Origin of the sequence: Corynebacterium faecale (assembly GCF_030408735.1) — a bacterium.
In the GTDB taxonomy this organism is placed as follows: Bacteria; Actinomycetota; Actinomycetes; order Mycobacteriales; family Mycobacteriaceae; genus Corynebacterium; species Corynebacterium faecale.
In genome coordinates this window covers 806189-1728934 of record NZ_CP047204.1, presented here as the reverse complement: position 1 = coordinate 1728934, position 922746 = coordinate 806189, and the positions used below count along the sequence as shown (strand labels likewise).

The window sequence follows — 922746 nt, the reverse complement described above, 5'->3', positions numbered from 1 at the left end:
TGCTCTGGCTGGAATGCTTGCCGCCGTGCCACTGGTATTCTCCCCGGCCGCATCTGCCCATGATGTGGTCCTGGGATCAACTCCGGAGAGCGGAGCGGTGTTGGAAGAATTCCCCGAGACCATTGAGCTGGAGTTCTCGGGTATTCCGCAGGACCTCTTCAATACTGTTGCCCTGAGCAACACGGATACAGGGGAGATCCTGTTCACCGGAGAACCTGACATCGATGACAGGATCCTCAGCTTCGATGTTCCCTCGGATGTGGATACCGAGCCCGGTAACTACACGGTGGGATTCCAGATCACCTCATCTGATGGACACGCCACCAAGGGTTCCATTGCTTTCGAACTAGCTGGTGAGCAAAGCCAGGGGGAAACCGCATCTTCTGAACCTGTCGCCCAGGTGGAGAACCCGGGTGATGAGGTAGCTGAGGGGATGGGGCTTGAGGCTCCATGGAACTGGCTGCTCGGTATTACAGGTGTGCTGGTCATCGCCGGAGCGATCGTGATGATGATCGCCAAAGGCCGTAACTCTAAGTAGGAGTAGAACCCCATGAAGTTCAACGTCAAGAATTCTTTTGCAGGCAGCATGCTCCTGGTGGGCGCGCTCACACTCGCAGCGTGTTCGCCGGCGAATGAGAATGACTCCGTAACCGACACCGAAGATGGTACTGAGACCTCAGCAACGCAGATAGCCAGCAATGGCGATGATGCCACGCTCGCTGTGACCGGTGCCTATGTCCGGGCATCTGTCGAGGGCAGCCCGATGACAGCTGTTTTTGGCACCCTCACCAACACCACCGATGAGGAGATCACCCTCGCTGGATTCGAGGCTTCCATTGATGCCGCTGCCTATGAGATCCATGAGGTGGTGGATGGCGTCATGCGTGAGAAGGAGGGCGGCCTGCTCATTCCTGCCGGGGAAAGTCACGAACTGGCACCGGGGCAGGACCACCTGATGCTCATGGGATTGGCGGCGCCGATTGAGGCGGGCGACACCGTTGACGTCACATTGATCCTCGATGATGGAACTGAGATCGAGTTGGATCCGGTCCCTGTGCGTACCGTCGCGGCCGGTGATGAAAGCTACGGTGAGGACGGCGAACTGATGGGCCACGACGGGGTCGACGACTCCGCCCACCAGTAGAAACCAGTAGAGAGAAGGATTGTTCATGGTCACCCGTAGGGGTTTCCTGACTGGTGCCGGTGTCCTGGCCGGAGGTTCGGCTCTGGCGGCGTGTGCATCCGGTGAGGGTGTGGCGTCGACAAGCGTCGAGCTCAACCGCCTGGCCACCCAGACCGTGCCGTTTGACGGCACGCACCAGGCCGGCATTTCCACACCACTTCAGTCTGGGTTGAATCTTGTCGCATTCACGGTCCGCCCAGGGGTGGATCGAGATGGGATCATCCGACTGATGAGGTTGTGGACCGAGGATGCCCGAGCTCTGTGTGCCGGTCAGACTCCGCTGGGTAGCCTTGAACCGGAAATGGTGGTCAACCCTGCCAACCTGACCATCACGTGTGGTTTCGGTTCCCGTCTGTTTGATATCGCAGGTATCGCAGATCAACGGCCCGACTGGCTCCATCCGATTCCGGCGTTCGAACGTGATCAGCTGGATGAGAGATGGGGCGAGGCGGATCTGGTGCTTCAGGTCTGCTCCGATGACATGGTCACCTTGAGTCACGCCACCCGTCACATGATCCGATCCGGTGTGGATTATGTGAGCACACGCTGGTTCCAGAGTGGGTTCCTCAATACCAACGGGGTGCTGGGTAAAGAAGAAACACCGCGCAACCTCTTCGGACAGAAGGACGGTACGGTCAACCCCCGGACCGATGAGGACATCACGCAGGCCGCCTGGATTGATGAGGGGCCGGAGTGGGCACGGGACGGCTCCGTCATGGTGGTACGTCGGATCGCCATGAACCTGGATACCTGGGAGATTCTGGACCGGACCTCGCGAGAGGTGTCGGTGGGCCGCACCCTGGACACGGGTGCACCCCTGACCGGCACGGATGAGTTTGATGAGCCTGATTATTCAGCCACCGACCGTTTCGGGCTGCCGGTGATCGATCCGGTCAGTCACATGGCTCGTTCGAGGCCCGCCGAGGGGCATCCGGAGCAGGTGATCCTGCGCCGGGTGTACAACTACGACCTGGAACCGGACCCCACCTCCGAGGAGCTCTCCAATGCCGGCCTGGTGTTCATCTGCTTCCAGAAGAACCCGGATCTGCAGTTCACGCCCATTCAACAACGCCTGGATGAAGCAGATCGTCTCAACCAGTGGATCACCCATATCGGATCCGCTGTTTTCTTCATGCCGCCCGGCACCGACCCGTCAGATCCCACAAGTGATGATTTCTGGGGTGCCGGACTGCTTCAGCAATAGATCAACGGGGTAGGATGTTCCACGACAGCTGACCACCTGGTCGCCGCCACGTGCCCGCCCATGCGCCCCATCAGGGGGCGCCACGCGGGCATGTGTGCGTGACCAGGGGTGGATGACCACCATGGAAACAGCTGCGCACCTTGACATTAGTGGCCCGGCGGCCAGGTATGCCGCTGGTTCACATGAGCGCACGAAGGAGCGCAATTTTCGTGAACACCTCCGTTAACATCCACCCCCCGGTGGAATTCGACGTCCCAGCAGGCACCGCCATCGGCCAGGCCATGCGGGAGCTCGAACTGCCTAACAAAGGCGATGACGCCATTGTCTGTGCAAAAGATGCCGAAGGACAGTTGAAAGATCTGTCCCATGTGCCGGAGGAGACTGCGCGGTTCACAGCAGTACCCGCCAACAGTGAGGATGGTCGCGCCGTCATCCGTCACTCCTGCGCCCATGTGCTCGCACAGGCGGTCCAGGCTGAGTTCCCGGGCACCAAGCTGGGCATCGGTCCTGCCGTTGACAATGGTTTCTACTATGACTTCGATGTCGCGGAACCCTTCACGCCGGAAGATCTCAAGACCATTGAGAAGCGGATGAAGAAGATCATCAAGACCGGTCAGAAATTTGAGCGCCGTGTTTATGATTCTGTCGAAGCAGCAGCTGAAGAACTGGCCAATGAGCCCTACAAGCTGGAACTGATCCAGGACAAGGGCAACGTTGACCCGGATTCTGATGAGGCCACCGAGGTGGGCGCTGGTGAACTGACCGCCTATGACAATGTGAACCCCCGTACCAACGAGGTCGAGTGGTCTGACCTGTGCCGTGGTCCACACATTCCAACCACCCGGTACATCCCGGCATTCGCCCTGACCCGTTCCTCTGCCGCCTACTGGCGTGGTGACCAGGCCAACGCCGGTCTGCAGCGTATCTACGGCACCGCCTGGGAATCCAAGGAGAAGCTGGACGAGTACCAGACCATGATGGCGGAGGCGGAGAAGCGTGATCACCGTCGCCTGGGTAATGAACTGGATCTGTTCTCCTTCCCGGATGAGATCGGTTCCGGCCTGCCGGTGTTCCACCCCAACGGTGCGATCATCCGGATGGAGATGGAGGAGCATTCCCGTCGCCGCCACGTGGCGGCCGGTTATTCCTTCGTGAACACCCCGCACGCCACCAAGGCAGACCTCTTTGAGAAGTCCGGTCACCTGGGCTTCTACAAGGAGGGTATGTTCCCTCCTCTGCAGCTGGATGCGGAATATGATGCCGAGGGCAATGAGACCAAACCGGGCCAGGATTATTACCTCAAGCCCATGAACTGCCCGATGCATAACCTGATCTTTGATTCCCGTGGTCGCTCCTACCGTGAGCTGCCGCTGCGTCTGTTCGAGTTCGGAACCGTCTACCGCTATGAGAAGTCCGGTGTGGTTCATGGTCTGACCCGGGCACGAGGTTTCACCCAGGATGATGCCCACATCTACTGCACCGAGGATCAGCTTGAGGAAGAGCTGACCACGGTTCTGGAGTTCATCATCTCCCTGCTGAAGGATTACGGACTGGAGGACTTCTATCTGGAGCTCTCCACCAAGGATCCGAAGAAGTACGTCGGTGATGATGATGTCTGGGATCGCTCCACCGAGATTCTGCAGCGTGTGGCAACCAATTCCGGACTGGATCTGGTCCCGGACCCGGAGGGTGCAGCCTTCTACGGACCGAAGATCTCCGTTCAAGCCAAGGATGCCATCGGCCGCACCTGGCAGATGTCCACCGTGCAGCTGGACTTCAACCTGCCGGAGCGTTTCGAGCTGGAGTACACCTCCACCGATGGTTCCAAGCAGCGTCCGATCATGATTCACCGTGCACTCTTCGGATCCATCGAGCGCTTCTTCGGCGTGCTGCTTGAGCACTACGCCGGTGCTTTCCCGGCGTGGCTCGCTCCGACCCAGGTGGTGGGCATCCCCGTCGCTGAGGACTTCACCCCACACCTGGAGAAGATCACCGGCAAGCTGCGTGACCGTGGTTTCCGTGCCGTGGTGGACACCTCCGATGACCGGATGCAGAAGAAGATCCGCAATCACACCACCGGCAAGATCCCGTTCATGCTGCTCGCCGGCGGCCGTGACGTGGAGGCTGATGCAGTGAGCTTCCGTTTCCTGGACGGAACCCAGGTCAACGGGGTCCCTGTCGACGAGGCAGTGGAACTGATCGCCAACTGGATCACCGAGCGCAATAACAGCCAGCCGAGCGAGGAAACCATTGCTGCCCGCAGGTGAACCGCAGCCTGAAGCGGTTGGGGCGGTTGATGAGCCCGGCGCCAATGAGTCAGCCGGAGCAGTCAACCCGGACCAACCCCGCGACCGCGAGGTCTACATGGACCGGGGAGTAGGCAACCCGGATCGACTGGAACGCATCTGGGCCCCCTACCGCATGAACTACATCAAGACCCGTCCACGCAGCAGTGATGATGCAAAGGGCGAGTCTGATGCGGCGAAACGTGATCCGTTCCTCGAGGTCCCGAAAATGTCGGACGAGGATGGACTGATCGTCGCCCGGGGTGAGACGGTGTACTGCGTTCTCAACCTGTATCCCTACAACGCTGGCCATATGATGGTGGTCCCGTTCCGCAAGGAACGCAATCTTGAGGATCTGACTCCGGAGGAATCCGCGGAGCTGATGCTCTTCGTCCAGACGGGCATCAGGGTCCTCAAGATGGTGTCCAACCCGCACGCAGTCAATGTCGGATTGAACCTGGGTAAGGCATCGGGTGGTTCGGTGGGAGATCATCTGCACGTCCACATCGTGCCCAGATGGTCCGGGGATGCTAATTTCATGACGGTCATCGACGGCACCAAGGTGTTGCCCCAGACGCTCCGCCAGACCCGCGCGTTGCTGGCCAGCGCATGGGGTGAACTGGATGATGCACCCGGTGTCACCGATCCGAGTCTGACCTCCGCGATCACGACCGTGGCCGGCTCGGAGGTGCGCTGATGCTTAGTGTCCACGGGCGGAAACCTGTCTCGGTGGTGATTGATCCTGTTGCCAGGCTCATGATCAGGATGGGGGTCACCCCGAACCAGTTGACCGTGGTGAGCGCGACACTGACCATCCTCGTGGCGGTTATTCTGATCCCTTCAGGTCACCTTGTGTGGGCGGCGATCCTCACCGGATTGTTCGCTGCCTTCGACATGATCGACGGCACCGTGGCCAGGATGCAGGGGGGCGGGACCCGGTTCGGTGCGACCCTGGATGCCAGTTGTGACCGCATCACCGATGGAGCGTTATTCGCCGCCATCACCTGGTGGTTGGTCTATACCTATGACGCACCGAAATCTCTGGTAGTGGCATCGTTGGCGTGTCTTGTGTCCTCCCAGATCATCTCCTATGTCAAGGCCAGGGGAGAAGCCTCGGGATTCACCATGAATGGTGGGATGATCGAACGGCCGGAGCGGCTGATCATCAGCCTGGTCGGGCTCGGTCTGACCGGTTTCGGAGTGCCCTATGCCATCGATGTTGCGTTGTGGGTGCTGGCCGTGGGCAGTGTTGTCACGATCCTGCAGCGTCTCATCATCGCAGGCCGATCCCCCTTGGCATCCGAGAGGATCAAGGCCCCCGAAGGTGCCAGGGCTGATTATGATGACAGCACCGCTGACACCGCTGACACCGACACCACCGGCGCAGCCCCGGAGAGCCAGCACTGATCTCCCACCCACCTTGAACCCCGCCCACCCCACTGAGAGGACCGTTCCCCGATGAGCATCCGTGAGATACTCCGTGATCTGACCCGCAGTGGCGGACAACAGCGACGTGGGGAGAACCTGTCGGCGCTGGGATATCTCATGGGCTGGCGTGTGGTCCGCCTCCTTCCGCTCCCGGTGGCAAGGTGGCTGTTCAACGCAGGTGCGGACCTGGCCAGTGGGAAGGGCAGCGGCATGTCGCAGCTGCGCGCCAATCTGGCCCGCGTGGTCGGCGACGACAATGTCACCGATCAACTGGTCCGTGATGCCACTCGGAGTTATGCCCGTTATTGGTTGGAGGCGTTTCGTCTGCCGTCGATAGCCCGGGATCCCGGACTGCAGGCAGTATTGAAGGCGGGCCTGGTGGGGCAGGATCAGCTTGACAGGGCGATCCGCAGTGGGCGCGGAGTTATTCTCACGCTGCCGCATACCGGTAACTGGGACATGGCCGGAACTTTCCTGGTGGGGCATAACGGTGGGTTCACCACCGTGGCGGAACGGTTGGAACCGGAGGCTCTGTTCAACGCCTTCGTGGAGTTCCGTGAATCCCTCGGTTTTGACGTGATTCCACTGACCGGTGGTGAGGCTCCTCCCTATGATCGCCTCAAGCAGGTTCTCATGCGCGGCGGTGTGGTGTGTCTGATGGGGGAGCGCGACCTGCGCCAGACCGGTGTGCGTACGCAGTTCTTCGGCGAGGAGACTTCCATGCCCGCGGGCCCCGCACGCCTTGCCCTGGATACCGGCGCGTCCCTGCATGTGGTGCATTCCTGGTTCGACGGTCCCGGGTGGGGGCTGAGTGTCTCCGATGAGGTGGAGGTGGACAATCTCCCCGACACCGTCCAGCGGATAGCTGATCTCTTCGCTGCGAATATCGCGGCTCACCCGGCGGACTGGCATATGCTGCAGCCGCTCTGGTTCAGTGACCTTGATCCGGACCGTGGCCCCAACGCCCCGGGGCGGGAGGGGTAGCCATGCGGATCGGAATCGTCTGTCCCTATTCTTTCGATGAACCAGGCGGTGTTCAAGCGCACATCCTTGACCTGGCGCGGGCCCTGATCAGCCAGGGTCATGTGGTGCAGGTGTTGGGGCCCTCCAGCGCAGGCACAAACTTGCCGGACTTTGTGGTCCGGGGTGGCCGTAGTTTCCCGATCCCCTACAACGGCTCTGTGGCCAGGCTCAGCTTCGGCCCACGGATGTTTAGTATTGTGCGCCGGTTCATCCGGGACGGTGATTTCGATATTCTCCATATTCACGAGCCGAATTCCCCGAGTTTCTCCATGGCCGCTCTCTATCTGGCGGAGGGGCCGATCGTGGCCACGTATCACGCCTCAAGTAGCGGGTCGAAGATCCTGCATGCGGCGCTTCCGTTTCTCAAACCTCAATTAGAGAAGATCCGCGCGGGTATCGCTGTCTCGGAAATGGCCCGACGCTGGCAGGTTGAGCAGATGGGCGGTGATCCGGTACTGATCCCCAACGGGGTGGACACCTCGGTATTCGCTGCCGCGCGCCAACCCGGTGGTGATCCGGTGGAGATCGTTTTCCTGGGGCGACTCGATGAATCCCGCAAGGGGTTGGATATTCTCCTGCGCGCCCTGGCGCGCCTTGACCGGGATATCCGGTGCACCGTCATCGGTGGCGGCACGAAGCGGGACATCCCCGGAATCAACTTTGTCGGACGTGTCAGCGACCGGGAAAAGGCAGAGATTCTCGGCCGGGCCGACATCTACGTGGCTCCCAACACCGGGGGCGAGAGCTTCGGCATCGTTCTCGTGGAGGCCATGGCCGCGGGCTGCGCCGTGGTGGCCAGCGATCTGGAGGCTTTTTCTCTGGTCACGGACTCGGAATCCTCCGCCCCCGCCGGCCTGTTGTTCAGGACCGGTTCAGATCGCGACCTGGCTGAAAAACTACACATGCTTATCGACGCCCCGGCCGCCCGCCACGCACTCATTGACGCTGGCGTGCGGCGCGCACGCCACTACGACTGGTCAACAGTGGCGGCACGGATCCTGGCGGTCTATGAGACCGTGGCGGGCGGGGACAGGGTGGGGCTGCGATGGTGACAGCCCTGTATCTGCTCATCGCGGTACTGGTGACCGCCGTGATGCTGTGGGCATACAGCACCGCCCAAAGACTCAACCGCCTGCACATCCGCACGGACTCCGCCCGCCAGTCCCTGGGGGCGGCCCTGGACCGCCGTGCGGCACTCGTGGGTGCCCTCATCCCGGGAGCCGTGGATGCGGCGCGTCGTGCAGAGGCCATTCCGCTGATCTATTCACGTTTCGAGGACCGGGCCCGGGCCGAACGACGTATCTCCGAGGTGATCATCTCGCAACCGGCACCGGTACCGGAGGCACTGATCGACGCGGCCGCCCGAGTCGAGCTGGCACACCGTTTCTACAACGAGGCAGTGACCGATACCCGTGATCTGCGCACGCGGTTCCTGATCCGCTCTCTACGTCTGGGCGGGCGGGCACCCCTGCCTGAGTATTTCGAACTGGTGGACACCGACATCGTTGAATGATGTGACTTAGATGTGTGTGAAATTAAACAGGGGGGTGCTTGTTGGATGTGCCACAGCATTGATTACCATTGTTTTGTTTAGCATCTAAAAACTTCATCAACCCAGGAGGCTGTGAACCATCGTGTCCGCACCAACAACCAACGCCAACCCACGTGTGAAGGCCGGCTTCGCCGACCGTTTCAAGGGCGGCGTGATCATGGATGTCGTCAATGCCGAGCAGGCACGTATCGCAGAGGCCTCCGGCGCCACCGCGGTCATGGCGCTTGAGCGCGTCCCAGCTGATATCCGTGCCCAGGGTGGGGTATCCCGCATGTCCGACCCTGACATGATCGATGGCATCATCGAGGCCGTCAGCATTCCCGTGATGGCCAAGGCCCGCATCGGCCATTTCGTGGAGGCACAGGTTCTTCAGTCCCTCGGTGTTGATTTCATTGATGAGTCTGAGGTTCTGACCCCCGCCGATTACACCAACCACATCGACAAGTTCGCTTTCGAGGTGCCCTTCGTCTGTGGTGCCACCAACCTGGGCGAGGCTCTGCGCCGCATCAACGAGGGTGCCTGCATGATTCGCTCCAAGGGTGAGGCCGGCACTGGAGATGTCTCCAACGCTGTGACCCACATGCGCACCATCCGCGCGGAGATCAACCGTCTGAAGTCCATGGCTGAGGATGAACTGTTCGTGGCCGCCAAGGAGCTGCAGGCTCCCTATGAGCTCGTGGTCAGCGTGGCCCGCGAGGGTAAGTTGCCTGTTCCGCTGTTCACCGCCGGTGGCATTGCGACCCCCGCAGACGCCGCCATGATGATGCAGCTGGGAGCTGATGGCGTGTTCGTCGGTTCCGGCATCTTCAAGTCAGGAAACCCGGAGCAGCGCGCCCGCGCCGTGGTCGAGGCGACCCAGAACTACACTGATCCGGACACCATCGCCCGGGTTTCCCGTGGACTGGGCGAGGCCATGGTGGGCATCAACGTGGATGACCTTCCCGTGTCCCACCGTCTGTCCGAGCGCGGCTGGTAAAACAGAAAAATAGAACTGCCCTGCGGGATCCATGATGATCCGGCAGGGCACGCTTCATTTTTGGAGCTAGTTCACTGAATCCACGAGTGCATCGGGATCATAGGGCTGGCCCACAGTGATCAGAATGGTGAACACGATGGCGATGAGGACCAGGATGATGAGGATGGACCGCACCGGATGGCGCACCAGCTGGGCCAGGATCTTGTCCGCCAGGTTCGTGGGCTGCTCCTCCGGGGTGGTGAAGCGCCACCCCTGATCCAGGAGGCCCTTCTTATCAGCCCACAGGGTGAAGGGTAGTGCGGCCCAGGGGATCACCGAGACCACCAGTCCGGCAATACCCTGAGCGAAAGTCCACCGGTTGTTCACCCACACCGTGATGGTCATGGCGACGAAACAGAGGAAACCGAATCCGTGGACACCGCCGGCGATGGGGACCACTGCCTCGGTGGTCCCGCTGTACTTGAGAATCATTCCGATGATGAGGAAAGTCCACGTGAACATTTCGAGCCAGGCTGCGGCACGGTGCAGAATTTTAGGCGACATGGCATCAACCGTAACCGACCACCCGGACAATCTTGCATACTAGGGGTCTGTGAGTAATCTCATCACGGTGTCAGCAGAAGCGATAGAAAGTGAAGAAGACGTTGAAGTCAATCGAGTACATCCTCGGACTTGAGGAGATCGACCGGGATATCTACCGGGGCCCAGTAGTGAAGTCCGCGCTCTCGCGTACCTTCGGTGGACAGGTGGCGGCGCAGGCGCTGGTGGCTGCCACACGTACCGTCAGCGATGACTTTGCTGTGCATTCGCTCCACGGATATTTTCTCAAGGGAGGGAAATCCGACAGGCCCACGACCTTCCTCGTTGACCGGATCCGGGACGGTCGGAGTTTCTGCTCCCGGATGGTCAAGGCCATTCAGGACGGCGACGTCATCTTCAGCATGCAGGCAAGTTTCCACATCCGTGGTGAGGAAGGCATCGAACACGCTGACATCATGCGTGACATCCCCGGCCCGGATGATATCGCCCCGGAGGTCAAGCCGGCCCATGCCCGCAGGCTGCTGGATGAATGGTCTGACTGGGACATCCGCGTCGTGCCACAAGACGCCTTCGAGCACAATCCCTATACCGCGACGGAACAGGCCGTCTGGTTCCGTTCGAAGGCGGAACTGCCTGATGATCCGACCTTCCATGTGTGCACCCTTGCTTATATGTCGGATATGACCCTGCTGCCGGGAGCTCTGACGCCACATCCGGGCGCCCGGGTGCAAATGGCCTCCCTGGACCACGCCATGTGGTTCCTCCGGCCGTTCCGTGCTGATGACTGGTTGCTCTATGATCAGCGGTCACCATCGGCCTCGGGTGGCAGGGCGTTGACACACGGGCGACTGTTCAATCAGCAGGGGGATCTCGTGGCCATTGTCAATCAGGAGGGACTGACCAGGACCCTGCGGGAAGAAGGGGAGTAGACGCTTTTCGTCGTCAAGCACCACACCGGGAACCGGTACCTTGACAGGTATCGGTGGGGGATACGCATCGGCCTCCTTGACGGATGCGTATAATCGAAGGGGTTCCAACTACCACCCCCCATTGTCCGATGTGACTGTTCAACGTGGCACCCGCTCCTCACCTTTGTGTGGGTTTGAGCTGGGTGCGTCACCTGCCGCGGACAATGATAAGGGGGGACGAATGACGAAAGGGAGCTTATGGCTGGCCACTCCAAATGGGCGACTACCAAGCATAAGAAGGCCGCGAACGATGCCAAGCGTGGCAAGGAGTTTGCCAAGCTGGTTAAAAACATTGAGGTTGCCGCACGCATGGGTGGCGGGGATCCTTCCGCCAACCCGACCCTCGATGACATGATCAAAAAGGCCAAGAAAGCCTCCGTGCCCAATGACAACATCGAACGTGCACGCAAGCGTGGATCCGGTGAAGAGGCCGGTGGCTCGGACTGGGTTCCCATCATGTACGAGGGTTACGGTCCCAATGGTGTCGCAGTCCTCATCGAGTGCCTCACTGACAACCGCAACCGCGCAGCCACCGAGGTGCGTACCGCCATGTCCAAGAATGGCGGCAACCTGGGTGAGACCGGTTCCGTGTCCTACATGTTCACCCGCACCGGCATCGTCCACGTACAAAAGGGCGAGCTGACCGAGGATGATGTGCTCATGGCCGTCCTGGAAGCCGGTGCGGAAGAGGTCCACGACCTGGGCGAACTCTTCGAGATCACCTGTGAACCGACCGACCTGGAGGACGTCAAAGCAGCGCTTGCCGACGCCGGCATTGAGGTCGAGGACTCGGACTCCGACTTCCGTGCCTCCGTCGAAGTTCCACTGGATGCGGAAGGTGCACGCAAGATCTTCCGTCTCGTGGATGCACTTGAAGAGTCCGACGATGTGCAGAACGTCTACACCAACGTCGATCTCAGCGATGAGGTCCTCGCAGAGCTGGAAAACGACTAGTTAGAAACCAGCACGCCCACCATCGCCCCGTCATTCACCACAGTGGATGGCGGGGCGATCGCAATTGTGTGCTAAAAATAGGTGATAGTTATCCACCACGGACACGCCAGTGAGGGTGAGATCCGGTCGCCACTGGGGAACAGGTACACACATGAATCATGAGGGTCTGAGGGTGATGGGCATTGACCCCGGCCTGACCCGTTGTGGTCTGTCCGTGGTGCAGGCTGGTGCCGGCCGCACCGTCTACCCGGTGTCCGTGGGCGTTGTCCGTACCCCCTCCGATGCGGAACTCGCCGATCGGCTCCTCCGGCTGAGTCAGGCGGTGGGTGAGTGGATGGATGATTACACCCCCGATGTGATCGCCATTGAGCGTATCTTCGAGCGAGGCAATGTCTCCACCGTGATGAACACCGCCCATGCCGTCGGCGTGCTCATCCTGGCGGCCGCTGAGCGTGGACTTCCCGTGCACATGTACACACCCAGTGAGGTGAAGAAGGCCATCTCCGGTAACGGCCGCGCAGATAAGAAACAGATGACCGTGATGATCACCCGGATCCTCGGACTGGCGGAAGCCCCGAAACCAGCTGATGCCGCCGATGCACTCGCCCTGGCGGTATGCCACTGTTGGCGCGCTCCGCTGTTGATGCGCACCAGGATGACCGCCACCGAGCTGGAACACCGACGCCGGCAGTTCCAGGGCAAGCTGGGGAAAGCGAAATCCACTCTCAATGCGAGAAACACTGCGGTGGCTGACGGTGCGGAAAGCTCCGCGCGCGCCGGGCATCCCAGCCAGTTTCAGCGACCAGACCGCGCTGATCCCGCCTAGTGAGCTTTGACGTTTTATCCATTGTGAATTTTTAGAGCACCGGAACTATCAGGAGAATCATCATGATCGCCTCATTGCGCGGCACCGTCCTCAGCATCGGACTGGGTTCCGTGGTCATTGAATGTCAGGGAGTGGGTTATGAGGTGACCACCACGCCCAACACCCTGTCCCGCCTGCAACGCGGTGAAGAAGCCATCCTGCTGACCACCATGGTGGTCCGTGAAGATGCCATGAAGCTCTACGGCTTCATCGATGATCAGTCCCGTGAGATGTTCGCTCTCCTGCAGACGGTCACCGGCCTGGGGCCACGTCTGGCACTCGCATGCGAATCCGTGCTCAGCCCGGTGGAGATCGCCCAGGCTATCGCCGGATCGGATGCCAAAACCCTTCAGAGAGTCCCGGGAGTGGGCAAACGCATGGCGGAGCGCCTCATCGTGGAGTTGAAGGACAAAGTGGCCGCCTACACCGCGGGTGTGGTCGATGAGGACACCTCCACACCCACCGGGCAGGGTGCTGCGCCGGTTGTGGTGGTTGATCAGGTGACCCAGGCCCTCACCGGTCTCGGGTTTACAGAGAAACAGGCTGATGACGCAGTGGCCACCGTGCTCGCCGATGACCCAGGTCTGGATACCTCGGCGGCGCTGCGGGCCGCCCTGGCTAAACTTGGCGGAAAATAGGGAAGTGGGGGTGAATCCGAATGGGCGACGTGGAACGCACCGAATTTGAGATCCCCGGGGGAATCCCCCCGAGGAGAAATGGTGGAACCGGACGTGACCCGGACGCCGGAATAGATGTCAACGTTCAACCCGAGGACGTCCAGGCGGAAATCACGCTCCGCCCGAAGTCCCTCACGGAGTTCATCGGACAGCCCAAGGTGAGGGATCAGCTGAGCCTGGTTCTCACCGGCGCCAAGAGACGCGGGGTGGTCCCCGACCATGTGCTGCTCTCTGGCCCACCCGGCCTGGGAAAAACCACCATGGCCATGATCATCGCGCAGGAACTGGGTACCAGCCTGCGTATGACATCAGGACCCGCGCTGGAACGTGCCGGTGACCTCGCAGCGATGCTGTCCAACCTCATGGAGGGCGATGTGCTCTTCATCGACGAGATCCACCGCATCGCCCGTCCCGCGGAGGAAATGCTCTACATGGCGATGGAGGATTTCCGCATTGATGTCATCGTGGGCAAGGGCCCCGGTGCCACTTCCATCCCCCTGGAGATCCCACCGTTCACCCTCGTCGGGGCAACCACCCGTTCCGGCATGCTCACCGGACCACTGCGTGACCGTTTCGGTTTCACAGCGCAGATGGAATTCTATGACGTCGATGACCTTACCCGGGTAGTCAAGCGCACAGCGCAGATTCTTCAGGTCGGTATCGATGCCGACGCCGCGGTGGAGATCGCCTCCCGATCCCGTGGCACCCCACGTATCGCCAACCGACTCCTCCGCCGGGTACGGGACTTCGCTGAGGTCCACGCTGACGGGCACATCACACTGGGAGCCGCCAATGCAGCACTCATCGTCTTCGACGTTGATGAACTGGGCCTGGACCGCCTGGACCGCGCTGTGCTGGATGCCCTCATCCGCGGACACGGTGGTGGACCGGTCGGAGTGAACACCCTCGCCGTCGCTGTGGGTGAAGAACCCGCCACGGTGGAGGAGGTCTGCGAACCCTACCTGGTGCGCGCCGGGATGATCGCCCGGACCGGTCGTGGGCGGGTGGCTACCGCTGCCGCCTGGCGTCATCTGGGTCTGGAACCTCCTGAAGGCACCATCGGGGACTACTAGTGCCTGCCAGCTGACTGCCCTGCGTGTGGAACTCCACCACCGAGGGGGAGGCCCGCGCACCCGGTGACCTATTTCCCGGAATTCCCCGGAGCACCTTATTAAGCTGACGGCAGCCCGTTTGTACTCGACTCAGTATTAAGGACCACCAGCGCCATGAAGATCCACTATGGACGAATCAACGAATCCTTCCATCAGGTTGCCGCGGCCGTTGTCGAAGAGGTGTTGCTCCGCCTCGGTCATGACGTTGTGGTCCACGAGGGCCCGCACCCGGAGATGTATCCGAAACTGGCCAGTGGGGAGCACCAGTTGTTTGCTGATGCCTGGCTGCCTGGAGGGCACGCCATGTACTGGGCAGGTATCAAGGAGCAGGTCATCAATGTTGCCCCGCTCTATGGCGACGCCAAGTTCTTCTGGGCGGTGCCTGATTATGTCGATGCGTCGATCACCTCGCTCGAGGATCTCGCTCGTGAAGAGGTCGCCGATACCTTCACCACCCGCATCGTGCAGGGGACCGGCTCCTACGCCGGCCTGACCGTCATGGGCAATGAGCTATTGACAACCTACGGACTTGAGGCACTGGGATGGACACAGCCGTCCGGGGATATCGATAAAGTCATCGACACCGTGAACACCCGTATCGCAGCCCGCGAAAATTTCGTGACCCCGCTGTGGCAGCCGATGTTTCTCAACGAGGCCCACGACCTGCGCCCGCTGGCTGATCCGAAGGGAGCATTCCCTGCACCTGATGAGGCCTGCCTGCTCGCGCACAAGGATTTCTGGGCCGAGTGCGACGAGCGCACCCGGGTGGCGCTGCAACGCATCCGCTTCACCGCCGCGGACGTCAATGAAATGGATCTGTATGTCCAGCGTGACGGACTCGACATCCTCCCCGCTGTTCGTCGGTGGGCTGATAACAACACCGGCACGGTGGAGGGTTGGCTGCAGGACTAGCATCACAGGCCCGCCACCGATCAGTGCTGATCCATTCCCCAAACCGGGGTTCTGAGGGGCCTCGGGTGAGTGCCTCGGGTGGCACCGGTGTGGCCGGGTCTGGCACACTCACTGTTTATGGAATTACTTCTACTTCTCTTCCTTCTGGTCATCCTCGCCTTGCCGACCATCCTCATGAGCCGTCGTCAGCGGGCGAAGATGGCCGAAATCCAGAAGTTGCAGGATGCACTGCAGCCGGGGGACAGGGTTGTCACCACCGCCGGACTCCATGCCATCGTGGTGTCCGTGTCGGAGGAGCTGGTGGACCTGGAGATCGCTCCAGGCCTGGTCACCTCGTGGGAGAAGATGGCTGTGGTCCGGGTGGTTCAGCCGACCGGTGGAATCGCCATGGATAATCAGGCTCCCGGCGCCACCCCGGTTAATCCTGGTGATCGAATGGATGAGCATCCGGAGAACTTCCGCATCAACAATGAGGATGACCGTCCCTCGGGCCACCCCGAGAACCGCTGATCCACCATCACACCCATGCACCCCTGTGCTGTCCCTTACATCGGCGCAGGGGTGTTGATATTTTTACGGGGTGGGGGAATAGGGTCCCGCGGAACCCAGGGTGTCCAGATTCACCGGGGTAAGCCCGGGTAAACTCCACGCGATGGCGTACCATATTCGACGGTAAGTGCCTGATTTCGCACTGCTCGCCACCCGGGTGGTTGTGGGTGGGCGACAATCCCTGCTGTGCCACCATCAGTACAGCGTTGACGGCATGACGATGCCCCGCGGTCTTCTCTCATGGAGCCCGTGGGAATCCGATGGATCACTTTCACTAAGGAGACACACTTGGCTCGGCAGAAGAAGAGTGCCGTTAGTGCCTGGGAGGCGTGGCCGAAACGTGCAATTGCGCTGTTCGTACTCATTCTCTTCGGTATCTATGCGCTCGTATTTTTTACAGGTGACCGTTCGGGCACACCGAAACTCGGAATTGATCTGCAGGGTGGTACCCGTGTGACCCTGGTTCCCCAGGGTGCGGAACCGACCCAGGACCAGCTGGCACAGGCACGTATCATCCTGGAAAACCGTGTGAACGGCATGGGTGTCACCGGTGCCAGTGTGGTTACTGACGGCAACACGCTGGTGATCACTGTTCCGGGTGAGGATGTCGCGCAGGCGCAGGCCCTCGGCCAGACCTCACAGCTGCTGTTCCGCCCCGTCGGACAGGCGGGTATGCCGGACATGGAGACCCTGATGCCGGTCCTGGAGGATATGGCGAACCGGTGGGTTGAATACAATGTGATTACCGAGGAGCAGGCCAACACGGCACTTTCGGAGATGCACACCGCCGTGGAACAGTCCGCTGAGACCCCACCAGAAGGTGAGGCAGCTGAAGACGAGGCAGCAGACGACGCTGAGGCCGCGACCACCCCGGCACCGACCGTGACCGCGGAACCGCTTCCGGAGCCCGCTAACTCCATCGAGGCGACGGAGCTTCGTCAGGAAGTCACGGAGATGCTCCGCACGGACCGTCAGTCCACTGATCCCACTAATCAGATCGCGGCGAGTTCCCTCATGCAGTGTGTCAGCGGTGAGATGGATCCGATCGCCGGCACCGATGACCCCCGTCTGCCGCTGGTGGCGTGTGACCGTTCCTCCGGAGGTGTCTATATCCTTGATCCCGCCCCGCTGCTCCAGGGCGAGACCGATGAGGAGGACGGCGCCCGTCTGACGGGTAACGAGATTGATACCGACCGTCCGATCACGGGTGGTTTCAACTCACAGACCGGTCAGATGGAAATCAACTTCGCCTTCAAGTCAGGATCCGGTGAGCAGGGTTCAGCCTCCTGGGCGGCCCTGACCAGTGAATATCTGCAGCAGCAGGTCGCCATCACCCTGGACTCCGAGGTCATCTCGGCGCCGGTGATCCAGTCGCCCACCCCGGTTGGCAGCGCCACCTCGATCACGGGTGATTTCACCCAGACAGAGGCCCAGGATCTGGCCAACAACCTGCGGTATGGTGCACTGCCACTGAGCTTCGCCGGTGAAAGTGGTGAGCGTGGCGGAACCACCACCACGGTTCCACCGTCACTGGGTGCGGCCTCCCTGCAGGCCGGTCTCATCGCCGGTGTCGTGGGTATCGTTCTGGTGGCGATCTTCGTGTTCGCCTACTACCGGCTCTTCGGTTTCGTCTCGCTGTTCACTCTGGTCGCCGCAGGTGCCCTGGTGTACGGTTCGCTCATCCTGCTGGGCCGGTGGATCGGTTATTCCCTGGATCTCGCGGGAATCGCCGGTCTGATCATCGGTATCGGTACCACCGCTGACTCCTTCGTGGTGTTCTACGAACGTATCAAGGATGAGATCCGTGATGGACGATCCTTCAGGTCGTCCGCGCCACGTGCCTGGGAGAGGGCAAAGCGCACCATCGTCACCGGCAACATGGTGACACTGATCGGTGCGGTCGCCATCTATCTGTTGGCAGTGGGCGAGGTCAAGGGCTTCGCGTTCACCCTCGGCCTGACCACCGTCTTCGATATTCTGGTGACATTCCTGGTCACCGCGCCACTGGTCATTCTGGCATCACGTAAGCCGTTCTTCGCCAAGACATCAGTCAACGGCATGGCCCGTGTGTACACGCTGGTGGAGGAGCGTCGTGCAAACGGTGAGCTCGATGAGCTGCATCACGCCGGTGACACTCTGGTTGCTGCCACGGCCAGCTCTGATACCCCCGGTTCGATTGAGAAGGAGCAGAGGTAAGTCATGAGCACTATCCAAACCGAGAAGAAGTCCCGGGGCACATTCAACAGTCTGTACACGGGCGAGGGTGGCATTGACTTCATCGGTAAGTCAAAGCTCTGGTACTGGATCACCGGCATCCTGCTGATCCTGTCCATCCTCTTCATCGCGCTCCGTGGTTTCTCCCTCAGCATTGACTTCGAGGGTGGCACCAAGATGAACTTGCCGGCGGCTGATCATTCCGTCGAGGCCGTGGAGGAGACCTTCACCGACGCCACCGGGATCACCCCGACCATGGTGCAGGTTGTTGGTTCCGGTGATGCCCGCATCCTGGAAATCCATTCCGAGCGTCTCAACGATGACCAGATTGAGACAGCACGTCTGGCCATCTATGAAGAGTTCGAGCCACTCAACTCCGAGGGTGTGGCCACCCCGGATGCTATCGGTAACTCCACCGTTTCCGAGTCGTGGGGTTCAACCATCACCCAGCGTATGCTCATAGCCCTCGTGGTGTTCCTGGTCCTGGCGGCTGCCTATATCGGGGTCCGCTTGGAACGTGAGATGGCCGTCGCCGCGATGGTCGCCCTCCTCGTGGATGCCGTGGTCATCGCAGGCATCTACGCCACCATCGGCTTTGAGGTTTCCCCGGCGACCGTCATCGGCCTGTTGACTGTGCTGACCTTCTCCATCTATGACACCGTGGTGGTGTTCGACAAGGTGCGAGAAAACACGGAAGGCTATGAACATTCGCTCCGGCGAACGTATTCAGAACAGGCGAACCTGGCGGTCAACCAGACCTTCATGCGTTCCATCTCCACCACGATCATCTCCGCCCTGCCGATCATCGCCCTGATGGTGGTTGCGGTGGGGTTGATGGGAGTGGGAACCTTGAAGGACCTCGCGCTGATCCAGCTCATCGGCGTGATCGAGGGCACCTTCTCCTCGGTGTTCCTGGCGACCCCGATCCTGGTGTACCTGAAGAACCGCTCGGCGAAGACGAAGCGCCACAACGCCGCGGTTGCCGCGGCCAGGAACCCGGAGCTTGTCGACGCCACCGTCACCGCCGCTTCCGTATCCGCCGGAGACACCCCGCTGGATCCGACAGTGGGTGGGAAGCGAACCGTCGCAAAGCCCATCGCCCCGGACAACCCCGGGCAATCAGGTGGTACCTGGCGGCCAGGCCGAAGCTGACCAGGTCATATTCTGAATCCCGTCACCGTCAAGGTGGCGGGATTTAGGCTTTGAAGGGACCTCCTCCATATACTTGGGGGTCTATGAAAAATCGGGGGAGACTGATCAACATGAAAGGCCGGGTGGGTGTGAGTTGGTGACCAGGAAAGCGCTGGCCGCGGTCGTGCTTGCCTCGACGATGTTGACGGTGAGTGCCTGCGGTGAGGAGGTGGTGGAGCCGGATGCGCATGAGCAGAGCCACTTCGGTTATGCCCTGAATACCTCCTTGGCCACCACCAACGCCGGTTCACTACTGGGTGTCGCCACTGAAGCCGCTCAGTTGTCTGCGCGCCTCTATCCGGCTGTGTACGTGCAGGGGCCATCAGGGCAGATGATTCCCAATACCGACCTGGCAACCACCCAGGTTCTGCCCGGTGCGAACCGCCAGGTGATCTACTCGATCAACCCGGAGGCGAACTATTCCGATGGTGCACCCGTGGTGTGTGATGATTTCCTCCTGGCCGCCAAAGCCGGGATGATGCCAAGCGTTTTTGATTCCCATGTTCCGCTGGCTGCCCAGGTTGAACGGGTTGAGTGCCAGTCCGGTTCCAAATCCGCAACAGTGGTGTTCAAGGAGGATTACGGGGCCCGCTGGCGTTATCTCTTTGATCAGGGAACCATTCTGCCGGCGCATGCCATCGCCGCCAAGGCTGGGATCACCCTCGGGGAGTTGAACCGTGCTCTGACCGATGAGGATGTTGATGCCCTGGAGGAACCCGCGCGGATCTGGAACGAGGGCTTCCGCCTGGAGCAGTTCGACCCTGATCTGCAGGTGTCCTCCGGTCCGTTCGTGATCACAGAGGTGGGCGACTTCGGTGAGGTGACCCTCGGGCTGAACGAGCACTACAGCGGTGATGAAGCTGCCCTGTCGGAGATGGTGTTATGGCCCAAGGGGTCTGAGCTGGAAACGATCGTGCAGTCCGGTAATCTACAGATCGCAGATATCGGCTCGCGGGGCACAGCCACCTGGGTTGATCGTGATGATCCCATGAACCCCTATGACATCTACAAGGAGGTGGGGCTGCTCACGGAGCAGCTCTCCCTGGGGTCAGCCGGGGTGTTCTACGGTGCACAGGCCCGGCAGGCGTTCGCCGCCTGCGTTGACCAGCATGCGGTGGCCGCGGCGTCGTCAAGCATCTCAGGGATTGAAGTCCCACCGGTGGGGGTGCACTCTGTCCGGGCTCAGAATCCCGTGGTGCAACAGCTCGGTGACCTGCCGGCGCGCAATATGGATGTGAATATCGGGGCGGCCTCGGTGCTGGCCGGCACCACTGTGCGCATTGGTTATGACGGCCCCGATGAGCGCAAGGCCGCCATGGTGGAGGCCATCCGGGTGAGCTGTGAGCCGGCGGGCATCACCGTGGTGGATGCTTCCCAGGAAACGGTGAGCCTGCGTGACCTGAGCCGGACCGTGGTCAGTGAATGGGGTTATGAGGAGTATTTCCAGGGTCCGCTGGATGCCGTTCTGCGCTCGGTGGATCCCAACCGGGAGTTCTCCATGGTGAACTCCCTGGGCTCTGATCCCATCTCCACCAGGGACACCGAGGAACGTCTCTGGCAGGAGGTCCCCTCGATTCCACTCGCTGCACAGCCCCGGGTGTTCGTGATTGACCGCACTGTCGGTAACGTGGTGGTTAATACTGACCTTTCCGGTATCGGATGGAACATGGACCGCTGGTCCAGAAGTGAGGACTAAGAAGTGAGCGAGACCCAACCGAGCAGCTTCGCAAAGGCGCGCAACGCCCTCCTCGAGCACACCCGCTATGTGCAGAATTTCCCTGAGGAGGGGGTGCTCTTTGAGGATCTGACCCCTGTGTTGGCCAATGCTGAGGCCTTCGCGGCCGTTGTGGATGCACAGGCCGATGCCGCCCGCCAGCTCGGTGCCGAAGTCATCGGTGGGCTGGATGCACGTGGCTTCCTCCTGGGTTCCGCAGTGGCCTACAAGCTGGGACTCGGCGTCATCGCCATCCGCAAGAAGGGCAAACTTCCCCCACCCGTGGTCACCGAGGAATATAACCTCGAGTACGGATCGGCTGCACTTGAGCTTCCCTCCGAGGGACTGGATCTGGCCGGCAAGAAGGTTGTTCTCATCGATGATGTGCTGGCAACGGGCGGCACTCTGGCCGCTGCACGTAAACTGATTGAATCGTGTGGCGGAGTCGTCACCGGTTATGTGCTCGCTATTGAGGTCGGTGGCCTCAGCGGTAGGGAGCGATTGGGTGATCTCCCGGTCCATGTGATCAGGGATCCCCAGTAACGGAATAGCAAGAGAGGCGTCAGGAACATGAGTCTGGAGCGTAACCCGCAGAAGTCCACGATGGGCGTGCGCAGCATGTCGGCCAGGCTCGCCCGGAGCCTGACGGGAAGCCGCGCCAGGACGAACCCGGTCCTGGACCCACTGCTGAGCATTCACCGGCAGTTCCACCCCAAAACGGATGGTGGTGTTCTTGAACGCGCCTATTCCACTGCGGAGCGGCTCCATGAGGGTGTCATCCGTAAATCCGGTGATCCGTACATCACGCATCCCCTCGCGGTGGCCACCATCGCCGCGGAGATTGGCATGGACACCACCACGCTGGTTGCAGCTCTGCTGCATGACACGGTGGAGGACACGGATTACTCCCTCGACGATCTCACCCGGGATTTCGGGGAAGAGGTGGCCAGGCTTGTCGACGGTGTGACCAAGCTGGACAAGGTGGCCCTGGGTGCCGCCGCGGAAGCGGAGACCATCCGGAAGATGATCGTGGCCATGAGCCAGGATCCGCGCGTGCTGGTGATCAAGGTGGCCGACCGTCTCCACAACATGCGCACCATGCGTTTCCTCCCTCCGGAGAAGCAGGCCAAGAAGGCACGTCAGACCCTGGAGGTCATCGCCCCGCTGGCCCACCGTCTGGGCATGGCCAGTGTGAAGTGGGAGCTGGAGGATCTCTCCTTCGCCATTCTCTACCCGAAGAAGTATGAAGAGATCGTGCGGCTCGTGGCCGACCGCGCCCCCTCGCGGGACCGGTACTTGAAAGAGATCATTGACCAGGTCACCGGTGGTCTGCGTGAGAACAACATCACTGCAGAGGTGTTGGGACGCCCGAAGCACTACTGGTCGATCTATCAGAAGATGATCGTCCGGGGGCGGGACTTCGATGATATCTACGATCTGGTGGGTATCCGCATCCTGGTGGACAATGTAAATAACTGTTATGCCGCCATCGGAGTCGTGCACGCGCTGTTCAACGCCCTGCCCGGCCGGTTCAAGGACTATATCTCCGCACCCCGTTTCGGCGTGTACAAGTCTCTGCACACCACGGTGATGGGCTCCGGGGGCAAACCCCTCGAGGTGCAGGTGCGTACGCATGAGATGCACTACAGTGCCGAGTTCGGTATCGCCGCGCACTGGCGCTACAAGGAGACCAAGGGCACACACTCCGGCGACAGTGAAGAAGTGGATCAGATGGCGTGGATGCGTCAGCTGCTCGATTGGCAGAAGGAAGCCGCTGATCCCAATGAGTTCTTAGACAGCCTCCGCTATGACTTAACCTCCAAGCAGATCTTCGTGTTCACCCCCAAGGGCGATGTGGTGAACCTGCCTGTGGATTCCACACCCGTGGACTTCGCCTATGCCGTCCACACCGAGGTGGGACACCGGTGCATTGGTGCCAAGATCAACGGCAAACTCGTGGCCCTGGAGACCAGCCTGAAATCGGGCGACCGGGTGGAGGTGTTCACCTCCAAGGATGCCAATGCCGGTCCGAGCCGTGACTGGCAGGACTTCGTGATCTCGCCCCGTGCCAAGGCGAAGATCCGGCAGTGGTTTGCCAAGGAACGCCGGGAGGAATACCTCGAGGCGGGACGTGATGCGCTTGCCGCCGTGATCCAGCGTGGCGGACTGCCGATGCACCGCCTGTTCACCGCCACCACGATGAAGCGGGTTGCCACCGAGCTGCACTATTCAGATGTGGACGCGCTGTACACCGCGATCGGTTCAGGTTCTGTCTCCGCACAGCATGTTGTGAACAGACTCGTGGCGATCTTCGGTGATCAGGAGGACGCCGAAGATGCTCTGGTTGCCCGGACCCCGTTCAGTGAGCTGGTCAGCTCCCGTGCGGCCACGTCCGGCGGTGAGAGCGGCATCCTGGTGGAAGGCAGCCCGGATGTGCTGGCGAAACTGGCTAAGTGCTGTATGCCCGTTCCCGGTGATGAGATTTTCGGTTTTGTCACCCGTGGTGGCGGCGTATCAGTGCACCGCACCGACTGCACCAACGCTGAGAAGCTCCGTGAAGAACCGGAACGAATGGTTCAGGTGGCCTGGGCTTCCGAGGGGCAGGGATCAGTCTTCTCGGCGACCCTTCAGCTGGAGGCACTCGATCGTGCAGGGCTGCTCTTTGAGCTGACCCGGGTGATCAATGATCAGAAGGTTTCGGTTACCGCCATGAATTCGCACTGCTCGGAAGACCGGGTGGCCACCGTGCGTTTCACCTTTGCTGTCTCGGATACCAAGCAACTGGGTTCGCTCATGACGCAGCTGCGCAATGCTGAAGGTGTCTTCGATGTGTACCGTGTGACCTCCGGCGGCTAGATTCCAGAGCTATTCTCCGCGGATTGAGTTGTGTGCCGTTCTCCATCATGGAGGGCGGCACCGTCAATTGTCCTGTCCCGAGGCTGCAGGGGGTCGGAGTTGGCTGGAGCAAAGACTGAACCCTCCTGACACGCGGAGTACGCAGTCGGGAGGGCAAAGTTGTTGGCTGCCTGCCCACAACAGATGGGGCGGGGAGCGGTAGACCTGCTAGCGGGCCATGAAGCGATCAAGGTTGCTGGCAAAAGTCAGGATGGTGGTCAGCGCACCGATGACTGCGGTGATGATCTTGATCCAGTCATTGACATTGTCCATGTCGGAGGAACCGGAGGCATCAGGAGTCGGGGTTGCGGTGACAGTCCGGGTTGCGGTGACAGTCGTGGATTCCTGGGTAGTGGTGTCCGCTGGCGTGGTCGCAGAGGTGGTGGTGGTTGCTGTAACGGTGGTGGTGGCAGCAGGGGTGGTGCTTTCATCCTCAGCGAATGCAGGTGCGGTGAGAGCGGAGGCAGCAACTGCAGCTGCGGTACCGAACGCAACCAGGGAGGTGCGAGAGAAGAGCTTCATGTCCTGGGTCCTTCGTGACGAGGGGAGTTATCTCCGCTTACTCTAACGATGTAGCCAGGCCTGTGCAAGCCTTTTGTGATCAAGAAGTGTAATGAATGTTACCAAAGTTACATTTAGGGCCCATCCATCCACTCACCGGTGGCTATGAGTGGAAAACTCTCAGAAAATTGGTCGCTTTATCAGATTTGCTCACCCCTGTTTGGGGTTAAGCTTTCCACGCTTATTGACAGGATACGGCCAGTTGGTGTGGTCGAACCGGCCTGATGATGGAACGGGGGCACCCACGGAGAACACCACCCCCGTGGACGCAGTGGTCCACGGGGGTGGTTCAGGTTTGGGGGAGAGCGGGAGTGGTTCTATAGAGCCTTCCTGAGCAGGCTTAAGCCACGCTGGCGGTCTCGATGAGCACTTCCTCGGCGGGTGCGCCGTCAGAGGCACCACCTTCCACGCCCTGTTCTGCGATGGCATCCAGGGTCTCCAGACCCTCATCGGTGATCTGACCGAAGTAGGTGTAAACCGGTGGCAGTGGGGAATCTTCGTAGTTGAGGAAGAACTGGGAACCGTTGGTGCCCTGCCCTGCGTTGGCCATGGCGATGGTGCCACGCTCGTAGATGACCGGGGTGTTCAGGTCGGCATCGGCAGCCTCATCGGTGGGGTACTCGTTGGCGAACTGGAAGCCTGGCCCTCCGGCGCCGGTGCCGCTCGGGTCGCCACACTGGAGCACGAAGATTCCGGAGGTGGTCAGGCGGTGGCAGACCACATCGTCGTAGTAACCCTCAGCGGCGAAGTGCTCGATGGCGTTGACGGTACAGGGCGATACGGAGCGGTCGAGCTCCATGCCGATCTCACCCTGGTTGGTGGAGAGATTGACCGTGACGGTGCCGGTGGCAGAAACATCCTCAGTCGCAGGGTTGGATACCTCACGGGAGGCATCGCCAGCTTCCTCATAGGTGCAGGAGACAGTGTCATCCAACGCGGTGGTGCGGCTGATGGCCAGGGTCTCATAGCTGCTCTCGGCAGGGGTGGTGATCTCAGTGGAATCATCAGCGGTGATGGCTTCATCCTCGCCGCCCTGCGTGGCGGCGTACCAGATACCACCGACCACCAGGAGGATGACTGCCAGGGAGGCAGCCACAACGGTCATCGGCTTGGTCTTCTCCTTGCGATCCCTGCTCTTGAGTTCCTTCTCGAGCTGGGAGAGTGCCGACTGACGCCGTTCCTTGTTATTGCTCACCGCGATGTATCCCTTAACTAGTTGGAAAGTACGTGCTTTAAAAATTCCTCCTCATTCTAACCATCCACCCCACCTCCGGCAGCCATCTGCCCGACTGCGCCTGCGATGGTGATCACCCGTGGGGTCCGCACTAGACTGCCAGACATGGAAATTCTCGGTTTCGCGGCAGGTCCCTACAAGACCAACTGCTATGTCATTGTCGGTGACGGTGAAGTGGCGGTCATTGATCCGGGCATGCATGCCCATGATGATCTGGTGGAGTACATCACCAACAACAAACTGAAGCTGGACAAGATCGTGCTCACCCATGGGCACATCGATCACACCCGTGATGCCGGCACCCTGGCCAGGCGGTTCAATGCCCCGGTCTATCTCCACCCCGATGACGTTTTCTTCCTTGAGGCCTATAAGGGCAGCGGCACCCAGACCGCCATGCTTTTCGACGCAGACAACATGGTCTCCCCGGAATCCACCGAGGATCTCTTGGGTGGTGGCACCATCACCCTCGCCGGTGAAGAATTCACCCTCCACCATGCGCCAGGTCATTCCCCGGGATGTGTCGTGCTGGTGGGGGAGGAGTACTGCTTCTCGGGCGATGTCCTGTTCAAGGGGTCCATCGGGCGGACCGATTTCGAGTTCTCTGATGAGGAAGCGATGAACCGTTCGTTGCGCACCGTGATTCTCGAACTGGATGACAGCCTGCAGATCCTCCCGGGCCATGGCCCGACCACCACCATGCGCGCCGAGCGAATGAGTAACCCATTCCTGCGTGCACTGCGTCCAAACTGATCCTGCGTCCGAGCAGTGTTGAGAGAAAAGGTATCGTTAGCAATCGTGAGTGACAAGAACACCAAAACTGAGAAGATCCAGCCGTTTTCCGCCCCCAAGGGGGTCCCGGATTACACACCGCCGAGGTCCGCAGCATTCCTCGCTGTCCGCGACACCTTCATCAAGCAGGCACATCTCGCGGGATTTGAGCACATTGAGCTGCCGATCTTTGAGGACACCGGTTTGTTTGCCCGCGGTGTCGGTGAGTCCACCGATGTGGTGAGCAAGGAGATGTACACCTTCGCCGACCGTGGCGAGCGTTCCGTGACCCTGCGCCCCGAGGGCACCGCAGGTGTCATGCGTGCTGTCATTGAGCACAGTCTCGACCGCGGCCAGCTGCCCGTCAAGCTGAACTATGCGGGCCCGTTCTTCCGCTATGAGCGCCCACAGGCGGGCCGCTACCGTCAGCTGCAGCAGGTTGGCGTGGAGGCGATCGGTGTGGATGATCCAGCACTCGATGCGGAGATCATTGCGCTGGCTGACCGCAGCTACCGTTCCCTGGGACTGACCGGCTTCCGTCTGGAGCTGACTAGCCTGGGTGATGCGCATTGTCGTCCTGCCTACCGCCAGAAGTTGCAGGACTTCCTGTTCAACCTGCCTCTCGATGAGGAGACCCGCAAGCGCGCAGAGATCAATCCGCTGCGGGTACTGGATGACAAGCGCCCTGAGGTTCAGGAGATGACCGCAGACGCACCGCTGATGCTGGATCACCTGGACGCGGAGTGCCGTACCCACTTTGACACCGTCACGGGGCTCCTCGATGACATGGGCGTTGCCTATGTGATCAACCCGCGCATGGTCCGTGGTCTGGATTATTACACCAAGACCTGTTTCGAGTTCATCCACGATGGTCTGGGCGCACAGTCCGGCATCGGTGGCGGTGGTCGTTATGACGGACTCATGGGGCAACTCGGGGGCCAGGACCTCTCCGGTATCGGTTATGGTCTGGGTGTTGACCGCACCATCCTCGCCCTTGAGGCGGAGGGTGTGAGCGTGGGGGACGGGCGCCGCGTGGATGTTTACGGTGTTCCGCTCGGGCAGGCAGCCAAGAAGGCGATGGCGGGCATCATCAATGAGCTGCGTGCCGCCGGCATCAGCGCTGACATGTCCTACGGCGACCGAGGCCTGAAGGGTGCCATGAAGGGTGCGGACCGTTCCGGTTCCCTCTACACCCTGGTGCTCGGTGAGAACGAGTTGGAGAACGGCACCGTTGCCCTCAAGGACATGGTGGCCCACGACCAGCAGGACATCCCCCTGTCTGACGTGGTCTCCGCCTTGACGGCGAAGCTGGTGTAACCACACGCTTGTCGACGAAACCCTGTGCCCACCTTCGGTGGGCACAGGGTTTTTCAGTAGAATTCTCACAATGAGGGCCACGCTGTTTGATGCCAGGAGGATTGGTCCTCCTGTACGCCGTGATTATGACGTGATTGTGATCGGTGGAGGTATCTCCGGCGTGCAGATCGCGCGGCATGCGGTGGGCCGGGGACTGCGCACCATCCTGTTCGAGGCCCGGGACTTTTCCTCCGGAACGTCTTCGGCCACTTCCAAGATGATCCACGGCGGCCTGCGTTACCTGGAACAGCGTGATTTCGCCGTGGTGCAGGAAGCGATCCAGGAGCGCCGCTATCTGGGTATCGCCGCACCACACCTGGTGTCCCCGCGGAGCTTCATGCTCACCGCCTATGACTGGTCCGTTCCTAAGGCGCCAGTCCTGGGGGCCGGTGTGGCGCTGTATGAAGCCATGGCGTGGAAAAGGAACCTGGGGTTGTCCCCGGATAATCATTCGCCCCGGTTACGGTGGGTGCCCAGGGACATGCTGCTCAAGGCAGTGCCCTGGCTGGATCCAGAAGGCCTCAAGGGTGCGTGGCGTCATGATGACACGTTGAATGTGCACGCGGAACGTCTGCTTCTGGGTATCGTCAAGGAATTCGCGGCCCGTGGGGGCACTGCGATCAACCATGCCAAGGTGACCCGTATCGAGCGCGATGAGTCTGCGGGTCGGGTGACCGGTGTGCAGGTCCATGATCAGGTCACCGGTGGTGAAGCCCGATTCCGGGCACCGGTGGTGATCAATGCTGGGGGCCCCTGGGTTGCGGAAGCCCTGGGGGATGTTGCAGGTCTCACCGGTCTCCGGGTTCGCCAGTCCAAGGGGGTGCACCTACTCACCGGGGATCTGGGGAGCAGCGTCGGGGTTTTTGTCCGTGGAAAAAATGGTCGACATGTCATCGTGAACCCGTGGCTCGGCCGGACGCTCATCGGCCCTACCGACACCCCCATTGAGGGCACCGCTGATGATGCCCACGCTGATGCTTCTGATATCGATCTGTTGCTGGAGACCATCAACTCGGTTCGTGAGACTCCACTGGACCCGGCCGGGATTATCTCCACACTGGTCGGGGTGCGTCCTCTTGTCGATGACGGGAGCGAAACCTATACGTCATCGAGGCGCTTTGATATTGCCGATCATGCCGATGTCGGGCTGGATGGCCTGATATCTGTCTCCGGAGGCAAATGGACCACCGCCCGGATGATGGGGCACAAGGTGATTGAGCATGTGGTGCAGAATCACTCAGCTGTGCTGCCCCCAGTGAGGTCTTTTGATTCGCGGTACCAGCCGTTATCCACCTCATTCGGTGATTATGAAACCGTAGGGGAGGCCTTCCAGTCAGCGGTACGTAGTCACCCGGATCTGCCGCTGGGTGAGAACATCCGCATTCATCTTGCGCGCCTCTACGGCACAGAACATGAACGCATCCTCGACCTGGTGGCCGCTCACCCTGAGCTAGCCAGACGCCTTGACCCGGATGGTGACTGCTTGGATATCGCGGCCCAGGTTGTCTACGCGGTGACTGATGAGGCTGCTGTTGATCTTGCCGATGTCCTTGATCGCAGGATCGTGCTGGGTACCTTCCGGTACGTCCTGCCCGAGGTTGTTCGAGCCGCCGCAGGTGTCATGGCAGCAGTGTCCGGATGGTCTGATGAAGACCTGAGGATTCAAGTGAACAATTATCTCAACACCCAGCAGGCCATTCAGGACGTGCTGGCGCCTTATCGGCAGGAAACCATGAACTAGACACTTTCCCCCCGGTGCTGAAAGCTATCGTCCAATGCCCGTCATGCTGACAACCTTATCCTTCGCCGTCGTGGCCCTTGAGGAGGTCGCTGAACGAGGTGAAGTTCTCGCCCGGGGTCACACCAGTGTGGCGTTTGCGGCGGAAGGACAAGTCGGCATCCTGGTTGGCTGTCGCGCCTCCCAGGCCCTCTACACTGGCAAAGTCCTGGAGCATGAGGGTTGCCAGTTCACCGGCTGCGCGGTTGACACGCTGCTCGAACTCCACACCGGCGTCGGTGCCGAAATCTTCGGTGGCGGCGAAGACTCCGGTGGGCACCACCACGGCGCGCAGATAGTTGAACATCGGCCTGATGGCGTGATCAATAACGAGGGAATGACGTGCCGAGCCCGCGGAAGCTGCCACCAGGGTGGGCAGACCCACGATGGTCTTCGGGTCGAGGACATCGAAGAACATCTTGAAAATACCGGAGTAGCTTGCGGTGAACACCGGTGTGACGGCGATGAGTCCGTCGGAGGTGGCCAGTCGTTCCTTGGCGGCGTCAAGAGCTGGTGAGCTCATGCCGGCGCTGGTGAAGGAGGTGGCCAGATCGAAGATGAGGTCGCGGATCTCAATGACCTCGATGTCCAGGGACTCGCCACGTGCTGTGACGGCGGCTTCGACGGCCCTGGTGAGCTGGTCGGCTACGGAGCGGGTGGTGGATGGATTGGACAGGCCCGCCGTGACCACGGTGAGTTTACGCATGATGGAGGTCCTTTTATTCTGCGTCGGCAGGCGTGCCGGGGCTCACCTTGAAGTGTGGGTGTTCCGGATTGGACTGCAGGGTTCTGTGGGTTGGTGGGTCGGAGGGAACGTGATCGGGTCGGCGTTCTTCCATGCGACGACGCACCTCTGGAACCACATCGCGGCCGAGTCGCTCCACCTGATCGAGAACAACTTCGAGGGGAAGTCCCGCGTGGTCGATGAGGAAGAGCTGGCGCTGGTAGTCGCCCACCCAGTCGGCGAACTCCATGGTGCGCTCGATGACCTGCTCTGCGGTACCCACGGTCAGCGGGGTCATCCGGGTGAAGTCCTCCATGGAGGGGCCGTGTCCGTAGACGGGGGCGTTGTCAAAGTAGGGGCGGAAGAAGTCCTTGGCCTGTGCTTCGGTGTCACCGATGAAGACCTGGCCACCGAGGCCCACGATGGCCTGGTCTGCCTGGCCATGTCCGTAATACTCAAATCGCTGGCGGTAGAGGTTCACCATCTGGGCAGTGTGTTCCTTGTTCCAGAAGATGTTGTTGTGGAAGAAGCCATCACCGTAGAAGGCCGCCTGTTCGGCGATCTCGGTGGAGCGGATGGAACCGTGCCACACAAATGGTGCCACACCGTCGAGGGGTGCCGGAGTGGAGGTGTAGCCCTGCAGTGGGGTGCGGAACTTGCCCTGCCAGTTCACCACGTCCTCGCGCCAGAGGCGGCGCAGCAGATGGTAGTTCTCGATTGCCAGGGGGATGCCCTGACGGATGTCCTTGCCAAACCACGGGTATACCGGGCCGGTGTTACCGCGTCCCATCATGAGGTCGACGCGGCCACCGGAGAGGTGCTGCAGGAAGGCATAATCCTCGGCGATCTTCACCGGGTCATTCGTGGTGATCAGGGTGGTGGCGGTGGAGAGCAGCAGCTTTTCCGTCTTGGCTGCGATATAACCCAGGTGGGTGGTGGGGGAGGAAGGCACGAACGGAGGGTTGTGGTGCTCGCCGGTGGCGAAGACATCCAGTCCGACTTCCTCTGCCTTGAGGGCGATCTGCGTCATTGCATGGATGCGCTCGCCTTCGGTGGGGGTGGTGCCGTTAGTGGGGTCGGTGGTCACATCACCGATGGTGAAGATGCCGAACTGCATGGTGGGTTCCTAACTGTTGAGATCTTCCAAAATACTTTGTTGATATATCACCAATGTAGCCATTGTTGCTGTGTCACGCAACTATCAGACCTCCATCAGTTCCAACATGGCGCGCATGTCCCGACCGCTGATGAGACGTAATGGTTTCTGATCAGGCTTCCCATGCTCTGTCACAATCACCGACCACGGCAGATCCGGCCCGGTCATCACATCAATCACTTCCTGTGCGGTCGCATTTCGGGGCATGAACACAGCCGAGTCCGAGGCCTCTGCGTAATCCAGAACTTCAGCCACCGTGGTGGCATCCAGGTGGGAATTGTCACCGAGATCAACCGCCACCCAGCGCGCGATGGTGTTGGTGGTCAGAAGGGCGACATAACCGTCATCGCCGTAAACGGGGAACTGTGAGATCTCCGTGGTGCGGATGATGTCCAGGGCGTCGGTGATCGGATCCGCCATCCGCAGCGAGCACACGTCCTGCCGCGGTAGTACCTGCAGGGCAATCGGCGGATCGGTGAGCACATCCCGGATGTGCTCAATCATGGTCACGGTGTCGGGGCGCGGATCAGCGATGGGCCGTAGGTTTTTGTAGGGTCCGTGGCTGATGGCGTTGCGCAGTTCCGCGAATGCATCCAACGCCTCAGACTGCTCCTTGGAGATAAGGTGCTTCTTCTCCGCAAGTCGAACCATCCATCGGAAACTGTCAGATCGCTTCGCGTTGAGTTCAGAACGCAGGTATGCCTCTATGTCGTTGAAGGCCGCCAGGAAGGCGACAGCGGGATCGGTCGCTTGATGCTCGCTCATGCCATCCCACTCTAGTGATCAACGCGTGCCCTGCGCCCCGCCAGCAACACCGCGGTAGGGTGCCGAAGAGGGGCGTCGTCAAGCTATCTGCAGTCCGGGTCCTGCGTGGAACCGGTCAGGGTGATGTCGAATATCTCACCTGTTTCCACGCAACGGATCTGGATGGAGCCATCAGGGGCTGGCCCGGGCTCGGTCCCGGCAGTGAAGGCGAACCAGATGCGGACCTCATCAAAGGGACGACTGTCCACCCTGGGTTCATGGATGATCGTGGGTTCGTCGTGCAGAAGAGAATAGGGCGGGCGCAGGCCACTGGAGGGGACTACCTCAAAGGTGATCGGTTGTGCGGAGCGGACCTGGAATACCAGGGACCGTCGCTCGGTATCCCCGGACATCACGTTGGTGAAGGCCAAGGTGGCATCGTCGAGTTGCGCCGTGGGTGGATCCGTATCGTAGATATATCCCATCGCATGGCGGTAATCCAGACAGTTCGCAGGGGTTGGGGATGGCGTATCCAGGTAGGCCATCTCATCGTTGAGATTGTGTTCGCCAGGCCCCTCCGTGACCGGGAGGTAGGAATTGCCATGGAGCTGTTGCCACTGAGCCCAGATCAGATCGATATAGGCGTGGTGGAGGAAGAACACCGGATCGTTCGGCGACGTACCCGGTCCCATATCTCCACCCACCCACACATGGACCCGGTTATGCATGGCAGGCCCATTCGGCCAGCCCTCCAGCTGATTGCGGAAACTGCCCACGCTGCCCGGATGCCAGGGATCGGTGTCATAGACGGGGTAATCGTTAATGCAGGCGGTGACATCAGCCTGCGTGGGAAGGGTGGGGATACTCAGGCCCAGTTGCCGTCTGAGCCCACCTGGACGGCGGGTGAAGCCGGTGCCCCATTCAATGAGTACCTCCCATCCTGCGAACGGGCCGGTGGTCACCGTGGACTCAGGCCCGGTGCCGTCTCCGCCGATATAGATGCGACCGGCGTCTGGATCGGTATTCCACAACGGGGCACCCGCACCCGCGGAGGAATCAGCGGACCAATCCCAGTAGGGCAACGTGACCGAAGGATCCTTCTCCTGAAGCGCCTGCTCAAACTCCCGACAATAATAACGATGCCAGGGCAGGAATGCTGGTCCGCGGTGAGCTGAGTTTCGCAGAAGGTGTTCGCCTGTTTCCCACGGGAAAACCGTCGCCTGGTGCATGGAGTGATGGTGCTGCTCGGTGAAATAGTCATAGGTGCCATCAGTCTTGATACCGTTCACAGCATCCTGAAATCTCAGCAGCTGCTCATCCGTGAGCGAGTAGATGTTCTGCCTGATGTCCATGATCAATCATCCGACCCTGTGCCGTGGTGATGGTGGTGGTGCCCACCGTGGGGATCCTCGTCTCCACCCGGCGGTGGGTGAAGTTGCCAGTATTCATCACTGGTGCTGATCAGCTGATCAACCACCTCATCCAGGGTGTCAAACTCGACATACATATGCGCGGTGGGGGAATAGTACTTTCCGTTAACGTAAGCGACCTCCACCGGCACACCGTCCAGTGCCAGGGAGATCTCGTTCTCATCCTCGTGGATCTCCACCTGGATGCCACGGGAGCGATAGAGCTCATCGCGTGGTTGTCTGGGAGTTGTGGCCTCGTCTGTCATGGTGCCCTCTTTATGGATTTGTAGTCACTGATGCCGTGTAGCGCATAATCAACTCTGGTCACTGGATCTGATAACCAATAAAACTCAAGCCTATGTATCGACCTTATAAAGAGCGCTTGAGCACTGACAACGTATTTACCACTCCGATTGGGTAACGATTCAACCTCTGGGACGAGCAATGTTGCGTGAACGCCTTCCCAACATTCCCGATGGCACAATGTCTAACATGACCTCCACGGACCGGATGCGCAGCCACACCCAGCTCCACGCTGCTGAACGCCACCTCCATCGGGCGGAGCAGACCCGGGAACTCCTCCGCAGCCTGGAGCTCCCATCCGGGGTACACATCACCAGATCAACCAAGATCGGAAACGATCAGTCACGGTTCATTCCCCAATTGCCATCAGACCTGACCTGGACATCCAACTTCTACCTCAAGGCCTTCTTTGAGGGACTGGACGTGGAGAAGCAGCTGCGGGACTATATCGCCGCCACCACCAGGCTCCCCGTGCTGATGGAGCAGGTGCGCGCCGGGTCGGGAAACATCCTGCGCCGGCTACTCAATCCAGAAGCCACCCGCAGAGCCGAATCCGCACTCTTTGATCTCATGGTCCAGGTGGATAAGCTCGACGGCCACGTCCCGAATATTCAACAACTCCTGGATTCAGCCCTCGTGGCAACACAGATCCAACACAATGGAGTCCAGGTATTTCCTGGTGCGCACCCGGTGGGGCAAAGATTCATTGACGCCGCAAGGTCCGAGATCGCCCGCCAGATAGGAGACTTCGCGCCACGCTTCCGCCAGTGGGATGGCAGAGATCTCAAACAGATTCGACCCCTGGTCCGTTCCTACGCCGTGGACCCCAACTCGGAAATGCGACTCCGGGCTGATGCCGAGCGTGCCTTGGAAGAGATCAACCGGGAACGGGTGCAGGTTCTCCTGGAGCAACTTCCCGTGGATGCCCTGCGCACAGCCACCAACCACCGGCTCCGGTTCGGATCGCTGGATACCATCGGCATCACCACCGTCGCCGATGTGGCACGGGCCTCCCTTTCCCTTCTGGCCAGCGCCCAGGGTATCGGTGACCAGACCGCCAGGCGCATGAAAGCCGCCGCCCAGACTCTGGAACGGGAGGCACTGGGCCGAAATACAGTGTTCATCGGCGACACACCGACAAAACCAGCCGTGGCACTGATCCGGATACTATTCCGTTTCGATCAGGCCGATGCACTATCACCGGCGGAACGGGAACGCCGAACCCGCATCATCGACTACATCCAGGACATACCCGAGACCGCCGCCACAGACTGGATCGTCATCGGCACCGGGGAGGATCAGGGGAGGGCAGCATGGGACCGCTTCCTGGATGATCTCGCCTGGGTGGGCGCAAACCCCAACCTCTTCCATCCCCAAACCATCACCCAGCCACCGGCGGATATCTGGCAGGACTATCTCTCCAGGCCCGCCCATTACCAGGGGCTCCTGGCCACACTCCTGGGCAGGGAGATCGAAGGCGCAGATGAGCACCTCGACGCGACCACACTGCAGAGAATCCGTGATCTGGAACTGAACACCACCCATGTCCACGATCTCCATCTTCGCGGATACCAATCCTTCGGGGCCCGTTTCAGCGTGATCCAGAAGAAGATCCTCCTCGGCGATGACATGGGCCTGGGAAAAACAGTCCAGGCGATCTCCGTTGCCGCCCACCTGAGCGCCACAGGGGATGACTTCCGAACCCTGGTTGTGGTGCCGGCATCAGTGATCGTCAACTGGGTCCGCGAATGCCGTCGCTTCACCGACCTTCCCATCTTCATCGCGCACGGAGACAATAAACAGGATGCGGTGAAGGCCTGGTCCGAGTCCACAGGCATCCTCATCTGCACCTATGACGGGGCCCGCACCCTGGATATTCCCGCGCCGGGACTGTTCATCGCCGACGAGGCGCATCTGATCAAGAACCCCGGGAGCAAGCGGAGCAAGGCATGCGCGCGACTCATTGATGCCGCTGATTACGCCCTCCTCATGACCGGCACCCCCTTGGAGAACAGGGTTTCCGAGTTTGTCAGCCTCATTCGTTATATCCAGCCGGACCTGATCACCCGGGGGATGTCCACGATGTCCGCCGAGGATTTCCGTGCCCGCATCGCTCCGGCGTATCTCCGCCGTAACCAGGCCGATGTGCTCGACGAACTGCCCGAACGCACCGACTCCATCGATTGGATCGAGCTCTCACCAGATGACCGTGAGGCCTATGATGCCTGTGTCAAGACTGCAGACTGGATGGGCATGCGCCGCTCGGCGATGTTGTCACCTCACCCCCACAAGGTTTCCGCCAAGATGAACCGCATCATCGAGCTCCTCGACGAAGCTGAGGAGCATGGCCGCAAAACGTTGATCTTCACGTTCTTCCTCGATGTTCTCGACGAGCTCGAGCGGGTGCTGGGCGAGCGTGCCATCGGCCGGATCGCCGGCAGTGTGCCGGCCATGCAACGCCAGGCGCTTGTCGACGCCCTGACCAACGCCCCCGCAGGCTCCGCACTGATAGCCCAGATCACCGCCGGGGGAGTCGGGCTCAACATTCAGAGCGCCAGCCAGGTCATCATCTGTGAACCACAGGTCAAACCCACCGTCGAGCAACAGGCCGTCGCCCGCGTCCACCGCATGGGCCAGACAGCCACCGTCAATGTCCATCGACTCATCGGTGATGACACCGCTGATGAGCGCATGCTGGAGATCCTCGCCGGCAAGGCGAAGATCTTCGATGTCTACGCACGACTCTCTGAAACCGCCGAAATCCCCGATGCCGTGGACATAACAGAGGCCCAGCTGGCAGCCAACATCATCGATGCTGAACGAGCCAGACTGGGCCTGGATTAAGTGTCCTGGTACACGCCGCGATCAAGGAAGTCGCAGGAGCTCATCTGGCCGGAGTTGTAGCCGGCGAGGAAAGAGTCCTTGCGCTGCTGTGAGGAACCATGAGTCCAGCTCTCGGGGTTGACCTCACCACCGGAGCGACGCTGAATATTGTCATCACCGACGGCCCCGGCAGTGGTCAGGGCAGCGTCGAGTTCCTCCTCCGTAATCGGTTCGAGCAGGCGATCCGGACCCTTGTCGGCATAACTTGCCCAGATTCCGGCATAGCAGTCTGCCTGCAGTTCAATCATCACCGCATTGGATTCTGCACCGGGGTTGTTGTAATCAGATAACCCGAGCGTGCCCTCGAGGTTTTGCACGTGGTGGCCGTATTCATGTGCCACGATGTACATCTGGGCAAACGGTGCGTTCTCCCCGCCGAACTGACGCATCTGATCGAAGAAGGTCAGGTCGAAATAAGCGTACTGATCAGATGGGCAGTAGAACGGTCCCGTGGAGGCAGACGCCATGCCGCAACCGGACTGGGTGGTGTTGGTGAAGATCTCCAGGCCGGGTTCGTCGTATTGGAGGTTGGCCTGCTCCGGCAAAACTCTTTCCCACATCTCATTCACTGAGAATGAGGTGTAGTACAGGCGGCAGTCATCATGGGTGTTGGCGTCCTCTCCGGTCTGGCAATGATCGTAATTGCCACCGGATTCGATCTGCCCCTGGTCGGTTCCCTGGCCCAGCATGTCCTGGACTTGCCCGGGGTTTCCTCCCAGGAGTAGAAATAAGCCGACGAGCACCAAACCGCCGATGCCACCACCGACAGCCATGCCCCGGCCACCGCCACCCTTGCGGGCCTTTCCGCCCGAGCGGGAAATATCTCCACGAAAAGTCATGGATGAATCATCTCATATGCGCGTGCAGGCATAGTGGATTAAAAATAACGAAACGGTAGATATTTTTGGCACATGCCTAAATGGTCCCCTCGGCCTGGGAGGGTTGATGGTTCGTGGCACCCGCGCGGGCGGGTACAATGCCAGTGTTAATGTCCTTGAGGCTTTTATATGCGCTTTCTCCGGTGGGGAATCGAAAAGATCCGCCCCGCCAGAGGTGCAGGTACATGCCCAAGAACCATCGACTGACAATCGCATGACATCACCCGAATGGAAGGACTCCCTACACGTGCTGCGCACTCATCTCTCTGGCGAGCTTCGTAAAGAAAACGCCGGCCAGTCAGTAACCCTGACCGGCTGGGTTGCCCGTCGCCGTGACCACGGTGGCGTGATCTTCATTGATCTCCGCGACCGCTCCGGTATCGCCCAGGTCGTTTTCCGCAATGAGGACGTCGCCGAGCGTGCACACGCACTGCGCAGCGAGTTTGTCCTCCAGGTCACCGGTACCGTTGAGGCACGTCCTGAAGGTTCCGAGAACCCCAACCTGGCCTCCGGCGACATCGAGATCAGCGTCACCGAGTTCACGGTTCTCAATGAGTCGGCGCCGCTGCCGTTCCAGATTGAGGATGCCTCCTCGGCTGGCGAGGTCGGCGAGGAAACCCGCCTGAAGTACCGATACCTGGACCTGCGTCGCCCGGTGCAGGCAAACGCCCTGCGCCTGCGTTCCGCCGCCAACAAGGCTGCCCGCACGGTTCTGGACGGCCACGATTTCACCGAGATCGAGACCCCGACCCTGACCCGCTCCACCCCTGAGGGTGCACGTGACTTCCTGGTTCCGGCGCGTCTGAAGCCGGGCACCTTCTACGCTCTGCCACAGTCCCCTCAGCTGTTCAAGCAGCTGCTGCAGGTTGCCGGCATGGAGCGTTACTACCAGATCGCGCGTTGCTACCGCGATGAGGACTTCCGTGCTGACCGCCAGCCGGAGTTCACCCAGTTGGACGTGGAGATGTCCTTCGTTGACCAGGAAGATGTCATCACCCTGGCGGAGGAGATCCTGGCGGAGGTCTGGAAGCTCATCGGTTATGAGATCTCCAGCCCGATCCCACGCATCACCTATGCCGACTCCATGCGCCTCTACGGCTCCGACAAGCCTGACCTGCGATTCGATATCCAGATCACCGAATGCACCGAGTTCTTCAAGGACACCTCCTTCCGTGTGTTCAAGAATGAGTATGTCGGCGCAGTCGTGATGAAGGGCGGGGCATCACAGCCACGCCGTCAGCTCGATGCCTGGCAGGAATGGGCCAAGCAGCGTGGCGCCAAGGGGCTCGCCTACATCCTCGTCGGTGAAGACGGCGAGCTCGGCGGCCCGGTGGCCAAGAACATCACCGATGCAGAGCGCGCGGATATCGCGGCTCATGTTGGTGCCGAGCCCGGTGACTGCATCTTCTTCGCAGCCGGCGACACCAAGTCCTCCCGCGGACTTCTCGGTGCCGCCCGTGATGAGATCGCCAAGAAGCTTGATCTGATCAAGGATGGCGACTGGTCCTTCGTCTGGGTTGTTGATGCCCCGATGTTTGAATCCGCAGCAGATGCCACCGCCTCCGGTGACGTTGCCCTGGGCAACTCCAAGTGGACCGCCGTCCACCATGCCTTCACCTCCCCGAAGCCTGAGTTCCTTGACTCCTTCGACGAGAACCCGGGCGAGGCCCTGGCCTACGCCTATGACATCGTCTGCAACGGCAATGAGATCGGTGGTGGATCCATCCGTATCCACCAGCGTGACATCCAGGAGCGTGTGTTCAAGGTCATGGGCATCAGTGAGGAGGAAGCGCGCGATAAGTTCGGCTTCCTGCTCGATGCCTTTGCTTTCGGTGCGCCTCCACACGGCGGCATCGCCTTCGGCTGGGATCGTATCGTTTCCCTGCTGGGTGGCTTTGATTCCATCCGCGACGTCATCGCCTTCCCCAAGTCGGGTGGCGGAGTTGATCCGCTGACTGACGCACCTGCGGCGATCACCCCGCAGCAGCGTAAGGAATCAGGCATCGACGCGAAGCCGAAGGCTCCGCAGGCCGCTGCTTCCGAGGCTGCAGAGGCATCAAAGTAACAGTGTGAGAGCACGCCATGAATAGGGTCCGATTTATGAATTGGGCCCTATTTTGGTGCGGTCGCCCGCTACCGGGGGTAAAATTATCCAGATCACCCCGGAGGTTCATGGGCGCTCGGTAACATTGTAAAAGGCCTGGTGGTGTCCAGGTGGGGTGGCTTTCTGTGCACCCACGGAATCGGTGGGATCCACCTCGGGCATCATGCCGGGGAACAATAGTCGGCCGTGATCCACATGGTGGGTCATGAGTGCAGGTGCTCAGACGCACCAGCGGTTCGACGGGAACTATGAGGAGTTGAAGCGAATGCTGAGTCACGAGGACATCGTTGAGATCGCGGAGGACCTGCTTGCCAAGCGCTACGGTGGGACCCAGAAGCTCAGCGAGGTGGAACGGCTCGGTGGTTCCGGAACCGCGATGGTGTTGCGTGCCCGGGTGGCCAACTCCCCGTTTCTCCAGCAGCGGTCGGTGGTGCTGAAGTACATTCCGGCCACCGGGGACCTCTTCGATGATTCCGCGCTGCTGCGGGAGATCGTCTCCTACCAGTTCACCACCTCCTTGACTGAAGAGGTTCGACCCGGTCCGGTCATCCTCGCCTATGACATCGACAAGCGCATCATGGTGCTGTCTGATTCCGGCAACGGTGACACCTTCGCTGACCTCCTCCACCAGCGCACCGGTGATCAGCGCATGCAGATCCTCCGCAATCTGGGACAGTCACTCGGCAGCCTGCATGCCGCCACCGCCGACCGCGAGGCAGACTTTGACATCCTGATGTCCCGGATGCTTGCCCGGTATCCGGCCACCACTGATATGCAGAAGCAGCGCGACAGCCTGCTGCCCACCGCGGTCGAGGTCGGTCTGCAGATCCTGGAGGACACCGGGATTCCCATCCCGCAGGTGGTCCATGATTTCGCCCGTGACGCCCAGCGTCGACTGATCTCCGGGCATCACCGTGCCTTCACCCCGTTTGATCTCTCTCCCGATAACATCATCGTGGCCGAGCGCACCCACTTCCTTGATTATGAAGTCGCTGGCTTCCGCGATGCCACCTTTGATGTGGCCTGCGTCATCGCCGGTTTCCCGCAGTTCGTATTCAGCCATCCACTGAGTGATGATGAAGCCGATGAGCTCATTGATGCCTGGGTGCAGGAAGTCCGTGGTATCTGGCCGAATGTGAACAATGAGGACCGCCTCCACGCCCGTATCGTCACCGCCCTCATCGGGTGGGCGCTCTCCAGTGTCGCTCTGATGCAGTTGGGGTCGATCGCCGGTGTGGCCACCTACTTGAATGCCGGAGCGGTCGGGTTGGAGGAATTCTCGATCCCCCGCACCCATGAGGAGGATGAACTGGTCCGCCAGGACATCAACGAGACCTTCACCGCTCTCCAGCGATTCGCGGCCCGCGGTGCGGACAACCGTTTCCCCGAGGTTGCCCGCTTCGCCGGTGATGTTGTGCAGTCACTGATTGGTGCGGAGCGGTAACCGACTACTCTTGAGCTTCATGGCCCAGGATTCCCTCTTTGACACTCCAGGAAACCCAGGAGCACGCGCCTCCCAGGCGGCGAACCAGTACTTCCACCCGGGTGCGCACGCCCCACTGGCGGCGCGCATGCGACCACGGACCCTCGATGAGGTGGTGGGGCAGCAGCACCTACTCGGCCCCGGCAGACCTCTACGCCGGTTGATCGAGGGGTCGGGTGAGGCTTCTGTGATCCTCTATGGCCCGCCCGGGACAGGAAAAACCACCATCGCGTCGCTCATTTCAGCTGCGACAGGTGACAGATTTGTGGCGTTATCCGCTCTGTCCTCTGGTGTGAAAGAGGTCCGCGAGGTGATCACCCGTGCGCGCACCGATCTGCTCCACGGCGAACGCACCGTGCTGTTCATCGACGAGGTTCACCGGTTCTCTAAAACCCAACAGGATGCACTGCTCGCCGCGGTGGAGAACCGCACCGTGCTGCTCGTCGCCGCGACCACGGAGAACCCGTCTTTCTCGGTGGTCGCACCCCTGCTCTCCCGTTCTCTCCTGCTGCAGTTGGAACCGCTCACCGAAGCTGATATCCGTAGCGTGCTGGATAGAGCGCTTATCGACGACCGCGGCCTCGCCGGTCGTATCACGGCGAGCGCGGAGGCACTCGATCAGTTGGTTCTGCTCGCCGGCGGCGATGCCCGCCGCGGCCTGACCTATATCGAGGCGGCAGCGGAGGCCGTGGATGACGGGGGAGAGCTCACCCTCGATATTGTCCGGGCCAACGTCAACCGGGCGGTGGTCCGTTATGACCGCGATGGTGACCAGCATTATGACATCGTCAGTGCCTTCATCAAATCCATCCGTGGCTCCGATGTGGATGCCGCGCTGCATTATCTGGCCCGCATGATGGAGGCCGGTGAGGATCCCCGATTCATCGCCCGCAGATTGGTGGTGCATGCCAGCGAGGACATCGGCATGGCTGATCCCATGGCCATGCAGGTGGCGGTGGCGGCAGCCCAGGCGGTCCAACTCATCGGAATGCCCGAGGCTCGCATCAATCTCGCCCAGGCCACCATCCATCTGGCTACGGCTCCGAAGTCCAATGCGGTGATCAACGCGATGGATGCGGCGCTGTCAGATGTGAAACAGGGCCACATCGGAACCGTCCCGGCACACTTGAGGGACGGTCATTATGAGGGTGCCAAAAAGCTGGGTAACGCTGTGGGTTATGCCTATCCCCATGATGATCCCCGGGGAGTGGTCCGTCAGGATTACCTGCCCGAGAATATCCGTGACCGTGTCTACTATCAGCCCACCGACCACGGCGGGGAGAAAAGAATATCCGAGTATCTGGGACGACTGCGCCGGATCATCCGCGGAATCTGATGGCCCTGGGTTGCCGAGGTGCCACAGGGGGCGGGTAATGTTGGCATAATCTACATCCGGGCCCAACATTTGTTGGTCTGGATAAAACCAATCGAAAAGTTCTAAGGCAGGATACCGCTGTGCAGACCCATGAGATCAGGGAACGCTTCACCAATCACTTCGTTAACGCCGGTCATACGGCGGTTCCCAGCGCGTCGCTGATTCTGGATGACCCGAACCTGCTCTTCGTCAATGCAGGCATGGTTCCGTTCAAGCCCTACTTCCTCGGCCAGCAGAACCCTCCCTTCGAGAACGGCACCGCCACCTCCATCCAGAAGTGCGTGCGCACCCTGGATATTGAAGAAGTGGGTATCACCACCCGCCACAACACCTTCTTCCAGATGGCTGGTAACTTCTCCTTCGGTCAGTACTTCAAAGAGGGTGCCATCTCCCATGCCTGGGCTCTTCTGACCAACCCGGTTGAAGAGGGCGGTTACGGTCTGGACCCGGAGCGTCTGTGGGTGACCGTGTACCTCGACGATGACGAGGCCGCTGAGATCTGGGAAAAGAAGATCGGCGTGCCTGCTGAGCGCATCCAGCGTCTGGGTATGGAGGACAACTACTGGTCAATGGGTGTTCCAGGCCCTTGCGGTCCCTGCTCGGAGATCTATTATGACCGTGGCCCCAAGTACGGCAATGAGGGTGGCCCCGCCGCCGATGACAGCCGCTACCTGGAGATCTGGAACCTGGTGTTCATGGGCAAGGAACGTGGTGCCAGCCTGGGCAACGGTGATTTCGAGATCATCGGTGACCTGCCGAAGAAGAACATTGATACCGGCATGGGTGTTGAGCGTGTCGCCTGTCTGCTCCAGGGTGTGGAGAACGTCTACGAAACCGACCTGCTGCGTCCTGTGATTGATGTGGCTGAAACCCTCACCGGTTCCGCTTACGGTAAGGACAACACCGACGATGTCCGTTTCCGTGTGATCGCCGATCACTCGCGCACCGGCATGATGCTCATCCTTGATGGTGTCACCCCGGGCAATGAGGGCCGTGGATACATTCTGCGTCGTCTGCTCCGCCGTATCATCCGTTCCGCCCGTCTGCTTGGAGCCACCGGTGAGACCATGGAGCAGTTCATGACGACCATCATGGACACCATGACCCCGTCATACCCGGAGATCGCCGACAACCGCGAGCGCATCCTCCGGGTGGCCATCACCGAGGAGCGCGCCTTCCTGAAGACCCTGGTCTCCGGAACCCACCTGTTCGAGCAGGCCGCCACCTCCATCAAATCATCCGGCAGCACCACCGTGGCCGGTGATCAGGCTTTTGCCCTGCACGACACCTACGGTTTTCCCATCGACCTCACCCTGGAGATGGCAGCCGAGGCCGGCCTCGAGGTTGATGTCCAGGGCTTTGAAACCCTCATGGCAGAGCAGCGCTCCCGCGCCAAGGCCGACAGCCAGGCCAAGAAGCACGGACACGCTGACCTGTCCATCTACCGTGAGTGGGTGGACAACAACCCGACCGTCTTCACCGGTTTCGAGGAGTTGGAGTCCCAGTCCCGCATCCTGGGTCTGCTCTCTCAGGGTGGCAAGATCAATGAGGCATCCGAGGGCCAGGAGGTCGAGGTCATCCTCGATCAGTCACCTCTCTACGCCGAGTCCGGTGGTCAGCTGGGCGACCGTGGCCAGATCCTCATGGGGGACACGGTTCTGGACATCCAGGATGTGCAGAAGATCGGCAAGAAGCTGTGGGTCCACAAGGCTGTGGTGGCCAATGGTGGGCTGGCTGTGGGCGATGAGGTTGTGGCAGCCGTCGATAAGCACTGGCGTCATGCCGCGCGCCAGGCGCACACGGCAACCCACCTGATCCATGCGGCGCTGCGTCAGGTTCTGGGCCCGACCGCCGTTCAGGCGGGCTCCATGAACAAACCCGGTTACCTGCGCTTTGACTTCAACTACACCGATCAGCTGACGAATGAGCAGGTCAACCAGATCCAGGCGATCACCAATGAGGCCGTGGACACCGACTGGGCCGTCAACACCATTGAAACCTCCCTGGATGAGGCCCGCTCGATGGGTGCGATGGCGCTCTTCGGTGAAAACTACGGCGACCTGGTCCGCGTGGTCGAGATCGGCGGACCGTTCTCCATGGAGCTGTGTGGTGGCACCCATGTCGCCCACTCATCCCAGATCGGTCCGGTGGCTCTCCTTGGTGAATCATCCATCGGTTCCGGTGTGCGCCGCATCGAGGCCTACTCCGGACTGAACTCCTTCAACTACCTGTCGAAGGAGCGCGCACTGGCTGAAGGTCTCGCCAGCTCCCTGAAAACCCCGTCCGAGGAGCTGCCGGAGCGCATCGCCGCGCTCGTGGACAAGCTGAAGGCCGCGGAGAAGGAGATCGAGGTGCTGCGTCGCCGGGAGCTGACCTCCAGCTCCGATGAGTACATCACCAACGCCGAGGAGGTCAACGGTGTCCGCGTGGTTCTGGCACGTGTCCGCGACGGCGTGGATGCTGGAGATCTTCGTACCCTGGCCACCACCCTGCGGGACAAGCTCGGTTCCGGCGAGGGCCTGGTGATCGTGGCCTCCCGTTCCGCGGATGGCGCAAAGGTGCCTTTTGTTGCAGGTGCCACCAAGCAGGCAGTCGCCCGGGGTATTCATTCCGGCAATCTGATCAAGCTCATCGGTTCCTACATCGATGGTCGCGGTGGCGGAAAGCCGGACATGGCACAGGGCTCCGGCGCTGATGCAGACGGCCTGGATGCCGCCTTCAACGCGGTCCGCGCTGAGCTCGAAAATCTTTAACACCCACTGATGTCCTGTCAACCGGGATCTTCTGCAGAGAGGATCCCGGTTTCTGGTTTGCCGGATGCTTAAAAATTAGGCGGTAGGGGAGACACGCAGCCCCCAATGCGTCGCCTGAAAGTATTTGCCACTAGATTTGATGTGCAGTGAGACACAATAAGACGACACAATAAGACTCAGTGACACACCGGAGAAAGGTCCCCCACCCCCGTGAAGAAGGTCACCCCAGATGTACCCGGGCATGATGATCCGGGGCCGGGACGCCGCATCGGACTGGATGTCGGTACCGTCAGAATCGGTGTCGCATCATCCGACCGCGATGCCCGTTTAGCCATGCCTGTGGAAACCGTTCCCCGACTCACCGGCCTGAAGGGGCCAGACCTGGGTGATGTGGACCGGATTCTGGACATCATCACCGAATACGATGCGGTGGAGGTGATCGTTGGACTGCCACTGGATCTCCAGGGTCACGGTTCAGCCAGCGTGAATCAGGCCAAGGAGATCGCCTTCCGAATCCGCCGCCGGCTCAAGGGCACCGGGCAGTCCATCCCTGTCCGACTGGGGGATGAACGCCTCACCACCGTCGTGGCCACTCAGGCGCTGAGGGCTTCGGGCGTGAGCGAACGCGATGGACGTAAAGTTATTGATCAGGCAGCGGCTGTGGAGATCCTGCAGACCTGGCTCGACGGACGTTCCTCGGCTCTGGCTGATGAGCCGGACGTTACTGAAGCACCACACACCGATGAGAAGGGAAACCTCCCACGATGAGCAAGACTACGAGCGGTTCTATGCGGGACCGACGGATGGAACCCGTGTATGTGAAGCGTCGGCAGCGGTTCCTCGCGGTTGTCATCGCCGCCCTGATCCTGATCATCGGTGCGGTCATCTACATCGGGGTGGCAACCTCCAACAGAGAGGCCACCATGACTGATTATGAGGGCACCGGTAACGGCGTGGTGCAGTTGGTGGAGATTCCGGAAGGGTCCTCCATGTCCGAGTTGGGGCCTGAGCTGGAGGAGCGCGGGATCGTGGCCACCAACGGAGCATTCCAGAACGCCGCGGGGGCCAACCCTGATGCGGGGAGCATCCAGCCGGGTTTCTACCGACTCCAGGAAGAGATGAGTGCCGCGTCTGCTGTCTCTGCGCTTCTCAACCCTGATAACCAGGTGGAGCTGGTGGACATCTACGGTGGTGCCACACTCATGGACGTGACCGTGGTCGGTGGTAACACCCGCCCGGGAATCTACTCACAGATCGCCCAGGTCACCTGCACTGAGGGCTCGACCAACTGCATCACCATCGAGGCACTGCAGTCTGTGGCCTCCACCATGGACCCGGCACAGCTGGGCGTGCCGGAGTGGGCCATCCCTGCCGTGGAATCACGGGGCAATGATCCCAAGCGCCTTGAAGGTCTGATCATGCCAGGCCAGTATGTGGTCAACCCCTCCGCTGATGCCCAGGGTATTCTCACCGATCTGATAACCCGCTCCGCAGGCAAGTTGGAGGATTCAGGAATCGTCGCCCGTGCCGAAGCCATTGACTTGACCCCGTATGAGCTGCTCACAGCGGCCTCCCTCATCGAGCGTGAGGCTCCGGCGGGTGACTTCGACAAGGTTGCCCGCGTGATCCTCAACCGCCTGGAGGAGCCGATGCGACTGCAGTTCGACTCCACCGTCAACTACGGTCTCTCCGAGGTCGAGGTGGCCACCACTGACGCGGACCGCGAGGCGATCACCCCGTGGAACACCTACGCCATGGATGGTCTGCCGGAAACCCCGATCGCCGCTGTTTCCATGGAGGCACTCCAGGCCATGGAGAACCCGGCTGAAGGTAACTGGCTGTACTTCGTCACCATTGACACCGACGGCACCACCGTTTTCAATGACACTTTTGAACAGCACCAGGACGACACCTTGCGTGCGTTCGACAGTGGCGTGCTGGACAGTAACCGTTAAGGGGAACTGAAGTAACAGTGAGCGAACAGATCACCCATCGTGCAGCGGTCCTGGGCAAGCCCATCGAACATTCCCGTTCCCCGATCCTCCACGGCGCAGGTTATGCGGCGCTTGGACTGAACCACTGGGAGTTCAGCCGAATCGAGTGCGATGCCGAGTCACTTCCCGGTCTCGTCGGCGGCGCGGATGAGTCCTACCGGGGTTTCTCCGTCACCATGCCCGCCAAGTTTGCAGCCCTCGAGTTCGCCGATGAGGCCACTGAGCGTGCCCGTCGGATCGGCTCAGCGAACACTCTGGTGCGTATACCCGGTGGCTGGCGGGCCGATAACACCGATGTGGACGGTATCAAGGGAGCACTGTCGGAATTACTGGGGGAGGACGGGGTTCTCGTCGACAAGCGCGCCGTTATAGTCGGCGGTGGCGGCACCGCCCGGCCGGCTCTCTGGGCGCTGCTTGTGGCGGGCGTCGCACATGTCACCGTGATCAACCGCAGCGACCGGAGCGCGGAACTGGGTGAACTCTTCGAATCTTTCAACGCCACCCTCTCCTATGTTCCACTCGATGGGGATGTGGAGGCGGAAACATCAGCTGCGGCCGTGGTTGTTTCAGCAGTCCCCTCTGAGGTCATCGCGGGATTGGAGGAAGCGTTGGCGCACGCGCCGATCCTGGACGTGATCTATGACCCCTGGCCCACACCGCTGGTGACCGAAGCGCGCAGGCGTGGTCTGCCGGCCGTGGGTGGACACGTCATGCTGGCCTGCCAGTCCTATGGGCAGTTTGAGCAGTACACGGGTGAGGCTGCTCCGCGAGAGGCGATGCGCACGGCGCTTGAGGCATCACTGGATCTCTAACCGCCACCTAAAAGGGTATCCGTGGGAACCGGGGACCATGTTCTGACAGTCAAACAGAACATGGTCCCTTTAGTTTTTTCTATGAGCTTCGTGGTGTGGGTCGCATCCTTGGTGGCGTGGGATGTGCGTGCCCGCCGGCTGCCTGATTACCTGACGTTGCCGGGTGCCGCCCTGATCGGTGGGTGGGCACTGGCGGTGGATCCCTGGTTGCTGGTGGGTGGGATCGGCTGGTTCCTGCTGTACCTGTTCACCGCGGGGCTGATGGGAGGGATCGGTGGGGGAGACATCAAGTTTGCGTTGGGGCTCGGGACGGTGGCGGCGCTCGGGGGTGCCGCGGGGTGGCTGTCGGCGGTGGTGGGGGCATCGCTGATCACCCTGGTGCTTGCCGGGCTGGTGATGTGGCGCGGAACCGGGAATCCCACGGTGCTGCGGGTGCCCCACGGGCCGGGCATGGGGCTGGCAACCTGTGCGGTGGTGGGGTGGGTGATGGTGACCTGAATCGTTGTATTCATCTCATCTCGTGGGATAAGGCGGGTTGTTTGAGGCTTATTTGTCTCTTCATGCGATAATGCTAGGCATGCTTCGATGGACTACAGCAGGTGAATCCCACGGCCAGGCACTGATTGCGACGATTGAGCACATGCCCGCCGGTGTACCAGTGACCAAGGACGAGGTCTCCTATCAACTCGCCCGCCGCCGCCTCGGCTACGGCCGCGGTGCCCGGATGAAGTTTGAACAGGATGAGCTGACCTTCCTCACCGGCATCCGCCACGGACTATCCCTGGGCAGCCCGATCGCCATCATGATCGGCAATTCCGAGTGGCCGAAGTGGACCACGATCATGTCCTCCGATGCCCTGGACATGGATGATCCGGAGAACGTGGCCGCCATGTCCTCCGGGCGTGGTGCCAAACTCACCCGCCCACGTCCGGGTCATGCCGATTTCGCCGGCATGCTCAAGTACGGCTTTGATGATGCCCGTGATGTGCTCGAGCGGTCCTCAGCCCGGGAAACCGCAGCCCGCGTCGCCGCAGCCACGGTGGCACGCTCCTTCCTGCGCGAGACGCTCGGCGTGGAGGTGCTCTCCCATGTTGTCTCTATCGGACGTTCCGAGCCTTATGAGGGTCCGGAGCCGACCTTCGCTGACATCAAGGACATTGATGAGTCCCCGGTCAGGGCTTTCGGCAAGGATGCGGAAGCATCCATGATCGCGGAGATCGAGTCCGCCAAGAAGGCCGGCGACACCCTCGGCGGCATCGTTGAGGTCATTGTTGAGGGCCTGCCCATCGGACTGGGCTCACACATCTCCGGTGAGGACCGCCTTGACGCCCAGCTCGCCGGTGCGCTCATGGGTATCCAGGCCATCAAGGGTGTGGAGGTCGGCGACGGTTTTGAAGAGGCGCGCCGTCGTGGTTCTGAAGCTCATGATGAAATGGTGCGCGATGAGGACGGGGTTACCCGGACCACCAACCGTGCAGGCGGCCTGGAAGGTGGCATGACCAACGGTCAGCCCCTGCGGGTCCGTGCCGCCATGAAGCCGATCTCCACCGTGCCACGCGCACTCAAGACCGTGGACATGGACACCGGTGCTGCCGCAACAGGCATCCACCAGCGTTCCGACGTCTGTGCCGTTCCGGCAGCAGGTGTGGTTGCTGAGGCGATGGTGGCTCTGGTGCTCGCACGCGCGGTGCTGGCTAAGTTCGGTGGTGACTCCCTGGAGGAGACCAGGTGCAACATCGAGTGCTACCTGGAGCGGATCAACAAGCGATTGGAATTTAACGACGGTGAATAGTGAGGCACGCCCCATTGTTGTTCTGGTCGGCCCTCCCGGTGCCGGCAAGTCCACCATCGGACGTCGTCTGGCACGGGCCCTCGACGCAGAGCTCGTGGACAGCGATGAGCTCATTGAACAGGCCACGGGTCAGGCCTGTGGTGAAGTATTCACCGAACTCGGCGAACCAGCCTTCCGTGTGCTGGAAGCTGAGCATGTCGCACGGGCACTGCTGCATGACGGCGTGGTCAGCCTCGGTGGCGGGGCGGTTCTCACCGAATCCACCCGCGAACTGCTCAAGGACCACGATGTGGTCTGGATCGATGTCTCCGTGGCTGAGGGGGTCCGCAGAACCGCGGGGGAACGAACCCGCCCGGTGCTGGCCGCCGATGATCCGGCTGAGCACTACCGCAACCTGTTGGAAACCCGCCGCCCGTTCTACCAGGAGGTGTCCACCTTCCGCGTGCGCACCAATTCACGGAGTCCGCAGCAGGTGGTTGCTGAAGTCCTGCACCACATCGAAAACGATTAGTACCGCACCTTTATTCACGTGAAAGGCACCTGTTAAGTGACCACCACCATCTTTGACACCGTCAGTGTCAACGGCGCATCGCCTTATGATGTTGTCATCGGCTCCGGCCTGACTCCACTCATTGTTGAGCGTGCGAAGAACTCCGGGGCCGCTCAGGTGGCCCTGCTCCACCAGCCGACCCTCGCCGGGGTGGCCGCTGAGATCGACGCGGCCCTGCAGGCCGCCGGGTTACCGGTGCTCCACCTTGAGGTGCCAGACGCCGAGGCAGGCAAGACCCTTGCGGTTGCCGGTGAGTGCTGGGACAAGCTTGGCGACGCCGCATTCGGTCGTCGCGATATCATCATCGGCATCGGAGGTGGCGCCGCCACTGACCTGGCGGGATTCATCGCCGCGGCATGGATGCGTGGCGTCCGGGTGATCCAGGTTCCGACCACGGTGCTGGGTATGGTCGATGCCGCAGTGGGTGGAAAGACCGGTATCAACACGGCGGCAGGGAAGAACCTGGTCGGTGCCTTCCATGAACCGGATGCCGTGTTCATTGATCTGGACCGGGTGCTCACCCTCCCGGATGATGAGATCATCGCGGGCTCCGCGGAGATCATCAAAACAGGTTTCATCGCGGATGAGGAGATCCTCAAACTGTATGAAACCGATCCCGTGGCGTGCCTTCAAAAAGAGGTGGAGGGTTCCCATCTCCCGGAATTGATCGCACGGTCCGTCCGGGTGAAGGGTGCTGTGGTCAGTGCTGACCTGAAGGAATCGAACCTGCGGGAGATCCTGAACTACGGGCACACCTTCGCCCACGCGGTGGAACTCCGTGAGGATTTCACCTGGCGCCACGGCAATGCCGTTGCGGTGGGCATCATGTTCATCGCCAACCTCTCCCACAATCTGGGGCTCATTGATGCAGCACTCCTGGAACGTCACCGTGCCATCCTGACCGCAATCGGGTTGCCGACCAGCTATGAGGCCGGCGCGTTCGATGAGCTGTATGAAGGGATGACCCGCGACAAGAAGAACCGTGACGGCAATATCCGCTTCGTGGCCCTCAACGCCGTCGGTGATGTCACCCGTCTGGAGGGGCCGGATCGGGCAGAACTCATCCGTGCCTACGACAACATCTCACATTAAGGGCAGACACCATGCACGTACTAGTGATGAATGGGCCCAACCTCAACCGGCTCGGTAAACGCCAGCCTGAGGTTTATGGATCCACCACGCTGACGGATGTGGAAGCTCTGGTTCAAAGTCGGGCGGATGCCCTCGGAGTCGGTGTCAGCTTCCTCCAGTCCAACCACGAAGGCGAGCTCATCGACGCCGTTCACCGGGCCGCCGACGAAGGCTGGGCGGTGATCATCAACCCGGGCGGTTTCACCCACACCTCGGTGGCGCTCCGTGATGCCTTGGCGGAGATAGCCGACGGGCAGGGCTTTGTGGAAGTCCACATCTCCAATGTCCATGCCCGCGAACCGTTCCGCAGCCACAGCTATCTCTCTCCCATCGCGGTGGGTGTTATCGCTGGTCTGGGTGTCAAGGGTTATGAACTCGCCCTGGACTACCTGGCGGAACGGAATCGCTAGATCACCCTCATACGGGTGTTTTCCCGCATCGGTGAAGTTCGCCGACTACATTGGCTATAACCTTTAAGTGAAATGTAGAGACATGTTCCCGATGACGGGGGAGAAGGAGCGGCACACATGGCCCTGGCTGATACACGTTTTGCCACCCGTAGGCGAGCACTGGCGGCTAAGTTGGCTGCCCAGCGCATCGATTCCATTCTGGTGACCAGTCCCATCCACGTGCGCTACCTCAGTGGCTTCACGGGTTCCAACGGTGCGCTGCTGTTGAACAAGGATCTTTCGGCACGCATCTGCACTGACGGTCGGTACACCACCCAGCTCGCCGAGGAGGTGCCCGATATCGAGGCGATCATCGAGCGTGCATCGGCGACGGCACTGCTGTCCAGGATCGAAGGCTCCCGCCGGGTCGCCTTCGAAGCCGGGCGGACCACCGTCGCTGAACTGGATGCCCTCCGGGAAGTGACGCCGGAGGATGTCACCCTGATCCCGGTCACCGGCAACATCGAAGCTATCCGTCTGCATAAGGATCCCTTCGAGCTCGACCGTCTTCGCGAGGTTGCGGCTCTGGCATCCCAGGCCTTTGAGGATCTGCTCACCGCGGGTGAGTTGGCGGAGGGTCGTAGTGAACGCCAGGTGGCAGCTGATCTCGAATACCGCATGCGGTTGCTCGGTGCGGAGCGCCCCAGCTTTGACACGATCCTCGCGTCAGGGCCCAATTCCGCGAAGCCACACCATGGCGCGGGGGATCGCATCATCCAGCGTGGTGACCTCGTGACCATTGACTTCGGTGCCCACGCGCGCGGGTTCAACTCCGATATGACCCGCACCCTGGTCATGGGTGATGCCGGCGAGTTTGAGACTGAGATCTACGACGTTGTGTTGCGTGCCCAACTCGCTGGCGTGGAAGCCGCCTACGCGGGAGCCCAGCTGGTGGACATCGACCGCGCCTGCCGCGCGATCATCGAGGACGCTGGATACGGCGACTACTTCGTTCATTCCACGGGCCATGGAATCGGCCTGGAGGTGCACGAGGCGCCATCCGCATCCAAGACAGCCACCGGTGTGCTTGAAGAGGGCTCCACGCTCACCATTGAACCCGGGATCTATGTGCCGGGAAGAGGTGGTGTACGCATCGAGGACACGTTGATCATCACCGCCGGAGCACCTGAAATCATCACCAAGGTGAGTAAGGACCTCCGGGTGGTGTAATCTGGGTGAGCTAATCAGTCCTCACCCATCATCACAGTGCTCTCGCATGCCCAATGAAGGGGGTGGGGCACCCAATTACGCCATATACAAGGGAGATCACAACCGTGGCATCTACCGCTGATTTCAAGAACGGCCTCGTCCTCAAGGTCGACGGCAAGCTGCAGCAGATCGTAGAATTCCAGCACGTCAAGCCAGGCAAGGGCCCGGCTTTCGTGCGCACCAAGCTCAAGGATGTTGTCTCCGGCAAGACCGTGGACAAGACCTGGAATGCCGGTGTCAAGGTTGAAACCGCAACCGTCGATCGCCGTGACATGACCTACCTGTACAACGATGGCAACTCCTTCGTGGTCATGGATGATGAGAACTTCGAGCAGTTCGAGCTCTCCCAGGATGCCTTCGGCGATGCCGGACGCTTCCTGCTGGAGAACATGCGTGTCCAGGTGTCCTTCCACGAGGGCGAGGCTCTCTTCGGTGAGCTGCCACTGTCTGTGGACCTCCGCGTTGAGCACACCGACCCGGGCCTGCAGGGCGATCGTTCCACCGGTGGCACCAAGCCCGCCACCCTTGAGACCGGTGCCGAGATTCAGGTTCCGCTGTTCATCGAGACCGGCAACGTGTTGAAGGTGGATACCCGCGACGGTTCCTACCTTTCCCGCGTCAACAACTAAGATTTCTCCGAGAAATTACCAGTAACACCACCACACAGGCAGCCACCGGCATCGGATTGGTCGCCGTACATCTGAACAGGAACTAAGAGAACTCAACGTGAGTGAGAGTCGACAAGGCTACAAACGCCATGGATCCCGCTACAAGGCACGCCGCCGTGCCGTGGATATCCTCTTCGAAGCGGAATCCCGCGATGTGGATCCGGTAGCGATCATCGAAGACCGCCATACGCTGTCCAAGGCGATCGAACCGGTCGTGGCCCCGGTTGCTGAATACACCGAGGCCATCATCAATGGTGTCGCCATCGAACTCGACACCATTGATGCTCTCCTCTCTGAGCACATTGCTGATACCTGGGTTCTTGACCGACTCCCCTCAGTCGACCGTGCAGTGCTGCGCGTCGCCTGCTGGGAGATGATCTACAACCCTGATGTTCCTGTCACCACTGCGGTGGTGGAGGCTGTGGAGATCGCTTCGCAGTACTCAACGGACAACGCCAGCGCGTATATCAACGCCACTCTGGACGGCATGGCCAATCGGATTGATGAGCTGCGTGAGCGTGCCAGCAATCCCAACGGCAAGGCCGCTGTCGAATCGCAGAACCCAGGTGATCCTTCAGACGATGAGGACACCCCGGTCGCCCCATGGGATGACTCCCTGGAAGACGACCGCGCTTAAAGTCTCGACATACTGAGAAAGGGCACCTCCTGCATGGAGGTGCCCTTTTTTCAGTGTTGCCAGATGTGGAAAAGCCTTATCCGATGGTGAATTCCTCGGCGGCCTTCTCCACAGAATCCTGGATGGCCAGGATATGGTCGATGGCGTTCTTCAGCATGGCAGAGAGCTGAATGTCATTGAGCCCGGCGGCGGTGGGGATGTCCTTCTCTGAACGGACCACTGCCTTTTCGGTGCGATCCATCACCACTGCCTTGGCAGCGAAGTTGAAGCAGTTGACCTGATTGCAGGCCAGGTGCCAGCGGGGATCGCCGTCCGCGATGGCGGTCTCGGTCTGTTTATCTGCGCGCACGATGAGCACGGAATCCAGGAGAGCGAACATCACCTCATAGCCGTTGAGGTTTGCGCTCGCCACTGAGGCGTTCTCACCCTGGTCAGCAGGGGCGGCCAATTCGATGCCGAATTCCCTCATGATGGCGACTACCCGGTCAAGGGTGACAGCGATGGGCTTGGGGGAGATCTCGGGGATATTAGTGCTCAACGTGGTCGTCCTTCCAGGTGACAAGATCGGGGAACTGCTGCTCGAGCCACTCAAAGGCGGCGGTGGTGGCCTCGAGTGAGCTCATGATGAACGCGCCCACCTGATTGTGGCTCAGTCCCGCGCTGGTGGTGATCTGACGGAGTGCGTTGATCGCCAGGGTGTTCTCCTGAAGCTCGAAGAACCTCAGGGTGGGGGTGAACTGGGTGAGGTTCCATTCATTGACCGCCGCCAGCACGAGGGAAGCGTTCTCGGTGCTGGGGGCACCGCGCCACATGGCTTCCATGGTGAGCCCGCCGTCGATCTCGACGAAGCTGATGGCCGCGTTGATGAAACCTGTGCGGATGACGTCGGTGCCGTCGAGTTGTTCTACGCGGTAGTCGAGATTCTCATCGCTGAGAATCCCAGCCACGGCGTCAAGGCTGAAAGCCTTGATGTCATGGGGTGAGTTGGCTGCAGTCACTGGTGAATCTGTGTCCTAACTGGAATGGATTTTTCTACAGCCATCCACCATACCGACGCAGAGGACTAGCCGTTGCGTCTGCGTCGGAAGTTGAGGATCGACGTGCGGATGGTTTCCTCTACCTCTGCGGGATCGGGGGTGTCCTTGGATTCAGCCTTGGCCGCGCGTTTCGCCTCTTTCATGGAGACTCGCATCTGTTTCTTCTCAGCGGCTTCCATGGCTGCCTGCTGACGGGTCATCGCGGCGTCGGCAAGCTCTTCGCCACCCAGCTCGTGGGCTATGGCCGCGTCGATGGTGGCATACCGGAACACGTGGCCCAGCTCGGTCAGCGCGGCGGGGAGCACGCGTTGGTTCGCCAACGCCAGTTCCTCAGCTCCCTGAGTTCCCAGAATGATCTTGGGGCCCAGTGTGGGAATCTGAATGAATGCGGGGCGGTGCAGCTGGGAGGCTAAAACCTTGGTCATCTCCTCGTTGGTCACCGGGTTGGGGGCTGTGGCGTTGACGGGGCCGGAGACCCCGCCGTCGATGATCGCCCGGTAATAGATGTCGGTGAGGTCGTCCAGGGCGATCCAGCTGAACCAGTTGGAACCATCGCCGAACTGACCGCCCAGACCGGTGGAGAAGAGCGTCCTGAGCACGGGGAGCATGCCACCACGCCCGCTCAGCGCGACTCCCGTGCGGATCATCGCCACACGCTTCCCCCCGTTTGTGGCCGGTGAGGTGGCCTCTTCCCACTCCCTGACCACATCGGCGAGGAAACCATCGCCGGTGGGGGAATCCTCGGAAAGTTCCTCATCGCCGCGATCGTGTCCATAGAAGCCGATGGCGGAGGCAGAAATCAGTGCGGTGCAGGTGGGGGATGAGGCGACAAGCTGTGCCAGCGCCCGGGTCGGTTCCACCCTGGAGTTTCGGATCGCATCCTTGTGGCCATCATTGAAACGGCCGAAGATGGGTTCGCCGGCCAGATGCACGAGCACATCCACGCCGTCGAGGAGATCAGCCGCGGGGTCGGAAGGGTTCCAGCGGCGTTGGCCGGGCTTCGGTGCACCCCGGACCAGCTGGATCACCGTGTGTCCGCCTGTCTGCAGCTGGGCGGTGAGGGCCCGGCCCACGAGACCGCGTGAGCCGGTCATGGCGATGGTGAGAGGGGAGTCGTGGGCGATCTGCTTGAACCGGTGCAATGCCTGCATGTCCTCGAGCAGCTGGTGCTGGCGGTAGGCGAACATGCCCGTCAAGGTGGCACCGGGCAGGCGGGTGGTCACCGAGTCAGTGATCAGCGTGCCCTTGTCCTGCTCGACGAAGTTATGGACATGACGCCAGTTGGACAGGGCCTTCATCGGGGCGGAGGTACACACGTCTGTGAACCGGCTTCCGTTGAAATAACCGGAGAGATCGTGGCGGGCCACCCATTTCAGCCCCGCGGGGAGGCTGAAGATTGTGGTGCCATCGGAAAGGCGTTCTGCCTGGGAGATGGGGGTCATCGGGACGAAAGGAGGTGTGAGTCGGGCAACCGCACCCTTCCGCGTATGCCAATCCCAGACCTCTTCGATGGGAAAAGGAATAAAATGGCTGGTGGTCAGACTCACAGGGGCTTCTCCAAGTCGGCAGAATGTTTCCCGGGTGGGGTAACCGGGTGTCTAGTTGATGTTCACATGTAACACTTAGGGCGTTGATGAGGTAACATTCTCAGCGTCAAAGTGGCACTCTCTTAGAGCATAGTCAGCTCCGAGAAAATTGGGTGCCATGATGGACTGCAATTTAAGACATCCTTTAACGGACCGCACAGAGAGGCGGAGAAGGAGGTCACGATGAGCGAACGAAACACCACTGTGGTCGAACTCCTTGATGGAGACGACGTCAGCCGTACCGTTGCACGCATCGCGCACCAGATTATTGAAAAGACCGCGCTTGATTCAGAAGGCGCGGACAGGGTCATGCTCTTGGGAATCCCTTCGGGTGGAGTTCCCCTGGCTGAACGCCTGGCCGAGAAGATTGAAGAATTTTCCGGGATCCGTGTGGATACCGGGGCCGTTGACATCACCCTCTACCGGGATGATCTCCGGAACAAACCACACCGTGCGCTCAAGCCCACGTCCATCCCAGCAGGTGGCATTGATAAGACCACCGTCATTCTGGTTGATGATGTGCTGTTTTCAGGACGCACCATCCGAGCTGCCCTCGATGCACTGAGAGATCTGGGCCGCCCCAACTACATCCAGCTGGCAGTCCTCGTTGACCGTGGTCACCGACAGCTGCCGATCCGCGCTGACTATGTGGGTAAGAACATCCCCACGGCACGCGCAGAGGATGTCACGGTTCTGCTCAGTGAGATTGATGGCAGGGATGCGGTCACCCTCACCAGGGAAGAACCCGAAGGAGACCAGTGATGAAGCACCTCCTCTCAATTGCGGATATGTCCCGCGATGAGATCACCGGCCTTCTCGATGAGGCCGATCGTTTCAAGGAGGTGTTGGAGGGACGTGAGGTGAAGAAGCTGCCCACACTGCGTGGGCGGACCATCTTCACCCTCTTTTACGAGAACTCCACACGTACCCGTTCATCATTCGAGACCGCAGGTAAGTGGATGAGCGCGGATGTCATCAACATCTCCGCGTCCTCTTCGAGCGTGAAGAAGGGTGAGTCCCTCAAGGACACGGGACTGACACTGTCGGCCATCGGTGCGGATGCCATCATCATGCGTCATCCCTCCTCCGGTGCGGCTCAGCAACTGGCACACTATGTGGCACCGGGTGGGGTCGGCCCCAGCGTGATCAACGCCGGAGATGGTTCCCACCAGCATCCGACACAGGCACTTCTGGATGCCCTCACCATCCGTCAGCGTCTCGGTGGCATTGAGGGCCGCAAGGTCGTCATCGTCGGCGATGTCCTACATTCCCGGGTGGTGCGCTCCAATGTGGATCTGCTGTCCAAGCTGGGCGCTGAGGTAGTGCTCGTGGCACCACCGACGCTGCTTCCCCATGGTGTGGAGAACTGGCCGGTGCGCACCTCCTATGACATGGATGCGGAGATCTACGACGCGGATGTCGTCATGATGCTGCGTGTCCAGCAGGAACGCATGAAGGGTGGATTCTTCCCCTCTCATCGCGAATACGCCACCCTCTACGGGATGAGCAAGGCCAGGGAAGCAAGCCTCAAGGATTCTGCGATCATCATGCACCCAGGCCCGATGCTGCGGGGCATGGAGATCAACTTCGGTGTGGCTGATGCCCCACGTACTGCTGTTTTGCAGCAGGTGAATAATGGTGTGCACCTCCGCATGGCGGTGCTGTTCGCACTCGTCGCAGGTTCCGACGCCACCATTTAACGTTCGTCAGTATGGCTGGCGCTGCCGGCCTGAGTTACGGCTGGCACTGCTGGCCGATGTAAGGAAACCTCTTCAATGACCGCTCATGACTACCCCGAGACCGGAGCGCTTGCGCCAGTGGAATCGGGCACCCTGCTCATCACCAATGTCCGTGTCTACGGTGAAGGCGAACCGACCAGTGTGTTGGTCCGCGATGGTGTGATCGAGGCATTGGATGCCTCCGGGGACTATGACCGAACCATCGACGGCAACGGGGGCGTCCTGCTGCCGGGCTTTGTTGATATGCACGTCCACCTGCGGGAACCCGGCCGCGAAGATACCGAGACCATCGCCACCGGTTCGGCTGCCGCAGCCAAGGGCGGCTTCACAGCCGTGTTCACCATGGCGAACACCACTCCGGTGATGGACCAGCCGCTGATCGCCGAGGGCGTTTGGTTCAAGGGTCAGAACGTCGGGCTTTGCGACGTCCACCCGGTCGGCTCCATCACGAAGGGCCTGGAGGGCAGGGAGCTCACCGAGTTCGGCATGATGGCCCGTTCCGAGGCCCGGGTCCGCATGTTCTCCGATGATGGCAAATGCGTCAATGATCCCCAGGTGATGCGACGGGCCCTCGAATACGCCAAGGGCATGGATGTCCTGATCGCTCAGCACTGCGAGGACCACCGGATGACAGAGGGTGCCAGTGCCCATGAGGGTGAGAACGCCGCCCGCCTGGGATTGCGTGGCTGGCCACGGGTGGCTGAGGAGTCCATCGTGGTCCGGGATGCCATCCTGGCCCGCGACTACGGCAACCGTGTCCACATCTGCCATGCCTCCACCGAGGGCACCATCGAGCTGCTCCGTTGGGCCAAGGGGCAGGGCATTCCCATCACCGCAGAGGTCACCCCGCATCACCTCATTCTCACCGATGAGCGTCTGGAAACCTATGACGGCGTCAACCGCGTCAACCCGCCACTGCGCGAGGAGCGCGACACGATCGCCCTACGTGAGGCGCTGCTTGATGGCACCCTCGACGTGGTGGCCACCGATCACGCCCCACATGGCTCCGAAGATAAGTGCTGTGAGTTTGAGAACGCCAAGCCGGGCATGCTCGGTCTGGAGACGTCTCTGTCCATCATCGCCGACACCTTTGTGGCCTCCGGACTCGCTGACTGGCGCTTTGTGGCGAAGGTGATGAGTGAGCGCCCCGCGGAGATCACCCGCCTTCCCGGTCATGGTCGTCCGATCGCAGTCGGGGAGCCAGCCAACCTCACCATCGTGGATCCTGGCCAGAGCTGGACCGCACATGGGGAGGATTTTGCCTCCAAGGCCTCGAACACCCCATTTGAAGGGATGGAATTCGGGGCAAAGGTCTCCCACACCATTCTCCGTGGCAGGGTCACCTGTGACAACGGGATGCCCGTCATTGCATAGAATGCACTAGAATGAATAAACTACACTCTGAGAATCCTCTCCCCGCCCCGACAACGGGCGAACCTACGAAAGGCGACGCTGTCACCGTGAGTACTGACAACAATGCGACCAGCACGGCTCCCGACCACCAGGGCCTGACCGATATCGGTTCTGTTCCTGCCTACCTGGTGCTGGCAGATGGCCGCACCTTCAAGGGCTTCGGCTTCGGTGCCATCGGAACCACGCTGGGCGAGGCCGTCTTCACCACCGCCATGACCGGTTACCAGGAGACGATGACGGACCCGTCCTACCATCGTCAGATCGTGATCAACACCGCGCCCCAGATCGGTAACACCGGTTGGAATGACGAGGACAATGAGTCCCTCGACGGTCGTATCTGGGTCGCCGGCGTGGTCATCCGTGATCTCTCCGTGCGTGTCTCCAACTACCGCGCGACAACCTCCCTCCAGGAGGAAATGGCCAAGCAGGGCATCGTGGGCATCGGTGGCATTGACACCCGCGCACTGGTCCGCCACATCCGCGATGAGGGCGCTGTCGCCGCCGGTATCTTCTCGGGAGCGGATGCGGAGCGTCCGGTTAACGAACTCGTGGAGATCGTCAAGGCACAGCCCTCCATGGAGGGTGCCAACCTCTCCCGGGAAGTCTCCGTGGATGAGGCATATGTCATTGAAGCTGAGGGGGAGGCCCGCCACACGGTTGTCGCCTATGACCTCGGCATCAAACAGAACACCCCCCGCCGCTTCGCTGCCCGCGGAGTGCGCACCGTGATCGTCCCCGCTGAGACCCCCTTCGAGGAGATCAAGAAGTACAACCCGGCAGGCGTGTTCATCTCCAACGGCCCCGGTGACCCGGCAGCAGCCGACACCATGGTGGAGATCGTCCGGGAGGTTCTCGCGGCTGATATTCCGTTCTTCGGCATCTGCTTCGGTAACCAGATCCTCGGCCGGGCGTTCGGCATGGAGACCTACAAGTTGAAGTTCGGCCACCGCGGCATCAACGTCCCGGTGAAGAACCACATCACCGGCAAGATTGACATCACCGCCCAGAACCACGGATTCGCGCTCAAGGGTGAGGCCGGTCAGGTGTTCGACACTGATTTCGGCAGCGCCGTGGTCACCCACACCTGCCTGAACGACGGTGTTGTCGAGGGCGTGGCGCTCGAATCCGGACGCGCCTACTCCGTCCAGTACCACCCCGAGGCCGCAGCCGGCCCCAATGATGCAAGCCCACTGTTCGACCAGTTCGTCGCACTGATGGATGAAGATTCCCAGAACCAGAAGAAAGAGGCGTAAAAGACATGCCCAAGCGCTCAGATATCAACCACGTACTGGTCATCGGTTCTGGTCCCATCGTCATCGGCCAGGCCTGTGAATTCGACTACTCCGGCACCCAGGCGTGCCGGGTACTCAAGGAGGAGGGCCTGCGCGTCACCCTCATCAACTCCAACCCTGCCACCATCATGACCGACCCGGAGATGGCCGACCACACCTACGTCGAGCCGATCGAACCGGAGTACATCGAGAAGATCTTCCAGAAGGAGATCGAACAGGGCAACCGGATCGACGCCGTGCTGGCCACCCTCGGCGGCCAGACCGCCCTCAACGCCGCCATTCAGCTGGATCGTCTCGGCATTCTGGAGAAGTACGATGTTGAACTCATCGGCGCAGACATCGATGCCATCGAGCGTGGCGAGGACCGCCAGAAGTTCAAGGACATCGTAGCCACCATCGGCGGAGAGTCCGCACGCTCCGCCGTCTGCTACAACATGGAAGAGGCTTACGCAGCCGTCGAGGAGCTCGGGCTCCCCGTGGTGGTGCGCCCATCCTTCACCATGGGTGGCCTGGGTTCCGGCATGGCGTACACCATGGAGGACCTGGACCGTATCGCCGGCGGTGGCCTCGCAGCCTCCCCTGAGGCCAACGTCCTGATCGAGGAATCCATCCTCGGTTGGAAGGAATTCGAGCTGGAGCTCATGCGTGACGCCGACGATAACGTCGTGGTCATCTGCTCCATTGAAAACGTCGATGCCATGGGCGTGCATACCGGTGACTCAGTCACCGTGGCACCGTCCATGACCCTCACCGACCGCGAGTTCCAGATCATGCGCGATCAGGGCATCGCCATCATCCGCGAGGTGGGCGTTGACACCGGTGGCTGTAATATCCAGTTCGCCATCAATCCTGTTGATGGCCGTCTCATCACCATTGAGATGAACCCACGTGTGTCCAGGTCTTCAGCTCTGGCCTCCAAGGCCACGGGTTTCCCGATCGCGAAGCTGGCCGCCAAGCTGGCCATCGGTTACACCCTGGATGAGGTCACCAACGACATCACCGGCGTCACCCCTGCAGCTTTCGAGCCAACCCTGGACTACGTGGTTGTCAAGGCTCCCCGCTTTGCTTTTGAGAAATTCCCAGGCTCTGATGACACCCTGACCACCACCATGAAGTCCGTCGGTGAGGTCATGAGCCTGGGCCGCAACTATATCGCGGCCCTCAACAAGGCGCTGCGTTCCCTGGAGACCAAGCAGCTCGGCTTCTGGACCAAACCAGATGACTACTTCGCCGGTGAGCGCGCCACCGATGTCCAGGCTGTCCTGGATGATCTGCGTCGCCCCACTGAAGGACGCCTCTACGATGTCGAGCTGGCCATGCGTCTCGGCGCGACCATCGAGGAGCTCCATGAGGCCTCCTCCATCGATCCATGGTTCCTCGCGGAGCTCCAGGCGCTGGTGGACTTCCGCCAGAAGCTGGAAGACGCACCGGTCCTGGACGAGGCTCTGCTGCGCGAAGCCAAGTTCATCGGCCTGTCTGACCTGCAGATCGCCGCAGTGCGCCCTGAGTTCGCCGGCGAGGACGGCATCCGCCGACTGCGTTACTCCCTCGGCATCCGCCCTGTGTTCAAGACCGTTGACACCTGCGCTGCCGAGTTTGAGGCACAGACCCCGTACTACTATTCCGCGTACGAACTGGACCCGGCGGCAGAGTCTGAGGTTGCACCTCAGAACGAACGCGAGAAGGTCATCATCCTGGGCTCCGGACCGAACCGGATCGGCCAGGGCATCGAGTTCGACTACTCCTGTGTGCACGCCGCCCTGGAACTTTCCCGTGTTGGCTACGAGACCGTCATGGTCAACTGCAACCCGGAGACAGTCTCCACCGACTACGACACCGCTGACCGCCTCTACTTCGAGCCTCTGACCTTCGAAGATGTCATGGAGGTCTACCACGCTGAGGCTGAGTCCGGCACCGTCGCTGGTGTCATCGTCCAGCTCGGCGGCCAGACCCCGCTGGGCTTGGCGGAGCGACTCAAGGCTGCCGGCGTGCCGGTCATCGGAACCTCCCCTGAAGCCATCGATATGGCTGAGCACCGCGGTGAGTTCGGCGACCTGCTTAACCGTGAGGGGCTGCCGGCACCGGCATTCGGCACCGCCGTCACCTTCGAACAGGCCCGTGATGTTGCCAATAACATCGGTTACCCGGTCTTGGTCCGCCCGTCCTACGTCCTCGGTGGCCGCGGAATGGAAATCGTCTACGATGAGGCATCCCTCGAGGACTACATCGCCCGCGCAACCGAACTGTCCGCGGAGCACCCCGTTCTGGTTGACCGCTTCTTGGACAATGCCATCGAGATCGACGTGGATGCGCTGTGCGATGGTGAAGAGGTCTACCTGGCTGGCGTCATGGAGCACATCGAGGAAGCTGGTGTCCACTCCGGTGACTCTGCATGTGCACTTCCTCCGATGACCCTGGGTGCCCAGGATATTGAGAAGGTGCGTCAGTCCACCAAGGCGCTCGCAATGGGCATCGGAGTCAAGGGCCTGATGAACGTCCAGTATGCGCTGAAGGATGACACCCTTTATGTCATCGAGGCCAACCCACGTGCATCCCGCACCGTGCCGTTCGTCTCCAAGGCGACTGGCGTCCACCTGGCCAAGGCAGCCTCCCGCATTGCAGTCGGCGCAACCATCGCGGACCTGCGTGCAGAAGGTATGATCCCGACCAACTACGATGGTGGATCCCTGCCGCTCGATTCCCCGATCGCGGTCAAGGAAGCAGTCCTTCCATTCAACCGCTTCCTCAGTCCGGACGGTGAAACCCTGGACACCCTGCTGTCCCCGGAGATGAAATCGACCGGCGAAGTCATGGGACTGGCAGATAACTTCGGTGCTGCCTACGCCAAGGCTGAGGCCGGCGCATTCGGCGCACTCCCGACCGAAGGCACCGTATTCGTCTCCGTGGCCAACCGCGACAAGCGCAGCCTGATCCTGGCCATCCAGCGATTGGATTCCATGGGTTTCCACATCCTGGCAACCGAGGGCACCGCAGGTATGCTGCGCCGCAATGGCATCGACTGTGAAGTCGTGCTCAAGAGCTCCGACATCCGCGACGGTGTCGAGGGTCGTTCAATCGTCGACCGCATCCGCGACGGAGAGGTCGACCTGATCCTGAACACCCCGGCAGGTTCCGCAGGTGCCCGTCATGATGGCTATGAGATCCGCGGATCTGCCGTCTCCGTCGGTGTCCCACTGGTCACCACCGTCCAGGGTGTCACCGCGGCTGTCCAGGGCATCGAGGCCCTGCGTGACGGGGAGCTCACCGTCCGCGCACTGCAGGAACTCGACCACGCAGTGAAGGCTTAATCGCCTTGGTGGACACATTTGGAGAAAAACTCCTCGAAGCCGCCTCCACCCGGGGGCGGCTGTGTGTGGGAATCGACCCCCACGAAAGTCTCCTGCATGCCTGGGGTCTCCCAGTCAACGTGGAAGGACTCGCTGAGTTCTCCCGCATCTGCGTGGAGGCCTTCGCCGACACCGTGGCACTGGTGAAGCCCCAGGTGGCATTCTATGAACGTTTCGGCTCACGGGGCTTTGCAGTCCTGGAGGAAACCATCGCCACCCTGCGTGAACGGGGTTGCCTGGTTGTCTCTGATGCAAAGCGCGGCGATATCGGATCCACCATGGCTGGATACGCCTCGGCGTGGTTGAATCCGGAATCCCCCTTGTCGAGTGACGCGGTGACCGTCTCGCCCTATCTGGGCTTCGGTTCTCTCGAACCGGCGTTCGCGCTCGCCGAGGAACACGGCAGGGGAGTGTTTGTTCTGGCGGCCACCTCAAACCCCGAGGCGCGGGCTCTGCAGGACCAGACCAGCGCGGCGGGTGTGACGATTTCGCAGCAGATCATCAATGAGGTGGAAGCACTGAATGCCCCTCATATGGCGCGTGGACTGGCGGGCAACGTCGGTGTGGTCGTCGGCGCCACCCTCACCCAGCCGCCGGTGTTATCAGGCCTCGGAGGCCCGATCCTCATGCCGGGTGTGGGCGCACAGGGAGGCACGACTGATGATGTGAACTTGATAGCGGGGGATATGTCCCATCTGGCATTCCCCAACGTCTCAAGGTCTGTCTTGATGCAGGGACCTGATGTGGATAGCCTGAGAATTTCAGTGTCGGAAACCGCCGCTGATTTTCCAGGTTTCCCCAGGTCATGACTATTTGCGAGGCCCTTTCTTGAAAGTCTCTGACCAGCGTGTTTGTCAAGAAAGGACCTCGCCACCTTTGTCTTTGCTGAAGTAGTGCTAGACTAATCCAAAATCGCAGGGTGACACGGTTGGTATTCGCCTCGTGTACCTTCGATTTACCGGGTATAAATGTATCCGTCTGTACATAGAACACACACGAAAACGGAGGAACCCCGTGGCCCTTCCACAGTTGACTGATGAGCAGCGCAAGGCAGCTCTCGCCAAGGCAGCAGAAGCTCGTAAGGCTCGCGCTGAGCTCAAGGAGAACCTGAAGCGCGGCAACACTAACCTCAAGGAGGTGCTGGAGAAGGCTGAGACCGATGAGATCATCGGCAAGACCAAGGTCTCCGCACTCCTCGAGGCTCTTCCCAAGGTTGGCAAGGTTAAGGCCAAGGAGATCATGGAGGAGCTCGGCATCGCTCAGACCCGCCGCCTCCGTGGCCTGGGTGACCGTCAGCGTCGCGCCCTGCTTGAGCGTTTCGGATTCGAGGGTTAATTCTTAGTGTCCGGCGATAACCCACATGGAAGGCTCGTGATTCTTGCGGGCCCGTCAGCAGTCGGAAAGTCGACTGTGGTGGATCGCCTTCGGAGTGACGTCCCAAACCTGTATTTCAGTGTGTCCATGACCACCCGGTCACCACGTCCGGGTGAAGTGGATGGCAGAGATTATTTCTATGTCACCGCACAGGAATTCCAGGAAAAGATCGACTGTGGAGAAATGCTCGAATGGGCAGATATCCATGGCGGTCTGCAGCGTTCCGGCACCCCTGCTGAGCCCGTTCGTCAGGCTCGCGAGGAGGGGCGTCCAGTTCTGGTTGAGGTTGATCTCATCGGAGCGCGTAACATTGCCCAGCTCATTCCTGAAGCTGAAACCATCTTCCTGGCGCCACCGTCATGGGAAGTTCTGGTGGAGAGGCTGACTGGTCGGGGGACCGAGAGCCAGGACGTCATTGATCGCAGGCTGGAAACCGCACGCGAGGAACTGGCGGCTAAGAGCGAGTTCAAACACATCGTTGTCAATGAAAATGTTGATGACGCGGTGGCGGCAATCAAGGCCGTACTGCTCGGCGCTTAGCCAAACGCAGGGCGGTAGGGTATGCTTTATCGATTGAGCATCCTTCCCGCTCTATAAACTACTGTCTACAATCTTTTGAAAAGGTGTCAGTGACCAACGTGAGCAACGAGACCAACGCCACCAAGGCCGTCTTCGATCCGCCAATGGGCATCACCGCCCCGCCGATCGATGAGCTGCTGGACAAGGTCACCTCAAAGTACGCCCTCGTGATCTTCGCCGCCAAGCGTGCGCGTCAGATCAACAGCTACTACCAGCAGGCAGATGAGGGAGTCTTCGAGTTCATCGGACCTCTCGTCACCCCACAGCCAGGTGAGAAGCCATTGTCTATCGCTCTGCGTGAGATCAATGTCGGTCTTCTGGATCATGAGGAAGGCTAACAGCCTGGTCCTGGCCGTGAGCTGATAATTTCACACAACTTTCAACACCCAGTCCGCATCGTCTTCATGGTGCGGGTCACTGGGTGTTTTAAGCATGTCTGCGGTGTCATGTGGCTCCCTCAAAGCGGCTAAAGTGTGGGCAGGACGATCGACCGATGATGAGTGAGGAATCAGACAGCAATGACCCAGCAGCGTGTGAGTGAGCAGATCGGGGACCAGCCGGAGTCGCGGCGCAGAGTTGTGGTGGGTGTGGCGGGAGGCATTGCCGCATACAAGGCATGTCATATCATCCGTGCCTTCAAGGAGGCTGGGGATGATGTCAGGGTTGTGCCCACTGAGTCCGCACTCAGCTTTGTCGGCAGGTCCACATTTGAGGCATTGTCTGGCAATCCCGTATCCACCACCGTGTTTGATGATGTGGATCAGGTCCAGCACGTTCGAGTCGGTCAGGAGGCGGATCTGATTGTCATCGCACCCGCGACAGCCGACCTGATGGCGCGACTCGTCATGGGTAGAGCGGATGATCTACTGACTGCAACGGTGCTCGTGGCCACCTGTCCGGTGGTGGTGGCTCCGGCGATGCACACGGAGATGTGGTTCAATCCGGCAACCGTGGCCAATGTGGAGACCCTCCGTTCGCGTGGCATCACCGTCATCGAACCGGCGCATGGCCGCCTCACCGGCAAGGACACGGGCCCGGGACGCCTGCCGGATCCGGAACAGATCGTGGATATAGCCAACGCGGTGGGCAATGGAGTGGTTCTGGGGCAGGATCTGAAGGGCAAGCGTGTGCTCATCACCGCCGGTGGCACCCAGGAGAACATTGACCCGGTGCGGTTCATCGGCAACAGCTCATCTGGAAGGCAGGGTTTCGCTCTGGGGGAGATCGCAGCCCAGCGTGGAGCCAGGGTCACGATCGTCGCGGGTAACACCGCGGAGCTGTCCACACCGGCGGGCGCGGAGATAGTCAAAGTCAGCTCCACCCAGGACATGTTCGACGCCGTCCAGGAGAAGGCAGGGGAGTCGGACATCATCATCATGGCTGCTGCGGTCGCAGATTTCCGCCCGGACACCCAGGCGGATTCGAAGCTGAAGAAGGGTGGGGATGATGATTCACTGACCACCGTGCACCTGGTGGAAAATCCGGACATCCTCAAGACCACCGTCGCCCGCCGGTCGGAGGGGGAACTTGACTCCAATCCCGTCATTGTGGGTTTCGCCGCGGAAACCGGTGATGCCACCACCAGCGCCCTCGACTACGCCCGCGCCAAGTTGGAGCGGAAGGGCTGTGATCTTCTCATGTGCAATGAGGTCGGGCACGGCAAGGTTTTCGGCCAGTTGCGTAACCGGGGTTGGATCCTGGCTTCTGATGGTTCCGTCACTGAGGTGGAGGATGCCACCAAGCTTGAGGTGGCTGCGCACATCGTCAATGCGGTGGTGGCTTTCACCCGCTGAAAGTCCGAGTGTTTGACCTGCATTTTTTCAGGATATGAAATCAACAGACCCAGTCAATTGTAAAATTAGACAGCTTGGTCTACATTAGGTTGAGTATTTCCACGAACCAACCATGTTCATGTCCTTGAAAGAAGGGTTTCTGTGTCCCAGCCAACCGCAGTCCGTTTGTTCACCAGCGAGTCAGTGACTGAAGGGCACCCGGACAAGATCTGCGACGCAATCTCAGACACCATCCTCGATGCCCTTCTGGCTGCGGATCCACATTCCCGTGTGGCGGTGGAGACCGTTGTCACCACCGGTCTCGTTCACGTTGTCGGTGAAGTCCGCACCAAGGGATATGTAGAGATTCCCCAACTGGTCCGTAATAAGCTCATCGAGATCGGATTCAATTCCTCTGAGGTCGGTTTTGATGGCCGCACCTGTGGTGTGTCCGTCTCCATCGGTGAGCAGTCCCCGGAGATCGCCGATGGCGTGGACACCTCCCATGAGGCCCGTAACAACGGTGACGTGGAAGAGGATGACCGGGCAGGCGCGGGTGACCAGGGTCTGATGTTTGGTTATGCCACCAACGAGACCGGGGAGTACATGCCGCTCCCGATCGCGCTGGCGCACCGGTTGGCCCGTCGCCTCACCCAGGTACGCAAGGAGGGGATTGTCCCTCACCTGCGCCCGGACGGCAAGACCCAGGTGACCTTCGCTTATGACGCCGAGGACAGGCCCTCCCACCTGGACACCGTGGTCATTTCCACCCAGCATGATCCTGAGGTGACCCATGCCTGGTTGGAGGAGCAGCTGCGTGAGCATGTCATCGACTGGGTGATCAGGGATGCCGGAATCGAGCACCTCGCCACCGGAGACATCACCGTGCTGATCAACCCCTCTGGCTCCTTCATCCTCGGTGGTCCCATGGGAGACGCCGGCCTGACGGGCCGCAAGATCATCGTGGACACCTACGGCGGAATGGCTCGCCATGGCGGCGGTGCCTTCTCCGGCAAGGATCCGTCAAAGGTGGACCGTTCCGCGGCCTATGCCATGCGCTGGGTTGCCAAGAACATCGTGGCGGCTGGTCTCGCCGACCGAGCTGAGGTCCAGGTGGCCTACGCCATCGGTCGTGCCAAGCCGGTGGGCCTCTATGTGGAGACCTTCGGCACCAACAAACAGGGTCTGACTGATGAGCAGATCCAGGCTGCGGTCTCTGCCGTTTTCGATCTGCGTCCGGCTGCTATCATCCGTGAGCTTGATCTGCTCCAGCCGATCTACTCGCAGACCGCCGCATATGGTCACTTCGGTCGCACTGATATTGATCTGCCGTGGGAAAGCACCAACCGTGTCGAGCAGCTCCGTGAGGCTCTGAACCTGGCCGAGATCCGCCTATAGTATCTTCAAACTATGGTTAATACCCGCGTCCCCGCTCCTGAAGTGTCGGTGGCGCGGGTTCTCCCTCTCCTGGGGTTGCCGCACCTTGACCGGCTGTTCGACTACCGGGTCACCGCCGATCAGCACGCCGACGCGCAACCCGGCGTGCGGGTCCGCATCCGGTTCGGTGGCAGGCTTGTCGACGCAATCCTCATCGAACGCACCAGCCACACCGACCATAAGGGCGAATTGGCCTGGCTGGATCGAGTCATTTCGCCGGTGGTGGTGTACCCGGAACAGACATCACGGCTCATCGAGGCTCTCACTGATCGGTACGGTGGGGTCCGCTCAGATCTCATCCGTTCCGCCATCCCCAACCGTCATGCGGGGGCGGAGGATTCTGACACCGCCACCTCCTGGGAGGATCTGGGAGTGGCCTCCGAACCGGATCTGTCCTCATGGTCCGCCTATCAGTTCGGTCAGTCCTTCGTGGATGCCGTCCTCGCCGGAACCACAGCCCGGGCAGCCTGGCAGATTGCCCCCGGCGATGATTGGGCCCTGGCGGTTGCTTCGCTTGCAGTGAAGGTGGTCTGCGACGGTGGTGGGGCATTGGTGGTGGTGCCGGATCAGAGGGACGTCGACAAGCTTGAAGCCGCGCTGCGCACACTCGTTGCCGCCAAACAGGTGACCGTGCTCAATGCAGGCCTCGGGCCACAGGCCCGCTACCGGCGGTTTCTCTCCGTGCTCAGCGGGCAGGGGCGCCTGGTGGTGGGGACTCGCAGCGCGGCGTTTGCACCGGTGGCGGACCTGAAACTGGCCGTCATTCTCGGTGATGGCGATGACAACCTGGTGGATCCCCGCGCACCGTATGTGCATGCCCGTGAGGTGTTGACCACCCGTTCCGCCACAGAGGGGTGTTCCCTCATCATCGGTGGACACACCCGGACGGCGGAGGCGCAGCTGCTGGTGGAATCTGGCTGGGCGCATGATCTTGTGGCCCCGAGGGACACCATCCGCACCCGCATGCCCCGGATTCAGGCGGTGGGGGACTCCGACTACGCCCTCGAGCGGGACCCGTTGGCACGCTCAGCACGTCTCCCGGGAGTGGCGTTCAAAGCGGTGCGGGACACCCTCGCGCGGAATGAACCCGTGCTCATTCAGGTGCCACGCAAGGGGTATGTGCCCACGCTGGCCTGTGGAAACTGCCGAACCCCCGCGCGTTGCCGACATTGCAACGGCCCCGTCGGCCTACCTGCTTCGGATCAGAATCAGGCCGGTGTGCCCACCTGCCGGTGGTGCGGACGCCCCGATTCCCGATTCCGTTGCCAGGCCTGTGGATCACCGAAACTACGTGCCGTGGTCCTGGGAACCGAACGCACAGCGGAGGAGCTCGGCAGGGCTTTCCCCTCCACCCGGATCATCACCTCTGGCGGCAACAGGGTGGTGGACCAGGTGGATCATGGTCCCGTGATCGTGGTGTCCACGCCAGGAGCTGAGCCTGTGGTGCAGGGTGCCTATGGCGCGTGCCTGCTGCTGGATACCTGGGCATTGATGGGCAGGCAGGATCTGCGTGCCACGGAGGACACGCTGCAGAAGTGGGCGGCGGCTGCCACCCTCGTGCGCTCCCATCTGCACGGCGGTCAGGTGGTGGTGGTTGCGGATCCCTCCTTCCCGGTCGTGCAGTCGCTCATCCGGTGGGACATGGTGAGTGCTGCCTCCGCGGAACTGGCCGGACGCCGGGAGGTGGGTTTTCCGCCCTCTGTCCACATGGCGGCCATCGATGGAGCAGCTGCTGCTCTGGACACCTTTCTTGAATCAGCGAAGCTACCCGCCAACGCAGAGGTGCTGGGGCCGGTGGATCTCCCTCCTGGTATCACCCTGCCTGGTGAATATGATGAGAACCGGTTCGGTCCGCCGCAGCGCATGCTGATCCGCACCCCGCTGGGTCCCCGCTCGGAACTCGGTAGGGCGTTGCGCGCAGCGCAGGTGGCACGCGCTGCGCGGAAGAATGACCTTCCGTTGCGGGTGCAGATGGATCCGGTCCACATCGGTTAGAAGGGTGGTTCATCCTCCTGCACCTCAGCTGTCCGGGTGGCTTCCTCGTGTTCGGCGGCTGCCGCCCAACGCTTGTGGTGTGCGGTGCGGTACTGGGACACGGTCTGGGCCCACCGTGCACTCTGGGGAGTCAGTGGGCCCTCCGGAACCGTGACCGCCCACTTTCCGTTCTCCAGGATGGTGACCACGATCCCTGTCACCGGATCCTGGAGGTAGACGGTGCGCCCGCAGGTCTTGCCGTTGTGGTGCCGGCGGCAGAGGCAGCACAGGTTGGCGGTGCAGGTGCATCCACCATCGGCGTGGTTGATCCGGTGGTCGAGATCGCAGTGTGTGGCTGGCACCGAGCAGTACGGGGCTGTACAACCGCCATCGCGCCCCTCCACGGCCGCCCTGATGTCCGGAGTGGGATCATGGCCGGCGGCGTGCTTCCCGAAGGCCTTATCCATGTCCTGGGTTCTCGTTGCCTGGGCCGCCCAGTGATGGCCGGTGGCTTCATCCAGCCACCCGATGCCGGATACCCAGGCCGGGGCATGGGCCAGATCTGTGGCACGGTAGATATTGAGTTGAACCGTGATCTTGATCTTGCTGAGGATCAGATCGACGAAAGCCTCGCCCGGGGTTTTTCCAGTGGCTTCGGCATGTCTGGATACGGCGTCAGTGATGAGTTTTCCTTCAACCGGATCCACGGTGGCATAAAGATCTGTGGTGCCATCGGGATTATCGGAGGTGGAGAACTCCTTCTTGCCGGAGCCGGTATTAGTGCCAGTGGCCTTGGGATCCTTGAGCATGTCCCGGATCGCCTTGATCTTGTGGCTGATGGCGCCCGGAAGTGGCAGCGGCTGATTCGGGGCGGATGGTGTGAGGTAATCGGTGAGGAGCTCATCCACAATGGGCAGATGTTCAGGGTTCAACCCGAAGAGTGCCTGGGAGATGCTGATCAGGCGCTGCTGATCAAGGTGGAAGAGCTCATGTTGCCGGATATTGAGGAGCGGTAGATCTGCGAGCTGGAAGAAAGCCATGATCATGTTGGATACTCTCCGACGGGAGAGCCCTGTGGAGATCGCCAGGCTGGCTACGGTGAGCTCGAAATCGGTGTCTTCTCCGGGCATGGCTTGTTCGAAAAACAGGTGGGCCTGTCTGGTGATATCATTCAAGACCACGGCCTGCGGGTCTGCTGGATTGTTAACGGTGTAGTAGTTGATCGGTGTATGGACGGTGTTCATGGTGTCACCCCTCCGGTAACCATGGGTCGTTCATCTGTTCTAATTTACCATAAACCACGCACCGGACACCGGGTGCCCCCGTTGCTTCTTTATAGCCTTTGAGCTGCTCTTTCGTTGCCGTTCGGCCCCTGTCCACGTGCCAAGTGGGCCACCCACCCGGAGCAATGGGCCAGTGGTCGGGGAACAACCTGGATATAGGGCATGTCAAGCCTGGGCGTTAGGATGGGACACACCTTCACTACCCTCAGGTGTGCCCGAGCGCCCGCACGCTACAGTGAATAATTCCCATGAACCCCTTTTGATTTTCAAGGAGACCCACCCCAACCATGACCGTTCGTGACGTCAGACTTTTCGGTGATCCGGTATTGACCAGCAGAGCAGAAGAAATCGTCGATTTCGACGAGTCCCTGGCTGTCCTCGTGGACGATATGTTCGACACCATGGAGGATGCCGGCGGCGTGGGGTTAGCCGCCAACCAGGTCGGCGTGCTGCGGCGCGTGTTTGTCTTTGACTGCAGTCATGTTGACGGTGGCCTGCGGGGGCATGTGATCAACCCGGTGTGGGAGCCGGTGGGTGAAACCACCCAGACCGGTAATGAGGGCTGCCTCTCCATTCCTGATGTATCGGCAGAGACCACCCGCCATGAAACCGTCAGGCTCTCCGGCCAGGATAAAGATGGAAACCCCATCGGCATGGTTGCCTCGGGCCTGCTGTCCAGGTGCATCCAGCATGAGACCGACCATCTGGACGGTGTGTTGTTCCTCAAGCGACTGGATCCTGCGGAACGCAAAGCCGCCATGGGTGTCATCCGTGCCTCCGATTGGTTCAACAAGTAAAGGAATTTCCACGCACATGCGCCTAGTTTTTGCAGGAACCCCGGAACCGGCTGTGGTCGCGCTCCAGAAGCTGATCGATTCCGACCATGAGGTGGTCGCGGTGCTCACCCAGCCTGATGCCCGTCGTGGCCGTGGTCGCACCCTGCACCCCTCAGCGGTTGCCGAGCTGGCGGAAAAGCACGGGATCGAGGTGATCAAGCCCACCAGCCTCAAGGCAGACACCGAAGATGGACAACTGGTCCGCGAGCGTCTCGCTGAACTTCAGCCCGATTGCCTGCCCGTGGTTGCTTTCGGTCAGCTCATCACCAAGGATCTGTTGGATGTGGCCCCGCACGGTTGGGTCAACCTGCATTTCTCCCTACTCCCAGCATGGCGTGGTGCAGCACCTGTGCAGGCCTCCATCCGCGAAGGCGACCAGGTCACCGGCGCCACCTGCTTCCGGATCGATGAAGGGTTGGATACCGGTCTGATCCTGTCCACCCTCGAAGATGAGATCCTGCCCACCGACACTGCCGATGATCTTCTGACCCGTCTGGCCCACTCCGGTGCGGATCTGCTGGTGGACACGATGACCGGCCTGGATCAGGGCACCATCACACCCCGCGGGCAGGTGGGCGAGGCGACCTACGCCGCCAAGATCACCACCGCCGACGCCCGCATTGACTGGACACAGCCTGCCGAGGTGATCGACCGTCATGTCCGCGCGCACACCCCTGGTCCGGGGGCATGGACAATGCTTGACGACGACCGCCTCAAGGTCGGTCCGCTAACGCCGCTGTCAGCAGCACCGGAGGTGCCAACGCTGGCACCCGGTGCCATTAGTGTGGCGAAGAATATTGTATTTGTAGGAACCGGTTCCGGCCCTGTCTCACTGGGCCAGATCCAGCCTCCGGGAAAGAAGATGATGAATTCAGCAGACTGGGCCCGTGGTGTCCATCTTGATCAGGAAGCGAGTTTTGTATGAGCCTGGAGAAATCGGGCGGTTTCCGCTCCCGTTCAGCCAAGGGTGAACAGAAGAAGGTTCAGCCTAAAAAGGCACCGGTGAAAAAAGCTGCCCCCAAGCGGACCAGCAACAACCGCAGCCCCCGTGCAGAGGTCCGCGAGCTGCGGGCTCTGGGCGTCGACAAGCCCCGTGAGATCGCCTTCGAGGTGTTGGAACGGGTCCGCACCGGTGACGCATATGCCAACCTGGTGTTGCCACGTCTGCTGACCAAGCAGAAGATGGATACCCGTGATGCAGGTTTTGCCACGGAGATCACCTACGGCACGCTGCGGAACCAGGGATTGCTGGATGCGGTGATCGCCTCGGCTGCGAACAGGCCACTGAAGGATATCGATTCAGAGGTGCTTGACGTGCTGCGCATCGGCGCCTACCAGGTGTTGTTCACCCGCGTGGAGGATCACGCAGCCGTGGACACCACCGTGAAGATGGTCGGCGGGCTCAAGAAGTTCAACGCCACCGGCTTTGCCAATGCCGTCATGCGCACCATCACCCGCACACCGGCGGAGGAGTGGCTGGACAAACTGGAACCGGAAGGCGAGATTGCCCGGTTGGCGTTCCGCACCGCCCACCCGGAGTGGATTGCGCAGAGTTTCTCCCGTCTGCTTCCCGCCAGTGAGCTGGAGGAGGCGCTGGCCGCAGACTCCAAGCGTCCCACCGTGCACCTCGTGGCGCGCCCCGGTGAGATCAGCGCGGAGGAGTTGGCGCTGATCACAGGAGGGGAAGAGGGTAAGTATTCGCCCTACGCCGTCTACCTCGAAGGCGGGGACCCCAGCGATATCGATCCCGTCCAGCAGGGCCTGGCGGCAGTGCAGGATGAAGGCTCCCAGCTCATCGCCCGCGCCCTCGTGGAAGCGCCGGTGGAAGGCGATGATCAGGGCCGCTGGCTTGACCTGTGTGCCGGTCCCGGAGGCAAGGCAGCGCTCATCGGCGCGCTTGCCCGCATGGATGGTGCCCGCGTGGATGCCATCGAGGTCTCCGATCACCGGGCCAAACTGGTGGAGCGATCCGTCCGTGGGCTGCCGGTCAAGGTCCATGTGGGTGATGGTCGCACCATCGCACTGGATGACGGTTATGACCGCGCCATCGTGGACGCCCCGTGCTCCGGACTCGGTGCGCTACGCCGCCGCCCGGAGGCCCGCTGGCGCAAGCAGGAATCCGATATCGGACCGCTACACACCCTCCAATATGAACTCCTGGAATCCGCGGTGAACCGGGTGCGCACCGGCGGCATCGTGGTGTATTCCACCTGCTCACCTGATCTCCGTGAAACCCGTGAGGTGGTTGATCGTGCACTGGCCAACTTCGATATCGAGGAGCTGGACGCAGCCGCATACCTGCCAGGCATGGAAGGCACCGGTGAGGGGAAGTCAGTGCAGATGTGGCCGCACCGCCACGGCACCGACGCCATGTTTGTGGCCGTCCTGCGGAAGCGGTGAACCGGTAGGGCTATGATCTGAAGGTATGGCTCAACAGCGCAAACCCATCATCGCCCCATCCATCCTCGCCGCCGATTACGCCCGTCTCGGGGAGGAGATCGCAGCGGTTCCCGATGCCGACTGGATCCACGTTGACATCATGGACGGTCACTTCGTCCCGAACCTGAGCTTCGGTTATGACGTGACCAGGGCTGTCCACCGCGTGACCGACAAGCCCCTGGATGTCCACCTCATGATCGAGAACCCCGAGAAGTGGGTGGACCACTACATCGACGCCGGTGCCGCCTGCGTGATCTTCCACGTCGAGGCCACTGACAAGCATGTGGAACTGGCCAACTACATCCGTTCCAAGGGTGTGCGCGCCGGTTTCTCCGTGCGCCCGGGCACTCCGATCGAGGATTACCTGGACGATCTGGAGCACTTCGACGAAGTCATCATCATGAGCGTCGAGCCCGGCTTCGGCGGCCAGAGCTTCATGCCTGACCAGCTGGACAAGGTACGCACCCTGCGTCGTGTCATCGATGAACGCAACCTGGACATCATCATTGAAATCGACGGTGGCATCTCCGCCACCACGATCACCCAGGCCGCCGACGCCGGGGTGGATGCCTTCGTGGCAGGCTCCGCCGTGTTCGGTGCCGGTGACCCCAATGCCGCCGTGCAGGAACTCCGCGCGCTCGCAACGCCTTAAACAGCAATGACCCCGGACATCCGATCCGCACTCGCCCTGGCCACCGACGCCTCCGACAAGGTCCGCGGCACGACCAGCCCCAACCCGCCGGTTGGTGCTGTCATTCTTGACGCGCGGGGTGAAGTCGCCGGAGTCGGCGCCACCCAGCCACCTGGCGGTGCGCATGCGGAAGTGATGGCGCTCGCCGCCGCCGGTGAACGCGCCCGTGGAGGCACCGCGGTGGTCACCCTCGAACCGTGCAACCACACCGGCCGCACGGGGCCATGCTCGCAGGCGCTCATCCACGCCGGCATCGCCCGGGTCTTCTACGCCAATCCCGACCCCTTCCCGCAGGCCGCCGGAGGCGCCGACCACCTGCAACAAGCGGGCGTGGAGACACATCTGCTCAATGAACCGGTACCTGCGCTCATGCCGTGGCTGCGGGCAACCATTCTCGAGCGCCCACATGTCACCCTCAAATTCGCCGGAACCCTTGACGGTTTCGCCGCGGCCACCGACGGAACCAGTCAGTGGATCACAGGGGAGCAGGCGAGGGCATTCGTTCACACCGACCGGGCGAAGCGGGACGCCATCATCGTGGGCACAGGCACTGTCCTGGCGGATGATCCCTCACTGACGGCGCGGGGGCCGAATGGTTTGTACAGCCAGCAACCACGTCGTGTCGTTGTCGGGGGCAGGCGGGTTCCGGACGGATCGAATCTGAACCGCCTTGGTTTTGAGCAGTACGCGGGAATAAATGATGCCCTGATAGCGCTGTGGCAGGCAGGATGCCGGGACGTCCTCCTGGAGGGAGGGCCCACCCTGGCCACCGCCATGCTGCGCGACGGTTTAGTTGATGCGATCCAGGCGTACATAGCCCCCGCGCTTCTGGGTGCAGGTAGGTCTGTGCTGAGCTGGGACGGGGACACCACCATCTCCGATATAAAGCGTTTCAGCACCACCGCTGTTCGACAGCTCGGTGATGATGTGTTGATTGACATGATTCGAAAGGACCACTAGATGTTTACTGGCATTGTTGAGGAGCTCGGCTCCGTATCCGGCGTGGAAAACCTGGGGGACTCCGTCCGGTTGACCATCGCGGCCGCCACCGTTTTAGAAGATGTCCATCTCGGGGATTCCATCGCGGTCAACGGCGTCTGCCTGACCGTGGCCACCTTTGAAGAAGGCCATTTCACCGCCGACTGCATGCAGGTGACCCTTGACCACAGCTCGCTGGGCAGCCTGTCCGTGGGCAGCAAGGTGAACCTGGAACGCGCCATGGCGGCTAACGGGCGTCTCGGTGGGCACATCATGCAGGGCCACGTGGATGCCACCACCCGGTTGCTTTCCCGTGAGAGTTCGGAGAACTGGGATGTCCTCCGCTTCGCTCTTCCTGCGGATCTCGCGCGTTATGTGGTGGAGAAGGGGTCCATCGCATTGAATGGCACCTCACTGACGGTATCCGCCCTGGGCGCAGACTGGTTCGAGGTCTCTCTCATCCCCACGACCCTGCGCGATACCACCCATGGATCCCTGGCGGTGGGTGACGTGGTGAATATCGAGGTTGATGTTATCGCCAAATATGTGGAACGCATGATGATGGTGGGGCCTGGCGACCAGCCGGTTACCGGCGGGAACTAAGGTTAGAAACGTGACTGAGAACGCACCCCATAAAGTTCAGCTGGATTCTGTTGAGGAAGCCATCGCGGACATCGCTGCCGGCAAGGCAGTTGTTGTCGTTGATGATGAAAACCGGGAGAACGAAGGTGATATCATCTTCGCCGCAGAACTTGCCACCCCGGAGCTGGTGGCCTTCATGGTCAGGTATTCCTCCGGTTATATCTGTGTCCCGATGACATCTGAGGACGCCGACCGTCTGGATCTCCCTCCCATGACTGCACATAACCAGGATGCGCGTGGCACTGCCTACACCGTCACCGTGGATGCGAATACCGGCAGCACCGGTATCTCCGCGGCCGACCGTGCACACACCATCAAGCTCCTGGCCGATCCGGATGCTGACCGGGCCGACTTCACCCGTCCGGGGCATGTTGTCCCGCTGCGGGCCCGCGAAGGTGGGGTGCTGGTCCGCGCCGGCCACACCGAAGCTGCCGTTGACCTCTCCCGGGCCGCTGGGCTGCGACCCGCCGGCGTGATCTGCGAGGTGGTCAGTGAAGAGGATCCCACCGGGATGGCGCGTCTGCCCGAACTCCGCAGGTTCTGCGACACCCACGACCTCAAACTGATCTCCATTGAACAGCTCATTGCTTGGCGACGAAAAAACGAGATCCTGGTGGAACGCATCGTGGAGACTAAACTTCCCACCGAATTCGGGGATTTCCAGGCCGTGGGTTACCGCTCCAAGGTGGACGGCACCGAATACGTGGCCATCTGCGAGGGAGATCCCGCATCCGATGGGGGAGAGGACGTTCTGGTCCGCGTCCACTCCGAGTGCCTCACGGGTGATGTCTTTGGATCCCGCCGTTGTGATTGCGGGCAGCAGCTTCATGAATCATTACGGATGATCCATGAAGCCGGACGCGGTGTGGTGGTGTACATGCGTGGCCATGAGGGCCGTGGCATCGGACTGTTGGCCAAGCTGCGTGCGTACCAGCTCCAGGACGAGGGTGCCGACACCGTCGACGCTAATCTTGCCCTCGGCCTGCCGGCTGATTCCCGTGAATTCGGCACCAGCGCGCAGATCCTCTATGACCTGGGTGTGCGATCCCTCAACCTCATCAGCAACAATCCCATCAAGCGTCTGGGCATGGAAGGCCACGGAGTCTCCATCGCCCACCGCACCCCGATCCCGGTGCAGGTCCACGAGGACAATGTCCGTTACCTACGGACCAAACGTGACCGCATGGGACATGATCTACCGGCCGTTGCGGAATGGGAAGCCACCGACCACACTGAAACAACCGAAGGAACACATCATGGCTAAAGAAGGCCTTCCCCAGATCGATCTTCCCGATGCCACCGGTCTGAAGGTGGCGGTGGTTACCGCCAAGTGGAATGCGGAGATCTGTGATCGTTTGCATGACCATGCCGTCAGAACGGGCCGTGCAGCCGGTGCCGAGGTCAGTGAATACCGTGTGGTCGGTGCCCTGGAACTGCCCGTTGTGGTCCAGGAACTCGCCCGGACCCACGATGCCGTGGTGGCTCTGGGCTGTGTCATCCGTGGTGGCACACCCCACTTCGACTATGTATGCGATTCCGTCACCGAGGGCCTCACCCGCATTGCCCTGGACACATCCACCCCGATCGGGAATGGTGTGCTCACCACCAATACCGAGGAACAGGCCATCGAGCGCTCCGGTGCAGAGGGGTCCGTGGAGGACAAGGGTGCCGAAGCCATGGTGGCGGCTTTGGATACGGCGCTGGTGCTTTCTGGGATTCGGGCTGACAGGGGTTAGACTGTCTCATTGAAACGCGCTCCCGAACTGATCTTAAGGAAAAGTGACAACGTGACGACCAACGCTCCCGACGGTGCAAGGCAAGATCTGAACGCCGGCGGGGAGCCCACGGTGCGACTCAGTAATGAGGAACTCCAGCTCTACACCGCAGCCTTCGCCGGAACCACCACCGATAAGCCATGGAGTCTGGTGGTGACCTCGAAGACGATGCGCAAGATCGCCTGGGTGCTCGTTGTCGTCGTCATGGCCGTGCACCTCTTCATGGGGGCTGTCGTGGACGTTGACTTCACCGGTGCCGCCGTGTCCTTCATCGACACCCTCGCATTCCCTGGTGTGGGTGTATTGATCTCAGTGCTGGCATATATCGGATTCACCCGTGCCCGCGTGCGTGCCAATGAAGATGGCGTTGAGGTCCGAAACTTCATCGGCACCCGGTTTTATCCCTGGGTGGTCATCTACGGAATGTCCTTCCCCAAGGGTGCCCGCGTCGCACGCCTTGAGCTCCCTGACTTTGAGTACGTTCCGATGTGGGCTTTTCAGGCGCGGGACGGTGAAGATGTGGTCCGTGCGGTCGCTGAGTTCCGTGAACTCGAAAACAAGCACATGCCGGAGGACTAGCCCCGCTCATGGCTGATCCGACCACCTACCGCCCGGCACCTGGGAGCATTCCCACGGAACCGGGTGTTTATAAATTCCGGGATGAAACCCGCCGGGTCATTTACGTGGGTAAGGCCAAGAACCTACGGTCGAGACTGTCCAATTATTTCCAGGATGTCACCCAGCTCCACCCACGAACCCGTCAGATGGTTTTCGCCGCCTCATCGGTGGAATGGACCGTGGTATCCAGCGAGGTCGAGGCACTGCAGCTGGAATACACCTGGATCAAGCGCTTCGATCCCCGTTTCAACGTCAAATACCGCGACGATAAAACCTACCCCATGCTCGCCGTATCCACAGGTGAGCGTTTTCCCCGTGCCTTCTTCTACCGCGGGCCACGACGGAAAGGTGTGCGGTATTACGGTCCTTATTCCCATGCCTGGGCGGTGCGCGAAACCCTGGATCTACTGATCCGTGTCTTCCCGATGCGGACATGCTCCAAAGGGGTGTTCAACCGGCACGAGAATCTGGGCAGGCCATGCCTGTTGGGGTACATCGACAAGTGTGCCGCCCCGTGTGTGGGACGGGTCTCGGAAGAGGAACACCGGGACATCGTCAACGGATTCTCCTCATTCATGTCCGGCCACACCGATAAGGTCACCAGAAAACTCACCTCAGACATGATGGCGGCCTCCGAGGAACTGGATTTTGAAAAGGCCGCCAGGTTACGCGATGACCTCGGAGCCATCCACAAGGTGATGGAGAAACAGGCAGTTGTGCTTGGCGACGGCACTGATGCAGACATCATCGCCTTCGCCACCGATGAACTGGAGGCCGCAGTCCAGATCTTCCATGTCCGTGGTGGCCGTATCCGTGGTCAGCGTGGCTGGGTCGTGGAGAAGACCGGTGACTGGGATGTGCTGGATGATTCTGATGATCCGGGTGCAGATCCGGCACTTCCACACCTGATGCAGAATTTCCTGGTCCAGTTCTACGGGGATGCCGTGGAGCGCGCAGACACCGAGGCCGCAGAGGACGCAGACCAGATCGAGCGCAGGGGAGTGGATCAGCTCTCCACCCGGGAAACCGCTCCTGTCACCCGCGCCACAGTGGTCCCGCGGGAGATTCTCGTCCAGGTTGCGCCGCACGAAACGGCAGAGACCCGCACTGTGTTGGAGGATATGCGTGGAGCAGGCATTGATCTTCGGGTGCCGCAGCGGGGGGACAAACGGGCGCTCATGGAAACCGTGGAGAGAAACGCCAAGGAACAGCTGAAGCAGCACAAGCTCAAACGCGTGGGTGATCTCACCGCGCGCTCCGCCGCCCTGCAGGACATCCAGGAAGCCCTGGATATGGAGCAGGCCCCGCTGCGCATTGAATGCACGGATATCTCTCATATCCAGGGCACCGATGTGGTGGCATCCCTGGTTGTATTCGAGGATGGTCTGCCAAGAAAGTCTGATTACCGCAGGTACCGGATCAAGGAGGCAGCCGGCGACGGACATTCAGACGATGTGGCGTCCATCGCCGAGGTGACCCGCAGGAGGTTCCTGCGGCACAACCGGGATAAGCTCGCTGTCCCGGAGGCCGAGGAGTACGACGGTTCGACCTTCTCCGATGAAAAAGTGGAGGAGATGTCCACCGATAATCGTCGTTTCGCCTATCCTCCGCAGCTGTTCATCGTGGACGGCGGCGCACCCCAGGTGGCTGCGGCACAAGAGGTCTTCGATGAACTGGGCATAGTGGACGTGACTCTGGTCGGGCTCGCCAAACGGTTGGAGGAGATCTGGTTACCCGGTGATCCAGACCCGGTTATTCTGCCCCGGAACTCCCAGGCGTTGTTCCTTCTTCAACAGATCCGCGATGAAGCCCACCGTTTCGCCATCACCTACCACCGCCAGCAACGCTCTAAGCGCATGCGCGTATCGGAACTGGACGGCATCAGGGGGCTGGGGCAGGCCAGGAGAACCGAGCTGGTGAAACACTTCGGGTCTGTCGCCCGGTTGAAGGAGGCTTCAGTGGACGAGATCGGAGAGGTCAAGGGGTTCGGCCCCACCCTTGCTGCGAGCGTTCATGAGGCGCTGCACAAGGAGGGTTAACCAGCTGCGTCAGAGGAATAGGGGATCGGTTGGTGAACTGATCCGATGTGGTCTGGCTAGTATGTAGGACATGACCCAATCCTCTGGCTCACCGGTTTCCGCGTCCGCCTCCATGTCTGAAACGACTTTCACCCCGGTTATCATCACCGGAATGTCTGGCGCTGGTCTCAGTACCGCAGCCAGGGTTCTGGAAGACCTCGGCTGGTTCGTGTCCCACAACCTTCCCCCGAAGATGATCCTGCCGCTGGTGGAGATGTGTGCGCGCGAGGATTCCCCCGTGGATAAGGTTGCTGCGGTGTGTGACGTCCGTTCCCGCGAGTTCCGTGGTGGACTGCGTGAGACCATCACCGAGCTGGAGGAGAAGAACCTTGCGCCCACGGTGTTGTTCCTGGATGCGCGCGATGATGAGCTGATCCGCAGGTTCGACAACGTCCGCCGAACCCATCCACTCCAGGGTAGCCAGACCCTCCAGGTGGGCATTGAGCGTGAACGCCAGATGCTGTCAGCGCTGAAGGAAGAGGCGGATGTGGTGATCGATACCTCTGAACTGTCGGTGCACGATCTCCGCAGGGCTATCGAATCCTCCTTCCGAACCATTGCCAAGAGAATTCAGCATGTGACCATTCAATCCTTCGGTTTCAAGCATGGTTCCCCCCGCGACGCGGATTTCATCATTGACGCCCGATTCCTCCCCAACCCCTTCTGGATCCCGGAGTTAAAGCCATTCCGTGGCGTGGATAAGCCGGTCTCAGATTATGTGCTGGGTCAGAAGGGAGCATCAGAGTTCCTGGACAACTTCATCACCATGCTCGATGACATGCTCCCCGGCTACCGTCATGAGGGAAAGAATTTCATCACCGTGGGTATTGGTTGCACAGGTGGACACCACCGGTCTGTTGCCGTCTCAGAGGAACTCGCCCGCCGGTTAGGTGAGCGCACTGACCTGGATGTATCGGTGGTTCACCGCGACATCAACCGTAATTAGGTCAGGTGGCTCCACCATGACTTCCCTGTACCAGACCCCTGACCGCTCCTCTGAAATGGCTCCCGTGCTCCCCGAAGATTCAGCTCCCGTACCCGACTGCAGTGCAGAAAATCCCCGTATCATCACCAGTCTGGGAGGTGGACACGGGCTCTTCCAGACGCTGAAAGCCGTGCGCAGCTGTGCTCCGGAGAAAATCAACGCTGTGGTGACTGTGGCTGACGATGGCGGTTCATCCGGGCGCATCAGGCATGAACTCGGACAGATTCCACCCGGAGACCTTCGAATGGCACTGGCCGCACTCACCACTGATGATGAAGACGGGCTCATGTGGGAGCAGCTTCTTCAACACCGTTTCGGCGGTCATGGTGCCCTCGCGGGCCATGCGCTGGGCAATCTCCTCATCGTGGCACTGACTGACTTGTTCGGGACCTCCCAGAACGCCTTGGACAAAGTCGCCGAGCTGGCTGGATCCCGTGGGCGCGTCCTGCCTGTCTGCCTCGAACCACTGGACCTTGAAGCAGAGGTCTCAGGTCTGGACAAAGATCCCCGCCTCATGCGTCAGGTCCGGGGTCAGGTTGCCGTAGCGGCGACACCGGGGCACGTTCGTCGGGTTCGGGTCATCCCCGAGAAGCCACAGGCCAACCCGGACGCGGTGCAGGCGATCCTCGATGCTGATCTGGTGACGCTTGGACCGGGCTCCTGGTTCTCCTCCGTCATTCCACATATTCTGGTGCCCGACATCGTGGATGCCCTTGAGCGAACCCGGGCTGTGAAGGTTCTGGTGCTTAATCTCACCTCCGAGCCCGGTGAAACCGCAGGATTCTCCGCGGAGCGTCACATCCACGTGTTGCGCCAACACGCCAGCAGCCTGAAAGTGGATCAGGTCATCGTTGATTCCGGCACCATCTCCCTGCACTCAGAACGGGAGCACCTCGAACGGGCAGCCCGGACGCTCGGGGCGGAGGTCAGTTTCCAGGACGTCCGCGCAGAGGACGGACGGGGACGATTCACCAGCATTCACGACCCCTCCAAGCTGTGTGATGCACTGATGCTCCAATACCGCCAGATGCGGTCAGGAAGATAGTTCACACGGAGCAGGGTATATGGAGGCTGGCGGCTCGACGGCTAAGCTCGTGATTCAGGTATTTTTCACAAGCGCGGGGGATTCAACCTGAGACCTCCGTGCTACCTCCAGGTGCAAGGAAGGCGTGGCATTGTCACTGACAACTGACATCAAAGATGAACTCACCCGCGTATCGGTGACGCGACAGAGTGCGAAGGCTGCCGAGGTCTCAGCATTGCTCCGTTTCTCGGGGGAACTGCAGTCTGTAACGGGCCGTCTCATCATCGAGGTCAATCTGGACAGCCCCGCGGGAGCACAGAGACTCCGGGATTTCATCCGCCAGCTCTATGACACTGAGGTCCAGGTGCACACCGTCACTCCGACCGGCGCCCGGAAGCATCCGCGTTACCTGGTGCGCATCATCGACAACGCCGATGAGGTTGCTCGTCGTGCCGGGCTGGTCACGCGTTCCGGCCACCTCATCCGTGGGTTGTCACCCCAGGTGATCTCCGGAACAGTCAGTGATGCCGAGGCCGCTTGGCGCGGGGCGTTTCTGGCCGCGGGTTCCTTAACTGAGCCTGGCCGTTCCTCTGCACTTGAGGTGGTGTGCCCTTGCCAGGAGGCGGCGCTGGCACTCGTCGGATGCGCGCGACGCATCGGCGTGACAGCACGAACCAAGGATTCCCGGGGCGCGGATCGCGTTGTGGTTCGTGATGCGGAGGCGGTTGGTGCGCTGCTGACCCGCATCGGTGCCCAGAAATCCAGAATCATCTGGGAGGAGAAACGTCTGCGCAAGGAAGTTCGTACCCCGGCCAACAGGCTGGCGAACTTTGATGATGCGAATCTGCGGCGTTCAGCGCGCGCCGCCATCGCAGCTGCAGCCCGGGTGGAACTGGCCATGAGAATTCTCGGGGACGACGTTCCCGAGCACCTGGCCGAAGCAGGTCAGCTGAGGGTGCAACATCGCCATGCCTCTCTCGAAGAACTCGGCCGGCTCGCGGATCCGCAAATGACCAAGGATGCGGTGGCCGGAAGAATCCGTCGTCTGCTGACAATGGCCGACAAACGGGCCGAAGAACTGGGGATTGCAGACACTAATTCGGCTGTGACAGACGAGCTTCTCGACGAGATGTAGAGCTGCAAGGGGGCTGTCAGGATCTTGATGGTATCTAACCGTGGAGCAGAAACGACATCAGACCTCCAGGTGCCTGGAAATATTTTCAGGCCCTTCGGTGAGTTGTGTCACAAGGGGATTTCCTCCGGTCGGGTGGAACATGAATCATGTGGCTGGAATGAGCGGGCGATGGGCACCCCTTTAGGGGGTGAATTCTTCACGGGTGGGAGTGATGGCTTCGTGGTCGAACATCACGGACTGGGCACCCGTGGGAAATCACCCCCATCTGGAAATCGAACCTTTTTGGTTATGTCCGGTCATTTTTAAAAGTCCTGCGGAATCCGTCATCCGGCGTTAAAATTGGGATCAGGTTAATACGGAGCGGACAGAGCGACGCAGCCAATATCGGTAGATTTGGATGTTAGGTGAGTCTCACGTTTCTAGGATTCAACCTGATCTCCGGCGGTGTGAACCCCGGTAGATCTGAAACAAAACACATTGGCATTCCCCCGCAACTTTCAGAGGAGCAACAACATGACGATTCGTGTTGGTATTAACGGTTTTGGCCGTATCGGACGTAACTTCTACCGAGCAGTTCTCGAGCGCAGCGACGACCTCGAGATCGTGGCAGTCAATGACCTGACTGATAACAAGACCCTCTCCACTCTGCTGAAGTTCGACTCCATCCTTGGACGCCTGTCTGAAGAGGTTGAGTACGATGACGAGTCCATCACCGTTGGTGGCAATCGCATCGCCGTCTACGCAGAGCGCGATCCAAAGAACCTGGATTGGGCCGCCCACAACGTTGACATCGTCATCGAGTCCACCGGATTCTTCACCGATGCTGAGGCTGCCAAGGCCCACATCGAGGCTGGCGCCAAGAAGGTCATCATCTCCGCACCAGCGAAGAATGAGGATGCAACCTTCGTCTACGGCGTGAACCACCAGGACTACGACCCGGAGAACCACAACATCATCTCCGGCGCATCCTGCACCACCAACTGCCTGGCACCGATGGCCAAGGTCCTCAATGATAAGTTCGGCATCGAGAATGGTCTGATGACCACCATCCACGCCTACACCGGTGACCAGCGTCTGCACGATGCACCTCACAGCGACCTTCGCCGCGCACGCGCTGCAGCTGTGAACATCGTCCCAACCTCCACCGGTGCAGCCAAGGCCGTCGCCCTGGTTCTGCCTGAGCTCAAGGGCAAGCTCGATGGCTACGCACTCCGCGTACCTGTCATCACCGGTTCAGCAACCGACCTGACCTTCACCACCAACTCCGAGGTCACCGTCGAGTCCATCAACGCCGCGATCAAGGAAGCCGCTACCGGCGAGCTGGCTGACACCCTCGCTTACACCGAAGAGCCGATCGTCTCCACCGACATCATCACCGATCCTCACGGTTCCATCTTCGACGCAGGTCTGACCAAGGTGTCCGGTAACACCGTCAAGGTTGTCTCCTGGTACGACAACGAGTGGGGTTACACCTGCCAGCTGCTGCGCCTGACCGAACTGGTCGCGTCCAAGCTCTAAGGATCTCCACGTCAAAGTCACAGCTCACCCCATGATTGCGGAAGATCCGCCATCCGGGCCAGGTTGGTGACTTACCCTGTGGCCCGGGGTGTGCCTCGGCACACCCCGGGCCATTTTGTGTCGGTTTCAATACAATCTAGGTGCGACTGTCCGCAGTCCACACCCCCAATCTTTTCACTAACTCCAAGGAGTACGGCATGGCTGTTAAGACCCTCAAGGATCTGCTCGATGAGGGCGTCGATGGACGTCACGTTATCGTTCGCTCTGATTTCAACGTCCCATTGAACGATGAGCGTGAAATCACCGACAAGGGCCGGATCATCGCCTCACTGCCTACTCTCAAGGCACTCTCCGAATCCGGTGCCAAGGTCATCGTGATGGCGCACCTCGGTCGCCCGAAGGGTGAGGTCAACGAGAAGTTCTCCCTCGCACCCGTTGCCGAGGCCCTCTCCGATGAGTTGGGTCAGTATGTGGCTCTCGCTGCAGATGTTGTCGGCGAGGACGCCCACGAGCGTGCCAACGGTCTGACCGAGGGTGACATCCTTCTCCTGGAGAACGTCCGCTTCGATCCCCGCGAAACCTCCAAGGACGAGGCCGAGCGGACAGAGTTCGCACAGCAGCTCGCGGAACTCGCAGCCGACAACGGCGCATTCGTCTCCGATGGATTCGGTGTTGTGCACCGCGCACAGACCTCTGTTTATGATATCGCCAAGGTGCTCCCGAGCTACGCCGGTGGTCTGGTGGAGACTGAGATTTCCGTGCTGGATAAGATCGCGGAGAACCCCGAGGCCCCATACACCGTGGTTCTCGGTGGATCCAAGGTTTCTGACAAGCTCGGTGTGATCGAGGCACTGGCTTCGAAGGCCGATTCCATCATCATCGGTGGTGGCATGTGCTACACCTTCCTCAAGGCCCAGGGGCACGATGTCCAGAAGTCCATGCTCCAGGATGAGATGGTGGACACCTGCCGTGATCTCCTGGAGCGCTTCGGCGACAAGATCGTTCTGCCGGTCGATCTGACCTGGGCTTCCGAGTTCTCCAAGGATGCAGACAAGAAGGTCACGGACCTCGATTCCGCACCTGAGGGATGGCTTTCCCTGGACATCGGTCCGAAGTCCGTCGAGAAGTTCGCTGAGGTTCTTGGCGCGTCCAAGACCATCTTCTGGAACGGGCCAATGGGTGTGTTCGAGTTTGAGGCATTCTCCGACGGCACCCGCGGTATCGCCCAGGCCATCATCGACGCAACCGCCAACAACGGTGCTTTCTCCGTGGTCGGTGGCGGTGACTCTGCAGCGTCCGTCCGCGTTCTCGGACTGGATGAGGAGGGCTTCTCCCACATCTCCACCGGTGGCGGCGCATCCCTCGAGTTCCTTGAGGGCAAGGAACTGCCCGGCGTTGCCATCCTGAAGAACTCCTAGAGAATTAACGCCTCACCACCTCAACAGTTTCAAACTAACCCATCTTAGGAAGGTGTGTCACACATGGCACGTAAGCCACTCATCGCCGGTAACTGGAAGATGAACCTTGATCACCAGCAGGCCATCGGAACTGTCCAGAAGCTCGCATTCGCTCTGCACAAGGATTACTACGAGAAGGTTGACGTCGCCGTCACCGTCCCCTTCACCGATCTGCGTTCCGTTCAGACCCTGGTCGAGGGCGACAAGCTCGAGGTCACCTACGGCGCACAGGATGTGTCACAGCATGAATCCGGTGCGTACACCGGTGAAATCTCAGCAGCCATGTTGGCGAAGCTGAACTGCTCCTGGGTTGTTGTGGGCCACTCCGAACGACGTGAGTACCACAATGAGTCCGATGAGCTGGTTGCTGCCAAGGCCAAGGCTGCGCTGGGCAAGGGCATCAGCCCGATCGTCTGCGTCGGAGAACCACTGGAGATCCGCGAGGCCGGCACCCACGTTGACTACGTGATCGAGCAGACCCGCGCATCCCTGTCGGGTCTCAGCTCCGAGGATCTCGCGAACACTGTCATCGCCTACGAACCTGTCTGGGCCATCGGCACCGGCAAGGTCGCTTCCGCGGCTGATGCACAGGAAGTCTGCAAGGCCATCCGCGGACTCATCACCGAACTCGCCGGTGATGAAGTCGCAGCAGGCATGCGTATCCTCTACGGCGGTTCCGTTAAGGAGGACACCGTGGGTGAGATCGTTGGCCAGCCTGACGTTGATGGTGGTCTCGTCGGCGGCGCATCCCTGGATGGCGAGGCGTTTGCCAAGCTCGCCATTAACGCAGCGAACGCAGTCTAGCTCATCCAGTTCCATCTCTTCCGCCCGCCGAGTCCACGTTACTTCCGGCGGGCGGTTCTATTTCCCAGGAGTTGAATTTTCCCGTGAACGACCTTCTTCGTGATGATATCCGCTATCTCGGCCGCATCCTCGGCGAGGTGATTGCTGAACAGGAGGGTGATGATGTCTACTCACTCGTCGAGCGTGCCCGTCAGATCTCCTTTGAGATCGCCAAGGGAAATACCGAGATGGATAGTCTCATCCAGGTGTTCTCGGGAATCAGCCCCGCCCGCGCCACACCCGTAGCCCGCGCCTTCACCCACTTCGCCCTCCTCGCCAACCTGGCGGAGGATCTCCACGATGCCGCCTCGCGTGAGCAGGATCTGGATGCCGGTTTGCCGGCACCGGATAGCACGCTTGAGGCGACGTGGGAGAAGCTTGACGACGCCGACGTCCCCGCCAGCGAGGTCGCAGCGGTCATCCGCAATGCGCAGGTCGCCCCGGTTCTCACCGCACACCCCACGGAGACCCGTCGTCGTACAGTCTTCGATGCGCAGAAGCACATCACCGCCCGCATGCAGGAACGCCATCTCATTCTGGCCGCTGCGGAAAATGCCCGCACCGGAGACAAACTGGACGCCATTGAGCGTGACATCCGCAGACGCGTGACCATCCTGTGGCAGACCGCTCTCATCAGGGTGGCACGGCCCCGCATCGAAGATGAGATCGAGGTGGGCCTGCGTTATTACAAACTCAGTCTCCTCGCCGAGATCCCCCGCATCAACCGCGATGTGACAGCTGAGTTGACCCGCCGTTATGGAAAGGACATCCCGGAGGTCGCTGTGGTCAGGCCTGGGTCCTGGATCGGAGGCGACCATGATGGCAATCCGTTTGTCACAGCTGACACCGTCAGTTATGCCACCCACCGCGCGGGCGAGACGGTGCTCAAACACTATGTCAAACAGCTGCACGCCCTGGAACACGAACTGAGCCTGTCCGATCGGATGAATGAAGTCACCGATGAGCTGCGAGCTCTCGCCGATGGCGGTCAGAATGATGTGCCCAGTCGCGTGGATGAGCCTTACCGCCGTGCGGTCCACGGTATCCGTGGTCGTATGCTATCCACTCTCGTGGAGCTGATCGGCCGTGACTCCGTGGAGGGCAACTGGTTCGAGACCTTCACGCCCTATGCGGGCCCCGAAGATTTCAAGCATGATCTAGACACCGTGGACACCTCACTCAGACTGTCCAAGGATGACATCATCGCTGATGACCGCCTGGCCATGCTGCGCTCCGCCGCTGACAGCTTCGGCTTCAATCTCTACTCCCTGGACCTCCGACAGAATTCTGAGAGTTTCGAGGAGGTGCTCACCGAACTCTTCGCCACCGCGCAGACCACCGGAAACTACAGTGGCCTCACCGAGGAGGAGAAGACCAGGCTGCTGGTTCGGGAACTCAGCAGCCCGCGCCCCCTCATCCCTCATGGTGAGTCTGACTATTCCGAGGTTACTAACCGTGAGTTGGGGATCTTCGCCAAGGCGGCGGAAGCAGCGAGGAAGTTCGGGCCGTGGATGGTGCCACACTGCATCATCTCCATGGCCTCATCGGTTACTGACGTGTTGGAACCGATGGTCCTGCTCAAGGAGTTTGGCCTGATCAAGGCTAATGGCTTGAATCCCACCGGCCATGTTGATGTCATCCCGCTGTTCGAGACCATCGATGATCTGCAGCGTGGTGCCGGCATTCTTGAGGAACTGTGGGATATCGAGCTCTACCGCAATTACCTCAATCAGCGGGATAATGTCCAGGAGGTCATGCTCGGATATTCAGACTCCAACAAGGATGGCGGGTATTTCGCCGCGAACTGGGCTCTCTACGATGCGGAGCTGCGGTTGGTGGAGCTGTGCCGTCAGGAGAATGTGAAATTGCGTCTCTTCCATGGACGCGGCGGCACCGTCGGTCGTGGTGGGGGACCGTCCTATGATGCGATCCTGGCACAGCCCAAGGGGGCGGTCCGTGGTGCGGTGCGCGTCACTGAACAGGGCGAGATCATCTCTGCCAAGTACGGCAATCCGGCAACCGCCAGGCGGAACCTGGAGGCTCTTGTCGCAGCCACGCTGGAAGCCTCGTTGCTCGATGATGTTGAACTTCCCAACCGCGAGCGCGCCCACGAGGTCATGGGGGAGATCTCCGAGCTGAGTCTCCGGAAGTACTCCTCGCTGGTCCATGAGGATCCTGGCTTCATCCCGTATTTCACCCAGTCCACACCGGTGCAGGAGATCGGGTCGCTGAATATCGGTTCCAGGCCGTCCTCGAGGAAGCAGACGGATTCCGTGGATGATCTCCGCGCGATTCCGTGGGTTCTCAGCTGGTCACAGTCCCGTGTGATGCTTCCGGGTTGGTTCGGAGTGGGCACCGCGTTGAAGGAGTGGATCGGTGACGGCGAGCATGCGGATGAACGGATCGCCGAGCTCCGGGAACTCAACCGCTGCTGGCCGTTTTTCACCTCGGTGCTGGACAACATGGCACAGGTGATGAGTAAAGCGGAACTTCGGTTGGCCAAACTCTACGCCGATCTGATTCCGGACCGGGAGGTGGCTGAACGGATCTACAGCACCATCTATGAGGAATACTTCCTGACAAAGGATATGTTCTGCACAATCACCGGATCCAGTGATCTGCTGGACGATAACCCTGCGTTGGCGCGGTCTGTACGCAGCAGGTTCCCTTATCTCCTGCCCTTGAATGTCATCCAGGTGGAGATGATGCGTCGTTATCGTTCGGGCGATGACAGCGTTGCTGTGCCCCGCAACATTCAGTTGGCCATGAATGGTCTGTCAACCGCGCTGCGCAACTCCGGTTAGACACGCGTGATGTCAGCGGGTGGGAATACTCCGTGTATACTGTGCGGAGTTGCCCGTTCTCGGGCGTGATGGACAGACATTTACGGCAAAGGATTATCTGCACATGGCACTGACGCTTCAAATCGTCCTCGTACTCTCCAGCGTGCTCATGACGGTTTTCGTCCTGCTGCACAAGGGTAAGGGCGGCGGTCTCTCCAGCCTCTTCGGCGGTGGCGTGCAGTCCAATCTCTCAGGCTCCACCGTGGTGGAGAAGAACCTGGACCGTGTCACCATCCTGACCGCCGTCATCTGGATCATCTGCATCATCGCACTCAACCTGGTCCAGGCTTATTCCTAAGACCTGTTGATTTTTAAAGGGCCTGACCTCTTATGAGGTCAGGCCCTTTTTGTTGTGTCAAAAAGTTCGTGGCGAAGTGATCTGCGCAACAGCACCGTAAAACCTATTGTGCGATAGAAAAGCGCGCGGTAAATTACCTGTCATGCAATAGAAAATATTGCTTCCGGGAACGGACACGACGGTGAAAGGCCAACACATGGACCCCTCAGATCTCGCATGGATGCTCGCAGCATTCGCACTGGTCACACTCATGTTTCCCGGGCTGTCCTTCCTTTATGGGGGAATGCTCGGAAGACATCAGGTACTCAACACCTTCATGATGGTTATGGGCTCACTCGCTGTCACCATTGCGGTGTATGTTGCCTATGGGCACGGCCTCGTGATGGGCAACTCGGTCGGCGGGCTCGGCATCATCGGTAACCCACTGGATCACCTTGGTTTCCGCAGCGTGATGAAGGAGGATGGCGCCGGTGGAATGATGTGGGCCGGCTTCTATATTCTTTTCGCCGCCATCTCACTGGCTCTGGTCGCATCAGGTGCGGCTGGCCGTATGAAATTCGGAGCATGGCTGCTTTTTGGGGCTATCTGGATCACACTCGTTTATGCGCCGCTGGCCCATTGGGTTTTTGCCTTCGACGGGCCGGGTGTGACAGGCGGATGGATGGTCAATACACTTGGTTTCCATGATTTTGCGGGTGGCACAGCCATCCACATGAACGCCGGTGCCTCCGGACTGGCCTTGGCGCTGGTGCTGGGACGTCGCCACGTCACTGCGGCTCGCCCCCACAACCTACCCCTCGTTCTTCTGGGTGCGGGAATGATCATGGTGGGATGGTTCGGATTCAACGGTGGCACCGCCGGGGGAGCAAACTTCCTTGCCAGCTATGTGGTGGTCACCTCCCTTCTGGCAGCGGGTGGCGGAATGCTCGGATTCATCCTGGTGGAACGGCTGGCCACCGGACACTCAACCCTGCTCGGTCTGGCCACCGGTCTCATCGCCGGACTCGTAGCAATCACCCCAGCGGCTGATGCGGTGAGTCCTGGCGGGGCCCTCGCTGCCGGATTCCTCGGTTCCGCGATAGCAGCCTGGGCGATCAGCTGGAAACGTAGCCACCGCATCGATGACACCTTGGATGTTTTTGCTGTACACGGCATGGCGGGTATCTCAGGCGCATTGTTTGTCATGTTCTTCGGTGATCCAGCCGCACCGGCTGGGTTGGCGGGTGTTTTCCGGGGTGGGGACCAGTCATTGTTATGGCGTGAACCCCTGGCCATCGCGGTCACCCTGGTATATGCCTTCGGAATGACCTGGATAATCGCCACGGTAATGAACCGAATTGTCTCCATCCGCATCACACCTGAAGAGGAATACGCGGGCATCGACACCTCTCTCCATGCCGAATCCGCCTATCACCTGGCTGTTCCGGGGCTGGCCACCCGCATGAATCCGGAAACCACCATTCCTGAGGAAACCGCTTCTGGTCAGCCACAAGTCGCTGAACCCTCATCACAGAAAGAAGATATACGATGATCGATTTCATCTTCCTCAACGAGCCAGACATGATCGACGCGGGTGTCACCGATATTGCTGCCTGCATAAATGTAATGGAAGAAACTCTCATTCTCCTGGCGCAAGGTGATTACCGGATGGCTGGGCAAGACTCCAACTCACATGGGGCCATGATTACCTTCCCGGCACGGCCGCCATTTCCCGGAATGCCGGCTGACGGTCCAGATCGCAGGTTCATGGCCATGCCAGCATATTTAGGTGGGCGCTTTAACAACACGGGGGTGAAGTGGTACGGATCCAACGCGGAGAACCGCATGAGTGGTCTGCCTCGATCCATTCACACCTTTGTGCTCAATGACACCCGCACCGGGGTGCCGAAAGCCCTCATGTCGGCCAACCTACTCTCTGCTTACCGCACCGGCGCAGTGCCCGGTGTCGGGGTGAAACACCTGGCTGTAGAAAATGCTACAACCCTTGCAGTGGTCGGACCGGGAGTTATGGGCCGTACTATCACCGAAGCCTGCCTGGCACTGCGCCCCGGCATCACCACTATCAAAATCAAGGGACGCAGCGCTAAGGGAACAGATGAGTTCACCACCTGGGCCACTGCGAAATATCCCGGTGTCACAGTGGAAACAGCCCAGTCCGTCGAGGCCGCTGTGGCAGGGGCCGATATTGTGGTCGCAGCCACCAGCACTGATGCAGCAGGATCTGCAGCTTTCCCCTATTTTCACAAAGACTGGCTCAAACCAGGGGCGCTGCTTCTTCTCCCTGCAGCAGCTCGTTTCGATGATTCCTTTCTCACTGGGGAAGCCCGCCTGGTGGTGGATTACATGGGACTCTATAACGCCTGGGCTGAAGAATACGGCACCAGCGCCTATCAGCTGCTTGGCATCCCAGGGACGCACTGGCACGACCTCATCCGGACCGGGGTGTTGGAGCAGAACAGAGTTCGTCAGATGGGTGATATCTGCCAGGGCATCCTGCCAGCCAGGCTTAACAATGAGGAGATCATCCTCTACTCAATTGGTGGAATGCCGGTTGAGGATGTCGCCTGGGCCACCCAGGTATACGACAACGCCACGATGAGGGGTATCGGCACCAGCCTCAAACTCTGGGATAAACCCGCCCTCATGTGAGGTGAGTTACTGACAGGGTCTTCCGGGAACAGGGAATCTATGAAAGGATTGGGAGAAATATCAATGAATAGAAAAGTTGCTGTCATCGGGTTGGGTTCCACCGGTTCCATGGCGTTATGGCACCTCAGCAGGACACCCGGCGTAGATGCCATAGGATTTGAACAGTTCGGAATCGGGCATGGTTATGGTGCCTACACAGGGGAATCCCGCTTGTTTCGGATGGCCTATCACGAGGGCACCACCTATGTGCCCCTGCTCCGTCGGGCGCGGGAACTGTGGCACCAACTGGGGGCTGCCTCCGCGCGTCAGTTGCTGCACAACTTCGGAGTGCTGTCCACCGGTAGAGAAGATTCCCTGGCCTTCCAAAGTCTGCTGCAGTCAGTTGAGGATCATGATCTGGCGCATGAGAGACTCACCGCCAAGCAGATGCGCCTGCGTTATCCCGGACTGGATTCCCGTGATGATGAGGCCGGGGTGTTGGATCTCCACGGTGGGGCATTGCGTCCGGAACTCGCCGTCCTCAGTGCCATCGAGCAGTCGGAGCGCAATGGGGCGATCGTGCAGGATCATACCGGTATCACCCGGATCGAGGACACCGGATCGGGGGTCCGAATTCACACAGAGAACACCGAGGAGATGGTGGATCAGGTCATCGTGACCACCGGTGCATGGAGCTCGTCCGTGATGCCGGAGATCAAGGATCTCATCGAGGTGCGCAAACTCGCACTCACCTGGTTCCTGCCTAAGATTCCAGCGAACTTCACCCCGGACCGGATGCCCTGTTTCATCCGTGACCGCAAGGGGTTCCACATTTTCGGGGCACCCAGCGTGGACGGATACAGCGTGAAGATCGCAGGTCTGGATCTATGGGGTGGCCCCAATAACCCGCGCATCGAGGAGTCTGACCTCAGATTGGAACGCAGAGCGGTCTCGGAGTTCGGACGGAAAGTACACGATCTGTTTCCCGGGGTGATGCCTGAACCCAACCGGTACAGCGTGCATTATGACACCTACACCTCATCCAAGGCGCCGATCATCGACAGAGTCGGGGACGTGGTTATCCTCACCGGCGGTTCAGGGCATGCATTCAAGCTGGCTCCGGCCTATGCGGAACTGGCCACACAGCTGGCCGGTGCCGGTGAGCTCCCACCCGGTGAATTCTCTATCTCTTCACATGAACCGGTTGCCCGGCCCCTGGCATCCTGATCAGGCGATATTGCCAGCGGCATCGGCGGAGAGGAACAATAACGTCTCCTCCGTTCCAGTGGCGCCGGCTGCAGGCCAGTCCACCGCCGGCTCACCATTGACGATGGCTGCCGCGGCCTCGGCCTTCTCTGCGCCGGACACCAATAGCCACACCCGCTGGGCGGAACGGACCGCCGGCAGGGTGAGGGTGACCCGTTCCGCCGGGGGCTTGGGGGAGTCGGTTACCGCAATGACGGTTCGTTCAGATTCCCGGACGGCATCGGTATGGGGGAACAGTGAATTGATGTGGCCCTCACCGCCCATGCCCAGCAGGTGGAGATCGAAACCGCGTGGTGCGAACTGAGCAAGGACCTGCGCATAGGCGGCAGCGGACTCAGCCAGCGACTGAGCATCCAGACCCAGAAGGCCATAGCCGTGGATATTCTCCTCCGGGATGGACACCTTGGATAGCAGTGCCTCCCGGGCCTGTCCCTCATTGGACTCCGGATCATTGACGGGCACGTTGCGCTCATCACCGAAGAACACGTGGATACGCTCCCACGGCAGGTCAGCGCCATCCACGGAAAGCTTCTCCAGGAGTTTGATTCCAGCGCCGCCACCGGTGAGCACGATGCGGGCCACGCCGTCATAGTTGATGCCACCACCGGGGGCGGTCGCAGACTCAGCCACCGCGATGAACCTGTTAGCTGCCTGATCCACCAGGTCAGCGGTATCGGTTGCATTAATGATTTCTACCATTTTTTACTTCTCCTCATCGATGCGGTTGACCAGGGCCAGGCCAGCCAGGGCATGCTGGTAACCAAGGTCGGGTTCCATGTGACGGAGTTCCTCGGACAGGCAGTCTGATTCGCTGCGTCGTCCGATCGCCACCAGGGAAGGGGGCATGTCACTGTCAGCCATTTCAACCCGCAGGGTGTGTGCGTCCTGGATGGTGACGATGATGGTGCCCGTGGTGCGCTCAATCTCCACACGATTGACCGCCAGCAACGGTGTACCGTCCTCGTCGCAAGGCACCGTCGGTTCGTCGAGAGCCACACGGGTCACCGGCACGCGCAGGCGGCCGGCGAGCCAGCCTGCCGCCAGATCCACCGAGACGCTTGTCGACGGCCCCTCCACCCTCGCCGAGAGCACCTCACCGTGAGGTGGGTGATCGAGGGATGCAGCAACGAGCCCGCGCCACTGCGTGAGGCGGGCCCAGGTCATGTCGGTATCACCGGGATGATAGGACTCGACCCGGTCGGCCAGTGCCTGCTCGCCGCCATACAGCGCATCGGTGATGCGGCGGTGGGCGATTTTGCCGATCGGATTGGTGGATGGATCTGCAGGGGCATGGGTGGGCCACCAGGCAACGATCGGGGTATCCGGCAGCAGCAGTGGGGTGACCACTGATTGCAGGTTAGATGCCACCGGACCGGCCAGGTGGATGACTATCATCTCGGAGGCGCCGGCATCGCCGCCGATGCGTACCTCAGCATCGAACCTGGTCTCAGCATCCTTGGATCCGACGACAAGGATGATCACACGTGAGGGATGCTCGCGGGATGCCTCGTTGGTGGATTCTGTGATCGCATCCACGTCGCTGTCAGATTTGGCGACAACGATGAGGGTGAGTACTCGGCCGGTGGTCACCTGGGTACCGGATTCACGCAGACGCGACAGGGCCTTCGCGATCTCGTTGGTGGTGGTTTCTGGAAGCTCAAAGATCATAATGTATTTTCCTCAGTTCCTTAAGGCCTGCGCCAGTGATGGCCATTGCGTGCAAGCATGTCATCGCCACTCTTCGGGCCCCATGTTCCGGCGGCGTACTCCTCAGGTTGTCCACCCTTCTCCCAGACCTCGAGGATCGGATCCAGGATCTTCCAACTGAGCTCCACTTCCTCATTGGTGGGGAAGAGGCTGGACTCGTCAAGCAGGGCGTCCAGGATGAGACGCTCATAGGCCTCAGGGGATTCCTCGGTGAAGGACTCAGAATAGGAGAAGTCCATGTTCACATCACGAACCTCCATGGCTGAACCCGGAACCTTGGAACCGAAACGGATCAACACACCCTCATCCGGCTGCACACGGATCACGATGGCATTGTTGCCCAGTGAGGTGGTCATGCCCTCATCGAACGGCTGATGCGGCGCATCCTTGAACACCACGGCGATCTCTGTGACACGGCGACCCAGTCGCTTGCCACTGCGAAGATAGAAAGGCACACCTGCCCAGCGGCGGGAGGTGATCTCCAGGGTGCAGGCAGCGTAGGTTTCGGTGGTGGACTCGGGATCGAATCCCTCCTCCTCGCGCAGACCCTTCACGTACTGGGAACCCTGCCAACCGGCAGAATACTGGCCGCGGGCAGAGCTCTCCGCGATGGGGTAACACGGCTTGGTCGCGCGTAGAACCTTGACTTTCTCCGCCTGGAGCTGGGAGGGGGTGAAAGAGATCGGTTCTTCCATCGCCACGAGTGCCAACAGCTGGATCAGGTGGTTCTGGATCACATCGCGGGCGGCACCGATGCCGTCGTAATAACCGGCGCGCCCACCCAGACCGATATCCTCGGCCATGGTGATCTGCACGTGGTCGACGTAGTTGGAGTTCCACAACGGCTCGAAGAGCTGGTTGGCAAAGCGCAGCGCCAGAATATTCTGGACGGTTTCCTTGCCCAGGTAGTGGTCGATGCGGAACACCGACTCCTCCGGGAACACGCTGTTGACGGTCTCATTGAGTTCGTGGGCGGTTTCAAGGTCATTACCGAAGGGCTTCTCGATGATGACACGTCGCCAGGAATCCCCATTGGACCCCGCCATACCGGAACGCTCCAGCTGATGGCAGACCGCGGCGAAGGAATCCGGTGGGATGGACAGGTAATAGGCCCAGTTGCCGGCGGTTCCGCGGGTTTCATCCAAACGCTTCAGGGTGTCAGCGAGGTTATCGAAGGCAACGTCATCGTCAAAATTGCCACGGACAAACTCCACGCCCTCGGCGAGTCGCTGCCAGACATTTTCCCGGAACTCGGTGCGGGCGCCTGCGACCACGGCTTCGTGAACGTAATTCTCGAACTCCTGCTTGGACCACTCACGTCGGCCATAACCGACGAGGGCGAAGCCCGGCGGCAACAAACCACGGTTGGCCAGATCATAGATCGCGGGGAGAAGTTTCTTCCTGGCCAGATCTCCGGTGACACCGAAAATGACCATGCCGGAGGGGCCTGCGATGCGGGGCAGTCGTTTGTCCTGGGGATCGCGCAGCGGATTGATCCAGGCAGTGGGATTCGTGTTGGTGCTCACGGTGGAAGCGTCACGATCCTTTCTTGGGAATGATTAAACGGCCAGCGGCTTGACGCGAAGTTCAGTAGCCACTGGCCGTTAAGGATACAGCTTGTGTGCCAGGGAGGATTTTACTTGAGACGTGCTTCCATGGATTCCAGCAGCTCAGACCAGGATGCGACGAACTTCTCCACACCCTCGTTCTCCAGGACCTCGAAGACATCACCGAGGTCGACACCGACCTCGGTGAGCTGGGTGAACACCTCATCGGCGTCATCAGCGGAGCCGCTCAGGGTGTCACCGTGGAGGTTGCCCTGTTCCAGCACGGCATCAATGGTTGCTTCCGGCATGGTGTTGACGGTGTTCGGGCCTGCCAGTTCGGAGACGTACAGGGTTGCCGGGTAGTCAGGGTTCTTCACACCGGTGGATGCCCACAGTGGACGCTGGGTGTTGGCACCCTCAGGAAGGTCTGCCTCGGTGAAGAGCTCCTGGTACAGCGCGTAGGCGCGGTGCGCATTGGCCACGCCGGCCTTGCCACGCAGTTCGAGTGCCTCGTCGGTGCCGATCTCCTCCAGACGCCTGTCAATCTCGGAGTCCACACGGGAGACGAAGAAGGACGCCACCGAGTGGATCGTGGACACATCGTGACCGTTCTCGGCTGCACGCTTGACTCCGTCGATATATGCCTTGATCACCTGGCGGTAACGATCGACGGAGAAGATCAGGGTGACGTTGACGCTGATGCCTTCAGCCAGCGCATCAGAAATCGCTGGGAGGGAACCCGGGGTGGCGGGGATCTTGATCATGACGTTCGGGCGATCCACCTTGGCCCACAATTCCTTCGCCTGCTCCAGGGTGGCCTTGGCGTCAGCGGAGATGCGTGGGTCAACCTCAATGGAGACCCGGCCATCGGAACCGTCGGTGGATTCGTAGATACCGGTGAACAGGTCGCAGGCATCGCGGACGTCATCGATGCTCATGGCGTAGACAGCCTCATCGACGGAAGCACCAGCGGCCTTGAGTTCAGCGATCTGGCCGTCATAGGCATTGCCCTTGCTCATGGCTGCCGCGAAGATGGCGGGGTTCGTGGTGACGCCGACGATGGACTTCTCATCAATAACCTGCTGGAGGTTACCGGAGGCGATCCGATCGCGTGAGAGGTCATCGAGCCAGGTCGAGGTGCCGAGCTGGGAAAGATCATCAATGTGTGACATGTGGGGAAGTTACCTCTTCTGTTTAATCCCGGTGGATCAGGGGGATGTGGGTTTCTTATTCCTTTATACCCATGAGTGATGAGAGACAGCCCGGGGGCTTGATGATTTATAGAAAATTCAAGCCCCCGGGTTGCCGCGTTCGCCTCATGTACCGGTGCTAGGCGTTAATGGAGGCGCGTGCTGCTTCCAGTACTGCCTCAGTGGTGATACCGAACTTCTCGTACAGGGTCTGGTAATCAGCGGAGGCACCGAAGTGCTCCAGGGACACAGCCTTACCCTTGGTGCCGAGCCAGCGGTACCACGGCATGGCGATGGCAGCCTCTACAGAGACACGGGCGGTGACCGCGGAAGGCAGGACAGATTCGATGTAGTCCGCATCCTGCTCGGCGAACCAGTCCATGCATGGCACGGACACCACGCGGGCTGCAACGCCCTCGGACTCGAGCACCTTGGCGGCCTCAACGGCGATCTGAACCTCGGAGCCGGAGCCCATGAGGATGATATCCGGGGTCTCCTTGGATGCCTCGACCAGGACATAGGCTCCACGACGGACTCCGTCGAGTGCCTTTTCCTTGGTGCCTTCCAGAACGGGCACGTTCTGACGGGTCAGAGCCAGACCCTTCGGGCCCTCCTTGTACTCAAGGGATGCCCGCCACGCAGCGGAGGTTTCATTGGCATCCGCGGGACGCAGGATGGACAGGTTCGGAATGGCGCGCAGGGCAGCCAGAGTCTCCACCGGCTGGTGGGTCGGGCCGTCCTCGCCGAGACCGATCGAGTCGTGGGTCCAGACGTAGTAGGCGTCGGTGCCCTGGAGAGCCGCCAGGCGCACTGCGGGGCGCATGTAATCGGAGAAGATGAGGAAGGTGCCGCCGTAAGGGCGGGTGCCGCCGTGGAGGGCGATACCGTTCATGATCGCACCCATCGCGTGTTCACGGATACCGAAGTGCATGTTGCGGCCATAAGGCTCGGCGGACCAGGTATCGGTGGAAATCGACTTGGGGCCGAAGGAGGCTTCACCCTTGATGATGGTGTTGTTGGAGCCTGCCAGGTCAGCGGAACCACCCCAGAGCTCAGGGAGGGTCTTGCCCAGGACCTGGAGTACGGCCTCGGAAGCCTTACGGGTGGCAATACCCTTCTCGTCGGGCTCCCAGGTGGGCAGCTCATCGGCGAAGCCCTCGGGCAGCTCACGCGTGATCAGGCGGTTGTGGAGCTTCTCCGCCTCGGGGTTGGCAGCAGCCCACTCGTCATACTTGGCCTGCCACGCAACCTTCTTCTCGGCGATGCGGTCTGCGAGGGCACGGGTATGTGCGATGACGTCATCATCGATGTGGAAGTGCTTCTCCGGGTCGAAGCCAAGGATCTCCTTGGTCGCTGCAACCTCTTCTGCGCCGAGTGCAGCACCGTGGGATGCGCCGGTGTTCATCACGTTCGGAGCGGGGAAGGCGATGACGGTGCGGAGACGGATGAAGGTCGGGCGAGTGGTGTCCTTCTTCGCCTCTTCCACGGCGGCCTCGATCGCAGCGACATCCTCGCCGCCCTCGATCTCAATGGTCTGCCATCCATAAGCCTTGTACCGGGCAACCACGTCTTCGTTGAAGGCGATTTCGGTGTCGTCTTCGATGGAGATGCGGTTGTCATCCCAGAACACGATGAGGTTACCCAGCTGCTGGGTTCCGGCCAGGGAGGACGCCTCGGAGGTGACACCCTCCTGCAGGTCTCCATCAGAGGCGATGACGAAGATGTGGTGATCGAACGGGGACTCACCCTCAGCGGCCTCGGGGTCAAAGAGACCACGCTCACGGCGGGCAGCCATGGCCATGCCCACGGCAGATGCGAGACCCTGACCCAGTGGGCCGGTGGTGATCTCGACACCATTGGTGTGTCGGTACTCGGGGTGCCCCGGTGTCAGGGAGTCCCAGGTGCGCAGTGCCTTGAGGTCATCCATTTCCAAACCGAAGCCACCCAGGTAGAGCTGGATGTACTGGGTGAGGGAGGTGTGGCCACAGGAGAGCACGAAACGGTCGCGTCCGGCCCAGTTGGTGTCGGTCGGGTCGACGTTCATGACGCGCTGATAGAGGGTATAGGCAAGTGGAGCCAGGCTCATTGCGGTGCCTGGGTGGCCGGATCCACAGTTCTCAACTGCGTCTGCAGCGAGGAGGCGGACGGTGTCCACAGCCCTCGTGTCCACATCTGTCCAATCGGAGGGGTAATTGCGTGTGGTGAGTGCCTGGAGTTCAGGTGACAGCGTCAAGGTGGTCAGTCCTTCCTGGTTTCAAACCGGGACGAAGTTGGAATATTTCATGCAAATGGGTCCGATGCGCGGTGGCGGGGAGCCCTTAAGTTGATCCGTTAATGTGCCCACACAACCGGATTGACCAGAAACTTCCGTGAAGATCCGGTACGTGAACGTGTAACACCTACAACCATAGTGATGTTGGCACCATTTTATAACCATGTGTGCCCCAAATGACTAAAAAGTGTGACCAATTAGGGGTATTGGCACGTTGTCTTGGGCTTTTGCGTCCCAATCTCAGGAGAGTAAGCAGCGCGTCCGGCTGTCACGAGGTTGATCCCTGTCGGCAACTGGATATATAAGGAGCACCATTCAGCCCGCTTCGCTGAAGGTCCACGACGGAGGATTACTCAAAAGCAGGTGCGGGAAGATACCATGGCTAGGTCTGGTTATGGTCGCCTTCCTTGAACTGGGTAGTCGATTATCAGGCGTTTAGCACGGTGCGTGCCGTCGTCATGGCAGTCAGGTTGAATTGTTTTCCAATTCCCTGAGAATTCCGGAAGCATCTGGTACCCCCGGGAACTTTTCTCCATGTGCATCCGACTAGTGTGCCGTGCGCTCCGATCCACCAGGCGTGGGATATTGGAACGCGCAGACCGGTAAAGAAATCATTTTCAAACAGCAACGTTGTGGAGGAATAAACCCTTGGAGACGATCAAGGCCTATATTGCGCTTACGAAGCCCAGGGTCATCGAACTCCTCCTTGTTGCCACCATCCCCGCCATGCTCCAGGCGGAGCGCGGGGAGAACAATATCCTCCTCATCCTCCTCACCGTCGTCGGTGGTTGGATGGGTGCGGCAGCGGCCAATACCTTCAACATGGTCGCCGACTCGGATATTGATCAGCGCATGGGGCGCACACGCGCCCGTCCGCTGGTCAAGCACACGGTGAGCAACCGGGATGCCTCAATCTTCGCCTGGGTGCTGACCATTGCCAGCTTCCTCTGGCTGTGGCTGCTGTGTAACTCGTTGACCGCGGCGGTGTTCGTGATGATCACCATCGCCTTCTACATCTTCGTATACACCAAATGGCTCAAGCGTCGTACCCACATGAACATCGTGTGGGGTGGAGCAGCAGGCTGCATGCCCGTCGCAGTCGGTTGGGCCGTGATTGTTGATCAGTTCCCCGAGGGGCAACCACAGCAGTGGTGGCAGGCTATCGTCCTGTTCCTCATCATCTTCTTCTGGACTCCGCCGCACACCTGGGCACTGGCCATGAAGTACCGCGAGGACTACAAGGCCGCCGGTGTGCCCATGCTGCCTGTGGTGCGCACCCCGGTCCAGGTCACCCGTCAGATCGTCTGGTACTCAGTGGCCACCGTTCTGGTGACCTTCCTGCTCGTCCCGGCCGCAGGCTGGATCTATGCCGCGGCTGCTGTGATCTCGGGTGTCGGCTTCCTCTGGATGGCGATCCGCCTGCACCTGGGCATCAAGAACGGTGCAGAGGTCAAGCCCTTGAAGCTGTTCATCCTCTCCAACAACTACCTCGCGGTGCTGTTCGTGGCCCTGTCCCTGGACGCTGTCCTGGGTATCCAGACCATCGGCGAGATGCTCGGCTGGACCACCACCTTCTTCTAGGAAGTGCGTCAGTCCTGGGGCACGTTTAAGACAATCGAACCGGTTGTCGCGCGGCTCTGCAGATCCGAGTGGGCGGTCGCGGCGTCGATAAGCTCGTAGGCGCCGGTGACGCGCACCCGCAGGGTGCCGTCCACAATGGCCTGGATGACCGCCTGCGCACGCATGGCGAACTCGCCTTCTTCGGCGATCCAGGCACCCAGGGTGGGGCGGGTGAGGAATATCGATCCGTGGGTGTTGAGCAGCTGCGGATCAAAGGGTTCCACTGCGCCTGATGCCGCGCCGAACAGACAAACCATGCCACGTGGGCGAACCGCCTCCAAAGACTCACCGAAGGTGGCCTTGCCCACGCCGTCATAAACCACATTCACACCGATGCCACCGTTATGACGACGGACCTGCTCTGCCAGATTATCGGAATAGCGGAAAACCTCCGTGGCTCCGGCATCCAGCGATAGCTCTGCCTTTTCGTCGGTGGACACCACGCTGTAGACGCGTGCACCGGCAGCAACCGCCATCTGGGTGAGCATCAGGCCGACACCACCGGCTCCCGCGGTGATCAGACAGGAATCCCCGGGCTGCAGCTTATAGACACCGTGAGTGAGATAATGTGCCGTCATGCCCTGCAGGAGCATCGAGGCGGCCACACCGGGCTCCACGCCCTCCGGGATGGCCACCAGGCGATCGCGTGAGACACAGACCTGCTGGGCATAGGAACCGAGGGCGTCGTACCAGGCGACCTTGGTGCCGGGGGCGATGAGGCCCTGCGGATCATGCAGCACCTCACCGGCTCCCTCATTTCCGGGAATGAACGGCAGACGCGTGTGATAGACGCCTTCGCGATAGTAGGTGTCGATGTAGTTGACACCCGCCATGACCACTTTGACCAGCACCTGGCCATCTGAGGGGGTGGGTGCGTCCACGTCGGTGTATTCAAGGACCTCTGGTCCGCCAGTGCGGGAAACTTGGATTGCCTTCATATATCCCACATTAACCACAGGTGCTCGGACATGGGTGGGGAAAAGAAAAAGTGGGCACCGTCAACCGGTACCCACTCCTCCTGGAAAATTGTCTACGCGTTGTCGTTCACAGCGAGCACAGCACGCTTGTTGTCACCGGCTGTTGAACCGGTTTCCACGGCCTCGCCGCCCTCGCGTACCCAGCCCTGGGCCCAGAAGATCGAGGTGAAGGCCACCACAACGGAGGACATCCCGATGTGGACCGGAACGGTCCAGCGCGGAACACCCATGCGGTACTGCATGATGCCGATGGCGCCCTGGATGATGATGAACAACACCAGCATGATGCTTAATTTCTGGGTGGATTTCGGGGCCTTCATGATGAAGACGCCAGCCACCACGATCAGGGTGAAGAAAAGATAGACATACATAGAGTAACCGTGGATGTGGGCGATCCAGTCAATATCCACATCCAGGCGCCCCTCCATCCCGATGTTGGCATCTCCGGAGTGGGGGCCGGCGCCAGTGGTCATGGTGCCGGTGACCAGGACAACGGTGAGTGCGACTGCTCCGATGATGGCCACGTTCCGGATCCAGTCCGGGAACTTTCGAACCTGAACACCGTCATCCGGTTCCCCGATGCGGACGTAGAGCAGAGCTGCCAGCCACACCAGAAGCATGGAGGGCAAAAAGTGCAGGGCCACGGCGTACCAGTGCAGGTCAACCAGCACCGAGATGCCACCGATGACAGCCTGGATGATGATGCCGATGCCCTGGATGAAGGCGTGGACCTTGATTTCCTTGCGGCGCTTGGCAGCCAGGACTGCCAGGAACACTGCCAGAGCTGCTGCGACCAGCACGAAAGTGAGCAGGCGGTTACCGAATTCCACCGCCTGGTGGATCCATGGTGCGGCACCCGCAACAGGAACGAGGGAGCCTTCATGGCACAGTGGCCAGGTGTCACAGCCCAGACCCGAACCGGTGACGCGGACGATGGAGCCGGTGACGGTGATACCACCCTGGAAGATCAGCAGGAGCAATGCGAGTATCCGCTGTACCCGGATGGTGGGGGCCCATCTGGGTATGGGTTTCATGGCGACAGGCTGATCCGTGGGGGCAATCGAAGTAGACACAGTGGCAATGATAACCCGTCGGGGGTCTATCCCGGGAATCTGAAAGTCCCCTGCACACGGTGGCATATGCCACGCCTGATGCAGGGAACTAAGTGGGTGTGTTCAACGACAAGTCTCAATCACCGGTTGGTGGTGAAGCTGAACCAATGGTTGGCGGCGAAACTGGCGGCCACCAGCCAGGCAATCAGAATTCCCAGCTGGAGCCAGGGCAGCTCGCCTGCGAAAGCATTGGACATACCCTGGGCCAGGGCCACTGACGGGATAATGGACAATGCTCCGTCTGCATTCACCTCGGGGGAGAACACAGCCCAGGCAGCGATGCCGGTGAGGACTACCCAGATGAGGTTGGCCAATGCGAGCACCAGCTCCGAGGAGAGGGTGCCACCCATGAGGAGTCCGAATGCGGTGAAGGCCGCCACGCCGATCAGCAGCGTGAGAATACCCAGCAGCGCACCGGTGACCGAGGTGGTCCACCCCAGTACCAGTGCCGTACCGCCGAGAATGATGATCTGGACAAGTGTCACTGCAATCACTGCGATGACCTTGCCGAAGACAATGGTCCACGCCGGAACCCCGCTGGCTCCAGTGCGCTTCAGTGCCCCGTAGCGGCGGTCGAATGCAAGGGAGATGGCTTGACCCGTGAAGCCTGAACTCATTGAGGCCACCGCCATGATGAACGGAAACGTCAGCGCCAGGGGGTTGTCGCCCACGCCGGGGACCAAGTCGAAGCGCGCCAGCGCGATGAGTCCGACCAACGGGATGAACAGGTTGAGCAGCTGTTGCTCACCGTGGCGCAGGAACAACTGCGATTCCACCTTGCCCTGCGCCATCAGCATCCGGGCAGGGGAGGCGCGGCGGGGGGCCGGGGTGAAGGTGCCGGCGGGGAAGCGGGTGGTGTTACTCATAATCAGCTCCTCAGCTCTTTGCCGGTGATGTCAAGGAAGACATCCTCCAATGACCTGTGATCCGTGCTCAGGCGTCTGATCAGCACATCCTGCTCAGCAACCGCGCCGGCGATCAGGGAGATCACCTGGGGCGTGGGATCGGCTTTGAGGGTATAGGCGAGCGGACGGCTCGCCCGCACGCGGACGTTGGCGAGTCCCCGGGCATGAAGCTTATCGACGAGCACCTCTGTATCCAGTGAGGTTGCCGTTTCCAGCGATATCGTCCCTCCGAGTTCTTTACCCTGGCTGGTCAGCTGCGCCGGGGTCCCCTCCGCCACGATGCGTCCCTGGTCAACAATGATGACGTGATCCGCGAGGGCTTCAGCCTCATCCATGAGGTGGGTGGTGAGGACAACGGTCACACCATCACGGCGCAGATCGCCGACGAGTTCCCAGACCATGTTCCGGGATTGTGCGTCCATGCCGGCGGTGGGTTCATCGAGGAAGATGATCTCCGGGCGACTGATCAGTGCCAACGCCAGGGACAACCGTTGCTGCTGACCACCGGACAGACGACGGTAGGTGGTCTTGCGTACCTCCCGCAGGCCCACCACATCCAAGAGCCATTCCGGATCATGCGGATTGTCATTGTAGGAGGCGGCCAGGTTGAGCATCTCACCGACGCGGATTCCACTGTAGGAACCACCGCCCTGGAGCATGATGCCGATGCGACGACGCACCTGATCGGGCTGGGTGGTGGGGTTGATACCCAGCACACTGATCGCGCCCGAGGTCGGGGTGGTGAATCCCTCGCACATCTCAATGGTGGTGGTCTTGCCTGCACCATTGGGGCCGAGCAGCGCCAGAACGGCACCACGCTCAACGGAGAAGGAGAGGCCGTCCACGGCTGTCTTGTCTCCGAAACGCTTCACCACATTGTCCACGACGATGGCGGGGAGGTCACGGGGATCGGGGGAATCATCGTCCGCTGTCATGGCGCGGTGGGCCGGAAACTTCGGTGTCACGATTGATCAGTGTAAACCAAAGGTTGTAGACCGCGAACCTCGCCTCATCAACCACCACCCGATGGCGACGATGATCACAAACCCGATGAGAGCACCTGAATAGATGGTGAAGATCGTATTCGCTGGCAGTGCCAGACCGCGGGGGAGCACAAAGAAACTGAATGCGGTGGAGTAGGCCACCACACCGATCTGGAAGAACAGGCGGTTCGCCCACGGCGCCAGGGGCACGATCGCCCACAGCATGTACCACGGGTGGACGACGGGGAAGAGGATCACCAGGATGAAGGTGGACACCCCCAACCCGCCGAGCGGGTGGATGTGTCCGCGGTAGGTGGCGAAGAGCATGCGGATCATGAAGGCACCGGCCACCAGAATTCCCACCGTCCGTGTCACACCGAGAATCGCGGTGGTGTGATCGCCCAGGCCCAGGTTCATTCCGATGAATCCGGAGATGATGCCCAGGTCGGTGGTGATGGACATCCAACTGCGGATCGAGGCGGCACCGCCCTGGCCGGTGATCCAGCCCAGACCAATGCCTGTGACCAGCGTGGCGAGAGCGACACTGCTCAGAAGCAACACCGCCTGGATCAGTGCTGCGCCACCGATGGAGAGCAGATGCCCGCGTCCGCGCGCATGAAGTTCGCGGGCGATGGCCATACCGATGAACCCGAGGGCGATGAACCCGGTCACCTTGACCATGCCTGCACAGGAGATGAGGGCACCACTGAGTGTCAGATGCATCGTGGCTGAGCGCCACAGGCCCATCCTTATGCTGTCAACACCCCGGAGGCCGATCTCCAGGCCAACCAGGATCAAGCCCAGGAGGATGGACTCATTATGGATGCCTCCGATGAGGTGGAGGATCAGCAGCGGATTGAGGATGCCGAGCCAGAAGGCAACTGCTTCCGGAACCCTGCACCGGCGGGCCAGCATCGTGACCGCCCATCCGGCCGCAAGCACCCCGAGGAGGGAGACAAACCTGTGGGCGAACACACCGGCAACGATGCTGTCATTGGTGATCATGCTGATCACCGCGGCCACCCCCAGGGCAATCGGACCATAGGGTGAGGGGGACTGCGCCCAGATGAAGGGAACCGAGCGGGCCAGATGATTGTCGGGGCCGAGCAGCTCCAGCGGTCCTGCGGAATAGGGGTCCATGCCCTGCGCCACGATTGATCCCTGGGCGAGATAAGAATAGATGTCCTGGGTAAATAGCGGTGCTGTGATCATGATCGGCGCGACCCAGGCTATGAAGGTTCGACGCAGCACCGCGATGCTCACACGCGTTGGTGCGGAATCATGACGCTTGATGGATACCCCTGTGAACGGAGCCATCAACACCCAGGCGAGAACAAGCAGTCCGACCCCGATCAGCACCACCATGGAGGAGGTCTGCAGCATTCTGCCCATGAAGCTTCCACCGGGAAGATCAACATAGGGGTTATTCACCACGGGCAGTGCACCCGCCCCGAGGGCCCCGAAGGCGATCATGAGGGTACCGATCGTGCCCAGCAGGCGCAGGGTGTTGAAGCGGGACTGCTCAGCCGCCGTCAGTGCGTGGGGGGACCGGCTCCGTGAGGTGGGCTCTGGAACAGTAGTGGGGTCAGAACTGATGTGGAGAGTCGAGGAACGGGAACCTGCGCTACCCAGACGGGGGAGTACCTGGAAGAAGGCACGGAGGGGACGCGGAACGCGGGCGAGCCATCGCCTGTCCGCAGGATTCCCCGGTGCATTATTGTCCAACTCGCCCTCTTTCACGCGGATCAGTCTACGCACCGCTGGTGGGTTGACAGTGATACCACCACCTGTGAATTGACTGGATGTAATTTAATGCAGGGGCATGTGATGCAACTCTCATTCTTTAATGCAGTGGATCTGTGGGTGACAGAAAAATATGCGTCATCCCTTTGCGCAGCAGAAATAAGGTGAACCTTCCACGGGGTGCTGATCATTGGCCTGGTTCCTATCAACAAGGTTCTCGCTGGTTATTGGCTGTGGGATTGGACACGGGAATAGAATTAGGGAACACTTGTGTTGTCTAAAGATGTAAGTGATTTAACCGCAGGCAAACACATGTGAGTGGAGGTGACACCAGTGGGAGAAGCTTTTATGGAACGCCTGGACCGTGATGCGCACGGCGCAGACGGAGACACCAGGCGGCACATCATGCTGATTCTTCTGGAGCGCGCTCCTGTGACAGCCTCCGAGATTGCGGAACAACTTCAGCTTTCAACTGCAGGAGTGCGCAGACACTTAGACAATCTGGTGGAAGATGATCTGATCGAGGCCACAAAGCCCCGACAGAATCCGTACGAACCCAAAACCCGCGGGAGGCCGGCCAAGTCGTACCGGCTCACCTCGCAGGGACGTGCCATCTTCGGCCACGAATACGACACCCTGGCAGCTTCAGCCCTCGCCACCCTCAGGGAATTCGGTGGGGATGAGGCGGTCAAGGAGTTTGCGCGAAGGCGCATCGCGACGATCGTTGAGGGGATCACCCCGGCGAATGTCTCGGAAAAGTCGATCAGAGATACAGCCACATCCCTGGTTGATGCCTTCAGTAGACATGGTTATGCAGCAACTGTCGATGCCGCCGGCAACGGTCTACAGATCTGCCAGCATCATTGCCCCATCTCCAACGTGGCTTCGGAATTTCCGGAGCTGTGCGAGGCGGAGCACCATGCTGTGGCGGAATTGCTGGGGCAGCACACGCAGCCCCTGGCAACCATCGCCGACGGGCACGGCATCTGCACAACAAATATTCCATTGACACCCATCAAACACACTCCTGATGAAAGGAGCGGATCATGACTTCGGCTACTACGAACCCCGGGGCAACTGAGCCCATGACCGATGACCAGATTATCGATTCAATCGGTCCGTACAACTTCGGTTGGCACGACTCTGATGCAGCTGGTGCGTCGGCGAAACGAGGCCTCAGCGAGGCTGTTGTTCGCGATATCTCCGCAAAGAAGAGCGAGTCCGAATGGATGCTCCAGCAGCGTCTGAAGGCCCTGTCCATCTTTGAGAAGAAGCCCATGCCCACCTGGGGTGCGGACCTCTCCGGTATCGACTTCGACAACATCAAGTACTTCGTCCGCTCCACCGAGCGCCAGGCACAGTCCTGGGAGGACCTGCCAGAGGACATCAAGAACACCTACGACCGCCTGGGCATCCCAGAGGCCGAGAAGCAGCGTCTTGTCGCCGGTGTCGCAGCACAGTACGAGTCTGAGGTTGTCTACCACCAGATCCGCGAGGACCTGGAGGAGAAGGGTGTCATCTTCCTCGACACCGATACCGCTCTCAAGGAGCACCCGGAGCTGTTCCAGGAATACTTCGGCACCGTCATCCCAGCCGGTGACAACAAGTTCTCCGCACTTAACGCCGCAACCTGGTCCGGTGGATCCTTCATCTACGTACCCAAGGGTGTCCACGTGGACATCCCACTGCAGGCGTACTTCCGCATCAACACCGAGAACATGGGTCAGTTCGAGCGCACCCTGATCATCGTTGATGAAGATGCCTACGTGCACTACGTCGAGGGCTGCACCGCCCCGATCTACAAGTCTGACTCCCTGCACTCCGCAGTGGTTGAGATCATCGTGAAGAAGGGTGGACGCTGCCGCTACACCACCATTCAGAACTGGTCCAACAACGTCTACAACCTGGTGACCAAGCGCACCAAGGTTGAAGAGGGCGGCACCATGGAATGGGTCGACGGCAACATCGGTTCCAAGGTCACCATGAAGTACCCAGCTGTCTGGATGACCGGCCCGCACGCCAAGGGTGAGGTTCTCTCCGTGGCTTTCGCCGGCCAGGGTCAGTTCCAGGACACCGGTGCCAAGATGGTCCACATGGCACCACACACCTCCTCCAACATCGTGTCCAAGTCCGTGGCACGTGGTGGTGGACGCGCAGCGTACCGTGGTCTGGTTCAGATCAACGCCAACGCACACCACTCCACGTCCAACGTTGAGTGTGACGCCCTGCTGGTGGATGACATTTCCCGTTCTGACACCTACCCGTACAACGACATCCGCAACGATCACGTGTCGCTCGGCCATGAGGCCACCGTGTCCCAGGTCTCTGAAGAGCAGCTGTTTTACCTCATGAGCCGTGGACTCGCTGAAGAGGAAGCAATGGCCATGATCGTCCGTGGCTTCGTTGAGCCGATCGCCAAGGAACTCCCGATGGAGTACGCACTTGAGCTCAACCGCCTGATCGAACTGCAGATGGAAGGATCGGTGGGCTAAGCCCAATGACTACTGAAGTAGCAACTGTTAACGCCGCCACCCCGCACAACACCAAGGGTGACGTATTCTCCTCCTTCAACGTCGAGGATTTCCCGATCCCCCGCGGACGCGATGAGGTCTGGCGCTTCATCTCCCTGCGTCGACTCCGTGGACTGCACAACGGTGAGTTCGCACCGGCAACCACCTCGGATGTCAAGGTTGAGATCCCAGCCGACGCCGTGGGTGCCACCCACGAGGTTGTCGGCCGTGACGATGAGCGTCTCGGACGCGCCGGAGCACCCGTCGACCGTGTCGGCGCCCAGGCCTGGACCTCCATGGAGCAGGGTGACGTGCTCACCTTCGCCAAGGACACCCAGAACCCGACCCCGGTGGTTGTCACCGTCACCGGCAGGGGAGATGATGTCACCTCCTTCGGTGCCATCTCCATCGAGGTGGAGGCAGGCGCAGAGGCCATCGTGTCACTGCAGTACGTCGGTTCCGGCACCCATGCGGACAACGTTGAGTTCATCGTCGGCGACAATGCGCGCCTGACCGTGATCACCGACACCCACTGGAATGACGACGCTGTACACCTGAGCAACCAGCTGGCCAAGCTCGGCCGTGACGCGACCCTGCGCCACACCGTCGCCACCTTCGGCGGCGAAGTTGTCCGCCTCGTCCCACGCGTGAAGTTCACCGCACCGGGCGGCGACGCCGAGATGCTCGGTGTCTATTTCGCGGATGATGGACAGTACTTCGAGCAGCGACTCCTCGTGGATCACGCTGTTCCGAACTGCCGCTCCAACGTTTTGTACAAGGGTGCCCTCCAGGCTGACCAGAACTCCGATAAGCCTGAGGCACGTACCTGCTGGGTTGGCGATGTCCTGATCCGCGCCAACGCACACGGCACCGACACCTATGAGGCGAACCGTTCCCTGGTTCTGACCGAAGGTGCACGTGCAGATGCCATTCCAAACCTGGAGATTGAGACCGGCCAGATCGTTGGCGCAGGCCACGCGGCAACCGTGGGTCGCTTCAATGACGAGCACGTCTTCTACCTCCAGGCCCGTGGTATCCCGGCTGATGAGGCACGTCGTCTGATCGTCCGTGGCTTCTTCAACGAGGTCATCAACAAGGTGCCTGTCGAGTCAATCCGTGAGGAACTCGAAAACCGCGTCTCCTCCGAACTCTCCGTTCTTGGAATGTAGGTGAGGGGGGAGGGCACGGCAGCAACGCCGGGGCCCTTGCCTTCACTTTTCTTGTACAGATCCATTCTTAAACCTGAAAGATTGTTTTAAAAGATGAGCACTCTTGAAATCCGTAACCTGCACGCACAGGTTCTGCCCTCTGATGCCAGCGAAGCACCGATCGAGATCCTGAAGGGCGTCAACCTCACCATCAACTCCGGTGAGATCCACGCCATCATGGGCCCGAACGGCTCCGGCAAGTCCACCCTCGCCTACACCATCGGTGGCCACCCACGTTATGAGATCACCGAGGGCGAAGTTCTGCTCGACGGCGAGAACATCCTGGAGATGGAAGTTGACGAGCGCGCCCGCGCCGGCGTCTTCCTGGCCATGCAGTACCCGACCGAGATCCCTGGCGTTTCCGTCGCCAACTTCCTGCGCTCCGCAGCAACCGCCATCCGTGGCGAGGCTCCGAAGCTCCGCGAGTGGGTCAAGGAAGTGCGTACCGCCCAGGAAGCACTGTCCATCGATCCGGACTTCTCCAACCGCTCCGTCAACGAAGGTTTCTCCGGTGGCGAGAAGAAGCGCCACGAGGTTCTGCAGCTTGATCTGCTGAAGCCGAAGTTCGCCATCATGGATGAGACCGACTCCGGTCTGGATGTCGATGCACTGCGTGTGGTCTCCGAGGGAATCAACTCCTACAAGGAGGAGACCAACGGTGGCATCCTCATGATCACGCACTACAAGCGCATCCTGAACTACGTGCAGCCAGACTTCATCCACGTCTTCTCCAACGGTCAGATCGTGACCACCGGTGGCCCAGAGCTCGCAGACATGCTCGAGGCTGACGGCTACGATCAGTTCATCAAGTAATATGTCCGATTTCCTCAAAGAAGACGGAACCCTCAACGTCGCGCGGGTCCGGGAAGAATTCCCGATTCTCAAGCGCACGGTGAGGGAGGGCCAGCCGCTGGTCTACCTGGACTCAGGTGCTACTTCACAGCGCCCTGAGCGGGTGTGGCGTGCGGAGGAGAACTTTGTCCTGCACACCAACGCCCCGGTGCACCGTGGTGCCTACCAGCTTGCTGAGGAAGCAACGGACGCCTACGAGGGCGCACGCGAGAAGATCGCGGCCTTCGTCGGCGCACACCAGGATGAGATCGCGTTCACCAAGAACGCGACCGAAGCACTCAACCTGGTCGCCTACACCTTGGGCGATGACCGCGCGGGCGTTCACCGGGTCCAGGCCGGTGACACCGTTGTGGTGACAGAGCTCGAGCATCACGCCAACCTGGTTCCATGGCAGGAACTCTGCCGTCGGACTGGAGCGACCCTGAAGTGGTACAAGGTGACCTCTGATGGTCGCATCGACCTCGATTCACTCGAACTCGACGAGACTGTCAAGGTTGTGGCCTTCACCCATCAGTCCAATGTGACTGGTGCGGTGGCTGATGTGGCTGAGATGGTGCGCCGTGCGCGCGCCGTCGGCGCCCTGGTGGTGCTGGACGCCTGCCAGTCGGTGCCCCACATGCCGGTCAACTTCCACGACCTTGACGTTGATTTTGCGGCCTTCTCCGGCCACAAGATGCTGGGCCCGAGCGGCGTTGGCGCGGTGTACGGCAAGCGAGAGCTTGTCGACGCCCTGCCTCCGTTCCTCACCGGCGGTTCCATGATTGAAGTTGTCACCATGGAGGGTTCCACTTACGCTCCGGCACCTCAACGTTTTGAGGCCGGCACGATGATGACCAGCCAGGTCGTCGGACTCGGCGCAGCGGTGGAATTGCTGTCTGAGATCGGCATGGATGCCATCGCAGCCCATGAGCATGTACTCACTGAATACGCCTTGGACAAGCTCCAGGCCATTCCAGGTGTTCAGATCGTGGGGCCTGCCACTTCGGAGAACCGCGGTGGTGCCATCAGCTTCAGCGTTGATGGTATCCACCCGCATGATCTCGGGCAGGTGCTTGATGATCAGGGTGTCTCCATCCGCGTGGGTCACCACTGTGCGTGGCCGCTGCACCGTTGCATGAACGTACAATCGACGGCACGAGCGTCGTTCTACCTCTACAACACCGTGGAGGAGATCGATCTCCTTGTTCAGGCCATCGAGAAGGCCAAACAGTTCTTTGGAGTTGAAGTATGAGACTTGAGCAGATGTACCAGGAGGTGATCCTGGACCATTACAAGCATCCGCAGCATAAAGGCCTCCGGGATCCTTTCGATACCGAGGTACACCACGTCAACCCGTCATGCGGTGATGAGTTGACCCTGCGTGTGAAGCTTTCCGAAGACGGCAAGACCGTCGAGGATGTGTCCTATGACGCGGTTGGTTGCTCAATCAGCCAGGCTTCCACCTCAGTCATGGCGGAGGAGATCCTCGGTCGACCTGTCGATGAAGCCATGACCAAGCTCCAGGCGTTTGAAAAAATGATCGTTTCCCGTGGCCAGGAAGAAGGCGACGAGGACATCATCGGAGACGGCGTAGCGTTCTCCGGTGTGGCTAAGTACCCGGCACGCGTCAAGTGCGCGCTGCTTGGTTGGAAAGCTTTCCAGGCGGCTACCGCTGAGGCATTGGAGGAAAAATGACCGAACCAAACACTGACAACACCGATAGCACTGAAGAGCAGCAGAGCACTGCCACTTTCCAGTCCCCGGAGGCACAGCGCCCTGAGCAGTCCGAGGCAGACCTGGCCAAGGCCAGTGACGTCGAGGAGTACATGCGCGATGTCATCGACCCTGAGCTGGGTATCAACGTGGTTGATCTGGGCCTTGTCTATGACATCTACATCATCAATGGCAATGAGGCTCATATCGATATGACCCTCACCTCACCAGCCTGCCCGCTGACTGATGTCATTGAAGATCAGGTTCTGCAGGCCACCGTTGGTAACGGACTGGTTGAGAAGATGTCCCTGAACTGGGTATGGATGCCACCATGGGGCCCACACATGATCACCGAAGAAGGGCGCGCACAGCTGCAGGCCCTCGGGTTCGCTGTCTAAGCACCCAGGTATCAACGAGATAACCGTTGTCCGCAATGATCTTCATTGCGGACAACGGTTTTATCCTTTGAGGGATGTTGTTGCAGCGAGTTTCAGCACCGTTGCAGCCGTGGACGGGCTACTCGCGAACTCTCGGAGAATAATTTTCATCATGACGCGGGCGGTCTTCTTCGGATCAGTTCCGGTCAGGTAGGCCAGGAGGTCCTTCTCCGGCAGTGACAGCACGATGGAAAAGAACTCTGTGAACTGGGTAGGGGACAGGCGGAGTAGAACATTGAGGCCCATACGCCTCAGGTGATGGTTGACCCGCCACCCTTTAGAGGTCGGCAACGCACCGGAGAATACGCGGTCCAGCATCCGGTCAGTACCTGCCAGCACTTCCCCGACGCTGTATCCGGTTGCGGGGTGCATCCATCCACCGGCACTCCCGATGGACACCTCGCCGGCCATACCCCGACCACCCCAGGGGCCTAAAAGAAAACGCAGGTCAAGCGAGGATCTCTTACCGCAGGGGATACTACTGAGTGCCAGACCCAGGCGGGTGCGGGGACGGTTGGCAGGCAGGCTGTAGGGGCCGAGGGCGAAATTAACCACCTCAGTGCCGGTGGCTCTGTCATGTGCGATACCGAGCTGTTCCATCCTCGCCAGATTCTTGCGTTTCAGATGGGGGAGTAGTTCCGAGGGGCTCCCGGTGGTGGCCAGGATGGTTTCCTCGATCAACCAGGTGCCATCACCGAGGGGGACCCGGTAGCTGAATGTGATTGGGCCGGGCTCATCGAATCCGGCAACCGGGGAGAAATCCATCAACACCGCAGAGCGATGGGCCGGGGGGATCGCTGCCTCCGGAACCATGGTGCCGCGTGCGAGCTGCCGAGCAGGCAGAGGAGTCTCGGGGACGGAAATCAGCAGGCGATCAATGCGATCGGGTCCGGGGGAATCATCGAACATGACCGACACCTGCTCATGAGGGTTGGGCGCGAACCAGCTGCGCAGTCCCCGGAGCCGTGGGCGCGCTTCTCGGCCTCCGAATGTGACAGCAACCGCGGGTCGGGCTTTTTCGCGCACGATATCGAAACCGTCAAGGTGCTGCTCCCAACCGGTTTTGAGGATCACGTAGTCCGCCTCCATCTGCTGGCGGCCCTTCTGAGTAATCATCGACGGCGTAAACCGCGAGGCAACGGCCTCAGCAGGGAACCAGTCGGGAAGCTGAAAAGCCCACAACCCGACGGTGGACGGGGCGTTGACGCCTTTATTATCTATTCCCAGGACTGTAAGTCCGCGTTGCGCAGCGCGGTGTGCAGCCACCGCGCCGGAGGGGCCGAGGCCGAGCACGGCGACGTCGTAAAGCTCTTTCATTCCTCTAGTTTAGGGTGCGCTCCAGTTAGCGGCGCGCTCAGTTCACCAGACACCCCGTTATAAAGGCGGCATTGGCCGGATGTGGGAAGAATGTAGAAGGGCGATCTTCGAAAAGGCCGGGATTCTCGCCGTATATAGCCAGATCATCGCTGGCCCGGCGCTCCAGGGAATCCACACAGGCTTCAACCTTGTCACCGAAACCGGAATCAAATGGCACATCGACGATTGCAGCGAAGGCACCGTCATTATAGGAATCAGTGGCAATCGCAGCAGTGAAACCATAGAACACCACCATTATCCCCAGTAGCGGACCCAGTACACCGCCTTTCCTGGATGATGTTCTCCCGGTTCGGGAGGTATCCCATTGCTGCTGACCCTGGTTACCAGAAGGCCACTCGGAAGCCTGCTGGCGGATCGCATTGCGGTTAAGGGCCCGTTGCTGAGCGTCAGTGCGGGTTTGTTGACTGGGACTGTGCAAACTTCTGCTGTGCGCCTGAGCGTCCTCTGTTGCGCGTTGGGCCTGCGCATAACGCGCGCCCTGGTCCTTAACATCAGCCACCGGGGTGGCGGAGACATTCTTCAACAGTGCAGAAGATAACCCGTACTTCTGAAGTTCATTGACCAAATCAGCCGCACCTGGTGGGGAAGCGAAGCGCATCACCATGCTGCCGCGCTGGTACTCGTTGAGAAAATACGACACCATATAATCCCGGCCGTCGGCAGTCCTATCCGTATTGGCACCCGGATCTGCCTGATAACGGATTCTGCGCTGCTTCGCGTTCATAGCCCCACCCTAAACAAACACGGGACTGTCTGCTGCTGATCATGGTCGATGGTGAGCCATGTCGGCAGCCCTGATAGGCCATCCGCACCATTACAACCCAACCTTCCTGATGATCTCCCGGCTTCAGGGGAGTCGTGGGGACCCGTTCCAGCGCAGCAGTGACCCGGGAGGTAGGGACAATATTCCGCATCCTCCAATGGGAATAGGCCCCGTGCAGGGTGGTTGACCGGCGGCCGCTTTGACCTCACCCCGGATCATGGCCGGTGCGATGGCAGCAGGCCTGGGCACAGCAACCGGGTTTTCTACCTTCTTTGCAGCTGGTGTGGCGTCACCGGTGCCAAGCCAAGAAGGGATCGGGGTCATGATGGCAATGGGAGGAACCAGCTTCAACCTCTGCGTAATCAACCTCATCATCGCGACGAAGCGAGAAGAGAAAATCAAGAGCCGACGTTAAACGTCGGAACACAGTTAATCGTGACCTTGGAGTCAAGGAAATTCGTCTCTATCCAGAGGGTGAAGAAAGCATCATTGGTGTCCCGGCATGGGTAGTTGATACACTGAACGGTTGTGATTGTCACCAATGATTTAGAAGTGCGCGTTGGCGCTCGTACCCTCCTCGACGCCCCAGGACAGCTCCTTCGCGTACAGCCCGGCGACCGCATCGGTCTCGTGGGTAGAAATGGTGCAGGAAAAACCACCACGATGCGTATCCTGTCCGGCGAAACCAAGCCGTACGGTGGTTCTGTCACCGTCGCTGGTGAGGTTGGATACCTCCCGCAGGACTCCCGCGAAGGCAATATCGAGCAGACCGCCCGCGACCGTGTCCTGTCCGCACGTGGCCTTGATCAGCTGCGTTCCTCCATGGAGCGCCAGCAGGAGATCATGGAAACCACCACCGATCCCGGAAAGCTGGATACCGCGATCGGTAAATACTCCCGCCTGGAGGAGCAGTTCCAAGCGCTTGGTGGCTATGAGGCCGACGCTGAAGCCGCCCAGATCTGCGACAACCTGGGCCTTGAGGCACGCATCCTGGATCAGCAGCTCAAGACCCTCTCCGGTGGTCAGCGTCGCCGCGTGGAGCTGGCACAGATCCTGTTCGCCGCCGCGAACGGCTCCGGCAAGTCCAAGACCACGCTGCTTCTCGACGAACCAACCAACCACCTCGATGCCGACTCCATCACCTGGCTCCGCGAATTCCTGTCCAAGCACGAGGGCGGGCTCATCATTATCTCGCACGACGTGGAACTCCTCGGTGCCGTCTGTAACAAAATCTGGTACCTGGACGCGGTGCGTGCGGAAGCCGATGTGTACAACATGGGCTTTGATAAGTACGTCGATGCCCGTGCACTCGATGAGGCCCGTCGTCGTCGCGAGCGTTCCAACGCTGAGAAGAAGGCAGGTGCCCTCAAGGACCAGGCTGCACGCCTGGGTGCCAAGGCCACCAAGGCGGCAGCAGCCAAGCAGATGATCGCCCGTGCAGAGCGCATGATCGACAACCTCGATGACATCCGTGCCTCCGATCGTGCCGCCAACATCGTCTTCCCGGAGCCAGCACCGTGCGGTAAGACCCCGCTCAACGCCAAGGGCCTGACCAAGATGTACGGTTCCCTCGAAGTCTTCGCCGGCGTGGATCTGGCCATTGACAAGGGCTCCCGCGTAGTGGTCCTCGGTTTCAACGGTGCCGGTAAGACCACCCTGTTGAAACTGCTGGCTGGTGTGGAACGCACCGACGGCGAGGGCGGCATTGTCACCGGCTATGGCCTGAAAATCGGCTATTTCGCACAGGAACACGACACCATCGACCCGGATAAATCGGTCTGGCAGAACACCATCGAAGCTTGCGCTGACGCCGATCAGCAGGGCCTGCGCAGCCTGCTGGGTTCCTTCATGTTCTCCGGCGAGCAGCTCGACCAGCCGGCCGGCACCCTCTCCGGTGGCGAGAAGACCCGCCTGGCCCTGGCCACCCTGGTCTCCTCCCGCGCCAACGTGCTGCTTCTCGACGAACCAACCAACAACCTTGACCCCATCTCCCGTGAACAGGTTCTGGACGCCCTCCGTACCTACACCGGAGCCGTTGTCCTGGTCACCCACGACCCGGGTGCCGTCAAGGCCCTGGAACCAGACCGCGTCATCGTCCTGCCCGACGGCACCGAAGACCTCTGGAATGAGCAGTACATGGAGATCGTCGAACTGGCTTAGATCTCAGCGTGGGGCTCTGTACCTGGTGAGGATAACTCCTCTTGGGAAGACATGAGTTTCCACCAGGTCCAGATTCACCCGACTACCCAGCGCGGTGAAGAAGGGCGTGCCACCATCCACCAGAACAGGGTGGGTGGTGGCACGTATTCATCAATTAACCCGACCCGCATGGCTGCGCCACCGATGCTCACCGGACCACTGCCTTCAGCCACAGCGGTGACACCAGGTTGTTGATCAGCAGTGGCCCAATAAGGGTTCATGGCCTCCCAGAGTTTGCGTCTGTCCAGGTCCAACCACCATTGGAATAGCTCATCGCTTGGCTCGATCCAGTTGATATCGTCTCCGGTGGCAGCGATATAACCGTCTTAAGGTCACGTTCATGCCGTAGATCAATGTGCGCATGGTGAGGTATCTTTCCTCAGCGGTTCTTCAGGATATGCGCCGTGAAAGAGGTGCAATTAATGGTCCGGTGCCCATGACTTCGCCCCAGGAAAATCGGTACACTGGTGCAAGTACGTTCAAGCAATCAATCGAGAGGAACACATCATGGGACTCGGCGACAAGATTAAGAACACCGCTGAAAAGGCTTCCGGCAAGGCGAAGGAAGCTACCGGCAAGGCCACCGACAACGAGCAGCTTCAGGCTGAGGGCAAAGCCGACCAGGTGAAGGGCGATGCCAAGAACAAGGTCGAAGATGTCAAGGATAAGCTCACCGGAAACTAGATTTCCTGAGCACCTCGCCAGATCGGCCCCACCCAGTTATCCAAACTGGGTGGGGCCGAGTTTCGTTCATTGGATCATAGGATGGAGAACACCCCTTAAATGAGTACGTCAGAACTCACCTATCCTCCGCAGTTCCAGGGGCATTCCGTGAAGTTGCTGCAGGGGGAGACTGCGGACAATCTGGGACTGGCGGGGTGGAAGATCACCGATTCCAGCCTTGTCCTCGGCCACGGCAGAGACTGTTTTGACCAGGCCTCCGAGCGGTTATTTTCCTGGCAGGCCCATGAGCACGCGGGTGTGAGTGTGCGGGACCTGGGGGAGAACCGGGTGGAACTGGTTATCGGCCCCACGCGGTCCCGCTGTTTCATTCTGCAACGCGTCCACGGCGAAGATGAGGCACTCATGGTGTATGGAACCCTCCCCGGGCACGTGGAACGGGGTGAGGAAGCCTTCCATATCCAGATGGCCCCCGACGGTACTGTGACTGGGCGGTGTGTGGCCTTTTCGCGCCATGCGTGGATCTGGGCGAGAATCGGGGCTCCTGCCGCGCGACTGGTCCAGCTCTACATCACCCGCAGGTATCTCAAAGGAATGGCACCTGCCATCTAGATCACCGTCTCATCCGAGCTACTCTGTCTGCGCATGAGCTTTTCCAGTTCCACCACCACGAAGATGGTCACACCCGCCGTCAATGGGAGCAGCCAGGACTCCGGGGACACCGGGGAGGTATCGAAGGTGGCGTTCATGAAGGGGAGGTAGGCGAAGCCCAGTTGCAGAACCATCATGATGCCGATGCACAGCCAGGAGACGGGGTTGCGGGTAACCAGTTCCTTCCTGAGGGTGCGAACCCGGAAGAAGCGGGTGACCAGGAGGTAGAACACCTGCCCCACGGCGAGACTATTCACCGCGATGGTGCGGGCCTGCTCCAGGGTGGCGCCATTGTCCAGTGATAGTGAAAAGGCCCAGAACGTCATGGCACCCAGCAGCAGGGATACATAGACAATGCGGGCGAACGCCTCGCGATCCAGGATATTTGCGTTGGGGTCGCGGGGCCTGCGTCTCATGATGTCGGGTTCTGCAGGTTCAAAGGACAGTGCCAGGGACAGCGTGATGGCGGTGATCAGATTGATCCACAGCACCTGTAGGGGAGTGATGGGCAACTGCCAGCCGAACATCATGGCTACGAAGATCACCAGGCCCTGGGCGCCGTTGGTGGGCAGCATGAAGACAATGGCCTTGCGGAGGTTGTCATAGATGGTGCGACCCATCTCCATGGCGCGGGCGATGGTGGCGAAGTTGTCATCGGCCAGCACAATATCAGCAGCGTCCTTGGTGGCCTCTGTGCCCTTGATGCCCATGGCCACGCCCACGTCAGCCTGCTTGAGGGACGGGGCATCGTTGACACCATCACCGGTCATGGATACCACTTCACCATTGGCCTGGAGTGCCCGGACGATACGGAGTTTATGCTCCGGGCTGGTGCGGACGAAGATACCGGTGTCCCGGACGAGTTCACGCAGGTCCTCATCTGTGGCATCGGTGATCTGCTGGCCGGTGAGTACCCCGTCACCTTTGATTCCGACCTCCCGCGCGATGGCTTTTGCCGTGGAGGCATGGTCGCCGGTGATCATCCGGACGCGGACGCCTGCCTTCTGCACGGTGTCGATGGCACCGATGACTTCGGTTCTGGGTGGATCCATGATGCCGTAGAGACCCAGGAAGGTGAGTCCACCTTCGTCCACTGTGGCGGTGGTTGGGTCGTCGACAAGCGTAGGCAGCGTGCGCCGTGCAGCGGCCAGCACCCGCAGCCCACGCGAGCCAAGCGCATCGATGCGCTTGTCCCAGAACTCCCGGTCGAGGGGCTCGCCGTCCCCCTGATGGGAACTGCGGTCGAGCAGGCGGTCGGGTGCGCCCTTGACCAGCAGGAGGTGTTCACCGGCAGCCTCGTGGAGGGTGGCCATGTACTTATAGGACGAGTCGAAGGGGATCTCCGCCTGTCGGGGCCTCGGTTTCACACCGGTTTTCAGCGCGAAGGTGCGGATACCACCGTCGGTGGGCTCACCGATGAGCTGCCACCTGCCGTCGACCTCCCGGATCTCGGCATCGCAGACAGTGGCCGCCACCTCGGCGAGGGCATACACATCGGGGGACTGCCCGGGGTCTACCTCCTCGTCGGTATTGGTGACGGAGATGGTGCCCACCGGCTCATAACCACTCCCGCTGACATCGTAGAATCCCTGCAGGGTGACCAGCGACCGCACGGTCATCTCATTTTTTGTCAAGGTTCCTGTCTTGTCGGAGCATACGGTGGTCACGGATCCCAGTGTTTCCACCGAATTCAGCTGGCGGGTGATGGCCTTCTGCCCGGCCATTTTCTGCACGCCGAGGGCGAGGGTGATGGCGATGACCGCCGGCAGGCCCTCGGGAATTGCTGCGACTGCAAAACCGATGGCGGACATGATGAGTTGTTCCATCGGCGTTCCGTGGACGATACCGGAGACCACCAGCATGAGGATGGCCAGGACCACGCAGGCGATGGCAAGTGTGGAGGAGAATTTGGTCATCGCCCGGGTCAGCGGGGTGTCCACGCTTTCCACATCCTCGAGCATGGTGGTGATATGCCCGATCTCCGTATCGTGTCCGGTGGCTGTGACCACACCCGTGCCGGTGCCGGTCAGCGCAGTGGTGGAGGAGAACGCCATGCACGTGCGGTCGCCGATACCGGCGTAGTCCTCCACCGGATCGGGATGTTTGAGAACCGGTTCCGATTCACCCGTGAGGGCGGCTTCCTCCACCTGAAGGTTGGTTGCGGTGATGATACGGAGGTCCGCCGGGATCCGATCTCCAGCTGAGATCCGGACTATGTCACCGGGGACCAGCTCCGCGGCATCGATGGTGGTCCACTCACCATCGCGCAGCGCGGTTGACTCCGGGGAGAGCATCTCCTTGATGGAGGCCAGTGCGTCCGCGGCCTTGCCCTCCTGAATGAAACCCACCATCATATTCACGATCACCACCGCTGAGATGACGATGGTATCCGTCCAATTTCCCAGAAGCGCGGTCAGAACCGCTGCGGCGATGAGCACATAGATCATCGGGTCATTGATCTGGCGGAACAGTCGCTGGAGCATGGTCTCCGGGGCGGCGCGGCGCAGCGCATTCGGACCGAACGAGCTCAGCAGGGCGGCTGCCCGGGAGGATTCCAACCCCTGTGTACTGGAGCCCAGGTGACGCAGAACGTCCGGCACGGGAAGCGTATGGGGTGTGCGGAGTGGTGTTGCATCCTCCGCTCGAGCTGGAACCTTCGACGGCGTGGACATGGTGCACCTTTCCTATCCTCATAGGGATAACAAGTCTCAGTGTACGCCCGTGATAGCTGCTTCCAATTGACTTTCCGGTGAACACGCCCCGACACAAAACCCAGGGCTAAACCATCGCGGTCAGCACTGATCCCGCATATCATCAAGGGTATGAGCGAAACTAAAAAGCCACTGTACAGCCTCGGTCAATCTCTCCGCGCAGATTGGTTGGATCTCCCCACCGAACTCCGGTTCCCACTGGTAGGCCTCACCGCCGCCGAGGTGGCAGCCAAGGTCGGCATGTGGATTTCCCTGGCCCGGCGCCCCTCGGAGAAGGTCCGTGGCCCCAAGTGGGCCTGGGTGTTGGCAAGCTTCATCAACGGCATCGGCCCGGCGGCCTACTGGACGTTCGGCCGAAAGTAACTAGTGTGGTGTCATGACAGACACACATAACGTTCTTATTATCGGTGGCCACGGCAAGGTGGCGTTGCTGGCAACGCCCATGCTTGTCGACGCCCACCTCACCGTCACCTCTCTCTTCCGCAATCCTGACCACAAGGCCGAAATTGAAAAGCTCGGTGCCACACCGGTGCTGCACGATGTGACCGAATTGTCGGTCGGGGACTGGGCAGAGCTCCTCCGCTCCTTCGACACCGTGGTGTGGACCGCTGGAAACGGAGGCAAAGCGGGTGCCGATGCCACCTATGCCATCGACCGCGATGCAGCGATCGCCTCCATCGACGGCGCGGCCTCACTCGGTGCGGACGCACCCCGCTACATCATGGTCAGCTACATCGGCGCGACCAAGCACTCAGTGGACCCATCACATTCCTTCTACCCGTATGCGGCATCGAAGAAGGCCGCCGATGAGCACCTTGCAGCCTCCGGACTCGATTACCTGATCCTGGCGCCGTCTGCGCTGACCATGGATGAGGTCGAGGGTGTCACTGTGGTCGCTGATGATCAGGAGGCAGCTGGCGAACGGAGCACCTCCCGACACCTGGTGGCCGAGGTGATGGCGGAGTTCGCCGCCAGGGAGAACTTCCCCGACAACCGTGTCCTCCCATTCGTCGACGGAACTGACCCCGTCTCAGAGATCTAAGAGGTCAGTGCCGGGTGGGCGTGCTCCATCCCATCAATGGGGCGGACACCTTCGCAGATCTCGACAAAATTGCGGAGCACCCGGTTGGCGTAGACAGCATCCACGCTGGGTAACCCGGCGATGATGTTGTCGTAGTCCTCCGGTGAGAAATAACCATAGTTGGCATAGAAGTCCATGCGGTTTTTCATGGCCAGCGCATCCATATCCGCATGGAACTGCACCGCCCAGGTGTGATTATTTGCGCGCACCATCTGAACCGGGCAGGTGGGGCCGGTCGCCAATACACGGTGGCTGGGGGCGGGCGTGACCACATTCTCGGTATGTCCCGTGAAAGACATGAAGGTATCGGGGAGATCGTGGGTGAGCACATCCACCCTGCCTTCATCCGTCAGGTGGACTGATGTTGGCCCGGATGGTTCCGGGTGCGTGCGCCCAACCTCACCGCCCTGGAGGTGCGCTAAAAAAGTGTTGCCGTAGCACACGAACATCGTGGGCTTCGGATATGACACCAGTGCCGCAAGTTCCCGGTGCACGTGATGCTGCCAGTCGTCATACTCAAAATTGGTGACGTTGAGGGGACTGCCGCCGACGATCACTCCGTCGAATCCTTCGAGGCTTCCGATCCTGGTATCGGTGGAATCGAGGATCCGGGAGGTCAGTTCATCCGGCTTCAGCCCTGTTGACTGAAGAAAATCACGATGCTCAGCAGCGACAACAGCTTTGCCCTGGCGGGGTTGAATGAGAAGAACTGAAACCATACCGCTTAGTCTAGATGGTGGTCTGCTTCAACGGTGAATCCGGAGATTAGAAGGGCCGGATCAGTCGGGTCGGCGAACCGAGGTTTCCACCAGGTCGAGGACCTCTGACAGGCCTTCGGTGGATGCGCCCGTGGCCAGGCGGGAGATGAATCCATCCATGACGGTCTCCAGATAAAGGTGCAGCACCCCGATGGGGACATCCGTCCGCATCCGGCCCTTGTCCGCATTACGCGCCAGACGCACCCGCACGGCCTCATCCAGCACACTCTGGTGATCTGTCCATTTGGCGCGGAAAACCGGATCGGTGCGGAGCTGCTTGGAGATCTCTAAACGGATGGAGAGCCAGTTATAGCGGTCCGGATCCTCGAGCATGCCCCGCATGACCTCAACCAGACCGTTTTCGGATACTGTCTCCGCCATGCGCGCGGCGTCTTCACGCGCGAGTGCCAGAAACAGCTTCTCCTTGTCACCGAAGTGATGGAAGATGGCGCCCCGGGACTTGCCGGTTGCCTCCTCCAGACGACGGACTGTGGCACCTTCGTAGCCGTGTTCCGCGAAGCACCGGCGGGCGCCCTCCAGGATCTCCTGGCGACTGTTCAACGGCTTTTCGCCTGTCGCTACGGACACGTGGACTCCTTAGGGAAGGTGTATACGCCCTGTTCAGGCGCATGCGGGGTGAAAGTTCAGGTACAACAATGGGGCCCCACCTCGAACCACTCACGCCTCTCATCGGAGACAAGGCGTGGGAGAGTCGGGTGGTGGGGCCCCATGTCAACCACCTTGGTCATCTGAAATGAAATCTGATGAGACCCAAGGTGGCGTATTGCTCATCGCTACTGACTTAAGCCGCAGCGGCAGCCATCTGACGCAGAACGTACTGCAGGATGCCACCGTGGCGGAAGTAGTCAGCCTCACCTGGGGTATCGATACGGACGACAGCGTCGAATTCGACCTTGTCGCCGTTCTCCTTGGTGGCGGTGACCTTGACGGTAGCCGGGGTGGTGCCCTCGTTGAGAGCAGTCAGACCGGTGATGTCGAAGGTCTCGGTGCCATCAAGTCCGAGGGACTCGTGGGACTCGCCTGCAGGGAACTGCAGTGGCACGACACCCATACCGATGAGGTTGGAGCGGTGGATGCGCTCGAAGGACTCGGTGATGACTGCGCGGACGCCGAGCAGGTTGGTGCCCTTGGCAGCCCAGTCACGGGAAGAACCGGTGCCGTATTCCTTACCTGCAAGGACGACCAGCGGGATGCCGGCTTCCTTGTAGTTGACGGAGGCATCGTAGATGAACGCCTGTGGGCCATCCTCCTGGGTGAAGTCGCGGGTGTAGCCACCTGCGATGTCAACCAGCTGGTTCTGGAGGCGGATGTTGGCGAAGGTGCCGCGCATCATGACCTCGTGGTTACCGCGCCTGGAACCCAGGGAGTTGTAGTCCTGACGATCTACGCCGTGGGAATCCAGGTACTGGGCAGCTGGGGTTCCCGGCTTGATGGAGGAAGCAGGGGAGATGTGGTCGGTTGTGACCGAATCGCCCAGCTTGGCCAGAACGCGTGCGCCCTGGATGTCGGTGACATCCTGTGGCTCAGCGGTCATGCCATCGAAGTAAGGAGCCTTGCGGATGTAGGTGGAGTTCTCATCCCACTCGAAGGTCTTGCCGGAAGGAACGTCGAGTTCCTGCCACTGCTTGTCACCCTTGAACACATCAGCGTAGTCAGCTTCGTAGAGCTCGCGGGAGATGGCGTCCTGGATGGTCTCCTCGATCTCCTCGGTGGAAGGCCAGATGTCCTTCAGGAAGACATCGTTGCCGTCCTGGTCCTGACCGAGAGCGTCGTTCTCGAAGTCAAAGTCCATGGTGCCGGCGATCGCGTAAGCGATGACCATGATCGGGGAAGCCAGGTAGTTCATCTTAACGTCGGGGGAGATACGTCCCTCGAAGTTACGGTTACCGGACAGGACAGCTGCAGCAGCCAGATCATGCTCGTTGATGGCCTCGGAGATCTCGTCCGGCAGTGGGCCGGAGTTACCGATGCAGGTGGTGCAACCGAAACCGGAGAGGTAGAAGCCGAGGGCCTCCAGATCCTTCCAGAGGTCTGCACGCTGGTAGTAGCCGTCAACAACCTGGGAACCCGGAGCACAGATGGTCTTGACCCATGGCTTGGACTTCAGGCCCTTCTCCGCAGCCTTACGTGCGATCAGGCCAGCGCCGATCATGACGGAAGGGTTGGAGGTGTTGGTGCAGGAGGTGATGGACGCGATGGCGACCATGCCGTGGTCGATGGTGTACTCGCCACCCTGTGGGGAGGAGATGGTGACCGGGTTGGATGGGCGACCTGTTGCGCCATCAGCTGCGGACTCATCGTTGCCAGGCCAGGAAGCGTTGTAGTTGTCTGCGTCTGCAACGGAGGTCGGCTGTGCGCCACCCTCGTTGTCCATGCGCTTGGCAGGGATGGACTGATCGTTCTGCACCGGATCGTTGGTGTAGACGGTCAGATCCTTGCGGAACTGCTCCTTGGCCTCGGACAGCAGGATGCGGTCCTGAGGACGCTTCGGGCCGGCAATGGAAGGAACAACGGTGGAGAGATCCAGCTCGAGGTACTCGGAGTACTCAGCCTCTGGAGCGTTCTCCTCGAGCCACATGCCCTGTGCCTTGGCATAAGCCTCGACGAGGGAGATCTGCTCTTCTGGGCGACCGGTGAGACGGAGGTACTTGATGGTCTCCTCGTCGATCGGGAACATCGCACAGGTGGAGCCGAACTCAGGGGACATGTTGCCGATGGTTGCGCGGTTCGCCAGTGGAACGGACTTGACGCCGTTGCCGTAGAACTCGACGAACTTCTGCACGACGCCGTGGTCGCGGAGCATCTCGGTGATGGTCAGCACGACGTCAGTTGCGGTCACGCCAACTGGGATCTCACCGGTCAGCTTGAAGCCGACAACGCGCGGGATGAGCATGGAGACAGGCTGGCCGAGCATTGCTGCCTCAGCCTCAATGCCGCCGACACCCCAGCCAAGGATGCCCAGGCCGTTTTCCATGGTGGTGTGGGAGTCGGTACCGATGCAGGTATCTGGGTAGGCAAGGCCGTCGGTGTCGAAGACAACGCGTGCCAGGTACTCAATGTTCACCTGGTGGACGATGCCGGTTCCCGGAGGAACGACACGGAAGTTGGAGAAGGACTCGGAACCCCAACGGAGGAACTGGTAACGCTCCTCGTTGCGCTCGTACTCAATCTCGACATTCTTGGCGAGGGCGTCTGGACGGCCGAATGCCTCAACGATGACGGAGTGGTCGATGACCATTTCCGCTGGGTTCAGTGGGTTGACACCATCTGGGTCGCCACCGAGGGTCTTGATGGCTTCGCGCATGGTTGCCAGGTCGACGACACAGGGGACACCGGTGAAGTCCTGCATGAGCACGCGGGCCGGGGTGAACTGGATCTCAATGCTCGGATCAGCAGATGCATCCCAGTTGGCGATGGCCTCGATGTGCTCGTTGGTGATGTTCGCACCGTCTTCGGTACGCAGGAGGTTCTCTCCGAGAACCTTCAGGGAGTACGGCAGCTTCTCCATGCCAGGAACTGCGGAGAGGGCATAGTAGTCATAAGACTTCTCGCCAACCTGCAGTGTGCTCTTAGCATTGAAGGAGTTCTTGCTTTCAGTCACAGTGAGCTCCAATTCTAGACTTATCCAGGGTGAGGTTTTCGTCGGCTGCTGCATCGGCTGAGCCGGCGTAAGGAAAACTTCAGGTTCTCCACTCCACGGTTGTGGGTAAGGACCCTACGTCCCCATTATCTTAACAGTACGAGCGTTCTGGCGTGAGTATTGGGTGTTTCTGCGCGTCACTTACTGTCTACTGCCCGGTACTGTTACGTTGGTTCATGGTCATGGGCAGCGCGTATGCCGAAACCGCCGGGGTGAGACTCTGGCGCGAGGTGACATATCCATCACCCCCTTATCACCCCCAAATCCAGGGCGGCGGTGTCATCTGCTGCACGCTGCCCGTTTCGCATGGCCCATGCCCACACTGAGAGTTCGAGAAAGCCGGAGGCGTTCCATGATTCCTGAAAATGTAGAGATCGACGCCCTTGCACGGGATCTGGAGGATGATGCCGTGGCGATGGGGCCGGAAACCGGAGCCCTCTATCCCACGCTGGAGGAGGAGCTGATTCGTGTCACGGATGACGCGATTGATGGCGATTTCGGGTCTCTGGGTTACGTGGTTCTGGACACCACCCCTGCCATGACTGCGGACCTGCGGGATATCGCCCAGGAGCTTCTCAACGAAACGTCTCTGGACACTGTTGCTGTCCGCGCGCCCGGATCCGGAGCTGTGGTGAGCGACATTCACTCCCGGGCGGCACTGGAATCCGCGCAGCATGAAATGTTGGGCACAACTGACTATGTGGAGGGTGCTTCGTTACTGATTCGCAATGTAACGGAGTCGGGAGTCTCCGCGATGGACTGGGGCCAGGTAACAATTTGGCTAGCCCTTCTGCTGATCGCTGTGCTTGTTGTTGGCGCGATCTTTACCCGTCGCAGGCCGTTTGGCGGATAGGGTCGGCCTTAAATCAAGCACTGAAGCTTGACATTTTAAACCGAGGCCCCAGGTCACTTTTCGCCATTTTGTGACGGGGTTCGGCCGGGATTGGAAAAAGGTGACCAATATTACAATAACGAAACGGTAAAGAGTTTCCGCAGGTCGGAGTGTGCAAGTTATTGCGTAATCGAATCTATTGTTGCCAATTTGTTGTGAAAGATGTCTCGGATGTTACCGGGGTGACCTAATGTGCAACTATCAGCTCGCGGATCGGGCAACTGGATCCCTGAACGGATTACGCGCGTGGAACTTCAAGGATAAAGCCTTGAAAACTACACGGAACACTTCGAAAGATGTCTCAAGATTCGGGCAAACGGGGAAGCTTGCCGGGAAAGTTCTTTTAAAAGTGGTCTAAACACGTGGGCCTGTTCGGGATGCGCTTGTCGGATCTGCGATGCATTTCATCATCAACGGACTGCATTCATGTCCAGCCGGCATGCTTTTGTCAAGCGTGTGGGCTGGATAAGCGTGTAGGGCGGGACGAACAGGAGACCACGTGGCAATCAGAGCATCACGTCGCCCCCAGCGGTGGACTGGCGCGACCCCTACAGGACGCACCTCTCAGATTGGCACCCTCAGCCGAGCCCTGATCGCAGTCGCCATCAGTGGCAGCATGCTGACCACGCTCACGCCTGCTGTGGCTCAGCCGGTCAATCCCGATGACACCTCAATTTCTGAGGCTCAGGCAACCGTTGACATGGGCAATGGTGACGTGTCCCGCCTTGCAGGTTCCCTCTCGCAGACCGATGCCGAGATCACCCGACTCGAGCTGGAGATGGGTGCACTCCGTGAAGCGGTGAACAAGGCTCTGGTTGATCTCCATGATGCGCAGGCTGAAGCTGAGCGTGCCCGCCAGAATGCTGGCGCGGCGAAGGGGGATCTGGATGAAACACAGCGTCAGATCGAGGCTGCCCAGGAGCGGTTGAATGAGATCTCCCGCGCCGCATATCGCCAGAACGGTGCCTCCAAGGGCCTGGCGGGGGTCTCCGGTAATGGGACTTCTGATGATGCCCTGGACAGGCAGACCTATCTGCGCACCACGGCCACCAAGCAGCGCGAAGCGGTCGAAGAGCTCGATCGCCTGCGCACGGAGAACGCCAACAGGGAATCCGCACTGCGGGAAGCCCGCATCATCGCAGAGCAGCGTGAGGCTGAAGCTGCGGAGCAGGAGAGATTCACACGGGCAGCTATCGAAGGTAACTCGGCCCAGATCTCTGAGTTGAATGCCAACCGCAATAACCTGGTTGCCCAGCGAGAGGAAGCGGAGCGCAACCTGGCGGCCGCACGTGCCGAGGTTGATTCTCTCCACGGACAGCGTGCCGAGTACGAAGAGTTCCAGCGTGCGGAAGAAGAGCGCGCGCAGGCAGAGGCGGAAGCAGCAGCCGCTGCTGAAGAGAAACGCCAGGCTGAGGAGGCAGCCGCCATTGCGGCGGAGGCCGCCGCAGCTTCCGAGGCTGAGGCTGCCCGCGTGGCTGCGGAAGCCCAGGATGCAGCCGTAGAAGCAGAAGCCACCGCTGTAGAAGAAGTCGCCGACGCCGTTCGCCAGGAGGCATCCACTGTTGAGGTAGAGGCAGAGGCTCAGGCACAGGGTAATGCTGAGGCAGCGGCTGAAGCCGAGGCCCGGGCGGATGCGTCCCGACAGGCTGAGCAGGCCAGGATTGCTGCGGAGGAAGCTGAGGCGGCCGCAGCTGCCGCAGCTGAGAATGATGCCCAGGCTCAGGCCTTACGTGATCAGGCTCTGGCGGCAGCATCGGTTGCGGCCGCAGCGCTCATTGCCGCCAGTCAGGCGGACCACGCCACCGTGGAGAATCCCTACCCATCCGGTGAGGATGCGGAGACTGGTGAGATCGCCGCGATCCAGGCGCCACAGGCACCGGAGGTGCCACAGCCATCAGAGCCGCAGCAGCCATCTCAAGCTCCTGAGGTCCCGGCGGTCCCAGTGGAAGATGACCTGTGGGGCGAGGATGACCTGGTCCAGCTGGAGGACTCATCCAGCTCTGACAGCAGTGACTCCGTAACTCTTGAGGACGTCACCGAGTCTGCATCTGAGATTGTCAGCGGTGACCGCGCCACTCAGATCGAGGCTGTCATCGCCCGCGGCATGGCGCAGATCGGCACCCCGTACGCCTGGGGAGGTGGCAACGCTAATGGGCCCACCCTGGGTATCCGTGATGGTGGCGTGGCTGATTCCTACGGCGACTACAACAAGGTTGGTTTTGACTGCTCCGGGCTGGTTCTCTATGCCTTCGCGGGCGTGGGAATCGCGCTTCCTCACTACACCGGATACCAGTACCAGCATGGCACCAAGGTCAGCCCATCTGCGATGCAGCGCGGCGACCTGATCTTCTACGGCCCGGGCGCTTCCCAGCACGTGGCGATTTACCTGGGTGATGGCCAAATGCTCGAAGCACCGAGTTCCGGTTCCACCGTGAAGGTGTCACCTGTTCGGTGGTCGGGGATGACTGAGTACGCGGTCCGCCTGATTTAGGTTCAACTTATAAATATCGGGGCGTCTATACCCTTTTGTGCAATATCAATCGAAAGTTGGTAAAGTGCGTGACATGACTTCACGCACAACGGACGCCTATGATGCCCTCCTCGTCCTCTCTTTCGGTGGTCCCGAAGGGCCCGAGGAGGTTCGTCCTTTTCTGGAGAATGTCACCCGGGGCAGGGGGATTCCACCGGAGCGACTTGATGAGGTCGGTGCCCATTACTACCACTTCGGCGGTGTGAGCCCACTCAACAAATTGAACCGTGAGATCATTGCCAACGTGGAGGCTGAGCTCAAGGAGCGCGGATTGGATATTCCGGTCTACTTCGGTAACCGGAATTGGAAGCCTTTTGATAACGACGCGGCAGAGCAGATGTCTGCGGACGGCATTAAGAATGCACTCGTCTTTGCCACCTCCGCATGGGGCGGGTACTCCGGTTGCCGTCAGTATCACGAAGACATCCAGGGCATGATCTCTCACCTGGAAAGCATCGACGCGCCAGCGGTCACCTTCACCAAGCTGCGTCAGTTCTATGATCACCCACTTTTTGTGCGCACCATGGCTCAGTATGTCCGTGATTCCTTCGCCAAACTCCCGGACGAACTCCGCGAGGATGCCCGTCTGGTCTTCACTGCCCATTCCATCCCGCTGAGTGCCAAGGACGCGGACGGCCATCCCATTGATGGTTCCATCTACTCCCGACAGGTGGAGGAGTCCTCCGCGCTCATTGCCACCGAGGCTGGCATCGCTGATTTTGACGTGGTCTGGCAGTCCCGCTCGGGAAGCCCCCATGTCCCTTGGCTGGAGCCGGACATCGTTGACCACGCGGTCGAACTCAATGAGCAGAAGGGGCAGAAAGCCCTGGTTGTCTGCCCAGTGGGGTTCATCTCCGATCACATGGAGGTGATCTGGGACCTGGACTCCGAGCTAATGGATGAGGCAACCAGTCGTGGCATGGTGGTTGAGCGGGTCGCCACCGTGGGTCCGTCACCGGAGTTCACCACCATGGTGGTGGACCTGGTCGAGGAGGCTGAAATGAAACGTGTCATCGAACGCCTGGGTACGCTTCCCGTCCGCGGTTCGACCGTCAACGGCGAGCCCTGCACCCCGGGTTGCTGCGAGCCACGGAAGCGTCCAGCTGGCGCTCAGGCCCGCGCAAACTCCGCGAGCGCATAGTCAACTCCGGCCATCCTCGCGGTGCGGATGTGTCGCCACAGTGAGATCAGCTGCGGATCCAGACTGTGATCCCCAAGTGTGGACTGCACAGTTTCCACGATGGCTGCCACGCGGTCGGCACGGGCAAAGAGTTTCGCCGACCGCGGTGGCACGGCATGGGGGAGGCCCGGGGTGTCGTAGAAATCCGACAGGGAGCCCACGGTCAGCCGCGGATTCTTCAGTGAGTTCGGGGCCAGGGATGAATAGGCGCTGGCTTCAATGATCGTGGCGGCTTCGGCGGTGGCACGGCTCAGCAGCTGATCTGCTTCACCGGGGGACACGGCAGCCCCCGTCGGCAGGTGGCCCTCCACCGGAATCCATTCCCACACGGTCGAATCGTCGAGACGTTGCGGAATCAAGGCAAAGGACTTGAGCTTGTCGACGCTCCGTATCACCAGCGCCCCTTCACCGGAACGCGCCGCCCATTGCGCGGCCTCCGACGACGCCGGAAGAAGAGGTGCATCCCCTGGGCCTGACAGCACGAGGGAGATGACAGGGCCGGTGAAGGGCTCGTCGATAAGCAGCTCTAGCGTGCCACGCACGCACCGCAGGAGGTCAAGCAGACCTCCATCCTCGAAGGTGTGCGGACCGCCGAGATCCACAAAGGCGTCAATGACGTCCTCGGTGGGCACCAGGTCGTAGATCCAGGCGCCGAGCCAGACCGCGGTGTTCTGAAGGGGAGAGTAAACGTGTGCGCGAATATCCATAACGGGTGCACAGTCTAATGCAGGTATTGGCTAGGGTGTATGACCATGAACTTCTCCGATCCTTATGCAGGCGACATTCTAGGCGGACACCAGCGCAACCGGGCCCCCGAGTATCCCAACGTCCCGGCGACCCCGGGTCTGGTGGTGGAGGTGCGCGCTGACGGCTACGTCGGAGCGGTGGTGGGCTTCGAGAAAACCTATGACGGGGACTTCCTCCGCCTGGAGGATCGACGCGGCCGGGAGGCGTTGTACAAGATGCGCAAGGGCGCTTTCATGGTGGATGGACACACCGTCACGCTCACCCGTTATGTGCCCAAACAACAACCCCGCAAATCCAACTCGGGATCCCGCCGGGTGGAAAACGTCCAGGCCAAGGTGGCAGCGCCGTCACGGATCTGGGTGGAGGGTATCCACGATGCCGCGATCGTGGAGAAGGTCTGGGGGCATGATCTGCGTGTAGAGGGCGTGGTCGTGGAATACCTGGAGGGACTGGACAACCTCCCCGAGCGCCTGGCGGAGTTCCAACCGGGGCCGGGCAGGCGGATCGGTGTGCTCGCCGACCACCTGGTGGAGGGATCCAAGGAGACACGCATGACACGATCGCTTGGTCCCGATGTGGTGGTTACCGGACACCCCTACATTGACATCTGGGCGGCGGTGAAGCCGGAACGTCTCGGACTACGCGCGTGGCCGGAGGTTCCCTATGGTGAGGACTGGAAGACCGGGATCTGCCAGCGGGTGGGATGGTCTGATCCGAAGGAAGGCTGGCACCGGGTCTATAACGCCGTCAACTCTTTCCGGGACCTGGATCACACCCTGATCGGTGCAGTGGAACGCCTGGTTGATTTCGTGACCAACCATGACCTGAGCAGGGAGGACGTTCTGTCCTGAGTCTGGGCGGCAGGGGACCCACCGACCTGCGGGGGATCACTTCTGTACGGTGGTGGGCGTGGGAGCGATAATCTGGTTCATCGGAAGCCTGGTACTGGCCGGACTCGAGCTGGCGGTCGGGGAGTTCACCCTGCTCATGCTGGCTGGTGCGGCCCTTGCCACCGCGGGGGTATCCCTGATTGGTGTGCCCGTATGGGTGGAGTTTGCCACGTTCGCGGCCTCGGCTTTCACGCTGCTGTTCTTCCTCCGCCCGGCCCTGAAACGTCGGCTGCACAAACCGGCCGCCCTTGACACCTCCGTGCGTGCACTGGTGGGGAAGAACGCGGTTGTTCTGGAGGATGTCACCGGAGCCGGTGGACAGATCCGCCTCGACGGGTCGATCTGGTCAGCGCGGAGTATGGATCCCGCCCACAGCTTTACCGAGGGGGAACACGTCAATGTGATCAGCATTGACGGCGCCACGGCTGTGGTGTGGAAGGAACATTGAGACCCGCCCGCGCACCCTCTGACACCGCAGTTTCCGCTACAACTTTAAAGAAGATTCCAGACATCAGGAGGAACCATGATCGGCACCATCCTGGCAGTTGTTTTTCTGGTCTTTGTCGCTCTCGTAGTGATCAAGTCCATTGCCTTGATCCCTCAGGGTGAAGCAGCTGTCATTGAACGTCTCGGCCGCTACACCCGGACCGTGGAGGGAGGGCTGACATTACTGGTCCCCTTCATTGACCGGGTCCGAGCCCGCATCGATACCCGTGAACGGGTGGTGTCCTTCCCTCCCCAGGCGGTGATCACCCAGGATAACCTGACCGTGGCCATCGATATCGTGGTCACCTTCCAGATCAATGAACCAGACCGTGCCATCTACGGTGTGGACAACTACATCGTGGGTGTGGAGCAGATCTCCGTGGCCACCCTCCGAGATGTGGTCGGTGGCATGACCCTGGAGGAGACCCTGACCTCCCGAGAGGTGATCAACCGTCGACTCCGCGGCGAACTGGATGCGGCAACCACCAAGTGGGGCCTGCGCATCAGCCGCGTTGAACTGAAGGCGATTGACCCTCCTCCATCGATCCAGCAATCGATGGAGAAGCAGATGAAGGCGGACCGCGAGAAGCGCGCCACCATTCTCACCGCTGAAGGTCAGCGCGAAGCGGACATCAAAACAGCCGAGGGTGAGAAGCAGGCGAAGATCCTCTCCGCCGAAGGCGCGAAACATGCAGCCATTCTTGCGGCGGAGGCCGAGCGCCAGTCGATGATCCTTCTCGCCGAGGGTGAACGCGCCGCACGTTACCTCCAGGCCCAGGGTGAAGCCCGTGCCATTCAGAAGGTCAACGCTGCCATCAAGGCTGCGAAGCTGACTCCGGAGGTGCTGGCCTACCAGTACCTGGAGAAACTCCCGCAGATCGCGGAAGGCAAGTCATCCAAGATGTGGGTCATCCCGAGTCAGTTCGGAGATTCCCTGGAGAGCTTCGCCCGTCAGTTCGCCGCCAAGGACGATCAGGGTACGTTCCGCTATGAGCCGGTTGCCGTGGATGAGGAGACAAAAGACCTCGCCAACGCTGACAATATTGATGATTGGTTCTCCACGGAATCTGACCCCGAGATCGCCGCCGCCGTGGCGGCAGCCAACGCGGTGGCCCACAAGCCCGTGGATCCGGACCCTGCGGAATTGGCTCTGGGAACCATGTCCAAGTCCCGGCGCGGCGAAGGAGAAGCTGCGGGGGAGTCAGGCCTTGACTCCGGGCAGGGCGCACTGACCAGGGAGCCTGCACCCAATGCGGATGAGCCCCAGCTGGGCCAGGCCACCCAGGAATTTCTGCGTAACCGTGAGGCTGAGGCACTACCGCTTGATGAGCCGAACAGGGATGGCCAGCGCGACTGAGTTTAAAGGATCACAGCTGAGCTGCGTGATCAATGAGATTCACTGACAGCTGCCAGCCGGCCTGCTCGGCCTGCCATCCAGCCGCCTGGAGACGTTGGGACATTGCCTGTTTGGAAATGCCCAGCTCTCCGGCGGCTTCGTTCTGGTTCATCCCGGATCTCATCAGGGAGGTTGCCTCCCGGCCCTCAATTGACCGCTTGGACAACACCTGTGACATCAGTGCGAATGAGGCACTGATATTGAATGCTCGGGAATCATCCCTTCTGGCCCCCACGATGCGGACCTTCACCGCTCCGCTGCGTGCCGTGGGGCGCAGGGCGTCTGTGGCGGTCTTCTTTGCCAGTTCCACCTGGGCTTCATCCTCAGGATTGGGTTTATCCGCACTCGGAACCACCCCGATCCCGATTGCCCAGTCACCCGCGGCCAGCAATGCCATCACCACATCACAGGTGGTCTCAGGAGAGGTGATGTACGCCCGGATGTCTTCGACACCGAGGAGTTCGAACTCGCCCGCCCCGTCAAGGGTGGACAGTGCCTCCGCGAATCGTCGGACCAGTTCCGCTCTACGGGTATCCCGACCCCTGTACCTGGCGTGCAGTGCCCACATCGGTGGCCAACCCCTTTCAAAGATGGTGTGAGGATAAGTCTAAGAATTCAAGACAATTCTCACCATCTTATCCCCGAACGTTCTATTTCCCAGACTTGACTGGCAGGCGTTGGTCCAAAATGATTCCTAGAACCCCCAGGCCGGCCAGCAGGAGGGTGATGGTGACCGCGGTGACGCTGCCGGAGTTGACGAAGGCGTCGCCAAGCACCACCGTGGCCACCGTGCCGGGCGCGGAGCCGACAGCCGTGGCCACGGTGAACGCCACCAGCGGAACGCTGGTCAACGCTGCGACATAGTTGAGGATCGAAAAGGGGATGGCTGCGATCATCCTTAAAGAGGTAATGGCCAACCAGCCCCGCTCCTGCAGGCGGGTGTTGATGCGGGATACCGCAGGGTGGGTGAGGCGGGGCGCCATCCAGCCGCCGAGCAGCCCGCGGACAAGGAGCAGACTGATCGCGGCGGAGACGGTGGTGGAGCCCAGCGCCACCGCTGTACCCAGCCACGGGCCGAACAGTATCCCGGAGGCGAGGGTGAGAAACGTGCGCGGGATGGGGAACTGGGTGGCCACCACATACAGCGCGCAGAAGACCCAGACGAAACCAGGACCGGACTCATCGGCCCAGTTTCGCAGTGTCGTGATCGTGGGCAGCTCCACCATCACGGTGATTAGTGCCACACTGATGAGAGCCCCAATCACGCCGATTCTCTTCCAGATGGGCCAGGACCGGAACTCTGTCCATGCGTCGCGTGACAGGGAGCTGAAGAAGTGAAAAACCGTGCTGAGGACGGTGTTCGTGCGTTTCAGGGGCCCTCCCCGTTCGCCTTCCGAACATTTGCCGGGTTCTGTCCCGGGCCCACTCTCGCGTCTCATGGGTGATACCCTACTAGCCCCCGTTTGTGTGAAGTGACACCATGCGAAGTGCGGACTTGTGATCTGATGTGCTCTATGGTGGAAAGTGCACTTGGACACATAATTGCGCATTTGGAGCGTGGTTCTGGGCCAAATGTCCAGCCGGGGTTTCAAGGGAGCGAAAGGTGAGCCGCTTGAATGTGCCCACTTTGATCCTGGTTCTGGCTGGAAAACCACTGGTTCACACATTTTGATGGGAAGACTTTCCACCTTGACTGATCTCAGGAATGCCTCGCTGCCCGAGGATTTCACCGACAGCCTTGATGCCTGGCACAAAGCTGTAGTGAGTGTTTTCGCACGGGTTACCAAAAAGGACGTTGCAGACGTGCCCTCCGATGTATGGAGGAAGCTGATCGTCACCACCAACGATGGTGTCGACGTTTCGCCTCTGTACACCCGGGCTGATGAAGATGGCGCTCCGATGGCGGAGGTGCCGGGTGCCTTCCCATTCACCCGCGGTGCCACTGTTGACACCGAGCGTGCCGGCTGGGGGGTGACCGAGACCTTCGGATCCCACGGTGATGATCCCGCGGAGGTAAACAAGCAGATTCTCCACGCGCTCAATTCCGGAACCACCACGATCTCCCTGGACCTCACAGGTTCCCTGGCCCCGGAGGGACTCGCCCGGGCATTGGCCGGTGTGTACCTCAATATGGTGCCGGTAAACGTGCATGCGGGTACCCGTGCAACTGAGGCTGCTGAGGCACTGTATGCCATCGCCGATGAAGCCGGCACCGCCGCGGTCAACTTGGGCGCGAGCCCGCTGACCTCGGCCGTTGACGGTTCCGAGTCGATTGATCTCGACGCCACCATTGCGCTGGCCCGGGCGGCCAGTGCGCGTGACGGTGTGCGCGCTGTGCTTGTCGACGCCACCTCCTTCTCCAATCAGGGTGCCAGTGATGCCCAGGAGATCGGTCTCGCTCTCGCCGCCGGTGTGGAGTATGTCCGAGCACTCGTCGAGGCGGGTCTGACCACCGAGCAGGCCCTCGGCCAGATCGCCTTCCGATTCGCAGCCACCGACGATCAGTTCGGTCAGATCTCCAAGCTCCGTGCCGCCCGTCGTCTGTGGGCACGCGTGGCAGAAGTTCTTGGACATGCCGACCTCGGCGCCGCACCACAGCACGCGGTCACCGCACCGGTGATGTTCAGCCAGCGTGACCCGTGGGTCAATATGCTGCGCAGCACGGTCTCCGCCTTCGCCGCGGGTGTCGGTGGCGCCACCGACGTTGAGGTGCTGACCTTCGACTCCGCCATCCCCGGTGGCATTCCGGGCATCTCACGCAACTTCGCCCACCGCATCGCGCGCAACACCAACCTGTTGCTGCTCGAGGAGTCCCACCTCGGTCATGTCATCGACCCGGCCGGTGGTTCCTACTATGTGGAGTCCTTCACCAACGATCTCTCCGAGAAGGCATGGGCCATCTTCGCAGACATCGAGGCCGCCGGCGGCTACCGTTCCGAGCTGGACAATGGCGCTGTGGGCCGTGCTATCGACGAGATGCACGAAGTCACCCGCGATGCCATCGCCAAGCGAAGCAAGCAGCTGACCGGCATCAACGAATTCCCGAACCTCGCCGAGGCGCCCCTGGCGGCTGAACTCCGGGTCGAGCCCGCCGGCGTCCGCCGCTGGGCCGCCGAGTTCGAGGCACTGCGCAACCGTTCCGATGCCTTCCTTGAAGCCAACGGTGAGCGTCCCACCATCGGACTCATTCCCGTGGGCCCGCTGTCCAGGCACAATATCCGCACCGGTTTCACCACCAACCTGCTGGCATCCGGTGGCATCGCAGTCACCAACCCGGGCGAAGTGGTTCCCGGAACGCCTGAATTCGAGGCTGCAGCCAAGACCGACATCGTTGTTATCTGTGGAACTGACCAGGAGTACGCGGCGACTGGTGAGCAGGTCGTGGGCAAGCTCCGTGAAGCGGGCGTGAAGCAGATCCTGCTCGCGGGCGCACCGGCGAGCTTTGAGAATGCACAGCATTCCCCCGACGGCTACCTCAACATGAAGATTGATGCCGCATCCACCCTGGCAACCCTGCTCGACGGACTGGGAGCATAAGAAAGATCATGAGCACAATTCCAAATTTCTCCGAGGTACCTCTCGAGGGTTCAACCTCTGATGCCGCCGCAACCCCGGCTGGCGCTGAGCAGGTGTGGAACACCCCCGAAGGCATCGATGTCAAGCGCGTCTTCACTGAAGCAGATCGCGCCGCTGCCGCAGACGACGGCCACCCGCTGGATTCCCTCCCGGGACAGAAGCCGTTCATGCGTGGCCCGTACCCCACCATGTACACCAACCAGCCCTGGACCATCCGCCAGTACGCCGGTTTCTCCACCGCCGCTGAGTCCAATGCGTTTTACCGCCGCAACCTGGCCGCCGGTCAGAAGGGCCTGTCGGTCGCCTTCGACCTGGCCACCCACCGCGGTTATGACTCCGACAATGAGCGCGTGGTCGGTGACGTGGGCATGGCCGGTGTGGCCATCGACTCCATCCTGGACATGCGTCAGCTCTTCGAGGGCATCGACCTCTCCAGCGTGTCGGTATCCATGACCATGAACGGCGCCGTGCTGCCGGTCCTGGCGTTCTACATTGTGGCCGCCGAGGAACAGGGCGTTGCGCCGGAGCAGCTGGCCGGAACCATTCAGAATGACATTCTGAAGGAGTTCATGGTCCGCAACACCTACATCTACCCGCCGAAGCCATCGATGAGGATCATCTCGAATATCTTCGAGTACACCTCCCTGAAGATGCCCCGCTTCAACTCGATCTCCATTTCCGGCTACCACATCCAGGAAGCCGGCGCGACCGCCGACCTGGAGCTCGCGTACACGCTTGCCGACGGAATCGAATACCTCCGCGCAGGTAAGGAGGTGGGCCTGGATGTGGACAAGTTCGCACCCCGCCTGTCCTTCTTCTGGGGTATTTCCATGTACACCTTCATGGAGATCGCCAAGCTGCGCGCCGGCCGTCTGCTGTGGAGCGAGCTGGTGGCCAAGTTCGATCCGAAGAACCCGAAGTCCCAGTCCCTGCGTACCCACTCGCAGACCTCCGGCTGGTCACTCACCGCGCAGGATGTCTACAACAATGTGGCCCGCACCGCCATCGAGGCCATGGCCGCCACCCAGGGGCACACCCAGTCGCTGCACACCAACGCACTCGATGAGGCCCTGGCACTGCCGACTGACTTCTCCGCACGCATCGCCCGTAACACCCAGCTGCTGCTGCAGCAGGAATCCGGCACCGTCCGCCCCGTCGACCCATGGGCAGGTTCCTACTACGTGGAATGGCTGACCAACGAGTTGGCCAACCGCGCCCGCAAGCACATCGAGGAGGTCGAGGAAGCTGGCGGCATGGCCCAGGCCACCGACCAGGGCATCCCGAAGCTGCGCATCGAGGAATCCGCCGCCCGCACCCAGGCACGCATCGACTCCGGCCGCCAGGCCCTCATCGGTGTCAACCGTTATGTGGTGGACGAGGATGAGCAGATCGAGGTGCTCAAGGTTGATAACACCAAGGTCCGAGCAGAGCAGCTGGAGAAGCTCGCCCGTCTGCGCGCCGAGCGTGATGAGGACGAGACCCAGCGCGCCCTCGCCGCTCTGACTGCGGCTGCCCGCATCGACCACAAGGAGCCGGGCGACCTTGATCAGAACCTGCTCAAGCTGGCTGTCGACGCAGCACGCGCCAAGGCCACCATCGGTGAGATCTCGGATGCCCTCGAGGAAGTCTTCGGACGCCACGAGGCTGAGATCAAGACCCTGTCCGGTGTGTACAAAGACGAGGTAGGAAAGGAGGGTGCCGTGTCCAACGTCCAGCGTGCCATCGCTCTGGCTGATGCCTTCGAGGCTGAGGAAGGCCGTCGCCCACGTATCTTCATCGCCAAGATGGGACAGGACGGCCACGACCGTGGCCAGAAGGTTGTCGCATCCGCCTATGCCGACCTGGGCATGGACGTGGATGTCGGACCACTGTTCCAGACCCCGGCGGAGGCTGCCCGCGCCGCCGTGGACGCCGATGTGCATGTAGTTGGTATGTCCTCGCTGGCGGCAGGCCACCTGACCCTGCTCCCGGCGCTGAAGAAGGAACTGGCAGCCCTGGGCCGCGAAGACATCCTGGTCACCGTCGGTGGTGTCATCCCACCGGGTGATTTCCAGGAGCTCTATGACAATGGCGCTGTGGCGATCTATCCTCCCGGAACTGTCATTGCTGAATCCGCCATCGACCTGATCACCAGGTTGGCAGCGCACCTCGGCTTTGAGCTGGACGTGGATGAGGATGCCTGACAAGGATTTCCTCGAAGATACCCTGGGAACCCTGACCACCACGGGCGGGACGGATCTGGGAAAGATCGTTCCGCCCGCTCCGGAGGTGCTCAAGCGGGCACGCCAGCGCATCAACGTGGACGAGCTCTACGACGCAGTGCTGGCCAATGACCGCACCCGGGTCGCCCGTGCGGTCACCCTGCTGGAGTCCACCTCCGCGGCACATCGCGAATTGGCGCAGGAACTGTTGGTTAAACTCCTGCCTCATTCCGGTAATGCCCTGCGCATCGGTATCACCGGTGTGCCGGGTGTGGGTAAGTCCACCTTCATTGAGGCCCTGGGTATGCATCTGATCGGTGAGGGACACCGGGTGGCCGTGGTGGCCATCGACCCCTCATCGACCAAGACCCGTGGCTCCATTCTGGGTGATAAAACACGCATGTCCAGGCTGTCACGTGAGGATAAGGCGTTCATCCGCCCGTCCCCATCCGCAGGCACCCTGGGTGGGGTGGCCAAGGCCACCCGTGAAGCGATGGTGGTCTTCGAAGCCGCTGGTTATGACATCATCATCGTGGAGACCGTCGGTGTGGGTCAGAGTGAGGTGGCTGTCCACCAAATGGTGGATATCTTCACCTTCCTGGCATTATCCGGTGCTGGTGATCAGCTGCAGGGCATCAAGAAGGGTGTTCTGGAGATGGCTGAGATCGTGGCCATCAACAAAGCCGACGGTGCCAATGAGAAACCCGCCAAGCGGGCTGCCCGGGACCTCGCCGCGGCTATGCGTATGGTCCGCAGCCAGGATGAGCTCTGGCACCCGCCGACCATCACCATGTCTGCAGTTGAGGGCAACGGGGTGGACACCTTCTGGAATCACGTCAAGGAGCATCACGACGTGATGAAGGAACACGGGGTGTTCGAGGAGAGGCGTCGACACCAGCAGGTGGGTTGGATGTGGCAGATGGTCCACGAGACGATCCGTCTGCGGCTGGAGAATGATCCGGGAGTGAAGGCGGTGAGTGGTGATATGGAGACATCGCTGCGCGATGGAGCCACCACACCAACGCTGGCCGCCCGGAATATTTTGGCGGCTTTCGACCGCGTCTGATCAAGTAAACCCGTTCACACAACCGGTGTGGGCGGATTTATTTTATATATCACCGGGGCATCGCCGGGGGCTTCCACATGGCTAGTTCCGAGGGCATGTCATCACCATCGGGTAGATACCCCAGGGGTACGAAACCCAGGCGATGGTAGAGCTGGGCGGAACGGGTGGTGGTGGCCTCCAGGTAGATGGCCTCCTCACCGGCACGGGCGATGCCGTGGTTGAGCAGAGCGCTACCCACGCCAGTACCACGGGATTCAGGCGTGGTGGCGATGGTGTAGAGGTACCAGTGGGGGAACTTCGGGTGCATCCGGGCGGAAGCGAAACTGCGGGCCATGAACACCGGTGTCTTCTTGCCGAAGAGCCTGACCATCCGGGAAGCCAGTCTGGCTTGATCAACTGCACCGTGATTTGCGTCCGGGGCATCCCATAGGGCAACCCCGACGATGTCGCCGACCTCATTGAGCACCACATCGATGGTGCCGTGACGGGCATATTGTGTCTCCATCTGGAGTTCGAACAGCCCGCGGAGGAGGTGATTACCGGGATCCGGCTGGGGGATCCACCGGAGGAAACCGGGATCATCGGCGAAGGTGGCTACGAGGAGATCAATCACCGCGGGAATCTGGGAGGGATGCACCGGTGTGACCTGGGGGCCGGAATCGTTGCCTGGGTTAGTCATGGATTCCACAATAGGGCAGCGGTGCCCGTGGATGACCGGAGGAAACGCACAAGGTCCGTGATCTTCTCAGAAGATCACGGACCTTTAATGCTTATATGTGCCCGGAGGGGGACTTGAACCCCCACGTCCGTTAATAGGACACTAGCACCTCAAGCTAGCGCGTCTGCCATTCCGCCACCCGGGCTGGGTGTGTGAGTTTGAAGTCAGTGATAAATCAATGACCTAAGGCAAGAGATAAGACCCCGACATTCACATCAGGGTCTTAAAATACTGTCTCAACACAGTGTGCCCGGAGGGGGACTTGAACCCCCACGTCCGTTAATAGGACACTAGCACCTCAAGCTAGCGCGTCTGCCATTCCGCCACCCGGGCTGGGTGTTCTGGGCTGTTCGCCCTAGGCACGAGATAAACAATAGCCCGATTCCTGAACCAAAGACAAATCCGCAGTTCACGGGCCAAAAAGCGTCACAGTGAGTTACATGGATGTCAGTCAGGGCCGTTGCGGCAGGAACGGGTTGATGCAGTGGGGTCGGGTATCTTTAGTCCTCATGGCAACCAAGTTCCGCAGGATGCGCACCTGGTCGTGGTTCGTCCCCGACGACCCCACTGGTGAGACTCCTCTTCTTTCCCGCGTGGCGGGTTCTTCGCCGCGCGCAACCACATGGTCCCTGCTGTGGGCACTGCCGGCAGGCACCTGGGTGATGCTGCTGGGAGTATTGGTATCGAGCATGGTCAACGCGGGCGTCTCGTTGATCGTCGGACGGGGAACCGAATGGGCGTTCACTGACAGTCCGTGGCAGTGGTGGCCGGTGGTGGCGGTCAGTCTCGCCATTGCAGGATGCTTGTGGCTGATCTACCTCTTCGAGGCCACTGCAGATGCACTCACTGACCTCACAGCTGCTCGCGTGGTGCACGATCTCCGACTGGAGTTGTCCGGAAAGCTGCTGACCACTCCGCGCAACTCCCTGTCACCCGGCACGGTGCTCAATACCGTGGATCAGGACTCGGTTCAGGTTGGGGGTTTGAAGAACATTCTGAACTTTCCCATCGCGATGGTGGGTTTCCTGTTGGGATCGACCATTTCGATTGCGCCCATCTCTCCGCTGATCGCGGTGCTGCTGGTGATGGGCGGGCTGCTCACCGCACTGGCGTCGTATCTGACATCGGGCCCGCTGACACGGGTGTCGGCTCGTCGTCGCAAAGCAGAGGCGCGGTCCGTGGCCATCGCAACGGACGTTGCGCAGGGATCACGCGTGGTCAAGGGGCTCGGTGCGGTAGCGCACACCGAGCAGCGTTTCGACTCCGCTGCGGACGCCGCCCTGGGAGTGATGTTGCAGGAAGTGCGCCTGCAGGCAGGTTTGAACTTCCTGCGCCAACTGGTGCCCGCGTTGAGTTCGATCGGCCTGTTGGTCTATGCGGCCACACTCGCGTTCGAAGGCCGCATCACCAGTGGTGAGATGATATCCATCACCCTGCTGGTACCGCCGTCGCTGACTGTGCTGGGTGTGTCGCTGGGTGTGCTCACGGAACTGTGGGCGAGGGGACAGGCATCCACGCAACGAGTTCAGAATCTGGTCACTGAGCTCGACCGGGCAGCAGAACAACCTGCTCCTGGCACACCACAGATAGAGATCGCCCCTGGATTGACCGTGTGGAATCCACGTACCGCACAGGATCGCGCAGCGGTGGACAGGGAACTGGAGCGGTGGCACAACCAGGGAGGTACGGTCGTTGCTCCCCACCGGGTCAGCGTCTTCGAAGGGTCGTTGACGGACAATCTCAACCCACTGGGCACCGTGCCACCGGCAGTGCTGCGTGACGCCCTGTGGGCGGCAAGCTGCCAGGACATCCTGCGCCGCCTGGGTGGTGACCTGCCTGCGGACGGGGAGGTCCTGGAATTGCCGGAGACCGCTATCGGCGAAGCTGGCCTCAACCTCTCCGGCGGTCAGCGTCAGCGCATCGCGCTCGCCCGCTTCCTGGCTGCGGATCCCGAACTACTCATTCTGGACGACCCCACGACAGGCCTGGACACCGTGACCCTGGATCAGGTGGCCCGGCGCGTGGCGCAACTTCGTGGCGGGGCGGGTTCCGGTACCGCACGCCGCACAGTGGTGATCACATCGAATCCGACCTGGCATGCGGTGGCGGACCAGGTGCGGGAAAGTTTTGACGAAAGTGGCAGTCCCTCGGGGAATCGCAGCACCCCGGGGTATCAGGGAAGGGAGTCCGAGTCATGAGTGGTGCAGGCACCGATCGGGTGGCAGACGCACTGGCTCCGGCGGGTGTGAGGGAATCCGGAGGATTACTGGCCACCCTGCCCTCGCGGCCAACGCTGTGGTGGTATTCCCGTTTCCTGTTTGTTGCCGTGCTCACGGTTACGGCGATGGTGGGATCCTCAAACCTGCTCGGTTTTTCGGTGAATATCATCAACGGGGATTCGCTGCCGGTCATCGGAGGTGGGCAACGGGGGATGACCTGGCTGTTGGTCATCGTGGGGGCGGCAATCCTCACTGAGGCGGGGGGCCGTTCTCTTCTTCAATATCTGATCAACTCACGGACCAGGCGATTGTCGGTGGATCTGCGTAAAGCGGCGTTGTCCTCGGCGCTGCGGGCACCTGTTCCTGACGTCATGCAGTTGGGCACCGGAAATGTGATCAGCAGGATCACCCAGGATATTGATAACACAGTGCGGATCATCTCCATGACGGGTGTGCGGCTGGTGGTGACCGTGCTGATCTTCCCATTGTCCATTATCTCCCTCGTGCTCATCCACTGGTCTTATCTCCTGATCTTCGTGGCCGTGGTGTTCATCCTCGTGCCGGGGGTCAGGGGAGCGGTCCGGGTGATCCCACAGGCCACCAACGTGGTCTCCAGTACTGAGGCACGGCGGAATAATCTGCTGTTGGATACCATCCGGGGCATTGGCACCCTGCGGGTCCTGGGACTTGATCGTTGGGCGGTGGGACGGATGCGTCGGGCATCATGGACTGCGGTGCAGGCCACCGCAGACCGCGCACCCATCTTCACCCGCATTTTGTTGTTGGGTTCGATCGCCTATGGCCTGCTCCTTCTCGGCGCATTCGGAATCGGTGCCTATCTGGTGGACGCTGAGATACTCAGCGTGGGAGCGGCGACAGCCGCGGTGTTCGTCATCGTCCGCATGGAGGTGCATGTATTCAATGTGCTCATGTTTGCCTCTGAAATTCAGAGCGCCGTGACTTCTCTGGGGCGTGCGGTGTCCTTAGCGCTGCTGTCCGGCCGGGCTCCGACCGCCCCTGAGCCGGCAGACCTCGAGCAGGCTCCGGAGGTCAAGGTGTGCGACCTTGGCTATTCCTATCCGGGTGGCGCGCGGGTGTTGGCGGGATTGAATCTCACCCTGGCGGCGGGAACCACCACCGCACTGGTGGGAACCTCCGGAGCTGGAAAATCCACCCTGGCGGGATTGATCGCCGGGTTGCAACGCCCTGATTCCGGCCATGTTGAGGTGGCAGGTATTGATACCGCCACCGTGTCGGATACCTGGACCACGCGCCAGGTGGCCCTGATCAGCCAGGAGGTCCACCTGTTTTCCGGAACCCTGCGAGAGGATCTGTCCATGGCGGCTCCCGGTGCCAGTGATGCAGAGCTGTACAGGGCTCTGGCTACTGTGGGTCTGGCTGCCACGGACCCAGTTGCCACGGACCTGCCTGGTACCGAGGCGTCAGAGGGGAGTTCAGCCCACCTCAGGTGGTTCCCGGCAGGCTTGGATACCCCCGTGGGCGCGGGGGCTGAGGAACTTCCCCCGGAGATCCAACAACAGATTTCACTGGCGAGGATCGTGTTGCGTGATCCGCCCGTTCTCATCATGGATGAGGCCACCAGTGAGGCGGGTAGCGATAACGCCCGCATGCTGGAAACGGCCGCCACCCGCATTGCGCAGGGGCGAACCTCCCTGGTGGTGGCACACCGTCTGGATCAGGCGGTCGTGGCTGACCGGATCATAGTGATGGAGGACGGGGTTATTGTCGAGGATGGAACCCATGACACGCTGGTGGCTCAGGGTGGCAGGTACGCCTCTCTCTACGAGAGGTGGGATCTGGGATCGACTTCACACTAAGGGAGCATGGGTGACTGCACGCACAGGAAATTTCGGGTAGTAGTGGGGTTATGACTGATTACAACGATTCCCGATTCCCCGGACCTGATCCCTATGCACCACTGGGCGATGTTCCCAGTTTCCCACTGACCTCCGAAGACTTGAGTAATGGTGAGAAGCTGAAGGAACCACAACTCGGTGGTAACGATGTCTCCCCGCAGCTGGCCTGGTCGGACCTGCCGGAGGGCACCAAATCCCTGGCAATCACCTGCTTTGACCCCGATGCGCCGACTGGCTCCGGTTTCTGGCACTGGGCTGCGTTCAACATCCCCGTCAGTGTCACCGGGATTCCTACTGGTGCCGGCGATGAGACACTCGGTGGAATCGACGGCGTGGTGTCACTCAAGGGTGATTCCGGCCAGCGTGGCTTCTACGGAGCCCAGCCACCAGAGGGCCATGCTCCCCACCGATACCTGTTCGCCGTGCACGCGGTAGACGTGGAAAAGCTGGATATTGACCCCGATTCCACCCCCACTGTTCTGGGATTCAACCTCTATTTCCACACTCTTGGGCGATCCATTGTGTGGGGTTGGTACGAGAACTAGTAGGGTAAATCACATTATGAGTGCAGCATCGGGTAAATCAAGGCTTAAATTGGACATGGACAACCGCATGGCTTGGCGGAAAGTCCCAGCGGGAATTCGCATCGGCGGTGCCTTCGTGGCGCTCGGGCTGGTCATGATCGTGTTCGGTGTCATTGAGCTGTTCACCGGCGGCTTGCTGCAACCATTCGCCATCACGCCCAGGTTTCTCATGATCCTGGCGGCGGCGGCCATCCTCGGAGGATTCGCCACGGTCAGCCGGTATGAACAGAGTTCCAAGGTTCAGGTGATCGCTTTGGCCATCGCTGTGGCGCTGGTCTTCATCAGCCGGGCACTACCCAACGATCCCATCATGTTGATCGAACAGTTCTGGTTGAGCCTCTGGGCCGTCACCGCCATTGTCTGTGGCCTGATCATCCGACGTGCGATGATGCCCAAGGTTTAAAGCCCAAGGGCTAAAGCGTCTCTTCACTGCCGAGGCTCTGGCCGCCGGATACGTTCTGCACAGTAGATAACCAAAAGTGGTGCCCGGCACGAAAAAAGTTCGTGCCGGGCACCACTTTTCATGTGGACACCCCTTCCCATATCGGGAAGGGGTATTTTAGTCAGGCGTCGTGCTTCCAGGGGAGACCGGAACCGACGGCCTCTGAGATGTTCGACAGTCCGTGGGCCTTGATCTGGCTGGCGACACCAAGATGGATATCGCGGATCCAGTCCGGGCCACCGTAGATGAAGCCGGTGTATCCCTGCAGCAGGGTGGCTCCGGCGGTGATGCGTTCCCACGCCTGTTCAGGGGTGCTGATGCCACCCACACCAATGAGGACCAGGTCGGAGCCGACGCGGGCGTACAGGCGACGCAGCACTTCCAGGGCGCGGGCTGCGACGGGTGCGCCGGAGATGCCGCCGGCACCCATCTCGGAGACCTCATCGGCCGGGGTGGTCAGTCCATCGCGGGAGATGGTGGTGTTGGTGGCTACGATGCCGGCCAGGCCGAGCTCCACAGCGAGATCAGCCACGGCATCCACATCATCATCGGACAGGTCAGGGGCGATCTTCACCAGCACGGGGACAGACGTGGACTCCTGCACTGCTGCCAGGATCGGGCGCAGGGATTCCACCGCCTGGAGGTCACGTAGTCCCGGGGTATTGGGGGAGGAGACATTGACCACCAGGAAGTCGGCGAGGTCACCGAGAAGGGAGGCGGAACGGCGGTAGTCATCTACTGCGTGTTCTGCAGGCACGACCTTGGTTTTGCCGATGTTGATACCGATGACATCGCGGGTCTTGCGATGCCGCAGGTTGTCCGCAACATCCGCGGCGCCCTCGTTGTTGAAGCCCATGCGGTTGAGGATGGCCTTGTCCGCGGGTAGGCGGAACAGACGCGGGGTGGGGTTGCCGGATTGAGGGGATGCGGTGACGGTTCCCAATTCGGCATAACCAAAGCCCAGGGAGGTCCATGTGTCAGCGGCGGAGGCGTTTTTATCAAAGCCTGCGGCCAGGCCCAGCGGACGTGGGAACGTGACCCCAAAAACCTCTTGGGACAAGACTGGATCGTTGACTCCGAGCACCTTGCCCATCGCGCGATTGACGGGAGTGGCCAGCTGGAGAAGTTCAAGACCGTCACTGATAATGCCGTGGATCCGTTCGGGGCGGAGTTTGAACATGGCCTTGAGGCTGACATCGTAGACTGACTGGCGGATCTGGCGGGTGCGGGAGGGCGTGCTCATGGTTTATCCAGCTTTCTGTGGGGAACTAGACGGCAGGGGGAGATGCTCAGGCAGGAAAATCACCAGGGGCGATGATCTGCAGGCCATCGCCGGATGCGGAGGCCACCACCAGGGAGCCGTCCTCCAGTGCCACCACATTCTGGGCGTCGGCGACGGTGCCCAGACGGTGTTGTTCCTCAGGCACACCCTCGGAGATGCGGAAACCGGTGAGCTGATTGTTGGACAGGGTGGTGATCCAGGCCAGGGAGTTGACTGAATCCCACGCGACACCCCACGGGGCATCATCAACCGGGGCGGTCATGTGCAGTCGGATCAGATCATCCGCGTTGTAGATGGCCAGCTGATTGCCGATGTTGTCAGAAACAACCATCAACCCGTCCTCGCCGCCAGCCATCTGGGCGACACCGAGGCCCACCCGCAGCGTCGCGCCCGCTCGCTCGTTGGGGTAGTCCACATCCTGGATGGTGGTGGTTTCATCCCAGATCCGGACCACCGCATCGTGGCGGTCATCCACCGGAACGGCGATCATCTCCGTGCCCGGGTTCTGCACGCTGATCTCGACGGGCTCCTCGCCGTCACGGTAAACGGTGACATCATCATCCACATCATTGCCCGCGATCAACAGCCCGGCGCTGGTCAGTGCAGCCACGGTGGTCGGCTTGTCGGTCTCCTGCACCGTGTCCAGATCCGGGTCGGTGGCATCGATCAGGTAGACACCGTCTGCGCAGGCCAGTACGAAGCGGTCCCCGGTGGCGGTGAGGTCACCGCACTGCTTATCGACGCCCAGGTTGACCTCGTCCCCCGCCTCGAAGTCGGCGACGGTGCCGATTGCGAGGTTCTCCTCAGAACGCACACCCAGGATGTCACCGTCTGCGACCTCGAGATCGGTGATCGCGGCGCTGTAATCAACGACGCTGCCCACCGGGCTCTCCGCGGCGGGGGAGGCGACCGGGGTGGCGCCACCCATGTCCGGGCTGTCCGGAAGGTTCTGGCTGCAGGCGGTGACCAACAAGGCAGTGGTGGCCAGCACTGACGTTGCCAGGAGCGGACGGTAAACACGGGAACGAGGGCGCATATTCACAATGTGTCAGGTTACCAGTCACCCGGGACATGGTTGCTACAGGGACACATCCTCCAGCGCTTTTGTGATCGGCAGGGGCAGAACCACCTCCTCAGCCTTGAGTAACTGTTGAAGCTGCGCAGGGGTCCTGGCACCCACGATCACCGAGGTGACCCCGGGCCGGTCCCGCACCCAGGTGGTCGCGGTGACCGCCGGGCTGAGCCCCAGGCCACGCGCGGCGGTGTCGAGGGCATCAACGATGGTGTGGGAGCGACCGTCCAGATAACCCTGAACCTCTGCGTCCCGTTGGGATGACGCCGCCCGGGAATCCCTCGGGATCTCCGAACGGTACTTGGCGGTCAGCACACCCTGCCCCAGTGGAGCCCCAGCAAAGAACCCCACACCCAGGTGCCTGGTGGCGGGCAGCAGTTCCTCCTCGGGACGCCGCACCAGCAGGCTGTATTCACTCTGCGCAACCACGATGGGGCGGGCTGCCGCCGCAGCATGATTGGAGGATGCATGGGTCACCGCCAGCTGCCAACCGGAATAACCACGAACCCCGGCGTAGCGGACCCGCCCAGTCCGAACGGCGTAATCCAGGGTGTCGGCCACCTCGTGTGGCGGGGTGCGGTCATCCCAGTAACCAACAGACCACAGATCCAGATAATCGGTACCCAGCGAGGCCAGGGTGGTATCCAACTGGGCGATGAGGGACCTGCGCGAACAATCGACCCGCTGTCCGATGGGTAACCCGGGGTTCACCCCTGCGCTGGATGAGATCACCAGGTCGGGGCGGGCTGAGTGTGCACGGAGCAGTTCACCGAGCATCTCCTCGGCGGTGCCGTTTGCGTAGGTGGGGGAGACATCGATGAGTGTTCCGCCCGCACCGGTGAACTCCTGCAGGATGGTGCCCGCCTCTGTCAGCTCGGTACCCATTCCCCAGGTTGAGGTGCCCAAACCGATGCGCGTGACGCGCAGCCCACTTGTTCCGACCATTCGCTGTTTCACGCCAACCACACTACTTCGGGCTGGCGCTAGTAGGGTTTACCGGGTGAATGAACAGACCTCTCTCCTAGCCTCCGCCGTGGAACCCTCCACAGCCGACAACATGAGTTGGGCGCAGACCATCGTCCTCTCGGTGGTGCAGGGCCTCACCGAGTTCCTGCCCATCAGCTCCTCGGGGCACCTGCGTATCATCTCTGAATTGTTCTGGGGGGTTGATGCCGGGGCGTCCTTCACCGCTGTGGTGCAGCTGGGAACCGAGGCGGCCGTCCTGCTCTTCTTTGCCAAGGAGATCTGGCAGATCCTCACGGGTTGGTTCGCCGGTGTCTTCAACAAGGAGCGTCGCGGCCGTGACTACAAAATGGGCTGGATGATCATCGTGGCCACCATCCCCGTCGTGGTTCTCGGTGTCCTGGGCAAGGATCTCATCCGTGAAGCTCTGCGCAACATGTGGATCACCGCCACGGTGCTGGTGTTGTTCTCCTTCGTGTTCATCCTCGCTGAGAAGATGGGTAAGAAGGATCGTGGATATGACGACCTCAACATGAAGGATGCACTGGTCATGGGCTTCGCGCAGTGTCTGGCGCTCATCCCCGGTGTCTCCCGCTCGGGTGGAACAATCTCCGCTGGTCTGTTCATGGGACTTAACCGCGAGGTGGCGGCGAAGTTCTCCTTCCTGCTCGCCATCCCCGCCGTCTTGGGGTCCGGCTTGTACTCCCTTCCCGATGCCTTCGACCCCACGGCAGGGCAGTCAGCCACCGGGATCCAGTTGGCGGTGGGAACGTTGGTGTCCTTCATCGTCGGTTATGTCGCCATCGCGTGGCTGATGAAGTTCGTGGCCAACCACTCCTTCTCGTGGTTCGCGGCCTACCGAATCCCAGCAGGTCTGTTGGTCATGCTGCTCCTGGCGTTGGGGTACCTGAACCCTTAGCTTTTCGTCGTCAAGCGGCAGTGGTGCGGGGAATACCGCACCACATGCGGTAGTTGAGGGAAAAGGTGCGTTATCCCGCCCTCAATAATCCGTTACCGTGGAAAGTAGCTAGAGTAAGATCCATGCATTCTTGGCCCACCCCTGAAATCCCAGCCCTGGACGGCACCCCTGTGCCACTGGCACTCTATGACACCGCCGACCAGGAGATCCGACCTCTGGATGTGCCACCGAGCGGCGCCGGCATCCCGGTGGGCATGTACGTCTGCGGAATCACACCCTATGACTCCACCCACCTCGGGCACGCGGCCACCTACCTGGCTTTCGATCTGATCTACCGGGTGCTCCTGGATAATGACCACCAGGTTCATTATGTCCAGAACATCACCGACGTGGACGATCCGCTGTTCGAGCGTGCCGCGCGGGACGGCGTGGACTGGCGTGATCTGGGCACCAGCCAGATCAACCTCTTCCGCAGCGACATGGAGACGCTCAGCATCATCCCGCCGAAGGACTATATCGGCGCGATCGAATCCATCGATGAGGTGATAGGAATGGTGTCCACGCTCCTCGAAGAGGGTGCGGCTTATGTGGTCGATGACTCGGAGTACCCGGATGTCTACGCCTCCATCAACGCCACCGAGAACTTCGGTTATGAATCCAACTACGACACCGCCACCATGACTGAACTCTTCGCAGAACGTGGTGGAGATCCTGACCGTGCGGGCAAGCGCAACCCCATGGACGCCCTGCTTTGGCGCGCCGCCCGCGACGGCGAACCCAGCTGGGAATCACCCTTTGGACCCGGTCGCCCGGGCTGGCATATCGAGTGTTCCGCGATCGCCACCAACCGCCTCGGCCACAGCTTTGATATCCAGGGCGGCGGTTCCGACCTGATGTTCCCGCACCATGAATTCTCCGCAGCCCACGCTGAGGCCGCCCACGGTGTCGAAAGAATGGCCAAGCACTATGTCCACGCCGGCATGATCTCCCAGGACGGTGTCAAGATGTCCAAATCCCTGGGCAACCTGGAATTCGTCCACCGCCTGACGGCCGCTGGACATGAGCCCGGCGCGATCCGTCTCGGTGTGTTCGCCAGCCACTACCGCGGCGACCGGGACTGGAACTCGGATGTGCTCGCGGCGGCAGAGCAACGACTGGCGCTGTGGCGTTCCGCTGTTGCCGTGGCAGCCAGTATCGAGGACGCCGTGGAGACGGTCACCCGCTTGCGCACACACCTCGCCGCCGACCTGGACACCCCCGCAGGCCTGGCGGCCGTGGATGACTGGGCACACCAGGTTCTGGGTGAAGGTGCTGCTCAAGACCTCGCCGCCGAGCCCACTGATGCCGGCAGAATCATCAGCGCAGCGGTGTGGGCACTCCTGGGAGTGCGCCTGTAGAAAATTTCAGGAACAATGTCCGATATGAGCATCCGCGCAACATTTCAGCCGACTGTCAATGAGTTCATCACCACTCTGGAAGAATTTGGAACCGGTTCCTACCTCAAGGAAGACGAGAAAGAATTCTGGGATGAGCCCTTCGATGTCAAGGCTCTGCCCGAGCTTCGTAGCATCCTGGAAAACTACCTTGACTCCCTGGACAAGATGGGCAAGGGACCAGACCAGGACACCCTGAACGCGGCAGCGCAGTCCACCCTGGACGAGCTGGACAAGTTCAACACCCGCTACCACGATGCCGTCATCGAGCCGGAGGAGAAGGAAGAAATCTCCGAGCTTCTCTTTGATGCAGCCAAGCTCACCGGTGCAGATGATCTCTCCCTGGAGAGTTTCCCGGAATTCGAATAACTCAGCGCCCCCGGTAGAGGGCAATGGTGAAGAGGTACCCCGTGTGGAGTGGGTGCCTCTTTTTTCGTGGGGAGATGGTGGGGAGATGGTTGTGGGGGATCGTTCTGGGGGATTAGGGCGGCGCGTGAATGAAAATCGAACCGAACAGGGGGGATAAGTTCAGTTAACTTGGCAAGCGTACTAAGCTGTCTACCTAATGTCTGATACAGCTACCTCCTCCGCATTCCTTGACGCTCTCCGCAACCACGTACTCATCGGCGATGGCGCCATGGGCACCCAGTTGCAGGCCTTCGACCTCGACGTGGAAGAAGACTTCCTCGGTCTCGAAGGATGTAATGAGATCCTCAACCACACCCGACCCGACGTTCTGCGTCAGATCCACCGTGCCTATTTCGAGGCCGGCGCCGACCTGGTGGAAACCAATACGTTCGGCTGCAACCTGCCCAACCTCGCCGACTACGACATCGCTGATCGTTGCCGTGAGCTCGCCTACAAGGGAACAGTGGTGGCACGTGAGGTCGCCGATGAGATGGGGCCTGGACGTGACGGCATGCGCCGTTTCGTGGTGGGCTCCCTGGGACCGGGCACCAAACTGCCGTCGCTCGGCCATGCGCCCTATTCGGATCTGCGCGGTCATTACAAGGAGGCGGCACTCGGCATCATCGAAGGTGGTGGCGATGCTTTCCTCATCGAGACCGCCCAGGATCTCCTCCAGGTGAAGGCGGCGGTCCATGGTGTGCAGGACGCCATGGAGGAGCTGGATGTCCAGCTGCCGATCATCTGCCACGTCACCGTCGAGACCACCGGCACCATGCTGATGGGCTCCGAGATCGGTGCGGCACTCACAGCCTTGGAACCACTGGGCATCGACATGATCGGCCTCAACTGCGCCACCGGCCCGGCTGAGATGAGTGAGCACCTGCGTTACCTGTCCAAGCATGCCTCCATCCCGGTCTCCGTCATGCCGAACGCGGGCCTGCCCGTGCTGGGCAAGAACGGTGCGGAATACCCGCTGACTGCTGAAGAGTTGGCGGAAGCACTGCGTGGTTTTGTCACCGACTACGGCCTGTCCATGGTCGGTGGTTGCTGTGGCACCACCCCGGAGCACATCCGTGCGGTCCGCGATGCCGTGGCCGGAGTGCCGGAGGGGGAGACCTCTGTCCTGGAATCAGTGCTGGTGGGTCCAGCGGAACAGGCGGAGCGGGTTGTTGAGACTGAGGATGCCGTGGCGTCCCTCTATACCTCGGTTCCGTTGAATCAGGGGACCGGCATCACCATGATCGGTGAGCGCACCAACGCCAACGGGTCCAAGGCTTTCCGTGAGGCCATGCTCGCAGGTGACTGGGAGAAGTGCGTGGATACCGCCAAGCAGCAGACCCGCGATGGCGCACACATGCTGGACCTGTGCATCGACTATGTCGGCCGTGACGGCCGCGAGGACATGGCCACACTCGCCGCTCTGCTCGCCACCAGCTCCACCCTGCCGATCATGCTCGACTCCACCGAACCGGAGGTCATCCGTGTCGGCCTGGAGCACCTGGGTGGCAGAAGTGTGGTCAACTCCGTGAACTTTGAGGATGGTGATGGGCCTGAGTCCCGTTACCGTCGCATCATGGCCATGGTGAAGCAGCACGGTGCAGCCGTGGTCGCCCTCACCATTGATGAAGAAGGCCAGGCCCGTACCGCGGAACACAAGGTCCGAATCGCTGAGCGTCTCATTGAGGACATCACCGGCACCTACGGCCTTGATGAATCCGACATCATCGTGGACTGCCTGACGTTCCCCATCTCCACCGGACAGGAGGAGACCCGCAAGGACGGCATCGAAACCATCGAGGCCATCCGGGAGCTGAAGAAGCGCTACCCGAAGGTTCACACGACCCTGGGTCTGTCCAATATCTCCTTCGGCCTGAACCCCGCAGCGCGTCAGGTGCTCAACTCGGTGTTCCTCAACGAGTGCATCGAAGTAGGCCTGGACTCCGCCATCGCGCACAGCTCCAAGATCCTGCCGATGAACCGCATCGATGAACGCCAGCGCGAAGTGGCTCTGGACATGGTTTATGATCGCCGCGCCGAGGGTTATGACCCGCTGCAGGAGTTCATGCAGCTCTTCGAAGGTGTCTCCGCAGCAGATGCCAAGGACGCCCGCGCTGAGGCACTGGCTGCCATGCCACTGTTTGAGCGACTCTCGCAGCGCATCATTGACGGTGATAAGAACGGCATCGAGGCCGATCTGGATGCCGGCATGCTGGAGAAGCGCCCCATCGAGATCATCAACGAGGATCTGCTCAACGGCATGAAAACCGTGGGTGAGCTCTTTGGTTCCGGCCAGATGCAGCTGCCCTTCGTGCTCCAATCCGCCGAGACCATGAAGACAGCCGTGGCCTACCTCGAGCCCTTCATGGAGGAGGAGGCTGAGGCCACGGGTGAGGCCCGCGCAGAAAGTAAGGGCCGCATCGTGCTGGCCACCGTCAAGGGTGACGTGCACGATATCGGTAAGAACCTGGTGGACATCATCATGTCCAACAACGGCTACGAGGTGTTCAACATCGGCATCAAACAGCCGATTTCGGCCATGTTGGAAGCCGCCGAGAAGCATCAGGCTGACGCCATCGGCATGTCTGGTCTCTTGGTGAAATCGACCGTGGTGATGAAAGACAACCTGGAGGAGATGAACGCCGCAAAGGCATCCCACTACCCGGTGATGCTCGGTGGCGCCGCCCTGACACGCACCTATGTGGAGAACAACCTCGCAGAGGTGTATCAGGGTGATGTCTACTATGCCCGTGATGCCTTCGAGGGGCTCAGCCTCATGGATGAGCTGATGGCGGAGAAGCGGGGAGAAGGGGCTGACCCTGATTCCCCAGAGGCCATCGCCGCCGCCAAGAAGAAGGAAGAGCGGAAGGCACGGAATGAGCGATCCCAGCGGATCGCCGCCGAGCGCAAGGCCAATGCCGAGCCGGTGGAGGTGCCGGAGCGTTCAGAGGTGGCCACCGACACCCCGATTGCTGCGCCACCGTTCTGGGGCACCCGGATCATCAAGGGTCTGCCTCTGGCTGAATACCTCCCCACGCTGGATGAGCGTGCGCTGTTCATGGGGCAGTGGGGTCTGAAATCCACCCGCGGTGGAGAGGGACCGACTTATGAGGAGCTCGTGGAGACCGAGGGTCGCCCACGGTTCCGCTACTGGATCGACCGCCTCAAGTCCGAGGGGATCCTCGACCACACCGCGCTCGTGTACGGCTATTTCCCAGCCGTGGCTGAGGGCGATGACGTGGTCATTCTGGAATCCCCCGAGCCAGATGCACCGGAGCGTATGCGCTTTAGCTTCCCGCGCCAGCAGCGGAGCAAGTTCCTGTGCATCGCGGACTTCATCCGTCCCCGTGAGCAGGCCATCGCCGATGGACAGGTGGATGTGTTCCCCTTCCAGCTGGTGACCATGGGTGATCCCATCGCGCAGTTCGCCAATAAGCTGTTCGCTGCGAATGAATACCGCGAGTATCTGGAGGTCCACGGCATCGGCGTGCAGCTGACCGAGGCCCTGGCGGAGTACTGGCATGCCCGCATCCGTTCTGAGCTGCAGCTGACCACCGGTGGCACCGCAGGCGATGACGATGCCGAGGATAAAAAGAAGTTCTTCGACCTGGACTACCGTGGCGCGCGTTTCTCCTTCGGATATGGCTCCTGCCCGGACCTGGAGGACCGCATCAAGATGGTGGAGCTGCTCGAGCCGGAGCGCATCGGTGTGACCCTGTCCGAGGAACTCCAGCTGCATCCTGAGCAGTCGACGGATGCCTTCGTGCTCTATCATCCGGAGGCGAAGTACTTCAACGTCTAGTCTGACGTTGCGGTTTGGCCCAATCCCATTAGGGTTGTCCTCATGATCAAGGCAATCTTCTGGGATATGGATGGCACGATGGTGGACACGGAGCCCCAATGGGGCGTGGCCACTTATGAGTTGAGCGAGGCGATGGGGCGTCGTCTCACCCCGGAGCTCCGCGCCACCACGGTGGGCGGCAGCATGCCGCGCACCATCGCCATCTGTGCCGCGCACGCCGGGATCACGGTGGATGAGGCCGCCTATGAGCGGTACCGCCGCCAGATGCTCGGCCGGGTGGCCGAGCTTTTCGACGAAGCCCTGATCCCGAACCCCGGCGTCATCTCACTCCTTGCGGAACTGAAAGAGCTCGGAGTCCCCATGTTGGTCACCACCAATACCGAGCGGTCCCTGGCGCAGGGGTGCATCGAGGCTGTCGGTTCACAGTTCTTCGTTGATTCCATCACCGGAGATGAAGTGGCGCACCCCAAGCCGGCTCCGGACATGTACCTGGAAGCTGCCCATAGGGTGGGACTACCCCCATCTGAGTGTCTCGTTTTTGAGGATTCTTTCAACGGAATGGCTGCCGCGGTGGATGCCGGGTGCCGGGTCATCGGACTCCACCCAGAGTCCGTCACCCCACCTGAAGGGGTTGTTCCCCTGCGGGAACTGTGTGGCCACAACACTTTTGAGGGGGTCAACGCGGAGATCCTCGCCGGCTGGTACAACCAGATCACACCGGTCGGGGTCACTAACTGACAGCTTAAGTACCCGCCCCGAAACAACAACGGCGGAAACGGTGTGGAATGATGTACTGCGTGAAGACATTTGACTCGCTGTACGAAGAACTTCTTGACCGTGCCCAGAACCGCCCTGAGGGTTCCGGAACCGTAGCCGCATTGGACAAGGGTGTCCATCATATCGGCAAGAAGGTCATCGAAGAGGCCGGCGAGGTCTGGATCGCAGCCGAGTACCAGTCTGATGAAGAGCTGGCTGAGGAAATCTCACAGCTGATGTACTGGACCCAGGTGATGATGGTTGCCCGTGGCATCAAGCCTGAAGACGTCTACAAGAACCTCTAGGAGATAAGACAGTCGTGCTGAAAATCGCTGTGCCCAACAAGGGCTCCCTGTCTGAGCGTGCCATGGAGATCCTCGACGAGGCAGGATACGCCGGTCGTGGGGATTCCAAGTCACTCAATGTTCTCGACGCCGCCAACGAGGTGGAATTTTTCTACCTCCGTCCCAAGGACATCGCCATCTATGTCGCCGGAGGTCAGCTTGATCTCGGCATCACCGGCCGGGATCTGGCCCTTGATTCCCGCGCTGATGTCCACGAAGTGCTCTCCCTCGGCTTTGGGTCGTCGACATTCCGTTATGCAGCGCCCATGGGCGAGGAGTGGACCGTCGAAAAGCTTGACGGCAAGCGCATCGCCACCTCCTACCCGAATCTGGTCCGTGATGATCTGGCCAGCCGTGGCGTAGACGCCGATGTGATCCGCCTTGACGGTGCCGTGGAGATCTCCATCAAACTCGGTGTCGCCGATGCCATCGCCGATGTGGTCTCCACCGGTCGCACCCTTCGGCAGCAGGGACTGCAGCCATTCGGTGAATCCCTGTGCACCTCGGAGGCGGTGATCGTGGGGCGCCGCGATGAGGAGATGACCCCGGCTCAGCGGGTACTGCTCAGCCGCATCCAGGGCATCCTGCATGCGCAGAATTACCTGATGCTCGACTACAACGTTGACCGGGATTACCTGGAGGCCGCCAGCGCAGTCACACCGGGTATCTCCGGGCCCACTGTGTCGCCGCTTGCCCGTGAGAATTGGGTGGCTGTCCGCGCCATGGTTCCACGTAAGATGGCAAACAACATCATGGATAAACTTTCCAGTATCGGAGCAGAGGCCATCTTGGCTTCAGAGATCCGGATCGCGCGAATCTAGTTTCCTGCGTGGATACTATCTGGCGTAGGTGAATAGGTCGTCCCGGAAAAAGCCCGGGGCGGCCCTTTTCTGATACCCCCGGTGTATCATCCGAGCTTTTCTTACTGTGATTACTGTCACGTAGGATGTGCGATAGCAGTTTCATGTTTATAACCACATGTGAGAGGCAGAACATGTCGACCAAGAACAATAAGGATTCCGAGGACACCTCCAAGGACAATCCACAGAATCCTGAGCAGATCGAGGCCCCCGCGGCTCCGCTAGTTGATGGTGAAGCTCTTGTCACCACGGCGGAAACCACAGCAACGGGAGAGCAGACCGCAGCTGCGAAGGCCGCCACCACCCGAGGCAAAGCCGCGCGGAAATTCAGGATTGAATCCGACCTCATCGGTGAGATGGAGATTCCCGGAGAGGCCTATTTCGGAGTACACACGCTGCGGGCAATGGATAATTTCCAGATCTCCCGCACCACCATAAACCACGTGCCTGAATTCATCCGTGGCATGGTCCAGGTGAAGAAGGCCGCAGCCCTGGCAAACCGTCGCCTCCATACGCTGCCCGCGGACAAGGCGAAGGCCATTGTCTGGGCCTGTGACCAGATCCTGATTGAGGGACGCTGCATGGATCAGTTTCCCATCGATGTGTTCCAGGGGGGTGCCGGCACCAGCACCAATATGAACACCAATGAGGTGGTGGCGAACCTGGCCCTTGAATATCTGGGATATGAAAAGGGCCGGTACGACATCCTGCACCCCATGGATGACGTCAACATGTCGCAGTCGACCAACGATGCCTACCCGACCGGTTTCCGCCTCGGCATCTATGCCTCCATGACCACCCTCATCAGTGAGATCGACCAATTGCAGGTGGCCTTCCGTGAGAAGGGCACCGAGTTCGTTGACATCATCAAGATGGGGCGCACCCAGCTCCAGGATGCTGTGCCGATGAGCCTGGGGGAGGAGTTCCAGGCATTTGCTGCCAACCTGGCCGAAGAACAGTCAGTTCTGCGTTCCGCAATGGACCGACTGTTGGAGGTCAACCTCGGTGCCACCGCCATCGGCACAGGAGTCAACACACCCTCCGGTTACCGCCACCAAGTTGTTGCATCCCTGTCTGAGGTCACCAGCCTCGAGATCAAGACCGCGCGTGACCTGATTGAAGCCACATCCGATACCGGCGCCTATGTCCTCGCGCACTCAGCGGTGAAGCGCGCAGCGATGAAGCTGTCCAAGATCTCGAATGATCTGCGTCTGCTGTCCTCCGGACCACGAGCCGGATTCAACGAGATCAACCTGCCCGCCCGCCAGGCTGGGTCCTCCATCATGCCCGCGAAGGTCAACCCGGTGATCCCTGAAGTGGTCAACCAGGTCTGCTTCAAGGTGTTCGGCAATGACCTCACGGTTGCCATGGCTGCAGAAGCCGGTCAGCTCCAGCTCAATGTCATGGAGCCCGTCATCGGTGAGGCGTTGTTCCAGTCCATCCGGATCCTGTGCAACGCAGCCAAGACCCTCCGTGAAAAGTGCGTGGTGGGCATCACCGCCAATGCTGATGTTTGTCGCGCCTACGTGGATAATTCCATCGGCATCATCACCTATCTCAACCCGTTCCTCGGGCATGACATCGGCGATGAGATTGGTAAGGAAGCCGCAGCGACCGGTCGCTCAGTTCGTGACCTGATCCTAGAGCGCAAGCTCATGGATGAGGAGACTCTGAACACCGTGTTGTCCAAGGAGAACCTCATGCACCCGATCTTCCGCGGGAAGCTCTACCTGGACCAGAATTAGGGGAGTGGGTGGATAGGGGGCGGTTTCTCCCATCGGGGAGGGGCCGTCCCTTTCTATTCCCGTTCGGTCGGGTAGGGCCGTGGCCATTCGGAGCCGCGGAGGGTTTCGAGGTCCTGATTGAATCTGGTGAGCAGTTTTAGGAATGTCTCCAGCTCCTCGGGGGACCAGGTTTGTGTGACCTGTTGGGAGAGGTGGTCGCGGCTTTTAAATTCCGCACGGAGTCTGTCCAGACCCTCCTGCGTGGGGCGGTGTTTCCGGGCCTGGCCCCCATCGGGGTCGTTGAGTCGTTCAATGAGACCGGACTTCATGGCGGCAGCCACCTGGCGGTGGATCGTCGAGATATCAAGGTCCAGTGCCTCTGCGAGTTCACTGACACTCATCGGTCCCTCCACGTCCAACCTGGACAGCAGCAGGGCTGCGCTTCGGTCGAGGCTCCATTCCCGCCCGTGCGGTGGGGCGTTGTGCAGGGCGTAGCGCGAAGAGAGCATGTGTTCATAGGAGAGCTGGGAGTATAGATCGTGGTTTGCCAAGAATAGTCCTTCCGTGATCAGGCAAGGCTACAGCCACCTTGGTATTTGTATCATACAATTGCATGATACAATTACCCAATCGTCGGGGGACATCTCAGATCGATAGCCAGGAGAATGAGGAGACGCCCATGCCAACGCCCGTGACTGAAGCGGCCAACGCGGAGAAAACCGGTGAGAAGAAACTATTCACCCCCACCTTCGCCATGGGGTGGTTGATCAATTTCTCCTTCTTCCTGGTCTTCTACTACCTCATCACCGTCATGGCGTTATATGCGGTCCGCGAGTTCGCGGCCTCTGACTTCGCCGGCGGTTTCGCCTCCAGCTCCTTCGTGGTTGGCGCCACAATTGCACGACTATTTTCTGGTTTTGTAGTGGACCGATTCGGCCGTCGCCGGATCCTGCTCATTGCCGCCGTTCTGGCCGTTATCGCCTCATCCCTCTACCTTGTGGCAGATTCTCTGGCCTTACTCATCGGCGTACGCATGCTTCACGGTCTCGCGTTCAGCCTGGCCAGCACCTCGGTGATGGCGTTAACCCAGTCGGTGATCCCGCCCACCCGACGCGCGGAGGGCACCGGTTACCTCTCCCTGACCACCACTCTTGCTGCTGCGGTCGGTCCGGCTCTCGCCTTGGTCCTTGTGGATACCTATAACTATGACGTGCTCTTCTGGGTGGCTCTTGCCACCTCCGTGATCTCACTGATTGCGTCACTGTTTCTCCGGGACCCGGCAGGCAACAGCGTGAACAGGTCAATCACCTGGAGCCTGAAAACCGTGGTGCATCCCGCGGTCCTGCCCATTGCTGCATTCATGATGATTATCGCTCTGTGCTACGCAGGGGTGCTCACCTATATCAATCCTTATGCCGAAGAGCGGGGATTGATTACCGGTGCCGCCTTCTTCTTCATCGCCTATGCAGTGACCATGTTGGTGACCCGACCTTTCCTCGGCAGAATCCAGGATCGACGTGGCCCCAACCCGGTGGTGGCGTTCGGCCTCTTCTGGCTCTTCATCGCCTTGCTCCTGCTTTCCGTGGCAGATACCGATTGGTTGGTGATTCTGGCTGGTGCCTGCACAGGCATGGGATACGGCACACTCATGCCGGCGGCCCAGGCCATGTCGGTGGATGCGGTGTCACCACACCAGATTGGTACAGCACTGTCCACACTATTTCTCCTGGTCGACATCGGTTTCGGTTTAGGGCCGCTGCTCCTCGGTGTGTTGTTGGGGTGGGTTGGGTACGGCACGTTGTATCTGATTCTTTCCGGGGGCGTTGTCTGCGCAGGCATCTACTACCTGATCATCCTCCTACTGAAACGTCGCCAGGCACGGGCAAGAGTATCCGGGATTTAACCAGGGAACCGTTTCCCCTCAGAACGGACACCCCGGGGGTCTGCTCTCGTCCTGGTCCCGGATTTTCGCCCCACCGGATTCCTGTTGGGCCGTGGATTCGTTCAATCCGACCGTGCCATCGGGTTTTCGGTGACCAACTCGTCCCGAATCCGGATCGTGGTCGGCATAACCCTTGTTGCCTTGACCTGTTCTGGTGTCATCGTTGTCAGGGTGGTGTTTGAAACAACGGAAAGTGAAGTTTTCGATGTCACTGACTCCACCGGCGTACCAGGGCTCGATGTGGTGGACATCGCTGTTGTCAGCGGGTTCATCGCAGCCTTCCCCCGAGCACACCAGCTCCGATGCCAGCAGCGCCAGTCGCTGGTTGAGGCTTGCTGATCTACTTGTGCGACCAAGGTGCAGCGGCCGGCCGGAATCGGGGTCAAGGACAGCGCCGAAATCATAGCGCGCGGCCCCCAGCCTCAGGATCTCCGAAGCGGTGAGGTTGATGCCGGTGTTGGTGGGGAAGCGCTTGTCCGGTTGTGCCTCCGGTAAGTCCGCGACATCCTTTGCGGACAGGGAGACCACGATCGTTCCCACCCCACCACGACGGGAGAGTCTGCCGGAATTATAGTCCTTGAGAATCTGGACCAGAGCGTCTGCTTTCCGCTGGGAAAAGCTTCTCCTGTCTTTGGATGGATCCTCAAGGCTGAGGCCGTGGCCCTTTTTGTTCGATCCCGCCAATGCGGCATTGAGAAGGGCCGCCCCTTCACCGTCCAGGTAGATGGAAATCCTGCAGCCACCGTTTGCATCCTGTTTGCCCACGTGGACATATCTGTTCTTCGTGGCGGCGAAGGGGTCCTTGGCGCGGTGATTCGCTTTCTCCACTGCGGCCCGCACCCACTTGCGTAGATCCTCGGGGCGACGGTTGGATGCTTCAGCCAGTGCTAATTCATAGAGCTCGGAGCGGGACGGCGTGGTGTCCTGGTTGAGGTAACTGAGTTCCTGGTTGATGATGTCAACCTTCTCGGCAGCCAGTTTGCGATGCGCAGCCTCCTCTCGACGTCGCTTGCGGTTTTCTGCCTCGCGCGCCCGGGCTTCAGCTTCGCGGGCTTCCCGCTCTGAACGCTCCTGCTCGGTTTCGGTCTGTGGATTCGGATCAGCCTCGGGAGCAGGCTTGGCAGTGGGCAGGACATCACCGAAGAACTCCTCGGCCCGACGAGCCCTGGCCCACGCCTCGGCCTGGGACAAACCCAGTTCTTTCACCAGATAATCAATGATGTGCGTCGATCCCACCAGGGTGGCGGCATTGGCAAGCGCGGCCGTCTTGGTCATGCCCGCGGTGATCATCGGAATCTGGTTGGTGAGCTCCTCGAATGTCTTGATGTCCACCTGATTGAAGTGACTGGCCTGTGGATCGTCGGTGTAGTGCTTTAGCAACGAGGATAGAGCGGTGTCCAGTAATTTGATTGCCTCTGTAGTGTCCACCGTGACGGTGCCCCCTGTGGTAGTTTCCCCAAACTAACTCTCATTAGCATCCATTCTATGCGCCTGCCTGTTCGAAGTCCATAGCCCCTACGTTAATTTTTGCCCATGCCAAACGCTCACGTGTTCGACAATTGAGGAGCGGTGGGTCGTCGTAAAGCAAAAAACCGCACACCCAAGGGGTGTGCGGCGGTGGAAGGCTCAGGCAGACTGACGGTTGGCCTGGTCAAAGTCGCGTTGCAGGGCGATCCATTCCTGTGTGCTGAGTGGGAATACGCGCGAGAGGCGCATGGCCAGTCCAATGGTGAGGTCGCTGCGGCGTTGGACAAGATTGGAGATGGTGGCTTCAGTGATGTGCAGGCTCTTGGCAAGGTCATAGTGGGTGATTCCGCGGGGCTGGAGGAATCGCTCGTGGAGGACATCGCCTGGGTGTTGCGGTTTCCGGAACTGCAGAGAGATCGCCAACACTCCTTTCAGGAACTCGGCTGATTTTCAAGTGGGAATAACGCCTACAGACCAAAGAATATATAGGGCAATCTGTTATGCGAGGCTAATCTTCATAGTATTCCCGAAACAACGCTTTGCAAGATAGGAAAACCATTCCTAACCTGCAGCGCTGCACGTTGTTTTCAACCGCGTCGAAATATCATCCTTTGGAATGACCACTCATATCGTGGTTATTCCTGGGCCACATCAGCCGTGCTGCCCGGCCACCCCGGGTACTCCGGTGGCACGCCCCCGAACTCCGGGCACAGCGCCTGATGTGGGCACCAGCCACACAGCTTGGATGTCTTGGTGCGGAAGCGACCCGACTTCCCGTCCATCTCGATCTTCGCCCAGAGATCACCCAGGTCACGTTCGAAATACTCCAACTGCTCACGCGACGGGGCGAGGAACATCGAATCGTTGACCTTGAGGTACATCAGGCGCAGCTGCGCCGGGATCTGGTCGAATAGCCGCCAGTACACCAGCGCGTAGAACAGCATCTGGAAGGTTGCCTGCTGGCTCCACTGTGGTTTGGGCTTCTTGCCGGTCTTATAATCGACCACGCGTACCTCGCCGCTGGGCGCGGTATCCACGCGGTCGATGAATCCGCGCACGGGAACACCGTTGGGCAGCACCGTATCCACGTACATCTCCACGTCGCTGGCATCAAAACCCTGGGGATTCTCCATCTCAAAATAGCCGCGCAGCAGCGTCCGGCAGTCCACCAGGAAATCATAGAGCTGATCCTCTGGAACCAGATCATTCAAGTCTGAATCCTTGTCGCACATATCCGACCAGTGGGGCTTCAGCCTCTTGACCGCAGCCGGATACTCCCGCTGTTCACGAGGCAGCTTATGCATCTCCTCTAAAACCGCGTGTACAAGGGTGCCCTTGACCTGGGCCACCGTCTTCGGTTCAGGCAGGCGGTCGATTGCCCGAAGTCGGTAGAGCAGCGGGCATTGTTGATAATCCCCGGCGCGTGACGGTGACAGCGCCAGTGGGCGTGGTTTGGAGGGAGCGGTGGTTTTTTCAGAGCTGGTCATGATGACAGACACCTTAGTAGGTGGGGTGGACACGGACCCCAATCCTGCCCCAATCCAGCCAGCTTCCTGCGGAATTTCCAGCAGGTTGGCTAGTGTTGATCGCATGCATGTGACCGATGATTTCCTGAGTTTCCTGTCGTTGAGCCCGAGTTCCTACCACGCCGCTGACACCGTGGCGCGCCGCCTGATCCACGAGGGGTTCGTGCCCCAGGATGAGTCGGATGCCTGGGACGCTACCCCGGGTGGTCATGTTCTGGTGCGGGGCGGTGCCGTCATTGCCTGGTGGGTGCCCGAGAATGCCTCCCCGGATTCCGGGTTCCGTATCATCGGCTCCCATACGGATTCTCCCGGTTTCAAACTCAAGCCCCGCGGCGACCTGCAGTCGCACGGTTGGCAGCAGGCCGGCGTCGAGGTCTACGGCGGCCCCATCTACGCCTCCTGGCTTGACCGTGAGCTGTCGCTGGCCGGCCGCATTGCGCTTTGCGACGGTTCCGTCAAACTCGTCAACACCGGTGCCATCCTGAGGATCCCCCACGTGGCGATCCACCTGGACCGCACCGTCAACTCCAACCTCACACTCAACCCGCAGCAGCACCTGCAGCCGGTGTTCGCAGTGGGGGATCCGGATGTCTCCATCATGGACGTCCTGGCAGAGGCCGCCGGTGTGGAACCCTATGACATCATCGCCCATGACCTGATCACCGTGGACACCCAGGTCCCGGAGGTTTTCGGTGCCCATGGCGATTTCATTGCCGCTGGCCGTCTGGACAACCTCTCCTCAGTACAGCCCTCCATGACAGCCCTCATCGCCGCTGCCCAGTCGGAGGACGCCGGAGATGACATCCTCGTACTAGCTGCCTTTGATCACGAGGAGGTGGGGTCTAATTCCACCACCGGTGCCGGAGGCCCGCTCCTGGAAGATGTACTCATCCGCACTGCCCGCGCACTGGGCGCAGATGAGGATGAGCGCCGTCGCATGTTCACCCGCTCCACGATGGTCTCAGCCGATGCCGCCCACTCCATCCACCCCAACCACGCGGGCAAACACGATCCGGTGAATCATCCCATCATCGGCCAGGGGCCGGTGCTCAAGGTCAACGCCAATCAGCGCTACACCTCAGATGCCGTCACCTCCGGCATGTGGATCCGCGCCTGCCAGTCAGCAGGGGTCCCACACCAGGTGTTCGCCGGCCGCAACGATGTGCCGTGTGGTTCCACCATCGGACCCATCAGTGCCACCCGCCTGGGTATTGCTTCCGTGGATGTGGGCATCCCACTGTTGTCCATGCACTCAGCCCGGGAGATGGCCGGTGTGAAGGATCTGGGATGGTTCGAGAAGGCCCTTGAGGCCTATCTGGTAAATTAACGCCGATTGCGCGTCCACCCCCAAGACGCACGTTTCACCCGCACACAGAAAGCGAGGGCACATGCCCTATTCCGGCCCGTTCCAAGCAGGCGACCGCGTTCAGCTCACCGACGCCAAACGCCGTCACTTCACCATCATCCTGGAACCGGGAGGCAGCTACCACACCCACCGCGGACAGATCCCTCACGATGAGATCATCGGCGCAGATGAAGGCACCGTCGTGCAGTCCACCATGGGCTCGGACTTCCTCTGCTTCCGTCACCTCATGGTGGACCACGTCCTGTCCATGCCCCGTGGCGCCGCAGTGATCTACCCGAAGGACTCCGCCCAGATCCTGGTCGAGGGCGATATCTTCCCCGGCGCCCGCGTCCTGGAGGCCGGTGCCGGTTCAGGTGCACTGTCCATGGCGCTGCTACGCGCCATCGGGCATGAAGGCAAGCTCATCTCCTATGAGATCCGTGATGATCACCTGGAGTTCGCCGTCAACAACGTCGAAGAATACTTCGGCGAGCGCCCGGCCACCTGGGACCCCCGACTGGGTGACCTCAAAGACGCCACCGTCGACAACATCGGTGGCCCTGTGGACCGCATCGTCCTGGACATGCTCGAACCCTGGGACTGCCTCGAGGTATCCAAGAACCTCCTCATCCCGGGTGGAGTGTTCATGACCTATGTGGCCACCGTGCCACAGCTGATGAAAGTCATGGAAGGCCTGCGTGAGCTGCAGTGCTTCACCGAACCACGCGCCTGGGAATCCCTCATCCGTGACTGGAAGGTCGAAGGCCTGGCCACCCGCCCGGAACACCGCATGAATGCCCACACCGCATTCCTGGTCATGGCTCGACGCCTCGCTGACGGCGTCACGCCACCTCGCCCACAGCGACGCGCGCGTCGATAAGCACTCAGACGGGGACTAGAGTGGCAGCCATGGCTTCACCAACAGACCCCAGCTCCTTCTCTGAGTTCAACCGCGAGGAGATGACCCGACTCGCCGATGAAGCGCGGGCGCTCAAACGCACCAACCAGGACCTGGGCGCCCGCAACGCCAAACTGGCGGAGATGTTGAAATCATCACGCGACAAACTCTCGATGATGTACGAACAACTCGAGGACATGGCCCAGCCACCCTCGCTCTACGGCACCTTCCTGGAGATGTCGCAGGACGGCAAGAGCGCAGAAATCTTCGCTGGCGGCAGGCGCATGCGCGTGGCCACCTCACCCATGCTGTGCGCCGGCGACCTCATGCCCGGCGTCCAGGTACGCCTTGGTGAAGGCAACCAGGTCCTGGAGGCCTGCGACTTCGAACAAACCGGTGACCTGGCCACCCTCATGGAGATGGTTGGCCGCGACCGCGCGCTGATCTCTGACCGTTCCGGCGAGGAACGCGTGGTCAAACTCGCAGGCCCCCTCATGGACCGCACCCGCAAACTGCCACGCCCGGGAGATACCCTCCTGGTGGATCGCCGCGCCGGGTATGCCTTTGAGAATATCCCCAAGACGGAAATCTCCAAGCTGGCGCTGGAGGAGGCCCCGGATGTGTCCTATGCCGACATCGGTGGTCTGGACGATCAGATCGAACTGATCCAGGATGCCGTCGAATTGCCGTTCCTGCATCCGGAGATGTACCGCGCCTACAACCTGCACCCACCCAAGGGCGTGCTGCTCTACGGACCACCTGGGTGTGGCAAGACGCTGATTGCCAAGGCGGTGGCCAATTCCCTGTCCCAGCGGATAGGGGAGGCCGGCACTTCCTATTTCATCAACGTCAAGGGCCCGGAGCTGCTCAACAAGTACGTCGGTGAGACTGAGCGCCAGATCCGCGTGATCTTCGAACGCGCCCGCGAGCTGGCGGGTGATGGCCGCCCCGTGATCATCTTCTTCGATGAGATGGAATCCATCTTCCGCATCCGTGGTTCAGGTGTCAGCTCCGACATGGAAACCACCGTGGTCCCACAGCTGCTCGCCGAACTGGATGGCGTGGAGGACCTGTCCAACGTGATTGTCATCGGGGCCACCAACCGTGAAGAGCTCATTGACCCCGCCATCCTGCGCCCGGGCCGCCTGGACATCAAGATCCGTGTCCAGCGCCCCAACCGCGACGGTGCGCGTGATATCTTCGCCCGCTATATCACCGACGCGATCCCGCTGGCAGTGCCAGCGCAGCAACTCATCGACGCCGCGATCGAGCACCTGTTCAGCCCACGCCCGTACGTGCGCCTAACGCTTATCGACGGCACCCTGGAAACCCTGAACTACCACGACTTCGTCTCCGGGGCGATGATCGCCAACATCGTCGACCGCGCCAAGAAAAGTGCCATCAAGGACCATATCGAGGGCCGCACCACCGGTCTGACCATCAAGCACCTGGTGGAAGCCATTGATCAGGAGAATCAACAGAGCGAGGATCTGCCCAATACCTCCAATCCAGATGAGTGGAGCAAGATCACCGGACGCCAGGGCAAGCGCGTCACCCACGCCGAGGTGGTGTGAGTGGTTGGGGCCTGAAGGAACTTTGCTCACAGACGAACAAACCAGGTGTTTTCGGCTTCCTTAACCCAGACATCACTCGACTTTGTTCGGTTCTGAGCAGACTCTTATCTCCCCACATGTCTGAACCTCACCCATTGAAGAAGCCGGGCAACTCCGTGGCCTGATTCACACAGGACAGAAGACGGGTGCCTGGCTGCATCCGCGGATCGCGGAGATCCCGCATTCCTAGCCGATCCTGAGGTAACCGCAGTTAATCCGATAGATTAATGACATGTCATTGATCAGTGATTTGCTTGCTGGCCCCAGGGGGCAGAGACTTTCTCATGGAGGTGGCCCTTGCCTCAGAGGGCCTGGGTGGTCCCTTATTTCAGGCAACCTGGCGGCTTAGCAGCTATCTGCAGCGCAACGCAGACAAATTCGGGATCAGCAGGCAGTATTCTGCTGAAGCTCTATCCAGGAGAGTGGCACCCCTGTTTGGGCAGGTGGCACTGGCCGAGATCAATCCTGAGTTGCTTCATGACGCCATTGAAGGCTCTGTGTTCAGAGCAACTTACTGGCAACCATGGACGAGGAAGTCTTACTGTCTGCACCACTGTTGAGGGCCGGGTTGCGGCGCATTGCCCGCCATATAGTCGATTCCGGTGTGGTCTCCGATTGATCAGATTCATTCCGGCCGGAGAAGCATGCATCGGTGAGGTGGGAGGAGCCAGATCGTGAAGAGCTGTCACCATCCATAACCGAGGCGCTAGAAAAATGGCGGTAAGAGGCACGGACAGATCGGCCCTGGCGGTCGATGCCTCCCTGCCCAGTCATTGCCACTGCCCGCGAATTGAAGGACGGATTCGACTGGACAACCGACTGGGTACGCGGAGCAACCGTATTGCCTGATGCCAAGGTGTTCACCTTCAACGGGCCAACGGCTTGGGCCGATCTGTGCAGGGCGTTTTCCCCTGGATGTAACCGCCAGTAAAGGCGTTGATTGGCAGAGATACCCACAGGCTATCCACACCATTGGGTGGTGCCGGACTACGTGGAGGTGGTGCAGCACTATGACACTATGGCGCAGTGCATCTGAGCATGAGTGGATATTCTGCCACGGCGGGGCGAGTGATCCCAGCGGATGATAAGCACGCGGGCATGCTCGCCCCCTGGAACCCCGGCCAGACCTTCTGGTTCACCGATGCCGTGACACTGAAACAGCCAGCCGTGGCGTGGCGGGATTATGGTGCTGGTACAGGTATTCAGGACTGGCGACGCTAGACGGATCCGATTGTACAATCGATGTTAGTCAGCATTTTGCCCTATGAAAGGTTGCATCGACCGTGGTACGCACAGCTGTCGGAGTGCTAAAAGGTACAACAGAACCGATTATATTTGGGAATCTTGTCCCGGATATGGATCCTGAGTTATATGGGTCCCAAACCCTGCAAGATTTTGATTATGACAATTGGATGCCTGCGCAAGAACTGCAATTGGCTGTGTTGTTTTCAGGTATTTCAACACTATTACTTCGAACTCCGGTTATCGACGAAGTAGTGGGGATGAGAATTACGGTCTTTGATGAGGAACCTGAGCCCATCGATATGGATAAATGGCAGTGGTTTACTGAAATTTCTGTTGAATTCCTCGGCACTGAACCAGCCTTTTTGGCCTCGAATCACTAAGTGGGCGCGATGCATTTTTCTTTCCCGACGAGCAGCTATATTCCTGGGAATTAGCTCCTGGGAAATATCGTGTACGTGGATATTCTCGTGTTAAAGGCTGGCGGGAATACGCAGGTTTCGGCCATCCGGATAGTGTTGGAATTCGTGAATATCTAAGCTCAGGACGCAGTTGGGAGTCATTGCCTTCTCAGATCAGGTTAGATTTTTGGCCTGAGAATGAACCACGTCCCCGCAGGGATACCCTGGAGCAGTGGTAGCAGGTCATGCGTTTCATCGGGGGAGGCTCGCGATCAGACTCGACATGAATGTGATGAAAGAAGCCATGAGATCCTGGGGGATAGGCCGAGGGACGATAAGCTGTCTGTCATGGAACGGTTCATCGGTACTGAGACCGAATACGGCATTTCAACCCCCGGCCACGACCATGTGAGCCCGATCGTCACCTCCACCCATGCGGTGGTGTCCTACGCCAGCGCGCGGGGTTTCGGTGAGCACCGCGTGCGGTGGGATTTCTCCGATGAGTCGCCCCTGCGTGATAGTCGCGGATTTGATCTACGGCGTTATCATCAGGCCCCGGTGGTGGATCCCCATACCATTGGGGTGGCCAATGTGTTCATTACCAACGGTGCACGGTTCTATGTCGATCATGCCCACCCGGAGTATTCCTCCCCTGAGGTCACCAACGCCTGGGACGCCATGGTCTATGACGCCGCCGGTGATCACATCCTCATGCAAGCCATTGCCGATACCGCAGCATTTTCCAGCCAGGGCAAATCTGTCCTCGACGGCCATGACCCCTGCCCGCCTCTGAAGATCTACAAAAACAATGTGGACGGTAAGGGTGCCAGTTACGGTGCGCACGAGAACTATCGCTACCGGCGTGATATTGATTTCGATGTGATCTCCCAGGCGCTCATCCCGTTCTTTGTCACCCGCCAGGTCATCATCGGCGCCGGTCGCGTCGGACTGGGCCAGCAGGGCGAGAAGCCTGGGTTCCAGATCAGTCAGCGCGCCGACTATATCGAGCAGGAGATCTCTCTGGAGACCACCCTCAACCGCGGCATCATCAATACCCGCGATGAGCCGCACACCAACGCTGATGACTGGGGCCGTCTCCACGTCATCATCGGTGATGCCAACATGTCGCAGACCTCCAACCTGCTGAAATTCGGCATGACCACGCTTGTTCTTGATGCCATCGAAGCCGGCTGCGATTTCAGCGACCTGAAACTGAAAGATCCGGTGCGCGAGGTCGCCGCCATCTCCCATGACCTCACGCTCACCCACCAACTGATGCTTGCCGACGCCCGCCAGCTCACCGCGCTCGAGGTGCTACGGGTCTACCGCGAGCGGGTGCTCGCCACCCTGGAAAACCAGCTCACCGAGGTCGACCTCAAGGTCCTGGCGCTGTGGGAGGAGGTCATGGATCTTCTGGCAAATGATCCACTCAAAACTTCCCACCTTCTGGACTGGACTGCCAAATGGGCCCTGATCAAGTCCTTCCTCGCCCGCGGACTGGCCATCGACGATGCCAAGATCAAGTTGCTGGACTTGCAATACACCGATATCGACCCGGCGCGCAGCCTCCACCACGCGCTGGCGCGAAAGGGTCGGATGCGTGAATATGTCACCGCCGCAGAGATCGCCCACGCCGCAGCCACGCCTCCGGAGGATTCCCGCGCCTATTTCCGGGGCCGGATGATCAAGCAGTTCCCCGAGGACATCATCGCGGCGAATTGGGAATCCCTCATTGTCACCGATGCCACCGGCAGTGAGGTCCGCATTCTCACCACCGAGCTGGGCAGGCTTACCCGGGCGGAGGTGGGAGAAATCCTTGATTCCGCCACCACGGTGGATGAGGTGCTCAAAGCCATCAAGACATATGAGAAGTGAGGTACCTAACGTTGGGTAGTGTTGCAGGGGAACTAAAGTAGGCCTAAGAAGCCGGGTCAATCCCAGGGCAATCCAGATCAGGAGTGTGATTTTGTGAGTGGTAAGCAGACGCAGATCTCCGCCGGTGGCGGACGCGAGGACGATCATGATGATGAGGTCCAGTCCGCAGGACAGGTTCAGGTCAATACTGAAGGTGTGGATGATCTGCTCGATGAGATCGATGGTCTCTTGGAAAACAACGCCGAGGAATTTGTCCGTTCCTATGTGCAAAAGGGCGGCGAGTAGATCCCTTGAGCATGGATGAGACCCCCACCCAGGAAGTCCAGCAGCACCCAGAGACCGGTGCCCTGACGCGCCGGATCATGGGTGTGGAAACCGAATTTGGCATCACCTGCATGGATGGTGAGGTGCGCAGGTTGCGCCCTGATGAGATCGCCAAGTATCTCTTCCGCCCGGTGGTGGATAAGTATTCCAGCTCGAATATCTTCATCCCCAATGCCTCACGCCTGTACCTGGATGTGGGGTCCCATCCTGAATATGCCACTGCGGAATGCGATAGCCTCACCCAGCTCATCAACTATGAGAAGGCCGGGGACAGGATCGCCGACCGCATGGCTGTCGATGCCGAAGCCACCCTGAAACGAGAAGGCATCGGGGGACAGGTCTACCTGTTCAAAAACAACGTGGACTCCATCGGCAACTCCTACGGCTGCCATGAGAACTACCTCGTTCGCCGGGAAGTCTCGCTCAAGGCCCTGGGCCGGCGGCTCATGCCGTTTCTGATCACCCGCCAGCTCATCAGCGGCGCCGGGATGATCCATCATCCGAACCCGATGGCCAAGGGGGAGGGCTTCCCGCTGGGGTACTGCATCTCCCAGCGGGCTGACCACGTCTGGGAGGGGGTGTCCAGCGCCACCACGAGGTCTAGGCCGATCATCAACACCCGTGATGAGCCGCATGCGGATTCCCACCGTTATCGTCGTCTCCACGTCATCGTCGGTGATGCCAACATGGCTGAGCCCACCATTGCGCTCAAAGTCGGATCCACCCTGTTGGTGCTGGAGATGATCGAGGCGGAGGTCGGTCTTCCGGATATGGAACTGGCCAATGATATTGAATCCATCCGTGAGATCTCCCGTGATCTCACCGGCAGGGTTCCGCTGAAGCTTAAAGATGGCACCACCCGTTCCGCCCTGGAGATCCAGCAGATCGTCCTGGAGCATGCCCGGCGCTGGGTGGATCAGCGGGTGGAAACCGCCACCGCTGATGGCACCGTGCTGGGGACTTCCAATGAGGAGATGGCCCGGGTCGTGGATTTGTGGGGGCGCACCCTGGAGGCCATTGATACCCAGGACTTCTCCCAGGTGGATCAGGAGATCGACTGGGTGATCAAGAAGAAACTGCTTGATCGCTATCAGACCCGGGGTGCCCTCGAGCTTAATGATCCCCGCCTGGCGCAGATCGACCTCACCTACCACGATATCCGTCCCGGACGTGGCTTGTTCAGTGTGCTGGAAAATCGCGGCCTGATCACGCGGTGGACCACGGATGAGGCTATCGCCCATGCGGTGGACCATGCCCCGGAAACAACACGCGCCCATCTCCGCGGGCAGATCCTCAAGGCTGCCGATAAGCTGGGAGCACCCGTGACCGTCGATTGGATGCGTCACAAGGTCAACCGGCCGGAACCGCAGGTGGTGGAATTGGGCGATCCGTTCTCACCTGTCAGTGCCGAGGTTGATCAGCTTATTGCCTATATGCACGCCCACGCGGACACCTACCGTAGTTAAGACACCAGCACAGGAGGGTGGATGGCCCCCAGGAGAGACGACCTCGAACGGCAGATCAACCTCACATTCGCTTTCCTGAGCGCGGAGTCCTTCGACCGAAAGTATCTCACCCAAGCATGGATCCACAGCAGCCTCGATGGGTACCGTGATATGTCGATTGATTCTTTTCGTAAAGCCCTCCAGCGCGATCTGGTGGCGTTGCGCAAAGCTGGTGTGCCCATTGAAAGCCAGATCCTCACCTCAGGACCCCACGAGGGGAAACAGGCCTACCGGCTTGATTCTGAAGGTTATGAGCTTAAAGATATCGAGTTCACCCCGGAGGAGGCTGCTGTTCTCGGGCTGGCAGGTGAGATGGGACAGGATCTGGAGCTGGGCGCGTTTGCCCGTTCCGGGTGGACAAAGATCGCAGCCAGTGGCGCCAACCGCGATTTAGGCACAGCGGGCGCCGCGGTGAGCAACGCCGGTGACCTGCGGGTCTTGTCCGCTCGTGATCTTGATGCGATCATGCGTGCCCGCCACAAGGCTCTGCGTATCCGCTTCAGCTATGCCCGTAGCCAGACCGACAGCCCCGGTTCACGTTCCATGGATGTGTGGGGGCTCGTGCCCGAGCGCGACCGCATTTATCTGGTCGGCCATGATATTGACCGCGCTGAGGTCCGCTGTTTCCGCATCACCCGCATCAGCGGGGTGACGGTGCTCGACGATCCGGTGGAACACCCCGCGCCTCTGGGCACGAACCTTCAAGCGGTGGTGCGCTCCCATCTACGACGAGACAGAGAGCTTATCCACGCCCACCTCACCGTCCAGGAAGGCCGCGCGGTGGCACTGACCTCTGAGGGCGCACACCTGGGTGATAACAGGTGGCTGTTGGAAGATGTTGACCGTGACTGGCTGATCCGCAATGCCGCCGCCCACGCGCCGGAGGCAATCGTCACCGAACCCCGGGATGTTGTGGATGAGGTCATTGCACTGCTGACCACCGCGCAGGAGAGGATGGCCGAAGGACATGCCACGCACCGCTAGGAAAATAGATGAGCTGACCCGACAGCTCAACCTCCTGCCGTATTTCCAACGCCACCCGGATCGCACCGTCATGGAGGCGGCCCGTGATTTCGGACTCCAGCCCGGTGAGATCATGGCGGATCTCAACCGGTTGTGGATGTGTGGCCTGCCGGGCCTGCTACCGGGTGATCTTGTGGAGTTGGAGCACAGCTACACCTCGGTGAGAGTCCACAATGCCCAGGGGATGGACAAGCCCCTGCGCCTGACACCGACCGAAGCTGGGGTTCTGTTGCTCACCCTGGAATCCCTGGAGAACCTCCCCGGCCTAACTAATCAGGAGGCAGTGGTCTCTGCAGCGGAGAAGCTGCGCGGGATCATGGGGGACTACACCACCGCGGTGTTTGATTCGGTGGCAGAAGGCGATGAGGCCCAGGACAACAGCACCCTGGCCGTTGTTGGCGCGGCGATGGACCAGCGGAAGCAGGTCCGTTTTCTTTACCATTCCCACAGCTCAGACACCACGAGCACACGCCAGGTGAGCCCTGCACGCATCTTCACCACCGAGGGTGAAACCTATGTGCATGCCTGGGAGGACGCGGTCAATGATCACCGGACATTCCGGGTGGACCGTATCCGCGGCATCACCCTGACCGAGGACGCCGGTGATCCGCACCTGTCCGGGTTGAGGTTTTCCGCTGATGATCCGTTCGCCGGGGACAGCCAGTCAGAGCTGGTGCAATTCCTGCTGCAGGAGGAGGCCACGTGGTTGGCCAATTATATGTCGATGGAGCTGGCTGTCCCGGCCGATTACATCATTGATGAGGATGGTGTGACCTGGGTGCCAGCGTCTCGGCCGCTCTACTCGCGGGATTGGTTCATCAGGTTTAGTATCAGTCAGGCAGACCGGATGAAGGTGACTGGGCCTGATTTTTTAGTTGACGCTATCAATGGGAAAATTCACGCAGGTTTGTCTGCGTACGATGATCAACTAAAGTGAAACCAGCTCTTCAGCCCGGTATATATACCCACAAGTGACACCGGCTGTCTCTGCGCAATAACGCAGAGGTGGTGCCAAGGACTGCTTGTACAACGTGAATTTGGAGTCATACACCAATGAGTCTTGGACCTTGGGAAATCGCGATCATCGTCGTGTTGATCATTGTTCTCTTCGGCGCAAAGAAGCTACCGGATGCCGCCCGTTCACTCGGTCGCTCCATGCGTATCTTCAAATCCGAGGTCAAGGAGATGAAGAAGGACGATGAGGCTCCGGCCCAGCCGGAGCAGCAGGGTTTCCAGCCTCCGCAGCAGATCGAGCCTCCGCAGCACCCACAGCAGCCAAACTTCCAGCAGCCTGACTACCGTCAGAACTACGAGGATCCCAACCGCAGCGCATAGTCCTGGATGAAGCGCACCGCAACCAAAAAGTTCCATGCAGTTGCGGTGCGTAGTCAGTTGATCACACGGTCCGCACATGGGCCCCGGTATCGGATGAGGGTTGCAAGGAATTGTCTGATTCACACAAAGCTGATGTTGTGAAGCCCCGGAGGAAACTCCTCAAACGCGGTAAGAAGAACTCCGCGACGGGGGACATGTCCGTGGTGGAGCATATCCAGGAGTTCCGTCGACGCCTGTTGATTTCGCTGGGCGGAATCCTGGTGGGCACCATCATCGCCTTCATCTGGTACCAGACCTCCTTTTGGGGAACCCCGACGCTGGGTGAGATTCTGCGCGATCCCTACTGCTCGCTCCCTCCAGAAGCACGTGCTTCCTTCTCCGGTTCCGAGGTGGATGACTGCCGTTTGCTCGCCACAGGCCCCTTTGATCCCTTCATGTTGCGTCTGAAGGTCTCCGGTCTGGTCGGCCTGGTCATCGCCTCCCCGGTGTGGTTATCGCAGGTGTGGGGTTTCATCACCCCGGGTCTGATGAAAAATGAGCGCCGTTGGACTTTCGTCTTCGTCTCAATCGCTGTGCTGCTCTTCGTCGCAGGTGCTGTTCTGGCCTACTTCGTGGTGGCCTTCGGCCTGGACTTCCTTCTCACCATCGGTGATGAGGCCAGCATGGCTGCCCTGACCGGTGATCGTTATTTCAACTTCCTGCTCTCCCTGTTGCTCATCTTCGGCGTGAGCTTCGAGCTGCCGCTGATCATCATCATGCTCAACCTCGTGGGCATCCTCCAATACGAGGCGATCAAAGATAAGCGTCGCATGATCATCATGCTGCTGTTCGTGTTTGCGGCATTCATGACACCAGGCCAGGACCCCTTCTCCATGTTGGTGTTGGCGATATCGCTGACCCTGCTGGTGGAATTCGCCATCCAGTTCTGCCGTATCAATGACAAGCGTAAGGATCGTAAACGACCCGACTGGTTGGATTCTGATGATCTGTCGGCCTCCCCGCTTGATACCGCAGTTGGTGGCGAGGAAGCACCGCAGCCGGTGCAGGCACCGGCACCGGTCGATGGATACCAGCTCCGTGGGAGCGCGCCGATGGCGGATAACGGTGCCAACCGGGCGTCGACAAGCTTTAAAAAGGGCGGATCGGCCTTCGACGACGTGCTCTAAACCGGACCCAGGTAGCCTGGGGGTATGAGTTTCACTCCCGAACCGGGTACACACCTGTCAGAATTTATTAGCGGACTGGGCTTTGGGCTGGATGATTTCCAGATCCAGGGCTGTCAGGCGGTGGAGGACGGTCACGGCGTGCTGGTGTGCGCGCCCACCGGTGCCGGCAAAACCATCGTCGGCGAGTTTGCCGTGTCTCTTGCGTTGTCGCGGGGCACCAAATGTTTCTACACCACGCCCATCAAGGCGCTGAGCAACCAGAAGTACCACGATCTGGTGGCTGAGCATGGCTCGGATGCCGTGGGTCTGCTCACCGGTGATGTGTCCATCAACCATGATGCGGAGATCGTGGTGATGACCACCGAGGTGCTGCGCAACATGATCTACGGGCAGTCCTTTGCCCTGGAGCGTCTCAGCCATGTGGTGATGGATGAGATCCACTTCCTGGCGGATGCTTCACGCGGTGCGGTGTGGGAGGAGGTCATCCTCAACCTGGATGAATCCGTGAAGATCATCGGCCTGTCCGCCACCGTGTCCAACTCCGAGGAGTTCGGTGAGTGGTTGGCCACCGTGCGTGGTGATACCCAGGTGATTGTCACCGATCACCGCCCCGTTCCGCTGGATCAGTACATGATGGTCCAGCGCAAGGTGCTGCCGTTGTTTGAACCGGGCACTGATGGGCGTTTGAATAAGCAGCTGGAAGCCACCATCGACCGGCTCAATTCCCAGACGAGCGAACCGGGGCGTGCTGAGTACCGCTCCGGAGAGGGGTTCCGCACCCGGGCGCGTGGTGGGAAGGATCGTGACCGCGATCGGGATGATCGCCGCGGCGGGGGCCGCTCCGGTCAAGCCCGGGAACAGGACCGACAACGTCCGCTGGGCAGGCCTGAGGTGTTGCGCATTCTGCAGGGCATGAACATGCTGCCCGCGATCACGTTCATTTTCTCGCGTGCGGGTTGTGATGGTGCGCTCTACCAGTGCCTGCGCTCCAAGCTGGTGCTCACCGACCAGGAGGAAGCCGAGGAGATCGCGCGCATCATTGATGCCGGTGTGGTCGGCATCCCTGAGGAAGACCTCCAGGTCCTCAATTTCAAGCAGTGGCGCTCCGCCCTCATGCGCGGGTTCGCTGCCCACCATGCCGGCATGTTGCCTGCCTTCCGCCACATCGTGGAGGAATTGTTTGTCAAGGGCCTGGTGCGTGCGGTCTTCGCCACCGAAACCCTGGCCTTGGGCATCAATATGCCGGCTCGTACCGTGGTGTTGGAGAAACTGGTCAAGTTCAATGGTGAAGGCCATGTGGATCTGACCCCCGGCCAGTACACCCAGCTGACCGGTCGTGCGGGGCGCCGCGGCATTGACATCCTGGGCAACGCGGTGGTGCAGTGGTCGCCGGCGATGGATCCACGTTTTGTGGCCGGCCTGGCCTCTACGCGCACCTACCCGTTGATCTCCACTTTCCAGCCCGGCTACAACATGTCGGTGAACCTGTTGAAGACCATCGGTTATGAGCAGTCCCTGCGCCTGCTGGAGAAATCCTTCGCCCAGTTCCAGGCCGATGGCTCCGTGGTGGGTGATGTCCGTGAGATCGAACGCGCGGAACGCAAGGTCGAGGAGCTGCGCGCACAGCTGGACCGTGAGATCACCGCGACCAACCCGGCGGTGTCCCCGGAAAAAACAGCCGTGGAGTCCTTCTTAGGCTATATGGAACTGCGCCGTGCGCTTAACGACGAAGAGAAAACCCACCGTCGCCACAGTATGGAGCAGCGTCACGCAGAGGTGACCACTGTGCTGTCCAAACTGCAGGTCGGTGAGGTCATCGCCATGCCAGGTAGGAAACGCCCCGTCCTGGCGGTGGTGATGACACCAGCCAATCAGGCCCGTGATCCCCGTCCGTGGGTGACCACCGAATCAGGCTGGTCAGGTCGCATCGATGCCGATTCCTTCGACAACGCACCCGTGGTGGTCGGGCACATGCGTCTGCCCCGCGGGGCAGCACAGTCACCGCGCAGGTTTGCCCGCCAGGTGGCGGACCTGTTCCGCCGCGGTAATTTCAAACGCCCCAATAAGATGCGGGATGCAGCGAGGGTTCGCCCCAATGCCCGCATCACTGAGCTGCGCTCTGCCATCCGGGACCATGAGGCCCACCACTGGCCGGACCGCGAGCAACTGGCGCGCACAGCAGAACGCATGCTGCGCAAACAACGTGACCTGAATAAACTCACCGGCACGGTGGACAAGGCACGCGAAACCCTGGGCAGGACCTTCGAGCGCATCCTCGCCCTGCTCAGTGAGATGGATTATGTGGATTACTCCGATCCGGATAACCCTGTGATCACCGAGGAGGGGGAGCGTCTGGCCAAGGTCCACAATGAATCGGACCTGTTGGTGGCGCAGTGCCTCAAGCGTGGCATCTGGGATGACCTGGATCCAGCGGAGCTGGCCGGTGTGGTGAGCATGTGCACCTTTGAAAACCGTCGTGAGACCGGCGGATCCCCGGAAGCTGCCACCGAGGCGATGGCTGAGGCCATGAACAACATCGAACGCATCTGGTCTGAGCTGATCGACGACGAACGCCGCCACCGCCTACCCCTGACCCGCCAGCCGGAGGCAGGGTTTGCCATGGCCATCCACCAGTGGGCCGCCGGTGCGCCACTGGGGTACTGCATGGCCGCGGCAGCTGAAAACGGTGCGGAGCTCACCCCGGGTGACTTCGTGCGCTGGTGCCGTCAGGTCATCGACCTGCTGGAGCAGGTGGCCAAGACCTCCTATAGCGATGAGATGGCGCGCACTGCCCGTCAGGCTATCGACGCGATCCGTCGCGGTGTGGTGGCGATTGGCAGCTAAGACACGATAGAACAGAGAAACCCCCCTGATCCCGCATATCTCTCATGGGGATCAGGGGTATGTGTGCTTGGGGGGTCAGGCTGAGGCTAATTTCTGGTTGACCCAGGTATTAAGGGATACGCCCTCGGCCTCTGCTTCCATCACCAGACGGCGGTGCAGGGAATGCGACGTGCGAACGTTGAATTTTCCAGAATAGGAACGCTCACCCAGGGGGGTGGGGATCTTTTCTCCAGATTCAGCCATGTCCTCGAGGACCTCGGCGACCAGGTTCAGCAGCCCCTGTTCTGCCTGTGCACGTTCGGGGTCCAACCAGGATAGGGAGGGAAACTCCAGTACGGTGGCGACGTACTCGCCGTCTTCCTCCGACCAGGAAATTTGATAGGTGTATTTCTCAGGGTTCATGGTGTTCTCCCTTCCTGATTGATCTGATAAACCTTAGCCTTGCCTCGGTCATTCTGAATATTGACGCGAGGGTCACCTATCCAGGGTGTTTTATATGTTCGATGAGATGATTCTGTACCCTTATGGTACTACAGGCGGTACTACAGTCGAGGGGTGTGATCACCCGGTTACCGGGTTTTCAGATTAGGGAACTTGCGCTCAATGATCTCCAGGGTTCGACGGGTACTGTCCTGACGGAGTTTGGCCATCCGACGCCTGCGTTCCCGCTCATAAGCATTATCTCGCGGAGAATGATCATTTCTGTGGGGGTGTGCCGTTGCCATGATCATCACCTCGTTCCTGATTTACGTCTAATGCTACCGAGTCGAGAGCCCGGGAGTGGAGTCTTCACTCATGCCAACTGCTCTATCGCTCGCCGGATAGCGGGGAGATGCTGGGACAAGGTGGCCACCGTAGCCAGGCGGGTGTTGAAGCCCAGGGGATCGGTGATCATGGATTGCAGCCCATAGACCAGGCCATCGGCCAGTACCGGCCCACCGGAATCACCCCGGATTGCAGGCTCCGGGGAGTTGAACACCACCACGCCGTGCCGAACCCGCGTGAAGGTATTACGTGACAGTGCGAATGGCACCTTGAGTAGCACCCTGCCATGGAGTGTCTTGGGCACCGTGGCGGTGGACCTTCCACCAAAGCCATAGGTCACGGTCTGCTGGCCTATTGATAACCGCCACGGTGAGATCGCCGGCAACGGGGTGGTCGGTGCCCGCCCGTTAATCTTGAGCACACCGATGTCGGTGCCGAAAATGGACACATGTCCCTGCGCGGTGCCCGTGAATGTGGAACTGCGTACCTGCACCTCGGAGTCTCCACCGGGTCCCCTGAGGAAATGACCGGCGGTGAGGATGAAATCAGCACGGGCGGTCACGTGCGACCGGAAGTCGCGCGCACCATGGTCGGATTGGACAGCGAGGGCGGCGTCGACAAGCTCTGAGGTGACCAAAACCCCGGACGCATAGCGGCCGGCGGCTTTCAGACGGACAGTGTGGGTGGTTCGCACACCTGCCCAGGCTACTAGGCTTAGATCTCATGAGTGATCCCTCCATCAATATTTTCCCCACCGAGGTCTACGCAGCACGCCTGGAACAGGCACAGGCCGGTGCCGCCAGTGCAGGTCTGAACGGTCTGATCATCGGCACCGGTGCGGAACTGGCCTATCTGACCGGTTCGTGGCTCTCCACCCATGAGCGCCTGACCGCACTGGTGATCCCGGTGCTGGGAACCCCGACCATCATCCTGCCATCTGTGGACCGCGGCGATCTGGCCCTGTCCGCCATCCCCGACCTGGACATCAAGGTCCGCGGCTGGGTGGATGGTGAGAATGCGCACAACCTGGCGATCGAGGCACTCGATCCCACCGGCATGCAGATGCTGGGGGTGGGCATTGGATCCTCCATCACCGCAGATCACCTCATTCCCATCCAGGGGCTGCTGCCCGTGAACATCCGGTACGAACTGGCCGTGAACGTGCTCAAGGAACTGTTCGTGTCCAAGGATGACGCCGAGATCACGCAATTGCGCGCCGCCGGTGCCGCCATCGACCGTGTCCATGCCCAGGTGCCCGGGCTGCTGACCGCCGGACGTACCGAACGCGAGGTGGCCACCGACCTGGAAGCACTGATCCTGCGGGAACACACCGAGGTGGACTTCATCATCGTCGGTTCCGGACCCAATGGTGCCAACCCACACCACAGCTTCTCCGATCGTGTCCTTCAGACCGGGGATATCGTGGTGCTGGACATCGGAGGCACCTTTGGCCCCGGCTACCACTCCGACTGCACCCGCACCTATGTGGTCGGTGGGCCGGATGCCCAGAGCAATGCAGACTTTAACCAGCTCTATGATGCCCTCTACGCCGCACAACTGGCAGCTGTAGCCCAGGCCCGCCCGGGAGTCACCGCTGAATCCGTGGACCGCGCCGCCCGCAGCGTCATCGAGGCCGCCGGATACGGAGAGCAGTTCATCCACCGCACCGGACACGGCATCGGCCTGTCCACCCACGAGGAACCCTTCATCATGGCCGGCAATGATCTCGTCTTAGAACCGGGCATGGCGTTTTCCATCGAACCGGGCATCTACATCGACGGTGTCCACGGCGCCCGCATCGAGGACATCGTGGTGATCACCGACGACGGCTGCGAAACCCTCAACAACCAGCCCAAGGAACTGCAGTGAGCATCCTCATCCTGGGTGGCACCAGCGATATCGGTGGTGAGATAGCCCGCCTGGTAGCAGCAGGTGAAGACGTGGTGCTGGCCGCGCGCCGGGTCAATGCCCTGGAAGGCCTCACCGCCGAGCTACAGGCACTGGGTGCCACCAGTGTGCATCCCCTGGAGTTTGAAGCAACGGACCTCACCTCCCACCGCGCGGTGGTGCAACGCGCCAGGGAACTCACCGGCTCCGATATCACCCTGGCGGTGGTGGCGTTTGGCATCCTAGGTGATCAGCAGCGTGCAGAAGAAGATGAGCACCATGCCGTGGAGATCGCCACCATTGATTACACCGCGCAGGTATCCATGTTGACCGTGCTTGCGGATGAACTCCGGGCACAGCCACACACGGATTCGGCCATCATCGCGTTCTCCTCCATCGCGGGGTGGCGTGCCCGGCGCGCAAACTATGTCTACGGTTCCACCAAGGCGGGACTGGATGCGTTCTGCCAGGGGTTAAGCGATGCCCTGCACGGATCCAATGTTCGCCTGATCACCGCGCGCCCCGGTTTTGTCATCGGTTCCATGACCACCGGGATGACACCCGCACCGATGTCGGTGTATCCAGCTGATGTGGCAGAGGCAGTGGTGCAGGCGGTACGCACCACGCCTGGAAAAACCCGATCAAGCACCACCCTGTGGATCCCCGGCCGCCTGCGGTTGTTGGCATGGGTGATGCGTCTGGTTCCGCGTCCGGTGTGGCGAAGGATGCCGAGGTAACCACGCCGACTAGAATTAAACCTTATGAATGAACCGATGATCATCAGCAATTCGGGGGCAGCTGCGGCCAGGAAGGACGATACGAGGTCGCATCGGTTCGAGGTGGTGGGCGGGGATCCGCAGGCGCACATCGCCACCAGCACCAACCCGAGGGAACCCCGTGACTCCATCACAGTCGTGGGAATCGGTGAAGCTGGTTTTGATGAACTCGGACATTCAGCCCAGACGGTGCTGCGGCGTGCGGATGTCATCATCGGTTCCTGGCGGCAGTTGAATCTGCTGCCCGATGCGGTGCATGGGGAACGCCGGCCCTGGCCGTCGCCTCGGATGCCTGCCCTGGAGGGGTTGTTCAAGGAACTCAGTGGCCTCAACGTGGTGGTGCTCTCCGCGGGTGATCCGATGTTCCACGGAATCGGTTCCATTCTCAAGGAGGTCCTGGGCAACCAGGAGATCAAGGTGATCCCTTCGCCGTCGTCGGTATCCCTGGCGTGTGCGCGTCTGGGATGGCCCCTGGAACGGACCCCGGTGGCATCCCTGGTCAACCGCTCAGTGGAAACCCTCATCCCACTGATTGATTCCGGTGTCCCTTTCCTGGTCATGGGCCGTGATGAGTACAGTGCCCCTGATATCGCCGCCCTGCTGTGCGAGATGGGCCATGACCAGATGGAGCTCAAGGTTTTAAGTGATCTGGGAAGCGCGGATGAGGAGATCACCACCGGCACTGCTGTGCATCCACCGCGTCCGGTGTCCACCCTCAATGTGATCGCTGTGGTGCCCCCGCTCGGGGTGCCCATAACACGCCGCTCACTCCTGCCGGGCCTGGCAGAGGAGTCCTATGAACACCAGGGCCAGTTGCTGGATCCGGATGTCCGCGCCCTGACAGTATCTGCGCTGCGCCCGCTCCCCGGTGAACTCCTGTGGGATATCAGCGGCGGCACCGGTTCGGTAGCCATTGAATGGCTCCGGGCTGTGGGCCTGGCCAGCGGTGGTTTCACCCGTACCCGTGCCGAGGCCATCTGTTTCGGCGCTGACCCGGAAGGTTCCGCCCGTATCAAACGCAACGCCTCCCGCCTGGGTGTGCCGTGGTTGAAGGTCATGGGGGCTGCCCCCAAAGCCTTGAAGGATGCCCGTTATGGGAAAGGCCTCACGGCGGTGGCCCCGGATGCCATCTACATCGGTGGCGGGTTGGGTGAGGAGATGGTGGTGGAGACCGCCTGGTCCATGCTGCGCCCCGGCGGCAGGATGGTGGCCAACGCCCGCACCGAAGCTGAGATCCAGCGCCTGGAAGCTTTCCAGCAGCACTATGGCGGCACTGTGCGTCGAATCGAGATCACCACCGATGCGAACCCTTCCGCAGCGGTCACCCAGTGGCGCGTGAGCAAACCCTTGACGCCCACCGGCGTCTAAAAAATGCTTATCGACGCCCCCGTCCACCCCACGGCATGAGGCGCGCGGTGGGAGTTGGCGGTTGAGCTAGCGGCAGGCCAGGAATTCTTGAAAGCTGGTATATCCGTACATTAGTCATGGAGCCACGGGGAGTTCGCATCAAAAATCAGTCCCATCGGTGCGAGCACCTTGACCACCTGATCAGCCACACCATCAGAGAGCCCGTGGATCACCAGGGAGTTCCAGGGGGTGATCCAGATGTCGGTCTCAATGGCAGCGAGGAAACGCGCCAGACGGGAGTCTAACTTCCCATCACGGAGCCCGGCGCCCAGAGTGACATGATCGCCGTCCTGAATCCAACCGATGGGAGCAGGCCTTGACGGGGCTGGGGGAAGAATCGGCTCACAATGGCCCTGAATCAGACCACCCAGGTGGGAGCCCACTGTAGAAGGGGCGCTCACGTGTGCAACGGCAGATACCAGGACATCAACAGCCATCTCACGTGAAACGAGCAGTCCTGTGGGTTGACCTGCCACCACCAGGTGGAACGACCCGGCAGTCTCCGCCGCAAGCAGGGCGAGATCAGGCTGCTTGGCAATAATGGCGCCGTCACCGGCATCAATACCGAAGACCGTGCCGCTGGCGGGAAGGGTGGCCACGAGGGCGTCGACAAGCTCACCCAAGCCGGGCAGCAGGGGAGAGCACATGATGGCAGGCACCGTGGTACCGGCCAACCCGTGATCGTTCAGGCGTGTGCTGAGGGCACCGGTGTCTTCAATACCGGGGATGTGGAGGGAGGCATGAGAGCTTAAGCGCAGCTCGCCGTGGCCGAATTCATCACTGAGATCAGCCAACGCCTCCCACTCCGGGGCACGTACCCGACCACCCGGTACACGGACCTGCGCGATCATCCGACCGTCTGTAGAGGGAAGGAAAGCACTGACACTCTGGCCTTGTTCATCATTGGACTGCATGGGAGACATCGTAGTGGACGGGCACTACAGGACAGAAGGATCCCAATTGTCCCCTGCAACCTCACTCACAACACCCTATTCTGGGCACATGGCACCACCGGCAGGCTACCGCAACCTCGACGCCACACGTGTGATCCGCACGGGCAACCACGCTGCCGCCCGTCGTGCATTCCTCCCACTCATCGGGGAAGGCACAGCCAGCATCGCCCGCCGGGTCACCGGACAGTCCCGCCGCCCCAAGCGTGCCGGGTCGCTGATCATGCCGGACCCCGCAGCAGTACCAGAATTCGGTAATGCCATCACCACGCCGGGCATGCAACCCGGCACCCTGATCAATGTTGCCCCTTTGAGGGTCCTCGGTACGCGTGGGGAGCTCAATCCAGCCAGTTCTTACCGTTTTGAATACATCACCACCGATCCTCTCGGGCGCGCCATCACCGCCACCGGAGGGGTGTGCTTCTCCAAAACGGTTCCACCCGGCCACCGGCCCGACAGCGCACGCCCGGTGATCGCCTTCGCCCCCTCCACCCAGGGTGTTGCTGCGCACTGCGATCCCTCCCACACCTGCGCTGTTGGATTGAGCATTTTCGGCGACACCCCCAAAGACGCCATTGCCGCCTACGAGCTACCAATCCTCACGTGGTTTCTCGCCCACGGCGTGGATGTTGTGTTCATCGACTACCCACGTGATCCCATCGCGGGCATCCAGTACTACTGCGATTCCATTACCGCCGGCAAGTCCCTCCTCGATGCCGTCCGCGCCTCCCACGAGCTGGGCATCTCGCCCGATGCACCCCTTGGTCTCTGGGGTTTCTCCCAGGGCGGAGGTGCTGTCGGCTGGGCGACCCAACTCACCGACTACGCACCGGAGATACAGCCCCGCGCCGCCGTGGTCGGCGCCCCGCCCTCAGACCTGCCTGATGTCCTCCGCGCCATTGACGGCGGCCTGCTCACCGGCGTGATTGCCTACGCCGTCGCCGGGCTGGCTGCTGCACGCCCTGAGCTTTACGACGAAATCCTTCCCTCCCTCAACTCCCATGGACTAACAGAAGTCCTCCGCAATGTGGCCACCTGCGCCGGCGGCACTCTGTTAACCAGTGGTTATGAATCCTCCGCCACCTGGACCACCACCGGACAGCCACTCCTGGATGTTCTTGACGATCTGCCGGAAGTCCTCCACGAGTTCAACCGACAGAAGCTAGGCGCCATCGCACCGCAGATCCCCGTCCTGCTCTGGGGTTCACACAATGACGACGTGATCCCCATCGATCAGATCCTCACCCTCCGGGACTCCTGGACCGGACTCGGTGCCAACCTCACCTGGCACGGCAATCATCTCCCAGCACTTCCCGGACGGACCGGAGTCAACCACTTCGGTCCCTATTTCCGGTACCTGAGCCAGCACACCGGGTGGCTGCTGGACAGACTTCGCTGAACCGCACTGACGGCGGTAGGTCACGCCGGGTGCTGGCAGGTAGGGTAATGGTGTGCCTGCAGCAATAGCTATTCCATATTTTGTCATCGAGATCCTGGCGTTCATGGCGGTTGTCATGTGGCTGGGTATCGGCTGGGCCATCGGCCTGTTGTTCCTCGCTTTCTTCGGCGGCCTCATCCTGGCTGCCTTTGAGATGCAACGCATCAGCCGCGCCGCCGCCATCGCCCAACAGTCCGGGCAGGGGAGCGCCGGTGCCATCGCCGGCAACTTCGGTCTCACCGCAGCCGGTGCGATCCTGGTGGTCATGCCTGGTTTCGTCACCTCCATCCTGGGCCTGCTCCTGATTTTCCCGCCCACCCGAACCCTGTTCAGGAAGACACTGGCCAAGCGCCTGCGGTCCAAGATCGAGGATCTGGGCGTCAAGGGTTTCCAGGCCGCCAACGGTTACCGTGGGGAGGCATCCTATGGAAACTTCGGCAGCTTCGGTGGTTTCGGTGCAGCATCCGGGACCAACCGTCCCACCCCGGAGGAGCCCGTTGTTCTCGACGAGGAACAGATCCAGGAGTGGACCGCTGACCTGCGCCCTGAAGATTTCGGTACGCCGAAACGCAAGCCCTCAGACGAGGATGAGCGCGACAACGATGGTGAGGGTAAGTGACCTTATCCATCCGGTTGGCCATCGCGGGACTGGGTGGCCTCCTCGTCTATGCCTCCTATGAACCCATCGGGTGGTTTCTAGCCGGCATCGTCGGCATCACGCTGCTCTATGTGTCGCTGGCCCCGTGGAATCTCAGGGGCCCTGCTAAAAAACGCAAGAAGACTGATCCGGTGACACTGCGGGAGCAGTTGGCAACCGGGCCCACCGTGGCCCAGGGCATGCTCCTGGGCTTTGTCCACGGACTGGTCCAGTACCTGTTGCTTTTGCCCTGGATCGGTGAGTTCGTGGGCAATCTGCCCTATATCGCGCTCGCCGTGGTCATGGCCTTGTATTCAATCGCGCTCGGTGCCGCCGGAGTGGCCGTGGCACGCTGGCAGAAATGGGGAGTGTTCCTTTTCCCTCTCGCCTACGTGGCAGTGGAATATCTGCGCAGCAACTGGCCCTTCGGGGGTTTTGCGTGGGTGCGACTCGCCTGGGGGCAGGTAAACGGACCCCTGGCCAACCTGACGGCTCTTGGAGGACCCGCACTGGTCACTACCGCCACCGTGCTGGTGGCCGTGGGAGTGGGTGTGGCAATCATTGGCCGCACCCGTTTGGCCGGACTCGGGGTGGCTGCGCTGATCATGGTGATCGGCATGGTCTCCTCGTTCTATGTGGACCGTGAAGGCACCAGCTCAGAAACCATTGAGGTGGCCGCCGTCCAGGGCAATGTTCCACGCATGGGACTGGAGTTCAACGCCCAACGCCGGGCGGTTCTGGCCAACCATGTCCGGGAAACCCGGAACCTGGATAGCCAGGTCGATCTGGTCATCTGGCCTGAGAACTCCTCGGACGTGAACCCCTTCACTGATGTGGAAGCCTCCACCTTGATCACCTCTGCGGTGGAAAGCGCCCAGGCTCCGATCCTGGTGGGCACCATCACCCGCGATGAGGTGGGATCCCGCAACACCATGATCGTCTTCGATCCGGAGACAGGCGCAGGGGAGTACCACAACAAGAAATATCTGCAGCCCTTCGGCGAGTACATGCCCTACCGTGATTTCTTCCGGATGTTCTCACCCTGGGTGGATGCAGCCGGAAACTTCCAGCCGGGTGACGGCACCGGGACCGTATCCATGGATGCGGCCAAACTGGGTAGGGCCGTGGTGGTGGGCATCCAGACCTGTTATGAGGTGATCTTTGACCAGGCGGGGCGTGACGCCATCGCCGCTGGTGCTGAGTTCCTGGCCACCCCGACGAACAACGCCACCTTCGGTTTCACCGACATGACTTATCAGCAGCTGGCCATGAGTCGGATGCGCGCCATCGAATTCGATAGGGCAGTGGTGGTGTCGGCTACGTCCGGGGTGTCGGCTATTGTTACTCCGGACGGCCAGGTGGAACAAAGTACTCGAATTTTTGAGGCTGCCACCCTCACGGCAGATATCCCACTGAAGCAGACCATAACCCTCGCGGCACGTGTGGGTTTCTATGTTGAAATGGTCTTGGTTATCATTGGTTCACTAGCCGGCATCGCAGCACTGTGGTTTAATGCCCGTTCCCGCACTACCACCTCCGGGCGGAAGGACGCCAAGCCTCATCCCAAGAAGGCGGCGGCGGGGAAGAGCGCACAGCGTGGCGCCCCGGTTCGTGCGTCTGCCCGACGCGCGTGATCCACACACTTTTATCACTGTCAACCCTGACATCTAGGCCGCTCAACGCGGACAAGGAGGCCCATCACCATGAGCACTGAGGCAGCAGGGGCTACCACCACCCTGGTCATCATCCCCACCTACAACGAGCTGGAGAACCTGCCGCTCATCGTGGACCGTGTTCGCACCGCCACCCCTGATGTCGATGTCCTCATCGTGGATGACAACAGCCCTGACGGCACCGGTGACCGCGCCGATGAACTCGCGGCCGCAGATGACCACATTCACGTGATGCACCGCAAGAGCAAGGATGGCCTCTTCGCCGCCTACCTCGCCGGTTTCCGCTGGGGCCTGGACCGTGACTACCAGATTCTCTGCGAGATGGATGCTGACGGTTCCCACGCCCCAGAACAGCTGCACCTGCTGCTGGCTGAAATTGATAACGGTGCGGATCTGGTCATCGGCTCCCGCTATATCCCGGGTGGCAAGGTGGTGAACTGGCCGAGGGACCGCTGGATCCTGTCCAAGGGCGGCAACGTCTATGTGTCCCTCGCCCTGGGCACCGGACTGTCTGACATGACCGCCGGTTACCGTGCCTTCCGCCGTGAGGTCCTTGAAGCCCTGCCGATGGATGAACTGTCCCAGGCCGGTTATATCTTCCAGGTGGAGATCGCCTACCGCTCCGTTGAACTCGGTTTTGATGTCCGCGAGGTTCCGATCACTTTCACCGAACGCGAGATCGGTGAATCGAAGCTTGACGGCAGCTTTGTCAAGGATTCCCTCCTCGAGGTGACCAAGTGGGGCCTGAAGCACCGCAGTGAGCAGGCGAAGGCCCTGTCCAAGGAAATGGCTGGCCTGGTCAAGTACGAATACAAGCACTGGCGTAAGCGCAACGACTGGTTCTGATCACCGGGGCGGCAAGAGGTATGGCGAGAGGAAGGCGACCCGGGTGCGTGGCACTGGGGAAGTTTCTCCTAGCCGTGGTGGTCCTCATCCTCGGACTCCTTAAGGATTGTGCTGCCGTCCGATCAGGATCAGCAGCGCGGTGATCCCTGAACGAAGGGCATGGGATTGTCGTCGTAAAGCGCAAAAAGGTCGGTGCCCCAACCAGGAAACCTGGTTGGGGCACCGCCTTGTTTTTGTCGTGGGGGAGAAGCCTACTCAGCGGCCTTCTCGGCCTCTTCGGCTTCCTGCTGAGCCTTCAGCAGCTTCGCTGCGTTGCGGCGACGCTTACGCAGCGCCTCCACGCGCTCTTCGAGGAGAACATCCAATTCCTCGATGGAGCGACGCTCGAGGAGCATATCCCAGTGGGTACGTGGTGGCTTGACCGGCTTGGACTCCACGCCCTCACCCTCAACGAGGGTGCCGAGCTTACCGTTCTTGCACATCCACTCCTCGGGAATCTCCGCATCATCAGCGAAGGGGACCTCGTAGATTTCTCCGTCTTCGGTCCGGTATTTCACAAGCTGGCGTGGTGCCAGGTCGTGATCCCTGTCGGTTTCATAACTCACGGCGCCCATGCGGCTGCCACGAAGAACGCGATCTGCCATCTAGGTATCAGTCCTTTGCCCTCGGTAATGCGGATACAGTAGTCAAGCCTTCTTGACTTGATACAGTCATCAGGTATAACGAATAAACCTCGATATTTGTTCCCCCGGCATTCTACCCTGTCGCCGTCGAGGGTGGTTAAAGGCCCACCTGTGGAAACGTGGCAGCGTCACTGGGGGTGGTGTCAGTTGAACATGGGACTGAACCTGTGACCGCACAGCCGTTCGGAATGTCAAAGGTAAGACTTATAAATGAGGTGCTCAGCACACGAATCGTTCTATGGACGCAGATAGACTAATGTGTTACGCGTGCAGAATTTCATCCCAACCCAGCAGGTGCCCACGTGTGCCTGGTGTGGAAAGGACATCACAGCATCAGGTCGTGGTCGGCCGAGGAAATACTGTAGCCAGGCGTGCCGGCAGCGCGCCTATGAGCAGCGCAATAATGTCTCAGGTACCGCCATCCCCGCGAACGCTGTCATCCTGACACCGGACCGGGCCGAGGAACTGCGGGATTCCCTCTTTGAACTCCGGTGCGCGGCCGAAGATGTGGCCACCGCGGTAAGCGAGGGCGAAAGCCCGGGAGAGGTCTCCGCGCTCTGCGGCGAATTGGTGGAACTGGCTCGAAAAATTGAGAAGTTGAGGTCATGAGCAACAATTCAGAAAACCGTCCGAATGATGATCCCGCGAACGCAGATGAGGCGACCGTGAGTGCGGCCACCCAGAACGCGAAGGGCCCCGGCCCCCGCAATGACCGCGGTAAGGGCGAGGCCGGCACCGCCGCACGCCTGCGTGCCCCGATCATGGTGGTCGCCGTCGTCCTCGTTGTCCTGCTGGCGCTGGTGGCTGTGGTTCCACCCCTCTACGGCCTCATCATGGGCGCAGGGGTCAAGACCGAGGGCATCCAGACCGACGGTGCCGAACCTGCCTCCACCGACGTGAATGGTTCCTGGACGGTGATCCCGGGGGACATCCCGAACTACACCTCCGCAGGCTTCACCTTCGATGAGATCCTGCCGGGGGAAGAGAAGACCACCTCCGGTTCCACCTATGATGTCACCGGCACCGTGGAGATCGCTGATAACGCGCTCACCACCGCGCTGATCACCGTGGACATGTCCAATATCACCACCGATCAGGAAAAGCGCGACATTAACGTCCGAATGAAGCTGCTTCAGACCGATGAGTTCCCCACCGCGACCTTCGAGGTCACCGAGCCTGTTGATCTCTCCGATGTTCCTGATGACGGCACGGTCGGCCAGGTTGTCGTACCCGGCGAGCTGACCATCCACGGCCAGACCAACGAGGTCACCCCGACCTTTGATGTGCTCCGCGACGGCAACCAGGTCATCATCGCCTCCGATATTGAGATCAACCGTCTGGACTTCGGCGTGGAGACCCCGGAGTTCGTGGCCGCCAAGGTCGATGAGATGGGCGAGATCAATGTCCGCCTGGCGCTGGAGAAATAGGCCATGATGGCATCGCGGATGATCCCCGCCCTCTGGTTGCGCTTCATCGTGTTGATCGGATTCACATTGTTCATGCTGTGGGAATCCACCTGGATTATCAGCCTGATCGGCATAGCACTGACCCTGATCACTGCCTGGCAGTTGCGCACGGCCTACATGCACCGCCCCCAGCGCGAAAACACGTAGGCATCCGACGCTTATCGACGAACAACAGCCCACCATCTCTTCTCCCCGGCACAGGTGCCGGGCAGCATGGGTAGAGATGGTGGGTTGTTTCTATTTCCTACTGACGCTCTTAATATCCTTCTTAATATTCTTCGCCATGAAGCGCCGGTATCAGTCAAGCTTTCCGGACAGTCGGCGCAGGCGATCCAAGCTGGGGCCTTCAAGACCGATGATGGTGACCACTTTGTCGCGTTGTTTGTACTTGTGGATGATGCTGTCCAACGTGGACACCGTGGAGGCATCCCAGACTTCCGCCCCGGTGAGATCGAGGATGATGTCATCAGAATCATCAAAGTAGTCGAAGGCGTAGACCAGATCATTGGAAGATGCCCAGAACAGCTGACCGGAGACGGCATAGACACTCGTGGTGGTGCCATCGTCGTTGGTACGCACTGACCGGGAAACCCCGACCAGGTGTGCCACGCGGCGTGCAAACAGGATCATCGCGGTGACCACTCCCGAGATTACGCCGATCGCGAGGTTGCCGGTGGCCAGGGTAGCGGCGATCGTGATGAACATGACGATGGTTTCACTCAGCGGCATGAGCTTGAGGGTGCGTGGGTGAACAGAGCGCCAGTCGACGGTGGCAATCGAGACCACGACCATGATGGCGACGAGGGCTGCCATCGGGATCATGCCCACGATCTCACCGAGCGCCAGGATGAGGATGAGGAGGAAGAATCCGGAGAGGAAGGTGGACAGGCGGGTGCGGGCTCCGGAGACCTTGACATTGATCATGGTCTGGCCAATCATCGCACATCCACCCATGCCGCCGAAGAGGGCCGTGACAATATTAGCGATTCCCTGACCGGCGCTTTCGCGGGTCTTGTCAGAATGGGTTTCGGTGATGTCATCCACCAGTTTGGCCGTCAGGAGGGATTCCATGAGTCCCACCAGAGCCATGCCAAAGGCATAGGGCGCGATGATCTGGAGGGTTTCCAGGGTCAGTGGAACATTGGGAAAGATCAGTTCCGGCAGGCTGGATGGAAGTTCACCCTGATCGGACACCGTGGGAATATTGATGTTGAAGGCCCAGACCACGGCGGTGAGGATGACGATGACCACGAGGGGCGCCGGCACCATATTGGTAAACCTGGGCAGGAGCACCATGATGAGCAGACCTACGACAAACAGGGGATAGACAGCCCAGGGGACATCGATGAGGTGGGGGATCTGTGCGAAGAACACGAGCAGACCCAGCGCGTTGACGAAACCGAGCATGACTGAGCGTGGAATGAAACGCATCAGTTTGGCCACTCCGAGAAACGCCATGGCAAGTTGGATGATTCCGGCCAGGATGACCGTGGCCAGGAAGTAGTCCACCCCGTGATCACGGACAACTGGGGCGATCACCAATGCCACGGCACCTGTGGCGGCGGAGATCATGGCCGGGCGTCCGCCAGTGAAGGCGATGACCATGGCCATGGTGCAGGAGGCAAACAGTCCCATGCGCGGATCCACACCGGCGAGGATGGAGAAAGCAATGGCCTCCGGGATCAGCGCGAGGGCCACGACCAGGCCCCCGAGGACCTCGATGCGGAATCGGCGGGCGGAGGAGAAGGCAAAGCGAAATGACGCCAGCACGCCGATGGGTGCCAGGGTCTGGTCCTCAGATTTGATGAGGGTGGTTGACACGATTGAGTCCTGTCTTGAAGGAAGAGTTACCAGCAGGGGACTTTCACTAACATCTATGGTAGTACCTAAAGTGCCGGCCCGGAAGTATATAGACTATCCCTGACCTGAGATAAACTCCACACGATTGAAGGAGGTTTCGTCAGTGTGACGTAATGGGCTTGACGTGGGTGCCGGGAAACGATTGAGGGATTGTGCGATTTTCGGCACCTGGAGGCCTCATTGTGCGTCAAGGTCCCATGGCCGTGTCGGATTCGACACTTTTGGCGGGTTGTCTGGACTGCCATATTCAGCAACCAGTCCGGGGCATATGCCTCCGCGCAAAGGTGTCAGATTTCTCCAGGGTTTGGGCGGTTGCAATGAGACACCTTAGACGGTGCCACACGGCTCGGCCAGGACCATGGCGCGGGTATCGACATGGCACTCAGGAATATCCGGGAGTTCGGTCTGGCTGGCTCCTTGGGGGTCTGGCGGAAACAACATCATCAAGGGCACCGAGGGGGCCCACGGGGCTAAACGTGCCGACGGGCCCGGGCGCAGACATTCAGGCAAGCATTCGTTATTGTCCGATAATGTACATTATGTCACTTTGGCTGGATGTGGATCTCCCCCTGGAGCCTGTCTGCCCAGAATTCCTCCAGGCCCCTAACTCCCAGAACTCTTCAACCAGACTCCCCCTTGCCCTCCCATCGCGTCACCCACGACCATGAAAGGTTCCCGCACGGATTAACTCGGCCCCTGGCCAGACAAGCCCTGCCCAGTCCAGTGCAAGATCCCGTAGGTGCGCGGCCATGTGGCTGACGAAGCGATTCGTGGCAGCCTGGCCAGATTAACTGTGACGAAATGCCGGAACTCCCAGCTGACTGGTTGATCTATTCGTTTTGATAATGAGTAGCTGGCCCGGCAAAGGTCGTGAGATACCCCTCCGGTCCGCTCCTGCCTACGGTGCAACCAAGAATATATCTCAAGATTTCTTTATATCAGCTGGTCAGAATTAAATTCACAACCCTTCCCGTACGATTTTGCTTAGGATATGATTAGTCATGGCTATCCAACGCGAATATGATAAACGGCAAGCCGTCATCATCATCCATGGGATGGGCGAACAGCGCCCCATGGGAACCCTCCGCGACTTCCTCAAGGGAACACATGACGAAGATCAGCAATTTTTCAGTCGCCCCTATAAACGCGGCACGACTATCGAAAATCAGAATTATGACCTGCGGCGATTCTCCACGAGTGAAAGAAGTGCCTCCGGGGATGAACCGGCGAGACTGAAGACGGACTTCTACGAACTCTACTGGGCGCATTTTCTCGGCACGGGAAACCGACGAGACACGATCAAATGGGTCTGGGAGAATATGCGACGGCGTCCTTTCTGGAACCACGGTCCACAGGTGAAGCTCACCATGATGCTGCTGCAACTCATCGTCCCCGTGGCTCTGATCCTGTGGTTGGCGCTCACAGTACTATCTGGTGCAACTATCATTCGTGGATTAGGAGACCTGTCCCCCGAAGTCTTGGTGCTGGTGAACCTGCCATGGGCGATCGTGACCGCGGTGCTGGCGTTTGTGTTGATTCGCTACGGGCCCAGGCTGCTCAACACGATCAACGAGGTGATTGCCGATCCACCGAGATACTTCGTGCCCCATCCCAGACACATCAGGGCACGGAATGAGATCCGGGACGCGGGTATATGTCTCCTACACCAGCTCCACGATGCAGGCTTCTACGAGCGGGTGGTTGTTGTCGGGCACAGCCTGGGATCAGTGGTCGGTTTGGACATCCTCCGTCTGACCTGGGATGAATACCGGCACCCCGACCCCGAAAGCACAGAACCAGATCACCTGGCGAGATCCTTTGGCAGGAAGGTTCTTGATTATTCAACGGCACCCACCACTGATCATGTCCTTGAGTTCCAGAAGATCCAGCATGCACTGTGGCAGGAATCGCGGGCCCGGGGGGCGAAGTGGCTGGTGACAGATTTCATCACCTTGGGCTCTCCCCTGGCTCACGCTGACTGGCTCATGTTCGATGATGATCCTGCTCTGCAAGCAGACAGTTTCAGCCAGCGTGAATATCCATCCTGCCCACCGGACATCGGGCGCGGGATTTTCTACCCGGGAGAATATACGTCTGGGAACAAGAACGCCCTGGTGGCACATCATGCAGCCCTCTTCTCGGTCACCCGGTGGTCGAATGCCTATTTCCCGGTGCAGGGCCTCTACGGTGATCCCGTGGGTGGAGAGATCGCTCCGATCTTCGGCTCTGGGGTGCGCGATGTCCGGGTCCGCATCCACTCCCTCGAAGCCCACGTCCCATCCGAACGACTGGGAATAGCCCACACCAAGTATTGGAACCGGTACCTTGATCCATACTGGGATTGGGAGAATGAAGGCGAAGACGTCACCGACGCCAGAAAAGAGCTCGATCTAAGATCCCAAACCCGAGTGGCGCATCTTGTGCTGCAAGAGTTCCTTGATCTGGATTTCCAGTTCCGTGTAGCCCAAAAGCTGGTTCCCCCTGAAATTTCCATGTCCGAACCGGGACATGCCGCGGACGCACTGGCGGAGGTACCTGTGGAGAACATCATCTCCCTGGACACCCGATCGGTGTTTGACAAGGACACTGACGGTGACAAAGCCATCGCGGAGGTATCAGCCCCGCTGGTCTGACAGCTCTGCCCGGCCCTCCCACGGGTCTTTCACCAACCTGGGGATGAGACGGACAAAGATCACCATGCCGATCAGCTCGACCAGCGTCTGGGTCACCACCACCACGGCAACCAATTCGAGTCCAGGCGGCAGTGCCAAGGCCAGCGGCAGGACCACCAGTGAGTTGCGGGTCGCTCCAGAAAACACCACCGCGCGTGCCGCAGGCACCCGCTGTCTGAAGAGCTTCGCCATGCTCATGCCCAATGGAACCATGATGGCAAGGAAGGCTACATACAGCGGGATTACGTGAAGAAGCTGCCCGAGCTGATGGCTCACGGCATCGATCTGTGAGGCCACCACCACGGCCAGGGCCAGCATCATCAGTGGCACCATGAAAGCTTCAGACAGAGCCATGATACGGGTCAGGTTCAGAAACTGTGTGAGGGCGGCCAGGAGCAATGGCACCACGATGAGCAGCAAAAAGGCCTCTCCGAAAGCTCTCAGCTCGATCACCTGGAAGACTTCGGACCCCACCATCAGGCTCATGTACAGGGGAATCAACAGGATCTGCACCAACATGAGCAGGGGCGCCGCGGCCAGGAGCCGCGCGTGGTCTCCCCCGGCCAGGCCGGCGAACACAATGACGTAGTCGATGCATGGAGCCAACAACACCAGGAGAACACCTACAAGCAGTGCCTGGTCATGGGCGATGAATCTACTCAGACCGAACACCACGACGGGCACCACCAGGAAGTTCAAGGACATGACGGCCCCGAAGAATCTGATGTCTCGAACCGCACCACCGAGCCGTGTCAACGGGATCCCCAGGAAGGTCGCATATAAGAGCGCTATCAGCACCGGGTTGATTGCGACTTCCGCGGCTGGTGCCACCGAGGGCGCGGCTAGACCTATCAGGGCGCCGAGAAGGATCGCCAGCAGGTACAACGGGATCTGATGCCTATCACACCACTGAGTTAATCTCGACGTTAATCTCGACCAGTCCATAACCCCAGGGAGTCTAACCGAGCAGGTGGTCCAGGAGGACATTGGCACCCAGGACCATCAGGACCAGTCCCCCGCCCAGCGTGGCCCATTTCCCGAATCGACCACCACCACGGTGTCCCATCCAGGCACCGGCCAGGGACAGGGCGAAAGTGAGCAACCCCATCACCAACGCCACCTGCAGGATGGGTGCATGGATCAAGGCGAGGCCCATGCCCACCGCCATGGCATCGATGCTGGTGGCCAGGCCGAGGATGAGAGCGGGCCTGAGTTGAACGTCCCCGGTGTCCACAAGGGGCTTTTCAGCATCCGGGTGATAGGCATCCCAGATCATCTTGGCTCCCACACCCACCAGCAGCACGAAGGCTATCCAGTGATCAATGGCCGCGATGAAGCTCAGCTCGGCGAAGAAATAACCGATTCCCCATCCGATCACCGGCATGGCCATCTGGAAGATGCCGAAGATGGCCGCCAGGATGAGGGAACGTTTGAATGCGTTGACGCGGATCACGGTGCCACGTGCAATGGAGCAGGCGAAGGCATCTGCTGCGACGCTGAAGGACAGCAACATGACATGGGCTAGGGACATGGTGGCATGATTCTCCTCTGACCGTGCCTGGGCATAAAAATAGACCCCCGGCGATTGTGTACGCCGAAGGTCTCGTTCGCCCTGAAAACACAGCTGCAGCGGGTGGCAGGCCGGGTGCAGGGAACGTGCACCAGTATGTCGACTGTGCCGCACAACCGTGATCATCGCGGTTGTGGAACTACTCCCCTTCGAAAATCTCAGGCTTAAACCACTGAAAGGGTTTTCGCTCCGGTTACCCAGTATTGATCCTCGACGGGCAGAAGTCAACACGTATCAACATGATCAAAACACTGGAAGATAAGTGTTCATTCTGGCGAACATTTTTGTTTAAACCGCTGGCCAGGCCCCTCGCATGCTTTCTGGACAGCTTTATGAACGCAGGGTGAAGCGGAGTTAAACAAAGGCTGATTGCTTGGATGAATCAAACCTTGGATAGACTCAAACCCATGACAGCGGAACGCGAGATTCTCACCTATGAACTCTTCGGCACGGCCATGCGCGAATTGGCCCAGGACATTATCAATGACTACAAGCCTGACTGCGTGCTGTCCATTGCGCGTGGTGGCCTCCTGATCGGCGGTGCCCTCGGTTATGCCCTGGGCATCAAGAACGTCTCGGTGATGAACGTTGAGTTCTACACCGACGTGGGTGAACACCTCCAGGAGCCACTGATGCTCCCACCCACGCCGAAGGCAGTCGACCTGAGCGGCATGAAAATCCTCGTCGCCGATGATGTCGCCGATACCGGCAAGACCATGGAACTGGTTCATGAGTTCCTGGGCGATAATGTGGTGGAGGTTCGCACCGCGGTGATCTACGAGAAGCCACACAGTGTGTTCAAGCCTGACTATGTCTGGCGTAAGACCGACAAGTGGATCAACTTCCCCTGGTCCAGCCTTCCTCCCGTGCAGGCGCAGGCCTGACAGGAGCCTTCGCGCCCAACCCCCGAGCTGCCCTGTGCAGCTCGGGGGTTTATGTGTTCCCCGACGCTTTCAGCTTATCGACGCCACAGCCACACCCACCCCCTCATCCCACCATGCGGAACCTTAATCCTCCTTGTTCCATGGCGTGGGATTGGCAACTGGGAAATGCCTGTGGAATCCTGAGATGATACTTATTTTTCTCAGCAGAAATGAAGGGGATTCACCAGTCATGTCATCCCTGCCCGAACAATCCTCGGCAGTCACCACCGCACACCCCGGCAGCCCAACGCCGGGTACGGGACAACCTCTCGTCGTCGATAAGGCCACCAAACGCCGCGTTGCGGCGGCGTCCACCATCGGCACCACTATCGAGTTCTATGACTTCTATGCGTATGCCACCGCAGCCGTTGCCGTCTTCCCAATTCTATTTTTCCCCGCCAATGATGATCCCACGGTGAACCTCCTGGCGTCCTTTGCCACCTTCGGACTCGCCTTCGTGGCGCGCCCGCTGGGATCCATCGTCTTCGGGCATTTCGGTGACCGCGTGGGACGTAAGGCCACGTTGATCGGTTCGCTGCTCACCATGGGTATCGCAACCATCCTCATCGGCCTGCTTCCCACCTACGGCCAGATCGGCATCATCGCCCCGGCCCTGCTGGCGCTCATGCGCTTCTGTCAGGGACTGGGATTGGGTGGTGAGTGGTCGGGTGCCGCGCTGCTGGCCGGTGAGAATGCGGAACCGGGTCACCGTGCCCGCGCCGCCATGTGGCCACAGCTGGGAGCACCATTTGGATTCTTCCTGGCCAATGGCTTCTTCCTCATCCTCGTCGCGACACTCGGTCACCAGACCGGCGATGCCGAGGGTGCATTCATGAGCTGGGGCTGGCGTGTGCCGTTCCTGGCCTCCGCGGTGATGATCATCATCGGCCTGTGGGTGCGTTTCGCCCTCGAGGAGACCCCCGTCTTCCAGCAGGCCGTGGATCAGGGCAAGCGCGTGAAGTCCCCACTGAAGGAACTGTTCGCCACCTCCCGGGGCCCCCTGGTGCAGGCCACCTTCATCATGCTGTCCACCTACACTCTGTTCTACCTGGTCACCACCTGGATCCTGTCCTATGGCATCGGTGACCGCTCGCAGGGGCTCGGCCTGTCCATCCCCTACTTCGAGTTCCTCCAGCTGCAGCTGTCCACCATCCCGTTCTTCGCCATCATGATCCCGATCTCCGGGTGGTTGGCGGATGTGTGGGGCCGCAAGAAGACCCTGATCCTGGCGTCCGTGTTGCTGCTCGCCTTCGGCATGACCTTCACAGCCCTGCTGGATCCCGCAACCGCCACCAAGCCAACCGTGTTCCTCTTCCTCACCCTCGGCATGTCCATCATGGGTCTGATCTTCGGACCGATGTCCGCCATTCTGCCTGAGCTCTTCCCCACCAACGTCCGTTACACCGGTTCAGGCATCGCCTACAACGTCTCCTCGATTCTGGGTGCCGCTGTGGCTCCGTTCATCGCCACCTGGCTGGTGGCGTCCTACGGGGTTGCGCAGGTGGGTATCTACCTGATCATCGTCACCCTGATCACCTTCATCGCCGTGTTGACCATGAAGGAAAACAGGAACAACGACCTGACCCAGGTCTAGTCCTTCAACATCCCGGCGAACTTACCTGCGCCCGCGTCGGTTCCTCGTGGTCAGAGTGAACTGCGCGGCGCCCAGGTAGCCCAGTCGGAGCATGGCTTCAATGAGTGCGTAGTGGTAGACCCACATGCGGCGGAAGACGGCATCAAAACCGTCGGCCGCCGCTTCGCGCATCTGGCCCTCGAATACCTCGCGCTGCAGCTGCACACTCTTGAGGTAGTGCCCCGGGAAATGCGTCTCGGCGATCACCCGGAGGGACGAGCCCCGATCAACGAGTTCGTGTACCTGCTGTGTCGTGGGATAGGTCAGCGCCGGCCAGATATAGGCACGCAACATCCCAAGGGCCTCACGGGCGACGGGGCCCAGCTGTTCCGTGGCCACGAGTGACTGCATGGCCACATACCCACCTGTGGACAGCATCCGATCCAGCGCTTTGATGTATTTCTTCGCCCCGGTGGTCCCGACCACCTCCAGCTTCTCCATGGACACGATGGAGTCATAGGCACCACCCCAGTCCAACTTTCCGGGGACGGCAGCGGGAAGCTTGCGGATGTGCACATCATCTTCCACCCCGGCGAGGATGAACAGCTCCTCCAGGGCAGAGACCTGGGCGCGATCTGCAGTAAGGACATCCACCGTGGCGTTGCGGCGTGCAGCGAGGATGGAGACCGCTCCACCGGATGCCGGATACTCCAGGACGTGGGAACCCGATCGCACCTTTGCGGCATCCAGCAGCGTTGACGCAGCCCTGCGCTGGGCCTCACCCAGATCCTCCCGCTCCACGGCCACCGGATCGGCGATGGTGGTGACATCCACGAAGTGCGATCCAGGTTCGCGGTTTCGCCCCGCGCCGGGAACAAAACTCTTCACCGCGGTGCGCACCGTGGTGGGCACACCGGAGGCGAACACCCCACCGAAGGCGCTCATCCCATCACCGGAACTCAAACGGATCAGTTCCGCCGGCAGCGCGCCACCGTTATCCCGGGCGGTATCGGGAAGGGTGAAGGCGGACTGGAACCTGCCCCTCGGGCGGTAACCCACGCCCAGGAGCGCGGTGAGGACATCGGTGAGTTTGTCACTGTGCCACTCGCCTGCCATGTAACTTTCGGCCAATCCCAGCCATCCGGTGGCCGCGAGACGCGAAAATAACTCTTCATGGTCGATTGTGAGATCGGGCTCATCACCTACGAGGTCAAGACCGGCGTTCTCGCAGGCCTTTGCAAACCTAGCTTCCGCCTGTCGGGCGCGGACTCCTCTGAGTGGGAAGTCCGGTACGGTGGCCACCCCTGGCCACTCCTCGGGATCGATTGATTCCAGATGGTGCAAACGCGCTTCTACCATGCGTTTCATGCACCTCCAGGAGACTATGCGGGTATCAGGCTGACACGGGAAAATATACTCACTGCAGTGTAGACGGAACTGGCCCCCAACCGGCGGAGGCGCGACTGTTTAACAGTGTTCGCCATCTTGTTCGCGCGATACACCACCTGCAGAATGTTCGTGCTGCTATTGTGGTGACGCACGCCATAAATAACCCCATAAACGAGGGCTTGAGTTAAAAATACGGGCGGAAAAACCACATTTTCCCCCAAAACAGACAGGGTTGGGCCACCCGATCCTGTTGGTTCACACGTTTAGGACTATTGTTTATAAGGTATATGGCGTCTCATGGCTGAGCGCCCCCCGTGCATCCATTTTTATCAACGACCAGGAGACTGTGACCCCTATGTCCGAGAACCCAACCCGCCCCGAAGGCGGCCGCCATCATGTCGTCGTCATCGGTTCCGGCTTCGGCGGTCTTTTCACCGCCAAGAACCTGGCCAAGGCAGATGTCGATGTCACGCTGATCGACCGTACCAACCACCACCTCTTCCAGCCACTGCTCTACCAGGTGGCCACCGGTATCCTCTCCTCGGGCGAGATCGCACCATCCACGCGCCAGATCCTCAGTGGTCAGGACAATGTCAACGTGATCAAGGGTGAGGTTACCAACATTGACATCACCGCCCGCACCGTCACTGCATCCCTGGGTTCCTATACCCGCGTCTACGAGTACGATTCCCTCGTTGTCGGTGCCGGTGCAGGCCAGTCCTACTTCGGCAATGACCACTTCGCACAGTTCGCACCAGGCATGAAGACGATCGATGATGCCCTGGAGCTGCGTGCCCGCATCATCGGTGCCTTCGAGCGCGCGGAGATCTGTGAGGATCCGGTTGAGCGTGAGCGCCTGCTGACCTTCGTGGTCGTCGGCGCCGGCCCCACCGGTGTGGAGCTCGCCGGACAGTTGGCAGAGATGGCACATCGCACCCTGGCTGGTGAGTACACCAACTTCAACCCGTCCTCCGCCAAAATCGTGCTTCTCGACGGCGCCCCGCAGGTGCTTCCTCCCTTTGGTAAGCGTCTCGGCCGTAACGCCCAGCGCACCCTGGAAAAGCTCGGTGTGAACGTGAAGCTCAACGCCATGGTCACCGATGTTGATGAAAACGCCGTCACCTACAAGACCAAGGACGGCGAAGAGCACCGCATCCAGGCGTTCTGCAAGATCTGGTCCGCCGGTGTCGCCGCTTCCCCACTGGGCAAGCTCGTCGCCGATCAGGCCGGCGTGGAGGTCGACCGCGCGGGTCGCGTTCCGGTCAACGCTGATCTGTCCGTGGGCGAGCACAAAAACGTCTTCGTGGTCGGCGATATGATGGCGCTGGACAAACTCCCGGGTGTGGCCCAGGTGGCCATCCAGGGCGGCGAGTACGTGGCAGAGCAGATCGCCGCCGAGGTGGAGGGTCGCTCCAACACTGAGCGCGAGGCCTTCGACTACTTTGACAAGGGATCGATGGCCACCGTGTCCCGCTTCTCCGCAGTGGTGAAGATGGGCAAGGTCGAGGTCACCGGTTTCATCGGTTGGCTGCTGTGGCTGGCTGTCCACCTGATGTTCCTGGTCGGCTTCCGCAACCGTTTCGTCTCTGCGATCAGCTGGGGCCTCAACGCCCTGTCCCGCAAGCGCTGGAACCTGGAGACCACCCGTCAGCAGCTGCACGCCCGCACTGCGCTGGCCAAGCTCGGCCAGGTCATTGACACCGAGGACGCGGACATCCCGATCGAACTGCTGGACACCACCCGTTACGGTGCCACCCGCAGCATCGAGAAGGCACGTCACGAAAAGTAGTAGTTAAACCAAGCCTCCTGTGGCCACTCAGCACTGAGTGGCCACAGGAGGCTTTTTGGTGCGCGACCGCAGCCGGATCATCTGTGGAACATGCCCGCGCCATCTTCCGTTTCCATGGTCTGAACACCTATTGATCTCCCAACCGCACCCTTTTGCTAGTGTGTGGGCTAGGCACGGGGTGTTTGTCACAGTAATCAACTGGACAAGCTGAGATCACACCCGATGAACCTGCTCTAGCTCATACTAGCGAAGGGATGGCCGTTTGATGGCTGACTCATATCTGGACGCGCTCGCACACGTGCGGGCCACCACTCCTCTCATTCAATGCCTGACCAACACCGTGGTCATGCAGTTCACCGCCAATGCTCTTCTTGCCTCCGGGGCAACACCCGCCATGGCAGACACACCCGCGGAGTCCTTTGGCTTCGCACAGGTGGCCAACGGCGTTCTGATCAATCCGGGAACCCCCTCAGCCGAACAGTACAAAGGCATGCACCAGGCCGTTGCCGGGGCCACCGAAGCCGGTACGCCGTGGGTGCTTGACCCTGTGGGTGTGGGCGGGCTGCCGGAACGAACGGCGTTTGCACAATCAATCGTGGATAAGCACCCTGCCGCAATCCGCGGCAACGCCTCCGAGATCGTCGCGCTCGCCGGCCTGGGAGCCGGTGGCCGTGGTGTTGACTCCACCGATGACGTCGCCGGCGCCCTCACCGCAGCCCAGCAGCTCGCCGCACAGACCGGCGGTGTGGTCGCGGTGACCGGACCTGAGGATCTCATTGTGTCAACGGGACGGGTCACCTGGCTGGAATCCGGTGACCCGATGCTCCAGCTGGTCATCGGCACCGGTTGCGCCCTGGGGGCGCTTACCGCCGCATACCTCGGTGCAACACGTGACACCGACATCAATGCCCACGACGCCGTGATCGCCGCACACGCCCACCTGGGTGCCGCCGGTCAGATCGCCGCCACCCGCGCGGGCGCGCCGGGCTCCTTCGCCGTGGCACTGATCGACGCACTGTATGAACTCGACCGTGCGCAACTCGAAGATCTGACCAGCATCCGGGAGGAACAGCAGTGACCGATTTCAGCCTTTATCTTGTCACCGATCCGAAGCTTGGCGGTGGGCCGGATAAGGTCGCCGGCATCGTGGAGCAGGCCGCCGCCGGAGGTGTGACCGTGGTGCAGCTGCGTGATAAGGACGCCGATGCCGCCACCTTCCGGGCCCGCGCCGTGGAGCTCAAGGAAATCTGCGATCGTCTGGAGCGCCCGCTGTTTCTCAACGACCGCTTCGATACCGCGGTGGAACTCGGATGCCACCTCCACATCGGTCAGGGGGATATCCCTTATGTGGAGGCGCGCCAGGCTCTCCCCGATCACCTAATGGTGGGCTTGACCATTGAGAACATGGAGCAGCTGCACACCGTGATCGCCGGGTGTGAGCGCGCCGGTGTGGCACTGCCCGACGTGGTCGGTCTCGGTCCGGTGCATGACACCGCCACCAAACCTGATGCACCTCAAGCCCTGGGGGTTGACGGGGTGGCAGACATTGCCACCGTGTGCAGGCGCCACGGGATCCGGTCGGTGGCCATTGGCGGTGTGGATCTGAGCAATGCGTCCAGGCTTGCGCGTACCGACGTTGATGGTCTGTGTGTGGTGTCGGAGATCATGGCGGCCAACGATCCGGGTGGGGCGGCGCGTGATCTGCGTGCGCTGATCGACGCCGCACGCACGCCCTCCCGTCCCCGTGTGCTCACGATCGCCGGCACTGACCCCACAGGTGGTGCGGGTGTGCAGGCTGACCTCAAATCGATCGCGGCCGCCGGTGGCTTCGGCATGTCCGTGGTCACCGCGCTGGTCGCGCAGAACACCCACGGTGTCACCTCGGTGCACACCCCACCCGCGGAGTTTCTGGATCAGCAACTGGAGTCGGTGTTTTCTGATGTGACGGTGGATGCGGTCAAGCTCGGCATGCTCGGCAGTGCCGCCACGGTCCGCCAGGTCACCCGGTGGTTGCGCGAACGTGACCACGGCCCTGTCGTCCTGGACCCGGTCATGGTGGCCACCAGCGGCGACAGCCTCCTGGACGCGGATGCCGCGGACGCGCTGCTCGAGCTGGCCGGCGAGGTCGATGTGATCACCCCCAACATCCCCGAGCTCGCTGTGCTTTGCGACGAACCGCCAGCCCCATCGATGGACACCGCCGTACGCCAGGCCCTGACCTTCGCGGCACAGAACAACACCATCGTGATTGTCAAGGGTGGTCACTTGAATGGCCCGAATGCTGACAATGCAGTGGTCCGTCCCGACGGCAGTGTCCATCCCGTGAGCAATCCACGGGTGGACACCACCAATTCCCACGGCACGGGCTGCTCCCTCTCGGCGGCGCTTGCCACACGGATTGTCCTGGACAACTCAGTGGAGGATGCCCTGGAATGGTCCACGCGGTGGCTCAATGAGGCATTGCGCGCCTCCGATGCGCTTCAGGTGGGTTCCGGGAGTGGGCCGGTGGATCACTTCGCCATGCATCAACGGATGCTACGTGCCGCAGACACAACGCCGTGGCCACACCTGCAGGTCACGGGCCTGACTGGCTCCCGGGTTGATGATGTGGTGGTTCCATCCTCGGTACAGAGTCCAGTTCCAGCCCTTGCCCTTGCGGGGCCTTTCACCGAGGCGCTGTGGGCCGCCACCGGCGAGGTCATGGGGCAGATCATGGACTCCGGATTCATCCGGGGACTGGGTGATGGCACCCTGTCACCTCAGGAGTTCATCTTCTACATCGATCAGGATGCCCACTATCTGCGCCAGTATTCCCGTGCACTGGCCGTGCTGAGCTCCAAGGCGCCGGACGCCCCTGCACAGGTGGAGTGGGCCACCAGTGCCGCCGAGTGCATTGTGGTGGAGGCGGAACTGCACCGCACTTATCTGGCCAGGGGCCTGGCTGACACGGGCGTGACCGCACCCTCCCCCGTGACCATGGCGTATACAGATTTCCTGGTTGCCCGGGCCTATGCCGATGATTATGTGGTGGGTGCCGCGGCGGTACTGCCCTGCTACTGGCTCTACGCCGAGATTGGACTTCTGCTGGCTGCGCAGAACCATGAGCACCATCCATACCGCGACTGGCTGGATACCTACTCAGGTGAGGAATTCCTCACGGGAGCCCGAAAAGCTATCGCCCGCGTGGAAACGGCGATGGCCGGAGCAGGTCCACAGCAACGTGTTGCCGCGGCCCGGGCTTACCTCAGTGCCTGTGTCCATGAACGCGAGTTCTTCGACCAGGCCACCAGGAAGGGTTGGATCTAGCTCACTGTTTACTGCTGGCGGGTGAACACGGCTACGAGGAACTGGGATTCTGCGACGAAAGGATGCAGCTCCCAGGATTCGTAGGCGTTTTCCAGTTCAAACCCTGCAGCACGGGCGGTTGCGAGGAAGTTGCCGAAATCCCAGCCACGTCCCGCTCCGAAACCGATGACGGCGCGCCCCGTCGGTGCGAGAGCACGATGGAGGTTCTCCAGGGCGGATTGGCGTCCGTCCTCGGCCAGGAAACCCATGACGTTGCCTGCGGATACGATCAGATCGAAGTTGTCCTCGGGGATCGGATCGGCAGACAGGTCACCGACCACCCACCGGGCTTCGGGAAAATCCCCTGCGGCATAACCGACGAGGATCGGATCGATGTCCGTGCCCAGCACGTCATGGCCCTGTTTGGCCAGGTAGCCACCGATCCTGCCCTGGCCACAGCCGGCATCGAGGATCCGGGAGCCACGCTGGGCCATGGCGTCAATCAGACGGGCCTCGCCGTAGATATCAGTGCCCTCCGCTGCGAGGTTGCGCCACCGCTGGGCGTAGTTCTCGGAGTGCGATGGGTTGTTGCTGGTGATCTCATTCCATGTAGGCATGTGTCCAAGTATAGGAAGAACTCCTCAGGAGAGGGTTGTGCTTGTTTACCCGAGGACCATGGTGCGCAGCGTGGTGCGGGCGACGAGTTCCCCGTTGTGGGTGCACAGCACCTGCCAGACCTGGGTGCGGCCGCCCTTCTGGATGGCGGTGGCCTCCGCGCGGATCACGCCATCACGCACGGAGGAAATGAAATCAGTGTTATTGTTCACGCCCACCACCGGCTTGCCGCGACCGAAGATGATGCCGGCGGTGGATGCGGTGGACTCGGCGATGGCGCAGTACACACCCCCATTGACCAGTCCTGCAGGCTGGAGGTGCTTGGCCGTCACCCGCAGTTCACTGATCACCCGCTCTGGTCCAACCTCCACATAACGCAGCCCCAGGGTGCGGTCGAGACCGAAGTTCCCCGTGTTGAGCATCTCCAGCTCATCCGAGGTGAGGGGGCGTTCCACGGCGATGGTGGCAAGTGCCAGGACATCTTTGAGTTCATTCTGGGTCATGGCAATCAGCCTATTGTATCGCGGGGTGAAAACTGTGACCGAAATGATATGACCATTGATGTGATTTCAGCTGACACCGCGCTCTCCCGTGCGTATGATCATAACTATGACTAACGCAGACTCCCTCGCACAGATCGGCGTCGTTGGATTGGCCGTCATGGGCTCCAATCTCGCACGCAACTTCGCCCGCAACGGACACACCGTCGCCGTGTACAACCGCAGCACCGACAAGACTGACAAGCTCATCGCCGATCATGCGGCCGATGGAAATTTCATCCCCTCCAAAACCATCGAAGACTTCGTGGCATCATTGGAAAAACCACGTCGTGCCATCATCATGGTCCAGGCTGGTAAGGCCACGGACGCCGTGATCAACCAGCTGGCTGATGCCATGGAAGACGGTGACATCATCATTGATGGTGGCAACGCGCTCTACACTGACACCGTTCGTCGTGAGAAGGAAATGGCGGAGCGTAACCGCCACTTCGTCGGCGCTGGCATTTCCGGCGGCGAGGAGGGGGCCCTCAACGGACCGTCGATCATGCCGGGCGGTCCGAAGGAGTCCTGGGAGACCCTGGGACCACTGTTGGAGTCCATCGCCGCCAATGTCGACGGAACCCCGTGCGTGACGCACATTGGTCCCGATGGTGCCGGCCACTTCGTCAAGATGGTCCATAACGGCATCGAGTACGCCGACATGCAGGTCATCGGCGAGGCCTACCAGCTGCTGCGCTTCGGTGCAGGCATGGAGCCGGCAGAGATCGCCGATGTCTTCGCCGAGTGGAACAAGGGTGACCTTGACTCCTACCTCATCGAGATCACCGCCGAGGTGCTGCGCCAGGTGGACGCCCAGACAGGCAAGCCGCTGGTCGACGTCATCCTGGATGCCGCCGGCCAGAAGGGCACCGGTCGCTGGACCGTCAAGGAGGCGCTTGACCTGGGTGTGCCCACCACCGCCATCGGCGAGGCGGTATTCGCCCGTGCACTGTCCTCCTCCCTTGATCAGCGCAAGGCTGCCCAGGGCAACCTGCCGGTGGGCACCCTGAAGACCTTCGAGGATCTGGGTGTGGACAAGGCCGAGTTCGTCGAAGATGTCCGTCGCGCACTGTACGCCTCCAAGCTGGTGGCCTACGCCCAGGGCTTCGATGAGATCAAGGCCGGCTCCGATGAGCACAACTGGGGCGTGGACCCACGGGACCTGGCCACCATCTGGCGCGGTGGCTGCATCATCCGGGCGAAGTTCCTCAACCGCATCGTCGAGGCCTACGACAACGATGCCGCGCTGCCCTCCCTGCTGCTTGACCCGTACTTCAAGGGTGAGCTCGAAGGTCTGATGGACTCCTGGCGCAAGATCGTCATCTACGTCACCCAGCTGGGCCTGCCCGCTCCGGTGTTCACCTCTTCCCTCGCCTACTATGACTCCCTGCGTGCAGAGCGTCTGCCCGCAGCGATCATCCAGGGCCAGCGTGACTTCTTCGGTGCGCACACCTACCAGCGCATTGACAAGGAAGGCACCTTCCACACCCTGTGGTCCGGTGACCGCAGCGAGATCGAGTCATAACTTCTGATCTCCGGAAATAACTCCACACACCCCCTGGGGGATCTTGCCATCAGATGGCACCGGTCTCCACGGGGGTGTTTTCCATCTGTCATCCTCAACTATTGCTAGCCTCAAGCTTTATGAGCACAGAACACGTGATGCACCAGCTGAGAGAATTTGCTCGACAACGGAATTGGGAACAGTTTCATTCGCCCGAAAACCTAGCCAAAAGCATCAGTATTGAAGCAGCAGAACTCCTGGAATGTTTCCAATGGAGTTCTGCTGACAACACCTCCCCACACTCCCCTGGCGGTTTTTCTGCTGAATTTCACCAAAAGGTGGGTGGCGAACTGGCTGATGTCATGACCTACTGCCTGTATCTGGCAATGCGATTAGACATGGATCCCGAAAAAATCGTCCTGGATAAGCTTGTCACCACCGGAAAGAAGTATCCGGTGGATAAGGCCTTCGGCCGATCCGATAAGTATGACCAGCTATAGGGAAAGCTGCGCGAGAATCAACACAAGACCCCACCCGATGTCGAACCCTTGGTTCCAACATTGGGTGGGGTCTTTCCCAGTGGGGACAGAAAAAATTTAAGGCTCGAGCAGGTTCTGCTCAAAGAATGCCTTGAGTGTTCCGGTGTCCTCGAGAGGCAGAACTGCTGCCACATACTGATCCGGGCGGACAATCACGATGGCACCATCACGGCTGATGCCACGCGCCTCGAAGAAATCATCACCGCTCAGGGAAGCGTAGACGTTCTCCAGGTTCTGCAGCTCAAAGGGGCCAACGCGTGGGAAGAACACATCAGGTGCGTCGAAGAGCTCAAAGGAGTGGTAATCCTGCTGGTAGATGACCTTGATGTCGAAGACGGCATTACGGTCGCCACCAGTTGGAGTGTAACGGTTCAGCGGGGATTCTGAATCGTTGTTCATCCATTCCGCCCAGTCTCGCAGCTTAGATGGCTCGGACGCTGCCGGCTGGTCAGCAAATGCGTAGATGCGGTAACGCCCATCGGCAATGTGCTCGTGGCCGATGTGGGTTGGCACTGCATCGGCACGGCGCATCGCGGTGTAGGACTTGAAACGGCGACCAACCGGGTACCCGGTGGCCAGATCCTGGTGTTCGGTGGTGCCGGTAATGAGGTTTTCGCTGTATTCCGTGAGGAAACCTGCGGCGAACTCCTCAGCTTCCACGTAGTACTTCTCCACTGCGGTGGGATCATCAAGCTGGTCCACCGGGGTTGCCATGAGAGTGGACCATTCCTTGTCAAAGGCGATCAGGGCAGCTGCAGCTGGATGACGCTCACTGTGATAGGTGCGCAGCAGAGATGCTGGTGCACGTCCGGAAAGGACCTGACCCAGCTTCCAACCGATGTTGAAACCATCCTGCATGGATACGTTCATACCCTGGCCGGCCTTGGCGGAGTGGGTGTGGCAGGCATCGCCGGTGAGGAACACGCTTGGAACGGCATCGTCGGAGGCGTCATCGGGGAGATTATCGAAGCCGTCGACAAGGCGGTGCCCCACCTCATAGATGGAGTGCCAGGCAACATCTTTGACATCCAGGTAGTACGGGGTCAGGATGGCATTGGCTTTTTCAATGACCTTCTCCAGCGGGGTGGAACGGACCTTGTGGTTATCATGCTCCGGGACCTCACCGAGATCGACATACATGCGGGAGAGGTAACCACCTTCACGCGGAATGTGGAGGATGGATCCTTCTTTGGAGTGAATGGCGCACTTGGTGCGGATATCCGGGAAATCAGTGTCGGCCAGAACATCCATCACGCCCCAGGCGTGGTTGGCCTGCTTGCCGTCAAGTTTGCGTCCGATGGACTCGCGGACGCGGGAGCGTGCGCCATCGGAGCCGACGACGTGCTTGGCGCGGACGGTGCGGGTGTACTCCTCCTCACCTTCCATGACGCGCTTGAGTTCAACGATCACCGGGTATTCGGCATCCGCGGGATCCTCGGAAACCTCCAGGGACAGGAACTCCCATCCATAATCCGGGGTCATGCGGGATGGGGACCACTCCATGTAACGGGCAAAGTAGTCGAGCACGCGAGCCTGGTTCACAATCATATGTGGGAACTCAGAGATGCCGTGTTCATCATCGACTGGACGTGCGCCACGCACGATATTCTCCGGCTTCGCAGGATCCTGGTTCCAAAAAGCCATTTCGGTGAGCTGGTAGGCCTCTTCGATGATCTCATTGGCGAACTGGAAAGCCTGGAAGGTCTCATTGGAACGAGCCTGGATACCATCAGCCTGCCCCAGTACCAGTCGGTCATCACGACGCTCAATGATGCGGGTGTGAACATCAGGGAACATGGACAGCTGAGCTGCGGTGATCATGCCTGCTGGGCCGGTGCCCACGATCAGGACATCCATGGTGTCTGGAAGTTCTGCCGGCCGATTAAGTCCGATGCCTGCTGCTGGCTTGCGCTTCGGGTCCTTCGAAACGTATCCGTAGTGGTGGAACTGCATGATGGCCTCCTGAAAATTGTTTGGATTACTGTGCGTGATCCCTGATATCTATCCACGACCGTTTCCCCTGTCGGGGGGGGGGATTTACGTGTGCGCCTCGGGGGCACGTTGTTGAAAACAGTTAGTGCTTATTATTTTGACGTTGCCGCGGGCCCAGCTTGTTGCCTATCCCCTGCCCCCTGATGCTCCAGGGGGTGTATCGCAGGGGGTGAAAGAGGATTCAAGATGAACTCAAGCACTGAGGACGGAAAACGCTTTCTCGGAATTTTGAAGGCATCCGGTGAGACACCTCCCACGATTGCATCGTATGTGATCTGCACCGCTTAGCACTTGATCATATACGAATCGTATATTTTTTCCACTTGTTTCTAAAAATTTCCCACATTGGCCTCGCGCCCCGTTCCGTTGAGGAGAAGTTTTCCCACCGTAGTGAGGTTAAAGGCCCCTCCAGAAGATCAGGAGGGGCCAAAAAGGCTTCAAGCTTTAAAACTCCGACCGAAACCAGGTGGTGTGATCCTGCCGGGGGACAGTCACCTACTTTCCGCCTGCGAGGATGAAGTGTCCGGTGGACTGCTCTTCCTCATGATCCGGCCCCAGTGGGATACCGGTGCGATCCTTGAGCAGGAGGACGGCGATCAAACCGACCACGGTGGCGCCAACCAGGTAGGCACTGACGGCAAAGGTGGTGCCGGTTGCAGTGACCAGCGCGGCCGCAATGGTAGGTGCGAATGCGCCACCAAGAATGGAGCCGATGGCATAGGTGATGGACACGCCGGAGCCGCGGATGGATGCCGGGAAGAGCTCTGCATACATCGCAGACTGCTGCCCATAGGTAAAGCCCAGGCCAACGGTCAGGAAGATCAATGCGCCGGTAACGTAGGCCATATTCCCGGTGTTGACCAGCGGGAATAGAGCGGCGGCTCCAATAACCTGGATGCTGAAGCCGAGGATGTAGGTGTTACGGCGGCCCAGATAATCAGAGACGGCACCCGCGATCAGGGTGAAAAGCATCCAGGATGCAGCGGAGATGGTGACGGCGGTCAGAATGGCGCCACGGTCCATGGCCAGGCCGTCAGGATTGGTGGCGTAGTTCTGGATGTAGCCACCGGTTGTCATATAACCGACAGTCCCGTTACCTGCAAAAACCAGCGCTCCGGTCAGGACGAGCTTCCAGTGATTGCGGAAAAGTTTGCCTACTGGATTTGCAGGGGCGATTTCCTTGCGCTCAGCTATTTCAGTGAACACGGGGGATTCATCCACGCCACGGCGGATGTAGAAGCCAATCAACACCAACACGATGGAGAACAGGAACGGCACACGCCATCCCCACTCCATGAAGGCATCGCCGGGGGCAATGATGTTCATGATGGCCAGGGCGCCGGAAGACAGGAGGAGACCTGCGGGAACGCCCACCTGGGGTCCCGCACCGAACAGTCCACGCTTGTTGTCGGGTGCGTGCTCAACGGCGAGCAGCACTGCTGAACCCCACTCGCCACCAGCGGAAATTCCCTGGAGGATGCGGAAGATGATCAGCAGGATCGGTGCCCAGATCCCGATGGTATCGAAGGTGGGCAGCAGCCCAATGAGCGCTGTTGCGGCACCCATGGTGAAAAGCGTGACCATCAAAACCACGCGACGGCCCAGGCGGTCAGCATAATGGCCGGCCAGGAAGGCGCCGAGTGGCCGGAAGAGGAAGGACAGGCCCACCGTGAGGAACGCAACGATGGTAGCCGCACCCGGACCCAGGGGTCCGAACATCAGCTGGTTGAAGACGAGGCCGGCGACACTTGCATAGAGGAAGAAGTCGTACCACTCGATGGCGGTACCGATCGTTGTTGCAGCGACTACGCGTCGGCGTTCAGCACTTGTTGTCTGAATTGTTCTAACAGGTGTTTTGGCGGTCATTTTAACTCCAGTCGGAATGTGTTGTTAGCCATTAAGTGCGCTTGCTTGTGATGGCAAACACTTGCACTTCAATTTAAGATCATATACGATCGAAGTCAGATTGCAATAAGATCATCGAAAACACCCAAGGAGACCTCGTGGCACAAGATCAGACGGTTCCGGTTAAACCGGGCAAAATCATCGCCGTTCATGTGGCATTCAACTCCCGCGCTGCACAGCGTGGTCGCTGGCCTCAGAAGCCTTCCTACTTCATGAAGGCCCCGAGCTCACTGGCCGCAACCGGTACCGAGATCACCCGCCCGGAGGGCACGGAGCTCCTCGCCTTCGAAGGTGAGATTGCACTGGTCATCGGTGAGCCCGCCAAGAACGTCTCCCTGGACAAGGCATGGGACCATGTTGCTTATGTCACAGCGTCCAATGACCTGGGAATCTACGATTACCGAGCCCAGGACAAGGGCTCCAATACCCGTTCCAAGAGCCGTGATGGCTACACCCCCATCGGCCCGGACCTCATTGATGCCAGCACCGTGGATCCTGCTGACCTCCGCATCCGCACCTGGGTCAACGGAGAGCTCGTGCAGGAGGGCGGCACCACTGAGGAAGACCTGATCTTCCCGCTTGCACAGTTTGTTGCAGACCTCTCCCAGCACATGACCCTGGAAACAGGTGATGTCATACTCACCGGCACCCCAGCAGGTTCCACAGTCATCGTCCCCGGCGATGTGGTTGAGATTGAGGTTGATGCTCCGAACGCGCCGGGCGCTCCGACCTCCGGCCGTCTGAGCAACACCGTTGTCACCGGCCCCGGGGATTTCGACTCTGAGGTCGGCATGCTGCCCAACGTTGATGACAAGCAGCGCGCAGATGCCTTTGGCACCCCTGAGCTCGCCGGCCTGCCCACTGACCCCAATGCGATCACCCCGGAGCTGCGCGCCAAGCTCATGGCTGCCCCCACCGCCGGCCTCTCCGCACAGCTGCGCAACCGTGGCCTGAACCAGGTTGTCATCGAAGGGGTCCACCCCCAGAATGTTGGCACCAAGATCGTTGGACCGGCACGCACCCTCCGCTTCCTTCCAGAGCGTGAAGATCTCTTCAAGACCCACGGTGGTGGCTTCAACGCCCAGAAGCAGACCTTCGATTCGGTCAGGGAAGGTGAAATCCTGGTCATCGAGGCACGTCGCCAGTCCGAGTCCGGCACCCTCGGCGATATCCTCGCCATCCGCGCCAAGGTCAACGGTGCAGCCGGCGTGGTCACCGACGGCGGTGTCCGTGACTATGAGGCGGTTCGTGAAATCGGGCTCCCCGTATTCACCCAGGGTGCGCATCCGGCAGTGCTCGGACGCCGCCACGTCCCATGGGATTTCGATCTGGCGATCGCCTGTGGCAACGCCACTGTGGTCCCAGGTGACATCATCGTCGGCGACGATGATGGCGTTATCGTGATCCCCCGCAATATCGCGGAAGAGGTTGCAGATGCGGCCCTGGCCAAGGAACACGAAGACGAATGGGTTGCAGAACGCGTGGCAGAAGGCGGCCCACTCGACGGACTCTTCCCACCGGTTGGTGCCAACAAGGAGGCCTACCAGGCCTATCTGGCGGCCAACCCGGTTCCGGTCCCCCAGCCTGAATCCTGAAATCATGACAGTCGTAGATGACAGCCATGCTGAGAACACCAAGTTCAGCAAGTCCGAGAGGGCTTATCAGTGGCTCCGTGAGAAGATCCGCACCCGCGAATTCGAACCCGGTTACAAACTGGTATTGAGCACCCTGGCTAATGAGCTGAATGTCAGTGTTGTCCCCGTCCGTGAAGCCATCCGTCAACTGGAGGCTGAGGGTCTGGTGGACTATGAACACAACGTGGGTGCCCGCGTTTCAACCCTCAACCGCGATGCGTATTTCGAGGCCATGGAATCCGTCGCGGTGTTGGAAGGGGCCGCCACCGCACTATCGGTGCCCTTTTTAACCCAGGTAGATCTTGCCAGGGCGAAGGAACTCAATGAGAAGATGGAAGCCCTGCTCTCTGACTTCGAACCTGACACCTTCACTGATCTGAATAAGAAGTTCCACCGCGCACTCTTCTACAAATGTCCGAACACCCGGCTGATTGAGCTTGTGTATGAAGAGTGGGATCGCCTGGATTATTTCCGGGTGTCCACATTCCGATATGTCCCCGAGCGGGCTGCGTCCTCAGTTCAGGAACATCACCAGCTGATCAAATTGATCGAGGCCGGTGCGGAACCTGCGTACCTGGAAAAGCGCGCCCGGGAACACCGGATGCGCACCTCCCAGAGCTACCGTGCACAGATTGACACGACCGGCGGCTTCCAGCTCTAGAGTGACCCCGGGCTCTCCGGAGCCTGTATCAACAAAAACCAGCTTCGAGAACAATCAAGGAGACTCTCCCAATGGCTTATGAAAATGACACCGCACAGCCTGCCAACCTTCCAGATCAGCTCCGTCACTACATTGACGGAGAGTTTGTAGATTCCATCGACGGCGACACCTTCGAGGTTATCAACCCGGTCACCAACGAGGCCTACATCAAGGCATCCTCCGGCAAGGTTGCTGACATCGACCGCGCTGTGCAGGCCGCCAAGAAGGCTTTTGAAGAAGGTCCATGGCCGAAGATGCTCCCCCGTGAGCGTTCACGCATTCTGCACAAGATCGCAGACATTGTTGAATCCCGTGGCGATGAGCTGGCAGCCATGGAGTCCTATGACTCCGGGCTCCCGATCAAACAGGCGCTGGGGCAGGCGCAGCGCGCAGCAGAGAACTTCCGTTTCTTCGCTGACCTGATCGTCGCCCAGGTCGATGACGCCTTCAAGGTTCCGGGACGCCAGATCAACTACGTCAATCGCAAGCCGATCGGTGTTGCTGGCCTGATCACCCCGTGGAACACCCCATTCATGCTCGAGTCCTGGAAGCTTGGACCTGCACTGGCAACCGGTAACACCGTGGTGCTGAAGCCAGCGGAGTTCACCCCGCTGTCTGCTTCCCTCTGGCCTGGCATCTTCGAAGAAGCCGGCCTGCCACAGGGTGTATTCAACCTGGTCAACGGTTACGGTGAAGAGGGTTTCGCAGGTGACTCCCTGGTCAAGCACCCGGATGTCCCCCTGATCTCCTTCACCGGTGAGTCCCGCACCGGCCAGATCATCTTCGGCAACGCAGCCCCTTATCTCAAGGGGCTGTCCATGGAACTCGGCGGCAAGTCCCCTGCCATCGTCTTCGCCGATGCTGACCTGGACACCGCCATCGACGCCACCATCTTCGGTGTGTTCTCCCTCAACGGTGAGCGTTGCACCGCAGGTTCACGCATCCTGGTCGAGCGCAAGATCTACGATGAGTTCGTCGAACGCTATGCAGCACAGGCAAAGCGCGTCAAGGTTGGTCTGCCATCCGACCCAACCACCGAGGTCGGCGCACTGGTTCATCCAGAGCACTTCGAGAAGGTCATGAGTTACGTCGAGATCGGCAAATCCGAGGCACGCCTCGTTGCCGGCGGTGGACGCCCGGAGGGCTTCCCCGAGGGTAACTTCGTTCAGCCAACCGTCTTCGCGGATGTCGCACCAGAGGCACGTATCTTCCAGGAAGAGATCTTCGGACCGGTTGTGGCCATCACCCCATTCGATACCGATGAAGAGGCTCTCGAGCTGGCCAACAACACCAACTACGGCCTGGCTGCCTACGTCTGGACCGCTGACCTGAAGCGTGCCCACAATTTCGCACAGGATGTTGAGGCGGGAATGGTCTGGCTGAACTCCAACAACGTCCGCGACCTGCGTACCCCGTTCGGTGGTGTCAAGGCCTCCGGCCTGGGCCACGAGGGTGGCTACCGCTCCATCGACTTCTACACCGATCAGCAGTCCGTCCACATCAACCTGGGCGAGGTCCACAACCCTGTCTTCGGCAAGCAGGACGACGAAGCTGCCAAGAAGATCGACGGTTAGACACCGCGTCGACAAGCTTTTCCTGAACCACCGGTTTGCCCAGCTCACGGGAAACCGTTACCCCTCTGATGCCTTTTACCCCTCCCGGAAGGAACCACCGTCATGTCTGAAAACACCACCGTAACCGCCCCCGATATCCTGCGCTGTGCGTACATGGAGATCGTGGTCACCGATCTGCAGCGCTCCCGCGATTTCTACGTTGATGTTCTGGGCCTCGTTGTCACCGAAGAAGATGACAACGCCATCTACCTGCGTTCGCTTGAAGAGTTCATCCACCACAACATCGTCTTGAAGAAGGGCGATGTCGCAGCAGTCGGCGCATTCTCCTACCGTGTGCGCTCTCCCGAGGACGTTGATCTGGCCGAGGCTTTCTACCAGGCACGTGGCTGCCGCACCGAGCGTCGCAAAGAAGGCTTTGTCAAGGGCATCGGCGATTCCGTGCGTGTACAGGACCCGCTTGGTTTCCCCTACGAGTTCTTCTACGAGGTCGACCATGTGGAGCGTCTGGCCTGGCGCTACGAGCTCTACACCCCGGGCGCACTCGTTCGCCTCGACCACTTCAACCAGGTCACCCCGGATGTTCCAACCGCTGAGAAGTACATGGAGGATCTCGGTTTTCGTGTCACCGAAGCCATCCGCGACGAAGAAGGCACCACCTACGCCGCCTGGATGCGTCGTAAGCCCACCGTCCATGACACCGCGATGACCGGTGGCGACGGCCCACGCATGCACCATGTTGCCTTCGCAACCCACGAAAAGCACAACATCCTCGCTATCTGCGACAAGCTGGGTGCGTTGCGTATGTCTGACCACATCGAGCGCGGACCGGGCCGCCACGGCGTCTCCAACGCCTTCTACCTCTACCTGCGTGATCCAGATGGACACCGCATCGAGATCTACACCCAGGACTACTACACCGGTGATCCTGACAACCCTGTTGTTGTCTGGGATGTCCATGACAATCAGCGTCGCGACTGGTGGGGCACCCCGGTTGTTCCTTCCTGGTACACCGACGCCTCCCGCGTCCTCGACCTCGACGGCAACCTGGTCCCACTGACCGAGCGCACCGACGCCTCCGAGATGGAAGAGACCATCGGCGCCGATGGCTTCTCCTACACCCGTGCGACTGAAGGCGAGAAGTCCATGCCGGATTGGAAGAAGGGCGAGTACAAGCTGGGCAACCAGCTCTAAACCTCCCCGTGACCAGTGGTGGTGCACCTGCACCACCACTGTCCTGCACCACCATTGTCCTGATCCAGCAGGAAAGCTCTTGGGCACTCCCCGCGCACACGGGCTTAGGGCTTGAGGATCAGGGTTTAGACAGACCCACGTCATTTCATCAGCCACAACTCACGGCGGTTGAGATGGCGACGATAACAGGGGGAGCCTTTCCACCATGATCAGATCCTCGTGGACCGGGCTCCCCCCTTTTTCCACAGAAGTACTCCACAGAAGTATCAGTCCTGCGGGTTGATCCCTGAAGGCACCAGACAGACAACTTGATTACGCTTTTAACTGATAAACCAACCTCAGGCCCCGGAGACCATTTTTAACGCGCGGGGTTTTCCCCGCTCATGTGATTAAGGGCCGTTTCAGACACCACTGTCCACCAGAAAGAGATTTGAGGATCATGCTGGAAAAGCACCAGATCGAGAAGATCGCTGATGATCTCGCTGCGGCTGAGGACAGCCGCACGATGATTCCCCTGCTGACCGCGCAGTACCCGGAAATGGAGGTGGAGGACTCCTATGCTGTTCAGAACGAGTGGAAGCGACGTGGTATCGCATCGGGCCGTAAACTCGTCGGACGCAAAATCGGTCTGACCTCGCGTGTGATGCAGGAGGCCACCGGCATCACCGAACCAGATTACGGGGCCATCTTCGAAGACCAGGTCTATGAAAACGGCTCCGAGATCGAACACGATCGTTTCTCCAATGTCCGCATCGAGGTTGAACTGGCCTTCGTGCTCAAGGATGACCTCAAGGGGCCGGATGTGACAATCTTCGATGTTCTCCGAGCCACCGAATATGTGGTCCCCGCACTGGAGATTCTTTCATCCCGTATTGAGATGAAGGGTCGTACCATCGTGGATACCATCAGTGACAATGCGGCCCTGGGTGCCATGGTTTATGGTGGACGCCCGGTTGCCCCTGATGCACTTGACCTGCGCTGGGTTTCTGCACTGCTCTACCGCAACCACACCATCGAGGAAACCGGTGTGGCAGCTGCCATCCTCAACCACCCTGCAACCGGTGTCGCGTGGCTTGCCAATAAACTTGCCAGCCATGGTGATTCCCTTTCCGCAGGGGATATCATCCTGGCCGGTTCCTTCACCCGCCCGATGTGGGTATACCCCGGCGATACCGTCCATGCAGACTTCGGCGAATTAGGAGACATCACATGCCGTTTCATCTAGAACTTCCGCAGGTTTTCACCGAACGCGTCAAGGAAGCCTCACGCCCCCAGATCGGAATGTGGGTCAGCTCCGGCTCCCCTGTGGCCGCTGAGATCCTGGCCGGCTCCGGTATGGACTGGGTGATGATTGATGCAGAGCACTCCCCTTATGGCGTGGAAACCATCGCGGACCTGCTGCGCGCCACCGCCGCCTACCCGGCCAGCACCGTGGTGCGTGTTCCTTCTGTAGACCGTGTCACGATCAAACGTTACCTGGACCTTGGTGTTCAGAACCTCATGGTGCCGATGGTCCACAATGTGGAACTGGCTCAGGAGGCTGTCGCCTCTGTGCACTACCCGCCGCGGGGCGTGCGTGGTGTTGGTTCCGCACTGGCCCGTGCCTCCCGCTGGGGATCCATTCCCGGTTATCTGGAAAATGCCGCTGACACCCTCAGCCTGATCATCCAGATCGAGTCAGAGGAAGGCGTGAACAACGTTGAGGCGATCGCTGCCATCGACGGTGTGGATGCAGCTTTCATCGGCCCTTCTGATCTGGCTGCCTCGATGGGAATCCTGGGTCAGCAGACCCACGCGGATGTCGTTGCCGGTGTGAAGAAATCCATCGCTGCCTTTACAGCTGTGGGCAAGCCGGTTGGTGTCAATGCCTTCAATCTCGAACAGGCCCAGGACTACCTGGACTCCGGTGCCAACTTCGTTCTGGTTGGTGCCGATGTCCAGCAGCTCAATGCCGCTGCCCGCGGCCTGGTGGAGAAATTCATCACCCCACTCGAAAACACCGTCGAAGGGAATTAGACAATGTCTGATGCAAAGAAAATCAATGTTGAAGAACTACTGGCCAAGGTCCCGACCGGCCTGCTGATCGGTGATACCTGGCGTGATGCCTCCGATGGTGAAACCTTCACCGTGGAGAACCCCGCCACCGGTGAAACCATCGCCACCCTGGCATCAGCCACCAGCGAAGACGCCATCGCCGCGCTTGATGCAGCCTGTGCTGTCCAGGCTGAATGGGCACGCACCTCATCGCGGGAGCGCTCCGAGATCCTACGTCGTGCCTTTGATCTGATTAATGAGCGCGCTGAGGAATTCGCCACTCTCATGACCCTGGAGATGGGCAAGCCCATCGCTGAAGCCCGCGGGGAGGTCAAATACGGCAACGAGTTCATGCGCTGGTTCTCCGAGGAGGCTGTGCGCTCCTACGGACGCCACGGACAAACCCCCGAGGGCAGCCACCGCATGCTCACCGTACGCAAGCCGGTTGGCCCGTGCCTGCTGATCACCCCGTGGAACTTCCCACTGGCCATGGCCACCCGCAAGGTTGGCCCGGCTATCGCCGCTGGTTGCGTCATGGTGCTCAAGCCTGCCCGCCTGACTCCCCTGACCTCCCAGTATTTCGCACAGACCATGCTTGATGCAGGTCTGCCGGCAGGTGTGCTCAACGTGGTCTCCGGAGCATCTGCCAGTGCCATCTCCAACCCGATCATGGAGGATGACCGCCTGCGCAAGGTGTCCTTCACCGGTTCCACCCCGGTTGGCCAACAGCTGCTGAAGAAGGCCGCGGACAAGGTGCTGCGTACCTCCATGGAGCTCGGTGGCAATGCCCCCTTCATCATCTTTGAGGATGCCGATCTGGACTTGGCTGTCGAAGGCGCCATGGGGGCAAAGATGCGCAACATCGGCGAGGCATGCACCGCCGCCAACCGTTTCCTGGTCCACGAGTCCATCGCTGAGGAGTTCGCTCAGCGTTTCGCCGCCAAGATCAAGGAGCTGACGCTGGGCAACGGTCTTGATGAGGACGTCACCGTAGGGCCCCTGGTGGAATCCAAGGCCCGCGATAGCGTTGCCGCCCTGGTCGATGAGGCCGTCAAGGAAGGTGCCACCGTCCTCACCGGCGGCGCCGCCGGTGAGGGTGCAGGTTACTTCTACCAGCCAACAGTGCTTGTCGACGTCGCCCACAACGCCCAGATCCTCAAGGAGGAGATCTTTGGACCAGTTGCTCCGATCATCACCTTCACCACTGAGGAGGAAGCCATCAAGCTGGCCAATGACACCGAATTCGGTCTGGCCTCCTACCTCTTCACCGAAGACTACTCCCGCATGTTCCGTGTCTCCGACCAGCTGGAGTACGGACTGCTCGGGTTCAACTCGGGTGTTATCTCCAATGCTGCGGCCCCCTTTGGTGGCGTGAAGCAGTCCGGAATGGGCCACGAAGGTGGCATTGAGGGCATCGATGAATACACTCAGCTGCAGTACATCGGTATCCGCGATCCCTATGCCGGCCGCTAACCGTTTCTGAGTTTTTCCACGTAAAGAGCCACCCTCCGGGGTGGCTCTTTTCATCCCTTGTTGAGCACCCTTGTGCGGTAGGCGCTGGGAGACTCCCCGTATTCGGCCCGGAAGATCCGCGAGACCTGGGATGCCTCAGGGATACCGTGGCGTTGCCCGATGGCCTGGATGGTGTCCTTGGCATAGCGCGGATCAGCCAGTTCCCGGCGGATACCCTGCAGACGCAGATTGCGGATGAAGCCGGCGACAGTGAAACCGTTGGCCGCAAAATGGGTGTGCAGGTGCCGGAGTGAAACAAACAGTGCAGAGGCGATGGTGCCGGGTCGCAGATCCGCATCATCAAGATTGTCCTGAATATAGCTGGTGGCCTGCCGGAAAAGTTCTCCGCTTTCCGGGGTGGCCCGCCCCTGGAGTTCAGCAGCCAGCACGGTGACCACCATGTCCAGTGCTGAACGCACCAGGGAGCCGGCATGCGGGCCGTCGAGTACCTCGAAGTTCATAGCCAGCTGTTCAAACAGGGGCACCGCCACCCTGCCCAGTCCGGAATCTCCAGCGATGCGGGTGGCGGTCACATTCGCCACATCCCCGGGCACCATGTGCACAAAGCGTTGCGGGAAATGGACCACCAACGTGTGTTGAGGTTCAACATAGGTGAGTTTATAGGGACGCTGGCTGACATAGAATGCCAGGTCACCCGGGTTGAGGGTGCATGTCCTGCCGTCCTGTTCCACCACACAACTGCCCTTTAATTGCAGGCTGAGTTTTCCGTAGGTCTCATCCACGGTGGTGCTCTGTTCCGGAAGGCGTTCCACAGTATGCGGTGGGGTTTGAAGATCATAGAGAATGACGTCCCCGGCACTGACCATGTTGACAACAGCTTCAAAGGGTTGATCGGCAGAACCTGGGAGTGGGTTGATCCGCAGGCGTCCGAAAGCGGCGGTGGCATCAGCACGCCACTGGCTCAACGTTCTCGTTTGTGAAGTCATGAGACCAGCCCCTGATGACATAGGTCACACGCATTGGCAATATGTGTGCACTGCGTGCCAATGGGTGAATCTGTTTAATGGATAACAATAGGTTAGTACCACCCCAGAGAAGGAGAAAACATGACTGCCGAAACAACCACCCACACCCCGACCACCTATGAGGATCTACTGGCCAGTGTCTCCGCAGGCGCTGAAGGACGGGAGATCCTGGACCCTGCCACTGGTGAACTGGTTGGTTATGCACCTGAACACTCCGTGGAGGATCTCCATACCGCGGTTGAGGTTGCCGCAGACAAACAAAAGGCATGGGCAGCTCTGAGCGATGCTGAGCGTTGTGATTACCTCCAGCGCGCTGCAGATGCCGTGGACGCCGCCGGTGAGGCTCTGGCAGAGCTGATCTCACGCGAGCAGGGCAAGCCCTTGAGCGGCCCGGGTTCACGCTTTGAGGCTGGTGCCTGTTCCACCTGGCTTCGCGTGACCTGTTCCTATGATCTCTCCGAGGAGGTTGTTGTAGATGATGAGCAGGCACATGCGGTAATCAACTACCGTCCCATCGGTGTGGTGGGTGCCATCGGACCATGGAACTGGCCTGCCATGATCACCATCTGGCAGCTGGCACCTGCGCTGCGCATGGGAAACGCGGTCGTGGTCAAGCCATCGGAATACACCCCGTTGACGGTGTTGGCGCTGGTGGAGATCCTCAACTCTGTCCTGCCGGAAGGCGTACTTCAGGTGGTGTCCGGTGGCCGTGAGGTGGGTGCTGCCATCTCCACCCATGAGAAGATCGGCAAGATCATGTTCACCGGCTCCACCGCCACCGGACGCAAGATCGCAGAATCTGCAGCCGCCACCGTCAAGCGTCTCACTCTCGAGTTGGGTGGCAATGACGCTGGCATCGTACTGGAGGATGCCGATCCCGCTGCCATCGCCGAGGGACTGTTCTGGGGTGCTTTCATCAACACCGGACAAACCTGTGCTGCACTCAAGCGCCTGTATGTCCACGATTCCATCTATGATGCAGTCTGTGAATCACTCACGGCGCTGGCTGGCCAGATGCCGATGGGTCATGGGGTGGATGAGCAGAACGTACTGGGGCCGCTGCAGAACAAGATGCAATTCGACATCGTGGATGAACTGGTCAAAAAGGCCACTGACTCCGGTGCCCGCGTACTGCTCGGTGGTGACCCTGATTATGAGGCTCCCGGCTTCTTCTACCCTGCCACCCTGATCGCCGACATTGATCCCGATAACGCCCTGGTGGTGGAAGAGCAATTCGGACCGGCCCTGCCGATCATCCGCTACACCGACCTGGATTGGGCTGTTGAGCAGGCCAACAAGCTTGAGGTCGGTCTGGGTGCCTCCGTCTGGTCCTCTGACCGTGACCGCGCCGTAGAGGTGGCACGCCGCATTGAGGCCGGCACCGTGTGGATCAATAACCATGGTGGCCTGGATCCCCGTGTTCCCTTCGGTGGCATCAAACAGTCCGGTTATGGTGTTGAGTTCGGCGTCGAAGGCCTCAAGGCCCTCGGCGTGCCACAGGTGATCAACGGCTGATTCCGCCTTTCATCTGCCACCACACCCCCCGGATGAAGCTGGGGGGTTGTGTGGTGGATCAGCTCGTGTCCACCCATCTGCAATAGTCACCTTTATCTTTTATTGACCTGCGCAGACTACGCTTGTACACGATGACTACATTTTCAGAACTTAATCTGCCGGATCCTATTGTCAAGGAACTGCGCAAACAGGGCATCACGGATGCCTTCCCCATCCAGGAAGCTGCTATTCCTGATGCACTGGCCGGACGCGATGTCCTCGGCCGTGGCCCCACCGGTTCAGGCAAGACCTTCACCTTCGGCCTGCCCATGCTGGCACGACTGGCGGCCTCTGGTGCCTCCCGTCCGGGCCATCCGCGGGGTCTGGTCCTGGTGCCCACCCGCGAACTCGCATCCCAGGTCCGTGAGCGACTGCAGGATCCCGCCGCAGCCATGGGCCTTCGCGTCCTCGAAGTGGTCGGTGGTGTCAACATCAACCGCAACATCACCGCTCTGGCGTCACCGGTGGACCTGCTCGTCGCAACGCCCGGGCGTGCCCAGGATCTGATCAACCAGAAGAAGCTCTTCCTGTCCCAGGTTGAGATCACCGCCCTGGATGAGGCCGATCACATGGCGGACATGGGCTTTCTGCCCCAGGTACGCCGGATCATGGACCTCACCCCGTCCAAGGGGCAGCGTCTGCTGTTCTCTGCGACTCTCGATGGTGATGTGACCAAGCTCGTGGACCGCTACCTGCACAAGCCGGTCACCCACTCCACTGCACCGGTGGCGGCATCCGTGGGCACCATGTCCCACTACCGCCTGCTGGTGGGGGGACGTGATCCCCGTGGTCTGGTGGTGCAGCAGATCGCCGCCCGCGAAGGCAAGACCATCATGTTCATGCGCACCAAGCATGGTGTGGACCGTCAGGTGAAGAAACTCCGTCGCGTGGGTATCAACGCGGTGGGTATCCACGGCGACAAGGGCCAGTCCACCCGCACCAATGCCCTGGCTGGCTTCACCGATGGTTCCATCCCGGTCCTGGTGGCCACCGATATCGCCGCCCGCGGCATTGACGTGGATGATGTCTCCCTGGTGGTGCACGTGGATCCCCCCGCAGAGCACAAGGCCTACCTCCACCGGGCAGGTCGTACTGCGCGCGCCGGATCAACCGGTACAGTAGTAACACTGGTGATGAGCGAGCAGATCAAGGAGGTCCGGGAACTCTTCAAGAAGGCGGGCGTGGAAGCCGCTGAGGTTGAGGTCACGGAAAGCTCCCCTGAACTGGCACGAATCACTGGTGCCCGACGCCCGTCCGGCAAGCCTCTGCCCCCACCGGGACAGCAGCAGCCGAAGCGGGAACAAACAGACAACACCAACCGTTCTGACAGCAGGGGTTCATCCAACAACCCCCGCCAGAGGTCACGTGGTGGCGCCCGTAGAGGTAAGGGTGGAGGTATCGCTACCGCCCGAACCGCCGGTGGCCGCAACAACAACCCCAGGCGTCAGACCACAAGGAAAGATGGTCCCAAGGGCTAGCTGTCCCCTCCCCGTCCGCGGGGAACCCCGGGGGCAGGTTGCCACCTCACGCTAATGGACATACTCATAAGCATCCTCTCACTGATCGGCTTCGTGCTTCTCACCGCCAGCACCGGTCTTTTCGTCGCCATTGAGTTCGCGCTCACCGGCCTGGAAAGATCCACCGTTGAAAACCACGTCAAGCAGAAGGGCGACGCGAGCGCCCACGCAGTGAAGAGGGACTACCAGAATCTGTCGTTCGTGCTCTCCGGCGCTCAGCTCGGTATCACGATCACAACACTCGCCACGGGTTATCTGGCAGAACCCGTGTTATCCCAATACTTCACTCCCGCACTTGAGCTGGTCGGTCTCCCCGAGTCAGCTGCCTCCGCTGTGGCACTGGTCCTGGCTCTGATTGTGGCCACCTTCCTGTCCATGGTCTTCGGCGAGCTGATCCCCAAGAACTGGGCGATCACCAATCCCCTGGGTGTGGCCCGCTTCGTGGTCCACCCGGTCCACTGGTTCAATGTGGCCCTGAAATTCTTCATCAAATCCATGAACAACTCGGCCAACTTCATCGTCCGCAAACTCGGTATTGAGCCCGCCGAGGAGCTGGCCTCCGCCCGTTCCGCGCAGGAGCTCACCGCTTTGGTGCGTAACTCCGCAGAAAGCGGTGAATTGGATCAGACCACCGCCGCGGTGATCAACCGTTCCCTGAAGTTCGGTGAATCCACCGCGGATAAGTTCATGACCCCGCGTTCCACCATCGAAGCCCTCCGGGCGGATGACACCGTGGATGATCTGATCAACCTGGCGCTGGAAACCGGGCATTCCCGGTTCCCTGTCACCGAGGGTGATCTGGATGAAACCATCGGCATGGTCCACATCAAGGACGCCTTCGCCATCCCCGGCAACCAGCGTTCCACCACCATCCTGCGTAACCTGGCCCGCCGCATCCCAGTGGTACCGGCGAGCCTCGATGGTGATGCCGTGCTCAATGCCGTGCGCTCCGCAGGCTCCCAGGTGGTGCTCATCGCAGATGAGTACGGCGGCACCGCCGGCCTGGTTACCATCGAAGACGTGGTGGAGGAGATCCTCGGAGAGGTCTATGACGAACACGATGACTCCGAGGCCGAACGTGATTTCCAGCAGTTCGGTGCGAGCTGGGAAGTATCCGGATTAGTCCGCACAGACCAGCTCCAGCAGCACGTGGGTTATATTTCCCCCGATGGCCCCTTTGAAACTCTCGGTGGCCTGATCATGTTCTCCATGGGCAGGATCCCCAAGGTCGGAGATGTCACCCTCCTGCCCCTGACGGAGACACCTGGCATGGATGAGTTTGAATCCAGCTTCACCGGCAGGTGGATCGCACGCGTCACCGTCATGGAGGACCGCCGCATTGACAAGGCTGTTCTCACCCCCATCACCCACGAAGAAGCAGAGGAGTACACCAAGTGAATATCTGGGTAACCGCCCTTTTCATCATTGTTCTCCTGGCGTTCAACGCCTTCTTCGTGGCGGCTGAGTTCGCCCTGATCTCCTCGCGCCGTGACCGGCTCGAAGCCCATATCGCCCAGGGGAAGAAATCCGCAGAACGTGCCCTCTACGCCACCGAGCATCTGTCCATCATGCTGGCGGGTGCGCAGTTCGGTATCACTTTGTGTTCGCTGTTGCTGGGCAAGATCGCCGAGCCTGCGATTGCACACTTCCTCGAGGTGCCGTTCAAGGCGGTGGGTGTGCCGGAGAATCTCCTGCACCCGATCTCGTTTGTCATCGCCCTGGGGGTAATCACCTGGCTGCACATCCTCTTTGGCGAGATGGTGCCCAAGAACATCGCCATCGCAGGTCCGGAGACCCTGGCCATGTGGCTCTCCCCCGCGCTCATTCTCTGGGTCCGGTTCACCGGCCCGTTGATCCGTTTCATGAACTGGGTTGCCCGCATCACCCTGCGTGCCTTCGGCGTGGAGCAAAAAGATGAGCTGGATTCCACCGTGGACCAGGAGCAGCTGGCCAGCATGATCTCCGAATCCCGCATGGAGGGTCTCCTGGATGCGGAGGAGCATGCCCGTTTGTCCAAGGCGCTGCGCACCGAGCACCGTTCCATCAAGGAATTGGTCATCCGAGATGAGGCTGTCCGCTCGCTTGATTTCGGTCGTCTGGGCCCCACCCTGGCTGACCTGGAGGTGGCTGTCCGTGAAACAGGTTATTCACGTTTCCCGGTCACCGGGCGTGATGGGTCCTACCTGGGTTATATCCATATCAAGGATGTCCTCCCCCGCCTGGCTGATTCAAACCTGAACCCCTCGGAGCACATTCCGCGCTCTGAGCTGCGTCCCCTGACCAACGTGGACGCCGATGGGCTCATGGATGATGTCCTGCACACCATGCACCGTCGCTCCGCACACATGGCGCAGGTGCGTCAGCGCGGTGAGCTCCTGGGTGTGATCACCCTGGAGGATCTTATCGAGGAGTACGTGGGCACGGTCAACGACTGGACTCACGAGGATGCCACCGAGTAGGAATAGATACGTGTCAGAACCCACTTCATTGACTTCCCAGGAGTGGATGCAGCAGGCCCGCGCCCATGAGGCGCGGGCTGTTGCGTTCACCGAGGCCCACCTCAGGCGTCGACAAGCGCACGTCAAACACCCGGTGTATGATTTCCTGTTCGAGTACTACCCGGTCCGCGCCGCCCACCTGAAAACCTGGCACCCGGGGCTCGGCGTCGGCCTGCCCGCCGACGCGCCCCACGCCAGCTGGCGTGACTACACGCTTGTCGACGACTCCGTGGTCACCGTTGATCTTTCAGCCTTCATGTCGCGCCGTGGTGCGGCCGTGCGCTATATCCACGATCTCCTGGCCTCGGTGGTGGACAACCCCGTGCAGTTTGATTGTTTCGGGCTCCATGAATGGGCCATGGTGTACAAATCCACCCCGGAGCAGATCCGCCATGATCTCCCCCTCCGGCTGGGTCATGCGGCCACCGATGCCGTGGTGGAATCCCACCAGCTGAAATGCACCCATTTTGATGCCTTCCGCTTCTTCACCGAACCGGCGGTGCCCTTGAATCTCACGGTGCTCACCCGGGAGGATCAACCCCGCAATGACCAGTGCGGATGCCTGCATGCCACCATGGATCTGTATAAATGGTCAGCCAAACTCGGACCGCTGATCCCCGGTGAGGTACTGCTTGATGCCTTCGAGTTGGCCCGTGACACCCGTGTGCTGGACATGGAGGCCTCCCCCTATGACTGCCGTGGGCATGGTTTCGGGGTGGTGGCCATCGAGACACCCGAGGGTAAGGCCGAGTATGTGGCACGCCAGCGGGATCTGTCCGCCAGGGCAAAACCCATCCGTGACCGGCTTGTCTCCATCACGAAGCAGGCGCTAACGGCTACACTTTCCCAATAGTTCAGCATCACTGCAAGGGAGCGCGCTGTGGCACGACATTCCAGCGGACAGAATAACTACAGGCTGTCCACACCACTGATCATTGCACTTGGCGTCATCGTGGCGATCCTCGCCGTGATCGCCTGGTGGGTATTTTCCAACTCCTCGGATGACTCCGATGACCAGGCCGTTGGCACCACTGAATCCATCACAACGGCGGCCTCCACAGATGGAGAGTGCATCGAGGGTGAGCTCACCCTCCCCATCGGCGGTGATCCGATGGCCGTGCAGGCTGCGGTGGACGATTATAACGCCACCGACCCCGTCACCCGCGACTACTGTGTCACCGCAGAAGCCGTAGCCGACGGCGAACCGGCAGCCACCTATCTTTTCGTCGGCACCCGCGATGATGCCGCCGCGGCGCTGGCCCAGACGGATGCCGTGGCCGCCTCCGCCCCGGATGCCTGGCAGCAGGCCGGGGCCATCGCAGCGGGTATAGCATCCGCAGACGGTGCCTCCCCTGACCTTGATGCCGTGAGCTTCCCTGTGGCCTCAGCACCTTCCCTGTCTGCAACCGTGGCCCGTGCGCTGGCCGACGATGACGAAGCCGCTGCCGCAGCCTTGGCGGAGGATCTGGAAACCACCACCGCTGAAGCCTCTGGTGCCCAGGCTTTCGCTGCCCTGGAATCAACTGAGCTGCCCGATGGCTACACCTTTGACGCGGCCGATGGAGCGGAGCTGCCCGTGTGGGCGATCGCCGTTAACGCCGGTGGCGGCATCACCGAAGACCAGGCCCGCGCGGGCGCAGACTTCATCACCGCAACATCATCTGATGCCGGGGAGACATCCGGGGATGTCACCGGGCTGCTGGAGCGGGCTCGCGCCATTTCTGAGGAGAACAACGCGGTGGTGGCTGAACAGAGCCAGCCTTCCGATACCCTCATCGTCTTGGACACCTCCAACAACATGGACCGCGTGGTGGATGGCACCCAGGAGAGTTACCACACCATGACCAGCCGCATCCTCGCCGATCTGGCTCGTGACACCGGTGGTCAGGGCAACCAGGTGGCGCTGAACAACTACTCCTCCCCGCTGAACCCCGGAGTCACCCGAGGTTGGCGTCCCAACGTCTCCTTCCCTGATGGCTCCAACGGGAACAATGCGGCCAACGCCATCGCACGGTTTGGCACCGGTGGAGTTCCACTGACCCGTGCCGCTGCCGTGGCCGCGGCTTCAATCGCCTCGGAGCATGCAGACAACACCGGCCGGGAGGTTCGCGTGGTGCTGGTGACCAGTGGTTCTGCAAGCAACTACACCGACGAGGCCTTCCTCTCCGATATTCGCGCAGCCGGCGGTGACCGGGTGTCCTTCCGCCTCATCCACGTCGGTTCTGAGCCGGTGGATCAGGTGCTGACTGACTATGTCACCTCCACCGGTGGCACAGCGGTCACTGCAACCACCCCGCAGCAGGTAGATGCCAGCCTGCGCAGTGCCTTCGGGTTCTAACCAGATGCGACAACCCCGTGGTCTTTCTGACCGCGGGGTTGTCTCTCATCTTCGTGCGATCTAGGAGGGATCTGAGCATCCTGAGGTGGGCTGTTGCGAATATAACCTCGGGCGTTCACTTGAGCGGTCATGACCCCGATGCTGAATACGATCCAGATCATATTCCCGCAGATCCCTTCGACCGTGCATAACGTCACAAGATTTCTGTGAAAAGGGGCGGTTTCGCCCAGGATCTTGTGACGTTATGCACGCTTCTCTACCTTCAGGACCCAGTAAAACTGCGAATGCAAAAAATAAACCCGCATCCTGTGGCTTGAGTTCGGAGAAACTCAATCAGAATGCGGGTCTATCTACAGTGGCGCGGTGGGTTATTTAAGAGGTCTTACGCTTGCGTCGGGCAGCCAACTCGTCTTGAAAATTAATCGCCTCCACCTCATAGGTGTCATCGATACGCTCTGATGGGAAGGCGGAGATGTCCCCGGTCAGTTCCTTCATGATGCCAGGCACAGCGATTCCAAACACTCCCTGTCCACCACCGAGGAGATCTATGACCTCTTCGTTGGAGCGGCACTCATAAACGGTGGTGCCGTCAGAGACCAGGGTGATGCCGGCGAGGTCATCCACGCCACGGTCACGAAGTCTATCCACTGCCAGGCGGATATTCTGCAGAGAAATGCCGGTGTCCAGCAGACGCTTGACAATCTTGAGCACCAGGATGTCCTTGAAGGAGTACAGGCGCTGGGAGCCTGAACCACGCGCCCCCCGGATCGACGGGACTACCAGCTTGGTTCGTGCCCAATAATCGAGCTGGCGGTAGGTGATCCCCGCTACCTGGCAGGCGGTGGGAACGCGGTAGCCGACTTCCTCATCGGGGCCCACGTCAAAGAGTGACTCCTGCACGGGCACCTGGATGGGTGCTAAAAGGTCACCCTGGTTATTATTATTCTGATTCACTGATGTCTCCGATGCTTCAGTGTTGGCTGTCTGAGAGCACACCGACTTACATCGGTGTGAATTATAAGCATGAAACTTATACCTATTCTGGTAGAAAGCCTAGACCAAGGTCAAGCTTTATACACGCGACACGCCAAAAACACCAACATCAAAGTGAATTTTCGAATAGATTATCTACCTGTTTTCGCTCGGGTCATCATCAGAATCAGGGGCCTTGGTGTTGCCCTCATTGGTGCCATCAGTCGGGTCGGGATCCACAAAGAGATCATCTTCGGTGACGCCTAAGCTCTGCATGAGTTGCTGGAAATCAGCGTCGGCCTGGGCATCGCCGGAAGCAGACTCAGGGAACACCACCTCATCGTCAGAGGTGGAGGAAACGGTGATCCCGAAGTAGGCTTCCAGATCCTCATCGCTGAGGAACACCGCGGTCTGCTGGAGGATCTCCTCATCAGCCGAAATGGGAACTTCCAGCAGCTCAGAGAGCATGATCACGTCACTGGGGCGGGCATCAAATTCCTCGCCCTCGGAGGTGAGGATCGAGGCCATGTACACACCCTCGAAGTGGCTGACAATCCTCAGACTGCTCACCCATGGACCATTGCGGGTGAAGGATTCCGCGAGCAGTTCATGGGAGGTGGGACGGCGGGGGCTGAATCCGGCACGGTAGGCCTGGATCTTCAACGCATCATCCTCGTCCAACCAGACCGGCAGGATCTTATTGCCGTCAATCCACCGGAAGATGGCGCAGGTGAATCCATCGGGGTCCATGGTGTGGATCCCGTGGAATTCCAGTTCAATGAAATTAGTGTCCAACTCAGTAACCCAACTGTTCCCGTGTCGCATTTTTAACAAGTGATGCGTGCATGGACACGACCAGTGAACACATCTGTTGTGCGAGTTCCTCGGCACGCTGCCGGGCCACATCGCTTTTGCCCCGAGCCACCGGATCCGCGACCTGGGTGATCAGATCGGCCTGACGGGTTGCTGCGTTGCCCAGTGACCTCAACTGGCGGAGATCAAAACCCATGTCCCGCAACGCTCCTGCGGTATTGGCAATCAGCACATCATCGTGGGTGAAGAACCCGGCGGCATCGGGCTTGATCAGCTTCGCGGAGACCAGCTCCGAGAGGATCTCCACGGAAACCCCGGCCTTGTCGGCCACATCGGAGTCAGTGAGGCGGGTCAGCGCGGGTGCGCGGAACTTCTCGGGACTGACCAGTGGCTCAGCACCGCCTGCCCCACCGGCTCCGAGAATCGCGGTGACCGATCCATTGTCCATGGCTTCCAGCTGCTCACGGATGACTTTCAACGGAAGGTAGTTGTCACGCTGGGTGACCAGGATATAGCGCAGTCGCTCCACGTCGGATTCGGTGAACCGGCGGTAACCGGACGCGGTGCGTTCCGGTGTGATCAGACCCTCCGATTCCAGGAAACGGATCTTGGAGACTGTGACATCAGGGAATTCCGCGTTCAAACGCTCAAGGACCACACCGATGGACATGGTCTTGTTCTTCTTTGCTGGCCTGGGTGTCTCTGATGCGGTGGAACCGCTGTTCACGTCGGCTGCTGTTCTACGAAGTGCGCTCACGATGCTGCTGATACCTGCTGGGATTAAAGGGATGGACAATGGACAAGAGTGCAGTGAAATGCACCCTGAAACGGGGGTGAGAGGCTATACGCAAAACGGTTGCAAGATGGGATGATCCTGCAACCGCTGTCAATGAGACTTCCCCCGTGGGCGACTCCCCTAAGCTGCAGGGCCTGCGAGGAAGACCAGGCGGAACTTGCCGATCTGGATCTCATCGCCGGTCTGAAGCACCTGGGAGTTGCGTGGCTCGCGGTTGACGTAGGTTCCGTTGAGGGATCCCACATCCACTACCTCGAATTCGCCCTCGTTGATGCGGAACTCCGCGTGGCGACGGGAAACGGTGACGTCATCCAGGAAGATATCACTTTCCGGGTGTCGTCCAGCTGTGGTGGTGGGCTGATCCAGTAGGAAGCGGGCGCCGGCGTTGGGCCCACGCTTCACAACAAGGAGTGCCGAACCTGCTGGGAGGTTATCAGCGCCCGTGGCCGCAGGAGCGCTTCCAGCGCCCGAAATCTCCTTCAGCAGATCGGCGCGGAAAACCGACGTGGTCTCGACCTGTGGCTCCGGAGTGCCAGTGTTGTCGCTCATTGAATTTCCTCCGTGTCGACATTGTTCTTAACGTAATTCATCATAGCCCCTGCAGGTTACCGAGGGGCGCAAGAACCCTCCCGGCAGGCCACCGCATACTCATGAAATCATCGTGACCTGGCGAAATGGAAAGTTACATCAGCGAAAGATATTTCCGATTCCACTTATAACTGAGTTGCCGGAACCTGCGAGTGGGTTGTCGGAAACCATGTAGGTCCACGTCGCTGACGGACGGGCGAGCCCGTGATCATCCAGGTGCGCGCCGTCATGGTCAATCACCACGGAGCGGAACGTGTCCACGGCATCATCCACGGCCTGCTGTGCCAGTGTCTTGAACTCCCGCACCGCGATGCGGTGGTACTCATCCAGTGGGGTTTCCCGGGCAATGGCACGAAGGTGGATGGACTCACGGACATCGTCCATCAGTGCCAGGTGTTCAGCCCAGTTGAAGTCCAGGTGGTAGAGCATGATGTCACGGGTGGCCTGTACCAGCACTTCCCGGTCCACATCTTTCAGTTCTTCGGCCCGATCCGGTGCCCGCTCGCTGAGTTCCTGCAGTGCCAGGTCTGTATCCAGGAGGCGGCTGCGGCGTTCGTCGATGATCACGCGCTGATCTGCCAGCAGCTTGTTGTATTTCCAGCTCTGGGAGTGGATCTCCAGGAGCTGTCCTTCGGTGACGCGTTGGCAGTGTGCCACCCAGTCACGGATGCGGTTGGAGTCGATGAGGCCGGTGGCGTCGGGTTGAGCGGAGACGTTCTCCCCTGCCCCACCGCTGACCACCACATCATCATCCAGGGAGACGAAGAACAGGCTCAGGCCGGGATCGCCCTGGCGGCCCGCACGGCCACGCAGCTGGTTGTCCAGACGGGAGGTGCGGTGACGGGCGGTGCCCAGGACAGCCAGGCCGCCCAGTTCCACCACCCGGTCATAGTTGGATTCATCGGGTCCGCCGAGACGGATGTCAGTGCCTCGTCCGGCCATCTGGGTGGAGACGGTGACACGTCCGATATCGCCGGCTTCGGCGATGATCTTGGCTTCCTCTGCGTCATTTTTGGCATTGAGCACGCTGACAGTGATGTCGAGGTCGCGGAGGGCATCAGCCAGCTCCTCGGATTCGGCCACATCATGGGTGCCCACGAGCACGGGTTGACCGGTGCCGTGAAGCACGGCGATCTCTTCGATGATGGCGCGGTTCTTCTCCGCCATGGTGGCGTAGATGCGGTCGGCTTCATCGAAACGCTTGAGCGGGTTGTTGCGGTCGATCACGGAGACATGGAGATCATAGAAGGTACGCAGCTGGTCGGTGGCCTCCACGGCGGTGCCGGTCATGCCACAGACCATCGGGTAGCGGCCCATCAGCGCCTGGAGTGTGATGGTGTCCAGGATCTTGCCGCCCTCGGTAACGGCCAGTCCCTCCTTGGCCTCCACGGCTGCCTGGAGACCGTCCGGCCAGCGCTGGAGATCAGCCACGCGGCCACGGGAGGCGTCGATAAGCTGGACCTTGCCCTCGCGGACGATGTAGTGGATATCGCGGATAAGCAGGGCCTGGGCATGCAGCGCCAGGTTAACCTGCACGAGGGTGGAGCCGACGTGGTCATCGTCATAGAGACTGTCGATGCCTAAGGAATGCTCAAGGCGGGCCGCACCCTTATCGGTGAGGGAGACTGTTCGGCGGTCCTCGGAGACCGTGTAATCGTCGTTCTCTTTCAGCTTGCGGACCACTTCGGTGATCTTGCCCCGGGGCGCATGGCCCGGCTGATTACCGGCGAGCACGAGCGGAACAAGCGCCTCGTCCACCAGCACGGAGTCGGCCTCATCCACGATGGCCACATCGGCCCCGTGCTGGACGGCATCCTCACGGCGGGTGATCAGCTGATCGCGCAGGACATCGAAACCGATTTCATTGACGGAACCGTAGACCACGGTGCAGCGATAGGTCTCACGGCGTTCCTGCGGGGTCATCCGTTCGGAGATCGCCCCGACGGTCAGACCGAAGAACTCCACCATCGGGCGCATCCATTCCGCATCGCGCACCGCCAGGTAATCATTGACGGTGATGGAGTGCACCGTCTTGCCCTGCAGTCCCAAACCGGTGGCGGCCATGGCACCCACGAGCGTCTTGCCTTCGCCGGTGGCCATGTGGACCACATCGCCTTCGATCAGGCGCAGCACCGCCTGGGATTGCACCGCATAGGGGCGCATGCCGAGCGTGCGCTGCGCGGCGATGCCGAGCAGCGCGAGGAATTCCGCGGGGTTATCGATGGTGCCATCCCCCGCCAGCGCCCGGGCACGGGCGGCGAGGTGGGCGTCGTCAAGCGTCTCGAGCTCACGGGTGTGCCCCTCGGCCTGGTCGACGATTGCCAGGCTCCGCTTCTGATTGCGGCCCTGTTTCCCGCCGAGTGCCTTCCAGAACCAGTCGAAACCAGCCACGCTCAAACCTCCAGTGAGCTAGATGAGTACATTCCACCGACTTTAACGCACCCCACATCTTCCGTGCGCGGGCGCGTCCCCTTTTAGTGACGTGGATTGCTTTGGTACCACCACATTGTCCAAATCGACACTGGTTTGGCTGTGACCTGCGGGAAAGTTGCGCCTAGGGTGGGGAAGGTCAAGCTCAACATGGGCTTCCCAATGTGCCATTGAAAGGTGCCTGCTGTGCATTCAGTGAGTGTCAAGGTTCCATCATCTGAAGGGCTGATGATGGCGGCCACTCTGGATCTCCCCGCGACCACCCCCGTCGCCTATGCCATGTTCGCCCACTGTTTCACCGGTTCCCGGTTCACTCCCGGGGCTGCGCGCGTAAGTAAATCACTCGCCGAGGCCGGCATCGCGTGCCTGCGTTTCGATTTCCCCGGCCTCGGGCAGTCAGAGGGTGATTTTTCGGAGACCACCTTCAGCTCCAATGTGCGTGACATCGCAGCCGCCGCCCGGTGGCTGGAGGAGAACTATTCCGCACCCCAGCTGCTCATTGGCCATTCCCTCGGTGGTGCGGCATCGCTGAAGGCGGCACCCCTGATCAAGTCCCTGCGCGGTGTGGCCACCATCGGTGCGCCCTTTGATCCGGCGCATGCGGTCCTCCACTTCGCCGACCGCATCAGTGATGTGGATGAGCAGGGTGCGGTCACACTGACCCTCGGCGGGCGTGATGTGACGATCTCACGGGAGTTTTTGGAGGACCTGGCGGACACCAACCCGGTCGAGCATCTCCCCCGCCTGCGCGCACCCCTGCTGCTGTTACACTCCCCGATCGATCAGACCGTGGGCGTGGATAACGCGCAGAAGATCTTCCAGGTCACCCGCTACCCCAAGTCCCTGGTGTCCCTGGATAAGGCCGATCACCTGCTCACCCGCGACGGCGCCGCCCAGCGTGCGGCCCGGATCATCCGCAACTGGATTGATCCCTTCCTGGTCCCTGAGAACGAGTCCGCCAATCGGGAGCCCCTGCCCGTGGACGTGGCCGAGGCCTCCTCCATCGGTTCCAGTAAATACGCCGACGAGGTGCGCACCGGCCGCCACAACTTCATCACCGACCGTGAAAAGCAGGCCGGTGGGCGCGACCTGGGCTACACACCCGTCTCGCTCCTGATCGCCGCGCTCGCTGCCGCGACCTCCCAGCAGATCCGTCAGGCCGCGCGCGAGGCACGCATCAACGAGCTTGACGACGTCCACGTCACCGTCTCCCGCATCGTCGCCGACGATGGCGCGCAGATCAAACTTCGCCGCAGCATTGCACTCACCGGCGACTTAAGCGTCGGCCAACGCCACGAGCTCCTGGCCGCCGCAGGAAACTCCGAGGTTGAACAACTACTCAGCCACGAAGTCATCATCGAAGATAAGGATAGATAACCACCAATGCCCTATGATTACGACCTCCGTTGCCCCTGCGGCACCGGACTCTCCTATGGACAGTGTTGCCACCGCTACCACGCAGGCAACCACCATGCCCCCACAGCCGAGACGCTCATGCGATCCCGTTTCACCGCCTTCGCCGCAGGCGAAGCCGGTTATCTCCTGGACACCTGGGACCCGGACACCCGCCCGTCTGAGCTGAACCTGGATGTGGGACTGGAGTTCTACCGCCTGGAGATCCTGGACACCGAGGGCGGCGGTCCCTTTGATTCCACCGGTCGGGTGAAATTCCAGGCCTTCTACCGCGGCCTTGCCGACGGCGTCCAGGAAGAAGACTCCACCTTCCGCAAGGTTGATGGCCGCTGGGTTTACTCCCTTGGGAATGTCGCGGGTTAAGCCTCGGTTCACCAGCCGATTTTCATTTAGTGATCACACTGGTGTAACCTGATCACGTTGCTGCATAGCAATCAGGTGGTTTCATACCCTTGATTTGTGCGGAAACGGCGGACTGTGGCGCAGCTTGGTAGCGCACTACACTGGGGGTGTAGGGGTCGCAGGTTCAAATCCTGTCAGTCCGACAACAGACCAGTTCAGAGGAATTAAATTTCTTCTGATCTGGTTTTTCCTTTTCCGAGCTAGACAACTGATTCATGATAAACAGTTGCCCCGGGAGCACACAACGCCCAACACTGTTCCTGAGACAAGGCCAGGGCACGGCCAATAGGCAAAAGGATCTCCCAGCGTAGACAGCAGGTGGACACTGGATCGCCCGGACAACCTCGACCCCACACATTGCACTCACTGCATCAGTGCAACCCGGCGCGATTGATGTCACCGGATCCCCCGTTCCCTCAACATGGTCGCGGCTTGGCTTCCGCTAATGGGCCTGCGTCCTTCTCCCTTTCTTCATTGAGTGGCGGAGCATCGCCGTGCAGAATCTGGCCATCACGTTCACCTGTGGGCATCTGTCTAGTCTGATGGCTGATTCTTTCTGTTTTCAGATAAACAGCAACAGGCTGATCGCCATCACGGCCATACCTGCCAGGAGGCCGTAGATGGCGGTGTGGTGCCTGCCGGAGCTGATCGCGGTGGGCAGGAGCTCGTCCAGGCTGATGAAGACCATGACGCCTGCGACGGCGGCGAAGGACAGGCCCATGGCTTCTGGTCCGATAAATGGCATGAGCAGAAGGAAACCGACGATCGCGCCGGCAGGTTCTGCCAGGCCGGATAGTGTGGCCCATTTGAGGGCTTTTTTGCGTGATCCTGTGGCTTCCCGGATGGGGACGGCCACCGCGACACCTTCGGGGATGTTGTGGATGGCGATGGCCACTGCGACGGGGATGGCGATCATCGGATCGGTCATGCCGGCGATGAACGTGGCGAACCCTTCAGGGAAGTTGTGAATGGAGATGGCAATGGCGGTGAGGACACCGGCCTTCATCATCCGGCTGCGGCGTTCAAAGCCTTCCACTGCCCCACCCACGGTGGAGGGTTCATGGGGGTTGATGGCTGAGGGTACCAGGCGGTCAATGACCGCGATCACGGCGATGCCGATAAAGAAGGCTCCGACGGCTGCCCAGTTTCCATTCCGTTCACCCCATACGCTGGTAAGTTCGTCCACAGCTTTGGGCATGATCTCCATGAAGGAGACGTAGAGCATCACGCCGACGGAGAACCCCAGTGAGCCGGCGAGGAATCTCTCCCCCGGTGCCTTTCGTGCGACGGCGATGACGCCGCCCAGGCCTGTTGCCAAACCTGCAAATAGCGTCAGCCCGAAGGCGAAGAGAATATTGGACCAATCCATACCAGTGAATCCTAATGTTCAATGACATGAACTTACAACTGGTTGGTGGCAGCAACCTGTTCCAGAGATGTAAAAAGCGACGGTGCTCCAGACGCCGTCGCTTTTCTTCAACTACCTGCCCACACTCCAGGCAGACCATAAACGGTGGTAGATGCCTTCCCTGGCCAGCAGCTCGGCATGGGTGCCACGTTCCACGATCTGCCCCTTATCCATCACCAGGATCTGATCAGCACGCGATGCCTGATCGAGCCGGTGTGCCACCACCAGTGCGGAGCGGTCACGGGTAACCTCATCCGCGGCAGCTTCCAGAGCGCCGGCACCGGCGGACCCCGCCTCGGCGGTGGCTTCATCCATAATCACGATTGCCGGATCCAGCAGGAGTACACGGGCCAGTGCCAGTTGCTGGGCCGCCACCGGTTCCAGCTGGATACCCCGGGCACCCACCACGGTGTCCAGCCCCTGGGGAAGAGTATCGAACCAGCCTTGTGCCCTCACCCTTCTCAACGCGTCCAACAGTTCTTCATCGGTGGCCTCCGGTTTGGCCAGGGTGAGATCCTGACGCAGTGTGCCTGAGAAGACGTGCACCTCCTGGCTGACCATTGCCAAACGGGCAATGCGTTCCCGGTCGGAGAGATGGGAAACAGGGGAACCGTCGACAAGCACTTCGCCCTCATCTGGCACCCGCAGGCCAGCGAGCAGAGCTGCCACCGTGGTCTTACCTGCGCCTGAGGCGCCGACCATGGCCACCGTCTCACCCGGGTTGATGCGGATGTCCACGCCGCGCACGGCCCAGTCACCGCCATAGCTGAAGCTGACATTACGTAGCTCCACACGCCCACCCGGCGCGACTGCACCGCTGTCGGGCACGGGCACGGGTGGGTCAACGACCACACCGACGATACGTGCTAGTGAGGCATAGCCGGATTGCACTGTGTCCAGCACGCGCATGAACATGTTCATGGGGCCGCGGAGGCGGATGATCATGAGTAGTGCTCCGGTGACGGCGCCGACAGTCATGTCGTCGGCTGCTACGAGGCGGTAGCCGATGAAGAGGGCGATGGTGAGCATGAGGAATTCTGCGCTGAGCATCCAGGTGTTGAGGATGAGCATGGTGGTGCGTGCGCGGATGCCGCGGGTGACCACAGTCCAGGAGGCGTTGCCGATCTGGGTGTGCATCTGTTCTTCCATGGAGTAGGCGCGTACGGTGGCGCGTCCCCGGATGGCTTCGAGTACGCGTCGGGCCCGTTCGGCCATGGCGGCGCGTTCGCGGGCGTAGCGCTGTGGTGCGCGGGAGAGGTAGTGGCGGGAGGCCAGGTAGTACACGGGGCCGACCAGGACGGGGATGAGGAGGAATCGCCAGTCCATGGTGGTCAGGGCGATGGTGGTGGCCAGGATGGTGAAGAAGGAGGAGGTGAGGATGGGGATGGTTTCGGTGACTGCGGAGGAGAGTTCGGCGATGTCATCGGTGGAGCGGCTGACCAGGTCGCCGGTGCCGGCGTCTTCTACCTGGTGGGTGGGTAAGCCCAGGGCTGTTCCGACCATGTCTTCGCGCAGGTTGGCGATCACCCGTTCTGATATCCGTACCACCAGGTAGAAGCCACTGGCGCTGAGTATTCCACCGGCTACGGCGACTCCGAGTAGCGTGAACCCGGTTTCCCACAGTAGGTCTGCCGGTTGGTTTTGTGCGACCAGGTCTACGATCCGGCCGAGCAGGCGTGGCACGGTCACGGTGGCATAGGAGCCGGCGCTGAGGAGTATCAGGGCGAGGAGGAACCACCAGCGGGCGTTGCGGATGCGTCCCAGTTGGCGGGCTATCTCGCTGCGTACCTGTGGCAGGGTGGCCAGGGGGAAGCTCAACCGTGTCTTATCCATGGTTGTCCTCCTGGTTGGGTGCTTCATGCATGTCTGCTGCGGGTTGGATCAGCTGGCGCAGTTCTAAGGTGTCCATCTGGGTTGTAGCCATGGCCTTCCATGCGGGGGCGTCGCTGAATACCAGGGTGGTCTTGTCACCCCGGAAGGCTGTGACCTGTTCGGCGATATTGTGCTCGGTGACTGAATCCACCGCGGTGGTGGGGTCCTGGAGGATGAGTATCTCGGCGTCGGCGGCTATCGCGCGGGCCAGTGCCACGCGTTGTCGTTGGCCTCCGGAGAGCATCCGTCCGCCTTCACCGACCATCTTCTCCGCCCCGCCGGGGATGTCATCGCAGGAGGCGACCTGGATGGCTTTTTCGGCGATCGCACGGCTGGGGTGGATGTTGTCGGCGACAGTACCGTCGAAGAGATCGGCTGCATGAGGGGCTACGATCACACGTGTGCGGGGCAGGGATTCCAGCGCGAAGATGAGCCGGTCATAGTCCACCTCCGGGTTGCTGCGTACCGCGGTCATCCCTGCGGGCAGCTGGGAGATGATCTGCTGGGCGTGTGCATGCTCCAGTTCAGAGGTGCGTTCAACATCTGCACCGAGTACCTCGCGGATACGGCGTGCTGAGGCTTCTGCCGAGGCCCAGCGGGATGCCACGTTCCTGCCCAACATGGTCATCGGCATGATGAGGAACTGGGTAAGTCCCACCACGGTGATCAGCTCACCGATGGACATCTGCCCATTGAGCGCGAGGAAACCGGCGGCGATACCGATGCTGGAGACAAAGATCGCGCCAGTGGCCTCCGTGACCCCATTGAGGCGGGCTTCAGCGGCATTGGCGATAACAGTCTTGTCATAGGCGTGGGAGGAGACCTCCTCATAACGGCGACGCACCGTGACAATCGCCCCCAGACCTTTGAGGATCCGCAATCCCTGCACCACATCAGTGGCTGTGGCTGCGGCCTGCGCAATGGCCTTCTGGCGTGCCACGGACCGGGTCTGCAGTGGCTTGGCGGTACGCAGGGCAATGATCACCAACACCGGCCCACCGATGAGGATGGCCAGACCCAGCCAGGGACTGATGAGGAATGCAAGCGTTGCACCGTAAATGACAGAGACAACCTCCGCGACCGGGAATACCGTCATCATCACCACATCACCCACGCGCTGGGTATCACTGGAAGCCACCGATAACAGCCCTCCGGCGGTGCGGTCACGGCCCTTGAACCCACGGGGATCCTGGATGCGGTCGGTGACCATGGTGCGCAGATCATGACTGACCAGCTGCTGACTGCGCACCATCATGTAGCGCGCCACCCAGTTCACACCGATCGCCGTGATAAACAACAGCGCCAGCATGAGGATCCAAAACACCAGACGGCGTAAATCCTGGGCGGCGATGGCATCATCTACCGCCCTGCCCACCAACACCGGGGTCAGGCCATTGCAGACAAAGGACACCGCCATGCCAATGGAGGCGATATAACTCCACGGCCGCTGCGATAATGCGACCTTCAGGGTCCACATCTTCGCATCCAGGGCCGGCATCCGGGATGGTTGCGCGCCGGGTCCGGGCAGCGAGGAATAGTCGACGATACTCCTGCTCGGGGCAGGTTCAGTTGGTACAGACACAAGCGCATATCCTAGCCCACCGGTAAGGTCTGGCGATATATCGCTAATCCGACCAGTGGGTGGGGATTAGAATGGTTCCCCGACATGACTGACAGCTCCTCTTCCCCAGCCCCCTCCCCAGCCTCCCCGCTGCATCCGCCGATCCCACCGGTGTCCAAGCGCAATGCCCCGATCTTCTCCGGCGCTGAGCACCGGGCCACCGGCGGGCTCGCCTTCACTGAAGGCAGCGATGTCTACGAAGATGTCCGCCCCGGCTACCCGGCAGAGATCCTCTCGCTGGCCACGGGATATACGCGCGTGCTTGATGTGGGTGCCGGTACGGGCAAGCTCACCGGGTTGCTGCACGCAGCCGGCCATGATGTGGCGGCAGCAGATCCCAGCATGGATATGCTGCGCGTATTGCACCGCACCTACCCCACCATCCCCTGCTGGCAGGCCACCGCTGAGCACACAGCAGTCACTGACCACACAGTGGATCTGATCACCTGCGCCCAGACCTGGCACTGGGTGGATGTCCCGGCGGCTTCTGCTGAGTTCGATCGGGTGGTAGCAGCAAATGGTGCGGTGTTATTGGTGTGGAACAACCTGGACACCACCGTCGCCTGGGTGCACCGCCTCAGCCGGATCATGCACGCCGGTGATGTACTCAAACCAGGCTTTGTGCCACCGGTTGAAGCGCCGTGGCAGATCACCCGGGAGGTCCGCACCACCTGGGAACAGCTGCTCACCCCGGAGCAGATCATCGAACTGGCCCACACACGCTCCTACTGGCTGCGGTCCAGCGAGACAACCCGCGCCAAAGTGGATGCCAACCTCACCTGGTACCTCTTTGACCACCTCGGCTATGAGCCCGGTGAACAGGTATCTCTTCCCTACCGCTGCGATGGTTTCCTGCTCAAGCGATAGGGGTATGGGGATACTACTGTGAGGTATACAACCTGCTTGACTGCAGAACTCCCCCACGCAACAAAACCACCAGTGAGAGGATGCCCCACCAACATGCGCCACCATGAAAGCTCCTATCTGAACACTGATCCCATCCCTGCAGTTGAGGCCCTGGAGGTCTCAGCCATCACCACCGCCGTGGTCAGCTTCCAGGACCATCCCATAGCTGAGATGTCAGCCGCTTTTGATTCCACCTTCCAGGCACTGTTTCCCGCGCTGGCTCAGGCTGGTGTCAATCCAGCGGGGCCACCTTTCAGCCTTCATCACCGCGCACCCACAGATACCGCGACCTTTGAGGTGGGCATCCCGGTGGATCGAGCCCTGGCGAACCCGGTTGCCACCGCCAGTGGGCTGACGATCAAAGCCTCCACACTCCCCGCGGGTCGGATCGCCCGCATATCCCATCTGGGCTCTTATGAGGAGTTGGGCAGGGCCTGGGAGAGCTTCATGCAGACGGTGACAGCGTCCGGCAACCAGCTGGCACTGCCGTTCTGGGAGGCTTATATCACCGAGCCCTCCCCCGAGGCGGATCCAGCAACCATGCGAACGGATCTCTACACACTGCTGGAATGAATCATTCCCCCTGCGGAGGCCGCGTGGACACCCCCAGGAGCTGATGAAGCGACAGGGCCATTGAGTCACCATGTTCCGGTGTGCAGACCCCCAGCCGGATGACGGTGCCATCAACCAGATAGAAGGCCAGACAGCGCCGGGACTGCCCGGCGTCTAGGAAAAGCTCTCCATCCTTGCGCAGGGAGCCCCGATTACCCCATTCCCGGTCAATCGGTGTGATGGTCTCAACGTGGATGGAGGCAATCTGATCCGCGGGGACGCGCTTTCTCCACAAGGGGAACAGCCAGATCCGTACCGCCTCGGCATCTGCCGTCACCAGTGTTCCCGCCACATGGTAGAGCACCAGAAACATCAGTCCGATAGCGGTGAACACCGTGGCTCTCACCAGGTCCAGGGCACCGGTTGCCGCAGCGATCACCACAAACATCAGACTGATGGCCACCAGGGCGCTGACCGCCCACCGGTAGACAGGCGGGATCCTGTTTCCATATGTCCTCTTCACGGGCATCACCCTAATAACCCCGGACACCGAAAGCCAGGAAACCCCCTGAGGAAAGTGCCTGCCTCCAGAAATAAAGACGAACACCTCCCCGAAGGGGGTTTAAAACACGGCAGTAGGAAAATCTACTGCTTTCCAGCCTTGCCACCCTTGCCGCGGCGTTCGCGGACACGGACCGCGATGCGGACCGGGGTGCCGTTGAAGCCGAAACGCTCACGGAACTTACGCTCCAGGTAGCGACGGTAACCAGCTTCAAGGAAGCCGGTGGTGAACAGGACGATCACCGGCGGGCGCGTGGATGCCTGAGTGGCAAACAGCACGCGTGGAAGGCGGCCACCACGCATCGGTGGAGGGTTCGCAGCAATTGATTCACGCAGCCAGTTGTTGAGCTGGCCGGTGGAGATACGACGGTCCCAGTTCTCCAGGGCCTCGATCATGGCAGGCTCCAGGCGCTGGAGTGCACGACCGGTCTTGGCGGAGATGTTGATCCGCTTGGCCCAAGGGATATGCGCCAGCTGGAGATCCAGCTCGCGGTCCAGGTCGTAGCGGCGATCCTCATGCATGAGATCCCACTTGTTGAACGCCACCACCAGGGCCTTGCCGGCATCGGTGATCATCGCCAGGACACGCTGGTCCTGCTCGGTGATCGGCTCGGAAGAATCGATGAGCAGCACGCAGACCTCAGCGGATTCAATGACGCCACGTGTTCGCAGGGAGGCATAGAATTCATGTCCGGTGGCGCTCTTGACCTTCTTGCGCAGACCAGCGGTGTCGATGAACTTCCACATCTTCTGATCCAGCTGGATCATGGAGTCCACCGGGTCAACGGTGGTGCCTGGAACATTGTCCACCACGGAGCGTTCCTCGCCGGCGAACTTGTTGATCAGGGAGGACTTGCCCACGTTCGGCTTGCCCACCAGGGCCACGCGGCGTGGTCCCTCAACGATGGACTTGGCCCGTGGCTCCTCCGGGAAGGAGGCCAGGATCTTATCCAGGACGTCTGCGCCACCACGACCGTGCTGAGCAGACACCGGGAAGGGGTCGCCCAGGCCCAGGCTGTAGAACTCAGCCATGTCGGCCCACTGGGAATCGGAGTCGAACTTGTTGGCCACCAGGATCACTGGGACCTTGGCGCGCTTGAGCTTATCGGCCATGACGGAATCGGTTTCAGTGATGCCGACCTTGGTGTCCACCACGAACACGATCACATCGGCGCTCTGCATGGCCAGTTCGGCCTGGTGCGCGATGGAGGCGTGAATGCCCTTGACATTGGGGTCCCAGCCGCCGGTGTCCTGCACCCAGAAGCGCTGGCCACCCCAGTCGGAGATATAGGAGACACGGTCGCGGGTGACTCCGGGGAAGTCCTCCACCACGGCCTCACGGCGGCCGATGAAGCGGTTGACCAGCGTGGACTTGCCCACGTTGGGGCGGCCGACGATGGCGACGGTGCACAGGGATTCCTCCAGGTGATCCTTGCGCTCCAGGCCGAAGGCGCGTTCCAGCTCCTCCCACTCCTCCTCGGAGTAGTCCTCACCGAAATCAGGGGCGCCGAATTCGGACTCGTCGAAGTCGATCTCAACGTCGTCGTCATACTCGACCTCAGAGAGGTCATCGGTGTCATAACCGAATTCTGCAGGGTCGAAGTCCGCGGAGGCCCAGCCACCGTGTGGTGCGAGCTCCTCTTCGTCGGCAAACGCTCCGACCACGTCCATTTCACCCTTGGAGGTGTGGTAGACGAAGACGGTATCGTCCTCTTCGCCCGGCATGTTCTTCTTATCGGTCACTGGTTGCTCCTTTCAGCGGAGGCTTCAGTCAACTGGATCAGATGGGTTAAAACCTCATCCATGGTCATGTCGGAGGTGTCCACGATGTGGGCGTCTTCCGCGGGTTTCAGCGGTGATGCGGCCCGGTTGGAGTCCAGCTCATCACGCTTGACGACGGCTGCGAGCACCGCGTCGAAGTCGGCGGCACGGCCGGCGGCCGTGTCCTGATCGTAACGGCGCTGCGCGCGCACCTGCGCTGACGCGGTCAAATAGGCCTTGACCGGAGCGTCGACAAGCACAACCGTGCCGATGTCACGGCCTTCCACCACACAGCGGTGGGCCCGGAAGGCCAGGGCGCGCTGCAGGTTGACCAGGTTATCGCGGACCTCAGGGATCGCGGAAACAGCAGACACCTGGGAGGTGACCTCTTCGCCGCGGATCTCTTCTTGCACGTCCCTGCCAGCCAGAAGCACCTCGGTGGATGAGGGATCATCAGAGATGCTCAGTGGCAGCGTGGCGGTCGCGGTGATCACGGCATCGGTGTCGGCGGGATCAATACCCTTGTTGAGCACATGCAGCGTGGCCACGCGGTACATCGCACCGGTGTCCAAGTATTTTGCATCCAGGCGGCGGGCCAACTCACGGGAGGTGGTGGACTTGCCGGTACCGGAGGGGCCGTCGATGGCGATGATCAGGCCGCCATCAGGCATGTTGGAAAGAGCTGTCACAGTTCGGCCACCTTGTACAGGCTGGCCAGCTCGGAGGAGTTCAGCGCGCGGAGGGAACCGGGCTTCTGTTCGCCGAGCTGAACCGTGTGCAGCTTGGTGCGCACCAGACGCTCAACCGGGAAACCGACCTCATCGAGCATACGGCGGACAATGTGCTTGCGGCCCTCATGGATCTCCAGGCGCAGCAGGGACTTGCCCTGGAAGATATCGATGGTCTGGATGAAATCAACCTTGGCAGGTCCATCCTCCAGCTCGATGCCCTCGCGCAGGGTGGCCAGAATCTTGTTGTTGACCTCTCCGCGGACGGTGGCCAGGTAGGTCTTGCGGACCTCGAACTTCGGGTGCATGAGGCGGTTGGCCAGCTCACCGTCGTTGGTGAGCAGGAGCAGGCCCTCGGTGTCCGCATCCAGACGACCGACGTGGAACAGACGCTGACCGGAGGCGATCTTCTCGCTGACCAGGTCGCCCACGCAGGAACGACCAAGGTCATCGCTCATGGTGGAGTGCATGCCACGTGGCTTGTTGAGCACAAAGTACTCCAGATCATCGTTGACATTGATGCGTACACCGTCAACGCGGATGACGTCCTTGTTCGGATCAACGCGGGTGCCCTGGGTGGTCACGATCTTGTCATTGACCTCGACGCGGCCGTTATCAATGAGGATCTCAGCATGGCGACGTGAGGCCACACCGGCCTGTGCGAGCACCTTCTGCAGGCGCACACCGTTGCCGGTATTGCGCTCAAGGAAACCCTGCGACCAATCATCGCTGGAGCTTTGTACGTGTTGTTTTCTGGCAGGTTTCGCGTTGGAGAGGAGAATCTCATCCTTTTTCTGCGACTGCTGGTTCTGGCGGGTGTTCGGCTTGTTGGAACCTGGCTTGTAGCCACGGGACTTGGACCTGAAGCCACCAGTAGAGCGTGTGCTCTGCTGCTTCTTGTCCGGTGTGCCATCTCGGCGAGCGGGTGGGGTCACGTTACGTGTCCTTAATCTAGATAAAGCGTATGAAGTTGAATCCCAAGCATTCTAGCGGGCCGGGGGCCAAAATACTACTTATCCTGGTCACGGGGAATCTACCGGCTCAGTAGGTCTCATCGATGGAATCCACATCCGGCAGTAATGGCGCCAGATCCGGCAACCGTTCCAGGGAGTCAATTCCCAACAATTCCAACAGCAGTTCCGTGGTGGCGTAGAGATGCGCACCCGTGGATTCCTCCACCCCGACCTCGCGGACCAGACCACGCATCTGGAGGGTGCGCATGACACCGTCCACATTCACCCCGCGGACCGCGGAGATCTGTGAGCGGGTGACCGGCTGGCGGTAGGCCACAACCGCCAGCGTCTCCATGGCGGCCCGCGACAGTCTGGTCTGGGTGCCGTCCAGCAGCAGCGCCTCCACCACATCGGCGTTGGCCCGGCGCGTGTATAACCGCCATCCGCCATCCGCGTCGCGCAGGTCCATGCCGCTACCCCGCTCGGTGAGCTCCCGGGAGATATCCCGGAGGATCTCCCCCACCTCCGAGTGGTCTATCTCCAGCACCCCTGCCAACGTGGAGACCGCCACCGGGGTGTCCACCACCAGCAGGATCGACTCGATGCGGGAACGCGCCTGCGAGATCAGAGGCAGGGACGGTGGTCCGGGGACAGGATCGTCGGTCATGGTGGAGAAGTTTACCTGTGGGCGTGCCGGGGTTACCGGGGCCAGCTGGAATCAGCCGATCGGTTTCTGATTGGCGGGATTGCCCCACTCGGTCCAGGAACCGTCGTAGATCACCACGTCGCGGTAGCCTGCGATGATGGCAGCATAGGCATCCACGCAGGCCGTGACACCGGATCCGCAGCTGAACACCAGGGTGGTGGCGTCACCGGCGACATCCTCCACGGCCTTCTTCAGCTCCGGAACGGGGCGGAGGAAACCCTGATCATCAACGATCTCCGTGAAGGGCAGGTTCACGCTACCGGGGATGTGGCCACGTTCCAGGCCCGCCCGTGGTTCGGGTGATACACCGGCGAAACGCCCGGAACTGCGGGCATCCACCACCACCTTGTTGGACCTGGCCAGGGCTTTTTCCACGCCTTCCATACCCACGAGCATGTCCAGATCGGTTTCGGTGGTGATAACTCCCCCACCTGAAGGCTCAGACAGGGTGGCGGTCTCATGTCCGGCGGCGGTCCAGGCGGGCAGTCCGCCATCCAGGATGCCGATGGAGCCCACGCCCGCCATGCGCAGCAGCCACCAGACCCGGGGCGCCACCATCAGGCCGTGGCGGTCATAGACCACCACGGTGGTGTCATCGCTGATGCCATAACCCTGAAGCAGGGTCTTGAGGTTTGCCGGAACGGTATGCGGCAGCGATGCGGACTGGTCGGAGAAGTCCGCATCCAGATCAGCGAGGAAGGCACCCGGGATCCCTGATGCCCGAGACGGCTCGGGGTCCCCCATGGACGCACACAGCACCACCACGTTGTCATCGTTGAGATGGGATGCCAGCCACTCAACGGATACGACAGGGCCTGTGGGAAAGGCCGGGTAGGCGGTGTCGGTCTTGCCACTCGTGTCAGTCGGAGAATCCTGATCAAAAGTCATAACCGGTTATTCTACCGGTTAAACCCTGCAGAGGAGCGGTGAAAGATTCAGACACCAGGCCCTGGTTGAGGGGCATTCTGGCCAAGACAGGGTTTGCAATATTCGCGGTTTGAGGGTGATGCATGGGCGGACGGGGGTAAATATTACACCCGGTAGTGATATGAAACGGGGGGATTCACAGAAGCTTCACGGTGGTACCACCTGGGGGTTTAGGAATTATTATGCCAAAATACTAAAATTGTCGTGATCTGACTCACAAGATCGGGGGTTCGTGATCTAGCATTCTCACATGGCTACCATCACACGCACAGACCGACTCATTCTCGTCCCCCTCACCGTTGAGCTCGAGGACGAAACCCACCAGATCTACTCGGATAACCGGGTATGGGGCCACCGCCCGCAGGCGCGGCACACCGACCCCAAGGAAACCCGTGAGCTGATCAAGCGCACCTACAACAGCTGGAAGCAGAAAGACCTTGGCCCCTGGGGTGTCTACCTCCGCGAACGCCCCTCCGAGTTCGTCGGCGTCGGCGGCGTTGAGCTTGTCGACGGCCGGGTGTGGGACCTCAAGTACCGTCTCCGCCCCGACCTCTGGGGCAACGGATACGCGTCCGAGATCTCCGCTGCCGCCACCACCGCCACCCAGCGCATCGACACCGCCATTCCACTGACCGCCAGGGTCACCACCAACCACCCGGCATCCTTCAGGATCCTGGAGAAGCTGGGACTCAAGCAGGTATGGGAGGGCCGCCGCATAGGGACCGAGGACAACCCAGAGGAGCCCAACGTGCGCATCTACGCAGACCGCGACCTGGACGAGGAGACCCTCAAGTTCCTCATTGAGCGCCCTTAACAAGCACGTGCTGGTCGGGTGGACCGGGCATGAAGGTCTGCCGGCTCACCACGGCCAGCTCTTTATTCCCAGTTCGTCGCCGCCACCACGGCCGGGTCCACCTCGATACCGGTCCACGCGACCCTGAGCTCTCCGAGTGGTTGATCCTGTTCAGCTTCCACCGCGCGGGCTTTATAAAGCTCAAGCAGAGCCAGGAACCTGCCGATGACCTCCATGGAGGTGGTGCAGTCCCCGGTCAGCAGCTGGAAGGTGAGAAAATGTTCCGCACCGGCGAGTTTGAGGGTATCCAGGATCCGTCCCGCCTGTTCCGGAACTGACACCTCCACCCGGTGGATGTGATCGGTGGAGACCGTCGGCGGTGGCTTCGGACGGAACACCACTGCGGCCATCTCAGCGAAACTCTGTGCTGTGTGGCCGAGCGCCACCGGTGGCAACAGGTTGGCAAACTGCGGTTCCAGGGACACCGCACGCGGATAACGGCGCCGCGCATCATATTGCCACCGGGTAAACAGCTCCGCCACCTGCTTATAGGCCCGGTATTGCAGAAGCCTGGCGAAGAGAAGGTCGCGGACCTCGAGCAGCTCCAGGTCTTCCTCATCGGTGACCACACCCCGTGGGAGCAGGCGCGCTGTCTTCAGATCCAACAGTGTTGCGGCCACAACGAGGAACTCGGTGACTTCATCCAGATCGCTGGTTTTGCCGAGTTGACGTGTGTAGGCGATGAACTCATCAGTGACCTCCGACAGGGCGATCTCTGTGACATCCAGCTTCTTCTTCGTGATCAGCTGCAGGAGCAGGTCGAAGGGTCCCTCAAAGTTGGACAGGCGCACCTGGAAACCGGCACTGTCCGGATCAGGGTGAATCATTATGGCGGTTAGCGTCCCTGGGCGCGGGCGATAACTTCCTTGGCCAGGTTCCGGTACTGGGCCGCCCCCTGTGACGAGGGCGCCCAGGTGATGATCGGTTCGCCGGCGACGGAGGTTTCCGGGAAACGGACGGTGCGGGTGATCACGGTGTCAAAGACACGGTCCTCGAACACCTCGACCACCCGTGACATTACCTCACGGGCGTGGGAGGTGCGGCGGTCAAACATGGTGACCAGGATGCCGAGGATCTCCAGATCAAAGTTGAGGCGATCGGCCACCTTCTCCACGGTATCGGTCAGTAGAGCCAGGCCACGCAGCGAGAAGTACTCACATTCCATGGGGATTATGACACCGTGTGCACAGGCAAGAGCATTGACGGTGAGCAGCCCCAGGGAGGGCTGGCAATCCAGGATGATGAAGTCATAATCATTGACCACCGGTCGCAGGGCGCGTGCCAGTACCTGTTCACGGCCCACCTCATTGACCAGCTGGATCTCGGCCGCAGACAGATCGATATTCGCAGGCACCACATCAAGGCCCGGCACACCGGTGGTGTGGATGGCCTGATGGATGGTGGTGTTGTTGTCAATCATCACGTCATAGATCGTGAGATCCACATCCTCATAATGCACACCGATCCCCGCGGTGAGTGCACCCTGGGGATCCAGATCCACCAGCAGCACCTTGCGGCCGGCCTCAGCCAGGCAGGCCCCGAGGTTGATTGTGGAGGTGGTTTTACCCACGCCACCTTTCTGGTTGGCCATCGCGATGATGGTGCCAGGCCCGTGTTTATCAAGCTTTGCCGGTTCGGGCAGTTCGCGCACGGGGCGTCCAGTCAAGCCCACTTCACCCTTTGGAGTGTTGCTTTTCCCCGAATCGCTCACAGTCAAACCTTCTTCCTTGACTTAGGTGTTCTACTTTGGCCCTGCGGTGGACGTTCCGGTCACTCCAGGTCGGTGGTGTGCTTAATTACCCACCTGTCATTAGCTGCTGTGACCACACTACATGCACGATAGATCCGACTTCCGGTTTCGTGTGGCATACACGCCGAGTCCGCTGAGCTTTGAAAGTTTGTCAACCCTTAAAGCTTGACCGCCGAGCAGCTATGCGATCCCCCTCTTGCCGCCGACCGCGACCCGATGTTAGATTCAGCCACATGCATTTGTACTTCCTGTAGGAGTTGCTGAACTCCCCCTCACCAAGCCCCGATCCCTCGGCCGCACACGGACTCTCCAGTCCGGCGGCCACGCGGGGGCCGGGTTCAGCAACCCTTAGAACACAGGAAGTTTCACCATGTCCCACCCCACCCCGCATTCCGGGCTCCCCCATGTCACTGTCCGCGGACTCTCCGTGGCCCGCGCCGGCACCACACTTTTCACCGGCCTTGACCTCACTGCCACCGCAGGCCGCTGCGTCGCCATCCTCGGCGAGAACGGCCGCGGTAAATCATCCCTCCTGGCCACCATCACCGGTGACCTGGCACCATCAGCTGGCACCGTCGATGTGCACGGGCACCTCGCTATCGCACACCAGCATCTGCCTGCCGAACCGGGCATGACCATTGGCGATCTCACCAAAGATGCCATTGGCCCATCACTGACAGCTTTGTCCACGCTGGAACAGGCAACCATGGCTCTCACAGACGGTGCCCCGGGGGCTGAGAGCGCTTTCGCCGATGCCCTCGGTGTGGCCGAGTCACTTGACGCCTGGAGTGCGAAACGCCGCATCGGGATCGCCCTGCAGGCGCTGAGTGCCCTCACCGAACCCGGCCATTTACTGGAGGAGATGTCAGTGGGCCAGCGTTACCGCGTCCGCCTGGCGTGCATCCTCGGCGGCGATTATGACGTGGTGCTTCTCGACGAACCGACCAACCACCTCGATCACGAAGCCCTGGAATTCCTCACCGACTCCATAAAAAGGCACAAGGGAGTGGTGATCGTGGTATCCCATGACCGGGCGCTTGTCCGGGATGTCGCCGATACCATCGTCGATCTCGATCCGACACCAGATGGCAGCCCGCGTATCCACGGTGACGGCTTTGACCAGTACCACCACTCCCGTCAGGCCATGCTCGGGCGATGGAGGCAGGACCACCGCGATCAACAACGGCTGAGAGAACGCCTCGCAGACGACCTCGAAGAGGCCCGCCGCCGCGTGGATACCGCCTGGCGGCCCCCGAAAGGAACCGGTAAACACACCAGAGCCTCCCGCGCACCGGGTGTGGTGCAGGCAGTGAAAAGGGCACAGGCAGCGGTGGATGCCGCTCCGGTGCCCATGCCCCACCCTCCGCTGGAGCTGGATTTCCCGGATCTGAAGGTACGCCCTGGAGCCACACTTATCAGGTGCTCTGACTTGACCGTGGTTAACCGTCTCAGCCTGCCCCATCCCCTGGAGATCACCTCCGGCGACCGGTATGTGATCACCGGGGCCAACGGCGCAGGCAAAACCACACTGCTGGATCTTCTCGCTGGACTATACCCACCCAGTACCGGGACCGTCTCACATCATGCCCGCATCGGCTACCTGACCCAGGAGTCCATCCGGGCCCCAGACAGCCCCGCATCGGGTGAGGTAGGTAAAGCAGGGGAAGCCGCCATCCGTTTTGGACTGCTCTCACCGGAAGCCGCCAGGAAGAAATATACCGAGATGTCCATGGGGCAAAGGCGCAGAGTTGACCTGGCCACCATCCTGGCCACAGACCCCCAGCTGCTCCTTTTCGATGAACCCACCAACCACCTCTCCATGCACCTGGTGGACCAGCTCACCGAAGCCCTGCATGACACCCCGGCGGCGGTGGTCCTGGTCACCCATGACCGGCAGTTACTGCGTGACACCGAGCACTGGAACCGGATACATCTCGGGTGATGCTTCATGCCCTGGGGTGCGCGGACCTCCACACCTGGCGCAGGTTCTCGGCGGTGACATGGGTGTAGATCTGCGTGGTGGTCACCGAGGAGTGCCCCAACAGTTCCTGAACCACGCGGACATCGGCGCCACCCTCAAGCAGATGGGTGGCGAAGGAATGCCGGAGGGTGTGCGGTGAGATGTCCTTCTTCAGGCCGGCGCGGTCGGTGGCTTTCTTCAACGCCGCCCAGGCTGACTGCCGTGACAGCGGGCCACCGCGCTGGTTGAGGAACAACGCGTGGGATTTTCCCTTGCTCAAACCTGGTCGCGCACGAACCAGGTAGTCCTCCACGGCTGCCTGCGCCATCGATCCATAGGGCACCAGCCGCTGCCTGGATCCCTTACCGGTGATACGCAGCACCTCCGGCGCATGGGCCACATCATCCACCATCAGCCCGGTCGCTTCCGAGATGCGTGCCCCGGTGCCGTAGAGGATCTCCACCAGCGCGCGGTCACGGATATCCACGGGCGTGGCGATATCAGAGGTGGGGATGGCATGGATGAGCCTGGCCACCTCGTCCACACTCAGGGTATCCGGCAGGTGGCGTCCAGTAGCCGGCGGAGACACATCGGCTGCAACATCCACGCCCACATGACCTTCAGAAAGTGCGAATTTGTGCAGGCCGCGGGCCACAATGAGCGCGCGCCCGGCCGAGGACGCCGACAACGGCGCCCGGCCCTCAACGCCACGCCGCAGATCCATCACATACGCTTCCACATCCGCCGTGTTCACCGCACCGATATCAGCAATCCGCGCGGACTCCAGCCAGTCGCAATAACGGTTGATATCCCGCCGGTAACTGCTCAGCGTGTTCTGCGACAAACCACGCTCCACCGCCAGATGCGTCAACCAGGTCCGCGCAACCTCGCGTACCTTCACAGCTTCTTCATATCCGGCGTGATGCCGGCTGCTTTACGACGCTCCGCCAGCGCCGTCGGCCGGAATCGGAACGGTGCATCCGTGCCCCGCGCACCAACGCGACCCGCAATCACCGCATCAGCGGCGAGGATGCCCGCGATGGCGATGGAATTGACGATCCCGCCACTGAACACCATGTCCCGGGCCGTGGTGAGCGGGAACCACTGCATGGTCATGTCAGCCTCCTCATCGCCGTCGGCAGGGGGCTGCTCCACCCGTGTGAGATCACGGGCGAGGTAGACCCGCACCGCCTCATCACAGAAACCAGGTGAGGTGATCAGATCGGTGAGCACCGACCAGTCCCCCGCCTCCAATCCGGCTTCCTCCACCAGCTCACGCCGGGCACCGGTGAGGGCATCCTCATCGGCGATGTCGAGCAGGCCCGCGGGCAGTTCCCACAGCCGATCCTGCACGCAGTGGCGGTACTGCCTCACCAGCGCGATATTCTCCCCATCGAACGCCACGATCGCCACCGCACCGAAGTGCTCGACGATCTCACGGGTGGCCTTGCCCCCTCCCGGCATGATGAGCGTATCTTTGCGGACGGCCAGGATCGGCGACTGGATCAACAACTCGGAATCAGTAACGGTGAACTCATGTGTGCCTGCGGTAGTCATAATGCCCACATTGTAAAGGCAGGGGTGGACACGACCACATCAGGATCACGCAAGTGCCGCGCTGACCAGGCCTTTAAATAGCGGATGGGCGAGGGTGGGCCGTGATTTATACTCCGGATGCGCCTGCGTGGCCACCAGGAAGGGATGGATGTCCGTGGGGTATTCCACGAACTCCACCAGGTGACCATCAGGAGAGGTGCCGGAAAATACCAGACCGGAGTTCTCCTCGATCTGGGGCAGATAGGCGGTGTTGACCTCAAAGCGGTGCCGATGCCGTTCAGAGACCTCCACCGTGCCGTAGAGCTGCGCGGTGAGTGATCCGGGTTGCAGGCGCGCCGGGTAGGCACCCAGTCGCATCGTGCCACCCAGATCAGCCTGGCCCGATACTGCTGCCCGCTGCTCCGCCATGGTGGCGATCACGGGCTGGGTGGTGTCTGGATCAAACTCCGTGGATGAGGCCTGGGTCAGGCCTGCCTGGCGGGCCGCCTCTATGACCACGCACTGCAGACCCAGGCACAGACCGAGCAACGGGACGCGGTGTTCCCGGGCGTAGGTGACGGCGCCGATCTTGCCCTCAATGCCACGGATGCCGAATCCCCCGGGGATGACGATGGCATCCAGACCCGCCAGAGCCACTGCGGCCTGTTCCGGTGTCTGGCAGTCATCGGAGGCGATCCAGGAGATGGTGGCGCGGGTGTGGTGGGCATAACCGGCAGCCCGGATGGCCTCCACCACCGACAGGTAGGCATCAGGCAGGTCGATGTACTTGCCCACGATGCCGACCGTGATCTCCCGGGTGTGGTTGTTGACCCGGTCGAGCAGATCATGCCACCCGGTCCAGTCAATGTCGCGGTACGGCAGGTCGAGGCGACGGATGAGGAAGGTGTCCAGGTGACCGCGGTGGAGGGTGACCGGGATGGTGTAGATGGAACCGGCATCAGGACAGGACACCACGCCGTCGAGGTCCACATCGCACATCAAGGCGATCTTGTTTTTGAGTGGCTCCGGAACCTCCCGATCACTGCGGAGGACCAGGGCATCGGGAAGAATGCCCACGGAACGCAACTGCGCCACCGAATGCTGGGTGGGTTTGGTTTTCAACTCCCCCGAGGTGGCCAGGTACGGCACGAGTGAGCAGTGGATGAAAAGGCAGTTGTCCCGGCCGATCTCATGACGAACCTGGCGGGCGGCCTCCAGGAAGGGTTGGGACTCGATATCACCGACGGTGCCACCGATCTCCGAGATGACCACATCGGGCACCGCCCCGCTCTCATCCGGCTCCCCCATGGCCAGGATGCGTGCTTTGATCTCATCGGTGATGTGTGGAATAACCTGCACGGTCCGACCGAGGTATTCTCCCCTGCGCTCCTTGGCGATCACCGTGGAATAGACCCTGCCGGTGGTCACATTCGCCGTGGCGGTGAGAGAACGGTCGAGGAATCGTTCATAGTGGCCCAGATCCAGATCGGTCTCCGCGCCATCCTCGGTGACAAAGACCTCCCCATGCTCAAAGGGGTTCATGGTGCCGGGATCCACATTGAGATAGGGATCCAGCTTCTGCATGGTCACATTGAGTCCGCGGGCGATGAGCAACTGACCCAGGCTTGCTGCCGTCAACCCCTTACCCAGCGAGGAGACAACCCCTCCCGTGACGAACACATGCTTGGCGGTGCGTGACTGTGGAGTGCGCGTGATGGACATGGTCTTGAGACCTTCCGATTGGTGGACTTGAACGGAGTGAAGGGTTCACAGAGCCGACGCACGCGCGCAGATGATGTCGCGGTGTCCGGCTTCTCACACCTACGGATTTTTAGCATAACACAGGTTTTATTCCGCCATATTCATGCAGCTCAGGAGGCATTTCTGAGGGTTTCTGCCTATAGATCGACAGATTTTTACATGATGAAAACACCGCCACCCACAGTCGAAGTGGGTGGCGGTGACAGAGCAGGTGCGCTCTCCCCTATTCCACTGGCACCTCTGCCTCCCGGGGAGGAGTCACCCCATCGAGTTTGGGTGAGGCTGCTTCAGCAGACGCGGCTGAGCCATAGGCACCGGAGCGATCCGCCAACTCATCCCTCGCAGAGAGCACGGTGGCCATCTTGCCCCAGGTGCGATCCACGGAATCCACGGTGGAGACGTTCTCCACCGCATCCGGATTCGCGCGGAGGCGACCGATCACACCGGTATCCGTAGCGGTATGGATGCGACCGGCCACCACCATCCCGGTGCCCCTGGAGTCCAAGGCCCGGGCGAACAGTGCCTGGGTTTCCGCCGCGAAGGACTCATCTCCTGATCCTTCGCTGTCACCGGTGATCAGCACCACGACCTGGCCCGGCAGGATGGTGCCGTCCTCGTAGGTGATGAAACCGGTGTCGCGCAGAGCGTTGAGCAGGAGAGCGCGCTCCGCGGTGGAGGCCTGCGGTTCGCCGCTTTCCGGGTTGAGCAACAGTCCGGAGCCGAGGGCCTCACCGGCGTGGGTGCCGGGATCCAGCTGGGTCTCGGATAACTGCGCACCCGCAGGGAGGGTGTTGGCCACGATGGATTTCAGCTGATCGGCGCTATCCTGTGAGAAGAACTGCTCCTCCAGTTGGATTCTGCCTGCGTTGAGCGCTCCTGCCCGCTGGAGCAGCCACGCGACATCATCAATATCGGACTGTTCCGCATCCGTGGTGTGCATGAGGAGCACGGGGCGGTCCTGCAGCTGACCGGCAACCAGGTCCTCCACGATGTGCCCGATGACGCTGTCCGCCTGGGCGGCCTGTACCTCGTTGACATCGGCACGCTGTTCCGCGGCCGCGAAATCTGCCGACCCGGGTGCGTTGGGATCCGAATTCTCCGGGAGGTTCGGCGCCAGGATATAGGTGCCGAAAGCGGTGCCCAGTGCAACACCGATGGCGATGCCGGCGACTGCCAGGGCGCCCCTACCACGCGTTTTAGCCATGATATTCCTTCACCTTTCCTAGTTGAACAGTCCCTGGACCATCAGCGCGAAGCTGTTCCAGGTATCGATGAGGTTGTCGGTGAAGGAACCATCCCCCGACGTGCCGGCGATGACGATGATCACCGCGAGAGCCACGAGGATGCCCAGCAGTGCCCAGAGCCAGGCCAGGCTTCCGGAGGTTCGCACGGTGTACAGATTGGCGATGATGTCGGCGTCGACAAGCTTCGTTCCGGCCTTGGAACGGGCGAGCAATGACGCCGGCGTGGCGGTCTCCACGCCGGCGAACACCGCATCCAGATCGAGCGGCGCACCGACGTTCACGATCATCTCGGCGTTGTGGTAGTCAGCGAGCAGCAGCGCGAGATCCGTGGCGGAACTCACCGCTGCGGGGAAAGTCATCGCCCCGATACCCAGGTCCTGGATGCGTTCGAGGCCTTCGGCATGCCCATCGGGTTCAGCAGGCAGGATGACGTGCGCGCCGCTGCGCAGGGCATCTGCGCCGATACCCGTCGGGTTGCCCACGATCAGTGCGGGTTTGTAGCCCAGTTCCACCAGGGTGTCCGCGGCACCATCGACACCGATGAGCACCGGGTCATATTCGCGGATGAAGTTGCGCAATTCCTTCAGCTTGGTGCGGTGGTTGTTTCCGGGGCTGGCGATGAGTACCTTGCGGCCCTCGAGATTGGCACCGGAGTTGGGGATGCCGATGCCGTCGATGAGCAGTGGAGCCTCGGAGTGGATGAACTGGATGGTGTTGCCGAAATAGGCTTCCATGTGGTCCACCAGGGACTGCTGTGCATCAACAAAGGCCTCGACCGCGGCGGTCTCTGTCACGGGCGCACCGGAGGCGACCAGGCGCTCACCGTAGTAAAGCTTGCCGTCATCGGTGAGACGACCCTTCTTTCCCTCTTTGAGGGTGGTCAGGATATCGGAGTCAAACCCCTCGATGAGGTGGATACCGCCGTCGAGAAGCAGCTGGGGTCCGAAATTGGGAACGGACCCGGTGGTGAACCTGGACACGTTGAGAACCGCAGCTGGGCGGGCTGCGAGGAGGCGTTGGGCGAAGGCCCGATCCAGATCAGGCGCATCAATGATGGCGAGATCCCCCTGGGACAGACGCTTGATCCCCTTGCCCTCTGGGGTGCAGAGGCGTGTCGCCCCGACCAGTCCAGGCAGGTCAGCTTTGCGGTTGAACAGACTCATGCTGCCCATTCTGAATCAAAAGTCTCAACCTTTGGTGGAGACGCGCCTAGAAAAGAGTAGGAAGCTTATCCGTGTTGCCTCATCACACCGAATATCGCCCGATTTGTCAGAGCCAGAAGACGTTGGGGCACATTCCGAGGTTGACCTGGCTCGCCCCAGTGACTGCTTGATTGTTCGTCGAGGGTTGCACGGTCTACTGATGGCCGCGGTCCAGCAGCACCGGGAGACTTGTGCCGCTGACCGATACGGCCCTCCAGTGCGGTGTCGTCTGTGTGCAGTGGGCATGACTCGCAGCTTCATGCGGCGGTTGTAAATGATGGCGATAACACCACCACCGGAGGGTGGCGCAAGGGCCCGGGCACAGTAGAACCTCGCAACGATCTTCCATCTCATGTGTGGGAGATTGCGATCTTATTCCAGCGAGACAGAGGCCAACTCCCCGCCCGTGGCGAGGTGTCTCCTCCTCCATGGTGAAATTCAGTGCATCATGGTTATCTGATTGCGTGAACCCTGGCTTGCCAGCCGCGGTAGTGTGGTTGATTTTGGCTCCCCAATCTGCCAGCGCTACCAGGAGGGGGCCGGGATGGAGCGGGGCCGGGCTTAAAGTGGGCGTTATCGGATACCGATTGCGGAGCTGTCAATCAAGGACATCATCATGGGAGCGGAAAGACTGCTGTGGCAGCAGCGGTGTTTGAGGAGCCGCATCCTGCTATGATGATGCAACTAAATTTATCTTTGGCGCATTCATGCTGCCCCTCGTTGCGGATACGACAAGCGGGTGGATGTACCTGCAGGTGCCAGCAGCTGCACGCTTGCTGAAGCACCGTTATAGAACGAGGTTGATTCCCATTACTCCGGACCAGTTTGCCACGGAAGACTTGCTGACCTGGGAACACAACGGGGTGGCAGGTTCAGCCAGGTGGTGGTCGGCAAATGACCGGGCAGCGCCCAAGAAGCTTGTCGCGGTCGATGACCGGCTCAGCACAGCTCAGGCGATGAAGTATGCAGCTCAGGGCATAGCAATGCTATGGCTGGGCGACTTCCATAACGCAAAACAGATTTTGAGTGCAATAGATCGACGTCTGGCAAAGGGCCGGGGACGGTCAGCAGCTCAGCCTGCCGTGACCGATGCAGAGGAGTTTTACCGCATCCGCCAGGCCAGAGCCCAACGTTCGCGGATGATGTCATTGATTCTGGTGCCGCTCACCTTTGACGCACAGAGTGGGAGTGCAGTGCTGCCTTTGCCTCGGGCCCCGCACGTTGATCCGGCGGTTGAGTTCGGATACGAGCAGCGCCGCAGCTCCGGTGACGTGGGTGCCGTGGTGAGTCTGCAAGAGCTGATCGGGGTGCAGGGCGCCTATCAGTGGTTCTTGAACGGCGTGGACGTTCCCGCTTTGAACGCGAAGATTCACCCTCACTACGGTACTTTTTTGCCCACCCGCCACGAGTATGTTGATCTTGTCGCCCAGGCACCGCTGAACAATCGGGATTTAGCGTTCGATATTGGCACCGGCACCGGCGTACTGGCCGCAGTACTGGTCAACCGTGGCGTGAAAAAGGTGCTGGGAACAGACCTCAGCCAGCGTGCGGTGGACTGCGCGAACGACAACTTCACCCGACTGGGCGTACAAGGCACGGCAGAGGCCCAGTTGACCAGCATGTTCCCTGCAGGACGGGCACCGCTCATCATCTGCAACCCACCGTGGTTGCCGGGCAGCGCGACAACCACCCTCGACGCGGCGGTGTATGACCCCGGTAGCAAAATGCTGCTGCAATTTCTGGCCGGGTTACCGCATCACCTCACGGATGATGGAGAAGGTTGGTTGATCCTCTCTGATCTCGCCGAGCTGCTTGGTTTGCGTAGTCGACAGATGCTTCTGGACGCAATTGACGAGGCGGGGCTTCACGTGATCGATCGGCTCGACACCACGCCCACCCATAGGCGGGCGAAAGATAGCTCAGACCCTCTACACGTCGCACGTTCGAAGGAAGTCACCTCGCTATGGAGACTGCAGGTAAAAGAGCCTGTACCGCGGCGGTGAACGTCACACACAAGGTGGACCGTCCTCAGTGATTCCCGAGACTGCTCCCCCGTTCCCCGCAAACCACCATCGTCGCACAGGCGTGGGCGCGAACCAGCAGCATCAGGTGGACGGATGCCATGATGAGATGAACTTCATCGTGTCCTACAAGCACACAAGAGCCTGGGACATCGCTGATAACCATCCGGAGCTCCGACGGGTTATCAGCTAACCGCACACTACTCAGCGGTCTCCTAACCGCCCCACACGGCTGATCTGAGCGAAGCCCTTATGCTGAGAGTTTTCACGCACTCACGGCGAATTCTCCGGCCGAAGCCTCCTCCCGGATGTCCTCGCATTCACGCTGTGCGCGCTCGAGCAATTCGGTGGCATGGGCTCGTCCGGTCTCGGTGTCATCCAGGCCGGCCAGCATGCGGGAGAGCTCCTCGATGCGCCGTTCATAACTCAGGCTTTCAACCCCTGAGCTCACCGAGCCCTCGCCCACGTCCTTGGCCACATGGAGGTGGGTATCGGCATAGGCGGCAACCTGCGGGAGGTGTGTGACCACGATGACCTGGTTGTCATTGGCCAGGCGTGCCAGACGGCGCCCGATCTCCACCGCGGCTCGCCCACCGACTCCGGCATCCACCTCATCGAATACCAGGGTGGTGCCGGTGGTGCCGGCAGCGAGGATGACCTCCAGCGCCAGCATCACCCGGGACAACTCACCGCCGGAGGCCGAGGATGCCAGTGGACGTGGCTGTGCAAGCGCGTTGGCTGCGAGTTGGAACTCCACGGCGTCAATTCCAGTGGGGCCGGGTTCTGCGGCGGTCATAGCCGCAATGAACCGAGCTTTTTGCATGGCCAGCCCCTGAAGCTCCTCGGTGACTGTTGCACTCAGCCGTTTCGCCGCCTTGCAACGCTCGGTGGAGAGTTTCTTGGCCGCACGCATCATGGTGGATTCGGACTTCTTCACCTTCTCCTTGAGCTTGTCAATCGCCTCCGAGGAGATATCGATACTCTCCAGGCGCAGCTGGGCCTTCCGCCGCCATTCCAAGACACCGTCAATGTCCCCGGCGTATTTACGGGTGAGCAGTTTCAGCTGCTGCTGACGGGTGAGCATCTCATCGAGTGCCTGCGGATCAGCAGGGAGATCGGCGAGGAAGCTGCCCAGCTCCACGGACACCTCCCCCAGCAGCGAGGTGATCTCGGACAGCAGACCGGAGATCTCCTTGAGCTTGGGGTCCTCGCTGCCCCCCAATGCTGATTCGGCCTGACCCAGTTGATCCGAGGCGGATTCCTGGCCTTCATCAAAACCTGCGGAACCCCCCATCGCATCGCTGAGGGCACCGACGCCATCAATCGCACCGAGGGCCGTGGCGGCCTGTTCGCGGAGCGTGTCCACGTCCTGGAGGCGACGGATCTGGGAAAGCAGCTCAGCATCCTCCCCTGGTTCCGGACTCACGGCATCAATCTCATTGATGGCGAATTGGAGGCGGTCAACCTCCTGCGCCAGTTCGCGCCGCGAGCTGATCCGCTGTTTCAGATCACGGGAGAGTTCCTTCCACGTGGAGTACTTCTCTGAATAGCCGATGCGCAGGTTGGTCAGGGTGGGTAGGAAACGATCGAGGGCATCCAGCTGGCGTTCCGGGGACAGCAGGCGGAGTTGATCGTTCTGGCCGTGGATGGTGAGGAGTTCGCCGGAGAAATCCGACAGGATCGCCGCCGGAACCGCACGGCCTCCGAGGTGGGCTTTTGAACGACCATTGGCATTGACCGATCGAACAGCCAAGAACTCGCCGTTCTCATCGGCAGCACCGCCGGCGTTCGAAACTATTCCGGTTGCACGTTCGACAATGTCAGTGGGCACGTTCTCCGTGATGAAGCGCCCCTCCACCACGGCCTGCGGCGCCCCAGTGCGAACGCGGGAGGCATCTGCGCGACCACCGGAAAGGAGGCGTAAACCGGTTACTACCATGGTCTTTCCCGCACCGGTCTCACCGGTCAGTACGGTCAGACCCGAACTGAATTCGGCGGACGCGGCCGGAATCACTCCGAGGTTCTCAATGGCGATGTCTGCGAGCATGCCAGTTACTCTACATCAGAATCCCGAATTTCATGGGAACAGTTTTGCTAATTTCAGGTTAAGTTTTCGAATAGTTTGTCTGACCAGGGAATCTTCTGTTTCGCACACACGTCCGGTCGTGGTCGAGGTGTTCGAAGATTCACCCCAGAGGTCAAAAACAACCCTTCCCTCTCACCCACGCGCCCCCAAGGCAAGGAAAAACCCGCAGCGCCCCCGCCGCGGGCTCTTCAGTCGCATGGCCTAAGACGCGTCGGTTCCGTCTGCCCCGGGTTCAACCGCGCGCGCTGACGCCTTGTCCGGCCCACGCCAGCCAACCACCGGAAGGTGCAGTTTGCGGACCAGACGATCAGTGAACGGCAGGGAATCCAGCCGGACCCATCGGACCGGGCGGTGGCCACGGACAATCTCCACCCGGGAACCGGGGGGCATGGGAATGGGACGGAAACCATCCATCACGGCCATTGCAGGAGAGGTTCCGGACATGGATTCCACGGCCACGGTGGACTTTGGGCTGACCACCAGCGGTTTGGTGAACAGCGCATGGGCATTGTTCGGTACCACCAGGATCGCGTCGAGTTCGGGCCACAGGACCGGACCACCGGCAGAGAAGGCATATGCGGTGGATCCTGTGGGCGTGGAGATCAACACCCCGTCACAGCCGAAGGAAGCAACAGGGCGGAAATCCACTTCGAGGGTGGCATCCAGGACTCCACGGCGGTTGAGGTTTTCCACGCTGACTTCGTTGAGGGCCCATCCCCGGCCGATCTCCTCCAGATCACTGTCGCGGACGATGACATCCAGGGTCATCCGCTCCTCCACCCGGTAATCACGGTCGATAATGCGTTTGAGTGCGTCCTCCAGGGAATCCGACTCCCATTCCGCGAGGAACCCCACGTGGCCCAGGTTGATCCCCAGGACGGGCAGATCCACTGCGTGCGCGAGGTCTGCTGCACGGAGAAATGTGCCGTCACCACCGAGGACCAGAACCAGTTCAGCACCGTCAGCAGCGTTTTTGGAGTGGACGACCTGTTCGAACCTGCCCAGCACCGGGTGGGTGCGGACCGGGTCGTCCTCCTCATTGATCATCACCCGCACGGTGATGCCTGCCTGGTCGAGATGTTCCGCGGCCAGAACGGCGGATTCAATATTTGATGATCGTCCCGTGTGGGGCACCAACAGGACAATGCGATCAGTTACTCCGGTCATTGCTGCGGACCTTCTTCCACTGCTGTGTTGATCATGCTCACCAGGTGTTCGTGATCAGGCATTGTTGCACCACCATCTTTGACCAGCCATAAGAAGTATTCTACGTTGCCGGAGGGGCCTGGGAGTGGGGATGCGACCACCCCTTTGACGCTGAGCCCCAGTGTCCTGGCGAATTCCGCCACCTCGAGGGTGACCTCGGCACGCAGTTCCGGTGAACGGACCACCCCACCGCTGCCCAGTCGGTCCTTCCCCACCTCGAACTGCGGCTTGACCATGGGCAGGAGATCAGCGCCCTCGGTCAGGCACGCCACGATTGCCGGCAGGGTCAGTCGCAGGGAGATGAACGACAGATCCCCGACCATCATGTCGCAGGGCCCGCCGGTGTCTTCCAGGGTCATATAACGGATATTGGTGCGGTCCACCACCCGAACCCGGTCATCATTTTGCAGACGCCAGATGAGTTGTCCATAACCCACATCAACGGCGACCACCTCGGCGGCGTCGCGTCGCAGCAGCACATCAGTGAAACCACCGGTGGAGGCGCCGGCATCAAGTACGCGTCGGCCCTTGGCGCTTAATCCGAGGGGCTCGAAGGCTTCCAGGGCACCGATGAGTTTGTGGGCACCGCGAGAAGCCCAGTCCTCGGTGACTGATTCCTCCACCCGGATCGAGACTTCAGGTTCGACCACGCTCGCTGGCTTGATCGCGAGGATGCCACCAACGAAGACCCTGCGTTCACGGATCATCTCCACTGCTTGTTCACGTGAACGGGCAATCTTCCGGCGGACGAGTTCAGCGTCCAGTCTCCTACGAGCGACCATCGGGTGGGGATCTTCTTTCCTAATTATGCGTGCGGTACAGATGAGGGGAGAAAAATTCAGTGTATCTAGGCAAGGGCATCGTTGAGTATCCGGTATGCCTCTTCGAGGTTGCTGGCTTCTTCTGACAGGGTGTGGGAGTCCCGGGAGAGGACGTCGTCAAGCATGCTTTGCACCTTCGCCGGGCTGACGCTCAGAGCCCGGGGATCATGGGGCCTGGGCACTGTCACCACCAGGACTCCAGGGCTGTGCGCGCCGCATCAGAGACGGCACGCACCCGGGTAACCGGCACGGCGCTCTCTTCAACGGCCCAGGCGGCCGCCAGCACGGTCCGCAGCGCCTGCGTCGCGGTGCTGTCAGGCGTGCCACCGTCGAGCACAACCTCTTCACCGTCCACGTCGGCGGTGAAACCACCCTGGTCACCGGGGCGCAGCTGGTCCGCGTCACCGGAAAGATCCGCGAGTGAATCAGCGACAAAGGTCGGGCGTTCTGCGGGCACTGCAGTAAGCAGCGCATAATGCCCGCTGACCCCTGTGAGCACCTGGAATGTGTCCATGCCGGCGGCGTTACCACCGGCAATATCGGTGTTGAGGCGGTCCCCGACCACGAGCGGTTTCGTTGATCCGAGAGTCTTTGCTGCAGCGTGGAACATCGCCGGACCAGGCTTGCCGGCGGCCTCAGGTGTTACTCCCGTGGCACTGACCACCGCCGCCACCATGGAACCATTACCCACGTGGAGTCCACGCTCCATCGGGAGTGTGGTGTCCAGGTTAGAGGCGAAATACAACGCACCATTGTGGATGGACAGCGCGGCTTCGCTGAGTTGTGCCCAACCGGTGTCAGGATTGTGTCCGTGCAGCACCACCGAGGGCTTATCATCGGCGGAGGCCACCACCTCAAAACCTGCCGCGCGGGCCAGATCCCGGAAGGAATCAGTGCCCAGCACATACACCTTCGATCCAGCGGGGATTTTCTGGGACGCCATGATGATCGCGGCCTGCGCGGAGGTCATCACATGCTCGGCGGTTGCTGATTTCAGACCGATGTCCCGCAGCTGTCCCGCCACCATCTCGGGTGCGCGTGACGCGTTATTGGTCACGTATATCGCAGGGAGACCAGCGCTGTTGATTGCGTCAACGGCGTGCTCAATGGCCTGTCCCCCTTCATATACCGTTCCGTCGAGGTCGAGGAGAAGGCTGTCATAGTCCGTGAGAATGCTCATGGACTATGAGTCTAGTTGGTTCCCTGATCCAGCTGCTCGAGGCGCTCCTCAGCATCGAGGAAACCATCCTCATCAATATCAGCGGCGTGCTGGAACCATTCCCGTGCCTCATCTCCACGGCCGGCGAGCACCAGCGCATCGGCATAGGCATAGGACAACCGCGATGCGGTTAGTCCGGCGGAGTTCTTGTCCGGGTTCACCCGCTGCAATTCGATCACAGCGGATTCATGCTGACCCAGGTCATGACGGGCGCCGGCCACCACGATGGCCAGCTCAATCCGGGATTCCTCATCCAGATCGGTGAGATCCTCGGTGCGACCAAGCTCGATCGCCTTCTCTGGGCGCCCGAGACCACGTTCGCAGTCCGCCATGACCGCGATCAGACCGGGGCCACCAGCCATGCGGCGGGCAGCACGCAGTTCAGACAGGGCTTCCTTCCATTCGCCCGCGTGATACGCGGCAATGCCACAGGTCTCACGGACCACGGAGATGCGACCGGCACGGTCCTTGGCGGCCCGGGCATGGCGCAACGCCAGCTTGGGGTCATCCGCCAGCCAGGTGGCGGCCATGATCATATGCTTTGCGACGCCGTCTGCATTGTCCTTGGACAGCACCCGCAGGTCCTGCAGTACCAGAGGATCAAGATCCTTCACATCGATATCGCCGGGAAGATCAGGCTCGTTGAGGCGGGTGTTGATGCGTTCTTCGCGGAACCCGGAACGCTGTGGGTGCAGAGCATCGCGCTGCTCCTCACGGCCGGCGCCCGCCCGGTTGGAGTGCCCACGCGACGGTCCTCCGGGACGGCCACCACGACCACGGTTGTCCCGGTCATCACGCTTCTCATAACGGCGTTCGCCGCCGCGGCCACCCTGCTGGCTGCCGCGATCTGCGCCACGTTCTTCACGACCATAAGGGCGGTCACCACCCCGACGATCATCACGATCGCCCCTCCACTGACCCCCACGGGAATCGTCACCGTGACGATTCCCGTAGCCACCACGGCCACCATCGCGGGATTCAGATGAACGGCCGGAGGGCCGATCAGAGGATCGATTGGAGGAACCGCCGCGGTAGCCACCACGGTCATTGTTACGATCGCCACGGTAGCCGCGCTCACCCCGGGGAGCACGATTATCGTTATCGGAGCGGTTGTTGTCGCGATTGCGATCGTCGTTGTCAGCCATCTTGTTCCTTCATCTGCGAACGGTTCAAAAAATTCTATTATATACAACGAAAAAGAGTGTGGTCCAATGGGAGGAATTTTAAGACTCCTCAACCATTGAACCACACTCTCTCTTCATCTCTTTTAAGTTTTAGGTCGGCGGTAACCTACTCTCCCACACCCTCCCGAGTGCAGTACCATCAGCGTAACCAGGCTTAGCTTCCGGGTTCGAAATGGGACCGGGCGTTTCCCTGCTACTATCACCACCGACACAACCAACAGGCCACACACCACCAAGGGGTGTGTACGTGTGCTGTGCTAGACACTGCATAGTGGACGCGAACATCAAATCATTGTTCTGTGTGTTACATTGCGTTATTTATCCAAACCATAGGGTTTGTGTCGGTAAATTAGTACCAGTCACCTCCACACCTTACGATGCGTCCAGATCTGGCCTATCAACCCCATAATCTATAGGGAACCTCAAAAGAAACCTCATCTCGAAACAGGCTTCCCGCTTAGATGCTTTCAGCGGTTATCCCTTCCGTACGTAGCCAACCAGCCCTGCTCCTGGCGGAACAACTGGCACACCAGAGGTACGTCCGTCCCGGTCCTCTCGTACTAGGGACAGCCTTCCTTAAGTTTCAACGCGCGCGGCGGATAGAGACCGAACTGTCTCACGACGTTCTAAACCCAGCTCGCGTACCGCTTTAATGGGCGAACAGCCCAACCCTTGGGACCTACTCCAGCCCCAGGATGCGACGAGCCGACATCGAGGTGCCAAACCATCCCGTCGATATGGACTCTTGGGGAAGATCAGCCTGTTATCCCCGGGGTACCTTTTATCCGTTGAGCGACACCACAACCACAAGTAGGTGCCGGATCACTAGTCCCGACTTTCGTCCCTGCTCGAGCTGTCACTCTCACAGTCAAGCTCCCTTGTGCACTTACACTCACCACCTGATTACCAACCAGGCTGAGGAAACCTTTGGGCGCCTCCGTTACATTTTAGGAGGCAACCGCCCCAGTTAAACTACCCACCAGGCACTGTCCCCAACCCAGATCATGGGCCAAGGTTAAGACATTCAATCCGATCAGAGTGGTATTTCACCAACGACTCACACACAACTAGCGTCACATGATCAAAGTCTCCCACCTATCCTACACAAACCGAATCAAACACCAATACCAAGCTATAGTGAAGGTCCCGGGGTCTTTTCGTCCTGCCGCGCGTAACGAGCATCTTTACTCGTACTGCAATTTCACCGGGCCTGTGGTTGAGACAGCAGGGAAGTCGTTACGCCATTCGTGCAGGTCGGAACTTACCCGACAAGGAATTTCGCTACCTTAGGATGGTTATAGTTACCACCGCCGTTTACTGGGGCTTAAATTCTCAGCTTCGCCTTACGGCTAACCGGTCCTCTTAACCTTCCAGCACCGGGCAGGCGTCAGTCCGTATACATCAACTTAAACGTCTTCGCACGGACCTGTGTTTTTAGTAAACAGTCGCTTCCCTCTATTCTCTGCGACCCACACCAGCTCACAGTGTAAAACTGGTCACCTGTGTGGGCCCCCCTTCTCCCGAAGTTACGGGGGCATTTTGCCGAGTTCCTTAACCACAGTTCACCCGAACGCCTTAGTATTCTCTACCTGACTACCTGTGTCGGTTTAGGGTACGGGCCGAATATGCACTCGCTAGAGGCTTTTCTCGACAGTACAGGATCACCGAATTCACCCCAAAAGGGCTACGCATCACGCCTCGAACACAATGAGATACGGATTTACCAATACCTCGTTCTACACGCTTACACCACAATCCAATAAGTGGCTCAGGCTACCTCACTGCGTCACCCCATCACTTAGCTACTACCAGATCAGGTCCCACGCACGCCACCACCACCAACCCGAAGGTCAGTAGATGATCTTGTGGGTGGTTAGTATCACTGATTCACCATGGGCGCGCACACTCGGGTACGGGAATATCAACCCGTTATCCATCGACTACGCCTGTCGGCCTCGCCTTAGGCCCCGACTCACCCTGGGAAGATTAACTTGACCCAGGAACCCTTAGTCATCCGGCGGATGAGTTTCTCACTCATCAATCGTTACTCATGCCTGCATTCTCACTCGCGCACACTCCACAACACCGTCACCAGGCTGCTTCAACGCATGCACGACGCTCCCCTACCCAACAACACCACAAAGATGTCATTGCCGCGGCTTCGGCGGTGTACTTAAGCCCCACTACATTGTCGGCGCGGGATCACTCGACCAGTGAGCTATTACGCACTCTTTCAAGGATGGCTGCTTCTAAGCCAACCTCCTGGCTGTCTTCGCGACCCCACCTCCTTTTCCACTTAGCACACCCTTAGGGGCCTTAGCCGGCGATCTGGGCTGTTTCCCTCTCGACTACGAAGCTTATCCCCCGCAGTCTCACTGCTGTGCTCTAACTTACCGGCATTCGGAGTTTGGCTGATGTCGCTAAGATGTTGGTCCCGCTAAACCATCCAGTAGCTCTACCTCCAGTAAGAAACACACAACGCTGCACCTAAATGCATTTCGGGGAGAACCAGCTATCACGGAGTTTGATTGGCCTTTCACCCCTACCCACAACTCATCCCCTCAGTTTTCAACCTAAGTGGGTTCGCGCCTCCACGACGTCTTACCATCGCTTCACACTGGCCATGGGTAGATCACTCCGCTTCGGGTCCAAGACATGCCACTCAAAACACCCTAGTTAGGATTCGGTTTCCCTACGGCTACCCCACACGGGTTAACCTCGCGACATGCCGCTGACTCGCAGGCTCATTCTTCAAAAGGCACGCCATCACACCACAAAGGATGCTCTGACGGATTGTAAGCACACGGTTTCAGGTACTATTTCACTCCCCTCCCGGGGTACTTTTCACCATTCCCTCACGGTACTAATCCGCTATCGGTCATATCAAGTATTCAGGCTTACCGAGTGGTCCCGGCAGATTCACAGCAGATTTCACGAGCCCGCTGCTACTCGGGTATAACAACCACATCACCACAATGACCTTCATGTACAGGACTTTCACCTTCTACGGCAGGCGTTTCCACACCACTTCCACTAATCATCATGCGCAACGCCAGTGTCCGGCAGAACACAATCGTCATTACCCCACAACCACCTACATGCAACCCCTGCCGGGTATCACACACATAGATTTTAGCCATCATCCGCGTTCGCTCGCCGCTACTAACGGAATCACAATTGTTTTCTTCTCCTACGGGTACTGAGATGTTTCACTTCCCCGTGTCAACCTCCACACCGACTATATATTCACCGGCGGGTAACCACACATCACTGCGGCTGGGTTTCCCCATTCGGACATCCTCGGATCAACGCTTAGTTGGCAACTCCCCGAGGCATAACGCAGCCTCTCACGTCCTTCATCGGCTTGATATGCCAAGGCATCCACCGTGTGCCCTTAAAACAAACACTAAACACACCAACCACAAAGGCTGGTGCCACGTTCGGATACACAATAAAACTTACAAAAAATAAAGATGCTCGCGTCCACTATACAGTTCTCACACAACACAACACCCACACCAACAACAACCACACACAACGGTGATCCTCATTGATCTGAATGCCCAAGGAATAACCAATGTCATCCCAGACACCCAACAGCATGCCAAATATTTACTTCCCACACAGTATGGGTTTGTTTGCCGAACACAGGGTCATGATCCACCCGATTATTATTTGTTGATGGCAACCACGAACGGGTTCCAACACCAACACCCCAACAACATCAACACTGTTGATCGTGGGGTTAATTTAAAGCTCCTTAGAAAGGAGGTGATCCAGCCGCACCTTCCGGTACGGCTACCTTGTTACGACTTCGTCCCAATCGCCGATCCCACCTTCGACAGCTCCCTCCCACAAGGGGTTGGGCCACTGGCTTCGGGTGTTACCAACTTTCATGACGTGACGGGCGGTGTGTACAAGGCCCGGGAACGTATTCACCGCAGCGTTGCTGATCTGCGATTACTAGCGACTCCGACTTCATGGGGTCGAGTTGCAGACCCCAATCCGAACTGAGGCCGGCTTTAAGAGATTAGCTCCACCTTACGGTGTGGCAACTCGCTGTACCGACCATTGTAGCATGTGTGAAGCCCTGGACATAAGGGGCATGATGATTTGACGTCATCCCCACCTTCCTCCGAGTTAACCCCGGCAGTCTCTCATGAGTGCCCACCATCACGTGATGGCAACATAAGACAAGGGTTGCGCTCGTTGCGGGACTTAACCCAACATCTCACGACACGAGCTGACGACAACCATGCACCACCTGTACACCAGCCACAAGGGAAGCTACATCTCTGCAGCGATCTGGTGTATGTCAAGCCCAGGTAAGGTTCTTCGCGTTGCATCGAATTAATCCACATGCTCCGCCGCTTGTGCGGGCCCCCGTCAATTCCTTTGAGTTTTAGCCTTGCGGCCGTACTCCCCAGGCGGGGCGCTTAATGCGTTAGCTGCGGCACAGAAGACGTGGAAGTCCCCTACACCTAGCGCCCACCGTTTACGGCATGGACTACCAGGGTATCTAATCCTGTTCGCTACCCATGCTTTCGCTCCTCAGCGTCAGTTACTGCCCAGAGACCTGCCTTCGCCATTGGTGTTCCTCCTGATATCTGCGCATTTCACCGCTACACCAGGAATTCCAGTCTCCCCTACAGCACTCAAGTTATGCCCGTATCGCCTGCACGCCCGAGGTTAAGCCCCGGGATTTCACAGACGACGTGACAAACCACCTACGAGCTCTTTACGCCCAGTAATTCCGGACAACGCTCGCACCCTACGTATTACCGCGGCTGCTGGCACGTAGTTAGCCGGTGCTTCTTCTCCAGGTACCGTCACTATTACGCTTCGTCCCTGGCGAAAGGAGTTTACAACCCGAAGGCCTTCATCCCCCACGCGGCGTCGCTGCATCAGGCTTTCGCCCATTGTGCAATATTCCCCACTGCTGCCTCCCGTAGGAGTCTGGGCCGTGTCTCAGTCCCAATGTGGCCGATCACCCTCTCAGGCCGGCTACCCGTCGACGCCTTGGTAGGCCATTACCCCACCAACAAGCTGATAGGCCGCAGGCTCATCCCACACCGCAAAAGCTTTCCACCCCCCACACTAAAGGGGGGTCATATCCGGTATTAGACCCAGTTTCCCAGGCTTATCCCGAAGTGCAGGGCAGATCACCCACGTGTTACTCACCCGTTCGCCACTAATCCACCCTGCAAGCAGGGCATCATCGTTCGACTTGCATGTGTTAAGCACGCCGCCAGCGTTCGTCCTGAGCCAGGATCAAACTCTCCACAAAATATGAAAATAATTTCAAGGCCGTGAAAAGCCTGAAAAACCTAGCAAAACAAACAACACACACCCACCCTAAGATGAACTGCGTGTCTGGCTGTTTCAACCAAATAATGGTTAATAAAAAAACATTCTTCCCAACCCCCACTTAAATCCCTGACGGGGAAAAGCATAAGGAGGCCAGGTGTTATCGTAATAAACCATGCACAAAATTAAACGACACCAAAGACCAGCCTTGGTAGCCTTTATTTACAGTGGTTAGGGTATATGCATCCCCACCACCCGGCATGACCACCCCAACACAAACGTGTTAAGGTACGACAAACAAAAAATAAATGGCACACTATTGAGTTCTCAAACAACATTCACATACTGATTGGGGTAAATCTTTTGGTTGATTTCCGCTCTCAGCAGCTGAAGATTCACTGTAGTTTCTTCTATTTCAGAAGTCAACTTGGAGTTAATCTCCGTGTCACTTCGGTTTGCTAGCAACTCCTTGTTGGGATGTTGTAGCGGCTCGCTGCGACTTGAACTAATCTACACAGACCCGCCAGAAGCTGCAAACTCCCTGGTCAACGCATTAAAAGAGAACGAAAGCCCCCTCCGTGGACAGTGGAGGGGGCTTTTCGTCGTCAAGCATCAGGCCTGGCGGATCTTCACGCCGGCAAAGTTCTTTTTGCCCTTCCGCAGCACCAACCACTGGCCGTGCAGCAGATCGGTGGCGGATGGTTCCCAGTCATCGGCGGAGATGCGCTCGTTATTAACGTATGCGCCACCTTCGGAAATGGTGCGTCGGGCGGCACCCTTGGAATCGACAAGGCCGGAGGCGACGAGGAGATCAACGATGGTGCGCGGCTCCCCTGCCTGAATCTCCGCAACCTCGGTCTCAGATACAGAGGCAGCGAGGGTCTTTTCGTCCAGATCGCGCAGATCAGCACGACCGAACAGTGCCTGGGCAGCCAACTCGACAGCTTCGGTGGCTTCTTCGCCGTGAACCAGGTTGGTCATCTCGCGGGCGAGACGGCGCTGGGCCTCACGCTTGAATGGGCGCTCAGCAACCTCAACCTCAAGCTCAGCGAGCTCCTCCTGGTTGAGGAAGGTGAACCAACGCAGGTAACGGATGACATCAGCGTCAGCTGCGTTGATGAAGTACTGGTACCAGCTGTACGGGCTGGTCATTTCCGGATCCAGCCACAGGGAACCGCCACCGGTGGACTTACCGAACTTCTTGCCCTCGGAATCAGTCACCAGCGGAACAGTGATGCCGTGGACAGACTTGCCCTGGACACGACGGTTGAGATCAACGCCGGAGACGATATTGCCCCACTGATCGCCGCCACCCACCTGGAGGGTGCAATCAAAACGCTTGTTCAGCTCAACGTAGTCATTGGACTGGAGCAGCATGTAGGAGAACTCAGTGTAGGAAATGCCATCGGTTTCCAGGCGACGCTTGACGGTATCCCGGGCCAGCATGGTGTTCAGTGGGAAGTGCTTGCCCACGTCACGAAGGAAGGTGACCACGGACATGTTGTTTGTCCACTCGGCGTTATTAACCAGGCGGGCGGCATGATCTCCTTCGAAGTCAACGAAACGGCTGAGCTGATTGGAGATCCGATCTGCCCACTCGGCGACGGTGTCGGCGGAGTTCATGGTGCGCTCCCCCACGTCACGGGGATCGCCGATCATGCCGGTGGCACCGCCGGCGAGCACGATGGGGTTGTGGCCGGCCTGCTGGAAACGACGCAGCATGAGCAGCGGGACGAGGTGTCCGGCGTGCAGGGAGGGCCCGGTCGGGTCGAAACCGCAGTACAGGGTGATCGGTTCCTGGGTGGCCTCACGCAGGGCGTCGATATCGGTGGACTGGTTAATCAGTCCGCGCCAGCTGAGCTCGTCAATGATATTGGTGGTCATGATGGTGTGGGGTGTGTCTTTCTTGTCTGATTCCGACTAGGAGGAGGGGGTCCACTCGGTGGCCTCGTCGATGAGCAGCACCGGGATGCCGTCGTCGATGCGATAGGCCAGTCCGAGGCGTTCATTCACCAGGAGCTGCTCGCTCTCCAGATATCGCAGTGGGCCCTTGTCCTTGGGGCAGGCCAGGACTTCAAGAAGCTTCGGATCAAGACTCATGCCGAACATCCTACTTGGCCCCGGGCGCACGCTTATCGACGCCTCCCCCGTCGCCGCCATCGCCACTGTCCCCGCGTTCCCCACGTTCCAGCGGGAGTTGACCAAACTGCATGTGCAGGATCCGGTTGTGGTCCTCCAGCCGGTTGAGGCTATTGCGGGTGATGGCGTCATAGATACTGTCCGCCTCCCCACGCAGCAGATCAAAGGATCCGATGATGTCCCCGATGGCCTGGGCGTTGCGTCGATCCGGGATGGCCAGGTAGGCCTGCACCACCGACGGGATGTAATCAAGGATCATGGAGCGCACCGTCACCTGGTGTTCGGGGAAATCCACCAGATGCCCCCAGTTGTCCAGCACCCGCCCCAGAGCGCGTTCCAGCTCTGCCATGGAGCTGGAGACAGGCTCGGGCACCCGGGTGTCCAGCAACACCCTGCGCTGGTCATATACGCGCTGCCTGAGCTGATCGGGCTGTACCAATTCGACCCGTGGTGACCGGTCCAGTGCCGGGGTGGTGCGGGCCGGGGTGAGCAGCACACCCGCGCCGTAACCGGCCACCGCCACCAGGGGCCAGAACACCCCGAGTCCCGTCACCAGATGCACGACGATGATCAGGGTGGCCACGAGCATGCCCACGATGTTTTTGCGGGAGGTGAAAAACCCGCTGTTACTGGTAGGCACGGATCTCCTTGAAGACCTCCTCCAGGCCACCGTTCATGGCATCGAAGGTCTTGCCACCGGTGAGCCCGGCGAGGTTCTCCATCTCGGTGATGTTGGCCTCGCCGTAGAGGATGACAAAAACGGGGATGCGTTTCTTCTCCGTCGGCAGCTCGGAGTACAGGCGCTGGAAGTGACCGAAGCTGAGGCCACTGGTCTGTTCGCCGTCGGTCATCAACACGATGGAGGGGATGGAGGCGCCGGTTTCCACCTCGTCATAGGCCTGGATCAGTGCGTCGTAGATGCCGGTTCCGCCCTCTGTCTGGAGAGCGACCACCCCGTCGACAAGCTCCTGTCGCTGCGGGCCGCCCACTTCATCCACCGTGGCGGTGATGGGCTCCCCGGGGGAGGAATTGAATGGGATGATGGTGACGTTCTCCCGCTCGCGTAGCGAGACATCCCCGGTCAGCGAGGAGGCCTCACCGGAGATCATGTCCAGCATCGTCGAGCGCAGCAGTTCCATCCGTGTCCCCGCCATGGATCCGGACACATCCAGCACGAAGGTGGTGTTGCCGGGGACACGCAGGTCATTGTTGTAGGCGGCGATGAGGGCATCGGTCACCGTCCGGTCGCCGGGGAAGGGCTGCTCGATGACAAACGCCTGGGCCAGTTCCGGTGGCAGGACCGCCATGGGATCCACCGGGCGGCGGAAGGTGTCGGTGAGGTGTTCCGGGTGGTCCAGCATCCAGTCAGCGAGCGCCTCCACCTGCTGGGTTGCCTCCGCATCGGCGGTGGCCAGGGGTGTCAGTGGATAATCGGCGCTCACCACCCCGTCCGCGGGCACGACCACCCGCAGGCCGGCGTTGTCCTCGGCATTGATGGTGCGCAGAACGGATTCATAGTTGACCAGCGCGTTCGCGCGGTTCGGGTCCCGGAGGAAGGCATCCTTCAACCACCCGGAGGATCCCGAGGTCATGGTCTGTCCGGACAGGAAGGACCGCAGTTCAGGCGCCACCTCATCAACATCCTCCAGGGTCAGGGCCTGACCGGTGTCGGCATAGGCCGTGGCCACCGACACCAGGGCGGAGAACCCGGAGTTGGAGGTGGAGGGATCCGTCATGCCGAACGTGAGCTGCCCGCTGGCGGCAGCCGAGCCGATCTCAGCCCAAGTGGGTTGACGGTCCGCCCACCCGAGGCGCCTGGCATGGTCACCGGCGACCCCCAGCGCCACAGGCGAGGACGCGATCTTGGTGGCCTCACCCAGCTTGTCCGAGGCCCCGATCAGGTCCACATAACGGTTGGTGGCAAACCAGGTGGCATCGACATCATCATCGAAATCCCCCTGTTTGAGCCGTTCGCTGTTCTCCAGCGTGCCGCCGGGAAACTCCAGCTCGATGGTGAAACCGAGGTCCCCGGAGGCCTGCTCCACCACCGCCTCCAGGTCACGGAGTTCGGTGGCGGCGACGATGCGGAGTGGGTCGTCGTCACGCACCACCGAGGGCACGCCGGAGGTCTCCGACGTGGCGGTGTCCGTGCTCTGGGCGCAGCCGGCCATGACGACGGTGGACAGCACCAGGGCGGCAAGGGGTAGAAGTCTCTTCATCACTGTTCATCCTCCGGAGACGCGTCAGGCCCTCCCGCTGGGCTGTAACTGGCGGAGACCCCCTCGATGAGGACCTCCAGGGTGTCGTAGTCGGGCGGGTCGATGCCCAGCACCTGGTCCGGGATGACGTCATCGACATCGAGGTCAGCCATCACGCGGGTGAACACCTGACCATCCTGGGGGCGGAAACCATGGCGCGCAGCCAACTCCTGCAGCTGCGGATCCTCTGCGAGAAGTCGACCCACCTCCGCGCCCTCCTCCGTCAAACCGACGGCGGTGTGCTTGGTGAACACCGTGGGATACGGATACGCCAGCACCTTCCCGTCACCGGGTTCAATGCGGCCATCCTCCGAGGCGAGTTCATTGAGGAACTGGGCCTCGTAGATCACGACCATCGGCTTGGACCCCATACCCTGGGAGAGATAATCCGCGAACGGCCCGGCGGAGGTGGACTCCGTGTATCCCTGCCCCAGGAAGAACTGGCTGAGCTCCGGTACCAGGGCGGTGGCGTCTGGTGCGCCGGCCACCACCGCGCCGTCATTGGCCGCCCACGATAATAGCGACAGATACATGGCCGCCGAGTTGGAGGTGCGCACATCCGTGGAGGACAGCTGCACCCGGCCCGGCGAGGGGAACTCATCCCCCAGATCACGCCACCGCGTCCCCTCCTGCGCCAGCTCAAGATAGGCCACCATATCGATGTACCAGTGGCCGTTTTCCTGCCGTGCCACACCCGCGCGCTCCAACATGGTGAGGACGGGCTCGAAGGTGGCCACCGCTATCGGCGAGTTGAAGGGGGTGTACTCACCGGTGGAGGTGACCTTCTCCAGCAACTTCTGCGCGGCAGGTGCCGACGAGGGGAAAGCAAGATCAAACCCGGAGAGATCGGTGTCCGTGGCGATTCTCAGCGACCCCGCGGTGGTCACCTCCACCCGGTAACCGTGCTCTGCGAAGACGTCCCGGACCCCGGGGTCATCGAAGAACGCCTTCTTCTCCGACCCGATCACAGCCTGAACGGTGGTGAGATCCGACTGGTCGGACAGGTGGGCTGCAGCATTGTCATCCTGGCCGAAACCGGGGATGGTGATGGTCCCCCTCCCCGCCAGGACCGCCACCACAGCGAGGACCAGCAGGATGATGCCCAACACAACAGAAACACCCCTGCCACGATTTCTTCCGGATCGCGCAGAGGTGTCAGTCATGGCCTGATGGTAAGTGCGCCCACCGGGGCCCGCAACCGCTCGAAAAAATACTCCGTGCCTGGTTACACCCGTGGTGCTACACCCGTGGCACCACGGCTGGAGCCCGCACCGGCACCGGCTAGGCGTCCGCCACGGTGAAACGGGTGCGGCGGTGCGCCGGGTTCTCGATCTCATCCAGGACAGCCACGGCGAAGGTTCCGGTGGTCACCCTGTCCCCGGCCGGGGCATCGTCGGACAGCACATAGGATTCTGCCTTCTCACCAGGGGCGATCTCCGGCGACGGTGCCAGCATGACCCAGTCCAGGTCCTTGTCTGCGGAACGGTAGAGGTTGAGGACCTCCACGAAACTGCGTGGCTCGTCGGCGTACTCCTCGGGAATGACCCCGGCGTTGATCAGCAGGGTGCCGTCGGGCATCTCCAATCCACCGGCACCGCCCACGACAAAGATGCGGGAGGTGGGGGCGGCGGCGATGAGATCGGCGTGCGCCCGGATGACGGGTCCGAAATCACCTGTTTCCCGGCCGCCGGGCACAGAGATGACCAGCACGTCCGACTCCACTGCGAGGGCCATGACGGCGTCGGTGTCGGTGAGGTCGAGGGCCCTGTAGGTCACGCCCTGGACCGGGTTGCTGGCGACGCCACTCCGGTTGGTGCCGATGACCTCATGGCCACGCTCCTGCGCCTCACGGGCGATGGCGCTGCCGATCATTCCTGTGGCTCCGATGATGCTGATCCTGCTCATGGGGTTCTCCTTCTCTCAGGGGGTTGAATGGTGTGGCACCCACCCTACCTGATTACTAACTAAGGGTAAGTGTTTCACTTACTAATGGTTAGCTTTGGCGCGGTCCGCGCGATAAGCTGGATCTATGAGCAACGCGTCCCCTCCCTGGAACCCCCACAGTGCACACTGCGCCAGCCGCGACCTCCTCAGCGCCGTCGGCGAGAAGTGGGCGATCCTGATCCTCACCTCGCTGGGCACCGGAGCAATGCGGTTCGGTGAGGTGGAACAGGCAGTGGAGGGGATTTCCCAGAAGATGCTCTCCCAACGCCTGCAGCGCCTGGTCGCCGACGGACTGGTCGAACGCACCATGCATAAGGAGATCCCTCCCCGGGTTGACTATGAACTGACCCCCCTCGGCCGTTCGGTCCTCCCCCTCCTGCAGCTGCTCGTCCAATGGACCATCGGGAACATGGATCAGGTGGTGGACAACCGCGAGCGGGTGTCCGAGTCAGAGGATGGGCTCAAGGGTTGATAGTTTTCGTTGGTTTGTGGGCTGAGCGTCGGCATAACCCCAGGACGCTCAACGCAAACCAACGAAAACGTTCATGCCCCCACTCCCCCACCGGGACAACCCAGCACACCCGTTGGCAAAAACTGTTGGTTTGTGGGGTACGCGCCCCCAAAACCCCAGGAGCCTGCACACAAACCAACAGTTTTTGCCACACCCCCGGCCCATAGAAAAATCCCCGGTACCTGAACCAACAATGGTTCAGGTACCGGGGATTTACGTCAGTTGACGTTTACGCAGCCAGGAAGACCTAACCCCGCACCGGGGTGGTCGCCCAGGCCAGATGGTCAGCATTGGCCTGGTTGATGCGGTCGCGCTGTTCGCTGACGCGGACGCCGGCGGTGCCACCTCGGGTGGCGCGGGAGGCCACGGCGCCTTCGATGGTGAGCACGTCGCGGACCGCGGGGGTCAGTCGGGAATCCACGCCGGCCAGTTCCTCATCGGTGAGGTCGACCAGGCCCACTCCCCTGCCCTCGGCGATGCGCACGCAGGCACCGGAAGCTTCGTGCGCTTCGCGGAATGGGACACCTTCGCGGACCATCCATTCGGCCAAATCGGTGGCCAGGGTGAATCCGGCGGGTGCCAGTTCACGCATGCGGTCGGTGTTGAAGGTCAGGGTGGAAACCAGTCCTGTCATGGCGGGCAGCAGCAGGTTGAGCTGGGCGACGGAGTCGACGATCGGCTCCTTGTCCTCCTGCAGGTCACGGTTGTAGGCCAGGGGCTGTGCCTTGAGGGTGGCCAGGAGTCCCGTGAGGTTACCGATGAGACGACCGGTCTTACCGCGGGTCAGTTCGGCAACATCGGGGTTCTTCTTCTGCGGCATGATGGAGGATCCGGTGGACCAGGCATCGGACAGCACGATGTAGCCGAATTCCGGGGTGCACCAGGCGATGATCTCCTCGGCCAGGCGGGACATGTCCACGGCGATCTGCGCAAGCACGAAGGCCGCCTCGGAGGCGAAGTCACGTGAGGAGGTGGCATCGATGGAGTTGTCGGCGGCGGAATCAAAACCGAGTTCCTCGGCGATGGCCTCCGGGTTGAGCTGCAGGGAGGATCCCGCCAGTGCACCGGAGCCGTAGGGTGATACCGCCAGGCGTTTGTCCAGGTCACGAATGCGCTCGAGGTCGCGCAGCAGCGGCTGGGCGTGGGCCTGGAGCTGGTGTGCCAGCAGGACTGGCTGGGCTGCCTGGAAGTGGGTCTTTCCGGGCATGATCGCTTCCGGGTGTGCGGCGGCCTGGGTGGTGAGGGCGTCGATAAGCTCGGTGACACCGACCGCGATGCCGCGCACGGCGTCGCGCACCCACATGCGGAAGAGGGTGGCCACCTGGTCGTTGCGGGAGCGGCCGGCGCGCAGGCGGCCACCGACCTCGGGGCCGACGCGGTCGATGAGGCCGCGCTCCATGGCGCCGTGGACATCCTCGTCGGAGGGCACGGGGCCGAAGGAGCCGTCGGCTACATCGCGGCCCAGCTGGTCGAGGCCGTCGAGCATGGTGCTCAGGTCGGCGTCACTGAGCAGACCTGCGGAGTGCAGGACCTTCGCGTGGGCCTTGGAGGCCAGCACATCATATGGGGCGAGCACCCAGTCAAAGTGGGTGGACACACTCAGGGCGAACATGGCCTCCGAGGGGCCGCCGGAGAAACGTCCGCCCCATAGGGCGCCTTCGTTGGTTCCGTGCTTTTCCACGCGTTGATCCTTTACTTAACGTCTGTTGCTAGAAAGTCTTGATTCAAGTGTAGGCGGGGTGGTTCGGCGATTTGCCATACCACCCCGCCCCTTATCACTCAGCCGAAAAACTGGCTCTTAGTTTTCGCCGGCCTCGCGGTCGCGCTTGTTGGCGATCTTGGAGGACAGGCCGTGCAGCTGGACAAAGCCCTTGGCTGCGGTCTGGTCGAAGCTGTCACCGGTGTCGTAGGTGGCCAGGTTGAAGTCGTAGAGGGAGGAACCGGAACGACGGCCGTTGATGGTGATCCGACCTGCGTGCAGGACAAGGCGGATATCGCCGGTGACGTGCTCCTGGGTGGACTCGATGAAGGCATCCAGGGAGCGCTTCAGCGGGCCGAACCACAGGCCGTCGTAAACCTCCTCGGACCAGCGGGCATCGATACCGCGCTTGTAACGGGCCAGCTCACGCTCGACGGTGACATCCTCCAGGGCCTCGTGGGCGGTGATGAGGATCATGGCACCGGGTGCCTCATAGATCTCGCGGGACTTGATGCCCACGAGGCGGTCCTCCACCATGTCCAGACGACCGACGCCCTGAGCGCCGCCACGACGGTTGAGCTCCTCGATGGCTTCCAGCATGGTGACGGGACGTCCGTCGATGGCAACCGGTGCGCCAGCCTTGAAGGTGATGATCAGTTCATCCGGTGCATTGCCCAGTGCCGGATCCTCGGTGTAGGCGTAGATGTCCTTGGTGGGTGCGTTCCACAGATCCTCCAGGTAACCGGTCTCGATGGCACGGCCCCAGACGTTCTGGTCAATGGAGAATGGGGAGGCAGCGGACTGCTCGATCGGAACGTTGTTCTCTTCGGCGAATTCGATGGCCTTGTCGCGGGTCCAGGCGTAGTCACGCGCAGGGGCGATGATCTCCAGGTTTGGATCCAGGTCCATGAAGCCGACCTCGAAACGAACCTGGTCGTTGCCCTTGCCGGTGCAACCGTGGGAAACGTGGGTGCCGCCGTGCTCCTTGGCTGCCTCAACGAGGTGCTTGACAATCAGCGGGCGGGAAATGGCGGAGACCAGCGGGTACTGCTTCATGTACATGCCGTTGGCCTTGATGGTGGGCAGGCAGTATTCCTCTGCGAACTCATCCTTGGCATCGATCACGATGGATTCCACTGCACCGCAGTCGAGTGCACGCTGGCGTACGGATTCCATGTTCTCGCCGCCCTGACCGAGGTCCAGGGAGACGGCGACAACTTCGCCGCCGGTCATCTTGGACAGGTAAGGGATGGCCACCGAGGTGTCCAGGCCGCCGGAGTATGCAAGTACGACACGATTGGTCATGGGGTTTCTAGCTCCTTATATAAAGTGTGAAATTGTTCCCGAGGGTATGCAGATACCCGCGGTGCGTTTAATCGGGATCCCATGCGCGGATCCACCTAGTGCTATACCTTACCTTCAGGCCTGATGGCGCCTGAACGTCTGCCCAGCAGTTCACCCAGCTCCCTGCCCGTCATGGGATCACGGGCGAGAACAAAGACGGTGTCATCGCCGGCGATGGTGCCCACGATCTCCTTCATCCCGACCCGGTCGATGAAGCTGGCCAGGTACTGCGCGGCCCCCGGTGGGGTGCGCAGCACGGCGATATTTCCCGAGTGGTCGGTGGATACCAGCAGCTCATCGAGCATGCGCCTCAGTTTTTCCTGGGGTCCGCGTAGATCTTCAGGCATGGTGTTGTCCACCGGTCCGATCGCATAGAAGGCACGTCCGCGATCGGGGCGCACCTTGCGGGCACCGAGCTCATCCAGATCACGCGAGAGCGTGGCCTGGGTGATATCGACCCCCTCATCCAGCAGCAGCTCTGAGAGCTGCACCTGGCTGGTCACACGCTGCCGCCCCAGAATCTGGACGATCAGAGCCTGCCGCGTCGTGCGCGTCACGCTCGCCAGTGGTTGCGTTGAGCTTATCGACGCCTGTTCCTCACCCAATGTTTCTCCCCTGCTGGTTTTCCAGAAGCCACACCATCAGTGCCTTCTGCGCGTGGAGTCGGTTCTCCGCCTCATCGAACACCCGTGAGGCCGGGCCGTCGATGACCGATGCGGAGACCTCGTTGCCGCGGTAGGCCGGGAGACAGTGCAGGAAGATGGCATCGTCGTTGGCACGCGCCATCACCTCATCATTGACCTGGTAGGGAACAAACGGGGTGGTGCGATCCAGTCCGTCATCCTCCATGCCCATGGACACCCAGGTATCGGTGATCACCACATCGGCGCCGGCCACCTCGTCGAGGCTGTCCGTGACGGTGACGGTGGCCCCGGTCTCGGCGGCACGGACGTTGGCGCGGTCAATGAACTCCTGCTTGGGCTGGAAACCCTCCGGGGCGATGATGGAGATGTCCATGCCCGCCGTGGCGAAACCGATCATGTAGGAGTTGGCCATGTTGTTATCACCATCGCCCAGGTAGACGGCCTTCTTCCCCTTCAGCCCCGAAGGGCCTGCCTCGGGGCAGAGGTTCTCCATGACGGTCTGCAGATCCGCCAGGATCTGGCACGGGTGCAGATCATCAGTGAGGGCGTTGATGATCGGCACGGTGGCGGTCTCAGCCATGTCGGTGAGATTCGACTGCGCATAGGTGCGCCAGACAATGGCTTCCACGAAACGTGAGAGCACAGCGCCGGTGTCCTGCAGGGTCTCGCCCTTGCCCATCTGGGAGCTGCCCGAATCCACCACGATGGCGTGCCCGCCGAGGTGCGCGATTCCGGCATCAAAGGAGAAGCGGGTGCGGGTGGAGGTCTTGTCAAAGAGCACCGCCACCGACAGTGGCCCTTCGAGGGGACGCTTGGACAGCGGGTTCTTCTTCAACTCTGCGGCGAGGGTGAGCACCTCGGCCTGTTCCGCCGGAGTGAGGTCATCATCGGCGAGGAAGTGCCGAATATCTACGTTTGTCATGGTTTAACCCTTTACTTCAGCAAGTACTGCACCGATGGCGGCAACGGAGTCGGTGATCTCGTCGTCGGTGATCACCAGTGGCGGGGTGAGGCGGATAATGTTCTCGGCTGGGGCATTAAGGATCACACCATGCTTGAAACCGGTGGTCACCGCCTGCTTGGCCACGGCACTGTCCAGCACCACACCGAGCATGAGGCCACGTCCGCGGACCTCACTCACACCAGGCAGTTCCAGGAGCTGCTCCACAAAGGACTTCCCCTTGCGGGTGACCTCTGCGCAGAACTCTTCATCCACCACGGACAGCACTGCGCGTGCGGCAGCAGCCGAGATCGGATTGCCTCCGAAGGTGGTGCCGTGTTTGCCGGGTCCCATCAGTGTGGCTGCCTCACCGGTGGCCAGGCAGGCTCCGATCGGGAGACCACCCCCTAAGCCCTTGGCCATGGTCACCACATCAGGGGTCACACCGTCATGTTGGTGGGCGAAGAAATCCCCGGTGCGGCCGATGCCGGTCTGCACCTCATCCACGATGAAGAGCACACCGTGTTTATCGCACAGTTCACGCACGCCCTTGAGGAAGCCCTCCGGTGCCGGGATCACACCGGTTTCCCCCTGGATCGGTTCCAGGATGATCGCTGCGGTGTCGGTCGGATCGGACTCCACCAGTGCGGTCAGATAATCCAGGTCACCGTACGGGTAGAACTCCACACCACTGGGCAGCGGTGCGAAAGGAGTGCGCTTGTCCGGCTGGCCGGTCATGGCCAGTGATCCCATGGTGCGACCGTGGAATCCGTTGACCGCTGCCAGGATGCGGTGACGGCCCGTCAAGCGTGCGATCTTGAATGCCGCCTCGTTCGCCTCGGCGCCCGAGTTGCAGAAGAAGACCTGGGTGGCTGAGGCCGTGGCATCGTCGCCAAGCGAAAAACGCTGCACGAGCTCAGCCGCAACCTCCACCACCGGGCGGGTGGCAAACAGGTTGGACACATGGCCGAGCTGACTGAGCTGGCTGGTCACAGCCTCGATGATGGCCGGATGGGCATGGCCGAGTGAGTTGACCGCGATGCCAGCGAGCAGGTCGATATAGACCTTGCCGTCATTATCAGTGACCGTGGAGCCCTTGCCCGAGACCAGTTCCACAGGCGGGGTTCCGTAGGTGTTCAGCACCACCTGCGGCCAGCTGGTGAGGGTGTCCTCCACTGCTGTGAGGTTCTTCATCTATTTGATCCCATCCTGGTCGTTCTTGCGAAATACAGTTCCCTCGGGGTAATCGCCGCGGTCATAGACATCCGGCAACACCATCGTGCCGATACCACCCATGGTCAACAGCTCCAGCAGGACCGAGTGGGCGATGCGGCCGTCGATGACATGCGCGGCACTCACTCCCCCACGCACCGCATCCAAACAGGATTCCATCTTCGGGATCATGCCGGAATCAAGTCCAGGCAGGATCGAATCCAGTTCCGAGGCGGAAATCTTGGACACCAGCGAGCTCTTGTCCGGCCAGTCGGTGTACAGGCCCTCGACGTTGGTCAGCACGAGCAGACGCTCCGCACCGATGGCGGCGGCCAGTGCCCCGGCGGCGGTGTCAGCGTTGATGTTGTACACCTGGCCGTCCGCGCCGGGAGCGATGGTGGACACCACCGGGATACGTCCGGCGTCGATGAGATCCATGAGCGAGGTGGCATCCACGTTGACGATATTGCCCACCAGTCCGATGTCGGTCGGGGTGCCCTCGATGTCCACGAGGCGCTTCTCCGCGGTGAACAGTCCGGCATCCTCACCGGAGGTTCCCACCGCGTAGGGGCCATGTGAGTTGATCAAGCCAACCAGGTCACGTCCGACCTGGCCGAAAAGCACCATGCGGACGATCTCCATGACCTCAGGCGTGGTGACGCGGAAACCACCCTTGAACTCACCTTCCAGGCCCACACGTCGGAGCATGTCCGAAATCTGCGGACCACCGCCGTGCACCACGACGGGCTTGGCACCCACGGTGCGCAGAAACACCATGTCCGCGGCGAATGCGGCCTTGAGGCTTTCATCCACCATGGCGTTGCCACCGTATTTCACCACCACGATCTTGTCGCGGAAGTGCTGCAGCCAGGGCAGGGCCTCGGCGAGCACATGCGCGCGCTCCTCCGAGCCGAGGTTCTTGATCAGGTCATTCATGGTTGTCTCCCACGTGCTTATTAGCGTTCCAGTATCCGGGGTTAGGTGCTGTACTCCGAGTTGATCTCCACATAGGCATAACTGAGATCTGTGGTGCGCACGGTGGCGCGGCCATCTCCGCCGGTGCCCAGGTCAACGCGCACGGCGATGTCCGCGCCGGACAGGTCCACCTCGCGTGCACCGGGTGCACCGGTGGAATCAAGGCACACGGCCTGATCATTGAAGAACACCGAGATGTGCTCGGGTTCCATGTCGGCATCCGCCATCCCCACGGCTGCCAGCACACGACCCCAGTTCGGATCCGAGCCGAACATGGCGCACTTGAACAGGTTGTCACGGGCGATGGTGCGGGCCGCGTTGATGGCCTGCTCATCGTTGGTGGTGCCTTCGACAGTGACGCTGACGCGTTTGGTCACGCCCTCGGCATCAGCCTGCATCTTCTCAGCCAGATCAGAACACGCGGCAAAGACGGCGTCATTGAGATCATCCTGGTCCGGGGTGATGCCAGAGGCACCGGAGGCCAGCAGGAAGACGGTGTCATTGGTGGAGGTGGAACCGTCGATGTCGAGGGTGTCGAAGGTGACGGCGGTGGCCTTGGCCAGTGCGATCTGCGCCATCGCCTGGGTGATGGAGGCATCCGTGGTCAGGCAGACCAGCATGGTGGCCAGCGATGGCGCCATCATGCCCACGCCCTTGCCCATCGCACCGACGGACCAGCCATCTGCGAAGATGACGGTTTCCTTGTCCACGGTGTCGGTGGTCATGATCGCACGCGCGGCGGCGTCACCATGATCACCCAGCGCACCGTCTGCGGTGAGGGCATCGATGCCGCTGGTGATCTTGTCCATGGGCAACAGCTCGCCGATCAGACCGGTGGAGCAAACACCGACATCAGTCGGATCCAGGTTGAGCTTGGCGGCGAGTGCGTTCACAGATTCGCGGGCATCGGCCTCACCCTGGGCACCATTGCAGGCGTTGGCATTGCCGGCATTGTAGAGAACCGCCTTGAGCTGACCATCGGCCACGTTCTCACGGCTGACCTTCACCGGGGCTGCAATAACACGGTTGCGCGTGAAGACCGCCGCCGCGGTGAACTCAGGCCCCTGGTTGACCACGAGTGCCATGTCCGGCTTACCGGAGGGTTTGATGCCCGCGGTGGTGGCAGAGGCGACGAACCCCTTGGGTGCGGTGATGCCGGTATCGGCCATCTGGTGCTCCTTGAATGCTGTGCTTGGTGTGATTGGTCTGGTTGGAAGGTGGTTAAGGCGCAACGCCGGTCTGAGGCAGACCTGCGGTTTCATCGAAGCCGAGCGCGAGGTTCATGCACTGCACTGCAGCACCTCCGGTACCCTTGGTGAGGTTATCGATCACCGAGGTGACCAGCACCTTCTTGGCAACGTAATCCACCTCGATCTGAACGTGGCACATATTCGAACCGACCACATTCTGGGTCTGTGGCTGCACACCATCAGGCAGGACATGCACGAAAGGCTCATCGGCGTAGAAATCCTCATAGACCTTGCGGGCCTGCTCCTGGGTGACGCCCTCCACCAGTGGCGCAGTGGCGGTGGTGAGGATGCCGCGTGGCAGTGGTGCCAACACCGGGGTGAAGCTGATGTTCACGTCCTTGTCGGTGACCTCTTTGAGGTTCTGAGTGAGCTCCGGGGTGTGACGGTGTTTGCCCGCGGTGTTATAGGCCTTGAGTGAACCCATGGTCTCTGAACCGAGGAAGGGCACGGCTGCCTTCTTGCCTGCACCTGAGACACCGGTGATGGACACGACTGAAATATCCGGCTCGATGAGGTCGGCCTGAACCGCTGGCAGCAGTGCCAGGGTGGCGCCGGTGGGGAAACAACCGGGCACGGCGACCCTCTTGGACCCGATGAGCTGCTCACGGTGGCCGGGCATCTCGGGGATGCCATAAGGCCAGGAACCAGCATGCTCGGATCCATAGAACTTCGACCAGGCATCCGAATCGGAGAGGCGGAAATCCGCGGCACAGTCAATGATCGTGACATCGGGGCCCAGCTGGTTGGCGATCTCCGCGGAGAATCCGTGCGGTAGACCCAGGAAAACCACATCGTGGCCTTCCAGTACATCCTTGGTGGTGTCCTCGATTACCCGATCAGCCAACTGCGGAAGATGCGGCATCAGGTCGGCCACTTTCGTGCCCACGGTGGAGGCGGCGGTCAGGGCGCCGATCTCCAACTCACCTGATGCATAGGCCGGGTGGCCTAGAAGGAGGCGGAGGATCTCCCCACCTGCATATCCACTGGCTCCTGCTACTGCAACCTTGATCGTCATAGGTCACGATACTACACGTTATGCACACCAATGCAAATTATTCATGCATGCAGCGTGAGTTTATGCAGTCTGTTTATTCACCCGCCCCCGCAGCTGCTCCACCCATTGTGTCACGTCCCCGACATCTGGCGGGCCGGGTTCATGGGTAAAAGTTGGAGATCTCCATGTTTTCTCCGCACATGTGCCCAGGATAGCTCCACAGAACTCCGGCTTTTACTCTTCCATGGGCCGACTAGTCCCCGAACGCCAGATCCGAGAGCGCATCAGAATCCAGGATGGACACCCATTCCCGGCCGGAATCAATAACGCCGTCTTTCTTCATCCTCGACATCACCCGGGATGTTGATTCCACCGTGGTGCCCGCCATGCCCGCGATATCCTGGCGGCGCAGACGCACCTGCAGCAGTATCGATCCGTCACTCATGTGCTGGCCCAGCTTCTCGGCCAATTCCTCCAGGACCGCGGCCACGCGCTGCTCCACCGTATGAACGGTCTGCCCCACTTCCCTCTCACGGGCCTGGCGCAACCGCTCCTGCTGCATCTGCAACAATGCCACCGCAAACTGGGGGTACTCCGCCACCACTTCCGCCAGTGCATCCGCCGGGATGAACAGTGCACAGGTGGTCTCCATGGCCCAGGCGGAATCCACCGCCGCGGTGGAGACAGTGGACACCGGCCCCACGATGTCTCCGGGAGCGGCGATATCCATGGTCAATTCCTTGCCGTCCACGGTGTCCCGGGTGATCCGGGCCCTGCCCGAGGCGATCATATAGCTGCCCTCCACCTCCTCACCTGCCAAAAGCAATGGATCCCCCTCGTGCCAGGACCAGGCTTTTAGGTCACGGGCGAGATTGGTCAACTGCTCCTCAGAGAGCCCCTGGGTCAGCTGTGATCTCTTCATCACGGCGATCCTGGTAGCCATGTCGCAGGGGTGCGGGTGGGAACATGCGGAACGGACGGGATGCAAAGACATGGGTCACAGTGTATCGGGAAACCTGAAAATCCCCACCGGCTGAGGAGTTCCTCAACCAATGGGGATCGGTGAATCGTAGGCGGGTTTAGTAACCTGCGTGTCCGCCGCCACCGCCGGGCAGCTGTGGTGGTGCCTGCTCTGCCGGAGCAGGAGCAGGAGCCGGAGCAGGAGCAGGAGCCTGCTCAACTGGGGCTGGAGCCGGAGCAGGAGCTTCCTGCTGCACTGGGGCCTGAGCTGGAGCGGGTGCCGGTGCTTCCTGCTGCACTGGAGCCTGCTGCTGGATCGGAGCCTGGCGTTCTGCTGGAGCGGGATCGGAAGAAACCTCTACCTCCTCCTCGATGATGACCTCAACCTCAGAGGTGGTCTCCTCCTCTGACTGAGTGGAGGAGGTGGTGGATGTGCTGGTCGAGGTGGTGGTCTCCTCGGCATCATCCTCGGTGTCGCCACAGGCAACGAGGGAGGCGGACAGAGCCAGTGCCGCAGCGGAAGCAGCGAGCTTACGATAAGAGATCATGATTTTTCCTTCCTAGCGGGTGGTGGGTCCCACATCACGTGACCACCTTACGGGGTCATGGTGTGGGTTACACCCGAGATATTGTTGTCGGCGTGTTGCCGCTCCATGAAGATTTAAAGGGGGGCCGGGTTACAGGCGCTGGTTGGCAGGTTCCGGGTGGGCGGCGTCCTGGGTCACGCGTCCGGTGTCATCGACAGGCACGCCTGTCGGGGCGCCACCTGCCGGTGCGAGATCCTCGACAGCAACCGGATCCTTCGGCTTGACGCCGAAGAGGATCTTCAGGTCGCGGACCAGAACGTTTTCGCGTGCCTTGTCCCGTGACTTCCGGTATTTTCTGGATTTCCCTGACTTCCTCGCCGTTGCCTTCATCAGGGGATCATCCACGAAGGTGAACAGGATCCACGCGAAGATGACAGAGATGAAGAAGCTCAGGATCGATACCATGGCCCAGCCCAGGAAACCCCAGGATTGACCGGCCACGATATACCGCTGCACCGCCACCATGACCGGGAACTGCACCATGTAGAAGGCGAAGGAGATATTACCCAGCAGCACAGCCCGGGGTGAGGCGATCTCGCCTGAGACTCCCTTGATGTCACGCACCGCCAGGGTGCAGACCACGAACGCCATTGGCAGGGACATGATCACGGACATCTTGAAGGACAGTGGTACAAACCAGGTGGCGATATAGGAGACCAGAAGTCCCAGCAGCGGCCAGCTGAGTTTGGTGTTGCGGAACATGCCTTCGGCAACCAGCTTGGCGCCGAAGACACCGAGGTAGAACTCGATGAGGCGGGTCAGTGGGAAGTAGTAGGAGAGCCAGTAGGATTCCAGGACGGGGATCTCCCACTGCATGAACCAGATGGGGTCGGCGTGGACATCGGCAACCGGGGATACATCGGTGTCCCACAGGCGTGGCACGAAGAAGTTCTCAATGCCCTTCGGGCCTTCAGCGAAGAAGTGGATGAAGGTGATCGCACCCAGGGAGAGGATGAAGGTGATGGCGAATGCCCACCAGTTCCCCACTCCCTTGACCTTGCGCACCAACGGGATGAACAGTGGGAAGGTGAGATAGAACAGCATCTCCGCGGCCAGTGACCACGATGGGACGTTCATGCCGGACAGTGATGCCCAGTCTGGGTTCCAGGTGTGGATCAAAAGGGCGTTGGGTAGCCAGAACTGGATATCTGCGAAGTCGAGCACCCACTGCACACCGGAGGCGGTGAACCGTGCCGAGGCCACCAGGAACATGGCCAGGGCGATCAGATGCATGGGGTAGATCTTGGTGATGCGTCGTTTGCAGTAATACAGCGTATTGCGCACACCCTTGAGCTCACTGTTGGACCAGTAGATCAAAAAACCCGACAGAATGAAGAAGAACGTCACACCCGCGGAGCCCAGCTGCATCGGGATGAAGGAGTGGATCGTGGCAAACAGATCCGACTTCTGGAATGGGTAGACATTCAAAAACACCAGCGCGTGAAGAACAAAAACGGCCACCGCGGCGAGCCAACGCGCGCCGGTCAGCGACGGCAGGTTGGGCCGCCGGACCTTCTTGCTTTGCGACGCCACCTCTGTAGCGGAAGAAACACTGGACATTGTTTAGGCATTCACCCGGTCGCGGAGGATACCTGCGGTGACGGCATCGCCCTTATGGGAGGGGTGCCATGGTCCGGCAAGCATGTCGGTGCGGGCATCGAGCACGCCGACCACCCAGGGATCATTGGAGCAGCTGGAGTGTCCTTCGGTGGCGGAGCGCAGATCAACGTGGGAGACACCGAGGATGTCAGCGGCACCGGCGATGGACATGTCAAGTCGGTTCATGAAGTCCACGAGGGCCGGGGCATCGTTTTTCACCAGTGGGGTGCCGCCGAGGCGGACACAGACCTGGCTGCCACCGCGTGGGGTGTACTCCTGGTAACCAACAAGGGTGATCTCGGCGTTGGGGGCGTAGTACTTCAGGTAATCGATGACCGGCTTGACGCGTTCGGCGTAGTGCTCAGCGGTGACGGCTTCAGGGTTCTGCATCTTCCCGGAGGCGATAGCACGGTCACCGCATCCTGCACCCAAGTCGAAGAGGCAGGTCTGTACTGATTCCAGGAGGTTGACGCCGGATCCCCAGGTATCGTTCTTGCCCAGCTGGACGAAGATGTGCTCGGTGCGGGCACCGATGGCACCACGGGCTTCTGCGTGGCGGACCTCATCAGAGAAGTGGAATCCATCGGAGTTGATGGAGGCACCGGAGCAGGAGACATCGATGAGTTCGCCACGTGGCAGTCCCAGGTTGGCCTGGAGCTGTTCCGGCCAGGACCCGGCACCCTTGAGGCAACCGCGTTCATCGGTGCGCCAGGGCATGGTGGTGCCGGAGGTGTGGGAGTCGCCGAAGACCACGACCTTCGCTCCCCCTTCAGGGGCACGGCTATCAGCTTCGCCGGCACTTGATGTTAAGGCCCGGCTCACATCTACACCACTGCTGCCGCTGCTCTGTGCGGTGGCTGTGGGGACAAGTGCGGTGGTGAGCATTGCTGCGGAGGCGATTGTCGCCGCCATTACCGCGGCCAGTTTGCGCATAGCCATGTTTTTTCTCCTTTTTCCCGCGCACATCTATTGCGGAACTTTATGAGAACACTGATGTGACGCTGGTTATTAGACCCTGAAAACAATAACAGGCAGTGCCGGTAAGCCTGCATTTGCCTGGGAACGAATTAACTCAAGTCACAACAGTAACACCGGTAACACTGAAATGTGCCCATAGAAAAAATAAGACCCATGGAACACTGAAGCTCCATGGGTCATATCCTCACATCTCACGGCTAGCCGCGCATCTCAGCCCCGAATCGTTCCTTAGCCAGTTCAGCAGCCTGCAGACGGGCCACATTGGCCTCCTCATCGGTCAGGGTGCGATCGTTCGCGCGGAAGAGCAGGGAGAAGGCCAAGGACTTCTTGCCCTCCCCAAGCTGTTCGGAGCGGTAGACATCGAAAAGCTCGACGGCCTCAATAAGCTCGCCGGCACCTTCCTCGACGACCGCGCGGACATGCTCGGATGGCACGTCCTCGTCCACCACCAGGGCGATGTCCTGGTGCAGCGCCGGGAATGCGGACAGCACCGGAGCAGGCAGGTTTTCGCGCAGTGGCAGGGCGTCGATGTTGATCTCCATCGCGCACGTGCGGGCCGGCAGGCCGGCACGCTCAAGAACCTGCGGGTGCAGCTCACCGGCATAACCGACAACCTGGGCGTCGATAAGCAGAGCCGCGCAGCGGCCAGGGTGCCACGGGAGGAGATCAGCGTTGGCCAACTCGAGCTCAACACCGGCGGCGCGGGCCACGGTGCGGGCGGATTCGATGGCGTCGGCGAAGGTGTAGGCGCGGCCCTGGCCCCAGGGGCCGGCGAACTCGATGTTGCCGGTGGCCACCGTCACCGCGTGAAGTGGCTGCTCAGGCAGGGATTCCAGCAGTTCGGTGACGATCTCCCCGGACGGGCGCTCCGTGACCGCCGGCATCGGGGAAACCCCGGTGCCGCGCTCGAAGGACACCTGCTGCACGCCGAAGAGGGAGAAATCATTATGGCCGCGGGCGACATTGCGGCGCACCGCCTCCAACATGGAGGGCAGCAATGAGGTGGACAGCACGTTGTTGTCGGCCTCGAGCGGATTGAGCACGGCGACGGTCTTGCGGCGCTCATCGTCAGCGTCCAGTCCCCAGACATCAAAGGTCTCCGGGTTCATGAACGGGCTCGGGATGATCTCCGCATAACCGGCATAGGCCAGGGCGTGACCGACGGCGCGGCGGCGCTTCTGCGCATCCGACAGGCCGCGACCTGCTGGGGCGGTGGGCACGATGGTGGGGATGGCCTCCAGGCCCTCCAGGCGCAGGACCTCCTCTACCAGGTCAGCGGACATGGTGAGATCGGAACGCCAGGTCGGAGGAGTCACGGTCAGGTCTGTGCCATTGACTTCCACGGCGCAGCCGACTTCTTCGAGGCGCGCAACCACGGTCTCAGCGGAGTACTCCACACCAGCCAGCTCAGAGGGGCGGGTAACAGGCATGGTGATGGTGGGCATGCCGGGAACTTCACCGATGAGGGTGCGACCGGCATCAATGGTGCCACCGGCGATGTCCACCAGCAGGGAGCAGGCCAGGTCCAGGGCGATCTCCACCAGGGCTGGGTCCACGCCGCGCTCGAAGCGGCGGGATGCCTCGGAGCTCAGCTTGTGGCGGCGCGAGGTGCGTGCCACGGTCTTCGGATCCCAGACGGCGGACTCGAAGTAGACATCGGTGGTGGTCTCAGAGATCTCTGAGGTGACACCACCCATGACACCAGCCATGGACTGGATGCCGGACTCATCACAGATGACCACGTCCTCCTCGGACAGGTCACGCTTGAGGTGATCCAGGGTCTCGAACTTCTCCCCCGCCTGCGCATTGCGGACAGTCAGGCCACCGTTGATCTTGCCGGCATCAAATGCGTGCATCGGAGTGCCGAGCAACAGCATGATGTAGTTGGTCACGTCGGTGGCCACGTTGACCGGGCGCTGGCCGGACAACATCAGTTCGCGCTGCAGCCAGAAGGGCGATTCCACCGCTGGGTCAACGCCAGTGACTTTACGCAGGCCGAAACGAACAGTGTTGGTTTCTTCGCGGACATCGATGGGGATGAGCTCACCGCTGACTGCCGGCGCGGTGTTCTCCAGACCGGCGACGGCTGGCTCGAGGGCAACATCGGTGAAGGTGAGGTTGAACGCGGAAGCCAACTCACGGGTCAGGCCGCGGGCGGACAGGGCGTACCCACGGTCCGGGGTGACATTGACCTCGAAGACGGTATCTTCAAGTCCCAGCACTGGACGGGCATCATCGCCTGGTGTGCCGGCGGTGGCTGGCAAAGTGATGATCCCGGAGTTCTGCTTATCGGTCAGACCCAATTCCGCAGCGGAGCAGATCATGCCGGCGGACATGCGACCATAGGTCTCACGCTCACCGATGGCGAAATCGCCAGGCAGGACGGCACCCGGGAGGGCAACAACAACGGTGTCACCTTCAACGAAGTTGCGGGCACCACAGATGATGGACTGTGGCTCACCGGTGCCATTGGCATCGCCGACGTTGACGAAGCAGTGGCGGATCGGCTTCTTGAACTCAGTGAGCTCCTCGATGCTCTCCACAACACCCAGCACCAGTGGACCGGTGGCGGCGGGAATATCGGCATGGCCCTCGGTCTCGAAACCGACGCGGACATAACCGGTATCCAGTTCCGCGGTGGAAACCGACCAACCCGGGTTGGAGTGTCCGAGTAGTCCCGTCACCCAGTTCTGTGCAATCAACATGGTGGATTAACTCCTAAAAAGTCTTGATCTTTGAGGTGGGTGCGAAACTTAAGCCTGGATACCGAACGGCAGGGTGAAGCGGACATCGCCCTCCACCATGTCGCGCATATCAGACAGACCGTTGCGGAACTGCAGGGTGCGCTCAATGCCCATGCCGAAGGCGAAACCGGAGTACTCCTCCGGGTCAACGCCCACTGCCCGCAGTACATTCGGGTTGACCATGCCGCAGCCACCCCACTCGATCCAACCGGCGCCACCCTTCTTATTAGGGAACCAGACGTCCACCTCAGCGGACGGTTCGGTGAAGGGGAAGTAGTTCGACCGCATGCGGGTCTTGGTATCAGGGCCGAAGAGCTCCTTGGCCAGGTGGTCCAGGGTGCCACGCAGGTGCGCCATGGTCAGGCCCTTGTCCACAGCCAGGCCCTCGATCTGGTGGAAAACCGGGGTGTGGGTGGCGTCCAGTTCATCGGTGCGGAAGACCCGTCCGGGGCATGCGATGTAGAGGGGCACCTCACGGTCGAGCATGGAACGGATCTGCACCGGGGAGGTGTGGGTGCGCAGCACCTGACGTGAACCCTCCGGTCCGATGTGGAAGGTGTCTTGCAGGGTGCGTGCCGGGTGGTCGGGCAGGAAGTTCAGGGCATCGAAGTTGAAGTACTCCGCCTCAACCTCCGGGCCTTCTGCGACTTCCCAGCCCATGCCGACGAAGATATCGGCAATCTGCTCATTGAGAATGGTGATCGGGTGCAGCGCACCGACCTGGGCGCGGGTGGTGGGAACGGTGACATCCACACGCTCCTCCTCCAGCACCTCCTGGTTGCGCTTCTCCTCGAGCACGACCTTGACCTGGGCAAAGTGCTTTTCTGCACGGCCGAGTGCCATGTTGACGAAGCGTCCAGCATCTTTGCGCTGGTCCTTGGGAATGCTTCCCAGTGAGCGGCGGGCCTGCGGGATCGGTGCGTTGTCACCGAGGTGGTCGCGGCGCAGGGTGGCCAGCTCCTCGAGGTTCTGCGCACCGTCAAACGCCGCAATGGCCGCGATGGCCGCTTCATTCAAACTGGCTTCGGTCAACTGAATTTCGGACACCGTGTGGTTCAGCCCTTCCCTGGATAATCAATGGAACCTATAAAGACTACTTTTTCTCACAACCAACCCCGCCATCATACTCCGTGGAGACCATGTGGGCGGGATCGGGGTTTATGCGCCCGTGTACAGCGCCTTGGAGGATTCATAAAGGCATATCGACGCCGCGGTGGCCAGGTTGAGCGATTCCGCGCGGCCCCGGATCGGGATGCGCACCCGGTGGTCTGCTTTAGCCAGCAGCTCCTCCCCCAGCCCGTGGGCCTCATTGCCAAACAGCCAGGCGGTGGGCCTGGTCAGCAGTTCATCAGCCTCATCAAGATCTACCTCGCCGTCTGCTGCGGTGGCCAGGATCTGCATGCCCTGCGCGCGTAGCTGGCCGAGCACATCATCAATGTTGGCGTTGCGTGCCACCGGCACGTGAAAAAGAGAGCCTGCCGACGACCGGACCACCTTCGGACCCTGGGGATCCACGGTCTCGCCGGCGAACACCACGGCATCTGCACCCACTGCATCCGCCACCCGGATGAGCGTTCCGGCATTACCCGGATCGCGGGTTTCCACAGGCACACACACCAGCTGCGAGCGCTTGTTCACCGCCTTGCCGATCGTCCACAACACGTCATTGCACAGGGCGAAAATGCCCGTGGTGGTGACGGTGTCACTCATGGACTGTGCGGCCCGGTCGGTGATCGCGTGGGTGTACACGTTCATGTACCCGGCGGTGCGGATGATCTCCTCGAACTTCTCCGCTGCCTGTTCCGTGACGAACAGATCTGTTGCTGCCCCGGTGGAGATGGCCGCCTCAACGGAGTTCTCCCCCTCCGCCAGGAACTGGTTGGTCTTCTTACGGTGTGCCGTCTTCTGGAGCTTTGCCGCGTTGACGATGCGGGGGGTGCGTTCCGTGAACGCCTCGGTGAAATCCAATGCCATGGCCTCAAGGTTATCAGGGGCCCTGGACACGGAAGATGTGCACATGGGGTTCATCCAGTGGTCATCTCCGTGGTCTAGATTAGATACCCATGTATATCGTGGCGCACCGTGGTGCAGAAGATCTGGAATTGGAAAACTCACTGGCCGCCTTCCTGGCGGCCCCGCCCGCGGATGCCATGGAGCTGGACGTGCACGCGAGCCGGGACAATCATGTGGTGGTGATCCACGACCGCACCGCGGCACGCGTGGCTGATCCGGCATCCCCGCACCGGGATGCTCCAATGGCATCGTTGACTCTGGAGGAGATCAAACAGATCATCCTGCGTGATGGCTCAAAGATCCCCACGCTGGACGAGGTCCTGGATGCCACCACCCTGCCCATCCAGGTGGAGATCAAGGCCCCGGGTGCGGTGGCACCTCTGGCTGAGCTGTTTTTGAAGCGCCAGGATCAGCTGAGCCGCATCCTGTTCATCTCCTTCATCGACTCCGCCCTGGTGGAACTGACCGACCGCCTCCCCGGGGCCCGCGTGGGAGTGCTGCGCGCGGATCCCACCCAGGACGTGGATGTGCTGGATGAACTCCCCGAGGCCAGCCTGGCGGCGTTTCTCCCCTATTGGAAGATGATCACCCCGGAGCTGGTGGCCAACTACCACGCACGCGGCATCCGCGTCGGTTGCTGGACCATCCGCGAAGAGGATGCCCTGGCCACGGTTGAGGCCGCCGGTGTGGACTGCGCAACAGTCAGTGACCCCGGACGTTTCCGCCCGGGCTCCCCCAACCAACAACCACTGATGTGGTGAGCCTGCTTGTCGACGCTCCGATACGACGGCCGTGATGGCCGTCGAAAAGGTGCACATCAGCTGGGGCTGCAACGACATAAACGTGATCGCCGGCCTGCAAACCGTGATGGCGTTCCACCCGGACACCCAGTTCGGCAGAATCCTCATCACCAGCCGGGGTGACCTGGACACGCATGTCATCAGGAATGCCGTCCCCCAGCACGTCGGTATCAGGGTTCTTCACCTGTGAGGCCTTGACGTACACCATGGAATCCGCACCCAGTTCATCGATGTGGCTGATAACAGCCGGGATCGCGCCCGGATCGGTGGCGGTGGTCAGGTACATGGATTCAGGGCGCGCGCCGACAATGACGGCACGTCCCTCGTACTCGGACTGGTTGGCCCGGACTTCAGCGGCAACCTCCTCCGGGACGCGGATGGTGATGCCCCTGCCCAGCACCACGGAATCACCCCGGATGGTGCCTTCGATGAGGTTCATCGACGGGGAGCCGATGAAACTGGCCACGAAGGCATTGACCGGGTGATCATAGAGATTCTGCGGGGTGTCCACCTGCTGGAGGACACCGTGGAGGAGCACAGCAACACGATCACCCATGGTCATGGCCTCGACCTGGTCATGGGTGACGTAGACGGTGGTTACTCCCATGCGTCGCTGCAGTGCGGAGATCTCCGCACGGGTGGAGACACGCAGCTTGGCATCCAGGTTGGACAGGGGTTCATCCATGCAGAACACGGCGGGTTCCCGCACGATGGCACGACCCATGGCCACACGCTGACGCTGGCCACCCGAGAGGGCCGCCGGCTTGCGGTCCAGATACGGGTCAAGCTGCAGGATGCGTGAAGCTTCCGTGACCCGCTTCTCAATCTCCGCCTTCTTCACCTTCTGATTCTTCAGGGCGAAACCCATGTTCTCCCGGACGGTCATATTCGGGTAGAGGGCATAGCTCTGAAACACCATGGCCACGTCGCGGTCCTGGGGCCGCAAGCCGGTCGCATCGCGGCCGTCGATAAGCAAACGGCCCTTATCGATGGGCTCAAGGCCCGCGAGCATACGCAGGGAGGTGGATTTTCCGCAGCCGGAGGGGCCGACGAGGACGAGGAACTCGCCGTCAGCGATCTCGAGACTGAGGTTATCCACTGCCGCGCGGGCGCCCTTGGAGTAAATGCGTGAGACACCGTCGAAAACGATGGAAGCCATGGTGTGTATTCCTTATATAACTAGCTGAAGCGGACAGTGATTAAAGCAGTGGTTCGATGTCGCGCTTGTAGATGGTGTTGAGACGCTCCTCGGTCTCAGCGAGGGTGACATCAATATCAGCACCGGTCAGGCAGATTCGCTCCAGTGCATCACCGATGGTGCGGTCACCATTGGGCAGCAGAACGCGGAAGTTGTCCTGGACGCGGGTATCCGGGAGCTGCTCAACGGCCACGTTGAAGGCTGGGTTCTCATCCAGGAACGCCTTGTGCTCGGCATCGTCGGCGGCATCCTTGCGAACCGGGACATAACCGGTCTCGCGGGACCAATAACCGGTGTTGGCGGCGTTGGTGATGAAATCGATGAAGCGCAGGGCGTTGTCCTGGCGCTCCTCGGAGATATTCGCCGGGATTCCCAGGCCCGCACCACCGGTTGGGCAGGCGCCCTCGCCGGTCGGGTTAGGCAGTGGAGCGACACCCCAGTCGAAGGTGGCGGCCTCAGCCACGGAGGACAGGCTGCCGGTGGACTGGATGCAGGAACCGATGAGTCCGGTGGCGAACTCGTTGGTGAGGTCAGTGGACACGGTTGCCCAGCCCTCATCAACGGTGGACTTCAGCCACTCGACGGTGCGGATGGTCTCCGGGGTGGTCAGGCGGGACTCCCAGCCCACGGAATAGTTGCCACCGAGGGACCACATCGGGCCCTCGAAAGTCCAGGACAGGTAGTTGGTGGCGTCGCCCCAACCAAGTGCACGACCATTGCCGTCAATTGCGTCCTGCAGCTGTGGACCCCACTCGGAAAACTCCTCCCAGGACTCAGGGCCACGGTCTGGAAGACCTGCCTGGGACCAGAGATCCTTGTTGTAGTAGAACAGCGTGGTGGAACGGGCAAACGGTAGACCATAGTGGCCACCGTTGTGCTCATAGTCGTTGTACAAGGATTCCACATAGGAAGAGGTATCGACGTTGTTGCGGGCAGCAACCTCATCAATATTGACGGTTGCACCGTTGAGAGCGAAGTTGAACCACTCGGTATCAGAAAGAACCACCAGATCAGGCAGATCGCCGCCGGACAGAGCTGCGTTGAACTTCTGGGAGACCTCACCGTAGTTGGCACCGGCATCAACCAGCTGCACCTTCAGGTCAGGGTTCTCAGCCTCGAAACGGGAAATCAGTTCCAACTCCACGTCCTTGGAGTTACCCGGGTGGTTAGACCACCAAACAATGGTGTTGGTCTCGCCCTCAGCGCCGGTGGTGGTTTCGGAGCTGTCTCCGGTTCCTGCACAGGCTGCCAAGGTGGCGCCGGCACCAGCGACACCGACGGCAGCGAGGAAATGACGACGGCTGAGGTGTGGATTGAAAGACATGGTTCATTGACCTTTCTAAAAACGGATGAGGTGATGCATGGGGAGATATCCCCCGGGAAGTGGGTTTTTAAGGTGGTGTCTTTAGGTGGTGTCTTAACCCTTGACGGCACCTGAGATCAGGCCCTTGATCATGTACTGCTGCAGAGCCAGAAACATGACCAGAACGGGAAGCATGGTCATGATGGTGGCCGCCATGACCGGACCCCAGTTGGACACGCCCTCGTTGTTCTGCAGCATGGTCAGACCGATCGGCAGGGTCGCCGAGGCTTCGGTCTCCGCCATCAGGAATGGCCAGAGGTACTGGTTCCATTCATTCACAATGGTGATCATGGAAAACGCCACGACCGTGGGCATGGAGATGGGCAGCAGAACCTTCCACAGCAGCCGGAAATGGCCGCAGTGGTCCATGCGCGCCGCTTCAATCAACTCATGCGGAATGGACATGAAGTGGTTACGCATGAGGAAGGTGCCGAACGCGATACCCGCCAGGGGCACGATGATGCCCTGGTAGGTGTCACGCCACCCGAGCTGGCTGACCAGCGCATAGTTGGAAATCACCGTCACCTCTGAAGGAACCATGAGCGCGGAGATCACCAACAAAAACACCAGATTGCGGCCCGGGAACCGCAGAATGGCCAACGCATAGGCGGAGATAATGCCCAGCACGATCTTGATCGCACACAAAATGATGGTGATCAAAACCGAGTTACGGAAATAATCTAAGAAGGGCACCCGCTGGAAAACATTGGTGTAGTTGTCGAAATTGAACTGACCCGGCAACCAGGTCACCGGCTGGGTGTAGATCTCAGACTGCTGTTTGAAACTGGTCAACACAATGAACACCAACGGCAGGCCAATGAACAGCACCGCGATGATCATGCCCACATAACCCATGAGCTTGATCAGTGGGCTGCGATCGGAATCAACCATTATTTCCTGGCCCCCTTATCCATATAACGAACCTGGATGACCGTGATAATCAGCAGAAGCAGGAAGAGAATGGTAGCGATGGTCGCGCCGTATCCCGCCCGGTAATTGGTGAAGGTCTCGGTGTAGACCTGGTACACCAGTGTGGTTGTGCCGTTACCGAGTGGGCCTCCCCTGGTCATCGTGTGGATGATGTCGAAAACCTGGACGGAACTCAACATCACCGTGATGGACAGGAAGAACGTGGTCGGACGCAACTGCGGCAGGGTCACCCGCCAGAACCTGGTCCAGGCACTGGCACCATCAACAGCGGCAGCCTCAGCAAGATCCCTATTCAGCCCCTGCAATGCAGCCAGATAGATGACGAAGGAATAACCGAGGTTCTTCCACACGAAAGTGAAGGTCACCATGAACAGTGCCCACGTCGGATTCTGGTAGAACTGCGGGCTATCAACCCCGACTCTCCCCAGGAGATCCTGAACCAGACCAAAATTGGGATCGAAGACGAACTGAAACGCAACGCCGATGGCTGCACCAGAAATCACGAACGGCGCGAACACCATGGACCGAACGAAATTCCGGCCCTTGAGCTTCTGATCAAGGAGCATCGCCAGCACCAAACCAAAAAACATCGAACCGGCAACCGCGAACACCGTGAAAATCAGAGTGTTGAGTAGCACCTGCACGGTATCCGCGCGGGTGAAAAACTCAATGTAGTTGTCCAACCCGATGAAGGTTGATGTGGGTGAAGAGATGTTCCAGCTGAAAAATGACAGACGGAAATTGTCCAGAAGCGGGCGGTAGGTAAAAAGTGCCAACAGCAGCAGGTTGGGCGCCAATAATGCTGCAGCCAACCACCACTCATTCCGGCGGGAACGCTTGGCTTTCTTCCTTAGTTCATCCACTTCTGGCTCTAGAAGAGTTGTGGACACGTCCTAGAACATTAGGGTGCCCACATTTCCGAATGGTGATCTCTATATGAATTGATGAGGCTGGTTGAGTCCTGACAGTTAGCTCGGGATGAACTGTAGATGAACCTGGGTATCAATAAGGTGGGCCGGTTGAAGTGGTTCGCGGGATGAGGGTGGGCAGAACCGTGCGGATTAGGCCTATCGCAGGCCCCCCGAGGCTTTTAACTCGTACGGTTTTGCACGCCCGCCCCTCCCGATGGGCAGAACCGTGCGAACTTCCCCCGCCGCAGGCCCATCACGACTTCTAACTTGTACGGTTTTGCACATGCGAAACCCCAGCAGCCCCACAAGTCCCACCAGAGCCCCCACGAGAGCCCCCGAGAAAACAGAAAAAGACCTGTCCCCCACTCACCCGAATTGAGTGAGAGGAAAACAGGTCTTTCAAGAACCCTTCAGTGAAGAGTGTCTTATGCAGCCTTCGGTGCGTTGACGTCCTCTGGGAGGGCGGCCTTTGCAGCTTCGCAGATTGCGGAGAAGGTTGCGAAGTCGTTCACAGCAAGGTCGGCGAGGATCTTGCGGTCAACCTCGATCTCAGCAAGGCGCAGGCCCTGGATGAGACGGTTGTAGGTGATGCCGTTCATGCGTGCAGCAGCGTTGATACGCTGGATCCACAGCTTGCGGAACTCACCCTTGCGCTTACGGCGATCGCGGTAAGCGTAGGTCATGGAGTGCAGCCACTGCTCTTTCGCCTTACGGTAAAGGCGGGAGCGCTGGCCGCGGTAGCCCTTGGCGGACTTCAGAATTTCGCGACGCTTCTTCTTGGCGTTGACGGACCGCTTGACACGTGCCACGGTGGTACTTCCTTAAATCTGATCTTGAATAGTGGATGGGTGTAGACGGGTGTCTATTACGCCCTGCCGAGCAGACGCTTCATGCGCTTGCTGTCTGCAGGAGAAACCTCGACGGTGCCCTTGAGGCGACGGGTACGGGTGGAAGGCTTGCCCTCCAGGAGGTGGCGGCGGTTGGCCTGCTCGCGGAGGAGCTTGCCGGATCCGGTCACCTTGACGCGCTTAGCGGTGCCCTTGTGGGTCTTGTTCTTCATGAAAGTTGTCCTTAAACCCTAATCGTGTTTATTTCTTACCCTTGCGGAGCGGGCCGATGACCATGGTCATGTTTCGGCCGTCTTGCTTCGCACGGGTTTCGACGACACCGTATTCGGCTACGTCATTCGCCAGACGCTCGAGGAGCCTGTAGCCAAGTTCAGGGCGGGCCTGCTCACGACCACGGAACATGATCGTGACCTTGACCTTGGATCCCTTCTCAAGGAAGCGGATCACGTTGCTCTTCTTCGTCTCATAATCATGATCATCGATCTTGGGACGAAGCTTCTGCTCCTTGACCACGGTCTGCTGCTGATTCTTGCGTGACTCGCGAGCCTTTTGGGCCGCTTCGTACTTGAACTTTCCGTAGTCCATGATCTTGCAGACCGGTGGCTTGGCGGTGGGTGCAACTTCGACCAGATCAAGATCTGCGTCGAACGCGAGCTTGCGGGCATCTTCGATACGGACGATGCCTACCTGCTCACCATTGGGACCTACAAGACGGACCTCTGGGACTCGGATACGCTCATTGATGCGAGCTTCAGCGCTGATGTGGACTCCTCTGTTAGCAGTGCGGAAAATGTTGACGTACCGTACCACTCGAGATGATTGCCCCATTTGCAGACCAAAAGCCCGTTCACCATCAAGGATGAACGGGAGATCTGACTAATCAAGAGTTGTACACGGGCACTAGTCCGTGTCAGCACTACTTGCTTTACCCGTATCCAACCGATTTCTCGGCGGCCTTAGGTGGGAAGATCTCCTCTTGCGGCCTGAAGCATAAAATATGCATCAGGCGGTAGTGCAGACAACCTTAACAGGATCATCCCGCAGAAGCAAAATCCCCGCTGCCCTCAGTGAGAACGCTAAAGATAACAATGCGGTCGCATACGCCTCCCTGCATGCGATTTGACCCTACGCTGAGCTCATGGACTTCAACCAACGAGACCGCATGGCGCTGCGGGCCGCCCTGGAGAAACTCTCCGCCTCGGCTTCCGCAATGGCAGACGCCAGCCGGGACATCAATAATCTGGTGTCACGGATGGAGGCACCTCCCGCCGAACCCACACCCGCGCTTATCGACGCCTCCTCCGCCCCCTCCCGCGACGAGCCCATCAGCGCCACCCCTGTGGTTGCGCCCGAGCGTCTTCCTCTCCCGAGGCAGGTGCCCAGTGCCCTGGGCCGGGTGGTGACCCGCCCCGATACCTGGGGGACCCCGACACCCAAGGAAAAGGTGGGAGCTCCTGCGGTTGCCCTGAAGCCTTATCCACGTCCACAACGCCCCACGAAGCCGACCACTCCTCCGATGACAACAGAGGAGAAGATCATGCGGGGCGTGGCCATCGGCGGTGCTGCCATCACCATCGCGGGCATCATCCTGCTGGTGTCGGTGGCCATCCAACGCGGATGGCTGGGTCCGCTCGGTCGCGTGATGGGTGCCTACCTCCTCGGCGCTCTTCTCTTCGGTGCCGCCACCTGGCTGCGCAAACGTGGCACACGGGTGGAGGCGATCATCGCACTGGTGGTGACCTCACAGATCGCCTTCATTGCCACCACCTCGGCTCTGATCTTCGTGCTCAACTGGTGGCCGCCGGGACTGGGCTCGTTGGTGATCCTGCTGACCAACATGGCGTTCCTCGGTGTGACTGCGGTGTGGAGTGGGCTGGGCGGGCGTAGTGCGGATTCAGAATCGCGCACCGGCCAACCGGTACTTCTGGCGGTGGCGATCGTGACTGCTCTGACGGCATGGTTCTTCGCCATCACCGAGGATGCCTGGTGGCCGATCTTCGGTGTAGTTTCGGCCCTGCTCCTCAGCTACACGGTTGCTGATGCCCGTATCCGCACCTCGATGGCACTCATGGGAGCCATCCTGCAGGTCATCCTCATCTCCTCCTGGCACGAGATGATTCTGCCGGCCGCCTGCGTCGGCATCATCACCCCGGTCCTGCTGGTGGTACTGACCCTCTGGGATCCTGTGAAACCACAGGGCGAGAATCCTCAGGACGTTGCGATGACCCATTACTGGCGCAGTTTCGAGACGGACCCGGTCGCCTCCTGGGTGGGTGTGGTGGCACCCGTTCCCATCGTCGCCTGCCTGGCAGTCCCCCTCATCCGTCTGGATGCCGTCTGGTTCACTGTGTTGCCCGCAGCCCTCATTGCGGCCATGGGAATCTGGGCGGTGCTCACCAGTCGCCCGGCTGCAGAACCAGACCCGGAGACCGACTCCCTTCTCTACGCCGAAGCCGCCCCTGCCGAATATCAGCGCATCGCGCGCCTGATCGCCGTGATGGGCCTGACTCTGGTGGCCGCGATCTTCGTCGGCATCCGCTACAACGGCCCGATCATGGAACCGGGTGCGTTCTTCGATGGCGCCCTTCCCGTCGTGATCTACCTGATCACAGGCTCCACACTATTCATGTGGCTGCGCACCCTGCCGGCTGATCGGAACCTCGGCGTGGTTCCGTGGGTGGCCTGGATGCTGGGCGCTGTCATCATCACCGGAGTGCTGTTCCGCAACGTAATCACCCTGGCCCCGGTATGGCTGACGGATACCTCCGCACTCATCCAGGCAGTGTTGATCCTCGTGTTCATCGGTGCCACCGTTCTGGCCCGCGAGAGTTTCTACGACCGCGAACTCTGGCTGCAGCTGCTGGTGGGTGCGACCTTGCTGTATCTCTCCGCCACGGCCATCGTCACCATCACCACATTCCTGGGCAACCTCATCGGCGGCACCACGGGAATGCACCTGGGTTTCCTCGTCGGGCATGCATCGGTATCCATCCTGTGGATGGTCATCGCAGCGTTCCTGATGCTGCACCGAGGTCTTCTTCTGCAACCAGGTGCCCTGTGGACCGGTGTGGGCTTGGCCGTCGCCGGCACGGTGAAGCTGGTCTTCTTCGACTTGGTTGCTCTCAGCGGAGTTCCACGTGCCATCGCGTTCCTGCTCTCGGGTCTGGCACTGCTCACCATCGCTTCGCTGCGCGGTCGGCGCACGGGCGAGCTCACCCCTGAGAAGGAAACAGATGCTGAGCAGGTCACTGTCACCTAAACAGATCCGCCCATCCAGAACAAAAGACTCAAGGCCCTCCTGCGGGAAACTCCCGGGAGGGCCTTGAGCCTTCGTCTCAGTCAGGCAGCTCTAGAGCAATTCCTTGAGGTAGAACCCGGTGTAGGAACCCTCCACCTTGGCCACATCCTCCGGGGTGCCCTCGGCAACAAGCTTGCCGCCACCGGAACCGCCCTCCGGGCCCATGTCGACGATCCAGTCCGCGGACTTGATCACATCCAGGTTGTGTTCAATAACGATGACCGAGTTGCCCTTGTCCACCAGCCCCTGGATCACCATCATCAGCTTCCGGATGTCCTCGAAGTGCAGGCCGGTGGTCGGTTCGTCGAGAATGTAGACGGTGCGGCCATTGGAACGTTTCTGCAGCTCGGAGGCCAACTTCACTCGCTGAGCCTCACCACCGGACAGCGTCGTGGCTGCCTGACCGAGTCGGACATAACCCAGCCCCACATCCACGAGCGTGTCCAGATAGCGGTGGATGGACTTGATCGGCTCGAAGAACTCTGCCGCCTCGGAGATCGGCATCTCCAGGACCTCGGCGATGTTCTTGCCCTTGTACTTCACCTCAAGGGTCTCGCGGTTATAGCGCTTGCCCTCACAGACCTCGCACGGGACATACACATCAGGCAGGAAGTTCATCTCGATCTTCAGGGTGCCGTCACCCTGGCAGGCCTCACACCGGCCGCCCTTGATGTTGAAGGAGAATCGTCCCGGTTTGTATCCGCGGACCTTCGCCTCGGTGGTTTCAGCAAAGAGGTTACGAACCTTGTCAAAGACACCGGTGTAGGTGGCGGGGTTTGAGCGCGGAGTCCGGCCGATCGGTGACTGATCCACCTGCACCAGTTTGTCCAGGTGCTCCACACCTTCCACACGCCTGGCCCGACCTGGGACCTGACGTGCACGGTTGAGTTGGTTGGCCAGGACCTTAGCCAGGATCTGGTTGACCAGCGTGGACTTTCCGGAACCGGACACACCGGTGACACAGACCAGCACTCCCAGAGGGATCTCCACATCGATGCCCTGGAGGTTGTTCTCGCGGGCACCGACCACCTTGAGCTTGCGCTCGGGATCGATCTCACGGCGGGTCTCCGGAACTCCGAGGGTTCGTCGGCCGGACAGGTAGGCGCCGGTGATGGATTCCTCGCAGTCGAGGATGCCCTTGGGCTCGCCCTGGTAGACCACCTGGCCGCCGTATTCACCAGCACGGGGACCAATGTCCACCAGGTAATCGGCGCGACGGATGGTGTCCTCGTCATGCTCCACCACGATGAGTGTGTTGCCGATATCTCGAAGGTGTTCCAGAGTCTTGATCAGCTGCTGGTTGTCACGCTGGTGCAGGCCGATGGAGGGCTCATCCAACACGTAGAGCACACCGGCGAGTCCGGAACCGATCTGGGTGGCCAGGCGGATGCGCTGTGCTTCGCCACCGGACAGCGTTCCCGCAGCACGGTTGAGGGTGAGGTAGGACAGGCCGACATCCAGAAGGAACTTCAGCCGCGCCCGGATCTCCTTGAGCACCGCACCGGCGATCATCTCCTCGCGCTTGCCCAGGGTCAGGCTGTTGAGGAAGTCGAAGGATTCGGTGACTGACAGTGCGGTCAGGCCAGCGATGGACAGCTGCCCGTGCGATTCGGAATCGAGGCGGACGGCGAGGATCTCCGGCTTCAGTCGTGCACCCTTACAGGTCGGGCAGGCCACCTCACGGGTATAACCCAGGAGGCGATCCTTGGCCCACTCGGAATCGGTCTGGTCCAGCTTGCGGTCGAAATAACCCAGGACGCCCTCGAAGGGCGCGGTCCAGGAACGCACCCGGCCGTAGCGGTTCTTATAGCGGACGCTGACCTCTTCCTTGGAGCCGTGGATCAGGGCCTTACGCTGCGCTGCAGTGAGTTTGTTGTACGGGGTCTCTGGATCAAAGTCCAATGCCTTGGCCAGACCCTCGATGAGCTTTTCAAAGTATTTGGAGTTTGGGCTGGAGTTCCATGGCTGGATCGACTTAAGCGCCGGCGCCTCCGGATCAGGGACGATGAGATCAATGTCCACCTCGGTGCGCACACCCAGACCATCACAGGCGGGGCAGGCACCGTACGGGGAGTTGAAGGAGAACGCGCGGGGCTCGAGCTCGTCGATAGCCAGGGTGTGGCCGTTCGGGCAGCTCATCTTCTCCGAGAATCGACGCAGGCGGTTCGGGTCATCTGCGTCCAGGTCCACGAAATCGAGGACCACCACGCCGTCGGCAAGCCGGAGAGCTGTTTCAATGGAATCGGTGAGGCGCTGCTTCTGGCTGGGTTTCACCTGCAGGCGGTCAACCACCACATCAATGTCGTGTTTGATCTGCTTTTCCAGCTTCGGTGGTTCACTGAGCTGGTAGACCTCGCCGTCAACCCGTACGCGGGAATAACCCTGTGATGCCAGGTCTGCGAAGAGATCCACAAATTCGCCCTTGCGGGTTCGCACCACGGGAGCCAGGAGCTGGAACTTCAGCCCCTCCTCCATATCCAGGATCTGATCCACCATGTCCTGCGGGGTCTGTCGCTGCACGGGAGCGTCACACTCCGGGCAGTACGCGGTGCCCGCCCGGGAGAACAGCAGACGCAGGTAGTCATAGACCTCGGTGATGGTACCCACCGTGGATCGGGGGTTCCGGTTGGTGGATTTCTGGTCGATGGAGACCGCCGGGGACAGCCCATCGATGAGGTCCACATCGGGTTTGTCCATCTGCCCCAGGAACATCCGGGCATAGCTGGAGAGGGACTCGACATACCTGCGCTGTCCCTCGGCGAAGATGGTGTCAAAGGCCAGGGAGGACTTTCCGGATCCGGAGAGGCCGGTGAACACCACCATCGAATCGCGTGGAAGATCAATGTCCACGCCCTTGAGGTTGTGTTCGCGCGCACCGCGCACTACGAGGCGATCAGCCACTTGCTCAACTGCCCTTCAGTTAATGGTTAGGGGGTGTTCTGAATTGAATACTTCGAACATAGCAACGAACATCGAATTTTCGCTACTCTGGCCGCTATGACCAATGAGCTAAAAATGCACCGTATTTCAGTGTCCAAGATGGACAACAACTGTTATCTTCTCGCCGTGGGTGACAAGGGGCTTCTCATCGATGCCGCAGACGACGCGCCCGCCATCTTAAAGATGGCCGAGGATGCCGGGGTGGAGATCACCGCGGTACTCACCACCCACCGTCACGCCGACCATGTCCGAGCCTTGGAGGAGATCCTCAAGGCTACCGGTGCAACCCATTATGCTCCTTTTCTGGAAGTGCCCGCCCTACCGGCGAAGGTGGACGTGGAACTCAACCATGATGATTCAATTGAATTTGAGGGCCAGGAATTCCCGATCATCATTCTCCGTGGTCACACCCCCGGTGGCGCAGCCCTCGTCGCAGAGATCGATGGCCGCACCAACCTCTTCGTCGGCGACAGCCTGTTCCCGGGCGGGCTGGGCAAGACCAGCAGTGAGGGAGATTTCGTCAGGCTCTTCAATGATGTGAAGCAGCGCCTCTTTGATGTCTACCCCGATGATTCCATCGTGTGGCCGGGGCATGGCGGTGAAACCACTCTCGGCGATGAGCGTCCCGAACTTGAGCTGTGGTGGGAACGTCGCTGGTAGGGGCTTAAATTCATCGGACCGCAAGATTTTCCGACAATTCCCTTGCGGTTTTCCGGAAGCTACCTAGCAATTGTGGTTATTGCCCCTAAACGGTGGCAACCGCCCGACAAGCCGGTCATAAGCTAGGTACGATTGGCTGTTAGAGAAAAGACCTCTACTGACAAACCCAAGACATAACCAAGCTGCCTGGAACAACCCGGGCGGATGACTTGGACACAACGCGTTTGATAGGAGCATCGAATCATGATCCGCAAGATCGCCCGACCAATGCTCGCCTCGGTTTACATCGCCGACGGTGCAGATACCCTTCTCAACACCCAGGCCCATGTGGAAGGAACCGAGGTCGTTCTGGACCGTATTCGCTATGTCCTCCCGCGCAAGTACGCAAAGCGCATCTCCAGTGACCCGGAGCTGGTCACCCAGATCATCGGCGGCACCAAGGTAGGTGCCGGTTCCCTGCTGGCACTGGGGCGTGCTCCACGTCTGTCCGCGGCGGCTCTCGCAGCGGTGACGGTCCCCACCATCCTAGCCCGCAACGCCTTCTGGGAGACCCAGGATTCCGAGGAGAAGCGTAACCGTCGCAATGGTTTCGTCACCAACGTGGCACTGCTGGGTGGTCTCTTCATCACAACCGTGGACACCGAGGGCAAGCCCGGTGTGAAGTGGCGCGCCACCAAGGCTGCACAGCAGGGCAAGAAGCAGGTTCAGCAGGCTCTGCCCACCAAGTCCGAGACTGAGAAGATGACCGGCAAGGCATCCGACTGGTTCCAGGACACCTCTGAGAAGGTCTCCGAGTACGCCCACGTCGCGCAGGATTACGTGGATGACAATAAGGATGACTGGATCAAGACCGCCAAGGACACCGCCACCAAGGCCACCGGCAAGGCATCCGCATACGCGCACATCGCCCAGGGCTACCTGGATGACAATAAGGATGACTGGCTGAAGGCCGCGCAGAAGAACACCGACACCGCCAAGAAGGGTGCCGTGAAGGCCGCTTCCAAGGCTCAGGAGAAGGCGAACTTCGCGCTCAAGGTCGCTGATGAGACCACCGGCCGCGCAGCCAAGAAGGCGTCCAAGAACGCCAACAAGCTGCAGAACCAGGCTGATAAGTCTCTCAACAAGGCACAGAAGAAGCTGAAGAAGTTCAACGTTTAAGCTGCAACTTCTTCACGCCGCGGGCCCCCAGGGAACCACACTCCCCTGGGCCTGCGGCGTTTTTCTTATTCTTAACCGCCCTCTAAGTACCGCCCTCTAAGTGCAGCGCAGGAACTCTTCTTCCGTGATCAGCTGCCGCTCTTCGGAGTAGATCCCCACCTGGACCATGCCTGGGGGAACTTCCCAGATATCACCCACATAAGCCGAGGTCTGCCCTGTGCGGTCAATCTCGTCCTGGATACCTGCGGTGACCAGCAGAACCTTCCCGGGATTCTCCGGCAACCCCTGGCCGGATGCCATGGTCCACGGTGAGTCGATCTGCCCCAGATCAAGATCAAAGGGTTCCGGGTGCTGTTCCGGGGAATGAAGGATGAGGTAGGTGGGGTTGGCGGTGTAATCCCCCATCTGTTCTGCCCCACCAGAGATGCGGATCTCATTGATATTTAACCCGCAGGGGTTGACCCGGAGGATGATCTGCTGCTCCGGACCAACTACAAAACCAACTCTTCCCTGCAGGTGGTCGGTGCTGGCGAGATTGCCACACCCTGCCGCGCTCAAACTGGTGAGCACGCTGGTGACCAGGAAAACCGGAAAGAGTTTTTTCATGTGGCTTACGCTACCCCTGTTTCCACTCCACGCAGCAGGATCTGGAATGATTGATAGCTCTTCAGTGTTGAAGAACCAATAGAGATAGAAGCTCGCCCGATATATCTCCACCAGGAGCACCAGAAACCAGGAGGCCTCCCAGAGTGACCACCGCTCGCCGCGCCGACCAGCCAGAACCCACCAATCCAGAGATCACTGCCGCCATCGCGGAGGAACAGGCCTATGTGGATACCCTCTTCCGGCGTCTCGATGATGAGGTGACCCGTGCCAATGAACGCCTGGCGGATGTGATGAAGGATGTGGATCCGAATAACCCGGATCCGGAGGCGTTGGTGCGTCGTGAGACGGAGTACCACGGTCTGAACCAGAAGCTGGATCGGCTCAATCTGGCGCAGCTGGGTTTGGTGTTCGGTCGGATCGATGTGGAGGCCGCTGGCGAGGAAATTGATCAGCCGGTCCCCGGGCATCCGGATCTGGATCGTCGTTATATCGGTCGCATGGGCCTGGATGACCGCGATGATAATTACCGCACGTTGCTGCTTGACTGGCGTGCCCCCATGGCGCGTCCGTTCTACCTGGCCACCACGGTGCAGCCGGAGGGTGTGCAGGTGCGCCGTCATATCCGCACCCGGGGTCGCACGGTCACCGGCATTGATGATGAGGTGTTGTCCGGCGACGCGACGGCCACCACGGTGCAGCCGGGTGTGGGTTCGGAGTCCGCGTTGCACCAGGCGCTGCAGGCAGCCCGCACGGGGCATATGACCAATATCGTGGAAACGATCCAGCGCGAGCAGGATGAGATCATCCGCGACACCACCCGTGGCGTGATGGTGGTCCAGGGCGGCCCGGGCACGGGCAAGACGGCTGTGGCGCTGCACCGCGTGGCCTACCTGCTCTACACCTGGCGTGAGCAGCTGGCCAAAACCGGCGTGCTCATCATCGGCCCCAACCAGACTTTCCTGGAGTACATCTCGCGTGTGTTGCCGGAGCTGGGTGAGACGGGCGTGGTGCTCTCCACCATCGGCGGGCTCTACCCGGGCATCACCCCAACGGGCACCGAGGATCTGCTCACCCGTGAAATCAAGGGTTCCGGTGAGATGGCCGGTATCTTGAACGAGGCGGTCAAGGCCTACCAGACGGTGCCGGAGACCCCGGTTGAGGTGACGGTGGATGGCATCGTGATCACCATCGATGCCGCGACGGTGGCCAAATCCCGCACGCGTGCACGCCGTTCCCGCCAGCCGCACAATCTCGCCCGCCCGATTTTCCGGGAGCACCTGGTGGAGCAGCTCTCCCACCAGATGGCCCAGACCATCGGTGCTGATCCGCTGGGTGGAAGAAACCTGCTCTCAGCAGCCGATATCGATCAGCTGCACGACGATCTGCTTGATCACGCCCCCCTGGTCTCCAAGGTCGACGGTTTCTGGCCGGAGCTGGCCCCACATCAGGTCCTGACGGACCTGCTGACTGACAAGGCACGCATCGATGATGCGGCCGCCGGTTATGACGACGAAACCCGCGCGGCCCTGTTGCGGTCACCGGACGCCCCCTGGGCGCCGTCTGATGCAGCGCTTCTCGACGAGTTGGCCACCCTCATCGGACTCCCCGACCCGGATGAGGCCCGCGCGGAGGCGGAGAAGAAATGGCGTCAGGAAATCGAAGACGCCCAGGAAGTCCTGGACGTGCTCAGCTCCTCACAGTCCTCGGATATCGATGATGATGCTGAAGTGGATCCCGATGCGGAGATCCTGTCGGCCTTCGACATCATCGATGCCGAAACCCTCGCCCAGCGCCAGGAGGTCCGCGACACCCGCTCCACCGCGGAACGCGCCCAGGCTGATCACAAATGGGCCTATGGTCACGTGATCGTGGATGAGGCCCAGGAGCTCTCCCCCATGGAATGGCGCATGGTGTTTCGCCGCAGCCCATCCCGGTGGATGACCCTGGTGGGAGATATCGCCCAGACCGGATCACCTGCGGGTGTGGACGATTGGGCGGAGTCGCTTGAACCGTTCATCAACAACCGTTTCCGCCATCACGAACTGACCGTGAACTACCGCACCCCCTCGGAGATCATGGTCCTGGCCAACCGGATCCTCTATGAGATCAACCCGGAGATGTCGCCGGCCACCGCCATCCGTGACTCCGGCCGCGAGGTGGGGTACGTGGGGGCGGGGTCGGACGTCGATAAGCTTAAAGAAGCTTTTGATGATGACCGCCTCACGGCGGTGATCTCCTCGCGCGCCGCGCACCGTGTGGGTGAGCACCACTATGTGGTGGATGAGATCAAGGGTCTGGAGTTTGACCACGTGATCGTGGTGGATCCGGCCGGGATCATCGGTGAATCGCCGCAGGGATGGCAGGACCTGTACGTGGCAGTGACGCGCGCGACGCAGACGCTGACCGTGGTGGGTGACTTGGAGCTGTAGGCGGATCGTGAAAACGGGCCCGAAGCTGTGAAACCCGCCTGCAGTAGAGTTGAGACATAAGCTGGCCAGTACACGCAACGGAGTCCGAATCATGTCCCAACCAATTCTTACTGAGCTGAGACTCGACGCTTTCAAATCCTTCAGAAACGCCCGTCTCCCGTTGTCAGATGTCACTTTTCTGACCGGAAGGAACAGCTCTGGAAAGTCCAATGCCCTCGACGGTCTTGATGTGCTTTCCCGCCTTGCCGGTGGTGAAGTACTGGCCGATGCCCTCGACGGACGCAGACGCCAAGGGGGGACAGTGCGTGGCGGATCCCGCGGGTGCGCGCCACACGGTAGCCCTGAGTTCAGTCTTGGTTGCACTGTCGTTCAGGATGATCAGGAGTTTTCTTATTCCATTTCGGTCCAGGTTGATCCTGACCTCAAGATCGTTGATGAGCGATTGGAAGGCCCAGCCGTTGCGGCGAAAACTGGAAAACTGCATAAAACCGTCAGCATCTTCCAGACCCGTAAAGCTTCGGAGAATTCTCCTGGAATCGAAGGTGAAATCTACAGTGGAAAGAAAGGATCGAATCCCGCTAAGTATTTCCGGGATGACAGGCCGGTGCTTGCTCAGATCCCCAATGCACTTCAAGGTGGGAACCAAACCGAACGCTCAATCCTGAGGGCTATCGAGGTAGTCATCACCGCACTCCGTGGCACTTTCCATATCGATCCAGTCCCCCACCTCATGCGCGACTTCGTTCCAGCCCATGACACAACATTGCGCAGAACCGGGGAGAATCTCTCACCTGCGCTGAATCAACTACAACAACGCGATCCACATTCATTCGATAAAATCGTGAAACTTACCAGGAAGATCGCGGATGACCAGGTAACAGACATTTCTTTTGCTAAATCTTCGCTACAGGATGTCATGCTGCAGTTGGAGGAGAAACGTGGCCCGATTTCTAAAACAGTTGAAGAACTGACTCCAGCTCGAGAAATGAGTGATGGATTGCTGCGCATTCTGGCGATTGCAACCACATTGAAATCCACGAGGGAAAGCCTGGATATTGATAATCAACCCAGTGCCGGAGCAATCGATGCTGCTCCGGCGGGAGGCGTGCTCATCGTCATTGAGGAATTGGAAAATGGCCTGCACCCCTCCCAGGCACACCGCATTTTGGATCTCATCCAACAAAGCCACAACGAGACAGCTGTCCGGGTGCTGGCAACCACACACAGCCCAGCTCTTCTGGACGCAGCCGAAGGAATCCTGAATGACAGCATCATCGTATGCCACCGAGATCCTGAGACTGGATACAGCAGATTGACCCCTCTTACCCAACTTCCCGGGTATGCGCGGGCGCTGGCTGAGGGGACACTTGGTGATGCTGTCACGGCCGGCAAACTGGTAGACGATGTAATTGAATCACGTGACTTTTCCGACTTTGAGAAATTTTTGGGAGTCAGCTGATGCCAAACGTTGTGTTTGTCGATACATCCGTTCTCTGCAATCTCCTACCAGTACCGGGTTTCGATCAGAATGCTGGCGAAGTTCGTGAGCAAATGAGTGCCCGCCTCAAACATGACGAGTCTCTTTTCATACTTCCCATTACAACTGTCATCGAAACTGGAAACCATATTGCCCAGATCAAAAACGGTGACGCACGTCGAAGAACTGCTGAGCGCTTCTCAGAGATGCTCGACCTGATCATCAAAAAGAAGGCACCTTGGACGCTTCATGATATCGCCTGGAATAAGACGTTTCTAGAGATGCTTATGGAGGGAGCTGGCACAGGAACGTCCTATGTTGATCACGCCTCCGCCCGGGTGGGCACTGGCGATTTATGCATTCTCACGGAATGCGAGCAGTACAGACAGCGGACAAAAATGGACGCGACCATCTGGTCATTGGATCAGGCCCTCGCGGCTTATGGAGTCTAAGGATTTGAAACCACCGAGTGGGGGTTCAGGGCCGGTTCCAGTCCAGGTAAACTCACCTGATTTCCATTCATACAATCCAGAATCGAACGCCCGATGATGGTTTGCACACAATAAACGTCCATTTTCAGGACGATAGTTAACCTCAGCGGAATGTGGGATCAGGTGTGCCGCTTCGAGAACTTCTACAATGTCAACCCCGCAGATTGCGCATTCATTGGGATACATCTGCAACAGGGTTGCTCGAAATTTCTGCTGGCCAGTACGTCGACGTTGCTGACCCCACACATCCTCAGCCGTATATTCTTCAACATCGATCATTGAAAAAGGTTCACGCGGGCTGCTCACTTTCCCCTGCCCTGCCAGGTTCCATAACCAGGGGTTGTGCCAGCCATTCCGACGATGTCGCTTTCTTCGACCGCGCATATTTCCTAACCGGCGAGCTGTTGCCTGGATCAACCGCTCATCAGCAAGAGCACTAATTGCATCACGTCCATAGAATTCGAGAACCTGTCCCCCTCCGTCAAGATGCGTGTCAGAAACAAATCCGGTGGACCAGCTCAAATCTTCATCCGGTTCAAGGTAGAACCGGACGTTTGCAAGCGATCCTCTTCGCTGATTAAAGAAGATCACCAACACTTCCACCATTCCTACAGAAATCACCGATGCCCGGACAGTTCCGGGAGGAGCACTATTGGAAGCGGGTAAGCAGGATACGGAAAAATCAGTGAGGTCCCAGAGGTGTGACACTCGGGCGTATTTGTTGATGAGTTCAAGGACCTCGGGTGCCCCGTGAAGTTGGACGAACTTTTCATAGGACTCATGGGAGTTAGTTCGTGAACGAATCTTTGAGCTGATGATGGACACATCGCTTCGGTAGCCTGACTCTTTCAGTCTCATTCGAAAATCAGATGCAGCGAGGACTAAGTTTGGAGCCCCGGGTAAAGGCATTGTTCCTCCTCAGATATTTACTGGCATATTTCACTTAAGATCTTCAGCGCTCAACACCATGTCCGATGGGTCCCCTCCGAGATGTGGGATGGTCACTGATTACCGCATATGAAAACAGGACTCCACCAGCATGGGCCCTTGTGATACCAGAAGGCCGGAAGCTTCTATAGCTTCCGGCCTTCTCATTGGGGTTGAACTTAGCTCACGGTGTGCACGATCATGACATCGCAGTCAGACTGACGGGCGACATCGGCAGGCACGGAGCCCAGCAGACGGCCGGTCAGGGAGTTGATGCCACGGTTACCCACCACGAGGAGATCAGCCTGGCGATCATTGACAATACCCATGAGAGCCTCGACCGGGGTGCCGGGACGGATCTCGGTCTCGATCTTGGTCACACCCAGTGCGCGGGCAGCCTCAGAAGCCTTCTCCAGGTTCTCCTTGGCGGGATCATCACCAAGAATGGTCACGGAATCCTGGCGGAGGGTCTTGGAGGCCTCTTCCTTGTTCTCGTAATAAGCGCAACCGATGATCAGGGTTGCATCAAAAGCCGCCGCGATCTTCGCAGCACGCTGCACTGCGAGGAGGGAAGACTTGGATCCATCAGTACCGACGACGATCTTGCTGTAATTCTCGCTCATGTGATAATTCCCTAAAGCTCGAAGAGTTGAAAGTGAAGTTTTGGTTCAACAGGACCTTCGTATCTGTCCCGAATCCGATAGTGCCCTAGTCTAACAAATAATTTCTGCTTCTCGGAGGTGTTTTTAGCTACGAATCACAGGTTAGTGGAGATGCGTTACAGTGGGTTTCCCAATGCAACAGGGGTAACAAAGATATTCATGCTTCCCTACTGCATGCCCACTTCCTTCATACCCTTGAGTTCCTTCTTCAGCTCAAAGACCTCATCACGGAGTCTGCCCGCCAGCTCGAATTTCAGTTCGCGGGCGGCGGCTCCCATTTGGGCAGTCATGTCGTCGATAAGCTTTTGCAGCTGGTCCACCTGCATGCCGGAGGTGTCGGGCTTGTCCACCACCGCGGCGTCACCTGTGGCGCCGGGGGCGCCCACGGCTGTTTCCTGGTTTTCATAGACCTGGTCCAGGATGTCGGCGATCTTCTTGCGCAGTGGCTGCGGATCAACGCCGTGTTCCTTGTTATAGGCCACCTGGCGTTCACGGCGGCGGTCGGTCTCCTCGATGGCGTACTGCATGGAATCGGTGATCTTATCGGCGTACATGATCACCTCGCCGGAGACGTTACGCGCGGCACGGCCGATGGTCTGGATCAGTGAGGTGGCCGAACGCAGGAAACCTTCCTTATCGGCATCCAGGATGGCCACCAGGGATACCTCCGGCAGGTCCAGGCCCTCACGCAGCAGGTTGATGCCCACCAGCACGTCATATTCACCCAGGCGCAATTGGCGCAGCAGCTCCACGCGCTGGAGGGTGTCAATATCGGAGTGCAGATAACGCACCCGGATGCCGTTCTCCAGCAGGTAGTCGGTGAGGTCTTCGGCCATCTTCTTGGTCAGAGTGGTGACCAGGATGCGCTCGTTCTTCTCCGTGCGTCCCCGGATCTCATGGATGAGATCATCAATCTGGCCCTTGGTGGGTTTGACGGTGACCTTCGGATCCACCAGGCCGGTGGGGCGGATGACCTGCTCCACGAACTCACCACCTGCGGCGGCGATTTCAAACTTGCCGGGTGTTGCAGACATGAACACCGTCTGACCACGGCGATCATCAAACTCCTCCCACGTTAATGGGCGGTTATCCAGCGCCGAGGGCAGGCGGAAACCGAACTCCACCAGGTTGCGCTTGCGTGACATATCGCCTTCGAACATGCCGCCGATCTGGGGCACGGTCACATGCGACTCATCGATGATGGTGAGGAAATCCTCCGGGAAATAGTCAATCAGCGTAGCCGGTGAGGTGCCCGCCCCACGGCCATCAATGTGCCGGGAGTAGTTCTCAATGCCGGAGCAGAAACCCACCTGCTCGATCATCTCCAGGTCATATTCAGTACGCATGCGCAGGCGTTGCGCCTCCAGCAGCTTGCCGCGGTTCTCCAGATCAGCCAGACGATCCGCCAGCTCCGCCTTGATATCCGCCACGGCCTTTTCCATGCGCTCCGGGCCGGCCACATAGTGGGTGGCCGGGAAGATACGCACCTCCTTGACATTGCGGATCACATCACCGGTGAGCGGGTGGATGTAATAGAGACTGTCAATCTCATCCCCGAAGAACTCCACCCGCACCGCCAGCTCCTCATACGCCGGGATGATATCCACCGTATCCCCCTTCACACGGAAAGCACCACGGGTGAAAGAAATATCATTGCGCTCATATTGGATATCCACCAGCAGGCGCAGGAAGCGATCACGGTCAACCTCCTCCCCCACCTCCAGCACCACGGAACGGTCCAGGTATGACTGCGGGGTGCCCAGGCCGTAAATGCATGAGACCGAACTGACCACCACCACATCACGCCTGCTCAGCAGTGATGAGGTTGCCGAGTGCCGCAGCCGCTCCACATCCTCATTGATCGAGGAATCCTTCTCAATGTAGGTATCCGTCTGCGCGATATACGCCTCCGGCTGGTAGTAGTCGTAATAAGACACGAAATACTCCACCGAGTTATTCGGCAGCAGTTGCCGCAGCTCATTGGCCAGCTGTGCTGCCAGCGTCTTATTCGGCGCCATCACCAACGTGGGGCGCTGCTGCTTCTCGATCAACCACGCCGCCGTTGCCGACTTACCCGTACCCGTGGCACCCAGCAGCACCACATCACGCTCACCCTGCGTGAGGCGTTTATCCAGCTCCGCGATCGCCGCCGGCTGGTCACCCGCAGGCTGAAACTCCGAGATCACCTCAAATTTATCGTCGGAGCGTTCAATCTCCCCAACAGGGCGATGCTCGGAATGGGACAGGACCGGTTGTTCAGCAGCGAAAGCCATAAATACAGGGTACGCCACAAGGTGGACAGGTTGGAGGGGTGCTTTTGGGGCGCGGCGGGCTGGGGATGCTTGACGACGCGTGGATAGCTCTTCCTGCACGCTGAGGATATCGCCCTGTAACGAAGATAAAGAATTCAGATTCACATGTCATCAAATGATCGTTTACGTGACACGATTCTGAAAAATGTCAACCAAGGTCGAAAAACCCGATTTTGTCACTTAACGCATTATTTTACCTATGTCACGTGAACGGTACCAAAAAATTGGTAATGTGACAGTTTTCGACGTGTGCCGGTCGTTGAGTGAGTCACCTCGCCATGCCTGGGGGTTGCAGCCCTCCCCGAGAGGGTAAGGAAGTGTGCGTCAGTGCAGAGGTCTTCTGAAAAATGACGGACAGTGCAGGCGGGTACTGAAAACGAAATTTCAGAAGTCGTCTGCACTCCCCCAGGTCGCCAGGTGACGATGGCGCAGAGGACTTCTGAAACTGACAGTCTCATTAAGGTATACCCCACGGCAACAGGTTTCAGTCAGTAACAGAACAGCGTCTCGCAGCTTCGTGTAGCGACGTTTTCATCCGTTCCCATAGTTCTTCGCGCTTCTACTTGCCCGGCCCCTAACGCCATTACCCTGAAGAGGTGAAAACTACCAACCTCACGACAGAACGGCTCAGTGAGCAAACTGCCGAATATGAGAATGCCCACTTTCGTAATGGCTGCGATTTCACCACACGGGTTCCACCGCGGTTGATTGACAGCAGCCCGGGAAGATCTTCGACATGAGATGGCGTTACGTTCTCCTCGTATGCCTGTTCCTCTTGGGCCTGACTCTTCTTATTGCCGCAAGTTCCCAGGAAAGGCCCACCTGGCTTCCGCCTGCTGGAGAGGGAGCGAGCGGAGTTCTCTGGCAGGTGCAGACGACATTTCTGTCAGTGGGATTCGCGGGCCTGGCGATCGCCGCACAGCTGTTTGCCGAGACGCCGCTCGCTGTCGGGGCCTCTCGTCGACAAATTCTAGAGCGCATCAGGGCAAGTCAGTTTGTAGGGGTCGGGCTTGTTGCTAACACCGTCATTGCGGTCGAGGCGCTCTGGCTCTCCAGCGCATGGGGCCTTCTCATCAGTTCATTTCCCTGGCTCATACTGACAATCGTTTTACTGGTGAGATCGTCGGTAAACCTAGTACAACTTTTTGGCCGCCCATCGGAAGTGGATGAAGTTGTACGTGAAGCACTGAAGAAGGCCTTTTCGGAACGTCTCGAGAGGGAATCGGATCGGTATACCAACCAAAGACGACAGCTGAAGAAAATCGTCATACTGGACCAACCCCCTGTGGGATTTAACTCTCCACCTGCTGCACTCGAAGTTCCAGTGCCGCAAGCTGGTCTCGTCATCAAAGCCATCAACCCGAAAACCGTGGAACGAGTCCTCGATAAGATCAAACCCCGGACGACAGAGAACGCTTTTACCTTCTTTACTGGCCCGGACCCTAACGCACCGGTACAGATCCGACTCCACGTCGAACCGGGGGACCGCACCCGTTCCAGGCAAACCGCTTTCTCTGTCTATACGCCCCATCCGCTCAGCGAAGGAACACAAGGCGAAATCACCGAACTACTGCAATCGAGCATTGAATTCGAGCCCTCAGGCTCGGTGACCCCCGAGGAGGAGACAAACCGTGAGATCGCGCACCTGAAGGACGCTATCGCAGTGAGTCTACGATCCGGGGCGTTCGCCACGGCGGAGCGGTCCTTGAAGCTGCTCGGGGATATCCTCCGAGACCTCTGGAGCATCGACTCCAAGGAGAAGGCAGCCTCTGCCCACATTTCGCCTGTCCATCGAAAATCATTGTTTCGCAGCATCGGAGAGGTCGAACGAGATGCCCTCCTGTCACCGCGCGCCGCAGATATATTCGTGGGTCAAGCTGTAACAAGGGTGCTCGAAGCTTCCCAGACAAAATCTGCGGAGTACCTCGATGAATGCCTTCGTAGCTTCACCCGGATCTGGTCTGAGGTGCTTCAGGACGGGCGTGCTGAATTTGATCCCATCCTTGATCACATCCTCTTCAATGTGCGGGAACTGGCAGCATTCTCCACGAGGAACCAGCAAGGCAACCTTTCGAACCGCGCCACGTGGGTACTAGTTGAATTGGTCAAGCTCTCCCTTGACAGTCACAAACTGGAGGCGGCCGAGCAGGCTGTCCAGAAACTCAATCACTTATCCGACTTTTTTGATCGAGGAGGGACCGGCCGACTACACGTGATAGCCGGCCAGCTGATCCTTGCGGGTTGGGTGGAATACCTCACAGACAAGGGCGACGACCGAGCCCCCGCCGAGGATAGCCTTCGAGTCCTGGTAACACCGGGTAGTGACTGGTCTGAATTGATTGCGGCACGACATCTAATTGGACGGGGGGAAATTCCCTTCAGTAGCTGGGAGTGGTGGGAGCTGAACACCAGCGGACTCTTTAACGTCCAGTCGCGTGAGCTTTCGAACTACATTGATGTCGCTTATCTAGATGCGCTTTGTTCATCCGCTGGAGTACTTCCTGCGGCAAACGACCAAGAGACGGCGTCGGAGTACAAGCGGTTGCTGGAGCAACTCGAGAAACGAGGCGAGGAGCGAGGTACAAGCGCGTCCGTCCTCAAGCAAGAGCTCGCTAAAGAGATCGCCAAGTGGGAAGCCTTGGAGAATGCCCGCCTGGCTAAAGAACCTCTGTCAGACACCCAAACTGAGGCGTTGCGGGCAGCCCTGAAAGAGACGTTCAACACCCAACAGCGCTTAGCCTCCCTCATTCCGGTGACGTGCCGCGTCCCAGACGACGTAGACACAACGGGTCCCTTTGGACGGCAATACTGCGTTTCAAGACAATATTTGGTCGACAACATCTTCAATCAGACTCCCCCCAACCCTGCGTACCTAGGGCAATGGATCGCCCACGAGCACCTTGCTTTCGAAGAGCACAAGATCATCGAGACTCTCCGCTCGCTTCAGGCTCGAGTCATGGAGCCATCGGTCCAGACTATTCAGAATGAAATTTATGTCCTTGCGGACGAGAGCGAGCACTACGTGCTCCTAACACCCCCCGGGGGTTTACCAGACCAAGATGCCTGGTACTCACCTGCTTTCCATGAAGCACTTGAGGGCGTCACTCACATTCAGTGTTCTTCGCTTAAGGGAGAAGCGTTTCTTTTCGACCGGAGAACCACGTTGATGTCCTGCCGCAAGCCTGAGGAAAAGGAGGATCTTGACCCCGTCGGCGAGACTTCAATTGCGCTAGGAGTATTCGACGATGTGGAGGGCGGGGACAAACCGCAGGTGCGACTTGAAACGGGTGAATACTTCATCGTATGGCCAGGGGCTACCCCTCGCGTGATTCATTTCGGCGACGAAACTTGAGATGTTTAAGTCCTATCAGCTTCAGTAGTCCTAGTACTACAGTCGCACTTAGGCGGGGTGCCCGCGGGCACGGTAGTGGCATTGCCTAGCCCGGAACTGGTGTCGCCTGCGCCACCGTGACCTCCGCAGGATGTGCTCGGGGCAGGGTTGATAAGGCCAGATCACGGTCACCAGCAGGTGCCTGATCTCGGGCACCGACAGTGCGATCAACTCCCCGCCACCCGGGTCCTGGCCCCCTTTTTTGACCGGACCACCGTCAGATAAGCGTGCGCCAGCATCGACAACGTGATGTGCCGATACCAGCCGGGGTAGGTTCTCACCTGGTAGTGATCCAGGCCAGTCTGCCCTTTGGCGGTCTGGAAGGTCTCTTCGATTGCCCACCGGGTCCCTGCCACGCGCACCATCTCGGCCAGGGCCACCCGTCGTGGGGTGTGGCAGATAAAGTAGGCGATATTCGAGGGATCGGCCAGGGATCGACGTGCCAGCAACCAGTACTCGGCGTGCGGGTCGCGGGCGCCGTTGATCCTCGCCCGGGCCCAGGCGTAACTGCGATGGCCTTTGGCGCCGTCGCCGGCTGAGCGGGTGCGCCAGGACCGCCCCGACAGGGAGTTGATGAGGTCCTCCGCGCGGTACTCTGTGCCGATGAATCCCTGCTTGGCGATCACCGCCAGGACGTAGAACACCCCGCGGGCTTCCAGCTGCTTGCGCAGCCGGTAGCTTTGGCCATACACACTGTCCCCGGTCACCCATCTCGCGGGCACACCCGCGTTCAGGGCACGGGTGATCATTGTGACCGCCAGGTCGGGTTTGGCGGCGAATCCCCGCTCGCCGGGGATGCCAGCGATAGCGCAGCGACCCGGGGCGTCGGTCCAGGACTTGGGCAGGTAGAGTTCCCGGTCTAGAAACGTCCGCCCGTGCGCGGTGGCGTAGGTCAAAAACACCCCGATCTGGCAGTTCTCGACCCGCCCGGCGGTGCCGGAATATTGCCGGGCCACCCCGGCGGAGCGGGTTCCTTTCTTCAGGAATCCGGTCTCATCCACGATCAGCAACACCGGCCGGGTCGCTCAGGTGCCGGACCACGTAATTGCGCACATTGTCGCGCACATCGTCCGGGTTCCACTCGGCGGTCGACAGCAGTCGTTGCATGCCGTCGGGTATCCGGTGTCCGGCTCGTTCCGACAGTGTCCAGGAGTTTTTGCGTTCCTCGCCCGACAACAGGCCGGTGAGGTAGGCGAGTGCGGCGGCGCGGGGTTCGGAGCGGGAAAACCTCGGGGCGATCAACTCACTGATCTCGTCCAGTCCGTCCGCCCAGGTCTGGACGTCGGCCACGGCTATGTTGTCGTTCATGGGCAACATATACCAAGGCCCCGGGCCATGTCCGGGGTCGAAACGCCGTACGTCGACACTGTAAGTGCGACTGTAGTACTAGGAGGATTGGCCAAATTCCGTCCACCATGCCGGGATTTTCGCGATCCTTCCCATGCTTTCGCCTGTGGCCGAAAGAATCGCAATCAGCTGCTGATAATAATCGATCTGTTCATCGTTAAGGATCTTCCCGGACCGGTCAGAGAGCCACCGCTGCGCTGGCTGATAACCGCCGATGAATCGTTTCCAGACCTCTTCAGTTACTCCACCAAAGTACTGGTCTTGGTTGATCCATACCTCTTCTTCCTTAAAAGACACAAAGTCGATCTTGTTGCTACCAGCCTCTGGAAAGGTAGTGATATAGGGGAGGTGCTCGGTATTCAGATGGATCATACGAATACGTGCTCCCTCCCGGGCGAATGCGTCGAATTCCTCATCTGACGCCGGAATCGGGATCCGCGGAAAAGCATCCCTCATGAACTCTCCGAAGCGATTTAGAAAGACTGGGGAGCTCAACACCCCGTATATATAGTCGAAGACCTTTTCCGGGTTGGATTTTTCGGAAATATTCTGGGTTAATTTCTTGAGCTGAGCCGGTGCGAAATTCGGTTTTCGGTCCCCCTCCGGCCCGAAGAGGTACAGCGGGAACACAGAATTTGAGTCATAAGCATTCAATGCCTTGTGGCCAATGATCGTATCCGTCACTAGAGCACCGGGATGCTCCTTCTGCAAACGCGTGGTGATCAACCCTAGGTTTTCCTGCTCAAGAAAGTGCTTCATAATTTTCTCGCGCCAGCGCCACAGCACACGGTTGTCGAAGTACGTGTACCTGATGTCGAAAGGGCGGTACCTAATCTTCGTAATCTTCCCCGGATCGAAACTCCACTTCCCGACATTTCCAAGAACAAATCCTGGATAATTTTTGCCTAGAGTGAATTTTTCACTGAGTGACTCTTGGTCGTATCCTCCGGTTGATAGCCGCTTCATCCGGTCGGCGACAACTTGCGGATCATCATCAATAGCGAAATCATCGCCCATGGTGACAATGCCTGTTACATCCTGCAGGAAGAGATCCTTGACTGAAATACCCTGTTCATAGAGACTTCGACCGGTGGTCGTCCGCGGTTTGAAAAAGTAGAAGTCCGGGTCCGGGTAGACCCGGGTGTATTCAACGTCATCGGCGTTGAGCGCACTAAATTTAGACTTTCGCGTACCCCAAAGATCGGCATGGTACACCTCGGCTGGTTTCGCATGATCCGTGCTTGTCTTAACTGCAAGGATAATGCCGACGCCTTGCCGAATATTGAAAACATTCTCATCGCGCCCACCAGCAGGAGTTTTTTCTTTTTTATTGGCATTGCCATGTAGATCGAGTAAATAGATCTTGTCGAAGGTTTTGGTCAGGTGCCAACGCATGCCGCGGGACGTCGGATCATCGAAATAACCATTATTGGTGATCATGGCGAGGATTCCCGTTTCATTGCGGATGATCACATCCTCTGAGAAGGCGATAAATTTGACATAGTCGTCATTGAGCCAGTGCTTCGCTTCCTGCAGTCGCTGGCGCCCCCCAGGTTCGACCTTATAGCGCTGGACTAAAGAATTGGCATACTCAGTCTCATTGTTGCTAACCGCAGCATAGGGAGGATTTCCGAGCACGATCATAACCGGACGCTCGTTTTTGATCAGGCCCGCTTCCTGGCTTTCCTGGGTTACCGCCTCGGCCAACCCGAAAAAACTAAGCAAATCGGGCTGGTACGGCATACCCTCTTCGAGCGTATTTGTCAGGTAGACGCCGAGGCGGCGATTCAGGTTATCGACGCCGGCAGCCTCCAAGGTCATGCCAAGTTTCAAGTGAGCGATGGTGTAGGGCGCCATCATGACCTCGAAACCATTCAGGCGCGGTAGAAGATTTTCGCGGACATAGGTGGGCCAACGCCCAATTTGGCCTTTTTCTTCGAAATCATGGTGAACCAGATTGAGCAGCTCATTCAGGAATGTCGCGGTTCCTACAGCCGGATCAAGAAATTGTACTTGATGGTATTCAACACGCTCATCCTTGTATTTTTTGGTCGGCATACCGGTCAACGGGTCGTTGAGGTAGGAGCGATGGTTGCGGACGATCTTGCTACTGTCGGAGATACCATCAGCAATTCCGAGTTCGGTTTTCAGGATTTCGTCGACTTTTCGAATGATGTAGTGCACTACTGCTCTAGGCGTATAATATGCGCCCATCCGCTTTCGGATGATCGGGTCGTATTCCTTGAGAAAATCCTCGTAGAAGTGGATGATTGGGTCCCGCTCTTCATCAATCCCAAAGTGCCGGTGCACAAGTTCTTTAACATTGCTGATTCGAAAAACTTCACATAGCTCATCGACTGCCCAACTCAGGCGCTCATCAAAATCAGGGCCAGTAATATGGTCAAAGAAGTGACGGAGGAAGGGGTTCGTTTTTGGCACGAGACTGCGGGCCTCTGAACGGCTGAAGGTGGGGGAAGTGGGATCCGTATAGCGGGCAACGAACAACCCGTAAACGAGCGTCTGTGCATACATATCAGAAAATTTTGCATAGTCGAGGTCACGGACCAACATGGTGCGCATAAGTTTGAAGAGCTTTGGCAGGTGGTGGTCTTGGGAGACCTCTCTGTGTTCGAAGTAGTCCAGGACATCATCTCGAATACGGCGTGCTTTGGCCCCCATGATCAAGGCCAGCTTGGAACCGCTAGTGATCTGTTGCGGCGGCAATTCGAGGAATGCCTGCAGCTCATTAATTAGCCGTTGGTACTGGTCCGGTTGGGTCACCAGCTTGCCGTCCACGACGGTACCAATTCGTATTGTCGTGTATTTTTCGCCGTCTCGGAAGAATCGGAACTCGAGATAGTCAGTCAAATAAAGGTTCTGATAACCCGAGTAACGGTGCATCTGTTCGGAATCTTCGACTTTGTCCAGCTTAATTCCTACGATGTCTTTGGCCTCGGCATATCCAAGAATGAGATCGCGGTGGCTCTTACGCTGGAAGATAAAGTCTGGAGCGCCGTGTTCACTGCGGGCAGGATCATTAATCGCCTCGACATCCTCGAAGCTTCGCATAAGTCGCTGAAGCGCCGGACGGTAGGCGTGCTCCTTAGCGTGCCCACTATCTAGCTGCGACCGAATTTCGTTGATGTACTCTGAAACTGCTAACACGTGTACAGCGCTCCCTCGGGGTCGATCAGGTCAAAGAATCATCCTATCTTGTTGTTTGACCTGTTGGGCCCGACCCCCGGGAAGTGGACGCTGATAATGGGAGTACGGGATCTCCGGTGACCCCAAATGGGACAATCCCCGATTGCCACAGGTTCGGCTGCAGGGTTTCCACCATGGCAAGCTGGTGGCGGTGGGGTGTAAAGTCCGAGATCTCTACGGTGGAGACCTCCTGGACGATCATTTCATTGCTGATCTTGCGGATGCCATCGCCGGCAAACTGGGTGGACAGGTAGGCATTGCGCCCCGCCAGTTCCTCCGTGTTCTGGTGGATGTACTGGACCGGGTGGATCTGCATCCTGATTTTGATCCGCGCCTTAACTACTCCATCTCCATCCCCGCTTCCACCATGACGGATTCCGAACGCGCTGCTGCGGCCCAGCCTGTCACCAACCCAGATGATATTGAGTTCTAAGCAATGACAGATGGGTTTGCCCTCCTCCACCCGGCACTGCAGCACCATATTGTGAGCACGCTGCGATGGCCTGGACTGCGTCCACTACAAAATGATGCTGTGGTCCCACTCCTGGCTGGTGAGGATGCAATCCTGCTGGCACCCACCGCAGGTGGAAAAACCGAGGCGGCAACTTTTCCTCTGCTCAGCCGGATGGCTGTTGAGGACTGGGATGGCGTGTCAGTTCTCTATATCTGTCCGCTCAAGGCACTGCTGAACAACCTGGAACCCCGGCTGACACACTATGCCTCCTGGCTGGGCAGATCGGTTGCAGTATGGCACGGGGACGTCGGTGCTTCTGCCCGCACACGGATTAAACGAGACAGGCCAGATATCCTCCTGACCACACCTGAGTCCCTGGAAGCCATGATGGTTTCCCGGAGTGTGGATGATCGCGAGCTACTCGGCGGGGTGCACGCCGTGATTATCGATGAAGTGCATGCCTTCGCCGGTGATGACCGCGGATGGCACCTATCCGGTGTACTGGCCCGGTTGGAACACCATCTACAACACCCGGTGCAGCGGGTAGGCATGTCCGCCACGGTAGGTAATCCGGACTTCCTGCTGGGTTGGCTCCAGGGCGGACAGTCCCGTCCAGGCCGGGTGATCAACCCTTCGGTGGAAAATGTTGGTGTGGTACCGGAGATACGCGTTGACCAGTTGGAAGACATTGACCAGGTCGCTTTATTGCTGTCAAAACTCCATATGGGGGAAAAGCGGTTGGTGTTTGTAGATTCCCGTGCCCGGGCTGAGGAATTAGCCAGCGCGCTGCGGATGCGTGAGGTGGAGGTTTATCTTTCCCATTCCTCACTATCTGCCACTGAACGACGAATCTCCGAGCATGCCTTCGCCACTGCATCAGACTGCATCATTGTGGCCACCTCCACGCTGGAGCTGGGTATAGATATCGGCGATCTGGACCGTGTGATCCAGATAGGTGCACCCCGAACCGTATCCTCATTCCTTCAGCGTCTGGGGAGAACAGGCCGACGTGCCGGGACGACCAGGAACTGTCTGTTCATAAGCCTGGATGACAAGGGCCTTTTAGACACCTTAGGTATGTTGCATGCCTGGTCAACCGGATATGTGGAGCCAGTGAGTCCCCCACCTGTTCCCATGCACATGGCTGCGCAACAGTTTCTTGCTGCCGCCTTGCATAAAGGAGCAATCAACACCACCACCTGGCGTGAGCTCTGGCAGGGCACCACTTTGATGGACACTGAAGTTCTGGGCAGGGACGCCCAGAACATCTTGGACTACCTGATTTCCATCGGGATGTTTGAAGTCGATGGCCCACTGGCCTTTATCGGTGAATCCGCTGAAAAAGCATTTGGTCGACGCCACTTCATGGAATTGCTCAGTGCTTTCACCACTCCCGTTACTTTGTTGGTATCCCCGATAATGGGGATAGTCGCTGGGCCCGGTATGGCTTAATCGCCCTGTAGTTTCAATGATCCGGGGGGTGTTGCCGCCGGGACTCCAGGACAACCGTTGACTGCTAATAGGGACACGGACGACCCCTCAAGGTTCAGTTCTCTTTGTAACGTGGGTGCCAGCATCGGATGTCACGACACCAGCGACGACGCTGTACCTGTCACTGTTGCTACGACACCACAAGGAGGCCGGCCATGACCACCGGCACCGTCGACGTCACCATCGGGCTCGACGTTGGTAAAACCGCCCATCACGCCTGCGCCATGACACCTGCAGGCGACATCATCTACGACAAACCCCTACCCCAAGACGAAGATCAGCTGCGGAAAGTCTTCACCGACCTCCAGGACCACGGTACGGTCCTCATGGTCGTCGACCAGCCCAATACCATCGGCGCCCTGCCCATCGCGGTTGCCCGCGATGCCGGCTGCCTGGTTGGTTACCTACCAGGTCTAGCCATGAGAAAAGCCGCTGATCTGTATCCGGGCAGATCCAAAACCGACCGTCGGGATGCCTTCATCATCGCTGATACCGCGCGCACGATGCCGCACACCTTACGCGCTGTGGACCGGGACAATGAAGTCCTATCAGCGTTGAAGATGCTATCCGGTTTTGATGACGACATCGCTAAAGATGCCACCCGAACCATCAACCGGTTGCGCAGCGTGCTGACCCAGATCCACCCCAGCTTCGAACGAGCCCTGGTCGGTGACATCATCACCAGGCCCCTGGTGCTGGAGATGTTGATCCACTACGGAGGACCGACGAAGATGAAAAAGGCTGGTTATCACCGAGTCTTGGGCTGGATGACCAATCGGGCGAAGAAGGACCCCACCAAACTGGTGGATGCCATCTTCGAAGGACTGAAAGCCCAGACCGTCATCGTTCCTGGAACTGCTGCTGCCGAGATTGTCATCCCGCAACTGGCCACCAACATCAAGTCCCTGTTGGAACAACGCAAGACTATCGCTGAACAGGTCGAGGAGTTACTCGAAGAATTCCCTCTTCACCAGGTCTTGATGTCCATGCCAGGAGTTGGTATCAAGACCGCAGCCAACATCCTCCTGGCCGTCGGTGACTGTTCCGACTTCCGGTCCGCAGGCCACCTAGCTGCTTACGCGGGGATTGCCCCGGTAACACGAAGATCCGGCACGTCCATCCGTGGTGAATTCCCAGCCAGATCAGGCAACAAGAGGCTCAAGAATGCATTGTTCTACTCCGCGTTCGCATCGATCCGGTTCCACGAGCCGTCGAAGACCTACTATGAACGAAAACGGGCTGAGGGCAAGCGCCATAACGCCGCGATCATGTGTCTGGCCAGGCGGCGGTGCAATGTCATCTACGCGATGTTGACCCGAGCTGAATTCTTCCGGGAGGTTCCTGCCAGGGCGGCTGCCTAACCCACCGTCAGCACGATCAGCTGGTCAACAACGTCCCGGTCGACCAGCCAATCACCCACGCCCAACATCAAGATCAACAACTACCCCCGAAGTGGCTTCCTGAGTACAGGGCTTACCTCTTGACAAAAACATAGGGACACCCCCCCCGTGTTCACTGTGCTACAAGGCAGGAGAGAGATCGGCACTGTTGAGCTCAAGGCAGTGGGAACCCCTGATCCAGACCGGATACTCCTGCTTGCACTGGCTGGTAGGAACTGGAGGGTGGACCGCATCGATTGGCGCCGGCACCGGGTGTTCGTTGAGCCCACCGATAAAAAAGCAAAAACCCAATGGGGATTCTTAGGCCCTGGCTTCGGTTCCGCGGTAACTGAAGGTATGCGACAGGTGCTCCTGGGATCTGATCCTGCCGGTGTGGAACTAACCCGCCGGGCGCAGGCTGGACTGGAATCTCTCCGGATTGAGAAAGCTGTCACTGTTTCCCACACCAGCAGGGTCATACTCGACCACGGTGGCTCCGGTAACGCCGGCGAATGGTGGACCTGGGCCGGCACCGCCCACAACACCCAAATCATCGCTGCCCTCACCAGCACCGGAGCAGCTCGATCCAATCAGATGGCGCGTCATGACATGGTCGCTCTCACCGCCCCCGTCGATGCCACTGCCATCAGGAAGCGTGTGGATGAGGTGCTGGCGATGCCGGTCAATCAGCGGCCTCTTCCTCCGATGAGCATCGACGATGCCCGTGGCCTGAAATTCGCCGAGGCGCTACCGATGGAATGGGCACTGCATGAGCTGGCTGTGCGGCAGGTCAGTGATTAAACCGTTTCCAGAGGCAAGGCCCCCTCGCTTTAGGGTAGTTAATAACCTAAACGCGCCTTTGCTAAGAAATAGTTCAGCTCTCTCGGTAACCTAACCGGAAAATACAATCTTGGGGGTTCTCGTGCTAACAATTCAAGCAAATCAAAAGTTTCGCAACGTTTCTGCAAACAGTCTTGAAAACTTACGAGTCTATAAAGACTCCGTTTTCTATGGAATCAACGGTTCTGGCAAGTCTACGATCTGTGAACTTCTGTCAAACCCTGAGCGATACGAATTTAGCACGACAGACGGTGATCCAATATCAGAAGTATTCGCCTTCAACCGGTCGTGGAGAGACAAGACTGTGGGCGACTTCACCAGTGGAGGTTCCGCTAAGGGAGTAACCACTGTACTTATGGGCGATGATGCAGGAAATCTGCAGCGAGTGATCAAGAAGAAAGAAAAAGAGCTTAGTAGACAAAAGGCCATCGTCCAAGAAAAGCGCAAGACGCTAAAGAGAGCCGGGGATAGGCTCACTGCGATTAAGGACAATGTTTTTAATGGCATTCGCAAGGAATTAGCTAGCGAATGTGGAGCACTATCGGGAAACGCCTTCAATCGAAATAAAATCGAAAAATTGCTGCGCCAAGGACCATCGAATCGTTTGAACGACGAAGAGGTTCTAAACGCCCTTGGAATTATCAAGGCCACAAGTCCGGGCTCACTCTCAGATCTCCCCCCGGCCCCACGATTGTGGGCCCCTGATCCAGGGGTTTGGGATGAATTACGGTCCTCAGCGGTGAGCTCTGATCAGATTCAGCTGATAGTGACGAACTGGATGCAGGAGGGAATGGATCAACATGTGGCCGGTGACAGTTGCAAGTTCTGCGCAGGAATAGTTTCCCAAGCAAGACTCGATGAACTTCAAAAGGCGTTAGACGATTCTAACTCGAAGATAACTGCAACTATTGCTCAAGCAAGCAAAAGTTGTGACCTCGCGATATCGCACCTTGAGATGTTCAAAAGCTCGATGAAAACCGTTATCTTAAAATCTGTTCAATTCGAAACGTTGCTGGATGATGATCGCGAAAAAGTTATTGAGGCTGTGGAAGATCTCCTCAAGGTGTACAACCAGATTTCTTCTCTGCTCACTAAACGAAAAAATGACCTGACATTTGAGTATTCAGGGCCTGCTCTTGAACTACCGTTTTCGGAGTTTGATTACGCCCAGAAGCGTTTAGTTGATAGCTATTCCAAAGCAAGAGAAGCCCTCGAATCACATGAGGTTCACAAAGCTAGAGCTGAGGATCAACTTAAAGACCATTGCTGTGCAGTAGATGGTGACGGATGGAAAGATGCAACTGAGGAAGTTGAGAGAAGCCAAGTTGATCTGACTCAAGCGGAGGATCAACAAGGCGAAATTGAACAATCTCTCGAAGAACTTTTTGATGGTCTCTCGGTGACCACCGAAACAGCACAGTTCATTGATCGCCATCTTCAGCTTATTCTCGGCGATGATACTCTCCGCGTCACTGTAGGAAGAGAGGATGAAGGGTACCGAATTACCCGTCGAGATCAAGTAGCTGCGGATATGTCAGAAGGCGAGAAAAAGTTGATCAGCCTGCTATATTTCTGTGCCGAATTTCGTTCCAAAGAACGTCTCGACAAAGTTAAAAGATCTGTCGTACTTTTTGATGATCTTGGTTCGGAACTGGACGATTCCAGACTAATCGCCGTTGATCGATTCATAACGGAAACCTTCTCCAACCAGAGACCGCTGGCAATACTGTATTTTACCCACAGTTACAGCCACTTTAAACTTCTCATTTCAAGGCTCGGAAAGCGGGCCGCCCCGAGTGGCACTCGCGATAAACCTGAACAACCTAGCGCTGGGTTCTACGAGATCTACAAGGAACTATTTTCAGAATCCGAGCAAACGACCAAGGTAGAGAAATGGGACCTGAAAACCCTCAAACTCACAAGCGATTATGCGCTTTCCTTTTACATGGTTTTAAAGAATATGAACAAAGTAATAGAGGGAAAACCCATCTCTTTCGGCACAGGAAACTACTGTCGAAAGGTTTTGGAGGGCTTTACCGAGTTCAAATCGCCTACCTCAACAGAGTTTGGCAGCCGCATTGACCATCTTTGCCGAGGCGAAAATAAGCCAATCTCAGCCTCTTTATCAAGACTCGTGAACATGTTGTCACATTCCAGTCTCGACCAAGAGAGTGGCATCCTTTCTCGCCAAGAAATGCAAACAGGTCTGGTTCAAACTTTGCTTTTCGTACATGAAATCGATTCAGCACATTTCGAGCTGATGGTAAAGGGGTTATTAAACAGAGAGGATGCAAGGACCCTTATTGACAATATTTTGTCACGAAAGATTGCACAAACTTCTTGATCTAGGGATCTTACGATGATTCCCGGCACGTCATCGGACACAATCCTCAAAGGCAATACCTCAGTTTTGAAAACTCGAATCCCATGGTCTATCACCGGTTCCGATTAGGATGTCACTCCGGTGTCAGGTGGGTCACCGACAGTACTTGCCAAGCTCAATCGCCTTTACCCCACCATTGATACCTCTGGTGGGGAATGTGTTTCTACGGCTACCGATACAAACCAGTAGCCTTAGAACCACCCCCACCCTCCACCCCTATTGCCAACACCTCCCCACCCATAATAAGTTTGATCATGAGCAACAATGTAAACGTTTGCAGCAAACGTTTACATTGAACCCACCCCACGTGATTAGACCAAGCGAGGTGAACCCCCAATGAACCCGGAGCCACGCCCCACCCTCAAGGGCATCGCCCACCAGGCCGGTGTCTCCATCGCCACCGCCTCCCGCGCGCTGGCCGATAACCCCGCAGTGGCGCTGGCCACCCGGACAAGAATCCAGGCCTTGGCCGCTGATCTTGGATATCGGCCCAATGCCCAGGCCCGTGCCCTGCAGAGTTCACGCAGCAACACCATCGGCATCGTGGTGCCTAGTTTGATCAACCGTTATTTCGCGGTGATGGTCACCGCCATCCAGGACGCAGCGAGCAAAGCCGGGTTGGCCACCATCATCACCAACAACAATGAGGACACCGCCACCATGGCAGCCTCATTGGAGTTTCTCACCAGCCATGGTGTGGACGGCATCATCTGTGTCCCCGATGAGGGGTGCAGTGAGCAGCTGGAGCAACTACATAAACAGGGCACTCCCCTGGTGTTGATTGACCGTGAGCTTCCCGGCACCGCCATCCCCATGGTCACCTCTGATCCGCAGCCAGGCATTGAGGCAGCGGTCTCCCTACTGGTTGACCACGAGGCGCTGCCCATCGGTTATCTCTCCGGTCCCATGGCCACCTCCACCGGGCGCAGGCGCCTGGAGGCCTTCCAGCGTGCATGCGTTGATGCCGGCCTGGAGGAGCAATTGGTCTTCCTCGGCGGATACGAGCAGAGCAAGGGTTTCCAGGGGGCGAACACCCTCATGGAACAAGGGGCTAAAACACTGTTCGCCGGGGACACCATGATGACCATCGGTGTGCTCGAGGCCTGCCACGCAGCCGGCCTCATCATCGGCGAGGACATCAATGTGGTCGGTTTTGATCGCCAGCCCATGTTTGATCTGCAACCGCGCCCCCTGACCGTCATTGACCAGCACGTGGACACCATGGCGCAGCAGGCTTTCAGCATGCTCAACGGCCTCATGGCCGCTGAGCAGCCTTCCCAGCAGCACTTCCTCATCCCCACCACGCTTATCCAACGCCACTCAATCAAGGAAAAGACCAGCTCTCATGACTGACATACCCGGATCAATCGTTGTTGTCGGCTCCATCAATGCCGATCTGACCACCCATGTCCATCGCCATCCCACGCCCGGTGAAACACTGCTGGGCAGTGGTGGCACCATCAGCGCCGGTGGCAAAGGCGCCAACCAGGCCGTGGCCGCAGCCCAACTTGGGGCAAAGGTCCACATGATCGGCGCTGTGGGTTCTGATCCCATGGCCGAGGATGCCCTGAAGCACCTGCGCGAATCCGGCGCGGACATGTCGGCTGTCACCACCGTGGACGGCCCCACCGGCCTGGCCGTGATCACCGTCTCCGAGGACGGGGAGAACACCATCATCGTGGTTCCCGGCGCGAACGCCAGCGTGGATGCCGCTTACGTGGATTCCCATGCAGAGCTCATCACACACGCTGACATCGTGTTGCTCCAGGGTGAGATCCCTGCTGATGGTTTCAACCGCGCGGTGGATCTGGCTCAGGGTCGCGTGGTGGTCAACCTCGCCCCGGTGGTTCCTGTGGGCCATGCGCAGCTGCGCGCGGCTGATCCCCTGTTGGTCAATGAGCATGAGGGTGCGCTGGTGCTTGATCTGCTCGGCGCGCCCACCACCGAAACCGACCCCGAAACACTGGTCACAGCCCTGTTGGAGCAGGGTTTTGCCACGGTGGTCATGACCCTGGGTGCTGATGGCGCCCTGGTCGGTGATGCGGACGGGCTTATAGATATCCCAACCCCCACGATCACCGCAATCGACACCACAGGCAGTGGTGATGCGTTTGCTGGGGCACTCGTCGCAAAGCTTGCTGAAGGCGCAACGCTGGTGGACGCCGCCGCGTTTGCCGCCCGCGTCGGTGCTTTTGCGGCCACGCGCCGCGGCGCGCAGGCATCGTACCCAACGCTTGACAGCGACCTACCCACAGTCACTGCTTAACTCCCCCACCGAAACGAGAGTAATCATGTCAATTGCCGTCGAGCCGAAGAAAGCCTCGGCTACCACGATCATCCCGTTGATGATCGCCCTGCTGGTGGCGGTGTTCGCCTTCCAGCTCAACGCGTCCATGCTCGCGCCCGCTCTGGCCACGATGGAGGTCGAGCTGAGCGCGACCCCCGCCCAGATCGGCATGACCCAGACCGCGTTCTTCACCGCGGCCGCGCTGTTTTCCCTGTTCCTCCCACGCTGGGGTGATCTGATTGGTCGGCGCAAGGTGCTGATCGGCATGATGATCGTCACCGGCATCGGTTGCCTCGTTGCAGCCCTGGCCCCGAATGTGGCGGTGTTGTTCCTTGGTCGTCTGATCCAGGGTGTGGCCGGTCCAACCGTGCCACTGTGTCTGATCATCCTGCGCCAGCATGTGCCCAATGAGAAGCAGTACGCGCTGCTGCTGGGTATTGTCACCTCGGTTAACGGTGGTATCGGTGGCGTGGATGCCATCGCCGGTGGCTGGTTGGCGGAGAACTTCGGTTTCCGTTCCATCTTCTGGGTCATGGCCGTGTTCTGTGTGGTTGCCGCTGTGGCGCTGCCCTTCGGTGTGAAGGAATCCGCCGCCGCGGAAACCCCCAAGATGGACTGGCTGGGCGTGCTGCCGCTGGCGATCTCCATCGGTTCGCTGCTCATGGCGTTCAACGAGGCGGGCAAGCTTGCTGATGCCAACTGGATCCTCGTGGTTGTCCTCTTCATCATCGGCATTGTCGGTGTGATCACCTTCTACAACATTGAAAAGCGCGTGAAGCACCCGCTGGTCAGCGTGGAATACCTTGGCCAGCGCCGTACCTGGGCGTTGCTGCTGACCACCCTGCTCACCATGACCGGTGTGTTCGCCGTGATGAACGGCCTGCTGCCCAACCTGGCGCAGGATACCGCCCACGGTGCCGGTATGTCCGCCGGTGTGGTGTCCTGGTGGACACTGACCCCCTATGCCCTGGCAGGTCTGGTCTTCGGACCGATCGCCGGTGCCCTGGCGGGTAAATTCGGCTACAAGATCATCCTGCAGATCGGCATTGTCTCCACCATCGTCGGTGTCGCCGGTGCCACCTTCCTGGTGGGCAGCACCTCGTCCCTGGCCTACCTGGGAATCTCCATCTTCGTCGGTATCACCTATGCAGGTATTGCCAACATCATGCTCAACGGCCTGGGTATTGTGCTCTCCCCTGCCGATAACCAGGGTTACCTGCCCGGCATGAACGCCGGTGCCTTCAACCTCGGCGCCGGCATCTCCTTTGCCATCCTCTTCGCTGTGGCCACCGGCTTCGGGGACACAGACGGCGGTTATGCCGCCGGCATGTGGGCCGGAGTGGTCATCCTGGTCCTGGCGTTTGGGTGTTCCCTCATGATCCCGCGCCCGGAGTCCATCACCGATACGGTGGCAGCCAGGAACCTGGCCCAAGAAACCGCCCCCGTCACCAACTAACCCCTCACTTAGGAGACCACTGCTATGACCACCAAAATCATCCTTGACTGCGATCCCGGCCACGATGACGCCGTAGCCATGCTGCTGGCCGCCGGTAACCCGGAGATCGACCTGATCGGCATCACCACCGTGGGCGGCAACCACACCCTGGACAAGGTCACCCACAATGCACAGGTGGTGGCCACCATCGCAGGGATCGAAGCCCCGATCTACCGCGGTGTCACCCGCCCGCTGGTCCGCCCCGTTGAGGTCGCCGAGGATATCCACGGCGATACCGGTATGGAGATCCACAACTACGAACTCCCCGAGCCCACCCGTCAGGTACAGGACACCCATGCGGTTGATTTCATCATCGACACCATCATGTCGCATGAGCCCGGCACCATTGCCCTCGTACCGACTGGCCCGCTGACCAATATCGCCCTGGCGGTGCGCAAGGAGCCACGCATTGCGGAACGCGTGAAGGAAGTGGTGCTCATGGGTGGTGGCTACCACGTGGGCAACTGGACGGCCGTGGCGGAATTCAACATCAAGATCGACCCGGAGGCCGCCCACATCGTGTTCAACGAGGCGTGGCCACTGACCATGGTGGGCCTGGATCTCACCCACCAGGCACTGGCCACTCCCGAGGTGGAGGCACAGCTTTCCGCACTGGGCACCGATGTGGCCGACTTCGTGGTCGCACTCTTTGATGCCTTCCGCAAGAACTACCAGGACGCCCAGGGCTTTGATAACCCACCGGTCCATGATCCCTGCGCCGTTGCCTACCTGATCGATCCCACCGTGTTCACCACCCGCAAGGCGCCCCTTGACGTGGAACTTAGCGGTGGCCTGACCACCGGCATGACCGTGGCTGATTTCCGTGCCCCAGCCCCAGAGGACTGCACCACGCAGGTGGCTGTGGATCTGGACTTTGACAAGTTCTGGGGTCTGGTCGTGGACGCCGTCAAGCGCATCGGCTAGATCTTGCCTGGCTATGCCCCCGATACACCACTGTGCTGGTGTGTCGGGGGCAGACCTTTTTTGTTCACCGATATGGTCAGGGATGAACAATCCTCAAGGTTTGACCTGTCACTGAAACGAGACACTGTCCATGGCATCCCTCAACACCACCGCCGCCTCCCGCGCCGCGTTCCAGATCGCCACTGCCCTGGGCGCGCTCGTCCTGATCGGCGTGATCATCTGGATTGATGTGTCCACCACCATCTGGCAGGACATGGTCATCCTCGCCGGTTTAGCCGCCGGTCTGGTCTCCTTCCTGCTCACCACCGTCTTTGTCAACCGGTTCCTCCAACGCCAACTGGAGGCGCGCTGGGCGCCGGTCACGCACATGGCGCTGACCTCAATCCTGCACGAGCTTGCCGACGAAAACCGCAGCGACCTCTCCCGTGGTGAGATCACGCCCCGCACGTTGAATTTTCCTGAAAGCTCCACTACCGAGACCCTCCGTGTGGACCTGGATCAGCTGCGCACCCAAGTGTTGAAAGAACGCAACCACCTCAGTGGAGTGCTGGGCACGTGGTCGAATTTTCTCACCTCCACCGTGGATAACACCGATATTCTGCGTTCGGCTGCGGAACTGGCCCTCCAACTGGATCAGGTGCGTGACTGCGCACTGGATGTGGAGCGGCATCTGGACTCCGCTGAGCAGGTGAAACAGGGGCTTCATGAACTGGAAGCGCACATTGATACCTGCAATCAACACCACGCCACCTTGATCAATGATCTCCGCATCAGAAAGAGCGCGAATGCTGCCCAGCGGGCACAGATCGTTGCCAAGAGTTGAGGATCTACCTAGGGTGGGCGCATGGCTGACACACAGAAGTACACAGTTTCCCGAACAATCAACGCCCCGGTGGACAAGGTCTGGGACGTGCTTTCCAACCCGGAGCGCCACAAGGAGTTCGATTCCTCCGGACGCGTGCGTGCCGATGAAAAGTCCAACCGCATCCAGGCCACCGGCGATGTCTTCACCATGAACATGGAAGGCCCCAACGGCGCCTACAAGACCGACAACCACGTGGTCGGTTTCAACGAGCACAAGCTGATCGCCTGGGCCACCGCCCCCACCGGCCAGGAGCCACAGGGCTGGCAGTGGGTCTGGGAGCTCAACTCCGTGGACGCTGGATCCACCGACGTGAGCCTCACCTACGACTGGTCCGGTGTGGAGGAGGAAGCGATGAAGAAGTTCAATCCCCCACTGCTGGAGGAGAAGGAGCTGGAGGATTCCCTGGCCAACCTGGCTGCGGCAGTAGAATAAACTTCAGGCTTTTAACCGGCCCGCCCACTTTCAGTGTGGGTGGGCCGGTTTTTTCACTGTCTAGGTGATCAGCGTGGCCAGCACCGCCGAGCAGGCCATAAGCAGCACGGGGATCTCCGCCATGCCCAGGCGGCGCGCAGTCCATGTGGCACCTCTTTGCGAAGCCATCGGGATGTACATGGATCGCCACAGCGCCACCAACAGGGTCCCCACCATGAGGATGCCCGCCACCCAACCCACGCCCAGGGCGACCGCCACCACCCACACCGCCAACACCGCTGCCACATGATAGGTGATGGAGCCCGCCAGATAACGGGGGTTGTTGCGTTCGCGGATCATGGACTTGACAAAGGGAATGGTTCCGGAGAAATACACCGCGAGGAAAATCATCGCGGCCCACCCCTGTACTCCCGCGTCCCCGGTGGCTGAGCCCACAGATGTCAGTGCCGGGTAGAGCAACGCCGAGGCCACCGTGGTGGACACACCGGACACCGTGGATCTGCTTCTACCCTTGATCGTTTCCCACACTGCGATGGCCACCAAAGGGGTAAACGGGATAGCCCACCACATCAGGTCCGGTTGAAGCGCCAGTGCGGCACCGATACCCACCAGGGAGATGGCCCCATAGACATAGACGGGTGTGAGGTATTTGGCGCGGCGCCGTGGGTTTCGGGCACGTGCGGCCAATCCGAAGGCGAAGAAGGCGAAATAGCCGAAGAACCAGGCCACCAGCACAGCCAGCAGCACACCGAGGCGGGATAGCGGTGCATCAGTGCGCAGCAGCATGACCACCCCGGAGATCAGACCCAGCACCGCCGGACTGATGAGCATCGCCCACGCTCCGTGCTGGTTGGGCACCCAGGGGGAAATGCCTTTCCTGCCGCGGGGTTTGCGCTGCGCTGCCTTCTTCACCGGTGTGGTCATACCAGTAACCCTATATCAAACTAAAGTTTGATCCCAGGCGGTCTGGCTAAACCTGTTTGGTGAGTTCGCTCTCCAGGTGCTGCTGCATGGGCTCCCCCACCGCGGCCATATCGAAACGGGTACGCAACCCGGCGCGATCCGCGGTGAAGGTATAGGTGCGCGCAGTCTGCTCCACGGCCTTCGCGCTGCCGGAGTTGACCACGGTGGAGGTGGTGAACTCGAAGTGGAGCAGGTAATCCTCCTCGCGTGCTGTTCCCTCCAGGAGTTCTGTCTGTCCGGTGGGTTGGGCAAGGATGAATTCGAGTTTGCCAAAACCCACTGGGCGGAGGAACCCGAGTTCGGTGTGCATGGGCCCGTTCTCACCCATGGTCTTCTGCTCATAGCGGAGGAAGGGTTTGCCCGGGATGGTGGAGAAGATCAGGGTTTCATGGAAGGCGAAGCTGTTGATTGTCGGGTAGTGGCCCCGACCGGTTCCGGTCCAGGTGCCGATGAGGAATTCGTAGGGTGCAAGGTTGGGGTGGAGGTCCATGCCCTTAATCCTAAGGAAGAAAGTATAAGAGGGTCCGGCAAGCGTTGACGCTCCTGGCGACAGAGGCTACGTCCGGCCCCTCACCGCTTTACGCTCCTAGCGTGAGAGGCGGCATAAGATTTAAGATACCATCGCATCCAGGCGTTTCAAGCCTTACCTTGATGAATGCGATGGCAAAAGTGAGAGAGCATGGGCTCGGTCGGGGAAACTAGGGGGTGGCGTCGACAAGCATCCTTTTATAGGCGCACCCAGGCGCCGTCGCGGTATTCGACCAGGCCGAGCTCGGCAAAGGCCGTCAGCCAGCCTTCCATGGGCCAGGTGCCCCAGATGGAGTGGAAGCGGGTGGCGTTGGCCAGGATGTCACCGAGGTGCTCCACGGGTGGGGAGGAAACGGGGTGCCATTGGTGATAGGCGTGGGCTCCGCCGACCCAGCGCAGAGTCTCACCCTGGGCGCGCAGGCGGTAGGCGAAGTCGGTGTCTTCTCCCCCGTAGCCAAAATAGCCTTCGTCGAAGCCTCCGCTGTCACGCCAGGTCTGGGCAGAAAGGGCGAAAGAGAGGGACCAGAAGAGGTTCCACTCCTCATCGGTGCCGCACCTTGTCTGACCTGCAGGTGGGTTGGGCCTGGCCGGGTGGGGGTTGGTCAGTGCCTCCAACTCCTCCAGCTCATAACCGCTTGTACCCGGCGCGTCCAGGTAGGTGACCGGGCCGCAGAGGACATCGCCCGGCCAGTGGTGGGCTGCGTCCACATAATGGGAAACCAGGGACGGCCCGGGGATGCAGTCGGCGTCGAGGAAGATGAGTAACTCAGCACCATTGTCCAGTGCTGTCTGTGCGACCTGGTTGCGGGCGCGGGACAGGTTGTGGTCAGCTCCCAGGTGCCCACGGTAATGAGGGGTGCCCGGAGCCCACTTATTCAGGCCAGCCAGTTGCCTGTCCACATGTGCCTGGCGGTTGTCATCGGCGATGGTGAGCACGGCGTACTTCATTTAGAGGCTCTCCTGGTTGGCCACGTTCTGGATCACAGCGGCGGCGCGTTGGGCGGCCCCGTCGGTCTGCCAGAGGTGCCAGTTCTTCGCCCGCTGTCGTGCCTGATCAAACAGCCCCTCCCATTCGCGTAGTTCGGGGAACTCGGTGGGGACCACGGCGATCCGTGCGCTGTCGAGTGCCGCCGCGGTGGCATCCTGTTCACTGAACGGGCGGGTCTGCGGGAGGATCACCGCGGGGGTGTTCGTCACAGCGAGATCTGCCACGGAGTTCTGCCCTGCGGCCGCGATCACCACTGAGGCATGAAGGAGGTGGGTGGTGGGGTCGTGGATAAGCATGTCTCTGCCCAGCACCGTGGCCGTGGGCCAGGTGCGTTTATCAAAATCATCGGCACCCGCGCCGCGGAGAATGACCACGCCATCACGTTCTGGTGCTGTTGCTGCGGGTGTCAGGCGGGAGATGCCACCGACCATGTGGAGTTTGTCGGCGTGGGTGATCAGGTGTGCCGGCACCGGGATCCAGTCCGGCCAAGCGGCGATGATGGCGCTGGCCTGGCGATAACCGACCTGGTGGGGTTGATCACGGCGGAAACCCGGCATGGCGATGGTGATGACGGGGATGCCCATGAGTCGGACGAAGATGGCGACCTCCACGGAGCAGTCCACATAGAAGGCACGGGGACGGTGCTCATTGATCCAGTTGGCGATGATCGCCAGGCGCTCGGTGTGGCCCGGAACGCCCAGCGGCGCCCAGTGGAGGGTGTCGTTGACCGTGTGGTCACGTGGCGCGGGTGTATCCGGATCAGTGTCCAGCGGCAGGTGGATATCCGCACCGGGTGCAGAGGAGAAGATCACGGCCTGCTCATCCAGGTGGTGTGCGATGGTGCGCACGCGGTGCAGGTGCCCACTTCCGGAGTGGTGGGCATACATTCCGATCATGGCTGAATCTCCTCGTGGGTGTGCATGGTGGCGGTGGGGACAGGGGCGCGTGGTGTGGGCGCCAGCTGGGGTGCTGGCCATGTGGGGGGATGTGCGGGTGGTCCTGCGCATCATGTGGTCCGGCACCCGGGTGGGTGTGGTGGTGGCGACATCGCGGTAGACGGCGAGATAACGGTCGAGGAAGGCATCCAGGCCGTAAGTGCCGCGGGCGTAGCGGGCCACCTCAGCACGGTTAACAGTGGCGGAATCAGCGATGGCCCGGGCCAGCACCTGCACATCACCCGCTGGCACAGAGGGACACGGTGAATGGTCCAAGACATCAGCCAAACCCCCGCGGGCGAAGGCCGCGACCGGGATCCCACAGGCCATGGCTTCAATGGAAACCAACCCGAAGGGCTCATCCCAATCCGGGGTGATCACAGCAACGCGGGAGTGTCGCACCCGCTCCGCCAGTGCGGTGTGGTTGAGGGTGCCGATCCACTCCACATCTTCACCCAGGCGCGGCACGATCTCCTGAGCCCAGTAGATGGGGTTGGCGCGGCGGCCCACGATGGTCAGTGGAATACCGGCGAGACGGCAGGCATCGATGGCCATATGGGGTGCCTTCTCCGGGACGATGCGCCCGAACCAGATGGCACGCTCACCACCCGGTCCCTCACGCCACACGCGCAGATCAGCGGCATTGGGGATCACCCGGGTGTCAGGCAGACCCCAACTATCAGCGGTGGATCTGCTCACGGCGGTGAACACACTGGTGGATTCCGGTGCCACCGCAGCCATCCGCTCCACGGGTGGGCAGTGCAGCGTGGTCACCAGCGGCAGGGCTGTGGTGAGCAACAACTCCGGGTGCAGGCTGTTGTTGTGCACCACATCATAATCACTGGATTCCAGGTGGGCACGCAGTCGGGCGTAGGCGCGATCCTCCAGAGCACAGTGGCCGGGAGGATAGGTGTGATCGGTCTCCTGGGCATCAGTGCAGCGCCAGTCAGGGATGGGGAATTCAAACTCCCGCACATGCCCTTCGGAACCGGCGGCGGCATAGAGATCCACCTCATGGCCCCGGGCACGCAATCCGTTAACCAGGATTCCGCAGTATGCCTCCAGTCCACCGGCATAGGGTTCCGCGATGGGGTGTCTACCCGGCGCGATCACGGCAATTCTCATCGTGCACCTGCACTGTTGAGACTGTTGAGGCTCTTGAGGCTTGTGAGATAGACGCGGCGGTGCTGCGCGCTGACATCAATGATGGGTGGCGTGGGCACCGGTCCCTGGCGCTTCAACTGCTCGACCACCCGCGCGGCATCACGGCCATCGCCGGTGCGGTAGGTGGCCACTCCCGCGTCGCCAGGCATCTGGGAGTCATAACAACCACAATCAGGCACGGCGACACTCACCCCCAGATCACGGCACATCCGTAGCCAGCCGGAATGCGTGCCACGCAGATACGGCAGCACTACCACGGGGTGATGTGCGATCGCCGCATACAGCGTCTGATCATCCATCGGGGCATGGATATGATCGGCAAGGTTCTCCAAGTTCGGTTCTGCGCCGTGGTGGATGTAGAGCTCCGCCCCCAGGTCACGGTAAAACTGCGGATCAGTCACCACATTCGCGCGCACCGACTTCAAAAACACCCCGGCGCGCCCGGTGCCAGGTGTGGTGTGGCCCGCGGTGATCGCCGGGTGCGGCGTCACCTCTGCCCGGCGTCCACACTGCTTATCGACGACCTCCCCAGCCCCTTCAGACAACGTGAACACATGTACCGCCGCATCAATGAGCAGACGCAACTGCCGGTGATAGTCAGTCTGATCCTCCAGGTGGGGATTATCCAGATCATGCACGGTGAGCACCAGGGGGATGCCATTTTCTCTGAGCACCTCCGTGAACAGGGCGGTCTCCTCATAAGTGAGATGTTCGAAACCGAAATGAACATGGACCAGATCAATATCTCTGGGTGTCTCCCACCACTGGGGTGTAAAAGCGGGGTGTGGCCACCACTGACTGGGATCATCCGGGTTGACCACCGGGTCCGGCAGCACCGTGATATCTACCCACCCGCCCTCGGGTTGAAGAGCACGTGGGTAGGGATGACCTGCGGGTATTGCCATAACTCGGGTTGACACAGCACCGCCTTTCTCACTGTGGACTGAAAAAACTCTACGGCCTGTAATATTACCTCTAATGAATATGAGCGCGCTTGATAACTTCGCTGCGGATCCCCGCCGACTGCACTATGGGGAGTTCTATCAGCTCCGCACACCTGTACGACGGGACAATGCACCCACTGTAGTCGTTGTGGGCAACTGCCAGGCGGAATCACTGCGCATCCTCTTAGATTCAACCGGCGCGGTAAACTCCTTCCGGATCCCGGCCATCCACGAATGGACGGCTGAAGATGTGGCGCTGATGGAACACGTGCTGGGTTCAGCGGATGTCCTGGTGATGCAACCGGTGCGCGATGATTACCGCGATCTGCCCTGCGGCACCAACCAATTAGCCTTGCTGCTGCCTGCTCACGGCCGGGTGGTGAGATTTCCCGTGCTGCGTTTCGATGCCCTCATGCCCTACCAGGCGATCATCCGCTCCCCGATTGATCCCTCATTAAATCCCCCGGTGGTGCCCTATCACGATCTACGCACCCTGGCGATAGCTTCCGGGCGGGATGCACTTGGGGTGTCCGTGGAACCAGCAGTGTTCCGGGAGCTAGCTGCGTTAAGTGTGTCTGAGCTGCGTCTTCGGGAACAGGACCATGACACGGTGGTGGTCTCTGACTTCCTTGAAACCTCGCCCGTGTGGCACACCATCAACCACCCGGACAACAGCACCCTGATGTTCCTGGCGCGCCGGGTGTTGGCCGCCATCGGTGTCACTGGTGAGGTACGGGATCCGGGACGTGAGCTCCTGGGTGGTCTGGATGCACCGGTGGATCCTGATGCTGCCCGTGCACTCGGCGTGGAGGTGGCAGGACGTGATTCCTGGTGGCCTGCGCCATCAGAAGATATAGAGCAGGCGCAGCTGGCCTTCTACAGGGAGCATCCAGAGATCGTGTCAGCCGGGTTGAAACGTCATGGGAAACGGTTGGAGATGCTCGGTCTGGTGTAGATCGCGTCACTGTCGGGACTCTGTGACGGGATCTGCACCTGCGGGTTTTTGCTAAACTCGCGGATTCATCATGGAGAAGGGCGATCGCATGAATATCACACACCTGATTGTCGGCCCGCCGGAACACGGTGTCACCAACTATGCCCGCCTGCTCATCAATAATTCCGGCGGTCTGGTGGCAGCGCTTGATGATCCCCTCTCCCCCGGCCCCATCCACATCACCTTCACCGATCACCTCTTCGGCCCCGATCCGGACGCCGCGGTGGATACAGTCCTGCGCGCTGTGGAGGGACATCCCTTCAGCGTCTCCTTCCACGATGTGCCCCAACCCGAGGAAGGTGAGGACCGCTTCCAACGGCGCAGCCGTGCCTACCAGAGGCTTGCTCGGGAAGCCGATCTAGTGGTGACCAACTCCCACCATGAGGCCGCATTCTTCGATGTGGACGCCCATGTCATTCCTCTCCCCCTTCCCCCAGCACCTGAGTATCCAGAACTCCCCACGCCAGAACCCGGGACCGTGGGCGTGCTGGGTTTCATCTACCCCGGCAAGGGACATGAGACCATCGCAGCGGCAGCTGAGACAGTCGGTGGACTTCGGGTCCGTGCCTTGGGCGGCTACTCCCAGGGGCACGAGGACATGGAACTGCCCGGCGTGGAAGTCACGGGATACCTCTCTGAGGCCGATCTCTGGACTGAGATGGCACGCACCGCGATCCCTGTCTGCGCGCACCGGCACTTCTCTGCTTCCGGTTCGTTGATGCACTGGTTGGCGGCAGGCAGGCGGGTTCTGGTCACCGACAGTGATTATTCCCGCGAGGTGGCTGAGCACTTCCCCGAGCAGGTGGTGCTGGTGGATGACTGGCCCACAGCACTCGCCGCCGCAGCGAAGGATGAGAGTTTCTCCGCCCCGGTGGATACCCGTCACACCTGGGGCTGGGCAGAGGTGGCCACCGCCTGGCAGGATCTGTGGATCACCCACTTCGGGCCGTGGCTGCGTGGAAATATCGCACCCCCGGCAGCAGAGACTCCGGTGCCGGTCAGCGTGGTGATCCCCTATTACAACGACATCGATTCCCTGCGCAAAGTGATCACCGGCGTGGAGAACAACGGCCACGGCGCCGAGGTGGAGATCATCATCGCCGATGACGGCTCCACCACCCCACCCGAGGTCACCTCCACCCTGCCCATCACGGTGGTGCGCCAGGAGGACCAGGGCTTCCGCGCCGGAGCTGCCCGAAACCTAGGAGCCCGCGCCGCCTCCCATGAGGTGATGGTGTTCCTCGATGGTGACACCGTGCCCCGCCCCGGTTATCTCACCGCCATGAGCAGGTGGATCGCCGCTGATCCCCGCTGCGTGGTGGTGGGCACACGCCTCCAGGATGGTAAAGAACCACAGTGGCTCAAGGATGCCTGGGACTACACTGATCACCTCCGCCTGGCTGATGACACCTCGTGGCGGTTCATCATCTCCTCAGTGCTGGCAACATCGACAACGTTGTTTCATCAGGTGGGTGGATTCGATGAGACGATGATCGGTTATGGCGGGGAGGACTGGGAGCTCGGCTGGCGTCTGTGGAATGCCGGTGCCATCTTCCTTCACGATCCAGAGGCCATCGCTGATCATCTGGAACCCGACTGGGCTGCACGCGAGGTATCAGAGGCGGACAAACTCGCCGAGAAGAATGCCGAGACCATCGCCCTGGCCTCCCGCATCACCCACCCCATCGCACGCCCGTCCGGGGTGCTGTTTGACCGCCAGGACGTGATCGTCCACCTGCCCGAAGACACCCCGGAACCCGTGGTCAAAGCCTGGTTGGATGCCGGAGATGTGCATGTGGTGGGGCCTTCCTCCCGGCTGTTTCGTGCCGATCCCCGCGTGGGCCCCGGAACCGGACGCATCCGCATCGACCTGGATCAGCCACTGTGCCCACCCGATGACCTCTCCAAGCGTCTACAACGCGTGGATCAGCTCGGTGGCCTGGGGATTCTCCGGCACGATGGCCATGATGTGGGCCGGGTTCGCGCCCAACGCATCACACGCCGCTCCCCCGCGATCATCCACACGAAGATGCGTGACTGGGATGGCCCGCTGCGCCTCGAACAGTGGTTGGCCGGTTGGTGAACCTGCTAGCTCAGCGCGACGTGTGAGCGTGCCTTCCACTCGTGCAACTGCTCACCCTGCTCCTGCCAGTGGGCGTAAAGGCCGGAGACGGTGGCGTCGATAAGCACGGCCTCCAGGCACTGGCGCAGGCGCTCTTTCATCTCCGGGGTCTGGAGGGCCTCCGCGTTGACTACCTGATCGTCTTCTGGTTGCTCGCCGGCGGCCAGGTGCGCAAGGGCAATGATCAGCGCGCCGTGGTCCTTTTCAATAAACCGGTGGCCGGCATCAGGTAAAAGCTCATCCAGGTACAACTCATTGTTGCGCAGGTCTTCGAGGACCTCCTGGGCTTCTTCATTATCAAAAGGGCCGGTGTTCCAGATATCCATGACGGCTACCCTACCGGGAATCTCAGTGTGTCCGCTGGATTTATTCCTCTAGAAGCGCGAAGAAATCTTCTTCAGACAGCACCTGGATGGGTGCGCCTTTCTCATAGAGCTGGGTGGCCTTCTCTAATTTACGGGAGGCCGATGAGCCTTCTTTCCACGTCGTGGGGTTAGGGACACCCACCACTAGAAGGGTGGTTTTGGCTGTTACGTTTTTCGAAGGCGTAGCTCCAACATGCTTGATGAACTCCTCCATGTCCGCCCGCTTCCCCCTCTCCAGAGTCCCGGTGAAACAAATATTTTCGCCCCGAAGCGCGATAGACCCACCGAAACTCTCCACCAACGCCGCCACGCTAGAAGCGTCACTGACCGCTGGCCGCTTCGCCGTCCCTGACCGGCGGTCAGGAGCAAGAAGGGCATCCAGATCCTCAAGAGAAGAATCGCGGTGCATCGCACTGAAAATTCGGCCTGCGGCAATCGCATCGGCCTCCGCGTTGTGGTGGTTAAGCTGCTCCCCAGGGAAGAGGTGCCCGAATACAACATCCAGAGACTTCTTCGGTAGATCAGCATATATACGACGCGCCAACCTGAGGGTGCAATAACGGTGATTGTCCAGAGGCGGGTGCTGATAGAGATCAGCAAGCTGGTTCAATACGGAACCGTCAAAACCAAAATTGTGAGCAACTAACGGTGCATCCCCGACGAAATCTTTCACCTCTCCCACCAGGTCTCCCCACTCCGGGGAATCTTTGACGTCATCCGCACGAATTCCGTGAACCCAGGTATTCGCGGGGTGGAAAAAACGATGCTCCATATGCGGGAGAATGAGGGAATGAAAAGTTTTCTTGATCTCACCATCTTCCCCGAACCTGGCCATGCCAATCGAGCAGGCTGAGGCACGTTTACCATTGGCGGTCTCAAAATCAAGTGCGACAAATGGTTGCATCAGTAGTCCTTCCATGGTGTTTCTGCCCTTAACCTACCACCGTTGATAGCAGATTTAATGACTTCTCAACGTGGGAAGCGCGTGAAGAATTTGCCAGAACAGCTACCCTACCGCGACTAGTTGATGCGGGTGAGGATCTCCGCAATGAGGTTATCGGCCTGCGCGCGCAGGTTTTCCACGGGACCGTTGTTATCGATGACGATGTCGGCTGCCTTGAGGCGGATCTCATCGGGCACCTGCGAGGCGATGCGTCGCCGCACGTCATCCTCGGTCAGACCACGCTTTGCCACGAGCCGGCGGATCCTCTCCTCCACCTCGACATCCACCACCACGACCAGATCCATCTTGCGGTCAAGGCCCTTGTCCACCAGCAGCGGCATATCGTAGACCGCCGCCTTGGTGCCCTTGGCTTCTGCCTCGGCGAACCTGCGGGAGGTCTCCTCCGCGATGCGTGGGTGGGTGATGGAATTGAGCAGGGCGGTCTTCTCAGCATCCACAAAGGCCCTGGCTGCCAGGCCAGGGCGATCCAGTGTGCCGTCAGGTGTGATGATGTCCTCCCCGAACGCCTCGGCAAGCTCCTTGAGAGCGGGCTGGCCGGGTTCAACGATATCGCGGGCGATCTGGTCCGCGTCGATGATGAGGAATCCTTCAGATGACAAAAGATCGGCAACGGTGGACTTACCGCTGCCGATCCCTCCGGTTAATCCAATGCGCAACATGTGCACCAGATTAGTGGTTATTTGTCTGGGATGTGATCTTTATGCAGTCTCGTCTTTCCCAGTGACCGTGATAACGCTGGTTGATGCATCCGCCGTGCTGTTCGGGTGGCCCTCAACGGAACCGAACTTCTTGGCGTTGGACACCACCACCGGGGTGATCAGGGGCAGGTTCTTCGAGCGGATGAACTCAGGATCAAAGGTGATCAGGGTGTCGCCTGCCTTGACCTGCTGCTTGCGCTCCACATGGACCTGGAAACCCTCACCCTCCAGCTGGACGGTGTCCAGGCCGACATGGATGAGCAGTTCCACACCGGATTCCAGACGCAGCGCCACGGCATGGCCGGATTTCTGCACCAGGAGAACAGTGCCATCAGCCGGAGCGACCACCGTGTTGCCGCTGGGTTCAATCGCGATACCGGGGCCCAGTTTGCCGGCGGCGAAGATCGGATCCGGAACCTCGGACAGGGGAACCGCTGTGCCCTGGAGTGGTGCGGTGATCTCTGCGATCTCACCTGGGCCGAGAATCTTCCTGGAGGTGGCGGCAGTGCCTGCTGCGACGGCTCCCGTGGCAGCGGTGGCTGCTGGGGTTGCTGGGCTTGCTGCGCCTGAAGTCGCCGGCGCGTTCGTGGCGGCTGCTGCTGCGGCTGGGGTGCCAGTCTGGCCGGTCTCACCGGTCTCGCCAGCTTCAGCGGCGTTCGCTGCCTCGAGCTGTGCCTTGACTTCCTTGCGCTCCTCATCGGAACGGTAGTCGAAGAAGAGGACCAGGAGCATGGAGGTGAAGAAGGCTGCGGCGATACCGATGGTGTACCCCAACCATGGGTCCATCGCGGGGATGGTCAGCAGGGAGGTGAACACGAAGGCATAGGCCTTGATGTCGAAAATACCCATGACCACACCACCGACGAAACATCCCGGCAGGAGTCGGAAGTAGGTCTTTTTGAAGCGCAGGAGAATACCGTAGAGGGACGGCTCGGAAATGCCACCCAGCAGACCGGCGAGCATACCGCCGAGGGATACCTGGCGCATGGCTTTGTTGCGTTCCCTGATGGCGAGGATGAAGACACCGGTGACCAGGCCGAAACAGGCGAAGTTCCACGCGCCCATGGGGCCCTGGATGAAGTCATAGCCAAGGGTGTTGATGTTCTGGATCATGATGGCATTCAGTGGCCAGTGCAGGCCCAGTGGCACCAGGAACGGGTACAGCAGCGGAATCACGATGGAGAGAATGAACGGGCTGAAGTTGTTGATACCTTCCAGCATGTTCGAAATACCGTTGCCCACGCCGATGCCGAATGGTCCCAGCAGGAAGGCGGTGGCGGGGATCATCACCAGCAGGGAGAAGAACGGCACGAAAACCATCTGAACGGCCTCCGGGATGATCTTCTTCAGCAGCTTCTCCACCCAGAACAGACCCACGGCCGCGATCAGCGGCGGGAAGACCTGACCGGAGTAGTCATTGATCACCATGGGCAGGCCCAGGACGGTGACGGTGTCGCCGGCCGCACCCAGTGCCAGGAACTCAGGGGTGAGCAGTGCTGCCGGGATGGCCGCACCCACCCACTCGTTGGCACCGAGTTTACGGGCAGCGGTGGCACCCACCATGATCGGCAGGAAGTAGAACACCGAGCGCCACATGGCGTGCAGGAACACATAGGTATCCGGCTGTTCATCCATCGGGGCGCGGAAATCCTGGAGGCCGAAGGTATCGGCCAGCACCAGGAGGGTGATGATCAGTGAGGCACCCAGCAGGGCCCAGAGAATCGGGCGGAAGGTGTCAGAGAGGAACTCGAAGGCGTAGTCCACCCGGGAGTACTTGCCACGGACACCACCGTAATCCTTGGAGCCGGAAGCCTTGCCCTCGCCGTCACGCAGACCCTGCATACCGTCAAGTTTGAGCAGTTCCTGATAATAGTTAGCCACTGAGCCGCCCATGACCACCTGCATTCCGGTAGCGCCCTGGGGCACCACCCCGAGGACTGCAGGGTCTGAGTCCAGTGCGGTCTGGTCTACTGCTGCTTGGTCTTTAACCTGGAAACGGAGGCGGGTTGCGCAGTGAGTCATCGAGGTGATGTTCTCCGGCCCACCAAGGTTATCCAGAATATGCTGCGATGTCGTCGTTACTTTAGACGCCATGTCCAACCTTTCTGAACGCACGGTCACCGGTGATGTTTGTCCACACCGGTTCCCGCGACAAGACGGGGGCTGAGTTGAACCGGGGGTCGGCCCATCAGCGCCTACCGGCTATCCCGGGTGGAGTGATATCACGTGGTGAGGTGATAACCGGCGAAGGGCAGAGAATCGATTGCACACTACCGGCAGGTGGTCATATCTTTACCGGTTAAGTTGTGCAGGTACTCCAGTGATCCGCGCGGCCACCCACTCCCCGGATCACTGTGATGCAGCACACCCATGCCCGAATTAGTGGTAAGTCTCCCCCAGCTTAAAGCCGAATCAAACAAGAAACAAGCCCGGTATTAGGCAAATAATCACAACATCAAAAATAGCAATGTCCGTGCACGCCCGTTTATACCTTTTAACTTATGACAACCGGTGTTTACTACAGTTAAAGCTTGATATGACCAGTGCACGTTAATGCAGGGGTCACCGGACAGACAAAAACGCCCTGCCATGCAAGTACCGGAACACGTTAATGTTCCAGCACGCATGACAGGGCGTCTTGCGGAGCAATCGTCAGACGTTCACACCGTCAACGTCAGTGTGAAAGCCCAGCGAAAGGGTGCAGGTGATATTAGTTACCTGCGAGCTTCTCGCGGAGAGCAGCGAGCTGCTCGTCGGAAGCCAGGGAGCCACCGGTCTCTTCGACAGCTGCGGATGATGGAGCTGCATCCTCAGACTCGGAGGAGTAGTTGCCGGCCGGAGCCTCTGCAGCTGCCTCTTCCGCCTGCTGACGACGACGCTCAATCTGAGCGGTGTGGGTCTGGAAGCGACGCTCGGACTCAGCGTAACGAGCCTCCCAAGCCTGACGCTGCTCATCGAAGCCTTCGAGCCATTCGTTGGTCTCGGCGTCGAAGCCCTCAGGGAAGATGTAGTTACCCTGATCGTCGTAGGAGTCAGCCATTCCGTACTTGGATGGGTCAAACTCCTCGGTGTAGTCCTCGTCAGCCTGCTTGAGGGACAGGGAGATACGACGACGCTCGAGATCGATGTCGATGACCTTGACCATGACCTCTTCGCCAACTGCGACAACCTGGTCCGGAACCTCGACGTGGCGCTGAGCCAGCTCGGAGATGTGGACGAGGCCCTCGATGCCCTCTTCGACGCGAACGAACGCACCGAATGGGACCAGCTTGGTGACCTTGCCTGGAACGATCTGGCCCACAGCGTGAGTGCGGGCGAAGACGCGCCATGGGTCTTCCTGGGTGGCCTTCAGGGACAGGGAGACGCGCTCGCGGTCGAGATCAACGTCGAGAACCTCAACGGTGACTTCGTCGCCAACGGTGACAACCTCAGATGGGTGGTCGATGTGCTTCCAGGAGAGCTCGGAAACGTGGACCAGTCCGTCGACACCGCCGAGATCGACGAATGCGCCGAAGTTGACGATGGAAGAGACGACGCCCTTGCGGACCTGGCCCTTCTGGAGCTGGTGCAGGAACTCGGAGCGGACCTCAGACTGGGTCTGCTCGAGGAATGCACGGCGGGACAGAACGACGTTGTTGCGGTTCTTGTCCAGCTCGATGATCTTGGCTTCGAGCTCCTGGCCGATGTACGGATCCAGGTCGCGGACGCGACGCATCTCAACGAGGGATGCAGGCAGGAAGCCACGCAGGCCGATGTCCAGGATGAGGCCGCCCTTGACGACCTCGATGACGGTACCGGTAACCGGCTCGTCCTTCTCCTTGAGCTCCTCGATGGCGCCCCATGCACGCTCGTACTGTGCGCGCTTCTTGGAGAGGATCAGACGACCTTCCTTGTCCTCCTTGGTGAGAACAAGTGCGTCGATCTGATCGCCGACCTGGACGACCTCATCAGGGTCAACATCGTGCTTGATGGAAAGTTCACGTGAAGGAATGACACCTTCAGTCTTGTAGCCGATGTCGAGGAGAACCTCGTCGTGATCGACCTTTACCACGGTACCTTCAACAATATCGCCATCATTGAAGTACTTGATGGTTGCATCGATTGCTGCAAGGAAATCCTCAGCGGAGCCAATGTCGTTGATGGCTACCTGAGGTGCGTTGTTGGTGGGCATATGTAAATTGCTCCGAAATGGATAGGAAATTGAGTTTGGACAGGAATGCGATGTCTCCCAAAACTGCACTACACTGAGGGTTTTGATCACACGAAACAACCCGGGATGTTTTCCTATAAGAACACCCCGGAACTGATCGCAGCGACATGCCTGTCCAACACTACTGCGTTTATGCAGCTAGAGCAAATAGTATTCGTCCAATCCCACTATTCTGACACAGGAGTAATTATTGTGACTGAAGTTCCCCCAATTGGTTCACATATCTCTGATTTTTCCTCCGCCAACCGCCTGTGGTGGGACCTGGATGCTGATGATTATCACGCCCGCCACCCCGATTATCTGGGCGCCCACTCCCCTCACGGTGAGTTCTACTGGTGCCCCGAGATGCTCCACGAAAAGGATCAGCGGTTACTCGGCCAACCTGAAGAGCTCGCGGGCAAGAACATCCTGGAATTGGGTTGCGGTTCCGCGCCCTGCGCCCGGTGGCTCGCCCACGATGTCCCGGATGCGTTTGTCACGGGTTTCGACATCTCCCTGGGCATGCTGCGCCACGCCGGCGACAACCACAACGCCCACCTGGTCCAGGCCGATGCCGCCGCACTCCCCTACGCCGACAACTCCTTTGACGTGGTCTTCTCGGTGTTCGGCGCGATCCCCTTCGTGGAGGATTCGGCGGCACTGATGAAGGACATCGCCCGCATTCTGCGCCCCGGCGGCCGCCTGGTTTTCTCCATCACGCACCCCATGCGCTGGATCTTCCTCGACGACCCCGGCCCCGCAGGCCTGACGGCCATCACCAGCTACTTCGATCAAACCGGCTACATAGAAGAGGACGAGGCGACGGGCGAGGTCACCTACGCCGAACAGCACCGCACGCTGGGCGCGCGGATCGGAGAGCTTATCGACGCCGGCTTCACCCTCACCTCCCTCATCGAACCGGAGTGGCCTGAGGATCTCACCGAAACCTGGGGACAGTGGTCACCCCTGCGGGGACAGTTGTTTCCGGGCAGTGCGCTTTTCGTCGCAAAGCGCTAGTGCGCGGCCGTATCCCAATCGCCGCCGCTGCCGGCGGAGACCTCGAGTGGCACCAACAGTGAGATGGCGCTGTCCATCTCGCGCTCGACGATCTCCCGGACCTGCTCCAACTCGCCGGGGGCGATCTCGACCACGAGCTCATCGTGGACCTGGAGCAGCACCCGCGAGGTCACGTTCGCGGCCTCAAGTTCGCGGTCAACGCGGATCATGGCCACCTTGATGATGTCCGCGGCTGTGCCCTGGATCGGCGCGTTGAGGGCAGCGCGCTCAGCGTTCTCGCGGGCCACCCGGTTATCGGAGGTGAGCTCAGGCAGGTAGCGGCGGCGACCAAACAACGTCTCGGTATAACCGGTCTTGCGGGACTGCTCGACCACCTCAGCCAGGTAGCGTTTGACACCGCCGAAGCGCTCGAAGTAGTTCTCCATGATCGCCTTCGCCTCGCCTGCCGGGATGCCCAGCTGCTGGGAGAGGCCGAACGCTGAGAGCCCGTAGACCAGGCCGTAGGACATGGCCTTGACGCGGCGGCGCAGCTCCGGGGTGACGCCGTCGATCGGCACGTCGAAAACCTTGGAGCCGACGTAATTGTGCAGGTCCTCGCCCTGCTGATACGCATCAATCAGACCCGGGTCCTGGGAGAGGTGCGCCATCACACGCATCTCGATCTGGGAATAGTCAGCGGTGAGGAGGGTCTCAAAACCCTCGCCCACCACGAAACCGGAACGGATCTTGCGCCCGGCCTCGGTGCGCACGGGGATGTTCTGCAGGTTGGGGTCGGTGGAGGAAAGCCTGCCGGTGGACGCCACGGTCTGGTTGAAGGTGGTGTGGATCCGACCATCGGAACCCACCTCACGGATCAGACCCTCCAGGGTGGTTTTCATCTTCTGGTACTGGCGGTGTGCCAGGAGGTGATCCAGGAACGGGTGTGGACTCTTCACAGCCAGCGCCTCGATCTCAGCGGCGGCGGTGGAATAACCGGTCTTGGTCTTCTTGGTCTTGGGCATGCCGAAGGTCTCGAAAAGCACGACCTGCAGCTGCTTCGGGCTGGAGAGGTTGAGGCTCGGATCGCCGGCGAGTTCACGCGCTGCCTCCTCCTCATTCCTGACCTGATCAATGAAGGTCTCCAGCTGGTCTTCCAGCGTCTGCACGTTCACCGCGATGCCGATGGATTCCATACGTGCCAGAATGCTCAACAACGGAATCTCAAGGTCACGGTAGAGCTCGAAAGCATTGATCTCCTGGAGCTGACGGGTCAGTTCCTCAGACAGCTCAAAGATGGCCACGGCTTCATCCACCAGCGCCTGGGTGTCACCGGCGTCCAGGAGGGTGAGCTGGCGGCTGTCATTGTCCGCGGATTTCAGTTGACGCTGCAGGTGACGCTGGTAGACATCAGCCAACTCATAGGTGCGCTGACCTGGACGCAAGAGATAAGCAGCGATCGCGGTGTCATGCTCGATGCCCTTGAGCTCGAAACCGCGGCCAGCGAGCATGTGGAAGGCGGCCTTCGCGCCGTGAAGGAGCTTCGGGGCGCGGTCATCAGCGAGCCACTGCGCAAGTGCACGTTCGGCTTCCGGGGTGATATCGGCGAGGTCTGCAACCACAGCATGTCGGTGGGTATCCACAATGGCCACCGAGTGCGCGTCACCTGTTGCAGGGGTACCCACACCCGTGATGGCAAGGGCCAGTACTTGATCCTTGCGAGTTTCCAGCCATTCATCGAGGTGCTGGGTATCCACGATCACCTCATCCTGCGGGGTGATTTCCACTGCCGGGAGCTCCCCCTCGGTTTTCACCGCGGCCAGCACCCGCTCACGCAGGTTGGAGCCGAATTCCAGGGTGTCGAACTCCGCTGCCACCTCTGCAACACTTGCGGGCTGCATCTCCATATCCGTGGGTCCGAGCGGCAGATCCATATCCTTGATCATCTCGGTGAGCGTGCGGTTCATCTTCACCTGATCAAGACGCTCCCGGAAGTTATCACCGACCTTGCCCTTGATCTTTTCGGCATTCTCCAGGAGGTTATCCAGGGAGCCATACTCCGTGATCCACTTGGTGGCGGTCTTCTCCCCCACACCCGGGATATTGGGGAGGTTATCGGAAGGGTCTCCACGCAGCGCCGCAAAGTCCGGGTACTGCTGCGGGGTCAGTCCGTACTTCTCCTCCACCGCCTCCGGGGTGAAACGGTGCAGCACAGAGACACCACGCATCGGATACAACACGGTGGTGGTGTCATTGACCAGCTGGAAGGAATCACGGTCACCCGTGACAATGAGGGTGTCAAAACCCAGCGGCTTCGCCTGAACGGCCAGCGTGGCGATGACATCATCCGCCTCGAAGTCCTCCATCTCAATGGTGGAGATGCCGAGAGTTTTCAGCACACCCTTGAGAATCTCCACCTGCCCCTTGAACTCAGGCGGCGTTGCCTCACGCTGCGCCTTATACGCCGGAAACAGATCCGTCCGGAACGTCTTGCGCCCCACATCGAAGGCCACCGCCACATGGGAGGGCTGGTGCTCCTTGAGCAGCGTGGCCAGCATCGAGAGAAAGCCATACACCGCATTCGTGTTCTGACCACCGGTGGTGGAGAAATTCTCCGCGGGAAGCGCGAAGAAAGCACGAAAAGCCATCGAGTGGCCATCGATGAGCATCAGGGTCTGGTCGGTCAGGTCAGTCTTCTCAGTCACGCAGTCGAGTCTAGGCCAGAGTGTTTTCAGGTGGCACATGCGCATCGTCCGAGCCTTGACTTGTTGCTTAACCAACCCCCTGTTTTCCTACTTTTTGCGACGTAGTCTAATATTGCTTTAGCACTGCACGCCCTAGTAGCCCAATTGGCAGAGGCAACGGATTCAAAACCCGTCCAGTGTGGGTTCGAGTCCCACCTGGGGCACCACTGAGCTAGACCAGTTAGACCAGATCCGCCGCTCCCGTCCTTCATGGATGTGGAGCGGCGGTTTTTTCGTTGTCGTGCGGGGGGCGCGTGCATAACGTCACAAGATCTTCCGGGTTAAGGGGAGGTTTCCCGGATTTCTTGTGACGTTATGCACGCGCGAGGGTAAATCTTGGAGTTCTGTGGAGCCGTCCTGGGGAAATGCACGGGTAAAACATGGAGATCTCCAACTTTTACTGCCGGGTTTCCACTTGCCGGGATGTCAGAATTATGGAAGTCTGGAATTATGGAATCAGACAGCAGCGTGACAGCGGAACTCCTGAACCGCATTCGGGAATTGGAGGAGCGGGTCGGCAGGCTGGAAGGAAATGCCGAGGCACCCGCGCCTGCAGCGTCGGAAGCAGGGGGCGCCGTGAGCTATCAGGGCGAGGCCGTTCTGGGTGAGGCCACCTACGCCTATGCCTGGGAGCGCCCCACTGCCCATCTCATAGAGGGATCCTGGGATGGGGCCATGACCCACCTCGCAGCCACGGCGCACCCGATCCGGGGCCGTATCCTGCAGCACCTGCTCCACCATTCGGCCACGGTGGCTGATCTGGTGGAGGCCGGGATCGTGACGTCGACAGGCACCGGGTACCACCACCTGGCCGCGCTCCAGTCTGCAGGCTGGATTTTGAAGGACAGACAGGGGCGGCATGTCATCAAAGCGAAGCGCGTGGTGGCGCTGTTGACACTCATACTTGCCATGGAGGAAGCATGATGGACACTCGAAAAATCACAGTCATATCTGTTGCCGTCATCGCGGCAGCACTCACCGTGGCGGTGGGGGTGGTGATCGGCCCCAATCGGATCGCCACGGCATCGGAAACAACAGGCGACCGGGAACTGTCCACCGTCCTCCGGGACAACGCCCCGAAAGGCAGTCACCGGATAGCAGCTTTCACCTTGCAGGACGGGGAGGCAACCTTTTCAGGGTTGGGTGCTGATGAGCACACCGAGTTCGAGATCGGCTCCATCACCAAGACCTTCACCGCAGAACTGTTGAGCAATGCCGTGGAACGTGGCGATCTCTCCCGGGACACCACGGTCGGGGAGGTCATTGATATCCCCGGGGCAGACGCCGAGGACATCACCATGGAGGAGCTGGCCACCCACACCTCCGGCCTCCCACGCCTGAGCAACATGGGTGTGCAGGCGTTTCTCGCCTCGGTCACCGGCGGGAATCCCTACGAGGGCAACACCTCGGACAAGCTTTTCGACGACACCCGCACCGCCACTCTGAACAACCGTGGCCAATTCGCCTATTCCAACTTCGGGGTGGCACTGCTGGGCCAACTCGTGGCGCGGGCCTCCGGAACCACCTATGCCGAGCTGCTCCAGAAGGAAATTCTCATCCCACTGGGCATGTCGGAGACCTACCTGATGGCGCCTGGGTCCGTACCCGACGATGCCCCGCGCGGGCTCACCTCACGTGGCCGGGAAGCGACTGCCTGGGAGATGGATGCCGATGCACCCGCCGGGGCGATCAGATCAACGGCACATGACATGGCCATCTACACCGACCACATCCTCACCCAGCCGGAAGTGAACTCCACCTGGATCGAGGAAGCCGAGGGAACCTATTTCCATAATGGCGGCACTGGTGGCTATAGCTCCATGTTGGTCTTGGATCACTCAGCTGGCACAGCCGCGTTCGCCCTCACCGACACCACTTCCAGCGTTGACGATCTCGGCAGAATCCTGCTCGACCATGCACGAAACAGGAGCCAGCAATGAGCGACATGATCATCCTCGCCATCAACTGGGGCCTGATTCTTTTCGCGGCCTTCAATCTCATCCTGGCCCTCTGGAAGCTCAACCGGGGGACGCCGAAACCGGTGCGGGTCGGAATAGAGGCCATCATCACACTCTGGTTTCTCGGGTTCTTCATCACCATCTGGAACACCGAAATACCAGTGTGGATCTGGTGGTTGCTGGTGGCAGGCTCAGGGCTGGTTGTCGCAGCAACCGTCATGGTTGCTGCCGGGGTGCGGGAGGAGGAGCGTCGATAAGCGCTAAATGCCCCAACCCCCGTATAGTTCTTTGTGTTTAACCCTCGTTAGCGACGAAAGACCGAAAACTTTATGAGCGCCACCCCTCCAGATGCCACCAGCGCAGACATCCAGGCCGCCCAGGCGGGCACGGATGTGCACCACGTCTACCCGACCAAAACCAAGAGAACTCCCCTCGCGGTTCTGTGGAACCTGATCCGCGGTGGCCTGATCGGCATGGCTGAGCTTGTGCCGGGTATCTCCGGCGGTACCGTCGCCCTGGTCATCGGCCTGTACGAACGCGCACTGCACAACGGTGAACGGCTGATCGATCTGATCAAGGTCGCCATCAAGGACCGCTCACAGCTGAAGGCCGCTGTATCCAAGATCGACTGGTGGTTCCTCGGTGCCGTGGCCGGCGGCATGGTCACCGCGGTGTTCACCCTGTCCACCGTGCTGTCCAGCTTCGTGGAGGACCATCCGGAAATCTCCCGCGGTCTGTTCCTGGGCATGGTGGCTGTGTCCATCCTGGTGCCGATCGGCATGATGGATGGCCGCGATGCCAAAAGGCGGATGCCGCTGCTGATCCCACTGTTCATCGCGTGTGCGGTGTTGTCCTTCTTCGGCACGAGCATCACCTCCGCCCCGCAGGAGAACCCTTCCCTGATCATCATCTTCATCGCAGCGGCCATCGCCGTGTGTGCCCTGGTGCTGCCGGGCATCTCGGGATCATTCTTCCTGCTGGCGGTCGGCCTCTACGGCCCGATCATGTCCTCGCTGTCCAACCGCGAATGGGATGTCATCGGAGTGTTCATGATCGGCGCCATCACCGGCGTTGCGCTGTTCATCAAGATACTGTCCTACATTCTCGAACACCACCGCACCATCACCCTGACCGTGATGGCCGGCCTCATGCTCGGTTCACTGCGTGCGCTGTGGCCCTGGCAGGACGGTGATGCCAATCTGCTCGCACCATCCGGTGAAACCTGGCCGATTTTCACCGCCATCATCATCGGCGCCGTGGTGGTTGCCCTGGTGATGTTCATCGAGCGTGTCACCTCCAACAAGAACCTGGATTCCGCTGTGGTCTCGGAGACTGATCCGGTCTAGCACCTCTTGTTGAACTCCTGCCACGCAGGACAAAGCGCCTCTCCCGGAATGGGAGAGGCGCTTTCTTTTATCTAGTTGACTGACTTGACTTCCGGCAGCCAGCGCTGACGGGTCCAGGGACTGTTCACGTCGGTGCGCAGCCACTCCACTGCCCTGGTGTAATGCTTGGTGCCGCCCTTGTATCGGGTGGCCATGCCCCTTGAGTAGGCATCGGCGAAGTCATCCCAATTGGTAAATACCGCGGCAGCGGCAATACCCACATGGTCAAGAACCCCGGTGCCCTGCTCCGGCTCCACATAACGGACATAACCTGACCAGCGCGCCAGATTGGCCACACGCGCAATATCAAAGGCAAGGCCATCCACATCGACCATGATCTCCGGATTCTGATCAGCGTGTACAGCCTCCACCGCGGCCAGGAAACTGTTGAGCGCCCCCGACGGCGCACCGGCGGCGAGCAGCTTATCCCGGAAAACCTCGCGCCCACCGGGTAGGTCACGTTGCGCCATCACCGCGGCGGCGTGCTCAGTGATGGTCCGCTGGGCTGTAGCCAGCCGTTGCCGGGCCTGCGCGGCGTTTTTCACACCCCAGTCAGTACGCAGGGCATTGACCACCGTGAAGGGTGACAGCGCTGAGGCAAAACCAAAGTACACCTGGTCAGCGCTGTGCAGACGACGCGCCTCATTCACCCGCACCCACTCGGGACGGGAATGGGGTGCGGACAACGCACCGGTGAACCTGCGCCACGGTTGTGTCGGGGCAGGTTCATCCGGGTTTCCGGGTCCCTTATTGAACTCCACCATCCGGCGGCTCCGCAGGACCGTTGAGATCACCCAGATCACCGCCCCGCACACCAGGACCACGGCGAGCAGGATGATTACCACTCTGATTTCCACACTGGTCATAACATCCAAGCTACCCCGGAACCCCGCAACCGGGCTATCAATCCACAGATTGATGTTCTCGCACTACAAGGGTTGGTTTCAAGCACTATCTTCTGGTGAAACCAACCCGGCACCCGCCCCGGAGCAGCCCAGCCCCACCGCGCTTCGGGCAATGGGCACACCTACCTGTAATATCTGGCCTTATGATTGACAGTTTGACCCGACTGCGCCCCGGCGCCCGTCTGGTGGCCCCACGTGACCTGATCGAGCACCAACCAGCACGCAGCCGCCTGTTCCGCGGAGTCGCCGCCGTGATCGGCACCGTGGCAGCCTCATTCGCGCTGGTCTCCTGTGTCACCAATGAAGAGGAGGGCAATCCGGAAGGTTGGGAGCAGATCGTACCTGAGGCTGTTCCGGAGATCGAAGCCCTGGTTCCTCCGGCCCTGGCGGAACGTGGTGTCCTCACCGCAGGCGCCAACCCGCCGTTCCCACCGTTTGAGTTCAAGGATTCCGATGGTGAGATCATCGGCGTGGAGATGGACCTCGCCCGCGCCGTGGCCGGTGCCATGGGTCTGGATTATCAGCCCCAGGAGCAGGACTTCTCCCTCATCCTCCCGTCGGTTCAGGCCGGCACCGTGGATATGGGTGCATCCGGTTTCACTGACAATGAGGAACGCAGGGAGAATTTTGACTTCGTGGACTTCCTCTACGCCGGTGTGCAGTGGGCCCAGCGTGTGGATGCAGACAAAGTTGTCGATCCAGACAACGCCTGCGGCTTGACCATCGCGGTTCAGCGCACCACGGTGGCAGAAACTGATGATGTCCGCCCCAAGTCTGATCAGTGTGTGGCAGACGGTCAGGAGCCCATCACGGTGCTGGCCTATGACACCGCGGACACCGCCGCCACCGCCCTGATCCTGGGCCGTGCGGATGCCCTGGCCGCTGATTCCCCCATCACCGCCTGGGCGGTGGCTCGCTCCGAGGACCGCATCGAACTGGTCGGGGATATTTTCATGGCGGCACCTTTTGGTTTCGCCTTACCCAAGGATTCTGATCTGACCCCTGTGGTTGCCCGTGCCTTCCAGCACATCATCGATAACGGTGATTATGAGCGCATCCTCACCCAGTGGGGCATTGAGGAGGGTCTGCTGGAGGAAGCACTGATCAATGAGGTGCCGCTTACCCAGTTGACCTCCTGACCCTGTACCTCTCCACGTACCTCTCCACAAAATATTCCCGATAAGCATTAGTGAAGGACACACCTCTCATGTCACAACCTGCTTCCCACAGCGGTGGGGCACCCATCCGCGCAACCCCCAAACCGATCGAGGCCAAACCGCTGCGCCACCCCGGTCGCTGGGTCGGTGCGGTGATCATCCTGGCTCTGCTGGGCTGGTCCATCATCGGCGCGATCAACAATGAGGCCTACGGCTGGGACACCTACCGCACGTACCTCTTTGACACCCGCATCGCCACCGCAGCACTGCACACCATCGCGCTGACTGTGCTGTCCATGATCATCGGCGTGGTGCTCGGCGCCACCCTGGCGGTCATGCGGATGTCCGGCAACCCGGTGCTGCAGGGTGTGGCCTGGCTGTATCTGTGGATCTTCCGTGGCACCCCGATCTATGTCCAGCTGGTGTTCTGGGGTCTGCTCGGTTCGCTGTACCAGAGCATCAACATCGGTTTCGCGGAGATTGATCTGCAGAACTTCCTGTCCAACATGTTCATCCTGGCGGTGCTGGGCCTGAGCCTGAACGAGGCCGCCTACATGGCGGAAATCGTCCGCTCCGGTATCCAGGCTGTCCCGGAGGGCCAGATGGAGGCCTCCAAGGCACTGGGCATGGGCTGGTCCATGACCATGCGCCGCACTGTGCTTCCGCAGGCGATGCGCATCATCATCCCACCGACCGGCAATGAGCTGATCTCCATGCTCAAGACCACCTCCCTGGTGGTGGCCATCCCTTATTCCCTCGAGCTCTACGGCCGCAGCATGGACATCGCCTACTCGCTCTTCGAGCCGGTCCCGATGCTGCTCGTGGCCGCCACGTGGTACCTGGTGATCACCTCCATTCTCATGGTGGGCCAGTACTACCTGGAGAAGCACTTTGAAAAGGGCAGCACCCGTAACCTCACCGCCCGTCAGCTGGCAGCACTGGCTGATGCCGAGGGTGCCATCCCCGGCAATGTCAATGTTGTCCCTGAGGCTCCGAAGGAGAACAGATAAATGACCCAGCTCATGATTGACGCCCAGCAGGTATGCAAGGACTTCGGTCGCCTGGAGGTGCTCAAGGGTATTGACCTGCAGGTGCCCAAAGGTTCTGTCACCTGCCTCATCGGCCCCTCCGGTTCCGGTAAGTCCACCATGCTGCGCTGCGTGAACCACCTGGAGAAGGTCAACGCCGGCCGCCTCTACGTGGATGGCGATCTCATTGGTTACCGGGAGCGCGATGGTGTGCTCTATGAGATCTCCGAGAAGGACGCCTCAAAGCAGCGCGCGGATATCGGCATGGTGTTCCAGCAGTTCAACCTGTTCCCCCACCGCACCGTCATTGAGAACATCATCGAAGCCCCCATCCATGTGAAGAAGCAGCCCGAGAAGGCCGCACGCGCGCGTGCGATGGAGCTGTTGGAGCAGGTCGGCCTGGCGCATAAGGCGCAGGCCTACCCGGTGCAGCTCTCCGGTGGTCAGCAGCAGCGCGTGGCCATTGCCCGCGCGGTGGCCATGGACCCCAAGCTGATGCTTTTCGACGAACCAACCTCCGCCCTGGACCCCGAACTCGTCGGCGAAGTCCTGCGTGTGATGAAACAGCTGGCAGAAGCCGGCATGACCATGCTGGTGGTCACCCACGAGATGGGCTTCGCACGCGAAGTCGCTGATCAGGTGGTGTTCATGGCCGATGGTGTGGTCGTGGAGGCCGGAACCGCTGCGCAGGTGCTGGACAACCCCCAGCAGACCCGCACCAGGGAATTCCTGTCCTCACTGCTATAAGGACTATAGGAAAGCGGGAGGGCCCGCCGGGAGAAATCCCGGCAGGCCCTTTTATTATTATGTTTCTTCTTATCCGTGAATTGTCGTGCACGGTTTTTCAGTATCAGATGTTCCTGGAGTTGTTCCGGAGTCATCTTCCACATTCGCTCAGATCAATCCGATGATACCCCGCGCCAGCACCACTGCGGCACCGGCGGTAGCCACCAGGAGGGCAAATTTCCGGGCGATCCCGGTGGACACCCGGGTGCTGAGGAAAGAGCCGATGAGGATGCCGCAGATCATCCCCGCGATACCGGTCGGCCAGACCCAGACATCGGTGTGATCGAGGTTCGCCGCCCCACCGAGCACCTTCACCAGCACAGAGATGATCCCTGCTACGAGGAAAATGGGCTGCAGGGTGGCGGAGAAGGATCTCTGATCCCACCGGGTGGCCTGGGCGTAGACCGTCAGGGCGGGTGCTGACACAGCAGCCAGAGTGTTCATGAATCCTGCCGCCACCCCGGCAATGAGGGGCGCAATTTTAGTCCGGGTGGAAGGGGTGCGGGACTGTCCGAACGTGGATAAGCCCAGGGCGGCAAGCAGCAGCGCGCCGACCACCGTGAAGATCACCGGCGTGGCAGCCACCGTTAATAACCAGGCCGCGGGCACCGCGCCGACAACGAGCACTGAGGAGATAACGGCGAATTGTCGCCAGTCCACATCGTGGCGACGCACAGCGGTGGTCATGGACGCATTGATCACGGCCAGGACATTGCTGACCAGGATGCCCTCCACCGGCCCGAGGGTGATGGCCAGGATCGGGGCAGCGACCAGACCAAGACCCATGCCGGAGACCCGCTGGATGCAGGCTCCGAGGAAGACGATGCCGAAGATCGCCGCCAGTACCACTACTGCTGGGAGTACTTCTGTTTCACCGCATCAGCCACCACATCGGGCAGCAAATCGGACACATCGCCACCGAAACGGGCAACCTCCTTGCACAACGTGGAGGAGACATAACCGTATTTCTCATCGGTGAGCAGGAAAAAAGTGTCTACACCTGAGAGGCGCTTGTTCATCTGCGCCATCGGCAGCTCATATTCATAGTCCAGTGAACTGCGCAGCCCCTTGACCAGTGCCCCGACCCCGTGGGCCGTGGTGTAATCCACCAGGAGTGTGGCCCAGGTGTCCACCTTGATATTGCCCAGGTGCTGGGTGGACTGCCGGATCAGATCCATGCGTTCATCAACCGTGAACAACCCGGTGTTCTTGTTGGGATTGGCGGTCACCAGGACCGTGACCTCCTCAAACTGGCTGGCGGCGCGGGTGATGATATCCAGGTGGCCGAGTGTGATGGGGTCGAAGGATCCGGGGCAGACGGCTTTCATCAGTTCTCCTCTTCGGGTGTGTACAAATCGGCGTCAAAGACAGCCATGTCCATGCGGGCGATGCCGTAGGTGCGCTTCTTCAGCTTCTGAGTAGTGGGCACGAACCAGGCCTGCCAGGCGGTCTCCGGCGAATCCACGGCACGCTCAACCACAACCGCCGCCCCGTCTTTCAGTTTCGGAGTGAGGGCATGAAGCATCTCCACGACCGATTCATCAGCCAGCTCATACGGAGGATCTGCAAGCACCATGGTGAAATGCTCATCCGGCGCAGTGGCCAGGTAGGTGGATGCCTTCATCTCTGCGACGTGGACATTAGGGTGCCTGACCACGGCCGCATTGGCGCGGATGATTTCCACGGCCTTGGAATGGCTCTCCACCAGGACCACCTCATCGGCGCCACGGGAGGCAGCCTCCAGGCCGAGGGCACCGGAGCCGGCGAAAAGATCCAGGACGATCTGGCCCTCGAAACCGAAACGGACCTGCAGTGAGGAGAACAATCCCTCGCGGGCACGGTCAGAGGTGGGTCGGGTTCCCGCCGGTGGCACCTGGATCTTGCGACCACGTGCCTCACCGGCGATGATTCGTGTCTGTCCCATGAGTTACTTGGCCTCCAGGGTGAGCAGGACATCGCCGCCGGTGACATCGGAGAAGTCATCGAACTCCACTGATGCCACCACTCCCGGTCCCGGTGACAGGATGGGCGCTTCGAGCTTGATGGCTTCAACCGTGCCGATTTGTTCGCCGGTTTTCACGGGATCGCCTTCCGCCACGAAATAGTGGACGATTCCAGCAAAGGGTGCGCAGATCTTCATGTGTTACAGACTAACGCAGAGTTGTTTGTGGCTGGTGGAGGGGTTGGTGGCCGTTGGGTAAAAGTTGGAGTTCTGTGGAGCCGTCCTGGGAAAATGCGCGGGGAAAAGATGGAGATCTCCAACTTTTACTCACCCAGGCCACTCACCCAGCTTTTTCCCACTAGCTCTTCTCCAGATAGTCCTGGTTGTCCATGGCGATATCGCTGACCAGGGCCAGGGCCATCTCCGGATCGCGGTCAACCAGGTCGGAGGCGTCGGCGATGGCGCGTTCGATGATCTTCTGGTCGGTGAGCAGGGAGAGGTGCTGGAGTTTGGTGTCGCTGCCTGATTGGGAGGTGCCGAGGATATCGCCTTCCTGGCGGACCTGGAGATCCAGCTCGGACAGGGCGAAGCCGTCGGAGGTGGCCGCGATCGCGTGGAGGCGTGCCATCTGGGGGGAATCGAGGTCGAATTCGGTGTGGAGGAGGCAGAGGGAATCAAAGCCGCCACGGCCAACGCGGCCGCGTAGCTGGTGGATCTGGGAGACGCCGAAGCGATCGGCTTCGCGGATGAGCATGACGGTGGCGTTGGCTACGTCGATACCCACCTCGATCACCGTGGTGGAGACCAGGACGTTCATGGTACCGCGGGTGAATTTGCCCATTTCGCGGTCTTTGCGGTCACTGTCCATGCGTCCGTGGAGCATGCCGATGTGGAGGTCGGGGAAGATCTGGTTCTGGAGGAGCTCGTGGAGCTCCTTGACGCCGCCTTCGCCGTCGATACGCGGGCACACCACATAGGCCTGGTGTCCGGCGTCGATCTCCTCGCGGATCCGTTCCCAGGCCCGTTTCATCCAGGAGGGTTTCAGCTCCGGCACCACGGAGGTCTGGATAGGTCGTCTGCCGCCGGGGAGTTCCCGCAGGGTGGATACAGCCAGGTCACCGAAGACGGTCATGGCGATGGTGCGCGGGATCGGGGTGGCCGTCATGACCAGCAGGTGCGGGGTGAGGCCCTCTCGGCCTTTGGTGCGCAGGCGGTCGCGTTGTTCCACTCCGAAGCGGTGTTGTTCATCCACCACAACCAGGCCGAGGTCGAAGAATTCCACTGCGTCCTGGATCAGGGCGTGGGTGCCCACCACGATGTCGGCCTGGCCGGAGATGATGTGCAGCAGTGCTTCTCTTTTGGCGGCAGTGGTCATGGAGCCGGTGAGCAGGACCACCGTGGCTGCCACTCCGGCGGTGCCAAGAATGCCGGTGAGGCTGCGGGCATGTTGGGTGGCCAGGACTTCGGTGGGGGCGAGCATGGCGCATTGGCGTCCGGAATCGATGGCCTGCAGCATCGCCAGCAGGGAGACAATCGTCTTACCGGAGCCCACCTCACCCTGGAGCAGACGCGACATGGGGGTGCGTTGTTCCATGTCCGCGCTGATTTCCCTGGTGACCTGCTTCTGCCCATCGGTCAGGGGGAAGGGCAGGGCCTCGACGAGGGTGTGCTGTTGGCCGTTGAGGGCCCGGGGACAGGGGGGAGCTTTCCGGGAGGCGGTGTCGGCGCGTCGCAAAGCCATGACCGTGGCCAGGGACAACGCCTCGTTGTACTTGAAGCGGTCAATATAGGCGCCCGGTCCTTCATCGCCGGGGTCGTGGATTCCGCGGATGGCTGCCTCAAAGGACGGCATGCCGGGCGGGGTCCCACCCAGCGGCTCGGGAACGGGCGGCATGGTTTCCAGGACGCGCTGGATCGCGGCCATGATGCGCCAGGTGGTCATGGCGGCGGTACCGGAGTAGATGGGCAGGTACTCACGTTCCACCAGACTCCGGGCGACCTCCTCCACGTCACCGTAGGCGGCCAGCGCCTTCATGCCACCGGTGCCGGTGACCTTGCCGCCAGACCCCGCCGACGGGATGACGATGAACTCCGGGTGCGTCAACTGTGGTTTGCCACGGAAGAATTTCACCTTGCCGGTGAACATCGCACGCACCCCCTCGGGCAGCAGGCGCGGCACATACGGGGCACCGAAAAACGAGATGGTCACCCCCTGGGACTCCCCGGCAACGATGATTTTGTACAGCATCTTGCCGGTGCGGGTGTAGGACTGCGCGGCCTGCACCACCTCACCGACCACGGTGACCATGTCGCCCTCTTCCGCGGTGCCCAGATCAACCCCGGAACCGTGATGGGAGTATTTGCGCACATTGTGGGCAAGCAGCTCCTCCGCGGTGGTGTAGCCCAGTGCCTTCTCAATGGCCCGGGCTTCCTTCGCGGGCAGGATGTCTTTGAGCAACCGTGTGTCGTGCCAGCCGAGCATCTGCCTACTCCACCCCGATCTCCACGAGGTTGTCCATTCCGGATGCGGGATAGACGGTGATATCCACACGCGCATGGGTGCCCAGGCCCCGGCGGAAGGTGTCCTCGTTGAACTGCTTCTGCTTCTCCTGCGCGATCAGGAGGGTTACCTGTTCCCCACCGCCGTCGAGCAGGCGCAGGCTGGTGCGGGAGAGTGCATCATTGAGGTCTTCGGCGATCAGAAGGATCTCCTGCCCGGAGAACGCCAACAGATCACCCTTGGAGCACGCCCCGGCCTGGGTCAGGGCAGCACTGTCCGCAGCCCTGATCACCGCGGTGCGCATGGCACTGGCGGCCTCGGACATGGCATAGGAATCCACACCCAGTGGCTGGGATGGATCATGCAGGGACACCGCCGCTATACCCGCCACCAGCGTGGAGGTCGGCAGGATGGTCACGGCCTGTTCGAAGGCATGGCTGGAGCGTTCGATGGAGACAAGCTCACGCTTGGTCAGCAGGCCGTTGGGCAGGAGGATGACCTCATCAGCGCGGGTGGCCCGTGCGGCCGCGACGATCTCAGAGACGATCTCCGTGGAGGGTTCACCCTCGGTGAGGTCCGCGGCGATCCGGGTGACCACGGTGGCTCCGGCGCTCTGGTACAACTCAGCCAGGGAACCGTGCGGGGTGACCGCGATGAGCACTCGCCGGGGTACCTCCGTGGTGCTGGCCTCGGGGAGGATCTCCAGGCGCAGATCGGTGACGCGGCCGGCGTTGAAGGCGGCCTCGATGACCTCACCTGCGCGCCGGGAGTGGATGTGGACGGTGCCGCGGGAATCGGTTTCACGGGCGATGAGCAGGCTGTCGCCGAGCTCCCCGAGTTGGCTGGCCAGATGGTCGAGGTCCTCGGTGGTGTCACAGGTGAGGTAGAACATCACCTCTAATTCACCAACCCGGCCATGTGAATCATGTTCGATATTGATGGGGGCGCTGTCGGCTACAACCCGATTACCCGCTCCCCCGCTCCCAGTTGAGGTGCCCGCGTCCAGCCCACCGGCTGGACCTGGGGCGTCATTGATCTGTTTCTGCAGGCTCTCCAGGAGGATGACCAGGCCCTGCCCCCCGGCGTCCACCACCCCGGCATTGCGGAGAACCTCCAGCTGGGAGGGAGTCCGGGCGAGCGCGGTGCGGGCTGACCAGACAGCATGGTTGACCACCTGGTCAAGGTCACCGTGGCCATCCTCCACCGCCTGTTCCGCGGCGATCGCGGCGGCGCGCAGCACGGTGACCACGGTCCCCTCCACCGGGTCAGTGATGGCGCGGTCCACCAGGGAACGGGCAATGGACAGCGCCTTCTGGATGGTCGTCCCATCCACCACCCCATCGGCGGCGGCCTGGGCGATGGCACGCAGAACCTGGCTGAGCACCACACCGGAATTGCCACGCGCACCACGCACGGAGCCCACCGCGAGGGCCTCCGCCACCCGGGCCACACTGGCGGAACTGTCCAGCTTCATCGCCTCATTGAGTGCGGCCTCCATGGTGTGGGTCATGTTGGAACCGGTGTCAGCATCCGGAACCGGGAACACGTTGAGCGCGTTGATCTCCGCGCGGCGTTCAGACAGTTCCGCAACAGCACGGCTCGCCCACCCGAGCACCCCGTCGGCGGTCAGTATCCGGGCGGGCACGGGAGTCCGGTCAACAGACACCTCTGCGTGTGTCTGGGATGTGCTTTCGGGGTGCTCGGACATAGTGACTTACTTTACAGTCGCCAATCAATCGGGGTGGCACCGAGGTCACCCAGAATCTGATTCGCCCTACTAAACGGACGCGAACCGAAGAATCCCCTGCGTGCAGACAGCGGGGAGGGGTGGGCGGAGGTGATGCACGGGGTGTCCCCGAGGAACTTCTGTACCTCCTGTGCCTGTTTACCCCACAGAATCGCCACGAGCGGCTGCCCGCGCTGGGCGAGCGCCGTGATCACCGTTTCCGTGACCACCTCCCACCCCCTGCCGCGGTGACTGTTGGCCGCGCCGGGCGCGACGGTGAGCACCCTGTTGAGCAGCATCACCCCCTGCCGCGACCAGGCGGTGAGGTCGCCGTCACCCCTGCTTTGCGACGCCCCGATGTCCTCCTCCAACTCCTTGAAGATGTTGGTGAGACTGCGCGGCAAGGGCCTGACCCCCGGCTGAGTGGAGAAGCTCAACCCCATGGCATGTCCGGGTGTGGGATAGGGATCCTGACCCATGATGAGCACCTTGACCTCATCGAAAGGATAGGTGAAGGCCCGGAAGATATCGGTCTCCACCGGGAGGAATCCGCGGCCGGCCTCGGTTTCAGCGGTCAGGAACTCCCCCAGTTCACGGATCTGCTCCGCCACTGGTTCTAAGACCGGGCGCCAGGAGGGATGGATGGTATCAAGGTCAAACATGGGTGCCAGCCTAGAAGCTTGTCCACCCCGATGAGTAGGCGGGGGTTTTCCGGTCCACGGTGACGGGATCCTCGGGGCGGGGTTTGCTGACCTGCCCGATCGCGCGGAAGCCACTGGGTGGGTCGCCGAAGGTGGTGGACAGCAGCGTGTGGTCCTCCCCGCCGGCGAGGATCCATTCCCAGGGATCGCGCCCCAGGGCGTCACCGGCGGCGCTGAGCAGATCATCCGGGGCAATGGTGTCGGATTCCACGTTGATGCGCACATGGGATTTCCGGGCCATGTGGGCGAGATCAACGATGAGACCATCGGAATTATCCGTCATGGCGGTGGCACCGGCGGCGCGGGCCACCATGCCGCGTCCCGGAGACAGCCTGGGGGCACAGTGTGCTTCCACCAGCGGGGTGAGTTCCTCAGGGACACCTGCCCGCCCGAATCGCTGCAACAGGGCCAGACCGGCGGCCGAATAGCCGATGCGGCCATGGGCCACCACGGTTTGTCCCACCCTGGCCCGGTTGAGTGTCAGTTCCGGGAGGGATCCACCCAGCGAACCCAGGGCGGTCACCGACAACACCAGGGAGGTGCCGGCGGTGATGTCGCCGCCGACGAGTTCCGCGGAATATTCCTCCACCCGTCCGCCGATGCCCTTGGCCAGGCCACGGACGAACTCCACGGGGGTGTACATGGGTGCAGATAGTGCCAGCAGCGCTGCGATGGGACGGGCACCCATGGCTTCGATGTCGGCGAAGTTCTGCAGGATCGCCTTCTGCCCGATCTCCTCCGGGGTGGACCAGTCCAGGTTGAAATGCCTGCCCTCCACCAGCATGTCGGTGGTGGCCACCGCCCGGGAATTAGGTGAAGCGTGGCGCAGCACCGCGGCATCATCACCGTTGAGCACCGAGCTGGCCTGCTCCGTGATTACACGGATGACCTCGAATTCACCGATCTCACCGACCGTGGGACCACCCTGCAGATGATCCGGGAATTTCAGATGGGGCACGTCAGGGTCAGCTCCTAGACTCGGGGTGAGTGGGGGTGATGCGACTGTAACCACTGGTGATCAGTGATTTCCAGTCCGTTTCATAGTCTAACCACCCACTGGGTAGGCTGAGGCATCATGAGTGCCGAAAAGAATACCGGGTCTTCACCCACCGGGATCAACAAGACCCCCATCGTCATCGCCCTGATTCTCTCCCTGATTCTCACCGCCGCGGTGCTGGTGGGCGCGCGCCTGGTGCTGGGGCCCGCGGGTCAGCAGCAGGTGGCCATGAGTACTCTGCCCGCCCCCGACGCGGAATCGCAGGAATGCGCCGACCTGGTGGAAGCCCTGCCTGGTTCTGCATTCGGTCATACCCGTGCGCAGATCATGGAGCCGGTGCCGGCGGGCACCGCAGCGTGGGCCAGTTCCGACCTGGAGCGCGTGACGGTGCGGTGCGGTGTGGACATGCCTTTCCAGTACACCCAGCTCGCCGGTACCGTCGAAGCCGGTGGCACCACCTGGCTGCCCGTTGCCGATGTCACCGCCGGGTCCTCACTCCAGACCTGGTATTCCGTTGACCGTTTCCCCGTGGTGGCGGTCACCGCCGATGATCTGAGCACCGACAATGCTGATGATCCGGTTGCGCCCTTCGCTGACGCGGTCAGCACGCTTGAGCAGCGCGACGGTGAGCCCTTCCCCGCACCGCTGTCACAGCTTGTCGCCGGCGATGCGGGTTCGTGCGAGGCGCTTATCCGCGCCCTCCCAGGGACCATCCAGGTGGGTTCCGATGATGATGCCCTCACCTACGAACTCATCGATGATCCAGCCATGGCAGAAGCCGGATATGGCGATGACGCCGTGGCCTGGTCATCCCCAGGCCTGGAGCCCATTGTGATCCGCTGCGGTGTTCAGCCATCCGAGAACTACGAGGCGGGCGCAATGCTCCAGCAGATCAACGATGTTCCGTGGTTCGAGGACACCATCCTGGCATCCGGAACCACCTCAGCCACCTGGTATGCACTGGGACGCGAGGCGGACATCGCCGTCTCACTCCCCCAGTACGCGGGCGGTGCCCTGATCCAGATAACTGAACTGATCGAGGAGCACGTCCCGGCGGTCTAACTAGTTGCTGGTGCGGTGCAGCGCCTGCTGCACCAGCACATGCAGCAGCTCCTCATAACCCACACCGGAGGCTGCGAACATCTGCGGGTACATGGAGATGGGTGTGAAGCCGGGCATGGTGTTGATCTCATTGAGCACCGGTCCGGTGGAGGTGACAAAGAAGTCCACGCGGGCCAGGCCCTCACACGCGAGAGCCTGGAAGGTCTCCACGGCCAGCGACTGGACGAGTTCAATGGTCGCCCCATCCAGCGGTGCGGGGATCTCCGCGGTCACCACATTGTCCAGGTACTTGGTGTCGAAGTCATAGAAACCACCCTCGCCGTCCTCCGTTCCGCGGAGCATGGCGGGCAGGGATGCGACGATGCGGCCATCCGGGTACTGGAGCACACCACACTCCACCTCTGGGCCGACGATCTCGGATTCCACGATGACCTTCTGATCATGCAGACGGGCCAAATCAACCGCGGCCCGCAGATCATCCCAGCTACTCACCTTGGAGATACCGATCGAGGACCCACCGCGGGCAGGTTTGACAAAGACCGGCAGGCCCAGGAGGTTCTTCTCCGCCTCCGTCAGGGTGGCGCGGTCACGCAGGATCACCTCACGGCCGATGGGCAGGCCCTCAGCCGCCATGAGCTTCTTGGAGAACTCCTTGTCCATTCCGGCGGCGGACGCCAACACACCGGCACCCACCACGGGGATATCGGACAGGGCGAACATCCCCTGGATGGTGCCGTCCTCGCCGAAACGACCGTGCAGAACCGGGAAGATCACATCAGCGGTGGCGTAGAGGCTACCGTCGGCGAAGTGGAATTCACCCCGATGGGCGGGATCCAGGCTGGGTCGAACTTCCTCCCGAGGCTTCACCTCAGGCATCACGCGATCAATCAGGCGCAGGTTCTCAGGGTTGCTCTCCCCCACCACCCAGGCACCGTCGACGGTGATGCCCACCGGGATAACCTCATAGTGCTCGGGGTCGAGGTGGGCCATGATGGCACCAGCCGACACACACGACACCGAATGCTCAGAGCTTCGGCCACCGTAGAGGACAGCGACGCGGACTTTAGCGGAATTTGAGTTGCTCATACCGGCAAAGCTTACAACGTCAGCTCACTCAGCCTTCTTTGACCTGCCCATGAGCGCCTCGACCATATCCATGACCCCCATGCCCTGGTGACACACCGCGTATACAGCCTGGGTGATCGGCATCTCCACGCCGAGTCCCTCAGCCAGATCATGGATGGACTGCGACGAGATCACACCCTCCGCCACCTGTCCGTGGGTGGCCTCCCGGGCCTGCTCCAGGGACTCGCCCCGCCCCAGACGGTCACCGAAGGTGCGGTTGCGCGACAACGGTGAGGAACATGTGGCCACCAGGTCCCCCATGCCGGCCAGTCCCGCAAACGTCCGGGAATCCGCCCCCATCGCCTTACCCAGGCGGGCGATCTCCGCCAGACCCCGGGTGATCAGGGAGGCGTTGGAGTTCTCCCCAAGACCGAAACCGTGGGCGATTCCGCAGGCCAGCGCGATGACGTTCTTACAGGCGCCACCCAGTTCTGTCCCGATGACATCAGTGTTGGTGTACGGGCGGAAATACGGTGCTGCCACAGCGGCCTGCACCAATTTGGCACGGTTTTCATCCTCACAGGCGATGACCGTGGCCGCGGGCTGCCCCTCGGCGATCTCACGGGCGAGGTTGGGCCCGGACAACACCGCGATGCGCTCCGGTTCCGCTCCGGTGACCTCGGCGATGACCTGACTCATCCGCAGGTGGGTGTCTTTCTCAATGCCCTTGGCCAACGAGACCAAGGTGGCATCAGAGGAGATCAGGTCTTTCCATTCCGCCAGGTTGGGGCGCAGTGCCTGGGAAGGGATACCCAGCACCACGATCGATGCCCCCTGCAGGGCCTCGGTGGGATCAGACGTGGCGATGATCGAGTCCGGCAGTACAACACCCGCGAGATAATCCGGGTTCTCCCGGGTGGTGCGGATAGTGTCCGCGAGGGTCTCACGCCGGGCCCACAGTGTGACGGTGTTTCCGGCATCGGCGAAGACCTTGGCCAAAGTGGTTCCCCAGGAACCCGCACCCATCACCGCTACGGAAACCAACTTCACACGCCCTTTCGATCACCAACATCAACCGTCTCAGGTTAGCCCATCGTCAGGCGTGGTCGCAGGAAACCCTCCTGTTTTCTCACCACCCTCATTTACAACACACCGAGGGGGTGAACATGCGAATCCGATCAACCTGGTGAACAATGGACAAAACAGCAAAAGTTCGTGCGTGATTTCCCCAGCAGGTCAACGGCAGTTCATGCCAGCCGAGAGGTTCTCACAACAATCCGCGCATACCTCGCGAAAGGTGAACCGAGAATGCCCAAAAAGTGCAGTAAGCCCCATGAAGTGGATAAGGACCAGGATTCAGCCATGCTGATCAATGGTCGTTTGCAGAAGATCGGTTCCAAACCCGCGCAGGAGTTCACCCGCCCCACCCTCGCCGCCGGTGCGGTGCTGTGGCGCGGGGACATGTACGATCCCGCCACCATTGAGGTCGCCGTGATCCACCGCCCGCATTATGACGACTGGTCACTGGCCAAGGGCAAAGTGGATCCGGGTGAATCCATCCCCACCACCTGTGCCCGGGAAATCCTGGAAGAGACCGGATACGACATCCGTCTGGGCAAGTTGATCGGCAAGGTCACCTATCCGGTCCTCGACCGCACCAAGGTGGTCTACTACTGGACAGCCAAGGTACTGGGCGGGGAGTTCACACCCAATGATGAGGTGGATGAAATCCGCTGGCTGTCAGTGGAGGACGCCTGCGAACTGCTCAGCTACCAGGTGGACACCGAGGTGCTGGCCAAGGCGGCCAAGCGCTTCCAGACTCCCACCACCACCCGGGTGCTCTACGTCCGTCATGCACGGGCCCATGAACGTCGGACCTGGGCAGGCGATGACAACAAACGCCCCCTGGACAAGAAGGGACGCCGTCAATCGGAGATGCTCGTGCCGATGCTGCTGCCCTATAAACCCACCGCCATCTTCTCCGCTGTTCCCGACCGGTGCCAGACCACTGCCCTGCCCCTGGCGGATGAGCTGGGACTGGACATCAGCGTGAACAGACTCTTCGGTGACAAGGCCTGGGAGGACAACCCTGAGGCCGCGAAGAAGCGGTTCATGGAGGTGGTCGACGAGGGCGGCGTGCCTGTCATCATCGGCCAGGGTGATGTGATCCCGGGGATCATAGAGTGGTTATCCGCAAACGGAACCCTGCCCATCCGGGAGGAGATCAAAGCCCGTAAGGGAAGCGTCTGGGTTTTGAGTTTCCACGACGGGATACTCACCGGTGCTGATTACCTGGCCAGCGCGCTCCCGGCGAAGTAGGCGGGAGGCGCGTCGACAAGCGTCTTTTTAAAGCGCGCTCGGCTTAAAGGCCGGGCGGGCAGCCTCGTAGGCTTCAATATCATCGGTCTTGCGGAGGGTGAGGCCGACATCGTCCAGGCCCTCCATCAGGCGCCAGCGGATGTAGGGATCAACCTCGAAGCTGACCACGGTATCGCCGGCGGTGACGATCTGGTTCTCCAGATCAACGGTCATTTCCAGGCCGGGGTTCTGCTCCATGAGCTTCCACAGCAGCTCGATATCAGACTGCTCCATCAGGCCGGTGAGCATGCCGGCCTTGCCTGAGTTGCCGCGGAAGATATCGGCGAAGCGGGAGGAGAACACGGCTCGGAAACCATAGTCCATCAGGGCCCAGACAGCGTGCTCGCGGGAGGAACCGGTGCCGAAATCAGGGCCGGCGATCAGGACGGACCCGTTCTTATAGGTCTCTTGGTTGAGGATGAAGTTGGGGTCACTCTTGCGCCAGTTGGAGAACAGGCCGTCCTCGAAACCGGTGCGGGTGACGCGCTTGAGGTAGACGGCGGGGATGATCTGGTCGGTATCCACGTTGGAACGCTGCAGTGGAACGCCGACGCCGGTGTACTTGGTGAACTTCTCCATGGGGAAACTCCTTAAAGGTGGGTGTCGGGTTCTTTACAGATCCGCTGGTGAGGACAGGGTGCCACGGACCGCGGTGGCGGCGGCAACAGCCGGGGACACCAGGTGGGTGCGACCGCCGGGACCCTGACGGCCTTCGAAGTTACGGTTGGAGGTGGACGCGGAGCGCTCGCCCGGCTTCAGCTGATCCGGGTTCATGCCCAGGCACATGGAGCAACCTGCGGTACGCCACTCGGCACCGGCATCAATGAAGATCTTGTCCAGACCAGCGGCTTCGGCTTCCTGCTTGATCCAGGTTGAGGATGGGACCACCATCATGCGGATGCTATCGGCGACCTTGCGGCCCTTGAGGATCTCGGCGGCGATCTCCAGGTCCTCGAAGCGGGCGTTGGTGCAGGACCCCAGGAAGACGGTGTCCACCTTGATATCACGCAGTGGCATGCCCGGAGTCAGGTCCATGTACTCCAGAGCCTTTTCGGCGGCAGCCTTGTCGTTGTCATTGGTGAAGTCCTCAGGGTTGGGGACATTCTCCGACAGCGGCAGGCCCTGGCCCGGGTTGGTGCCCCAGGTGATAAAGGGGGTCAGTGAGGAGCCGTCGATGTGCACAACCTTGTCAAACTCCGCGCCCTCATCGGTGGGCAGAGTCTTCCAGTAGGCAACGGCCTCGTCCCAGTCAGCGCCGGTCGGAGCCATCTCGCGGCCCTGGACATACTCAAAGGTGGTCTCATCGGGTGCGATCATGCCGGCGCGGGCGCCTGCTTCGATGGACATGTTGCAGATGGTCATGCGGGCATCCATGGACATCTTGCGGATGGCCTCGCCGCGGTATTCCAGGATGTAGCCCTGACCGCCGCCGGTGCCGATCTTGGCGATGATCGCCAGGATCAGATCCTTGGAGGACACACCCGGCTGCAATTCACCGGAGACCTCAATGGCCATGGTCTTGAAAGGCTTCAATGGCAGGGTCTGGGTGGCCATGACGTGTTCGACTTCAGACGTTCCGATGCCGAAGGCGATGGAACCAAACGCACCGTGGGTGGAGGTGTGGGAGTCACCGCAGACGATGGTCATGCCCGGCTGGGTGGCACCCAGCTGTGGGCCGACGGTGTGGACGATGCCCTGACGGACATCACCCATCGGGTGCAGGCGCACACCGAATTCCTTGCAGTTATCACGCAGCGTGGACACCTGCAGGCGGGAGATCTGGTCATTGATCTCCAGCAGGGAACCCGTCTTGATGCCCTCGGTGGGCACGTTGTGGTCCTCGGTGGCCAGGTGCAGATCGGGACGGCGCAGCTTACGGCCGGCCATGCGCAGACCGTCGAAGGCCTGCGGGGAGGTGACTTCATGGAGCAGCTGCAGATCGATATAGAGGAGATCGGGTTCGCCGTTCTCTCCCTTGGACACGACATGGTCGCGCCATACCTTTTCTGCCAGGGTCAGCTTCTCATTCGAGGTGCTGGCATCCACGGGGCTGGTCATGGAAACTCACCGTCCTTAACTGTGTGAACTGTTGATGTCTGCGGATCTGATTGCCCGTCCGATCATGAGAACACGGGGGTTGGGTGGCTAATTCCGCGCCGTGGAACCCTGCCCGCCCACCAGCCTGAAATCTCACACCTTGGGACAATCATTTCGCTTCATGGGATAGTATAGCGCATTCTGGGGTCGGTTTGTCACCTTGGGCGCGATGTCTAACCGATTGCTTATCGACGCCCCGGTTGTGCGCTGGCCCGGGCCCCGGCTCAGGCCAGCCCCCGGTCCCCTTGCACGTCTCACGCAGTGGACTGATAGATTCAAGACATGGGACAGCAAGAAACTAATGAGATCTCCACCGAGAGTGGCATCAAGGTCCTCGACCGCGCAGTGACCATCCTCAATGTCATCGCGGAACAGCCACGATCGCTGGCAGAGCTCGCAGCAGCCACCGATCTCCCCCGCGCCACGGCACACCGCCTGGCCTCCGCACTCGAGGTGCACGGCATGCTGGCACGCTCCCGCGACAACCGCTGGACCATCGGCGCCCGCCTGGCCTCCCTCGGCGCCCGTGGCACCGACACCCTCATCGACATCGCCGTCCCCATCATGACCGATCTGATGGAACACACCGGTGAATCCGTCCAGCTCTACCGCCTCACCGGCAACACCCGAACCTGTGTCGCCAGTCAGGAACCATCCTCAGGACTGAAGAACGTGGTTCCGGTGGGCACCCGCATGCCCCTCAACGCCGGTTCCGCAGCCCGTGTGTTCGCCGCCTTCAACCCCTCCGTGGCACCGGAGGCCTTCGCAGCAACAGACCTCGAACAAGTCCGCGCAACCGGCCTGGCTGAATCCGTGAGTGAACGCGAAGTTGGCCTGGCCAGCCTGTCCTGCCCCGTTTTTGACACCAATGGCACGATGATCGCCGTGCTGTCCATCTCCGGCGTGGCAGATCGCCTCCGCCCCCACCCCGCAGCGATGTGGGGCACCGAGCTCATCCAGGCGGCAGAGCGACTGGGGGCTTTGCTCTAGCAGGCCCGGAGCCGCTCCACCAGCTCCCCCAGCTGGACAGTCAGCTGATTCTCCCCCACCCGTGTCACCGCCACCCGGTGAATCTCGGCGTACCACCACTGGTTCTCTTCCTTGGTGGAGTTGAACCGGTCCCAGAGTGATTCCCCCATCACCGCGAGATCATCAAGGGTGGACATCAGGTTATGTGTCTTATCCGCCAGGCTGATCAGCACCGCATCTTCATGAGCACGGTGTTCCAGGTGGTCAAGATAGGAATCGGCGCGGTCCCGCCAGAGGGGCAGGGAATCATCCTTGGTCAGATCCCGCACGAGGCCCAATACCCGCGGACCGAAATCCGCCTCCATCTGCGCTGCAGAATAGTGCTCCGGGACATCCTCAAGCGTGTCGTGCAGCAAGCCGGCGATCAGCACATCCTCATCCTTCGTCACCGACCGCAACAGATACATCACGGAGAACAGATGGGTGATATACGGGATCCCACTTCCCTTGCGTACATGATCGCGGTGGGCAACGGATGCGGTATTGATGGCCCGGCGCAGCCTGGGGGTGAGAATGCTCATGGGTGCCAGACTAGTGAACACGCCGGGGGTTTAGCGGTCAATATCATCCAGCTCCCCGGCTGGCCACACCACATTCTTGGCCAGCGGAATCTGATGCGAGGCACTTTCCAGAATGTGCATGAAGTATCCGGCGGTGTTGGGGATGCCGATGATATCTCCTGGCTTCACACCCCGGGGGAAGCGGATACGCCGGCGCAGGATCAGTTCATCCTCGATGCAGTACGCACCCACCAGATAGGCCTCCAGCTCTTCCCCATCGGCGGCATCGGTGATGTGGAGCGGATCAATGAGGTAATCATCGGAGGTGGTGCGGCATTGGGTGCGGTTCATGGCCAGGCCGACCAGGGGCAGGCCATCACTACGCGTTTTCACAAAAGCCACCTCCGCGAGAATGAGGCCACATCCGTCGAGCAGGCTGCGCCCGGGTTCCAAATGCAGCCGCAAGCCACGCTCGGTGAGTATCTCCGCCACACCATCCCCGAGCACCTCCTTCAACCACGGGCCGCGCACGGGTGACTGGTGGAAGGGGTAGGTGTTGTTCAGGGGATCCGCCTTCCAGGTGAAGGGATCGGCGTATCCATCTAAAACGGCGTGGCGGGCTGCGTGGTACCGGGACCATTGTCCGGGGGAATCGATATAACTCATCGGGACTCCTCCGCCCAGGTCAATGAAGTGGGGGGTGTGTCCGGCGGTGGTGAGGGCGTCGATAAGCGCACAGCACTCCCGCAGCGCCGTCGCGCGGTCTGCTGCGCCGTACCCGTGGAGGTGCACGTGGAGGCCCACGATCTCCACGCCGGTGACCGGCGCGGCGAGGTGGCGGGCCCAGTCGCCGGTGCGTTCGCCGAAGCGGGTGGGTGGCAATGTGGCTGGATCAGGTGCGACCCGGGGTGCCACGAGTGCCACCCGGTCGCCAGCCAAGGTGGCGATGCGGTCAAGTTCAGCGCGGGAATCCGCAGAGATGACCACACCGTTGGCAATGGCCAACTCCAGCAGGCGATCCGGTTTGATCGCCGCGGATAAGATGATGCGATCACCTGGAACCCCACGCCCGAGCACCTGGGTCAGTTCGTGTTCGCTGGCCACATCCACGCCGTGTCCGGCGTCGCGGACCGCGTCCACGAAGGTCAGTCCCTTGTTGGCCTTGCGGGCGAAGAAGATGCGGGTGTCCACGCCCATCTGCGCGCCGGCATCCACCAGCTCGTTGATATTGCGTGGCATGGAACCGGAGTGCAGGACGTTGACGGGGCTGCCGAATTCGCCGATCAGGCCGCGGCAGGCTGCTGGATCAGCAACCAGGTCAGCCGCCCAGGGCTCCAGGCGGGCGGTCAACGGCGGGATGCCGTGGACCTGATCCGGGCCTGAGACCACCCGGCGGGCCCAGCGCGGGATCACGTCATGGAGGGTGCGTGAGAGGGTGTCATTGCCCAGGACCACATCCTCGGTCATCCGACCCACGGCAGCCACGTGGTGTTGCCCGACCACGGTGCCATCGGGCTCCACATCCAGACCACGGGTGCCGGGGCGGATACGCGCATGACCAGCGTCCACGAGCTGGGCCACCAGGGTGCCGGGAACAACACCGGGTGGCGGGATGACGCCATCAATGACCACGGTGATATCAAGTTCCCGGACTAGATCCTTGAGTGGTTCGCCACCTCGGCCCAGATGGGAGATGTCCACCCGTCCGGTATCGATGAGGTTCTGCAGATAGTCGGCGCTTTCCGGAGGCGGGCCGAAAGCCACGCGTTCCATCTCACGCGCCAGCTCCCCGAAGCCCTCCAGGCTGTCACGGCCCGCATAGGAGGCCCGTTCCACAATGGCCGGGTACATATCGCGCCAGGCAATACCCATGCCCCAGCTGTCATCATCGCGTCCGGCCAGCTCCTGCAGGCGCACAGAAGTATCCGCCAGCACCGCGACCAGGGCAGGAAGATCAGCAACACGACGGATCTGCTCCTTGCCCTCCTCCAGCAGGTCAGACACATCCAGGTCACCCAGATCAGGTTTCACGGTCATGAGCTGACCGGTGCGGGTCACCGGGATGAACACCGCAGGCTCGCAGGCGCGGGTGATGTCGATGAAGGTCAGGGCGGCCCCACGCACCAGCACGCGGTCATCCGGCCCGATGCCCTCAAGGTTCGCAGGTGGATACGGGGAGCTGATGAGACGGACACCCTCCGGGAGGTCGTTCCCCTGCAGGGCACCAGGCCAGTCATGGGCATGCCCAGTGGCCAACAGCACCTCATCAAAGGTGCCGCCTTCCACACGCCAACCCTCGCCGTCGGGCTCGAGGGAACTTATATGGGCATCGTGCCTGGTCAAGGCGCACCCCATGGGCACGTGCTCCTCCAATGCCGTCCAGGAAGCAGCAAGGAACTCCCCCACCGCACGACGCGATGGGAAAGGATCATCATGTTCACCACGCCAGTCATCAAAACCACCCAGCTGCGTGCGGATCAGGGAGGAACGGACATTGACCAGCCAGTCATCGGGAAGGTCGTCAGCATAGGCCACACCCCGTGCGTCATCGAAGACGTGGAGATCCACATCCACTGCGCGTTCCCTGGCCAGTCCCAGCAGTTCCTCCGAGGCCCATAATCCACGGGGCCCTCCCCCGATGATCGCCACCCTGATCACAGATTTTCCTCCACCCAGTCGTCGTTGTAGATCGTGTCGATATATCTGGTTCCGCTGTCATGCAGGATCACCACGACATCACTACCCGGCTCAAACGTATCCTTCAGCATATCCACAGCGGCGATCACCGCTCCGCCGGATGCCCCCGGGAGAATCGTCTCGGTTCGAACCAGCTTGCGGGCGCCCATGACAGAATCTCGGTCATTGACACGCAGCACCCGGTGCGGCTTGATCTGCGTGGACAACTTGGGAACCATGCCGGCTCCAAAGCCGGGAAGATGGCGGGGGCCGGGGTGTCCGTCGAAAAGCACAGACCCCAGGGCATCCACCGCCGTGACCTGCGTGGAAAGGCCGTTTTTCTCAATATAACGGAGGCAGCCGCCGACGGTGCCGGTGGTGCTCACCGCCACCAGCAGGTGATCAGGCGCGTGGCCGAGCTGCTGCACAATCTCGGCCATCGTGCCCTCCTGGTGCGCACGGAAGGCCTCAGTGTTGGAATACTGATCCAGACAGATCGCCTCCGGCATCTCCTGTTGCAGCTGCGCCACCCGCGCGCGACGGGCCACCAGCCAGTCACCGGTCTCAGGGTCGGGCTCGGTGATCCGGTGGACCACCGCGCCGAGAGCCTCCATGTGGATGATGGTGGCACGGTTGGCCCGGGGATCCACCACGCAGTGGAACGTCCAGTCACCGAGCACGGCTTCACGGGCCAGCGCGATGCCCAGGTTGCCGGAACTTGATTCCACCACGGTGTCACCGGGCTTCAGATTGCTGGCCGCCACCATGGCGTGAGCGGTGCGGTCTTTAGCGCTACCACCCGGGTTGAAGTACTCGAGTTTCGCCCAGAGCGAGAAGTCCCAGCCCTTGGTGAGCCGGTCCAGACGCACAAGCGGGGTGTTGCCGATAGTATCGGCAATCGTTGGACCTGGTGTCGCGTTCATGCATGCGATCATACGTATAAGTCCGGTGGTGCGTCGGTCTGCTTTGCGACGAACAACCATTAAGAAGCATTTATTTATGCAGTATAAGAATAAGGCTATAAACCTGGGATAAGATAGACCTGACATTGCGCCCCTTGTTGGAGGAGTTCCATGACCGACACCCGTGACACCCGCACATCCACTCACCCGGTTTCTGAGGCGCCCGGTGCCTATCGGGTACTGACGATGGCCACCCTCGGCTTCACCCTGATGTTCGCCGCATGGATGATGTTCGGCGTGCTGGGCATCTCCATCCAGGAGGAATTCGGACTCACCGATGTCCAGCTCTCCCTCATCAGCTCGGTAGCCATCCTCAACGGCTCATTGTGGCGCCTACCGGCGGGAATCATCACAGACCGCATCGGCGGACGCATCGTGATGACCGTCCTGTTGGTACTGTCCGCCATCTTCAGTTTCCTCGTCTCACTGGCAGACTCCTACTCCATGCTGCTGGGCCTAGCCTTCGCTGTGGGACTTGCCGGCAACTCCTTCTCCGTGGGAACCCCCTGGGTGGCTGCCTGGTTCAGTAATAAGCGCAATGGTTTTGCGATGGGCGTCTTCGGAGCCGGCAACGTCGGTGCCTCCGTGACCAAGTTCATCGGCCCGGTCCTGATCGCCGCCACCACAGGTTCCCTCTACTTCGGCGGTGTGATCGAAGGTGGCTGGCGCCTGATCCCGGTGATCTACGCGGGGGCATTGCTGATCACGGCGGTGCTGCTGTGGTTCCTCACACCGTCGCAGGATAAACGACCCGGCCAGGGCCGCAAGCTCTCCGAGATGCTCGAACCGCTGAAAGAAGGCCGGGTGTGGCGTTTCAGCCTCTACTACGTGGCAGTCTTCGGCGCCTACGTGGCCCTGTCCTCCTGGATGCCCAAGTACTACATCGACATGTACGGCATCTCCACATCCACCGCGGCACTCCTGACAGCACTGTTCATCTTTCCCGCCTCACTCATGCGCCCGGTGGGAGGATCACTGTCAGACCGCTTCGGCGCACGTCAGACAACGGTGTTCGCACTGGTTGTCATGCTGATCGCCAGTGGCATCCTCGCCCTTCCAATCACCATCAACATCGTGGTGTTCACCCTGTTCCTCTTCGCCTTGGGTGTGGGAATGGGTATCGGAAAGGCCTCGGTGTTCAAGTACATTCCCGACTACTTCCCCGGCAACGTGGGATCCGTCGGCGGGCTGGTGGGAATGTTCGGCGGCCTGGGCGGCGCCTTCCTTCCTCCCCTCTTCGCCGGCGTGAAAAACGCAACCGGCCTGGACCAGGCCACCTTCCTTGTGATCTTTGTTCTGGTGGCCTTCTGCCTGGCCTGGCTGCTACGCGCCATCACCCTGATGAAACGGACCTCGCCCGACCCACTGTGGCGACGATTCGGCATCTGACATTCAGGGTTAAGGGGCAACGAAAAGCACCGGCAGACACTTAAATTTCAGTGTCTGCCGGTGCTTCTTTTGTACCCCGTACGGGATTCGAACCCGTGTTACCGCCGTGAGAGGGCGGCGTCCTAGGCCTCTAGACGAACGGGGCATGAGGAACACGATCAAAGAAAAACTTCCAGCTGATCGCAGCTGGCCTACCAGGACTCGAACCTAGAATGAGGGTACCAGAAACCCTTGTGTTGCCAATTACACCATAGGCCAATCATTAACCTGCGCTTAAGCTCAATGAGCTGCGCTGTTAACGAAGAATACTATAACCACAGCGCTGTGATTAGACCAAATCGCGATGAGGTTTTCGTCTGGGAAGGCACCGCGGCGATGGGCTGGAAAGTATAATAATCCGGTTACATATCAACACCACTCCGACGATGACATAGGAAGATTCAGATATGCATGACGAAACGACATGGCGCCTTAAGCACACAGTCGATGACTTCAAGAGCCGGTACCTGGCTGAGGCGCAGGACATCGCTGAAGAACTCACCTATGAGATGAAGGGCCGGAATTCGCGCCGACATCTGTTGTATTTGGAAGATGATTCTGAGCTGGAAACCCTACTGACCAGAATGGAAGAGATGATCGTCCAGCTGGGCGGCGTCTATGATCCGGCTGCGGGTGAGAAGAAGCGGCGTGAAATCAACCGTGGGATCCTTTCAGCCAGCAGAATCGAATTCACTGTCGGCGGATTCTTCGGCGGTGAACAATCCAGCACAGTGACATTCCACGACGGATCCGCCTACTTCGTTGTGGAGGACACCGGGGATGGCGATCTTGAATTATTCGCCGCACCTGTGGAGAGGCGGATGCCGCAAGACGAGTTCATGGCTGGTCTGAAGAGACTAAACCTTAGTGCATGGAGGAAATCCTACGATGACTACGCAGTTATGGATGGTGAGAGCTGGAGTCTCACTATCTATTTTTCCGACGGAGACGAATCCTTCAGTAGTCGGGGCAGCAATGCCTATCCAGAGAATTTTTCCCGCCTGACCAAGCTACTGCGCGTGCCGAGAAACTCTTAGGCCCGTTTGATAAGTGGGTCTCCGTGCATAACGTCACAAGAATTCCAGCACAAGGGCACTATTTCCACCTAATCTTGTGACGTTATGCACGTCGCCCTCCCCTGAGGCGCACGGCGCAAGATAAAAAGCAAGGCAACTGACATTTCCGATGTCAATTGCCTCGCTTGATGTTGTACCCCGTACGGGATTCGAACCCGTGTTACCGCCGTGAGAGGGCGGCGTCCTAGGCCTCTAGACGAACGGGGCGCGGTACGCAGAAAACTATATGTCAGTGCAGCTCAATCACACAAATCAGGTGGTGAGCCACTGTTTTTGGTCCCTGCACTTCATCCCGGCAATTCAAAGTCCATCGCACATATAAGGACACCCGCTCCGGATGTTCTCGGAGGGGTGTCGTGCTAACAGGGATCATCGTTTTGTTCTTGATCCGACTCTCTCACGTCCACCGGTGGCTTCAACCTGCTGCCACCGCTTTCCGGCTGCGTTGCGAAGGTTTCGTTAACCCGAATCAGTTGTTTTCGGTGTTACGTCCGCTGTGCCCGTCAGGGGCTTAATGTGCCGGGTGTGGGTTGTTGAAGGTGATGAAGGTGGGTGTCGAATGACTGCAACGGAGTGTCATGTCGTAGCGAGCTCCTGATTCGCGCATCCCTAGCGCTCGGAATCCATGGTTACGGCGATGCCAGCTGCTTCGAGGACGGCTTCGTTGCGTCCGAACTTCGTCATATCTTCACTTACTGCCATACACTCTCCTCTGCTGGATCGGTTCCATTGACTCCAGAGCGCTCTTTCCGAAACTTTCTGGCTCCATTTGTGCTGGTAGACAGCTGGTTCCTTCTAGATATCGGCTGTGAACTTCTCTGTTGAACTCGACTCTAACGCTGGACCAACAGTGGGTAAAGCCTTTTGCGCGATGGCCTTCATTTTGCATTGATGGGCCCACCCCCACTAAATGAAAATGCGCAGCTTGTCCTGCCAGTACATTTGTCCTAGCTGGGGGTGAAATAAGATGTATCGAGCATCACAAAAAGCACCGACCCTCAATTTTCACTGAGAATCGGTGCTTTTTATTGTTGTACCCCGTACGGGATTCGAACCCGTGTTACCGCCGTGAGAGGGCGGCGTCCTAGGCCTCTAGACGAACGGGGCATGAGGAACACGATCAAAGAAAAACTTCCAGCTGATCGCAGCTGGCCTACCAGGACTCGAACCTAGAATGAGGGTACCAGAAACCCTTGTGTTGCCAATTACACCATAGGCCAATCATTGACATCATTTTCCACAGCCACAACCAGGTGGCGCTTTCAACTCCGTGCAACAGATGAATACTATAGCCAGAATCATCACCAACCCGCAAACCCGCAGGTAGAACACCTAAAATCTGGGCCCATTCAGCCCCTCCCAGGCAACGGGCACCGCTATCATGGGAATACGACCATCTACAGGGCCATCGCCCACGCCTCACCGGAAGGATCCTTCCCCGCATGCCCTTTCCCGCACTGCTCATCCCGCTGATCTTCTGGGCCGGCGTGGCCGCCCTGTCATCCTGGGCGGTCAGTCGCGCGCTGCCACTTTCAGCCTCGCATTCCATCGAGATCGATGCGCCCGCAGAGGACGTGTGGGGCATGATCACCGATCTCGGGCGCACACCGGAATGGAACGAACACATCATTCTCTCCAGCGCGCCGGCGGGCCTGGTGGAGGGCGGCAAACTGCGCATGCGCACCCGGCATCCGGAAACCAGGCATCTCCGCGCGTCCTTCCGTTCGACCATCACCACGCTCACACCCAACCGGGAGATGACCTGGGAGGCGAAGATCCTCGCCCGCTGGATCCTCACCGCGCGCGACACGATCGAACTCACCCCACTGGGTGACAACCGCACGGAAGTCACCCAGACGATATCCTTCGAGGGCACCCTCTCCCCCGGCGTGCCGTTCCTGACCAGCGTCGGCAAGATCCAGGAGGCCTCCAACCTCAAGCTCAAGGAGCTGGTGGAAAAAGCTTAAAGAGCTTGTCGACGAAAAAGCGGGCCGGAGTGTTCTCCGGCCCGCTTTTTACTTCCAACTATTCCGCAGCCTGGTACGGGGTGACTGCGCGGGCAGCGCGCAGACGGGTCAGGGTGGACTCGCGGCCCAACAGTTCCATGGATTCGAACAGCGGTGGGGACACGGCCTCACCGGAGGTGGCCACTCGCAGGGCTCCATAGGCCACGCGTGGCTTCAGGCCGAGGTCCTCGATGAGCGCCTTGGTCAGGGCCGCCTCGATCGCAGGGGTGGTCCACTCGTCGATGGCCTCCAACGCGGCGATGCCGGCGTCCAGGGGCTCAATGGCGGCTTCCTTGAGGTTCTTCTTCGCTGCCTTCTCATCGAGCACCAGATCCTCATCAGAGGTGACCAGGAACTTGATCAGACCGTAGGCTTCGCCGAGGGTCTTGATTCGGGTCTGGACCAGCTCCGCGACGATGGTGAACTTATCCGCCGGGTAGTCCTCCGGGAAGTCAGTGAACTCGGTGAGGTGCGCACGCAGACGCTGCTCAAACACCTGGGGGTCCAGCATGCGGATGTGATCGGCGTTGATCGCCTCGAGCTTCTTCTGATCAAAGCGTGCCGGATTACCCAGCACATCGGCGATATCGAAGTTGGCGATGAACTCATCCACGGTGAAGATGTCCTGATCCGCGGACAGTGACCAGCCGAGAAGCCCAAGGTAATTGAGCATGCCCTCGGGGATGATGCCGTTGGCGCGGTGCTTGAACAGGTCAGACTGCGGATCCCGCTTGGACAGCTTCTTGTTGCCCTCACCCATCACGAACGGCAGGTGGCCGAAGGTCGGGGTCTGCTTAGCCACACCGATGCGCTTGAGCGCCTCATAGAGGGCGATCTGGCGTGGGGTGGACGGCAGGAGATCCTCGCCGCGCAGCACGTGAGTGATCTCCATGAGTGCATCATCGACTGGGTTGACCAGGGTGTATAGGGGCTGTCCGTTGGAGCGGGCCACCACGAAGTCAGGCTGGGTGAAGGACTTGAACTCCACCTCACCGCGGACCAGGTCAGTCCACTTCCAGTCCTGGTCCGGCATACGAAGGCGCCAGACCGGTTTGCGGCCCTCGGCTTCGAAGGCGGTGATCTGTTCGTCGTTAAGCTCCCGGTCGTAGTTGTCGTAGCCCAGCTTGGGGTCGCGCCCAGCGGCCTTGTGGCGCTCCTCCACCTCCTCGGCGGTGGAGTAGGCCGGGTAGACCTCGCCTGAATCGATGAGCTTCTTCAGCACGTCCTGGTAGATGTCGGAGCGCTGGGACTGGCGGTAGGGCTCGTGTGGGCCACCGGTTTCCACGCCCTCATCCCAGGTGAGGCCGAGCCAGTTCATGGCGTCGAGAAGTGCTGCGTAGGACTCCTCGGAGTCACGCGCCGCATCGGTATCCTCGATGCGGAAGATCAGTTTGCCACCGGTGTGGCGGGCGTATGCCCAGTTGAACAGTGCGGTGCGCACCAGGCCAACGTGTGGGGTTCCGGTTGGCGACGGACAGAAACGTACACGAACATCAGTCATGCTGGCTATGGTAATCGCCCCGCACCGTCACCGTGCGTTCACCCCGCCAACCAGTGATATTAGAATGAGTTGTCATGTCTACCCACCGTGATCCCCAGGCACCCTCCACCGCACCGGATTTCCTCCTCTCGCGTGCACACGGCTCCATCCGGACCCAGGGCTCGGTGGAGACCTTCACGGACGCCTGGGAGGCCGTGGATGCCCTCCGCGAGGGCCGGGTGGAGATGGTCGTGGGCGCGCTTCCCTTCGAACGCGACAAGCCCGCAGCGTTGTCAGTTCCCGTCACCATCATCCGGGAAGAAGGCCCCCTGGAACCGCATGCGCACTACCGTTACGGCCCCGGCTCGGTGCTCACCGCGCAGGTGGCCGGCATGGACCCGTCCCCCGATGAACACCTCCGGCGGGTGGACGCCGCCATCAACACCATCCGTAACACTGTTCTGCAGAAGGTGGTGCTGGCCCGCGCCGTGGACATCAGCTTTGATCCCCCGGTGGATCCCCGCCTGGTGGCCGCGCGGCTGATCGACAATTCCTACAACCGCGACGGCTTCATCACCGACCTGTCCGCCGCCGGCCCGGAGTTCGACGGCCGCATGCTGGTCGGCTCCTCCCCCGAAGTACTGATCAAACGCCAGGGCTCCACCGTCACCGCCTATCCTCTGGCAGGTTCCGCACCACGCTCGCAGGATCCCAATGAGGATGCCCGCACCGCCCGCACGCTGCACAACAGCTCCAAGAACCTGGAGGAACACGCCTACGTGGTTGAGCACATCCGTCAGGCATTAGAGCCACTCTGTGAGCACGTGGACATCCCAGAACACCCGGAACTGACCCGCACCAATGAGATGTGGCACCTGGCCACCCCGATCGTGGGCACCCTCAGGGACTCCTCCACCACGGCGCTGGAACTGGCGATCCGGGTCCACCCCACCCCGGCGATCTGCGGCACCCCGACCGACGCGGCGGAGGCACTGATCGTGGAGGCTGAATCACCCCGCAACTTCTATGCCGGTGCTGTCGGCTGGTGTGACGCCGCCGGCGATGGCGAATACATGGTGGCCATCCGCTGTGCAGAGGTCGCCGCGGATGGAAAAACCGCCCGCGCATGGGCGGGCGGTGGCATCGTGGCGGATTCTGATGCGCAGGAGGAACTCGATGAGACCTCGGCCAAGCTGCGCACCATCATGCGCTCACTGGGCCTGTAGCTCCAGGCCTGTAGCTCTGGGCCTGTAGTGCTAGCGTTTCTCCGCCCGGATCACGATGTCAGCGTGGTGGTGTGCACCGGCGCCGGTGCGGACATCGCGCTCGAAAGTCTCCAGGACGGTCACTGTGAAATCATCGCTTAAGTTCTCCGCGATCCACCGTGGCATGGCGATGGATTCCGCCTCGATATCGTGATGGGCGAAAAACAGGGTGCCACCGGGTGCCACCAGCCCTTCCAGCTGACGCAGGGAGGTCTCATTGGCGGGGATCTGCCCATAGGAGCAGGTCACCAGGTCGAAGGTACGGCCTGATTCGATGGCGAACTCGGTGAAGGAGACCTCGAGAACAGCAGCTTGCTGATCAGTGGTCAGGGTGTCGCGGAGAAGCGCGCGGGCCCGCGCAACCGCAGTGGGGGAAAAATCAATACCGGTGACCTCCCAGCCGCGGCCGGCAAGCCACACCAGGTCTGCACCCTCACCGCAACCGATATCCAGGGCCGAACCGCGGGCAGGTTCCTGACCCAGGTATGCCAGGAGCGCCTGGTTGGGATTGCCGCTCCATACCTGTTCAGCACCGGCGTACAGGGCATCAGCCTCTTCGGGGGTGGCCAGAATACCTGGCCCGTCCTCATGGTTGTGGTGATGGTGTTCCTGTGCCATTTAGGCGTCCACCACCGGGTTTCCAAGCTTGCCCAGGCCGGGGATCTCAATCTCAATGACATCGCCGTTGACCATGGCTTCAGTGCCGGCAGGGGAACCGGTGCAGATGACATCGCCGGGCAGCAGAGTCATGGAAGCGGTGATGAATTCGATGATCTGGCCCATCTTCATGATCATCTGTGTGGAGTTGGAATCCTGCTTGAGCTGGGTCTCACCATCGCGGGTCAGACGGGCCTTGATCGGCAGGTTGTCCAGATCGAAGCTGTCGATATCGGATTCAATCCACGGGCCGAGTGGGCAGAAGGTGTCAATGCCCTTGGCGCGTGCCCACTGACCATCGGCGAACTGCAGGTCACGGGAGGAGACATCATTGACGATGGTGAAGCCGAGAACAACAGACTTCCAGTCTTCAGCCTTGACATTCTTGCAGGGCTTAGAGATGACCACCGCGAGCTCACCCTCGAACTCAACCTTGGTGGCGAAATCCGGGATACGGATGGGTGCGCCCGGTCCGGTGACTGATGTCGGGGGCTTGAGGAACAGGGTCGGAGGCAGGTGCTCGGCTGATTCTTTGAACACTTCCGCGACGTGATCGGCGTAGTTGCGGCCGATGGCCACGACCTTGCTGGGCAGCATCGGGGCGAGCAGACGTACATCCTGCAGTGGCCATTCGCGGCCGGTGTGCTTGACCTCGGTGAAGGGGGTGCCTTCAATCTCCTTGGCGGTCAGGTTTGCTACATCATCTCCTTCGCCTTCAATAGTGCAAAAACACATTCCATCTGGGGTGGCAATTCTTCCAAAACGCATAACGGCCATACTACTCTGTACCTGCTGTGCTTCTCAGCCCAGGGCCACACATGGGTTTTACGGCAGGGTTAACAGCAGGGTTTCCAGCTGGGTTTATTCAGCCACCTCGCGCAGGGTATTGGCGTTGAGCTCACTGCTCTGCGCCAGATACAGCTCCGCACAGGCCAGCGCATCAGTCAGCGCCTGGTGGTTGGAGTACTGCGGCAGTCCGTACCGCGCCCGCACGCGCGCCAGGCGCAGATCCTCACCGCGGGGATAGGTGGACATCTTCTCCATGTGCCTGCGTTCGATGGCGAAGGTGTCCACGACCGGCAGCTGCAGCGGCGCACCGAAGATCTCCTGGGTGGCTGCGGAGAGAAAACCCTGCTCCATCTGCGCGAAGTGAGCGAGCAGCGCCCGGCCACGCAACGCGGCGAGCAGATCAGTCAGCGCCTCCTCCATACTGACGCCCATGGCAAGTTCATCATCGGTGAGGCGGTGGATCACGGCCGACGACCCCACGCTGAACCCTTCACTGCCCCGGATCACGCGGTAACCCGCGCCACCGAGCTCGATGACACGCCCGGTGACGGGCACCCACCCGATGGAGACGATCTGGTGCTGGTCCGGTTTCAGGCCGGTTGTCTCAACATCGACGGCGAGCAGTGGTAGCTCGTCCAAGCTTGTCGACGGGTGCGGAGCCTGCACCTCGTAGAATTCCTTCAAGGCTCCCGTGGCGAGTTTGGACCGCGGGGTCCGTCCGGACCGCCCGCGCCCGCCGAAGAGGGTACTGAACATCAGATATTCCTCACGGGGTACTTGGTGGCGAGCGCCGTCTGCATTCCCTTGATGATGGTGAAGGCATCACGCAGATGATCCCTGTCCAGACGGCCGAGGTTCTTCGGATCAATGTGGTAGTTGGGCTTCTCCCCCGTCTTGATCAGATAGGACTGGTGTTGGAACGCGATGCTGCCCAGGAACTCGAAGGCATCCAGTAGATCCTGTGCTCCCCGGGTGGAGACATGACCATGACCTGCTGCGGATTCCAGACGTTCGCGGGTGCCAATGGCGTCACTACCCGTGGCCAGGGCGTACAGGCGAGCCATCTGGACGATGCCGGCGGTGCCCCCCTTCTTCACATCGAGGGTGGCTCCGTACTCACCGGAGCGTTCCACCACGAAGTTCCGGAAGAAGCCGACCGGTGGGTCCCGGCGGGCTGCGAGGGCTGCCAGGTGGGCATGGAACCGGCGGGCGCCACGCGCCATCTCCACGGCGGCCTGGTGGACTTCCTTCGCCTTCTCGAATTCCCCGTGGATGGCCCGGAAATCGAAGAAGATCTGAGCATTGAGCAGCGCGTCCGGTTCCGGTGCCTGGATCCAGTCGTGGAAGGTGTCCAGCCACTGACTCTCTGTCTTGCGCCACTCCGGGTTGGAGGCCATCATGTCGCCTGGGCAGAGTACCTGGCCGGCGCGGTCGAGGCCACGGCAGACGAAATCAGTCAATGCCGCGAAATAGTCCCCGTGTTCCCGCTCATCATAGGAGTTATCCAGCAGCAGGCAGTTGTCCTGATCAGAGGCCAGACCCATTTCTTTCCTGCCCTGGGAGCCGACCACCACGAAGGCGTAGGGCACCGGCGGTGCGCCGAATTTCTCCTCACCCAGGGTGAGCAGCCGCCTCGCCAGGGAGTCCGCCGCCACGGTGAGAAGGCTGCTGACCTCCTCTGCGGAGGCACCCCGGTCGATGAACCGGGCTGCCACCTCGGAGGCCGATTGATAGGTGTTAGACAGCTCCTCCACGGTGTTCTTCCGGGACAGATCAGCGGTGAGATAGATCGGGTCATGGCGCAGCAGGCGCATGATGTCCGCCGAGGTCACGATGCCGGAAATCCGACCCTCATCCACGATTGGAAGGTGGTGGATGCGCAGTTCAGCCATGAGCAACATTGCCTCGAAGGCCAGGTCCTGGGAGGTGGCGGTGCGCGGGTTCGGGGTCATGATGGTGGACACCGCCTGGCTGATGTCCAGCCCAGCCGCCACCACGCGACCACGCATATCGCGGTCAGTGGCGATACCGATGAGTTCACCATCGGTCTGGATGAGCAGGGAGGAGACCCGGTGTTCCTCCATGGTCTGTGCGGCCTGCTGAATGGAGACACCCGGATCAACCGAGACCGGATTATTGATCTTAAACTCCCCCAGCCGGGTGCGCAGCACCTTGGAACTTGATTCCTTCCGCAGTTCATCAGCGGCCGCGCGGATGCGTTTGGACCAACTGGAGTAGTACCGCGCCATATCGGGGTTACGCTCGGCCAGTGGTATGAGTTCCTCGCGTTTGATGCTCAACACGAGGCTGTCCTCCACCGCCACCATGGTGTACCGGGAGATGCGGTCCTTGGTCATTGTGGAATAACCGAAGGAACGACCTGCTTCCCTCCGGTCCAGCAGGGTGCCATCCTCATCCAGGACATCAATGGCACCTGAGCGGATAACCCGCAGTGCGTTGTTCTCCTCCCCGAAGCGGATGATCTCCTCACCACGGCGGAAGTACTCCATGGTCATCTTTTTGGGCAGCTCATCCAGTTCATGCTCCGGGAGGCGTATGAATGGTTCGAAACCGGCGAGAAAGTCGCGGATCTCCTCTAGTTCAACCGACATGCTGTTTACTTTAGGAGAAGTGCCTGTGCTCCGCGGAGGTTTCGCGGAGCCAGAAGGTTACCCCCATACCTCAGGGGCGTGTTTAAGCGGTGACGGCTGCTGCGATGCGGTCGCCGACCTCCACGGTGGAGATCGGAGCTTCCGGATCGCGTGAGGCGACATCCTGAGCCACGGCCTCTTCGATGCGCACGGCGTTGGCCTCATCGCCCACATGGCGCAGCAGCATGGCTGCGGACAGGATGGCAGCGGTCGGATCAGCGATGCCCTGACCCTCGATGTCCGGTGCGGAACCGTGGACCGGCTCGAACATGGATGGGTTGGTACCGGTGGCGTCGATATTGCCGGAGGCGGCCAGTCCGATGCCACCGGAGACAGCGCCGGCTTCATCGGTGATGATATCGCCGAAGAGATTATCGGTGACAATGACATCAAAGCGCGAAGGGTTGGTCACCAGGTAGATGGTGGCGGCGTCGATGTGGTTGTAATCGACGGTGACCTCAGGGTATTCCGCGGCCACCTCATCAACGGTGCGCTGCCACAGGCCACCACCGTGGACCAGGACGTTGGTCTTATGCACCAGGGTGAGATGCTTGCGGCGGGACTGGGCCAACTCGAAGGCATAACGAATGACGCGCTCAGCACCGTAGCGGGTGTTCACGGAGGTCTCATTGGCGATCTCATGCGGGGTGCCGACACGGATGGCGCCACCGTTGCCGGTATAGGCACCCTCTGTGCCCTCGCGGACAACCACGAAATCAATGTTGCCGGGGTTTCTCAGTGGTGATTCCACACCCTCATACAGCTTGGAGGGACGCAGGTTGACGTGGTGATCCAGGGCGAAGCGCAGCTTGAGCAGCAGACCGCGTTCCAACACTCCCGGGGGCACGGAACCCGGTGCACCGATGGCACCGAGGAGGATGGCGTCATGTTCGCGGAGCAGGGCCAGGTCCTCATCGGTGAGCAGCTCACCGTTGCGCAGGTAACGGCGTGCACCGAGGTCCAGATCCGTGGTCTCAATATCGTCGCGGACGGCACGGAGCACCTTGAGGGCTTCTGCAGTGACCTCTGGGCCGATTCCGTCTCCACCGATAACAGCAAGTTTCATTTTGTGGGATTCCTTTCTCACCATGTGAACTTTTTTAGTTTAGCTGATGAAGTACCGCTCGCATCTGCGCAGTGGCACCCACCACCCCACCATTGAGGGCCTGAGCCAGCTGAGAATCGTTCAGACCTGCACGGATGGGCACCGCCACATGGGAAAAAATTCCTAAAACCTCATGCTGTTTGATCATGGAGATACCGGACAGCAGCGAATCCAGGTTCGCGCGGTTACACAGATGTAGGAACGCGGTGGCATCAATATCCTCCTGTGCGTCAGGGTTTCCGGGGAGCAGCATGCTGGCCTGAACCTGGAGCACCTCGGGATCATCGAAGTCCACGTCCACGGGCATGTCGTCCAGGGAAAGGCTGATGCATTTCGTGGCTTCGTCGAAGGGTGCCTCATCCACACCCTGGGCGATGAACCACTGCTCCACACGCTGTGGGGTGACTTTGTCTGCAGGCGCACCATCTGAGACACCGATGCGGAAGGTCTCACCCGGCTGTTTCGGGGACCGTTCCGGGTACAGGGCATGGAATTCACGGGTGAGGCGAATGCCGGCGTTGATCACCTCGGCGAGGAAAGAGCGCAGCTGGGTCTCAGTGACGCCGTCACCCAGCGGATATACCAATGATGCAGAGACTTCGAGAGGCCCCTCATCAGCTTTGAGCACACTGACCAGGCCACCGGGATGTTCTGCGGGGGTGTCGATGCTGAACTTTGGCATCGGGCCTGCATTGTTAGCGGCGTTCAGTGCCACCAGGGATCGGACATAATCAGCGGTGCTCAGCTCCCCCACCCAGGTGGCTCTGGCGATGAGCCAGTCACCGGTGCTGATGACGATCTCAAAGTGCGTGGTGGGAACGTAGACCCCGATGCCGGTTGCGGTTGTGCACAGTGCAGCATCGACCTGATTGTCGCGCAACAGCTCCACAATCCGTTCGGCGGTGACATCGGACCGGGGAATAATCTGCACCATGAGGGGTGTCCTTTCGCAGGTGAACCTTTATCGGTTTTCACGCTACCGGGCGACAGGTGCATGGGGTGTCATCGGGGTCAGAGTGCTTTTGGCTCAAACCACGACATCGCATCGCAGACATCAGTCGGAAAACCGGTGTTTTTGGACTGATGTCTGTGATGCGATGTCGTAGTTGGGGGTGATGTCGTAGTTGGGGCGTCAGGGCGGGTGCTGGCGAGAGTTCCTAGAGCTCCATGGTCTCAGAACCACCGCCGGTGCGCTCACCGGAGACACGTGACTTCACGATCCGTGCCAGGGCGGACATCTTCCCTCCCGGAAGGCCCCAGAACTGGGCGGAGTCAGAGTTAGCCCTGATCAACCCGAGAGCAGGATCGTCCTTGCCCTCGAACCAGCCTTCCACGTCTTTGTTCCACAGCTCATCGACCTTTGCGGGGTCGTGGATGAATTCAACCTCGGCAGCCACTGAGAGCCAGGATCCAGCTTCAGCCACAGACATGTTCACCTGTGAACTGGCCCGAAGCGCTTCGGCGTGACCGCCGGTGAGTGAAATGAAGAACCAGACATCCGCGTCATCGGTGACCTCCTGCGGAACCATCGGGTGGGACACCAGTTTGCCGTCGGCGGTGGCGGTGGTCATCATGACCCAGCTTACGTCCCGCAACTTGCCTACAACATCTTCCTTGGTGATTTCATCGGTCATGTTGATTTCCTCCTCTGGTGGGAACCGGCTGCACGCTGCCGCGTCGATTGCGGCCCAGCATAGGTATCAGGCACGTCACGGGCAAGGTTTTCCGGAAGATGGCCCAAAAGAAAAATCCCGCCCGAAGGCGGGATCTCCCCTTATTAACAGCGGTGCAGACTAACCGAGGTCAACCTGGAAGGCGGTTGCGTTCAGCTCGGAGGTGATCTCCTCGACGAGCTCTTCTGGAACCTCACGCTCGACGCGCAGGATCAGGACAGCACCATCACCTTCGGCGGCCTGGGTCAGCGCCGCAGCCTCGATGTTGATGCCGGCGGTGCCGAGCTTGGTGCCCACGGTACCCAGGGCGCCGGGGGCGTCGGTGTACTCGAGGAACAGGTTGCGGCCCTCGGCACGCAGGTCCAGGCCACGGCCGTTGATCTTGGTGATCTTGTCCACGCGCTCCAGGCCGGTTAGTGCGCCCACGACGGAGGCGGTGTTGCCTTCGCCGGTGACAACCTTGACCTCAACCACGGAGCGGTGGGTGACGGACTCGGAGTTGGTCTTGACATCAACGTTCACGCCGCGCTCCTCGGCGATGCGTGGTGCATTGACGAAGGTGACCGGCTCTTCGATGATGCCGGAGAACAGGCCACGGACTGCGGACAGACCCAGGGCGGAAACATCCTCGCTGGAGAGTTCACCGCGGGCAACGACCTCGAGGGAGACAGGTGCGCCGTCGACAAGCTTTCCGGCCAGCAGGCCGAGCTTGCGGGCAAGTTCCATCCACAGGGCGACCTCTTCGCCGACCTTGCCGCCGGAGACGTTCACGGCGTCTGCGACGAACTCGCCGGCCAGTGCCTTGAGCACGGAATCAGCGACATCGGTGCCGGCGCGGTCCTGTGCCTCCTCGGTGGATGCACCCAGGTGAGGGGTGACAACAACCTGAGGGAGCTTGAACAGCGGGGAGTCGGTGCAGGGCTCGGAGTCGTAGACATCGAAGCCGGCGCCACGGATGTGGCCGGATTCGATGGCGTCAGCCAGTGCCTGCTCATCAACCAGACCACCGCGGGCAGCATTGATGATGATCTGCCCCTTCTTGGCCTTGGCCAGGAGCTCGGCGTTGAACATGCCGGCGGTTTCCTTGGTCTTGGGCAGGTGGATGGTCACGAAGTCGGAGCGGCCAACGAGTTCTTCCAGCTCCACCAGTTCAACACCGAGCTGCGCTGCGCGGGTCGGGTTGGCGTAGGGATCGTAGGCGATGATGGTGGTCTCGAATGCTGCGAGACGCTGCGCGAAGAGCTGACCGATGTGGCCGAAACCGACGATACCGACAGTCTTGCCGAAGATCTCCACACCGTTGAAGGAGGAGCGCTTCCACTCGCCGTCACGCAGGGTTGCGTCAGCGGCCGGGATCTGGCGTGCGGTGGACAGCAGCAGGGACACTGCGTGCTCACATGCGGAGTGGATGTTGGAGGTCGGTGCGTTGGCAACCATGACACCGGCTTCGGTGGCGGCTGGGATGTCAACGTTGTCCAGGCCCACGCCCGCACGGCCGACGATCTTCAGGTTCGGCGCTGCTGCGATGACTTCTGCATCCACCTTGGTTGCGGAACGCACGAGGAGTGCATCTGCTTCCTTGACTGCGTCGAGCAGTTCAGGGCGGTTAGGTCCGTCAACCCAACGGACCTCAACTGCGTCACCCAACGCGTCAACGGTGGACTGCGCTAGCTTGTCGGCGATAAGTACTACCGGACGGCCATTCTGGCTCACAAGATACTCCTGGAAGAACTAGGAATGTCCGCCTGCAGCAGGCACGACCGCGTCGGCTGCAGACGTGTCCACGCCGGGTTTTGGCGTGCGACTTCCAACATTCTAAACCCTCCGCTTTATCTTCGAACACCTCGGGCCATATTCACTGGGGTGGGACACACCCCCAATGGTTCCCGAAGGTGCACCACAACACACCCAAACGCCCAGTTCACAGGACCCGTGGACAAGACAAGCTACCGCTGCACTACTGATATGACACGAACCACGGACGTGGGTTCACATCCTCGTAGGTCTGCTGCGGGGTGAAGGTGGGCAGGTCCTCGTCGTAGAAGTTCTTCCACGCCATGAAGAAGTTGGGGTCCAGGTCCTGGCGCAGTGCGTCCCAGGTGGCGTACTTCTCGCCTGCGGAGCCGTGTCCATCAGCATGGAGGACAAACGCCAACTCCAGGTGGTCGGTGTTGATCTGCTCGCGGTCACGCAGCATCTGCAGCTGGAACTGGTGCAGGATGAAGGCCTTCTGAGGAAGCCCCTCCTCGCGGACCAGCTCGGCCAACCAGTCTGCGACCTCGTTGACCTCTGCAGCCTCGACGTGCCCGACCCGTGCCATGGGCTGCTCATCCGGCCCGATGCGCCATTCAGGATCCAAAGCCAGGCCCACATTGGGTCGCTTGAGCAGTTCCTCGTAGTACTTGGCCATTTCCAGGAAGGTGGACCTGCCGGGCTGGATATCCAGCACCACGTATCCACCGGCTTCGGTGATGGCGTCGATGTAGCCGACGAGTTCATCCGGGTTGGTCTCATTGACATAGTTGCCATCAGGACCAGGGACATCGGAGGCCACCGTGGCGATGATCTCGAAGGCCGGGATGACCGGCTGGTCCTCGAACACCTGGTATTCCGCCGCCTTGTCCAGGGCGCGCTGGGCCGCCTCGGCTGCGGGCTGCTCGCCCATGGCGCCCAGGGCCGGGCCGGAGGGGTGACCGTAGAAGGCGATCATGCGTCGACCGGGGAACACCAGTCCGCCGCCGCCGGGCAGTTCCTCGGTGACGGTTTCGCCGCGCTCGATCTTGGCGGCCAGCTGCTCGCCGGAGCCGAACTGCTCACCGAGTGCCAGCAGTGGCTTATCCGCCAGGCCTGCGACCATTTCCATGTGCTCGGCGTTCAGGCGCGGATCGGGGTGATCCATGAAGCGCAGGGTGGCTCCATAGGCGCGTGCGGTGGCCACGGAGGAAATCCCAGATTCAGCGCTGACCAGGACGATCGGTGCCATCTGGCCATCGCGGGCGCTTTGAGCGGGGAACGCGGGCAGCTTCTCATCACCGGTGGTCTCCGGCATCTGCTCCCATGCCGGGACCAGCAGCGTCTGATTCTCCGGGGAGAGTTCGGCGGTGACACGTGTGACGTCTGAGATGTCTTCAACGGTCTGCGGCTCAAACTGCAGGGCGGTCAGCTGCGCCAGCGCCTCATCGGTGCCGCGGTCACGGATGACGGTGATGTCATCGGAGCCATCAAAATCCGGGAGGGCCTCGCCGACGATGAGCACGCTGGTGGCGCCGAGACGCTCGATCTCAGCGAGGATCTCCTCGTCGTTTCCACTTGGCGCGTGCAGCACCGGCGCGTGCGACACCACACCGATGGACGCCGCGCGCAGTTCCTCGGCGATACCAGCGCCGGAGACCACGACGGTGTCCGACTGATCAAAGAACATCTGGCTTGTCCCGATGCCGGAAAACCCCGGATCACTGATCACGGTGGGCTCGGATGGAAACGCCTCCGAAACCTCGCGGCTGACATTGGCGGTCCGTGCCTCGCGGTACGGCCGGTTGTCATCCTCCTGCCCGGTAACGGCAGCGCTTGTCGACGCCTCTTCCGCAGCCGTTTCACTCTCGGTACTGGCGCACGAGGCCAGCCCCAACGCGAGCACCGCCGCGGCGGTGCCGGCGGTCAGAGTTCTCATTCGACGAAGTCTGCATTCCAATTGGTGGCCTTCCGATGGTGATGTGCTGGTGGTGAACCCAAATTACCGATTGGCGGTGATACCCACAAAAGCATCGGGGCCATCCAGTCCCCCCGCGAGGTCATCTTCATCAATATCATGGACCACCGGCTTGCCGATGGCCTCCTCGATCATGGTGAGGAACCGTTCACGCCTGTCCACGAAGAATGCCTCGGCGTTGGAGGAATGCAGATGCTCGGCCTGCAGGAGGTGAGTGTTGAGCATGGCATCGAACTCCTCATCCCCCATCAGGGATTTGGACTGCACCCGGGGCAGGTAGCGCGATGGCGGGGTGTCCCCGATGACCACCTCGGTGCGCCGCCCCATCGGGGTGCGGTTGAGGACGGAATCCGACAGGACCGGGCTGATGCCACGCTCACGGCACCAGCGGGAGGGGAAGATCTGGTGGAAGTTGCACCCCAATTCATCGAAGGTCCACCGGTCGAACTGCTGGCCGGTGCGCCAGTCCCGGGCTCCCCTGCCCATGAGAAGCGCGAAGACACCCTTCCACACACCCGTGCGGGGACCAGCGCTGAACAGACGGGAGGCATGGAAGACGGTGTCGCGCACGGTCTTGGGTTCCATCACATCATCGCCTCCGTTCCGGACCCAGGCGGTGACCTGGTCGGTGTCGCGTCCTGCGCGGGAGATCACCGCGGGAGAACCATACAGTTCTCCGAGCACGCCACTCCAGAACCACCGGTTGAGGCGGTCCCAGGCGGTGGAGCTGGCCAGCTCCTCGGCGGTGAGCAGCGTGAGGATGACGGCGAGTGGAATCAGCTGGGCAGTATAGGGAACCTGATCCACACTGAGGATACAGCGCTGGCGGAGGAACTCGGCGGCTTCCACGAAGCCCCCACGCACCTCTTCGGATGCCTGGATGTATTCCTTGCGGGTGAGGTTGAGGATATCCTCGCGGTGCCCCACCGCCCTGCCCTTGCGGGCGGACACCAAAAGCGCCACGGCCGTGAGGAACTCGGTGCGGCCGATGCCATCGAGGGCCTGATGCTGGCGGAGGAGTTTTTCGGTGCGCACCCAGTCATCGCGCAGGGAGAATTCGGTCTCACAGGAATCATCGGTGGCGAACACCGCGGTGAGCAGATCAAAGACATCCATCTGCAGACCGGAGGAGTTGGCCTGGGCGAAGATGGATCCCACTCCCCCCTTGGCGGTCTCACGGTCAAGTCGGATCATGGGGATGTCATAGGTGACGATCTTCCGGCCCACCTGTGCGTGGAATTTTTTAGCGTTCTCCCTGGCACCGTCGCCGGCGAGGTCGGCCAGATCAAAGAGGAGGCTGGCGCCGTCGTCGCCAAGCAGCATCGATACCGGCACGCACCCGGCGGACAGCGCCGACTGCAGATCGGTGATGCCGCCGTCGAGCTTGGGGCCGAAGTGGGACTTGATCGCTCCGGTCTCATCGACGGAGAACACGGCCTCATCCGGCATGACGGGGGATTCGATGGCTTTGGCCACGTCCACGTAGAATTTGCGGCGCACGCGCTTGTCGCGGAAATCAAAGGAATCGACGTAACCATCGCCGCGGAGACAGTGGTAGAGCGTGGTGAGGCGCTGCTGTCCGTCGAGAAGCAACAGGCCGGGATCACGGCCGGTGTCGGGGGCGCCCTGCAGCGGGCGGGGGCGGAAGCGCATCTCCTCGCCGCGGGTGTCCAGCGCCATGAGCACACCGACGGGGAAACCACGCAGGACGGTGACGATCAGGCTGCGGATGCGGTCAACATCCCAGGAGTATTCCCGTTGGAAATCCGGCAGTTGGAGATCGCCCCGGTCAATCCGGGCGAAGAGGTCTGTGAGCGCATAACTCGGCGTGGAAAAACCCATGGGTCACACTCTATATCAGCACACCGTCTCATGATCGCTGTGTGCGGCACTCTCCAATTGAATGGTCGAATGATCGATACCCAGTTTGTTTAATTCCGCTTCTGCCCGATCCAACACCCCACAGGAGAATATGTGCTGAAAATCGGTATCAACCACAATATGGCAGGTGGCGAGCACCTCCCGGCCGTCGATGCTCCAGATATGCAGATCATGAATATCTTCCACACCCGGAATCTCCCTCAGAACGCGATCCACTTCAGCGGGATCCGCACCATCCGGGACACGCTCGAGAAGGATATTCACGGCATCCTTCAGCAGACCGAAGGCGCGCGGGAGGATGATCGCAGCGATGGCGATGGAGGCGATCGTGTCCGCCGGCATCCAACCGGTGTAGCGGATCACCAGACCGGCGATGATGACGGCAACTGAACCCAGCATGTCACTGAGCACATGCAGCAGCGCTCCACGCATATTGATGTTGCCGTCCTGGTGACGCATGAGCACCAGCGCGGAGACGCCGTTGGTGAGGAAACCGATCACCGCGACGATGAGCATGAGCCCGGTCTGGATCTCCGTGTCTGAACCCAGCCGCATGATCGCCTCCACCACGATCCACACCGACACCGCCGCCACCACCAGCGCATTGGTCATGGCGGCGAGCACTTCCACCCGCTTGAAGCCGTAGGTGGCGCGATCTGTCGGTGCCCGGCGACCAATCAGCATGGCAACCAGTGCGATGATCAGGCCCGTGGCATCGGAGAGCATATGCATGGCATCAGCCAGCAGCGCCAGCGATCCGGAGACCAGTCCCGCGATGAGCTCAGCGAAGAACACGGTGCCGGTGAGGATGAGAACCGCGGCGAGGGCCTTCAGGGACTTGGGCACGTGGGAATGGCCACTGTGGTCATGGTGGTGGTCATGGGTGTGCGCTGTCATACCTCTAACCCTGCCACACTCCGACGCTTATTGAAAGCCTGTTGAAAATGTGGTGATCATTCCACCATTCCCCCTACCTGCGCAAATGAAAACTATTGTTAATTAGGCCGACTTCACCATCCCGGGATCCCGTCACGGAATATGGCAACAGCTGCGCCACCCGGCATGGATGACCATCAGCCCTCCAGGAAGCCCGATGTGCAACCGGGGCGTCGGAGATCAAGCCGGGACGTAGTACTCAGCGAGATAGACGAACCCGCCCGCGGCAGTCGCGGCAACTCCGACACTGTAGGGCCCTATATCTTCGGACGGACTGGAAAGGAGATAGGCGATCCATGCCTCCACATCAGCCTCCCGGATCCGGAAAATCTCCATGACCCGGCCATCGCCGAAATCAAAAACCCAGGTTCCGTACTCATCAAAGGTGAGCTCACCTCTGGCGGCACGCTGCACATAGTCCTGCGCGACAACCTCAGCGGCCCGGGAGACAGGTGTACCACCATTGATGTGGTTTCTTTCAGACGCATCCTTGAGGCGGTCCGCGAGACTTGCCTCGGAGGATCCAAAGTTGAGGAAGGAGGAGAAGTCACTGGATTGCGCATGAGCCATCGGGGCCCCGGTGAGCGCCAATATCGCAGCAAGTCCCACGGCGGTGAATTTAGTTTTGTTTCCCATATCACTATTCTGCCAAGATGTGACGCAATAGGCAATAGTGATTATGCCAGGTACATCCGCAGTCCTTAACTGACCTGCAACCAACCCCTCAGGGGATTTCTGGACTCCACCCTACGTTTCCTGTGACGCACTCACCATGAAGGTGCGTGAAGGCGGACGCGTAGTGAAAACCTCGGTGTGGCTTACCACCGGTGTCAATTCGGAAGGGTATCGGGAGTTACTTGGTATGCAGGTCGCCACGTCCGAGTCGGTAGCCTCCTGGACGGGTTTCTTCCGGGACTTAAAAGCACGAGGTCTTAACGAGGTCTACCTGGTGACCAGTGATGCTCACCTGGGGATCCAGCACGCCATCGGTGAGGTCCTGCCGAATGCCTCGTGGCAACGGTGCCGGACGCACTTTTCGAAGAACCTGTACGGGATGATGTCGAAGACGCAGTGGCCGACCTTGTCGGCGATGTTTCACACGATTTTCCAGCAGCCGGATGCGCAGTCAGTATGGGCCCAGGCCAGGGATGTGGTGGAGTTCTGTCAGCAGAAGTTCCCGGATGTGGCCGATTACCTGGATGAAGCTCTTGATGAGCTGCTGGCGTTCACGAACGCGCCCAAGGCTGTGTGGACCAAGGTCTGGTCGAATAACCCGACTTCAGCGGTTGAATCGTGAGATTCGCCGGCGTACTGATGTGGTGGGCATTTTCCCGAACCGGGACGCTGTTGTTCGCTTGGTTGGTGCGGTCTTGGCGGAACAGCATGATGATTGGATTGAAGCAGAAGCGGTACATGTCGTTGACGAGCCTGGAGCAGACCAGGGCGATGATGACTGCGAATCTCATTGACTCGGACGAGATTACTTCTGAGATCATCCGGAAGGATGTGGCGTGAGCCGGGGTCGTTATTTAGCTCGTGATGGTCCTTAAGGTCGTTGCGCTGCTTGCTTTATCGAAAGGGCAGATACACCACTCAGCCGGACTGGACCACGAGCTAGTTAGGCAGCGAGAATGGATCTATTTAGTGACTTGTGCCCATTTCGCTAGCGTCAGTCTCGGATCTAGTCGTTGCCGTATTCCGGCATTAAATAATCCCAATCATCACTTTCTACGACAAATTCTGTTTCGATACCCGCCTGGTCAATGTACTCAAATCCTTCCAAAGCCAGACCACAGTAATGGCAGGAGAAAAAGTCTGGCGAAAAAGTTATTTCCACATGGGGCGGGTCTCCAGGTTCATCCGAGTAAATCAATTCACGATCAGTAGCTTCATCAGATTCGGCGGTACCATATTTATCACATGCTGGGCACTTCGCTTCAGCTTTGTAGGATGATCCCCAGTAAGTAACTCTGTTGGCTTGCCACTTCCGTTCCTCTTCGGCAGACATGGTGTGGCTTTGGAATCGCATTAAGTTTCTCTTAGCGCCCTCCACCGCAGCCTCTACTTGTTGTTCTATTCGTTTCTTATTTAGTTCTAGATAAGTTTCAACTCTTCCCGAGTGGTAGAGGCCAACAAGGTCAGATACTCCCCTGTCATTGGAATAAAGAAGAACAGAAGTTAGTGACCATAACTTTTCCCACCAAATATTTTCCGGTAGCTGAAGAAAAGTAATGTCACCACCATGAAGGTACTCGTTTCGCGCATTTGCGATTTTCTGCGCTTCACTAGCATCAAAAGGACGGAAGATTTTTGCGCATCGCTTAAACGCTGTAGATGCTTGTACAGTTACGTGCTTTGCCCCCGATTCAAGACCAAGCGCTTTGAGTAGTTGCACCCCACCGTCATGCTGGGGGTCAACAACTAAAACAGGGGAAGTATTGGCTAAGGCCCACTTAGCGAGCTGCTCTAACGCCAGTGAAGCCCAAAGCCGTCGTTCGTCATCACTTCGAACTTGAGGATCATCCAGCGATCGGTTGAAAAACAGCTTAGCTTTCAACCAATAACCTTCCGGCGCATACGGGTTCATCGTACTCCCTGAAATATCAATCGTTTTAATACCCGGCTTTCGTCACCTTTTTTCATTTCCTCCCGGCCATGTAATACGATTTTGTTTCTGAGGAAAACTAATTTGGGCTGATCCCAATATATTTCTTGGATTTCAGCAACAGGAGGGTTCGTCAAGTACTCAGCGAGTGCCCTTGACAGGTGGTCTGCAGGTTCCATGCATCCGGGATCAAAACGAATTTCTTTAAATCCACTAGTGGCCTCGGTTAGCCAAGTATCATTGCCTCCTCTCACCACAAAAACTCCATTTTTAGATTTCCAGGGAACTTGAGATGGCTTCCAGACCCGGGTCGGAGTTTCATTCTCTTTTTCACTCCAGAGAAGTACGTAATCGGGTTGAATGCGATGATGGGCTCCATCAGTATGAAGAGGCTGACGTCCAGTACCGGTTAGAGCACTTAACGAAGAAGGATTTGCTTCTGTTTTCTCCTTGGGGATCAAGGCTGTTAGAAGTCCGCTTCCTTTTCTAGTCTCGCGAGGCATCCACCCTAATACCCTCGCTTCGGCCAAGATTCGACTCTCTAGCGAAATTAACTCAGGCAGTTTCAACTCACGTACTGCAATCCCAGTATCTTGTGATTCGTCTAATAAGTCCTGCAAAAATTTACTCACAGAGGATCATGATATCCGTTCATCCAGCACTCATCACGGTGTTAAGAGAAAATAGTTCTACAGTTAATATCCGATCTTCTCACATTTGAGGGGCGGATTAGGATTGTAATATTTCAAGTTGTTCGCCGGGATCCTCTCCTGTTCTCCGCATCTGAATCACTTCGAAAGATCGCTTCACGCTTCCTTTCTCCTCTGTCTCTTCTATGCGTAGCTTCACCATGAACTTCAATCCAGTTCGGAAATTAATATCCCCCAAATGCACCGCATGGGCAAAATCATCGTCCAACATTTTTGCGGTAAACGTCCCATACTTTTCACAGTACAAACGCCATTTTCGTTTCTGAGTTTGACGGATATGCGGGGTATCTACTTCTACCACTAGATCTTCTAGTCGAATAACAGGCTCTGAGTAATCGGCTAAATCCTCAATCGCCTCAGCATCGTCTTTGTTGAGAGATAATTTCCCTTCTTCCCCTGTCCCGTCGACTTCAAGGGAGTCAATACGGCCATCCCTTAATGGCCGCGTAATTCCCTTACATCCACTGATGAAACGGGGCTCATCCTGTAAATTATTTACGAGTCGGGCCAACGCAATATTTCCGAGTTCATCAAACAATTCATCTCTAGTCTTCTTTTTTCCTACTGCTTTATCACGAACAGCTTTAATGCCTCCCATGACCGCGTCTTTAAGAGTAAAACCTGTAATCGTGGCGATCCCGCCAGCAATGGCAAGATTTTCTTTAGTAAGAAGAGATTTAGCGTGATCAATCCACGACAAGTCAATGGACAGAATTACTTCAAAAGAACCAGGATTAACTTCTTGTACTTTCACGTGGGGTGTGCGTTCATCCCCAGGGATCATTTCACGATAAGCAGCTCGATGTAACTCGCCAAAAGCTAATAGAGCTGGCCCGAGAATAGTCACATCCATTGTGTGATCTTCTACATCGGGACCGTCATATTTGGCGGTGAACTCCTCGATCTTCATTCTTGGCATGGTATCTCAGTCCTTCTATGGAATGAGTAATTTGAGCTTATGTGGTCTTGGTAGGTTAACCCCGTTGAGGTTGTTTTAATAGTGCAATTAAATCCTCAACAGTGAGTGTGACCCATTACTTTCCTGGGTCCGTCACACCGTGGCGTTTGTGGACCACGATTCCGACATGCGCGCCATAGTTAATTGCTTCGGCCTGGGCCTCGTTGATCCACGCGGGCAAGCTCATCTTCGTGATGTTCTTGCACTCGTCGGCCAGGAGGCGATCGTGGGAGTCCCTCACGTTGGCGATGTCGCCCTTATCCAATGCCCCAGCCTTGGTCATGCGGTCAATCTCGCGGATCCCCAGCCCGGCGCGCAGATGGTCTGCAACTAGGCGTTCAAAGCTGGATCCGATTTTCTTCGCGCTGGCTCGTGTCCTACTCATGTGTTCTTCTCCAGCTTGGTGAGGACTGACCACCCAAGGTCGGTGATCCCGTCGCTATCGGTGAGTTCGAGTTCCCGTAGTCTCCACAGGTGTGAGTACGGGCTGCGCTTACCCCGGGAGGTACAGCGTAGGGCTTTGCGCTCCATGTAATCCAGGGCTGCAGCGAGGGTGGAGGGGTCAGCCATTGTCGCCCTCCAAAATGCGGGTGAGTTCCATCTGAGTCGGGCCCATCGCATAATCACATCCCTGTGCATACATGCAATCGTCGTGAGGGGATGGCCGGGATTCAAAAGCGACTTTCACACCCTCCACCTCGGCCCGTAGTTTCTGGTGGGCTTGTTTCTCCGCGATCAGGACATCCACCAACGCAGGGGCAGCGGCGGCGAGTTTTCCGTCTGCCACCACTGCGAAACTTGCCCACGCATCGGCTATAGCGCCCACTGTCAACAGTGATTCGCCGGTTTCGTCGATAATAATGTCCGAGCCGTCAACCTCGTCGGTTGCATGCCATTGGCCGGGGGTGGTTCCTTCCCGCATGGCTTTCAGCTGCTCACTCGTGAAATCAGACATCGTTGTGTTCCTCTCGTGCTGTGCGTAGGCGGTCGATCACATCTGCGGTGACGTCTGGGGAGAACTCTGTGATGTCATCGTCTGGCGCGCCCTCGATCCAATCGAGCATGATGTCTACCGGTATCCGGGTTCCTCGGATACACGGCACCCCACCTACCCGCCACGGGTTGGTCCACACGTCCGGGTGGTCATACACCCACGACGGGAGACGCTCATCCTCTGTCGGTGCTTCGAAGAGGTTGAGGCGCTCCATGATCATGTCGCGGGTGGCTTCCCGCTTTCGATAGGGCATATGGTTCATCCAGCGGACAATGATGGTCATGAGTGTGGTGATGATTCGGTCGGTCATGATTTGCCCTTCGGGTTCCAGAATTTCCACCAGGAACGGCGGGTGGGTTTAGGGGTGGCACTGATCACCACGGGGAGTAGGAGATCAATGGAGAACTTCATCGCGAGTTGACGGTCAGCATCGGTGATATACTCGCCGGACGCTTTGAGGTAGAGGGGCTGGTCGGTTTTCCGCGATCTGGGGAAAGACTGGTGAGTCCTGTCTTCGGTCATGGCTTCACCTCCGGCACTAGTCGGGAGATCAGGACGATGTTGGAATTTGCCACCCTCATTTTCCCGTCACCAGTGAGAAAGGTGAGCGACCATTCACCAGTGATGTCACCATTACGACGATCTTTTACCCCGACAAGCAAGATCTTCCAGCTCACCTTTCCTGACCAGCCACACCTCATCATGTGGCACATCCTCCGGGCGGGGCGGATCAGGAAGCGGGGTGACCATATCGGCGGAAGATTTCACTACGAGGAAATCATCGCGCAGAAGCAAGACTTTGCCGTCAAGGTCAAGCTTTCGGATGGTGAAGCGCCTGTCAGACCCGGCGATCCTGCACTGCATCCTGTAATACTGATTCGTATCATTGCCCTGCTCGATCAGCTCAGCGAGGGTCGGTAGGTGCGTGGCAGGCAGAAGGGTAACCAGATTTTCTGCAGCCGTGCGATACCCAAGCACCCGGCCAGGGGCACGTTCGGCATCGGCATCCTCTGCCCATGCATTCAGGGATGTTATTAGTGCACGCACTTTCTCCGCGTCGATCCACTGGTCCGGGAGGGACTGGATCAATTCGGCGGCGGCGCGAGCCACTCCCACGCGAGGGCCGGAAAGATTCGGGGTAGTGGTGATGCAATCAGCCCATTCGCGGGCTTGGTCAAGATTTGAGTTGGTCATGCTTCCTACTCCTTCTCGGGTGGACTGACAGCATCTCGGCGCGCCGGGCAGTCATGTAGTGGGTGTAGGGGCGTGTGGTCATGTTGTGGCTCTTCGTAGTGCGCAGCTGATGGTTTCTGGGGTGAGTCCGTAGGCGTCGCTGAGGCGTTTGAGGGCACGGTGTTCATCCCGGAGGCTGCTGCCCAGTGATCGGAGAACTTCAAGTGTTCGCGCTCGAGGTCGACCCCTGGGTTCTCCTGGCGCATAGCGTCGATGACATCCTGGTCGGGCATCCCCCCCTCGGGAAGACGCTCCCCCCGCTTCGGTTTGGGGGCTGGTCCCCCTTGGGGGACTACAGGGGGGTGTCCCTATGTTTTTGTCAAGGGGTGGGCCCTGTACTCGGGAAGCCACTTCGGGGGTAAGTCCTGCTTCCGGCGATAAGCATGCGTAAGCGACTGGCCAACATTGATGGCGTTGACCAGCTGGTCGTGCTGACGGTGGGTTAGGCAGCAGCCCTGGCAGGTACCTCTCGGAAGTATTCAGCTCGGGTCAGCATCGCGTAAATGACATTGCACCGCCGCCTGGCCAAACACATGATCGCAGCATTATGCCGCTTGCCCTCAGCTCGTTTTCGCTCATAATAGGTCTTCGATGGTTCGTGGAACCGGATCGATGCGAACGCGGAGTAGAACAACGCATTCTTCAGTCTCTTGTTGCCTGATCTAGCGGGGAATTCACCACGGATTGATGTGCCGGATCTTCGTGTCACCGGGGCGATCCCGGCGTATGCAGCCAGGTGCCCGGCGGACCGGAAGTCGGAGCAGTCGCCCACAGCCAGGAGGATGTTGGCTGCGGTCAAGATGGCCAACTCCCGGCATAGATATCAAGACCTGATGAAGAGGGAATTCTTCGAGTAACTCCTCAACTTGTTCAGCGATGGTTGCGCGCTGTTCCAGCAGAGCCTTGATGTTGGTGGCCAGCTGCGGGATGACAATCTCAGCAGCAGCAGTTCCAGGAACGATGACGGTCTGGGCTTTCAGCCCTTCGAAGATAGCATCCACCAGCTTCGTGGGATCCTTCTTTGCCCGGTTACTCATCCAGGTGTGAACACGCTGGTAACCAGCCTTTTTCATCTTTGTAGGTCCGCCGTAGTGAATCAGCATCTCCAGCACCAGGGGCCTGGTGATGATGTCACCGACCAGGGCTCGTTCGAAGCTGGGGTAGATCTGAGTCAGCACGCTGCGGAGTCGGTTGATCGTGCGAGTGCAATCCTTGGCTATGTCATCATCGAATCCAGATAACATCTTCAGTGCTGAGAGGACTTCGTTGTCGCGGTCGACAGCACGCAAGGTATGCGGCATGGTCCGTGCCGTGTCGGCGATGATGAAGGCGTCCCGACGGTCGGTCTTCGACCTGCCTGGATACAGGTCAGCGGCCTTTCTCATGGCCAGGCCGGGCAGGTAACCGACCAAGCAGCCGGCATCCCAGGCCACGGCGATCGGGAGTGCTCCGATGGTATTGGGCTGGTCAACGACCATCAGGACGGTGCCGTGTTCTTGTAGATCGGTGAAGACTTTCCGCAGTTCAGTTTCGTCTTGGGGCAGGGGTTTGTCGTAGATGATGTCGCCTGCAGGTGTCATGGCATGAGGTGTGGTGGGCGGTTTTCCAACGTCTAATCCGATGGTGACGTCGATGGTGCCGGTGGTCATGGCCGGCCTCCTTGTGGTGTCGTAGCAACAGTGACAGGTACAGCGTTGTCGCTGGTGTCGTGACATCCGATGCTGGCACCCACGGCTACTTTGAGAACTGAGTCTGATGACTCGTCCGTGTCCCTATTAGCAGTCAACGGTTGTCCTGGTAGCCCGGCGGCAACACCCCTAAGGACTCATGGTAACTACAGGGCGATTAAGCCATGACCTCGCCCAGCAACTCACCCCATTATCGGGGATACCATCAAAGTAACGGGTTCTTGGACGGTTCTTCTTTTGGTTCAAGGACGGATTGGGTGACAAGGATGACACCCCGTGTCGGGCTTGATGGGACGCCTCAACGACGGGTTCAGATTCCACACCGTGGGTCGCTTATCGGATGGGAGATGCCGAACGAACCGCTGATCTCCCCGGGTAATCAAACCGCGTTCCTCCATCGCCTTGACCTGACGGATGACGGTGCGCCTGGAGCACACTGCTCGGTCTGCGATCCTTGATATGACGGCCACGCTGATGAGCCATCATCATGTGCGCGGTCCGCCAGGGCGTAAAGAATGACCATCTCGGTTGGGGATTCCACCGGGGCGTGTTCCATTACCCAGGTGATTGCTTTGAGGCTCACTGGTCCTCCTCTCGGATTAGTGAAATGAATAATGCAAGAAAGACGTCCAAGAACACCTCGGTGGTGTTGTGGACGTCCTGTTCAGGTTCAGCCAGCCACGCCCGTAGGTCAGCGCGCTGGCGGGGTGTGTAGCCCAATGGGGTCACTCCTCAGATGGGCTGGTTCAAAATGGGGGTTCATCATCGGGCATCCCCGGCGCGGTCGGGGTGGCATTCCATGGGTCATTGCCCAGCGCAGGCTGTCCACCTAGCCTCTGCTGGACGTTGGTCTGCGCTTGCCCGAATCCCCCGGTGGCGGGTTGTCGATTCCCGAACTGACCACCTTGACCTTGCTAGGTGAAGCCGACGCCCCTCGGGTTGCGGGTGACATCAGCTTTCGCGTACTTCAACGAGGGGCCGATCTCATCGACCTCCAACTCGAAGATGATCCGCCTCTCACCCTCACGGGTCTCATACGAACGCTGCCTAAGTCGCCCCTGGGCAATCACCCTCATGCCCTTGGTCAATGACTCCGCCACGTTCTCCGCAGCTTCGCGCCAAATATTGCAGGTGAGGAGCAATGCCTTACCGTCCTCCCACTGGTTCGTGGTCTGGTTAAACGTCCTCGGTGTGGAGGCGATACGGAAGTTCGCCACCGCCGCACCCGACGGGGTAAACCTCAACCCCGGATCCGCATTCATCTTCACCAACCACCCCTGCGAATACGACCGGGCCGGGGTATCAACCACCCACCGCGGCCTCATGCTGCGACCTCCCCTACTGCCTGATCCACATAGACCCTCGAGAATCAGATCGCTTGGCCCGCGGCGATGTAGCGGATCGGTGGGTAGAGCGTCCCCGCTCGAGCGTGGTCGAGGAGAGAATTTTTTGAGATCCCCAGAATCTCCGCGGCCTCGGAGGCGGAATACGTTCTCGCTTTAGATTCATTACATCCTCTAGCCACGGATCCTCACCTCCCGCACATCCTCATACTTGACCAGCTCAATCACTTCCTGATGACCTGACACGGTTAATGATGAATCCGGCGTGATGCTCGACCGGAGTGGATGGGGTCTGCCTATGTTTCGGTGTAGGCTTCATAGTGTTTTCCCTTTCTGGAAACATGAAGCGCGCCACTTCCGACAAAGTGGTGCGCTAATTATTTTTATGTGATTTGATAAGTCACTATGAATAATCCTGTGACATATCTATTGGACCTTCTGCGGGGTTGGGGAAGTGATCAGCGCAACGGTGACCCCTTTACAGATCCTGAGAGCAACGACTACTACTCAACAGTCGTATTGACGGGTGGCGTTTTAATTAAAGAGATATACGATTTCATTAACAGCACCCGGGGAACCGCACACGATTTAAGCTTCTACGAAACTCAAGTAATTCAGTGGGGCCTTATAATTCACAAAATCGGAGCTCAAATCATGGTTGAAGACAAAGACCTCGACAATGCCCTTTTTGGCCTTAGGACTCTGGCTCCTTACTGGCAGTCATCTTTTCCTGCATCAACAAAAGAAGAAGCGCTCACACTGAGTGAAGCCGTAGATGAGCTCAATAAAGTTATTCACGATGACCCTGATTTCCCCGAGGAATTAAAACGCTACTGCTTTGGGGTTTTTGCCTCAGTAAGACATGACATTTCCCAGTTTGAACTTTTTGAGGAATTTAACCTTCAAGATGCCATCGACCGGCTCATCGCAGCAACAAGCCATGTAGCAAAACATTATGTAGGCGAAGATGCTCCGACTGGGAAAGTCGCGATGGTTTTCAATAAGCTTATCAACATCGCGAAGTTTGGAAAATCCTCCCTAGAAGCAGTAGATGCCGGCCAGAATGTCCTCCAGAGCCTCACTCAGGGTTCATAGCTCGTAGGATTTCCATTTCAACTACTCCGGCCGCCAGCTTTTTTACCTCCTTTCCGGACAATGTTTCATCTACCGACAAAACATCTTAGTAAATTCTTCCCAAGCTATCAGCATGATTTTCTCTATCCTTTGACAACATGCCTTACTCCTTTCAGTAGATAAGTTTCAGTGTGGGTGGCGCAGCCATGCCGACGCAAGGGCTCACCTGAGGGCATAGCTTGGCGGCGACGATCTCATGAATGAGTTCCGCATTTGTCACCCCAGTGCCCTCCCCAGTCATGAACTGACGCCCGACGCGATCCGGGAGAAGGGCCACGGACCCGGCATGTAAGTCCGGGTTTCTAACACCCGCACATCGTTGATCGGTGCAGGTGAGCTAAGTAGCCTTCACTATTGAGTTCTGAAATATCGTGTCCATCAGCCCAACCCAACACCCAGGTGGGCGGTCTCTGGTCCCGATGACTAAGAGCCTGCGCAGGGAATCGAACCCCGCGAGAAAACCGTTCAGGCAACCAGAAGAACAGGGCCCGTACCCCCGAGGCGCTTATGCAGCTCATGCAGCCTCTTGGCAGTGATCCGAACCGTGGGATCCGCCTGCTCCCACTGCCCTGTCTGCTCATTGATGAACCGGCCACCCAGTTTGTGAGACAGCAGACCGGCGTCGATCTTTGGCTGGTACGCCTCCCAATGGGCGCGCTTACCCTTTGCCTTGAAGATCCACTTGATCTCGCCGAGGTAATCGAACAGACGGTTCCTGCCCATCTCGATACCCGGATCCCGGCGCGGCAAGGTTCTCCCACGACTTCGCTGCCGGGGCCAATTCCTCAATCTGTTTCGCCTGAGCCTCGATCATGGAGTTCGCCTCCAACACCGCGTGAGCCAGCAACTTGGGGCCGGTCAGTACTGCCGGCTTCTTCGCCTGGCGCTCGGACTCGAGGAAGTACTGCCGGGCCCGCTTGCCTTTCTCGGTCCGCTGGATCATGGAGATCTCTTTCGCCATATCCAAAGAGATGATGTGGTTGAGTGCAGCCCGTTCCCTGCCGCGAGAATCCTATACCCGGTCATTTTTGACCGCGTAGTCCTGATCTTCGACAAAGCCGTACTCGACCATCTAAAGTCGCGGGCGTCCCGGCGTGATATTCCGATTGCTGCCCAGTTGGAGCAGATCCTCCGGGAGCAGATAATAAACAAGGGCCCCACAGATTGGGTGTTCTGTGGGGCCCAGGGACAAGCTATGAGGTCATCTCGGTTGTCGGTGTATGTCTCGCGTGCGGCGAAGTTCGCAGGAGTGGAACGTGTGCATTTGCATTCCCTGCGGCATTTCTTCGCATCTTCGTTGATTACGGCGGGTCGGCCGATTCATGAAGTTAGTGCCGTGATGGGGCACAGTAGCGCGTCGATGACGCTGGAGGTGTATACCCACATTCTTGACCGGGATGGTCGTGAGATGCGGGATACGATCTCCAGCGCGATCGCGGCACCTGAAAGCGGTGCCTTAATCCTGTTTGTGCTGGTAGTTTATGCGGTCTCGGTGAGTGGGTTCTTGACCCAGCTCATGAGGTCGCGCAGCTTGGAGCCGGTCTCCTCGATCGGGTGCTGTGCGTACTCTGCGCGCAGGCCCTCGAGCTCGGTGTTGCCGTTCTCGACGTTGGCGATGAGGTGCTTGGTGAAGGTACCGTCCTGGATTTCGGTCAGGATGTCCTTCATGCGCTCCTTGGTGTCAGCGTTGATCACGCGTGGGCCGGCGAGGTAGCCACCGAACTCAGCGGTGTCGGAGACGGAGTAGTTCATGTTGGCGATGCCGCCTTCGAACATCAGGTCAACGATGAGCTTGAGCTCGTGGAGAACCTCGAAGTAGGCCATCTCCGGCTCGTAGCCGGCCTCGGTCAGAACCTCGAAACCGGTCTTGACCAGTTCTTCGGTGCCACCGCAGAGAACAGCCTGTTCGCCGAAGAGGTCGGTGACGGTCTCAGCTTCGAAGGTGGTGGGGATGACGCCTGCGCGGCCGCCACCGATGGCGGAGGCGTAGGACAGTGCCAGTGCCTGTGCGTCACCGGTTGGGTCCTGGTCGATGGCGATGAGGCAGGGAACACCCTTGCCGTCGACGAACTGACGGCGAACCAGGTGGCCTGGGCCCTTTGGTGCAACCATGCCGACGATGATGTTGTCAGCTGGCTTGATCAGGTCGAAGTGGATATTCAGGCCGTGACCGAAGAGCAGTGCGTCGCCCTCGTTGAGGTTTGGCTCAACGTCGTTGGTGAAAATGGATGCCTGGGAGGTATCCGGTGCCAGGATCATGATGACGTTTGCCCATGCGGCGGCGTCAGCGGTGGTCTTGACCTCGAAGCCAGCCTCCTTGGCCTTCTCTGCGGACTTGGAGCCCTCGCGCAGGCCGATGACAACCTCGACGCCGGAATCGCGCAGGTTCTGTGCGTGGGCGTGGCCCTGGGAGCCGTAGCCGATGATGGCAACCTTGCGGCCCTGGATGAGGGAAAGATCAGCGTCTGCGTCGTAGAACAGTTCAATAGCCATGAGAGAAAATCTCACCTTTCGTGATTATCGTGGGGTTTTGTCCGCCACATGAGACAGAATACTACATATTGTTCTACCACATCTCATAGGATGGACTCTTGTTGGTCCATCCCATGCGTTTGTGGCACAACGTTGAGGAGTGTTTGAGGGGAAGGAATTTAAAGCTTTGCCGGAGCCATGGTCTTGGGACCACGGTTGAGGGCGATCTGACCGGACTCGATCAGTTCGCGGATGCCGAAGGGCTCCAGGACGTCGAGCAGGGCACGGAGCTTGCCTGGTGTACCGGTGGCCTCAATGACCACGGAGTCAGGAGCAACATCGACGACGCGGGCGCGGAAGATGTTCGCGGCATCGACGATCTGCGGACGGTTGGTGCTGTCCGCGGACACCTTCACCAGCATGATGGCGCGGGCGATGGTGGTTTCCTCTTCAAGTCGCACGACCTTGAGCACCGGGATCAGCTTGTTCAGCTGCTTGGTGATCTGCTCGATGTTGAGCTCGTCGGCGTCGACAACAACCGTGATGCGGTTGATGCCGGTGGTCTCAGTCTTGGCTGATACCAGGGAGACAAGACTGAATGCGCGTCGGGTGAACATACCCGAGACACGTGAAATGATACCGTCGACGTCCTGGACCAGAACGGACAGGGTGTGGCGGGTGATATCGGTGGTGGCCATCGTCATCTCTCCTTATCGTTCGGTTACTGCGTCGATGTCTGCTGGATCCTCGGCTGCGGACTCTTCATCGTCGAAGAGCGGGCGCAGGCCGATGGCGTACTGAATATCCGTGTTCGAGGAACCTGCGGACACCATCGGCCACACCTGGGCGTCCTCGCCCACGATGAAGTCAATGACCACGGGGCGGTCGTTGATCTCGCGTGCCTTCTGGATCGCCGGGAGTACCTCTTCAGCCTTGGTGACGCGGATGGCCACACAGCCGAGTCCTTCGGACAGCTTGACGAAGTCAGGCACATAGGAGCCCTGCTCGCGCAGCTTGGTGTTAGAGTAGCGGCCTTCGTAGAAGAGGGTCTGCCACTGACGCACCATGCCCAGGTTGCCGTTGTTGATCAGGGCGACCTTGATGGGGAAGCCCTCCACCGCGGAGGTGGTCAGTTCCTGGTTGGTCATCTGGAAACAACCGTCACCGTCAATCGCCCAGACCTCCTTTTCAGGAGCTCCGGCCTTGGCGCCGAGGGCTGCCGGAACGGCATAACCCATGGTGCCCAGACCACCGGAGTTGAGCCAGGTGCGTGGCTTCTCAAAGTCCACGAACTGTGCGGCCCACATCTGGTGCTGGCCCACACCGGCGCAGTAGATCGCGTCCGGTCCGGCTTCCTTGGACAGTGTCTCGATGACAAACTGTGGGGACAGGGCACCGTCGGGCTGCTCGTCGTATCCGCGTGGGAAACGCTCGCGCAGGTCACGCAGGTAGTTCACCCATGCGGTGATGTCACCGGTGGCGTTGGTCTTGTTGCGGACGGAGGTCAGGAGCTGGCTGAGCACCTCACGGGCATCACCCACGATGGGAACGTCAACCTGCTTGATCTTGCCGATCTCAGCCGGGTCGATATCAGCATGGATGATCTTGGCATCCGGTGCGAAGCTGTCCACATCACCGGTGACGCGGTCGTCGAAACGCGCGCCGATGGTGATGAGCAGGTCACTGCGCTGGAGTGCACCCACCGCGGCGACGGTGCCGTGCATGCCTGGCATACCGAAGTGGAGCTCGTGGGACTCAGGGAATGTTCCCAGCGCCATGAGGGTGGTGACAACGGGGATTCCGGTGTACTCGGCGAACTCCAGCAGTTCCTTGTGGGCATCTGCCTTGATCACGCCGCCACCAATATAAAGGACAGGCTTTTGTGCTTCACCGATCAGCTTGACGGCCTGCTCGATCTGGCGGGCGTGCGGAACCGACACGGGGCGGTACCCCGGCAGGTCGATCTTCGGTGGCCAGATGAAGTCCAGTTCTGCATTCTGGACGTCCTTGGGGATGTCCACCAGAACAGGTCCCGGGCGACCGGTGAGGGCGAGGTGGAATGCCTCGGCCAGAGCCTGGGGAATATCCTCAGGTTCAGTGACCATGAAGTTGTGCTTGGTCACCGGCATGGTGATGCCGCGGATGTCGGCTTCCTGGAAGGCGTCGGTGCCCAGGAGGCTGCGTCCGACCTGGCCGGTGATGGCGACCAGGGGGACTGAGTCCAGGTGAGCATCGGCGATCGGGGTGACCAGGTTGGTCGCACCGGGGCCGGAGGTGGCGATACAGACACCGACGCGGCCGGTGACCTGTGCATAACCGGTTGCTGCGTGGCCTGCGCCCTGCTCGTGGCGCACAAGCACGTGACGAACCTTTTCAGAGGAATACAGCGGGTCATATACGGGAAGAACCGCACCACCCGGAATGCCGAATACAATATCGGCATTCAATTCCTCAAGCGATCGAACAATTGCCTGCGCGCCTGTCATCCGCTCCGGGGCACCGGAGCGTGCACGGCTGGCAACCGTGGCTGGAGTGGGCTGTTGAGAAGCTGCCACGTTCACGACTTTCTGGCTCCTTTTCGTAGAAGGATTTCTGATGACCCCACGATGGGGTCATTATTGAATTGTTCCGACGCGGGTGCGTGTTCACGCGGTGCGACAGATGTCCGTGCAATGTCGGTGGCATAAGGTGGCTACCAACAAGAAAGCCCTCGATTCAGCACTGTGGTGAGTGCTGTCGAGGGCGCTTGACGAGACGACTTGTAAAAGGCCGTTACGGCACGCGCCGCGCAGCTACTAGTACAAGTCGAATAATGGTCATGGTGTGTAATGCTACACACACCCCGGAGTTTTGTGCCAGTTGTCCCCTCTTCAGGGGACCACCCCCACCACTCCCCCTCTCACCTCCCCAAACAAACAACCGGGACCGCCGCGGGCGGGCGTAACCAGAGGGCCCGGGGTGGCCGTCGATAAGCGCGTGGACATTTCCCCGCCAGCGAACCCACAGAAATCGGGGTTACCCTATCTTCCATGCTGCCCTTGAGCTATATCCTTGCGTCCCTGTGGTCGTGGTTCCTGAACACGGGAATCAACCTGATCATCATCGTCATCATCGGAATGCTGATCCCGCGCCTCGGCAGGCTGATCATGCGGATCGTGCGCCATCGCATTGAGGATGACACCGATGAGGAATCGGGGAAGAACAAGCTGGCGTTCGCCGGTGTGGGCCTGTACATCGTCCAGATCGTCGCCTTCTTCATCCTGATCGTGGCCTTCCTCCAACAGCTCGGCTTCTCACTGGCCGGCGCTGCGATCCCCGCGACCGTGGCCTCCGCCGCGGTTGGTTTCGGTGCGCAATCCATCATCGCTGACTTCCTGGCGGGCTTTTTCATCCTCACTGAGAAACAGTTCGGTGTGGGTGACTGGGTCCGTTTCGAGGGCGGCGGTGTCGAGGTGGAGGGCACCGTCGTCGAGGTGACGATGCGCGCCACCACCATCCGCACCATCTCACATCAGACGATCATCATCCCGAACTCCGCGGCGAAGGTCTGCATCAACAACTCCAAGGAATGGTCACGCGCCGTGGTGGCCATTCCCGTCCCCATGCTCGGCTCCGAGGATATCAATGATGTGATCGCCCGTTCCGAGAACGCCACCCGCCGCGCCCTCAAGGAAGATGATGTGGCCGCCGTGGTCATCGGTGAACTGGACGTGCACCCGGCCGTGGATATCCAGCCTCCCACCGTGGTGGGTATGCCGTGGCTGGTGACGATGCGCTTCATGGTTCAGGTGACCGCCGGCAACCAGTGGCTGGTGGAACGTGCCGTGCGCACGCAGATCATCGATGAATTCTGGAACGAATACGGTTCCGCCACCACCGTCTCCGGTGCGCTCGTGGACAAGCTCGCGGTGGATGATCATCCGGTGGACATCCCGACGAAGTCCTACTCCCGCAAGCCCGTCTTTGACGTGCCGGTTGATGCTCTTCCGAGCAGAGAGCTTGACGACGACACACCCACCCCCTCCGAACTCCCCTCCGCCGAAACCGCCGAAATCACCGCTGATGGGGAAGTTCGCCCCACCCCGGAGGGCACCCATCCGAACCGCCCCGATGTGTCCATGTCTGTCCCGCCCAAGGAGGACCAGACCGACGAGACCAGGGTCATGTCTGTGACCGCAAAGGATGAGGATGATGACCACATCGGCCTGTTCCGTGCCGATGCACACAAGAAGTGGTGGCAGAAGGCTTTCTCCCTGGGTGGGCGCACCCGCATGAGCACCGGCGGGTTGATCCTGGCCCTGCTTCTGCTCCTGGTGGCCAAGGTCTTCACCGTCGAACCTGCAGAGGGTTGGGAAGAATGGAACACCTCCAACAATGAGGTCATCACCACGCCTGTCGAAGAACCTGTGGAACCCAGCCCCGAACCTGTGATCTCAGAGGAACCTCTGCTGTCCTCCGAACCCCTGGCCCCCACGACTGAACCGACGGTGACCACCGAACCTGCCCCCACTGACCAGGACTCCCCCACCACCACCGCCGGCACCACTGCGACCGATGCGCCGACCACCACCACACCCAACAACCCGGCAACGACTCCAGCAACCACTCCGACTGCACCCCTGACACCAACTGAGCCAGCCGTCACCGTGGAGGAGCAACCGGCCCCCGCAGGGTAGTGATTACGGACATGTCCACAACCTTTACTACTATGTGAAATATGAGTTCAGACGCGAAAAACAACCAGACCACGGCCCCGGACAGTGTTGGCCAGGCGGAACTTTCTGAAACCTTCCACCCTGAACGCACACACCTCCTCAGCGCCGTGGTCCTCGGACTGATCTCACTTCTCACCATCGGCGCAGCACCGCAGTACCTGTGGTGGATTCTGGCCCTGCCCGTCCTCCTCATCTGGTGGGTGCTCAAATCCGCCACCGTGGTGGACGAAAGCGGCATCAACATCCGCTACGCCTTCCGTGGCAATAAGAAGATCTCCTGGGATGATTTCTCCGGCATCGGATTCAAGGGAGCGCGCACCTTCGCCCGCACCACCGATGGTCAGGAATTCACCCTCCCGGGCGTGACCTTCAACTCCCTCCCCCGCCTCCAGCAGGGGTCCTATGGCCGCATCCCGGATGCCCTCACCGAGGGACGTGCCGCGATGGACGGCAAGATCGTGGTGGTCCAGGAGGACGGTTATTCCGTGGTCCTGACCAAGGAGGAGTATATTGCCCGGCAGGAAGCGCTGGGCCGTGACATTCAGATCGAATTGGATGATGACAACACTCCGATCGACACCTCTGATGAGAAGCCAACGCCACAAGCGTAAATCTCAAATTTCTGCCTTCGGGCGGTGGGCATCGAACCAGAGAACAGCCCACCACCCGGATCCATGTATTTTTCCGCCACTCTTTATGAATTGACCTGAAAAGCGCATCATGATTCCTCTTCGTTCAAAAGTCACCACCGTCGGCCGCAATGCAGCCGGAGCCCGCGCCCTGTGGCGTGCAACCGGCACCAAGGAGAATGAATTCGGTAAGCCCATCGTGGCCATCGTCAACTCCTACACCCAGTTCGTGCCGGGCCATGTCCACCTGAAGGATGTCGGGGACATCGTCGCGGGTGCGGTGCGCAAGGCCGGTGGCGTGCCCAAGGAGTTCAACACCATCGCGGTCGATGACGGTATCGCCATGGGACACGGCGGCATGCTGTACTCCCTGCCGTCCCGCGAGATCATTGCTGATTCCGTGGAATACATGGTCAATGCCCACACCGCCGATGCCATGGTGTGCATCTCCAACTGTGACAAGATCACCCCGGGCATGCTCAACGCGGCGATGCGTCTGAATATCCCCGTCGTGTTCGTCTCCGGTGGCCCGATGGAGGCAGGCAAGGCCGTGGTTGTTGATGGTGTCGCCCACGCCCCCACCGATCTCATCACCGCGATCTCCGCATCCGCCAGTGATGATGTGGATGACGCCGGCCTGCTGGCTGTGGAACAGTCCGCCTGCCCGACCTGTGGTTCCTGCTCCGGCATGTTCACCGCCAACTCCATGAACTGCCTGACCGAGGCCCTCGGCCTGTCACTGCCGGGCAATGGCTCCACCCTGGCCACCCACGCCGCACGTCGTGCCCTCTTCGAGGAGGCCGGTGAAGCCGTGGTCAAGCTCTGTGAGCGTTATTACGGCGAGGAGGATGAGTCCGCGCTGCCGCGTTCCATCGCCAACAAGAAGGCCTTTGAAAATGCCATGGCACTGGACATGGCGATGGGTGGTTCCACCAACACCATTCTCCACATCCTGGCAGCTGCCCAGGAAGGTGAGATCGACTTCGACCTGACGGATATCGACGTCCTGTCCAAGCGTGTCCCCTGCCTGTCCAAGGTGGCACCGAACTCGGATTACCACATGGAAGATGTCCACCGCGCCGGTGGCATCCCCGCCATCCTCGGTGAACTCAACCGCGGTGGACTGCTGAACAAGGATGTCCATTCCGTGTTCTCAGATGATCTTCAGTCCTGGCTCGACGAGTGGGATATCCGCTCAGGCAAGGCTTCTGAGAAGGCTGTTGATCTCTTCCACGCCGCACCCGGTGGCATCCGCACCACTGAGGCCTTCTCCACCAACAACCGGTGGGACACCCTGGACACCGATGCTGAGAACGGCTGCATCCACAGCGTTGAGCATGCCCACACCGCTGACGGTGGTCTGGTGGTGCTCCGTGGCAATATCGCCCCGGACGGTGCTGTGATCAAGTCTGCCGGCATCGATGAGGAGCTGTGGACATTCACCGGCCCGGCCCGCGTCGTGGAGAGCCAGGAGGAGGCGGTCTCCGTCATCCTCAACAAGACCATCCAGGCCGGTGAGGTGTTGGTGGTCCGTTATGAGGGTCCATCCGGTGGCCCGGGTATGCAGGAGATGCTGCACCCAACTGCGTTCCTCAAGGGTTCCGGTCTGGGCAAGAAGTGTGCGCTGATCACTGACGGCCGTTTCTCCGGTGGTTCCTCCGGACTGTCCATCGGCCACGTCTCCCCCGAGGCTGCCCATGGCGGTGTCATCGGTCTGATCGAGGATGGGGATATCATCACCATCGATATCCACAACCGTGTCCTGGATCTGGGTATCCCGGATGATGAGATCGAGCGCCGACGCGCCGCCGAGAACGCATCCGATAAGCCGTGGCAGCCGAAGAACCGTCAGCGTGTGGTGTCCAAGGCTCTGCGTGCCTACGCCAAGATGGCCACCTCCGCAGATAAGGGTGCCATCCGCCAGGTGGACTAAAAGCTAGATAATAAAAACAACTCCCGCTGTGCGACACACAGCGGGAGTTGTTTTTATTGCCGTCAGGGCTGGATCAGAGTGCCGGGACCAACCGGATTGACACCAGCTCCGAACCACCACAGGACCACGGCCAGGGCGATGCCGATGATCACGAAGATCCAGGAGGACACCAGTGGGCGTCGTGCCCAACCGCGGCCGGCATCCAGGGAGATCCTGCCCGGCCCGGTGAACTGCAGTCCGATCACCACGAGGGTGAGGATGATCGCGAGCACCACCGCCTCGCTGAGTTCGCCCCACCCGCCTTCATGCACATTGATCTGGTGCAGCGCGGTGAAGGACGTGGCCACCGTGGCCACCGCCGCCGCCACCGGGGTCATCAGACCCAGCAGTAGGAACACACCGGCGGCCAGCTCCAGCGATGGCAGCAGAATAGCCAGCACCTCAGGCCACTGGTAACCGGCGAACTCCGCCTCCAGGCCGGCCAGCCCCTGGGATCCACCGAGGGTGAAGAAGGTGAACACACCGCGGATGATCAGGTAGATGCCGATGGCGGCGCGGATGATGAGCAGGCCGAAATCCAGGGTGCCACGGCGGGTATCCGCCACCACGGCTGTCTGCTCCGCAATGACCGGTTCACCCACGGGCACCGCAACCGGGGTGGCGGCGAAATCAGTGTCACCGTAGTCCACATATTCCGGCTCACGATCCAGCTGGCGCGTTGGTTGTGGGGTAACGGTGGTGGGGGCATCTGACGCGAGGTGGTCTCCCCTCCGGTTGAAGGAGGTGGTGTCTGATGGTCCGGTGTAGGTGGGTACGACCGAGTCCTCGCCGAGATCAACCATATCCGCTGAATCAACCGGTCGGGTGTTGTCGCCCGGTTTCCGGCCCACCGGGAAAGCAGTGGTTTCGGCAGGTGTGCCAATCGGGTCAGACTTGGGGTCGGTGTTACGCGATTTATCAGTCATGGTGCCAGAATATGCGAACTTTCCCGCAACAGCTGTAAAGAACCACGGCGTGCCCGGGATGGTGATCGAGCTGTTATCTGGTGCAGGTATCCAGCTGGACCGCCAGGGCATCGGATTCCGCCTGCGTCACCCAGATGCCGTACCGATCCTTCACCGTGATGATGGATTTGGCGTACTCACACCGGAAGGCCTGGTTCGGGGGCAGCCAGGTGGCTGCGTCGCTGGCACCCTTCTGGCTGTTCAGCGTGCCTTTGACAGCCAGGAGGTTATCCGGGTCATTGGCAAAGTTCTTCCGGGTCTGTTCATCCCACTGCTGTGCGCCTTTCTGCCAGGCATCAGCGAGGGGAACCAGGTGATCGATCTGAACCAGGGATGAGGTGGTCTGGCCACGCACGAAGTTGATCGTCTCTGCGGAGAACGGATCCTGAAGTGTGCCCTTCTCCACCAGGCAGTCCCGGGTGCCCGGGCGGATCTGGAGATCAGTGAGGTCACGACGCAGGATGTCATTGCGGGTGTCGCAACCATTGTGGCCGAACTCCACACTCACATCATCGGCCCAGGCTGCGCCGAAGAGGTCGCGGTCATAGCCTGTCATGGGGGCGCGACCCCTGATGTCCAAGCCCTCCAGCGCCTCACGGTCGGAGGCGCTGACCGCCACCCCGGGACCCCGGGAGGGTTCCTCAGGGACATCGATGAGGAAATAGGCAATGGCAACCACCAGTCCCACGAGCGTGGTGAGCGCCCCGGAGGCAACCGCCCTACCCTTGATATTGTTGCGTTTCCGTGGGTTATTGGAGATAGACGTACGTTTAGCCATGATGAATGAACATTATCAACCAGTCTCGACACCCCGGTTATGAGGGTTCGAATATATGTTCAGCTGGCACGGATTGGACATTTCCGCTAATCTTGTTGACATATCACATATATCTACCGAGGAGATCACACATGAGCACCACAAACAATGACGACTGGACCGGCGCACCACAGAACGCCTCACCGGACGGAGAATTCGTCCGCGACACCAACTACATCACCGACCGCATCGTGGCCTCGGTACCGGAGGGATCCGAACCCGTGGCGCAGGATGATGATTCCTTCCACTGGCCCGTCGAGGCCGGTCGCTACCGCCTGGTCGCCGCGCGCGCCTGCCCCTGGGCACACCGCACCGTGATCACCCGCCGCCTGCTCGGACTGGAGAACGTCATCTCCCTCGGGCTCACCGGCCCGACACATGATGTCCGCTCCTGGACCTTCGACCTGGATCCCGGCAAGGTGGATCCTGTCCTGCAGATGCCACGGCTGCAGGATGCCTACTTCAACCGCTTCCCGGACTATCCCCGCGGCATCACCGTCCCGGCGATCGTGGAGGAATCCAGCCGCAAGGTGGTGACCAATGACTATCCCTCGATCACCATCGACTTCAACCTGGAGTGGAAGAAGTTCCACCGCGAGGGCGCACCGGAGCTCTACCCCGCCGACCTGCGTGAAGAGATGGAGCCGGTGATGAAACGCATCTTCACCGAGGTGAACAACGGCGTGTACCGCACCGGTTTCGCCGGTTCCCAGGAGGCCCACGATGAGGCCTATGACCGCCTCTGGACGGCCCTGGACTGGCTGGAGGAACGTCTGTCCACCCGCCGTTATCTCATGGGTGATCACATTACCGAGGCGGACATCCGCCTCTACCCCACCCTGGTGCGCTTTGACGCCGTCTATTACAGCCACTTCAAGTGCTCCCGGAACAAGATCACCGAGATGCCCAATCTCTGGGGTTATCTCCGTGACTTGTTCCAGACACCGGGCTTCGGCGACACCACCGATTTCTCCGAGATCAAGGATCACTATTTCATCACCCATGCAGAGATCAATCCCACCAGGATCGTCCCGGTGGGTCCGGATCTGTCCGGCCTGATGTCGGAGCACGGCCGCGAGGCACTTGGCGGCTCCCCCTTTGCCGAGGGTGTCACTCTGCCCACCGCGATGCCCGCCGGCGAAGAGGTCAAGAACCCGGAAGCTTTCCAGGCCTAAACCCTCAGCCCCGCCCGGGCTGCATCCACCACGGCGTCTGTGAGTCTGGCGAGCATCCTTGACTCCAGGCGCCAGCGTTGCCAGTACAGTGGGGTGTCCACCACCTGATCATCCAGCTGCACAACCTCGCCTGTCGCCAACATGGGCGCGGCCTGCGCCTCAGGCAGCAGTCCCCAGCCCAGGCCCAGGCGCACCGCTTCACCGAAGCCCTCGGCGGAGGGAACGATCGAGGTGCGTCGTCGAGCGCGCGGGCCATCCACGCGCCCCTCCAGATCCCGATCCTGCAGAACATCCTTGGGCCCGAATCGGAGTACCGGCATCTGCTCCCAGTCGAGCCGCCCATCCACCAGGTACCGGTCCCGAAGCGCTGGCGTGCCGACGGGCAGATGTCTCATCGATCCGAGCCCCACCACCTCACAACCGGCGACGGACTCGCCCTCCCTGGTCACTGCGCCCAGCACATCACCCCGACGAAGCAACGACAGGGTGTGCGCCTCATCTTCAAGCCTCAAACGCAGTGTCGCGCCGCCCCAGGTGGCCACCTGTGCGAACACCGGCGGGAACCAGGTGGACAGGGAATCCGCGTTGATGGCGATGGTCAGGGGGATCTCATCGAGACGCTCCGCCAACTGTTCCCGGGTTTCCGCCTGAAGCAGGGCCATCTTGCGGGCGGCCTGCACGAGCACCTCCCCCGCCTCGGTGGCCACGGCCGGCTGGGTGCGGGATACCAGAACGCGACCCACGGATTTCTCCAGAGCCTTGATCCGTTGGCTCACAGCTGACGGTGAGATGGACAGGGCGAGGGAGGCGTTTTCGAAACTGCCCTCATCGATGATGGACAGGAGGGTGTCCAGGTGCGCAGGGTTCATGAAGCAATACTAAACCATGTTCAGATCCCATCATTTTACTTAATCTATTTTATGCGCGAGCATGCAGGTTATGGAAATCTTCGTCACCGGTTTGTTATTGGGGGCCAGCCTGCTTCTGGCCATCGGCCCGCAGAATGTGTTGGTGATTAAACAGGGCATCAAACGCGAAGGCATCACCGTGGTGATCATCGTGTGCCTGCTCTCTGACGTGGCACTGTTCACTCTCGGCACCGTGGGGGTCGGTCTGATTTCCGAGACCGCCCCGATCATCCTCGACATCCTGCGCTGGTGCGGCATCGCCTATCTGCTCTGGTTCGCGGTCATGGCGGCGCGCGATGCGCTGCACGCACGCGCCGAGGTCACCTTTGTCGACGAATCCGACCCCGTTGCGCGCCCAGCCACCCGGGGTGGCGGCGTTGCGACGCAAGAACGCACCCGGAGCGTCGTCAAGCAGAAGTCCTGGGTCAGGCCGATGCTCATGGCCATCGTGCTCACCTGGCTCAACCCCAACGCCTACCTGGACGCGTTCGTGTTCATCGGGGGCGTGGGCGCACAGTACGGCGAGACGGGACGGTGGATCTTCGCCGCGGGCGCCTTCGCGGCCAGCCTGGTCTGGTTCCCGCTCGTGGGATACGGGGCGGCTGCACTGTCCCGCCCCCTATCCAGCCCGAAGGTATGGCGGTGGATCAACGTGGGTGTCGCCGTGATCCTCACCGGGCTGGCCATCAAACTCATCCTGATGGGCTGACCCTACCGGGATGAACCCTTGGATTCCGTGGCCTTGGCCCAGATATTCACTCCCGCGTCATGGGCGATCTCATCGATGGCCTTCAGCTCCGCGGCGGTGAACTCCAGATTCTGCAGGGAATCCAGATTGGTGTCCAACTGCTCCACGCTGGAGGCACCGATGAGCGCAGAGGTCACTGTTTCCACCCCGTATTCGCCCTGCGTGCGGAGCACCCAGGCGATCGCCATCTGCGCCAATGACTGGCCGCGTTCCTGGGCGATGTCGTTGAGGCGACGAACCATGTCGATATTGTCCTCAGACAACATGCCCTCAGACAGGGACTTCCCCTGGGTCGCCCTGGAACCTTCCGGGACACCATCCAGGTAGCGGTCAGTGAGCAGGCCCTGCGCCAGGGGCGAGAAAGCGATGACACCCAGGCCGTTGTCCGCGGCAGAGGCCAGAAGCGATTCGCCTTCATCACCCGGTTCCTCAACCCAGCGATTGACCAGGGAGTAGCTCGGCTGGTGGATGAGCAGCGGGCACCCCTCCTCCGCCATGAATTCCGCCGCTTCGGCGGTCAGGTCAGCACCATAGGAAGAAATACCCACATACAATGCCTTGCCCGAGCTGACGATGTCACGCAGGGCGTAGAGGGTCTCCTCCAACGGTGTCTCCGGATCGGGGCGGTGATGGTAGAAAATGTCCACATAATCCACTCCCAGGCGCCGGAGGGACTGGTCCAGGGAACTGACCAGATATTTGCGTGACCCACCGAAACCATAAGGGCCCTCCCACATATCCCAGCCGGCCTTGGACGAGATGATCATCTCATCGCGGTGGTTCCGGAAATCCTCCTGCAGGATGCGACCGAAGTTGCTCTCTGCAGAACCTGCCGGTGGGCCGTAGTTGTTGGCCAGATCGAAATGGGTCACTCCCCTGTCGAATGCCCGACGGACGATCTCACGCTGAGTCTCCAGGGGCCTGTCATTGCCAAAGTTGTGCCACAGGCCGAGGGAGATGGCCGGGAGCTTCAGTCCGGAGTGACCGACGGTGCGGTACTCCATGTCGGCATAACGCGTTGATGCTGGTACATAGGTCATACCCATCCATTGTGGCCTAAAAGATGGAACAACGTTGCGGGAACCTACTCAACCAGGCCGAAACCACCGGTTCTGGAGATCTCTCTCCGCGGCATCATCCTCGCCAGTGAAAGTGATGTTGAAGGCCTTGGGCACCTGGGACCCCGTTGGTGAGCACGCCCGCGATTTAATTACGGGGTAATTGTTTAAAAAAGAAAGCTCCCCACATTGGGGAGCCTCCTCTACTATCCGGCTAAGGAACGCCGGAACCTGCTTTTTTTAAGCAAGCTTCTCCGCGATCAGCTTGTTCACCTGTGCAGGATCAGCCTTGCCGCGGGTGGCCTTCATAACGGCACCGACAATGGCGCCGGTGACCTTGGTGTTGCCTGCGCGGTACTTCTCCACGATGTCCGGGTTGGCAGCCAGAGCTTCATCCACGGCAGTCTCGATGGCGCCGTCATCACGGACCACCTCCAGACCACGAGCCGCAACCACTGCATCCACATCACCCTCGCCGGCGAGAACACCGTCGATGGCCTGGCGGCCGAGCTTGTTAGTCAGCTTGCCTTCCTTGATCAGCGCAACAACGCGGGCGACATGAGCCGAGGTGACCGGAAGGGCATCCAGGTCAGTTCCCGATTCATTGGCCTTCTGTGAGAGATAGGACACCCACCAGGCACGGGCCTCATCAGGGGTGGTGCCGGCTTCCACGGTCTCGATAATCAAGTCGAGCGCATTGGCGTTGATGAGGTCACGCATCTCGGCGTCCGACAGCTTCCACTCCTCCTGGATGCGCGCACGGCGAACCCATGGCAGCTCTGGCAGCGTGGCACGGATCTCTTCAACCCACTCCGCCGGCGCGATGACCGGAGGGAGATCCGGATCGTTGAAGTAGCGGTAATCCTCTGCGGTCTCCTTCGGGCGTCCCTTGGAGGTGGAGCCATCGGATTCCTGGTAGTGACGGGTCTCCTGATCGATGGTGCCGCCGTTATCAAGCACCAGGGCCTGACGCTGCATCTCGAAGGTGATGGCCTGCTCCACAGACTTCAGGGAGTTGATGTTCTTGGTCTCGGTACGGGTACCGAACTCCTCCTGGCCGATGGGACGCAGGGAGAGGTTGGCATCCACACGCATGGAACCCTGATCCAGACGACCATCAGAGACACCGAGGGCCTTGACCAGATCGCGGATTGCAGAGACATACGCCTTGGCGATCTCCGGGGCACGAGCACCCGCACCCTCGATCGGCTTGGTGACGATCTCAATCAGCGGCACGCCTGCACGGTTGCAGTCCACCAGGGATGCGGTTGCGCCATGGATACGGCCGGAGGTACCACCCAGGTGGGTCAGCTTTCCAGTGTCCTCCTCCATGTGGGAACGCTCGATCTCAACACGCCACTCAGTGCCGTCCTCCAGCTGGACATCCAGGTAACCCTCGTAGGCGATTGGCTCGTCATACTGGGAAATCTGGTAGTTCTTCGGCTGATCCGGGTAGAAGTAGTTCTTCCGGGCAAACCGGGAGGACTCGGCGATGCTACAGTTCAGCGCCAGGCCAATCTTGATGGCCCATTCCACACCCTTGGCGTTCACAACCGGAAGAGCTCCGGGAAGACCAAGGGAGACAGGATCAACGTTGCTGTTCGGAGCAGCGCCGAAGTGTGCGGAGGACGCCGAGAACATCTTGGTTTCGGTGCCGAGTTCGACGTGGACCTCAAGGCCCATGACGGGGTCATACTTCTCCAGGACCTCATCAAAGTCCATCAGATCATAAAAGGCTGCAGTCATGAGTCAACATTCTAGCCCTCCCACGACCATGAAGTAGGCATTGGGTGGGCAGGGGGAAAACGAAATCCGGATATCCACGGCCAGTATGGGCTGGCTGAGAATATCCGGATGAGAGATGGACAGTGGGATCCGGCTTAACCAGTTTCGAAGAACGCAGTTTCGCTCGGCATGGTGGGCACCTGCAGACGACGGTGCAGGCGTTCCAGGAGGGTCAGCTTCACGGCTGGCCACTCATCATTGGTGATGGAGTAGATGACCGTGTCACGGATTGTGCCGTCAGGATGGATGCGGTGCTTGCGCAGCACCCCGTCCTGCTTGGCGCCGAGACGTTCGATCGCGGCTCGGGAACGGTGGTTGTGCCAGTTGGTCCTGAACTCCACTGCGTTGACACCCAGTCCCTCGAAGGCGCGCTGCAGCTGCAGGTACTTGGTTGATGCGTTGATTCCGGTGCCATGGACATGGGCCGCCATCCATGTGCGGCCAATCTCCATGCGTTTATTGGGCTGGTCAAAGGTGTGGAAGGACGTCATTCCCACCGCACGACCGGTCGCGGCGGAAACGATTGCCCAGGGGGCGCACAATCCATCACGGTGTTCGGCTATGCGGCGGTCGATTTCTTCGGCCATTCCTTCAGGTGTTGGTAGAGCGACGAACCAATGGCGCCACAATTCTTGTGAGGCGACGGCTTCTTGGAGATCCCCCATCCACTGATGTGACAGTGGTTCGAGAATCACCGCGTCGTTCGCCAGACGCGGGTTTTCAGCGAAATGCATGAGATGAATATAGTCCGATTATTCAAAATTGTCCTATTCTCACCATAACCGCACCAGAAACCTATTATATTCAGGATGTGGATTGCTTTCGCACTCGCGTCCGCCGTGTGTTTTTCTCCGCCGCCCGGGCGGCGCTCGCCGACCGGGATGTGGAACCCTTGACCATGAGTGTGGTCGGAATGCGCACGGAGTTCTGCACCTTGTCTCCTCTGATGAGTCGCTGGAGGATATCAAAGGCCACCTCCCCCATCCTGGCCACATTTTGATCAATGATGGTCAACGGCGGGTTCTGGAGTCGGAAGATGGGGTTGTCATCAAAACCGATGAGTTGGAGATCCTCCCCGATCTTCAGCTTCCGCTCATGGATGGCCTCGAGGGCCCCAATCGTCATCATGCAATCACCGGCGATGATCGCGTTGGCCCCCTGTTCCAGCAGTACCCGCACCCCTTCATAGCCGGATTCCTGCTGGTAGCCGCCGTAATAGACCGACACCCCGGTGATACCCCTGTCCACGCAGAGAGCTTCAAAGGTGGTCAACCGTTCCCTGCCGGTGGAGGTGTCCTGTGGCCCGGACAGATATCCGAGGCTGACATCAGCAGAGGTCAAAAGATCCACCGCCGCGGTCATGCCCGGCAGCGGATCAGAGGTGACCGAGGGCAGCTCCGTATGGGTGAGGTTGCGGTCGGCCAGGACCACGGGCACTCCCCTGCCCGCCAGTTCGGCGACCTTCTCCGCACTCTGGAAGTGGGGCACCACGACGATGCCGTCCAGGCGTTGATCGTCCATGGCATCGAGTGCCTGATTCACCAGGTCGGGATTCTCCTCGGTATTGGTGAGAATCGTGGACACCCCCGCGCGGCGTGCGCGCCTTTGAACCGCGGCGGCGAGTGAGGCGAAGTAGGGATTTTCTATATTGGGCACGAGTAGGCCGATCGTGTCCGTCTGAGATTTCCTCAGGGCGCGGGCCTGCGCATTGGGCCGGTAATTGAGAAGCTCGGCAGCCTCCAGAACCCTCCGCCGGGTGGACTCCGGAATGCTGGCGTTATTGGATAACGCCCGGGAAATCGTGCTGACGGACAGCTTGGTGGCCTGGGCGATGTCCTTGAGCGTGGTGGCACGCTTCTTGGCGGGTATGGCTGATGCCATGAGGGCCTGCCCACCTTCCCGGGATGCAATCGTTTGCTGTTCCTTTCACCTGAATCTAAGTGACTCACATCACTCTAGTCAAGTAGCTAGGATCACATTTTGATCCCGATTATCCGAACATCGCCTGCGCGGTCACCCAACGCTCCATCGGAACTTCCTTGAGGGTGCCCACGGCCTCTTCAAAGGTGATCATCCGAATGCCCTCGCCCTTGAGTGCCACAACCTTGTTGAACTGACCCTCATGGCAGGCACGCGCTGCACGCACGCCATAACGGGTGGCCAGGACGCGGTCGAAGGCGGTGGGTGTGCCGCCACGCTGAATGTGGCCGAGAACAGTGGTGCGCACATCATGGCCGAGGCGCCTGTGCACCTCATCGGCGATCTGCTGGCCGATGCCCGTGAAGGTCTTGTGGCCGAACTGGTCTTCCTCCCCCTCACGGAGCTCCATCGTGCCTTCCTTGGGTAGGGCACCCTCGGCGACCACGATGATGCCGTATTTCTCACCCATCTGGAAACGCCGTTCCATGCGCTTGCAGATCTCGGAGATGTCGAAGGGGACCTCTGGGATGACGGTGTAGTGGGCGCCACCGGCCATGCCTGCATGTAGGGCGATCCACCCGACGTGGCGGCCCATGACCTCCACGATCATCACGCGGTTGTGGGATTCAGCCGTGGTGTGCAGGCGATCGATGGCATCGGTGGCCACTGAGACCGCAGTATCGAAACCGAAGGTGAAGTCGGTGCCGTTGACGTCATTGTCGATGGTCTTCGGCACGCCAACAACGGGAATGCCGTTGTCAGCGAGCCACTTGGCACCCTTGAGGGTTCCTTCGCCGCCGATGGGGATCAGGGCGTCGATCCTGGCGTCGGCCAGGTTCGCCTTGATCTGGTCGATACCCGCCTTGAACTTGTCAGGATGCAGTCGACCGGTGCCGAGGATGGTTCCACCGCGGAGGAGGATGCGGTCGATGTCCTCATCGTCATACAGCTGAGTGCGGCGGTCCGCTAAGAGTCCCTCCCAACCGTCCTGATAACCAACAACCGTTGAACCGAATTCATTACTGGCGGTTCGGACGATTCCTCTGATGACGGCATTGAGTCCGGGGCAGTCGCCGCCTGACGTGAGAGTGGCAATTCGCATGTCTCCCATATTAAGCCCATCCCCCGCTTGATGCCGGACAAACAGGCCGGAATGAGTGTCAATAAAACACCATCGGGCACGGGACTTCACTAGACTCATATCCCATGGATATGAAACTCAAAGACGCTGACCAGGTCAGCACCGCCACTGTTGTCGCCGCCGGACTCATCGGAGGCTGGCTGACCGCCCGCGAATCAGGCATCAGGCCGTTGGGCACCATCCCGCTCGTGGCCGCCGGCACCCTGGCCGCTCGCAGCTGGAACAAGAAGAAGGGCCCCGGTATCACCGCGGCCCTGTTGGGCACCTACGTGGGGGCATTCGGAATGTCCCACCCCCTGGCCAAGAAGATCGGTGCCTGGCCTGCGGTTCTCACCGCCACAGGCGCTGCCGCCGCAGTGGCTTATGCGGTGTCCGACTCCCAGTAGGTTTATCCGGCCGCGGCCTCTTCAGCTTCCATGGCCGCGGCGAACTCCCTCTTGGAGCTCTGCCACTGGTCCTCTGTCATGCCGAGGCGCCAATAACCGGAGATTGATGCATCCTCCCGGGCGATGTTGCCGTCGATGAACAGGAACCGACGGGTCTCCTTCACCATTTCGGCCACTCCGTGGATGAACCAGGACGTTTTCTTCTCTGGATATCCACCGGCACGCACGGCCTCGATGAGGCGCGCGCCGTGGATGGCACCGTCCCGTGGGACCCAGACGAGTTCGGCTGACGGCGGGGTTGGAACGTCGAAAAGCGCTTCATTGGAGGAGACCTCAAGATAGGCCGTGGCGGTCGCGCCGTCGGGCAGGCGCTTCAGCGCCTCCACGATGGCGGGGGCTGCGGCCTCATCACCGGCGAGAACGAAGTGCTCATAATCCGCTGCGGGCTTCCACTTGCCGCCGGGGCCGGCGAAGGAAATCTCATCGCCGACACTCGCCTGCTCGGCCCAGGGGCCGGCGAGGCCCTCGGAGCCATGGGAGACGAAATCCATGTCAAAGGTGCCCGCCACGGTGTTGATATTGCACAGCGTGTAGGTGCGGGTGACGTCGTCAAAGAGGATCTTCACATAGTGATCAGTGAAGGGCAGCTCAGCCCCGACGATTCCCGGGCAGTCGAAACTGATCCGGATGAGGTCGGGTGAGATGCGCGTGGTGGCGGTGACCGTTGCGGTACGAGTGGTGCGCTGTTTAGCCATCGGGACTCCTTTTACGATATATCGTTAATCTATGCAGGCAAGCCTACACTAAGGAGTCCCGGCCGGGTTTACTGCCGGCCAGCCTCAAACGCAGCACCGACGCGGTAGAGACGGTCATCCTGGAACGCCGGAGCCATGATCTGGAGACCGGTGGGAAGACCGGTATCAGACGCCAGACCCGACGGCAGAGACATGCCCGACAGGCCCGCCAGGTTCAACGGCAGGGTGCACAGGTCGAAGTTGTACATCTCCAGCGGATCGGTGATCTTGTCGCCGAGCTTGAACGCGGTGGACGGTGTGGTCGGGGAAACCAGCACGTCAACCTGCTCATAGGCCTTGGCAAAGTCCTGCGCGATCAGGGTACGCACACGCTGTGCCTGCAGGTAGTAGGCATCGTAATAACCCACGGACAGTGCATAGGTACCCAGGATGATACGACGCTTGACCTCAGGTCCGAAGCCCTCAGCACGGGTCAGTGCCATGACCTCATCAGCGGAACGGGTGCCGTCATCACCGGAGCGCAGGCCATAACGCATGCCATCAAAACGCGCGAGGTTGGAGGACACCTCACAAGGAAGAATCAGGTAGTAGGCACCGAGCGCGTCATCAAAGTGCGGGCAGTCAACCTCGACGATCTCCGCACCCTGGGACCGCATCTGCTCAACAGAGGCGTGGAACGCCTCGAGCACGCCATCCTGGTAACCCTCACGGTTGAACTGCTTGACCACACCGACCTTGACACCCCGGAGGTCGCCGTTTGCGCCCTCCCGTGCGGCGGCCACAACCGGCGCCACAGGCTTGTCGACGCTGGTCGCATCGAATGCGTCATGTCCCGCGATAACCTCGTGAAGCAGAGCGGTATCCAGAACCGTACGTGCGGTTGGACCCACCTGATCCAGTGAGGACGCACACGCGATGAGTCCATAACGGGAGACGGTGCCATAGGTCGGCTTCACACCCACGGTGTTGGTCAGGGCCGCAGGCTGACGGATGGAACCACCGGTGTCGGTGCCGATAGCCAGTGGAGCCTCACCGGAAGCCAGTGCCGCCGATGATCCACCGCCGGAACCACCCGGGGTGCGCTCCAGGTCCCATGGGTTGTGGGTCGCTCCGAAAGCGGAGTTCTCCGTGGAGGAACCCATGGCGAACTCATCCATGTTGGTCTTGCCCAGAATCGGGATGCCGGCTTCGCGCAGCTTGCGGGTCACCGTGGCGTCATAGGGGCTCATGTACCCCTCGAGCATCTTCGACGCAGCGGTGGTCGGCGCATCTGTGGTGACCAGCGCATCCTTCAATGCGAGTGGGACGCCGGCAAGGGTCGACGCGGGAGCGTCTCCCGCATCGAGTGCTTTATCGACGGCGTCTGCCGCGGCCAGTGCGCCCTCCTCACCCACATGGAGGAAGGCGTGGATGTCACCGTCGACCGCAGCGATGCGGTCGAGGTGTGCCTGAGTGACCTCACGGGAGGTGACCTCACGGGAGTGGATCAGACCGGCCAGCTCTGCGGCGGTCTTTGTGGTCAGCTCATTCTCTGAGCTTCCAACCAGGTATTTGTTGCTCATGTTAATTAGTCGCCCTCACCCAGAATCTGCGGAACCATGAAACGCCCGTCCTCGACGGCCGGAGCCTGATCGAGTGCCTGCTCGGCGTCCAGGGTCTTCTTGACAACATCCTCACGCATGGTGGTCTTGATGCTGTGCGGATGGCTCATCGGCTCAACCCCGGCAGCGTCAACATTCTGCACGGCGGAGACATGTCCGACGATGTCATCGATCTGTCCGGCGAACTGTTGCAGCTCTTCTTCGCTGAGCGCCAGCCGGGCCAGTTTGGCAAGGTGAGCGACCTGGTCGCGCGAAATCTCAGGCACTTGGATTGTCGTTCCTCTTCGCTAGTCACAATGGGTTAATAAAAGTGTCACACGCCCGCTGATACAGAAAGCGGGCGCAACTGCTGGTTCATCTTACTGCACCACCCCGTCAGAAGGTCGTCCAGGTGTGCATCCGCACTCGAGTACGGTGGTACTGTCAAATGGAAGAATGTGGGGCAGGCAACATTTCCCCATAGCCACCCTAAAAGAACTATATGAAAGAAAAGGAAGCGATCTCTGATGTCTTTCCTGATCCGCGTCCTGTTGTCCGATACCCCCGGAAGCCTGGCCCTCCTGGCCGAGGCCCTGGGCCTGGTGGAGGCCAACATTCAATCCGTGGATGTGGTGGAACGCTTCCCCAACGGCACCGTGATGGATGATTTCGTGGTGACCATCCCCAAGCACGTCATGGCGGACACCCTCATCACCGCTGCTGAACAGGTCGACGGTGTTGTCGTCGATTCAATCCGTCCGTTCTCTGGAACTGTTGACCGCCGCGGCCAGGTCGAGATGCTGGCAGCAGTGGCCGCCAGCAAGAAGACCGTGTCTACCGCGATGCAGGCGATGGTGGACGTGATCCCCCGGACCATGACCTCCGGTTGGGCCATGGTCATCGACACCGCTCCCCCGGTTCGTCGCGTAGCCGCCTCCCAGGCCGCACCGGAAGATGACGGCACGGTGCCTCAGAATGTTCTGCTGGAAACCGCCCGGCTGCTCAACCCGGAGCACGAGGGCTGGATCCCCGAGAGCTGGACGCTGTTGGATTCATCCCTGGCCATCGCCCCACTGGGCAAGACGGGCCTGGCGCTGATCATCGGCCGTCCGGGGGGCCCGGACTTCCTGGCCAGTGAGGTACAGCACCTCGGTTATATGGGTCTGATCGTGGGAGCGATCATCTCCTAAGCGTGGCATCCCTGCTGGACCAACCAGTCCAGTGCAGCCCGCTCCGCAGAGACGGCGAGTTCATCCGGTTCGATGGGATTCTCGCCGAATACTTCTCCGGTGCGGGCTTTGTTGTGCGCGGTGGTCAATTGGATCCGGGCACCATCCGGCATCTCAAACATCATGTTGGCAGTTGCGTATCCCGCAGTCGGGGTGCCGAATGACCTGGAATTCTCCAGTCCACGGAAAGCCAGCATGGTCGCCTCACCGGACGAGGCCGTCATGTTGTCGGTGAGAACCGCGACCGGAACCTCGAATTTCTCCTCCACAGAAGCCGCCATGGGGGTGCCTCCACCCTGGACGCTGTTGCCGGTGATGGTGACCGGGGTGTCGTAGAGCGGGGTGCTGAACCAGAGGGCATCACCGTCAGGAAGAAGCGGGGAAACGGCCGCGAGCATCGGTCCCATGTCACCGCCGGTGTTGCCCCGGAGATCAACGACCACCCCACACGCGCCGGCATTCAGCGCTCCGCCCAGTGCCGGGGCCACGGCATCCACATACTCCCGGCCATCCCAGGTGGCGTCGGTGGCCGGCAGGGTTACAGTGACCACGTGTCCGTCTGACTCCACTGTGGGGAGAAGTCCGGCGCCGCGCTCCCTGTCCACCACACCGGGGACAAACAGGGTGGAGTGTTGTCCGCCCGCTGCATGGAGAACGGCGTCGATGTGGGGATATGTGTCCGCCAGGGATTCGGCTGCTTCGATAGCCTCCTCGGCTTCTGCCCGGATAACCGCGAAGCGATCAGAGTCGGCATGGATCCCGTGTCGCTCTGCGATGTCAAACACCGTCGTGGCATAACGCTCCGGGGAGGGGGTTCCAATGAATATCGGCCTCCCCAGCAGCGTGGTGCCCCAGGTTGGCCCGAAGGACCAGACCAGCAGCACCAACACGATCAGGAGTGCGGCGGTGATCCCGCTCAGCCAACGGATAACCATGCGCATGCGACGCCACTCCTTTGTCCAGGGAAAGTTTCTCCCTGACACATTAGAGATAACTGATCATTAATTCCCCAAGAGTGAAATATTTCAGGATTCCCCTTCCCCCCGTTCCAGGAGACGGACGAAGCCCTCCTCATCCAGAATGGTCAACCCCAGCTCCTCCGCCTTGGTGGCTTTGGAACCTGCATTCTCACCGACCACCACATAGTCAGTCTTCTTGGATACCGATCCGGACGCCTTGCCGCCACGGGAGATGATGGCCTCCTTCACAGAGTCGCGGGTGAAGTTCTCCAGCCCGCCGGTGACCACAATGGTGAGTCCCTCGAGGGTCTGCTCGAGCTGCTCAGTCTCCTCGTCCTCCATGGTGACGCCGGCCGCTGCCCAGGTGTCTACGATATTGCTGTGCCAGTCCACCTCGAACCAGTCCTTGAACGATTGCGCGATGATCACGCCCACACCGTCGGTTTCGGCGAGCTCGTCCACCGGGGCGTCGATAAGCTTCTGCATGGAGCGGTACCGACCGGCCAGCGCCCGCGCGGCCGTCGGGCCCACATGCCTGATCGACAGCGCGACCAGGACGCGCCACAGGTCGGTGTTCTTGCGCTGGGTGAGGTTGGCCAGTAGTTTCCGGCCGGAGGCGTTCACCTTTCCTGCTTTGGTGGTGTAGACCTCTGACTTCAGCAGATCCTCTTCAGTGAGGTCGAAGAGGGCGGCCTCATCGATGAGGATGCCGGTGCGGATGAGGTCCTGCGCGCCCTTCTCGCCGAGCGCCTCAATGTCGAATGCACCACGGCCCGCGAGGTAGGTCACGCGCTGGGAGAGCTGCCCCGGGCAGCTGCGCGAATTCGGGCAGCGCCAGTCGGCGTCCTCCGCCTTCGTCGGTGCCAGCGTGGATCCACATTCCGGGCACAACTCCGGGAAAATGAATTCCTGCTCGGTGCCATCGCGCATCTCCACAACCGGCCCCAGCACCTCCGGGATCACCTCGCCGGCCTTGCGGATGACCACGGTGTCACCGATGAGCACCCCCTTCCGCTTAACCTCGCTCTGGTTGTGCAGGGTGGCCATGGAGACCGTGGAGCCGGCGACGAACACCGGTTCCATCATGGCGTACGGGGTGACGCGACCGGTGCGGCCCACGCTGACCTCAATATCCAGCAGCTTGGTGGTGACCTCCTCCGGCGGATACTTGTACGCGATCGCCCAGCGTGGGGCACGGCTGGTGGACCCGAGCGCGCGCTGGGACGCGATGTCATCGACCTTGATCACCAGGCCGTCCATTTCGTGGAGGGCATCATGGCGGTGGTCAGCCCAATACAAAACCTTGTCGACGACGGCGTCAGCGGTGTCGACGGCCTCCGTGTAGGTCGACGTGGGCAGGCTCCAGGCGGCGAGCGCCAGGTAGGCATCATACTGGGAGGCCGGTTCGAACCCCTCGCTGTACCCGATGCCGTGGGTGATCATGCGCAGACGGCGTTTCTTCACATCCTCGGTGTTCTTCTGACGCAGTGAACCAGCCGCAGCATTACGGGGGTTGGCGAAGGGCTTACCACCGTCCTCGATGCGCTGGGCATTGACATCGGCGAAGTCGCCGATGGGAATGAACACCTCACCGCGGATCTCCAGGACAGCCGGGAGCGGATACTCATCGGTGCCTGTCAGCTCATGGGGGATGTCACTGATCACACGGGCGTTGGCGGTGATGTCCTCGCCCACCCGGCCATCCCCTCGGGTGGCAGCGCGGTCGAGGATGCCATTCCGGTACACCAGGTCAATGGACAGGCCGTCGATCTTGAGCTCGGTGAGATAACGCTTAGCCGGAGTGCGGTTGAGCCAGTCGCGGAGCTCGCTCTCATCAAAGACATTGTCCAGACTGAGCATGCGTTCCAAATGCTCGACATTGTCAAAACTGGACTGCTCCGCGATCGGCGCACCGATCTCCTTGGTGGGGCTGTCCGGCACGGCGAGTTCCGGGTGCTTTTCCTCCAGGTCCTGAAGCTGCCGGAACAGAACATCAAAGTCAGCATCAGGGATCTCGGGTTGCTGGTTGTAGTAGAGGTCACGGTGATACCGGACCTGCTCAGCCAGTTCATTCCAGGTCCTGCGCAGTTGGGCGTTATCGTCAGTCACGGCTTCCGATTCTAGATGGTTGCCAAATTAGTCGGGCGGGGGCACCCGGTGTCCTGGTCGTTGGTTAGGGTTAGGGACATGAATGCAACTGTGAAACTGCCCACCAACTTTTCCCCCTCCAATATGCTCGCCTTCGACCTGGAGACCACCGCCGCCAATCCTTTCGAAGCCCGCATCGTTACCTCCGCCATGGTGACCATCAGCAAGGCGGGCGCTGATCCGCTGGAGTTACTCGCCGATCCAGGGGTGGAGATCCCCGAGGGTGCCACCGCCGTGCACGGCATCACCACCGAATATGCACGTGAACATGGCCAGCCCCATGATGAGGTCCTGGCGGAAACCATCCGACGCATCCAGGACGGCTGGGGCAAAAGTCAAGCTCTCATCGTTTATAACGCACCCTATGATCTGACGGTCCTGCGCAACCTCTCCGGTAATTTCACCGTGGACGGGCTAGTTTATGACCCCTTCACCATTGACCGGATCAAGGACCCCTACCGCAAGGGCAAGCGCACACTGACCGATCTGTGTGCCCATTATGATGTCCAGCTGGGCAACGCCCACGAGGCTACCGCCGATGCATTGGCCGCTGCCCGCATCGCCTGGAAACAGGTTCGGGTGTGGCCGGAGCTGGCCATCATGAGCGGCGAAGAACTCATGGAGATGCAGGCGGTGGGTTATTACGAGAAGCAGATCAGCCTGCGGAACTATTTCCAGGGCCAGGGCCGTGACGGTTCCACAGTGAATACCTCATGGCCTGTGCAATCGCATTAGGCTGCTCGTAGTAAATGAAAGTCGTGCCCCTCTGAAGCAATGAGACAGAGGGAGCGCGACTTTTTGGCACGCAAGTGGAAGAATGATTAATCGTGTCCAATGGCGAAGAACTCAATAAGGGCCTCACCAGCGGTGGTCGGGCTTATCCGTCCATGCCGCTGCCGGAGAAGGAGGCCTGGCCGGCGCTGATCGCCCTGTGCGTCGGGTTCTTCATGATTCTGCTGGATCAGACCATCGTGGCGGTATCCACACCGGCCCTCCAGCAGGATATGGGCGCCTCCTATAACGAGGTCATCTGGGTGACATCGATCTACCTGCTCACCTTTGCGGTGCCGCTGCTGATCTCTGGACGGTTGGGGGACAAATTCGGGCCGAAGAATGTCTACGCCGTGGGCATGATCATCTTCACCCTGAGTTCGCTCGCCTGCGGTCTGGCCCCGGACATGATGACGCTGATCATCGCCCGCGGAGTGCAGGGCTTCGGTGCGGCGTTGCTGACTCCACAGACCATGTCCACCATCAACCGCATCTTCCCCATCGAACGACGCGGTGCCGCATTGGGAGTCTGGGGTACCACAGCTGGTCTGGCTGCTCTTACCGGACCGATCCTGGGCGGTGTGATCACAGAGACCTGGGGCTGGCAGTGGGTGTTCTATATCAACCTACCCATCGGTGTGATCTCGGTTCTGGCCGTATTGAAGTACGTCCCAGCATTTCCTCCACATACCCGCCCGTTGGATCCACTGTCCATGTTGCTATCCGCAGGTGCGATGTTCCTGCTGGTGTTCGGCCTGCAACAGGGTGAGGTGGCAGGTTGGGCGACATGGATCTGGGTGATGATCATCGCCGCCTTCGTGTTCGGCTTCTGGTTCATCCGCCAGCAGGCCCGGCTAGCAGAGAACGGGAATGATCCGCTCATTCCGCTGGATATCTTCCGGATCAGGAACTTCTCCCTCGGAAATATCAGCATCGTTGCCATGGGCTTCACGGTCGCCGGAACTCCCCTGCCGATCATGCTGTACTTCCAGCAGGTTCACGGCATGGGTCCGATGCAGGCCGGCTTCATGATGATCCCGCAGGCTCTCGTTGCAGCGGTGCTGTCACCCTCCATCGGCAGAATGGTGGACAAGCGTAACCCCAACACCATGGCGGCACTGGGCTTCGGCATCACCTCCCTGGCCATTCTCGGCCTGTCACTCATGATGATCTTCGCCGCACCCATCTGGCTGGCGCTCGTGGCCATGTTCTTCATGGGTGTGGGCAACAGCCTGATCTGGGCTCCGAACTCGACCTCCACGATGCGCGATCTGCCGATGCGGTTCATGGGTGCCGGATCCGGTGTGTACAACACCACCCGGCAGCTTGGGTCCGTCATGGGTGCCGCTGCCATCGGCGCTGTTCTGCAGGTGCGTCTGGCAGCCGGTGACGATGGTGCCGCCTTCGGTCAGGCGCTCCTGTTGGCAACCGCCATTCTGATTGTCGGTGTGATTGCCTCCCTCTTGGCGGAGAACGCCTCCCCCGATGCGACCAAGGCCCGCCTGGCTGCAAAGGCTGAGGAAAACTCCCGTTCTTAGAAGGGTGGGTTGTCGTCCTGGGTGGCGGTAGCCTGCGCATCGGCGGTGGCATCAGCCTCACGCCGGGCTGCTGCCGCCCACCGGTTACGATGCTTGGTCCGGTACTGCGACACCGTCTGCGCCCACCTCGCACTTGTCGGTGTCAACGGCCCCTCCGGGACCGTCACCGCCCACGTCCCATCAGCTAACAACCACACCACAATCCCGGTCAACGGATCCAACACATACATGATCCGACCCGCGGTCTTGTCATTGTGATGATGACGGCATAAAGAGCACAGATTATGCACACACGTCGACCCACCATCAGCATGATTGATCCGATGATCACAATCACACCGCTGCGCCGGCACCGTACATCCCGGGAACCTGCAGGTCCCATCCCTGCCCTGCACTGCGGCTTTGATCGCGTGGCAGGGGTCATGGCCATCAAGGTGCTTGCTCATCGCTTCGTCCATGTCGGCTGTGCGGGTGGTTTGATCCGCCCAGTGGGTGCCGGTGTCCTCGTCCAACCAGCCGACCCCTGAGGCCCAGACCGGGGCGTTAGCCAGATCTTTTGCGGTGTACAGGTTCATGGTGATGGCCACGGTGATATTGCCCAGGATGAGGTCGGTGAGGGCTTCGGCTTTGGTTTTGCCGGTTGCTGTGGCGTGTTTGTTCACCGCATCGTTGATGAGTTGTCCTTCCACCGGGTTGAGGGTGGCGTAGAGCTCGGTGGTGCCATCGGGGTCGGTGGAGAGGTGGAATTCTTTGGTCTCTGGTCCGTGGGTGGTGCCTGCTTTGGGGTCTTTGAGCATTTCGCGGATGGCGCGGATTTTGTTGGTGATTGATCGTGGTGAGGGTAGGACCTGGTTGACGGTGGTGGGGGTGAGGTAGTCGGTGAGGTGGTCATCTACGGCGTTGAGGTTGTCGGGGTCGAGTCCGAATAGGGCGTTGGTGATGGCGATGAGGCGTTGGGCATCGAGGTGGAAGAGTTGGTGTTGGAGGGCGTGGAGTTGGGGAAGGTCGCGGAGTTGGAACAGGGCCAGGAGGATGTTGGTGACGCGGGTGCGGGAGTAGCCGGTGGCGATGGACCAGGTGGCGATGGTGTGTTCGAAGTCGGCGTCGGCTGCGGGTAGGGCGGTGGTGAAGAGGGTGTGTTCTGCTTGGCGTAAGGCGGTCATGGCTACGGCCATGGGGTTGGTGGGGTTGTTGACGGTGTAGTAGGCCGGGGATGGTGTGGGTGGTGGTTGGGTGGTGTGCATGGTGTAACCCCCTATGGTGGGTGCGGTTAGTTCATGTGTTCTAATCTCACCCTAAACCGCACCCTGGACACGGCCTACCCCCACCTGCCCTGAAACCATCCCTGAGCTGCTACTTCACACCACCCCCGACGGACTAAAGGTCCCCGGAATCCTGGGATATCATACCGGCCACAATCCGGGCCATCCGATAGGCATTCGCGGCATCGGAGGCTGTAACAGCAACCTCTGGCCCAAGGTTGGTGCGGGGATGGATATCCACCCCATCAACCAAGCGGGCCCTGTCGATTCCCAGCTGGTCGAAGAAGCGAGCCACCTTGACGGCGCGCTCCCGCGGCTTCTCCAGGAGTTCATCCACATGGTCATCGGGTCCAGTGATGCCCAGGCCGATCCGCACCCCACTGGTGATGGTCTCCCCCAAACCATCGAGTTGCTGGTTGGATGTCACCTGATCCAAGGTCACCTGGACGGTATCGGCACCCGCTCCCCTGGCTACGTCCCAATTGGGTTCCTGGCCAGTCAGGTTGAGGTAGGTGTGCTCGATAACATCGCCGCGCACAGCACCGAAAACCCCGGCGAGGCGTTCGTTGATATCGGCTGCGTTAACAGCACGGATAGTGTCAAAAGTCGAGGTGCCCTCCACCCTGCCCGCAATAATCACCGGAAGATCTGGCTCATCGATCTGAACCGACACAGCACAACGGAAACGCCGTGCCACCTCGGCGGCATGCTCCTGGATGCCCAGAATGAGCGCCTCGGTGAGATCACGCATGGCACCGTGATCGGTGAGCACTCGGTGACCGTTGGGCAATTCGATGCGGGATCCCAAGGTCCATGGGCCCACAGCCTGAATTTTTACCCGTTCCAATGAGGTTCCCCAGATCTCCTCACAGGTGTCTAGATCCATGGCCAGATAATCGCGGGTGCGGTGGGTGAGCCTGCCTGGGCGGGCGGTGAGCATCCAGGAGCGCGCACCACGCGCGACGGTCAGGGCGTCGATAAGCCCAATACTTCTACCGGTGGCGTCGGTGCCCAGGCCGCGGGCGGGAAGCTGTGGAAGGTGTGGCAGATCGCCGGTTTCGCCCTGGATGATGTCAGCGGCCTCTGCGATGGAGATGCCGGGCAGTTCTCCCAGACCATAGGCGCCCATTCCTAGCCCTCCGTGCCGCAGATGGTTCCGGAGCCGAGCACGATGTCACCGTCGGCGTCGGGCAGGTAGAGTACCGCCGCCTGGCCGCGCGCGACGCCCGAGAGCGGTTCGTTCAGGGCAAGCGTCATGGTGTCGGCGTCGCGGTCAATGCGCGCGTGACAGGTGACCACTCCCCCGTGTGCACGGACCTGGACCTCGCAATCGAGCTCACCGTCCATGTCCGGGTGGAGGAATTTCAGGCGATCAGCGTGGATGGTGTGGACCTGGAGATCCTCACGCGAGCCGACGGTGACGGTGCCGGTGGCGGCATCGATATCAGTGACATAACGGGGGCGACCATCCGCAGCGGGCGCCTTGATGTCAAGCCCCTTGCGCTGACCGATGGTGAATTCATGCACTCCGGCGTGATCGCGTAGCGCGGTACCCTCCTGGTCCACGATCATGCCCGGGCGCAGGCCGATGTGCTTGCCCAGGAACGCCTGGGTATTGCCGTCGGGGATGAAGCAGATATCATAGGAATCCGGCTTCTTGGCCACGGAGAAACCAGCAGCGCCGGCCTCTTCCCGGATCTCCGGCTTGATCGTGTCACCGACCGGGAACATGCAGTGGGCGATCTCATGGGCGCCGAGGACACCCAGGACATAGGACTGGTCCTTATCCATATCCACACCGCGGCGGAGGTAACCGTCACCACCATCGGCTGGCTGGGTCAGACGTGCATAGTGGCCGGTGACCACGGCATCAAAACCAAGCGCGATGCCACGCTCGAGCAGGGCTGCGAACTTGATCTTCTCATTGCAGCGCAGGCAGGGGTTCGGGGTCTCCCCAATGGCATAGGAATCAATGAAATCATCGATCACGTCCTCCTGGAAACGATCGGAGAAGTCCCACACATAGAAGGGGATGCCGAGCTTGTCACACACCCGACGGGCATCGGCGGAATCTTCGAGGGAGCAGCAGCCGCGGGAGGATTCACGCACGCTCTGCGGGTCCCGGGACAGCGCGAGGTGCACTCCGATCACTTCATGGCCAGCGGCCACCGCCCGCGATGCCGCCACCGCGGAATCGACGCCTCCACTCATTGCTGCGAGAACCCGCATGATCTCCCCTCATGTTGTTGTACTGCCTTAGTCACTATCACCCTTGTTCAACCTCGTAGCGTATCTTTGTGTTCCCCAAAGCCCCAATTTCGCAGATGCTGATCAGGTTCTTAAAGATCTAAACCTCACCTATACTTCTTATAGATCTAAAACACACCCCCGGCGCGATCCCAGGAGCACTATGCAACCGACCAATCCTTTCCGCCCCACCTTCGGTGTCTCCCCCACCATCCTCGCCGGGCGTGATTCACTGCTGGAGTCGTTCAAACTCGGGCTTGCGGAAGGTCCGGGCAGCCCTTTCCGCGCCCTGCTCATCTCCGGTGCCCGTGGCATGGGTAAGACAGTCATGCTCAATGAGTTTGAGGATGCCGCTGCGGAACAGGGTTGGGTGAAGGTGCGCGTCTACCCCGATGAGACCATGGTGCACACCCTGACCAACTCCACCCTCCCCCAGGCCATCCAGGATCAGAGCGGCCCCTCCAGCAAGCGAATTCTCAGCGGCGTCTCCATTCCCGGGGTCGGGCAGATCACGGCTGTGGCCAATCCGGATCATTCTCAGCCCGCGCCCACGTTGATCTCCCGCCTGCGGGAGCTCGCCGCCCTCCTGCGTGGCGTGGGCATTCTCATCACGCTGGATGAGCTCCAGAGTGCTGATATCAGCCAACTCCATGAACTGGCCACGGCCGTGCAGGATCTATTGCGCGATGATGTCGATATCGCCCTCGTGGCCGCCGGCCTGCCCGAAGGCATCGATCGCCTCCTCCAGCATGAGGGCACCACCTTCATCCGACGCGCCGAGCGCATCCACCTCGGCGAGGTCAACCACAACGACGCCGTAGCCATGTTCCGCGAGACCACCACCGCCGGTGGTCGGCTTATCGACGAACAAGCAGCCCACCTCGCCGCCCAGATCAGCGTCGGCTATCCCTATTCCATGCAGCTGACCGGTTCCCTGGCATGGGCCCGGGCCACCCTGGACAAGACCGATCGCATAGCAGTGACCCAGGTGGAGGCGGTGCGCGGTGAGGTTATCCGCCGCATGGGGATGCAGGTCCATGAGCCTTCTCTGCATTCTGTTCCTGACGGTGAGTTGACTATTCTTTATGCCATCGCTGAATTATCCCAGGACGGTGCGATGGTGGCTACCGGTGATATCGCTGCGTTGATGAACGTCAAGCCCAATGCATTATCCGTCCAACGCAGGCAATTGCTTCGTCGGGGTCTGCTCACCGTGCCCAAATATGGCTACCTCAATTTTGTCCTGCCCTATATGCGCGAGCATCTCCTGAATAATCCGCAGCACCGCCCGATCTAGAACCCACAAAGAACCCAGAAAGAACACCGTGGCCCGAAAACGCAACACCACCGACAACACCCCCATCGCCGGTGCCTATGAGGGCGAGTACTCCCTGATCGAGCTCCAACCGGATTTTTACACCACAGACGGCTGGCTCATCAGTGTCAACGGTGTGCCCAGCTCCCATATCGTCCTCGGCGAACCCCGGGCCCTGGTGTTTGAGTACATGCGCTGGATCGCCACCGGTACCCAGGCCTTCGCCGATCAATTCCTGGACACCGACAAGCTCCGCATCACGCACCTCGGTGGTGGTGCCTGCACGATGGCCCGCTACTTCGCCGATGTGTACCCGCAGTCCCGCAACACCGTGGTGGAACTCGACGGCGAACTCGCCCGCCTGGCCCGTGAGTGGTTCGACATCCCCCGTGCCCCCCGCGTGAAGATCCGTGTCGATGATGCCCGCACCGTCGCCGAAGCCTTCACCCCCGCCAGCCGCGACATCATCATCCGCGATGCCTTCGCAGGTGCCGTGACCCCGGAAAACCTCACCACAGTGGAGTTCTTCGAACACTGCCACCGCGGTCTCGCCCCGGGCGGCCTCTATGTCTCCAACTGCGGCGACCATTCCGACCTGCGCGGCGCCAAGAGTGAACTCGCCGGCATGATGGAGGTCTTCGCACACGTTGCCGTCATCGCCGATCCCCCGATGCTCAAAGGCCGCCGCTATGGCAACATCATCCTCTTCGGTTCAGACCAGGAGCTTTTCGACGCCCACTCCCCCCACACCGCAGCCATCACCCGGGAGTTACTCGGTGGTGGTGTGCCGGCCCAGTACAAGGACGAAGCCTGGGTCCGCCGCTTCGCCAGCGGCGCACACCCCAGGCACGATGAGGTGGCAGATACTACGGTTGAGTGATGCGCATTCTCACTAAAACACTGCTCAGTACGGTGGTGGCTGGCACCGTCCTTACAGTTCCAGCTCAGGCGAATCAGCCCGCTCCGATGACCTCTACCGGCTCCAGCTATGCGCAGGAGCTCAAGTTCCTCCAGGACATCACCGGTTTCAGGGAATCAATCCTGGGCACTTATGAGGTGGTGGATTGCACCACCTATCCCCTGCCACAACAGATCACCTGCCATGCCTTCGATGCTGTGGGCCCGGTTATTTCCTACGTGTTCTTCGGTACCAGCAGCTAGGCATTAACTAGGCTTCCTCTATTTCTCTTTTTCGTTGCGCAATATGATTTCCTAACGCACCACCACAACGCTACAGAGAGTACTCATAATCGGGATTACCTCCATCTAAATTTTTCTTAGTAAAGGGGTGCAATGCGAAAGGACTCTGCCAGGGGATGGGAAGCTTCCATATGTCCAAACTGTCACTTTGATGGTGTCGGCGTACAGCCGCCTCAGCACCATCGAGGTCAAAAGTTGCAACTATGCCAACTGGGTTAGAAAACTCAAGAGCATCAGGGGCATCTTGTTCATATCCACCTTGAAAAACTATAAATACGGTGGAAGGGAGGTGTGCTGGGTCTGTTGCATCAGAGATTGCGATTTCCTCCCACCAGAGCTCATAACCAATCTCTCTCGCCTGTTGTTCCAACCCTTTTACCTCAGCTTCTGTCCCAAAAAGCGCACAGATTACATCACGACGAGATGCCTCATATGGAACTGCTCCAATGTAGGGAATGCGTCGACGATAGACAGCATAAACTTTTTCAGACATGAGCTTTCCCCCAACTGAACAGAACGTTCTCAATCACTTCTACTACTTAGCAGAAATCGTACTGCCGGTTTTATTGCCCATGGTGTCACATCCGGGAGCTGTGGCTTCGTGTCAGTGACTACCTCTTGACAAAAACATAGGGACACCCCCACGTATTAAAACGCCAGTCCTGCGGTTCTGGCACGGGCAACCACATCAGCAATCACAGCGAGTACCGCATCCACGTCTGCATCAGTGGTGGTTCGTCCCAAGGTGAAGCGGATCGCGCCACGGGCATCGGCCTCAGTAATACCCATGGCCAGCAGCACATGGCTGGCACGGTTGACTCCGTTGGAGCAGGCGGAGCCGGTGGAGGCTTCAATCCGCATGGAGTCAAAAAGCATGATCAGGCTGTCGCCTTCAGCACCGGGGAAGGACAGGTGCAGGTGCCCGGGCAGGGCGGGTTCAGTGGTGTGCACCATGACATTATCGATGAGCGACAGGATGCCGTCGTAAAGCTTATTGCGCAGGCCCGTGATGCGGGCATGCTCCGAATCAAGCTCAGCCACCGCCTCGCGCAGGGCCGCCGCCGTGGCGGCTGCACCGGCAACGTCGAGGGTGCCTGGACGGATGCCACGTTCCTGACCACCTCCGTGGAGTACAGCGGAGGGAGCCGGAGAACGGCGCGCCAGGAGCAGACCTACGCCACGCGGGCCGCCGAACTTATGCGCGGAGGCCGCCAACGTGGTCACGCCCAGCTCCGCGAAGTTAACGGGAAGGTGCCCGACCACCTGGACGGCATCAATATGGGTCGGTGTGCCGGCGGCAGCTTCGATAAACTGCTCCACCGGCTGGATCGCGCCTGTTTCATTATTGGCCCACATCATGGTGGCCACAGCTGCGGGTTGGCTGAGCAGCTCGAAGGACGACACCCGGCCATCTTGTTCGACCGGCAGCAGATCCACCTGTGCGCCGGACTTCTCCAGAGCCTTGACGGTTTCCAGGACGCCCGGGTGCTCAATCGGAGTGGACACCACCCGATTCAACGGGGACGCCTGGTAGAGACCCAGAACGGCCAGATTGTCAGCCTCCGTGCCGGAAGCGGTGAAGATGACCTCGATGGGTTCGCACCCCAGGAGCGCTGCGATCTCCTCGCGCGCGGAATCCGCCACACTGCGCGCCCTGCGCCCGGAACCATACTGGCTGGCCGGGTTGAGAGACTGGGCGTGTTCCATCCACGTCTCAGCGGCGATCAACCGCATCGGGGTGGTCGCTGCGTGGTCGAGATAAAAAGTGTCCACTGGCCTTCTTCGGTGTTTCGGTGAGATTCAAAGGGGCGATTCCTCGCGCATCACACCTTACATAACGCTTGCCACACCATGCTGGGCCTGCTCAGGAGTGAAACCTTCATAAATGAGCTGATCATAAAGACCGGACTCGGAAAAAGCACTGAAGGACATGTATCCCGCAGCCGACTCTGCAGCCTCCCCAAACCAGTCAGCATTGACACTATCTACTGCATACTGCGACTGATCTGGGGTGTACTCCTCGAATATGAGCCGATTATAAAGGGTTGATTCTGAATATGAAGAGCTGTCCAGAAGGCGTGCTGCGGACTGCAGTGCCTGTTCATCCCAGTCGACCGCCACGTTATCCACACCGTACTGTGCTTCCTCTTCAGCGAAGCCTTCATACAACAACTGACCGTAGAGACCTGATTCCGAAAACTCTGAATCTTTCAGATACTTTTCCGCCAGATCCACCGCCTCCTGATGACCGGCCGTAATGCTTTCCTCAGTGGATTCGGGAGTGGTACCGATTTCACTGGCTGGCTCACTACTCACTGGTGTCTGCGCAGGGGTCGAGGCCGTGCTGCCCCTTTCGTCTTCTGCAGAACAACTCAGGAGAAACCCCGCGACAAGGAAAGTAGTAGAGAGAACAGCAGCGTGTCGAGTTAACCTGTTCATCTGATTCTTCCTCGCCCTCAAATAGCTCTACCGTGAAATTGATGTGAAATTGATGTCAGCGTACCAATTCAGTATCCAAAAAACGGCCTTCGCGTATTAATACACGAAGGCCGTTAGCTGAAGGGCAGGCGAGGAACCCCTACTTGCGCTTGTTGATCTCCTCAAGCAGCGCCGGGGCGATCTCAAAGAGGTCGCCCACCACACCAAGGTCGGCGATCTCAAAGATCGGGGCATCCTCATCGTTATTGACGATGATGACCTTCTTCGCGGTCTGCATGCCGGAGGTGTGCTGGATCGCACCGGAGACACCAAAGCCGATGTAGACATCCGGCGACACAGTCACACCGGTCTGACCGATCTGGTACTCACCCGGGTAATAACCAAGATCAACGGCGTCACGGGTGGCACCCACGGCACCATCAAGAGCATCCGCCAGGGGCTCCAGAACGGTCTGGAAGTTCTCAGCGGAACCGATGCCACGGCCACCTGCGATAACCACCTTCGCCTGCGGCAGATCAGGGCGGTCGCCACGAACGACAGGGGTGGATGAGACAACCGTGACATCCTTGATGGTGGCTTCAGGCAGCGCCAGGGTCTGCAGGGTGCCGGCAGCAGCAACCGGCTCACCTGCAACGGCACCTGCGCGCAGGGTGTAGATCGGAGCTGCACCACCCACGGCAGCAGAAACCTGAATGGTATCGCCGAAGATGGACTGGTTGGCGGTGCGGTCGGCGTTGATGCCGACAACATCGCAGAGCACACCGGAAGCCAGACGGGCGGCCAGGCGACCGGCGATCTCATTGCCGCCCAGGTTGGCGGACAAGACGATCGGGCCAGGGTTATGTGCAGCCAGGATGTGGAGAGCATCCACCTCAGGAATCACCAGGCGCTCGGACACACCGGCAGCTTCAGCGGCGATAACAACAGCTGCACCGGCTGCACCCAGTTCGGCGGCAACGGACTGACCGGTGCCAGGCTCACCAACAACAACAGCGGTGACCTCACCGAGTGCGCGTGCGGCGGTGATCAGTTCAACGGTGACCGGATCCAGACGACCATTGTTCTGCTCTACCAATACGTATGCAGTAGACATGAAACGTTTCTCCTACAGAGATTTGAAGGTTGGTTGACGTGATCGGGTTGAACTAGATCAGATTCTCAGCTGCCAGGTAATCAGCGATCTTCGCAGCTGCACCGTTAGCGCTGATGATGTCACCCTGGGTACGTGCCGGGCGTTCCGAAGCGGCGGTCACGGCAGTCGCGGCATGCGCGATGCCGACCTGCTCAGGAGTGACACCGATCTGCGCGAGGTTGAGGCGCGCGATGGTGGCCTTCTTGGCTGCCATGATGCCCTTGAAGTTCGGGAAGCGTGGCTTGTCCGCCTTGTCGGTGATGGACACCACCGCAGGCAGCGCAGCCTTGAGTTCAAAGGTGCCACGGTGGTCCACACGGGTGCCCACAACCTGGTCACCTTCGATGGCCAACCTGGACAGACCGGTCAGAGCCGCGGTCTGGCGGTACTCAGCCAGCACACCGGGCAGCGCACCCATGGAGCCATCAGAAGAGGCGGAACCTGCGACGATGAGGGATACATCCGGGATGGTGTTGATCGCGTTGTTGAGTGCCCACGCGGTGCCCAGCAGGTCCGAACCGGCCAGTGCCTCATCGTTGAGGAGGATGGCCTCATCCGCACCCATCGACAGCGCCTTGCGCAGTGCTTCATCCGCGGACTCGGGTCCGGCGGTCAGGGCCACCACCTTGTGACCCGGGTTAGCCTCTCGCAAGCGCAGGGCCTGCTCGAGTGCGAATTCGTTGATCTCATCCAGGACCTCATCCACGCCCTCACGATCGAGGGTGAAATCAGCCTCCAAGGTCCGCTTGGACCAGGTGTCTGGAACGTTTTTCACCAGCACCACGATTGTGGACATCCACACTCACCTTTCATAAGTCTTTTCAGAAGTATTGAAATCTCTAAACCATGGTACGCGGGTGGCCTACCGCCAACTCCCCTACACCCTCATAGACATCGCTAGACCGCATAGTCTATTCCTGACAGACTAACCAACCTCCACCCGGTTTTACAATGTGATATTCATTCCGCCCACTCACGTGCCCCACACACCAACGCCACACCAGTGGTACCGATGCGCGTGATCACCACCGCCATCGCCTTCTTCCCCTTCAGTGCCAACTTCTTACGCAACTGATCAGGATCAACATCCACTCCCCGCACCAGAATCTCCACCGAACCCGCGCCATGGGCGCTCAACGCGGACTTGAGCTTCTTCAGCGGCACCTGCTCGATGAATCTAAATCCACTGGTTCCCTCGGGAAGACGGTCCCCGGTGAGGTACGCGATGCGCTCGTCCAACATCCACAACCCCTCCCGCACCGCATAATGCCGCACCAACCCGGCGCGCACGATGGCACCGTCGGGGTCAATGATGAACTCCCCTGGCGCTCGTGCCAACTGTTCCCCCGGGGCGTCATCCAACAGGTCGGTCACCCGGTCCACCCGATCTCTGATCACCACGGCCTCACGTGTTTCACCATCAGCCAGATCCGGGGTGTACAGACAGGCTTCCTTCACTCCGCCATCCACACTGACCAGGCTCACCAGGCCATCCCACCCGCTGAAATCCAGACCGGGTGCACACTTGACGGCCATGGCATGTCCCGCCCAGGCGTCAAGCAGATCAGGCAGCGGCGGCAACAACTGGGCCGGGTCTGTGATGCGGCGCCCACCCGCACGGCGTGCAGGATCGGCGATGATCACATCAGCGCCGTTCACAGCAGGTTTCAGCGCATCAGCACACAGCAGGCGTGCGCGCCCAGCGCCCAGATTATATTGAGCCATCAACAGCCGGGAATGGTCGAGATCCGCTCCGATATATCCCAGTCCCGCGTTCATTATCGCCAGTCCCTCGGTGCCGATGGAACACGTGACATCGTGGGCCACCGTGTTCTCCCCCAATGCTGTGCCTAAACGTTGCGCACGGATATCAGAGACCTGCATCGGGGTGGCCTGTTGCGCGGAATCATGGCACATCAACCAATCCTCCGGCAGTTTTCCTGAGCGGCGGGCACCAGCGAGTTCTGCAACTGCCCGGCCCTGCTCCCCGAAGCGTGAACGAAGAACCGCCACATCAGAGATCATGGAGCGCTTCGTCAGCTCCAGCTCACGTGTGGCGAAATCAATATCAGGGGCGTTATCGATAAGGAAGCGGACCTCATCCGGACTGAAACTCATGTTCCTCAGTGTAGGAGGTCGCGGTCAGAACCTTTCGTTCCGCTTCAGTTCATAGAATTCGCGGTAGCGGGGATTGTTCATGGCGTCATCCACAATGGGATTGAGATTGAATTCATGGATGCTTTCCATCAGCTCAGCTGTGCTGTGGAAGTGGGACAGCTCAAACAGTGATGCCCAGGTGGGAATGACCAGGCGCAACAGCCCGGCCCGCCATCCCTCCAGGATCAGCTCCGGCGGGAAATAACCGGTGGATGATGCCTCCCTGGTATCGCCATCAGCACACTGCCCCTCCGGTTCGATGGCAACGAAGGAGAACGTATCAAAACGCGCCCGATCCCCTTCTGGGCTTGCCCAGCGGGCGAACGGCACGATGAGGTCGGTTCGGATCACCAGATTCTCCCTGACCAGCATTTCGGTCAGGGACATCTCATGGCTTTCCAATTTCTCCCGATAGGCGTGGTATTTGCTGGCGTCTTTCACCAGGCCTCCGCCATTACCGTGCTCAGCCAGAAGGGTTCCCGCCTCCTCGAAGAGTTCACGCACCGCGGCGAAGACCAGCGCATAGGCGATCTCTGGACTGGTGTTGAGGCGGTCAGCCCACTCCAGTGCATCCGGCCCCTCCCAGATCTCCGGGCTGTGGCCGTCAGAGAAATCCGGGAAGTCACGGGGATCCACCCCGCCCCCGGGGAAGACGGTGGCACGCGGGAAATGCGGCATGGTGGACACCCGTTCCTGGATATAGACCTCCAGATCCGGTTGGCCATCAATGATTCCATCCCGGACCAGAAGCACAGTGGCGGCTAGCTTTCGGCCGCCAACACCTTCCATCACCATCAATGCACCATGCTTTCTTTGAGAACCATCAACCAGTGTAAGGAAACGAAGTCCCTCCTGCAGGCCTGAACCCCCGGTTATTCGTCGACAAGCTCCGGCATTTTATTCAGCGTTGCGCGCGCGGCGGCGGCGCGCCTTACGGACCCGGCGCGCGAAATAGCGCTCACCGATGCGATCCACCTGGATCGGCTGATGGAAGGCCTTGGACAGGTTCTCATTGGTCAACACCGTGTGGATGAGACCCTGGGCCACGATCTCGCCTTCATCCAGCAACATGGCGTGGGTGAAGCCGGAGGGGATCTCTTCCACGTGGTGGGTGATCATGACGATGGCCGGTGCATCCGGGTCCATGGCCAGTGCGCCGAGATAGGCCACCAGGTCCTCGCGGCCACCCAGGTCCATGCCGGCGGTCGGCTCATCAAGAATGAGCAGCTCCGGGTTGGTCATGAGGGCGCGGGCGACCAGGACGCGTTTGCGCTCACCCTCCGAGAGCGTGCCCCAGGTGCGATCACCCAGGTGGAGGGCACCCACCTGCTCCATGATGTCGGTGGCCTGCTCGAAGTCCATCTCCGCGTAATCCTCACGCCAGCGGCCGAGAATGGCATAACCAGCGGACACAACCAGGTCACGGACCTTTTCATTTTCGGGGATCCGGTTACCCAGCGCGGAGGAGCTCACTCCGATCATGGAGCGCAGGTCGCGCATGTCAGTCTTACCCACCTGCTCCCCCATGATGCGGGCCCTGCCGGCGGAGGGGAACTCCTCGGCTGCGGCCATGCGGATGAGGGTGGTCTTGCCGGCACCGTTGGGGCCGATGATCACCCAGCGTTCATCCAGCTCCACCTGCCAATCGACAGGCCCCACCAGGTTCCTGCCCTCGCGGGTGAAGGTCACACCCTCAAAGTCAATGAGGAGGTCCTCGTTGTAGTCCTCTTGGAAGTCAGTTGCAGAGTCAGTCACACCCTCCATCATGGCTGATTTCACTTCTCCCATGTGGAAGTGACACAGCTCGGATAGGATTTTGGGAGGGTAACGGGCGGATAACCATCACCCCCGGCACTCTGAAGACGTGTACGTGATCGAGTATTGAAGTCTGCACCGCTAAAGAGGAGAAAACTGTGACTGGTCGTCTCGGAATCGATGATGTTCGCCCCCAGCTTCTGGACAAGAACCCGGCTAAGGCGGTGGTGGGTGAAATTGTTCCGGTTTCCGCTGTCGTCTGGCGCGAGGGCCACGATGCCATCTCCGCCACCCTGAATGTCCAGGGCCCGGAGGAGTCCACCGTTGCACCGGACACCATCCAGATCCCGATGCGCCAGACCCCCACCAACCAGGATCAGGTGAACGCCTTCTTCGTCCCTGATGTCCCCGGCACCTGGACCTTCCGCGTGGATGCCTGGTCCGATCCCATGGCCACCTGGCGTCATGCGGTGACCACCAAGATCGAGGCCGGCCAGTCCGCCGAGGAGCTCTACAATGACCTCGAGCGCGGTGCTGAACTCTTCGAGGAGGCCGCGGCGAATCTGCCACCAGAGGAAAAGAAGACGCTTATCGACGTCGCGACCTCCCTGCGTGGTTCCGGCAACCTCCGAGCCCGGGTTGCACCCGGCATCTCGGCGGCCACCCAGCAGCTGCTGGAGCGGTACCCGCTCCGCGAGCTGCTCACCCGCGGCGAGAACCTGCAGGTCAAGGTCGAACGCCGCGACGCCCTGGTGAACTCCTGGTACGAGCTGTTCCCCCGTTCCACCGGTGGCTGGGATGCCGATGGCAAGCCCGTTCACGGTACCTTCGACACCACCGCCGATGCCCTTGACCGCGTGGCGGCCATGGGCTTTGACACCGTCTACTTCCCGCCGATCCACCCGATCGGCGAGGTCAACCGCAAGGGTCGCAACAACACCCTGACCCCGGAGCCCGAGGATGTGGGATCCCCATGGGCCATCGGTTCCAAGGACGGTGGCCATGACGCTGTGCACCCGGAGCTGGGTACCGTCGAGGATTTCAAGAAGCTGCTGGCACGCGCTGAGGAGCTGGGTCTGGAGATCGCCCTCGACCTCGCACTCCAGGCAGCACCTGACCACCCATGGGCCCAGGACCACCGTGAGTTCTTCACCGTCTTAGCCGACGGCACCATCGCCTACGCCGAGAACCCACCGAAGAAGTACCAGGATATCTATCCGGTCAACTTCGACAACGCCCCGGAGAAGATCTACAAGGAGGTCTACCGTGTGGTGAAGTACTGGGTGGACCTGGGTGTGACCACCTTCCGTGTGGACAACCCCCACACCAAGCCAGCAAACTTCTGGCAGTGGCTGATCTCCGAGATCCACACCACCAACCCTGAGGTCATCTTCCTGGCCGAGGCATTCACCCGCCCGGCACGCCTCTACGGCCTGGCCAAGATCGGTTTCTCCCAGTCCTATACCTACTTCACCTGGAAGGTGTCCAAGGAGGAACTGACCGAGTTCGCCACTGAGATCGCCGAGATGGCTGATGTCTCCCGCCCGAACCTGTTCGTGAACACCCCGGACATTTTGCATGCCTCCCTCCAGCACGGTGGCCGCGCGATGTTCGCCATCCGCGCCGCGCTGGCTGCCACCATGTCACCGGTCTGGGGTGTCTACTCAGGTTATGAACTCTTCGAGCACCAGTCCGTCAAGCCCGGTTCCGAGGAGTACCTGGATTCCGAGAAGTACGAGTTGCGCCCCCGTGATTTCGAGGGTGCGCTGGAATCCAATGATTCCCTCGAGCCGTATATCGCCGCCCTTAACCAGATCCGTCGCGCCAACCCCGCCCTCCAGCAGCTGCGTAACCTGCACTTCCATGAGGCGGACAATGACCAGATCATCGTCTACTCCAAGGTGGATGCCCTCACCGGTAACACCGTCCTGGTGGTGGTGAACCTTGATCCCCGTTCCGCACGCGAAGCCACCGTGCGACTGGATCTGTCCGCCCTCGGCCTGGAATCCGGTGCGTCCTTCGAGGTCCGTGACGCCATCACCGGTGTCACCTACACGTGGGGTGCCACCAACTTCGTCCGACTGGAGCCGCTGCAGGATGTCGCGCACATCTTCGTGCTGCCCGAGCTTCCGGCTTCACGTCGCGAGCGTCTGGCCTGGCGCGAGATCGAACAGTACCGCGCATAACATCCCCTCAGTGCCCGAACTCGGGTACCGTCACAACAGTCTAAAACATACAGATTTCCCGATATTTTCAGCATTTAAGGACATGTGCCATGAGCCCTGATTCCGCTAATAACCTTGTGATCCCTGAAGAGGATCTCGGTAGGTTGCGTCATTGCCACCACCACAATCCCCACGGTTTCTATGGTTGGCACGCCAGCGACGGTGGTGGTTCCGTGATCCGCACCCGCCAGATCGGCGCCGAGAAGGTTGAGCTGATTCTCGACGGAACCCAGATCGTGATGAACCCCATCGGCGATGACATCTTCGCACTGGAACTGGGCAACCAGGACCCCTTCGACTACCGCCTGCGCATCACCTGGCCAGGTAAGGATCCAGTGGTCACCGCTGACCCTTATGCCTTCCTGCCCACACTCGGTGACATGGACATCTACCTGATCTCCGAGGGTCGCCATGAGCGTCTGTGGGATGTCCTCGGCGCCAATGTGAAGACCTATGAAACCGTCATGGGTCAGGTCAGTGGTACCGCCTTCGCCGTGTGGGCACCGAATGCCATCGGCGTCGCCGTGGTGGGCAACTTCAATGGCTGGAACGCCTCCCAGCACGCCATGCGTTCCATGGGTGGTTCCGGTATCTGGGAACTGTTCATCCCTAATATCGGCGCCGGCGACGTGTACAAGTTCGCCGTCCAGACCAAGGACGGCAACCGCCGTGACAAGGCAGACCCGATGGCACGCACCGCTGAGCTACCCCCGGCCACCGGTTCCATCGTGGCGGAGTCCTCCTATGAATGGAATGACTCCGAGTGGCTGGCCAAGCGTGACTCCACCGACGTGGCCTCCACCCCGATGAGTGTGTATGAAGTTCACCTCGGATCATGGCGCTGGGGCCGTAACTACTCCGAGCTGGCCACCGAACTGGTGGATTATGTCGCTGACCTCGGCTACACCCACGTGGAGTTCATGCCCGTCGCGGAACACCCCTTCGGTGGTTCCTGGGGTTACCAGGTCACCGGCTACTACGCCCCCACCTCACGCTGGGGTACACCGGATGAACTGCGCAAGCTTATCGACGCCTTCCACGCCCGCGGCATCGGTGTCATCGTCGACTGGGTGCCCGCCCACTTCCCCAAGGATGACTGGGCCCTGGCGCGTTTTGATGGTGAACCCCTCTACGAACACCCGGATTGGCGCCGTGGTGAGCAGAAGGACTGGGGCACCTATGTCTTTGACTTCGGACGCAACGAGGTCCGCAACTTCCTGGTGGCCAACGCCCTCTACTGGCTGGAGGAATTCCACGTCGACGGACTGCGCGTGGATGCCGTGGCCTCCATGCTCTACCTGGACTACTCCCGTGAACACGGCGAATGGGCTCCGAATGTCTTCGGTGGCCGGGAGAACCTTGAGGCTGTGCAGTTCATCCAGGAGATGAACGCCACCGTTTCACGTGTCCACCCGGGTGCGCTGACCATCGCCGAGGAATCCACCTCCTGGCCGGGAGTCACCGCACCGACCTGGGATGGTGGCCTGGGATTCTCCCTCAAGTGGAACATGGGCTGGATGAATGACACCCTGGAGTACTTCTCCAAGGATCCCATCCACCGCTCCTTCCACCACAACGAGCTCACCTTCTCACTGGTGTACGCCTTCTCCGAGCGCTTCGTGCTGCCCATCTCCCATGATGAGGTAGTCCACGGCAAGGGATCCCTGTGGAACCGCATGCCGGGAGATACCTGGAACAAGGCCGCCGGCATGCGTACCCTGCTCGCCTACATGTGGGCACACCCGGGTAAGAAGTTGCTGTTCATGGGCCAGGAACTGGGCCAGCGTGATGAATGGTCTGAGGGCACCGAACTGCCCTGGGGTGTTGTCGATGGCTGGCAGGGTGAATACCACTCGGCCATCTCCGACCTCATCCGCGAACTCAACTCCACCTACAGGGATGTCCCGGCACTTCATGAGCGTGATTTCTCCGGTGAGGGATTCGCCTGGAACAAGGCTGATGACGCTGGCAACAACATCCTGGCCTTCACCCGTTATGGCGAGGACGGTTCCCAGGTTCTGTGTATTTTCAACCTCTCCGGCACCTCTCAGCCCGAGTACACCCTCGGTGTCTCCGGCGGCGGCACCTGGAAACTGGCCCTCAACACCGATGAGGAACAGTTCCTGGGTGCGGACAATTCCCTGTCCGAAACAGTCAAGGCCACCAAGGCTGACCGCGATGGTTTCCCCTACACCGCCACCGTGCACTCCCCTGCGATGAGTGCGCAGTTCTACGTCTGGGAAGGCTAGATCTTTTTCAGATAGGTGAAAAAGGCACCCCTCGGGGTGCCTTTTCCATTGCTCTTAGCAGAGGGGTTAGTACAGGGCGCTGGCCATCTTGCCGCGGGCCGCGAGCACCCGGGGGTCTGTGGGGTCAAACAGACCGAAGAGTTCGATGAGACGGCCCTTCACCGTGTCCTTCTCCTTACCCGCGGTCCTGGTGAGCAGGGTGATGAGACGGTCGAAGGCACCCTCCGGGTTGCCGGACACCATCTCTGCATCAGCGGCAGCGAAGGCCTTGCCCACATCGGTGGGATCAGCCTCTGCCTCGGCGAGCACATCGGTGCCATCGTCGACAGTGCCCAGCCTGGCCATGAGCATCGCTGTGTCACGGGCCTGTTTGATCTCGGCGTTCTTCGGTTCCTCCTTGAGGATCTCCTCATAGACGGCGATGGCTGCATCGAAGTTGCCCTCATTCAAGGCGATCAGGGCGGCATCCAGACGGGGATCCTCCGGTTCTTCCACCGGTGCCTGGGATGGGGAGCCATCAGCGGGCGTTGCGCCCTCCGGCAGGCCCTGCAGCTGGGGGCCCACCGCCTGGATGACGGAGCTGATCCACTGCTGCAGGGCATCAGCCGGCTGTCCACCCTGGAAGTCCGCCAGGGGACGGCCTGCAGCCACGGCGATGGTGGTGGGCAGACCCTCCACCCCGAAGACCTGGGCCACATCCGGGGTGGTGTCGGCGTCGATATAACCGAAGATGAAGGACAGACCGGCGTTGGCCGCCAGGGCTGTGAAATCTGCTTTCAGCTGCTCAGAATCGGGGCTGCGGGAGGTTCCGATCAGGACGATCACCGGCACCTGGGTTGATCGTCGCAGAACCTCGTTCTCCAGGTTCTCCATCGTGACAGTGATGGAGGTGGCAATGGCGGTGGATGCCGGTCCCTCCGAATGTGTCTTCTGGCGGGCTTCAGCGCGGGCTTTCACCTCGCCGAGATCGATGGCTCCACTGACGAAACGGCCTGGTGTGGTCACGGTTGAAACACTCTTTCTCAGTTGGCTGACGGGACTATCCCCTCAACTCTACTGATCCCGGGACAGACGTTCCTCCACGGCTTCCACCTTGCGGGTGAGCGTATTCTCATAACCGGGCCGGATGTCCGCCTTGATCACCAGGGAGGTCCGCGGAGACACCTTGGAGACAGCCTCGGTGGCACGTTTGATCACATCGAAGACCTCATCCCACTCCCCCTCGATGAGTGTGAACATGGCGTTGGTTTCATTGGGTAGGCCGGATTCCCGGACCACACGGATGGCCTCGGTGACGGCATCGGCCATCTCACCTTGAGGATTGTCGGTTACGGCTGGGGCAACAGAGAAGGCAATGAGCATACCGCCAGGTTACCTGCATCAGGTGATCACGGACACCACCCTTAATGGTGCGGTTGCGGGATCACAGGAATAGAATGACATCCATGACTGAAAATCCACAGGCCATTGATATCCCCCACGAGTATGTTGTCTGCCTTGACCACGTTGGTATTGCTGTCCCCGACCTGGATGAGGCTGTTGAGTTCTACCGCAACGCCTTCGGTTGGGTGAACCACCACCAGGAAACCAACGAGGAGCAGGGTGTCACCGAGGCCATGGTCGGCCCGAAGGACATGAAGGACACCGATGGCATGCTGCAGCTGCTGGCTCCCCTGAATGAGGAATCCACCATCGCGAAGTTCATCGCCAAGAAGGGCCCCGGCCTCCAGCAGATGTGCCTGCGCACCCACCATCTTGATGAGCTGTCAGATTACCTGCGCGATCAGGGCATCCGTCTGCTCTATGACCAGCCGAAGATCGGCACCGGTGGTGCACGCATCAACTTCGTCCATCCCAAGGATGCAGGCGGCGTCCTCCTCGAGCTGACCGAACCAGCCAACTAGCTTATCGACGCGACCAGCAGGCCTTGTGCCAATGTCTGCGGTCGTCTGCACGGCCCCCCGCATCGCGGGGCCACGCCACCACATGCGCTACGCCCGGTGGGATATTCTGATTGCACCCCGGGCACACGTAGAATTTGGTGGCCGCTGAACTGCCCATCTGGCGAACCATATAGGGTTCACCGAATGACCAGCTGGGCCCCTCCTGGACCTGGGTGCCCCAATAGACCGCACCATCGCGAGGTAAATCGCGGGGTGCGGCCTTCTCTCTTCTGTTCCGGCGTGGCATGAACTACCCTTCTCCTGATCAGAAGAGCCTGAGCTCATCAGACTCGATGCCACGCATGGCCTGATAATCCAGGGTGACACACCTGATGCCGCGGTCCTCCGCCAGAATGCGTGCCTGGGGTTTGATCTCCTGGGCCGCGAACACACCCTGCACCGGCCTGAGAAGCTCATCCCGGTTGAGCAGCTCAAGATAACGGGTGAGTTGCTCCACCCCGTCGATGTTTCCGCGGCGCTTGATTTCCACAGCCACGGTCTGACCATCCGCATCACGGCAGAGGATATCCACCGGCCCGATCGCCGTGGGGTACTCCCGACGGATAAGCGTATACCCCTCACCGAGGGTGTTGATGTGCTCAGCGAGCAACACCTGGAGATGATCCTCCACCCCGTCCTTCACCAGGCCCGGGTCCACGCCCAGATCATGGGAGAGCTCCGAGTGGATCTTCTCCACTGTGATCCGCAGCTGCTCACCCTTCTTATTCTCCACCACCCAGAGATGCACACCAACCTCTTCCCCATCCTCATCAGTGATGGGGGTTTCCGTGAGTGTGCACGGTGGAGTCATCCAGTTGAGGGGCTTATAGGCCCGGTCATCAGCATGGATGGACACTGAACCATCAGCTTTGACCATCAGGAGGCGATCAGCCATCGGAAGATGGGCTTCCAGACGGCCGACATAATCTACAGAACAACGGGCGATGACAAGACGCATGCCCCTACAATAACCAACCGGATTATCACCGGTCCCGCTGGGTGCCATTCCGGTTCTGTTTGCGCAGGAAATCAGCAGGCGTGAGCGTATGCTCCGCGCGCACATCGCGTGCCGCCTCCAGCCACGCGGTCATGGCCATCTCACCATGGGAATCCAGTCCGATCTCAATCTCCTTCTCCTTGGACCTGATCCGCACGATCCGGGTTCCATCAGACATGAAAACCGCCTCTTCGGTTGTGGGCTCACGTCGATCGAGGAGCTCCACCGAAAGGCGGTTGAAGATGATGTTGGCCATGGGCGACAGGGAACGAACCTTGAAATACTCCAGGTCATTTCCGTTGTAGCGCAGAGATCCGTGACGCCAGCCATGGACCCCACTCTGCGGTAGTTCACGCAGAATCACCGTGGTCCCCCGGGAACGCAGTGTGAAAAACCGCCAGGCAGCCAGCATGACAGCGAGAACCGCGATGATCACCAGGGCCCAAATAATATATTCCACGGCGTAGTGTGTCCTCCCTGCAACAAGCTAAAAGGTTTTAGTTGATCCTACCCACAAAGAAGGGTAATCAAAAACAATGCATGGGGACAGCCTGGCTTGGACGTCGAGAAGCAAAAGACAACGCCCGCCCGGGGCTGGAGGATATCCAGCCCCGGGCGGGCGTACATCAGCTAAACGAAAGGGTACTAGAGACCTTCGCTGCTGCGGCGGACCGCGCGCAGCCCGGCCTCGGCACGTGCCTTGGCCAGCTCGTCGTCCGAATTCAGATCAGCCTCGGCAGATGCGGAATCAACCTCATGTGCCCAGACGGCGAAGTCCGCGAGGATCGTCACCTTTTCCTTGGATACGGAGAAGAATCCACCCTGGACGCCGGCAACAAGCTTGTCGCCGTCCGTGGGCTGGATGGTCACGACACCGTTCTCGACCAACTGGCCGAGCATCGGCTCGTGATCGGGCAGCACGCCGATCTCACCCTCGGTGGTCTGAGCAGTCACAATGCTGGCCTGACCCGACCAGAGCATGCGCTCAACAGACACCAGTTCAACGGTGATTTCAGCCATGTGTCTCTACCTTACTTTCCGGTCAGCTTCTTGTAAGCAGCTTCGACGTCGTCCAGGCCACCCAGGCCGTTGAAGGCCTGCTCTGGGTAGTGGTCGAAGTCGCCGTTGCAGATGCGCTCGAAAGCGTCGATGGTGTCAGCCAGTGGCACATAGGAACCAGGCAGGCCGGTGAACTTCTCCGCGACGAAGAAGTTCTGACCGAGGAAGCGCTCGAGACGACGGGCGCGGGCCACGGTGATCTTGTCCTCTTCAGACAGCTCGTCCATACCGAGGATGGCGATGATGTCCTGGAGTTCCTTGTTCTTCTGCAGAATACCGATGACGCGCTGGGCGACCTCGTAGTGACGCTCGCCAACAATCGACGGCTCGAGGATACGAGAAGTCGAGGTCAGTGGGTTCACAGCTGGGTAGATACCCTTGGATGCGATCGAGCGGTCAAGCTCGGTGGTGGCATCCAGGTGGGCGAACACCGCAGCAGGGGCTGGGTCGGTGTAGTCATCGGCAGGGACGTAAACGGCCTGCAGAGACGTAATCGAACGGCCCTTGGTGGAGGTAATGCGCTCCTGAAGAACACCCATCTCATCAGCCAGGGTTGGCTGGTAACCCACGGCAGAAGGCATACGACCCAGAAGGGTGGACACCTCGGAACCTGCCTGGGTGAAACGGAAGATGTTGTCAATGAAGAGCAGCACGTCCTGGTTCTGCACATCGCGGAAGTACTCCGCCATGGTCAGACCGGACAGCGCCACGCGCATACGGACTCCCGGTGGCTCGTCCATCTGGCCGAACACGAGAGCGGTGTCCTGGAGAACGCCCATCTCTTCCATTTCGAGGAAGAGGTCGGTGCCCTCACGGGTACGCTCGCCGACGCCTGCGAATACCGAGGTACCGGAGAACTCGCGGGCGATACGGGTGATCATTTCCTGGATCAGAACGGTCTTGCCGACACCGGCGCCACCGAACAGACCGATCTTTCCACCCTTAACATAAGGGGTGAGAAGGTCGACGACCTTGATGCCGGTCTCGAGGATCTCGGTCTTGCCTTCGAGCTGGTCGAATGACGGTGGCTCGCGGTGGATTCCCCACTGCTCGCCATCGCGACCCAGGCCCGGCTCGTCGAGGCAGTCGCCGAGGGCGTTGAACACGTGGCCCTTGACAACATCGCCGACTGGAACGGAGATTGGCTTACCGGAGTCAACGACAGCCGCACCGCGGACCATGCCGTCGGTAGGTGCCATTGCAATGGTACGGATCAGGTTGTCGCCGAGGTGCTGAGCAACCTCGAGGACAACGGTCTTGGCGACTGATTCGAGGGTGACCTCGACAGTCAGTGCGTTGTACAGTGCCGGCAGCTCGCCGCGGGGGAACTCCACGTCGACGACCGCGCCAATGACACGCACGACACGACCGGCAGTAGCTGCCAGCTGTGCGTTCTGCTCTGTAAGAGCTGTAGTCATAATCTAGTCACTTTCTCCGCTGTCAGACAGCGCACCAGCGCCGCCGACAATCTCTGTGATTTCCTGGGTAATCTGTGCCTGACGAGCCGCGTTGGCCACTCGGGAAAGGTCCTTGACCAGTTCCGTTGCGTTGTCAGTTGCAGACTTCATCGCGTTTCGACGTGAAGCGGACTCCGCTGCGGCTGCTTCCAAGAAGATGGAGAACAACCGACGAGAAACATACTGCGGAAGCAGTGCTTCAAGCAGAGTGTCCGCGTCCGGCTCGAAATCGTAGTCAGGTTCGATGTCGCCCGCACCGGAATCGGTGAGTGCGCTCTCGCCCTGTACGAAAATTTCGTCTTCGATGACTGGCTCAATCGGCAGCAGCTGAAGCACTACCGGTTGCTGAGTCAGCATGGAAATGAACTCGGTGTAAACCACGTGAACCTGGTCGAAGCCCTGGATTCCCTGGCCTTCATCCACATTCAGTCCGTCGCGGAACTTTGCCTCACCATCAGCGGTGGCCGTGAAGCCATCAATCAGGTGACGACGCACGTCGTGGGTGGCATCCCAATCCGGATCCTGTGAGAATCCGGTCCAGGCACCCGCAACATAATCCTCGCGGAACTTGTAGTAGCCCACGCCCTTGCTACCGGTGACATAACGAACCACTTCGTAACCTTCTCCAGCCAGGAGCTTCTCCAGCTCCGCAGCCTTCTTGAATACGTTGTGGTTGTAGCCACCAGCCATGCCGCGGTCAGAAGAGACCACCAGCACGGCGGCTCGCTTGCCGCCTTCACGCTCACGCAGCATCGGGTGATCGAGGGTACTGGCCGACGCGAGACGCTCCAGCACACGCTGGATCTCCTCTGCGTACGGCGCAGCAGCCGCGACGCGACCCTGTGCCTTGGTGATGCGCGAGGTGGCGATCAGTTCCTGAGCCTTGGTGATCTTCTTGGTTGAGTTGACCGAACGGATTCGGTCACGCAATTCACGAATTGTTGCCATGGTTCAAACGCCTCCCTTCAGTTGCTTGGTCAGTCATGTTGTATGAGGCTCTCGGCCTGCTACTACTTGCCGACCTTGCGGGAAACGGTGAGCTGGTTCTTCTGGACCTGGCCGGCGTCGAGTGCTTCGACATCCTGCTCGTTGATGACAGGGGTGCCATCGGTGGTCTGGAAGCTGCCCTTGAACTGCTCGGAAGCCTGAAGAAGCGCGTCCTTTGACTCGTCGGACAGCACAGCGCCGCCGGCGATCTGCTCGTACACCTGTGAGGTGTTGGAGCTGAGGTACTCATGCAGCTCGGTTTCGAAGCGACGGACATCCTCGACGGGAACGTTGTCGAAGACGCCTTCGCCTGCGAGCCACAGGGAGATGATCTGGTACTCAACGGACTGAGGTGCGTTCTCAGCCTGGATGAGCAGCTGAACCAGACGCTGGCCACGTTCGAGCTGAGCCTTGGACGCGGAGTCCAGGTCAGAAGCGAAGGTGGCGAATGCCTCGAGGTCACGGTAAGCAGCCAGGTCCAGACGGAGTGAACCGGCAACCTTCTTCATACCCTTGGTCTGAGCTGCGCCACCCACACGGGAGACCGAGATACCGACGTTAATCGCCGGACGGACACCACGGTTGAACAGGTCGGACTCAAGGAATACCTGACCGTCGGTGATGGAAATCACGTTGGTAGGAATGAAGGCGGAGACGTCGTTGGCCTTGGTCTCAATGATCGGCAGCGCGGTAATGGAACCGGCACCGAGCTCATCGGACAGCTTCGCAGCGCGCTCCAGCAGACGGGAGTGCAGGTAGAAGACGTCACCTGGGTATGCTTCGCGGCCCGGCGGGCGACGCAGCAGCAGGGAGATGGCACGGTAGGCCTCTGCCTGCTTGGTCAGATCATCGTAGATGACCAGGACGTGGTTGCCCTGGTGCATCCAGTGCTGGGCGAGAGCAGCGCCGGCAAATGGTGCGAGCCACTTGAAGCCGGCAGCGTCGGAGGCAGGAGCCGCCACGATGGTGGTGTACTCCAGAGCGCCCTGCTCCTCGAGGGTCTTGCGCAGGGCTGCAATGGTGGAGCCCTTCTGACCGATTGCGACGTAGATGCAGCGAACCTGCTTCGTCTTGTCGCCGGTCTCCCAGTTGGCCTTCTGGTTAAGGATGGTGTCGATGCAGACCGCGGTCTTGCCGGTCTTACGGTCACCAATGATCAGCTGTCGCTGACCACGACCGATTGGGGTCATCGCATCGATAGCCTTGATGCCGGTGGCCATTGGCTCTTCAACAGGCTGGCGATCAAGCACGGAAGGTGCCTGAAGCTCGAGGACGCGGTCCTCTTCAGCTGTGATTTGACCAAGGCCGTCGATGGGCTTGCCAAGTGGGTCGATGACGCGACCGAGGAAATCTTCGCCGACGGGGATAGACAGAACGTCTCCCGTACGACGAACCTGGTCGCCTTCCTTCAGTAGCTCGTAGTTACCCAGGACCACGACACCGACGGAGTCGGCCTCGAGGTTCTGTGCGACGCCGATGACGCCGCCCGGGAACTCCAGGAGCTCATTCGCCATAACAGACGGGAGGCCCGAAACCTGGGCAATACCGTCAGCGGCCGAAATAACCACGCCGACCTCCTCACGGGAGGCCTCCGCGGAGTAGCTCGAGGTGTAGTTCGCAATCGCGCTACGGATCTCATCGGAGGAGATCGTCAGCTCCGCCATGTTCTTCCTGCTCTCGGTTGTTTCTTCCAGCATTACTTATTGTCTAATTCGTCGTGTCTTAAGCGAAGGTTGCGCGGAGTCGCTCGAGCTTACCCGAGGTGCTTCCGTCAATTACTTCGTCTCCGACGCGGATGACCACGCCACCGAGGAGGCTGGTATCAACCTCGGAGTGGATGCTCATCGCACGACCGTAAATTCGTCCCAGCTTTTCAGCCAGCGCCTGCTGCTGTCCATCGTTGAGATCAACCGCGGAGACGACGTGTGCCACTGAAAGGCCCTGCAGCTCAGCTGCGGTGGCTGCCAGTGCGGCAACATCATCAATCGGATTGTTCTCCGGGCGACCGATGACCTGAAGTGCGAGGGCTTCGGTGACAGCTGCCACCTTGCCGTACAGCACCTTGGCCAGGAGATCGCGACGGGTAGCCGAGTCCTGTGTGCGATCGGAGAGCAGCTGAGTCAGCTGGCTTTCACGATCAAGGATACGGCTGAGACGGAACAGCTCGTCCTCGACCCGGCCGAGCTGACCCTGCAGCTCCGCAGAGCGGAGGAGGGCCTGGCGGCCAAGCTTTACGAGTCCGGTGCGGAACTCGCGTGGGGTTGACCAGGTCTGGTCTGCGGCATCCTTGAGGATTTCGAGAGTGACCTGGGAAACCTTTCCACCGAACACAGCCTCAATGAGGCCAACGCGCTGCTGCGCGTCTTTCGAGGAATCAGCCACTGCGACACGCAGACCGCGGTCGCCGTCGAGAACCTCGACGACGTCGAACAGCTCGGTTCCGGCCTGGGCGGCTACTGCTACGGCGTTATCTGCCTTGAGGGCAGTGTCCAGATCGGACGATACCTTTGCTAGTGCCTCACGGCTCGCTGCGTGCATGTCGCTCACTTTCCGTTCGGTGCCACAGTGTCGAGGTCGGCGAGGAAACGATCAATGGTGCCGGAGCGCTTAACGTTCTCGGAGAGCTGATCCCCAAGAAGGTGCTCGGCCAGGTTGATCGAGTTCTGACCCATTTCGCGGCGCAGTTCGTTAACGACCTGCTCGCGCTGTGCCAGAAGCTGCTTCGTTCCGGACTCGATGATGCGGTTGCTCTCTTCGTCGGCCTTCGCCTTCAGTTCTGCTTCGATCTGCTTGCCGCGCTCGCGCGCCTGCTCACGGATTTCAGCAGCTTCGGTGCGAGCCTCAGCGAGCTGTGCGTTGTACTTTTCAAGGGCAGACTTCGCCTCGGCCTGTGCGGCCTCGGCACGCTGAATGCCTCCCTTGATCCGGTCCTCACGCTCGGTCAGGACTTCCTGGAACTTCGGAAGAACAAACTTCCAGAAGATCAGCAGGATGATCAGAAACGGGATGAGGGACCAGACGATGTCATATGCCTTGGGCAGCAGAATGGAGTTGCCGCTCTCCAGAGGGAGGGCATCCGCGTTAGCGTGCGCAAGGAGGTAGATAGGATTCGCCATGGTTTACCAGCTTTCGGTTAGTTAGCTGATTAAACGAAGAGGAAGCCGGCAACGAGACCGATCAGTGCCAGGGCCTCAACGAAGGCGATGCCCAGGAACATGGTGGTACGAAGCTGGCCGGCCATCTCAGGCTGACGAGCCATGCCCTCGAGGGCCTTGCCCACGAGGATGCCGATGCCGATGCCAGGGCCGATGGTGGCGATGCCGTAACCGACAGCACGGAAGTCTGCAGCTGCTGCAACAGTCTCGGTCTGAGCCAGGATGATTTCGTTCATGAGGTGTCGTTCCCTTTCTGGTGCCCAGGGTTCTGGGCTAAGAGGTGTTAAGTGGGGTTATTCAGTTGACCGTGTGGTCCGCCCGCCGTTGTCGCCCCATTCGGGGCTCCATTCGACGGCCTTTGTGTTTCATCTAATGAGAATCCGCATGCAACGAGAGCTCAATGTACACCGCAACCAGCAGAGCGAAGATGTACGCCTGCAGGAAGATGATGATCACTTCGTAAACGGTGAAGAGGATCGCCGCGATGATGGTCACACCGGACATCGCGGTCCAGCCGTTCATCTGCCAGAAGAAGAAGTTCGTGGCGGAGTACAGCAGAACCAGGATGAGGTGACCGGCCAGGAAGTTGGCCATAAGACGCAGCGCCAGGGTTACTGGCCTCAGGATGAAAGTCGAGAAGAACTCAATTGGAACCACCAGGATATGAAGAAGTGGTGGAATATTCGGGATCACAATCGAAGACTTCACGTACTTGAAGAATCCGTATCGCTTGGAACCTGCGTAGATAAACGCAATGTAACCAACCAACGCCATTACGAGTGGCATACCCATTCGGGCGTTGGGCGAAATATTGAGACCCGGAATGATCGTCGCAAGGTTCATCATGAGGGTCGCAAAGAAGATGGTGGCGATAACCGGCAGGAACCGGCGGCCTTCCTTCTTTCCGAGAATGTCCTCAGCGATGTGAATGCGGACGAAATCGAGTGCATACTCTGCAAAATTCTGGACGCCATGCGGGACGAGCTTCGGCTTACGCATAGCCCAAAGGAAAAAGATCACCACGATGGCTGCCATCAGAAGACGGACAAGCATCAGGCGATCAAGTGCGAACCAACCATTGGCGAAATCAGTGAACAGCATGTCCACAACTTCGCCACTATCGGTTACGTGCCCCGGGAAAAATTCGTCGTCCAAGTTCGGGGCGTGGAATTCACCCTTCATGGACAGTGTTGTAACGCTCAGCGTTCTCTCCCGTGTTCGGGCCGTGCACGCGTGGGTTAGTGCACGGTGCGATGGACGTCTGAAAAACTCGCTGTAACCGTCACGGACTCCGTCGCACATCTGCGCAACGATTACAGGGGACGTGGTCCGTGGAAACTCTCTCCGGCAAATGTCTGCTGCCTTCAAGGGCTCTACGGTTCAACCCGCGTAATAGACTAACAGGTGATTTACGCTTTTATCCAAGCGGGGCGGGGGGAACGTGGGTTACGCAGTGTTCCTCCCGCGGAAATACCGTGTGAGCGGGAGGTTTCATGTCCTGTTAGGTGCGTCACAGAGGGTGTTTCCTTGCCGAACGGGGGTAACTACCCACCCATGACCTAACAGGATCTTATGATTTCGCTGCCAGGATTATGCTGGTCAATCCACTAAAGGATCACCAGTTCCCACCCCATGGAAAGTCGCGTTGGAAACGGAAACCACATCATGGTGATTCAGTCCGCCCACTCCCCCGCGGGCAGCGAAAGAAGGGTGGCAGTTCAACCCCGCCGTAAGGCCACACCGAGCAAAAGCGGACATCCAGAACGTACGGTTCACCATTATCGCCACCCCCTTGCACAAAAAGAACGCCAGGCTCCCCGGATGGAAACCGGGGAGCCTGGCGCTTGCTGGAGGATTAACCGATGTAGGTGACCCTGGAGGTGATGACTCCCCACACTTCAACAGCCAGGACCACGAGGAGCGCCAGAATCACCGTGACGAAAAGCGCCACTGTGTCATAGAACTCCATGTCGCGGATAACCGCGAGGACAATGACCAACACCACGATCTTCAACAGCCAGCTGCCCAGAACAATGGCGCCGGTGGTCGCGGCATCAGTATTGGAGGTGATCAGCACACTGAGTGCGGTGAGCAGAACGAATCCCCCACCCAGGGCCGCGCCGATGAGAACACCCCAGATTCCGGGGAGATCACGCAGGCCTCCCCAGACGGCCAGTGAGATCACCGTGATCACGATCAGTGCGATGGTTCCGAATTTCACAGCTCGTTGGAGTGGGCGACGGTGGTCGTCGAACTCGGACTTCTCCGGTGCGATTGGGGTTTCTGAGGTCTGGGGCTGTTCGTTGGTCACGTCGGGAAATCCTACCGGGTTGGCCGGGGGAAACAAGAATACCAACTGGCCCACCTGTCCACCTGAGCGGTAATCAAGTATCAGAGCTGGATAGACAAGCTATTTTCGGTGCCTGGGCACGTTCTTGCCACGCGCCAGGGGCACGGTGGTGAGCACCGTGGCCACAATCAAGCCGAACACGGTGGCGCCCAGCGCATACAGGGGCGGAACAATGGAGAAACTCACCGCGCCGAAGGCGACAACCGTTACCCACATGTAGAGAACCAGGACAACACGCCTGTGGGTGTGCCCGATCGCCAGGAGGCGGTGATGCAGGTGCATCTTGTCCGGGGAGAAGGGGGAAGTGCCCTTGCCCAGGCGGCGGACCACAGCCATCACCAGATCCAACAGTGGCACCGCCACCGCAGCCAGCACCACGATGATCGGTGACATGAGCGCGATCAGGTCCACGGTGCCGTAGAGGCCCATGTTGATCTTGCCCGAGGCGGAGGTGGAGGCCGCAGCCAGCAGCAGCCCGATCAGCATCGAACCGCTGTCCCCCATGAAGATTCTGGACGGTTCAAAGTTGTGCGGGAGAAAACCTGCACAGATACCCACGAGTGCGGCAGCGATAATGGCCGGCGGGTAAGCGGAGACCGCTCCGTTCTGGTCGAACAGGATGGTCAGGGAGAACACCAGGATGGCAGCGCCGGCGATCATACCCACCCCGGCGGACAATCCGTCCAACCCGTCCACGAAGTTGAGTGCGTTGATCAGCGCCACGGTGAACAGCGTGGTCAGGATGGTGGACTGGACCTGATCCAGAAGCAGAGTGGTTCCCCCACCGAAGGGGAAATACAGAATCGTCCAGGTCAGGCCCAACAGACTCATGGTCACAGCACCCACGATCTGGCCGACCAGTTTGGTGATCGCATCCAGATCAAAGAGATCATCCAGCGCCCCCACCACCACGATGACAAATCCCGCCCAGATGACAGCGTGCATCTCCGGGGTGATGGGCATGAAGCCTCTTGTCAAGGCTGGAAGCTGGTCAGCGAGGAAAACGGCACCGAGGAAGCCACTGAACATGGCCACTCCGCCCAGGCGGGGCTTGGGCATGGTGTGCACATCGCGGTCACGGATCTCATTGAGGCGACCACTGCGCACCATGAGGGTGCGGATGATGCCTGTGGTGAGATACGTGATTGCGGCGGCAACGAGGATCACCAGCCCCAGTTCGCGCAGCGGGATTCCCGCAAAACCGGCTCCCATTTAGCGCAGGCTCTCCGCCGTCACCCCCAGCACCTCGCCGATGCGTTCTGCACTGATAGCGCCCTCCCGCAGGAGCTTGGGGCGCTCACCGGAGATGTCGATGATCGATGATGGCTTGCCGATCGCGCATTCCCCGCCATCGAGATAGACGGAAACGTTCTGGTTGAGCTGCTGGCGTGCCTCAGTCACCGTGCTCGGTGGTTGATGTCCGGAGATATTGGCGGAGGATACCGCCATGGGGCCGGTCTCCCGCAGCAGTTCGATGGCCACCGGGTGCAGCGGCATGCGCAGCATCACGGTGCCGCGGGTGTCACCGAGGTTCCACGGCAGGCTGGGCGCCTGCGGGACGATGATGGACAGCCCACCCGGCCAGAAGGCCTGCACGAGGGTCTTGGCCTGCTCGGAATAGTGTTGGACCAGACCCTGGATGGTGTCCCAGCTGCCCACCAGCACGGGTACCGGCATGTCGGGACCCCGGTGTTTGGTGGCCAGCAGGTTGGCCACGGCCTCATTATTGAAAGCGTCGCAGCCCAGTCCGTAGAGGGTATCCGTGGGTAGGACAACGAGCTGACCGGCCTTGACCGCGTCAACAGCTGCCTTCAGGCCGGCTGCGCGGGATTCCTGGTCGGCGCAGTCATAGATTCTGCTCACTGTGGTGCTCCTAGAAGAAAAATACGGATGATGGAAAGTAATTAAAAACCCAGAGTCACAGCTTACTCGCCGTGACAAAGCGCGCCCGACCGGTGAGATCGTTGAGTACTGCCACGTCGGTGAACCCTCCGTGGCGGGTGAATACGTCCAGGACGAGTTCTGAGGTGGTGTCATCGTGCTCGACACCCATCACTCCCCCGGGTTTGAGCAGGTTGAAGATCAGATGGACCATCTCATCGATCACATCCATCCCGCCGGCACCGCTGAAAACAGCCATGTGGGGATCACGGTACACCTCAGGTTCCAGATCCCCGGTCTCCGGGACATAGGGCGGATTGGACACCACAATGTCCACCCGACCATGCAGGTCAGGCAACACAGTGGCATCGGTGGCATCACCAATGACCAGCTCCACACCTGGCGTGAATTCGGAGAAGTTACGCGCCGCCCACGCCGCGGCCCCCGGATCAAGCTCGACCGCGGTGACCCGGGCGTCGACAAGCTCATGGGCCAGATAAGCGGCGAGCGCGCCGCTACCGGTGCACAGGTCAACAACAACAGGCTTATCGACGCCCCGACCGCGCCGCACCGCCCAATCGGCGAGCACCTCGGTCTCGGGCCGGGGAACGAAAACCCCGGGGCCGACATGCAGGTCGAGTGCGCCCATCGGCGCACTGCCCAGGATGTGCTGGAGCGGTTCACGCTGCGCGCGGCGGCTGACCGCCTCATCAAAACCTGCCGGCACCTCATCACGCATGTGCAGGGCCACATTGAGCGGACCGCAACCAAGGAGATGTGCGGCGATCAGGCGGGCATCATTAAGTGGCGACGCCACCGCAGCCTGTTGCAGGATGTCGGTGGCGTCGCGCAGTGCTTCCCCGAGGGTTCGCATGCCTAGTTATCGGCCTCGAGGCGTTCAGCGCGTTCAGCTGCACGCAGGGCGGTGAACAGATCATCCAGTTCACCGTCAAGGACGGAATCCAGGTTGTTGGCCTTGAAACCGATGCGGTGATCGCTGATGCGGTTCTCCGGCCAGTTATAGGTACGGATGCGCTCGGAGCGGTCCATGGTGCGGATCTGGGACGCACGACCCTGTGCGGCCTCAGCCTCCGCCTCCTCCGCCTGCAACGCCTGCAGACGGGCGGCGAGCACCTGCATGGCGCGCGCACGGTTCTGGATCTGGGAACGTTCCTTCTGACACGTCACCACGATGCCCGTGGGCAGGTGGGTGATGCGCACGGCGGAGTCGGTGGTGTTAACACCCTGACCACCCTTACCGGAGGAACGATAGACATCGACGCGGATCTCCTTCTCGTCGATCTCCACATCCTGCACCTCATCCGGCTCCGGGTAGACCAGCACGCCGGCGGCAGAGGTCTGGATGCGTCCCTGGGACTCGGTCACCGGCACACGCTGAACGCGGTGCACACCGCCCTCGAACTTGAACTGGCTCCAGGCACCATCGCGGGACGGCTTGCGGGAACGGATGGACAAGGTAATGTCCTTGACCCCGCCCAGGTCGGACTCAGCAGAGTCGAGAACCTCGATGATAAAACCGTGCTTGTCGGCGTACTTCTGGTACATGCGGAGCAGGTCACCTGCGAACAGGGCCGCTTCATCTCCACCGGCACCGGCCTTGATCTCCATGACAATGTCATCACCATCATGCTCATCACGCGGTGCCAGGAGATCAGCGAGCTTCTCCTCCAGCTCCACCGATTCCACCTCGAGGCGCTCTGCCTCGGCGGCGAACTCGTGGTCCTCGTGCGCCATCTCCTTCGCCGCCTCCAGATCATCCCTGACCTGGACCAGTTCGCGGTGCACGTTGATGATGGGCTGCAGCTCGGAGTAGCGCTTCCCCACCCGTCGTGCCGCCGCGGCATCATTGTGGAGCGCAGGATCTGCCATCTGCTCCTCAAGGCCGTGATACTCGGCGAGGATATCGTCAACCGCTGATACCTGTCCTGCCATTATGAGTACTCCTCATCATTTTCGGTGGCGGCCATCGGTGCACTTGAAGCGACCTGCATGAGGAATTCCGCGTTGGACTTGGTCTTCTTCAGCTGCTTGATCAGCAGATCAATGGCCTGCTGGTTATCCAGTGCAGACAGGATACGACGAAGCTTGTGCATGATGCGAGCCTCATCCGGGTTGAGCAACAGCTCATCCTTACGGGTACCGGATGGGTTGACATCCACTGCAGGGAACACACGACGCTCGGAGATCTTACGATCCAGCTTGAGCTCGGCGTTACCGGTGCCCTTGAACTCCTCGAAGATCACGGTGTCACCGGCGGAACCGGTCTCCACCATCGCGGTGGCGATGATGGTGAGGGAACCACCATTTTCAATGTTGCGGGCCGCACCCAGGAAACGCTTCGGCGGGTACAGCGCGTTGGAGTCAACACCACCGGACAGGATACGTCCGGACGCAGGGGAACTGTTGTTGTAGGCACGACCCAGACGGGTGATTGAATCGAGCAGGACAACAACGTCCTGGCCCTGCTCCACCAGACGCTTGGCGCGCTCAATGGCCAGCTCCGCAATGGCGGTGTGCTCTCCCGGCGGGCGGTCGAAGGTGGAGGCGATGACCTCACCCTTGACCGAACGCTGCATATCGGTGACTTCCTCAGGACGCTCATCCACCAGCACAACCATGAGGTAGCACTCCGGGTTGTTGGTGGCGATCGCGTTGGCGATGTTCTGCAGGATCGTGGTCTTACCGGCCTTGGGCGGGGACACGATGAGCGCACGCTGGCCCTTGCCGATCGGCATGATCAGGTCAATGACACGGGTGGTCAGGACACGCTGCTCGGTTTCCAGACGCAGACGCTGGTTCGGGTACAGCGGGGTGAGCTTGTTGAACTCCGGACGGTTGCGGGTTTCCTCAACAGGCAGGCCGTTGATGCTGTCCACGCGCGACAGGTTGTTGTACTTCTGACGGTTGCGTCCACCATGTCCACCCTGGTTGCCGCCCTGCTGTCCACCCTGATTCATGCGGACCTGGCCCACGATGGCGTCACCGGAACGCAGACCCATGCGACGGATCAGCTGGTTGTTCACAAAGACATCAGATGGTGCCGGGTGGTAACCGGTGGTGCGGACGAACGCCACATTGGTGTCCACGATGTCCAGGATGCCGGCGACGTTCTGCAGCTGATCGTCCTGCTGGTTGTCATTCTGATCATTCTGCTGGTCACCGCGGTTATCACGGTTGTCCTGGCGGTTATCCCGGCCACGACGGTTACGGCGGCCACGGCGGCCACGGCGGTCATCACCGTGGTCGTCATTGCGATTTCCGCGGCGATCATTGTGGGAGCCGTCGTTGTCCTGGGAATCCTGCTGATTGTCGGACTGATCCTGCTGGTTATCGCGCTGGTTGTCACGGTTGTTGTCCCGCTGATCATTGCGATTTCCGCGGCGGTCACGACGCTGGTTGCCACGACGGTTATCGTGGGAATCCTGCTGGTTGTCATCACCCTGGGACTGCTCGGTGTTGTCCTCCTGCTCATTCTGAGAAGGCTGAGAAGGCTGAGACTGCTGAGTCTGCTGTGCCGGAGCGGTGTCCTGCTGGTCCTGGGTGTCCTGACTGTCCTCGGAGTCCGGGGTGTCACGCTGTGTCTGGCGCTGGCGGTTGCGTCGCGCGCGGCGTGCAGCGGAGCGGGATTCAAAGCGGTTGTCCTGGTTATCCTGGCCGTCCTGGGATGAGGACTCAGAGCCGTCATTGTCCTCGTGGGACTGTTCCTGCATCGGGGCTGGAGCGGACTCAGTCTGTGGGGCCTGCTGGACACCCTCACTGGAGGGAGTGGTCGGGGAGGCGGTGACGCGGCGACGGCCACGACGAGCGGGCGCCTCTTCCGGAGCAGTCTCTGCTGCGGGTGCAGGGGTGGACTTGACGGCCCTGCGGGCGCGGGTGCCTGCAGCCTGCTGTTCCTCTGGCGCGTTGGCGGCCGGGGCGGCGGTGCTGGTGTTTCCACCCGAACGGGCGGAGCTGATGGCGTTGATCAGTTCACCCTTGCGCAACCCGGAGGTCCCCTTGAGGCCCAGTTCTCCGGCGATCTTGCGCAGTTCCGGCAGTCGAAGGGCGGTCAGTTCGCCCTGGTTCGCTGCGGTGTTGTCTGTGTTGGTCACAGATATCCTTTCGTGGCATTCCAGCCGAGTGGCATTGTCTGTTTCACATGTGTGTATATGAGATGTATGAAGGCTGAAAGCTGCTTCTGTGTAATTTTGAGTGCACTGCCGGGAAGGAGCTGTCCCGCGCCGCATCTGCCTTCATCGGGAATTCTGCGAACTCACGGTTGAAAACACACGAATAACGGAAACTGCGTGGCAATTCACTGAGGGAGGGCAACATGTTCTCCGCGGCGCGGATGCGATGCTGTGCCCTGAACCAGACCGGATGTGGCTCAAATTGGCCCACACCCCGAGGTGCCCCATGAACTGTCCCCACACTCCCCCGGTTAAACGGACCGTTGCCGCCGGGGAGCTTGATGAGGGAATCTGATGTGCACCGAGTTTAAGTAGCCCGGTCTTGTTGTGACATATTAGCGCATTACACCGGCAGTGTCTCAATCGGCATATCCACAAGAGCAGTTTCTCTCGGGAACCACCCCGGATACCATCAACACCACGGGGTGTCCCCCGTCACTTTCGGGTGATTGCATCACACTGGCTCACCCGGTGTCCGGTGCCATCGCTAAAGTGGTCTGCATGCTCAGCACGATGCAGGATGTTCCCCTCTCCCTCTCCCGTATTCTCAAGTATGGCTCCACCGTCCACGGTGACACTGTCATCACCACATATGACGGTGATGAGCAGGAGCAGATCACCTTCGCTGACATCGGCGCCCGGGCGGCGGCCCTCGCGCATGCGCTCCATGATTCCCTCGGCATCACCGGTGACCAGCGGGTGGGGTCCCTGTTGTACAACTGCGGGGAGCACCTGGAAACGATGTTCGCGGTGGCCTGCATGGGTGCGGTGTTCAACCCACTCAACAAGCAGCTGATGAATGACCAGATCGCGTTCATCATCAACCACGCTGAGGATGAGATCATCGTGGCTGATCCCCGCCTGGCCACCCAGCTGGGTGAAATCCTTCCCGAGTGCCCCGGCGTCCGCGCGGTGATCTTCATCGGCGATTCCGATATCCGCGAGCCTTCCTCCCACCTGCCGGAGGGTGTCCAGACCTATTCCTATGAGGCGCTGCTGGACGGTCGTTCCACCCACTATGACTGGCCTGTGGAGGATGAACGCACCGCCGCGGCCATCTGCTATTCCACCGGCACCACCGGCCCACCGAAGGGTGTGGTCTACTCCCACCGTTCGCTGTACCTGCAGTCATTGAGCCTGCGGACCACGGATTCCCTCTCTGTCACCCACGGTGAGACTTTCCTGTGCTGTGTTCCCATCTATCACGTGCTCAGCTGGGGTGTTCCCATCGCGGCGTTCATGTCTGGGACTCCCCTGGTGATGCCCGGCGCCGACCTTTCTGCCCCGACGCTGGCAAAGATCATTTCCACCACCCTGCCGCGGGCAGCCCACGGCGTGCCGACCTTGTGGATCCAGCTCATGGTGCACTATCTGAAGAATCCTCCGGAGAGAATGTCCCTGCGGGAACTCTATGTCGGCGGTTCCGCCGTGCCGCCGGTGGTGATCACGCTGTGGGAGGAACGGTATGGCGTGGATGTGGTGCACGTCTGGGGCATGACGGAGACCTCCACGGTGGGCACTGTGTCCCGACCACCATCGGGCGTATCCGGTGCGGCCCGCTGGAGCTACCGCGTCTCCCAGGGCAGATTCCCCGCCTCCCTGGAATACCGTGTGGTCAATGAGGGGCAGGTGATGGCTTCCACCGACCGCAATGAGGGTGAGATCCAGGTCCGGGGTCCGTGGGTCACCGGTTCCTACTTCCAGTCCCCCGCCGCGGAGGAGGGTGGTCTCGCCGAGTCCTTCCACGGGATGGATGCGAATGGGCCCGACGAATCCTTCACTGCTGATGGCTGGCTACGCACCGGCGATGTGGGTGCGGTCACCAGCGATGGATTCCTCAGCATCCAGGACCGTGCCCGCGATGTGATCCGTTCCGGTGGCGAGTGGATCTACTCCGCCCAGCTGGAGAACCTCATCATGGCCACCCCGGAGGTGGTGGAATGTGCGGTGATCGGATTCCCCGATGACAAGTGGGTGGAACGCCCCCTCGCTGTCACGTTGCTGTACCCCAATGTGGAACCCACGCGTGAGACCGCGGAACTGCTCCGTGATCAGCTGCGCGACCGTCTACCCAACTGGATGCTGCCGGAGTACTGGACGTTTGTTAAGGAGATCGACAAGACATCGGTGGGTAAATTCGACAAGAAGGACCTGCGCATGCACTTGGCCGATGGTGAATTCGAGGTCATCAAATTGAAGGGACCTGGGGAGAAATAGTTTCCATACCTAAATCGCTGATTATTTCCGGTTATAGTTGGCTTTAATCTGCACTGTTCCTAGGATGGAGATCACATGACTACTCGCCTTTACCTCCAGCCCGGGCCGTATCAACAGCCGAAAGAGACAGCGTCGCAAAGCGTCAAACCTGATGGCACGCGTGAGCTGGTCGACCGCTACGGGCGGGTGGCGCGCGACCTGCGCGTCTCGCTCACCGACCGGTGCAACCTGCGTTGCACCTACTGCATGCCGGCGGAAGGGTTGGAGTGGCTGCCCACCGAGCAGTCGCTTGACGACGAAGAGATCAACCGCCTCATCCGCATCGCCGTGGAGAAACTGGGTATCCGGCAGATTCGATTCACCGGCGGGGAACCCCTGCTGCGGAAGAACCTGGAGTCCATCATTGAGGCCACCTCCCGTCTGCGCACGGATGAGGGTGAATCCGTCCGCACCGCACTGACCACCAACGGGCTCGGCCTGGACCGCCGGATCGATGCCCTGAAGAAAGCCGGCCTGCACCGGGTGAACATCTCACTGGACACCATCGACGCGGAGCGCTACGTCGCCCTGACCAGGCGCGATCGCCTGGCCGGCGTATTGTCCTCCATTGAAGCCGCCGTGGCTGCAGGGCTTGATCCGGTCAAGATCAATGCCGTGGTGATGCCCGGGGTCAATGAGGTGGACATCGTGCCACTGGCCGCTTTCTGCCTGGAGCGCGGCGCACAGCTGCGCTTCATTGAGCAGATGCCGCTCGGCCCGCGTGACCAGTGGAAACGGACAGACATGGTCACCGCGGCCCAGATACTGGAGCGGCTGGAGGAGAGGTTTGACCTCACGCCCGCACGCGAACCACGGGGGGCGGCCCCCGCTGCCCTGTGGAACGCCACCGACCGTGAGGATCCCCAGATCACCGGCACACTCGGCATCATCGCATCGGTAACCCACCCTTTCTGCGGTGACTGCGACCGTTCCCGCCTGACCAGTGACGGCACCATCCGCAACTGCCTGTTCGCGCGCACCGAAACGCCCCTGCGTGATCTCATGCGCGCAGGAGCCTCCGATGATGAACTCGCTGCAGCCTGGGCAGGTGCGATGTGGGAGAAGAAACCCGGCCACGGCATCGACGATGAGGGCTTCCTCCAGCCGGATCGCCCCATGTCAGCGATCGGTGGCTAGATCCCCTTGTCTGATGTCTCTATCACCGGGCACCTTTCACGGGTGTTGTCCCTGATCACCCCCGGCGCGCCGGTAACGCTATCCCTCCATGAGGCCGTGGGGACCGTGCTCGCAGCGGATACCCATGCCCGGTTGGCGGTGCCACCGTTTTCCAATTCCGGGATGGACGGTTATCTCATCAATACAGCGGACCTTTCCGCGGGAGGAACCGCGACGCTGAAGGTGAGCGGCGATGTTCCAGCCGGCGGTGCCGCCCTCACCCCGGTGCGGGGAGAGTCCGTGCGCATCATGACGGGCGCTCCGGTCAGTGATCCCGTACCGGAAGGATTGGCGGTCATCCCCGTGGAGGACACCTCCTCTAGCCCGGGGCCCCTGGATCTTCCGGAGTCGATTGATATCCACGCTTTCCGCGGGCGCGCCCACATCCGACTCCGGGGCGAGAATGTCCGTCCAGGTGACCGGGTGGCCCGGGCTGGCGAGCTCATTGATGCCGGCACACTCGCAGGTCTGATCTCCGCTGGTGTAGAGCAGGTTTCGTCGTTTCCCCGACCCCGCGTGGCGGTGCTGAGCAGCGGTGATGAGCTGGTGACATCGGGTACCACTCCCCTGCCCGGCCAGATCCCGGACTCCAACCGCCCGATGGTGGCCCAGCTTATACGCGAAGCAGGCATCAAAGAAGTCTCGGAGCTCCACACCGGTGATGATCCGGAGGAGTTCTGGGATGTATTCAGCCAGGTGGTGGAGTCACATGATCTGGTGATCACCACCGGCGGAGTGTCAGCCGGAGCCTTCGACGTGGTGAAATCCGCGATGGGCCTGGGGGCCGCGATGTGGTTCGGCCACGTCAGCATGCAGCCGGGCAAGCCACAGGGCGCAGGCACCTGGGCGCGCCGGGATGGCTCCCCGGTACCGGTCCTTTGTTTACCGGGTAACCCGGTGGCGGCGTTCGTATCGTTTCTCATGTTCGTCCGTGCGGCCGTGGATAAGCTTGTCGGGCTTGAGGTCTCCCCGGATCTGGGTTCACGTCCCCGGACCACGGCCACTGCCGCCGTGGACTTTCCTGATGCGCGCGCGAAGGATCTCATCGTGCCGGTCAGACTTTCCTGGGGTGAGGCTGGAGCGTTGGCCACGCCGTTCACCCAAGGAGGGCGCGGCAGTCATTTCGTGGCCTCCCTCAACGGGGTGGATGGTTTCGCCATCATCCCTCCGGGCTCTTCCGGCCCCGGTGAAGGTGAACAGATCGGGGTGTACCTGACATGAATGTGATCATCCTCGCTGGTGGCCAGGGCACACGCATGGGGGGTGTGGATAAGGCCGCGGTTCAGCTCAATGGGCGCAGATTACTTGATTATCTTCTGGAGTGCTTAGGTTCCGGCCACAACGTGGTGGTGGTCTCCCCGCATCCCGTGGAGGGGGTCATCACCACCAGTGAGCAGCCCCCGTTCGGTGGACCGGTGGCGGGCATCGCTGCCGGCGTGGCCGCCCTGCCACAGACTGAGGAGTTCACCGCTGTGCTTGCCGTGGATGCCCCCTACTCCGCGGAGATGCTGCCGGCCCTGCGAAGTGCCATCGGTGATGCGGATGTGGCGGTGACCCGTGCCCACGACGGGTGGATCCAGCCGCTGTGTGCAGTGTGGTCAACCATGTCCCTGACTGGTGCCTTGGCGGATCTCGGAGAGGTCCGGGACAGGTCGGTGAAATCACTTCTGAGAAAGGCCACGCGGGTGGTCGAGGTATCCGGCAATGGCACGGAAACCGACTATGACACCATCGGGGAGCTCTCTGCCCTCGGTGAGGTGGAACTGCCTAATAGAGACGTTCAAAAATAGGCCCGAGCAGTGGGCACACCACCCCGAGGGCATCGCGGACCCCTCCCGGGGAACTCGGCGCATTGACAATCAACGTGGAACCGCTGTCCCGGGTGGTCAGCCCCACCAGGCCGCGTGAGAGTCCAGCCTGATGGGTATTGGCCAGTCCTGCGAAGAGAATCTGGGACATCACTGCGGTGAGTTCTGTCTCAATCAGAGGTGCGGTGGCCTCCGGGGTGCGGTTGCGGGGCCCCACCCCGGTGCCACCGATGGTGACGATGATGCGGATACCGTCCCGGATAGCCCCCGCCAGGGCATCAGAGACTGCGTCCAGGCCTTCTGGGAGAGTCACTGAGCGCACCACATCCACACCGGCGCCGGTGAGGATGTCCTTGGCGATGGGCCCCGCTTTGTCTTCCCGGGCCCCGGACGATATCCGATCGGACACGGTGATGATCGCCGCCGTCAGATCCATCCCATCTACCGCCATTTCTCCCTGACCTCTCTCAGCTTTTCACCCCCACAGAGGGGGAGTCCGAAAAAACCACATGCATTGTGGCACTGTTTCTACTCCACATACCTGCAGGAAGTGAATTAGAACACATCAATGTTGCGTAAATAAAGACGGGATTTCCCGTACCTATATAGACCCTAGCAGCTCAACCCGTGTTAGATTATGGGCATTCAGGGCCACCTCGGGCTTGTTGGAAAGCCCTTTCAAACCCACAGGAAGAGGCGTAAAGTGACAGAACTCAACACCAAGGGCAAAACGCTGCAGGGGTGGGATCCAGAAGATCCGGAACACTGGGATTCACAGATCGCCTGGCGGACACTCTCCATCACCACGTTCTCACTCATCATCGGTTTCAGCGTCTGGTACCTGGTTTCCGCCATCGCCCCACTGCTCAACCGCATCGGCTTTGACCTCACCGCAGCGCAACTCTACTGGCTGACTTCGATCCCCGGGCTCGCCGGAGGTATCCTCCGCCTGATCTACATGTTCCTCCCCGCCCGCGTGGGCACCAGGAACCTGGTCGGAATGTCCTCCGCCCTCTTCCTCATCCCGATGTTCGGCTGGTTCCTCGCCGTCCAGGATGCCAACACCCCGTACTGGTGGCTGTTGGTTCTCTCCGCGCTGACCGGTATCGGCGGCGGCGTCTTCTCCGGATACATGCCCTCCACCGGTTGGTTCTTCCCCAAGGCCAAATCCGGAACAGCGCTGGGCATCCAGGCGGGTGTGGGCAACCTCGGAGTCTCCGTCATCCAGTTCCTCGGACCATGGGTGATGGGTTTCGGCCTGCTGGGCATCGGATTCGTCACCCCACAGCGCACCTCCGAAGGCTCCGAGGTATTCGTCCACAACGCCGCCATCGTGCTGGTGCCGTGGACCATCCTCGCCGCCGTACTGGCGTTCCTGTTCCTCAAGGACATCCCGATGAAGGTGAATTTCCGCGATCAGCTGAACTTCTTCGGCAACAAGAACACCTGGATCCTCACGGTGGTCTACATGATGACCTTCGGCGCCTTCGCAGGTTTCGCCGCCCAGTTCGGCCTCATCATCAACAACCACTTCGGCATCGCCTCCCCCATGGCAGAACAATTCCCGGCGGAAACACTGCATGCAGGCGCCACCTACGCCTTCCTCGGCCCCCTCATCGGCGCACTTGTCCGCGCAGCATGGGGTCCACTCTGTGACAAGTTCGGAGGTGCCATCTGGACCTTCGTCAGTGGCGTGGGCATGATCGCCGCCACCACCGCGGCAGCCATCTTCCTGTCACGTGCGGAAACCCCCGATGATTTCTATCCGTTCCTGTGGTCGATGCTGATCCTCTTCTTCTTCACCGGTATCGGCAACGCCGGCACCTTCAAGCAGATGCCCATGATCCTGCCGAAGAAGCAGGCCGGTGGCGTCATCGGATGGACCGGGGCGATCGCCGCCTTCGGCCCCTTCGTGGTCGGTGTGCTGCTGTCTATGACCCCGACTGTCGGATTCTTCTGGGGTTGCGTGGTGTTCTTCATCATCGCCACCGCGCTGACCTGGATCTACTATGCCCGTCCACATGCCCCGTTCCCGGGCTGACCGAAAGGCTTCTCAATGACTACAACGCATTCGAACACGGATTCCGTGAACCCCCTGTTCAAACTCGGTAGCTACCTCCGCAAGGGAAAAGTGGGCCCTGAGGGACAACAGATCTTCCTCAAGGGCGGCCGCCAGGCTGATGTCTTCTACCGCAACCGCTGGTCCTATGACAAGATGGTCCGCTCCACCCACGGAGTGAACTGCACGGGGTCCTGCTCCTGGAAGGTCTACGTCAAAGACGGCGTGATCACCTGGGAATCCCAGGCGGTTGATTACCCCACCACCGGCCCCGATATGCCGGACTATGAGCCCCGTGGCTGCCCCCGTGGTGCCTCCTTCTCCTGGTACACCTACTCCCCGACCCGCATCCGCTACCCGTATGTGCGTGGAGTGCTGGTGGATATGTACCGCGAGGCCAAGAAGCGCCTGGGCGACCCGGTGCTGGCCTGGCGTGAGATCGTGGAGACCCCCGAGAAGCGTGAAGCCTATATCTCCCAGCGCGGCAAGGGCGGACTGATCCGGGTCCAGTACGAAGAGGCCATTGAGATCGCCTCGGCGGCCCACATCTACACCATCCGCCAGTACGGACCCGACCGCATCCACGGTTTCACCGTGATCCCCGCGATGTCCCAGGTCTCCTACGGCGCCGGCACCCGGTTCCTCCAGATGATCGGTGGCGTGGCCCTGTCCTTCTACGACTGGTACGCAGACCTCCCTCCGGCCTCACCACAGACCTTCGGCGATCAGACAGACGTCCCTGAATCCGGTGACTGGTACAACTCCAGTTACCTGATGATGTGGGGCTCCAATATCCCGGTCACCCGCACCCCGGATTCCCACTTCATGGTCGAGGCACGCTACAACGGCACCAAGGTGGTTGTGGTCTCCCCCGACTTCGCAGACTCCACCAAGTTCGCCGATGAATGGGCACGCATCAACCCCGGAACCGACGGTGCCCTGGCCTTCGCCATGGGCCATGTGATCCTCAAGGAATTCCACGTCGGTCGCGCAACCCCGTACTTCATGGACTATATGCGCAAATACACCGACTCCCCCTTCCTCGTGGAGTTGGATGAGCACGGTGACGGCACCTACACCCCGGGCAAGTTCCTCACCGCCGCCGGCGCGGAATCCTTCGCCCCCGAGCTGGCACAGACCCCCAACGCCACCCACCGCCTTCTCACCATGCAGGCTGACGGCAGCGTGGTTGACCCGGGCGGCACCGTCGCCGACCGATGGGGCGATGACGGCGTGGGCAAGTGGAACCTGCGTCAGGATGGCGCGGAATCAATCATGTCCATGGCTGAGGTCACCGGAGCCACCGGCACCGCCGAGGTCCTCTTCCCACGCTTCGATCTCACCCCCTCCGGCCAGGACACCACCGGCCCCGTGGGTGCCGGTGTGATCTCCCGAGGTGTGCCCACCGTGGAGATCGACGGCCGAAAGTTCACCACCGTCTTCGACGTCCTCCTCGCCCACTACGGTGTCAACCGTGAAGAGCTGAACCTGCCCGGTGAATGGCCACAGGACTTCCACGACCCGGTCATGGGCACCCCTGCCTGGCAGGAGGAACTCACCGGGGTACCGGCCAATCAGGCCATCCGCATCGGCCGTGAGTTCGCCCAGAACGCCGAGGATTCCAAGGGACGCTCCCAGATCATCATGGGTGCCGGCGTCAACCACTATTTCCATGCGGATTCCATCTACCGCACTTTCCTGGCATTGACCTCCATGTGCGGCACCCAGGGGGTCAACGGCGGCGGCTGGGCCCACTACGTGGGTCAGGAGAAACTGCGCCCCTCCAACGGCTGGGGCCAGTACGCATTCGCCACCGACTGGCAGCGCCCACCCCGCCAGATGATCACCACGGGCTTCTACTACCTGACCACCGATCAGTGGCGTTATGACAACACCCGCGCCGATCGACTGTCCTCCCCACTGGCCAACCGTGGAACCGTGGGTGACAAGATGACCTCGGACACCCTGATCGAGGCCATGAAACGTGGCTGGATGCCGGCCTATCCACAGTTCAACCGCAACCCGCTGGTACTTTCCCAGGAAGCGGAGGATAAGGGTGTGTCCGTCCAGGATTATATCGTCCAACAGCTCACCGACGGGGACCTCGAATACGCCTGTGAGGATCCGGATGCGCCGGAGAACTGGCCACGCATCCTGCTCAACTGGCGCACCAACCTCATGGGTTCCTCCGCCAAGGGCACCGAGTTCTTCCTCCGGCACATGCTCGGCGTGGATTCCGACGCCACCGCACGGGAGCTCGGCCCCGATGAGCGCCCCGCATCCATCAAATGGCATGAGGAAGCCCCCAAGGGCAAGCTCGATCTGATGCTGACCACGGACTTCCGCAACACGTCCACCACGCTGGTCTCTGATATCGTGCTGCCCGCCGCCACTTGGTACGAGAAACACGATCTATCCACCACGGACATGCACCCGTTCATCCACTCCTTCAACGCAGCCATCAGCCCACCGTGGGAAACCCGCACCGACTGGGAGGTCTTCCACGACATGGCCAAGGAGTTCACCAAACATGCCGGGAAGTGGCTGGGCACCCAGACCGATGTGATTACCGCGCCGGTGGCCCACGACACCCCGGATGAGCTCAACATGCCCGGTGGCATCGTCCCCGATCTGGACGAGGTCGGCCTCATCCCCGGCAAGACCATGGCCAAGATCATCCCGGTCGAGCGTGATTACACCAAGATCTATGAGAAGTGGAACCACTTAGGTCCACTGCCCGAGAAGGTCGGAACCGGCACCCACGGCACCCCTTATAACGTGGCCAAGCAGGTCGAGGAACTCGCGCTGATCAACGGCACCGGCATGACCGAGTCCGCCGGCGAACGTCCCCTGCTCAATTCGGCGGTCAAGGCCATCGAGATGATCCTGCACCTGTCTGGTGTGTCCAACGGCGAGGTCGCCGCAGAGGGATTCCGCAACCAGGGCGCACGCGTGGGCACAGACATGATGGATCTGATCGCCGACCACGAGGGCACCCGCATCAACTGGGACCAGGTCAAGGAACGCCCCATGGAGGTCATCACCTCCCCGGAGTGGTCCGCGGATAAGCGCAATGGACGCCGCTACACCGCGTTCTCCATCAACCTGGAATATGACAAGCCGTGGCACACGCTGTCCGGTCGCATGCACTATTACCTCGACCATGACTGGTATATCGACTACGGCGAGCAGTTGCCCATCTTCCGCCCACCCCTGGACAAGATCCACATCAATGGTGAAGTGGGCCCCGGTCAGACCGTCCAGGGCAGCAATGGCGAGGCTGAGGTCACCGTGCGTTACCTCACCCCGCACAATAAGTGGTCCATCCACTCGCAGTACTACGACAACCTGCACATCCTGACCGTCTCCCGAGGCGGCCAGGTGATCTGGATGTCCAACAAGGATGCGGAGAAACTCAGCATCGAGGACAACGACTGGATCGAGGCGTACAACCGCAACGGCATCGTCACCGCCCGCGCGATCGTCTCCCACCGCATCCCCGAGGGCACGGTCTTCATGAACCACGCCCAGGAACGCACCGCCGGCACACCGCTCAATGAGCACACCGGCCGCCGCGGTGGAACGCACAACTCACTGACCCGGATCATGATCAAACCGATCCATGTGGCGGGCGGCTACGGCCAGCTCGCCTATGGCTTCAACTACATCGGACCAACAGGAAACAACCGCGACGAGGTCACTCACATCCGTCGCCGCTCCCAGGAGGTGCAGTACTAATGAAGGTCATGGCGCAGATCGCAATGATCATGAACCTGGACAAGTGTATCGGCTGCCACACGTGTTCGGTCACCTGCAAGCAGGCCTGGACCAACCGTCAGGGCACGGAATACATCTGGTTCAACAATGTGGAGACCCGCCCCGGCGTGGGTTATCCACGTGGCTGGGAAGACCAGGACAAATGGGAGGGCGGCTGGGTCCGCACCAACTCCGGCAAGCTGAAGCCGAAGGCGGGTGGCCGCATCAAGAAGCTGGCCACCATCTTCCACAACCCGAAGCTGCCCACCATCGATGATTACTATGTCCCGTGGTCCTATGAATATGACAAGCTGCTCTCGGCACCGGCAGGACAGTCAGCCCAGCCCACGGCACGCCCGGTCAGCCAGCTGGACGGCCGCCCGATCGACAAGATCGAATGGTCCTCCAACTGGGATGACAACCTGGGTGGATCCACCAAGACCATGGATGAGGATCCGGTTCTGGAGCAGATGAACCTGCAGGTGGCCAAGGAGATTGAAGATTCCTTCATGTTCTATCTCCCCCGCATCTGCGAGCACTGCCTCAACCCCACCTGTGTATCCGCCTGCCCCTCCGGTGCGATGTACAAACGTGCCGAAGATGGCATCGTCCTGGTCGACCAGGATCAGTGCCGCGGTTGGCGCATGTGCGTTTCAGGTTGCCCGTATAAGAAGGTCTACTTCAACCACAAGTCCGGCAAGGCCGAGAAATGTACGCTGTGCTACCCGCGCCTGGAGGTCGGTCAGCCGACCGTCTGCTCCGAGACATGCGTGGGCCGCCTGCGTTACCTCGGCGTCTTGCTTTACGACGCCGACCGCGTCGCAGAGGTGGCCGCCACACCGGATGAAAAGGATCTCTTCGAGGCACAGAAGACGCTCTTCCTGGATCCTTTCGACCCTGAGGTCATCGCCGGTGCGCAGCGGGAGAACATCCCCCACAGCTGGATCGATGCCGCCCAGCAGTCCCCGATCCACGATCTCATCTTCAAGTATGAGCTGGCACTGCCACTGCACCCGGAGTACCGCACCCTGCCCATGGTCTGGTACATCCCGCCACTGTCCCCCATCGTGGATGAGGTCACCGCATCAGGCAATGACGGCGAGGACCACAAGATCCTGCTCACCGCCCTGGCCACCATGCGCATCCCACTGGAGTACCTGGCGGGACTGTTCACCGCAGGAGATACCCGCCCCGTGGAGAAATCGCTACGCAGGCTGGCTGCCATGAGATCCTATATGCGCGATATCAACCTGGGCAATGATCCTCAGGAGGAGATCGCGGAGGCCGTCGGAATGGACGGTAAAACCATGCGGGAAATGTACCGGCTGCTGGCCATCGCCAAATACGATGACCGCTACGTCATCCCCACCGCCTCACCTGAGACCCCACGTGGCATCCAGGGTCTGGATCCATTCGGCAACGTTGATCCGATCGGTGCCGCGGAATCCCTCAACGTGGGTCTTGGCGAAGGCGCACCGGAAGCATGTGGCACCGGTGCGGCTGCAGAGCCTGGCCGCGTGAGTCTGGCCTCCTGGAACCCAGGCGAACGCCCGGATTCCATGTTCCCGGATCGCAGGGATTAAGAACATGGCACGCAACAGAACCCACACCGGGATGGTGCCGGAGGATCTGGTCAGACAGATCCCGATGCAGGATGATCAGAGAAGAATCGTCTTCATGATCTCGTCCTTGATGATGGACTATCCGGATGAGGATTTCGTCGACAAGCTCAACGTTGTGGAGGGGCAGCTCGACGAGCTGCCCCTGCCGGTGGCCGCGAACATCGTGGAATTCCTGGACGCCGCGCGCGTCAAGGGACTGCGCTGGCTGCAGGAACACTATGTGGAGACCTTCGACCAGCGCCGCCGGTGTTCACTCTTTCTCACCTACTACGCCGTGGGTGACACCCGCCAGCGGGGCACCGCGATCCTGGCTTTCCGGGACATGTTGCGATCGCTCGGGTTCGAATCCGAGCGTGATGAGCTGCCGGACCACCTGTGTGTGGTGCTGGAGGCCGCCGCACTGTCCGACCCCGGACGGTTCACGGACGCCACCGAGGTGCTCGCCGCCCACCGCGACGGCATCGAGGTGCTCCGCTCAGCGCTCGACAATCTGGATTCGCCCTACCGCTACCTGGTCGTTGCACTGTGTCAGGCGCTGCCTGCCATCGACCAGGAGACCGCCGATAGCTATATGGAACTGATCCGCAGTGGTCCCCCTGCAGAGATGGTCGGTATCGGCACGCCGCTCCCCTTCCCCACATCACAACCGTGACAGACCAAAGGATCGAAGAACAATGTCCAACTTTGAAATCTTCCTCTGGGTGGCATTCCCGTGGCTGTGCATCGCCGCCTTCATCATCGGTATCTCCTGGCGTTGGCGCACCGACCAGTTCGGCTGGACCACACACTCCTCCCAGATCTACGAATCAAAACTGCTGCGCCTGAGTTCCCCGCTGTTCCACTGGGGCATGGTGTTCGTGGTCATCGGCCACCTCATGGGCCTGGCCATTCCGAAGAGCTGGACCGCGGCGGTCGGTATCTCTGACGCCGCCTACCACCTGATCGCCACCATCCCCGGCACCATCGCCGGCGTCGCGGTGGTGCTGGGCCTGATCGGCCTGATCTTCCGTCGCGTGGTCAACCGTTCGGTATTCCTGTCCACCTCCCGCTCAGACAAGGTGATGTACCTGCTGCTGGGCGCCGCCATCCTCTCCGGTTTCATCGCCACCGTATCCACCCAGGTTTTCGGTGGCCCGCACGGTTATGACTACCGCGAGACCATCTCACCGTGGCTGCGTCAACTACTGATCTTCAACGCACAACCCGAACTGATGGCCGATGTGCCGTGGGAGTTCAAGGTCCACGTGGTCTCCGGCTTCGCCCTGATGGCTGTCTGGCCCTTCACCCGGCTGGTGCATGCGTTCTCCGCGCCGGTCGGCTACACCACCCGCCCCTACGTGGTCTACCGGACCCGCGACACCACCGCGCGCACCTCGCTGCGCCACACCGCATGGGAACCAGTCCGTTCCACCAAAAAGCAGGAGACCGACGAGGCACGCTGGCACGGCGCCTGAGCAGGCGCGTTTGCTTGACGACGACACAACCGGTGTACGCTGTTCCCTTTGAACCCTCATGGGACTTCACCGTGCTGAAACTCTTACCTCTCACTCATTCTCCCCTGTCGGGAAATTAGTGAGGGGTATTCAGTACTTATCATGGTAAAATGGATACATCCATTCCACATCATGTGGCCTGATGAAGAGGAAACCCTGTTGTGACCAGCCTCGAATGAGAGGCCCCGGGTAATTGAGAACACCGTTGTGAAAGTTGAGTAACGTGAATGAGAACCCCGCCCCACAGGCGGCCACCGAACTATTCGCCGAGTCCTACCGACTGAGCCCCAAACAACGCGAAGTGCTCAGCGTTCTCCAGGAATTCCCCGAGGGCGCACGCGCCATCGAGGTGGCCGACGTGCTGGAGATGCACGTTAATACAGCCCGTGGCCATCTGGAGGAACTGGTGGCGCAGGAGGCCGTGCGTGTTGTCACCGCACCGGCGAAGGGCCGGGGCAGGCCCTCCCTCATCTTCCAGACCCGTGTACCTGATAACCGTGCAGTAGCCCAGGAGTATGTCACGCTCATCGAATTGATGGCCTCCATGCTGGGCGATGAAACAATCAATGCCTTCCAGGATCCCGAGATGCGCGCCAAGGCCAAGGCTGTCGGTGCCCAGTGGGCCAGCATCATGGGAGCCAAGCCAGGCGGCATGGACGACCTGAACAAGGCACTTCTGCCCCTCTTGTCACGCCTGCGTGCGATGGGATTTGACCCCACCACCGAGACGGTACCCCGGGTCTCTGAGGCCACCGATGTGGTGGACACACCTGCTGTACCGGTGGCACACAACCCCGACGATGTGTCCATCCACCTCAACAGCTGCCCGTTCATCACGGGCGACAAGCGTCCATCGAGTTTCGTGTGTGCCGTCCACGAGGGATTCATCGAGGAAAGCCTGAACACCTCCGGCCGGGTCGGCCTGGAACTCAGGCCGTTCAGCGCTCCCGGAGTGTGCTCTGTAGATGTGAGAGCACTGTCCAGCTAATGCGCTGCAGCCTTATTCGTGGTTGACTTCAACCCGGACGGGCTGCGCCACATCGAGTTCAATGACCCGCAGCCCGGCATCACGGGCATCATCGAGGATCTTCTCCGCAACCGGTTCAGTGGAGAGCACCATCACGGTGGGGCCCGCACCGGACAGGTATGCGGCGTATCCACGGTTGCGCAGACGGTTGACCCATTCAGCGGTCACCGGAAGAACATCAGAGCGATAAGGCTGGTGGAGCCGGTCCCGACTTCCCTCCCACAGAAGATCAGGGCGCTGCTCAAGGGCGACGATCATGACCGCGACGCGGGAAACATTGAAACGCGCGTCGATGTGGGTGACATCCGACGGCAGTACCCGACGGACAGCCTCGGTGGAGGCGTGGAAATCAGGAACCAGAGCGGTGGCACGAATATCCTTGTGCACCGCCAATCCCACAGCCCGGTACTCCGGCTGACTCTTGCCATCCACCGGCAGGTTGGTCCAGGACACCACTGCACCGCCAAGGGCTGATGCAGCGGCGTTATCCGGATGGCCTTCGAAAGCAGAGGCCAACTGGACCACCTGATCATCGGTCAACGGAAAACCAGCAAGACCGTTGGCAGCCGCAACACCTGCGACAGCCGCGGCAGCTGAGGAACCCAGACCGCGGGACTGCGGGATGTTGTTGTGGCAGACCACGCGGAGCCCCGGGACCTCGGCATCAGCGGCTTTCAGCCCGGAGCGGATCGCCTTGACCACCAGGTGGGAACCGTCCAGCGGAACCTCTCCCTGGCCTTCGCCGAAGACCTCCACCTCGAGTCCGGACTGGATGATCTCCACCTCAACGGTGTCATACACCGACAGAGCCAGACCGAGGGTGTCAAAACCCGGACCCAGGTTCGCGGAGGAACCCGGAACCGTGACCGTGACTTTACGGCCGACATTCAATTCAATAGCCATGAGTTGAGTCCTAACCCCTCTCGAGACGGATGACGCTGTTGATGGACTTCACCACCGGGTTGTCCTTGAGCGCGTCCACAGTTGCCGCAAGGTCAGCCTCACGGGCCTGGTGGGTAACCACGATCAGACGTGCGCCCTCACCGGTCTCCTCCTGGCGGATGGTGCGCAGGGAAATGCCACGGTCAGCGAAGATCTGGGCCAGGTCAGCCAGGACTCCGACTCGGTCCACCACTTCCATGTCCACGTGATAACGGGTCGGGGTCTCGCCATAATCGGCGATGGGCAGGTTCGCGTAGGTGGAATCACCCGGAGCGCGGCCACCGTGGACCTTGTTGCGGGCGGCTCCCACAACATCACCAAGCACAGCAGATGCGGTAGGCGCGCCACCGGCACCATTGCCGTAGAACATCAGGCGACCAGCAGCCTCAGCTTCCACGAAGATGGCGTTGAAGGACTTGTTGACCGCTGCCAATGGGTGCTCGCGCGGGATCAGGGTGGGGTGCACGCCGACGGAGATAGCGGTCTCGCCCTTGCTGTCGGTGATCTTCTCACAGACGGCGAGGAGCTTGATGGTGTGACCGGCCTGCTTAGCTGCATCAATGTCAGCTGCGCTGATATTGGAGATGCCTTCACAGTAGACATCATCAGAGGTGACACGGGTGTGGAACGCCAGGGAGGCGAGGATAGCGGCCTTGGATGCGGCGTCATGGCCCTCGACATCGGCGGTCGGATCAGCCTCGGCGTATCCCAGGCGGGTGGCCTCGGCGAGTGACTCCTCATAACCTGCACCACTGGAATCCATCGCATCGAGGATGAAGTTGGTGGTGCCGTTGACAATGCCCATGACCGACTGGATCTGGTCACCGGCGAGGGAACGGCGCAGTGGGCCGACCACCGGAATGGCGGCGGCTACGGCAGCTTCGAAGTAGAGGTCGACGTTGGCCTCATCGGCGGCGTCAGCCAGCTCAGCGGAATGCGCTGCAACAAGCGCTTTATTCGCAGTAACGACGGACTTGCCTGCCTTAAGTGCAGCAAGCACGACCTTGCGTGGGTAATCAATGCCGCCGATAACCTCAACGACAATGTCAACATCATCGCGCTTGACCAGTGAGAAGGCATCATCGGTGAGGAGTTCATCAGGAACGCCCGGGCGCGGCTTGCTCTTATCGGAAACTGCTACACCACGCACTTCCAGGGGTCCCCCGATGCGGTGTTCGAGTTCATCAGCATATTCAGTCATCAGCCGCATAACCTCCGAGCCGACAGTGCCGTAACCGAGGAGGGCAATACCGACTGGTGAGCCGAGTCCCTTACCGGGGTTGAAGCTGGGGGCAGGTGCTGAGGTCATGATTCTCCCAAATAATCGTGGCGGTGCCTGGTTGTCCTACTTTCCCCGGTCAGCCTACATGGCGACCTGGACGGAAGAGGATACCAGCCCACTATAGACCAAGCTGTCCATTCTTATCGGGTTGTCACTACCCATTTCATTCGTGGACTTTTTCTCAGTGTCAGCGCCAGGCTCCCCTGGGCCCACATCCACTCCGGTGAAGCTATCTGCCTGCAATATTTCACTACAACCCCAAATTCATAACGAATGCACAAAAGGGGCATGTGCGTTCTCCCGGGCATTGCCAGGCAAGGCATTATATTAAAAATTGTATGCCAATGACATGAATGAGGGATGTGAGATGAAGCTTTTCAACGTACTTTTCAGTGCAGGACTGGTCTCCGTCGCCCTCTTTGTGGGACCCTCCCCCGCCGCGGCCGCAGAGGTGCAGGTGCTGAATGGTGACTGCGCCGTGAACATCACCGCTGCAGATTTTGCAGAACTCACTGAATTCTTCCAGCAACGAACGGACACCACAGAAACCCGCCTGGCCGCTGCACTGAAAGGGATGGACTACGACATTGCCCGCCTGGTGGATGCGTTCACTGCTCAATTCGAGGAGAACTTCTACAACCCGGCGGAACTCCCACCTGAAACAGCGGAAATCTACAACCGGTATAGCATGGCTGCAGCTAAATCTGGTTTTTCACAGATCGATGCCTATTACCTCATCTACCTCGCTGCGCTGGAACAGAGTTTCATCCACTGGACCGAGGCAGCCATGCCCCAGATGCTGGGTACCCATACCGGACCCCGGGAGGTGGCTGCAGAACAGGCGGCGGCACTACGGGGCGTTTTCGACTTCACCGCTCTTCACGATGCCATCATCCACGACGCTTCCCGTGAGATCATCATGCCGTTCCTGGATCTGGTCGATGGCACCCTGGAGGGATTCAGCCGACCATTCCAAGCATGCGCCAACGGTCAATCAGGCAACTTCCCCATCATCCCGTCGCACAATTCCGATACAACCCCGATTAGCAGTTCAGAGGAGTAGGGTTTCTCCTATAGCTGTAGCGTTTCTGGCTTTCTTCTTTTCCTCATATCATCCACATTTCCCGCAGAACGCCGGAAAGCAGCATCACTGGCCGATAACCCCCTCAAGACCCCTACATCGAAGGATCCGAGATGAAGATTCGCTCCCTAACCGCGGCACTGGCTACAGCTGCCCTCACCAGCACCACCCTCCTTCTTGCACCTACCGCGTCCGCCGCTACAGTGACAATCTCTGACCTGCGGTGCCGCATCACATTCACCCAGCAGGATTTCAATGATTTCCGGACCCACTTCTCCAATTATGACGACAGCGTGGCTACCCGCCTCCGCGCTGCGGTACCCGGTGTTGATGCAGATATCACCCTCGTATCCAAGGAGGTGGTGAATATCGCCCTCAATGGGGGCGACTACACCCCGGCGGGCCTGCAAGCCTGGTCCAGGTATCTTCTGGCCGGTAACGAATCCGGATTCACCCACAAAGAACTCATCGCCATGATGCTTCTCGACGGTTCTCCCGAGCTGGCCATCGGGCTGCTGCCGACATTTGAAACCACCCTCATCGATACCCATGTAGTCACCCGGAACGGTGCTGAGTACATGCGGGACGAACTCTCCTTCGACTTCGGTGTCGCGGAAGAGATCCTGGAGACTGGTGCCTACGACGGGGCCGCCCTATCCGAACGTGCCAGGAACGTCGTTGCCCCCACCACTCAGGTAATCGCGGATCTCGATGAAGCTCTTACTGAACCATTCCAAGCCTGCCTGGATGGGAAACAGGGCACCTTCCGCATCGGCGAGGACACCATCACCCCTCCAGGTAACGGTGACGGCGATGGCGGCGGTAACGGTGACGGTGATGGTGACGGTGATGGTGGCGGAGGTGGAAACGGAGGTGGAAACGGCAACGGTGGCGGCAACGACTCACCGGGCAGCGCTGGCTCCAGTTTCGGCAGCAGCTGAGGCATGACTGTTCCCTGCCTCTAACCCGCGAAGGGAAAGGCTTGGGCACACAACCTGCCAGGCCTTGTCCCTCCTCCTTCCAGGACCGGTCAGCCTATCGACGTATCACTGGGGCAGGGCCTGCTTTTCAACCCTTGACCAGCCTGTGGCACTTTCGGTAGGTATGCCGAATATCCGGGGACCTGCTGCTGACCCCAAAGAAGGGAACACGGTTCAAGGTCTCCGGCTGGTCATCTTTCTACAGATGCTGGCAACAGTCCGTCCTCGACAGCACGGTGATAGAAATCAACTCTGGCGAGAACCGGCCTGCCGGCTAATGCATACTTCACCCGGATCCGATCAATGTAGTCATGAACGGTGTTTAGTGACAGACCAGTCACCGTGGCCACACGCTTAGCCGGTTCCCCCGATGCATATAAAAGAAGAACCTGCTTCTGACGCGGGGATAACCGCACGCCCGCTATCGGAGTATCAACCCGTATCCCCACAGGTCCAGATGACACTGCACTCGTGAGTGCCCCCTCGAGATCCCTGGCGGAGGCATTTGGTTCGACAATCCCAGAGACCCGACTGCCGATCGGGTTGAGGTTGACATAGGGATCAGAGGTGATTCTAAAGAGCACCATCTTTAATCCGTTATCAAGAAGGTTACAGACCACGCCCTTGTGGTTCAGTCCTGTTTGGAGTCCGAGCAGCACAACATCGGTGGAGCCGGGATTATCCCGAATGTGACTCAGTGCTTCCGAGGGGGTATTGCAGGTACCGGTAGAGATACATGAAGAAGTCTGCAGCAACATCTGATCGAAACCGAGCCTTACAACCTCCCGCTCGTCTACTGTCAGCACCTTTACTTTCATAATGAAAACAATACGAGATTGCCGTCAATCTTTCATCACAAACGGAGAATCCCGAATTTCCCCCCGGGACATTCAGCCCGGAAATGGAGCCACTAGCTGTCTAGAAACTCTCATAGCACATTCAAATGGATTTCGACAGACACCATTATAACTGGCCCCATTTTTCCCGTCTTGTGACAAGAATCACATTAAGCGACCCTTAAAGAAGTAAATCGTCACTGAGATCTCCCCAACCAGCCACTGACATGCAATAGGAGAATCCATGCGTATTCGAAAACGCACTCTCGGGATTCTGGCAGCCCTGGGAATTGCCGCCAGCACCCTCATCGCCCCTCAAGTCAATGCCGCCACCCTCACCATCGAAGATAGAGTTTGCACACTCACTCCATCTGCCGCAGAAGGCGATCGCCTTGTCGCATACCATGTTGAATGGTCGAGAAATCTCCTCACCGAGCTGAAGAATGAAGTGCCCGCAGCCAGGTCCGATATTGATTACGTTGTGAACAATGCACTCCTCGCAGAGGATAACCCTGATATAGCTACCGCCCTAAACCGTATCATCACAGCCTCGCTCGATGAAGGCTTCTGGAATGTCAATAATGATCCCGAGGCAGTAGCTGTCATTTTTATGTCTATGGGACTCGAGGAACTTGCACCCCGTTTTCGAGATGCTCAAGTCTTCAACCGCGACACAATTCCCCTCAATCCGCAGGACCCCAGTAGTCCGATCGATGATCCAAGTATCCCCATCTCGCCCTCCCTTGAGCGCCTCTTCCAAAACGCCGTACCAAGTAACGCTGGGGCCATCACTGATTGGCAGATCGAGACCTACGCAGCCTGCAGAAATGGCGTTCCCGGTACCTATAACATCGGTGCGGGTGGCGGCGGCGGTGGTGGCGGTGGTGGCGGTGGCAACGGAGGCGGTGGTTCCTCCTTCGGCTCCAGCTAAACCCCTTCCACAGCAGCACGGACACCCCCCCCCCCGCAACCAGATGCTTCTCTTGCACCATCTGGGTACGGGGGATTCCTCATGGGGCCAGGCAGAAAAGGATGATCAGCAATTTTGATCTCACGATCCGGGGGTGAGCTTTGCACTATGTCTATATGCTGGCCTGCAAGATAGGTTCCGGTGCTCCACCCACACGGAGGTTTGTCCACATGTTCCGTTTTGCTCCCCTCGCCTCCTTCTGCATCGGGGCGATCACCCTGCTCAATGCCTGCGGTCTGGGTTCCGATGACCGTGCGGTCGGCAGCAGCACGGCAGGCAGTTCCACTGTCTCCAGTTCTGGCTCGTCTACATCAAATCGAATCCCCACCGAAGAAACTATCGAGGCAACTGATGTAGCTACTGACCTGGAGGCTCCCTGGTCAGTTACCTTCCACGATGGTGCCACTTTGATCAGCGAACGGGACACCGCCCGCATCCTGGAGGTCTCCGCCGACGGTGCCACCAGGGTGGTGTCCACCATCGAGGAGGCCCGGCCCCGGGGCGAGGGCGGATTGTTGGGTATCGCCATGCATGAAGACTTCCTCTACGCCTATTACACGGCAGCTGATGATAACCAGATTGCGCGTCTGCCCATCACCGGTGATCCCGGCGCGCTCACTCTCGGCCCTGCCGAGGTGATCTTTGCTTCCATCCCTAAAGCAGGTACCCACAATGGTGGGCGGATCGCTTTTGGTCCCGATGGGATGCTCTATGCAACCACAGGTGACGCCAACCAGCCGGACACCGCCCAGGATGACTCTTCCCTGGCAGGAAAGATTCTGCGTCTCACGCCGGAGGGGAACATCCCGGCAGATAATCCCTTCCCGGGCAGTCCTGTCTACAGCCTGGGGCACCGGAATCCGCAGGGGATCGCCTGGGATGACCAGGAAACGATGTACTCCTCTGAGTTTGGACAGAGCACCTGGGATGAACTTAATATCATTACCCCTGGTGGGAACTATGGATGGCCGACTGTGGAGGGCATCGCCAGCCGTGATGGCTTCATCGATCCGGTCCAGCAATGGCGCCCCTCAGAGGCCAGCCCCAGTGGAATTGCGGTGGCTGGGGATTCCATCTTCATCGCCAACCTGCGCGGCCAGTCACTGCGTGAAGTCCCCGTGTCATCTCCAGAAACGTCACGGGTATTTCTCCACGGCGAGTTTGGACGCCTGCGCGATGTGGTGACCGCACCTGATGGAACCCTGCGGATACTCACCAATAACACAGATGGCCGTGGCTCTCCCACCACTGGGGATGACCGCATGCTCCGCATTGACCCCACTACCATAGCGGCCACCATGTGACATCTGTCACTGCACGGTGGATTTTTGGGCAGGACAGCGAGCATCGAACTTAACGTGTCTTGATAGTCCCACCACTCGGCGCGTACATGGATATGGCCCCAGCATGGGTTCACGGTTTTATTATGGGAACACTCACGTCGCCGAAGGGCACGGTCATTCTCAGTGTCATCCTTCCCCATTATCAGGCCTTCTATGCCGGCCTGGCAGATCTCTACCGTTCCTGTGCGGAGGGGAAAACAGGATCCATCACCATGATCCAGTACGGGGGAACACAGGGTGATGGTGGCGGTGGAGGTTCCTCTTTCGGCAGCAGTTAGGTCGAAGTGGCGCCGGTGTGGATTCTGACCCGCCACGACTCCCCCGTGGTTTCCCTGCGGTGGAGGACGGTGGCTGCGGTGTCACGGCCCACAGGAAGTAGTCGCACCACCACCGTGTCTCCCTCCACAGCTCGGTCAAACACGCTGGTGAGTATGTCTTCCACCTCGGTGATGTGGGGATGGATGTCCCTCCCGCGATAGGTTGCGGGGCTGAGGGAGTAGTCGTCGAGAAGCTTGACGTTGACGCCGCGCAGGCGGGCGTCCCATGTGCCGGCGGTGATCGCCGGTCGGTCAAGCAGTGGTGAGCGGATGGAATCGCGGAGGCGCTGTTCAAGCAGATGCGCGGCCATGGACGATTGTTCCGGGGTGAGGGAAGTGTGAAACAGCATGGTGATCCGGGTGGATAACCAGTCACGGGCGGCATCGAGGAAACGCTGACGCGCCAGACCCACGGCGGCGGTGGCGGCGGTGGCGCGTCGTTCGCTGATGAGCAGGGGCAGTCCGTCGGAGATGCGTTTGACCATCCACGGCAGAATAGATGCGGGCAGCAGGACCAGGGAGTGGGTCCAGGAGTTTGAGGGGGCGATATAGTCCGTTTGAATCCCGGACCACACAAACAGTTGCGCGATCATCATGCACCCGATCCATGCGCCCCACCCGGCCAGCGGTCTGTTGCGCATGGCCAGGTAGGCACACAGCAATAGTGCCACCCATGGTGCCCAGAAGAAGGGCCAGGTCTGCTCGTCAGCACTATTTTCAGCAATCGCAAACCCATAGAATAACCAGATGAACACGCAGCTGGCCAGGGTGAACCGGTTTGACAGCCGTTCGTGGGGTTTCTGGACCAATAGTCCGAGTGTGACTGCCGCAAAGATCATGGACACCATCCACCAGAGCGGGCGGGGATGCTCATTGGACAAGGACAATCCGAGAAACATCAACCACACCACCACCGCTGGACCGGGTTGGAAGATATCGGAGAACCCCATCGATTCATACACCGATGGCAGGGTGTCCACATCAGGATCGACCTGTATCCCCTGCCCATGCTGGTCCCACAGCACGGTGATCACGCAGCCCTCCCCCGGCGCGCTCTGCACACTCCCCGACGCTCCGGGGGTCTGGTCCAGGCGGCCGAGAATACTCACCCGGATCCCCACGCGATCCTCGGGTAGGCCCTCGGGGTCGAAACCCGGCCCGTCGTCGGCAAGCACAGCGGTGAAACGCTCGGGGTGCAGGTCAAAGCGCAGCCGGGCGGTGGTCCCGGGTGCATGCTTTGCGACGTTCGCAGCGCCCTGCCTCAGGGCGTCCGCCAACGCGGCGACGGTGGTTGCCGGCAGACGCGCCCCCGCAGGAATCGTCCCGGGTGGGTCAACCCTCGTCGCAGGATACTCAGTGAGCACCGCTGCGCTGATCTGATTCACCGCGTCCCCGTAGGTCACACCTCCCAGGCTGTCCAGGGAGTCCTGACCTGAACGGCGGATATCGGCAAGGATGCGCTGGGGATCAGGGGGGATCGTGCCCCGCCAGATCGCAGACAACTGGGTGAGCACATGGTCATGGATGAAGGCCAGGAACCGGGTCTCCAACTCACCCAGTGCCTTCTGCCGGGCCAGCACCAAGGCATCCCGGTAGGTGCGGGAGGCAGCACGATCAATCGTGCGGGTGGTGCTCAGTCCTCTGGCCGCCATGATCACAAACGGCACCACGGGGGCCAGCGCGTGCAGGATCTCTATCAGCATCCGGAAACCCGGTGGTGTCCCGAGGTTGAATGCCGCTGCCACCGACACGGCCAGCAGCGCCACCACTATTGATGCCAGACCCGGCCAGGATGCTACGAACAGGGCTGCCGGGATCGCCGAGTAGTCCCCCAGCTTCAGCGCGTCCAAGGGTGAAGCACCCGATATCAGCAGATACATGGAATGGATACTGAGCAGGAGGAAATAGACCAACGCCCCGGCCGCCATCGCCGGTTGATAGAGTTTCTCCACCTTCCCCAACCCCGCAACCAACAGAACCACAGCGGCGATGAAGAGCACGCCCCATGAGAGAAGGACAACGGGAGTGGACTGGAGGTTGAAGGTCTGTGTCAGCAGCAGCGTCCACGATAATCCACCACCGATGGCGATGACCCTGAGCAGTGATGGCGTGGCGGTGCGCAATTCGTGAAACTGCTGTTGCACCTTCACCGGCAGGTCATCGGTGGGGGCCCTGAAACCGGGTGCGAAGAACTCACCGGGCAGGGAGTCACTTCTCAGTTGTGTGCGTGGCATAACTCAAGCACCGAGTGGGCCTGGCAGGTATCCGTCTTCCTGGGCGCGTTGAAACATCTGAACCTTGGTGGCGATCGGTCTGCCGGCCTGAGCGTATTTGTACCTGATCCGGTTGATGTAGTCCTGAACCGTTTCTGCTGATAATCCCAGCGTGGTGGCCACCCGTTTCGCGGATTCGCCCGAGGCGTACATCTCGAGGACCTCCTGCTGTCGTTTTGACAGCTCCACCTGTTTGATACCCGGATCCGAATCGATCACGCTGGCCCAGTCCGCATTGGCATAGGTATTCCCCTGACAGATGGATACGATCGCCTCGTTGAGTTCCAGGGCGCTCGCGGATTTTTCGATCACCCCGGCTGATCCGGCAAGCAGGGCGCGCCGCGTCAGATAGGGATCCTCCAGTGAGGAGAACACCAGCACCGGAATACCCAGGGCGTGGAAACACTGCACGTTGAGGAAAGGATCGGAGTTATCCGCCAGGCGCAAATCGAGCAGGACGATATCCACCCGGACATCAGGCCGTGCTGAAAGGAACCCGGAGCCTTCTTCCACCGTGGCGAAGGAACCCACCAATTCGCAGTCCCCGCTGGCACGGAGAATGGCATCAATGCCAGCCAGGGCGACCTCATGATCATCAATCGCAAGGACATTCCACGTCATGGATAAATCTTAGCTAGTTTGCAGCGTCCAGGTAGAGGAAACGAGCTGGTTGAGACGCACACCCCACCCGTCCGGGGCATCCCCAAGCCGGTGTCCCCACTTTTCGGGCCCAGTAAATGACGGCTGCCCACTAAGCGAACTACGGCATAGCGTCAGGGAGGTAACCCCGTCCACTTCAGTGAAAGTATGGAAATCCATGAAACTCCCCAAGATCCCCGTTGTCCTCGCAACCGCTGTGACCATCGCTGCAACCATGGTTGTTACACCGACAGCCTCTGCCATCCAGGTTCGCCCCAGTGGTGAAAACTGCACAATCACCATCACGGAACGTGAGCACAAGATCATTGAGCTGGCAATGGCCAATGCGGTGGAGAAAGATCTCCTTGCCCAGGCCCCCTCTTCCGCCAAGGCGATCAGAAACTACTTCTCCAGCGTGCGGGAAGCCATCAACAACCCCTCCAATACCATGATGGCCAGGGCCCAGCTCCGCTTGCTCGAGCTCATCGGCTCCGGTCTGACCCAGGAGCAACTGGGGATGGCCAACCTCGTGTCCTTTTATCAGGAAGACGGATACGGAAAGACCATCACCATGACCAGTGAGAATGCGGCCCAACAGATTGAGTATGGACTGGGCGGATACTGGCTTTATGCAGCAGCTCCCGAGACCTACCCCAACGCGGATTCGGTATTAACGAGTGTCAACGCAACCACCACCTCTGCTGTTCAGGCGTGTGCTGACGGTACGGATACCAATGTGGAGTTGGAGGTCCGGGCACAACTCGGTGGCGGTTCCGCCGGTTCCTCAGGATTCTCCCTCGGAAGTTCATAGTTATCTCCGGAGGAGAGAACAACGCCGCCCGCTCACCCTGTCCAAGGGGTGAGCGGGCGGCGCGTCGATAAGCATGCTTTTAGACCTCGAGGGAGAGGATGTCATCGAGGGTTTCGCGGCGCAGCATCAGCTTGGCGTTTCCTGCACGCACGGACACCACCGCCGGGCGGGAGAATGCGTTGTAGCGGGAGCTCATGGCATAGCAGTATGCGCCGGTGGCAGCCAGCGCCAGGAGATCACCGGTGGCGATATCGGACGGATAGACCTCATTATTGATGAGGATATCGCCGGATTCGCAGTGTGAACCCACCACGCGGGTGTTGATGGCCTCGCCTTCGGTGAAGCGGGAGACCACGCGGGCATCATAGTCCGAACCGTAAAGCGCGGGGCGGATGTTGTCGGACATGCCGCCATCGACGGAGATATAGCGGCGGGTGCTGTCGTCATCGACGTGGACATCCTTGATGGTGCCCACCTCATAGACGGTCACGGCAGACGGACCGGCGATGGCACGACCCGGCTCCACCAGCACGGTGGGCGCGTTGATGCCGAGTTCAGCGGCTGTCTTACCCACGGCGGTGAGCAGATCGTGGGCCACCTCTGCCACGTTGAGGGGCTGTTCATCGGCGGTGTAGGCGATACCGTATCCGCCGCCCAGATCCAGCTCGTCAAGGGTGACACCGAGTTCGTTGTGGATCTTGGAGTAGAGCTCCAGCACACGCTCCGCGGCGAGGGAGAAACCCTCGGCGTCGAAGACCTGGGAACCCACATGGCAGTGCAGACCCACCAGCTTGAGGTTCTCAGCGTTCACCGCGGCTTGGGCAGCGGCGAAGGCGGACCCGGAGGCCAGGGAGAATCCGAACTTCTGGTCCTCGTGGCTGGTGGCGATGAACTCGTGGGTGTGGGCCTCAATGCCCGGCTTCACCCGGATCAGCACCGGCTGAACCCTACCCTCACCTGCGGCGATATAATCCAGCAGTTCCAATTCCTGTGGGGAATCCAGCACCACGTGGCCCAGGTTGTTCTGCACACAGGTGCGGAGGAAATCGGCGTCCTTGTTGTTGCCGTGTGCGGTGATGCGCTCACCCGGGAAACCCGCGGCCAGTGCGATGCCGAGCTCATTCTTGGAGGCGATGTCCAGGGACAGTCCCTCCTCATCCACCCAGCGGGCGATGGTCTTGCTCAGAAACGCCTTGGAGGCATAATGGACCCGGTCCGGGCCACCGAAGGCGGTGGCCATGTCGCGGCAGCGGGATCGGAAATCATCCTCATCCACCACGAACAACGGGCTGCCATATTCCTCGACCAGGTCCGGCAGCGGCACCCCGGCGACGGTGACCACACCGTCCTCCTGGCGCACGGCGTTGCGTGGCCAGACGTGGGCGGGCAGTTCGTTGAACTGGTCGGCGGTGGTGGCTGGTTCGGAGCCGGGGACGCCCGGTGCAGTCTCTGCGGTCATTTACATCTTCTCCGGTGCGGATACACCAACCAGCGCGAGGGCGTTGGCCAGGGTCTGACGGGTGGCGGCGGCGAGTGCGAGGCGGGCCGAGTGGATCGGGGCCTTCTCCTCATCAGCCTTGGGCAGGATGTGGCAGGAATCGTAGAAACGGTGGAAGGTTCCGGCCAGCTCCTCGGCGTAACGGGCCACGCGGTGTGGTTCGCGCAGGTCAGCGGCAGCCTTGATCACTGCGGGGAACTCACCGAGGGTGCGGATGAGGTCGCCTTCACGGTCGTGGGTGAGCAGCGAGAGATCTGCGTCGTCGAAGTTCACGCCCAGGGTGTCAGCCTTACGCGCGATCGAGCACAGGCGCGCGTGGCCGTACTGCACGTAGTACACCGGGTTGTCAGAGGACTGGGATTCCCACAGGCTGAGGTCAATATCCAGGGAGGAATCCACAGATGATCGGATCAGGGAATAGCGGGCGGCGTCGATGCCGATGGCCTCCACCAGATCATCGAGTGTGACCACGGTGCCGGCACGCTTGGACATCCGCACAGCCTTGCCGTCGCGCAGCAGGTTGACCATCTGACCAATGAGCACCTCCACGCCCTCCGGTGCATAACCGAGGGAAGCGGCCGCAGCCTTGAGGCGCGCGATATAACCGTGGTGGTCTGCGCCCAACATGTAGATGTTGAGGTTGTGGCCGCGCTCGAACTTGTCGGCGGCATAGGCGATGTCACCGGCGATATAGGCGGCGTCACCGTCGGACTTGATGACCACGCGGTCCTTGTCATCCCCGAAGTCGGTGGAACGCAGCCACCAGGCACCATCCGATTCATAGAGGTTGCCGTTGTCTTTCAGCTTCTGCACGGCGCGCTCGACGGCACCGGACTCGAACAGGGAGTTCTCGTGGAAGTACACGTCGAAATCAGTGCCGAACTCGTGGAGGGATTCCCGGATATGGGTGAACATCATCTCCACCCCCTCGGAGCGGAACAGCTCCTGGGTGTCCTCCGGTGCGCGGTCAAGGGCATCAGGATGCTTTGCGACGATGGCCTCTGCAATCTCCCGGATGTACTCCCCGCCGTAACCGTCTTCAGGGGTCGGCTCACCCTTGGCTGCAGCCAGGAGCGAGAGAGCAAAACGGTCAATCTGGCGACCGTGGTCATTGAAGTAGTACTCGCGGGTGACCTTGGCGCCGGCAGCCTCCAGGATACGACCGAGGGAATCACCCACGGCAGCCCACCGGGTACCACCGAGGTGGATCGGGCCCGTCGGGTTCGCGGAGACGAACTCCAGGTTCACATCCAGGTGGGCGAGGTGCTCGGAGGTGCCGAACTTCTCCGCCTGATCGAGGATCTTCGCCACGATCTCCCCCTGTGCCGCAGCTGCCAGACGGATGTTGATGAAGCCCGGTCCGGCGATCTCCGCGGAGTCGATGTTGGCATCCGTGGACAGCGCCTCCACCAGCCAGGTCGCCAGATCGCGCGGGTTCACGCCGACCTTCTTGGCCACCTGGAGAGCCACGTTGGTGGCGTAATCGCCGTGCTCAGGGTTACGGGGGCGCTCCACCACGACCTGCTCCGGGAGAACAGAGGCGTCCAGATCACGGGAGTTTAAAACCTCGACCGCGGTCTGCTTGATCAGTGTTGCGAGATCAGCTGGTGTCATGGGGAGAAATTCTAGCTGAGGCTAGGGGGAGGCACAGAATACAGGGTCTTTTTACAGGCACGTCCACCCCATCCCGCCGTGTGCGGTATCACCCTCACGGTTCATTCGTTACACTTTCACACAAAATCCCAAGCATTGGAGTTATGAATGGTTTCTGCCAAGAACCGTGTCAGACACAGCGTGCTAGCCGCGCTATCCGCCACTGCGGTCATGGCATCGGGTGTTCTCGCACCTGTTGTCACCGCCCAGGAAGCCCCACAGATCACCTGGGAGGAATGCCCGCCGCAGGTGGATATCTCCACGGCACAGTGTGGCAGCGTCCAGGTACCGATGTATCACGCAGACCCTTCCGCAGGTGACATCTCGGTGGGGTTCATCAAGGTGCCGGCTCGTGACCAGAGCAACGTGCGCGGCGCGCTCTTCGGCAATGCCGGCGGACCGGGTGGTGATGCCTACTCCTTCTTCGGCAACACCGCTATGAACTGGCCTGAAGAGCTCTACAACGAATGGGACCTGGTGGCTGTCCAGCCACGCGGCCTCCTCGGTTCCACCCCGGTTGACTGCAACACCCCCGCCCCGGGATACGACGAGTTCCGCATGCTCACCCAGGCCGGCGCCTTCATCCGCGAGTCCTGCGAACTGGCAACCCCCGGCTATACCGCCAGCCTCACCACCGACAACACTGCCGAAGACTGGGAGTGGGTCCGCCGCGCCCTCGACGAGGAGAAGATCTCCATCCTCGGGCTCTCCTACGGCACCTACCTGGGTTCCGTCTACGCCACCCGCTACCCTTCCCACACCGACCGGGTGGTCCTGGATTCCGCCATGGCACCGAGCCTGGGATGGAACGGCGTGATGGCCTCCCAGGGACCGGGCTATATCAACACCCTGCACGACTTCTTCGCCTGGACCGCTGAGAACAACGAGACCTACGGCCTGGGCGAGACCCCGCTGGCCGTCTACCAGGCGTGGTCCAACCGGATCGTCGCAGAAACCGGCACCAACCCGACGGTGGCTCCCCCACCGGCCCGCGTGGGCGATGTTCCCCCCGCATTCGCCTGGGCAGGCCAGGGTGGCGCAGATGTGATGAACACCGTCGCCCCGACCGGCGTTGCACTCCAGGGACTGGCCACCCAGTTGCTCAACCCCGGCAGCAACCAGGCCATGAGCCCGCTGCTCAACATCACCCGCGGCACCATTCCACAGCCCTCCACCTGGCCGAACCTGGCAGCTGCGATCGCCGGACAGGAACCGGTACCCGATGTCTCCGGAAGCGACATGGATGAGTACACCCAGATGGCGCTGGCCAACTCCACCACCATGCAGCGACTGGTCATGTGCAACGAGAACGCGGTGGCACCCAACCACCTGGAGGTCCCCCGCGCCGCCTGGTCCAGCCTGGTCACCGGCGACATCTTCGATGCCTCCTCCACCTACTTCTCCTCCGGTCTGGCCTGCTCCGGTGCCGCACCGACCAGCGGGACACAACCCGTCGATGGATCCCAGCTGGATGTCCGCCCTCTGATGATCCAGGGCACCTCCGATCCACAGACCCCGTACCACCTTCACGGTGAACTGGCTCAGGCCATGGACGCCCACGTTCTCACCGTCGACGGCCCCGGCCACGGTCAGACCGTCGGATCCCTCAACCCATCCGTGACAGCTGCCATGCTCGACTATCTGCGCACCGGCACCACCGACGTCAACTGGGCCCCGGGCCTCAACCCGACCCCCTAGTTGACCTTCCGCCAACAGTTGGTGATAGAATCACACCGTTGTTGTCAGACAGTGGTTCACTCCCCTGCCTGCAATGATGGTTCGCCTCCGTAGCTCAGTGGATAGAGCACCGGTTTCCGGTACCGAAGGTCGTAGGTTCGACTCCTATCGGGGGCACAACTAAATCAGGTGGTTCCGGCTCATCGGCTTGAATAAACCTGCAGAATATAGAACCTCCGTGACCTCATTGATCGAGGCCACGGAGGTTCTGTTTTTCGGGCAACTTTAACTGAGATGACCAATCGCAGGCGTGCGGCTAAGGTGGTCGGGAGGCAATCTTCGAACCAGACACACCTGCACTGGTGATTCACCACTGACGCGCCCGAAAATCCTGACGCATGCGTGGAGGAGCCGTTCAAGCAGAGTGGCACCGCTACCAAAATGGCACAGATGTGAATCCCTCCGAAGAGTTCAACCGAGAAAGGGACAACCATGTCCAATAAACCCGTAACCCCAGCGAAGTACGTCACCGGTGATGTGTTTCCCATCGACGGAATCAACTGGGATCACATGCCAGACCAGGTCGACATGGACATCTGGAACCGCCTGACCACCAACTTCTGGCTTCCGGAGAAGATCCCGGTATCAAATGACATCCAGAAGTGGAACAGCATGTCGGAGGCCGAGCATCTGGCCACCCTCCGGGTATTCACCGGCTTGACGCTGCTGGACACGATTCAGGGCACGGTCGGCGCCACCTCCATGATCCCGGATGCCACCACCCACCATGAGGAGGCCGTGCTCACCAATATCTCCTTCATGGAATCCGTTCATGCGAAGAGCTACAGCAATATCTTCATGACGCTGGCGTCCACCCCGGAAATCAACGAGGCCTTCCAGTGGTCGAGGGATAATAAGCACCTGCAGTACAAGGCCAAGCGGATCCTGGATTACTACCAGGTTGACTCCACGCCGGCCCGGAAGAAGATCGCTTCCGTCATGCTGGAGTCGCTGCTCTTCTACTCCGGCTTCTATCTGCCGCTGCGCATGGCGTCCACCGGTAAGCTCACCAACACCGCTGACGTGATCCGCCTGATCATCCGGGATGAAGCCATTCACGGTTACTACATCGGGTACAAGTATCAGAAGCACATGGCCACCCTCACCCCGGAGGAACGCGCCGAACACCACGATGACGCGGTGGAGCTGCTCCTGGATCTGTACGACAACGAAGTGGAGTACACCCGCCACGTTTATGATGATCTTGGTTGGACCGGAGACGTGTCCGCCTTCCTGCGGTACAACGCCAACAAGGCTATGCAGAATCTGGGCTATGAGTCGATTTTCCCTGTCGATGAGTGCAAGTTTGATCCCGGCGTGATGACCTCCCTGGATCCGTCCAGTAATGAAAATCATGACTTCTTCAGTGGCTCCGGGTCCTCCTATGTCATCGGTGACGTGGAAGAAACCAGTGATGAGGACTGGGATTTCTAAGATCCTCTGATTCTGGATGCGCCGGGGACCAGCCTGCACACGAATGGTGCGATAATGTGCCCCGGCGCACAATTGTGGCCAAAAGTTACCAACACGCCATGCCAATAGCTTGTTTAATACTAAAGCGATTCATTACAGTTGGATAAACATGGTTCCCAGGGCAGCGATATGGCATTTGTCACCATCTCCGCGTTAAGGCATATCAACCATGTCAATTGCATTAGAGTTTGGTGCCATTAGGATGTGTTCGAATTCACCCTCCGCAAGGTGGGTCAATTTCTTAAATGATGCTCGGCAAACCCTAAGGGGTTACTGTGACACCGAGTGTCCAGCCAGAGTCATTTGTTTAGAGCCATTCGGGTTTAGGAAAGGTTTATCGTGAGATTTCGCAATAACGCAGAGAAGCGAGCTACTGAGCTGCGTCTGCTGACGGCCACCGTCTACCTCAAGGCACTCAATCAGCAGTGGATCCGCGAAGACCTTGTCTCCACTGACATCCTGGGGTCACAGACCCCGATGATCCCCACCACCTCCGCGGCTCTCCTGTCGGATGTCTACATTGATGCCTGCGAGCACTTTGAAAACGGTGCCACCACCGTGATGGTCCCGTTCATTAACGCCTCACCCTTCACGCTGTCCGTGCTCACCCTCAGTGACACCGATGTGGATGAACTTGATGGCTCTCAAACAGTCAGCTCACTGTTTGAAATGCTTTCACCGAAGAAGAGCTGGTCACTGACGGACCTCTACTCCGATGATCAGGAATCCGTTGAGCGCCTCACCCGAAGTGTTACCCGCCTGACCACGGCTTCGCTCTAAACTCGCTCGACAACGCAGACAGCCCGCATCTCCTCTGCAAACAGGAGATGCGGGCTGTTGGTGTCTATGGAGACAGATCTTAACGCTGCGGAATGAACAACCACGCCAGCAGGTACATGAGAATCTGTGATCCGGGGACCGGGAACAACAGGGTGGCTACGAAGACAAGCCGCACCACTGCAGGATTCCAACCGTAGGTCTCGGCGAGTCCGGCTGCCACACCACCGATCCACCGGTTCGAGCGGCTGCGGCGGAGCCCGCGGGCATGGGATGAGGCAGTGGCGATTGCGTGGTTGAATGCGTTGTTGGCCATGTGGACCATCTCCTTCGTGGGTAAAAGCATGTTTTTCTTCTACCCACCAGTCTCCCCGCCCCCGCTGATCAATGCATCAGGGTTTGCCCCCTATTTCCCCTGAATGACATCCCCCCGGGCGAGAGACCGTGTGCACGCACAGTTTGCTGATCTACGCCTCCGACTCCCCGGCGCGATCTCCCCTGCATGATCCCGAGGTCAGCGCAGCGGTGAGGTAATCACGCAGAACTTCAGCCTGCTCCGGGGTCATCGGATCGAAGATCATACGGCGCACGGTTTCCACGTGGGCCGGGACGGCCTGCTTGAGGCGTCGTTCGCCTTCCGGGGTGAGTTCCACAATCACGCCACGGGCGTCCCCCTCACATTTGACCTTGGCCACCAGGCCCTTCTTATCCATCCGGGTGATCTGATGGGAGGTGCGGCTGCGATCCCAATCGAGAGAGAGGCAGAGATCCCTCAGCCGAACCTCTTCATCGCCAGCCTCGGAGAGGCTCACCAGCACGGAGTATTCAGAGGAGGTGAGCTCGTGGTCATCCTGGAGGGTCTCATCGAGTGTGCGATCCATCTTGCGGGTTGCGGCGAGGATCAGTCGCCACAGCTTCTGCTCCTCATCATTGAGCCATCTAGGTGTTGTCATGTCATCTACCTTAACCTCTTTTTGAAAATACCTTAAATGCCCGCCACCCTTGAGCCTATTACTCCGCACCAGGCCATAAACCCGGCTGGGGCAATTATATTCACGGCCCCACCTGCACAAACATGTTGACATCCCAACAACTTTCCCGATGTTGTTGACACATCACCAAAGGTGGTCCATACTTATATCCAGACCGCTTCGGACGGCAGAGACCAACGAAACCATCCGAGGATCGGTACCCTCGAACCTGACCGGGGTTAATCCCCCGGCGCAATGCACACACTTAGAAAAAGGACTTAACATGAGCAACCTGAACGGCAACTGGATCCTTGACCCTGCACACACCGAGATCAAGTTCGTGGCCCGCCACGCAATGATCACCAAGGTGACCGGCAAGTTCCCTGACTTCGATTCCAACATCGTCGTTGATGTTGAAAACCCGGAGAACTCCTCCGCAAAGGTCGTCATGAAGACCGCTTCCATCAACACCGGCAACGCTGACCGCGATGGACACATCAAGGGCGATGACTTCTTCGCAGTGGAAAAGTTCCCAGAAATGACCTTTGTAGCAACCTCCTTTGACATCAAGAACGAGTCCGAGGGCACCGTCACCGGTGACCTGACCATCAAGGAGACCACCAAGTCTGTCACCCTCGACGTCGAGGTCGGCGGCGTGGCAGAGGATCCATTCGGCAACGTCCGCATGGGCTTCGAGGCTACAACCAAGATCAACCGTAAGGACTTCGGTGTTGACTGGCAGGCCCCTCTGAACACCGGTGGTGTTCTGGTCTCTGAGGAGATCAAGATCCAGATCGACGGCTCCGGCATCAAGCAGGCCTAAGCACCATCTCAGCCAACAAGGCCGCGTCCCTCCTGGGACGCGGCCTTGTTGCATGCTTTGCGACGACCTCCCGACAGATTTCCTCTACACAGGCACTGATTTCAAACTGTCGATGTCATGCATGATCTTCGGGGACACATAGTTGTACCGCTCGGGCACACAGGTGAGCACGAATACCTGGCTGTCCCTCCCCGCTTCCCCGAAAAGAGTGGAGATGCGGGTGAGCCTGACCGGGTCGGTACTTCCCAGGGCGTCATCGATGAACACCGGCACCACGCCGTGGGTGGAGGAATCCGCCACCAGGTCGGCGATGGCGAACCGGGTGAGGATCGCGAGCTGCTCCTGGGCACCACCGGAGAGATGATCCAGATTCACCGTCCTGGATCCGATCGACCTGGTGGAGATACACAACTGATCATCCAGATCGAAACCGGTTTCCTCACCGAAGACCCTCGCCGCAAGGCGCGCGAGCTTAGCGGCAAACGGCGCGGCATAGCGCTTTCGGGAACTCTCCCGATGCCGGATCATCACCTCACGGAGCCGTTCGGCTGCATTGGCGCGGCGCTGTTCGGATGCCAGTCGGTGCTCCGCGGCTTCCAGCGCGGCATAGGCCTGGGCATGACGTTCGGATGCGCCGGCTGCCTGCTGGATATGGCTTTCCAACCGGGCGAGTTCCACCGTGGTGGTGGAAATAGTATCCCGGTAGGACTGCACATTGGCTTGTGCACCCTTGAGGAGCTGCTCAGCCCCCACCGGATCGGACTGTTCCAGGAGTGCGTCGACCTCCCTCTTCTCCTGCTCAATGACGGTGAGCTCAGATAGTTTCAGGGTCACGTCCTCGTGCAGATCCTCATCGGTGGTGTCCTCCACCGCGCGGGCCAGATCAGCGGCTGTGGCCACCGCGTTGTCCTGTAAACCTTCCACCCGTGTCCGGAGGATTGTCCATGCGCGCTCTGCTGGACGTTGACGCAGTGCGTCGAGGGCGGCGTCGATAAGCTTCGCCTCCTCCCCGGCCTCATCGCGGCGGGTCTCAGCGGCTAGCAGCTGGGCGCCGGCCTCTGTGAGCGTGAGGTCGGTGTCCAGGTCCACACGGTTGTCGGTCAGGGCTGCGAATTCAGCGCGGAGGGCGTCAATGTCCCCACCTCCGGTGAGTCGGTCGCATTCGCGGGTGAGCGCCTCGATCTCGGTGGCGAGCTTCTCCTGCTCCGCCATCCGGCCACGTAGTTCATCAATATCCTGCACCCGGAGTCGATCCAGCAGTTCGGCAAGTTCGGTCTCCGCGGTTTCCAATTCCAGGCGGCTGCGGGTGATGTCACTGCCGGGGTTGACCACCATGGTGACCTCCCCGATGGTGATGGTTACCTCGCGGTCCAGATCCACACCCGGCCCGTCCGGCTCCACCGTGACCGGTTGACCATCCACGGTGATCTCGGTGGCACCGGCACTGGAGAAGCTGATGTGTCCGCCGCGGGCCTGGCTGAGTGCACGGTGAACCTTGAGGTTCTCGGTCGCCTTCTGCAGCGCTTCGATGTCAGCGGCCGTGACCGGGGTGTCCGCGGCCCGGCGGGCACGAAGGACCTTCAGCTGCCCGTGCAGTTCATCGATACTGCCAAGGAGGTTACCCAGTTCCACCCTGCGCGTCTCACCGGTGAGATGCTCCACCCGGGCCCGGGCGTTTTTGATCTCCGCGATGGCGGCGGTCTCCCGGGCGCTGGCCTCCTCCAGTTTCTGCGTGCGCAGGGTGATCTCGGATTCTTCAACCTGAGCCGCAGCCTCAGCCTCAGCGAGTGTGGTGCTCTGTTCATCTACTGCGGTGGCGGCCTTCTGAGCACGGGCGCGCAGCTCCGCCCGTTCCTCCTGCTGTCTGACAGCGTGGCGGTGATCAGTGGAGGCCCGCATCAGGCGTGTGGCCACGTCCTCCGCCTGTGCCTTCACCTTCACCGCAGCCGCATACTCCTCCTGGCGCAGTTCGAGTTCCTCGAGTGCTCCGGGGAGCTTCTCGCCTGCGGTGTCCCGTTCGCGTTCCAGGCGTGACACCCGATCAACCTGTGCACCCAGCGTGGCGATCTCAGCGCGGGCCTGATCCAGATCCACCTTCAGCTCATCCACCACGGTGAAGAACTCCTCATAGGATTTCACCCGCCGTCCGGTGTTGGTGAAGAACTTCGCATATTCTGCCTCCACCGCGGCCATGAGGGCGGTGTCCTCGGTGCCCTCACCACCACCATTTTGATCATCAAGGGCACTGGTCAGGGAGGGAATACCCACCGCATTGATGCCGGCCTCCACCTCACCCTGGCGCATGAACAAGGTGTTGAGCAGGAACCGGTCCAGGTGGCTCTCCAGGATGTCATCCAGGAGTGCATCCGCCTCACGTCCGGTGCGGTTGTCGGGTCGGGGTTCCAGGATCTGAAGCTCGGACGACGGTGACTTCATGAACTGTTTGGTGATGACCATCCGATAAGGCCCCACCGAGACATCCAGGCTGATACGCACCGGGACATCACGGTCAACGGGTTTAACCGGTTTGGTCACCTTGTTCCGCGCGGTGTGCTTCTCGGTGAGCACGATCTGGATGGCCTCGAGGACGGAGGATTTGCCCTTCTCATTGTCACCGTGGATGACAATGACACCGGAATCCGGGATATCACGAAGTTCCAGGTGATCGATGGCACGGAAATTGTCAATGGTGATGGCATGAATTCGCATGTCTTAGTTCTCCCTGCTTAGACGGAACATCAGGTTGAGGGCATCGCGGTCGGTTTGTGAGGACAGGCCCTCGGTGACGGCATCGGTGAGTTCGCGCAGCGCCTCGGCCGCATAACCGGTGACGGCGAGATTGGACAGTTCCTCATCACCGGGTTCCAGGACCAGATCGGTGGTCCGGTCGCGCGGTTTGAGGGAGGCGAAAACATCCTCCAGGTCCGCCAACCCCTCCTCCAGTGTCCGGTTCTGTTCCAGGGTGATGGTGCCGGTGAGTCCGTATTTGATCACGGTGCGGGACTTGTCCGGATAGGCACGCAGGGTGGAAAGAAACTCTTCCACATCTTCATCCGAGGTGATGTTCCGGTGGAGTGCCTCGAACACCCAGTGGCCGATCCTGACCTGCTCAACCTCCACCTCCCCCTTGGCGGCGGTCACCACCAGCACGTTGCCGGAGTTGATCTCACCGCCGACCCTGGCGGGGTCCAGATCATGGAAATCGGTGGTCTCCGGGGCGCCGGAGAACCACACCCGGCCAGTGGTGCCCACGGGTTCCGCAGAGTGGGTATCCCCCAGGGCGAGGTAGTCAATGGTGCCATCACCCAGCCGGGATTCCACATAGGACAGATCGATGAGATCGGGACGGACATCGGTGGTGTGGGCCTGAGCCTGCCCGTGTCCCACGGCGATCCGGATGGCACCGGTGGGTTCAAGTGGTTCCAGGGCTGCGCGCACCAGGTCCGTGGTGGCGGTCTTGTTCAGCAGGGGTGCGCCGACCAGCTCCACGCCTGGGCGGATCTCATGCACGGTGGTGTCCTTCAACACCGTCACGGTGTCAATGTCACTCAACCGGTAGAAAATGGAATCCGCGGTGAGGGGATCATGGTTGCCCGGCAGGAGGTAAACAGGCACAGGTAGTGCGCGCAGCGCGTCCAAGGCTCTGCCCGTGGTGCGTTGATGAAGAGAATTATGCTCAAAGACATCCCCCGCGACCACGATGAACTGACAATCATGGTGGCGTGCCACCTCCCCCATCCGCTCAATGGACCGGATGCGGTCATCATCAAACCGGGCCTGGGCCTCAGGCGAGAGGAACCACCTGGTCATGCCGATCTGGAGGTCGGAGGAATGCAGGAATTTAATCGTCTCAGTCATGTCATCCATCTCAGCACATGGGGTGGACACCGGGTGCCCCCGTGACCACCCCGAGGGTCATGTGGTCAGGTCTCTTCCGGATCTTCCTCATCCACCCGCATGCTCGGATGCGTGGAGGTGAGGATCTCATACATGTCCTCGATATCACTGACAGCCCGCAACTGCTCCAGTGATGTGTAGGACACCAGGCGCAGGGCCTTGTGCAGGAAGTTGATGTCGGAATCATCGATAGCGGCAGCAACCTTGGGGTCAGGCAGATCCGGTAGTGCCTTCCCCTCCCAGAAGGACCCGTTGTCCTCGGGTTCTTCCTCAGCCTTGGCGTGGTAGGTGGCGATCAGGGCTTCCAGTCCAGCCATCCCCTGACCACGCATGTCCAACACCATCGCAGGATTGGCGGTCATCTTCTCCGCCACCACGAATGCGGTGGCCACGGCATGTTTACACACCAAGGACCTGTCGGGGCAGGTGCAGTCGAAGTAGATGGACTCATCGGAGTTGCCGATCAGATGATCCAGCATGGAGGAGGTCAGGTGGCCTTCACGGACCAGTTTCAGGCCGTTGGTGGTCTCCGCGATGGAGCTGTACGCCGCACGCAGTTTCTCAGAACTGCGGTACGGGAAGGTCAACAACACATCGAAGGGTTCATTCTGGGAGCCGGCAACCTTGCAGGAAATGCGCCCCTCGAGCACCTGCACACCGGTGACATTTCCGTTGCGGTAGTAGTCCTCACCACGACGGATACGGGCCGAGTCGGCGTTCTTCAGGGTCAGTTGAACCACCCTGTTGCCGGCCGGACTGAAACGTTTGTTCCGGATCCGGCTGGTCTTGTCGTCACTACTGCCCTCGGATTCAGTGCTGCTCACCTTCGTCTTCGCACCGAAGTTGGCATAGATGACATTGTCCATCCGGGGACGCCGTGAAGCGCTGTTGCTGGTATCAGGCATCTGCTCCCTCCCTCTCGCGGTAACTCATGAGCATGGCCAGTTCATCCGGGTTCAGTTCGGTGATCCAGCCTTCACCCTCGCCGACGATGGCGCTGGCCAGGTGCATCTTGCCATCGAGAATGTCCTGGATGGACTCCTCCATGGTGCCGGCGGTGATCATCTTGTACACATCCACATTGTTCTTCTGCCCGATGCGGAAGGCGCGGTCAGTGGCCTGGTTCTCCACAGCCGGGTTCCACCAGCGGTCCATGTGCACCACGATGGAGGCGGCCGTGAGGTTCAAGCCTGTGCCACCGGCTTTGAGGGATAAGAGCATGGCCGGTGGGCCATCCCCTGATTGGAAGTCCGCCACCATGCGGTCACGTCCCGCCTTGCTCACGCCACCATGCAGGAACGGGATCTCTGCACCCAGTCGGTCGGACAGGTACGGTGCCAGGATCCGTCCGAAGGCGGTGTACTGGGTGAAGATGAGCGTGCGACGCCCCTCTGCCACGGCGTCATCCAGCAGGTTCATGAGTGCCTCAACCTTGCCGGACCGGTGCCTGCCACGCAGGGTGAGCGGGGATCCGTCATTGAGGAAGTGCGCGGGGTGGTTGCAAATCTGTTTGATGCGGGTGATGGTGGCCAGCACCAGGCCCTTGCGGGACATGCCCTGCCGCTGATCAAGCTGTTGCTGCACATCCTCCACCAGTGCCTTGTACAGGGAAGCCTGTTCAGAGCTCATGTCCACCCGGATGATCTGTTCGGATTTCTCCGGGAGATCATCAATGATTGAGGCATCCGTCTTGAGACGACGCAGGATAAACGGTGCGGTGAGCTGACGCAGCCGCTCAGTCATATCCTCATCCTGTTCCCGTTCGATCGCCTTGGCAAAGTGGTTACGGAAGAACGAGGCACTACCCAGTACGCCGGGGTTGCAGAAGTCCAGGATGGAGCGCATCTCAGCCAGACGGTTCTCCACCGGGGTGCCGGTCAGGGCCACACGATGACGTGATGGCAGCGATCGGACAGCCTTGGATACCCGGGTGGAGGAATTCTTGATGGCCTGGGCTTCGTCGAGAACGACGCGGTCGAAGTTGACGTCGGCAAGCATCTTGAAATCTCGCGTGACCACGCCGTAGGACGTCACCACAAGATCAGCGTCGCGGGCCTTGTCCAAAAAGGCCGTGCCCTGCTCGCGCTGCGGGCCGTGGTGCACCATCACCTTCAGGCCGGGCACGAACTTGGCGGCCTCGACCGCCCAGTTACCGACCACGGAGGTCGGGCAGACCACCAGCGTGGGCTTGACCTCGCGGTCCGGATGTTCGGCGCGCTCGACCGCGAGCAGGCTGAGCAGCTGGAGTGTCTTGCCCAGTCCCATGTCATCGGCGAGCACGGCGCCGAGGTTGTTCTCCGACATCCAATAAAGCCAGTCAACCCCACGGCGTTGATACTCGCGTAGGTCAGCGGTGACTGTCTCTGGAATATCCACGCGGGTCGGCGCAGGTGTCTCTGTACCGCCGAGCAGTGAGGTGTACCAGGTTGAGCCGGTGAACTCCACGGGTTCATTCTCCGCGGCCTTGAGCGCGATCTCACGCAACTCAGCGAGCGTGACCTCACCGGTGCCGTCGCCGGAGAACTCCTCATTGAATTTCCGGCGCAGGTCCTCCGCGTGCGCAGCCAGCAGCTGCCATCCCTCCTCGCCGTTGGCCTCAGCGAGACGGGCCTGCATCGCGGCCTTCTCCATCTCCGCCTTGGCCCGTTTCTGGGATGACTTGGACAGCTCCTCCATATACCCGGTGATGCGGCGCAGCGCATCCTGATCAGCCATCACCCAGTCACCGCGCAGACGGATCAAACCGGATTTGGATTCCACGAGTTCACGCATCTCATCATCGGTGAGCTCGACCTCGCCCACGCTGATCTTCCAGTCATACTCCACCAGCTGATCCAGGCCGATGATGGACTTGGTCGACGCATCCGCCGAGTCACCCGGCGTGCGGGCCTCCACCTGCGCGCGCGTCTCGTACGCGCTCCAGGCCTTGGGTAGCATGACGGTGATCCCGGCCTTTTTAAGCTTTGCGACGTCGTGGGCAATGAAATCCACGATCTCCTGGGTGTTGAGGAACATGTCCCAATCGCCACGCTGAACAGTGTTGTGGGAGTGCGGCGGGATCGCCTCATCGCGGGCAGGATCCAGCAGATAAGACACCGTTTTGGCAGTCTCGAACTGCTGGCGCAGAGATTCCATCCCACCGGAATCAATCGCCTGCTTCTGAATCGGCTGCGGAGCATCCACCCCGGAACGCACCATGAGGCGCACCGGCCAGATGGAATCCATCGGATCCTCATAATCGGATTCCGCCGGAGGCTCCTCGACGATGATCACCAGCTGCAGCGCCGCGGAACTGATGGTGTTCTTCCACTGATTCAACGCATGGGTGAGCATGGTCGACCCCTTGCGCAGGGGTTGGTCATAGAGGAGGGCATCCAGGAACTCATGGCGCGGATACGGCAGCACCTCATCGCGGTAATCAGCCAGGATATGGTTGGCGATCCAGTGCGGAAGCTCATTGGCCATGACTCCAGCCAGGTCCTTGCCACCATTTTTGAGCAGGATCCCGGGAGCCACGTGGTTCATCTCAGCGAGCCAACCCCGCTCCGACAGACTTGCAGCCAACTGCCACTGTGGCCACCAGGCATTGTCCATCATCACAGTGCGGAGTGTGACCCGGCCGGCCTGGACAAAACGGGTCAGACCGCGGTACATCTCGATGATCCACCGCAGATCAGGGGCGATCGTCTCCCGCTGTGCCCGGGTTGCAGCCGGCAACTCGGCCTGGAGAAAACTCAACTGGGATAAGACCTTGACGGCCTCCTCCGGGGTGAACGCCGCCGTGGGGGTGGGCAGGGCCACCTGGCGGCCCTTCGGGGTGCGCAGGTGCACATTCATCCGGGCGCGGAAAGTCTTACCCTCGAGGATCTGATCGACGACCGGTGGGAAAATCCCCGACCCAACCGCCTCCGGGAGGACAATCCTGTGGCCCTCGACCTGCTCGATCCAGAGTTGAAGACCCCGGTCTTTGATCCACAGGCCATGCAGCAGGTGAGAAGTCATGTGCTCTTTCTACCAAGTACCAACGCGATTACTCGTATCCATGTGCGAACACTGTGGATAACTCTTCTACCCTATCCTGTTATCCACATTTTTGGGGTGCCATGGGTTGAATCATTCGCATTAGCCGCCACATCCGACAGGTTAGACAGGGCCGGGGTCGGGCGTAACCCTGCCGTGACCCTGCCGTGATCGACCACTCCCACATGAGGGTGGTTTTTTTCTGTGTATTTCAACCGACACGGGCGTGAGTTAGTGTTGTCATTCACATATATTGATGTGATTTCCTGCGTGGTGCCATAGGTCTCTGCACCTGTTGCCCGACAAAACCCACCTGTACAACATAAAACAACATCACAAGGAGAACCTCGTGAGTGATAACACCTGGTTCATCATTGCCATCATTATCTACATGTTGGTCATGGTGCTCATCGGTTATTGGAGTTACCGCAAAACCGCAAAATATGACGAATATATGCTCGGCGGACGTGGTCTGAACCCGTTTGTGGCGGCCATGTCAGCGGGCGCGTCGGACATGTCCGGCTGGCTGCTCATGGGTCTCCCGGGTGCTCTTTATGTCACCGGTATGTCGGAACTGTGGATCGCCATCGGCCTCACCATCGGTGCATGGGCCAACTGGATGTGGGTGGCACCACGCCTTCGCTCCTACACCGAGGTATCGCGCAACTCGATCACCCTGCCGTCCTTCTTTGAGAACCGCCTGCGTGACAAATCACGCTTCCTCCGCATTGTCGCCGCGCTGATCATCATCATCTTCTTCACCTTCTACATCTCCTCCGGCATGGTGGCCGGTGGCGTGTACTGGGAGTCCACCTTCGGCGGTGACTACCTCACAGGCATGGCGATCGTGGCCGGTGTGACCGTGCTCTACACCTTCATCGGTGGATTCCTGGCTGTGTCCTACACTGACGCGATCCAGGGTTCCATCATGTTCTTCTCGCTGATCATCGTCCCTGTCGTGGCCATTCTGGCACTGAACAACCCTGGTGACATCTTCAGCTTCGCAGCCTCCAATGATTACGGACCCTACTCTGACGGCATCGGCAACCCGACGTACTTCTCCATGATCACGGGCGTGTCCGTCGCCGCGATCATCGGTAATATCGCCTGGGGCCTGGGGTACTTCGGCCAGCCGCACATCGTGGTGCGTTTCATGGCGCTGCGCTCCCCCGCCGAGGCCAAACAGGGTCGCCGTATCGGTATCTCCTGGATGGTGCTGTGCCTGACAGGTGCCACCTTCACCGCCCTGGCCGCCACCGTGTTCTTCGCCCAGAACGAGGAATTCTCAGTCACCGACACCAACGCCTATGAATCCGTCTTCCTGGATCTGGCACGGGTGCTCTTCCACCCTCTCATCGCCGGTCTGGTCCTGACCGCGGTCCTGGCAGCCATCATGTCCACCATGTCCTCCCAGCTTCTGGTCACCGCGTCCTCCCTCATCGAGGACCTGCTCAAGGTGGTGAAGAAGGATGGACTCAGCCAGAAGGCACTGCTGGGACTCTCCCGCATCACCGTCATCATCCTGGCGGTGATCGCCGGCGCCATGGCCATCAACCCCTCGGATTCCATCCTGGGACTGGTCGGCTTCGCGTGGGCCGGTTTCGGTTCCGCCTTCGGCCCGATCATCCTGGCCATGCTGTACTGGAAGCGCCTCAACGCAGCAGGTGCCATCGCAGGCATGATCACCGGTGCCGTGGTCTCCATTGTCTGGGGCAGCACCGCACTGGGCGATATCATCTACGAGATCGTCCCGGGCTTCGCCCTGGCGACAATCGTCATGATCGTGGTCACCCTCATGACCAAACCTCCCACCAGGGAAATCACCGACGAGTTCGACACCGCGGTGCGTCTCTCCAACGCCACCAACATGGCAGATGAGGACATGGACTTCTCAGAGGTGGCCAAGGAGATCAAGTAGCTTCTCCTGGCTGCGGGGAACCTTCCGCGGAAACGGCGAGTCTAACCAGAATGTGACAACATTCATCCGGTTACTCGCCGTTTTCACCTTTCTCCTCGCGGGTTTCACATTCGCACCGTTTCTCGATCCATCCAAACCTGAACTCCCGGGTGTGGCCGCCGTGCCCCAGCGGGTACGGATCCTCGGATACGAACGTGACCTGGTCTTCGGTGGATGGCAACCAGGTGTCCGCGAAGCCGTGGTGGAAGCAGCCGGTGACGTGGATCCCTACTCCGGTGAACCGCTGGACACCAGCACCGCGGAGGTGGACCATATCCTCCCCTTGAGTGCCGCGTGGGATCTGGGTGCCCACAGCTGGAGTGCCCTGGAACGCATCAACTTTGCCAACGACCCCGTCAACCTGGTGCTGGTCAGCAGGGGTGAGAATCAACGGAAATCAGATCAACTCCCCAGCCAGTGGCTCCCATCAGATAAGTCTGCACGGTGCTGGTATACAGAGAGGCTGTTCACGGTGGCTGCGCTCTATGATCTCCCGCTGCCGGAGACCGATATCCGGGCCGGTCAACACAGCTGTAGGTTAGTGATTTTCCGGTGAGCTGATTAGGGTGTTTGAGAAGCAATCATCTATCAACCATGTTGAATTGAAAGGTCAAACAGACCCCGTGACCGATATCGTGATCATCCTGCATGTCCTTGCAGCCATCCTCTTCCTCGGACCGGTGACTGTTGCCACCTCCTCTTTCCACGTCCGTGCGGTTGACGCCCACAATGGTGACACCCGCGCTGCCGGAGCAGCCCACAACCTGTACAAAATCTCCCAGACCTACGGCGTGCTCTCCCTGCTGGTCCCACTTCTGGGATTAGCCATCATGTTCCTGGACACCGGGTACTACTTCACCCAGTATAATTTCCACGCCGCCATCGTCTTGTCCGTACTGGCCTGGGCCATCCTGCTGTTTCTGGTTATGCCCCGCCAGCGGAAGATGATGGGCGCTCTCGGCCTGCTGGAAGCTGATGAACAGGCCGCCGAGACCTTTGAGATCACCGACTGGAAGAAAGCAAAGAGCCAACTGTCCATGTTCGGCGGCATCTGGGCCCTGCTCTGGGTCCTCACCGCGATCACGATGTTCCTCTAACCACGTTCACGGCCATCAGCTAATGGATAGGCGGGGGCATCATCATCCGGAGGTTTCAGGGGACTGCCCTGGGTCCTATTGAGATCTGCCTAACTCAAGGATGCGGGGTCATCGCCGTGGAGGGCGGCGGTGAGCAGGGTGGTGAGATTGTCAGCGGTGACTTCACGGGGGTTATTGACGGGAAGTTTCTCTAAAATGATTGCAACTGCTTCCGGAACTCCACCGGCGGTGAACCCATAATCTGCGAGGCATTTCGGTGCATCAACGGCAGACCGGAGAGCCTGCAGCCCCTCCAGGGCGGTATCTGTGCCAAAGGCAGCGGCGGCACGTTTCTCCGCCTCCGGGGCAAACGGTGCGTTGAAGGCCAACACATAGGGAAGTACCGTGGCGTGGGTCTGGGCATGGGGCAGATTGAACGTTCCACCGAGCACATGGCAGATCTTATGATGCAGACCTGAGCCCGCGGAGGCGAAGGACAGTGCTGCGAGGTAGGCACCGTAGAGCACCTCATCACGCCCCTGGATCCCCTGTGGTTGTGCAACGATCATGGGCAGCCCCGATGACAGCGCCCTGATCCCCTCAGCTGCCATAGCGGCATTGATCGGATCAGCCCCGGGTGCCCACAGGGAATCAATACAGTGAGCCATGCCGTTCAATCCTGAGGCGACGGACATCTCCACTGGCAAAGACAATGTCAGCTCGGAATCGTAAATAACTGTCAGGGGAAGCACCCGATCATCAGTACCGGTGGTTTTGCGGGCATCCTCGGTGAGTCCCCACACATTGGTGGCTTCTGATCCGGCGTAGGTGGTGGGCACCGAGATGATCGGAAGGCCGGTGGTCAAGGCGATGGCCTTGGCCAGACCGGTGGTGGATCCCCCGCCGAGCGACACCAGTAGGTCAATATCATTGTCGGTGGCCACGGACCGTGCTTTGTCAGCCGTCTCAACCGGCACATGCATCACAACATCGTCATGCCACACCGCTACCTCGATATCACCGGCAACCGTTCGGGCAAGCTCCGCCTCGTGCCCACCAGCGATGACCATGACCCGGTTCACGCCGAGACGATCCACCTCGTTCTTCAGATTGGTAGCCGCCTGACCTGCTCCGAAGAGCACACGCTGTGCCAGGGTGACGTGATTGAATTCCAGAGACATAAAAGTACCCTTTCCTGTTGGTTTGCTGCTACAGACTGTGCCACAAATTCAACATTCAGATTGCCCTGACCCAGCTCAAGCACCGGCGGTGAAATAGGTGGGATCCGGGGCTGTTTGTTGTTCGTGGTCAAGCTCTGGGCGTTGGTCGGGGTTGAGGCCGGCCACCAGCAGGTCTTTGAACACGCCATGTTCAACCAGCTCAGCGTGACTATTTTTACCAGGAACTACTGCCAACGGTCTCCACCGAGGACAAAAAAGACAAAAGTGACCCTTCTCCACTGTGGGAGAAGGGTCACTTTTCAGGCTCTAATTAGAGATGGAGCAGGGAGGAATTAATCCTTCCAGCCGCCGCGTCCACCGCGATCATCACGGTCACGGCCACCACGGAAACCTCCGCGTCCGCCGCCGCCGTCGCGATCGCCACGGAATCCACCGCGGCCACCACGATCGCCGCCGCCTTCACGGCCGCCACGGAATCCACCGCGGCCACCACGATCGCCGCCGCCTTCACGGCCGCCACGGAAACCTCCGCGGTCTCCACCACGGTCATCGCGTTCGAAGCGACGTGGTGGGCGCCCACCGGAATCGCGCTCGATGTTGATGAGCTGGCCGGAGATACGGGTGTCGCGGAGATTATCCAGGACACTCTGTGGGAGATCCTTCGGCAGTTCAACCAGGGTGTGGTCGGTGGCAATGGTGATGCGACCGAAGTCCTTGGAGTTCAGACCACCCTCGTTGGCCAGGGCGCCGACGATGGCACCCGGACGGACGTGCTGACGCTTGCCCACCGCGATGCGGTAGGTGGCCAGGTTCTCGTCGTTGCGGTCGAAGCGGGATGGACGGTCTCCGCGGTCACGGTCGCGTCCACGGCCACGATCCTCGAAGTCACGGCCACGGCCGCGGTCATCGCGACGATCGCGTCCACGATCACGGTCTGCAGCCTGCTCGGTCAGGAAGAACTCGTCGCCGGCCTGTGCCTGGGTGGCCAGGGCAGCGGCGATGTCTTCGAGAGGAGTGTCGTGCTTCTCGGAGTATTCCTTGACCAGGGTGCGGAAGAGTCCGACCTGGGAATGCTCGAGTGCAGCGGTGATGGAGTCAGCGAACTTGACCTTGCGGAATTCGTTGACCTCATCCACGGTCGGCAGTTCCATCTCAACCAGTGATGCGTTGGTTGCGCGCTCGATGGAGCGGAGCATACGACGCTCACGTGGGGTGACGAACAGGATGGCCTCGCCGGTACGGCCTGCACGGCCGGTGCGGCCGATGCGGTGGACGTAGGACTCGGTGTCATTCGGGATGTCGTAGTTGAGCACATGGGAGATGCGCTCGACGTCCAGACCACGGGCAGCCACGTCGGTGGCGACCAGGATATCCAGACGGCCATCCTTGAGCTGATCGACGGTGCGCTCACGCTGTGCCTGAGCGATGTCACCGTTGATGGCTGCAGCGGAGAATCCGCGTGCGCGGAGCTTCTCTGCAACCTCTTCGGTTTCGTGCTTGGTGCGCACGAACATGATCATTGCCTCGAACTCGGTGACCTCGAGGATGCGGGTCAGGGCGTCCATCTTGTTGCGGTGAGCAACAGACAGGAAACGCTGGGTGATGTTCGTGGCGGTGCGGGTCTCAGACTTGACTGAGATCTCAGCCGGGTTGTTCAGGTACTGCTTGCTCAGACGACGGATGCCGTTGGGCATGGTCGCGGAGAACAGTGCCACCTGCTTGTCATCAGGGGTGTCGGCGAGGATGCGCTCGACATCGTCCTGGAAGCCCATGTTGAGCATCTCATCGGCCTCATCGAGGACGAGGAAGCGCAGACCTGAGATGTCCAGGGAGCCCTTCTCCAGGTGGTCGATGATTCGGCCCGGGGTACCCACAACGATGTGGGCACCACGGCGAAGACCGGACAGCTGGATGCCGTATGCCTGTCCACCGTAGATCGGCAGAACATTCAGACCACCGAGGTGATCAGCGAAGGACTGGAAGGAGTCCGCGACCTGAAGTGCCAGCTCGCGGGTTGGTGCAAGCACGAGAGCCTGTGGGCTGCGCACTGACTTGTCAATACGGGACAGGATCGGCAGCGCGAAGGCTGCGGTCTTGCCGGTACCGGTCTGTGCCAGACCAACAACATCCTGGCCCTCCATGAGGACGGGGATGGTCTGTGCCTGAATTGGGGAAGGAGTTTCGTAACCCACCTTGCGCACTGCAGCAAGAACCTGCGGTGGCAGTCCGAGTACATCGAAGCCATTGCCGGCTTCCGTAGAGGATGACTCGTTTGAAGACGGGGTTACGTCTTCCGAGGAGTCCTCGTTCACATGCTCTTCGATTACATTACTCGCGTTGTCCGCTTCGTTAGCGGAGTCGGCGTCCTCAGAAATTTCCGCAACCCTGGTGCTCTCTTCTTCACCCTTGGACACAGCAGTGTCCTCAACAGTGTTGTTGGGGGTTTCAGAAGCGATGTCAGCTGACGCTGAGTCACCCTGCGGGGTTTCCTGAGATTCCGACGAAATGACGTTATCCGGCTGTTCTACGTCGCCGTTGACGTTATCGGTATTTCTCATTGTTTCTCTAACTTACGCCAGACAACCCGAAAACTCCATACCCGCCCCCGAGGCGCATACTCCGCGCATACTCCAGAACCGCTAGCCTGAGCTGCATAAATGAGATTAAGGTCGCACTTTATCCCAAAAGCCCCCATTATTCGGCCATAGGTCTACCCGATTAGCCCCATCGGAGTGACCTCTCTCACCGTGGGACAACTTTGGGACATTCCGTACCCACGCCCGTGCCACTCCCCTGAATTAGTCCGACCATGGGATTTCCACCAGTGGGGAGTAAGGTGATCTCCGTTCAAATCCCGTACCGCTCGCGCCCTTTAAACAGGAAACCTCTCAGGCAACCCTTCAGGTGATCCTTTTCCGGCGCAGTGGGAATGTCGTCGAAATGGAGATCGCATTTCCATGAATGCCTCCCCTACCGTCTCCACAGAGACGGTGCAGACCAGAAAATTCAAGGGTCTGCGTGCCCGCCACATCCACTTCATCGCGCTCGGTTCTGCCATTGGCACAGGCTTGTTCTATGGTTCCGCAGGTGCGATCCAGGCAGCCGGCCCGTCGGTACTGCTGGTGTACCTGCTCGGCGGCGCCGTGGTGTACTTCATGCTCCGTGCCCTCGGTGAGATGTCCGTGCGCCACCCCGTCCGCGGTTCCTTCGCCGTATACACCCGCGCCCATCTGGGTGGCTGGGCCGGTTATATCACCGGGTGGATGTTCGCCTTCGAGATGCTCATCGTGTGTCTGGCGGACCTCACCGCCATCGGCATCTACATGAAGTTCTGGTTCCCGGAGACTGACCAGTGGGTCTGGGTGGCGGCCACCCTGCTCATCGTGGGTGGCGCCAACCTGGCATCGGTGCGCTGGTTCGGTGAATTGGAGTTCGTGTTCACGCTGATCAAGGTCACGGCCGTGATCGCGATGATCCTCGGTGGCGCCGCCATCCTGGCCTTCGGCCTGGGCAATTCCGCAGATGTCTCGGGCATCTCCAACCTGTGGGAACACGGCGGCTTCTTCCCCAACGGTGTGGAGGGCATGATCGCCGCCTTCATCCTGGTTCTCTTCGCCTTCGGCGGCACGGAGATCATCGGTGTCGCAGGAGCAGAGGCTGAGGATCCGGAGAAGTCCATTCCCAAGGCAGTTAATACCGTGCCACTGCGCATCCTGCTGTTCTATGTGGGTGCCATCCTGGTCATTCTGGCGCTCAACCCATGGCAGTCCATCACCGGCGAAGAGTCCCCCTTCGTGCAGATCTTCTCCACCCTGGGTGTGAACTGGGCCGCCGGTCTGCTCAACCTCGTGGTGATCACCGCTGCCCTGTCCGCCATCAACGCCGATCTCTTCGGCGCTGGCCGCGTCCTCACCGGTCTGGCCAAGGAGAACCTGGCCCCGAAGGTCATGACCAAGGTATCCAAGAGCGGTGTGCCTGTGATGACCACGGTGATCATGATCATCGTGTTAATCCTCGGCGTGGTGCTCAATGTCGTCCTGCCGGAGGAGGTCTTTGTCATCGTCGCATCGCTGGCCACCTTCGCCACCGTCTATGTCTGGCTGATGATCCTGCTTGCACAGGTGGCCTCCCGCCGTCACATGTCCCCGGAGGACGTTGCCGGCCTGAAGTTCCCGGTGCCGTTCTATCCCTTCGGCCAGTACTTCGCCATCGCCTTCATCACCTTCACCTTCGGCATCATGATCTGGTACGACAACTACCACCTGGCCCTCGGCGTCGGCGTCGGGTTCCTGGTGGTGATGACCATCCTCTACTTCGCCACCGGCCGCCCCAAGGCGATCGCACCGTTGAATTACGAGGAACTGGATCCCCGCAGAATCTAAGGAGAAGAAGGCCTGTCACATATTCCGACAGGCCTTCTTTTCGTTTCTACCGAAAACCCGCCAGCCTGTCACCCTCCTTGCTTTTACCTACCGTGGGCTGGCATGAACACAGAACCTTCTGATTCCTGGGCCGGCCGCGTTGATGGCGACAACCCCGAGCACGCCCTCTGGTACACCACCGTGCGGCCCCTGACCGCACCGGAAGGTGCGAGTCGGGGCGTCGCAACGCTCGGTTTCGCCTCCGATGAGGGCAACCGCCGCAACCACGGTCCCGAGGGCACCGCCCTGGGCCCCGACGCGATCCGTGGGGTGTTGGGCTGGTTCGCGGTGCATGATGAACACCCGCGTTATGATGCCGGCACCATCGAGGTGAATGACCTGGAGCGCGGGCATGACGCACTCAGCGATGCCGTGGAGGCCCTCACCCGCGCAGGCCACCTGCCAATCGTGCTCGGCGGCGGGCACGAGGCCGGTTTCGGTTCCCACCGCGGCGCCTACCGCGCGCTCGGGGCATCACCCGCGATCATCAACCTGGACGCCCACCTGGATCTCCGCGACGCCGATCAACCCACCAACGGCACTCCATTCCGCCAGGTGGCAGAGCTGGTCGGCGAAGAATTCACCTACTCTGTACTCGGTGTGTCCAAGCCCAACAACACCCATTTCCTCTTCAACGCGGCGCGCGACTTCGGCGTCACCGTGACCACCGACGATGAGCTGAACGCCCTCACCCCGGAACAGGCCGCCAATCATGCGCTCCAGCTGGTCGGCGACGTCGAACACATCCACCTCACCGTGGACATCGACGTGCTCTCCGAAGCACTCGCGCCCGGCACCGGCTCCCCCGCCTCCGTCGGCGTATCCCTGGCCAACGTCCGCGCCATCTGCGCAGCGCTGGCTGCTACCGGACGTTTAACGCTTGTCGACGTCGTCGAGGTCAACCCCCGTCTCGACCTAAATAACCGCACCGCACGGGTAGCCGCCAGACTCATCCATGAGATCGCCGAAACGCACCTGAAGGCTGTGGGTTAGCCCCTCAGGAACTCCATCACGGCAGGCCAATCCCGTTGGGTCTGTTGCATGCCGGCCTCGAAGGTAGCGCGCAGTTTGGCCAGGTTGGTCTCGGTATTGTTGATCTTCATATCCTCAGAGAAGAACAGATAAGCCTGACCGGTTTTCTCCAGATCAAGCAAGCGTTGTTTGGTCTCGTTGTACAAGGCTGGCCTGGCCAGAACCCCGCGCGCCACGGCGGGATAACGCCTCAGCGCTGCAGCGACCAGCTTGGGTCGCGTGAATTCCGCCCGCAGGTACTCCCGTGGCCGGGAGGCTAAAACCAGGAAACGGGTGAAACCGGCATCGACGGCCGGCTGCAGCATCAGCCCACCCGTCTCCCCAATGGCACCATCCACATAGGGTGCGCCATCAATCATGGGAATCGGCATGAAACCAGGCATGGTCGACGATGCCCGCACCCGCTTCATCAACTGCGACAAATCAGTGGCCGATTCCCTCCCCCAGTACACCGTCTCACCCGTATCCGCCCGCACCGCAGAAATCTGGAACGGCGTGGGATCAGAACTGAAAGTATCGAAGTCGAAAGGAAACTCCTGATCCGCACCCGGCGCGATCTCATACATATGCTCGGCATGGAAATAGCCCTTACCCCGCAGAAACGGGCGGATGCCGGCATGCCTGCGATCAGCTGCGAAATCCACGAAACTGGCCTTGGTGCGGAAGCGATCCCCCGACAGGAAGTTCACCGTGTGCGAAGATCCAGCCGATACTCCCCCAACCCATCCGAAATGGATATCGTGCGCAATCAGCTGATCCACCATCGCTGCCGTATATGCGTTCCGGGTGCCGCCTCCCTCAATGATCAGTGCGACATCCGGGAAGTACTGGGGTGAGGATAAAGGCATGGGGATGAGTTTACCCACCCTCTGCGCCACCACTTAGGACGGGTGAACTAGAAGTCTTCACTGACGTAACAAGCTGGGATGGGGGAAAGCTTCACAGAATTCAGGTTCGTTAGATGTTGTCACACTAGCTTCAAGGCGAAGGCTCTTCCCCATCAAAAGCGGACCTGGATAAGCACTTCCCCCTCCGATTATCTCGCCCTCTCCTCCATAACAAGCGATTCCGACGGTTATGTCCATCCAGTCAATTTCGGTTTCGTTAGTCATTGCAAAGGTTGCGTTGTAGTCGCCACCAAATCCAACCGAGGTCTCCGTGGATTTGATCGGATTAATCTTCTCCACATTCAGACCCGGCAGTTTGTTATTTGTCACCACCACGGTCGGATCAATACTTTTGACCGTTCCAGGTTCAAGGCCATAAGCCGAGACAGGGATTACAAGCTGCTGCCCATTCCACTTCAGATACTGTGATAGCGCTTCGGTTGCCAGGATTTCCCCTTCCCCATCGAGGAAATTCACGGAAGCAGTCACAAGCTCTGCGGTCTGTCCGTCAACTTCACCCCTCACGATGACAACTGCCTGCACTTCATAATGGTTCTCACCAAATCCGTAGTCCAAAATCTCTACGGTTGCCGACTCTGCAGCAACTCGATCTGCCAGTACATTCTTCGGAGTCGTATGACTTTCATTTGCTCCGTTTGCTGCTGCAGGCTCGGCATCAGAGTTGGAAAAAACCAACCACCAGAACATCCCAACAAAAATCGTGAGAAGGCTCAATGAACCGAAAATGACAAGAGATCTAAGCGACATACTCAAAAAATATCAGAAGCCTCGAATGAACCTTCCAGGGCACCAACGGTTCCCTTCTACCGATGCACTATCAGGCTGAGTATATAGAGCATTTAAGTCCTCCCCATTGCTGAGAGCAGGTTTTACCTACAAATCACCAAAGGACGCTGCCGCCGTTAGGATAAAACCATGACCACCTTCGCTGTTGTGCGCTCCGCTTCCCGCGACCACTGGAGAGACTCCGCGGTGCTTTCTCGACAGTCCTTTCCTGCGACTGGAAGCTTCGACCTGAAGGCCAGTGCTTTCGGCCTTCTAATGGTGCACAACGATGACATCGTGTCCCCCGGTGAGGGTTTTGACATGCACTTCCACAAGGACGTGGAGATTGTGTCCTGGATCGTCGATGGATCGATCCGCCACCGTGACTCCGGTTCAGATAGCCCCACTGTCCTGGTCAACGGCATGGCACAGCACATCAGTGCTGGTTCAGGTGTTCGCCATTCGGAGGTCAATGACAACGGTTATACGAGCCGACAGAACGCACGCATTGTGCAGAGCTGGCTCCCCGCCGATCGCGCCGGCACTCCCCCATCTCACAAGGCATATGACTTCACGGACACACTAGCCGGATCAGGCGCCTTCATCCAGGTTGCTGGCCCCGACTCTCCGCTTCCCCTCGGCACCTCTGGAGCATCAATGTGGGTGGCACATCTAGACGATGGTGGCGTGGCCACTCTTCTTGGCGGCGCCTACATCCATTTATATGTCATAGCCGGCACGTTTAGCGCCCACGGTCATGATCTCAACGAGGGCGATGTTCTCCGAGTCACTGACAGTGATGAATTAACTGTTCAAGGCACAGGAGAGGTGCTGGCGTGGGTGATGGAGCGGGCTATTAAGTAAATCCCCTCGGCGATTATGGTCATCGTGCCTGCCACGGCGAGTGGCTCAGCACATTAATCAGTGCACATGAGACAATCAGAAATTATGACAAAGAGAATTCCAGTAACCGGCGCGGTGCTCTTAAGAGACGGATTAATCCTTGCAGCCCAGCGAGGACCCGATAAGGCGCTACCCGGTTACTGGGAATTTCCCGGCGGTAAAATTGAGCCTAATGAGTCGCCGGAAGAATCTCTCGCGCGGGAGCTTGCAGAAGAACTGCTGTGCGAAGCGACGATCGGCCAACACATAACAACTACTGCCTATGAGTACTCTTTCGGCATCGTTGAGCTCTCAACCTTCTGGTGCGAATTGAACAAGGGTGAACCGCAACTTACTGAACATAGCGAGATCCGCTGGGTCGAACCTGAAGCGCTCACAGACCTCCACTGGGCCCCTGCTGATATTCCGACTGTGGAGCTCATTCAGGAGCGGTTCCTTTAGCGATGACCTCCTTTAAAAAGAATGATTCAATCCTTCCATTTGGCGCTTACGAAACTCCCGTCACTGCACGAATCCAGGAGCGAATCCAAGCCACGCGGGACGAATCCCCCACCACTGTCTTTTCCACCGCGCCTGGCGATGACGAAGCCACCAAAGATCGTTATATCCAGTCGCTCACCCAGTTAGTGAGTAGGCGGCTCGATTCTGCACTTCGGAGAACCAAAAATTCCAGCGATCGAATAGCGTTAATTAACCAGGTCATCGCTTTGCTAGATCACGAGGACGTCATAGAAGACGAATCCTTGTTGTACTCTGTTCACCCCACTGCATTGGCTGATCCTCCACCTCTACCCGAGATTCCGCTATCGGGTGCAGCACTGTTGACCAATGCCGCCAAAGATCAAAATATGTCCGCTGAGCTCCGTCGTGAGTTTCGAACTGCGGACTCCGTGGATCTTATCTGCGCTTTCATCAAGTCCAGTGGCATCCGGGTTATTCATGATGAGCTCATGGAACTCAAGAACCGTGGTGTTCCGCTGCGTGTCATCACCACTACCTACTGCGGCGCCACGGAAGCCGCTGCGGTGGATCGTCTAGTCAACGTCTATGGCGCGAAAGTTAAAATAAACTACGATCCTAAAACAACTCGTCTCCATGCAAAAGCTTGGTTACTTCGACGCAATTCTGGATTCGATACGGCATATATCGGTAGCTCAAATTTGTCGAACTCCGCGCTTGTCGACGGCATCGAATGGAACGTTCGTACCTCAGTCGCCACCACGCCCACAATTGTGGACAAGTTCATAGCAACATTCGATACCTACTGGAACGATTCCCATTTCGAAACCTATGACCCTGCGGAGGACCAAGAGCTGCTAACAGACGCTCTTGGTCGAGCATTCGGTTCATCATCGAACCTGATAGAACTTTCTGGTCTAGATGTCCGCCCCTACCCCTATCAGGCAGATATGCTCGAAGCGCTTCAATCAGAACGTGAAGAGCACAATCGCCATAAAAATCTTGTTGTTGCAGCGACCGGTACCGGAAAGACTGTTGTTGCTGCTCTCGATTATCGTAATTTATGTGAGACAGCGGGAAGTCAACCGCGGTTACTTTTCGTTGCCCATCGCCGGGAGATTCTTGAACAAGCCCGCAAGACTTACCGGGAAGTTCTTAAAGAACCCTCTTTCGGTGAATTACTCGCCACCGGGTCTACGCCTAGAAACTGGAATCACGTCTTTGCGATGGTCCAATCGCTCAACGCGGATCGTCTGAATCAGATTGCTTCAGATCACTTTGAGATCATCACCATCGATGAATTTCACCATGCTGAAGCACCTTCCTATCGACGAATAATGGATCATTTCAAGCCCGCGGAATTGCTCGGGCTCACTGCAACCCCAGAACGTGGCGATGGCGAAAATATTCAGAAATTCTTCGATTACCGTATTGCTTATGAGCTTCGGTTGTGGGATGCGCTCAAACTCCAGCTTCTCGCCCCTATGCACTATTTCGGTATCAATGATGAAACTGACCTCACCAACGTGGAGTGGAGCAGAAATTCACGAGACTATGACATCACCGCATTAGGCGATTTCTACATTAAAGCTGGCCAGAAACGTATCGAGCTGATTCTGAGAGAACTCAACAAACGAATCTTCGATCTCAACACCATGAAAGCTTTAGGGTTTTGTGTCAACATCGCTCACGCGCATTACATGGCAAACCAATTCAACGCCTACGGTCTTCCAGCCATTGCCATTGACCATCACATGTCCCCACAGCAGCGCGCCGATGCAATCCTCAAACTCAAGGCCGGCGAAGTCAAAATCCTGTTCGCGGTCGATATTTTCAACGAAGGTGTAGACATTCCTTCAGTCAATACGTTGCTCTTGCTTCGCCCGACTCAAAGCCCCACTGTGTTCTTGCAACAACTCGGACGAGGCTTACGCTTGTTCCCTGGCAAAGATGTATGCACGGTGATGGACTTCATTGGCCAGCAGCATGAAAACTACGACTTCGAAGCCCGTTACTTTGCATTGACCGGCAGACGTGGCCAATCCTTGGTCAATCACATCGATCATGGGTTCCCGAATCTCCCTCCTGGAACGAACATCATCCTCGATGAAGTGTCCCAGGACCAGGTACTCGCCAACGTCAAACGCGCAACCAGGAACTCCCTGAAGACAATTCACAATCGCATGACCGATGAAGCCACCACAAATCTCGTCGAGTTCATCGACAACACCGGAATCCCTCTTCCAGAAATCTACCGGCGTGACAAAGTTGGGTGGACAACTCTACTGATCGACACTGGACTCGTTAGACGTCACGACCCAAGCGCCGATGAGCTGTACTTTCTCAATCGTCTCCGTGGCTTGCTCCACGTCAACGACGACCACCGCGCCCGTGCGTACAAAAACCTTCTCGACGAAAACGGCCCCTTCGAAGCGGACATGGATAACACGATGCGAACCTACGCTCGGATGATCATCACCGTCATGTGGGCAAATCAAACAGCACGCCCAACTCCCGACACGATCGACGATGGGCTCGCTGAATTGAGGACCTTTCCCTCATTAAGGAAAGAGCTGGGAGAGATTCTAGCGGTGACATTGTCCGAAAGCCGTCGTCTTCCAGCACAGATGCCTAAGGCTATAGGTTTTGGCGCTCTATACACTCACGCTGACTACTCGCTCGCGGAGATTATGGCGGCTCTTCAGGACAAGCCGTTGGAAGAAGTTGTGAAACTACCGCGAGAAGGCGTGAAATATCTCGAAGAATTGAACTTAGATATCTTCTTTGTCACGCTCGTTAAGAATGAGAAAACCTTTTCTCCAACAACTAGCTACCACGACTACGCTATTTCCCCATCAAAGTTCCATTGGGAATCGCAATCCTCCGCATCTCTGAAATCTAAAGCAGCAAGACGCTACATCCACCATAAGGAACTGGGTGGCACGATTATCATGGCGGTACGCAATACCAAAGAGAACGATGTTGGACTTGCCGGTGCTTATACCTTGCTTGGGGAACTCGACTATGTCCGCCATCAAAGTGAAAAGCCAATCCAATTCGAATGGAACCTGAAACGGCCGATGCCTAATAAGGTCTACGCGGAGGGACGAGCAGTGGTCTAGCAGAGTTTTTCAGGGCTATCATCTGGCCGTCGATAAGCGCTACAAGATACCGAAAGCGGAGCAGCCAACGCTGCTCCGCTTAAAGGTGTGGGGCGGGTTTAGCCGCGGGTCCACCACTCGTTGAAGGTGAGGTTGGCAACGGTGACGTTGTCGATGAACTCGCCACGAATTGGGTCGGTGCCGGTGACGGAAGCCTTGATGTCCTCGGAGCCTGCGCCCTTGAAGAAGAACGGAACCACCTGGTTGGTGTGGTTGCCGGAGTACCAGCCGTGGTCAGGGACCTGGCCAGCTTCGCCGGTCAGGGCCTTCCAGTTGGGCAGTTCGTCCTGGCCGGAGAGGTAACCGGTTTCGTGGTCAGCGGTGACAATCAGCAGGGTTTCATCCCAGGAGGAGTTCTGTTCGACCCAATCGACGACGGCGTCGACGGCCTTGTTGAAGTCCTGCTGCTCTTCGATGTTGCGGGAGATGTCGTTGGCGTGGCCGGTCCAGTCGATGGCGCCGCCTTCGATCATGAGGTGGAAGCCGTCCTCGTCCTGGCCGAGGATGTTGAGTGCGCCTTCGGACATGGTGGCGAGATCAACCACATCGTTGCTTGGAACGGAGTAAGGCGCCTCGGAGAAACCTTCGCGTCCCTGCTGCAGGGTGGAGGCAACCTTGGCCAGGCCGAAGTACTGGGTGTCCTCAACATCGCCGTTGGCCAGAGCCTCGAAATCAGCGTTGTCCTCGACGTAGGTGAAGTCGGTCTCACCGGTGGAGACTGCTGTGAAATCCTCTTCGGAGAGGTACTGGTAGCGTGGCTCCGCGCGGAGGTTGTTGGAGTCGTCGTAAAGCGGGTGGCCGGCACCCATGATGACGTCCAGGTCGGAGTTCAGCATCTCGTTGGCCATGCCGTGGTAGTCATTGCGGTTGGCGTTGTGGGCAGCCCAGGCAGCCGGGGTGGCGTGGTTGAACGGCACGGAGGACACAACACCGGCAGCCTTATCCACAGCGATGGCACGCTCGGAGGTGTTCTCGACGTGGTTGCCCTCGTGGTCCAGGCCGATGGTTCCATTAGCAGTCTTTGCGCCGGTTGCCATGGCGGTACCGGCTGCGGCGGAGTCGGTGATGGAACCGGTGTTGACGTAATTGTGGTCATTCCATGCCTGGATCGGATCATAGGAACCGCCGTGCTGGAAGGTGGTCATGGACAAACGGTTGAAGTCTTCGTAGGTCTGCACGGATTCACCGGCGAGCTCTTCGAGGGTTTCAACGTTAGCCTCGCCCTCGACCCGGTACTTGGTCTGGCCGGTCTCATAGAGGTTGGTGGCAGCAACATGGTTGAAGCCCATGCCGTCACCGACCATGTAGATGATGTTCTTCGGCTCGGTTGGGGCTTCAGGAGCGCTGGATCCGAAGCTGAACAGGTCACTGGAACCGAAGCTGCTCTGGGCAGAAACGGTAGGTGTCATGATGCCGGCGAGGACAACAGCAGACGCGGAGACGGATGCAACGGTACGCAGTGCAAGGCGGGAAAGTGCCACTTTTAAATCCTTATCGAATGGGATCATCGAATAATCTGGGCGCACCAAATCAGACGCTGGTCATACATTGAGGCAGGTCAGCGCCGGGTGCGAAAATAGCTGACCGTAGCTTGGGAGATGGTCAATGACCTCTCGACTACGGATACCCATAAGTTATGCCGCACAGGTGTCCGTTAAATGAACTTGAAAACAATGTTCAGTTAAGGCTGGGTTTACTTTAAAGACGGACAATTGCCGGGTTGATCTAAGCAAAAGCACAGCCGAAGTGAGTCGAATTTCCCCCGGGAGAAGAGAACACAGACATGGTTTTATGGATGGAGATTGCGACGCAGATAAGTGTCATAGAGACGCTGGTAGACCTTGACCATGCCGCCGACGGCAAAAGCCGCAAAAACCGTCCCTTCGCGCACACCGCTGAGTTCACCAACGAAGATAAGACCGATGGCGACCGCGATGAGGGTGAGCGACCAGTCAAAGAACTGCTTCACAGTGCCAAAACGCCAACCCGACGCCAACGTGATCGCGGCGACGATGCCCTCCCCCGGCGAATACAGGATGCGCGGGAGGATCTGGAGAAACACCCCGAAGGAGACCAGGAGGACGCCGATGAGCATGGTGACCCACTGCCACAGATAATGACCGGGGTGGATGAAATCAGTCAGGTACAGGGAGACATCACATAATCCGCCGAAAACGAAGGCCACCAGGAACTGCCAGTATTGGAAGGTGGTAAAGCGTCTACGCAGGATGAGTTTCTGGGCGAGGACGAAGACGAAGCTCATCAAGATGGTGATGACACCGAAGGATAAAGGTGAGGCAGCTGCGATGGCCGCCGGCACCGTGGAAATGGGTGTGGTGCCAAGATCAGCATGAACAGTGAGAGCGATGCCGAGCGTCATGATCCAGACACCTGCAAAGAACATCACCCAGCGCATCGGGGTGCCATAACGCCTGGTGGGGTCCGTCGAGGACTTGTCTGCAACCATGAAGAGACAATATACCCAGGCCCACGATGGGGATCTGTGCGGGGGATCTGTGCGCGCCCCGCCGCGGTTATGCGATGATCACCATACTGCGCGCCAGGGCAGCCACTGCAATCACATGGTCCTCAGGTGCTTTTCTTTCCCAGATATCACTACCGATCCCCTCCGCCAGGAAATCAATCACATCATAGGTGGGACTGGCAAAACCGGGACTGTAACTGTTGCCCCACTGATCCTTCTTCGCCCACCCCATATCAGCGAGCACCTCAGCAATCAGATCAGGCCACTGTTCATAGGGTGCACCACTGCCGATAACAACGAGTGCCGCCCAGCCAGCATGCCTATCATAATTCGTTTTCCCCAGGGGCAGCTTCGTGCGGAGATGCTTCTCCCAGGAACGTGGGTCATCGCCCAGCGACCTGGCCTTTTTCGTGGGTGCAATCACGCCGTTGGCAACGCGCAGCAATCCCAGAGAACGGGACATCTCCCGGACCCCATATAACGGCGTCACCGATTCCGAGGTGATCCTCCTCGGCCACCAGGCACTGAGTCCCGTTCGATCGGCATAGTCACGCACCACTGAGGTGGGCAGATACTTGGCGGGGGTGAGTTTCATTCCATCCCCGATCAGGTCGAAAAGTTGAGTGTAGGGCTCCACCATCTTGGGAGTGAGTGCGACACCAGAAGCCGCCGGCTCGTACCAGATGTCCAGGTCCAAGAGAGTATAGAGCTGTTCCCCCTTCATGAAGGGAATCTGGGACATCACCTGGCGCAGGCCCGGGGCCAGGCGGTGAGGGCTCTTTTTCACCAGGGTCTGCAGCTCCCGGGTGGCTGCCTGGGCATCGAAAATTGCCGGGTCCCAGGTGCCGAGCCAATCCCGATAATGATCAGCATCGATATGGGTTGGTGCAAGTTTCTTCTTGAAGCCTGATTCCACCCAGGGAACCACCACCTCAAGAGTCCATAACCCACCCATATCCTCCGGTGGGCAGGCCCGGGCGCCGTCAAGACACCGCGGCTGATCAGGTGAGGTGTCCAGGATCTTCTCCACGGTGATGGTGTGCTCCCAGCCATCACCGAAGTCATAGTGGTAACTGAGCTTGTCCCCCACTTCTCTCAGCACCTGGTCAACCCGGAAATGATCCTCTGGATAACCAAAGCCGTCTTCTTCCAACATGTATTCCGTGATGAAGGGGTAGTGTTCGCGGTCCTCGGAAAATTCATGGAGATGATAATTCTGCCACCCCATTGCACCCTGCAGCACCAGGTGGAAAACATCCAGGGTCAGGTCACCGGGAACTTCGATGCTGCGCCAGATCTCCGGCTCAGTTTGGTTCAGCACCACTTTGAGCTGCAACCCCACCGGGGTATCCGGAACAGGATGGATCGTGGGTGGCAGTAGTTTCGGCGGGTTGAAGAAATTGAAATCGCTGTTGTCGCTGTTGTCGCTGTTGTCAGAGGGCGATACCATGAGTCCATTTAACCCCCATGCACCGCGATGGTGGTTTCAACAGACGAAATTAGACCCACCCCACACCCCCTTTAAGGAAGGTGTGGGGTGGGCGTCGTCAAGCCAATCGTTGCGCCGGTGGTTAGCGGCGCTGGCTTTCGCGGGACTCGTCGCGGATCTGGCCGCGGAAAACCTCACGTGCCTCATCTTCATCCGGCTCGCCAAGGTAACGCTCAAGGCTGTCATCGAGCTCCAGCATCCACGGGGTGTGGTGCTCAGCGGCCTTGGTGCCGGTGATCACGGAGGTGTAAGTGACATCACGGAAATTCATGATGTCTTCCTTCTTGGACTGCATCCAGGCGCGCTGGATGTTGGCCACCTCGTCCAGATCGAACATGGGGTAATCCGTCTGCTCGATGAGATCCTTGACGTAGTCGCACTGGAAATCGATCTGGCCGTTTTCATCCTCAAGCGACTTGAAACGCTTCAGCCACTCATCCATGTGCGCGCGCTGCCCCTCGGCGGTAGGCAGCTCAATGCGGCCAAGGATGACATCGCGGGCGTACCAGGCCTGGGCATCGAACATGTTGAAGGTCAGCCACTGATCCTGGGCACCCAGCCAGAACAGCTGGTTGTTCTTCTCAGAGACAACACCGCGGTACAGGGTGTCCGGGTAGATATTGTTCGCAGACTGCAGCGTCAGGTCTGATGGCAGGAATGGGTAGTGGTGCTTATAACCGGTGCACAGGATCACGGCATCGAAGTCACGCTTCTGACCATTCTTGAAATGCGCGGTGGAGCCATCGAAACGGCGAACCAGTGGCAGCTCCTCCATCTCCTCCGGCCAACCGTGACCCATCGGCTTCGTGCGGTAGCTATAGGTGATGGAACGTGCGCCCATCTTATAGGCCTGGGAACCGATATCCTCCGCAGAATAGGACGCACCGATCAGCAGAATATCCTTATCCGCCAGGGTCTCAGCGCCACGGAACTCATGGGCGTGCATGATCTGACCAGGGAAAGTCTCAATACCGTCAAAGTGTGGGATATTCGGGAAGTTGAAGTGACCGGCAGCGACAATGACATTGTCATAGGTTTCGCTGATGGTTTCACCGGTGCGCAGGTTTTCCACGTGCATGGTGAACAACTTGGTGTCCTCATCAAAGTCAACCCAACGCACGGCATGGGCGAACTTGACGTACTTCTTCACATCCGACTGCTCTGCGCGGCCGTTGATATAATCCCACAGCACCTCACGTGGTGGGTAGGAGGAAATAGGCTTACCGAAGTGCTCATCGAAGCTGTATTCCGCGAACTCCAGAATCTCCTTCGGACCATTCGACCACAGGTTACGGTACATACTGGAGTGGACCGGCTCACCGTAATGGTCAGTTGCGGTACGCCAGGTGTAATTCCACTGTCCGCCCCACTGGTCCTGCTTTTCAAAGCACACCAGCTCAGGGATCTCCTGGCCCTTCTTCTCCGCTGACTCAAAAGCCCTCAGCTGGGCCATTCCACTCGGGCCAGCTCCGATAATTGCTACGCGCTTCTTACTCACACTTGCCTTCCCGACCACCCCTTTCACAAGGCGGCCTCATTTGCACCGCATGCAGGGGGCTGGGGGCATCATTTCTTCACGCACCATTGGTACTTACCATTGGCACGCGCCACCACAGCCACGCTTAAACCGCACACTCTTTGTCGGGACCGTCAATTACTGCGTATGCATACGAATGCCCACGCTTACAAGTCAAAAAATTAACCTCGCCCATAGGCCACACTCGTCAGTGGGGGCCGCCAGGGCGAAGGTTATTTTCGCTTAAGTCCAGATTCCATCTTATCAAAATAGATTCTTATTGCAAGTTTTACTTATTTATCTTGTTTCGAATTGCGGATGAAAAAGGGGCAGAAAAGGGCCCAAACTGGGCTTTTGGGGCATTTTCCGGGGATTCTACGGATATCCCGGGATGGCAGGAGGGGAATTGTTTTGGTTGACCTATGAGTGGAGTGAGGCGGTGGTTCTAGATCGCCTCAGGTCCAAAATCCCCATCCAGGCGCCGATTATGATCCTGCGTCAGCATCAGTGCCGGAACCGCGGCCAGAACCATCAGCATCATGCCCCACAAATTGATCGGCATATACAGCACTGCTCCGCCCAGCATGATGAACAGGAATCCCATCGCACGACCTGTATACAACCCGAAGGGATAATCCTCCGGGTTGCCGACCAGAAATGGCAACCTGACGAAAGGATTCCAATGCGCTAAGCGCAGCGTGGTTATAACCGCCAGTAGCGATCCGGCTAACACAATTGCAACTCCTGGTATCAACTCCATGATGCAATTCCACCATCATGTGGCCTCCGACACAATGTTTTCTGAGATATTTTTATTGATCCGCGAGGGATTCACTGCGATTCCTATTGATCTGCCAGATTCGCGGCGCAACGGGAGGGGGCAATGGGGCTGTTGGGGCTACTGGGACGAACGGGGCAATATCGGCTCTGCGGGGTTTAGGGGGTTTCCGCGGGGTTTCCTGCCGAGAGTGTGCGGAGCGGCGAGGTGACACTCAACGGCCAAGGGCGCTGGCACAAGCAGATGGCAAGGGCCGGAGGTGACTAGACAACGAGGTGGCGGTCAGCAGGGTGTGATGGATTATGTGTGGTCTGGGGAGTGAAACCCTGGCTGCCAGGAGGGTTGTGAGGTGATCGGTTCGGCGGCCCCCGTTCACCAGAATAGGTAGAAAATCACACTTCAGATCTGTTCTAGCATTGTGAAGCCCTCAGATCGCCTTATGGAGCAACCTCACCTATCGGATCGCCCTGTTCACCATCATTTCGATGATCTTCAAGGCGCCACTGTTGACCACGAAGAGCATCTTTTCAGCGAGGAACTTTTCATCCACGGTTGGAGCAAGACGCTCAAACATCCTGAGTGCCGGAGCCACTACGGGGAACCGCTTCCCCACACCACTTTTATTGAAGATGACCGCGTAAAGGTACTCCTGCGCCATGGAGATCCCCCGTTGAACAACCTTGTTCGCGGGGATGTCCTGGAGTCTGCTGAAACCGGTGATGGCCAATTCCAGTTGTTTTGCCTGGCGGTTGCGTTTGGCAGGGTTGTCCACGGGTACTTCACGGAGCACCGCCAGTGTCATGGCGTGCAGTGCCACCGCTTCGTCCAGGGCCAGGTAGCCGTGGTTGGTATCAACGGTTCGGCCGGAGGCCAGATCGTTAAAGCGTCGTCGGGCACGGTTCTCACGCTGTTGGAGGGTGTCATTGGGGTAGTCCCGTGCAAGTTTTTCCACGTAGGCGGTGGCGTCGGGGAGCATTTTCTCGAAGAGATCGCCAAGAATTGTGGCCAGTTCCTCGGGGTCAAATTCGTCGACCAGTTCTGCATCGAGGACCTCGTTGTCCCCGGCAGAGGCGCCCGGGGTCAGCTCCAGTGTGGGGAAAGTGTCTTCACTGCCCTGGCGAAGCTTTACGAAGGGGCCGATGATGTGGACTGCTTCGTCCAGCATCCGGTGTGTTGAGCGGCTGATGATCTTTTTCACCACGTTGGTGGTCCGCCACTCTGGGTCCTGGAGGCGTTGCACCGTTTCTGAGAGTTGTTCGGCCAAATTTCTATCGGCAGCCCGGTTTTCCAGCATGAACGTGCAGGTCTGGGTCAGTTCCTCTGCGGTAGCGGGACTGACGGGAGTGGTGCGGATCTGTGTCAGGATCACCCCGGCCAGGCATTCCTGCGCGGCGATCAGGAGGGACAGCTTATGGATCCATCCATCTGGGGCCAGTGCCTGCTGGGTGGTGTCCTTTGAATCAGCAGGGTCGGTGGCCATGAAACCGGCCGCCCCGAATATCACGGACTGGCGGAGGTTGTATACGAGGTCCCTCAGCACCTCCACTTCACCAGCCTCGGCGCGCGGTTCGCGTCGTCGTTGCGCGAGGAGTTCGTTGAGGTACGGCTCACCGGGGATATCCAGGCGTCCGAGGTCCTTCACCGCATCCGACTTAAGCGGGGCGGAGGAATCGGCAATGTCCTGGATCCGGGAGCGCCATACTGATGCCATGGCTTCGGCAATGAGGAAACGACGGGCGGGAATCTCAGGTGCTGCAGCGAAGTCCTCTGCCCCGGCGCGTTCATCGACAAAGACTGATCCCACGGCCTGCGCCGGAAGATCCGCCTCCACCAGCTGGATACCATGGGCGATGGAGTCCAACGAGACCCGATCGGCGGTCATGTGGCTGGGTATCTCCCACTGGGTGATGGCGGTATCGCGGCCGATGGCAACTGTGACGGGGCCGTCGGTGAACAGTTGCGGTCCGCGCTCAATGAGGTTCGCTTCCATGCCCACCAATGCTAACCGCTTCGGAAAAATCAGAGGCGGGCTTGCGATTAAGCGTTATCCCTTCACCACGGCCCTGGAGATGGGTGCGAGTGCGCGTTCGTGTTGTCTGAGTTGCTGGTCATCCCACCGGGTGCCGGTAGGACCATTGATGAGCAGCTCAAAGAAGGACAGGGTTTTGTTATAGGCCCTGATGGGGCCTATGTGGGTGGCGATCCAGCCCATCTGGATCAGGTATTCCTGGATGCGGGAATACCACGTTGCCCGTGGGGCACCATCGCCGACGGTGACCAGGGTGGCAAAGCCTGCATGTCGATCAAAATCGTCTTGTCTTAATGGCAGTGTGGCAATCAGGTGCTCTGCCCATTTCTTCCCATCGGTACCAAGTTCACGTGCGCTGGGTGTCGGTGTGATCATGTCATCCTGCACGTGGATAAGTCCCAGGTCCTGGGCGGCTTCGTATACCTGTGCAATGGGGTGACGCTGACCTGACGCACGTGTGCTCAGGCCCATCCGTGTCGCCCAGTTATTTTCCAGATCTGCTGGAACGTGCTGGCTTGTGGCAAGTTCCACCCCGCCCTCGATCAGTTCCAGCAATGCGGTGAAGGGTTCGATCTGGGCGGGCAGGAGTTCCGGCACGCTGTCAGGCAGTCGCCAGATCGGGTGGTAGAACTCGGTCAAGAAGAGGCCCACCGCCTCCGGCCGCAGGGTAGCTCGAATTCTCAGGAGTTCAGGATTGAGGCGAAAGTAGTAGTGGTTCATGGTGATGAGGTGCTCATTGGCATCTTCTAGATCAAAATCATCCGGGGACCAGTCCCCCACTTGTTCACGCAGAAGATCCTGCTCGGCAGCGGGAATGCTGTCGTCATAACCGGCGCGCACCCACGCCGCCACCTGGTTTGCCCGCACCGGTCCACCGATCTTCTCCGGTGGGCAAGCCTGCTCACCATCTACTACCTGCGGTTGCTCAGGTGGTTGGGGCAGTTGCTCAACCACCACTACTGCGTGTTCCCATCCATCGTCATAGTCGTAGGCATAAAGCAGGTGATCCCCGGGGTGATAGAGCAGCTGATCCACCCTCACATCATGCTCCGAACGCAGCGTCTCCTCAGTCTCCTGCTTCCCTGTCAGAGCAATTTCCATCTCACTGACCAGGGCCTTCTCTAATTTGGGTGCGCCGGAGAAGGAATGGAAGTTGATGTTCTCCCATCCCATGGCTCCCTGCAGAATCAGGTGGAATTGCTCAAGGTAGATATCGCTGGGAATGTCGATGGTGCGCCAGACCAGGGGTGTCGTGCCTTTGAGTTCCACCCGGATGCGCAGGCCGATTCGGTTTTCTGATGATGGTTGTAGGTTCATGGCTTCATTCAACACCAGAACCTGCGCTGCCGGAGCGCTATTTGATCACCCGCAGGTCCGGGCTGAATTCCTGGGTGGAGTTCCTGGCAGGGCGGAAATAGGTGGGTTCAAATTTCGGCTGCACCACATGCAACGCCGTGGAGAAGGTCAACCCATGGATCTCTTCGATGGGCAGGTGAAGATCATCCGCGGCCTGTTGCACATGGAAACGCTCAGGGTGGAACACCTGTGGGAACACCTTGGACGTTTCATGGGTGGGCAGTCCATCGGGTTCACCATGTTTGTATCCCAGTTCATGCAGCTCACGGCATATTCTCCGGTAGGCTGCCTCGGAAAGTCGGCCCGCCTTATGGCAGGCCACCGCAGCCATCATCGCGGATACCCGGAATTCGTTTTTGAAGGCCAACAGCTGTTCCACCGAGGGGTTCTTCTCCACCAGCTCCAGGATTGCCGCGCGGGGCATCAACAGTTCGGAGGCGAAGATATCCGCCTCCCGTTCCTGTTTTGCCGCGGGTGGTTCATTGCTGTGTAGAACGAGGTGGCCGATCTCATGGGCGATGTCGAAACGGAACATTTCCGGGGTTTTCCGACGCGCGATGAAGATGAACGGCACCCTCCCCGACCAGACGGAGAACGCATCCACTTTCTCCGCCAGTGCAGGCAGGCTGTAGACCTTGATGCCGAAGTATTCAGCCAAATGCACCAGGTTGGGGATCGGTTGGGTGTCAATGCCCCAGGAGTCCCGGAGCAGACCCGCAGCTGTCCGGGGATCAACACCACCGAGGTTAAGCACTTTCAAGGGTGGTAGCACGAACCGGCCGGCGATCCAGCCAGCCAGTTCCACCGCATTGGAGGCTGCCGCCACAGCTGCATGCCGATGCACCGCGGTGGCTCGGCGCCCAGCACGGAAGTTGATGTTTTCTGTTGGTATATCCACTGGATCGCGTTGGGCGAAGAACTGCTCCGGGAAGCTCAGGTACTCTGCCAGATCCGCCGAGCGTGCCAGGGGCGCTCCCGATTTCTCATAGGACCCCACCGTCCGCGGGTTCACACCGAGACGCACCGCCAGGTCCGTTTTGGTCAGTCCCCTGCGCTTGCGTGCCAATGCGATGCGGTGTGGATTGAGAAACTTCGGTTGGATCTCCAACACCTCTGCTCCCCTCCTCTAAGCCCCTCTAAGCTCCCATGAACCCTGTATTGCGCTGTGCGATTAGTGCCGTAGCTTCTCATGGATTATCTCATGGAACATTCCCCTGGGTGAGAAAAACCTCCTCCAGTCCAGCATGATCACAGTCTGATCACACCATTACCGCTTCCCCCGATGCATGAATTTAATTCCCCCACACTTCTTGACAGACCAAGCTGTCTAAGGTTGTGTTGGTCAGGCAATCGGTTTACCTTTTGTCCTCTCCCTGGAGCCCCGGATGATGAGGAACGCACAGCTTAAAAGCTCAAGCAGCTGGACCAAGCTACAGCGTTAGGTAGGACGACCTCCGCACGAGGCGAGGAAACCACCGGGGAGTTTCACTGAGACACACCCTGCGTAAAGTCCCTCCATCCTTTCAATGCGGGTGGGCCGTCCCCACGAGGATTGCCGTGCGTCCTAGCCGGGATCTGCACGTTCGGCTCAAACTGCAAGGACTTCACCAACGTGACTCCTCATTTCACTTCCACCATCGCTGGCGCCCCCCGAATCGGTGCGCGCCGCGAATTGAAATTCGCTCTCGAAGGTTTCTGGTCAGGTGCTCTCACCGGACGCGACCTCAGCCAGACCGCCAAGACCCTGACCAATGCCTATGCTGATCAGCTGGCGGGGGCGGGTCTGGATTCGATCCCCACGTCGGGTCGTTCCTATTACGACGCAATGCTGGACACCACTGCCCTGCTGGGAGTGTTCCCGGAGCGGTTCCATGACGTTGCTGACCACGACAATGATGGTCTGCCTACCCACATCGACCGCTATTTCGCCACCGCCCGCGGCACGGTTGAGTTCCCTGCGAGTGCGATGACCAAGTGGTTCGACACCAACTACCACTACCTGGTTCCGGAGTTGTCCGCGGATACCCGGTTCATCCTGGATGACAGCGCCCTGCTGGGCGATGTCCAGGATCAGCTCACCCGCGGCATCAACGCGCGCCCGGTGCTGATCGGGCCGCTGACCTACCTGTCCTTGGCGCGCAGCACCGACGGTTCTGATCCGCTGGATCACCTGGAGACCCTGTTCGAGGTCTATGCCCGACTGCTGGCTAAACTCCCCACCGACTGGGTGCAGCTGGACGAACCCTCATTGGTCACCGATCTTGCACCAGATCTGCTCCAGCGCGTCCGTGCGGGATATACCCGGCTCGCCCAGCGCGGCGGGGTGTTTGTGAACACCTTCTTCGGCGCCGGCGACCAGGCACTGCGCACCCTGACCGGCATCGGGTTGGGTGCGATCGGTGTGGATCTGGTTTCTGATGGCGTGACCCCGCTGGAAGCCTGGACTGGTGAGGAACTGCTGGTTGCGGGCATCGTGGATGGTCGTAATATCTGGCGCACCGACCTGTGTGCGGCACTGGCCACCCTGCGCCGCCTGCAGGCCCGCGGCCCGGTCGCGGTGAGCACGTCCTGCTCCCTGCTCCACGTGCCGTATTCGCTCACTCCGGAAACCGCCCTCAACCCGGAGGTCCGCGAGTGGTTGGCGTTCGGTGAGGAGAAGGTGGCTGAGGTCGCGGCCCTCGCCCGCGCCCTGGCTGGCGAGGTTGATGAGACGCTTTTCGACGCCGCCGCTGCCTCCCTCGCTGACCGCCGGCACTCGGTACTCACCGCCTCACGTGACGCGAGCATCACCGACGCTGACCGGAAGCGTGGTCCTTTCGAGGCGCGTCTGGCGGCACAGGAGCAGGCTCTGGATCTGCCTCCCCTGCCTACCACCACCATCGGATCCTTCCCGCAGACGCAGCAGATCCGTTCGGCCCGGGCGAAGTTCCGCACAGGCACCATCACCGCACAGGAGTACGGCGATGCGATGCGCGCGGAGGTCGCGGATGTGATCGCCCGCCAGGAGGAGCTCGGCCTGGATGTGCTGGTCCACGGTGAACCGGAACGCAATGACATGGTGCAGTACTTCGCGGAGCTTCTCGATGGTTTCCTCACCACCGCCAATGGTTGGGTGCAAAGTTATGGATCCCGCTGCGTGCGCCCACCGATCCTATTCGGCACCGTCACCCGCCCGACACCCATGACCGTGGAATGGTTCGCCTATGCCCAGAGCCTGACCAACCGCCCTGTCAAGGGCATGCTGACCGGACCGGTGACCATGCTCGCGTGGTCTTTTGTGCGCGATGATCAGCCCCTGGCGGTCACCGCCGACCAGGTGGCACTGGCCCTGCGCGATGAGGTGTCAGACCTGGTGGAGGCCGGTGCGAAGGTGATTCAGGTGGATGAACCCGCCATCCGTGAGTTGCTGCCACTGCGCAGAGCGGATCAGGCGGCGTATACCGAATGGGCCGTGGGTGCCTTCCGGCTGGCTATCGCCGGTGCCCCGGATGAGGTGCAGATACATACCCACATGTGTTATTCGGAATTCAATGAGTTGATCCGGTCGATCATTGATCTGGATGCCGATGTCACCACCATCGAAGCCGCACGTTCCGATATGCAGGTCCTGGCCGCACTGAAGTCCTCCGGTTTCCACCTCGGTGTGGGACCGGGAGTATGGGATATCCACTCCCCGCGTGTGCCTGAGCCTGCCGAGGTTGCCGGGCTCCTCACCGCTGCCCTGGAATCGGTGGATCCGAAGCGGCTGTGGGTGAACCCTGACTGCGGGTTGAAGACCCGTGGGTGGGAGGAAACCACCGCCTCACTCAAGGTGCTGGTGGCGGCAGCAGAGCAGGCCCGGAGCACGCTGCTGCAGCGGGCATAGGGGGCGTGGGGGTTGCGTCGATAAGCACGCTCAGCGGAACTTGGATACCGCCGCAAGCCCTGCGGCCAGCGGGACCAGCGTCAGGAGGATCGCGATGCCCATCGCGGTGCCGAAACTGACCTGACCTGCGGCGATCTGCATGGCTGCACCGAGCGTGGCCGCCCCCACCACCGCACCGACCTGGCGGGAGGTGTTGTACACACCCGAGGCCGAACCGACCAGGTCCTGCGGTACATCACGCAGCGCAATCGTGGAATTGGGTGCCCAGCACATCGCATTGGCCACACCGAAGAGCAGCACCGGGATCAGCAGCATCAGCGGGCCGACATCGGCCACCATGAGACCGCCGAACAGTGCCATCGCGGACAGCATCGCGGTGAAACCGATGCGTGAGATCATCCCAGGGGCCACGCGATCGGTAAGCCTGCCGATCACCGGGGACATTAATACGGACAGAATTCCCATCGGCACCAGCATCAGGCCGGCTGTCTCCGGGGACAGGTCCTGCGCGCTCTGGAGATACAACATGATCGGCAGGTTGACGGAATATACCGTGAACCCCAGCGTGAACACTGCGAATGCACCGCGGGAGAAGTTGTGTGTGTGGAATAACCGCAGCGGCATGAGCGGCGCGGTGGAGCGGGTCTGCATCCAGATGAACAGCGCCAATGCCGCCAGGCTCACAGCCAGCATGGCCCAGATCAGTGGACCGTATCCCAGTTCCGGGCCCTGTTGGAGGGCCACCACGATGCCGAGCACCGCGATGAGACTGACTGCGCCGGAGAGATAATCAATGCGTGAAGTACCCGTGGGCAGCCGGGGCACATAGCGGGCGACCATGACCAGAGAGATCAGACCGAGCGGAACATAGATAAAGAACACCGCACGCCAACTGACCACCCCCACCAGCACGCCGCCCACAACGGGGCCGAATAACCCTGCGCTGGAGGCCACCGCGCTCCACACCCCGGTGGCGGCGCCGCGGCGGTGATGGGCGAAGATGCGGTGGATGATGCTCAACGGCTGCGGGTTGAGCAGACTGCCACCCAGGCCCTGGACTGCACGCGCGAGGATCAGCAACTCGATGGTGGGCGCAAAAGCACAGGCCAGCGCCGCGAGGGTGAACAGGGTCATGCCCGCCAGGTACACATTGCGCTGCCCGAACCTATCGCCCAGCCTGCCGGTGATCAACAACGGTACCGCGAAGGTGAGCAGATAGATCGCCGATACCCACACCGCCTGATTGATGCTCGCACCCAGATCCTCGCGGATGCGTGGCAGGGCGACCGCCACCAGCGACTGATCAAGGAGCGTTAGGAACAGCCCGACGCTGAGCGCGCCGAGGGCCTTCCAGGCTCGGTTCTCTGGAATGGGTGGGGCTGGAGTGGTCATGGTTTATTTGCTGCCCGCCTGGCCATCTGACGGGGTGCCTGTCGGGGCGTCCAGTGTCTCCACCTTGGCCACGGGCAGGGTCTCACGGCCGAACATCCAGAAGACTGCAGCCAGCAGGCCGATGACACCGCAGAGCATGAAACCGTATTGGAAACCGATCGCGCCGGCGATGGCGCCCACCAGGATCGGTCCGGTGATCGCACCGAAGTCCTGAGCCATCTGGAAGTTGGCCAGCACCTTGCCACCGGCGCGGTCAGAACCGATGACATCCGCCAGTACCGCCTGCTGCGAGGGGTTGAGCAGTCCGGCGCCGGCACCAGCCAGGGCTGAGAGGATGCACAGGGCCCAGATATTGGTGGCAAAACCCAGGGTGGCGGTGAACAGCGCATTGGTAATCAGACCTGAGACGATCAGGGGTTTACGCCCGATCCGGTCGGAGAGATCACCTGCGAACTGCAGGCAGAGGGCGTTGCCGGCCGCGAAGGCGGCCATGGCAAAACCTGCCGCCACCCCACCGTTGGTGAAGATCGCTGCGGCGAACAACGGCAACGTGGCCACCCGCACGCCGAAGTTGGACCAACCGTTGGCGAATGCCCCGACGAGTGCGGAGCGGTAGGCGGAATCTTTGATGGCCTCAGCAAACCGCAGTGGCGGGTGGGCGGAGCTATCGCGTGAGCGCAGGGAATCATCCACCTTCGGCATCTTCGCCCACACCACGAGCGCAGCGAGCGCCACTGATGCCCCGTAGATGGCAAAGGGGGGTCGCATACCCAGCGTGGACAGGGCCGCACCCACCACGGGGCCGATGATATTTCCGAACAAAAACGCCGAGGCGTAGGTGGAGGAACAGCGTCCGCGGATCTCCACGGGGGCCATCCGCACGATCAGCCCCATCGCCGAAACCGTGAACATGGTGGAGCCGATGCCCGCGATGCCGCGCAGAGCCAGGATCTGCCAATATTCCTGGGCAAAGGCCACCAGTCCGGTGGTGACCGCGACGATGAGCAGACCGGTGAGATAGACCTTGCGCGACCCGATCCGATCAATGAGTGACCCGGACATCGGGGCGAACAGCAGGCGCGCACCGGCGAAAATGGACACCACCGCAGAGGCCGCAGCCAGGCTGACATCAAAGGTCACCACGAACTGGGGCAGGATCGGCGCAATCAGGCCGTAGCCGAGCGCAATGATGAAGGCAGCCGCGACCAGCACCCAGATCTCCGTGGGGATCTTCGGTTTCGCTGTTTTTGCCGCTGCAGGCATCGATTCAGGATTTTGTTGAGTATTCACCATTTCGAAATCAAGGCTAGCGGGCTTTATAGAAAATAGCTATGTGAGCTGCACCTAAAGCCCATATTCGAACAAGCATTCTATCCATGTTCGAACATGTGTCCGGTAGCTGTTCTACACTCAACAGCCATGATCAAACACATCAACCGTCTCGCAGCCCTCACCTCGCCCACCCGCCACGCCGATCAACTACGCGCCTCTTGCCCCGACACCCTCGCCGCCGTGACCTCGATGATGCGCCATCCGCGTTCACTTGCCCGCCCGGTCGCCACCTGGCGTCCACCGAGCACATCACTCCCCGGTGCTCCTCCCCTGGCGCTGACACTGTCACGCATGCGGGTCGGTGACGCCGTCCGTGACATCATCCGGGACACCGGTATTTCCCAGAGCCCCGCCTACCTGGTCACCGTCCGCATCACCGATCCCAGCGGCCACCGTGTGCCCGGCGCAACCGCCGAGGCCTGGGTACGTGCCATGCTTGCCGACGAACAGATCACCTGCGTCCATCAACTCACCGATGAACCCACCCCCACCTTCTGTTGGCTCATCGATTCCCGCTTCACCCCACTGCCCTCACCGGCAACCCTGTTCCAGAGGCCTGCGCACGCAGCCTGAGCCAGCCGCAGTGGGGTGCAGGATCAGCTATTTATCCTTGTCCCCGTCTTCGTCCGCATCGGAATCATCGGAATCATCTGTGTCGTCGAAGTCCTCGTCGTCCTCATCGTCCTGCTCGTCTTCGTCAGCATCGTCGAAGTCGACATCATCGGAATCATCAACAAAGAGGTCATAAACATCCGGCTCATCAAATTCCTCGTCATCAAAGGGGACGAGCTGCTCCTCCCAATCATCAGCATGATCATCGGCTAGCGACAGGATGTCGAAGAGGCGATCAAAATCGGTGAACGTACCCAGGTCAAGGACCTCATCGGTGGCGAACTCCAGCTCAGTGGTGAGATCCGCGAACATCTTCTGGCGGTCCTCCTCTGACAGAACGGCATCGCCGTCAGACTCCCAGAGTTCCTCGATCGCCTGATCCATCAGGTCCTCGAAAGATTCACCAATGGCGACGAAGCTGACGGTGGCGGTCGGGATGCCGTCCTCCACCTCAACCAAAACCTGCAGTTCAGAGTTCTGTCCTACTTCGGCGCGAACGAGGTTGGCGTTGGCGGCGTCCTGATAAAATTCGAGGTCCTGGATTCGTTCGTCGGTGCCTTCGAGCAGGTCACGCAGCACCGTGACCACCTGATCGGTGGCGACATGCTTGGCCACGGCGGCAACGGCATCCTCGATGGAGAACACCACAGAGACCAACACGGCCTCGAAGTCCTCATCATCTTCATCAACATTGGCGGCGGCGATGTACACGTTGGCCGCCGGTAGGAGGGAATCGATCTCCACGAACTGGATTTCCAGGTCAGAGGTGATCGGAACAAACATCGTGTCGCCGTTCACGCGCGACTCAATACCATCACTATCGAGCGCAGCTGCGATGTCCTCGAAAAAGCTCATGTTCGGATGACCTTCCATCTGGGTTGTGCTGGGGAGGGCCCCTCAGACACTGCCGACTAGCCTAGTGCCCGATCCCCCGGCTTGCCCACCACTTCATCGCAAGTGTGGGCAGGAGGTGCACATATCCGCTTTCGGCGAGTGATAGATCATGCAACACGTTGCACGCTTCAACTTCCCCTCCGCGGTGAATCGTGGTGCCGGGACGGAAGCGGTGTGGGAGAGGCCGCGGATAAGCGCCGTTGCCACCTCGCGCCCCAGCTCCTCCTCGAACGCCTCATCGCCGGCTTGCACCGCCGCGATCGCCAGGCAGTCGCTGGCCACCGCCCACAGCGGCGCGGGCCGCAGGTCGGCCACCTCACAGAGCTTGTCGACGACCCGCCCCACCGCCTCCCCATACTCCTTGCCTGCGGTGTGATAATCCCCAGGACCCAGGAACTCGTCGGTGGAGAAGCCGAACCAGTAGTCATCCACCGCATGGAGTTCTCCCTTGGACAGATCCAGGCTGGGCACAGTGTCAAACTCGACCATGGCATAAACAGAAGGGGCGACCATCGCGTTACACAGACTATAGAACCACAGCTGACCTGCATGCTTGGGCTGCTCAATGGTGAACAGTTCCTGCCCTGCAGCCACCGCCGCGGTGATTGTCTCCGTGGTGGAGAGCTCGTCCAGCGTGATGGGTCGCGCGTCGGGACCCGGCACCAAGGTATCGGCGAACAGGGGGTACTGGGCAACAACCCGGTTCCAAAAACTCATCAACGAACTCCAAACATCTGCATCAGACCCATCCAGCGCATCTCCGGGACAGGCTCATCGGATTCCTCCTGCGCGAGCAGATAATCAAGTTCCGCCGCCAGATCGGGGCGTCCGGTGCCCCACTCGAGCATGTCGTAATTCTCCCATGCCATCCTTTTCGCCTGACGTGGGTCCCACTCCATCCTGCTGGTGGTGTCGATGACGAAGGTTCCGCGACCCGGTTCCTCATCCGTGCGGCCCCGGTACGGGCGCCACTGCTCCCCTGGCTTTGCAGTGCGGATGAACTCTCCCCAATGATGTTGCACCAGGTCGGTGATGTCCTGAAGGTGGTTGATGCCCCCACCGATCCTGGTGAAACCCATCGCCCGGGAGGATTCATGATCACCGAAAACAGCATTGAGTTCGAAGGAATGGATGGCACCCAACCCGATGCGGCGCAGGGATTCCGGGGCGTAATCAAAGCGGTACATCCAGGTTGGCTCATAGCGGGCATGCGCCTGGGCGAGCCGCACCGACGGCGCCCAGAAGATGGCATCCGCCAGCAGCTGCGCGAACTCCGACCGCGATTCCCCTCCCCCGTAGGCGTCCATGACCAGATCGGTGTTCTCCGGATCGAAGACATTGAGCATCCGCAGCGCCGACCGCCTGCGGGCCGAGTTACGCAGATAGAACGCCTTGGAAAAAGATGTTTCATCCGAGTTGGTGCCGATGATGAGCGGAATGCGCGCCTGACGTCCCTGCTCGAACATGGTGATCGGGTGATCCGGCAACAAAGTGCCATCCACCGTCGGCCCATAACAGGAATTGAGGTAGAGCAACTCCCCTGATCGCCACAGCATCGACTGCCCGGCGCGCACCAGATCCTCGGCAGATTCCCTGCGCAGCTCATCCAGGGTGGTCTCCCGGGACAATGCCATCCGGTAGACCAGTTCCCGCGCCCATAACTTGGACTGCGTGGCGGAATGCACCGTGGCCATCGGGGCTGACTGCACCACCGCCCGGTGGAAGAGGCTGTGCGCGGTGGGGACACACATCAGGGAAATAACCCCGGCGGCACCCGCCGATTCGCCCATGAGGGTGATGTTGTCGGCGTCGCCACCGAAATTCTCGATATTCTTCTTGACCCACTTCAACGCCAGCAACTGATCATGCAGTGCGGGATTAGCCACGCAATCCTCACCGACGGAGCGCATATCCAGATACCCCAGCGCGCCGAGGCGGAAGTTGATCGCCACGTAGATCACGTTCATGTCCCTGACCAGGTTATAACCGCGCAGGGCCTTCTCACTTGAGGCGCCCATGATGAAGGAACCACCGTGGAGATACACCACCACCGGGAGCGTCTCATCGGTATCCGGCCTGACGATATCCAGGTTCAGACAATCCTCCGACCCACGGACCCGGTCAGTCCAGGAATAGGTGGGCTGCGGTGCCACATCGCCGAACATGGAACAGTCCCGCACACCCTGCCACCTCTTCATGGGCCGTGGCGCGCGGAAACGGTACTTGCCACCGGTGTTCTTCCCATAAGGAATGCCACGCCAGGTTCGCAGGCCAGGGCCTTTTACACCTTTGACGAATCCCAGGGATGTCGGAATCACCAGGTCATCCGCCAACACCGAACCGGCGGCACTGTTGGCCAGCTGCGCTGTCGGCCTCGGAGTCCACGTCGAAGCATCCATGAGCCCAAGGCTAGGCCGGATCAGGTGGGTCGGCAACGAAAGCGCGGTGACCGGTGGGGAGGATCACGGAAATCCGGGGCAGGGAGAAGGGGAAGTGTAAAACCTGGAGATCTCCAGCTTTTACTCCCGGTCTCAGGTCACTACCCCTCCCGCCAGGCTCGCCCCGCAGCCTTCCTCAGGTGGGGTGGATAGGGGCGCAGGACCTTGGACATCCGCCGGTGTTGCTCGATAAGCCTGTTCATCCCCTGCCGGTGGGTGAATTCACTCCTGAGCGCAGTCAGGGGATCGATACCGAACTGCCCATTGTGTTTACCTGCGCCGTCATATTCAACGGCGAGACTGATGTCCTGGAAGAGGAAATTCAACCGACCGAGGAGATCTCCACCTGTTGGAGTGGGGCCGGGAGACCCGCCTGGAACATCTCTACTTTGACCAGTGATTCCCGGGGGTTCTCCGACCAGGGTGTGGCCAGATTTACTGCGGGGCGGGCTGCTTTGATCCCGTCGAACCCCTTCATCTCTTGCACGTAGCCTTCCAGGGCGGCCCTGGTGGTATCACTCAGACGGTACTCCCCGATGCCCCGTTGCCAGGTCAGGAAATGCTCCTCCCGGCCAGCGGGAGATCATGCATCAAGGCAGCTGCCCGCCCAACCAGTGGAAAACCGGTGTGCTTGGCGGTCAGGGCAGTACGTCCCCTGCTCCGGTCCTTCCGGGACAGCCCCTCCCAGTGCCTGCGCTCCACCACGATCCCTGTTGTGGTGCGCAGCAACACCGTGGCTTTCCTCTAGTGCGCCGGAGTGAACTCCCCCGTGTAAAAGATGGTTCTCTTGTCCAAGCTGGTTGCGTTCATATTTCCTCCCCTGGAAGGAAATTCCACCACAGTCCCCCGGCACCCGCAGTGCACCAAAACCTGACGAATGTGACCTGGCGCACGTACACTTTGAGCCCATGACCACCAATACGATCATCAATCTCCTTGACCACGGCTCGATCAAGGTCGGGGATACCCACACCTTCAGCTACACCGTCCCCGGCAACAAGGCTGTGCCTGATCTGTTCCCGGAGTCGGAGGAGTTCACCGCCATGCCGAGGGTGTTTGCCACGGGATTCTTCGTCGGGCTCATTGAATGGGCCTGCATGGATCACCTGAAGGCCAGCCTGCCCGAGGGCGCGATCTCGCTGGGCGTGGGTGTGGACATCACTCATGATGCACCTGCCACAGAGGACGCACTGTTGGAGGTAAAGGTGGAGGTAACAGGCGTGGGCAAGCGTTCTGTTGAATGGTCCGTGGAGGTCACCGCGGGCGAGACGGTGCAGGGCCGTGGCACACACAAGCGGGTCCTGGTGGATAGGGAGCAGTTCACGGGCACGGTGAACAAGCTGGCGGAGGGGTTCGGCGCGCGCACAATCTAGGTGCAACCACGCGTTAAGCACAAAGGGTATAAAATCCAGTCCATGGTCAATCACGTCGACAGGGATACCACCCTGTGCATTTCCCTCGCCGCCCGTCCGTCCAACCACGGTGTGCGGTTCCATAACTGGCTGTATGCCGAACTCGGCCTGAACTACCTGTACAAGGCCATCGCGCCGGCGGATATCACCGCGGCGGTGGCCGGCATCCGCGGGCTGAACATCCGTGGCGCGGGTGTGTCCATGCCGTACAAGGGTGACGTGATTCCGCTGATTGATGTGCTCGATCCCAGTGCGGAGAGGATCAGGTCGGTCAATACCATCGTCAATGATGATGGCCACCTGACCGGCTATAACACCGATTACACCGCGGTGGTCAAATTGCTGGAAACCCATGACATCGACCCGTCACTGCCTGTCGCCCTGCGTGGTTCCGGTGGGATGGCCAATGCGGTCATCGCGGCACTCGCTGATCACGGGCTCACCGGCACCGTCGTGGCACGCAACCACACCACGGGCGCGGCACTCGCCCAGCGGTATGGCTGGGAGTACTCCGCCACCGTCCCCGAATCTGCACGACTTTTAGTCAATGTGACCCCATTGGGAATGAATGGACCCGATGAAGACGTTGTATCTTTTGCACAGGACGAAATCGACCGCGCTGATGTCATCTTCGACTGTGTCGCACTCCCCGTGGAGACCCCGCTGATCAGGATCGCGCGGTCCCAGGGCAAGAAGACCATTGACGGCGGCGAAGTCACCGCCCTCCAGGCAGCCGAGCAGTTTCACCTCTACACAGGTGTCCGCCCCACCGGGGAACAGATCATCGCCGCCGAGGAATACGCCCAGCCCTGATGAATTAGGAGGCCCCCGCCACCATGAGTAAGTCCACCACCTTCACCGATGCCGTTAATTCCGATCCCAAGGCCATTGAAGATGGCGCATCTATGGGCGGGAAACTGCTGATCCCCGCACTGGACAAGGCTGTCCATATGCAGACCAGTGCCATTGCGGGTTATGTGGCCTGGTTGAAGAAGAAGAACCCGGATCACACCCCAGTACAGATCCAGAAGCTGATGGACGCGCACCTCAAGCGTATCGCCGCGGGTTCCGGCGCCTCTGTCGGTCTGGCCGCGGCCTTCCCCGGCATCGGTTTCATGACCGGTGCGCTCGCTGTAGGTGCGGAATCGTTGGTGTTCCTGGATGCCGTGGCGTTCTACACCATGGCTTCCGCGCATCTGCGTGGCGTGGACATCAGCCATCCGGAACGCCGCCGTGCCCTGATCCTGGTGGTTCTGTTGGGTGCCCAGGGTACCGCCCTGGTGGATGCCGCCGTGGGCGATATCTCCAAAACCCGGAAAACCCCTGCCGCCAGCATCTCGCGTTTCAGCATCTCTGGTCTGGCCGATGTGAACAGCCGTCTGCTGCGCATGGCCATCAAACGGCTGGGTAAGCGGTTCCGCGGCGTGTGGCTGGGCAAGATCCTGCCGCTTGGTGTCGGCGCGGTGATCGGCACCCTGGCCAACCGCAAGCTGGCGGCCAAGGCGATCGGCAATGCCCAGACCTCGCTTGGTCCGGTGCCGGCCAACTGGTCTTAAAGCTTTCAGCACCACCATATTGTCCCTACTCCCAACGAAAGGATTCCCCCACACCGAGGCTCTCATTGAACTGAAAGGCCCACATCCATATGCCTAATCACACCTCCAACCCCGACCGTCTGCGTCAGTTGATCACCGTCGCGTGGGAACGACCGATCCTGACCACGATCACCCTGCTCACAGCGGTGCTGGCCACCCTGTTCGAGCTCGCCCTGCCACTGCTCACCGGCGGTGCCATTGATATCGCCCTGGGACAGACCGGGGATAATCCCACCACTTCTCTTCTTGAACGCTTCACTCCCACCGGCACCAGCATGATCACGGCGGTGATCGTGTTGATTGTGCTGGTGGCACTGGCGCGTTATGCCACCCAGTTCGGGCGTCGGTACACCGCGGGCAAACTCAGCATCGGGGTGCAGCACGATATCCGTTTGAAAGTGCTGGAATCCCTGCAGCATCTGGATGGCCCCGGGCAGGATGAGATCCGCACCGGCCAGGTGGTCTCCCGGTCCATCTCTGATATCAATCAGGTTCAGGGTCTTCTGGCGATGATGCCGATGATCGTGGGCAACATGGTGAAACTGGTGGTCACCCTGGTGATCATGGTGTTGATCTCCCCGCCGCTGACCATCATCGCCCTGATCCTGGTGCCACTGTTGCTGTTCACCGTGGCGTATTCCCGGCGCGCGCTGTTCGCCTCCACGTGGTCGGCGCAGCAGAAGGCGGCGGATCTGGCCACCCACGTGGAGGAGACCGTCTCTGGCATCCGGGTGGTGAAGGCCTTTGTCCAGGAGGACCGCGAGGTGGAACGCCTGGAGGACAATGCGCGTGATCTGTATTCGCAACGCATGCGCACCGCACGCCTGACCGCACGGTTCATCCCCATGGTGGAGCAGCTGCCGCAGATCGCCCTGGTGGTCAACATCGTCGGCGGTGGTTATCTGGCCATGACTGGTCAGATCACGGTGGGCACCTTCGTGGCGTTTTCCGCCTATCTCACGAGCCTCTCCGCGGTGGCGAGGTCCCTGTCCGGCATGCTCATGCGCATCCAGTTGGCGCTGTCCTCGGTAGAGCGGGTGTTCGAGGTCATTGATCTCACACCCCAGCACAGCAATCCGGCCGATCCGATCTCACTTCCCACCGATCAACCCCTGGGATTGAGGTTCAACAAGGTGCATTTCCGGGGCATTCTCAACGGCCTGGACCTGGCCATCCGGCCGGGTGAGACCTCCGTCATCGTCGGACCACCCGGTGCGGGTAAGACCATGGCCGTGCAGCTGGCAGGTAATTTCTACCAGCCGGATGACGGCTCCGTAGAGTTCCTCGACGCGAACCACACACCGATCCCCTTCGACCGACTCACCTCTGCGGAGATCCGCCGCAACCTCATCGCCGTGTTTGACGAGCCCTTCCTCTACTCCACCACCATCCGCGACAACATCGCCATGGGCCTGGATGTCACCGATGAGCAGGTCCGGCATGCAGCGGAGATGGCGCAGGCCCACGAGTTTGTGGAGAAGCTCCCCAATGGCTACCTGGAGGTGGTCGGCGAACGCGGACTCACCCTGTCCGGTGGTCAGCGCCAGCGCATCGCGCTTGCGCGTGCCTTCCTGGCACGGCCCAGGGTCTTGGTGCTCGATGATGCCACCTCAGCCATCGATGCCACCACCGAGGACCGCATCTTCCGCGCCATCCGTGAGGAGCTGGACGATGTCACCATCCTCATGATCGCCCACCGTCATTCCTCCCTCGAATTGGCTGACCGCGTCGGCCTGGTGGAGAAAGGTCGCCTCACCGCCTATGCGCCGCTGGAGGAGATGAACCACAACCCACGGTTCGCGCACCTGATGGCCATTGAGTTCAAGGAGGCCGGGGATCCGGAATTCACCCTCGATGGCACCGATGAACCCAGCCATGAGGAACTCTGGCCACCGCAGCCAGAGCAAACCCAGCAGTACCGCATCATCACCAGCGCCAGCAGCGGACAACCGGGGCCGGGTGGCCGGGGCGGTGGACGCGGTGCTTCCATGGCGGCCACCCCGGAGCTGATCGCCCAGGTGGAGGCACTTCCCCCGGCAACCGAGCAGCCCCTGGTGGATACCGCACGCCTGAAAAATGAACACCGCCCCTTCGAATTGCGTCGCCTGTTCAGGCAGGTCCGGTTCCTCATCGCCGCGGTGATCGCGCTGCTCCTGGTCGGTGTGGTTGCTGATCTGGCGTTTCCCACACTGATGCGCATCGCCATTGACAATGGTGTGCAGGCCCGCGACACCAACACCCTGTGGATCATCGCGGGTGCCGGTGCAGCCGTCGTGTTGACCGGTTGGGCTGCGGCCACGGTGAATACGGTCCTCACGGCGCGCACCGGTGAGCGGCTTCTCTTCGGTCTGCGGTTGCGCTCCTTCGTGCACCTCTTGCGGCTGAGCATGGATTATTTCGAGCGCACCATGTCGGGTCGCATCATGACGAGGATGACCACGGATATTGATAACCTCTCCGCCTTCCTCCAGACCGGGCTGGCACAGACGGTGGTATCTGTGGGCACGCTGGTGGGTGTGGTGACAATGCTGACCATCACCGACGCCACCCTCGCCGCGGCGGCACTCGCCGTGGTGCCGGTGATCATCGTCATCACCATCATCTTCCGCCGCATCTCCTCCCGTCTGTACACGCAGTCCCGCGAACAGATCAGTCAGGTCAACGCCACCTTCCAGGAATCCATCGCCGGTCTGCGCACCGCACAGATGCACGGCATGGAAGATCGCGTGAACGCTGATTTCCAGGTGGAGGCCGAGGAATACCGTCGTCTGCGGGTGAACTCACAGACAGCGGTGTCCATCTACTTCCCCGGACTCTCAGCGCTATCGGAGATCGCGCAGGCCATCGTGCTCGGGCTCGGCGCCTGGCAGGTGGCCCGCGGCGAACTCAGCCCCGGTGTGCTCGTGGCGTTCGTGTTGTACATGGGATTGATGTTCGGCCCCATCCAACAGCTCAGTCAGATCTTCGACAGCTACCAGCAGGCCGCGGTCGGCTTCCGCCGCATCCGCGAGCTGTTGGCCACCACACCCAGCGTCCCCGACACCGGCACCACCGGAGGCGCCCGCACGGCGGCACGCCACGAGCTTGAGCTTGTCGACGTCTCCTTCGCCTACACCGATACCCCGATCCTCGAACAGGTGCACCTGAGCATTCAGCCCGGCACCACCATCGCGGTGGTGGGATCAACCGGGGCGGGGAAATCGACCATCGTCAAGCTGCTGTCCAGACTCTATGACCCCACCTCAGGAGAAATCCGGGCCGGGGGCACCGATATCCGGGACTTCCCCATCAGGGACTGGCGCCGGGCAATCGGCCATGTGCCACAGGAGGCCCACCTGTTCAGCGGAACGGTGGCGGATAACATCGGGTACGGAATGAGGGGGGCGTCGACAAGCATGATTGAAGCCGCGGCCCGCAGGGTCGGCGCGCTGACCGCCATCGCCGCCATCCCCGGAGGTTTCAACCACCCGGTGGGTGAACGCGGACGTGGACTATCGTCAGGGCAGCGGCAGCTGATCGCGCTGGCCCGCGCCGAGTTGATTGAACCGGAGATCATGCTCCTTGATGAGGCCACCTCCACCCTGGATCCCGCTACCGAAACGGTTATTCTCAACGCCGCCGACCGGGTGACCCGAAACCGCACCAGTGTGATCGTGGCGCACCGTCTCGCAACAGCGAGTAGGGCCGATCGCATCCTTGTTGTTGACGGGGGACGTATCATTGAGGACGGTTCCCACGATGAACTACTGGGAGCGAATGGAACCTACGCGTCAATGTGGCATTTAGTGCGGTGACAGGATATTTTGAGAAAGACTGTCACAAAAAAAGTGCTATTACTGGGGTGCTAGGCCTTCGTGCCGACAACCAGCGTTACAGTGGATAAAACAAAGCTAAGCAAAACCCTCAAGAAGCAAGGAAAAGAGGCGAGTACCTGCCGTGAGCAGCGCTAGTACTTTCGGCCAGAATGCATGGCTGGTAGATGAGATGTTCCAGCAGTTCCAGAAGGACCCTCAGTCCGTGGACAAGGAATGGAGGGATCTCTTCGAGTCTCAGGGGGACCCTCAGGGCTCGGAATCTACCCCCGCCACCCCTGAAGCCAAGAAGGCGGCACCGGCGCAGTCTTCCGCTTCGGACAAGCCAGCAACCAAGGCTGCCCCTGCCGCCAAGGCCGCCCAGCCAGCGCCAGCCGCCAAGCAGGCACCTGCTAAGCAAGCCACCAAGCCAGTCAAGAAGGCCAAGGAGTCTCCCCTGTCCAAGACAGCTGCCAAGCCTGAGCCGGGAACCACCCCACTCAGGGGCATTTTCAAGTCCATCGCGAAGAACATGGACCTTTCCCTTGAGGTCCCCACCGCGACCTCTGTCCGCGACATGCCTGCGCGCCTCATGTTTGAGAACCGCGCCATGGTCAATGACCAACTCAAGCGCACCCGCGGCGGCAAGATCTCCTTCACCCACATCATCGGCTACGCCATGGTGAAGGCTGTCATGGCCCACCCGGATATGAACAACTCCTACGACATCATTGATGGCAAGCCATCCCTGATCGTCCCGGAGCACATCAACCTGGGCCTGGCCATTGACCTGCCTCAGAAGGACGGCTCCCGCGCGCTCGTGGTTGCAGCCATCAAGGAAACCGAGAACATGTCCTTCTCCGAGTTCCTGGATGCCTATGAGGACATCGTGGCACGCTCCCGCGTGGGCAAGCTGACCATGGATGACTACCAGGGCGTGACCGTCTCCCTGACCAACCCGGGTGGCATCGGTACCCGCCACTCCATCCCACGCCTGACCAAGGGCCAGGGCACCATCATCGGTGTCGGTTCCATGGATTACCCGGCAGAGTTCCAGGGTGCGTCCGAGGACCGCCTGGCTGAGCTCGGTGTGGGCAAGCTGGTCACCATCACCTCCACCTACGATCACCGCGTGATCCAGGGTGCCGTGTCCGGTGAATTCCTGCGCACCATGTCCCAGCTGCTCGTGGATGATGCCTTCTGGGATCACATCTTCGATGAGATGCAGGTTCCCTACACCCCGATGCGTTGGGCACAGGATCTGCCGAACACCGGTGTGGACAAGAACACCCGCGTCATGCAGCTGATCGAGGCCTACCGCTCACGCGGCCACCTCATCGCCGACACCAACCCACTCCCATGGGTCCAGCCGGGCATGCCTGTTCCAGATCACCGCGACCTGGATATTGAGACCCACGGTCTGACCCTCTGGGATCTGGACCGCACCTTCCACGTCGGTGGTTTCGGTGGCAAGGAGACCATGACCCTGCGCGAGGTGCTCAGCCGCCTCCGCGCCGCCTACACCCTCAAGGTCGGCTCCGAATACACCCACATCCTCGACCGCGACGAGCGCACCTGGCTGCAGGACCGCCTCGAAGCCGGCATGCCGAAGCCCACCGCCGCTGAGCAGAAGTACATCCTGCAGAAGCTCAACGCCGCTGAGGCTTTTGAGAACTTCCTGCAGACCAAGTACGTCGGTCAGAAGCGCTTCTCCCTCGAAGGTGCAGAGGCACTGATCCCGCTGATGGACTCCGCCATCGACACCGCAGCAGGCCAGGGCCTGGACGAGGTTGTCATCGGCATGCCACACCGTGGTCGCCTCAACGTGCTGTTCAACATCGTGGGCAAGCCACTGGCCTCGATCTTCAACGAGTTCGAAGGTCAGATGGAACAGGGCCAGATCGGTGGCTCCGGTGACGTGAAGTACCACCTCGGTTCCGAAGGCACCCACCTGCAGATGTTCGGCGACGGCGAGATCAAGGTCTCCCTTACCGCCAACCCATCCCACCTCGAGGCCGTCAACCCGGTCATGGAGGGCATCGTCCGCGCCAAGCAGGACATCCTGGACAAGGGCCAGGACGGCTACACCGTTGTCCCACTGCTCCTCCACGGTGATGCAGCCTTCGCAGGCCTGGGCATTGTTCCTGAGACCATCAACCTCGCAGCCCTGCGCGGTTATGATGTGGGCGGCACCATCCACATCGTGGTGAACAACCAGATCGGCTTCACCACCACCCCGGATTCCAGCCGCTCCATGCACTACGCCACCGACTACGCCAAGGCGTTCGGCTGCCCGGTCTTCCACGTCAACGGCGATGACCCTGAGGCAGTGGTCTGGGTCGGCCAGCTGGCCACCGAGTACCGCCGTCGCTTCGGCAAGGATGTCTTCATCGACCTCGTCTGCTACCGCCTCCGCGGCCACAACGAAGCTGATGATCCTTCCATGACCCAGCCGAAGATGTACGAGCTGATCACCGGCCGCGACTCCGTCCGTGCCAGCTACACCGAGGACCTCCTCGGCCGTGGCGATCTCACCTCTGATGACGCCGAAGCTGTTGTCCGCGACTTCCACGATCAGATGGAATCGGTGTTCAACGAGGTCAAGGAAGCCGGCAAGAAGCAGCCGGAAGAGCAGATCGGCATCACCGCCTCCCAGGAACTCACCCGCGGACTGGACACCAACATCACCCGCGAGGAGCTCGTTGAGCTGGGTCAGGCATTCGCCAACACCCCAGAGGGCTTCTCCTACCACCCACGTGTGGCACCGGTGGCCAAGAAGCGCACCTCATCCGTCACCGAAGGTGGCATCGACTGGGGCTGGGGCGAACTGCTCGCCTTCGGCTCCCTGGCCAACGAGGGCAAGCTGGTCCGCCTGGCCGGTGAGGATTCCCGCCGTGGAACCTTCACTCAGCGCCACGCCGTGGCCATTGACCCCAACACCGCTGAGGAATTCAACCCCCTCAACGAGCTGGCCCAGTCCAAGGGCGACGGCAAGTTCCTGGTGTACAACTCCGCACTGACCGAGTACGCCGGCATGGGCTTCGAATATGGCTACTCCGTGGGCAACGAGGACGCCGTGGTGGCCTGGGAAGCACAGTTCGGCGACTTCGCCAACGGTGCCCAGACCATCATCGATGAGTACATCTCCTCCGGTGAAGCCAAGTGGGGCCAGACCTCCTCTGTGATTCTGCTGCTGCCACACGGCTACGAAGGCCAGGGCCCGGACCACTCCTCAGGACGCATCGAGCGCTTCCTGCAGCTGTGCGCCGAGGGTTCCATGACCATCGCCCAGCCGACCACCCCGGCGAACTACTTCCACCTGCTGCGCCGCCATGCACTGGGCAAGATGAAGCGCCCACTGGTTGTGTTCACCCCGAAGTCCATGCTGCGCAACAAGGCCGCGGCCTCTGCTCCTGAGGACTTCACCGAGGTCACCCGCTTCCAGTCCGTGATCGATGATCCTAACGTGGCAGATGCCTCCAAGGTCAAGAAGATCATGCTGTGCTCCGGCAAGGTCTACTACGAACTGGCCAAGCGCAAGGAGAAGGACAACCGCGACGACGTGGCCATCGTCCGCATCGAGATGCTCCACCCGATCCCGTTCAACCGCCTCAAGGACGCATTCGACGGCTACCCCAACGCCGAAGAGATCCTCTTCGTCCAGGATGAGCCGGCGAACCAGGGTGCATGGCCGTTCTACCAGGAGCACCTGCCCACCCTCATCGAGGGCATGCTCCCGATGCGCCGCGTTTCCCGCCGCTCCCAGTCCTCGACCGCGACCGGTATCTCCAAGGTCCACACCATCGAACAGCAGAAGCTCCTCGACGACGCCTTCGCCGTCTAAGCTGCTGATCACTGGCTGACCTGAGTTAAACCCCGCCACCGCACCGCAAGTTTCCTGGTGCAGGGGCGGGGTTTGGTTTTGCCGTGTCAGGGTTCTGGACGGGCCGCCCCGGAGGTTGTGTGGACTAGAACATCAGCTGTGAGTGCGTGGACAGAAACGCCCTGCGGCACCAGGCCTGGTATCCACCTGCTATCAACCGCTGATTCACCGGGCCAGGTCATAGAGCGGTTTAAGTGCGGCCTCTGATCCCACCATGAATTCTTCACCGGCCATGGCATGTAATTGTGCCCATGCACATCGGGCTATTGTGCGTTGCGGTCAGGGTCAGCACCGGGTTGCTCTCATCCTGCCACTTGGCTTGCTGAAGGATCAGAACGGGCGTGGCCACCACACTACCGGGGAGATAATCTGTCCCTCGGGCGCCGGTTAACTCCGTCAGACCATGTTGCCAGCGCAGGGCGAACAGCGTCGCGCGTATAGGCAGCGGGTCCTGTAACGCCCGCCATTCTAGGCTGCAGTGTGCTGGACTTGGCCACCCTGCTTTGCGACGCCCCTCTCCCTCCCCCGTTCGCGCACCCCGGACACCACGTTCCACAGCGCATAGAGAAGAAGGATTCCGGCAACCGCGGGCACCACAATCCGGCGTGTATCCCCGGTGAACCAGTCATTCACCCAGCCCAACAGTGGTATCCGGTACCAGACGGTGCCATGGATCTGGACATCCCTGATGGGGGTCGCATCAGGGACATCATTGGCATCGCCCTGTGTAATGAATGAGACGGACCCATCCGTGGCGGAGCTCTTCTCGATCACCCGGTGGGTGATCAGCTCCGACTCCCCCGACCGCACCTGATAGGTGATCACCTCCCCCACCCCGATCTCCCGAGGATCTTTCGGCCTGATCACCACCAGATCCCCTGGTTCATATGAGGGGCGCATCGACCCACTGAGGACGGTCAGAGGCATACCGCCCGCTGCCGCCGGGACAGCAATAACCAATGCTGCCACTGCCACCACCAGGATGCTGATTCCGGTGCTGAGACCGTTCCAGATCGCGCTGACAACTGATCTCAACTTGGTCTGGTTTTGTTCCACGATTGCTGGCTCCATAAAGGATTACTCGACGGGACGGGCCTTGACTGGACAAATAGTTCACCCCCGCCAGGGAGAGCTGGCAGGGGTGAACATCAGAACCACAAGGCAACTTTTCTAGACTTGACTCGCATCAGTTTGCTGGAGCACCAGTCCCACCCCGGACAGATCAACGGTTCCATTCTGCGCTTCCTGTCCATCAACAGAATCGAAAGCAAAATCCAGGACTACAGACAGGTCGGCTTCATACGTTCCCTCACCTGAGAACGAGAGGACGCCGTCAGTACCCGTTAGACCGCCAGAAGTAGACGCGACGGAATAGGCAGCCCCCTCAGTGAGTGCCGTCGCCAGTTGAGCATCTGCGCTGTCTGGACCTCCCGCACCGGTGATTGACCCGTCTTGCAGAGTGAGCGTGCCCTGGATGTTATCGCCGGTGGCGGCGATGGTGACTGATTGAGTGAATTCAAGAACGTCACCCGGAACAATTGTCACTGTTGACACATCCTGGAATTCAGGGCCTCCATTCAGTGACCACTGGCCTTCTTCCGCCGCTTCGAGCGAAAGGGTACCGGCATTAATTCCATTTCCCTCCATCCCAATGTCATCGTTCCACGACATGAAGGTTCCGCCGCCGCCAACGAGGAGGAGCGCTGCAGCACCGGCCGCAATCGCACCCTTGGTAATCTTCTTCATTTTGATCTTCCTTCCGCAAAGAATCCACCTGCCCAGCCCGCCATCCGGACTAAGCAGAGCCATCATTGGGAAGCCAATCTTGGAATGCAGTCTGTTTTTACTCTAGTGTGCAGCCCCAAGTGGAATTAATTTCCTTGGGACTTCCCGTATTTAACGCTACAAGAGAAGATGCATAAAAGAAAGCTGAATAAAGCCTGGATAGGTGTTATTTAGATCACCGTGAAAACGTCGGATTTATCAGTCACACTCTGCACACCCGTAAGTTATACAACCCCCACTGCCTGCAGAATCACCGCCACCGCACCAACCAACGACACCGCCACCGACCCCCGGTACACCGCCTTGGTATCCAGATATCTATTTACCAGTCCTGACAGCAAGAACCCAGCAATGGCAACCGGCGCGAAAATCAACGCCACACGAATGTGCTCCCATCCCAGGGCGCCCGCGGATACCAACAACCCGATCGACATCGCACTGCCCACCACGAAACACACCGACAGCGTTCCCCGCACACGCTCCACGGGCATGGACCGCATGATCAACGCCAGGGGTGGACCACCGATAGCGGTGGTCGTTCCCAGGAAACCACCCACCGCACCAGCTGCCACAGAATTACGGCGCCCATGCCCGGGCCGCCATCCGATAATGCTGCTGACAGTTCCCACAATCACCGCCACCGCCAACACAATCTTCAACCCCACCAGTGGCAGGGCCACCACCGCCCACGCACCCAACATGGATCCAGGCACCCGTCCCACCAGCGACCACCCTACCACCGGCCATTCCACCGCTCCCCGCTCACGCACCCACGTGGCGATGGAGAACCCGAAGGCCAGCAACAAAATCAGCCCGGGAAGCAGATCCGGCCGGATCAAAGCGATGATCGGCGCCGCCAACATCCCCAGTCCGAAACCGATCGAGCCCTGCACGCATGCTGCAACAAAGAGCAGCACGCCGATGATAATCATTTCCACACCGGTGCAGCCTACCCACGTGCTGACAGTTATCACTCGGCGCCTCACCCACACGGTTGATCACCGGATGAGTGAGGCGCCGAGGGCTTAGCGGTTAAGCGTTCACTTTCGACGCATTTCCCGGATGAACACCCAGATGAGCCAGAACCCTCCGGTGACAATTGCCATCAGTACATCCAACAGGAAACTTCCCAGGCCATAATTATTATTCGCAGACATGATGTTGCCCTTTCTCATTTGACTGAGAAGACCACGGTCGTGGACTTCCAATGAGAAGCTGCAGTCACACACAGCCCCTCATTAGAGGGCGTGTTATTTCCGCGAATTGCCGGCGGGCCGCCTATCAGACGCTGCGCGCTCCCTGGAACTTGAAGTCCAGCTCTACGTCGTGATCAACCTCAAGCAGAAGCCCCCGATAGAATTTTTCCGCCTGCAGTTCAAGAAGTTCCCGGTTGCCGTCAATCAGTTCTTCGATCTTCTGCTCCGTCATGATCTGGGTGACCACAGCACCGGCATCGATATCATCAGTATTGAAACTGAGCCAACCTGTCCGCTCATCGACGGTCCTCATGGCAATATCCTCGTGGCCAATGAGTTTGAATTCAGGGATGACGATCTCATAGCGGTTGTCACGTGTCGGATTGATGTTGACTTCTTCACCCTCGAAACCGAGTTTGCTCTTGTAGCTGTACTCGATCAGGGCACTCTTCGTGCTTCCCCACCTCCGGCGGTCACCGAAGATCGTGCCGAAATTCTCCACCTCGTGAACCCCCTGAGTGCTGGCACTGATCAGCGACACTTCATTCTTGAGCTCCAAGGCTGAGATGACCTGTGAATCCCGGCTGCTATCAAAAGCTGAATCATCGTCATCGTTGACAAACATGAGCGTCACGCTCACGGTCACACCAATGGCCACAACGAGGACGATTAACCTGAGAAACCTTGGCAACGCCAGCATGATCCGCTGCTACCTGCTTTTCTGAAATGCGTGACACCCGTGGGTCAACGATGAGATGGATGGAGTGAAGAAGCCTCCATCCGTGATCATATCCACTACATTTGAGCCACACCAAGCTTGCCTGGCTGCGCGAGGCGCAATTACCTCAGGTAGAAGCCATTTTGGAGACCAACGTCACCTCCTCTACCACCCGACAGGGCGCAAAGGGATCAGGGTGTGAGGGGATCAGGGGCCACCGCTTTACTAACCCCCTTTGGAAGCGATAAACGCCTCCACCACCTCAGCTGATCTTCCTTCTTCACGGGCCAGATCCACCAGCTCCTCCAACTCACCGGTGGTGATCGCCCCACTCACCCAGTTCAGAATCTCACGATCAGAACGGACGAAAGCAGGTTTGCGGAATATCGGAACCACATTCTGCGGAAGATCATTCGCATTGCCGCAGCTCTCCGCATTGGAGGGATCACCAGCTGCCAGGTGCTCGGGAAGAGATGAAAGCAATGCCGCATAGGTACGGTCGCGCCATTCACCAGAATTCAAATCCGAGCCCCCCTGCTCACGCGCAGCGACGTACTCCTTGGTCAGTTCTTCTGCCAATACCGGATTCACAGTCTCCAGGAAGGCACCGGTACAACCCACCACCAGATCAACGGTGCCTTCATCAAGACCGCCGAAAGGAACATCGAGGAAATCCGGGTCAAGGCGCAGCACAGCAAAGCGTTGACGGTTATCAAAAACTGTTTCATAGAGCTTGCTCAACACCCACTGCTCCGCGGACTCAGGGTCCACAGCGATGTGAATGGTCTCCTGGGTATCCCTGATCTCAGGAACACCCGGTTCAAACCGGTCAGTGCCGGTGGCACCGCATGCGGTTATTCCAGCCGCCCCCACGACCGCAACCAGACCCAGAACCGCACACTTCAGACCCTTCCATCTCATAAGGAATTACAGTACCCCGTCCTCACAGAATGCTGATTAAATGCTTGGTCAAGAGATTATGCACGGTAAATTCAACCGATCGCGCTGGAGAGACCACACAGTACGCCTGAGGGGACCTAGATTTCTGGAATTCACGCTGGCCGCTTCATCAGCTGGAGAAGCGAGAAAGTTTATCAATTTAATCGCTTACCGTAGAGCTCATTGTCTGCCCCTATACCCACCCCCACCTGTGATCCAGCTGCCAAAAAGATGAAGGTTTAATTAGCCGACCAGTGTCCGGACCAATAGACTGTCACTAGGTTCCCTACCAATGTCGGTGAACTTCAAGTGAGCAACCTGTTTTGATTGGAAACGAATGAACAAGCCCAAGGTTATGACCGTGTACGGCACCAGGCCGGAAGCGATTAAAGTCGCACCGCTGATCTCTGCACTTCAGGATGACGATCGATTCGTATCAATCGCCGTCTCCACTGGCCAGCATAAGGAAATGCTTGAGCAGGTGAACAAGATGTTCGGCATCCAACCTGCACATGACCTCGGGCTCATGAAACCAGGCCAGTCCCTCAATGAAATCATCTCCCGTGCAGTTGCTGGTCTGGATGGCATCATCCTGGCCGAAGAGCCTGACGTCATCGTTTCCCAGGGCGATACCTCAACCGCCATGGCAGCTGCCCTGGCAGGTTTCCAGCGCGGAGTAACCGTTGTCCACCTTGAAGCAGGCCTGCGCACCGGCAACATCCAGTCGCCATTCCCCGAAGAAGCTAATCGACGCATCATCGGCCAGGTCGCATCCCTGCACTTGGCTCCCACTTCAGAATCCAAGGCAAATCTCCTGCGGGAGGCGTTCAACCCTGACAGCGTAGTTGTGACTGGCAATACCGTCATCGACGCACTGCTCCAGGCAGCCAGCTGGGACACAGAATTCACGTCACCGATCCTCGCGGAAGCCGCAGCCAGTGAAAACCGAATGGTTCTTGTGACAACCCACCGCCGTGAGAATCTCGAAGACATGACCGAAATCGGTAAAGCAATCAATGACTTGGCTCAGGAATATCCTGACATCAATTTCGTTTTGCCGCTGCATTTGAACCCAAAGGTCCGTCAGGCAGTGTCTCCCCATGTCGAGGCAAATGACAACGTGATCATCACTGATCCACTCCCCTACGATGAATTCACCAAACTTATGGCCCGCGCGGAGATCGTGCTCACCGACTCTGGCGGCGTGCAGGAAGAAGCGCCTAGCCTCGGTAAACCAGTTCTGGTCATGCGTGAGAACACCGAGCGCCCAGAAGCAGTCACAGCCGGCACCGTCTTGCTGATCGGCACCGACCGACAGCGCATCATCGATGAAACAAAGAAGCTTCTCGACGACAAGTCTGCATATACTGCAATGGCTAACGCTGTGAACCCTTATGGGGATGGCCGGGCAGCGGAACGCGCGGTAGCTGCGATTGCGGAGCTGACTGGAGTGGGCGAGCGTATTGCAGAGTTCAAACCAGAACATTAAATTCTCTCAACTATGTACCTGAGTGGGGATGTCGCCAAACAGCAGGTATTAGGTCCTGTTGCGAAAGTCGGGGTCGGCGTGGTGGCTGGAAATGAGGGCACGCCTCGGTGTAGTGAGGAGGGTACGAACTCACCACACCGAACACAGGAGGCCTCATCTCCCCCCTAAACGCTGAGACTCGTCAACGACCTCACCGATACTCAATGTACCCCCCTAGCACCGCCGCTACCAGCCTCTTCCCGGTACGGTCGACCACGACGTTACGGTCTGCGGGACCTCATCAACGGCATCCGATGTCGCATCAGGGTGGGAGGACGTGCCCTCCCACTACGGTTCCTGGTGGCGGGTTTATGCGCTACTCCACTCCTTTCGACTATCCGGCATCTGGGCACAGATTGAAGTCGCCCTGCAGGTCCAGGCCGATGGACAAGTGAATATTCGCCCCTATGAGAGCCACCTGTTCGTGGACTCGACCACCAGCGGCCGCATATCCATGCAGCCTGGGCACGGTGAGATTCCTCCGAGCGTCTCGACGGCGAACCGTGCGCTCGTCAAGTTTTTGAGACAGCTTGATTGATTTTTCTTCTTACGCTGCTGCTAACCCATACTGCTGCTGATACGAGGCCTAAGCATTAGCCGGCGACAGCCCCTTATTATTACTATGCGGGCGGCACAGGTTGTGACCTGCACCTCGATATAATCCATCACCGCGGTCCTGGCCGACAGATGATTCTTAAAGTCGTAATGGTGATACATTTCGGTCTTTAGGTGAGAGAAGAAATTCTCCGCCACTGCGTTATCCCAGCACACCCCGGTCACTCCCATCGACTGGGTGATCTTGTTGCCCGCACACCACGTCTGAAACTCCCCGGAGGTGTATTGGGCGGATTCAATCGGTCGTCGCAACACCGGGTCTTTCGACTGATTGTAACTGTTCTGCAAACACCTCGGCTGGGGTTCTCCAGCCGAGAACTTTCCTCGGCCTGCTATTGAGCGTGTACGCCACCGCGGCGAGCTCCTCAACGCCCCACCTCGATAAATAAGTTCCTTTGGGAAAGTACTGGCGCAACAGCCCGTTGGTATTCTCGTTCGTGGGACGCTGCCAGGGGGAATGAGGATCAGCGAAATACACCTTAGTCCCAGTCTCGAACGTGAATCTGGGATGCTCCGCCAATTCGGTGCCCCGATCCCACGTCAGCGTCTTGCGCAGTTTCTGGTGAACCTTGCCCAGTGATCGAGTCAGTCCATCAGCCATCGCGACCGCACCGTGACCAGCCAAAGCAGGCCCATTATTTATACGCTCCTGCTGCCCATACCCCTCAAGTCGTGGCAGGTGCACCAACAGCACTCAAGCGGCTCTTGCGCTCAACCAATGTGCCGATCGCAGACTGGTGTGTGCCGATGATGAGATCGCCTTCCCAGTGGCCAGGTGCCGCGCGATCCGCTGCCTCGGCGGGACGCTGAGAGATCACGACATCATCTGTGACGTGGCCTTGCGGTTTGTTGCGCGAACGCTGTCGTGGTTTCCTTAAGACTCGACCGGTACGTAGACACGCAACCAACTCGCGCTTGAGCGCGCCACGTCCTTCGATAAACAGTGACTGGTAGATCGCTTCATGACTAATCCGCATGGCGCCATCATCAGGGAAATCAAGCTTGAGACGGTGGGAGATCTGTTCCGGGCTCCAGCGTGGCCACCCATTGACGGTCCGCTCGGCGTGGCTTGTTTCGTCCCTTCCACTCCGGTGCGGCGGGCCCATCCATCACGGTTCCATCGGGCATTTTCACGTTGCCCTCAAGGCGTTGTTGCACATAGTCACGTAACGCAGGGTTGGCCACCAGTTTTGCTTGTTTGGGCCGCCGGGCGGCATTCTCGGCTTTCCACTGCGCCACTGATGCCCGGTATTCCACCTGCCCGGCACGGGTGGCGGCGTTACGCCGCAGCTCCCGGGAAATAGTCCCGGGATCGCGCCCGAGCCTTCGGGCGATGTCTCGGACCCCGATGCGTTGAATGTTTAACAGTGCGATCTCTTCACGCTCGGCAAAGCACAGATACCGACCAGCAGGTGGGGAAAGATTCATGGGAGCCATACCTCCAGCTTGGCGGAACCACCGGGGCCCGACTGGCGCCGACACACCAACAGCAACCGCGGCGTCATCACTGGAAACCCCGTCAGCGATCTTCTTCCAGAATTCCCGCTCGACCTCACGTCGCGGGGCCGGGCGTCCAGGAGAACGCATCGGATGCCGCACCGCTTGATCCGCATCGGTTTGACGACGTACCATCACACACCTCCATCACATCAAGGTGTTGCGACGACCAGTTGAATTCGCCTTGCGATCCTCTATCGGAGTGAAAAATCGCGCCTTCAGGATGGAGACGGCCATGATCATGGGCCATAGCCAGCGCGTTGATCACCAACGGTGTGCGCATATTAGCCCGGATTCTTCACGGGAAGTCCGTTGACAGGGCTGCTGAGCTGTCCGCAACCGGCTTTCCGGTCACGGTATGACGAACTGTCCCGGGTGCTCGGGACGGCGTCGGTGCAGGGCGGCTTTCTTAACGTCGTAGTGGACAAGGGCAGCAGGAACAGGAAACAGTGCCAAGGGGGTCAACAGCTGTGTCAGGACGGTGCCCGGTGCTGTTGGTGTCCCAGCACCGTGCGCAGCAACGACTGCCAGGGGGCGGCCCGATCCACCCGCAAGATCAGTCGGCGGGCATGCCGGGTGATCACTGCGGCGATGCTGATGTCCGGGCCCGAATCGTTTTTGGTTCCCATCCCCACCACCGATGCCCATGCCCGTGACCAGCAATGCTGTCGATCAGGCCGGTGTAGACGATGAGGTTATGCGCCAGCATCACCGACAAGATCCACGCCTGGTTCATTCCGAACCCATGATGCGGAAGTTTGGATAATCCCAGGTCTTTGAGGTTCTTGATGCGTTGCTCGCACCGGCCCCGGCGACTGTAGGCCCGGTCCAGGCGCTGGGGCTGGCCAGTCAGGTTGGTCACAAACAATCGCACGCGGCGCCCGTCGACATCCGTGATCGTCAACTGTGCGCCGCTGGCGGGGTGCTCGGCTTTCATGATCACCCGCATCCCGGCCGGGTAGTTGTCCAGGTTGATGCCGATCTTGGGTGGGCGCTGCGGCGCCCAGGTCTGGATGCGTCCGGTGATATCGGCGATGAACCCGGTGGCCAGTGTCGCAGGTGCCCCGTCCGGGCGCAGAATATGGGACTTCGCCGCCTTGCCCGTGGTGGAAGCGATAATGCCGATCGCATCGCTGCCGCGAAACCCCATCAGGTAACCATGCCCCAGGGACTCAATGTGCTCGATGAGTCCTTTCGTCCCGCCGCCGGCGTCACTGCGGATGAGCAACCTCCTGCCCCAGGGCTGACCGTCCGCGTGATCCGGCAATGAGGCCAGGGCTGCGTCGAGGACGTCGAGGTGATCGGCGACGGTGTTGGCCCCGGCTTTGCCGGTGCGTAGCTTGATGGACAGTACTTCCCCGCCGTGGTCGTCACCGAGGTCGATAAAGGCGCACAGCGGGTGGAAACCGAAGTGTTTCTTCCACGTCGCAGACGCCAGTTCCTTGTCCGAATGCGCGGTGATTTCGGTGGCATCCAGGTCGATGACCAGGGGATTATCGACTGTGGCCCGTGTGGCCGGGTTGCGGGGGCCGAGCTTGTTCCATGCCCGGGTGCGGATGGTTTTCATCGCCGCCGTCAACGGTGAGCGTGCGTTGTTGCCGAGGTCGGCGAGTTCTTGGTGGCGGCGGTGGATCGTGGAATCTGACGGCACCTGGGTGATCAGCCCGGTGGACACCAACGGGTCGAGCAGGTTGATGTCGCTGACGTCGTCAGCGCCGAGGATCAACGCCAGTGCCAGTGAGGTCATGGTGGAGCCGACAGTGTGGGTCAGGTTCGGGCTCTGCTGGCCGGTCAACGCGTCGTCGATGGTGTCGGTGACGGCGAGGTGGGTGGCGGTGCGGGCGAAGGCTAATAATCCGGCGTTCGAGCAGATCTGGCGTGGGGATGGAGCCCCGATGGTGATGGTGGTAGTCTTCACCTTGAAGGTGACCTTTCTGACTGGTGATTTGTAGCGTGGTAACTCCAAATTTTACCTGGTCAGGGGGTCACTTCTTCTATTGGCGGGCCCGTGTCCACCGGTCACCGTGAAAAACCCGGGTTAGGTCATGAACCAAGGGTGGGGCACGGGCCCGACCACCTGGGGTGAATGCGATCGTGTTTTCGAGTGCGTACCCGCCCGGGGCCCTGTCGACTGGCTAGTGACGGGCGTGCAGTGGGATGGCAGGTTTTGCGTGCTCTTTCGGCGGGAAACCAGCCGCTGATCCGGCCGGAATGTGTTGCTCAACCGGCCTACAAAGAGTTGATCACACACAGGGGAGCCACTGACCGGGTCGACCAGCGTCATCGTCGGCCCGGACCAGTCGACCTCCACGGTTTGCGCGGCCTTGTGCCCCACCCGCGACGCGGCCCCGGTGACCAGCACATGGCGCTGATAGGTCCGGCAGAACCGGTCGTAGCCCATCGCCGCGGCGCCGGCGGCGGCGCAGTCGTCGGCGTACTCGCCGTGCAGCAGCTTCAGTGTCACCCCGACCCGGGCCAGTTCCCGGTGAACCTTCTCCCAGTCCGGTTGGGCGAAGACACTATGGTGCTGGCCCCGGCCGGGAAACAGCAGCTCATACACCTCGCCCTCGGGGCGGTCGGCGACGTCGTCCCACCCGACGCTGGCGGCGTCGGCGGCTTCCAACACCGCGGTAATGCTCTTTCGGGACATGCCCTGTGAGGCGGCGATTGCGCGTCCGGACAGCCCTTCTGCGCGGAGCTGGAGTATCAGCTTCGCTCTGATCCTTCGTACCATGGTTGCGTGCTCCTTCCGCCGCGTGCCCTATACACACGGCGGTAGGAGCCTAAGCGTGGTGGCCCCCAAGCGCATCACGAGTGGCCCCGAAGCCTACGAATGCATCCTCAGCCCGCCGGCCCCCGGACACGCGATCGACGGACCCCAGTAAAGCGAATATTCATACTTGTCGATCAGGCCGCGGGATTGGCCACCGTCGTTCTCTTCCGGTGCATCCCGCGGGCGACACCACGAATACCGGTAATTCTCATCAAACGTTCGACCTGGCCACGACCAATAATCATGCCGTCACGGATGGCGGTCTTCCAGAGTTTGCGCCGGCCATAGACCTTGCGTGTGTTGGGTCGGTATCAGGATCGGGCACCGTCCTGACGTTTGCTGTTGAACCCTTGGCACTGTTTTCTGTTTCTGACGTCCTGTATTCGCCCCGGCCGTGAGAAAGCTGCCTCATATCAACGCCTTCCGAGCGTTCAGGGCAGTTATTCATGCGGTGACCTGGAAGCCGGTTGTGGACATGTCAGCGGCCCTCCCGACGGCCTTCTCATGAAGAATCCGGGCTAAAACTCCTGAATACTCACACTGCGTAAGTTCACATGGCCGGCTTCAGTTTCGTTTCGGATTATTCTGACGCTTGAACAAAGGAAGCCATCAGGAAGAGCCACTGAGAGTCTCGCAACGTGGTTCCCCTTTTTAAAATCTGCTGGCTTAAAGTGACCGATTTCAGGATCCTTTGATTTCGATATTCCACGTACCCTAAGGTCGTCAATGGCCTGATTTTCAGTGGTGTTCTCGAATTTGAAGCTGATGCGGTATGAATCTTTTCGAACGCCGCTGTCCGCTTCATATTCGATAGCTATAGAGAACTGCTGCTGAGGTTCATGAAATTCAAATTTCGTAGAATCATCCACTGAGATGGAATTGTCGGAGAGTTGAATTATCGAGGGGTACCGCATAAGCGGGGCAAGACCGGGGAAGGCGGACTCAATCTGTTCGCTAGTGGCATTTTCCAACTCCGAGTTAACTTCCGCGATCCGCTGTAGGCTGGTGTCCTGTTTGTAGAGAGTGTCTTGATTGTTGGATCTAGTCCAGAAAAAATCGAGCCCACGTGAATCAAGAATCACTGGATTGCCGCGGTCAGCAACCATGTGACTGTAGCCTGAACCTTTGGCAGGGCTTAAGAATTGAGTTTCATCGATTTTCTTATTAATTTCCGCCATTCCAATGGCGAGCAGTGGTTTGTGGATCAAACTCGGCCTCTTAAATTGTGAGCCATCCCATATAGCGGTGATTCCGCTGCCGAAGCTCACGATCATCTGTACAAATGCATCGTCAACATACTTTGAAAGGTGGTTAAAGAAGTTGACACTTACCAGATCGTCGTCGTCGAGGCGATACGTTGCAAATACTTCACCGGTCTCGATGGTATTCTTGGCTTTGTCGAACCAGTTAACGGCAGGTGTTTCTGGAGGCAGTTCATCTAGAATTATAAAGTCATATTTTTTTCCAGCATCAATCAGGTCTTTTTTATATTGCTGAGGAAGGTTGGAGGAGAAAGATACTACGTGTTTGAGGTCGTGATTTGCAGCGGCCTGCGCCAAGAGTGGGAGGGAGGTTTCTAGAAAGATTTTTTTCCTGAAATCTAGGCGCTCTGTAGAGTACAAATATTCGGCATACTCCTCATTTGATACGGCTTGTCTACTTGCTTTCCAGGTATTTTTTCCGGGGGTAAATAAGCTGAATCTAGTGTGTCCAATAAATTTTGCCATTTTCTCACTTTTCCTGTCGGCGTAATGAATTTTTAGGGAGACCTTGATAATACTGCAATTTGTCGGCGCCGTGGCCTTACTAACCCGGATTCTTCACGGGAAGTCCGTTGACAGGGCTGCTGAGCTGTCCGCAACCGGCTTTCCGGTCACGGTATGACGAACTGTCCCGGGTGCTCGGGACGGCGTCGGTGCAGGGCGGCTTTCTTAACGTCGTAGTGGACAAGGGCAGCAGGAACAGGAAACAGTGCCAAGGGGGTCAACAGCTGTGTCAGGACGGTGCCCGGTGCTGTTGGTGTCCCAGCACCGTGCGCAGCAACGACTGCCAGGGGGCGGCCCGATCCACCCGCAAGATCAGTCGGCGGGCATGCCGGGTGATCACTGCGGCGATGCTGATGTCCGGGCCCGAATCGTTTTTGGTTCCCATCCCCACCACCGATGCCCATGCCCGTGACCAGCAATGCTGTCGATCAGGCCGGTGTAGACGATGAGGTTATGCGCCAGCATCACCGACAAGATCCACGCCTGGTTCATTCCGAACCCATGATGCGGAAGTTTGGATAATCCCAGGTCTTTGAGGTTCTTGATGCGTTGCTCGCACCGGCCCCGGCGACTGTAGGCCCGGTCCAGGCGCTGGGGCTGGCCAGTCAGGTTGGTCACAAACAATCGCACGCGGCGCCCGTCGACATCCGTGATCGTCAACTGTGCGCCGCTGGCGGGGTGCTCGGCTTTCATGATCACCCGCATCCCGGCCGGGTAGTTGTCCAGGTTGATGCCGATCTTGGGTGGGCGCTGCGGCGCCCAGGTCTGGATGCGTCCGGTGATATCGGCGATGAACCCGGTGGCCAGTGTCGCAGGTGCCCCGTCCGGGCGCAGAATATGGGACTTCGCCGCCTTGCCCGTGGTGGAAGCGATAATGCCGATCGCATCGCTGCCGCGAAACCCCATCAGGTAACCATGCCCCAGGGACTCAATGTGCTCGATGAGTCCTTTCGTCCCGCCGCCGGCGTCACTGCGGATGAGCAACCTCCTGCCCCAGGGCTGACCGTCCGCGTGATCCGGCAATGAGGCCAGGGCTGCGTCGAGGACGTCGAGGTGATCGGCGACGGTGTTGGCCCCGGCTTTGCCGGTGCGTAGCTTGATGGACAGTACTTCCCCGCCGTGGTCGTCACCGAGGTCGATAAAGGCGCACAGCGGGTGGAAACCGAAGTGTTTCTTCCACGTCGCAGACGCCAGTTCCTTGTCCGAATGCGCGGTGATTTCGGTGGCATCCAGGTCGATGACCAGGGGATTATCGACTGTGGCCCGTGTGGCCGGGTTGCGGGGGCCGAGCTTGTTCCATGCCCGGGTGCGGATGGTTTTCATCGCCGCCGTCAACGGTGAGCGTGCGTTGTTGCCGAGGTCGGCGAGTTCTTGGTGGCGGCGGTGGATCGTGGAATCTGACGGCACCTGGGTGATCAGCCCGGTGGACACCAACGGGTCGAGCAGGTTGATGTCGCTGACGTCGTCAGCGCCGAGGATCAACGCCAGTGCCAGTGAGGTCATGGTGGAGCCGACAGTGTGGGTCAGGTTCGGGCTCTGCTGGCCGGTCAACGCGTCGTCGATGGTGTCGGTGACGGCGAGGTGGGTGGCGGTGCGGGCGAAGGCTAATAATCCGGCGTTCGAGCAGATCTGGCGTGGGGATGGAGCCCCGATGGTGATGGTGGTAGTCTTCACCTTGAAGGTGACCTTTCTGACTGGTGATTTGTAGCGTGGTAACTCCAAATTTTACCTGGTCAGGGGGTCACTTCTTCTATTGGCGGGCCCGTGTCCACCGGTCACCGTGAAAAACCCGGGTTAGGTCATGAACCAAGGGTGGGGCACGGGCCCGACCACCATGCGTGTGGCTAAATCGATCACAGTGGCCAGATATAGCCACCCGGAGCCAGTCTTGAGGTAGGTGATGTCACCAACAAGCCTGGTCCCAGGCACGGTCGCGGTAAAGTCTCGTTTTCCGTGGCTGTCGATCATATGATTTTTAATATGCTCAGTCCGGGCTGCTGGGTCGTTGACCGTGGTGTTCTTCCAGGCACGCATCGCCCCTGGCACGTAGTTCTAATTCGTTCATAATTGATCCCACGGTCCCGGTAGAAACGTTGACACCTCGTTGGTTGAGCAGCGTGGTCAGCTGATCCCTGCCAGCCATGTGGTTACTGTTTTCAAACTCCTGGGCGACCTCGTGCTTGAGCTTTAAATGCCTTGTGGCTGTGGGAGTCAGTCCGGTGGGGTTGGCCCACCGGTAATATGATGCTCTGGATACACCCAGCCGCCTGCACATCCATGTAATGGGAAAGACGGCCTTCTCTTGCTCGATGAACGCTGAGAGATCCTCTACAGGTGCTTCGGCTTCCAAAGAAGGCGCTGGCTTTTCCCAGAAACTCGTTTTCTCGTTTCAACGCAGCGTTTTCTGCCTGCAGGGCCTTGTATTTCGCCCATTCAACCGGGCCTGGTTCATCCACACCGGCATCTGGGTGCTCGGCCTTCCAGGTTCTTACCCACGCGCCCAGTGTTCCTTCTTTGATACCCAACTCGCTTGCCACTTCCTTGATGGAGCGTCCTGATGAGACGACGAGTTGCACAGCTCCTGCTTTGAACTCTTCGGTGAAGATACGGCGATTCGACATGGCACTAATTCTCCTAGGAGACTGCTGAATAATTCGGTGGGTTTCGGTCGTGTCCATTAGCGTGGTGTATCTGTAACTGCCGGTGAGGGACCCCATGAACACATGAGGCGACCACCGCAGTACCTTTCGAATCAACTCTTACCTATCCTCGAAAGGGAACCCACGATGGCCGCTGGCCCCTATTCTATCGACCCGACCACCTATCTCGACGAATTACTCGCCCAAGCATCCCCGGATCTCATGCGAGAGATGCTCCAGGGCTTCATCAACCAGATCCTGTCCACCCAGGCTGACCAGGTCTGCGGCGCTGATTACGCCACCGTCTCCCAGGACCGGGTTAACACCCGCAACGAGTACCGCCATAGGGACTTCGACACCAGAGTCGGCACCGTCGACGTCGCGGTCCCGAAACTACGCACCGGCTCCTTCTTTCCTGACTGGTTACTGGAACGACGCACCCGTGCTGAACGGGCCCTGACCACCGTCATCGCCACCTGCTACCTCAAGGGCGTGTCCACCCGGCGGATGAACGACCTGGTCGCCACCCTAGGCATCAACAACCTGTCGAAATCCCAGGTATCGGACATGGCCAAAGATCTCGACGTCATGGTCGAAGATTTCCGCACCCGCCCACTTGATACCGGCCCCTACCTCTACGTTTCCTGTGACGCGCTGACCATGAAAGTCCGTGAAGGCGGCCGGGTGGTGAAAACCTCTGTCCTGCTGGCTACTGGCGTGAATTCGGAAGGGTACCGGGAGTTATTGGGCATGCAGGTCGCCACAGCCGAGTCTGTAGCATCGTGGACTTAGGTTCTTCCGGGACCTCAAGGCCCGAGGGCTCAACGAGGTCTATTTGGTGACCAGTGATGCGCATCTGGGGATCCAGCACGCCATCGGTGAGGTCCTGCCGAATGCCTCGTGGCAACGGTGTCGCACGCACTTTTCCAAGAACCTGTACGGGATGGTGCCGAAAACGCAGTGGCCGACCTTGTCGGCGATGTTCCACACTATTTTCCAGCAGCCGGATGCGGCATCGGTGTGGGCTCAGGCCAGGGATGTGGTGGAGTTCTGTCAGCAGAAGTTCCCGGATGTGGCCGATTACCTGGAAGAAGCTCTTGATGAGCTGCTAGCGTTCACGAACGCGCCCAAGGTTGTGTGGACCAAGGTCTGGTCGAACAACCCCACCGAGCGGTTGAACCGGGAGATTCGCCGGCGCACCGATGTCGTCGGGATCTTCCCCAACCGGGACGCTGTCGTGCGCCTGGTCGGTGCTGTCCTGGCAGAACAGCATGATGATTGGATCCAGCAGAAACGGTACATGTCATTGACGAGCCTGGAGCAGACCAGGGTGATGATGACGGCGAACATTATCGATGCGGACGACGCTGCTGCGTCTGAGATCACGCGAAGGGACGTGGCATGAGCCAGTGCCGGCATTTAGCTCGTGATGGTCCTTGAGGTCGTTATGCTGCTTGTTTTATCGAAAGGGCAGATACACCACTCGCGCGGACTTGACCGCTTTTAGGTCAGACTCGCCCAACTCCACGCCGCGATCATCCGCTTTGTGACCTGTCACCCGTACTGTGGTCGCACCCCATCTAGCAAAATACTACTAAAAATAACTCCCTAAAGCCCTTGCCGCTGCGTCGATATTACCCTCACGGAGACCCTTATTTACCTGATAGATTACTCTTTCTCTATTAGATAGTCGCACCTGGGTATTCTTTAGATGTCCACTAAAAGAAATTTGTGAGTTTACAGGTTTCTCTACACGCTCTTTAAGTAACTCTAGATTTTCTGTAAAACCTTTAGTGCGACTCAGATCTTGACCAAGAGCATCTAGATCTAGATCGATAGGCTCCCGGTGCCCCTTGTAACGCCCTTGTAGATAATTAAGAGTGTCATATTTAAGATCCTTAGCTTGCTTAATATGTTCAAAAACCCCGCTACCTCCACGATGACGACTAAGTGCCCAATATTGTGTATTCACGGAGCCCTGAAGCAGAAGAAGCGTATGGAATGCTGATCCTTCTATCCCAACGACGACTTCGGCTGACGACAATTCATTAAGCTGCTCAGAAAGAGAATGTAGTTCTGGAGCAAAGGGCTCAAAACCATTCTCTCTCATCAATTCTAACAATCGTTTTTCGCCATCACCTGCTAGTTGAGCCCCCTCTTCTTGAAGCTCAGCTCTGCTCAGAAATATTCTCTTTCCTGGGATAATAGGAGAGGGTGGAATCGCCCCAACAACTTCTGCGAAATCAGGAGAGACGTAGTCACCTAGACCTATTCCCGGGAATGGAAAAATAACTTCCTCTGCATATGAGTGCTGAGTTAGAAAGTACATTTCATTGCGGATACCTAGCGAGTCAAAAACCGACTGGGCGTATTTCGGCAGGACCGCAGTATCCCAAAGAACGGGTATCTGGGGGTTCTGCATAGCGAACCAGATTCGCGACAGGCCCTCAGTCAAGAAGTGACCCCACCCGCGATGAGGAAGTCCCAAGTAGATTATCGGAGACGGTAGTTTAATCTCAATTTTATCTGGTGGCTCAGGAAATAAAAATTGTTGACGTCCTAGAGTAAACTCTACACATTCCGCTATTTCTTCACCATCCTCCCAAGCGCCTGTGTAGCCTGAAGTGCAAAATCCTCCACCAGTCTTTTTAGCCACTAACATTGTGGGACTGAGGGTTACCTTGCGCCTAATCGAATATTTCAGTTCGTCGGTAACTGTATATACGTCTTTTGGCACCCCCCCTCTTAGGGAACTCGGGAGGATCGCCAAGGACGAGGTGAGTGGCTTGCCACGTCTAGCCCGTTTTGAATCAAAAGAATAATAGACAACCTGATATTTGTCGTCGTCCGAAAAGCTAAGGACAAGTGAAACCTTCTTCTCAGCTGGAATAAGGTACTCGGCAATGATCTTTCCTCGAAGCGTGCGCACGAGGGCATAACAGTCCACTCGTATATCTCGCGAACTAGGGTCAAGAACATAAACTTCATCGATTTCGGATTGCGAAATTCGGTGCCCCTTTGCAATGTCAGTCCATTTCTCACCAACGAGGGTCTGTATTTTGATGGAGAAATGTGACAACTGAGGGAATGGTGTTAGGTCAATTTGCTGTGAGCTCGTAGGCTGGAGTCCAAGGAAAGCCACGAATTTTCTGCCTTTGTGGTCAAAAACTGCTGCTCGGAGTACCGTATCATCTCCTATCCCGTGCAATGCAACGTTCAAGACTGCTTGATTTCGGTCAAGAGAAAATTCTGCTCTCTGTTTTTGATGAGAGTCGGGAGGAAATTTTTCTAGCTGTAGTGAAGCTGGTGATTTCATACGAGAATCCTTATTTTTAGAATTTGAATGTCTGAGGAGGAAAATATTTAACCCACGCGCTATCCTTCTTATTTTTCTTAGAGACTTTGCAGCAGGTAGTTGCCGTAGCCGGACTTCTTCAAGCCCTCACCCAGCTCCACCAGCTGATCAGTGGTGATAAACCCAGCCCGATGTGCCGCCACCTCAGGAGAGCCGATGATATTACCGGTACGTTTTTGCAGCACCTCCACATAAGAAGATGCCTCCGACATGGAATCAATGGTGCCGGTATCCAGCCAGACATCGCCACGATCCAGGCGCTGCACGGTCAGTGCACCGGCGTTGAGGTAAGCCTCGTTCACGGAGGTGATTTCCAGCTCGCCACGTTCTGATGGCTTGATCGACTTGGCGATCTCCACTACGCGGTTGTCATAGAAGTACAGACCCACCACCGCGAAATTAGACTTCGGGACGGCTGGTTTCTCCTCGATGGACACCGCGCGGTTATCCTCATCGAATTCGACCACACCGTAGCGCTCCGGATCGGAGACCTCATAGGCGAATACGATCCCACCGTCTGGATCGGCACAGGCTTTCAAGGCGCGGCCGAGCTGGGCGCCGTCGAAGATATTATCGCCAAGCACCAACGCCACATCGTCATCACCAATGAAGTCCTCACCGATGATGAACGCCTGCGCCAGACCATCCGGAGACGGCTGCACCGCGTAGGTCAGCTCAATGCCCCACGCCGAGCCATCCCCTAAGAGCCGTTCGAAGGAATCGCGGTCCTCCGGGGTGGTGATGATGAGGATCTCGCGGATACCCGCCTGGATCAGTGTGGTCAGGGGATAGTAAACCATCGGCTTGTCATAAATCGGCATCAACTGCTTGGAGATGCCCTTGGTGATCGGATACAACCGGGTACCGGATCCACCGGCCAAAATGATGCCCTTCATTTACAGCTCCTCAAGGTAATCGCTTAGACGTGAGCGCCAATCCGGCGCCTCAAACCCCGTGGCGGCCAACTTGGATAGATCCAGCACCGAGTTCAGCGGACGCGGTGCGGCCTCAGGCTTATCAGCGAAGTACTCCGCCGTGGACACACCGGTCACTTGTGATGCATCACGGAATACCTCCCGGGCAATATCTGCCCAGGACGCAGGATCGCCCGAGTTGCTGAGGTTATAGGTGCCATACTCAGCACCGGACTCCAGCAGGTGCTTGATGCCTGCGGCGATATCCTGGGTGAAGCTCAGGCGGCCTATTTGATCATCCACCACCGATGGGGCGATACCGCGCTGATCAAGCGAGGCCATGGTTTTGACGAAGTTATTGCCATCACCGATCACCCAACTCGTGCGCACCACATAATGCCTCTGCGCGGTGGCAGCGGCGATATCACCAGCGGCCTTGGACTGGCCATACACACCAAGGGGCGAGAAGGCGACCTGCTCGTCATAGGACTGAGCTGTTCCGTCGAAGACATAATCAGAGGACACGTGCACCAAGGTGAGGTTATTCTCCCGGGCCACCGTGGCGAGGTTTCCCACCGCGGTGGCGTTAACAGCCCAGGCGGTGGCGCGATCAGATTCGGCCGTGTCCACGGCCGTGTAGGCGGCGGCGTTGATGATCGCGGAATATTGCTTCCACGGACGTGCGGTGGTCAGATCAGCGGTGATATCCAGCTCTTCGCGGGTGACAAACTCAGCCGTGGGGAACGCCGTGCGCAGCGCGGTGCCCAATTGACCGGCGGCACCGGTGACCAGCACCTTGCGGGAGGGGAGCGGGGTGGCGTCGATAAGCGCGGGGTGGTTCTTGTCCTTGTCGGAGATTTCGGTGATCGGCAGGGGCCAGTCGATCATGTCGAGGTTGACGTTGGAGTAGGTGGCGTTGGGGGACCAGTGATCATTGACCAGGTAGGTATAGAGCGTGTTGTTTTCCAGTGCCTGGAAACCATTGGCCACACCGCGCGGTACGTACACGCCGACATCAGGGGTGATCGTGGTGGTGACCACCTCACCGAAGGTGGGGGAGCCTTCGCGGAGATCGCACCACGCGCCGAACACGGCGCCGGTGCCCACGGAGACGAACTTATCCCAGGGCTCGGCGTGCAGACCGCGGGTGGTGCCAGCGGTGGCGTTGAAGCTCATGTTGTTTTGCACAGGCCCGAAATCCGGCAGGCCCATGCTGGTCATCTTATTGCGCTGCCAGTTTTCCTTGAACCAGCCGCGGTTATCGCCGTGTACCGGGAAATCAAAGATGAACAGACCGTCAATGTCGGTTTCGCGGAAGGTGAGGTCTTTGTTGAATGAGGTCATGGTTTATTGGCCCTGCTTGGCGTAGGTAGCTTCAACCTGGTCCTTGGTGGGCTTCCACCAGTCCTGATTCTGCGTGTACCACGCGATGGTCTGCTCCAGGCCTGCGCGCATGCCGGTATCGGTGTCGGTGTACTTCGGCTGCCAGCCAAGCTCCGTGCGCAGCTTGGTGGAATCCATGGCATAACGCAGATCATGGCCCGGGCGATCAGCCACGTGCTCATAGGCATCTGGGCCAAGGCCCATGAGCTCACAGATCATGGAGATCACGGCCTTGTTGTTCACGTGATCATTGTCCGCGCCGATGATATAGGTCTCGCCCAAGGTGCCCTCACGCAGGATGAGGTGGACGGCATCATTGTGGTCATCCACGTGGATCCAGTCACGGACCTGCTCACCCGTGCCGTACAGCTTCGGGGTGAAGCCGGAGAGGATATTGGTGATCTGGCGCGGAATGAACTTCTCGATGTGCTGGTACGCGCCATAATTATTCGAGCAGTTGGAGATGGTCGCCTTGATGCCAAAAGACCGGATCCAGGCATGCACCAGGTGATCAGAGCCGGCCTTGGTGGCGGAATACGGCGACGATGGCTTATACGCGGTGGTCTCGGTGAAACGGTTGGGATCATCTAATTCCAGATCACCGAAGACCTCATCGGTGGAGACATGATGCAGGCGCTTGCCGTGCTTGCGGATCGCCTCCAGGATGACAAAGGTGCCCACCACGTTGGTCTGCACGAACGGGGAGGGATCATTGAGCGAGTTGTCATTGTGCGACTCGGCGGCGAAGTGCACCGTGATGTCGTGGTCGGCCACAAGCTTATCGACGAGCCCCTCATCACAGATATCACCCACGACGAGCTTGACCCGATCGGCGGGGAGACCTGCGAGGTTCTCGGCGTTGCCGGCGTAGGTCAGCTTGTCCAACACCGTGATCTGGGTGTACTCGGGGTGCTGTTCAATGGTCTGGCGTACGAAGTTCGCACCGATAAAACCGGCGCCACCGGTCACAAGCAAAGAAGTCATGAATAGGAATGTTACATCAAGTTCAGAAGGATACTCGACGAATCTCAAAAACATAGCTGACCAGGTTAGATCACACTCCAAAAGTCTAGCTTTTAGCTGCGTAAAAGCCGCAATATTTCCTGTGCGCGAAATCCCGAGACGCCGGATGCATAGCGTACAGGCAATGCAGGCCAGCCAAGACCCTATCTGCCTGCTTTTAAGTGGCCCCCAGTAACCGCCATTAGCTTTTCTTGCTAGAGGCGCAATTAGATCACGCACCGAGGAGTCGGGAGTTCCCTTCTCTGTGCTAAAAATTGCTTCAATTTTTGTCTGGCAAACACTAGTACTGCGTCGTGACTAATGGTCTTGGTTAAGCCTCGATCAACCGATGTGGCCTCGGTAACGAGCTGATTCTGACTCCGGTTGGGTCGGGAGTTTTCGGGTAGGGGCGCTCCCCAGATCACGTCGTCGTCTGGTTGTTCCACGAATTGTTGTCATCTTGGCAGCCGATACATCAGCTGGGCGGTCAGGCTGCGGCCGCTGCCGGCGGGCCGTGGGCGTGATCGAACAACCTTGACCACTGGGATTCCCACCGCCAGCTGTCGGGTAGGTGCAGAACCAGCCGCCGAGACCGGCGAGCGATCCGGGCCGGGACGGCGACCAGTTTCCGGCGGATTGTCGCGGTGGTCGCCTTGTCCAGCCGGGTACCAGCGATGGTCCCGGCAGCGCGGGTGAGGTTGAAGGCCATGACCGCACACACCAGCCAGGCCGCGTTCGCTGTGAATACACCTGACGGCATATGCGCCAGGGCGCTGTTTTTCAGGTCCGCGTTGACCTGTTCAATGATCGCGTGTTGTCGGTGGGTTTTATCCGCGGCAACGGTATCGAGGATGTCTGGGTCGGCGGTAGTGAACACCGCATGAAACCGGTGTAAATCAAACAGTCCCGGCTGGTCGATGTCTTTCTTATTCAGCTCAGGTATGCGGCGAACAACCAGCCGACCGGGGATGTGGTCGGTTTTCTTCCGTGAGGTAAACGCGGTAAAGGGGATCTCAGCGACGTCGGCGGAGGAGATCCAGCGTTGGGTGCCCTCGTCGAACACGGCGTCGGTGTACTCAATGGTTTCCCAGGACGTGTCCGGAATCTGGGTGATCGCCTGTGTTGCCAAATGGGGTGAAATGGTACTGAAATTCCGGAGTGTGCTCTATCACGACCTTATGCACACATGTATCACCAACCCTATGCACACATGTATCACCAACCCTATGCACACATGTATCACCAACCCTATGCACACCACACCTGCACTTTTTCGGCTCTAAAAAAAGGACTCAGCAGCCCACGGATCACGCTGGGAATTCACGACAATGGGCAGATGCCGAAACCGCTCCCACCAGCACTCCGCCGGAAAATCATCAACTTCGACCCCACAGCCCCAGAATCACCGCCGATCACCCAATTCTGCCGTGACCTGGGGATCTCCAGACGGGTCTACTACACCATCCGCCAACGCTTCCACGAAGAAGCATCAGCAGCCCTCCACCCACACAGCAGCGCACCACACACCCTCCACCGCCGCTTTGATGAAGCAACCACCCGCGAACTGATCCGGCTGCGTAACAAGCTCAAAGCAGACGGCTGGGACTATGGACCCATTTCAATTCGCTATGAAGCCATCGAACAATCCAGCATGCTCGACAACCTACCCTCCACCGCCACCATCGCCCGGCTGCTACGAGCCGCCGGAGTGGTGGAAACAAACCCAAAGAAGCGACCGAAGAAGACCCTGATCCGATTCCAACGAGCGTGCGCGATGGAAATGTGGCAACTCGATGCCTTCGAATTTCGCCTCTACAACCTTGATGCCACCGAAATCTGCATCTACCAGCTTGTTGATGATGCCACCCGTTTCGACGTCGGAACACAGTGTTACCCCAGGCCGGAGAACTCTGTGGATGCCGTCACCGTGGTCCGTGGTGCCATCGAAGAATACGGAGTGCCACAGGAGTTGCTCTCGGATAATTCCTCCGCCTTCAACCAGCTCCGCCAAGGAAGCATCGGCGCGCTGGAAGCCTTCCTGGCCAGCAAGGGATGTCTTGCTATTAGTGGTCGCCCCGCTCATCCCCAGACCCAAGGAAAAAACGAGCGCAGCCACAGTACCCTGCTGAAATACCTGCGCGTTCACCAGCCTTCCACCCTGGAAGAAACGGCACTGCGCATTGAGATGTTTCGCAAGCATTACAACACTAAACGCCCCCACCAGGGTTTACCCGGTCATTTGACCCCATTTCAAGCCTGGGAAATGATTGATCACGCCCCAGCAACTGAGCCCCTTGATCCCTCGGTATTGGCTCAACGAGTCCAGCGATATCGTCGTAGGAAAGAAGCCCAAACCGATATCTACCGCCAACCAGACACCGGACTGGTTGAGGCTCGTGCGGTGATTGATGACCCTGAATCAGACGGCCCTGCGCCGGATCCGGACACCATCAAAATCACCAAAGAAAACTCCATTGTCTTCTACCAGGGCATGCGCATCGGCGTGCCCAGAACCCTTGCGGGCAGGTTGTTCTACCGGACTATCACCGCTGATGAATTATGCCTGTGGGACCACCACACCGGCGAGCTGGTGTTGATGATTCCGTTGCCGGTGGTGGCCATGACCCAGTCAAGGAGGTTCATTAATTCCTACAAGATCAAAGGTGTCTATCTCGCGGAGCCGTCAACGACGTGGACGAAACGGCATGCCCAGTTCTGGGAAACCCTCGACAACATCGATTGATCGTCAGGCCTGGGATTGAGGTTGAAGTCCTAGATCCCATTCCCAGCAGGTCCCACCCCTTGGTACTGATGTGCTCAAGGTAGTGATGTTGAGTGTGCATAACCTAGTGATACTGACTGTGCACAAGGTGATGACACTTCACACCACGATCCCCGGAATCCCGGTACCCCAAAACCCCATTTGGCACTGTGTGACATTCGAGGTCATCCTGGTCGTTACGGACACCTCCACACCTGCCTTGATCGCGGCACTGATACTCGGATATCCATAGTATGCAGAATCCGCGCGTAGAAGGATCTTCTGGTTGTCCATCCCCGGCAAACGCCGGGTGGTGGCCACCGCATCGCCGATCAGGCGCTTGGCACCACGAGGCGACCTGCATGATCCTTTCCGCAATCGTTGGCCCACGATCACCGGGGCAGAATTCGGGGTGGTGACTGTGGCCAGCAGGGCGTTGAGTCCACGTATCCCTCAAGTAACCGAAGCCGGCACCTTGTTTCTTATATCCGTGGACTTCGATGATCGTGTCGTCAACATCGACGAAGATGTAACCATCGGTGGCGGGAACCAGATTCGGGGTCTGTGCTGCCAGGCCGGTCAGGAATCGGGAGGCGACGGCATCAAATTGGCGCACGTGCCCGAAAGCATATGACCGGAGGAATGATCCCAGGGTCGACGGTGCGTAGATCTGGTTAAAGATCGTGCTCATCCCACCGTGACGCAGTATATCCATATCGGCGATGGAATCAGCGCCAGCAACCATACCGGCGATCAGGGTCGTGATTTTGGCACCTGGGTTAGCACCTTTGTCGGTTGATACTGTTAACCGGTCCTCGGCCAGGGCTGTCAGGCCTGCGGTGTCGGCAAGGCGCATGATCGGAACCAGCCCTGCGGTAGAGATGAGGTTGGGGTCGTCGAAGGAAACTGACAAAGCGTTTCGGGTGTGAGATACTTGCACCTTGGAGATGCTCTTTCTTGATGTGGAATACGGACCTTAGATAAGTCGTATTATCCCATGTCGGAAGGGCATTTTCTTTATTCCCACGCCGTTGGAAACTGAACTACATCGGTGGATCCAGGTTAAGGGATAATAACACTAGCGGGCCCCTCCCCTACCACCCGCTACAAGCGAGGTAGTGATGGCACGAGCAAAATCCCGACCAGTAACTCTCAGCGACACCGAACGGGACTGGCTGACCACCAGAGTCCGCACCGGCACCTTTCCCGCCCAACAGGTACGCCGGGCACGTATCCTGCTGGAGCTTGACCAAGACCACCCCGACAGGCTGAGCCGCGGGGAACCGGTCCCGACCCAAGTGAAAGTAGCCGAACTAGCCGGAGTGCACGTCGATACCGTGGTCAAAGTCTCCAAGGCCTACGCCGACCGGGACGGTGACGTAGAAGAAACCGTCACCCGGAAAAAGCGCCTGACCCCGCCAGTCGAACCGAAGGTCACCGGCGAGGTCGAAGCCCGCCTGATCGCTTTGGCGTGTAGTAATCCACCGGAAGGACACGCCCAGTGGAGTCTGCGACTGCTGGAAAAACATATCTTGCTCACCGAAGGGATCCCGCCGTTGGATCATTCGACCATCGGACGGGTGTTAAAAAACGAAACTTCAACCCCACCTGAAGGAGTACTGGGCGATCCCACCGAAAGCCAACGGCGAGTTCGTGGCCAGGATGGAAGATGTCCTCGATGTCTACGCCAGGGCATATAACCCGCAGGCCCCGGTGGTGTGCATGGATGAAAAGCCCTACCAGCTACTGAACTACACCCGCCAGGCCATCGACGTGAAGCCTGGCCGGACCCGCAAAGAGGACTACGAATACTCCCGCAAAGGAGTGTGCTCCATCTTCGTGTGGGCCGAGCCTTTGGCCGGGCGGCGTCGGGTCCATGCCCGGCCGCGACGCACCCGGGTGGACTGGGCCCACGAAATCGAGACACTGCTCACGGTAGATTACCCCGATGCGGACAAGATCGTGCTGGTCATGGACAACCTCAACACTCATACTGTGGGCTCACTCTATGAAGCATTCCCCGCCGCCAAGGCCCGGGATATGGCCAATCGGTTGGAGATCCACTACACCCCCAAGCATGGTTCCTGGCTCAATATCGCAGAGATCGAACTCTCGGCCCTGTCACGTCAGTGCCTGTCCCGCCGGATACCTGACCTTGACACCCTCAACCAGGAACTACGGCCTTGGCAGGACACCGTAAACGCTGAGAAGCGGGTCGTGAACTGGCAGTTCACCACCGACGATGCCCGGATCAAACTCCGTCATCTATATCCAGAAAATTAGTCACGACGCAGTACTAGGGCACTCTCATTTTTCATCAACAATATGCTGTAGCGCTATTCAGAGAAGCCTGTTAGAGATATGGTCCAATCAATTTCTACTGATACTCCGGAGAATTCAAATTGCAAGCAATCAGCCTCTACTGCCTCTCCCGGCTTCGGAAACTTCCAACCTTGGACACTAGGTTGAGTTTCTCCGCGATACTTTTCTATCGAGAGAACTTCAGCTCCCGACAATCCCATCTCACAAACTTTCACCCCTGAGTCCCTCAGACGCAGCTCTACAGTCGATCCAACCACTTGACTTACCAGTTCAGAGCCAAAGTGCCAAAGAATCGTATAACTATGCTCTTTTTCGGACAAAATCCGGTCTTGCACTATTATCGGACGCCCCAGCTTCGAATCCGAAGATGCTTGCACCCGCCGAGTCCAGTCGACTCCTTCGAACCTTAGTGTGCGACCTGTGACATCAAGACAGTCTTCGCTGCTTCCAGTATCACTAAGAGATGTCAAGTGAGCCTTCTGCCTGTCAGTTCGGGGCAGACCAGCTCCATCAACTAGGAGCGTATTGTGCGAAAAACTGGAATGAGCGTATTTGGTGAAGGGGTGGTCTCGTTCGTATCCATGAGTCCCAGATTCGGTAATTAACTCGTGCCCATTAGCGTAGATATACAAACTTAGCTCATCAGAGTGCTTATGGTAGTCCGAATTATATGCAGCGTGAAAAAATACATAGGTGTCTAACTCACCAGTCCAACCCGTGCGACAAATTCCATAACCACTGCTTTCAGCAACGAACACTTTCTTTGTAGGCAAGCGACCTTCATCCCCGCCGGTAACTGCGCCCAGTAGCCAGCCGTTACCAAAAGTTCTAATGGCATCTCGTTTAGAAATAGGTCTGACTAGAGTGTCACTGATAGGAGGGAAATGACCACCAGGGGTCAACGAAAATGCCGCATACTCATCCGCGTGGTCGAAGACTGACCGCAGGGAACCAAAAAAATTGCCCTTCCCTAAAGATTCCGCATAATCCAATACTGACCTCACATGCCTGGAAATCGCCATATGGTAGTAGGGATTATTCTCATTGTGAATGCCGTCTGCGGTATAACAAGAGACAAAATAGGCGGCCAACCGAGCTAAAGCGAAATCCTCAAGCGCTCGCGATTGAGTTTCACAATGACCATAAGAAAGGGCGAATAGAATCGCCATATTCTGAAACATGCCGTGATTATTGACCCCTGCGTAGAATTCAGGAGTGGAAAGCAGCACGAGGTCTCTTTTAATAATCGCATCGACGGCTTTCCTCGTCTCTTTGCTCAAAACAGGTTGAAGGGTATGCAATGCGAAACTTAGGTTCATCACACGCTGAGCTGTGGTTTCATCGTGAAAAACCATAGTCTTGGGATCTTTGGATTTTTCCAGCCATCGATTGAATAACCTGTCAAAGCTTGAGGACAAGATCAATCGGTCGGCTTCATTAAGCTCAGAGAATGCGGAGGCCCATATTGGAAGAAAGAACCAGCCATGAGTTTTCCTCCCTGCACTTCTCGACTGCGAACTTTCCCACAGGGCTCCATCTGCATAGGGAACGTGTTCTTTCGATGAGAAATAGAGATTATCGCTTTTCAAGAAGTCTTTAAACAGATTTTTGGCCCCATACGGCGACGGCATGGTCGGCAGAAAATTCTGCGCTAACTTCTGTTGAGCTGAATAATTCATGTGACAACTCTTTTCATGTTTAGGATAATCTCTTAAAATAGATAGATATACATAAGTCTATCCTATCTCGATCGGAAAACAGCTTCGGCAATCCGTTTAGAAAATCGGACCAACCCAGATCTCATGTCCATTAGGTGTCGGTTACTAACTTTTGTGTTTCGGAATATCTGGCATCAGATTCTCTGTTCTGAGCATACAATGTCAAGATGCCAGGGATGTTTGTGTCTTCAAAAACAATCAATATGAAAATCTCATGAACTAACATTAGCTAAATTATGGCACGGGTTTAGGCAGTATTTTTCTGTCTATTCTCAGCTTGTCGTTTAACCTTTGGGGTTACGGTTTATGCTCGGTTTGTGCTGGCGCGGCGTGTCAGAAAAGGAAAAGCGGCCGTCGTTGCTGATGCTTCTTATTACCTCACAAGAAGAAAGAAACGGCGGCCGCCTCATGATTATCAACCGTCCAGCACCCTCAGTGCCACCCCGACGCTAAGTGGCACGCCTCGACCGGTTTCGGACCGGGTACTACATGTGCCTCACCTGCCGGGGAGATACCTTATTCGAACTCACCGACACCGTCGCGTGCTCAACTACACCGGTGACTGATCTTGCGCACCTGTCACTGGAAGCTAAGCACCACCGCGGACACGGAGCCCTATACGACGCGATCAATTGCGGACACCTCGACACCACCCGGCTGCGGCACCTACTGGCCCACGACTCGGTCCCCACCATCACAGGCCCGGACGGGCGGGACCGCATGGTCATGGCTCTATACCTGTCGAACTGGCTGCGCCCCGATGCGGCCACAAGCCCGGGCAGGTCGTTTTGCCATACCTACCCCAGCACACCCTTGGACTCAATCATCTAGCCTGGATACGGGGGATCTTCTCTGACACTACATTGCTTTCAATCGCGCATGAAGAGAGGCCTAGGAGACTGCTGAATAATGTGTGGTCACTGATGACCCGCCGGGTTCCGGCGGGTCCTCAGTGATATCTCGGTCGTGACTCAGCCCCCGCGGGTCGGGGTTGTTGACAGCCCTCCGGCTTGGTCAAGCGGTGATTGCCCACGCCCCGTCTGTGCGGGTCAGCCCCAAGGTAATCAACCGACGTAGATTCACACCCGCGACCCGGGTATGCAACCACGCGTTATTCTTGGTCACACCCCGGTACCGCAGCCGGCGAGCCCCTCGGGTAATCCACGCCAGGGAACGCTCCACCATCGGCCGGTACCGACGATAGGTCTGCTGAAACCAGTCCAGGGTGGCAAACCACCGCTGCCGACGCAACAGCAGATCATGGGCACTCACCACCAAGACCTTCCCCTTGACCGCAGTCGTACACCGCGCCCGCAGCTCACAGTCCCGGCATACCGCCTTGAAGTTCACTTTCCCGGACGGGGTGATCACCCGGGTATGCCCGACCGGACACGTCACCGTGCCCGCGTTATCATCATGACGGAAATCATCAACAGTAAACCCACCAGGGACCGCCGATGGCAGCGGCCACGGCTTGATCACCGGCATCAGCTGGTGATCCTGTAGGACACGCAGCATCACCCCGGCCCCATAGGCGGTATCGCCCAGGATCGCGACCGGTCCTGCCTGCCGGGATACCTCCAGGGTCTGATCCCCTGTGACCAGCCGGGCCCCGACACTGTGATCGGCTCCGTCGATACCGGCAGCCGTAGTCATGTCCACTGCCGTAGCCAGGCCGGTATCCGGTTCCACAACGATATGGGCCTTGAACCCATCTTGTCGGTGTGCTCTGGTTTTGTGAGCATGGCGGGACTCCGGGTCCACGGTAGAAATTACCCGGTCCGGGGCTACTTTCCGTGCAATGCGCCAGCGTCCGTCGGTGCCGTTGGAACCTTCAGCGGGTTCCACGTCCTGGCCGGCGACCAGGCCGAGTAGGGCCACCGCATCGGCCTGGGGGCCACCGGTGGTGGTGATCGCCTCGACATCGAGGGCCCCGAACAGGACCAGAGCATCACCGACCAGGGCTGAAACCAGCTCTTGTTGAGCAGTCTCGTCATCCCAGTCAATGGGTGGTTTCCCGGTGGGGGTGTAGTCCTGGCCGGTCACCGCCGGGTATCGGTGGCACACCGTCGGGATGAGGATGGCGGCACCATCGACGGTGCGGCCGACCTTACGGATCTGGGATATAAGCTGGGTGATGGTGTCCTGGCGGGCCACGGCATCATCGAAGACGGTGGAATCCACCGCACGCAGGCGTTTGTTCGACAGGATCCCGGTGGCGGTGATGACCTCGGCCACGGCGTCGAAGATCCGGTTGGGCCGGGTTGAGGAGGCGATCCTGCGGCGCCAGTAGGTCAGGGTTGAGGGGTGGAAACCTGCGTAGTCCAAGGGGAAGCCGCAGGCGGTTTTCCACCGCAGGTCGAAGATCACCGCGTCGGCTGCGTCACGGTCGGAGTAGGCGTAGAGGGCCTGGAGTAACATCACCGCGGCCATCTGGGAGCCGGGGAGGGAACCACGTCCCAGGCCGGAGGGAAACAGGTCGGCGAAGTCATCTTCTGCGAAGACTTCTCGTCGGTGGTCTCGGAGAAAGCCGAAGATGCTGCCTTCGGGTAGGAGGTGGCCGATGGTTGCGGAGCTGGTGTCGGCCTGGTGGGACTCGTGTCCGTGCATGAACATAATTATCCCGGATACCTACTGTGTTGCGGTAGGGGTCCGGGATAATGAATCCTACTTATTCAGCAGTCTCCTAGGCATCAAATCCCACCAGACCATTCTGGCGGATGATTCGGACAAAATCAGTCAAATTAGTGGAAACGTAATTCCTAACCGCTGCTTCTACCGAAGAATTCCAATTTTCCTCGGTGAGGCTTTCATTGTCCGATGTCCACTTAATCAAGACCTGGATCTGTTCATCGACATCTACATCAGATTTGCTCAAACTGCTAACTGCTGTAAATACATCAGGCTTCGCGATCAGATGACCTGAATCCTTAGTGGCAGCGGTTACGGCGCTCCAATTCCCCATCTGCATGGTAAGCAACAAGTCCTCATAAAAAGTGCTGGGAACTTCAGTAGTTATACGGCCCCAAAGGGGAATGTTCTGTTCGCTAGGGTTATTGAGAATTCGAATCCCAGCCGCTCTCAAGCCCTGAGTTAAATCTTTTTCAAACTCGTTTTTTAGGTTCTTCACGGCAATAGCTGATGGACGAATAGATTGACCCAGAATAGAATTAACTATTGAATCTGTTAAGAAATCAACCTCAAGCCCGTACACCCTTCCAGCGCCAGCCTCAACTGGAAACCCAAGAGAGCGTGCGAGGATTTCATATCTAACTTGAGCTGTGTAAGAGCGGCTGATCCTGCGCAGCTGGGTCCATACGACATCAAGTCGGTCAGAAGGATTCAGCCTCCAAGCTTCTGTCAGGGCGCGTAATTCCAACGAACTTAGCGAATTCAGGAAGAGTCCAGGAAACCAATTATCCACGGCCTTACCGCCTGGCAACATCACTGGAATGCCACGGGCGCCTGCAATCAAAGCTTCTGTAGGTATTATTTCTTCATTCGGTGCGTTAACGATCGCCATATCGTAACTGCCGAGCAAGTCTCGATGGTTTAACCACTCCTCGTCAAAGATCTCGTCACCGTTGGCGTCGCGAACAGCGGAACGATGGAGTCGACCGTTATCTCCTGTCGCGATCACAGCCCCAGGAAGATCTTTAAGCACAGGGACTAATTCTGATATTGGCCCATTCTGAAGAACCCTTGAATGAGTTGATTGACCTGTGAGCAGAGCAACGCCGTTGGTTGGCGCGTTTCGTGTCTGGTTCTGATATGGATTCTGATTCTTTACATCGAGGAATGCAGGAAGAACACCGATATGGAGATGTTCAGTTTCCGGTGAATTCACAATACTTGAAGTCACTGAATAATCAGCAGTTAACAGAGTCTCAAAGTATTTGACATTAGGCCGAAACTGTTCAAATGATTCTGAAGTGCCTGGGTTCCACATAACCGTTCTAATACCCCGGGTCTTTGCGGCATTCAGAAGTTCACGTAGGTCTCGGGAATTTTGGTTATCAACATGAGCTATTCCGTCACGCCAGCTCAGCCCGCCTGCTTCTAGGGATGCCTCAACAAAAATAAAATCAAATTCGTTTTGATCCAATTGTGAGGACCACCACGATCTAGATATTGGCGTAACATCCATCAAGGAATCTATGGCATCAACCGTTGGCGTTGAGGCAATAATCCCGCAATGTAGAACCGCAAGCCCCGGGAAAGGAACAATGTTGTCCTCGAAAACTTTGGCGGCGTTTTCGTGCGCTTCGAGCATGTGGTGACCAATCGCTTCCCAAGTTCGCTCAGCTTCGATCCACTCTCGGGCTCTCTTCGCCATTTGAGAACTCTCACGTGGGTTTTCAATCTGCTGCTGTAAGATGTCCGCGAAATGCTCTGGATTATCAGCTTCAAATAACGCAGCGCGCAGTCCGCTTTCTCCTGCTAACTCGACGTTAGGCGCAACGTCTGATAGAACAGTCGGTCGGCCAGAAGCAAAGGCTTCCAAAGGTTTTAAGGCTGACACCAACTCAGTAATTACGGTGGATGCTCGCGGCGTTACCACGATGTCACAGAGATTTAGGAACTTCGGTATTTGGTCTTGAGGAAGACGGCCCAGGAACTTTACACAGTCCATGCCGCTTTCTACTACAAGTTGACGAAGCCTTTCTTCAGTGTTTCCTGAGCCAGCAAAGACTACTCGATGGTCTACACCTCGCTCTACCAGAATCTTCGATGCCTCTAGGAGCGATTCAAGCCCCTCGTACTTGACCATACTTCCAGCAAAGCCAATCGTAGGCACTCCAACTGTTAGATCTAACTGACGCGCTAGCTTTAGATCGGGACGACGGGGGGAGAATAGAGTGGGATCAACTGCGTTAGGAGCAAGTCGGATTCTATCTGCTTTCACGCCCCGCGCAATAAGTTCCTCTGCCACTTGTTTAGTTATTGCAAGCACCATATCGGCTTCGCGCACTAATCGCGATTCGATGTCTCTCATCATCGTATAACGTTCAGTGTGTGCAAATTTGGGGTCGTTTGAAACACCTGTGACTTCCCAGAGACCGCGAACTTCATAGACGAATGGCACCCCCAATCGGCGAGCCGCTATCAGCGCAGGCAAGGCTGCACGATAGCTCGATGCTGCTTGGATAGAACTCGGTCTTTGTATGAGAGCTTCTTGAACAAAGGCATCAGCAGCTTGTTCGATATGCACATTTGGAGCAAATGCGGACATATTGCCATTGGGAAGGTGGACATAATCGATGCCATCTATTTCTACAACCGAACGAACTTCCTCCGGAACAGGCACATCAGTTTTCCAGTCCCATGGATACCCTGCACGTGCGACAACAACTACGTCACCGCCCGCTGCCTTGAGTCCATTGGCTACTCCTCGAGTTCGGGTAGAGTACCCGTTTGAGTTAAAAGCAGGTGTGGAATAAACACAATACATAATCTTACCGCTGATAGGTGGGTAAACCACTCCCCTGGCTCGCTCCGGTATAGTTACTCCGCCTGTGAGCAGTTCTAGTTCGCCGTAAACTCGCCGCCTTTGAGCCTGGCCTGTCTTTCCAACACGTGAGGCCAAAACAGGATGCTGCTCCACAAAGTCAATAGACTTGGTTATCGAACCTACCTTCTCCCAAAGCCGTTTCATTTCAGCACTAAATTCGGCAGCATTCGCCGCTATTACTTGGACTTTTTCATTTTGTGTCATTAGTTTCTCCAGCCAATAGGGGTTTATTGCAATAGTCGGAATTATCTCAGAATGCGGAGCTGCTTAATCGTCATATCTGGAGCGTTCTTTGCCCACTTGCGGATCCTTAAACCGACGCACGCAATAGCTTCTGGGAAATCAACAGCCATAGTAACTGGCTTATCATCAGGGCTTAAAACTAAGTACTTGTAATATCCGACGTTCGGATTTTGAGAGAGGAAAAATCCAGGAACCGAGCCACGAACTTTTCCAGCTCTATTATCTGTGCTAACTAGGTCAAACGATATCAAATACTGCTTTTCGCTGAAATGCGTCCAGTCTTCGACGGCAAGCTCAAGAATCATCTTTCCTGACTTTGCAGGAATCTCAAGTCTAAGCTCGTCGGCGATACGCACCTGTTCGCGAAGGAGTTCTACGGGCTTTGAATCTAGCAACCCTCGCACTCGATCAACCTCATTACGAAGCATTGACATCCGCTCATCAACTGCGGAGAAAGCCGCTAAGCGCGTTTTCTTCGCAAGTGCGTCTGCCGTTCTGGGAATTTCTTTCACAACCGCTGCCATAGCCCTGGATACACTTGAAAAGTAATCCATCACTTCAAACCTCGTGGAACCGACTTCCCCACGATCAAACCAGGCACTGGGAATACGGAGAGAGTCCGCGATGGCGAGCCCCACCACATTGTCGCTAATAATGTAATCCAACTTCGCGATATACTCTATCGTTTCTATTAAACCAATTTCTTGAAAACTCGAAAGTGGAATTACAGTTGCTGCTAGTGCATTTAAGGACTTTTCTGTGGTTGAATTTGTTTCAAAATTACGGTCGGCCACATCCAGAATTATTCCAAGTCCGTTTCCACCACGAGCGACCTCACCAAGTAAATCAACCGCTAAAAGCGCGGGATCCCCCACAGTCGCAGATCTTTCTACTACTGCGGGCAAGCGGTTCAAGGTTAGATATCCGCGGACAGCTGAGAAGTCCAGGGCGGAATCGGTAGGAATCCTATCAAGTGGTGCTTTGAACCCCGATCCAAATACAATTGTCCTTCTTTTAGTATCGTCACCGTGATCCCCATCTACTGTCACAAGATCGTCAGACGGACTTACTATTATATTTAGAGCTTCATCATCGCGCAGGGACTGATTGCCAAAATATTCTCCGAATAGAGCCTTGTAAAAACCGTCTGATGCACTGTCGGAATTCAGACCGAAATAGTTAATTTTTTCCATTGGTATTCTCCTAAAATTTCTGTCTAGAACACTATCAAATTACACCTATCCGGTGGCATCATTCGCAGGACAAAGTCTTTGCGGTTACTTTGTATTTGTACTCCGGACTACGTTTATAAAGTTTACTTAACCGTAAACCACAGAGTTGATCCTTGGAACCTACTCCGGATCCCATTTGCCTTCTCCGAGAATAGCGCCGGATTTACATATTGAAAATGCTAACACTAAGTGGATTCCCGAACGGGGCTAAAACTAGACGTTAATCTTCCAACCGTGGGCACTTATCAAAATAAGACATGCCTGTTCCTTAATGTGTCCTAAATAATGGGGATAGCTGCTGGGCAAAGTCATGATTTAACTTCCATATTGTGTTCACATGTTTCTTAAGGATGTTGCTGCCAGAATTCCAGGATACCTGGTGACCACGAAACGGGGTTAGGCCCAATGCCGTTCGGTTAAGGGGGTGGGGTGGTTGTCAAGACCTGAGTTTCCACGGTGGCCGGGTACGTTCGCTGGTCCACATCTCGCCCCTTCGCCGGATACTTCGACATCGCTCTTTTCACCACCCTGATCCGGGTACGTACCCGCCGCTTCGGCATCACCTGGTCCAATAATCGCAGACCGATCCGACCAACAAACCCCACCACACTACGGTCAGTACTGCCGGTAAACCCTAAAACAACCTGGTCACGGGCAACAGAGATAGCCACGCTAAACGACAACCTCACCGGCGGTATATCAAGGGTGAGCACACTATCGGCCATCACAATCCGGATGACCTGATACAACACCAACACCGCCCACACTTCCCGCTCCACAGCCTGCGGGTAGCGCCTGCGCTCGTCAAGTTTTTGAGACAGCTTGATTGATTTTTCTTCTTACGCTGCTGCTAATCCATACTGCTGTTGATATGCGGTCAAAGCATTCGCCGGTGACAGTCCCTGGTTATTGCTATGCGGGCGGCGCCGGTTGTACCAACCCTCGATATATTCCATCACCGCTGTACGTGCCGAGAGGTGATTCTTAAAGTCGTAATGGTGATACATTTCGGTCTTCAAGTGTGAGAAGAAATTCTCCGCCACTGCGTTATCCCAACACACCCCGGTCAATCCCATGTACTGGGTGATCTTGTTGCCTGCACACCATGCCTGGAACTGCTCGGAGGTGTATTGCGATCCTCTATCGGAGTGAAAAATTGCGCCCTCAGGATGAAGACGCCCATGATCACGGGCCATAGCCAGCGCGTTGATCACCAACGGTGTGCGCATATTGGAATCCATAGACCACCCCACCACCATCCGCGTAGCCAAATCGATCACGGTAGCCAAGTACAGCCACCCGGAACCCGTCTTTAAGTACGTAATGTCACCAACGAGCCTGGTCCCAGGCACGGTAGCGGTAAAGTCTCGTTTCCCGTGGCTATCGAGCATATGATTTTTAATATGCTCGGTCCGGGCAGAAGGGTCACTGACCGTGGTGTTCTTCCAGGCCCGCATTCGTCTGGCACGCACTCCTAATTCGTTCATAATTGATCCCACAGTCCCAGTAGAAACTTTGACACCACGCTGGTTGAGCAACGTGGTCAGCTGATCCCTGCCAGCCATCTGGTTGCTTTTTTCAAACTCCTGGGCAACCTCAGCCCTGAGTTCTGAATGCCTTATGGCTGTCGGAGTCAGACCCGCAGGCTTGGCCCACCGGTAATACGACGCTCTGGACACGCCCAACTTTGTGCACATCCATGTAATGGGAAAGACGGCCTTCTCTTGCTCGATGAACGCTGAGAGATCCTCTACAGGTGCTTCGGCTTCCAAAGAAGGCGCTGGCTTTTCCCAAAAACTCGTTTTCCCGTTTCAACGCGGCGTTCTCAGCCTGCAGGGCCTTGTATTTCGCCCATTCGACTGGGCCTGGTTCATCCACACCGGCGTCTGGGTGCTCGGCCTTCCAGGTTCTTACCCACGCGCCCAGTGTTCCTTCTTTGATACCCAACTCGCTTGCCACATCTTTGATGGAGCGCCCTGAGGAGACGACGAGTTGTACAGCTCCTGCTTTGAACTCTTCGGTGAAGATACGGCGATTCGACATGGTACTAATTCTCCTAGACCCTGTCTCAAATCACCATACGGGCGCAGTTCCCGGGTGGAAAAGTTACGGTCCCCCAGCAGTAACATTCCAGGTGATAATGAGCTGATCAGCTGGTGGGTATAGGCCAGTTCACTGACCCTGTCTGGACCGTACACTGCGTTGATGATACTTCTGGTGCCTGTAGCGACCAACGCCACGATACGGATCTGGGATAGCCGGCCTGACCGTTTGCCCCAGCCCGGGGTTTAGGAAACATCATGTGGTTGGCATCAGTATCAGCAACTGGAATCTGGGTGCCGTCCACGGCAACCACAAGTCGTCCGGCGAACCTGTCGATGGACTCATTCCTGGTGATGGCAGGGCCTGAAAGAAGATCAAAGAGATTGCGCAACGGTGCCGGCCCGACTCGTCGCATGGCCTGGGAAATTGATGAGGCAGCTGGTGGTATTAAGGGATGTGGCAGTGAGGCTGTTAACCGGTTGTAGACCTGGCACCAGCCCAGGTCAGCGAAAAAACCCCAGCGAGAAGTAGGTAGATCACCTGGGGCGAGGGAAGACGGCGTGTGCGGTGGTGGCGGCCGAAGGTGTCATCAAGGGCCGCGTCGACCATGTCGGGTGGGATGATGGTGGTCAGTTCCCCGAGGTGCTGGGGTGAGTACCGTTTTGTTCGGTGGGGTGGCAGAATTAGTCACTGTAGCCCTTGCTTGAAGTGTGATCTGTCCTGGTAGACGATCTACTTTTAGTAGGGGCTACACCCATATTTTGTGTGCCACGCCGGGGTTGACATTAATTCATTGTTCTTAACCGAACGGCATTGGGGTTAGGCCCTATTCTTTCACCCTACAATCCAAAGCGACTGGGCCCTCAATTCAGAATGCGCTTCAAGTATTCACAGAAGAACTGTTGTACAATTTACTAGCATCAAATTCGTTTAGTGATTTTTGTTTTGATGCTCTTAACGGAACCAGGAGCACGATGCTTCCCTAAGAGCTCACCAACTGAAAAGGTAACTCTGAAACATGACTGACCCCTCTGTAGCTTTTGTTGGACTCGGATACATTGGTCTTCCCACTGCAGTTGTGCTGGCCAACAGCGGCATTAACGTAACCGGGGTTGACGTTAATGCAGACAACATCCAGCGAATCAACCAAGGCATCATCACGATCGTGGAACCAGGATTGGAAGAAGGACTAAAAACTGCTCTTGAATCCGGCAAGTTCCGCGCAACCACCAATATGGTTCACGCTGACGCATACATCGTCGCAGTGCCGACGCCGTTCACTGATGACTACAACGTGGATATGAAGTTCATCTACTCGGTTGCTGAATCCATCGCACCGAAGCTTGAAGGCGATGAGCTTGTCATCCTCGAGTCCACTTCCCCACCGAATACTACCCGTCGCATGGCAGAAAGGATTCTGGAGCTTCGCCCGGATCTTATCGCTGATGGTAAGCCCAACCCAGAGAACAAACCGGTTCTTTACTTTGCGCACTGCCCTGAGCGAATCCTCCCAGGTAAGGCCATGGAGGAATTGATTACCAATGATCGAATTATCGGTGGTGAAACAGAGGAAGCGACCCGTCGTGCTAAGGAGATTTACGCATCGTTCTGTACCGGTGAGCTGCTGTCCACCGATGCTGTGACTGCTGAGATGGCAAAGCTCACTGAGAACTCGTTCCGCGACGTGAACATCGCTTTTGCCAATGAGCTTTCCCTCATCTGTGACAAGGTAGGCATCAATGTCTGGGAATTGATCGAACTGGCAAACCACCACCCGCGCGTCAACATCCTTCAGCCTGGTCCCGGTGTCGGAGGCCACTGCATTGCCGTGGATCCGTGGTTCATCGTTGCCGCAGATCCAGAGAACTCACGTCTGATCCGCACCGCGCGCGAAGTCAACGACAACAAACCAGAGTGGGTCATCCAAAAGGTCGCAGAAGCACTCACTGGCAGCCAGCCCAACACCGTGAAGATTGCAACCCTTGGTCTCGCGTTCAAGGCAGACATTGACGACCTCCGCGAGTCCCCTGCTCTTAACATCACGAAGGAGCTGGCCGCTCGTTTCCCAGAGCAGACCATTCTGGCGGTAGAGCCTAACGTGGAAAAGCTCCCAAACGACTTCGATGGCAAAGCGAACGCTGTACTGACTCCTTATGAGCAGGCTATTGCTGACGCCGATATCGTGGTCGTACTCGTCGATCACCGCGAGTTCAAGGAAGTCAGTGCAACTCAGCTAAAGGGCAAGACAATCATCGATACGAAGGGGCTCTGGCTCTAAAGCTAGATCCTTAGCGTTCCACCCCTCCAGACAAGACATCCCGCACCTAAAAACTCTTAGGTGCGGGATGTCTTCCATATGAAGGGCAAACTTCTAATACGTTAGCCAGCAAGTAGACTGAGGATACGATCCGCTACCTGGTCTGCCTCAAAATTCTTCTGTATGAACTGAGAGTAGCCGTTATCTTCCCCATTCCAGTTGAGGATCAGATCAGCCATTTCATCCACATCGGATACGAGCCACTCATCCGGGTAAATTAGGTCAGCACCGTCCCACGCCATAGAAACAGGCAGTGACCCGCTCGCCGCGCCATCAGCAATCGTCAGGTGGAAGGATTCGAAGTCGCTCACGGATATTGCGATGCCAACCTTTGAATACCAACCTGCCATGTCGGAGCCAAATCCATCGAAAATCACTGATCCTGGATTCTTCTCGTTCATTTGCTCAATACGCTTAAACTGTTCCTCGTAGTAGGAAAATTCTTCCTTCCGGTCTCTCTTCATCCATGGATAATCGTTAGGTAGTTTGCCCTTTATCCTCAAGTGATAACGTTCATCCGTCTCTTGGAGCAGCTCCAAAAGGTCTAAAGCACTGTCAATTCTCTTTCGCTGTGGAACCACACCTACAAAACCGATCCCGAAACGGGCATCTTTTGCTTTGGGTTTCTTTAAGCTAGTCGTTAGAACAGCGTTAGGCATTACGGTGGCCTTCTCAGGAGGAACACCGTGAGAAACGATGGCTGACTGTCGAATCAGCTCTCCCACAAAGAGATATTTATCCACCTTAGAATGAGCAATCTTTCGGAGATATGGAAGAGTCAGCTCCTGAAGATGTACTCGCACGATCATTCGCTGGTGGTCCTGAAGATGCTTCGAGTACCACACGGCATTCCCGAGACCCCACTCACAGAAGACCACGTCAGCCAGAGCCAACTTTTCCTTTGAAGTCTTTTCATCGTGCTTAGCATGTCCAGCCCATTGGTCAATATCTACTTCGAGCCCGCGACGTTCAAGCTCCTCGATGAGAAAACCAGCGAACTTTAGATCATGGCCTGCGATGAGGACGCGTGTCCCTGGAACCAGCTCGGATTGCTCAAAATGGTTTATAGCAGAACCGACAGTTTCAGTATCGCCAATAGACTGTGGAAGATGAAGCACCACACCGTCGAGATCTTCGTCCCCGAATTTGGAAACCTTCACCAGGTCATTGCTTTGAGTAGTGCCACTCACCTTTTCTGCAATGAAGTCCTTCGCGGGATCAAACTCTCCATGCAGCGGCCTGATGAAATCCCAATCACCGAAGTTCGTTGCAGTGAGAAGGTCTTCAAAATAGGTGCGGTGGCAACCCGGAATCCAATTTCCTAGGTAATCAACCAGGCTTGCGGCTTCTCCCTTAGTGGCAACTACTCTAATTCCACTTAAGCGAAGCTGTTCGACTGCATCAGGCTCGCTCGATGTAGCTACAAGGAGACGGGGAAGTACTGACTGCTTCGCGATTGAAGACACCACTTCCTTATCAAGGTGCTCAACATTCACTCCATAAGTAGCTGGCTGCGCGGGCGAAACCGACATGCCCACGGTGCGACAAAGCACGGTGAGTGCAGTCCGTGCGGTATGGGCTCGGTAGATCGTACGCATCTGTAACCAGATCTCACGTAGACGGGCCTCATGGTCAGTCACCCAGCTATGGAGGAATGCCCGGTAATCATCAGAGCTATTTGACACTGCGATGGTATTACCGAGCGTCTCCACAATTCCCCGCCCCGCGGCAGAAAGCACGAGGCCTCCAGATGCAGGAATCTCGATGACGCGACGAGAAAACATTGTCGGAGAGTTCGTCACTGAATTCACGTTCAAATGTGCAAGGTGAGTCTTGTAGGATTCAACTACTTCCATATAAGGAATAGCTCCCTGAACTGACCTCTGGTATTTTGCGGGGAATTTATATGGGGAATCAGGGTTGTCAGCTTGACGATCATAGATTTCCAGCCCATGTGGAAGCGCCGCAGCTAGGAGTTTCTCCAAGTCTTTCGAACGATCCGCATAGCGTTTGCCATAATAGGTTCCCGCATAGGAGACTGTGTCGCGAATTTCACGGTCAACCCTCAACGGGTTGTGGATAGAAGGCTGTGCATAGAATGGCAGAGCAGATGCGGTCTTCAGCATGCTTCCTGGGAAGTTGAGATACTTCTCAATCATGTTTGCGTCGGTGGTGGCAACATGGTCAAAAAGAACAGCATTGGGCGCGAACCGGGAGAAGTGAACTGGATCTTCCTTATTCCAGAACACCGTGGGAATTCCCTTCTCCTGGGCAAGACTCAACACGCCGCGCAGGTCTGCGCTTTCCTCATCAGAGTAATAACCCACTCCCCTATGCCATTCAGCATCGTTGCCTTCCCAAGCTGATTCAACAAAGATCAAATCAAATGAGGTCAGCTGAATCTGGTCGCGCCATGTGGTGCGACCAAGCTTTTCCACGTCAAACGTTCCTGCCAGCGTTGTAGCTGTGAATTCGTCGGAAATGAGGCCTACCTTCAAACCATGCACGGGCTTCCCGTCGTGGGCGGTTTGGGCAGACCTTTCGGCGGCCAGGGCGTGCTGTTCCATCATCATCTTGCCGATCATGGTCCACTGGCGCTCTCTGACAGTCCATAGGCGCGCCCTCCTAGCGAGCTCAACCGCAGACTGCTTCTCCTCGATCAAAATCGCGATCTTATCTGCAAGATCCTCCGGGTTCCCAGCCTCGAATAGTTGGGCACGTGAAGAATCTTCCCCTGCAAGATCAATATTAGGGGCAACGTCTGACAGGACCGTCGGTTTTCCAGATGCAAAAGATTCCAAAGGTTTCAGCGGTGAAACCAGCTCAGTGATCTCATTCGAGAGACGAGGACAGGCGACAATGTCGAAAGTACTCATCAGCCGGGGAATGTCTGTCTGCGGTAAACGTCCCAGGAAATGAACGTTAGACAACTTCAGTTTTTTAGCCTGATCTTTTAAGGATGCTTCCGATTCTCCTGAACCGGCAATCACGATCTGATGCGCAACACCACGCCCGCTGAGACGAGCGCTGGCGTCGATAAGCGTTGTCAATCCCTCATACTCAACGATGCTTCCAGCGAAACCGATAGTCGGAACCGTGGGATCAAACTTCTTCGATTTCGCATACTCAGAGTCCTCTGGGAGCGGGAGAAATTCATGAGTATCGACTGCATTCGGCACTACATGAATTTTCTCCCGGGGTATCCCGCGAGCGACCAATTCATCAGCTACCTGGTTAGTAATAGCCAAGACGGTATCAGCTTCGAGAGCAACCAATGTCTCAAGCTCCACTTGGGCATTGAACCGCTCCGAGCCTTTCAACTCCGGCCGCTTGGTGAGCTCAGTAATTTCCCACAACCCGCGCACCTCATACACAAATGGCACTCCTACACGACGGGCAGCAATAAGCGCCGGCAGTGCAGTTCTGTGGTTGGAAGCCGATTGGATGATACTTGGACGAAGCAACCTTGCCTCGCGCACGTAGGAGTCCGCAGCTTTGAGGATATAGTGGTCAAGGCTGTCCCGGTTCAGATTTCCACCAGGCGTATGGACATAAGTGACACCGTTTAGTTCCTCACTATGCCGTTTCTGTCCAGGCTTCTTCGTGTCCACGGAGGAATCCCACGGGTAACCACTTCTGGCGACGACAACTACATCACCGCCCTCTTTTTGCATGCCTTCTGCTACACCCCGAGTTCGAGTTGAGTAGCCATTTGAGTTGAAGATGGGTGTGGAATGCACGGCGTACATGATCCGCTGGTTCTCAGGAGTATATGCACATCCCTGAGAGCGGTTAGGTACCTTCAGTTGACCATTGAATAGCCGATAAGCACCTTCAACACGCTTCTTTAGAATTAATCCTTTATCCGATAACTTGGATGTGTTATCCCCTAATGCCTGGAGAATGGCATACGACTCGCTGATCGAGCCACGGTTGTACCAGGCATCATTCAATTGGCGTTCCACGGAAGGTTGTGGAGTTGCAGAGATGCCTTTCGACTTGGGTTTTACCTGGGGCGCGCGTTCGGGTTCATTTTTTTCTGGAGGATGCGGTAGTGCGAGATTCTGCTTCCCGGCACCCACTTCCAGTTCTTTCACTTTCTTTACTTCAGTGAGGTTTTTCAGAAAGCGTAGTTGTTCCTTGGCCACCCTCTTAGACTTGGTCAGTGCTTGGTTAGAAAACCTATAAGGAGCGGCAACGATCTTTCCCGCCCTCATCGTCGTTGAAGTCCGCAGTGCCACCAACTGTTCTCTAAGCAATCTCACCTGGCGCGTTAGATCGGCAACAGTTTGCTTTTCTGCCTCCAATTCTTCGCGGAGACTCTGAGAAGTTTTTCGTTCGTTATTTAGGGCTTCATGCGCATTTGAAATTCGACGTTTTAAATCAAATCGTTCTTGTTGCCAATCTTTCAGCTTTACGCCACCAGTCTGCGATTCCTGAATAGCCCTCTGAAGCTTGGAATAGACTTTTACAGGATCGTGAGTTGCCTCGGCTATCCTCAGTTTTTCAATTTGGCTGGGATCCCGCACTTCATCTGCATGCATAAAGCGACCTCTCAAAATCAACGGTAAAAAGTGTTCTCTACACTTTACGTCTCATCACTGTTTGAGGCTCATTAGGGAGGAGGTGCACGGTCTATCGCATCCCCTAGATATTCCCCTCTGAGACGTTGAGGCCACGTTGCCAGGTGATCACCACTACGACAGTTGTGTGTCCTCGGACATTATTATGATCACAAAACTTACCCCTACCTTCCCCAGATAGTCTCATGTTAAGCCCCTGCTAGTTCGGCCAGTGTGCCGAAAACACCAGCTACTGGGCTGGGGCTAATATTGAAATTTCAGATCGGTGTCACGCGCTGTGGACCTAAGCAGTCCCTGAAAACAGGTTAAAGGGGTTGGTAGCTGATCCCGTCGTGTAAGCCATTGCCAGTTAATCTCACCGTTACAGAGGTGGTGTCCAGTGGCGCTGTCAATACCACGGACATTCGCTGTGGCTCATCTTTCAGCTCGACCGAATGTGTCCTGACCACGGGGTAGCTACCGGACTCCACCTCAACGGTGAGGATGGCGGTACCGGTACCGGAAACCCAGACCTCAGCTTCATGAGGAACCCCCAGATGATTTAGGGCTCGAGACACCTCGCTTTCCCACTCCCCACGAAGCTCTCCGCCACTTGCATCTGTAAGTAGGTCCCCATAGTCCTCGGGCAGGTCATCCTCAGCCATCAGAATACCGGTGTTAGACAGCACCTCCAGCTGATCTTGATCACGAAGAGACGCAATGTATCCCAGTGACTTATCAAGCTCCTCAGTCGTGAGATACCCCGGAAGATCCAAGTAATTCGGGTGCAGCATCAACGTCACTCCAGTGCCATCGCTGACCGCGCGCCTAACATAGGAGTTGATTCGACCATCAACCTGCTTATCAATGGTGACATGGGCCTGACCAATCAAATTTTGCCCTTTCAGCTCGTGAAAAACACCTGGATAGTAACCACGCACGAAAGCGTGCTGACTTAGCACAAGGCGACCAGGATAGGTCTCGTAGTAATGCTCTGGAGCGAAAGGTGTACGGTCTAGCCCCATATAATCGGATTGCCCAGGTTGCGCCCATCCATCAACCCAAAGTGACGGTAGTCCGGCGCGAAGATCCACCAACCCTTGGGTAATTTCCCGGTCAGCTTCTTCCGCGGAATATACGCTGGTATGCGACCATCCATGGTTCCATACCTCTCCGCCATAGTCATGTGTCATACGCGCGAGCTCATGGAAACTTGTGGCTTCTGATTCGATGAGGTGCCCGGAGTTAATCATCTGCCCCCACGGCAGGCGGTATTTCTCAAGAATTGGCAAGACTTTCACTCTAAAATCATCCAGGTGGTGATCGAAACGCAGTGCGATTGCTGGTTTCCCACCGGTGCCAATGATCTCACCACGTTGCGCTAGCCCTGCTGCTATCACGCTCTCTCTTTGATCCAGGGGTGGAAGAGTGTTTTCAGGCTCGGGGGCAGCCGTTGTTGGCACTTGAGTTGTCGCCTCCGAGGTTGTTTCTGCAGTCGTAGGTGCGCCTGAGAAGGTTGGTTCGGAAGTAGGTGACGGTGGGGTTGTCGGACCATCGACGGAGGTAGCCAAAGTAGTCTCCACTAGTGATGGAATGTTCGTGCTCTCCTCATCATCTAAGCGCGTGGATGAATTACCCGGAATGACCCCGAGAGGGAGGGCGATAGTCAGGAGCAGACCCAGCACTGCGGATACAACCATCGAGATTAGCGAATAATACGCAGGAGGAATACTTTTCATGTGCTTATAATCTCATGCTGTCCCCCTGCGCGGTGTCCCACCCCACTGCCAGCGCGGTAAGTGTGCGAGGGCAGTATCTGCGCAAAGTTTAAGAGCCACAGGAAGATCGGAAGTTTTCAAGTCAAGCGGTACCAGAGGGTGTCAAGAGATTTGTGTGTGGGGCTCCCGGATTTGAAAAGTTAAAGGTAAGCCTCGAAGCGGTCTGGGAACGCCACCGCCATCTGATTAATCGCCTGCTTCCAGTTCGTGACCTTCGTGCCCTCAATCAGCCTGCCACTGGTCGGTGCGACGCGTTTTCCCTGCTTGGCACGTTTCGCAGCCCGCTTATCTTCGATATTGCAGATCATCAACCACAAGGTCTTGATCGCTGAGTCATCATTGGTGAACTGCACCCGATTTCGGGTGGCTTTGCGCAGTTCATTGTTCATCGACTCGATTGAGTTCGTCGTATAGATCACCTTCCGTGCCATGGGTGGGAACTGCAGAAACGGGATGAACCGATCCCAGGCATCACGCCAGACCTTCGCCGATTGTGGGTACTTGACTCCCAGTTCAGATGCTTCAAACTCCTCCAACGCCGTGCGTGCGGTGTCTTCTGTGGGGGCAGTGTAGATCTTCCTCAGCTGGGCCGATACGGCCTTGCGATCGCCGTAGGCCACCCACCGGTTGGCTGCCCGGATCAGGTGCACCACGCAGGTCTGGACCATGGAATCCGGTAAGGCTTGCTTCCACGGCCTGCGGCAAACCTTTAAGCCCATCGCAGCACACAACGAAGACATCGTTGACTCCCCGGGATGCTAGGTTGGCGCAGACATGAGCCCAGAATGAGGCTCCTTCTTCCTTAGCCTGGATCCACCGATGTAGTTCGGGTTCCAGCGGCGTGGGAATAAAAGAGATGCCCTTCTGGGCTGGGATAATACGACTTGTCGAAGGTCCGTATCCCCAATTCAGGAGGGCATCTCTCAGATGCAACTATCTCACACCCTTGCTGCGGTGTCAGCATCATTCGACGACCCGAACCTCGTGTCGGCCGCCGGCCTGGTCCCGATCATGCGCCTGGCCGACGAAGCCGGGCTGACTGCCCTGGCCCAGGACCGGTTGAGCGTACCGACCGACAAAGGCGCGAACGCAGGGGCCAAGATCGCCACACTTGTCGGCGGGATGACCGCCGGTGCCGACTCCATCGACGACATGGACCTTGTGCGCCACGGCGGCATGAGCACACTGTTCGACCGGATCTACGCCCCGTCCACACTGGGGTCGTTCCTCCGGGCGTTCACCTTCGGGCACGTCCGCCAGCTCGACGCCATAGCCTCCCGATTCTTGGTAGGTCTGGCTGCACAGGCCCCGGCCCTGGCGCCTGCTACCAGCAGTAACTATGTCTTCGTCGATGTCGACGACACGATCATCGAAGTCCACGGCCATAAAAAGCAGGGCTCCGGCTTCGGCTACTCCAAGGTCCGGGGCCTCAACGCCCTGTTGGCCACGGTGACCACGCCTGAGTCGGCGCCGGTGGTCGTGGCCCAACGACTACGCCGTGGCTCCTGCGGGTCCCCACGCGGTGCTGGGCGCCTGATCGCCGATGCGATCGCCACCACCCGACGCCTGCCGGGCTTGCAGCAACAGAAGATCCTCCTGCGCGCGGACTCCGCGTACTACGGCCACCCGAGTATCAGTGCCGCCATCAACGCCGGGGCGGATGTGTCGGTCACCGCCCGGATGACCAGCACCGTCAAACATGCCATCGCCACGATTCCCGACAACAGGTGGCAGACGATCCAGTACACCGACGCGATCTTTGACGAAGACACCCAGCGCTGGATCTCCTCGGCCGAGGTCGCCGAAGTACCGTTTATCGCGTTCAGCTCCCAGAAGAAGGCCCACCAGGTGCCCGGCCGCCTGGTCGTGCGCCGGATTCCGGAGCTGAACAAGAAGGATGTCGATCAGCCGGGGCTGTTCGACCTGCACCGGTTCCACGCGGTGTTCACCACCGCAGATTCTCAGCTGCTGGACACCGTCGCCGCCGACAAAACCCACCGACAGCACGCCGTGATCGAACAGGTCAACGCGGATGTGAAGGCCAGCGCCCTGGCGCACCTGCCGTCGGGGAAGTTCACCGCCAACGCCGCGTGGCTCGTCTTGGCGGTGATGGCGTTCAACCTCACCCGCACAGCCGGTGCCATCGCCGGTACCGGGCTGGCCAAGGCCACCACCACGACGATCCGGCGCGCCGTCGTTACGGTTCCCGCCCGGATCGCGCGCAGCGCCCGGCGGCTGGTCCTGCACTTACCTGAAAGCTGGCGGTGGGAACCGCAGTGGACTCGGCTGTTCGACCACACTCACTCCCCGCAGCCTGACCGCCCAGCCGACCCCTTCAGCGTGAGATGACAACAATTCGTGGAACAACCAGAACAAAGCGTGATCTGGGGACTGTCTCTGCTCGAAAACTCCGGACGTGCCCGACACCGAAATCAACCGCTCATCAAGGGCACATCGGTGGATCGAGGCTTAGCCAACCAGATACCCAGGATGTGCTTGATCCCATCCATATCCACCCCGATGGCGAGGTAGGCGGATTTGTTGACCACCCGGCCCCCGTCACGGACTTTGATGCGTAGCGCATCAAGGAAAATCACTGGGTAAAAGTCATCGAGCTGGCGGTTTTGCCAGATCATCACCTCATCCAAGACGGCATCCGTGATCGCGGAGATCGTCTCGTGGGAAATATCGACCCCCATGGAGGTGATCATGTGGTGCTGGATATCGCGGACAGTCATGCCACCGGCATACAAGCTGATGATCATCTCACTCGACGTCGGTGAGCCGGCGTGAGCCTTTGGGCACCATCGTGGGTAGGAAAGAGCCGTTGCGGTCCCTGGGAACTGTCACATCGACGGGACCGTAGTTGGAATCCACGCGCTTGGGGCAGTCACCGTTGCGGTGATTGCCTTGGTCAGCGGCTGTTTTTGCATCCCGGTCACCGTGCTCGTAGCCGAGGTGGGCATCCATTTCAGCGTTCAGGCCACGGTTGATTTCAGGCCTGGAGCAGGCCCCTGACCAGGTCATTGGCATCGGTGGTGGAGGCGGGCGAGCTCACCGATGAGCTTCGCCATTTCAGGATTGGCGAGCAGTTTCTCTTCGATTGCTTTGATCCGTGCTTCAATCTTCTGGGTCTCGTTTAGCCACGGTAGTCATTCTGGTTTATCTCCTTGATGTGAGGGGATTCCCTCACACACAAACCATTAGACACTCTCTTTCATGATCAAACATTACGCCCCATAAATATCACTCCACAAGAGCTAACGAAGTACTACTAGGGCTTCGTCCAGGTAATCCGCGACATGCGGGAACTTCTCCTGACAGAACTCCACCACATCCCTCGCCTGGGCCCACACCGCCTGGGCATCAGATTGTTGGAAGATGGTGTGAAACATCGCCGATAACGTCGGCCGACTTAAGTTTTCGACACCATGCCAGATAAATTCTTGGAAAAGTGGGTGCGGCACCGCTGCCAGGACGCGTTCGGCAACACCTCCCCAATCGCGTGCTGGATTCCCAGGTGGGCATCACTGGTGACCAGGTAGACCCCGTTAAGACCTCGTGCTTTTAGGTCGCGGAAGAACCCGGTCCACGACGCCACTGACTCGGACGTGGCGACCTGCATGCCCAATAGTTCCCGATACCCTTCGGCGTTGACACCAGTCGCTAGCAGGACGGAGGTTTTCACCACCCGGCCACCTTCCCTTACCTTCATGGTGAGGGCGTCGCAAGAAACATACAGGTAGGGGCCGGTATCAAGTGGTCTAGTGCGGAATTCTTCAACCATGACATCAAGATCCTTAGCCATCTCTGACACCTGGGACTTCGACAAGTTGTTGATGCCCAGGCTGGCGACCAGGTCGTTCATCCTGCGGGTAGACACGCCCTTCAGATAACACGTGGCGATCACGGTGGTCAGGGCCCGTTCGGCCCGGGTGCGACGTTCCAGCAACCAGTCGGGGAAGAACGAGCCCGTGCGCAGTTTCGGGACCGCGACATCGACAGTGCCGACGCGGGTGTCGAAGTCGCGGTGCAGGTCACCCGTTGCGGGTATTAACCCGGTCCTGGGAAACGGTGGCGTAATCAGCGCCGCAGACCTGGTCAGCTTGGGTGGACAGGATCTGGTTGATGAAACCTTGAAGCATGTCGCGCATCAGGTCGGGGGATGCTTGAGCGAGTAGTTCGTCGAGATAGGTGGTGGGGTCGATAGAATAGGGCGAGGCGGCCATTGTGGGTGTTGCCTTTCGAGGAGATGTGAGAGTTGATTCGAAAGGTACCTGCGGTGGTCGCCCCTTATCGTCTTTGGGGTCACTTACCGGCAGTTACAGATACACCACGCTAATGGACACTGATAATGGGAGTGCGGGACAAGAACCATCCGGAATGACCCACTAACGGACTGGCCACAATCTGGTTGTGTGCCTTCGTTACGATCTGTCTTCCGGGCTGGCTCTTGCCCCACACCGCGATCCGGCGATTCGGTCATGACTTAATAGCGTGACCTCTCACCGTGACCACCCCGGCAGGTGCCATGGTACTAGTCCCATCAGTGTCCTGTCTGTCCGGAACCTCGGATCTGCGGCCATCTGTCTCTCGACGTTTCAGAAAGCGTTGGCCATCATGACCACAGACATCACCACCGCCCATAGCACCATCGCCGGGGTCGACACTCACACCGACACCCACACCGTCGCCGCGGTAACAGCGACCGGTCAACACCTGGCCACCGAGACCTTTCCTGCTACCAGAACCGGGTACACACACCTCACGGAGTTCCTGAGCAACCACGGCGTGTGCACCGTCGGAGTAGAGGGAACCAACTCCTACGGGGCGGGGCTCACCCGGCATCTGATAGACCGTGGCTACCCGGTCGTCGAGGTGCTGCGCCCTACCCGCAGCATCCGACGGCGAGACGGGATATCAGATCCGGTGGATGCCCTTGCCGCCGCGCGGCAAGTCCTGACCGGGGAAGGGCTGAGCACACCTAAGGATTCCACTGGCCCGGTGGAGTCGTTACGAGCGTTACACATCGCCCGGAAACAGCTGGTGTCCACGACCGCGAAACTCATCACGACGATAAAGTCGTTGCTGGTCACAGCGCCTGATGATATTCGGGTCAGGTATTCCACGATGACCAACCACCGCATGATTAACGCCTTGGTTGCTTGTCGTCCGTCATTAGATCTTATCGATCCGAGAAATGGTGTGCTGACGAGCTTGAAGATTCTGGCCACGACTTACCGCGCGTTGCGTAAGCAGGTAGATGAGCTCGAAACCCGGATCGCTGCCTTGGTGGCAGTGATCAATCCGCATGTCAGCAATATCGTGGGATGCGGGCCTATCGTCGTCGCTGATCTGATCATCAGCATCGGGGGTAATCCTGAGCGCATCCATTCTGAGGCGGCGCTGGCGCACTTGTGTGGGGCGGCTCCTTTGCCTGCCAGCTCTGGGCGGACCAACCGGCACCGACTCAATCGCGGCGGTGGCCGAAGGGCCAACTCGGCGTTGTACCGGATCGCTGTGGTGAGGATGCGTTGTGACCAGCGAACCAAAGATTACGTGGCCAGGCGCACTGCAGAAGGGTTGTCGAAAAAGGAGATTATTCGCTGTTTGAAGCGCGCGATCGTCCGGGAGATCTACCGGGTCATATGCACCAAACGCAGCACGCCACAGCCCCGAGATCTTCACCGCGGTGAGCTGAAAGAACTGCGCATCGCGAAGCATCTCACTCAGGCAGTTGTAGCAGACAGCTTGGGATGCGCGCCGGCGCGGATCAGTGACATCGAAACGGGAAAACGCCCTTTGATGGAATTAGCTTCGGCCTACGAAAAGTTCCTGGAAAGTGCTTGACACGATATAGGAGCATCGCAACTACCAGTGCGGACAACGCTCTGGCCGAGTCCTTCAATACCGCGCTGAAGCGGGAAGTCCTCCAGGATCCCAAGACCTTCATGAACCAGTTGTGCTGCCGCCGAGACGTTTTCCGCTGGTGTACCCGTTGCAACACGGTGCGCCGGCATTCCTGGTGTAAATATCTCGCGCCTGCGGTGTTTGAGGAGCGCGGTTCTGTTATCCTGAAATCTGCTTCTTGATTAAATCCTCCGTGTCCACCATCCGGGGGTCGGGCCCTTGAAATTGACAGTTGAAGTAAAATTACGTTGTTTGCGAATCGTGAAGGAGTCAATCGCCCCATGCTTCCACGCAAAGGTTTGTGGAAGTCTCAGGCATTAGTTAACTAACGACGGCAAACTTTGTAGAATGGAAAACAGTAAGATGATGAATCGCAAGAAGCAAAAGTCAATTTTTAAAACTGTAGAGAAAAGTCCTGACTTCTCTACCAATGACCCAGTAATTGAACACGTTGATCGAGCTGGGCTTTCCATCCTTGGGGTACGCCCTAGTCTCCCTCAATATTGCCGACAGCTTTGGGCTCGTCGACACTTTATTTGGGCAAGCGGTAGTAGCCAAGTTCTACAAAAAAATCGCCGCCTGGCTCTTGGAAACGCATGGATGATTATCTCTCCGTTCATCGATGCCGCAATGTACGGAGTAATTTTCGGCCTAATTTTACAAACATCCCGCGGAATTGAGAACTTCCTCGGTTATCTTGTTATCGGCGTGATCTTCATGCGATTCATGACGCAAGGCCTGTCAGCTGGAACCGGACTCATTTCTGGATCTAAAAACATGATCAGATCCTTCACGTTTCCTCGAGCTGCTCTCGCTTTCTCCACTATCGTGCGTCAGCTCTTAGAAAACTTTGCTCCTGCTCTCGTCGCTATAGTCTTCGCGCTAGCTACACAGATTGGCCATCCTCCGACCTGGAGGATCGTTTTTATTCTTCCTCTCTACCTTCTACTTCATCTTTTCGCTCTTGGCATGATCTTAATTGTCGCACGAACTGTGGCCTTTATTCCTGATCTGGCGCAGCTTTTTTCAGTATTTCGGAGAGGTTGGTTCTATGTTTCAGGCGTCTTCTTCTCAGTGGAACGGTTCGATACGTTTCCGCTACTTCAGCAAATTATGATTGCAAATCCTGCCTATCAGTTCTTGCAGGCTTTTAGAGGCTGCGTTATTTATGCCACACTCCCTTCATTGGGGTCTTTTCTGTACCTTTCAGCGTGGAGTTTTGGAACTTTCCTCTTCGGGTTTTGGTATTTTTGGCGAGCTGAGGAGAAGTACATCAATGTCCAATAAAGCATCAATAGTAGTTCGGAATGCAACAAAGGAATATGCTATAAAAGCAGACCGTAGTTCAAGCTCCCAGCGCAAGTTTTTTAGAGCCAAATCAGTTGTTCACGCCTTGCGAGGTGTATCACTAATAGTCCGACCTGGAGAATCTGTTGGAGTTATAGGCAGAAACGGCTCGGGAAAATCGACATTATTGCGTCTCATCTCAGGCGGGGAATCTCCCTCGAGTGGACAAATTTTTACCAGCGCACAACCGCAACTCTTGGGTGTCTCCGCAGCTTTGATGCCTAACCTATCCGGAGCGGAGAACATTCGGATCGGTTGCTTGGCCGCAGGCATGGTTCCCAGCGAAATCCCCGCGGCTTTCGACGAGATATCAGAGTTCGCAGATTTAGGTAATTCCCTTTACCTGCCAATGAACACTTACTCTTCCGGAATGGGGGCAAGGCTTAAATTTGCAATCTCAACCTCAATTAGACCGGAGATTCTTTTGGTAGACGAAGCCCTGTCTACCGGCGACGCAGCCTTCGCAGATAAAGCCAAGCGTAGAGCTGAATCTCTCATCGCAGAAAGCGGTACATTCTTCCTAGTGTCGCACTCTGCGGGACAAATCGCCGAAATGTGTGAGCGAGCGATCTGGATACACGATGGACAAATCGTAATGGACGGGAACGTTCGCCGGGTCACCAAACTATATCGAAACTGGAGTCGTCGAATAAACTCAGGTGATTTAGACGATGCGGATAAACTACTGCGGTCCTCAGCTTCAGAATATACGCCGCCATTTCCAGTTTTCGACGACGAAATAGAACGGGGATCAATATTCTAACTAGCACTTATAGTGTTCAGTAGTCGGCGCGAGGGAACTAGCGACCCAGTTTTCACATCCGCTCCCTTGGTCGATGCTTTAGTAGACAGCAGCGATAGGTACTATTAGCTGAGTAAATATGCTGACAATCAAGCAGAACTAGGATTTTCATGACTCAACCTCCCCACATCTCAGGTGAAATGTTTGTTCCATTTCTAGATGCCGAAATAGCTCGAGAAAAAGTTCAAACTTTTATTCGGAGCGGTACTGTAGAAATAAACCCCAGCGAACCTGTGCGTATTGCTACAGGTCAAATATGGGACCCGTCCGAGCCTAGGGCTGAGGGCCGCAAAGCTCACGGTTGGCTTTTTGCACCATCTTGGTACTCTGCTGCCGAACTACTGACCGATGATGAAACCTCTCTCCTGTCGCAACAAATAGAAAAAGTCTTTCGTGTTTGGAAAGACCGTTCCTCGCTAACTGGTTCAATGGCCTACCACGACGAGACTACTGCGCAACGAGCCATGATGTTTGTAATGCTCCTGCACACTTTCCGGAAGGCACTACCCGACGATTTATTCGAACTACTAAATGCCGAACTGAAAAGCGATTTACTGTTATTGCAGTCAGAGGAATTTTATGCTGGTCTCAATAACCACGGAATGTTTCAGGACATAGCCCTTCTCGTTGCCACAGATTACGGATTTGCAGGAAACGAATCTATTAAGTTTGAAACTCGTGCTTTCACCCGCCTTCACGAGTACTTCGCTAAGTGTTTTACCAGCGACGGTATTCATACGGAGAATAACCCCACATATCACGTTATGGTGTCACGCTATCTGGTAAAAGTTGTCGAGTACGCGAAATATCGTGGTTATGGACAGCTATTTAAGAATCTCGAAACAGTGATGGCCAAAGCAGATCTGTATGCCGCATTTTCTGTGACACCATTTAGAACTTTCCCCCCCATCAGTGACACAAAATTGGGTGAACTAACCCCAGCTGCGGCGCGATCAACGTTTAAAGATGGTGCCTTTCTTGGAGCACTCACGAGTGGAGTAGAGGGAAAGCTACCCGAAGAAAATGTATTTGTAGCGGAGGAATCAGGGTATGCCATCGGCCGCTCAGGCTGGACCTCGATAAACGATTCCTATCTTTTCTTCAGCGCTGCATACAACGCCGACTACCACAAGCATTCCGACGAACTAAGTATCTATTATGCGGCGAATGGACACGAAATACTGGCTGAAGCTGGCCCGAACGGCTACCAATATGATGATCCCTTCACCCAGTTCGCCTTCTCAAGCTTCGCTCATAATACGCTAATTGTTGACGGTCAAGGATTGCCCAGAACAGATGACAAATCTCAGTTAACCACCCTTACAACTAATGAGGCTACTGAAACAACCTTAGATGTAACCGGACAAACTGGGAGGTATCGTCAGTTGGAATGGAGTCGGCGCGTCATCGCAAACTTCTCCGACAGAAGCCAACCTGCGCTAGTGGTAATCGATGACGTTACATCAAAAAACCCCCGCTCGTTAACTTTTCTTTGGCATCTGGGTGCGAAAGTAATTCCGTTTTTAAGGGGAAACTTCATTGAATTTTACAGTGTTGTCACGGAAAAGAAGATAGCGGAAATGCAATGGGAAGGTGAACCAGCCGTCTCAGTTCAGCAGTTCCTAGGTAAACGGCATCCCCGAGTTCAGGGGTGGAAGTTTCCTGAGATGGGTACAAGAGAGCCTTCTTATACTATCGAGGTAGAGTTCGAAAGCAGCGCTGCACAGATTCGCTGGACCTTGCGAACTAGTGACTTCCTCCTAGATGACCGGGGCGTAACCCCTTTCTCCTCGGAATGGAAGACATATTGGGGAGAAAAGCCGGTACATTACTTGTTAGAAGACCGGGCAGAGAAGTCCAAAACGGAACTAGCAGTCGTGTTCTCAGCAGTTCATGAAATTGGTGACTTTACGTTTAATTACCGAAACTCTTTAAAAGATTTTGATGGTCGTGTCCTTTACATTCTCGATGACTTCGGAGATCAAGGTTCGTACTATTTATCATCGGGAAGAAACTTAGCGGAATTCCGAAGTGTCCAAGGATTGATCAAGACACTTGTTAACACGATGGATCTCTCGTGGAAGAACGTGTTTACGTTAGGCTCGTCTAAGGGCGGGACCTCTGCACTACTACATGGAGTGAGCGCGGGCGTAGGGCATGTTTATGCGGGTGCACCTCAATATCTAATCGGCAACTTCCTAGAGAAGCCCCATCCCAATATTCTGGAATACCTCGCTGGTGGAACCTCTCATAATGATGTCTATTGGAGTAACAAAATTGCGAGCCGCATTCTTGCTTCTGGAGTTAGAAATACCGACATAACAGTTATCGTTGGCAAAAAGGATGGGCATTACCGAAATCATGTAATCCCGCTCGTAGATGACTCCCGCGCTTCGGGGTATACCACTGAACTCCTCACGCTGCCCGGGGCGCCACACTCATCATTTGGATCGGTATTTCGCGATTTCGTCCAAACGCTGTCAAGAAGTAGAAGTGAAGGATCAGATTTTATTCTACCGAATGTTACTAGCTACGACAGCAATGAGAAAGAGTTAGGCGTTGCTGTGGCCCTTCCGGAGGGCGCATCGGCTTTGGGTCAACTTTTTAATGGTCGAAATAAGGTGGGTTCGCTTGTCCGTTTCGCGGGAGGTACGGCTGTATGGAAGATACCCCAGCCAGGGATCTACCGAGTCCGCGTTTATGCGGAACTCCCCGGTCAAAATTCCCGGCAGGCTTTTGGCACAAAACCGGTTGAAATTAAACTATGAGTGAGGACTTCAAGTGCAAAGAAAGTTAGCTCAGCAATAACCGCCTTTACATTTTTGAATTATCAAATAATATATTTCTGACCTGAAAGTTGAACCAAAGTGAAAAGAGTCCGAGATACGTCTTGGTATGCAGATCTAACCTCTCAGAAGCGTGAAGGTCTCGCTGATGCCTTAACCAGCAATATTGTTTCCGGACACTACTCATTTCATAATCAAGGTGAGATTGTTGACTTCATTTATGAGGAACGTTCCGAGGACTCAAACGTTCTGTTGGTATGTTTTTCTTCAGCGGTGGGGGTTGAATCTACAGTTCCAAAGATGGAAGGACGCGGTTTGGCAAGCAAACTAGGCGTTTCTCTTCTTGCTTTCGCCGATCCTTCAGTCGCAGCGAGCACAAAAATTTCCACGAACTACTGTCTTGGCCGCAACGATCATGATTTTTTCGATGTTATGAGAAAAATTGTTCACAAGTTTGCCAAGGATCGGAGAATAATTTTTTTTGGGGTATCAGGTGGGGGATTCCCTGCGCTAAAGTTTGGAGATTTTTTTCCAGAATCACTCAGCTGCGTTATAAACCCCCGAGTCAATATTCTTGTAGGTAAGACTTTTTTCAGAACTAATAAGAGATTACTTTTCCCCCGGCAATCTTACTCAGAGTTGGATCGACAGAAGGCTCTCGTAAATGGTCGTGCTAAGAACCATGTTCTTTACATACAGAATATTGGCGACGAAAACTACTTCGGTTTTCAAATGGTTCCATACATAGTAAAAAACGAGGGCAACCAGAAGGTATCGGTCATACTTGGCGATTGGGGTCGTGGGCATAAGGCCATGCCAGGACCTCAGAGATCTGAAACTCTCCATGCCTTAATTGACGCTTCTAACTGGGCTGAAGGTCTTCAAAAGGTAGGCACGCAAGTTTCCTCACTTCGGACCCTTCAGGCTTTCCGCGCCGATTTGGAGGAGGCAGCTAAAGCAGGTATTCCTATCAACGAGACTAGGAATGAGCCTGCCACTCTGACGAGGTTACTATCTGAAGCTAGACACTCTAACCCAAAAACTGAACTGGGTTCTACAGATGGCAGACGACAAAACTCGAACGAAGAGCCTACGAGCGTGACTATGGTTAAGGAACGGCAGGTGGACTCCTCAAATCTTAAGAAGGATAAAACTTTGATAATTGGAAGCACCAAATTCAGCGTTTACAGCCCCAATTCTGTTGCTTGGAAAGCTAGCAATGGGTCGCGTTTCTCAAACGATCAGGAGTATAAGAACTACTTATTCTCTGACGAACGACTGACCCAGCGCGCGGACGTCTTTCTCAATATTTCATTACCCCAATTGAATCTGGCTTCTCAGGGATTCGAATACAAACATATACTCTCCTACTCCGAAAGTATGCCTGAAAAATTCAAGAGACTTCTTACATCAGCTGCGAAAACCTATCCGTTTCTAATCTTGGATGAGGTATCGGAGCTTTCAAAAGTGATGGATCCCGTCAGTCTTGCGAAGCAACTCTTGGATGAGCCTGGGGTCTTCGGGCTCTTTCGCTTAGATGACGACGACATTCTCGGTCTTGACTATTTCGAACAGATCTCTAGGTATTTGGCTGATCCCTTTGTCGGCATGAGAGTGTCTTTAGCCACAGGGTTCACAGGAATCTGGGAATCTAAGGAACTATCAGTAGTTCGAGAAGTGCACCGCCCGATGATTGCGATCGGATTACTATCGGTGTGCAGGTTAGAATCAGATGGATCGATAATAGCTCCGAAGCCAACTCCCCACAATCTTTCAGATAGAACTGCCCCTGTAATCCTTGATGGCAAAAGCCCATCCTATATCTGGTTGAGGCATCCGAGTCAGGATACTGAACTCAATCGGTCTGCTAAAGCAGACCCAATTAAGCGGTTAAAACGGGAATTGATCCAGTTTGAATCTCTGAGGTCGATCGATGAATTCGGCAGACAGTTTCCTGCTGTAGCTCCGTTTGTACGCGTTCCAAAAAGTACTGTTTTACAGGAAGCGCGAATAGAGCTTAGTGAGCTAGATGAATTTCTCTTTAGCGAGCCACTTAACAGCTTTGAAATTTCGCTCGATCTCGATGTTCGTCCAGGGTCCATTCCACGGAATGCCTTGCTTGCATTTGATCTGAGAGAGAAAGATGGTAGACCAATAAATTCGGCAGTAAATGCTCCGGGCCTTTCAATATCAAGCAATCCAGAAATTGGCCATTTTCGTGCGCTTACAACTAGGAGAGGACGGCGTGCAATCTCAGAAATGGTAGTGCTTCCAGATCAGGTTTATTGTTGGGGCGTGAAGATCCTGAAATATAAAAAACTTGATGCGGAAATTTTCATAAACCGACTCACTTATCACATGTTGTGAGCAAATCAAAGTTCTAAAGGACCAGTTTTCCACATGCCCACCAATCTTTTCATTTATGGCTCATGCGTTTCTAGAGATATTGTGAGGGTGACCCAGAATCGTTTCCGAGTTAGTCAGTATGTCGCGAGACAAACTTTTGCGTCTTCATTCGCTCCGCCGCTACCAATGCCCGAGGATCTTCCTGGACTAGATCATAATTTCGATAAACGATCTGTTATGGGTGATATCAGTTCTAATTTAGGTAGTGCTGTACGACGATGGGCTCCTGATTCCGATGCCATCATCATCGATATCGCAACTGAGCACTGGGGTGTTGTTCCTATCGAAGGCACCACCTACCTTACCCACAGCAGCGAGTTGAAAAAGTCTGGTTACCTTAACACAATTCGCCACGGTACAAGAATTGAGATGGGCACACCGAGGCACTTTCGCTTGTTCGAGATCGGAGCCAGAAAACTACAACGCCAACTTAGTAAGCTAGGCATAATTGAAAGTACCTTGGTTCTAAAAACCCCTTTCGCCACACACACCACTTTGGGGAAAGAGGTTCCCCTCTCGAAAGGACGGAAAGCTAGTGAGTGGGAGGATATTCAAGCGCCTTATTATGAACTTCTTAACAGTTTAGGATTCGCAGTTACGCCATCACCTCCATCTGAATTAGTGCTTTCTTCAGATTCTCATCGGTGGGGTCCCGCACTTTACCATTTTGTAGACGACCTGTATTTTTGGTGGGCTGACCACATTGACGAGTTCGTGGTAGGAACCAAACAGTCCAAGGAGCTGTAGGGACCGAAAGAGGTAACTTTCGGTAACTGGTACTCTAATATCTTCACGATATAAGAAAAACTAGCGGTGTTTTCTTTATTCTTCTCGGGTGCAGAATCTGGTTAGGTGGAGTAAAGCATCAGGGAAGTAACATTTACCAGTCGTGCTCTTTCCGATCGAGGGTGATGCTCTTATGTTGTGTCAAGCTGATTTGAGAAGTTCCTCATAAGCCAACCTCAACTCTGGCAAAGGACGCTTGCCGGTTTCGATATCACTGATCCTCGCCGGGGCACACCCGAGTGTTTCCGCAACCTTAGCCTGCGACAGCTGCCTCTCGACTCGTCGGGCTTTGAGCTCATCGACCCCTACTTGGCCCGTTGGAATAACAGGTTGGCCCAGGCAGACCACCCGGTAGACTTCCCTGACAATGGCACGTTTCAGACACCGTAAGATCTCCCTTTTCGATAGTCCTTCCTTCGTACGCTTGGCTACATAGTCCCTGATGCGCTGGTCATAATGCATCCGCACCAACGCAATCCGATGCAGCGCAGAATTCGCCCGCCGATCCCCACCCCGGTTGAGACGATGCCGATGAGTCCTCCCCGAACTAGCCGGAATCGGTGCGACCCCACACAGATGAGCCAAAGCCGCCTCGGAGTGAATCCGGCCTGGGTTTTCCCCAACACTGACGATCAGATCAGCCGCCACCACGGCACCACTGCCAAATATCGAGGTCACATGTGGATTGATTGCCTCAACCAGGATGCTGATGTGTTCTTCCAGCTTTTTGCCCTGCTTGTGCAAATCCCGGTAGGTGGTGGCCAATGTCTTCAACGCGATGTGACGCGCGTCGGCGTTTGGTGGTCAAGTCCGCGTGAGTGGTGTATCTGCCCTTTCGATAAAACAAGCAGCGTAACGACCTCAGGGACCATCACGAGCTAGAAACTGATGCTGGTTCATGCGGCATCCCTCCGTGTGATCTCAGAAGTAATGTCGTCCGCATCGATGATGTTCGCAGTCATCATCGCCTTGGTCTGCTCCAGGCTCGTCAGCGACATGTACCGCTTCTGCTGAATCCAATCATCATGCTGTTCCGCCAAGACCGCACCAACCAAGCGAACAACAGCGTCCCGGTTCGGGAAGATCCCCACGACATCGGTGCGCCGGCGGATCTCACGATTGAGTCGTTCGGTGGGGTTGTTTGACCAGACCTTCGTCCACACCGATTTTGGGCACTGGGTAAACGCGAGCAATTCGTCAAGGGCTTCATTCAGGTAATCGGCGACATGCGGGAACTTCTCCTGGCAAAACTCCACCACATCCCTCGCCTGAGCCCATACCGATTCAGCATCTGGCTGCTGGAAAATCGTATGGAACATCGCCGACAAGGTCGGCCATTGCGTTTTCGATACCATCCCGTACAGGTTCTTGGAAAAGTGCGTGCGGCACCGTTGCCAGGAGGCATTCGGTAACACCTCCCCAATCGCGTGCTGGATCCCCAGGTGAGCATCACTGGTCACCAGGTAGACCTCGGTGAGCCCTCGGGCTTTGAGGTCGCGAAAGAACCCTGTCCACGATGCGACGGACTCGGATGTGGCGACCTGCATGCCAAGTAACTCCCGATACCCTTCGGCGTTAACACCGGTGGCCAGCAGGACAGAGGTCTTCACTACGCGTCCGCCTTCCCTTACCTTCATGGTGAGTGCGTCGCAGGAAACGTAGAGGTAGGGTCCGGTATCTAAGGGTCTGGTGCGGAATTCTTCGACCATGACATCGAGGTCTTTGGCCATGTCAGACACCTGGGACTTCGACAAGTTGTTGATCCCCAAGCTTGCGACTAGGTCGTTCATTCTTCTGGTGGACACGCCCTTCAAATAACACGTGGCGATCACGGTGGTCAGGGCCCGTTCCGCTCGGGTACGCCGTTCGAGTAGCCAGTCCGGGAAGAAGGAGCCGGTGCGTAGTTTCGGGACTGCGACGTCGACGGTGCCAACCCGGGTGTCGAAATCCCGGTGACGATAGCCGTTGCGGACATTGGTGCGGGCATCGCTGACGGTAGCGTAATCGCCCGCCGCAGACCTGGTCGGCCTGGGTCGAGAGGATCTGGTTGATGAAGCCTTGAAGCATCTCGCGCATCAAATCGGGGGATGCTTGAGCGAGTAATTCGTCGAGATAGGTGGTGGGGTCGATAGAATAGGGGCCAGCGGCCATCGTGGGCTGTCCTTTCGAGGATAGGTAAGAGTTGATTCGAAAGGTACCTGCGGTGGTCGCCCATCTTTTCCATGGGGGTCGCCTACCGGCAGTTACAGATACACCACGCTAATGGACACGACCTTGAGGAGTTGGTGCGCTTAGGCAAGATTCGGTGGCGGATCGAGCATGACTATCGTGAACTCAAACACGGGTTGGGCCTGGATCATTTCGAGGGTCGGCACTGGTTGGGCTGGCATCACCACACCACGTTGGTCACGGCCGCGCATTTGTTTGTCACCCAGCAACGGTTGGCCGCCACCGACCCAAAAGCCCAGGTGGCGGGGTGAGTTTCTATGCTGTCCTCGCCGAACTTCAATCGATGGTCATCGAGTTGTTGGGGTGCTGCCCGTATTGCGGGCGCGCACCTACCTAACGAAGTACTACTAGACCCTGTCTCAAATCACCATACGGGCGCAGGTTACCGATCGCCACGGGAGGCACACCAGGACTGGACGAAACGCCTGGCTCAAGCGGCTTGATATTTAAGTAAATGACCCTCTACAAAACCCGGGGCTTGACAAGGCCCCATGCCCTTGGTACTGATGTGCACAAGGTGCTGATACTTTACACCCACTACGCAGAAAACCGGTACTAAATAGCCGAACGCGTCAACTCCTAAACGGAACGTGTTCTTTCACGACATCGTGCATAACATATTCCATGCTGTCATGTTTTAAAGCGACGGGCGGTTTCGGTCCCTAGACCGGTGAGTATATCCTCGGTAATCTTCGACGTTCCGGCTGATTATCTTGGCTGGAACGCCAGCCACTACGACATTATCCGGAACTTCTTTGGTAACTACCGCGTTGGCGCCCACGACAACATTACTTCCGATTTTTCCTCCCACACATTTCGCTCCGGGGCCAATATAGACGTTGTCCCCAACTTCAAAGTTCATCTGGTGTCTGGATCGCCCTCCGATGGTGGAGTTCTGTCCAATCGTGCAACCGCGACCGATCACAGCCCTAGGATGGATTGCCACTCCAATCCCGCCTACACCCAACTCTGTCCCTTCTCCAATTACTGCTTGGTAAGGAATTCTAGAGTTAAATTTAGAAAGCACAAACATCTCTAGAAAATGAGCTTGTTTTTCCATTCCCTCTAGATAGAGACCGTGAGCTAATCGATAAATACTCATCGCTCGAATCTTATTCAAATGACGTGACAAGAGATCATCAGCCCCTAGTTCTAGCCGAAAGGTTTGAACAGCGTGGTCCCCAGCTGGTATCAAGTACTTTTCCAAACTGGCGACTATCGAATCCTTAGGAGGGGAAGCAATGATCGGGAATCCGAAAACTGAAGAACCTACATGTGTTCCGGTTGGGTCAATGATTCCCGCCACGGTACTCTTTAGCTCAAAAATTTTCGCAGCAGAAATACTATCCTTTGATAGGCCGTGCACTACAATTGGTCGACCGTCCCGCTTCTCCTGCAAACTTGGGAATCCATCAAATCGTATGAAATCCGACATACCGACCTTTTTCGTACCTGTTTTTTGAGTGAGAACTCGAACTCGGTAATTTCCTGGCTTTTCCAAGGAGAAGATATGATTTGTAGAATTTGAATAGTCTGTCGCCTTAAGCTTTTCTTTGCCTGAATAGAGGTGAAAAGCAACCTTTGAGGCATCCGTGGCTACAGATACATTTAACTGATAAATGTTCTCGAGTTTCAGTTCGATTTGAATCATAGGAGTATTATAGGTGGTTTCTTAGTAAGTAGCTTGCACACGCTCACCTGAGTTTCACTCCTCTGCTACTAGATTTTTACCTTGTAAAGTATCAGCACCTTGTGCACATCAGTACCAAGGGCATGGGGCCTGCTGGGAATGGGATCAAGGACCTCAACCTCAATCCCGGGCCTGACGGTCAATCGATGTTGTCGAGAGTTTCCCAGAACTGGGCATGACGTTTCGTCCACGTCGTTGATGGCTCTGCAAGATACACACCTTTGATCTTGTAGGAATTGATAAACTTCCTTGATTGGGTCATCGCCACCACCGGCAACGGAATCATCAACGGACCTGACCCCCGTTTGGTAGACACCTAATATCCCAGCAGTTTGGGGAAGAAAGGTAATCTGCCACCATGCCGATCAAGACCTACACCGAGGAGTTCAAACGCGACGCTGTCGCCTTGTACGAAAACTCTGATGGTGCCTCGATCCAGAAGATCGCCAATGATCTTGGAATCAATCGAATGACCCTGAAAAACTGGATCACCAAGTATGGGGCCAACTCAACTCCGCACGGCGCTAACACAGCCACAGTTCTGTCAGAAGCTTCAGCGGATCCGCCAACTCGAGAAGGAAAATGCGCTCCTCCGCGAAGAGCGTGACATCCTGCGAAAAGCCGCTAAATATTTTCCCGGCAAGAGACGAGACTTTAGATCCGCTTCCAATTCGTTGATGACGCCCAGAAGAACCACTCGGTTAAGCGGTTATGTGAAGTGCTGAAACTCAACAGATCGACCTCATTTACAAATGGAAAAGTAGCGCCTCAAACAGGAAGAAACGCCTGCTCAACGACTCCATCCTCGGTGCCAGAGTCAAGACCGTGTTCGCTACTGAGCGCGGTTGCTATGGTGCGAAACGTATCACTGCTGAACTCAATGACCAGGTGAGGGACGAACCGGTGAATCACAAGCGGGTTGCCCGAGTCATGCGCGAACTCAAGCTGTTCGGATATACAAAGAAACGCAAGGTCACCACGACCGTCTCAGATCAGAAGAAACCAGTGTTTCCTGACCTTGTCGGCCGGAAATTCACTGCCGATAAACCAAACAAGCTCTACGTCGGGGACATCACCTACCTGCCGATTCAGGATCGGTCCAATATGTACCTGGCAACGGTCATTGACTGCTATTCTTAGCAAGACTGGCCGGCTTCGCGAACGCGGACCACATGCGTACCTCCCTGGTGCAGGAGGCGCTAAAAATGGCTAAAGGCCAGCGTGGAAGCCTTAAAGGTGCGATTTTCCACTCTGATCACGGCAGCGTTTACACCTCTCACGCATTCCAAGGCACCTGCAAAGAGCTTAGAATTAGGCAGTCAATGGGATCAATTGGCACCAGTGCGGACAACGCGTTAGCGGAGTCGTTCAACGCCGCACTCAAGAGGGAAGTCCTCCAAGATTCCAAACCTTTTCCAACCACTTGCTCTGCCGCCGGGATGTTTTCCGCTGGTGTACCCGCTATAACACCGTTCGCAGACATTCCTGGTGTAAATATCTCGCGCCAGCGGTGTTTGAGGAGCGCGGTTCTGTTATCCTGAAATCTGCTTCCTGATTAAATCCTCCGTGTCCACCATCCGGGGGTCGGGCCCCGGTTCCACGAGCCGTCGAAGACCTACTACGAACGAAAACGGGCTGAGGGCAAGCGCCATAATGCTGCGATCATGTGTCTGGCTAGGCGGCGGTGCAATGTTATCTACGCGATGCTGACCCGAGCTGAATTCTTCTTAGGAGGTTCCTGCCAGGGCGGCTGCTTAATTCCCTGTCAGCACGATCAGCTGGTCAACAACGTCCCGGTCGACCAGCCGATCACCCACGCCCAACATCAAGATCAACAACTACCCCCGAAGCGGCTTCCTGAGTACAGGGCCTACCTCTTGACAAAAACTTAGGGACACCCCGCTACCCCACCCCATCCCTGGCGATCATGTCTCTTGCCTCACGGGCGCGGTCGGGGGTGCAGAGGATGTCGTAGCGGCCGGCCACGATCTGGGTGGCGGAGGTGAAGTCGCGTTTGCCGCGGGAGGCCCAGTAGGGCACGGCGGCCAGCACTGTTCCAAAGACCACGCCCATGACCAGGCCGGTGAGCAGGGATGAGAACCAGAAGTCGGAGACCAGTCCCATGACCAGGCCGAAGAACAGGCCCAGCCAGGCACCGGAGGCGGCGCCGCCGGCAAGCACCCGGCCCCAGGTGAGTCGGCCGGTGACTTTTTCCACTTCCATGAGGTCCACGCCCACGATGGTCAGTTCTGCGACGGGGAATTCATTGTCGGAGAGCATGTCCACGGCGCGTTGGGCTTCGTCGTAGGTGTTGAAGCTGCCCACGGGCCATCCTTCGGGGCGTTTCTTCAGGCCTGGTTCGGTTTTGCCCCGTCCCCCGGATTGAGCTGGCTGCATCGTCATTTATCCATCACCCTTAATTCACAATCAAGCTATTTTCTAAACTTCTAATAAAACATCTGTCAATAAAACGGCTCAGCGTGTGCAAAGGTTCCCCGTCGATAAGCGTTAAGCTGTTTTTCATGAGTGGAAATACCCGTGTCTACGCTGGCCGCCTGTCGGGGATGGTTGTGCGTGGTCCTGATACCGATGTGATCGGGCGTGTGCGTGATGTCGTGGTCACGATCCGCCCTGAAGGCCATGATTCCCGTGCGCTCGGGTTGGTGGTTGAGCTGATCAATAATAAGAGACGTATTTTCCTGCCGATGTTGCGGATCGCTGCGATTGAGCCGAAGGACATCAATCTGATCTCGGGTTCGGTGTCCCTGCGGTCTTTCAAGGTGCGCACCGGTGAGTTGCAGGTGATGGGTGATGTCATCGGCGCGAAGGTGCACACGGATGATCCTGAGCTTGGTCAGCTCCATGGTCGTGCGGTTGAGATCGCTGATATCGAGCTGGAGCAGACACGCACACGCGATTGGATCATCTCCAAGGTCGCGCTGATCGGTGAGCGCCCGAAGTTCGGCCGCCGCCCCAGGTTGTATATCGCGCCGTGGAGCCATGTGCACGGCATCACGGCAGGCGGTGCGGGCGAGACCAACCAGACCGCCGAGCTGATCGCCGGCTTTGAGGACATGCGTCCGGCAGACGTGGCCACGCAGTTGTACGGCTTGCCTAAACAGCAGCGCGACGAGGTCACCGGTGAGCTTGACGACGAAAGACTCGCCGACATCCTCCAAGAGTTGAGTGAGGACCGCCAGGCGGAGCTGATCGAGACCCTCGATATTGAACGTGCCGCGGATGTGCTCGAGGAGATGGATCCCGATGACGCCGCCGACCTCCTGGGGGAATTACCCGATGACAAGGCCGACGTCCTGCTGGAGCTGATGGACCCGGAGGAATCCGCCCCCGTGCGCCGGCTCATGAGCTTCAACCCTGACACCGTGGGTGCGCTGATGACCCCGGAGCCGCTGATCATGGACCCCTCCACCACCGTGGCAGAAGCCCTTGCTATGGCCCGCAACCCTGACCTGCCCACCTCCCTGGCCTCGCTGATCTTCGTGGTCCGTCCCCCCACCGCCACCCCGACCGGCAAGTACCTCGGGTGTGTCCACCTGCAGAAGCTGCTGCGGGAACCCCCCTCCAGCCTGGTCGGTGGCATCCTGGATCCCGATCTGCCACCGCTGTATGCCAATGATTCCCAGGAGACCGCGGCCCGTTTCTTCGCCACCTACAATCTGGTGTGCGGACCGGTGCTGGATGAAAACGGGCACCTCCTCGGTGCCGTGGCCGTGGATGACCTGCTTGACCACATGTTGCCCGAGGACTGGCGCGATGCCGGTATCCGTCCCGGAATGAAGGAGGAGACCGTTGGCTGATTATTCCCGCTCAGACCTGGACACCCCACTGGTGGGATCAGGCCGGAAACGGTTGAATCTCAACGATGACACCATCGGTGTCTATGCCGAGAAGGTGGCCAGGTTCTTCGGCACCGGGCAGTACCTGTTCTGGCAGACGATCTTTGTCATCATCTGGATTCTGCTCAACATCGGTGGCTTCGCATGGAACTGGGATCCCTATCCCTTCATCCTGCTGAACCTGGCGTTCTCCACCCAGGCCGCCTACGCGGCCCCGCTGATCCTGCTGGCCCAGAACCAGCAGGAGGACCGTGACATGGTCACCATCCTCGCGGACCGACGCCGTGCGGAGGAGACCAAGGCCGATACGGAGTTCCTCGCCCGTGAGCTGGCCGGTGTCCGCCTGGCTGTGGGCGATATGGTCACCCGTGACTATCTCCGTCATGAGCTGGAGGATCTGCGCAACCTTCTGGAACGTGTGGAGGCCAAGCTTGATGATGCTGTGGCCTCACGGATCATGGATCCGCAGGATTTCAACGCCCCCACCCAGGGCGATGTGGTGGACTAGATTGGAGCAATGACTGCCGATATCCCCTGGGCACCTGCATTCAACAGCGTCGGTTGGACTCTCCCTGCCATCCTCACCGTTGAGCACACCGACCGTGCCGCGGACCACCTGAGGCAGTACTTCAGCACCACTAAGTCCGGCCTTCCCAAGTTCACCGGTTCCTTATTCGAGCACTTCGGCGGTGGCGGCGATAAGAAGAAGGTGAAGAATCAAATCACCGCTGAGGATCTGCTTTCCCTGTCGCTTCTGGATGCCCCTGTCCCGGCCGCCCAGGCGGTGCAGTTCCTCCTTCCATCCCACACCGGCAAACCGGTGGATCTCAAGCAGGTGGTGACCAGGAAATTCACTGCCCATCAACTCCCCTATGATCTTGAGCAGATCAATGAGCTCCTCGCATCAATTCCCACTGATGTGGGTCTCAGCTCCAAAAAGGCAGACAGACATATTGAGTCCGGAAATCAGCTCTGGGTGGCGCTCCGGAGGAAGGGCTTCGGCCCTGCGCGGGTAAGTAAACTCATCGCACGGAAACGACCCAAGCTCTTCCCCATCATCGATTCCGCTGTGGAACAGCAGCTTAATACAGACAGTATGGGCTTCTATGAGAATTTCCACACTGTCCTCCGCGCTGAGGACAAGGCCCTTGCACGACACCTCAAGAGCATCCGTGCTGAAGCTGCCAAGGGTTCTGATACCCAGAAAATCGCCGACCTCAGCACCATCCGGGTCTTCGACATCCTGGTGTGGATGGCCGCAAACGATCAGGCTTAGGTCTTCACCGCGGTCGGTACTACTATGTTCAGGTGATGTCTCAAGTAACCGAATCCGCTGTCCGCAGCGCGCTATCCCGCGTAGAGGATCCAGAGATCGGTAAGCCCATCACGGAGCTCGGAATGGTCAAGTCTGTGGCCATCGATGGCTCCGATGTGCAGGTGGAAATCTACCTCACCATTGCGGCTTGCCCGATGAAGACCACCATCGTCTCCAACACGGAGGCCGCCGTCAAGGATGTTGAGGGCGTGGGTGCCGTGCAGGTGACCACCGATGTGATGAGCGATGAGCAGCGCCGTGAGCTCCGCGTCAGCCTCCGCGGCACCGCTGCTGAACCAGTGATCCCCTTCGCCCAGCCCGGTTCCACCACCCGTGTGTACGCCGTGGCCTCCGGCAAGGGCGGTGTGGGCAAGTCCTCCATGACCGTGAACCTGGCTGCCGCACTGTCGGCGAAGGGGCTGTCGGTGGGTATTCTCGACGCCGATATCTACGGCCATTCCGTACCCGGCATGCTCGGTTCCGATGCCCGCCCACACCAGGTCGATGACATGATCATGCCGCCCCAGGCGCACGGCGTGAAGATGATCTCCATCGCTCACTTCGTCGAGGGCAATGCACCGGTGGTGTGGCGTGGACCCATGCTGCACCGCGCCATCCAGCAGTTCCTCACCGATGTCTTCTGGGGCGATCTGGATATCCTCCTGCTGGATCTGCCACCGGGAACCGGAGATATCGCCATCTCCGTGGCACAGCTCATCCCCAACGCTGAGCTGCTCATCGTGACCACTCCGCAGGCCGCCGCAGCAGAAGTTGCTGAACGTGCCGGATCCATTTCACAGCAGACCAATCAGAAGGTCGCCGGCGTGATCGAGAACATGTCCGCCATGGTTCTTCCCGATGGCACCACCATGGATGTCTTCGGTGCCGGCGGCGGGGAGAAGGTGGCCAAGCGCCTCAGTCTCATCACCGGTGAGGATGTCGCGGTTTTAGGTTCCGTGCCGCTGGATCCATCCCTGCGGATGGGCGGCGATGTGGGCAATCCCATCGCCATCGCTGAGCCGGCCTCCCCCACGGCCGCAGCCATCAATGAGATCGCTGACAAGCTGTCCAGACGCAAGGTGTCCATCGTGGGCAAGACCCTGGGACTGGGAGTCAAATAGATTAAAGCCAGCACTGAAAAGTGCTGGCTTTTTCCATGACGGCTGATCGACTCAGATCAGATCCGTCCAGGAGTATCCGCTTCCCGCCGGTGGCTTGCCATTCTTGTCGTCCTGCTGCGGGGACTCAGGGCGTTCAACAACCGGGGAGCGTTCCGGCTCTTCACCGGTACGGGCCACCTGTTCACGGTGTGCCTCACCTGCGGTGTCCTCTGACATGATCTTCTTCGGATCGAAAGAATCCAGGAATTTCTCATCGCCCTCAAACAGGGCTTTGGTGATGGCCGCCTTCGGCGTCATGGAGCGCAGCTGTGCGATCTGGGAGATGGGTTTGCGGATCTCGTCGAATTCCTCACCGAAATCGGTGTCCAGGTTCTCCTTGGCATCATTGATGGCCTTGCGGGCAGCGAAGATGGCCGCTTTTACATCTTCAATCAGACGGGGCAACCGTTCGGGGCCGATGATGATGAGGCCCACGATGAAGAGCAGGAGGATCTCTCCCCAACCGACATTAGAAAACATGCATCCAGACCTTAGCTAGTCAAAGGGGCGGGGTTTAACGCCCCTGGGTGCGACGGACGGCGCGCACCACGGATTCAACTTTAGCCACAAAGGACTCAGGTCGTTGAATTGCCACGTCCTCGGCGCCCGGTCCCGGGGAGCATTCATTGGCCAGGCTCATCAGTTTCGCCTTGAGGTCTGTCGGTGCCGTGACATTATCGCTCTTGCACTCAGAGCGCACAAAATCCACCGTGTGGCGCTGATTGTTAATCTCATCCCTGCATTCAGCGCAGTGCACCAGATGCAGACGCGCACGATGCATGGCACCCTTGCTCAGTTCATTATCCACAAACATCGCCGCAGCATCAGAGGACAGGTGATCAACTGAGGCAAACTGCCGGGTTTTGTTCTGTACTTCCTGGGATTTCTCCACCAGCTTCGAGGTGACGGCATCCAGCTGTGGGCGGGTCAATCTGCTCTTTGGCCTTCGAGTCTTCTTCGGTGTGTCCTGCGAGTTGGTGCTGGATTCGCGGACCTTGGAGCTGAGGTCCCCAGTGGAATCGGAATTGAATATCATTTCCGAAAACCTCCTGTTGCTCATCGACGACGGACTATGGATGGACGCGTTAATACATGCCTTTGCGTTCCACGCTACCTAATTAGTTCAACGCCTGTGGTTATGAATGAGTTCCCAAGGCTGAAAACTTCACGTCACCCCACGATCGAGCTAGGTGGTCGGCACCAGGAGAGCGGTCTCCTCGTTGACCTGCGCGGCGGCCTCGAGACTTGCCCGGAGCTGCCCACGACCACGGTGGATGCGGGAACGAACGGTTCCCATCTTCACACCGAGGGTTTCAGCGATCTCGTCATAACTGAGCCCGACAACATCACAGAGGATGACTGCGACACGGAAATCCGGACTGAGCACATCCAGTGCCTCCTGGAGCGCCGGATCAAGGTTGGCCACCGTGTAGGCCTGCTCTGGCGTCATGTCCGTTCCGGGAACACGCTCATAATCCTCCGGGAGGGCCTCCATGCGGATCTTGCCGCGGTGGCGCACCATGTCCAGGAAGAGGTTGGTGGTGATGCGGTGAAGCCACCCCTCGAAGGTTCCCGGCTGGTAGTTCTTCAATGAGCGGAACACACGCATGAACGTTTCCTGAGTGAGATCCTCAGCGTCATGCTGGTTACCGGAAAGACGGAAAGCCAGACGGTAAACACTGTCCGCATGTTCCGCAACGAGCTCGCCCCAGGTCGGCATTTCTGCCTGACCCGCATCAAATGCAGCGGTACCGGTCAGTTCCTCAGTGTGTTCCACTGGGGCGGGATCGGTGGCAGCAGATGCAGGGTCTCGGGGCTTGATTGTCATAAATGCAATTCTGCCCGAGTGAACTTAAGAAATCTAGACGGTTACCTGTATATCCACTGGTAATCCATAAATGGTTTTCTAATTGTTATCTCCGGCACGTTTATTAGGGTGCAGCATTGCGCGTGTGGTACCCCCGCTGCAACCACCCTGTGCCTAGACTGTACTGCGTGAGTAACGCCTTCGAGTTCCTTAGTAACTATGTCGAATCCACCACGGACATCGACCCCGCCCTGGCCACCGCTCGAGAGGATGCCGCCGAGTTCGGACTCCCCGTCCCCGATGAGGTGACTGGCCAGTTGATCACCACCCTGGCCGCCACCACCAACGGTGAGGGTTCCACCGGGGCCATCGCGATCACCCCGGCCGCCGGGCTCGTCGGTCTCTATATCCTCCGCGGTCTCGCCCGGGGCACCACTCTCACATGCATCGATCCTGAGACTGAGCACCAGCGCCACGCTAAATCCATTTTCCGCGACGCCGGTTACTCCCCTTCCCGGGTTCGTTTCCTGCCCTCCCGTCCCCTGGACGTGATGGGTCGTTTGGCTTCTGAAAGTTATCAGCTGGTGTTCGGCCAGGTCTCCCCCATGGATCTGCGCGCGTTCATCGATGCCGCGTGGCCGCTCCTCCGCCCGGGCGGGGTCCTTCTCCTCGCTGATGCCCTCCTCGATGGCACCGTGTCGGATGACACCCGCAAAGACCGTGAAACCGTGGCGGCGCGCGAAGCGGATGAGTACGTACGATCCCTCGACGGAGTGCACGTGGCCCGCCTCCCCCTGGGTGCCGGCCTGACACTGGTCACCAAGAAAGCCTGATACCGGGGCGTCGATAAGCACTAAAGAGCGCGCCCCTCGGATAACCGTGGGGCGCGCTGTATGGATAATGCGGTTAAACGATCTGGTTCTTACCTACTGTGACCACACCGCCGGCGCTGATCTTGAAGCGCTGGGAATCGCGCTCACGATCGACACCGATGAGCTCACCTGGGCGGACCACAACGTTCTTGTCCAGGATCGCGTGGCGAACCACAGCACCCTTGCCGATGCGTACGCCAGGCATGAGAACGGCACCTTCCACGGTGGCCCCCTCCTCGACGATGACATCGGAGGACAATACCGAGTTGCGCACGGTGCCGGCAGAGATGATGGAACCCGGCGCAACCATGGATGACTGCGCGATACCGCCCTGAATGAACTTGGCGGGTGGCAGGTTGCCCTCAACAGTGGTGTGGATCGGCCACTCCTTGTTGTAGAGGTTGAAAATCGGGTGCACCGAGATCAGGTCCATGTGGCACTCGTAGAACGCGTCGATGGTACCCACATCACGCCAATAACCCTTGTCGCGCTCGGTGGCACCGGGGATGTGGTTGGCGGAGAAGTCATAAACGTGAGCGTCGGAACGTTCAACGAAATAGGGGATGATGTCTCCGCCCATGTCGTGTTCGGAATCCTCATTCTCCGAGTCATCCTTCAGAGCCTGCACCAGTGCCGCGGTGGTGAACACGTAGTTACCCATGGATGCGAACGTGGCATCAGGGTCATCCGGGGTGCCGGGGGGATCCGCCGGCTTCTCCAGGAATTCCGTGATGTTGCCGTCCTCATCGGACTGGATGCAGCCGAATGCGGTGGCTTCGTGGCGTGGCACGCGGATACCGGCGACGGAGACAGACTTACCGGAGGCGATATGCTCCTCCACCATCTGACTTGGATCCATGCGGTACACGTGATCGGCACCGAAGACGATGACATAATCAGGTTTCTCATCAGAGATGAGGTTGAGTGACTGGAGGATGGCATCCGCGGAACCTGTAAACCAGCGCTTACCCAGACGCTGCTGGGCAGGAACCGAGGCAATGTACTGGCCGGTCGGGCCAGAAACATTCCAGGATACCGAGATATGCCTATCGAGGGAATGTGACTTGTACTGCGTGAGTACATGTATCTTCAGGTACCCGGCGTTCACCAGGTTTGAAAGTACGAAGTCAATAAGACGGTAAGTTCCACCGAAGGGGACGGCCGGTTTGGCACGATCCTCGGTCAGTGGAAACAGACGCTTACCCTCGCCACCAGCGAGAACGATTGCTAAAACATTTGGTCTACCCTTCACAACAACAACCATAAGTCCAAAAAGTAGTTTCTGCTTGGAACCGAGGGAATCTCCATCCAATGGGGTATTCGTGGGGGCTTAAGCGGGGGCAACCCGGGAATCCACCTGGGTGTTTCAAAGCGCTGCAGCGGTGTACACGGCGGGCTAGTCTCAAATGCATGAGAGTCGGAATGATGACAAGAGAATATCCACCAGAGGTGTACGGCGGAGCAGGCGTACATGTAACTGAACTGACCCGTTTCATGCGTGAGATCACCGAGGTGGATGTCCACTGCATGGGCGCACCCCGCGATGCTGAGGGTGTTTATGTCCACGGAGTGGATCCCGCCCTGGACAATGCCAATGCGGCCATTAAAACCCTGTCCACAGGCCTGCGCATGGCGGAAGCCGCCAACAATGTGGATGTTGCCCACTCCCACACCTGGTACGCGGGACTGGGTGGGCACCTCGCCGCCCGTCTGCACGGTGTCCCCCATGTGGCCACCGCCCATTCGCTCGAACCGGACCGTCCGTGGAAGCGTGAGCAGCTCGGTGGCGGATATGATGTTTCCTCCTGGTCTGAGCAAAACGCCATGGAAAACGCCGATGCCGTCATCGCCGTCTCTGCACGCATGAAGGATTCCATCCTCGCGGCCTACCCCCGCATCGAGCCGGACAATGTCCGGATCGTGCTGAATGGAATTGACACCGAACTCTGGCAGCCACGCCCCACCTTCGATGATGCGGAAGACTCAGTCCTGCGCAGGCTTGGTGTTGACCCTCAGCGTCCCATCGTGGCCTTCGTCGGCCGTATCACCCGTCAGAAGGGTGTGGAGCACTTGGTCAAGGCCGCAGCCCACTTCGATGAGGGTGTGCAGCTGGTGCTGTGTGCCGGCGCCCCGGACACCCCGGAGATCGCGGCGCGTACCAAGGCCCTGGTGGAGGACCTCCAGGCCAGGCGTGAGGGCATCTTCTGGGTGCAGGACATGCTGGGCCAGGACAAGATCCAGGAGATCCTCACGGCAGCGGATACCTTTGTCTGTCCCTCGATCTATGAACCATTGGGCATCGTCAATCTTGAGGCCATGGCGTGTAACACCGCTGTGGTGGCCTCTGATGTGGGAGGTATCCCGGAGGTTGTGGTGGATGGCACCACCGGTGCCCTGGTCCACTATGACGATAATGATGTTGAGACCTTCGAACGCGATATCGCCGAGGCCGTGAACAAGATGGTGGCTGACCGTGAGGCCGCCCGGAAGTTCGGTCTGGCCGGTCGGGAGCGTGCCATCAATGATTTCTCCTGGGCCACCATCGCCCAGCAGACCATTGATGTGTACAAGTCCCTGCTGTAAATTTTCATTTCTGGCCACTGACGCCGGGGTGCCCTCATTCAAGCAAGTGACGGCACCCCGGCTCTTTTCTGCCCTCTTTACCCACTCTGAGCTGTACTTTCTCCACAACAATCCCTGTTATCACTACTCTCGATCAACAGATACTGATCTCTATCGGTGATCCACAAGAATCTCAAAGCAACGTGAAGAGCTAGGACTGACACATGGCTGAAACTCCCCACTCCCACCACCGTCCCGAACTGCACCTGACCGCTGAAGACGGTCTCCTGTTCGCTCCGGCAGGGGTGCTTCTCGACGGTGACACCTGGCATGTCTTCCACCAGTACCGTCCCGAACCTGATGCCGGACCGCGCTGGGCGCACCAGTTTTCAGAGCAGGCACCATTTGTCTGGGATATCTGTGATGATGTGTTGGCCCCCAAGGGTGGGGAAACCCAACTCCGTGCCGGTTCCGTGGTGGCGAACAAGGGCGGGGTGGATCTCTACTACACCTCTGTGACTGAAGCTGGTTCCACCATTCACGTGGCCCGCATCGAGGATCTTGCCCCCACCACTGAAACTGTCTCAGAAAATGCCCTCGATCTGGATGCCGGTGTGATCCGCATCGGCAAGGTGGTCAGTGATACTGAGCAGTACACCAACTTCCGCTCCCCCTGTGTCATCCCGGACTGGGAGGATGAGGACAACCGTGAGGATGGCCACGAAGGCTGGTTGATGCTGGCGGTCAGTGGCCCCTCCGATAAGCCGACCCTGGTGATCTTAAGTTCAGCTGATGGTCGCGACTGGGCGGTCAGTGGTCCCCTGAGCTTCAAGGGCCTCACCGGCCTGTCCGATGATGCCGTTCTGGTCAGTCCCCGCCTGATCCGTCTACGCGATGAGGTCGATCATGAGATCTATGATGTTCTCATCGTCACCATTGAACGTGATGGTGTGGATATCTCCGGTTATGTGGTCGGACAGCTCAATAACACTGAGTTTGATGTGGTCACCCCCTTCACCCGGATCGACCACGGTCATGACTTCTCCCGTCCCCGCAACACCAACTACACCGAGGGCACCCAGAAGGTGGAGGAGCGCTATGCCCAGGCCCATATCTTCGGTCTGATGAACGGCATCGGTCGTCTGGATGACCCGACCCGGCACAAGAGCTGGAAGGAGGAGGGCTGGGCCAACACCATTTCTGTGCCACGTGTGGTGACCCTCCAGGATGGCACGCTCTTCCAGACCCCACCTGCGGGCCTCTTGGAAGCCATCTATGAGTCTGATGCGGCAGCTGGTTGGACCGGCCTGTGTGAGATCCCCGCCGGCAGCTCGGTGTCCATTGAACTGCGTGACCAGAAGCGCAACACCGCGGCGATCATCCACCACCGCCATCATGAGTTGGTGATCGATCGTTCCATGAACCCCTACTACGAGGGTGAGGCGGTAGCCCTGGCTCCCCTGTCTGCTGAGGACACTGATTCACTGTTCATCGTGGTGGATGGTTCCACCGTGGAGGTCTTTGCCGACGGTGGCGATGTGTCCATGGCAAGCCGTGTCTATTTTGAAAACGGGCCGATCTACAACTTTGAGGTCACCACCTCAGGCGATGCCACCATTGTTAATTCTCAAGCCCACTACCCCGATGATTTCTCCACCGTCGGACTGCCTGATCTGGATGAGCTGACTCAGTTCGATGCTGATGAGCACCCTCATGAGGGTCCAGTCCGCTAGACAGACATAAAAGAAGCTGGACACACTGTTTGGGTGTCCAGCTTCTTTTTTACACCAGCGTTGAGGAGATACACCCCCTACTACTAATCTTGCTTAGGAAACCTTATAGAAGAACTTCTTAGACCAGAGATCAGGCTGTACCACAATGGTGCCCTGGGTCAGATTTTCTTTAGGAACCGCAAATACAACGTTTCCAGTGACCTTGCCCCCTGTATAGAGGGTGGTGAGAGAATTAAGAGCATCAGGTGCAACTGCATGGTGGTCTGATTCCGTGACCGTAACTCCATCATGAGTCACAAAATTAATGGTCGACCAGAATGTTGAGTCCCCCTCAGAACTCTTTCCTACGTATTTCAGGGTTGCATTCACAAGAACGTAGACGTGTCCTTCAGGAGCGGGACTGTTAAACATATTTGCTTCTAGTACACGGTGATCGGCTGAAAGATCCACCTCATTGATGGTAACTTCCCAGCCGCCATCACGAACTGTAGTGCCCAGTGTGTGTGGGTTATTGCGAGTACCCGGCGCGTTCGGGTCTTCCATGATGGCACTACTGGCCGAGCTTCCTGAGGAGAATGCGTGTGCAACTGCTGGAGTGAATGAACCAGCAACCAGAGCCGTAGCCATGGCTACCGTGAGAAACTTCCTTGACATACAGAACCCCTTTAATCTAGAGACAGGAAACAATCAGCCTTAAGTCGGCTAATTTCAAGCTTAGCCGACCTGCTGACCTTCCTGACACTGACTGTCTCAAAGGGGGCACCCTTGAACACAAAAAACCCACTGTTCAAAAATTTGAACAGTGGGTTTCTGGATAAAAGGAGAATTTAAGCAATGCGCTCCAGGCGGGTGATCCTCGCGCGTGCGGTGACCTCCATCTGCTCTGGCAGTGCCTCGATGCGGGCTGCCAGGGCATCGGGCTTGATGTGGCGGGCAGACGGGCTCATGCCGATCTGGGAGGCGATGGACTTCTGATCCAGCATCATCGGGAACTCCACGAGCTGGCTTTCGCCGACGGGCTGGAGATGACCGGCGGCCTGTTCGATCATGCGGTCAACCTTGCCGTCCTCCACATCGATGATGCCGAGGGGTTCACGCAGTTCAGCGAGGTGTCCGGTGTCGGCGGTGAGCACGATGACCTGGCCCTTGGACTTGAGGATGCGCGCAAACTCCGCTGCATTACGCGGGGCGAAGATCACTGTGATCGCGTCCACGGATTCCGATTGGATGGGCAGACGCGCCCAGGCATCAGCCACGACAGCGCCGAGGCGCGGATGGCATTTGGCCAGGTGCTTGGCGGCGTGCACGGAGACATCAATGCCGATGCCGCGGGCACCGGCGACGGCATCCAGCGTGTGGGAAAGATAATAACCCGTACCTGCGCCGATCTCGCAGATCACGGGTTTGGCGTCATCGGACACCCCGCCGGCGTCCAGCACATCGTGGACGGCATCGGCGATGGATTCGACGAAGGGCGCGAAGTGTCCTCCGGTGAGGAAAGTTTCACGGGCGCCGATCATGTCAGCATCATCGCCGGAGTAACGGAGACCCGCTCCCCCGGCGAGGGTCACATAGCCCTGGCGGGCGACATCGTAGGAATGCCCGGACTCAGAAACCAATCGGGTGAAATCATCTGCGCCCTGCAGCGGGGTGCCGTCGATCGGATCCGCCAGAACATCAATGATGTGTGAAAGCACTGTCGCATTACTCCTTGAAATGGGTGTTGACCACGTCGGGTCAATACTACCCCTGTGATCACCCGGGAGGAGTTACTGGGCTGCTTCGAGGAGCAGGGCGCCGAGTTCGGCTGCCTCTTCCTTGTTCAGTTCCACAACCAGGCGTCCGCCACCGTCAGAGGGAATCCTCATCACAATCTTGCGGCTTTCCTCGACCGCTTCCATTGGTCCGCTACCGGTCCGTGGCTTCATTGCTGCCATGTTGATTCCAGCTCCTAACACAGATAAAAAGTCCGCACGATATGCGGCTAAGTACCTATTTTACCCGTTTTCTGGATTCTTGGTCGGAAAAGTCCTGCTCATCCATCTTCTCCAGGCGGGCGGTTAAGGAATCTACCTGCCATTTCAGGTGTGCGACCACGTCGTCCACCTGATCCTGACGGTAACCACGCAGGACAGTGTCAAACATAATGTCATTGATCTCACCATTTCCCACCACGCGGCGGTTATGCTCGATCACATCATCATTATCCGGCAGCGGCATGGCTTCCTCGCCCCGGCCGAACAGCTTGGCGAACAGCCAGGAGAACAGCACGACGAGTGCCGCGAGCACAACGATCATCACGATCCAGGTCAACATGCCAACGAGTCTAACGGATCGCGTTGGAGAATCTGCACGTCCTGACCACTTCTCTGCAGGATGGTCGCGGCCACAACATCCGCCATGTCACCGAGTGCGCTGAGCGGCTGATGGTGGTGGCATCGTTGTCCCAGATCCACCTGCGCGATGGAGTCCACTCCGTGGGTGGTGGCTACGTCGATAAGCAGGCCGGCCTCCACCCCGTAACCGGCCACAAAAGGCAGACCGCGCGCCGTGGAACGTCGGATGGCGTATTCGCCGCCGAGCGGCTGGCGGATATGCGCCAGGTCGGGGAACAGCAGACGCAGCAGGGGTTTGGCGGTGAGCTCGGTGACGCGGCCGCCACCGGTGGGTTTATCACCGAAGGTGCGCACGTAGTCCGCGCGCACCATGTGGATGCCCGGGTTGGAAAAAGGCTCGACGAGGGTGCGGATCATGCCGGGTCGCATGGAGGTGAGGTCGGCATCCACAAACACCACGATGTCCCCGGTCGCCGCCTCCACGCCGCGCCACAGGGACTCCCCCTTCCCCGGTTGCGTGGGCACCGCGGGCAGGATCTCACGCCAGTTGAACACGGTCGCCCCTGCCCGGCGCGCATTCTCGGCAGTGGAGTCGGTGGAATCCGCATCAATCACGATCACCTCATCCGGTGAATCAGCCAGCACGGCGGCCACCACCGCGGCCACCGTCGGCGCCTCGTTCAGCGCGGGTATAACGACGCTTATCGACGTCACACCAACCCCCTCATGGTGTTCAACGGCGCGGTATCACCCTTGATGGCGGCGGTCATCTGAAGCACATCGAAGGTATCGGCCACCTCGTGGACGCGGAAGGCGGCACACCCCCGGGCAGCGGCCCACGCGGTGGCGGCGAGTGTTCCGGGCACCCGCTGATCCACGGGGCGGTTGACGGTCTCCCCGATGAAGTCCTTGTTGCTCAGGGCCATGAGCACGGGCCAGCCGGTGGCCACGATCTCATCGATGCGGCGCAGCAGTTCCAGACCGTGGAAGGTGTTCTTGCCAAAATCATGGGTGGGGTCGATGAAGATCCTGTCCTCCGGTACACCTGCACGCACCGCTTTTTCCGCAAGCAGAGTGGTTTCGCGGATGACATCGGCGACAACATCATCAAAGTGGACCCGGTGGGGTCTGGTTCGTGGGACCACTCCCCCGGTGTGGGAGCACACATAACCCACGCGGTGGTGGCCGGCGACTTCGAGCAACTCCGGGTCGTGGCCTGCCCAGGTGTCATTGACCAGGGTGGCACCGGCCCGGATGGCCTCATCAGCCACATCGGCGCGCCAGGTATCCACGGAGATGGCCACATCTGGGAATCTGGCATGCACCGCTGCGATGGTGGGAACCACGCGGTCGATCTCCTCCGCTGCGGAGACGAATTCCCCCGGCCCTGCCTTCACCCCACCGATATCGATAATGCCTGCGCCCTGTTCAATGACGGTGGCCACGCGTTCCAGTGCCTTGGTGTCCTCGAAGGTGGCTCCCTTGTCATAGAAGGAATCCGGGGTGCGGTTGATGATGGCCATGATCACCGGAAGGTCACCGGTGGCATAGGCGGAGGGGAAACTCATATGACTAATGTAGCCATACCTAGTTGTGTCGGCGGGCCACGTCCAGCCCCGCGTGGGCATCCACGATGAACTTCACAGCCTCATCCACATCATCGGTGATGAGGACACGGTCGATGTCATCAGAAGCGATCATGCCCTCCTCCACGAGGCGGTCGCGGATCCAATCAGCCAGGCCAGCCCAGAATTTGGTGCCGATGAGCACGATCGGGAAGTTGGTCACCTTTCCGGTCTGCACCATGCAGAGCACCTCGAAGAGCTCATCCAGGGTGCCGAAACCACCCGGCAGACACACAAACGCCTGGGAGTACTTGAGGAACATGGTCTTGCGGGCGAAGAAATACCGGAAATTCAGGCCCAGATCCACATAGGGGTTGAGCCGCTGTTCATGGGGCAGTTCGATGCCGAGTCCCACGCTGAGTCCCCCTGCTTCGCAGGCACCCTTGTTGGGGGCTTCCATCAGGCCGGGGCCACCGCCGGTGACCACGGCGTATTCCGCCTCCACGAGTTTCTCACCGAGTTCCACACCCTGGGTGTAGTAGGGGTGATCTTTTTTGATGCGGGCGGAACCGAAGACGGTGACGGCCTTGGGCATCTCATGGAGGGCATCGAAACCCGCCACGAATTCACCCTGGATGCGCAGGACCCGCCAGGGGTCGGCGTGCTTCCAATCATGATCGGCACGCATCTCCAGAAGACGCTGATCGAAGGTGCTGCCCTCCGGCTGGGTCTCCTGCCTCCTGCGGAGAACCGGGCCGATGAGCATGCGGTTCTTCTCATCATCGGGGGTTTTGTGTGGAGCCATGATGTGCCCTCCTGATCGCTAAAGTGATGGATCTTCCACGATAACCGCGCGCGTGCACCTTTGCCCGGTTAGGAACGCAGATAGGTGTAGAGGATGTCGGCCACCTCGGTGATCTGGCCGACTGGACACTGTTCATCACGCCTGTGGGCAAACGAGGGATCACCCGCGCCGAAATTGAGGGCCGGCACTCCGAGGGCGGAGAAGCGTGCGACATCGGTCCATCCGTATTTGGCGCGGATCTTCTCCCGCCCGACGGCCTCTACCAGGCCGGCGGTGACCTCCAGGCCCAGGCCCGGGAGGGCGCCACCGGCGGCGTCGTCAAGCGTCCAGGTGATACCCGGTGTGCTGTCCAGTCCCAGGGCCCGGACCACATGGGCGGCCGCGTCCTTAGTGGAGCGGTTCGGGGCGAACCGGAAATTTATGTTGATCCAGGCTTCATCAGGAATGACGTTGTTGGCCACACCGGCTTGCGCCCAGACCACGTTGAGTCCCTCGCGGTAGGTCAGGCCATCGATCTCCACATCGTGGATCCCGTATTCTGCAACCCGCGACATGATGGGGGTGAGCTTATGGATGGCATTGTCGCCCATCCAGCCACGCGCACTGTGGGCACGCGTTCCATGGGCCGTGACCCGCAGACGCAGATTGCCCTGGCACCCGGCTTCTATCCACGCACCGGTGGGTTCCCCCAGCAGCGCCAGATCCCCCTCCAACCAGTTCGGGTGTTCCTTTTCGATGTGGCCCAGACCGTTGCGATCCTCGGAGACCTCCTCCCCCTCGTAGGCGATGAAGGTGAGGTCCCGGGTCAGGGGTGCGTTGTCATGGATGAGTCGGGCGAAGGTGTGCAGATACACAGCCAGGCCGGACTTCATATCCACAGACCCGCAGCCGAAGAGAGTGTCCTCGCCCTTCGCGTTTGCCCCCCGGTGGCCTGGAACGTTATCGGCGATCGGAACGGTGTCCACATGACCCGCCAGAATCACCCGCCTGGGCAGGCCACGATGGGTGCGGGCAAGAACATTGTTGTTGAAGCGCAGCACCTCCACACCGGGTAGATTTATGTCTAGGAGGCTTTGCTGGATAACATCAGCAATCAGCTTCTCGCGGCCCGAAGGACTGGGCAGGTCCACCAGCTTCTCCGTGAGGAGAATGGGATCCATGAGAAGGTCGAGGACGGGGGGCGGAGTTGGATTTTGTTCCACCCCCTCAGAGTACAAACCCTACGGGTACAAACCAATGAATGATCAAAAGTGTGGAAAGTGTGAGCAGCAATGAATGCAGCCCTGAACACCTCTCTAAAAACCTCTGCCAATGCCGGCTACACGGATGCCGGTAATCGTAAGGGCGCGGTCGGACTAGGCATCGCAAACATCGCCATGGACGGCACGGTCCTGGATACCTGGTACCCGGACCCAACGCTCATCGACCCTGACAACTGGACCGAGTCCTATCCCCTGGAAACCGGCTCCGTCCGCCTCGGAGCCCGTGACCTCACCCCCAGAATGCTCCAGCTGGTCAAACTGGATGAGGACCGCCTGGTGGAGCAGGTCGCGGTGCGCACCATCATCGAGGATTTAGACGCACCCCCGAAAGACGCACACGATGTATACCTGCGTCTGCACCTGCTCTCCCACCGCCTGGTGCGTCCGCATGAACTCCACATGTCCGAAACCCTCGACCGCCTGTCCAATGTGGTCTGGACCAACAAGGGCCCCTGCCTACCGGAGAACTTCGAATGGGTCCGTGCGGCCCTGCGCTCCCGCGGTCTGATCCACGTCTACTGCGTGGACCGGTTGCCACGCATGGTCGACTATGTGGTGCCCTACGGTGTGCGCATCTCTGAAGCTGAACGTGTCCGTCTGGGTGCCTACCTGGCACCGGGTACCTCCGTGCTGCGCGAGGGATTTGTGTCCTTCAACTCAGGAACCCTGGGTGCCGCAAAGGTGGAGGGACGTCTGTCATCTGGCACGGTGATCGGCGCCCGCTCTGAAATCGGCCTGTCCGCCACGGTGATGTCCCCGCGTGACTCTGAAGGCCGCCGCCTCTACCTGGGCATTGGTGAGGACTGCAAGTTCGGCGTGAGCTCCGGAATCATCGGTGTCTCCCTCGGCGACAACTGCCACATCGGCAACAACATCGTCCTCGACTGCGACACCCCGATCTGGTTCGCGGATGAGGGTGAAGAACGCACCGTCAAGGAGATCGAGGGACAGTCCAACTGGTCCATCAAACGGGAGAAGGGCTTCCATGAACCGGTCGCCCGCCGCATCCCACCCCGCTCCAAGTCCGGTTCGGGCAAACACAGCTAGGCGGTGGTGTGGACCGGCCCCCCTTTTCGTTAAAACCGCCACCGCGGTTTACGGTAATACCATGGCAATCAGCGAAGGTTCCGCGGCAGCCACACACAACGCTGCCCCCGGGACGTCAACTACATCGTCTACTCAAGACACACAAAGAGAACTGGGTACGGGCCTCCGGACGCGTCACCTCACCATGATGGGCCTGGGTTCCGCGATCGGTGCGGGCCTGTTCCTGGGCACCGGTGTGGGCATCCGCGCAGCCGGACCCGCCGTGTTACTTGCCTACATCGCCGCCGGTGCGATCGTGGTGCTGGTCATGCAGATGCTGGGTGAGATGGCCGCCGCCCGCCCCCATTCAGGTAGTTTCGCCCGCTACGGCAAAGATGCCTTCGGACACTGGGCCGGCTTCTCCCTCGGCTGGTTGTACTGGTTCCTGCTCATCATGGTCATGGGCGCTGAAATGACCGGTGCGGCAGCAATCATGAGCGCCTGGTTCGGGGTGGATCCCTGGATCCCGGCTCTGGTGTGCGTGGTGTTCTTCGCCGCGGTGAACCTGGCTGCAGTGCGAGGTTTCGGCGAGTTCGAGTACTGGTTCGCGTTCATCAAGGTTGCGGTGATCGTGGTGTTCCTCTTCATCGGAGCTGCACTGATCTTCGGTCTACTCCCCGGTTCCACCTTCGTGGGTACCAGCAACTTCATCGGCGAGGACGGCTTCATGCCCAATGGTCTTTCCGGTGTGGCCGCGGGACTGTTGGCTGTGGCTTTCGCCTTCGGTGGCATTGAGATCGTGACCATCGCAGCCGCGGAATCCGATAAGCCCCGCCGAGCGATTTCACTTGCAGTGCGTGCCGTGATCTGGCGCATCTCCGTGTTCTACCTGGGTTCTGTCCTCGTGATCACGTTCCTCCTCCCCTATGAATCCATCGACAACGCGGAAACCGCAGCAGACTCTCCCTTCACCCGGGTTCTGGACATGGCGAATATCCCCGGTGCCGTCGGCCTGATGGAGGCTGTCATTGTCTTGGCGCTGCTCTCCGCTTTCAACGCCCAGATCTACGCCACGTCCCGCCTGGTTTTCGCCATGGGACGCAACCATGATGCACCTAAACTGTTTGGCAACCTGAGCAACAGTGGTGTGCCCACAGCAGCGGTCATGCTGTCGATGTTCTTCGCCTTCGTGTCCGTGGCCCTCCAGTATTTCAACCCAGCCGGACTGTTGGATTTCCTCCTCAATGCCGTGGGCGGTTGTCTCCTGGTGGTCTGGGCGATGATCGCCCTGTCCCAGCTGAAATTACGCCCCGAATTGGAACGCAACGGCGAGATCTCCACGGTCCGCATGTGGGCCCACCCGTGGCTGGGTATCCTCACCCTGGTGATGTTGGCTGGTCTGGTGCTCCTCATGCTCGGTGATGCCGGTTCCCGCTCCCAGGTGTTTTCCGTGGTTGTCGTATTCGGTTTCCTGGTGCTGCTGTCCTTTGCCACCACCAACAGCCCCCTGCGGAAGAAGCGCACTGGACTGATAGACCGATAGAAATTATTGTGGTGGAATGACTTCCGCTTCTGCGACTGGAATTGCCACCACTACGCCCTCGGGCGATGTCCTCGATGTCTGGTACCCGACCCCCGCGCTGGGCCGGGCCGAGAACATGGAAGCCCTACTGGATCCCCTCATCGGTGCCGATGATGCCCGTGATGTCACCCGGACCATCATCCACACCCACATCCCCGACCTGGACCAGCCCCCGGTGGATTCTGCGGACGCATGGCTGCGGCTCCACCTTCTCTCACACCGCCTGATCAAGCCACATGGCTTGAATTTGGATGGCATCTTCGATCTTCTTGCCACCGTTGTCTGGACAAACTATGGCCCCTGCGCCGTTGAGGGATTCCAGCTCACCCGCGCCCGCCTCTCCCGCCGCGGCCAGGTCACCGTGTATTCAGTGGATAAATTCCCCCGCATGGTTGACTACGTCCTGCCCTCCGGGGTCCGGATCGGTGATGCCGACCGCGTGCGGTTGGGCGCGCATCTCGCAGAGGGCACGACGGTGATGCACGAAGGATTCATCAACTTCAACGCGGGCACGCTTGGCCGCTCCATGGTGGAGGGACGCATCTCAGCCGGCGTGACCATTGGCGACGGCACCGACATAGGTGGCGGCGCCTCGATCATGGGCACACTCTCCGGCGGCGGCGAACACGTCATCAGTCTCGGCGAGCGCTGTCTCCTTGGAGCAAACTCCGGCTGCGGCATCCCCCTCGGCGATGATTGCATCATTGAATCCGGCCTCTACATCACCGCCGGTACCAAAGTGCTTATCGACGGCGCGACCGTCAAAGCCGCAGACCTCTCAGGGCGCAGCGGCCTGGTCTTTCGACGCAACTCCACCACCGGCGTGGTGGAGGCGGTCCCCAACCGCATGACCGTCACCCTCAACCCCGACCTTCATTAAATTTCTCCAGGGCCGCTGCCCTGATCCGCTTGAAACGGGCCTCCATGCGTGATCTGAGTGTCTGCCCCCATGTGCCTGTGGGCATCACGGGGGCCAGGGGTCCCATCGGTGTTGTCACCATCGGTTGGTTCATCGGACCGATCCACGTCACCTCCCCCACCGCGTTGATATCCGCCTGGAAGCGACCATCTGTTTTCATGTTGTGATGGTGCTGGCAGAGGCACTGGAGGTTCCATGCCACCGTCAATCCACCCTGACCCCAGGGGATGATGTGATCGATCTGGCATTGATCAGCTGGCACCCTACACCCCGGCATCCTGCAGTGGCCATCACGCGCCCGCACATGGTTTGCCAGCCCCTCACTGGGCCGATAACCCTTCTCCACGGCGTTGGCGTGACAATCCAGGTCAACCACCCGGCTGGCGCCTTGGCAGTCCCAGTCGAAGTACCCCACCCCTGGCATCCAGGAGAGGCCGCCGTTCTGTGGCGTGTAGATGTTCTGAATGATCTTCACGGGTGCCTCACTGTCCAGAAAGGCCCTCAGGGCATCGACATTGGTCATGCCCTCCTCCCGGACCTTGGACAGTGCCTCTGCGAGGTGGTGACCATCAGTCGGGTTGATCCTGCCGCGGATATGGGCCATGCCGTTCTCGAAGCGTACGGTCAGATACTCCTGCGGAGCCCCCGGTTCCACCGCGGGTTCCTTCCCGAATGCAGGATCCAGCTCCTTGATCCACCTGGTGATCAGGCCTGCGAGATCGTGCGCCTGGATCATCACCTCATTGGCCACCCGTGGAGTCAACCGCTCAACGATGCGGCGATCCAGCTCCTCCCACAGTTCCTCCTCTGCGCGGGCAACAGCAGTCATGATCCTGGAGACGAAAGCCACGCTCAGTGGGTAATGCTTCTCCTGCAACGCCCGGAGTCTGGGCAGCTTGTCCATGGCGGCGACCGCATTGAGCCCGTTGTTGACCTCGGTGCGGTTCATGCCCGTCAGCCGCATCAGTTCGACGATGAGTGAGTCGGCGTCATGCGTGTCATCGTCGATCAACGTGAGCCACATCTGGTGTTCGGACATGTTCCTGTCGGCTATGACATGTGAGACCGGACTGGCCGGATCCTGGTGACTGAAGAAGACGTCAACGGTGATCATTATTCCCCCCTTTCGATAATGTGTTCCCCTCCATCCTCACCCGACCGCCACCCAAAAGCAAGGCTTTTATCAAACAAGTTTTCGATTATGTTTCACAGTCGACACCTGTGCAAAAAGAAAAAAGGGAGCCCTCAGGCTCCCTCTGGTTCAGTGCTTCCCCTCTACCGCGGATCAGACATGACAACAATCCTTGTCCTGGGCTTGCGGAAGGCCCAGTACTTGTTCACCAGGAAGTTCACGGGCATGGAGATCACGATGGAAATCACGAGCGCCCAGTAGAACTTGGTGCGGAATCCGGTGGAATCGTCAAAGATCTCAGAGGATAGTGCGATGGGCGAGCTGGGGTTCATCAGCAGGGTGGTCACAATCTGACTGACGATGAAAGCAACGAGGCCTGTCGCCAGAAAGGGGAAGAAACCGCGCCACCAGGACCGCATCTCCTTTGTCTTGAAGGTCCACATGCGGTTGAGCTGGTAGTTCCACGTATTGGCCACCAGGAAGGCGATGGTCATGAACACGTGATACCAGCGGATATTGAAGTCGGTACCCAGGAGATTCATGAAGGGATCGTGCTCGGAGATACCGCTCGTCCAGCCTGCGATTTTCTTCGCCAATGCAGCTACAAGGAGGTTTACCACGGTGCCGGAGCCACCCACCAACCCGAACTTCAGGAACTGTCGGGTCGTCCTTCGAAGGCGAGTTTCCCAGCCACGTTTTTCGGAACTCAACACGCCTCTTCCAATGTCAAAAAACAGTTTTAGGGATTCAATCCTAGCCCTTCGCGGGCGTGTTGATAAAACCGTCAGGAAAGGCGTGTGACAGCAGCCTCGATACGCTCGTCCACCTCAGTGAGGGCAACGCGGACATGAAGTGCGCCACGTGGACCATAGAAGTCACCGGGGGCGACCAGGATGCCGCGCTCGGCGAACCAGTCCACCGTGTCCCGGCAGGGCTCATCGCGGGTGGCCCAGAGGTAGAGACCAGCCTCGGAATTGTCGATGCGGAAACCCGCCCCGATCAGGGCCTTCATCAGCGCTAAACGACGACGTGCATACACCAGCTTCTGCCCCGCCTCCTGCAGATCATCATTGAGCGCGGCGATCATCGCCTGCTGGATGGCGTGGGGAACCATGAGACCCAGGTTCTTGCGTGCTTCGGTCAGCTCACCCACCAGGGAGGTGTCCCCCACGATGTATCCAGCGCGGTAGGAGGCCATGTTGGAGGTCTTGGACAGCGAGTGGATGGCCAACAGGTTGGTGTGGTCACCATCGCAGACCCGCGGGTCCAGGATGGAGACGGGCTCATTGTCATCATCCCAGCCCAGACCCAGGTAACATTCGTCCGCTGCGATGATCACGTCATTGTCCCGCGCCCATTCCACAACCTTGCGCAGGTGTGGAATACCCAGCACCTTGCCGGTCGGGTTGGACGGTGAATTGAGGAACATCAGTGACGGGACCTCGGGTCCCAGCTTCAGCAACGAATCCGAACGACGTACCCGCGCACCGGCGGCCACCGCGGCGACCTCATAGGTCGGATATGCGATCTCCGGGATCACCACGGTGTGCCCGGAGAGGCCGAGCATCGTGGGCAGGAGAGCGATCGCCTCCTTGGTGCCCACCACGGGGATCACGGAGGCGTCGACAAGCGCTGTCATGTTGTAGCGGCGCAGCAGCGCCGCGCGGATCGCAGACCGCAGTTCGGGGGTGCCGATGGTCTGCGGGTAACCGGAGAACCCCGCGGCCTCCGAAAGCGCGATCTGGATTCCGGGGGCGACCGGATCAACCGGGGTGCCAACCGACAGATTCACAATGCCATCCGGATGCGCACTCGCCTGTGCTTTCGCGGAGGCTAGTGAATCCCAGGGGAAGTCCGGGAGGATGGTGGCTAAGGGGGTGCGGGGTTTACGGGTCATGAATGTACAGATTAGGCCTGCGGGGGCAGCGCCGCGATCAGGGGGTGATCAAAGTCCTGCGGTCCGAGCTTCGCCGCGCCACCCGGGGAACCGAGATCGTCGAAGAAACCAACATTGGCATCGTTGTAGTCGAGCCACTCGTCTGGAACATCGTCCTCGTAGAAGATCGCCTCGACCGGACAGGCCGGCTCGCAGGCACCACAGTCGACGCACTCATCCGGGTGGATGTACAGCATGCGCTTGCCTTCGTAGATGCAGTCGACGGGGCACTCTTCAACGCAGGCACGGTCCAAGACGTCAACGCAGGGCTGTGCGATTGTATAGGTCATTGGTACTCGAAAACTCCTGGCTCGTTATAAATGGAAGAACATGACAATCCTAATGGCTTCATTATGCTACGTGCCCTTCATCAAGGGCCAAATCCCCCCGGCCAAACCAACAAAAAGTAGGAGCACGGAGCGGATGTTCGAGCCCACCAGTTGATCCCCCACCGCCAGGGGCCAGATGAGGAACAGGGCAAAGCCCAGGGTCCACACGAACAGGGGGATCGCAGCCACCGGCCTACTATCGGTCCACAGCATGGAAGTCCTGGTCAGGACCATATTGAAGAAGAACGCGATGATGATCGTGTACGGGAACGCCATGGCCATCCCCCCGGGCAGTGTGATCCACGTCCCCAGGTACACCACCTCCAGCAACAGTGATATCCCAGCCGCGAGACTGAGCCAGAAAATACCACCGATCACCTCACCCCGGGATAGTCCCCGGTGAATGAAACTCTTATTACGTTCCACGGTAACTAGCGCTCCAGACCATCGGTGAGTTCGGCCGCCCCGGTGGGGAACGCCACTCCCCCACCCAACTGATAATGTTCCCTGCGCATGATGGGCTGGGCGATCAGATTACTTAAGGCGAACACCGTCGATTCTGCCCGTGCAACGGCGGCACGCGGGTTGGTGATGGACACCGAACCGTCCGCGATCCACAGCTGGGTGGCGTGTACCCGCATGGACTCCACTTTGGCGGCATAATCAAGATCATCCAGGTGCATTTGATAATCAACCTGGTCCAGGCAGGCCAGTTCACCGTCCGCAGGAGCCCGCCAGCCGTCCGGAATGGCCTCAATGGCATCCAGTCCCGCCTCAAGGTCTGCGCGCCCGGTGACCGCCCAGGCAATGCGTTGGACGCCCTCCACGCAGGCAGCGGCGCCGTGGGTGATCTCATGGGCACGGATGTGATCCGGGTGGCCATAACCGCCGTCGGGGCCGTAGGTGATCACCAGATGCGGGCGCAGTTGTTCAAACACCGACACCAGCTGATCCTCCGCCGCTGTCCCGGAACGCACGAATGCGCGCGGATGCTCATTGGCCGGGTCCCCCACCATTCCAGAATCACGCCAGCGTCCGGCACCACCCAGGAAGTGTCCGCGCACACCGAGGATCTCAAGTGAGGCGAGCAGCTCATGGATCCGGAAACCCCCGAGCTGGTCGGCGTCGCCGTTAACCAACTGCTGCCAGGTATCCCCGATCACCTCACCCTGTTCACCGAGGGTGCAGGTGACCACAGTCACATCAGCCCCGCGTGCAGCGAGGTGATGCAGGGCGCCACCGGTGGTGATCGCCTCATCATCGGGGTGGGCGTGCACCGCCACCACCCGGAATCCGGACAGGCTATTGTTCAGTGTCATTCTTCCTCCAGTTCGGTGCGCTCGCGATACCGCCGGGCCAGGCCGCCGCATCACCGGCCGGCCCCACAATACCTCCCGTGCGCGCCTCCACCCGGTTCTCGGTGATGATGGGCAGACTCAGCGCCTGTTGTGCATTCAACCGCCTGGCCCAGTCCGGATCAAAGTCAATGTCTCCGGCGAGCACCTGCTCCAGATAATCCTGGGTTGTCTCCTCACACCAACCACTGAGTGCGAGGTCACAACCGTAGCGCTCCAGCAGGGACAGGGAATCAGTGGTGTTCCTGGTTCTGGTGATCACCCCATCCAGATCACCTGCGGGCAGGCCCTCCGCGAGGATTGATGCCACATCGGTGGGAACGGTCACGGCCTTGATGCCCGCCGCGGCGAGCATGTCCACCACGGTCCGGCCCGCCGCAACGGCCTGGTCATCGGCGGGGTCCACGGCGAAGCGTAGCGGGGTTGTTGCGGTCAGCTCCTGCTTGTCGACGTCATCTGCCACCACATACTCTGTTTCCGCAGCAACACTCAGTTCGGAGGAGCGTCCGGCGGCGAGACGGGCGGTGAGGGGGACGTCGATAAGCTCAAGAACCCCGGCGCGGCGCTTCGCCGTGCCCATCGCCCCGGACCGTGTGTTGAGGACCACCTCGAGGGTGCGGTCAGTATCAGAGACGCGCACCTCGGTACCCGGCACCAGGCTGAGTGTGTCCACCAGCGTTTCGGTGGGACGCAGGTTCATGAAGGCACTCTGTCCCGTGCGGAGGAATTCTCCGGCGCGGGAGGTGGAACGGGCTTCGTGGAAGGTCAATAATTCAATGTGGGCCGGGCGCGCGCCCCAGAAGCGGTCATTGCGGGCGAGGGTGATCATGCCGCGCTGCCGGTCGATGGACCGCACCATGTACCTGCCCCCCGCAGCCGGGATCGAGTCAAACATGCTGGTGCGGAACCCGTCCTGCTGACTCAGGAGGAGATGGCTGGGCAGCAGGTTGTTGAACAGGGACTGCCACTGTTCCACCGGTGTGGTGAAATCAACGGCCACCGTCCTGCCTCCACCGGAGGTCCGGATCGCAGAGATCGCCTGGTAACCCGCGCGGTTGAAGGTACCGGGGGTGTCCACGATGGAACGGCGCAGATATTCGAAGTCAGAACCGGTGATGGGAGTCCCGTCACTCCACTGTGCCTCCTGGGCGATGGTGTAGCTGACGGTCTGCGCCACTGCGGACGAGGACGGTGCCACCACGTTGGCCGCCACCAGGAGATCCGTGTTCATGACACCGTTGTCGAAGGTGCTCGGCAGGACCAGCTCGGAGATATCCCGGACCACCTGGGCATCATCCGCCATCAGGTGCGGGTTGAAACCATTGCGCAGCGGATCAATCCCGATGTTGACCGTGGATCGGCCCTGTTCGATCTCATCCTCCGGTTCCACGGACATGGTGGTGGTGGACTCAAGCTGCGTGGTCTGCTGTGTGGTCTCCGGGACCTCTTCCACGGGGGCGGGACCGGGGCTCGCCTGACAGGCCACCAACGCCCCGCCGAGCAGGGTCGAGCTGATGGCCAGTGCCAGTATGCGCAGGCTTTTCTTCACGATTGTTGATCCTACTGTGTGGGCTGGACACAACCGCAAAGGCCCGCTGAACCCCACATTTCGGGGATTCAACGGGCCTTGTTTTCCTTAACCTACTTGTTGAGGTTCTTGGCGCGGGAACGGGCGCGGTTACGCTCGGTCGCGTTCAGGATGACCTTGCGGATACGCAGGACATCTGGGGTGACCTCGACGCATTCGTCGACGCCACAGAACTCCAGTGCCTCATCCAGGGAGAGGGTCTGGGCCTTGGCCAGGGTGACGGTGGTGTCGGCGGAAGCTGCACGCATGTTGGTGAGCTTCTTCTCCTTGGTCGGGTTGATGTCCATGTCTTCTTCGCGGTTGTTGGAACCGACAACGACACCCTCGTAGGTTTCGGTGCCTGGCTCCACGAAGAAGTTACCGCGGTCTGCCAGCTGGGTCAGCGCGAATGCGGTGATCTTGCCGGAACGGTCGGCAACCAGGGAACCGTGGGCACGGCCCTTGATCTCGCCGGCCCAGGTATCCAGGCCATCAGAGTAGGAGTTGGCGATGCCGGTACCGCGGGTCTCAGTCATGAACTGGGTACGGAAACCGATCAGGCCACGGGCCGGGATGCGGAATTCCATACGGATCCAGTCGGAGCCCGGGGTAGTGGTCATGGACTGCATGAGGCCCTTGCGGTTGGCCAGCAGCTGGGTGACATTGCCCTGGTACTCGGAAGGAACATCGATGACGATGATCTCGAATGGCTCGTGGAGCTTGCCGTCGATGGTCTGGGTAACCACCTGTGGCTTACCCACGGTCAGCTCGAAGCCTTCGCGGCGCATGGTCTCGACGAGGATGGACAGTGCCATCTCGCCACGGCCCTGAACCTCCCAGGAATCCGGACGTTCAGTCGGCTTGACCTTGAGGGAGACGTTACCAATCAGCTCCTGGTCAAGGCGGGCCTTGACCACACGTGCGGTCAGCTTGTCTCCGCCACCGCGGCCGGCCATCGGAGAGGTGTTGACACCGATGGTCATGGACAGGGCCGGCTCATCAACGGTGATGCGTGGCAGGGCAACGGGGTTGTCCGGATCGGCAAGGGTGTCACCGATCATGATGTTCTCGATGCCGGAGATGGCGGCGATGTCACCGGCGATGACCTCCTCGGCCTGGACGCGGGAGAAACCGACGGTGGTCAGCAGCTCGGCGATCTTAGCGGTCTTGGTGTGCTGGTTGCCGTCTTCGTCATAGTGGATCCAGGCGACCTGCTGGCCCTTCTTCAGGGAACCTGCGTGGACGCGGATCAGGCCGATGCGGCCGAGGAAGGAGGAGGAGTCCAGGTTGGTGACGTGAGCCTGCAGAGGCGCGTCGATGTTGGCCTCAGGCTCCGGGAGAACCTGGAGCAGGGTGTCGAACAGTGGCTGCAGGTCAGGGGAATCCGGGACGTTGCCGTTGCCCGGGTTCTTGGTGGAGGCCTTGCCCTCGCGGCCGGAGGTGTAGAGAACAGGAAGGTCGAGCAGCTGCTCAGCGGCTGCGGCGGCTTCCTCGTCCTCGATGGCTGCGGCCAGCTCGAGGAGGAGATCCTGGGCTTCTTCAACAACCTCGTCGATGCGGGCATCGGGGCGGTCGGTCTTGTTCACCGCGATGATCACGGGCATCTTGGAGGCCAGTGCCTTGGACAGCACGAAGCGGGTCTGTGGGAGCGGTCCCTCGGAGGCATCAACGAGAAGGACGACGCCGTCAACCATGGACAGCGCACGCTCAACCTCGCCACCGAAGTCGGCGTGGCCGGGGGTGTCGATGACGTTGATGATCAGATCATTGCCGTCCTTACCCTCACCCTTGCGTCGGATGGCGGTGTTCTTGGCCAGGATGGTGATGCCCTTTTCGCGTTCCAGGTCACCGGAGTCCATCACACGGTCTGCAACTTCGCCGTGGTCGCCGAACACACCAGACTGCTCAAGCATACTGTTTACGAGTGTGGTTTTTCCGTGGTCAACGTGCGCGACGATAGCTACGTTGCGAAACTCTGGATGGGTCACTGCGGGCATTCTCCTGCCGGGTAAAGATGGCGGATGTAGCAAAAACGTACATCCCTTGTTATAGAACGTTAAAAGTCTACCCGTACATGCCACTTGGCGCACATCTCACCGCACGACACCGGGGGACGGGGTACGCCTGACGAAGGCTCAGAAAGACTTTGTAACGAAACAGTCTCATGCACCGAAAGACAAGACAACGAGGCACTGCGGGAACGCACACCATGCGTTTGTCGTGAGGCCTCATGATTTCAGGGAACAATCCCTGGAAATTCCACAGATCGTATTGACAGTGAATCTTCTGCCATTATTGTGACAGGAGGGAAGAATGTTAACGGAAGTTACTTTTGTGACTACTGTTAACCAATTCTCGCCCTTGAAGCTCCACTCAGGTTTCGCCGTCGTCGAAAGGCAAGTACAACATCGTGGCCAAGCACTCCGCACACCTCAGGGGCCTCCGGGCACTCACCGCCATCGCGGTGACCGGCGCCCTCGCCGCAGTAGCCTCCCCCACCGCCTCCGCCAATCCGGCGGAGGATCTGTACAACCTCTCTACCGGCATCGCCAGCAATCTCTCCAGCGGTCTCCCCATTGATCACCTGGGTCGCCCCACTGAAGCGGGACGCCAGCAGATCATGAACACGGTGAACCAGCCGTGGGTTCCCCAGGAGATCCGGGACATCGTGAACCAGGCACTGGGCTTTATTTCCGGAGACGGCGACGGCGGCGACATCGAGATTCCCGAGAACGCACCGGATATCGCCCAGTTCGCCTGGCCGACCCGTGCGGATAACTGCATCGGAGGCACCGAAGCCTCCGTGGGCAGTGCCTTCGCGGTTCCCGGCCCCGCAGCACTCCCCCTCCCCGGTGTCAACGCCGGGCAGACGGCCTTCGTGTTCACCGCACTGGGCACCGGGGAGCTGGCGCAACAGCAGACCGCCGGGATGCGGGTTCAGTGGGCGAATCTGAGCAACTTCACACATGGCACCACTGTCCTGGGCGACACCGGCATCAACCCGGATGGCCCCTCCACGATCTCAGGTGTGGCCGACACGGGTCACGGTCTCATCGTGGCCGTGCTCAGTGGAGGTCTCACCACGTCAACCGACAACGGCGACGCGAACTGCACGTTCCTGCCCACCGGTGTCGTATTCGATGTGAGATAAGGAAAAACCATGACTGACCTACACCCCGTCAAACAGGAGACCTTCAATACCGCGGATCGCCTCAACACCGATCCCAAGGGTTTCCTCCGCGAGGTTGACACATACACCGTCACCGATTTCGGCCTCTACATGGCCCGCGGCGCCAACCACCCGAAGTTCGGTTACCTGGAGAGCTGGCTGCTGCCCACGCTGGGCCTGCGCGCCAACATCTTCCACTTCCGTGACGGCGTGGAAGAGCGACAGGACTATTACCTGGACATCGCGGAGATCACCGTGGACAACGATGTCTGGATCACCCGGGATCTCTACGTGGATCTGATCTCCGTCATCGGTGAACCCGTCACCGTCATGGACATCGATGAGCTCGCCGCAGCGACCTCCGCCGGCCTCATCACCGCCGACGATGCAGAACGCGCCATCGACGCCACCCTCAACGCCGTGGAGGGCATCACCCGCAACGGCGACGATCCCATGCAGTGGTTGCGCTCCAGGGGCATCGACCTGACCTGGGCTGATACCAACCAGATCCAGCTCGTCCCCGCGGAGTAGGGATTTTTCCTACTCCCGCACCGCTGACCTGATCTGGAGTTCATCCAGATTGGATTCCGCAATCTCCCGGTCGAGGGCCACAGCCTCCTCCCGGCTCAGATTGCCATGGGTGCCGATCTGCAGCAGGTCCACGATCCGCATCCGACGCTCGGACTCACGGTAGATGCGTACCCGCGCGCGCGCCCACGCCACGAGCATGACGGCGATCAGCAGGAGACCCATGTACCCCAGGATCGGGTAGACATAACCCACCAGCTCCCTGAAGCCGAAGAAACTCAAACCGAATCCCGCCAGCACCGTCAGCATGTAGATCGGCTTGAATGTGGTGGGGCGCGACGCGGTGAGACGCCTGCCCAGCGCGTAGAACATCCCCAGGGCCGTATTGAAGATCATGCCGTAGATCACCACGGCCATCACCTGCCCGAGAACCGGGTTGAGTTCGTTGATGATGGTCAGCATCGGCATATCATCAGCACCGACCTTCTCCACGGCGAGGAACAGGGTGATGGCGCTGATGAGCAACAGCCCACTGTAAATCAGACCACCCAGCAGACCACCCCTGCCAGCCACCCGTGGGTTGAACATGTTGCCACCGATGACCACCGCCATGGACACCGCCACCATCAGGTTGAAGGAGGTGTAGTTCACGCCCGCCACAAACCAGTTGGGCAGGGTGGTCTCCACGGACTCAGAGGCCTCCTCCAGCTGTTCCACGCCGGAGAAATCACCGGCGACGATGGTGTAGATCGAGGCGATCGTGATGAACACGATGATGAAGGGGGTGATCGCACCGATCACGGTGGTCACCTTGTCCACATCCAGCATGCCCGCGGCGAGCACCAACACCACCATCACCAGCGCCCCCACCCAGACCGGCAGCCCCCACTGCTGGTTGAGGTTGGCCCCGGCACCGGCGAACATGACGAAACCGGTGGAGAACAGGGTGAGAACCACACCGATATCAAGAAGCCGGGAGAAGATCGGGTGGCTCACCCGGCGGAACACCTCGCCGTGCTCATCAGCATGGAAATAGCTGCCCAGCTGGAGAATGATCAGCGCCATCACCGTCATCACCACCGCGGAGATCACCGCACCCCAGATGCCGTTGATGCCGAATGCCACGAAGTACTGCATCACTTCCTGCCCGGACGCGAAACCCGCTCCGACAATGATGCCCACAAACGCCAGGGCCACCTTCACAACCTGTCCCACCATTGCCTACCGTCCTTTACTCCTTGGCTTATAACAAGAGATAAATATGGTGCATGTCCGTCTCTTTTCCAAATGTGGCCCCGCCCACGCACACCGGTAGAGTGACAGGCATGGACGTCACGATCTACCACAACCCCCGTTGCTCCACTTCCCGCAAAACCCTGGAACACATCCGGGATGACGGTGTTGAACCCACCATCATCCACTATCTGAAGGACACCCCCTCCGCGGAGGAACTTCGTGGGATCTTCACACAACTGGGGATCCCCGTCCACGATGGCATCCGCACAGGTGAGGATGACTACGCTGAGCTGGGATTGTCCCCGGATACCCCGGAGGAGGAACTGCTCAGCGCCATCGCCAGCCGGCCCCGCCTGCTGCAGCGTCCCATCGTGGTGACGGAGAAGGGGGCGCGCATCGCCCGCCCCTCCGTTACTGTCATAGATGAGATCCTGTAACCTACTAGATCCCCATCACCACATCACACGAGGCCCACGATCATGCCAGTCATCACATCCCTACTGCGATCCATTCTCACGATGGTCCTTGTGACGGCTGTCGTCATCACCGGAAGCACACTCCCAGCAGCCGCGGTCACCGGTGGTTATCACGTCAGCGGTGATGTCCGTGGCGGTTCCCTGGTCCGTCTCCATATCGGCGAGATGGCGTGTACCGGAGCACTGATCACCCCGGAATGGGTTCTCACCGCCCGTCACTGTATCGGCGAAGGCCCCCACCGGTATGCCTCTGTGGGGTCGCGCGTGGTTGGTCAAGAAAGAGCCATCGTGGACTGGCGGCGGCATCCGTCTGCTGATCTCGCGGTGGTCAGGCTCTCATCACCAGTAGCAGCCGCGACGGCGAATCTCTCAGGCTGGCATCAACATCCCGGCACCTACGGCACGGTCGCCGGCTGGGGTGGCGCAACCAGCCGCCACATGCCGATCGGCCTGCAGGCTGACGCCACTATCCAACGTCGCATCATCAACCTCCCCAGCCCGGACAGGGGTGCTGTCCTGCTGGAGGCCACCATCTACAACGGCAGGTTGCTGCCCGGCGATTCCGGCGGGGCCCTGTGGGTCAACGGTGAGATCGCTGGCGTGTTGAGCATGTCCACCGCCACCAATGTGGCTTCCCAGGACGGCACAATGGGATGGTTCGTACCGGTCAGTGAATACCTCGGCTGGATCGCGCAGAACACAGGCAAGGCGGTTCCAGGTACAGTAGGCGATCCGTCTCCCCTCAAAGATGCCACCGCCGAGCCTTCCCGGATCCCGGCGGCCCATACACACCCCAGCCCCGTACCCGGAAGCACGATGTTGGAGGATGCACTGGGAGCCTGGGGCAACTGGAACACCTGGGCTGCGGGAAGTTACTGAGTGCGCCACCACTTTCGACGACACGATTTGAGGTGATTGCCTGTGTCCCCGACGTTTCCCCTTATTGTTCTCATTCTCATCGTGGGGGTGGTCTGCCTGTGGTTTGCCGTCCGCTCGACGTTGAAGGAACGATCATTCCGGCAGCACGCCGAACTGCATGATGCGGTGATCACCGGGCATTCCCAGGACGATGAGGATCGTTATCTCACGCTGTACCGGATCGACATCGACGGCCGCGAAGTCCATGGGGTGTTCCCCGATTCCATCCCCGAACCGATCATGCGACCCGGTGAGACCATCCCGATGTATGTCCGTCCCGATGATCCAACAAAGGTGATGCCTGCTGTCGCACAGACGCAGACCACCATCCGGACCTTCAACTACCTCATCGGCACCCTCATGCTGGTTACCGCGATCCCGCTGCTTCTGCTTCTGCTGTTCTGAGTCGTGGGAAGATCACGTCCCGGCTCAGCGGTGCCACCCAGGGGGCGTGTGAGTTAACCGGCACCCAGCAGGCCTCAGCGATCTCATCGAATACCTGCGGCAACTCTGACAGCACATTAGGCCAGATGAAAACATCACAGTCCACGGTGAAACCGGATTCATTGGCCGCCGGGGCAATAAACCTGCCGAGGTGTTCAAGCCTGGAGGGATCCAGGGTGAGGTGGAGTTCCTCAGCGATTTCACGCACTGCGGTGCTCAGGGGGTGCTCCCCCGGTTCCACTTTGCCGCCGGGCATCATGAAGGAATCAGTGCCGGCTTTGCGGACGCTGAGTACATCGCCGTCGTGGTTGCGGAACACCACCGCGGCGATGCGGATGGTGAGTGTCACGGCGTGCCGAGAGGTTCGAAGACCTTGCCTTCGGTGCCATCACCACGGCGGAAAGCAACGCGGAGATCATCCTTGGCGCCGAAGCGAACCAGGTGGGAACCGATGACCGATTCCAACCGGTCGGCCAGTTCACCGGGCGCCTCGATGTGGAGAAGCAGGACACCATCGCCGGCCACCAGGTCACAGGAGGCGCAGCCGTCGAAGGCGAAACGCTCATCCTCGGCATCCACCCCATGCCCCTTGAGGATGATGGAGCCCCGACCGGCCTCCGGGTCCCAGGTGGTGGTGAGCTTCTCACTGAGGTGACTCGTCAGCTGCTTGCCGTATCGACCCGGACGGTCAGTGGACACACGTGCTGTAGAGGTTACGATCATGGGGAAAGTGTAGCCTGCGCACTCTGTTTATCCCTCCCGCCCCCTATTTCGGAGGCCCGTGTAGATCAGATCATGCAGGCGCACATCCACACCCAGCCGCGTTCCCGCACGCACGATGGCACCCACCTGGGCATCGAGTTCACTCGCATCACCTGCTGTGATGTCACGCTGCATGGAGCTTGTCGACGCCGCCGGCATCCGATCTGCGAACGCCATCGTGCGACTCACGGCATCTTCAGGCAGGTCAACGCCCGTTGCACGGGCGACGGCATCAACCTCTGACATCAATGCCTCAAGACTGGAACGGTAGTCGGTGCGCAGCACCCCGAGAGGCTTATCGACGAACGCCCCCAGCCCGCCGAAGGTGGTGACAAACATCGCCTTCTCCCACATGTCCACCCAGATATTCGGGTGGACCTGAGCGTCGATCCCTGCGGTGCCGAGGATGCGGGCAAATCCACGAGCAGTTTCCGAGTCTGATCGATCCCACGTGCCGAAGGTATAGGACAACGGCCCACCCCGGTATTCCACCGAGGCTGGCCCGGTATGGACGAAGAAGCCACGGACCACTCCTGGCCAGACCTTTTCCTCACCGACGATTTCCGCTGCAGCCGCCGCCGCTTCCACCGCGTTCTGGGTCATGGCGACGACAGCGCGTGGGGGCAGGCCGTCGAGAAGCTCCCGCATCGGGGTGGAACCGGCCAGCGCCTTGGTGGCCACCAGCACCACATCGGCGGCGTCGAGATCATGTAATGATCCGACCGCGGCGACCTGCACATCGCGGGTGCCGCGCTGATCACTGACACGCACACCCCGGGTGTTCAACACCCGGAGGGTCTCGCCCCGGGCCACCAGGGTGACGTCTGCACCCGCCTCATGCAGCAGCGCACCAAAATATCCTCCCACGGCACCAGCACCGATGATTGCAATCCTCATGGCCAGTATTGTGCCCCAGTAGCAGTGGGAACCGCACAGGAATACAATCGGAAAGTCTTAAACCCCCACATTCAATAAGGATGGATTCTTCATGGCAGGTGGACTTGCAGCTCTGTTGGATGATGTCGCCGCGATTGCACGTGCGGCTGCAGCAACCGTCGACGATGTGGCGGGACTCGCGGGCAAAACCAGCCTCAAAGCGGCCGGCGTTGTGGTGGATGATGCCGCGGTGACCCCGCAGTATGTGGATGGGGTGCAACCGGCGCGGGAACTGCCGATGATCTGGCGGATCGCCAAGGGTTCATTGGTGAACAAACTTGTGATCATTCTTCCGATCGCATTGTTGCTGTCATCGTTTGCCCCGTGGGCGCTCACCCCGATCCTCATGCTCGGTGGCACGTACCTGTGTTTCGAGGGTGCGGAGAAGATCTGGCACTCCATCCACTCCCGGATGCACCATGAGGAAAAGAGCATGGTGCCCAAATCCCACCAGGGACCCAAGTCTGAGGATGCGCTGGTGAAGGGAGCCATCACCACCGACCTCATCCTGTCCGCCGAGATCATGGTCATCTCCCTCAATGAGATCGCCGATGAGTCCTTCTGGATGCGCACCGGTGTCCTGGTCACGGTCGGCCTGGGCATCACCGCCCTGGTCTACGGTGTGGTGGCCATCCTGGTGAAGATGGACGATGTGGGACTGGCCATGGCGTCCCGCGAGGGTGCCTCTTCAGGAGCGGTCCGCTTCGGACGTGGACTGGTGAAGGCGATGCCCGTGGTGCTGCAGATCATCAGTGTCATCGGTGTGTTCGCGATGCTGTGGGTCGGTGGCCACATCATGGTGATCGGTTTAGAGGAGCTCGGCTGGGCATTCCCCTATTCATTGGTTCACGGACTCGAGGAGTTTGTAGCCGGATTCGGCGGCGGTTTCGGTGGCTGGCTGGGCAACACCGCGGGCTCCCTGGTGTTTGGTGCGCTGTGGGGTGGGGTTGTGGTTGCCATTGTCTCCCTGGTGAGGAAAGTGGTAGCAGCATCGAAGGGTGACAAACAAATAACGGGGGTGTAATGTTTCGCAATCTGACAGCGTGCATCAGCGCCATTTCGGCATGTCACCGGAGTGATACACAGAATTAGCACTCCGTTCCCCTTCTGTTTATTTAAATTTCCACCCACCGCCTCAATCTCCCCCTGGGTGAACCATCCTTCTCAGGATTCTCTGCAACACCCCAGCTGATCGTGATTTTTTCCAAGAGCAGGCTGAAACCCAGATAAGCACTTTCCACCTGGCGTTTTCACGGCTAACATAGGGTTCAGCAATCGTTTTCATAGCGCTCTCCCTACACCTACGAATACCTGAAGCGAATACCTGAAGAAGGGAGGCACGCGGAACATGTCCAAAGCAGAGGGATCCCCCAGACCGGATTTCATCATCGACTGTTCCCGCGTCCCCCCTTACCCTCTGGCGATCTCAGATCAGCCCAAGGTGCAGCAATTCATCCGGAATATCCCGCTGCACAACATCCGGTGGGAGGCCCTGCAGGAGTTGGTGCATCCAGAGTCGGACAGCACCACCTTGAGGGCAAGTCTGCTCCCCAGCAATGATGCCCGCACCATCGCGGTCATGGTCGGCACAACCCTGGTGGGCACCGTCCCCGATCCCGCCGTGATCTTTAATTCCCAGATCGCACGCGTCTACGCCTCCGGATTCGTCCCGACCTGCCAACTGCAGATCACGCCCAATGCCAGCGTGGCCGCCAGTATTTCACTATATGCCTCTGACGGTGGAGTCCCCTTTAACGATCCCCCGACAAACCAGTGGACATTGTTACCGAGTGGCACGATGTGGCGCGTTGAACCCACACGCCTGTCCCCCTTCCGCAAGATCCCAGACCAGAGCCGCGTCCTTGTGGAGCTTCGTGCCCTCAATGACATGGTCTTCATCCACCTCAATGGTGTGGAATGCGGCATCCTCGACATGGATGCCGCAGATGCCCTCAAGGGGGCTGTGGATACAGCCACCGAGAGCGGACTTCTCGCCCTAGCCCGGGGATGGGTTGACCGCGGGAACGATGGGCACGTCGCTCTGCACATCAATGCCTCCAACATCAGGGACTGGGATAGCAGGGATTTTCAGTTACCCAGGAATCCGCTCGCCACACTGGTCCCGCACCGTGACGATCCGGAGGATTATCACCAGGAGATGCAGCGCTTCATCCATGAGCACCGATCAGCCCAGTCCCGTGCTGAGACACACCCGGCCCGGGTCCACGGCTGGTTGGGAAAGACCGGCCCCGCTCTCCTGCTGCTCCTGGCTGTTCTCGGCATCATCCCCGTCTTCCTCTTCGAGAGCGTCAGTGCCCGCGGCCTGGTGGGTATCTTCGGAGTCAGCATTGTCCTCTGTGTGATCAGTCTGTGGGTTCTGGCCTGCCGTCAACGGGACACTGACCATTGTCATCAACCCCGGCACTGGAATACCGTGGCACCTCTGGCGCTGACCGCGCTGATCCCCTCCCTGGTCTTCGCCACGATCGGTGTATTCCATGACGCCGGCCCACAGTTGTCCACCACCACCTCGAGTGTGCACATGACCACCCTGCAGACCTATCCACGGGATGGCGGGGTGCCTCTGTCTGAGATCCTGGAGCGCAACGACGACGGATCACTCCCCCAACCAACCCGTTCACAGTTCAGCCAGATGCCCACGCCCGTGCAGGAGCCTCCCGCGGTGGCCACCACCCCGAGAACTGCTCCACCGGCGGTGCTCCCCCGGGAGAACATCACCGTCCCCATGGCTCCCTCCCGGAGTCCGGATCCGACCCCGCTGCCACGGCCGACTCCCCAGAACGTAACTTCTGACACTGACTATCAACCACCGGTACCCGAACTCCCCGCACCCCGGGAACCTTCAGCGCCTCCCGCCAACCCCCAGGCGCCCCAGGCACCCCAGCTCCCCCTAAGACCAGAGATCTTTGACATCGAGCTGATTGAAGATCCCCCGGTTCCCCTGTGGCCAACGGATCCGCCTCCGGAGTCAACGGCACCTCCCACGACATCAGAAACCCCGGATGATGCCCCGGATGATGCCACTGAAACCTATGGCGACAGTGTTCCAGGGGCCACTGACGAGCCCGCAGAGCGGGCCGTTGAAGAGTCAGCCACCACCGAACCACTGGATGACACGCCAGAGGAGGAAAATAATAAGGACCTGAACCAGCCTGAAGAGGCGGGCGCAAGTCCTTTGACGGTTGAACAGGGAGAGGGTTAAGCGGGTTTAGCCCAGTGCCTTGATGGCGGCATCATAATCAGGTTCGGTCTTGATCTCATCGACCAGCTGGGTGTAGGTAATGTTGCCCTCCTCATCGGCGACGATGACAGTGCGTGCCAGCAGTCCCTTGAGCGGGGAGCCTTCCAGAACCAGTCCGTAATCCTCACCGAAGGTGGAACGGAATGCTGAAGCGGCGGTGACATTGTCCAGGCCCTCGGCACCGCAGAAGCGGCCCAGGGCGAATGGGAGATCCTTGGAGACACACAGCACAGCGGTGTCATCCAGCTTGGAGGCCTCCTCATTGAACCTACGGACGGAATCAGCACAGATGCCGGTGTCCACGGAGGGGAAGATGTTCAGGACGACCTTCTTGCCCTTGAGATCAGCCAGGGAGACCTCTCCGAGGTTGGTGTCCACCAGGGTGAAATCAGGAAGTGCGTCGCCCACTGCAGGGAGGTCGCCGGATGTAGGGGTGTCAGTGCCATCAAAATGAGTGTTAGCCATGAGCACCATCCTATGGGACACTGCACGCCACCCGCCACGCCCCATCACGCCGGCATTCCCGGACGGGTGTCTTTTTGTACACTTTGCCACATGCAGACTGCTGACTCCCACGACATGATCCGGGTTCACGGGGCCCATGAGAATAACCTCAAAAATATCTCCGTTGATATTCCCAAACGACGCCTGACCGTATTCACCGGAGTGTCCGGATCAGGAAAATCCTCGTTGGTGTTCGGGACTATCGCTGCGGAATCCCAGCGTCTGATCAATGAAACCTACAGTGCCTTTGTCCAGGGATTCATGCCAACGCTGGCCCGCCCGGATGTGGATCTGCTCGAAGGGATCACCACCGCGATCATCGTGGACCAGGAACAGATGGGGGCCAATCCCCGTTCCACCGTGGGCACCGCCACCGATGCCACCGCCATGTTGAGGATCCTCTACTCCCGCATCGCAGAACCACGTGCCGGTGGCCCCGGCGCGTACTCCTTCAACGTGCCGTCCGTGAGTGCCTCCGGTGGATTCAGCAAGTCCGGTGGCAAACGGGAGAAGGTGGAGTTCACACGTACCGGCGGCATGTGTCCCCGGTGTGAAGGCATGGGACGGATATCTGATATTGACCTGACCCAGATGGTGGATGAGTCGCTGTCGCTTAATGACGGCGCACTGCTCATCCCCGGTTATAAGGCTGGCTCCTGGAGCATGCGGGCCTATGCCGAGTCCGGTCTGTACCCGGCGGATATCCCCGTCGGTGACTTCACTGGGGATCAGCGCCACGCCCTGTACTACCAGGAACCGACGAAAATTAAGTTCAGTGGCATCAATGTCACCTATGAGGGGCTGGTTCCCAAGATCACCAAGTCCATGCTGAGCAGGGACCGTGCCGGTATGCAGAAGCATATCGGTGAGTTTGTGGACAGGGCTGTCACTTTCGTGGACTGCCCGGAGTGCGGCGGCACACGCCTGGCGCAGCATGCATTGGACTCCCGGATCAATGGGAAGAATATTGCTGAGTTATGTGCCATGGAGGTGCGTGATCTGGCGGAGTGGATCACGGGGGTGGATGCTCCATCGGTGGCGCCGTTGATGCGTGGGTTGTCGGAAACACTGGATAATTTCGTGGCGATCGGCCTGGGATACCTGCAGCTGGACCGGCCTACCGGCACCCTGTCCGGTGGGGAGGCACAGCGCACAAGGATGATCCGGCACCTGGGATCCCCCCTGACCGATATCACCTATGTGTTTGATGAACCTACCGCGGGCCTTCACCCTCAGGATATTGAGCGGATGAACCAGCTCCTGCTGGATCTGCGGGACAAGGGCAACACCGTCCTGGTGGTCGAGCATAAACCGGAGACCATCGCCATTGCCGATCATGTCATTGATCTGGGTCCGGGCGCCGGAAGGAAGGGCGGTGAGATCCAGTTTGAGGGCACCGTCGCTGAACTCGAGGAGTCCGATACCGTCACGGGGCGTCATCTCCACGACCGTGCCACGCTGAAAGAATCCTTCCGGTCCCCCACCGGCGCACTCCAGATCAGGGGTGCCAGCCGCAACAACCTGCGTGATGTTGATGTGGATATCCCACTGGGTGTTCTGACAGTGATCAGTGGCGTTGCCGGTTCCGGCAAGTCTTCTCTGGTCCATGGGATTTTCCGCGATGAATCTTTTGTGGTGGTGGATCAGTCCTCCATCCACGGGTCCAACCGCTCGAACCCCGCCACCTACACCGGCATGCTTGATTCCATCCGCAAGGCCTTTGCCAAGGAAAATGATGTGAAGCCTGCACTGTTCTCCGCCAACTCGGAGGGGGCCTGCGCGACCTGTAAGGGCTCCGGTGTGATCACTGTGGATCTGGGCATGATGGCCGGGGTGTCCTCCCCGTGTGAGGTGTGCGAGGGCAGGCGTTTTGATGATGCTGTGTTGGACTACCATTTCGGCGGGCGGAATATCGCCGAGGTGCTGGCCATGCCGGCGGTGTCGGCGCATGAGTTTTTCGGAGCCGCGGAGTCAAGGATCCCGGCTGCGGTGAAGATCGCCAAGCGCCTGGTGGATGTGGGCCTGGGGTACATCACGCTGGGGCAGCCTCTGTCCACGTTGTCTGGCGGTGAGCGTCAGCGCTTGAAGCTGGCCACCCGGATGGGAGACAAGGCCACCACCTTTATTCTGGATGAACCCACCACCGGCCTGCACCTGGCTGATGTCCAGACCCTGCTCGCGCTTTTTGATTCTCTGGTGGAGGCCGGTAAATCCGTCATCATCATCGACCACCACCTGGGTGTGCTGGCCCATGCGGATCACATCATCGATGTCGGGCCCGGAGCCGGTTCCGATGGCGGCCGGGTCATCTTCGAGGGCACCCCGGTTGAACTGATCAACGCCGATACCCCGACGGGCAGGTATCTGAAGGCGTATCTGGCCTAAGCGTCGAACATCCGGAAGGCCACCGCGAATTCCAGGTCCACCCCAACGGCCTGGGAGGCCCCGAGGCGCAGCATCTCGGGAATGAACTCCTCCGGTTTCGGGTGATCGGGAAGCACCCGGAGGTACTCAGCGTGGGCTTTGAGGGATTCCACCCCGCATTCCATGGCGCTGTGTGAGATCCCGGTGACATGGGTGGGGTTGGGCACACCCGCGATCAGGATCTTGGAGGCGCTCCAGGGTTCCAGCCCCTCCTCATCGAGGAGTTCACGCTGTGCCCACGGGTTGGCGGCGTCGCGGGTGGCATCAATGGTGGCCAGGCCCGCCACACGGTGATCAGCCTGGTTGAATCCGCCGTAGGCTTCCACATCGAAGTTCGCGGTGATCACGGCATCGGGTCGGCGCTGACGGATCACCCGGGCGATGTCCCGGCGTAGTTCCAGATTGTAGACCAACATGGAATCCGGGTGGTCAAGAATGATCAGGTCGGAGACACCGACGCAGGCACATGCCGTGCGCTGCTCTTCGGCGCGCAGCGGGCCGACCTTTGCCGGATCCATGCCCTGGATTCCCGCCTCACCATGGGTCAGCAGGAGGTAGGTCACCTCTACTCCGGCATCCGTCCATTCCCGCACCGCCGCTGACAGCCCGTATTCCGGGTCATCGGGGTGGGCGACCACCACCAGCACCCGCTTCCAGGAGCTCCACTCGAGTTGTTGCACTGTTTCCGCATTCGGGTTTGTCATGTCGCCCAGGGTACTGATCAATGTTGCTAGTGGAACAGCGCCATGACGTACATGCCGAAGATCACCAACAGGACCGCACCGTGGACAGCGGTGATCCTGCGGGCGGTGAACGTCACCGCGGTCACCGCGATGGTCATCCCCAGTATCAGCAGGTTGAGCGGGCTCTCAGCCAGCACAACGGGTTGTCCGGTGACCGCTCCGATGATGAGCACCGACGGGATGGTCAGCCCCAGGGTGGAGACAAGCGCACCGTGGGCCAGGTTGATCACCCGCTGGATCTCCGCGCCCCAGGCTGCACGGACGGTGGTGATGGTCTCCGGGAGGAAGACGATCATCGCGATCACCACACCCGCCAGTGCCACCGGTGCGCCCCAGGCAGCCAGGGTGATGTCCATCAGGCCGGCCATGTCATGGGAGAGCCACACGATGGGCAGCACGGTCACCACGAGCACGAGCATCCGGAAGACAACCTCACCACGGAAGGCGGATCCCTGCGGCAACGCTGCAGCCGCATCCTGGAAGTCAGCGGCCTGGGCCCCCATCTGTCGCCAGAGGAAGAACGCGTACAACACGATGGTAGCCACCGCCACGGCGATCCCCTGGCCCCGTAGATACTGGCCATCCACACCCAGAAACACCGGCACGGCGAAGGCCACGGCGGACAGCATCAGAATCAACACCAGGTAGGTCTGTGCCCCGGTGCCGTTGTGCACCAACCCTCCATGCCGGAGACCACCGACCAGGAAGGAAATACCCACCACGAGCGCCATGATGATCATGGACACCGCCATCACGGAATCCCGGGCGATGGTCGCGGACTCCCCCGGCCCCAGCAGCACCGCCACGATGAGAATGACCTCGATGATGACGATGGACAAGGTCAGCACCAGGGAACCATAGGGGTCCCCCAGGATATGGGCCAGGCGCTCAGCTTGTTTCACCACCCCGAAGGAACAGAACAGGATCACGCCGATGATCACGGCGAGCAGCAGTGCGGGTGGCCCCGGAATGGCCACCAGCGCGAACAGTGCGACGGTGACCCACCCGACGATGATGCGGATGAGATCGATTGGATCCAGGCGTGTGGACGGCATGATCGCCAACGCTCCTTGAACACTCGGCGGGGCCGTCCCCAACGGTAGTGGGTTCGCGGGCCGTCCCGCGATCAGGCCAACCCTAGCACGTGATCCACCGCCACATGCCCGGGTCCGGAGAAGTGCACACGCTCCTGTGCCGCCCACATCTCCCACCACGGGGCGTACCCCGGGTCACGCGCCAGGGCGCGCTGCCTCCGCGTTGTTTCCGGCCCCAGGATCCGCACGGTGATCACCGTGCCCACTGCCTCAGCTGCGCTTATCGACGCCCCCGTCACCGCCCCGCACCCTTCAATGATGAGGCTTGTGTGGGCGCGGATCGGCACCCACCTGGCGCGCTGGTTGCGTTCCCAATCCCACCGCCAGAATCCGGGCTGGACAGGGTGCAGCACATCGGTGGCCACCATCTGACTGGCGGCGGCGAGCCCCGCCCACCCCGGGTAGAAATCCTCGAGGTGCACCAGTTGGAATCCGGTCTCCTCGGCGAGTTCACGCGCCAGGGTGGTTTTGCCGGAACCGGACTGCCCGTCGATCAAAATGATGATCATGTACCCAGGAACCTGAAGTAACCGGTCTGGATCGACACCACGATGGCGGTGACGGAGATGGCCAGGCACACGAGGATGACGGCGGCGTCGATAAGCCCGACGGTGGAGGAACGGGCCCAGGTCCTCCCCCGGTGGCGACCGAAACCACGCGCCTCCATGGCGGTGGCCAGTTTGGAACCGCGGCGCAGCGACAACACCAATAACCCGAAGGCCATGGTGAAGAAGTGACGGATCCGCCCCTGATCCGCGATACCGCGGGCACGACGGGAGCGGTCCATGGACTGCCAGTCATCGCGGAACAGCGACACCAACCGACCACCGGCGACGGCGCCGATGACGAACCGTTCCGGCAGGCGTGCGATCTGTGCCAGTCCATCACCAAGGTCGGTGGGGTCCACCCGGGAGATGAGCACCACCACCGGCAACCCGACGGCGAGCACACGCACACCGATCGCCAATGCCAGGGACAGGGAGTTGTCGGTGACGTGGGCGAGCAGGAAACTGAAGTACTCCCTGCCCTCCGGGCGTCCGTAGAGCGCCATGGACAACGCGGCGATCGGTGCGATGAGAAACAGCGGCCAACCGCGTTTGAACAACTGCCTCCAACTGACCCCGGCAAGGGGTGCCAGCAGGATGGTGGCGGCAAGCGCAATGGCTGCGGATACCACATCCACGCTGATCAGCAGCGGGGTGGTCAACGCTATCACGGCGGCGATGCGGGTGACCGGGTTGATACCTTCAATCACATTCACCGCGCACTCACCTCCAGATGGTGATCCCCCAGGGCCGCGATGAAATCCGGATCGTGGGTCACCGAGACGATCGTGGTTCCGGCATCCGTGAGTTCGCGCAGCATCCACACCAGTTCCCGGAACGTCACCGGATCCTGGCCGAAGGTGGGTTCATCCAGGATGAGCAGCTTCGGGGCCGCCACCAGTGCGGTAGCCACCGACAGCCGGCGCTTCTCCCCACCGGAGAGCGTGAAAGGGTTGGCATGCTCCAGATGGCGAAGGCGCAACCGGTCAAGCAGTTCCTCAATGCGGCTGGCGCTCACCGGATCCACGGTGCCCTTGCGTTTACCGGACATGATCTTCGGTCCGACCTCGATCTCATCCCGGACGGTGCGGGCCACGAACTGATGCTCCGGATCCTGGAAGACGGTGCCGATGCGCCGGGCGAGATCCGCGGAACGCCACTGGTGCGGTTGCCTGGACACCCCCTGACGGAGACTGTCCGAGAGGTGCAACTGCCCATCCTTCGGTGGAATGAGACCTCCGATGGTCAGGGCCAGGGTGGTCTTGCCCGAGCCGTTGGCACCGGTGATCACCGTGGAGGCTGCTTCGGGGATTTCAAAGGAACGCGCCGGGCCCCAGCGGGTGAGCAGGTTCTCAGCTGACATCACGGAGGCGGCGGCAGGGTCCCTGCGGGATGGTAGATCTGCAACCCGTGTGAGTTCCCCCGCCGTGATCTCCTGAACGCCCTGATTGTCGAGCCGGAGGATGCGGTCGACGGTTCCGGACCAGAGCTGGTGGCGGTGCTCCACCACGATGAGAGTGGCACCGGTTTCAGCGACCACGCGGTCGACGGCCTCGACCACCTCCCGCTGACCCAGCGGATCCAGGTTGGCGGTGGGTTCATCAAGCAGGATGAGGTTGGCCCCCATGGCGATGACTCCGGCAAGCGCGAGGCGCTGCTTCTGTCCGCCGGAGAGGTGCCGGGTGGGATGATCCAGTGGCAGGGTCAGACCCACCATGTCCAGGGCCCGTTCCACCCGCGGCCAGATCTGTTCCCGCGGAACCTTGAGGTTCTCGCAGCCGAAGGCGACATCGTCGCCGATGCGGGAGGCTATGACCTGGGAGTCCGGATCCTGCAGCACCAGGCCGACGGCGGCGGCGTCGATAAGCAGGGAACCGTAGGTCTCGCCCTCGGTGTCATCACCGAGCACGCCGGCCAGGGCTGCGAGCAGGGTGGATTTACCTGAACCGGAATCGCCGGTGAGCAGAATCCGCTCCCCCGGTTCGATGGTCATGTTGATGCCCTGGAAAGCGGGTTTCTTCCGGGATGCGTGGCGGTAACCGAAGTCCCTGACCGTCACGCGGGTACCGATGGTGGTGGTCACGATGGGTTTAAACCTCCCTGCGCAGCTCGCGGCCGGCGGCGAAACGATCCAGTGCGCCGGTGCGGGCGAGCGCACGCACCAGGAGGAAACCCACGAGACCGGCGAGCAGCGCGCCGGAGATCATCAGGCAGGAGAAGTAGATGATGTTGAAGGCCAGGGACATGGCGAAGTAGGCGCTGAGGACGGCCTCCAGGAGATAGGCGCCGACGCCGGCCCCCATGCCCGCGAGGATCGCCACCGGGAGGGTGAAACGGCGGTAGAGGAACAGTGCGAAGATCAGTTCCGCCCCGAGCCCCTGGGCAATGCCGGAGTATAAGGTCTCAATGCCCCACTGTGAGGCCAGCGCCGCGGAGACGGACGCTGCGATGACCTCGACGAACAGTGCTGCTCCCGGCTTGCGGATGACCAGACCACCGAGGACACCGCCCAGTAACCAGACGCCGGCTGCCAGCCCGCCAAGTCCGGGGGTCAGGGCATCGAAGGCGGTGAACCATGCGTAGCCCACCGAGTTCCACACCACGAAGATCAGTCCGCAGGCCACGCCGAGGACTGCTGCGATGACGATGTCAATGACACGCCAGGTGTGTCTGGTGTTCTTCTTCTGTGCCTCCCTGGTTGAAGGCAGACGTGTATCAGTCATGTTTCCTCCCTATCGCCGGCATTACCCGGATCAGGTTCAACGGTTGTGGCTGCGCCACCTCTCAGCCCGGATTTTCACCGGACACCCGTGCAATTCGATGTATGTACTCAGGTACACCACGTACCGAGGAATTCATGCTAGCGCACCGATGGGTGGGGTTGTCCAATGTCGGTTTGTGGTAGTCAGAGCACAGTGACCGGAACCATCCCCCAAATCCCTTAACCACACCCCTGGGTACACCCTTGCCTGGATGCCGTGGCGTGAGATAACGCAGGATGTGGCGCGTGCCATAGACTATGACAGTTGTTCGCCAGATGAACGCCTTGCTTCACTGCGCCCACCACTCGTATGTTGAGGCGCAGATCACTTAATGCCTTAAAGAATGGAGCCTCCATGAATCACGTCCCAGTAGCCATCATCGGTGCTGGACCGGCCGGTCTCACCCTCGCCCATCTGCTGCACCTGCAGGGTATTGAATCGGTGGTGTTTGAAAGCCGCACCCGCCAGGCTGTGGAGGAGACGGTGCGGGCAGGAATTCTGGAGCAGGGCACCTTGAATCTCATGCGGGAAACCGGCGTGGGCGAACGCATGGAACGCGAAGCTGACCATGACGAGGCCATCGACATCGCCATCAACGGTGAGAACATCCGCATCCCCCTGACGGAACTGACCGGCCACAAGGTGGCCATCTACCCGCAGCATGAGTACCTCAAGGACTTCATTGCCAAGCGCATCTCCGACGGAGGGGAACTGCTCTTTGAAACCACCGTGGATTCCGTGGAGAACTACCAGGGCGATGGCCCGGCGACCATCACCTACACCGATGCAGACGGCACCACCCACCAGCTGAGCGCTGATTATGTGGTCGCCGCCGATGGTTCCAGTTCCCCCTCCCGCTCACTGGTCACCGCTGATGGTGGCATCCGCGCCCGCCATGAATACCCGTATGCATGGTTCGGCATCCTCGTGGAGGCTCCGAAGACCCAGAAGGAACTCATCTACGCCACCCACCCCGAGGGTTTCGCGCTGATCTCCACCCGCACCGACACTGTGCAGCGTTACTACCTGCAGTGCGATCCGGAAGACACTCCCGACATGTGGCCGGATGACCGCATCTGGGAGCAGCTGCACCTGCGCGCTGACTCCCCCGGCATCACCGTCTCAGAGGGAAAGATCTTTGACAAGGCCGTGCTGCGTTTCCGCTCCGCGGTGACCGAACCCATGCAGAAGGGTCGACTGTTCCTGGCCGGCGATGCCGCGCACACCGTCCCGCCCACCGGGGCCAAGGGGCTCAACCTGGCGGTGGCCGATGTGTCCGTGCTCGCACCGGGCCTGACCCGTGCCATCAAGCGTAATGACACCGGTCTGCTCGATGACTACAGCAAGCTCGCTGTCCCGCGCATCTGGAAGGCGCAGCACTTCTCCTTCTGGATGAGCTCGATGCTCCACGCGGTTCCCGGCGAGGACCACTTCGCCACCCAGCGCCGCTTCGCCGAGCTCCGTTCCGTTCTGGACTCCGAAGCTGGCCAGCGTTACCTGGCTGAACAGTATGTCGGGCGCGATCTGCCCCGATTCGACTACTGATAACTAACCACCCACTCACAGGAATCCGGAGCCACCTTCCGTGATAAGCACCTCCCCCGTAACCACCACACCCCGTTCCACAAGGAATGTCAGTGTGGTACTCGGATTACTCTGGTTCGCCATCGTCCTTGATGGTTTTGACCTTGTTGTCCTCGGCGCCACGATCCCGGCCATGCTCCAGGACCCCTCCTGGGATCTTGATGCCGCCCGCGCCACCCAGATCTCCACCCTCGGACTGGTGGGCATGATGATCGGCGCGCTCACCATCGGCTTCCTCACAGACAAGCTGGGGCGTCGACGCGTGATGATCTTCTCCGTGGCGGTCTTCTCCATCTTCACCCTGCTGCTGGCCTTCACCTCTGACATCACCCTGTTCACCTTGTGGCGTTTCATCGCCGGTGTGGGTCTGGGTGGAGCCCTGCCCACGGCGATCGCCATGGTTACTGAGTTCCGCCCCGGCACCAAGGCTGGATCCGCCTCCACGACCTTGATGACCGGTTACCACGTGGGCGCCGTGGCCACCGCCTTCCTGGGCATCCTGCTCATCGAACCCCTGGGCTGGCACTCCATGTTCATCACCGGTGCAGTTCCCGGTCTGATCCTGCTGCCGTTGCTCTACTTCTTCCTCCCGGAATCACCCCAGTACCTGATGGCCAGAGGAGAAGTGGAGAAGGCATCGGAGATCGCCACCGCGTATGGCCTGACACTGGATGATGATCTTGACCGTGAACACGAACAGGAGATCAGCGAATCCGCCTCCCTGTCCGCACTGTTCAAGCCGAGTTTCCGCCGGAACACCCTGGCCATCTGGGGCACCTCCTTCATGGGCCTGCTCCTGGTTTACGGACTCAACACCTGGCTCCCTCAGATCATGCGCCAGGCTGATTACGACATGGGTAATTCCCTCGGCTTCCTGATGGTGCTCAACATCGGCGCCGTGGTCGGCCTGCTCATCGCGGGCAGGGTCGCAGACGCCCACACCCCACGCAAGACCGCCCTGCTCTGGTTTGTCATCTCCGCGGTATTCCTGGCGCTGCTGGCTGTCCGCATGCCCCTGCTGGGCCTGTACGTGGTGGTCTTCATGACCGGCGTGTTCGTCTTCAGTTCCCAGGTGCTCATCTACGCCTTCACCGGGGAGAACCACCCCTCCCAGATCCGCGCCACCGCGATGGGCTTCTCCGCAGGTATCGGTCGTCTGGGTGCCATCTCCGGCCCGCTGCTCGGCGGCATCCTGGTCGGCATGGGCATCGCCTACCCCTGGGGCTTCTTCGCCTTCGCCGCGGTGGGCCTGCTGGGAGCACTGATCTTCTCCACGTCCACCACCCTGCGCAAGCGCGGAACCTCGAACACGGTGGTGCACACACCGGTGTCCTGACAGACAAGTAGAACGCCCCCCTGCCGAACACCCGTTTCTGCGGCCGGGGTGAAGCTCCGCATCACGCCGAATCTGTCGAAGACCTGACCATAGGCCCCACCCCTTGGTGCCTCCCCAAATTTCATGGTCCCTTCCCCGCCGAAGACCTCCTGACAGTGTTTGAGCACTTCAGAGGTGCATCCGTGGAATGTCACATAGGCGGAAATAGTTGCTGCCATGAACTTTCCCGAACCCGGAAGGGGAAGAAAATTTATGAGTGCCATCATCGCGAGTATGACCCACGTCATAATAAGAAATTGACTACAGTGGTACCGCCATGCAGGATTGGCATAACAAACGACAACCGCGGGAGGCCGCCACATGACTACAGCCCAGAGTGAGCTGGACCCCACCACCGGGGTTCCCCTCTACCGGCAGATCAAGGAGATTCTGCGTGCAGAGATCTCCGGCGGCGTGGTGGATGCCAGCACTCCCATGACCGAGGCGCAGCTATTGGACCGTTTCGGGGTCAGTCGCGCACCCATCCGACAGGCACTACGTGAGTTGGCGGATGAGGGATACGTCTACCGCAAACAGGGCAAGGGCACGTTCCCGGTGCCGGGTCGCCGGATCGACCGAGCCGCTAACGTCCGGCCCGGTGCCCTCTATCAGCACCTCACGGAGCAGGGACTGAAAACCTCCACGGCCGTGTCCGCGATCAGCCGGGTGATCCCACCGGAACCCGTCCAGGTGCGGCTCAGTCTTGACGGCGATGAACAACTCCTGCACTTCGTCCGTCTCATCTGGGTGGAGGACACCCCCGTGGCACATTCACGGATCTTCCTGCGGGTGCCGGCGGAGTTTAATCCCAGCCGGGAGGATCTGGAGGCCGGTTCGTCCGCGTTTGAACTCCTCGAGCGGCAATTCGGAATCACGCTCACCCAGTCCGACAACGAAGCCTGGGCCACCGCAGCCACCGAAGAGACCGCTGATCACCTCGGGGTGGCGGTGGGTAGCCCACTGCTGGCAATCGAGACGATTTTCATCACCACGGGTGGTGCTCCAGCGGGTTACCGTCTGGCCATGCACCGCTCCGATGAGTTCAAATACCACTTCATCACCGCGAGTTAACCGCGGGGTAGTCACGCCACTCCCCCCAGAACCCTGCCCAGGATCTCCCCCTGAGCAGGGTTTTTGTTATCCGAGTGAGGTGGGACACCAAATCGGTTGACTTTGGTATAACAACATGCAAAAGTAGGGGAAACGAGTTAGAGAGGTCACATTCCTTAAGACAGTGTGCTGCGGCCCCTACGGCAGAGGTAGCGCTTCCTGGCCCACTGTTTCTTCAACGTCAACTGCCACACAATGACAGGCTCTCCGGGCAAGTCCCCATCCAGCCCGATCCAATGAAGAAAGGTAGTGCCATGCCTGACAACACTCTTGTGGTCAACACAGTCCTCGGACCTGTTCCGGCAGATCAGCTCGGCTACACAGAGGTGCACGCATCGTTGCTGTCTGTGGTTCCCGGCGCGGAATACGCACCCGATATCACCATCAACCGCGCAGAGGTGTTCGAGATCCTCCGCGACAAACTCACCGCCTTCCACAACGCCGGCGGACGGACCATCGTGGATGCCTCCGGCATGTTCCATGGCCGCAACCTGACCATCGCACTCCCCATTCTGGAGAATCTGGCCACCGCCACCGGAGTCAACATCATCGCCTCCACCGGCATGGGCCCAGAGGACATGCTGGGCGGTTATTTCCTCACCCCGCAGACCAATCCCCCCACCCCGTGGCCAGCAGAGAAGTTCGCTGATCTGTTCACCAAGGAGATCACCGAAGGCATGGTGGTCCCCCGCGTGGAGCGTCGCGCCCCGGCTGGCCTGATCGTCACCCTCTCCACAGAGGCAGGCATGACCGCCACGGACGAAAGTCTCCTGCGCGGTGCAGTCCGTACCTCCCTGGCCACCGGTGTCGCCGTGTCCCACACCTTCGGTGCTGATCCACTGGCAGAGATCGATATCGCCCTCGACGAGGGCATCGCGCCGGAACGACTGGTGCTCCGGGGAATCGGGCGTCGAGAAGCGCCTGTCTCTGACATCGCCGCACGCGGCGTCTGGCTGGGCATCGACGGCGCCGGGCAGCCGGCGCTGGTCAAAGAGCTTATCGACGCAGGACACGTGCACCGCATCATCTTAAGCTCCGGAGCCGTCGGCGTGGCCAAGGGCCATGACGCACCGGAAGCCGAGTTCACCACCGTGCTCACCGATATCGTCCCCGAGCTGCTGGCAGCAGGTATCTCACAGGCTGACATCACCCAGATCACTGACACCAACCCCCGCGAACTGCTCGCGGTCCGATAAGGAAAGAGGATCAACATGTCCAAGGTAAATACAGTCCTCGGCCCCATCGCGCCGGAAGAACTGGGATTCGTGGCCATCCACGAGCACATCGGTTACGGCATGCCCGGTTCCGAGCTCGACACCAAGTGGTGGAAGTCCGCGGAGCAGCGCTACGAGGAGACCGTTCCCAAGCTGCGCAAGTTCCACGAATATGGCGGACGCACCTTCGTGGATGCCACCGGCATCTGCAACGGCCGCGACCTCCCCTACTACCAGTCCCTGTCGGAGAAGACCGGCGTGCACATCATCGCCTGCACCGGTTTCGTCGGCGGCGACACCGCACTGGCACACTTCGCCAACGCATCCGTGGAGTACCTCACCGAGGTGTTCATCCATGAGATCACCGTCGGCATCGCCGGCACCAACGCCAAGGCCGGCATCATCAAGGTCGGTGTCTCCCGTGGCGGTCGCATGACCGACCTGGACAAGCGCATCTACCGTGCCGCTGCCCGCGCAGCAGTCCAGACCGGTGTGCCTGTGATGACCCACCTGGCTATCGACGCAGAACCAGCCATCGCCATCTTCCAGGAGGAAGGCCTCGATCTGGACCGCGTGCTCTTCGGCCATGTCGATGACGGCGTCAACCACGCACAGACCCCGACCGCACGCATCCTCGATGTCGGTGGCCGACTGGGCTTTGACACCTTCGGTTATGAAACCGAACTCCCCGACCCACCTTTCTGGGCCCGTCCCCGCAAGGACCGCATGGATCACTTCATGCGTGAACTCAACGCCGGACACGAGGCCAAGCTGCTCGCCTCCGCCGATGCGAACTGTTCCCCTCTCGGTTGGCCAGGTGTGAAGGGCCACACCATCAACTACATCTTCGAGGTCCTCATCCCGGATCTGCAGCGCAACGGTGTGGCAGAAGACGTCATCCACCGGATCTTCAACGATCACGCCCAGGACTTCCTCACCGAGAAGCCCGGCACCGTTCCAGCTTCCAGCAACTAAACCCCCACCCCAGCTGCATCCTCACCCCCTGCTGCCTTAAAGAAAAGGACAAGACCATGAAGACTGAAGACATCAAGAACCTGAAGATCGGTGTTATCGGCGGCGGTTACGCCGGCGCCACCGCAGGCCTGGCACTGGCACAGATCGGTGCCAACGTGAAGGTCTACGAGCAGGCACATGCCTCCGGTGAGGTCGGAGCGGGCATCGGTCTTCGCCCCGCATCCGTCAAGCTGTTCAAGAAGCTGGGTATCTTCCCTGCCATCGAGGCAGTCACCTCCCCATCCGACTACTTCGAGATCCTGGATGCCCAGGGCAACCGCATCAACCTGGAGGAGTGGCCACACCTCTCCGAGGGCGATGAGAAGCACAACACCCGCATGATCCACCGTCGTGACTTCATCGATGCCCTGACCAGCCAGCTGCCAGAGGGCGTTCTCCAATACGGTTACAAGGCTGAGGAGATCACCGACAACGGTGATTCCGCCACCGTGAAGTTCACCAACGGTGAAGTGGAGACCTTTGACATCCTGGTCGGCGCCGATGGCATCAAGTCCAAGGTCCGCACCCTGTGGTCTGATTCCCAGCCGGTCATGCAGGGTGCCCACGCCTACCGCGCCGTCATTGACGGCTCGCAGGGCGAAGGCCTGCTTGTCGACGACAACCTGCGTCTCTACCTCGAAGCCGAAACCGGCCGCATGATCTACTTCCTGCCGCTGCGCCACCGCGGTGAGAACGGTCAGATCTCCTTCGATATCACCGTCCCCCACGATGACCTCACCTGGAACCCAAACGTGTCCAAGGACGAGGTGCTGGAGATGCTCAAGAACTTCGACGAGCGCCTGATCAAGATCGTGGAGAAGCTCGACTGGGAGCAGGTCAACCAGCGTGCCGCAGCCGATATCGATCCGCAGGACAAGTGGAACTCCGACGCCGTTGTCCTCATCGGTGACGCCGCGCACGCCATGCTCCACCACCAGGGTCAGGGCGCGAACTCCGCGGTCATCGACGCCGGTGCACTCGCCGACTGCATCGTCGAGGCCGACACCGTCGCAGAAGCCCTCGCGCTCTACACCGCACAGCGCAAGGAGCCCGTCCAGGAACTGCAGCGCATCTCCCGCGAATCCTGGAATGCTGAATCCGCCGGTGAAACCGCTTTCCCGGAGAAGGACAAAATCGACTACTAAGTCGGAGATCCCCCTTTCCGACAGTTCTTTATGATGGCGTCGTCGCCGCTGCCCACAGGTATCCCACCTGGACAGTGCGGCGGCGCCATCACCGCCCTCACCACCTGAGGGCACGCCGTTTACAGAAAGAAGGCCACACAATGACCCTCCATCCTGAGATCCAGAAAATCGTCGCCCAGATCCCACCGGCATCCACCACCCCACCGAACCCTGCGGATATGCGTGCTTTTGAGGCCGGTAACGTCCCACCACTGGAGCAGCGCACTCCGATCGCCTCCGTCGAGGATTCCATCATCGCGGATGTTCCGGTACGGATCTACGCTGACTCCGACGCACCGAAGGGCACGATCGTGTACTTCCACGGCGGAGCATTCTTCTCCGGCAGCCTTGACACCCATGACCACGTCGGTCGTTCCCTGGCCAAGGAGACCGGTTGGAAGATTGTCTCCGTCGGCTATTCCCTCTCCCCCGAGGTTGCCTTCCCGGTTGCGCTCAATGAGTGCTACGCCGTGGTGCGCGGGGTTGCGGCCACGCTTAACCACGACGAGCCCCTCGCCATCGCCGGTGATTCCTCCGGTGGCAACTTCGTCGCCGCCGTGACCTTCATGGCACAGGATGATGAGTTCGACCGCATCACCCACCAGATCCTCTACTACCCTTCTGTGGATCTGGACTTCGACCAGGAGCGCTGGCCGTCACTGAAGGAAAATGCTGAAGGTTATGGCCTGGAGTACAACGGCCTGGCACCCTTCAACTCCTTCTACCTCGAAGGCGGTGCCGATCCGGCTGATCCGCTGGTCTCCCCCATCAAACGTGAGAACCTCTCCGGCCTGCCCAAGGCATTTGTGGTCACCGCCGGTTATGACCCACTGCGCGATGAAGGCGAAGCATATGCCGAGAAGCTCCGCGCGGCCGGTGTGGACACCGAACTCAAGCGTTATGACTCAGCCAACCACGGCTTCGTGGTCAACTTCACCTGGATCCCGGAGTTCTACGAGGTGTTCCATGACACCTCAGACTTCCTGAACAAGGACTAAAACCTGCCATGAAAACTATCGATATCAACAGCTTTATTGAAGACACCCGAATGGGCAAGCCTCACTTCATGATGCTGTTCTGGTCATGCCTCATCATCATGTTCGACATGTACGACCTGGTTATCTACGGTTCCGTACTACCCAAGATGATGCAGGAATGGGGCATGACCCCCGTTCAGGCCGGCTCCATCGGCAGCATGGGCCCCTTCGGGATGATGCTCGGTGCGATAGTTTTCGGTATCCTCGCCGATAAATTTGGTCGCCGCCGGATCCTCATCACCAGCGTGGTGCTGTTCTCCCTGGCCACCACACTGTGCGCGCTGGCACCGGGAGCCGCCATCTTTGGGGCGCTGCGTTTCATCGCAGGCCTTGGCATCGGCGGAATCCTGCCCACGGTGATCGCCATGCTCACTGACTTCGCCCCTCGGGGACGGGCGAACACCATGGTGGCAATCATCATGTGTTTCTTCTCCATCGGCGGCATTCTTGCAGCCGGAGTCGCGATGATCTTGATTCCGGCTTTCGGTTGGCAGGCCACCTTCTGGGTCGCGGCCATCCCCTTGGTATTGCTGCCCCTGATGGTGAAGCATTTCTATGATTCCCCTCAGACACTGCTCAAGAACGGTCAGACCGCAAAGCTGCGTCACATCCTCCTGGCGGTGAATCCCACAGCTCAGATCCCTGACAACGTCACCTTCACCGGACTGAAGGAGCGCGAACAGGGTTCCCCCATCGGCGCACTGTTCCGAAACAGGCGCGCACTGGCAACTCTGATGATCTGGATTGCCTTCTTCAGTTGCCTGCTGATGGTCAACGGCATCAACACCTGGTTGCCTAACCTCATGGTCACTGCAGGTTTTGCACTCGGTTCCAGCCTCACGTTCATGGTGGTGCTCAACATCGGCGCCATCGTAGGAACCATGGTCATGGGTCAGGTATCAGACAAGGTCGGCGTCAAGGTTGTCCTCGTTCCGATGTTCTTCATCTCCGCCATCTCCCTCACCCTGCTGGGATTCGGCGGCAGCATGGCCATTCTGCTGGCATTGGTGTTCGTTGCCGGCGCTTGCACGATGGGAGCCCAGAACATTTCCTACTCCTTCGTATCCCAGTACTATCCGTCCTTCATGCGATCCACCGCGATCGGCATGGCTTCAGGTGTCGGAAGGATCGGAGCCATCGTCGGACCCAGCTTTGGTGGCGTTTTGCTCACCTATGATCTCCCGGTTCCGGCCTACTTCATCGCCTTTGCGGTCCCTGGTGTGATCGCAGCAATCGCCTTCTTCTTCGTCCCCCTCAGCAGGAAGAAGAAGCAAGAGACCCAGGTACCTGTCGCTAAAACAGGTGAAGCACCAGTTTTGGCTACCTAACCCCCCATTCCCTCACTTTCCTACGGTTCCCCGGACGCGCAATCACCCCTTATTTACCCTGCATCCGAGGAACCGTCGGTCTTCTGCACCCAAAATCCAGAAGCTTTCCCCTCACTCCTACGGAGCCCCTCAATGACTTCCACAACCCCCACCACACTGGCGCAGACTCCCCCGAAACAGGGTTTCTGGAGCTATGAAAACAAACTGGTCACGGTCTTCTTCTTCGCCGTGGGCCTGGTGTTCTTCGACAGACTGATCATCAACTTCCTCATGCCGTTCATCCAGGAAGACCTGGGACTGAACAACGCACAGGTGGGACAGCTCGCCGGTGCCGCCGCCCTGACCTGGGCCATCGCCTCCATCGTGGGTGGCCGAATCTCCGACAAGGTCAAAAGCAAACGCCTCTACCTGGTCATCCTCCTCATCGCCTTCTCTCTTGCATCATTCCTCCAGGGTTTCGTGGGCACCTTCGTCCATCTGATCATCCTGCGCCTGATGATGGGCATGTTCGAAGGCCCCACCATTCCGGTCACCCAGTCCGTGCTGGCCATGGAATCCTCCCCGCACCGCCGTGGATTCAACCTCGGTTTCACCATGAATACCGCCAATGGTCTGTTCGGTGGTGTGCTCGCCCCCATCGTGATCGTTGCCCTGGCTAATATCTTCGACTGGCGCACCGCCTTCTTCTTCACTATTCTCCCCGGCCTGATCATGGCGTTTGTCATCTGGAAGGTCATGCGCGAGCCGGAGGCGGTATCCCCCGAGGCAGTCGAATACGCCAACCCTGATCACAAGGGCGGTCTGGGAGAAGTTCTGCGTAACCGGAACGTACTGCTGTCGATCGTGATGTTCTCCGGCTTCATGGTCTACCTGATCTCCCTGCAGGTCTTTGGTCCGCTGTACCTGACCAATATCCGGGGCTGGACCGCCAGCTCCATGAGCCTCATTCTGGCGGCCTTCGGTGTGGGCACCGCCATCTGGGGTTTCGTGGTTCCCCTGATCTCCGACAAAATCGGCCGTAAGCCAACCGCCGTGATGTTCGGTCTCCTTTCCACCCTGGCTCCGCTCTCCTTTGTCTATGTGGACAACCCGGGCCTGCTGGGTGCCGCGGTATTCGTCTTCGCGGCGGGCATGGGTGTGGGTGGTCTGGCGATGTCCGTGATCCCTGCGGAGTCCGTTCGACCAGCCGTCGCCGGTTTGGCTGTCGGACTGCCAGTGGGTATCGGTGAATTCGTCGGTGGCTTCCTCAACCCCGTGATCACCGGTGCCATCGCCGACCAGTATGGTCTGGCCTCTGCGCTGTTCATCTCCTCCGGCGGTGCACTGGTGGCCACCTTCTTCTCACTGTTCCTCCGCGAGTCCGCACCGAGCAAGGCGAAGGTGACAGCCACTGAGGACGCCACAGTCACGCTGTAAGCATCCCCGTTGTTTCATCCGCTGTGGGGGATCTGATCCGTATCAGTAGATATGGATCAGATCCCCCACATTGAGGTTATTGAAGTAGACCTCTGCGTCACCGGGGGCCAGGCGGATACACCCGTGGGAATCCCCCTCCGGATCGCCCTCATGGAAGGCATGGCCCACGTTGGTGAAGTACACCGCATACGGCATCGGTGCCATGTTGAATACATAGGAGACATCATCGATAACCTTGCGGGAGACATGGAAACTCGCGCGAGGGGTTTCATAACCCGGGCCTCCCTGCCCGATCGGTACGGCTCCATAGGTGACTTCCCCGTCCACCTGCAGCCAGGCGCGTTCGCCATCAAGATCCACACATGCCCGGGCAATCGGTGGGCAGTCCCCGTAATCGAAGGGGACCGGCTCCACGATCTCGGGTTCAACAATCTGCTCGACCACAGGTACCGGGACCGTGGTGGAGATCGGAGTTGGCGTGGTGGCAGGAGATGCTTTCGTCGCTCCCGCACTGTCAACCGGTGCATCATCGCCCACCACAGTGGCAGCGAAGATGACACCGGCCACTGTGCCAGCGGCGATGGTACTCATGGTCAGGGCGCCAAGACGCGAGGAAAACATGCTGGTCAGTTTAGGGAGGGCTGCCAGCTTTGTCTCGGCAATGGGAAAGTCCGGGGGGACGGAAGAGTTATTCGTGGGCAAGCATCCCTATGCCTTGAGGTACCCGTGAAGGGTGGTGAAGAAAGGCGAGGGCTCCAGAGTCGGATCACCCTCGTAACCGAGGTGATCGGCGATCGCCGCGAACGGCGAATGGGGGGACTCCGATGCTGCAGCTCCGAGGGTGAGCGCCGCGTCGCGGACGCGGGCTTCGATATCAACAGCCTCCTGCAACACCCGGGCGGATTGTTCCCGGTCCAATTCGACGGGATACGGATCGCCAGCGGCCGACCGGAAGGGGTGGCCGAGGAACATGCGGTTCGGGGTCTCCTCCTGAATCCGCAGCAGGGAATCCCTGTAGGCGTCCGGGGCCTCATAACCCGGGAAACCATTGGCGGCACCGTGGATCTGTACGGCATCGCCGACGAAAACATCGTTCTGTCCCTCAACCACGTAGGCCACCGAACCACCGGTGTGGCCCGGGGTATGCACAACCCGCACTTTCACACCGCCGAGGTCAAGCACTTCCCCACCCTTGACGATCACATCAGGGGTCATCTCCCCGGAGATGGCATGCTCCATCATCGCGGTCTGTTTGGTTTCAGCATCTGGATCATCAATGTAGTTGGCCCGCAGGTTGAGGTAGTTCTCCACATGTGCGCGACGTCGCTGCAGGTAGTCCACATCATCTTCGTGGATGACCACCTTGGCGTTGCGTCCGGTCATCTCCCACAGCGCAACGGTGCCGCCGAGGTGGTCGATGTGTCCATGGGTGAGCAGAATCCACTTCACATCCTTGATGTCACGACCGAGTTCTGCAAGGCCATCGGCAACGCCCTGGGCAGTGGCGGTGACGCCGGTGTCCACCAGTGCCAATTCAGGAGCATCAATGAGAAACGTGTACAGACCGAATCGGCCCCAGGGCGCGTAGATGGAATGGATGGGAGTGGGTTGTCCTGCAGACTGGGTCATGGTCATTCTCCTTGGATTGGACGGTGTGTTCCAGAGTATAAAGTCGATGAAAACCTTGCACGGATCACTTTATTATAATAATATACCCTTATCACCCTTTTGGGATCACCCCAACGGTTTCACAATCTCAAGGAGCCCCACATGAGCGAAATTACTTATTTCAACGCCGGCGGCCAGAACATCCGCATCCGCAAGGATCTCTCCATCCCCATGCGCGACGGTGTCACGCTTGCCGCCGATGCCTACGAAGCTGATGTGGACAAGCCCCGTCCCGCCCTGGTTGCCCTCTCCCCCTACGGCAAGGAACTCCAGGCACTCGCCCTGACCACCCCACCCCAGCGTCGCCCCTCCCCACTCTGGGACGGTTGCATCGAGGCTGGCGATATCGCCCGCATCGTCTCCGAGGATTATGTCCACGTCATCGGCGATCTACGCGGTTCCGGTGCTTCCGAAGGCGAACACATCGGCAACTACAACGCCGGTGGCGTCTCCCTCGGCGAGGATGCCTATGACTTCATCGAGTGGGTAGCTGAACAGCCCTGGTGCGACGGTAATGTGGGCATGGTCGGCATCTCCTACTTCGGCTCCATGCAGGTGCTGGCGGCCGCTGAGCGCCCGCCACACCTCAAGGCCATCTTCGTCTCCGGTGGCCACTATGATTTCTACGAAACCACCTACCACGGTGGCATCATGTGGTTCATGCCCCGTGCCGCACGCGAGGGCCGCGGCGGCGACTCCGGCTGGGCCTTCACCGACGGTGTGAAATCCCGCATGATCGAGGAGTTCAGCCCAGAGGAGCTGCGCGCCAAGGTTGAGGAGCGCCTGCAGGATCCCGATATCCAGGCCTGGCCCAACCTCGTCCACACCCTCAACTACCCGAAGAACCATGAGGCCTGGTTCGACATCGTGATGAACCAGTTCGATGGCGAGTGGTACGAGGAAAGAAATCCCAATGAACTCGCGCACAACATCGACATCCCCGTCTGGCTCCAGCTGGATCAGGGCCGCGGTTGGACACTGGATTCCACCATCGAGGTATTTGACAAGGTCAAGGGCCCGAAGAAGCTCACCATCGGCGCATACCCACCGATGCAGTCCCGCCCGTTCATCGAAGAGCACGACAAGATGTTCGCCTGGTACGACTACTGGCTCAAGGGCATCGACAACGGCATCATGGATGAACCCCAGGTGGATGTTTTCGTGGAAGGTTCCCGCGAGACCATCACCGCCGACCAGTGGCCACCCAAGGAGATCGAGTACAAGGATCTCTTCCTGCGCCCCCGCCACAAGCTCTCCACCGAGCCGGAAACCATGAACACCGAATACGCCGCTCCGGATGGTTTCTACCAGGCACCACTGACCGTCACTGATGATGTGCAGATCCTGTCCTGGTCCACCCCGGTATTCACCGAGGCCACCGAGATGATCGGCACCGGTGCCGCCCACATCTTCGCTGAGATCGACCAGCCGGACACCAACTTCATCCTCCGCCTCTGGGATTACGCCCCCAACGGCAAGCGCCAGCTGATCACCACCGGTTACCTCAAGGCCAGCCACCGCGAACTGGATGAGGAACGCACCACCCACGGCAGCCCGTACCACCCGCACACCCGCGAGATTCCGGTTGAGCCCGGCAAGATCGAGGAATACGTCATCCGCCTCTACCCATTCGCTGCATCCTTCCAGCCCGGCCATAAGCTCACCGTGGAGCTTTCCAACGCGGAGCCGCTGGTGGATGACCACAACTCACTTCTCCCACCAGATGCTTTCCACCTTCCGGTCGGTCGCCCGGTAGCCCACAAGATCTACCGCGACGCCCAGCACCCATCACGGCTGGTGCTGCCTTTCACCAAGGCATAAAAACACGCTTGTCGACGCCAAGACCCCCTCGCCACATGGATTCACATCCTGTGACGAGGGGGTCTCGTGCGTGGTGATCAGCTAGAAGAATCCAGCGAATAGTCCAACGTTGTTAGCTAAGAAGGCAGCGATACCGCCAATAGCTGCGAGAACAGCGACGATCGCCGCCACCATGCCGAAGTTGTTTCCTCCCCCATCACCGGGATCCGGGGTGTCAGTTGCGGTGGCGGTCGGTGTCACTGTCACAGTGACCGTGGGTGCCACTTCTGTGACGGTTTCTGCCGGCAACTGCACCGTGGTGGTGACCGGCCCTTCCGTCACCGTTGTGGTGGCTCCGGCCACGGTCGTGGTGACCGGAGCCGGGGTTTCAGACACCGTGACCACAGGCGCGGTAACCGTGGTGGTGAGAACCGGTGCCGTGACAGTGGTGGTGAGAACCGGTGCCTCGGTGATGGTCACCGGTGCTTCAGTCTGCGTCGTGGTGGTTCCAGCCACGGTCGTGGTGACCGGAGCCGGGGTTTCAGACACCGTGACCACAGGCGCGGTGACGGTGCTCGTGACCGGCGCGACGGTAGTGGTGACCGGGGCCGGTGTGGTTGTGGTGGTGAGAACCGGTGCCGTGACAGTACTGGTCACCGGTGCCACAGTGGTCGTGGTCGGCGCGGGAGTCACTGTGGTGGTTGTCGGTTGCGCAGTGGCCGTTGTCGTGGGCGTCACCGTTGTTGTGGTGACCGGGCCTGCAGCAGGCAGATCACCTGCCCGGTAGAGGGTGAGGCAGCTCTGGGCCGCCCAGAGAACGGCAGTCGGGGACATGACCGCGTCATATTTTACCTTTGCCGGAGCAAGTACCTCAAGGCGCGCCTCTACGAAAGGTCGCAGTTTCGAATCGTCATCCAGATTGGGCCGAAATGCTCCCACCGGCATCCCAGCGGTCAGTTCAACATAGGCGTCGACAGCTCGAAGGCTGGTTTGCTGCATTGTCCAGTCTGCACCGATCGGAACAACTGGGGCGCCAGAATTCGGATAAGCGCCCATCTGTGCCTTGGTCCATTCAGGTGCGAATTCAACATCCATGGAGGCCCCGGTTGTCACCAGACTTTGCAACCCCTTGTAGGTATCGGTTCCCTCGACGGCAAAAAACCTCGCCTCATACGGGGTGAATCCAACCTCGAGGAGTGGCTCGAACGGGAAAACAGCCATCGAGATTCCCTGCGCGTTTAATTCATCAAATCTTTCATAGTGCACAGAGAACTCCGGAAAGGCTGCACGCAGTGCGCCCTGCATCACCAGATACTCATCCAGCTGCGCCTGATAATAATCCTTGGTGACCTGTACTTCATTGGGAGTTGACTGGGAGACACAGATGGAGCGATCGTTCCTCTGCTCTCCGTAGAACTGGACCGCAGTGGCGGTCGGAGCAACCGACACTGCTGCGGTCACGAGGCTGACGGTGGTCAGGGCTGCGATGATCTTCGAGCGGTTCATAGATTCCTTCATTCTGGTTTCCCACAAACAATGCAGATTTTCAACCGGGTTCTTCCAGCTTCACTACAGCCAAGCCCCAGCAAGAATGAAGACTACACATCTGCTGCCCCACTTATTTGCCCCAGAAAGTAGTTTCACCCCCGGAACCACCACTGAGTCCCCCGTGCCCGCCAGGTGGGACATGTCAAAGGCTCTACCATGGTGCACATGAATCTGGTTTCCCATGCGCACATGGTGGCGATGGATTTTCTCGGCTCCAACCCTGAGTTCCCCTTCGGAGCCGACACTGCGGTATTCAAAGTGAAGGGCAAGATGTTCATGTACGTGTCTGAACATCAGGGCCAGGACATTGTGACGGTGAAATGCGACCCGGAGATGTCCGGGGAACTACGACGGGCCTTTGACTCAATCACACCGGGGTATCACATGAACAAGAAACATTGGATCACCATCACCGAAGAGCCCGGCATCACGCAGGAGATGCTGGCGGGACTGATCGAGGATTCCTACCAGTTGGTGGTGGAGACACTTCCCAAACGCCTGCGCCCACCGGCCTAGGACGGTGGGCGACAGTCGGGGTTTCGTCGTCAAGCAGGGTTTGTGTTTTTAGTTGGTGATGGTCACCTGCATGGAGTCATAGGGGCGGGAGAAGTTGTTGAGGCGTGGCACCACATCGGTGACGGTAAAGCTCTCAACGTTGCGCAGCCAGGCTTCCATGAGTCCGTTGATCTCGAGCTTGGCCAGGCCCTGACCGGCACAACCGTGGATGCCGTAGCCGAAACCGAGGTGATCAACCGGGTTGCGGTCGATGTCGAAGACATCCGGATTCTCATACTTCTGCTCATCGCGGTTGCCTGAACCGTAGAGCAGGGCAACCTGACTGCCTGCAGGGATGATCGTGCCATCCACCTCGACATCACGGGTGGCCAGTCGACCAAAGGCGGGCGCCGGGGTACGGAAACGCAGGGTCTCCGCCACCGCTGCGGGGATCTTCTTCGGATCCTCGCGGAGGGCCGCGTACTGCTCAGGGTATTCAGCCAGCAGCTGGATGACATTGCCGATGGTGGCAATGGTGGTGTCCATGCCGGCCGCGAGAATCTGGTGGACCAGGTAACCGAAGCTCTCCGGAGCGATCTCACCACGCTCAGCGGCCTGCCAGACGGCGCGGCCGATGCTGCCCTCGGCGAGGTCCTCGCCCTTCATGTCCTCATGGGTCCAGGTGAACAGCTCACCGGCGAGCGGGAAGGACTCCTGTGCGCGCTGATTGAGCGGTCCGAGCAGATTGAAGGCGGCTTCTCCCCATGGGAGGATGCTGTCACGCTTGTCGCCCTGGACACCGATAAGATCCAGCACCACAGAAACCGGGAATGCGACAGCGAGGTCCTTCATGCCGTCAAAGGTCCCCTTCTGGATAAGTTCCTTCACGAGCGCATCTGCGTCCTGGTTGATGACATCCTTGAGGGATCGCAATGCACGTGGCGAGAGGTTGTCGGTGAGGATGGCGCGCAGTTTCCCGTGCTCCGGTGGGTCAGCCGCCAGGCTGGTTCCGGAGAGGATCTCATTCATCTGCGGATTGAAGGCAACCTGCTTGGATGAGAAGGTGGCTGGATCGGAGTTGGCTTCCCGGATGGCCTCATAGCGGGTGATGGCATAGGACTCATTGGCTGGGAGGTAGACAACGGTGCCGAGTTCGCGGAGTTCGGCGTAGACCTCTTCGGTGTTGGCGAGGGTGTGATCGGAGAAGAGATCATGCTCGGATACCGGTGTGGTTGCAGTGGTCATCAGAACTCTTTTCAAAGTGGGGCCCATGCTGTGATGCGGTTGGGCGTGGCTGCGTGAATAAGATCTACGTCACATTTAAAACGACCCCAGGACATACGTCCAATGAATGTTTCTAATCACCACTATTCACATCATGCATGGCGATGGCCCTATGGAGGAGGTCACCCACCCAGCTGCGGAACACATCGTCGTGCTGCCATGGATTGTGAACCATGTCCACACCCAGGCCGAGGATGGGAAAAGGGAAATCAGCGACATAAACAGGCAGGGTCCGTGCCATGCGCTCAACTACCCGACGCCTGTGGAGAGCCAACTTCCGAACCCCTGCCACAAACTGGGGAACCACCAGATAATCAGTGACATGCACCTTCATTTTCACGTCCAGACCCCGGTGACGGAGGAGCTCATAGGGCCTGGTGGCCCGGGCGGACTGTAGACCAACATGCGGCCAGTCCTGCAGACAGGAAATGACGTCCCCCTCCAGCAGTTCAGGGTGGCCGCCAACCACCACCCATTCATCATCAAAAAGCCGCTCGCGAGGGTGTGGGACTTCATACCCCTCCGCCACCAGCAGCACATCCGCACCCTGATCAATGAACACTGAATCAGAAATATCATCTGTGGTGATGACCCTGAGAGACATGGTCGGTGACTCCCGCTCCATGAGCAGGGAGATCGACTGGCCAACGACATAAGCGACGGAACTGGACATCGCAAGCGTCAGGGTTCTGCGACTGAACTCCGGATTGAACACCTGCCCACCGAGCAGGCCCGTGGTTTTCTGCAGGACTTCACGGAGCGGCCCGAGCATGTCGCGAGCCCGCGGGGTGAGTACGTTGACAGCCCCCTGACGGATGAGGATCTCATCACCGAGCAATTTCCTGATCCTCCGCAGGGCATGGCTCATGGCAGGTTGCGAAAGACCCACCCGATCCGCCGCCGCGGTGACCGACCCCTCCTCCAGGATCGCATGGAGGGAAACCAGGAGATTGAGATCCACATTGGCGAGGTTGCCGAACTCTTCATTCATGAGATGAATAGTACCCATCCCATCTATTCATTGGACAGATTTAGAGTTACATGGAACGCTACAGACATTGAAACATGACCCCGGTCACACAACGGGATCCCTGCCCTCTTTCAAAGGAGTAGCCATGCACCATCTTGAACTCGACCGCCCCCGCTGCGAAGGCCACGGACTCTGCGAGGAAGCAGCGCCCCACCTCATGCACCTGGATGACGAGGGTGAGCTCATCCTCGACGTTGAGAACATCAACGATTCTGATCTGCCAGCCGCCCAGGATGCCGTCCGCGTCTGCCCCGTCGCAGCGCTGCGCCTGACCGCACAGAACCTTTAACCATCCCGTCGATCATCCCAGCGCACCAGGAAGAGGGTTTATACCGTGCAGAACACCGTGCAAAAAATTGTCATTGCCGGCCACGGAATCGCAGGGCTCACCGCAGGTGATGCTCTCCGACGACAGGGGTTCCAGGGCGATCTCACCATCATCGGTGAGGACCCCCATCCCACCTACAGCCGCCCCGCCCTGTCAAAAGCGGCACTGAACCCGGACGCCGACCTCATGGACACCATCCTTCCGGAGGCGACCCACGCAGCCACTGAGGTCCAGGGTTCCGTGGTCGGCCTTGATGTCGCTGCACAGCACGTTGAGCTTGCCGACGGAACCACCGTCCCCTACGACGGCCTGGTTATCGCCACCGGCACCCGCGCACGCAGGTTCACCGACAACCCGAATGAGTACACCCTGCGCACCCTCGATGAGGCGGCCACGCTCCGCACGCGCCTGGCGGCGAAGCCAACCGTCACCGTCATCGGCGGTGGCCCACTCGGCATGGAGGTGGCCTCCGGAGCACGTGCACTCGGCTGCGAGGTCCGCCTGATCCAATTCGGCTTGCCGATGCTGCTGCAGATGGGCCCGGTGATCGCCCAGATCCTCACTGATGTCGCACGTGACAACGGTGTTGAGGTCATCGATGCGATGGTGCGATCGGTCACCCCTGCACTTTCTCCTGCGCCGTCGGGATTACAGGTCGAGCTGGACAACGGCCAGATCATCACCTCCGATGTCGTGGTATCCGCCATCGGCGATGCTCCTAATACTGAATGGCTGGAAGACTCAGGCCTCCTCCTGGACGGACGCCTGATCACGGACACCCGCGGCAGGGTGACAGACAATATCGTTGCCGCCGGCGATGTGGCCTGGTTCAACGGGCAGCGCTCCCCCGTGTGGACCTCCGCCATCGAAGAAGCCAAGATCGCCGCCGCCGCGCTCCTCCACGGTGATGACGCCCCCACCATCAACTACCAGCCCTATTTCTGGACTGATCAGTTCGGGTTGAATATAAAAATCAGTGGCCCGATCCCCCACGAAGGTGACCCCATCGTGGTCGAGGGATCCCTCACGGAACGGTCCGCCCTGTTGCATTGGCCGACACTGGGGACCGCCGCAGCCATCAATTACCGCATGCCGGTGCCACGTCTGCACAAGCTGGCCAAGTCGGCGCTGCAGGTGTCCTGACCGGACAAGCTTCCTGGGCAGGCAGTAATATTCCGAACCCGCTCTCGTGTACTGATTCCTGAAAAGGACAAGCCACCGGGGCGGGTTCCGGCATTTCTGAAGACATGTCAGACAATGACATGCACGTGCACGGCGCCGCCCACGAACCATGGGCATCCCTCCACCTGACCAGCACTTTCTCCGGCACTGACTGACATATAAGAAATTTACGAGTATTCTCGCAATCACCGAGTGACCCGAATCACTCAGAAGATGTGGACCTTGATATCCATGCTCCAAACCAATAGTTAAGGAGATCAGCGATGAGTACCACTCCCAACACCAACCCTTTTGGCACGCCAGAGGACGAGGATGACCGGGTAGCAAAAACCGGAACCTCAGAAGACAAGGACACCGTACCCACCGGTGGCCCCACCACCGACGATGAGAAGGTTGATGAATGGGGCGAGGAATCCTTCCCCAGCAGTGACCCTCCGGCCAACTATTAACACCTCCGGCCAACTACCAACAGGGAGGTCCGAGCCGCCAATGTCGAAGACAGATAACGCACACCCAGATGTCGATGCCATTGCGCAGGATATTTCCCGGATCGCTTTCCAACACGATTTCACCCTCGCTGCTGCGGAATCACTCACAGGAGGAAAGATCTCCTGTCGACTGGCCGCAGCACCGGATTCCTCATCCTGGTACGCAGGCGGGGTGACGTCCTACATGACCCGTATCAAGTACGAGGTTCTGAAAGTCCCCGAAGGTGACCCCGTCCTCACTGAGGAGGCGGTCAGTCAAATGGCTCTCGGAGTCGCTGACCTGATGACCGCTGACGCGGTTGTCGCCGTGTCCGGGGCGGGTGGCCCAGACGGCCAAGAGGGCAATCCCCCTGGCACCACCTGGATTGCTGCCTTTGTTCGAGGAACATTACACACCGAACTCCACCATTTCCCTGGAGATCCCGAGGAAGTTCTAGAGCAGACCGAACACCATGCCCTGGCACTCTTATACGACTCCATGGTGGAGCTCATCAACCATCAGGAGAAGGACATATGAGAGCACTGACCTGGCAAGGAAAAAGAAAACTCAGCGTAGACACCGTTCCTGATCCTGTTCTGCAGGCAGACAACGATGCCATCATCGAAGTCACCTCAACCGCAATCTGCGGTTCTGATCTGCACCTCTATGAGGTGCTCGGCCCTTTCATGGATGAAGGCGATATCGTCGGCCATGAACCCATGGGACGTGTGGTTGAAGCTGGCCCCGCCTCCAACCTCACCGTGGGTGACCGGGTGGTCATCCCCTTCAATATCTCCTGCGGCACCTGCTGGATGTGCAAGCGGGGATTGTTCTCCCAGTGCGAAACCACCCAGGTCCGGGAATACGGCTCCGGGGCCAGCCTTTTCGGTTATTCCCGACTTTATGGCTCAGTACCCGGCGGCCAGGCTGAATACCTACGGGTTCCACACGCCAACTTCGGACCGATCAAGGTTGGCAATGAACTCCCTGATCACCGATACCTCTTCCTCAGCGATGTCCTGCCCACTGCCTGGCAGGCTGTGCAGTACGCCGATGTCGGCGAGGGTGACACCCTGGCGGTTTACGGACTCGGACCCATCGGCCAGATGTGTGCCAGAATCGGCCGTCACCTGGGGGCCCGCGTATTCGGTATCGAACCTGTCGCTGAGCGTCGCGCCATGGCAGCCCGGCACGGCATCGAGGTATTCGATATGGGTGAGGATGCGCATGCGGCGATCCGCGATCTCACCGACGGACGTGGCCCTGACGCCGTAGTGGATGCAGTTGGTATGGAAGCCCATGGGTCACCCGTCGGCAAGCTCGCACATGATGTGATGGGCTTCGTGCCCGACGTGGCCGCCCGCAAGATGATGGAACACGGTGGGTTGGACCGACTTGGGGCACTCCATGGATCCATTGATCTGGTCCGGCGTGGTGGAACCGTGTCGCTGAGTGGTGTCTACGGTGGCGAAGCCAGCCCCATGCCGATGCTCACCATGTTTGATAAGCAGATTCAGATGCGCATGGGTCAGTGCAACGTGAAGGCGTGGATCGATGATCTCCTTCCGCTGGTGGAGGATTCCACGGATCCCCTGGGGATTGATGATTTCATCACACACCGGGTTCCCCTGAGCGAGGCCCCAGGGGCTTATGAGAAGTTCCAGAAGAAGGAGGACGGCTGCATCAAGGTCGTGCTCGATCCAACTCAGTGATAAACCGCTGACAAACCACTGGCAACCCCCACTCACACCCAGGGAAAAGGTAAACCGAGATGTCCGTTTCTGACCTCATCGTCCGCCGCCTCATCGATTGGGGGGTAACCCGGATCTACGGTTATTCCGGCGATGGCAACAATGCTCTTCTCGGGGCGATCCGTCGCGCGGGAGAGAACCTCGATTTCATCGCCGCCCGACATGAGGAGGGTGCGGCCTTCATGGCTGTCGGTGATGCCAAGTACAGCCGCAAGGTGGGAGTTGTCACCGCAACCCAGGGCCCGGGCGCGGTTCACCTCCTCAACGGCCTCTATGACGCCAAGTTGGACAGCGCGCCCGTGGTGGCCCTGGTGGCGCAACAGAGCAGATCGGTGTTGGGATCTGATTATCAGCAGGAGATTGACCTGCATAATCTCTTCGCCGATGTGGCCACCCCCTTCATGGAGACCATCACCACACCGGAGCAGCTTCCCATGGTTCTGGACCGGGCGTTCCGGGCGGCTCTGGCCAACAGCGGCCCGGCGGTGGTGATCATCCCGCATGACATCCAGCAGGAGCCCGAACCTGAGCTGGGGCAGGAACACGGCGAGGTGGTGACCGCGGTGCACTGGAGCAGTGGCCATCTACTCCCCCGGGATGAGGACCTCGCACAGGCTGTGAAGGTACTCACCGAGGGAAAGAAGGTGGCGATCCTCGCCGGGCGCGGTGTTCAGGATGCTCAGGAAGAACTGGTCGAATTGGCCGAGCGTCTCGGTGCTGGAATCACCACGGCACTGCTCGGCAAACCATTTGTTGATGAAACCCACCGCTTGGCTGCGGGCAACATGGGGCACCTGGGCACCCATTCGGCGAACTGGGTTTTGCAGAATTGTGACACCCTGCTGATCATCGGTGCCAACAGCCCGTGGACGGAATTTTATCCGCCACCGGGCCAGGCGCGCGCGGTGCAGATCGATGTCAACGCAGCCACGATGGGGAACCGCTACCCCATCGAGGTCGGCTTGTTGGGGCAGTCTGCTCCCACCATCGCGTTGCTGTTGGAGCATCTCCCCACTGACCTCACCGATGAGGATGACGAAAGATCCGAATGGGAGACCAGTGTGGAGGAGGCCATCGCGAACTCCCGCACGATTTCCCGTGAGCGTTCACTGGTGGCTGCTGATCCGCTCAATCCGGAGCTGGTGATCAGTGGCGTGAATGGCCTGCTCTGGGATGACACCCAGTTGGCGATCGATGTGGGTAGCTCCGTCTACCACTATGTCCGCCATATCAATGTGCCCCGCGGGGCCAATGCGCATCTGTCCAGCACGTTGGCGTCCATGGGATGTGGAATTCCTTATGGCATCAGTGCCAAGGAGGTCTCCCCGGAGCGCCCCGTGGTGGTGCTGGCGGGTGATGGCGCGATGACGATGCTCGGAATCAACGAGCTGATCACCGTGGCCGACAGGTGGCGTTCCTGGTCGGATCCCCGTTTCGTGGTGGTGGTTCTGGCCAACCGGGATCTGTCCGAGGTCAGTTGGGAGCAGCGGGAAACTGAGGGCGAGCCCCGTTTCGAGGACTCGCAGCGGGTACCCGCCTTCGATTTTGTGGCCTTTGCCGAGCAGCTCGGTCTGCGTGGAGTTCGTGTTGATGATCCTGAAGGCCTCGACGAGGTGCTCGCGGAAGCGTTCACCGCTGACCGGCCCATCATCATCGAGGCGAACACCGACCCGGATATCCCGCTGATCCCGCCTTATCCGCACGGCCGTGAACTGGTGGAATCCATGCGTGAGGGCATCACCGCTGAAGGCGCTTCAGGCGAGCACGCCCTGCGCCTGCTGGAAACCTACGCCGAGATCGAGGAGCGCTACTCCTAACACGCTGCTTATCGACGCCCCCCTCCGCCCGCCCCAAACCGGGCGTAGGGTGGCCGGTATGACGCACCATTTTGAAATCAAGGTACCCGGCGGAAAACTAGTGGTGGTGGATGTCACGACGGACAATGACACCATCACCAAGCTGCAGGTTTCGGGTGATTTTTTCATTGATCCCGATGAGGCGTTCCTCGCACTGGGATCCGCGCTCGAAGGCGCATCAGTCAAGGATCCTGCAGCCGAGTTGACCCGCCGTTTCGATGCTGCCCTCGCACCCTTCGGTGACGAACTGGAATTCCACGGTTTCACCACCGCTGATATTGCCCAGGCGGTGCGTCGCGCGGTGACCGGCGGTACCGATTTCACCGATCATGAGTGGGAGATCCTGCATCCCGGCATCCTGCCCACACCTGTGAATGTGGCCCTGGATGATCTGCTCCTGGAGCAGGTCGCCACCGGCCAGCGCCCACCCACCCTGCGGTTCTGGGAATGGGATGACCGCGCCATCGTCATGGGATCCTTCCAGTCCTATCTGAACGAGATCGACGCCGACGGTGTTTCTGAGCACGAGGTGACGGTGGTTCGTCGTATGTCCGGTGGTGGTGCGATGTTCATGGAGGGTGGCAACTGCATCACCTATTCCCTCTATGCCCCGGACTCGCTGGTCGCAGGCATGAACTATGAGGACTCCTACGAATACCTGGACCGCTGGGTTTTGGCTGCTCTGAAGGAACACGGTGTGGAGGCCTGGTATGTCCCCATCAATGACATCACCTCCACCGGAGGCAAGATCGGTGGTGCTGCACAGAAACGTCGCGCGGGTGCGATCCTGCACCATGTGACCATGTCCTATGACATTGACGCGGACATGATGACCCAGGTGCTGCGTATCGGCAAGGTGAAGATCGCCGACAAGGGGCTGCGTTCTGCCAAGAAGCGTGTGGATCCCCTGCGCCGGCAGACCGGTGCCCCGCGCGAGAGCATCATTGAGACCATGAAATCCACCTTCGCTGCCCGTTATGGTGGATCCGTGGTGGAGCTTTCACCGGAGGATCTGGCGGCCGCGGAGGAACTCGTGGCCGGGCGTTATGGCACCGATGAGTGGACGCACCGCGTTCCTTAGATTTTGGTGTCCTCCACGGTGGGCCCGGGTGCTTCAACATCGAAGGCCCACAACACACCGAAACGGTCCATGGCCTGCCCGTAGAAGCCACCCCATGGGGCCTCCTCGAAAGGCATGGCGAGCTGCCCTCCCCCATCGACGAGTCCCTTGATTAGGCGTTCTGCCTCTTCAGGGGTGTCCAGGGAATACAGCAGTGAGTAGGCGGTGTCCTGCAGAGGTGCTTCTGGGCTTCCCGGCATGTTGTCACCGCCGGTGATGGTGCCGCCCGCCAGTTTCAGCTGTGCATGGGCAACCCTCTCCGGATCAGGTTGGAACGGGAAACCCTCAGCCGACATCTCTCCGTATTTCATCATGGTGAGATCGCCGTCAAAGATCTTTGCCCAGTGTTCAAACACCTCGGCGGCGTTTCCGGGGAAGGTGACATAGGTGGACAGGTTTTTGCTCATGGTGAAAGTCCTCGGTTCGAATCGGGAGTGAATCACAGTCTTAGATGATACTCCCCCCATACTTGAATTGTGTGCCACGTCACCCAACTGGGATGCATGGGCCACTACGGGGCGAATTCAGCAACAATGGTCCCCATGAAGATCACACGCCACGTCCATGCCTGTGTGGAAATTCACCACAATGATCGAAGTCTTCTCATTGACCCGGGCAATTTCGGTGCCCCAGAGTCTCTCAACACCACAGATGCCGTGCTGCTCACCCATAGTCACCCGGATCACGCGGATGCGGATGCACTCGTCCGGGCCCGTGAAAACCGCCCCCATCTCCCGATCTACGGGCCGCAGCATCTCGCAATGATCCTCCCCTTCGAGGTGCACATCGTGCAGCGCGGGGATACCTTCAATGTCGCCGGATTCCACGTGGAGGTGCTCGGTTCCGACCATGCCATGATCACCCGCGCCCAGGATGTCCCGGAGAACATCGGCTTCCTCATCAACAGGCGGGTTCTACATCCTGGTGATGCGTTCCAACCGATCAGGAACGTGGATCTTGCACTGGTTCCGGTCAATGGCCCCTGGGTGAAGATGCTTGATGTTGAGCAGTGGTTGAAGAAGTTTCCACCCCGCAGATTCATGGGCATCCATGACGGCATGGTCATTGATGCGGGCCGGGCACTCAATAATAAGATCCTCGGGATACTCGGAGACGCTTACGGATCCGAGCACCTCCCGCTGGAACCTGGTGAGTCCTATGAATTGCCCACCTAGAGCACCCTGATCATCGCCACGCCCGCGATGATCACCACCAGCCCCATCATCTGCACCCAGGACACGCGTCGCCTGTTGGCCCCGAGAAGTCCGAGGGTGTCAATGAGCAGGCTGGCGGTCATCATGCCCAACAGCATGAGCACCACCGTCATACCGGTACCCACGATCGGCCCCAGGAACGCAGTTCCGTACACCACCGTGGCACCCAGGAAACCACCCATCCACATCCACCACGGGTTGGGTTCATCCGACAGGGACACACCACGCCAGGGGGTTCGGGTGAGAACCAGCAGGAGAAAAAGCGTCAGTGCACCCACACTGAAGGAAACCAGGGCCGCCTCCACCGCTGAACCCAAAACGGTACCCAGACGACCATTCACAGATATCTGAGTTGCGGCGGCCGCTCCCATCAACAGACCGAGCATGCGCCACAGCCACACCCCCGGGGGTTTATCAGCGGTGGCAGGGGTGTGGCGTCGAAAAGCACCGACGGCCGCGAGCGCGCCGATGAGCACCAGCACCGCACCGAGCAGGCGCAGCCAGCTCAGGGGTATCTGTGGCGCACCGAGCAGGCCCAGGGTGTCGATCAATAACCCGGTGATGATCTGCCCGGTAATCGGCAGAATAACCGTCTGGACACTGCCCACACGCGGGAAGAGCAGGATATTTCCCGTCAGCACAATCACCCCGAGCGCACCACCGGTGAACACCCACCACGGCTGCCCCGCCGTCTGCGCAAGCGCTGGAAAAGGGTGGCCGCTGGTGATCCACGTGGCGACCAGGAGCGCGCCGGTGCCGATGAGGAAGGACAGGAACGATGCCATGAGGGGCGCACCGACGCTGCGGCGCAAGCGGTTGTTCGCCGAAGTCTGAATGGGCAGCAGGGATCCTGCGAACACACCGAAGAGGGCAGCTAACATTCCCGTCATCGTAGTCTGAAGTACGCGATCTACCCCACTAGTCTGGGTGGGTATGGTCACCGTATTCACCGTCGGACATTCCACGCACAACCTCCAGACCTTCCTGGATATGCTGGCGGAGAACGGGGTGGAAAAGCTCATTGACGTGCGCAAACTTCCCGGGTCGAGGAAGTTCCCCCACTTTGATCAGGAAAAACTCAGCACTTCATTAGATGAGGTGGGGATCGCCTACGCATGGTCCGAGCCACTCACCGGTCACCGTCCGGTGAGCAGGACCGTGCCCTTTGAGGTCAATGGTTTCTGGCAGAACCGTAGTTTCCACAATTACGCGGACCATGCCTTGTCGGGGGATTTTATGAAAGCCGTGGCTCACCTCATGCAGGATCCCGCCCGCAGTGTGCTGCTGTGTTCAGAGGCGGTGTGGTGGCGGTGTCACCGGCGCATCATCACCGACCATCTTCTGGCCCGGGGCGCCGAGGTCATCCACATCATGGGCCCAGGTCAGACGTCGGTGGCGACCTTGACCTCCGGGGCGGTGGTGGAGGAGAAGGCAGATGACACCACAGTCACCTACCCTGCCACTGATTAACCGAAAATACGGCCGAGCAGAGAACCATTCTTCCTGGCCGCAGCCTTCTGCGCCTCTGTGCAGGTGCACCACTGGCCACGTGGGACAGAGGCCTTGACGGAATCGATGTGCTGGCCACAGCCAGCCCAGGTGGTCTTGTTGCATGCCTTGCAGGTGACGGGTCGGCACATGGGGAGATTCTCCTTCGCAGTGATGGGGTTCAATCACACTCAGCAATACCCTCCCGGGTATCACCTGGAATCACACTACCTATACCCCGCAGGGTATTCAAACGTCGGGCCCGCGCCACCCCCACACGTTTAGACAATCGACTTCAGGTCACCGCGACTGTAAGATCGTCCCCATCATAAAGTCATTCTGACCATAAGGGGTGCCATGACCCGGCCTGATAGCTCTATCCAGGTGGCCGTATCCACGGTCATCTTCGCGCTGCGCCCCGACCACAATGACCTCCCCGCACTGTGGACCCCCTTCATCGCCCGCACCCGCGACCCCCACCTGGGCAGATGGGCTTTACCGGGCGGCTGGTTGTCAGAACATGAGCAACTCGAGGAGGTGGCTGCCCGCACCCTCGGGGAGACCACCGGCCTCCACCCGAGCTACCTCGAACAGCTCTACACCTTCGGCGACCTCCACCGCTCCCCCACCGGCCGCGTCATCTCCGTTGTGTACTGGGCACTGGTCCGCGCCGATGAGGTGGAAAGCGCCGAACCCGGTGAGAACGTCCAGTGGTTCCACGCCGATCACCTGCCCGATCTGGCCTTCGACCACAACCACATTGTGGACTACGCGCTCCAACGCCTGCGCACAAAGATGGAATACGCCGATATCGCCCACTCCTTCCTCGGGGAAACTTTCACCATCGCGCAGTTACGCGCCGTCCACGAGGCTGTCCTCGGACAAAAACTCGATGCCGCCAACTTCCGAAGATCCGTGGCCACCTCACCCGATCTCGTGGACACCGGCGAAGTGCTCGCGGGCACACCCCACCGACCGCCCAAGCTCTACAGGTTCACCCACAACCCCGAGCGTTAAATTCCCCTTACCCCACCTCAATATTTCAGCGAGAAACATCATGACCAACCAGCAGACCATCGACCCTTCTGTCGACCACGTCCTCCAGCTCATCGCCACCGGTGACACCGCCGGCTCTTCCTGCTCCCCGGAGCTTAAAGATGGCCCGTGGCTTCTCGACGCCCCCACCGTCACCCCGGATTACGGCCCCGGGGCATCCAAGCTGGACCCCCTCCCGCTGGGTGCTCCCCGCCAGCAGGTGCTGCCTGAGACCTATCAGCACGCCACCGAAGAGGAACTCCACGAACGCATCCGTGCCGCAAAAACGATCCTCAGTGATCGCGTGGTCATCCTCGGCCACTTCTACCAGCGCGATGAAGTGGTGCAGCACGCGGATTTCGTCGGTGATTCCTTCCAGCTGGCACGTGCAGCCAAGGGCCGTCCCGAGGCGGAAGCCATTGTTTTCTGCGGTGTCCACTTCATGGCGGAAACCGCCGATCTGCTCTCCACCGATGAGCAGTCGGTGATCCTTCCCAACCTGGCCGCCGGTTGCTCCATGGCCGATATGGCTGACCTGGATTCCGTGGAAGACTGCTGGGAGCAGCTCGAGGAGATCTACGGCACCGATGCCGATGAGCAGGGCCGCGCCCCGGTCATCCCCGTGACCTACATGAACTCCTCTGCCGCCCTGAAGGGCTTTGTTGGCAGGCACGGCGGCATCGTGTGCACCTCCTCCAACGCGGCAGCCGTTCTGGAGTGGGCTTTTGAACGCGGCCAGCGGGTCCTGTTCTTCCCGGACCAGCACCTGGGCCGCAACACGGCCAAGGCCATGGGTATCCCACTCGAACAGATGCCGATGTGGAACCCGAACAAGGCCCTGGGCGGCAACACCGAAGCAGAGTTGCAGGATGCCAAGGTGCTGCTCTGGCATGGTTTCTGCTCCGTGCACAAACGTTTCACGGTGGAACAAATTGACAAGGCCCGTCGCGACTACCCGGATGTGCACGTGGTGGTTCACCCCGAATCCCCGATGCCCGTGGTGGATGCGGCGGATTCCTCCGGCTCCACCGACTTCATCGTCAAGGCGATCCAGGCCGCACCGGCCGGCTCCACCTTCGCCATCGGCACTGAGATCAACCTGGTCCAGCGCCTGGCCGCCCAGTATCCCGAGCACACCATCTTCTGCCTGGATCCGGTCATCTGCCCCTGCTCCACCATGTACCGCATCCACCCCGGTTACCTCGCGTGGGTATTGGAGGAGCTCGTGGAGGGCCGCGTGGTGAACCAGATCAGCGTGGGTTCAGATGTGGCAGATCCGGCACGGGTCGCCCTGGAACGCATGCTCGCTGTCGTGCCGAACCAGTCCGTTGCCTCCGGAAAGGGTGCCAACTGATGAGCGATCAGCGAAGCATTGACAAACTGGTGGAAACAGCCCTGAACGAGGATGCCCCGTGGGGCGATATCACCTCGAATAACCTCGTTCCGGCTGCAGCCCTCTCCCGCGCCCACCTGGTCGCACGCGAGCCTGGCATGTTCAGTGGCACCCAACTGTTGGAGGCTGCCTTCCGGCTCGTTGATCCACAGACACGGGTGGAACTGCATATCAGTGACGGCGAGGCCTTTGAGCGCGGTGCCATCCTGGCCATTATCACCGGGCCGTCGCGCGCGCTGCTCCGTGCCGAGCGCATCGCCTTGAACTTCACCCAGCGCATGTCGGGTATCGCCACCCAGACCGCCCGCTATGTGGAGGCCGTCAAGGGCACGAAGGCACGCATCGTGGACACCCGCAAAACCACTCCCGGCCTGCGGATTGTTGAACGCCAGGCTGTACGTGACGGCGGTGGCCACAACCACCGCACCTCCCTGTCAGATGCGGTGATGGTGAAGGATAACCACCTGGTGGCCGTGCTCGCCCAGGGCATGACCATCACCGAAGCCCTCACCCAGATGAAGACCCGCCTGCCCCACACCACCCACATCGAGGTGGAGGTGGATCGCATCGACCAGATCGAACCCGTGCTCGCCGCCGGGATCCACACCATCATGTTGGACAATTTCACCAATGAGGATCTGAAAGAAGGCCTCCGGATCATCGGTGGACGCGCAATCGTTGAGGCCTCCGGTGGGGTGAATCTGGACACCGTGGCAGACATCGCCCGAACGGGTGTTGATGTGATCTCCGTCGGAGCCCTCACCCACTCTGTCCGGGCCCTGGATCTGGGACTCGATTTCGAATAATGCTCTACCTGGATAATGCGGCGACAACGGGTGTGCGTCGTGAAGCTTTAGAAGCCATGTGGCCGTACCTGACCACTCACTTCGGGAACCCGTCGAGCCCGCATTCCGTCGGGGAGGCGGCCGCGGCGGGCCTGACCGCCGCACGACGCGCAGTGGCCGGAGTGGTCGGTGGGCGCGCCACACAGGTGGTGTTCACCTCCGGCGGCACCGAGGCCGACAACCTCGCCATCAAGGGCATCGCCCTGGCCAATCCGCGTGGCAGGCACATCATCACCACCCCTCTGGAGCACTCCGCCGTCCTGGAATCCGTGGATTATCTGGTGCGATTCCATGATTTCGAGGTCACCTGGCTCACCCCGGATGGCCAGGGGATGGTCTCAGCAACCGAGTTGGCGAAGGTATCGCGGCCGGATACCACGCTGGTGAGCATCCACTATGCCAACAATGAGATCGGCACGATCCAACCCATCCGGGAGCTCGCCGCAGCCACCGACGCACCTTTCCACACCGATGCGGTTCAAGCCGCTGGATTGCCACTTTCGGGGCTCGGGGTGGATGCCATCAGCTTGTCCGGTCACAAGATCGGTGCGCCAAAAGGCATCGGTGCGCTCTGGTGCCGTCTACCTCTGGAACCCCTCATTCACGGCGGCGGGCAGGAACGCGGCCGACGCAGCGGCACGGAGAACGTTGCCGGTGCGGTCGCCTTCGCCACTGCCCTGACACTGGCCCCTGAAAACGAAACACCTAACCTCAGTGACTTCATCACCACGGTGCTCACCATCGACGGCGCACACCTCACCGGCCATCCCACCCAGCGGCTCCCCGGTCACGCCTCATTCGTGTTTGAGAACACCGGTGGCGAGGCGGTTCTTCTGGAGCTGGAGCAGCGCGGAATCATCTGCTCACCGGGATCTGCCTGCGGTTCGGGCGAGGTGCCCCATGTCCTGCTGGCCATCGGCCTGTCGGAGGACCTGGCCAGGACCTCGGTGCGGTTTACCTTCTCCTCCACCAATACCGCCGCCGATGTCTCAGTGGCTGCCCGGGCGGTGCTGGAGGCGGTCACCGCGGTGCGGTCACTGTAGGCGGACCGGCAGTGCGCTTTGCGACGACCAAGGTAAATACTGCCCGGAAGAATACAACAATACCCCCAGGCGTATCCCTGGGGTATGGTGTCCGTTTATGAAACTTGATCCTGAAGAGATGCGTCCCGCCATCAACCGCCTCAAGCGCGCCCAGGGCCAGCTCAACGCTGTGGTCCGGATGCTTGAAGAGGGCGAAGACTGCAAAACCATCGTCCAACAACTCTCAGCAGCTTCCAAGGCGGTGGACCGCGCGGGCTTCACCATCATCTCTGCCGGCATGGAGAAATGCTTCCAGGATGACGCCGGCCCCGAGGAACGCGAAGCCATGGAGAAGCTGTTCCTGTCACTTGCCTGACGCTACCCCCGTCCTGCGTCGCTCCGCTCACACACAGAATATGGGGCATGATGGGCGGATAATATCAGCATCATGAAAGCATTTCATTTCCGCTCCACATTCTCTGGTGGAGTATCCCTCGTGGGTTTAGCAGGACTTTTATTGTTCGCTCCCCTTGCATCTGCTCAGACATTGCAGGTGGGAGAAAATTCTGAAATCACTTTAGCTCAGCCAGCTGTTTTACCGGAATACACGATAGCTCCCGGCCAACTATCGACGCGAGTGACTGACACCTCTGGTGTATTGACACCCGAACAAAACACCGAACTTGGAAGCTCAATTCAGCAATTACTAATAGAGCATCAGAAATCGATTTTCATTATATACATGCCATCTTTCGATGGATTCGGAAACACCGAGTGGGCTGAACTGGCCGTTGACGCCAACGGTGGAGGAAACACTTTCGTTCTGGCTATAGCAACCGAGGACCGACAATTTGGACTGAGTGCCGATACCACCGCCGGAACCTGGTCAGAGTCTGATCTTGACGATATTGAAGATGCAATACTCCCCTCACTGGTGGAATCAGATTGGCCAGAGGCCGGTTTCGCTGCTGTCGATGCAGCCACGAGGTCAGCTGAGTCTTCTTTTTCCTGGGATGATTTTCTCGGTGAAATCCTAGCTCTTGCAGAAGGCGACGATTCCTCTAATTCCACCCAACCCGAAGAAGGCCTCGAAGTAGAGGAGCCTGTTCAGGTCGAGCAGCCCGTAGCTCTTGCAGAAGGCGACGATTCCTCTAATTCCACCCAACCCGAAGAAGGCCTCGAAGTAGAGGAGCCTGTTCAGGTCGAGCAGCCCGTAGCTAATGCAACCAGGACCGATTCCACACAGAGTGGGAGTTCATTCTGGTCCACCCTGGTGTCCTTTGTCACAGTCTTCTCCGTGTTCATATTATTGGGCGTTCTCCTGGTCTACCTTTTCCGTAAAGTTACCGAGAGACGGCAAAAGTACACAGAGCAACAACTAGTCAGCGTTCGGCAAGTCGCGCACAATAATGATGCAGGATTGGCAGACTACCCAGTCCACATACTTGAGAAGCGCGCGGACGAGCTAATCGTTACTACTGGTGCGTTGATGAACCGGTCCCGTGAAGAGCTGAACATTGCTGTGGCCGATTTCGGCTCCTTACGAACCCGCTCCATTCAGCAAGCTGCCGAAGAAGCCGACCGTGTATTCAAGCAAGCACTCCAGATTCATCAGAAAATTACTCTCTCCAACCCAGGGATTACACTTGAGGAACCCTCTTCTTCACCCAGATTTAATACCCCATCTGGGCAAGGAGGTTCTTTTCTACAAACAATCCAGAATCTTCGCCTAAGAATCCAAAGGCTCCGTCTAAGAATCCAGGATCTTCGCCTAAGAATCCAGAAGCTCCAGCAGAATATCCAAAGCTATACCCGCTTTCGGGAATCCATCAACGAATCTAACCCGGAAAAGCAGACAGATCTCATTCAAATCATCTCCCTGTGTGGTCGCGCAGAAGAAGCTGTCAATCAACAAAGAGCAGGACTCTCCACTCTCAGGGATCTGATAGCTAACGCAGGCACTGAACTCAGTGCATTGACTCAACAGTCAGTTTCTCTTCGTACACGCATCATACGAGCACAAGCATCACTTCTAGATCTCCAATCCCGCTATGCCCCGGAAATGCTGGAATCAATAAACGATAATGTATCCCTGGCTGAATCAGCTCTCGAGCAGGCTGAAGGTCAACTGTCTATCGGTCGTGAGCAGAATGCAAGACCGGCGGGTCAACGAGCCGGAGTTATCAATGCAATACGAGGGGCCGAACAAGCTCTCGGACTCATTGATCCCCTGCTCCTGGGTATCGAACACGCGGACAATAACATCGCCGCAGCAAACGACGGTTTTGAAACTTTAAGCGGAGAAGTCGAAGAAAAAATACAGGAAGCTCAAAAAATCAAAGCATGGGGTCTGGAACACGGCGCCGAAATAAATTGGGAAACTCTAGATTCCACTGTTGCGAATTCCTCTGAATCCCTGGATAGAGTTCGGGAACAAGCAGCTGTTAACCCACTGAGCGCTTACTCCTCCCTCATCGACACTGAAGATCTGCTTGCCCAGCAGCTCGAAGCCGCCCGTGAATCTGTTAAGTTGCACGCCCATAAACTCCAATTAATAGATCAAAAACTGACCAACACCAGGTCCCAGATACAAATCGCCAAAGATCTGATCTCCTCACATGACGCCGTGGTAAAGGCACAGGCACGTATTTACCTGGCTAATGCAATGTCGCTGGTATCCCGAGCGACGGCGGAGCGCACTAAACAGATTTCCCTAGCAGATGAATTGGTAAAACAGGCTGCTCAAGAAGCACAACGATCAACCACTCAGACAAATATGGATATCAAGGACCACGAGGAAAAACTACAAACCGAACAGCCTGTTGCGCTGGGTCTGAGAGCTGCATCGTTTCTAGGCTTGATGACCAACGAATTACATCAGCACCGACAGGAAATATCAACCGAAGAAAAAAGAGCGGAAGAGAAGCGCGAAAACAAAAGACGCAAGCGTGAGGAAAGGCGCCGTAGGCGGGCTGAGGAGATCGAAAAAGCAGCTGACAGTTCTCAGTCCACATACTCTCCAAAATCTACTACTCCTCGCCAAAACGTCACCAGTAGCGACAATCGCCGAGGAAATTCAAGCCGCGGAGGATCGTTCTAGATGATTGATTCCAAGGGGTCAGTGGTCATAGGCGATCAATGACCGCAGCACCGGCTGACCGGTGGCATGGTTATGCCAGATCACCGCAGTCAACGCCAACAACCGTCGCACCACCCGACTGACCACCCCACGCACCGTGCGCCCACCATGCAGCTCAAGTCCCAACTGTCCTTTCAACGTGTCAAACACCGACTCAATGGTTTGCCGCAAAGGTTTCAGAAACCCTCTCCCTGACCTGGGGGTTTCATCCTTTCTAGCCGGGCGGATCAACTCCACACCACCATCATTGAGCACATCTTCCAACCACGCACCGTTGTAGCCCTTATCCGCCATGATCACCTGGCCCGATGCCACCTGCACGGGCACGGTATCGAGCATGGACACCAGCGCCTGGCGTTCGTCAGCTTTCGCCCCAGTCAGGGCGTACCCAACAGGCAGCCCGTGCAATGTGGTGATCAGGTGGAGACGCAACCCCCAGAAAAACCGGGAGTGCGAGGCACAATAACCGTATTCGGCGAACCCGGCTAGGTCGGATCGTTTGACTGTTTCCCGGGATCGACCGCATTCGACCGGGGTGGAATCGACCACCCAGAGATCATCGGCGAGTAGTCCGGTGGAGGCGGCCAGATAGGTCATGATGTGGTGGGTGAGTTCGGTGAGTTTGCGTTGGCGTTTGTTGTATCCGGATTGTTGTGGGATGTAGGGGAAGATGCTGTTTAGGTGGGTGTGGGCGTAGCGGATGAAGCGGCGTTCGGAGGTAAATCCCAGGAGGTTTTCCATGATGACGAGGGTGATGAGTTCCGCGTCGGTGACCTGGGGTTGGATCCCGATTGCTGGTCGGTTCGGCACCAGGTGTGAGTGGGTGTTGATGAAGTCGTCAGCGGTGACATAGACTGCCAGGGCGAGAGTGTTTAGATTGTGGTCCACAACTTCAATCCTTAAACACTCTCGCTTTGTTTTAGCGGTAGCGACACCCCTTGGAATCAATCATCTAGAGCTTCTTCACCACACTGGACTTCAGCTGCATCTTGCCGAAGCCAGGAACGGTGGCATCGATATCGTGGCCATCAACACCACCGCCCTCGATCAGGCGGATGCCGGTGACCTTGGTGCCGATCTTGATGTCTTTTCCACCGCCGCCCTTGACCTTCAGGCTCTTGACGATGGACACGCTGTCCCCGTCCTGCAGGACATTGCCCACCGAGTCCTTGATCACCGGGGTGGCATCAGCTTCAGTGGCTTCCGCCTCGCCGGGTACCCACTCGTGAGCGCACATGGGGCACACGAGCAGGGCACCGTTTTCGTAGGTGAATTCACTGTCACACTGGGGGCATGAGGGTAATTGATCAGACATAAATTCAGTATCTTACCCTGTTTTCCCAGCTGAGGGGCATTATCTCGTGGGCTTTGTCTAGGGCGTCTATGGCGCGGGGGTACCACCGTTGACGTTGAGGGTTTCACCGATGACGTAGCTGGATTCAGAGGATGCCAGGAACACATAGGCCGGAGCCAGTTCCGTCGGTTGACCGGCACGACCCAGCGGGGTGTTCTTACCGAACTCAGGCAGGTCCTCCTTCTCCTGACCATCAGAGACCTGCAGAGGGGTCCAGAAAGGCCCCGGTGCGACCGCGTTGACGCGGATGCCCTTGGGGGCGAGCTGTTGGCCGAGTCCCTTGGTGAAGTTGTTGATCGCAGCCTTGGTGGAGGCGTAGTCCAACAGATTCGCAGAAGGCTGGTAGGCTTGGATAGAGGTGGTGTTCACGATGCTGGACCCCGCCTTCAGGTGCTTGAGAGCCTCGCGGGTGATGCGGAACATCGCCAGGATATTGACGTTGAAGGTGTCATCCAGCTGCTCATCGGTCAGGTCCTCCAGGCTCTCCTGGACGATCTGACGCCCTGCATTATTAACCAGGATGTCCAGGCCACCGAGTGCCTCAGCGGCGTCGGTGACCAGGGTCCGACAGAACTCAGCATCGGCCAGATCACCCGGGATGAGGACGATCTTCTTGCCGGTCTGATCCACCACCTCTTTGACCCACTGGGCGTCTTCCTCCTCAGCAGGGAGGTAGTTGAGGGCGATGTCGGCGCCTTCGCGAGCGAAGGCCACGGCGACCGCTGCGCCGATACCGGAATCACCACCGGTGATCAGTGCGCGCCTGCCCTCGAGTCGACCTGTGCCCCGGTAGGAGAATTCTCCACGGTCAGTTTTGGGGACGAGTTCGGCATCAAGGCCGGGTTCTGGTTGATCCTGAACCGGCGGTTCAATCTCTGGATAGCGGGTGACCGGGTTCTGGAAGGTCAGCTGGTCAGTGGTTTCATGATTGGCGTTTTCGGTGTTACTACCGTGCGTTTCGGTCATGATGTCTCCTTGAATAGTCGGAGTTGAGCGTTGGGCTGCCCAGATTACACTTCTTTTATATTTGGTTACCAGATGTTGTCGCCACGGGACTGGGCATCATAACCACCGTCGACGAACATGACCTGACCGGTCATCCGGGCATTGCCCTCAGAGATGAGAAACTCGTGGACAGCGGCGATATGCTCAGCTTCGGCGATGCCGTTGTAAGGGGTCGGCATCGCATCTGCGGCCATCTTCCTGCCCTCCTCCGTGGAGAAGAGATCAGTGGTCATACCGGTGAAGACCTGGCCCGGTCCGACACCGTTGATCCCGATGCCAGCACCTGCATACTCCCGGGTCGGTGCCACCTGACGGATCCAACGGGAGATCGCCCGCTTGGAGCTGGAATAGTTCGCATAACCGATCTGGGGCCCCTGTGCCGTGAGGGCCGTGCCACGCTCGATGGCCTTCTCCTCCTCACCGGCAAGCATCAGATCCACCAGTTCCGGATCATTGCCCTGGAGTGTGGCGGCAGAGGTGGTCACGGATACTCGCGGGGCTTCGGACTTCGCCAGCAGTGGCCGCAGCCCTTCAATCAGCGCCACTGTTCCGAAATAATTGATCTTCAGTGACAACTCAGTTGGGTGGGAGACACCGGCATTGGCCACCAGACCATCGATCACACCACCCGAGAGATCCGCGATCTGATCCACCGCAGCGGATACGCCTTCCGCGCTGCCCAGATCTGCGGTGACATCCCCCTCTTTCAGGTCAACCCGGATCACGCGGTCTCCTGCGTTTTCAAGTACGTCCGCTGTTGCCTTGCCAATTCCGGAAGCTGAACCTGTCACCACAATGGTGCGTGCCATTAGTTTTCTCCTTGAGTTGTTTCTTGTTTCACGGCAATGATCGCTGCATGCGACCAATGCCCCGGGTTGGGTTGTTGGTTGACCTCCATGACCTGGAACCCCGCCGTATTCAGCACGGCGGTCATATTTGGAAGCGGCCAGGTCCAGGCGGTGGTGATGGGATGGTCGAAAGGCTCCAGGCAAGGGCCGTCAAAGTAGCTGAGCAACACCGAACCACCGGGGCTCAGTGCACGGTTGAATTCGGTGAGGATTGCCGGGAGATCCTCCGGAGGAGTGTGGATGATGGAATACCAGGCGAGGATCCCGGCCAGATATCCGTCGGAGGCCAGGAGGGAATCCATCGGTCCCAGATTGATCGCTACACCCGGGTACTGGCGCCGCCCGATGGCGACCAGCTCAGGGGTGATGTCCATCCCCATGACCTCAAGCCCCATCTGGTTCAAATAATTGGTCCAGCGCCCGGAGCCAGCCCCGGCATCGATGACCGGGCCGTCCAGAGTCTGCGCCCACCGCGTGATCAGTTCCACCTCACGCGGTGATGCTTCCTCCGCTGTACCGAGGAGTTCGTGGTACTGCTCGGCGCGGGCGCCATAGGCGCCGGAAACCTCATGTGACATGCCAGTTCACACTCTCGTCGGGGACGGTGGGGGCGTCGATAAGCAGGTTTCTAGACAACCCACTTGCCGAGCTGGCCAGCGGAGAGCTCACCAAGCCACTTCTGCCACAAGGGGCCGAAGGTGACGCGACGGACACCGAGTTTGGTCAGGGCTGCGATATCGCCGGCACCGTGGCCATCGGCGGGATGTGCGGTGACATTGAGGGGAATGGAAACCGCGCTGACCAGCTGGGATACCTGATCAGCAGTGACCAGACCCACGGGATACACCGCGCGGGCACCGGCGGATTCCATCAGCTTGATGCGCTCAGCGGCCTCTGCCAGGGGATCCTCGAACACGTCCGTGCCCAGCTTCACGGCATCGGTGCGACCGTTGATCACAAAATCAACGCCGGCCTCATCTGCTGCGGCGCGGGCGGCGGCAATGTAATCAGCGTGCTCCTGGCGATCGCGCACGCGCTTGCCCTCGGAGTGAACCACATCCTCAATATTGGCGCCCACGGCACCGGCCTGAATGAGGCGGGAGATGAGCTCATCAGGCTTCAGGCCATAACCCGATTCCACATCTGCGCTGACCGGAACATCCACTGAATCGGTGATGCGCTTGACCTTCTCCAGGTAGTCGGCGAAATCCATGTTCTCACCGTCGGAGCTGCCGATCGCATCCGCCACCGGGTGGCTACCGATGGTCAGCCCCTCGAATCCGGCCTCCACGGCGACGGCGGCGCTCCAGGTATCCCACACGGTGGGCAGCACGAGGGTGCGTCCGGATTCATGGGCCTTGGCGAACTGTGTGGCCAGTGCTTTTACGTCAGTCATTCTTCTCTCCCTGTAAATGGTTGGTGATTGACTTTCAGTAATCACGTCCGGCACCTTCCCCTGGGACCACCTACGGTGTCAGACCATCTACGGTGTCAGACCATCTACGGTGTCCGGTTGAGTGCCTTCCGAGATTTGTGCGCCATCATACGTTCAATCACGGAATCGGAGTCGCCTACGCCGGTGGCCTGTGCCCGTGGGATCGCTGTCAGAGCACATACTCGAACAGGTGAAACTGGGTCAGGTCATAGTTGCCATAGTCCACGGTATGACAACCCAGATCGGTGAATCCATAACGCGAATAGAGCTCCAACGCCGGGGTGTTGTCCACATAGACATCCAACCGGACCGCACGCATGCCCCGGTGCTTGGCCAGTGCGATCGTGGAATCCAGAATAAAACGGGCGATGCCACGACCCTGCTGATCCGGCACCACCCCCAACGCGTGAACAACAAGGGCCTGTTCAGGGGCCGCCTCCACCGCCCAATCGACCTCTTTATAGGCGCTCACGGCCTCATGATTAAGCGCCACCACACCTGCAATCTCGCCGTCCTCCCACACCAGATACAACTCACCGGCATTGATCCAGGACGCGATCAGATCCGGTGCCGGGTGTCCCACCTGATGCCACCGCGGATAATCAATGGTGGCTCCCAGGTGATCGATGATCCGCCGGTACACGTTCTGTGCTGCTGCCGTGTCCTCGGGACTGGCTTTGAGGAATCGCCGGTCCGCCTCGGCCGCACTCATACCAACGGCCATGGGAATTGATAATGGGACCGGGGATGAGGAAGAAAAGGCATACGCACCACCCGCGAGGCTCGCGCCTGAAGCGCCTCCACCTCCTCAGGAAACAAAAGGCTGGCGATACTGTCTGGCACCTCATGGATGAGTGGCACCACCGCCCGCACCAGCTCCTGTGGGATGGGTTCACCGGCGAAATCCCAGATCACGGTGCGGAGCTTCGGTTCGACACTAAAACACAACCCGTGGTCAATGCCCCAGATGCGGTCCCTCTCCCCCAGCAGAACATGCCCGGATTTCCGATCAGTGTTGTTGGTGAGCAGATCAAACACCGCCATGCGGAGAAACTGATCATGCAGATCCTCCCGCGTTTCCAACAATGGGAAATAATGATCACCATCATTGTGGATGAACCACTGCAGGGAACCCACACCGAAGGGCGCATCCTCCCTGGTCACGGTCGGCGGCACCAGATGCCAGCCCAGGAATTCACTCAGCAGGAAAGCAGCCTCCTCCCGTGTGTGCAGCCCCGGTGGGAAATCATAGAGGGGCTTCTCCCCCAGCAGCGGTTTGTACACCGCCCAGCCGTACTCTTCCCCCAGGCTCGAATCCACCACAAAACCAACGTTGCTTGATTCCACCAGCTGGGTCACCACCGTCAGGTCCCCCTGCCGCAGGATCTCCAGTTCCTTCTCAAAGGGCGGGAGCAACCCCACCACCTGGTCATCTGAGTGCTCAGCCATGCAAACCCGTGCCATCTAAACCCCTGGATGGCCCCAATGCCTGATCTGCCCCCACTGATCTGAGATAACTCAGCGAGCCGGTCCGTGAGTTGGTCACCACCATCCGGTGCTGAAGCGGTGGAGTATTGAATTCCGCCACAGAGATGGAGGCCGTATCAATGCTGATCCGCTGGAAGGAATCCAGTGGTGTGCCACCGATATGTGCCACCGCTGCCTTGAGTGGATCCGCGTGGCTGAACAGGGCCACCACCTCCCCTGGATGCCTGGCTGCGATCCGGTCGAGGGCGTCGGCCATCCGCTGCTGCATCTCCGGGAAGCTTTCTCCTCCGGGGAATCGGAACTGCGATGGGGTCTGCTGCACGGTTTTCCATTCGGGGAGTTTATACAGGTCGGTGAGCTTGCTGCCTGTCCAGTCGCCGAATTCGCATTCGATCAGATCATCCGTGACCTGAGGTCCCACACCGAAGTGCGCAGCCGTCGGCGCGGCTGTTTCCTGGGCCCGCTCCATCGGCGAGGTATACACCGCGGTCAGTGGCAGTCCGTGAAGGCGTTGCGCCACCTCATCGGCCTGCTTTTGCCCCACATCACTGAGGTGGAGGCCCGGCGCGCGGCCGGGCAGCACCTGGCCGGTGGTGGGTGTGGCACCGTGCCGGATGAGCAGGATGAGTGTCGACGCAGCTGGGTTGGTCTCCATTGTTCTCTCCATTGTTCGGAGCCTACCTAACTTCCCCACCCCCCTGTCGCCGGTCGGGAAACGTAGCTAGCCTGATGGGTGTGAAGCCTCAGTCTGACAATTCCCCGACAGTGACCACCCCTGTGAACACCGCTCCTCCTGCAGCCGCCACGCTTGGTGAGTTGAAGGCCACCGGTTATCAGCACCGCCCGCTGCGGGAGGAGCTCCGTGGCAATCTGCTGGCCAGGTTGGCTGCGGGTGAGGATCCGTGGCCGGGCCTGCACGGTTTGCAGCACACGGTGATCCCGCAGGTTGAGCGCGCGTTGATCGCCGGTCACGATATTGTGTTGCTCGGTGAGCGCGGCCAGGGCAAGACCAGGTTGCTGCGTTCCCTGGCGATGCTTCTCGACGACTGGCTGCCCGCCGTCGCCGATTCCGATCTTCGTGAGGATCCCCTCGCCCCGATCACTGATGCCACCCGTCGCCGAATTGACGAGGACGGCGATGAGCTGCCCATCGTGTGGGTGCACCGGGATGAGCGTTATGCAGAGAAGCTCGCTACCCCGGATACTGCGGTGGCGGACCTGATCGGTGATGTGGATCCGATGCGGGTGGCGGAGGGTCGCCGTCTCGGTGATCCAGAGACCATCCACTTTGGTCTGATCCCGCGGTCCAATCGTGGCATCGTGGCCATCAATGAGTTGCCCGATCTGGCGGAGCGTATCCAGGTGGCCATGCTCAATGTTATGGAGGAGCGTGATGTGCAGATCCGTGGTTATATGCTGCGACTCCCCCTGGATGTGTTGGTGGTGGCGTCGGCCAACCCGGAGGATTACACCAACCGTGGCCGCATCATCACCCCGCTGAAGGATCGCTTCGGTGCAGAGATCCGCACTCACTACCCCGTTGCCTTGGATGATGAGATCGCGGTGATCACCCAGGAGGCCGAGCTGGTGGCGGAGATCCCACCGGTGTTGGTGGAGATCCTGGCCCGCTATACCCGGGCCCTGCGTGAATCATCGGCGGTGAACCAACGCTCCGGTGTATCTGCACGTTTCGCCATTGCGGGCGCTGAGACTGTTGCGGCCGCCGCCCTGCACCGTGCCACCATCCGTGGTGAGGATAAGGCTGTGGCCCGCCTGGTCGATCTTGAATCCGCCGTTGATGTCCTCGGGGGCAAGATTGAATTCGAGTCCGGGGAGGAGGGCCGTGAATGGGAGATTCTGGAGTATCTGTTGCGCACCGCCACCGCGGAGGCCATCCGTTCCCATCTGCGGGGTGTTGATTTCACCCCGTTGATCGCAGCACTGGATGGTTCGGTGACTGTCTCCACGGGTGAACAGGTCACCGCCACGGAATTCCTGACTGGGTTGCCGGACCTGGGTGAATCCGATCTCTATGACCAGGTCGCAGGCATATTCGGGGCGGAAGACGACGGTGGCCGTGCCGCGGCCATCGAACTCGCCCTCGAGGGGCTCTATCTCTCCCGGAAGATCGCCAAGGATTCCGGCGAGGGCGAAACCATCTACGGATAAGGAACCTGACCCCCATGTCACACAGCTACCGGCGTACCCGTTATGGGCGCTATACAGGTGGGCCTGATCCACTCGCACCTCCCGTCGATCTCACCGAGGCCCTCGATGCCATCGCACAGGATGTGATGGCCGGGTATTCCCCGGAGCAGGCACTGCGCGAATATCTGCGCCGCGGTGCCGGTGGGCGAGAGGGTTTTGATGAGCTTGCCCGTCGTGCTGCGGAGCGTCGCCGTGAATTACTGGAGCGCAACAACCTCGGTGGCACCCTGCGGGAGGTGAAGAAGCTGCTGGATGAGGCGGTGTTGTCTGAACGTGGTCAGCTCGCCCGCGATGTGGTGATGGATGACACCGACCGCGCCTTCCGGGAGCTGCAATTGGATAATCTGCCGCAGTCCACTCCGGCCGCGGTGACTGAGCTGAACAACTATGACTGGCAGTCTTCTGAGGCCCGCCAGAAATTCGAGCAGATCAAGGACCTGCTGGGCCGGGAGATGCTGGATCAGCAGTTCGCTGGCATGAAGCAGGCCATGGAGGGTGCCACGGAGGAGGACCGCGCAGCCATCGCCGAGATGCTGCGCGACCTCAATGAGTTGCTGTCCAAGCACCGCAACGGTACTGACACCCCGACGGATTTCGCTGAGTTCATGGCCAAGCATGGCGATAACTTCCCGGAGAATCCCCGCGATATCAATGAGCTCATCGATGCCCTGGCCAAGCGTTCCGCCGCTGCCCAGCGCATGCTCAATTCCATGTCGGAGGAACAGCGTCGTGAGCTGATGGAACTGTCCTCCCAGGCGTTCGGTTCGCCCGAGCTTCAAGGTTTGCTCGGAGATCTAGCGGGAAATTTGCAGGATCTGCGTCCCGGGTTGGACTGGTCCGGGTCGGAAGATTTCACCGGTGATGAAGGCATGGGACTCGGTGACGGCACCGGGACCATGCAGGATCTCTCGGAACTCGATTCGCTGGCGGAACAACTCCGCCATGACCACACCGACGTGGACCTGGATGCGATTAAGCGCCAGCTCGGCGAGGATGCCGCCGTCTCCGCAGATATGCTCGCCCGCCTGGATAAAGCCATGCGCGACAGTGGTCTGCTGCGTCGCAGCCCCGACGGTTCCCTCAGGCTGTCACCGCAGGCGATGAGGCGGCTCGGGAAAACCCTGCTTGACGACGCCGCCCAGCACCTCTCCTCCCGTTCCGGTGCCCGCGACTCCCGCCTTGCCGGCGCGGGTGGTGAACAGACCGGCGCATCCCGCCCCTATGAATTCGGCGATACCCAGTCCTGGGATGTCACCCGCACCATCACCAATGCACTCCAACGCACTGCGGGATCGGAGGGCCCCTTAAAGATTGAGATCAGTGATGTTGAGGTCGTGGACACCGAAGCCCGCACCCAGAACGCCGTGGTGCTGCTGGTAGACACCTCCTACTCCATGGCTGCTGAAGGCAGGTGGGTACCCATGAAACGCACAGCGTTAGCCCTACACCACCTGGTGTCCACCCGGTTCCGGGGTGACGAACTGGCCTTGATCACCTTCGGGCGCATGGCCATGACCATGGATATTGATGAACTGACCGCGCTCCCGCCGGTTCATGAACAGGGCACCAACCTCCACCATGCCCTGTTGCTGGCGGAACGTTTCTTCGCCCGTCATCCCTCCATGCAGCCCACCCTGCTCATCGTCACCGATGGTGAACCCACCGCCCACCTCGAGGACTGGGGTGAGGCCTGGTTCAACTGGCCCACCCATCCGGAAACCCTACGCAAGACCGTCACCCAGCTGGATAGGATCACCCGGCGCGGGGCCCGCACCACCTTCTTCCGCCTCGGACACGATCAGGGTTTGGAGATGTTCCTCAACCAGCTCGCTGACCGCGTCGGGGGTCGCGTCACCGCCCCGGACCTGGATGATCTGGGGGCTGCGGTCATCAGCGAATACCTCAAGGTCCGGGACATGGACTGGTGAGCATGGACGTCCTCGATGTGGCACGGGCGCATCAGCTCCACCTCGATCCCACCTCTCTGAGCGTCATCGAGATGGGTATGGATTTCCGGGTGGTGATGGCGACAGATACCGCCGGGCGAAGGTGGGTGTTGCGGATCCCCCGCTACCTGTCGGTGATGAAGCGGGCAGCACCCGAGGCGGAGATCCTCACGGTGGTGGCCCGGCATCTATCTGTGGAGGTACCTGACTGGCAGATCCACACCCCGGATCTGATCGCCTATCCCCTGCTCCCGGGCATCCCCGGCGTAGAACTGACCGATGAGGGGGAACCCATCTGGAACGTTGATGTCTCCTCACCGGACTATGTGGAGTCCCTCGCAGGTGTGCTCCTCCAGCTGCATTCCATTCCCGTGGAGGAGGTTGCTGCCACCGGCATCACCATTCACACCCCTGCACAGGTCCGCGAAGCCTGGCAGGTGGACCTGGACACAGTGTCCACCCATTTCACCATCGATGATGAACTCCTTCACCGCTGGCGGGCCTGGGTGGAGGATGACTCCTACTGGCCGAGACACAGCGTGCTCACCCACGGTGAGATCTATGCAGGTCACACCCTGGTGGAAGATGAGGTGATCACCGGGGTCATTGACTGGACCACCGCGCAGGTGGGTGATCCAGCCCGGGACCTGATGATGCAGCAGCTTAGTGGCACCCCGGAGTCTTTTGAGCTGCTGCTTGAGACCTATGTTCGTGGAGGCGGACAGATCTGGCCACGGATCCGTGAGCACTGCGTGGAAATGGCCTCCGCAAGTCCGGTGGGGTTTGCCCTCTATGCACGTGAGGTGGAGAACACAGCACTTTTGCAGCAGGCGGAACAGATGCTGAATCCGTCTGATCATTAGAACCTGCCTACACTCCCCCTCAACTGTTGATAAAGTTTCGGCTTGTTCCGTTATATCCCTCTTTGATGTTGAAAAGAACAAGCCATGCACCCGTCTGTCCGTCTCCTCGCCCTGGCCCTGACCGGCACCCTCCTGTGCGCCGCAGCCTCCCCGATCGCGTCTGCGCAGTCAGACTTTTCCTCCGGATCTTCAGGATCCTCTGGATCTTCCGGTTCTTCCAGGCCCTCGGAAGATAATGCCGTTCCCTCCACCCCATGGGCGGAGGACATCTCGGAGGGGTTGATCGTCAACCTCATCGGCGATCTCCTCGGACCTGGAATCTCCAATCACGTCGGTGTGATGACCGGTGATCTGGGCACCATGACCGCACTGGGAGATGGTGGTGAATTCGCCATCATCTTCGGTGATTCCTTCCGCGGTGCCAACTTCGGACAGGGTGAATGGATGAGCCCCATCGGTGTGATCGCAGAGATGGACGACACGGGCCGCATCGTGATCACACGCCCCCTCAACGACAGTTCCCGCGTAGAGCAGCTGATCGACTACACCCACAATGAACGCGGACTCACCCTCCTGCCTTCAGACATCATCAACATCAACGGCACCCTCTACATGCAGGCGATGTGGAATGAGGGCGTGGGCAATGTCCTCTACACCCAGATCTGGGAATCCGACGACCAGGGTAAGAGCTGGCGCAGCGTGTCCACCACACCCGCCAACTACCTGGGTGGAAAAGCCAACCTCATCACCTGGGACTATGACGCGGAAAATGACTGGGTCTACCAGATGTCCTCGGAGTTCAAACGCCGCGATGATGTCTACCTCACCCGCTTCCGCCCCTATGACATCGACAACCGCAGCAAGTGGCAGCACTATTCCCAGGGCACCTGGGGCACCCACGGCACCCCGATTCTCAGTGATCAGGTGCGCGCCGGGGAGATGTCCCTGCGTTATATCGAGGGCCACTGGGTGCTGGCGATGTTCAACGCGGAGACCATGGCCATTGAGGTGCGTCTCTCCAGCGAGATTGAGCGGGACTGGAATGAAATCGAACCCGCCAATGTCATCGTCGCAGGACGCGGCGGCTGGGGTGCAGAGCAGACACCCAGCAACTTCACCCAGCTCTACGGCGGTTATATCACCCCGGGCTCCACTCTGGACAACCTTGATCTGGTGGTCTCCCAGTGGAATACCAGCAACAACAGCCGGTACATGTCCACCCAGTTCAATGTGCAGGGCCTGGATGCATTCTTCGGAATCGACTCCACCACCGATTCCACAGCCCGCACCATGATGCGCACCATGGACACCAACATCGGCAACCAGGACGTCATCCAGGTGGAGCGAGTTGCGGTTGATCCCGCACCTGAGGTGGAGATGCTGGAATCCCTGACTGATCTCACCATCGTGCCCCTGGACTAGCTCACAGCTCGGTGACCTGGCCGTCCTCCACACGCCAGTGGCGGTCGGTCTTCACTGCTTCCAACATCCGGCGGTCATGGGTGACCAGCAATAAGGTGCCCTCATAGGTTTCGAGTGCCTCCTCCAGCTGTTCGATGGCGGGCAGGTCCAGGTGGTTGGTGGGTTCATCCAATACCAGGAGATTCACACCGCGTGCCTGCAGCAGTGCCATCCCGGCGCGGGTCCGCTCCCCCGGTGAAAGCTCATCAACGGGGCGGTGGACATGGTCTGCAGCCAACCCGAACTTGGCCATCAGGGTGCGCACCTCGCTGGAGGTCATTTCCGGAACCGCTGCCTCAAAAGCATCAACCAGTGGGCTGGTTCCGGCCAGGACCGCACGCGCCTGGTCGATCTCACCGATGTGGACTCCCGAACCGAGGCTGGCAGATCCCTCATCGGGGAGTTGTCGTCCAAGAAGGGCTCGCAGCAGGGTGGATTTTCCGGCACCGTTGGGACCGGTGATGCTGATCCGTTCGCGTGCGTTGACCTGTAGTGATACCGGGCCCAGGGTGAAGGTGCCCTGGTGGAACACCGCGCTGTTGAGCGTTGCCACCACCGACCCTGAGCGTTCCGCGGAGGCGATGCTGAACTCCAGTTTCCACTCCTTGCGGGGTTCATCAACCTCATCAAGACGGGCGATGCGGCTTTCCATCTGGCGGACCTTCTGGGCCTGTTTCTCGCTGGATTCAGTCGAGGCTTTCCGCCTCAGTTTGTCATTATCGGGTGCCTTCTTGATGGCATTGCGCACGCCCTGGCTGGACCACTCGCGCTGAACACGGGCGCGGTCCACCAGGTCGGATTTCTTCTCTGCGAACTCATCATATTTCTCCCGGGCCTGCCGACGCAGTGTGGCACGCTCCTCCAGGTAGGCGTCATATCCACCGCCGTAGACGCGGTTGGTGTCCTGTGCCAGATCCAGTTCCAGCACCTGGGTCACACAGCGTGCGAGGAATTCACGGTCGTGACTGACCAGGATCACGCCGCCGCGGAGTCCCTGGACGAAGTTCTCCAGACGTTCCAATCCATCGAGGTCGAGGTCGTTGGTCGGTTCGTCGAGAAGCACAACATCAAAGCGGGAGAGCAGCAGCGCTGCGAGCCCGACGCGCGCGGCCTGGCCACCGGACAGCGAGGTCATCAGCTGTTCATCCACGCCGTCGCTCACCTCGAATCCGAGATCGGCGAGCACAGCGGGCAGGCGCTCCTCAAGGTCGGCTGCCCCGCTGGCCAGCCACCGGTCCAAGGCAACCGAGTAGGTATCGGCTGCGGAGTCATCCTCACCGAATGCTGCCGCTGCCTCATCCATGTCGCGGGTGGCCTGGGCGCATCCAGTGCGCCTAGCCACATAAGCTGCGATGGTTTCGCCTTCCACGCGCTCATGTTCCTGGGGCAACCAACCGACGAAGGCATCGGCGGGTGCCAACGACACGGTTCCGGCCTGTGGCTCATCCACACCAGCCAGGATCCGGAGCAGGGTGGATTTCCCGGCACCGTTGGCACCGACCACGCCCACCACATCCCCGGGGGTGACGGTGAGGTTGAGGGAATGGAACAGGGTGCGATGGCCGTGGCCACCAGCAAGATCGTTGGCCACGAGGGTTGCTGTCATGGGGTTCATTGTCGCACCCCCGAGGCGCGGAGAAGAAATGGTGGCACAGCTCACATGGGGTGTGCTGTACTGGGGCCTATGAGTCTGCTGAAGCGTTATCGTTCAACCGGAGCTGATCTTCCCTTCGGCGATCCCCTACCCGCCCACACCGGGGTGTCAATGGAAGGGTACTTCTGGCGCATCACCGATCCCGCCACCGGCAGGGTGATCATCGCCCTGTGCGGCGTGAACCAGGGACCGTCGGGGCCGTGGGCAACGGTGGGCTACGCCGCCTGGCCGAATGGTTTCATCCGCACAGAAGCCCTGGATGGCGCCTGGGCCAACCCCCACAGTTTGGGTGTGGAGGGTGGAGCGGAGGCTTTTGAGGGTAACCACCGGCGGCTGCGGGTGGATCTTGGACCCGACGTGCTGCTGGATATGACATTCTCCAACCTTGAGCCCTGGCCACACCGCGCTGTTGGTGGGTCCAGCATCTTCCAGATGGTGCCCGCCCTCAACCAGTACTGGCATCCCTGGCTGCTGGGCGGGAAGGCCTCGGGAACAGCGGTGGTGGGTGATCAGACCTGGGAGTTCACCGATGCCCAGGTGTACGCGGAGAAGAACTGGGGCCGGGAGGGGTTCCCGGAATCCTGGTGGTGGGGTCAGGCGCAGGGTTTTAAGGAACCCGATGCGTGTGTCGCCTTCGCCGGTGGAAAAATCCACAGCGGCAAACTACGCACTGAGGTCACCGGCTTGGTCGTGCGACTCCCTGGCGGGAAGGTGTTCCGCCTGGGCAATCCCGTGGTCAGTCCGGTGGATACCCGGACCACCGATGAGCAGTGGCTGATCTCCGGCCGGGGCTATGGCTGGGACGTGGAGATCACCGCCACCGCACCACTTGACCAGGCGTTTGTGCTTCCTGTGCCACTGCCCAGTGAACACCGCAATACCGCCGGCGATCTGGAGCATCTGGTAGGCGAACTGAAGATCGAGGTCAAAAGGTTCGGCCGCCACGTGTGGTCGGGAACAACGTCCCTGGCGGCCCTGGAACATGGCGGGCTGGACCGGGCGGAAGCCGAACTGCGTCGGCGCGGGCTGGACCCGGGCCTGACATTCGCCCCGCCGGTGGGCCTATAGGCTGTACTCAAACACAGGGTAGTCGGTATAGCCCTTCTCCTCGCCCACATAGAATGTGGCCGGATCAGGCTCATTCAGCGGCGCATCCAGGCGCCAGCGTCGCACCAGGTCCGGGTTGGCCAGTGCGAGTCGCCCCACCGAGACGGCGTCCGCCGCCTGCTTCTCGACGAGTTCCCCGGCCGTCTCCCGCGTGGTGAATTTACTGAACCCGGTGTTGAGAATGACCGGCGCACCGAACTCCTCCCGGAGGGTTTGCACAAGCTCGCCTTCCGGTTCATGGTGGACCAGTTCCACATGTGCCAGCCCCAGGTGCTTCAGACTCCGGGCCAGGGCGGTGTAGGTGGCCAGGACATCAGCTGAGTCGTTTTCTATTGCACCCTGGATATTGTGCTGTGGGGACACACGCAGTCCGGTGTTTTCTGCACCGATCTCCTTGGCCACAGCGGTGACCACCTCTGCCACGAAGCGTGCACGATGCTCGGGGCTGGCACCATAGGCATCAGTGCGGAGATTACTGGTGGGTGCCAAAAACTCATGGAGCAGGTAACCATTGGCCCCGTGGATCTGCACACCATCCATACCTGCTGCCATGGCATTGCGGGCACCGGCGACAAACTGGTCGATGATGGTGGGCAGCTCATCTAGTTCCAGGGCATCGGGAATCACCGGGTCCACCTTGCCGGAGGAGATCCGGATCGGATCCGGGGCAACGACGGCGCTTGGCGCCACAGTGCGGCCGGTGCCGGTCAGTTCCGGATGGGAGATGCGGCCACCGTGCATGATCTGCATGATGATCTTGCCACCGCGATCATGAACCGCATCGGTGATCTCACGCCAGGCTTGGATATGCGCCTTCGTTTCAATCCCCGGCTGACGGCCCCAGGTTCGCCCCTCCTGAATGGGCCAGGTGCCCTCCGTGAGGATCAGACCGAAGCCGGCGCGTTGGGCGTAGTACTCCTTCATCATGGCATTGGGGGTGCCGTCAGTCTCTGCCCTGATGCGGGTCAGCGGAGCCATGACGATGCGGTTTGCCAGCGTGGCTCCTCCGAGTTCAACCGGGGAGTACAGCGGGTGGGTGGTGTCATGATTACTCATATGGTGGGAGTCCTCTCAGCGACGGGTGTGGGTACTGTCCGTGCAACGAGGTGGGTTGCCGGATTGTTCCCTGAAGGGGTGTGAGGGTGCGCTGACAGGCTCGTCGCGAAGCAGGGGCGCATAAGCGACCGCAATACCGCAGACCAGCGCACCGAGGCCACCGACAACCAGGTCACTGATGGTGTCCTCGTAGGTGACATAGATCTGTGAAGTGATGTAGGTGAAACCGACCCATTCCACCACCTCCCACAGAACGCCGAGCGCCAGGCCGAGCGATGTTGTCAGGAAGATCCCGGCCACCCGATGGGTACCCGGCGGGGGAACCGCACCGACACGTGCCAGGAAGATATATGCTGCGGCAGCCAACCCACCTGCGCAGATGAAGTGGATGATCAGATCCCACCATGAGATAGAGGTATAAAGTTCGAAAACATTACTCCACGCAGCGATGATCAGGCTGCTGGTGAGGATGGCATCCGGCAGGGGCTTCACACCCAGGAACCGTGCGATCACAAACCCCGGCAGTGTGAAGGCGACCACGGCGGCCTGCGTGAGTTCGAAGAAGATCAATGCCAGGAAAAAACTGAGCAGACCTCCCATGCGGATGAGGTCCGCCGCTATCTCACTGAAGCCCCTCGGTGGGCGGATGAAATTGTCGATCATTGAGTGCGTCATTTCCTGCTTTTCCGGGTGGAACAATCAGAGCGTGGACAGAGAGATGATCTGATGCCCAGCCGCCAGCGTACTGACGCGCGTTGATCCCCGCTCCAGGAACCTGCCAATCAGATGTGCTGAGAATCCAGTCAATGCGACGACCGCCCGGGGTCGGATTCCGATAATTGGGGAAGGTCCCCCACTGCCGGGTGAGATGCTGATCTGCAATGGACCAGGTATCGGACAGTGCGGCGCTTTGGGTGAATGCACCGTGGGTTCTGCTGTCCTGAGCGGCGTTGAAGTCACCTAGAACGATGGCGGGCAGCGTCTGTTTCTGAATGAATTCCCGGATGGCCCCGGCTGAGCGGATCCGGGAACGCGATGAAAGGTGGTCGAGGTGGGTGTTGATGATGAGAAACCGGGTACCGGTATGACGGTCGCGGACGGTGGCGGCCACAAAGGCACGCGGGAAGACATTGCCCCACGACACCGACCCCGGTTTGCCCGGCCGGTTGGACAGGGCACACTGTTCCCAGGTGATGAGCTCCAACCGCCCGCTATCAAAGAAGATCGGCGTGGCCTCCCCCGTGTGGTCACGCCCCCTCCCCTGCCCCACCGACTGGTAGCGGGAACCGAGCACGTCCTGAAGAAAAGCGGTCTGCTCCGGCAGGGATTCCTGGATACCGAGGATGGTGGGCGCCATATCCGCGACTGCGGCGCGGATTCGGGGCGCGCGGGTCTCCCAACGGTCATGCTCCCGCGCCATGAGAGCGGGGATCAGCCGGCGGATATTCCACGTCATCACATGGATGGTGGGCGGTGTTCCCGGCCTGGTGGTGATGGTGTCCCCCCGCTCCTTTGTGGTGTTTCGTGGTGAGCCCGAGGTTACCCGCACCGCGGTTTTCACTAGACTCGGGAACCCCCGGATGAAGGAGAACGATGGAAGCGGATGTCATTGTGATCGGCGCAGGTCTAGCTGGCCTGCAGGCTGCCCGGAGACTGCAGGATGAGGGCCTGAGGGTTGTTGTCCTGGAACGTGATGATGCCGTCGGGGGCAGAATGCGCACCGACCGCTTCGACGGTTTCCAGCTTGACCGAGGATTTCAGGTCCTCAACCCCGCCTACAGTTCGGTTCGCAAATGGGTTGATGCGAAGTCGCTTGATCTACAACACTTCGAAGTGGGTGTGAAGCTCAGGGATGCCCGGGGAATCTCCACACTCGCGCACCCTCTGCGTCACCCCGGTCTGCTGCCACAGACCCTGGGGAGCGGCTACCTCCGTCCCGGCGAACTCATCGCCCTGGCCCGCTGGCTGGGGCCTACGCTGCTGCGCGAAAGTGTCTCCCTCCGCGCGACCCGCGACACCTCCCTGGCCAGGTCATTTGACCGCGCAGGCATCACCGGGCCGCTGCGCCGAAACGTCCTGGACACCTTTTTGGCAGGTGTGCTTGCCGACGCCGACGGCACCTCCTCCGCCAACTTCACCCGGATTCTGCTGCGTGCCTTCGCTTTCGGTTCCCCGGGATTGCCCCGTGATGGCATGCAGGCGCTGCCCGAACAGCTGGCATCGTCGCTGCACGAACGCCCACTGACAGATCATGACGTGACCGGTATCCACGATCATGGCAACGGCGTCACCGTGGATACGTCAGCCGGAACATTCAGGGCTCAACGAGTGGTGGTGGCAACCGACCCGGTGGGGGCGGCCGATCTCACCGATATCACCGCACCACGCATGAAGGGGCTGAGTACCTGGTGGTTCAGCGCGGACACCCCTCCAGCTTCGGACGGGTTCATCCTGATGGATGCCTCCCGACCGGGTGGGGGCGCTGCCGGACCGGTGTTGCACGCGGCGGTGGTCTCGAATGTGGCGCCTTCCTATGCACCTTCAGGACGCCATCTCATCGAAGCCACCACCCTCCTGGGTGGGGCGCCCACCAGCGAATCAGAGGTCCGGGCAGATCTGGAACGGATGTATGCCACCTCCACTGCTTCCTGGGAACTGATCACCCGACATGACGTGCCCCATGCACTGCCCGAACAACGCCCGCCTCTGCTGGACAGGAAACCCCAGCGCATCAGTGATCGGGTTTTCGTCGCCGGTGATCACCGCGATACCGCCTCCATCAACGGGGCACTGATGTCAGGTGACCGTGCAGCCCGTGCCATCACCGGTTTGATCAGGGGATAGATCACCCCCGGACCAAACGGTGCAGGGCCCACGTCATCAGCGGCCGGTACAGGACCAGAAACGGTGTGGGGCCCCAGATCCTGATCCAGGCACGGGTGCCCGCACAATCACGGTCGAGGCCGTGTTCAAGCAGAAGCCGGAAAGGGCCGAACCGCACCCTCCACGTCCAGGTTCTGGCAGCGGTGTCCACGTGCAAGATCCGGAAGTGGGCGGTGAAGAAGTGGACGACCTTCACGGTGCCCCGGGTGCCAGCCATAATCTCCGGGGTATCACTTGACACGCCGGTGAGGTGGGGTGCCCAGGAATCCCAGTTCCGGGGATAGAGATACCGCTGCCAGGCGTTTTCCAGATCAGCTCCGCCGAGTGCGGTTACCATCATCAGGCCCATGACGCGCTTCTCAGGACCTGGTGAAACGCTGTCGCAGCCAGCCCCAGGCGCCGGTGGACCATAGTGCCCAGATCACCAGCAGTGGTTGGAAGAATAACCGGATCAGTCTCGATCTGTCGCTGTCCAGGCCGAAGCCGTCAGTTCCCTCAACATACTGGGCGATATTGCCCGGGAAAATAAGAATGAAGAACGCGGCGGTGGCGGTGCCCACCCACGGCCTGGCAATGCGTGGTGCGAGGATGAGCGCCGCACCTAATCCGATCTCCACCACGCCGGAAGCCACCACCACGACATCATCATCCACGGGAATCCAGTTGGGTACCTGTGCTTGGAACTCCTCCCGCAAGGTGGTCAGGTGACCGATTCCAGCCCCCAGCAGGGCACCGCCGAGCCCGATTCGGGCCACGGTCCTGACCGCGCGGGCAAAACGGCCCTTCTTGTTGGCTCCTCCGCCATCGCCCCGTGGGGTGTGGTCTGTGGTGTTCGCTGTTGTCATAGCGCCCATTATTACGCCTTGTGGGGAATAAGGTCCGCGGCGCGGCGTTCGTCCAGGCCGGGCATCACCCCTCCAAGAACCGGAAAAACCACCTGAAAAGGGTGTGATTGATCAATTTCCCTGCAATGAACCAGCAAACCCGCAGTGACGCCCATCACATTCACGTACCATCAGATTTACCTGCACATTCTTATGAGGAGCTGAGATAAAACCGCACAGAGGCCGAGAGGCAGAAGGCACGAAGATCCTAAATTCCTAAGAAGAGGTACACATGATGTTCTCACGTTCAAGAAAAAACACTCTATCCACCGCTGCGATCGGAGCCACCCTCCTACTGACGCTCACGGCCTGTGGCACTGCCGATGATTCAGATGACGCCACAAGCGATGAAGGGAACGGAGGTGAGGTTTTGACCATCGGCATCGCCGGCGAGGTGCCCTACTCCTATCTCAATGACTCCGGTGATCCGGAAGGTGCCACCGTGGCGCTGGCTGAGCGGATCTTCGGCGAGGAGATGGGTTTTGACGTGGAAGCCGACCTGGTCAACTGGGACAACCTCATTCCCGGACTGCAGGCGGAACGCTTCGATGCGATCTCCGCCGGGATGTCGATCACCCCTGACCGCTGCCGCGAAGCAGCGTTTGCAGAACCGGAGATCATGTACACAACTGCCCTGGTGGTCGAGGAAGGAAACCCCTTCGACGTGTACACACTGGATGATGTGCAGGCAGCCATTGAGAACGGGGAAGATATCACGCTCTCTGTCCTCACCGCAGGTATCGAAGCCAACTACGCCACCGAGATGGGCCTGGACTACCAGGGTGTAGGCAGCGCCGATGAAGGTCTGGAGATGGTTCAGGGTGGACGCTCCGATGTCTTCGCCATGACTGCGATCTCTCTCAATCAAATGGCCGAGAATGCCAGCGGGGTCGAAGTCACCGAAGGCTTTGTCCAGGAGATCAACGGCGTCAAACAATACGGCGCAGGCTCAACGGTTTTCCGTCTTGACGATACCGAGACACTCAATGAGTACAACGAGCACCTGGCTGCACTGAAGGAATCCGGTGAGCTCTTGGAGATCCTCAGCGACTACGGCTTCACCGAGGCCGAAGTGCCCCCGATGGATATGACCGCGCAGGATCTCTGCGCCGGTGACCTGGAAGCTCTCCAGGACATCGAGGACTAAGATCCCCGCGCCCGACTACCGTTGCAGGTGACCAACCGGCCAGTGCCCAATCGTGATTGCCCACCTGCAATGGTATCCGCCAACTCTCATTGGACATCTCGTGGACAACTTTGACGCACTCATATCACGGGCACCGCTGCTCTGGGACGGGATGTGGCTGACCATCCAGCTGACCGTGATCAGTGGGTTCCTTGCCTTCATCCTCGCCATCGTATTCGGGCTTGCAGCGGGAAGCCCGAAATTCATCCTCCGGCTACCGGCCCGCATCATTATTGAATTCTTCCGCGGAACCTCCCTGTTGGTGCAACTGTTCTGGCTCTACTATGTCCTGCCCCTTTTCGGCCCGCAGCTTGATGCTTTCACCGTCGGAGTGGCGGCACTCAGTCTCAACTACGGTGCCTACGCCGCTGAAGCTGTCCGTGCCTCCATCACCTCGGTGCCCAAGGCACAGTGGGAGGCCACCACCGCCCTGTCGATGTCCTGGTCGCACAAGATGAGACGCATCATCTTCCCCCAAGCCTGGGCCCTCATGCTCCCCTCCCTCACCAATCTCTGGGTGCATCTGCTCAAGGGCAGTTCCATCGTGTATATCGTCGGACTCAGTGAGTTCACCTTCGAACTACTGCAGCTTCGTCGTGTTACCGATTGGTTCTTCGCTCTCGCGATCACCGGGCTCATCGGTTATTTTCTCCTCGCGCTCGTCATCACCTGGGGCATGCACCTGCTGGAGGTACGCGCCAAGTTCCGCCTCGGCAGGGGTCCGAGTCTGAAGGAAGTGCTCTCCCTGAAACCCACCCTCCACGTGGGCACAGGTGGTAGATCCATGGCGCCTACAGGCAATCAGTCCCAGGGAGGCCCGCGATGACTCAGCTGAAAACAACAGATCTACTGGCCTCCGCCAACATTGACACACCTGATATCCAAGATCGGACCAGTTTCTGGCGCTGGGATTTCGCGTGGGAGGTTCTCCCCGAGATGCTGGAAGCCTTTTTCAAGGTCACCCTGCTGGTTACTGTGCTCGGCACCGCGATCGCCACGGTTCTCGGGCTGGTCATCGCCATCCTGATCCGGTTACTCCCCCGGCCCCTGTCCTTGTTGGTGCGCTGGATTGCGGATTTCATCCGCATGACGCCCATCATCGTTCAACTTCTCATGGTGTTTTACGGCATGGTCTGGTTGGAACCCCTCACCATCGGCATCCTTGTATTCGGCGTCCACTATGCAACGTATATGTCCGAGGTGTACCGGGCTGGAATCGAATCGGTTCCGAAGGGACAGTGGGAGGCAATCACCGCCCTATCGATGTCACCACGTCGTGCCTGGTCAAAGGTGATCATCCCTCAGGCCCTCCGATCCACCGTCCCATCACTGGGAAACTACGCCATTTCCATGTTCAAGGAATCCCCCTTCCTCATTTCCATCGCGGTCATGGAGATGGTGAACACCGCCCTGGCGATCGGTGGCTTCACCTACCGCTACAACGAAGTCATCACCATCGCCGGCCTTATTTTCCTGGCCGCCAGCTACCCCACAGCTATTCTTGTCAACCGATTGGAGAAACGACTTGCCTACGCCCACTGACCCAACCACCCCGGTGATCGAATTCCGGGATGTGGGCAAATCCTTCGGGGACCACACCGTGCTCAACAACCTCAACTTCACCGTGCGTCAGGGCGAACGTGTCACACTGATCGGTCCCTCCGGTTCGGGAAAAACCACCATCCTGCGCCTGGTAATGACCTTGGAGAGCCTCACCGATGGTTTCATCTTCATCAACGGGGAACCCTTGACCCATGTGGAGAAAAACGGCAGGAGGACGCCGGTATCCGCGAAAGAACAGAAGAGGATCCGCACCAAGATTGGCATGGTGTTTCAACAATTCAATCTGTTTCCCAACATGACGGTGTTAGAGAACATCATCGAGGCACCGGTCCATGTCCTGGGGATCCCGAAGAAGGAGGCCATCAGGAGAGCTAAGGAACTCCTGGAGAAGGTTGGACTACCGGACAAGGCGGATGCCCATCCCACATCGCTGTCGGGTGGGCAGCAACAGCGAGTGGCCATCGCCCGTGCGCTGGCCATGGATCCAGAGATTCTCCTGCTGGATGAAGTCACCTCAGCCCTGGATCCGGAGGTGGTGGTGGAGGTACTCGGCATTCTGCGTGACATTGCGGCAAGCACGAACGTGACCATGTTGATCGTGACACACGAGATGTCCTTCGCCCGGGATGTCTCCGACCGGGTGATGATGCTGGACAACGGCAGAATCGTGGAGTCTGCATCCCCACACACCATCTTCACGCAGCCACAGGAGAAACGCACCCAGGAGTTTCTCTCCGCGGTGCTGGGCAGCGGACTATAAGACCAGTTGTTCTCACGGCTCGATGATTTCCCGGGGTACACCCTCGGGGAGTTCCCCGTGCTGATTGCGGTAGTACTCCACGTATGCCCTCACTGCTGTCGGGAGGGTTTCAAAAATATAGTCCTCACCGATGAGATCGATGAAACCGGTGGGCTCAAGACGCCGGTACAGGTCTTGTTTAACCCGCGCGAGGGTGAAACGGATTCCCCGCTGTTCCAACTGGGCACGTAATTCCTCCAGGGCATCCACAGCGGTGAGATCGATTTCGGTGTTCGCCTCGGCGTTGAGAAGGAACCATTCCACCGGCACTTCGGAACCATCAACCGTCTGTAGTGCGCGCGCCACGAAGTTCTCCGCGTTGGCGAAGAAGAGTGGTGAATCGTAGCGGAAAACAACCAGTCCCCGAACCGCGGTTGCGTCTTCATAGTCTTCCAGACTGTGCATCCCTGGAACCCCGGGTGCATAACCAAGGACATCAGCATGGGGCCGGGTGATGCGTCGGATCAGATCCAGAATCGACAGTGCAATGGCGAATCCGATCCCCACCAGCACACCGAAAATCACCACGGCAGCTGCGGTGGCCGCCGTGATGACAAGTTCACTACGCCGGAACCTACCTATGCGTCGGAGCTCCGTGATATCGATCAATTGGGTGGCTGCATAGATAACCAGGGCTCCGAGCGCGGCATCCGGGAAAGATTCCAGAACAGGCCCAGCGAACATGAGCACCATCACCACTGCAAGGATCACCACGAGGGAATGCACCTGTGTTCTGGCCCCGGCAGCATCCCCGAGCACTGTCCTGGAGCCACTGGAGGAAACTGGAAACCCCTGCAGAAAACCGTTGGCCATGTTGGCGGTGCCCAAAGCCAGCAGCTCCTGATTCGAATCAATGACCTCTCCCCTGCCGGACGCGAAAGCTCTGCCGGTGAGGATATTGTCTGAAAACCCGACGATGGCGATCCCCACTGCAAACGGCAATAGCGACCAGATCTCGAGATCCCCAAGGTCTGGAAGCCGTGGCTCAGGAAGGCCACGGGGTACCTCACCGATGACCTCCAGCCCGAGACGCTCCAGATTAAAGATGGCCACAACGGCACCGGCGATCAGCAGGACCAGGAGTGCGGATGGCCATTTGGGGAGCAGCCACGTGGCCACATACAAGGAGATGAGAACAGCAACGGCCAGCACCACCGTCGGCAGGTGCACTTGAGGGAGCTGGGAAAGAAAAGACCTGATCTCCCCGTAGGAATCCTCCCCTTCTGTATTGAGTTTGGTCACTTTCCCGAGCTGGCTCACGATCATGAGCAGGGCGATACCGATGAGATACCCGATCAGTACGGGGCGGGACAACAGTGTGGTGAGAAAACCCAGTCGCGCGATGAAAGCGATGATGCAGACGATTCCAACCGCGATGGCGAGGATAGCAGCTACCTCAGCGTAACGATCCGGCCCGCCAGCAGCCCCGACCAGGGCCCCAACACCGGCTGCGGTCATCAGGGCTGTGGTGGATTCCGGCCCAATCGACAGCTTCCGTGAGGTGCCCAGGAAGAAATAAATGAACATCGGTGCAAGCGTCGCCCAGAGCCCAACCACTGCGGGCAGTCCGGCGATAACGGCATATGCCATCACCTGGGGCACCAGATAGGCAGCAACGGTCACGCCAGCAACAACATCACCGCGCAGCCAGGGACGCTCATAGCGGCGCAGCGCTGCCACACCGGGAAGAAAACGCTCCCACGCTGCTCTGTCACCTTTCATACGTCGAGATTACCCCGACCCGTAAACCACAGCACGCCAAGAACAAAGGGAGGGCCTTCGGAGTTCTGATGAACTCCGAAGGCCCTCTACTTATCGTGCGCCTGGTTATTGCTTAGTGCTCAACAGGCTTTTCGACGCCCACTCCAGTCAGGGAGCGGACTTCCATCTCAGCGCGCTTGAGTGGGAAGTTGTCAGGCTTGCCCAGGAAGGTACCGATGATGCCCAGGAGGAAACCGGTCGGGATCGCGATGATCGCCGGGTTTGTCAGCGGGAACCATGCGAAGTCGGCATTCGGCAACATGGAGGTTGCTGCACCGGACACCGCCGGGGAGAAGATGATCAGGATGACCGAGGTCAGCAGACCACCGTAGATGGAGAACAGTGCACCGGTGGTGTTGAAGCGCTTCCAGTACAGGGAGTACAGAATGGTTGGCAGGTTCGCTGCGGCTGCGATGCCGAAGGCGAGTGCCACCAGGAAGGCGATGTTCTGTCCCATCGCACCGATACCCAGAACAATGGACAGCAGGCCGATGACGATCACAGTGATACGGGAGACCCGGACCTGCTCCTCCTCAGTTGCCTTGCCGTCGCGGATCACCGAGTTGTAGATATCGTGAGCAACAGAAGCTGAGGCGGTGATGGCTAGACCTGCGACCACAGCGAGGATGGTGGCGAATGCAACTGCAGAGATCATGGCCATGAAGATGGTGCCACCGACACGGGATGCCAGCAGGAGGACTGCGGAGTTCGCACCACCCGGGGCGTTGGCGATCTGGTCAGCACCTACGAGTGCGGCTGCACCGTAACCCATGACCACGGTCATGAGGAAGAAGAGCGCAACAATCGCGATGGTCCAGGTCATGGAGCCGCGTGCTTCCTTGGCGGTTGGCACGGTGTAGAAGCGCATGAGCACGTGTGGCAGACCTGCGGTACCGAAAACGAGTGCGGCCCCCAGGGAGATGAAGTCCAGCTTGGTCAGCTCGTTGGCACCGTACTGCAGACCCGGGCTGAGGATAGCGTCACCCTGTGGGTGGTTCAGCACTGCGGCCTCGAGGACGGCATTGAATCCGCCCTTCACTGCGAAGAAAGTCAGGAGGGTGATCACGATGGAACCACCGACGAGCAGAACCGCCTTGATCATCTGGATGTAGGTGGTGCCCTTCATGCCGCCGACGAGGACGTACACGATCATCAGGACACCGACGATGGCAACAACCACAGCCTGGGCTGCAGCACCGTTGATGCCCAGCAACAGGGCGACAAGTCCACCGGCACCGGCCATCTGAGCGATGAGGTAGAACAGTGAGATTGCCAGGGTGGAAATGGCGGCGGCCAGGCGAACGGGCTTCTGCTTGAGGCGGAAGGACAGCACATCAGCCATGGTGAAACGACCCGTATTACGGAGTGGTTCAGCAACGAGAACCAGCGCAACGAGCAAGGCGATCAGGAAGGCGACCGAGTAGAGGAAGCCATCGTAACCATTCAGCGCGATGGCGCCGGTCACACCGAGGAAGGCTGCGGCGGAGAGGTAGTCACCAGAGATGGCGAGGCCGTTCTGGGTACCGGAGAAGGATGCGCCACCGGTGTAGAAGTCGGTGCCCTTCTGGGAGGTGGTGCGGGTTGCCCGGACCACCACGGTCATGGTGACCACGATGAACAGAATGAAAATGGAGATGTTGAGGATCGGGTTTCCCGTGGAAACCTGCTCAGCTGCCAGGGTGTGCATTTAGTTCACCTGTCCTTCAGGGTGGGCGTTCGCCACTGGGGAGCGATCCTCCAGCTGGCCACGGATGGCAGCTGTTGCAGGATCTAGTTTCTTATCAGCAAAACGGACGTACGCCCAAGTAATCAGGCCTGCGGTAACGAACTGTGCGAGACCGAGGACCATGCCGATATTGATGACGCCGTAGACGGGAGTGGACACGAAGTCCGTCGCGTAGGTGGCGATGATGATGTAGAAGAAGAACCACACCAGGAAGGCGATGGTGATGGGGAAGGCAAACTTACGGAAAGTACTGCGCAGTTCGCCGAACTCCTGAGATTCACTCATTTCGAGGAACTCTTCAGGGGTAGGGGCAGAAGGATTCATGATCCACCTTAGAGAATCAGTGACTCAAGCCACGTTGTTAAGAACGTGTGTGACAATATACAAGTAAAATCATGCCGTCAATTTGACGCAGGTCACAGGGCCCTAGCGATGCAAATCACACCATTAGCAAAGATGTGAAGAAGGGATCGCTTGCGAATTCTGCAAAGAAGAATCTTTACATTTCCGGCACTCATCAGGGAGTTTTCCCAGGTTTTTGTGAACTTTGTTCACTTTCCGAACATGTATGGATGCGCGCCATCCAATCTGACCAAACCCATACTTCGGGGGTAGCTGACTCAATAACCCCACTCCCCCGCATGGAGCCCTCCAGAAGATCGCTCTTTCAATTTCCGGACACCTCCCCAGGCAGCTTTGCTTTCGCAGGCTCGCGTGAGTACCAGACCTTTTAATTTTTCTGCCTCAACCACAAATCTGGTGCCATGGAGAAGAAGGAATGAGACAGCACGGTCCGGGGATCCAGTACCTGATCAATACTGCTCAAGCCTTCAGGCCAAGACAGTGAGTTTCTGCACCCCTGGTCTCCAGAAAACTGCTCGCACAGCCGTAAGTTCCTTGAGATGGGGAGACGTCACCGCATCCAGGGCTTGGATATAGTCTGGGACAATCTCACGTGGCAGCCTTAACCCCATCGTCAAATGTGGAATCCAGCGGGGACCCCGACCATCTGGGTTGAGCGCACTGATACGACGGGCAGCAATCTCCAACTCATCCGAGGTTTCCAGTAGCCACGCAACAGTCTGCTTACGCTTCGTTCCGAATACAACGGTGCCCATTCTCTGAAAGCGGGCAGGTATCACGGGTGGAAGCAGTTCAGTGGCATGCTGAACCACATCGGCGGGCATGGCCTGTGAAAACGTAATAGTGATGTGAGGCGTCTGCTGCTGTGCAGGAAATCCCCGCGCTTCGAGGAGCGAGAATATGTCACGAATCTGCTGTTCCTGTTCATCCCGAAGGTGAAGCAGGATGTTCTCGGGCGAAGTCATGACCTGTGTTTCCACCGTTTCCTCATCGCGCAAAATGAATCAACAATTTTCCAGAACGTCGGAGGAAGGCTCAGCTCTCTGATCCTCACCGGAGCCTTCCAATCCCGATTGTTCAGTCCTCGAATGCCGCTTTCATGCACCGCATGGCAGCGAGAGTCTTCGGTACGCCGATATAAGGCATGAGGTGGACGAAGCATTCGGCGACTTCTTCCTTGCTCATCCCGGCCGACTCCACCGCAGTCTTGATATGTCCTGTCAACTGCGGCTCAGTTCCACCCATGGCAGCCAAGGCAGCCATGTTGAGCATCTGGCGGTCCCGCAGTTCCAGGCCATCCCGCTGATAAGTTCCGCCGAACACCGCGCCAACCACCCAGTCAGACGCGCCCGGGGCGAATTCATCCAGCTGTTGCTTCCAGGCTGCTGCACCTTCTGGGGACTGGGTCTCTTTGACGAACTGATTGCCTTTATCCATGCTTAATTCCACAGTATCCTCCTCGGGATCTCTGATCATTGTCCTCAACCAGGCTAGCTGAGGATCGAACTCTCATCGATCACCCACTGACTATGAACCGGTCTCCCTAACGTCGAAGCGCGCAGAACTCAACCCCCAGAGTTGCCTGGATCAGGAACAACCCTGAGTACCGTTGAGCTATGGAACGCATCGCGATACGGAGCCTGGAAGTGCAGAACCACGACCTCCTCGTGGAGGCAACGCTTGGCAACCTGAACTGGTGCGGAGAAAGACTCACCCGAGAAGATATAACTGATAGCCCGGAGTTTTTCCGCTACACACGATTGCATCCAGAACATGGGGATTTCGGGTTGGTGGCAGAGCGTGGTTCTTCGCTAGCCGGGGTCGTGTGGCTCCAATTCCATCCAGCTACCGACCCAGGTTATGGCTTTGTGAATGAGGAGACCCCGGAGCTCAGCATCTGGGTGCGTGACACCGAGCGTGGCAGTGGGTTTGGACGCATGCTCTTACGCGCCGCCATTCTCGGAGCTCGAAAGAGAAAACTCTCTGCTGTTAGCCTGTCGGTTGAGTCTGGCAATCCCGCTCGACAGCTCTACGCCAGCGAAGGCTTCACCGACGTTTCAGGCCGGGAAGCGGACGGCGTCATGCTGTGGACTGACACAGTGTGCCAACAGACATAATGGTTTAACTTAAAGTCCACAGCGCAGCGTTAACAAACTGCGCGTTCGGGACAGTCTTCTAGGATTCCTGGAAATAGACGGGGCTAATCCATGTCGACTTCCCCAGATCCACCGAACGAAGCTCTTCCACACTCGGCGGGAGATACTTGTCGGGAACTGGAACCTGCCAGCGAATTTCGTCCGCTTCTGCGCCGACGATTTTCGGCACGAGGTTCTCACCATAGAACCACATGTCGCTGAGCACACTCACTTCCTGCATCTCCACATCAGCTACCCGCCAAGACCATCTGGAAGGGTCATCTTCATAGCAATAACCCAGGTATCCATCCTGGGCTCCTGCCACAACGTGAAGCACGAAATGGATGAATGAACCATCATCCCAGGCAGCGACAATGCTGAAGGTCGGAAGCTTTCGAATGCCGTCTTCAATATAAGAGCTCTCGTCCCGGCGCCAACCGAGTCCCTGGTCCAGGGCACGCACAAAGTTGTCCAGATCCAACCGAGGCCCATCCGGATCAGCTGAGTCCCGTGCCTGCTGGAGTCGTTCCTCGATCTGGCGCGCTGTAATTGTTGCAGCCTGCTCAGAAATATCTTTCTTAAGATCCCGGACCTGTTCAATCGCCGTGTCTATTTCGGCCAACTCTTTAGCGGAAGCTGAACGACGGCGCACCAGAAGTTCATATAAGGAGCGTTCGGCAGCGGTTGCCTCGGATGCGAGCATCACGAGGATTTCGGAGTCACTCACGCTTTGAGTACGTACTTGAGGGTCTCCACCACCTGGTCGGTTGTCGTGCACCAGGCCTGAGCTTCGGCGTCAACTTCCTTGAGTGGATGGATGATCTCTGCATCGTGGAGCGTCACATAGGGCTTGCCCAGCGCGGCACAGTAGCCAGCATCGAAGGCGGCGTTCCACTGCTTGTACTTGTCGCCGAAACGCACCACCACCAGGTCGCTCTGCTCGATCAGGGTGCGGGTGCGAATCGCATTGACCTTGGCGGACTGGTGATCACGCCAGAACTGGTTATCATTTTCGCCCAGATGGTCGCCGGCTGCGTCGCTCGCAGGGTGGTCTGTCACCGGTGCGGTGAACACCACATCCAGCCCGGCGGCCTCGGCGCCACGTTGGATTTGTTCCCGCCAATCGGTGTGGATTTCGCCGGAAAGATAAACTGTGAAACTCATGGCTCAAAACTCCTGTATCGGGTGTAGACGGAATCATTCTGCTTCCTTGTCTAGCCAGCCTAATACTTTAAAGATTTGAACCAGGATCGAGCACCGGAGAACCGGGTTAAACGTTGAACTTGAAGTCCACCACGTCGCCGTCGGCCATGACGTAGTCCTTGCCTTCCTGGCGGACCTTGCCCTGGGCCTTGGCTTCTGCCATGGAGCCTGCGGATTCCAGGTCGTCGAAGGAGACGATTTCGGCCTTGATGAAGCCACGTTCGAAGTCGGAGTGGATGACGCCGGCAGCCTGGGGGGCGGTGTCGCCCTTACGGATGGTCCAGGCGCGGGTTTCCTTCGGGCCTGCGGTGAGGTAGGTCTGCAGGCCGAGGGTTTCAAAGCCGGCGCGTGCCAGGGAGTGCAGGCCCGGTTCGGTCTGGCCGACGGATTCGAGAAGCTCAGCGGCTTCGTCATCGTCCAGTTCCAGCAATTCGGTTTCGGTCTGGGCATCCAGGAACACGCAGTCAGCTGGTGCGACGAGGGCGCGGAGTTCGTCCTTCTTGGCGTCGTCGGTAAGCACCTCTTCATCGGAGTTGAAGACGTAGAGGAACGGCTTGGCGGTCATGAGGTGCAGATCGCGGATCAGGGCAAGGTCGACTTCACCGGTCTTGTCGGCGGAGAAGAGCGTGCGGTCATCTTCGAGGACGGCCTGTGCCTTCTTCACCTCGTTGAGGGTGTCCACGAGGGACTTGTCCTTGCGGGATTCCTTCTCCAGGCGTGGGATGGCCTTTTCGATGGTCTGCAGGTCAGCCAGAATCAGCTCGGTGTTGATCACCGAGATATCAGCGGAGGGGTCGACACGGCCGTCGACGTGGATGACATTGTCATCGCTGAAGGCGCGGACCACCTGGCAGATGGCGTCCGCCTCGCGGATATTAGCCAGGAAGGCGTTGCCCATGCCCTCGCCCTCGGAGGCACCCTTGACGATGCCGGCGATGTCCACGAAGGACACGGTGGCGGGCAGGATGCGCTCGGAGCCGAAGATCTCAGCCAGGCGTGGCAGGCGGTCATCCGGCAGCTCAACCAGGCCGATATTCGGTTCGATGGTGGCGAACGGATAGTTCGCAGCCAGCACATCATTACGGGTCAGGGCATTAAAAAGCGTGGACTTGCCAACATTGGGCAGGCCGACAATTCCAAGAGTAAGGCTCACGGGCAGTCATCCTATCAAGTCTTGCCCCCAAGCAGGTAGAAGGCCTCTGACTAACCCCGGCGCGGGGATCGCAGCTAACAGGGGAGGGCGTGTAGTCCAGGTCACTTTCCTATGGTAATTTCATCGCACATCCGTTCTTCGGTTTCAGAGCGACCACATCTACCCCCGTGGTTCAGTCCTGGCGACCACTCCCCCGTGTTTCTCCTTGATCAATGGAGCGTCAACGATGTCTTCGCCATCCAAAACCGGCCCTCAGCGCCGTGAAGTTTTTTCCTCCCGTTATGTCTTCATGCTCGCCGCCATCGGTTCGGCCGTTGGCCTCGGCAATATCTGGCGATTCCCCTACGTTGCCTACGACAACGGTGGTGGCGCCTTCCTCATCCCCTATATGATTGCGCTGCTGACCGCCGGCATCCCGCTGCTGTTCCTGGACTTTGCGTTCGGCCACCGGTACCGCGGCAGTGCGCCGCTTGCTTTTCGACGTTTTAAAAAGCGCTCTGAATCCCTCGGTTGGATCCAGGTGGGTATCGCCTTCTTCATCACCATCTACTACGCGGCGATCATCGCCTGGGCCGGACTTTATGCGTTCAAATCACTGAACCAGGCCTGGGGTGATGACCCGGACACCTACTTCTTCAGTGAGTTCCTGCAGTTCGACGCCGAATCTGCCTTCTCCCTGGATATCGTCCCGCAGATCGCCATCGCGCTGTTCATCGTGTGGGTGCTGGCCATCGCTGTTCTGGCGGTGGGCGTGGACAAGGGCATCGGCAAGGTGTCGATGATCTTCATGCCGATCCTGGTGGTCATCTTCTTCATCGTCTGTATCCGCGCAGTATTCCTGCCGGGCGCTGAGGTCGGCCTCGATGCCCTCTTCACCCCTGACTGGGCCGCGCTGCAGAACCCGACCGTGTGGGTGGCGGCCTATGGCCAGATCTTCTTCTCACTGTCCGTCGGTTTCGGCATCATGCTCACCTACTCCTCATACCTGAAGCCCCGCACCAACCTCACCGGAACCGGTCTGGTCACAGGTTTTGCCAACTCCTCCTTCGAGGTACTGGCCGGCATCGGTGTCTTCGCAGCCCTCGGCTTCATGGCTGTGCAGTCCAACGTGGCGGTGGATGAGGTGGCCACCTCGGGCATCGGTCTGGCCTTCGTGGCCTTCCCTGCCATCATCAACCAGATGCCACTGGGTGGCCTCTTCGGTTTCCTGTTCTTCGCCTCGCTGTTCATCGCCGGGTTCACCTCCCTGTTCTCGCTGCTGGAGGTTGTTGTCTCTGCAGTGAAGGACAAGTTGGATCTCAAGCGCAAGACCGCGGCGATCAGCGTAGGTGTGGTCATGGCCGTGCTGTCCCTGGGCCTGTTCTCCACCACCTCCGGACTGGCTTCCCTGGACATCATGGATAAATTCACCAATAACGTGGGCATCGTCGCCATCGCCTTGATCGTGGTGGTTGTGGTCGACTGGGTGCTGCGTCGCATCGACGAGTTCTCCATGCACCTGAACACGGTGTCCTCCTTCCGTGTCAACACCGTCTGGCGTGTCTGCGTGGTCAACATCACCACCCTGGTTCTGGGTTTCACCCTTTTCCAGGAACTGATCTCACTGGTCCAGGAGCCTTATGGCGGCTACAGCGAACTTCAGGTGGCCCTCTTCGGTTGGGCGGTGCTGGGCATCATCATCGTCGTGGCCATCGTCGCACCGATGATTCCGTGGCCTGGCCACCTGAGCCTGGACGGGCCTCCCGGTTCAGATTTCGGTGTTCTGCCGGAGTTCCGCCGCTCACTCCACCGCCCACGCCGGTGGACCTCCACCGCACCATTCGAACCGTTTGAGGCATCCGAGGGCGCCCGCACGGTGCCGATCGTCATCAACACCACTCCGGAAGGAAAGTAAGCACCATGAGCACCACAGCCATCATCATGATGACCCTGTTCATCGTCGTTATCTGGGGCGGACTGGTCTTCAGCGCCCTGGCGCTGCGCCGCGAGCCCGATGAGCGCACCGGTTCCTTCGGCACCTCCCCACATGCCACTGACACCGTCCTCATCGAGCAGGAGCTGGACCGCACCGCAACCGCTTAACCACCGCACCACCTCGCGGGCGTCGATAAGCGCTTGGTGGGGGTGTTGCATGCTTATGGCCCCGTTTAGGGGCACAATGGGAAACCGTGGCAAGGATGGATGATTTTCCAGAACAACTCGAGGCCTTTGTTGATCACGACACCGACGAGGCTCCTTCGTCTGTGTCCGCATCCGATCCGGAGGATCAACCGGCCCGCATAGACCGCTCCGTGGTCATCGGCGACAGTCTCCGACAGGTGGCCATGTGGTGCCTGCGACTGCTGCTCATCATCGTCGCCGGTTATGTGGGTTGGCTGATTCTGGGGCAACTCTGGCGTGGTGTGCTGCCGGTGATCCTGGCGCTGATCGTGTGCACGGTGTTATCCGCTCCGAACATGTGGTTGCGGAAACTGAAATTCCCACCAGCGGCTGCAGCCGCAACCACCATCATCATCTTCTTCGCCGCGATCGCCGGGGTATTCTGGTTGATCGCGCCGAGCATTGCACGGCAATCACAGACCCTTTATTACCAGGTATTTGATGGCATCCTCAGCGTGCAGTTGTGGTTGCAGGGTGAACCTTTCAACCTGAACTCCGATGATCTGGCCAACTTCTTCAACGAGGTAGCAGGGTGGCTACAGAATCAGGCTGGCACCATCGCCGGCGAGATCTTCTCCGGCCTGGGCATGGCCACCAGCGTGATCATCACCCTCGGCGTGGTCCTGGTGCTCACCTTCTTCTTCCTCAAGGACGGTGACCGTTTCCTCCCCTGGGCACGTCAGGCGGTGGGTGAAACGGCCGGTTGGCATCTGACAGAGCTGCTCACCCGCGCGTGGACCACACTGGCGGGATTCATCCGCGCGCAGGCGATCGTCTCAGCGGTGGATGCCGTGTTCATCGGCATCGGTCTGGTGATAGTGGGTGTGCCGATGGCCTTCGCACTGTCGGTGATCACCTTCGTCGCGGGCTTCATCCCCATCGTCGGTGCCTTCACCGCAGGAGCCCTGGCCGTGCTCATCGCACTGGTGTCACTCGGATTCACCGAGGCGGTCATCGTGCTCATCATCGTGGTGGCGGTCCAACAGCTCGAGGGCAATATCCTGTCCCCGATGCTGCAGTCGAAGGCGATGAACATTCACCCGGTCATGGTGCTGCTGTCGGTGACAGTCGGCGGCACACTATTCGGCATCATCGGTGCGTTCCTGGCGGTTCCCGTCGCTGCGATGATTGCCGTGGCCTTCCGCTATTTCCAGGACCTCACCTCACTGCGGGCCGGGGAGAAAGCACCCGAAGATATCACGTACATCAGCCCCTATGGGGTCTACGCCGCCCGGCATGCGGCAGACAACGGTGTACAGCTGCGCCGCAATTATTACCGCAGTGCACTGCCCGAACAGAAGCCTGAAGAAACCGTCCTGGCCAGGGTTCGCGAGGTCCCTGTGGTGGAGGACCCCAATGAGATCCGGCGGGCGATGTTGAAGAAACGCTTCTCACAGGGACGGAAGATCACCTCACGGGCGTTTGAACTTGTGCGGCGTCGTAAATGAGCCCTGTATTCCCCGAGGAATAGGGGACCCGATCGGAGCAAACCGGGCGGTGAAGTCCAGTTTTCCACCCGATACCGGTAAAGTGATCACACGTGTCACATGGATCAGCATCGCCGAGGAGAAGTTCCAGACCAGCCCAGCAGGCCCAGTTCGTGGGTCTGCCCACGTGGTCGGGCCCTTCTGTCGTCCTGGCGTCCCTGATAACCGGCCTGTTGCTGAGCCTGCTGCTCGGTAATCTGGGCCTGCCCTATCAGCTGATCTTCATCATCGGCAGTCTCGCGATCGCACTTCTGGTGGAAGCCCGGGGACTGTTCCTGACGGTGGCATCCATTCCCCTGCTGTTTGGCATCCTCACCCCGATGACCGCCTGGTTTGTCTCCCAACAGGGTATTGCCGGCGGTCAGGGTCTCTCCACCACCGCGATTCTCACGGCCATCTACCCGCTGGCGCAGATGTTCCCCACACTGGTCATGGTGACTGTGCTGTGTGCCGTCATTGGCATCGTCCGGATCAGATTGCTGCGACGCAACCACCAACACCAACAGGTCAGCGGTGAGCAGGCCCGGCGCGCCCAGCGCGAAGCTGACGTGGCCAACGCAACGGTAGCGAGCCGTGCCCGCGAGCAGTCATCCAGGGTGCGATCCCGGAGGATGCAGGAAACAACGGGCGACGGTCAGGTCACCGTTGATGAGTTGATCCGGCGCAGCCGGGAGCGGCGCCAGCAGGCGCCCAATCCTGGGGATTTCACCCCGGGACCAGCTGGACCCCCGCCCCCGTCGGAGCGTCGACAAGCTCCCCCGGCGCGCAGGCGCCGCTCTGTGGACGATGACCTGTACAGCTAGAAAAAGCCCAACCTTATGAAAGGTTGGGCTTTTCTCAGCTCTGGTTACTTGGCTGGACGCAGCACACGGGGCAGGGCGAAGACGATCTTCTCAGCGGCGGAGGTGACCTCTTCCACGTCGTCATAGCCGTAGCCGGCGAGGCGCTCGATGACACCCTGCACAAGGATCTCTGGAACGGATGCTCCGGAGGAGATACCGATGGTCTCTACACCTTCAAACCAGGCATCATCGATCTGGTGGGCGTAATCAACCAGGTAGGCGCTCTTGGCACCGGCCTGCAGGGCCACCTCGACCAGGCGGACCGAGTTGGAGGAGTTGGTGGAGCCGACCACGATCATGAGATCGCAGCGTTCAGCAATAGCCTTGACCGCTACCTGACGGTTCTGGGTTGCATAACAGATGTCATCGGATGGCGGGTCCTGCAGCTGTGGGTAGACGCGCTTGAGCTCGCGGACGATCTCCATGGTCTCATCCACCGACAGGGTGGTCTGTGACAGCCAGATGAGGTTCGGCTCATCAGCGAGGAACTCAGGAAGGTGGGGAATGCTCTCGATCCCGTCCACCAGGTGGGTCTTCTCGATGGAGTGCCCCATGGTGCCCTCCACCTCCTCGTGGCCCTCATGGCCGACAAAGAGAATATGGAAACCCTGCTTATCAAAACGACGGACCTCGTTGTGGACCTTGGTCACCAGCGGGCAGGCAGCATCAATGGTCTTGAGGTTCTTGACGGCGGCCTCCTCATGGACCGCCGGGCTGACGCCGTGGGCGGAGAACACCATGTGTGCCCCATCCGGAGCTTCCGAAGCCTCTTCAACAAAGATGGCACCCTTCTCGGCGAGGGTATCCACGACATAACGGTTGTGCACGATCTCCTTGCGCACGTACACGGGGGCGCCGTATTCCTCCAGTGCACGCTCCACGGTTTCTACTGCGCGGTCTACTCCGGCGCAGTATCCGCGAGGGGCTGCAAGCAGGATCTTCTTTCCAGTTTGGATGCTTTGGCTGGTAACAGGTGAGCTCATGGCTCCCAGCGTATCCAACCTTTGCCGAAACACCTAGACTAGGAAGCTGGTCATCCCCGGTGACCGTGGTTTCAGATGCATTTAACCATGATTACTGGGGTGAAATTCACTTGAGGCCACTGGAATAAGGAGGGTCACACGCCTGTGCCGTCTGCGAAATCAACGCCGGATACCCCCTGGCCGGTTCGTGAAGTCAACACCCAGGTCAAGAACTGGGTGGAGAGACTCGGTCATCTCTGGGTGGAGGGACAGCTCGCCCAGATCAACGTCAAACCGAACTGGAAGCTGTCCTACCTGACCCTGCGCGATGTGGAGCAGGAGGTCTCGGTCCAACTGACCTGTCCCACCGAGATCATCCGGAACCGCCCCACCCCGCTCAAAGACGGTGACCGCGTCATCGTTTATGGCAAGCCTGCTTTTTATGCCGGACGGGGAACCTTCTCACTGTGGGTGACTGATATCCGCCCTGTGGGTATCGGTCAGCTGCTCGCACGCATTGAAGAACTCAGGAAACAACTTGCGGCGGAGGGACTGTTCGACCCTTCCCGAAAGAAGCCCCTTCCGTTCCTGCCGAAATGCGTGGGGTTGATCACCGGCCGTGGATCGGCTGCGGAACATGACGTGCTCAGTGTCGCCCGCGACCGCTGGCCCGAGGTGCAGTTCAAGGTGATCAACACCGCTGTGCAGGGCGCTTCCGCTGTGCCGGAAATTGTCACTGCATTGGGGGAACTGGATCAGGACCCATCGGTAGACGTGATCATCATCGCCCGCGGTGGCGGTTCTGTGGAGGACCTACTCCCCTTCTCCGAGGAGGCACTCCAGCGGGCGGTGGCCGCGGCGCAGACCCCGGTGGTCTCCGCGATCGGCCATGAACCGGACACACCCATCCTGGACAACGTGGCCGATCTCCGTGCCGCGACCCCCACCGACGCCGCCAAACGTGTGGTGCCGGATGTGAATGAGGAACGTCTGCTCATCCGTCAGCTGCGCGATCGCAGTGCCGCTGCCCTACGCGGCTGGGTGGCACGCGAGCAGCAGGCGCTGGCTTCTATCCGAACCCGGCCTGTCCTGGCTGATCCGATGACCCCGATCGTGCGTCGGCGTGAGGAGGTGGAGCGTGCTGTGGCACTACTGCGCCGCGATATCAATCACCTGCTGGTTTCGGAGCAATCCATGGTGGCTTCTCTGCGCGCGCAGGTGTCCGCCCTCGGCCCCTCCGCGACACTCGCACGGGGATATTCCGTGGTCCAGGTGGTTCCCCGTGACGGGACACCACCCGAAGTGGTCACCACCATCGAACAATCCCCACCGGGCAGCCAGCTGCGTATCCGCGTCGCAGATGGCTCGATCACTGCTGCGGCCATGGGTGCGCAGAAGTCTGACTAAAGCTGAGTCATTGAGCTCTTCCGTCAGCATTTTCTGACTGTTTTTAACCATTGAGATTTAACTGATGAGCTTTAACTAATGAGGAGAACTGAAGTAATGACCAATCCCGATGTGATCGGATCCGGTGCCGGCAATTATGACTTCGAGCCCGTTGATTCCCTGTCCTACGAGCAGGCACGCGATGAACTGGTGGAAATAGTGAAGATCCTTGAGCTGGGCCAGATGGGGCTGGATGAATCCCTGAAGTACTGGGAACGTGGCGAGGCACTGGCGAAGCGCTGCGAGGAACATCTCGCCGGTGCGTCCAAGCGCGTGGAGCAGGCGCTGAACAACTCGGGAGAGTAGAAGCTGAAAGTATTGCTATCAGTGGACGGGCTGATCTGACTGCTTTGACCTGCAGGCTTCAGAAAAGTTGTCGACCCCCTAGCACGCCTGATGGGTGCAGTTCAGGTGCGAGGGGGTCTGGCCGTCCGATGTGGACATGCTTCAGTTGCTCTTCAATTTCTCTTCAGTTACTCCGACGGGATCGGCTCTGCGGCGATAATTGCGGAGAGCAGTTCGTCGAACTCCTCATCAGTTGCAGCGCCGGAAACCATGACCCGTGCGTCACCCAGATCAACAACGCGCAGATCCCGGACGTCACTGGCTTCGGAGGTGAAGATCTCCACGGTTTCGCCGTCGAGCTCAAAGGACTCGGAGAAATCCCGCCATCTGCCGTCATAACCTTCAACAGCATCCTGGACAGCTTCACCGGTCTGGGTCATCTGCAGGTAGCCGGTGTCCCGGGTGATATAACCGATCACGGGTGCTGGGGTGTCATCGACTCTGGCGCGCCTCGCGGAGTTGGTCACCCAACCTTCCGGGGTCTCAGGCTCACGCACGGCGAACTCCATGCCCCGGGCTTCCATAGAAATAAATGTTGAGGCATCAACCTGAGGAATCTGTCCCTGTTCCGGCGCCCCGGGATTAAAGGAACACATACCGGTGAAGCCCACTGCACCGACCATGACGATGCCTGTGACAATGAGGGACAAAATGATGTCCCTGCTTCCTTGGAAAATTCTCGGTCGATTATCAGCCACCCGCATAGTATGGCATGAAAATTACCCCTCCCCCTCTTTCGGGTGCGGTAAAACCAAACGGAAGCGAAGAAAGGTGCAAGAATGAGGGAAGCGTCGGGTCAGCCCTCACGGTAACTGACCTGTGCCAATATTTAGCAGGAATCGCTTCGGAATCTTGCTACAGTCTTGTTGAAAATTTAGTTTAGAACCACGCTTCAACCGGCAACCTATCGCGCACCAGCGCCGATACCACCCAGTCGAGGCAGGCAACTTCAGCGCCCTCAGGAGGCCACACACATGAACGCACTGCACCCCGAACAACCGGATCGTAACCTGGCCATGGAACTGGTACGCGTTACGGAAGCCGCAGCGCTGGCATCCGGACGTTGGGTTGGACGCGGAATGAAGAATGAGGGCGACGGTGCCGCAGTGGACGCCATGCGCAAGCTCATCAACTCGGTCACCATGAAGGGTGTCGTTGTCATCGGTGAAGGCGAAAAGGACGAAGCCCCGATGCTCTACAACGGCGAAGAGGTCGGCACCGGATTCGGCGCCGAGGTTGATATCGCCGTTGACCCGGTTGATGGCACCACCCTCATGGCTGAAGGTCGCCCCAACGCCATCTCCGTCCTCGCCGCTTCTGAGCGTGGCTCCATGTATGACCCATCTGCAGTCTTCTACATGAAGAAGCTGGCTGTGGGCCGCGAAGCCGCAGGCAAGGTCGACATTGAAGCGCCTGTCGCGCACAACATCAACGCCGTGGCCAAGGCCAAGGGCATCAACGCCTCCGATGTCACCGTCATCGTCCTCGACCGCCCCCGACACATCGAACTCATCGCTGATATCCGTCGCGCGGGCGCCAAGGTGCGTCTGATCTCTGACGGTGACGTCGCAGGTGCTGTCGCCGCAGCGCAGGATTCCAACTCCGTTGACATGATGATGGGCACCGGTGGCACCCCGGAGGGCATCATCACCGCCTGCGCCATGAAGTGCATGGGTGGAGAGATCCAGGGCATCCTGGCTCCGATGAATGACTTCGAGCGTAAGAAGGCACATGAAGCCGGTCTCGAACTGGACAAGGTTCTGCACACCAATGACCTGGTGTCCTCCGACAACTGCTACTTCGTGGCAACCGGTGTGACCAACGGTGACATGCTCCGTGGCGTTTCCTACCGCGCCAATGGTGCCACCACCCGCTCCCTGGTCATGCGTTCCAAGTCCGGCACCATTCGCCACATCGAGTCCGTCCACCAGCTTGCCAAGCTGCAGGAATACTCAGTGATTGATTACAGCGTGGCTCCTTAAGCCTCAAGTTCGGGGCGGCTACTATTTGCTGCCCTCGCCCAGTTTTTCTGACAACCCATCCCGGGATCTCTCACCGGGGTGGGTTGTTGTTTTTGCAGCACCGCCACCATGTGCAGCACTGGAATGATGACGAAGAGTAAAAACAAGGGGCAATCTGTCCACTCACCGACTTTTAGTGTGGACATCCAAGCCCCGGAGGAGCCGGGCCGGCTCGGTTACGGCGGTGACGAGCGCCCTGTCGTTGGTCTGTTCGATAACGCAGCAGCAGCCACCGAGTGGTCTTTTAACCACCCGGAGATCTCGACGGAGCTGGAAGGTCAGGGTATCTACCCGTTGATTCCACGTTTCCTGAAACCACGACAACTACCGGTTGCTGTGCAAGGATCTCCTCGAGTCCCTGGCTGATGCGTCCCCGGCTGATGTACCGGGCAAGCGTGTCCGAATCTCCATGCTCGACTACCTCGTGGCCATACTCCCCTACCAGGGCAGCGGCCATGGCACAGGTCCTCGGCTCCCCTGAGTTGATCGAGGATCCACGGTTCATCCGCAATGGTGACCGTCTGTGGAACAAGGAGGCACTGGGGGCCATCATCGAGCCGGCCTTCCGGTCAGCATGGTCAACACCCTTGACCTGGCCCTATCCAATCCGCAGGGAACCGCCGTCAAAGCTCTGGGCAACCCCATCAAATTAGAACGCAATCCCCGCGGTGAGGAGACCTTCCCACCGGCGTGGTCGTGGCACCACGATGTGAAGCGACGGTGGATTAGTGGCGTCCGTTTTTTCGTCGACAAGCGGTCAGCTGATCTGCCAGTTCTGCGGATTGCCGTTGGTCAGCGCCAGGTAGGCATCGCGGATGATGCCCATGGCCAGCGCGCGGGCCAGCTGACGGTCACGGCGCTCGAAGGCGGTGAGCAGGCGCTGGTGATCGCGGAAGGATTCCTCCATGCGCCCGGGTAGCGTCATCGACCTGCGGCGCAGGCGCAGGCTGGACATCCCGATGGAATCAACAAAACCTGCGATGATGCCATTGTTGGAGATCTCCGTCGCGCCCTCGCCGAAGGAGATAGTGGCCCAGAAGAACGCGTTGACGTCCCCGGCCTCAAAGGCCAGACGCATCTTCTCCACCTGCGCCCGCATCGGCTCGAGCTGATTGCCCTGCCAGTTGATACACACGGACTCCGCCATGAAACCGGTGAGCAGCGCACGGGCATGGTACAGATCACGGACCGGTACCTCCAGGAAATCCGCAACCCGTGGGCGTCGACGCGCCGGCACCTCAACCATGCGGTGTTTCTCCAACACGAGCAGGGCCTCACGCACGGGGGTGCGGCTGGTACCGAACTGTTTGGCCAGGTCCACAGAGTTGACCTCATCGCCGGGCAATAAGTCACCTTCGATGATCCGGAGGCCCACATCACCGGCAATCTGAGCAACCAGGGAATCCTCCCGGTCATCCACGCCGAGGTTGCGCATCAGCAGATTTCTCAGATTCTCCCGGAACACCTCATCGTGTGCCGTCGACGAATCATTGGTCTCATGGGTGCTGAGGTCGTCGCTCATGGTTCTCTCCTTGGGCCCTACAGGCATGCTCCATTGATATTAACCGGTGCCCTTTACCCCATGGAGCAGGCACTGCCCACGGTGATCCCCGGTTGGAAACACCCCCTTACCCGTACCCCCTGGGTGATTCGGTCATAATTATTATGGATCCAGCCCACATTCACGGGACATGCCGGTGAGAATCACCTTCTCGCCAGGTAGGATTGGCTCCAGCCGTATTTGACTCCACGTTAGAAATGAGTGATTTCATGACCGAGCAGGAATTCCGCATTGAGCACGACACCATGGGTGAAGTGAAGGTCCCGGCAAAGGCACTGTGGCAGGCACAGACCCAGCGCGCCGTTGAGAACTTCCCCATCTCCGGTCGTGGTCTGGAATCCGCACAGATCCGCGCGATGGGCCTGCTGAAGGCAGCCTGCGCGCAGGTGAACAAGGACTCCGGTGCACTGGATCCTGACAAGGCTGACGCCATCATCGCAGCAGGCAAGGAGATCGCCACCGGCGAGCACGACGCCGAGTTCCCGATCGATGTCTTCCAGACCGGCTCCGGCACCTCCTCCAACATGAACACCAACGAGGTCATCGCATCCATCGCGAAGGCCAAGGGCACCGAGATCCACCCCAATGACCACGTCAACATGGGTCAGTCTTCCAATGACACCTTCCCCACCGCGACCCACGTCGCCGCCACCGAAGCTGCTGTCAATGACCTGATCCCGGGCCTGAAGGTGCTGCACGAGTCCCTGGCCAAGAAGGCCACCGAGTGGGATTCCGTGGTCAAGTCCGGCCGCACCCACCTCATGGATGCCGTCCCGGTCACCCTGGGCCAGGAGTTCGGTGGCTACGCCCGCCAGATCCAGCTCGGCATCGAGCGCATCGAAGCCACCCTGCCACGCCTGGGCGAGCTGGCCATCGGTGGCACCGCCGCCGGCACCGGCATCAACACCTCCGCTGACTTCGGCGCTAAGGTCGTTGACGTCCTCGTCGAGTACACCGGCGTCAAGGAGCTGCAGGAAGCAGCCAACCACTTCGAGGCACAGGCCAACCGCGACGCCCTCGTCGAGTTCTCCGGCGCGATGCGCGTTGTCGCCGTCTCCTTCTACAAGATCGCCAACGACATCCGCCTCATGGGCTCCGGCCCGCTGACCGGCCTCGGCGAGATCCAGCTGCCCGACCTGCAGCCAGGTTCCTCCATCATGCCGGGCAAGGTCAACCCCGTCCTGTGCGAGACCGCCACCCAGGTCTCCGCCCAGGTCATCGGCAACGACGCCGCTGTTGCCTTCGCCGGCACCCAGGGCCAGTTCGAGCTCAACGTGTTCATCCCCGTGATGGCACGCAACGTCCTCGAGTCCGCCCGCCTGCTGGCCAACACCGCACGCGTGTTCGCCACCCGCCTGGTTGATGGCATTGTTCCCAACGAGGAGCACATGAAGCAGCTGGCCGAGTCCTCCCCGTCCATTGTCACCCCGCTGAACTCCGCCATCGGCTACGAAGCCGCCGCGAAGGTCGCCAAGGCTGCGCTGGCAGAGGGCAAGACCATCCGCCAGACCGTCATCGACATGGGCTTTGTCGACGGTGAGAAGCTGACCGAGGAAGAGCTGGACAAGCGTCTGGACGTTCTCGCGATGGCCAACACCGACCGCAAGCAGAAGTTCTAAACACCCGTTTAGCAACTAGATAAGGGGCAGGGCACTTCGGTGCCCTGCCCCTTTTTATGTGCCCGTAGACCCATCAATAATTTCCCACTCCCCGAGATTCCGAAAACACCACGTAAAGCCCCTACTTCACTCCCCCGAGGCCGGTAGCATTTAACTTAATAGCAGGTCTCATAAGGAATCGGTGCGGAGTGGATTATGGCGCAGACAAAATCAGGCAAGAAGCGGGTATTCGTTCGTGGTCACCAACGAAACGGGTCATCCGTCAGAACTCACTACAGAACTCCCCCCTATCGAAAGAACCCATCGTCCTCGGGTGGTTTCTTCAGCTTTCTCATACGACTGTTCCGTCGCTGATGCCGGTCTCGCCGGAGAAATCGCTAATTCCGCACATCTTGAACGATAGCAAAGCACCCCAGCGGAAATGCTTCAGTCAGCTGACCTTCCGTACACGGAGTTCATAACTCACCTGATAACAGACTAACGACTTAGTACCTGAAATCGTCGGGCCCCAGGTCACGGGGGCCGAAATCATCGAAACTGTCCCCGAATCCGTCCTGCTGCAGCATCTCCATGAGGTAGGCATCCGGGCGGACCTCGATGCCGATGGACCCCGGCTGAGGGGTATCGGCGGTGGGGACCGCCCATTCCTCATCCTCGGTGGGTTCGATGATCCGGTAGTCGGTGAAGGTGTTGATCTGGTTGTCGTACAGCAGGTGCAGCCGGGGGCTGATCGAGGTGGGGTTGCCCAGACCGAAACGCATGGCGATGCGCACCATGGAGGTGATGCCGTTCATGAGGTTCTCACCGGTGGTGACAGGCCGGGCGATGAGGAGATCGCGGTCCGGCACGGCGAAGATCACGCCTCTGCTCTGATCAAGGTCCGGTGCCCAGCGCTGCAACAGGTCCGTGAGGAATAACGGCGAACTGCCCAGGTAGTAGGAGGAGGATTCAAACGCCCAGAAATCCGACCCCTCGCCACCTTCATCGTTGTTGATGTAGGTGACGTCCACGTCCGCGTCCAGCAGTTCCTGCCAGGTGTTGCGGTCGGCCGCGCGTTCCAGGGCATCGAGGGAATCGAATTCCTCCAGTTCATGGAGGGGCTGGATGCGGATGGCGTGCTCGGTGTCCAGAACCAGGGCGATGGAGGTGTCCGCGGTGAAGTCCCGCAGCACGGAGGTCTCCCGGATCTGGCGTTCCACCCCATCATTCGGTTCGAGGATGCTGTCCTCCTGCTCCGGGTTGGGCAGCAGGCGCAGGCGCAGGCTCTTGTACAGGTCCGCGGTGGACAGGGTGCTCAGGGTGGCATCTGCCAGGGTGCCGTGCACGAAGTTGTCCACCAGCTCAGGCAACTGTCCCAGATCATCCAGGCCCGCGGCGTTCATGGCCAGGGTCCGCAGGGAGACATGTGCGGCACCACCATCGGGTCGGTGCACCATCGCGGAGGAACCGTCGATGGTGATCTCGGCGTCCTTGAGCGCGAAACGGTACTCCAGTTCGCGGCGGAGCATGTTCGCCCGGGAGCGGTTGAGCTGGGGCAGGTCAGTGTCGGGGAGGAAATCCGCCGGGGTGAGGATGCCATTGCCATCCCGCTCGACCTTCTGCTCCACCGGGTCACCCGGTCGACGACCGGGCACGGGGGTGAAGTCCGGGTTGGTGTCATCGGGGGTGTTTTCAGGCGTAGCAGAATGTTCCACCGATTCCTCCCGGCGGTTCTTTCTGAAACGTCGTCCGAAAAACCCGAAGGCCATGAATCCCGACTCCTTCTCTGGCGTTCTTTGACGCGATCCTGCAGCAAATCCTAACTTACGCCCTATTGCGCCGGCGGGGTCACCCCGGGCACCTTCACAGGGTTTCTCAGTGTAACGCAGCCTACGGCACGATATCGCAGCTGAGCTATCCATATTAGTGCATTTTTACCCATCCGTTTTGACTGCTGTCTTTCCCCCGGCGGGCAGCAGGTCCAGGAGGTTGTTCCGGGAGTGTTCGAGATAACCGCGCAGAAAGGACTCCGCCTCCGGGAACCTGCCCTGCCTCATCAAATTGAGCAGCTGACCGTTCTTCTCCACATAAGGCCCATGGGTTTTCCGACCACCGCCGGTGGAGATGAAACCGATCCGGGCCAGCACCAGAACCTTGCGGGCATCCACGGACAGGCGTCTCACCCCGGCGATATCCACCAACGCCTGATGGAAGGCCGTGTTGAACATGCCCACCTTGCGCCATTCCTGCGCCTCCATCGCAACACACGCCGCCCGGTAGGCCTCCTCCATGCGGATCAGGCAGTCATCCAAATGCGGGGAGTGCTCGGCCTCCCGGATCACAGCGGGTTCGACGAAGAGACGGTAGGCGTAGAGATCAGCGACGTCCTCGTGGGTGAAGGAGTGGACGAACACGCCCCGGTTGGGGATGTGGTCCACCAGGCCGTCCCTGGCCAGGATCCGGAAGGCCTCGCGCAGGGTGTTGCGGGAACACCCGAGTTCCTCAGCCAGCGGGATCTCCAACAACTGGGTGCCGGGGGCCACCTCTCCCCTGTCGATGCGTTCCATGATCTCAGTGGCCAGCTGCGTCGATACTCCCAATGCCGTGGTCATGCCCCCATGGTATTTCACCGCTGCCACGGTGTCGGCGCTATCACGGTGGTATATCAACCCCGCCCCCTCTTGTGTCGTGGGACACATGGAGTCTAGACTCAAACGCACATCACCCACATTGTTGAACAATCCTAAGAGGAGTTGGGGCAGTGTCCGAGAAGTCCGAGAAGAACAATGCGCTCCCGACCACGAACGACACCACCCCGGAGGGTGCCGGTGCCAGCGCGGATGCCCGCCCTGGCACCCACGCAGACACCCGGCGCGCCACCAGCCCGACGCTGAAACAGGCGGCGGTGGGGGCGACGTCGAGAAGCGCCCTGATGGGCGCCATCTTCCTGATGGCCACCTCCGCCATCGGCCCCGGGTTCCTCACACAGACCGCGGTGTTCACCAACCAGCTCGGCGCCGCATTCGCCTTCGCCATCCTGGTCTCCATCATCATTGACATCGCAGTTCAGCTGAATGTCTGGCGTGTCATCGGAGTATCCGGCATGCGGGCACAGGAGCTGGGTAACACCGTCCTCCCCGGTCTCGGATGGGTTCTCGCGATTCTGGTGTGTGTCGGTGGAGCGGTCTTCAACATCGGCAACATTGCCGGCGGCGGACTCGGCCTGGATGCCCTGCTCGGCCTCGATGTCAAGATCGGGGGCGTCATCACCGCCGCCATCGCGGTCGCGATCTTCCTGTTCAAGCGTCTCGGCGCGGCACTGGATAAGTTCCTGGTGTTCCTGGGCGCGATCATGATTGTCCTCACCGTGTACGTAGCGTTCATTTCTCAGCCACCGGTAGGACAGGCCCTGAGGAACACGGTGCTCCCCGAGACTGTTGACTGGCTGGTCATCACCACTCTCGTCGGCGGCACCGTGGGTGGATACATCACCTATGCAGGTGCCCACCGCATGCTGGATTCCGGAAAAACAGGCCCGGAGAATGTCAAGGCTGTGTCCAACTCCTCCGTCGTCGGTATCCTCATCACCGGTCTGATGCGCGTGGTGCTCTTCCTGGCGGTTCTGGGTGTGGTCGCAGGTGGTGTCACCCTGTCCACCACCGGCAACCCGGCCGCTGAAGCCTTCCAGCATGCCGCTGGCGAGGTCGGGCTCCGTATCTTCGGTGCCGTACTCTGGGCTGCATCGATCTCCTCGGTGATCGGCGCCAGCTACACCTCCGCCACCTTCCTCGTACCCAACCGCCCGGAAAAGCGTCGTCTGCAGAACTGGGTCACCATCGCCTTCATTCTCCTGTCCTGCAGCGTTTTCCTCTTCCTGGGCACCGCCCCGGCTCTGCTGCTGGTCTTCGCCGGAGCATTCAACGGTCTGGTTCTCCCCATCGGTTTCACCCTGGTGATCTACGTGGCCATTTTCCGCAAGAAGGATCTACTCCAGGGGTATAACTACCCCATGTGGCTGATCATCGTCGGTGTGGTCGGGCTGATCATCGCCTGGTTCCTCGCCTATGTCTCCTTCGGTGGAGTCTTCGATCTTCTCACCCCGACGGGTTAAGACGAGCCGATATGAGACAAGCCAAGCTATGCCGTCATTCCCTTCAGAAAGGTTGCATCACATGAACACCCCACACAGCAGGCCCTCCATCGACCTCAACAGTGATCTCGGTGAGAGCTACGGCAGTTGGGTCATGGGCAATGATGAGGCGGTGTTGGATCTGGTGTCCAGCGCCAACATCGCCTGCGGCTTCCATGCAGGGGATGCCTCGGTCCTGCTGAAGACGGTCACCGCTGCTTCAGCACGTCGGGTACGCATCGGTGCCCACATCGGTTACAACGACATCGCGGGTTTCGGTCGCCGCACCATGGAATATGACCATGATGATCTGGTGGCCGAGACGATCTATCAGATCGGTGCCATTCAGGCGGCGGCTGCCAGTGTCGGCAGCAGCGTTGACTACGTCAAGCCCCACGGCGCTCTATACAACCGGATCGCCTTCGACGAGGCCCAGGCCTCAGCGGTCATCGAAGGCATCCGTCGCATCAATCCGGAACTTCCCCTGATGGCCCTGTCCGGTTCGCAGATTGTGGACCAGGCCCGTTCAGCAGGGTTGACCGTGATCCAGGAGACTTTCGCGGATCGCGCCTACACGCACGATGGTCGGCTGGTCTCGCGCACCCAGGCCGGTGCCGTGCACCATGATCCCCAGGTGACGGCCGGGCAGGCGCTGGCCTTTGCCACCGGCCAGTCCATCACCTCCATCGATGGCACACCGGTGAACGTGCATGCAGATTCCATCTGCGTCCACGGCGACAACCCGAAAGCCCTCGAGCTGGTCCGCACCATTCTGGGTGTTCTCCGCGATCATGATGTGGAGGTTCGTCATGCTCGTTAGGCCCTGCGGTGACCAGGCCGTCATCATTGATCTTTTAAGCGAAGATGCCGAGTTCGTACGCGGCACCATTCTCGACGCTGTGCTGGCACTCCACCGCGCACTCATCGCCCAGGAGGTCCCCGGCATCGTCGACATGGTGCCGGCAGCCCAGACGCTGCTGGTCACCCTGGACACGGCACGGATCACCCCGGCACGCTTCGCCGAGATCGTGGGTGGTCTCCACCTCTTCCCTGAATCAGCAGCTGGCGGCGACCACCGCGATCCGGTGGAGATCCCAGTGCTTTACGACGGCCCGGACCTCGACGAGGTCGCCCACCTCGCGGGACTCACGGCTGCTGAGCTGGTCCGGGCCCACACCGAGACGGTGTGGACCGCAGCTTTCGGCGGTTTCGCCCCGGGCTTCTACTACCTGGTGCCCCAGGGGGATCATCCGTTTCCGGCCATCCCCCGCAAGGACCAGCCACGCACCAGGATCCCGTCAGGCGCCGTGGCACTCGCCGGTGAGTTCAGCGCTGTATATCCCCAGCAGTCACCGGGTGGCTGGCAGTTGATCGGCAGCACTGAGATCACCATGTGGGATGTCGATCGCTGGCAACCCTCGCTGTTGCAGGCCGGCGACACAGTCCGTTTCGTGGAGGTGAAATAAATGAGCTTCAAGGTCATCACAACAGGCCCCCAGGCGCTATTCCAAGACCGCGGACGGTTCGGTTTCGCCGGCTCCGGGGTCAGTGTCTCGGGTTCCTTCGACCGCTTGTCCGCGGCACGTGCGAATCATGCGCTGGGCAATGATCCCAACGCCACGGTCATCGAGATTCTCGTCGGATCCTTCGAAGTGGAGGCCCTGGCACCTGCCACCATCGTGTTCACTGGAACCGCAGCCGCGGTCACTGCCCACTCGGCTGAGGGCCGTTCCAAGAATGCCACCACCAACACCATTCTGGACCTGGAACCCGGTGACCGCGTACGTCTGGATAATGCCGACTATGGAATGCGCGCCTATCTGGCTGTCCGGGGCGGATTCGACGCCCCCGGGGTACTCGGTTCCTCCGCAACTGATCTGCTCTCCGCGCTGGGGCCGGCACCGATCCAGGCTGGCGATATTCTCGGCGTCGCCCATGACATCGCGGATACCCAGTGGTGGCCGGCGATCCGACAGCTGCCCACCTTATGGCACCGCACAGCCACTGAAACCCTCACCGTGATCCGCGGACCACGCGATAAATGGTTCACCCAGGAATCCCTGGAAGACTTCTTCCACCAGGAGTTCACCATGTCCACGGATTCCAACCGCATCGGACTTCGCCTGGAAGCAGAAAAACCCCTGAGTCGCCGTATTAACGGTGAGCTCAAGAGTGAAGGAATGGTCCGTGGTTCAATCCAGGTGCCTCCCGGTGGGCACCCGGTCATCTTCGGTCCTGATCATCCGGTGACTGGTGGTTATCCGGTGATCGCGGTGTTGACAGCGAGATCCTGCGACCGTTCGGCCCAACTGCTACCCGGTGACAGGATCCGTTTCACGATGTAGGAGGCAGGGAGTCCTTGCCTGGCTTGGGCAGGAGTTTCTCCCATACGTCGGTGTCCCGCCACTGCCCGGCCATCTCCCCGTAGGGCATTTTCGCGAGGTGATGGAAGGTGGCCACCTTCTCAAAACCCCGGGAGGCGTGAAGCTTCGCGGATCCGGTGTTCTCCGGGAAGATCCAGGAGTGGATGGACCACTTGTGCAGTTCCTGACAGGTATTCACCAGCTTGTCCAGCAGTGCGCCACCAACACCACGGCCCTGCCCCTGCGGGTGGATATAGATCGAATCCTCCACCACACCGTGGAACACCGCCCGGGTTGATGCAGGCGCCGCGGCAACCCATCCGAGAACGAAATCCGGATCCTGCTTCTCCGCGGCCACAAACACCGTTTCCATGATTTTCATGCGGGTGAACTGCCCCCATGTCGGACCCTTGCGTTCATAGGACGCATGTCCGGTTTCCAGTCCCAACTCGTAGATGGCCCGAACCTGAGGGAAATCTGCCTCGCGGATCGGTCGGATGATGAAGTCGGTCTCAGCCATGCCCACGATTTTCCCGACTTTTCCCCGCTCCCGCAATCAGACATTCACGGGTGTAACCTAACCCACACATTAACGGCGTTTTCGGGGCTTTCGGGGTGGATTCTTCTTGGAAACCTTCCCCTTCCCACCCCCGGCGGATTCCCGGCGTGCCTGTTTGGCCAGGGTTTTTTCCCGCGCTGACTTCTTCGTGGCCACCTGTCTGCTTGAATTCTCGGTGCGTCCACGGGCGATTCCGACAAAATCCTGGATGGCGTCAGAGTCCCCGTCCTTCTTCCACACCAGGGCCACGTGGGTGTCGGTGGCGCCGGCGTAGTCGCGATGTTCCACCAGCTTCCGGCTCAACACCTTCAACAGGGGTCGTGGTGCAATCACCACCCCTACATTTGCTGCCACGATCTGCAGGGCATCCCGGACAGCTGCGGCATCCACCTCGCCGGAGTCCGGGATCTGCCAGTTGATGATCTCCCCTTCTAATTCTTCAGGCTTCACCGCCCCGTCGGCCGCCGCGAGGAAATAGTCCTTGGGGAAGGCCACACCGGGGGTTTCGCGGTAGAGCTCCACCACGTGGAGCTGTTCGCTGATGCGCGCGTCGGGAAGGCGCGTCAATGCAAGCTGCGCGGTGCCGGCAAGCAGCTCACCCAGCGCATCATCGGTGTCGATGGCTGAAAGTCCGCCGTGGTGGGTGCGTTCGCGGAAACGGGTGAACCACTTGCCCGGCTCGGTGCCGGTGACGAAACTTAAGGTCAGCATGGAAGTAATGCTACCGTTGTGGGCGTGAACGAAGAATCTGTACGCAAGCCATCGGGCACGGCCATGAAGCCGCAGACCGCCGCCAAGAAGCTCGGTCTGTACCTGCCCGCCACGCCAGAGGAGTTCCAGAACAATGCACTAACTCATGCGGAGTTCGTCGCATTGCAGGAAACCCCACCGGAGTGGCTCCAAAACCTACGCCGTGAGGGACCGCATCCGCGTCCCGTCGTTGCCCAGAAGTTGGGCATCACCATCACGGCCCTGAAGAAGAACGAACTCGACCAACCACTGACCACCGCTGATATCAAGGAGCTGCTGGAGAATCAGCCTGATTGGTTGCGCGCCGCCCGCACCCAGCTGGCTGAGGGCCGCACCACCGCGGAAGCAGAAACCGAAGAAGCAGTAACCGAAGAATCCTCCGAGGTTTCAGAAGACTAAACAGTCTCCGCCCCGGCCCACAGCGCCCGATTCCACCGTTTTACCGGTGGCGCGGGCGCTGCTGTTATTTTTCCTGCTCCCCGCCCCCAGTGCGTCACTGGTGTCCAGCCGTGGAGCGAACTCGCGCACCAGGCAGGCAGGTTGAGTTGCCGGACATCCCTGTGCACCACCGTGATGCCGGCGTTCTCCCACAGTGGAATCGTCTGCTGAACGGTCACAGAGGGCAACACCGGGCGGCCGGGCAGCATGACCGTGCCCGGATCCTCCCAGAACACCACCGCGGCGTTGGCTGCCTCCAGGACCACACCATCCAGATCAATGAGCAGGGCATCATCACACCGGTAATCCACCGCCAGGCTCCGAAGATGCGTTAACACCTTCAGATCAGGGCCCTTGACGGTGGGGTGCGCGCGCGGGTCGGCCAGGTCGGACAGCCACAGACTGGAACCATCCCTCAGTGGCGGGGCCGGGCGGAGCAGCAGCCCGAATTCCTCCCCGCCGTACCACTCCACCCGGGGAAACCAGACTCCGTCTGTGGGCAGGGTTTCCCGCACGGCTACGAGGAACTCCACCACCGTCTCAGCCTGCACTGACCCGGCGAAGCGCTGTTCGTGGGCTGAGAGTCCCACCACCCGGCCATCCCGGACCAGATAGGAATCCACAATGTATGGTTCTTCTCCCTCACCCGGCACCAGTCCCCGGCCAGTCCACCGGAATCGGGTCATGGAAAGTCCACCCCGAGCAGTCCCAGCAGAGGGCGGGTTTTCACCCTGATCTCCTCCCACTCCGCAGCCGGATCAGACAGGGTGAGGATCGCTCCGCCCACACCGTATTCCATTCGCCCCGGGGTGAGCACGAGGGTGCGGATCACCATGGACAGATCGACCGAACCGTCGAGGGAGAAGTATCCCAGCCCGCCGGAGTACACCCCGCGGGGACCGGATTCCAGGTCATCGATGATGTCCATCGTGCGGACCTTCGGGGCCCCGGTCATGGATCCACCGGGGAAGGCCGCACGGACGCAGTCGATGGGATCCTTGGTCCCCAGTTGTGCAGAGACAGTGCTCACCAGCTGATGGACGGTGGCGTAGGTTTCTACGTCGAAAAGCTTATCCACCCGCACCGTGGCGGGCTGGGCGCCGCGGGCAAGGTCATTGCGCACCAGGTCCACGATCATGAGGTTCTCGGCGCGGTCCTTCGGATTGTTAGCCAGTTCGGCGATAATCGCCGAATCCTCCTCGGGCGTGTGCCCACGAGGGCGGGTGCCCTTGATGGGTTTGGACTCCACCCGACCGGAAGCGTGAATGGTGATGAAACGCTCCGGGGAGGAACTCAACACCGCCATCTCCCCCAGCCGCAGATAGGAACCATAGGAAGTGGGATTGGCTGCCCGCAGCGCGAGATACGCAGCGAGCGGATCCACCATCTCCGTTACCGCGGAGAGCTGTGTGGTCAGGCAGATCTCATAAGACTCGCCCCGGGTGATCAGGTCCTGGGCGCAGGCAATCTTCTCCAGGTACTGATCACGGGTGTCGCGGACAGTGAGCGGGGTGCTCGGGGCGGCAGCTGGGCGCGGTGCCTTCAGATGCAGGAGAGCACGGGTAATTTCCCCACACCACTCCTCCTGATCACCCAGCCACATCAACCGCACGCGGTCCCCCTCAATGGCCACCGCCCGATCCGCGAATATCAGCTGGGCGTCCGGATACGGTGAAGTGTGCCTGTTGGCCACCCCGCATTCAGCTTTCAACTCATATCCGAGGTATCCCACCCACCCCAGTCGGAATCCAACACCTGCTGCCACGCGGTTATGTCGAAGATCCTCACGCAACCAGGTGAAAAGGTCACCCTCCCCCACCCGGTGGCTTTTCAACCTGGCATGTAGGCCGGAGGAATCACCCATGTAGGTGGTGCCCTGTAGGTCATCCAGCCAGAACGCCTCCGGGGATTCTGCGAACAGGGTCTCAAAAACCGCAGCCGGATCAACCACGATCTCAACCGTGCGCTCGTTCACCTGCCACCGGTGATTGTGTCTGCTGGCCAGCTCCAGGAAATTCGCGATGATCCGATGCCCGAACTGCCCACCGATGGATTCCGGGTGGAACTGCACACCCCACTGTGGCAACTCCCGGTGGCGCAGCGCCATGATGAGTCCGTCATCGGTGACGGCGGTGGTCTCCAGGGTGTCCGGCAATGATCCGGCGATCATGGAGTGATAGCGGACCACATCAACCTCTCCCGGGATGCCGTCGAACAGGTCCGAACCATCATGGCGGATGCGTGAGATCTGACCGTGGATCGGGGCTGGTGCCGGACCCACCTCGCCACCGTGGACGAGCGCGATGCCCTGGTGTCCGAGGCAGACACCGAGGATCGGCACCAGACCGCGGTCGATCACACCGGAACAGATACCGAAATCAGCCGCACGCCCGGGGTGGCCCGGGCCGGGTGAGATGATCACGGCGTCGAAAAGCGTCTCATCAACGGGCTGGTCGTTATTCACCACGGTGGGCGCAACACCGGTGACCCCCTCCACGTAGGTGGCGAGATTGAAGGTGAAGGAATCATAATTGTCGATGATGAGAACGCGCACGGAAGTCCTTTAACGGGGAGAAGGCACCGCCGGATAACCGGCGATGCCTTCCCACACGGCGAAAATTGCAGTTTAGACGATGGTCCAGTCCTCAAAACCTTCGTACAGCGGGTACTGCTCAGCAAGCTTGGACACACGGGCACGCAGAGAATCCAGATCCGCAGACTTGCCAGCGGACAGCGCGGTGCCGATGATGTCAGCGACCTCGGTGAAGGCTGCTGCATCGAAACCACGGGTGGCCAGCGCCGGGGTGCCGATACGAAGACCGGAGGTGACCATCGGCGGACGAGGATCGAAAGGAACCGCATTGCGGTTGACGGTGATGCCAACCTCATGCAGCAGATCCTCGGCCTGCTGGCCGTCCATCTGGGAATTGCGCAGATCAGCCAGAACCAGGTGCACATCGGTGCCACCGGTGAGCACATCCACGCCTGCTGCCTTGGCATCAGAGGCGGTCAGACGCTCAGCGAGGATCTGTGCGCCCTCAATGGTGCGGGCCTGACGCTCAGCGAACTGCTCGGTGCCGGCGATCTTCAGTGCGGTCGCCTTGGCAGCGATCGCATGCATCAGCGGCCCACCCTGCTGACCTGGGAAAACAGAGGAGTTCAGCTTCTTGGCGTACTCCTGCTTCGCCACGATGATGCCGGAACGTGGGCCACCCAGGGTCTTGTGAACCGTGGAGGACACGACATCAGCGTGCGGAACCGGGCTCGGGTGCAGATCAGCTGCAACCAGACCGGCGAAGTGGGCCATATCAACCCACAGCTTCGCTCCGACTTCATCGGCGATCTCGCGGAAGGCAGCGAAATCCAGGTGACGCGGGTAGGCGGACCAACCGGCGATGATCACCTTCGGCTGCTCCTTGATGGCCTGCTCACGGACCTTATCCATGTCCACGCGCATGGTGTCAGGATCAACACCGTAGGCGGCAACCTCATAGAGCTTGCCGGAGAAGTTCAGCTTCATGCCGTGGGTCAGGTGACCACCGTGAGCCAGGGACAGGCCCATGATCTTGTCACCCGGATCAACCAGGGTCATCAGGACCGCTGCGTTGGCCTGGGCACCGGAGTGTGGCTGGACGTTGGCGAACTCGGCACCAAACAGGGCCTTGGCACGGTCACGCGCCAGATCCTCAATGATGTCAACCTGCTCGCAACCACCGTAGTAACGGCGGCCGGGGTATCCCTCGGCGTATTTATTGGTGAGAACAGAACCCTGCGCCTGCAGAACAGAACGGGGCACGAAGTTCTCGGATGCGATCATCTCAAGAGTGTCGCGCTGTCGGGTGAGCTCGCCGGCGATGGCCTGGGCCACCTCAGGATCGATCTCGCTCAATGGCTGGTAACGGACATCATCCGCATGGTGGGCATCGGTCATCAGGTCAGCTAACCTTTCACAAGACGAATCCCGCGTGTAAGACCTCACGCGCGGGACAGGTACGCACACCAGCATAGACCTGTTGCACCCAGATGAGAAAGTATGGGTTCACACCCACCATCCGGTCCCATCCGGTCGACAAAATATGAGACCCGTGAAACTTGGCGATGCCCTGCTGGTGCTGAACCCCGGCGAAGGCAGCCCAGCAGCAGGAAGGCCCACCGTAGATAGCAACCCCTTCCCAACCACGAGGCCAACCCCCCTTCCCAACCCCCAGCACACCTGCTCAGAACCCGAAAGGCACAATGGAACGTATGGCAGCTCCGCTCAACGCTAAGAATCCTGGACAGTCAGCCAGTCAGCTTCCGGCATCGCCCAACGGTGCGCGGGGGGCCAGTCGTGTCCCTGACTTCAGCCCCTACCTGGATTTTGACCGCCCCCAATGGCGTGAACTTCGTAAATCAATGCCCCAGGTGCTCACGGAGGAGGAAGTGGTGGAGCTCCGTGGCCTGGGAGAAAACATTGATCTGGAGGAGGTGGCGGAGGTATACCTACCTCTGTCCCGTCTCATCCATCTGCAGGTCAAGGCACGTCAGGAATTGACCGCCGCCACGGAAACCTTCCTGGGGGCCTCCACCGGATCCGTGTATCCGGGAACCCACGTCCCCTTCATCATCGGTGTTGCAGGATCAGTGGCGGTGGGCAAGTCCACCACCGCACGTCTACTGCAGGTGCTGCTCCAACGGTGGAACACCCATCCCCGGGTGGATCTGGTCACCACAGATGGATTCCTCTACCCCGGTGCTGAATTGAATCGACGCGGGATCATGAACCGTAAAGGTTTCCCGGAAAGTTATGATCAGCGTGCGCTGCTGAGGTTTGTCACAGATGTGAAATCTGGGAAATACAATGTCAAGGCTCCGGTGTACTCCCACACCGCCTATGACCGCGTGCCGGGTGAGATCATCACGGTGGATCAGCCTGACATCCTCATTGTGGAGGGCCTGAATGTCCTCCAGACCGGGCCGACACTGATGGTCAGTGATCTGTTCGATTTCAGTGTGTATGTGGATGCCCGCACCGAGGACATTGAACGCTGGTACATCGACCGGTTCCTGCAGCTGCGTCACACCGCCTTCCGGCGCCCCGGTGCACACTTCAAACATTATGCGGATTATGGGGATCCGGAGGCCACCGCTGTGGCCCGTGAGATCTGGCAGTCCATCAACCTGCCCAACCTTGTGGAGAACATTCTGCCCACGAGGGTGCGGGCCTCACTGGTGCTCCGCAAGAGCGCGGATCACCTGGTTGAGCGCGTCCGGATGCGCAAAATCTAACGCCTGTCCGTGCGTGCTTATCGACGCGCCGCCTGCCGCGACGTTTAGCGTTTGGTCCAGGCGACAACCGGGTCCAGACGGCTGGCATCCACCCGGTCAACGTCCGTGTCAAAGGTCTCGATCATCATCTTGTCATTGGCATTTTTCATCGGCTTGGCCCTGAGCATGTTCACCACGGTCCACATGGTGGTGCGGTGTGCGGTGGACAGCTCGGAATAGTTGAGACGACCCGGGAGATAGAAGCGCGTGACCTGATCAGCTTTGTTTCCCAGTGAACGGGCTGCACCGTCCTTCTTCACCGCGACATCATCCAGTGTCATTCCGACGGTGCACAGCGCCACCCGGCGTGAACCCAGGTCGGTGTCGGTGATGAACTTCGCACCGGCATTCATGGGTCCATGGACCGGACTCAGCACCACCAGCACGGCATCGGGGTGGGCGGTGAGTTGTGCCGGTGCCTCATCCAGTGGCACCGCACTGACACCGCACCGCGCTGCCAATTCATCTGCATACTGCCTGGTGGATCCGTAGGTGGATTCAAACGCAACAATCGTGTGGGACATTGCTCTCCTTCAAATGTGGCGACTTATTTTCCGAAACGCCTGCTGCGCTGCGAATAGTCACGCAGTGCCCGGAGGAAGTCGATCCGCCGGAATGCAGGCCAGTAGGTATCAGTGAACCAGATCTCCGAGTAGGCCGACTGCCATAACATGAAACCGGAGAGACGCTGTTCCCCTGATGTCCTGATCACCAGATCCGGGTCTGGTTGACCGGAGGTGTACAGGTGGGTGGAAATAGAATCCACGTCCACGGCATCGATGAGGCCCTCGATGTCCTTCCCCTCATCCCTGGCTGCGGCCAGCAGATCCCGGACAGCATCCACGATTTCCTGGCGGCCCCCATAACCGACCGCGATATTGACGGCCACACCGGAGTTATCCACGGTTTTGCATACCGTTTCGCGCAGACGCTCCGCGAAGGCTTTAGGCAGTACATCAAGGTGGCCGACCAGTCGGACACGGCAGTTGGATTCGGGGAGGGAAAGCTCATCCACCACATCTCCGATGATGCCGTAGAGCAGGTCCAGCTCCGCTTCATCCCTGCCGAGATTCTCAGTGGACAGCAGGTAGACCGTGACTAACTTCACATCCACGTCATCGCACCAGCGGACCATTTCACCGATCTTCTTGGCACCCACCCGGTGACCGTGACTGACGTCCACAAAACCAGCCTCACGAGCCCACCGCCTGTTTCCATCACACATGATGGCGACGTGACCAGGCTGCTTGGCGCCTTCAAGCTCCTTGAGGAGCCGGCGTTCATATACCGGATAAAGCAGTCTGGGCAGGTTCAACACGATTCACAGTGTAGTCCCCGGAGTGGGCCTGTCGCCCACTCCCCCTCACCCAAGAGGAATTCCCACTACGCAGTGGCTGCGTCACGGCGGGCACGCACGGCCGCAGCCAGTTCAGCCAGCAGATCCACCGTGGTATCAATATCCACGCACTTATCGGTGACGGACTGCCCGTAGACCAGGCCCTCACCACCGTTGATCTTCAGCTTTGCCGGATCGAGGTTCTGGGCTCCCCCGACCAGGAAGGATTCAATCATGATGCCGGCGATGGCGTCATTGCCCGCAGCAATCTGATCAGCGATCTCACGCACCACCCCGACCTGACGGACGTGATCCTTGCCCGAGTTGGCGTGGGAGGCGTCAATCATCAACCGTGCACCCTCGCCGAGTTTGCCAGCGGCCCGGGCGACGGACTCCGCATCATGGTTCGGCCCATCGGTACCACCACGGAGAATGATGTGGCTGTTGGAGTTGCCCGCGGTCTCCACGACAGATGGAGTGCCGTGGTCAGATGTGCCAAAGAAGAAGTGTGGGCTCTGTGCGGACTGCACCGCATCAATGGCCACCTGCACATTGCCATCAGTGCCGTTCTTGAAACCGATCGGCATGGACATCCCGGAGGCCAGCTGGCGGTGCACCTGGGATTCAGTGGTGCGGGCGCCGATGGCACCCCAGGCCACAGCATCTGCGTAGTACTGGGGGCTGTTCGGTTCCAGGAACTCACAACCCACAGGAAGATCCAGGTTGACCACATCGATCAGCACCTTCCGGGCCAGGCGCAGCCCCTCGGCGACATCGTAGGTCTCGTTGAGATGCGGGTCATTGATCAGACCCTTCCATCCCACGGTGGTGCGGGGCTTCTCGAAGTACACACGCATCACAATCTTAAGGTCCTGGTCCAGGCGTTTAGCCAGAGGTGCCAGACGGTTCGCGTAATCGATCGCCGCATCCGGATCGTGGACGGAACATGGGCCGACAACCACCACGAGGCGGTCATCATCACCGGCGAACACATCCGCGATCTCCTGGCGGTCACGCTCCACCTTCTCCGACTGGTGCGGATTCAGTGGGTTGCTGGACACCAACTCCACCGGGCTCGGCAGATCATGGAAGGCCACCACACGCTTATTGCTGGTGGATGCCGGGTTGGTCAGGGATACTGGGGCGCTCATTGTCTTCGGATCTGCCTTTCGCAGTGGGGCGGTATTTTGGTGAGAATAATCTGGGTAACAAAAAAGCAGCCCCTCAACCCTTGCGGGGAGGTGCTGCTCGGCTCCTGGATCTTGTTCGCGTTTAGCTAGGCACGTTTAACGGCCAGCATGCGAGGAGAGGCCCCGGAGCCGGTCGGAAAATAAAATCGTGCTGCGAACATGATGGAGACCTTAACACACTTCCTACTTAAAGGAAGCCCTTCTTCGACTTATCATTCAGGCCGACCTCTGCCATGGCTTTCTTCACACCTTCGATGTCAAAGGGATCCAGGCCGTGGCGCTCGGCGAAGATCCGGCGACGGTTCATCCGTGACCAGCGGCGGTGGAACATCCAACCCAAGGTGAGGATGGCCGCACCCATGAGCGCCAGGATGAGCAGGCCGATGGGAGAGGCCTTACCGAACTCGGGGCCGAGTGGCCCGCCCTGCTGCTGCTGGGCGAGGATAAAGGTGTTCGTGTTGTTGTACACGCTGGATGCGGTGTTCAACAGTGGGCTGATGTCAATCACGCCTGGGGGTCCTTCCTAAAAGGATCTGATCCGTGGGGACACACTAGACTATTCCGTATCCGGGTCAATACCCGCAAACAGGTCATCCTCCGGGATTGAGGTTTTCACCCTGGTCTTCGCCAGTTCGAATTCCTCGGTTGGCCATAGCCTACGCTGCACCTCCACCGGAGTCCCAAAGAAGGCACCGGCAGGGTCGATCTGGGTGGCATGGGATCGCAGGGCATCATCACGCTTGCCGAAGAAGGCATCACAGGTGACCTGGGTGGTCACCCGCGCCATGATGTCAGCCTTATTTTCCTCCCACCGTTCAATCATCGGTGCATACGGGCTGGGCTGGCCCATGAGGACCAGACGGTCGTGGAACATCTGCATGCGCTGACGGATGAACCCGTGGGAGTAGTACAACTTCAGCGGGGTCCAGGCCTCACCGAGTTCAGGGGCATAATCCGCATCGCCGGACCTGTCCCACGCGAGCATGGACACCTCATGGACCTTGAGGTGGTCAGGGTGCGGGTAGCCGCCGTTCTCGTCATAGGTGATGATCACGTGGGGGCGGAAATCACGGAGAATGCCCACCAGTTCACGGGTGACCTCATCGCTGTCTGCCAGGGCGAAACAGCCCTCCGGGAGTGGTGGCAGAGGATCGCCCTGTGGCAGACCTGAATCTTCATAGTCCAACCAGCGGTGCTCGGTACCAAGGATCTCCATGGCCTGCGCCATTTCATCGCGACGGATCGCCGGGATGTTCTCCAGCACTCCGGGCCTGTCCATGGCGGGGTTGAGGATGTCACCGCGTTCACCGCCCGTGCATGTCACCACCATGACCTTGTGGCCCTCGGAGACATAACGAGCCATCGTGGCAGCGCCCTTGCTGGACTCGTCGTCGGGGTGGGCGTGGATCGCCAGGAGGCGTAGACCACTCACGTGTATTCATCCTTCCTTGGAAGCCGACGGGGATCAGGGCTTCCGTGAAAACTGCTCTCGGGCATTTTGTTGATATGTATTCAGTCAATGATAGACGCATCCCCGGCGACCCCGGTTATCGCTTCGCCCAAGTGTGACTAAGATGTTGAGGAGAATCCACACACGTTCCCGCCATATCCACTGTGGATGGTGCGGTGGTGTGTCCCATGCACGGCTGTTTTAGGATGTCGACGAATTCCGCTATGAGCACTAACCCCAACTCCCCTTCCAACGCCTCCGACTCCCCGGAGCGTCCGGTCTCCCGCTACCGCGGAAACCGGGAGACGATGGCCACCAACAACTGGTCAGGCAAGGTCATCGCAGTTCTAGCCGTGGTCATTGTGTTGGCACTGGTGATCGCACTCGTCCAGTTCCTGCAGCGTCGTGAAGCCGAGACGGTCACGGGATCAATGGGCGCATTCGAGCGTATCGACGACTCCACGTTCCAGATGGATGTGGATGTCACCAGGGAAAACCCCGAGGTTCCCACCTACTGCATCGTCACCGCACTGGCCTATTCCCATGCGGAGGTCGGTCGCCGCGAGATCCTCGTGGAACCGAGTTCATCCACCGTGGTGCGTATCACCACACAGATCCCCACCCGGGAGCCTGCAGTGTCCGGCGGCGTCTACGGTTGCTCCACCACCATCCCATCCCATATGAACCTGTAAATCGCCCCGGATGGGCTGTGCTAAAATCACACCCAGAAAACGTACGTTGACATCGCTGGTCAACTTCTGCATGCACAAACCTGAATGTTGGCCCCGGTTTTCCCCGGGGCCTGAGTCATGCAGACCTTAAGGTTGGTCCAGCGATCCGCCTCTGATCTGTTCCCGGGAGGGTTATCACCATGGCAAGTGCACCAAAGCAGTACATCACGCCTGAAACCAAGGCCAAGCTGGAAGAAGAGCTCAACACCCTCATTGCCCGCCGCCCCGTCGTCGCCGCTGAGATCAACGAGCGTCGTGAGGAGGGTGACCTCAAGGAGAACGCCGGCTATGACGCCGCCCGTGAGATGCAGGACCAGGAGGAGGCCCGCATCAAGCAGATCTCCGAGGTTCTGGCCAACGCCACCACTGAGCGCGCGGACATCGTCGAAGGTGTGGCCAACGTCGGCTCCGTCGTCCACGTCTACTACGACGGTGATGAGTCCGACAAGGAAACCTTCCTGATCGGTACCCGCGCTGCGGCCTCCGAGAACCCCGATCTGGAGACCTACTCCGAGCAGTCCCCACTCGGTGCCTCCATCCTGGGTGCGCACGAGGGTGAAACCCGTGAGTACACGACTCCCAATGGCACCGTGGTATCAGTTACGATTGTTGCGGCTGAGCCATATAATTCTGAGAAGGCCGCGTCTCTCCGCGACAAGAACTAAGGATTTTGATCTTCATGACCTCCCTTTCACATAAGCTCCTGATCACCGGCACCACCGCTGTGGCTGCACTTGCCCTTACCGCGTGTTCCCCATCCGAGGTCGATTCTGACCTCAAGGTTGATACCGCCACCGGTGTTGCTGCTCCGACGAGCGCCACCACCACCGCTGCGTCCACAACCACCGCCACCACCACCGCCGTGGCAGCCGAGGCTCTCCCCGGTTATATCGACTGTGTGGCTGCCCCTGCACAGGAGCCACAGATCATCTCCCTGAACTGCGCTGACAACAGCGATCAGCTCACCGACATTGAGTGGGATGCCTGGGATGAGGATGCCGCAACCGGCACCGCCTCCCGCATCATCTTCACCGCTGAAGGTACCCAGGAAATCACCGAGGGCGTCGAGGTCGAACTGACCTTCCCCACCGAGACCTCCCAGGGCCTGGTGTTCTCCCAGGTTGAGGTCGATGGCCAGGTAATCGCCCTGTAGTAACCCATCGGGTTTTACACATACATAAAGCTCACGGCCCGCATCCTCTCCACGAGGTGATGCGGGCCGTGAGCTTTATGCGTGCTCTGCGATTTTCACACCGGATTAGTCGCCTCGGAAGTAGCTGAGCAGGCGGAGGATCTCAGTGTAGAGCCAGACCAGGGTGACGGCCAGGCCAAGGGCAACACCCCAGGCCATCCGTGCCGGGACACCTTCGCGGACCATGCGGTCAGCTGCATCAAAATCGGTGAGGAAGCTGAACGCTGCCAGCCCGATGCAGACCAGGGAGAAGACGATGGCCAGCATGCCGCCGTCACGCAGTGGGTTACCAAAACCGAGCAGGGCCATGAGCAGGTTGCCCAGCACCAGCACCAGGACACCGATCATCATGGAGGTGATGATGCGGTTGAACTTGGGAGTGACCTTGATGGCGCCGGTCTTATAAACAAACAACATGCCCAGGAACACACCCATGGTGCCCAGGACCGCCTGACCGATCAGTGCGCCGGCCCCTGCCTGACCCACGAGGAACCCGGAGAACAGCAGGGAGATACCGCCGACGAAAAGACCTTCGAAAGCCGCGTAGATCAGGGTAACCGCTGCAGAGCCGTATTTTTTGCCGAAGGTGGCCACCAACACGGTGATGAAACCACCGATGGCACCGACGATGGTGAGGATCATCGACAGGCCAGGGCTCACGAAGAGCATGATGCCGAAGTTGAGAAGTGCGAAGGCAACGATAACTGCGAGTGTGATCCCGGTCTTGGTAATCACATCATCCACGGTCATCGAACGTTCAGATTTAACAGGAGCCTGAGTCTGGTACTGGCCCCCGAACTGATCGTAACCGCCGTAAGGGTTCTGTCCGTGGTTCCGTTGGGTGTCCGTCAGTGAACTGAAAACGGGATTACTGCTACGCAAAAGAGTCCCCGATCCTTTCGTTAGATTTTGCACTACTGCACTACCAACGAGCGTTGATCGGGTTTTGTTCCCAGTACCCCCGAATCTATAAGACCACCGGAATGGGTGTGTTGAGGAGCTCCTCACTGAGGCTTGACCACCTGCCCTGCTCCAGGATTGTCAGCCCAGCCACTGGCGCATCACACACGATGTCACGCAAGCTCATACCCTGCTCCCCCACCCCCACAGGTACGGGAATCGCGATGGATCCGGCAGCCACATCTATGCGGGTGTGGGTGCCGGCGGGGATGGTCGCCATGTCCCCCTGTGCGAGGAATCGGCAATAGCCGGGGGTGGTCACCGTGGCGGTTCCGCTGTAGATCCACAACTGCTGATCCCGTTGAGCCTCCGCGAAGGTGGTTCGCGCGGGGATGGCAGGTGGAAGTCCGGCGCTGCCCATGCCGATCGAACTGGTGGTGAAGGAGGAGGGGGTGGCGTTGGTGTGGCGTCGAAAAGCGCGCGTCAGGCTGCTGGTGGCAGCAAAGCCGACCAGGTTCGCCACCACCGCAATGCTGAAATCATGCGCCAACAGACTCGCGGCGACGCTCACACGTTGCGCCGCGCGCCACTCGCTGAAGGAATAGCCGGTGGACTTGAGGAACTGCCGCTGCAGCGTGCGCGCAGCCACACCTCGCAGCGCGGCAAACTCCTCCAGGCTGGTCTGATCGGCCGGGTTCGCGGCCAGGGTCTGTGCAACGGCGCGCGCGTGTTTCGGTGCCGGCAGCGGCGGCGTGGGCACGCGGTCTTCAAAGAGCTTTGCGACGTCCCCCCGCATCTCCCGCTCCCCGAACAGCGAGCGTGAATACTCGTAGACCATATGCTCCGCCCATGCCTGCCCCACATGGATGCGACGCGCCGGACCCGTGATGGACACTGCCCGGAAACTGAGATCCAGAATCACACCGGCACCGGAAGGATTCCAGACCGCACCCTCCGGTGCGAAAAGCAGATCCCCGGCAACGAGGGTGAAAGACCGCTCACCGATATAGACTTCACTAGCGCCCGAATGGCACCACAACAGGCAGGCTTGATTCATTTTCCGCTCCACTTCCAGTCCCACACTCTAGATTAGGTAAAGCTAACCTTAAATCGGCGCTGTGAGCGATACTACGTCCACTCTCGGGGCTGCGCAAGAATCAGATTCGGAAAAAGAAAAAGTTCCATCATCCTGAACAAAGATGATGGAACTGTTGTGCCCCCAGTGGGACTCGAACCCACACTGAATTGATTTTAAGTCAACCGCCTCTGCCGATTGGGCTATGGGGGCGTTTTCGGCACCAGTTCATCATAGATGATGGTGCCGAAGGCCAGAATCACAAGGGTCCTGTTTATTTCCCGGTGCCGTGCTTTTCCACAAGCCCCAGAATCAGACCGTCAAGAATGTCCTTTTCAGAAATGGTGATCGAGTTGACACCGGCCTCCCTGGCGGCCAGGTCAATGGCACCCTGAACCACCACGGAGCCTCCACCGATGACATCCGCACGGCCCGGATCCACCACCGGATTGGTGGCGCGCTGAGCCGAGGATTCACGGATGATCTCATCGGTGATCACGCGAAGGGCATCGAAGTTCAACTCGGAGAGGTGGATCGCGGCACGGTCATAGGACTCCAGGCCCAGCACCCACGCAGAGATGGTGGTGAAGGTACCTGCAACACCCACGATGGTCTTGGCCTTGGAGATCGGCACGATGGCGCTGACATCCCGGATCCGTTCCGCAACATAGTCGCGGGCGATCTCCACCTCGGTCGGGGTGGGCGGATCGCTGCGCATGATGCGCTCGGTGATGCGGACACAGCCCATCTGAGCGGAATGTGAACCGAGGATCTCACCATCATGGGTGCCCACGATGAACTCAGTGGAACCGCCACCGAGGTCAATCACACAGAACGGGCCCTGGGTCGGATCCAGGTCTGCGACGGCACCGCGGAAGGATAGCTGAGCCTCCTCCTCGCCAGTGATCACCTCCGCCTGGTAACCCGGGCGGATACGGGACAGCAGCACCCGGGTCATGGAGAAGAAATCTTCTCGGTTGGCGGCATCCCGGGTGGCGGCAGTGGCAACCATGCGCACCACCTCCACACCTTCTTCCTCCATGACATCGACGTACTCAGCCAAAGCCACACGGGTGCGCTCAATGGCCTCAGGATCAAGCTCACCGGTGGCATCGACGCCCTTGCCCAGACGGACAATCTTGTTGTCCCGGGTGATCTCACGGATGCCGGCGTCAGTGACATCAGCGATGAGAAGACGGATGGAGTTGGTACCGCAATCAACCGCTGCGAAACGGGTCATCAGATTCCCCCGGCCCGGGAGAAGTCAAAGTCCTCGAGCTTGATGCCCAGCTCTTCAATGGTGGGCCAATCGGAGGGGATGGCGGTGCCACGGAGGTCGCCGTGGGCAGCGGCCAGCGCGACGGCCTCGGTGCCGAGGCGGAAATGCTCAGGGCCTTCCGCCAGGGCGTAGGCGATGAGGACGTGGAGACACTTCACGCGGTCAGGCATGCCGCCACCGGTGAAGTCGGTGCCCAGATCATCGATCGCATTGCGCTTGTTCAGGTAGTGCTCGTGGGCACGCTGATAATCGGCACGGAGTTCTTCATCATGCTCTAGACGGTCGGTCATCCACTTCATCACATGCGCCACCTCGAGACGTGATGCCTCGGTGGTCAGACGTGGGTCAGTGAGGTAGTACAGGGTGGGGAACGGAGTTCCGTCCTCCAGGCGGGGCGCGGTCATGACAACGCCGGGTTCTCCATCGGGGCTCCGGTAGGCAATGTCCAGGACCCCTCGAGGGGCCCTACCCAGCTGCGCTTCGACAGCCAGAAGATCTGCATCAGTAACACTCATGCGCCCTATTCTGCCATGAGGACGGACAGTCGTCGCTATTGCACAGGTTCCTCTGCGGGTTCCTCCATCACCGCATCCACCTTGTTCTCATCAGGCACCACATCCACGGGAGCCGGAAGTTCCTCAGGCTCCAGCAACTCGGGCTCAGTGACAGATTCCCACAGTGTCTCGTACCAGGTGCCGCGTGCTTCCTCCTCGGTGCCATCGGAGGTCACAGTCGCACCACTGTCCAGAGCTGGATCAAGAATACGGAACGCCGTCTCCCCCGGTTCGATCACACCCAGGCGCCGACGTGCCTGTTCGCGGACATAAGCCTCAGACTGGTAGCGATCCAGCTCTTCGGATAGTTCCTCAATCTGCAGCTCTTTAGCCTGGATGGACGCCTCTGTGTGGGCGATCTCCGAACGCTGTTGGAAGTAGTTACGCAGGGGAATGGCCACCGTCATGAGGATCAGCAGTACCACCAGAGCGAGGACAACAACCCCCACCGCTCCGAGACGAAAAGGGGCACGAACAGCAGAAATAGTCTCAGGTGCCCGATCTCGACTGGAGACCGGGACAATACCCTTGTGGGACTTCTTCTGCTTCGCCATAGTGATCGATCATAGTCACAGCGGTAACACGGCACGATTTTCGACGCTCTCAAAACGACAAATCCCGCCCCCTGTGAAGAGGACGGGAAGAGTCAGCTTGGCGTCGAAAAGCGCTTAGCCCTGGAAACGTGGGAACGCGGAGCGGCCGGCGTAGACGGCGGCGTCGCCCAGCATCTGCTCGATGCGCAGCAGCTGGTTGTACTTGGCTACGCGGTCAGAGCGTGCAGGAGCACCGGTCTTGATCTGGCCACAGTTGAGGGCAACTGCCAGGTCAGCGATGGTGGTGTCCTCGGTCTCACCGGAACGGTGGGACATCATGGAGGTGTAACCGGCACGGTGAGCCATATCGACAGCGTCGAAGGTCTCGGTGAGAGTGCCGATCTGGTTGACCTTAACCAGGATGGAGTTGGCGGCCTTCTTGGCAATGCCATCCTTCAGACGCGCTGGGTTGGTGACGAAGAAGTCATCGCCGACGATCTGGACCTTCTCGCCGATCTGGGCGGTCAGTGCAACATAACCATCCCAGTCATCTTCCTGCAGTGGGTCTTCGATGGAGACGATCGGGTACTCGTTGACCAGCTCCTCGTAGACGTTGGAGAGCTCCTCAGCGGTGAGCTCGCCACCCTCGAAGTGGTACTTGCCGTCCTTGAAGAACTCGGAGGAGGCAACGTCCAGAGCCAGGGCGATGTCCTTGCCCGGCTCAAAGCCAGCCTTCTTGATGGCCTCAACGATGAGGTCGAGTGCCTCACGGGTGGAGCCGACGGAAGGGGCAAAGCCACCCTCATCGCCCAGCCCGGTGGACAGGCCCTTCTCCTGGATGACCTTCTTCAGCTCGTGGTAAACCTCTGCGCCAGCGCGCAGTGCTTCGGTGAAGGACTCAAAACCGATTGGGGCAATCATGAATTCCTGCACGTCCACGCCGGAGTCAGCGTGTGCGCCACCGTTGATGATGTTCATCATCGGAACCGGAAGAACGTGGGCGTTCGGGCCACCGATATAACGGAAGAGTGGCAGGCCAGCGGAATCCGCGGCGGCCTTGGCAACAGCCATGGAGACACCGAGGATGGCGTTGGCGCCCAGGCGGGACTTGTTGTCAGTACCGTCCAGCTTGATCATTGCCTCATCGATGAGACGCTGATCGTCAGCCTCGAGACCAGCGAGCTCGTCGCCGATTTCATCGTTGACGTTCTCTACAGCCTTCAGGACACCCTTGCCCAGGTAGCGATCGCCGCCGTCACGCAGCTCATGAGCCTCATGGACACCGGTGGATGCACCGGAGGGAACACCGGCGACGCCGTGAGAGCCGTCATCCAGGAAAACCTCTGCCTCGACGGTTGGGTTACCGCGGGAATCCATGATTTCGCGAGCAAATACGTGCATGATTTCAGCCACTGTGGCCTCCTATGCCAACTTGGGAACTAACCAGAAATGTTCACGTGACATCAGGGGATCAGGGCAGCGCAGTGCGCCACGGTGGGCCATCGGTCACGTCTGCGTTCAATTGTTGCATGAATTCCATTCCCGTGGCGCCATGAGACGACAATCACCGATGTTTATATGCAGAGATGTGGGTTTCTGATGCCCGATCCCTCCCAATCGGGGGCGACCAGCGGGTTGGAGAATTATCAGATCACCGGTTGACGCAACGCATAGGAGGCTGCCGCGTCCCGAACATTGATCAGGTATTCATTGGACATGTTGTAGGCATAGAGCGCCTGAGTCCATCCTTCAGGCGTGGTGAGACTCCCGCCGGTGGTACACAGCAGATGGGCTGCACTGAGGGCTGCATCATCGATCTGGTGGGGGTCGGCGTAGCCATCACCGTTAGCGTCACGACCGTAGCGCTCCCATGATTCTGGGATGAACTGCATCGGCCCGACTGCCCGATCCAATTCGGTGTCGCCATCAAAGCGGCCACCATCCGTATCCTCAATGCGTGCAATACCGGGGGATCCATCAAGGGGTATGCCAATGATGGGCGGATTTGCCACACCGTTGCCATCAAGCGAGCTCCCCCCGAAGACCCTGCCGTTGTAAGTACCGTGCCGGGTCTCTACATAACCGATGCCCGCGAGCGTGGTCCAGGCGATTCCACACTCAGGCCAGGACTCTGCGGCGATGAGCGCTGCATTGCCATAGGCGGCCACGGCCTGCGTGGAGATACCGGTGTCCACAGCGATAGGATCTGACCAGAACCGGAGGGAATCTGAGGTACGCCCAGCCGCGTAGATGTCGATGCCGGGCACCGGTTCACCGACCGCAGGCGGAACATTATCTGGAATCGGCTGCAACTGACGAATGGGAGCTGCCCCATCCATGAAGCTCAGGGCCCACCCCACAAATGAGATGACCATGATGACAGCCAGAACCGCTCCACAACCGCATCCAGCCGCCCGTTTAACCCCAGAACTCATGGGTAGCGAGTCTACCGTCCGGATTGATCAGAATCGCATTCGACATTTCACATGCTCTGCCTCCCGGCGCCAGAAATGCAGTAAACAGTGACCGACGCGACACCGCAAGACAGCGTAATGGCCAGAATTCCGACCCAGTTTTTTAATTCACGAGAGTTTATTCCCGCTTCCCAGAGAAGATAAACGCAGTAGTCAAAATACATATATGCAGGGATTGCGTCTTTTGACAGCCATGTTTATTGGCAGGTTCGCCCTGTTATGTCCCAGATCACTTATGTACACTTGCGGTCACTTGCTGAACAATCCAATTGAACAAACCAACTGGATTCACTACCGAAGGAGTAACTCACCATGAAGATCTCAACTCGTGTCGCAGCAATCGGCGCAACCGCAGCACTCGCACTGACCGCTTTCGCGGCTCCAGCATCCGCCATCTCCTCCGATGAACTGTCGGACCGCTTCGAGTGGATTCCATGCGCCGCCGTGGAAGGCATCCTGGCCGGCCTTGATCTCCCCGAGGACGGCATGCGCAATGCTGGCCTCGCTGATGCGCTGGCAGAGCGTGGCGAGGGAGTCATCACCGGCCAGTTCCCAGCAGTAGGCGACTGGAACGCCCAGGCAGCTGCAGACTTCGCCGATCAGGCACAGAAGTGTGAACTGGTTGAGCCGAACACCGCTCTGGAGAATGCCAGCAGCAACCTCAGCTCCAATTTCGCGGGCCTTTCCTCCTAGTCCCAGGGCTGATGTGCGGGGCCATCCCATGAATGTTCCGCACAGATTGCCACAAACACCACACCAGTCACATCAGTCACATATGATGTGTCAGGGTGTGGTGTTTATCTTTTTCACAGCTGCACCTTTCCTGCTACTCCGAACCCGTTAAGGAAATCCCCATGAACATCCGTCGCACCCTCGCCATCGCCGCAGCATCCGTTGTGGCCCTTTCCGCCTCCCTTTCCCCTGCCCAGGCACAGACCGGAGAAGTGTTCAATGAGCTGATTGACAACTTCCCATGCCAGACTCTGCAAGATGGCCTCTATCTCTCCCAGCTGGCTACCCCTGACACCACCCGCAGTGAGCTTGCTGCCACCCTGCGTACCTCTGCCAACCTCGGGGACATTGATCCCGCCCTCGCGATCGTGGGCGGCGTCTACGCAGGTCGCATCGCTGATCGTGCCCTCGAATGTGGCGCTGTGCAGCCAGATCCCCAGCAGGACATCCTCACCCAGCTGCAGAATCTCTCCAGCAACCTGTCCTCCTAAGGCAGCTGGCGTTGAAGAACACCCGTCTTTTCCTCATCGCTGCAGCCACGACCCTCACGCTGGCGGCCGGTCTGACTCCGGTGGCCAGCGCCCAGGGTTATCATGGTCCCCCTCGCAGCACCACTGAGTATGTGATGCAGTTCGATTGCAGCATCCTGCATGGTGCCCTCGTCGGTTCAGCAACGGTACTTCCCGGAACCACCCGCTCAGAGCTGGCCCAGATCTTGAACAACACCCCCGACCTGGGAAACATCAGTGACCAACTGAAAGGGATCAGCCCCTTCTACTCCGGGCTTCTCGCGGACCGCGCACTTGAGTGTGGCTTCGTCAGGGAAGATCCACAGGAATTGAGCCCTCTTAACAATATCCACGTTGTGCTCAATAGCTTATTGTCGTCCTAGCTTTCGGCCGGAAAAGTACACAAAATAGGACCGCACCCACTTCAGGTGCGGTCCTTATCCATGTTCCTACTACCCTGCTGTTTCCCGAGCCTTGCCCTCCGCCCAGAGTCGTTCCGCTTCTTCCACCGTCACCATCCCCTGGTGCCCGTTGAAGAGATAGGGCGAACGGGAGCGCATCTTGGTGACGAAACTAGCAGCCACATCACTGAAATCCCATGCACCCCGGCGCGCAGCGATCTCCGCATGGAACAATACCTGTAGGAAAACATCGCCTAGTTCCTTAAGGAGCTCATCTTCCGGTGCTGTCTGCTCCACTGCCTCGATGAACTCCTCTGTCTCCTCCCGGAGATAAGGGATTAGCGTGTGATGGGTTTGGAACTGTTCCCACTCCCCCTGCCGGACTGCGCGCTGCATGACCCCGATGGCCTCAGCCACGTGGGAAAGGCGGGCGTCGATAAGCATCCCGCCGCGGGACGCGGCGATGGAAGCATCGGCGGTGACAAACCACGGTGCGTCTGGGGCCAGCGTGATGCCCCAGGAGGAGAAATCAACCCCCACGGTGCCGTCTGTCTCCATGCTGTCACGGCGATGGAGCACCGCCTCGAGAAACTCGGCGGGAAAAACGGGGTTGTGGGAGTCAATCAATAAAACGGTTTTCTCAGGCATAGGCCTTGAGTTTAGGCGTTACCGGGGGCTGCGCCGGGTGCGGTGCCGTGATCGGGTTCAGTGTTGGCGTCCGCGTCATGTGGTTGGCCGGGACGGGTGTTGTTGTCTCCCCCTCCGATGCGCTCATCGATGGCGTCACGTACCCGGTCCACCTTGTCGGCCTTGTCCGCGCCGAGCTTGCGCTTAGCTGCGTCAGCTGCCTTATCCAGCAGCTCATCCGACTTTCGCTCACCGGAATCGGAGTTGAGGAACTCATTCGCCTTGTTCTTCGCGTTGTCCAAAATGCCCATGATATTTCACTTCCTATTCCTGATGTGCCGTGGGTAACACTCCATGATAGTGGGAGTTCGAGAAACCTGTCGGGGTGGTCTATTTTAAGCTAATGCTCAATGACACCTCAGCCGGTTCAACTGCCGGCACAGGCACGGGAACGACGGCCACAAGCCCCACCGTCCCCATGCGCACACTCATCGCCCTGATCGTCGGTTCGATGGTGGGCGCCGGGATATTCTCCCTCCCCCAGAACATCGGTTCCGTGGCGGCACCCGGTGCCATGCTCATCGGCTGGGTCATCGCCGGATTCGGCATGCTGTCCGTGGCGTTTGTGTTCCATGTGCTCGCTCGCCGCAAGCCGCATCTGGATTCCGGGGTGTATTCCTATGCTCGCGTAGGCCTGGGTGATTTCGTCGGCTTCTGCTCAGCATGGGGTTATTGGCTGGGGTCGGTCATCGCCCAGGTGGGGTATGCCACCTTATTCTTCAGCACCCTCGGGCATTATGTGCCGCTGTTTTCCGCGGATAATCCAGTGATCTCCGCATTGGCAGTCAGCGTACTGACCTGGCTGATCTTCGCCGTGGTGGCCGGTGGGGTGAAACAGGCGGCATTTTTGACCACTGTGACCACCGTGGTGAAGATCCTGCCACTTTTGGCCTTCATCATTTTGGTGGCTTTCCTCGGATTCAGCTGGGATAAGTTCACGGTGGATTTCTGGGGCACCGGCACGGATAGCACCGTGGGATCCGTATTTGACCAGGTCAAGTCCATCATGGTGTTCACGGTGTGGGTGTTCATCGGTGTGGAGGGCGCATCTGTCTACTCCCGCCAGGCCCGGTCACGTCAGGACATCAGCCGTGCCACCATCATCGGGTTTTTCGCTGTTCTGGCCCTGTTGGTGACCATCTCCTCCCTGAGCTTCGGTGTGCTCACCCAGCAGGAACTGGCGGTGCTGCCCGATAACTCCATGGCCTCGGTGCTGGAGGCGGTCGTGGGTGAGTGGGGTGCCGCGTTGATCTCCGCCGGTCTGTGTCTGTCCGTGCTGGGTGCCTATGTGTCCTGGCAGATGCTGTGCGCTGAACCACTCGCCCTGATGGCGGTGGATGGGCTGATTCCACGCAAGGTCGGTGCCATCAACTCCCGTGGCGCTGCCTGGATGGCGCAGCTGATCTCCACGATCGTGATCCAGGTCTTCATCGTGATCTTCTTCCTCAACGAGACCACCTATGTCTCCATGGTGCAGCTGGCCACCGTGTTGTACCTGGTGCCGTATTTCTTCGCGGCGCTCTACCTGGTTGCGCTGGCCACCCGCGGACGCGGCATCCGCCACGCCGGTGCAGGCACGCTTTTCGACGACTCCGGCCCCCTCATCCCCGCCCCCGAGAACAGGCGCCACGCGGTCATCGGCATCGCCGCCACCGTGTACTCGATCTGGCTGTTCTACGCAGCGGACCCCAAATACCTGCTCTTTGGTGCCATCGCCATCCTGCCCGGACTGATCCCCTATGTGTGGACGCGTCTGTACCGGAAGGAAAAAGTGTTCAACACCTTCGAATGGGGTGTGCTGGGAATCCTGATTGTGGCTGCGGGATTCGGATTGCTTGGCCTGATCGGTGGAGGGCTGACGCTCTAGGCTGGGCTTTATGAAAGAAGTACGGGTCATCACACTGGAAATCGGTCATGTCATCCTAGAATCCTCCACAAAATCCACGGAGGTCAAGAGACTGAAATGGGGACAATATTCCAGGACAGGGCTCTGGTATTGGCACGATTGATATGCCACTTGCGCAGTTTCTTATGACCACTGATCCTGCATTGCACACGTCTGTTGCTATCGACGGCGAGGCCACTCACACCAGTCTGGATGTCGGGCGTGTGGTGTTGGAATCATTCCACAACCGCACTCATACCGTCATTTATGCAGGTCCTGCCGATGCCTATTCCTATTCTGGCCAGCTCAACACCGATCTGCCACTGGATCGGGCACGCCGGGAATGGAGTTCTGAGCAAAAATTCGCCTATGCACGGAAGATTTTTGATGACTCCGCAGAGCAGATCTTTAACCTCTCCAGAGGTCTCAAAAAGATTCTCGATGCCGAGTATCCCGGTGGATCTGAATTAGCTGCATTCTGCTCCAGTCAGGAATCAAGATTAAATTCCTTGCTCACCTGTTCAATGGTGAACTGCTGGCGGAGCCTGGTCACTGAGTTCTGGTTGGCAAACATGCCACGTTTCCAAAAAGCTGATTCCCGTGGGACTGTATGAATCCATTCGACCGGAACGACCCACTCTGCAAGACCCTCACTAGCTCCGTGATGGTAGTTGCCCTGAAGCGGCTGATCCTTTAATAACTGATCCACGCCATTGATGCTGATCTGCATACGATCAAAAACTTCGGCAGGTCCGGTCACTGTGCCCACCCCTACGTATCCAGCCTTGGGGATATTGACAAAAATACGGGCTCCGGACACCAGGTTCTTCACTGTCCGCGAGTACCACTCCCCGCCACCAGCAGAGATAAAGCCATATGTCCGGGCATCAGCCCAGCTCCTGCCATTGGGTTCATCTCCGAAGGACACATACCAATCTGTGCCGTTCCATGTTTCCCTGGTTTTCTTCTTTCCACCTGCTCCAGGTGATGGAACTGGTCCCTCGTGGTCAACTAGCCAGGTCCTGGCCAGGTAATTAGAACCATGGTCAGTAAAATGTCGGAAGAAGACAACATTGATGGGAACGTTGAAGTTCTCATTCAGAAAACGAACGATCCGCTCCGTCGCCGAATCAATGTGCGAGGCAACAATCGTGAACACCTGCTCAGCATTGACTTCCTCCGGCAGGGTGTCATTGAAGGTGGTATCAAAGGCCTCTTCCAGAGCATGACCGGGCCGGTAGGTCTCAAACATCGTCTTGATCTGCTCACGCCCCAGGGTGGACACCCATGAGCCATAATCCAGGGTCTGAGCGGTGACATCACGTGGAGTCCTGTCACGTTTGAGTTCGATGACATGGACAGCTGCAGTGTCATCCAGGGCGAGCAGATCAATGAACCCACCGTGCGCTGTTGCGACCTGCCTGCCGATGATGAGCAACTTCTTACCCAACATATCGGGGTCAGACTCTATGAAGTCCTCCAACTGGGATTCCAGACCCACCGGGGTGGGCTCGATCCGCACCAGTTTATTGCCCTCGGTGCGCCACAGGCCCATCTCCAGTGTCATGCCTACTCCTTTATTATTGTTTTCCCGCGCCTACTGCCCCACCGAGATCACCGTGGACTTCTTCACAGCCTTACCTGCACGCGGCCCCCGCACATCGATCTCCTCCACGTCGAACATCTTGGTGATGAAATCCGCCACCCACTGCAGCAGCTCAACATCACGCAGCAGCGGATCGGTGACATTGCGACCGGCCTTGGGGAAGGACACCTGGATCGCCTTGGCTGCCGCCCGGTAGGTGGCTCCGGGGAACAGACGCTTGAGCCGCACCTGCTGGGAGTCCTTCAGATCCACAGGGTGGATTTTGATGCGGGTGCCCTGGACGGCCACGTCGGTGAGGTCGGCGGCACGCATCTGATGACGCAGGCGTGCCACCGCCAGCAGACGTGACACTTCCTCCGGGATAGGCCCGTATCGGTCTTCCATCTCCTCCACGGCCAACTGCAGGTCAGACTCTGATTCAGAGGTGGCCAGCTTGCGGTAGATCTCCAGACGCAGGCGCTCGGCGTTGATGTAGTTCTCCGGGATGTGAGCATCCACGGGCAGGTCGACACGGATTTCAGTGGGGCCCTTGACGGTGCCGTCGACAGGCTTGCCGTCCGCCAGGGCGCGGTAGGCTTCCACGGCCTCGCCCACGAGACGGACATAGAGGTCAAAGCCCACCCCGGCGATATGTCCGGACTGTTCAGCGCCGAGCACATTGCCGGCACCACGCATCTCCAGGTCCTTCATGGCCACGGCCATGCCGGCACCCAGGTCATTGTTCTGGGCGATGGTGGCCAGGCGGTCATAACTGGTCTCGGTGAGGGTGGCACCCTTCGGGTAGAGGAAGTAGGCATAACCGCGTTCGCGGGAACGACCCACACGTCCGCGCAGCTGGTGCAGCTGGGACAGGCCCATGTGGTGGGCGTTCTCCACGATCAGGGTGTTGGCATTGGGGATGTCCAGGCCGGTTTCCACGATGGTGGTGCACACCAATACGTCATATTCGCGGTCCCAGAATCCCTGCACGGTCTGCTCAAGCAGGTCCTCGCTCATCTGGCCGTGTGCCACCACAACGCGGGCTTCTGGAACCAGATCACGCAGTTCACGAGCCTTCTTCTCAATATCAGCAACCTTGTTGTGAATGAAGAACACCTGGCCATCACGCAACAGCTCACGACGGATGGATGCAGCGATCTGCTTATCCTCCGCAGGGCCCACATAGGTCAGGATCGGGTGGCGGTCCTCTGGTGGGGTGAGCATGGTGGTCATCTCACGGATACCGGCCATGGACATCTCCAGGGTGCGTGGGATCGGGGTGGCGGACATGGTCAAAACATCAACATGGCTGCGCAGGGCCTTGATGTGTTCTTTGTGTTCCACACCGAAACGCTGTTCCTCATCCACGATGACCAGGCCCAGGTTCTTCCAGTGCACACCGGTTTGCAGCAGTCGGTGGGTGCCGATCACAATGTCCACCTCACCTGACGCGAGTCCAGCAAGGGTCTCCTTTGACTCCGCGGTGGAGGTGAACCGGGACAACCCATGGATGGTGATCGGGAACCCAGCCATCCGCTCCTCGAAGGTGGATTGGTGCTGCTGAGCCAGCAGTGTGGTGGGCACCAGCACCGCGACCTGCCTGCCATCCTGCACTGCCTTGAATGCGGCGCGTACCGCGACCTCGGTCTTGCCATAGCCCACATCGCCCACGATCACGCGGTCCATGGGCACGGCCTTTTCCATGTCCTCCTTGACCGCGTCGATGGCCAGCATCTGGTCCTCGGTCTCCACGTAGGGGAAGTTATCCTCCATCTCTTTTTGCCACGGGGAGTCCGGGGCGAAGGCATGACCCGGTGCCGCCTGCCGTTTGGCATAGAGTTCCACAAGCTCACCGGCGATCTCCCGGACGGCGGCGCGAGCTTTCTTCTTGGTGTTCTTCCAGTCGGAACCACCCATCTTGGACAGCGTCGGCTTCTCACCACCCACATAGCGGCTGAGCATGTCCAGGGAATCCATCGGTACATACAGCTGATCGCCGGGCTGACCACGCTTGGCCGGTGCATATTCCAGGACGATGTACTCCCGGCGCGAGGTCTCATCACCTGAGGAGATGGTGCGCTCGGTCATCTTGAGGAAACGGCCGATACCGTGGGTTTCATGCACCACCAGATCACCAGGGGTCAGTGCAAGCGGATCAACCTTGTTACGGCGCCGGGCAGGTCGCCTCTTGGCACCGGCGATATCACCGACACGGTTACCGGTGAGGTCAGTTTCAGTGATCACCACCAACGGCAGCGCCTGTGCGTCGCGGTGTTTACGCACCTTGGGAAACACCAGGCCGGCGTGACTGAGGGCGTGGTACAACGTGACCTGCCCGGGGCTGGGCTCCCAACCGGGTGTGGCCACATGGGTCGGAATCCCCTGCTCGGCGAAACGCTCCACCATGCGCTTGATCGCACCCTGGGTCGGCGCGATGAAAGCCGCACGCCCACCTGCGGTGGTGTGCGCGAGCAGCAGAGCCATCATTTCATTGATGGCGTCCAGATCACCGCGGGGGGCTGGGCCGGGCTCAAAGTCAAGCGGCAGCGTGTTGGCATCAGAGGCCTCAAACATGCCGGTCGGCGCGAAGGTCCACCACGCAAGCTTGCTTTGCGACGCCGACATCTCCAGCGATTCATAACTCCGGTACGACGACGCCTCGAGATCAAGCCCCTTGGTGGCGATGGGACCATCGGCACCCATCGCGGCGGCCTCCCAACCGGCGGCCAGGAACTCCGCGTCGGTGGCTTCCAGATCCGCGATGCGGGTGCGCACCTTCTCCGGGGCGATCACCATGATGTGGGTGTTCTCCGGCATCAGATCCAGCAGCGGCACCATCGGGGTATCCACCAGTGCTGGGATGAGGGCCTCCATGCCATCTGCATCCGTGCCATCGGAGATCTTGGACAGCATCTCCACCAGGGTGGGGTTGCCGGGGTGTTTGACCATGAGTTCCTCAGCGCGTTTGGCCACCGCATCGGTGATGAGCAGCTCACGTGCCGGGAAGATCTCGATGTGATCCAGTGCCATCTCCGGGATGGTGCGCTGATCAGCCACGGAGAACTGACGGATATCGGAGACCTCATCGCCCCAGAACTCCACGCGCACGGGGTAATCCAGGGTGGTGGGGAAAACATCGAGGATGCCACCACGGGTGGCGAATTCCCCACGCTTGGCCACCATGTCCACGTTTTTATAGGCACGGAAAACCAGCTCAGCGGACAGTGAGGAGAAATCGAACTCCGACCCTTCAGACAACACCAGGGGAGCCCTCCCCTCTGCTTCCTGAAGGACGGGTTGGCAAAAAGCTCGGGCGGCGGTGACGACTATCTTGGCGTCGTCAAGCTTATTCAGCACCTGCGCACGCCGGCCCACAATATCCACGCCGGGGGACAAACGCTCATGTGGGAGCGTCTCCCAGGAGGGGAACCAGGCGACCTTATCGCCCATCATCGCGCGCAACTCCGCGGTGAGATCCTCCGCCTCACGGCCGGTGGCCGTGACCACCAGTACCGGGGCATGATGTGCGAGCGCGCCGATCACCCATGGGCGGGCCTGATCCACACCCGTCAGGTGGAGGTTACTCTCCCCCACATTCGAGATCATGCCCTTGAGCTTCGGGTCGGTCGCTGCGATCTTGAGCAGGCCTGAAAGCATAGGTGTCACGCTTGGATCTCCTTCACGGTGTCATCAGTATCTGTTTTTTCCTGCCCCAGAATCGCCCCCACTGTGCTGCTCTCCGGGGTCAGTGTCGGATCGGCCTCCATGCCGGCCAGTCCATTCCAGCAGAGGTTGACAATATGCGCGGCAACCTCCTCCTTGCTGGGGGTCCGCTCATCCAACCACCACTGCGCGGTCATGGAGACCATGCCCACCAGAGCCTGGCCGTAGAGCGTGGCGTAATCAGGATTGAGCCCCGAACGTGCGAACGCCCGGCCCAGGATATGCGACACCTGGGTGGTGGCATCATTGAGCAGCGTGCCAAAGGTCCTGCCCTGCCCCGGGTTCATATCGCGGACCAGGATGAGGAAACCATCGGTCTCATCCTCCACATAGGTCAGCAGTGCCAGCACCGCCTGTTCGATGCGGTAGCGGGAACGACCATGCAGCAGTGACCGGGTGATCATGGCTTCCAGCTTCACCATCTCCCGGTCCACCACCACCGCATAGAGGCCTTCCTTGCCTCCGAAGTGCTCGTACACCACCGGCTTGGACACCTTCGCCCGGGCTGCAATCTCCTCCACGCTGGCGCCATCGAAACCACGTTCTGCAAACACTTCACGCCCAATGGAAATTAACTGCTCCCGGCGTTCCTTGCCGGTCATCCGCTGTCGAACCATAAAGTCCAGACTATCCCAGCCCAGGCCACCCCGATAATTGGAAGTTCAGAATAATTGTGTAAACTCTAGCGTTGCGGTCAAACCTTCATGGTTACGCACTTTCCCCATGGTGTAATGGCAACACTACGGTTTTTGGTACCGTCATTCTAGGTTCGAGTCCTGGTGGGGAAGCTTCTGCTTTACTGAGCCTGAGTGAACAGATCTTCATAGATACCGACCAGTTCAGCATGCTGCTCATCGGTCATCGGCTCAAAGGGATCAGCATGGGACGCCACTGTGGACACGTGGCTGTCGATCGCCTCCCCATCCTTCACCGCCACCACCAGCGGGACATAGATCCTGCGCTGGGTGGGGTCATCCAGTCCCTCGTATTCTGGGGCAAAATCACCGAGTTCGGCGAGGATATCGGCATGGGCATCGGTGCCCGGCTCCTCGATGACCACGGTTCCGTCCTCTGAGAGACTGCGGGTATCACGGATATCCAGGACATTGAGGTACTGGATCTGCTCCAGGTCAACGTTCTTGGCCGCCTCATCCATCACAGGCATGGCGGCACGACACCAGGGACATTCAGGGAACCCGAAGTAGATGACCCCTGTTCCGGTGCGGAGGAAATCCACCGCCTCATCCTCACTCAATGCGGTGAATACGTGGTCATCCTCAAGGTTCACATCCAGGTACTGCTGCCCGGAACTGGTGGTGGCGCCGTTGAGGTCGGCGTACTCCTCGGTGATCGCGGTGTCGCCTGAACCTTCTGTGGATGAACAGGCACCCAACACCAGTGTGGCGGCCAGCACCGCTGATGCGATGGCGCGATGGGTGAACCGGTTGGGACGGGAAACTAGACGTGACTGCACTGCCAACCCCTATGAGAGACAACGATGTTTATGAGGGTCAGTCTATCCAATAAATAGCTGCTCAGGATGCTCTTGACGCACATCATCCCCTCATGCATGTGGATGCATGAGGGGATGAGTGAGACTTGACGCGGGGGTTAAGCGGCGGCGAAACCGCGCGCTGCCCAGGCACCGGGGACGGCGAAGTCCGGATTGACTCCGGCCATGGCCTCGAGCTGGAAGGTTGCATCCTTCTCAATGAAGATCTTGCGGAAGCGACCGATATTTCCTTCGTGGCCGGCAGCGGCGGCGTCGAGTACACCGTCGACAAGGTGCGGTTTGACCAGGCTATCGAATTTCATGTGGAGATCCTCCCGGATGCTCCACAGGTTATCGTGGCTGCGTTCAATCCGGGTGATCTTGTCGTTGATGTTCCTCACTGTTTGTTCCTTTCAAGAACCAGGGGAGTTAATATTTACAACCCCTTTTGTTTACCTGCTGTTAACTTTAGTTCACTTCAAGTTAAAAGTCCAGCGGGACCACCCTTGCCGTTCGCCACTCGCCGGCAGGCGCTCGCCAAAAAGACCCCCTACCCGACCAGCGCAAACGCTGCTAATCTCAATTAATGGATGTGATTCAGAACACAAAACGGACCGCAGTTGCCACGCTTTCGATAGCGGCCCTGGCGGTAACACTCGCAGCATGCGCAACTACGGAAACATCGGAGGCCGATATCTCAAACGCCGCTGACACAGGATCGGACGCTGCCATGCCCGCAGAACCTTGTGAGCTCTCAGACGCGAACGGAACGGGAGAGGAGACGGACGGCACCCACTCAGGCGAAGACATCTCCGTTGCACCGGAGATTTCCACCGGTTACCGCTCCGGCATGAAACCGGTGACCACCAGTGATTATGCGGTGTCCACCGCGAACCCCCATGCGTCCCGAGCGGCGTGTGAAGTCCTCCGCGAAGGCGGCACCGCGGCTGATGCCCTGGTCACCGCCCAGTTCGTACTCGGATTGACCGAACCACAGTCCTCCGGCATCGGAGGCGGTGGCTATATTCTCTACTACGATGCGGAAACCGGGAACGTCACCGCTATTGATGGCCGCGAAACAGCCCCTGTCGCCGCCGATGAGAACTACCTGATCCAGGTATCAGCCGAGGATGACTCCGCGCCCGTCCCCGATGCCCGCCGCTCCGGACGCTCCATCGGTGTTCCCGGAATCGTGGCAGCGCTGGGGCTACTCCATGACACCCAGGGCACCACCGACTGGGCAGCGCTGTTGGATGAGGCCCAGACGCTGGCCAATGATGGCTTTGAGATCAGCCCACGCATGTCCGCATCCATCGCCAACTCCGCGGAGGACCTCTCAAAGGATCCGGAGGCCGCCGCCTATTTCCTTGACGAAGATGGTGATGCGAAAGTCGCCGGCACCTGGTTGCAGAACCCCGACTACGCGGAAACACTCCGTCTCATCGCGGAGGGTGGACCCGATGCGTTCTACACCGGGGAGATTGCCTCCGATGTGGTGGAGCGCGCCACCCGCGACGTGGAAGGTTTCACCCCGTCGCTCATGACCACCGCTGACCTGGCCGCCTACTCCCCCGTGGTGCACGACGCGCTCTGCGCCCCCTACCGCGACCGCATGGTCTGCGGCATGCCACCGTCTTCCTCCGGAGGTGTGACCGTCCTGGAGACCCTGGGCATCCTCAATAATTTTGACCTCGCACAGTACGCGCCCTCCGAGGTCGGACTCGACGGTGGCCTGCCCGATGTTGAGGCCATCCACCTCATCGCCGAAGCTGAGCGCCTGGCATACGCCGACCGCAACGCCTATATCGGCGATCCGGCCTTCGTGGATGTCCCCGGCGGTGGTGTGCCCGAGCTGGTCAGCCCTGACTACGCACGCCAGCGCGCGGAGCTTATCGACGCCACCACCTCCATGGGCACCGCCGAGCCGGGACTAACCGCCGCGGCGGTCGGAGCACCGGCACCTGAAAGTGGAACCAGCCATATCTCCATCATGGATTCCTATGGCAATGCCGCCTCCCTGACCACCAGCATCGAAGCCGCTTTCGGATCCTTCCACTTCACCCGGGGCTTCCTGCTCAACAACCAGCTGACCGATTTCTCCCCCGAACCGGAGGATGAGAACGGTGAGCCCATTGCCAACCGTGTCGAATCAGCCAAACGTCCCCGCTCCTCCATGTCCCCCATGCTGGTTTTCAGCGCCGGCGGGAATGGTGAGATAGGCGAACTGGAGATGGTCCTCGGTTCCCCCGGCGGCGCACTCATCATCCAGTACGTGGTGAAAACCCTGGTCAACATCATCGACTGGGGCATGGACCCCCAACAGGCTGTCTCCGCCCCCAACTTCGGTGCCATGAATCAACCTGCCACCGGCATCGGCATCGAGCACCCACTCATGGCAGAAAACGAATCAGAGTTGGTGGAGGCCCTTGAGGAACTCGGCCACGAAGTCAACCCGACCGAGCAATCCAGTGGACTATCCGCCCTGGTTCACGGAACCGGACAGGCGATCGTGGGAGGAGCTGATCCCCGACGAGAGGGCATAGTTCTCGGCGGATAAAATGCCTTAAGATTCACAGTCCGGACTGGTCAAAGATCTTCAGCATATTCGTGCGACGGTAATGAACTACCCGGACTTCTGCCAGGGCCTGCGCAAGTTCAGGTGATCTGGGTTCAAGTTTTTTGGCCCTGGCAAAGTAGTTGGCTGCCATCTTGTAGGTGCCTTTATTCGCAGGGCCAGCAGCGGTGGTGGTGCCCAGATCAATGAGCAGTTCCAGGGCCTTGTCCACATCATTGTCCTCGAAGTACTTAATCACCGTCTCTTGAACCCCCAGGGAGTTTCTGGTCTGAATCAGATCCCACAAGGCCTCTGTCTCGCCTTCCTGGACAAGCACCTCCTGTAGGACGAATACATTGGTGACCAAGCCCCGTGCCTGTGGTCGGAGATCCTGACCGGTGTGCTCCCCCACGCTGGCCATCAGCTGATAGTTGCCGAGGGACTGGTGTTCCTGCAGTTCCCGCCGGATGAAGGTCTCTGCTTCCTCCGCCCGACCGTCCACAAGTAGTTTGTCCACAATCTCCGCAGCAGCCAGGCGGTGACCTGGCATACCAGTCCACTGCTTAAGCATTGCCTCGAAGAGGACATCGGCTTCTTCCACACGATCAGCGTGGACCAGGCGATAAAAGGCTTGTTTGAAATTGCCCTCCTCAGTCAGAACTTGAACCGCCAGATCAACATCCCCATCAGCATCAGCGAACTGAACCAGGTGGAATGAGGCCATATTCCAGGAATAGTGATGGGGATTTTCTTGCCTGGCGGTCTCTCGGGCGGCTTCCAACCCACGGCGGTATTTCGCCTTGGCACGATCGGTTAAGATCGGCCAGAAGTCCTGAATATCAATGTCTGGCCAGCCAGGTCCCTGCAGCTGAACCTTGAGGATCCAGTCCACCACTTTATTGGGATCTGCCTCCCCGCTCACGCAGATGAACGCATGGAGGGCGACGGCGTGATCAAGCACCACACCGATGGAGCCGTTAGAATCATCAGCCCGTTCCAGGATTTTGGAGATCCGGTCCACAAACCTCCTGGACTGCTTCACCAGCACCTTCTGATGTCCTGCGAGCGCTAGAGAATTAATTTCTTCCAGCACTTCCTCCAGCTGACCGGCAACCTCCCCCGCTCGGTAATAATCAACGAAGGACCCCACCCGGCAAGCATCAGTGATCAGGTCCTTGATGTAGGTTTCAACGTCTTTCTCCTCCAGCTCCTCGCTGAATTCAGGAACAGCCAAATGCTGAAGGGCCATTTCAAACTCGGGAAACGTTACCCGCGCCGCCCTGATCAACTCCAGCAGGCCCTCACGGTCCACGCCAGCGAGGAAGTCATCCACGGGGTCCAAGGCACTGCTAGTGGTGGTGGGGGTTTCCGGATCTACGGGCAGCATCCCAGGTGCGTTCTCGAAGGCGGCATCATCAAAAGACAACTCCCCCGGAACCTGGCCATGTGCAATGATGACCAGTCCGAAGGCCACCTGATGCTTGCAGAAGAAACCACGCGAAGAATGCGGACACGAACAATGCGCCTCCACCTCCCCACCCCTCAGGCGAAAACTCACCTGATACCGGCTGGTGCCCTGAACCGATCCATCAACCTGGGTATCGCCTTCTGCAGTGATGGTCACCGCATCCACTAACCGTTCCCCACGGTCAAAGACCTCTGATCCAGCCCATTCCTCGAGCATCTCAGGGCTCAGGGCAAGGGTGATCGCTGTCGGCGCTGAATTCATGGAATCAGCGTAGCGCGAATAGCCACGTGGTTAGAAAAACCCCACGACAACTGGAGTAATAGTTTTCTAGATGATTGAGTCCAAGGGTGTGCTGGGGGTTTAGTGGTCATAGGCGATCAGTGATCGCAGGGCAGGTTGGCCGGTGGCGTGGTTATGCCAGATCGCTGCGGTTAATGCCAGCAGGCGTTTAACGACCTGGCAGACCAACCCACCGGGAGTGCGGCTGCCGTGTTGTTCAAGATGGAGCTGGCTTTTCATCGTGTTGAACACCGACTCGATAGTCTGCCGCAATGGTTTCAGGAATTGTTTTCCTGGCCTGGGTTTTTCCCCTTTCCTGGCCGGGCGAAGCAACTCGACACCACCAGTTGTCAGCTCGTCTTCCAGCCAGGCACCGTTATAGCCCTTATCCGCCATGATGACCTGCCCGGTCGGCATAATCACCGGAACTGTCTGCAGTATCGCCAGCAGTGTGGCGCGTTCATCGGCTTTGGCACCAGTGAGTGCGTAGCCAACCGGCAGCCCATGCAAAGTACTAATCAGGTGGAGTCGGCATCCCCAGAAAAACCGGGAATGCGAGGCACAGTAACCGTACTCGGCGTAGCCGGCCAGGTCGGATCGTTTCACGGTTTCCCGGGACCGGCCGCATTCAACCGGAGTGGAGTCCACGACCCAGACATCATCATCGAGCAGGCCAGTCGAGGTGGCCAGGTGTGTCATCACGTGCTGTATCACGGTGGTGAGTTTCCGGAGTCGTTTGTTGTAACCGGATTGTTGGGGGATGTAGGGAAATGTGCTGGTGAAGAGTTTTCTGGCGTGGCGGATGAAGTGGCGTTGGGAGGTGTATCCCTGAAGGGATTCCATCACGGCCAGGGTGATGATTTCAGCATCGGTGATCCGTGGTTGGATCCCGATCTTCGGGCGTGGCGGGAGGAGTTCGGGATGGGCGTTGAGGTAGTCATCGCAGGTGGTATAGAGTGCTGTTGCGAGAGTGTCTATGTTGTTTTCCACAAATTCAATCATGGGCACTCTCGCCCTTTTTAGCGGTAGCCACGCACCGGGGACCCCTTGGACTCAATCATCTAGAATTTCCTGGTATCCCCTCGGATTGCTCAAGCCTTTACTCTTCGCTGGCCCACACCACCCGATGAGCCCCTTGACGGGCAGATTCATCAGATTCCTCTGGCTCATTGTCCTCTGCCAGATTCTCGGCTACATGTTTGAGACGGAACTGGCGGGCCTGCTCCACGGTTTTTTCATAATTCTGCTTGTTTCGAAGAGCTGCGGTGATGGATCTCGGCGGCACCAGGTTGTTCTCCTCCGCGGGGAGTCCTGCCTGCAGTTGGCGGGCGCGACTGACCTCGGCATCGATTTTGAGCCCGACGATGAGCACGATGTTCAAGATCCACATGCCCACGAACAACGCCATGACTGACCCGACGGCACCGTAGGTGTTGAAGGAAGCGAAACGATCAAAGTAGATACTCAGGCACCAACCGGCGAACAGGATCCCCAGGATGGCGAAGATGGATCCGGCACTGAGCCATTTGAAACGGCTGGGTTTCACGTTGGGAGCAATGTGGTACAACATGGCCACCAGCACCATGAGCACCACCAAAATCACGGGCCATTTCACCCAGTTCCACACCGGGATGAAGGTGTCGGTGAGGTAGGTCAACACGTCTGTCAGCCGGAGTGGTTCGGCGAGGGGGCCCACCAGACGCATGACGATGGTTTCATTGATCACCAGGGACACCAGGATGAGCACGGCACCTAAGAGCAGGGACAGGTTCATCAGGACCATCATCAACCAGTGCTTCAGCAGGAATCTGCCCTCGGCGCGTCCGTAGACCGTGTTGGCACACCGGGAGAAGGCCCGAACGTACGCGGATGAGGTCCACAATGCCACCACGATGCCCACGATCAGACCGACCCTGCCGGCGGATGCTGATCCCGCGACGGCATCCACCACGCTGAGGACGATATCGCGTTGCTCCTCCGCAATATACTGGTCAATCACACTCCGTGTCCGGTCCAACACCTCCAGGGGCCCACTGGCCAGAATCAGGGTGATCAGCGAATAGGACACCAACAGGGCGGGAGCCAACGACAGCACAGAGAAATAGGTCAGCAGTGCACCCAGATCCCAGAGACGCTCGGTGTAGAACTCCCACGCCACGCGTTTGATCGCCAGGCGCCACCCCGCGGAGGAAAGCGGGCGGAGTTTATCCACATTGATTTCGCGGCCCGAGGTGTCGGTGTCCGCTGCTATCAGTGTTGCGTTCAGATATTCGCTGGGCTGTACCACGACCTAATCCTCCCATAGGTCACCCGCATGCAGCACTGGATCAATGCTCCATGAATGGTCACAGATTGGGCACAAGCTGCTAAAAGTATCTACCTTTGAGGGCAAAACAGCCCTGGTGCAGATAATATTAACACTAGAAAATGTGACATCAATCACTAACGGTAATCTGCCGTCGCCACCCCTAAGGAGCATCATGGATCCCGTCGCCGCCGCCAATATCTGGTTCGACATGTGGGCCACCAACTGGGCCCTCTCAACCGGACTCCCCCGCGAAACCTACCTACCGGCTGTTGTCATCACCACCCTATTGGGACTCCTGTCCTTCTAAACCCCCGGTACATGAGCGTGGCACTACCACTGCGGTTGTCGCGTTAGCGATGGCCCCTCTCCGTCACGAGGGGGTCCGTTGTTCATCCCCCGCTTCAGACTCACGCTGCCATTTCTTTTTAAGTTCACGCGATTTTCGGTATCGCCTCACCGCAATCATGCCGATGAACAACCCGATGATCATCGGCACCCACACCTTGGAATACTCCAGGAGAAATTCAAGCCACGGCGGGATATCTATCGTAGGAAGATCAAGGCGAGGCAGATTCCACTCCGGCCACGGGATAGTGATATCTGGCCAGGGAATTGACCAATTGGGCCACGGGATCTCAAAGTCCGGGAGTCGCTCAACAATCCAGGTGATAATTTGACTGATAAACCTCACCACAAACGGCCCTACAATGAGTACTCCCAGGGCCCACCCACCTTTGCTGAGCCCTCCCGCAAGCGGGTAGATAACCCTTTTCCATGGGGAGGCCGCCATCGCAGCGAAACGTCGGGCCGCCTGCGATCCCGTCGGCGGGTCGAGATCAACACCCGGGCTGCCCTGCTCCTTGTACACAATGGTGCGCACCCAGGAATCAACCGCATTGCTCTCCAATTTCAACAACGGCCCTTGTAGCACCGGGATCGGTTCAGTGAACTTGCCGTTTTGAAGTTTGTCAGTATTTTCCGGGGCCAGAGATACCCGCGCATTCTTGAGGGTTTTCAACCGCGCCACCGGTTGACCATCTACCAGGACCAGGACATGCCGTTTAATATCGTCCAGCACATATTCTTTGAGTTTCTCATCCGCTGTGGAAGCCTGTTCATCAGAATCCACAGGTGCGGGCGCACTCTCAGATTCATCAACCGGAAACCCGGGATCAATCTCGCTGAGCAACACTGCTGGCCCGATGTGTGCCTCGATGATTCCACGTTCAGGGTGTTTAAGATGCCACGTCTCTAGATCCACAAGTATCAGGCTATAGCCATCCCAGCTCACGGGCGCGGGTGAAGGCTTCGAAACGGTTCTGGGCACCGACCTTGCCCATGGCCTGTGACAGGTAGTTCCGGGTGGTGCCCGGTGCCAGATAAACCGCAGCCGCGATCTCTTCCACGCTCCATCCTCTACCGGCCAGCTCCAGTACTTCCTCCTCGCGTTCGGTGAGCGGGGATTCGCCAGCACTGATGGTCAGCGCAGCCAACTCCGGATCGATATACCGGCGACCTGTATAAACATTCCGGATAGCCCCGGCGAAGTCTTCTGCAGTGGAGGTCTTGGGCAGGAAACCCAGAATGCCATTGGCGAGCGCACGCTTGAGTTGGCGGGGCCGCGCATGGCTGGTGACGATCAGGACCGGGAGATCCGGTGTCAGCTCACGCAGTTGAATGGCGGTGTCAATGCCATCGATACCACCGAGTTGGAGATCGAGCACGCACACATCAGCACGCATCTCACCCTGGGTGAGTCTCTTTCGCCACCAGGCCAGCATGTCCTCACCGGAACCGCACACCGCTGCCACCTGAAGATCCTCCTCCAGGCCCAGCAGGGTGGCAAGCGAACTGGCCACCAGGGCCTCATCATCAGCAATGGCGATGGTGATCATCAGACAGCGTCTCCTTCTGGGATTAATCGGACGGTGAACTGGCCCCCCTCGCAGGCGACCCGGAGCGATACACCGGCGGCCTGCGCTCGTTGTCTCAGGGCATCCAGTCCGGAGAGCCTTCCCATAGCGGTGGTCACCCCGTCATTGGTCATACGCACCTCGGATGCGGACAGATCAAGATCAACATGGGTTGCGTCAGAGTGTCGCAGCACATTGGTGGTCGCCTCGCGCACCAGCCATGCTGCCAGTTCACGTTGGGGCGCTGGAACCTGATCAACCGCGCCGTGTATGCGGAGGGTGATGCGGGCGTCGTTAAGCAGGCTTTTTGCGCCTTCCACCTCGGTGGCCAGGTTGATGGAGCGGTAACCCTGCACCACCTCACGCATCTGGGACATGGACACGCGGGTGAGTTTCTGCAGGTCACGGAGTTCACCCTCGAGGCGGTCATCACCGCGTTTGGCCAGTGCGAGGGCCAGTTCGGATTTCAGGGACATCGCGGCCAGGTGTTGTCCCAGGGTGTCGTGGAGTTCCTGTGCGAAACGCAGACGTTCCTCTGTGACCCGCAGGGAGGCCTCGAGTTCACGGGAACGTTCCACCTCTTTCATCACATTGACGGTCCAGATGGACATGCGCACGGTCACGGTCATCAGAGGTGGCATGATCCACCACCAGTAGGAGTCCGGGATGGTCGCCCCCATGAGGAACCCCGCCGTTGCGGTCAATCCGATGATGATGATCCAGCGGTATCTCAACCATGGAACATATACAAAGCACAAGACAAACAGGGACAGGACTGAGACGATGGCCGCAGCCTGCCGCTCAACCGGTTGGAATGCGGGATGTTGAAGTGCCAGGGAACCCGCAAATCCCAGCAGGGTGAAAATTAACCCCAGGCGGAAAACTGGACCCACCGGGCGGCGTTCACGGGTGTTCAGATCCGGGTGGAGTTCAAAAACCCCGATGGCGAAGGCGAGGAGAAGCAGGATATAGCCACTACCCACCACCATCCGCCATGGTGCAATGTCCATTGTTGGCACAGCATTGATCACAGCCACCAGATAACCCAGCGCCACCGACACGGGGATGAGCTGCAGGGACACCCTGGTGTACAGGGCGTACTTCCCCACACCACCAAGACCCCGCCACCGGTGCAGCGGGGTAATGAGGTTGTCCAGTCTGGCCGAAATGGTGTCAGTCATTAGAACCTCATATTAGCGGTGGGTATCCCAGCGCATCGTCTTCATCATGGCCAGCACCGCCAGCACAACCCAGACCACCACGATCAGCAGTGGTTGCACAGAGGCTCCCAGCACACCGGTGAAATCTAGAGGTGCAACATCGGCCATAGCGTCTGGGAAGGTGTTGCCCGCCCAGCCAAACTGGGCCAGGTCACTGATCAGTGCGAAGGGGGTGTAGCTGATGATGTCTGCGAAAATGCCATCACCGAAAACAGGACGGAGCGTGCCGAGTCCCGCCATGGCGATGGTGAACACCGGCAGTGAGGTCAACTGGGCGGCTTCGGCATTACGGGTGAACGCACTGGTGACAAACGCGAGCGCACTAACCAGGATCAGTCCGAGGACAACAGCGAGCACAAGCGGGATCAGGTTGACCGGGGCGGGTGCTCCCATCAGCATCAGGATGGGAATGATGGCGATGGAGAAGGCAATGGTCAACAGGGCGCCCGGGATGCAGATCGCGCCCAGGATCTCCCAGTCCCTGGCTTCACCGGTGCGCAGCCGTTTGAGCACACGTTCATCGCGGCGGGTGGTCACCATGGACAACACCGTGTAGAACTGCACGAACAGCAGCGTGTACAGCACGAAGATATCGAAGGTGTTGGCGGCTTCTATCGCGCCGCGGCCACCGATGCTGAAGAGCACCAGTGGGATGCCGAGGGGAAAGATGGTGGCCATGAACAGCAGGGTTTTATTGCGGCGGAACTGCATCCATTCAGCGGTGCCCAGTGCTTTTAATCGGGATGCGGAGGTGCTGCGGGTGGTGCGGGCGCCAGGTCTCATCATCGGGGTTGCGGTACTCACGGGTGTTCTCCTTGGTTGCAGGTGGGGTTAATTCGAGGCGGTGACGGGTCCAGCGATGTCCATGAACACTGATTCCAGCGTTGCCGGGCGGGCGGCGAAACCGGTGAGCTGCACCCCGTGGGTATCCGCCCACTGCAGCAGTTCCAGGGTGTGGGCCTGCAGCTGACGGGTGGAGATGATCACCCGGTCGGATTCATGGGCAACCCGCGCTCCGTTGAGGTTGGGTAGCTCCGGAATGGAGCTTGAGATGGTGAACCTGATCTCTGAGCTCACCTGCGCGATCAGTTCCCGGAGTGTGCCCTCCACCGCGATCTCACCGGCATGCATGATGGCGAGCCGATCAGCGAGGAATTCCGCCTCCTCCAGGTAATGGGTGGTCAGGATCATGGTGACACCGCGGTCTTTCAAGGTGCGCAGCAGCTCCCAGGTCTGCCGGCGTGATTCCGGGTCCAGGCCGGTGGTCGGCTCGTCCAGGAACAGGATCGAAGGATCGCCGAGCAGGGCGCAGGCCAGATCCAGGCGACGTTGTTCGCCACCTGATAACGAGCCGACCTTGACGTCCGTGCGGTGGGTGAGGGAGACGTCGACAAGCACGTCGTTGATTTCGCGTGGGTGGGAGCACGTGCCGTGCCACATCTCCATGGTCTCCTGCACGGTCAGCTGGGACGGCAGGCCACCGGACTGCAGCATGATGCCGAGTTCTGGGCGCAGCGTCGCGCGGTCGTGCAGCGGATCCAGCCCGTTGATGCGGACCTCACCGCTGGTGGGCGCAACAAGTCCTTCCAGCACCTCCAGGGTGGAGGTCTTACCCGCCCCATTGGTTCCAAGGAGACCGAACACCTCCCCCCGCCGCACATGGAAGGTGGAGCTTTTCACTGCGTCATAGGTCTTGTCACCGGTGCCGTAGGTGCGGGTGAGATCAGACACCTCGATGACGGTGTCCAGTTTCTGCGGGTTCAGTGTGCTTGTCATGACACTGATTCTTCCCCCACAGCGTCTATGCAGGTAGAGCCATATGTCAGGAGTGCCGGTTCATGGTGTCACGCATCTGGCATGACAAATGTCATGTGTGCTTATCGACGCCCCTTTCACCCCACGTGGTGCTAATGGGCGTGGGACTCACCGTGTCCTAATTGTTCCGCCGGCTGGCCGCCGGGCTCCACAATGATGAACTGGCCCATCATTCCCTGGTCCTCGTGGTAGAGCATGTGACAGTGATACATGTAGGGCCAGGCCGGATCGGGATAGTATCCGAATTCCACAGCCAGGCGGGTGGTAGCTCCCGGGGGCAGGCTGACCGTATCCTTCCACCCCTCGGTGGGAACTTCCACGTCGGTGCCTACCAATGAGAGCACCCGGAAACGCGCGTTGTGGATGTGGAAGTTATGTGGCCAGTCCGAGTTGTCATTGGTGACCTCCCAAATCTCCGGCCCCTCGTGATCAATGACCACATCCACCCGCTGCATATCCATCATCTGGTCATTGATGGAAAAAGTGTTGAGGATGAAGGTCCGCTCAGGGGCGTCGATGAGATCGGGTTCCTGGCGGGCTGCCGGGTCCAGCACCCCGGGGATGGCGGGGGCCTGTGCTGCGTCTTCAGCGGGGCCGGCGATGGTGAGCAGGTCGAAGGAATCCGCGAAGCCGAAATCCGGGGTGTACTCATCATCAGGGACTCCAAAGTTCTCGGGGAACGCCCCCGACCGGAGGGTGATGTCCTCGCCTGGTTCCAGATCAACCAGGATCTCCCATCGTTCACCGGGGCCGATGATCAGGCTGGTCACCTCGCGTGGCTCGGCGAGAAACCCTGAATCACTGGCAATCACCTGGAAGGGGCGGTCATCGGAGAACTGCAGGTTGAAAAACCGCATGTTGGAACCATCAAGCACACGGAACCTCACCCGGCGCGTCGTGGCATCAAAATGGGCATTGGTGATGCCATTGACGGTGGGGGTATCACCGAGCAGACCCAAATCCGGGAGATCCTCCTCATCCAGGGAACCGTCCTCGTGGAAGCGGTGATCCATGAGCACCAGGGGGATGTCATCCACCCCGTAGTCTGTGGGGATATCGAGGGAATCAGAGACCTCATCCTCAATGACGAAGGCCCCTGCCAGGCCACGGTAGGCGTGCAACCCGGTGAGTCCGTGCGGGTGTGGGTGGTACCAGAGTGTGGCGGCGGTGTTGGTCACCGTCCAGCTGGGTGACCAGGTCTCCCCCGGTTCAATGGGAGAATGTGGCCCACCATCGGCTTGGCCTGGCAGTTTCATACCGTGCCAGTGGATGGTGGTCATCTCATCCAGCTGATTGGTGATCTCCACAGTGACCTCATCGCCTTGTCGCGCGGTGAGGGTGGGGCCCAGGTGCGCGCCGTTGAAGCCCCAGGTGCTGGTGGCCACATCGGGGAGAATCTGACTCTGTCCCGCCTGGGCGTTGAGCCGGTAGGTAATCCTATTTCCGTCCCGTTCCCCCTCTGCCAATGGTGGAATCGGGAGTGGGCGGGGTTCACCGCCATAACCGCGCGGAATGGAATCAGTGGAGCAGGCCGCCAGGAACCGGGAGGCGGCGAGGGATGCCACCACCACTCCTGTGCCCTTGAAGAACATCCGACGGTCAACCTTTGGCAGCTGCATGCGCCCACCACTCCTGATTTTCTACGGGATTTACACTGAAAATAGTCTACGGTTTTGAGGTGCCGCCCACCAATGGTTTGTGGTGGTTGCGGTGGGAATGCGAGCAATACCACTTACAATGACGCCATGCGCACAGACCGCCCCAACCCAGCAGACATGTCGGAAGAAGACCTGGAGGAGCACAATGCGAAACGCTTCATCTGGTCCAATGGCCTGCAGAATGTGGGCGATCAGATCGTGGCTGCGAAGACCGTCCTGCCCTGGTTGATCCATGCCGGTGGCGCCCCGGGGTTCCTCATCGCGCTGCTGGTACCCATCCGGGAATCCGGTTCGATGCTCCCCCAGGCAGCCATCACCCCATGGGTGCTGCGGCAGGCATCACGCAGCCGGGTGTGGATCATCGGTTCGATAGGACAGTTCCTCGCTGCACTGGGTATCGGACTGGCCGCACTCTTCCTCCGGGGGTGGGCCCTTGGCATCGCGGTGGTGGTGCTGTTGGGGATTCTGGCTCTGTTCCGTGCCTTCTGTTCGATCTCCTCAAAGGATGTTCAGGGTAAAACCATCACCAAGGGCCGGCGCGGTCTGATCAATGGGCGGGCAACCGCCATCGGCGGCGCCATCGGTTTGGTTACCGGCCTGGCCATCACCTTCTTCCTCGATGAGAGCTCGCCCTCCTGGGTGCTGGCTGCGACAGTCATCGCCAGCTCATTTTCCTGGCTGATCGCCTCCTTCATTTTCGCGGGGATTCTGGAGCCGGTGGTTAAGGAGTCAGGTGAGGGGGCTCGTGAGGCGACCCCGGGAAGACACCGCTGGTGGGCCAGCGGTGTCGAACTGATGATTCATGACAAGAACTTCCGGAACTTTGTCATCGTGCGTTCACTGATGCTGGTGACGGCGCTGTCGACGGCGTTCATCGTCACGCTTGCCGCGGAATCCGGTCAGAGCATCGGAGCACTCGGATTCTTCATTATCGCCTCCGGTCTGGCCTCCGTGGTGGGTGGACGGATCTCAGGTGTCTGGTCCGACCGCTCCTCCCGGGATGTCATGGCAGGTGGTGCGCTCCTGGGTTCACTGGTGCTCTTCGCCCTGGTGGCCAGCGCGCGGTGGGCACCGGATGCGGTGAATGTGATCGCCTTCCCCGCCGGGTTTTTCCTGGTGAATCTGGCACACACCGCCATCCGTGTCGCGCGAAAGACCTATGTGGTGGACATGGCTGAAGGGGATCAACGGACCCGTTATGTGGCTGATGCCAACACGATCATGGGTGTGATTCTGCTGGCGGTGGGGGCGATCTCCGGTGGTATCGCGTCACTGGGCACCCAGTGGGCATTGCTGTTTCTTGCCACGGTGGGCCTGATCGGCGTGGTGTTCTCCCGCACCCTCCAGGAGGTTTCTGCAGGAAAGTGAGACCGTGAACCGTTTCACCACCCCGTTAAAGCACCTTGTCCGGGCTTTGAACGATATGCTGTCATGCGTACATGTGCCCCCGGCTAATTAAGAATTTGAGGTCATCTTGAGCGCGAGCGATTCCTCCAGCGCAGTTGTTGTACTGGCAGCGGGTGCTGGAACCCGAATGAAGTCAGATCTTCAAAAGACATTGCACAGCATCGGAGGCCGCAGCCTCATCTCCCACAGTCTCCATGCCGCTGCGGGTCTGACTCCCGAGCACATCGTCGCCGTCATCGGTCACCGCCGTGATCAGGTCGGCCCAGCTGTGGACAAGGTTGCAGGCATATTGGATCGGGAGGTCCGCATTGCTCTGCAGGAGGAACAGAACGGCACCGGTCACGCCGTGCAGTGCGCCATGGACCAGCTGGAAGGTTTTGACGGGACCGTCATCGTCACCAATGGTGATGTCCCTCTGCTGACCTCTGACACCCTCGGTGCTCTGCTGGAGGCCCACACCGCGGCACCGACCGCGGTCACCGTGCTCACCATGAACCTGGATGACCCCACCGGTTATGGCCGTATCGTCCGCAACCAGGATGGCGAGGTCATCGCCATCGTCGAACAGAAGGACGCCTCTGCTGAGGAGCGCTCCATCACCGAGGTCAACTCCGGTGTGTTCGCCTTCGACGCCACCATCTTGAGGTCTGCACTGTCCCAGCTCCGGTCTGACAACGCACAGGGCGAGCTGTACCTGACCGATGTCCTGGGTATCGCCCGCAGTGAAGGCCACCCGGTTCGCGCCCATATCGCCGGTGATGCCCGTGAACTCGCCGGCGTGAACGACCGCGTTCAGCTGGCCGAGGCCGGTGCGGAACTCAACCGTCGCACCGTTGAGGCCGCCATGCGCGGTGGCGCCACCGTGGTCGATCCGGCCTCCACCTGGATCGACGTGGACGTCACCATCGGCCGTGACGTGGTGATCCGTCCCGGCACACAGCTGCTCGGATCCACCTCCGTGGGGGATGGCGCCGAGATCGGCCCGGACACCACCCTGGAAAACATGATCATCGGGTCGGGTGCGTCGGTTATCCGCACCCACGGTTCCGACTCGGAGATCGGTGATGATGCCACTGTCGGCCCATTCACCTTCATCCGTCCAGGCACCTCACTCGGGGCGGAGGGCAAGCTCGGTGGATTCGTGGAAACCAAGAAGGCCACCATCGGACGCGGATCCAAGGTTCCACATCTGACCTATGTGGGTGATGCCACCATCGGTGAGAACACCAATATCGGCGCCTCTTCTGTCTTCGTTAATTACGACGGCGTGAACAAGCACCACACCACCATCGGCAGCCATGTCCGCACCGGATCCGACACCATGTTCATCGCTCCGGTGACAGTGGGTGACGGCGCGTATTCCGGTGCCGGTACAGTGATCAAGGATGATGTTCCTCCGGGCGCCCTCGCGGTCTCTGGTGGTCGTCAGCGCAACATCGAAGGCTGGGTGCAGAAGAAGCGCCCGGGTACTGCAGCAGCGGATGCCGCTGAGGCAGCACAGAACTCTGTCCCTAACCAGGAAGGCTAAGCAGACTCACCATGACTGCTCACTGGAAAGAAAACAATAAAAACCTCATGCTCTTCTCGGGTCGCGCGCACCCGGAGCTGGCCGAGGCCGTCGCTGCTGATCTCGGTGTGGAGGTCACCCCCATGACCGCCCGCGACTTCGCGAATGGTGAGATCTATGTGCGTTTCGAGGAGTCCGTCCGTGGCTCCGACTGCTTCGTCCTCCAGTCTCACACCCAGCCCCTGAACAAGTGGCTGATGGAACAGCTGTTGATGATCGACGCCCTCAAGCGTGGTTCCGCGAAGCGCATCACCGCCATTCTGCCGTTCTACCCCTATGCGCGTCAGGACAAGAAGCACCGTGGCCGCGAGCCTATCTCAGCACGTCTGATCGCTGACCTGCTCCAGACCGCCGGCGCTGACCGGATTGTCTCCGTGGACCTGCACACCGACCAGATTCAGGGCTTCTTTGACGGCCCCGTTGACCACATGCATGCCATGCCGATCCTCACCGACTACATCAAGGACAAGTACGACCTGTCCAACATCGTCGTGGTCTCCCCGGATGCGGGACGCGTGAAGGTCGCCGAGAAGTGGGCCAATACCCTGGGCGACGCGCCCATGGCATTCGTGCACAAGACCCGTTCCGCCGAGGTGGCCAATGAGATCGTGGCCAACCGTGTCGTCGGTGACGTCGCGGGCAAGGATTGTGTCCTGCTCGATGACATGATCGACACCGGTGGCACCATCGCCGGTGCCGTCGGCGTACTGAAAGAGGCTGGTGCCCACTCCGTGGTCATCGCCTGCACCCACGGTGTGTTCTCTGATCCTGCACGTGAGCGTCTCTCCAGCTGCGGTGCTGAGGAAGTCATCACCACCGACACCCTCCCCCAGTCCACCGAGGGCTGGAGCAATCTGACCGTCCTTCCGATCGCCCCGCTGCTGGCACGCACCATCAACGAGATCTTCGAGAACGGTTCTGTCACCACCCTCTTCGAGGGCGACGCCTAAACCCCGGGAGCTTCAACCATGTCGGAGGCATTCATCCACGTCCGACAGGCCCTTGATCCACTGGCTGACCCCGCACGTGCCGCCCAGATGAGGGCGTATATGCGGGGTCAGTTCCCTTTCCTGGGAATCAGTACACCGGTGCGACGCGAGGCCACAAAACCTGCACTCCGGACCATGAAGAATCTGGATCAATCATTCATCACCGATTGTTTCCAGGCTGAGGAACGCGAACTGCAGTACGTAGCCTGTGATCACATCCGGGGTGTGGGAATCACTGACCCGGAACTCGCCCACTCTCTCATCAGGATCAAGCCCTGGTGGGACACCGTGGATGCACTGGCAAAACCAATCGGAGCTGGTTCAGATGCGTCAACCATGCGAAGATGGGCCGTGAATGAGGATTTCTGGGTTCGGCGGGTGGCCATCATCCACCAGTTGGGCCTGGGGCACCGGACTGACCTTGAGCTGCTCAATTGGATCATTCAGCAAAACCTGGGGTCCGAGGAATTCTTCATCAACAAGGCCATCGGATGGGCATTGCGGGATCTGGCCCGTCACAACCCCTCCTGGGTTCGGGCCCATGTGGACAGCACAGAGCTCTCACCACTGAGCAGGCGGGAAGCCCTGAAGAATCTCTGACACCATCCCCTTATGGTTTGTTCCACGGTTTGCCACCGTGCTACCCTTTTCAAGTCTCGGCGAGGGCCGGTCACCGTGGATAATTCTCCGGAGATCAGCCGTTATCGACGCGATCTAGACTTCCACAGGCTCCATGTTGCCGCTTCACCGCGGTGACCTCCACCAGAGAGCCTGATGCCTGCGAAGACTCGACCAAGACATTCGAGTCGGTCGTGGGCTTTATTGTTTTCGCGGCCGAGTTTATCCGAATCAACCCATTCAAGGAGAAACACATGGCTAACAAGTTTGAGACCATTGAGGCTGCCAACCGCACCGAGTTCGGCAAGGGTTCCGCACGTCGCGCCCGCGTCGCCGGCCTGGTCCCTGCCGTCGTCTACGGCGCAGCACTGGAGAACAACCTCCACGTCACCGTCGACCACCGCGCTTTCGCCGGCCTGGTCCGTCGCAACGGCGTCAACGCCGTCATGGAGCTGGACATCGAAGGTGAGAAGCAGCTCGTCATGATCAAGCACATCGATCAGAACGTTCTGACCTTCAACATCGACCACCTGGACCTGCTCGCCATCACCCGTGGCGAGAAGGTTGAGGTCGAGGTCCCAGTCATCATCGAAGGCCAGCCTGCACCGAACACCATGGTTGTCCAGGATGCCGACACCATCCTCATCGAGGCCGACGCCCTGAACATCCCTGAAGAGATCACTGTCTCCGTCGAGGGCCTTGAGCTCGGCGCGCAGATCACCGCCGGCGACATCAAGCTTGCCGACGATCAGGTCCTGATCGACGAGGCTGACGTGCTCATCGTCAACATCGTTCTCCCAGCTGTTGAGGAAGCTCCAGCTGAGGACGGCGAGGACGAGGCTGAGGCTCCTTCCGAGGCTTAAGCACTCCCCAAGCGGGGCCGCTGATGTGATAGTGCACGATCACATCAGCGGCCCTTCTTTTGTACCCAGCTCCCCTGTGGTTTGACCTGGGTGGAGGGCATGGTTGACTAGTTAGTGTGAATGACTCCCCTGTTCTTGTGGTGGGCCTCGGCAACCCGGGCCCCAAATATGTTGGCACCCGCCATAACATCGGCTTCGAGGTGGTGGAGGAGTTGGTGGCCCGGAATCATGCGAATTTCAGTGTGCATAAGCGCTCCAACACGGAAACCGCCCAGTTACCCGGGATGATTGTGGCCAAGCCACGCAGTTTCATGAATCTGTCCGGCACCCCGATCCGGTCACTGTGTGACTTCTTCAAGATCTCGCCCGCCAATGTCATCGTGGTTCATGATGAGCTGGAACTGGATTTCGGTGAGCTGAAGCTGCGCCAGGGTGGTGGGGATCACGGGCACAACGGCCTGAAATCAACCAGCAAGTCCCTGGGCACCAAGGACTACTGGAAACTCAGCGTGGGTATCGGGAGGCCACCGGGACGGATGGATGCGGCTTCTTTCGTACTCAAGCCCTTTTCCAAACAGGAACAGGACAACGTGCCGATCATGGCCGCCGATGGCGCTGACCTGGTGGAGAATCACCTCCGGGGACTCTGACAGCCCCTACCAGCGTCGTGCATGTTTGACGGCCTTCGCCAGGGCGGCATCATCCAGATCCAGGGCACCGGCCTTACGCAGCCGATGTGCAACAGTCGGGCATGAGGAACAGCGGGGATTGTCCTTGCAGCACTTCTTCTTGACCTTGCCGCGTTCCAGTCGCTTCCGCACCTTGGCCATGGATTTGCCCATGGCCGTCTACTTTCTCCGTGCTTCCTTGAGCCGACGGGGAAGGTCAATGTCATCATTTTCCCAGGCCCCCGATTTGAGCAGGCGGGTGTACACCACGGGACAGTTCGTGCACCGCGGAGTTTTCTGACAGCACGTGGCCTTCAGTTTCAATCCCAGCGGATTGTGGGTCACCGTCACGCGTGAGGTCTTCTTCCTACGCTTGCTCATACCTTAAGAGTCTAGACCCCGCAGCTCCCCAACCCAAGCAAAATCCGGCTGCTCCGCCCAGAGGGAGAGCAGCCGGATCAGTGCGTCTTAGAGGGACACCGGCATGGCGCGCTCCGGGAACACCTTCGGACGGGCACCGGCGATCTCCTCGACAATGCGCACAACCTGGTTGGAGTAACCGAACTCGTTGTCGTACCAGACGTAGAGCACCAGGTGGCGACCCGTTGCAATGGTGGCCAGTCCATCCACGATACCGGCATGGGTGGTGCCCACGAAGTCAGTGGAGACCACCTCCGGGGAGCGAATCCAGTCAATCTGCTGACGCAGGTTGGAGTGCAGGGACACCCGGCGCAGGAAGTCATTGACCTCATCGCGGTCCACGTCCTGATTGAGGGTCAGGTTCAGCACAGCCATGGACACATTCGGGGTGGGGACGCGGATGGCGTTGCCGGTCAGCTTGCCCTCCAGCTCGGGCAGTGCCTTGGCGACGGCCTTGGCTGCACCGGTCTCGGTGATCACCATGTTGAGGCCAGCCGCGCGGCCACGGCGGGAGCCCTTATGGAAGTTGTCGATGAGGTTCTGGTCATTGGTGAAGGAGTGAACCGTTTCCACGTGACCGAATTCCACACCATAACGATCATTGATCACCTTAAGGACCGGGGTGATGGCGTTGGTGGTGCAGGACGCCGCGGTGACAATGTTGTCATCCTCGGCGATATCAGCCTGGTTGATACCGTAGACAATGTTCTTCAGGTCGCCCTTGCCCGGTGCGGTGAGCACGACCTTGGATACCCCCTTGGCCTGCAGGTGCTGTGCCAGTCCCTCGCGGTCACGCCAGCGACCGGTGTTGTCCACCACGATGGCGTTATTGATGTCGTACTCGGTGTAGTCGACGGTGGTCGGATCGTTGGAGTAGATCACCTGGATAGGGGTGCCGTTCGCCCAGATGATGTTGTTCTCATGATCGGTGGTGATGGTGCCATCGAAGGCACCGTGCACGGAATCACGGCGCAGCAGGGATGCACGCTTGATCAGATCATCCTCGGAGTTCTTGCGAACCACGATGGCGCGCAGACGCACGCCGTCATAGAGTGCCTCACGGGAGACGAGGATGCGGGCCAGCAGTCGGCCGATGCGACCGAATCCGTACAGCACAACGTCAGCATGCCTGGTGGATGGGTCAGCGCCGATGACATCTGCGAGGGACTCTTCCAGGAAGGCGCGCAGGTCGGTGCTGTCGGAGTTTTCAAAGTTGTAGGCCAGCTGTCCCAGATCGATCGATGCGGTACCAAGATCCAGTTCAACCAGTTCACGCAGGATCGCCAGAGTGTCCTGCAGTGGCAGTTCCTTGGTGGTGATGTGGCGCGCGTAGCGGTGGGACTTGATGATGTCGATGTCTGAGACATTCACAAGGAGACGACCGAAGACCGACACCACGACATTGTTATTGCGGTGCAGACGCCCGATGAGGGGCACCATCTGTTCCGCAACTGCGATGCGTTCGTTCCAGTCCTTGTGGTTGTTGGTCATTTAATGCGTCCTTCGATGGGTAGATGGAGAACAATCCCCCCTACCGTATATCAACCGGACGGATTTAATGCTTTCAATATGTGTTTCACTGTCCCGTCATTAATGTTACCAATTCCGGTTCCTACCAGGCAGTAGGCGTAATCCCAGTTCCCCAATGGTCCCGTCGCGGCCCGCAGTGGCGCTATCAGATGGTTCAGGTATGGGTAAACCGGGGGTAAACTTTCGTGTTCCCTCACGAACCTGGTCTCCACTCCCCTGGCATACCGCCCCGAGAAGGACCGACTTGACACAGTGGTTAATCCCATGTCGGGGGCGGAACGGAGGATGTCGCGGTTGGTCGGGGAGGTGCCCGCTTCGTCGCAAAGCAGGAAAGCGGAACCACAAGCAACCGCGGTCGCGCCCAGGGAGAGCACCCGCACCACATCTGCGCGGGTGGCCACGCCACCGGCAGCCACCAGCGGCGCGCGCACGCCCGCAGCCACCACTGCCTGAAGGAGATCGTCCAGAGAACGGACATCCGGTTCCTCTGCGATCGTCCAGCTGGAACGGTGCCCGCCAGCCTCGGGGCCCTGGACCACAAGCGCATCCGCACCCGCCTGCTCGGCCCGCCGTGCATCCTCCGGGTTGGTCACGGTCACCCAGGCCTCGATGCCCGCATGCTTGAGCGTGGCGAACTCATCAGCGGTGAACAATCCAAAGGTGCAGGAAATCACCGCTGGCCGCGCCGCCACAGCCAGTCGAAACTTCTCCTCCCACCCATTACTCAGATCCACCATGGGAACACGTGGCTCCCCCAACTTGAATTCACGGAACGGCTGGGTGAGCAACCCCGCAAGCTCATCCACATCGGAGGGTTTGGGCTCCTGTTCCTGAGGCCGAAAAAGATTGATGGCCACCCGACCGCGCAGCTGCACGAGTTCCGAACGGAATTGATCCACACCCATGGTTCCTCCGGCGAGAAATCCCAGGGAGCCAGCTTCTGCGGCCGCGTTGGCCAGGGCCGGGGTGGAAGGCCCTCCCGCCATCGGTGCGATGATGACGGGAAGTGACAGCGAATCGAGAATACCCATGCCAACCAATACTATTGATCAGGTGAGTTTCCTCTCCCGAATTCAAGCACTCTTCCGTCCCTTCGCCACCCCCGGTCTCCCCGATGCTGATTGGCTGGTGGTGGGCCTGGGCAACCCCGGTGCGAAATACGAATCAACCAGACACAACGTGGGATACATGTGCCTGGATGAGCTTCTCCACACCCACGCTGCCCCACCACTCACAGCGGTTCAGGGACTCAAGGTACAGATTGCCCTGTTGCCGAAGACAACAGAAAAGGCACTGGCGGTACGTTCCACCACCTTCATGAATCACTCCGGACAGGGCGTGGCGCCACTCGCACATCAGCTGGGTATTCCCCCTGAACGCATCATCGTGATCCACGATGAGCTGGACCTGCCCGCTGGCAAGGTACGCCTGAAAAAGGGCGGCAATGAAAACGGGCACAATGGGTTGAAATCCCTCACCGAGGAGCTGGGCACCCGTGATTACCTGCGCGTACGCATCGGCATCTCCCGCCCGCCAAAGGGCATGAATGTTCCCGACTATGTGCTGGCTCCCGTGGCTGATCAGCAGCCGGGAATTGATATAGCTGCGGATGCGGTGGATCTGATCATCTCCAAGGGATTATCTGTGGCGCAGAACGATATCCACAGTCGTTAAATTCATTCCCTCACCCAGTATCGTGGTGGGTGTCTGCGTCTGGTGTTGACAAGGCTAATGCCCCTCACCCCACCGGTACCGGTAGGCGTGAGAGGCACAATCATTCTTGTTCCGCAGGGACTTAGGTGCCAGCCCCCGCAGTTTCCGGGATGAGGCCGAATTCCGTGAGGACACTTTCGGTATGCTCGCCCAGCGCAGGAACCTTTGCCCACCGGGGTGTCATCCCAACCGGTAGAGAAGATGGCAGGAGCGCCTTCGCAGTATGCCCCTGGGTGGTCTCAACATCACGCCAGCGTTCACGTTCCTGCAACTGCGGATGCTCGTCATATTCGAACATATTGCGCAGTTGAGCATTGGCGATACCGATGCTATCGAGCTTGGCTATGAGATCTTTACTACTCATCTTCTGAGTGGCACCCTCAACAATCGGCATCAACTCTTCCTTATTGGCAAGGCGGTTGGAGTTGGGGGTGAAACGCGGATCATCGGAAAGCTCGGGTTGTTCGAGCACAACCTCACAGAACTGTTTCCATTCTCGCTCATTCTGAAGCCCCAGGAACACCGTGCCATCCGCCGAGTTAAAAGCACCATAGGGCTGGATGGAGGCATGAGAACTACCGGAACGCTTCGGAAGGGAGCCTCCATAGTTGGCGAATAGATGTGGTTGACTCATCCACTCACCAAGTGTTTCCAGCATGGAGATCTCCAAGACTTCCCCCTTACCGGTCTTAGCCCGCTGGATCAGGCTCGCCAGTATTCCTGAATAGGCGTACATACCCGCTGAGATATCAGCGATGGACGGCCCCACCTTGGATGGTGCGTCCGGAGTTCCGGTCACAGAGAGCAGTCCAGCCTCACACTGGATGATGAGGTCATAAGCCTTACGCTCTGTATAACTACCACCGGGACCGTAACCGGAGATAGACACATGAATCAGTTCCGGGTTGAACTCATGGCACTCTTTCGCACCGAGCCCCAGACGTTCCACAGCGCCCGGTTTGAGGTTGGAGACGAACACATCCGCTTGTGCTACCAGTGCTTTCAAGGCAGCCAGCCCATCATCACTCTTGATATCCAGTACCACTGACTCCTTGGTGCGGTTCAACCACACGAAGAAGCTGGAATCCCCATGAACGGTGACATCATAATTTCTTGCAAAGTCGCCGGTATCACGTTCAACCTTGATCACCCGGGCGCCCAGGTCAGCGAGTTGACGGGTTGCGAAGGGAGCAGCCACGGCTTGCTCGAGGGAGACGACTGTGAGGCCTTCAAGTGGGAGTGACATGGTGTGTCCTTTCAAGACTGTGGAATAAGTAGATCGTGTCAGCGTGGGCGGATTCTAGCTAACCGAAGACCATCGGAACCAAAGTGAGGGCGATGATTGTCACCAGAATTACTGAGATGGCGTTCATCCAAATACCGGTTCTCATCAGCTGGTTCATAGAGACTGCACCCGTGGAGTAGGCGATGGCATTCGGGGGTGTACCCACCGGCATCATGAAGGAACAGGTGCAGGCGAGGCCCGCAGCCATGGCCATGATCACAGGGTTCATCCCCAGTGCGATTGCCAAACCACCAATCACAGGAACAAAGGCCGCGGAGGTAGCGGTGGAGGAGGTCAGCTCGGTGACAGCCAGGAGCAAAAGCACGATGGCTAATACCATCAACCATTCCGGTGCGTTGCCCAGAACGGTCAGGGAACCGGCCAACCATTCAGACAATCCAGATTGTGTGATCTGAGAGGAGAGAGCGAGACCACCGGCGATAAGAATAAGCACATCCCAGGGCATTTCCCGGGTGTCTTTCCAATTCAAGATCATGACGCCGGTGCGGGGATTGGCGGGAATGGTCATAACCGCAACACCCGCGATAAGGGCGATGACGGTATCGGAAAGCCAGATATCATCACCGAAGATGAGTGGAACGAAGATCCAGCCCATTGCAGTGAGCGCAAAGATGACGGACACGATACGTTCACCACCGCCCATCTTCCCCAGACGGGTCAGCTCATTTTCGAAGATTTCGCGGCCCCCGGGAATTTCGTCGACCTCAGAACGCCACAGCACCTTGGTCAGCAGCACCCACCCGATGAAGGTGAAGACGATGACCGTAGGAATACCGACAGACATCCACTGGAGGAAGGAAACCGAGTAATCCAGTGGACCACGGATATAGGAGAGGATGACCAGGTTGACCGGGGAACCGATCATGGTGCCGAAACCACCGATGGTGGCGGAGTAGGCGATACCGATAACAAGACCGGTGCCCAACTTTGACTTATTGGGCAGCACTCCCTTCTCCTCCAGCATCTTCACCACGGTCATTCCCATCGGGATCATCATCATGGCGGTTGCGGTGTTGGAGACCCACATGGACAGCAGAGCGGTGGCGATCATGAAACCGGCAACCAGTCGCGCTGGTGCGGTTCCAATTCTCAAAACGATGTTGATGGCAATGCGCTTGTGAAGATTCCAGCGCTGCAGTGCCAGGGCGAGGAGGAACCCTCCCAGGAAGAGGAGGATGATTCCACTGGAGTAGTTTCCAGAAATGCTCCCCAGGTCCACTACCCCGAATGCCGGGAAGAGGATAAGCGGCAACATGGCGGTTGCAGCCAAGGGGACGGCCTCGGTAATCCACAACGCCCCCATCAGTACCGCGATGGCGGCCGTGACACGAATATCGTGAGAAACATCGTTGGGGATGATCAGCGCAACCACTCCGGCGAGGGTGACACCGATGGCCATTCCAGCGAACTTGTAATTCCGTGATCCTTGCGGAATTCCACGATCAAGTTGGCCTGGTGAGTAATCACGATCGCGGGTTGAGGGCGCAGAATTTGATGTCTGCGAACCGGGGACGGTCTGAGTCATGGGAATATTCCTTTTCGTGATGTTAAAGGGGATATTTCTTATCGCTTGCCTGCTCAATATATTACGATGACATGAATAGTGTCACGGCTCACAATACTTGTCAATAGCAATATGCATCACGGTTCTGAGCTGCTGATATGATCGTCGAGAGAGAAAAATATGGACCATCCTGGCCCATATATTGGCATAAGGAGTTCCTACATGAGTGAGCAGATCACCCAGTCAGATGCCGGCAAGAAGAAGGCTTCATTATCCAGCATTGCCGAAACATCTGTGCGGGAACGGATCCTGTCCGGTGAATTGAAATCCGGCACAGTGGTCCGCCCCGAGGATGTAGGTCGCGAACTCGGCATTTCCCAAACTCCCGCACGTGAGGCCCTCCAGACCCTGAAGGCCCAGGGGTTTTTAACTTCGGAAGCTGGCGTTGGGTTCGTGGTGGTGCCCCTCACCACTCAGGATATTTCCGATATCTTCACCGCCCATGCACTGCTGGCGGGTGAGATAGCGGCCAGGGCGGTGACCAATGCCGCCGAAGAAGACATAGCTGAGCTGGAGGCCATCCACTTTGAATTGATGGCAGCCTCAAAGCGTCGAGACTGGGAACTCGTGGAAGACCGCAACCATGCCTTCCACCGGCATATCACCAAACTGGCGGACTCCCCCAAACTTGCCCACGTACTCCGCATTGTCAGCCGATATATTCCCAGAACATTTTATTCATCCGTCGGCGGCTGGGTCGAGGCCTCCGTGCATGATCATGATGATATTTTGACTGCCTTCCGGGAAAAGGATGCCATCAAAGCGCGGGCTGCCATGTCAGAGCACATGGTCAACGCTGGCGAACTCCTCGCTCAGACCATCGCAACCGACTGAACCCGATAGGTTCTGAGCAAAATATTATGAGGCAGGAGACGCTAGATGCGTCTCCTGCCTCATAATTTTTTCAACACCTGACCAGGGCCAGGAGGGTATCAATCCTCGATGCCAGCGGCTTTCTTCGCACGCGCGTCCCAGACCGGATCCACCCCGGCATGCCCCGGGCCATGTCCGCGCAGGTAAACCATGATGGTGCGTTCAAAAGTAATGACAATGACACCGTTCTGGTTGAATCCGACGGTACGGACCACAACGATTCCGACATTCGGACGGGATCCCGATTCACGCTTGGACAGCACCTCCGACTGGGAATAGATGGTATCCCCCTCGAATACAGGATTGGGGAGCCTCACGCGGTCCCACCCGAGGTTCGCCATGACATTCATGGAGATATCTGTGACGGACTGACCGGTAACCAACGCCAGCGTAAAGGTGGAATCCACCAGGGGCTGCCCGAACTCCGTCTGCGCAGAATAGTGAGCATCGAAGTGTATCGGTGCCGTGTTCTGAGTCAACAAGGTCATCCAGGAGTTATCCACCGGCAGGACTGTGCGGCCCAGGGGATGTTTATACACATCGCCGACCTCCATGTCCTCAAAGTACCGCCCACGCCATCCTTCTACCGGTACCTTACGTTCCGTTGCTGCCTCGATCATTTCAGTACTCCTTATATACGTGCGGTTTTTTACTTTGTTGACTGTTCAAGGTCCTTTGCCCGGCCCCTTAGTAGCTGCGTGGCATATTGAGCACCTTGGTGCCAATGAAAGCCTTGATCAGGTTGTTGTTCACCGGGGCAACCTGATACATGCGGGTTTCGCGGAATTTACGTTCAACGTCATACTGATCAACGAAGCCATAACCGCCATAGGTATTGAGGCAGACGTTTGCGGCCTCCCATGACGCTTCGGAGGCGAGGTGCTTGGCCATGTTGGCTTCAGCACCCACGGGTGAATCATTATCCGCGAGCGCACAGGCCTCCCATCGGATGGCATCAGCCGCACGCACCTTCATATAGGCATCGGCGATCGGGAACTGAACTCCCTGGTTGGCGCCGATTTTGCGGCCGAAGGTTTCACGAGTGGAGGCGTAGGAACTTGCCCGTTCAATGAACCAGTAACCATCACCGATCGCTTCTGCGGCAAGAAGGATCCGCTCCATGTTCCAGCCATCGATGACATAACGGAAACCACGTCCCACCTCACCAACCACCGCGGAGGAAGGTACCCGCAGGCCATCGTAGATAACCTGGTTGGTCGCGTAGTTGAACATGGTGCGAACCTTGATCGGACGGAAGGCATCCGGCTGCTCGGCGCGGACCTGACGCAGGTCAACGAGGAAGAGGGTCAGTCCGCCATTGCGGTCATTGGCATCATAATCGCTGGTGCGGGTAAGAACGAGAAGCAGATCAGACTCATCGACGCGGCTGGTCCAGTTCTTATGACCGGTAATAATCCAATCATCTCCGTCCCGGACGGCGCGGGTCTGGATCGCGGAGGTGTTCGAGCCGGACACTTCCTCGGTGATGGAGAAGGCCTGGAGGCGGATTGACCCTTCGGCGATCCCGGGAAGGTAAGCATCCTTCTGCCACTGAGAACCGTGGTTGAGTACTGCCTTCATGGTGTATAGCTGTGCGTGACAAGCTGCGGCATGCCCACCTGAGCGGTTGATCTCCTCCATGATGATGGAGGCTTCGGTGATCCCGAGGCCCAGTCCGCCGTACTCTTCCGGAATCAATGCAGCCAGGAGCCCTTCCCCGGTCATGGCATCAACAAATTCCTGTGGGTACTCCCGCTTAAGGTCCTTCTCACGCCAGTACTCATCGGGAAAATCAGCACAGAGGTCCCGAACCTTGGAGCGGAGCTGTTGAATTAGTGGACGTTCACGGAGAAGCACGTTGGTTTCCATCCATTCGTCATCTGTGGCCGGGGCGGTGACGGAGATCTGGTCGGTGCGATCATTGAGCAGCATGTGATGAATCCCTTCGCTTATGTGATGTTGCATCTTCTGCAAAACTTATGAGACGTGGATCTCATAAAGGTCAATATATTGCACTGGTAGACTTTTTGCAAGCTTTTGATAAAGTTGCAGTTAGAACCTTGTTTCTTCAAAATATAGTGAGGGAAAATGAATTATTTTACCACTGGCACTACTGCACTTTTCAGCCCCGCCGATCGCCCCGACCGCGCACTTAAGGCGCTGGCGTCCCCTTCCGACCTGGTCATCCTGGACCTGGAGGATGCGGTGGCACTGGATCAGGAGAGCAAGCACATGGCGCGCACCGGGTTGCATCCCTTACTGCAGCAGGTCCCCGAACGAACCGGGGTGGTGATCCGCATCAATTCACCAGAAACAATCGAAGGCAAAAAAGATCTCCGCGAAATTGCCCACCTCTCCGGGATGAGTGGGCTGCCCAACTTCGCCATCATGGTGCCGAAACTGACCCTGTCCACCCCCCTGAATGAGATCCCCCAGAATCACCCCATCATCGGGCTCATTGAAACCGCAGATGCGGTACGCGATCTCTTTGCCATAGCGGCACATCCGCGGGTGGATCGCCTTGCACTCGGTGCAGTTGATCTCTCCACAGAGCTGAACTGTGACTCCACCTCGGCAACCATTGACCATGTGCGTGCTCAGCTGGTGATCGCATCAGTGGCAGCCGGGGTTGCCGCCCCACTGGAATCCCCATGTGTGCACTTTCAGGACACCGGGATTGTCAAGGACGCTGCGCGGAGGGCACGTCGGGATGGTTTTGGTGGGATGCTATGCATCCACCCGAGACAACTGGAGGGCGTGAGTGAGGCCTTCCGCCCCGACGAGAAAGACATCATCTGGGCTCAGAAAGTCCTGAATACGGGCGGAGCCGCCGCTTCAGTGGATGGTGAGATGGTGGATCGCCCGGTCCTCATGCGCGCACAGAAGATTCTTGCGGCCGCGGAATAGCAGTTGAGCTGATCAAAACCTGATGCGCCTTGAAGAAGTTCGTCTTCAAGGCGCATCAGGTTTTGATCAGCGGTGTCGTAGGGACCTACACCCGGCTGGGGACATCAGCGGCGGCGAGCACCGCGGCGTCGTCAAGCGCAAGGTCCGAAACATGGGCCAGCAAGGCACGTGCCATTTCTGGTCCCACCAGGCCAGCAGCCTTGTTTTCGATCTGTTCCCAGGTTGCCCGCTTACCGGAGGATCCCACGAAGGCATCCTCAAATTTCTCAAACTCGGTACCATCCTCAAGGACCACCTTGACGCGGGCCTGCCATGCTGCGGGGAAAGCCGCCTCAATAGCCTCATCGGTATAACAATTCACCTTGGGAATGAGATCACTGAGTTCGTTTGCGATCTCGGGCGCGTTATCAAAATCAGCAACTGTAGCCTCGCCGGTCTTCAGCGCGAGGGCTGCGCCGAAGGGCATGTTGAACTGTGCATCAACGGCACTGGTTACGGTGTTCTTCCGCTCACGAGGTAATGAAACCAGGGATGCTCCCGCGCTAATAACTGCAACATCAATCCTGTCTACCTTTGTGATATCCAATTCCGGATTCTCCGCCCGGATCTCGCGCAGCAGGTCAATACCACCGTGCATATAGCGACAGCAGGGATAAAATTTGATCGAGGTGTCCCATGCCGCCGAACCTGCAATCAGATTGAGACCGCGCCCCTCCACCAGCCCGCGACCATATTGGGTAAGGAACCCATCGCGACCCTCTATTGAGGTGAGTGGTGCGGTGAAGCCAGCTTGTGCCAACCTCGCCGCCCGGATTCCCGCAGCGGCAGCATTGCCCGAATTCAAACGTTTGGTCCAGGACCCATCGGAAAGAAACTCCAGGCTACCGGCGGTGATATTCGCAGCAATAGAGATCGCATTCGTGGATTGCGTCGCATCCAGCCTGAGGAGATTAGCCACCGCAGCCGCCGATCCAAGTGCGCCGGCTACGCCCGTGGGATGGAATCCACGGCCATAGCTTTCGGCAGCACCGAGGAGCACACCCACACGGCACATGACCTCGTAGCCCACCGCAGCCGCCGCCAAGAGGTCGCCATAGGAGGAGCCTTCCTCCTCGGATACGGCGAAGAGAGCAGGAAAAACAACAACAGCCGGATGCAGAGAGCTTTCTTCAAAGGTGTCATCCAATTCAAGACCATGGGCAATGGTGCCATTGACCAGAGCCGCATGCTCAGGAGTAGCGAACGTCTCTCTGCCGGGCGCTGACACCACCCGCGATGGTGCGGCAGGACTCGCCTCATCCCAGGTCGGGACGGCCCGGCGCACAACTTCAGCCGACTCACGATCTAAACCGCCCAGGGTAACTGCCGCATAGTCGGCATGAAGAAGGCGCATCCACCCCTCATAGTCAGCAGAGAGCTGGTGTCGCTGGGATACAAAGGCGCCGATCTGCTGAGCAAAAGTCTGGGTTTCCGGAGCCTGGATGGCGTGATTCTTGGGATTCATGGACTTCTCTTTCCTTGAAGTGTGTAGGTCTTAAGCTATGGAGTGCATCGCACGGAAAGACCTCACCCGATGCGCATTGAAATCCAATATATCGACATGTGACGCAGTTCGCAATAGATTGGCCGCTTTGACATAAAGCACACCGTGGTCGTGGGTTTTTGCAGGTAAAATCAGTCTTTGACCCAATTTACCCACCAAGCCTAAGCTGCAGCACAGATATATTTTTAGCCGGATTCACTTTTTTCAGACCAATTTTCAAACCCTTCGTAGGCACCAAAATAACACCAGAACACACCAGATAGGGTTCGGCCCGCCCCAGGCGCTATCCTTAATAGCCATGAGCACCACCAGCACAGCAGTAGAAGCACAACGCCGCCGGACATTCGCCGTCATCGCACACCCCGATGCCGGTAAATCGACCTTGACCGAGGCGCTCGCTCTGCATGCGCACATCATTTCCGAGGCTGGTGCCACCCACGGCAAGGCCGGACGCAAGGCCACCGTCTCCGACTGGATGGAGATGGAGAAGGACCGCGGTATTTCCATCGCGTCCTCCGCGCTGCAGTTCGAGTACGCGCCCGAGAATCATGAGGGTGAGCCCTACATGATCAACCTTGTCGATACCCCTGGTCACGCGGATTTTTCGGAAGATACCTACCGTGTCCTCATGGCCGTCGACGCCGCCGTCATGCTCATCGATGCCGCCAAGGGCCTCGAGCCGCAGACCCTGCAGCTGTTCCGCGTGTGTAAAGCCCGCGGCCTGCCGATCATCACCGTGATCAACAAGTGGGACCGGGTCGGTCGAACCCCGCTTGAGCTTGTCGACGAGATCGTCCAGGAAATCGACCTCCAGCCCACACCATTGTTCTGGCCGGTTGGTGAGGCCGGTGACTTCCGAGGACTGGCACGCATCAATGAGGATGGTGAGGCCGATGAGTACATCCACTTCACCCGTACCGCCGGTGGCTCCACCATCGCTCCGGAAACCAACTACTCCCCTGAGGAGGCAGCTGCCCGCGAGGGCGACGTGTGGGAAAACGCCACCGAGGAAGCTGAACTCCTGGCCGCCGATGGGGCTGTCCATGATCAGGAGATGTTCCTCTCCTGCACCACGTCCCCGCTGATCTTCGCCTCGGCAATGCTGAATTTCGGTGTCCACCAGATTCTGGATGCCCTGTGTGCCCTGGCCCCGTCCCCGCAGGGCCGCGAAGTGGATCCGAAGGCACTCGAAGCAGCCACCGCCGCCATGGATGAGCGTCGTGATGTCACCGACGAGTTCTCCGGAGTGGTGTTCAAGGTCCAGGCCGGTATGGATAAGAACCACCGCGATACCCTCGCCTTCATGCGGGTGGTGTCCGGTGAATTCGACCGTGGCATGCAGGTCACTCACGCGCAGACAGCCCGGAGTTTCTCCACCAAATACGCCCTGACGGTATTCGGCCGCACCCGCTCCACCGTGGAGACAGCCTTCCCGGGTGACATCGTGGGTCTGGTCAACGCCGGCGCACTTGCCCCCGGTGACACCATCTTCGAGGGTCGTAAGATCCAATACCCACCAATGCCGAAATTCGCCCCGGAGCACTTCCGTATTCTGCGTGCGAAGTCTCTGGGCAAGTACAAGCAGTTCCGCAAGGCTCTCGAGCAACTCGATTCCGAGGGTGTTGTCCAGATCCTGCGCAACGATATCCGTGGCGATGCCAACCCGGTCATGGCTGCTGTCGGCCCCATGCAGTTCGAGGTCATGCAGGCACGCATGGAGGTCGAATACAACGTGGAGACGGTCGCCGATCCGATTCCGTACACCGTGGCCCGTCGTACCACCGCAGAAACCGCAGTGGAGCTGTCCAAGCAGCGCGGTGTGGAGATTTTCACCCGCACCGATGGAGAGATCATTGCACTGTTCGGTGATAAGTGGCGTCTGTCCTTCATCGAGAAGGAGCACCCGGAGTTCGTACTGGAGTCACTCGTGGCTGAGTAGTCTCTCCCCCTAGCCAAGAACCCGCCGATGATTCCCCGCGAATCATCGGTGGGTTCCTGGCTTTTCATGATTGTCCACAGGCCCGAAGCAGGCCGGTGTGGTTATCCACAGCCAGATTCGAGGTGTCCTGGGCAGGGCAGCACTTTGGGTTTAGCGTGAGGGACACAGTGAAAACCACGATCCCCGCCGGAAGGACCACCATGAAACCCATCCACTTTTACTGCCCCGACTGCGACCACACCCACGTTGGACTGCCAGTGATCTCCAGGCCGTATCCAGATGTCATCGCCACGAAAATAAACCGGGTGTCCACCGACCGGTTGCGTCTGGGCAATGATGCCTGCCGGATCATGTACCCCAAACCCCGGAGGAGTTTTGTCCGGGCCAATCTGGATATCCCGATCACCGATGAGGATGACTCACTGCCGTACGGACTCTGGGTGGAACTGTCTGAGCGGGATTTCGATCAGTACAGGCGCTGTGAAAAGCACAATATTCCGCTGATCATCGATGGGTGGCTGGCTAATGAGGCCCCCGATTTCCCTGGCACGCTCGGCATTCCGGTGCAGATAGTCACGCGGGCCTTCCCACTGCGCCCCCTCCTGCAACCAGTGGAGCATGATAATGATCTCTGGCGGGCCTTCGAATACGGCATTGAGGACTGGGAGGCCCAGCTCCGCATGGAGATCGCCACTCTCGCCTCCGCTGAACCCGAGGAGCAATCCCGGGGTCATGCCGCCTGATCACCGGGTGCCACCGGATCACACCAGGGCTATCGCACCCATTACCGTCAGGATGATGGCCACGAGATAGCCCGCCCATTTCGCCAGGGCGGTCCTGTTGTGGCCCGCCTTCTCAAACATGACCCCGACGGGGCTGTCCGGGTAGGCACGAACCCAACCGACCAGGAACGCCACGATGGTGGGCAGGCTGAGTGCGAGGCTGGCGTAGATCACCAGCCCTCCATATCGAACGGCCACACTGAAATCACCCGCGCTGAGTACTGCCAGACCTGCGTAGAACGGTGCGGATGTGGCTGACTGGATGAGGCCGAGAATGAAGCCCGCGACAACGGTGATGAAGGAGGGTTTCCTGACTGGAGCCAAAAATCGCTCAATCATCTCCGTATTGCCGTCACCTTTGCTGAGCTTGGTGGCAATGAAGGAGATGACCCCCACCACGATCAACACGATGCCGAACACCGGCGAGTCGAGGAACTGCTGGACCAGGTCATCCAAGCCGTCGAAGATCACCATGACCACCAGGCACAGCAGGAATACACCCAGCCAGTCACCGAGGATCAGCAGCGTGGCAATCAGCCCGTATTTACCGCCACGTGGCAGGAACGCCGCAATGGCCACGATGATTCCGATGAGTAGGACATTTACTGAGTCCAGTAATGCGAAACTCACGGCAAGCAGCACAGGGGGCACTCTTTCAGTTGATCAACAGGGAATAGTGAACACCCCGCTCCCCGCATGCGCGACCTGGTCGCGGATATCAGGGGGAGCAGGGCACCTCATTTAAGGTCGGATCAGATCAGGGCAATGTTACGTCCTGTTACTTCTCCGCAGGGGCGTCCACCGGGTTTTCGCTCACAACGATACCGTCGGAATCCGCATACAGGTAATGGCCCGGGATGAAGTCCACGCCACCGAAGGAGACCACCACATCACGGTCGCCTTTGCCGGTCTTCGATGATTTGCGCGGATTGGTGCCGAGCGCCTTGCAGCCGAAGTTCATCTCCCCGATGACAGCGGAGTCCCTGATGGCGCCGTTGACCACCACACCGGCCCAGCCGTGGTCCTGGCCCAGGCCGGCGATGATGTCTCCCACGAGGGCGGTGTGGACGGAGGCGTCACCGTCGATGACGAGCACTCCGCCAGGGTTGTCCTCGCTGAGGATGGATTTGAGCAGCGCATTGTCCTGGAAGCATTTCACGGTGGTGATCTGTCCGTGAAAGTCGATGGCACCTCCGAGATTCTTGAACTGTGTGTCGCAGGAGCGAACGTCATCGCCGATGATGTCCACGAGGTCGGCCGTTGGAATGAAGGTACCCAAGTTGTCAGTCATGGCACCAGCATAAAACCAAAGCAGGCCACCTGTCCCCCGCATCGCCGATTATCCAAAATTCCAACTCCTGCCAACCAGGACACACCCCCGCAGAAACATCGGGTGCATCACAAACAGGCCCCGGCATTAGTCGGCACCCGCCACCCACCCCTAAACTTGCATGCAGTGTGCAAGTTTTCATGTGGTGTGCACCGATGCCGCTCCCTCCCCGATAGCGCATCAGTCCACTCATGTGCATGTCACAATCCTGATGTCACTATGAAAAGTTAAGGAATCATGTCGAAGTTCCTCTACAAGATAGGCTCACTCGCCTATCGGAAGAAATGGCCTTTCCTGGCCCTCTGGATGGTGCTGCTGATCGCCACCGCCACCCTCGCAGGGCTGTTCGCGAAGCCGACCACCAGTTCCTTCTCCATCCCAGGTCTGGATTCCGTGGTCACCATGGAGAAGATGCAGGAACGTTTCCCCGCCTCAGAGGACGCCACCAGCGCCCCCACCGGCAGCGTGGTCATCCAGGCCCCGGAGGGCAGCACCCTCACGGATCCTGAGGTGGCGGCCGAGGTCAACGCCATGCTCGCGGAGGTCCGTGGCACCGGTGTCCTCGTTGATCCGGACACCAGCGTGATCGATCCTGTCATGGCTGCTCAGGGACTGTCTGCCCAGATGACCCCGCAGCTGCAGGCCCAGGGTGTCCCGGAGGAGAAGATCGCAGCTGACCTTGCTGCCATCAGCCCCTTGAGCCCCGATGAGACCACCGGCATCGTCTCCATGACCTTTGATGCTCCGGCGGTCATGGATGTCACTGCCACTGACCGTGAAGCTGTCACGGACATTCTCGATGAGTACAACGAGGGCGAGCTGACCGTTGTCTACAACGGCAACGTCTTCGGCGCCGCCGCGACCACCATAAACATGACTTCCGAGATCATCGGTCTGCTGGTCGCCGCCGTCGTCCTGATTGTCACCTTCGGTTCCTTCATCGCCGCCGGCATGCCGCTGATCTCCGCGATCGTCGGTGTCGGAATCGGTGTGCTCGGAGTCTCCCTGGCAACGGTCTTCTCTGACGATATCAATGACATGACCCCGGTCCTGGCCACCATGATCGGTCTGGCCGTGGGTATTGATTATGCTCTGTTCATCGTCTCCCGTTTCCGCAATGAGTTGATCTCCCAGTCCGGGGCGAATGATCTGGAGCCGAAGGAACTGGCCCAGCGTCTGCGCACGATGGATCTGGCCACCCGCTCCCACGCCATGGGTATGGCTGTGGGTACCGCCGGTTCCGCCGTCGTATTCGCCGGCATCACCGTCCTGATCGCACTGGTGGCCCTGTCCATCATCAACATTCCATTCCTCACCGCCATGGCACTGGCTGCCGGCGCCACGGTCCTCATCGCGGTCCTCATCGCGATCTCCTTCCTCCCTGCACTGGTCAGTCTGCTCGGCACCAGGATCTTCGCAGCCCGCATGCCTGGACCAAAGGTTCCGGACCCAGAGGATGAACGCCCCACCATGGGACTGCAGTGGGTCCGCCGGATCCGCAAGCGCCCACTCACCCACCTGCTGGTCGGTGTAATTCTGCTGGGTCTCATCGCCATCCCTGCTGCAAACATGCGCCTGGCTATGCCCACCGATGGCACCGCCACCCCGGGCACCGCGCCACGCACCGCCTATGACATGACAGCCGATGCGTTCGGTCCGGGCCGAAACGCCCCGATGATCGCACTCGTGGATGCTGCAGACGTGGCAGAGGAAGAGCGCCCACTGGTCTTCGGCCAGGCTGTGGAACAGTTCCTCAGCACGGATGGCGTGGCCAATGCACAGGTCACCCAGACCACTGAGAACTTCGACACCGCCCAGGTGCTCATCACCCCTGAGTTCGACGCCATCGACGAGCGCACTTCCGACACCCTCGCGCAGCTGCGTACAGATGTCAGTGAGTTTGAGGACACCACCGGTGCCACCTATGGCATCACCGGTGTCACCCCGATCTACGATGACATCTCCGAACGTCTCTCCGATGTTCTGATCCCGTACATCGCCATCGTGCTGATCCTGGCCTTCATCGTGCTGCTGCTGGTGTTCCGCTCCATCTGGGTTCCGCTGATCGCAGCACTCGGATTCGGCCTCTCTGTTGCCGCAACCTTCGGTGCCACCGTGGCGATCTTCCAGGAGGGCTGGCTGGGTATCATCTCTGATCCGCAGCCGATCCTGTCCTTCCTGCCGATCATGCTCATCGGTCTGGTCTTCGGTCTCGCCATGGATTATCAGATCTTCCTGGTCACCCGCATGCGGGAGGGGTTCACCAAGGGCAAGACTGCAGGCAACGCCACCTCCAACGGTTTCAAGCATGGTGCCCGCGTGGTCACGGCTGCTGCCTTGATCATGATCTCGGTCTTCGCAGCCTTCATCGCGCAGGACATGTCCTTCATCAAGACCATGGGCTTCGCACTGGCGATCGCCATCGTCTTCGATGCCTTCATCGTCCGCATGACCATCATCCCGGCCACCATGTTCCTGCTCGGCGACAAGGCCTGGTGGCTGCCGAAGTGGCTGGACCGGATCGTGCCCAACATCGACGTCGAGGGCGAAGCCCTCAGCGAATACGATGAGAAGCGCACCCGCGAACTGCAACACAACCAGAAGGAATCCGTGGGTGTCGGGGCTTCGTGAGACCAAGAAGGCCGCAACCCGCACCGCACTGTCACGGGCTGCCGCGGAGATCGCTCTTGATGAGGGTCCGGAGGATCTGACCGTCGCCGCCATCGCGGCGCGGGCAGGGGTATCCACCAGGACATTCCACAACTACTTCACCTCGCGTGAGGAAGCACTGCTGGAGTTCATCTCTGAACGGGTCCGGGATCTGGTCAGCCAATTCGACGATGTTCCGGAGGACCTCGGTCTGCTGGAGGCGGTGGAACACCTGGTGGTGGAGCACCTGCGCAGGGGTGAATCGGAACTGGATTCCTTCAGGGCGCTGTTCCGCATCTCTGAGATCCTCGAAGGCATCACCCCCACCCCGGAACACCCGGAGACCAACATAGTGGTGGTCCCGCTGCTTCCGGCGATGCTCCCCCGCTCCCCCGGCCTGGATGATTTCGAGGCCTCGGTGTCCATCCACCTCATTTTCTCCGCCATGCGGGTGGCACTCGAGCGGTTTTACCGCCTGCCCGAACCCCGCGATATCGAGGTCGGTGTCGGGCTGGTTCGCCGGTCACTCCGCCTGATCAATCTGGAACCTTAAGACCCCAAAAAGAGCTTGTCGACGCCCACAGGTGGGGCGTCGACAAGCTCTTTTTGGTGTTGCGCTAGTTGTTGTAGACGCTGCCGGTGGCGCTGGACAGGGAGTTCAGCGCTGAACTCCCGGCCACGAAGTCACGCGCGGAGCTGGTGTTGTCGGAGCTCTCGGAGCTGCCGCCCACCGCGCCGAGCACCTCGCCGGTGCTGCTGCCGGAGGACAATGCGGAGGACAATCCATTGGGATTCAGGCCATTCGGGTTGTACTCGGGGATCGGCCCGCCATCAAGTCCAAAGCCCTGCATCATCAGGGGGAAGAAGCGGTGGAGTGCTTCGTTCCAGTAGTCCCAGGCGTGGGTGCCGGTGGGGCGGAAATCATAGTTAATGGTGTCGATGCCCTGGAAGTCCGTGGCGGCTTTGAGGTTATGGGTACAGGAGTTGGACAGCGCCTCGATGCGGAAACCCACCGTGATGCGGTTCTTCAGGCCGTCCTCATCCTCAGGGGCGTTGTCGCCCTCCACATCCACATCGGACCACACACCGGAGGCGGCGAAGACATAGAGGTTGTCCTGTTCGCCCAGCTTGTGGGCGTTGATCACTGGATCGTTGTAGCGGGAGTAGTCACTGTCCACCGCGCCGAAGATCTGAGTCGGTGTGGCGTTACCGCTGTAGATGGTGGCGGCCATGCCACGGCGTCCCATCCAGGAATTGGTTTCCGCGCAACCGGACAGGGACCCCACGGATGAGTAGTAATTTGGCATATGGGATGCGATATTCAGCACCGATCCACCGGACATGGACATGCCGATGAGGCTGCGCTGACCATCGGCACCGATCGCCGATTCGAGTGGCTCAGGCAGTTCGTGGGTGAGGAAGGTTTCCCACTGCTGTTTGCCCCCGAGGGATTCATTCTCCTCCACCCAGTCGGCGTAGAAGCTGAAGGAACCCAGCATGGGCATGATTACGTTGACGTTGTTCTGGCTCATCAACTCCTGCATGTCGGTCTTGGTGATCCAGTTGGCGCTACCCTGCCCACCATCACCACCGCCGAGTGCGTAGAGGGTGGGGCGTGGAACAGAGTTATCCTCAGGCACGATCCAGACCAGCGGGATCCACCGCTCCATGGAGGGCGAGTAGGCGTTGATCTGTCGGATCCGGTCACCGTCAACGTTGGCGAAACGGGCCAGACGTGCCAGCACCTCGGGGTCCATGTCGATCTCGGCTTTCGGCAGGTGTGCCTTGCCGTTCGGGTAGCGCGGATCGAAGTCCTGGGTCCGGGTGGAGGTCACGATGCCCGATGAAGCTGAGGCATCTGAGGAACCCCAGCCGGTCAGCTGCCTTCCCACCAGGGGAATATCTGACAGCCCTTCAGGGCGGTCCTTGATGTCATCGATGGGGTTATAACGGATGCTTGGATCCATGCCGTAGTCATATGCCCAGGACACGGGGGTCCCTGCGGCGAGGGTACCCAGGGCCACGGTGGTGGCGACCGCGGCAGTGATGATCCTGGATGAAACTGTTCTCACGGATTACTCTTCCTGTCACGTCAAACGAGAATTTATGAAATTTTAAGGTCGATCTAATCCATCTTCACAGAACACCCCCCTCGGGAACAAGCTGGATCAGGCACCACGCCGGTGGGGCACCCGACAGTGGCATCGGGGAAAACATTGAATATCCTTGAGGAATGCACCTCCCACACCCCGCGTCCCTTTCCGATGTCATCACCGACGGCCTTCTCGCCCAGTCCAGCGTCGACCGTGCGTTCGCCGGGGAACTCGGCAGGGTCCAGGGGGTGGAATTCAACCTTGATCAGGACCAACTGACCGCCCAGGTCCGGATCAACCGCGCCGAGGGAGGCGCCGTGGACACCACCGGCACCGTGGTGGCGTGGATCAAGGGGGATGAGTTCACCTGGGTGAGCGAGCTCGGCGCCGAATTCGACATTCCCGAGCTCCACGGCACCCACCCGGTATCCGATGGGCTCATCCATGCTGCACGGACACTCCACCGCAACGCTCCGGCATTCATCGCCGACTTCCGTGACCGAGGCCGGGCGCTGGTGATCATCCATGCCGAACCAGCTCTGCGCGACGCCCGCTCCGACCTCATCGACGGCCTGTCCACCCTGCCCGACGGCATCGACGCATCCCGCGCGCTCACCGCGTATGCGGCATTCCGCGACCTGGGACTCCGGCAGGGCCCCAGTTACCTCGCCTTCAGCGACGGCACCACCGTATCCTTCCGGAACGGACGCCCCTTCGAGATCTCCGGCGGGTTATCCCTGCGCGATGTCCGCGCCGACTCGGCTTTCTCCTCGGCTGAGCACCAATTGCTTTTCGACGCCCTGTCCCCCGACGGCCAGGTATCGTACAACCCCCAGGCGGGCACCGCCCTCATCGACGGCCAGCTCGAGGTTGCGGCGCTCCCCCTGGCCACCATCGAGGACAACACCTGGCGATGGGCCTGGTCGGATACCCGGGTCCCGGGTCAGGCTACCGCAGGTCTGCGTCGCTTTGGCCTGGACAACGGTCTACTGCCAATGGTTACTCCCGCCCTCCCCCTAGAGGAGGCGCGGTCACTTGATCTGATCAGCGTGGCCAAACCCGTCCTGCAGCGGTGGACACATGCCACCGTGGACAGCGGAGCGGGTTTCCGCATCGTGCTCGTGCTCGACCATGCCCGCCTCCACCTGCCGCCGGCGTCCCACGCGGCGATCGAGGCGACGCTCTACACCGGGCTGGCCCCCGACTTAGATGCACGCCGTGCGGTTGCGGCCTATGCGTCACAGCGCCAGGTGCCTTTCGACGGTTCCGTTCTCACCGTGGATAATCAACAGGTCACGGTGGACTTCAGCGGAAACCAGCTCCACTCGATCAGCTGACCGCGATGACCAACCCGACGATAAATATCGCCGGGATGATGATCACCGCGATGAGCCCCCACGATGCCGGATGGGCCATGTTCACCACAGTGGTGTGTCCATCATCCATCTCCACGAACACCCGCGTATCAGCGGGATTGTGATAGACCAGCCCCCATTTCAGATCCGCCTCATCCTCCTGAACAGGCAGCACACGGTCGATGGACACCTGGCCCCTCCGCAAGGAAACCAACAGTGTCCACGCCAGGACCGCGATCAGCACAACATAGGTACCCATCTCGAACGCGGTGACAAACCCCGGGCTGTTGAGACGGATCGCGGACACCGCGAGGATGGCGGCGAAGAAGAAACTGAACCACCCCAGGCATGCCTGGACATTGTTGAGGAACGCCCACCTGCGCCCCAGCGTTGCCGGTGATGCCTCCGGATGACTCTGGTGGAGACGGTCGGACTGGGATGCGATCAACAGTGATATCCCAAGGGCGATGACCAATGTCAGAACAGGGCCCGCGATGACGCGGGCGATGAGCGATCCCATCCCCATCGGTGGGGAGTAAGCCCCTCCGAGTGCGACCAGCCCGTTGTTCACCCGGGCCGGCATCTGTTGCGGAACCAGGTTGAGCATCGTCGCCGATACCCCCACGCTCACCACGATCAATCCGACGATACCGAGGTACCAACCCCAAGGCACGGGGATCTTTGCCAGCGGCCTCACTCCACACCTTCCTTCAGGAATCATGGCCCATCAATCAAATGGGCCACACTCAAGGTATCAAAAGGTGTGGAAAAACCCCGCACTCACGACAACAAACCGCGGTAGAGCGATTCATCCACCTCTGAATAGTCCGCCGGGGTGAAGGCTGCGTTGCGGTCCTTATCCACCAGCACCGCACGCACCCCCTCGGCGAAATCGGGCTGAAGAATCATGTGGAGGCTGACGGCGAGCTCATTATCCAGGCTCTCCCTCAGCGTGTCGGTAGTCCGATTCGCCTCCATCAGGATAATCGCCGCCACCACTGCTGACGGGGATGCACCGCCCATGAGGTCGCGGATCCGGTCAACAAAATCACGGTCGGTGTGGGTGTTGAGGGCTTCGTCGATAAGCGACCAACTGGGGAAGGCAAACGTCGCCTCGATCTGGGGCGCCACGCGCGCCAGCCCGCTTTCCTCCTCCGGTTGGGAGCGGAACTCATCGAGCGCCTCCTCAAGGGATCGCTCAATGACGGTCTGCTTGAAGGCCTCGACGTCCTTGGATTCGATGAAATCAGTGGCTACGCCCGCCCACAACATATCCGCCGGGCTCATCCTCCACCCGGTTACTGCCAGGAACTTTCCGATCGCCGGTGTGGTGACCCGCTGGATGAAGTGCGTGAAACCGACATCCGGGGTGTAACCGATGGCCATCTCCGGCATGGCGGCGAAGGATTTCTCGGTGATCACACGATGGGAGCCGTGCACGGACACGCCCAGCCCGCCTCCCATGACCACACCGTCAATGACGGACACGATCGGCTTGGGGAAGGTGCCCAGCTCATCATTCATCACAAATTCCTCGACAAAATAACGCTCACCGGCCTCTGCATTAGCGGCCAGTACCGCCTCCCGCACCGCACGGACATCCCCGCCCGCACAGAACGCCCTGTCCGTGGTGGAGTAGATCATCACCCGGTGCACGGCGTCATCATCAATCCACTTATCCAGCGCTTCCTGAATCAGGTCAACCATCTCCTGGTTGAGGGAGTTCAGGGCTTTGGGGCGATTGAGTTCGATCACACCGGTGGAGTTCCGGGCGAAATAGTTGATTGACCTGTTGTCGGTCCGGGGTGCGAGGGCGGAATCTGAGTGGTTCAGGTTGTCATTCATGAAAACAAGTGTGGCACATCACAAGATTTCGTGATGGGAGTTGGCGGTTCATGTGGGGAAATCCGGGGGATGGCCCGGCGGGGAGAGCTGTGGAAGAATGGGAAATAACACACAATCAGAAGGGAACCCACGTAAATGGACTTTCGTCTTGTGGTAACGGACATGGATGGCACGCTACTGAACTCAGAAGGGAACATCCCCGAGGCGTTTTGGCCACTGCTGGATAGACTCCGTGACAATGACGTCGCCTTCGCCCCTGCCAGTGGCCGCCAGCTCGCCACCCTGCAGAGCCAGTTTGGCCGCGCCGGCGAACCGATGTCCTATATCGCAGAGAACGGCACCGTGGTAGTCCATGCAGGTGACGTCATCTCCCTGACCCCCCTCTCCCCCGACGCCGTCCACGCCATCATCGACGCAGCCCGCGCCGCGGATGTGGACATGGGTGTGGTGGTGTGCCGACCTGAACGCGCCTTTGTGGAGCGCAACGATGAAGCCTTCCGCGCTGAGGCCTCCAAGTACTACTTCTCCCTCACCGAGGTGGACGATCTGTACGCCGAGGTCAACGATGAGGTGATCAAGGTGGCCGTTTTCACCTTCGAGGACGCCGAGACGGTTGCCGCACCCCTGCTGCGTCAGGCAGCCCCGGAGGACAAGGTGGTGGTATCCGGCAAACACTGGGTGGACATCATGGATCAGTCCGCAGACAAGGGCCGCGCCCTGACAACACTATGCGACGCAATGGGCATCCCCGTGTCCGCATCCGTGGCCTTCGGTGACTATCTCAATGACATGGAACTTCTGCAGGCCGCTGGCACATCATATGCCATGGCCAACGCACATCCTGACATCGCAGCCATCGCGGACCGCTCAGCACCGAGCAACACCGAGGACGGTGTGCTGATGGTGCTCGACCAGATGCTCAACGAGGATTAGAGGAACTGAATCCCCGGCGGCTACTTCTTCGCGGAGTCTTTGCCTCCAGAGCGCTTCGTGGCTTTAGTGGCTTTGGTGGCTTTGGAGGTCTTTTTCTCCTTCACCGCCATCTTGGCATCCTTCTGCTCAGCTTTTCTGCGGGTTTTCTTCCTCTCCGCCTTCGTTGCGGCAGCCTCCTCTGCAGCCTGCCGCTCAGCTTCCTTCCGGGCGGCCTTCTTCTCCGCCTTCAGAGTGGCTGCTTCCTGCGCCGCCTTCTTCTCGGCTTCCCTGCGGGCCGCTTTCTTTTCCGCTTTCTTTTCCGCCTTGGCGGCTGCTACACGATCCTCTTCAAAGCATGCGGCCAGGTCGGGAACATAACGGAACTCATTACGGGGCGGACGGGCATAGTCATCATGACGTTCCGGCCGTTCTGGAATCTCCGGCAGCGGACGGTTGATCTTCTCGTAGGGAATCGTATTGAGGATATGCGAGATGACATTGATCCGGGAGCGCTTCTTGTCTTCCGACTCCACGGTGTACCAGGGCGCCGAGGGGATATCGGTGTGGATGAACATCTCGTCTTTCGCACGTGAATACTCCTCCCACTTGGTGATGGACTGCAGATCCATCGGAGAGAGTTTCCACCGGCGCAGCGGATCACTGAGACGATCCTGGAAACGTTCCAACTGCTCTTCATCAGAAACAGAGAACCAATACTTCCGCAGATGGATGCCATCCTCGACCAGGAGGCGTTCAAAGATGGGTGCCTGATGCAGGAACCTGCGGTACTCCTGTGAGGTACAGAATCCCATGACGCGTTCCACGCCTGCACGGTTGTACCAGGATCTGTCGAAGATTACGATCTCACCGGCGGTGGGCAACTTTTCAATATAGCGCTGAAAGTACCACTGCCCTTTCTCGCGTGAGTTGGGCGTGGGGAGCGCCTCGATGCGCGCAGATCGTGGATTGAGATACTGTGTTATCCGCTTGATGGCGGAGCCTTTTCCGGCGGCGTCCCGACCTTCCATGACGATGACAACGCGTGCGCCGGTTTCCACCACCCACTGCTGCATGTCAACCAGTTCAGCCTGAAGTCTTTTCAGTTCTTTCTCATAGGCCTTCCGATTCAGCTTGGGAAGATCCTTGTTGAAGGTGGGCATCGGGGCAGTTCGCTTCTTCTCCATAGACCAATCCTACAAGGGTTAAGGGGCAGCAAAATTGATAAATCCCCACCTTCTGGCCATGACGGAACCATAGGTGGGGTAGAAAAACTGGGATTGCTGATGGATTTCAGTAGACCGTGAAATCGTGGAACCGCTCCCAGCCCTTCTTTTTAGGAAACTCACTTTCCACAATGAGCGGTGTCTGCTGGAGCAGGGGCGGCAGAGTTTCCTGAGCACGGATATAGCTCTCGCTTCTCTTGAAACTCACCGCCCCATCATCAGTGAAGACACCGATCAGGACATATTCGCCCGGATAATCGGTGCTGCGAAACCACTCGAAGTAGAGACAGTTCTCATCCGCCTTGGCCTCCTCGGTGAACTTATCAACGGTGTAGCGGAAAGTCTCGACGTATTTTGCCTTGGGCTTGAATCGGAGATTAACAATATGCATATCTCTACCCTACCGAGATTTCCCACCTTATGTCAGGGATCACAATCCGCAAACACTGTGTCCCAGCTTTCAGCAATGCATGATTAATGCAAGGACAGCCGGAGGGCCTGCGGGATGCCCCTTACTTGACGGCGAACTCCGCCATTCGGTCCCATTCGGTCTTGCCTTCAATGAGGGTGTTGATGATCTGAGGGGTCTCCTTCAGGATCTTCGGGAAGAGTTCGCAGGCCTCCTTGAAGTGCTCGCTCTGCACATGCGCTTCGGCTGCGTCATCCTCAAACGCCTCGATGAGAATGAATTCCGATGGGTCATCGGTGTTGACAGACCAGTCGAAGAAGATATTGCCCTCCTCCGCGCGGGTCTTCTCGGTGAACTCTGCGACCTGCTCGCGGAAGGTGTCGACAAACTCTGGCAGTGGACGGAAACGAACGTTAATCAGAATCATATGACCAACTGTACCGAAAGTGCCCGGCCACGGACCCCGGACCACACCGCTACACTGTGACTCAACCCACATCACGGAGGTTGGTGGATATGACGGACGCCCTTGATAATGCTCCCCTCTTAGAGCTTGAGGTTTCAGAATGGCTGAATCATGAGGGGCTGACACCCGAGGATCTGCGCGACAAGGTGGTGCTCATTGAGGTCTTCCAGATGCTGTGCCCCGGATGTGTCAACCATTCCATCCCGCAGGCGGTGAAGATCCACAGGAAAGTGGATGATTCACAGTTGCAGGTGATCGGCCTACACAGCGTGTTTGAACATCACGAGGTGATGACACCACAGGCGCTCAAGGTGTTCCTGGATGAGTTCGGTGTGAAGTTCCCCGTGGCCGTGGATAAACCACGCGATGGTCAGCGCATCCCATCCACCATGAAGAAGTACCGACTGGAGGGCACTCCCTCGACGATCCTGGTGGATAGGAAGGGACGCATCCGGCAGGTGCAGTTCGGGCAGATGGATGACTTCGTACTGGGACTGCTCATCGGCAGCCTGCTCTCAGAGCAGGATTAGAGGCTGCGGGCCGTGAGCCCGGCGCGGACGGTGGTGGCGGCGATCGTGGCGGCGTCGACAAGCGTTGCTTGTTTGTGCAGCGCGGCGACAAGCGCTGCAGCGTAGACATCGCCGGCACCCTTGGCGGTGGAGTCCACCAGGGGGTTAGGCACCTCATGGATGTCCGTGCGAGTGACGATCAAATCAGTGACCATCTCGGAGCCAAGAGCGAAACTGGTCACCACCACCCACTCGCCATGCTCACCGAGGAGTGCCCGGGCACGGGCTGCTGCATCTCCGGGTGTGTCCGCAAGGTGGGTGAACTCGAAAGCGTTGGGCACCAGTCCGGTGGCCAGCGGCACGAGGTGATCACGCAGGGCCACATCGATGCCGGGCGCGGTGTAGACCCCGACATCGGAATCACCGATGGTGGGATCAACCACCACTGTCAGGTGTGGATGGGTATCGCGGATATCCCGCAGCCATGCCGCCACCACCTCGACTTGATCGGCGCTGGCGAAATAACCGGTGGCGACGGTGGAGATCTCATCGATGAGCCCCAGAACCACCAGATCATTGAGGGTATCCGCCAACCACTGGGCATCATGGGGTGCCGTGTGGCAATTGACGTAGTGGGGCATGGCGCTGAGCACGATGGTGGGGATGGCCAGCACCTGCAGGCCTTCACGGTGCAGCACCGGCAGCGCGGCGCTCATGCCCACGGTGCCATAGACCACCTGGCTGCCGATGAGCAGCACATCAGCCGGTTGCTGATTCATCTCAGCGTGTCTGCGGTGCTCCCGCTGCAGCGCAGCTGCTTCAGACGCCGGTGCGCCCTGTCCCACCCGTGCCATCTAGCCCTCGATCTCTTCGCCCAGCTCCAGCCACTGCATCTCCAATTCAGCGTGCTCCTCCCGGACCGCGTGGAGTTTGGTGTCCAGCTCGGTGAGCTTTGCGGTATCCATCTGCTCCGCGGCGTCGGCGAGCTGTTGATTCAGCTTTTCCACCTGCTGGTCCAATTTGCCCATCTTGCGTTCCAGGGCGTTCATCTCCTTGGTGATGCGCTGGTGTTCCTGCGCGGAGATAGCCGGGGCGGCCGGCTGGGCTGTAGTGGCCGCTGCGGCGGAAGTCTCCGTGGCTGCACCGGAGCCGGATCCCATTCCCCCACCAAGGTCGAGCACACCACTGCCCTCAGCCTCAGCCATCGCGGCGCGGCGGGCCAGGTATTCCTCGATTCCGCCGGGAAGGTTGGTGAGGTTGCCATCGCCGAAGAGCGCCCAGGTGGAGTCGGTGACACGTTCGATGAGGTAACGGTCGTGGGAGATCACCACCATGGTGCCCGGCCAGCCATCCAGGAGGGATTCAAGTTCCTGCAGGGTGTCAATGTCCAGGTCGTTGGTGGGCTCATCCAGCAGCAGCACATTCGGCTCAGCCATGAGCACACGTGTGAGCTGAAGGCGTCGACGCTCACCACCGGAGAGGTCCCCCACCGGGGTGCGCTGGCGCTTCGGGGAGAACCCGAGGCGTTCAGCGAGCTGGGAGGCGGACACCTGCTTGTCACCGATCTGGACATAAGAGGCTACATCCTCCACGCAGTCAATGAGGCGACGGGACAGGTCAAGATCATCGAGTTCCTGGCGCAGCCATCCCAGCCGGACAGTCTGGCCTTCGATGCGTTTACCTGCTGCCAGGGGATGTTCACCGGCGAGGGCGCGCAAAAGGGTGGTCTTTCCAGAACCGTTAACACCAACCAAACCGATGCGTTCACCCGGTGCCAGACGCCAGGTGAAGTCCTCCACCAGGACGCGATCATCCGGGGTGGTGATGGTGGCGTCTTCCAGCTCGATGACCACACGGCCCTGTCGCGATTTGGAGAAGGCCATGAGTTCGACCTTGTCGCGGGGCGCCGGAACATTGGAGATCAACGCCTCGGCCGCCTCGATGCGGTACTTCGGCTTGGAGGTTCTGGCCGGTGCACCGCGGCGCAGCCAGGCGAGTTCCTTGCGTGCCAGATTCTGACGACGCTGTTCAATGGCATCCGCCTGACGGGTGCGCTCAGCACGGGCGAAGGTCCAGTCGTTATAGCCACCCTCATAGGCATCGACCACGCCATCGTGGACTTCCCAGGTAGTGGTGGCGATCGCGTCAAGGAACCAACGGTCGTGTGTGACCACCACGATGGCGAGCCTACGGGACAGCAGGTACTCCGCCAGCCACTGCACGCCTTCCACGTCGAGGTGGTTGGTGGGCTCGTCGAGGATGATGAGATCAAGGTCCTGCACCAGTGCGGCGGCGAGGTTGGTACGACGGCGTTCGCCACCGGAAAGCTGCCCCACCTTGGTGTCCAGGCCCAGATCCACGATGCCCAGTCCTCCCAGGACATCACGCACCGTGGCATTGGACGCCCATTCGAAGACCTCCAGGCCGAGTGGTTTGAGCACCACATCAGCCACGGTGTCATCATCATTGAGTTCCGCGCGCTGGGTCACCACAGCCATACGCAGATTGGAGTTGTGGGACACACGGCCGGCATCCGGGGGTTCGATACCGGTGAGCACCTCAAGCAGGGTGGTTTTACCGCCACCGTTGAGGCCGACCACACCGATGCGGTCGCCGGTTTGAACGCCGAGGGAGACACCATCAAGCAGCGTCTTGAGTCCCCACGTCTTGGAGACGTTCTCCAGATTGATCAGATTGGCCATTGTTGTTTTCTTCTACTCCGATTCGATTGAGACGATATGGGCCCCGCGGTTCTTCCCGGGGACAGGACTGATGGCCGCATGTACTGAGAGGCCGAGGCCTTCGTCGAGAAGCGCGTCTGTGACATCGCGGGCGCCCTGCTCATCGCGGCACAGCAGTGCGATGGTGGGGCCTGAACCGGACACCATCGCGGTGAGCGCACCGGCACGGATGCCGGCGAGCTGGGTCTTGCGCAGATCCGGCCGCAGGCTGAGTGCCGCGGCGGCGAGATCGTTTTCCAGCACATCGACGAGCTGCCAGACGCTGCCGTCCACCAGTGCCTGGCTCATGGCGGTGACATCCATGCTGGATGGCAGGCTCATCTCATCGAATTTCCGAAAGACCTCCGGTGTGGACAGCCCCTTCGGGGAGACCACCAGCGACCAGTGATAGGTGCCACGGTTGAGCATGTCCACCAGCTGCTCGCCGCGCCCGGTGCCCAGCATGGTCCCGCCCAACAGACAGAAAGGGACATCAGAGCCGAGCTCTGCGGCGACTTCCAGGAGGGTATCCTCGCCGAACGGCCCGATCCACGCATCCACCGCACGCAGGGCAGCCGCGGCATCCGCGGACCCACCGGCCATGCCACCGGCAACCGGGATGCCCTTCTGGATGTGCAGCTCCACCATGGGCAACGGCCCGTCGTTGGTGGCGCGCCAGCGCGCCACAAGAGCGTCAACCGCACGCCAAGCCAGGTTGCTGGGATCCGTGGGCACGCCACGGGGCCCGGTCACAGACAATTGCTTAACGACGCTCCCCTGTTCCGGCGCATCCTCATCCAGTGTGGTCAGGGTGATGGTCTCAGCCAGATTTATTGTCTGAAATACGGTGACCAGCTCGTGGTAGCCGTCCTCACGGGCAGGTCCCACACCGAGGTGGAGATTGATTTTGCCCCAGGCTTTAGCGGTGATCTTCACTCGGTGCTCACCCCCGCGAGCCGGACATAATCTGCCACATCCAGTTTCTCACCGCGCAGCTGGGGATCGATCCCCGCTGCAACCAGTGCCTCCTCGGATGCCGGGGCGGAACCGAAATGACCCGACAGTGCAGCGCGCAGGGTCTTTCGTCGCTGCAGGAAAGCCGCATCAATAACCGGCCAGACCTTGGCCCTGGTCTCATCATCCTGGGGCCAGGGGGTTTCCACCCGGGTGATCTTGACCAGACCTGATTCAATCTTGGGTGCCGGCCAGAACACATTCTTTCCGATGGTTCCCGCCTTGGACACCGGACCGTAGAAGGATGCCTTCACACTCGGCACGCCGTAAATCTTGGAACCCGGATCAGCAGCGAGACGGTCAGCCACCTCGAGTTGAACCATGACCAGCACCTTGGTGATGGTGGGGAACTCCGCCAACATGTGGAGCAGAACAGGTACCGAAACGTTGTAGGGCAGGTTTGCCACCAGCGCGGTGGGCTGGGTGCTGAAATCGGATTGCTGGACCTTGAGTGCGTCCTTCTGCACCACGGTGAGCTTGTCCGCCAACGCCGGGGCACGCCAGGCAAAAGTGGCGGGCAGTTCTGCAGCCAGCCGGGGATCAATCTCCACCGCAGTCACCGCGGCAGCGGACTCCACCAGTGCCAGGGTGAGCGAACCCAGCCCCGGACCGACCTCCACCACGTGATCATCTGCGGTCAGGTCAGCAGCGGTGACGATTCGTCGCACCGTGTTGGGATCATGAACGAAGTTCTGCCCCAACTTCTTGGTGGGCGTGACATCGAGCTTTTCCGCCAGCTGACGGATCTCCACCGGTCCGAGCAGCTGTGCACCTGAAGGTTCTTCCATAGCACCCCAATCTACCGCCCTGACGCGGGATTTCTACTATCGGCACGCGCACGGTAGACGCAAGGGAGAGCCGGCCTGCTCTCGCGGCATACAGGCAGCGTTCGTTGTTAGCGGATTCCCAACTTGGCGGTGCAGGCAGGCCATGCGCCCCAACCCTGGGCGGCCTGGACCTTCTCTGCGACGGCGATCTGCTGTTCGCGGGAGGCCGATGACGCGGTGGAGGCATACTGTCCGCCACCGTAGGCCAGCCAGGTCTGTGGGTGGAACTGCAGGCCACCGGCGAAACCGTTGCCGGTGTTGATGGACCAGTTGCCGTTGGACTCACACTGCGCCAGGGAATCCCATACGGAACCGTTGGACACGCTCGGGACGGCAGGAGCGGTTTTGGTACCACGCTTGATGGTGGCCGGGGTGGCCGCGGTGAGCTCAACCTCGTGGGCGACTGTGTTCTCGGCCTCGACACCGTTGACGGTGACGATCTGGCGGGTGATCTCCTTGGTGCCCGGAGTACCCGGGGTGACCACGGTTTCCTTGCCTTCATCCGTTTCTGGATCATCAACATAGGTGACCGGTGCGTCGAATTCGACGGTTTCGGTGAACTCGGAGGTTTCCACCCTGTCGATGACAATCTCGGTGTTGGTGGAGATCTTCTGTGCCGGATCCAGGTTGAGGCGGTCATCGGCATCCAAGGCAACACCACGGCGCTCAAGTACTTCGCCGACAGTGTCTGCCGCGATGGAGGTGTAGACCACCCGTCCGCCATCATTGATGGAAATGATCTTCGGCTTGGTCACCTTCAATGCCAGACCGGACTCCGGAATGGCGGCATCCGGATCAACATCGATGGCATCTGCCGGGGTGACCTCATCCAGCTCGCCGAGAAGATCCTCGACGCTGATGGCAGTGGTGGTCAGGGTCTTTTCTTCCCCTTCCACCACCAGCGCCACCTGCTTGGCGGTGCGGACAGTAACCACGGAATCATTGCTCACGGCGGAATCCGGAGCCGGGGACACGAAGTCCTGCGCACCCAGTTCCACACCGGCCTGCGCAAGCACGCCTTCGACGGTGCCTGACATGGTCACCATGGCCAGCTGTTCGCCGTTGACATCCAGGACGATGTCCTTCTTGGTATTTGCTGCGGTCACGCCACCGATGAGCAGGGTGGCGAGCATGCCTCCGGTGGCCAGACGCAGCGGCACCGAGCGGGTGCTGTTGATTCGGCTGATCCGGGATTTCTGATGAGTCGCCATAAAAATGCTTTACTTCTTCGCTCTCGGGGTGATGAACACTTAGTCACAATACGATAACAACCGACCCCCGTCCAGAGGCAAACCCAGTGGTCCCCCTTTCCAGGGCCCAGCAGTCCCAATCACCCCACCCGGCCCACATGACCACGACAAACCAGTCGCACGTGAGCTATATCACGTTATTGGCCATGCAGGCCGAAAACGCGGTCGAAGTTAGCATTGAGCGCCTCCGCGAGCTCCTCCACCGCCATGCCACGGACCTCCGCGATACACAGCGCAGTATGACCGATCAGCGACGGCTCATTCCTGCTCCCCCGGAACGGTTCCGGAGTCATATAAGGCGCATCCGTCTCAATGAAGATCTGCTCCAGTGGCGCGATTCGCGCGGCCTCCCGCAACTCATCATTGCGTTTGAAGGTGACATTGCCCGCGAAACTCAACACATATCCGCGATCCAGCGCCTCCTTCGCCATCCCCAGTGGAGAGGAGAAACAATGCAGGATGGTCTGCGGGGCACGCGGGGAATCCGCCAGCACCCGCATCAGGTCTGCATCAGCTTCACGGTTATGGATCATCAGGGCTTTACCTGAACTCACCGACAGATCGATATGCCAACGGAAGGCCTCCTCCTGCGTAACCAGGTCAGCGGTCCGCTCCGGATCGTGGGTGATCCAATAAGTGTCCAGGCCGGTCTCCCCCACCGCCACGCAGGCAGGATCCGCGGCCATCTGCGTCAAGCGTGCCCTGGCAACCTCATCCAACTGCTGGGCCTTGGTGGGGTGAATGCCGCATGCTGCCCAGACATTAGTGAATTCCTGCCCCGCCGCCAACGCAAGCTCGGCTTCAGCGAGACCATCACCGACGGTGCAGATCTTCTCCACACCGGACTCCCCGGCGCGGGCCACCAGGGTTGCGGTGTCATCACTGCATGATGCCAGGTGGGTATGGGCATCAATGAGACCAGGGATGAACTGGGCGGGAACAGGAGTTGGGCGTGGCTTCTTCTTAGACATAGGCCTTATATTCTAGACGCATGAAGGTCATTGATCTCGCCCACCCATTCCAGCCAGGTCAACCTCACTATCCGGGTGACCCCGACCAGATCACGGAGCAGGTCGCAGACATTGAGACCGACGGCTTCCTCATGCACCGTTATCACCTGGTTGGTCCGTGGGGAACCCATGTGGATGCGCCCTCCCACTTTGATCCCGCGGGTCGCACCCTGGATCAGATCGCAGCAGATGAATTGGTGCTGCCCATATATACAGTGCGTTTTGACCAACCCGGGCTGGTCACCCCGGAGTATCTTCTGGATTTTGAAGCCACCCACGGGACACTCCCCGCAGGCTCTTTCGTCGCTCTGCACACCGGCTGGGTCTGGGGTGCGGAGGGTATCGCGCCCGGGTGGAGCATCCCCGCGCTGGAGCTGTTGCACCACCGGGGTGTCACCGCCATTGGCCATGATCTACCCGACACTGATCCCGGTCTTGACGCCCAGAGCTGGTGGCTGCATCATGATCACTGGCAAATTGAAAACCTCGCCAACCTGGACCAGGTGCCAGCCACTGGAGCCACCATCGTATGTGGGTTCCCGGTGCCGATCGCCGGCGCCAGCTTCCCGGTGCGACCCCTGGTACTTATCCCCGACTAGCCAGAGCGAAGGGCAGGACGTTGAAACCGGTGCGTTCGGCGATGCCACTTCCGGCCACGGTCACGGACCAACCGGTGTCGATGAGATCGGTGACCAGGAGAATCGGACCGTCCACGAGGTTTAATCCCTGCGACCAGTCCCACTGGTTCAACAGTGCAGAGACCCGGTAGGCGGAGTTCTGGGCTGTCACCTCAACTGCTCCCGGCGCCACAGGTAACACCCCCGCGTAATTCATCCGTCCCACGCGCGCGATGGCGCCCGCGGTCTGTTCTATCAGGGCGGTGGCTTGTGCATCGGTACTGCCCAAGGCCACCACATTGGCGGGGCGGGTGCTCCAGTCCCAATCCGCCAGCACGGCGATGATGCGTGTCATCCACGGTTCCTCGGGGAAGGTGCCGGAGTCCAGGAGCTCACGCAGGGCGGGTCCACGGCCGATGTCATTGAGACGACCCAGTGCACGCCCTTCCTCGATTCCCTTGATCTTCCCCTTCATCCCGATGCCCGTCGGCCACTGTTTTCTGGCTGCCACCCGCATGCCCGGTGCGCTGAGCTGTCTGCCCACTTCAGCAGTCACGGTCTTGTCGGATTCAGTGGACCAGTAGTTTCCGGTGCAGTTGTCACAGCGCCCACAGGGGTCGGTGGCGGTGTGATCATCAAGTTCCCGGCGCAGATAGAGCATGCGGCAACCATCAGTGCGCTGGTAGGCGATCATGCTGTTTTGTTCATCAGTGCGGGCCTGCTCCAGGCCACGGTAGCGTTGCGCGTCATAGGTCCACTCTGCTCCGGTGGAGATCCAACCACCACGAACCCGTTTCACCGCACCATCCACGTCCAGTACCTTGAGCACCTGTTCCAGGCGGGAACGGGACAGATCCACCTGTGACTCCAACTTGATGGTGGATTGGACGTCCCCGGTGAGCACGCTGAGCAACTGCCGGACCACTGGTTCCTGTGGGAAGGATACCGAGGCGAAGTATTCCCAGATCTCTTTGTCCTCGGTACCGGGGAGCAGGATGACATCAGCGCGATCGGTGCCACGCCCGGCGCGGCCGATCTGCTGATAATAGGACACCGGTGATCCCGGTGCGCCGAGGTGCACCACAAATCCAAGATCGGGTTTATCAAAACCCATGCCCAGCGCCGAGGTGGCCACCAGTGCCTTGATCTCATTATTGATCAGCGCGTGCTCAAGGCGTTCACGCTCACCGGCCTCGGTGCGTCCGGTGTAGGCTGCCACATTCCAGCCCACTGCGTTGAGTGCGTCCGCGAGGTCATGGGCTGCTGCGACGGTGAGACAATAGATGATGCCGGAGCCTTCCAACTCCTTCAGATGACTGGCGATCCAGGCGGGGCGGGCCGTGGAATCAGGAAGGTTCACCACCGCGAGGTGGAGGGATTCACGGTCCAAACCGCCGCGGAGCACACCGGTGTCTTCGCCCAGCTGCGCCCGGACGTCTTCCACCACGCGGTCATTGGCGGTTGCAGTGGTGGCCAGCACCGGAACGCCGGGTTCCAGGCCGGCGAGCAGATCACGGATACGCCGGTAATCGGGGCGGAAATCATGTCCCCAGTCGGAAATACAGTGCGCCTCATCCACCACCACCAGGCCGGTTTCCGCCGCCAGGCGGGGCAGGACGGCATCACGGAAATCCGGGTTGTTGAGGCGTTCCGGGGAGATCAGGAGAACATCCACTTCTCCCCCGACAACCTGTCTCTGGATCTGATCCCAGTCGGTCATGTTGGCGCTGTTAAGTGTGGCGGCTTTAATACCTGCACGTTCGGCTGCTGAGACCTGGTTGCGCATCAGGGCCAGCAACGGGGAGATGATCACCGCGGCACCGGCACCCCGGGTACGCAGCAATTTGGCGGCAATGAAGTACACCGCCGATTTACCCCAACCCGTGCGCTGTACCACCAGCATGCGCTTTTTCTGATTAACAAGTGCGTCAATGGCTAACCACTGATCATCACGTAATTGGGCCCCCGGTCCGGCGATGCCTTCAAGGAGTTGGTTGGCTTCTTCTCTCGTCGCATTCATGCCCTCCACCTAACACCATGGGGTGGACACGGGGGTGCCACGGTCGTCGAAAAGCAAAAAGCAGCGGTTAGTGCTGAACCGGTGCCCAATCGGGCCCGGTTTCCCCGAGCTCGGGGTCAAGCTTTGCGACGAGCGGTGCTGGCTTAGTCAACGCCGTTCCCGGAATCATGTCGATGCGCTCCCACTTCGCGGCCTGGGCCTTGTAGTCACCCATGATCACCGGGTAGGTGTGCTCAGGGTCGGGCAGACCAACACCGACTGGCTGGCGTGGGGAGTCATTGCTGACCTCCACGATCTTCGGGGTGGCTGCCCAGATGCCGTCACGGCCGAGGGTCTCGTGGACTTTCTGTGCGGTGTGCGGCAGGTACGGGGTGAGCATGGTGTTGCAGTCAGAGACCACCTGCAGGGCGGTCCACAGCACGGTGGCCAGACGTTCCCGCTGGGTTTCATCCTTCGCCAGCTTCCACGGCTCCTGCTCAGCGATATAGGCATTGGCCTCGCCGACCACGTGCATGACCTCGGCGATGGCGTTTTTGAACTTGGACAGCTCCAGGTTGGCGGCAGCAGACTCAAATGTGGCCGCAGCCAGATCGAGGATGCGCTGATCGGATTCAGTCAGGGCACTCGGGACCGGAACCTCACCGAAGTTCTTGTGCGCCATGGAGACGGTGCGGTTGACCAGGTTGCCCCAGCCGTTGGCCAGCTCATTGTTCACGCGGCGGACAAACTCATCCCAGGTGAAGTCGGTGTCATTGTTCTCCGGGCCTGCAACGGCGATGAAGTAGCGCAGGGCATCCGGACCGAATTCCGCAAGGAAATCCTTGACGTAGATGACCACGCCCTTGGAGGAGGAGAACTTGGAACCAGACATGGTCAGGAACTCAGAGGACACGACCTCGGTGGGCAGGTTCAACTCACCCAGGTCACCGGTCTGACCACCACGGGATCCCTTGCCCGCATAACCGAGCAGTTCCGCCGGCCAGATCTGGGAGTGGAAGGTGATGTTGTCCTTGCCCATGAAGTAGAAGGACGCGGTTTCCGGATCATTCCAGAAGGTGCGCCATGCCTCTGGGTCACCGGTGCGGTAGGCCCATTCGATGGAGGCGGAGAGGTAACCCACCACGGCATCAAACCAGACGTAGAGCTTCTTGGCGTTGTTGTCCTGCCAGCCTTCAACAGGAATCGGGATGCCCCAGTCGATGTCACGGGTCATGGCGCGCGGGCGGATATCATCCAGCAGGTTGAGGGAGAACTTCAGCACATTGGGACGCCAGTCCTCGCGGCCCTTCAACCACTCGGTCAAAGATTCCGCCAGTGCGGGGAGATCAAGCAGGAAGTGCTCGGTTTCCACAAAGTTCGGGGTTTCCCCGTTGATCTTGGAGACCGGGTTGATCAGGTCTGCCGGGTCCAGCTGGTTTCCGCAGTTGTCACACTGGTCACCGCGGGCACCGTCAGCTTTACAGATCGGGCAGGTGCCCTCGATGTAGCGGTCCGGCAGGGTGCGCCCCGTTGAGGGGGAGATCGCACCGAGGGTGCTCTCCTTGATCATGTAGCCATTGTCGTGGAGACCACGAAAGAGCTCCTGCACCACGGCGTAGTGGTTGGAGGTGGTGGTGCGGGTGAACAGGTCATAGGACAGCCCGAGGCCGGTGAGATCCTCGACGATCTGGCGGTTGTATTTATCCGCCAGCTCCTGGACTGTCACGCCTTCCTTGTCGGCCTGCACCAGAAGTGGGGTGCCGTGCTCATCGGTGCCGGAGACCATGAGCACATTGTTGCCACGCATTCGTTGGAACCGTGCAAATACGTCAGAGGGGACACCGAACCCCGCCACATGTCCAATGTGGCGGGGTCCGTTGGCATACGGCCAGGCAACAGATACGAGCACGTTCTTCGTCATGCGTACCACCTTAATTTATGCCCGGCATAAAGGCCGTATCAGGTGATGCTTATCGACGCTTGGTCACGCGGTTTGCCTGACGCTCGCGCTTGCGGCGGGCAAGCTCTACACGTCGCTGGTGCTCAGAGTGCACGCGACGCTCGCGTGCCAGACGGGCGCTGAACTTCTGCTGTTCGCGGTATTCCAGGTAGATCACGTCATTGCGCAGATCCTTGAGGATGGCGAACATCAGGCCGATGATCACGAACAGGAAGGGGGTGGCCGCCACGATGGTGACATTCTGCAGGTTGTTCAGGGCAGAATCACCGCCGGAGATCAGCAGGGTCAGGCCGATGGCTGCGGTGGCCAGGCCCCAGGCAGCGGCGACCCACTTGTTGGCATCGAGCTGACCCCGCTGGCTCATGGAACCCATGACGGTGGAGGCGGAGTCAGCGGAGGTGATGAAGAAGGTACCCAGCAGGATCATGGCCACAATTGCCATGATCTGGCCCCCCGGCAGTGCCTGGAGGAGGCTGAAGAGCTGTTCCTGGGCGGAACCGGTACCCCAGATGGATTCCCCATTCTGTTCCATGACAATGGCGGTGCCACCGAAGATGGAGAACCAGACGGTGGACACACCGGCGGGGACCAGCAGGACGCCGAGAATAAATTCCCGGATGCTGCGACCACGGGAGATACGTGCCAGGAACATGCCCACAAATGGTGACCAGGAGATCCACCAGGCCCAGTAGAAGATGGTCCAGCCGCCCAGCCACTCACCGGCGGTACCATCGGCACTCATCGCGGTGCGGCCCGCCATCTCGAAGAAGCTGGAGAAGTAATTGCCGATTGATCCGGGAATCAGATTCAGCACTGACACGGTGGGTCCGGCAACAAAGACAAACACAGCCAAGAGAGCTGCCAGCACCATGTTGAAGTTGGAGATGTACTGGATGCCCTTGCCCACACCTGAGATGGCCGAGAGAATGAAGGCCAGGGTCAAGACGGAAACAATACCCACGATGGTCCACTGACCGGGGTTGTCGATGATATTGGCGGCGGACAGGCCCGCACCGATCTGCAGGGCACCCAGGCCCAGGGAACAGGCGGTACCGAAGACGGTGGCGATGATCGCGAGGGTGTCCACGAGCTTGCCCAACCAGCCATCAGCACCCTTCTGGCCGATCAGCGGGACGAAGGCGGAACTGAGCAGCTGTTTACGGCCCACGCGGAAGGTGGAATAGGCAATGGCCAGGCCTACGATGGCGTAGATCGCCCAGGGGTGCAGGGTCCAGTGGAACAGTGTGGACGACATCGCCGTGCCGACTTCCTGAACCTCATGCCCGGGCACACCATTGCGGTAGAAGATCAACGGCTCTGAGGTTCCGTAGAACATCAGGCCAATGCCCATGCCGGCGGCGAACATCATGGAGATCCAGGAGACCGTCTTGAACTCCGGTGCTTCATCAATGCGGCCGAGTTTGATCTGGCCGAATTTACTGGCGGCGATCGCAATCGCGAAGAACACGAATACTGTGCCGAAGAGGATGAAGGCCCAGCCGAGGTTATTCACCACAAAGTTCAGGGCGTTGCCGGCGAAGTTGGAGAAGCTGTCGGGGAAACCAATACCCCACACCACGGCGCCAAGAACTACCGCCAGCGCGGGGAGGATGACTGCCCACTGCAGCTTGGCATCAGTGCTCTCGCCCTGGAGGATAACTTCAGGCTCAGAATCAGCCACCTGCTCAACAATGGTGTCGGGATCTTCTAAGAGTCCCGCTAGCTCTTCCGTGGCGGTGAGTTGTTCGATCTCATCCCCCACCAGAGTCTTATCCGCATTTGGGTCAGATGTAGTCATGGAACTCACTATTGTGTGGAATTAGCTGAGAAGCAAGCCTGTGAAATCTGCTACCGGGGCAGAATCAACCCTCTCAGCAGCTGTTTTATCAAGCTGTGACGCAGTCCCCCCGCAGACCACCTGACCTTTTAGCAGCAGGCCGTCACAAAGGTATAACGATTTTATTCCCGGGCTGAAATCACTGCATCATAGAGCTCATTTTTACTCAGCCCGTAGGTTTTAGCCATGTCCGCGCATACCGCCTTGAGTCGCTCGCCTGCATCCACACGTTCCTGGGCCGCCTCCACCAGGGACTCCACATCAACCTTGATATCCCCTGCGCCTTCAATAACCACGGTGATCTCACCGCGCACACCGTGGCTGGCCCATTCAGCCAGTTCCGGCAGGGGGCCCCGACGGACCTCCTCATAGGTCTTTGACAGCTCCCGGCACACCGCAGCCCGCCTGTCCCCGAGGACCTCGGCGGCGTCGGCAAGCGTTTCGGCGATCCGGTGGGGTGATTCAAAGAAACACACCGCCCGCTGCTCCGTCTTCAGGCTCTCAAACCAGGTGATCCTGGCGCCATGCTTACGCGGGGCAAAACCATCAAAGGCGAAACGCCCCACATGCAGACCCGACAAGGCCAAAGCCGTGGGCACTGCGGAAGGCCCGGGGAAACAGGTCACCGGAATGCCCGCATCATGGGCGGCATCGATGAGGGCAAACCCCGGATCGGAGACCACCGGCATGCCGGCATCGCTGACCACCAGCACTGTCCCGGTGCGCGCTGATTCGATGAGACGCCCCACCCTGGACACTTCATTGTGGTCAAAATTAGAGACCAGCTGGCCGGTGATCTCCACACCGAGGGCCGCCGCCAGGGCCGCTGTTCGGCGGGTATCCTCCGCCGCCACGACGGTGGCATTTTCCAGGGCATGAACCAGACGCGGGGAGGCATCCCCGATATTGCCCAGAGGCGTGGCAGCAACAATGATTCCGGCGGGCAAGGTCAATTCAGCAAGATCCATTACCCCAGCTTCCCACAAAATCCTCCACAGGCTCTAAGATCAAGCGGGTGAGCCAAGCCCTACCTGTTCGTAACCAGGTGCGGGACCAGGGTATGTTCGCTGGTACCCGACCACCCGCGCCGCCGACATTCCGATGGACCAGCCAGGACACCTGGACATGGTCTATCATCGCGATCTTTGCCACCCTGACCCGTTTCATAGGCCTCACCAGCGCCACCTCATCCGGCACACCGGTCTTTGATGAGAAGCACTACGTGCCGCAGGCATGGGATATGGTGCAATCCTGGATCAACCCGGTCACCGGTGGCATCGAATCCAACCCGGGTTTCGGTCTGGTGGTCCACCCGCCCCTGGCCAAACAGATCATCGCCTTTGGTGAGATGATCTTCGGTTACACCCCCATGGGTTGGCGCGTCATGGTGGCGTTGTTCGGCACCTTGACGGTTCTGGCGATCATGGCGTTGACCCGCAGGCTCAGCGGCTCCACCGTGGTCACCTTCATCGCCGGTGTCATCGCCACCGCCGATGGTGTGCTCCTGGTCAGCTCCCGATTCGGCATGCTTGATATCTTCCAGGTCTTCTTCATCACCGCCGCCGCATGGACCCTGATCAGGGATCACCAGCAGATGCACCACCGCCTTAACAATGCAAGCGGCTGGGACGATGAATTCGGTCCGCGCTTCGGCTTCCGATGGTGGCGTTTTGGCACAGGAATCCTCCTGGGACTCGCCCTGTCGGTGAAATGGTCGGGGCTCTATTACATCGCCTTTTTCGGACTGGCCAGCGTGTTCCTGGACCTGTGGTTGCGCAAGAGCTACGGCGTGCATCGCTATATTGTGGGCACACTACGCCATGATGTGGTCCCGGCACTGGCCTCCCTCGTACTGATCCCCGCCCTGCTCTACATCTGGAGTTGGCGTGCCTGGTTCGCATCGGAAACCTCCGTCTACCGCCATGCGCAGGCTGATGGCACCATCGAGGGCAGTTCCTTCCTCCGGTTCCTCCCCGACTCCATCGCCGGTTGGCTGCACTATCACTTCAGTGTGCTGGAGTTCCATGGCTCCCTGACCACATCCGGCGGCCACAGCCACCCGTGGGATTCCAAGCCGTGGTCCTGGTTGGTGGCCGGACGCCCCATCCTCTACTTCTCCTCCACTGACATTGAGTGCGCTGTCGGGGATACCTGCCGGCGCATGATCTACCTCTTCGGTACACCCGCCATCTGGTGGCTCACGGTGCCGGTGATTTTCTGGGCGGTGTGGTCACTGTTCATCCGCAGACAGCGCGCCTATGTGATCCCCCTGGTGGCTTTCGCCGCCGGTTTCCTGCCCTGGTTGGCGGCCTATGACCGCCAGATGTACTTCTTCTACGCCGCCGCTCTCGCCCCATTCCTGGTGGTCCTGCTCGCATTGACCTGCGGTGAGCTCTGGCAACGGGGCCGGACACTGCGCAACGGATTGACCTACGGGTCCATGATCGTGGTCGCCTACATCGCCCTCGTGGTCACGATGTTTGTGATCTTCTCCCCGATCCTCTACGGCTATATCGTGCCGGATTGGATCTATGACTCACTGATGTGGCTGCCGAGCTGGCGGTAGACATCAAAAGGGTGTTGATAGAGGTAGTCAGCTTGAGTAGGTGAACTCCCTGCCCGCGTGGTCGGTGATGTGCACCGTGGCTTTATCGCTGTCCAGTTTCACCCGGACCCAGTCGCCTGTGTCCACGCCCTGATCATCCAGGGCGTAGGACCGGTAGGTGATGCGGGTATTGTCGATATCCTCGACTTCGGTGCGCGCGGCATACAGCCAGGGGTTGTTGCGGCGCAGAGCGATGAGATCATGGTGGACCTGATGCATCCAGGTACCCAGGGGTGAATACTGCTCCGGCAGCGGTGGGCGGACCTGGTCATCACCACCCACGCGTTCCTCCTTCAGCCCGGTCACTGCCTGTTCATCGCCGTAGTAGATGCTGGGTGTACCGCCCACGGTGAATAACACAGATGCGGCGAGCACAGCCAGTTCAGGGCCCACCTGGGTGGCGATCCGGGTCACGTCATGATTGCCCACGAAGGTCTGCGGCACAAAATGCTCCAGGAACCCGTTGTGTCGTTGCAGGGTCCATTCCAGCTCGAAGAAATTCTTCTCCTTCAGGCTGCTCCAAATGGATTTCCACAGCTCATACTGGGTGATGGAATCCAGACCGGAGGACGCCACATAGTCCGCATAATCCCCGTGGATCATCTCACCGACAATCCAGGCATCCGGGTGTGTCGCCCGCACCCGGGGCAGCACCTTCTGCCAGAAGGCGGGATCAATCGCGTAGACGGCATCCAGACGCCACCCGGTGATCCCCCGGTCAAGCCAGTAGATCATCACCTCGGCGACCAGGTCCACCACCTCATCACGGCTGTGATCCAGCTCGGCGAGTGCATCATGGCCTTCGAAGGAGCCGCCGGTGGTCAGTTCGATGTAGCCCGACGAGCTGGAGACGTGATTGAAGACGCCGTCGAAAAGCACACCGATGCCACGCTGCCCGGCAGCGTCGAGCAGCGCAACCAGGTCGGACTCATCCCCCAGCCGCGGGTCAACGCGGAAGAAGTCTGAAGTGTCATAACCATGTGTGTCAGAGGCGAACACCGGCCCCAGCAGGATGGCGTTGCAGCCGAGCTCGACCACATAATCCAGCCAGCCTTCAAGGGTGGGCAGGCGGTGGGTCAGCGGCTCGGGCCCGGTGGGGCGGATCGGTGCGCCGGTGGCACCGAGCGGGTAGACATGCCAGATGATTGCGTGCTCAGCAAAACTCATGCCTTCAAGCCTAGTCACATTGGCGTGGCGTTGAGGGAACCCCAGGTCCGCCGCAACACGCCCGCCCCCCTACTGTTCAGCCAGGTCAGACCCAGTACCACCGCGGAGATCAACGACAGCACAATGGTGGTCGCGGTGGTGGAATCAGCGACACCGAACACCAGATCACGCGCCGCGAACCCCAGGTTGAAGGTCCACAGCGCACCGAACACCGGCAGCATGCCGGGGATGATCTGCGGCTTCCACGCCGCAAAGAACAGGCCCACGGCCAGCCCCAGGCGGAAGGTGGCGGCCTCTCCGATCAGCCGCGCGGTGAGCGGGTCTTCCTGAATGCTTATCGACGCCGTGTCCCCCAGCATGGACACCGCCCACAGGGTGTACACGGCACCCAGAATCACCAACAGGATCCGCAGCACCGTCGACGCGATGACCCGGGTGTTGGCGCGGCGACGCCACTGTGGCTCCACCTCGGCGAGAATGATCTCAGACAGATCCGGAGGCACCATCGTGCGGGGCTCCGCGACCCCCAGGTTTAATTTTCGGTTGAGCTCCGCCGCACGGTCATAGTAAGTCCGGCAGTCGGCACAGTGCGCGAGGTGCGCATCAAGGACCGCTCCATCCATACCGGTCGGCTCCCCGTCCAGGCGTGCGGACAATGCGGCCTGGACGGCAGTACAGTCAGCCACGTGTGAGAACCCCGTCGATGCTGGCCCTGCCGGAACCGAATACCACGATCATCATCAGGGAGACGATGATCAACAGAGGGAACTCCACGCCGTTATCCGCCACAAAGAAACCGGTGCCCAGATGCACGAAGTAGATGGCCGCCAGAATCAACAGCGCCAGCGCGCCGGCAACGAATGTGGTGAGCAGACCCACCACCAGGAAAGCCCCGCCGAGGAGTTCAGCCACGGCGGTGATCCAGACGGACAGAGTGGGTTGTGGGACACCCCATGCGGAAAACTGTCCCGTGGTCTGGGTGATGCCGCTGATGAACAGCTTCTCCCACCCGTGCGCCACGAAGATGATTCCGAGGACAACGCGGAATATCAGCAGCGCTGCGTCCCTCACGACCGGTTTATCCATGATTGACAGGTTACCTCAGGCACCTTGCACAGACGATGCCGACGGCGTGGTATCCAGCTCATCATCCACCATCCGGTTCCGGGCCGCACGGTACCCCACAACCCCCAGAACGAGGGTGCCGGCGGCCAGGGCCGCCAGGATCGGCCCCCAGGAACCCACCACCTGGAACATCGCCCCCACCAACAATGGCCCCGATGCGGCCAGCAGATAACCCACCGGCTGGGCGAAACCGGACAGGCTGGCGGTCACCCGTGGATCCCGGGTCCTGGCCGGGATCAGGGCGATGGCCATGGGGAAGCACAGGGCCCCCACTCCGAGGAAGAAGGACCACAGCCACCAGGCCTGAACCGGGAAGAACCAGACCCCCAGATAACCGATCAACATGCTCGCCGCGAAGAATACCGGCAGACGCGCCAGGTGATGGTCTCTCGTGCGGGCGATGGTCACCGGCATGATGAAGCCACCGATGATACCCAGCACTCCCAGAATGGCCAGCGCGATGGACGCATTTCCTGCACTGACCCCGCTGTCCACCAGGATCTTGGGCAACCATCCCATCTGGATATAGGCATTCATGGACTGCAGCCCGAAGAACAGCATGATGAACACCGCGGTCGGGGACGTCCAGATCTTTCCCCTGGTGCCACCGGTGACGGTCTCAGCAGGGAAATCATAACGCCTGCTCGCCCACATCGGCAGCCAGATCAGCACCTGGGCCAACCCGAAGAACGCCCAGACGAAGATCGCCCACCGCCACCCGTCCACGCCCTGGAAGAACAGAGCAGACAAGGGACCAACCGTGGAACCGAGTCCCAGCACAGAGGTGTAGACGGTCATCAGCGCCACGGTGTTCTTCCCACCGTGCAACTTCACCCACGCGGGGAGCAGAATATTCGCGATGGCGATGCCGACGACGACGAACCCGGTGAGGAAGATGAAACTCCAGATATCCCCCACCCACGGCCTGGATGCCAGACCGATCAGGCCGATGACCATGCCGGTGGTCAGAGCCCCGGACAGTCCGATCTTCCTGGCCAGGGGAACCGCGGCCACACCGAAGACCGCGAACGCCAGACCAGGTATGGCGGTGATGATGCCAGCCACGGTTTCGCTGGCGTCGAATGCCACGATGATCTCATCCAGGACCGCACCCACCGAGACAATGGCGGTACGAAGATTTAAAGCCGCCACGAGGACGGCTACAAAGGCGAAAACTGTGGTTCCGCGGGATAGAGCTCTGGCCATAACCGGCAACTCTACCCCGGGGAAGCAATGGGGAGGACGCATCCCCCCGGCGGGCGCGCTGGGTTAACTCACGCGGCGGGCACCATAGGAGCGGTAGTCATCCCCATTGTGTTCGATCGGCTGGTCGAGAGTGGACAGACCCTCGAAGTCAGGACTTTCATCATCCAGTTCCAGTACCACCGCACCGGGGCGACGCAGACGCGAGGGCAGATCCTCAGAGTTACGGACACCCATGCGGGAGCGACGCAGCCTCCGGATACGACGGGCACGGAGCTCATTCTCCGCGCGGACCTGACTGCGCAGCGCGACCAGGTAGAAAGCAGTGACTGCCACCGTGAGAACCGGCAGGAACCAGGCTCCCCCACCGAAGATGAACCCGAGGATCAGCGTGAACACCACGGCCAGGCCCAGTCCCAGAAGGGTCCTCTGACGACGGAGATACTTGCTCTGGGCCACCTCACGGTCAGCCCGGGGATCGTAGTAACCACGGCCACGGCGACTCTCCGCGAAATCCATATCCGCCTGGGTCAGCTCACCGTAATCAGCAGCATCCTCCGGGGCGTCCGCTGGGTTCCCGGCATCCTGGTCACCACTGTGGGCGGCACGGTATTCCGCGGTGGCGCGTACCCGCTCCTCATGGTGCATCAGATCGATCGGGGTGTTGTAGGAACCATCCATCGGATAGTGATCCTCGGCGTTCCACTCCTCGATGACCTCCACCACCGGGGCGTCCTGCTCCACCTCTTCCTGATCATCAACCAGGGCGACCACCACAGCGGTGGCCTCATCATCGGCGGCGACGTGGGAGGTGGTGGTTTCCGGCTCGACTTCCGTGTTGTCAGGAATGTCATCCGGGTCGCGCTCCTCCGGGACATCCTCACGGCGGTGCCTGAAGATGCTGGGGGAATCCACGATCTCATACTCTTCGTCAACAGGATCCTGCGCGTCAATCTCCTCGTCCCCGGCATCACCTGCCAGGCGGGGACGACGACGCACGGGCACACTGTTGCCACCCTCGAGGATGACGCGGGTTTCGTCGAAAGCCTCACCAGCCTTGCGGATTGGCTTCTGGCCACGGAGAAGCAGCGGTGCGAGCACGACAAGCCACACCACCACTATCAGGCCGATCAAGAGGAATCCGGACACGTGAAGCACCAAACCTTCCGAGACGGGTGCAATTGCTAAACAGTTACGACAGTAATAGGTGTGACGGTTTCAACACGACTGCCACGCCGAAAAATTATGGTCTCAAACGACCCGCGAGAATGAGTCGGTCAACCGCGGTGGTCGGATACTCATCAGCCAGCAGAGCCACAAAATGATGATCCATCCATCTGCCGTTGATGTGCAGGTTCCGGAGAAGATAACCCTCATCCCGGAAACCACTGTGGGCGAGTACCCGCCCTGAAGCTGGATTGCTGGGCAGATAGGTGGCGGTGAGCCGGTGCAGGCCGGTGCGTCGAAAAGCATGATCGACGCCGAGCGCGCAGGCGGCCGAGGCCACTCCCCTGCCCGTCACGCCACTATAAACCCAGTAACCGATCCACGCATCGGAGATTCCACCGTGCTGGATATTACCAATGGTCAACTGCCCCACGAAGCGCCCATCCAACTCGATCACCATCGGCAACAGAGCGCCCTGGCGTGCAGATTTCAGCAGGTAGGAGGCGGTTTCCCACCAGGACAGCCGAGAATGGGACTCACTCCAGGTACCGGACACGGTGGGCTCCACGGGACGGAGATGCTCCTCATCCCGCATGCGCAGATCCGACCACGCACGGAAATCACTCCGCTTGAGGGGACGCAGACGCAGCTTCCCGCCCATCGGCAGAGTCACCCTGGGTGTGGGTTCCGGCCAACCCGGATGGGTCAGGTGCGGACGCTCCCATTCCGACTTGGCTGTGAATGCGTTGAACACCTTCATCTGCCCTCATCGACCCTGCGCCAGGAAGATGACATCCACGACATCCCCGGGGCGGATCTCCGTAACATCCTCAGGGATCCGGATCATGGCGTTGGCCTCCGACAGACCAGCCAGCAGGTGCGATGGGGCGCCGGTCGCGCCACCGAGCGCCTCAACCAGGTAGTCCTGGGTCTCAGCGTCCCGCATGAGACGGGAACGGATGAAACCTTTCCGCCCAGCCACCGAGGCCACGTGGTTAAGGGCGCGTGCCCGCACCACACGGCGGTTGGCATTGGACTTACCCAAACTGAGGCGGATAAGCGGGCGCACGAAGGTCTCGAAGATCACCAACGAGGCCAGAGGATTGGAGGGCAGCAGGAACACCGGGATGCGGTTTTCACCCAGAAGTCCGAATCCCTGCACCGAACCCGGGTGCATGGCCACACGTTCGGTATCGATCTCGCCCAGTTCGCGCAACACCTCACGCACGCCCTCGGACGCGGAACCGCCCACGGCACCGGCGATCACCACCATCTCCGCGCGCAGCATCTGGGATTCGATGATCTCCTTGATGCGGCGTGGTTCACCGGCGGCGATGCCATAGCGGTACACATCCGCACCGGCCTCCCGGCCTGCAGCTGCCAGGGAATAGGAGTTGACGTCGAAGACCTGCCCGAGGCCGGGTTGGCGGTCAATGTCCACCAGTTCCGGCCCGACGGAGATCACAGACATGCGCGGGCGCGGGTACACCAGCACCTTCGGACGCCCCACCGCGGCGAGCAGACCGATCTGGGCGGGACCCAATACCGCACCGGAGCTGACAGCGACGTTACCCGGCTGGATATCATCGCCTTCCTTACGCACGAATTCACCGGAACGGACCGGGCGCTGCGCTGTCACACGTTTGCGGCCACGGTCACTCCAGGCGAGTGGCAGGACTGCGTCGGCAAGCATCGGTAGGGGCGCGCCCGTCTGCACGCGCACCGCCTGCTTGGGCTGCAGGCGGAGTGGCTGCTGGGACCCCGCAGCCACCTCCCCCACGACCGGCAGGGATTTCTCCGGGGGCGCAACGGGGACCTCCCGGCTCAGCGAGCGCTCGCCACCGACATCAACCGCGCGTACGGCATAACCATCAATCGCCGCCTGGGCGAATCCAGGCAGCGCACGTGACGCCTGTACGTCCTCGGCGCACATCAATCCGAATGCCTCGGCGATGGCGATACGCACCGGCTCGGGTGTCACCGCAGCCTGCGTAACCATTGCCAGCTGTTGTTCGACTGATCGCAATGGGACCTCCTTCATGAACAGCAGCTATTTTACGTCAGTTGCGTGAATACCTTGAACGGTAGCCGAATCTTCTCCCCGGAACCGGTTTTTCCTTGTCCGCTCCGGAAGGGGTTGCGCCATGGCAGCTGACGCTGCCCGGTTCACCACAACCTCCCGGGTGACACCTACCCGGAAGCCCCCTGGGCTACGTCGGTGATGTCCTGCTCGGCAAAAACACCATGCTCAATCATGATCTGGGTCAGGGCCCGCTTCAGCTGTGGACCATATTTAGGGTGGGACAGGCCGAAATCCACACAGGCGGGGATGTACCCACCGGGGTTGCCCAGGTCATGGCGCTTACCGCGATGCACCACGATGTGGACAGGGTGGCCTTCATCAATGAGCAGGGCGATGGCATCAGTCAGCTGCAGCTCGCCACCGGAACCGGGAGTGATCCGGCGCAGGGCGTCAAAGATATCGCGGTCCAGGAGATAACGGCCTGTCGCCGCAAGGTTCGAGGGCGCATCCTCGAAGGCAGGCTTCTCCACCATCCCGGTGATCCGCTTGATATCAGGATCCTCACCGGCGCCTTCCGCATCCTCCACCTTGAAGATGCCGTAATTGGACACGTCCTCATCAGCCACCTCGACGGCGCACAATACTGACCCGCCGAAGTTGGCACGGACCTGTGCCATCCGTTCCATGACACCGGTTGGAAGAACCAGGTCATCGGGCAGCATGACAGCCACCACGTCCTCATCATCATCGAGGATGGATTCAGCCAGACCGACCGCATGGCCTAACCCGAGTGGGCGTTCCTGGGTGACCGGTACAGCCTCAATGAGCCCGGCTGCACGACGGATCTTCCCCAACTGCTCAGTCTTGCCACGTTCCTCGAGGGTGTTCTCCAATTCGGTGAACCGCTCAAAGTGGGCCAGGACGCCGGCCTTGTTGGGGGCGGTGATGATGGCCAGGCGGGTTGCCCCCAACTCGGCCGCCTCCTCAGCGATCAACTCGATACCGGGGGTATCAACAACGGGCAGCAGCTCCTTGGGCACGGTTTTGGTGGCCGGGAGGAAGCGCGTTCCCATTCCTGCAGCAGGCACCACGACGGTCTTTACCGCGTTCACGTGCTCATCGATAGGCAAACTCATGTCGCCAACACTACCCCGCAGCCCCATGACCAATCAGGGTGCCCCACCTGAAATAACCGTTATCCTTAGTTTTATGAGCGAGAGCAAACAACAGCTGCGGGACAACCTCCACGAGGCGCGCACAGCCATGTCGGATGATCTCCGCGACAGGGAGAACGCCGCCCTGATAGCCAATGTCTCCTATTACCTCAGGTCAAAGCGTCCACAGCGTGTGGCCGCTTATGTCCCCACCCGCAGTGAGCCCGGTGGGCGATTGCTTCTCGACGCGCTCCAGGCCGAAGTCCCTGCGGTTATCCTGCCCCTTGCGCTCCCCGATGGGCGTATGGACTGGGCCCTCTACGAGGGCCCCACCAGCCTGGTCCCGGGAGCCTATGGAATCCGGGAACCCGCAGGTACCAGGCTGGGGCCGGAAGCCCTGAACTTCTGCGATGTGGTGATCGCACCTGCACTGGCCGCCTCACCCGACGGTATCCGCCTGGGCAAGGGTGGTGGCTTCTACGACCGGGCTCTGGCCACCGGCATCAAGGGCACCACGATCGCCCTGTTGTACAACGGTGAGATCCGTCAGGACATCCCGGTAGAAGAGCATGATCTACCGGTGAATATCCTCATCACCCCCGCGGGAGTACGGAACCTCGGGCGCATCTGAACAGTCCAAGTGGGTATGGACGTTAAAACCACCCTCACCACTCCCGGATGGCATCGTACGCTGCTCATCCGACGCTCCCTGGCAGCTTTTCTTCTCCTCATCGCCGCCATTTTATTCATCCGGTCCCTGATCAGCACCGATCCACAGGTCGCGGTATTCGTCTCGGATATCCCGGCCGGGGCGGCGATCACCGCATCCGATGTGAATCTGCAGAACATTCCATCGGCACTGGTACCCCACACCGCGGTCCTGGACACCTCCGACGCCGTGGGGCGCATCGCCGCATCTGCCATCACCGCGGGCGAAATCGTCACCTCTCCCCGGTTCGTGGGAAATGAACTCATTGCCTCCTTTGTGGGAAATGGCACAGAAGATTTTTCCGGTGAACAACTCCACATGGTTCCACTCAAACTGGCGGACCCCTCGGTGATTCCGCTCCTCCACCACGGCGATACCATCTCGGTGATCTCCCATGACCCCGGTTCCGGCCTCCCCCACACCATTGCTGCTGGTGGAAAGGTAGTTCTTGTAGGTGAATCAGGCACATCCGATCCCTCAACCGTGCTCATTGCACTGCCGGAATCCTCATCCGGACTGGTGGCTGCCGCTTCCCTCAGCGCCCCGCTCGCAGTGGTGCTGACAGGGGACAGATCCGGGTGAACAAACTTTTATCCCCGTCGAAACAAATCAGGTTTCCGCTATAGTGCTTTTGTTGTTCCACCACTGGCCCACAAATGTCTACCTGATCAAGGAGCGCCCACCCATGTTGAAGGGTTTCAGAGATTTCATTCTCCGCGGCAATGTTGTCGAGCTCGCCGTCGCCGTCGTCATCGGCACCGCATTCACCAGCATCGTCACTGCATTTTCCGACCACATCATCAATCCGCTCATCGCATCCGTCGGTGGCGCAGATGTATCCGGACTCGGTTTCCACATCTTCAGTGACAACCCGAACACCTTCATTGATTTCGGCGCCGTGATCACCGCAGCGCTCAACTTCCTCATCATCGCCGCCATCGTCTACTTCGTACTGGTGGGTCCGATGAACAAGCTCAATGAGGCGCTGGCCAAGCGCAAGGGTGTTGACGAAGAGGAGGAGGCGCCGGCTTCCCTCGAGGCGGAACTGCTCACTGAGATCCGCGATCTCCTCCAGGCACAGAAAGCTGCCAACAATCAGCAGGACGGCAAGAACACCCTGTAAAACAGCGAAACCACCCCAAGACCTTGGGGTGGTTTTTCATCTCAATGATCACCGCTGGTGGACAACGGGTGCTCCTCATGGAGCCGGAGCGCTCTAGTGGTAGTGCGGTGGCCGTTGCTCCAGCCAGAACTCCTCACCGCTGGGGGCGTCATCCTGCTCAGGATCCAGAATTACCTCCCGGACCTGATCCCCGACGGGAGTCGGTCCGGGGGTGTCGGCGGTGCGATCATAATCCTGCGCGGGTGACGCGCGGAAAGCTCTCCTGCGTTTCTTGGTCATGGGCGCTCGACACTCCACTCAGACAACAGAGGTCTGCATCTGGTCCACAACAAAGTGCACCAGTGGGGTCAGGGTCGCCATCCCATCGCGGATCGCCGCCCGGGAATCCGCCAGGTTGACCACAACGGTGGAGCCGGAAATGCCGGAGATACCCCGGGACACCGATGCATCCACCGCACCGCATGCCATACCGGAGGAACGCAGAGCCTGGGCGATACCCGGAACTGTCTGATCAAGCACCGCGCGGGTAGCTTCAGGGGTTCTGTCACGTGGCCCGACACCCACACCACCGATGGTGAGAACCAGATCAGCACCGCCCACAACCGCAGTTTCAATCGCCTGGCGGATCTGTGACTTCTTCGATGGGACCAGCACCACTGCGTCGACGTTAAAATTGGACTCCATCAGGAGCTCCGTGACAAGACGACCATTCTCAGTGGAATCATCATCCGCGTAATCATTAACCAGGACCACGAGTGCCCGACGCTGCACGGCGAGAGTGGACTCCTGCTCAGTGGCCTTGAGAAACTCCGGGTCCGGTTCAACATTTGGAAGAGGCTGACGGGACTCCACGACCTCGGTGAGATTCCCCAGCGTATCGTTACTCATCGTTCCTCGCTCAAACTTGTCATTAACTTGCCGTTAGCTTGCTTTCAGCCCGTTACTGCCGAATTGATCAGATATTTTGTATAAAACTACTCGCTGGTGAGAGTAACCTCCACCTCACGGGTTTGCGAGGTGTCCTGCTGAGTGACTGTTAGAGTAACTGTTTCTCCGAAGTCATGTGAGCGAACAGCCGCAATTAATGCATCAGCACTGTCAATCACACGATCGTTGAGCTTGGTCACCACATCTCCCGGCATAAGTCCGGCCGCGGCTCCCGGCCCTCCATCCTGCACACTGGCGATCAATGCGCCGGAAACATTGGCACCGTTGGCCAGGGACACACCGATCATGGGCTGCATCACTGCACCGGTTTCAATGAGCTGAGTGGCCACCCGCTTGGCGTAGTTGGCGGGGATGGCGAAGCCGAGGCCGATGGACCCCCCGGTGTCACTCGCGGATGAGATGGAGGCGATCACCGAGTTCATGCCGATCAGATTGCCCTGCATATCCACGAGCGGACCACCCGAGTTTCCCGGGTTGATGGCCGCATCGGTCTGGATCGCATCAATCAAAGAGGATTCGCCCCCTTCCCCGGAAGCCCGGACAGGGCGGTTGAGGGCCGAGACGATACCGGTGGTGACAGTTGAGCTCAGTCCGAGCGGGGACCCGACCGCCATGACTTCCTGGCCCACGGCGATGTCATCAGAATCACCAAAGTTGATCACGGGTAGATCCGTGGCGTTTCTGATCTTGATGACGGCAATGTCGGTGGAGGCATCCCCGGCGATGAAATCAGCTTCTGAGGTCGAACCGTCGGACATGGTGACCCGGAGAACCCCGTTCTGTTCCACCCCTGCCACCACATGGTTGTTCGTCATCACATAGCCGTCGGAGGAGATGATGGAACCCGACCCTTCAGAGGCGGAATTCCGGGTCAGTGCCTGGATGGAGACCACGGAGGGAAGTACCTGTTCGGCCACCTGTTCAGCGGATCCAGGTTCCGCATTGGTTGTGCGTTGCAAACTCGGCTGGTCCAGGGAGTTGTAGGCTCCGGTGCCGGAGGAATCAGATCCGAACTGCGTGGTGGCTACGCCGACGATGCTGCCGGCCGCCACTGAGCCCACCAGCATGAGGCCAAGCGCGGTCCCCAACCCCACCGTCTTCTTCTGCTTCTTCGCCGGCGCGGTCCCGGAAGGTGCCGGGTCTGAATCCCAACTGGTCCAGGCCGGGTTCACCGGGACATCAGAACTCGGCGATGATGTTCCCCACGACTGGTAGGCGCTACGCACAGGTTCAAAGGTATTGGTCTCTGAGGGTGGTGCGGCGTTGTCATCTTCGTTGCGGGGATATGGTGTTGTCATGTCTACGATTATGGTCTTTCTGACTGGAGCACCACTTCAATCACTCTGAACGATTGCTGTGAGGTTGGTGAACGTTTGAGGGCTGCCCCGGACTGAGGAGGTTGTTGTCCTGGGTACCAGGGAAAACCATGGTGATCCTGGTCCCACCATCATCCGATTCCCCCACCTCAATGTGGCCGGAGTGCCGTTGGACCACCTGTTGGACGATCGCCAGGCCCAGGCCGGACCCCGGCATCGATCGGGATTTCACCGCGCGGTAGAAACGCTCGAATACCAATTCGCGTTCCTCCTCCGGGACTCCGGGTCCGGAATCATCCACGGTGACCTGGACATGCTTGTCATCGATGACGGTCATGTCCAACCGGACATTACCGTTTTCCGGAGACCACTTCACGGCATTGTCCAGGACATTGACCAGGGCACGCGTCAGGGCGAATCCGTCTCCATTGAGATACCAGGAAACTGTCTTCGTGGTGATGGTGACATCATGGCGCCGACGATCCACCCGCTCCACCGCGCTGTCGAGTACCCGGTTGAGATGGATGGGCTCAAGAACCTCGATGTCCTGTTCCCGGGTGAGATCAACCAGGTCACCGATCAGGGTGGACATCTCCTCCATCTGCGCAAGCACGTCCCGTTCCAGGTCGTTCCGATCCTCTTCCGGGATCTGTGGCGCGTTCGGACGGGTGGTCATCATGAGCAACTCGATATTGGTGCGCATGGACGTCAACGGAGTCTTCAACTCATGCCCAGCATCTGCCACCAGCTGAGACTGTCTCATTCGTGAATCCCGCAGGGCTTCAAGCATTTCGTTGAAGCTCACCGTCAATCGCGCGAGCTCATCATTGCCCACAACGGGTATGGGACAGAGGTCATCTGTCCTGGCGATGTTCTCCACGGCGCGCTGCAATCTGGACAGTGGCCTCAGGCTCGCGCCCGACAGGATGAATCCAAGCACGATTGACGCCAGCACACCTGCGATACCGAGGACGAGAAGCAGGATTCCCAACGAGGTGATGAGCTCCCGCAAGTAGCTCATCTCCTGGGTGAGGACCACTGTTGCCCCCTGCTCATCATGTTTGATCAGGATCCGCATGCCCGAGGAAGTCAGAGTCTGGGTGTTGGGCTGGGATCGGTCAATGGGCAGATCCCCAGGCAGTGCGATACTGTCACCGATGACATATTCCCAACCCGGTGGGGATAACGCGATGCTCAGACCACCGTCATACTCCTTGACAATCTCCATTTCGGATTCGACGCGATCATAGAAATCAGGGTCCTGCGCACGCTCCAACATGGTGGTGGCCTTGGCGTCCAACGAGCGGTCCACTGCTGATATCAGCGCATTGGACACGGTCCAATAAGATGCCACGGTGACAAGGCCCACTGTGAGCGCAACGAGGACGGATCTCAGCAGTGAGAGCCGCCAACGCAGGGAAGTGGTGAAACCCCACCCCTGATGTGGTTGTTCTGTGGAATCCAGTGGAACCTCGACGGGCTCGTGCGACGATCCGATGCGTCGCAGGGTCACGGGGCAGTCTCCCTCAACACGTAACCAACACCGCGAACGGTGTAGATGAGTCGACTCTCCCCTTCCTGCTCAGTCTTACGGCGCAGGTATCCGATGTAGACCTCGAGAGCATTACCTGAGGTGGGGAAATCATATCCCCAGACATCTTCAAGGATGCTGTTGCGGGACAGCACCCTGCGGGGATTTTTCATGAGTAGTTCCAACAGTGCGAATTCGGTTCGCGTGAGACTGATGGGACGCCCACCGCGACTGACATCACGGGTATCCGGGTTGAGTGTGAGATCCCCGAAAGACAGTTCAGCCTGCGCGGATGATCCGCCGTTACCGTTAGTGGGCTCCAGTGCGGAGCGACGAACCAACGACCTGACCCTGGCCAGAAGCTCTTCCAGTGCGAAGGGCTTGGTCAGGTAGTCATCGGCGCCGGCATCCAGGCCACCGACACGGTCTGAGACGTTGTCCCGGGCGGTGAGGATGAGTATGGATCGGTCATCACCCTGACTACGCAGCGTGCGACACACTTCCAGTCCATCCATGCGGGGCATCATGACGTCCAGCACAACGATACCGGGCTGTTCACGTTCGATGACCTCTAACGCCTGCACACCGTCTTCGGCGGTGACAACGTTATAACCATTGAATGTCAGTGATCGCCGCAGCGATTCCCGTACAGCTGGTTCGTCATCAACAACGAGAACCTTCATTGACTTACTTCCCTCAGTTATAAGTGGAGGTTATTTGATCCGGAATGTCACTCTGCCATCAATAGCCTCAAAACTTCTTCAAGGATCCCTTGAATTTTCCTTATATTAACACTGTATACAGCAAAGAGACCGGATACGGTCCCCGTAATCAGGGGGCATATCCGGTCTCTTACTAGATTCTTATAAATGCCTTGGTGGCATTTAAGGAAATCCTGTTGAGTTGTTCTGTTTTAGAACTGCTCGACGTCAACCAGGCCAAGCTGCGCAGCCTTGACCAGGCGACGTGGGATGCGAACGGTCTGGCCGTCGATCTTCACGTCCTGGAGGGCGACATTGTCAGCCTTCCACTGGGAACGACGCATACGGGTGTTGGCGCGAGACATACGGCGCTTTGGAACTGCCATTGCTTATTCTCCTATGCCTTCTTCTTACGGCGAGCCATGCCGCCGAAGCGACGCTCGAACTTCTCGACTCGGCCAGCGGTGTCCATGACACGCTGTGCACCGGTCCAGAATGGGTGGGACTCACTGGTGACGTCAACGACGATCAGCGGGTACTCATTGCCATCTTCCCAGTTGATCGTGCGATCACTGGATGCGGTGGAACGGGTCAGGAACTGGAAGCCAGTACCTGCGTCCTGGAATACCACCGGGTGGTAACCGGGGTGGATGTCCTTCTTCATTTACTCTCGATTCCCTCAGGATTGAAACTACGGATCGGTTCCCCAATCTTTGGGGATCGTGTCCGAGTTGGGTTCGGTGAAGTATGCACTGCCAAAACCGGCAATGAACCTGTAATACTTTACATGAGTGGCGGGGGATCTGAAAATCACCTATACACCACCACCCACACAGTCGCCATCACGGCCAACCTCCACCCGCGACAGTATCCTCCACCGTTGCAGGCCACTGCGCATGACGATATGATGAATTCATCATATCTGCATGTCAAGGAGGACTAACGTGTTGAGTTCAGATCAAATGCCTCTCTACGAACGCAAGGCCAACCTGTTCAAGGGGCTGGCACACCCCTACCGGATCAGAATCCTGGAGATCCTCTCCACCCAACCGGAAGTGCCGGTGTCCACCATGATCCACGACACCGGACTGGAATCATCCCATTTATCCCAGCACCTCGCCGTCCTCCGCAAGTACGGACTGGTCACCTCGGTGAGAAATGCCAATGTGGTGTCCTACAGCCTCACCCACCCGCAGGTGGCGGATCTGCTGCGCACTGCCCGCCTCCTGCTTAACCAGATACTGACCAGCTCCACCGACGAATTATCCTCCATCAATGCACTCCCCAGCATCGAGGGGACCAGGGCATGACTGGATCCGCCACACCGACGAACAGGTCGGAGGGGACAAGAACCACCAGAGTCGGGCAGTGGCGTGGCCTGTTGCCATCCATGGAGGATTACGCCAACCTCCGATACACCTGGCGTTCGGACATCACCGCGGGCATCACCGTCGGCATTGTCGCACTCCCACTGGCCCTGGCGTTCGGTGTCAGTTCCGGAGTCAGTGCCGAGGCGGGATTGATCACCGCCATTGTCGCTGGTCTCATCGCGGCCATCTTCGGCGGTTCCAACGTTCAGGTATCCGGTCCCACCGGCGCGATGGTGGTGATCCTCGCCCCCATCGTGATAGCCCATGGCATACCCGCCGTCGCGCTCGTCAGCTTGATGGCGGGCATCATCGTGCTGCTAGCCGGCATCCTCAAACTGGGGCGCACGGTCAGTTATATCCCCTGGCCCGTCATCGAGGGGTTCACCCTGGGCATCGGGGTGATCATCTTCCTGCAACAGGTTCCGGCCGCTGTCGGATACGCCGGCTCACTGCCAGCCAACACCGTGGGTGCCGCATGGCATGCAGTGACGCACGCCGAGTGGCCCGGAGCCTTCCTCCCCCTGTCCGTGGTTGCGGCAGTGATCATCGTGATGCTGTTGCTCGGCAGGTTCGCCCCGAAGGTGCCGGCCAGTTTCGTAGCCATCGTGGTGGTCACTGTCGCGGTGCTGGTACTGAAGGTTCCGGTGGATGATATCGGTGAGATTCCCCGCTCCCTGCCCGCCCCGACCCTGCCCGCGATGGATCCGGAACTGATCCGGGCACTGTTGGGCCCCGCGTTCGCGGTCGCAGCCCTGGCCGCCATCGAATCACTCTTATCCGCCAGGGTGGCCGCCTCCATGGCGGATACCGGCCCCTACAATGCTGACCGCGAGCTGGTGGGCCAGGGACTGGCGTCCATCGGCGCGGGGTTCTTCGGGGGCATGCCCGCTACAGGGGCGATTGCGCGCACCTCGGTCAACGTCCGCTCCGGGGGCCGAACCCGCGCTTCGGCCATCATCCATGCCCTGGTGCTCCTCGCCGTGGTCTACCTCGCGGCCACCGTGGTCTCGGTGATCCCACTGGCGGCACTGTCCGGCGTTCTAATGGTGACAGCCGCCCGCATGATCAACATCAATGTGGCATCCCGGGTGCTGCGATCCACCCGCTCGGATGGACTGGTGTTCATCATCACCGCAGTGATCACCATCAGCGTGGACCTTGTGGTTGCCGTAGCCATCGGCATCGGGGTGGCCGCCTTCTTCATTCTGCGCCGCATGAGCCTGGACACCGGGCTCTTCCGCGAGACACTCCCCGGGGAGGCATTTGCGGGCGATGAACGTATCGCCCTGTTCCGCATCGAAGGCTCCCTGTTCTTCGGCGCCGCGGAGCGCATCCTTGACCAGATCCTGGACCATCGGGATGAGCATCAGATCGAAGTGGTCATCCTGCGACTGTCCCAGCTCCAGATGATCGACGCCACCGGTGCCAACCAGTTGACCGAGTTGGTCACGGCCCTGGAACGTCGTGGCGTCACCGTTCTGATCAAGGGTGTTCGCAAGGAGCACATCCACGTCCTCGGTGTGCTGGGCGCCATCAGGTCCCTGCGACATCCCACTCACCTGTTTGAGGATCTGGACACCGCCACAGCCCATGCGCGGGATCATATCGCCCATCGGATTTAGACTGTCCGCCGTTGCGGGAAACCGGCAGGCATCCGTGCCCTGGTGTACCATCCGGGCATTGAATAACGCCGTGTCGCCCGCTCTCCGGGCACCGCCGGGAAACATGCCGGAAAACAGGGGCACAACTGCGGACCTGCTGGTCGCAGTCCCGCAGTGGCCCTACAGAATTCGCCCAGTGCTCCCCTGCCTAAAGCGGACAACAAGGGGATTAGGAGTTTTGGGGTCTCGTCTGTAAACTGGTCCCTTGCTGTTGTCGTAAATATTCGTTATCGCCCTCTCAGCTGGCATGCTCGCGCCCCGGGAACCTTCCGGTGCGGCGCGTCTTCTAACTGATTGTGGGCGGCTAGGAGAAAGCAAAGTTATGTCGGCACATTGCCAAGTAACGGGACGCCAGCCGAGTTTCGGCAAGTCTGTCTCGCACTCGCACCGACGCACTTCACGCCGTTGGAACCCCAACGTGCAGCGTCGTAAGTTTTTCGTCCCTTCACTGGGACGTTCCATCACCCTGACCGTATCCACCAAGGGCCTGAAGGTCATTGACCGCGACGGCATCGAAGCTGTCGTGGCTCAGATCCGCGCACGTGGGGAGAAGATCTAAAGATGGCACGTAATGATATCCGCCCCATCATCAAGCTGAAGTCTACGGCTGGCACCGGTTACACCTATGTCACCCGCAAGAACAAGCGCAACAACCCGGACCGTATCACTCTGATGAAGTTTGATCCGGTAGTTCGTAAGCACGTCGAATTCCGCGAGGAGCGATAATTCATGGCAAAGAAGTCTAAGATCGCCAAGAACGAGCAGCGCAAGGAAATCGTCGCCCGCTACGCCGAGCGTCGCGCAGAGCTCAAGGCCATCATCAGTAACCCGAACACCTCTGATGAGGATCGTCTGGATGCACAGTTCGAACTGAACCGTCAGCCACGCGATGCAGCTCAGGTCCGCGTTCGTAACCGTGACGCCCATGATGGTCGTCCACGCGGTTACCTCCGCAAGTTCGGTCTGTCCCGTGTCCGCATGCGCGAGATGGCTCACCGTGGTGAGCTGCCGGGCGTTCGTAAGTCCAGCTGGTAGGAGTACACACAATGAAACAGCGCAACAACGCTAAGCGTGTCCGCCTCGAGCAGACCCGCCGCCCAAAGAAGAACCCGTTGAAGGCAGCGGGCATCGAGAAGGTTGACTACAAGGACATCAACACCCTTCGTCAGTTCATCTCCGACCGCCACAAGATCCGTTCACGTCGTGTCACCGGTCTGACCCCGCAGCAGCAGCGCGAGGTTGCAACCGCCGTGAAGAACGCACGCGAAATGGCTCTCCTGCCGTTCACCAGCCGCTAAGTCTGGGAATAACGTAACAGCGACATCTTTAGAACCACCTGTTCTCATCTTCATGAGAGCAGGTGGTTCTTTCTATCTTTCAGGGTGTAGTTTTAGTATCGACACCTCCCCACCCACGACAAGAGGAACAACCGTGCTGCATCCCTCCCTGCTCGAGCTCGCCGAAAGTGCACCATTGTGCAGCAGTCCCGCCAATGTGCGTGGGGTGCTGGCGGAGTCCCTCGAACTGCTGAGTAATGCCTTGCACCATGGTGAGGCGCCCTCGGTGCTCGCGGGTTGGTTCTCCCGGGTGGTTACCGATGCGCTGCACTCCCCCGGCATCGACGCGGAGGTCGTTCTCACCGGCCCCGTGGGGCGGGGTGACGCGTTGCCCACCTCGCCCGTGAGGTGGCTGGCGGTCGTCGATAAGCAGGGTGTTGATCCGAATCCCGCGCTGGCCCGGCTGCTCACTGATGTAGGTTTCATCGCCGAGCCGGTTGGTGCCGCGACACGGCAGGAGTGGGAGGATCGCGCCCGCTCCGGTGAGAATGCGGCGGTGTACCTGGATGCGGGCACATGGGTGGCATCGATCACGCAGGCGGATCCGCGCACCTTGCTTGCCGACGCCCTGGCCTCACGTCCCCCGGCCATCGAGGTCGCCGACGGTCTACCGTCGCGTGAGATGAGCGTTGATATCCGCGGGAATCTGATGATCCCCACGGTCAATCTGGCGCGCTGGGCGGCATGGCAGGCCGGCTCCACCGCGCCGACCACCGCTGCGAGGCTTGCCGACGCCCGTTCAGCCAACATTCTCACCCCTGATGAGGCCGATGCCCTCACGCAGGTGTGGAAGGCCTCGCTTGAGCTACAGTCAAAGCGCTGGATGGACCGCATCCATGATCAGGACGCCACAGCCTGGGATATGCCCGCCCTCCAGCGTTCCACGTTCGGGGCCGCTGCACGGCTGTTGTCTCAGGTGATGAGCTCAGTGGAGCACCGCGTGAGCGATTAGTGCATCCCCAATGGTGGGATCTGCCTGTCAGGCACTAGAATCTTGTCAAATATCATTCACCAGTTTTCTCCCCGGATTGAAGGAAGTGCTACCAGGTCATGGCAGGAGCAGTCGGACGCCCTCGGAGGTCAGCTCCGCGACGGGCCGGAAAGAATCCCCGCGAGGAGATTCTTGATGCCTCAGCTGAGCTGTTCACCCGCCAGGGATTCGCCACGACCTCAACCCACCAGATCGCTGACGCGGTGGGTATCCGTCAGGCGTCCCTGTACTATCACTTCCCGTCCAAGACGGAAATCTTCCTGACCCTGTTGAAGTCCACGGTCGAGCCATCAACCCTCCTCGCGGAGAACCTGGCCAACCGTGAAGCCTCCCCGGAGTTCCGCCTGTGGGCCCTCGTGGCCGCCGAGGTGCGTCTGCTGCTATCCACCAAGTGGAATGTGGGCCGGCTCTATCAGCTGCCCATCGTGGCCTCTGAGGAGTTCGATGAGTACCACACTCAGCGCGAAGCCCTGACCAACATCTTCCGCAGCATCGCCACAGAGATCGTCGGGGATGATCCCCGGGCCGAGCTACCCTTCCACATCACGATGTCCGCCATCGAGATGCGTCGCAATGACGGCAAGGTCCCCAGCCCCCTCACCGGGGACAGCCTGCCGGACACCGCAATCATGCTTGCCGACGCCGCCCTCGCCGTCCTCGGCGCCCAGCTGCCGGACAACCGCGAGGAGCAGACCCTCGAACTGATCAGGCAGGCATCCGGGCAATAACCATCCGGGCCTGGGCGATCAACGGTTCATCGATCATCTGCCCGTCCAGTTTGAAGGCACCTGGGAAGTTCTCTGCTTCCGCCACCACACGCCTGGCCCAGTCCAGCTGTTCCGCCTCAGGGCGGTAGGCCCGACGCACGGTTTCGATCTGCTTCGGATGGATGCAGGCTGAGCCTGCAAAACCTGAACGCGCGGCATCCGCCGCCTCCTGGAAATGCCCCTGCTCATCATTGAAATCGGCGTGGACCGCATCAATGGTGAACTTCCCATTCGCCTTGGCATGGATGTGCATGAGCGCCCGGGTCACCCGCATCGTATCGCGGTAGCTGTCCGGCTGGGGTTCATCGGCGAGGAACCGGGAATGGGTGCCACCGAGCAGATACGTGAGGTCTTCTGCACCCCAGAACATACCAACCACGTCCTCGTGTGCGGCGAGGCTGGCAATGTTCACCACCGCCTGGGGTGTTTCCACCATGGCGATCACCTTCAGACCACTGAGTGCCTCCGGGATGGAATCGGTGATCTTAGGCACCATCACCAGGGTGTAGGCAGTGGTGCGGACGAAGGCGACATCATCGGCGAAGTGGGGATCATCAGGACCGACAACCCGGACGATGGTGTCTTTCGGATCCAGTCCTGATTCCCTGATGTTGTCATAGGCGCCTGCACGGTCCACGTCCCCCGCACCGTCCTCCAGGTCGAGGATGACCATGTCGGCGCGTGCTGCGGCCTTGGGGATGATCTCGCTGCGGTTGGCGGGGGCGAAGAGGATGGCAGGACCGGTAATCAATTCAGACATACCTATAGTTTTACGCGTTGAAGAGGAAAAGGGCAGTCCTTTCGGACTGCCCTTTTCCTGCTACTCCCCCACCGTCTAGTGGGAGAAGTGGCGTGCTCCGGTGAGGTACATGGTCACGCCGGCCTTATTGGCAGCTTCGATGACCTCATCATCACGGATGGAACCACCCGGCTGGACGACAGCGGTGACGCCAGCCTCAGCCAGCACCTCGAAGCCATCGGCGAAGGGGAAGAACGCATCCGAGGCAGCCACGGAACCCTGTGCACGCTCGGCGCCTGCACGATCAACGGCCAGACGTGCGGAGTCCACACGGTTGACCTGTCCCATGCCCACACCCACGGTGGCACCATTCTTGGCCAGCAGGATGGCGTTGGACTTCACGGAACGAACCGCGGTCCAGGAAAACTCCAGATCCTTGAGGGTCTCCGGGGAGACTGCCTCTCCTGCTGCCAGGGTCCAGTTTGCGGAATCATCACCCGGGGCATGGATGAGGTCACGTTCCTGGACGAGCAGGCCACCGGAGATCTCGCGGGACTCGAAGCCCTCACGAACCGGTGCCTCTGCCTGGAGGATACGGATATTCTTCTTCTGGCTGAGGATCTCCACGGCGCCGTCCTCGTAGGACGGGGCGATGATGACCTCGGTGAAGATCTCAGCGACCTGATTAGCCATCTCGACTGATATCTCACGGTTGGAGGCGATCACACCACCGAAGGCGGACACGGAGTCACAGGCATGTGCCTCACGGTGTGCTGCTGCGATGGATTCATCGGACACCGCGATGCCACAGGGGTTGGCGTGCTTGATGATGGCCACACACGGACGCTCATGGTCCCAGGCGGCGCGCCAGGCGGCATCCGAGTCAGTGTAGTTGTTGTAGGACATCTCCTTGCCATGGAACTGCCTCGCCTGTGCCAGACCACTGGCATCATGGTTGACATACAGTGCCGCGGCCTGGTGCGGGTTCTCACCGTAGCGCAGGGAACGTGCCAGGGTGCTGGTGGAGCCGATCCAACCAGGGAACTCCAGCTCGGTGTCGGCTGCAGCCAGTTGCTCACTGATCCAGGTGGCGACGGTGACATCATAGGTGGCGGTGTGGCGGAAGGCCTCTGCTGCCAGCTTGGTGCGCTCCACACGGGAGAAACCGCCCGTGTTGAGGACAGAGACAACATCCTCATAGCGGTCAGGTGAGGTCACCACTGCCACTGAAGGGTGGTTCTTGGCCGCCGCACGGACCATGGAAGGTCCTCCGATGTCGATCTGCTCCACGCAGTCATCAAAACCTGCGCCGGAGGCAACAGTCTCAGCGAAGGGGTACAGGTTGACCACCACGAGCTGGAACGGAGAAACCTCAAGTTCCTTCAGCTGACGGAGATGGTCTTCCTTACGGGTATCAGCCAGGATGCCGGCGTGAACCTTCGGGTGGAGGGTCTTGACACGGCCCTCGAGGCACTCCGGGAAACCGGTGAGTTCCTCAACCGGGGTGACAGGGATTCCGAGTTCGGCAATCCGGGAGGCCGTGGAGCCGGTGGACACGATTTCCACACCGGCATGGTTCAATGCCTTGGCCAGATCCTCCAGACCGGTCTTGTCATACACACTAATGAGTGCGCGTTTAATTGCCTTACGATCATCGCTCATGAAGGATTAGCCTCTCCAGTTGAGTTGTACGCCACCCTGAACGCGGGAGATTTCCACACCATTCAGGACTTCTACAATGAGTTTACGCTCCACCTGCTTGATTCTTTCATGCAGGCGGGTTTCATCATCGCCGCCCTCCACCGGCACCGGTCGCTGCGCGATGATGGGGCCGGTATCCACACCTTCGTCCACGAGATGGACGGTGGATCCGGTGACCTTCACCCCGTATACCAGGGCATCCCGGACAGCATGGGCCCCTGGGAAGGATGGCAGGAGAGCCGGGTGGGTGTTGATGATGCGGGAGGGAAACCTGGATAGGAATCCCCCACCGAGAATTTTCATGAATCCCGCTGAGACGACCAGATCCGGTTCATGGGCGGCCACCGCATCGGCGAGTTCCGTATTCCAGGCGGCACGATCACCACCCAACGGCACAACCCGGGTACTGATGCCAGCGTTCATGGCACGGTCGATCGCGCCGCACCCGACATCAGAGACCACACCGACGATCCGGTAGCTCCCCTGGGCATCAATCAGAGCCTGCAGCAGCGTTCCGGTACCCGAGGCCAGAACAACAATGGTGGTTGTTGAGTCAGAATTCACAGACACAATGTTAACGGTCGGATCCCCGGGAACCATCATCGGTTTCCTCGGGTTGATGGTCAGGCTCATTGTCTGCGGTGGCGGCGGGCTCTGATTCCTCAGTGTTTGCTGATTCCTCAGAGGTTTCTCCCTCCGGTTCAGTGTCAACTCCGTCTGGAGACTCCATATATACAGCCTCCTCGGTCACAGGCTCTGGATCTACCTCTGGCCCCGCTTCAGGCTCACGGTATTCCTGCTCGGCAGGGTATTCAGGGTCCACAGACTCTTCCACCATCACCGGTGTCCGCATGTTGGAACGCAGCCTGTCAATACCCGAGATGAGCAGCCCCACAACAACGAGATAACCAAGGACCAGGCCAGCGGCTGACAGACGGTTCAGGCCCACATAGCCGTACACACCCAGGGGTCCACCGGCGAGCAGAGACAGCAGGAGGAAGAACGCCGCGCCGAATACCGCGGCGGAAAGGGCCACCACCAGGCGCACGGGATTCTTCAGGCACACCCATACGGCCACAACCGCGGGGATCAGCAGAAGAACCACCGCCCACTGTGATGCCGTGGCGGGGATGACCGCCAGGACCGGCAGAGGTGGAAGTGGAACGAGGGTGACACTGAAAAGGCTCACGGTCCCGTCACCGAAATAGAACGGAGCGCCAACGAGCACACCCATCGCAGAGATGATCACGTTGGGCAGGTAGAGCAGGCTCATCACGATCAGAGCCAGTGCAGCTCCCCCGTCTTCATATCCCGAGAGGGAATCCAGGAAGTTCCGGTAGTTGATGGTGATCATCACCACGACCACGACCAGGGTCACGGCGGCGTAGGTGCGGAGAAATCTCATTGCCAGTCCTGCGGCATCCACCAGCCACTCCGGCGCACGATAGCGACGCATTAGTGCGCGCCACAACCGCGGCCCCATCCCAAGCCCCAGGGCGATCAGGTGCAGGAGCAGCACCCGGCCGAGCATGGAGGCAACCGGGGGAATGTCCACATCCAGCACTTCGGAGGCATCATAAAGCATGGCACTGGCGATACCCGCCAGCGACAGGGGCAGGGCCAGGACCAGCAGGGTGAGCACACCCAGATCCGCAATGCTCACTTTTTTCCTGACGGATCGATGCACCCTGCGGGCAACCGCCCACACCATCACCACCGCTGGCAGCATCGGGATCACGCCGATCACTTCCCCGCTGCCCACGACCGGACTCATGTTGAGTGCGAGCCACAGCTGCGCGATGGTTGCGGGAAGAGCGACCATGCTGGTTGCGGAGAACATGAGGACGGCCACTGCCGCCACCACCACGAGGAGAACTGCCACCCCGTGCGGAATCAGCACCGCGGGCAGCAACCGACGCAGCCTAGACTGCTGAACCGCGGTGGACTGGGCAGGTGCGGGGGCCTGTGGCTTCGGGCGGCGGCGACGGGCCGGGCTCGGCCGTGAATGCGGACTATTGTTCGTGCTCATCGTGATCAACTGTGCCACGCCCGGGCCCGAAATTGTGGGTGGCACGACGGTATAGCCAAGGACCGGGTATCACTCCTGGGCCGTCGGCTATTTGTCCGGTGAGGGAAATTGTTACGTGATATTCATCCAAGGGACTGTTCCGGGACGCAGTCATGGGAGCTTGAATCCTGCGGAATGCGACCAAGATTACAGTTTGATGAAATTCTCATTCAACACCACATGAACAGGCAATCCCGCAGGTAAGGGCAAACTTATTGGTTTGGACAATCAAATCAAAGGGAAGTGAAAGAAGATCGTTGATAATATTTTCCAAATTTTCACTTGCACCATCGATTCTGAGACGCTATTGTTACTTCCGGTAGATAACAAGATGGTCACAATCCAGACACTAAACGTAATGCTTCAGTGAAATGCCTCGCGCATTTCCGTGGCTGGATGAGTGTGACAGAAGATGGAAGCAGGCCAAGTTGCAGGAGCAGACCCAGCGGGTGGGCAAGCACCGCAAGATCAGCACTTCCCAGGCGGCCAAGGGTCGCGTGGCTTTTGTTGCAGTAGCAACCGGTGCAGTGTCCACCGCAGGTGCCGGCGGCGCCGCAGTGGCGCAAGCCCAGACCGAGGCATCAGCCTCCGAGAACACCGTCACCGTAGATTATCAACTCACCGCCAATGAAGTTGAGTCTGACTACGTCGGCGGCAGCTCCGCACCCCAGATCCTCGCCATCGCAGAGTTCAAGCCAGTGGTGAACCTGGGCGAGCAGATCTCCAAGACCATTCAGTACAACGCGGAGCGCATCCAGGCCGACCTGGACAACCGCGGCCCTGAGGTAGTCAAGCCTGCCGAGGGTGCCTTCACCTCCGGTTACGGCCCACGTTGGGGAACCATCCACCAGGGCATCGACATTGCCAATGCCGTGGGTACCCCGATCCTTTCCGTCATGGACGGCATCGTCATTGATTCCGGCCCGGCCTCCGGCTACGGCAACTGGATCCGCATCCAGCACACCGATGGATCCATCTCTGTCTACGGCCACATGGAAACCTTGGATGTTTCCGTCGGGCAGACCGTCCGCGCAGGCGAGAAGATCGCCGGCATGGGCAACCGTGGTTTCTCCACCGGCTCCCACCTCCACTTCGAGATCCACCCCGCAGGCTCCGGCCCGGTTGACCCGCAGCCATGGCTGGCAGCACGGGGCATCACACTCTAAAACCTCCGATCCCCCTCACCCCGCTCACGGGGGATCACCGCCTCACCACGAGGGCGATTCAGCTTGCAAAAGCCGAATCGCCCTCTTTGCTATTTCCGTAATTCCCACCCCCGCACCCCGCCCACCCTTGCGCCCTAATGGTTACCGAGTAATGATTAGGGTTGATTACCCAGTAACCAATTTCTTTCACGCGCTTCTTGTTACCTCCTATATAAGGAATGCCATGTCCATCAAACATGCGCTCCTGGCACTGCTCCTGGATGAACCCCGTTCCGCCAGTCAACTGCAGTCCCAGTTCGCAGAAACCACCGCCGGGGTGTGGCCGCTCAACATCGGCCAGGTCTCACAGACCCTGACCCGCCTCCACCGCGATGGCCACATCGAAGCCGCCGGCACCACCACCGGCCCCACCGGCCACAGCGCCGACACCTACAAGCTCACCCCCGCAGGCACCCAGCTGGTCACCGACTGGTTCAGCACGCCGGTGGTCCAACCTGTTGCGGAGCGCGATGAGCTGGTGACCAAGGTCGCCCTCGCGCAGACCCGCCCGGATCTTGACCTGATCCACCTCCTGGACACCCAGCGCGCGTCCATCATGGAGGACCTCCGCGCGCTCAACCGCCGCACCCGCAACCTGCCGGATACCCGGACCACTGACCGGTTGCTCGTCGAAAAGCGCATCTTTGAACTTGAGGCACAGGCCCGCTGGCTTGACCGCGTTGAAACCCTCCACACCCCCGAAAGCGAGAACGGCCATGAATAGCACCCAACCCGCAGCCCTGGAACTGCAGAAGGTCTCGTGCATCTTCGGCGAAGGAGCCCGGCGCGTCGTGGCGCTGGACAGTGTCTCCCTCACCGTCGAACCGGGCGAGTTGGTCGCGGTCATGGGACCGTCCGGATCCGGAAAATCCACCCTGCTCAATGTCGCGGGACTCCTGCAGAAACCGACCTCCGGTCGGGTGCTTATCGACGGCGCCGATGTCTCACAACTCAGCCCCACCCGCGCGGCCCGGGCCCGCCGGACCAAGGTCGGTGTGATTTTCCAGAACTACAACCTGGTGTCCACCCTCACCGTCGGTGAGAATATCGGACTTCCACTGGAACTCGATGGTGCGGATCCCCGCGAGGCCGTGGAGATTGCCCTGGAGGAAGTGGGACTCGCCGGTCTGGCGAACCGCTTCCCCGAGGAGATCTCCGGTGGACAGGCACAACGTGTGGCCATCGCCCGCGCACTCATTGGACCCCGCACCGTTCTGCTCGCCGATGAACCGACCGGAGCCCTGGATACCAGCACCGGTGAAGAAGTTCTGCGGGTATTACGCTCACGCATTGATGCCGGTGCAGCCGGCATTCTGGTGACCCACGAACCCCGCTTCGCGGCCTGGGCGGATCGCACCATCATGGTGCGTGATGGGGTGATCCAGCCATGAGTTCCTTTGCTGCCGCCACCCGCCCGACCCGGCGCGATGTGGTGAAACATCCGTGGCGGTCGCTGGCTGCCATCATCCTCATCATGATCCCGGTGGTGCTCGCGGCCATCGGTGTGGTCCTCAGTGGTTCCGAGTCCAGTTCCTATTTCCTCAACAATCCCCGCACCTCCGCGACGTATATGGGTGGGGTGTGTGAACAAAATGTCAATGGTTATCTGTCTGAGTGTGAGGGCGAGCCGGATACGCAGAGTTCTGAGTATGAGCTCTTGCGCCAGAACATCCCGGAAGGATTCACCGCCACGCTGACTCTCAGTGGCACGATCGAAGCCACTTTTGGTGACCAGTCTGCAAACCTCTACTTCACCCAGACCACAGCCGATATGGCCCCTGAGCCGGGTGAGGCGTTTGTGCCCCAGCGGTTCCTGGATACCCTCGGCGCAGAAATCGGCGACACCATCACCCTGGCCAACGGTGCCCAGGTCACTGTGTCTGCCGTGACCCCGTCCGGCACGACGGTGTTTCCCGAGCCCACGATCACGTCCCGGGAAGACTACTCGGGCCTGGCTGATAACGATTACTACGGCAACTATGGGGGTTCCTGGGCCATCACCGGCCCAGAGGCCTTCACCTGGGATGATGTGTTGACTCTCAATGCCGTCGGCTTCACAGTGACATCCCGTGATGTGATTGACAATCCCCCGCCTGCGGATCAGGTCGCGTTTGAAGAACAATCGGCACCCTACTCACCCAGCTATTGGGATTATATCGCGGGAGCCATCTGGTTCGTGCCCATGGCGATCGTGGCCTTCCTTCTCCTGATGCTCATCTCACCGGTGTTCACCATCTCCGTTTCCCGACAGACCCGTAACTTCGCCCTGCTGGCTTCCCAGGGGGCAACTCCCCGGCATATCCGCTGGGCTGTGCTCATGTATGGCCTGTTCGCGGGGCTGGTGGGGGCCACCCTCGGCCTGTTCCTCGGCACCGTCGGAGCGGCTGCATGGTGGTCGGCGACCTACCCTGCCTGGCCCGTGGTCATCGACTGGCACTGGTTGCTGCTGGTATGGGGATTGGCGGTGGTCGGCTCCACAGCTGCTGCCTTCCTGCCGGCCTTCATCGCCGGGCGCTCCAGCATCATCCGCGGTGTGCAGGGCGGTGAGGCAGACCGCATCATGCGTTGGCGGAGATGGATGACGATCGGGCCGGTGTCGCTGGTGCTCCTGGGCCTGATGTTTTTGTACCTTCAGCTCACCGACAATGCGGGCTCTTCACAGATCTATTCCGACAGTGTGTACGTCCCGTGGCGGGAGACCCTGCATGGTTTCGGAACGCTCTTCGCGGTTATCGCAGTGGTGGCTTCCGCGCCCATGATGGTGTGGCTGCTGGGTCATCTGAAGGGTGCGCTCGCGGTGCGACTGGCATCCCGTGATCTGTTGCGCCAATCCATGAGATCCATTCCGGCGGTTGCCGCCCTCGCCGGTGTCATCTTCATCGCCACCACCCTAATGATGTCCTCAGGTGCAGAGTCGGAGAAATCCACTGCGGCGACAAACTCCGTCTACCCGCAGGGCACGATGTTTCTGTCGCTGGATAACGGCATTGAATCCGATCTGGATGCCGCGGTGGAGAAGGTGGATGCGCAGCTTGGTGGTGTCCAGCGCATCGATGTTTACGGATACCGCGATCTGGATTCCTGGCTGGAGGTTGATGGCTACACCTTCGGCTACTCAGGTGACCGCGACTGGGTATATCCCGTCAGCGATTCCCTGGGGGGCACCATCGGTATCGCCTCACCGGAACTGATGGATTTCTTCGATGTGGATGACGCTGATCTGGGTGGGCGGGCAGTCCTGATTTCTTCCCTGGATGAGCAGCTGCAGGATGTGAGGCTGCAGGTGAACAGGTATGACAACCGCAGCTACGACACTGACGATATCGCTTCCACCCTGGTGGATACCCACCCGGTGTTGCCTGCCCTGTCAGGGGATCATCTGGTGACCGAGGAGTCCTTTGCCGATCTGGGTCTGGAACGCAGTTATCTGGGTGCGGTGCTGGTGCACGGCGAACCGATCAACAGCAGTGATACCCGAGCGATTCAGGATTTCTTCCTGGACACCGCCGGTGTGGGACTGAGTTTCCCCACCTGGAATTCGAATCAGAATCGGGACAGTCTGGTGTCGGCTGCCGCAATCACCGGGCTGATGATCGCGGTGATGGCGCTGGTGCTGGCTCTGTCCTCCCAGCAGATCCGTCGACAAAAGATCGTTCTGGAGGCAGTGGGTGCCGCACCGAATCTGAGCAGGTGGTCCAATGCCCTTTTCGGTGCGCTGTGTGCCCTCGGCGCGGCCCTGCTGGGGTTGGTCACCGGCCATATCGGGGCTGCCCTCACTGGATCATTGTCCAAGGTCAATGAGGATGGGGTGACCACCTTCTATGGCTCGCTTCAGTTCATCGAACCGCTCTGGCCGATGATCCTGGGCACCCTGGTGATCGCCCCACTGATCACCGCTGCCATCGGGTGGGCGTTCACCCCGAAGGTGGAGCTGTCTGAATACCGGGACTAGAGCTTCTCCATCGGCACACCACCGATGAGCATGAGGCGCACCTTGCCGGCGGAGCCGAAGTCGATGGTCACCGTCGCCCTCGGCCCGCTGCCATCGGCGGCGAGGACGGTACCGAGGCCGTACTTGTCATGATTGACGCGGTCGCCCACAGCCAGGTCCAGCTCCTTGTTCCTGGTCGCCTTGGTGGGGATGCTCGGACGGCTCGGAGTGGTCTTCCTGGTTTGGGAACCGTACCCACCGGAGGAATAGCCACCACCGTAGGAGGATCCGGACGGCGCCCAGGCGGAGCCATAGGAGCTGGTGGGTTCCTCACGGCGCCAGTCGATGAGATCCTCCGGGACCTCCTGCAGGAAGCGGGATGCCGGGTTGGTCACCGGGTTACCCCAGGAGCTGCGCAGCATGGCGCGGGTGACATAGAGGCGCTTGCGTGCGCGGGTGATCCCGACATAGGCCAGGCGGCGTTCCTCTGCCAGCTCCTTGGCATCGCCGAGGGACCGCAGGTGCGGGAACTGTCCATCCTCCCAACCCGTGAGAAATACCACCGGGAACTCCAGGCCCTTGGCGGTGTGCAGGGTCATCAGCGTGACCACGCCCTGTTCTGTATCCGGGATCTGATCGGCATCAGCGACCAGGGAGACACGTTCCAAGAAGGCCTGCAGGCTGCCCGGCTCCGGTTCGTTGTCATTGACCTCGGGTTCGCTGCCGTCCATGGTGTCATAGGCCATGCGGTTGGCTGCATCGGAGGAGAACTCGCGTGCAACCGAGACAAGCTCGTTGAGGTTATCCAGCCTGGCACCATCCTGGGGATCATTGGAGGCTTCCAGCTCAGCCTTGTAGCCGGTGATGTCGAGGATCCGGCTGATCACCTGGCCGATATCCGGCATGCCGGTGACCTCGTTGACCATGCCGGGTAATTCACTACGCAACGCGTCCATTAATTCGTTGAACTTCACCACCGCATTGCGGCCCCGGGAGCCAAGCAGGTCGACCTTGTCAGCCGCCGCGTCGATAAGCGCCTGCCCGAAGCTGATCCGGTTATTCTCCCCGTGCAGGGCGATGAACGCCTGGGCGCGGTCACCGATGCCGCGCTTGGGGGTGTTGATGATGCGGCGCAGATTCACGGTGTCATCGGGGTTCTCCAGGACGCGGAGGTAGGCGATGATGTCACGGATTTCTTTGCGCTCATAGAACTTGGTGCCACCCACCACCTTGTAGGGCACACCGGTGCGGATGAACACCTCCTCCAACGCGCGGGAGGAATTATTCGTGCGGTACATGATCGCCATGTCCGAATAATTCATGCCGCGATCAGCCAGGGCGTCAATCTCGGAGGCGATGAAGCGGGCCTCATCGTGTTCATTATCGGCGACATAACCGATAATCTGCTCCCCCTCCCCCAGCGCGGTCCACAAATTCTTGGGCCGGCGGTTCTCATTCTGGGAGATCACCGCGTTGGCGGCGGAGAGAATCGTCTGCGTGGAACGGTAATTCTGCTCCAGGAGGATGGTGCGCGCATTGGTGAAATCACGCTCAAACTCCTCGATATTGCGGATGGTGGCACCACGGAAGGCGTAGATGGACTGATCAGAATCGCCCACCACACACAGCTCCGAGGGATCCTGGTCCGGGCGGCCCACCAGGGTGGAGATCAGTTCATACTGGGCATGGTTGGTGTCCTGGTACTCATCGATCAACACATGGCGGAAGCGGCGACGGTAGTGGTCCGCCACCTGTGGGTGCTCGGTGAAGATCCGCACCACCTCGCCGATCAGATCATCAAAATCGACGGCATTGGCACGGCGCAGGCGCTGCTGGTACTCCACATAGACACGGGCCACCACGTTCTCAAAAGGATTATGGGTGCGTTCGGCATCCGCCAGGGCATCGGCCGGGGTGATCAACTCATTTTTCAGGTTGGAGATCGCCGAGGACAGGGTCCGGGCGGAGAACTTCTTGATGTCCAGCTCCAGATCCTTGGCGATCATGGTGAGCAGACGCCTGGAATCATCCGAGTCATAGATGGTGAAGTTGGTGTTCAACCCCTCCACCAGCTGTGCCTGCTGCCGCAGAATGCGCACGCACACGGAGTGGAAGGTGGCCACCCACATGCGTGCAGCCACGGGGCCCACCAGCTGGCTGACGCGCTCACGCATCTCGGCTGCAGCCTTGTTGGTGAAGGTGATGGCCAGGATCTGCTGGGGGTGCACACCCCGGTAGCGCATGAGGTAGGCGATGCGCCGGGTGAGCACAGCGGTCTTGCCGGAACCGGCACCCGCCACGATCAACAGCGGGGCACCGATGTGTTCCACAGCAGCCTGCTGCTGTTCGTTGAGCCCGGAGGTCAGTTCAGCTCCGACCTGGGCACCGGGTTGTTCACCCGTCTGGGAGGGAAGGGGGGCGAAAGGATTGTGTGCAGTATTCATCACCTATCAACCTACTAGGTGGGGTGGACACCCAGCCCCGGCCTGCGAACATGGCAGAATAGTGTCCATGACTAATGCTGATGAAAACTTCGAGATCAGAATGCCCACGGGCACGGATGACCCTCTCTCTGATGCGGAGATTCAGAAGTATCGCGAAGAGATCGACCGCCTCAACCGTGAGATCCTGGATTCCGTGAAACGCCGCACCCAGATCGCCCAGGTGATCGGCAAGACCCGCATGGAATCCGGTGGTACCCGCCTGGTGCACACCCGCGAAGTGGCCATCATCAACCAGTTCCGTGATGAGATCGGCGAAGAGGGACCAGCCCTGGCGGCCATTCTCCTGCGCATGGGACGCGGCAAGCTCTGAGCAGATGTGACTGCCCACCACCCGATCACCCTTTCGTGACCGGCATCACTTAGGTAGGGTCGGGTTATGGATACCCGAAATATCATCAAGCACTCTGATCCGATCCGGCACGATGATCTGCGGGGCCTGGCCAAACAGTCAGGACCGGCAGTGTCCTTCGTGATCCCGACCCATCGCGGCGGGGTGGAGAAACTCTCCGACTCCCAACGGTTGCGCCCACTGCTGGCCGAAGCCCGCACGACGCTGGCCGGGCAGTATCCGGACGTGGATGCCGATGCCCTGCTGGCCCCCGTTGAAGCCATGATGAGCGATGAGATGTTCTGGCAGACCCAATGTGACGGACTGGCGATCTTCTCCGCCCCAGGTGGAACGCGCCATTTCCGCGTGGACCGCAGCTTCACACCCCAGGTGACCGTTGGTGACCACCCCAACCTGCGCCCGATACTCTCCCTGGTCACCAATGACCTGGAATTCCTCATCCTCGCCCTCAGCCAGAACAAGGTGCGTCTCCTCGCAGCTGATCGTGCCACCATCACCGAACTTCCCCTGGAACTCATCCCCGCGTCAGCCGAAGATGTGGAGGGCTTCTCCACCCGTGAACCGCAGTTCCAGCATCAAACGGGACACAACGCCCCGGCACACGGACACGGCCCCCGTGAGCACAATGTGCTCAGTGGTTTCCTCCAGAACGTGGGTAAGAACGTGGAGAAGAGATTCACCGGTGACAAGCGCCCGCTGGTTCTGGCCGGCGTGGTTGAGCACCAGGGTGCCCTGCGGGACCATCTCCACAATGTCACCATGTTGGATTCCATCGTGGCGGGCAATCCGGATCGCCTCAGCGACGCGGACCTCCATGCCGCGGCCTGGCCCCTGGTGGCGGAGGAATCCACCCGCAGGCATGAGCAGCTCATCGACCGCCTCTCCGAAGCCCTGGGCACCGGCCTGGCCACCAATGATCCGGAGCTGATCATGTCCGAGGCCATGACCGGCCGCGTGGAAACCCTGGTGGTGGCGGAACGTGTGCTGGAAAACCATCCACGCAGCGTGGAGCTGGATGGCGCCATCTCCAACACGCTCATCAACAGCGGTCGGATCGATGTGGTTTTGGCGCTCCCCGATGGACAGGCGGCCGGTGCCATCTTCCGCCACTAAAAAACTGGGGGCCGAGCAGCCTGGGGAACGGCCTTTCAGCTAACCCTGCGCGCCCACCTGGTTCCGGGCTAAGTTGAAAGGTATACCTTTCCCCCCTTCTCACCGAGGAGTTTTCATGGCGAACGACATCACGACCACCGCTGCCTGGCAGGCATTAACCCAGCGTTTCGAGGATTCAGCGGGCACCACCCTGCGTGACCTCTTCCAGGACAGCGAGCGCGCGGACAAACTCACCTTTGACGCCGCCGGTCTGCGGGTCGATCTGTCAAAAAACCTGCTTGACGACGCCACCCTCGCCAACCTCGTCGCCCTCGCAGAGGAAGCAGGGCTCAAGGACCGAATCGAAGCACTGTTCCGCGGCGACCACATCAATAACACCGAGGATCGCGCAGTGCTGCACACTGCACTCCGCCTTCCTGCGGAGGAGGATCTCACCGTTGATGGCCAGGATGTGGCAGCCGATGTGCATGAGGTCCTCGGTCGCATGCGTGATTTCGCCACTGCCCTGCGTTCCGGTGCCTGGCTCGGTCACACCGGGCGCACCATCAAGAAGGTGGTCAACATCGGCATCGGTGGTTCCGATCTGGGCCCAGCCATGGCCACCAAGGCACTGCGCGCCTACGCCACAGCGGGTATCACCGCGGAGTTTGTCTCCAACGTTGACCCGGCGGACATGGTTTCCGTACTCGAGGACCTGGATGCAGAATCAACGCTGTTTGTCATCGCCTCCAAGACCTTCACCACCCAGGAAACCCTGGCCAATGCCAATGCCGCCAAGAACTGGCTCATCGAACAGCTCGGTTCCGAGGACGCCGTGGCCAAGCACTTCGTCGCCGTATCCACCAACGCGGAGAAGGTAGCCGCATTCGGTATCGACACCGAGAACATGTTCGGGTTCTGGGACTGGGTGGGTGGCCGTTACTCCGTGGACTCCGCCGTCGGACTGTCCCTCATGGCGGTCATCGGACCACGCGACTTCATGCGGTTCCTCGGTGGATTCAACGCCATGGACGAGCACTTCCGTTCCACTGAATTCTCCAAGAACGTCCCAGTCCTCATGGCACTGCTCGGTGTCTGGTACTCCGACTTCCACGGCGCCGAGACCCACGCGGTGCTCCCCTACTCCGAGGATCTCTCCCGCTTCGCCGCCTACCTGCAGCAGCTGACCATGGAATCCAACGGCAAGTCCGTCCGCCGCGACGGTTCCCCCGTCACCACCGGCACAGGCGAGATCTACTGGGGTGAGCCTGGCACCAACGGCCAGCACGCCTTCTTCCAGTTGATCCATCAGGGCACCCGCCTCGTCCCGGCTGATTTCATCGGCTTCGCCCGTCCGAAGCAGGATCTCCCCGCCGGCGACAAGTCCATGCATGATCTGCTGATGAGCAACTTCTTCGCCCAGACCAAAGTGCTCGCCTTCGGCAAGACCGCCGAGGAGATCGCTGCGGAAGGTGTGTCAGCAGACCTGGTCAACCACAAGGTCATGCCGGGCAACCGCCCCACCACCACCATCCTCGCGGAGGAGCTGACCCCGGCGGTGCTCGGCGCACTCATCGCCCTGTATGAACACATCGTTTTCGTCCAGGGTGTCATCTGGGATATCAACTCCTTCGATCAGTGGGGTGTGGAGCTGGGCAAGCAGCAGGCCAGCAACCTCGCCCCGGCTGTCTCCGGCGAGGTCGACGTGGACTCCGGTGACTCCTCCACCGACGCTCTGATCAGGTGGTACCGCACAAACCGATAGGTAATCCCTTATGGTGAAGGGGTGAGATACCCCCGTCTGATGGCACTGACCGCCATTGTCTTAACCGCCTCGAACCTCCGCGCCGCAGTCACCGCACTCGCGCCACTGGTGTCTGAGATCCGGGAGGACCTGTCGGTCGGTGCTTCTTTATTCGGTGTCCTGGGGATGATCCCCACCGCAATGTTCGCCACCGCCGCTTTCGTCCTTCCCGGGTTGAAGGCGCGGCTGTCCACATCGCAATTGTTGATTCTGGCCATGGCCCTGACCGCGGCCGGACAGACCATCCGTGTGCTGGGTGGTCCGATCACCCTGCTCACGGGTTCAGTCCTGGCGTTGTTCGCCATCGGCATCACCAATGCGCTGATGCCCCTGGCCGTCCGGGAGTACTTCCCCAACCGGGTCGCGGCGATGTCCACGACCTATCTGATCATCGCCCAGATCACCCAGTCGATCGCCCCGATCCTCGTGGTGCCCATCTCCACCTGGGCTTCCGTCGTGGGAATCACCGGTTGGCGGGTCTCGCTGGGTTCCTGGGCACTGTTGGGATTGGTTGCTGCCATCAGCTGGGTTCCGCTGCTGGCCTCCACCATCCCCAGAGCCGAAGTGAGAACCCCGCAGCCTTCGATGGCGATTCCCGTGTGGAGAACCCCCGTCGGGGTCGGTCTGGGCCTGATGTTCGGGTTCACGTCCTTCACCACCTATTCACTCATGACGTTCCTGCCCCAGATGGTTCCGGACGCCTCCCTCGGGGCGGCACTGCTGGGTTGGTGGTCCATCCTCGGGATACCGCTCAACATCATCGGACCATGGGTGGCGGCCCGCATGAACAACTGTTATCCGGTGCTGGTGCTGGCCTCGGGGGTCTTCCTGGTGGGCAATGCCGGGTTGTGTTTCGCACCGATGGCCGCCCCCTGGCTCTGGACAACCCTGTCCGGTTTGGGGCCCCTCGCCTTCCCCATCGCACTGACTCTGATCAACGTGAGAGCCCGCACCACGGGAGGGGCCACCGCGTTGAGTTCCTTCGGCCAGGGACTTGCCTATACAGTGGCATGTATGGGTCCCCTCCTCACCGGTGTCATCCTCGACACAACAGGCGGATTCACCGTGGTGTTCGGCATCTTCCTGGCAGCCACCGTGGTTGTTCTCGGTGGTGGTTTCTTTGCCACCCGCCAGGTTTATGTGGAAGACCAGGCAAGGAACTAGGAGTTTCCTATGGGTTCAGAAGACTACCTCCTCAACTCCTACGACAGATCGGTGGCGAGGCGTACTCTCGAATCGCACAGAGACAACGGCAACCTGGCTCACGACGAGTTTGAGAACCGGAAGCTTCTCCTCGCTGTGGCCCGGGACGTGGGTGATCTGGAAAGGATCTTCCATGATCTGGGTGCGATGCCCGACATCAGCCGGCCGAAGGATGCGTTTCTGCAGCCCCGTGTTCGGCGTGTAGCACGCCTGGATGTCATCTTCATGGTGGCTTTCCTCGCCTTCGTCTGTGTCGCGGAGTTTGTTCTCCAGGCACAGTGGACCGTGTTGCTTCTGTGTGCCATCGTCTTCGTTCCCATGATTCCCCGCGCCTTCGTCGAGCTGAATCGGGAGGAAGAGCTCCACTATTACGAATCAGGAACTAAAAAGAAGTGATCATTGACTGGGTAATCCGCATCATGGAAGTACTGGGCGCACCGGGGGTGGGCCTGGCGGTCTTCCTGGAGAACATCTTCCCGCCGATTCCCAGCGAACTGATCCTGCCACTCGCTGGTTTCACCGCGTCACAGGGTAATTTCAATGTGTGGGCCGCGCTGGTGGCCTCGGTGATCGGCTCCGTCACCGGTGCGTATCTGCTCTACTGGGTCGGTCAGGCGTTCGGGGCCGACAGGCTTCGTCGGATCGCTGACTGGATGTGGTTGGTGGATGCCAAGGATGTGGATGATGCTCTGGCGTGGTTCGATAAGTACGGAACCTGGTCGGTGTTCTTCGGCCGTCTGATCCCCGGTGTGCGCAGCCTCATCTCCATCCCAGCGGGCATCGACCGCATGAATCCCCTCACCTTCGGTCTGCTCACCACCGCGGGCAGTCTCATCTGGAACTCCATCCTGATCTGGGCGGGGGTCCAGCTGGGTGAGCGGTGGGAAACGGTCACCCGGGCATTCGAGAGTTACTCCTCTGTGGTCTACATTCTCGTGGCGCTGATTGTGGTTTCGGTGTTGTTGTTCCTCATCCGACGCCACCTCACCCGCAGAGCTACCGCCAGTGCTGATCCGGGTAAGGATTAGAGCCTGATCATCGGCTCATAACCCACGGGGATGTGGCCACTGTCTACGATGTGCTTGCCGAAGGGGAAGCAGGTCACGGGGATCATCTTGATATTGGCTATCGCAAGCGGGATACCGATGATGGTGACGGCCTGTGCTGCCGCGGTGGTGACATGGCCGATTGCCAGCCACACCCCTGCCACCAGGAACCAGATGAAGTTGGACACCGCGGACAGCCCGTTGCCGCCGTGGATTTTGCGCACCACGGTCCGGCCAAAAGGCCACAGCGCATAGTTAGCCATGCGGAAGCTGGCCACACCTGCCGGGATCGTGATGATGAAGATGCAGGCGATGACGCCGAAGATCAGGTAGCCCAGTGCCAGCCAGATCCCGCCGAAGACAAACCAGATGATGTTAAGTAGAAGTTTCATGTCCCCCGAGCGTAGATGAGTGGGGCTGGCAGCGTGGGCACCACCAGATGATGCGTTCGCCCAGTTCCGCTTTCACGATCCGGGTGCCACAACGACGACAGGGTTTGTTGTTCCTGCCGAAGACATAACTGGATTCCCCGGCGCGTCGCACACCGGTGGTGACCCGGATGGGTGAATTCCGGTTCTCCCACATCAGCCGTCTGGTGAGGTGGAGGGCCTGATCCACATCCACCATGCCCACGGGGGTCGCGGGGTGAACCCCCATGAGAAAGCAGATCTCTGCGCGGTATTCATTCCCCACTCCTGCCAGGTTGGACTGATCCAAGAGGGCTTCACCGATGGGTCGGCGGGGGCGGGCGAGGATGTTGATCCGGGCGAGTTCGTCATCAAATTCAGGCGCCAGCACATCCGGGCCAAGGTAGGCGATCTGGTCCGGATAATCAGAGGCGTGGAAGACCCGGACGAAACCGAGGGAATGCCCGACAACCTCGATGGTCTGTTCGCCAGACAGGTCCAGCACCACGCGGGCGGTATGGCCGGGTTTGCGCCAGCGGTCACCTTTGCGGTGGATGGCCCAGGTTCCCTCCATTTTGAGGTGCGTGTGCAGGATCTGTTCACCGAATTGCATGAACAGGTGTTTCCCATAGGGCCAGACACGGTGGACGGTGTGTCCGGTGAAATCATGCAGTGCCACGGATGGCACGCGCAGTGAGGTGGCCAGCACTTCCCGCCCCCTCATGAATTGGAGGCGGCGGGACAGCTGGAATACGGAATCACCCTCTGGCATGTGTTCAGACTAACGCCGTCCGAAGCCTCCACGAAACGGCCTGTTCGGGTTCTGGCCGGAAGGAGGGTCGAAGGGGACGGGATCGTCGAAGGAGAGTGTGTCGTGGTCACGCACCGGTGTAGCAACCGGGGCACCGGACCGGAAACGCATGCCACGCGGGGTGATGGAGGCACCGGCGGCGCGGAAACCTGGCAGGAGCGGGGAGTCGAATACCGACTCGCCGTTGATCTTCTCCACCACCAGCTTCTCCTGGGTGGCCAGCGCCCGGGCGACCAGGGTGATCTCATCGCTGAACAGCGTGAGGATGCGACCACCCCGGGTGAGATGTGCCAGCAGCAACCCGTCGGCGATGACCACGGTGGCTCCGGCTGCCCGGCTCGGGCCCTGTTCCGGCCAGGGCAACGCGGCACCGTAGGGGTTGGCGGGGTCGGCTGCGGCCAGCAGGTACACCTCTGGCTCGGTGGTGCCGGACGGCCAGCCCTCCACATCGGGGGAATCATCCATGCCACGAAGGCGGTCGATGATGGCCGGGGTGGAGAACTGTGCCGCACCCAGTCCCTCAATGAGATAGCCGCGCATGGCTTTGCCGTTTTCTTCAAAACCGGAGAGCACCTTGTAGGCGAGTGCGAAACCACCGATGACATCCTCGGCGACCACGCTGCCGCGGGTGACCACACCATAACGGTCCAGCCACGCCTCACCGTGGGCCAGCGAACGGGTTGTAGCATCACGCGCGGGTGACACCGACAGCGACCACCTGCCACGCATGTCCGGCGGTGAGGATTCCGTCTGGGCGAAGGAGGTGCGCCCCATGCGCAGGCGCGAGCGGTTGGGGCGTCGTTTGGCGCGGTGTGCAGTGGTGCCCGACGCCAACCGTGCCCGCACCGGTGCGAAGGAATCGGGGCTGACCAGGCCCGTCTCCACCAGCCCCCAGAGCGCCTCGCGGAGCAGCTCAGGTGAGATGTGGCCGGTCACCAACCCCAGATCCTCACCCGTGGCATCAGTGAGGATGTCCGCGAAGCGGAATCCCCCACCCGGTGCCAGTACTTCCAGCACAGACTCCTGCAGAGCGGTCAGTCCTGTGGTCACGGGTTCGGGCATGAGCTGCGCTGCGTAATCCGCGGGCAGCAACATGATCCAGGGGTCCTGTGAACCAGCCTGACCGGCACCAACTACCAGCACCTCACCGCTGGCAGTCAATTCATCCAGGTGCAGCGGTGAGTATCCACCCACCCGGCGCGGCAACACCAGGTCTTCCCAGGCACTCGCGGGCAGGCGCACACCGGCGAGCTGTTCGATCACCGCGAAGGTGCCGTCAACACCGCGAAGCGTGGGGTGCTTCCCCACCGCGGCCACCTGCTGCCAATCGAGGAGGAACCGGGCAAAAGCCGATTGTGAGACGGGTTTGGTCTGTTGTCTGGCGATTGCGAGGCTGCGGGTGCGGATGCGTCGCAACACCTCGGTGGCGCAGTATTCCTGTTCCTGCACACCTTGCCGGTAGCGGCCCTGCACCACATCGGCGTTGCGCAGGGCGGTGTGGGCGGTGGCGATCCCGAGGCCGAAGGCATCGGCCAGGTCCTGTGCCACGAATGGGCCGCGGGTGCGCACCCACCGGTTAACCAGCTGTTCCAGGGCATCGGTGATGGTCTCCACCTGGGCAGGAACACCTGGTGGCACCGGCACGCCGAGGGCGTCCCTCAGCAGCGGCGCATCGAGCACCTGGGCCAGGTGGGGTCGGCCGCTGATGCGCACCATCATGGCTCGGTCCCCCAGATCGGGGTTCTCAAAGGAGATGTGCTCGGGTAATTCATCCACTGGGATGGGCCCCAGGATGCGCAGGCTGTCCGCCAGTTCCTCATTGGTGCGGGCTCTACGGTCCCCTTTACGCTGCAGCTGGGTGTGCACCTCCTCGATCACATCCGGGTCGAGCAGCTGACGCAGTTCCACCTCGCCCAGCAGTTTGGCCAGCAGGGAAGGATCCAGCGCCAGTGCTGCGGCACGCTTCTCCGCAAGTGGCGAATCCCCCTCATACATGAAGGCACCGGTGTAATTGAACAGCAATGAGGAGGAGAACGGGCTCGGTTGCTGGGTGGTCACCTCGGCGATGCGGATCTTGCGCAGCTGCAGATCCTGAACCAACTCCCGCAGCGCAGGGAGGTCATACACATCCTGCAGGCATTCACGCACTGTCTCCAGGATGATCGGGAAACTCGGATATTTACGCGCCACGTCCAATAGTTGGGCGGCGCGTTGGCGTTGCTGCCACAACGGTGCCCGCTTGCCGGGATTGCGCCGCGGGAGCAGGAGTGCCCGGGCTGCGCATTCACGGAACCGGCTGGCGAACAACGCTGAATTGCCCACCTGCTCCGTGACCGTCTTCTCTATCTCATCCGGATCAAACATGAACAGGGATCCGCCGGGTTCCTCCTCCCCCTCGGGCAACCGCAGCACGATGCCGTCATCACCGGCCACCGCCTGGGCATCCATGCCGGTCAAATCCGCGATCCGGGCACCGATTGCGAGTGCCCACGCGGCATTGACTCCCCTGCCGTATGGGGTGTGCAGGACGATGCGCCAATCCCCCAGCTCATCCTTGAACCGCTCCAGCACCAGGGTTCTCTCATCAGGCAGGACACCGGTGGCCTCCTCCTGTTCACTGAGATAGGAGATCAGGTTGTCATGAGCCCAGCCCTCCAGACCGGAATCACCCGGATTTGCGAGGACGTGGCGTCGATAAGCACCCAGGGCCCGGCCCAGCTCGGCGGGGCGACCGGCCTGGTCGCCGGTCCAAAAAGGCAACCTGCCGGTATGTCCCGGCGCGGGTGTGACCAGGACCTGATCACGCGTGATCTCCCCGATGCGCCAACTGGAGGCACCAAGGGTGAACACATCTCCCACCCGGGATTCATACACCATCTCCTCATCCAGCTCACCCACGCGCCGGGGTGTGCCCTCCCCGCCCATGAGGAAAACGCCGAACATGCCACGATCCGGAATGGTGCCGCCGCTGGTCACCGCCACCCGCTGCGCGCCGGGGCGTCCCTGGAGCATGCCGGAGACACGGTCGAACACCACGCGTGGCCGCAGTTCCGCGAAGTCGGTCGATGGGTAGACGCCACTGACCAGGTCAATGACAGAGTCGAAAACATCCCGGTCCAGTTCCCGGTACGGATGCGCCCGGCGCACCGTGTCAAACCAGTCATCCACGTTGATCTCCGTGATCGCCGTAGCTGCCACCGTCTGCTGCGCCAACACATCAAGGGCGTTCATGGGAACTTTCAGTTCCTCGATCAGCCCCTCCTTCATGCGCTGAACGGTGATCGCAGTCTGTACCAGGTCCGAGCGTTGCTTGGGGTAGAAAGAGCCTATCGACGTCGCACCCACCGAGTGCCCGGCGCGCCCAACGCGCTGCAGGCCACTTGCCACCGACGGTGGAGATTCCACCTGGACCACCAGGTCAACCGCACCCATGTCGATGCCGAGCTCCAACGAGGAGGTGGCCACCACGGCCTTGAGCGTGCCCTCCTTGAGCATCACCTCGGTGGTGGCGCGTTCATCCTTGGACACCGAACCGTGGTGGGCGCGCGCGATCACCGGTGGAGCCTGTCCCACCTCGTCCGCTGAGACCATCACCTGGGCCGGCGGGCGGCGGCGCTCCGCGGATAACGATTCCGGATCGTGTTCCAACGCCCAGATCTCATTGAGGCGGCTGGTCAGGCGTTCTGCCGTGCGGCGGGAGTTCACAAACACCAGGGTGGACCTGGCCGACATCACCTGGTTGTATACCTGCTGCTCAATGAACGGCCAGATGGAACCCTGCGTGGGCAGGGCTGATTCAGCCTCACTCGGCCCACCGAGCCCGAGCGGGTCATCAATGACAAACTCCCCGATGGTGGATCCCGCCTCCTGGATGGGCAGATCAGACATATCCTCCACGGGGACGGTGACGGTCAACTCCCACTTCTTCTCCGCGGGTGGTGCCACGATGGTGACGGGACGGTCGCCGCCGAGGAACTGGGCCACCCGCTCCAGCGGTCGGACGGTGGCGGACAGTCCGACACGCTGGATGGGTTTCCCTGCCAACCGTTCCAGCCGCTCCAGGGTCAGCGCCAGGTGCACACCTCGTTTGGTGCCGGCCATCGCGTGGATCTCATCAATGATCACCACATCCACGTCCTTGAGGGTCGCTCCCGCCTTGGAAGTGAGCATGAGATAGGCCGATTCCGGCGTGGTGATGAGGATGTCCGGGGGTTTACGGACCTGGCGGGCGCGTTCGGCACTCGGGGTATCCCCGGAGCGCACACCCACCGTGATGTTGGGCACATCCAGCCCCATCCGGGAGGCGGTGCGGGCGATGCCCGTCAGTGGTGCACGCAGGTTGTTTTCAATGTCCACACCCAGCGCCTTCAGCGGCGAGATGTAGAGCACCTTCACACTGCGGCCCTCAACCGGGGTGGGGGCGCCGGTATCCAGAACCGTCTGACCAGTCTGTTCCACCAGCGAATTCAACGCCCAGAGAAAGGCGGCCAGAGTCTTACCGGAACCGGTGGGTGCCACCACGAGGGCGTTCTCCCCCTCGGCCACAGCTTTCCAGGTCCCCTCCTGCACCGGGGTGGGCGCCTCGAACACATCGCGGAACCACTCCGACACCTGAGGGCGGAAACGGGAGAGAATGCTATTGGCCATGCCTTAATGTAACCAAAAGTCTAGAATCAAGGTCATGACTGCTCAGATCAATGATTCCATTCTGACCAAGCGCCTGGCGCAGGGAACCGGAGAGATCCTCAAGGGTGTCCGCAATGTTGGCGTTTTGAGGGGACGCAATCTCGGTGATGCCGGTGATGATCTGGCACAGAACTGGATCGCCCGGGTTCTTGAGCAGCACCGCCCCGATGACGGTTTCCTCTCTGAGGAGGCCGCCGATGATCTCGCGCGTCTGAACAAAAACCGCGTCTGGATCATCGACCCACTGGATGGCACCAAGGAATTCGCCACTGGACGACAGGACTGGGCGGTCCACATCGCACTCGTCGAGGACGGTATCCCCACCCACGCAGCCGTCGGACTCCCCGACCTGGGTGTGGTTTTCCACTCCGCCGATGCCCGCGCGGTCACCGGTCCGCTGTCCAAGGTGGTGGCCATTTCCCATAACAGGCCCCCGCAGGTGGCTAGCCACATTGCCACACAGCTCGGCTTCACCACCGAGGCCATGGGTTCCGCAGGTGCCAAGGCCATGCATGTGCTCCTGGGTGACTACGATGCCTACATCCACGCCGGTGGAATGTATGAGTGGGATTCCGCGGCCCCGGTCGGGGTGTGCAAGGCCGCAGGTCTGCACTGCTCCCGCCTCGACGGTTCGGAGCTGACCTACAACCACAAGGACACCTTCCTTCCCGATGTGCTGATCTGCCGTCCGGAACTGGCCGATGAGATTCTCGAGCTGGCAGCCCGGTACCTGGAGGAGCACGGGTCTTACTAGAGCTCCCGCCCCGGAGGCGGTCACATGAACCTCACTCCGGGAGGTACGCCACAAGGTTTCACCCGGCTCCTTTGCCACGGCTACACTCGGGAATCATGACTGCCATTTCCACCCCGTACGAAGACCTTCTGCGCAAGATCAAGGCCGAAGGTGCTCACAAAGGCGACCGCACCGGCACCGGCACCACGTCTCTTTTTGGCCAGCAGATGCGTTTCAACCTCGCGGATTCCTTTCCGCTGCTCACCACCAAAAAGGTTCACTTCCATTCTGTGGTCGGTGAACTCCTGTGGTTCCTCAGCGGGGATTCCAAT

802 protein-coding genes, 11 tRNA genes, 3 rRNA genes, 23 pseudogenes and 2 riboswitches (2 of these 841 only partly in view) are annotated in these 922746 nt (G+C 59.8%); of the genes and pseudogenes, 393 read left to right on the top strand and 446 right to left on the bottom strand.

The annotated features are described in order from the left end of the window. The 10 genes from CFAEC_RS07885 to pdxS all read left to right on the top strand — a co-directional run. Positions 1 to 538 carry the 3' portion of a copper resistance CopC family protein gene (locus CFAEC_RS07885; RefSeq protein WP_290275731.1) on the top strand. It extends 77 nt beyond the left edge of the window, so only the last 538 of its 615 coding nucleotides appear in the window; its start codon lies off the left edge, out of view; it ends in the stop codon at positions 536 to 538. A gap of 12 nt (positions 539 to 550) precedes the next feature. Beyond that, the gene (locus CFAEC_RS07880; protein WP_290275729.1) at positions 551 to 1144 is read left to right on the top strand and encodes a copper chaperone PCu(A)C; all 594 of its coding nucleotides are present in this window, start codon (positions 551 to 553) and stop codon (positions 1142 to 1144) included. Between the two features lie 25 nt (positions 1145 to 1169). After that, a complete protein-coding gene (locus CFAEC_RS07875; protein ID WP_290275727.1) occupies positions 1170 to 2387 on the top strand; it encodes a Dyp-type peroxidase in 1218 nt (405 codons plus the stop codon). A gap of 182 nt (positions 2388 to 2569) precedes the next feature. Continuing rightward, positions 2570 to 4654 (top strand): threonine--tRNA ligase, encoded by a 2085-nt coding sequence (gene thrS / locus CFAEC_RS07870; protein ID WP_435384218.1) that lies wholly within the window; start codon positions 2570 to 2572, stop codon positions 4652 to 4654. A 97-nt stretch (positions 4655 to 4751) separates the two neighbouring features. Continuing rightward, a complete protein-coding gene (locus tag CFAEC_RS07865) occupies positions 4752 to 5369 on the top strand; it encodes an ATP adenylyltransferase (protein WP_290279843.1) in 618 nt (205 codons plus the stop codon). Then, on the top strand, positions 5369 to 6079 hold the full coding sequence (gene pgsA, locus CFAEC_RS07860) for a phosphatidylinositol phosphate synthase (RefSeq protein ID WP_290275722.1): 711 nt from the start codon (positions 5369 to 5371) through the stop codon (positions 6077 to 6079). The genes CFAEC_RS07865 and pgsA overlap by 1 nt, the downstream gene beginning before the upstream one ends. Before the next feature lie 51 nt (positions 6080 to 6130). After that, positions 6131 to 7084, top strand: a complete 954-nt coding sequence (locus CFAEC_RS07855; RefSeq protein ID WP_290275720.1) for a phosphatidylinositol mannoside acyltransferase — start codon at positions 6131 to 6133, stop codon at positions 7082 to 7084. Between the two features lie 2 nt (positions 7085 to 7086). After that, entirely contained in the window at positions 7087 to 8175 is a 1089-nt protein-coding gene (locus CFAEC_RS07850) for a glycosyltransferase family 4 protein (protein ID WP_290275718.1), read from the top strand. Continuing rightward, the gene (locus CFAEC_RS07845; protein WP_290275716.1) at positions 8169 to 8636 is read left to right on the top strand and encodes a hypothetical protein; all 468 of its coding nucleotides are present in this window, start codon (positions 8169 to 8171) and stop codon (positions 8634 to 8636) included. The genes CFAEC_RS07850 and CFAEC_RS07845 overlap by 7 nt, the downstream gene beginning before the upstream one ends. A 121-nt stretch (positions 8637 to 8757) precedes the next feature. Continuing rightward, positions 8758 to 9651: a pyridoxal 5'-phosphate synthase lyase subunit PdxS gene (gene pdxS, locus CFAEC_RS07840; RefSeq protein WP_290275714.1), complete on the top strand. Its 894-nt coding sequence runs from the start codon at positions 8758 to 8760 to the stop codon at positions 9649 to 9651. Positions 9652 to 9717: 66 nt separating this feature from the next. On the opposite strand, the gene CFAEC_RS07835 is transcribed toward pdxS, so the two are convergent. Next, a complete protein-coding gene (locus CFAEC_RS07835; RefSeq protein ID WP_290275712.1) occupies positions 9718 to 10194 on the bottom strand; it encodes a DUF3817 domain-containing protein in 477 nt (158 codons plus the stop codon). 101 nt (positions 10195 to 10295) lie between these two features. Between CFAEC_RS07835 and CFAEC_RS07830 the strand changes: the two genes are divergently transcribed. The 12 genes from CFAEC_RS07830 to CFAEC_RS07775 all read left to right on the top strand — a co-directional run bounded on the left by CFAEC_RS07830 (position 10296) and on the right by CFAEC_RS07775 (position 24203). Further along, entirely contained in the window at positions 10296 to 11120 is an 825-nt protein-coding gene (locus CFAEC_RS07830; RefSeq protein ID WP_290279842.1) for an acyl-CoA thioesterase, read from the top strand. A gap of 237 nt (positions 11121 to 11357) precedes the next feature. Next, positions 11358 to 12113, top strand: a complete 756-nt coding sequence (locus CFAEC_RS07825) for a YebC/PmpR family DNA-binding transcriptional regulator (protein WP_290275710.1) — start codon at positions 11358 to 11360, stop codon at positions 12111 to 12113. Between the two features lie 151 nt (positions 12114 to 12264). Beyond that, positions 12265 to 12939, top strand: a complete 675-nt coding sequence (gene ruvC / locus CFAEC_RS07820; RefSeq protein WP_290275708.1) for a crossover junction endodeoxyribonuclease RuvC — start codon at positions 12265 to 12267, stop codon at positions 12937 to 12939. A 62-nt stretch (positions 12940 to 13001) separates the two neighbouring features. Beyond that, entirely contained in the window at positions 13002 to 13616 is a 615-nt protein-coding gene (ruvA, locus tag CFAEC_RS07815) for a Holliday junction branch migration protein RuvA (RefSeq protein WP_290275706.1), read from the top strand. Between the two features lie 20 nt (positions 13617 to 13636). Next, on the top strand, positions 13637 to 14728 hold the full coding sequence (gene ruvB, locus CFAEC_RS07810) for a Holliday junction branch migration DNA helicase RuvB (protein ID WP_290275704.1): 1092 nt from the start codon (positions 13637 to 13639) through the stop codon (positions 14726 to 14728). A gap of 153 nt (positions 14729 to 14881) precedes the next feature. Continuing rightward, positions 14882 to 15679: a glycine betaine ABC transporter substrate-binding protein gene (locus tag CFAEC_RS07805; RefSeq protein ID WP_290275702.1), complete on the top strand. Its 798-nt coding sequence runs from the start codon at positions 14882 to 14884 to the stop codon at positions 15677 to 15679. A 117-nt stretch (positions 15680 to 15796) separates the two neighbouring features. Next, positions 15797 to 16189 carry a preprotein translocase subunit YajC gene (gene yajC / locus CFAEC_RS07800; protein ID WP_290275699.1) on the top strand — a complete coding sequence of 131 codons (393 nt, stop codon included), beginning with the start codon at positions 15797 to 15799 and terminating at the stop codon, positions 16187 to 16189. Between the two features lie 327 nt (positions 16190 to 16516). Beyond that, positions 16517 to 18424 (top strand): protein translocase subunit SecD, encoded by a 1908-nt coding sequence (secD, locus tag CFAEC_RS07795; protein WP_290275697.1) that lies wholly within the window; start codon positions 16517 to 16519, stop codon positions 18422 to 18424. Positions 18425 to 18427: 3 nt separating this feature from the next. Next, entirely contained in the window at positions 18428 to 19594 is a 1167-nt protein-coding gene (gene secF / locus CFAEC_RS07790) for a protein translocase subunit SecF (RefSeq protein ID WP_290275694.1), read from the top strand. 133 nt (positions 19595 to 19727) lie between these two features. Further along, on the top strand, positions 19728 to 21329 hold the full coding sequence (locus CFAEC_RS07785; protein WP_290275692.1) for a periplasmic substrate-binding domain-containing protein: 1602 nt from the start codon (positions 19728 to 19730) through the stop codon (positions 21327 to 21329). Between the two features lie 3 nt (positions 21330 to 21332). Then, the gene (locus CFAEC_RS07780; protein ID WP_290275689.1) at positions 21333 to 21890 is read left to right on the top strand and encodes an adenine phosphoribosyltransferase; all 558 of its coding nucleotides are present in this window, start codon (positions 21333 to 21335) and stop codon (positions 21888 to 21890) included. 27 nt (positions 21891 to 21917) lie between these two features. Beyond that, positions 21918 to 24203 (top strand): RelA/SpoT family protein, encoded by a 2286-nt coding sequence (locus CFAEC_RS07775; RefSeq protein ID WP_290275687.1) that lies wholly within the window; start codon positions 21918 to 21920, stop codon positions 24201 to 24203. Positions 24204 to 24410: 207 nt separating this feature from the next. On the opposite strand, the gene CFAEC_RS07770 is transcribed toward CFAEC_RS07775, so the two are convergent. Together CFAEC_RS07770 and CFAEC_RS07765 are read right to left on the bottom strand one after the other, a co-directional pair. After that, positions 24411 to 24764, bottom strand: a complete 354-nt coding sequence (locus tag CFAEC_RS07770) for a hypothetical protein (protein WP_290275684.1) — start codon at positions 24762 to 24764, stop codon at positions 24411 to 24413. Positions 24765 to 25143: 379 nt separating this feature from the next. Beyond that, on the bottom strand, positions 25144 to 25998 hold the full coding sequence (locus tag CFAEC_RS07765; protein WP_290275682.1) for a peptidylprolyl isomerase: 855 nt from the start codon (positions 25996 to 25998) through the stop codon (positions 25144 to 25146). Between the two features lie 144 nt (positions 25999 to 26142). Between CFAEC_RS07765 and CFAEC_RS07760 the strand changes: the two genes are divergently transcribed. The 3 genes from CFAEC_RS07760 to CFAEC_RS07750 all read left to right on the top strand — a co-directional run bounded on the left by CFAEC_RS07760 (position 26143) and on the right by CFAEC_RS07750 (position 29902). Continuing rightward, positions 26143 to 26787, top strand: coding sequence for an MBL fold metallo-hydrolase (locus CFAEC_RS07760; RefSeq protein ID WP_290275680.1), 645 nt, complete (start codon positions 26143 to 26145; stop codon positions 26785 to 26787). Positions 26788 to 26832: 45 nt separating this feature from the next. Next, positions 26833 to 28122 (top strand): histidine--tRNA ligase, encoded by a 1290-nt coding sequence (gene hisS / locus CFAEC_RS07755; protein ID WP_290275678.1) that lies wholly within the window; start codon positions 26833 to 26835, stop codon positions 28120 to 28122. Positions 28123 to 28192: 70 nt separating this feature from the next. Continuing rightward, positions 28193 to 29902 carry a glycerol-3-phosphate dehydrogenase/oxidase gene (locus tag CFAEC_RS07750; RefSeq protein ID WP_290275676.1) on the top strand — a complete coding sequence of 570 codons (1710 nt, stop codon included), beginning with the start codon at positions 28193 to 28195 and terminating at the stop codon, positions 29900 to 29902. Between the two features lie 55 nt (positions 29903 to 29957). Here the strand turns inward: CFAEC_RS07750 and CFAEC_RS07745 are convergent, their stop codons facing one another. The 5 genes from CFAEC_RS07745 to CFAEC_RS07725 all read right to left on the bottom strand — a co-directional run bounded on the left by CFAEC_RS07745 (position 29958) and on the right by CFAEC_RS07725 (position 34237). Continuing rightward, positions 29958 to 30644 carry an FMN reductase gene (locus CFAEC_RS07745; RefSeq protein WP_290275674.1) on the bottom strand — a complete coding sequence of 229 codons (687 nt, stop codon included), beginning with the start codon at positions 30642 to 30644 and terminating at the stop codon, positions 29958 to 29960. 13 nt (positions 30645 to 30657) lie between these two features. Further along, the gene (locus tag CFAEC_RS07740) at positions 30658 to 31779 is read right to left on the bottom strand and encodes an LLM class flavin-dependent oxidoreductase (RefSeq protein WP_290275672.1); all 1122 of its coding nucleotides are present in this window, start codon (positions 31777 to 31779) and stop codon (positions 30658 to 30660) included. 84 nt (positions 31780 to 31863) lie between these two features. Further along, positions 31864 to 32583 carry a CBS domain-containing protein gene (locus CFAEC_RS07735; protein ID WP_290275670.1) on the bottom strand — a complete coding sequence of 240 codons (720 nt, stop codon included), beginning with the start codon at positions 32581 to 32583 and terminating at the stop codon, positions 31864 to 31866. Between the two features lie 83 nt (positions 32584 to 32666). Further along, positions 32667 to 33914 carry a tyrosinase family protein gene (locus CFAEC_RS07730; RefSeq protein WP_290275667.1) on the bottom strand — a complete coding sequence of 416 codons (1248 nt, stop codon included), beginning with the start codon at positions 33912 to 33914 and terminating at the stop codon, positions 32667 to 32669. 2 nt (positions 33915 to 33916) lie between these two features. After that, positions 33917 to 34237: a hypothetical protein gene (locus CFAEC_RS07725; protein ID WP_290275665.1), complete on the bottom strand. Its 321-nt coding sequence runs from the start codon at positions 34235 to 34237 to the stop codon at positions 33917 to 33919. Positions 34238 to 34454: 217 nt separating this feature from the next. Between CFAEC_RS07725 and CFAEC_RS07720 the strand changes: the two genes are divergently transcribed. Further along, positions 34455 to 37118 (top strand): DEAD/DEAH box helicase, encoded by a 2664-nt coding sequence (locus tag CFAEC_RS07720; RefSeq protein WP_435384217.1) that lies wholly within the window; start codon positions 34455 to 34457, stop codon positions 37116 to 37118. Here the strand turns inward: CFAEC_RS07720 and ypfJ are convergent. Next, positions 37115 to 37996 (bottom strand): KPN_02809 family neutral zinc metallopeptidase, encoded by an 882-nt coding sequence (ypfJ, locus tag CFAEC_RS07715; protein ID WP_290275663.1) that lies wholly within the window; start codon positions 37994 to 37996, stop codon positions 37115 to 37117. The two genes, CFAEC_RS07720 and ypfJ, sit on opposite strands and share 4 nt — an antisense overlap. 286 nt (positions 37997 to 38282) lie before the next feature. Here ypfJ and aspS point away from each other — a divergent pair, with 286 nt between their 5' ends. From aspS to nusB, 15 genes are all read left to right on the top strand, one after another. After that, positions 38283 to 40100 carry an aspartate--tRNA ligase gene (gene aspS, locus CFAEC_RS07710; protein WP_290275662.1) on the top strand — a complete coding sequence of 606 codons (1818 nt, stop codon included), beginning with the start codon at positions 38283 to 38285 and terminating at the stop codon, positions 40098 to 40100. Between the two features lie 304 nt (positions 40101 to 40404). Continuing rightward, positions 40405 to 41583, top strand: a complete 1179-nt coding sequence (locus tag CFAEC_RS07705; protein WP_290275660.1) for a phosphotransferase family protein — start codon at positions 40405 to 40407, stop codon at positions 41581 to 41583. Between the two features lie 19 nt (positions 41584 to 41602). Next, positions 41603 to 42958: a replication-associated recombination protein A gene (locus tag CFAEC_RS07700; RefSeq protein ID WP_290275658.1), complete on the top strand. Its 1356-nt coding sequence runs from the start codon at positions 41603 to 41605 to the stop codon at positions 42956 to 42958. Positions 42959 to 43077: 119 nt separating this feature from the next. Beyond that, positions 43078 to 45750 carry an alanine--tRNA ligase gene (alaS, locus tag CFAEC_RS07695; RefSeq protein ID WP_290275656.1) on the top strand — a complete coding sequence of 891 codons (2673 nt, stop codon included), beginning with the start codon at positions 43078 to 43080 and terminating at the stop codon, positions 45748 to 45750. 210 nt (positions 45751 to 45960) lie between these two features. Next, the gene (gene ruvX / locus CFAEC_RS07690; RefSeq protein ID WP_290275654.1) at positions 45961 to 46518 is read left to right on the top strand and encodes a Holliday junction resolvase RuvX; all 558 of its coding nucleotides are present in this window, start codon (positions 45961 to 45963) and stop codon (positions 46516 to 46518) included. Beyond that, positions 46515 to 47705 (top strand): endolytic transglycosylase MltG, encoded by a 1191-nt coding sequence (gene mltG, locus CFAEC_RS07685; RefSeq protein ID WP_290275652.1) that lies wholly within the window; start codon positions 46515 to 46517, stop codon positions 47703 to 47705. The genes ruvX and mltG overlap by 4 nt, the downstream gene beginning before the upstream one ends. Before the next feature lie 17 nt (positions 47706 to 47722). Then, positions 47723 to 48556 (top strand): shikimate dehydrogenase, encoded by an 834-nt coding sequence (locus CFAEC_RS07680; RefSeq protein WP_290275650.1) that lies wholly within the window; start codon positions 47723 to 47725, stop codon positions 48554 to 48556. Between the two features lie 81 nt (positions 48557 to 48637). Beyond that, the gene (locus tag CFAEC_RS07675; protein ID WP_290275647.1) at positions 48638 to 49054 is read left to right on the top strand and encodes a prepilin peptidase; all 417 of its coding nucleotides are present in this window, start codon (positions 48638 to 48640) and stop codon (positions 49052 to 49054) included. A gap of 79 nt (positions 49055 to 49133) precedes the next feature. Then, complete coding sequence (gene aroC, locus CFAEC_RS07670) at positions 49134 to 50348, top strand: chorismate synthase (RefSeq protein WP_290275645.1); 1215 nt, start codon at positions 49134 to 49136, stop codon at positions 50346 to 50348. Further along, complete coding sequence (locus CFAEC_RS07665; protein ID WP_290275643.1) at positions 50341 to 50859, top strand: shikimate kinase; 519 nt, start codon at positions 50341 to 50343, stop codon at positions 50857 to 50859. The genes aroC and CFAEC_RS07665 overlap by 8 nt, the downstream gene beginning before the upstream one ends. 36 nt (positions 50860 to 50895) lie before the next feature. Next, positions 50896 to 51990: a 3-dehydroquinate synthase gene (gene aroB, locus CFAEC_RS07660; protein WP_290275641.1), complete on the top strand. Its 1095-nt coding sequence runs from the start codon at positions 50896 to 50898 to the stop codon at positions 51988 to 51990. Positions 51991 to 52001: 11 nt separating this feature from the next. Continuing rightward, positions 52002 to 52439: a type II 3-dehydroquinate dehydratase gene (aroQ, locus tag CFAEC_RS07655; RefSeq protein WP_290275638.1), complete on the top strand. Its 438-nt coding sequence runs from the start codon at positions 52002 to 52004 to the stop codon at positions 52437 to 52439. 117 nt (positions 52440 to 52556) lie between these two features. Continuing rightward, positions 52557 to 53648, top strand: coding sequence for an aminopeptidase P family protein (locus tag CFAEC_RS07650; RefSeq protein ID WP_290275636.1), 1092 nt, complete (start codon positions 52557 to 52559; stop codon positions 53646 to 53648). A 104-nt stretch (positions 53649 to 53752) separates the two neighbouring features. Further along, positions 53753 to 54316: an elongation factor P gene (gene efp, locus CFAEC_RS07645; protein ID WP_290275634.1), complete on the top strand. Its 564-nt coding sequence runs from the start codon at positions 53753 to 53755 to the stop codon at positions 54314 to 54316. A 97-nt stretch (positions 54317 to 54413) separates the two neighbouring features. After that, on the top strand, positions 54414 to 54992 hold the full coding sequence (nusB, locus tag CFAEC_RS07640) for a transcription antitermination factor NusB (protein ID WP_290275633.1): 579 nt from the start codon (positions 54414 to 54416) through the stop codon (positions 54990 to 54992). Positions 54993 to 55068: 76 nt separating this feature from the next. Here the strand turns inward: nusB and CFAEC_RS07635 are convergent, their stop codons facing one another. The 3 genes from CFAEC_RS07635 to CFAEC_RS07625 all read right to left on the bottom strand — a co-directional run bounded on the left by CFAEC_RS07635 (position 55069) and on the right by CFAEC_RS07625 (position 57576). Next, a complete protein-coding gene (locus tag CFAEC_RS07635) occupies positions 55069 to 55530 on the bottom strand; it encodes a YbjN domain-containing protein (RefSeq protein WP_290275630.1) in 462 nt (153 codons plus the stop codon). Then, on the bottom strand, positions 55520 to 55990 hold the full coding sequence (locus CFAEC_RS07630; protein WP_290275628.1) for a YbjN domain-containing protein: 471 nt from the start codon (positions 55988 to 55990) through the stop codon (positions 55520 to 55522). The genes CFAEC_RS07635 and CFAEC_RS07630 overlap by 11 nt, the downstream gene beginning before the upstream one ends. Before the next feature lie 65 nt (positions 55991 to 56055). Next, on the bottom strand, positions 56056 to 57576 hold the full coding sequence (locus tag CFAEC_RS07625; RefSeq protein WP_290275626.1) for a TIGR01777 family oxidoreductase: 1521 nt from the start codon (positions 57574 to 57576) through the stop codon (positions 56056 to 56058). Between the two features lie 222 nt (positions 57577 to 57798). On the opposite strand from CFAEC_RS07625, the gene pyrR reads away from it, so the two are divergent. The 12 genes from pyrR to CFAEC_RS07565 all read left to right on the top strand — a co-directional run bounded on the left by pyrR (position 57799) and on the right by CFAEC_RS07565 (position 72563). Then, entirely contained in the window at positions 57799 to 58377 is a 579-nt protein-coding gene (pyrR, locus tag CFAEC_RS07620) for a bifunctional pyr operon transcriptional regulator/uracil phosphoribosyltransferase PyrR (protein ID WP_290275623.1), read from the top strand. Then, entirely contained in the window at positions 58377 to 59315 is a 939-nt protein-coding gene (locus CFAEC_RS07615; RefSeq protein WP_290275621.1) for an aspartate carbamoyltransferase catalytic subunit, read from the top strand. The genes pyrR and CFAEC_RS07615 overlap by 1 nt, the downstream gene beginning before the upstream one ends. A gap of 75 nt (positions 59316 to 59390) precedes the next feature. Then, the gene (locus CFAEC_RS07610) at positions 59391 to 60728 is read left to right on the top strand and encodes a dihydroorotase (RefSeq protein WP_290275619.1); all 1338 of its coding nucleotides are present in this window, start codon (positions 59391 to 59393) and stop codon (positions 60726 to 60728) included. Positions 60729 to 60814: 86 nt separating this feature from the next. Further along, positions 60815 to 62020 (top strand): glutamine-hydrolyzing carbamoyl-phosphate synthase small subunit, encoded by a 1206-nt coding sequence (gene carA / locus CFAEC_RS07605; protein ID WP_435384279.1) that lies wholly within the window; start codon positions 60815 to 60817, stop codon positions 62018 to 62020. Between the two features lie 5 nt (positions 62021 to 62025). After that, the gene (gene carB / locus CFAEC_RS07600; RefSeq protein ID WP_290275616.1) at positions 62026 to 65367 is read left to right on the top strand and encodes a carbamoyl-phosphate synthase large subunit; all 3342 of its coding nucleotides are present in this window, start codon (positions 62026 to 62028) and stop codon (positions 65365 to 65367) included. A 5-nt stretch (positions 65368 to 65372) separates the two neighbouring features. Beyond that, complete coding sequence (gene pyrF / locus CFAEC_RS07595; RefSeq protein ID WP_290275613.1) at positions 65373 to 66215, top strand: orotidine-5'-phosphate decarboxylase; 843 nt, start codon at positions 65373 to 65375, stop codon at positions 66213 to 66215. Between the two features lie 205 nt (positions 66216 to 66420). Further along, positions 66421 to 66741 carry an integration host factor, actinobacterial type gene (gene mihF, locus CFAEC_RS07590; RefSeq protein WP_290275611.1) on the top strand — a complete coding sequence of 107 codons (321 nt, stop codon included), beginning with the start codon at positions 66421 to 66423 and terminating at the stop codon, positions 66739 to 66741. 6 nt (positions 66742 to 66747) lie between these two features. Beyond that, positions 66748 to 67320 (top strand): guanylate kinase, encoded by a 573-nt coding sequence (gene gmk, locus CFAEC_RS07585; protein WP_290275609.1) that lies wholly within the window; start codon positions 66748 to 66750, stop codon positions 67318 to 67320. A 143-nt stretch (positions 67321 to 67463) separates the two neighbouring features. Further along, positions 67464 to 67697, top strand: a complete 234-nt coding sequence (rpoZ, locus tag CFAEC_RS07580; protein WP_225213683.1) for a DNA-directed RNA polymerase subunit omega — start codon at positions 67464 to 67466, stop codon at positions 67695 to 67697. 180 nt (positions 67698 to 67877) lie between these two features. Further along, positions 67878 to 69152, top strand: a complete 1275-nt coding sequence (gene coaBC / locus CFAEC_RS07575) for a bifunctional phosphopantothenoylcysteine decarboxylase/phosphopantothenate--cysteine ligase CoaBC (protein WP_290275605.1) — start codon at positions 67878 to 67880, stop codon at positions 69150 to 69152. Positions 69153 to 69293: 141 nt separating this feature from the next. Next, on the top strand, positions 69294 to 70529 hold the full coding sequence (gene metK / locus CFAEC_RS07570; protein WP_290275604.1) for a methionine adenosyltransferase: 1236 nt from the start codon (positions 69294 to 69296) through the stop codon (positions 70527 to 70529). 12 nt (positions 70530 to 70541) lie between these two features. Continuing rightward, a complete protein-coding gene (locus tag CFAEC_RS07565; RefSeq protein ID WP_290275602.1) occupies positions 70542 to 72563 on the top strand; it encodes a primosomal protein N' in 2022 nt (673 codons plus the stop codon). Here CFAEC_RS07565 and CFAEC_RS07560 read toward each other — a convergent pair. Further along, complete coding sequence (locus tag CFAEC_RS07560; protein WP_290275600.1) at positions 72560 to 73786, bottom strand: HNH endonuclease signature motif containing protein; 1227 nt, start codon at positions 73784 to 73786, stop codon at positions 72560 to 72562. The two genes, CFAEC_RS07565 and CFAEC_RS07560, sit on opposite strands and share 4 nt — an antisense overlap. A 326-nt stretch (positions 73787 to 74112) precedes the next feature. Here CFAEC_RS07560 and def point away from each other — a divergent pair, with 326 nt between their 5' ends. From def to CFAEC_RS07455, 21 genes are all read left to right on the top strand, one after another. Beyond that, on the top strand, positions 74113 to 74622 hold the full coding sequence (gene def / locus CFAEC_RS07555; protein WP_290275598.1) for a peptide deformylase: 510 nt from the start codon (positions 74113 to 74115) through the stop codon (positions 74620 to 74622). Between the two features lie 16 nt (positions 74623 to 74638). After that, on the top strand, positions 74639 to 75586 hold the full coding sequence (gene fmt, locus CFAEC_RS07550) for a methionyl-tRNA formyltransferase (RefSeq protein WP_290275595.1): 948 nt from the start codon (positions 74639 to 74641) through the stop codon (positions 75584 to 75586). Next, a complete protein-coding gene (locus tag CFAEC_RS07545) occupies positions 75583 to 77061 on the top strand; it encodes an RsmB/NOP family class I SAM-dependent RNA methyltransferase (RefSeq protein ID WP_290275592.1) in 1479 nt (492 codons plus the stop codon). The genes fmt and CFAEC_RS07545 overlap by 4 nt, the downstream gene beginning before the upstream one ends. A gap of 25 nt (positions 77062 to 77086) precedes the next feature. Then, on the top strand, positions 77087 to 77752 hold the full coding sequence (rpe, locus tag CFAEC_RS07540) for a ribulose-phosphate 3-epimerase (protein ID WP_290275590.1): 666 nt from the start codon (positions 77087 to 77089) through the stop codon (positions 77750 to 77752). A 6-nt stretch (positions 77753 to 77758) separates the two neighbouring features. Beyond that, positions 77759 to 78751 carry a bifunctional diaminohydroxyphosphoribosylaminopyrimidine deaminase/5-amino-6-(5-phosphoribosylamino)uracil reductase RibD gene (gene ribD / locus CFAEC_RS07535; protein ID WP_290275588.1) on the top strand — a complete coding sequence of 331 codons (993 nt, stop codon included), beginning with the start codon at positions 77759 to 77761 and terminating at the stop codon, positions 78749 to 78751. Continuing rightward, complete coding sequence (locus CFAEC_RS07530; RefSeq protein ID WP_290275586.1) at positions 78752 to 79372, top strand: riboflavin synthase; 621 nt, start codon at positions 78752 to 78754, stop codon at positions 79370 to 79372. Positions 79373 to 79382: 10 nt separating this feature from the next. Then, positions 79383 to 80675, top strand: coding sequence for a bifunctional 3,4-dihydroxy-2-butanone-4-phosphate synthase/GTP cyclohydrolase II (locus CFAEC_RS07525; RefSeq protein WP_290275584.1), 1293 nt, complete (start codon positions 79383 to 79385; stop codon positions 80673 to 80675). Next, positions 80668 to 81147, top strand: coding sequence for a 6,7-dimethyl-8-ribityllumazine synthase (gene ribH, locus CFAEC_RS07520; protein ID WP_290275582.1), 480 nt, complete (start codon positions 80668 to 80670; stop codon positions 81145 to 81147). The genes CFAEC_RS07525 and ribH overlap by 8 nt, the downstream gene beginning before the upstream one ends. A 51-nt stretch (positions 81148 to 81198) precedes the next feature. Next, positions 81199 to 81765, top strand: a complete 567-nt coding sequence (locus CFAEC_RS07515) for a PH domain-containing protein (RefSeq protein ID WP_290275580.1) — start codon at positions 81199 to 81201, stop codon at positions 81763 to 81765. Positions 81766 to 81773: 8 nt separating this feature from the next. Beyond that, a complete protein-coding gene (gene uvrC, locus CFAEC_RS07510; protein ID WP_290275578.1) occupies positions 81774 to 83843 on the top strand; it encodes an excinuclease ABC subunit UvrC in 2070 nt (689 codons plus the stop codon). Positions 83844 to 83955: 112 nt separating this feature from the next. Continuing rightward, the gene (gene rapZ, locus CFAEC_RS07505) at positions 83956 to 84828 is read left to right on the top strand and encodes an RNase adapter RapZ (protein ID WP_290279840.1); all 873 of its coding nucleotides are present in this window, start codon (positions 83956 to 83958) and stop codon (positions 84826 to 84828) included. Between the two features lie 16 nt (positions 84829 to 84844). Continuing rightward, the gene (locus tag CFAEC_RS07500; protein ID WP_290275576.1) at positions 84845 to 85912 is read left to right on the top strand and encodes a gluconeogenesis factor YvcK family protein; all 1068 of its coding nucleotides are present in this window, start codon (positions 84845 to 84847) and stop codon (positions 85910 to 85912) included. 130 nt (positions 85913 to 86042) lie between these two features. Beyond that, positions 86043 to 87026, top strand: coding sequence for a DNA-binding protein WhiA (gene whiA, locus CFAEC_RS07495; RefSeq protein WP_290279839.1), 984 nt, complete (start codon positions 86043 to 86045; stop codon positions 87024 to 87026). A 513-nt stretch (positions 87027 to 87539) separates the two neighbouring features. Beyond that, the gene (gap, locus tag CFAEC_RS07490; RefSeq protein WP_290275574.1) at positions 87540 to 88544 is read left to right on the top strand and encodes a type I glyceraldehyde-3-phosphate dehydrogenase; all 1005 of its coding nucleotides are present in this window, start codon (positions 87540 to 87542) and stop codon (positions 88542 to 88544) included. 197 nt (positions 88545 to 88741) lie between these two features. Then, positions 88742 to 89962, top strand: coding sequence for a phosphoglycerate kinase (gene pgk / locus CFAEC_RS07485; protein WP_290275572.1), 1221 nt, complete (start codon positions 88742 to 88744; stop codon positions 89960 to 89962). Between the two features lie 63 nt (positions 89963 to 90025). Next, entirely contained in the window at positions 90026 to 90805 is a 780-nt protein-coding gene (gene tpiA, locus CFAEC_RS07480; protein ID WP_290275570.1) for a triose-phosphate isomerase, read from the top strand. A gap of 83 nt (positions 90806 to 90888) precedes the next feature. Then, the gene (gene ppc / locus CFAEC_RS07475; protein ID WP_290275568.1) at positions 90889 to 93648 is read left to right on the top strand and encodes a phosphoenolpyruvate carboxylase; all 2760 of its coding nucleotides are present in this window, start codon (positions 90889 to 90891) and stop codon (positions 93646 to 93648) included. Between the two features lie 103 nt (positions 93649 to 93751). Next, a complete protein-coding gene (gene secG, locus CFAEC_RS07470; protein ID WP_290275565.1) occupies positions 93752 to 93985 on the top strand; it encodes a preprotein translocase subunit SecG in 234 nt (77 codons plus the stop codon). 196 nt (positions 93986 to 94181) lie between these two features. Then, positions 94182 to 95516: an ammonium transporter gene (locus CFAEC_RS07465; RefSeq protein WP_290275563.1), complete on the top strand. Its 1335-nt coding sequence runs from the start codon at positions 94182 to 94184 to the stop codon at positions 95514 to 95516. Further along, a complete protein-coding gene (locus tag CFAEC_RS07460) occupies positions 95513 to 96634 on the top strand; it encodes an ornithine cyclodeaminase family protein (RefSeq protein ID WP_290275561.1) in 1122 nt (373 codons plus the stop codon). The genes CFAEC_RS07465 and CFAEC_RS07460 overlap by 4 nt, the downstream gene beginning before the upstream one ends. 63 nt (positions 96635 to 96697) lie before the next feature. Continuing rightward, positions 96698 to 97840 (top strand): FAD-dependent oxidoreductase, encoded by a 1143-nt coding sequence (locus tag CFAEC_RS07455; protein ID WP_290275559.1) that lies wholly within the window; start codon positions 96698 to 96700, stop codon positions 97838 to 97840. On the opposite strand, the gene pgl is transcribed toward CFAEC_RS07455, so the two are convergent. From pgl to tkt, 5 genes are all read right to left on the bottom strand, one after another. Next, the gene (gene pgl, locus CFAEC_RS07450) at positions 97841 to 98578 is read right to left on the bottom strand and encodes a 6-phosphogluconolactonase (protein ID WP_290275557.1); all 738 of its coding nucleotides are present in this window, start codon (positions 98576 to 98578) and stop codon (positions 97841 to 97843) included. A 3-nt stretch (positions 98579 to 98581) separates the two neighbouring features. After that, positions 98582 to 99547, bottom strand: coding sequence for a glucose-6-phosphate dehydrogenase assembly protein OpcA (locus CFAEC_RS07445; protein ID WP_290275556.1), 966 nt, complete (start codon positions 99545 to 99547; stop codon positions 98582 to 98584). A 20-nt stretch (positions 99548 to 99567) separates the two neighbouring features. Next, positions 99568 to 101112, bottom strand: coding sequence for a glucose-6-phosphate dehydrogenase (gene zwf, locus CFAEC_RS07440; RefSeq protein WP_290275554.1), 1545 nt, complete (start codon positions 101110 to 101112; stop codon positions 99568 to 99570). Between the two features lie 110 nt (positions 101113 to 101222). Then, positions 101223 to 102305 carry a transaldolase gene (tal, locus tag CFAEC_RS07435; RefSeq protein ID WP_290275551.1) on the bottom strand — a complete coding sequence of 361 codons (1083 nt, stop codon included), beginning with the start codon at positions 102303 to 102305 and terminating at the stop codon, positions 101223 to 101225. A 157-nt stretch (positions 102306 to 102462) separates the two neighbouring features. Then, the gene (gene tkt / locus CFAEC_RS07430) at positions 102463 to 104556 is read right to left on the bottom strand and encodes a transketolase (protein WP_290275548.1); all 2094 of its coding nucleotides are present in this window, start codon (positions 104554 to 104556) and stop codon (positions 102463 to 102465) included. Between the two features lie 669 nt (positions 104557 to 105225). On the opposite strand from tkt, the gene CFAEC_RS07425 reads away from it, so the two are divergent. Next, the gene (locus CFAEC_RS07425) at positions 105226 to 106176 is read left to right on the top strand and encodes a heme o synthase (RefSeq protein ID WP_290275546.1); all 951 of its coding nucleotides are present in this window, start codon (positions 105226 to 105228) and stop codon (positions 106174 to 106176) included. Between the two features lie 8 nt (positions 106177 to 106184). Here CFAEC_RS07425 and CFAEC_RS07420 read toward each other — a convergent pair whose 3' ends face one another. From CFAEC_RS07420 to mptB, 5 genes are all read right to left on the bottom strand, one after another. Next, positions 106185 to 107153 (bottom strand): quinone oxidoreductase family protein, encoded by a 969-nt coding sequence (locus CFAEC_RS07420; protein ID WP_290275544.1) that lies wholly within the window; start codon positions 107151 to 107153, stop codon positions 106185 to 106187. A 92-nt stretch (positions 107154 to 107245) separates the two neighbouring features. After that, positions 107246 to 108226: a COX15/CtaA family protein gene (locus CFAEC_RS07415; protein WP_290279838.1), complete on the bottom strand. Its 981-nt coding sequence runs from the start codon at positions 108224 to 108226 to the stop codon at positions 107246 to 107248. A gap of 158 nt (positions 108227 to 108384) precedes the next feature. Beyond that, a complete protein-coding gene (locus CFAEC_RS07410; protein WP_290275542.1) occupies positions 108385 to 109170 on the bottom strand; it encodes an ABC transporter permease in 786 nt (261 codons plus the stop codon). Positions 109171 to 109172: 2 nt separating this feature from the next. Then, positions 109173 to 110144 (bottom strand): ABC transporter ATP-binding protein, encoded by a 972-nt coding sequence (locus CFAEC_RS07405; protein ID WP_290279837.1) that lies wholly within the window; start codon positions 110142 to 110144, stop codon positions 109173 to 109175. 36 nt (positions 110145 to 110180) lie between these two features. Beyond that, positions 110181 to 111932, bottom strand: a complete 1752-nt coding sequence (gene mptB, locus CFAEC_RS07400) for a polyprenol phosphomannose-dependent alpha 1,6 mannosyltransferase MptB (protein WP_435384216.1) — start codon at positions 111930 to 111932, stop codon at positions 110181 to 110183. Between the two features lie 351 nt (positions 111933 to 112283). On the opposite strand from mptB, the gene CFAEC_RS07395 reads away from it, so the two are divergent. The 7 genes from CFAEC_RS07395 to CFAEC_RS07365 all read left to right on the top strand — a co-directional run bounded on the left by CFAEC_RS07395 (position 112284) and on the right by CFAEC_RS07365 (position 118595). After that, positions 112284 to 112985, top strand: coding sequence for a helix-turn-helix transcriptional regulator (locus tag CFAEC_RS07395; RefSeq protein WP_290275541.1), 702 nt, complete (start codon positions 112284 to 112286; stop codon positions 112983 to 112985). Beyond that, complete coding sequence (sufB, locus tag CFAEC_RS07390; RefSeq protein ID WP_290275539.1) at positions 112982 to 114427, top strand: Fe-S cluster assembly protein SufB; 1446 nt, start codon at positions 112982 to 112984, stop codon at positions 114425 to 114427. The genes CFAEC_RS07395 and sufB overlap by 4 nt, the downstream gene beginning before the upstream one ends. Positions 114428 to 114432: 5 nt before the next feature. Further along, the gene (gene sufD, locus CFAEC_RS07385; protein ID WP_290275536.1) at positions 114433 to 115614 is read left to right on the top strand and encodes a Fe-S cluster assembly protein SufD; all 1182 of its coding nucleotides are present in this window, start codon (positions 114433 to 114435) and stop codon (positions 115612 to 115614) included. Between the two features lie 93 nt (positions 115615 to 115707). Beyond that, positions 115708 to 116466: a Fe-S cluster assembly ATPase SufC gene (gene sufC, locus CFAEC_RS07380; protein ID WP_290275534.1), complete on the top strand. Its 759-nt coding sequence runs from the start codon at positions 115708 to 115710 to the stop codon at positions 116464 to 116466. 1 nt (position 116467) lies between these two features. Beyond that, positions 116468 to 117736: a cysteine desulfurase gene (locus CFAEC_RS07375; protein WP_290275531.1), complete on the top strand. Its 1269-nt coding sequence runs from the start codon at positions 116468 to 116470 to the stop codon at positions 117734 to 117736. Next, positions 117733 to 118179, top strand: coding sequence for a Fe-S cluster assembly sulfur transfer protein SufU (sufU, locus tag CFAEC_RS07370; RefSeq protein ID WP_290275529.1), 447 nt, complete (start codon positions 117733 to 117735; stop codon positions 118177 to 118179). Before CFAEC_RS07375 ends, sufU begins: the two co-directional genes overlap by 4 nt. Next, positions 118176 to 118595: a metal-sulfur cluster assembly factor gene (locus CFAEC_RS07365; protein ID WP_290275528.1), complete on the top strand. Its 420-nt coding sequence runs from the start codon at positions 118176 to 118178 to the stop codon at positions 118593 to 118595. Before sufU ends, CFAEC_RS07365 begins: the two co-directional genes overlap by 4 nt. Positions 118596 to 118655: 60 nt before the next feature. Here CFAEC_RS07365 and CFAEC_RS07360 read toward each other — a convergent pair whose 3' ends face one another. Beyond that, entirely contained in the window at positions 118656 to 119951 is a 1296-nt protein-coding gene (locus tag CFAEC_RS07360; protein WP_290275526.1) for a lycopene cyclase family protein, read from the bottom strand. 37 nt (positions 119952 to 119988) lie between these two features. Beyond that, on the bottom strand, positions 119989 to 120735 hold the full coding sequence (locus CFAEC_RS07355) for a hypothetical protein (RefSeq protein ID WP_290275524.1): 747 nt from the start codon (positions 120733 to 120735) through the stop codon (positions 119989 to 119991). 268 nt (positions 120736 to 121003) lie between these two features. Between CFAEC_RS07355 and CFAEC_RS07350 the strand changes: the two genes are divergently transcribed. Together CFAEC_RS07350 and CFAEC_RS07345 are read left to right on the top strand one after the other, a co-directional pair. After that, a complete protein-coding gene (locus CFAEC_RS07350) occupies positions 121004 to 121189 on the top strand; it encodes a hypothetical protein (RefSeq protein WP_290275522.1) in 186 nt (61 codons plus the stop codon). A 113-nt stretch (positions 121190 to 121302) separates the two neighbouring features. Then, positions 121303 to 122934, top strand: a complete 1632-nt coding sequence (locus CFAEC_RS07345; RefSeq protein ID WP_290275520.1) for an ABC-F family ATP-binding cassette domain-containing protein — start codon at positions 121303 to 121305, stop codon at positions 122932 to 122934. A 3-nt stretch (positions 122935 to 122937) separates the two neighbouring features. Here the strand turns inward: CFAEC_RS07345 and CFAEC_RS07340 are convergent. Then, a pseudogene (locus CFAEC_RS07340) lies at positions 122938 to 123336 on the bottom strand (dihydrofolate reductase family protein). A gap of 144 nt (positions 123337 to 123480) precedes the next feature. Between CFAEC_RS07340 and CFAEC_RS07335 the strand changes: the two are divergent. Continuing rightward, complete coding sequence (locus CFAEC_RS07335) at positions 123481 to 123657, top strand: CsbD family protein (RefSeq protein WP_290275518.1); 177 nt, start codon at positions 123481 to 123483, stop codon at positions 123655 to 123657. 99 nt (positions 123658 to 123756) lie between these two features. Further along, positions 123757 to 124266, top strand: a complete 510-nt coding sequence (locus CFAEC_RS07330; RefSeq protein ID WP_290275516.1) for a DUF1990 domain-containing protein — start codon at positions 123757 to 123759, stop codon at positions 124264 to 124266. Here CFAEC_RS07330 and CFAEC_RS07325 read toward each other — a convergent pair. Further along, positions 124263 to 126977, bottom strand: a complete 2715-nt coding sequence (locus CFAEC_RS07325) for an HAD-IC family P-type ATPase (RefSeq protein ID WP_290275514.1) — start codon at positions 126975 to 126977, stop codon at positions 124263 to 124265. The genes CFAEC_RS07330 and CFAEC_RS07325 overlap by 4 nt on opposite strands. A 150-nt stretch (positions 126978 to 127127) precedes the next feature. Here CFAEC_RS07325 and CFAEC_RS07320 point away from each other — a divergent pair, with 150 nt between their 5' ends. Continuing rightward, complete coding sequence (locus CFAEC_RS07320; protein ID WP_290275512.1) at positions 127128 to 127379, top strand: PLD nuclease N-terminal domain-containing protein; 252 nt, start codon at positions 127128 to 127130, stop codon at positions 127377 to 127379. Positions 127380 to 127392: 13 nt separating this feature from the next. Beyond that, a complete protein-coding gene (locus tag CFAEC_RS07315; RefSeq protein WP_290275510.1) occupies positions 127393 to 128058 on the top strand; it encodes an NAD(P)H-binding protein in 666 nt (221 codons plus the stop codon). On the opposite strand, the gene CFAEC_RS07310 is transcribed toward CFAEC_RS07315, so the two are convergent. The 3 genes from CFAEC_RS07310 to can form a co-directional block, all read right to left on the bottom strand. Further along, entirely contained in the window at positions 128055 to 128816 is a 762-nt protein-coding gene (locus tag CFAEC_RS07310; protein ID WP_290275508.1) for a glutamine amidotransferase, read from the bottom strand. The two genes, CFAEC_RS07315 and CFAEC_RS07310, sit on opposite strands and share 4 nt — an antisense overlap. 60 nt (positions 128817 to 128876) lie before the next feature. Next, the gene (locus CFAEC_RS07305) at positions 128877 to 129443 is read right to left on the bottom strand and encodes a TetR/AcrR family transcriptional regulator (RefSeq protein ID WP_290275506.1); all 567 of its coding nucleotides are present in this window, start codon (positions 129441 to 129443) and stop codon (positions 128877 to 128879) included. Positions 129444 to 129657: 214 nt separating this feature from the next. After that, complete coding sequence (can, locus tag CFAEC_RS07300) at positions 129658 to 132477, bottom strand: aconitate hydratase (protein WP_290275504.1); 2820 nt, start codon at positions 132475 to 132477, stop codon at positions 129658 to 129660. A 391-nt stretch (positions 132478 to 132868) separates the two neighbouring features. Here can and CFAEC_RS07295 point away from each other — a divergent pair, with 391 nt between their 5' ends. The 3 genes from CFAEC_RS07295 (at position 132869) to CFAEC_RS07285 (ending at position 137079) form a co-directional block, all read left to right on the top strand. Beyond that, positions 132869 to 133369 carry an Rv1476 family membrane protein gene (locus CFAEC_RS07295; RefSeq protein WP_290275502.1) on the top strand — a complete coding sequence of 167 codons (501 nt, stop codon included), beginning with the start codon at positions 132869 to 132871 and terminating at the stop codon, positions 133367 to 133369. A gap of 538 nt (positions 133370 to 133907) precedes the next feature. Then, positions 133908 to 135899, top strand: coding sequence for a DIP1281 family NlpC/P60 protein (locus CFAEC_RS07290; RefSeq protein WP_435384215.1), 1992 nt, complete (start codon positions 133908 to 133910; stop codon positions 135897 to 135899). A 73-nt stretch (positions 135900 to 135972) separates the two neighbouring features. Next, positions 135973 to 137079 (top strand): ferrochelatase, encoded by a 1107-nt coding sequence (locus CFAEC_RS07285; RefSeq protein ID WP_290275500.1) that lies wholly within the window; start codon positions 135973 to 135975, stop codon positions 137077 to 137079. Here the strand turns inward: CFAEC_RS07285 and CFAEC_RS07280 are convergent. Beyond that, the gene (locus tag CFAEC_RS07280) at positions 137049 to 137825 is read right to left on the bottom strand and encodes an Rv1486c family protein (RefSeq protein WP_290275498.1); all 777 of its coding nucleotides are present in this window, start codon (positions 137823 to 137825) and stop codon (positions 137049 to 137051) included. The two genes, CFAEC_RS07285 and CFAEC_RS07280, sit on opposite strands and share 31 nt — an antisense overlap. Before the next feature lie 45 nt (positions 137826 to 137870). Between CFAEC_RS07280 and CFAEC_RS07275 the strand changes: the two genes are divergently transcribed. From CFAEC_RS07275 to CFAEC_RS07265, 3 genes are all read left to right on the top strand, one after another. Continuing rightward, positions 137871 to 138716: a DUF3097 domain-containing protein gene (locus CFAEC_RS07275; protein ID WP_290275496.1), complete on the top strand. Its 846-nt coding sequence runs from the start codon at positions 137871 to 137873 to the stop codon at positions 138714 to 138716. A 58-nt stretch (positions 138717 to 138774) separates the two neighbouring features. Further along, positions 138775 to 139203 carry an NfeD family protein gene (locus CFAEC_RS07270; RefSeq protein WP_290275494.1) on the top strand — a complete coding sequence of 143 codons (429 nt, stop codon included), beginning with the start codon at positions 138775 to 138777 and terminating at the stop codon, positions 139201 to 139203. 75 nt (positions 139204 to 139278) lie between these two features. Beyond that, positions 139279 to 140598 (top strand): SPFH domain-containing protein, encoded by a 1320-nt coding sequence (locus CFAEC_RS07265; protein ID WP_290275491.1) that lies wholly within the window; start codon positions 139279 to 139281, stop codon positions 140596 to 140598. A 10-nt stretch (positions 140599 to 140608) separates the two neighbouring features. Here the strand turns inward: CFAEC_RS07265 and CFAEC_RS07260 are convergent, their stop codons facing one another. Next, on the bottom strand, positions 140609 to 141205 hold the full coding sequence (locus tag CFAEC_RS07260) for a MarR family transcriptional regulator (protein WP_290275489.1): 597 nt from the start codon (positions 141203 to 141205) through the stop codon (positions 140609 to 140611). An 82-nt stretch (positions 141206 to 141287) separates the two neighbouring features. After that, positions 141288 to 142076 (bottom strand): TVP38/TMEM64 family protein, encoded by a 789-nt coding sequence (locus CFAEC_RS07255; protein WP_290275487.1) that lies wholly within the window; start codon positions 142074 to 142076, stop codon positions 141288 to 141290. 250 nt (positions 142077 to 142326) lie between these two features. Between CFAEC_RS07255 and CFAEC_RS07250 the strand changes: the two genes are divergently transcribed. From CFAEC_RS07250 to meaB, 3 genes are read left to right on the top strand one after another with little or no spacing between them, the layout of a single operon-like run. Further along, a complete protein-coding gene (locus CFAEC_RS07250) occupies positions 142327 to 144174 on the top strand; it encodes a methylmalonyl-CoA mutase family protein (RefSeq protein ID WP_290275486.1) in 1848 nt (615 codons plus the stop codon). Positions 144175 to 144182: 8 nt separating this feature from the next. Beyond that, positions 144183 to 146396 carry a methylmalonyl-CoA mutase gene (scpA, locus tag CFAEC_RS07245; protein ID WP_290275485.1) on the top strand — a complete coding sequence of 738 codons (2214 nt, stop codon included), beginning with the start codon at positions 144183 to 144185 and terminating at the stop codon, positions 146394 to 146396. After that, entirely contained in the window at positions 146389 to 147480 is a 1092-nt protein-coding gene (gene meaB, locus CFAEC_RS07240; protein ID WP_290275483.1) for a methylmalonyl Co-A mutase-associated GTPase MeaB, read from the top strand. Before scpA ends, meaB begins: the two co-directional genes overlap by 8 nt. Before the next feature lie 49 nt (positions 147481 to 147529). Here the strand turns inward: meaB and CFAEC_RS07235 are convergent, their stop codons facing one another. From CFAEC_RS07235 to CFAEC_RS07225, 3 genes are all read right to left on the bottom strand, one after another. Next, positions 147530 to 148159, bottom strand: coding sequence for a GNAT family N-acetyltransferase (locus CFAEC_RS07235; protein ID WP_290275481.1), 630 nt, complete (start codon positions 148157 to 148159; stop codon positions 147530 to 147532). A gap of 98 nt (positions 148160 to 148257) precedes the next feature. Continuing rightward, positions 148258 to 148343 (bottom strand) — tRNA-Leu (locus CFAEC_RS07230). Positions 148344 to 148445: 102 nt separating this feature from the next. Then, a tRNA-Leu gene (locus CFAEC_RS07225) sits at positions 148446 to 148531 on the bottom strand. Positions 148532 to 148707: 176 nt separating this feature from the next. Here CFAEC_RS07225 and CFAEC_RS07220 point away from each other — a divergent pair. From CFAEC_RS07220 to CFAEC_RS07205, 4 genes are read left to right on the top strand one after another with little or no spacing between them, the layout of a single operon-like run. Further along, complete coding sequence (locus CFAEC_RS07220) at positions 148708 to 150396, top strand: ABC transporter transmembrane domain-containing protein (protein WP_290275479.1); 1689 nt, start codon at positions 148708 to 148710, stop codon at positions 150394 to 150396. After that, a complete protein-coding gene (locus CFAEC_RS07215) occupies positions 150393 to 152255 on the top strand; it encodes an ABC transporter ATP-binding protein (protein WP_290275477.1) in 1863 nt (620 codons plus the stop codon). Before CFAEC_RS07220 ends, CFAEC_RS07215 begins: the two co-directional genes overlap by 4 nt. A 50-nt stretch (positions 152256 to 152305) precedes the next feature. Beyond that, positions 152306 to 152839, top strand: a complete 534-nt coding sequence (locus tag CFAEC_RS07210; RefSeq protein ID WP_290275475.1) for a YbhB/YbcL family Raf kinase inhibitor-like protein — start codon at positions 152306 to 152308, stop codon at positions 152837 to 152839. A 16-nt stretch (positions 152840 to 152855) separates the two neighbouring features. Next, positions 152856 to 153281 (top strand): hypothetical protein, encoded by a 426-nt coding sequence (locus CFAEC_RS07205; protein WP_290275473.1) that lies wholly within the window; start codon positions 152856 to 152858, stop codon positions 153279 to 153281. Positions 153282 to 153441: 160 nt separating this feature from the next. Here CFAEC_RS07205 and CFAEC_RS07200 read toward each other — a convergent pair whose 3' ends face one another. Genes CFAEC_RS07200 through CFAEC_RS07190 form a run of 3 tightly spaced genes read right to left on the bottom strand, consistent with a single transcriptional unit; the run spans position 153442 to position 156619 of the window. Further along, positions 153442 to 154563 (bottom strand): quinone-dependent dihydroorotate dehydrogenase, encoded by a 1122-nt coding sequence (locus tag CFAEC_RS07200; protein WP_290275471.1) that lies wholly within the window; start codon positions 154561 to 154563, stop codon positions 153442 to 153444. Positions 154564 to 154609: 46 nt separating this feature from the next. Beyond that, positions 154610 to 155638, bottom strand: a complete 1029-nt coding sequence (locus tag CFAEC_RS07195; protein WP_290279834.1) for a hypothetical protein — start codon at positions 155636 to 155638, stop codon at positions 154610 to 154612. Between the two features lie 42 nt (positions 155639 to 155680). Further along, positions 155681 to 156619: an aldo/keto reductase gene (locus tag CFAEC_RS07190; RefSeq protein WP_290279833.1), complete on the bottom strand. Its 939-nt coding sequence runs from the start codon at positions 156617 to 156619 to the stop codon at positions 155681 to 155683. A 112-nt stretch (positions 156620 to 156731) separates the two neighbouring features. Between CFAEC_RS07190 and CFAEC_RS07185 the strand changes: the two genes are divergently transcribed. The 8 genes from CFAEC_RS07185 to aspA all read left to right on the top strand — a co-directional run bounded on the left by CFAEC_RS07185 (position 156732) and on the right by aspA (position 166901). After that, on the top strand, positions 156732 to 157556 hold the full coding sequence (locus CFAEC_RS07185) for an undecaprenyl-diphosphate phosphatase (protein WP_290279832.1): 825 nt from the start codon (positions 156732 to 156734) through the stop codon (positions 157554 to 157556). A gap of 122 nt (positions 157557 to 157678) precedes the next feature. Continuing rightward, positions 157679 to 158953 (top strand): cysteine--1-D-myo-inosityl 2-amino-2-deoxy-alpha-D-glucopyranoside ligase, encoded by a 1275-nt coding sequence (mshC, locus tag CFAEC_RS07180; protein WP_290275469.1) that lies wholly within the window; start codon positions 157679 to 157681, stop codon positions 158951 to 158953. Positions 158954 to 158977: 24 nt separating this feature from the next. Then, positions 158978 to 159358, top strand: coding sequence for a hypothetical protein (locus CFAEC_RS07175; protein ID WP_290275468.1), 381 nt, complete (start codon positions 158978 to 158980; stop codon positions 159356 to 159358). A 196-nt stretch (positions 159359 to 159554) separates the two neighbouring features. Continuing rightward, positions 159555 to 163196 (top strand): methionine synthase, encoded by a 3642-nt coding sequence (gene metH, locus CFAEC_RS07170; RefSeq protein ID WP_290275465.1) that lies wholly within the window; start codon positions 159555 to 159557, stop codon positions 163194 to 163196. Between the two features lie 42 nt (positions 163197 to 163238). Beyond that, complete coding sequence (locus tag CFAEC_RS07165; RefSeq protein WP_290275462.1) at positions 163239 to 163934, top strand: HAD family hydrolase; 696 nt, start codon at positions 163239 to 163241, stop codon at positions 163932 to 163934. A gap of 47 nt (positions 163935 to 163981) precedes the next feature. Next, positions 163982 to 164257 carry a phosphoribosyl-ATP diphosphatase gene (locus CFAEC_RS07160; RefSeq protein WP_006767635.1) on the top strand — a complete coding sequence of 92 codons (276 nt, stop codon included), beginning with the start codon at positions 163982 to 163984 and terminating at the stop codon, positions 164255 to 164257. A 14-nt stretch (positions 164258 to 164271) separates the two neighbouring features. Continuing rightward, positions 164272 to 165117, top strand: a complete 846-nt coding sequence (hisG, locus tag CFAEC_RS07155) for an ATP phosphoribosyltransferase (RefSeq protein WP_290275452.1) — start codon at positions 164272 to 164274, stop codon at positions 165115 to 165117. 173 nt (positions 165118 to 165290) lie between these two features. Next, a complete protein-coding gene (gene aspA, locus CFAEC_RS07150; protein ID WP_290275451.1) occupies positions 165291 to 166901 on the top strand; it encodes an aspartate ammonia-lyase in 1611 nt (536 codons plus the stop codon). Between the two features lie 53 nt (positions 166902 to 166954). Here the strand turns inward: aspA and CFAEC_RS07145 are convergent, their stop codons facing one another. Continuing rightward, a complete protein-coding gene (locus CFAEC_RS07145; protein ID WP_353960104.1) occupies positions 166955 to 167431 on the bottom strand; it encodes a MarR family winged helix-turn-helix transcriptional regulator in 477 nt (158 codons plus the stop codon). 128 nt (positions 167432 to 167559) lie between these two features. Between CFAEC_RS07145 and CFAEC_RS07140 the strand changes: the two genes are divergently transcribed. Then, positions 167560 to 168783: an MFS transporter gene (locus CFAEC_RS07140; protein ID WP_290275448.1), complete on the top strand. Its 1224-nt coding sequence runs from the start codon at positions 167560 to 167562 to the stop codon at positions 168781 to 168783. A gap of 18 nt (positions 168784 to 168801) precedes the next feature. Here the strand turns inward: CFAEC_RS07140 and CFAEC_RS07135 are convergent, their stop codons facing one another. The 3 genes from CFAEC_RS07135 to CFAEC_RS07125 form a co-directional block, all read right to left on the bottom strand. Next, a complete protein-coding gene (locus CFAEC_RS07135) occupies positions 168802 to 170250 on the bottom strand; it encodes an HNH endonuclease signature motif containing protein (protein WP_290275447.1) in 1449 nt (482 codons plus the stop codon). 198 nt (positions 170251 to 170448) lie between these two features. Then, on the bottom strand, positions 170449 to 170712 hold the full coding sequence (locus CFAEC_RS07130) for a HigA family addiction module antitoxin (protein WP_435384214.1): 264 nt from the start codon (positions 170710 to 170712) through the stop codon (positions 170449 to 170451). A 212-nt stretch (positions 170713 to 170924) separates the two neighbouring features. Continuing rightward, entirely contained in the window at positions 170925 to 171776 is an 852-nt protein-coding gene (locus CFAEC_RS07125) for a RecB family exonuclease (protein WP_290275444.1), read from the bottom strand. A gap of 103 nt (positions 171777 to 171879) precedes the next feature. On the opposite strand from CFAEC_RS07125, the gene CFAEC_RS07120 reads away from it, so the two are divergent. The 13 genes from CFAEC_RS07120 (at position 171880) to CFAEC_RS07060 (ending at position 187386) form a co-directional block, all read left to right on the top strand. Further along, positions 171880 to 173142, top strand: coding sequence for a M18 family aminopeptidase (locus tag CFAEC_RS07120; RefSeq protein ID WP_290275442.1), 1263 nt, complete (start codon positions 171880 to 171882; stop codon positions 173140 to 173142). A gap of 61 nt (positions 173143 to 173203) precedes the next feature. Next, positions 173204 to 174040 carry a tRNA (adenine-N1)-methyltransferase gene (locus tag CFAEC_RS07115; RefSeq protein ID WP_290275441.1) on the top strand — a complete coding sequence of 279 codons (837 nt, stop codon included), beginning with the start codon at positions 173204 to 173206 and terminating at the stop codon, positions 174038 to 174040. Between the two features lie 20 nt (positions 174041 to 174060). After that, on the top strand, positions 174061 to 175632 hold the full coding sequence (gene arc, locus CFAEC_RS07110; protein ID WP_290275439.1) for a proteasome ATPase: 1572 nt from the start codon (positions 174061 to 174063) through the stop codon (positions 175630 to 175632). A 1077-nt stretch (positions 175633 to 176709) separates the two neighbouring features. Further along, complete coding sequence (locus tag CFAEC_RS07105; RefSeq protein ID WP_290275437.1) at positions 176710 to 176892, top strand: hypothetical protein; 183 nt, start codon at positions 176710 to 176712, stop codon at positions 176890 to 176892. 62 nt (positions 176893 to 176954) lie between these two features. Next, entirely contained in the window at positions 176955 to 177296 is a 342-nt protein-coding gene (locus tag CFAEC_RS07100) for a hypothetical protein (protein ID WP_290275435.1), read from the top strand. Between the two features lie 366 nt (positions 177297 to 177662). Next, complete coding sequence (gene dop / locus CFAEC_RS07095; protein ID WP_290275433.1) at positions 177663 to 179189, top strand: depupylase/deamidase Dop; 1527 nt, start codon at positions 177663 to 177665, stop codon at positions 179187 to 179189. A gap of 93 nt (positions 179190 to 179282) precedes the next feature. Beyond that, positions 179283 to 179474, top strand: a complete 192-nt coding sequence (locus CFAEC_RS07090; protein WP_290275431.1) for a ubiquitin-like protein Pup — start codon at positions 179283 to 179285, stop codon at positions 179472 to 179474. Positions 179475 to 179485: 11 nt separating this feature from the next. Then, the gene (pafA, locus tag CFAEC_RS07085; protein WP_290275428.1) at positions 179486 to 180979 is read left to right on the top strand and encodes a Pup--protein ligase; all 1494 of its coding nucleotides are present in this window, start codon (positions 179486 to 179488) and stop codon (positions 180977 to 180979) included. A gap of 21 nt (positions 180980 to 181000) precedes the next feature. Further along, entirely contained in the window at positions 181001 to 182002 is a 1002-nt protein-coding gene (locus tag CFAEC_RS07080) for a helix-turn-helix transcriptional regulator (RefSeq protein ID WP_290275426.1), read from the top strand. Further along, on the top strand, positions 181986 to 182978 hold the full coding sequence (locus CFAEC_RS07075) for a WYL domain-containing transcriptional regulator (RefSeq protein ID WP_290275424.1): 993 nt from the start codon (positions 181986 to 181988) through the stop codon (positions 182976 to 182978). Before CFAEC_RS07080 ends, CFAEC_RS07075 begins: the two co-directional genes overlap by 17 nt. A gap of 116 nt (positions 182979 to 183094) precedes the next feature. After that, positions 183095 to 183376 (top strand): Sec-independent protein translocase subunit TatA, encoded by a 282-nt coding sequence (gene tatA / locus CFAEC_RS07070; RefSeq protein WP_290275422.1) that lies wholly within the window; start codon positions 183095 to 183097, stop codon positions 183374 to 183376. A 194-nt stretch (positions 183377 to 183570) separates the two neighbouring features. After that, entirely contained in the window at positions 183571 to 184542 is a 972-nt protein-coding gene (gene tatC, locus CFAEC_RS07065; protein WP_290279830.1) for a twin-arginine translocase subunit TatC, read from the top strand. Between the two features lie 24 nt (positions 184543 to 184566). Further along, the gene (locus CFAEC_RS07060) at positions 184567 to 187386 is read left to right on the top strand and encodes a DEAD/DEAH box helicase (RefSeq protein WP_290275420.1); all 2820 of its coding nucleotides are present in this window, start codon (positions 184567 to 184569) and stop codon (positions 187384 to 187386) included. A gap of 75 nt (positions 187387 to 187461) precedes the next feature. On the opposite strand, the gene CFAEC_RS07055 is transcribed toward CFAEC_RS07060, so the two are convergent. From CFAEC_RS07055 to CFAEC_RS07045, 3 genes are all read right to left on the bottom strand, one after another. Continuing rightward, the gene (locus tag CFAEC_RS07055) at positions 187462 to 187788 is read right to left on the bottom strand and encodes a type II toxin-antitoxin system HicB family antitoxin (RefSeq protein ID WP_290275417.1); all 327 of its coding nucleotides are present in this window, start codon (positions 187786 to 187788) and stop codon (positions 187462 to 187464) included. Between the two features lie 167 nt (positions 187789 to 187955). Beyond that, on the bottom strand, positions 187956 to 188111 hold the full coding sequence (locus CFAEC_RS07050; RefSeq protein WP_290275415.1) for a hypothetical protein: 156 nt from the start codon (positions 188109 to 188111) through the stop codon (positions 187956 to 187958). 68 nt (positions 188112 to 188179) lie between these two features. Then, positions 188180 to 188845: a S1C family serine protease gene (locus CFAEC_RS07045; protein ID WP_290275413.1), complete on the bottom strand. Its 666-nt coding sequence runs from the start codon at positions 188843 to 188845 to the stop codon at positions 188180 to 188182. Between the two features lie 29 nt (positions 188846 to 188874). Between CFAEC_RS07045 and CFAEC_RS07040 the strand changes: the two genes are divergently transcribed. The 3 genes from CFAEC_RS07040 to cbiE are packed head-to-tail and all read left to right on the top strand — an operon-like array spanning position 188875 to position 192182. Next, entirely contained in the window at positions 188875 to 190020 is a 1146-nt protein-coding gene (locus CFAEC_RS07040) for a M24 family metallopeptidase (protein WP_290275411.1), read from the top strand. Continuing rightward, the gene (locus tag CFAEC_RS07035) at positions 190017 to 190775 is read left to right on the top strand and encodes an SDR family oxidoreductase (protein ID WP_290275408.1); all 759 of its coding nucleotides are present in this window, start codon (positions 190017 to 190019) and stop codon (positions 190773 to 190775) included. The genes CFAEC_RS07040 and CFAEC_RS07035 overlap by 4 nt, the downstream gene beginning before the upstream one ends. 24 nt (positions 190776 to 190799) lie before the next feature. Next, positions 190800 to 192182: a precorrin-6y C5,15-methyltransferase (decarboxylating) subunit CbiE gene (gene cbiE / locus CFAEC_RS07030; RefSeq protein WP_290275406.1), complete on the top strand. Its 1383-nt coding sequence runs from the start codon at positions 190800 to 190802 to the stop codon at positions 192180 to 192182. Between the two features lie 110 nt (positions 192183 to 192292). On the opposite strand, the gene CFAEC_RS07025 is transcribed toward cbiE, so the two are convergent. Beyond that, a complete protein-coding gene (locus CFAEC_RS07025; protein WP_290275404.1) occupies positions 192293 to 193135 on the bottom strand; it encodes a ferredoxin-like domain-containing protein in 843 nt (280 codons plus the stop codon). 88 nt (positions 193136 to 193223) lie between these two features. Between CFAEC_RS07025 and CFAEC_RS07020 the strand changes: the two genes are divergently transcribed. From CFAEC_RS07020 to CFAEC_RS07005, 4 genes are all read left to right on the top strand, one after another. Beyond that, the gene (locus tag CFAEC_RS07020; RefSeq protein ID WP_290275401.1) at positions 193224 to 194570 is read left to right on the top strand and encodes a lipase family protein; all 1347 of its coding nucleotides are present in this window, start codon (positions 193224 to 193226) and stop codon (positions 194568 to 194570) included. 52 nt (positions 194571 to 194622) lie between these two features. After that, positions 194623 to 195228, top strand: a complete 606-nt coding sequence (locus CFAEC_RS07015; RefSeq protein ID WP_290275400.1) for an FxsA family protein — start codon at positions 194623 to 194625, stop codon at positions 195226 to 195228. Continuing rightward, positions 195225 to 196880, top strand: a complete 1656-nt coding sequence (lnt, locus tag CFAEC_RS07010; RefSeq protein WP_290275398.1) for an apolipoprotein N-acyltransferase — start codon at positions 195225 to 195227, stop codon at positions 196878 to 196880. Before CFAEC_RS07015 ends, lnt begins: the two co-directional genes overlap by 4 nt. Positions 196881 to 196949: 69 nt before the next feature. Then, positions 196950 to 197765 (top strand): polyprenol monophosphomannose synthase, encoded by an 816-nt coding sequence (locus tag CFAEC_RS07005; RefSeq protein WP_290275395.1) that lies wholly within the window; start codon positions 196950 to 196952, stop codon positions 197763 to 197765. A gap of 251 nt (positions 197766 to 198016) precedes the next feature. On the opposite strand, the gene CFAEC_RS07000 is transcribed toward CFAEC_RS07005, so the two are convergent. Continuing rightward, on the bottom strand, positions 198017 to 198409 hold the full coding sequence (locus CFAEC_RS07000; RefSeq protein WP_290275392.1) for an RNA polymerase-binding protein RbpA: 393 nt from the start codon (positions 198407 to 198409) through the stop codon (positions 198017 to 198019). Positions 198410 to 198706: 297 nt separating this feature from the next. Between CFAEC_RS07000 and CFAEC_RS06995 the strand changes: the two genes are divergently transcribed. From CFAEC_RS06995 to CFAEC_RS06985, 3 genes are all read left to right on the top strand, one after another. Further along, positions 198707 to 199057 (top strand): hypothetical protein, encoded by a 351-nt coding sequence (locus CFAEC_RS06995; RefSeq protein WP_435384213.1) that lies wholly within the window; start codon positions 198707 to 198709, stop codon positions 199055 to 199057. Positions 199058 to 199209: 152 nt separating this feature from the next. Next, complete coding sequence (locus CFAEC_RS06990) at positions 199210 to 199875, top strand: YceI family protein (protein ID WP_290279828.1); 666 nt, start codon at positions 199210 to 199212, stop codon at positions 199873 to 199875. 3 nt (positions 199876 to 199878) lie between these two features. Continuing rightward, a complete protein-coding gene (locus CFAEC_RS06985; RefSeq protein ID WP_290275390.1) occupies positions 199879 to 200061 on the top strand; it encodes a hypothetical protein in 183 nt (60 codons plus the stop codon). A 150-nt stretch (positions 200062 to 200211) separates the two neighbouring features. Here the strand turns inward: CFAEC_RS06985 and CFAEC_RS06980 are convergent, their stop codons facing one another. Then, entirely contained in the window at positions 200212 to 201735 is a 1524-nt protein-coding gene (locus CFAEC_RS06980; protein ID WP_290275388.1) for a SulP family inorganic anion transporter, read from the bottom strand. A 1040-nt stretch (positions 201736 to 202775) separates the two neighbouring features. On the opposite strand from CFAEC_RS06980, the gene CFAEC_RS06975 reads away from it, so the two are divergent. Continuing rightward, on the top strand, positions 202776 to 204407 hold the full coding sequence (locus CFAEC_RS06975) for a hypothetical protein (RefSeq protein WP_290275386.1): 1632 nt from the start codon (positions 202776 to 202778) through the stop codon (positions 204405 to 204407). Here the strand turns inward: CFAEC_RS06975 and CFAEC_RS06970 are convergent. Together CFAEC_RS06970 and CFAEC_RS06965 are read right to left on the bottom strand one after the other, a co-directional pair. Further along, positions 204390 to 205391: an arsenic resistance protein gene (locus CFAEC_RS06970; protein ID WP_290275384.1), complete on the bottom strand. Its 1002-nt coding sequence runs from the start codon at positions 205389 to 205391 to the stop codon at positions 204390 to 204392. The two genes, CFAEC_RS06975 and CFAEC_RS06970, sit on opposite strands and share 18 nt — an antisense overlap. Before the next feature lie 13 nt (positions 205392 to 205404). Further along, on the bottom strand, positions 205405 to 205977 hold the full coding sequence (locus CFAEC_RS06965) for a manganese efflux pump MntP (RefSeq protein ID WP_290275382.1): 573 nt from the start codon (positions 205975 to 205977) through the stop codon (positions 205405 to 205407). 446 nt (positions 205978 to 206423) lie between these two features. On the opposite strand from CFAEC_RS06965, the gene CFAEC_RS06960 reads away from it, so the two are divergent. Then, positions 206424 to 206900 carry a phosphoribosyltransferase gene (locus CFAEC_RS06960; RefSeq protein WP_290275380.1) on the top strand — a complete coding sequence of 159 codons (477 nt, stop codon included), beginning with the start codon at positions 206424 to 206426 and terminating at the stop codon, positions 206898 to 206900. A 229-nt stretch (positions 206901 to 207129) separates the two neighbouring features. Next, positions 207130 to 208533 (top strand): MFS transporter, encoded by a 1404-nt coding sequence (locus CFAEC_RS06955; protein WP_290275378.1) that lies wholly within the window; start codon positions 207130 to 207132, stop codon positions 208531 to 208533. A 21-nt stretch (positions 208534 to 208554) separates the two neighbouring features. Here the strand turns inward: CFAEC_RS06955 and CFAEC_RS06950 are convergent, their stop codons facing one another. Next, complete coding sequence (locus CFAEC_RS06950; protein ID WP_290275376.1) at positions 208555 to 209871, bottom strand: class I SAM-dependent methyltransferase; 1317 nt, start codon at positions 209869 to 209871, stop codon at positions 208555 to 208557. 385 nt (positions 209872 to 210256) lie between these two features. Between CFAEC_RS06950 and CFAEC_RS06945 the strand changes: the two genes are divergently transcribed. The 3 genes from CFAEC_RS06945 to CFAEC_RS06935 all read left to right on the top strand — a co-directional run bounded on the left by CFAEC_RS06945 (position 210257) and on the right by CFAEC_RS06935 (position 214996). Beyond that, positions 210257 to 211690 (top strand): NAD(P)/FAD-dependent oxidoreductase, encoded by a 1434-nt coding sequence (locus tag CFAEC_RS06945; RefSeq protein WP_290275373.1) that lies wholly within the window; start codon positions 210257 to 210259, stop codon positions 211688 to 211690. 164 nt (positions 211691 to 211854) lie between these two features. Beyond that, a riboswitch (TPP riboswitch) is annotated at positions 211855 to 211962 on the top strand. After that, on the top strand, positions 211956 to 212768 hold the full coding sequence (gene thiM, locus CFAEC_RS06940) for a hydroxyethylthiazole kinase (RefSeq protein WP_290275371.1): 813 nt from the start codon (positions 211956 to 211958) through the stop codon (positions 212766 to 212768). (Overlaps the previous riboswitch by 7 nt.) After that, a complete protein-coding gene (locus tag CFAEC_RS06935) occupies positions 212765 to 214996 on the top strand; it encodes a bifunctional hydroxymethylpyrimidine kinase/phosphomethylpyrimidine kinase (RefSeq protein ID WP_290275369.1) in 2232 nt (743 codons plus the stop codon). The genes thiM and CFAEC_RS06935 overlap by 4 nt, the downstream gene beginning before the upstream one ends. An 8-nt stretch (positions 214997 to 215004) precedes the next feature. On the opposite strand, the gene CFAEC_RS06930 is transcribed toward CFAEC_RS06935, so the two are convergent. After that, entirely contained in the window at positions 215005 to 215592 is a 588-nt protein-coding gene (locus CFAEC_RS06930) for a class I SAM-dependent methyltransferase (protein ID WP_290275367.1), read from the bottom strand. Between the two features lie 45 nt (positions 215593 to 215637). Then, positions 215638 to 216093: a PaaI family thioesterase gene (locus tag CFAEC_RS06925; protein ID WP_290275366.1), complete on the bottom strand. Its 456-nt coding sequence runs from the start codon at positions 216091 to 216093 to the stop codon at positions 215638 to 215640. A 106-nt stretch (positions 216094 to 216199) separates the two neighbouring features. Here CFAEC_RS06925 and gnd point away from each other — a divergent pair, with 106 nt between their 5' ends. After that, the gene (gnd, locus tag CFAEC_RS06920; RefSeq protein ID WP_290275364.1) at positions 216200 to 217654 is read left to right on the top strand and encodes an NADP-dependent phosphogluconate dehydrogenase; all 1455 of its coding nucleotides are present in this window, start codon (positions 216200 to 216202) and stop codon (positions 217652 to 217654) included. Positions 217655 to 217773: 119 nt separating this feature from the next. Then, positions 217774 to 218133, top strand: coding sequence for a nucleotide pyrophosphohydrolase (locus tag CFAEC_RS06915; RefSeq protein ID WP_290275362.1), 360 nt, complete (start codon positions 217774 to 217776; stop codon positions 218131 to 218133). A gap of 96 nt (positions 218134 to 218229) precedes the next feature. On the opposite strand, the gene CFAEC_RS06910 is transcribed toward CFAEC_RS06915, so the two are convergent. Next, on the bottom strand, positions 218230 to 220125 hold the full coding sequence (locus CFAEC_RS06910) for an FAD-dependent monooxygenase (protein ID WP_290275360.1): 1896 nt from the start codon (positions 220123 to 220125) through the stop codon (positions 218230 to 218232). Between the two features lie 534 nt (positions 220126 to 220659). Next, complete coding sequence (locus CFAEC_RS06905) at positions 220660 to 222030, bottom strand: MFS transporter (protein WP_290275357.1); 1371 nt, start codon at positions 222028 to 222030, stop codon at positions 220660 to 220662. 137 nt (positions 222031 to 222167) lie between these two features. Between CFAEC_RS06905 and CFAEC_RS06900 the strand changes: the two genes are divergently transcribed. The 7 genes from CFAEC_RS06900 (at position 222168) to CFAEC_RS06870 (ending at position 230675) form a co-directional block, all read left to right on the top strand. Beyond that, positions 222168 to 223664: a fumarylacetoacetate hydrolase family protein gene (locus tag CFAEC_RS06900; RefSeq protein WP_290275356.1), complete on the top strand. Its 1497-nt coding sequence runs from the start codon at positions 222168 to 222170 to the stop codon at positions 223662 to 223664. A gap of 4 nt (positions 223665 to 223668) precedes the next feature. Next, the gene (locus CFAEC_RS06895; RefSeq protein WP_290275354.1) at positions 223669 to 224364 is read left to right on the top strand and encodes a GntR family transcriptional regulator; all 696 of its coding nucleotides are present in this window, start codon (positions 223669 to 223671) and stop codon (positions 224362 to 224364) included. Positions 224365 to 224435: 71 nt separating this feature from the next. Continuing rightward, positions 224436 to 225977, top strand: coding sequence for a 5-carboxymethyl-2-hydroxymuconate semialdehyde dehydrogenase (hpaE, locus tag CFAEC_RS06890; RefSeq protein ID WP_290275352.1), 1542 nt, complete (start codon positions 224436 to 224438; stop codon positions 225975 to 225977). Between the two features lie 102 nt (positions 225978 to 226079). Next, positions 226080 to 227168, top strand: a complete 1089-nt coding sequence (gene hpaD / locus CFAEC_RS06885; RefSeq protein WP_290275349.1) for a 3,4-dihydroxyphenylacetate 2,3-dioxygenase — start codon at positions 226080 to 226082, stop codon at positions 227166 to 227168. A 439-nt stretch (positions 227169 to 227607) separates the two neighbouring features. Then, entirely contained in the window at positions 227608 to 228393 is a 786-nt protein-coding gene (hpaH, locus tag CFAEC_RS06880) for a 2-oxo-hept-4-ene-1,7-dioate hydratase (protein WP_290275347.1), read from the top strand. Then, positions 228378 to 229184 (top strand): HpcH/HpaI aldolase family protein, encoded by an 807-nt coding sequence (locus CFAEC_RS06875; RefSeq protein ID WP_290275345.1) that lies wholly within the window; start codon positions 228378 to 228380, stop codon positions 229182 to 229184. Before hpaH ends, CFAEC_RS06875 begins: the two co-directional genes overlap by 16 nt. Positions 229185 to 229187: 3 nt before the next feature. Further along, positions 229188 to 230675 (top strand): NAD-dependent succinate-semialdehyde dehydrogenase, encoded by a 1488-nt coding sequence (locus CFAEC_RS06870; RefSeq protein WP_290275343.1) that lies wholly within the window; start codon positions 229188 to 229190, stop codon positions 230673 to 230675. A 50-nt stretch (positions 230676 to 230725) separates the two neighbouring features. Here the strand turns inward: CFAEC_RS06870 and CFAEC_RS06865 are convergent, their stop codons facing one another. Next, positions 230726 to 231661 carry an AraC-like ligand-binding domain-containing protein gene (locus CFAEC_RS06865; RefSeq protein WP_290275341.1) on the bottom strand — a complete coding sequence of 312 codons (936 nt, stop codon included), beginning with the start codon at positions 231659 to 231661 and terminating at the stop codon, positions 230726 to 230728. A 120-nt stretch (positions 231662 to 231781) separates the two neighbouring features. On the opposite strand from CFAEC_RS06865, the gene CFAEC_RS06860 reads away from it, so the two are divergent. From CFAEC_RS06860 to CFAEC_RS06835, 6 genes are all read left to right on the top strand, one after another. Further along, positions 231782 to 233215, top strand: coding sequence for an aldehyde dehydrogenase family protein (locus tag CFAEC_RS06860; protein ID WP_290275339.1), 1434 nt, complete (start codon positions 231782 to 231784; stop codon positions 233213 to 233215). A 131-nt stretch (positions 233216 to 233346) separates the two neighbouring features. Beyond that, positions 233347 to 234732, top strand: coding sequence for a DEAD/DEAH box helicase (locus CFAEC_RS06855; RefSeq protein ID WP_290275337.1), 1386 nt, complete (start codon positions 233347 to 233349; stop codon positions 234730 to 234732). A 54-nt stretch (positions 234733 to 234786) separates the two neighbouring features. Beyond that, a complete protein-coding gene (locus CFAEC_RS06850; RefSeq protein ID WP_290279762.1) occupies positions 234787 to 236169 on the top strand; it encodes a hemolysin family protein in 1383 nt (460 codons plus the stop codon). Further along, positions 236166 to 237230 (top strand): hemolysin family protein, encoded by a 1065-nt coding sequence (locus CFAEC_RS06845; RefSeq protein WP_290279761.1) that lies wholly within the window; start codon positions 236166 to 236168, stop codon positions 237228 to 237230. Before CFAEC_RS06850 ends, CFAEC_RS06845 begins: the two co-directional genes overlap by 4 nt. A gap of 46 nt (positions 237231 to 237276) precedes the next feature. Beyond that, positions 237277 to 238122 (top strand): 3-methyladenine DNA glycosylase, encoded by an 846-nt coding sequence (locus tag CFAEC_RS06840; protein WP_290279827.1) that lies wholly within the window; start codon positions 237277 to 237279, stop codon positions 238120 to 238122. Between the two features lie 27 nt (positions 238123 to 238149). Then, on the top strand, positions 238150 to 239607 hold the full coding sequence (locus CFAEC_RS06835) for a VWA domain-containing protein (RefSeq protein ID WP_290279760.1): 1458 nt from the start codon (positions 238150 to 238152) through the stop codon (positions 239605 to 239607). 372 nt (positions 239608 to 239979) lie between these two features. Here CFAEC_RS06835 and CFAEC_RS06830 read toward each other — a convergent pair whose 3' ends face one another. The 5 genes from CFAEC_RS06830 to secA2 form a co-directional block, all read right to left on the bottom strand. Beyond that, a complete protein-coding gene (locus CFAEC_RS06830; RefSeq protein ID WP_290279759.1) occupies positions 239980 to 240561 on the bottom strand; it encodes a MerR family transcriptional regulator in 582 nt (193 codons plus the stop codon). 174 nt (positions 240562 to 240735) lie between these two features. Continuing rightward, on the bottom strand, positions 240736 to 241374 hold the full coding sequence (locus tag CFAEC_RS06825) for a bifunctional nuclease family protein (RefSeq protein ID WP_290279758.1): 639 nt from the start codon (positions 241372 to 241374) through the stop codon (positions 240736 to 240738). A 1-nt stretch (position 241375) separates the two neighbouring features. After that, the gene (gene ftsR / locus CFAEC_RS06820) at positions 241376 to 242149 is read right to left on the bottom strand and encodes a transcriptional regulator FtsR (RefSeq protein WP_290279757.1); all 774 of its coding nucleotides are present in this window, start codon (positions 242147 to 242149) and stop codon (positions 241376 to 241378) included. A 159-nt stretch (positions 242150 to 242308) separates the two neighbouring features. Then, positions 242309 to 242737, bottom strand: coding sequence for an oxoglutarate dehydrogenase inhibitor Odhl (odhI, locus tag CFAEC_RS06815; RefSeq protein ID WP_290279756.1), 429 nt, complete (start codon positions 242735 to 242737; stop codon positions 242309 to 242311). A 138-nt stretch (positions 242738 to 242875) separates the two neighbouring features. Next, positions 242876 to 245167, bottom strand: coding sequence for an accessory Sec system translocase SecA2 (gene secA2 / locus CFAEC_RS06810; protein WP_290279755.1), 2292 nt, complete (start codon positions 245165 to 245167; stop codon positions 242876 to 242878). A 225-nt stretch (positions 245168 to 245392) separates the two neighbouring features. On the opposite strand from secA2, the gene CFAEC_RS06805 reads away from it, so the two are divergent. From CFAEC_RS06805 to CFAEC_RS06795, 3 genes are all read left to right on the top strand, one after another. Next, on the top strand, positions 245393 to 246583 hold the full coding sequence (locus CFAEC_RS06805) for a bifunctional alpha/beta hydrolase/OsmC family protein (protein ID WP_290279754.1): 1191 nt from the start codon (positions 245393 to 245395) through the stop codon (positions 246581 to 246583). 6 nt (positions 246584 to 246589) lie between these two features. After that, on the top strand, positions 246590 to 246982 hold the full coding sequence (locus tag CFAEC_RS06800) for a YchJ family protein (protein WP_290279753.1): 393 nt from the start codon (positions 246590 to 246592) through the stop codon (positions 246980 to 246982). A gap of 108 nt (positions 246983 to 247090) precedes the next feature. Continuing rightward, positions 247091 to 247164, top strand: a tRNA-Pro gene (locus CFAEC_RS06795). A gap of 419 nt (positions 247165 to 247583) precedes the next feature. Here the strand turns inward: CFAEC_RS06795 and zupT are convergent. The 3 genes from zupT to CFAEC_RS06780 form a co-directional block, all read right to left on the bottom strand. Beyond that, a complete protein-coding gene (zupT, locus tag CFAEC_RS06790; protein ID WP_290279752.1) occupies positions 247584 to 248390 on the bottom strand; it encodes a zinc transporter ZupT in 807 nt (268 codons plus the stop codon). A 111-nt stretch (positions 248391 to 248501) separates the two neighbouring features. Next, the gene (locus tag CFAEC_RS06785) at positions 248502 to 250247 is read right to left on the bottom strand and encodes an ABC transporter ATP-binding protein (RefSeq protein WP_290279826.1); all 1746 of its coding nucleotides are present in this window, start codon (positions 250245 to 250247) and stop codon (positions 248502 to 248504) included. 7 nt (positions 250248 to 250254) lie between these two features. Further along, positions 250255 to 251799, bottom strand: coding sequence for an ABC transporter transmembrane domain-containing protein (locus CFAEC_RS06780; RefSeq protein WP_435384278.1), 1545 nt, complete (start codon positions 251797 to 251799; stop codon positions 250255 to 250257). A 168-nt stretch (positions 251800 to 251967) separates the two neighbouring features. On the opposite strand from CFAEC_RS06780, the gene CFAEC_RS06775 reads away from it, so the two are divergent. Both CFAEC_RS06775 and CFAEC_RS06770 read left to right on the top strand, forming a co-directional pair. Continuing rightward, positions 251968 to 252789, top strand: coding sequence for a class I SAM-dependent methyltransferase (locus CFAEC_RS06775; protein WP_290279751.1), 822 nt, complete (start codon positions 251968 to 251970; stop codon positions 252787 to 252789). A gap of 93 nt (positions 252790 to 252882) precedes the next feature. Continuing rightward, positions 252883 to 253401, top strand: coding sequence for a GyrI-like domain-containing protein (locus tag CFAEC_RS06770; RefSeq protein WP_290279750.1), 519 nt, complete (start codon positions 252883 to 252885; stop codon positions 253399 to 253401). A gap of 1 nt (position 253402) precedes the next feature. Here CFAEC_RS06770 and CFAEC_RS06765 read toward each other — a convergent pair whose 3' ends face one another. From CFAEC_RS06765 to CFAEC_RS06740, 6 genes are all read right to left on the bottom strand, one after another. Next, complete coding sequence (locus CFAEC_RS06765; protein WP_290279749.1) at positions 253403 to 253903, bottom strand: hypothetical protein; 501 nt, start codon at positions 253901 to 253903, stop codon at positions 253403 to 253405. 122 nt (positions 253904 to 254025) lie between these two features. Continuing rightward, positions 254026 to 255684, bottom strand: a complete 1659-nt coding sequence (gene der, locus CFAEC_RS06760; protein ID WP_290279748.1) for a ribosome biogenesis GTPase Der — start codon at positions 255682 to 255684, stop codon at positions 254026 to 254028. Then, positions 255681 to 256391: a (d)CMP kinase gene (gene cmk / locus CFAEC_RS06755; RefSeq protein ID WP_290279747.1), complete on the bottom strand. Its 711-nt coding sequence runs from the start codon at positions 256389 to 256391 to the stop codon at positions 255681 to 255683. Before cmk ends, der begins: the two co-directional genes overlap by 4 nt. Next, positions 256388 to 257365, bottom strand: coding sequence for a pseudouridine synthase (locus CFAEC_RS06750; RefSeq protein WP_290279746.1), 978 nt, complete (start codon positions 257363 to 257365; stop codon positions 256388 to 256390). The genes cmk and CFAEC_RS06750 overlap by 4 nt, the downstream gene beginning before the upstream one ends. Before the next feature lie 106 nt (positions 257366 to 257471). Then, entirely contained in the window at positions 257472 to 258050 is a 579-nt protein-coding gene (gene scpB, locus CFAEC_RS06745) for an SMC-Scp complex subunit ScpB (protein WP_290279745.1), read from the bottom strand. Positions 258051 to 258101: 51 nt separating this feature from the next. Then, a complete protein-coding gene (locus CFAEC_RS06740) occupies positions 258102 to 258977 on the bottom strand; it encodes a sulfurtransferase (protein WP_290279744.1) in 876 nt (291 codons plus the stop codon). 289 nt (positions 258978 to 259266) lie between these two features. Here CFAEC_RS06740 and CFAEC_RS06735 point away from each other — a divergent pair, with 289 nt between their 5' ends. Further along, a complete protein-coding gene (locus tag CFAEC_RS06735) occupies positions 259267 to 259830 on the top strand; it encodes a GNAT family N-acetyltransferase (RefSeq protein ID WP_290279743.1) in 564 nt (187 codons plus the stop codon). Positions 259831 to 259892: 62 nt separating this feature from the next. On the opposite strand, the gene CFAEC_RS06730 is transcribed toward CFAEC_RS06735, so the two are convergent. Both CFAEC_RS06730 and CFAEC_RS06725 read right to left on the bottom strand, forming a co-directional pair. Beyond that, positions 259893 to 260696, bottom strand: a complete 804-nt coding sequence (locus CFAEC_RS06730) for a segregation and condensation protein A (RefSeq protein ID WP_290279742.1) — start codon at positions 260694 to 260696, stop codon at positions 259893 to 259895. 8 nt (positions 260697 to 260704) lie between these two features. Next, positions 260705 to 261580: a ParA family protein gene (locus CFAEC_RS06725; RefSeq protein ID WP_290279824.1), complete on the bottom strand. Its 876-nt coding sequence runs from the start codon at positions 261578 to 261580 to the stop codon at positions 260705 to 260707. 409 nt (positions 261581 to 261989) lie between these two features. On the opposite strand from CFAEC_RS06725, the gene CFAEC_RS06720 reads away from it, so the two are divergent. Beyond that, positions 261990 to 263561 (top strand): ABC-F family ATP-binding cassette domain-containing protein, encoded by a 1572-nt coding sequence (locus CFAEC_RS06720; RefSeq protein ID WP_290279741.1) that lies wholly within the window; start codon positions 261990 to 261992, stop codon positions 263559 to 263561. A 4-nt stretch (positions 263562 to 263565) separates the two neighbouring features. Here the strand turns inward: CFAEC_RS06720 and xerD are convergent, their stop codons facing one another. The 5 genes from xerD to steA form a co-directional block, all read right to left on the bottom strand. Continuing rightward, positions 263566 to 264480: a site-specific tyrosine recombinase XerD gene (xerD, locus tag CFAEC_RS06715; RefSeq protein ID WP_290279739.1), complete on the bottom strand. Its 915-nt coding sequence runs from the start codon at positions 264478 to 264480 to the stop codon at positions 263566 to 263568. Beyond that, positions 264477 to 265136 carry an NUDIX domain-containing protein gene (locus CFAEC_RS06710; protein ID WP_290279738.1) on the bottom strand — a complete coding sequence of 220 codons (660 nt, stop codon included), beginning with the start codon at positions 265134 to 265136 and terminating at the stop codon, positions 264477 to 264479. Before CFAEC_RS06710 ends, xerD begins: the two co-directional genes overlap by 4 nt. Positions 265137 to 265181: 45 nt before the next feature. Then, positions 265182 to 266837, bottom strand: a complete 1656-nt coding sequence (gene pyrG, locus CFAEC_RS06705) for a CTP synthase (protein WP_290279737.1) — start codon at positions 266835 to 266837, stop codon at positions 265182 to 265184. Positions 266838 to 267099: 262 nt separating this feature from the next. Continuing rightward, positions 267100 to 268080: a copper transporter gene (locus tag CFAEC_RS06700; protein ID WP_290279736.1), complete on the bottom strand. Its 981-nt coding sequence runs from the start codon at positions 268078 to 268080 to the stop codon at positions 267100 to 267102. 18 nt (positions 268081 to 268098) lie between these two features. Next, positions 268099 to 269292: a putative cytokinetic ring protein SteA gene (gene steA, locus CFAEC_RS06695; protein ID WP_290279735.1), complete on the bottom strand. Its 1194-nt coding sequence runs from the start codon at positions 269290 to 269292 to the stop codon at positions 268099 to 268101. A gap of 737 nt (positions 269293 to 270029) precedes the next feature. Here steA and CFAEC_RS06690 point away from each other — a divergent pair. Beyond that, on the top strand, positions 270030 to 271325 hold the full coding sequence (locus CFAEC_RS06690; protein ID WP_290279734.1) for a methyltransferase: 1296 nt from the start codon (positions 270030 to 270032) through the stop codon (positions 271323 to 271325). A gap of 283 nt (positions 271326 to 271608) precedes the next feature. On the opposite strand, the gene recN is transcribed toward CFAEC_RS06690, so the two are convergent. The 14 genes from recN to CFAEC_RS06620 all read right to left on the bottom strand — a co-directional run bounded on the left by recN (position 271609) and on the right by CFAEC_RS06620 (position 289468). Next, the gene (recN, locus tag CFAEC_RS06685) at positions 271609 to 273390 is read right to left on the bottom strand and encodes a DNA repair protein RecN (RefSeq protein ID WP_290279733.1); all 1782 of its coding nucleotides are present in this window, start codon (positions 273388 to 273390) and stop codon (positions 271609 to 271611) included. Between the two features lie 240 nt (positions 273391 to 273630). After that, positions 273631 to 274596, bottom strand: coding sequence for an NAD kinase (locus CFAEC_RS06680; protein WP_290279732.1), 966 nt, complete (start codon positions 274594 to 274596; stop codon positions 273631 to 273633). Then, positions 274593 to 275417: a TlyA family RNA methyltransferase gene (locus CFAEC_RS06675; RefSeq protein ID WP_290279731.1), complete on the bottom strand. Its 825-nt coding sequence runs from the start codon at positions 275415 to 275417 to the stop codon at positions 274593 to 274595. The genes CFAEC_RS06680 and CFAEC_RS06675 overlap by 4 nt, the downstream gene beginning before the upstream one ends. Before the next feature lie 223 nt (positions 275418 to 275640). Further along, entirely contained in the window at positions 275641 to 276636 is a 996-nt protein-coding gene (locus CFAEC_RS06670) for an HAD-IA family hydrolase (RefSeq protein ID WP_290279730.1), read from the bottom strand. Positions 276637 to 276647: 11 nt separating this feature from the next. Beyond that, positions 276648 to 277820 carry a tetratricopeptide repeat protein gene (locus CFAEC_RS06665; RefSeq protein WP_290279729.1) on the bottom strand — a complete coding sequence of 391 codons (1173 nt, stop codon included), beginning with the start codon at positions 277818 to 277820 and terminating at the stop codon, positions 276648 to 276650. 132 nt (positions 277821 to 277952) lie between these two features. Continuing rightward, a 5S ribosomal RNA gene (gene rrf, locus CFAEC_RS06660) occupies positions 277953 to 278069 on the bottom strand. 119 nt (positions 278070 to 278188) lie between these two features. Further along, a 23S ribosomal RNA gene (locus tag CFAEC_RS06655) occupies positions 278189 to 281267 on the bottom strand. Positions 281268 to 281623: 356 nt separating this feature from the next. Then, a 16S ribosomal RNA gene (locus CFAEC_RS06650) occupies positions 281624 to 283146 on the bottom strand. The 16S, 23S and 5S rRNA genes sit together here, the layout of an rRNA operon. Positions 283147 to 283778: 632 nt before the next feature. Continuing rightward, positions 283779 to 285050: a tyrosine--tRNA ligase gene (tyrS, locus tag CFAEC_RS06645; protein WP_290279728.1), complete on the bottom strand. Its 1272-nt coding sequence runs from the start codon at positions 285048 to 285050 to the stop codon at positions 283779 to 283781. Between the two features lie 36 nt (positions 285051 to 285086). Next, positions 285087 to 285266, bottom strand: coding sequence for a Trm112 family protein (locus CFAEC_RS06640; RefSeq protein ID WP_035110088.1), 180 nt, complete (start codon positions 285264 to 285266; stop codon positions 285087 to 285089). Positions 285267 to 285276: 10 nt separating this feature from the next. Next, positions 285277 to 285945 carry a hypothetical protein gene (locus CFAEC_RS06635; protein ID WP_290279727.1) on the bottom strand — a complete coding sequence of 223 codons (669 nt, stop codon included), beginning with the start codon at positions 285943 to 285945 and terminating at the stop codon, positions 285277 to 285279. Then, entirely contained in the window at positions 285932 to 287524 is a 1593-nt protein-coding gene (locus CFAEC_RS06630) for a vWA domain-containing protein (protein ID WP_290279726.1), read from the bottom strand. The genes CFAEC_RS06635 and CFAEC_RS06630 overlap by 14 nt, the downstream gene beginning before the upstream one ends. After that, positions 287524 to 288726, bottom strand: a complete 1203-nt coding sequence (locus tag CFAEC_RS06625) for a hypothetical protein (RefSeq protein WP_290279725.1) — start codon at positions 288724 to 288726, stop codon at positions 287524 to 287526. Before CFAEC_RS06625 ends, CFAEC_RS06630 begins: the two co-directional genes overlap by 1 nt. A 118-nt stretch (positions 288727 to 288844) precedes the next feature. Continuing rightward, entirely contained in the window at positions 288845 to 289468 is a 624-nt protein-coding gene (locus CFAEC_RS06620) for an NAD(P)-dependent oxidoreductase (RefSeq protein WP_290279724.1), read from the bottom strand. Positions 289469 to 289592: 124 nt separating this feature from the next. On the opposite strand from CFAEC_RS06620, the gene CFAEC_RS06615 reads away from it, so the two are divergent. Continuing rightward, positions 289593 to 289979 carry a winged helix-turn-helix transcriptional regulator gene (locus CFAEC_RS06615; protein WP_290279723.1) on the top strand — a complete coding sequence of 129 codons (387 nt, stop codon included), beginning with the start codon at positions 289593 to 289595 and terminating at the stop codon, positions 289977 to 289979. A 286-nt stretch (positions 289980 to 290265) separates the two neighbouring features. Here CFAEC_RS06615 and argH read toward each other — a convergent pair whose 3' ends face one another. From argH to CFAEC_RS06540, 15 genes are all read right to left on the bottom strand, one after another. Then, entirely contained in the window at positions 290266 to 291699 is a 1434-nt protein-coding gene (gene argH / locus CFAEC_RS06610; protein ID WP_290279722.1) for an argininosuccinate lyase, read from the bottom strand. A gap of 117 nt (positions 291700 to 291816) precedes the next feature. Beyond that, a complete protein-coding gene (locus tag CFAEC_RS06605; protein WP_290279721.1) occupies positions 291817 to 293022 on the bottom strand; it encodes an argininosuccinate synthase in 1206 nt (401 codons plus the stop codon). Between the two features lie 101 nt (positions 293023 to 293123). Continuing rightward, complete coding sequence (locus CFAEC_RS06600; RefSeq protein ID WP_435384277.1) at positions 293124 to 293627, bottom strand: arginine repressor; 504 nt, start codon at positions 293625 to 293627, stop codon at positions 293124 to 293126. Between the two features lie 31 nt (positions 293628 to 293658). After that, positions 293659 to 294627, bottom strand: coding sequence for an ornithine carbamoyltransferase (gene argF / locus CFAEC_RS06595; RefSeq protein ID WP_290279719.1), 969 nt, complete (start codon positions 294625 to 294627; stop codon positions 293659 to 293661). 3 nt (positions 294628 to 294630) lie between these two features. Beyond that, complete coding sequence (locus CFAEC_RS06590; RefSeq protein ID WP_290279718.1) at positions 294631 to 295839, bottom strand: acetylornithine transaminase; 1209 nt, start codon at positions 295837 to 295839, stop codon at positions 294631 to 294633. Next, positions 295840 to 296793, bottom strand: a complete 954-nt coding sequence (argB, locus tag CFAEC_RS06585) for an acetylglutamate kinase (RefSeq protein WP_290279717.1) — start codon at positions 296791 to 296793, stop codon at positions 295840 to 295842. A 41-nt stretch (positions 296794 to 296834) separates the two neighbouring features. Next, positions 296835 to 298001, bottom strand: coding sequence for a bifunctional glutamate N-acetyltransferase/amino-acid acetyltransferase ArgJ (gene argJ / locus CFAEC_RS06580; protein ID WP_290279716.1), 1167 nt, complete (start codon positions 297999 to 298001; stop codon positions 296835 to 296837). A gap of 52 nt (positions 298002 to 298053) precedes the next feature. Continuing rightward, positions 298054 to 299097 carry an N-acetyl-gamma-glutamyl-phosphate reductase gene (argC, locus tag CFAEC_RS06575; protein WP_290279715.1) on the bottom strand — a complete coding sequence of 348 codons (1044 nt, stop codon included), beginning with the start codon at positions 299095 to 299097 and terminating at the stop codon, positions 298054 to 298056. 232 nt (positions 299098 to 299329) lie between these two features. Next, complete coding sequence (locus tag CFAEC_RS06570) at positions 299330 to 300070, bottom strand: Crp/Fnr family transcriptional regulator (protein ID WP_435384264.1); 741 nt, start codon at positions 300068 to 300070, stop codon at positions 299330 to 299332. Positions 300071 to 300155: 85 nt separating this feature from the next. After that, entirely contained in the window at positions 300156 to 300584 is a 429-nt protein-coding gene (locus CFAEC_RS06565; RefSeq protein ID WP_290279714.1) for a hypothetical protein, read from the bottom strand. Positions 300585 to 300713: 129 nt separating this feature from the next. Beyond that, positions 300714 to 302183: an acyltransferase family protein gene (locus tag CFAEC_RS06560; RefSeq protein WP_290279713.1), complete on the bottom strand. Its 1470-nt coding sequence runs from the start codon at positions 302181 to 302183 to the stop codon at positions 300714 to 300716. A 3-nt stretch (positions 302184 to 302186) separates the two neighbouring features. After that, positions 302187 to 303161: an SGNH/GDSL hydrolase family protein gene (locus CFAEC_RS06555; protein WP_290279712.1), complete on the bottom strand. Its 975-nt coding sequence runs from the start codon at positions 303159 to 303161 to the stop codon at positions 302187 to 302189. A 236-nt stretch (positions 303162 to 303397) separates the two neighbouring features. Next, a complete protein-coding gene (gene pheT, locus CFAEC_RS06550; RefSeq protein ID WP_290279711.1) occupies positions 303398 to 305905 on the bottom strand; it encodes a phenylalanine--tRNA ligase subunit beta in 2508 nt (835 codons plus the stop codon). A gap of 48 nt (positions 305906 to 305953) precedes the next feature. Beyond that, a complete protein-coding gene (pheS, locus tag CFAEC_RS06545) occupies positions 305954 to 306991 on the bottom strand; it encodes a phenylalanine--tRNA ligase subunit alpha (protein WP_290279710.1) in 1038 nt (345 codons plus the stop codon). A gap of 111 nt (positions 306992 to 307102) precedes the next feature. Next, on the bottom strand, positions 307103 to 307918 hold the full coding sequence (locus CFAEC_RS06540) for a TrmH family RNA methyltransferase (protein WP_290279709.1): 816 nt from the start codon (positions 307916 to 307918) through the stop codon (positions 307103 to 307105). 89 nt (positions 307919 to 308007) lie between these two features. Here CFAEC_RS06540 and CFAEC_RS06535 point away from each other — a divergent pair, with 89 nt between their 5' ends. Continuing rightward, the gene (locus CFAEC_RS06535) at positions 308008 to 308718 is read left to right on the top strand and encodes a glycerophosphodiester phosphodiesterase (RefSeq protein WP_290279708.1); all 711 of its coding nucleotides are present in this window, start codon (positions 308008 to 308010) and stop codon (positions 308716 to 308718) included. On the opposite strand, the gene CFAEC_RS06530 is transcribed toward CFAEC_RS06535, so the two are convergent. From CFAEC_RS06530 to infC, 7 genes are all read right to left on the bottom strand, one after another. After that, positions 308660 to 309916 (bottom strand): ABC transporter ATP-binding protein, encoded by a 1257-nt coding sequence (locus CFAEC_RS06530; protein WP_290279707.1) that lies wholly within the window; start codon positions 309914 to 309916, stop codon positions 308660 to 308662. The genes CFAEC_RS06535 and CFAEC_RS06530 overlap by 59 nt on opposite strands. Positions 309917 to 309956: 40 nt before the next feature. Then, complete coding sequence (locus CFAEC_RS06525) at positions 309957 to 311279, bottom strand: ABC transporter substrate-binding protein (protein WP_290279706.1); 1323 nt, start codon at positions 311277 to 311279, stop codon at positions 309957 to 309959. Between the two features lie 93 nt (positions 311280 to 311372). Beyond that, on the bottom strand, positions 311373 to 312209 hold the full coding sequence (locus tag CFAEC_RS06520; protein ID WP_290279705.1) for a carbohydrate ABC transporter permease: 837 nt from the start codon (positions 312207 to 312209) through the stop codon (positions 311373 to 311375). Continuing rightward, positions 312209 to 313138, bottom strand: a complete 930-nt coding sequence (locus CFAEC_RS06515; protein WP_290279704.1) for a carbohydrate ABC transporter permease — start codon at positions 313136 to 313138, stop codon at positions 312209 to 312211. Before CFAEC_RS06515 ends, CFAEC_RS06520 begins: the two co-directional genes overlap by 1 nt. Before the next feature lie 446 nt (positions 313139 to 313584). Further along, on the bottom strand, positions 313585 to 313968 hold the full coding sequence (rplT, locus tag CFAEC_RS06510; RefSeq protein ID WP_290279703.1) for a 50S ribosomal protein L20: 384 nt from the start codon (positions 313966 to 313968) through the stop codon (positions 313585 to 313587). A 56-nt stretch (positions 313969 to 314024) separates the two neighbouring features. After that, the gene (gene rpmI, locus CFAEC_RS06505; protein WP_290279702.1) at positions 314025 to 314219 is read right to left on the bottom strand and encodes a 50S ribosomal protein L35; all 195 of its coding nucleotides are present in this window, start codon (positions 314217 to 314219) and stop codon (positions 314025 to 314027) included. Positions 314220 to 314247: 28 nt separating this feature from the next. Next, the gene (infC, locus tag CFAEC_RS06500) at positions 314248 to 314817 is read right to left on the bottom strand and encodes a translation initiation factor IF-3 (RefSeq protein ID WP_290279701.1); all 570 of its coding nucleotides are present in this window, start codon (positions 314815 to 314817) and stop codon (positions 314248 to 314250) included. A gap of 328 nt (positions 314818 to 315145) precedes the next feature. On the opposite strand from infC, the gene CFAEC_RS06495 reads away from it, so the two are divergent. Then, positions 315146 to 317266 (top strand): DUF2339 domain-containing protein, encoded by a 2121-nt coding sequence (locus CFAEC_RS06495; protein WP_290279700.1) that lies wholly within the window; start codon positions 315146 to 315148, stop codon positions 317264 to 317266. A 90-nt stretch (positions 317267 to 317356) separates the two neighbouring features. On the opposite strand, the gene uvrA is transcribed toward CFAEC_RS06495, so the two are convergent. Next, positions 317357 to 320206 (bottom strand): excinuclease ABC subunit UvrA, encoded by a 2850-nt coding sequence (gene uvrA / locus CFAEC_RS06490; protein ID WP_290279699.1) that lies wholly within the window; start codon positions 320204 to 320206, stop codon positions 317357 to 317359. A gap of 96 nt (positions 320207 to 320302) precedes the next feature. Between uvrA and CFAEC_RS06485 the strand changes: the two genes are divergently transcribed. Continuing rightward, complete coding sequence (locus CFAEC_RS06485; RefSeq protein WP_290279698.1) at positions 320303 to 320905, top strand: MBL fold metallo-hydrolase; 603 nt, start codon at positions 320303 to 320305, stop codon at positions 320903 to 320905. A gap of 243 nt (positions 320906 to 321148) precedes the next feature. Beyond that, positions 321149 to 322063, top strand: a complete 915-nt coding sequence (locus CFAEC_RS06480; protein WP_290279697.1) for a DoxX family protein — start codon at positions 321149 to 321151, stop codon at positions 322061 to 322063. Positions 322064 to 322159: 96 nt separating this feature from the next. Here CFAEC_RS06480 and CFAEC_RS06475 read toward each other — a convergent pair whose 3' ends face one another. Then, positions 322160 to 322669 (bottom strand): hypothetical protein, encoded by a 510-nt coding sequence (locus CFAEC_RS06475; RefSeq protein ID WP_290279696.1) that lies wholly within the window; start codon positions 322667 to 322669, stop codon positions 322160 to 322162. Positions 322670 to 322812: 143 nt separating this feature from the next. Here CFAEC_RS06475 and CFAEC_RS06470 point away from each other — a divergent pair, with 143 nt between their 5' ends. The 3 genes from CFAEC_RS06470 to CFAEC_RS06460 all read left to right on the top strand — a co-directional run bounded on the left by CFAEC_RS06470 (position 322813) and on the right by CFAEC_RS06460 (position 327027). After that, positions 322813 to 325098, top strand: coding sequence for a HelD family protein (locus CFAEC_RS06470; RefSeq protein WP_290279695.1), 2286 nt, complete (start codon positions 322813 to 322815; stop codon positions 325096 to 325098). Positions 325099 to 325189: 91 nt separating this feature from the next. Continuing rightward, positions 325190 to 326557, top strand: a complete 1368-nt coding sequence (locus CFAEC_RS06465) for an AAA family ATPase (protein WP_290279694.1) — start codon at positions 325190 to 325192, stop codon at positions 326555 to 326557. Continuing rightward, entirely contained in the window at positions 326557 to 327027 is a 471-nt protein-coding gene (locus CFAEC_RS06460; protein ID WP_290279693.1) for a hypothetical protein, read from the top strand. The genes CFAEC_RS06465 and CFAEC_RS06460 overlap by 1 nt, the downstream gene beginning before the upstream one ends. Here the strand turns inward: CFAEC_RS06460 and CFAEC_RS06455 are convergent. From CFAEC_RS06455 to uvrB, 3 genes are all read right to left on the bottom strand, one after another. Continuing rightward, complete coding sequence (locus CFAEC_RS06455) at positions 326992 to 327891, bottom strand: HNH endonuclease (RefSeq protein WP_290279692.1); 900 nt, start codon at positions 327889 to 327891, stop codon at positions 326992 to 326994. The genes CFAEC_RS06460 and CFAEC_RS06455 overlap by 36 nt on opposite strands. A 281-nt stretch (positions 327892 to 328172) precedes the next feature. After that, positions 328173 to 328616, bottom strand: a complete 444-nt coding sequence (locus CFAEC_RS06450; RefSeq protein ID WP_290279691.1) for a universal stress protein — start codon at positions 328614 to 328616, stop codon at positions 328173 to 328175. Between the two features lie 206 nt (positions 328617 to 328822). After that, positions 328823 to 330928 carry an excinuclease ABC subunit UvrB gene (gene uvrB / locus CFAEC_RS06445; protein ID WP_290279690.1) on the bottom strand — a complete coding sequence of 702 codons (2106 nt, stop codon included), beginning with the start codon at positions 330926 to 330928 and terminating at the stop codon, positions 328823 to 328825. A 775-nt stretch (positions 330929 to 331703) separates the two neighbouring features. Between uvrB and CFAEC_RS06440 the strand changes: the two genes are divergently transcribed. Further along, on the top strand, positions 331704 to 334319 hold the full coding sequence (locus CFAEC_RS06440; RefSeq protein ID WP_290279689.1) for a hypothetical protein: 2616 nt from the start codon (positions 331704 to 331706) through the stop codon (positions 334317 to 334319). Between the two features lie 206 nt (positions 334320 to 334525). Here the strand turns inward: CFAEC_RS06440 and CFAEC_RS06435 are convergent. Next, positions 334526 to 335666, bottom strand: a pseudogene (locus tag CFAEC_RS06435) (IS701 family transposase). A gap of 78 nt (positions 335667 to 335744) precedes the next feature. After that, positions 335745 to 338870 (bottom strand): type ISP restriction/modification enzyme, encoded by a 3126-nt coding sequence (locus CFAEC_RS06430; protein WP_290279688.1) that lies wholly within the window; start codon positions 338868 to 338870, stop codon positions 335745 to 335747. Between the two features lie 109 nt (positions 338871 to 338979). Between CFAEC_RS06430 and CFAEC_RS06425 the strand changes: the two genes are divergently transcribed. From CFAEC_RS06425 to CFAEC_RS06375, 11 genes are all read left to right on the top strand, one after another. Then, the gene (locus CFAEC_RS06425) at positions 338980 to 339342 is read left to right on the top strand and encodes a BREX system ATP-binding domain-containing protein (protein ID WP_290279822.1); all 363 of its coding nucleotides are present in this window, start codon (positions 338980 to 338982) and stop codon (positions 339340 to 339342) included. Positions 339343 to 339345: 3 nt separating this feature from the next. Further along, entirely contained in the window at positions 339346 to 340815 is a 1470-nt protein-coding gene (locus CFAEC_RS06420; RefSeq protein WP_353960118.1) for a DEAD/DEAH box helicase, read from the top strand. 194 nt (positions 340816 to 341009) lie between these two features. Continuing rightward, a complete protein-coding gene (locus CFAEC_RS06415) occupies positions 341010 to 342215 on the top strand; it encodes an IS110 family RNA-guided transposase (RefSeq protein WP_290279687.1) in 1206 nt (401 codons plus the stop codon). 147 nt (positions 342216 to 342362) lie between these two features. Beyond that, the gene (locus CFAEC_RS06410) at positions 342363 to 343034 is read left to right on the top strand and encodes a hypothetical protein (protein WP_290279686.1); all 672 of its coding nucleotides are present in this window, start codon (positions 342363 to 342365) and stop codon (positions 343032 to 343034) included. 121 nt (positions 343035 to 343155) lie between these two features. Next, entirely contained in the window at positions 343156 to 345417 is a 2262-nt protein-coding gene (locus tag CFAEC_RS06405; protein WP_290279685.1) for an AAA family ATPase, read from the top strand. A 375-nt stretch (positions 345418 to 345792) separates the two neighbouring features. Continuing rightward, the gene (gene uriR, locus CFAEC_RS06400; RefSeq protein WP_290279684.1) at positions 345793 to 346809 is read left to right on the top strand and encodes a transcriptional regulator UriR; all 1017 of its coding nucleotides are present in this window, start codon (positions 345793 to 345795) and stop codon (positions 346807 to 346809) included. Beyond that, positions 346802 to 347722: a ribokinase RbsK1 gene (gene rbsK1, locus CFAEC_RS06395; protein WP_290279683.1), complete on the top strand. Its 921-nt coding sequence runs from the start codon at positions 346802 to 346804 to the stop codon at positions 347720 to 347722. Before uriR ends, rbsK1 begins: the two co-directional genes overlap by 8 nt. A 25-nt stretch (positions 347723 to 347747) precedes the next feature. After that, the gene (uriT, locus tag CFAEC_RS06390; protein WP_290279682.1) at positions 347748 to 349199 is read left to right on the top strand and encodes a uridine transporter UriT; all 1452 of its coding nucleotides are present in this window, start codon (positions 347748 to 347750) and stop codon (positions 349197 to 349199) included. Positions 349200 to 349223: 24 nt separating this feature from the next. After that, positions 349224 to 350162: a uridine-preferring nucleoside hydrolase UriH gene (gene uriH, locus CFAEC_RS06385; RefSeq protein WP_290279681.1), complete on the top strand. Its 939-nt coding sequence runs from the start codon at positions 349224 to 349226 to the stop codon at positions 350160 to 350162. 130 nt (positions 350163 to 350292) lie between these two features. After that, entirely contained in the window at positions 350293 to 350985 is a 693-nt protein-coding gene (locus CFAEC_RS06380) for a hypothetical protein (protein ID WP_290279680.1), read from the top strand. A gap of 21 nt (positions 350986 to 351006) precedes the next feature. Next, positions 351007 to 351459, top strand: coding sequence for an SRPBCC family protein (locus CFAEC_RS06375; RefSeq protein ID WP_290279679.1), 453 nt, complete (start codon positions 351007 to 351009; stop codon positions 351457 to 351459). Between the two features lie 60 nt (positions 351460 to 351519). On the opposite strand, the gene CFAEC_RS06370 is transcribed toward CFAEC_RS06375, so the two are convergent. From CFAEC_RS06370 to CFAEC_RS06350, 5 genes are all read right to left on the bottom strand, one after another. After that, on the bottom strand, positions 351520 to 352383 hold the full coding sequence (locus tag CFAEC_RS06370) for a YwiC-like family protein (RefSeq protein ID WP_290279678.1): 864 nt from the start codon (positions 352381 to 352383) through the stop codon (positions 351520 to 351522). A gap of 46 nt (positions 352384 to 352429) precedes the next feature. After that, on the bottom strand, positions 352430 to 352912 hold the full coding sequence (locus tag CFAEC_RS06365) for a heme-binding beta-barrel domain-containing protein (protein WP_290279677.1): 483 nt from the start codon (positions 352910 to 352912) through the stop codon (positions 352430 to 352432). 236 nt (positions 352913 to 353148) lie between these two features. Next, positions 353149 to 353898: a glycosyltransferase family 2 protein gene (locus tag CFAEC_RS06360; RefSeq protein ID WP_290279676.1), complete on the bottom strand. Its 750-nt coding sequence runs from the start codon at positions 353896 to 353898 to the stop codon at positions 353149 to 353151. Further along, complete coding sequence (locus CFAEC_RS06355) at positions 353899 to 355998, bottom strand: glycosyltransferase family 4 protein (RefSeq protein WP_290279675.1); 2100 nt, start codon at positions 355996 to 355998, stop codon at positions 353899 to 353901. Continuing rightward, entirely contained in the window at positions 355995 to 356957 is a 963-nt protein-coding gene (locus CFAEC_RS06350) for a glycosyltransferase (protein WP_290279674.1), read from the bottom strand. The genes CFAEC_RS06355 and CFAEC_RS06350 overlap by 4 nt, the downstream gene beginning before the upstream one ends. Positions 356958 to 357015: 58 nt before the next feature. Here CFAEC_RS06350 and CFAEC_RS06345 point away from each other — a divergent pair, with 58 nt between their 5' ends. Together CFAEC_RS06345 and CFAEC_RS06340 are read left to right on the top strand one after the other, a co-directional pair. Beyond that, positions 357016 to 357936 carry a WcbI family polysaccharide biosynthesis putative acetyltransferase gene (locus CFAEC_RS06345; protein ID WP_290279673.1) on the top strand — a complete coding sequence of 307 codons (921 nt, stop codon included), beginning with the start codon at positions 357016 to 357018 and terminating at the stop codon, positions 357934 to 357936. Between the two features lie 88 nt (positions 357937 to 358024). Then, positions 358025 to 360058, top strand: coding sequence for a glycosyltransferase (locus CFAEC_RS06340; protein ID WP_290279672.1), 2034 nt, complete (start codon positions 358025 to 358027; stop codon positions 360056 to 360058). Between the two features lie 5 nt (positions 360059 to 360063). On the opposite strand, the gene CFAEC_RS06335 is transcribed toward CFAEC_RS06340, so the two are convergent. The 5 genes from CFAEC_RS06335 to rpsA all read right to left on the bottom strand — a co-directional run bounded on the left by CFAEC_RS06335 (position 360064) and on the right by rpsA (position 366295). Beyond that, positions 360064 to 360423 (bottom strand): DUF4259 domain-containing protein, encoded by a 360-nt coding sequence (locus tag CFAEC_RS06335; RefSeq protein ID WP_290279671.1) that lies wholly within the window; start codon positions 360421 to 360423, stop codon positions 360064 to 360066. Positions 360424 to 360463: 40 nt separating this feature from the next. Next, complete coding sequence (locus tag CFAEC_RS06330; protein WP_290279670.1) at positions 360464 to 361366, bottom strand: exonuclease domain-containing protein; 903 nt, start codon at positions 361364 to 361366, stop codon at positions 360464 to 360466. A 116-nt stretch (positions 361367 to 361482) separates the two neighbouring features. Next, on the bottom strand, positions 361483 to 362085 hold the full coding sequence (gene coaE, locus CFAEC_RS06325; protein ID WP_290279669.1) for a dephospho-CoA kinase: 603 nt from the start codon (positions 362083 to 362085) through the stop codon (positions 361483 to 361485). Positions 362086 to 362124: 39 nt separating this feature from the next. After that, a complete protein-coding gene (locus CFAEC_RS06320) occupies positions 362125 to 364218 on the bottom strand; it encodes a glucose PTS transporter subunit IIA (protein ID WP_290279668.1) in 2094 nt (697 codons plus the stop codon). Positions 364219 to 364834: 616 nt separating this feature from the next. Continuing rightward, entirely contained in the window at positions 364835 to 366295 is a 1461-nt protein-coding gene (rpsA, locus tag CFAEC_RS06315; RefSeq protein WP_290279667.1) for a 30S ribosomal protein S1, read from the bottom strand. A gap of 261 nt (positions 366296 to 366556) precedes the next feature. On the opposite strand from rpsA, the gene CFAEC_RS06310 reads away from it, so the two are divergent. Next, positions 366557 to 367330 carry a class I SAM-dependent methyltransferase gene (locus CFAEC_RS06310; RefSeq protein WP_290279821.1) on the top strand — a complete coding sequence of 258 codons (774 nt, stop codon included), beginning with the start codon at positions 366557 to 366559 and terminating at the stop codon, positions 367328 to 367330. On the opposite strand, the gene polA is transcribed toward CFAEC_RS06310, so the two are convergent. Next, the gene (gene polA / locus CFAEC_RS06305; protein ID WP_290279820.1) at positions 367327 to 369975 is read right to left on the bottom strand and encodes a DNA polymerase I; all 2649 of its coding nucleotides are present in this window, start codon (positions 369973 to 369975) and stop codon (positions 367327 to 367329) included. The genes CFAEC_RS06310 and polA overlap by 4 nt on opposite strands. Before the next feature lie 165 nt (positions 369976 to 370140). Here polA and CFAEC_RS06300 point away from each other — a divergent pair. From CFAEC_RS06300 to CFAEC_RS06280, 5 genes are all read left to right on the top strand, one after another. After that, a tRNA-Leu gene (locus tag CFAEC_RS06300) sits at positions 370141 to 370217 on the top strand. A 283-nt stretch (positions 370218 to 370500) separates the two neighbouring features. Further along, positions 370501 to 370974 carry an ArsR/SmtB family transcription factor gene (locus CFAEC_RS06295; RefSeq protein ID WP_290279666.1) on the top strand — a complete coding sequence of 158 codons (474 nt, stop codon included), beginning with the start codon at positions 370501 to 370503 and terminating at the stop codon, positions 370972 to 370974. After that, positions 370971 to 371990, top strand: a complete 1020-nt coding sequence (locus CFAEC_RS06290; RefSeq protein ID WP_290279665.1) for a serine hydrolase domain-containing protein — start codon at positions 370971 to 370973, stop codon at positions 371988 to 371990. Before CFAEC_RS06295 ends, CFAEC_RS06290 begins: the two co-directional genes overlap by 4 nt. Next, positions 371987 to 372265, top strand: coding sequence for a hypothetical protein (locus CFAEC_RS06285; RefSeq protein WP_290279664.1), 279 nt, complete (start codon positions 371987 to 371989; stop codon positions 372263 to 372265). The genes CFAEC_RS06290 and CFAEC_RS06285 overlap by 4 nt, the downstream gene beginning before the upstream one ends. A gap of 72 nt (positions 372266 to 372337) precedes the next feature. Continuing rightward, positions 372338 to 373354 (top strand): DUF368 domain-containing protein, encoded by a 1017-nt coding sequence (locus CFAEC_RS06280; RefSeq protein WP_290279663.1) that lies wholly within the window; start codon positions 372338 to 372340, stop codon positions 373352 to 373354. Between the two features lie 71 nt (positions 373355 to 373425). Here CFAEC_RS06280 and CFAEC_RS06275 read toward each other — a convergent pair whose 3' ends face one another. Further along, the gene (locus CFAEC_RS06275) at positions 373426 to 374259 is read right to left on the bottom strand and encodes a DUF1266 domain-containing protein (RefSeq protein ID WP_290279662.1); all 834 of its coding nucleotides are present in this window, start codon (positions 374257 to 374259) and stop codon (positions 373426 to 373428) included. 182 nt (positions 374260 to 374441) lie between these two features. Between CFAEC_RS06275 and CFAEC_RS06270 the strand changes: the two genes are divergently transcribed. From CFAEC_RS06270 to CFAEC_RS06260, 3 genes are all read left to right on the top strand, one after another. Then, complete coding sequence (locus CFAEC_RS06270) at positions 374442 to 375437, top strand: ABC transporter substrate-binding protein (protein WP_290279661.1); 996 nt, start codon at positions 374442 to 374444, stop codon at positions 375435 to 375437. Between the two features lie 68 nt (positions 375438 to 375505). Further along, on the top strand, positions 375506 to 376465 hold the full coding sequence (locus tag CFAEC_RS06265; RefSeq protein WP_290279660.1) for an amino acid ABC transporter permease: 960 nt from the start codon (positions 375506 to 375508) through the stop codon (positions 376463 to 376465). After that, a complete protein-coding gene (locus CFAEC_RS06260; protein ID WP_290279659.1) occupies positions 376466 to 377230 on the top strand; it encodes an amino acid ABC transporter ATP-binding protein in 765 nt (254 codons plus the stop codon). Between the two features lie 147 nt (positions 377231 to 377377). Here the strand turns inward: CFAEC_RS06260 and CFAEC_RS06250 are convergent, their stop codons facing one another. From CFAEC_RS06250 to CFAEC_RS06215, 8 genes are all read right to left on the bottom strand, one after another. Continuing rightward, complete coding sequence (locus CFAEC_RS06250; protein WP_290279658.1) at positions 377378 to 378118, bottom strand: sulfite exporter TauE/SafE family protein; 741 nt, start codon at positions 378116 to 378118, stop codon at positions 377378 to 377380. Then, entirely contained in the window at positions 378118 to 378597 is a 480-nt protein-coding gene (gene coaD, locus CFAEC_RS06245; protein WP_290279657.1) for a pantetheine-phosphate adenylyltransferase, read from the bottom strand. Before coaD ends, CFAEC_RS06250 begins: the two co-directional genes overlap by 1 nt. Further along, the gene (locus CFAEC_RS06240) at positions 378597 to 379193 is read right to left on the bottom strand and encodes an RsmD family RNA methyltransferase (RefSeq protein WP_290279656.1); all 597 of its coding nucleotides are present in this window, start codon (positions 379191 to 379193) and stop codon (positions 378597 to 378599) included. The genes coaD and CFAEC_RS06240 overlap by 1 nt, the downstream gene beginning before the upstream one ends. Positions 379194 to 379196: 3 nt before the next feature. Continuing rightward, positions 379197 to 379409, bottom strand: a complete 213-nt coding sequence (locus CFAEC_RS06235) for an acyl-CoA carboxylase biotin carboxyl carrier protein subunit (RefSeq protein ID WP_290279655.1) — start codon at positions 379407 to 379409, stop codon at positions 379197 to 379199. A gap of 160 nt (positions 379410 to 379569) precedes the next feature. Further along, positions 379570 to 381693 carry an ATP-dependent DNA helicase RecG gene (locus CFAEC_RS06230; protein WP_290279654.1) on the bottom strand — a complete coding sequence of 708 codons (2124 nt, stop codon included), beginning with the start codon at positions 381691 to 381693 and terminating at the stop codon, positions 379570 to 379572. Positions 381694 to 381697: 4 nt separating this feature from the next. Beyond that, the gene (locus CFAEC_RS06225; protein WP_290279653.1) at positions 381698 to 383419 is read right to left on the bottom strand and encodes a DAK2 domain-containing protein; all 1722 of its coding nucleotides are present in this window, start codon (positions 383417 to 383419) and stop codon (positions 381698 to 381700) included. Positions 383420 to 383430: 11 nt separating this feature from the next. Further along, positions 383431 to 384099, bottom strand: a complete 669-nt coding sequence (locus tag CFAEC_RS06220; protein ID WP_290279652.1) for a uracil-DNA glycosylase — start codon at positions 384097 to 384099, stop codon at positions 383431 to 383433. Positions 384100 to 384109: 10 nt separating this feature from the next. Beyond that, entirely contained in the window at positions 384110 to 385096 is a 987-nt protein-coding gene (locus CFAEC_RS06215) for a thiamine-phosphate kinase (protein ID WP_290279651.1), read from the bottom strand. A gap of 117 nt (positions 385097 to 385213) precedes the next feature. On the opposite strand from CFAEC_RS06215, the gene CFAEC_RS06210 reads away from it, so the two are divergent. Beyond that, positions 385214 to 386197 carry a DUF3515 domain-containing protein gene (locus tag CFAEC_RS06210; RefSeq protein ID WP_290279650.1) on the top strand — a complete coding sequence of 328 codons (984 nt, stop codon included), beginning with the start codon at positions 385214 to 385216 and terminating at the stop codon, positions 386195 to 386197. Here CFAEC_RS06210 and CFAEC_RS06205 read toward each other — a convergent pair whose 3' ends face one another. Both CFAEC_RS06205 and CFAEC_RS06200 read right to left on the bottom strand, forming a co-directional pair. Further along, a complete protein-coding gene (locus CFAEC_RS06205) occupies positions 386198 to 387283 on the bottom strand; it encodes a D-alanine--D-alanine ligase family protein (RefSeq protein ID WP_290279649.1) in 1086 nt (361 codons plus the stop codon). It lies immediately after the preceding gene. A gap of 24 nt (positions 387284 to 387307) precedes the next feature. Further along, on the bottom strand, positions 387308 to 388306 hold the full coding sequence (locus tag CFAEC_RS06200; RefSeq protein ID WP_290279819.1) for an NAD(P)H-dependent glycerol-3-phosphate dehydrogenase: 999 nt from the start codon (positions 388304 to 388306) through the stop codon (positions 387308 to 387310). A 264-nt stretch (positions 388307 to 388570) separates the two neighbouring features. On the opposite strand from CFAEC_RS06200, the gene CFAEC_RS06195 reads away from it, so the two are divergent. Then, positions 388571 to 389581: an NUDIX hydrolase gene (locus tag CFAEC_RS06195; RefSeq protein WP_290279648.1), complete on the top strand. Its 1011-nt coding sequence runs from the start codon at positions 388571 to 388573 to the stop codon at positions 389579 to 389581. Between the two features lie 27 nt (positions 389582 to 389608). Here the strand turns inward: CFAEC_RS06195 and leuD are convergent, their stop codons facing one another. After that, positions 389609 to 390199 (bottom strand): 3-isopropylmalate dehydratase small subunit, encoded by a 591-nt coding sequence (gene leuD / locus CFAEC_RS06190; protein ID WP_290279647.1) that lies wholly within the window; start codon positions 390197 to 390199, stop codon positions 389609 to 389611. A gap of 33 nt (positions 390200 to 390232) precedes the next feature. After that, positions 390233 to 391678: a 3-isopropylmalate dehydratase large subunit gene (gene leuC / locus CFAEC_RS06185; RefSeq protein WP_290279646.1), complete on the bottom strand. Its 1446-nt coding sequence runs from the start codon at positions 391676 to 391678 to the stop codon at positions 390233 to 390235. 321 nt (positions 391679 to 391999) lie between these two features. Between leuC and ltbR the strand changes: the two genes are divergently transcribed. After that, positions 392000 to 392707 (top strand): transcriptional repressor LtbR, encoded by a 708-nt coding sequence (ltbR, locus tag CFAEC_RS06180; protein WP_290279645.1) that lies wholly within the window; start codon positions 392000 to 392002, stop codon positions 392705 to 392707. Here ltbR and CFAEC_RS06175 read toward each other — a convergent pair. The 3 genes from CFAEC_RS06175 to CFAEC_RS06165 are packed head-to-tail and all read right to left on the bottom strand — an operon-like array spanning position 392704 to position 396845. Continuing rightward, on the bottom strand, positions 392704 to 393267 hold the full coding sequence (locus tag CFAEC_RS06175) for an HD domain-containing protein (RefSeq protein WP_290279644.1): 564 nt from the start codon (positions 393265 to 393267) through the stop codon (positions 392704 to 392706). The genes ltbR and CFAEC_RS06175 overlap by 4 nt on opposite strands. 30 nt (positions 393268 to 393297) lie before the next feature. Further along, positions 393298 to 395904 (bottom strand): FAD/NAD(P)-binding protein, encoded by a 2607-nt coding sequence (locus CFAEC_RS06170; protein ID WP_290279643.1) that lies wholly within the window; start codon positions 395902 to 395904, stop codon positions 393298 to 393300. Further along, on the bottom strand, positions 395901 to 396845 hold the full coding sequence (locus tag CFAEC_RS06165; protein WP_290279642.1) for a pyridoxal-phosphate dependent enzyme: 945 nt from the start codon (positions 396843 to 396845) through the stop codon (positions 395901 to 395903). Before CFAEC_RS06165 ends, CFAEC_RS06170 begins: the two co-directional genes overlap by 4 nt. A gap of 150 nt (positions 396846 to 396995) precedes the next feature. Between CFAEC_RS06165 and CFAEC_RS06160 the strand changes: the two genes are divergently transcribed. Then, positions 396996 to 398273 carry an MFS transporter gene (locus tag CFAEC_RS06160; RefSeq protein ID WP_290279641.1) on the top strand — a complete coding sequence of 426 codons (1278 nt, stop codon included), beginning with the start codon at positions 396996 to 396998 and terminating at the stop codon, positions 398271 to 398273. A 72-nt stretch (positions 398274 to 398345) separates the two neighbouring features. On the opposite strand, the gene CFAEC_RS06155 is transcribed toward CFAEC_RS06160, so the two are convergent. Then, positions 398346 to 398418: transfer RNA gene (locus CFAEC_RS06155), tRNA-Glu, on the bottom strand. Between the two features lie 41 nt (positions 398419 to 398459). Continuing rightward, positions 398460 to 398531 (bottom strand) — tRNA-Gln (locus CFAEC_RS06150). A gap of 188 nt (positions 398532 to 398719) precedes the next feature. Between CFAEC_RS06150 and CFAEC_RS06145 the strand changes: the two genes are divergently transcribed. Then, the gene (locus CFAEC_RS06145) at positions 398720 to 399349 is read left to right on the top strand and encodes a hypothetical protein (RefSeq protein ID WP_290279640.1); all 630 of its coding nucleotides are present in this window, start codon (positions 398720 to 398722) and stop codon (positions 399347 to 399349) included. A gap of 173 nt (positions 399350 to 399522) precedes the next feature. Here the strand turns inward: CFAEC_RS06145 and CFAEC_RS06140 are convergent. From CFAEC_RS06140 to CFAEC_RS06130, 3 genes are all read right to left on the bottom strand, one after another. Next, a tRNA-Glu gene (locus tag CFAEC_RS06140) sits at positions 399523 to 399595 on the bottom strand. A gap of 827 nt (positions 399596 to 400422) precedes the next feature. Beyond that, positions 400423 to 400495, bottom strand: a tRNA-Glu gene (locus CFAEC_RS06135). Between the two features lie 41 nt (positions 400496 to 400536). Then, positions 400537 to 400608: transfer RNA gene (locus tag CFAEC_RS06130), tRNA-Gln, on the bottom strand. Between the two features lie 222 nt (positions 400609 to 400830). Here CFAEC_RS06130 and CFAEC_RS06125 point away from each other — a divergent pair. Further along, on the top strand, positions 400831 to 401355 hold the full coding sequence (locus CFAEC_RS06125; RefSeq protein WP_290279639.1) for an SRPBCC domain-containing protein: 525 nt from the start codon (positions 400831 to 400833) through the stop codon (positions 401353 to 401355). Between the two features lie 58 nt (positions 401356 to 401413). On the opposite strand, the gene gltX is transcribed toward CFAEC_RS06125, so the two are convergent. Continuing rightward, a complete protein-coding gene (gene gltX / locus CFAEC_RS06120; RefSeq protein ID WP_290279638.1) occupies positions 401414 to 402895 on the bottom strand; it encodes a glutamate--tRNA ligase in 1482 nt (493 codons plus the stop codon). A gap of 74 nt (positions 402896 to 402969) precedes the next feature. On the opposite strand from gltX, the gene CFAEC_RS06115 reads away from it, so the two are divergent. Further along, entirely contained in the window at positions 402970 to 404100 is a 1131-nt protein-coding gene (locus tag CFAEC_RS06115) for an isochorismate synthase (RefSeq protein WP_290279637.1), read from the top strand. A 30-nt stretch (positions 404101 to 404130) separates the two neighbouring features. On the opposite strand, the gene CFAEC_RS06110 is transcribed toward CFAEC_RS06115, so the two are convergent. The 12 genes from CFAEC_RS06110 to CFAEC_RS06055 form a co-directional block, all read right to left on the bottom strand. Beyond that, positions 404131 to 404757, bottom strand: coding sequence for a class I SAM-dependent methyltransferase (locus CFAEC_RS06110; protein ID WP_290279636.1), 627 nt, complete (start codon positions 404755 to 404757; stop codon positions 404131 to 404133). After that, a complete protein-coding gene (locus tag CFAEC_RS06105; RefSeq protein WP_290279635.1) occupies positions 404758 to 405564 on the bottom strand; it encodes a fumarylacetoacetate hydrolase family protein in 807 nt (268 codons plus the stop codon). It lies immediately after the preceding gene. A gap of 93 nt (positions 405565 to 405657) precedes the next feature. Then, positions 405658 to 406341, bottom strand: a complete 684-nt coding sequence (locus tag CFAEC_RS06100) for an exonuclease domain-containing protein (protein WP_290279634.1) — start codon at positions 406339 to 406341, stop codon at positions 405658 to 405660. Further along, positions 406341 to 408197: a DUF294 nucleotidyltransferase-like domain-containing protein gene (locus tag CFAEC_RS06095; RefSeq protein WP_290279633.1), complete on the bottom strand. Its 1857-nt coding sequence runs from the start codon at positions 408195 to 408197 to the stop codon at positions 406341 to 406343. The genes CFAEC_RS06100 and CFAEC_RS06095 overlap by 1 nt, the downstream gene beginning before the upstream one ends. Before the next feature lie 82 nt (positions 408198 to 408279). Then, on the bottom strand, positions 408280 to 409302 hold the full coding sequence (locus tag CFAEC_RS06090; protein WP_290279632.1) for a 3-isopropylmalate dehydrogenase: 1023 nt from the start codon (positions 409300 to 409302) through the stop codon (positions 408280 to 408282). A 34-nt stretch (positions 409303 to 409336) separates the two neighbouring features. Continuing rightward, complete coding sequence (locus CFAEC_RS06085) at positions 409337 to 410275, bottom strand: hypothetical protein (RefSeq protein ID WP_290279631.1); 939 nt, start codon at positions 410273 to 410275, stop codon at positions 409337 to 409339. Between the two features lie 223 nt (positions 410276 to 410498). Then, positions 410499 to 410975: a pyridoxamine 5'-phosphate oxidase family protein gene (locus tag CFAEC_RS06080; protein WP_290279630.1), complete on the bottom strand. Its 477-nt coding sequence runs from the start codon at positions 410973 to 410975 to the stop codon at positions 410499 to 410501. 159 nt (positions 410976 to 411134) lie between these two features. After that, complete coding sequence (serA, locus tag CFAEC_RS06075) at positions 411135 to 412727, bottom strand: phosphoglycerate dehydrogenase (protein ID WP_290279629.1); 1593 nt, start codon at positions 412725 to 412727, stop codon at positions 411135 to 411137. A gap of 244 nt (positions 412728 to 412971) precedes the next feature. Continuing rightward, positions 412972 to 414684 carry a cell wall-binding repeat-containing protein gene (locus tag CFAEC_RS06070; protein WP_290279628.1) on the bottom strand — a complete coding sequence of 571 codons (1713 nt, stop codon included), beginning with the start codon at positions 414682 to 414684 and terminating at the stop codon, positions 412972 to 412974. A 63-nt stretch (positions 414685 to 414747) separates the two neighbouring features. Next, positions 414748 to 416565, bottom strand: coding sequence for a GmrSD restriction endonuclease domain-containing protein (locus CFAEC_RS06065; RefSeq protein ID WP_290279627.1), 1818 nt, complete (start codon positions 416563 to 416565; stop codon positions 414748 to 414750). Between the two features lie 15 nt (positions 416566 to 416580). After that, positions 416581 to 417501, bottom strand: coding sequence for a cation diffusion facilitator family transporter (locus CFAEC_RS06060; protein ID WP_290279626.1), 921 nt, complete (start codon positions 417499 to 417501; stop codon positions 416581 to 416583). Positions 417502 to 417720: 219 nt separating this feature from the next. Then, complete coding sequence (locus tag CFAEC_RS06055) at positions 417721 to 418176, bottom strand: hypothetical protein (RefSeq protein WP_290279625.1); 456 nt, start codon at positions 418174 to 418176, stop codon at positions 417721 to 417723. Positions 418177 to 418288: 112 nt separating this feature from the next. Here CFAEC_RS06055 and CFAEC_RS06050 point away from each other — a divergent pair. Next, positions 418289 to 419055 (top strand): annotated as a pseudogene (locus CFAEC_RS06050) (IS256 family transposase); the annotation flags it as partial. A 166-nt stretch (positions 419056 to 419221) separates the two neighbouring features. On the opposite strand, the gene CFAEC_RS06045 reads toward CFAEC_RS06050, so the two are convergent. From CFAEC_RS06045 to CFAEC_RS05995, 11 genes and pseudogenes are all read right to left on the bottom strand, one after another. Continuing rightward, the gene (locus CFAEC_RS06045) at positions 419222 to 420127 is read right to left on the bottom strand and encodes a hypothetical protein (protein ID WP_290279624.1); all 906 of its coding nucleotides are present in this window, start codon (positions 420125 to 420127) and stop codon (positions 419222 to 419224) included. Further along, entirely contained in the window at positions 420124 to 420777 is a 654-nt protein-coding gene (locus CFAEC_RS06040; RefSeq protein WP_290279623.1) for a Fe(II)-2OG oxygenase family protein, read from the bottom strand. The genes CFAEC_RS06045 and CFAEC_RS06040 overlap by 4 nt, the downstream gene beginning before the upstream one ends. Before the next feature lie 97 nt (positions 420778 to 420874). Then, complete coding sequence (locus CFAEC_RS06035; protein ID WP_290279622.1) at positions 420875 to 421765, bottom strand: LAPAL motif-containing putative phage structural protein; 891 nt, start codon at positions 421763 to 421765, stop codon at positions 420875 to 420877. 124 nt (positions 421766 to 421889) lie between these two features. Continuing rightward, positions 421890 to 422198 (bottom strand): hypothetical protein, encoded by a 309-nt coding sequence (locus tag CFAEC_RS06030; RefSeq protein WP_290279621.1) that lies wholly within the window; start codon positions 422196 to 422198, stop codon positions 421890 to 421892. Continuing rightward, the gene (locus tag CFAEC_RS06025; RefSeq protein WP_290279620.1) at positions 422195 to 422383 is read right to left on the bottom strand and encodes a hypothetical protein; all 189 of its coding nucleotides are present in this window, start codon (positions 422381 to 422383) and stop codon (positions 422195 to 422197) included. The genes CFAEC_RS06030 and CFAEC_RS06025 overlap by 4 nt, the downstream gene beginning before the upstream one ends. After that, on the bottom strand, positions 422376 to 422768 hold the full coding sequence (locus CFAEC_RS06020) for a hypothetical protein (RefSeq protein ID WP_290279619.1): 393 nt from the start codon (positions 422766 to 422768) through the stop codon (positions 422376 to 422378). The genes CFAEC_RS06025 and CFAEC_RS06020 overlap by 8 nt, the downstream gene beginning before the upstream one ends. After that, complete coding sequence (locus CFAEC_RS06015; protein ID WP_290279618.1) at positions 422761 to 423117, bottom strand: DUF433 domain-containing protein; 357 nt, start codon at positions 423115 to 423117, stop codon at positions 422761 to 422763. The genes CFAEC_RS06020 and CFAEC_RS06015 overlap by 8 nt, the downstream gene beginning before the upstream one ends. Beyond that, a complete protein-coding gene (locus CFAEC_RS06010) occupies positions 423114 to 423329 on the bottom strand; it encodes a hypothetical protein (protein WP_290279617.1) in 216 nt (71 codons plus the stop codon). The genes CFAEC_RS06015 and CFAEC_RS06010 overlap by 4 nt, the downstream gene beginning before the upstream one ends. Positions 423330 to 423440: 111 nt before the next feature. Beyond that, positions 423441 to 424001, bottom strand: a complete 561-nt coding sequence (locus CFAEC_RS06005) for a hypothetical protein (protein ID WP_290279616.1) — start codon at positions 423999 to 424001, stop codon at positions 423441 to 423443. 481 nt (positions 424002 to 424482) lie between these two features. Then, positions 424483 to 425689: pseudogene (locus tag CFAEC_RS06000) on the bottom strand (IS110 family RNA-guided transposase). 785 nt (positions 425690 to 426474) lie between these two features. Then, positions 426475 to 426990 (bottom strand): annotated as a pseudogene (locus CFAEC_RS05995) (single-stranded DNA-binding protein). 486 nt (positions 426991 to 427476) lie between these two features. Here CFAEC_RS05995 and CFAEC_RS05990 point away from each other — a divergent pair. Beyond that, positions 427477 to 428166, top strand: a complete 690-nt coding sequence (locus tag CFAEC_RS05990) for a hypothetical protein (RefSeq protein WP_290279615.1) — start codon at positions 427477 to 427479, stop codon at positions 428164 to 428166. Positions 428167 to 428670: 504 nt separating this feature from the next. Here CFAEC_RS05990 and CFAEC_RS05985 read toward each other — a convergent pair. Then, complete coding sequence (locus tag CFAEC_RS05985; RefSeq protein ID WP_290279614.1) at positions 428671 to 428955, bottom strand: phage antirepressor KilAC domain-containing protein; 285 nt, start codon at positions 428953 to 428955, stop codon at positions 428671 to 428673. 85 nt (positions 428956 to 429040) lie between these two features. Here CFAEC_RS05985 and CFAEC_RS14285 point away from each other — a divergent pair. Continuing rightward, a pseudogene (locus CFAEC_RS14285) lies at positions 429041 to 429535 on the top strand (tyrosine-type recombinase/integrase); the annotation flags it as partial. 149 nt (positions 429536 to 429684) lie between these two features. Here the strand turns inward: CFAEC_RS14285 and ilvC are convergent. From ilvC to CFAEC_RS05965, 3 genes are all read right to left on the bottom strand, one after another. Next, positions 429685 to 430698 (bottom strand): ketol-acid reductoisomerase, encoded by a 1014-nt coding sequence (gene ilvC / locus CFAEC_RS05975; protein WP_290279613.1) that lies wholly within the window; start codon positions 430696 to 430698, stop codon positions 429685 to 429687. A gap of 158 nt (positions 430699 to 430856) precedes the next feature. Further along, positions 430857 to 431375, bottom strand: a complete 519-nt coding sequence (gene ilvN / locus CFAEC_RS05970; RefSeq protein ID WP_290279612.1) for an acetolactate synthase small subunit — start codon at positions 431373 to 431375, stop codon at positions 430857 to 430859. A gap of 12 nt (positions 431376 to 431387) precedes the next feature. After that, a complete protein-coding gene (locus CFAEC_RS05965) occupies positions 431388 to 433238 on the bottom strand; it encodes an acetolactate synthase large subunit (RefSeq protein WP_290279611.1) in 1851 nt (616 codons plus the stop codon). 468 nt (positions 433239 to 433706) lie between these two features. Between CFAEC_RS05965 and CFAEC_RS05960 the strand changes: the two genes are divergently transcribed. The 3 genes from CFAEC_RS05960 (at position 433707) to ilvD (ending at position 437954) form a co-directional block, all read left to right on the top strand. Next, positions 433707 to 435353 (top strand): mechanosensitive ion channel family protein, encoded by a 1647-nt coding sequence (locus tag CFAEC_RS05960; RefSeq protein ID WP_290279610.1) that lies wholly within the window; start codon positions 433707 to 433709, stop codon positions 435351 to 435353. A 41-nt stretch (positions 435354 to 435394) separates the two neighbouring features. Beyond that, entirely contained in the window at positions 435395 to 436003 is a 609-nt protein-coding gene (locus CFAEC_RS05955) for a PH domain-containing protein (protein ID WP_290279609.1), read from the top strand. 109 nt (positions 436004 to 436112) lie between these two features. Continuing rightward, a complete protein-coding gene (ilvD, locus tag CFAEC_RS05950; protein WP_290279608.1) occupies positions 436113 to 437954 on the top strand; it encodes a dihydroxy-acid dehydratase in 1842 nt (613 codons plus the stop codon). A 62-nt stretch (positions 437955 to 438016) separates the two neighbouring features. Here ilvD and CFAEC_RS05945 read toward each other — a convergent pair whose 3' ends face one another. Together CFAEC_RS05945 and CFAEC_RS05940 are read right to left on the bottom strand one after the other, a co-directional pair. Then, positions 438017 to 438919 (bottom strand): DoxX family protein, encoded by a 903-nt coding sequence (locus CFAEC_RS05945; protein ID WP_435384263.1) that lies wholly within the window; start codon positions 438917 to 438919, stop codon positions 438017 to 438019. Between the two features lie 73 nt (positions 438920 to 438992). After that, a complete protein-coding gene (locus CFAEC_RS05940) occupies positions 438993 to 439736 on the bottom strand; it encodes an HNH endonuclease family protein (RefSeq protein WP_290279607.1) in 744 nt (247 codons plus the stop codon). Between the two features lie 131 nt (positions 439737 to 439867). Here CFAEC_RS05940 and CFAEC_RS05935 point away from each other — a divergent pair, with 131 nt between their 5' ends. Further along, positions 439868 to 440950, top strand: coding sequence for a glutathione S-transferase family protein (locus CFAEC_RS05935; RefSeq protein ID WP_290279606.1), 1083 nt, complete (start codon positions 439868 to 439870; stop codon positions 440948 to 440950). Here the strand turns inward: CFAEC_RS05935 and CFAEC_RS05930 are convergent. After that, complete coding sequence (locus CFAEC_RS05930; RefSeq protein ID WP_290279605.1) at positions 440947 to 441819, bottom strand: LysR family transcriptional regulator ArgP; 873 nt, start codon at positions 441817 to 441819, stop codon at positions 440947 to 440949. The genes CFAEC_RS05935 and CFAEC_RS05930 overlap by 4 nt on opposite strands. A gap of 61 nt (positions 441820 to 441880) precedes the next feature. Between CFAEC_RS05930 and lysE the strand changes: the two genes are divergently transcribed. Beyond that, positions 441881 to 442567 (top strand): L-lysine exporter, encoded by a 687-nt coding sequence (gene lysE / locus CFAEC_RS05925; protein WP_290279604.1) that lies wholly within the window; start codon positions 441881 to 441883, stop codon positions 442565 to 442567. A gap of 2 nt (positions 442568 to 442569) precedes the next feature. Here the strand turns inward: lysE and mgrA are convergent, their stop codons facing one another. The 5 genes from mgrA to CFAEC_RS05900 form a co-directional block, all read right to left on the bottom strand. Then, a complete protein-coding gene (mgrA, locus tag CFAEC_RS05920; protein ID WP_290279603.1) occupies positions 442570 to 443646 on the bottom strand; it encodes an L-glyceraldehyde 3-phosphate reductase in 1077 nt (358 codons plus the stop codon). Positions 443647 to 443904: 258 nt separating this feature from the next. Continuing rightward, positions 443905 to 445410 (bottom strand): Asp-tRNA(Asn)/Glu-tRNA(Gln) amidotransferase subunit GatB, encoded by a 1506-nt coding sequence (gatB, locus tag CFAEC_RS05915; RefSeq protein WP_290279602.1) that lies wholly within the window; start codon positions 445408 to 445410, stop codon positions 443905 to 443907. A gap of 134 nt (positions 445411 to 445544) precedes the next feature. After that, positions 445545 to 446183: a GNAT family N-acetyltransferase gene (locus tag CFAEC_RS05910; RefSeq protein WP_290279601.1), complete on the bottom strand. Its 639-nt coding sequence runs from the start codon at positions 446181 to 446183 to the stop codon at positions 445545 to 445547. A gap of 70 nt (positions 446184 to 446253) precedes the next feature. Beyond that, positions 446254 to 447330 (bottom strand): LacI family DNA-binding transcriptional regulator, encoded by a 1077-nt coding sequence (locus tag CFAEC_RS05905; protein ID WP_290279600.1) that lies wholly within the window; start codon positions 447328 to 447330, stop codon positions 446254 to 446256. 109 nt (positions 447331 to 447439) lie between these two features. Next, positions 447440 to 448471: a 6-phosphofructokinase gene (locus CFAEC_RS05900; protein WP_290279599.1), complete on the bottom strand. Its 1032-nt coding sequence runs from the start codon at positions 448469 to 448471 to the stop codon at positions 447440 to 447442. Between the two features lie 104 nt (positions 448472 to 448575). On the opposite strand from CFAEC_RS05900, the gene CFAEC_RS05895 reads away from it, so the two are divergent. After that, positions 448576 to 448896 (top strand): hypothetical protein, encoded by a 321-nt coding sequence (locus CFAEC_RS05895; RefSeq protein ID WP_290279598.1) that lies wholly within the window; start codon positions 448576 to 448578, stop codon positions 448894 to 448896. A gap of 2 nt (positions 448897 to 448898) precedes the next feature. Here the strand turns inward: CFAEC_RS05895 and CFAEC_RS05890 are convergent, their stop codons facing one another. The 3 genes from CFAEC_RS05890 to gatC all read right to left on the bottom strand — a co-directional run bounded on the left by CFAEC_RS05890 (position 448899) and on the right by gatC (position 451518). Continuing rightward, on the bottom strand, positions 448899 to 449651 hold the full coding sequence (locus CFAEC_RS05890) for a siderophore-interacting protein (RefSeq protein ID WP_290279597.1): 753 nt from the start codon (positions 449649 to 449651) through the stop codon (positions 448899 to 448901). A 68-nt stretch (positions 449652 to 449719) separates the two neighbouring features. Beyond that, the gene (gene gatA, locus CFAEC_RS05885) at positions 449720 to 451213 is read right to left on the bottom strand and encodes an Asp-tRNA(Asn)/Glu-tRNA(Gln) amidotransferase subunit GatA (protein WP_290279596.1); all 1494 of its coding nucleotides are present in this window, start codon (positions 451211 to 451213) and stop codon (positions 449720 to 449722) included. Between the two features lie 5 nt (positions 451214 to 451218). Further along, on the bottom strand, positions 451219 to 451518 hold the full coding sequence (gatC, locus tag CFAEC_RS05880; RefSeq protein ID WP_290279595.1) for an Asp-tRNA(Asn)/Glu-tRNA(Gln) amidotransferase subunit GatC: 300 nt from the start codon (positions 451516 to 451518) through the stop codon (positions 451219 to 451221). 240 nt (positions 451519 to 451758) lie between these two features. On the opposite strand from gatC, the gene CFAEC_RS05875 reads away from it, so the two are divergent. Then, on the top strand, positions 451759 to 452421 hold the full coding sequence (locus CFAEC_RS05875; protein ID WP_290279594.1) for an ACT domain-containing protein: 663 nt from the start codon (positions 451759 to 451761) through the stop codon (positions 452419 to 452421). On the opposite strand, the gene CFAEC_RS05870 is transcribed toward CFAEC_RS05875, so the two are convergent. Together CFAEC_RS05870 and ligA are read right to left on the bottom strand one after the other, a co-directional pair. Next, positions 452418 to 453401: a S41 family peptidase gene (locus CFAEC_RS05870; protein WP_290279593.1), complete on the bottom strand. Its 984-nt coding sequence runs from the start codon at positions 453399 to 453401 to the stop codon at positions 452418 to 452420. The two genes, CFAEC_RS05875 and CFAEC_RS05870, sit on opposite strands and share 4 nt — an antisense overlap. Before the next feature lie 84 nt (positions 453402 to 453485). Beyond that, positions 453486 to 455528: an NAD-dependent DNA ligase LigA gene (gene ligA / locus CFAEC_RS05865; RefSeq protein WP_290279592.1), complete on the bottom strand. Its 2043-nt coding sequence runs from the start codon at positions 455526 to 455528 to the stop codon at positions 453486 to 453488. Between the two features lie 78 nt (positions 455529 to 455606). On the opposite strand from ligA, the gene CFAEC_RS05860 reads away from it, so the two are divergent. Both CFAEC_RS05860 and CFAEC_RS05855 read left to right on the top strand, forming a co-directional pair. After that, positions 455607 to 456302 (top strand): 3'-5' exonuclease, encoded by a 696-nt coding sequence (locus tag CFAEC_RS05860; RefSeq protein ID WP_290279591.1) that lies wholly within the window; start codon positions 455607 to 455609, stop codon positions 456300 to 456302. Positions 456303 to 456454: 152 nt separating this feature from the next. Then, positions 456455 to 457876 carry a DHA2 family efflux MFS transporter permease subunit gene (locus tag CFAEC_RS05855; protein WP_290279817.1) on the top strand — a complete coding sequence of 474 codons (1422 nt, stop codon included), beginning with the start codon at positions 456455 to 456457 and terminating at the stop codon, positions 457874 to 457876. Here CFAEC_RS05855 and CFAEC_RS05850 read toward each other — a convergent pair. From CFAEC_RS05850 to mnmA, 3 genes are all read right to left on the bottom strand, one after another. Next, entirely contained in the window at positions 457873 to 459120 is a 1248-nt protein-coding gene (locus tag CFAEC_RS05850) for an HNH endonuclease signature motif containing protein (protein WP_290279590.1), read from the bottom strand. The two genes, CFAEC_RS05855 and CFAEC_RS05850, sit on opposite strands and share 4 nt — an antisense overlap. A gap of 133 nt (positions 459121 to 459253) precedes the next feature. Beyond that, positions 459254 to 460267 carry a uroporphyrinogen decarboxylase/cobalamine-independent methonine synthase family protein gene (locus CFAEC_RS05845; protein ID WP_290279589.1) on the bottom strand — a complete coding sequence of 338 codons (1014 nt, stop codon included), beginning with the start codon at positions 460265 to 460267 and terminating at the stop codon, positions 459254 to 459256. Between the two features lie 2 nt (positions 460268 to 460269). Then, a complete protein-coding gene (mnmA, locus tag CFAEC_RS05840) occupies positions 460270 to 461367 on the bottom strand; it encodes a tRNA 2-thiouridine(34) synthase MnmA (RefSeq protein ID WP_290279588.1) in 1098 nt (365 codons plus the stop codon). Positions 461368 to 461548: 181 nt separating this feature from the next. Between mnmA and CFAEC_RS05835 the strand changes: the two genes are divergently transcribed. Genes CFAEC_RS05835 through CFAEC_RS05825 form a run of 3 tightly spaced genes read left to right on the top strand, consistent with a single transcriptional unit; the run spans position 461549 to position 463861 of the window. Further along, positions 461549 to 462682: an ATP-binding protein gene (locus CFAEC_RS05835; protein WP_290279587.1), complete on the top strand. Its 1134-nt coding sequence runs from the start codon at positions 461549 to 461551 to the stop codon at positions 462680 to 462682. Positions 462683 to 462710: 28 nt separating this feature from the next. Beyond that, positions 462711 to 463580, top strand: a complete 870-nt coding sequence (locus CFAEC_RS05830) for a spermidine synthase (RefSeq protein WP_353960117.1) — start codon at positions 462711 to 462713, stop codon at positions 463578 to 463580. After that, a complete protein-coding gene (locus CFAEC_RS05825) occupies positions 463580 to 463861 on the top strand; it encodes a hypothetical protein (RefSeq protein WP_290279586.1) in 282 nt (93 codons plus the stop codon). Before CFAEC_RS05830 ends, CFAEC_RS05825 begins: the two co-directional genes overlap by 1 nt. 70 nt (positions 463862 to 463931) lie before the next feature. Here the strand turns inward: CFAEC_RS05825 and CFAEC_RS05820 are convergent, their stop codons facing one another. The 8 genes from CFAEC_RS05820 to CFAEC_RS05785 form a co-directional block, all read right to left on the bottom strand. Beyond that, a complete protein-coding gene (locus CFAEC_RS05820; RefSeq protein ID WP_290279585.1) occupies positions 463932 to 464393 on the bottom strand; it encodes a hypothetical protein in 462 nt (153 codons plus the stop codon). Between the two features lie 155 nt (positions 464394 to 464548). Continuing rightward, positions 464549 to 465673 carry a cysteine desulfurase family protein gene (locus tag CFAEC_RS05815; RefSeq protein WP_290279584.1) on the bottom strand — a complete coding sequence of 375 codons (1125 nt, stop codon included), beginning with the start codon at positions 465671 to 465673 and terminating at the stop codon, positions 464549 to 464551. Between the two features lie 57 nt (positions 465674 to 465730). Beyond that, positions 465731 to 466339, bottom strand: coding sequence for an Ltp family lipoprotein (locus tag CFAEC_RS05810; RefSeq protein WP_290279583.1), 609 nt, complete (start codon positions 466337 to 466339; stop codon positions 465731 to 465733). Positions 466340 to 466478: 139 nt separating this feature from the next. Continuing rightward, positions 466479 to 467432 carry an electron transfer flavoprotein subunit alpha/FixB family protein gene (locus CFAEC_RS05805; RefSeq protein ID WP_290279582.1) on the bottom strand — a complete coding sequence of 318 codons (954 nt, stop codon included), beginning with the start codon at positions 467430 to 467432 and terminating at the stop codon, positions 466479 to 466481. A gap of 52 nt (positions 467433 to 467484) precedes the next feature. After that, on the bottom strand, positions 467485 to 468267 hold the full coding sequence (locus CFAEC_RS05800) for an electron transfer flavoprotein subunit beta/FixA family protein (protein WP_290279581.1): 783 nt from the start codon (positions 468265 to 468267) through the stop codon (positions 467485 to 467487). A gap of 164 nt (positions 468268 to 468431) precedes the next feature. Further along, positions 468432 to 469589, bottom strand: coding sequence for a THUMP-like domain-containing protein (locus tag CFAEC_RS05795; RefSeq protein WP_290279580.1), 1158 nt, complete (start codon positions 469587 to 469589; stop codon positions 468432 to 468434). A 24-nt stretch (positions 469590 to 469613) separates the two neighbouring features. Further along, positions 469614 to 470423 (bottom strand): NUDIX hydrolase, encoded by an 810-nt coding sequence (locus CFAEC_RS05790; RefSeq protein ID WP_290279579.1) that lies wholly within the window; start codon positions 470421 to 470423, stop codon positions 469614 to 469616. Positions 470424 to 470525: 102 nt separating this feature from the next. Continuing rightward, the gene (locus CFAEC_RS05785) at positions 470526 to 471395 is read right to left on the bottom strand and encodes an ABC transporter ATP-binding protein (RefSeq protein WP_290279815.1); all 870 of its coding nucleotides are present in this window, start codon (positions 471393 to 471395) and stop codon (positions 470526 to 470528) included. A gap of 146 nt (positions 471396 to 471541) precedes the next feature. Between CFAEC_RS05785 and CFAEC_RS05780 the strand changes: the two genes are divergently transcribed. Both CFAEC_RS05780 and glgB read left to right on the top strand, forming a co-directional pair. Next, complete coding sequence (locus tag CFAEC_RS05780; protein WP_290279578.1) at positions 471542 to 473569, top strand: maltotransferase domain-containing protein; 2028 nt, start codon at positions 471542 to 471544, stop codon at positions 473567 to 473569. 89 nt (positions 473570 to 473658) lie between these two features. After that, the gene (gene glgB, locus CFAEC_RS05775) at positions 473659 to 475857 is read left to right on the top strand and encodes a 1,4-alpha-glucan branching protein GlgB (RefSeq protein WP_290279577.1); all 2199 of its coding nucleotides are present in this window, start codon (positions 473659 to 473661) and stop codon (positions 475855 to 475857) included. Positions 475858 to 475923: 66 nt separating this feature from the next. On the opposite strand, the gene CFAEC_RS05770 is transcribed toward glgB, so the two are convergent. Together CFAEC_RS05770 and CFAEC_RS05765 are read right to left on the bottom strand one after the other, a co-directional pair. Beyond that, positions 475924 to 476862: a tetratricopeptide repeat protein gene (locus tag CFAEC_RS05770; RefSeq protein WP_290279576.1), complete on the bottom strand. Its 939-nt coding sequence runs from the start codon at positions 476860 to 476862 to the stop codon at positions 475924 to 475926. 48 nt (positions 476863 to 476910) lie between these two features. Then, complete coding sequence (locus tag CFAEC_RS05765) at positions 476911 to 477219, bottom strand: MTH1187 family thiamine-binding protein (protein WP_290279575.1); 309 nt, start codon at positions 477217 to 477219, stop codon at positions 476911 to 476913. 83 nt (positions 477220 to 477302) lie between these two features. Between CFAEC_RS05765 and mce the strand changes: the two genes are divergently transcribed. Continuing rightward, positions 477303 to 477761, top strand: coding sequence for a methylmalonyl-CoA epimerase (gene mce / locus CFAEC_RS05760; protein WP_290279574.1), 459 nt, complete (start codon positions 477303 to 477305; stop codon positions 477759 to 477761). A gap of 1 nt (position 477762) precedes the next feature. On the opposite strand, the gene CFAEC_RS05755 is transcribed toward mce, so the two are convergent. From CFAEC_RS05755 to rho, 17 genes are all read right to left on the bottom strand, one after another. Next, positions 477763 to 478047: an Rv1322 family protein gene (locus CFAEC_RS05755; protein ID WP_290279573.1), complete on the bottom strand. Its 285-nt coding sequence runs from the start codon at positions 478045 to 478047 to the stop codon at positions 477763 to 477765. An 18-nt stretch (positions 478048 to 478065) separates the two neighbouring features. Further along, entirely contained in the window at positions 478066 to 478758 is a 693-nt protein-coding gene (gene nucS / locus CFAEC_RS05750; protein WP_290279572.1) for an endonuclease NucS, read from the bottom strand. A 25-nt stretch (positions 478759 to 478783) separates the two neighbouring features. Beyond that, positions 478784 to 479257, bottom strand: coding sequence for a DUF2550 domain-containing protein (locus CFAEC_RS05745; protein ID WP_290279571.1), 474 nt, complete (start codon positions 479255 to 479257; stop codon positions 478784 to 478786). A 185-nt stretch (positions 479258 to 479442) separates the two neighbouring features. Further along, positions 479443 to 479817: a F0F1 ATP synthase subunit epsilon gene (locus CFAEC_RS05740; RefSeq protein WP_290279570.1), complete on the bottom strand. Its 375-nt coding sequence runs from the start codon at positions 479815 to 479817 to the stop codon at positions 479443 to 479445. A gap of 11 nt (positions 479818 to 479828) precedes the next feature. Further along, a complete protein-coding gene (gene atpD, locus CFAEC_RS05735; RefSeq protein WP_290279569.1) occupies positions 479829 to 481274 on the bottom strand; it encodes a F0F1 ATP synthase subunit beta in 1446 nt (481 codons plus the stop codon). Between the two features lie 3 nt (positions 481275 to 481277). Further along, positions 481278 to 482261: a F0F1 ATP synthase subunit gamma gene (locus CFAEC_RS05730; protein ID WP_290279568.1), complete on the bottom strand. Its 984-nt coding sequence runs from the start codon at positions 482259 to 482261 to the stop codon at positions 481278 to 481280. Between the two features lie 62 nt (positions 482262 to 482323). Further along, positions 482324 to 483964 carry a F0F1 ATP synthase subunit alpha gene (gene atpA, locus CFAEC_RS05725; protein WP_290279814.1) on the bottom strand — a complete coding sequence of 547 codons (1641 nt, stop codon included), beginning with the start codon at positions 483962 to 483964 and terminating at the stop codon, positions 482324 to 482326. A gap of 58 nt (positions 483965 to 484022) precedes the next feature. After that, positions 484023 to 484838, bottom strand: coding sequence for a F0F1 ATP synthase subunit delta (locus tag CFAEC_RS05720; protein WP_290279567.1), 816 nt, complete (start codon positions 484836 to 484838; stop codon positions 484023 to 484025). Between the two features lie 5 nt (positions 484839 to 484843). Next, positions 484844 to 485416: a F0F1 ATP synthase subunit B gene (locus tag CFAEC_RS05715; protein WP_290279566.1), complete on the bottom strand. Its 573-nt coding sequence runs from the start codon at positions 485414 to 485416 to the stop codon at positions 484844 to 484846. 29 nt (positions 485417 to 485445) lie between these two features. Continuing rightward, entirely contained in the window at positions 485446 to 485691 is a 246-nt protein-coding gene (locus CFAEC_RS05710; protein ID WP_290279565.1) for an ATP synthase F0 subunit C, read from the bottom strand. A gap of 133 nt (positions 485692 to 485824) precedes the next feature. Continuing rightward, the gene (gene atpB, locus CFAEC_RS05705; RefSeq protein WP_290279564.1) at positions 485825 to 486637 is read right to left on the bottom strand and encodes a F0F1 ATP synthase subunit A; all 813 of its coding nucleotides are present in this window, start codon (positions 486635 to 486637) and stop codon (positions 485825 to 485827) included. Positions 486638 to 487310: 673 nt separating this feature from the next. Then, positions 487311 to 487766 carry a Cg1360 family ATP-synthase-associated protein gene (locus CFAEC_RS05700; protein WP_290279563.1) on the bottom strand — a complete coding sequence of 152 codons (456 nt, stop codon included), beginning with the start codon at positions 487764 to 487766 and terminating at the stop codon, positions 487311 to 487313. Positions 487767 to 487865: 99 nt separating this feature from the next. Further along, positions 487866 to 489017, bottom strand: coding sequence for an MraY family glycosyltransferase (locus CFAEC_RS05695; RefSeq protein WP_290279562.1), 1152 nt, complete (start codon positions 489015 to 489017; stop codon positions 487866 to 487868). Continuing rightward, positions 489018 to 489668 carry an L-threonylcarbamoyladenylate synthase gene (locus tag CFAEC_RS05690; RefSeq protein ID WP_290279561.1) on the bottom strand — a complete coding sequence of 217 codons (651 nt, stop codon included), beginning with the start codon at positions 489666 to 489668 and terminating at the stop codon, positions 489018 to 489020. It lies immediately after the preceding gene. A 55-nt stretch (positions 489669 to 489723) separates the two neighbouring features. Then, positions 489724 to 490560: a peptide chain release factor N(5)-glutamine methyltransferase gene (gene prmC, locus CFAEC_RS05685; RefSeq protein WP_290279560.1), complete on the bottom strand. Its 837-nt coding sequence runs from the start codon at positions 490558 to 490560 to the stop codon at positions 489724 to 489726. Between the two features lie 2 nt (positions 490561 to 490562). Continuing rightward, positions 490563 to 491639 carry a peptide chain release factor 1 gene (prfA, locus tag CFAEC_RS05680; protein ID WP_290279559.1) on the bottom strand — a complete coding sequence of 359 codons (1077 nt, stop codon included), beginning with the start codon at positions 491637 to 491639 and terminating at the stop codon, positions 490563 to 490565. Continuing rightward, entirely contained in the window at positions 491639 to 493798 is a 2160-nt protein-coding gene (rho, locus tag CFAEC_RS05675; protein ID WP_290279558.1) for a transcription termination factor Rho, read from the bottom strand. The genes prfA and rho overlap by 1 nt, the downstream gene beginning before the upstream one ends. Positions 493799 to 494377: 579 nt before the next feature. Here rho and CFAEC_RS05670 point away from each other — a divergent pair. From CFAEC_RS05670 to CFAEC_RS05655, 4 genes are all read left to right on the top strand, one after another. Then, the gene (locus CFAEC_RS05670) at positions 494378 to 496093 is read left to right on the top strand and encodes a long-chain fatty-acid--CoA ligase (protein ID WP_290279557.1); all 1716 of its coding nucleotides are present in this window, start codon (positions 494378 to 494380) and stop codon (positions 496091 to 496093) included. A 75-nt stretch (positions 496094 to 496168) separates the two neighbouring features. Beyond that, positions 496169 to 497269: a GTP 3',8-cyclase MoaA gene (moaA, locus tag CFAEC_RS05665; protein ID WP_290279556.1), complete on the top strand. Its 1101-nt coding sequence runs from the start codon at positions 496169 to 496171 to the stop codon at positions 497267 to 497269. Positions 497270 to 497275: 6 nt separating this feature from the next. After that, the gene (locus CFAEC_RS05660; RefSeq protein WP_290279555.1) at positions 497276 to 498529 is read left to right on the top strand and encodes a molybdopterin molybdotransferase MoeA; all 1254 of its coding nucleotides are present in this window, start codon (positions 497276 to 497278) and stop codon (positions 498527 to 498529) included. After that, complete coding sequence (locus tag CFAEC_RS05655; protein WP_290279554.1) at positions 498526 to 499098, top strand: molybdenum cofactor guanylyltransferase; 573 nt, start codon at positions 498526 to 498528, stop codon at positions 499096 to 499098. Before CFAEC_RS05660 ends, CFAEC_RS05655 begins: the two co-directional genes overlap by 4 nt. Here the strand turns inward: CFAEC_RS05655 and CFAEC_RS05650 are convergent. After that, a complete protein-coding gene (locus tag CFAEC_RS05650) occupies positions 499076 to 499567 on the bottom strand; it encodes a MogA/MoaB family molybdenum cofactor biosynthesis protein (protein ID WP_290279553.1) in 492 nt (163 codons plus the stop codon). The two genes, CFAEC_RS05655 and CFAEC_RS05650, sit on opposite strands and share 23 nt — an antisense overlap. Positions 499568 to 499819: 252 nt before the next feature. Here CFAEC_RS05650 and CFAEC_RS05645 point away from each other — a divergent pair, with 252 nt between their 5' ends. From CFAEC_RS05645 to CFAEC_RS05620, 6 genes are all read left to right on the top strand, one after another. Beyond that, the gene (locus CFAEC_RS05645) at positions 499820 to 501157 is read left to right on the top strand and encodes a nitrate/nitrite transporter (protein ID WP_290279552.1); all 1338 of its coding nucleotides are present in this window, start codon (positions 499820 to 499822) and stop codon (positions 501155 to 501157) included. Between the two features lie 15 nt (positions 501158 to 501172). After that, positions 501173 to 504913, top strand: coding sequence for a nitrate reductase subunit alpha (locus CFAEC_RS05640; RefSeq protein ID WP_290279551.1), 3741 nt, complete (start codon positions 501173 to 501175; stop codon positions 504911 to 504913). Then, on the top strand, positions 504913 to 506514 hold the full coding sequence (gene narH / locus CFAEC_RS05635; protein ID WP_290279550.1) for a nitrate reductase subunit beta: 1602 nt from the start codon (positions 504913 to 504915) through the stop codon (positions 506512 to 506514). The genes CFAEC_RS05640 and narH overlap by 1 nt, the downstream gene beginning before the upstream one ends. Before the next feature lie 4 nt (positions 506515 to 506518). Then, on the top strand, positions 506519 to 507205 hold the full coding sequence (narJ, locus tag CFAEC_RS05630; protein WP_290279549.1) for a nitrate reductase molybdenum cofactor assembly chaperone: 687 nt from the start codon (positions 506519 to 506521) through the stop codon (positions 507203 to 507205). Positions 507206 to 507227: 22 nt separating this feature from the next. Further along, positions 507228 to 508007: a respiratory nitrate reductase subunit gamma gene (gene narI / locus CFAEC_RS05625; protein ID WP_290279548.1), complete on the top strand. Its 780-nt coding sequence runs from the start codon at positions 507228 to 507230 to the stop codon at positions 508005 to 508007. 262 nt (positions 508008 to 508269) lie between these two features. Continuing rightward, positions 508270 to 509034, top strand: coding sequence for a helix-turn-helix transcriptional regulator (locus CFAEC_RS05620; protein ID WP_435384262.1), 765 nt, complete (start codon positions 508270 to 508272; stop codon positions 509032 to 509034). 12 nt (positions 509035 to 509046) lie between these two features. On the opposite strand, the gene thrB is transcribed toward CFAEC_RS05620, so the two are convergent. Next, positions 509047 to 509976, bottom strand: coding sequence for a homoserine kinase (gene thrB, locus CFAEC_RS05615; RefSeq protein WP_290279546.1), 930 nt, complete (start codon positions 509974 to 509976; stop codon positions 509047 to 509049). 10 nt (positions 509977 to 509986) lie between these two features. Continuing rightward, positions 509987 to 511324 carry a homoserine dehydrogenase gene (locus tag CFAEC_RS05610; RefSeq protein ID WP_290279545.1) on the bottom strand — a complete coding sequence of 446 codons (1338 nt, stop codon included), beginning with the start codon at positions 511322 to 511324 and terminating at the stop codon, positions 509987 to 509989. 340 nt (positions 511325 to 511664) lie between these two features. Between CFAEC_RS05610 and CFAEC_RS05605 the strand changes: the two genes are divergently transcribed. Then, complete coding sequence (locus CFAEC_RS05605) at positions 511665 to 512360, top strand: hypothetical protein (protein ID WP_290279544.1); 696 nt, start codon at positions 511665 to 511667, stop codon at positions 512358 to 512360. Positions 512361 to 512491: 131 nt separating this feature from the next. Beyond that, on the top strand, positions 512492 to 513319 hold the full coding sequence (locus tag CFAEC_RS05600) for a hypothetical protein (RefSeq protein WP_290279543.1): 828 nt from the start codon (positions 512492 to 512494) through the stop codon (positions 513317 to 513319). Positions 513320 to 513549: 230 nt separating this feature from the next. Here CFAEC_RS05600 and CFAEC_RS05595 read toward each other — a convergent pair whose 3' ends face one another. Beyond that, a complete protein-coding gene (locus tag CFAEC_RS05595; RefSeq protein ID WP_290279542.1) occupies positions 513550 to 514176 on the bottom strand; it encodes a DNA-binding response regulator in 627 nt (208 codons plus the stop codon). A 262-nt stretch (positions 514177 to 514438) separates the two neighbouring features. Here CFAEC_RS05595 and CFAEC_RS05590 point away from each other — a divergent pair, with 262 nt between their 5' ends. The 3 genes from CFAEC_RS05590 (at position 514439) to CFAEC_RS05580 (ending at position 516785) form a co-directional block, all read left to right on the top strand. Next, entirely contained in the window at positions 514439 to 515125 is a 687-nt protein-coding gene (locus CFAEC_RS05590; protein WP_290279541.1) for a hypothetical protein, read from the top strand. 209 nt (positions 515126 to 515334) lie between these two features. Next, positions 515335 to 516468 (top strand): PQQ-dependent sugar dehydrogenase, encoded by a 1134-nt coding sequence (locus tag CFAEC_RS05585; protein ID WP_290279540.1) that lies wholly within the window; start codon positions 515335 to 515337, stop codon positions 516466 to 516468. Positions 516469 to 516590: 122 nt separating this feature from the next. Then, complete coding sequence (locus CFAEC_RS05580) at positions 516591 to 516785, top strand: hypothetical protein (protein WP_290279539.1); 195 nt, start codon at positions 516591 to 516593, stop codon at positions 516783 to 516785. Here the strand turns inward: CFAEC_RS05580 and CFAEC_RS05575 are convergent. Together CFAEC_RS05575 and CFAEC_RS05570 are read right to left on the bottom strand one after the other, a co-directional pair. Next, on the bottom strand, positions 516782 to 519058 hold the full coding sequence (locus CFAEC_RS05575) for a sensor histidine kinase (RefSeq protein ID WP_290279538.1): 2277 nt from the start codon (positions 519056 to 519058) through the stop codon (positions 516782 to 516784). The two genes, CFAEC_RS05580 and CFAEC_RS05575, sit on opposite strands and share 4 nt — an antisense overlap. Before the next feature lie 3 nt (positions 519059 to 519061). Then, on the bottom strand, positions 519062 to 519718 hold the full coding sequence (locus CFAEC_RS05570) for a response regulator transcription factor (RefSeq protein ID WP_290279537.1): 657 nt from the start codon (positions 519716 to 519718) through the stop codon (positions 519062 to 519064). A 196-nt stretch (positions 519719 to 519914) separates the two neighbouring features. Between CFAEC_RS05570 and CFAEC_RS05565 the strand changes: the two genes are divergently transcribed. Continuing rightward, complete coding sequence (locus CFAEC_RS05565) at positions 519915 to 520547, top strand: hypothetical protein (RefSeq protein WP_290279536.1); 633 nt, start codon at positions 519915 to 519917, stop codon at positions 520545 to 520547. 79 nt (positions 520548 to 520626) lie between these two features. Here CFAEC_RS05565 and lysA read toward each other — a convergent pair whose 3' ends face one another. Both lysA and argS read right to left on the bottom strand, forming a co-directional pair. Beyond that, complete coding sequence (gene lysA / locus CFAEC_RS05560; protein WP_290279535.1) at positions 520627 to 522006, bottom strand: diaminopimelate decarboxylase; 1380 nt, start codon at positions 522004 to 522006, stop codon at positions 520627 to 520629. Next, the gene (gene argS / locus CFAEC_RS05555) at positions 522007 to 523659 is read right to left on the bottom strand and encodes an arginine--tRNA ligase (RefSeq protein ID WP_290279534.1); all 1653 of its coding nucleotides are present in this window, start codon (positions 523657 to 523659) and stop codon (positions 522007 to 522009) included. 210 nt (positions 523660 to 523869) lie between these two features. On the opposite strand from argS, the gene CFAEC_RS05550 reads away from it, so the two are divergent. The 4 genes from CFAEC_RS05550 to CFAEC_RS05535 all read left to right on the top strand — a co-directional run bounded on the left by CFAEC_RS05550 (position 523870) and on the right by CFAEC_RS05535 (position 527688). Then, positions 523870 to 525396: an alpha/beta hydrolase gene (locus tag CFAEC_RS05550; RefSeq protein WP_290279813.1), complete on the top strand. Its 1527-nt coding sequence runs from the start codon at positions 523870 to 523872 to the stop codon at positions 525394 to 525396. Between the two features lie 83 nt (positions 525397 to 525479). Next, a tRNA-Arg gene (locus tag CFAEC_RS05545) sits at positions 525480 to 525552 on the top strand. A gap of 315 nt (positions 525553 to 525867) precedes the next feature. Continuing rightward, positions 525868 to 526869, top strand: coding sequence for a class 1b ribonucleoside-diphosphate reductase subunit beta (nrdF, locus tag CFAEC_RS05540; RefSeq protein WP_290279533.1), 1002 nt, complete (start codon positions 525868 to 525870; stop codon positions 526867 to 526869). A 378-nt stretch (positions 526870 to 527247) separates the two neighbouring features. After that, positions 527248 to 527688 carry a hypothetical protein gene (locus CFAEC_RS05535; RefSeq protein WP_290279532.1) on the top strand — a complete coding sequence of 147 codons (441 nt, stop codon included), beginning with the start codon at positions 527248 to 527250 and terminating at the stop codon, positions 527686 to 527688. Positions 527689 to 527767: 79 nt separating this feature from the next. Here CFAEC_RS05535 and CFAEC_RS05530 read toward each other — a convergent pair whose 3' ends face one another. Continuing rightward, positions 527768 to 528001 (bottom strand): PspC domain-containing protein, encoded by a 234-nt coding sequence (locus CFAEC_RS05530; RefSeq protein WP_290279531.1) that lies wholly within the window; start codon positions 527999 to 528001, stop codon positions 527768 to 527770. Positions 528002 to 528152: 151 nt separating this feature from the next. Beyond that, entirely contained in the window at positions 528153 to 528638 is a 486-nt protein-coding gene (locus CFAEC_RS05525; RefSeq protein ID WP_290279530.1) for a MarR family winged helix-turn-helix transcriptional regulator, read from the bottom strand. A 301-nt stretch (positions 528639 to 528939) separates the two neighbouring features. Between CFAEC_RS05525 and CFAEC_RS05520 the strand changes: the two genes are divergently transcribed. Beyond that, positions 528940 to 529479, top strand: a complete 540-nt coding sequence (locus CFAEC_RS05520) for a YceI family protein (RefSeq protein WP_290279529.1) — start codon at positions 528940 to 528942, stop codon at positions 529477 to 529479. Positions 529480 to 529563: 84 nt separating this feature from the next. Here CFAEC_RS05520 and CFAEC_RS05515 read toward each other — a convergent pair whose 3' ends face one another. The 4 genes from CFAEC_RS05515 to CFAEC_RS05500 all read right to left on the bottom strand — a co-directional run bounded on the left by CFAEC_RS05515 (position 529564) and on the right by CFAEC_RS05500 (position 537378). Continuing rightward, positions 529564 to 532188 carry an AAA family ATPase gene (locus CFAEC_RS05515; RefSeq protein ID WP_290279527.1) on the bottom strand — a complete coding sequence of 875 codons (2625 nt, stop codon included), beginning with the start codon at positions 532186 to 532188 and terminating at the stop codon, positions 529564 to 529566. Positions 532189 to 532191: 3 nt separating this feature from the next. Then, complete coding sequence (locus CFAEC_RS05510) at positions 532192 to 533337, bottom strand: metallophosphoesterase family protein (protein ID WP_290279526.1); 1146 nt, start codon at positions 533335 to 533337, stop codon at positions 532192 to 532194. Between the two features lie 65 nt (positions 533338 to 533402). Continuing rightward, entirely contained in the window at positions 533403 to 534281 is an 879-nt protein-coding gene (locus CFAEC_RS05505; RefSeq protein ID WP_290279524.1) for a 2-oxo acid dehydrogenase, read from the bottom strand. Next, positions 534274 to 537378 (bottom strand): DEAD/DEAH box helicase, encoded by a 3105-nt coding sequence (locus CFAEC_RS05500; protein WP_290279522.1) that lies wholly within the window; start codon positions 537376 to 537378, stop codon positions 534274 to 534276. Before CFAEC_RS05500 ends, CFAEC_RS05505 begins: the two co-directional genes overlap by 8 nt. Before the next feature lie 367 nt (positions 537379 to 537745). On the opposite strand from CFAEC_RS05500, the gene putP reads away from it, so the two are divergent. The 3 genes from putP to CFAEC_RS05485 all read left to right on the top strand — a co-directional run bounded on the left by putP (position 537746) and on the right by CFAEC_RS05485 (position 540450). After that, positions 537746 to 539314, top strand: coding sequence for a sodium/proline symporter PutP (putP, locus tag CFAEC_RS05495; RefSeq protein ID WP_290279520.1), 1569 nt, complete (start codon positions 537746 to 537748; stop codon positions 539312 to 539314). A gap of 52 nt (positions 539315 to 539366) precedes the next feature. Then, entirely contained in the window at positions 539367 to 539909 is a 543-nt protein-coding gene (locus CFAEC_RS05490) for a GmrSD restriction endonuclease domain-containing protein (RefSeq protein ID WP_290279518.1), read from the top strand. A gap of 67 nt (positions 539910 to 539976) precedes the next feature. Then, entirely contained in the window at positions 539977 to 540450 is a 474-nt protein-coding gene (locus CFAEC_RS05485; protein ID WP_290279516.1) for a DUF2269 domain-containing protein, read from the top strand. 89 nt (positions 540451 to 540539) lie between these two features. On the opposite strand, the gene CFAEC_RS05480 is transcribed toward CFAEC_RS05485, so the two are convergent. The 3 genes from CFAEC_RS05480 to CFAEC_RS05470 form a co-directional block, all read right to left on the bottom strand. Continuing rightward, positions 540540 to 541610, bottom strand: a complete 1071-nt coding sequence (locus CFAEC_RS05480; RefSeq protein WP_290279514.1) for a maleylacetate reductase — start codon at positions 541608 to 541610, stop codon at positions 540540 to 540542. Between the two features lie 75 nt (positions 541611 to 541685). Next, a complete protein-coding gene (locus CFAEC_RS05475; protein ID WP_290279511.1) occupies positions 541686 to 541844 on the bottom strand; it encodes a hypothetical protein in 159 nt (52 codons plus the stop codon). A 98-nt stretch (positions 541845 to 541942) separates the two neighbouring features. Beyond that, positions 541943 to 544168: a DEAD/DEAH box helicase gene (locus CFAEC_RS05470; protein WP_290279509.1), complete on the bottom strand. Its 2226-nt coding sequence runs from the start codon at positions 544166 to 544168 to the stop codon at positions 541943 to 541945. A 399-nt stretch (positions 544169 to 544567) separates the two neighbouring features. Between CFAEC_RS05470 and CFAEC_RS05465 the strand changes: the two genes are divergently transcribed. Together CFAEC_RS05465 and CFAEC_RS05460 are read left to right on the top strand one after the other, a co-directional pair. After that, entirely contained in the window at positions 544568 to 545992 is a 1425-nt protein-coding gene (locus CFAEC_RS05465) for an amino acid permease (RefSeq protein ID WP_290279508.1), read from the top strand. A gap of 102 nt (positions 545993 to 546094) precedes the next feature. Beyond that, complete coding sequence (locus tag CFAEC_RS05460; protein ID WP_290279505.1) at positions 546095 to 547024, top strand: arginase family protein; 930 nt, start codon at positions 546095 to 546097, stop codon at positions 547022 to 547024. Here CFAEC_RS05460 and CFAEC_RS05455 read toward each other — a convergent pair. Continuing rightward, positions 547021 to 547911 carry a patatin-like phospholipase family protein gene (locus CFAEC_RS05455; RefSeq protein WP_290279503.1) on the bottom strand — a complete coding sequence of 297 codons (891 nt, stop codon included), beginning with the start codon at positions 547909 to 547911 and terminating at the stop codon, positions 547021 to 547023. The genes CFAEC_RS05460 and CFAEC_RS05455 overlap by 4 nt on opposite strands. 57 nt (positions 547912 to 547968) lie before the next feature. Then, a complete protein-coding gene (locus tag CFAEC_RS05450) occupies positions 547969 to 548718 on the bottom strand; it encodes a hypothetical protein (RefSeq protein WP_290279501.1) in 750 nt (249 codons plus the stop codon). Between the two features lie 168 nt (positions 548719 to 548886). On the opposite strand from CFAEC_RS05450, the gene CFAEC_RS05445 reads away from it, so the two are divergent. The 3 genes from CFAEC_RS05445 (at position 548887) to CFAEC_RS05435 (ending at position 553220) form a co-directional block, all read left to right on the top strand. Continuing rightward, positions 548887 to 549600 (top strand): pirin family protein, encoded by a 714-nt coding sequence (locus tag CFAEC_RS05445; RefSeq protein ID WP_290279499.1) that lies wholly within the window; start codon positions 548887 to 548889, stop codon positions 549598 to 549600. Positions 549601 to 549684: 84 nt separating this feature from the next. Next, complete coding sequence (locus tag CFAEC_RS05440) at positions 549685 to 550080, top strand: (deoxy)nucleoside triphosphate pyrophosphohydrolase (RefSeq protein WP_290279497.1); 396 nt, start codon at positions 549685 to 549687, stop codon at positions 550078 to 550080. Between the two features lie 2 nt (positions 550081 to 550082). Then, positions 550083 to 553220: a DUF3427 domain-containing protein gene (locus tag CFAEC_RS05435; RefSeq protein ID WP_290279494.1), complete on the top strand. Its 3138-nt coding sequence runs from the start codon at positions 550083 to 550085 to the stop codon at positions 553218 to 553220. 98 nt (positions 553221 to 553318) lie between these two features. Here the strand turns inward: CFAEC_RS05435 and CFAEC_RS05430 are convergent, their stop codons facing one another. From CFAEC_RS05430 to CFAEC_RS05395, 8 genes are all read right to left on the bottom strand, one after another. Then, entirely contained in the window at positions 553319 to 554740 is a 1422-nt protein-coding gene (locus CFAEC_RS05430; RefSeq protein ID WP_290279491.1) for an alkaline phosphatase, read from the bottom strand. A 308-nt stretch (positions 554741 to 555048) separates the two neighbouring features. Beyond that, a complete protein-coding gene (locus tag CFAEC_RS05425; RefSeq protein WP_290279489.1) occupies positions 555049 to 555726 on the bottom strand; it encodes a YczE/YyaS/YitT family protein in 678 nt (225 codons plus the stop codon). Positions 555727 to 555793: 67 nt separating this feature from the next. Then, positions 555794 to 557194: a plasmid pRiA4b ORF-3 family protein gene (locus CFAEC_RS05420; RefSeq protein WP_290279488.1), complete on the bottom strand. Its 1401-nt coding sequence runs from the start codon at positions 557192 to 557194 to the stop codon at positions 555794 to 555796. A 121-nt stretch (positions 557195 to 557315) separates the two neighbouring features. Further along, positions 557316 to 558731 carry a trimethylamine monooxygenase gene (locus CFAEC_RS05415; RefSeq protein WP_290279486.1) on the bottom strand — a complete coding sequence of 472 codons (1416 nt, stop codon included), beginning with the start codon at positions 558729 to 558731 and terminating at the stop codon, positions 557316 to 557318. Positions 558732 to 559194: 463 nt separating this feature from the next. Beyond that, on the bottom strand, positions 559195 to 559509 hold the full coding sequence (locus tag CFAEC_RS05410; RefSeq protein ID WP_290279484.1) for a hypothetical protein: 315 nt from the start codon (positions 559507 to 559509) through the stop codon (positions 559195 to 559197). A gap of 472 nt (positions 559510 to 559981) precedes the next feature. Continuing rightward, positions 559982 to 561517, bottom strand: coding sequence for a hypothetical protein (locus CFAEC_RS05405; protein WP_290279482.1), 1536 nt, complete (start codon positions 561515 to 561517; stop codon positions 559982 to 559984). A 54-nt stretch (positions 561518 to 561571) separates the two neighbouring features. Further along, on the bottom strand, positions 561572 to 562873 hold the full coding sequence (locus CFAEC_RS05400) for a plasmid pRiA4b ORF-3 family protein (RefSeq protein WP_290279481.1): 1302 nt from the start codon (positions 562871 to 562873) through the stop codon (positions 561572 to 561574). 37 nt (positions 562874 to 562910) lie between these two features. Then, positions 562911 to 564023: an ImmA/IrrE family metallo-endopeptidase gene (locus CFAEC_RS05395; protein ID WP_290279480.1), complete on the bottom strand. Its 1113-nt coding sequence runs from the start codon at positions 564021 to 564023 to the stop codon at positions 562911 to 562913. A 501-nt stretch (positions 564024 to 564524) separates the two neighbouring features. Here CFAEC_RS05395 and metE point away from each other — a divergent pair. Beyond that, positions 564525 to 566777 (top strand): 5-methyltetrahydropteroyltriglutamate--homocysteine S-methyltransferase, encoded by a 2253-nt coding sequence (metE, locus tag CFAEC_RS05390; protein ID WP_290279479.1) that lies wholly within the window; start codon positions 564525 to 564527, stop codon positions 566775 to 566777. A 30-nt stretch (positions 566778 to 566807) separates the two neighbouring features. Here the strand turns inward: metE and CFAEC_RS05385 are convergent, their stop codons facing one another. Both CFAEC_RS05385 and CFAEC_RS05380 read right to left on the bottom strand, forming a co-directional pair. Continuing rightward, complete coding sequence (locus tag CFAEC_RS05385) at positions 566808 to 568169, bottom strand: DHA2 family efflux MFS transporter permease subunit (RefSeq protein WP_290279478.1); 1362 nt, start codon at positions 568167 to 568169, stop codon at positions 566808 to 566810. 3 nt (positions 568170 to 568172) lie between these two features. After that, the gene (locus CFAEC_RS05380) at positions 568173 to 569432 is read right to left on the bottom strand and encodes an MFS transporter (protein WP_290279477.1); all 1260 of its coding nucleotides are present in this window, start codon (positions 569430 to 569432) and stop codon (positions 568173 to 568175) included. A gap of 156 nt (positions 569433 to 569588) precedes the next feature. Between CFAEC_RS05380 and CFAEC_RS05375 the strand changes: the two genes are divergently transcribed. Next, the gene (locus CFAEC_RS05375) at positions 569589 to 570074 is read left to right on the top strand and encodes a hypothetical protein (protein WP_290279476.1); all 486 of its coding nucleotides are present in this window, start codon (positions 569589 to 569591) and stop codon (positions 570072 to 570074) included. A 27-nt stretch (positions 570075 to 570101) separates the two neighbouring features. On the opposite strand, the gene CFAEC_RS05370 is transcribed toward CFAEC_RS05375, so the two are convergent. From CFAEC_RS05370 to CFAEC_RS05345, 6 genes are all read right to left on the bottom strand, one after another. Beyond that, on the bottom strand, positions 570102 to 570968 hold the full coding sequence (locus CFAEC_RS05370; protein WP_290279474.1) for a hypothetical protein: 867 nt from the start codon (positions 570966 to 570968) through the stop codon (positions 570102 to 570104). Positions 570969 to 571061: 93 nt separating this feature from the next. Then, a complete protein-coding gene (locus CFAEC_RS05365) occupies positions 571062 to 571724 on the bottom strand; it encodes a (2Fe-2S)-binding protein (protein ID WP_290279473.1) in 663 nt (220 codons plus the stop codon). Then, the gene (locus tag CFAEC_RS05360) at positions 571724 to 573406 is read right to left on the bottom strand and encodes a carboxylesterase/lipase family protein (RefSeq protein ID WP_290279471.1); all 1683 of its coding nucleotides are present in this window, start codon (positions 573404 to 573406) and stop codon (positions 571724 to 571726) included. Before CFAEC_RS05360 ends, CFAEC_RS05365 begins: the two co-directional genes overlap by 1 nt. A gap of 140 nt (positions 573407 to 573546) precedes the next feature. After that, positions 573547 to 573771, bottom strand: a complete 225-nt coding sequence (locus CFAEC_RS05355; RefSeq protein ID WP_290279469.1) for a hypothetical protein — start codon at positions 573769 to 573771, stop codon at positions 573547 to 573549. Continuing rightward, positions 573768 to 573932 (bottom strand): hypothetical protein, encoded by a 165-nt coding sequence (locus CFAEC_RS05350; protein ID WP_290279467.1) that lies wholly within the window; start codon positions 573930 to 573932, stop codon positions 573768 to 573770. Before CFAEC_RS05350 ends, CFAEC_RS05355 begins: the two co-directional genes overlap by 4 nt. A gap of 65 nt (positions 573933 to 573997) precedes the next feature. Then, positions 573998 to 574177 carry a hypothetical protein gene (locus CFAEC_RS05345; protein WP_290279465.1) on the bottom strand — a complete coding sequence of 60 codons (180 nt, stop codon included), beginning with the start codon at positions 574175 to 574177 and terminating at the stop codon, positions 573998 to 574000. Positions 574178 to 574353: 176 nt separating this feature from the next. Between CFAEC_RS05345 and CFAEC_RS05340 the strand changes: the two genes are divergently transcribed. The 5 genes from CFAEC_RS05340 to CFAEC_RS05320 all read left to right on the top strand — a co-directional run bounded on the left by CFAEC_RS05340 (position 574354) and on the right by CFAEC_RS05320 (position 584087). Further along, positions 574354 to 574818 carry a thioesterase family protein gene (locus CFAEC_RS05340; protein ID WP_290279463.1) on the top strand — a complete coding sequence of 155 codons (465 nt, stop codon included), beginning with the start codon at positions 574354 to 574356 and terminating at the stop codon, positions 574816 to 574818. 42 nt (positions 574819 to 574860) lie between these two features. Then, complete coding sequence (locus tag CFAEC_RS05335) at positions 574861 to 575670, top strand: shikimate 5-dehydrogenase (protein ID WP_290279460.1); 810 nt, start codon at positions 574861 to 574863, stop codon at positions 575668 to 575670. A 23-nt stretch (positions 575671 to 575693) separates the two neighbouring features. Further along, positions 575694 to 576413: a hypothetical protein gene (locus tag CFAEC_RS05330; protein ID WP_290279457.1), complete on the top strand. Its 720-nt coding sequence runs from the start codon at positions 575694 to 575696 to the stop codon at positions 576411 to 576413. Between the two features lie 89 nt (positions 576414 to 576502). After that, positions 576503 to 580246 carry an ABC transporter ATP-binding protein gene (locus tag CFAEC_RS05325; protein WP_290279454.1) on the top strand — a complete coding sequence of 1248 codons (3744 nt, stop codon included), beginning with the start codon at positions 576503 to 576505 and terminating at the stop codon, positions 580244 to 580246. 142 nt (positions 580247 to 580388) lie between these two features. Beyond that, the gene (locus CFAEC_RS05320) at positions 580389 to 584087 is read left to right on the top strand and encodes a multifunctional oxoglutarate decarboxylase/oxoglutarate dehydrogenase thiamine pyrophosphate-binding subunit/dihydrolipoyllysine-residue succinyltransferase subunit (protein WP_290279452.1); all 3699 of its coding nucleotides are present in this window, start codon (positions 580389 to 580391) and stop codon (positions 584085 to 584087) included. A gap of 507 nt (positions 584088 to 584594) precedes the next feature. Here CFAEC_RS05320 and CFAEC_RS05315 read toward each other — a convergent pair. The 5 genes from CFAEC_RS05315 to CFAEC_RS05295 form a co-directional block, all read right to left on the bottom strand. After that, complete coding sequence (locus tag CFAEC_RS05315) at positions 584595 to 585182, bottom strand: signal peptidase I (RefSeq protein ID WP_290279451.1); 588 nt, start codon at positions 585180 to 585182, stop codon at positions 584595 to 584597. A 114-nt stretch (positions 585183 to 585296) separates the two neighbouring features. Beyond that, positions 585297 to 585872 (bottom strand): alternate-type signal peptide domain-containing protein, encoded by a 576-nt coding sequence (locus tag CFAEC_RS05310; RefSeq protein ID WP_290279449.1) that lies wholly within the window; start codon positions 585870 to 585872, stop codon positions 585297 to 585299. Positions 585873 to 586135: 263 nt separating this feature from the next. Continuing rightward, positions 586136 to 586843 (bottom strand): sulfite exporter TauE/SafE family protein, encoded by a 708-nt coding sequence (locus CFAEC_RS05305; RefSeq protein ID WP_290279812.1) that lies wholly within the window; start codon positions 586841 to 586843, stop codon positions 586136 to 586138. A gap of 349 nt (positions 586844 to 587192) precedes the next feature. Continuing rightward, positions 587193 to 587765 carry a DUF4230 domain-containing protein gene (locus CFAEC_RS05300; protein WP_290279447.1) on the bottom strand — a complete coding sequence of 191 codons (573 nt, stop codon included), beginning with the start codon at positions 587763 to 587765 and terminating at the stop codon, positions 587193 to 587195. 285 nt (positions 587766 to 588050) lie between these two features. Beyond that, the gene (locus tag CFAEC_RS05295; RefSeq protein ID WP_290279445.1) at positions 588051 to 588746 is read right to left on the bottom strand and encodes a hypothetical protein; all 696 of its coding nucleotides are present in this window, start codon (positions 588744 to 588746) and stop codon (positions 588051 to 588053) included. Positions 588747 to 589101: 355 nt separating this feature from the next. Between CFAEC_RS05295 and wecB the strand changes: the two genes are divergently transcribed. Beyond that, positions 589102 to 590253: a non-hydrolyzing UDP-N-acetylglucosamine 2-epimerase gene (wecB, locus tag CFAEC_RS05290; protein ID WP_290279443.1), complete on the top strand. Its 1152-nt coding sequence runs from the start codon at positions 589102 to 589104 to the stop codon at positions 590251 to 590253. A 625-nt stretch (positions 590254 to 590878) separates the two neighbouring features. Here the strand turns inward: wecB and CFAEC_RS05285 are convergent. From CFAEC_RS05285 to CFAEC_RS05245, 9 genes and pseudogenes are all read right to left on the bottom strand, one after another. Beyond that, positions 590879 to 591135 (bottom strand): annotated as a pseudogene (locus CFAEC_RS05285) (IS3 family transposase); the annotation flags it as partial. Positions 591136 to 591142: 7 nt separating this feature from the next. Beyond that, positions 591143 to 592539: pseudogene (locus tag CFAEC_RS05280) on the bottom strand (IS30 family transposase). Between the two features lie 445 nt (positions 592540 to 592984). Continuing rightward, entirely contained in the window at positions 592985 to 594322 is a 1338-nt protein-coding gene (locus CFAEC_RS05275) for an IS1380 family transposase (RefSeq protein ID WP_290279440.1), read from the bottom strand. A gap of 303 nt (positions 594323 to 594625) precedes the next feature. Further along, a pseudogene (locus tag CFAEC_RS05270) lies at positions 594626 to 595138 on the bottom strand (IS21 family transposase); the annotation flags it as partial. A 173-nt stretch (positions 595139 to 595311) separates the two neighbouring features. Then, positions 595312 to 595461 (bottom strand): annotated as a pseudogene (locus CFAEC_RS05265) (IS3 family transposase); the annotation flags it as partial. A gap of 234 nt (positions 595462 to 595695) precedes the next feature. Next, complete coding sequence (locus CFAEC_RS05260) at positions 595696 to 596904, bottom strand: glycosyltransferase (protein ID WP_290279441.1); 1209 nt, start codon at positions 596902 to 596904, stop codon at positions 595696 to 595698. 375 nt (positions 596905 to 597279) lie between these two features. Continuing rightward, complete coding sequence (locus CFAEC_RS05255) at positions 597280 to 598617, bottom strand: IS1380 family transposase (protein ID WP_290279440.1); 1338 nt, start codon at positions 598615 to 598617, stop codon at positions 597280 to 597282. 310 nt (positions 598618 to 598927) lie between these two features. Then, positions 598928 to 599086 carry a hypothetical protein gene (locus tag CFAEC_RS14325; RefSeq protein WP_435384261.1) on the bottom strand — a complete coding sequence of 53 codons (159 nt, stop codon included), beginning with the start codon at positions 599084 to 599086 and terminating at the stop codon, positions 598928 to 598930. Between the two features lie 13 nt (positions 599087 to 599099). Continuing rightward, complete coding sequence (locus CFAEC_RS05245; RefSeq protein ID WP_290279438.1) at positions 599100 to 599564, bottom strand: transposase; 465 nt, start codon at positions 599562 to 599564, stop codon at positions 599100 to 599102. 165 nt (positions 599565 to 599729) lie between these two features. On the opposite strand from CFAEC_RS05245, the pseudogene CFAEC_RS05240 reads away from it, so the two are divergent. Beyond that, positions 599730 to 600987 (top strand): annotated as a pseudogene (locus CFAEC_RS05240) (IS256 family transposase). A 189-nt stretch (positions 600988 to 601176) separates the two neighbouring features. On the opposite strand, the gene CFAEC_RS05235 reads toward CFAEC_RS05240, so the two are convergent. From CFAEC_RS05235 to CFAEC_RS05215, 5 genes and pseudogenes are all read right to left on the bottom strand, one after another. Then, the gene (locus CFAEC_RS05235) at positions 601177 to 602898 is read right to left on the bottom strand and encodes a glycosyltransferase family 61 protein (RefSeq protein WP_290279436.1); all 1722 of its coding nucleotides are present in this window, start codon (positions 602896 to 602898) and stop codon (positions 601177 to 601179) included. A 77-nt stretch (positions 602899 to 602975) separates the two neighbouring features. After that, positions 602976 to 603833 carry a glucose-1-phosphate thymidylyltransferase RfbA gene (gene rfbA / locus CFAEC_RS05230; RefSeq protein ID WP_290279435.1) on the bottom strand — a complete coding sequence of 286 codons (858 nt, stop codon included), beginning with the start codon at positions 603831 to 603833 and terminating at the stop codon, positions 602976 to 602978. Then, on the bottom strand, positions 603834 to 605195 hold the full coding sequence (locus CFAEC_RS05225) for a sugar nucleotide-binding protein (RefSeq protein ID WP_290279434.1): 1362 nt from the start codon (positions 605193 to 605195) through the stop codon (positions 603834 to 603836). Between the two features lie 3 nt (positions 605196 to 605198). Further along, complete coding sequence (gene rfbB, locus CFAEC_RS05220) at positions 605199 to 606218, bottom strand: dTDP-glucose 4,6-dehydratase (RefSeq protein ID WP_290279432.1); 1020 nt, start codon at positions 606216 to 606218, stop codon at positions 605199 to 605201. A gap of 505 nt (positions 606219 to 606723) precedes the next feature. Next, positions 606724 to 607356, bottom strand: a pseudogene (locus tag CFAEC_RS05215) (transposase); the annotation flags it as partial. Positions 607357 to 607572: 216 nt separating this feature from the next. On the opposite strand from CFAEC_RS05215, the gene CFAEC_RS05210 reads away from it, so the two are divergent. Continuing rightward, positions 607573 to 608979 carry an integrase core domain-containing protein gene (locus CFAEC_RS05210; protein WP_290279431.1) on the top strand — a complete coding sequence of 469 codons (1407 nt, stop codon included), beginning with the start codon at positions 607573 to 607575 and terminating at the stop codon, positions 608977 to 608979. Positions 608980 to 609171: 192 nt separating this feature from the next. Here CFAEC_RS05210 and CFAEC_RS05205 read toward each other — a convergent pair. Beyond that, positions 609172 to 609937, bottom strand: a pseudogene (locus tag CFAEC_RS05205) (IS1380 family transposase); the annotation flags it as partial. 181 nt (positions 609938 to 610118) lie between these two features. On the opposite strand from CFAEC_RS05205, the gene CFAEC_RS05200 reads away from it, so the two are divergent. Together CFAEC_RS05200 and CFAEC_RS05195 are read left to right on the top strand one after the other, a co-directional pair. Further along, positions 610119 to 610697: a helix-turn-helix domain-containing protein gene (locus tag CFAEC_RS05200; protein ID WP_290279429.1), complete on the top strand. Its 579-nt coding sequence runs from the start codon at positions 610119 to 610121 to the stop codon at positions 610695 to 610697. Next, positions 610606 to 611280 (top strand): IS630 family transposase, encoded by a 675-nt coding sequence (locus tag CFAEC_RS05195; protein WP_353960125.1) that lies wholly within the window; start codon positions 610606 to 610608, stop codon positions 611278 to 611280. The genes CFAEC_RS05200 and CFAEC_RS05195 overlap by 92 nt, the downstream gene beginning before the upstream one ends. A 53-nt stretch (positions 611281 to 611333) precedes the next feature. Here the strand turns inward: CFAEC_RS05195 and CFAEC_RS05190 are convergent, their stop codons facing one another. Then, entirely contained in the window at positions 611334 to 612998 is a 1665-nt protein-coding gene (locus tag CFAEC_RS05190) for a heparinase II/III domain-containing protein (protein WP_290279427.1), read from the bottom strand. A 528-nt stretch (positions 612999 to 613526) separates the two neighbouring features. On the opposite strand from CFAEC_RS05190, the gene CFAEC_RS14280 reads away from it, so the two are divergent. Further along, positions 613527 to 613868 carry a transposase gene (locus tag CFAEC_RS14280; RefSeq protein ID WP_353960124.1) on the top strand — a complete coding sequence of 114 codons (342 nt, stop codon included), beginning with the start codon at positions 613527 to 613529 and terminating at the stop codon, positions 613866 to 613868. Between the two features lie 183 nt (positions 613869 to 614051). Here CFAEC_RS14280 and CFAEC_RS05185 read toward each other — a convergent pair whose 3' ends face one another. The 6 genes from CFAEC_RS05185 to CFAEC_RS14270 all read right to left on the bottom strand — a co-directional run bounded on the left by CFAEC_RS05185 (position 614052) and on the right by CFAEC_RS14270 (position 622748). Continuing rightward, positions 614052 to 615647 carry an IS1182 family transposase gene (locus tag CFAEC_RS05185; RefSeq protein WP_290279425.1) on the bottom strand — a complete coding sequence of 532 codons (1596 nt, stop codon included), beginning with the start codon at positions 615645 to 615647 and terminating at the stop codon, positions 614052 to 614054. Between the two features lie 76 nt (positions 615648 to 615723). Further along, positions 615724 to 618753, bottom strand: coding sequence for a glycosyltransferase family 4 protein (locus tag CFAEC_RS05180; RefSeq protein ID WP_290279423.1), 3030 nt, complete (start codon positions 618751 to 618753; stop codon positions 615724 to 615726). A gap of 41 nt (positions 618754 to 618794) precedes the next feature. Further along, positions 618795 to 619985, bottom strand: coding sequence for a glycosyltransferase family protein (locus CFAEC_RS05175; RefSeq protein WP_290279421.1), 1191 nt, complete (start codon positions 619983 to 619985; stop codon positions 618795 to 618797). Between the two features lie 878 nt (positions 619986 to 620863). After that, positions 620864 to 622067 (bottom strand): IS3 family transposase gene (locus CFAEC_RS05170; RefSeq protein ID WP_290279418.1). Its coding sequence is split into 2 segments (ribosomal slippage): positions 620864 to 621791 and positions 621790 to 622067, totalling 1206 coding nucleotides; the frame shifts between segments, so codons are not numbered across the junction. A gap of 106 nt (positions 622068 to 622173) precedes the next feature. Next, positions 622174 to 622569 (bottom strand): hypothetical protein, encoded by a 396-nt coding sequence (locus CFAEC_RS14275; protein WP_353960123.1) that lies wholly within the window; start codon positions 622567 to 622569, stop codon positions 622174 to 622176. Then, positions 622539 to 622748: a transposase domain-containing protein gene (locus CFAEC_RS14270; protein WP_353960122.1), complete on the bottom strand. Its 210-nt coding sequence runs from the start codon at positions 622746 to 622748 to the stop codon at positions 622539 to 622541. The genes CFAEC_RS14275 and CFAEC_RS14270 overlap by 31 nt, the downstream gene beginning before the upstream one ends. Before the next feature lie 337 nt (positions 622749 to 623085). Here CFAEC_RS14270 and wecC point away from each other — a divergent pair, with 337 nt between their 5' ends. Further along, a complete protein-coding gene (gene wecC, locus CFAEC_RS05165) occupies positions 623086 to 624345 on the top strand; it encodes a UDP-N-acetyl-D-mannosamine dehydrogenase (RefSeq protein ID WP_290279416.1) in 1260 nt (419 codons plus the stop codon). Positions 624346 to 624446: 101 nt separating this feature from the next. Here the strand turns inward: wecC and CFAEC_RS05160 are convergent, their stop codons facing one another. The 3 genes and pseudogenes from CFAEC_RS05160 to CFAEC_RS05150 all read right to left on the bottom strand — a co-directional run. Then, positions 624447 to 628928 (bottom strand): glycosyltransferase, encoded by a 4482-nt coding sequence (locus CFAEC_RS05160; RefSeq protein ID WP_290279415.1) that lies wholly within the window; start codon positions 628926 to 628928, stop codon positions 624447 to 624449. A 344-nt stretch (positions 628929 to 629272) separates the two neighbouring features. Beyond that, positions 629273 to 630346: a polysaccharide deacetylase family protein gene (locus CFAEC_RS05155; RefSeq protein WP_290279413.1), complete on the bottom strand. Its 1074-nt coding sequence runs from the start codon at positions 630344 to 630346 to the stop codon at positions 629273 to 629275. A gap of 518 nt (positions 630347 to 630864) precedes the next feature. Next, positions 630865 to 631540, bottom strand: a pseudogene (locus tag CFAEC_RS05150) (IS256 family transposase); the annotation flags it as partial. A 111-nt stretch (positions 631541 to 631651) separates the two neighbouring features. On the opposite strand from CFAEC_RS05150, the gene CFAEC_RS05145 reads away from it, so the two are divergent. Beyond that, positions 631652 to 633073 carry an IS1380 family transposase gene (locus CFAEC_RS05145; RefSeq protein WP_290278605.1) on the top strand — a complete coding sequence of 474 codons (1422 nt, stop codon included), beginning with the start codon at positions 631652 to 631654 and terminating at the stop codon, positions 633071 to 633073. Between the two features lie 122 nt (positions 633074 to 633195). On the opposite strand, the pseudogene CFAEC_RS05140 reads toward CFAEC_RS05145, so the two are convergent. After that, a pseudogene (locus tag CFAEC_RS05140) lies at positions 633196 to 633880 on the bottom strand (IS256 family transposase); the annotation flags it as partial. 119 nt (positions 633881 to 633999) lie between these two features. Further along, positions 634000 to 634953: pseudogene (locus CFAEC_RS05135) on the bottom strand (IS256 family transposase); the annotation flags it as partial. A 391-nt stretch (positions 634954 to 635344) separates the two neighbouring features. Between CFAEC_RS05135 and CFAEC_RS05130 the strand changes: the two are divergent. The 7 genes and pseudogenes from CFAEC_RS05130 to CFAEC_RS05100 all read left to right on the top strand — a co-directional run bounded on the left by CFAEC_RS05130 (position 635345) and on the right by CFAEC_RS05100 (position 644722). Then, positions 635345 to 636574 carry an IS110 family RNA-guided transposase gene (locus CFAEC_RS05130; protein ID WP_290279411.1) on the top strand — a complete coding sequence of 410 codons (1230 nt, stop codon included), beginning with the start codon at positions 635345 to 635347 and terminating at the stop codon, positions 636572 to 636574. Positions 636575 to 636597: 23 nt separating this feature from the next. Further along, positions 636598 to 636816: pseudogene (locus CFAEC_RS05125) on the top strand (integrase core domain-containing protein); the annotation flags it as partial. A gap of 166 nt (positions 636817 to 636982) precedes the next feature. Further along, positions 636983 to 637921: an ABC transporter permease gene (locus CFAEC_RS05120; protein ID WP_290279410.1), complete on the top strand. Its 939-nt coding sequence runs from the start codon at positions 636983 to 636985 to the stop codon at positions 637919 to 637921. Beyond that, positions 637911 to 638744: an ABC transporter ATP-binding protein gene (locus tag CFAEC_RS05115; RefSeq protein WP_290279408.1), complete on the top strand. Its 834-nt coding sequence runs from the start codon at positions 637911 to 637913 to the stop codon at positions 638742 to 638744. Before CFAEC_RS05120 ends, CFAEC_RS05115 begins: the two co-directional genes overlap by 11 nt. A 149-nt stretch (positions 638745 to 638893) precedes the next feature. Continuing rightward, positions 638894 to 641551, top strand: a complete 2658-nt coding sequence (locus CFAEC_RS05110; protein WP_290279406.1) for a heparinase II/III domain-containing protein — start codon at positions 638894 to 638896, stop codon at positions 641549 to 641551. Between the two features lie 99 nt (positions 641552 to 641650). Continuing rightward, a complete protein-coding gene (locus CFAEC_RS05105; protein ID WP_290279404.1) occupies positions 641651 to 643936 on the top strand; it encodes a glycosyltransferase in 2286 nt (761 codons plus the stop codon). 33 nt (positions 643937 to 643969) lie between these two features. Then, complete coding sequence (locus CFAEC_RS05100; protein WP_290279402.1) at positions 643970 to 644722, top strand: DUF6270 domain-containing protein; 753 nt, start codon at positions 643970 to 643972, stop codon at positions 644720 to 644722. Between the two features lie 180 nt (positions 644723 to 644902). On the opposite strand, the pseudogene CFAEC_RS05095 reads toward CFAEC_RS05100, so the two are convergent. Both CFAEC_RS05095 and CFAEC_RS05090 read right to left on the bottom strand, forming a co-directional pair. Further along, a pseudogene (locus CFAEC_RS05095) lies at positions 644903 to 645541 on the bottom strand (transposase); the annotation flags it as partial. Positions 645542 to 645657: 116 nt separating this feature from the next. Continuing rightward, positions 645658 to 646912 (bottom strand): annotated as a pseudogene (locus CFAEC_RS05090) (IS256 family transposase). A 122-nt stretch (positions 646913 to 647034) separates the two neighbouring features. On the opposite strand from CFAEC_RS05090, the pseudogene CFAEC_RS05085 reads away from it, so the two are divergent. Further along, positions 647035 to 647241: pseudogene (locus CFAEC_RS05085) on the top strand (transposase); the annotation flags it as partial. Between the two features lie 386 nt (positions 647242 to 647627). On the opposite strand, the gene CFAEC_RS05080 reads toward CFAEC_RS05085, so the two are convergent. After that, positions 647628 to 648641 (bottom strand): serine O-acetyltransferase, encoded by a 1014-nt coding sequence (locus CFAEC_RS05080; protein WP_290279400.1) that lies wholly within the window; start codon positions 648639 to 648641, stop codon positions 647628 to 647630. Positions 648642 to 649038: 397 nt separating this feature from the next. Between CFAEC_RS05080 and CFAEC_RS05075 the strand changes: the two are divergent. Continuing rightward, positions 649039 to 650235, top strand: a pseudogene (locus CFAEC_RS05075) (IS3 family transposase). Between the two features lie 43 nt (positions 650236 to 650278). After that, positions 650279 to 650407: pseudogene (locus CFAEC_RS14320) on the top strand (IS110 family transposase); the annotation flags it as partial. A gap of 175 nt (positions 650408 to 650582) precedes the next feature. On the opposite strand, the gene CFAEC_RS05070 reads toward CFAEC_RS14320, so the two are convergent. After that, positions 650583 to 651083 (bottom strand): general stress protein, encoded by a 501-nt coding sequence (locus CFAEC_RS05070; protein ID WP_435384260.1) that lies wholly within the window; start codon positions 651081 to 651083, stop codon positions 650583 to 650585. Between the two features lie 119 nt (positions 651084 to 651202). Between CFAEC_RS05070 and CFAEC_RS05065 the strand changes: the two genes are divergently transcribed. Genes CFAEC_RS05065 through CFAEC_RS05050 form a run of 4 tightly spaced genes read left to right on the top strand, consistent with a single transcriptional unit; the run spans position 651203 to position 654973 of the window. After that, the gene (locus CFAEC_RS05065; protein WP_290279398.1) at positions 651203 to 652498 is read left to right on the top strand and encodes a magnesium transporter MgtE N-terminal domain-containing protein; all 1296 of its coding nucleotides are present in this window, start codon (positions 651203 to 651205) and stop codon (positions 652496 to 652498) included. Then, positions 652491 to 653045, top strand: a complete 555-nt coding sequence (locus CFAEC_RS05060) for a DUF1003 domain-containing protein (RefSeq protein ID WP_290279396.1) — start codon at positions 652491 to 652493, stop codon at positions 653043 to 653045. The genes CFAEC_RS05065 and CFAEC_RS05060 overlap by 8 nt, the downstream gene beginning before the upstream one ends. Before the next feature lie 9 nt (positions 653046 to 653054). Beyond that, positions 653055 to 653813: a DUF6308 family protein gene (locus CFAEC_RS05055; RefSeq protein WP_290279394.1), complete on the top strand. Its 759-nt coding sequence runs from the start codon at positions 653055 to 653057 to the stop codon at positions 653811 to 653813. Positions 653814 to 653848: 35 nt separating this feature from the next. Further along, positions 653849 to 654973 carry an Mrp/NBP35 family ATP-binding protein gene (locus CFAEC_RS05050; RefSeq protein ID WP_290279392.1) on the top strand — a complete coding sequence of 375 codons (1125 nt, stop codon included), beginning with the start codon at positions 653849 to 653851 and terminating at the stop codon, positions 654971 to 654973. A 51-nt stretch (positions 654974 to 655024) separates the two neighbouring features. On the opposite strand, the gene tatB is transcribed toward CFAEC_RS05050, so the two are convergent. The 3 genes from tatB to sigE all read right to left on the bottom strand — a co-directional run bounded on the left by tatB (position 655025) and on the right by sigE (position 656840). After that, on the bottom strand, positions 655025 to 655492 hold the full coding sequence (gene tatB, locus CFAEC_RS05045; RefSeq protein WP_290279391.1) for a Sec-independent protein translocase subunit TatB: 468 nt from the start codon (positions 655490 to 655492) through the stop codon (positions 655025 to 655027). Between the two features lie 34 nt (positions 655493 to 655526). Continuing rightward, entirely contained in the window at positions 655527 to 656048 is a 522-nt protein-coding gene (locus CFAEC_RS05040) for an anti-sigma factor family protein (RefSeq protein ID WP_290279389.1), read from the bottom strand. Positions 656049 to 656198: 150 nt separating this feature from the next. Then, complete coding sequence (gene sigE / locus CFAEC_RS05035; RefSeq protein WP_290279388.1) at positions 656199 to 656840, bottom strand: RNA polymerase sigma factor SigE; 642 nt, start codon at positions 656838 to 656840, stop codon at positions 656199 to 656201. A 167-nt stretch (positions 656841 to 657007) separates the two neighbouring features. Between sigE and CFAEC_RS05030 the strand changes: the two genes are divergently transcribed. Beyond that, entirely contained in the window at positions 657008 to 657652 is a 645-nt protein-coding gene (locus tag CFAEC_RS05030; RefSeq protein WP_290279385.1) for an O-methyltransferase, read from the top strand. Between the two features lie 73 nt (positions 657653 to 657725). On the opposite strand, the gene glgC is transcribed toward CFAEC_RS05030, so the two are convergent. Next, on the bottom strand, positions 657726 to 658955 hold the full coding sequence (glgC, locus tag CFAEC_RS05025) for a glucose-1-phosphate adenylyltransferase (RefSeq protein WP_290279384.1): 1230 nt from the start codon (positions 658953 to 658955) through the stop codon (positions 657726 to 657728). 146 nt (positions 658956 to 659101) lie between these two features. Here glgC and glgA point away from each other — a divergent pair, with 146 nt between their 5' ends. Both glgA and CFAEC_RS05015 read left to right on the top strand, forming a co-directional pair. Further along, positions 659102 to 660274 carry a glycogen synthase gene (glgA, locus tag CFAEC_RS05020; protein ID WP_290279381.1) on the top strand — a complete coding sequence of 391 codons (1173 nt, stop codon included), beginning with the start codon at positions 659102 to 659104 and terminating at the stop codon, positions 660272 to 660274. Positions 660275 to 660477: 203 nt separating this feature from the next. After that, positions 660478 to 661986, top strand: a complete 1509-nt coding sequence (locus tag CFAEC_RS05015) for a GH32 C-terminal domain-containing protein (RefSeq protein WP_290279380.1) — start codon at positions 660478 to 660480, stop codon at positions 661984 to 661986. A gap of 93 nt (positions 661987 to 662079) precedes the next feature. Here the strand turns inward: CFAEC_RS05015 and CFAEC_RS05010 are convergent, their stop codons facing one another. The 8 genes from CFAEC_RS05010 to dapE form a co-directional block, all read right to left on the bottom strand. Continuing rightward, complete coding sequence (locus tag CFAEC_RS05010) at positions 662080 to 662640, bottom strand: DUF4352 domain-containing protein (protein ID WP_290279378.1); 561 nt, start codon at positions 662638 to 662640, stop codon at positions 662080 to 662082. 173 nt (positions 662641 to 662813) lie between these two features. Continuing rightward, positions 662814 to 663683: a methyltransferase domain-containing protein gene (locus CFAEC_RS05005; protein ID WP_290279377.1), complete on the bottom strand. Its 870-nt coding sequence runs from the start codon at positions 663681 to 663683 to the stop codon at positions 662814 to 662816. A gap of 72 nt (positions 663684 to 663755) precedes the next feature. Next, entirely contained in the window at positions 663756 to 663923 is a 168-nt protein-coding gene (locus tag CFAEC_RS05000; RefSeq protein ID WP_290279376.1) for a DUF3117 domain-containing protein, read from the bottom strand. 55 nt (positions 663924 to 663978) lie between these two features. Then, on the bottom strand, positions 663979 to 664302 hold the full coding sequence (locus CFAEC_RS04995; RefSeq protein ID WP_290279375.1) for a DivIVA domain-containing protein: 324 nt from the start codon (positions 664300 to 664302) through the stop codon (positions 663979 to 663981). Then, positions 664296 to 665036 (bottom strand): glucosyl-3-phosphoglycerate synthase, encoded by a 741-nt coding sequence (locus CFAEC_RS04990; protein ID WP_290279374.1) that lies wholly within the window; start codon positions 665034 to 665036, stop codon positions 664296 to 664298. The genes CFAEC_RS04995 and CFAEC_RS04990 overlap by 7 nt, the downstream gene beginning before the upstream one ends. Continuing rightward, positions 665033 to 665890 carry a dihydropteroate synthase gene (gene folP, locus CFAEC_RS04985; RefSeq protein ID WP_290279373.1) on the bottom strand — a complete coding sequence of 286 codons (858 nt, stop codon included), beginning with the start codon at positions 665888 to 665890 and terminating at the stop codon, positions 665033 to 665035. Before folP ends, CFAEC_RS04990 begins: the two co-directional genes overlap by 4 nt. Before the next feature lie 19 nt (positions 665891 to 665909). Further along, positions 665910 to 666692, bottom strand: coding sequence for an LOG family protein (locus CFAEC_RS04980; RefSeq protein WP_290279372.1), 783 nt, complete (start codon positions 666690 to 666692; stop codon positions 665910 to 665912). A gap of 68 nt (positions 666693 to 666760) precedes the next feature. Further along, positions 666761 to 667852, bottom strand: a complete 1092-nt coding sequence (gene dapE, locus CFAEC_RS04975; RefSeq protein ID WP_290279809.1) for a succinyl-diaminopimelate desuccinylase — start codon at positions 667850 to 667852, stop codon at positions 666761 to 666763. 216 nt (positions 667853 to 668068) lie between these two features. Between dapE and CFAEC_RS04970 the strand changes: the two genes are divergently transcribed. The 3 genes from CFAEC_RS04970 (at position 668069) to dapD (ending at position 671442) form a co-directional block, all read left to right on the top strand. After that, positions 668069 to 669001 carry a DapH/DapD/GlmU-related protein gene (locus tag CFAEC_RS04970; RefSeq protein WP_290279808.1) on the top strand — a complete coding sequence of 311 codons (933 nt, stop codon included), beginning with the start codon at positions 668069 to 668071 and terminating at the stop codon, positions 668999 to 669001. A gap of 61 nt (positions 669002 to 669062) precedes the next feature. Next, on the top strand, positions 669063 to 670523 hold the full coding sequence (aroP, locus tag CFAEC_RS04965; protein WP_290279371.1) for an aromatic amino acid transport protein AroP: 1461 nt from the start codon (positions 669063 to 669065) through the stop codon (positions 670521 to 670523). 16 nt (positions 670524 to 670539) lie between these two features. Next, complete coding sequence (gene dapD / locus CFAEC_RS04960) at positions 670540 to 671442, top strand: 2,3,4,5-tetrahydropyridine-2,6-dicarboxylate N-succinyltransferase (RefSeq protein WP_290279370.1); 903 nt, start codon at positions 670540 to 670542, stop codon at positions 671440 to 671442. Here the strand turns inward: dapD and CFAEC_RS04955 are convergent. The 8 genes from CFAEC_RS04955 to typA form a co-directional block, all read right to left on the bottom strand. Further along, the gene (locus tag CFAEC_RS04955) at positions 671423 to 672595 is read right to left on the bottom strand and encodes an HNH endonuclease signature motif containing protein (RefSeq protein WP_290279368.1); all 1173 of its coding nucleotides are present in this window, start codon (positions 672593 to 672595) and stop codon (positions 671423 to 671425) included. The genes dapD and CFAEC_RS04955 overlap by 20 nt on opposite strands. A gap of 161 nt (positions 672596 to 672756) precedes the next feature. Then, a complete protein-coding gene (locus tag CFAEC_RS04950; protein WP_290279807.1) occupies positions 672757 to 673323 on the bottom strand; it encodes a GtrA family protein in 567 nt (188 codons plus the stop codon). Between the two features lie 74 nt (positions 673324 to 673397). Next, complete coding sequence (dapC, locus tag CFAEC_RS04945; protein ID WP_290279366.1) at positions 673398 to 674510, bottom strand: succinyldiaminopimelate transaminase; 1113 nt, start codon at positions 674508 to 674510, stop codon at positions 673398 to 673400. Positions 674511 to 674521: 11 nt separating this feature from the next. Beyond that, complete coding sequence (gene fdxA, locus CFAEC_RS04940) at positions 674522 to 674839, bottom strand: ferredoxin (protein ID WP_290279365.1); 318 nt, start codon at positions 674837 to 674839, stop codon at positions 674522 to 674524. Positions 674840 to 674905: 66 nt separating this feature from the next. Next, complete coding sequence (locus CFAEC_RS04935; protein ID WP_290279363.1) at positions 674906 to 675304, bottom strand: hypothetical protein; 399 nt, start codon at positions 675302 to 675304, stop codon at positions 674906 to 674908. A gap of 5 nt (positions 675305 to 675309) precedes the next feature. Further along, complete coding sequence (gene mshB, locus CFAEC_RS04930) at positions 675310 to 676197, bottom strand: N-acetyl-1-D-myo-inositol-2-amino-2-deoxy-alpha-D-glucopyranoside deacetylase (RefSeq protein WP_290279361.1); 888 nt, start codon at positions 676195 to 676197, stop codon at positions 675310 to 675312. Continuing rightward, the gene (locus CFAEC_RS04925) at positions 676181 to 677782 is read right to left on the bottom strand and encodes an ABC transporter family substrate-binding protein (RefSeq protein ID WP_290279359.1); all 1602 of its coding nucleotides are present in this window, start codon (positions 677780 to 677782) and stop codon (positions 676181 to 676183) included. Before CFAEC_RS04925 ends, mshB begins: the two co-directional genes overlap by 17 nt. Positions 677783 to 677874: 92 nt before the next feature. Continuing rightward, complete coding sequence (gene typA / locus CFAEC_RS04920; RefSeq protein ID WP_290279357.1) at positions 677875 to 679788, bottom strand: translational GTPase TypA; 1914 nt, start codon at positions 679786 to 679788, stop codon at positions 677875 to 677877. A gap of 422 nt (positions 679789 to 680210) precedes the next feature. Here typA and CFAEC_RS04915 point away from each other — a divergent pair, with 422 nt between their 5' ends. After that, on the top strand, positions 680211 to 680951 hold the full coding sequence (locus CFAEC_RS04915) for an Rv1157c family protein (protein WP_290279354.1): 741 nt from the start codon (positions 680211 to 680213) through the stop codon (positions 680949 to 680951). A gap of 9 nt (positions 680952 to 680960) precedes the next feature. Continuing rightward, positions 680961 to 681500, top strand: coding sequence for a ribonuclease FAU-1 family protein (locus CFAEC_RS04910; protein WP_290279352.1), 540 nt, complete (start codon positions 680961 to 680963; stop codon positions 681498 to 681500). Between the two features lie 9 nt (positions 681501 to 681509). Here the strand turns inward: CFAEC_RS04910 and CFAEC_RS04905 are convergent, their stop codons facing one another. After that, positions 681510 to 682715 (bottom strand): YkvI family membrane protein, encoded by a 1206-nt coding sequence (locus CFAEC_RS04905; protein WP_290279350.1) that lies wholly within the window; start codon positions 682713 to 682715, stop codon positions 681510 to 681512. Positions 682716 to 682822: 107 nt separating this feature from the next. Between CFAEC_RS04905 and arsC the strand changes: the two genes are divergently transcribed. From arsC to CFAEC_RS04890, 3 genes are all read left to right on the top strand, one after another. Beyond that, the gene (gene arsC / locus CFAEC_RS04900) at positions 682823 to 683170 is read left to right on the top strand and encodes an arsenate reductase (glutaredoxin) (RefSeq protein ID WP_290279348.1); all 348 of its coding nucleotides are present in this window, start codon (positions 682823 to 682825) and stop codon (positions 683168 to 683170) included. Positions 683171 to 683251: 81 nt separating this feature from the next. Beyond that, a complete protein-coding gene (locus CFAEC_RS04895) occupies positions 683252 to 684088 on the top strand; it encodes a S1 family peptidase (protein WP_290279806.1) in 837 nt (278 codons plus the stop codon). Between the two features lie 42 nt (positions 684089 to 684130). Beyond that, positions 684131 to 684532 (top strand): DUF3592 domain-containing protein, encoded by a 402-nt coding sequence (locus tag CFAEC_RS04890; protein ID WP_290279346.1) that lies wholly within the window; start codon positions 684131 to 684133, stop codon positions 684530 to 684532. Here CFAEC_RS04890 and CFAEC_RS04885 read toward each other — a convergent pair. Genes CFAEC_RS04885 through CFAEC_RS04875 form a run of 3 tightly spaced genes read right to left on the bottom strand, consistent with a single transcriptional unit; the run spans position 684495 to position 686230 of the window. After that, positions 684495 to 684920, bottom strand: a complete 426-nt coding sequence (locus CFAEC_RS04885) for an NUDIX hydrolase (RefSeq protein WP_290279344.1) — start codon at positions 684918 to 684920, stop codon at positions 684495 to 684497. The genes CFAEC_RS04890 and CFAEC_RS04885 overlap by 38 nt on opposite strands. Beyond that, positions 684917 to 685294, bottom strand: coding sequence for a DUF2218 domain-containing protein (locus CFAEC_RS04880; RefSeq protein ID WP_290279342.1), 378 nt, complete (start codon positions 685292 to 685294; stop codon positions 684917 to 684919). Before CFAEC_RS04880 ends, CFAEC_RS04885 begins: the two co-directional genes overlap by 4 nt. 27 nt (positions 685295 to 685321) lie before the next feature. Then, positions 685322 to 686230 carry a 2-dehydropantoate 2-reductase gene (locus CFAEC_RS04875; protein ID WP_290279340.1) on the bottom strand — a complete coding sequence of 303 codons (909 nt, stop codon included), beginning with the start codon at positions 686228 to 686230 and terminating at the stop codon, positions 685322 to 685324. Between the two features lie 91 nt (positions 686231 to 686321). Here CFAEC_RS04875 and CFAEC_RS04870 point away from each other — a divergent pair, with 91 nt between their 5' ends. Next, positions 686322 to 687293: a DUF808 domain-containing protein gene (locus CFAEC_RS04870; RefSeq protein WP_290279338.1), complete on the top strand. Its 972-nt coding sequence runs from the start codon at positions 686322 to 686324 to the stop codon at positions 687291 to 687293. 324 nt (positions 687294 to 687617) lie between these two features. Next, positions 687618 to 689492 (top strand): hypothetical protein, encoded by a 1875-nt coding sequence (locus CFAEC_RS04865; RefSeq protein ID WP_290279336.1) that lies wholly within the window; start codon positions 687618 to 687620, stop codon positions 689490 to 689492. A gap of 6 nt (positions 689493 to 689498) precedes the next feature. Here the strand turns inward: CFAEC_RS04865 and tpx are convergent, their stop codons facing one another. Beyond that, on the bottom strand, positions 689499 to 689996 hold the full coding sequence (gene tpx / locus CFAEC_RS04860; RefSeq protein WP_290279335.1) for a thiol peroxidase: 498 nt from the start codon (positions 689994 to 689996) through the stop codon (positions 689499 to 689501). 90 nt (positions 689997 to 690086) lie between these two features. Between tpx and CFAEC_RS04855 the strand changes: the two genes are divergently transcribed. Next, positions 690087 to 692420, top strand: coding sequence for an ATP-binding cassette domain-containing protein (locus CFAEC_RS04855; protein ID WP_290279334.1), 2334 nt, complete (start codon positions 690087 to 690089; stop codon positions 692418 to 692420). On the opposite strand, the gene CFAEC_RS04850 is transcribed toward CFAEC_RS04855, so the two are convergent. The 6 genes from CFAEC_RS04850 to CFAEC_RS04825 all read right to left on the bottom strand — a co-directional run bounded on the left by CFAEC_RS04850 (position 692417) and on the right by CFAEC_RS04825 (position 697564). Continuing rightward, a complete protein-coding gene (locus tag CFAEC_RS04850; RefSeq protein WP_290279332.1) occupies positions 692417 to 693163 on the bottom strand; it encodes a PIG-L deacetylase family protein in 747 nt (248 codons plus the stop codon). The genes CFAEC_RS04855 and CFAEC_RS04850 overlap by 4 nt on opposite strands. Before the next feature lie 26 nt (positions 693164 to 693189). After that, positions 693190 to 694257, bottom strand: a complete 1068-nt coding sequence (locus CFAEC_RS04845) for a calcium:cation antiporter (RefSeq protein WP_290279331.1) — start codon at positions 694255 to 694257, stop codon at positions 693190 to 693192. Between the two features lie 71 nt (positions 694258 to 694328). Then, entirely contained in the window at positions 694329 to 694805 is a 477-nt protein-coding gene (locus tag CFAEC_RS04840) for a nucleoside/nucleotide kinase family protein (RefSeq protein WP_290279330.1), read from the bottom strand. Further along, positions 694802 to 695557: an energy-coupling factor transporter transmembrane component T family protein gene (locus CFAEC_RS04835; RefSeq protein WP_290279328.1), complete on the bottom strand. Its 756-nt coding sequence runs from the start codon at positions 695555 to 695557 to the stop codon at positions 694802 to 694804. Before CFAEC_RS04835 ends, CFAEC_RS04840 begins: the two co-directional genes overlap by 4 nt. After that, on the bottom strand, positions 695554 to 696924 hold the full coding sequence (locus CFAEC_RS04830) for an ABC transporter ATP-binding protein (protein WP_290279326.1): 1371 nt from the start codon (positions 696922 to 696924) through the stop codon (positions 695554 to 695556). The genes CFAEC_RS04835 and CFAEC_RS04830 overlap by 4 nt, the downstream gene beginning before the upstream one ends. Before the next feature lie 7 nt (positions 696925 to 696931). Then, positions 696932 to 697564: an ECF transporter S component gene (locus CFAEC_RS04825; protein WP_290279324.1), complete on the bottom strand. Its 633-nt coding sequence runs from the start codon at positions 697562 to 697564 to the stop codon at positions 696932 to 696934. Next, positions 697554 to 697663: riboswitch (TPP riboswitch) on the bottom strand. It overlaps the preceding gene by 11 nt. Before the next feature lie 294 nt (positions 697664 to 697957). Here CFAEC_RS04825 and CFAEC_RS04820 point away from each other — a divergent pair. The 9 genes from CFAEC_RS04820 (at position 697958) to CFAEC_RS04780 (ending at position 708865) form a co-directional block, all read left to right on the top strand. Then, positions 697958 to 699148 carry a 4-hydroxybenzoate 3-monooxygenase gene (locus CFAEC_RS04820; RefSeq protein ID WP_290279323.1) on the top strand — a complete coding sequence of 397 codons (1191 nt, stop codon included), beginning with the start codon at positions 697958 to 697960 and terminating at the stop codon, positions 699146 to 699148. Positions 699149 to 699242: 94 nt separating this feature from the next. Continuing rightward, positions 699243 to 700523 (top strand): MFS transporter, encoded by a 1281-nt coding sequence (locus tag CFAEC_RS04815; protein ID WP_290279321.1) that lies wholly within the window; start codon positions 699243 to 699245, stop codon positions 700521 to 700523. 360 nt (positions 700524 to 700883) lie between these two features. Beyond that, positions 700884 to 701633 carry a GntR family transcriptional regulator gene (locus tag CFAEC_RS04810; protein ID WP_290279319.1) on the top strand — a complete coding sequence of 250 codons (750 nt, stop codon included), beginning with the start codon at positions 700884 to 700886 and terminating at the stop codon, positions 701631 to 701633. Between the two features lie 293 nt (positions 701634 to 701926). Further along, the gene (locus CFAEC_RS04805) at positions 701927 to 702868 is read left to right on the top strand and encodes a phosphotriesterase family protein (protein WP_290279317.1); all 942 of its coding nucleotides are present in this window, start codon (positions 701927 to 701929) and stop codon (positions 702866 to 702868) included. Positions 702869 to 702883: 15 nt separating this feature from the next. Further along, entirely contained in the window at positions 702884 to 703861 is a 978-nt protein-coding gene (locus tag CFAEC_RS04800) for a phosphotriesterase family protein (RefSeq protein WP_290279315.1), read from the top strand. Between the two features lie 56 nt (positions 703862 to 703917). Then, entirely contained in the window at positions 703918 to 705045 is a 1128-nt protein-coding gene (locus CFAEC_RS04795; protein ID WP_290279314.1) for an FAD-dependent monooxygenase, read from the top strand. Between the two features lie 140 nt (positions 705046 to 705185). Beyond that, a complete protein-coding gene (locus tag CFAEC_RS04790; RefSeq protein WP_290279312.1) occupies positions 705186 to 706082 on the top strand; it encodes an alpha/beta hydrolase in 897 nt (298 codons plus the stop codon). Positions 706083 to 706090: 8 nt separating this feature from the next. Next, positions 706091 to 707449: an MFS transporter gene (locus CFAEC_RS04785; RefSeq protein ID WP_290279311.1), complete on the top strand. Its 1359-nt coding sequence runs from the start codon at positions 706091 to 706093 to the stop codon at positions 707447 to 707449. A gap of 132 nt (positions 707450 to 707581) precedes the next feature. Next, positions 707582 to 708865, top strand: coding sequence for an MFS transporter (locus tag CFAEC_RS04780; protein ID WP_290279309.1), 1284 nt, complete (start codon positions 707582 to 707584; stop codon positions 708863 to 708865). Between the two features lie 42 nt (positions 708866 to 708907). Here the strand turns inward: CFAEC_RS04780 and CFAEC_RS04775 are convergent, their stop codons facing one another. Next, complete coding sequence (locus CFAEC_RS04775) at positions 708908 to 709486, bottom strand: L,D-transpeptidase (RefSeq protein ID WP_290279307.1); 579 nt, start codon at positions 709484 to 709486, stop codon at positions 708908 to 708910. Positions 709487 to 709573: 87 nt separating this feature from the next. Then, a complete protein-coding gene (locus tag CFAEC_RS04770) occupies positions 709574 to 710494 on the bottom strand; it encodes an MBL fold metallo-hydrolase (RefSeq protein WP_290279305.1) in 921 nt (306 codons plus the stop codon). Positions 710495 to 710635: 141 nt separating this feature from the next. Here CFAEC_RS04770 and CFAEC_RS04765 point away from each other — a divergent pair, with 141 nt between their 5' ends. After that, positions 710636 to 712354, top strand: coding sequence for a CocE/NonD family hydrolase (locus CFAEC_RS04765; protein WP_290279303.1), 1719 nt, complete (start codon positions 710636 to 710638; stop codon positions 712352 to 712354). A gap of 81 nt (positions 712355 to 712435) precedes the next feature. Here the strand turns inward: CFAEC_RS04765 and CFAEC_RS04760 are convergent, their stop codons facing one another. After that, a complete protein-coding gene (locus tag CFAEC_RS04760; protein WP_290279301.1) occupies positions 712436 to 713839 on the bottom strand; it encodes a hypothetical protein in 1404 nt (467 codons plus the stop codon). Between the two features lie 207 nt (positions 713840 to 714046). Here CFAEC_RS04760 and CFAEC_RS04755 point away from each other — a divergent pair, with 207 nt between their 5' ends. Continuing rightward, positions 714047 to 714397: an MmcQ/YjbR family DNA-binding protein gene (locus CFAEC_RS04755; RefSeq protein WP_290279300.1), complete on the top strand. Its 351-nt coding sequence runs from the start codon at positions 714047 to 714049 to the stop codon at positions 714395 to 714397. 48 nt (positions 714398 to 714445) lie between these two features. Here CFAEC_RS04755 and CFAEC_RS04750 read toward each other — a convergent pair whose 3' ends face one another. Further along, entirely contained in the window at positions 714446 to 715621 is a 1176-nt protein-coding gene (locus tag CFAEC_RS04750) for a cytochrome P450 (RefSeq protein ID WP_290279298.1), read from the bottom strand. Positions 715622 to 715733: 112 nt separating this feature from the next. Further along, a complete protein-coding gene (locus CFAEC_RS04745) occupies positions 715734 to 716651 on the bottom strand; it encodes a LysR family transcriptional regulator (RefSeq protein WP_290279273.1) in 918 nt (305 codons plus the stop codon). 124 nt (positions 716652 to 716775) lie between these two features. Here CFAEC_RS04745 and CFAEC_RS04740 point away from each other — a divergent pair, with 124 nt between their 5' ends. The 7 genes from CFAEC_RS04740 (at position 716776) to lplB (ending at position 723356) form a co-directional block, all read left to right on the top strand. After that, positions 716776 to 716979 (top strand): ferredoxin, encoded by a 204-nt coding sequence (locus tag CFAEC_RS04740; protein ID WP_290279271.1) that lies wholly within the window; start codon positions 716776 to 716778, stop codon positions 716977 to 716979. A gap of 45 nt (positions 716980 to 717024) precedes the next feature. Then, positions 717025 to 718161, top strand: a complete 1137-nt coding sequence (locus CFAEC_RS04735) for an NAD(P)/FAD-dependent oxidoreductase (RefSeq protein WP_290279269.1) — start codon at positions 717025 to 717027, stop codon at positions 718159 to 718161. 302 nt (positions 718162 to 718463) lie between these two features. Continuing rightward, the gene (locus tag CFAEC_RS04730; protein WP_290279266.1) at positions 718464 to 718649 is read left to right on the top strand and encodes a hypothetical protein; all 186 of its coding nucleotides are present in this window, start codon (positions 718464 to 718466) and stop codon (positions 718647 to 718649) included. A 40-nt stretch (positions 718650 to 718689) separates the two neighbouring features. Beyond that, a complete protein-coding gene (locus CFAEC_RS04725) occupies positions 718690 to 719205 on the top strand; it encodes a CinA family protein (RefSeq protein ID WP_290279264.1) in 516 nt (171 codons plus the stop codon). Continuing rightward, entirely contained in the window at positions 719202 to 720380 is a 1179-nt protein-coding gene (locus tag CFAEC_RS04720) for a zinc-dependent alcohol dehydrogenase (protein ID WP_290279262.1), read from the top strand. Before CFAEC_RS04725 ends, CFAEC_RS04720 begins: the two co-directional genes overlap by 4 nt. Positions 720381 to 720439: 59 nt before the next feature. Then, entirely contained in the window at positions 720440 to 722236 is a 1797-nt protein-coding gene (locus CFAEC_RS04715; protein ID WP_290279260.1) for a thiamine pyrophosphate-requiring protein, read from the top strand. A gap of 58 nt (positions 722237 to 722294) precedes the next feature. Beyond that, positions 722295 to 723356 (top strand): lipoate-protein ligase small subunit, encoded by a 1062-nt coding sequence (lplB, locus tag CFAEC_RS04710; protein ID WP_290279258.1) that lies wholly within the window; start codon positions 722295 to 722297, stop codon positions 723354 to 723356. Here lplB and CFAEC_RS04705 read toward each other — a convergent pair. Next, positions 723353 to 723802 carry a VOC family protein gene (locus CFAEC_RS04705; protein ID WP_290279257.1) on the bottom strand — a complete coding sequence of 150 codons (450 nt, stop codon included), beginning with the start codon at positions 723800 to 723802 and terminating at the stop codon, positions 723353 to 723355. The two genes, lplB and CFAEC_RS04705, sit on opposite strands and share 4 nt — an antisense overlap. Before the next feature lie 135 nt (positions 723803 to 723937). Between CFAEC_RS04705 and CFAEC_RS04700 the strand changes: the two genes are divergently transcribed. After that, positions 723938 to 724570 (top strand): MBL fold metallo-hydrolase, encoded by a 633-nt coding sequence (locus tag CFAEC_RS04700; RefSeq protein ID WP_290279254.1) that lies wholly within the window; start codon positions 723938 to 723940, stop codon positions 724568 to 724570. Here the strand turns inward: CFAEC_RS04700 and CFAEC_RS04695 are convergent. Next, positions 724567 to 725490 carry a DMT family transporter gene (locus CFAEC_RS04695; protein ID WP_290279252.1) on the bottom strand — a complete coding sequence of 308 codons (924 nt, stop codon included), beginning with the start codon at positions 725488 to 725490 and terminating at the stop codon, positions 724567 to 724569. The two genes, CFAEC_RS04700 and CFAEC_RS04695, sit on opposite strands and share 4 nt — an antisense overlap. A gap of 52 nt (positions 725491 to 725542) precedes the next feature. On the opposite strand from CFAEC_RS04695, the gene CFAEC_RS04690 reads away from it, so the two are divergent. After that, positions 725543 to 726079 carry a DUF488 domain-containing protein gene (locus CFAEC_RS04690; protein WP_290279250.1) on the top strand — a complete coding sequence of 179 codons (537 nt, stop codon included), beginning with the start codon at positions 725543 to 725545 and terminating at the stop codon, positions 726077 to 726079. Here CFAEC_RS04690 and CFAEC_RS04685 read toward each other — a convergent pair. Beyond that, positions 726076 to 726249 carry a DUF8730 family Cys-rich protein gene (locus CFAEC_RS04685; RefSeq protein WP_290279248.1) on the bottom strand — a complete coding sequence of 58 codons (174 nt, stop codon included), beginning with the start codon at positions 726247 to 726249 and terminating at the stop codon, positions 726076 to 726078. The two genes, CFAEC_RS04690 and CFAEC_RS04685, sit on opposite strands and share 4 nt — an antisense overlap. A gap of 205 nt (positions 726250 to 726454) precedes the next feature. On the opposite strand from CFAEC_RS04685, the gene CFAEC_RS04680 reads away from it, so the two are divergent. The 6 genes from CFAEC_RS04680 to CFAEC_RS04655 all read left to right on the top strand — a co-directional run bounded on the left by CFAEC_RS04680 (position 726455) and on the right by CFAEC_RS04655 (position 733492). Then, a complete protein-coding gene (locus tag CFAEC_RS04680; RefSeq protein ID WP_290279247.1) occupies positions 726455 to 727114 on the top strand; it encodes an NUDIX hydrolase in 660 nt (219 codons plus the stop codon). Between the two features lie 40 nt (positions 727115 to 727154). Beyond that, on the top strand, positions 727155 to 728486 hold the full coding sequence (gene nadA / locus CFAEC_RS04675) for a quinolinate synthase NadA (RefSeq protein ID WP_290279245.1): 1332 nt from the start codon (positions 727155 to 727157) through the stop codon (positions 728484 to 728486). Continuing rightward, entirely contained in the window at positions 728486 to 729331 is an 846-nt protein-coding gene (nadC, locus tag CFAEC_RS04670) for a carboxylating nicotinate-nucleotide diphosphorylase (RefSeq protein ID WP_290279244.1), read from the top strand. The genes nadA and nadC overlap by 1 nt, the downstream gene beginning before the upstream one ends. Further along, positions 729331 to 730413 (top strand): cysteine desulfurase family protein, encoded by a 1083-nt coding sequence (locus CFAEC_RS04665; RefSeq protein ID WP_290279242.1) that lies wholly within the window; start codon positions 729331 to 729333, stop codon positions 730411 to 730413. Before nadC ends, CFAEC_RS04665 begins: the two co-directional genes overlap by 1 nt. 97 nt (positions 730414 to 730510) lie before the next feature. Then, positions 730511 to 730768: a metal-sensitive transcriptional regulator gene (locus CFAEC_RS04660; protein ID WP_290279240.1), complete on the top strand. Its 258-nt coding sequence runs from the start codon at positions 730511 to 730513 to the stop codon at positions 730766 to 730768. A 72-nt stretch (positions 730769 to 730840) separates the two neighbouring features. After that, a complete protein-coding gene (locus tag CFAEC_RS04655) occupies positions 730841 to 733492 on the top strand; it encodes a TPM domain-containing protein (protein WP_290279239.1) in 2652 nt (883 codons plus the stop codon). 18 nt (positions 733493 to 733510) lie between these two features. On the opposite strand, the gene CFAEC_RS04650 is transcribed toward CFAEC_RS04655, so the two are convergent. The 9 genes from CFAEC_RS04650 to CFAEC_RS04610 form a co-directional block, all read right to left on the bottom strand. Beyond that, entirely contained in the window at positions 733511 to 734419 is a 909-nt protein-coding gene (locus CFAEC_RS04650) for an IS982 family transposase (protein ID WP_290279237.1), read from the bottom strand. A gap of 64 nt (positions 734420 to 734483) precedes the next feature. Further along, positions 734484 to 734846 carry a zinc ribbon domain-containing protein YjdM gene (locus CFAEC_RS04645; protein WP_290279235.1) on the bottom strand — a complete coding sequence of 121 codons (363 nt, stop codon included), beginning with the start codon at positions 734844 to 734846 and terminating at the stop codon, positions 734484 to 734486. A 66-nt stretch (positions 734847 to 734912) separates the two neighbouring features. Beyond that, a complete protein-coding gene (locus CFAEC_RS04640; RefSeq protein WP_290279233.1) occupies positions 734913 to 735851 on the bottom strand; it encodes an SDR family oxidoreductase in 939 nt (312 codons plus the stop codon). A gap of 65 nt (positions 735852 to 735916) precedes the next feature. Further along, positions 735917 to 736699 (bottom strand): SDR family oxidoreductase, encoded by a 783-nt coding sequence (locus CFAEC_RS04635; protein ID WP_290279232.1) that lies wholly within the window; start codon positions 736697 to 736699, stop codon positions 735917 to 735919. Beyond that, positions 736699 to 737316, bottom strand: a complete 618-nt coding sequence (locus tag CFAEC_RS04630) for a class I SAM-dependent methyltransferase (RefSeq protein WP_290279230.1) — start codon at positions 737314 to 737316, stop codon at positions 736699 to 736701. Before CFAEC_RS04630 ends, CFAEC_RS04635 begins: the two co-directional genes overlap by 1 nt. A gap of 50 nt (positions 737317 to 737366) precedes the next feature. After that, entirely contained in the window at positions 737367 to 738134 is a 768-nt protein-coding gene (locus CFAEC_RS04625; protein ID WP_290279229.1) for an isocitrate lyase/PEP mutase family protein, read from the bottom strand. Between the two features lie 208 nt (positions 738135 to 738342). Next, entirely contained in the window at positions 738343 to 738897 is a 555-nt protein-coding gene (locus tag CFAEC_RS04620; protein WP_290279228.1) for a GNAT family N-acetyltransferase, read from the bottom strand. Further along, positions 738882 to 739622 carry an SCO1664 family protein gene (locus CFAEC_RS04615; RefSeq protein WP_290279227.1) on the bottom strand — a complete coding sequence of 247 codons (741 nt, stop codon included), beginning with the start codon at positions 739620 to 739622 and terminating at the stop codon, positions 738882 to 738884. The genes CFAEC_RS04620 and CFAEC_RS04615 overlap by 16 nt, the downstream gene beginning before the upstream one ends. Further along, entirely contained in the window at positions 739615 to 740316 is a 702-nt protein-coding gene (locus CFAEC_RS04610) for a histidine phosphatase family protein (RefSeq protein ID WP_290279226.1), read from the bottom strand. Before CFAEC_RS04610 ends, CFAEC_RS04615 begins: the two co-directional genes overlap by 8 nt. Before the next feature lie 74 nt (positions 740317 to 740390). Between CFAEC_RS04610 and CFAEC_RS04605 the strand changes: the two genes are divergently transcribed. The 4 genes from CFAEC_RS04605 (at position 740391) to CFAEC_RS04590 (ending at position 746100) form a co-directional block, all read left to right on the top strand. Beyond that, positions 740391 to 741830 carry a sigma 54-interacting transcriptional regulator gene (locus CFAEC_RS04605; RefSeq protein WP_435384259.1) on the top strand — a complete coding sequence of 480 codons (1440 nt, stop codon included), beginning with the start codon at positions 740391 to 740393 and terminating at the stop codon, positions 741828 to 741830. Between the two features lie 14 nt (positions 741831 to 741844). After that, the gene (locus CFAEC_RS04600) at positions 741845 to 743797 is read left to right on the top strand and encodes a vWA domain-containing protein (RefSeq protein ID WP_290279224.1); all 1953 of its coding nucleotides are present in this window, start codon (positions 741845 to 741847) and stop codon (positions 743795 to 743797) included. Between the two features lie 2 nt (positions 743798 to 743799). Further along, the gene (locus CFAEC_RS04595) at positions 743800 to 744678 is read left to right on the top strand and encodes a macrolide 2'-phosphotransferase (RefSeq protein ID WP_290279223.1); all 879 of its coding nucleotides are present in this window, start codon (positions 743800 to 743802) and stop codon (positions 744676 to 744678) included. A gap of 84 nt (positions 744679 to 744762) precedes the next feature. After that, positions 744763 to 746100 (top strand): DUF4185 domain-containing protein, encoded by a 1338-nt coding sequence (locus tag CFAEC_RS04590; protein ID WP_290279221.1) that lies wholly within the window; start codon positions 744763 to 744765, stop codon positions 746098 to 746100. A gap of 1 nt (position 746101) precedes the next feature. Here the strand turns inward: CFAEC_RS04590 and CFAEC_RS04585 are convergent, their stop codons facing one another. Beyond that, a complete protein-coding gene (locus CFAEC_RS04585) occupies positions 746102 to 747745 on the bottom strand; it encodes an ABC-F family ATP-binding cassette domain-containing protein (RefSeq protein WP_290279220.1) in 1644 nt (547 codons plus the stop codon). 78 nt (positions 747746 to 747823) lie between these two features. Between CFAEC_RS04585 and CFAEC_RS04580 the strand changes: the two genes are divergently transcribed. Next, positions 747824 to 748861, top strand: a complete 1038-nt coding sequence (locus CFAEC_RS04580) for a tocopherol cyclase family protein (protein ID WP_290279219.1) — start codon at positions 747824 to 747826, stop codon at positions 748859 to 748861. On the opposite strand, the gene CFAEC_RS04575 is transcribed toward CFAEC_RS04580, so the two are convergent. Genes CFAEC_RS04575 through CFAEC_RS04565 form a run of 3 tightly spaced genes read right to left on the bottom strand, consistent with a single transcriptional unit; the run spans position 748856 to position 751412 of the window. Then, positions 748856 to 749956 (bottom strand): alkene reductase, encoded by a 1101-nt coding sequence (locus CFAEC_RS04575; RefSeq protein ID WP_290279217.1) that lies wholly within the window; start codon positions 749954 to 749956, stop codon positions 748856 to 748858. The genes CFAEC_RS04580 and CFAEC_RS04575 overlap by 6 nt on opposite strands. A 15-nt stretch (positions 749957 to 749971) precedes the next feature. Next, complete coding sequence (locus tag CFAEC_RS04570) at positions 749972 to 750619, bottom strand: DUF2238 domain-containing protein (RefSeq protein ID WP_290279216.1); 648 nt, start codon at positions 750617 to 750619, stop codon at positions 749972 to 749974. After that, complete coding sequence (locus CFAEC_RS04565; RefSeq protein ID WP_290279215.1) at positions 750579 to 751412, bottom strand: endonuclease/exonuclease/phosphatase family protein; 834 nt, start codon at positions 751410 to 751412, stop codon at positions 750579 to 750581. The genes CFAEC_RS04570 and CFAEC_RS04565 overlap by 41 nt, the downstream gene beginning before the upstream one ends. Positions 751413 to 751549: 137 nt before the next feature. Between CFAEC_RS04565 and CFAEC_RS04560 the strand changes: the two genes are divergently transcribed. After that, complete coding sequence (locus CFAEC_RS04560; protein ID WP_290279214.1) at positions 751550 to 752800, top strand: NAD(P)/FAD-dependent oxidoreductase; 1251 nt, start codon at positions 751550 to 751552, stop codon at positions 752798 to 752800. Position 752801: 1 nt separating this feature from the next. Here CFAEC_RS04560 and CFAEC_RS04555 read toward each other — a convergent pair whose 3' ends face one another. Continuing rightward, positions 752802 to 753188, bottom strand: a complete 387-nt coding sequence (locus tag CFAEC_RS04555) for a hypothetical protein (RefSeq protein WP_290279213.1) — start codon at positions 753186 to 753188, stop codon at positions 752802 to 752804. A gap of 10 nt (positions 753189 to 753198) precedes the next feature. Beyond that, complete coding sequence (locus tag CFAEC_RS04550) at positions 753199 to 753693, bottom strand: DoxX family protein (RefSeq protein WP_290279212.1); 495 nt, start codon at positions 753691 to 753693, stop codon at positions 753199 to 753201. Between the two features lie 262 nt (positions 753694 to 753955). Here CFAEC_RS04550 and CFAEC_RS04545 point away from each other — a divergent pair, with 262 nt between their 5' ends. The 4 genes from CFAEC_RS04545 to ehuA all read left to right on the top strand — a co-directional run bounded on the left by CFAEC_RS04545 (position 753956) and on the right by ehuA (position 757232). Then, the gene (locus CFAEC_RS04545; RefSeq protein WP_290279211.1) at positions 753956 to 754870 is read left to right on the top strand and encodes a transporter substrate-binding domain-containing protein; all 915 of its coding nucleotides are present in this window, start codon (positions 753956 to 753958) and stop codon (positions 754868 to 754870) included. A gap of 100 nt (positions 754871 to 754970) precedes the next feature. Further along, positions 754971 to 755735, top strand: a complete 765-nt coding sequence (locus CFAEC_RS04540) for an amino acid ABC transporter permease (protein ID WP_290279210.1) — start codon at positions 754971 to 754973, stop codon at positions 755733 to 755735. A 110-nt stretch (positions 755736 to 755845) separates the two neighbouring features. Continuing rightward, complete coding sequence (locus tag CFAEC_RS04535; protein ID WP_290279804.1) at positions 755846 to 756451, top strand: amino acid ABC transporter permease; 606 nt, start codon at positions 755846 to 755848, stop codon at positions 756449 to 756451. A 13-nt stretch (positions 756452 to 756464) separates the two neighbouring features. After that, entirely contained in the window at positions 756465 to 757232 is a 768-nt protein-coding gene (gene ehuA, locus CFAEC_RS04530; protein ID WP_290279803.1) for an ectoine/hydroxyectoine ABC transporter ATP-binding protein EhuA, read from the top strand. A 12-nt stretch (positions 757233 to 757244) separates the two neighbouring features. Here ehuA and CFAEC_RS04525 read toward each other — a convergent pair whose 3' ends face one another. The 5 genes from CFAEC_RS04525 to CFAEC_RS04505 form a co-directional block, all read right to left on the bottom strand. Next, positions 757245 to 758993, bottom strand: a complete 1749-nt coding sequence (locus CFAEC_RS04525; RefSeq protein ID WP_290279209.1) for a SulP family inorganic anion transporter — start codon at positions 758991 to 758993, stop codon at positions 757245 to 757247. A gap of 112 nt (positions 758994 to 759105) precedes the next feature. After that, on the bottom strand, positions 759106 to 760719 hold the full coding sequence (locus CFAEC_RS04520) for a monocarboxylic acid transporter (protein WP_290279208.1): 1614 nt from the start codon (positions 760717 to 760719) through the stop codon (positions 759106 to 759108). Beyond that, positions 760720 to 761043, bottom strand: coding sequence for a DUF485 domain-containing protein (locus CFAEC_RS04515; protein ID WP_290279207.1), 324 nt, complete (start codon positions 761041 to 761043; stop codon positions 760720 to 760722). 545 nt (positions 761044 to 761588) lie between these two features. Further along, positions 761589 to 762086: a 2'-5' RNA ligase family protein gene (locus CFAEC_RS04510; RefSeq protein WP_290279205.1), complete on the bottom strand. Its 498-nt coding sequence runs from the start codon at positions 762084 to 762086 to the stop codon at positions 761589 to 761591. Positions 762087 to 762198: 112 nt separating this feature from the next. Then, positions 762199 to 762570 (bottom strand): carboxymuconolactone decarboxylase family protein, encoded by a 372-nt coding sequence (locus tag CFAEC_RS04505; protein WP_290279802.1) that lies wholly within the window; start codon positions 762568 to 762570, stop codon positions 762199 to 762201. Between the two features lie 167 nt (positions 762571 to 762737). Between CFAEC_RS04505 and CFAEC_RS04500 the strand changes: the two genes are divergently transcribed. Further along, entirely contained in the window at positions 762738 to 763238 is a 501-nt protein-coding gene (locus tag CFAEC_RS04500; protein WP_290279203.1) for a GNAT family N-acetyltransferase, read from the top strand. Between the two features lie 58 nt (positions 763239 to 763296). Here CFAEC_RS04500 and CFAEC_RS04495 read toward each other — a convergent pair whose 3' ends face one another. The 3 genes from CFAEC_RS04495 to ychF form a co-directional block, all read right to left on the bottom strand. Next, positions 763297 to 763983, bottom strand: coding sequence for a hypothetical protein (locus CFAEC_RS04495; protein WP_290279201.1), 687 nt, complete (start codon positions 763981 to 763983; stop codon positions 763297 to 763299). Further along, positions 763980 to 764420: a YtoQ family protein gene (locus CFAEC_RS04490; protein ID WP_290279200.1), complete on the bottom strand. Its 441-nt coding sequence runs from the start codon at positions 764418 to 764420 to the stop codon at positions 763980 to 763982. The genes CFAEC_RS04495 and CFAEC_RS04490 overlap by 4 nt, the downstream gene beginning before the upstream one ends. 106 nt (positions 764421 to 764526) lie before the next feature. Next, positions 764527 to 765612 carry a redox-regulated ATPase YchF gene (ychF, locus tag CFAEC_RS04485; protein ID WP_290279199.1) on the bottom strand — a complete coding sequence of 362 codons (1086 nt, stop codon included), beginning with the start codon at positions 765610 to 765612 and terminating at the stop codon, positions 764527 to 764529. 226 nt (positions 765613 to 765838) lie between these two features. Here ychF and CFAEC_RS04480 point away from each other — a divergent pair, with 226 nt between their 5' ends. The 4 genes from CFAEC_RS04480 (at position 765839) to CFAEC_RS04465 (ending at position 770062) form a co-directional block, all read left to right on the top strand. Next, positions 765839 to 767506, top strand: a complete 1668-nt coding sequence (locus tag CFAEC_RS04480; protein WP_290279198.1) for a sodium-dependent transporter — start codon at positions 765839 to 765841, stop codon at positions 767504 to 767506. Between the two features lie 5 nt (positions 767507 to 767511). Then, positions 767512 to 767694 carry a methionine/alanine import NSS transporter subunit MetS gene (gene metS, locus CFAEC_RS04475; RefSeq protein WP_290279197.1) on the top strand — a complete coding sequence of 61 codons (183 nt, stop codon included), beginning with the start codon at positions 767512 to 767514 and terminating at the stop codon, positions 767692 to 767694. A gap of 95 nt (positions 767695 to 767789) precedes the next feature. After that, the gene (locus CFAEC_RS04470) at positions 767790 to 769220 is read left to right on the top strand and encodes an AI-2E family transporter (RefSeq protein ID WP_290279196.1); all 1431 of its coding nucleotides are present in this window, start codon (positions 767790 to 767792) and stop codon (positions 769218 to 769220) included. A 92-nt stretch (positions 769221 to 769312) separates the two neighbouring features. After that, entirely contained in the window at positions 769313 to 770062 is a 750-nt protein-coding gene (locus CFAEC_RS04465; protein ID WP_290279195.1) for a DUF6542 domain-containing protein, read from the top strand. A gap of 44 nt (positions 770063 to 770106) precedes the next feature. On the opposite strand, the gene CFAEC_RS04460 is transcribed toward CFAEC_RS04465, so the two are convergent. Continuing rightward, a complete protein-coding gene (locus tag CFAEC_RS04460) occupies positions 770107 to 771084 on the bottom strand; it encodes a 4-hydroxy-3-methylbut-2-enyl diphosphate reductase (protein ID WP_290279194.1) in 978 nt (325 codons plus the stop codon). Positions 771085 to 771228: 144 nt separating this feature from the next. Here CFAEC_RS04460 and xseA point away from each other — a divergent pair, with 144 nt between their 5' ends. Continuing rightward, positions 771229 to 772470, top strand: coding sequence for an exodeoxyribonuclease VII large subunit (gene xseA, locus CFAEC_RS04455; protein ID WP_290279193.1), 1242 nt, complete (start codon positions 771229 to 771231; stop codon positions 772468 to 772470). A gap of 96 nt (positions 772471 to 772566) precedes the next feature. Next, positions 772567 to 772815 carry an exodeoxyribonuclease VII small subunit gene (locus CFAEC_RS04450; protein ID WP_290279191.1) on the top strand — a complete coding sequence of 83 codons (249 nt, stop codon included), beginning with the start codon at positions 772567 to 772569 and terminating at the stop codon, positions 772813 to 772815. A gap of 167 nt (positions 772816 to 772982) precedes the next feature. On the opposite strand, the gene CFAEC_RS04445 is transcribed toward CFAEC_RS04450, so the two are convergent. Continuing rightward, positions 772983 to 773558 (bottom strand): DUF4245 domain-containing protein, encoded by a 576-nt coding sequence (locus CFAEC_RS04445; RefSeq protein ID WP_290279190.1) that lies wholly within the window; start codon positions 773556 to 773558, stop codon positions 772983 to 772985. A gap of 270 nt (positions 773559 to 773828) precedes the next feature. Here CFAEC_RS04445 and glpX point away from each other — a divergent pair, with 270 nt between their 5' ends. The 3 genes from glpX (at position 773829) to CFAEC_RS04430 (ending at position 775528) form a co-directional block, all read left to right on the top strand. After that, a complete protein-coding gene (gene glpX / locus CFAEC_RS04440) occupies positions 773829 to 774836 on the top strand; it encodes a class II fructose-bisphosphatase (RefSeq protein WP_290279188.1) in 1008 nt (335 codons plus the stop codon). Between the two features lie 177 nt (positions 774837 to 775013). Continuing rightward, positions 775014 to 775241 (top strand): hypothetical protein, encoded by a 228-nt coding sequence (locus tag CFAEC_RS04435; RefSeq protein WP_290279187.1) that lies wholly within the window; start codon positions 775014 to 775016, stop codon positions 775239 to 775241. Positions 775242 to 775330: 89 nt separating this feature from the next. Next, complete coding sequence (locus tag CFAEC_RS04430; protein ID WP_290279186.1) at positions 775331 to 775528, top strand: hypothetical protein; 198 nt, start codon at positions 775331 to 775333, stop codon at positions 775526 to 775528. Positions 775529 to 775632: 104 nt separating this feature from the next. Here the strand turns inward: CFAEC_RS04430 and CFAEC_RS04425 are convergent, their stop codons facing one another. Beyond that, positions 775633 to 776397 (bottom strand): GntR family transcriptional regulator, encoded by a 765-nt coding sequence (locus tag CFAEC_RS04425; RefSeq protein ID WP_290279184.1) that lies wholly within the window; start codon positions 776395 to 776397, stop codon positions 775633 to 775635. 248 nt (positions 776398 to 776645) lie between these two features. Here CFAEC_RS04425 and CFAEC_RS04420 point away from each other — a divergent pair, with 248 nt between their 5' ends. Further along, positions 776646 to 778055 (top strand): class II fumarate hydratase, encoded by a 1410-nt coding sequence (locus tag CFAEC_RS04420; protein WP_290279182.1) that lies wholly within the window; start codon positions 776646 to 776648, stop codon positions 778053 to 778055. A 485-nt stretch (positions 778056 to 778540) separates the two neighbouring features. Here CFAEC_RS04420 and CFAEC_RS04415 read toward each other — a convergent pair whose 3' ends face one another. After that, entirely contained in the window at positions 778541 to 779803 is a 1263-nt protein-coding gene (locus CFAEC_RS04415; RefSeq protein WP_290279181.1) for a hypothetical protein, read from the bottom strand. 165 nt (positions 779804 to 779968) lie between these two features. After that, the gene (locus CFAEC_RS04410; RefSeq protein ID WP_290279180.1) at positions 779969 to 780646 is read right to left on the bottom strand and encodes a GntR family transcriptional regulator; all 678 of its coding nucleotides are present in this window, start codon (positions 780644 to 780646) and stop codon (positions 779969 to 779971) included. Positions 780647 to 780966: 320 nt separating this feature from the next. Between CFAEC_RS04410 and CFAEC_RS04405 the strand changes: the two genes are divergently transcribed. From CFAEC_RS04405 to CFAEC_RS04390, 4 genes are all read left to right on the top strand, one after another. Then, positions 780967 to 782145, top strand: a complete 1179-nt coding sequence (locus CFAEC_RS04405) for an NRAMP family divalent metal transporter (protein WP_290279801.1) — start codon at positions 780967 to 780969, stop codon at positions 782143 to 782145. A gap of 61 nt (positions 782146 to 782206) precedes the next feature. Continuing rightward, entirely contained in the window at positions 782207 to 782983 is a 777-nt protein-coding gene (locus tag CFAEC_RS04400; protein ID WP_290279179.1) for a 5-oxoprolinase subunit PxpA, read from the top strand. Beyond that, complete coding sequence (locus CFAEC_RS04395) at positions 782973 to 783629, top strand: 5-oxoprolinase subunit B family protein (RefSeq protein ID WP_290279178.1); 657 nt, start codon at positions 782973 to 782975, stop codon at positions 783627 to 783629. The genes CFAEC_RS04400 and CFAEC_RS04395 overlap by 11 nt, the downstream gene beginning before the upstream one ends. Next, the gene (locus tag CFAEC_RS04390; RefSeq protein WP_290279177.1) at positions 783630 to 784508 is read left to right on the top strand and encodes a 5-oxoprolinase subunit C family protein; all 879 of its coding nucleotides are present in this window, start codon (positions 783630 to 783632) and stop codon (positions 784506 to 784508) included. Here the strand turns inward: CFAEC_RS04390 and CFAEC_RS04385 are convergent. Both CFAEC_RS04385 and CFAEC_RS04380 read right to left on the bottom strand, forming a co-directional pair. Beyond that, on the bottom strand, positions 784498 to 785046 hold the full coding sequence (locus CFAEC_RS04385) for a GNAT family N-acetyltransferase (RefSeq protein ID WP_290279176.1): 549 nt from the start codon (positions 785044 to 785046) through the stop codon (positions 784498 to 784500). The genes CFAEC_RS04390 and CFAEC_RS04385 overlap by 11 nt on opposite strands. Positions 785047 to 785115: 69 nt before the next feature. Further along, positions 785116 to 785796, bottom strand: coding sequence for a LysR family transcriptional regulator substrate-binding protein (locus CFAEC_RS04380; RefSeq protein WP_290279175.1), 681 nt, complete (start codon positions 785794 to 785796; stop codon positions 785116 to 785118). 63 nt (positions 785797 to 785859) lie between these two features. Between CFAEC_RS04380 and CFAEC_RS04375 the strand changes: the two genes are divergently transcribed. Beyond that, positions 785860 to 786234: a DUF5997 family protein gene (locus CFAEC_RS04375; RefSeq protein ID WP_290279800.1), complete on the top strand. Its 375-nt coding sequence runs from the start codon at positions 785860 to 785862 to the stop codon at positions 786232 to 786234. On the opposite strand, the gene CFAEC_RS04370 is transcribed toward CFAEC_RS04375, so the two are convergent. From CFAEC_RS04370 to glyA, 3 genes are all read right to left on the bottom strand, one after another. Continuing rightward, entirely contained in the window at positions 786231 to 786959 is a 729-nt protein-coding gene (locus CFAEC_RS04370) for an aminotransferase class IV (RefSeq protein WP_290279174.1), read from the bottom strand. The genes CFAEC_RS04375 and CFAEC_RS04370 overlap by 4 nt on opposite strands. Next, positions 786956 to 788827, bottom strand: coding sequence for an aminodeoxychorismate synthase component I (pabB, locus tag CFAEC_RS04365; RefSeq protein ID WP_290279173.1), 1872 nt, complete (start codon positions 788825 to 788827; stop codon positions 786956 to 786958). The genes CFAEC_RS04370 and pabB overlap by 4 nt, the downstream gene beginning before the upstream one ends. A gap of 72 nt (positions 788828 to 788899) precedes the next feature. After that, positions 788900 to 790204 (bottom strand): serine hydroxymethyltransferase, encoded by a 1305-nt coding sequence (gene glyA / locus CFAEC_RS04360; RefSeq protein WP_290279171.1) that lies wholly within the window; start codon positions 790202 to 790204, stop codon positions 788900 to 788902. Between the two features lie 314 nt (positions 790205 to 790518). On the opposite strand from glyA, the gene coaA reads away from it, so the two are divergent. Then, positions 790519 to 791541 (top strand): type I pantothenate kinase, encoded by a 1023-nt coding sequence (gene coaA / locus CFAEC_RS04355; RefSeq protein ID WP_290279169.1) that lies wholly within the window; start codon positions 790519 to 790521, stop codon positions 791539 to 791541. Positions 791542 to 791585: 44 nt separating this feature from the next. Here coaA and CFAEC_RS04350 read toward each other — a convergent pair whose 3' ends face one another. From CFAEC_RS04350 to mca, 5 genes are all read right to left on the bottom strand, one after another. Further along, complete coding sequence (locus tag CFAEC_RS04350) at positions 791586 to 792104, bottom strand: flavodoxin domain-containing protein (RefSeq protein WP_290279168.1); 519 nt, start codon at positions 792102 to 792104, stop codon at positions 791586 to 791588. A gap of 23 nt (positions 792105 to 792127) precedes the next feature. Continuing rightward, positions 792128 to 792898, bottom strand: a complete 771-nt coding sequence (locus tag CFAEC_RS04345) for an isoprenyl transferase (protein WP_290279165.1) — start codon at positions 792896 to 792898, stop codon at positions 792128 to 792130. A gap of 65 nt (positions 792899 to 792963) precedes the next feature. Continuing rightward, positions 792964 to 794067, bottom strand: a complete 1104-nt coding sequence (locus CFAEC_RS04340) for a 3-deoxy-7-phosphoheptulonate synthase (RefSeq protein ID WP_290279163.1) — start codon at positions 794065 to 794067, stop codon at positions 792964 to 792966. A gap of 226 nt (positions 794068 to 794293) precedes the next feature. Further along, positions 794294 to 794614: a hypothetical protein gene (locus CFAEC_RS04335; protein WP_290279162.1), complete on the bottom strand. Its 321-nt coding sequence runs from the start codon at positions 794612 to 794614 to the stop codon at positions 794294 to 794296. Between the two features lie 48 nt (positions 794615 to 794662). Beyond that, positions 794663 to 795538 carry a mycothiol conjugate amidase Mca gene (mca, locus tag CFAEC_RS04330; RefSeq protein ID WP_290279160.1) on the bottom strand — a complete coding sequence of 292 codons (876 nt, stop codon included), beginning with the start codon at positions 795536 to 795538 and terminating at the stop codon, positions 794663 to 794665. A gap of 242 nt (positions 795539 to 795780) precedes the next feature. Between mca and CFAEC_RS04325 the strand changes: the two genes are divergently transcribed. The 3 genes from CFAEC_RS04325 (at position 795781) to CFAEC_RS04315 (ending at position 797440) form a co-directional block, all read left to right on the top strand. After that, positions 795781 to 796248 carry a DUF4307 domain-containing protein gene (locus tag CFAEC_RS04325; RefSeq protein ID WP_290279157.1) on the top strand — a complete coding sequence of 156 codons (468 nt, stop codon included), beginning with the start codon at positions 795781 to 795783 and terminating at the stop codon, positions 796246 to 796248. 179 nt (positions 796249 to 796427) lie between these two features. Then, positions 796428 to 796952 carry a transcription elongation factor GreA gene (gene greA, locus CFAEC_RS04320; RefSeq protein ID WP_290279155.1) on the top strand — a complete coding sequence of 175 codons (525 nt, stop codon included), beginning with the start codon at positions 796428 to 796430 and terminating at the stop codon, positions 796950 to 796952. A gap of 14 nt (positions 796953 to 796966) precedes the next feature. Continuing rightward, the gene (locus CFAEC_RS04315; RefSeq protein ID WP_290279153.1) at positions 796967 to 797440 is read left to right on the top strand and encodes a hypothetical protein; all 474 of its coding nucleotides are present in this window, start codon (positions 796967 to 796969) and stop codon (positions 797438 to 797440) included. A gap of 105 nt (positions 797441 to 797545) precedes the next feature. Here CFAEC_RS04315 and CFAEC_RS04310 read toward each other — a convergent pair whose 3' ends face one another. The 8 genes from CFAEC_RS04310 to CFAEC_RS04275 all read right to left on the bottom strand — a co-directional run bounded on the left by CFAEC_RS04310 (position 797546) and on the right by CFAEC_RS04275 (position 804255). After that, positions 797546 to 798361, bottom strand: coding sequence for a Bax inhibitor-1/YccA family protein (locus CFAEC_RS04310; protein ID WP_290279151.1), 816 nt, complete (start codon positions 798359 to 798361; stop codon positions 797546 to 797548). A gap of 85 nt (positions 798362 to 798446) precedes the next feature. Next, positions 798447 to 799436, bottom strand: a complete 990-nt coding sequence (locus tag CFAEC_RS04305) for a helix-turn-helix transcriptional regulator (protein WP_290279148.1) — start codon at positions 799434 to 799436, stop codon at positions 798447 to 798449. Positions 799437 to 799593: 157 nt separating this feature from the next. Beyond that, positions 799594 to 799667: transfer RNA gene (locus CFAEC_RS04300), tRNA-Leu, on the bottom strand. Positions 799668 to 799728: 61 nt separating this feature from the next. Beyond that, positions 799729 to 800694, bottom strand: coding sequence for a Ppx/GppA phosphatase family protein (locus tag CFAEC_RS04295; protein ID WP_290279146.1), 966 nt, complete (start codon positions 800692 to 800694; stop codon positions 799729 to 799731). Next, the gene (locus CFAEC_RS04290; protein WP_290279144.1) at positions 800694 to 801248 is read right to left on the bottom strand and encodes a DUF501 domain-containing protein; all 555 of its coding nucleotides are present in this window, start codon (positions 801246 to 801248) and stop codon (positions 800694 to 800696) included. Before CFAEC_RS04290 ends, CFAEC_RS04295 begins: the two co-directional genes overlap by 1 nt. A gap of 35 nt (positions 801249 to 801283) precedes the next feature. Continuing rightward, positions 801284 to 801841: a septum formation initiator family protein gene (locus tag CFAEC_RS04285; protein WP_290279142.1), complete on the bottom strand. Its 558-nt coding sequence runs from the start codon at positions 801839 to 801841 to the stop codon at positions 801284 to 801286. 114 nt (positions 801842 to 801955) lie between these two features. Then, entirely contained in the window at positions 801956 to 803233 is a 1278-nt protein-coding gene (gene eno, locus CFAEC_RS04280; protein WP_290279140.1) for a phosphopyruvate hydratase, read from the bottom strand. 233 nt (positions 803234 to 803466) lie between these two features. Beyond that, positions 803467 to 804255, bottom strand: coding sequence for a lytic transglycosylase domain-containing protein (locus tag CFAEC_RS04275; RefSeq protein ID WP_290279138.1), 789 nt, complete (start codon positions 804253 to 804255; stop codon positions 803467 to 803469). 351 nt (positions 804256 to 804606) lie between these two features. On the opposite strand from CFAEC_RS04275, the gene CFAEC_RS04270 reads away from it, so the two are divergent. The 3 genes from CFAEC_RS04270 to CFAEC_RS04260 all read left to right on the top strand — a co-directional run bounded on the left by CFAEC_RS04270 (position 804607) and on the right by CFAEC_RS04260 (position 805918). Continuing rightward, a complete protein-coding gene (locus CFAEC_RS04270; RefSeq protein WP_290279136.1) occupies positions 804607 to 804987 on the top strand; it encodes a hypothetical protein in 381 nt (126 codons plus the stop codon). Between the two features lie 161 nt (positions 804988 to 805148). Beyond that, entirely contained in the window at positions 805149 to 805517 is a 369-nt protein-coding gene (locus CFAEC_RS04265; RefSeq protein ID WP_290279135.1) for a hypothetical protein, read from the top strand. 11 nt (positions 805518 to 805528) lie between these two features. After that, a complete protein-coding gene (locus CFAEC_RS04260) occupies positions 805529 to 805918 on the top strand; it encodes a hypothetical protein (RefSeq protein ID WP_290279134.1) in 390 nt (129 codons plus the stop codon). Positions 805919 to 805987: 69 nt separating this feature from the next. Here CFAEC_RS04260 and CFAEC_RS04255 read toward each other — a convergent pair whose 3' ends face one another. Further along, positions 805988 to 806584, bottom strand: coding sequence for a MazG nucleotide pyrophosphohydrolase domain-containing protein (locus CFAEC_RS04255; RefSeq protein ID WP_290279133.1), 597 nt, complete (start codon positions 806582 to 806584; stop codon positions 805988 to 805990). A gap of 11 nt (positions 806585 to 806595) precedes the next feature. After that, entirely contained in the window at positions 806596 to 806874 is a 279-nt protein-coding gene (locus tag CFAEC_RS04250) for an antitoxin (protein ID WP_290279132.1), read from the bottom strand. A 167-nt stretch (positions 806875 to 807041) separates the two neighbouring features. Between CFAEC_RS04250 and CFAEC_RS04245 the strand changes: the two genes are divergently transcribed. After that, positions 807042 to 808490, top strand: coding sequence for an amino acid permease (locus tag CFAEC_RS04245; RefSeq protein ID WP_435384276.1), 1449 nt, complete (start codon positions 807042 to 807044; stop codon positions 808488 to 808490). Positions 808491 to 808995: 505 nt separating this feature from the next. On the opposite strand, the gene CFAEC_RS04240 is transcribed toward CFAEC_RS04245, so the two are convergent. The 5 genes from CFAEC_RS04240 to CFAEC_RS04220 all read right to left on the bottom strand — a co-directional run bounded on the left by CFAEC_RS04240 (position 808996) and on the right by CFAEC_RS04220 (position 815709). Beyond that, positions 808996 to 810075, bottom strand: a complete 1080-nt coding sequence (locus CFAEC_RS04240) for a DUF8606 domain-containing protein (RefSeq protein WP_290279130.1) — start codon at positions 810073 to 810075, stop codon at positions 808996 to 808998. Positions 810076 to 810105: 30 nt separating this feature from the next. Next, positions 810106 to 813750, bottom strand: coding sequence for a transcription-repair coupling factor (gene mfd / locus CFAEC_RS04235; RefSeq protein WP_290279799.1), 3645 nt, complete (start codon positions 813748 to 813750; stop codon positions 810106 to 810108). 5 nt (positions 813751 to 813755) lie between these two features. Next, positions 813756 to 814433 carry a TetR/AcrR family transcriptional regulator gene (locus CFAEC_RS04230; protein ID WP_290279128.1) on the bottom strand — a complete coding sequence of 226 codons (678 nt, stop codon included), beginning with the start codon at positions 814431 to 814433 and terminating at the stop codon, positions 813756 to 813758. A gap of 179 nt (positions 814434 to 814612) precedes the next feature. Next, positions 814613 to 815290, bottom strand: a complete 678-nt coding sequence (locus CFAEC_RS04225) for a hypothetical protein (protein WP_290279127.1) — start codon at positions 815288 to 815290, stop codon at positions 814613 to 814615. A 137-nt stretch (positions 815291 to 815427) separates the two neighbouring features. Next, positions 815428 to 815709 (bottom strand): hypothetical protein, encoded by a 282-nt coding sequence (locus CFAEC_RS04220; protein WP_290279125.1) that lies wholly within the window; start codon positions 815707 to 815709, stop codon positions 815428 to 815430. Between the two features lie 329 nt (positions 815710 to 816038). Here CFAEC_RS04220 and ggt point away from each other — a divergent pair, with 329 nt between their 5' ends. After that, a complete protein-coding gene (ggt, locus tag CFAEC_RS04215; protein WP_435384258.1) occupies positions 816039 to 817865 on the top strand; it encodes a gamma-glutamyltransferase in 1827 nt (608 codons plus the stop codon). 13 nt (positions 817866 to 817878) lie between these two features. Here the strand turns inward: ggt and CFAEC_RS04210 are convergent, their stop codons facing one another. The 3 genes from CFAEC_RS04210 to CFAEC_RS04200 all read right to left on the bottom strand — a co-directional run bounded on the left by CFAEC_RS04210 (position 817879) and on the right by CFAEC_RS04200 (position 821896). After that, positions 817879 to 819591, bottom strand: coding sequence for an SWIM zinc finger family protein (locus tag CFAEC_RS04210; protein WP_290279121.1), 1713 nt, complete (start codon positions 819589 to 819591; stop codon positions 817879 to 817881). Positions 819592 to 819690: 99 nt separating this feature from the next. Next, positions 819691 to 820599 carry an IS982 family transposase gene (locus CFAEC_RS04205; RefSeq protein WP_290279119.1) on the bottom strand — a complete coding sequence of 303 codons (909 nt, stop codon included), beginning with the start codon at positions 820597 to 820599 and terminating at the stop codon, positions 819691 to 819693. Positions 820600 to 820708: 109 nt separating this feature from the next. Further along, positions 820709 to 821896 (bottom strand): YihY/virulence factor BrkB family protein, encoded by a 1188-nt coding sequence (locus CFAEC_RS04200; RefSeq protein WP_290279117.1) that lies wholly within the window; start codon positions 821894 to 821896, stop codon positions 820709 to 820711. A 193-nt stretch (positions 821897 to 822089) separates the two neighbouring features. Here CFAEC_RS04200 and CFAEC_RS04195 point away from each other — a divergent pair, with 193 nt between their 5' ends. Beyond that, positions 822090 to 822224, top strand: coding sequence for a hypothetical protein (locus CFAEC_RS04195; RefSeq protein WP_290279115.1), 135 nt, complete (start codon positions 822090 to 822092; stop codon positions 822222 to 822224). A 63-nt stretch (positions 822225 to 822287) separates the two neighbouring features. Here CFAEC_RS04195 and CFAEC_RS04190 read toward each other — a convergent pair whose 3' ends face one another. From CFAEC_RS04190 to CFAEC_RS04165, 6 genes are all read right to left on the bottom strand, one after another. Next, a complete protein-coding gene (locus CFAEC_RS04190; protein WP_290279114.1) occupies positions 822288 to 823178 on the bottom strand; it encodes a hypothetical protein in 891 nt (296 codons plus the stop codon). Between the two features lie 10 nt (positions 823179 to 823188). Continuing rightward, on the bottom strand, positions 823189 to 823812 hold the full coding sequence (locus CFAEC_RS04185; RefSeq protein WP_290279113.1) for a response regulator transcription factor: 624 nt from the start codon (positions 823810 to 823812) through the stop codon (positions 823189 to 823191). Beyond that, complete coding sequence (locus tag CFAEC_RS04180; protein WP_290279111.1) at positions 823812 to 825011, bottom strand: sensor histidine kinase; 1200 nt, start codon at positions 825009 to 825011, stop codon at positions 823812 to 823814. The genes CFAEC_RS04185 and CFAEC_RS04180 overlap by 1 nt, the downstream gene beginning before the upstream one ends. Before the next feature lie 12 nt (positions 825012 to 825023). Further along, on the bottom strand, positions 825024 to 825854 hold the full coding sequence (locus CFAEC_RS04175) for an ABC transporter permease (RefSeq protein WP_290279109.1): 831 nt from the start codon (positions 825852 to 825854) through the stop codon (positions 825024 to 825026). Between the two features lie 27 nt (positions 825855 to 825881). Beyond that, complete coding sequence (locus tag CFAEC_RS04170; protein ID WP_290279106.1) at positions 825882 to 826826, bottom strand: ABC transporter ATP-binding protein; 945 nt, start codon at positions 826824 to 826826, stop codon at positions 825882 to 825884. Positions 826827 to 826957: 131 nt separating this feature from the next. Next, positions 826958 to 828484: a multicopper oxidase family protein gene (locus CFAEC_RS04165; RefSeq protein ID WP_290279104.1), complete on the bottom strand. Its 1527-nt coding sequence runs from the start codon at positions 828482 to 828484 to the stop codon at positions 826958 to 826960. 126 nt (positions 828485 to 828610) lie between these two features. On the opposite strand from CFAEC_RS04165, the gene CFAEC_RS04160 reads away from it, so the two are divergent. The 6 genes from CFAEC_RS04160 (at position 828611) to pth (CFAEC_RS04135) (ending at position 834617) form a co-directional block, all read left to right on the top strand. Further along, a complete protein-coding gene (locus tag CFAEC_RS04160) occupies positions 828611 to 829891 on the top strand; it encodes an MFS transporter (protein ID WP_435384257.1) in 1281 nt (426 codons plus the stop codon). A 106-nt stretch (positions 829892 to 829997) separates the two neighbouring features. Further along, entirely contained in the window at positions 829998 to 831458 is a 1461-nt protein-coding gene (glmU, locus tag CFAEC_RS04155) for a bifunctional UDP-N-acetylglucosamine diphosphorylase/glucosamine-1-phosphate N-acetyltransferase GlmU (RefSeq protein WP_290279102.1), read from the top strand. 11 nt (positions 831459 to 831469) lie between these two features. Continuing rightward, positions 831470 to 832447, top strand: coding sequence for a ribose-phosphate diphosphokinase (locus CFAEC_RS04150; protein WP_290279100.1), 978 nt, complete (start codon positions 831470 to 831472; stop codon positions 832445 to 832447). 18 nt (positions 832448 to 832465) lie between these two features. After that, positions 832466 to 833086 carry a DNA alkylation repair protein gene (locus tag CFAEC_RS04145; RefSeq protein ID WP_290279098.1) on the top strand — a complete coding sequence of 207 codons (621 nt, stop codon included), beginning with the start codon at positions 832466 to 832468 and terminating at the stop codon, positions 833084 to 833086. A gap of 272 nt (positions 833087 to 833358) precedes the next feature. Then, the gene (locus tag CFAEC_RS04140) at positions 833359 to 833967 is read left to right on the top strand and encodes a 50S ribosomal protein L25/general stress protein Ctc (protein ID WP_290279097.1); all 609 of its coding nucleotides are present in this window, start codon (positions 833359 to 833361) and stop codon (positions 833965 to 833967) included. A gap of 116 nt (positions 833968 to 834083) precedes the next feature. Then, on the top strand, positions 834084 to 834617 hold the full coding sequence (gene pth, locus CFAEC_RS04135) for an aminoacyl-tRNA hydrolase (protein ID WP_290279096.1): 534 nt from the start codon (positions 834084 to 834086) through the stop codon (positions 834615 to 834617). Between the two features lie 6 nt (positions 834618 to 834623). Here the strand turns inward: pth (CFAEC_RS04135) and CFAEC_RS04130 are convergent, their stop codons facing one another. From CFAEC_RS04130 to CFAEC_RS04115, 4 genes are all read right to left on the bottom strand, one after another. Continuing rightward, positions 834624 to 834809, bottom strand: coding sequence for a hypothetical protein (locus CFAEC_RS04130; protein ID WP_290279093.1), 186 nt, complete (start codon positions 834807 to 834809; stop codon positions 834624 to 834626). Positions 834810 to 834815: 6 nt separating this feature from the next. Further along, on the bottom strand, positions 834816 to 835016 hold the full coding sequence (locus CFAEC_RS04125) for a hypothetical protein (RefSeq protein ID WP_290279091.1): 201 nt from the start codon (positions 835014 to 835016) through the stop codon (positions 834816 to 834818). 87 nt (positions 835017 to 835103) lie between these two features. Next, on the bottom strand, positions 835104 to 836546 hold the full coding sequence (locus tag CFAEC_RS04120; protein WP_290279089.1) for a glyceraldehyde-3-phosphate dehydrogenase: 1443 nt from the start codon (positions 836544 to 836546) through the stop codon (positions 835104 to 835106). A gap of 50 nt (positions 836547 to 836596) precedes the next feature. Further along, entirely contained in the window at positions 836597 to 837616 is a 1020-nt protein-coding gene (locus CFAEC_RS04115) for an NAD(P)H-dependent flavin oxidoreductase (RefSeq protein ID WP_290279088.1), read from the bottom strand. A gap of 22 nt (positions 837617 to 837638) precedes the next feature. Here CFAEC_RS04115 and pth (CFAEC_RS04110) point away from each other — a divergent pair, with 22 nt between their 5' ends. After that, complete coding sequence (gene pth / locus CFAEC_RS04110) at positions 837639 to 838259, top strand: aminoacyl-tRNA hydrolase (RefSeq protein ID WP_435384274.1); 621 nt, start codon at positions 837639 to 837641, stop codon at positions 838257 to 838259. 121 nt (positions 838260 to 838380) lie between these two features. On the opposite strand, the gene CFAEC_RS04105 is transcribed toward pth (CFAEC_RS04110), so the two are convergent. Next, positions 838381 to 839544 (bottom strand): CaiB/BaiF CoA transferase family protein, encoded by a 1164-nt coding sequence (locus CFAEC_RS04105; RefSeq protein WP_290279085.1) that lies wholly within the window; start codon positions 839542 to 839544, stop codon positions 838381 to 838383. A 58-nt stretch (positions 839545 to 839602) separates the two neighbouring features. Then, on the bottom strand, positions 839603 to 841129 hold the full coding sequence (locus CFAEC_RS04100; RefSeq protein ID WP_290279083.1) for an SLC13 family permease: 1527 nt from the start codon (positions 841127 to 841129) through the stop codon (positions 839603 to 839605). A gap of 201 nt (positions 841130 to 841330) precedes the next feature. Here CFAEC_RS04100 and CFAEC_RS04095 point away from each other — a divergent pair, with 201 nt between their 5' ends. After that, positions 841331 to 842002 carry a GntR family transcriptional regulator gene (locus CFAEC_RS04095; protein ID WP_290279081.1) on the top strand — a complete coding sequence of 224 codons (672 nt, stop codon included), beginning with the start codon at positions 841331 to 841333 and terminating at the stop codon, positions 842000 to 842002. 98 nt (positions 842003 to 842100) lie between these two features. Here CFAEC_RS04095 and CFAEC_RS04090 read toward each other — a convergent pair whose 3' ends face one another. Further along, entirely contained in the window at positions 842101 to 842661 is a 561-nt protein-coding gene (locus CFAEC_RS04090; RefSeq protein ID WP_290279079.1) for a MaoC family dehydratase, read from the bottom strand. A gap of 67 nt (positions 842662 to 842728) precedes the next feature. Next, the gene (locus CFAEC_RS04085; RefSeq protein WP_290279077.1) at positions 842729 to 843973 is read right to left on the bottom strand and encodes an acyl-CoA dehydrogenase family protein; all 1245 of its coding nucleotides are present in this window, start codon (positions 843971 to 843973) and stop codon (positions 842729 to 842731) included. A gap of 156 nt (positions 843974 to 844129) precedes the next feature. Between CFAEC_RS04085 and CFAEC_RS04080 the strand changes: the two genes are divergently transcribed. Then, complete coding sequence (locus CFAEC_RS04080) at positions 844130 to 844948, top strand: HpcH/HpaI aldolase/citrate lyase family protein (RefSeq protein WP_290279076.1); 819 nt, start codon at positions 844130 to 844132, stop codon at positions 844946 to 844948. Between the two features lie 85 nt (positions 844949 to 845033). Here CFAEC_RS04080 and CFAEC_RS04075 read toward each other — a convergent pair whose 3' ends face one another. Continuing rightward, a complete protein-coding gene (locus CFAEC_RS04075; RefSeq protein WP_290279074.1) occupies positions 845034 to 846452 on the bottom strand; it encodes an MmgE/PrpD family protein in 1419 nt (472 codons plus the stop codon). Positions 846453 to 846789: 337 nt separating this feature from the next. Between CFAEC_RS04075 and CFAEC_RS04070 the strand changes: the two genes are divergently transcribed. Both CFAEC_RS04070 and CFAEC_RS04065 read left to right on the top strand, forming a co-directional pair. Further along, the gene (locus CFAEC_RS04070; protein WP_290279073.1) at positions 846790 to 848430 is read left to right on the top strand and encodes a peptide chain release factor 3; all 1641 of its coding nucleotides are present in this window, start codon (positions 846790 to 846792) and stop codon (positions 848428 to 848430) included. Between the two features lie 200 nt (positions 848431 to 848630). Next, complete coding sequence (locus CFAEC_RS04065; RefSeq protein WP_290279071.1) at positions 848631 to 849173, top strand: DUF2199 domain-containing protein; 543 nt, start codon at positions 848631 to 848633, stop codon at positions 849171 to 849173. An 18-nt stretch (positions 849174 to 849191) separates the two neighbouring features. Here CFAEC_RS04065 and CFAEC_RS04060 read toward each other — a convergent pair whose 3' ends face one another. Beyond that, complete coding sequence (locus CFAEC_RS04060; protein WP_290279069.1) at positions 849192 to 849854, bottom strand: hypothetical protein; 663 nt, start codon at positions 849852 to 849854, stop codon at positions 849192 to 849194. Between the two features lie 136 nt (positions 849855 to 849990). Continuing rightward, positions 849991 to 850503: a ribonuclease E activity regulator RraA gene (gene rraA, locus CFAEC_RS04055; protein WP_290279067.1), complete on the bottom strand. Its 513-nt coding sequence runs from the start codon at positions 850501 to 850503 to the stop codon at positions 849991 to 849993. Positions 850504 to 850779: 276 nt separating this feature from the next. Between rraA and CFAEC_RS04050 the strand changes: the two genes are divergently transcribed. Together CFAEC_RS04050 and CFAEC_RS04045 are read left to right on the top strand one after the other, a co-directional pair. Continuing rightward, entirely contained in the window at positions 850780 to 853173 is a 2394-nt protein-coding gene (locus CFAEC_RS04050; protein WP_290279066.1) for an MMPL family transporter, read from the top strand. Further along, entirely contained in the window at positions 853157 to 853744 is a 588-nt protein-coding gene (locus CFAEC_RS04045) for a TetR/AcrR family transcriptional regulator (RefSeq protein WP_290279063.1), read from the top strand. The genes CFAEC_RS04050 and CFAEC_RS04045 overlap by 17 nt, the downstream gene beginning before the upstream one ends. 64 nt (positions 853745 to 853808) lie before the next feature. Here CFAEC_RS04045 and CFAEC_RS04040 read toward each other — a convergent pair whose 3' ends face one another. Next, complete coding sequence (locus tag CFAEC_RS04040) at positions 853809 to 855263, bottom strand: alpha/beta hydrolase (RefSeq protein ID WP_290279060.1); 1455 nt, start codon at positions 855261 to 855263, stop codon at positions 853809 to 853811. Positions 855264 to 855424: 161 nt separating this feature from the next. On the opposite strand from CFAEC_RS04040, the gene CFAEC_RS04035 reads away from it, so the two are divergent. Beyond that, a complete protein-coding gene (locus CFAEC_RS04035; protein WP_290279058.1) occupies positions 855425 to 856621 on the top strand; it encodes a DUF6882 domain-containing protein in 1197 nt (398 codons plus the stop codon). On the opposite strand, the gene CFAEC_RS04030 is transcribed toward CFAEC_RS04035, so the two are convergent. Further along, a complete protein-coding gene (locus CFAEC_RS04030; protein WP_290279057.1) occupies positions 856614 to 857336 on the bottom strand; it encodes a hypothetical protein in 723 nt (240 codons plus the stop codon). The genes CFAEC_RS04035 and CFAEC_RS04030 overlap by 8 nt on opposite strands. An 83-nt stretch (positions 857337 to 857419) precedes the next feature. Further along, positions 857420 to 858484, bottom strand: a complete 1065-nt coding sequence (locus CFAEC_RS04025; protein ID WP_290279056.1) for a 3-hydroxyisobutyryl-CoA hydrolase — start codon at positions 858482 to 858484, stop codon at positions 857420 to 857422. Positions 858485 to 858619: 135 nt separating this feature from the next. Between CFAEC_RS04025 and CFAEC_RS04020 the strand changes: the two genes are divergently transcribed. Beyond that, a complete protein-coding gene (locus CFAEC_RS04020) occupies positions 858620 to 859417 on the top strand; it encodes a Cof-type HAD-IIB family hydrolase (protein WP_290279055.1) in 798 nt (265 codons plus the stop codon). 212 nt (positions 859418 to 859629) lie between these two features. Here CFAEC_RS04020 and ppk2 read toward each other — a convergent pair. The 3 genes and pseudogenes from ppk2 to CFAEC_RS04005 form a co-directional block, all read right to left on the bottom strand. Then, a pseudogene (gene ppk2, locus CFAEC_RS04015) lies at positions 859630 to 860580 on the bottom strand (polyphosphate kinase 2); the annotation flags it as partial. Between the two features lie 106 nt (positions 860581 to 860686). Then, positions 860687 to 861010 carry a putative quinol monooxygenase gene (locus tag CFAEC_RS04010; protein ID WP_290279053.1) on the bottom strand — a complete coding sequence of 108 codons (324 nt, stop codon included), beginning with the start codon at positions 861008 to 861010 and terminating at the stop codon, positions 860687 to 860689. A 121-nt stretch (positions 861011 to 861131) separates the two neighbouring features. Further along, positions 861132 to 861455: a putative quinol monooxygenase gene (locus CFAEC_RS04005; RefSeq protein ID WP_290279052.1), complete on the bottom strand. Its 324-nt coding sequence runs from the start codon at positions 861453 to 861455 to the stop codon at positions 861132 to 861134. A gap of 89 nt (positions 861456 to 861544) precedes the next feature. Here CFAEC_RS04005 and CFAEC_RS04000 point away from each other — a divergent pair, with 89 nt between their 5' ends. Continuing rightward, the gene (locus CFAEC_RS04000) at positions 861545 to 862024 is read left to right on the top strand and encodes a TlpA disulfide reductase family protein (RefSeq protein WP_290279051.1); all 480 of its coding nucleotides are present in this window, start codon (positions 861545 to 861547) and stop codon (positions 862022 to 862024) included. Here the strand turns inward: CFAEC_RS04000 and CFAEC_RS03995 are convergent. The 6 genes from CFAEC_RS03995 to CFAEC_RS03970 form a co-directional block, all read right to left on the bottom strand. Then, entirely contained in the window at positions 862021 to 862857 is an 837-nt protein-coding gene (locus CFAEC_RS03995) for a pyridoxal kinase (protein WP_290279050.1), read from the bottom strand. The genes CFAEC_RS04000 and CFAEC_RS03995 overlap by 4 nt on opposite strands. Then, positions 862858 to 864705, bottom strand: a complete 1848-nt coding sequence (locus CFAEC_RS03990; protein WP_290279048.1) for an ABC-F family ATP-binding cassette domain-containing protein — start codon at positions 864703 to 864705, stop codon at positions 862858 to 862860. It lies immediately after the preceding gene. A gap of 12 nt (positions 864706 to 864717) precedes the next feature. Then, complete coding sequence (locus CFAEC_RS03985; RefSeq protein WP_290279047.1) at positions 864718 to 865659, bottom strand: 4-(cytidine 5'-diphospho)-2-C-methyl-D-erythritol kinase; 942 nt, start codon at positions 865657 to 865659, stop codon at positions 864718 to 864720. Next, positions 865656 to 866525 carry a 16S rRNA (adenine(1518)-N(6)/adenine(1519)-N(6))-dimethyltransferase RsmA gene (gene rsmA, locus CFAEC_RS03980; protein WP_290279044.1) on the bottom strand — a complete coding sequence of 290 codons (870 nt, stop codon included), beginning with the start codon at positions 866523 to 866525 and terminating at the stop codon, positions 865656 to 865658. The genes CFAEC_RS03985 and rsmA overlap by 4 nt, the downstream gene beginning before the upstream one ends. A 107-nt stretch (positions 866526 to 866632) precedes the next feature. Next, positions 866633 to 867775, bottom strand: a complete 1143-nt coding sequence (locus CFAEC_RS03975; RefSeq protein ID WP_290279043.1) for a resuscitation-promoting factor — start codon at positions 867773 to 867775, stop codon at positions 866633 to 866635. Positions 867776 to 867951: 176 nt separating this feature from the next. Next, positions 867952 to 868785, bottom strand: coding sequence for a TatD family hydrolase (locus tag CFAEC_RS03970; protein ID WP_290279041.1), 834 nt, complete (start codon positions 868783 to 868785; stop codon positions 867952 to 867954). Between the two features lie 20 nt (positions 868786 to 868805). Between CFAEC_RS03970 and CFAEC_RS03965 the strand changes: the two genes are divergently transcribed. Next, positions 868806 to 869423, top strand: a complete 618-nt coding sequence (locus CFAEC_RS03965) for a cyclase family protein (protein ID WP_290279040.1) — start codon at positions 868806 to 868808, stop codon at positions 869421 to 869423. Here the strand turns inward: CFAEC_RS03965 and CFAEC_RS03960 are convergent. The 4 genes from CFAEC_RS03960 to rsmI all read right to left on the bottom strand — a co-directional run bounded on the left by CFAEC_RS03960 (position 869410) and on the right by rsmI (position 876205). Further along, a complete protein-coding gene (locus CFAEC_RS03960; protein WP_290279039.1) occupies positions 869410 to 871461 on the bottom strand; it encodes a RecQ family ATP-dependent DNA helicase in 2052 nt (683 codons plus the stop codon). The two genes, CFAEC_RS03965 and CFAEC_RS03960, sit on opposite strands and share 14 nt — an antisense overlap. 67 nt (positions 871462 to 871528) lie before the next feature. Next, a complete protein-coding gene (metG, locus tag CFAEC_RS03955) occupies positions 871529 to 873361 on the bottom strand; it encodes a methionine--tRNA ligase (RefSeq protein WP_290279037.1) in 1833 nt (610 codons plus the stop codon). 49 nt (positions 873362 to 873410) lie between these two features. Next, complete coding sequence (gene betP / locus CFAEC_RS03950) at positions 873411 to 875198, bottom strand: glycine betaine transporter BetP (RefSeq protein ID WP_290279035.1); 1788 nt, start codon at positions 875196 to 875198, stop codon at positions 873411 to 873413. Between the two features lie 161 nt (positions 875199 to 875359). Then, entirely contained in the window at positions 875360 to 876205 is an 846-nt protein-coding gene (gene rsmI / locus CFAEC_RS03945; RefSeq protein WP_290279033.1) for a 16S rRNA (cytidine(1402)-2'-O)-methyltransferase, read from the bottom strand. A gap of 47 nt (positions 876206 to 876252) precedes the next feature. On the opposite strand from rsmI, the gene pmt reads away from it, so the two are divergent. Then, entirely contained in the window at positions 876253 to 877803 is a 1551-nt protein-coding gene (gene pmt / locus CFAEC_RS03940) for a protein O-mannosyltransferase (protein WP_290279031.1), read from the top strand. Between the two features lie 27 nt (positions 877804 to 877830). Here pmt and CFAEC_RS03935 read toward each other — a convergent pair whose 3' ends face one another. The 8 genes from CFAEC_RS03935 to CFAEC_RS03900 form a co-directional block, all read right to left on the bottom strand. Continuing rightward, positions 877831 to 879009, bottom strand: coding sequence for an alpha-amylase family glycosyl hydrolase (locus CFAEC_RS03935; RefSeq protein WP_290279028.1), 1179 nt, complete (start codon positions 879007 to 879009; stop codon positions 877831 to 877833). A 14-nt stretch (positions 879010 to 879023) separates the two neighbouring features. Then, a complete protein-coding gene (locus tag CFAEC_RS03930; protein WP_290279027.1) occupies positions 879024 to 879695 on the bottom strand; it encodes a zf-HC2 domain-containing protein in 672 nt (223 codons plus the stop codon). Next, on the bottom strand, positions 879688 to 880095 hold the full coding sequence (locus tag CFAEC_RS03925) for a DoxX family protein (protein WP_290279025.1): 408 nt from the start codon (positions 880093 to 880095) through the stop codon (positions 879688 to 879690). The genes CFAEC_RS03930 and CFAEC_RS03925 overlap by 8 nt, the downstream gene beginning before the upstream one ends. Before the next feature lie 15 nt (positions 880096 to 880110). Continuing rightward, positions 880111 to 881340, bottom strand: a complete 1230-nt coding sequence (locus CFAEC_RS03920) for a CynX/NimT family MFS transporter (protein ID WP_290279024.1) — start codon at positions 881338 to 881340, stop codon at positions 880111 to 880113. A 63-nt stretch (positions 881341 to 881403) separates the two neighbouring features. Next, positions 881404 to 882486, bottom strand: a complete 1083-nt coding sequence (sepX, locus tag CFAEC_RS03915; RefSeq protein WP_290279022.1) for a divisome protein SepX/GlpR — start codon at positions 882484 to 882486, stop codon at positions 881404 to 881406. Between the two features lie 94 nt (positions 882487 to 882580). Continuing rightward, positions 882581 to 883264, bottom strand: coding sequence for a GNAT family N-acetyltransferase (locus tag CFAEC_RS03910; protein ID WP_290279020.1), 684 nt, complete (start codon positions 883262 to 883264; stop codon positions 882581 to 882583). Positions 883265 to 883270: 6 nt separating this feature from the next. Beyond that, on the bottom strand, positions 883271 to 884530 hold the full coding sequence (gene glp / locus CFAEC_RS03905) for a molybdotransferase-like divisome protein Glp (RefSeq protein WP_290279019.1): 1260 nt from the start codon (positions 884528 to 884530) through the stop codon (positions 883271 to 883273). A 164-nt stretch (positions 884531 to 884694) separates the two neighbouring features. Next, positions 884695 to 885663: a UTP--glucose-1-phosphate uridylyltransferase gene (locus tag CFAEC_RS03900; protein ID WP_290279017.1), complete on the bottom strand. Its 969-nt coding sequence runs from the start codon at positions 885661 to 885663 to the stop codon at positions 884695 to 884697. Between the two features lie 73 nt (positions 885664 to 885736). On the opposite strand from CFAEC_RS03900, the gene CFAEC_RS03895 reads away from it, so the two are divergent. From CFAEC_RS03895 to mscL, 3 genes are all read left to right on the top strand, one after another. Next, positions 885737 to 886312, top strand: a complete 576-nt coding sequence (locus CFAEC_RS03895; protein WP_290279014.1) for a 5-formyltetrahydrofolate cyclo-ligase — start codon at positions 885737 to 885739, stop codon at positions 886310 to 886312. A gap of 15 nt (positions 886313 to 886327) precedes the next feature. After that, positions 886328 to 886972 carry an SAF domain-containing protein gene (locus tag CFAEC_RS03890; RefSeq protein ID WP_290279012.1) on the top strand — a complete coding sequence of 215 codons (645 nt, stop codon included), beginning with the start codon at positions 886328 to 886330 and terminating at the stop codon, positions 886970 to 886972. 103 nt (positions 886973 to 887075) lie between these two features. Continuing rightward, complete coding sequence (gene mscL / locus CFAEC_RS03885) at positions 887076 to 887513, top strand: large conductance mechanosensitive channel protein MscL (RefSeq protein ID WP_290279011.1); 438 nt, start codon at positions 887076 to 887078, stop codon at positions 887511 to 887513. A 93-nt stretch (positions 887514 to 887606) separates the two neighbouring features. On the opposite strand, the gene CFAEC_RS03880 is transcribed toward mscL, so the two are convergent. The 7 genes from CFAEC_RS03880 to CFAEC_RS03850 all read right to left on the bottom strand — a co-directional run bounded on the left by CFAEC_RS03880 (position 887607) and on the right by CFAEC_RS03850 (position 892673). Continuing rightward, positions 887607 to 887792 (bottom strand): hypothetical protein, encoded by a 186-nt coding sequence (locus tag CFAEC_RS03880; RefSeq protein WP_290279009.1) that lies wholly within the window; start codon positions 887790 to 887792, stop codon positions 887607 to 887609. Between the two features lie 18 nt (positions 887793 to 887810). Beyond that, entirely contained in the window at positions 887811 to 888401 is a 591-nt protein-coding gene (locus CFAEC_RS03875) for a MogA/MoaB family molybdenum cofactor biosynthesis protein (protein WP_290279008.1), read from the bottom strand. Positions 888402 to 888487: 86 nt separating this feature from the next. Further along, positions 888488 to 889759, bottom strand: coding sequence for a S1C family serine protease (locus CFAEC_RS03870; RefSeq protein ID WP_290279005.1), 1272 nt, complete (start codon positions 889757 to 889759; stop codon positions 888488 to 888490). A gap of 40 nt (positions 889760 to 889799) precedes the next feature. After that, positions 889800 to 891290: a sensor histidine kinase gene (locus tag CFAEC_RS03865; protein WP_290279003.1), complete on the bottom strand. Its 1491-nt coding sequence runs from the start codon at positions 891288 to 891290 to the stop codon at positions 889800 to 889802. After that, the gene (locus CFAEC_RS03860) at positions 891287 to 891991 is read right to left on the bottom strand and encodes a response regulator transcription factor (RefSeq protein WP_290279001.1); all 705 of its coding nucleotides are present in this window, start codon (positions 891989 to 891991) and stop codon (positions 891287 to 891289) included. Before CFAEC_RS03860 ends, CFAEC_RS03865 begins: the two co-directional genes overlap by 4 nt. 230 nt (positions 891992 to 892221) lie before the next feature. Next, on the bottom strand, positions 892222 to 892395 hold the full coding sequence (rpmF, locus tag CFAEC_RS03855) for a 50S ribosomal protein L32 (RefSeq protein WP_011075210.1): 174 nt from the start codon (positions 892393 to 892395) through the stop codon (positions 892222 to 892224). An 11-nt stretch (positions 892396 to 892406) separates the two neighbouring features. Continuing rightward, entirely contained in the window at positions 892407 to 892673 is a 267-nt protein-coding gene (locus CFAEC_RS03850) for a type B 50S ribosomal protein L31 (protein ID WP_290278994.1), read from the bottom strand. A 280-nt stretch (positions 892674 to 892953) separates the two neighbouring features. Here CFAEC_RS03850 and CFAEC_RS03845 point away from each other — a divergent pair, with 280 nt between their 5' ends. From CFAEC_RS03845 to CFAEC_RS03810, 8 genes are all read left to right on the top strand, one after another. Beyond that, positions 892954 to 893319, top strand: coding sequence for an ArsR/SmtB family transcription factor (locus tag CFAEC_RS03845; RefSeq protein WP_290278990.1), 366 nt, complete (start codon positions 892954 to 892956; stop codon positions 893317 to 893319). Between the two features lie 80 nt (positions 893320 to 893399). Next, on the top strand, positions 893400 to 895001 hold the full coding sequence (locus tag CFAEC_RS03840) for a SulP family inorganic anion transporter (protein WP_290279797.1): 1602 nt from the start codon (positions 893400 to 893402) through the stop codon (positions 894999 to 895001). 361 nt (positions 895002 to 895362) lie between these two features. Continuing rightward, the gene (rpmB, locus tag CFAEC_RS03835; protein WP_290278989.1) at positions 895363 to 895599 is read left to right on the top strand and encodes a 50S ribosomal protein L28; all 237 of its coding nucleotides are present in this window, start codon (positions 895363 to 895365) and stop codon (positions 895597 to 895599) included. 2 nt (positions 895600 to 895601) lie between these two features. Then, on the top strand, positions 895602 to 895766 hold the full coding sequence (gene rpmG / locus CFAEC_RS03830) for a 50S ribosomal protein L33 (RefSeq protein ID WP_003846451.1): 165 nt from the start codon (positions 895602 to 895604) through the stop codon (positions 895764 to 895766). Between the two features lie 3 nt (positions 895767 to 895769). Next, positions 895770 to 896075, top strand: a complete 306-nt coding sequence (rpsN, locus tag CFAEC_RS03825) for a 30S ribosomal protein S14 (protein WP_290278985.1) — start codon at positions 895770 to 895772, stop codon at positions 896073 to 896075. Positions 896076 to 896086: 11 nt separating this feature from the next. Next, complete coding sequence (rpsR, locus tag CFAEC_RS03820; protein ID WP_003858407.1) at positions 896087 to 896338, top strand: 30S ribosomal protein S18; 252 nt, start codon at positions 896087 to 896089, stop codon at positions 896336 to 896338. Positions 896339 to 896471: 133 nt separating this feature from the next. Next, positions 896472 to 897329, top strand: a complete 858-nt coding sequence (locus CFAEC_RS03815; RefSeq protein WP_290278983.1) for a putative nucleotidyltransferase substrate binding domain-containing protein — start codon at positions 896472 to 896474, stop codon at positions 897327 to 897329. Positions 897330 to 897427: 98 nt separating this feature from the next. Further along, positions 897428 to 898096, top strand: coding sequence for a TetR/AcrR family transcriptional regulator (locus CFAEC_RS03810; protein WP_290278981.1), 669 nt, complete (start codon positions 897428 to 897430; stop codon positions 898094 to 898096). Here CFAEC_RS03810 and CFAEC_RS03805 read toward each other — a convergent pair. From CFAEC_RS03805 to CFAEC_RS03790, 4 genes are all read right to left on the bottom strand, one after another. Continuing rightward, a complete protein-coding gene (locus CFAEC_RS03805; protein WP_290278978.1) occupies positions 898074 to 898895 on the bottom strand; it encodes an HpcH/HpaI aldolase/citrate lyase family protein in 822 nt (273 codons plus the stop codon). The genes CFAEC_RS03810 and CFAEC_RS03805 overlap by 23 nt on opposite strands. 75 nt (positions 898896 to 898970) lie before the next feature. After that, the gene (gene purH / locus CFAEC_RS03800; RefSeq protein WP_290278976.1) at positions 898971 to 900536 is read right to left on the bottom strand and encodes a bifunctional phosphoribosylaminoimidazolecarboxamide formyltransferase/IMP cyclohydrolase; all 1566 of its coding nucleotides are present in this window, start codon (positions 900534 to 900536) and stop codon (positions 898971 to 898973) included. A gap of 6 nt (positions 900537 to 900542) precedes the next feature. Then, entirely contained in the window at positions 900543 to 901175 is a 633-nt protein-coding gene (gene purN / locus CFAEC_RS03795; RefSeq protein WP_290279796.1) for a phosphoribosylglycinamide formyltransferase, read from the bottom strand. After that, complete coding sequence (locus tag CFAEC_RS03790; RefSeq protein WP_290278973.1) at positions 901150 to 902604, bottom strand: cell division protein PerM; 1455 nt, start codon at positions 902602 to 902604, stop codon at positions 901150 to 901152. Before CFAEC_RS03790 ends, purN begins: the two co-directional genes overlap by 26 nt. A 410-nt stretch (positions 902605 to 903014) precedes the next feature. Between CFAEC_RS03790 and CFAEC_RS03785 the strand changes: the two genes are divergently transcribed. The 4 genes from CFAEC_RS03785 to CFAEC_RS03770 all read left to right on the top strand — a co-directional run bounded on the left by CFAEC_RS03785 (position 903015) and on the right by CFAEC_RS03770 (position 907800). After that, on the top strand, positions 903015 to 903809 hold the full coding sequence (locus CFAEC_RS03785; protein WP_435384256.1) for a M23 family metallopeptidase: 795 nt from the start codon (positions 903015 to 903017) through the stop codon (positions 903807 to 903809). Between the two features lie 223 nt (positions 903810 to 904032). Continuing rightward, positions 904033 to 904572, top strand: a complete 540-nt coding sequence (locus tag CFAEC_RS03780; protein WP_290278970.1) for a PadR family transcriptional regulator — start codon at positions 904033 to 904035, stop codon at positions 904570 to 904572. Further along, entirely contained in the window at positions 904565 to 905239 is a 675-nt protein-coding gene (locus CFAEC_RS03775) for an ABC transporter ATP-binding protein (protein WP_290278968.1), read from the top strand. The genes CFAEC_RS03780 and CFAEC_RS03775 overlap by 8 nt, the downstream gene beginning before the upstream one ends. Further along, positions 905236 to 907800, top strand: coding sequence for an FtsX-like permease family protein (locus CFAEC_RS03770; RefSeq protein WP_290278966.1), 2565 nt, complete (start codon positions 905236 to 905238; stop codon positions 907798 to 907800). Before CFAEC_RS03775 ends, CFAEC_RS03770 begins: the two co-directional genes overlap by 4 nt. Here the strand turns inward: CFAEC_RS03770 and pcrA are convergent. After that, positions 907797 to 910223 (bottom strand): DNA helicase PcrA, encoded by a 2427-nt coding sequence (pcrA, locus tag CFAEC_RS03765; protein ID WP_290278964.1) that lies wholly within the window; start codon positions 910221 to 910223, stop codon positions 907797 to 907799. The genes CFAEC_RS03770 and pcrA overlap by 4 nt on opposite strands. A 67-nt stretch (positions 910224 to 910290) precedes the next feature. Between pcrA and CFAEC_RS03760 the strand changes: the two genes are divergently transcribed. From CFAEC_RS03760 to CFAEC_RS03735, 6 genes are all read left to right on the top strand, one after another. Next, on the top strand, positions 910291 to 910593 hold the full coding sequence (locus tag CFAEC_RS03760) for a chorismate mutase (RefSeq protein ID WP_290278962.1): 303 nt from the start codon (positions 910291 to 910293) through the stop codon (positions 910591 to 910593). 66 nt (positions 910594 to 910659) lie between these two features. Beyond that, positions 910660 to 911745, top strand: coding sequence for a baeRF3 domain-containing protein (locus CFAEC_RS03755; protein ID WP_290278960.1), 1086 nt, complete (start codon positions 910660 to 910662; stop codon positions 911743 to 911745). A 115-nt stretch (positions 911746 to 911860) separates the two neighbouring features. Then, positions 911861 to 913489: a glucose-6-phosphate isomerase gene (gene pgi / locus CFAEC_RS03750; protein WP_290278958.1), complete on the top strand. Its 1629-nt coding sequence runs from the start codon at positions 911861 to 911863 to the stop codon at positions 913487 to 913489. 39 nt (positions 913490 to 913528) lie between these two features. Further along, the gene (locus tag CFAEC_RS03745) at positions 913529 to 914692 is read left to right on the top strand and encodes an MFS transporter (RefSeq protein ID WP_290278956.1); all 1164 of its coding nucleotides are present in this window, start codon (positions 913529 to 913531) and stop codon (positions 914690 to 914692) included. A gap of 9 nt (positions 914693 to 914701) precedes the next feature. Beyond that, complete coding sequence (locus tag CFAEC_RS03740; protein WP_290278955.1) at positions 914702 to 915127, top strand: DUF1707 domain-containing protein; 426 nt, start codon at positions 914702 to 914704, stop codon at positions 915125 to 915127. Then, positions 915124 to 915759 (top strand): DedA family protein, encoded by a 636-nt coding sequence (locus tag CFAEC_RS03735; protein WP_290278953.1) that lies wholly within the window; start codon positions 915124 to 915126, stop codon positions 915757 to 915759. Before CFAEC_RS03740 ends, CFAEC_RS03735 begins: the two co-directional genes overlap by 4 nt. On the opposite strand, the gene CFAEC_RS03730 is transcribed toward CFAEC_RS03735, so the two are convergent. The 3 genes from CFAEC_RS03730 to CFAEC_RS03720 are packed head-to-tail and all read right to left on the bottom strand — an operon-like array spanning position 915756 to position 921642. Beyond that, positions 915756 to 916169 (bottom strand): YccF domain-containing protein, encoded by a 414-nt coding sequence (locus CFAEC_RS03730; RefSeq protein ID WP_290278950.1) that lies wholly within the window; start codon positions 916167 to 916169, stop codon positions 915756 to 915758. The genes CFAEC_RS03735 and CFAEC_RS03730 overlap by 4 nt on opposite strands. After that, entirely contained in the window at positions 916153 to 916956 is an 804-nt protein-coding gene (locus CFAEC_RS03725) for a DNA-formamidopyrimidine glycosylase family protein (protein WP_290278949.1), read from the bottom strand. The genes CFAEC_RS03730 and CFAEC_RS03725 overlap by 17 nt, the downstream gene beginning before the upstream one ends. Positions 916957 to 916965: 9 nt before the next feature. Beyond that, positions 916966 to 921642, bottom strand: a complete 4677-nt coding sequence (locus tag CFAEC_RS03720) for an ATP-dependent helicase (protein ID WP_290278948.1) — start codon at positions 921640 to 921642, stop codon at positions 916966 to 916968. A 34-nt stretch (positions 921643 to 921676) separates the two neighbouring features. Between CFAEC_RS03720 and CFAEC_RS03715 the strand changes: the two genes are divergently transcribed. Then, positions 921677 to 922435: a 3'(2'),5'-bisphosphate nucleotidase CysQ gene (locus tag CFAEC_RS03715; protein WP_290278945.1), complete on the top strand. Its 759-nt coding sequence runs from the start codon at positions 921677 to 921679 to the stop codon at positions 922433 to 922435. A gap of 95 nt (positions 922436 to 922530) precedes the next feature. Beyond that, positions 922531 to 922746, top strand: the beginning of a protein-coding gene (locus tag CFAEC_RS03710) for a thymidylate synthase (protein WP_290278943.1). It continues 588 nt past the right edge of the window; the window shows 216 of its 804 coding nt (coding positions 1-216); the start codon lies at positions 922531 to 922533; the stop codon falls past the right edge of the window.

Coding starts and splice junctions, on each gene's coding strand:
- CFAEC_RS07880 (WP_290275729.1), top strand. CDS start 551: ATGAAGTTCAACGTCAAGAATTCTTTTGCAGGCAGCATGCTCCTGGTG.
- CFAEC_RS07875 (WP_290275727.1), top strand. CDS start 1,170: ATGGTCACCCGTAGGGGTTTCCTGACTGGTGCCGGTGTCCTGGCCGGA.
- thrS (WP_435384218.1), top strand. CDS start 2,570: ATGAGCGCACGAAGGAGCGCAATTTTCGTGAACACCTCCGTTAACATC.
- CFAEC_RS07865 (WP_290279843.1), top strand. CDS start 4,752: ATGGACCGGGGAGTAGGCAACCCGGATCGACTGGAACGCATCTGGGCC.
- pgsA (WP_290275722.1), top strand. CDS start 5,369: ATGCTTAGTGTCCACGGGCGGAAACCTGTCTCGGTGGTGATTGATCCT.
- CFAEC_RS07855 (WP_290275720.1), top strand. CDS start 6,131: ATGAGCATCCGTGAGATACTCCGTGATCTGACCCGCAGTGGCGGACAA.
- CFAEC_RS07850 (WP_290275718.1), top strand. CDS start 7,087: ATGCGGATCGGAATCGTCTGTCCCTATTCTTTCGATGAACCAGGCGGT.
- CFAEC_RS07845 (WP_290275716.1), top strand. CDS start 8,169: ATGGTGACAGCCCTGTATCTGCTCATCGCGGTACTGGTGACCGCCGTG.
- CFAEC_RS07835 (WP_290275712.1), bottom strand. CDS start 10,194: ATGTCGCCTAAAATTCTGCACCGTGCCGCAGCCTGGCTCGAAATGTTC.
- CFAEC_RS07825 (WP_290275710.1), top strand. CDS start 11,358: ATGGCTGGCCACTCCAAATGGGCGACTACCAAGCATAAGAAGGCCGCG.
- ruvC (WP_290275708.1), top strand. CDS start 12,265: ATGAATCATGAGGGTCTGAGGGTGATGGGCATTGACCCCGGCCTGACC.
- ruvA (WP_290275706.1), top strand. CDS start 13,002: ATGATCGCCTCATTGCGCGGCACCGTCCTCAGCATCGGACTGGGTTCC.
- ruvB (WP_290275704.1), top strand. CDS start 13,637: ATGGGCGACGTGGAACGCACCGAATTTGAGATCCCCGGGGGAATCCCC.
- CFAEC_RS07805 (WP_290275702.1), top strand. CDS start 14,882: ATGAAGATCCACTATGGACGAATCAACGAATCCTTCCATCAGGTTGCC.
- yajC (WP_290275699.1), top strand. CDS start 15,797: ATGGAATTACTTCTACTTCTCTTCCTTCTGGTCATCCTCGCCTTGCCG.
- secF (WP_290275694.1), top strand. CDS start 18,428: ATGAGCACTATCCAAACCGAGAAGAAGTCCCGGGGCACATTCAACAGT.
- CFAEC_RS07775 (WP_290275687.1), top strand. CDS start 21,918: ATGAGTCTGGAGCGTAACCCGCAGAAGTCCACGATGGGCGTGCGCAGC.
- CFAEC_RS07770 (WP_290275684.1), bottom strand. CDS start 24,764: ATGAAGCTCTTCTCTCGCACCTCCCTGGTTGCGTTCGGTACCGCAGCT.
- CFAEC_RS07760 (WP_290275680.1), top strand. CDS start 26,143: ATGGAAATTCTCGGTTTCGCGGCAGGTCCCTACAAGACCAACTGCTAT.
- CFAEC_RS07750 (WP_290275676.1), top strand. CDS start 28,193: ATGAGGGCCACGCTGTTTGATGCCAGGAGGATTGGTCCTCCTGTACGC.
- CFAEC_RS07745 (WP_290275674.1), bottom strand. CDS start 30,644: ATGCGTAAACTCACCGTGGTCACGGCGGGCCTGTCCAATCCATCCACC.
- CFAEC_RS07740 (WP_290275672.1), bottom strand. CDS start 31,779: ATGCAGTTCGGCATCTTCACCATCGGTGATGTGACCACCGACCCCACT.
- CFAEC_RS07735 (WP_290275670.1), bottom strand. CDS start 32,583: ATGAGCGAGCATCAAGCGACCGATCCCGCTGTCGCCTTCCTGGCGGCC.
- CFAEC_RS07730 (WP_290275667.1), bottom strand. CDS start 33,914: ATGGACATCAGGCAGAACATCTACTCGCTCACGGATGAGCAGCTGCTG.
- CFAEC_RS07725 (WP_290275665.1), bottom strand. CDS start 34,237: ATGACAGACGAGGCCACAACTCCCAGACAACCACGCGATGAGCTCTAT.
- CFAEC_RS07720 (WP_435384217.1), top strand. CDS start 34,455: ATGTCTAACATGACCTCCACGGACCGGATGCGCAGCCACACCCAGCTC.
- ypfJ (WP_290275663.1), bottom strand. CDS start 37,996: ATGACTTTTCGTGGAGATATTTCCCGCTCGGGCGGAAAGGCCCGCAAG.
- CFAEC_RS07705 (WP_290275660.1), top strand. CDS start 40,405: ATGCTGAGTCACGAGGACATCGTTGAGATCGCGGAGGACCTGCTTGCC.
- CFAEC_RS07700 (WP_290275658.1), top strand. CDS start 41,603: ATGGCCCAGGATTCCCTCTTTGACACTCCAGGAAACCCAGGAGCACGC.
- mltG (WP_290275652.1), top strand. CDS start 46,515: ATGAGCAAGACTACGAGCGGTTCTATGCGGGACCGACGGATGGAACCC.
- CFAEC_RS07675 (WP_290275647.1), top strand. CDS start 48,638: ATGAGCTTCGTGGTGTGGGTCGCATCCTTGGTGGCGTGGGATGTGCGT.
- aroC (WP_290275645.1), top strand. CDS start 49,134: ATGCTTCGATGGACTACAGCAGGTGAATCCCACGGCCAGGCACTGATT.
- aroQ (WP_290275638.1), top strand. CDS start 52,002: ATGCACGTACTAGTGATGAATGGGCCCAACCTCAACCGGCTCGGTAAA.
- CFAEC_RS07650 (WP_290275636.1), top strand. CDS start 52,557: ATGGCCCTGGCTGATACACGTTTTGCCACCCGTAGGCGAGCACTGGCG.
- pyrR (WP_290275623.1), top strand. CDS start 57,799: ATGAGCGAACGAAACACCACTGTGGTCGAACTCCTTGATGGAGACGAC.
- CFAEC_RS07615 (WP_290275621.1), top strand. CDS start 58,377: ATGAAGCACCTCCTCTCAATTGCGGATATGTCCCGCGATGAGATCACC.
- CFAEC_RS07610 (WP_290275619.1), top strand. CDS start 59,391: ATGACCGCTCATGACTACCCCGAGACCGGAGCGCTTGCGCCAGTGGAA.
- carB (WP_290275616.1), top strand. CDS start 62,026: ATGCCCAAGCGCTCAGATATCAACCACGTACTGGTCATCGGTTCTGGT.
- rpoZ (WP_225213683.1), top strand. CDS start 67,464: ATGGGCATCACCGCCCCGCCGATCGATGAGCTGCTGGACAAGGTCACC.
- coaBC (WP_290275605.1), top strand. CDS start 67,878: ATGACCCAGCAGCGTGTGAGTGAGCAGATCGGGGACCAGCCGGAGTCG.
- CFAEC_RS07565 (WP_290275602.1), top strand. CDS start 70,542: ATGGTTAATACCCGCGTCCCCGCTCCTGAAGTGTCGGTGGCGCGGGTT.
- CFAEC_RS07560 (WP_290275600.1), bottom strand. CDS start 73,786: ATGAACACCGTCCATACACCGATCAACTACTACACCGTTAACAATCCA.
- def (WP_290275598.1), top strand. CDS start 74,113: ATGACCGTTCGTGACGTCAGACTTTTCGGTGATCCGGTATTGACCAGC.
- fmt (WP_290275595.1), top strand. CDS start 74,639: ATGCGCCTAGTTTTTGCAGGAACCCCGGAACCGGCTGTGGTCGCGCTC.
- CFAEC_RS07545 (WP_290275592.1), top strand. CDS start 75,583: ATGAGCCTGGAGAAATCGGGCGGTTTCCGCTCCCGTTCAGCCAAGGGT.
- rpe (WP_290275590.1), top strand. CDS start 77,087: ATGGCTCAACAGCGCAAACCCATCATCGCCCCATCCATCCTCGCCGCC.
- ribD (WP_290275588.1), top strand. CDS start 77,759: ATGACCCCGGACATCCGATCCGCACTCGCCCTGGCCACCGACGCCTCC.
- CFAEC_RS07530 (WP_290275586.1), top strand. CDS start 78,752: ATGTTTACTGGCATTGTTGAGGAGCTCGGCTCCGTATCCGGCGTGGAA.
- ribH (WP_290275582.1), top strand. CDS start 80,668: ATGGCTAAAGAAGGCCTTCCCCAGATCGATCTTCCCGATGCCACCGGT.
- uvrC (WP_290275578.1), top strand. CDS start 81,774: ATGGCTGATCCGACCACCTACCGCCCGGCACCTGGGAGCATTCCCACG.
- rapZ (WP_290279840.1), top strand. CDS start 83,956: ATGTCTGAAACGACTTTCACCCCGGTTATCATCACCGGAATGTCTGGC.
- CFAEC_RS07500 (WP_290275576.1), top strand. CDS start 84,845: ATGACTTCCCTGTACCAGACCCCTGACCGCTCCTCTGAAATGGCTCCC.
- gap (WP_290275574.1), top strand. CDS start 87,540: ATGACGATTCGTGTTGGTATTAACGGTTTTGGCCGTATCGGACGTAAC.
- pgk (WP_290275572.1), top strand. CDS start 88,742: ATGGCTGTTAAGACCCTCAAGGATCTGCTCGATGAGGGCGTCGATGGA.
- tpiA (WP_290275570.1), top strand. CDS start 90,026: ATGGCACGTAAGCCACTCATCGCCGGTAACTGGAAGATGAACCTTGAT.
- secG (WP_290275565.1), top strand. CDS start 93,752: ATGGCACTGACGCTTCAAATCGTCCTCGTACTCTCCAGCGTGCTCATG.
- CFAEC_RS07465 (WP_290275563.1), top strand. CDS start 94,182: ATGGACCCCTCAGATCTCGCATGGATGCTCGCAGCATTCGCACTGGTC.
- CFAEC_RS07460 (WP_290275561.1), top strand. CDS start 95,513: ATGATCGATTTCATCTTCCTCAACGAGCCAGACATGATCGACGCGGGT.
- CFAEC_RS07455 (WP_290275559.1), top strand. CDS start 96,698: ATGAATAGAAAAGTTGCTGTCATCGGGTTGGGTTCCACCGGTTCCATG.
- pgl (WP_290275557.1), bottom strand. CDS start 98,578: ATGGTAGAAATCATTAATGCAACCGATACCGCTGACCTGGTGGATCAG.
- CFAEC_RS07445 (WP_290275556.1), bottom strand. CDS start 99,547: ATGATCTTTGAGCTTCCAGAAACCACCACCAACGAGATCGCGAAGGCC.
- tal (WP_290275551.1), bottom strand. CDS start 102,305: ATGTCACACATTGATGATCTTTCCCAGCTCGGCACCTCGACCTGGCTC.
- CFAEC_RS07420 (WP_290275544.1), bottom strand. CDS start 107,153: ATGAAGGCAATCCAAGTTTCCCGCACTGGCGGACCAGAGGTCCTTGAA.
- CFAEC_RS07415 (WP_290279838.1), bottom strand. CDS start 108,226: ATGAAACCCATACCCAGATGGGCCCCCACCATCCGGGTACAGCGGATA.
- CFAEC_RS07410 (WP_290275542.1), bottom strand. CDS start 109,170: ATGAGTAACACCACCCGCTTCCCCGCCGGCACCTTCACCCCGGCCCCC.
- CFAEC_RS07405 (WP_290279837.1), bottom strand. CDS start 110,144: ATGACAGCGGACGATGATTCCCCCGATCCCCGTGACCTCCCCGCCATC.
- CFAEC_RS07395 (WP_290275541.1), top strand. CDS start 112,284: ATGGAACGCCTGGACCGTGATGCGCACGGCGCAGACGGAGACACCAGG.
- sufB (WP_290275539.1), top strand. CDS start 112,982: ATGACTTCGGCTACTACGAACCCCGGGGCAACTGAGCCCATGACCGAT.
- sufD (WP_290275536.1), top strand. CDS start 114,433: ATGACTACTGAAGTAGCAACTGTTAACGCCGCCACCCCGCACAACACC.
- sufC (WP_290275534.1), top strand. CDS start 115,708: ATGAGCACTCTTGAAATCCGTAACCTGCACGCACAGGTTCTGCCCTCT.
- CFAEC_RS07375 (WP_290275531.1), top strand. CDS start 116,468: ATGTCCGATTTCCTCAAAGAAGACGGAACCCTCAACGTCGCGCGGGTC.
- sufU (WP_290275529.1), top strand. CDS start 117,733: ATGAGACTTGAGCAGATGTACCAGGAGGTGATCCTGGACCATTACAAG.
- CFAEC_RS07365 (WP_290275528.1), top strand. CDS start 118,176: ATGACCGAACCAAACACTGACAACACCGATAGCACTGAAGAGCAGCAG.
- CFAEC_RS07360 (WP_290275526.1), bottom strand. CDS start 119,951: ATGAAAGAGCTTTACGACGTCGCCGTGCTCGGCCTCGGCCCCTCCGGC.
- CFAEC_RS07355 (WP_290275524.1), bottom strand. CDS start 120,735: ATGAACGCGAAGCAGCGCAGAATCCGTTATCAGGCAGATCCGGGTGCC.
- CFAEC_RS07350 (WP_290275522.1), top strand. CDS start 121,004: ATGGCAGCAGGCCTGGGCACAGCAACCGGGTTTTCTACCTTCTTTGCA.
- CFAEC_RS07335 (WP_290275518.1), top strand. CDS start 123,481: ATGGGACTCGGCGACAAGATTAAGAACACCGCTGAAAAGGCTTCCGGC.
- CFAEC_RS07330 (WP_290275516.1), top strand. CDS start 123,757: ATGAGTACGTCAGAACTCACCTATCCTCCGCAGTTCCAGGGGCATTCC.
- CFAEC_RS07325 (WP_290275514.1), bottom strand. CDS start 126,977: ATGTCCACGCCGTCGAAGGTTCCAGCTCGAGCGGAGGATGCAACACCA.
- CFAEC_RS07320 (WP_290275512.1), top strand. CDS start 127,128: ATGAGCGAAACTAAAAAGCCACTGTACAGCCTCGGTCAATCTCTCCGC.
- CFAEC_RS07315 (WP_290275510.1), top strand. CDS start 127,393: ATGACAGACACACATAACGTTCTTATTATCGGTGGCCACGGCAAGGTG.
- CFAEC_RS07310 (WP_290275508.1), bottom strand. CDS start 128,816: ATGGTTTCAGTTCTTCTCATTCAACCCCGCCAGGGCAAAGCTGTTGTC.
- CFAEC_RS07295 (WP_290275502.1), top strand. CDS start 132,869: ATGATTCCTGAAAATGTAGAGATCGACGCCCTTGCACGGGATCTGGAG.
- CFAEC_RS07285 (WP_290275500.1), top strand. CDS start 135,973: ATGACTTCACGCACAACGGACGCCTATGATGCCCTCCTCGTCCTCTCT.
- CFAEC_RS07280 (WP_290275498.1), bottom strand. CDS start 137,825: ATGGATATTCGCGCACACGTTTACTCTCCCCTTCAGAACACCGCGGTC.
- CFAEC_RS07275 (WP_290275496.1), top strand. CDS start 137,871: ATGAACTTCTCCGATCCTTATGCAGGCGACATTCTAGGCGGACACCAG.
- CFAEC_RS07265 (WP_290275491.1), top strand. CDS start 139,279: ATGATCGGCACCATCCTGGCAGTTGTTTTTCTGGTCTTTGTCGCTCTC.
- CFAEC_RS07260 (WP_290275489.1), bottom strand. CDS start 141,205: ATGTGGGCACTGCACGCCAGGTACAGGGGTCGGGATACCCGTAGAGCG.
- CFAEC_RS07255 (WP_290275487.1), bottom strand. CDS start 142,076: ATGAGACGCGAGAGTGGGCCCGGGACAGAACCCGGCAAATGTTCGGAA.
- scpA (WP_290275485.1), top strand. CDS start 144,183: ATGAGCACAATTCCAAATTTCTCCGAGGTACCTCTCGAGGGTTCAACC.
- meaB (WP_290275483.1), top strand. CDS start 146,389: ATGCCTGACAAGGATTTCCTCGAAGATACCCTGGGAACCCTGACCACC.
- CFAEC_RS07235 (WP_290275481.1), bottom strand. CDS start 148,159: ATGACTAACCCAGGCAACGATTCCGGCCCCCAGGTCACACCGGTGCAT.
- CFAEC_RS07220 (WP_290275479.1), top strand. CDS start 148,708: ATGGCAACCAAGTTCCGCAGGATGCGCACCTGGTCGTGGTTCGTCCCC.
- CFAEC_RS07215 (WP_290275477.1), top strand. CDS start 150,393: ATGAGTGGTGCAGGCACCGATCGGGTGGCAGACGCACTGGCTCCGGCG.
- CFAEC_RS07210 (WP_290275475.1), top strand. CDS start 152,306: ATGACTGATTACAACGATTCCCGATTCCCCGGACCTGATCCCTATGCA.
- CFAEC_RS07205 (WP_290275473.1), top strand. CDS start 152,856: ATGAGTGCAGCATCGGGTAAATCAAGGCTTAAATTGGACATGGACAAC.
- CFAEC_RS07200 (WP_290275471.1), bottom strand. CDS start 154,563: ATGAGCACGCCCTCCCGCACCCGCCAGATCCGCCAGTCAGTCTACGAT.
- CFAEC_RS07195 (WP_290279834.1), bottom strand. CDS start 155,638: ATGCGCCCTCGTTCCCGTGTTTACCGTCCGCTCCTGGCAACGTCAGTG.
- CFAEC_RS07190 (WP_290279833.1), bottom strand. CDS start 156,619: ATGGTCGGAACAAGTGGGCTGCGCGTCACGCGCATCGGTTTGGGCACC.
- CFAEC_RS07185 (WP_290279832.1), top strand. CDS start 156,732: ATGAGTTGGGCGCAGACCATCGTCCTCTCGGTGGTGCAGGGCCTCACC.
- mshC (WP_290275469.1), top strand. CDS start 157,679: ATGCATTCTTGGCCCACCCCTGAAATCCCAGCCCTGGACGGCACCCCT.
- CFAEC_RS07175 (WP_290275468.1), top strand. CDS start 158,978: ATGAGCATCCGCGCAACATTTCAGCCGACTGTCAATGAGTTCATCACC.
- metH (WP_290275465.1), top strand. CDS start 159,555: ATGTCTGATACAGCTACCTCCTCCGCATTCCTTGACGCTCTCCGCAAC.
- CFAEC_RS07165 (WP_290275462.1), top strand. CDS start 163,239: ATGATCAAGGCAATCTTCTGGGATATGGATGGCACGATGGTGGACACG.
- CFAEC_RS07160 (WP_006767635.1), top strand. CDS start 163,982: ATGATGTACTGCGTGAAGACATTTGACTCGCTGTACGAAGAACTTCTT.
- aspA (WP_290275451.1), top strand. CDS start 165,291: ATGTCGACCAAGAACAATAAGGATTCCGAGGACACCTCCAAGGACAAT.
- CFAEC_RS07140 (WP_290275448.1), top strand. CDS start 167,560: ATGCCAACGCCCGTGACTGAAGCGGCCAACGCGGAGAAAACCGGTGAG.
- CFAEC_RS07125 (WP_290275444.1), bottom strand. CDS start 171,776: ATGACCAGCTCTGAAAAAACCACCGCTCCCTCCAAACCACGCCCACTG.
- CFAEC_RS07120 (WP_290275442.1), top strand. CDS start 171,880: ATGCATGTGACCGATGATTTCCTGAGTTTCCTGTCGTTGAGCCCGAGT.
- CFAEC_RS07115 (WP_290275441.1), top strand. CDS start 173,204: ATGCCCTATTCCGGCCCGTTCCAAGCAGGCGACCGCGTTCAGCTCACC.
- CFAEC_RS07105 (WP_290275437.1), top strand. CDS start 176,710: ATGAGTGGATATTCTGCCACGGCGGGGCGAGTGATCCCAGCGGATGAT.
- dop (WP_290275433.1), top strand. CDS start 177,663: ATGGAACGGTTCATCGGTACTGAGACCGAATACGGCATTTCAACCCCC.
- pafA (WP_290275428.1), top strand. CDS start 179,486: ATGGATGAGACCCCCACCCAGGAAGTCCAGCAGCACCCAGAGACCGGT.
- CFAEC_RS07080 (WP_290275426.1), top strand. CDS start 181,001: ATGGCCCCCAGGAGAGACGACCTCGAACGGCAGATCAACCTCACATTC.
- CFAEC_RS07075 (WP_290275424.1), top strand. CDS start 181,986: ATGCCACGCACCGCTAGGAAAATAGATGAGCTGACCCGACAGCTCAAC.
- tatA (WP_290275422.1), top strand. CDS start 183,095: ATGAGTCTTGGACCTTGGGAAATCGCGATCATCGTCGTGTTGATCATT.
- tatC (WP_290279830.1), top strand. CDS start 183,571: ATGTCCGTGGTGGAGCATATCCAGGAGTTCCGTCGACGCCTGTTGATT.
- CFAEC_RS07060 (WP_290275420.1), top strand. CDS start 184,567: ATGAGTTTCACTCCCGAACCGGGTACACACCTGTCAGAATTTATTAGC.
- CFAEC_RS07055 (WP_290275417.1), bottom strand. CDS start 187,788: ATGAACCCTGAGAAATACACCTATCAAATTTCCTGGTCGGAGGAAGAC.
- CFAEC_RS07050 (WP_290275415.1), bottom strand. CDS start 188,111: ATGGCAACGGCACACCCCCACAGAAATGATCATTCTCCGCGAGATAAT.
- CFAEC_RS07040 (WP_290275411.1), top strand. CDS start 188,875: ATGAGTGATCCCTCCATCAATATTTTCCCCACCGAGGTCTACGCAGCA.
- cbiE (WP_290275406.1), top strand. CDS start 190,800: ATGAATGAACCGATGATCATCAGCAATTCGGGGGCAGCTGCGGCCAGG.
- CFAEC_RS07025 (WP_290275404.1), bottom strand. CDS start 193,135: ATGCAGTCCAATGATGAACAAGGCCAGAGTGTCAGTGCTTTCCTTCCC.
- CFAEC_RS07020 (WP_290275401.1), top strand. CDS start 193,224: ATGGCACCACCGGCAGGCTACCGCAACCTCGACGCCACACGTGTGATC.
- CFAEC_RS07005 (WP_290275395.1), top strand. CDS start 196,950: ATGAGCACTGAGGCAGCAGGGGCTACCACCACCCTGGTCATCATCCCC.
- CFAEC_RS07000 (WP_290275392.1), bottom strand. CDS start 198,409: ATGGCAGATCGCGTTCTTCGTGGCAGCCGCATGGGCGCCGTGAGTTAT.
- CFAEC_RS06990 (WP_290279828.1), top strand. CDS start 199,210: ATGGTGGTCGCCGTCGTCCTCGTTGTCCTGCTGGCGCTGGTGGCTGTG.
- CFAEC_RS06985 (WP_290275390.1), top strand. CDS start 199,879: ATGATGGCATCGCGGATGATCCCCGCCCTCTGGTTGCGCTTCATCGTG.
- CFAEC_RS06975 (WP_290275386.1), top strand. CDS start 202,776: ATGGCTATCCAACGCGAATATGATAAACGGCAAGCCGTCATCATCATC.
- CFAEC_RS06970 (WP_290275384.1), bottom strand. CDS start 205,391: ATGGACTGGTCGAGATTAACGTCGAGATTAACTCAGTGGTGTGATAGG.
- CFAEC_RS06965 (WP_290275382.1), bottom strand. CDS start 205,977: ATGTCCCTAGCCCATGTCATGTTGCTGTCCTTCAGCGTCGCAGCAGAT.
- CFAEC_RS06960 (WP_290275380.1), top strand. CDS start 206,424: ATGACAGCGGAACGCGAGATTCTCACCTATGAACTCTTCGGCACGGCC.
- CFAEC_RS06955 (WP_290275378.1), top strand. CDS start 207,130: ATGTCATCCCTGCCCGAACAATCCTCGGCAGTCACCACCGCACACCCC.
- CFAEC_RS06950 (WP_290275376.1), bottom strand. CDS start 209,871: ATGGTAGAAGCGCGTTTGCACCATCTGGAATCAATCGATCCCGAGGAG.
- CFAEC_RS06945 (WP_290275373.1), top strand. CDS start 210,257: ATGTCCGAGAACCCAACCCGCCCCGAAGGCGGCCGCCATCATGTCGTC.
- thiM (WP_290275371.1), top strand. CDS start 211,956: ATGGCTGACTCATATCTGGACGCGCTCGCACACGTGCGGGCCACCACT.
- CFAEC_RS06930 (WP_290275367.1), bottom strand. CDS start 215,592: ATGCCTACATGGAATGAGATCACCAGCAACAACCCATCGCACTCCGAG.
- CFAEC_RS06925 (WP_290275366.1), bottom strand. CDS start 216,093: ATGACCCAGAATGAACTCAAAGATGTCCTGGCACTTGCCACCATCGCC.
- gnd (WP_290275364.1), top strand. CDS start 216,200: ATGACTAACGCAGACTCCCTCGCACAGATCGGCGTCGTTGGATTGGCC.
- CFAEC_RS06915 (WP_290275362.1), top strand. CDS start 217,774: ATGAGCACAGAACACGTGATGCACCAGCTGAGAGAATTTGCTCGACAA.
- CFAEC_RS06910 (WP_290275360.1), bottom strand. CDS start 220,125: ATGCAGTTCCACCACTACGGATACGTTTCGAAGGACCCGAAGCGCAAG.
- CFAEC_RS06905 (WP_290275357.1), bottom strand. CDS start 222,030: ATGACCGCCAAAACACCTGTTAGAACAATTCAGACAACAAGTGCTGAA.
- CFAEC_RS06895 (WP_290275354.1), top strand. CDS start 223,669: ATGACAGTCGTAGATGACAGCCATGCTGAGAACACCAAGTTCAGCAAG.
- hpaE (WP_290275352.1), top strand. CDS start 224,436: ATGGCTTATGAAAATGACACCGCACAGCCTGCCAACCTTCCAGATCAG.
- hpaD (WP_290275349.1), top strand. CDS start 226,080: ATGTCTGAAAACACCACCGTAACCGCCCCCGATATCCTGCGCTGTGCG.
- hpaH (WP_290275347.1), top strand. CDS start 227,608: ATGCTGGAAAAGCACCAGATCGAGAAGATCGCTGATGATCTCGCTGCG.
- CFAEC_RS06875 (WP_290275345.1), top strand. CDS start 228,378: ATGCCGTTTCATCTAGAACTTCCGCAGGTTTTCACCGAACGCGTCAAG.
- CFAEC_RS06870 (WP_290275343.1), top strand. CDS start 229,188: ATGTCTGATGCAAAGAAAATCAATGTTGAAGAACTACTGGCCAAGGTC.
- CFAEC_RS06865 (WP_290275341.1), bottom strand. CDS start 231,661: ATGACTTCACAAACGAGAACGTTGAGCCAGTGGCGTGCTGATGCCACC.
- CFAEC_RS06860 (WP_290275339.1), top strand. CDS start 231,782: ATGACTGCCGAAACAACCACCCACACCCCGACCACCTATGAGGATCTA.
- CFAEC_RS06855 (WP_290275337.1), top strand. CDS start 233,347: ATGACTACATTTTCAGAACTTAATCTGCCGGATCCTATTGTCAAGGAA.
- CFAEC_RS06850 (WP_290279762.1), top strand. CDS start 234,787: ATGGACATACTCATAAGCATCCTCTCACTGATCGGCTTCGTGCTTCTC.
- CFAEC_RS06840 (WP_290279827.1), top strand. CDS start 237,277: ATGCAGCAGGCCCGCGCCCATGAGGCGCGGGCTGTTGCGTTCACCGAG.
- odhI (WP_290279756.1), bottom strand. CDS start 242,737: ATGAGCGACAACACTGGCACTCCGGAGCCACAGGTCGAGACCACGTCG.
- CFAEC_RS06800 (WP_290279753.1), top strand. CDS start 246,590: ATGCCCTATGATTACGACCTCCGTTGCCCCTGCGGCACCGGACTCTCC.
- zupT (WP_290279752.1), bottom strand. CDS start 248,390: ATGGATTGGTCCAATATTCTCTTCGCCTTCGGGCTGACGCTATTTGCA.
- CFAEC_RS06780 (WP_435384278.1), bottom strand. CDS start 251,799: ATGCCGGCCCTGGATGCGAAGATGTGGACCCTGAAGGTCGCATTATCG.
- CFAEC_RS06775 (WP_290279751.1), top strand. CDS start 251,968: ATGACTGACAGCTCCTCTTCCCCAGCCCCCTCCCCAGCCTCCCCGCTG.
- CFAEC_RS06770 (WP_290279750.1), top strand. CDS start 252,883: ATGCGCCACCATGAAAGCTCCTATCTGAACACTGATCCCATCCCTGCA.
- scpB (WP_290279745.1), bottom strand. CDS start 258,050: ATGACCGACGATCCTGTCCCCGGACCACCGTCCCTGCCTCTGATCTCG.
- CFAEC_RS06740 (WP_290279744.1), bottom strand. CDS start 258,977: ATGACTTTTGATCAGGATTCTCCGACTGACACGAGTGGCAAGACCGAC.
- CFAEC_RS06735 (WP_290279743.1), top strand. CDS start 259,267: ATGGCTACCATCACACGCACAGACCGACTCATTCTCGTCCCCCTCACC.
- CFAEC_RS06730 (WP_290279742.1), bottom strand. CDS start 260,696: ATGATTCACCCTGATCCGGACAGTGCCGGTTTCCAGGTGCGCCTGTCC.
- CFAEC_RS06720 (WP_290279741.1), top strand. CDS start 261,990: ATGTCCCACCCCACCCCGCATTCCGGGCTCCCCCATGTCACTGTCCGC.
- CFAEC_RS06710 (WP_290279738.1), bottom strand. CDS start 265,136: ATGACTACCGCAGGCACACATGAGTTCACCGTTACTGATTCCGAGTTG.
- pyrG (WP_290279737.1), bottom strand. CDS start 266,837: ATGTCCATCACGCGCACTCCACAGTCACGCACCGCCAAGCATGTGTTC.
- CFAEC_RS06700 (WP_290279736.1), bottom strand. CDS start 268,080: ATGGCTAAAACGCGTGGTAGGGGCGCCCTGGCAGTCGCCGGCATCGCC.
- steA (WP_290279735.1), bottom strand. CDS start 269,292: ATGGGCAGCATGAGTCTGTTCAACCGCAAAGCTGACCTGCCTGGACTG.
- CFAEC_RS06690 (WP_290279734.1), top strand. CDS start 270,030: ATGCTGCCCCTCGTTGCGGATACGACAAGCGGGTGGATGTACCTGCAG.
- recN (WP_290279733.1), bottom strand. CDS start 273,390: ATGCTCGCAGACATCGCCATTGAGAACCTCGGAGTGATTCCGGCCGCG.
- CFAEC_RS06680 (WP_290279732.1), bottom strand. CDS start 274,596: ATGACCGGAGTAACTGATCGCATTGTCCTGTTGGTGCCCCACACGGGA.
- CFAEC_RS06675 (WP_290279731.1), bottom strand. CDS start 275,417: ATGGTCGCTCGTAGGAGACTGGACGCTGAACTCGTCCGCCGGAAGATT.
- CFAEC_RS06670 (WP_290279730.1), bottom strand. CDS start 276,636: ATGAGCATTCTCACGGACTATGACAGCCTTCTCCTCGACCTCGACGGA.
- CFAEC_RS06665 (WP_290279729.1), bottom strand. CDS start 277,820: ATGGCTGACAACGACGATCGCAATCGCGACAACAACCGCTCCGATAAC.
- tyrS (WP_290279728.1), bottom strand. CDS start 285,050: ATGACCACCAATATCATTGACGAGCTCAGCTGGCGCGGACTGATTAAC.
- CFAEC_RS06640 (WP_035110088.1), bottom strand. CDS start 285,266: ATGAGTCTTGATCCGAAGCTTCTTGAAGTCCTGGCCTGCCCCAAGGAC.
- CFAEC_RS06630 (WP_290279726.1), bottom strand. CDS start 287,524: ATGAAGAGACTTCTACCCCTTGCCGCCCTGGTGCTGTCCACCGTCGTC.
- CFAEC_RS06625 (WP_290279725.1), bottom strand. CDS start 288,726: ATGACTGACACCTCTGCGCGATCCGGAAGAAATCGTGGCAGGGGTGTT.
- CFAEC_RS06620 (WP_290279724.1), bottom strand. CDS start 289,468: ATGAGCAGGATCAGCATCATCGGAGCCACAGGAATGATCGGCAGCGCC.
- CFAEC_RS06615 (WP_290279723.1), top strand. CDS start 289,593: ATGAGCAACGCGTCCCCTCCCTGGAACCCCCACAGTGCACACTGCGCC.
- CFAEC_RS06605 (WP_290279721.1), bottom strand. CDS start 293,022: ATGACCAATCGTGTCGTACTTGCATACTCCGGCGGCCTGGACACCTCG.
- argF (WP_290279719.1), bottom strand. CDS start 294,627: ATGACAAACGTAGATATTCGGCACTTCCTCGCCGATGATGACCTCACT.
- CFAEC_RS06590 (WP_290279718.1), bottom strand. CDS start 295,839: ATGAAGAACCTCACAGCAGTGGAGGACACCCTCACCAGCTGGCCGCAG.
- argB (WP_290279717.1), bottom strand. CDS start 296,793: ATGAATGACCTGATCAAGAACCTCGGCTCGGAGGAGCGCGCGCATGTG.
- argJ (WP_290279716.1), bottom strand. CDS start 298,001: ATGGCCGATACCGGCATCACCGCACCCAAGGGGTTCGTCGCCTCTGCC.
- argC (WP_290279715.1), bottom strand. CDS start 299,097: ATGACGATCAAGGTTGCAGTAGCAGGAGCCAGTGGATATGCAGGTGGG.
- CFAEC_RS06570 (WP_435384264.1), bottom strand. CDS start 300,070: ATGTCTTTGCATCCCGTCCGTTCCGCATGTTCCCACCCGCACCCCTGC.
- CFAEC_RS06565 (WP_290279714.1), bottom strand. CDS start 300,584: ATGATCTCTTATCGTAAGCTCGCTGCTTCCGCTGCGGCACTGGCTCTG.
- CFAEC_RS06560 (WP_290279713.1), bottom strand. CDS start 302,183: ATGTCCAGTGTTTCTTCCGCTACAGAGGTGGCGTCGCAAAGCAAGAAG.
- CFAEC_RS06555 (WP_290279712.1), bottom strand. CDS start 303,161: ATGGCTATGCGCAAACTGGCCGCGGTAATGGCGGCGACAATCGCCTCC.
- pheT (WP_290279711.1), bottom strand. CDS start 305,905: ATGTTGATTGCACAGAACTGGGTGACGGGACTACTCGGACACTCCAAC.
- CFAEC_RS06540 (WP_290279709.1), bottom strand. CDS start 307,918: ATGGCATTGGATTTCACCGAGGCGTTCACGGAACGCACCCCCCGCATC.
- CFAEC_RS06535 (WP_290279708.1), top strand. CDS start 308,008: ATGTATATCGTGGCGCACCGTGGTGCAGAAGATCTGGAATTGGAAAAC.
- CFAEC_RS06530 (WP_290279707.1), bottom strand. CDS start 309,916: ATGGCTTCCATCGTTTTCGACGGTGTCTCACGCATTTACTCCAAGGGC.
- CFAEC_RS06525 (WP_290279706.1), bottom strand. CDS start 311,279: ATGTCTTTCAATCCACACCTCAGCCGTCGTCATTTCCTCGCTGCCGTC.
- CFAEC_RS06520 (WP_290279705.1), bottom strand. CDS start 312,209: ATGGTTGATTCCGATCGCAGCCCACTGATCAAGCTCATGGGTTATGTG.
- rpmI (WP_290279702.1), bottom strand. CDS start 314,219: ATGAAGAACAAGACCCACAAGGGCACCGCTAAGCGCGTCAAGGTGACC.
- CFAEC_RS06495 (WP_290279700.1), top strand. CDS start 315,146: ATGGACTTCAACCAACGAGACCGCATGGCGCTGCGGGCCGCCCTGGAG.
- CFAEC_RS06485 (WP_290279698.1), top strand. CDS start 320,303: ATGACCAATGAGCTAAAAATGCACCGTATTTCAGTGTCCAAGATGGAC.
- CFAEC_RS06480 (WP_290279697.1), top strand. CDS start 321,149: ATGATCCGCAAGATCGCCCGACCAATGCTCGCCTCGGTTTACATCGCC.
- CFAEC_RS06475 (WP_290279696.1), bottom strand. CDS start 322,669: ATGAAAAAACTCTTTCCGGTTTTCCTGGTCACCAGCGTGCTCACCAGT.
- CFAEC_RS06465 (WP_290279694.1), top strand. CDS start 325,190: ATGTCCCAACCAATTCTTACTGAGCTGAGACTCGACGCTTTCAAATCC.
- CFAEC_RS06460 (WP_290279693.1), top strand. CDS start 326,557: ATGCCAAACGTTGTGTTTGTCGATACATCCGTTCTCTGCAATCTCCTA.
- CFAEC_RS06450 (WP_290279691.1), bottom strand. CDS start 328,616: ATGAGCGAGAATTACAGCAAGATCGTCGTCGGTACTGATGGATCCAAG.
- uvrB (WP_290279690.1), bottom strand. CDS start 330,928: ATGGCTTTCGCTGCTGAACAACCGGTCCTGTCCCATTCCGAGCATCGC.
- CFAEC_RS06440 (WP_290279689.1), top strand. CDS start 331,704: ATGAGATGGCGTTACGTTCTCCTCGTATGCCTGTTCCTCTTGGGCCTG.
- CFAEC_RS06420 (WP_353960118.1), top strand. CDS start 339,346: ATGACAGATGGGTTTGCCCTCCTCCACCCGGCACTGCAGCACCATATT.
- CFAEC_RS06415 (WP_290279687.1), top strand. CDS start 341,010: ATGACCACCGGCACCGTCGACGTCACCATCGGGCTCGACGTTGGTAAA.
- uriR (WP_290279684.1), top strand. CDS start 345,793: ATGAACCCGGAGCCACGCCCCACCCTCAAGGGCATCGCCCACCAGGCC.
- rbsK1 (WP_290279683.1), top strand. CDS start 346,802: ATGACTGACATACCCGGATCAATCGTTGTTGTCGGCTCCATCAATGCC.
- uriT (WP_290279682.1), top strand. CDS start 347,748: ATGTCAATTGCCGTCGAGCCGAAGAAAGCCTCGGCTACCACGATCATC.
- uriH (WP_290279681.1), top strand. CDS start 349,224: ATGACCACCAAAATCATCCTTGACTGCGATCCCGGCCACGATGACGCC.
- CFAEC_RS06380 (WP_290279680.1), top strand. CDS start 350,293: ATGGCATCCCTCAACACCACCGCCGCCTCCCGCGCCGCGTTCCAGATC.
- CFAEC_RS06375 (WP_290279679.1), top strand. CDS start 351,007: ATGGCTGACACACAGAAGTACACAGTTTCCCGAACAATCAACGCCCCG.
- CFAEC_RS06370 (WP_290279678.1), bottom strand. CDS start 352,383: ATGACCACACCGGTGAAGAAGGCAGCGCAGCGCAAACCCCGCGGCAGG.
- CFAEC_RS06365 (WP_290279677.1), bottom strand. CDS start 352,912: ATGGACCTCCACCCCAACCTTGCACCCTACGAATTCCTCATCGGCACC.
- CFAEC_RS06360 (WP_290279676.1), bottom strand. CDS start 353,898: ATGAAGTACGCCGTGCTCACCATCGCCGATGACAACCGCCAGGCACAT.
- CFAEC_RS06355 (WP_290279675.1), bottom strand. CDS start 355,998: ATGAGAATTGCCGTGATCGCGCCGGGTAGACACCCCATCGCGGAACCC.
- CFAEC_RS06345 (WP_290279673.1), top strand. CDS start 357,016: ATGAATATGAGCGCGCTTGATAACTTCGCTGCGGATCCCCGCCGACTG.
- CFAEC_RS06340 (WP_290279672.1), top strand. CDS start 358,025: ATGAATATCACACACCTGATTGTCGGCCCGCCGGAACACGGTGTCACC.
- CFAEC_RS06335 (WP_290279671.1), bottom strand. CDS start 360,423: ATGGATATCTGGAACACCGGCCCTTTTGATAATGAAGAAGCCCAGGAG.
- CFAEC_RS06330 (WP_290279670.1), bottom strand. CDS start 361,366: ATGCAACCATTTGTCGCACTTGATTTTGAGACCGCCAATGGTAAACGT.
- coaE (WP_290279669.1), bottom strand. CDS start 362,085: ATGTTGCGCATTGGATTAACCGGAGGGATCGGCAGCGGTAAGTCCACC.
- CFAEC_RS06320 (WP_290279668.1), bottom strand. CDS start 364,218: ATGGCGTCTAAAGTAACGACGACATCGCAGCATATTCTGGATAACCTT.
- rpsA (WP_290279667.1), bottom strand. CDS start 366,295: ATGCCCACCAACAACGCACCTCAGGTAGCCATCAACGACATTGGCTCC.
- polA (WP_290279820.1), bottom strand. CDS start 369,975: ATGCTCATCGATGGCCACTCGATGGCTTTTCGTGCTTTCTTCGCGCTT.
- CFAEC_RS06295 (WP_290279666.1), top strand. CDS start 370,501: ATGGAATCAGACAGCAGCGTGACAGCGGAACTCCTGAACCGCATTCGG.
- CFAEC_RS06290 (WP_290279665.1), top strand. CDS start 370,971: ATGATGGACACTCGAAAAATCACAGTCATATCTGTTGCCGTCATCGCG.
- CFAEC_RS06285 (WP_290279664.1), top strand. CDS start 371,987: ATGAGCGACATGATCATCCTCGCCATCAACTGGGGCCTGATTCTTTTC.
- CFAEC_RS06280 (WP_290279663.1), top strand. CDS start 372,338: ATGAGCGCCACCCCTCCAGATGCCACCAGCGCAGACATCCAGGCCGCC.
- CFAEC_RS06275 (WP_290279662.1), bottom strand. CDS start 374,259: ATGACCAGTGTGGAAATCAGAGTGGTAATCATCCTGCTCGCCGTGGTC.
- CFAEC_RS06270 (WP_290279661.1), top strand. CDS start 374,442: ATGATTGACAGTTTGACCCGACTGCGCCCCGGCGCCCGTCTGGTGGCC.
- CFAEC_RS06265 (WP_290279660.1), top strand. CDS start 375,506: ATGTCACAACCTGCTTCCCACAGCGGTGGGGCACCCATCCGCGCAACC.
- CFAEC_RS06260 (WP_290279659.1), top strand. CDS start 376,466: ATGACCCAGCTCATGATTGACGCCCAGCAGGTATGCAAGGACTTCGGT.
- coaD (WP_290279657.1), bottom strand. CDS start 378,597: ATGAAAGCCGTCTGCCCCGGATCCTTCGACCCCATCACACTCGGCCAC.
- CFAEC_RS06240 (WP_290279656.1), bottom strand. CDS start 379,193: ATGGGACAGACACGAATCATCGCCGGTGAGGCACGTGGTCGCAAGATC.
- CFAEC_RS06235 (WP_290279655.1), bottom strand. CDS start 379,409: ATGAAGATCTGCGCACCCTTTGCTGGAATCGTCCACTATTTCGTGGCG.
- CFAEC_RS06230 (WP_290279654.1), bottom strand. CDS start 381,693: ATGCTCGGCTGGCACGACACACGGTTGCTCAAAGACATCCTGCCCGCG.
- CFAEC_RS06225 (WP_290279653.1), bottom strand. CDS start 383,419: ATGTCCGAGCACCCCGAAAGCACATCCCAGACACACGCAGAGGTGTCT.
- CFAEC_RS06220 (WP_290279652.1), bottom strand. CDS start 384,099: ATGTTTGACCTTGATACCATCCATCCCTCCTGGCGCCCGGTCTTAGAA.
- CFAEC_RS06210 (WP_290279650.1), top strand. CDS start 385,214: ATGAGTGCCGAAAAGAATACCGGGTCTTCACCCACCGGGATCAACAAG.
- CFAEC_RS06205 (WP_290279649.1), bottom strand. CDS start 387,283: ATGAGCAACTCAAATTCCGCTAAAGTCCGCGTCGCTGTCCTCTACGGT.
- CFAEC_RS06195 (WP_290279648.1), top strand. CDS start 388,571: ATGCCCAAAAAGTGCAGTAAGCCCCATGAAGTGGATAAGGACCAGGAT.
- leuD (WP_290279647.1), bottom strand. CDS start 390,199: ATGGAGAAGTTCACCAAGTACACCGGCGTCGGCGTTCCACTGCAGCGT.
- leuC (WP_290279646.1), bottom strand. CDS start 391,678: ATGACCAGCCCCGTGGATGCCAGCACCTCGAATGAGAAGCTGACCCTG.
- ltbR (WP_290279645.1), top strand. CDS start 392,000: ATGGGACAGCAAGAAACTAATGAGATCTCCACCGAGAGTGGCATCAAG.
- CFAEC_RS06175 (WP_290279644.1), bottom strand. CDS start 393,267: ATGAGCATTCTCACCCCCAGGCTGCGCCGGGCCATCAATACCGCATCC.
- CFAEC_RS06165 (WP_290279642.1), bottom strand. CDS start 396,845: ATGAACGCGACACCAGGTCCAACGATTGCCGATACTATCGGCAACACC.
- CFAEC_RS06160 (WP_290279641.1), top strand. CDS start 396,996: ATGACCGACACCCGTGACACCCGCACATCCACTCACCCGGTTTCTGAG.
- CFAEC_RS06145 (WP_290279640.1), top strand. CDS start 398,720: ATGCATGACGAAACGACATGGCGCCTTAAGCACACAGTCGATGACTTC.
- CFAEC_RS06125 (WP_290279639.1), top strand. CDS start 400,831: ATGCCCTTTCCCGCACTGCTCATCCCGCTGATCTTCTGGGCCGGCGTG.
- gltX (WP_290279638.1), bottom strand. CDS start 402,895: ATGACTGATGTTCGTGTACGTTTCTGTCCGTCGCCAACCGGAACCCCA.
- CFAEC_RS06115 (WP_290279637.1), top strand. CDS start 402,970: ATGTCTACCCACCGTGATCCCCAGGCACCCTCCACCGCACCGGATTTC.
- CFAEC_RS06110 (WP_290279636.1), bottom strand. CDS start 404,757: ATGGCACAGGAACACCATCACCACAACCATGAGGACGGGCCAGGTATT.
- CFAEC_RS06105 (WP_290279635.1), bottom strand. CDS start 405,564: ATGCGTTTTGGAAGAATTGCCACCCCAGATGGAATGTGTTTTTGCACT.
- CFAEC_RS06100 (WP_290279634.1), bottom strand. CDS start 406,341: ATGTTCAGTACCCTCTTCGGCGGGCGCGGGCGGTCCGGACGGACCCCG.
- CFAEC_RS06095 (WP_290279633.1), bottom strand. CDS start 408,197: ATGTCGGTTGAACTAGAGGAGATCCGCGACTTTCTCGCCGGTTTCGAA.
- CFAEC_RS06090 (WP_290279632.1), bottom strand. CDS start 409,302: ATGAAACTTGCTGTTATCGGTGGAGACGGAATCGGCCCAGAGGTCACT.
- CFAEC_RS06085 (WP_290279631.1), bottom strand. CDS start 410,275: ATGGTGCAGATTATTCCCCGGTCCGATGTCACCGCCGAACGGATTGTG.
- CFAEC_RS06080 (WP_290279630.1), bottom strand. CDS start 410,975: ATGACCGATGAAATCACCAAGGAAGATGTTGTAGGCAAGTTGCGGGAC.
- CFAEC_RS06070 (WP_290279628.1), bottom strand. CDS start 414,684: ATGAGAACTCTGACCGCCGGCACCGCCGCGGCGGTGCTCGCGTTGGGG.
- CFAEC_RS06065 (WP_290279627.1), bottom strand. CDS start 416,565: ATGGGTTTTTCCACGCCGAGTTATGCGCTCACAGACCTCTTCGCCCGG.
- CFAEC_RS06060 (WP_290279626.1), bottom strand. CDS start 417,501: ATGACAGCGCACACCCATGACCACCACCATGACCACAGTGGCCATTCC.
- CFAEC_RS06055 (WP_290279625.1), bottom strand. CDS start 418,176: ATGGGAAACAAAACTAAATTCACCGCCGTGGGACTTGCTGCGATATTG.
- CFAEC_RS06045 (WP_290279624.1), bottom strand. CDS start 420,127: ATGAACCCGTATGCGCCGGAAGGTTATTGGTTGAAAGCTAAGCTGTTT.
- CFAEC_RS06035 (WP_290279622.1), bottom strand. CDS start 421,765: ATGAAGATCGAGGAGTTCACCGCCAAATATGACGGTCCCGATGTAGAA.
- CFAEC_RS06030 (WP_290279621.1), bottom strand. CDS start 422,198: ATGAGTAGGACACGAGCCAGCGCGAAGAAAATCGGATCCAGCTTTGAA.
- CFAEC_RS06025 (WP_290279620.1), bottom strand. CDS start 422,383: ATGGCTGACCCCTCCACCCTCGCTGCAGCCCTGGATTACATGGAGCGC.
- CFAEC_RS06020 (WP_290279619.1), bottom strand. CDS start 422,768: ATGTCTGATTTCACGAGTGAGCAGCTGAAAGCCATGCGGGAAGGAACC.
- CFAEC_RS06015 (WP_290279618.1), bottom strand. CDS start 423,117: ATGACCGACCGAATCATCACCACACTCATGACCATCATTGTCCGCTGG.
- CFAEC_RS06010 (WP_290279617.1), bottom strand. CDS start 423,329: ATGACCGAAGACAGGACTCACCAGTCTTTCCCCAGATCGCGGAAAACC.
- CFAEC_RS06005 (WP_290279616.1), bottom strand. CDS start 424,001: ATGACCAACTCAAATCTTGACCAAGCCCGCGAATGGGCTGATTGCATC.
- CFAEC_RS05990 (WP_290279615.1), top strand. CDS start 427,477: ATGAATAATCCTGTGACATATCTATTGGACCTTCTGCGGGGTTGGGGA.
- ilvC (WP_290279613.1), bottom strand. CDS start 430,698: ATGGCTATTGAACTGTTCTACGACGCAGACGCTGATCTTTCCCTCATC.
- ilvN (WP_290279612.1), bottom strand. CDS start 431,375: ATGGCCACCACCGATATCACCCGCCACACCCTGTCCGTTCTGGTCCAG.
- CFAEC_RS05960 (WP_290279610.1), top strand. CDS start 433,707: ATGCTGCCCTTGAGCTATATCCTTGCGTCCCTGTGGTCGTGGTTCCTG.
- CFAEC_RS05955 (WP_290279609.1), top strand. CDS start 435,395: ATGAGTTCAGACGCGAAAAACAACCAGACCACGGCCCCGGACAGTGTT.
- ilvD (WP_290279608.1), top strand. CDS start 436,113: ATGATTCCTCTTCGTTCAAAAGTCACCACCGTCGGCCGCAATGCAGCC.
- CFAEC_RS05945 (WP_435384263.1), bottom strand. CDS start 438,919: ATGACTGATAAATCGCGTAACACCGACCCCAAGTCTGACCCGATTGGC.
- CFAEC_RS05940 (WP_290279607.1), bottom strand. CDS start 439,736: ATGGCTAAACGTACGTCTATCTCCAATAACCCACGGAAACGCAACAAT.
- CFAEC_RS05935 (WP_290279606.1), top strand. CDS start 439,868: ATGAGCACCACAAACAATGACGACTGGACCGGCGCACCACAGAACGCC.
- CFAEC_RS05930 (WP_290279605.1), bottom strand. CDS start 441,819: ATGAACCCTGCGCACCTGGACACCCTCCTGTCCATCATCGATGAGGGC.
- lysE (WP_290279604.1), top strand. CDS start 441,881: ATGCAGGTTATGGAAATCTTCGTCACCGGTTTGTTATTGGGGGCCAGC.
- mgrA (WP_290279603.1), bottom strand. CDS start 443,646: ATGACCTATGTACCAGCATCAACGCGTTATGCCGACATGGAGTACCGC.
- gatB (WP_290279602.1), bottom strand. CDS start 445,410: ATGACTGCAGCCTTTTATGATCTGATGGACTTTGATGAGGTCCTGGAG.
- CFAEC_RS05910 (WP_290279601.1), bottom strand. CDS start 446,183: ATGCATTTCGCTGAAAACCCGCGTCTGGCGAACGACGCGGTGATTCTC.
- CFAEC_RS05905 (WP_290279600.1), bottom strand. CDS start 447,330: ATGGCATCAGCCATACCCGCCAAGAAGCGTGCCACCACGCTCAAGGAC.
- CFAEC_RS05900 (WP_290279599.1), bottom strand. CDS start 448,471: ATGCGAATTGCCACTCTCACGTCAGGCGGCGACTGCCCCGGACTCAAT.
- CFAEC_RS05895 (WP_290279598.1), top strand. CDS start 448,576: ATGGATATGAAACTCAAAGACGCTGACCAGGTCAGCACCGCCACTGTT.
- CFAEC_RS05890 (WP_290279597.1), bottom strand. CDS start 449,651: ATGGCTAAACAGCGCACCACTCGTACCGCAACGGTCACCGCCACCACG.
- gatA (WP_290279596.1), bottom strand. CDS start 451,213: ATGAGCAACAAATACCTGGTTGGAAGCTCAGAGAATGAGCTGACCACA.
- CFAEC_RS05875 (WP_290279594.1), top strand. CDS start 451,759: ATGTCTTTCCTGATCCGCGTCCTGTTGTCCGATACCCCCGGAAGCCTG.
- CFAEC_RS05870 (WP_290279593.1), bottom strand. CDS start 453,401: ATGCGCATGGTTATCCGTTGGCTGAGCGGGATCACCGCCGCACTCCTG.
- CFAEC_RS05860 (WP_290279591.1), top strand. CDS start 455,607: ATGAATGCAACTGTGAAACTGCCCACCAACTTTTCCCCCTCCAATATG.
- CFAEC_RS05855 (WP_290279817.1), top strand. CDS start 456,455: ATGCCGCTGCCGGAGAAGGAGGCCTGGCCGGCGCTGATCGCCCTGTGC.
- CFAEC_RS05850 (WP_290279590.1), bottom strand. CDS start 459,120: ATGCACACCACCCAACCACCACCCACACCATCCCCGGCCTACTACACC.
- CFAEC_RS05845 (WP_290279589.1), bottom strand. CDS start 460,267: ATGGGCGCCTATGGTCTGGGAGAACTGCCCGGCATCTCCATCGCAGAG.
- mnmA (WP_290279588.1), bottom strand. CDS start 461,367: ATGCGGGTTCTCGCAGCAATGAGTGGAGGCGTCGATTCCGCGGTGGCG.
- CFAEC_RS05835 (WP_290279587.1), top strand. CDS start 461,549: ATGCAACCGACCAATCCTTTCCGCCCCACCTTCGGTGTCTCCCCCACC.
- CFAEC_RS05825 (WP_290279586.1), top strand. CDS start 463,580: ATGCGCATTCTCACTAAAACACTGCTCAGTACGGTGGTGGCTGGCACC.
- CFAEC_RS05820 (WP_290279585.1), bottom strand. CDS start 464,393: ATGTCTGAAAAAGTTTATGCTGTCTATCGTCGACGCATTCCCTACATT.
- CFAEC_RS05810 (WP_290279583.1), bottom strand. CDS start 466,339: ATGAACAGGTTAACTCGACACGCTGCTGTTCTCTCTACTACTTTCCTT.
- CFAEC_RS05805 (WP_290279582.1), bottom strand. CDS start 467,432: ATGTCTACTGCATACGTATTGGTAGAGCAGAACAATGGTCGTCTGGAT.
- CFAEC_RS05800 (WP_290279581.1), bottom strand. CDS start 468,267: ATGTCCACAATCGTGGTGCTGGTGAAAAACGTTCCAGACACCTGGTCC.
- CFAEC_RS05795 (WP_290279580.1), bottom strand. CDS start 469,589: ATGAGTTTCAGTCCGGATGAGGTCCGCTTCCTTATCGATAACGCCCCT.
- CFAEC_RS05790 (WP_290279579.1), bottom strand. CDS start 470,423: ATGGTGATGGAAGGTGTTGGCGGCCGAAAGCTAGCCGCCACTGTGCTT.
- CFAEC_RS05785 (WP_290279815.1), bottom strand. CDS start 471,395: ATGATGGAGGGTGTGACTGACTCTGCAACTGACTTCCAAGAGGACTAC.
- glgB (WP_290279577.1), top strand. CDS start 473,659: ATGAGCCCTGATTCCGCTAATAACCTTGTGATCCCTGAAGAGGATCTC.
- CFAEC_RS05765 (WP_290279575.1), bottom strand. CDS start 477,219: ATGCTCATTGCCTTCTCTGTTGCCCCAGCCGTAACCGACAATCCTCAA.
- mce (WP_290279574.1), top strand. CDS start 477,303: ATGACTGAAAATCCACAGGCCATTGATATCCCCCACGAGTATGTTGTC.
- CFAEC_RS05755 (WP_290279573.1), bottom strand. CDS start 478,047: ATGCCACGCCGGAACAGAAGAGAGAAGGCCGCACCCCGCGATTTACCT.
- nucS (WP_290279572.1), bottom strand. CDS start 478,758: ATGCGTCTTGTCATCGCCCGTTGTTCTGTAGATTATGTCGGCCGTCTG.
- CFAEC_RS05740 (WP_290279570.1), bottom strand. CDS start 479,817: ATGGCTGAAATCACCGTTGAACTGGTGTCTGTTGAGCGCATGCTCTGG.
- atpD (WP_290279569.1), bottom strand. CDS start 481,274: ATGACTACAGCTCTTACAGAGCAGAACGCACAGCTGGCAGCTACTGCC.
- CFAEC_RS05730 (WP_290279568.1), bottom strand. CDS start 482,261: ATGGCAACAATTCGTGAATTGCGTGACCGAATCCGTTCGGTCAACTCA.
- atpA (WP_290279814.1), bottom strand. CDS start 483,964: ATGGCGGAGCTGACGATCTCCTCCGATGAGATCCGTAGCGCGATTGCG.
- CFAEC_RS05720 (WP_290279567.1), bottom strand. CDS start 484,838: ATGCACGCAGCGAGCCGTGAGGCACTAGCAAAGGTATCGTCCGATCTG.
- CFAEC_RS05715 (WP_290279566.1), bottom strand. CDS start 485,416: ATGGCGAATCCTATCTACCTCCTTGCGCACGCTAACGCGGATGCCCTC.
- CFAEC_RS05710 (WP_290279565.1), bottom strand. CDS start 485,691: ATGAACGAAATCATCCTGGCTCAGACCGAGACTGTTGCAGCAGCTGCA.
- atpB (WP_290279564.1), bottom strand. CDS start 486,637: ATGAAGGGTGAATTCCACGCCCCGAACTTGGACGACGAATTTTTCCCG.
- CFAEC_RS05695 (WP_290279562.1), bottom strand. CDS start 489,017: ATGGGAGCCGGTTTTGCGGGAATCCCGCTGCGCGAACTGGGGCTGGTG.
- prmC (WP_290279560.1), bottom strand. CDS start 490,560: ATGCGAACCCTCGGGGAAGCACTGCGCGACGCCACCGACATCCTGCAA.
- prfA (WP_290279559.1), bottom strand. CDS start 491,639: ATGGCAGGACAGGTATCAGCGGTTGACGATATCCTCGCCGAGTATCAC.
- CFAEC_RS05670 (WP_290279557.1), top strand. CDS start 494,378: ATGCTCAGCACGATGCAGGATGTTCCCCTCTCCCTCTCCCGTATTCTC.
- moaA (WP_290279556.1), top strand. CDS start 496,169: ATGACTACTCGCCTTTACCTCCAGCCCGGGCCGTATCAACAGCCGAAA.
- CFAEC_RS05655 (WP_290279554.1), top strand. CDS start 498,526: ATGAATGTGATCATCCTCGCTGGTGGCCAGGGCACACGCATGGGGGGT.
- CFAEC_RS05650 (WP_290279553.1), bottom strand. CDS start 499,567: ATGGCGGTAGATGGGATGGATCTGACGGCGGCGATCATCACCGTGTCC.
- CFAEC_RS05640 (WP_290279551.1), top strand. CDS start 501,173: ATGACTACAACGCATTCGAACACGGATTCCGTGAACCCCCTGTTCAAA.
- narH (WP_290279550.1), top strand. CDS start 504,913: ATGAAGGTCATGGCGCAGATCGCAATGATCATGAACCTGGACAAGTGT.
- narJ (WP_290279549.1), top strand. CDS start 506,519: ATGGCACGCAACAGAACCCACACCGGGATGGTGCCGGAGGATCTGGTC.
- narI (WP_290279548.1), top strand. CDS start 507,228: ATGTCCAACTTTGAAATCTTCCTCTGGGTGGCATTCCCGTGGCTGTGC.
- thrB (WP_290279546.1), bottom strand. CDS start 509,976: ATGGCTATTGAATTGAATGTCGGCCGTAAAGTCACGGTCACGGTTCCG.
- CFAEC_RS05610 (WP_290279545.1), bottom strand. CDS start 511,324: ATGACCTCAGCACCTGCCCCCAGCTTCAACCCCGGTAAGGGACTCGGC.
- CFAEC_RS05605 (WP_290279544.1), top strand. CDS start 511,665: ATGAAGCTTTTCAACGTACTTTTCAGTGCAGGACTGGTCTCCGTCGCC.
- CFAEC_RS05600 (WP_290279543.1), top strand. CDS start 512,492: ATGAAGATTCGCTCCCTAACCGCGGCACTGGCTACAGCTGCCCTCACC.
- CFAEC_RS05595 (WP_290279542.1), bottom strand. CDS start 514,176: ATGAAAGTAAAGGTGCTGACAGTAGACGAGCGGGAGGTTGTAAGGCTC.
- CFAEC_RS05590 (WP_290279541.1), top strand. CDS start 514,439: ATGCGTATTCGAAAACGCACTCTCGGGATTCTGGCAGCCCTGGGAATT.
- CFAEC_RS05585 (WP_290279540.1), top strand. CDS start 515,335: ATGTTCCGTTTTGCTCCCCTCGCCTCCTTCTGCATCGGGGCGATCACC.
- CFAEC_RS05580 (WP_290279539.1), top strand. CDS start 516,591: ATGGGAACACTCACGTCGCCGAAGGGCACGGTCATTCTCAGTGTCATC.
- CFAEC_RS05575 (WP_290279538.1), bottom strand. CDS start 519,058: ATGCCACGCACACAACTGAGAAGTGACTCCCTGCCCGGTGAGTTCTTC.
- CFAEC_RS05570 (WP_290279537.1), bottom strand. CDS start 519,718: ATGACGTGGAATGTCCTTGCGATTGATGATCATGAGGTCGCCCTGGCT.
- CFAEC_RS05565 (WP_290279536.1), top strand. CDS start 519,915: ATGAAACTCCCCAAGATCCCCGTTGTCCTCGCAACCGCTGTGACCATC.
- lysA (WP_290279535.1), bottom strand. CDS start 522,006: ATGACCGCAGAGACTGCACCGGGCGTCCCCGGCTCCGAACCAGCCACC.
- argS (WP_290279534.1), bottom strand. CDS start 523,659: ATGACACCAGCTGATCTCGCAACACTGATCAAGCAGACCGCGGTCGAG.
- CFAEC_RS05550 (WP_290279813.1), top strand. CDS start 523,870: ATGGCATCGGGTGTTCTCGCACCTGTTGTCACCGCCCAGGAAGCCCCA.
- nrdF (WP_290279533.1), top strand. CDS start 525,868: ATGTCCAATAAACCCGTAACCCCAGCGAAGTACGTCACCGGTGATGTG.
- CFAEC_RS05530 (WP_290279531.1), bottom strand. CDS start 528,001: ATGGCCAACAACGCATTCAACCACGCAATCGCCACTGCCTCATCCCAT.
- CFAEC_RS05525 (WP_290279530.1), bottom strand. CDS start 528,638: ATGACAACACCTAGATGGCTCAATGATGAGGAGCAGAAGCTGTGGCGA.
- CFAEC_RS05520 (WP_290279529.1), top strand. CDS start 528,940: ATGAGCAACCTGAACGGCAACTGGATCCTTGACCCTGCACACACCGAG.
- CFAEC_RS05515 (WP_290279527.1), bottom strand. CDS start 532,188: ATGCGAATTCATGCCATCACCATTGACAATTTCCGTGCCATCGATCAC.
- CFAEC_RS05510 (WP_290279526.1), bottom strand. CDS start 533,337: ATGACTGAGACGATTAAATTCCTGCATTCCTCCGACCTCCAGATCGGC.
- CFAEC_RS05505 (WP_290279524.1), bottom strand. CDS start 534,281: ATGCCTGATACCAGCAACAGCGCTTCACGGCGTCCCCGGATGGACAAT.
- CFAEC_RS05500 (WP_290279522.1), bottom strand. CDS start 537,378: ATGACTTCTCACCTGCTGCATGGCCTGTGGATCAAAGACCGGGGTCTT.
- CFAEC_RS05480 (WP_290279514.1), bottom strand. CDS start 541,610: ATGTCTCTGGAATTCAATCACGTCACCCTGGCACAGCGTGTGCTCTTC.
- CFAEC_RS05470 (WP_290279509.1), bottom strand. CDS start 544,168: ATGAGAAATACCGATAACGTCAACGGCGACGTAGAACAGCCGGATAAC.
- CFAEC_RS05465 (WP_290279508.1), top strand. CDS start 544,568: ATGAATGCCTCCCCTACCGTCTCCACAGAGACGGTGCAGACCAGAAAA.
- CFAEC_RS05460 (WP_290279505.1), top strand. CDS start 546,095: ATGAACACAGAACCTTCTGATTCCTGGGCCGGCCGCGTTGATGGCGAC.
- CFAEC_RS05455 (WP_290279503.1), bottom strand. CDS start 547,911: ATGCCTTTATCCTCACCCCAGTACTTCCCGGATGTCGCACTGATCATT.
- CFAEC_RS05450 (WP_290279501.1), bottom strand. CDS start 548,718: ATGTCGCTTAGATCTCTTGTCATTTTCGGTTCATTGAGCCTTCTCACG.
- CFAEC_RS05445 (WP_290279499.1), top strand. CDS start 548,887: ATGACCACCTTCGCTGTTGTGCGCTCCGCTTCCCGCGACCACTGGAGA.
- CFAEC_RS05440 (WP_290279497.1), top strand. CDS start 549,685: ATGACAAAGAGAATTCCAGTAACCGGCGCGGTGCTCTTAAGAGACGGA.
- CFAEC_RS05435 (WP_290279494.1), top strand. CDS start 550,083: ATGACCTCCTTTAAAAAGAATGATTCAATCCTTCCATTTGGCGCTTAC.
- CFAEC_RS05425 (WP_290279489.1), bottom strand. CDS start 555,726: ATGGTTGCAGACAAGTCCTCGACGGACCCCACCAGGCGTTATGGCACC.
- CFAEC_RS05420 (WP_290279488.1), bottom strand. CDS start 557,194: ATGGTATCGCCCTCTGACAACAGCGACAACAGCGACAACAGCGATTTC.
- CFAEC_RS05410 (WP_290279484.1), bottom strand. CDS start 559,509: ATGGAGTTGATACCAGGAGTTGCAATTGTGTTAGCCGGATCGCTACTG.
- CFAEC_RS05405 (WP_290279482.1), bottom strand. CDS start 561,517: ATGGAAGCGAACCTCATTGAGCGCGGACCGCAACTGTTCACCGACGGC.
- CFAEC_RS05400 (WP_290279481.1), bottom strand. CDS start 562,873: ATGAACCTACAACCATCATCAGAAAACCGAATCGGCCTGCGCATCCGG.
- CFAEC_RS05385 (WP_290279478.1), bottom strand. CDS start 568,169: ATGACCACTCCAGCCCCACCCATTCCAGAGAACCGAGCCTGGAAGGCC.
- CFAEC_RS05380 (WP_290279477.1), bottom strand. CDS start 569,432: ATGCCTGCAGCGGCAAAAACAGCGAAACCGAAGATCCCCACGGAGATC.
- CFAEC_RS05375 (WP_290279476.1), top strand. CDS start 569,589: ATGATCAAACACATCAACCGTCTCGCAGCCCTCACCTCGCCCACCCGC.
- CFAEC_RS05370 (WP_290279474.1), bottom strand. CDS start 570,968: ATGAGCTTTTTCGAGGACATCGCAGCTGCGCTCGATAGTGATGGTATT.
- CFAEC_RS05365 (WP_290279473.1), bottom strand. CDS start 571,724: ATGAGTTTTTGGAACCGGGTTGTTGCCCAGTACCCCCTGTTCGCCGAT.
- CFAEC_RS05360 (WP_290279471.1), bottom strand. CDS start 573,406: ATGGATGCTTCGACGTGGACTCCGAGGCCGACAGCGCAGCTGGCCAAC.
- CFAEC_RS05340 (WP_290279463.1), top strand. CDS start 574,354: ATGACCACCAATACGATCATCAATCTCCTTGACCACGGCTCGATCAAG.
- CFAEC_RS05335 (WP_290279460.1), top strand. CDS start 574,861: ATGGTCAATCACGTCGACAGGGATACCACCCTGTGCATTTCCCTCGCC.
- CFAEC_RS05330 (WP_290279457.1), top strand. CDS start 575,694: ATGAGTAAGTCCACCACCTTCACCGATGCCGTTAATTCCGATCCCAAG.
- CFAEC_RS05325 (WP_290279454.1), top strand. CDS start 576,503: ATGCCTAATCACACCTCCAACCCCGACCGTCTGCGTCAGTTGATCACC.
- CFAEC_RS05310 (WP_290279449.1), bottom strand. CDS start 585,872: ATGAAGAAGATTACCAAGGGTGCGATTGCGGCCGGTGCTGCAGCGCTC.
- CFAEC_RS05305 (WP_290279812.1), bottom strand. CDS start 586,843: ATGATTATCATCGGCGTGCTGCTCTTTGTTGCAGCATGCGTGCAGGGC.
- CFAEC_RS05295 (WP_290279445.1), bottom strand. CDS start 588,746: ATGAGATGGAAGGGTCTGAAGTGTGCGGTTCTGGGTCTGGTTGCGGTC.
- wecB (WP_290279443.1), top strand. CDS start 589,102: ATGAACAAGCCCAAGGTTATGACCGTGTACGGCACCAGGCCGGAAGCG.
- CFAEC_RS05260 (WP_290279441.1), bottom strand. CDS start 596,904: ATGGCAAAATTTATTGGACACACTAGATTCAGCTTATTTACCCCCGGA.
- CFAEC_RS14325 (WP_435384261.1), bottom strand. CDS start 599,086: ATGGCTGGCAGGGATCAGCTGACCACGCTGCTCAACCAACGAGGTGTC.
- CFAEC_RS05245 (WP_290279438.1), bottom strand. CDS start 599,564: ATGTCGAATCGCCGTATCTTCACCGAAGAGTTCAAAGCAGGAGCTGTG.
- CFAEC_RS05235 (WP_290279436.1), bottom strand. CDS start 602,898: ATGAAATCACCAGCTTCACTACAGCTAGAAAAATTTCCTCCCGACTCT.
- rfbA (WP_290279435.1), bottom strand. CDS start 603,833: ATGAAGGGCATCATTTTGGCCGGTGGATCCGGTACCCGGTTGTATCCG.
- CFAEC_RS05225 (WP_290279434.1), bottom strand. CDS start 605,195: ATGACCTCATTCAACAAAGACCTCACCTTCCGCGAAACCGACATTGAC.
- rfbB (WP_290279432.1), bottom strand. CDS start 606,218: ATGACTTCTTTGCTTGTGACCGGTGGCGCCGGTTTTATCGGTGCGAAC.
- CFAEC_RS05210 (WP_290279431.1), top strand. CDS start 607,573: ATGCCGAAACCGCTCCCACCAGCACTCCGCCGGAAAATCATCAACTTC.
- CFAEC_RS05200 (WP_290279429.1), top strand. CDS start 610,119: ATGGCACGAGCAAAATCCCGACCAGTAACTCTCAGCGACACCGAACGG.
- CFAEC_RS05190 (WP_290279427.1), bottom strand. CDS start 612,998: ATGAATTATTCAGCTCAACAGAAGTTAGCGCAGAATTTTCTGCCGACC.
- CFAEC_RS14280 (WP_353960124.1), top strand. CDS start 613,527: ATGTGCCTCACCTGCCGGGGAGATACCTTATTCGAACTCACCGACACC.
- CFAEC_RS05185 (WP_290279425.1), bottom strand. CDS start 615,647: ATGCACGGACACGAGTCCCACCAGGCCGACACCAGCTCCGCAACCATC.
- CFAEC_RS05180 (WP_290279423.1), bottom strand. CDS start 618,753: ATGACACAAAATGAAAAAGTCCAAGTAATAGCGGCGAATGCTGCCGAA.
- CFAEC_RS05175 (WP_290279421.1), bottom strand. CDS start 619,985: ATGGAAAAAATTAACTATTTCGGTCTGAATTCCGACAGTGCATCAGAC.
- wecC (WP_290279416.1), top strand. CDS start 623,086: ATGACTGACCCCTCTGTAGCTTTTGTTGGACTCGGATACATTGGTCTT.
- CFAEC_RS05160 (WP_290279415.1), bottom strand. CDS start 628,928: ATGCATGCAGATGAAGTGCGGGATCCCAGCCAAATTGAAAAACTGAGG.
- CFAEC_RS05145 (WP_290278605.1), top strand. CDS start 631,652: ATGCAACTATCTCACACCCTTGCTGCGGTGTCAGCATCATTCGACGAC.
- CFAEC_RS05130 (WP_290279411.1), top strand. CDS start 635,345: ATGACCACAGACATCACCACCGCCCATAGCACCATCGCCGGGGTCGAC.
- CFAEC_RS05120 (WP_290279410.1), top strand. CDS start 636,983: ATGGAAAACAGTAAGATGATGAATCGCAAGAAGCAAAAGTCAATTTTT.
- CFAEC_RS05115 (WP_290279408.1), top strand. CDS start 637,911: ATGTCCAATAAAGCATCAATAGTAGTTCGGAATGCAACAAAGGAATAT.
- CFAEC_RS05110 (WP_290279406.1), top strand. CDS start 638,894: ATGACTCAACCTCCCCACATCTCAGGTGAAATGTTTGTTCCATTTCTA.
- CFAEC_RS05100 (WP_290279402.1), top strand. CDS start 643,970: ATGCCCACCAATCTTTTCATTTATGGCTCATGCGTTTCTAGAGATATT.
- CFAEC_RS05080 (WP_290279400.1), bottom strand. CDS start 648,641: ATGATTCAAATCGAACTGAAACTCGAGAACATTTATCAGTTAAATGTA.
- CFAEC_RS05070 (WP_435384260.1), bottom strand. CDS start 651,083: ATGACGATGCAGCCAGCTCAATCCGGGGGACGGGGCAAAACCGAACCA.
- CFAEC_RS05065 (WP_290279398.1), top strand. CDS start 651,203: ATGAGTGGAAATACCCGTGTCTACGCTGGCCGCCTGTCGGGGATGGTT.
- CFAEC_RS05055 (WP_290279394.1), top strand. CDS start 653,055: ATGACTGCCGATATCCCCTGGGCACCTGCATTCAACAGCGTCGGTTGG.
- CFAEC_RS05050 (WP_290279392.1), top strand. CDS start 653,849: ATGTCTCAAGTAACCGAATCCGCTGTCCGCAGCGCGCTATCCCGCGTA.
- tatB (WP_290279391.1), bottom strand. CDS start 655,492: ATGTTTTCTAATGTCGGTTGGGGAGAGATCCTCCTGCTCTTCATCGTG.
- CFAEC_RS05040 (WP_290279389.1), bottom strand. CDS start 656,048: ATGATATTCAATTCCGATTCCACTGGGGACCTCAGCTCCAAGGTCCGC.
- sigE (WP_290279388.1), bottom strand. CDS start 656,840: ATGACAATCAAGCCCCGAGACCCTGCATCTGCTGCCACCGATCCCGCC.
- glgC (WP_290279384.1), bottom strand. CDS start 658,955: ATGGTTGTTGTTGTGAAGGGTAGACCAAATGTTTTAGCAATCGTTCTC.
- glgA (WP_290279381.1), top strand. CDS start 659,102: ATGAGAGTCGGAATGATGACAAGAGAATATCCACCAGAGGTGTACGGC.
- CFAEC_RS05015 (WP_290279380.1), top strand. CDS start 660,478: ATGGCTGAAACTCCCCACTCCCACCACCGTCCCGAACTGCACCTGACC.
- CFAEC_RS05010 (WP_290279378.1), bottom strand. CDS start 662,640: ATGTCAAGGAAGTTTCTCACGGTAGCCATGGCTACGGCTCTGGTTGCT.
- CFAEC_RS05000 (WP_290279376.1), bottom strand. CDS start 663,923: ATGGCAGCAATGAAGCCACGGACCGGTAGCGGACCAATGGAAGCGGTC.
- CFAEC_RS04995 (WP_290279375.1), bottom strand. CDS start 664,302: ATGTTGACCTGGATCGTGATGATCGTTGTGCTCGCGGCACTCGTCGTG.
- folP (WP_290279373.1), bottom strand. CDS start 665,890: ATGAGTTTCCCCTCCGCCTATGCCACCGGTGACCTTCCGGTGATCATG.
- CFAEC_RS04980 (WP_290279372.1), bottom strand. CDS start 666,692: ATGGCTCCACACAAAACCCCCGATGATGAGAAGAACCGCATGCTCATC.
- dapE (WP_290279809.1), bottom strand. CDS start 667,852: ATGGATCCCATTCTCCTCACGGAGAAGCTGGTGGACCTGCCCAGTCCT.
- CFAEC_RS04970 (WP_290279808.1), top strand. CDS start 668,069: ATGGACGGCACGGTCCTGGATACCTGGTACCCGGACCCAACGCTCATC.
- aroP (WP_290279371.1), top strand. CDS start 669,063: ATGGCAATCAGCGAAGGTTCCGCGGCAGCCACACACAACGCTGCCCCC.
- dapD (WP_290279370.1), top strand. CDS start 670,540: ATGACTTCCGCTTCTGCGACTGGAATTGCCACCACTACGCCCTCGGGC.
- CFAEC_RS04955 (WP_290279368.1), bottom strand. CDS start 672,595: ATGATCACCGTTGACGTCTTCTTCAGTCACCAGGATCCGGCCAGTCCG.
- dapC (WP_290279366.1), bottom strand. CDS start 674,510: ATGACCCGTAAACCCCGCACCCCCTTAGCCACCATCCTCCCGGACTTC.
- fdxA (WP_290279365.1), bottom strand. CDS start 674,839: ATGACCTATACAATCGCACAGCCCTGCGTTGACGTCTTGGACCGTGCC.
- mshB (WP_290279361.1), bottom strand. CDS start 676,197: ATGACACTGAACAATAGCCTGTCCGGATTCCGGGTGGTGGCGGTGCAC.
- CFAEC_RS04910 (WP_290279352.1), top strand. CDS start 680,961: ATGACTGACCTACACCCCGTCAAACAGGAGACCTTCAATACCGCGGAT.
- CFAEC_RS04905 (WP_290279350.1), bottom strand. CDS start 682,715: ATGGTGGGACAGGTTGTGAAGGTGGCCCTGGCGTTTGTGGGCATCATT.
- arsC (WP_290279348.1), top strand. CDS start 682,823: ATGGACGTCACGATCTACCACAACCCCCGTTGCTCCACTTCCCGCAAA.
- CFAEC_RS04895 (WP_290279806.1), top strand. CDS start 683,252: ATGGTCCTTGTGACGGCTGTCGTCATCACCGGAAGCACACTCCCAGCA.
- CFAEC_RS04880 (WP_290279342.1), bottom strand. CDS start 685,294: ATGATCGTAACCTCTACAGCACGTGTGTCCACTGACCGTCCGGGTCGA.
- CFAEC_RS04875 (WP_290279340.1), bottom strand. CDS start 686,230: ATGAGGATTGCAATCATCGGTGCTGGTGCCGTGGGAGGATATTTTGGT.
- CFAEC_RS04870 (WP_290279338.1), top strand. CDS start 686,322: ATGGCAGGTGGACTTGCAGCTCTGTTGGATGATGTCGCCGCGATTGCA.
- CFAEC_RS04865 (WP_290279336.1), top strand. CDS start 687,618: ATGTCCAAAGCAGAGGGATCCCCCAGACCGGATTTCATCATCGACTGT.
- tpx (WP_290279335.1), bottom strand. CDS start 689,996: ATGGCTAACACTCATTTTGATGGCACTGACACCCCTACATCCGGCGAC.
- CFAEC_RS04855 (WP_290279334.1), top strand. CDS start 690,087: ATGCAGACTGCTGACTCCCACGACATGATCCGGGTTCACGGGGCCCAT.
- CFAEC_RS04850 (WP_290279332.1), bottom strand. CDS start 693,163: ATGACAAACCCGAATGCGGAAACAGTGCAACAACTCGAGTGGAGCTCC.
- CFAEC_RS04845 (WP_290279331.1), bottom strand. CDS start 694,257: ATGCCGTCCACACGCCTGGATCCAATCGATCTCATCCGCATCATCGTC.
- CFAEC_RS04840 (WP_290279330.1), bottom strand. CDS start 694,805: ATGATCATCATTTTGATCGACGGGCAGTCCGGTTCCGGCAAAACCACC.
- CFAEC_RS04825 (WP_290279324.1), bottom strand. CDS start 697,564: ATGACTGATACACGTCTGCCTTCAACCAGGGAGGCACAGAAGAAGAAC.
- CFAEC_RS04820 (WP_290279323.1), top strand. CDS start 697,958: ATGAATCACGTCCCAGTAGCCATCATCGGTGCTGGACCGGCCGGTCTC.
- CFAEC_RS04810 (WP_290279319.1), top strand. CDS start 700,884: ATGACTACAGCCCAGAGTGAGCTGGACCCCACCACCGGGGTTCCCCTC.
- CFAEC_RS04805 (WP_290279317.1), top strand. CDS start 701,927: ATGCCTGACAACACTCTTGTGGTCAACACAGTCCTCGGACCTGTTCCG.
- CFAEC_RS04800 (WP_290279315.1), top strand. CDS start 702,884: ATGTCCAAGGTAAATACAGTCCTCGGCCCCATCGCGCCGGAAGAACTG.
- CFAEC_RS04795 (WP_290279314.1), top strand. CDS start 703,918: ATGAAGACTGAAGACATCAAGAACCTGAAGATCGGTGTTATCGGCGGC.
- CFAEC_RS04790 (WP_290279312.1), top strand. CDS start 705,186: ATGACCCTCCATCCTGAGATCCAGAAAATCGTCGCCCAGATCCCACCG.
- CFAEC_RS04785 (WP_290279311.1), top strand. CDS start 706,091: ATGAAAACTATCGATATCAACAGCTTTATTGAAGACACCCGAATGGGC.
- CFAEC_RS04780 (WP_290279309.1), top strand. CDS start 707,582: ATGACTTCCACAACCCCCACCACACTGGCGCAGACTCCCCCGAAACAG.
- CFAEC_RS04775 (WP_290279307.1), bottom strand. CDS start 709,486: ATGTTTTCCTCGCGTCTTGGCGCCCTGACCATGAGTACCATCGCCGCT.
- CFAEC_RS04770 (WP_290279305.1), bottom strand. CDS start 710,494: ATGACCCAGTCTGCAGGACAACCCACTCCCATCCATTCCATCTACGCG.
- CFAEC_RS04765 (WP_290279303.1), top strand. CDS start 710,636: ATGAGCGAAATTACTTATTTCAACGCCGGCGGCCAGAACATCCGCATC.
- CFAEC_RS04760 (WP_290279301.1), bottom strand. CDS start 713,839: ATGAACCGCTCGAAGATCATCGCAGCCCTGACCACCGTCAGCCTCGTG.
- CFAEC_RS04755 (WP_290279300.1), top strand. CDS start 714,047: ATGAATCTGGTTTCCCATGCGCACATGGTGGCGATGGATTTTCTCGGC.
- CFAEC_RS04750 (WP_290279298.1), bottom strand. CDS start 715,621: ATGACCACTGCAACCACACCGGTATCCGAGCATGATCTCTTCTCCGAT.
- CFAEC_RS04745 (WP_290279273.1), bottom strand. CDS start 716,651: ATGAATGAAGAGTTCGGCAACCTCGCCAATGTGGATCTCAATCTCCTG.
- CFAEC_RS04740 (WP_290279271.1), top strand. CDS start 716,776: ATGCACCATCTTGAACTCGACCGCCCCCGCTGCGAAGGCCACGGACTC.
- CFAEC_RS04730 (WP_290279266.1), top strand. CDS start 718,464: ATGAGTACCACTCCCAACACCAACCCTTTTGGCACGCCAGAGGACGAG.
- CFAEC_RS04725 (WP_290279264.1), top strand. CDS start 718,690: ATGTCGAAGACAGATAACGCACACCCAGATGTCGATGCCATTGCGCAG.
- CFAEC_RS04720 (WP_290279262.1), top strand. CDS start 719,202: ATGAGAGCACTGACCTGGCAAGGAAAAAGAAAACTCAGCGTAGACACC.
- CFAEC_RS04715 (WP_290279260.1), top strand. CDS start 720,440: ATGTCCGTTTCTGACCTCATCGTCCGCCGCCTCATCGATTGGGGGGTA.
- lplB (WP_290279258.1), top strand. CDS start 722,295: ATGACGCACCATTTTGAAATCAAGGTACCCGGCGGAAAACTAGTGGTG.
- CFAEC_RS04705 (WP_290279257.1), bottom strand. CDS start 723,802: ATGAGCAAAAACCTGTCCACCTATGTCACCTTCCCCGGAAACGCCGCC.
- CFAEC_RS04700 (WP_290279254.1), top strand. CDS start 723,938: ATGAAGATCACACGCCACGTCCATGCCTGTGTGGAAATTCACCACAAT.
- CFAEC_RS04695 (WP_290279252.1), bottom strand. CDS start 725,490: ATGTTAGCTGCCCTCTTCGGTGTGTTCGCAGGATCCCTGCTGCCCATT.
- CFAEC_RS04690 (WP_290279250.1), top strand. CDS start 725,543: ATGGTCACCGTATTCACCGTCGGACATTCCACGCACAACCTCCAGACC.
- CFAEC_RS04685 (WP_290279248.1), bottom strand. CDS start 726,249: ATGTGCCGACCCGTCACCTGCAAGGCATGCAACAAGACCACCTGGGCT.
- CFAEC_RS04680 (WP_290279247.1), top strand. CDS start 726,455: ATGACCCGGCCTGATAGCTCTATCCAGGTGGCCGTATCCACGGTCATC.
- nadA (WP_290279245.1), top strand. CDS start 727,155: ATGACCAACCAGCAGACCATCGACCCTTCTGTCGACCACGTCCTCCAG.
- nadC (WP_290279244.1), top strand. CDS start 728,486: ATGAGCGATCAGCGAAGCATTGACAAACTGGTGGAAACAGCCCTGAAC.
- CFAEC_RS04665 (WP_290279242.1), top strand. CDS start 729,331: ATGCTCTACCTGGATAATGCGGCGACAACGGGTGTGCGTCGTGAAGCT.
- CFAEC_RS04660 (WP_290279240.1), top strand. CDS start 730,511: ATGAAACTTGATCCTGAAGAGATGCGTCCCGCCATCAACCGCCTCAAG.
- CFAEC_RS04655 (WP_290279239.1), top strand. CDS start 730,841: ATGAAAGCATTTCATTTCCGCTCCACATTCTCTGGTGGAGTATCCCTC.
- CFAEC_RS04645 (WP_290279235.1), bottom strand. CDS start 734,846: ATGTCTGATCAATTACCCTCATGCCCCCAGTGTGACAGTGAATTCACC.
- CFAEC_RS04640 (WP_290279233.1), bottom strand. CDS start 735,851: ATGACCGAAACGCACGGTAGTAACACCGAAAACGCCAATCATGAAACC.
- CFAEC_RS04635 (WP_290279232.1), bottom strand. CDS start 736,699: ATGGCACGCACCATTGTGGTGACAGGTTCAGCTTCCGGAATTGGCAAG.
- CFAEC_RS04630 (WP_290279230.1), bottom strand. CDS start 737,316: ATGTCACATGAGGTTTCCGGCGCCTATGGCGCCCGCGCCGAGCAGTAC.
- CFAEC_RS04625 (WP_290279229.1), bottom strand. CDS start 738,134: ATGACTGACGTAAAAGCACTGGCCACACAGTTCGCCAAGGCCCATGAA.
- CFAEC_RS04620 (WP_290279228.1), bottom strand. CDS start 738,897: ATGGCCGTTGGTATGAGTGCGGCCGAGGCGGACCGGCGATTCCTCAAA.
- CFAEC_RS04615 (WP_290279227.1), bottom strand. CDS start 739,622: ATGGCTGAGCACTCAGATGACCAGGTGGTGGGGTTGCTCCCGCCCTTT.
- CFAEC_RS04610 (WP_290279226.1), bottom strand. CDS start 740,316: ATGGAGACCAACCCAGCTGCGTCGACACTCATCCTGCTCATCCGGCAC.
- CFAEC_RS04605 (WP_435384259.1), top strand. CDS start 740,391: ATGGGTGTGAAGCCTCAGTCTGACAATTCCCCGACAGTGACCACCCCT.
- CFAEC_RS04600 (WP_290279224.1), top strand. CDS start 741,845: ATGTCACACAGCTACCGGCGTACCCGTTATGGGCGCTATACAGGTGGG.
- CFAEC_RS04595 (WP_290279223.1), top strand. CDS start 743,800: ATGGACGTCCTCGATGTGGCACGGGCGCATCAGCTCCACCTCGATCCC.
- CFAEC_RS04590 (WP_290279221.1), top strand. CDS start 744,763: ATGCACCCGTCTGTCCGTCTCCTCGCCCTGGCCCTGACCGGCACCCTC.
- CFAEC_RS04585 (WP_290279220.1), bottom strand. CDS start 747,745: ATGACAGCAACCCTCGTGGCCAACGATCTTGCTGGTGGCCACGGCCAT.
- CFAEC_RS04580 (WP_290279219.1), top strand. CDS start 747,824: ATGAGTCTGCTGAAGCGTTATCGTTCAACCGGAGCTGATCTTCCCTTC.
- CFAEC_RS04575 (WP_290279217.1), bottom strand. CDS start 749,956: ATGAGTAATCATGACACCACCCACCCGCTGTACTCCCCGGTTGAACTC.
- CFAEC_RS04570 (WP_290279216.1), bottom strand. CDS start 750,619: ATGATCGACAATTTCATCCGCCCACCGAGGGGCTTCAGTGAGATAGCG.
- CFAEC_RS04565 (WP_290279215.1), bottom strand. CDS start 751,412: ATGACGTGGAATATCCGCCGGCTGATCCCCGCTCTCATGGCGCGGGAG.
- CFAEC_RS04560 (WP_290279214.1), top strand. CDS start 751,550: ATGGAAGCGGATGTCATTGTGATCGGCGCAGGTCTAGCTGGCCTGCAG.
- CFAEC_RS04555 (WP_290279213.1), bottom strand. CDS start 753,188: ATGGGCCTGATGATGGTAACCGCACTCGGCGGAGCTGATCTGGAAAAC.
- CFAEC_RS04550 (WP_290279212.1), bottom strand. CDS start 753,693: ATGGGCGCTATGACAACAGCGAACACCACAGACCACACCCCACGGGGC.
- CFAEC_RS04545 (WP_290279211.1), top strand. CDS start 753,956: ATGATGTTCTCACGTTCAAGAAAAAACACTCTATCCACCGCTGCGATC.
- CFAEC_RS04535 (WP_290279804.1), top strand. CDS start 755,846: ATGCTGGAAGCCTTTTTCAAGGTCACCCTGCTGGTTACTGTGCTCGGC.
- CFAEC_RS04525 (WP_290279209.1), bottom strand. CDS start 758,993: ATGAAAGGTGACAGAGCAGCGTGGGAGCGTTTTCTTCCCGGTGTGGCA.
- CFAEC_RS04520 (WP_290279208.1), bottom strand. CDS start 760,719: ATGCACACCCTGGCAGCTGAGCAGGTTTCCACGGGAAACCCGATCCTC.
- CFAEC_RS04515 (WP_290279207.1), bottom strand. CDS start 761,043: ATGAGTGAATCTCAGGAGTTCGGCGAACTGCGCAGTACTTTCCGTAAG.
- CFAEC_RS04510 (WP_290279205.1), bottom strand. CDS start 762,086: ATGACTTCGCCCGAGAACATCCTGCTTCACCTTCGGGATGAACAGGAA.
- CFAEC_RS04500 (WP_290279203.1), top strand. CDS start 762,738: ATGGAACGCATCGCGATACGGAGCCTGGAAGTGCAGAACCACGACCTC.
- CFAEC_RS04490 (WP_290279200.1), bottom strand. CDS start 764,420: ATGAGTTTCACAGTTTATCTTTCCGGCGAAATCCACACCGATTGGCGG.
- CFAEC_RS04480 (WP_290279198.1), top strand. CDS start 765,839: ATGTCTTCGCCATCCAAAACCGGCCCTCAGCGCCGTGAAGTTTTTTCC.
- metS (WP_290279197.1), top strand. CDS start 767,512: ATGAGCACCACAGCCATCATCATGATGACCCTGTTCATCGTCGTTATC.
- CFAEC_RS04470 (WP_290279196.1), top strand. CDS start 767,790: ATGGATGATTTTCCAGAACAACTCGAGGCCTTTGTTGATCACGACACC.
- CFAEC_RS04460 (WP_290279194.1), bottom strand. CDS start 771,084: ATGAGCTCACCTGTTACCAGCCAAAGCATCCAAACTGGAAAGAAGATC.
- CFAEC_RS04450 (WP_290279191.1), top strand. CDS start 772,567: ATGACCAATCCCGATGTGATCGGATCCGGTGCCGGCAATTATGACTTC.
- CFAEC_RS04445 (WP_290279190.1), bottom strand. CDS start 773,558: ATGCGGGTGGCTGATAATCGACCGAGAATTTTCCAAGGAAGCAGGGAC.
- glpX (WP_290279188.1), top strand. CDS start 773,829: ATGAACGCACTGCACCCCGAACAACCGGATCGTAACCTGGCCATGGAA.
- CFAEC_RS04430 (WP_290279186.1), top strand. CDS start 775,331: ATGGCACAGGTCCTCGGCTCCCCTGAGTTGATCGAGGATCCACGGTTC.
- CFAEC_RS04425 (WP_290279184.1), bottom strand. CDS start 776,397: ATGAGCGACGACCTCAGCACCCATGAGACCAATGATTCGTCGACGGCA.
- CFAEC_RS04420 (WP_290279182.1), top strand. CDS start 776,646: ATGACCGAGCAGGAATTCCGCATTGAGCACGACACCATGGGTGAAGTG.
- CFAEC_RS04415 (WP_290279181.1), bottom strand. CDS start 779,803: ATGGCCTTCGGGTTTTTCGGACGACGTTTCAGAAAGAACCGCCGGGAG.
- CFAEC_RS04410 (WP_290279180.1), bottom strand. CDS start 780,646: ATGACCACGGCATTGGGAGTATCGACGCAGCTGGCCACTGAGATCATG.
- CFAEC_RS04405 (WP_290279801.1), top strand. CDS start 780,967: ATGGGCGCCATCTTCCTGATGGCCACCTCCGCCATCGGCCCCGGGTTC.
- CFAEC_RS04400 (WP_290279179.1), top strand. CDS start 782,207: ATGAACACCCCACACAGCAGGCCCTCCATCGACCTCAACAGTGATCTC.
- CFAEC_RS04395 (WP_290279178.1), top strand. CDS start 782,973: ATGCTCGTTAGGCCCTGCGGTGACCAGGCCGTCATCATTGATCTTTTA.
- CFAEC_RS04390 (WP_290279177.1), top strand. CDS start 783,630: ATGAGCTTCAAGGTCATCACAACAGGCCCCCAGGCGCTATTCCAAGAC.
- CFAEC_RS04385 (WP_290279176.1), bottom strand. CDS start 785,046: ATGGCTGAGACCGACTTCATCATCCGACCGATCCGCGAGGCAGATTTC.
- CFAEC_RS04380 (WP_290279175.1), bottom strand. CDS start 785,796: ATGCTGACCTTAAGTTTCGTCACCGGCACCGAGCCGGGCAAGTGGTTC.
- CFAEC_RS04375 (WP_290279800.1), top strand. CDS start 785,860: ATGAAGCCGCAGACCGCCGCCAAGAAGCTCGGTCTGTACCTGCCCGCC.
- CFAEC_RS04370 (WP_290279174.1), bottom strand. CDS start 786,959: ATGACCCGATTCCGGTGGACTGGCCGGGGACTGGTGCCGGGTGAGGGA.
- glyA (WP_290279171.1), bottom strand. CDS start 790,204: ATGACCGATGCCCACCATGCGGATGATGTCCGTTACCAGCCATTGAGC.
- coaA (WP_290279169.1), top strand. CDS start 790,519: ATGGCAGCTCCGCTCAACGCTAAGAATCCTGGACAGTCAGCCAGTCAG.
- CFAEC_RS04350 (WP_290279168.1), bottom strand. CDS start 792,104: ATGTCCCACACGATTGTTGCGTTTGAATCCACCTACGGATCCACCAGG.
- CFAEC_RS04340 (WP_290279163.1), bottom strand. CDS start 794,067: ATGAGCGCCCCAGTATCCCTGACCAACCCGGCATCCACCAGCAATAAG.
- CFAEC_RS04325 (WP_290279157.1), top strand. CDS start 795,781: ATGAGCACTAACCCCAACTCCCCTTCCAACGCCTCCGACTCCCCGGAG.
- greA (WP_290279155.1), top strand. CDS start 796,428: ATGGCAAGTGCACCAAAGCAGTACATCACGCCTGAAACCAAGGCCAAG.
- CFAEC_RS04315 (WP_290279153.1), top strand. CDS start 796,967: ATGACCTCCCTTTCACATAAGCTCCTGATCACCGGCACCACCGCTGTG.
- CFAEC_RS04305 (WP_290279148.1), bottom strand. CDS start 799,436: ATGAATCAAGCCTGCCTGTTGTGGTGCCATTCGGGCGCTAGTGAAGTC.
- CFAEC_RS04295 (WP_290279146.1), bottom strand. CDS start 800,694: ATGACCCGTTTCGCAGCGGTTGATTGCGGTACCAACTCCATCCGTCTT.
- CFAEC_RS04290 (WP_290279144.1), bottom strand. CDS start 801,248: ATGAGTGTTACTGATGCAGATCTTCTGGCTGTCGAAGCGCAGCTGGGT.
- CFAEC_RS04285 (WP_290279142.1), bottom strand. CDS start 801,841: ATGGCGAAGCAGAAGAAGTCCCACAAGGGTATTGTCCCGGTCTCCAGT.
- CFAEC_RS04275 (WP_290279138.1), bottom strand. CDS start 804,255: ATGAGTTCTGGGGTTAAACGGGCGGCTGGATGCGGTTGTGGAGCGGTT.
- CFAEC_RS04270 (WP_290279136.1), top strand. CDS start 804,607: ATGAAGATCTCAACTCGTGTCGCAGCAATCGGCGCAACCGCAGCACTC.
- CFAEC_RS04265 (WP_290279135.1), top strand. CDS start 805,149: ATGAACATCCGTCGCACCCTCGCCATCGCCGCAGCATCCGTTGTGGCC.
- CFAEC_RS04255 (WP_290279133.1), bottom strand. CDS start 806,584: ATGCCTGAGAAAACCGTTTTATTGATTGACTCCCACAACCCCGTTTTT.
- CFAEC_RS04250 (WP_290279132.1), bottom strand. CDS start 806,874: ATGGGCATTTTGGACAACGCGAAGAACAAGGCGAATGAGTTCCTCAAC.
- CFAEC_RS04245 (WP_435384276.1), top strand. CDS start 807,042: ATGCGCACACTCATCGCCCTGATCGTCGGTTCGATGGTGGGCGCCGGG.
- CFAEC_RS04240 (WP_290279130.1), bottom strand. CDS start 810,075: ATGACACTGGAGATGGGCCTGTGGCGCACCGAGGGCAATAAACTGGTG.
- mfd (WP_290279799.1), bottom strand. CDS start 813,750: ATGCTTTCAGGCCTGCTCAAGATCGCAGCGACCGACCCGAAGCTCAAG.
- CFAEC_RS04230 (WP_290279128.1), bottom strand. CDS start 814,433: ATGGTTCGACAGCGGATGACCGGCAAGGAACGCCGGGAGCAGTTAATT.
- ggt (WP_435384258.1), top strand. CDS start 816,039: ATGCCCGCAGAACCTTGTGAGCTCTCAGACGCGAACGGAACGGGAGAG.
- CFAEC_RS04210 (WP_290279121.1), bottom strand. CDS start 819,591: ATGAATTCAGCGCCGACAGCGATCACCCTTGCCCTGAGCCCTGAGATG.
- CFAEC_RS04195 (WP_290279115.1), top strand. CDS start 822,090: ATGGATCCCGTCGCCGCCGCCAATATCTGGTTCGACATGTGGGCCACC.
- CFAEC_RS04185 (WP_290279113.1), bottom strand. CDS start 823,812: ATGATCACCATCGCCATTGCTGATGATGAGGCCCTGGTGGCCAGTTCG.
- CFAEC_RS04180 (WP_290279111.1), bottom strand. CDS start 825,011: ATGACTGACACCATTTCGGCCAGACTGGACAACCTCATTACCCCGCTG.
- CFAEC_RS04170 (WP_290279106.1), bottom strand. CDS start 826,826: ATGACAAGCACACTGAACCCGCAGAAACTGGACACCGTCATCGAGGTG.
- CFAEC_RS04165 (WP_290279104.1), bottom strand. CDS start 828,484: ATGCAGCTGCCAAAGGTTGACCGTCGGATGTTCTTCAAGGGCACAGGA.
- CFAEC_RS04160 (WP_435384257.1), top strand. CDS start 828,611: ATGCGCACAGACCGCCCCAACCCAGCAGACATGTCGGAAGAAGACCTG.
- CFAEC_RS04150 (WP_290279100.1), top strand. CDS start 831,470: ATGACTGCTCACTGGAAAGAAAACAATAAAAACCTCATGCTCTTCTCG.
- CFAEC_RS04145 (WP_290279098.1), top strand. CDS start 832,466: ATGTCGGAGGCATTCATCCACGTCCGACAGGCCCTTGATCCACTGGCT.
- CFAEC_RS04140 (WP_290279097.1), top strand. CDS start 833,359: ATGGCTAACAAGTTTGAGACCATTGAGGCTGCCAACCGCACCGAGTTC.
- CFAEC_RS04130 (WP_290279093.1), bottom strand. CDS start 834,809: ATGGGCAAATCCATGGCCAAGGTGCGGAAGCGACTGGAACGCGGCAAG.
- CFAEC_RS04125 (WP_290279091.1), bottom strand. CDS start 835,016: ATGAGCAAGCGTAGGAAGAAGACCTCACGCGTGACGGTGACCCACAAT.
- CFAEC_RS04120 (WP_290279089.1), bottom strand. CDS start 836,546: ATGACCAACAACCACAAGGACTGGAACGAACGCATCGCAGTTGCGGAA.
- CFAEC_RS04115 (WP_290279088.1), bottom strand. CDS start 837,616: ATGGGTATTCTCGATTCGCTGTCACTTCCCGTCATCATCGCACCGATG.
- CFAEC_RS04105 (WP_290279085.1), bottom strand. CDS start 839,544: ATGTCACTCCCACTTGAAGGCCTCACAGTCGTCTCCCTCGAGCAAGCC.
- CFAEC_RS04100 (WP_290279083.1), bottom strand. CDS start 841,129: ATGACTCAGACCGTCCCCGGTTCGCAGACATCAAATTCTGCGCCCTCA.
- CFAEC_RS04095 (WP_290279081.1), top strand. CDS start 841,331: ATGAGTGAGCAGATCACCCAGTCAGATGCCGGCAAGAAGAAGGCTTCA.
- CFAEC_RS04090 (WP_290279079.1), bottom strand. CDS start 842,661: ATGATCGAGGCAGCAACGGAACGTAAGGTACCGGTAGAAGGATGGCGT.
- CFAEC_RS04085 (WP_290279077.1), bottom strand. CDS start 843,973: ATGCTGCTCAATGATCGCACCGACCAGATCTCCGTCACCGCCCCGGCC.
- CFAEC_RS04080 (WP_290279076.1), top strand. CDS start 844,130: ATGAATTATTTTACCACTGGCACTACTGCACTTTTCAGCCCCGCCGAT.
- CFAEC_RS04075 (WP_290279074.1), bottom strand. CDS start 846,452: ATGAATCCCAAGAATCACGCCATCCAGGCTCCGGAAACCCAGACTTTT.
- CFAEC_RS04070 (WP_290279073.1), top strand. CDS start 846,790: ATGAGCACCACCAGCACAGCAGTAGAAGCACAACGCCGCCGGACATTC.
- CFAEC_RS04065 (WP_290279071.1), top strand. CDS start 848,631: ATGAAACCCATCCACTTTTACTGCCCCGACTGCGACCACACCCACGTT.
- rraA (WP_290279067.1), bottom strand. CDS start 850,503: ATGACTGACAACTTGGGTACCTTCATTCCAACGGCCGACCTCGTGGAC.
- CFAEC_RS04050 (WP_290279066.1), top strand. CDS start 850,780: ATGTCGAAGTTCCTCTACAAGATAGGCTCACTCGCCTATCGGAAGAAA.
- CFAEC_RS04035 (WP_290279058.1), top strand. CDS start 855,425: ATGCACCTCCCACACCCCGCGTCCCTTTCCGATGTCATCACCGACGGC.
- CFAEC_RS04025 (WP_290279056.1), bottom strand. CDS start 858,484: ATGAATGACAACCTGAACCACTCAGATTCCGCCCTCGCACCCCGGACC.
- CFAEC_RS04020 (WP_290279055.1), top strand. CDS start 858,620: ATGGACTTTCGTCTTGTGGTAACGGACATGGATGGCACGCTACTGAAC.
- CFAEC_RS04010 (WP_290279053.1), bottom strand. CDS start 861,010: ATGCATATTGTTAATCTCCGATTCAAGCCCAAGGCAAAATACGTCGAG.
- CFAEC_RS04005 (WP_290279052.1), bottom strand. CDS start 861,455: ATGATTCTGATTAACGTTCGTTTCCGTCCACTGCCAGAGTTTGTCGAC.
- CFAEC_RS04000 (WP_290279051.1), top strand. CDS start 861,545: ATGACGGACGCCCTTGATAATGCTCCCCTCTTAGAGCTTGAGGTTTCA.
- CFAEC_RS03995 (WP_290279050.1), bottom strand. CDS start 862,857: ATGGCACGGGTGGGACAGGGCGCACCGGCGTCTGAAGCAGCTGCGCTG.
- CFAEC_RS03990 (WP_290279048.1), bottom strand. CDS start 864,705: ATGGCCAATCTGATCAATCTGGAGAACGTCTCCAAGACGTGGGGACTC.
- rsmA (WP_290279044.1), bottom strand. CDS start 866,525: ATGGAAGAACCTTCAGGTGCACAGCTGCTCGGACCGGTGGAGATCCGT.
- CFAEC_RS03975 (WP_290279043.1), bottom strand. CDS start 867,775: ATGGCGACTCATCAGAAATCCCGGATCAGCCGAATCAACAGCACCCGC.
- CFAEC_RS03970 (WP_290279041.1), bottom strand. CDS start 868,785: ATGTCTAAGAAGAAGCCACGCCCAACTCCTGTTCCCGCCCAGTTCATC.
- CFAEC_RS03965 (WP_290279040.1), top strand. CDS start 868,806: ATGAAGGTCATTGATCTCGCCCACCCATTCCAGCCAGGTCAACCTCAC.
- CFAEC_RS03960 (WP_290279039.1), bottom strand. CDS start 871,461: ATGAATGCGACGAGAGAAGAAGCCAACCAACTCCTTGAAGGCATCGCC.
- metG (WP_290279037.1), bottom strand. CDS start 873,361: ATGACGAAGAACGTGCTCGTATCTGTTGCCTGGCCGTATGCCAACGGA.
- betP (WP_290279035.1), bottom strand. CDS start 875,198: ATGACTACATCTGACCCAAATGCGGATAAGACTCTGGTGGGGGATGAG.
- rsmI (WP_290279033.1), bottom strand. CDS start 876,205: ATGGATCTTGCTGAATTGACCTTGCCCGCCGGAATCATTGTTGCTGCC.
- CFAEC_RS03935 (WP_290279028.1), bottom strand. CDS start 879,009: ATGAGTTTTGCTGAGCACGCAATCATCTGGCATGTCTACCCGCTCGGT.
- CFAEC_RS03925 (WP_290279025.1), bottom strand. CDS start 880,095: ATGGATAAACCGGTCGTGAGGGACGCAGCGCTGCTGATATTCCGCGTT.
- CFAEC_RS03920 (WP_290279024.1), bottom strand. CDS start 881,340: ATGGCCAGAGCTCTATCCCGCGGAACCACAGTTTTCGCCTTTGTAGCC.
- CFAEC_RS03910 (WP_290279020.1), bottom strand. CDS start 883,264: ATGAAGGTGTTCAACGCATTCACAGCCAAGTCGGAATGGGAGCGTCCG.
- CFAEC_RS03900 (WP_290279017.1), bottom strand. CDS start 885,663: ATGAGTTTGCCTATCGATGAGCACGTGAACGCGGTAAAGACCGTCGTG.
- CFAEC_RS03895 (WP_290279014.1), top strand. CDS start 885,737: ATGAGCGAGAGCAAACAACAGCTGCGGGACAACCTCCACGAGGCGCGC.
- CFAEC_RS03890 (WP_290279012.1), top strand. CDS start 886,328: ATGGACGTTAAAACCACCCTCACCACTCCCGGATGGCATCGTACGCTG.
- mscL (WP_290279011.1), top strand. CDS start 887,076: ATGTTGAAGGGTTTCAGAGATTTCATTCTCCGCGGCAATGTTGTCGAG.
- CFAEC_RS03880 (WP_290279009.1), bottom strand. CDS start 887,792: ATGACCAAGAAACGCAGGAGAGCTTTCCGCGCGTCACCCGCGCAGGAT.
- CFAEC_RS03875 (WP_290279008.1), bottom strand. CDS start 888,401: ATGAGTAACGATACGCTGGGGAATCTCACCGAGGTCGTGGAGTCCCGT.
- CFAEC_RS03870 (WP_290279005.1), bottom strand. CDS start 889,759: ATGACAACACCATATCCCCGCAACGAAGATGACAACGCCGCACCACCC.
- CFAEC_RS03860 (WP_290279001.1), bottom strand. CDS start 891,991: ATGAAGGTTCTCGTTGTTGATGACGAACCAGCTGTACGGGAATCGCTG.
- rpmF (WP_011075210.1), bottom strand. CDS start 892,395: ATGGCAGTTCCAAAGCGCCGTATGTCTCGCGCCAACACCCGTATGCGT.
- CFAEC_RS03850 (WP_290278994.1), bottom strand. CDS start 892,673: ATGAAGAAGGACATCCACCCCGGTTACCACCCGGTGGTATTCCAGGAC.
- CFAEC_RS03840 (WP_290279797.1), top strand. CDS start 893,400: ATGGAGGATTACGCCAACCTCCGATACACCTGGCGTTCGGACATCACC.
- rpmB (WP_290278989.1), top strand. CDS start 895,363: ATGTCGGCACATTGCCAAGTAACGGGACGCCAGCCGAGTTTCGGCAAG.
- rpmG (WP_003846451.1), top strand. CDS start 895,602: ATGGCACGTAATGATATCCGCCCCATCATCAAGCTGAAGTCTACGGCT.
- rpsN (WP_290278985.1), top strand. CDS start 895,770: ATGGCAAAGAAGTCTAAGATCGCCAAGAACGAGCAGCGCAAGGAAATC.
- rpsR (WP_003858407.1), top strand. CDS start 896,087: ATGAAACAGCGCAACAACGCTAAGCGTGTCCGCCTCGAGCAGACCCGC.
- CFAEC_RS03810 (WP_290278981.1), top strand. CDS start 897,428: ATGGCAGGAGCAGTCGGACGCCCTCGGAGGTCAGCTCCGCGACGGGCC.
- CFAEC_RS03805 (WP_290278978.1), bottom strand. CDS start 898,895: ATGTCTGAATTGATTACCGGTCCTGCCATCCTCTTCGCCCCCGCCAAC.
- purH (WP_290278976.1), bottom strand. CDS start 900,536: ATGAGCGATGATCGTAAGGCAATTAAACGCGCACTCATTAGTGTGTAT.
- purN (WP_290279796.1), bottom strand. CDS start 901,175: ATGGTTCCCGGGGATCCGACCGTTAACATTGTGTCTGTGAATTCTGAC.
- CFAEC_RS03790 (WP_290278973.1), bottom strand. CDS start 902,604: ATGAGCACGAACAATAGTCCGCATTCACGGCCGAGCCCGGCCCGTCGC.
- CFAEC_RS03785 (WP_435384256.1), top strand. CDS start 903,015: ATGCCTCGCGCATTTCCGTGGCTGGATGAGTGTGACAGAAGATGGAAG.
- CFAEC_RS03780 (WP_290278970.1), top strand. CDS start 904,033: ATGTCCATCAAACATGCGCTCCTGGCACTGCTCCTGGATGAACCCCGT.
- CFAEC_RS03775 (WP_290278968.1), top strand. CDS start 904,565: ATGAATAGCACCCAACCCGCAGCCCTGGAACTGCAGAAGGTCTCGTGC.
- CFAEC_RS03770 (WP_290278966.1), top strand. CDS start 905,236: ATGAGTTCCTTTGCTGCCGCCACCCGCCCGACCCGGCGCGATGTGGTG.
- pcrA (WP_290278964.1), bottom strand. CDS start 910,223: ATGAATACTGCACACAATCCTTTCGCCCCCCTTCCCTCCCAGACGGGT.
- CFAEC_RS03760 (WP_290278962.1), top strand. CDS start 910,291: ATGACTAATGCTGATGAAAACTTCGAGATCAGAATGCCCACGGGCACG.
- CFAEC_RS03755 (WP_290278960.1), top strand. CDS start 910,660: ATGGATACCCGAAATATCATCAAGCACTCTGATCCGATCCGGCACGAT.
- pgi (WP_290278958.1), top strand. CDS start 911,861: ATGGCGAACGACATCACGACCACCGCTGCCTGGCAGGCATTAACCCAG.
- CFAEC_RS03745 (WP_290278956.1), top strand. CDS start 913,529: ATGGCACTGACCGCCATTGTCTTAACCGCCTCGAACCTCCGCGCCGCA.
- CFAEC_RS03740 (WP_290278955.1), top strand. CDS start 914,702: ATGGGTTCAGAAGACTACCTCCTCAACTCCTACGACAGATCGGTGGCG.
- CFAEC_RS03730 (WP_290278950.1), bottom strand. CDS start 916,169: ATGAAACTTCTACTTAACATCATCTGGTTTGTCTTCGGCGGGATCTGG.
- CFAEC_RS03725 (WP_290278949.1), bottom strand. CDS start 916,956: ATGCCAGAGGGTGATTCCGTATTCCAGCTGTCCCGCCGCCTCCAATTC.
- CFAEC_RS03720 (WP_290278948.1), bottom strand. CDS start 921,642: ATGGCCAATAGCATTCTCTCCCGTTTCCGCCCTCAGGTGTCGGAGTGG.
- CFAEC_RS03715 (WP_290278945.1), top strand. CDS start 921,677: ATGACTGCTCAGATCAATGATTCCATTCTGACCAAGCGCCTGGCGCAG.